This window comes from Stappia sp. BW2 (assembly GCF_008107695.1).
Taxonomy (GTDB): domain Bacteria; phylum Pseudomonadota; class Alphaproteobacteria; order Rhizobiales; family Stappiaceae; genus Roseibium.
Genome location: NZ_VIRG01000070.1, coordinates 1 through 915,196, shown reverse-complemented (window position 1 = coordinate 915,196; position 915,196 = coordinate 1). Strand labels below are relative to the sequence as shown.

Here is a 915,196-nt window from a genome sequence, read left to right as displayed (position 1 = left end):
CGAAATCCGCATCGAAGTTAAGATCCGCCAGATGCCGCACGCGCACCTCATTGCCGGCCGCGCTCGCGTTATCGGCATATTCCGCCGCAAGAGCACCCGAAAAGGTGTCCTTTGCGGGATGTCCTTCCAAAACCAGTATCCGTGTCATGTGTCACCTTGTGAATTTGCAGGCGTTGAACGCCAAAATTGACCGTGGTCATTTTTTGACATTCAGCGAAGCATCCGTCAAGATATTTTTTGACCACGGTCAATTTAATGGAAAATCATGACACGCAAACCTCAGCAGCGAAGCATCGCTACACGCGCCCGGGTTTTGGCAGCCGCCCGGGATCTCAGTCAAAAACACGGGCTGGATCTGGTCACCGCAGAAGCGGTTGCCCAGGAGGCAGGCGTTGCCAAGGGAACGGTGTTCTCGCATTTCGGCGACATGGACGGTCTCTTGTCCTACGTCCTGCTGGACCGCCTGAACGCCCTGCGCGCGTCAACGGCAACCGAAGGGCCGCAAGCAGAGCAAATGTCCGATCCGGTCGGTCTGCTCTTGCAACGCATGATGTCGTTGATCGCGGTCATCACCGACAGCCCGGCAATCCTCCGGCTTTTTCTGGACAATATCGGTGTTACCAAACCCAATTGCGCCGCCGAATTCGTCGAGACGCTGGATGCGCTGGATGCAGAGTTGGAAGAATTTCTGACTTTCTGGCAGCAGGAGCCCGGCTTGAAGCCAGAACTGCGAAAGGACCGGTCACCAAAGGAAATGGTCGATGGGCTGATCGCCTTCATGATCCACGGGGCAATTCTGATCAAGAGCCATCAGTTGACCGACAAATCAGATCTGGAGCATCGGCTCCGACGCCATGTCGAGGCTTTCCTGCTCAGGCAATGAGACAGGTTGAGGCGGCCCTGGAAAGGCCTAAGTCTTCACAACATAAAGTGGCTAACTCTGTGCGTCTTCCGGCAGTTCGCCTGGCCAGAACACCACATGGTGCTCGTAGTCTTCCAGAGCCATGCCATCTTCGGGGATCGTCCGCCCGCGAACGGAAATGCCTGCCTGATGGACCGTTTCCGGATCTCCCGACACAAGAGGATGCCACCAGTAGAGGTCCTTGCCTTCGCGAACCAGCCGGTAGGCGCAGGTTGGCGGCAACCATGTCAGCGTCCGTACCTCGCCGGGTGTAAGCTGAATGCAGTCCGGCACGATGGACGCCCTGTTCTCATAGTCCCTGCAGCGGCAACTGGTGCCGTCAAGAAGCGTACAGGCAACGTCTGTCCAGACGATCTCACCGGTGTCCCAGTCTTCCAGCTTGTTGAGGCAGCAGCGCGCGCAGCCATCGCAAAGCGACTCCCACTGGGGCTGCGTCATGTCTTCCAGCGTCCGGGTTTTCCAGAACGGAAGCTCGCGTGAGGTGTCGTCGGCAATCATGAAGTCGCGCACGCCTTTCTTGGGCAGGAACCACCGGCGCCTATCATGCTACAGTCCCCCGGGCAAGCCGGGCGAAAATTCGGGCTGTTTTTCCTCAATGAATTTGCAACAAATGTCGGTAAACTGGACCACTGAAACGGTCATCCTGGTGACCTGTTTGCACGGCCCCAAAAAACGGCTAGCTTGTGCCGTCCCATTTTGATCCGGAGACCTTGTTCGCGTGACGGACAAACCGCAGTCAGAAGAAGTCGAGACCGGCAGCTTGCCGGAGCAGAAACCGCCGAGAAAGCGCAATCGGTTCCGGCGCTTTTTCCTGGCGGTTGATGCCCTTATCGACACAGCCCTTTGGAAGAGCGGAACAGCCATCCGCCGGACATTCGAAGGCTATGACGCCTTTCTGCGGCGGTTCCGGGCCAAGGGTATCTGGCGCGTTCTTGCCGAACTGTCGTCAGACGGCCTCACCTACGGCCTTGCCGGTTTCATCGTTGTACTGGCCTTCGCCCAGCCCGCCTTTGAGGCAACACGCTATGCCGACTGGAAGACCACCGATGATTTCGCGGTGACATTCCTGGACCGTTTCGGCAAGGAAATCGGCCGGCGTGGCATCGTGCTCAACGACAGCGTCCCGCTTGAGGAAATTCCCGATTCGCTGATCAAGGCCACTCTTTCCACCGAAGACCGCCGTTTCTTCAGCCATTTCGGCATCGATTTCTTCGGCACCTTCCGCGCCATGGTGGAAAACGCTCGGGCCGGAGGTGTCGTCCAGGGTGGGTCGACACTGACACAGCAGCTCGCCAAGAACCTCTTCCTGACCAACGAGCGCAGCCTCAGCCGCAAGATCAAGGAAGCCTATCTGGCGCTGTGGCTGGAGGCGAACCTGTCCAAGCAGGAGATCCTGAAGCTCTATCTCGACCGCGCCTACATGGGCGGCGGCGTGTTCGGGGTGACAGCGGCTTCCGAATTCTATTTCAACAAGAATGTGCGTGAGCTGACGCTTGCCGAAAGCGCCATGCTCGCCGGTCTCTACAAGGCGCCGACCAAATACGCGCCCCACATCAACCTGCCTGCAGCCCGTGCGCGTGCCAATGAGGTTCTGTCCAACATGGTGCAGGCGAAATTCCTGACCGAAGGCCAGGTCATCGGCGCGCGCCGTAATCCGGCGCTTGCCGTCGACAGGTCTCAGGAACAACTGCCGGAATATTTTCTCGACTGGGCGCTGGACGAGGTAAAGAAACTCGCGCGGCGTTATCCGGCCCTCGCCCGCGACCGCATCGTTACAGTGCGCACCACACTGGACCCGGCACTGCAGCGTCAGGCGGATCTGGCGGTCGAGACCGTGCTTCGGGAAAACGGCAAGCTGCGTGACGTTAGCTCGGCAGCGCTGGTTTCAATGATCCCCGACGGAGCCGTGATTGCCATGGTCGGCGGCAGTTCCTACGGCGAAAGCCAGTTCAACCGTGCGGTCAACGCACTGCGGCAGCCCGGTTCCTCCTTCAAGCCCTTCGTCTACATGACGGCCTTCATGAACGGCTACTCGGCAGACAGCGTTGTCACCGACCGGCCGGTCTGGATCGGCAACTGGTCGCCGAAGAACTATTCGAGAAGCTACCGGGGCGCCGTTACGCTGAAAACCGCGCTTACCAAGTCCATCAATACCATTCCTGTGATCCTGTCGCTGGATTTCGGCCGTCAGAAGATCATCGACACCGCCTATCGCATGGGTCTGACCCACGAGTTGGAAAACTCCGTGTCACTGCCCATCGGCTCATCCGAAGTCTCCGTCATCGACATGGCCTCTGCTTATTCCGTCTTTGCAAACGGCGGCACCAAGGCACCGGCCTACGCAGTTCTTGAAATCAAGAACAGTGCCGGCGAGGTCCTCTACCGCCGCGAACGCGATGAACCGCCTGCAGAACGCGTCCTGCCGGAGGACAAGGTGGAAGAGATGAACGGAATTCTGGTCAATGTTGTTGAGGCTGGCACGGCCCGCCGGGCGCAGATCGACGGAGTGGTTGCTGCCGGAAAGACCGGCACGACCAACGCTTATCGCGATGCCTGGTTTGTCGGCTACACCGGCAACTTTGCCACGGCCGTCTGGTTCGGCAATGACGACTTCACCTCGACCCGCCGGGTTACGGGCGGCAGTCTGCCTGCGATGGCCTGGCAGAAATACAATGCCTTTGCCCACAACGGCATCGAGTTGGCGCGCATGCCCGGCGTCGAACCGGAAAGCCTGCCCCGCCTGTCCCGGTCCACCCCGGCCAAACTGGCAACAGACACTGGCGACTCCGCCCAGCCCCGGGTGCTGAAACGGCGCACGCAGGACCTGCTCTTGCAGATAGGCCAGGACTTGCGCCTGCTGCTTGAGCGCAAGAGCGCCGAAGCGGCGCCGGCTCCAGGGTCCGCCAACACCGATGTCGCGGCGGTGCAATGAGCGATACAGGTTTCCGGCCCGCTCACGGCGAGGCAGACTGGTATGACGAGAAGCTTCCGCGTGCCATCCGCTCGCATCGGGGCAACCCCTTCCGCACAATTGCCACGGTGACGCTTGTCGTCGTTCTGGCCTCACTTCTGGGCATCAGCTCTGCCTATCTGATCATCGAGCGGGAACAACCGCTCAATGCTGTCACCCTTGGGCCCTGGCACGCCTATCCGAAAGCTGGAACCTCCGAGGCCGATCCCTATTCGGTAGCGATCTATACCAGGGGGGCTGTCATTCCTCTGGCATCTGGCGAAGGTCTGGCACTGGTCGCGCGCGAGGACAGCAACGGCCATGAGCTTGATCCGACTTGTGTCTACAGCATCGCGGGCCAGACCCCGTCAGCCCGGCTCTGGACCCTGACTGCGGTTGATGGCCACGGCCATCTGGTCAAGACGATGTCCGGCCGGGTGAACCTTGCAAGCGACGCCTTGCTACGAAATGCGGACGGCACCTTCGACATCACCGCCGCCACCCGCCCCCACTCCGGCAACTGGTTGCCGCTGGCAAGTGAAGCCAGGGCTGCCGACGGTCTGCGCTTCGTCTTGAGGGTCTATGACGCACCAGTCACCACCGGCGCCGCCCTTGATGGTGTCAGCATGCCCACAATCGAGAGGTTGGGCTGCCCGTGACCCTGTCCTCCCGCTTTTCCCTGTCTGTCGGATTGCTGGCCACGCTGTGTCTGGCAGCCATCATTCATATCCTGGTGGTACTGAGTATTCCGCACAACGTTCTGCACAGCGCTTATGACAATATCGAAACATACGGCCCCGACAGGCAATTCAACCTGCTTCCCGATGTCCGTCCCGGTGAGGAGGCTCTGCCCGATCTCGACCCGGCCATGAAGCACGCCGCGTGCCGGTTTCAGCTTGCCGACGGGCCGGTTCTCTTTGACGCCAGCATTCCGGCGCCGTTCTGGTCAATCGGCCTGTTCAACGCCGCAGGAGAAGCCGTCTACAGTCTCAACAACCGCACGGCGGGCGCAGAGCGTCTATCGATGCTGGTGCTGACCACCGAACAATTGTCGATCCTGCGGGAAAACCCGCCGGAAAACCTGGAAGACCTCATCGTCATTGAAACGGAAGAACCGTTGAGCGGGTTCGCGCTGCTACGGGCCTATGTGCCGCATCCAAACCGTGCAGACAGCATCGACCGCGCGCTTAAGGCCGCAAGCTGCGGCTCCATTCGCTAAGCGCCTCAGCCTCCATAGGAAGTACGAGGATCTGCGCGCATCGAACTCCGGCAAGAAGAATGGCAAGGCATGGCTTCACGAAGCTGGTGAACCCGCCTCTCGCAAGTCCGAGACATCATTATCCGGCGCCCCGGCCGAAAGCGACTTCTGCTGACCGTAGGCGTCTTCGCCAGGCGTCTTCTGCCCTTCTTCGAGCGGAGACAACGGACCAAGCGCATTGAACAGGTCAGCCAAAACATCCTTGTGACGTTTCCAGCGCCCGATCGAAGATCGGAACATCGGTTTTCGAACCTGCAGATTGGAGAAGGTCGTAACGGGGCTGTCGCCGTTATAAAACTCCAGACACTGCTCCTCCCAGTCCATGCCTGTACATGCCAGAAGGGCTTTGCTTTCCTGCTCCTGGTTCTCAACCAGATGTTCGTAGGAAAGAGTGTGGATAGGGACCGGAAGCACCTTTTCCCAATGCTTCATCAGGCTGTCGTAGGTAAGAAAATACCTGCCCAGAGACTCCTGCGTCATGGCGTAGTTGTGCGCGGGCGAAAGCGAATGCGACAGCAGCGAAACGCAGGTGTCCGCAGGGCAGCGAACGCAATGGATGAAAGCGGCCTTCGGAAACAGAAGGCTCATCAGCCAGAGCATTTCGAAGTTATGCGGCATCTTGTCGGTGACGCGCTCGGCCCGCCGGTCGATTGCATTCAGTTCAGCCAGATAGTTTCGGGCAAATTGCTTGAACTCACGCGGTCCGAGGCTCTTCAACCGGCTTTCCAGGGCAGCGCTCGGTGCCCTCTGCAGGCCGAGATCCTGCTGCAGCAGGCGGAAAAAGGGAATTTCTGCTCCACTGGCGATCCGCGAATGCCGGCTGACGATCTGCTCGGCCAGAGTTGTTCCCGAGCGGGGCATGCCGAAAATGAAGACCGGTTTTTCCGAGCTGTCGCCAAGTTCCGTGCGTTCCGCGAAAAACGTTTCGTCAAACACCTCCTTCATGAAGGCGATGCGTTCTTCGTGAGCCGACTGATCGAAGGATTGGTAGCGTAGCCGGCGCGCGGAGCGATAGTGCTGCGCGGCGGTTGGCGTATCGCCCAGGTCGTAATGGATCTTGCCGGCAGCCCAGTGCAGCTGCGCCAGTTCCGGCTCGGGCAACGTGCTTGCCGATTTCAGCAAGTCCTCGATCCTGCCCAACTCGGCCGGCACCTGCGTGTAGGTACGTGCCATCGTCAGGTTTTGAAGCGCCGCAGGAAGCTCCTTGCCCAATGCTATGGCCTTTTCGAACCAGCCAATCGCCTCATCGACATGGCCGACGGTGACATCCAGCTTCCCCATGCCCAAGATCGCATAGCCATTTTCCGGATCGATCGCCAATGCACGCTGAAAACTCTGGCGCGCGAGCAGAGGTTGGCGCTTGAGCGTATAAAGATCCCCAAGATGAGCGTGAAAATCTGCCACCTTTGGCGCAAGCGCAACGGCCTTTTTCAACGATTTCATCGCGCCAGCCAGGTCACCGGCGTTCATGAGCGCCAGACCGAGCAATTGATGGACCTGCGGGTGCTTTCCGGCTTTGCGCTCGGCCTTGCGAAGCATCTCAATGGCCGCGCCAATATCACCGTTCTGATAGGCTGCGATGCCAAGTGAAAAATTTGCCTGCGGGTTCTTTGGATCGAGCTTCAAAACCTCCTCGAACATGCCAAGTGCAATTCCGATGCGACCAGCATGTTGATGGGAGAGCGCTTCTTTGACGAGAAGCGTGATGTTCGGGCTCATTCGACAACCTTCAGATTCGAGGGGACTGATCACGCTGTAAACTGAACGGTTTAGTTCGATGCATGAGCGACGGCAAGTCTCAAAACCTCCGAAAGGACATTCCTTAGTCGGAAAAACGTCCAAATTTAGGCTAAATAACTGAGGTAACGCATCTTTTTATGGAGATCACATTTTTTTGCATTGCAATAGATAAAACTTATACGCGCATACCCTAAAGGCAGGTCAATCGTACAAAAAATCCAGCCAGGGAAGTAAAACAAGTTCGTCCGCTCAGTGGATTGTTAAAAAGACCGCCAGAACCGCGATCGTATTGATTTAACGAAAACGCTCAACCCACCAAACAAGAACTAGCCGCTTTCTTCCAGAGAAACAGAGCCCCAAGAAATTCCAAAGAAGTCGCGTAACCTTTTTGGTGTCCGCGCATACGGGCTGTGGAAAACCACACCTGAATGCCACGACGGGACGGGCCTCTTACATAGGTATATTTGACGGGTGCGGATTATACCTCTGAAAGACGGCCTGATTTCAGACGGCAAATTCGCTCAGGCGCTATTTTACCACCGGAGCGCGCTCGGTGCCCCAGCCTGTATAAATCCGGGACCTGCGAACGGGTTTGTCGTCCCCATAACGCTTTTCCGGGTCGCAACCCACTTCAGCAATGCGGACCTGGCCTTCAAGTTCCCGGATCGCGTTGTTGACCTTCCAGACGCGGTCGCGCGTCGGCGTTTCGATTTCCAGCCCGTCGAGGGCCTTCTTGTAAGCGATGATCCGATAGCGCAACGCCTGGCCAACCCATTTGATCATTACGCGGTTTTCCCAGACACGGGCCTTGGCACCGTCATAGGTCTCTTCGGACTTGACCGGCTTGTTCTGCAAAACGCGCAGGCGCTCATCATCTGCGGCCTTCACACGCAGGGCAACTTCACAAAAGGGCATGACCAGTTCCGCGTCGCCGGACGCATCGGCGGCAATCTTGTCGTAGCGGGCATCGGAAGACTGAAATTTGTCCGATCGCAAATAGATCAGATAGAGGTCTGGCGGCACACGCCCCTCCACCTCCGGCAGCACGCGTGTGCGTGACAGTTCAACCATGGTTCCGCCGATCCAGTCCTTCGTCCAGGGCGGACGGATCAGCGTCCAGCCGCGATTGCGCAGCAGCTTTTCATCATTGGTGTAATTGAATTTGGAAACCGGGTCTCCCCGAAGGCGCGCCGCCTCATCGCCGGCAGCGGGCATGACCTTGTCATGAATGACAGATGGCCGTGCCCGGTCGAAATCTCCAGTCGGACGCGAGCAGGCGCCGAGGACGACGGCAATCAGCATGGCAGCGGCGGCGATGGCCCCCTGCCCTGATCTGCAACCGCTCTCCGCAAGGGATGCGGTGGCGGAATGATCCGCTTTGCCTCTGCCCATCGGGCGTTTCTCCAGGCCGCTAAAAAGAAATTTCTCCTGCGCGGCTGGAGAAGCAGGGACCCTCAGTCCTTGTCTGAGCCAGCAGGTCCGGCCGCTTTTCCGATGGTCGCGATTCGTGCGGCAAGATCAAGGTCGTGGCGCTCGATCCGGACACCTGGAAAGAGGATAACTTCTCCAAAGGTCTCCGAACTCGATATTCGGCGCTGATTGGAACGGCAGCCCACACGTGCTGTGGGGCGTTGAGCTGATGTAAAGTCCAACAAGTTGCCCATCGTCTCCTCCTTCGGTTCCGATCTCCCCTGACGGTGTATTACCGACCGGGAACGGTCAAACGGGCGACGCATTACTTCCTGCTCTTCATTAAGAAGCCGTCAGGGTTAACAGCATGCTAACGCTTTTCCTGCAATTTGAACGAAGCAAGTTCCTCCGGTGGTCCGGTCTTTTGTATTTTGTAGACGGGTGTCATGCGCCAAACCCAACATTTCAGTCAGCCTGTGCCGAATTCCTCTTCTTCCACCAAGTCCGCGTCGTCCAAGGGCGATGATCGCGGTGTGCTTCTGGCCGCAAGTGAGCTGTTTGCCGGTCGCCACCGTCATGACGTTGAAGAAACACATATTTTTCTCGAGTTGGCGTCCAATTTCCTGCCGAAAACCTCCCTGCCGGACAGACGCCGCATTTCAAATCTTCTGGCTTCGCATCCGGAGATACCGGATGACCTCCTGTTCCAGCTCGCCTCCGACGAGGACGAACTGACGGCCTATCCCGCAGTGCGTTACAGCCCTAGGCTTTCTGTGGATCTCCTTTTGAAGATCGCGGAAGCTGGGCCGGATTCCCTGCGCAAGGCCGTCGCCAACCGGCCATCCTTACGCGAATCGGTCATCACGAAATTGTGCGAACACGCCGGAGCCTCGGTAATCCGTATCCTTCTCGACCGGGAAGACGTCACCCTGACACCAGGTCACCAGGCAAAATTGAGTTGTCGTAGTGACATCGTTGCCACTCTTGGTTTAGAATTGGCAGGGCAAGATGCTCTAAACCCGGATGGACTCATGGGACAGTTCCTGCATTTACCCGCTCCATTGAAATCGAAAGCGATTGCCGCGGCTGAGATGACCAGCCTTGTCAAACAGGCTCAGGCCCCCGGATCTTCGACCGACAGGCGCGCGGACACAACACGGCTCAAATTGCGGGATGCCCTGATGAGCGAAGCGCTTTTGCAGCAGCGCTCCCGTTTTTCAGATCTTCTGGGCCAGGGGCTCGGACTGCCGCAGGCCACATGCGATCTTCTGATGCATGATGATCAGGCGGAAGGGCTGACCGTCGCACTCAAGGCGCTCGGCATGCCGGCTGCCGCCGTCACGACAGTGTTGATTAGGATGCTGGGTGAAAACCTGACTTTGGAAAGGCTGCGCCACCTCTTGCGCCTCTATCGCACGCTCAGCCAGGGTGCGGCGGAAGTGCTGGTCGGACAGTGGATCCTGCACGATCAGGGCGCTCAGCCGGCGTCTGCACAGCTTGGCTCACAGTATCAGGACACTGCGCGCCGCGATGCGACGGCCACGGATGGACAGACATCCGGTCTCGCTCAACCGGATATCACGATCCGAAAATCGACCCATTCCTGAAAAAGCCGCGCGAACTCGATCTTGCTGCCGGCTCAAGGCCCGGATGTAGACCTGCTTCAAAAGCGGAAAAAGTCTGCGCCGGGTTCCGGCTTATCCTGCGCCATCGGCAGGTCTATCTGACCATCGCGCGCCTCGATATCCACCAGCCAATAGTCCGGGTCCATCCGCGCCTCGCTCGCCAGCCGCGTGTCGATCACGTCCTTGTCCACCTGCTCGAAAATCTGTTCGAAAAGGCGCCCATCAGGCAAGCTGCTGAACATGGCTTGGGGAGCCGGACCGTAGAAGTCGAAATTTCCGTCCAGGCGGTCGACACAGATAAAAACGGCTCCGGCCTCCGGAGCACCCCGCCTGAAGACAGCGGCAAAGCCGCCTTCCCCAAACACGCGCCGAACCAATGCGCTAACAAAAAAATCAGATGTGACTCGCATTCAGCCCGCCCTTGCCGCTAACGCCGACCTTCTAGGGTGTGGCCGCATAAAGCTCAAAGTAATATGCCGCTGGTCTACGACAGATACCGGCGGACGGCAACGGGCTGCCCGTGGCTAACCGGACAGCGACCGGCCGCTGACCATCTCCAGTCGCTCGATCACCTTGGGACCGGGTTCGCCCGTCATCGGCAGCCCCCTGTCAAATTCAAAACGCCTGATGGCAGCGGTCGTATTGGCGCCCATGACACCGTCCGCTTTCAGCGGGCCGTAGCCAAGTTCAGACAATGCCTGCTGGAGCTTCTTCAGCTTCGGGTCCACATCAATTCCTGCCTCGGCTTCCTCGTCAAGAGATTGCGCACCGGCCTGGCTCGGCGTCCCGGAGAAACCGGGTTTGGGACGCGGCACGGGACCTTGAACGTTGGCCATGGGGCTTTCCCCCTGCATCAGCACAAGGGCAAGCAGGGCTTCTGTCGCCTCGCCCGTCTCGATCTGCCCAGCGTGACGCTCAAATCCCCGGATCGCTCGCTCGGTCGCCGGGCCGTTCAGGCCGTCCAAAGGCCCTTCGTACAGGCCGATCTTACGTAGGGCGATCTGCAGGTCGAGCACCAAAGTGGAGATTTCCTGCACCTGAAGCCCCGGACTTCTGCCGTCCGGTTCCGGCAACTGCATGGTATCCGGGCGATCTCGCGTCGTGAACAGGGGCGCCGGGTGCCGGCCTGGCTGAAGACCGACAGCATTTGCCACGATCAGACACGCCGTCAAACCCATGACCACGGTACCGCCCGCCGCGACAGGATTGTCGAGCGCCATATGCCCGGCCTTGGACATCAGGGACTCTGACGGTTTCACCTGCTGCGCCTTGGCCTGCTTCGTCGTTTTTTTTGCTCTTGCCATTCCGCTGCCTATGCCGACCTCGCCATCCGCTCGGCCCCGGTTCCCTTTGTGGATTGAGCGACGTCTTGCTGCGCCTGCATCTTGAGCGGCAAGGTGACAATCACGCTTTCACCCTGCCCAAGAACGGTTTGAACCGTAAGGCTGCCGTTCATGCGTTCCAGAAGAGCCCTGGAGAGACCGAGCACGGTCGTTGAGGCTTCAGTGCTCCAGCACAGGCTCGATTGCCGGTTCTTGACCGAGAACACATAGTCGACGCTCCCCGCATCCAGCTGAACACCAACACTTAACACGGCGCCGGCTTCGGAGGTTTCAACCATGTCTGCCAAAAGGAAACACAGCGCTTGCCGCAACAGTTTTCTGTCGGCAGCCACCGGAGGACACGCCACATCGCTGGCCATCTGCACGGATACGCCACGCCGCAATGCTGCTGTCGCCACCATGTCCATGCATTGATTGAGGCATGTCTCCACATCCACACCGGCAATGTCCGGTTGATTGGCAGAGTTTTCCGCAGGAACCAGATCCAGTGCCGTCGTCAACGAGGCGAGACCTCGTTCCCCACTTTGGCGCAAGGCTTCCACGGCTTTCTTCAGCACGGGATCGGCGGTTTCCCGGCCAAGGCGATCCAGTCGTTCGGAGTGCGCCAGAATGTCGGCAAGAGCTTGCGAAGCTTCGACACCCGCAGTTTCCAGCATGTCGCGCGAGATACGGTCCGCACGGGCACTTCCCTGCGCCGACAGGTCACCGCCAGCCGCTGCAAGCGGTTCGATGATTTCAACGGGTCGGAGCGTCAGCAAAAGGTCTTCCGCATTTGCAGGTTTCGCCCCGCTGTGACGGCCCGGGCGCAAATGCACCTCCATCCGCCTGTAGTCGGCCTGCCCGGCTTCCCCTGGGCGGCTTGCGCCGATCCTCACCCGCGCCTCGAAGGTTCTGGCAACGCTGTTCAACCGGGCTTCTGAAAGACAGGTCAGGTAAAGCGGACGGTCTGCGACGTGAAGGCGCGGAAACAGCCAGTCCTCGTCACTTTCTGCCGGAAGATGGCCCAGCACTTCCTTCAGCGGACCACCAATGACCTTGAGCGCCCCGTTCGGGCCGAGTTCACAATAGATGTCGGAAACGCTCTGGCTGATCTGGAGACGTTTTTCCTCCGTCGCGCGAACAACCTTCTGCGCAAGCGAACGGTCGAGGGCAATGCGGAGCGACAGCATCCCGACGTAGAGCACAGCCGCCAACACCGCCAGCGGCGTCGCCAGCCCGGGCAGACCGGAAGCGGCGGACACAGGCACGGGAAGAAAGGTCAGACCAAGAACCAGAACGCCGCAGAGCCCGGTCACGGCAAGCGCCGTCCGCCGGCTCGCTGCAAGCGCAGCTTCCACGGGCGGCACCAGCAGCCAGGCCAGTGCGAAGGAGTGCGCACCGCCGGTAACCGTACAGACACCAGCTACAAACAGAGCAAACAGGGAAGCGGAAAAACCTGCAGCCCTCGAGAGCGCCCCCGACTGGGAAAGATACAGCGCCAAAGGCCATTGGCTCAGCATCCAGGCAAGTGCCAGCAGCGTTGCGGCCTGAGGTGCCCCGGCGAGCGCCAGATGCAACGGCAGCACCACAAGCGCTGCGGCACCGCTGGCGAAGCAGCTGAACAGAAACGAGCGATGCAACGGTGCAAGAAAAGGATCGGAAGCCGCGTCGGGATGAATCATTCCATCCACGCGGGCCACCCAATGCCCCCAGATATTTTGTATGTTTTTCAGAAGGTTACGCACTCTACTCTACCACACAACAATCACGGAATTATCCGCTCGCACCTTTTGTAGGGACATTGTCGGTTGCAGCACTTAAGGAACGATAAAGGATGAATCCAAATTGCGTTTTTTTCCGAAAAACTCATAGCGTTCAACAAGTTGACCACCATTGGCTAAAATTTGAATCAATATTTCAGAAAATACGACTTAAATACCTGATTTATTTTATGAAAATTCGCTTTTCCCGCTCAACCGGGGATTCTCATGTCACTGCTAGTGTGCCTTCATAACAAGCGTGCCAACGGCACAAAGGCACGCAAGACTGAACAGACTATTGGGTAGCGACATGTTCTTTCTCTTGAGGACGGCCTTTTGGCTCACCTTGGTGCTCGTCCTGATTCCCCTAGGGTCGGATCAGGAAGACACTTCGGTTGAAAACATCGATCCGGTGTCCGCCTTCCTGGCGGCACAGGCAACGATGTCAGACATTGGTGGCTTTTGCGGACGCAATCCGCAAGCCTGCGAAACGGGAGGCGATGCACTGACGGCGATCGGCAGCCGCGCACGCGACGGCGCCCGGATCGTTTATGAGTTTCTCGATACACAGATCTCCGAGAAACCGGAAAGCGAACAGCTGGTCACCGGGTCCACCCCCGCACAGAATATGAGTGAAACAAGCACTCAGCCCATCGGGCAAGCCAGGCAGATTTTCTCCGGCAACCCGTCGTGGCAACCGGTTTTCGATAACGTCTCTTCCAGAGAGACAGTCCTTGGGCCGGTGCCACGGCCCAAACCACGCTCAGGACAAAAAACCTGAGCGGACTGGCCGTTCAGGATCCTATGACCTCCTGGATCCGAAAACGGCCGATTGCGCCCCGCTGGAGCGCTGCTGCCCGGCAGCATCGCAAAGACGGCTTCACTTCAGCGGCTCGTTCCGCTGCGCCGCAGATGGAAAGCTGCCCATTTCATCTGCGGCGTATCTTTATTCTTTCTGAGCCACCGCACCTGCCGGCATTTGCACTTTGCCACTCACGAGTTATATGAAGGCGAACAAGACCTTCAAAGACCGGTGCCATGACCACATCCCTGAGCGACATTCTTGAGACGTTTGATTTTCTCGACGACTGGGAAGATCGCTACAAATATCTCATCGACCTCGGCAAGGAGATGCCTGATCTCTCCGACGCCGAAAAGAGCGATGCCAACAAGGTGCGCGGTTGTGTGTCGCAGGTCTGGCTGATCACCACAACCGACAAGACAAGCGACGGTGAACCCGTCCTCAGCTTCAAGGGCGACAGCGACGCTCTGATTGTTCAGGGGCTCGTAGCCATCGTCACGTCTGTGTTCAGCGGCAAAACCGCCAAGGATATCCTGGACACCGACGTCGAAGCCATTTTCGCCAAACTGGGTTTGCAGGAACACCTGACGCCGCAGCGTTCAAACGGTCTGAGATCCATGGTCGGCCGCATTCGCAGCGATGCCCAGGGAGCGATTGCAGCGGCCTGAGAGCCTTCGATTGCGCTTGTCCGGCGGGCGATAAAGTGACCTAGGGTAAGCACTCTCCACACGCTTTCGAAAATCTTCGTCGTAAAAACAAAAAGAGCTGCCCAAGGGCAGCTCTTTTTTTCTCAGCCGAAGCTGAACGTTTTACTTAGAGCGCTTGCGCTGCTGGCCGAGACCCATTTTCTTGGCCAGTTCCGAACGGGCAGCCGCATAGTTCGGCGCAACCATCGGATAATCGGCACCCAGGTCCCACTTCTCGCGGTACTCTTCCGGGGTCATGTTGTAGTGCGTGCGCAGGTGACGCTTCAGCGACTTGAACTTCTTGCCGTCTTCCAGACAGATAATGTAGTCCGGCATGACCGACTTCTTGACCGGCACGGCAGGCTTCAGCGGCTCCGGCTCCGGCTCGGTAGACGTGCTCGCGGTTTTCTGCAGCGCGCCGTAAACTTCGTTGATCAGGCCTGGCAGATCTGTTGACGCTACGGTGTTATTACTCACGTAGGCTGAGACGATGTCTGCAGTAAGATCAATCAGATTTGCATCCACCGGACTGTCAGTCATATTTCACCCATTCTCTACTGATTTCAAAATTAGCTTTGTGGTTTACCTGCAAAAAATGTGTGCCGAAAGCGGAATGAGAAGTTCAGTTACTTGCGGGCCCAGAAATCAAAAAGATTCTACTTTGCAGGCAATCGTCACCGCCTTATATCGCTGCTTTCGTTGCCCGACAACCCCGAAATTCAAATAAAAATCGATCAGAAGCAATAAAAGTCAAATTGTACAAATATTGGCTTCCACTAACCCACTAAGTTTGACAATGGACCGATAGTATTGTCAGGAATTCTGTCTTTCAGGACCATTGCCTCTCATCGTGACTCAGCTTTTGGGCCGCACAATTTTCGCCAAGGCGTCAACCTTGGTATCTGCACACGGACGGTAACCAGCTGCATATGCAGCTTTTGCCAATAAATGAGCCGAAATTGGGGCGGTGAGCAGGAAGAAGACCACACCGGCGATTGCTCGCGTGACAACAGCCAGATCACTCGCATGCACTGCCAGCGCCAGCAACATGACACCGGAGCCCAGTGTACCGGCCTTGGAAGCCGCATGCATGCGCATGTAAACGTCTTTCAGCCGGATAATGCCGATCGAAGCGACCAATGCGAAGGAAGCACCGACGATCAGCATGATACCGGTGATAATTTCAACGGCAGCGTTCATTGTCCCGCCTCCTGACGTTTAATGCTCTCCTCGACTTCGTCCATGATCGTCTTGTCCCCGGCAAGGCCGCGGTTGAGCACGAAGCGTGCGAAAGCGACCGTCGCCAGAAAGCCGACGAGACCAAGCGTAATCGCAATGTCGATGTAAAGATAAAAGCCTGTGGACACGCCAATGACGGCGATAAAGCCGATGCCCACGGCAACCAGCATGTCCAGAGCAACGATCCGGTCCGGAAGACTTGGGCCCTTGACCGTCCGCACCACGATGATGAAGAAGGACACAGTCAGCAGAGCCAGCGAAACGGAAACGCAGACATCCAAGAACTGGCCTGAAAAGGTCTCAAATGGTGTCATCTGAACACCTCCAGGATCTTGCGTTCAAAACCGTTCTTGATGTCATCGATCGTGGCTTGCGGGTCCGGAACGTCGATACAGTGCACATAAAGCGTTTTCCGGTCTTCGGACACATCAACGGACAATGTGCCCGGCGTCAGGGTGATCAGGTTGGCCAACATCGTGATTTCGAAGTCCCTGTCGACTGTCAGAGGAAACGCGATGATACCCGGCTGCAGCTCGATCTTTGGCTTCAGCACGATGATCGCGACCCGCCAGGCAGACAGCACCAGTTCGTAGACGAACAGCACCGCCAGACCGACGCCTTTGGAGACACGCTGGAAATAGGCCCCCGTACCGACCTGTTCGCGGATGAGGTAAAGCGCGCCAAAGCTCAGCACGAAGCCGAAGGCCAGATTGACTTCGGAAAAACTGCCCGTGACGGCGCCCCAGGCGAGCATCAGAAGAATGTTGATGAGAAAGAGACTGGTCATACCTGGCCCCCAAAGACTGAACGCAGGTAGCCAAGCGGTTCAACAATGCCGCTTGCCCCTTGCGTTGAAAGCTCCAGCATCCATTCCGGCTGCAGACCGAAATAGACAACAAGCGCGGTCAGAATTCCAAGCGGTAGCCAGACCGCAGCTCCGGAAAGCTGCGTGCCGGTCTCGCCCGATATGGCAACGGTCTCCCCGTCCGTCGTGCCTTCAGGGCCGCCTCGCCAGAAAGCGAAGATCCAGACCCGGCCCATCGCCAGAGTTGTCAGGAACCCGCTGACAAGGATGGCGGCACCGAGCCAGGTCCGACCGTCGGAGAAGGCGGCATCAACGAGGATGACCTTGGGCCAGAAACCGGAAAACGGCGGCAGACCGGAAACAGCGAACCCCAGCACCAGAAAAACGGCCGCGAAAGCAGCGCTTTTCTGATAAAGGCCGCCGAGCTGTCTGAGATCGTAAGAGCCGCCCATCATGTTCATGATGCCTGCGGCCATATAGAGCGCCGTCATGACGATGATCGAATGGACCGCATAAAAAATGGCACCCGAGATCGCCAGCGTCGAACCGACGGCAACACCGGCAAGCATCGACCCGATACCGGCGATGACCACGTAGCCGAGCAGCCGTCTTACTTCGCTTTGCGCCAACGCGCCGATGGCCCCCGTCAGCAAGGTGGCGATGGCGACCAGTGCAATCACATCCGCCATATAGCCGCGGGACGCCGGCAGGATCAGCACGAAGATGCGGATCAGCGCATAAACGCCGACCTTGGTAAGCAGACCGGCGAAGACCGCCGACACAACCACATTGGGCGTATGATAGGAGGCAGGCAGCCAGAAATTGACCGGGAAAGCTGCCGCTTTCATTGCAAAGGCCAGGAAATAGAGCGCAGCGACCGTTGCCAGAGTGCCGGACGCGGGATTTTCCAGGGCAGCCACTTTCAAGGCGAGATCCGCCATGTTGAGCGTGCCGAAAATTCCGTAGAGCATACCCGTGGCGATCAGGAAGAGGTTCGTCCCGATCAGGTTCAGGACGCCATATTTGACCGCGCCGTCAAGCTGGATCCGGTCATTGCCGAGGACCAGAAGACCATAGGACGAGATCAAAAGAACCTCGAACCAGACATAGAGGTTGAAGATATCACCGGTCAGAAACGCGCCGCAGACACCTGTCATCAACAACAGGAGAAATGGATAAAAGCCGTATCTGCGACCGGTGCTATCGACAGTCGCGGCCCCGAAAACGCCTGCGCAGAAGGCAACGATCGAGCCAATCAGCGACAGGGTTATGCCGAGCGTATCAACGGTGAAGGCAATGCCGAACGGTGGCAGCCAGCTGCCCATGACCATGGTGATCACACCATGATCGAGCACCCGGATCAGCAACGCGAGGTTTGCGACCACCAGCAACCCCAGAAACCCGATCCCGAGTTTGGGCTGCAAGTCGGTATTCTTGCGCAGCATCAGGCACAGCGCACCGCCCAGGATGGTGATCAGCGAAGGCGCGACGACCAGCCAGTCACCCAACGCAATGGGTGCGGTGTTCATGGCCTGGGAGAGATCGACAGAAACGGAAGAACCGGCCATTTAGCTTAGTACCCTTGCGGCGGAGTTTGGTCGTGTTCGGGTTCGGCGATGCGCATCTCGTCCACTTCGTCGGTGCCCAGTTCCTGGTAGGCCCGGAAGGCCAGAACCAGAAGAAAGGCAAAGAACGAGAAGGAAATAACGATGGCTGTCAGCACCAGCGCCTGCGGCAGGGGATTGGCCGTCGCCGTTTCCGGAGCATAAAGATGATCGGGAATGAGCGGCGGCACCTCGCGCGTCAGGCGCCCGTTTGTAAAGATCAGCAAGTTCACGGCATTGCCCAGAATGGCGATGCCAAGAAGAATACGCACCAGCTGCTTGGAGAGCATCAGGTAGACGGCCACGGTAAAGAACATGCCAATCAGGATGACGACGCCACTTTCCATCAGTCGGCCTCCCTTTCTTCAAGCGCCAGCGCAATGGAGCCGATTGCTCCGACCACCACCAGATAAACGCCAATGTCGAAGAACAACGGCGTGGACAGAGCGACCTCCACACCGAACACGTGAACTTCCAGCCACTGACTGGTCATGAATGCCTGAGCCTTGAAGATCGACGGCAGGCCAGCCAGGGCCGACAGGAACAGCCCGAAACCTGAAACTCCCATCGGGTGGAAGACAATGGCGCGGCGCACGGAGGCAACACCGCAGGCGATACCGAAGATCGCGAGCGCCGATGCGGCGATCAGACCGCCGATAAACCCGCCCCCCGGCTCGTTATGGCCGCGCAAGAGCACGAAAATCGAGAACAGGACCATCAGCGCGGACAGATAGGGCGCAATGGTGCGGAAGATGATCGTACGCATCAGCGAACCTCCCCTGTCTGGGCGGGTGTGGGATGGGAAACCGTCTTGGGCTTCTCGATGGGTTTTTCAGGCTTGGTGCGCACCCGGATCAACGCCAGCACACACAGACCCGCCAGCACCACAACGGCAATTTCACCCAACGTATCGAAGCCGCGGAAGTCGACGATGATTACGTTGACGATATTGCGCCCATGGGCGATGGAACGGCTGAACTGCGCGAAGAAGTCAGACAAGCGGGTATCGAAAGGCTGCTGCGTGATGGCCAGGAGCGTCATCGTCAGGCCGAGACCGACACCGATGGCGACAATGCCACTGACAACCGCCGCGAGGCCATGCCGGTGATCGCTGGGTGACAGGTTCAGCCTTGTCATGACCAGTGCCAGAATGACGACCGACAGGGTTTCCACCATGAACTGGGTGAACGACAGATCAGGCGCCCCGAACATCATGAAGATCAGCGCAACCGCAAACCCCTGGATACCCAGCGAAACGATGGCCGTCAGGCGGGTATTGGCGACCAGAACCGCGATGAGACCGAAGAAGGCGATCAGCAGGATTCCCCATTCATAGAAGCGGTAGTCCGGCATCTTCGGCATCGCCGGCAGGCTGTCCGTCAGGAAGCCGGGCACCAGCACCGCGAGCCCCGTGAAGATGAAGGTCAGGATCATGTAGGTGTGCATCTTGCCGGACTGCAGCACGCGCGTGATACGCCAGGACAATCCGACTGTGCCGGCCACGAACTGATCGAACCCCTTGTCCGGGCCCCAGCCGATAGCCGTGAGCGCGCTGCCGATCACGCCGCGCAGACGGTCGATCTGAGTGAACAGTGCAACGCCAAGACCAATGGTGACCAGAGAAAGCAGAAGCGGTGCGTTGATCGATGTCGGCCACAAATGAAGTTCGACCTGCGTCGTCTCTCCGACCAGGGAAGACAGGGTTGGCGCGATCAGGAGCTCACCGCTGGTATGTGCGATCAAGGCCAGCCCAAGACCGGTCACCGAGAGGAACACGGGACCGGCAAACAGCAGCACAGGTCCTTCGTGCGCATGTTTCGGCGTTTCCACCTTCGGACCGAAGAACGGCTTGATGACGACCGCGGCTGCGATCACCAGCATCAGGGCATTGCCGACAACGGCCGTGACGGTGATCGGCAGGCCGAGCTCCAGCCAGCCCCAGGTGCCGTAGTAAAGCACTTCCTTGGCGATAAAGCCGATAAACGGCGGCAAGCCGGCCATGGAAAGCGATGCAAGGCAGGCCGCCACGAAAGTGATCGGCATCGCCGACCGCAGGCCGCCGAGCTTCCTGATGTCACGGGTTCCCGCTTCATGATCGATCGTGCCGGCCACCATGAAGAGTGCGCCCTTGAAGAGAGAATGCGCTAGCAGATAGAGGACCGCACCTTCCAGCGCCTTTTCCTGACTGGTGCCGGTCAACATGACCAGAAGACCCAGCGAGGCAACCGTCGTATAGGCGAGCATCAGCTTCAGGTCGGTTTGGCGCACCGCCAGGATCGTGCCGACCAGCAGCGTCACACCACCGAATAGCGGCAGAACCGTCGTCCACAGTTCCGTTCCGCCCAGCAGCGGGTGCATGCGCATCAGCAGGTAAACACCAGCCTTCACCATCGTTGCCGAATGCAGATAGGCGGACACAGGCGTCGGCGCTTCCATGGCGTTGGGCAGCCAGAAATGGAACGGGAACTGTGCGGACTTGGTGAAGGCACCGCCCAGAACAAGGAAAAAGATCGGCACGTAGAGCGTGGTGTCCTTGATGATATCCGGTGACGACAAGAGCACCGACATCTCGATCTCGCCCGTGGCCGAGATGATCAGGATGAACCCGGCCAGCAGCGCCAGACCGCCGCCCCCCGTGACCACAAGCGCCTGAAGCGCGGCCCGCCGTGACGCTGCGCGCAGGTGATCGAAACCGATCAGCAGGAAGGACGTGATCGAGGTCAGTTCCCAGAAAATGAACAGGGAGATCAGGTTGTTGCCGAGCACAAGGCCGAGCATCGACCCCATGAACATGAACAGAAACGAAAAGAACCGGCCCTGTTGCGGATGGCCTTTGAGGTAGCCTCCGGCGTACAGGATGATGAACGTTCCGATACCGGAAATCAGCAGGGCGAACAGCGTCGACAACCCGTCAACGTAGACGGAGAAGTTTACGCCATAGCTGGGAGCCCAGGCCATTGCCGCAACGAAGCTTTCCCCTTTCGACACAGGTTCGACGAACCCGGTGAAATGGAGGAAGATCAGTGCTGGCACGATTGCCAGCACCCAGGCCGCATTGTGTTTGAACCAGCGGGTCAGAAAAGGCGCAACCACAGCCGCAGCAAAGGGTGCGAGGACGGCAAAGAGAGTGGTGTCGTCGATCAATGCTGGCGTCATGCTGATCTTTCGTCACGGTTTAAAAGAAACGACGGAAACGGGCTTTCTCGAATCAGCCCCGATCCGCCGGATAATAACGGCCCCGAAGGTATATGACATGTCTTAGGTAGTCGAAATTACGTGTTCAAGCGTATGCCGGTCGTTTTTCAGTGAATTCCCCCGCGTCACATGCGCGCTTTTGTCAGGGGTTGGACTGGCGAGCCAGCTTCTTGTGCATTTTGTCTGTGCTGAAAACGCGTCGACTTGAAAAGCCGCAGGCTCCGCGTGCGCAATACAGCTCACACCAAGGACCTTCAGAAAAAATCACCTTCGTCTACACCTGGGACAGGCAGCTTGCCACTTGATTTCAAAGCGTGAATACCGTTCAGTTCCAGTTAGGGAATGCATTGCCACGAAAATCGAGCGAGGCAAGGAAAGATGGTGTCGGGCAGCAATCGGGACACGCCTTTGGCGACGGACCTTCTCCATCCGTCTGGCATCGACTTTGAAACGCTCGTCAAACTGGGCAATGAGGCCATTGTTCTGATCGGTTTCGATGGAACCCCCACCTTCATTTCGCCGGCCGCCGAGCGGCTGTTCGGGTGGAGTGCGGAGAAACTGGCCGACCATCTGAGCGATCTTGTCTATCTGGCCACTCCGGATGCAGACGCGGACCATTTGCACCGGATCCTGTGCGGTAGCGGCGATGCACAGTCTCCCCTTCCCCATGCAGAACTTCAGCTCCGTTCCGCCTTCGGCTCTTTGGTCTGGGCGGAGGTGAGCACCCATTTGTTACGGGACAGTCGCGGAGCGGCTTACGCTTTCGCCGTCTATTTCCGAAGCATTGCCAAGCGCAAGGAGCTGGAAAGCCGTCTGGATGCGGCAACGCAGACCGACCCGCTTACCGGCCTGCTGAACAGACGCGCCTTTGAAGAAGGCCTGAAGCGGGAATGGGCGATTGCCCTTCGTGAAAAGACCCACACCAGCCTGATCAAGGTCTCGCTCGACAGGTTCGAAGCACTCGCGGAGCATTTCGGGCCGGGCGCCGCCGAGGAGTGCCTGACGAAAGTCGCGGAAACCCTGAAGGAAACCGCGCGCCGGCCGGCGGATATCGCCGCCCGAACCGCAACGGCGGAATTTTCTCTTCTTCTGCCCAGAACCCACCAGATGGGCGCCGAGACCATCAGCGCCTATCTTCACTTGGCAATCCAGGATCTGGGCATTCCCAATCCGGACAATACGGCAGGCAATGGCGTCATGACAGCATCGGTTGGTGCAGCCTGCGCGGTTGTCGAACAGACCGGCATTTCGGAAAGTTCCGAACTGATCCTCGCCGCCGCAGAGAGCTGCGTTTTTCAGGCACGCCAGGAAGGTGGCAATCGCGTGAAGTCAGTGTTGCACCACCTCACCCGTTAGAAGCGGGCTGGCGTTGAGCGGCGCAAAAAGGCTTTCCCTCGGCAACACCAGCCCCGCAGACACCGTGACCGATTGGCGAAACCTTTATCTGCTGCCGCTTGCAGCCAACGGTGTGCGGGCCTATTTCTCGGAAAAACACAATACAAGGAATCCAGAATGACCGACGAGACCACTCGCCAACTTCAAGCGTCTCCAAGCGTCAAGAAAACCACTGCGGAATGGATGGAGCAGCTCACACCCGAGCAGTTCTATGTTACCCGGCAATCCGGCACCGAGCGCCCCTTTACCGGCCCCTATTGGGACAACAAGCTCATCGGCCGCTACGACTGTGTCTGCTGCGGAGCGCCGCTATTCATGTCGGATACAAAATTCGATTCCGGGTGCGGATGGCCCAGCTTCTTCGAGGCAGTCAGTCCGGATGCGATACGGGAAATCGAAGATCGTTCGCATGGCATGATCCGGACCGAAATTCGCTGCAGCAGCTGTGACGCGCACCTGGGACACGTTTTCCCGGACGGGCCGCCCCCCACAGGCTTGCGTTATTGCCTCAACGGCCATGCGATGAATTTCGTTCACGGCGGCAGGCTGTCTGCAAAAGCCGAATAGCCACTTTACGTTCCGCCCGCCCCTGAGTGATCGGCCCGCAATGACGAGCCATAATGTTCTCCGGGCGGGTGGAATTAATACATGCATTGAATAATATTTTTAAGAACAGTCGCAGATTTTACATTTCAGTCACACCCCAATGCTAATAACTACATCAAAGCTTTAAGAACTCCGGGGTAGCTCTTGTCTGTATTGCGAAGGTTTTCCAGAACACTTTCTCGCGCGCCGGTTGTCTACCTGGGATTGGGACTTCTAACTCCGCTGATACTGTCTTCGACAGCGACCTCGGAGGAAATTATCGCGTTTACTGGGTACCTGCCTCCGCTTTCCATAAATGAAGAAGAGAAAGGGATCGCGGTTGAGCTGATGGAACTTGTGGCCGAAGAAGCCGGGCTTGATATCAAGATCAGGTTCGCGCCCTGGAGGCGAGCACAGATTCTTGCAGAAAACACTCCCGGCTCCCTTCTCTTCACCGCTGCCTATTCCAAGAAGCGCAAGGAAAAATTCGAGTATATCGCGCCGCTCCTTTATACGGAAAGCGCGCTCGTAACCCTCGATGAACCCCTCGATACATTTGAGAAGGCAATTGAGAGCGGCAAGGTGATCGGCGTTCATCTCGGCAGCCAACGGAGCCAGATTCTGCGGCGTTTCGGGTTTCGCAACGTTGAGGAAATCCCAAGCGCCGAGCAGATAAGTGCCATGCTAAAAAACGGCCGGATCGATGCCTGGTACACAATGTCCGTCCGGGCAAGCTACATGTTCAAGAAACAGGGCTATGATCCGAAAACCCTGGTGATCGGGGCCCCGGTCACTCACGGAATTCAGTGGCTTGCGGCCAACAACGATCTCGATCCGCAGATCAAGGGCCGACTGTCCGCTGCCATCTCCAAAGTGTGGCGTGATCCGAGATACTGGCAGATTGTCGACCGATACTCGCACTGACAGCGCCCGTAAACCCGTACGAACCTGCGCAAGACCTCTGACCGCACGGGCCTATGGCCCATTTGCTATTCCACAGCCTCTGCTTGGCTCTGATGAGGCCTGGCAGACAGAATTCTGATGGTATTGACCTCTATCCAGTCGGCAAAATCGCGCACCTTCGTGGCAGCTTCCCTGCCGATGGGTGTCAGGCTGTAATCGACATGGGGCGGCACTACCGGATGGGAATACCGGTTGACGAACCCGTCCGCCTCCAGGGTCTGCAGTGTCTGCGCCAGCATCTTTTCACTGACACCGCCCACAGTCCGGCGGATTTCCGAAAACCGCCGGTCTTTTTCCAGAAGCGCGATCAGCACCAGCACGCCCCAACGGCTGGTCAGATGACGCAGGATCTCGCGGGACGGACAGTTCTGGTTGAGCAATTCCCCCGTCTGTATCAGTTCGGACAAGGGCGCGCCGCTGTTGAGCATGCACCTGGGTCCGGTTTCGGCTGTGTCGGTCATCGTGCGGTCCATCTTTTTGATGCGAGATTGGAAAAATCTCAAAACTAACCTTTTTGTACGTACTAACAAAAAGTTAGTTACCCGTCTACATGGGGAGCATCCGCAGGATTTCAAACGATCGACCTTCAAGGAGAAATAAGATGATCGCAGTCACGGGTGCCAATGGCCAACTTGGCCGTCTCGTCCTCAAACATCTGACGAACCTGACCGCGCAGCCGGTTCGCGCCCTCGTCCGCTCCCCGGAAAAAGCTGCTGACCTTGCCAGTGATCAGGTTGCTGTTGTGAAGGCGGATTATGACGAAAGCATCACTCTGCCCGCCGCCCTGGAAGGTGTTGAGCGTCTTCTGTTTATTTCCGGTTCGGAAGTCGGCAAGCGTCTCCCGCAGCACAAGGCCGTCATCGACGCGGCAAAGGAAGCCGGCGTCCGCTTCATCGTCTACACCAGCCTGCTCAACGTGCCGCAGTCCAGCCTTCTTCTGGGCGAGGAACACAAGGAGACGGAAAGGCTTCTGAGTGAAAGCGGCATTGCCCACGCCGTGCTGCGCAATGGCTGGTATGTCGAGAATTTCGGCGGCACCATCGCAGCCGCCCTTGCACACGGTGCCGTTGTCGGCGCGAGCGGTGACGGCAAGTTTTCTGCGGCCGGGCGAGAAGACTATGCAGAAGCCGCGGCCCGGACGGTTTCCGGCAGCGATCTCACCACCAGGGCTCTGGAACTTGGCGGTTCATCCGCTTTCAATCTTGCCGACCTTGCAGCCGAACTTTCCAGCCAGTCAGGTCGCGAAATTCCGTTCAACAACCTGCCGGAAGCCACATATGCCAGCATTCTCGTACAGGCCGGCATGCCTGAAGGTTTCGCCAAGGTTCTCGCAGATGCCGACAGAGGCGCTTCTGAAGGCGACCTGTTCACGGCCTCCACGGCTCTGGAAGACCTGAATGGCCATCCGGCCCGTTCCCTGAGCGACTTTGTGGCCGAAAGCCTGAAAGCGAACGCGTAAGCTCCCGACAAAAGACAGCTCCGGCACGAAGGCAGCCTTGCCGCCTTCGTGCACTTATCTGAATTTGTGGTCAGTCGCTTCAAGGATATTTGTTGGTCGCCGGCTGGCGAACCTGTTACCCAGTAAGTTCTTCACTTTCCCGGTAACCGATCATGTCTCTCGCGACCGCATCTGATCCATACGCCCAGGACGGGCCCTACGCCTGGTTCCGGCTGGCGATATCGATCCTGCTGAGCACCCTGGGTGGCGCGGGCATGTGGGCGGTCATCATCGTTCTGCCCGCGGTCCAGACAGATTTCGGTGTCGACCGGGCCGACGCCTCCCTGCCCTATACCGCCACGATGTTCGGTTTCGCCGCCGGCAACTATCTGCTGGGCCGCTTCGTGGACCGCTATGGCATCGTCCTGCCGGTCATAGGCTCCGCCGTGTCACTTGCCGCAGGTTTCGTGCTGGCCGCTCTTGCACCGGATGTCTGGTCGTTCACTCTGGCTCAGGGTGTCCTGATCGGTCTGGGCACCGCGGCCACCTTCGGACCTCTGATTGCCGATATTTCGCATTGGTTCGTGAAGCGGCGCGGCTTCGCCGTCGCCTGCGCCGCGTGCGGCAATTATCTTGCCGGTGTGCTCTGGCCATCCCTGATCCAGTGGAGCCTTGCCACATCCGACTGGCGCCAGACATACATCCTCATCGGTGTCATCTGCCTTGTGGCGATGGTGCCACTGGCCCTGTTGCTGCGCAGGCCTCCGCCGGACCGGTCCCAGAGCACCGGCACGGCAACCGCCCGTTTCGGACAGCAGGACACCGGACTGCCGCCAGCCGTCTTGCAAGGACTTCTGGTGGTTGCCGGGCTTGCCTGCTGTGTCGCCATGTCCATGCCTCAGGTCCATATCGTCGCCTATTGCGTCGATCTGGGATATGGCGTTGCGCCCGGGGCGGACATGATCGCCCTGATGACCGGTGCCGGTGTCGTCAGCCGGCTCACATCCGGCTACATCGCCGACAAGATCGGCGGGGTCATGACGCTGCTGATCGGCTCCGTTCTGCAATGCGCGGCGCTGTTTCTTTTCATTCCGTTCAACGGGCTGGCGTCGCTTTACCTGGTGTCGCTCATCTTCGGCCTCTCACAAGGCGGCATCGTGCCCAGCTATGCGGTGATCGTGCGCGAATATCTGCCGGCTCACGAGGCGGGGCAGCGGGTCGGTCTGGTGATCATGTCGACCATTCTGGGAATGGCCCTCGGCGGGTGGCTGTCCGGTTGGATCTACGACCTCACCGGTTCCTACCAGGCCGCATTCCTGAACGGCATCGCCTGGAACTTCCTCAACATGGCGGTGATGATCTTCATCTTCATGCGCGGCAAGATGCAGCCGAAGAGCGCCGCTGCCTGAGGTCATTGCCCGATGGCAAGCACCAACGTTGAGACCGTTACTTCAAGACGCTGAAATTGCTGGTGATCAGCCAGATCTGCGACAGCAGGACAACGCTGACCAGACCAATATGATAGACGGTATGCCGGATCCTCGTCGCAGCAAGTAGCAGCACGATGATTATGATCTGGCGCACCAGATACGCGGTTCCCAGATCGTTGAAATAGTCGATCCCCTTCAGCCGGGAATCCACGATATCGAGCGAGAACATCAGGGCAAGCAAGCCGTAGATCCAGGTTTTCCTGGCGTAAAAATAGTCCTTGTAGTTGGCGTATTCTTCCATCTTGTCCGGGTAAAGCACCGCGGTGATGAAGAAGTAGAGCGCGGCGAAGGCGATGACGAAGAAATAGCTCTCGAACGTCCAGACCTGAATGCGGCCAAGCGCAAATTCAAACCACCAGAAGTGAACGACGGACAGCAGCATGAACAGCGACCAGCCCAGATGCACGCTGTAGATCTCTTCCTGCCGCGGGTGCTGCACGTATCGCGCAAGACCATTCAGCAGACGCGCAACGCCCAGCCCGATCACCATGCCGATGATAATCCGGATATGAGCGAATTCTGCGAGATTAATGGGAAGTCTGTCCATGGGTACGCCGCATCTGGTCTATGTCCGACAACACTATACCAATACCGCCCGATTCGAGATCACTCCCATGGAAACAGTCCGGATCTCCCATAGCAAGCGCTTCGCCTTTACCGGACAAACCGGCCTTTATCGGTTCACGGCCCAGGCGATGCAGCTTGTCCGGACAACAGTTCAGGCTATGGACTCATCAAGTCGCGTCCAAATCCTTGTAGATGCACCTTTGACATCGGCTATCTATCTCGGGGTAGAGTGAGGGATTGAGACGCCCCTTTGGCAGCAGCGGCTAGATGAGATCGAAATCGTCCACCTGCAATATTGTGCCATCGGAAAATTCAAACGATTCTATGTAGTTCCCGAGATCGTTGAACGAAACTTCGTTGCCGTCGTCTCCCCAGGACAGCAGCAAATGGTCTGCATATCCAACCGACGCTTCGATATCCGATGGTTTCAGGTCCTGGAAAATGACGGTGTCCGTCCCGCGACCGTCAAACTCGCGGATTATCGTATGGCCGCAGTCGGAAGAAATAAGATAGGTGTCGTCGCCAAAGTCCCCCTGACAGGTTTGGCTGCCGAAGGAGGACGGCCCGGGGGCGAGGATGTCGTCGCCCGCGCCGCCAAGCAGGCTGTCGGCGCCGTCACCTCCGAATAACATGTCGTTGCCAGCGCTGCTTTGCAGATTATCGCGTCCACCACCGCCATGCATCCAGTAGTCGACCGTTGGATCATTGCCGATTACGCGATCATCTTTCTCAGCCCCCTGGAACTGCTCAAAGCCGTACCTGGACAAAGCGACTGTGTTGAACTTCGATCCCTCCTCAATGATCAGCTTGTCTATCCCAGGGCCGCCAATGTTTATGGGTCTATGTCTGTCCCAGAAGACATCGCCGCTGGAATAGTAGATCGTGTCGTTTCCCTCTCCACCGCGGAGCTCGTCGTGGCCCCATATGCCACCGCGCAGCAAATCGTCACCCGCACCACCATGAAGTATGTCGTGACCGTCGCCGCCAAGAAGCGTGTCGTTTCCTGCATTGCCCTTAAGGAAATCATCGCCGCCGCCGCCAAGCATCCAGTAGTCGACGGAGCCATCGTTTCCTTCAACTCGGTCGTCCAGTTCCGCACCTTGAAACTGCTCGAAACCGTACAAGGAAAGTCCGGCGGTATTGAATTTCGAACCGGCGGTTATGATCAGCTTGTCAATGCCTTCGCCGCCAACGTCTCTGGGGACGCCATCTGTCCAGAACAGATCATCATCGTCGTAAAGCACATGATCGTCACCGGGGCCTGCCCACACCGTGTCTCGTCCGTTCCAGCCGCTCAGAACGTCATCCCCTTTGCCGCCGATAAGCGTATCGTCTCCCTCATATCCCACCAAATGATTACCGGCATCGTTGCCAATAAGCGTGTCATCGCCCTGCCCGCCATAAGCTCTCTCGATGATGGTTCCGCGTGCGATGAGCAAATTTCCGCTACCGCCCGCGACACTGGAAATGCTTTCAGGTCGAAGATCGATCCACTGGTCGGCGGTAATGCCATCGAAAACGCTGTTACCGATAAAGTTGAGGAGATCCGATCCGCCGGTATCGAAGATCGTCACCGCCGCATCGGAAGGAATTTCGACGAAAGACGGCGATGGATAACCGCCAGGGTTTGTTCCATACATCGTGAAATCCGGATAGCTGTTGTCCGGCACTCCATAAAGGTCCTGGATGGCGATGATATCCGCAATCATCGGCGTCATCGGATACGCAAAACTGGCGTCTACCGAAGTGTTGGCGGTCTGACTGAAAGAAGACATGACCGAGGATTGCCAGGAATCGTTGGCATAGTGATTGTCGACGCCATAAGTGGCCGAGTTGTCATAGTTTCCTGCAAGGCCAAGACCGAGCGCCTGACCTATTTTCTGAAGATAGGTAAAGTATGTGAAACCCGGTATCGCATTGCCATCGTCACTCAGCATGGAGGCCGGTACATTGACGAAAGAGGACAGTATCGTTCCGCCATTTGCTGACGAAGTGACGTAAGGACCGCTGTCTTCGTCGTCAAAGGTGATATCGGCTCCACTTGAGACGAAGCTGAATTTGAGCCCGGAAACAATGGTCCAGGCATTCAGCGCGCTTCTTGCCAGCGCCTGCCCCTCATCGGTCAGTCCGGTAAGATCTGCCGTGACCTCGTCACCTGCCCGCACACCAAAAGACCGACGTGAACTGCCGAGTTCGTTCCAGTACCCATCCGTGAGCTGTTCGGCAATCTGGTCGTTGGTAAAGACCGGCAGTCGGGTTGCCGTGGCAGTACCGTGGAACCCGGTATAAGCCTCGTTCGAACTACTTGCCGGCGTGAAGCCGGAAAGGCTGGGATCCGAAACCCCGCCCGCGAAACCCAGACTGCTGCCGTCTTGCCCCTGGCTGTCGTCGTCGCAACTGAACCCGGAGACATAGGGGAAATCCTGGTATCTGCCGGTGGCGGCACATAGATCACACATATCTGTCCTCGTGGAGTTCTCTGCTTGGATGAAACACACCGATGTTCGGGCGCCGGCGTCCGGGCATAAGGGAGATCACACGCTGCCAGCACTGCGCCGCCAGAGAGGCTGTTTAGCGAAGTTATTTCGGTACACGCATCGTCTACCGAAAAATGTATTCGTGATTTTCAATCAAAAGACTAGTCGCTACTCAAGAGCTCTTCAATAAAAACTTGTTTATTTAAATTAAATCTGAAATAAATCTAAGAAACACTCAAATTCATTCGATTTTAATTCGAAATAATTCGCCCAATCTATTTATCTTAAGGCATCAATTTCACAAAGCTGCAGCCAAGTCGGCTACCGTTTTGTTCAAATTTCAAAAGAAGTCTTGAATGGCCGCCTTGCTATGAGGGATTTCAAGTGGCCGGTGATCCGGCCACTCTTTCCGAACAAGGTTCATGCGGCGGCCGATGCCTTTGGCCTAGTGGGCCTGGCCTGTCCGGGAACGCAACAGCAGGACGAAGAAAACACCACCGATCAACCCCGTGACGATACCGATGGGCATATCTTCAGGCGACAAAAGCGTGCGGGCAATGATGTCCGCCCAGATCAGAAAGATGGCGCCCAGAACCATGGAGGCGGGCAGAACCCGGCTGTAGTTACCGCCTACGAGAAAGCGCGCGATGTGCGGCACCATCAGGCCGACGAAACCGATGATGCCTGAAAACGCCACCATCACGCCGGTGATAAGCGCGCCGAGCACAAACACGGTGAGACGAAACCGGGCAACGGGAATGCCGAGCGTCGAGGCGGTTTCATCGCCAATGGTCATGGCGTTGAGATCAGCGGCCCGCACCAGGAAATAGGGTGCCACCAGCAGCAGAATGCCGAGTGGAAACGGCAATTGCGACCACTGGGCAAGACCGAGACCGCCCAGCATCCAGAAGACAACCGTATGAGTTGCCCTGGGGTCACCGAGGAAAATCAGAATATTGGCGATTGCCATGATGATGAACGACACCGCCACACCGGCAAGAACCAGCCGGTCGGCACTGGTCGCAGACGCGAAGCGTGTCACGCCAAGCACCAGGAAGGTTGCCACCAGTGCCCCGGCAAAAGCCATCAGCGGAACGGTCATGAGCCCCAGAAACAGGCCGGTGTGCAAAAGCGCAAGAATGGCGCCGGCCGCCGCGCCGGAGGAGATGCCAAGCAAATGCGGATCCGCCAGCGGATTGCGCGTGACGGATTGAAGGGCAGCACCGACCACAGCCAGACCGGCGCCAACAAAGCCGGCCAGCAGCGCACGCGGAAACCGGATTTCCCAAACGATCGCCTCGCGGCTCTGCGGCCAATCGACCTCAAAAAGGCCGGGCACCGTGCGATTGGCCAGGATCTTGAAGACAGTGCTGCCCGGAATGGCGACCGCGCCTGCGCCGATGGCGGCCACAATCGAAATAGCTAGCAGCAGCATCCCGGCAAGAAGCAGAACGCCGGTGCTCCACCGCCGCCGGGATGCGTTGTGTTTTGCCGTCACCTCGGTCATGCCGGATCATCGCTTGTGCCCGCAACCGCGGTGAGAGGCATTGTCAGCAAGTCTCACTCTCCCCAGAAGGCTTCAGTGAGTTTGCCGACAGCCTTGAGGTTTCGCGGTCCCGGCGTTGCCTCGACATAATCCAGGACGACGAAGCGGTCGTTCTTGACCGCCGCAATGCCGGCCAGAGCTGGGTTGTTCTTCATGAAATCCCGTTTCTGGTCCGCCGTCACTTCGCCGTAGTTTACGATCACGACCATGTCCGGATCTTTCTCCACCACGGTTTCCCAATCGACCGTCGCCCAGCTCTTTTCGAAATCGTCCATGACGTTGACGCCACCGGCCGCCTCGATAAGCGCCGTCGGCATAGCATAGCGACCGGCGGTGAAGGGCTTGTCCTCACCACTGTCGTAAACGAAAACCCGCAACGGTTTCTCGCCTTCCGGCACCGTTGCCGCGATCCGCGCCAGTTCCTGCTTATAGGCAGCGACAAGGTGCAGGGCCGTGTCTTCCACGCCGAAGATCTTCCCGAGATTGATCAGGTCGTTGTAAAGATCCGCCAGCGAAGCCTTGGGCTTGTCGCCGATATGGATGCAGGATTCGGTCAGCTCATAAACCTTGATCCCGAAGGGCTCCAGCGTTTCCGGCGTCACTTCGCCGCCAACCTTCATGCCATAGTTCCAGCCGGCAAAATAGAAATCCGCATCTGCCCCGATCAGCACTTCCTTGCTTGGATATTTTGACGCGAGTTCCGGAAGTTCGGCAACGCCCTCACGCATTTCCGCGTCCAGCGTCTTCCAGCCCGAAATGCCGGTATATCCAACCATGCGGTCGCGCAGACCAAGCACCAGCATCATCTCGGTCAGATTGACGTCGTTCGAAACAGCGGCTTTTGGCGGCGCTTCGAAAGTGACCGTGCGATTGCAGCTTTTCACCGTGGTCTGGGCAAAGGCCGGAACAGTCAGAAGGGCGAGCGCAGCGCTCAGCAGTAGTCTTTTCATTGTGCTCTCCAGGGAGTCAAAGATGGAAGGTCAGGTAACGCTCACGGCTGGCAGACAACTGCTCCAGGCGGACCTGTACCGAATAGGCTTGTTCAATGTTGCCGGGGGTCAGCACCGTTTCCGGCGCGCCATGGGCAACTAGCCGCCCCTCGTGCAGCAGCAGAACCTTGTCGCAGACGCGGCTTGCCAGATTGAGGTCATGCAGGCTTGTGACGATGGTGATGTTCAGATCAGAGATCAGCTCGACAATCTCGAGCTGATGGCGGATATCCAGATGGTTGGTCGGCTCATCCAGAACCAGCAACTTCGGTTCCTGCGCCAGCGCCCGAGCCACCATCACCCGTTGCCGTTCACCGCCGGACAGCGTGCCAAAGGACCTGTCGGCGTAGGAGTGCAGATCCATTTTCCTGAGGCAGTCATCGACGATTTCAGCGTCCCGTTTGCCTGCATTGGCAATGCCGTTTGCGTGCGGCCGCCGGCCAAGAACGACGATCTCGCGAACAGACAGGGCAAAGTCGGTCGGCTGCTCCTGCAGGACGGCGGCGATCGTTCGGGCTGCTTCCCTGGCACTGAGATGCCACAGGTCCCTGCCATCCACCAGAAGGGTGCCGGTGTGCGGTTTCAGGAAACGGTAGAGCAGTCGCAGCAGGGTCGATTTGCCGGCACCATTGGCCCCGGCAATTCCAAGAACCTCGCCAGCGGGCAGCTCGAAGCTGACCGGATCCAGAATGGTCCTGCCCTGCCCCGTCTTCCAGCTTGCCTCTCGGACGCAAAGATCGATCCCCGTCATGACAAGACCGTTCCGTCAGCTTCCGAGACGATCATCGCCGCAGGGATACGGCCCTGCGATGCGGTCCATCGCATGCCGTGCCGGACACTAGAACCGCCATATCCGTTCTCTAGCTCGCGATAGCGCCTGGCGTAGTCGACCAGATCTTCTATGTCCGTTTCACCTGCATCGATATCACCGAAGAGGTAAATCGCCTCGCCCGTTGCCTTGTAGGCCACTGTGCATCCACGCGAACAGCTTTCGATGTCGGCTGTACCGCTGACCTCGAAATCGTCCCCAACGACCGGAACGGCCAATTGGAGAGCGCGCTTCAACTGGCTGACCAGTGCATATCCGGGCTGACACATCTGACCCTTGTGACGGCAGACGGTACAGACAAAAATCTTGTGCGGCTCATTGCTCATGGCGCACCTTTACAGCTTCCGTCCGCGAACGGACAGCATGGGGCGGCGCAGCGACAACCTTGCCACCATGGCTGCGCAAGAAGCTACCAGCTTGAAAGGAAAGAGGATGATCATCATGTAATGTTATTACATTACCAATCCGATCGTTGGCAACAGGCTTTTGCCTGCCGTTCGGCACCATCGCGCGCAGCGCACGCATCGACAGCGGATCGGAAAGGGTCAAAAGGTTGGCAGGACTTGAGGTTTCAGCAGTCAATTTCCGGTTCATATCGCCCTCCGCGATTGCGCGGGGCAGTTTCGAACCGAATGTGCAACTTTGCCGGCAGGCGCCGATAGACCATGTCACTCACTCCGCCGGGGCACCCCGCCCGGGTTAAGGTTTAAGATGAAATGGCAGGTCTCCTGACTTGCGGGTCATGGCTTGCCTGATCCTTCCCGGGGTTTCCCCAGTGGCGCTTTCAGGTTTGCTCACCGCTCACAGTTGCGGGGGCAGTCACGGATTTGCAGCCTTGCGGCCTCGTCGCACCGTGTTCCCTTTTAATCCCGCTCCGAATTTCAGAGTCGGGAACCATCTCTTCCTAAGTGCTCGAACGCCTGGAAAATGTCAAAGACTTTCACCGCCCACCTTGTCGTCCCGAAGCGCAACAGACGCAGCCGTCCGGCGGCCTCGGCAGGATTGGCCTCTTGCCTTCACCGCTCAAAAATCCTACCTCGGATCCATGAAACAGGATGCCCTCCCCCCGCGCGCCACTGCGCGCCCCGTCACCCTTGAGACCCACGGCGTTGCTCGCCAGGACGACTTTGCCTGGCTGCGGGCAGACAACTGGCAGGAGGTCATGAAAGACCCTTCCGTGCTGGATGCCGATATCCGCGCCTATCTGGAAGCGGAAAATACCTACCAGGAAGCGCAGATGGCGCCGACGAAGGCTCTGCAGGAACAGCTTTTTGCTGAAATGCGCGGCCGCATCAAGGAAGACGACAGTTCGGTCCCCTCACCCGACGGCCCCTTCGCCTATGGCCTCAAATACGAAACCGGTGGCCAGCAACCGATCTTCTTCCGGACCCCGCGCGATGGCGGCGAGGAAACGGTACTTCTCCACGGCGACAAGGAAGCCGAGGGCACGTCCTACTTCCGGATCGGTGGTGTCAGCCAGTCGACGGATCACAAGCTCATAGCCTGGGCCTATGATGACAAGGGCTCGGAATATTATTCGCTCAGACTGCGCGACGCCGCGACGGCCAAGGATTTCGACTACGCCATCGAAGATACGGGCGGCGGCGGCGTTTTCTCCGAAGATAGTCGTTACGTGTTCTACGTTCGTCTGGACGCCAATCACCGGCCTTCAAAGCTCTTCCGGCACGAGATCGGCACCGACCCGGCCAGCGATGTGCTCGTCTACGAGGAAAAGGATGCCGGCTTCTTCATGGGGGTCGGCAAGACCCAGTCCGGTGACACCATCGTCATCGACATTCACGACCATGAGACGTCCGAAGTCTGGATGATCCCGGCAAGTGATCCGACTGCCGAACCGGTGCTGGTCGCAGAGCGCGAAACCGGCATCGAATATTCCATCGACGATCATGGCGACACGCTTTACATCCTGACCAATGCAGGTGGCGCCGAGGACTTCAAGATCGTCACCGCGCCCAAGAGCAACCCTGGCCGCCAGAACTGGTCAGACCTCGTGCCGCACAAGCCGGGGTGCCTGATCCTGTCCCACTGCGTCTACAAGAGTTTCATGACGCGGCTGGAGCGCGAGGACGGCCTGCCGCGCATCGTGATCCACCGGCTTGCCGACAAGATCGAACATTCCATCGCTTTCGACGAGGAGGCCTATTCGCTCGGCCTTGGAGGCGGCTATGAGTTCGACACCAGCACGATCCGCTTTTCCTATTCCTCCATGACCACGCCGTCGCAGACCTTCGACTACAATGTCGAGACCCGCGAGCGTGTTCTGCGCAAGGAACAGGAAGTACCCTCCGGCCATAACGCGGGCGACTATGTCACCCGCCGCCTGATGGCGCCCGCCGCCGACGGCGAGACTGTGCCGGTGTCCGTGCTATACCGAAAGGACACCAGGCTCGACGGCTCCGCACCGCTGCTGCTTTACGGCTATGGCTCTTACGGAATCACTATTCCGGCAAGCTTCAACACCAATTGCCTGTCGCTGGTCGACCGGGGCTTTGTCTACGCGATTGCCCATATTCGCGGTGGCAAGGACAAGGGCTTCCACTGGTACAAGGACGGGCGGCGAGAGAACAAGAAGAACACCTTCACCGACTTCATTGCCGCGGCCGATCACCTGGTTGCGGAAAGCTTCACCTCCTATGAGCACATCGTCGCTCAGGGCGGCTCGGCGGGCGGCATGCTGATGGGTGCTGTCGCCAATCTGGCACCGGAAAAATTCGGCGGCATCATAGCCGAGGTTCCGTTCGTCGACGTTCTGTCGACAATGCTGGACGACACGCTGCCGCTCACCCCGCCGGAATGGCCCGAATGGGGCAATCCGATCAGCGACAAGACAGCCTACGACTACATCGCCTCCTATTCGCCCTATGACAATGTCGAGGCCAAGGCCTATCCGGCCATCCTGGCGGTCGGCGGCTTGACCGATCCGCGCGTGACCTATTGGGAGCCGGCCAAATGGGTTGCCAAACTGCGGGCAACAGCCACCGGCGACAAGCTGCTGATGCTCAAAACCAACATGGAAGCCGGCCACGGCGGCGCCTCCGGCCGTTTCGACCGGCTGAAGGAAGTTGCCGAATCTCAGGCCTTCGCCCTTATGGTGACCGGAAAAGCCTGACACAGTGCAACCTTCGAACCCGTCAGGCGTGCGGCATATCCCGTGCGCCTGACACGGGCGAAACCAATAACGCGCTGCGGCGGATATCAGCCAAGCGAACGTGACTTGATTTTGCCCCGGTCTTCGGCTCATGTGAGAGTCGTTGCAAATCAATCAATTGAACGGTCCCGGACCGCGCCTATCCTGTTCACTGGAGCCTGTGATGACCTGCTACCGCTCTTTTCCGCACCACGTTGTTCATGGGTTGAAAAAGGGATTGCGTCTGGTTCCGGTCGTTGCCGCGTCCCTGAGCCTTGTCGCGTGCCAGTCCTATGAGACGACGGGCGGAAATGTGGTGGAAACGCTGCTGTTCTCCCCGACCTTCACCAAGAACCGGCAGGACATTCCCAGCACCTACAACACGCCTTATGACTGCCGCAGCTTCAGCGGCAGCGGCTGGAAGGGCATTGCCAGCGGCAAGGTCTTCAACTTCAGCCAGAAATACATCATCTCCCAGGCAGGTTGTTTCAAGACGCAGGGCGAGTGCAAGGCATGGCTTTCCGTCATGTCCAGCTACATCGATCAGCCGCGCTACATTCGCTGCAATCCCTACACTGCATAAGCCAACGGCCGGATCAGGCCGGATCTGGCTCAAACACAGCTCCCTGTAACACCGGAAACGCCGCCATGAAGGTTTCCATGTAATCGAGCAGGCAGCGTACCCGCGCGTTCAGCAGTTTGCCGGTTGGCCACACCGCGAAAATGTCCCGCTGCTGGCCCTGCCAACTGGCAAGAACCGGCGTCAGGCGGCCTGACACCAGGTCGTCCGATATCTCGCTCGCGGGCAGCAGGGCGAGCCCGTGACCATCGCCGGTGAGTTGCCTGGCCATGCTGATATCATCGACAACCACGCGCGCATCCAGCGGCACGGTTTCCCGAGCGCCCGTTTCCCGGTGGGTCAACTGCCATTGCGGCAATGTCGACACCCGCACCACCTTGTGCTCACTGATCTCTTGCGGTGTTTCCGGCGCACCTGCCTCTTCAAGATAGGACGGTGCCGCCACCAGCACGGTCGCGATCACCCCGAGACGTTTCTGGAAAAGGCGCTCATCGGTCTGCGGTCCTGCTCTCAAGCCAATATCCACCTTGTGTTCAAGCAGGTCCTTATTCTCGTTACTGAGGGCCAGTGTCAGCCGGATTTCCGGATAAGCCTTCAGAAATCCGGACCACATGGGTTCCAGAATTCCGATGGAAATATTGGTGGGTGCAGCCACTTTCATGGCGCCCCGGAGGCCATGCAGATCGGCGCTCAATCCATCAAGCGTCGTCTCTGCGGTTTGAACGAGATCGGCAAAAGACTCAAAATAGGCGTCCCCCGCCCCTGTCAGCTCGAATTTACGCGCGGAGCGAAAAACCAGCTGCGTGCCAATGGTTTCTTCCAGCTTCGCCAGGCGGCGCGTCACCGTCGCCGCAGGCAACCCCAGATGCGCTGCAGCCTTCGCAAGGCTTCGATGGCGCGCGATGTGAACAAACAAGGCGATGTCGTCGAGCATGATTCCAATTTCGCAATTTAAGTTACCATTTTCAGATATAGATTAGACAATCAGAAATCAATAAATCTGTCTTCATCCAACAAACACAACGGAGACAGTCATGGGCAACTATTTCATTTGCGCAGGTATTGAGCTGCAACAAGGCGCGGACCAGACCACGGCCGAAATGGAATTGCGCCGGCTGGCGGCCGAAACCCAGCACGAACCGGGCTGCAACTTCTTCGAAATCCGGCAGAACCTGGAGCATTCCGGCAAGTTCACTCTCTGGGAGAGCTGGACCGACAAGGACGCCCTGGCAGCCCACTTCGAAATGCCGCACACCAAGGCCTATCTCGCCAAGAACCTGACCCAGGTCAGCTACATCGAACAGCTCGGCGAGATCGGCACAGGCGAAGCGGGCGAAAGGTAAGCGGCCATGAAGACCCGATTGATAGCAACAAGCCTGATGTCGCTGGGTCTGTCGCTCCTGATGTCATGCTGGGTCACCTTCCTGAATCTCGGCTGGAACGACAGTTTCTTCTGGCAATGGATGAACGCCTTTCGCCTTGCCTGGCCTGCTGCCGCCGTCATCGCCTTTTTTCTGGGCCCACCGGTGCAAAAGGCAACGCACTACCTCGCCGCCCGGTTGCCGTAATCAGGATTGGAAAGAAGTTGTCTTTGATCAGACAGAACATCGAGGAACTGGGCCTGCCTGCCGGGCCCTATTCCCATACCGTGCGGCATGGACAGACAGTCTACACCTCCGGCTTCACGGCCTTCGGCACAGCTGCACAGGCCGCCTCGGCCGGCCCGCAGGTGAAAGAGATATTCAATCAGTTGCAGACTGTCGCGGCCCACTTCGGAAGCTCATTGAAGGATCTGCTGAAAGTAACCGTGTTTGTGACCGACATGTCGGATTTGCCGGAAATCCGGTCGACCCTGACAGACCTCTATGAAACTGACATGCCAGCCAGTTCGCTGGTCTGTGTTGCCGCCCTGTTTCATCCTGACCTGAAGGTCGAAGCGGAAGCGGTCATTGCCTCTTGATTGATCAATGGCTTGCAACCGTACCTGTTCCTCCGTATTATCAATTAGTAGAATATAACTAAATCAAAGCCGCAAAGGCGCTCTCAGATCTTTTGAACAACTGTGCACGGGCAAAACGACCCAATAACAAAAAAGAAAACTTGGCCACCTGCTCGCGGGTGGTTTTGTTTGAAAGCTCGCGAAACTCTACCCAAGTAATTGTTTTCTAAAGAAAACCGTCTCGGTTATCGGCGTATCGTAATAGGCGTCGACATTCTCAAAACCTGCGGCTTTGTAAAGCTTGATGGCGCCTGTCATGCCTGGCAGCGTGTCCAGCAGCATTTCGCGGTAGCCTGCAGCCTCTGCCGCCTTGACCACCGCCTCCACCAGCGCACCGCCCACACCCTTACCGCGCCCCTCCGGCAAGACGTATAGCCGCTTCATTTCGCACGCGCCGTCTTGTCCGAATGCTCTCAGACCAACACAACCGAGAACGATCCCCGCTCCGTCTTTCGCCAGAAACAGCGCCCCCACAGGCGGCGCATATTTTCCCGGCAGGCTTGCAAGTTCCTCCTCAAAGCCCTGATAGGAGAGGTCGATCCCGAGCCAGTCGACATAGGCGCGGAAAAGGCGTCGGACCTCGGCAAGATCTTCCTCGGTTTCAACCGCTACGATTGAAATTTGCTGCGATGGGGTCATGGAAATGTCTGATGGTCCGTGATGTGACGTCAGTTGGCCGTTTGAACAACGGCCGGGATGGCTTTCAGATAGGCGGCGATCGCCTCACGATCGCTTGCGGGAAGTTTGGCCATATTCTCCTGAACATGCACCATTTCTCCGCCAACGGAATCGTATTCCGGCGTGAATCCGCTTTCCAGATAATAGGCGATGTCAGCAGCACTCCAGCTGCCGAATCCGCCCTCTACCGGAGTTATGTCGGGAATGCGGCCTTCCCCTGTGGGAGCGGGCGCGCCACCGAGCCACCTGCTCAGCTCCAGCCCACCGGCAAGATTGCGGGGCGTATGGCATTCGCCGCAATGGCCCGGCCCTTCCACCAGATACCGGCCACGCTCCCAGAGTGCGGTATCAACATCCCCCCCGGCTGCAGGCGCGGCAATGACCGGTGCCGGATCCAGGAACAAACGCTTCCAGAGCCCGATGCCCCGGCGGATATTGAACGGGAAACCGAGTTCATGCGGGGGAGCCTTGCCCTCAACAGCCGGCAGCGTATTCAGGAAGGCATAAAGGTTGCCGATATCAGCGCCGGACATTCGGGCATAGGACGTATATGGAAAAGCCGGATAGTAGTTTCGCCCGTCCGGCGATGTGCCGTGTGTCATGGCATTGGCGAAATCTTCAAGCGACCAGGCGCCGATACCGTCTGCCGTGCTGGAGGAGATATTGGGCGCGACAAACACACCGAAAGGCGTTTCCAGACGCAGGCCACCGCCAAGCTTCAGCTTGTCGTCTCCTTCAGCGTCCTTGGCAGCATGACAGGACGTGCACCCTCCTGCCCAGAAGACCAGCTCTCCTTGCGCGGCATCTCCTGGTGCGAAGGCGGCAAGCTGGGCCTGGTTCAATGTCGTCGGCGCGGACAGAAACCACCCCGCAGCTGCGGCAACAACGCCAAGCACGACGAGGACGATGACAGCCTTTTTCATGGAGTCTCCCTGGGTTCCGCCTGCAGCTGAACACCAAAACAGCGGCTCTTCAGCCCCGAGGGGATGAAATGCCGCTGATCTGTCTCACAAGCTGGAGCCGGCCTGGTGGCACCGGGCACCGAAAGCTCCTGAATTCAGCCGATCAGTTTTTCTTACGGTAAGTTTCGTGGCACGATTTGCAAGAGCCGAATACGGGCCCCATCGCAGCCTTGAGCGCTTCCACATCCGCCGGGCCGTCTTTGCCAGCAGCTTCCGAAGCTTTTGCCGTGGCTGCCGCAAATTTTGCCAATTCGGCCGAGAAACCATCCGGATCTTCCCAGATGGCAGCTGCCGCGCCGGTTTTCCCCTGATCAGACCCTGCGGGGAAGAAATCGCCAAATGACAGCGATGCAGCGCGCATGGTCGCGATGGCCGCTTTTCCGGCGGCAGGCGAATAGGCAATCTCCCCTTTCATCATACCGCCACCAAGTCCGGCGGCTGCGCCGACGGAAGACATGATGGCCTGCCGGGTCGCGATCGGGTCGTCAGACGCCTGAGCAATCGTTCCGGCAAGGCCGATCCCGGCCGCCAGACCCAACACAACAGCGGATTTGATCATTCGCATCGTTCTCTCCCTCTCGTGGAAATTGCCATGGGCAATGATTCACCTGGGAGAGTACAACCCATGGACCACCCAGTCCTGAAATCACGGTCTCGTGAGGTGACGACTCAGCGGTGAACACACCGTCAACGCTGACGAAACAACCAAACAAAAAACCCCGGCCTTTCCAGGCCGGGGTTTCAAGAAACGGGATGTGACCCGAATTACTTCGTCGCTGCTTCGTACATTTCCAGCACGTAGTCCCAGTTGACCATGCTGTCGATGAAAGCTTCCAGATATTTCGGACGCGCGTTGCGGTAGTCGATGTAATAGGAATGTTCCCACACATCGCAGCCAAGGATCGGCGCGGCACCATGCACCAGCGGGTTTTCACCGTTCGGCGTCTTCATGATTTCCAGCTTGCCGTCCTTCACAGCGAGCCATGCCCAACCGGAGCCGAACTGGCCAACACCTGCGGCGATGAAATCGGCGCGGAACTTGTCGAACCCACCGAGATCGCTGTCGATTGCAGAAGAAAGGGCGCCCGGAAGGGAGCTGCCGCCGCCATCTTTCTTCATCCATTTCCAGAAATGGATGTGGTTGTAATGCTGACCGGCGTTATTGAACAGCGGAGCGTTCTTGCCGTAGCTACCCTTGACGATCTCTTCCAGCGACTTGCCTTCCAGGCCGCTGCCGGCGAGCAGCTCGTTGCCTTTGGTTACGTAAGCCTGGTGGTGTTTGTCGTGGTGAAACTCGAGCGTTTCAGCAGACATGTAAGGGGCCAGCGCATCATATGCATACGGCAGGTCAGGCAATTCAAAAGACATGACAAACTCCTCAAAAGGTCGGTGACGGGCGGCAACATTCAGACATCTTCAGTCAACGTCCGAATGACCGCGTCGAGCGGCAAAATAGGATTGCTGGGCCGACACGGCAAGCGCGGAACCTCAAAATAAAGAAATTTTTTCTTTTTATTTTCAGGCGCGCGATCTGCCATTGACATTTCCCGCAAGTGGAACGCTTTCAACCGTCCCTGGTTGCATCACTCACAAGAACGTGAACAATAATTTTCAAAAATAAGATTGTGTGACTTGCAACACGTACATTCCAGACAACAAGAATTAAATTGATCTCCGTAGCCAGAGATGGCCGACTTTTTTTAGGAGATAGTCATGAAATTGAATAATACTTACGCAATCGCCCTTGTTGTTTCTGGAAGCATTCTGGTCGGGACCACAATCTCGTCTCAAGCTGCCCCCAGTGACGGAAGTAATCTTGGCGAATGCTACAACAACTGGATTTCGCATTGTAACGCAACGACCAGCGGCTACCCGAACAGTTGCTACGGCGAGAGCCTGGACCATTGTGACGGCGTCCATGGGGCCAGCATGACCCAGATCCCCGGTTACAAGGCCAAGACGATGCGGACCAAGGCCCTGCGCAAGGCAAAACGCACCAACGCCCGCCTCGTCGCTCCTGTTGTTCAGCCGGCTCGCTCTAGCAACTGAGCCGATTTTCTTAAAACAAAAAGCCCTGCAATGGACGCATTGCGGGGCTTTTGTGTTTCACTGATTGATCTCGACAGCAGCATTCGCTGTCCATCCTCAATTGTCCGCCTCCCCAGCCGGCTCCGACCTGCAAATGACAATCCGGTTCAATCGTGCAAGATAGCCTCAACGGCCACTGAGGCCTTCTGCCTATTCTCTATCGACTGACCCTCGGAACCCATGTCAGCCACACCACGCTCTCCCACCGCACTGGCTTTCGGCGGCCTGCTCTCCCTTGCAGCCGCAATGGGAATCGGCCGGTTTGTCTATACCCCGATCCTGCCCTTCATGACCGACGGTTTGTCGCTACCACCCGACGATGCAGGCCTGATCGCGTCGGCGAACTTTCTCGGTTATCTGGCGGGGGCGCTTGCCGGTGCCTCAAGGTCGCTGCCCGGCAGTCCTCGCATGTGGTTTCTGGGCGGACTGATCGCCAGCGCGCTCACCAGCGCCGCGATGGCACTGACCACCGCTCTGCCGCTGTTCCTGTTGATCCGCTTTGCCAGCGGTGTCGCAAGTGCCTTTGCGCTGGTCTTTTCCACCAGCCTTATCCTGGAAAGGCTGACAGAAGCCGGACGCGGCGGGTTAAGCGCCCTGCATTTCGCCGGTGTCGGTTGCGGCATCGCCTTTTCCGCGATCCTCGTCGCTGTCCTTGCGCATCTGGGGGCGGATTGGCGCATGCTCTGGCTGGCGAGCGGCGCAGCAACGCTTTGCTTTCTGCTGGTCGCAGCCTTTCTGGTGCCGACCGGACCGGTGCCCGTGCCGGGCTCAACAACGGCATACACCTCCCCGGGCGCCGCCCGATCCTCCCCATTCGGGTCCGCGAGCCGTATCCGACTGATACTGGCTTATGGCCTGTTCGGGTTCGGCTACGTCATCACCGCGACCTTCATCAACACGATTGCACGTGCCAATCCGGCGCTTCAGTCAACCGAAGCATACGTCTGGCTGACAGTCGGCCTGTGCGCCGCGCCTTCGATTTACGTCTGGAACAGGGTCGCAGCGCGGCTGGGAACCCGGAAGGGTTTTGCGCTCGCGTGCATTCTGGAAGCCGCTGGCGTCGCCCTGACGGCCATCAGCACAGTGCCTGCGCTTTTCCTGCTGGGCGCGGCACTTCTCGGGGCAACCTTCATGGGGATCACAGCCCTTGGCCTCATGGAGGCACGGCGCGAGGCCAGTGGGGACGGTCCGGCGGCAATCCGCCAGATGCTGGCGGTTCTGACGGCAAGTTTTGGTGTCGGACAGATGGCCGGGCCCTGGATCGCGGGCCAGATGCACCACCTGACCGGATCCTTTACCGCTTCCTCTCTGGCGGCCGCAGCAGCACTTGTGGTTGCTGCGGCACTGGTCGTCAGGTGACGCTTGCCGCTCAGGCGTGGGAGAATTCCCAGTAGAGCTCTCTTGCGCGTGCCGCAATCGGGCCCGGCTGCAAGTCACGCTCATCAATCCGCTTGACCGGTGTGACCTTGCTGTAGTTACCGGTCGAGAAGATTTCGTCCGCTTCCAGAAATTCGCCATAGTCCATGGTGCGCTCGTAAACATCATAGCCGGCCGACCGCAGCAACTGAATGACCCGCTGACGGGTAATCCCATTCAGGAAAGTGCCGTTTGGCACCGGCGTATGAACCTTGCCTTCCTTGGCCATGAAGACATTGGCCGACGTCAGCTCGGCAACATTGCCAAGCATGTCGCGAACAATAGCATTGTCGAAGCCCCGCCCCTTGGCCTCAAGCATGGCCCTGGCGTTGTTGGGATAAAGGCACCCGGCCTTGGCGTTGACCGGCATGCATTCAAGCGTCGGGCGGCGGAACGGCGACAGCGTAATGCTCATGGCTGCGTCCTTGTCCGCCATCGGCGCATCGAACAGGCACAGGCAGAAGCGCGTGCTGTCGGGATCGCCCGCGACAACACCGGGTCCGTCACTCTCTATCCAGTACATCGGCTTGACGTAAATCTGCTTGTCTCCGCCAAACTTCGCACAGCCTTCCTTGGACAGTTCGACCATTTCCCCCACCTGCATGGTCGGCTTCATGCCCAGCGCCTCTGCACTATCGTTGACACGTTTGCAGTGAAGATCGATGTCCGGCATTACGCCTTCAAAGAAGCGAGCGCCGTCAAAAACGCTGGAACCGAGCCAGGAGGCGTGCGTGCGTGGGCCCATGATCGGCGGATTGCCCTCGTGCCAAGTCCCGTCGATCCAGGTCCAGGTTTCACTCCATCCGCTCATGTCCGTTTCCTTTTCCGCGTTGCGGTCGTGCTGTTTGTCCGCCGAAACAACACCCCCCATCCCGGCAGGTCAATAGCTTGCCGAAAAAATCCGGAAAGTTGTCGTCTTTATTCGCAAATGCCATTTGAATCGGAATAGAAACCACCAAAATCGAACATAATCGATAGAAATTTTCCCCACCCTCGCCAGCAATTGCCAGGTGTGAGTCCCACCGCCTGGTCTGGCCATAACCCGCCGGATCTGCATCCAGGCCATTGACTCTCACCGTGTGGAGTTCTCTATATGTTCCTTCCTCAATCTTGGGAGAGCAGGATGGAACAGCGCATTTCCGTGACGACACTGGTGGTTGAAAACGTCGCCGAAACACGCCGTTTCTTCGAAGATGGCCTGGGATGGCAGGTCCATTCTTCACCGGGCCCCGACGTGGTGTTCTTTCAGGTGCCCGGCAGCGTATTTGCCCTTTATGGCCGCGCCTCGCTGGAAGAAGAGATCGGACGGCCTGTAACCGCCAGCCCCACCGGTGCGGTCACCCTCGCCTGGAACGGCAGGTCGGAAGCCGAAGTGGACCAAAGCTTTCTGAAAGCTCTGGCCGCTGGAGCAAAACCGGTCAAGGAACCCCAGAAAGCCTTCTGGGGCGGCTACTCCTCCTATGTGGAACTGCCGGGAGGCCACCTGCTTGAGATCGCCTATAACCCGTTCTGGCCGGTTGAGGAAAACGGCGCGATAACACTGCCACCTGTGCATAGCAGGTGACAATAGCGGGAAAAGTCGTGCCAGCGTCCTGTGTTGCAGATAGCGGCGCTTGACGCAGGAGGCCTCAGGTTGTTCTCTTCCGCCGTTTCGTGAAAGGACTTGGAGGTCTTGAAGATGGCGCATGCTGCTTACGTGTTCGATGCGTATGGAACCTTGTTCGACGTGCATGCAGCCGTCCGCAAACACGCGGAAAAACTCGGCCCCGACGCTCAGAGACTGTCCTCGCTTTGGCGGGAAAAACAGCTCGAGTATTCCTGGGTACGCGCCCTGATGGGCAAGTACCTGGACTTCTGGGAGCTGACCCAGCAGGGCCTGGACACCGCGTTCGCCCTGGTGCCTTCCGCTGACAAGTCGCTGCGTGAAGACCTTCTCAGCGCGTATTGGGAACTTGACTGCTATCCGGAAGTGCCACAGGTCCTGACCAACCTGAAGGCGACCGGCGCGAAAATCGCCATCCTCTCCAACGGGTCTCCGGCAATGCTGGAAGCAGCCGCCAAGGCTGCCGGTCTGACGGAACTCTTTGACGAGATCTTTTCCGTCGACGACCTTCGAACCTTCAAGACCGATCCGCTGGTCTATGAAATGGTCACGACCCACTTCCGGATCTATCCGGAAGAAGTCTCCTTTCAGTCTTCCAACCGTTGGGATATTGCAGGCGCGACGGCGTTCGGCTTCCGCACGGTGTGGATGAACCGTATGGGCATGCCAGACGAATATCTCGACCTGTCTCCCAAAGCGGTGTTGGTTGATCTGACGGGACTTGCCACTCTCGGCTAACAGCCCCCAAAAAAACTGGGAATGCCTGGGTGGAAGACTTCCTCTTTTGAGGAACAGTCCCGACGAACCGAACAACGCGTCTGAGGGTCAGACCGGAAAAAGCCGCCAGATCCACACCATCATTGCCAGGGCCCCAACGGTCCAGACCAGCAGGACCAGTCCTGCCGCCATCCGGCTGATAGGCGGCCTGTCCTGTCTTCTGGCAGCTTCCGCCCGGCATTCCGCCATGACCTGAGGCGGAATGAGCCTCACCGCCAGATAGATGCCAAGCGGCACGAGCAATAGATCATCGAGGTAACCGATCACCGGAATGAAATCCGGTATCAGGTCAATGGGTGAGAGAGCGTATGCGGCCGTCGCGATGGCCAGCCCCTTCACATACCAGGGTACCCTCGGGTCGCGGCCAGCCAGATAGAGGGCATGAAGATCGCGCTTGATGCGCTTCGCCCAGGTTTTGATGGCGTCGCTCAACATGACAGACCACGTGCGCAGGAGCCGGAGGTGCCCAAGCCGGACCGTATTCTGATCGACGACAACAAGGGCCCCACCCGCGTCTTAACGGAAATCCACTGGCGTATAGGGCCATATCTGTTCGGCATATACCAGGAACCGCCTGTTCCGTTCCATCAGTTACCCGCCAAAGAGAGGAACTGAACCACATCGTCAGGCTTGAGGCTTTTGGGGCGCCATTTCCTCGTAACATTGCAGGCGCCTATCGACAAAATCCCAAGACACCGCGCGCGAGACATAGATCGCCAGCGTCGGCTTGACCGCCTCCGGAGTGTCCAGGCTCGACGTCCGAACCACGACCAGCCCCTCCATTCCCGTGCGGGTGTGGAAGACCGGACTTCCGCAGACCGGGCAGAAACGCCTGTTGATAGAGCGGCCGCTATCTGCGGTTTTCACGTATTCGGTGACCTCACCGGTCAGGACAAAGGCATCCTCATCGAAAACCGTATGGGTCGAATGACCGGTTCCGCCAAGTTTCCGGCAATCCGAGCAATAGCAGTGAACGGTCAGCTTGGGCGCTGCCTCACAGCTGTAGCGCACCCCCTCGCACAGGCAGCCACCGGTCAGTATCTCAACCATGCAGCCACCTCCACGGCTCCTGTAGCTTTATCAGCCCGGGCCTATTCAGCGGCTTCGGCGGACCCGTAACCGAGCTGTTCGTTCAACTTGCCGATCAGGCCGATGGCCGCTTCGGCAATCACCGTGCCCGGTGGGAAGATCGCAGCCGCGCCGGACTTGTAGAGTTCGTCATAATCCTGAGGTGGCACAACCCCACCAACCACGATCATGATGTCTTCCCGGCCTTCCTCGGCCAGCGCCCGCCTCAGGGCCGGCACAAGCGTCAGGTGTCCCGCCGCCAGCGATGACACGCCAACCACATGCACATCGTTTTCAACGGCCTGCCTTGCAGCTTCTTCCGGGGTCTGGAAAAGCGGTCCGATATCGACGTCGAAACCGAGATCGGCAAATGCGGAGGCAATCACCTTCTGGCCGCGGTCGTGCCCGTCCTGACCCATCTTGGCCACCAGGATACGCGGACGGCGGCCGTCGTTTTCCTCGAAGGCTTCCACCAGTTTCTGGACTTTCTCGATCGTCCCGGACATGGCCCCGGCCTCCCGTTTGTAGACCCCGGCAATCGACTTGATTTCGGCCTTGTGCCGGTCGAACACCTTTTCCATTGCCAGCGAAATCTCGCCCACGGTTGCTTTCGCCCGTGCGGCCTTGACGGACAGATCCAGCAGATTGCCCTCGCCCGAAGCCGCACATTGCGTCAAGGCTTCCAGAGCGGCCTGGGTCTCAGCTTCATTGCGTTCTTCGCGCAGGCGCTTGAGCTTGTCGATCTGGGCAGCACGCACCTGAGCATTGTCGACCTTGAGAACGTCGATCGCCTGCTCGCTGTCCGGTTTGAACTTGTTGACGCCCACCACTGTCTGCGCACCGCTGTCGATCCGCGCCTGGGTCTTGGCGGCGGCCTCCTCGATGCGCAGCTTCGGAATGCCCTTCTCGATGGCTTTCGCCATACCGCCGAGTTCTTCCACTTCGCGGATATGCGCCATGGCCTTCTCGGCAAGGTCGGCCGTCAGTTTCTCGACGTAATAGGACCCGCCCCACGGGTCGATCACCTGCGTCGTGCCGCTTTCCTGCTGCAGGAAGAGCTGGGTGTTGCGGGCGATACGGGCGGAAAAGTCGGTCGGCAAAGCCAGCGCCTCGTCCAGTGCATTTGTGTGCAGCGACTGGGTGTGGCCTTGCGTTGCAGCCATGGCTTCCACACAGGTGCGGATGACGTTGTTGAAGACGTCCTGCGCCGTCAGCGACCAACCCGATGTCTGTGAGTGGGTACGAAGCGACAGGGATTTCGGGTTCTTCGGCTGGAAGTTCTCTTCCATCAACGTTGCCCAGATCAGGCGTGCGGCACGCAGCTTGGCAACTTCCATGAAGAAGTTCATGCCGATGGCCCAGAAGAAGGACAACCTTGGTGCGAACTGGTCGATGTCCATGCCGGCAGCGACACCGGCGCGGGCATATTCGATGCCGTCGGCAATCGTATAGGCCAGTTCCAGATCCGCCGTCGCCCCGGCTTCCTGCATGTGGTAGCCGGAAATGGAGATAGAATTGAAACGCGGCATGTTCTGGGACGTATATTTGAAGATGTCCGAGATGATCCGCATGGAGTGCTTGGGCGGATAGATATAGGTGTTGCGGACCATGAACTCCTTCAGAATGTCGTTCTGAATGGTGCCCGACAGATCCTTCTGGTCAACGCCCTGCTCTTCCGCAGCCACGATGTAAAGCGCCAGAACCGGCAGCACGGCACCGTTCATGGTCATGGAAACGCTCATCTTGTCCAGCGGAATGCCGGAAAAGAGCGTGCGCATGTCATAGATGGAGTCGATTGCGACCCCCGCCATGCCGACATCGCCGGAAACACGCGGATGATCGCTGTCATAACCCCGGTGGGTGGCAAGGTCGAAGGCGACCGACAGGCCCTTTTGACCGGCGGCAAGGTTGCGCCGGTAAAAGGCGTTGGAATCTTCAGCTGTCGAAAACCCGGCATATTGGCGCACGGTCCAGGGCTGCTGAACGTACATGGTCGGGTATGGACCACGCAGGAACGGCGGCAGGCCGGGCCAGGTGTCCAGGTGCTTCAGACCTTCAAGATCCTGCGCGCCGTAGACCGGCGGAACCATGATGTCTTCCGGCGTCTGCCAACTTTCCTGAGTGCCGGCGTCCGCGGCCTTGACGATTTGCCGGAACGGCTTATCGGCGAAATTCGGGATCCTGCTCATGATTGGACCTCCAGATCTGTCAGCTCGAGCCCTTCACGGGTCTCCAGCCGGTCGAATGCATCCTTCAGCAGGCCCAGCAGATCGCACCCGGCGAAGACGAAGGCATCCACACCGGCCTTGCGATAGGCATCTTCCCGCTCTCCCGGGCGGCCTGCAAGGTAAAGATAACCGGCACCTGCCGATTTCAGCGCGCGAGCCGCAGCTTCCGCTTCGGCCTCGTAAACATCGTCGGAGGATACCAGGCAGGCAAGCGCGGCGCCGCTTTTGCGGAAATCCGCAACAAGGTCTTCAACCGAGGCATAGACAGCAGGCCCCACGGAGGTCACCCCGCCGGCCGCAAAAGCGTTTGCCGTCCAAGTGGCGCGGGCGGAAAACTGCGCAAGGCTGCCCAGAGAGGCCAGAAACACCGCAGGTGCATCCGACACGGCTTTCTCGAACGCATCGGCCCTGGCGCGCAACTGCTCGAAAGGTTCCGCTATCCGTGCCGTGTCCAGCTTCGGCAAAGAATAGTCGCGCGGCAGAAGGTCCAGCCGCATTCCCAGCTCATTCAACGGTACGCCCTCAAGTGCAAGCTGGCGGAGAACGGCGAAGCGCTCGCCATCGTCGGGCTCCGGCAGGTCTTTGCGCGGCCCGCTCACACCGGCAATGTTCTCTTCGCTCGACTTCAGAACGGCGACCTTCTTTTCCGCAAGATCCGGAAACTCGCTCACGCCGGTGATCGGGCGTTTTCTGGTCGCAATCTTTTTGGCAACGCTGGTTCTGGCGACCGCGATACGCTCATGCACCAATCCGGTGCGCACCGCCTCGAACAGCCCGCCAGCCGCTTCGATTTCCTGGAAGAGACCCCAGGCAGCCTCGCAAACAGTGTTCGTTCGCTCCTCAATAGCGCCCGAGCCTGCCGCCGGATCAATGACCTTGGCAAGATTGCTTTCTTCCAGAAGGATCGTCTGCGTATTGCGGGCAAGCCTGCGGGCAAATCCGTCGGGAAGTCCGACAGCCTGCGTATGTGGCAGGACGCAGACACTGTCTGCCCCCCCGACACCCGCCGCGAAGGTCGCCACCGTGTTGCGCAGCAGATTGACCCAGGGATCCCGACGCGTCAGCATTCTGTAGGACGTTGACATATGAAGCTGCAGGCCCGCCTGCGGCAACCCTGCCCCGTCCAAAACAGCCGCCCAGAGCGAACGTATGGCACGCGCCTTGGCAATCGTTCCGAGCTGATCGGCTTCCGCGATCAGGCTGAATGAAATTTTGTCAGCCCATTGCTCGGGTGCAAGCCTCGTTCCCTCCAGCAACCGCAAATGCGCTGTCGCAGACGCCAACACCAGGGCAAGCTCCTGTGCGGGCGTTGCGCCTGCCTCATGCCAGATGCGACCGTCGGCCTTCAGGACCCGCGCCGGGCTGCCGTAATCATGAGTGGAGACCACCATGTCGCGGAAATGTCTGTAGGCCATTTCCATGTCGGCCAATGCGATGCCATTGAGCGCAACCCAGCTGTGGGGATCAACACCGGCCGTCAGGCGAACGTTCGCTGGATCGATCTTGCGTTTTTCTAGCAAAGCCAGAAGGGAGGCGAATACCTCGACGTTTTCCCGCCCTGCTTCGAAGCGCACATCGATGAGATCGAGTTCGACCCCTTTCAGCAGGCAATCGAGACCGGAAAGATCGTCGACCCGGATGCCATTCCCGTAGGAAGCGGCTGCCCCCCGGAAAATCAGATCGAGGCCGCTGGCGCCTCCTTCCAGATCTTCCAGAATTTGGGCATTTGCCTCGCTGGGGTCGGGAATATCGACCCGCTGAACCACGGACCAGTCGCCGGCAGATGACCTCAGCGCCCAGGCGGGACTGTCCGTGCTGCGCTCATAAAGCGGAGCTATGTCCAGTCCGTCGTCCGTCTTTCCATAGAGCTTCTGTCGGGAACCGCCTTTCAGGGCCTTGTCCACGGCCGCCCACCAGGCTTCCGCGTCGGCAGAATAGAAACTGTCAGGTCCGGTAAAGCTGTTTGTCATGGCACTTACTCCCTGGCCCCGTTTTAGTCCCTGGCCCTGAAGCTTGGCAACTCAGCAGAATGGGTAAGGTTTGGGAGCTCCCCCAGTCACCGCAGGGTGAAGCCAGAACAACCATGAATTGCGAATCCCTGTCAGAATTAATTAGACGTATAAAAAATAAAATTCTCTACGAAATACGCTTTTCAACATACGCTTACGAAGACGTTAAACAGCACGCCAAAAGACTTTCGGGCTTCTTCTAGGCGGCATCTTGTCAATTTTTTGGCGGAATAAGCTAAGTTTGCCATTTTTCCCTATTGGTACGATCATCAATTGTATTGTAGCGTGTATCTGCTGACGCATGGGAATTTCTACCCTCATAACAAATGCGCGGCACCGGGGTCTGACACTTACCTGAATGGGTTTGGCGGTCACGGTTATCACCCATCAGCGGATGATCCGGCACGCGTCCGGACGCCCGCAAAGAAGCGGCCTCACAAGCCGCAAAGGATGTGCACAATGCTTGATCAAACGGAATTGAAGAGCAAGCTGAGAGCAATCTCGGAAGCAAATGCCGCCCATCATGTGCTCGATATCTTGGAATCGAACCTGCGCCGCATGGGGGCCACGCATATTCTGATTACTGGCTTGCCAATGCCGAACCGTCCGATCGACAATCTCGTTCAAAGGTTCCGGTGGCCCGATCAACGCAACGATGGAATTGAAAGCACTTCGCTTTCCGCAAACGACAGCGCTTTGATGCTCGGACTCGGCTCCAACCGGGCGCGCGTCTGGACAATCTCCGCCGGTGACATGGAGCATTCCGACCTTCTGGCATCCGCCGGAGAAGGAAGCCAGGTCCTCGTCATCCCCGTGACGGAACTCTATCCCTTCCAGGCCTTCGTATTCGCGAGCGGCCCGGCTCTCCAGGTCAATAAATACGATCTGTCCAACCTGGAAGCCCTCGCCGCTGCCGCCTTCTCGCGCCTGCGCGAACTCGGTGTGATCTCCGGACAGCGGCCGGGCGCCTTGTCGACCCGGGAACGCAGAGTTCTGGAGCTGACAGCCTACGGCAAGACCGCCGGCGAAATTGCAGACGTGCTCGACATCTCGCAGCGGACCGTCCACGCTCATCTGCAGAATGCCAGCGTCAAGCTGAACGCTTCGAACAAGACCCACACAGTGGTTGAAGCGCTTCGCTACGGCCAGATCAGCGTCTGACGTCGCATTCCGAGCCGACCTCTTTTCGCAGCTAACAACAGGCGCACTTCGGTGCGCCTGTTTTGTTTCCGCGCACAACCTGACAATCAATCGCCTCAGATCAGACTGTGTCCAGTTCGCGTTTCAGGCGGCAGATTCAACTGGCCAAATACCAAATGAAAAAGGCGCGCTCACCGCACGCCTTTATTGTCGCTCTCGAATGTTGCTCGCCGACCTCAGTAGGTCATCATCGGCGGCAATTCCTTGGCCTGCTCGACCCATTTAGTGACCTGGCTTTCGCTCGGTACCTGGCGAACAAGCTTTTTCGCCTCATTCACTTCCTGCATCTTCTCCGCAAGATTTGCGGCATTGCGATGCTTCAGTTCCTTCACCGTGTCGACCCCGGCCGCTTCCAGAAGTTCTGAATATTCTTCACCGACACCGCTGATGCGCATCAGATCCGCCATGTTGGCCCATTTCAGGATCCGCTTGCCCTCAATGCCGGTTGCTTCTTCAAGTGCCTTGCGACCCTTCGGGTCCTTCGCACGTTCCAGATAGGCTTCCGTCGTCTTGATGCCGGCTTCGCCAAGCTTTGCAGCATAGGCCGGGCCGATACCTTCGATTTCATCGATGGAATAAGACATGTGCTCAGAACTCCCTAATCAACCGGTGACCGAACCTTGGGACAGTCAAACGATCTGGCTCAGCCCCGGAATTTGTGAAACCACTTCATTCACAACGTCGTCCCCTGCTTTTTCCTTAGCATAGGAAACGAGTTCTTGGACAACACTTTGCACGCCATCCATATCGAGTCCGGCATTGGTCAATTCATTCAGCGCGGCCATGGCCCCCATGCCACCGCCCATCATGCTTCCAAGGCCGCTCAGAAAGCCACCGCCGGATGCGGCAGCAGCCCGTGCCTCGACCAGTTCCTGCGCGCCCGGAAGAGCATCGAAGATGAGCTGCATCTTGTCTTCCGGACCTTCCTTGTTCAGAAAGCCCAAGATAATGCCGATGGCGTTCTTGGCGACATCTTCATCAATGTCTGCTGCCGCCATGATCCGCTTGATGAGCTCTTCCATGAAAATCTCCTGATCAAATGACCGGCGCCACGTCATCCGGCGCCTGTTTGGCTTCTCTATACAAGCCCCAAGGTGTCCGCGTCGATGGTCAATTCCCTTTCTGCTCGACTATGCCGCATCCACCCTGCGTGCTTGCCCACCTGCACGTCGCAACAGAATGTTTCAATCTCGTCGCGAAAGGCTCTACGCTGCGGCAAGATAAAGGGATTCGGGGGAAACTCGTGAAGGCGAAAGACAGTATTTTCATTGGGTCCAGCACCAGGGACGAAACCCTCACGCTCAAGCTTGCCAACCGCCACGGCTTGATTGCGGGCGCCACCGGTACGGGCAAGACCGTGTCGCTGCAGATCCTTGCCGAAGGCTTTTCAAAGGCCGGTGTTCCCGTCTTCTGCGCTGATATCAAGGGCGACCTGTCAGGTCTCGCGACAGCAGGCGTTTCCAAGGACTTTCTTGAAAAGCGGGCCAGCGATGTCGGCATTGCCGCCGACTATACTTATGAAGCCTTTCCCTCAGTGTTCTGGGACCTACTTGGCGAACAAGGCCACCCGATCCGCACCACAGTCTCCGAAATTGGCCCCCTGCTTCTGGCGCGCCTTCTGGAACTCAACGACACCCAGGAAGGCGTTTTGAACGTTCTGTTCGAATTGGCTGACGATGAGGGCCTTCTGCTGCTGGACCTGAAGGACCTCAGGGCCATGCTCGCCCATGTCGCGGAGCGTGCGTCGGAGCTGTCGAGCATTTACGGCAACGTCTCCAAGGCCTCGGTCGGGGCTATTCAGCGCCGGCTTCTGGTGCTGGAGCGCCAGGGCGGTGAGCACTTTTTCGGTGAACCGGCACTGGACATCCGGGACTTCATGCGCACAGCGCCGGACGGACGGGGCGTTGTCAATATTCTTGCAGCAGACAAACTCATGTCCGCTCCGCGCCTCTACGGTGTGTTTCTGCTCTGGATGCTGTCTGAACTCTTTGAGGAACTGCCGGAAGTCGGCGATCCGGAGAAGCCGAAACTGGTGTTCTTCTTCGATGAAGCCCATCTTCTGTTCTCCGGTGCGCCCAAGGCACTGATCGAAAAGGTGGAACAGGTCGTCCGGTTGATCCGCTCCAAGGGGGTCGGTGTCTATTTCGTCACCCAGAACCCGTTGGACGTGCCGGAGACCGTGCTTTCCCAGCTTGGCAATCGCATCCAGCACGCCCTGCGCGCCTTCACCCCGCGCGACCAGAAAGCCGTGCGGGCAGCGGCCGAAACCTTCCGACCCAATCCGGACCTCAACACCGAACGGGTGATCACCGAGCTTGGCGTCGGTGAAGCCCTGGTCTCCACCCTGGAAGGCAAAGGCATTCCATCGGTTGTTCAGCGCACCCTGATCCGACCTCCCTGTTCGCGGCTCGGCCCGGTTACCCAGGCAGAACGGCGCGCGCTGATCCAGTCCAGCCCAGTCTTCGGCACGTACGAGCGCACCCGCGACCGCACGTCGGCTTACGAGGTGCTGATGGGCCGCGCGGAAGAAGCCCAGCAACAGGAGCAGCGGCGCCAGGAAAAGGAAGACAGCTATGCCAAAAAGCATGGCGAGCCCCGCCGCTCCCGCTCCGGCTTCCAGCTCCCTGACTTTGGACGCGACGACAGACCCCGCCAGGAAAGCCGGAAGCGGCGCAGCAATCGCCGTAACCAGCGTGACACGGCTCTGGAAGCGGGGCTCAAATCCGCTGCCAGAAGTATAGGCTCTTCACTTGGCCGGGCGCTGGTGCGCGGCTTGCTCGGATCCCTGAAACGAGGCAACTAGATCAAGAGATGTCGGCAAATGCGGCGCAGAACCTGGCAACCGAGCGCAAAGCGCTTGTCGTCGGCAAATGGGCCAACCTGTTCATGGCCGCTGCCGGCCTCCTGACCGCATGGGCGTCCAGGTCCGATGCCATGCTGGTGGACGGCCTTTATTCGGCGGTCAACTTCATTTCCGCCATTGCGGCGGCCCGCATCGGGGCAAGGGTCGGCCTGCCACCGACACGCTCCAGACCCTGGGGACACGATTTCGACGAGGTGCTCTACGTCACCTTCCGAAGCCTTATCCTGATCGGCGTTCTCGTCTTTGCAGCCTTCGTCTCGATTTCGAAAATCTGGACCTTTTTTTCCGGGGGTGCGGTACCGCAACTGGCGTACGGGCCAATTGCGGTATACGCGGTGGTCATCGTCAGCATCTGCCTTGGCCTTGCAGCCAATTTTCACCGTGCCTACAAAGTCACCGGTCAGCGCAGCGCTATCCTGAAGACCGAAGCCCGCGCAGCACTCATCGACGGTGCGCTCAGTGTCGGTTCGGGCGCTGCCCTGCTCTCTCTGCCCTATCTGGAAGGCACGATCCTCGGACCTTTTGTTCCCATAGGCGATGCGGTCATCGTTCTGGTCCTGATCCTGGCAATCATCTGGCAGCCGCTGTCAACGTTCCGTACGACACTGGCCGATCTTGCCGGCGTCAGCGCCCCCAGCGGGACTTACGCCAAGGTCGCCCGCGCAGCCCGCAACCTTGCCCGCGAAAAAGGCTATCGACTTCATCGCGCTGCCGTTCTGCAGGCTGGACGCATGCATTGGGTGGTTGTCTATCTCGACCCAAGGAAACCGGTTCTTGCCGAGGAAATAGACCAGTTCAGAGACCTGCTCTCAGCCAGGCTCGAGGATGCGATCGGACCGGCACGGGTGGAAGTTGTCCTCACGGCGAGCGATTACACCAAACAAGGTCATCAATAATGCGGGTTGCCTGATTTCCCCCCGGGGTAACAGGATAGTTACCCCTTCCCGTTATGGCTGTAGTCGAAACAACGGGTAGATAGGCGCCATGCAATACCGAGTAATCCGGCCACAACCGCACCTGAAAGCTGAGCGCTTGCACCAGCGCCCTGTCATGCCACTGTTGCATCTGCTTTTTCTGCTGTCTCTGATCACCGCTGTCTTGAGCGGGGCTTCAGGAGCCTGGGCACAGGCACCCGACCCTGCGGCCGTCGTAACGCAGGAGCAGGCGAGAAAGCTGGATCAGGAACGAGTTGCCCTCGCCCGTGAATATCTGCGTGACAACCCGATCTCGCCTCCAGACACGTCCAGCCCGCGCGCGACCCTGGAAAGCTTCGTCTACATCATGCACGAGGTGAACACGCTCTGGATGTCGGTCCGGGACAGCTATGACGAAAGCAACCGGTTGTTCCTGTCCAGCGGCGAAAAGGAAAAACTGGTCCTGGTCCAGGCGCTCCTCTCAAAGGCTGCGCAGACCTTCGATTTGAGCGACATCCCCGTAACGTCGCGGGAAAAGGCCAGCGTCGAAATAGCGTTGCAGCTTCAGGAGATCCTGGACAGGATCCCTCCGCTCCATTTCGAGGATATTCCCGGCTCGCCCGCCGGCGGCTTTTCCAAGAGAGGCGATCAGGGCAGCCTGCCCGATCATTGGACGATCCCTGGCACCAGCATCTCTTTGATGCGTCAGGGCACCGGGGAACAACACGGGCAATACTTGTTTTCGAAAGCCTCCGTCGAGCGTATTCCCGAAGATTATGCAGTCGTTCGGGTGCTGCCCATCAAGGCGGACAAGGGCGAAGACCTCTTTGAATATTACATCTACACACCAGGCAACCTGGTTGCACCGCTCTGGTACGATGTGATCGAAGCCGGCCCCGCCTTCCTGCATCGGCACTTTGCCGACCAGGCTTATTGGCAATGGCTCGCCTTGATTGGACTGTTCGCCCTTACTGCGCTCGTGCTTGGGTATTACGTAAGGTGGCGCAGGATGCGCGCGGTCTCGGTGCATGAGGGCACCCGCATCGCCCACGCGATCTTCAATCCAATTCTCGTGATCCTTGCCGCAAGCCTTTTCCGATATCTGTGCGAAGACCAGATCAACATCACCGGCATGCCTCTTGTGGCCATCGGCACGTCGACCACTGCCATCATCTGGTCGGCCACGGCCTGGATGGTCTACCAGATCCTGCAGCTCTTCTACGTCTGGTTTTCCAGCAGCTCCGGTGCTGCGAGAGACGGTCTCGACGTCAGCTTGCTGCGCACGGGTTTCCGGGTTTTCTCCCTTGGCATCGCGCTGATCGTGCTGGGCTACGGCGCAACGCAGATCGGCATTCCGATCTACGGCGTCATCGCGGGTCTCGGCGTCGGCGGCCTTGCAATTGCCCTTGCCGCCCAGCCGACGATTGAAAACCTGATCGGCGGCATCATTCTTTATGCCGACCGGATGGTGCGGGTCGGGGAGTTCTGCCAGTTTGACGATCTGGCCGGCACAGTGGAATCCATCGGCATCCGGTCCACCCGTATCAGGGCGCTGGACCGGACGCTCATTACCGTTGCCAATGCCGACCTCGCCAAACGGAAAATCATAAATTACAGCTACCGCGACCAGTTTCATTTCCGGCACAAGCTCGGCCTGCGCTACGAGACCAGCCAGGAAGCGTTGAAGCGTGTTCTGGCGGGGATCCATGATTACCTCAAGGCCCATGAAAAAGTGGCCGAGGATCCAATGCGCGTGCGTCTTATCGGCTTTGACGACTATGCCGTCACGGTCGACGTCTACGCCTATGTACAGGCATCGGACATGGCCGGCTTCCTCGAAATTCAGGAAGAGTTGCTTTTCGGCATTCGGGAAATCGTCGAGTCCAACGGGTCGGAAATCGCCTATCCGTCTTCGACCGTCTATCTGTCGCAAGACGGGGGCGTTCAGGATGGAGAGGCTGCCGGCAACGGCAGTCCTGTCAGCGACGACGAAAAGCCACAAGCCGCCTGACGCTTCTGCGTCCGGCGTGCCGCTGGCTGGCTTCGACTTCAAGAATAAGCAATTGCGCTAAGCGCGCCGATATGGCCTGTTAGGACCTTCTCACAAGGCCCGAGTCCATCGGGCCTCTGCACCTATTTGTTAAAAATTCAAGGATCCGTCATGAGTTCCATCGACAAGGTCTTGGCGCGCATCGATGCCAATCTCGACAATAGCCTCGACCGTCTGTTCGACCTCCTCAAGATCAAGAGCATTTCAACCGACCCGGCCTTCAAGGCGCCTTGCCGCGAGGCCGCGGAATGGCTGGCGAAAGAACTGAACGACATCGGTTTCGAGGCCTCCGTGCGCGACACGACCGGCCATCCAATGGTTGTTGGCAAGCGCAAGTCCGGCAAGCCGGGTCCACACGTGCTGTTTTATGGCCACTATGACGTTCAGCCGGTGGATCCGCTGAACCTGTGGAAGCGTGACCCCTTTGACCCGGCCATCGAGACCAGGCCGGACGGCAGCAAGGTCATCGTCGCCCGCGGCTCTGCCGACGACAAGGGCCAGTTGATGACCTTCGTGGAAGCTGCACGTGCCTATCTGGAGGAAACCGGCGATCTGCCGCTGGATGTGACGATCCTGTTCGAGGGTGAGGAAGAATCCGGCTCTCCATCGCTTCATCCCTTCCTTGAGGCCAACAAGGACGAACTGACCTGCGATCTCGCCCTCGTGTGCGACACCGGCATGTGGGATGCGGAAACTCCGGCAATCTCCATCATGCTGCGTGGCATGGTCGGGGACGAGGTCATCGTCAAGGCGGCCAGCCGTGACTTGCACTCTGGTTCCTATGGTGGCTCGGCTCAAAACCCGAACCACATCGTCGCCTCGATCATTGCCGGCCTCCATGATGAAAACGGCAAGGTAACCCTGCCCGGCTTCTATGACGGCGTCATCGACATGCCGGAAGAAGTCACCAGGATGTGGGACGAGCTCGGCTTCTCGGTTGAGGAATTCCTCGGCGACGTGGGCCTGAAATATCCGCGCGGTGAAAAGGACCGCATGCCGCTTGAACACCTTTGGACCCGCCCGACCGTTGAAGTGAACGGCATGTGGGGTGGCTATCAGGGAGCCGGTTCCAAAACGGTGATCCCCTCCGAAGCCCACGCCAAGTTCACCTTCCGTCTTGTCGGCGATCAGGATCCGGACAAGATCCAGGAGGCGTTCCGCGCCTACGTGCGCTCGAAAATCCCGGCGGATTGTTCAGTGGATTTCATTGCCAAGGATGGCAGCCCGGCCCTGCGGCTCGACTTTGCGATGCCGGCTCTGGAAAAGGGCAAGACAGCCCTCGAGGCCGAGTGGGGCAAAGAGGTTGCCCTGACCGGAATGGGTGGCTCGATCCCGATCGTCGGTGATTTCAAGCGCATGCTGGGTATGGACTCGCTCCTGATCGGCTTTGGTCTGGAAGACGACCAGATCCACTCGCCGAACGAAAAGTACAATCTGACCAGCTTCCACAAGGGCATCCGGTCCTGGGCCCGCGTCCTTGACGAGTTGGCCAAGGACTAACCCTGAAATCGGCACGCGGACGGAAAGGTCCGCGTGCCTCGCGATCACCCCCGATCAAGTTGCCCTGATGGCATTCGATTCAGCATCAGCAGCCGGAGAACAGGTATGAAATCCATTTGCGTCTTTTGTGGCTCCAGTTACGGCGCGCTTGAGGCATACGCAGATGTTGCGCGTGACACGGGACGCGTCATCGCCGAACAAGGCTATACGCTTGTCTACGGCGGCGCCAAGGTTGGCCTGATGGGCACCGTCGCCAACGCGGCGCTTGAAGCCGGCGGTAAGGTGATCGGTGTGCTGCCGAGATCCCTGATGGACAAGGAAATCGGCCACGAAGGCTTGAGCGAGCTGCACCTTGTCGATTCAATGCATGAACGCAAGGCAATGATGGCCGATCTCTCCGACGCCTTTATTGCATTGCCTGGCGGCGTTGGCACGCTGGAAGAAATTTTCGAAGTCTGGACCTGGGGTCAGCTCGGCTATCACAAGAAACCCTGCGGCTTCCTGAATGTCGAAGGCTATTACGATCACCTGATCACCTTCCTCGACCACCAGACCCAGCAGGGCTTCACCAAACAGGTAATGCGCGACATGGCACAGCTCGCCAGTTCGCCGCTGGAAATGATCCGCCTGTTCGAGAACTATGCGCCACCTTCCGCGCCCAAATGGATCAAACGGGACGAAACCTGACAGGCGAGTAAATGCGCAGGCTTTGCAGCCGCTGCGGCATCTGGCGAGACAAGCGGGTAACTGTCCACAGGGGGCATCGCTCTCTTTGCAAACAAGACGTTAGTTGGTAAGTCCCGTATCGGGTCTGCGCACTTCGGCGCAGCCAAATCAGCCTGAGTATTCTTATGCGTCTAACTGCCATCGGTTTTGCCTGCGTTTTCGCTCTTATGGGAGCGGCCTGCGCCCCGACGTCGGATCTGGACGGCACATCCGGACGGCTGGCACGGACCTCCGACATCACCCTGGTGCAGATCACCGAAGATCGTGTCGGCGGAATAACCGGTGAGACCCCATACGGTCAGAAAGCCATCGAGGCCGCCCTGCCCGGCTTCACCACCGAGGGCATCCAGACCGCCAACGAAAACTCAACGGAGTGGGCTCTTGCCGCCTTCAACAGCGATGGGTTTCAGGTGTTGCAGGTGTTCAAGGGCAAGAACGGCAAGGTCCGCACCGTCCACGGCGTGACCCATCATCTTCAGGGCCCGAACGGCGAGCGGATCGGCATGACCTTTTCCGAAATCGGCTCGTCACGGGCCGATTGCCGCGTTGGCAAGAACCTGTGGCGCGGCATGGCCATTTGCCATTCCGACGGCCACCGGAACGTGGAACTGGTCTACGCAATTCCAGGCTACGACGGCCCGTTCGACCGCCTGCCGGCCGAAAACGACCTGTTCGATGCCCAGCTCCAGCGGATCCTCTGGACGCCGAAGAGCTGACGCCGAGGCCAGTTAGACGCCATCCAAGAGGCAAGCTCCAAAATCAACCTCATCCTGAGGAAGCGCGCGAGCGCTGTCTCGAAGGATGGGCGGCACACGCTTGAGCAAGCGGCCTCCCCTTGAGACGGACCTGACGGCCCTCCTCGGTGTCTGGCACGAAAGTGGTGCCCGGGGCGACTGCTTCGACCACATGTGTCAATTCCGCAAAAGCGGGAAACCAGGTCTCCGCAAGGTAAGAATTAAGTTTTTAGAGCAAACTCATCAGGTTACTGGATCCCCGCTTTCGCGGGGATGACAATGGAGAGGGACGCAAAGTCGTGACAGGATCCACGACAACTGCAGCCTTTTACATTTTCAGACCAGGCTCTCAGGATGAGGTTGGCTGTGAAAAATTGACCGGCGATTGTCTGGAACAAAGAATGCAAAAACGACATCAGCCCTCACACATGTGGCTGTGAGCGCACCATGACTTCGCCCACCTTGCGCCAGACGTTACGCTGTTTCAGGGTCTTTTCCGCAACATCAGCAAGCTCCATCAAGACCGGCATACCGCGATCCTTGAGGCCCGGCAGTGATTTGATATCGCCGCCGGTCCATGGCAGGAACGGGTTGCGGCGCATGTGCCAGTGAATTTCCGAGCGGACCGTCGGCTTGTCGGAGGGCGTGCGACCGTGAAAGGCAAATGTATCGGCCACGATCAGCGTGTTTTCCGGCACGGCCATCTTCTTGGGCTGCGGCAGGCCCAGAGAGGCAAGCTCATCCGCCTTGATGCGGAACGAGCCGCTGGCATGATGGGACCTCAGGTCCTTGGCTGCGCTCAGGGAGCATTCATACTCCCATTCCAGCCGCTCCTTCGTGAGCTTGTGCGAGCCCGGCACAAAGAAGAACGGACCGTCCTCCTCACCCACATCCTGCAGGAACAGCCAAGCTTTGGACGTAGCATGGAACGTGTCAGCGTGGGCGTCGGACTGCGGATCTTTCTTCTTCACCTTCAGCGGTTCAACCAGAACCGTCTGAATGAAATTGAGCGGCTGCCCGCCCTGTGAGGCGGCATAGCGGATCATGTTGTTCGCACGCGGGTCACGCACAGCTTCTGCCAGGGCAGCGTTTTTGCGCAGCACCTCCGGCGGCAGAAGGGTCATCCGGGTAACCGCCTGTCCCTGGCGCATCTCCCGCGATTCGAACGGCTGGTTGAACACCTCTTCCTTGAGCTGGTGGAATGTCTCCTCCGGAAGGAAATCCTTGACCAGGAAATAGCCGTTCTCATCGAAGAAAGCCTGCTGCTCCCGATCCACCAGATGCGCCAGCTTCGCCCGTCTGTGCGCGGCGAGATCAGCGGCGAGCTTCACCCGTTTCTTGTGCAAACCCCAGGTATTCAGCCGCTCGCTGCCTAGCAACGGGTTCTTGCGCGGTGACTTGTCGGTTCCGGCGAGACCCAGAACCCAGAACGGGGCTTTCAGATAGGACAAGGGTGTCATGCAGCACCAAAAATGAATTTCATCGAAGCGGCGTGTATCTAACACGTTTTTACCTGCCCGTTTCAATGTTTCCATGTCTTTCGGCGCGGTTGGATGGCGTCCAGATGCGTCACGAATGCGTCTTCACCCTTTGGCGGCAGTGACCTTTGCCGAATCCTGCGCTAACACCTTTAGTCATGACGACAACGGCACGAAATCTCGACCCCGCAAAGCTGGCGGACGAACTCAAGGCGGGCCGGCGCGCCGCACTGGCCCGCGCCATCACGCTCGTGGAGTCGCGCAAGCGCGAGCACCGGCGCCTTGCCCAGCACCTGATTCAAGAATTGCTGCCTCTGACAGGCAAAGCTCTCCGGGTCGGGATTACCGGGGTGCCGGGTGTCGGCAAGTCGACCACCATCGATACGCTTGGGTCCAACCTGACGGCGGCAGGGCACAAGGTTGCCGTTCTGGCCGTCGACCCCTCCTCCACCCGCACCGGAGGATCGATCCTCGGCGACAAGACGCGCATGGCGCAGCTTGCGGTGGATACCAACGCCTTTATTCGTCCCTCGCCCTCGGCCGGCACGCTTGGTGGGGTCGCCGCAAAGACACGGGAAACCATGCTGTTGTGCGAGGCAGCCGGCTACGACGTGATTCTGGTGGAGACTGTCGGCATTGGCCAATCGGAAACGACCGTTGCCGACATGGTGGACTTTTTCTTGGTGCTGATGTTGCCCGGCGCCGGTGACGAGCTTCAGGGCATCAAGAAGGGCGTGCTTGAAATCGCCGATATGATCGCCGTCAACAAGGCCGACGGCGACGGCTCAACTCGTGCCCAGACCGCTGCCTCGGACTACCGTGCCGCCTTGCATATTCTGGCACCCAAGTCGCCTACATGGACGCCACCCGTCATCACGGTGTCCGGTCTTGCCAACGAAGGTCTTGATCATCTTTGGGAGCAGATCACCGTGTTCCGCGAGCGCATGCAGGCAAGTGGTGAATGGCATCAAAAGCGCAGCAGCCAACAGGTCGCCTGGATGTGGGACATGCTTCAACAGCGCATGATGGAAGCCCTGACCACGAACACTCGCACGGCCGAACGTCTCAAATCCCTGGAAGATGAAGTGCGCGGCGGAAAAATCGCTGTCTCACTCGCCGTCGATGAATTGGCCACCTTGATGGGCTTGGCGAATGAAGAGGTCTAATCGCAAGACCGTTCTGGTCACCGGCTTTTCGCCATTCCCCGGGGCCCCCATCAATCCGACAGAACGGCTGATGCGGCGGCTGGCGAAGCGCATGGACGCACATCAATCCGGCATCGACTTCGTCTTTCATGTTCTGCCGACCACCTGGGCGGGGCGTGAAGAGGTCACCGACCGGCTGCGCAAGACGATTTTGCCGGACGCCATCGTGCATTTTGGCGTCGATGGCACGCGGAGAACCATCAACATAGAAACAAGGGCCGTCAACAAGGCCGTCCGCGTGCGTCCGGATGCCCTGGGCAAAGCACCGGCCAGACCTGAACTCGCGGTCTCGCAAGAACGCTCCCGGATATCGACCCTGCCCGCCGCAGCCTTGCGCGATGCCGCCCTTGCCGCTGGCGCCCCAGCGCGGCTTTCCACCAATGCCGGAACCTATCTTTGCAATGCCACACTGTGGGATTCCATCGGCTCGGGCATCGCCAGCATTTTCGTTCATGTTCCCGCGTTGCCGAAAGGCCCGCGCGACACAAGACCGGCCTACCCCGTCATCGAGGAAGCCGCCGTCCGCATCCTGCGCGAACTGGCAAGACGCCTGCGATGAGGGGGGCACTCTCCTGCAGACTTTCCCCTCATCCTGAGGAGGGCTGAAAGCCCGTCTTGAAGGATGGGCCGCTTGCTCCGGAATGTGTCGTCCATCCTTCGAGACAGCACTTCGTGCTCCCTCAGGATGAGGTGGTGTTTATTTGCATGTAGATCTGTATCCGGGCTTCCCAGTTTCCAGAACCTGAGACTGCCGCCCCTTCAATGCACACGCCCCAGCATTTTCTCGACCTGGCGAATGCAGTCCGTCGCCATATCGTCGGAAAGCCCCGCCCGGCCCAGAACCCGCAGGCCGAAATAGGCCGTCAGAATGCCGCGTGCGGTGCCGCGCGCTTCGGTTACTTCAAGCCCATCGTCCTGTAGCGCGCGGTGAAAACCGTTTTCCAGACGCCTGGTCATGGCCTGCAGCTTTGCTTCCGCCTCGGGGCCACCTGCCTTGTCGACCAGGGCATTGCACAAAAAGCAACCGAGCCTGTCTCCCTCTTTCTGGGCGAGATCAGCGACGCGGCCGAAGAGGGCGAGGATACGTTCCCTACCCGTGCCTTCAGCCGGGTCGCCCAGAAACGCAACGGTGTTGCTGATCACCTGATCGTTATACCTGTCGAGCGCCGCCAGATAGACCGACTGCTTGTCCTGGAACGCCTTGTAGAAAGAGCCCTTGGTAATCGCCATGGCACCGAGCAGCTCGGACAGAGAGGCTTCGTCATAGCCAACGTCCCAGAACAGGTCCATGGCCTTTTCCAGTGCCTCATCGGCATCGAATTCCCGAGGTCTTGCCATTTATTCTCCAGTCAAGCCGCTTCACGAAACACTCAAGCACGTGTCACGCGCTTGTGTTTTGTACCATTCGGTTCCTAACTCTATTTAGGAACCACCGGCAAGGTTGGTCAAGTACGGACCATTAGGAACCGATTGGTTCCCTTTTCACCATCGCTTGAGCACATCTGTGCCGGACAAATTCAACCCCTGGGGAGTGATTCCAAATGTTCGCAAATTTCGTTCGTGGCTCCGTCGCAGCCTTCGTGGTCGTCTTCGGCCTCGTTTCCAGCGCATTCGGCGCCGGTTTCGATGTCAACGCCACCAACACCGGCCTGGCCCTGCGCGGTGTCGATCCGGTCTCCTATTTCGTCAATGGCGCTCCGCAAGACGGTGATATCGCCATCACCGAGGTTCATAACGGCGCCACCTACCGCTTCGCGTCCGAAGAAAACCGCAAGCTCTTCAAGCAGAACCCGGAAAAATATCTGCCGCAATATGGCGGTTTCTGTGCCTTTGGCGCTGCCATGGGAGTGAAGGTCGATGGTGACCCGGACCTGTGGAAGATCGTCGACAACAAGCTTTACCTCAACCTCGCACCGTCGATCCAGGAACGCTGGAACAAGGACATCCCGGGCTTCGTCAGCAAGGCCGATGAAAACTGGGTTGGTCTGGAAAACGTCGACCCGAACAGCCTCTGACCGGTCTCTTCTGCCCCTGTAGACCGGTTAACTGACCGGCCAGGCCCTGCCGCCTGGCCGGTTTTTTTGTGCGTCCAACGGCCACCGAACGCCGATCCGGCACGGCTCTTGCGTTTTCAGCTGCAGAGACTTGAGACGCATCCCAATCCGGGACGCAAGCGAGCAATTGGCCGGACCGATGACACGTAACCTTTCGAAACTGAACCGCCGCGCGTTTCTAGCCGGGACAGCTTTGTGTCTTTCCGGGACAGTCGCCGCAGCCCAGATGAAAGTGGCCGACCTGCGCGGCTCCATCGATTCACAGGAGTTGGGCCTTCTGCCCAATGCCGCTGACGATCAGAGCGCCCAATTTCAAAATGCCGTCAATCGGGCGGTCGAGCGTGGCCGCGCCCTCTTCCTTCCCGCCGGCACCTATCCGGTTGCCAACCTGCGCCTTCCTTCCGGCACGTTGATTGTTGGCGTTCCCGGCAGAACACGGCTCGTCTATCAGGGCGGTGGCGGCCAGTTGATCCGCGCTGAAGGTGTTTCCAACGTCGGCCTGACCGGCATTACCTTCGACGGCGCCAACCGCTCCATCGGCGATTTCACCGAAGGACTGTTGCATTTCATCGGCGTCAGGAACGTCGCGCTCGACAACTGCGAGATCGCCGGTTCTTCCAAGATGGGCCTGTTGCTGGACCGTTGCTCAGGCCGTGTCGAAAATTGCCGGATCTCGGGAGCAGCCGAAGCGGGCCTGCGCTCGAACGAAGCCACGGGCCTCGCCATCACCGGCAATTCGGTGACCGACTGTGCCAATGGCGGCATCTGGGTGCACCGCTGGCGGGAGGGCGAAGACGGCACCATCGTCTCCGGCAACCGGGTTGAGCGCATCGGCGCCCGCTACGGCGGCACCGGTCAGTTCGGGAACGGCATCAATGTCTTCCGCGCCCACGGTGTCATGGTGTCCAACAATCGCGTGGCCGACTGCGCCTTCTCTGCAATCCGGTCCAATGCCGGCTCCAACGTCCAGATCATCGGCAATTCCTGCCTTCGCTCTGGCGAAACGGCGATCTATTCCGAATTCGGTTTCCAGGGGGCGATCATTGCCAACAATATCGTGGACGGCGGCACGATCGGCATTTCCATCGCCAACTTCATGGATGGTGGCCGCCTGGCGGTCTGTTCCGGCAATCTGATCCGCAACATCAAGAAGGAAGGCCCCTATCCACCGGAAGTCGCCGGTTTCGGCATCGGTATCGCCGTTGAAGCGGACACGACACTCACCGGCAATGTGGTCGAAGGCGCACCGAAATTCGGCCTGTTACTCGGCTGGGGCCCCTACATGCGCAACATCGCCGCCTCCCAGAACGTGATTCGGGACTGCGGGACGGGAATTGCGGTGACCGTGGTCGATGGCGCGGGATCCGCCGTCATCACCAACAACATCGTCCAGGGCTCCAAAGAGGGCGCCATCAACGGCTTCCGGTGGCTCGAAAAGTCCACCGGCGAGCTGAACAACGTTTCGGAATTCAGCAACCTGACTGTTAATGGCAATCAGGTGGCGGCCTGACCAGTCTGGCCCACCCGGCGCAAAACGCGCTCATCCTCCGAGACGTCCTGCCGCCCTGCTGCCGTGACCTAGCCTCAGGTGCAAGCCGCGCGAGTGGCACCGGAATGGAGTTCTTGCCATGGTCCAGCCATGGCAAGAACGCAGAGAACGGTAGCCTGATGTTTCCTGACAACCTCATCCAGAGGAGGCCGACAGGGCGTCCCGAAGAACGGACCGCTTGCGCAAAACTCCCCGCCCATCCAGAGAAGGCGCTTCCACACATTCCCGGGATCGAGCCGAACAGGCCCTCAGCGCCACAAAACCTGCGAGAACCTAGTCCAGCGCAAACCGCAGCGACAGGCAGGACAGTCCGCCATCGACCTTGCGGGCTTCGTGGGTCGGCAGCACCACTGTCGAGAAACCGGCGGCCTCGATGGCAGCCAAGGTCTTCGGATATCCTTCCGGCACCATCACCACATCGTTCACGCGGATGACATTGGCGGCGTAGTCTTCGCCTTCTGGCACCACCACAATCTCGCGATCGCCAAAAAAGCCGCTGTCGGCCATGACTTTGGTCGCCAGAATGACGCCGTCGCCAAGCGTTGAGCAGGCCGTCTTGAAATGCAGCACGCCTTCCGGTGTCTCGCAGACCTCGGCATTGTAGCCCCACTCTCCCAGCAATCCGGCGAAAGCTTCTGCGCCTTCACGGTCGGTGCGGGCGGACAGGCCGATGAGGATGACATCATCCAGCATCAGCACATCACCGCCGTCGACGTGACCGGTTCCCGGCAGTTCGACAACCTTTTGGAACCGGCTTTCCAGTGCGGCACGGATCTCCGCACCTTCCCCTTCACGGCTGGCCGCGCCCGGACGAAGTTGGATGGCCCCTTCCGGTAGGCAAAAAGCGGGATCTTCGACAAAACAGCTGTCCGGGAACTCTTCAAGCGGCGGCAAAACGTCAACAGTAAGCCCTGCCTCCCGCAATGCCGATACATAACGCCCGTGTTCCGACCGAAACGTCGCACCGCTCGGATTGCCCGTGTCCACCGCCCGGATACCGTCAGCCACGCTATCGGCGGGCGTGCGGGTGATCGCGTGGGTGAAACGGAAAGACAGATCGGGACGATGTGCCATGAGACAACTCCTGTGACAGAAACAAGCGGCCAACCAGCCACCCGCATACCAAAATTGCAAGGCGCCGAAACGCCGAAACCTTCTGTCCGCCAGGTCTGTTCACCGGTAATATCCGGTCTGCCACCGGGCAGGCTAGCAGGGCTTGGGTGATATACTTGGTAGATTTCCTAAATTACCACCTTAAGAAAACAAGGTAATAAATTGGAATCATGGACCTTACCTAGAAAAAACAGTGTTCCAAACCCCGTCTCTTCTTCTTGAGAATCGTTTCGAAACCATGCGTTTCAAAAGATGGACTACAAGCTCGGAAGTATGCAGCAGCCCCAAAACCGGAAGACAATCGTCCTTACGGTAGCGCTGCCTTCAGCTCGGTCAGGAACGCCTCGCGCGGTTTGATGTGACCGGCCTGGATGCCCTGTCGGGTCAGGATCGGCGGATTGACCAGTCTGTCGAGCAGAGCTGCCTCGTCGTCATTGAGCTCCAGCATTGCCTCCAGGACGGTCGCCATCATCACTTCGGACGCCCGGGTTGCGCCGTCGTCACACTTCAGCGATACACCGAAACCAAGCTCGGGAATGGACGCGCAAAAAACGCCTTCAGCGCCGGTCTTTACAAAGACACGGCCCCGGAAAGCTTCCATCACCTGCGTGCAGAAACGGTCCGTTCCGGCGACCATGTAAGGCTCGTTGATGCAGGCATCGAACAGCCGTTCCGCCGCGTCTGCGCGCAGCGGCTCAAGCCCCTCGCCGGTTCCGAAGGCGGCGAAGGCGCGGGCAAAGCTGCGCAACGGCGAAGCGTATGTCGGGATCGAACACCCGTCCGTGCCGCAGACATCTTCCGACAGAGTGTCGCCGGTCATCTGCTCCATCACGTTCCGAACTTCGCGCTGCACGGGATGGTCCGCATTCACATAGCCGCGTGTCTCGACACCCATCACCTTGGCAAGACCAAGGAAACCGGCATGTTTTCCCGAACAGTTGTTGTGCAGGCCGCAGGGTGTTTCGTTTGCAAGGATCAGTTTGGCGGCATCTTCCATGCGCTGCGGCCACTGCGGACCGCATTCCAGATGGTCTTCGGCAAGTCCCGCTTTCATCAGCATGACCCGTGCCGAATTGGCATGAACTTCTTCGCCATTGTGTGAGGCGCAGGCAAGCGCCAGTTCCGCGTCGGAATAGTCCAGCGCTTCCGCCGCCCCCGATTCCACCAGAGGCAACCCCTGAAGCGCCTTGATGGCAGAGCGCGGAAACACGCGGGCATCCACGTTGCCGATACCGAATACGAGCTTTCCGGCGCTATCGACAATCGCGATGCTGCCCCGATGCAAGCTTTCGATCACGGAGCCGCGGGTAACGTCGACCAGAGCCGGATTGTCCATGAAGTTTCTCATTTCCAAGGTTACACAGTGTCAGGCTAAGCGGATTCGGCACGAGCCGCAGTCAAAAATACAGCGAGGCGGGCAAGCGCCTCGTCAATCACGGTGTCCTGCTTGCAGAAACAGAACCGGATGTAGCCTTCAGGGGCATCTGACCCGTAGAAGGCCGAGACAGGAACAGCCGCGACCCCGGCAGCCGTCACAAGCGTCTCACAGGCTTCCACATCCGTCTGACCAAGGCCAAGTCCTTGAAACCCGCAGGTCAGGAAGTAGGTTGCCTCGCAGGGCAGAACGGAAAAACCAAGGTCCGCGAGACCTGCCGCCATGCGGTCGCGCTTTGCGGCCAGGTCTTGCGCCAGCCCGTCGTAATAGCTGTCGTCCTTGCGCAACCCGTAGGCAACGGCCTTCTGCAAATGTGGCGGCGTGGTGAAGGTCAGCCATTGGTGCGCCTTGGCAATCGGATCCATCAACGCGGCCGGCCCCGTGACATAGCCAACCTTCCAGCCGGTCAGCGAAAAGGTCTTGCCCGCAGAACCGATCCTCACCGTGCGCTCGCGCATCCCCTCCAGCGTCATCAACGGCCTGTGGCGGCGTCCGTCAAAGACGAGATGCTCATAGACTTCGTCACAGATCGCATAGGCGTCGTACTGCCGGCAGAGAGAAGCGACCAGTTCAAGTTCGTCGTCCGAAAACACCTTGGCCGTCGGGTTCATCGGGTTGTTAATGAGAACCGCCTTCGTCTTGTCGGAGAAAGCCGCCCGGAGGGCATCTTCATCCAGGGACCAGTGGGGCGGGGTCACCCTGACGCGCACGGGAATGCCGCCGGCCTGCTTCACCAGCGGCAGGTAGCAATCGTAGAGAGGCTCGATCAGAACGACCTCATCCCCCGGCGACACCAGCGCGAAAATGCAATCCGCCAGCGCTTCGGTGGCTCCTGACGTCACCATGACTTCGGTCTGCGGATCGACCTCCAGACCGTAGAAACGGCGATTGGCCTCCGCAATGGCCTGGCGCAAGTCCGGTATGCCCAGCATGGGCGGATACTGGTTCGGCCCCTGCAGCAGCGCATCGGCAGCAGCCTGCCGGATGTCCGCAGGCCCGTCGACATCGGGAAACCCCTGTCCGAGGTTCACTGCGCCATGCGCCATCGCAAGCCGCGACATCGTCTCGAACACAGTGGTGGCAATGCCGGTGAAGACCGGATTGGTCGGCTTCATGGTTCCTCCCGAGCGTCTTTTTCCCGGTTCTAATCCCAGCCGCGTTTGCCGTCGAGCTTTTTCATTTGATCCGGGTTCCGGGGCAATCCTTGCCTGGATCTGATATGTGTGTCGTCGACACGATCCTCCAGCCTCATCGTCCACATGGTGCCCCTCCTGGCGTGGTTGTTGGCTGCGAAATCCGCTTGGGAAGCGACCCTATAGATGAAGACAAAATGACTTGAGGCGGATGGGTCTCGCCGAATGGGCCGACATCCCTGGTTTCTCAGCTCAAGCTGGTCTTGTGCAGAACTTCTTCATCTTGCCCCGGGGCGGTGTCCCCCGCTCCATCGGGTTCCTCACCTGCAATCACCGAAAGCATTCTTCGCAGAACAGCTTCGATCCTTGGCACCAGATCGACATGTCTTTCATGCAGATAGTGATAGAACTCGACCTCCCGCAGAGACGGCCTTAACGGAAAGACACCTTCAAGCTTTTTGTCCCGAATGACCCGACGCCCTGTGCCTTCCCCGGCAATGACGAGATCGACATGGTCGCGCCGAAGCATCTCGAACAATTGTTCAGGAGTTTCGGCAGTCCAGATCTCGGCGAAGCCGTCTGCCAGCTTCGCGGCGAAACGCGCACCGGAGACGTGTCCGATCCGCAAATGTCTGAGTTGCTTGAAGGACTTGCCGCGAAGCTCACGCTTGTTCGCATAGGCAAACGTACGCGCCACAATCACCGGAACATCGACGCGCAAGAGGCTGTTATGGTCGGCTTCGATGGCCCTGACGCGAACCAGCACACCATCGGTCCTGCCGGCAGCCGCGTCCATCAACGCCCTTTGCGGGTTGTTAATGACTGTTTCAACGCGGATGCCCAGCTCTGAATACGCCCTGGCGAGGATTTTCTCGGCGGCAGGGGTCAGATTGGGCGCCTCAAAACCGGATAATCTCAGAACCTCCTGAGCCCGGGCGCCGGACATAAAAAGAAAAACACTCAATATGAAGCAGACATTGAGCCGTCGCATCGCGCCTTCCCTAAGCTGCGGCCATGACAAGTTCATACAAATCTGTTGTTCGAGTGCGGCCACGTCCTCAGCAATCCGTTATCTGGTGGAATAACACTATGGGACAATTCGCGGGGTCTGCAACCTGATTGCATTGCGGTGGTAAATTCTAATCAGAATACTGAATATCGGGCCTTTGATTGGTACATCCGTCGGTCTTTTGGAGCTAGCCCTCCCACCTCTCGACAGGCCCACCCACGTGGCCCTTGCCCAGGAAGCAGCAGAAAAACGGCACCACGAATCAAACCGGCAGATATCCGAACGATAAAACGAGAAGTTATTTTCCTGACTTCACGCGTTCGCAAAGCAGATTAAAATTTTTCTGCTGACCTGCAGAATAGAATGGATCGATGTAGGCATTTCACCTGCGGAAAGTATCGAAACCACATCCATTTTCCCCTGCTCTACTGTCTCAAGGCGCCGGACATTTGCCGTTCATGTCACAAGAACGCGGAAAAACGCGTTGCAGATCCTCATTAGTCTACCTTGCTGCATTGCAAAAAATCGATTAAAAGATGGCCACTTGATCTAGGTCAAAAAGCGGAAATCCGGGCAGGGATTGGCGCTGACCTGAAAAACCACACCAAATATCCGGAGCAGCTCGTGTCAGCACGCGCGGAGGCCGTTGCGCCTGAACAACCATTGAAAATGGATGCGTCCCGCATCAGAACCGAACTCCTCGCCGGGTTGACCGTCGCCCTGGCGCTGGTCCCCGAAGCCGTGGCTTTCGCCTTCGTTGCCGGCGTCAATCCGCTTGTAGGGCTCTATGCGGCGTTCTTCGTCGGACTGATCACCGCCTGTATCGGCGGCCGCCCCGGCATGATCTCGGGCGCAACCGGCGCCCTGGCCGTGGTGATGGTCTCCCTCGTCAGCCTGCACGGCGTGGAGTATCTCTTCGCCACCGTGGTGCTGATGGGATTGATCCAGATCGTCGTGGGACTGCTGAAGTGGGGCAAGTTCATTCGCATGGTCCCTCACCCGGTCATGCTCGGCTTCGTCAACGGTCTGGCAATCGTGATCTTCCTGGCCCAGCTCGGCCAGTTCAAGGTTCCCGATGGAACCGGCGGACTGACCTGGATGACGGGCTCTCAGCTGTATCTGATGCTTGGCCTGATCGTGCTCACCATGGCCGTCATCTGGTTACTGCCCAAGATCACATCGGCCTTTCCCGCACCGCTGGCCGGTATTCTCGTTGTCTCGGCTCTCGTGCTCGGCTTCAATCTCGACACTCGCGCGGTCGGTGACCTCTCGTCGATTTCCGGCGGTCTGCCCGAGTTCCACATTCCCATGGTGCCGCTGACGTTCGAGACACTGCAGATCATCCTGCCCTATGCTGTGATCCTGGCTGCCATCGGCTTGATTGAATCCCTGCTGACGCTGAACCTGGTGGCCGACCTGACCGGCACCAAGGGCGGTGCTTCCAAGGAATGCCTTGCACAGGGCACGGCAAACGTGGTGACCGGCTTCTTCGGCGGCATGGGTGGCTGCGCCATGATCGGCCAATCCATGATCAACGTGAAATCCGGTGCACGCACCCGGATCTCCGGCATTTCCGCAGCTCTTTTCCTGCTGTCCTTCATTGTCATCGCGTCTCCGCTGATCGAACGGATTCCGGTGGCGGCGCTGGTCGGTGTGATGTTCATGGTTGTGATCGGCACCTTTGCCTGGACCAGCCTGAAGATCATGCACAAGATCCCGCCGATCGATGCGATCGTGATGGTGATCGTCACCTGCGTTACCGTCTATTCGGATCTCGCGGTCGCCGTCGTTGTCGGCGTGATCATCTCCGCGCTCGCCTATGCTTGGAATGCGGCCAGCCGCATCCGGGCCCGGACGGGCACCAGCAAGGAAGGCTGGAAGGTCTACCGGCTGAGCGGGCCGCTGTTTTTCGGGTCCACCACCGGCTTTACCGATCTGTTTGATCCGCTGAACGACCCTGACGACATTGTTGTCGACTTCATCGACAGCCGCGTGGTCGATCATTCCGGGCTGGAAGCAATCGATGCACTGGCTTCGAAATATCTTGCGGCCGGCAAGCGCCTGCACCTGCGCCATCTTTCGCCGGACTGCAAGAAGCTTCTGGCCAAGGCAGGCGACCTCGTCGAAGTTTCGGTTCTTGAAGACCCGGACTACGAAATCGCCGTGGACTACGGTCACAGGTTCGAGTCGAAGGAAAAAACCACCTGACGCGCCTTTCGACGCATTCACCTTCAAGACCCGCACGGCCTCGGCCTTGCGGGTCTTTTTGCATTCAGGGAAGCTTTCTGGCCTTCGATGCGGTTCCCTGATTGCTCCGCGGCGCGTAATTTGAAACAGATACCGGCCTAACGACCAAAAAGCTCACGATCAGGACGTCACGGTGGCAGCACGCAGGAAACTCTTCATCACGCCGACCCTTGCAACCGTCATCGGCAGCTTCGTGCTGATGACTGCTGCCGCCATCCTGTTCATCCAGGCTGTCACCTCATCGCAAGTCGTCAGGAGAATGGGCGGTGAACTGGTGGACATCGGCATGGATGCGGCTCAAACCGCGTTTGTCGAGCAATTGAACGCCATCACCGAAACGGCCGAGTTCACCAGGCTGACCTATGAGCGCAAGGAGCTGCCGCTCGACGATCCGGACCTCGTCCTGTCCTATCTTTACGGTGCGCTTGCCCCGATGGAGCAGGTGTCCTTTCTCGTGCTGATCGATGAGAACGGCAAGGGCATTGATGTCGACAGGGGCGATGCGGACGGCAAGCTGCTTGGCGGAGACGTCAACCTGGCGAAAGATATCCCGATCCTCGTTCCCCTGTCGGAACGCGCAAAGACACAGACGGGCGCTTTCTGGAGCGAGCCGTTCTATATGCCGAACCGGGAACACACCTACTATGTCTTCGTGCGCCCGCTCCATGAAGGCAAGACCTACCGCGGCAGCCTGATGATCGGCATGTCGCTGGACCGGATGTCGGAAATCACCTGGCATGTTTCCACCGACGACATAACCGTGTTCCTGATGAAGGAGGGATCTGACGAAATTGTCGCCCATCCCGACCTTTACAAGTCCTTTGGCAAGCTGACCAAGGAAACGCCACTGCTCAAGGTCAGTCAGCTCCCCGATGTCTTTCTGGCCGGCTTTGAGGATATGCCCAAAGTGGACAATGCGTCCTTCGACATTTCCGAGGATCTGGATATCTATTCCGGCACCGATTCAGACGGCGCCAAGCGGTTCGTGATCCTGGAGCAGAAGAATGAAAACCTGATGGGGCTTCCGGTCAGGATCGGCATGCATTTTCCAGCCGAGTACCTGGATCAGCCGCTCAAACAACTGCTGGCGGCGCTTATCGTGGGCGGCGCACTGCTTGCCCTGTCCCTGCTCGGCGCCGTTTTGCTGGCAAGACGGATCGCAAGGCCGGTGCAACGCGCTTCGGTCGCGGCCAGAGAGGTGGCAGACCTGAACCTTGAAGCCGTAACACCGCTGCCCGCAAGCATCATCCGGGAGCTCGACGATCTGTCCAAGGGCTTCAATGCCATGGTGGGTGGTTTGAAAGCCTTCAATCGCTACGTTCCGAAAACGCTCGTCCAGAAGCTTCTGCGCGAAGGCAGGGCCGATGCTCCGCCGGAGGAACGCGAGGTCGCGGTGCTGTTCACCGACATTGCCGGGTTCACCTCGGCGTCCGAAGGCATGACGGCAACCGAAACCGCCGCTTTCGTAAACCATCACCTTTCGCTGCTCGGTGCGGAAATCACCCGGGAAGGCGGCACCATCGACAAATACATCGGCGACAGCGTCATGGCCTTCTGGGGCGCTCCGGAGCGGCTGGAAAATCCGGCGGAGCCTGCTGCTCGCGCCGCCATCGCAATGGCGCGGGCGATTAGGGTGGACAATCAGGCACGCATCGCGCGCGGCGAAGCACCGGTACGCATCCGCATCGGCCTTCACATGGGACCACTTGTCGTTGGCGACATCGGCGCGCCGGAGCGGGTGAACTACACGGTGATTGGCGACACGGTGAATGCCGCCTCCCGTCTGGAAAGTCTCGGCAAGGAGATCGACGAGACTGCCGATGTGGTGATCCTCGTTTCAGAGGAAATCGCCAGATGCCTCGACAGCACGTTTGATCAGGAGGTCATCGGTGCGCACATGGTCAAGGGCAAATCGGAAGCCGTCGACGTTGTTCGATTGCGCGGCTGATTTGCCATTGGCCACGAGCTTCGTAGTCGCCTGTTTGGCCGACACACCCACACTTTGCCTCAAGACGTTATCGGGGTATGGGTAGGGAATTGAAATTCAGTCCGCGGGCCAAACACTTGCCACTCAACAGGCGCCTTCACATCACGCCGACGCTTACGACGGTTATCGGCGGTTTTGTCTTCGTAACAGCAGCGCTTGTTCTGATCGTTCAGGCATCAACATCTGAAAAGGTGGTGCGCAACCTGGGTGGATCGCTGATCAACTCGGGCATGCACTCCCTCGACCAGGCTTTTAGCGCCCAGATCGAAGCCGTAGAGGAAGCCAGCTCCTATACCGTGGATGCCCTGGCCTCCGGCAGCATTCTGATGAGCCGCCCGCAGGAGGTCGCCGACTATATGTTCGGCGCGCTTTCGGCCATGGAACATGTTTCCTTTATCATTGTTGTCGACAGGAACGGCAATTTCATCCAGGTCGACCGGGGCCGCGCCGACGGCATTCTCGTGCCGCAATTTGTGCCCAAAACCGATGAAACCCACGCGCTCGCAGGTCTGATAGCGTCTTCGAGCACAAAGACCGCACCCTTCTGGTCCGGGCCGTCCTTCTACCCCCAGCGCCAGCACACCTACATCGCCCACGTTCAGCCGATCCTCTCCGAAAGCCCTGAAGGCCGCACATACGAGGGTCTGGTTCTCATGGCCATGTCCATGGAGCGCTTGTCCGAAGTCACCAGCGACATTTCCACCGGACTGGTTCAGGTCTTCATGATCAATCCGCAGACTTACGGCGTGATCGCGCATCCGGCGCTGCCGGAAGTTTTCAACCTTCTGTCGCCCACCCATCCTGTCATTGATCTGGAGAACGTCCCGGACTCCTTTCTGAAAACCTTGCGATCGACCGAGCCGGTCGATGCATCGACGTATGGCATTCGCCCCGGGCACGAAATGCGTGCCGGATATGATGTATTTGGCAACAAGAGATTTGTCGTCATTCAGAGCCCGGACCTCGGCCCGACGGGGCTGCCGATTTCGATTGGCGCCCATTTTCCGGCAGAAATTCTGGAGCAACCGCTTGAACAGTTAAGCGATGCCATCCTGATCGGCGTTGCACTGCTTGGTCTGTCTCTGGTCGGTGCCGGTTTCCTGGCCCACCGCATCGGCCAGCCGATCCGCCGGGCAGCTCTCGGCGCACGGGCTGTTGCCGATCTGGAACTGGATGCTGCGGAGCACTTGCCCGGGAGCTTCGTCCGCGAACTGGATGATCTGGCCAACGGCTTCAACTCGATGGTCGGTGGCCTGACCGCTTTCAGCCGGTATGTACCGAAAACGCTCGTCCGGAAACTTCTGCGCGAAGGCAGGGCCGATGCTCCGCCGGAAGAACGCGAGGTCGCGGTGCTGTTCACCGACATTGCCGGGTTCACCTCGGCGTCCGAAGGCATGACAGCAACCGAAACCGCCGCTTTCGTGAACCATCACCTTTCGCTGCTCGGTGCGGAAATCACCCGGGAAGGCGGCACCATCGACAAATACATCGGCGACAGCGTCATGGCCTTCTGGGGCGCTCCGGAGCGTCTGGAAAATCCGGCAGAACCCGCTGCACGTGCCGCCATCGCAATGGCAAAGGCCATAAGGGCGGACAATCAGGCCCGCATCGCGCGCGGCGAAGCACCGGTGCGCATCCGCATCGGCCTTCACATGGGACCGCTTGTCGTTGGCGACATCGGCGCGCCGGAGCGGGTGAACTACACGGTGATCGGCGACACGGTGAATGCCGCTTCCCGTCTGGAAAGCCTCGGCAAGGAGATCGATGAGACTGCCGACGTGGTAATCCTCGTTTCAGACGAAATCGCCAGACGCCTCGACAGGACCTTTGAACGCGAGCCGATTGGCTCGCACCAGGTCAAAGGCAGGGTCGAAGCGCTGGAAGTCGTTCGGCTGATTGGCTGACATCCCTGATCTGTCGGGCGTCAACCAATCCAATCCACCGTTGGGTCCGTTACAGGATCTTGTAGAGTGTCGGGTCACGCCTCAGAACGTGGTGGAACACCACCGCCCCAATGTGAAGGGCGAACAAAACCAGCAGGACCCAGGCGCTCCAGGAATGAATGGCCGAGAGCGTTCCGGCAATGTCCGGCGATTTGCCGATCGGGCTCCAGACGGGAATGACGCCGAACCAGCTCAGCGGGAAACCATGCGCATTGGTCGCCAGGAACCCACTCACGGGCATGATGATCAGGAACAGGTAGAGCAGACCGTGCACGGTGGCAGCAGCCATCCGTTCCAGCGCTGGCCCCTCCTCTGCCGGCTTGTGAGCGAGAAGCTTGTTGCCCACACGGACGAGCATCAGCCAGAGCAACAGAAAGCCGAAGCTTTCGTGCAGCAGGTAGAAATCCAGGGACACGTCGCTCTTCACGAACTTGATGACATAGCCCAATGGCCATGTCGCCAGAACCAGAGCAGCAATTATCCAATGCAGGATCCTTGTCGTTCCGGCATGACGGCTCTCCGGTGCAAGCGGATGCGCGAAAGTTTGTGAGGTCGTTTCCGGGGAAGTCGGCACTGTTATTGTCCTTTTTATGATGTCAGCAGCTGGCTGTCGGTCATGGGGTGCCCGGTCCTTTCACGATCGGTCACCCCCGGTCGGAGGTGCGCTAAACGGCTACCGTTATCATCAGTGTTTGAAGCAGTCCGAAGCACAGATACTGACACATCTTACCTGCCGCCTTGTCCAAGCCCCTGTGACGGGTGACACAGCAAAAACAAACCGAACACGTCCGGCGCGACAAAACCGGTAAATCTGCACAATAACAACCTGCAGAGGTCGCATACCCACCGGATATGACGGTTAATCTACAGATTAGAGCGCCTTTTGTCAGTGACAAGCGTTTCCGATGAAACGCTATTTGCTCAATATCGACTTCAACTTTGTCGTGTTGATCACAAGATCTCGAAAATCGAAACGTCCAGAAACCCCGGAACACAGTAAAAAGCCGCCGGAGCTACCCGGCGGCTGATATTGATCAGGAAGTGCGTTTAACGTCACCGCACCAAAACGTTCCGGAACTGCCAGGGATCCTTGGTGTCGATATCTTCCTTGTAGAAGCCGGGCCGCCCTTCTAGTGGTGTCCAGTCCGTGTAATAGCCCTTTACAGGACCAAGATAGGGCGACTGGATTTCAAGGCAGCGCTTGTAGTCCATCTCGTCCGTCTCGACGATCCCGGCCTCCGGGTTTTCCAGCGCCCAGACCATGCCGGCCAGCACGGCCGATGTCACCTGAAGACCCGTCGCGTTCTGATACGGCGCCAGTTCCCGTGTTTCCTCTACTGACAACTGCGAGCCGTACCAGTAGGCGTTTTTCTTGTGGCCGTAGAGCAGAACGCCGAGTTCATCGATGCCATCCTGCAGTTCACTCTCGTCGAGAACGTGCAGCGTCTCCTGAACCTTGCCCGCAGAGCCGAACAATTCGTGCAGCGAGAGCACCGCAACGTTTGCCGGATGATAGGCATAGTGGCAGGTCGGGCGATAGCTTGTCTTCTTGCCGTCCCGCACCGAGAAATAGTCTGCGATCGAAATCGCCTCATTGTGCGTGACTAGGAAGCCATATTGCGCGCCAGGTGTCGGACACCATGTCCGGACACGGGTGTTGGCGCCCGGTTGTTCGAGATAGATCGCGGCCTTGCAGCCCTTCTTGTGCTTCTTGGCGTTTGCGGGCTTCCAGGTTTCATGCGTGCCCCAGCCAAGTTCGGCAGGCTGGAAGCCTTCGGACAGGAAACCTTCCACTGACCAGGTGTTCCAGAATTCACCGGAAGGCTTCGGTTCCTTGGCCCGCTGGGTATCGCGTTCGGCAATGTGAATGCCTTTGACACCCACCTTCTTCATCAGCTTCGCCCAGCCTTTCTGACTGGTCGGCTCCTTGAATTTGACGCCGGTATCGGTCGCAATATCGACCAGAGCCTTCTTCACGAACCAGGACACCATGCCCGGATTGGCCCCGCAGCAGGAGACCGCCGTGGTACCACCGGGGTTCTTCTTCTTTTCCCGGCGTACGGTTTCACGCAGCGCGTAGTTGGTCCGGTCGGCTGCCGTGGCGGTGTCGTCGAAGTAGAAACCTGGCCAGGGCTCGACCACCGTGTCGATGTAAAGCACACCCAGCTTGCGGCAGAGCTTCATCAGGTCCAGCGATGAAGTATCGACAGACAGGTTGACCACAAAGCCCTGCCCCTCGCCCTCTGTGAGCAGAGGCGTGAGAACGTCCTTGTAGTTTTCAGGTGTCAGCGACACCTTCTCGAACCTGTAGCCCCGGTCCGTGACAAGCTTGGCATCGGCATCGACCGGGTCGATCACGGTGAACCGGTTTTTGTCGAAGTTGAAATGACGCTCTATCAGCGGCAACGTTCCCTTGCCGATGGAACCAAGACCGATCATCACGAGAGGGCCGGTGATGGTGCCGTGAACAGGGCCCTTGCCGGCGCCGGTTAAAGCCTTGGAGGCCGGAGCTTTTGAAGCTGCGACCTTCACCGGAGCTACTTTGGCGGGGCCAGACTTACCGGTTGCAGGTTTCGCCGCTCGCCTTGCAGGAGCTTTCGCTTCGCTTGCCTTGGCAAGTGCTGCTTTGGCGACCGATGCGGCTGGTTTCTTCGCCGCGGATCTGGCCGGAGCAGTCTTTGAAGGACCGGAAGTCTTGGCCGGCTCTTTTTGGGGAGCCTTGGTGGCAGCCGCCTTTCCCGTCGAAGTCCTTCGGGGTGCAGCTTTGGCTGCGGCCGGTTTGGCCGAGGCAGTTTTAGTGGAGGTTGTTTTGCCAGATGAGGCTGTGGCAGACGCAGCTTTGCCAGACGTCGAATTTGCAGATGTCGATTTGGAGCTTGCAGGCTTCCCGGCCGCAAGTTTGGACGCAGCGGTGCGCGGTGTGGTCTTGCGCCGCGTGGCCGGCTTTGCAGCGGCCTTTGCCGCCGGTTTCTTCGGCGCACCGTCGTTGGTGTCGTCGGTCATATGCGTAACTCCAATCCTATCCGATATGCCGCCCTCACCGTGTCCGGAGGGTCCGGCCCATTGGGGTATCCTTCATACAGAAAAGCGCACTTATTGCGCCATTGTAACGTGTGGCTGGTTTCTGCAGGAATTTCAAGTCTTCCCGAAAAAGCTTAGTCAAGGAAAGACAAACGAACTTCTCCGGACCTTCTAGGCAAAAGACAGGCCTCTGCTTGAAAAAACAAGAGACGGCGGCGAAAAAGATCGCCGCCGTCCTCTTCAATGTCCTGACGTTCAGACTGCTTGCGACGCCGGGAAAACCTCGTCCCGCGCCGTTGGCGCCGCCATCGGGTCCAGCACGCCGGCCGCTGACAGAACGCCTTCCAGCCCGGCTATATGCCCCGGAGCGAACTCCAGTCCGAGAAACCGGTGATAGTCCACCGGGCCTGGCAGCGCGACCTTGTCGAGAAGGCCGGCTGCAAATCCGAAGCGCGTGTAATACGGCTGGTCGCCGACCAGGATCACGGATCCATGGCCAAGCATGGCTGTCTGGTTGAGGGCGTGCCGCATGAGGCGGTCCCCGACCTTCAGTCCCCGGCAGCCCGGATCGACGGCAAGGGGTCCAAGCAACAGGCTTTGCGAGCCGTTGCGGTCCGCCACAGACCAGAGCCTTACCGTTCCCACGAGCTTGCCAGATTCGTCGATCGCGGAAAATGCGAAGACCGGAAGCCGGCCTTCACGCAGACGCTCGGAGGTTTTCCTGAAGCGGTCCTCACCGAAGCAAAGGTCAAGCAGACCCTCGCGGGCGCCGGTGTGATCCGGCGCCTCGTCCACAATATCAATCATGGCACTTGCCTCAGATGACGAAGGACGCCAGCGGCGCGAAGCCGTTGAAACCGACCGTGGAATAGGTCGTGGTGTAGGCACCACAAGCCTCAATCAGCACCTTGTCGCCAATGGACAGGCTCACCGGCAGTTCGTACGGCGTCTTTTCGTAAAGAACGTCGACGCTGTCGCAGGTCGGGCCAGCCAGCACGCAAGGTGCAGTGGCGTCACCGTCGCGCGGGGTGCGGATCGGATAACGGATTGCCTCGTCCATGGTTTCGGCCAGGCCGTGGAACTTGCCGATATCGAGGTAGACCCAGCGCACGTCGTCGCTCGCGGATTTGCGCGAAATCAGAACGACTTCCGCTTCGATCATGCCGGCGTTGCCCACCATGCCGCGGCCCGGCTCAATGATGGTGGACGGCAGACGGTTGCCGAAATGCTTGCACAGCGCCTGGAAGATCGCTTCGCCGTAGGTCGAAACGCCCGGGACGTCTTTCACATAACGGGTCGGGAAGCCCCCACCCATGTTGACCATTTTCAGTTCGATGCCGCGGAGCGCCATTTCCTGGAAAACGCCTGCTGCCATGGCGAGAGCGAGATCCCATGCGGTGAGGTTCGCTTGCTGGGAGCCGACGTGGAACGAAACTCCGTGGGCGACAAGGCCGAGCCTGTGCGCATGTTCGAGGACGTCGGGCGCCATTTCGGGGTCGCAGCCGAACTTGCGGGAGAGCGGCCATTCGGCGCCGACGCCGTCGCACAGGACGCGGCAGAAGACTTTGGAGCCAGGGGCAACGCGGCTGATTTTTTCGACTTCTTCGACGCAGTCGACGGCGAAGAGGCGGACGCCATACTGATAGGCACGCGCAATGTCCTTCTCCTTCTTGATGGTGTTGCCGTAGGAAATGCGGTCTGCGGATGCACCGGTTGCCAGCACCATTTCGATTTCGCCGACGGAGGCGCAATCGAAGGAGGAACCAAGGCTTTCCAAGAGCGACAGGATTTCAGGTGCCGGGTTGGCTTTCACCGCGTAGTAAACGGAGGTGTCCGGCAAGGACTTGGCAAATGCTTCGAAATTGTCGCGCACGATGTCGAGGTCGACAACAACGCACGGGCCATCTTCGTCACGTCGGCGGAGGAAATCGCGGATACGGTCGCTCATGAGGGTGCCCCTCTTTCTCAATCTCAGCCGCAGGCGCGCTTCTTCTTGGCGTGCGCGCTGCGTTCACGTCGCAGGGTGCTGCAAAGCGCACCGGGCCTCCCCCGGGATGGAACCGGAGGCCGGGTTGACTGCAGCGACGGTTGGGCAATGCGACTGACAAAACAGTACAAAGCCGTCCCGCGTCGGGAAATGCCGTTGATTGGATCGGGAGAACCGAACCGCACGTCGGGCAATGATGTAACAAGTGCCTCTTTAGTGACCCCGGAGGTTGGAAACCCCGGCAGAGACCAAAAAAGCCCTCTTACGTCGTTGCTTTAAGCCGTCCGGATCTCAGCTGCCCCGCCCCTTGGCGGATTGTCTGGCAGCAGCCCCTTAAGAGATGTCTGGAACGACACCCCATGAACGACCACGGGCACGTGCGAATTTGGGCAAGGCGTATATGCGCGCGTTCGCCCCTCGATGCAATAGGAAATTTTGGGTTGCAGCCAATTTTTTTCACGAGAAAGCCGTCAGGCCACTTTTCGTCCGAAAGCCTTGCCCTGCTTTAACTATTTCGCAAAAAATGTGACAGTTCCGGCTGACGTTTCATCGTGTTTTGCTCATCCGTGCAACCACCCCGCCGCATTGACACGTGAAGCACGAAAAGTCAGACAAACTGTCCATCACCCACCAGATCCACCCAGCCTGTCGGGAAAGGCACTTGCATGAAGATCGGGAAGCTCGACCACGTCAATCTGCGTACCACGCGGCTCGACGAGCTGATTGCCTGGTATGGCGACGTTCTGGGGATGAAACCTGGCCCGCGCCCGGACTTCGCTTTTCCTGGAGCCTGGCTTTACGCCGGAGAAGCAGCGGCCATTCATCTGGTCGGCATAGAAGGGCCGGTAGCCACCGGATCCGAGACCAAGCTGAAACTGGAACATTTCGCGTTCACCGCTTCAGGCCTTGAAGCGTTCGAAGCCAGATTGACCGAACGCGGCGAACATTACCGCCGTTCCGTTCAGCCCGGCACGGGAACGGTTGCCATCAATGTCTGGGACCCTGACGGCAACCATATCCATGTCGACTTCGCCCCGGAGAACTGAGGTTTCAGCCGCCCCTAAAACGACTCGAAACGGATTTGCTCCTGCGGGACACCCTCGCGCACCAGCCCCTCCTCCAGCTCCGCCAGAAAGGCCGCGGGTCCACAAAGGAGGTATTGCGTATCCGCGCTGCCTGAAAGAGCCACCAGACTGGCTGCCGATATCCGGCCAGCGTGATCGAAATCATGCCCGGGACTGTCCGACGGCAGCGGCCGGGTATAGTGGGTGACGATCTGAATGTTCGCCTTGCCCTTGACCAGCGCCCGCACTTCCTCGCGGAAGGCATGATGATCACCATCGCGAGCGCTATGCACGAACCACACCGGCCTGTCCCCCTCCTCACCCACCAGCTGATGCAACATGCTCAACACGGGCGTGATCCCGATACCTGCGCTCACCAGCACCAGCGGGCTTTTCGTGTCAGGCAGGGCAAAATCACCGGAGGGCCTTCCAGCATCCAGAAAACCGCCAACCTGAAAGACATCGTGCAGGATGCGCGAGACCAGCCCTTGCGGCTCGCGCTTCACGGATATCCGGTAGCGACCGTCAGACGGATCGCCGGAGAGTGAATAGCTCCGTTGTACCTTGCCGAGACCAGCTGGCAAATGAAGCTCCAGTGGCAAATGTTGCCCCGCCCGAAACGGCGCCAACGCCCCTCCGTCGCGCGCCTCGAACACGAGTGATGTCACATCGGCGCTTTCCCTGTGCCTGGACGCCAGCCGCAGGGAACGGATCGCGTCAGCGTCTTTCTGCCAGCGCAGATGAAGCGCGGACGTCAACTCGACGATGCTCTCGATTTCAAACGAGACCAGTTGGCGTGCGCCCGGAACCTTTGCCGCTTCGGCCTTGTCCCAGATTATCGTCGCCCGGCCCGTCATCTGCAGCAAGCTGCCGGTGCTGAAATCCAGAAACAGCAGACCGGTGCGCGGATCGCCAAGGATGTTGCCCAGTGTGTTGTAGAACTGGTTGCCCGCGTAATCCGGAAACCGCAGGGTACGATCGTCAAGCACCTCGACGAAACCACGCTCCCCGCCGCGATGGCTGACGTCCATGCCATACGCCGGATCGTCCCCCTCGCCCCGGTATCCGGTTGCGATGAAGAACGTATCGGCCGACCCGACCCATTGCTGTTGCGAGGGGCTCAGGACGGCGCTGCGAACGACCCGGGCCGCGGCTTGCTCCGTACTCCAGCGGACATCTCGCGCCCGGATATATTGCGGGCAGTTGCCAAAGGACTGGCCAACCGAGAACCCGAACCCTTCCGTCCCCGCACGCGAGACCTTGCCGTTCACCCTGTTGCGCCGCCGGGTCGCAAGCTCGATGCCGATAAACCCCACATCGGCTCCTTCGGAAAAGGCGCCTTCCAGCGCGTCGCCCTCGACCGGCAGCGCGGACACCGTCAACGACCGCGCGTCGGGCGAGCGCACAAATCCCGGCCAGCCTTCCAGGACTGTCGCCCAGGGGCGGCCATCGGCATCTCTTGCCGATGCGACCATGAACATCTGCGCCTCAAAAAAGGCCCGATGCTGATCGGGCATGGCCTCGCGGATAGCACCGCGCGCCCAGAGTTCGACATCCCGCTCGCCAAGGCGTTCTTGCACACGGCGCTCGCCATCATGAAACGGAGAAGGGAAGACCGGCCTGTTGGCGGTGTCATCTATCTCGGCCATCGTTAAATCCTCTCGGTGCATCCAGGATCGCCAGATGCAGGCCCTTGCTAGCAAGGACCTGCAGTGCGGGAAAATGTTAGGCGGCAAGACCTGCCTTGCTCGCCGGCATGGCCACAAAACCCGGCAAGGCCTCGATGCGCGTCAACAGTCCACGAATGCGCGGATAGGGTTCCAGCGAGACGTTGCCTTCCGGTGCATGGGCCGTGTAGCTGTAGATGGCGATGTCGGCGATCGTCGGACGGTCTCCAACGAGCCATTCGCGACCATCGAGATGGGCTTCCAGATTATCAAAAGCCACCTTGGCAACAGACTTCGCGCGTTCCGGATCAAGCGGCGCTCCGAAGACGGCAATCAAACGTGCCGCGCCCGGACCGCTGGCAAGTTCACCGGCGGCAAAGGCCAGGAAGCGATGCACTTCCGCTTCCAGATACGGATCTGTCGGCAGCCAGTCCGGCGCATATTTGCGAGCCAGGTAGACGAGGATCGCGTTGGAGTCCGCGAGAACGGTCGTACCATCTTCAATGACCGGAACGAGGCCGACTGGATTGAGCTTCAGGAACGGGTCGCGCTTGTGCTCACCATCTACAAGGTCGACCTCGACCAGCTCGTAGTTGATGCCGGTGAGGCTGGAAAAGAGTTCCACCCGGTGGCAGTGACCGGAGAGCGGAAAACGGTGGATCTTGATTGCGTTGGACATCGCCAGCTTCCTCTTGCCTTTAAGGATCTTTCCGCGGCCGAAGCCTCTTGGTTCGGTCCGCTGCCCGCAATATGTCACTCGCCCTGATTGGAAATAATCTTCGAATTCATTCAATGATTATGTACAATTCAGGGATAATAACCTGACGCACCGGCTCCACCGAGGACAAGAGTGATGGACAAGATCGAAACCATGCGGGCTTTTGTTGCGGTTGCGCAGGAGCACTCCTTCACTGCCGCCGGGCGACGGCTCGGCCTGTCGACCAAGCTTGTCAGCAAATATGTCCAGCACCTGGAGAGCCAGTTGAAGACACAGCTCTTCAACAGAACCACGCGCAGCGTTTCCCTGACCGATGTCGGCACCGCCTATCTGGAGCATTGCCGACCGATCCTGGAGCAACTCGACGACCTGGATTCGCTCGTGCGCGAGCGACAGGGGGCTCTGGCAGGCCAGATCAGACTGACCGCCCCGACAGGCTTCGGCAGCACACGGCTGAGCGAGGCACTGGTGCCCTTCCTGCGCGAGCATCCCGATGTCGAAGTCGACATGCGCCTGTCAGACCACCGGCTTGCCTTGGTGGAAGAAGGTCTCGACCTGGCGATCCGCATCGGCGCCCTGCGGGACTCCACCCTGATCGCCCGAAAACTTGCCGGCATGCCGCTGGTTCTGTGCGCCTCACCGGATTATCTCCAGCGCCACGGCAGGCCGCAGGACCCAAGTGCCCTGTCGACCCATGTCTGCCTTGTCGACAACAATCAGACGGACCTCAACATCTGGCGGTTCCATTCCAGCGGCAAAGAGCATGTCGTGCGGCTGAACAGCGCCGTGCGCTCGAACTCGCCGGGTGCTCTGGCGCGCATGGCAGTGGGCGGTCTCGGCATCACCATCGCGCCGCTTTACGCCATAGAGGACGCCCTGGAAACCGGACGACTGGAGCGCGTGCTTCCCGATTTTGAGACAGCCACCTTTGGCCTTTACGCGCTCTATCCACCCAACAGGCATCTGACCCGACGCGTGCGCGCGCTGATCGAGCATCTGGCGGCTGAATTCAGCTCCCGCTGGCCGGACTGACCGGCGACGGCCTCACAGGAAAGAACAGTTCGAAGCTGGCGCCATCGTCACCCGGAAGCAGGCTGATCGATGCCCCATGGGCCTTCAGAAGCGCCTGCACGATGCCAAGCCCCATGCCGGTGCCGCCGCTCTCCCGCCGGGTGGTAAAAAACAGATCAAAGACCTGGCCCTGATTTCCCTCGGAAATGCCCTCACCATTGTCATTTACCTGAACCGTGAGGCCTTTCCCGGCCTGCTCGGGAAGGATCGCGACCCTCGTCGCGCCGTGCCGACGGGAATTGTCGATCAGGTTGTCAAACACGATCCGGGCATTTTCCGACGACATCGGCAGGTCGGCCTCTCTGGTCAGGTCGATTTCCAGCCCCTCGAAACGGCCTTTGAGCGCGGCAACGACGTCGCTGAGCCGGCAACTCCCGCCAATCTCGACACTGTCGGCCCGCGCAAGATCGCGCAGCCTGTTCAGCAGCTTCGACGCCCGCTCCGTGTCGCGCAGGATGTTGCCGAGAAATTTCTCACGTTCCGCAGGGCTGAGATCCCCGCCCGCATCCTGCAGCAATTCCGCCGCGCCCTGTATAGCGGTCAGCGGCGTCTTCAGTTCATGGGTCACATGATTGGCGAAGGTGGAAATATAATCGTTGCGCTCGAACAGCTTGCGGGACATGCCGAGCATGCTTTCCGATAGCGCGTGGATCTCGCGGTTGCCGTGAATGGCCAGCGGCTTCAATGCCTCCCGTTCGCCATTACCGATGGCGAGCGAGCGGCGGGTGAGCGCCTTGATCGGCCCGGTAATCGCGCGGGCAAAAATGAAGCCGACGACGAAGGTCGCGGCCAGCACGAAGACCACCATCCAGAAGACGGCCTCCCGTTTCAGGAACATTTCCTTGAGGATATTGCTGGGTGTCCGGGAAGCGTAAACGACGCCCGCGATCCTGTCGTTCACGATAATCGGCATCGCGACAAAAACGCGAACGCTGGTTCCCCGGCTGATGGAGTAGATCGGCTGCGGATTATCGACGATGCGTTCGCGCAGGGCACTGGCATAGCGCCCGGTGAGCGCCTTTTTGACCTCCTCCACATGCGCGAGCGACAGGCCGAGATCCTCACGCCCGGCAATGATCACCCCATTAAAATCAAGCACCCGGAACCCGGCCAGAGTTTTTTTCTGGGTGTCCTGCAGGATGCGCTCCACCGCTTGTCCGGCCCACAGATAAGCCGGATGCGGCGGTTCGGCAGCTGGCCGTGGCGCGCCTCTCCCGGGCAGGACCTTTGTGCGCGTCAGATCCAGTTCCGGAAGTTGCGGCGCCCAGCTTCCGCCCGGTTGGCGCAAATAGATGCTGCGGCTGCCCGGAACCTCAGCCACCTTGGCGACTTCGGGCCCAAGCGGCAGGCCATCCTTCCCGACCTCTTCAAGACGCTGTGCCGTTGCCGCTGCAATTGCGGCGGACTGGCCGATCAGCTCCGCTTCCGTGGTCTCGATAAGCTGATTTTCATAGACGCGGAAAAAGGCGATCCCGGCAAGCGGCACCAGCAACATGATGCTGAGAACTCCCGCCACCACAAGGGAGAGCGGCGGCCGCCATTTGTCACGGAAAGTGCGGGACAGGATCATCCGCTGGTCCCTGTCTCCACCCGGCAGGGCCCGAGCCGGAAGCCGACACCATGAACGGTCTCGATGGCATCGCCGCAGCCAACAGCACCGAGCTTGGCGCGGATGTTGCGGATGTGGCTGTCGATGGTTCTGTCCGAAACGTGGATATTGTCCCGATAGGCGCTCTGCAGGATCTGCTCGCGGGTAAAGACGATCTTGGGCCGGGCCAGCAGGGTGGCGAGGATATCGAACTCGATGGCCGTCAGCGTCACCGGCGTTTCACCGACACTCACATGGCGCTGCGACCGGTCGAGCTCAACCGCTCCGAAGCGAAGCGCCGGCAGATCCTCAACCGTTTCGGCAACAGCGGGGGCGCCATAGCGTTTCAGGATCGCGCCGACCCGTGCAATCAGCTCGCGCGGGCTGAACGGCTTGGTGACATAATCGTCCGCGCCCAGTTCCAGCCCGACGATCTTGTCGATCTCGTCGTCCCGGGCCGACAGAAACAGGATAGGCACCTCGGTCGTCCGGCGCAAATGTCGGCAGACGTCCAGCCCGTCCATTTCCGGCAGGCCGATATCCAGTACGATCAGGGACGGATTGCACAGAAGCGCCTTGTCGAGCGCTTCCTTGCCGTCAGCGGCAACTTCAAACACGTAAGACGCCTTTTGAAGCGCGAAACAGATGACGTCCCGAATGTGCGGGTCGTCATCAACTACAAGAATGGTTTGACCTGGCAATTGTCTCTTCCTGAAAAACAGCTCCCGCAGTCACCTGCGGAAGCGTTACCAATAGCGAAGCGCGGATCAGGTTTCCAGCCACCAGCCATCCCGGCGCAAACTACGGGGCAAGGCAAGGTCCTGCTCATCGCGCAGCTCTGCCTGACCGCGGAACCGGGAAAGCTGCACCTTGTCCCGCAATCTGCGGAAGCTATTCGCCAGCTGAAGCCGGAACCGGGCAGCCACAGCCAGGAGGACCAGCATCAGGCCAAGAATGCCTTCGGGCTCCGGCGCCGAACTGCCGGACAGGTTGAGGGAGGGATAGGCATTGGCGGAAACGCCTGCCACCTGCGGCAGGGGCACATTTCGGTGGGACGTCGCCGCCGGTGCGCCATTCACCACCTTTTCGGATACGGCCACAAAGGACGTGAACCGGGTCTGGAGCGAATAGGTCAGTCCTAGATCCACGATTTCCTGCTTCAGTTGCGTGTCGGTGCTGCCGCCGATGGTGTAGGCGCGTTCCTTGTCGAAGATCTGCTCGCGCGCCCAGATCAGCGGCAAGGCTCGACTGGAAACCGCGTTGCCGTCGACAGAAGACTTCAGGTCGATTTCAAGCGGCAATCTGGCGGCATGCCCATTGACGAGACCATTGATGAAGATCGTGTGCCTTCCACCGGCAGTGTAACGCCCCATCACGCGCACCGATCCGCCTTCGAACAGATCGGGGATCCGGGCCGGGCTCTGGCCCTCGACCTTGAGCCCGTTCCAGTCGATGGAAATATCTGTCAGAAGCGGTGTCTTCAGGTTTGCGGCAAGATTTTCCGCTACATCACCGGCATCTTCTCCCAAAGCGACATAACGGGCATACCCCCGGCCCTCGGTCGCCATCGCATCCAGCAGGAACCGGTTGACGGAGTTGCCGACGCCGAAGGCATAGATGCGTGCCTTGCCGATACGCTTCGCGACACTTGAGATCACGGTCGCCTCATCGCCGATATAGCCGTCGGTCAGGAAGACAACGATGCGGGTGGTGTTGTCCGGCTGCGTCTGATCGAAGGCCGTGTTGACGGCCCGGTCGATCTCCGTTCCACCACCAGCCTCCAGAGAGGACACGAACTTGAGGGCCTGCCGCTTGTTCCGTTCGGTTGCCAGCACTGCATCTCCGGCAAATTGGGATGTGTTGCTGGAAAAGCGAAGGATGCGGAAATAGTCGTCCGGGCGCAAAGCCTTGATCGCTGCGCTCATGAAGGTCTTGCTGGCTTCCATCGGCTGCCCGGTCATGGATCCGGACGTATCCAGCACGAAGACAAGCTCACGCTGGCCGATCATGTCTTCAGCCGGAAGTTTCGGCGGCTCGATCAGCAGCGAGAAATAGCCTCCACCGTCCGCTTCGTATCGGGACGAGGCGCCAGCGGCGACATCGCTTTGTGCGGCAAGCTCATAGCGCAGCACGAAATCCCGGTTGTCGATGGCCCTGCCGGACTTGAATCGGACTGTCTGCATGTCCCCCTGGCTGGAAACCTCCAGCGCATGGGTCTCGCTCGACAGCCTCGAGACAGGCATCGGTGCCTTCAGAGAAAGCTCCAGCGACACGCGCCTGGGGTCGATTTCCTTCGGTGCGTTCTGCCCGATGATCTCGGGATAGGCCGGAAGCTTGTCGATCTGCCAGCCGGAGACCGTTTCGCTGTGCTTGAACGCCGCCGGTTTTGCAGAGATGGACTCATCGCTTGCATATGCAGTGTCGCCGTATCCGGGGCCATCATCTTCAGCCCTATGGTCGCCAGCGATGATCTGCGACGCCTCCATGGCCGCCTGTGGGCCCGGCCCTTCATAACGTGGCCCCACCACCATCGGCATCACCAGCTCATAAGCACCGTCGATCTTGGGAACGGTCTGGGCGTATTCCAGCGTCACCTTCACCGGGCGGCCAGGCATCAGATGGGCAATGTCCTGGGTGAACATGTTCGGCCGGTGCTGGGTCAACAGGGCAGCGGCCTTGCCTTCCCGTTTTGCCTTTTCGAAGGTGGCCTTGGCATCCTCCTTCTTCTTGATCCGGGCCACGATGGTCTCGCCGTCGAGATCCATACGCATGGCATGGATGGCCGCCTTCTGGTTCAGCGGAAACAGGTAGGTCGCATTCAGCGGCAGCTTGGTCGGGTTCAGGAACGTCTGCGTCAGCTCAACGTGGGCCACATCGCCGTCAACCTCGACCCTGTAGTCGGCCTTCAGCAGGGGCAGATGGATCTCCTTGCCGCCTGAAGTGGCGACCACGGTTCCGGACAGATCATCGAGATCAGGCTCAGCAGCGGCGGGCAGCACCGAAAGCGTGCTGAAGACAGCGGCCAGTGAGGCTGCCAGAGAGCTGACAGACACGTATTTGGACAGGACCGTCATATGCGTTTCTCCTTTCGGTCGGGGGCAATGCGGGACGTACGGGTGTTGAGATCGAGAGCGGCCCCGGCGGCTGCCTCGAAGGTGGCGCGCTGCGGTTCGTCCAGCGACCAGGGCGTGATCCGCTGAATGCTGGTCCAGGTGGTGCCGGGCCGCTTCAGCCACAGCCAGATCGCTTCGGCGATGTTGTGGGTCGACTGGCCGGCGCTGGAGACAAAGGTGACGGCAACCCGCCAGTCGCCTCCGGTTTCCGAGCGGGCGCGGTAGAGCGCTGTCGGAACCGGTTCAAACCGGGAGCCGAGAAAGGTCACGTCAAAGCCGAGCCCGCGCAGGCAATCGTCCGGGGCATGAAGGTGGCGCAGCGGCGAGGACGTATGCACCAGCGTCAGCGCCATCGGGCCATAGCGCCGCTTCTGCGCGTGGCCGCCATATTGCTGGAAGTACTGCTCCTCAATGGGCAGCAGGGCTTCGTCTATCCCGACCTCGCCTGCCAGCGTCAACGGCAGCGACTGGGGCCGGGTGGAAGACGACACATCAAGGGCCTGCCTTGGCAGGCTGACGATGAAAAAGGCAAGGCTCAGGAACACCAGTGCGGACATGTTCCGCATGGGCCGCGACAGAACCGGCAAGTTGAAGAAAGCCCGGGTTCCCCTCGGCTCGATGGACCGCGGCTTATAGAAGACCAGCACAGGTGCCATCGACAGGGCGAGCGTCAGATAACCGATGATGTCGTGCAGCGGCTGTGCCATGACATCGGCACCAAAGACCTGTCCCGGATAGGCTATACCAACCGCTAGCAACGCAATACGCAGGGAATTGCCGATGAGGCTCAGCCCCAGCGCAATGAAGGCCCAGAGCGTCGCCGTCAGCAGGTTCGGCCGATACAGCGCATTCAGGATGACCAGTAACGCCATGGCCAGCATCAGTCCGGATGTACCCGAACAGGGCAGGTCCACCAGAACGTCCTTGCCGGCAAGGCCGATCCGGATGCCGGAACAGGAGAGGTCTGAAAAGAAAAGGCCAAGGCCGCCGCAGGAGAGCTTTGCCGACAGTTCCTGAAGCGGATAGCCAAGCAGCCTTTGGAAAATGCGCTCGACCGGCAAGGTGAACAGAAACAGGACCGACAGCCAGAACGGCGAGAGGGCCCGCTGTCTCTCGCCTGTCCGAAACAGGGTCGCCAGCGCAAAGACATCAATTGCCAGCGCCAGTCCGCCAATCACGTTGATCGCCAGAACCTGGCTCGCCAGCCGGATCAGCGCGGAAACCAGCAGAAGCAGAACCGCCATCTGCCTGTGGCCAATCGAATTCTGCCGGACCGGGCTTGTCAGAGACCAGAACGTCAAAGCCGCCAGCGCGGCCAGATAGAGCGCGCCGGTCGACGGATAAGACGGATCGGTCCAGGTGCCGATCAGCCAGCGCAATGGCTCATAAGCAAGGATCAGCGAGGCCAGGAGAAAGGCCAGAGACGTTGGGGAAGTGTTTGCCAGACGGGTCATGGCACCTGTTGTGCCAAGCCCGCTTGCAGGCCCTAGTCAGCCTATGTGCAGATTTTGCGCATTTTGCCGGGCCCTACGCGGAAACGCCCGTGTTGGAGGCTTTGCCCCAGGAAACAATGACCGGTCGTTCCAGACCGTCCAGGGGCAAGATCCGGCAGTCGATGCCGAAGACGGAAGAGATGATCTCCTGCGTCAGAACCTCCGTCGTCGGCCCGTTAGCTGCAATCCGTCCCCGCTCGAACAGAACGACATGATCGGCATAGCGCATGGCCATGTTGAGATCGTGCAGGACGATGACGAAACTGCGGTTCTCGGAACGGCTCAGGCGCTTGACGAGATCCAGCAGTTCAAACGCATGGGCAATGTCCAGGTGGTTGGTCGGCTCATCCAGAAAGATGCGCGGAGCGTCCTGCGCCAGCGTCATGGCGACCCAGGCCCGTTGCAGCTGCCCGCCGGAGAGTTGCGCCAGCGCACGGTCTTTCAGCTCTGCCATTTCGGTGATGCCCAGTGCACGGTCGCAGGCTGCCCTGTCGTCCGCCGACGGTCCACCGAACCGGCTGCGATGGGCGAACCGCCCCATCAGGACCAGATCCTCAACCGAAAGATCGGACGGAGCGTCCGGCGATTGCGACAACATGGCGACCTGGCGCGCCAGATCCTTCTGTGTCCAGTCGCCAAGCGCCCTGCCCGCAATTTCCACCCTGCCGTCGTCCAGCCGGTGCAGTCCGCGCATCACTTTTAGGGCAGTCGACTTGCCACTGCCGTTCGGCCCGCAAAAGGCAATGATCCTGCCGTCGGGCAGATCGAGACTGACCTCGTTCAGCGCGGGAGCACCATCGTAAGCGGCACTGACACGGTCGAGACTGGCCAGAATATCAGGCATGGGATTGCCGTCCTTTTACAAGCAGATAGAGAAACAGCGGCGCACCGACGAGCGCGGTCAGGGCGCCTGCGGGCAGTTCCAGCGGCGGTGCGATGATCCGGGCCAGCGTGTCGGCTGCCAGCACCAGGAAACTCCCGGTCAGAGCCACGGAGACCAGATATCCGGACCGGAACTGACCGTGAAATATCCGCGCCACATGCGGTGCGACCAGACCAACGAATCCGATGGCTCCGACATGGGCTGTCGCGATCGCCGTCAGGAAAACCGCAATCGCCAGAAGGCTCACCTGAGCCCTATCCAGCGACAGTCCGGTTACGGCAGCGCTCTGCGGATCCAGCACGAGCTGCCGAATGGTGAGCCGCTGCAGCAGCAAAAGGGGAATGACTGCCAGAAGTCCGAGGCCCACCGCCAGAACATCCTGCCAATGGGCCGCACCGACGGACCCCGTGAACCAGGTCAGGGCCTGACTTGCCCTGTAGACTGGCCCCAGAATAATCAACAGCGTGACCGCTGCCTTGGCGAGTGCGGCCAGGGCAATCCCGTACAGGATGATCTTCAACGGCTTGCTGCTGCCCTGATCAAGAGAAGCAAGCGCAATCACCAGGGCCCCAAAAACGGCCGCCCCGGCAATGGCAGCCAGAGGCTGCCAATGGATGGAAACGGTCAGATTGTTCGCCTGGTCGGAAAACAGCCACAGGAACAGCACCACACCGACCGCCGCACCGTCCGTGATGCCCAGAACCGACGGCGAGGCCATCGGATTGCGAACGACCCTCTGCAGCAAGGCCCCGGCAAGGGCAAGCGCGGCTCCCGCCAGTATGGCAAGGGCAACGCGGGGCAAGCGAAGGGTCCAGACGATCACCTCGTCCATGCGGCTGCCCTGCCCGGCAAGGGCTGCCACGACGCGTTCGGGCGGCATGAAGCTGGAGCCAATGCCAGTTGCCGCCAGCGTCAGCGCAAACACAAGCAACATGACCGGCAGCAGCCGAACCAGGGGAAAGACGCCTGCCGTCACGCCGCAAGCCCTTTCCGCCTGTGCAGCAGATGTATCAGCATCGGCACACCCACAAGCGCAAGAACGGCACTCATCGGCGCTTCACCCGGCGCAACGATGATACGGGCCAGAATATCGGCAAGAACTGCAATCAGCGCTCCGGTCAGAAGCGAGAGCACGATCAATTGCCACGTCGATGGCAGAGCGCCATCGGTCAGGCGGCGTGCCAGATGCGGCGCGACCAGCCCCAGAAACAGCACCGGCCCGGCCATGGCCACCGCCCCTGCCGCCAGCAGAGCTGCAAGCCCGAGCGCGACCAGCCTGACCAAGCCGACGTTGACCCCGACCGAGCGGGCACTGGCATCATCCAGACGCAGAACGTCAAGCGGCGTTGCCAGAAGAAAGCTGCCGAAGGCCCCGACAAGAAGCAGCGGCACCCCTAGTTGCAAGAGCCCAATTGGTCGGTCGGAAAAACTGCCCGACAGCCAGAACAAAAGCGTTTCAAGCGCGGTTTCATCGATCAGGAGCAAGGTTTGCGTGAAGGATGCCAGCAGGGCAGCGACAGTAAAGCCGGCCAGCAGCGTGGTTGCCGGATTGCCCGCCCCGCCGGTGGACGCGGAAATCGAAAACACCAGCGCTGTTGCTGCAAGTGCCCCCAGCACCGCCGCAATGCCGATACCGGCCAGGCTCACCACACCGAACACCGTCACCCCCAGGATCACAAACAGCGCAGCGCCCGCATTAACGCCAAGCAGGCCGGGTTCGGCCAGCGGATTGCGGGTAACCGATTGCATCAAAAGGCCGGAAAGGCCGAGCGAAGCCCCGCAAACCACGCCGATTGCGGTCCTGGGAAGACGCAAGGTGGTCACGATCAGCGCATCTGCGCCCTCGCCCCCCATAAGCGCGGCAAAGACCGTTTGAGGCGTATAAAACGTCAAACCGGCATGCAGGCTGAAGATGACAGCCGCGCACAGCGCCAGAAACAAGGCAATCGCCGTCCGCTTCATGCGCGCTCCTCTCTCCTCCGATTGACAAAACTTCGGCTCGTCCATACACGGATTTAATTCTGGAGGCAATTATTCAACTTTTTAAGGAATTCTAATGAAGACCTGGTCACGCCTGCTATGTGCCCTGCCCCTGTTCGCGCTGCTCGCGGCAAGCCCAGCTCATTCCCGCGACATAACCGACAGCATGGGCACCGTCACGGTGCCAGACGCGCCGAAGCGGATTGTCGTCCTGACGAATGAAGGCACCGAAGCTCTGCTGGAGCTTGGCGTAACGCCAGTGGGTGCGGCCAATTCCTGGCAGGGCGATCCCTGGTGGGATCACATTTCCGATGCCATGGAAGGCGCGGAACCCGTCGGCATGGAAAACACAATCAACCTGGAACTGGTCGCAGCCCTCGAACCGGATCTGATTCTGGCGAACAAACAGCGGCACGAGGAAATCTATCCGCAGCTGACCGCAATCGCGCCGACCGTCATGTCCAGGGAACTGCGCGGTGACTGGAAGATCAACTTCCGCCTCTATGCCGAAGCCCTCGGCAAGGAGCAGGAAGCGGATGCAGCCATCGCCGATTATGATGCTTCAGTCGCGGAACTTCGGGACAAACTTGGAGATCACCTCAACGAGGAAGTCTCGGTCATCCGCTTCGTGCCCGGCCAGATCCGTATCTATCAGCTCGACAGTTTCTCCGGTGTGCTTCTGAAAGACATCGGCTTTCACCGGCCGGCCAACCAGAACGTCGAAGAATTCGCCATCCGCACCGGCAAGGAAAGCATTCCGGACATGGATGGCGACCGGATCTTCTACTTCACCTATGACAATGGCGACGGCAAAGGCACATCCCTGGAGAAAGAAGTGCTCGCCGAGCCGTTGTGGCAGTCTCTTTCCGCCGTCAAGGCCGGCAAGGTGCACCAGGTCAGCGATGCGATCTGGAACACAGCCGGCGGCATCCTGGCTGCAAAGCTGATGCTTCAGGACATTGCCGGCATTTACGGTCTCGATTGAGGCACGCTGCCCGCGTGTGACCGGGTATTGGATCTTTATTCGGCCGCCTGCTGGTGGGCGGCGAATTCGCCCATCAGCTTCATGAAGTCTTCCGGTGGCGGAAAGCCTTCGTAGCGGTGCCTTGCGGGCGTTTCGACCCAGGGCAACCTGTTGGCCGTCATGGTTTCCATGAAAGGTTCGGTCCAGCGAAGGTCGTCTAGCAGGATCGAGCGGACGTTGACGATCTCGTCGTAGCCAGGAATGCGCGTGAACATCCAGGTCTTGCAGTCCGGACAGAAATAATGATCCGCCTCTGGTCCCTGCAATCCGCCCTTCACCGGTGTTCCCTCTGTCACCTTGAAGGACGGTGCCGGCATGACCGCGGTCAGGGAATAGGCGCTGGAACTCATCTGCTGGCAGCCTCTGCAATGGCAGGCACAGGTGATCAGCGGCGGCGCGGAGACTTCAAAGCTCGTATGACCGCAACGGCATGTTCCCTTGAGTGAAAAAGTCTGTTGTGTCATCTCCCGCTCCATCTTGTTCGGTCGGCCGCCTGGCCGGCAGCCACCGCAACCTGTACGGCAACGGGCTCGTTTTCAAGAGCCTTTCAACCCGTTGCCCGGGCCTCGCCCGCACGCATCATGGAACAGAAAAGGCAAGCCCCGGCTCAAGGCCGGGGCAAAATGTGGAGGTTATCTGATTTCGGCCAGCTCTCCTGTCAGACCTTTTCCAGAAGCGGTCGGAGGGATGCATGAATGTTCGGGCTTTCCTCCCGGATGAACCGCAGGAGAGCCTTCTCGTTTTCATGCAATACGCCGTCACGGCCGATGCGGTCCACCAGCCAGGCCGCTTCGTCTTCCGTCACCACCTCATTGGTGGCAATCTCCGCAAGCATATCGTTTCCACGGGCAGCAAATGGGTCCGGCTTGTCCTCATAGGCATCCCGGATGCCACCGATACCGCCGCTGAACATCTTCTTGAAAAACCCACCGAGGCCACCGTCAAATCCGCCCGGTTGCTCCAGCCAGTTTTCCCGTTCAAGCGCAATCTTGCGGGGTGGTGGCGTGAAGCCGGACATGGCCATTACGAAATTTGCAACCGCCTTGGCAAAGAGCTCCGACCAGGCAGGGGCGTTTTCCGCTTCCACTGTGGCATCGTTCAGATCGAACAGGACTTCGGCTTCGGCCTTGGAAATGGCAACACCCCGGCTGCCGGCGCTCGCGTAAAGCACACGGCGCAGCAGCTCCACCTCAGCATCGGCGATGACGCCCGGCTTCAGGTGCGTTCCCGAGCGCGTCGGGCCCTCGCCGGATATGACACTGTCCGCCACGGCCCGCAGGGCAAACTGCTCCAGTTTCTCCGGCACGTCGCGGGCTTTCTCAAGCACATGCAACACCGCGTCCAGTTCGGTTTTGCCGCAGATGTGGCCATCGGCCAGGATCTGGTCGATCAGCCAGGTGGCCTTGTCCTCCGAGACGTAGCCTTCAGGCTTTGCCTGATGCACCAGAATATCGAGGATCGCTTCGGGAAAGAGCTCAAACCAGCTGTCATGATAGGTGATATTGGCGTTGTTCAGCCGGAACAGGGCTTCCCCCTCTTCCAGAGACACTGCCATGTCGCCATAAACGTAGCGGCGCACGTTGATGACATCGTCTTCGCTGAGATGTCCCGTTGCAATTCGGGCAGTCACGAAATCGTTCAATGTCGGTTTGGCCATGATGTTCCCTTTGAAAAACCGGAACGACTATTACCGACATTTCTTGAAGTTCTTCTAACCCAGAACGAAAAAGGGAGCCGTGAGGGACGGCTCCCTTCTCTGTTGCCGCCTGCGAGGTGGGCCGCTGGCGGTCAACTGCTCCGGCCGGGTTAAAGAGCCGGAGAACCAAATGACTTCAGTAAAGGATCAGCCCCGGCGGTTTTGACCCCAACCCTGACCTTGACCCTGACCCCGGCCTTCACCATGTCCCCGGCCATCCTTCCAGCCGTCACCTCGTCCCATGCCTCTGCCCTTGCCATGGCCGCCTTTTCGGCCACCTCGGAAGTCGGCCTTGGTGATCACGCCGTCGTTGTTGCGGTCAGCGCGCTCCAGCATGCGGTCCTGATGCTGCTTCTGTTCCTCGGCAGTGATTCCAAGGCTGCCATCGGCATCGGCACGCTGGAACATGTCGACGACACGGTTCTCGTTGATCGCGAGCCACAGCGGACCGAAGTCCTGAAGGGTGAAGGAACCGCTTTGATCCGTATCGGCCAGTGCGAACAACGCAGCGCGCCTGGTATCGAATTCCTCACGGCTCACCTTGCCGTCGGCATCGGTGTCGAACATGCCCAGGAACATGGCTCCCCGGCCGCCATGGCCGCCGCGTCCCATATGGTGCCCTCTTGGCCCCATTTGCGGGCCACCGCGCCGGCCCTGTTCGCCACGGCCACCCCGCTCGGCACGTTCACCGCGCTTCCCCGGCTCACCGCGCTCTGCTCTTTCGCCGCGCGGGCCGCGGTCGTCATCGTCGGCAGCAGGACCACGCGGGCCACGAACACGTTCCACGGTGCCGTTGCCGTCACGGTCCAGCATGTTGAACATGCGGTTGGCCAGAATATCCGTTTCTTCCTGGGTCACCGAGCCATCGCCGTCACGGTCCATGAACTGGAACGCCCTGACCATGCGGTCGTTGGACCGGTTGAGAAATTCGGCCTTGAATTCCTCCAGGCTGATTTCGCCATTACCGTCTGTATCGGCGGATGCGAATTCCTGCGTCCGGATTTCCTCGATTTCCACCTTGGTAATGACACCGTCTTCATTGACGTCGAAACGTTCGAACAGGCGCTCGGCGCGCTGCTGACCGCCGCGCATACCATGACCCCGACCGAAGCCGTGTCCGGGACCGCCGCGCCCATCCATAAGGGCGACGCGCGACCCGTCGTTCTGCCGAATTTGTTGCCCCCCGTCCTGGTTTGCAGTCGCGTTCTGGGCGGAAGCGGACAGGCCAGCCGTCAGCGCGGTTCCCGCGACGCTCGCGGCCAGGGCGGCAATTGCAATCTTCTTGAACGGTTTCATTCCAACAACTCCTTGGTACGTTGATGAGCTGAAGGTAGGCATCAATTGTCGCAGGAATACCGTGCGAATGGGCCGGAAGTGTCGCCATCTGTCCCGGACAGGCACTGCGACACACTTTGTTACAAGTTCCGGTCGCACAAGCGCGTTGCGGAGACTATTTTTACCGTAGAAACAGAAGGATCACAGCGCCCGGCCGGTTTGTACAAACACCTGGCCGGCCAGATTGGAGAGACCCTTGAGCGATCCGAGCCCGCATATCCTGGTGGTGGACGATCACCGCGACATCCGCGAAACGCTTGCGCGCTACCTGGTCAAGAACGGCCTGCGTGCGACCGTGGCGGAAAATGCCGCGCAGGCGCGCAAGACCCTGAAGGCGGCATCCATCGATCTTGTCGTGCTGGATATCATGATGCCAGGCGAAGACGGATTGTCCCTGTGCCGCCATCTGGTGGAGGCCGGTTCCATGCCCGTTATCCTTTTGACCGCGATGGCGGACGACACGGACCGGGTGATCGGGCTGGAAATCGGTGCCGACGACTACGTGACGAAACCCTTCAACCCCCGCGAATTGCTGGCACGCATTCGCGCGGTCCTGCGCCGCACTTCGCTTGCACCGAAAGAGCGCGATCCAATCGAACACGACAGGCTGTATTTCGACGGTTGGTCGTTGAATGTCTCCCGGCGCGAGCTGTTGGATCCGGAGGGCACATCCGTGGCCCTTTCCAGCGGCGAATTCCAGCTTCTGTGTGCTTTTCTCAAACGTCCGAAGATGGTGCTCAACCGGGACCAGCTCATGGATCTGACCACCGGCAGAACCCCTGCCGTTTTCGACAGGTCCATCGACAACCAGGTGTCGCGTCTGCGTCGGAAGATCGAGATCGATCCGAAAGACCCCAAGCTGATCAAGACCGTCTGGGGTGGTGGCTACATGTTCACCGCCGACGTGAAAGATCCGGCTGAATGACAACGCCTCCAACGCCCCGTCCCATACTTGCCCGCCTGTGGCCGAGCACCCTTGCCTCGCAGCTCATCATCCTGCTTCTGGCAGCAATCATTGCGGCGCAGGCGTTCAGCATCTGGATCTTCCAGGACGAGCGGCGCATCGCGCTCGTGGCCGCCGCCCGCGACAACCTTCTGTCGCGCGCGGTCTCCCTCGCGGAGTTGATGGAAGACACGCCTGCAAACCTGCAGGACCGGATTCTCCTGGCAAGCAGCAGCCGGTTCGCGGTTTTCTGGCTCGGCGACACGCCCCTTGCGCCCGCCCCCGGCAAATCGCGTTTCGAAAGACGCCTGCAGAACTACATGGCCGACCGGCTGGAACATGGCCAGGCCGTGCATCTCAACATCCTTGCCGACGAAAGACGCGGACCGCGCGGCCGTGAGGCAGATGACGACGATCGGCCGAGATGGCGCGATGTGCCGCGGCACGAACGTCCCTCGAACATGCGCAAGATCATGAACAAGCCGGAAGACCTGTCGCTGTCTATCCGGATGAGCGACGGACGCTGGCTGAATGTCGCCACCAGCTACCGCCCGCCTGCCGGGGCTTTTGTGCCCCTGATGGTGCAACTGTCGATAACGGCCCTGCTGATGGTGTTGATTATTGGCTTTGCTGTCCGCCGCGTAACGCGTCCCCTGAAAGAGCTGTCTGTTGCGGCCGAAAAATTCGGCCGTGGCGAGCAGCAGCCGCCATTGACGCCCAGTGGACCGCGCGAAGTCCGCTCCCTGACAAGCGCTTTCAACGACATGCAGGACCGCCTGACACGTTTTGTCAGGGACCGGACCCGGATGCTGGCAGCCATCAGCCACGACCTGAGAACCCCGATCACCTCTCTGCGCCTTCGGGCCGAATTCATCGAGGACGAGGAAAACCGGGACAAGATGATCGAAACCCTGGAAGAAATGGCTGCGATGACGGAAGCCGCGCTGCGTTTCGCCCGGGACGACGCCCAGGCTGAAACCGGCGAAAACGCAGATCTCGGCGCAATTCTGGAGGCGCTTGCGGGCGACCAGCAGGACCTTGGCCACCAGTGCACCGTGGAAACGGATGGACGCATCGTGCTGCCGTGCCGTCCGGTGGCGCTCAAACGGGCGCTGAGGAACCTGATCGAAAACGGCATCCGCTACGGTGACCGTGTTTCGGTTCATGCGGCCAGATCTGACGGTGAAGCGCTCATCCGCATCACGGACGATGGCCCGGGCATTCCCGAGGAAAAGTTGAAGGACGTCTTCGAACCGTTTGTCCGGCTTGAAGAATCCCGCAGCGAAGAAACCGGCGGCATCGGACTGGGGCTCGCGATCACCCGGTCGATCATCCATGCCCATGGCGGGCGGATCGACTTGAAGAACCGCCCGGAAGGCGGCCTCCAGGCCGAGGTTCGGTTGCCGCTTGGTGCCGGCAAATAGGCTGTTTCACAGCCCGCTTGGCACAAGCCGTCCCGAGATCAGCTGCGACAGCACGGAGGGAAAGGGCGGAATGCGGCTGAGCGGAAACAACACATTGTCGCGCACGACTGGCAGCAACCGGCTGTCGCTTTGATAGGCGGGCGTGAACACCGCGCTAAAGGCCTGATAGACCCCTACATGCCAGCGTCTGGCCTTGCCATAGGCAGGCAAAGCCTGCTCTAGCGGCAGAGTTTCCAACGCCTTTGCCAGGGCCGCCGCATCCAGAAGTGCCATATTGGCCCCCTGCCCGAGCTGCGGACTTGCCCGGTGGGCGGAATCGCCGATGAAGGCAATCTTGTCTCCCCAGGGCTGGCGCAAGGTGCCATGGCCATACCGCGCCATCGTCATTTGCTCCGGGTCGGTGATCTGCTCCAGAAACGGACCTGCCTCGGGCCAGATCGATAGGGCCTCATCCTTCCAGGCTGAAAGCCCCCCTTTGAGCCAGTCTTCATAGGCTTCCTGGCGAAGAGACCAGAAGAACGCCGCCTTCCGCCGGCCCTGCGCCGGAATGAGCCCCACGGGCAACACCCCGATCATGCAGTCGGCCCAGCGATAGCGCTGGGAAAGGTGATCCTCCGGCAAACCACCGGGAACCCAGTCGACCGTTCCCCAGATCGCTCCGAACGCCAGGGGCCGGGCCTTGAGCGGCGACAGAACCGAATTGGCGCCGGACGCATCGATGACCAGGTCGAAGGGGTCGGAGAAGCTACCGTCGTCAAAGCGGAGCTTGCCGTCTTCATGACCGGTTATGCGGCAGTCCGTGCGCCAGTAAAGCGCGCGCGTCAGCACTTTTTCATAAAGCGCGGAAAACAGCGCGGCCCTGTGAATGCCAAGCCCCGGCACGGCGCCATAGTCGACATCGAGAACGCGGCGTCCTGTCTGCGCCGACTTGCCGAGCACACGCTTCACCGGTGCTGCGTGTTTCAGAACCGCATCCGCGACACCTGCCATTTTCAGCACCTCCAGTCCGACGGGCTGGAGCATCAGGCCTGAACCGATGGGAACAGGTTTGCGGAACTGTTCGAAGATGGAAATCCGGTGACCGAGACGCTCCAGAAGAATGGCTGCGGCCAGTCCTCCGATCCCGGCACCGACGATGGCTATGTTCATCCGGCAATCACTTCACGAAAACAAAGAACCTTTTTGACCCGAGTCTGTCCGCAAGTACAATATGCGCCGTGGCTTGCAGGCCCCGCATTACGCGGCGTCGGCTTCAAGGTAAAAACGACGGAGAGACCAAGGGAAAGCGCTGTATCAGCCTATTTGCTGGCAAAAATAAGGGGGCCATTGGCGGCAGTGCAAAAAAACCACCTCAGTTTCCTCACCGCCGGGCCTGGATGCCGCCGGCATAGGTCGCCTCGTCAACCGGCTCCAGCCACTCTGCCGTTGCACCATCCAGCTCCTCCTGAATGGCCAGATGGACAAGCGACGTGTTCGGCCCCGCGCCATGCCAATGCTTGACGCCCGGCGGAATCCAGATGACATCGCCCGGCAGGATCGACAGCTTTTCCTGTCCCCACAGATGCACGAAGCCTGCCCCTTGCAGCACTTGCAGCGTCTGCCCAAGCGGATGGGTGTGCCAATGGGTGCGGGCGCCAGGTTCGAATGTCACCTGCAGAGCGCGTACCCGCGCAGGCGCGGGAGCCTCGATAACCGGATCTTGCCAGACAGTTCCGGTAAAATAGTCCGGGCTTGCACGTCGTGACGGCCGGGATCCAGCCTCAAAAACGGTCAGGACACTCATGACACCTCCTCCCAAATCTCTGCCATCAAATGTGCGGGCTGGGCCGTCCAGTTTCCTGCCGGCCGTATGCCCAAGTCACTTGGAGGCAGGTACTGGAGCCGAAACGTCGTGCCGTTTCACCGCACGCGGCCAGTTGATCAGAACAACCCCGAAAATGGCAAGGCAAATTCCGGCAAAGGTTTCCAGATCCAGCGTCTCGGAAAGAAATACCACGCCAAGGAAAACACCGACACCGGAGCGCAGATAGGCCTGGCTGGCTGTCCCCATCGCGCCAAGTGTGCTCAACAAACGAAAGTAGATCAGGAAAGCCAACGCGGTGCAGACAATCGACAGCGTCAGCGCGGCGATGATGCCCGTTGCATCCGGCGTCAACTGCCAAGGTTGGTCGATGATAAAGCTCGCCGGGACAAGAACGATTGACGCGCAGATGAGCGTTCCTGTGGCCGTCACAATGGGCGGCACCCCGGCGAAGATCCGCCCCCGCAAAGCGGCAATGCCATAGAGCGCAGCCCCGAACAGAACCACGAGCTGCGGCACAAGGTTCCTCCCGATATCTTCCAGCGCCCCGACACCGACGATCAGAACGATGCCCGCGAAACCGAACAGGGCGCCGGTCAGTTGCCGGGCGCCGGGCCTTTCGCCCTTGTTCACCAGCAGGAACGAAAAGACGAAGACCCAGAGCGGCGAAGTGGAATTCAGAACACTGGAGACGGCTGTTCCAGCATATTGCTGTCCCCAGGCCAGCATCAGCCACGGCCCCGTGCTGTTGACCAGAGACTGGATGAAGAATTGCTTCCAGCTTCCTTTGTCCAGCGGCATGCGCATGCCTCTGGCGGCCATGATGGCCAGAAGCACCAGCGCCGCAAGCGATACACGAATGGCAATCAGCGTCGCCGGAGGGAACGATGGCAGTGCCAGGCTGATCCACATGTAGGACGAGCCCCACAGCAGGGCGAGCACACCCAAAAGCGCCAGTTCGATCGATCTGTTGTGCATGGCTGATTGCCTAGCCGTTCACGTCGCGGCTGTCGGCCGGAGCCTCGTCGCGCTCGTCCATGCCGTAGTCGCGCAGCACCTGCGCCACCCGCAACCGGTAGTCCTTGAAGTAGCTGTTACGCCCGGCACGCTGTGCCTTGCGATGCTGGGTCAGTTGACGCCACTCGTTCAGCGCGGCCTCGTCCCGGAAGAAGGAGACCGACAGCAGCTTTTCCGGATTGGTGAGGCTCTGGAAGCGCTCGACGGACAGGAACCCGTCGATCTGTTCGACCAGGGGCTTCATCTCGGCGGCCATATCCAGATAGGCCTGTTTCTTGTCCGCATGCGGTATCACTTCGAAGATGACGGCAATCATATGAGTTTTTCTCCCAGAGCATGCGGTGCGGAGGTCAGTTTCAAAAACGTTCGGTCTTCCCGCAAGATGAATTTTTCCTTCATGGCAAAGGCATAGTTTTCCTGCCCCAGCGGGTCTGCGGCGAGCCGTGCCCGATAGGCTTCATAGGCAGCAAGATTTTCGATGGAATAGACGCCGTAAGCCAGCGTCGTTGACCCTTCGTGAGGGGCGAAATAACCGATCAGGTCCGCACCGCAACGCGGGATCGCCTGCCCCCAGTTCCGGGCATATTGCTCAAAGGCTGCTTTTTTCGTTGGATCGATGTGATAGCGGATGAAACAGGTAATCATGGAACTCTCCTTCAGGGCTGTGTCGATGGCCCTTGTGTGACACGGCCCATGTCTGCAATGCTTCGACGCAGATCGAACCATGGAGACAAGCCAATGAAGGATGGACCGGACATTGCGCGCATCGGCGCCTTGATGGGCGATCCGGCCCGCGCCAACATCCTGAGCGCGCTTTTGAGCGGCAAGGCTTTGACGGCGACGGAACTGGCAGCGGAAGCCGGCATCACCGGCCAGACGGCCAGCTCCCACCTGAAGAAGCTGATGGAAGGCGGCCTGTTGACCCAGGCCAAACAGGGTCGCCATCGCTATTTCACCCTGGCCGGGCCGGAAGTTGGCACCGTTCTGGAGGCCGTGATGGGCCTTGCCGCCCGCAAGGGTCACCTGCGCACCCGCACCGGCCCCAAGGATCCGCAGATGCGTGCCGCCCGCGTGTGCTACGACCATCTGGCCGGTGATATGGCGGTGCGCATCTACGACAGCATGCAGAAGCGCGGATTTCTCACTGTCTCTTCGGACACTGGCGGCCTTGCCCTGACCGCCGACGGCACCGGTTTCGTCTCGAGTATCGGCATCGACCTGGATGCCCTCACCGCAAGCCGCCGCCCGCTGTGCCGCGCATGCCTGGACTGGAGCGAACGGCGCAACCATCTGGCCGGAGGTCTGGGCGCAGCGCTTCTCACCCGCTTCACCGACAGTGGCTGGCTGCGCCGGGAACCCTCCGGTCGGATCGTGCATGTTTCGCCCAAAGGCGAGGCTGAGCTGAAGAAGCTGTTTCAGGTTTAGGGAGCGGCTACGGGCAACTCAAGAAACTCAGGCAAAGGGTGGTGCCATCCGACAAACATAGTTCGACCGTCACCGAAGCAATCACCTCCATTCGCTCCCTAAGATCGCCGTGAACGTTCATGGAGACAGCAATGGATCAGCTTTCGACCTATCTACCCGGTATTCTGCTCGCCTATTCGGCCTTTCTGCTGGGGATAATCAGCCCGGGCCCGAATGTTCTCGCGGTCATGGGAACGTCGATGAGTGTTGGGCGGACTTCCGGACTGGCACTGGCTTTCGGTGTAGCCTTCGGATCGCTGACCTGGGCAACACTCACGGTGCTCGGGCTATCAGCGCTGCTTGCCGCCTATGCGTCGGCACTGATCGCAATCAAGATCGCTGGCGGTTTCTATCTGCTGTGGCTTGCCCTCAAGTCGTTCCGGGCAGCCCGCTCCCCTCAGGACACGAATGCTCGGGAACTTGCCGGACGCAGGCGCTCGCCATTGGGTTACATGGTCCGCGGCTACACTATTCAGATGACCAACCCGAAGGCTGCACTTGCCTGGATCGCCATAATATCGCTCGGCCTGCAGCCAGGGGCACCGGGATGGGTTGCCACGGTCATCGTCCTGGGCACCTTTGTTCTTTCTGCCGCCATCCATATGCTCTACGCGCTCGCGTTCTCCACTCCGCTCATTGTAAAGATCTATGGCAAGTCGCGACGCGGCATCCAGGCCCTCCTCGGCTGCGTCTTTGGCTTTGCCGGCATGAAGTTGCTCCTCAGCCGCAGTTGATCCCCCGCCAACAAAACAAAAAGCCCGGCCAAGGCCGGGCTTTTTTAGTATGTGGCAGACGTCAGGGGCTACGAGACGTCCGGTGATCTTGTTCTTTTTCTTGGGGCCAAATTCGGGGTGCAGCCCAGCTCAAAGAGACCGTATGGTCTCCTGAACCTTCGGCAGCGCTTCGCGCCAGGAGCGGTAAAGCCGCGACGGCAACCACGCAAGGCGGTCCCGGTTGTAGTCCTGACGATGCTGAACCAGCATTATTTTAGCAATTTGCACATTCATTTTTTTTCTCCTTTGGTGCGCGCAGAACCTTGATCGGCACTCACCTGATAGAGCTTATGTTAGCGCACTACGTGCACATTACAAGGGTGCACACTGTGCATATTTTCAAAAATTTATTTTATTTCTCTTACGTCACTTAATTCGTTGCGGAAATTAAATAGCCTCCCGCGTGTAACACGCGGGAGGCTATCGTTTTCAAACCGGAAACAGGGTTCGAAATTACTCGGCGGCGACCATCCGGGCAGGGTCGTAATTGAGAATCGGGGCCAGCCAGCGTTCGGCATAAGCCAGGTCCCAACCCTTGCGTGCAGCGTAATCCTCCACCTGGTCCTTTTCGATCTTGCCGACACCGAAGTAGTGGCTGTCTGCATGACCGAAGTAGAGCCCGGAAACGGAAGATCCCGGCAGCATCGCCCGGCTCTCTGTCAGCTGAATGCCGGTCAGGCGTTCGGCATCAAGCAGCTGGAACAGCGTATCCTTCTCGGTATGGTCCGGCTGGGCCGGATAGCCCGGAGCCGGACGGATGCCCTGGTATTTCTCCGCGATGACGTCCTCGTTGGAGAGGTTTTCATCAGCCGCATAGCCCCAGAGGTCCATCCGCACGATCTGGTGCAGCTTCTCGGCAAAGGCTTCGGCCAAACGGTCCGCCAGAGCCTGGGAGAGGATCTTGTTGTAGTCATCCGACTCCCTGGCGTATCGCGCCGCCAACTCATCCTCGCCATGACCGGCTGTCACCGCAAAACCGCCGATCCAGTCGGCGATACTGCTGTCCTGGGGCGCAACGAAATCGCTGAGAGCGATGTTGGCGCGGCCACCCGCAGTCCTCGTCATCTGCTGGCGCAGCGTGTGGAAGGTCGCCAGCGTCTCGCTGCGACTTTCGTCGGTGAAGACCCGCACATCGTCGCCAACCGCATTGGCCGGCCACAGGCTCGCGACACCGCGTGCCGTCAGCAGCTTCTTCTCCACGATTTCGTCAAGCATCCGCCGTGCGTCGTCGAAAAGCGCCTTGGCCGCCGGGCCATAGCGATTGTCGGTCAGCACCGCCGGGTACCGGCCCTTGATCTCCCAGGTGGAGAAGAACGGTGTCCAGTCGATGAGCGGAACCAGCTCTTCCAGCGGAAACGCGTCAAAGACAGTCGTCCCCGGCTTTTTCGGCGCAACCGGCTGCTTGCCCGTGAAGTCCGCCTTGAAGGCATTGTCCCGCGCAACCTTCAGCGACGTACGCTTTTGCGCACCCCGCCCGGCCGCATGTTTTTCAGCAATGTCGGCATATTCGGCACGCACATCAGCATAATACGGCGCACGGCCGCCTTCGCTCATCAGTTTGGAAGCGACGCCGACAGCCCGGCCCGCATCGGTGACATAGATCGCCTGGCCGCGAGCATAGTTCGGGTGGATCTTCACCGCGGTATGGATCTTGGACGTCGTCGCCCCGCCGATCAGAAGCGGCACATCGAGCCCCTCCCGTTCCAGCTCGGCGGCAACATGGCACATTTCATCCAGCGACGGCGTGATCAGTCCGGAAAGCCCGATCATGTCGACCTTTTCCTGACGCGCGGTATCGAGGATCTTCGCTGTCGGCACCATGACCCCGAGATCGATCACCTCGAAGTTGTTGCACTGGAGCACGACGCCGACGATGTTCTTGCCGATGTCATGCACATCGCCCTTGACCGTCGCCATCAGGATCTTGCCGGCGGAAGACTGTCCGGTCTGGCCGAGCTCTTCCTTTTCCTTCTCCATGAAAGGCATCAGATAGGCGACCGCCTTCTTCATGACGCGGGCGGACTTGACCACCTGCGGCAGGAACATCTGCCCCGATCCGAACAGATCGCCGACGACATTCATGCCGTCCATCAGCGGGCCTTCGATCACATGCAAGGGCCGGTCGAAAGCCTGGCGGGCTTCCTCGGTGTCTTCTTCCACGTAATCGGCAATGCCGTGAACGAGCGCGTGTTCCAGGCGCTTGGCAACACCCCACGTGCGCCAGGTGAGATCGGCTTCCCTCTTCTTGCCGCCCTCGCCTTTCCAGCGCTCGGCCGCTTCCAGCATCCTGTCGGTGCTGTCCTGCCGCCGGTTCAGGACAACGTCCTCACAAAGCTCGCGCAGCTCGGTTTCCAGATCATTATAGACCGCAAGCTGACCGGCGTTGACGATGCCCATGTCCATGCCACGCTTGATCGCGTGGTAGAGGAACACAGAGTGCATCGCCTCACGCACGGCTTCATTGCCGCGGAACGAGAACGACAGGTTCGACACACCGCCGGACACATGGGCGTGCGGCAGGTTCTCACGGATCCAGCCGGTCGCTTCGATGAAATCGACACCGTAATTGTTATGTTCCTCGATGCCGGTCGCAACCGCGAAGATGTTCGGGTCGAAAATGATGTCTTCCGGCGGGAAACCTACCTTTTCGGTCAGGATCTTGTAGGACCGCGCACAGATCTCGGTCTTGCGCTCGAAAGTGTCCGCCTGTCCCTTCTCGTCGAAGGCCATGACGACAACGGCGGCGCCATAGCGGCGGACTTTCTTCGCCTGCTCGATAAAGGCTTCTTCACCTTCCTTCATCGAGATGGAGTTCACGACACCCTTGCCCTGAATGCACTTGAGACCCGCTTCGATCACCGTCCACTTGGAACTGTCGATCATGATCGGCACTTTGGCGATATCCGGCTCGGCAGCCACCAGGTTCAGGAACGTGACCATGGCTTCCTCGGAATCGAGCAGGCCTTCGTCCATGTTGATGTCGATGATCTGCGCACCGTTTTCCACCTGCTGGCGGGCGACGTCGAGCGCGGTGGCATAATCGCCTTCCTTGATCAGCTTGCGGAACCTGGCCGAGCCGGTCACGTTGGTCCGTTCGCCGACGTTGACGAAGTTTGTCTCCTTCGTCACGACGAAGGGCTCCAGACCGGACAGACGCATGTGCACGTCGATTTCCGGAATCTCGCGCGGCTTCTTGTCCGCAACAGCCTCGGCAATCGCCTTGATGTGCGCAGGCGTGGTGCCGCAGCAGCCACCGACCACGTTGACGAGACCGGCGGAGGCGAATTCCTCGATCAGGCCGGCCATGTGTTCCGGGCTCTCGTCGTATTCGCCGAATTCGTTCGGCAGGCCCGCGTTCGGGTAGGCGCACACAAGCGTGTCGGCAACACGGCCGAGTTCGTCCACGTGAGCACGCATTTCCTTCGCGCCAAGTGCGCAGTTGAGGCCGATCGTCAGCGGGTTCGTATGGCGGACGGAGTTCCAGAAGGCTTCCGGTGTCTGTCCGGACAGGGTGCGGCCCGAAAGGTCGGTGATCGTGCCGGAAATCATCACCGGCAACATCTTGCCGGTTTCCTCGAAGACTTCTTCAATGGCAAACAGCGCCGCCTTTGCATTGAGCGTGTCGAAGATGGTTTCGACCAGGATGATATCCGCACCGCCCGCAATGAGCCCGCGTGTGGCTTCGGCATAGGCGATACGAAGATCGTCAAAGGAAACAGCACGGTAGCCCGGGTTGTTTACATCCGGCGAAATCGATGCGGTCCGGTTGGTCGGGCCGAGGGCTCCGGCCACGAAACGCGGCCGGGAAGGCTCCTGCGCCATGACCTTGTCGCAAGCTTCGCGCGCGAGTTTCGCGCTTTCGAAGTTCAGCTCATAGGCCAGCTCTTCCATGCCGTAATCGGCTTGGGCAATCGTTGTCGAGGAAAAGGTGTTGGTCTCGACGATGTCGGCACCCGCCTCCAGATAGTCGACATGAATCTTCCGGATCGCATCCGGCTGGGTCAGGCTCAGAAGATCGTTGTTGCCCTTGATGTCGCTCGGCCAGTCCTTGAAACGGTCGCCCCGATAGGCCGCTTCGTCCAGTTTCAGAAGCTGGATTTCCGTGCCCATGGCACCGTCAAGGACGAGAATACGGGTCTTGGCGAGGTCACGGAGGCGCTCGAAGGCGTCTGACTTGATCACGGGGTTTCCTTCCGGAAATGTCTGTTGGTTTGGCCGGCTCAGGCCGGCGCGGTTTTGAATTGGCAACCGGACAGCGCGTCAGCTGTTCCGGTCGGTTTCGTTGTAGGAGGCGTCCCAGAACTTGGTGCGGCTGTGAACGTCGTCTTCCGTCGGATGCCAGTCGTCGCCACGGGCCTGATAGACGGCCAGCAGCCCCAGAATTTCGAGGGCCGAATGGCCGTGGAACTCATGGTCCTTGTCCCTGGCGACGATCAGCCGGTTTTTGTCCGCGCCCATGTCGACGACACGAAGCTCGAAGCCCTTTTCACGCAGCACCGCAAAAGCGGTCGTTTCAACGGCATCGGCAGTGCTTAACTTGATCATCTCGCTCCGCTTCCCGCTTTGTTTCTATCCGTTCCTGCTCCAGGGACAGAGAGGACCTTCGGCTTCGTCAACTCCCGCCATCCCGAACCCTTCCCCATACGGGAGAAGGAAAGTCTGAAGTGCCTTGCCCCTGGCGCCGGTCTCACATCGCGCTCTTTTACAACGCAAAAGCCCGGCACTTGCCCTTTTCCATCGCCACTGATGCACCACTTGTTGCCTGTTCCCCTTCCCCTTGTAGGGAGGGACAGGCGTGGGGGTCTCCCACGTCGCATCGGTGCTCAATTCGTTTCAGTGCCTGGTCAGGCCTCCCCGAACAGATCTCTTCAGGCAGCCAGATCTTCCTTGGTTTCCGGCTTGCCCATGCCCAGCATGTGGCAGATGGCGAACGTCAGGTCGGCCCGGTTCATTGTGTAGAAGTGGAAGTCGTTGATGCCACGGTCGACCAGGTCCATGACCTGTTCGCAGGCAACGGAAACGCCGACCAGCTTCCGGGTTTCCGGATCGTTGGACAGGCCGGCAAAACGCCGGGCCAGCCACTGCGGAATGGACGTTCCGCATTTTGCGGAAAACACCATCGTCTGTTCGAAATTGTGGATCGGCAGAATGCCCGGGATCACCGGAATGTTGATGCCGGCAGCCGCAATCCGGTCCAGGTAATCGTCGAACATGTCATTATCGAAGAAATACTGGGTGATGATCCGGTCCGCCCCCGCATCGACCTTCCGCTTCAGATTGTCGATCTCGGTCTGCCAGTTGCTGCTTTCCGGGTGCCTTTCCGGATATCCGGAAACGGAAATATCGAAATTGGCGATCTTCTTGACGCCTTCCACCAGATCGGAAGCGTAGGCATAGCCCTCAGGATGCGCCACGTAGCGCGAACCGATGCCGTCTAGCGGGTCGCCGCGCAGAGCCACCAGATGACGCACGCCCATATCCCAGTAATCTTTGACGATCGTATCGATCTCGCTGCGCGCTGCCCCGACACATGTCAGGTGCGCGGCCGGTGCAAGATCTGTTTCCTTGAGGATACGTTCGACAGTGCGGTGCGTGCGTTCGCGAGTGGAGCCGCCAGCACCATAGGTGACGGACACGAAGGACGGGCTGAGCGGCGCCAGCCGCTGCACCGTCTGCCACAGCGTCTCGCCCATCTTGTCCGACTTCGGCGGGAAAAACTCGAACGAAGCCGTGATCGGGGACGGTGCGGCCTGGTGAGACCGGCGGTTGGAAATGGCTGTCATGTTAGGCGACCTCTCGGGACGTGTCTCGGGCAGGCAGGTCGGTGACAATTCGGCGGTCACGCGCAAGCCAAAGGGTTACGGTAAGGTTTGAGTCGTTGCCGTCACCCGGAACAAGATCGGTGACCTGTTCCAGGTCCAGTTCGAGCGTTTCAAGCCAACGCTCCATCTGGTCATGGGCAAAGCCCAGGCGGCGGTGCGCGTGTTTCTCGCGCAGGAACTCCAGCTGATGCGGAGCGAAATCGATGATCAGCAGGCGGCCACCGGGACGCAGCGCGCGGGCGGCCTCGTTGAGGGCCCTTGCCGGCTCGTCCAGGAAATGCAGCACCTGGTGGATCGCCACGACATCGAAGGACCGCGGCGGAACATTCAGCGCATAAACATCGCCATGGCGCACCTGGGCGTTCGAGAGCCCGGCCTTGGCGAGATTTGCGCGGGCGACAGCCAGCATGTCATGCGAGGCATCGACACCAAGCGCCGTGACATACTGGTCGGCAAACACTTCCAGCAGTCGGCCCGTGCCGGTGCCCAGATCGAGGAACGACTGAAACGGCTTGTCGCCGAGGGCCTTGCGCATCGCCGTCTCGACTGCGTCTTCAGAGACATGCAGCGAGCGCTCCCTGTCCCAGGTCAGCGCGCGGGCAGCAAAGTAAGCCGCAGCCTCATCCGCTTTCGCCCGGCGAATTGCCTGGAACCGCTCCTGATCCGCTGCCAGCACCGGGTCTTCCAGGGAAATACGGGCAACTAGATCACGGGCAAGCTGGCCTTCCGGGCCATCCGCCAGCCGGTAGTAGACCCACGCCCCTTCCGGGAACCGCTGAATGAGATCGGCTTCGGCAAGCAGCTTGAGGTGACGCGAAATGCGCGGCTGGCTCTGACCAAGGATCGCCGTGGCATCCTTCACGGTCAGTTCGCTTTCCGCCAGAAGCGCAATCAGTCTCAGACGCGTTGCTTCACCAACCGCCCTCAGGGCAGCCAGGGTATCGTCAACGGACAGGGTCTGTTCTTCGGTCATCAGCTTCGCCATCAATGTCGATATAAAGATATCTTTATATGAAATCGACGCACCGTGCAAGCGATCAAAACAAATGCGACACCGATTGGCTCGTATTCGTCGAATTTGAGACAGGATGTCGGAACAGAGGCACAGCCCGCCTCCCCGCTTTCAGCAGCCTGGCTGACGCATTGGATCAAGTGGAGCGGAGCGGGTTCACGAAATCGGAACAAGCCGGACGGATCTGCAAAGCTTGCACCCTCCAGCACACCCTAATCATCTCAGCTTTCCGCAGGCTTGGCACCCTGCTCGAGCATGTGCTCGAAAAGCCCCTCACGCACACAGCCCGGCAGGCCGTCGCGCTGGACAAGCGCGGTGCCGACGAGTTCGCGGCCGTAGAGCTTCTCGATGTCGCTTGTATCGACGGTCTGGCCGTGGACGACGGAATTCAACTTTGTCCGGAACGCTTCCAGGCCGCCCATCGAGGAAAAATGCCAGCCTGCGTCAGGCAGGATTGTCACCGGGCGGCTGATGCCTGAAAGATTGTTGTTCCGGATCCTGAGAAGCGGTTGGGTGACAAACCCTGGCACGTAGGACTTTTTCGTCATCCGCGCCTTGGTCCGCCGCAGTTGTTGCGGAGTTGTCAGGTATTTCTTTTCGATCATCCGCGAACCGAGCAGCCAGGTCTTGCCCGGAACAACGCGGTTGAGATGATGTTTGTGCAGGCTTTGCTCGAACACAAGCAAGCGCCCCTTGTAGAGCTTGTCGTCCAGCGCCTTCTGCAGAACGTCCGCCCGCACGATCTCGTCCACATCCGACAGCAGAATCAAGTCGTCCGGCGCACATCCTTCAAGCGCCTGCGCAATACAGTTGCGCTGATAGTTTTCCCGCTCCCAGTCCGCCTTGCGTCTGTTCTTGTAAACGCCAAGCGCCGGCGGCAACTCGTCTGGAAACGCGATCTGAAGATCGATGATCTTGTCTGCCCAAGGGGCGAAACGCGCGCGATTTTCCGCGAAATAGAACGGCTTGGGACCGCCCCGCTGCGTCTGGTTTGCCTCCACCAGCACAAAATAATCGACTTGGTCACCCATTTCCCGCAGGCGGATTTCCAGAAGGTCGAATTCGTTATGGAAGACAAAACAGTCGTAGAGCTTCATGCGTGCGCCCGGTTTCCTAAATCAGCAAACGTCAGCAAGGCCGCGCTGCCGGATCGCAGCTCAAGACGTCGCCGGCCCGTTCTGGTGCCTGCCGGGACCGATATCGGATTTCACTCAAGAGGTCCACGCACTTGGCACAGAAATGCGCCGCCCCCTGACCCGCCTTCCTTATTTGATCGAGAAAGGCATCCGGACCTTGGCTGTCTTGCCGCTGTATTCGTCGTTCACGGTCAGCTCCAGCACATAGTCGCCCGAGGGTGCACCACTGACATTCAGTGTCAGGTTGGCCATATATTCGGTGTTGGGCACGTGGCTCTTGAAGTCGAACCGGCCAAACTCCTTTTGTCCGGCAAGCACCTTTCCATCCGGTGACGCCAGATCGAAATCGACCGTCAGAAGCGATGTAAACAGGCCATCCTGCTCTTTCCAGTCAAAGCCGACCGGCTCCAGATAGATGCGCAGCGTCTCGTCCTTCGCAAATGCTGCATCGGCTCTGGGCGTGTAGATACCGTAGCCATCGGCCGGAGCCTTCACGAACAAGGCAGTGGGAATGGAGAGTGACGCCTTGGACCAGACGTCGAACAGCGCCTGCCGCATCAGGGCAATCGCCTGTCCACCGTTGCCGGCTTCCAACGCCGCCTCGGCCTCGCCCGCCTTGTCCTGCAAGGGCCCCGCCAGCACCTGACACGACAGACCGGCTGCAAGCGCGCCTCCCAGAAGCATTTGTTTCAGCATTCTTCCCCCCGTCACAATGGCAATCCGACACATGCAGCAAACCATTATGACGGTCTTGCCGCAAATGTCATATGCCGGTCTGCGAAACACCAAGGGCAAGGCATAGCGCTTCCATGTCCTGCCGGGCGGGCAAGTGAGGCCCGTTCCTGCCGGCAGAGCGCTTCCGGCAGACCTGCTTCCGTCTTTTGGTACGTTCCCGCAGGCGCGCCGAAAGCCGAAAGCTTGCTTCCGTTAAGTGAAGCCGCTTAAATCCGGATGCTGGCCTTTCTGCTTCCCGTTTCCAAAAGTCGGCAGGACTTATTTCCGCCAGCGCACATGTTTGATGAAATGATTGACGCAGCCTTCTGCCAGGGAGTGGTCAGGTGTTTTTTGAGCGCGGCCTTGTGACGAAATCCATTTACCTCTTTGTCAGCGTCCTGCTTTTCACGGTGTCGGCGCATGCAGAAAAGCGCGTCGCGCTGATCGTGGGAAACGGGGACTATACCTCGGCCGGCACACTCGAAAATCCAGTCAATGACGCCAGGAAACTTGGTGAAGCCCTGAGGAGCCTGGATTTTGAGGTCCTGCAACAGGAAAATCTGGGGCGCACCTCATTTCTGGAAGCGATCCGGACGTTTTCCAAATCCCTGGAAGGGGCCGACGTCGCGCTGTTTTTTTACGCCGGGCACGGAATTCAGGTCGCTGGCGAGAACTATCTGGTGCCCGCCGACGCCCATCTGCAGGAAGAGAGCGATATCAACTCCGAACTGATCGCCGTCAAATCGCTTCTGCACCAGATGGACGGCTCGGCAAAAACCAGGATCATTCTGCTCGACGCATGCCGGGACAATCCATTCGCACCCGGCCTTGCCCGCTCCATGGACACAAGAGCGGTCGAAGTGGGCCAGGGTCTCGCCCGGGTCGATGCCGGTCCAGGCACGCTGATCGCCTATGCAACGGAGCCGGGCAATGTCGCCCTTGACGGAACCGAGGGAAACAGCCCCTTCACAAAGGCGCTGCTGACGCACATTTCCACTCCTGATCTCGACGTTGCCCGCATGCTGCGGCGGGTGAGAACGGATGTGATTGAAACCACGGAAGGCGCGCAGATCCCCTGGGAAAACTCCTCCCTGGTTCTGGATTTCACTTTCAACCCCGCCGAACAGGGCACAGTGGAACGTGCGTCGAGCGAAGAAGCCTTGTGGGAAGCCGTCCGGTACGGCGACAGTCCGGAGGAAGTCCGGCTTTATCTGGACCGCTATCCGGACGGGCAATTCGCCGAGGATGCCTTGAAGCTGCTGAACAAAACCCTCGGACACAGGCATCCCTCGATTTCGGACAACCAGAATGCCAAGGCCCGGCAGTCAGGCTCACCACAGGTGAAAACGTGCCTGGCGATCGAAAACACGGATCTCGGCGCCGGTGTTCCAGAAGGTGCCGTGCAAGCCTGTTATGATGCGGTCGCGCTCTTTCCCAACGCCGCTGTACTCCGGCTGCTTTACGGCCAGGTCCTCGACCGTTCGGGCAACGAGGCCGAGGCATCCCGCCAGTACCGCCAGTCGGCGGAACTCGACAACACCGACGCCATGGTCGAACTGGCCATCGCCTATGAGCTTGGCAAGGGCGTGGAATGGCAACCGGAAGAAACGCTGCGGCTCCTGCAAAAAGCCGCCCGTCTGGGCAACGCCGGCGCCATGACCCTGCTCGCCCATTCCTATAACGAAGGCAACCTGGTCGACTATGATGAGGCGAAGGCGTTCGAGTGGTTTCAGAAGGCAGCTGAAGCGGGCAATCCGGAAGCCGCGTTTTACGTCGCCGGAGCCTATGACAGGGGTGAAGGCATTGAGCAAAACGATTTCAAGGCCCGCCACTGGTACCAGCGCGCGCTGGAATCGGACGACGAAGCCCTGGCGGCAACCAACCTCGCCTGGATGTATCTCCAAGGGCGCGGCGGCGACACAAACACCGAGAGGGCCCGGGAGCTGCTGGAACAGGCTGCTGCGGCTGACGACCCGATTGCAATGCGGGAACTCGCCCTTCAATACCTGAAGGGCACCTTCAAGAGCGATCGGAAGGAGATCGCCGTCGACTGGCTCATGAAAGCGCTGAGATCCGGCGGAAGGATCGAGGCGGAATTCTGGTTCTTGACCAGGTCCGGCACCTACCCACTGTCCTTCAACAAGGAGGTACAACGCCGTTTGAAGGAAGCCGGAACCTATCATGGCAAGATTGACGGCCAGATCGGTGACAAATCCCTGCAGGCGCTCTTTCAATATGCGGATGAGTAGAAACGTTCAGACTGTTTCCAACCGCTAAAACAAGTATGGATCAGACAGGTTTCACTCAATTGAGGTTGGTATAAGTGATGGTGTGGGGACTAAAACTGCCAAGCGGCTTTGGCGACTACTTTCCGGATGCGGATTTCGTTGGTTATGACGAGCGGCTCAAGGCCTACTTCGAAAATGAAATGTCGCCGAAAGAAAAGGCGCAATACGGGGAGTTCCTGGGAGCTGGTTATGTTGCCCACGTGGTCGGAAATTTCAAATACGAACCCGGAACTGTCCATGGAGACAGCACCCCCTTCCGTCCGGTGGCCGATCACGAGTGGCCTGAAAAATACGAATTGTTCAAAACCTACAGGACGCTCGGTTCATTGTTCATGATGAACAGTCAGCTGCTTGCCGTTGACGCGGACTTTAAGGACGCCGTCGAGCGTCTGGATCCCGGTGTCCATGAATTTCGCCCAATCGAAGTGATAATGCGAAAGGGTCAAGCATATCCCAAGCAATACTACACGATGTTGATCGGTCGGTATCTGGACAGCTTCGCTCCCCAAAAAAGCACAGAGGGTTCTTGGGAAAAGCCAAGTGAACTTCACGAGTATTACTTGGTTAGTCACAATACCAAAAAATACATGTCCGGACTTGCCTTTTCCAAATGCACTATCAACGACGCTCATCTTTGGCGTGAGCGCCGTTTGTCCAGGCCCGAAATCCTTTTTTCCGATGCATTGAAAGCAGAATTCGACAAGGCGAATTTGCGTCTGCCCAAGCATGTTCAAATGAAGGAAGTTTAGCTTGAGTAGCCAAGGGCTCCAGGGGCATGAAGCAACACCAAAAGGCCCGCATACCAGATCAAAGATCAGGAGCGCCTTCGGAACCGAAGCTGGAATGGCATGAGAAATCGCAGAGCTACGTCAGCAATAGCGCAGGGAGCGGGCTTGTGTCCGGTCCAGCGCACTGACGCCGCCCGGTGAAGCCTTTTTCAGGTCTTTCGGATATGATCGGATTGGTGCGCCTCGAACCAATTGATCTTCATTGTGGGCCACACATTAAAGCTGGTCCTCGGCAGCGCCGCTGCTTTCTCCGTCCACCTCCTCGCCCAGAAGCCCGGCGGCAGCAGCACCCGCTGCGGCAGCTTCCTTGGCAGCAGGCGACATTGCCTCTTCCTCTTCATCAGACCCGGCAACGCGGACGGTCACCTGTCGATGCGCAAAGCGGATGCCGTTCTTTTCGAACAGATCGCGCAGGCCCGCATAAACGACCTTGCGAAGCTCGAACTGCTTGCCGGGCCTGGTGGTGAACTTGACACGCGCGATCATGGCGCTGTCTTCCATCGACATGATGCCTTGAGACTTCAGCGGAGCCAGGAACATGGGGCCGTAATACTCGTCTTCCAGCAGTTCCTTACCGAAGTTCTTGATGATCTTGCGCATCTTCTCCACGTCTGTGTCGTAGGTGACGCGGAACGCGAGTTTCATCACGGCCCAGTCGCGCGAAAAATTCTCGACCTTCTGAATCTCGCCGAAGGGAACCGTTGTCAGTGCACCACGGTGGTGCCGCAGCTGCATGGACCGGATCGAGATTTTTTCAACGACGCCCTTGGCACTGCCGATATCGATATATTCCCCTTTGCGGAAGGCATCGTCGATCAGAAAGAATGCGCCTGAAAAGATATCCCGGATCAGGGTTTGCGCCCCGAAGCCGACCGCCAGACCGACGACACCGGCACCGGCGAACAACGGGGCGATGTTCACGCCGAGCTGCGACAGCACCACCATGGAGGCGATAACGACAATCGTGATCAGCAGGAAGTTGCGGAAGATCGGCAGCAAGGTCGAAATCCGGCTTTCGCCGGTTCCGCCGACTTCCGCCTCCTCGTCCTTTTCCGCCGGCGCTTCCTTGGCGATTTCCCGATCAATGACGATCTTGACGGCTTCATAGGCCATGTAGCCGAGGAACATGACCAGCAGCACCTCGACGAAGGAACCGATCAGTGAGCCGCTTCCTGCCAGCGGCAGCCCCCATTTGGAAGCCAGCATGTCCAGCGAAGTGAACACGACCAGGATTGTGGCACCGCGGTCGAACAGGTCGCGGAAGGGAGAGCGCCGCGCTTCCCGTTCGGCAGCTTCCGCACGTGCCTGTGCCAATGCGCTGGCAACGTCCTGTTCGTCGGCCTCGCCCGTTTCGGTGCTCTGGATGTCCTGAGCGATTTTTTCCTGTGCGGCGACCGTGTCCAGCCGTGGCAGCAGAACCCTGTCGATAATCAGGATCAAGACGCCATAGGCAACTGCGGCCATCAACAGCACTTCCAGCGGAGCGCCTACAAGACCGATGGCGTCCGGCAGGTCGAGCAGGATGCGCACGGCCGAAATGCCCCAGGCCAGGAAGAAATAGGCAACAGCGAGGAAGTGCCAGACACCGGCCAGCGCCCTGCGCCAGATCGGCGCGTCCATTCCTCTCTTGCCCCGGATCAACCGTGCAATCACCCGGCGATAGACAATCGCAATGCCGGACAGGATCACCATCGACAGCGCGGACGCTGCGATCAACGCAAGTTTATGAATGTCCGCCGACAGCCCCAGCCGCTCCATCCACAGGCAGAAGGCAACCGCCATCAGCGACACACCGGTGCCGACCAGCAGTGTCCTGTAGAGCCCGGTTGCTTCCTGGTTGGAAAGCGCCACCAGCCGGTGGGTTTCGGCGTCCGGCGCCAGAACATTCAACCAGACGACACGCATCGCCAGAAACGCCGTCAGGGTGCCCACGACCACCAGGGCCGTCTTGTTGGACGCATCAATACCGGTTCCGATCAGAAGAAAAACAGCGGCCGAAACGGCAAAAAACAGCCCGACGCCGACAAACATCAAAATCGCCCGGGAATAAAGATAGATGATCTTGTCGGCACGTGTCGTCGCATCCGGCCGGTACCAAGACGCGAATTGCCGCCGGCCCCATCGGCTCAACAAGGTGTATGCAGTCATACCCAGAACCACGGCGATCAGAATGTCCAGAAACGTCGCCGGCATCCAGCCAAGTCCTTGCTCGCCTCCTTGAGCGCGCAAGGTCTTCACCATCACCTGCCGGATCTCCGGGATCTTCTGGAAGATGGACTTCAGAACGTCGCGGGACTTCACGGCATTGTCCGCGAACTCATCCATTGTCTGAAGCGCGCTTTCTCCCGCCCCGGCGTCGTCCTCTGGTGTCGCACTACTGACCGCTTCCGGCTGCGCTTCTCCGCCTGCCCTTTCACCGGCAGCCGCACTGCCGGTGCCTGTCTCTGCCTTGGAAGACACAGCGCCGGAAAACAGCCCGGGAATGCCCTGCGCTTGCACCCCGGAGGGGAGACCGCCCAGACACAGGAAAAGCGCAAGGAGACCGGACAGAAGAAAGATCGCCCTGCCAGGGCCCCGACGGCCACTGATGGTCAGGCAGGATCGGCGAATGGTTTGGTGTGAAAAGCGCATATCAGCCCCGGACGAGTCGCGAAAAAGATCCCGATCTTTTGTGGCACGTATCCGTGCCTTTTGAAAGAAAACCGGCTTGTCGGGAAAGGCTGAAAAAGAAAGGCCCGATCCATTTGAACCGGGCCTTAGCAGGCAGGAGGCGCCTTGCAGAAATGTGTCAGTTAAGAACGTTGTTGTTCCAATGGGCCATCTTGCGCTTGGCCTCGGCGATGGTCATGCGTTCGAACATGGACATGGCGTCGCTGCGCACTTCCGGTGTCAGGCGGTGACGCCAGGGGCCGATGGACAACAGCGAACCAACGGTGATGGAGGAGAAGCCGGAGGACTTGGCAAGAATAACGAAGGGCTCCGGATCAGGCCGTACCATCCAGTGGCTGACTTCCTCGACACCGCATCTCACCAGCCAGGCAAATGTGGCAACCGCTTCTGCAAAGCGGTCTTCCGAGGCGAACCGGCGCAAGGCCGCTTCGTTGACCATTCCGCGCTTTGCCAGCAACAGCACACGGCTGCGGGCGGTCTCGAAATCATAGCGGCCAAGCCAATACTGGTTGGACATGCGCTGCGCGGCGATATCGGCGGCTTCGTCAACGCGGTGCGCTTCATGGCTTCGGCCGGCCGCATGCAGCTTCCGACGAACCTCTTCGCTGGCAACCGAGATCAGGCTGGCGATATGAGCCTCGGCCAGATCCGCGCGTTCGCTTAAGGAAAGCTGCAGCGTCGCATCTGAAGCCGCATCGCTGATCAGGGACATGATCGATGCATCCGACAGGCAGGCACCATCGTTGCTGGCCACCTTGCGCTTGACCTTCAGGTCACCGCGGCGCACCAGAACGTCGGTCAGTTCTTCGGACAGGACCTCCCGCTGCGCAATCGCGAAGCGGTGGGCGTTGCCGCGCTTTTCGGCGATCTTGATCAGGTCGGCTTCCCGCAGAACGGTCGAGCGCAAAAGGATCGGCTCGGACACGTCAATCTCGTCATCGGCCAGACGGCGGATCGTCTCTTCCGGGCCGCGCCTCAGGCTGGACATCTGGTCGGCGACATAGCGGCGGACTTCATCTTCCACCATGTCGACAAGCCGCAGAAGAACGGAATCATAGATATCGACCTGCTCGTCGGAGCAGCGGTCGGATGTCAGGGCAAACAGGGTGGCGACATGCCGGGCCAGTTCGGCCCTCCGGGCGCTGCCAGCTTCACCGGTCAGCTCCGAGAAGTTTACCAGTTCTGTTTTCAACGCTTCAGTCATGTTTCATTACCAATTTTCGCAAATGTGCCGGTTTGGCGTTGGTACAGAAAATGACGATGAGTTTTAAAGAAGGTCGAAACGCGCTTTTCCAGAATGTAATCGTCTTTTTGTAAAACTTGAGATCAATTCTAACTATATCGTACACATCATCCATATCACTCTGAAAAATATAATCTTTTGTCAAAACCAACTTCGTAAAATCCGCTTTTTTCGGGCTCCCGAAATCTGGATATTTTTAGCGGAAAACCATTTCGCGAGCCGATAGGAACGGGTCTGGCAGTCAGGGTTTACGACTTGCTGAAACACCTGCGCCGCTCCTCTGGACTCCTGGACTGGTTCGCGGTCAGAGTGCAATCACTCGATAAAGAAATAATTTCCTTTTCTTATTGACGCCCCTCCAAATCCACACAATAAAGAAAGAACAATATTTCTTTATTGGAAACCACAATGTCCTCTGTCGTCCGTTTTCCCCGCACTGCCACTACGCCGCCCGCGAAAACCCGGGGTCTTTTCCGACTGATCGCCTTCCTGCGGCGGAAACTCGGCGCCTCGGGGTCCTTGCCATCCAGTCGCCACCGCATTCCGGACGATTTGCTCAAGGATGTTCTCAGCGACAACGGCCTGCGAGCCAGAGAGGAAAACAGGCGCAGGACGGTCGTAAGCGGTCCGTGGAGTTAAGTGTCCTGGAATAAGGACGGTCTGAACATACGCACAGCGTCCCGAACCGCACCTTCGGGAAATTGACGGGCGCAACAAAAAACCGGCACCTTTCGGCGCCGTTTTTTTTGTTTTCACTGGTTAAGCGTTACTCGGCCGCTGCCAGAAATTCCTTGGAAGCGGTCTTGTTGTCCGAGCCGCCATCGTTGCTTTTGTCGAGCTGCTCCAGCAGAACACGGCGCTTTTCGGCAGCCGCTTCAATATTGGCATCCTTTACCGGACCGAAGCCGCGGACAAGGTCCGGAACCCGCGCAAGCTCTACCAGAAGCCCGTATTGGCCTTCCGGCAGCCGCTGGAGGATTGCGGCAATATCAGCTTCATATTGACCGACAAGCGCGCGCTCTGCCTTGCGTTCCGCCGTCCGGCCGAACGGGTCATACCATTTGCCGCGCAGACCCCTGAACTTCGCCAGCAAGCTGAAGGCCTTAAAGATCCAGGGACCGAAGGCAATCTTCTGCGGACGGCCGGTCTTGGGGTCCGTGCGATGCGCAAGGAACGGCGGAGCCAGATGAACCTTCAGCTTTTTCGGATCTTCGAAGCGCTGTGCGACCTTCGTTTTGAAGGCCGGATCGCTGTAAAGCCGCGCGACTTCATATTCGTCCTTGTAGGCCATCAGCTTGAAGAGCATGTTGCAGACCGTCTGCGTCAGGCGCATCGTGCCTGTGCCATGGGCTTCGTCAGCTGCCTTGACCTTGCCGACCAGATCCAGATAGCGCTGCGCATAGGCCGCGTTCTGATAGGACGTCAGCTCCTGCGCGTTGAAGGCGATTTTCTCGTCAACGGTAAAGACACGCGGCTTGGCTTCGCTGGGCAGCGTCTTCAGAAGCTTTTCCGGATCGGCAGCCAGCACACGGCCTGCCCGGAATGCCTTGATGTTGTTCTTCACCGCCGCACCGTTCAGCTCAAGTGCGGTTTCGATGGCATAGTCCGACACCGGCAGCGCGCCGCTCTGGAACGCCATACCAACCAGCAGCATGTTGGCGTAAATGGCATCGCCCAGAAGTTTCTCGGCAATATCGGCCGCGTTGACCGGCAGATACGTGCCGGACGCCTTGCGCAGGGAGCTGTCCATCTGCTTTTCGTCGAAGGAAAGTGTCTGCTTCAGCACGAATTCCGCAGTCGGGGCCACCTTGGTGTTGGCAACCGTCATCGTGTGGCCACGATGGGCAAGTGCGAGCTGATCCGCATTTGCGGCCACCACCATGTCGCTGGCGATCAGAAGATCGAGGCTGGCAGCGGGAACCCGCGGTCCCTCGATGGACTTGTTGCCGGCGGCAAAACGCACGTGAGACGTCACCGGTCCGCCTTTCTGGGCAAGGCCGGTCATGTCCAGCGTGGAAGCCTGCTTGCCGTCCACATGGGCCGCCATCGCCAGGACCGCGCTGATCGTGGTCACGCCCATGCCGCCGATACCGGCCACCAGCGTGTTCCAGGTGCGATCGAGCGAGGCCAGAGTCGGCAGCGGCAGAGCTTCCACCAGCGCGTCAATGTCGACCTCAGCCTTCTTCGGCTTCTTCAGCGCGGCGCCATTGATCTCGACAAAGGACGGGCAGAACCCCTTGATGCAGGAAAAGTCCTTGTTGCAGCTCGATTGGTTGATGACGCGCTTTTCGCCAAAGGGCGTTGCCAGAGGCTCGACCGACAGACAGTTGGACTGCACTGAACAGTCGCCGCAGCCTTCGCAAACCCGGTCGTTGATGAAGAGGCGCATGTCCGGATCGGGAAACTGCCCGCGCTTGCGCCGGCGGCGTTTTTCCGCGGCACAGGTCTGGTCGTAAACGATCACCGAGACGCCCTTGAAAGTCTGCATCTCTTCCTGAACGTCCATCAGCTCGTCGCGGTGGTAAACCTTGGTGCCCGGTGCAAGCGGTGTCCAGGAACCGTAGCTGTCGGGATTTTCCGAAACGACCGCGATCCGCTCGACGCCTTCGGCCTCCAGCTGGCGGGTGATTTGCGGCACACTGAGCTGGCCGTCCACCTTCTGACCGCCGGTCATGGCGACCGCATCATTATACAGGATCTTGTAGGTGATCGGCACATTGGAGGCGAGCGCCTGACGGATCGCCAATATGCCGGAATGGAAATAGGTGCCGTCCCCCACGTTGGCAAAGACGTGGCTATCGCCGGAGAAGGGCTGCTGCCCGACCCACAGAACACCCTCGCCGCCCATGGCAATCTGGCCTTCCGTCGTCCGCCCGGCCATTTCGGTCATGGCGTGGCAGCCGATGCCCGGCAGCGAGCGAGAGCCTTCCGGCGTTCTGGTGGACGTTGAATGCGGACAGCCGGAACAGAAATAGGGAATGCGGGCTGCGCGTTCCGCGTGGCCCTGTGCCCACATGGCCTGCTTGGTCATGCGGTCGGCAACGGCGCGCATTTCTTCCGAGACCACTTCTCCCGGCAGCCAGCTCATCAGGCCTTCGATCAGCTCGGCGACAGACAGTTCCAGGACATCCGACAGGAACGGCTTGCCGTCCGGACGACGCTTGCCCCAGATTTCCGGCCGGCTCATTTCCGGCCAGTGGTAGGAAATCTCCTTGATCTGGCTTTCCATGAAGGCGCGCTTGTGTTCGACCACAAGCAGGCGCTCAACGCCACGGGCAAAATCGCGAAGGCCCAACGGCTCCAGCGGCCAGCTCATGGCCACCTTGTAGACCCCAAGGCCCAGCGCCTTGGCAAAATCCTCGGTAATTCCCATCAGGTCGAGTGCCTGCAGCAAATCCCGGTAGGCTTTGCCGGAAGCAACGATCCCGTATTTCGGATGGGTCCTTGCGCCGAAGGTGACGCGGTCGAGACCATTGGTGCGCACATAGGCCTGAGCCGCCGGAATGCGAAGGTCACGCACCAGGCGCTCGGTTTCAAGGCGATTGCCTAGAAGAAGGTCACGGTTCTGGTGATAGTCCTTGCGCGGGTCGCCTTCCAGCGGACGCATCATGCGCAGTCTGTTCGGAGAAATGTTGATCGTCGCCGATGCGTCCATCGTGTCAGCCACACAGATCAGCGCTGTCCAGAGGCTGGTGAAGCGAGACATTTCCAGGCCGTGCAGGCCATAGTCGAGAACGTCCTGAATGTCGGCCGGGTTCAGAACCGGAATTTCGGCATGCTCGAAATAGAATTCGCTCTGCGCCGGAAGGATGGAGGATTTTGCAAGGTGGTCGTCGCCGGCAAGCGCGAGAACGCCGCCGTTGCGGTCTGTGCCCGAAGCATTCGCCTGGCGCAGTGCGTCGCCTGCACGGTCGACCCCCGGCGCCTTGCCGTACCAGATGCCGAAGACACCATCGTAAGCAGTCGCCCGTCCGACACCGCCCTCGCCGCGCAGCTTCTGGCTTCCCCACACGGCGGTTGCGCCAAGCTCTTCGTTGACGCCCGGCTTGAAGACGACGTCATATCCCTTGAGGTGGCGGTGGGCACGCATCAGCTCGGTGTCGTACCCGGCAAGTGGTGACCCGCGATATCCGGAAATGAAGCCGCCTGTCTTCAGGCCGGCCAACTGATCCAGACGCGCCCGATCGAGCGCCAGCCGGACAAGCGCCTGTATGCCTGTCAGATAGACCCGTCCCTCCGTGGCGACATATTTGTCCTCCAGGGTTACGGTTGGCATATGCACATTCATCCGAATTCCTCCTCAACCGACATCTGGGGTGGTCTCCCCGACGGTAACCTCAGTTAGTAGGTAATATCATCCTTTTCTCAGGCAATTTCTGTGCTATCGTTACCGCTAATAACCCAGAGGCAGAATAAAAATTCCTAAAACATCCAATGACAGATAAATATCTTCTCGACCCGTCGGACATACGTGTTCTGCGAGTGCTGCAACGGGATGCATCGCTCTCCATTGCCGAAGTGGCAAAGGAAGCGGGCATGAGCCAAACGCCTTGCTGGCGCCGCATAAAGCGCCTGAAAGAACAGGGAATCATCCGCCAGATCACTGCCATTATCGACCGCGAATCCGTGGGTCTCGGCTTCGTGGCCTATTCCTTCGTCAAGCTTGCCGTTCCCAGCCGCGAGAACATGGAAACCTTCGACAAGCTGGTTCATCACTGGCCCGAGGTCGTTACCTGCGAGCGCATCACCGGTGCCGTCGACTATCTTATCAAGGTTGTGACCGATGATATCAAAACTTACGATAATTTTCTCCGATTGAAGCTTTTGGACAATACGCTCGTCTCCGATGTGCAGTCACGCATCGTCGTCAACACGGTGAAGGATACCGTTGCCCTTCCCTTGCGGGAAAGCTGACCCCTGATCAAATAAATCCCGCGCCGCTCAGGTGGCAAAGCGCAACGGAGACAGTCCCGCCGGGTCCAGGAAGGGCTGCTTGCCCGCAATCATGCTGGCCAGCAGACGTCCCGTCACCGGCCCAAGGGTAAACCCGTCGTGGCCGTGCCCGAAGTTCAGCCACAGCCCCGGAAACTTTACTGACGGCCCGACCACAGGCAGCGAATCCGGCAGACACGGCCTGCTGCCCATCCACGGCTGGTCCTGCAAGGCGCGCCCAAGCGGAATGAGTTCCTCCGCCCGGCGTTTCGCCAGCTTGATGATTGCCGGATTTGGCGGAGCATCGCGCTCGGCCAGTTCCACGCCCGTCGTCAGCCGAATGCCGTTGTCGGTCGGGGTCAGGGCAAAGCCATTTTCGACATCCACCACCGGACGGGACAACGAAGCCCCCGAAAGCGGACGGTAATGCATGTGGTAACCGCGCTTGACCGCAAGCGGATAGCTTTCCCCCAGACGCTCCAAAAGATCCATTGACCAGGCCCCGAGAGCGACCACGGCTTGCCGGGCGAACACTGTTCCAAGTTCCCCCTCGACTTGCCAGCCACCGCTTTCCTGCTTCACCTTCCGGGCATCGGCACGAAAATACCCGCCGCCTTCATAGATAAAGTGCCGCCAGAAGGTATCGATCACGGCACCGGGATTGGAGACCGAGCAACTCTCCGGCCAATGCACACCTCTCAGTCCTTGCGCTGACAAGGCAGGCTCAAGCGACCCGATGTCCCCTGCCGAAAGTTCCCGGTAGGCAACGCCGAACACTCTTGCATATTGCCGCTCGAAATCGCCTTCCTGAAACGCCGTCTCCGAGCGGTAGAGATGCAGCCAGCCACCGTGGCGATAAAAGCGCTCCGCATTGGTTGCATGCGCCAGATCCAGATGTTCCTCGACTGCGAAGGCCCGGAACGGAGCGACCGCCCGTGAATAGGCTTCAACTCCCCGTGCGCTGCCGGCGGCATGGAACTGGCGCAGCCAGGGCAGCAGACGAAAAACGGTCGCAATGTCCAGGGAAACGGCGCTCGAACGACCGAACAGGATCCCCAGAAGCTTCAGCGGTTGCGTCGGCACCGCGTGCGGCACGAAACCATTGCGCTGGACAATGCCGGCATTTCCGAAGGAAGCTTCCTCGCCCGGGTGCTTGCGGTCGATCAAAGCAACCGAAAGGCCCAGCCGCTGCAGATGCAGCGCCGTCGATACGCCGACGATACCGGCGCCGAGCACCATCACGTCAAAGGATTGCATTTGCCTGTTTTTTGCTGTCATGCCTGTTCCGGACCGTGCCGTATCTCTGGCGTCCAGGGTCCGGATCCTTTAAGAGGCGAAAGTGCCTGCCACAACTCGCGGTCAAAGGACAACTTAAGATGATTCGATGGTGCGGTGCAGGCTTGGCATGGATCGGACGCAACGGAACGGCCGCTCTTGCTGTGAGTATTTTCATCGGCATGGCCTTGCCGTCCCTGTCCGCCTATCTGCGTCCCTATTTGAGCGTTGCCGTCTTCAGCCTGCTGACCCTGGCCTTTCTGCGCGTCGACACGTTCGCCGTAAGAATGCGTCTGCGCCGGCCTGCGCTTCTGATTGCCGCTCTCCTGTGGATGATGATCGGCACGCCCTTGTTGACCTGGCTCCTGATCGATCTGTCGGGCCTGCGGGCTCTCGGCGATGACGTCATGCTGGCCCTGTTCATCGCGACCGCCGCTCCGCCGGTGATGGCGGCCCCGGCCTTTATCTATCTGCTCGGCCTTGACGGCACCCTCAGCCTTGCGCTTTCCGTTGCCGGACTGATCATCACCCCTCTGACCGCCCCGTTCATCGGGAAATTGATACTGGGGCCTTCGCTGCCCCTCAGCGTCGGCGGACTTGCTCTACAGCTTTCGGTTCTTCTCAGCGGCTCCTTTGTTGTCTCGATGGCCTTCCGCAAACTCGCCGGCGAGGAGCGCCTGGCCCGTTCGTCCCACCATATCAGCGGTCTCAATGTGCTCCTGCTGCTGGTCTTCGCCATCGCCGCGATGGATGGTGTCGCGGCGAGTTTTGCTGCAAAGCCGCTGTTCACGCTGGGCCTCACCGCCCTCACCTTCTGCCTCGCGCTGGTGCAGATTGCTCTCAGCCTGCTTGTGTTTTCGCCGTCGACCCGGGAAGATGCCTATGCGATCGCCCACACCTGCGGCACCCGCAACATGGGGCTGATGGTTGCCGCCTTCGGTGGCACGCTTCCGGAGTTCACCTGGCTCTGGTTCGCGATCGGCCAGTTTCCGATCTATATCCTGCCGCTGTTGCTGACGCCCTTTGTGCGCGTTTTCTGCCGTCTGAACGTCAAAACTGTGACGTAGCCCACCTGACAGGTAAACCTGCTAGGCTTACCTCTTGCCAGACCAGTCATCTCGCATGAGGAAAACGCCGTGCCCGTTCTGTCATCCACCGTCAAAAGCCTGACCGCTTCCGCAGGCCGGGGTCTGCTGTGTGCCGCAACGCTCCTTCTGGCCGGTGCAGGCCTCGCCCCGGCAGCCCTTGCCGGAGACACTGCCGAGCTTCAACTTCTCGGGTTTTCCCGAAACGGCGACTTCTTCGCCTTCGAACAATACGGCGTGCAGGACGGCTCGGGCTTTCCCTATTCGGAAATCTTCGTTGTCGACGTGATTGGCGATACCTGGGTGCCGCCCGCGCCCTTCCGCCTGCGCAAGGATGTCGACCCGGGCCCGGGTGATTCAGCCGACAACGCCCTCTCCGAGACCCGCGCGGAGAACCGTCTTGCCGCGCAGCCGCTGCTGCAGCAAAAAGCCATTGCCGGAAAAGGCCAGACCGTCGGCTTCAACCCGCGCACGGAATTGACCTCAGATCCTCACAAGATGCTTGTCGCCCCGCGCGTCACCTTCCTGTCAGGTGACGATCCAATCGACCTCACGCTGTCGGAATACCCCATGCCGAATGCCCAGTGCCAGAGCTACGGCGCCGAGACCAAGGGTTTCCGTCTGACCATGGTGCACAACGGCGTGACCCGCATCCTGAACGAGGACAGCAGCTTGCCCGAAAGCCGGCGCTGCCCGCTGGCCTACCGCATCGAGCGCATCGTTACGCATTTTCCGGATGAAGCCCCGCCTGTCTTTGCCGTGATCATCCAGATGGACAGTCACGGTTTCGAGGGGCCGGACCGCAGATATCTGGCGATAACGGGACGGCTTTAGGCGCATAAAGCGTTTGAGGACGGCACGGACATCTTGCCCGGCCGCACCAGAAGTGCTAGCGCGGCGGCACCATCAGAAACGGAACGATAACGGCCCGTCTGGCCTGTCCGGGAGTTTGCCATGCCGCGCGACATCAAGATTGCCCCCTCCATCCTCGCCTCCGATTTTTCCAAGCTTGGCCAGGAAGTCCGCGACGTCGTGGAAGCGGGCGCCGACTGGATCCATCTCGACGTCATGGACGGCCATTTCGTACCGAACATCACCTTCGGCCCGGATGTTATCGCCAAGCTGCGCCCGCACACGGACAAGATCTTCGACACCCACCTGATGATCGCCCCTTGCGATCCTTATCTGGAAGCATTCGCCAAGGCCGGGTCCGACATCATCACCGTTCATGCCGAAGCCGGCCCACACCTCGACCGCTCGCTACAGGCCATCCGCAATCTGGGCAAGAAGGCCGGTGTCTCGCTGAACCCGTCGACCCCCGAAAGCGTCCTTGAATATGTGCTCGACCGGCTGGACCTCATTCTAGTGATGACGGTCAACCCCGGTTTTGGTGGTCAGAAGTTCATTCAGTCCCAGGTCGAAAAGACCCGCCGCATCCGCCAGATGATCGGTGACCGCCCGATCGATCTGGAAATCGACGGCGGCGTCACCCCCGAAACCGCCCCCCTCGTCGCCGCAGCCGGCGCCAACGTTCTGGTGGCAGGTTCGGCGGTCTTCAAGGGTGGCACGGTGGAAAGCTATGCCGGCAATATCTCGGCGATCCGGAAGGCTGCAGAAGAAGCTTGAAGCCGGCGTTCAGCGTGAAAACGCACTTTGGTCGACGGGAAATCTTCAGGTAACAACCTGAGCAAGCGGCCCATCCTTCGAGACAGGCTTTCAGCCTTCCTCAGGATGAGGTGGTGGGGACTGTGAGGCAACTTGCACGTCAGACTTTCCACACACTCCCCCTCATCCTGAGGAGGACCTTCAGGTCCGTCTCGAAGGATGGGCCACCACACCAGACAGCCGTCCATTCCTTCCACAAGTCATGATATTCAGCACGGATGACCGTTACATTCTACATCCTCAGGTGTTCGAACGGCAGCTACTACACAGGCGTCACGAGGAAGGATCTCGCAAGCCGCGTTAGTGAACACCAACAAGGAACTTATGACGGCTACACTGCGCGGTATCGACCGGTTGAACTGGTGTTCAATTGCGAGTTCGAGCAACTTACCGACGCAATTGCCTGTGAACGGCAGGTAAAAGGGTGGCGGCGTGACAAGAAAGAAGCGCTTATCAACGGAGAATTCGATCTGCTTCCCCAACTGTCGAAACGGGGTGAGACTGCATCGAAAAAATAAGCGATCCGCCCATCCTTCGAGACAGCGCTTCGCGCTTCCTCAGGATGAGGTGTGGAGGATAGAGGCCTAAATACAATATAGGACTTCAACCTTTCTACAAATGCCCCCTCATCTTGAGGAGGACCGCCAGGTCCGTCTCGAAAGATGGGCCCAAGGCACCGGCTTCACCCCTCACTGCCAGACACACGCCAAATACTTCCGCAACGCGTCTTTCCGTTGAGACGATCCCTCGGTTAAGCTCTCTCCGTTAAAGACTGGGGGGATTCGTCTTGGCGCATATGCAACGCAGTATCGGTCTGCTGGGCCTCACCTTCGTGGCGATCAGCGGAATTCTTGGATCTGGCTGGCTGTTTGCGCCCTTGATGGCCGCCCAGGCGGCAGGGCCATCGGCCCTCATAGCCTGGGTGATCGGTGGCTTCGCCATGCTGCTTCTGGCCGCGACTTTCGCGGAGATCGCGACGATCCTGCCGGTGGCCGGCGGCATTGGGCGCGTACCGCATTTCTCCCACGGCTCGGTTGTCTCCATGACGATGAGCTGGACAGCCTGGGTCGGCTACAACACCACGGCCACCATCGAGGTGGAGGCCGTGCTGCGGTACTCCAAGAGCCTTGCCCCTTGGCTTTACGGATCGGACGGGCTTCTCACCCCCCCTGGGCTGGCCGTTGCCTGCGTTCTGCTGGCACTCTTTACCGTGCTCAACGCCTTTGGCGTCCGTTTCTTTGCCCGTATCAACACCGCACTGACCTGGGTGAAGATCCTTGTGCCGGCGCTGCTTGCTGCCGTCATTCTGACGTCCGAGTTCCGGTACGCCAATTTCAGCGAATACGGCGGTTTTGCGCCGGAAGGCCTGAAAGGCATTCTGTCAGCGATTTCCACCGGCGGTGTGATCTTCGCCCTGATCGGCTTCCGGCACGTGATCGATATGGCGGGCGAGGCTCGTAATCCGAAAGTCAATGTGCCTCTGGCGCTGGTGATCAGTCTTGTGGTCTGCCTCTTGATCTACGGCGGTCTGCAGCTTGCCTTTCTTGGCGCGCTTGACCCGTCACAGCTCAAGCAAGGCTGGGCAGCGCTCAGCTTCCCGGGTGAGCTCGGCCCCATGGCGGCCCTCGCCACCGCCGTCGGTGCGCTCTGGATCGTCAGCATTCTGGACAGCAGCGCCCGCATTTCCAGTTTTGCCTCGGCGCTCGTTTCCGTCAGCTCGAATGCACGTCTCGGCCTTGCCATGGCACAGAACGGCCTGTTTCCGAAGTTCATGGAAACCCTGTCCGCCCGCGGCGTGCCGCTGTTCGCTCTGCTGATCAACTTCGCCGTGTCGGCGCTGTTCTTCTTCATCCTGCCGTTCAAGGAAGTGCTCGCCCTCAACACGTCCTCCATCGTGCTGTCATTCGTTGTCGGCCCGGTCGCCGTGCTGGCCTTCCGGGAGCTGATGTCCGATGTGCCGCGTGCCTTCGTGCTGCCGGCTGCCCCTGTCACCGGGTGCTTTGCCTTTGTGGTCGCAAGCCTGATCATCTACTGGAGCGGCTGGGACACCATGCTGCACCTGGGCATCTGCCTGCTCATCGGTTTCCTGCTGATGATCTACCGCAACAGCCAGGGAGGCTTCCACAGCCTTGACTGGCGCGAAGCGGCCTGGCTTGCGCCCTATCTCGCAGGTCTGGTGCTGCTCTCGTGGCTCGGGTCCTTTGGTGGTGGTGCCGGATACCTGCCGGTCGGCCCGGATATTGCCGTGGTCTCCGCGCTGGCAGTGGCGATCTACATCCTGGCGGTGCGTCTGCACCTGCGCCAGGAGAAGTTCGATCAATACATGGCCGAGGAGAAAGCCGACGAGCAGATGGAATACGGCGATACCGAGTGACGGCTTGCGAGCGCCGGATCAGCTGAACCGGCGGCCTGGAACTGGTTTTCCGGTCCGCCCAGGCAGTCTGTCCTTCAATCCAGAGGGATAGAGTTCAAGTCCCTTGGCAGCCAGTTCTTCCAACGTGATCCACCGCGCTGTACCAACGGTTTCGTCATTCACCTCGTAAATGATCGTATCCATCCGGTAATAGCTGTTGTCGGTGAAATGGGCGTGGCACAGGAAAACCACCTCATGGCCCGGGACGCCGTGATGATCGTAGATGTTCTCCATCACGATATAATCGTCGAGCAAGATGATCCTTGCTCCCAGTTCTTCCAGAAACTCTCGCTGAAGCGTATCGCGCCAGGGCTCGCCGAATTCCACCGTTCCGCCCAGCGGCCGCATACCGGTGATACGGCCCGTGTCGTCTCGGACATCGGCCAGAAGCAACGCATCGTCCTGCCAGATCAAGGCAAGCGCCTTCACCGAAATCGTGTTAGCCGGCCGCCAGATCGTCATCCGTGTCTCCTCAAAGACAGTCGCATCGCCTATGTGTGCACCGTAAAATTCACATTCAGGCACCCTGCTGCAAGTAAAAACCGCCTCTCCTCATTGAAGGGGCCGCGCCCCTCTGCTATTCCGCAGCCAGAATTTCCACATATGAGGTCCATTCGCAGATGATCCCGCGCTATTCCCGCCCCGATATGGTTGCCATCTGGTCGCCGGAATCGAAGTTCCGTATCTGGTTCGAGATCGAGGCGCATGCCTGCGACGCCCTGGCCGAGCGCGGTGTGATCCCGAAGGAAGCGGCCAAGACCATCTGGGAAAAAGGCGGCAATGCCACGTTCGACATCGACCGTATCGACGAGATCGAGCGCGAAACCAAACACGATGTCATCGCCTTCCTGACCCATCTGGCGGAAATCGTCGGCCCGGACGCCCGTTTCGTGCACCAGGGCATGACCTCTTCCGACGTGCTCGACACCTGCTTCAACGTCCAGCTGGTCAAGGCGACCGACTTGCTGCTGGCCGACATGGACGCCCTGCTTGAGGCGACCAAGCGCCGGGCGATGGAGCACAAGGACACGGTCTGCATCGGCCGCTCCCACGGCATCCATGCCGAGCCGGTGACCTTCGGCCTGAAGATGGCCGAAGCCTACGCCGAGTTCGACCGCTGCAAGAAGCGCCTGCTGGCCGCTCGTGAGGAAATCGCCACCTGCGCCATTTCCGGTGCGGTCGGCACCTTCGCCAACATCGACCCGGCTGTGGAAGAACACGTCGCCAAGGCAATGGGCCTCCAGGCCGAGCCGGTCTCCACCCAGGTGATCCCGCGCGACCGTCACGCCATGTATTTCGCGACCCTCGGCGTGATCGCCTCCTCCATCGAGCGCGTGGCAACCGAAATCCGCCACCTGCAGCGCACCGAGGTTCTGGAAGCGGAAGAATTCTTCTCCAAGGGCCAGAAGGGCTCGTCGGCGATGCCGCACAAGCGCAACCCGGTCCTGACCGAAAACCTGACCGGTCTTGCCCGTATCGTCCGCGGCTTCTCTATCCCGGCAATGGAAAACGTGGCTCTCTGGCACGAGCGCGACATCTCGCATTCCTCCGTCGAGCGTATGATCGGCCCGGACGCGACCATCACCCTGGATTTCGCATTGGCCCGTCTGACCGGCGTCATCGACAAGCTGCTGATCTATCCGGAGCGCATGATCGGCAACATGGACCGGCTCGGCGGTCTCGTGCACTCCCAGCGCATCCTGCTTGCCCTCACCCAGGCTGGCTCCTCTCGCGAGGATGCCTACCGTCTGGTTCAGCGCAATGCCATGAAGGTATGGGACAGCTACCAGGTGGCAGGCGCTGCCTCCGTCGACTTCCTGACCGAGCTTCTGAACGACCAGGATGTGCGCAAGTATCTGTCCGAAGAAGAAATCCGCGACCGCTTCGACCTTGGCTATCACACCAAGAACGTCGACGTGATCTTCGAACGGGTGTTCGGCAAGGCGTAAACCGCCACTGGAAACCCTGCCAGTTCGTCATCCCGGACGCAGCAAAGCGAAGATCCGGGATCGGAAAGCCAAGGCATAACCGACATTGGGAGAGCCACGGCAAACACCGTGGCTCTCCGGTCCCGGCTCGCACTTCGTTTGGCCGGGATGACAACGGATAGTAAAACGAAGTCGGGAATGGCCGAAGGCAGCCTCGCCTCCCTTTCTCATTCGGCAAAGAAGGTAGAAGCGATGTCCGGCGAAAAGTCCCTTGTTGCCTGGCAGCGCATCGAGGCGCTCCTTGTCCTGCTTGCCTCGCTGGTCCTCTATTTCTGGACCGGGGCTCCCTGGTTGACCTTCGTCATCCTCTTTCTGGTGCCAGACCTGTCGATGCTTGGCTATTTCGCCAATCCACGCATCGGTGCCGTAATCTACAATCTCTTTCACACCTACATTGGCCCCGCCTTTCTGATGGGGCTCGGCGTGATCCTCACCGACTATAATCTCGACGCCTACGCCTTCTGGGACTTTGCCCCGATTGCGATCATCTGGACGGCTCACATTGCCTTCAACCGGGTTCTGGGCTACGGCCTGAAGAGCCCGGAGGGATTCAAGATCACTCATCTAGGCCGGATCGGCCGACAGGATAGCTGACCCATGAAAATTGCCATTGTTTCGGACATTCACGGCAATGTCCTGGCTCTCGAGGCCGTGCTGGCAGACCTGAAGCTGGAAGCGCCGGACGTGATCGTCAATCTGGGTGATTGTGTCTCCGGCCCGCTCTGGCCGGAGGAAACCGCTGCCATCCTGCGCGAAACCGCCTGGCCGACCGTACGCGGCAATCACGATCGCTTCGTCCTGGACCACCCGATCGACAAGCTGGGACCGACAGACGTCTTTGCCGCCGAGCGTCTTTCGCAGGCCAGCCGCGACTGGCTGGCAACCAGCCAGCCGACCATCCGTCTGACCGACGAGATTTTTCTGTGCCATGGCACGCCGGACAATGACGACCGCTACCTGACCGAAAAGGTGGAAGGCCCCAAAGGTCACCTGCCGGACGAACAGACCTTGCTGGACGAACTGAAGGGCGAAATGGCGCCGGTTGTCTGCTGCGGTCACACGCACATTCCAAGGCTCATCCGGCTGCAGAAAACCGGGCAGATCCTGCTCAATCCTGGCAGCGTCGGCCTGCCGTCCTACGAGGATGACCACCCGAATCGCCATGTCATGGAAGCCGGCAGCCCCCATGCCCGCTATGCCCTGATGACCGACAACCACGGTGCGTGGAACTTTCAGGAAAAGATCCTGACATATGACTGGGACGCAGCCTCAGCCGAAGCGGAAAAGAACGGTCGCCCGGGCTGGGCACGTGCTCTCAAACACGGATTTTACGGCCCGCTTTCCTGATCGCCTGCCGATCACAAATGACTGAGCGAGGCAATTTCGCGGAACGAAGCCAGCTGATCCACGTTTTATATCCATGATGATCATGGAGTACGTCATGCCGGTCTGGAAATCCGTTCTAAGTCACGTAGCCATCGGCGGCCTTGCGCTCGGCTTGGCTTCACCCGCATTCGCTGCACCCCTGCCTCTGCATACGCCCTTACCGGTGCGCGCGCAGGCACAGACGCAGGAGGCGCCGGCAAACGTTCTGAAAGTCGACCACAGGCGCGGGCACAATCCACATCGTGGCTACAACAAGCACAAAGGTCGCCATTACTACAACGGGCACCGGGGCTACCGGAACTATCGCCAGGGCTATCGCCGCTATAACGGCTGGTGGTTCCCTCCGGCAGCCTTTGGGTTCGGCTTCGGCGTTGCTCCTCCACCCCGCTACGCGGCCCCACCCGTCTATGCAGCTCCGCCCCGCTACGCTGCGCCCCCACGATACGCCGCTCCGCCGCGGTACCGCCGAGGCTACAGCCCCGCTCACTATCAATGGTGCGACCAGCGCTACCGCTCCTACCGCCCGGTGGACAACAGCTTCCAGCCCTATCACGGACCGCGCCGTGCGTGCGTCTCGCCCTATGGGCCGTGAATGCGGGCGAAGCTTGCCAAACAAAGAGCCGGTCCATGGACCGGCTCTTTTTGCATTCCCTTCCATCGCCACCTCGCCTCTTGCCTGACGCGATTGACAAGCGCACGGAAAAACTGCGAGACAGCGGCACATCTTGGATAGCCACTCAAAAGGTGTAGCCCGTGAAAATTTCTGACACCGATATTCTGCTTGTTCCCGGCTACGGCAAGACCCTGCCGGGCCATTGGATGCTGCGCTGGCGCGACAAGATGGCGAACGCCCGTGTGGTGAAACAGGCCGAATTGCACAGCCCGAGCAAGAAGGAATGGCTGGAAACGCTCGTCGAGGCAGTCGACGCCGCCGAGCGGCCCGTCGTGCTTGTCGCCCATTCGCTTGGTTGCATCCTGGTTGCCCATGGCGCGCATGCGCTGAAGGGCAAGATCGCCGGCGCCTATCTGGTCGCTCCGTCCGATTGGGACCGCGAAGAACTGGTGGCCGAATTTGACGGCGGTGATTTCAAGCCCATTCCGGAGCAGCCGCTTCCCTTTCCGGCGCATCTTGTGGCCAGCCGGGACGATCCCTATTGCGACTACGCGCGCGCCGAACACTTTGCCAAGGTCTGGGGCACCACCTTTCAGGACGCCGGGGCCGCAGGCCACATCAACCTGGAAAGCGGCCACGGCCCCTGGCCGGAAGGCATGATGTCCTTCGCGCATTTCATGAAAAAGCTGGGCTGATTTTGGTCAGGTCCGCGCTGAGGATGCATCCATCAGCACACCGATCCGCGTCGCCACCCAGTAGCTCACCGGAGCGGCAATCGCGGCGCCTGCAGCCGCGCCGCCAATCAGCAGCAAGGCGTTGAAGTCGCCGACGCCGTAAATGGAGAGCGGAACAAGAGCACCAAGTCCGGCAAATGTCGGTCCGATGATGATGAACAGTATCAATGCCAGTTTCCACATGAGGGTCTCCCATCGGGAAAGCGGCGGTTCTCCGTCCTGAGCAGCACCGTTAGCAAGGGTTGATTATGGCACATAACCAACTTGCAGACAGAGGCTCAGAACCGTCGCGGTTTCAATACTTCAATACTTGCGCAATTTAGAAAATTTCAGCATTGACCCAGGTCAAGCGTTGCCACAGGTCGGGATCAGTATCCGCTGGCCGGCCCGGTTTCCGGTTCTGACAGCCAGGCCACTTCCTTGAGCGCCGCTCTTGCGGAATGATCGAGGAAAAGCGTGTCGACGCCATGGGACATCAGCCGGAAGCCCTGGTTGTAAGCTTCCTCGACCTTGTCGGCGTTGAGGCAGAAAATCCCGGCAAGTTTGCCCGCTGCTAGCGCTCGTTCCGCAATCTCACCAGCGACTTTTCCTGTGTGAGCACCGTTCGGATCAAGCGACGCGCCCTTCGACAGCGCAAGGGAAAGATCGCTCGGGCCGACGAACACGCCGTCGAGACAATCGACACTCAGGATCTCGTCCAATGCGTCAATGGCGTCCTGGGTTTCGATCATGGCAAAGGCCAGGGTCTGGGCGTTGGCGTTTTCAAGATATTCGTCACGGGTCTGCCCGCTCAGCATGGCTGCGCGGAACGGCGACCAGCTTCGCTCGCCTATCGGCGGGTACTTGACGGCGCGCGCAAAGATTTCTGCATCCCGGAAGGAATTGATCATCGGCGCGATGATGCAATCGGCCCCCATGTCGATCAGCCGCCCCGCAAGGGCGTTGTCGCCCACGGGAATGCGGACGATGCGATGGGCGCCTGCCAGGGCAATGGCGGCCATTGCCTCGCAGGCAGACGCAAAATCATACATGCCGTGCTGCAGGTCCAGCGTCACCGCCTCGTAACCCGAGCGCGCAAACAACTCCGGAACCATTGGGGCGGACAATTGCGACCAGCCGGTAATGACAGCTTTTCCGGAACGCAGCTTGTCGGCAAGAAAGGCATTATCTGACACGGGACATCTCCTCCGTAAGTGGAGGTATCAAATCCGCCGGCCGGCACAACCGCAAGCGCTCTTTTTGCATTTCCGCAAGCTTGGTTGACGCAAAGAGAGAAGGCATTTTTCTTGTTCACATCCGAAAGCGGACCGGATTTTCTTGAGCCTGTGCCGGAAGACCTGCCCGACAATGCAAAACGCCCGCCGTTTCCGGCGGGCGTTTGAAGCGTCAAATCTAAGAAAGCCTGGATCAGCCTTCTTTCTGCAACTGGTCAACTGCCGTGTGCATCAGTTCGTCCATCGTACGGCGAATCTGATGATCGGACTGGTCGACGTTGTTGGCGTCGAAATCTTCGCGAAGCTTGCGGAACACGTCTTCCTCGCCCGGCTCCTCGAAATCGGACCGGACGACTTCCTTGGCGTATTCGTCGGCTTTTTCGCCTTCAAAGCCCAGAAGACCGGCCGCCCACAACCCCAGCAACTTGTTGCGACGTGCGGTTGCCTTGAACCGCAGCTCCTCGTCATGCACGAACTTGTTTTCAAACCCCTGCTCGCGCTTGTCGAATGTGCTCATACTCATCGTCTCCTGAACTGCGCTGATGCATTTCTCCCCATATGGGGCTGATTTGGTGTCTTGCATATCCCCGCGCGACGATCAAATCAACGCAGTACCTGCACGCATGCGTCAAAAGCATAACCGTCCTGCGCACTCTCCGGAAACATAAGATTGTACTTTTGCCCGGCTTCGGTTAAGTTCCGCGCCGCAAAACAGGGCCATCTGCCTCTAAGCATCGGCCGGTCGACGGACATCGTCCCGGTGGATTTCCAGACAAGGTTAGCATGTCCCGTCAAAGTTTTCTCTAAAAGACACGGTATAGCCAATGAACCGCCGTCGGCGCATTTATGAAGGTAAGGGCAAGATCCTTTACGAAGGTCCGGAACCGGGAACCCTGGTTCAGCATTTCAAAGACGACGCGACCGCCTTCAACAACAAGAAACACGAGATTGTTGACGGCAAAGGCGTGCTCAACAACCGGATTTCCGAATATATCTTCAATCATCTGAATGCCATCGGCATCCCGACTCACTTCATTCGTCGCCTCAACATGCGCGAACAGTTGATCCGGGAAGTCGAGATCATTCCGCTGGAAGTGGTCGTGCGCAACGTCGCCGCCGGTTCCATCGCAACCCGTCTGGGTCTGGAAGAAGGCACGCAGCTGCCGCGTTCCATCATCGAGTTCTACTACAAGAACGATGAGCTCAACGACCCGATGGTCGCGGAAGAACACATCACCGCATTCGGCTGGGCAACCCCGCAGGAACTGGACGACATGATGGCGCTTGCCATCCGCGTCAACGATTTCCTGTGCGGCCTGTTCCTGGGTGTCGGCATTCGCCTTGTCGACTTCAAGATCGAATGCGGCCGCCTGTTCGAAGGCGACATGATGCGCATCGTCGTGGCCGACGAGATTTCCCCGGACAGCTGCCGTCTGTGGGACATCGAGACCAACGACAAGATGGACAAGGACCGCTTCCGCCGCGACTTGGGCGGCATGCTGGAAGCCTATCAGGAAGTTGCCAAGCGGCTTGGGATCATGATGGCCAACGAGCGCCCGGCAGGTTCCGGACCGACCCTGGTCAAGTAAGACGCGCCACTGATGCAGTATTGACACAGGCCGGGGCAATCGCCTTGCATGGCCTCTACGTCAGGATTGCGACCAGAGGCATTGTCAATTATGACGCCCCCTCGTTTAACAAGGGGGCGTCATGTCATTTAGATTTTCTTCCATTTTCAAAGCTGCATCGATTGTACTTCTGTGCGGTCTTCTCGCTGCCTGTCAGACCTCCGGCCTGAAGCCCGGCAGCATTTCCTCCAGCTTTGCTCCCAAGGGTTGGGCCAGCAAGCAAAGCGGCAACAAGACCGTCTATGTTTGCCTTCCACCCAGGTGCAAGTCGCCTGAAGTTGTCGTGGTGGGCCCGATCAAGGTCAAAGGCGATGTCGAAACGGCCATCCGGCAAAACCTGCTTTCTGCCGAATTGATGAATGCCGTCGGCAACATCGCCAATGTGGCCTCAAAGGGCGAAGTGCGCTTCAAGACCAAGCGCCGCGTCGTCACCAAAACCTATACCGGCTTCGACATGACCGCCCGGTACCGGACGGACAAGGGCAACCTTTACGTGTCCGGACGCGTCATCTTTCAAAACGACCGCGGCAGTGCCATTGCCTCCTTTGCAAAATCAAGCTCCAGGGCAAACGCCAATCTGAGCCGCTTCCTGAAGCAGACGACGATCAGGCGCGTGCCGTAATTCGCAGGTTTTCTGCTCACAGGCCTTTCGCAAATGGGGCTCCTCGTGTATGGGGAGCCCCAAAGTCATTCAACTGCAGAATCTGCAGTCTGCTGCGGAGATCCCAATCATGAAAGCACGTGTGATCGTCACCCTGAAAAATGGTGTTCTCGATCCTCAGGGAAAAGCCATCGAAGGTGCGCTCGGCGGCCTCGGCTTCGGCGACGTCGGCTCCGTTCGTCAGGGCAAGGTGTTCGATGTCGAACTGACCGGCTCCGACAAGGCAGCCGCCAAGGCTGAACTGGAGCAGATGTGCGAAAAGCTGCTCGCCAACACCGTTATCGAGAACTACGCGATCGAAATCGCCTGACCGAGACTTCGACACCGGGGCACCGCCAATGGATGACGATACCCGCAAGGCCCTGATCTTCATGGCCACCAAAGCGGCGATATTCATTCTGGTGCCCGCAATCGCGGCCCTGATAGCCGTACTTGTTCTGCTCTGAACCGACTGGATTGCCCACATGAAAACCGCAGTCATCGTTTTCCCAGGCTCCAACCGCGACCGTGACATGTTCCACGCCCTGGAACTGATCACCGGCACCAGGCCGCAAAGCGTCTGGCACACGGAAAGCACCTTGCCGGATGTGGATCTCGTGGTTGTGCCGGGCGGCTTTTCCTACGGCGATTATCTGCGCTCCGGCGCAATTGCGGCCCGCTCGCCGATCCTCAAGGATCTCGTGGCCAAGGCCGACAGCGGCGTTGCCGTACTGGGTGTTTGTAACGGCTTCCAGATCCTGACCGAGGCAGGCCTGCTGCCGGGCGCCCTGATGCGCAACGCCGGTCTCACCTTCGTCTGCCGCGAAGTCCTGATGGAAACGGTCACCAACGCCACAAGGTTCTCGTCGAAATTCGAGAAAGGCCAGGTCTGGCGCTGCCCGGTGGCCCATCATGACGGCAACTACTTTGCCGATGCCGACACGCTGAAGCAGATCGAGGACAACGGCCAGGTCGTGTTCCGTTACGCGGGCGACACCAACCCGAACGGCTCCATCAACGACATTGCCGGCATCATGAATGCCAAAGGCAATGTGCTCGGCATGATGCCGCACCCGGAAAACCTGATCGAGCCGCTCAACGGTGGCCTCGACGGACGCCTCCTGTTCGAAAGCCTGCTGGAAGCAGCCTGAAAACCATCCGGGAGGCGGGCATGACGGAGCTGACACTCGACAAGGATGCCAGAACCCGCCTCGCCTCCGAGATCAAGCATTATCTCGAAACCGATCTGGATATCGACATCGGCAACATGGACGCCGAATTGCTAATCAATTTCCTGACGCCGTCTCTGGGGGCCAGGTTCTACAACCTCGGCCTCAACGATGCCCAGGCACTCCTCGCCCGCAAGGTCGACGACATCAACGACGAACTCTATGCCCTGGAAAAACCGGTTCAGGATCGCGGCTGACCTGAACGGCATGTAGCGGCGCGAATACTCCGCCGCAGTTCAAGTATGCTTACCTCTCGCGAACCCAAACCGCCCTCTCTCTTGTCATCCCCGCGCAGGCGGGGATCCAGTAACCTGCGGTCTCGGCCGCTTCGCATCATCCCGTCAGCTCCGGCGGCTACTGGATCCCGGTCTTGGCGCTGCGCACCAAACCGGGATGACAAACGGGGTTGGGGAAGACGCAGTAGCGCGCACCGCCTCTCAGCGAAAGCAGCCCCCTAGCGCTCCAATCATCAAGCCCCCCCACGAACCCAAACCGCCCCCCTCCTTGTCATCCCCGCGAAGGCGGGGATCCAGTAACCGGCGGTCTCGGCCGCTTCGCATCCCCACGTCAGCTCCGGCGAATACTGGATCCCGGTCCTGGCGCTGTGCAGCAAACCGGGATGACAAGAACGGGGGCTTGTGAGGCTACTGAAGCTCAGCTGACAGACGGTTCAAGCCGCCTGGCTGCGCTTTTGCTTGGGGGAGTAGCCGAACCGGCGGGAGAAGGCTCTGGAAAAGGCTGCGGGGCTTGCGAAGCCGCAGAGGCTTGCAACGGCCTTGACCTGCCGGCCGGTTTCCAGTTCGGAGCGGGCAATGTCCAGACGCCAGTTGGAGAGATAGCCCATGGGCGTTGTCCCGACGAGTTCCTTGAAAGTCACCGCGAACTGCGTGCGCGACATTCCCGCCGTTTCGGCCAGCCTCTCCAGCGTCCAGTGTTCTCCAGGTACCTCGTGGATTGCCACTAGAGCAGCTGCAAGGCGCGGGTTTGCCAGACCGTTCAAAAGGCCTGTATCGGCCTTGCCCTCCTCGATGGCGTGACGCAGCAGCCGGATCACGACAACTTCGCACAAACGCTGGAACGCTGCCTGCCCGCCACATCTGGGCATGGTGGCTTCCTCGATCAGCGGTGTCACCACCGCGGACAGATAGGGGTCTTCCTCCATCGGCACGGAAATACAGTCCGGCAGGGCACTGATGAGCTGCCTGCCAACGCCGGAGATCGTAATCCGGGCCGCGACAAGCAACGTCTCGTCATCGGCAGGCTCCATTCCGGAAAGCATGTGCTTTCCGTCCCGGACCGGACAAAAGACCAGTCTCTGCCCTCTTATCGGACTTTCGTAGATTCTCAGATTGGGATCATTGGCGCCCTCATCAGCGGTCAACGAGATGTCCACCTGCACGCGAAGCCGGTCGATGAGCGAAGACAGCCGGTCCAACCTGCCATTGAAGGACGTTCGATATGGGACCGGCATTTCCGTACTCCTGAGCACTTTTTTAGAATGTTTATGGCGCTTTCGTTCACTACCTTACAGCTATTCGCAGGAAAATGGAAATCCTGCCCAGCCAAATGAGGAAAACATGCTTGTTCCACGCCAAAAAGTGCCCGGCCTGACGGTCGAGACACTGACCTCCGGTTCCTTCGATCTGTCCAAGGACAACGCCGACTTCGCAACGCTCGTCGTTTTCTACCGTGGTCTGCACTGCCCGATCTGTGCCAACTACCTGAAAGAGCTGGGACGCCTGACTGCCGATTTCGCCGAAAAGGGCGTGAAGACTATCGCAATTTCGTCGGACGACAAGGATCGCGCGGAAAAAATGGCCGAAAAAGTCGGCCACGCAGACCTGCGTTTCGGCTACGGCCTGCCGCTTAGTGTCGCAAAGGAATGGGGGCTTTACATTTCCACCAGCCGCGGCACCACGTCGATCGGCATTGACGAGCCGGCGCTGTTTTCCGAACCGGGCGTCTTTCTGGTGAAATCCGACGGCACGCTCTACTTCGCGGCCGTCCAGACCATGCCGTTCGTGCGTCCGCACTTCCAGGAAATGGTCGGTGCGCTCGACTTCGTTCAGAAGAACGACTATCCGGCACGCGGTGAATATACCGGCGCAGTCTGACAGCGCCTGCAACGAGACGTTAAAAAAAGGATGCCGGACACGGGCTGCATCGTGTCCGGCATCAACAAAGACTTGCCGGGGGCAGCAGGTCCTTGTCCAGGGGGATCTGGAGCGATCTCCGCATCAATACCGGCCCTTGTGCCGGCTTTCCGTATCCCAGAAGGGACGCATTGCCTCGGCAAGCGCTGCTTCCCGGGTCAATCCAAGGTCTTCAAGGGCAGCATCTGACAATTCCAGAAGCTCCAGGCGGGTGCGGCGTCTCACAAACCAGGCCTTCAGATACATGAAAGTCGCTTTGGCAAGACCGCCTGGGATCCGGAGCCGCGATATCGGGCGCCCGGACATTGTTTCGATTGAACTCATTTGAACCATCTCCAGGGTGACAATTATATCAATTGGATGCATTGTAGCGCAACAATCATATGAATTGACTCTGTTTGGGATGCAATATATTAAATTGTCACCATGACAAATTGGCACCCAGAGATTCCCGAGGGGCAAGGCCCGCTCTACATCCGGTTGGCGGATCGCATCGCAGAGGATATCGCCACCGGTGCGCTGTCAGCCGGCTCCAAACTGCCGCCACAACGCGACCTTGCGTACGATCTGGGTGTCACCGTCGGCACCATCGGCCGCGCCTATGCCCTGATCCGCCAGCGTGGTCTGGTGAGCGGGGAAGTCGGTCGCGGCACGTTCGTTCTCGGCAGCACCTCCGATCCGGCGCTGGAAGAAGACACCAAGCCCGATCTCGACCGGCCCATCCATCACACCAACGGCTCCGCACAGCAGCATGCATCCGCGTCTTCCTGGACCCAGAGTGCCATGCATGTGCCGAAGGACGTCGCGTTTGGCGGCACACGGGTGATGGTGCCCTCTCCTGAAGCGATCCGCTTCGACAGCACCTCAGCACCCGAGATCGGTCAGGCTGCTGCTATCGGACGGCTGACAACCGACATTACCCGTGAAGCGCCCTACGAGATTGCCAGCTACACCCGCTCCGTGCCCGAAAGCTGGCGCCAGGCAGGACGCATCTGGCTGTCCCGCGCCGGATGGGAGCCGCCGGAAGGCAGCATCGTGCCGACGACAGGCGCCCAGGCAGCGATCATGGCCATCATTGCAGCGACGACCGCCCCTGGCGATCAGGTGGCCTTTGAGGAACTGACCTACAGCTCGATTGCGCGCGGAGCCGCGTTGTCCGGCCGTCGCCCGGTCCAGATCGCACGCGATGACGAAGGCCCTCTACCCGAGGACCTCGCCCGGGTCTGCGCTCAAAAGCACCCGAAGGTGCTGTTCTTGATGCCGACCATGCATAACCCGACCCTTGGCATGATGGGCGAACAGCGCCGTGCAGACATTGTGACCATCGCCCGCCAGTACAATCTCTGGATCATCGAAGACGAGGTCTACGGATCCCTGCGCGACCTCTCACCGCCCCCGTTAGCTGCGCTGGCGCCCGAGCGCACGTTTCATGTCGGCTCCCTGTCCAAGTCCGTCACCGCAGGCGTACGCGGTGGCTGGGTCTCAAGCCCCTTATCGCACGCACAGCGTATCTACACCGCCCACAAGATGCTGACCGGCGGTATCTCCTTTCTGCTGTCGGAGCTGTCCGCCCGGCTGGTTCTGTCCGGTGTTGCCGAGGAAATCCGCGGGAAAATTCTTGCCGAAATCTCGGCCCGGCATGAGCTGGTGCAGAAGCATCTTGGCACCTACGACATACGCGTCGCCGCAGATGCACCGTTTCTGTGGTTGAAAGTGCCCGAACCTTGGCTCTCCGGCACCTTCAAGGCGGCGGCCGCTGCCGCCAATGTGCTGGTCGACGACGAGGACGAATTCAAGACCGGCAGGTCCGGCAAGGTCTATCACCGTGTGCGCATTGGCATCACCAATCCAATGACCCGGGACGAAACCGCCAAGGGCCTGCTGATCCTGCAAAATTTGCTGGAAGACAGCGGAGCCTGCTACGACAGTTTCGAATAGCTCCCCACAAGGCGGAAAAACATGCCGGAAAACAGCCTGCCCTTCGTCATCATTCCGGTCTTCGCCGTCGTCTTCGGCCTGTTCTGGTCGTTCATAGTTTTCGTTGTTGCGCATATCGGTGGCTGGGCCAGACTGGCGAAAGCCTATCCCGCCACAGGGAAACCGGAAGGCCGAAGCTGGAACTGGCGATCAATGAGGATCGGGCTCTTCTTCAATTACCGCAACAGCGTGAATGTGACCCTTTCCGATGCCGGCCTTTACATGCGCCCGATCTTGCTGTTCAGGATCGGCCACAAACCGATCCTCCTTCCCTGGAAGGCAATCTCGGACGCCCAACGCCGCGACCTTTGGTTTGCGACGACAATCACGCTCGCGGTACCTCTGACAGGAAACGGCAACGAAAGACGGTTGTCCTTCTACGGCAAAACATTCGTCGAGGCGATGGAGGGTCATCTGAAGCGCAACGGCAACGCCCTTCACCGTTGAGAGGCGCCTGGCACCATCAGCCCCGCCAAACACATCAATCTGAATGTCCTTCCGGCACAGAAGGGCTGGGTCTGCGCGTCTATGGGTTTTGCGCCAATACGCAAAATGCCGGTACCGATCCAAAGAGCCTTTCACGGATTTGAACCTCAAAAAATCCGGCGACGTAAAGGTCTTCCGCAAAGGAGCTGATCCAGGCCCGGCCCTCTTCTGCACCTGCGCAGGAACCACGCGGCTGATAGGTGGTGGCAAAACAGCCGCCCGGTTTCAATCTGGATTGCACCTCTTCCAACAAAGTGCTGCGGTTCCTGATGAACTGTAGAACGTTGCTGCTGAAGACCGCATCGAAACGCTCCGCCTCCGGCAGACCGGAAAGGTCGCCTTGCCAAAGCTCCAGCCGGTCTGATTTCAATGCGTGCGCATGTCGCGCGGCCGCTTGCGAAATCATCAGTGCAGAATGATCAAGACCGGTCACGCGGCAGTCAGGAACCCCTGACAGGACTGCTTCGATACCGATACCCGGTCCACAGCCGATTTCCAGTATGCGCGCTCCCGTATCAAGCCCCATCAGTTCCACTGTCCAGTGATTGCGATCGATATTGGACGCCCGGTTGGCCATGATCCAGCCAGCCAGAGACCCAAGCATGCCGTGCGGTCGCCTGAACTGACCGACAATAACATCCGAAAGCCATCCACCGGTCTCACGATGACAGGCTGGCTCAAAGCCCTCTTCAACTGTGCTCACGATCACGCCCCAATCTGAAACCGAGCCCACAGCCGTAGAACAGACCGGTTAGCGACAGGGTACCGGCAATGGCGTCGGTGAAACCCAGGCCCGGCGCGTGGAACAACTCCGCAGCAATGGTCGACCAGCTCCACGTGATGGCCAGGCTCGTCAGCAGAACGGCCAGGGCGAACTTCGCCAGCAAACGGCCTTTGGAGTGTTGGTCTTCACTGCCGTCATTCAGGATTTTCAAGGTGTGCGACATCTTCCGTTCTCCCCAGTTTAGCAAGCTTCGTTTGAAAGTCTCTCAGTGTGCTGTTCGCCTTCGCGAGCGCTCCGTCCGGCCAGCCGTCGCAAATTTTCACAAGCAGCTCCCCTTCTTCGGCGAGAATTTCCCGGAAGGTGGCCGCGCCATTGTCCGTCAGTGAAATCAGAACAGAACGCTTGTGCTCCGGGTTCGGCAAACTCACCACCAGAGCCAGTCCCTCCAGCCTGTCGACCAGCGCCTGAACGGATTGCCGGGTCATGGACTTGGCACTTGCCATTTTCGGCACCGGACTTGGCCCCTCCTCGGCAAGAAACTCCAGGATGGCCCGCAGCGATGCGGTCAGCCCTCTCGCGTCGAGCATTCCGTCCGAGATGCCGGCGAGCTGACGAAAGGTCCTGCGGACATTCACGATAAGATCCCGCATTTCCGAAATGTTCAGGGTTTTCTTCTCAGGCATACGAACCTCATTTTGACAGCCTACCTGTCAATATAGATTTTGACAGCCTGGCTGTCAATATAGACTTGTGTCTCGTTCCGCAGTTCACCCAGTGAACATTTTTTGCGGCCAGACCAGCGCTGCCATTGCAGCAATCATGCAGCCACACCATCTGCCAGCGACGTGTCTGTGAGGTCCCTGAAATGACTGTCTTTGAAATTGCGCTCGGCCTGGTTTTTCTGGTTGCCGGCGGTGATGTGCTGGTGCGCGGATCCGTTGGACTTGCAAAGCGCTTCGGGATCTCCGAACTCTTGATTGGCCTTGTGCTCGTCGGCTTCGGCACCTCGACCCCGGAACTGATGACCAGCCTGCTTGCAGCCCTCAACGGTTCTGCGGGTATTGCTGTCGGCAATGTGGCCGGCTCGAACATCGCCAACATTCTGCTCATTCTGGGTTTGACCGCCGTGATCTGTCCCTTGCGGGTGGAACCCGCCGCGCTGATGCGCGATGGACCGGCAAACCTGCTGGCGGCTCTTGCCTTTACCGGACTCGCGATATCCGGCTTTGTCGGACGCGAAGCGGGGCTGGCGCTGGTGCTTTCCCTCGCAGCCTATCTCACCCTCACCTACCGGATGGAAAAGGGCACCCGCACGCCCTCGGCCGAGTTGCACCGGAGCGAAGCCCAGCTGGTGGTTCCGCCGGCCCCGAAAACCGGGCTACCGCTCAGTCTCGCCATGGCGTTCGGCGGGCTTGCCATGATCCTGGGCGGTGCGCATTTTCTGGTGGCGGGCGCCACCCAGCTGGCGCAGGCGGCAGGCATCAGCGATGCCGTTATCGGCGTCACCATTGTTGCGGTCGGCACGTCCCTGCCAGAACTGGTAACGTCGGTCGTTGCCGCCCTGAAGCGGCAGACGGATATCGCCTTGGGCAATATCCTGGGATCGAACCTTTTCAACATCCTTGGTATCCTGGGTGTGACCGCGCTTGTCTCGCCCCTGAAGGTGCCGCACGAAATCATGCAGCTCGACATCTGGGTATTGCTCGGTGCCACGGCGATTCTCCTGGTTTTTTCCATGAGCGGATGGCGGATTTGCCGCCGCGAAGGGGCGGTCATGCTGCTCGCTTATGGGGTTTACACCGCCGTCGTCCTGACAAAGGCCCTTGGATGAGGCCAATTTATCAGATTTTCTTGGCACTCCGAGGCTCCCCATTTCGCAGACAATCTGCTAAACGGCGGCATCATCGTCTGCCCGTGCCGTCGCGGCCCCACCCATTGGTCAAAAACACTGGCCAAAAACAGTGAAACGTCATGATCCCGAACGACATCAAGATCACGCCCGACCTGATTGCTTCCCACGGCCTTAAGCCGGATGAATATGAGCGCATCCTGGAACTGATCGGCCGCGAGCCGACCTTCACCGAACTGGGCATCTTTTCCGCCATGTGGAACGAGCACTGCTCGTACAAGTCCTCCAAGAAATGGCTGAAGACCTTGCCGACCAAGGGACCGCGCGTGCTGCAGGGCCCGGGCGAGAATGCCGGCGTGGTCGATATCGGCGACGGACAGGCCGTGGTCTTCAAGATGGAAAGCCACAACCACCCGTCCTACATCGAGCCCTACCAGGGTGCGGCAACCGGTGTCGGCGGCATCCTGCGCGACGTCTTCACCATGGGGGCCCGTCCGGTTGCGGCCATGAACGCCCTGCGCTTTGGCGAACCGGATCATCCGCGCACCCGGCACCTCGTTTCCGGCGTCGTCTCCGGTGTTGGTGGCTACGGCAACTCCTTCGGCGTCCCGACGGTCGGCGGCGAAGTCGAGTTCCACGCCCGCTACAACGGCAACTGCCTGGTCAACGCCTTCGCGGCGGGCCTTGCGAAGTCCGATGCCATCTTCCTGGCCAAGGCCGAAGGCATCGGCCTGCCGGTCGTCTATCTGGGCGCCAAGACCGGCCGCGACGGTGTCGGCGGCGCGACAATGGCCTCGGCAGAATTCGACGACACGATCGAGGAAAAGCGCCCCACCGTTCAGGTTGGCGACCCCTTCACCGAAAAATGTCTGCTGGAAGCCTGCCTCGAGCTGATGGAAACTGGCGCGGTCATCGCCATCCAGGACATGGGCGCAGCCGGCCTCACCTGTTCGGCTGTTGAAATGGGCGCTAGCGGCGACCTCGGCATCGAACTGGATCTGGACAAGGTTCCGGTGCGCGAAGAGCGCATGAGCGCCTACGAGATGATGCTTTCGGAAAGCCAGGAGCGCATGCTCATGGTGCTGCGTCCGGAAAAGGAACACGAAGCCGAAGCCATCTTCAAGAAATGGGGCCTCGACTTCGCCATCGTCGGCAAGACCACCGACACGCTGCGCTTCATCGTCAAGCACCAGGGCGAAGTGGTTGCCGATCTGCCGATCAAGGAACTTGGCGACGAAGCTCCCGAATATGACCGTCCCTGGGTCGAACCGAAGAAACGCCCCGTTCTGCCGGCATCCGAAATCGAGGAACCGGCGGACTATGCCGAAGCTCTCAAGACCCTGGTCGGAAATGCCAACGGCGCGTCCCGCCGCTGGGTCTACGAACAGTACGACACGCTGATCCAGGGCAACTCGGCCGCAACGCCGGGCGGGGATGCCGGTGTCATTCGCGTGGAAGGCACCCGCAAGGGCCTGTCCTTCTCCGTTGACGTAACCCCGCGCTACTGCGAGGCAGATGCGTTCGAAGGTGGCAAGCAGGCAGTCGCCGAAGTGTGGCGCAACCTGACCGCCGTCGGGTCCGAACCGCTGGCGGCGACAGACAACCTGAATTTCGGCAACCCGGAAAAGCCGGAAATCATGGGCCAGTTCGTCGGCTGCATCAAAGGCATCGGCGAAGCCTGCCGTGAACTCGACTTCCCGATCGTTTCCGGCAACGTCTCGCTGTACAACGAGACCCATGGCGAAGCGATCCTGCCGACCCCGGCCATTGGCGGCGTCGGCCTCTTGCCGGACGTCACGGTGCGTGCCGGTGCGGCCTTCGTAAACGAAGGCGACGCCATTCTGCTCATCGGTGGCAACGGCACTCATCTGGGCGCTTCCCAGTATCTCGCCGACATTCTCGGCCGTGAGGAAGGCGCTCCGCCGCCGGTCGATCTGGCTGCAGAAAAGCGCCGCGGCACGCTGGTTCGCCAGTTGATCGGCGCCGCCCGCCTGACGGCCGTGCATGACATTTCCTCAGGTGGCCTTGGTGTCGCACTCGCCGAAATGGCGATGGCTAGCGGCATCGGTGCGACCGTCAAGATCAATGGCTTGGCGCATGCCGCGCTCTTCGGGGAAGACCAGGGGCGCTACGTCGTCACTGTTGCCCAGGACAAGCTGGAAAGCGTTCTTGAAGACATTCTGGACGGCGGAGTCGATGTTCAACAAATAGGCACGACCGGGGGCACGGATTTGACTGTTGAGGGCATCCTCACCATATCCGTTGCAAACTTGAAGAAAGCACACGAAGATTGGTTCCCGAATTACATGGCGACGGCATAAGCCATTTCCACTTCAGGAACTTAACAACAGGACGGACGCACGATGCCGATGAACGCAAATGAGATCGAGACCCTGATCAAGGCAGCCTTGCCGGATGCTGAGGTCGAGATCCGGGATTTGGCTGGAGATGGTGATCACTATGCAGCGAATGTCGTCTCGGAATCGTTCCGGGGCATAAGCCGCGTGCAACAGCACCAGCTGGTTTACGAGGCGCTGAAGGGAAATATGGGCGGTGCACTGCACGCCCTCGCTCTTCAGACCAAGGCACCCGACTGAATTGAAACACATTGCCGCGCACTCTAGCGCGCGCCCTTGAAGACGCCGCCTTATTTCGCCAGATAAGCGGCAAAGAGACAAAGGACGGACATCATGAGCATCCAGGACTGGATCAAGAACGAAGTCGACACCAACGACGTTGTGCTTTTCATGAAAGGCACGCCGAACTTTCCGCAGTGCGGCTTTTCCGGTCAGATCGTACAGATTCTCGACTATGTCGGTGCCCCTTACAAAGGCATCAACGTTCTGGAAGACGACGACCTGCGCCAAGGCATCAAGGAATTCACCAACTGGCCGACCATTCCGCAGCTTTACGTGAAGGGTGAATTCGTCGGCGGCTGCGACATCATCCGCGAAATGTTCCAGAACCAGGAACTGCAGAGCCTCCTGACGGAAAAAGGCATCGAGACCACTCAGCAGACCGCCTAAGCCTGAATCGATTTCTGAAGACAGCTTTCCAAGGGGCGGTTCTACCGCCCCTTTTTCGTGTCCTTGGGGTCTTCCGCAATGGGAATAATCCGGAATTGGAGGGCCAGGCTGCGGGTTGAGCCTACCAGCATTCGTGATCGCTGGCGGCTCCCCGGCCCCGGCTCGCGCTTCGCTTGGCCGGGGTGACGATGGAAGAGGAAAGATTCCGGCGACGGTTCAAGATGCGCTGCTCCATCGTATCGAGCTTCGTCGCCTAGCCCTCCGGTCATTCCGGACAAGAGAGGCAACGCCGAACGCCGATCCGGAATCCAGACACATTTCGCGCTGGAGGCGCGGCCTTGCTTTGAAATAAAGAGTTCGCTCTGCTCACGATGACATCTGGTTGCCGGACCAGCGCACAGCTTCGCCGCACTTAGCCGAGATGACGGGAGGTAGATGACGGGCGCCATACCGCACTCCAAATCCTCCAACGGAAGAACCAGAACGTGAGCAATCAGCCGCAGACCCCTGACAAAACCACCGAGATTTGCGCGTTATCCAGTGGTAAGCGGAATCGATTGCGGTTGAATTTAGGCAGTAACTCGGCAAATTTTGCCGAATCACCTAAGCTGAACGCAAGGTGAATGCGGATTTCAGGGTGAGTACAGGTGCGTTCCGCCATTCTCCGACCATACCGCAGGGCTCCAGCAAACAACGGAGCTGGGAAATGGGACCGGGGACAATGAACAAGATTGCAGTTGCAGCCACCTCTACTTTCGTTCTGGCGCTTGTCGGAGCCGGCGTCGTCTTTTCTGACGGCATCAGGACAGATAGCGAGTTGCGCCGGGTTGAATGCCAGGCTCTCACCATGTTCACACCTGCCAGAAGCAAGAGCGCCGAAGAGCTTTGCGCCAACTATGGCGGGGTTGCGCTGAAGGATGCCGAGCCCAGCAAGGAAGGCCTCGTGATTCTCGTGCGCAACCAGCCGATGGGCGGGTTCCATGGTGAAAACGCCGTCCGCTGACTGCTGCCGATAAACCTTTCCTTGATGAGGGCAGACGCAGGGTGAAGCTGGCTACCTTGGACAAATGCCACGCTCTGCTCAGTCGCCCCGAACCGTAATTGCATGCGCCGTCACGGGCTCTGCGACATTGTGCAGGTCAACCGGCCCGAGCGGCTTTGATGGCAATCCTGATCCCTCGGCCACATCTGCCGTCGCCACGATGTCCTGTCCGACGATCTTGCCATAGTCGCCGAGGCGCGCCGCGATGTTGGCGGCATGGCCGGTCACCGTAAAATCGAGCCGTTCCCTTGATCCGACATTGCCGTAAGTGACCTCGCCAAAGGCAATGCCGATGGCACAGCGCAGTGGTATGTGCCCGGTTTCCGGGTCCGGCGATTGCAAACGGCTTACGATTTCCCCCGCGCTTTCCACAGCTTGCCGGCAAGCTTCCTCCACCCCGACACCGGCGGGAAAGATCGCCAGCACCGCATCGCCGATGAACTTCAGCACTTCACCATCATGCGCGTTGACGATGTCCGTCGTGACCTCGAAGAAGCGGTTGAGCTCGCCGACATAGGCGTTGTGACCAAGGTCTGTCTCCAGCTTGGTGGAATGCCTGAGATCGCAAAACAGGATCGCCGCATCAATCACATCGCCGTCGCCCCGCCGGATATCGCCTCCCAGCACGCGCGCGCCTGTCCGCTTGCCCAGATAGGTTTCCAGCAGGGAAGTTGCGTTGGTCGTCAGGGCGAAAACCTCATAGAGGCGGCTGATGAGGGCCGAGCATTCAAACACCAGACCCAGGTTGGCCGTGGTGAAGCCCGCGGGATGATCCGACGCGAGGGTCAACACGTTGATCCGTCCGCCGGAAAACGGCAGCGGCATGGCGACATAATCTGTTACGCCCTGCTGCCTCAGGTCTTCCATGATCGGAAACTCGAACTCGTCCGGATTCGAATCGATCTTCTGCCGAATACCGCCCAGACCATCCGCCACATGCTGCAGAGGGCTCTGGCGAAAGGCCGGGCTTTCCAGCGTTTCGTAGGATGGAGCAAAGCTTTGCAGCTTGTCATCATCGCGCGTCCACACGTAATGACGCCCCGCGATCATCGGATGCAGCGACCAGATCAGAATGCCGATGCGGCTGACCGCAATCCCGTCCTCAACGAGTTTCCGACCAAGGGCGGCTGTCAGCTCCTCGGGCGTCTTTGCGGTCCAGGCTTCGCGCAGCAGCCAGTCAACCGTCGGCCCTGCGATGTTTCCAGCGGCCAAGGGGTCAGCCGGAGTTCCTGGCGGATCGATGTGACTTGCCACACCCGGCATGAAGGCGACAAAGCCATCGACCGCCCGGCCCTCCGGCATGGCGTTGGCATAGCTCCAGGCACCGTTTTCCAGCGTCTCTCCCCCAATGCGGACATGGCTGTAGCTGGCCGTCCCCTTGAAAGGACAGAAGGTGCGGCGATCTGGAGCAGGTTCCAGGTCCGCCAGAATGTCGCCCCGCGGAAAATAGATCACGGGCGATAACCGGGTTTCATACATCACCCGCGCTTCGCAGGTCCGCGCCAGAACATGCTCCCCCCGATAGGCCGTCACTTCTCCGGCAAGCGGCTCCACAAGGATTCCATAATCGTTCGACGTTTTCTGTGCCCGTACGGTCATGCAAAAGAGATATGGAACGCGTGACACACTGTCCAGTGAACATCCACGCGCCTCGCCCACGCATGCTTGCAAACGGAACTTGCGAGAAACGCATGGGGCCTCCCCGGCGCAGACACCAAGGCAAGCCACGGTTTGACCTCAATTCGCGATTACGCGCTTGTGACCAGCCAGAGTATGGAAATTGATAACCCTGTCGGGTACTGAAACTATATGCGCACCATCTTGATCACATTGCTGGTCTGTTTCTTTGCCGGGATCACCTCCGCCGGCGCCTATACGCATGTTCCAAAGAGCATCCAGGCTCTGGAACTATCGATGGCGCAAGAGATGCGCGCGCCCGTGAAGACGGTGCAGTTTGCCGAGCAGGACGCCCAATGTTGCCAGCTGGACGACCAGTCCAGCCCGCCCAACAAAACCTTTGGGTGCGGACCGGATTGTGTCTCTCATTTTTCCGTCGTGGCTTTGCAATTCCTGGCGGCTGAAACCGGCCCGGAAACCACCTCTCCTCCCGTCCTGACGGACGGACTGCCCTCCACGGAAGATCAACCTCCCATAACAGGCTGAAAGCATCACCGGAATGCGAAGTTCCAGCTTGGCCAGAATTATTGGAAGGTTGAACGACATCTTGCCGGGGGGGTGATTGCCCGGCGGGACAACAGTTCGCCTGAAAGACAGGAATAAATCATGAGTCTTCAGGAAAACGGCACACAGGCATCCTATGCTGCCCCAGGATTTCGAACACGGAAGTATCTGAACAGGACCACGCTCTCCATGGCTGGTTGCTGCCTGCTTATGGCGCTTGTGACAGGTCTGTTGATCGTCTCCGCCCCGGCCGGACTGACCGCGGGTGAAGCTCTGTTACTGGCCGCCCCCCTGTTCGGCTGCGTTGCCATCCATGCGTTTGTTCGTCGTGTCATGGGCAAGCCCTGCCACACGCAGGTACGAAATGAGGCAGGCCGTGTCTAAGAGACCTCTCGCTTTCGCTGTTGCCGGCATGCCTCAGGGCTCGCTCGGCATGAGCGACGACCCGACAGCGCAATACACCGTGTACACCCTTGGCCGGACTCCGGCCGATCTTCCCATCCCCTATCCAGAGACAGGCCAGTAGCCTTCACATGACGAACCTTACAAGAAGATCCTTTCTTGCCGGGTCGGCGAGCCTTACGGGGCTCGCCGTCAGCGGCTGCATGACAACCGCCCCCCAGCAGCCACTCGCGCCATGGCAGGACCCGGCTGTCCTGGCCATGTACCGTGCGATGCCGGAAGAACGGTTTCCGATCCCCGCTCCCGACCTGAAGAAGGTGCCGGAACGCTATTACCGCAAGCAGGTGGACTATCCGACCAATGAGAAGGTCGGCACGCTGGTGGTCGATACCAACAACTACTACCTCTACCTCGTTCAGGAAAACGGCAAGGCAATGCGCTATGGCGTCGGCCTTGGCCGGGCAGGTTTCGAATGGTCCGGACGGGCACGGATTGCCCGCAAGGCCGCCTGGCCCAAATGGACGCCGCCGGAAGAAATGATCCAGCGGCAGCCCGAACTGGAAAAGTGGAGCTGGCGCAATGGAGGCATGCCGCCCGGCCTCCAGAACCCGCTAGGCGCAAGAGCGCTCTACATCTTCCAGGGCAACAAGGATACGCTCTATCGCATCCACGGCACGGCCGAATACTGGACCATCGGTTCCGCTGTCTCCAGTGGCTGTGTCCGCCTGATCAATCAGGATGTCATCGACCTTTATGGCCGCGTACCGGACGGCTCCCAGATCGTCGTTCTGTAAGGCCTTGCCAAAACAAAGGAAAAGGGGCCGGCCAGCCGGTCCCTTCGCCACCTCCGGGCATCATCGATGCCGCGTAAGATCAACCGGCTTGCCTTAGCCGGTGATCGCCTTCAGCTCCAGGAAATCTTCCAGGCCGAATTCACCGAACTCGCGGCCATTGCCGGACTGTTTGTAGCCGCCGAAGGGCACATCGTAATCCGGGCTGGCACCGTTGATATAGACGCTGCCTGCGCGAAGCTTGCGGGCAACGCGCTTGGCCCGTTCCGGATCGCCGGTCTGGATATAGGCCGCAAGGCCATAAGGCGTATCGTTGGCGATTGCGATGGCGTCTTCTTCCGTTTCGAACGGGATCATCACCAGCACCGGACCGAAGATCTCGTTGCGGGCAATCGACATCTGGTTGGTGACATCTGCAAAGACCGTCGGCTGGACGAAATACCCGGTCTCGAACCCTTTCGGCTTGCCCGGGCCACCGGCAACAAGGCGCGCTCCGTCGGCCAGACCGCGCTCGATATGCCCCTGGATCTTCTCGTATTGCAGGTCGCTGATCACCGGACCGATGTGATCGCCCTCCTCTGCCGGATCGCCAACCTTGGTTTCCGCGGCGATCTTTCCGGCAAGCGCAACGGCGTCGTCATAGACGCTCCGTTCCACCAACAGACGGGTCGGTGCATCGCAGGACTGGCCAGTGTTGGAAAAGCAGCCCGTCAGAGACGTGCGCAGGGCCGTTTCCAGGTCCGCATCGGCAAAAAGCAGGTTGGCCGACTTGCCGCCAAGTTCCTGCGCGACACGCTTGACGGTCGTCGCGGCGTTCTGGCTGACGGAAATGCCCGCCCGGGTCGAGCCGGTAAAGGACATCATGTCGATATCCGGATGGGAGGACATCGCCACGCCCACGCCCGGGCCATCCCCATTCACCAGGTTGAAGACGCCAGCCGGGCAACCGGCCTCCTCCAGGATCTCGGCGAAGAGAAGCCCGGAGAGCGGTGCGATTTCGCTTGGTTTCAACACCATTGTGCAACCGGCAGCAAGCGCCGGGGCCACCTTGGCCGCGATCTGGTTGATGGGCCAGTTCCAGGGCGTGATCAACCCGCAGACGCCTATCGGTTCGTGCCGAAGCAGGCTGCCGCCACGAGGGCTTGGCCGTTCGAACACGTGATGCTTCAGGGCTTCCAGAGTGGCTTCCAGATGGCCGGCGCCGGTTGGTGTCTGGCTGTCGCGTGCGAAACTGCGCGGGGCGCCCATTTCCAGCCGGATCGCCTCCTCCATATCCCCGGACCGACGCGCATAGATCGCAATGATCCGCTCCAGCAGCGCGGCGCGTTCATCAACGCTGGTTTCCGACCAGCCGGCGAATGCAGCTTTGGCTGCGGCCACCGCCTTGTCCACGTCGGCGGCACTGCCAAGGGAAATCACGGCAATCGGTTTTTCCGTTGCCGGGTTAATCACCTCAAGCGTTTTTGCCTCAACCGGATCGACCCAGGATCCACCGATATAGAACTGCCGCTTTTCAATCATCAGCCTGCTGCTTCCCAACTGTTCAGTTTCATGTCGTCGCCGCGTTTGGGCGTCACCTCATATCCGGGTTCTTCGGGCTCGTCGTCAACCATCTCCTCCGGAAAACCCGGTGCACGGATGTCGAGACCTGTCGCTTCTTCCAGGCGCTTGATGATGTTGGGCGACAGTTCCCGCGGGCCGTAACGGTCAATGCCGTCGGCGAAAATCCGGTTGATAAGCGGCGACACCTCCAGCGGCACCTGATGATCATCCGCGATTTTCTGGAAAAGGCCGACATCCTTGGCGACCAGATCCATGGTGAAGGAAATGTCTCGCGAACCGTTGAGGATCACCTGGCTCTCCGTTTCATGGACGAAGGAGGTTCCGGAGGAAATCCGTATGGCCTCATAGGCGGTTCCCAGATCCATCCCTGCTGCCTTGCAGGTGGTCAGGGCCTCGGCAACCGACACCAGATTGACCGTTGCCAGGTAGTTGGTGACAACCTTCAGAACAGACGCAGAGCCGATCTCCCCCGTATGCAGCACCCGGCGGCCCAGAACGGTCAGCAGCGGAAGCATCCGCTCGAAGGTCTGCCGCGTGCCCCCGGCAAAGATCGAGATGTTCCCGGTGGCCGCCCGATGGCAGCCGCCGGACACGGGGCATTCGATCGCCTCGCCTCCCCTGGCGATGACGAGCCCGGCAAGACGCCGCACTTCACCGGCGTCGGTGGTCGACATTTCCGCCCAGATCCTGCCCGGACCGATCCCTTCCAGAATGCCGTCCTGGCCCTCCACGACCGCCGCACAGGCTGCCGGACTGGGCAGACAGGTGATGACAACATCGCAGCTCTCGGCAAGCTGCCTGGGGCTCTCAGCGCGCATAGCGCCCTTGGCGACAAAGCTTTCCATCAACAGCGGGTTCAGATCGAGAACCGCAACCTCGAACCCGTTTCTGAGAAGACTGCCGGCCAGCTTGCCGCCGACATTGCCCAATCCGATAAACCCGACCCGCATGAGATGTCCCTTTCGTGAAGCAGGAAATGACCGGACTTCACTTTGCGCCTCGCATCGACACCAGAGAAATGATAATAATTCGGGAGATTACCCGATTATTTTTATAAGTGAGCAAGATGCCGTCGCTTCCCAATCTTCTCTGGCTGAAAAGCTTTGAAGCCGTGAGCCGGCTGGGCGGTTTCACCGCCGCAGGCACGGAACTCGGGCTCACCCAGGCCGCCGTCAGCACGCACATCAGCAGTCTGGAAACCCAGCTCGGCCATCAGCTCTTTGAACGCACGACGCGAAAGCTGGAGTTGACCGCAAGCGGCCGGGCCTATCTGCCGTCGGTACGCAAGGCACTTCAGGAACTGGCCGTTTCGACCGACAGCCTCTTCGGCAACCGTTCTGCCGGGTCCGTAACCATTCGCGCACCGATTTCCGAAACCGTGCTCATCATCGCCCCCGCCCTGGCAGAGTTTCAAGAAGCCAATCCGACCCTTGATATCCGTCTTCTCTCCGCAATCTGGGCAGATACGGCGCTTGAGACCGGCACCGACATCGAAATCCGTCTCGGCACGGGCAACTGGCCCGGTGTGCATGCGGAGCCTCTGGGACCGGAAACAATCGTGCCCGTGTGCCATCCGGATCTGGCACGAGAGTTGAAGCAACCGGCTGATCTGATCGATCTTCCGCGTATTCACATTCTGGGGTTCGATGACCACTGGCCACGCTATTTCGACGCCCTCGGCCTTTCACAGCCCTCCAGCCGAACCTGCGCCACGGTCGACACGTCCCTTGCCGCAGTCGAGTTGGCCGCTGCCGGAGGCGGCATCGCCCTGCTCCTGGGCAAGATCGCTGGACGCTTGACGGACAGCGGACGGCTGGTCGTTCCCCTCGACGTCAGCCTTCCATCCGTGCGAACGCACTACCTCCTGCAAGGGGACAGGGCATCACCAGGAAAACCGGCAACGCAACGCGTGGAGATGTGGCTGAGACAACTATTCGCCTGAAACTGCACGGGCCCACCACCGCTCGGCAACGCTTGTCCTGGCGGAAAGGTCACGGAATGGATTGCCGGATCGAGCCCCGCAATAACGGAAGAGACTGAGCTCGGGTCCTTTCCCAACGTCTCTTCCCACTTCGTCATGCCATGGCTCGACCATGGCACCCATGCCGATGCATCCCCCCACACCGCCACCTCTGCTCATGGAAAGGCCACGGCAGGCATTGCAGGGTCAAGCCCTGCTGCGAGGAAGTGTTTGGAGGAGGAAGGATCGAAGTAGTCAGAACGCCGCAGCGTCAATAGGGATCACTCCGCTGCGAACAGCTTCGCCGTCATCGCGAGGCTTGCGCCGCACGGTTCTTCCGCTTCGCCTTCGCCTGCCGTTTCACCCTCGGCAGGCCGCAGATTGACGAAGTCGTAGAGCGCGCGGTCAAGAAGATGCGACGGGCGAGTGTGGCCAAGGGCACGGGCCATGACACCGAGGCGGCCGGGGGATGCCTTTTCCCAGCCCTGCAGCATGCGTTTGACTTCCTCGCGCTGCAGACCATCCTGCGAACCGCAGAGATTGCACGGAATAATCGGGAACTGCATGCCGGAGGCAAAGCGGGCGATATCGCTTTCGGCGGAATAGGCAAGCGGGCGCAGCACCAGAAGGTCGCCTTCGTCGTTGATCAGCTTCGGCGGCATGGAGGCCAGACGCCCACCGTGGAAGAGGTTCATGAAGAAGGTCTCCAGGATATCTTCCCGGTGATGGCCGAGCACGATGGCTTCGCAGCCCTGCTCCCGCGCGATCCGATAGAGGATGCCACGGCGCAGGCGTGAGCACAGCGAACAATAGGTGCGGTGCTCGGGAATCTTGTCGGTGACGATGGAATAGGTGTCTTCGCGCACGATGATGTGCTCGATGCCATTGTCCTCGAAGAATTTCGGCAAGATGTCCGCCGGAAAACCGGGCTGGGCCTGATCGAGATTGCAGGCAATCAGATCGACCGGCAACAGACCGCGCCATTTCAGTTCGATCAGAACCGCAAGCAGCGTGTAACTGTCCTTGCCACCTGACAGGCAGACAAGCCATTTCGGACGGTTTTCCTGCGATACCGCGTCCGGCAACATTCCGAAGTCGGCGATTGCCTCGCGCGCCTGTCGTAACAGGCGCTTACGCAGCTTCTTGAACTCAACGCTTGAAGGCGCATTGCGGAGCAACGCGGGCAGTTCGATGTCGGTACTGTCGGCAATATCGTTCATGAGAGAAGCTCGGCGGCTTATTGGTTCGCTGTCCTTGCGCTGACATAGCGGATCAGCGCTGCCGGGAAAAGGGAAAAGCCGTGCTTATCAAGGGATGGCCGTTTGTTCACCGGAGCTGTTCGCGCCATTTCCTTGCGTAATTTGTCAGTCGAGGATCGCGTTTGGCCACGAGCCCACCTGCCCCGGTCTCTCCAGCTTGCTGAGTTTCCCCATCCGCCGCCAGCAATGCCGCCCCGATGCTGGTCCCTGTGACCGACCCTGCCGACGCTTCAACCGGCCGCCCTGTCGCGGCCTCCAGCATGCCGAGATAAAGCCGGTTCTGCGCAAAGGGGCCCTCAACGACAATCGCACCTTCTGCCCCGGTCATCGCCAGGCATTCCGCCGTCACCAACGCCAGATAGAAAGAAGTTGCCGCAAAGCGGTCGCCATCGCTCAATGTCGTATCGTCCACGCTCCAGTGATGCTCCCGCCCCTGGAAGGGGCCCGAGCGTGGATCGACAGCGGGAAAGAGCATGATTTCGCGGTTCAGCACGGCTTCGGTCTGCTCTTCCGAACAGCCCTTTTTACGGCCTTGCAGGATCATGTCGAACTCTCGCCCACCCATGAACCGTGCCGAAGGCACGGGATCGCCGAACGCATTGACGTTGATCAGCGTGTCGCGCAAAGGATCGAGCGTGACGTCGCCACCGCCTATTGCCAGCACGATCACCCAGGTGCCGGTGGAGACGACCGAAAACGGCGGTTCGCGCGCGATCAGATGCGGGTAAAGCGAGGCATTGGAGTCGTGGATGCCGCAGGTAACCGGCGTGCCTTCCGGCAGTCCGGTCCGTGTTGCCACGTCCGGCAGGATCGGCCCGAGACTGTCACCGGCCTTGCGTACCGGCGCCATCCTGCCTGTCAGACCAAGCCGGTCCACCAGTAAGGAAAACCGGTTTTCCGAAGGGCGCCAGAGGTCAGTATGACAGCCGAGCGATGTCACCTCGTTGGAAAGAACGCCGGTGAGTTTATAGGCCCAGTATTGCGGATAGGTCAGAACCGTCGCCACCCGGTCCAGAAGCCCAGGATCCGTTTTCAGTTGCCAGTGCAGTTGCGCACCCAGATTGAGGCCCATGCCAAGCCGGGGTGAACCGGTTTCAACGAAGTCCGGCCGGATCGCATCATAGTCGGCGGCAAGATCGTCCGGGCCCGTAAACTCATAATCAAGCATCGGCGCCGCAAGGTTCCCTTCCGCGTCCAGAAGAACGGCGCTGGCGCCATGGGTCGTCACCGACAGGTCATCGATGCCATGGGCCTTGTGCAGATCTTTCAGTGCGTCGCAGATGAAGTCCCAATGGCCTTCCAGATCGAAATGCGGATAAGGCGGCCCCGGCAGGACGGTGTTCGGCCGCGTCAGAACCCCAAGTTCCCTACGTTGCTCCAGATCGACCACGGCGACCTTGGCATTGGTCTTGCCGATATCGATGACGCCCACATTCCGGATCGCGGCCATCAATGCTCAATCCATGTGAAAGACGGTTGTGAGCGGCATTGCGACTGGCTCATTGTCCGGTTTGGTCGCCATCACGTCGGCCATATGCGCCCACCATTTCTGCATCACAGGGTGGTTCGGCAGGTCGTCCATTGTGTGGCCGTCCTGACGCCAAAGGACACCGAAGAGGATGTTTGTTTCCGGGTCCAGATGAATGGAATAGTCGCTGATGCCTGCTTCTTTCAACAAGGCCACCAGGTCCGGCCAGATCTCATTGTGGCGCTTCCGGTATTCGGCTTCCATGCCCGGGTTGAGCTGCATCTTGAAGGCATATTTTTCCATGGCTCAAGCCTTCCTGTGTGCGATGACACGGCCGGCAATGCGCGGCAGGGCAATGACGGCAATCAGCAGCAGACCGATGAAGATCGACATGACGATGCCCGGCACGTTGAGCAGGCCAAAGCCGAAGGTGACCATACCCATGACGAAGGCGGCGATCACCACGCCCGGAATGGAGCCGGAGCCGCCGAGAATATTGACGCCGCCCAGCACCACCATGGTAACCACCTCCAGCTCCCAGCCGAAGGCGATGGAGGGCCTTGTTGCGCCGAGACGCGAGGTCAGGCAGATGGCGGCAACGCCGGACATCAGGCCGGTGAGCAGGAAAAGCGCGAATTTCACTCGTGGCACCCGAATACCGGAAAAGAGCGCGCCGACCGGATTGTTGCCGACGACATAGACCGCCCTTCCGAAATTCGTCTTGTGCAGAATGACGGCAAAGACAATGGCAAGCAGCGCGAACAGCACGAACTCGAAGGAGATCACCCACCAGACATAGCCCTGCCCGAAAAAGGCAAAGCTTGAGGGATAGCCGGTGTAGGCCTTGTCGCCGAGGACGATATAAGAAATGCCGCGAAACAGGCTCATGGTGCCGATGGTCACGACGATGGACGGCAGGCCGAAGCCGGTCACCAGGAAGCCGTTGAACGCTCCGCACAGCAGCCCGGTACCCAACCCGATCATCACCAGAACCGGCGTATCCGCGCCCATCTGGACGGCAAAGCCCATGGCCGTCGACGCAAGCGCAATGATAGAGGCAACCGAAAGGTCGATTTCTCCGGAGATGATCAACAGTCCCATCGCAAAGGCGATCATGGCCTTTTCGGTAAAGTTGAAGGTCGCGTCGGAGAGGTTCCACGGGTCAAGGAAATAGGGCGAGGCAAAGCTGTTCAAAGTGAACACGGCGACCGCAACCACCAGCAGAAGCAGCTCCCAACTCACAAGGAACCGCTGCAACGGTGACTTCAACCTGTCCGGGATCTGGCGCCCCTGCGCGCCGGTGTCTGGAGTGGCGAGGCTCATGCTGCGTGCTCCGCTTTTTTCAGGATCACCCGGCCCTTGGCCCGGCTGGACGTGGCGTTGAAGGTAACGGCAATGATGATCGCGCTGCCGGAAATGGCGAGCTGCCAGAAGGGCGAGATGTTGATGACCGGGAGCGCATTCTTGACGATGCCGAGGAACAACGCCCCCAGCAGCGCCCCGCCGACCGACCCGATGCCCCCGGCAATCGAGATACCGCCGATGACGCAGGCCGCGACAACTTCCAGCTCGAAACCGCCGGCAATATCGACATAGGCAACCGCGTAACGTGCCACCCAGAGGTAGCCGGTTAGCCCGGCAAGCGCCCCGGAAAGGACATAGGCCGCACATTGGGTGAGGCCGACGTTGATGCCTGTATAGACGGCCGCATGCGGATTGCCGCCGACGGCAAAGAAAGCCCTGCCAAGCGGCGTGCGCCCGACCAGAATGATGAAACCGAGTACCACGGCGATCGCGATCCACGAAAGAACCGGCAGACCCAGCACGACTTCACGCGGAAACGCCTTGAAGGCGTCGCTCATCTCGTGGGCATTGATCCATTCGCCGCCGGAAATCACGAAGATGATGCCCCGGTAGATGGTCATGGTGCCAAGGGTGACAACAATGGGCGGAATATCCAGCTTCCAGACCAGCAGCCCGTTGACGAGCCCCATCAAGGCACCAAGAACGAGCGCCAACACAAGGATTACCGGCACCGGCAGGCCGGGCATGGCCATGTTGAGCATGGCAACCACCATGCCGGTGAGCGCAAGGTTGGCGGCAACAGACAGGTCTATGCAGCGCGTGAGGATCACCACCATCTGACCGAGAGCCAGTATGATCAGCGGTGCCGTGTCGTTGAAGACGTTGGCAAGGTTGGACGGGGTCACAAAGCCGGGAAAGCGGATGGCAATGCCGATCACCAGAAGCAATATCGCCCCGGCAAGGATGGTCTCACGGGATTTCATCAACGAGCGGATCATGAGCGCACCTCCGTGATGCCGGCAGCCGCCCGCACCAGATGTTCCGGTGTCAGGTCATCGCCTTCATATTCGGCCGCGATACGCCCCTCGCGCATCACGATCACGCGGTCGGACATGCCGAGAATTTCCGGAATTTCGGACGACACCATGATCACAGCCAGACCTTCGGCCGCCAGTTCCGCCATGAATTCATGCACGGCGGCCTTGGACCCGATGTCGATGCCCTTGGTCGGCTCGTCCAGGATGATCACTCTCGGCTTGGTCGCAAGCCATTTGGCGATGACGACCTTCTGCTGGTTGCCCCCTGACAGTTCGCCTATATCCTGATCGAGTGCTGCCGCACGCAAATCCAGCCGCTGCGTATAATCGCGGGCCAGTTTGAATTCCTCTGCAAGCCGCAGAAACCCCTTGTGCGAGGTTTCCTTGAGCGACGGCAACGAGACATTCTGGAAGATGGGCAGACCCTTGATGGCGCCCTGTTTGCCCCGGTCTTCGGGAACATAGACGATGCCGTGCCGGATGGCCTCGTAGGGGTCGCGGATGACGGCAATGGTGTCGTCAATGCGGATTGCGCCCTTGGAGGGTTTGGTCACACCGAACAGCGCCTGCATGAATTCGCTGCGCCCGGCTCCGACCAGACCGTAGAACCCGAGGATCTCGCCCGCGCGCAACGTAAAACCGATATCCTCGAATTCGGTGGGGTGGCAGTAGCCGACGACTTTCAGCACTTCCTTGCCAAGCAGCGGCGCTCGTTTCGGGAAAACCTGGTCGACTGAGCGGCCGACCATGAGCTTGACCAGCTCCTGTTCGGACACCTCCTCGATCTTGCCTGTGCCGACCATCTGGCCGTCGCGGAAAACCGTGTAGCGGTCCGCAATGCGGAAGATCTCGTCGAACTTGTGGCTGATGAAGAGGATCGCCTTACCCTCGGCCTTCAGGCGTTCCACCAGTTCGTAGGTTTCTTCGATTTCCTTGTGGGAGAGCGAGGCGGTCGGCTCATCCATGATGACAATCTTGGCGTCGATGGAGAGCGCCCGGGCAATCGCCACAAGGTGCTTGTTGGCAATTCCGAGGTCTTTCAGCGTAACATGTGGATCGATCCTCGCACCGATCCGCTCAAGCAGAGCTTGTGCCTTGCGCAGCATTTCCTTGCGGTCGATCAGCCCGAAACGCGTTTTCGGCGCATGGCCGATGAAGATGTTTTCCGCCACCGACAGGTCATCGAACAGAACGGTTTCCTGGTGGATGGCCGTCACCCCTGCCCGGCCCGCATCCTGCGCGGTTGGAAAGGAAACCGGGGTGCCGTTGATCGAGATCGTTCCCTCGTCCGGCTGATAGATGCCGGTCAGGATCTTCACGATGGTGGATTTTCCAGCACCATTCTCGCCCACCAGAGCCGTGACTTCCCCTGGGAAAAGCTCCAGCGAAACTTCGGAAAGCGCCTTTACGCCGGGGAATGATTTGGAGATGCCGCTGAGGGTCAGTACCGGCCCCGTGCCGTCTCCCGTTTGCGGATGCGTGTCCGCTATGCCCTGCGTGTTCGCAAGCATGACCATGTCCCGGAGCCTGGAGTTTCGTTGCTGGTTTTAAAGACCCGGTGCCGCGCGCACCGGGTCTGACAGGTTTCTAACGTCCGGTCGTGGCGACCAGCTTAGAAAATGTCCTTGAAGTCGTCGATGTTGGAGCTGTCGTAGACAAACGGATCGGCCATCGCGCCTTCATTGTTTTCGTCAAGCGTCAGCGTGCCCATACGGCCCATCGGGATTTCCGCACCCGGCTTGGCTTCCGCCGCACCGGTGGCGAGGTTGTAGGCCAGCATGGTTGCGGAATAACCGAGGTCAATCGGGTTCCAGATCGCGAAGGACTTGGACGCACCGGACTTGATGTGACCGGCCATTTCGGACGGCAGGCCGAGACCGGTCACATTGACCTGGCCGGCTTTTTCAGCATCAGAAACAGCCTGTGCCGCAGCCACGATGCCAACGGAGGTCGGTGCGATGATCGCCTTCAGGTCCGGATAGGTCTGCATCAGGCCCTGGGCTTCACGATAGGACTTGTCGGCAAGGTCGTCGCCATAGACGGTGGCGACCACGTTGATGCCCGGATAATTGTCCTTCACCTTGTTCATTTCCTCGATCCAGATGTTCTGGTTCGTGGCGGTGGCGGACGCGGACAGGACGGCGACATCGCCGCCATCGGGCAGGTGATCGGCGGCCAGCTTGATGATCATGTTGCCGATCAGCGGATTGGACGACGGGTTGAGGTGAAGCTGACGGCCTTCCGGTGCAACACCGCTGTCCCAGGAAATCACGGTAATGCCGCGGTCCATGGCCTTTTTCAGGGCCGGAACCAGGGCGTCCTGATCGTTGGCGGAGATCGCGATGGCATCCACCTTCTGGGCGATCAGCGCGTTGATGACTTCGATCTGACCTTCTGCGGTCGTGTCGGTCGGGCCGGTGTAGATGATCTCGACGTCGCCGAGTTCCTCGGCAGCTTCTTCCGCGCCCTTGGCGGCAGCTTCAAAGAAGCCGATGCCGAGCGCCTTGACGACAAGGGCGATGCGCTTTTCCGCTGCACTGGCCGGTGCGGCGAAGCAGACGGCGGCGACTGCAGTTGCCGCCAGAAGTGACTTGAGCAATTTCATGGTCTTCCTCCCAAAAATGCTGCCGGCCCCTCCCAAGGCCCGGACAGTATGCCGGCTACCCGTTCGAGGTTGCCTTGGTCTGCGCGGCGCTTGTTTCCGCCACGATCAGATGGATGTCGGCCTGTTCCAGCATGTTGGCCGCGCTGTCGGGGATCCCGTCATCGGTGATGACGGTGGAGATCCGCTCAAGCGGGCACAGGATCAGGCTGGAACGCGCACTGAATTTCGATGAATCCGCCACAACCACGAGCTCATCCGCCTGGCCGATCAGCTTCTGCTCGGCCTGAATGAGCAGCGGATCGGCCTCCATGAGCCCCAGCGGACCAAGCCCCTGCGCGCCCATGAACATGCGCTTGGCATAGAAGTTCCGGGTCACATCGTTGTCGAAAGGGCTCAGAATGATGTTCTGTTCGCGGTAGATGACACCACCGGAGAGCATGATGGTGTTCTTGGAATTCTTGAGGAGATGCTCTGCGATCGGAAACGAGTTGGTGAACACCTGGCAGCGCTTGGTTGCCAGAGGATGCACCATCTGAAATGTGGTGGTGCCGCCGTTGATGATGATGGCATCTCCATCCTCGCACAGCTCTACCGCCTTTTGTGCGATTGCGCGCTTTTGAGCGATGTTGATCGTTTCGTTGACGCTGAACGGACGCCCCGCCAGACCGACGAACTGCGGCGGATGAATGCTCTCCGCCCCACCCCGCACACGGCGCAGCTTCTTCTGCACATGAAGCTGGGCAATGTCGCGCCGGATGGTCGCCTCGGAGGAATCCGTCAACACCACCAACTCCTGAACCGTCACGACCGGACGATCCTGGACTGCGGACAATATGATCCTGTGGCGTTCTTTCTCGTGCATCTGGTCCTCCCATTGATCAAACGTTTCCACCAACACCGGTCAATGTCAATCAGAAAAAGTCAAAAATGATCATTTTGCAGCGCAATATGATTGGTATTGATCGTTTTTGATTGACAACAGGACCCGATCAAGCGAATTTCGAGGCAACGAGACGCAAGCCATCAGGCTTACCTGGGAGGAAAAGATGCTGAATTCCGCTGCCGGTTCCCGGCTTGCCAACCTGTGGGATGACCAGAAGGCTTCCGGCATGAGCGAAGCGGAGCTGCTGCTCTATCGCTCCAACCTCCTGGGGTCCGACAAGCGCATCACCAATTACGGCGGTGGCAACACCTCCGCCAAGGCGATGGAAAAGGATCCCCTCACCGGCGATCAGGTCGAGGTTCTCTGGGTCAAGGGCTCCGGCGGCGATGTCGGCACCATCAAGATGGATGGCTTTGCGACACTCTACATGGACAAGCTGCGGGCGCTGAAAGGGCTCTACCGCGGCGTCGAGTTCGAAGACGAGATGGTCGCCTGCCTGCCCCACTGCACGTTCAACCTGAACCCGCGCGCGGCCTCCATCGATACCCCGCTTCATGCCTATGTGCCGAAAAGCCATGTCGACCATATGCATCCGGACGCGATCATCGCCATTGCGGCGGCAAGCGACAGCAAGGCACTGACGCAGGAAATTTTCGGCGGCGAGATCGGGTGGCTGCCCTGGAAGCGCCCAGGCTATGAACTCGGCCTGTGGCTGGAGAAATTCTGCCTGGAAAATCCGGAGGCCCGCGGGGTCGTGCTGGAAAGCCACGGCCTGTTTACCTGGGCCGACGACGCCAGGACCTGCTACGAAACCACGCTGGAAGTCATCAACAAGGCGATTGCCTGGTTTGAGGAAAAGACAGCTGGCAAGGACGCTTTCGGCGGTTCGAAACACCGCGCCCTTGCCCCATCCGACCGGCGCATGATTGCTGCCCGTCTGATGCCCGCGATCCGGGGGATGGTCTCCGGCAAACAGCATATGGTCGGTCATTTCGATGACAGCGACGCAGTCCTGGAATTTGTCTGCGCCAACGACATGGAGGCCCTTGCCGCCCTCGGCACCAGCTGCCCGGACCATTTCCTGCGCACCAAGATCCGCCCGCTTGTCGTCGATTTCGATCCGGCCAATCCGGATATCGAGGCAACGCTTGCCGGTCTCGCTCAGGCAGCCGAAGCCTATCGTGCTGACTATGCGGCCTACTATGAGCGCTGCAAGCACGACGACAGCCCTGCCCTGCGCGACCCGAATGCGGTCGTTTACCTGATACCGGGCGTCGGCATGATCACCTTTGCCAAGGACAAGGCAACGGCACGTATTTCCGGCGAATTCTACACCAACGCCATCAATGTCATGCGCGGCGCCTCAAGCGTCTCCACCTATTGCGGCTTGCCCGAGCAGGAGGCCTTCGACATCGAATACTGGCTTCTGGAGGAGGCCAAACTTCAGCGCATGCCGAAACCCAAGAGCCTTGCCGGCAAGATCGCTTTGGTGACAGGCGGAGCCGGCGGCATCGGCTCGGCCACCGCTGAACGTTTCCTGCGCGAAGGAGCCTGCGTGGTGCTGGCTGACATCGATGCGGACGCACTCGCCGCTGCCGCCGACAATCTCACCGCCCGCTATTCCAGGGACGTCGTGCGCACGGTGACGATGGATGTCACCAGCGAAGACGCCGTGGCAGAAAGCTTTGCCCGCGCCGCCCTGGAGTTCGGCGGTGTCGATATTCTTGTCTCCAACGCCGGTATCGCCTCTTCCGCCCCCATCGAGGACACCACGCTTGACCTGTGGAACCGGAACATGTCGATCCTGTCGACCGGCTATTTCCTGGTGTCCCGAGAAGCCTTCAAGGTGATGAAGACGCAAGGGATCGGCGGGTCCATCGTGTTCATCGGCTCCAAGAACGGCCTTGCGGCCTCTCCGGGCGCCAGCGCCTATTGCACGGCAAAGGCCTCCGAACTGCATCTCGCCCGCTGTCTCGCCCTGGAAGGTGCGCCGGAAGGGATCCGCGTCAATGTGGTCAACCCGGATGCGGTGCTGCGGGGCTCCAAGATCTGGTCCGGCGACTGGCTGAAGGAACGCGCCGAAGCCTACGGCAAGGATACCTCCGAGCTGGAGGAACATTACCGCCAGCGCTCGCTGCTGAAACTCTCCGTGCTGCCGGAAGACATCGCCGAGGCGACCTACTTCTTCGCCTCCGAGTTTTCCGCCAAGTCGACCGGGAACATTCTCAATGTCGATGCCGGCAACGTGCAGGCGTTCACGCGGTAGCAGTCAGTAACATTGCCGAACCACTCTCCCCTCATCCTGAGGAGGACCGGCAGGTCCGTCTCGAAGGATGGGCCACACGAACAGAGCTTGCCGCCCATCCTTCGAGACGCGAGCAGGCTCGCTCCTCAGGATGAGGACGTGGATTTGGGGGAAGTGATCTTGGAACAAACGGATCGAGGAAAATCCGGGAAAGGATCTTCTCATGATGATCGACACATCGCTGGTCGCCGGGGAAAACGAGACCCGCGAAGCCGACCTGAAGCGTGACTATGAAACCCTGGGCGAACGGCTGGACCGGCGCGGGGTTTCCATCGACACGGTCAAGGCGAAGGTCGCCGCCTATGGCCTAGCCGTCCCCTCCTGGGGCGTCGGTACCGGCGGCACGCGGTTCGCACGGTTTCCCGGCAAGGGCGAACCGCGCAACATCTTCGACAAACTGGAAGATTGCAGCGTCATCCAGCAGCTAACCCGCGCAACGCCAAATGTTTCCCTGCACATTCCCTGGGACAAGGCCGATCCGGCAGAGCTGAAGGCCAAGGCAAGTGCGCTCGGGCTCGGTTTTGACGCCATGAACTCCAACACCTTTCAGGATCAGGACGGTCAGGTGCATTCCTACAAGTTCGGCTCGCTCAGCCACACTGATGCAGCCACACGCCAGCAGGCGGTTGAGCACAATCTGGAATGCATCGAAATCGGCAAGGCCATCGGCTCCCGGGCCCTGACTGTCTGGATTGGCGATGGATCGAATTTCCCGGGTCAGACGAACTTCACGCGCCAGTTCGAGCGATACCTGGATGCAGCACAATCCATCTATGCGGAGCTGCCGGACGACTGGCGGCTGTTCACCGAGCACAAGATGTATGAGCCCGCCTTCTATTCCACTGTCGTGCAGGACTGGGGCACCAACTACATGATCGCGCAGGAACTGGGCGAGAAGGCCTTTTGCCTGGTCGACCTCGGACACCATGCACCCAACGTCAATATCGAGATGATCGTTGCCCGGCTGATTCAGTTCGGCAAGCTCGGCGGTTTCCATTTCAACGACAGCAAATACGGCGACGACGACCTGGATACGGGCTCCATCGATCCGTACCGGCTGTTCCTGGTGTTCAACGAACTGGTGGACGCCGAAACGAGACAGGCTCCGGGGTTCAACCCGGCTCATATGCTCGACCAGTCTCACAATGTCACCGACCCCATCGAAAGCCTGATGGTCTCCGCCATGGAAGTTCAGCGCGCCTACGCGCAGGCCCTGCTGGTCGACCGGTCAGCGCTGGACGGTTTTCAGGACAGCAACGACGCCCTGATGGCGACAACAACGCTGAAAACTGCGTTCCGAACCGACGTGGAGCCGATCCTGGCCATGGCAAGACTGGAAAACGGTGGCGCTATCGATCCCGTTGCGGCCTACCGCGCGGCCGGTTACCGGCAGAAGGTGGCGGAGGTCCGCCCGGAAGTCTCCGGCGCCGGTGGCGGGATCGTCTGACGCAAAGCCGCGCTCAGGTCCGGGAGGCTGTAGCTTGATCGGCCGAACTTTGGCACAGTCCGGCCCTGCCAGTAATCAACAGGAAGGCGCTCGGCGTGAAAGCCCAATATGTGGAACTGATCGATGCGGTCGCGACCCTTGGAAGCCTCGCGGCAGCCGCAAAGGCCCTTGGCAAGTCTCAACCGGCGATCACCAAGGCGCTGAAGAAGATCGAGGGCGATCTCGGTGTCGTCCTCTTCCACCGGGTGCCAAGTGGCATCGTGCCAACGCTGGAAGGTCAGACGGTCATCGACCGTTGCCGCCGGATCCAGAGCGACCTGCAGAAGCTGACGGAAGACGTGGCCCAGTCGCGCGGGCAATATGTCGGCATGATTTCCGTCGTGGTCTCACCGCTGGCCGCACTCAAGATCATTCCGCCGGTGTTGCGACGGTTTCAGAGCCGATTTCCAGGCGTTGAACTGAACATTACCGGCGGCCATGCGCCGAAAGCCTTTCATGCGCTGAGATCCGGCGAAGCGGACTTCGTCATCGGACCGGCCCCTGACGCCCAGCCCAAGGCCGGGCTTCACGTCGAGCCTCTGCTGACCACGTCGGTGACCTTCCTTGCCGGACAGCAGTCTCACCTGAAGGACCTGTCTAAACCGCAGGACCTGCTGACCGCACGATGGGCCGTCATCGGCCCGAGCAGCCGCCGTCCGCTGTTTCAGGACTATTTCCGGATGCACGGTTTGCAGGGGCCGGCCCCCGTCATCCGCTCCGATTCGATCCTCAGCATTCTGGCGGTTCTCGAACAGTCCGATATCGTCTGCTCCTTTCCATCGCTCATCGTCGACGAGGTGAAGGAACGCTGGGCCGTGACCGCCCTGCCAATCGACCTGAGCATGCTGACCGCGGACATCGCTCTGACCCGGACCAAGGAAAGACTGCTGACACCGGCAGCTCAGGCCTTTGCCGACATCGTTCGCGAGGAAGGCCGAAACTGGGCCCCCAAAGACAAAACGACATAACCTGTAGTTATATCGATGAGTTCGAGTTAATTGAGGGATATATCCCGGGGGTGCTAGATTGCGTTCCAAGAAGGCCGCAGAAGCGGCTCCTTGGGAGGACATCTGAGTGAATATCCTGTTCGTCATGTACGACCAGCTCCGCTTTGACTATCTGAGCTGCGCGGGACACCCCTATCTACACACCCCGAACTTTGACCGGGTCGCCGCCAAGGGCGTGCGTTTTACCAACGCCTATGTGCAATCCCCCATCTGCGGCGCGAGCCGGATGAGCTTTTACACCGGGCGTTATGCGTCCTCGCACGGGGCACAGTGGAACGGCTTCCCGCTGCGTGTCGGCGAACACACGCTCGGCGATCACCTGCGCAAGGCCGGCATGGACTGCTGGCTGATCGGCAAGACCCACATGAAGGTGGATGCGGAAGGCATGACACGGCTGGGGCTCTCGCCGGACAGCATCATCGGCGCCCGGCAGGCCGAATGCGGCTTTGATGTCTGGGTGCGCGACGACGGGCTCTGGGGTGAAGGCCCGGACGGCTTTTATGACGAGAAACGTTCGCCTTACAACGAATACCTCAAGTCGCGTGGTTATGCGGGCGAGAACCCCTGGGCGGACTTCGCCAATGCCGGCGTCGAAAACGGTGAGAAGGCCTCTGGCTGGATGTTCGACAATGCCGACAAGCCGGCCAACATCCGCGAGGAAGACAGCGAAACGCCCTGGCTGACGACCCGCACCATCGACTTCATCGAACAGGCAAAAGCACCCTGGTGCGCACATGTCAGCTACATCAAGCCCCATTGGCCCTACATCGTCCCGGCCCCCTATCACGACATGTACGGGCAGAACCACGTTCCTGCCGCGATCCGCGCCGATGTCGAACGGGAAAATGCTCATCCGGTCTATGCGGCCTTCATGGCCAACAAGATCGCGGCCGCCTTTCAGCAGGACGACGTGCGCCGCAAGGTCATTCCCGCCTACATGGGCCTGATCAAGCAATGCGACGACCAGCTCGGCAGGCTGCTGGACTACCTGGAAGAGACCGGTCGGATGGAAGACACCATGATCGTGCTCACCTCCGACCATGGCGACTATCTTGGCGACCACTGGCTTGGCGAAAAGGATCTGTTCCATGAGCCTTCCGTCAAGATCCCGATGATCATCTACGATCCGCGCAGCGAGGCCGATGCCACCAGAGGCACCACCTGCGACGTGCTGGTGGAAGCCATCGACCTTGCCCCGACCTTCCTGGAAGCCGCGGGCGGTGCCGAAGCCGGTCATATTCTGGAAGGCCGGAGCCTGACGCCCTGGCTGCGCGGCGAAACGCCCGCGTGGCGCGAGGCGGTCATCAGCGAATACGACTATTCCGTCACACCCATGTGCGCATCCCTGGGTGTCACCACCCGTGATGCCCGTCTCTTCATGGTGTTCGACGGTCGCTACAAGCTGATTCATGCCGAAGGCGGCTTCCGGCCGATGTTGTTCGATCTGGAAAACGACCCGGAGGAATTTCAGGATCTGGCCAAGGCAGACGGCCATGAGGCCGAGATCGCCCGGATGTACGACCTGCTGGCCCGCTGGGGCCGGCGCATGTCACAGCGCGTGACCCGGTCGGACGCAGACATCGCCGCCATGCGCGGCAAGTCAGCCCGGCGCGGCATCCTGCCGTTCCTGAAGGATGGGTCGGAAGTGCCGGAGGAACTGACGAAGGCCTATCGCGGTCCTGTCCTGCAGGATCACGTTTCTCCCGAAAAGGGAGGAAATTGAGGTGAGCACGGCAACGGGCCCCGCCCCGGCCATTCCCCGCACCGACAAGTGGATTGCCGATTGTCTCGCTGTGCTTTTTGTTCTCGTGATCCTTACTTATGCGGCGTCCGGGCCGATCACGGATTTCGTTCGCTGGTTCATCGAGGCCACCACACAGGGCTTTGACGAACTGTCCCGCCGCGACCAGCGCACCCTCATGCGCGATCATTGGCTGGGATCCGGTTACCGCTCTTTCGAGCGCTCGTTCCTGCTGCCAACGGGATTGATCATCGGCCTGCCGATTGTCTTTTCCTTTTCCATCTGCCTGCTGACGTTGCACCGGGGACGGGCCGGGCGCTGGCTCAACTGGGCGCTGACCTTGCTTGCACTTGCGGCCTTCGTTTCCTGGATGCTGAAGATCTTCGCGACCGACGGCGGCGCGCTGCCCAGCGCCAGCCCGATCGACTTCGTGATGTTCCCGATTGCCACCGCCATCACGCTCTATCTTACGTGGCGCATGTTCGGCGGCTTTATCGTCGCCTTCTGCCTGTTCTGGGTGGTCTATTTCTTCATCCGCGGCCACCTGCCCGACTGGACCGGCATTCTTGCCGGATCCGACTCGACCTTCAGTCAGAGCCTGCGGGCCATGGTGTTGAACTTCTGGGCCCAGACCGGCGGCCAGTTCGGCCAACCGTTGCAGGTGGTTTCCGGCAGCGTGCTGATCTTCATCGTCTTCGGCGCGGTGATGATGGCCTCAGGCGCGGGCGATCTTCTGATGAAAATTGCAAACCGGCTCACCGGCGGTCTCGTCGGCGGTGCCGCCCATGCAGCCGTCGCCTCCTCCGCCCTCTTCGGCACGCTTTCCGGCGCGGCCATCTCCAACGTGGTTTCCACCGGTGTGATGACCATTCCGGTCATCAAGAAGTCCGGCTTCAAGCCTGCATTTGCCGGTGCCGTGGAAGCTGCCGCCTCCACCGGCGGACAGATCATGCCTCCGGTGATGGGCGTCGTCGCCTTCTTCGTTGCCGGGCAGATCGGGCTGGAATACCGCTACATTGTCGTGGCCGCCATCCTGCCCGCGATCATGTTCTATTTCGCCACCTTCCTGACGGTTTATTTCGAGGCCCGGCAGCTCGGCATCGGCGCTCTGCCAAGGGAGCAACGCCCACCGTTGACCGGCAAGGAATGGGTGCAATGTCTCGTCTTTGTCATGCCGCTGGGTGTGCTCACCTATTTCCTGTTCAGCCAGCCCTCCGTGCCCAAGGCGGGATTTTACGGCTTTGTCGCAGCCATTGTCTGCGCCCTGGTTCTGTTTCGTGAATTCCGGTCCCGAAAACGCCTTTGGCAGGCCTTCGTCAATGCGGGACGCATGGCCGCCTCCATTGTCGTCATCGTCACGGCCATTGGCCTGATTGTCGGCCTGATCCAGGTATCGGGTTTCGCCGGCCGCCTCGCCCTGCTGCTGACACAGCTCGCCAGTGGACCGTTGCCGCTCGTGCTCATCGTCGTTGCGCTCGGTGCCATCGTGCTCGGCATGGGCCTGCCCCCGGGGGCGACCTATTTCATCATCGTCATCGCGCTGTCCTCCGGCATCGATGCGGTTGGCATCCCCGAGCTGACGTTGCACATGTTCGTGGTCTTCTTTGCCGTCATGTCCACGGTCACGCCGCCGGTGGCACTCGCCGCCTTTGCCGCAGCCCCGATTGCCGGCGCCGACCCGATCCGCACCGGCTTCGAGGCCGCCCGCATCGGCATTGCCGGGTTCCTGATCCCCTTCATCTTCGTCTACCACCCGGCGGTTCTCTACAAGCTGCAGGTGCTGTTCGTCTGGTTCGGTTCGGGCGCTCCGGACAGCAAGACAATGGTCGATCTGGCCAGCATTTCCTGGGCCGCGTTCTTCTGGATCATTGCCGCTTTCGCGCTTGCCTTGTGGTCAATCGCCTCCGCTCTGGCCGGGTTTGACCGGGGACGCCTGCCCCCCTGGGAGCGCCTGCTGCGCATCTGCCTTGGCCTGCTGGTTTTGGTTCCGCACGTCGCCATTGCCGGTGCCGCTTCGGTTTTGATCCTGGCGGATATCGCCTTTCACGCAACCCGGCAGCGGAGCCTCGCCTCCGCGCCCAATCCCATACAATGACAAAAGCACTTTTCCACGGGAGGACGGAATGAAACGATTTGCCTTTACGGCCCTTGCAGGACTGCTTCTGGCCGGCTCCGCTTCGGCTGAAGACACCACGCTCAAGATGCAGACCATTGAGCCGAGCCTTGGTCAGGCCATCACCATGGCGACCTTTGCCAACATCGTGACGGACAAGCTCGACGATGTCTCCATTGAAGTTGCCGGTGGAGGTGCCGCAACACTGCACCAGATGGAAACCGCGCGCGGCAATCTGGACATGTACATGATCTCGCCCACCATCCACATTCTGATGAGCAAGGGCGCGGCCATGTACAAGAACGAGCCGGAAGCCCCGGAACTCGCCAAGAATGTGCAGGTGCTGATGTGGTTCCCTTACGGCCAGTATCATTTCGCGGTGCGCGGTGACAGCGACATCACCGTGCTGGACGATATCGAAGGCGCCACGGTTTTCCTCGGGCCCCAGGGCGGCGGCGCCTATAACGCTGCCAAGGGCTGGATCGAGGCAACCACCGGTCTCGCCGCCGGAGAGGACTACGACGCCATCAAGGCCAACTGGGCGACCGGATTCCAGTCGTTCATGGATGGCAAGGTGGAAATGTATGTCAACGGCTGCATCGACCCGTGCCAGCAGTTCATCCAGTTCACCGAAACCGAAACCGTCCGCTTTATCGGCCCCGAGGACGACCAGGGGGAAGCGGTCGACAAGTTCCTTGGCAAATTCCGCCATCGGGCAGAAATCCCCGCAGGGCTTTACGAAAACCAGGTGAATGACGGCCCGGTCAATTCCAACGATACGGCCGTCGGCATCGGTGTGCGCGCGGACCTTGACGAAGAACTCGTCTACCGGATCACCAAGGCCTTCTGGGAGAACCTCGACAGCATCACCACCGATGCCCCCTGGGCAAAGGCGCTGTCACCTGAATACGCCGCTCAGACACTTGGCACAGCCAGGTTCCATCTTGGCGCTGCCCGTTACTACAAGGAAATCGGCGTTCAATAGCCGTCCGGACGCACTGGTCGCGGCACCGCGACCAGTGCCCCCAGTCAAAACCCGGAAGCGTCCGCCCTGCGGAGAAGCTTCGGAAAAGTTGCATCTATCGTTTTTCCACCAAAACGTTGTACCCTTCCAAGTGCTGGTTGGGGGCAGCGGAAGATACCTGAGATTGTTCATGCGGAAGGTATTGATATGACTGTAACTCTCGACATCCAGCAGCCACAGCCCTTTGATCTTGTGGGATCAAGGATATTGATCGCGGGCAATGCGACCGCATTCGAAGGCACCTTGAGCATTCGCGTTTCCGAAGGGCACGACGAATATGCCTCCTTCACCCAGGTCGGTTCACTCGGGCTCAAGCAGTTCCAGGGGTTCATCAATATCCCGGACACCAACCAGTTTCAGATGAATAGGCTGTTCCTGACCCTGGCCGACGACACCGGGAATGAAAACGGTCCGTCCGTGGTCATTCCGATACTATTCGGACCGCGCATCCTGCCCAGTTTTGGCGGCTGGCAGCCCTACACGGTGAAGGCGGGTGACACGCTGACAAAGATTGCGCAAGACCAGTATGGCACCGGCGACTACCAGCCGATTTTCGAAGCCAATCAGCACATTTTATCGAGTCCAGACGTCATTTTCGCAGGTCAGATTCTTCGGGTACCGCGAAACGACATCTGACATCTGTCACAAACAAGAAGCTGCAAAAAGAAAAGGCCCGCCAGAGGCGGGCCTTTCCGTCAAACCATATTCGGCGCTGATTAGCGCGAATAGAACTCGACCACCAGGTTCGGTTCCATCTGTACCGGGTACGGTACGTCAGAGAAGCTCGGAACGCGGGAATAGGTCGCGGTCATCTTGCTGTGGTCGACGTCGAGATAATCCGGAACGTCACGCTCTGCGGACTGGACTGCTTCCAGAACGAGGGCGAGCTGCTTGGACTTTTCACGAACTTCGATCACGTCACCCGGACGGATCTGGTAGCTCGAGATATTGACGCGCTTGCCGTTCACCTTCACGTGGCCGTGGTTGATGAACTGACGGGCTGCGAAAACGGTCGGGACGAATTTCGCACGGTATACGATCGCGTCAAGACGGCGCTCCAGCAGGCCGATCAGGTTCTCGGAAGTATCACCCTTCATACGGGATGCTTCAGAGTAAACCTTGCGGAACTGCTTTTCGGAAATGTTGCCGTAGTAGCCTTTCAGCTTCTGCTTTGCGCGGAGCTGAACACCGAAGTCGGACAGCTTGCCTTTACGGCGCTGGCCATGCTGACCCGGGCCGTATTCACGCTTGTTGGCCGGGCTCTTCGGACGACCCCAGATGTTTTCGCCCATCCGGCGGTCAATTTTGTACTTAACGCTATGGCGCTTCGACATCGCGGTTTCCTTTGAATTCGCGTTGTTATTAAAAAGGAAACGCGCCCTCCTTTATCATCTCAACCCATCATTACGAGAGGAAGGTCAGATCGACAGGGACCCAGCTAGACGGCGCCGGCCGGATGCCCACGGGTGCGTAGATCCGGAAGACATTGCTTGCCGGACCGCGCGGAGATACAGGCAGTACCTCCAAATGTCAATGCGTGGGCCGGCCCGTGCCGGAAAAGATCCACCCCGGTCCAGAGACCCATTCTCTGGCTTTTGTCGCGCGAGCAGACACATTTAACAATCAGGAGAAGGTCCATCGCCACAATTTTTAACGCAACGTCCATAAAATGAGGAAAACAATGCATACATTTAGAGATTTTTAATTGCAGCTTTTCACTATGCAATCACCGTTGCAACCATAGCGAATAATACCAGTGTGACGGCTTGCTCGAGACCCCATCAAATTAAAGAAAGCATATCAGCCGGACCTTGGCAGTAGGATTAGTAATGTCAGCGAATCGTCAACCAGTTCTTCAGACAGTTCCGGAAGGTCCCGGCTCGCTCTGTCGTACGCCGAAGGACACTCTGACGAAACTCGACTACGCCCTGCAGCCGGTCGTCGACATCGGCACAGGCGTTGTTTACGGCTATGAGGCCCAAATTCGGAATTGCGATCTTCTGGGGGCGCAGTCGGCTGACGAGCTGATCGATTTTGCATTCGCCGAAGGGTATTTGCCCCAGCTGGAGGCGCACCTGCTGGTCAAGGCGATGAAACGCTTCGGCAATTTGAAGATCGCCCAGGGCACCAAACTCTATTTCAAGCTGGACGGCCGCAACCTCGGCCATGACGATGATCCACGCATGCGGCTCGGCAAACTGGTGGCCGAAGCCGGCCTGCAGGTGAACCAGATCTGTCTGGAATTCTCCGAACGCCACCAGCAAACCTTTACCGACGTGACCCATCACGCCGTCAACGACCTGCGCCAGCTGGGTTTCCTGATTGCCCTCGACGATTTCGGGCGGGGATCGTCCGAACTGCGGCTTCTGCACGACATGTCGCCCGATTACGTCAAGATCGACCGGTTCTTTCTGAACGGGATCGACGCCGATGCCAGGCGCAAGCTGTTCGTCACCACCGTTGCCAACCTCGCACATGTGCTGGGCGCAAGGGTGATTGCGGAAGGCGTCGAAACGGAAAGCGAGTTCAAGGCTTGCCGGGAAGCCGGCTGCGACCTGATCCAGGGCTACTTCGTTGCCAAGCCCTTCCAGGAGAGCACGTCGGCAAAGCTCTTTTACGATCACGTGCGTGCGCCGGGTGTCGGCCGCAAGCGGCGGGAGGAGCTCGACCGGATCCGCAACGAGTTGATCAAGCTTCCGACGATCCAGTCTGACGCCTCCATGAACGATCTTCTCGACATGGTGGTCCATAACCAGGAAGCCAGTGTTGTTCCTGTTGTGGATGCGAACAACGAACCGCGCGGTCTGATCCACGAACGCGATCTGAAAGCGTATCTCTACACTGGTGCCGCCGGGGACGACGATGCGAAGGCGGCACTCGATTTTCCGCTGCGTTCCTTTGTTCGCGCCTGCCCGATCGCGGACATCGATTCCAATGCTGATATGCTGCTGGTGACCTTCGCCTCCTCGATCAATTCGGATGGCATCATCATCACCGAGAACTTTCGCTATGCGGGCTTTCTCTCCGCCACCTCGCTTTTGAAGATCATCCATGAAAAGCGTATTCAGGAAGCGCAGGATCAAAACCCGCTAACCGGACTTCCCGGCAACGGCGCCGTTTCCCGGTTCATTGCCGAAAGCGGACGCAAGGGCGCCCATGACAGGCACCTGTGTTATCTCGACTTCGACAACTTCAAACCGTTCAACGACACATACGGTTATCGCCAGGGCGACAGGGCGATCATTCTGTTCGGCGAGTTGCTGCAGCGTCATGTGTCGGAGTCCGAAGCCTTTTACGGTCATATCGGCGGCGACGACTTCTTCGCCGGGTTCCAGAACATCGACCAGACCGATGTCGCTGCCCGCATGCTGTCGTTGAAGCGCGCGTTCCGTCTGGATGTGGAAAGCTTCTATGATGCAGACCACCGGGAACAAGGCTTCATCGAAGCCCAGGACCGTTTTGGAACGACGCGGCAGTTTCCGCTGTTGCAATGTTCCATCTCCATCCTCAGCCTGCCAAAGGGCATCACGCTCAATCCGGACAAGCTGAACCACGAGATCATGGAACTGAAACGCGCCGCCAAACGCTCCGACGACGGCCTTGCTGTGAAAAGTCTGGCGGATTGAGGCTGCGCGCTGCGGCACCAGGAAGAACGAGCGTCAAACAGCGGTGGCGTATCTGATCCTTTGAGACAGAGCCAGGCCCCCTCCACACGGCAATCCTGCCGGGTTGCCCTGTCGCTCGACAGCCGAAAAAAGCCAAGATCGTTGGCGCCCGGAAAAACGTCCAACCGCAGCCTTGCGCTGTTTCAGTCGAGCACGAGGCCAAACCCTGCGAGCAGCCGTGCCAACCCCGGATCCTTCGAACCGGAGGTAAAGATCGCCCGGTCCGGCAGATGTCGAGCAGGTTCCCTGGCAACCCGTTCTCCCAGAACACGGACCAGTTGCCGGGCAATGGCCTCGGCGGGATCCAGCCAGTCGACCGGCCAGGGCGCTATCTTGCGGAAGCGGTTGGCAAGAAACGGATAGTGGGTGCAGGCAAGCACGACGATGTCCGTGCGTTTTCCATCCCGCTCCAGAAAACAGTCGGCGATTTCCGGCAACAGTTCATCGTCAGCGACGGTTTCACCGCGCAGGTGCTTTTCGGCCAGTTCCGCCAGCAGGTCTGAGCCGACCAGACGGACGTGGCACTGGCTGGCAAAGCTGTCGATCAGGCTTCTGGTATAGGTTCTGCGCACCGTGCCCGGTGTCGCCAGAACCGAAATCAGCCCGGAGGACGTGCGCTCCGCGGCCGGCTTGATTGCCGGAACCGTGCCGACAAAAGGCACGTCCGGATGCGCCTCTCGCAAGGCGTCTCCAGCAAGCGTGAAAGCCGTATTACAGGCTATTACGACCGCCTTGGGGTCATGTTCGGCGATCAACTTGTCGAACAGAGAGACGATCCGGGCCTTCAACTCCGCTTCCGGCCAGCGGCCGATAGGAAAGGCTTCGTCGTCAGCGACATAAAGAAGCGGGGCGTAAGGCAACAGGTATCGCGCCTCGCGCAGCACCGTGAGCCCGCCAAGACCTGAGTCGAAAAAGAGAACCGGTCCTGAACCCTGCAAGATCTGCCTCTATTCTTCGCTGCCTGAACCTGTCTTGTCCTTGCGCGGCCGCGTTTCGCGTTTTTCCAGCGAAGCCACCACACCGCGCAACGCGCGCACTTCCTGGTCGGTCAGCTCCGCCTTCTGGAAGATATTGCGCAACGTGCGCACCATATGCGGCCGCCGTTCCGGCGGGCGGAAGAAAGTGGCCTTGTCGAGCGCGCTTTCCAGGTGCTCGAAGAAGCGCAACACATCGTCCTTCTTCGCCGGCGGATGAACCTCTTCCGACAGGATGAAGGGCAGCGCACCGGCTGTCGCGGCCTTGCGCCACTCATAGGCGCACACCAGCACGGCCTGTGCAATGTTCAGTGAAGCAAAATCCGGATCAACCGGCAGCGTCACGATCTCGTCGGCCAGCGCCACTTCCTCATTGTTGAGGCCCCAGCGCTCGCGGCCGAACAGATAGCCGGTGGCATTGCCGTTTGTGCCCAGTTCAACGGATTTTTGGGCGGCTTCGTCTGGTCCGCGTACCGGCTTGGGCACTTCACGAGAACGGGCAGTGGTGGCAAAGACGAATTGCAGATCGGCAATGGCCGCCTCGACGCTGTCGAAAACCTGCACCTTGTCGATGACATGATCCGCACGGCTTGCCGCTGCCCTCGCCTTTTCACTCGGCCAGCCGTCACGTGGATTGACGATCCGCAGATCCACCAGACCGAAATTGGCCATGGCGCGCGCCGCCGTGCCGATATTCTCGCCGAGCTGCGGCTCGCAAAGGATCACCGCCGGCGGCCTTGCCGTCACCGCGCGCGCTTCGTCTCGGATGTGTGCATTCTTGCTCATGAGGCGGGGATTTAGCGTTTCTTCGGCGGATTGGGAAGCTGCTTTGCGAGCATTTCCATTTCAATCAGCCCGTTTTTCGTTTCAGCCACAGGTCAGTCACGCCTGCTGTGACAGGGTCGGATTTCCCCTCCCCGATTGCCTTTTCCAGAGGCTTTGCTAGAACACCTGCAAACGTCAGACCCTTCACCTTCCGGAGGGCTTTCAATTGATTGCGTACAATTGTATACGCATGTCGAAATTCATCGGGAGCGGTCCCGCGCCTCTCCTTTGACCATAGTTCGAACGCTAGGAAATGTGACTGTCATGGCCGACATTATCTACACCAAGGTCGACGAAGCACCGGAACTGGCCAGCGCCTCGTTCCTGCCGATCATCCGCTCCTTCACCAAGGCAGCCGGATTGACCGTCGGTACCAAGGATATCTCCCTCGCAGGCCGTATTCTGGCGAACTTCCCGGAGTATCTGACGGACGCGCAAAAGCAGTCTGACGATCTTGCGGTCCTCGGCGATCTGGTCAAGCAGCCGGATGCCAATGTCATCAAGCTGCCGAACATCTCCGCTTCCCAGCCGCAGCTGAACGCCGCCATCAAGGAACTGCAGGCCCAGGGCTACAAGCTTCCTGATTATACGGCCGAGCCGAAAACGGACGAGGAAAAGACCGTCAAGGCCAAGTATGACGCGATCAAGGGCTCTGCCGTGAACCCGGTGCTGCGCGAAGGCAACTCCGACCGCCGCGCACCGAAAGCGGTCAAGGAATACGCCAAGAAGAACCCGCATCGCATGGGTGAATGGCTGCCCTCCTCCAAGACCCACGTCGCCACCATGGACGGGAACGACTTCTTCGCCAATGAAAAGTCGGTGACCGTTTCCGCCGCTTCCGCAGGCAAGGCGAAGATCGAATTCGTCGGCAAGGACGGGGCAACAACGGTTCTCAAGGGCGACTTTGCACTGGATGAAGGCGACGTCATCGACGGCACCTACATGAGCGCCAAGGCACTGTTCGCGTTCCTGGAAAAGGAAATTCAGGATGCCAAGGACATGGGCATCCTGTTCTCCCTGCACATGAAGGCGACCATGATGAAGGTCTCCGACCCGATCATCTTCGGCCTTTGTGTCCGCGCCTTCCTGAAGGATGTCTTCGAGAAGCACGCCGCAACATTTGCCGAGCTTGGCGTCAATCCGGATCTCGGTATCGGTGATATTGAAGCCAAGGTCGCCACTCTGCCGGCTGACAAGGCCGCCGAGATCAACTCCGACATCAAGGCCGCCCTCGACAATGGCCCGGCCATGTACATGGTGAACTCCGACAAGGGCATCACCAACCTGCATGTCTCGTCCGACGTCATCATCGACGCCTCCATGCCGGCACTGATCCGCGCAGGCGGCAAGGGCTGGGGCCCGGACGGCAAGGAAGCCGACGCGAAATGCGTGATCCCGGACAGCTCCTATGCCGGCGTCTACTCTGCCGTGATCGACTTCTGCCGCGAAAACGGCGCGCTCGATCCCGCCAAGATGGGCACCGTGCCGAACGTTGGTCTGATGGCCCAGAAGGCCGAGGAATACGGCTCTCACCCGCAGACGTTCAAGGCTCCGGCTGACGGCACGATCCGCATTGTCGATGCTGCCGGCAACACGCTGATCGAACATGCTGTCGAAGACGGCGACATCTGGCGCGCATGCCGCACCAAGGACGCTCCGATCCGCGACTGGGTCAAGCTCGGTGTCACCCGTGCACGCCTGTCCGGCATGCCGGGCATCTTCTGGCTGGACAAGGCCCGCGCCCATGATGCGGAACTGATCAAGAAGGTGGAAGCCTACCTGCCGGAACATGACACCTCCGGTCTTGATCTCAAGATCATGGCTCCGGCCGATGCGGCGAAATACACCACCGAGCGTATTGCCCGCGGTGAAGACACGATCTCCATCACCGGCAACGTGCTGCGTGACTACCTGACCGACCTCTACCCGATCCTGGAAGTCGGCACCTCGGCAAAGATGCTGTCCATCGTTCCGCTGATGAACGGCGGCGGTCTGTTCGAAACCGGTGCAGGCGGCTCGGCTCCGAAGCACGTCCAGCAGCTCATGGAAGAAAACTACCTGCGCTGGGACAGCCTCGGCGAGTTCTGCGCCCTCGGCGCATCGCTGGAACACCTGGCCACCGTCAAGGACAATGCCAAGGCTCAGGTACTGGCCGAAGCACTCGACAAGGCTGTCGAGAAACTGCTCGACAACGACAAGTCCCCGTCCCGTAAGGTTGGCGGCCTCGACAACCGTGGTAGCCACTTCTACGTCGCCCTCTACTGGGCTGAAGCCCTGGCCGCACAGGACAAGGACGCCGAGCTGAAGGCGCATTTTGCACCGATCGCCGAAGCGCTGTCTGCCAACGAGGACACCATCGTTGCCGAACTCAATGGCGTTCAGGGGTCTCCCGCCGATACCGGCGGCTACTACCATGCTCCGCAGGAGAAGGTGGCCGCCGTCATGCGCCCGAGCGCAACGCTCAACGGCATTATCGGTTGATTTGCAATTACCCCCTTGGGTAGAAGTAGGGCGGCTCCGGCCGCCCTCTTTTTTGCGCCAAGGAACTCATTTCAAATGTCTTTTCCAAATGATACGCAGCATCCGGGCGTTCGCAACGGGGCCGGAGAAGAGTTTTCGCTCTTTTCAGCAACACAGGACACCCGATCCGCCAAATGGTGGCCGGACACGAGTTTTCTGGTGCATGCGCTCAGCGATGGTGATTTTTCGACCCTGCGCGGTGCCATACAGCTGATCGACGACGAGCATGAACCTGTCTTCCTGACGGGACCTGGCAGCGTCACGAACGAACTTTATGCCCGTCTGGAACACCTGGGCTACATGAGGGTCACGGAAAAACCGCTGCCCGAAGACCTGCAGGGGCATCCGGTTGAACGCAGCTTGACCGACTACGGCAAGGAACACATCGCCGATTTCGTCATCGCTCAGCGAATGCAGATGGAGGAACTGGACGGCAACAGGGAGCCCCTGGAAGACTTCTGCACCAAATTCGACAATCTGCGGGAGCATCACTCAGGCTTCCCGATCGAGGCGCTGCAAACCTTCCGGATGTTCTTCTCGGATCCCCGCTACGATTTCGATCTGGACCAATCTTCGAACTATCTTTTCCGGCTCTACAAGATGTTCGGCATTGTCGAGATCTCCGACGAAGGTGTCGCGCGCGCAAGCCGGTTCGGCTCCATGAACGTGCCGTTTCTGTTTGACCTGCTTCTGAAAGAGCGCGGCGCAACGGTCATACACTAAGGGGGCCCTGAAAGGCTCTTGCAGATCGAAAGTCTGCCTTAGTCACAGTACGATCCATTCTGATACCCGCGGGAGACCGGACTTGAAAAACGGCACAGGCAATATCTCGGCCATCTTGTTCGACAAGGACGGCACGTTGCTCGATTTCGATGCGACGTGGGAGCCAGCCTATCGCGAAACCTCGCTCTTCGCAGCCAGGGGCGACCGAACTCTGGCCGACAGACTTCTGGAAGAGACCGGCATGGACCTGGCAAGCGGCAAGTCCGCAGCCGGTTCCCTGCTTGCGGCCGGCAACTCCGCCGAAATCGCGGCCGCCTGGATTGCCTGCGGCGCGGACTTTCAGGAAGGCGCTTTGACAGCAGATCTTGACCGTGTGTTCGTCGGCTGCATGCACGATGCCGCAACGCTTCCCGGCATTCCTGCGGCAGTCGAGACCCTGAGCGAAACCGGGTTCACCTTGGGCGTTGCCAGCAGCGACAGTGAAGCGGCCATCAGGGCTTTTCTCGCCGGCACCGGCCTTGCCCCTCGCTTTGCATTCGTCACCGGTTACGACACCGGATTTGGCCCGAAGCCGAAACCGGGCATGGTGCACGGCTTTGCAGAGGCAACCAGCCTTGTGCCGGATCGGATTGCCGTTGTCGGCGACAACACGCATGACATGGAGATGGCCCGTTCGGCAGGTGCAGGCCTGTGCATTGGCGTCCTGACCGGCACGAGCGCACGTCACGACCTGAATGCCCTGGCCGATGTCGTTCTGGACAGCGTGGCTGACCTGCCGGCCTATTTGGCCGGCACGCCTGCGTGACGAACGGTTGGCTGACGGTCCGAAAAACGCCCCGCCCGGTAGGATTGCTCCTCCCGGGAAACTCCTTCAACGATCCTTTGATCCGATCCCGTTCCGCAGGACGATAATCAGAAACAGAGCCATCATGGCAATCGCCAGCACGGAACCAGCCTTCGCGAGTCCTTCCTCGCCGTCTGCAATGGCGAATGTGATCCCCGGCACCAGTATGACAACGGCTGTGACCGCCAAGAGGTAATGGATCTTGCCGAGCCAGCCCTGCGCCGCCTGCGGTGTCAGCGTGTAGTAGATGCCGAATATCGCCATGGCGACAAACCCGATCAGGTTGAGGTGACCGTGTGCCGGTGCGAGCGTGTGATCCTGGGAAACGGACATCTGGATGCCCCAGGCCATGCCCAAGAGAGCGAAAATCACGCCGGTTGCCAGGAAGAGTGTTCCGAGAGACTTGCTGTTCATGATGCCCTCACTGCACGTTGAGTGGTGGACCGGTTAAGGTCAGGTGATACCGGCGGGCACTTTCCTCGATGGCCGGCATGTCTTCGGGAATTCTGTATTGGCCCGCGGCCATCTCCTCAAAGAAGGTCTCAAGACCGCCCGGGCTCAGGATGACGAGATGCCGGCTTGGCAGATCGCTGACGACGCGAAACGTGTGCTCCCTGCCCTTTGGCACGAACATCGTCTGCCCGGGCCCTCGAACCGACCGTTCCCCTTCGAGCCAGAATTCACAGTCTCCGGTCAGCAGCACAAAGGTTTCGTCGGCATCCTCGTGAATGTGCCTCGGCGGTCCGGACCCCGGTGGAGAAACGCTATCCACGATAGACATTACACCGCCGCTCGCGCCGGTGGAAAGAATGGTTCGGTAGGTAACCCCGAGCCATTCGATGGCGTCAGGCCCCAGCAAGATATCTGACATCGTTTCCTCCAGTGAACATCGGGAAACGAAAGCGCTTTCGTGGAAGGGAGCTTATCGCGGCAGAATCTATATGAAAAATCTATATTTCTCATATAGTCTATTACCATGGTGAATTTATCGACCTTCGATCTCAACCTCCTGAAGGTCCTGGATGCCGTTCTGCGGGAAGGTTCCACCGTTCGAGCCGGAGAACGACTGGGTTTATCGCAGCCTGCAGTATCGGCCGCACTTGCAAGGCTGCGCACCGCCCTGGAGGACGAACTCTTCTTTCGCAAGGGACAGCATCTCGAACCAACTGCGTTTGCGGCAAGCCTGGAAGCGCCGTTGCGCGATCATCTGGAAGCATTGAGCGTCCTGTTGAAAGGCCCGCAGACCTTCAGACCCGAAACATCGACGGCCAGTTTCAGAATTTCCGGCAGCGATTACTTTGCGGAGATGCTGATGCCCGGGCTTGCAGCCCATCTGGCACACACCGCACCGTCAATGCTTGTGCATCTGGTTGATCTCGTGCCGGACAACTACATCAACACGCTTGAGGAATATCAGGTCGACCTGGCTATGATTCTTGCCGCGCCGTTGCCGGAGTGGGTTCAAAGCATGGAGATGTTCACCTCAAGTTTTTGCGTGGTCGCCCGAAGGAACCATCCGAGGCTCCAACGCGCAGGCATTGCGCCTGGAGAGGCTATCCCTATCGATCTCTTCTGCGACCTGGGACATGTGCTGTTTTCTCCGCAAGGCCAGCGCAGCGCAATGGGTGACGCCGCATTGGCACGCGTCGGCAGAAAGCGGCGCGTCGCGATGACGCTACCGGTGTTCGGCGGCGTCTGCCGCGCCGTTTCCGGATCGGATCTCATCGCGCTGCTGCCCACCCAGTTCGCACGGCGGATGGCGCCCATTTCCGATCTGGAGATCTACTTGCCTCCCATGCCCGTGGACCCGGCCCGGATTATCATGGTCTGGAACCGGAAGATGACCTCAGATCCGCCTCATGCCTGGCTTCGCGACCAGATTATCGACATTCTGGCGAGCGTCCACGAAGACCCTTGAGACCTGCTGAATGTCGCGACTGACGGGACCGGGAGACGGCCCGGAACAGGCCATATCGCCAAGGCCGATACCAACTGGAAGAAGATCCGCACGACCGCGGCTACGGATCTCTGACAGGTTCGCCGGTTCACCCGGCTGGCCAGCAAACAAAAAGGGCGGCCCGAGGCCGCCCTTCGTGGATTGAAATCAGCAGAAGCCTGGAGGCCTAGGCTGCCGCGTCGTGCAGACGGTTTTCAAACGCAAGGTTCTTGGTCAGCGGTGCCAGGGTCTTGGCAGCAGCCAGCACAGCCAGATCGGCCAGCGGCTCACCCAGGATCACCAGCATGTAGGCAACGCCGAAGGAACCGACGGACGCCATGTTCTCGGCGCCAAAGCCCTGACCGTAGAATGCCCAGAAGGCAACCCAGCCGACGATACCGGCCTGGAACGTGGTCGAAAGGGCCAGAGCCTGAGCGTAGGAAACGTCAACATAGGCGGTCTTTTCCGGAATGATCCGGTTGGCCAGAAGGCTGACGGCCCACAGCGGCACAAGCAGCGTGGTGACGTTGATGCCGTACTGCGGCAAATCGAAAGGTGCAAAAAACGCACCCTGAAGCAGAAGCCCCGCGGCCAGACCGATGGCGGCCGGACCGGCACCGAACATCAGGAACAGGGTGGAGCCCAGAATGAAGTGAACTTCGGAAACCCCGACCGGATAATGCGGCAGAATTTCAAAGAAGCAGAAGACGGCGACCGTCGTGATGACGGAGCGTACGGCCAGGCTGAGAACGCCGCTCTTGCGGATCGTGTCGAGCGCCATTTTGCCGAGAAGGCCGAAGGAAGCAGCTGCGGTACCGTAGCTGAGCACAATTTTGGCACCGTCGACGATGCCCGGTTCGATATGCATGTGTTTCTCCTTTGCGCACCCTCCGTGCGCGAGCAGATGTTGTAAACCGGCCCGAAGGGACCGCTGGATGGCAGGTTTCCTGGCTCGCGAGTCTCTGCACCGCCCGCCTTCCCGGATATCTCCAGTGGCTTGAAGGGCTTGGCTCTTCGCTTACAGTTGCGGGGGCAGCCACGGTCTTGGTCCCTGTTGGGTACGCCTCACCGTGTTCCCATTTCATCCGCCCTTACGCTTGTTCGGGCGAAACCATCACATGGAGGCATTTTTGCAAGGATTGGCACTGCACAGCAAGCGAATTTTCGCCATATTTGCTCTGAAAGCGACAATGCACATCAATTTTGCCGCCAGACCAACACAGACGAAATGTCAGGAACCTCCCGTGGGAAAACCGCGAGCAGGCCCTCGACAACGCACTTCTGAAGATCACGGCCGCCGCCGTCTTCGGTGTGATCACCGAGACCAGTCGTTCGGTTGAACGGACATGGATCACAACCTCAGACTTGTCGCGGATGGATACTTGTGAAAATCTTCGAGGATGTTGAGATCGATTCCCATGACCGTTCTAGCGGTATCCCTCCTCGCCGCCACAGCCGCACCCGGCTGGGCTGCGCCCGAAAAGCTCTTCGGCGCCATCAACGAGCGCCTGTCGTTCATGCAGTCGGTTGCTGCCTGGAAGGCGGATAACGACAAGCCGGTCGAGGACCTGCCAAGAGAAAAGGTGGTTCTGGAGGCAGCCCGTGCCAAGGCTGTCGAGAACGGCCTGTCTGCCGACAATGTTACCCTGTTTTTCCAGGCGCAGATCGATGCTGCAAAGGATATTCAAACCTGCTGGATCGACAGGTGGAACGACGGCGAAGCCCGTCCGCAAAACGTTCCGGACCTGATCAAGGACGTCCGCCCGGAACTGCTTCGCCTCGGCAACGACATTCTGACCTTGCTTGCGCAGAGCCCTGTCGAAGCCTCCGACAAAGAGGCCTTCACAAACGCGGTCACCGTGGAATGCCTGTCCGATGATGCCAGGAATGCCCTGTTTGAGGGCCTCGTGGACGTACACGAGTAGGCATTCGCGTTCGAAGTCTGCTGGCGATGGCTTTCATTGATCGCCAGCAACTCACGCAGTCACGCGACAGACGATTGCCGCTGACGCCGCTCACCAATCTCAGAGACTTGGCGGCAGATACGCACGCCCTTTCAGCTGCTTGCGTTCAGACCTCGCACCTTAGTCGGGGTTAAAATTCGACCAGTCGGTTGGACGCTCAGACTTTTGCAAACGTCTCTCTTGCACGCAATTCCGATCTTGGGAAATGCCAAAGGAGACCATGTCTCCGGAGCCGGTGGCCTGCGCGCACGCTAGCAGGACACCACGACTGCCTTTCCAGCCCCAAACTGAATCGGCGCATGGCCTCTCCATGCGCAAAATCCGCATTGACGCATAGTATTTTTGACATTGTTGGTTTCTTGGTAACTTTTATGGTTTGTTGTTAAGGGATAACAACTATAAATTGTTTAAGTGACGCGAGTACCGGATTCTTCTTCTGGATTTTTCTTGGATTTTTCGGGGTAGCAATGAAACTCTCTTCTACCGAAAAGACTGAGACAGCATCGGACCGTAATACTGAAAAATCTTCAGGAAACGGCGATTTATGGACTGATCCTGATAGTTCACATGGCTCCTTCCGCGCATCATTGAGCCTTGCCGTTTTCGGCTTCGACGATCCGGCAGCCGTATACAACCAGATGAGCGAGGAACAGCTGGCGGTGCTTGATCGCCGCTTCGCAACGGTGTGCGCCGTGGCAGCCTCCGAATTCGGCGGCAAACTGGTAAATTTACCAATGGGGCAGAAAGTGCTGACGTTCGGTGTTCCCGATCCGCACGAACTCGATGCAGAGCGGGCGGTGCTCGCGGCCCAGAAGGTTCTCCGCAGTTTCGAATGGAGCAGTTTCAAGTGCCCTGCTCGCTTGAGATGCGGCATTGCAAGCGGCGAAGGCTTCATCGTTCTCGATAGCGGCCCAAACATGTCTCCCCTGGCTGTTTCCGGTCCCGTTTACGACAAGGCCTCGCAACTGGAACAGCATGCACCGGGAAATGTCCTGCTGGTCTCGGCAGATGCACGGGCGCTCTTTCGCAGCAACTTCATGGCGCGAAAAGTTCAGCTCGGCACCGAAGAGGAAATCGCCTGGGAGGTGTCGCCGGCAATCGTTCCCTCTACGCGGTTCGACCCGCGAGACCAGGATCCGAGGCTTCGTTTCTTCATGGGCCGCATGAAGGAAGTGCGCCTGCTCGCAAAAAGCTGGGCGACGTCGAAGACAGGACTAGCGCAAACCGTCCTCATCGAAGGCGAGCCAGGCATCGGCAAGTCGAGCCTGATGAGCGCCTTCCTGAAAAAAGTACAGACGGACCAGCCGCTGGTTCTCAATTTTCTCGGGTCCGCCCACCACAAGCGCACACCCTATTTTCCGGTTGCCCAGGGTCTGTTTGCGTTTCTGGGGCTCAAGGGCATGCAAAGCCCCTCGTTGCTCAGCACCGTCATTCATAATTTTCTGAATGACCTTGGGCTCGAGACCATGCGCGACAATGCCAACCTGCGCGCTATTCTCAAAAGCGACGGCATCGAAAGCCACGTTCCACAGGTGGAGGTCGCAGCCGACAATCCCGTCGAGACGCTCATCGCCTGTTTCAGGCGGCTTTCGGACGTCAATCCGGTCATTCTCGTTTTCGAGGATGCGCACTGGATGGACCCAAGCACGCTGAAGCTGATTGACGCACTTCCGGGCGCCCTCGGCCACAGCCGTGTCCTCTCCCTGGTCAGCACACGCGCCGGCACCGGACCGGAAAAACTTCCAGGTTCAGCCGACGCCATCTGCCGGCTGGATAATTTGCCAGAAGCCGAGGCAAGGGCGCTGGCCGACTTGCTCCGGCCCTCCGATATGACGGATGCGCAGTTCGATACCATCGTCCACAGGAGCGACGGCATTCCCCTGTTTCTGGAAGAGCTGATGAATATCGCCGCCGAACGCGGCAGCCATTTCTTCGAACGGGGGCCGGAAAATCTTATTCCAGCATCCTTGCGGGAAACGCTCGCAGCGCGGTTGTCGCATCTCGGCGGCAACAGGGACATGCTGCTCCTGGCCGCTGTCATCGGACGCGAATTCAACATCTCTCTGCTTTCGGCCGTTACCGGAGTGCTCGAAGACGAGTTGGCCATCCAGCTGGAGGCCTTTCAGCGCTCCAACCTGATTTACCCGGTCGGCACGCCCCAGCATGGGCTGTTCGAGTTCAAGCACAGCCTGGTTCAGGATCTGGCCTATCAATCCATAGAACCCGGTGCGCGCAGCCGGTATCACGCACGAGTCGCCGAGGCGCTGACCGAAACCTCGGAGCGCTATCCACCGGCTGCCCCAGAAGTCATTGCCCGCCATTTTCAGCATGCCCGCAACGTCCCGGCCGCGCTCGACTATCTGGAGGTTGCCGGCATCGAAGCCGTTCGCGTTGCCGCCCATCGGGAGGCGGGACGCTACTTTCAGAAGGCTCTGGAATTGGCACAGGATATCGGTGACGAGGCGGAGAGAGATATCGCTGTCAGCCGCTTCCTGCTGCTGCTCGGCCCCCAGTTGATCACCAATCACGGTTTTGCCTCCAGCGAAGTTGAGGAGGTCTACGCCCGCGCGCGCCAGCTGACGGTGAGTGACACCGGCTCGCCTGAAATTCTGCAGATGCTCTGGGGCCTGTGGGGCGCACATATCGTCAAGGCCGACCTTGCCTTCGCCAAAACGCTCAGCGCGGATTTTCTGCGGATTGCGCGGGCGAGACAGAACGATCTGGAAATTTCCGCCGGCCTCTATATGACCGGTGTCGGAGCCTTCTATGTTGGCGATCTGGCGAAGGCTGAAAAGCTTTTGTTGAGCTCGGTCGAAGCTGCGCTGGCGGCTGATTTCGACGAGATGATCACCAAGTACAGTCTGGATCTTGGCATATTGGCACGGTCTTATCTGAATTGGTGCTACGCCCTGATGGACCGCCCGGACGACATGCAGAACAACGCGCTGTCGCTGGAAACCGCCGCCCTCCTGTCCGATCACGCGTTCTGCCAGGCTTTCAGCAGCTGTTTTCTGTCAACCACCCACAATTTCCTGGGAAATTCCGCAGAAGCCGAGCACCACGCACTGGCGGCGGCCGCTCTCAGCCGCGAGCAAGGTTTTGCCCAGCAACTGGCACAAGCCGACATAAACCTCGGCCGAGCCCAGGTCACGTCGGGCAATCCTTCCGGACTGGAAAGAATGCTGGACGGCTTGAAAGCCTACCTCGAAACGGGTGCGGTGCTTGCCCGGCCCTATACGGAAGCATGGATTGCGGAAGCACAGCTCCAACGGGGCGACCTCGAAACCGCCGTCAACAGGCTCATAGAAGTGCGCAGATTCACGCGCCGCTCCGGCGAACGTTATTATGACGCCGAATTGCTGCGCCTGTCCGCGCTTGCCGCAAAAGCAACGCGCCCGCATGCCCGGCATCTGGTCGGCACGCTTCTCGGCAAATCCGCCAGCCATGCCCGCCGGTCGGGAACCGATCTGCATCTCTTGAACCTGAAGCCTCATCTGGCCGGTTTCTCTACGGTTTAAGCCCCAAGACGCGGATAGATTTGTCCGACAAATCACCAAATTTAAATCAATAGCTGTATATTATAAAAAAGCACCAAAAAGGTGCAGGGCTATTGATGGGGCAAACATGACGATACAGACACTGGTGAAACATGGCCTTCTGATTGAAGGACACATGATACGCGACACCGCGCAGTTGAAGCTTGATCTGACGGACCTTGCCGGAGACGAGCACAAGGAAACGATCGAGGGCCGACTGGCTGACGAGATCATTTCCGCTTCGGCCGCACAAACCCAGCTGCTCGAATTTCCCTCGCTCCAGCATTTCTGGGAAAATCTGCTGTTCCGGGTCGGGGCCGTCGCTTCGATGACAGGCCTCACCTCCGGGCTCTACGACTGCGATTATTACGACCCTTCGACCGGACCGGAAGCAAGGTTGGGGACGACGGACGATAGCCGCGTTTCCAGATACTGGGCGTTCGAAACGCCGGGTGGCACCGACGCTGACTGGCAGCAGGTTGTCACAGAGGAGGCCCTGGACGCCATCCTGCCAAAACAAAGGCACACGCTGCCCTTCCGCGGCGAATGCGCGGGAGCTTTTCAACTGACTGTCTTCTGGGGCCTTCTGAACGGGCTCGGCTCGGAGCGGTTCAGAGAAATCGCAAACCAGTTCGGCACCATGCTGGTCGGCCCCTGGACGGACAATCCGGCAACAGAGTTCATGGCCAACAAGGCATCGCTGCAGGATCCGCCGATCCCGGGCGACTACATGTACTTCAGGAACAAGGACGATTACCTGGACTGGGCGCCCGACGGATTTTGGCAGGGGCTCAACGCCATGTACATGGGCCAGGACATGCTCGGCAAACGGCATTACTCAGGCATGGGGGCAAGCTGGCTGAGCGAACAGAACCTGCGCGCCTTACTGGTCAATGCCTATTATCACGACTGTTATCCGCATATCGTGCCCTGCCCGATGTCGGAAGTCCGGTTCACGATCCGACGTCTGCTGCAAATCCCCTCGTCAATCACCAAACAGGCCCTGCCCTTGAAGTCCGCTGACCCTGCCCGGGGCACCGTCCCGACGATCACCACGCTCAAGGCTGGTGGCTACGAGGCCATCGCCCGGGATACCTATGAGAACCAGCGAACGACGGTCTGCGAATGCGCGACCCTTTTCGGCATCACCGCGCTCAACCTGCACCAGCAGCAAAGCTCAGGCCTGGAGAACCCGGCCTCACGCTTCGACGCTCCCGGGGCGACCGTCGTGCTTACCTATCATGACCCGGAAGCCGACCGCCGCGACCCCGCCGCTGTCGTCAGGGTCCTCGTGAAGCTGAAATCCGGATTGACTTCGGGCTGACACACGGCAACCCGGCCTTTCCCAGTGACCTGTCACGGGAAAGGCCGGCCATCCGCCAGACGACAGAGGGTCTCATTCGGTCGATGAGACCGATTGCCGTTCTACAAATGCACATTCACAGGCACTCTTTTGGGCAAGAGGAACAATCCTGGGCGGGAGGCGGAGGACATGACCGGAAAGACCCAACACGATTCCTGGAGCGCTGGTCGCAGCTACGATCATTACAGGGGTAGATGGAGCCGATTGATCGCCCGTGAGTTTGTCTCCGGGCTCAACGCCCCTGCCGGAGCGGACTGGACCGTTCGCTTGCAGCAGCTTTGAAGACGCGGCTCATCTGTTGCTGACTTTACAAGCAAGACCAACAGCGAGCAGTGTGAGCACACAACACACACCAACCGGATAAAGCAGCGTAGAAGCAGCCGCCTCCCGATACAGTGCCTCACTGCGCGCCCCTGCCAGGCCATGAAAGAAGATCTGGCCCTGCACCGCGATACCCAGTGCCATACCGATTTGTTGAAAGGCCTGCAAAACCCCGGACCCCGCACCGGCATCCGGTCCGGAAACACGCGACAGCACGAGCTGGAACAACGCTGGAATGGTGGCCCCTGTTCCAAGACCGACAATCAGGAACGGCACCACCAGCAGGCTCGCGGGGGTGCCTTGGGAAATTAGCAGTCGCGCCGCAAACAATCCGCAAAAAACCGCCAGCATGGCAAGGCTGATCCGTGCCGCCTGATACCTTGTGCCAAAACGGCCTGTCAGCGTGGAGGCGAGAATGACACCCACCGGATGCGGCGCCAGGATGAACCCGGCCATCATCGGTGACAATCCTAGGCCCGCCTGCAGGAAGAGCGCCATCATGAAGAACAGTCCGGCAAGGCTGGAAAAGAACAGCGCGACAAACGCGACACCGGCAACAAACACCCGATCCCTCGTCAAAACGACTGGCAGCAGCTGGGCCCGGCCGAGACGCGCCTTGCGACGCTGCAACCTGTAGAACAGCACGGCCAGAACAGCGCTCAGACCCATCAGGGCAAAACACCAGACCGGCCAGCCGAATTGCCTGCCTTCCACAAGAGGAAAAACCAGCGCCAGCACTGCGACAACAAAGAAAAAAGTCCCGGCCCAGTCCGGCGTCACCCGGTTTTCGGTTTCAAGTTGCGGCAAAAAGCGAAGTGCACCGGCAAGAGAAATCAGCCCGACGGGCAGATTGATCAGGAAGATGGGCCGCCAGCCCAGCCCGAAGAGGTCTGCAGCCACGATTGCTCCACCGAGCAGCGGCCCCGCCACGGCCCCAAGGGCGCTGACGGAGCCGAAGAGACCGATGGCCTTGCCTTTTTCCTCTGCCGGGAAGATCACGTGAACAATAGCAAGCACCTGAGGCACCATCATCGCCGCACAAAGCCCCTGCAACGCCCGGCTGGCAATCAGGAAGGTGATGTCGGGTGCCAATCCGCACGCCAGAGAACTGACGGTAAACCCGGCAACACCCCAGCGGAACATGCGCCCCCTGCCGGCAACATCCCCGAAACGGCCGAAGGGCAGCAGACCGGCGGCAAAGGCCAGCACGTAGACGACCAGCACCCATTCCAGCTGGGTGTCCGTGGCCCCGAGCCCCTGCCGGATTGACGGCAGCGCCAGATTCACCACCGTTACATCGAGAATATTCATGAACATGGCAAGGTAGAGCGCAACGAGCGCCGCCCAGCGATTGGGCCTCCCCCCAGCCGCGCCATCGAACAAAAGGGACATCCGGAACTCCTGAGTGCGCGTGAATTCGATTTTGTTACTTTTAAAGTCACAAAACAGCGCACGTCAATCTCATGTACCTCGAATTGTCACGTAACCGAATCCGGCATAAGGTTTTCCAAACGGAGACATTGATGCGAACCGACAGCCGATTGCCCCGCGTGCTTCACGTGCTCCTGCATCTGGACCAGACAGAAGACCCCGTAACCTCCGACCAGATCGGGAAGATGCTCAACACCAACCCTTCCCTCGTCCGGCGCACCATGGCGGGGTTGCGCGATGCCGGTTTCGTTGGCGCCACCAAGGGGCATGGCGGCGGTTGGGTGCTGTCCAGGAGCCTGGACAGCATCTCGCTGGCCGAGGTCTATGCCGCCCTCGGCTCACCGCAGCTCTTTGCCGTCGGCCAGTCCACCGACGCCCCCAGCTGCCTGCTGGAACAGGCCGCCAACCTGGCCACCTCGTCGGCGCTGGAGGCAGCGCGGGAGACATTTCAGGAAAAGCTGGGGCAAGTGACGGTGGCCGATCTGGTTCGGCCCCACGCACAGGTAATCCGGCAGCATCAGGAAACGCTGTAGTTCCGAATTTTAGCCGCAAACTTCGGGCAAACTGATCGATATTGCCTGGGGACTTTTGAAGCGTCATCCAGAGCAAACCGAACAGCCCTCTTGCCTCGCAGCGCAGCATTGTATACAAGCGCACACAATAGAAATCCGATACAACATCTATCGTAGAGATTTCCGTTTCGCCTTCCCCACTTCCAGACACGCGAGGCAATGCGCTCCATGGCAAAGATCAAAGTCGACAATCCGGTCGTCGAGCTTGACGGCGACGAGATGACCCGGATCATCTGGGCCTTCATCAAGGACAAGCTGATCCACCCCTATCTCGACATCGATCTGCTCTACTACGATCTGTCGATCCAGAAACGCGACGAGACCGACGATCAGATCACGGTCGATGCGGCCAACGCCATTAAGGAACATGGCGTCGGCGTCAAATGCGCCACCATCACGCCGGACGAAGCCCGCGTTGAGGAATTCGGCCTGAAGCGCATGTACCGGTCGCCCAACGGCACGATCCGCAACATCCTTGGCGGCGTGATCTTCCGCGAGCCGATCATCATGCAGAACGTGCCGCGCCTGGTGCCGGGCTGGACCCAGCCGATCATCGTTGGCCGCCATGCGTTTGGCGACCAGTACCGCGCCACCGACTTCCGCTTCCCCGGCAAGGGCAAGCTGACCATCACCTTCACCGGTGATGACGGCCAGGTGATCGAACACGAGGTCTATGACGCACCGTCCGCCGGCGTTGCCATGGCGATGTACAACCTCGACGACTCGATCCGTGATTTCGCCCGCGCGTCGTTGAACTACGCGCTCATGAGAAAAGTGCCCTGCTACCTTTCCACCAAGAACACGATCCTGAAAGCCTACGACGGCCGCTTCAAGGACCTGTTCCAGGAGATCTTCGAAGCCGAGTTCAAGGACCAGTATGCGGAAGCCGGCATCTGGTACGAACACCGGCTGATCGACGACATGGTCGCCTCGTCGCTCAAGTGGTCGGGCGGTTACGTCTGGGCCTGCAAGAACTACGACGGCGATGTCCAGTCCGACACCGTTGCCCAGGGCTTCGGCTCGCTCGGCCTGATGACGTCCGTGCTGATGACACCGGACGGCAAGACGGTGGAAGCGGAAGCCGCCCACGGCACGGTCACACGTCACTATCGCCAGCACGAGAAGGGCGAAAGCACCTCGACCAACTCGATTGCCTCGATCTTCGCCTGGACCCGCGGCCTCGCACACCGAGCCAAGCTCGACGACAACCAGGAACTTGCCCGTTTCGCGCACACGCTGGAAAAGGTCTGCATCGACACGGTGGAATCCGGCCACATGACCAAGGATCTGGCCCTTCTCGTCGGTCCGGATCAGGCCTGGCTCACCACCACCGGCTTTCTCGACAAGATCGACGAGAACCTTGCAAAGGCCATGGCTGCAAGCTGAAGCGCTGCCATCAAGGATTGAAAAAACAACACCGCGGACAGTGTCCGCGGTGTTTTGCGTTCCGGCCCAAAGGCAATCAACCGATTGTCCCCGTCCCCTGCCCGCGCTAGACTCGCCTGGCCGGTAGCCAGAGGAGAGGACGGGTGCTGACAATCCGTGAATTGAAGACACCTCTGATCGGCCCCATTGACCTGACGTTGCAAGCAGGGGAAGCCGTGGCGATTTCAGGTCCGTCCGGCGCCGGAAAATCGTTGTTTCTCAGGGCCATTACCGATCTTGATGAAAGCTCCGGGCATGTCGCTCTGGATGGCAGGGAACGAGAATCCATGCTGGCGCCGAAGTGGCGCCGCAAGATTGCATATGTGCCAGCCGAAAGCGGCTGGTGGGCAGACCGCGTTCAGGATCATTTCACTGAAACCGCGGACCTTTCTGGCCTCCTGCAGCAGGTCGGCCTTGCCGATGCACGCTCATGGGAAATTGCCCGCCTTTCAACCGGCGAGCGCCAGCGCCTTGCCCTTGTGCGCGCGCTCCAGGCCGCACCGCAGGTCCTGCTTCTGGACGAACCGACGTCCGCCCTCGACCCGCCTTCCGTCACGCTGGTCGAAACGCTCCTGAAACAGCAGCTTGAGGCCAATCGCGCCCTTCTGATCGTCAGTCACGATCCCGGTCAGCCGGAGCGTCTTGGCGCACGGCACTTCATCATGGACAAAGGCTGCTTGTCGGCCGCCCCCTGTGAGGAGGCCACCGCGTGACTGGCTATCTCGCCCTCAGTTACTGGGACCTCGTGGCAGCCTCGGTGTTCCTGCTTCTGAACGCGGTGTTTTCCATCGTTCTGGATCTCGGCCTCACCCGCACGCTCATTGTCTCGGCGCTGCGCATGAGCGTGCAGTTGATTCTGGTGGGGCTTGTGCTGAAGGCGATTTTCTTTGCCGGATCCCTGCTGTGGACGCTGCTGGCCGCTGCAGTGATGCTTGCCTTTGCCGCGCGTGAGATCTGGGCCCGGCAGGACCGGCGTCTATCGGGCCTCTGGGGTCCCGGCCTTGGCGCTGCGGCCATGCTGGTCGCAGGGACCCTTGTCACCGTCTACGCGCTGGCAGGCCTCATCCGGCCCGATCCTGTCTGGTTGCCGCAATATGCGCTGCCGCTTTTCGGCATGGTGCTCGGCAACACCATGACCGGTGTCAGCCTCGGCCTCGACACGCTGCACACCTCACTTGCCCGTGGCCGCCGGGAGGTTGAAGCCCAGTTGCTTCTGGGGCGAACCCGCTGGGAAGCGACACGGCCTTTCGCCCGGCAGGCCCTGCGGGCCGGCTTCACGCCGATCATCAATGCCATGGCTGCCACCGGTGTGGTGTCCCTGCCCGGCATGATGACGGGCCAGATCCTGTCCGGTGTCGATCCGCGCGAAGCGGTGAAATACCAGCTCATGATCATGTTCCTTCTGGGCGGCGCGACTGGCCTCGGCGTCCTTGGCGCCACCTTCGGCAGCCTCTGGCGTATGACCGACACCCGCCACAGGCTGCGCCTTGACCGTCTGAACGGAGGCTCACGATGATCGAACTCTATGGCGCCGACTATTCGGTTTATGTGCGCTCCGCCCGTCTGGCGCTCATCGAAAAGGGCGTCGCCCATGAGCTTCGCCCGATTGACGTCTTTGCCGCTGGCGGGCCACCGGCGAGCTATCTCGAGCTGCAGCCGTTCGGCAAGATCCCGGCGCTGAAGCATGGTGATTTCACGCTGTACGAAACGGCGGCCATCCTGCGCTATATCGACGAAGCCTTCGACGGGCCGCCACTCCAGCCCGGCTCTCCTCAACTGCGGGCGCGGATGGCTCAGTTTCTCTCCATTCTCGACAATTACGCCTACAAGACCCTGGTTTGGGACATCTATGTGGAACGGGTATCAAAGCCGCGCGAAGGTGCGTCGGCAGATGAGGTCAAGATCGCTTCGGCGCTTGGCCCAGCCCGGACGATTATCCAAGCGCTGGAAACACTTGCCGCCGATGACGGATTTCTGTTGGGAGACCAGCTAACGCTTGCCGACTGCCATGCCGCCCCGATGTTGGCCCTGTTCGAAAAGACCGATGAAGGCGGGTTCCTGCTGCGCTCAGCGCCCAGGATGTCCTCATGGCTGGGGATGTTTCAGGAGCGCCGCAGTTTCAGTCAGACCGAACCCGCCAGCCCCTGACGACCGCACAGTGGACGCCGTGCCAGACCCGAAGGCAATACCAGTCACTCATGTTAGTCTTGATACTTGCCGTCGCACCCACGGCACCTTGGGAAAGGTGGCAAGACACCATTGAATCATTTTCTGAAGAAGGGGATTTTTTGATGAAATTTCAGAAAGTTGCGATTGTTTTCTTGAGCAGTCTTCTCTTGATGTGCGTCAGTTTGGCAGCATCGGCACAAACCGTCCATGAACCTGCGCGCGGCACAAGCGAACGCAAGAACATACTCGACGCTGTGCGCCCGATGATGGAAGCAAGGGTCGGTCCGCCGGTCGAATTCGTGGTCAACTGGATGCGCTCGGGTTATGGCTGGGCCTTCGTTCAGGTTTCTCCGCAACGGCCGGGCGGCGGCGTTATTGACCCGTACCGCACGACCTTTGCTTCGCAGGCGGAATATATGGACGGTCTCGTCACCTATGCGCTGCTGCGCTACCAGTTCAACCGGTGGAACCTGATCGATTTCGCCGTCGGACCGACGGATGTCTTCTGGCAGGGCGACCCGCTGTATGCCCAGGTGCCCCCTGGCCTGACACCCTACTGACAGGTCTAACGCTCTGGTTCCTTTTCTGAAGTGGAAGCGTCTTTCAGGCGCTCCTCTTCGCTGTCTGGCTCGTCTGTATCGTCGTCGTCTTGCGGCGTGCTGTCCTTTTCAAAGAGTTCAGGCTCCTGGTCCATTTGCTCGGAAGAGGCAAACACGCCCGCCTGCTGCAATTCCTCTTCCGCCAGTTCGCCCAGCACGCGCTTGCCCGCGGCCACACGGTCGCGCGCTTCATCCATGATCTTCTTGGCCAGCTTCTCGTCCTTGTCCATCAGGTGCTTCAAGGCTTCAGCCTCAAGCACCAGAAGCTGACAATCCTTGTAGGCCACCACCTTCGCGGTACGCGGTGTCTGGTTGATCAATGCCAGTTCGCCGAAGAAGCTGCCCTCTCCCAGAAAGACCGTGTCGTGCTGCAAGCGAATTTCAACCTCGCCGTCGGCGATGAAATACATCTTGTCGGCAACATCACCCTTGTCGGCAATGGTGCCGCCCTTCTGTACCCGGAGCGACTGCAGAAGCTTGGACACTTCGGCGATCTCGGTTGCCTTCAGATCTTCAAACAGAGGCACCCGGGCAACCATGGACCAGGTAACGACAAAATCACGGCTATGGATTTCACGGGCAAAGGCCGAGGCAATGATACCAACCGGCAAGGCGATGAGCCCGTAGCCCATCAGCATGACGATGCCCGCCACCATCTTTCCGAGATTGCTGACAGGCACGACATCACCATAGCCGACGGTTGTTACCGTGGTGATTGCCCAGTAGATCCCATGCAGAATGCTGCGAAACTTTTCCGGCTGGTCGTCCTTTTCGATCAGATACATCACGGTGGCAGACAGCAGGATCACGCCGAAGATGATCATGCTCGACCCGAGCAACGCCCGGCGCTCGTTGCCAACAGCGGAAATCAGCGACCGCAAGGCGGGCGAATAGCGCGCAAGCTTCAGGAAGCGCAGCAGCCGCAGGACGATGACCATCGTGACCGCCTGATTGGGCAGAAACAACACGAACAACAGCGGCAGGGCCCCGATCAGATCGATGATCGCGTCCGGCTGGATGGCATAGCGCAGCCTGGAAAACACAGGCCCGTAGCGGCGCAGTGGCGGGTGCAGATCGGCCACGTAAAGACGCATGATATATTCGGTCAGAAAGATAAAGCCGCTTGCGAATTGAACGAAGCGCAACTGACTGCTGAAGAGATCGCGAATTTCCGGCACGGTTTCCAACACCGCAAACAGGATGTTCAACAGGATCAGCGCGATCAGAAGCTGCTTGAGCACGCGCGCGCCGATGCGCCGTTTGCCTGTGTCCTCAAGCACCTCATAGAGCGCTCGTTTGAATTCCTGGCCGGACACCAAGCCCCCCGTTTTCGAATTTGCTCGCTTTTTCATGAATAGCGGAAAGACAGGCTACGACAAAGCCCTGCACACCGACAGCCCTTCTTCCGTCGCACGAAGCTGTGCATAGGGGAGAAAGGATCATGACTGGGTTGATGCACCGCAGGCCTCATCTTCAAGGATGGCCAAGCGAAAGCGCGAGCCGGGACCGGGGAACCACAGGTCTTTCGGTGGTCACCTGCTGACAGCCAAAACTCGCAAGCTCCCTGCCCCCGGAATGAGCAAACGCCCTGAACACACAAGGGCGACCCCAAGGGAGCCGCCCTTTTCAATCTTCAAAACTGGAAGGAGCGTCAGAGCCCGGCCAGATGAGCCTCGATCGCGGCAATGGCCTGATCGGCCTTGGCACCCTCCGGTCCACCGGCCTGCGCCATGTCGGGCCGTCCACCACCGCCGCGGCCCCCAAGGGCTTCCGATCCGATCCGCACCAGATCCACGGCGCTGACCTTGTCGGTCAGATCCTGCGTGACAGCCGTCACGATGGCAGCCTTGCCGTCTTCTGCAACGCTGATCAGAACAACCACACCGGACCCGAGCTGTGTTTTGGCCTCATCAGCCATCCCCTTCAGGTCTTTCGGGTTGATACCTTCAACGACGCGGGCCATCAGCTTGAACGATCCGACCTCCTTCACAGGCGTGCCCCCGTCGGCTCCGCCGCCCATGGCGAGCTTCTTCCTGGCATCCGCCAGTTCGCGCTCCAGCTTCCTGCGGTCTTCAACCAGTTGCGCCACGCGGGCGGGAACATCGTCGGCGCTGATCTTCAGCAGGCTGGCCAACTCCCGCATGCGCTTGTCCTGCGCATCCAGATATTCGCGAGCCTCAGACCCGGTCAGTGCCTCGATCCGGCGGACACCTGCCGCAACCGCGCCTTCGGAAACCAGCGTCACCAGGCCAATGTCGCCGGTGCGCTTCACATGGGTGCCGCCGCACAGTTCCAGCGAATAGGGCTTGCCCTGCTTGGGACCATGAAGCGCCGTTCCCATGGAAACCACACGCACTTCGTCGCCATACTTCTCCCCGAACAGGGCCATGGCCCCCGCTTCGATGGCATCGTCAACGGCCATCAGGCGCGTGTCGACCGGCGCGTTCTGCAACACGATCTCATTGGCAAAGCTCTCGACCGTCGCCAGTTCCTCATCGCTCACCGGCTTGGGATGCGAAAAGTCGAAACGCAGGCGCTCCGGCGTCACCAGAGAGCCCTTTTGCGCCACGTGATTGCCAAGGACCTCGCGCAGGGCCTCATGCACTAGGTGGGTGGCCGAGTGGTTGGAACGGATTGCCGTGCGGCGGGAATGGTCGACCTTCAGTTCCAGGGCAAGTCCCGGAACCAGCTCACCTTCCTCAACGGTGACGGAATGTACGAAGAGGCCATCTGCCTTCTTCTGGGTATTCGTCACGGCCACCTTGACGCCATTGGCCAGCATCCAGCCGGTATCGCCGACCTGACCGCCGCTTTCGCCGTAAAATGGCGTCTGGTTCAGAACCACGAACCCGCTTTCACCGGCAGACAGCTTGTCGACTTCCTTGTCGTCCGCGGCAAGACCGGCAACAACACCTTCAGCCGTTTCGGTTTCATAGCCGAGGAAATCCGTCGCGCCGTGTTTTTCCTTGAGTGCGTACCAGACAGCTTCCGTAGCCGCGCTGCCCGAACCGGACCAGGCCGCACGGGCTTCCGCCTTCTGGCGCTCCATCGCCGCATTGAACCCATCGATATCGACAGAGATATCACGCGTTCTGAGCGCATCCTGGGTCAGATCCAGCGGGAAGCCGTAGGTGTCGTAAAGCTTGAAGGCGGTTTCACCGTCAAGACGGGTGCCGGCCTCAAGATCTTCCGTTGCCGTATCGAGCAGGCCGAGGCCGCGCTCCAGCGTCTTGCGGAACCGTGTTTCTTCCAGCTTCAGCGTTTCGGTGATCAGGTCTTCCGCGCGGCTCAGTTCCGGATAAGCACGGCCCATTTCGCGCACCAGCGCCGGAACCAGCTTGTGCATCAGCGGTTCACTCGCCCCCAGAAGATGGGCATGGCGCATGCCGCGGCGCATGATGCGGCGCAGGACGTAGCCACGCCCCTCGTTCGAGGGTAGCACGCCGTCGGCGATCAGGAAGCTTGTGGACCGCAGATGGTCGGCGATAACGCGGTGGCTGCCCGTGGCCTCACCTTCCGCTTCAACGCCCGTGGCATTGACAGACGCCGCGATCAGCGCCTTGAAGAGGTCGATGTCGTAGTTGTTGTGAACGCCCTGCATGACAGCGGCGACACGTTCGATGCCCATACCGGTGTCGATGGACGGCCGCGGCAGGTCGAGACGCTCTGCCGGCGTCTGTTCGTACTGCATGAAGACGAGGTTCCAGATCTCGATGAACCGGTCGCCGTCTTCCTCCGCAGAGCCCGGAGGCCCGCCCCAGATGTGGTCGCCATGGTCGTAGAAGATTTCAGAACAGGGACCGCACGGTCCGGTATCGCCCATGGTCCAGAAATTGTCCGATGTCGGAATACGGATGATCCGGTCTTCGCTCAGCCCGCCGATCTTTTTCCAGAGATCGAATGCCTGATCGTCTTCGGAAAAGACGGTCACGAGAAGTTTCTCTTTCGGCAGACCGAATTCCTTGGTGACAAGGTTCCAGGCCAGCTCGATTGCCACGTCCTTGAAATAGTCACCGAACGAAAAGTTGCCCAGCATCTCGAAGAAAGTGTGGTGGCGTGCGGTGTAACCGACGTTGTCGAGATCGTTGTGCTTGCCGCCGGCGCGCACACACTTCTGCGCCGTGACCGCGCGGGAATAGTCGCGCTTTTCCAGTCCGGTAAACACGTTCTTGAACTGGTTCATGCCCGCGTTCGCGAACATCAGCGTCGGATCGTTGCGCGGTACCAGCGGCCCGGACTCGACCACTTCGTGGCCGTTTTTGTTGAAATAGTCCAGAAAGGCAGAGCGGATTTCATTTACGCCGGTCATTCGGATCTCGCATCGGTCACAGCCCCGCAAATGAGGGCCTGTTGATAATCTTGGGTGCGCGGGATCTGGCTCGCTGATCCGCGCCGGAACAGCCTTTTAACTTTGACCTCCAACCCTGTCCAGCGGTTGCAAGGGCCCGACGCTACGGAAACCCGCCACGATAAAGGTAATTTTCGCATTGCGGGTTGCAGCAATGCACCGGTCACCTGCCCGGGTCCCGCCTGACGTGTTCGAATTCCGGTCGGCCCAGACATCCCAAAGCAAAAGGCCCCCTTCCGGAGTACGGAAGGAGGCCCTTGGAAGACCGGACAAACGTCCGGAGCTCACGTAAGTGGCGACTGGAAGCTGAGGATCAATCCTCTGCTTCTTCCGCTGCTGCCTCGGGATCGATGATCGCTTCAGCGATCAGACCGGCGTTCTGGCGGATCGCCAGTTCGATTTCTTCAGCAACTTCCGGATTGTCCTTCAGGAACTGCTTTGCGTTTTCCCGGCCCTGGCCGAGACGCTGGCTGTTGTAGGAGAACCAGGCACCCGACTTTTCAACGATGTTGCCCTTGACCCCAAGATCGACCAACTCGCCCATCTTGGAAACACCTTCACCATAGACGATGTCGAATTCGACCTGACGGAAGGGAGGCGCCAGCTTGTTCTTGACGACTTTCACGCGGGTCTGGTTGCCGACGACTTCGTCCCGGTCCTTGATCGCGCCGATGCGGCGGATATCCAGACGGACGGAGGCATAGAATTTCAGCGCGTTGCCGCCTGTGGTGGTTTCCGGGGAGCCGAACATCACACCGATCTTCATACGGATCTGGTTGATGAAGATCACCATGCACTTCGACTTGGAGATGGAAGCGGTCAGCTTGCGCAGTGCCTGGCTCATCAGGCGGGCCTGCATGCCCGGCAGACTATCGCCCATCTCGCCTTCAAGCTCGGCCTTCGGCGTAAGCGCGGCAACCGAGTCGATGACCAGAACGTCGATGGCGCCGGAGCGAACCAGCGTGTCGGCAATTTCCAACGCCTGCTCACCAGCATCCGGCTGGGAGATCAGAAGATTGTCGATATCGACGCCAAGCTTGCGCGCATAGATCGGATCCAACGCATGCTCCGCATCGATAAAGGCACAGATACCACCCGTTTTCTGGGCTTCGGCAACCGCATGCAGGGCAAGCGTCGTTTTACCGGACGATTCCGGCCCGTAGATCTCAACGATACGCCCGCGCGGCAGACCGCCGATCCCGAGCGCGATATCAAGTCCGAGAGACCCGGTCGAGACGGCCTGCACCTCAACAACCTGGCCCTGGCCCATCTTCATGATGGAGCCTTTGCCGAAGGCGCGTTCGATTTGGCTGAGCGCTGCGTCCAGCGCTTTTGTCTTATCCATCTGGCTGCTTTCTACGAGACGAAGTGTACTTTGCGACATGGCTTACGCTCCTTATTCCACGATGGACGTGCCGTTTCAATGAGAGCTTTGTACACATTTTGTTCTCATTTGACAAGATGGCAAAACCGATTGGTATTAAAATAGAAATGACTGTTTGTTTCCAATATGTTCTCCTTCTACTGGAAATTAGATTACCCTACGTAAGTCTTGCATGGAAACATCCCACGAATAGCGTCTGCACAGAATCACTGTGCCTGCGGCAACCCTGATGCGTGTAGCGTGCAACTTCAGTTAGCACCTGCTCACTGTCACCTGGATGGGCTATCGCAGTTGCAGTCTCGGTTTGCATCACTGCAACAGGAGTACTAGTCGCAGCATTATGCTGAAACCGCATAAAGCCTTTTGCCTCCCCGCAATGCAAAACGCCAATTCTTTGATGTTGCCACACCAAACGCGCATGGTGCGTCTTATGGAACGTTCTTCGATTCCGGCGCGCAATTGATGAATACGATATAATTTCAGATGCAACCGATTAATGTAAGTCTTTACAAATATTAATTATATTATATCATTTCATAAAATTTGTGCACGTTCAAAGTTCAATCAATTAAAATTTGTGGCAAAATAAATATAAAACTTAGTTTTCGGACTTTGTTCAATTTGTTGTTAAATATAGATAGAATTTGAGAGTGTATTATGGGGCGTGGTGTGCAGATTAGGGCGAGAAATGCTAGTTCCGCTCGCAACAGAACCGCTACGAATGCAAGGCAACGACTACAGCATACAATGCAGTCTCGCAGCCAGGCTTTGCTCCGATCTAAGGAGCTAAACAACGCGAGACCATTGAGCAAGGCGGAACTGCAAGCATTGACCAATCCGCGGCGGAGTTCCAGCAAAGTCGATCCAAATTTCAAGGCCTTGCAAGAAAATGGATCTGTTACGGAGTACGTAATGGATCTTGCTGAGCAATATCTTAGCAAAAAACTGGACGAACTGAAAAATGATCCGTCATTATCCGATGGAAATAGTCAGTTACTATTGAAAAACCACCAGGCCACCAAGAGAATAACTAATGAATATGTTTACGGATTTCTTCAAGACGTAGATGGAAACACGATTCACTTTAAAGGGAATAGCGGAATACCATACATTATTGTTTCCGATTTTGAAGAATTGAGGAATTATGTTGTTATCGTGGATGTATTCGCGGTGACTGTTTCAGATAGTAGAGGCGATTTGCCGTGCACCTTTGAAAATCCGGAGGGAGCAAAAATAGTCTTGGCAACGCGACCTGCCCCCATGGCATTGCCGCCAGGAGGATCGATTTTTATTCCGATCGAAGAATTTCTTGGTAGATAGGCTAAATCTCATCGGTTCGACCAATTGAATTTAGGATCGAGAGGCAATGAATTGTCTCTTGTTTCCTAGATGCCCTCTCGCCCAAGTTTTCGGCTGGTTTTGCATGATGTGTCGTATGGAACCCTAGAAACGCCTATGAAGCAGACCCTCTTTTCTCTAAATTCTGTAGGCAAATAGTTTGTTGTCGTTTAGGCAAGCGCTGCACAATGAGCCAAAGTAGAATTCGAAACAAATTAAGAACAAAGCTCTTATCAAATGAAAAACGTTGCATCTATTGCGCGTCATTACCGGAAACAATTGAGCATTTCCCACCGGTATCACTGTTTGACAGACGCGATAGGCCAAGCGGATTAGAATTCGCCGCTTGCGAAGCATGTAACCACGGAACGAAGGCCGCCGAGGCGCTGGCTGTATTCGTATCTAGAATAGACAAAGATGAGCGAACTGCTGGCTTCTGGGGCAGTCAGGCAGGACAGAACGCAATTTTTACACTCGAGCGAGAAGCACCGGGGCTTCGATCTCAGATCTTACAAAATCCATCAATTTCAAATTACTTGGCTCCATCTGGCGAGGTAGAACAGCAGATCGAGATACGACTGAGTTCTGAGAAAGCAAAAAATTTACTGGATGCATTTTCCGCAAAATTAGGTATGGCGCTCTACAGGGAGCACATTGGAGAACCTCTTCCGCTGAACGGGATTGTTCAAACTATTTGGTATACCAATGCAGGTCTCGGTCGAGATTTGTATGAAAAACTACTTCGGACATTTCCAATTTTTGCAACTCTAAAGCAGGGAAAGAAGAGCTATCCAAATCAATTTGGATATCGCTACAACACTGACGGAAGCAGGATTCTTGCAGCGCTCGTGTCTTTTCATGGGAACTTTCACGTGTTCTTCGTTGCGAGTGGGGAGCCAGAAACGTTCGAATTGCCATATGCATTCATAGGGGCTTCAGAAACGACAGGAAATGTGATGCACCCAGGAGAATTGCTTAGTAGGCTCACCTAGGATCAGGTCCCACCTCTGCTGCCCGATCAACTCAATCATTTTTTCGATTTTGGTGGGCTCTTGCCGAATGTTTCCAGGTGGGAAGATGAAACAAGAATTGCCATTCAATTCCCACAACGATTTTGTCCGAAGATCGAATTCTAAGGAGAATATCAAATGGCATCGGATCCTCACGTGGCGAGCAAACAAATTTGTGCCAAATGAATCTGCGTGCCAGTTTCTACTTCGACCTGGCTGCTTCCCCCAATTATCCGCAAAGTTACGCCGAATATCCCGAGATCCCGCTTACTGCCATCCGAACTGGCGCGTTGCAGTTCCGCATTGAGATAGAATCAGTGCTCTTCCGTATCTCGGGTGGATCGACTGGCCATCCCAGTCAGCCTGCTTTCCGGCTCGGTCCAGTCTCATCGAACGCCAATCAGCTGTGCCTTGCCGCAATCCGAATGTGAATATCGGGTGGCAGTGAGCACATCTTTCAATCGGACCTTGAAAAACAGATTTGCAAAGAATTTCGGTTCGGCTAGGTCTACGAAACTTTTGTTTCACTTGGCTGGGAAGTTGTTTACGTGAAACCCTACCAACTAACGTGCCTCGCGCTTGCATTTGGTTTGTCGGCTTGCGCCACGGCGACACGCGGCACCAATGAGACCGTACTGGTTTATGCCTCTCCGGAAGGTGCGCAAATCACCACCTCCGTCGGCCTGACCTGCAACACCTCGCCCTGCTCGCTTCAAGTCTCCCGCAAACAGGAATTCACCGTTACGGTTTCCAAGGCAGGCTACAAGACCCAGACCGTCCAGGTGAACACCAAGGTCGCCCCCGGCGGCGTCGCCGGCATGGCTGGCAACGTTCTGATCGGCGGCGTTATCGGTGTCGGCGTCGACAGCGTGTCAGGAGCCACGCTCGACCACTCGCCCAATCCGGTCCTCGTCGAGCTTGTGCCGAACAATCCCAGGAACCCGAAAACGCCTAAGGGCGACCTTTCCGAAATCAAGGAAAAGATCGCTGCCAAACAGCGCGCTCAGGAAGAGGCCGTGATGCGGAAGTCGGGTGGGGTCTAGCAAAACCGGGACAAACTGAACGAGCAAGATCTCCAAACCGCGAGATCCTGGATGTCTGAAAAAGTAACGCTTTTTGCCCGGAACTGCATATCCTGACCGGGGGCAGGACAGCATTGCAAATGAATGCGAAATTTTGCGGCTGTCGCGACGCTTCCTGTGGTTAGGCTCGAGAAGAGCTGGCTCCTCTCAAATCAAGCGCATTGCGGTTCCTGCCTGGAACCCGTGATGGATAGAGGCCAATAATTGGCGTAGCATCTTGTTATGAATGACAAGTCTCGAAATGAAGAAGTGCAAAGGCACTATGCGACGCCCCGCCATCTCGTGACGCGAGGCTCATTTCAGGCGAAGTATGCAACTGTCAGCTGGTTTGGCTGGCTGATTGACCATATGAATTTGCAGACAGCGATGGAAGTCTTGGACGTAGGGAGCGGTCCGGCATGGATTTGGCGTTCACAGTTTGACCGCCTGCCAGACGACCTTCGTCTTTCTCTCATAGACACATCTCAGGGCATGATTGAGGAGGCCTTGGCGAACCTGGCGACGTTGGAGAAGATCGAGGTCGTCAGCGCAAAGGTAGCCGATGCAGTCACCCTCCCACACCCAGATGAAACCTTCGACGCAGTGCTTCTTTTTCACGTCCTTTACCACGTAGATGATCCACGATCCGCGTTACGTGAAGCGAGACGCGTTTTGCGCCCGGGTGGCCAGGTTTTCGTAAGCACAAATGCGTTGGAAAACATGAGCGAACTGCACACCATTGGCGCCGAGGCCTTTGGAGGCAGCCCCGTCGATCCAGGAGCCGCATTGTTCTCGCTTGATGATGCTGCGCAGGTGGTGGGTGACCTCTTCGGCAGTGTACGGCGATTTGATCTTTCGGACACTATGACGTGCACCGATCCGAAAGATGCGGTTACACTCTTACTGTCGATGCCGCCAGGAATCGCGGCGCCTGAGGCTCAGCAGAGGCACCTTGCAGAGCTGATCCGCAAGGAAAGCGATCGCTTGCAAGGCACTTTAAAAACCACGCGTCGAAATGGCCTCATCGTCGGCACCAAGGCCCCATGAAGACGGAATTCGTTCTCGTTAACTGCTAGTCTCTTGCGTTTTCTGCTCCCCCATCCAAGCTGAACCGGCGGTGCCGCGCACACACCGTTGCCGCTTTCGACTTAATCTGATAGCCCGCGCTTTCAACGTTTGCCTGCGCCCGGCGGACCGAGCCTTTGGTTCTGGTCCCGGCCCTTTATGAGACAGTCCAGAACGTGACTTCAGCCCAGTCCTCTCCCGTCATCGCCATCGGTGCGATCCATTACGACACGATCGCCCATGCCAGCGAGCCTATCCGCCCCGAGACGTCGACCCCTTCCAGACTGAGTGCGAAGCCGGGCGGCGTTGCCACGAATATAGCCCGTGCGCTTGTGCGCCTTGGTGTGGGCACGCATCTGGTGGGAGCAATTGGGGACGATGGTGCCGCAGACATGCTCTCCCGCCAGCTTCGCCAGGAAGGCCTCGGTCTCCATGTTACGACCCGGGCAGGTTTCGCCACGGGCCAGTATCTCGCTCTGCATAATCCGGCCGGTGATCTGGCGGCCGCCTGCGTCGATGATCGTGTTCTGTCCGAAGCCCCGGAAGACCTTTTTGATGCCATTGTCGAAAACCTTGCGGCGAGCGCACCGCAGGAGACGATCTGGTTTCTGGATGCAAACCTCCCCGCCGCGATGCTGGCCCGGCTGACGGGCCTTGCCCGGCCCGGCCGACTTATTGCCAATGCCGTGTCGGATGCCAAGGCCATCCGCCTGCGCGCCGTCCTTGGCGAGCTGGACTGCCTGATGCTGAACCGCGGCGAAGCAGCCACGCTCACGGGTCTGTCGCGTGATGCGACGTCCGAAGACCTGGCCGCAGCCTTGATGCAGAGCGGCCTTAAGAGTTTTGTCCTGACCAGCGCCGCCACGGACGTGCTTGTGCTGGAAGGTGGGGGGCTGCACCGCTTTGCTCCGCTTCAGACAAAAATTGTCGATGTCACCGGTGCTGGCGATGCCTTGACGGCGGGCACCGTCGCTGCCCTTTCAAAAGGCTACGGTCTGAAAGAAGCCGTTCCGTTTGGTCTGGCAGCTGCCGCCCTGACCTTGCGCTGCACCGGCGCGCTCGCCGATGAACTCAGCTGGGATGCCCTCGCCAACTTTTGACCATATGGACAAATTGCAATCTTGGCGCGCTTCGGTCTTGCGCCTATAAGACCCGCAGAATTGACCCGGCTGAAAGCCGCCGGACGAAAAAACAGAAAGGCACACGCCGTGACCACCCCGACACCGTCCTCCGCCATCAAGGATCTGATCGTCTACAGCGATGAAGTGCGCGAGGCTCTTGCGAACGGCAAGCCGGTCGTTGCGCTGGAATCGACCATCATCACCCACGGCATGCCCTTCCCGAAGAACGTCGAGACGGCCCGTGACGTGGAAGCCGATATCCGCGCGGAAGGCGCTGTTCCGGCGACCATCGCACTGATGGACGGCAAGATCATGGTCGGCCTTTCCGACGCGGATCTCGACCGTCTGGCGCAAGCCAGCGACGTGATGAAGTGTTCGCGTGCCGACCTCACCTTCGCCCTTGCCACCGGGCGCTACGGCGCGACCACCGTCGCCGCCACCATGATGGCGGCCCATGCCGCCGGCCTGAAGGTGTTCGCCACCGGCGGCATCGGCGGCGTTCACAAGGGCGCTGAAGAAAGCTTCGACATTTCCGCGGATCTGGATGAGCTTGGCCGCACGCCGGTCTGCGTGGTGTCCGCAGGCGCCAAGGCGCTGCTCGATATTCCCAAGACGCTGGAAGTGCTGGAGACCAAGGGTGTGCCGGTCATTGCTTTCGGTACGGAAGAACTGCCGGCGTTCTGGTCGCGGGCAAGCGGCCTCAAAGCGCCCTACTCCCTGAATTCGGCGGCTGAAATCGGCACGCTTTTGAAGATGCGCTCCCGCTTTCCGGACCACGGCGGTGTGCTGATCGCCAATCCGGTGCCGGAAGCCGCCCAGATCCCGCGGGACGAGATGACCGGCTACATCGATGCCGCCATCGCGGACGCGTCGGCCAAGGGCATTCGCGGCAAGGAGGTAACCCCCTTCGTGCTGGGCGCCATACTGGAACTGACCGGTGGCCGCAGCCTCGACACCAACATTGCCCTGGTGCGCAACAATGCCCGCCTGGCCGCACGCATTGCGGTCGAACTCGTCTGACCACGGATTGAACGAAGGAATGTCCGGGCTTTCAACTGGGACCTTCCAGAAGCCCGGACAAGACGCCCTAACCAGACGTCAGGACGGCTTGTCCTCTTCAGGTTGAACGACGGGAGCCGCCTGCCGGCGCTCCAGCGCCTCGGCCAACCGGTCAATATCCTTGATATGCAGGTCGCGCTGCGGGAACGGGATCTCGATACCCGCTTTGCCAAGTTCGTTATAAACCTCGAAATAGAGGTCCGACATGGTGATCATCACATTGCCGATGTCTTTCAGAAAGCACCGCAGTTCGAAGTTCAGCGAGCTGTCGCCCAGCCCCATGAAAAGCACCTGCGGCGTCGGATAACGCGCGATGGTGTTGTTTGCCCTAGCTGCATCGAACAGGATCGACTTCACCTTTTCCAGATCGCTGCCATAGGCAACGCCAACCGGCAGGATGAGACGTCCGGACTTGTTCGTCAGCGTCATGTTGGTGACCCTTCCGGCAATCAGATCCGAATTCGGAACGATCACGTCGTGACGGTCGAAGGTTTCTATGCGGGTGGAGCGGACGGAAATTTTGCGCACATAGCCCGATTGACCGGACACTTCGATCCAGTCCCCTTCCTTGATCGGCCGTTCGATCAGAAGGATGATGCCTGAGACGAAGTTGGAGACGATGGTCTGAAGACCAAAACCGATACCGACCGACAATGCACCGGCGACCACCGCAAGGCTGGACAGGTTCAACCCTGCCGTCGAAACCGCGATCAGCGCTGCCAGCGTAAGCCCGGCATAGCCTGTGCCCGTCACCAAGGCGTTCTGCGCGCCGATGTCCATGCTCGTCTGCGGCAGAACGGTGGTTTTGAGCAGGTTCTTCAGCCAGCGCGTCACCATGACGCCCAGGCCGAAAATGGTGACAAGCACGAGGAAGGAATCCAGCGACAGGTGAATGTTGCCCAGTTGCACCCCGTTTGTCAGCAATTGCCAGGCGCTGACAATATCCGTGGGACGCGCGCCCCACGTCATCGCGATCAATGGGGCGAAGATCATTGTCAGCACACAGATGAGGCCGAAGGAAACCAGGATGGGGACAGACTCGTCCTCCCGCTTGCCGAGCGCCGCTTTCACGACGACAAGCACAAGATGATAGATCAAGAACCCGAAGCCGAGCTGGGCAACGGTCATGATCACTGGCAGGATGGCCACCCGGGCAAGCTGCACATAACCGAGCAGTGTCACGCAGACGGCCAGAACCGCCGACGCCTTCATCAAGAGAGACAAGAACAGCAGAAAGCCCGAGTCCTGCGGCTTCACCGAGCCTTCCTCGGGTTGTTCCGCCGACGGCTCGCTTTCCGGCTCATCGCTTTCGGCAGCATCTTTGGAGCGGATGATGCCGGCCAGACCCCACAGCATGATAGCGGCAACGGCGATGGGCGTAGCCGACAGCACCGAAATGGCCGCCAGATCGAAGGCATTGTCCAGTTCGAAGGCCTCGACTGCCACTTCCAGCGCCATGAAGACGCCGAGACCCTGACAGAGACGCAATCCGATCTTTGCTTCCCTGTCGCCCAGATCCAGCAGACGCCAACGGCTCTGGCCCGGCGCGAACAGCGTGTGCCCGAGCCAATTCGCGATGATCATGACCAGCGCCATGACGGGTATCGCGATCACCGCCGTGCGAACCGAATTGGGATAAATGTCCAGAACCGGGAAGACCGCAATCAGCGCCACAGCCCCGATTGTCGGCAGCACGATGAAACTGGCGTTGTAGATCAGCGCCAGCACCAATGCCTTGGCGCCGGTTGCCGGCCTTTCGCAATAGCGCTTCAGAGCGCGGGAAATGGGATGCTGCAGAAAGCTCAGAAACAGGATGCCGAAAAGCGTCAGGCCGAGCGCGACTGGCACCTTTTCGTCAAGTTCCTGGGAGATGCTGGGGCGCGTAAGCTCGTTTCGCACGTCCCGCTCCAAGCGCTTTAAAAACTCATAGATTTCCTCGAACCCGGTCTTCCAGGTCGAGGGCGCCAGCGGTGACGGATACCTGTCGAACAGCTTGTCGAACTGCCTTGCCCACTGTTGCCGGTCCACCTCCCGAATGTAGAACACAGCCTCATCGTAGTTTTCCGAAGCCCGGCGGATAGGCGTGTTGGCGACCGCAAACGCATTGCGCAGCTCCTTGCGCCGCTCCGCGATGACATCGGCTTCCTTCTCACCGTCGGCGGGCGGCGGACCAAGACTGTCGAGCTGCGCTTTAAGAGCACTGGCACGAATACTGCCGCGGGAAACAATGCGCGCATTCTCGTCGCGCACGGTGACCAGTTGAGACCGCAGCTGGTCAAGCGTTCTTGGCGAAATACTGCGACCTTCAAGTGCGGTCGTTGCACGGCTGAAAAGGTCGTCGACGTCCGCTTGCGGCATCGCCTTGGCGTTGCTGTCATCACTCTGCGCCATGGCCGGAGCCGCTGTCTGGGCCCTGGACGAGGCCGCAAACGGGCCACCCGTGACACCAGCGACAAAAACCGCAATCAGAAGAATGCTCTTGAGAAATTTCATGAAGGCGCCAACAAACTTGCTACGGACTGAAAGACGAGACGGCGACAGGCGCTTGCCTGTCGACTCACTGCCATGACCTTATGTGCGAATTTCGGCAGATAATGCACCATCAAAACACATTTGTCGCAAAACCGGTCTAAGCAAAGGGGGATGGCAGTTTTTGCAAGCTGCCCGGCTTTGGCCTGAAATGCGTGGCAAGCCGTTGACAGAGCGGCGCAAGCCTGCCCTAACATGCAAAATTATGACGTTAACAGGACGTAGCGGCAAGAGACCCTAAACCGGGCCGCGTCCTTGAAGGAGGTCACACATGACAGACGCGGCAAGCCCTCAAACCCCGCAGACTGAAACGGCTCCGGCTGGCAGCTTTTCCCCGCTTCAGTATCTGGACCGCGCCCTGTCGACGCTTCGGGATATCGGCATCACACCGGAAAGCGAGCAGGATGCCCCGATCAATGCCCTGCTGGAACAGATCACGGATCTCTCGCCGGACAAGGTGCTGATCATCACCCGCACGCTGGCCCAGGCCTCCAATTTCAACGAGGTTGTCCGTTCGCAGGTTCAGCAGATGGATATCGGTGAACGCTATGAGCAGATCACCGAAGCGTTCAATTCCATCCGCGACGATGCCAAGGCCCTTGTCGACCAGTTGGCCGACGGCAAGATCTCCTTCACCGAGAACCTGTCCAACAAGTGGCGCGATTTCCGGCGCGGGACGATATCCGACCGCTTCGACGATATTCGCGGCACCTACAAGGATGTCGCCAGGGCAACAAAAGACCAGATCGAGCGGGAACAGACCATTCTGGAAGCCTATCGGGACTTCCGGGGCGCCCTGAAGCAGGCGGAAGTGACCGCGCTTGAACTTCTGAACATCGCGACCGGAAAGCTGGACGCAGCAAAGGCTTCGCTTGAAAGCGCATCGGGCGATGTCGAAGCTTACACCGGCGGCGATCCGGCGCAAAAGGCGCGCCTGGAACTGGCGCGCGACGAAAAACTGCGTGAAATGCAGGACGAGGAAAAGCGCTATCAGATCGCCAAGGATCTCTCCGACAACCTGACCATCGGTTACAACACCTCCGAAGTCATCATGGCGCGTCTGGTTCAGACCACCAATGCCAAGGAACGTGTCTACGCCCAGTCAGTCAGCTTCTTCTCCACCAACGAATCCGTTCTGACGGCGCTCAACGCCTCCTTCACCGGCCTGCAGGGCCTGCATGAAAGCACGGAAACGCTGAACGCCATGAAGGATGGCATCAACAAGAGCCTGGAGACGCTTGCGGACATCGGCGACGAAGTGCAGAAGAAGGCGCTTGAGGCGGGGTATGGTCCCACCGTCGCCGCAGCTTCGGTGAAGAAACTGGTAGACTCCGTCGTCAACTTCCAGATCCAGTCGCGCGAAATCATCGACGAGATGCGTGAGATGTCGACGAAGAACTCCGAGGAAATCCGCACTGCCGTGGAAGATGGCAAGCGGCGGCTCGCCAAGCTGACCGCCCAGGGCAAGACCTTTTGATCACACGATAATCCGGCAGGCCGGACCCTCCGGCCCGCCCCGTTTCAAGAAGACATTCATTCATGGCAAGCAATTCCGACGCCCCGCTTGATGATCTGATGATGGCGATGGACGTGGTCGACACGCTGCGTCATGAAGAAGGCCAGGTGGCCCGCGAGCTGAAAAGCGACGAACGCGATGCTGCCATGGTGGAGCGGCTGCGGCAGGTCTACGCCTCGCAGGGCATCGATGTTCCGGACCACATCCTGAAGGCCGGTGTCGAGGATCTGAAGCGCGATCGCTTTGTCTATTCACCGCCCTCCGCCGGGTTCCAGCGAACTCTGGCGATGATCTATATTTCGCGCAGCACCTGGTCGAAATGGCTGGCGGCGGCCTTGGCGATCATCATCGTCTGCTTTGCCGCGTGGTACTTCATCGTCAAGTTGCCCGCGCAGCGTGCGGAGGCAGATTTGCAGGCAAGGCTCCAGGCGCTGCCGGCAACCTACTCCGAACTGGTCGAACGTATCGACACCCTGACCGAAAACACCGAAGTCGAAGCCACCGCCGAGCGTTTGGCCACCGACGGCAACCTTGCCCTGTCGGACGGCAACAACGAGGCAGCCTTCAAGGCGGAGGCAGACTTGCGCGATCTGGCCGGGCGTCTGCAGGAAGTGTTCGAAGTTCGCATCATCTCCCGTGAAGGCGAGCCGACGGGCGTATCCCGCATTCCTGAATCCAATCCCGACACCGAAAACTATTACATCGTGGTGGAGGCCGTGGACCCGGACGGCAAGATCCTGGATCGCAAGATCGTGTCGGAGGAAAGCAGCGAGGCCGAACTGGTCGACAAGTGGGGCCAGCGCGTTTCGGACACCATCTATAACGCCGTTCGCCGTGACAAGATGGAAGACGGCATTGTGCAGAAAGGCGTGCTCGGGCAAAAGCGGCGGGGCGAGCTGGACATCAAGTGGCGAACCGGCGTTCAGGACGGAGCAATTACAAAATGGTAGCTCGTAGGATTGCACCGCCTCAACGGGAGGCATCGGCATGCTGACAGGACGCCAGACGCTTGGCACGATCGAGCAGTCACTCGCTGATCTGCGCCGGGAAGAAGCCGAGCTGAGCAAACGGATCGAACGTTCGACAAGAGCGCTGACGGACCTGCAGGAACGCCAGAGCGAAGCCTACCGTGATCTTGCCCGGTTCCGTCTCGACACCGACAGTGCCGGAACCCTCAACACACGCCTCGACAGCGCAGCACGGGAAGCTCGTAAACTTCTCGACAAGCGTACTGCCGATTACAAGGTCCTGACCGAGCAGCTGCGCCAGTGTGAAAGCGACCGCAGCCAGCTGCAGAAAAAGCGGGTTGAGCTGGACACCGCGCGTGACGCGGCCGAAAACCAGATGGACGAGTTGATGGAGGCCGTCGACGGCCGCCTGGAAGGCGATGCCGCTTACCAGGCGCAGCGTGAACGGACAGAAGCAGCCATTGCCACTGCCGAGGCTGCTGCTGCCAAGGCAGCAACCTCCGAAAAGGACCGTAAGGAAAAAGGGAAGGCCTATGAGGCCGATCCCCTGTTCATGTATTTGTGGCAGCGTGGCTTCGGAACACCCGCCTATGCCCATCGCGGTCTTGTGCGCTCGCTTGACCGTTGGGTCGCCGGCCTTGTCGGCTTCAACGACGCACGTGCCAACTTCGCCATGCTGACCAGCATTCCGGAACGGATGGCCCGACATGCGGAGCGCTGTGCGGAAATCGCCCGGGAAGAACAGGACAAACTTGCCGAATTCAGCCGCAACGCCATGACGGATGCGGCCGGAACAGACCTCGTCGGTACCATTGAAACGCTCAGCGCGGACATCGAGCGTATCGACAACGAACTCGACACTCTGGACCGGCGAATAGAGACACTTTCTTCCGCCCTTGCCGAGTTCTCCAGCGGGGAAGACGCCGATTTTCAGAAGGCGGAAGAGCATCTGTCCGTTTCGCTGCAGTCGGACGATCTGAACGACTTGTGGCGCGCAGCGCTCGACACCCCCTCTCCCGAAGACGAAAAAATCGTACAGCGGATCGAGGATTTGAGGGAACGCGTTGAGCAGGTCGCCCGCGAAATCCGTCAGGACCGGGAGCTGCAGCGCGATATTGGTCGACGCAGGGGGGAACTCGCGGAGGTCATCAAGCGTTTCCGTTCCAATAACTATGGCAGCTGGGGGTCGACGTTCTCTGACGAGAAGCTGACCACCGTCCTTCTGGGCGAGTTGGTCAAGGGGGCGATCACAGGTGCTGAATACTGGGCGCGTGCCGAACGTTCGCACAAACGCCGCAAACCGAAGGGACGCCAGGTTGCGTTCCCGAACGGTTCGGGCCTTCCCAAGTCCATGGGAGGTTTTGGCGGCGGGTTCGGCGGCGGTTCGGGCAAAAGCTCCGGCAACAGCGGCGGCTTCGGCGGTGGCGGATTTAAAAGCGGCGGCAGTTTTGGTGGTAGCGGCTTCAAGACTGGCGATACATTCTGACCTCAGACGAGGAAAACTTCGCCGTCCTGCCGCCACAAGGCTTCGTTAGGAGTGTTATGTCAGTTTACGACCAGAACAGGGTGGCGATCACATGCAGTTTTCTTGCGCTTTGCGAAGACGTGTTTTAGATCGGCTCCAATTATGACCATTTTAACCTTGGGACTGCCCATGCGACGTATCTTTTTATCCGCTTTTTGCGCCCTTGCTGTTGCTGCCTGTCAGTCTGGCCCCTCTCAACGGTCATCGCTGCCCGATCAGCCGAAGCTGAGTGTGCCGGCCGGTGCGCAATCGGTGAAGATCGCGGCCGATCCGGCAAGCGTGCGGTCCGCCCTCGTTTCCAGCGCCAAGGAACGCGGCACCGTCGTGTTGCAGGATCAACCCAACATGGTGGTTCTGGAACGGCCGATGACCGGCCAAAATCCGGCGCTCGATTCTGAATTCGGACCGTCCGACAACGGCCAGCGGGTGATCCGCATTCGTGTTCGCTTCACCGGCACGCCTTGCCAGACACTTGCTGTGCAGGACCTTGCCGTGATCAACAATGTGCGAACCGCGCTGGAGCAGAGCTTCGTCCTGCCGGGCAACCCGAACACGATGCAGAGCCTGCAAGGCCTGAAATCGCGCGCGGAACAGGGCAGCACCTGTCCGCCGCTGTCTTCCTGACGGGCACACCGTCACTCTGGGAATAAAAGAGGCGTGGCCGCATCTCCGGCCACGCCTTTTTCGTATCGAACTGTGCCGGACTGCACCGGAGCGGCTCACAACAGGGCGGAACCTCACCTCACTCCGAACGCATTCACCGGCAACACTTTTGACCTGTCACGCCGGTACAGCTTCAGCGGCGAACTGCTTCAGAAACTCTTCGCTCGGCGGGATCGGCTTGATCACGTCGATCATCACCCCGTTTGGGTCGCAGGTGATGAAATGGCGCTGACCAAAGGCCTCGTCCCGTAAAACCTGCAAGACAGGCAGCCCGTTTGCCTGCGCTCTCTCATAAACCGCGTCCACATTCTCAACTTCGAAATTGAGCAGAAGTCCATTCGCTCCCCGTCCACGGCCGGTTTCCGGAATGGTTTCGTGGGTCTGATCCAGGATGGCGAGGTTGACGTTTTCGTCTTCTTCCGACTGCAGATGCACATACCAGTCGGCTTCGAACACCGCCTTGAAGCGAAAATTGTCAGAATAGAACCGGACTGTTTCGGCAACTTTGTCAGTCATGAGGACAGGGTAATACTGGGTACATTTCATCGCTTCTCTCCTGTTCATCGCCAAGCCGGGTGGCAATGGCCCGCTCCGTCCGGCCTCGGCCACGTCTTGAGGCTTTTCAAGCGCAACAAATATACATACAATCTGCATGTATCTTTTTATTAACATACAGGCTGCATGTATGCAAGATAAGAGCCCGGAGAAGACTGGTGAGCGGCGCACGCAGGCGGAACGGCGCGCGGAAACGCGCAAGGCCCTGCTGGAGGCGGCGCGCGCGTTGATCGTTGAAAAAGGCTACGCGGAAACCGGAACACCGGAGATCGTGAAAGCCGCCGACGTCACCCGTGGCGCCCTCTACCATCACTTCGCCGACAAGGCGGATCTGATGCGGGCACTGGTCCAGCAGGAAGCCGAAGCGATTGCGGCAGAGATCAATAGCCAGACGAACACCGCCCAGACACCGCTCGATGCCTTTATGTCAGGGGCCAGTGCCTATTTCTCGGCAATGTCCGTTGCAGGCCGGGCCAGGATCATGCTGCTGGAAGGACCAACCGTGCTGGGTCTGGCGGAAATGGCTGAGATCGACCGGCAAACCGGCGGCGCAACGCTTCTGGAAGGCCTGCGCCACGCGGCACATCATGGTGCGCTGAAAGACGTTCCGCTGGAACCGTTGGCCAATCTGCTTTCCTCCGCGTTCGACCGTGCGGCACTGGCCATTGCGAATGGGGGGGACAGACAAGCCTATGAAACCGCGACCCGCAAACTGCTGGCCGGGCTCCTGACCGACTGACGATCAGCGTTCATGTCGCGATGCTTCAAGACGGCGGACCAACAAGCTTCTAAGGCTGGCGACGAACCAACCAAGCGGGAGACCCAAGTGATCCTCAGATACACCATCCTCTATGTCGACAATGTACCCGCGGCGCTCGATTTTTACGAGAAGGCCTTCGGACTGGAGCGGCTGTTCCTGCATGACTCCGGCGACTATGGCGAACTGGCAACCGGAGAGACGAAACTCGCCTTTTCCTCCAAGTCACTGATGTCTCAGCTCGGCAAGACACCAGGCACGCCCAACCCAAGTTCACCGGTGTTCGAACTGGCCTTTGAAACAGAGGACGTTGCAGCCTCCCTCGCCCGCGCTGTCGCCGCCGGTGCAAACAAGTTGCAGGATGTGCGCGAGGAGCCCTGGGGCCAGATCACCTCCTATGTGAGCGATCCGTTCGGTTACCTCGTCGAGATCTGCTCGCCGGTCCAGTTGCCGAGTGCCGGTTGAGACAACAGCGACAAGCAATAAGGGTCCCGGCGCAATTGCGCCGGTGAGCCGCCAAACCAGCGTCTCAGGTCACGCGTCATATGGGCCTGGTCGCTGAAACTGCAGGCGGACGCGATCTCCACCAGCGGCAGCTCGGTCGCCAGAAAGCCTGCCGCCCTGCGGGCCCGCGCGAGCAAGCGCCAATACTCCGGTGGTGGCAATCCCTGCTCCCGAAACCGCCTCTGCAGTGTTCGCACAGAAACGCCCGCCTGCTTCGACACCCGCTCCACGGTTGCCAGCGGCAGCGTCAGGGCAACGATCACATCGTCCAGATCGTTGGTCTCATCAAGGGCATTGCCGAGGATATCTTCCACCTGCGCGCAATCGCGCGCGACGGCCGCGAGAACCTCGTCTGTCACCACGGCCCCAGGCCGCAGCCGGAAGCCCGTGATATGTGTTCCCTCCGCAAGTTCTGAAACGCGCGGCTGAAAATCCAGATCCGTCAGCAGAACCTTTTCCCGCCTGCCCCGCTCGCGTACGACCAGCACATCGCGGCAGCCATCCGGAAAGATCAGGGCACTTTCCGCCCTGTCGATCCGGTGATGCCATTTTTCGAATCTGACCATGCCGCTCATGAGGAGATCTTTATCAGCTGGCCGGCACGCAAGCGAGAAGCCTCAACCTGCTGCCCCTCCTCGTCTGAAATGGTGAAATGCGATCTCGCTGGAGAGGTCCATGCTGCAAATTCACTTCGGTCAGACTAGAGCGCGGCCTCGCGCCGCTCCCGCCCCCGGTAGCGTGTAAAAGTCTCAAGTCCGTCCACGGCGGATCTGTCCGCCTCTTGAGCCGATTTCGCCAGCAGCCCGGCCAGATGCGCTGCCGCCGCGCTTGCACCGCGAATATCGTCTCGCTCCATGGCAGTCGGACAAGCCCCGAAGGTTGCGTGGGGCAGGTCCAGCCGCGAAAGGTCTCCTGGCTCACAGCGCGCATCGCCTTGCACTGAGAGGACACCTTCAAAGGCCGCCGGGTAGGCGTTGCCACCCCGCGCCGGTGCGGAACCAACAATCAGACTGCCCGCCTGTTGCAGCCGGGTGACGGCCACTGACAGCTCGATGGTAGAGCGCGCCATACCGAAGGCGCATAAAACGATGTCTGGCGGATCTTGCGCAAGCCAGGTGAAGGCGGCACAGACGGCCTCCAGCGACGTCGAAAGCTGCCCTGGAAACACAATGGCATTCACCAACTGAACATCTTCCGCATGAGCGATCAGGGTCTGTGCCATGGCCTCGGCATGGCCCGTTGCAAGGTCAGCGCCATCCGGCTTGCAAAACCACTCCTGCGCCGCCAACCCCGCCCAGCCCTGCGGCAAGGCACCGTCTATCAGCCCGACCCGGATCACGAAACGGCCTCCCCCGCCTGCAATGTCAGCTCGCCGTCAAATGCGCCATACCGTTCAGCGTCCCCATGCGTGACGACAAGGCGGGTGCGGTCGCCAAATCGGGTATCGATCCGCGCCATAATCCGCGAAACCCGGTCCGCATCAACTTCCGACAGGCTTTCGTCGAGGATCAGAACCTGAAACGGCTGCAACAGGGCCCGGGCGAGACACAGTCGCTGGCGCTCACCACCGGAGAGGTCCAGCCCGCCCTCGCCCAGCATCGTTTCAAGTCCTGCACCTGCGAAACGGTCTTCCAGTTCCACGAACTGCAGAACGGCGTGCATGTCGTCTTCATCCGCGGCAGCAGCTCCAAGACGAAGGTTGTCCGCCACGGTGCCCGAAAAGACATGCCCCTTTTGCGGCACCAAAGCGACGACCGCCCGAACATCGTGGAGCGACAGCTGGCGCAGATCCGTGCCATCCAGAAGGATGGTTCCAGCTTTCGGATCATCATGGCGCTGAAGCAACGACAGCAGCGATGTCTTGCCGATGCCGGATGGTCCACTCAGCCGGATTTTCTGCCCCTTGGGCACGGTCAGGGAGACATTCTCGAACAGAGGTTTGCCTCCATCCGGCGCATAGGCAACACCGGCCAGCACCAATTCGCCGCCAACGGCAGCCAGTGGCACAGGCGACACCGGATCCTGCACGTCCGGCACCGCGCTCATGATCCTGTCCAGCCGGTCGAGCGCCGCCTTCATGCGGGCCTGTCCGTGCCAGAGCGAGATCAGCGACTGCATCGGGCCAATCAGGAACGCGAGGTAGGCGGTGAAGGCAATCAGAGACCCGAGCGGCATCGTGCCGTCAATCACCGCCAGCCCGCCGACCAGAAACACAGCACCGCGCAGGATCGCTGTCAGCAGCATCGGCACCGCCCGCGTCACCTCGTTCCACATCTGCGCCGACAGCAAGGCTGCAACGAGGCTTTGCTGCCGCGCTTCAATCCGATTTGCCGCAGCACCGGTCGCGTTGAGTGCCCGCAAGGCCCCGAGACCGGTGATGGTCTCCGCCAGGCCCGACGCCAGCACTCCGCGCGCGTGCCGCACTTCCCCTGCCTTCTTCTGGGTCACGGGCCGGGCACGGGCGAAAAACAACAGCTCGACCGGTGCCAATGCGAGCGCCAGAAGGGCCAGTTTGGGCGCCAGTACAAACAGCATGACCAGACCGCCGATCAGCCTCAGAAGGCTGCCGCCGCCATTGACCAGCACTGCGAAGGTGAATTGCTGCACTTCCCCGGCATCGCCATCCAGACGGCTCATGAGTTCGCCGATGGATTGTTTCGCCTGCCAGCGAGGCGACTGGGCAAGGATCCTGTCAACGGCCGAACGGCGCAGATCCTTCAAAAGTCGTGCCGAAAACCGCAAGTGCAGCAGAGAATTGAGCGCCCCAAGCGCCAGCGCGGCCAGCCCAACGCCAAAGAGCACGGCCACAAACAGGACAAGCGCCTGCTTGTCTCCGGCCATCAGGCCCCGGTCGATGACAAGCTTGGTGAGATAGGGTGGCACCAGCGCCGCCCCTGCCGCCACAAGGGACAACAGAAACAGCATCGCCAGCGGCCACCGGTAGGGCGCGACCAGCGGCACAAGCCATGCCGCCTCGCGGCTGCCGAAAACCCGGTTGAACAGGCCACGCAGCAGCAAAGGCCGGGACGGCACTGCCCCGGCCTGGTCTGCTCCTCGCAAGGTAACTGCCTGTTTCATCCGCTTTCCATGTCTCTCATGTCTCTTCATTGTCATCCCGGCGAAAACCGGGACCGAGGAACCTCATCAAACCGTTGCTCAAACAGGAGTTCAAGGTGTCCCTGGCCCCGGGCCGTGTTTCGCTTTCCGGGATGACAACGAAGTTTTTCGCGTGCCCTAACTTCCGGTGTTGATCACCTGCATCGTACTGGCAGCCATGTCGCCGCCCGAAGGCAGGTAGATTTCGCCGATGCGTTCCAGGGTCTCGGAATCGTAGACGCCGATATCGTCATTTGTCCCGCCGACATAGATTTCCGTGCCGTCGGAAGAGATGTTGATACAGTAATAGGTGTGCGGCAGGTCGACCCGCTTGATCAGCTCCTTCGTCTCGACATCATGTTTGGAAAGCTGAGTGTAGACACCGTAGAGCTTGCTCTTGTCGTTGGGGTCGCGCACAGCGGAGAACATGATCACTTCCAGGCTGGCGAAATCCTGCATTTCGCTTTTCCCTGTCGCTAGGTCAACCGACTGGTATCCCCACACGAAATCGGCAATCTCACTCATCGACTCGTCGGTGAACTTGGCGGCCGAATACAGCAGCAGGAATTCGTTGGCCTGCGTGCCGATGGGCCAGAAGGCCAGCACGTCCGGCGGTGAGTAGGTCTTCCGGTCCCAGGACGCATTCTTGATCTTGATCGAGATCTCGCCTGTCTTCGGGTCGATGGCATAGATCTCGTGTCCCGCGGCATAGATCATGCCGTCCTCGCCGGCCGACATCACCGTCATGCGGCGCGGGGCTGGGAAAGTACGGACAGGTTCGGCGTCGAGACCCGCAGCCGTCTCGTAGACCGCGACTTCCGGCTCCATGATCTCATAGCGGTCGGCATGCAGCCGCACCGGATTGCGCACCGTATAGACTTCCTTGCCATCCTTGGAAACGGCCAGGGACGCAATCGACTTGCGCCGGACATCGCCTTCGGACTGATACGCCGAAAACACCGTTTCGCAGGTGGAAAGATCAACGCCGAACACGTCCTCCCAGCGATTTCCGAGGATATAGGCGATCTTGTTGTCCGGGGACATGACGATGACGCCGGGGATCAGGTTGAAGTCGAGCTTGCAGTCGTTCTGTACCTTGCGCGCCTTGGCATCGATGACATACAGCCGGTCGGGCTTTGCCACCGCGACGATCAGGTCCTTGGCGATGGCCGGTAGAGCAGTAACGCTCAGGGCCAGGGCTGCGGTTGCCGCAGCAATCAGATTTCGCATCGGGTTTCTCCGAATATCTTGTAGGGCATCAGCCGGTCAGGTTTCGCTGTCGGACGGGAAAACCGTTCCGAGCGAGCGCCAGTCCTTGCTGGCATTGTCGGCATCGGCGCCCCAATCCGGATAGGAATTGATCGTGTCCGGCACCTGGGCCGGCCACCAGCACGGGTCGGAGCAGCCGTAAAGATCGGCCTCCATCGGCTGGCAAAGGGCGGCGACACCGCCGAACGGGTCAACCTCCCAGCCGGGGTCGAGGGTTGCTGTACAGCCCACGACCACAGACTGCATGGCCCGCACTTCGTCCATCTTGTCGGTTTCGACCGCAGTGACCACGCGGTCGGCTTTCTGGTTCAGGGGTTTCAAGTGTCTCATTTGCCGAATGCCCTCCGAGGCATGATGTGATCCGAAAAGAATGCCGGTGCGCCGGCGATCAACTCGCCATAAACGCCGATGCCGAAATCCACCCAGTCGCGCATGAGGTCGCAATAGTGGTAGGTCGGCTTCATCGGATCGGAGAAATGGGCGTAACTCTCGTGGTAGCAGCCGCCCGCGCAGATATTGCGGATGCGGCAGGTGGAGCAGCCCTTGTCGGTGCGGTCGGCCCGGTCCTCGATGAAGCGGGCCAGCTTCTGCTTTTCAATGCCACCATCGACCGTGCCGTAGGTCTCCATGTCGGAACCGGTGAACCGGTGGCAGAGATTGAGCCCGCCCTCGTGATCGACCGCCAGCATGCCGAGCCCGGCTCCGCAAGGCAGAGCCTTGGACCGGCCTTCGTAAAGGTCGTTCATGAGCTGGTGCATGTTGGAAAAACCGATGTTGCGCCCCAGAAGCGCTTCATCCCGATAGTGCTTCCCGAGACGTTTCATCTCGTCGAACACTGTCTGAAGCTCGTCTCCGGTCAGGTTGAACGGCGCAATGGGACCGGAGGTCACCGGCGAGAAGCCGACTTCGTGAAAGCCGATCTCGTTTTTCAGGTGATCCCAGATCTCGTAGACCGCCGTCACGCCATGGGTCAGCGTCACCCGCCCGCCGACAGGGCGAGAGGTGTAGCGTTCCAGCAGCATCCTGGTCTTGGAGGCAACGACGTTGTAGGTGCCCTTGCCGCCGACGGTCTTGCGGTTCTTGTCGTGAAGCGCCTTCGGCCCGTCCATCGAAACGGTCAAGCCGAACCGGTGGGCGTTGAGCCAGTCGACGATTTCCTCGGTCAGAAGAGTCGCGTTGGTCGTCATGGTGAAGTCGACACGCTTGCCGAGAGTGCCGAAACGCTCTTCCGCATAGGCAACCACTTCCTTGATCAGGCCAAGGTTGCTGAGCGGTTCGCCGCCAAAGAAGACAATATTGTAGCTGTCCCGGTCGGGGCTTTCCGCCAGCAGCAGTTCGATTGAGCGTTTTGCTGTCTCGAACGCCATCCGCCGGCCCTTGGACGGCGTATCCAGATCCTCCTTGTAACAATAGGTACAGGAGAGATTGCAGCCCGTGTTGACGTTGAGGACAATCGTCGTCAGCGGGAAGTTCTGGATATGGATCGGCGGCCGTTCCGCCCTTGGCGGGCGGCCGTCGGTGATGATGTCGAGGTCCAGCAGCGAACGGATTCGCTCGGTCACCTCGCTCGGGTCGACACGGCCGCCGAAACGCTCCCGGACATCGTCTTCGGAAACCTTGTTGCGGTTGCTGAAGAGGTCAATCACGTCATTGTCGAGCCGGTCGATCTCGAACAGAGATGTCGTCGGCACGTGGAAGAGCAGATGACGCCCGTCCACCTCGACCCGATGCGCGTTCTGCGGCTGAAAAAAGAGATATCCCATGGTTTCAAACTCCTGTTTCAGCGGATCGGGGGATCGTTCCAGCGCTGCACCGTGACGATGAGCTGACCTTCACCGGTCGCCTCGCCGCTGGTTGCCAGCACCTTCAGATTGCCCGCATTGTTGGTGGAGAACGGACGGTCGGGATTGGGGCCGGCAACGGCCGGCATGAAGATGCCGAGCGTTTCGTCCATCGTCCCTGCGAATTGCGTGTCCTTGAGCTCTTCCGCTTCTTCGTTGAAGGGCGCGACCGACCAGGTAGCCGGCACGGAGCCGATGCGGATATCGTCTTCCGTCCCCGGCTTACCGTCCGGACCGTTCCAGTAGCCGACCGCATCGAAGTGCGCCGGAACCTTGCCGGCTGAACCACCGCCGCCACCGACACGGGCAACCGCAAAGGCCGGTTCCACCTTCAGGCTGTCGATATGGCTGTAGACAGCAAGCGTGTCTTCGGAAGTGGCATCACCGGAGGCAATCGTGATCAGGCCGTCGGCATCTGCGGCGGGGTCTACATCGATGGCTGCACCATAGGAATTGGCCTCTCCACCGGTGGCCTCAAGCGCACCGCTGAGGGCGACTTCGCCAAGCCCTGTGCCGACGATCTGAACCTTTGCGTTGCTGCCAGCGGGAACAGTGGACGGAACCACACCAACAATGGCCGGATCACCATCCGCCCTGGCCGCCTTGAAGGCACCTCCCAGGCTGTCTTCGGCATGCAGGAACTGGCGGCCGCTCAGGCTGCTGCCGTCTTCCGAAATTTCCAGGATCTGCCGGTACTTCGTGCCGCCAATGTCAAGGTTGGCGCGCCATTCGTAGCCCGTGTAGACGTTCAGCTTGCCGGAAAGGGTCAACTCTTCGCCGTCGACGGTCATCAACGTGCCGGACACCTCATAAGGCTGGCTATCGCCGGTGACTTCAAGCGCGCCATAGGCCTCGCCCTTTTCCGGCAGGGTGGTTGCAAACACCCATCTGCCGGTGGCATCCGGCTTCTGGGCCGCCAGCCATTTGCTCCAGGCTTCCGATTCCAGCGGATACCGCTCGGCCAAAAGCGGCACCACTTCCTCGCGGGCCAGTTTTAGCCATTGCCGGTCGCGGGCAAGAGCCTGATATTCCAGGGTCGGCCATTGGCCGAGGTGGAAATCGATATGCAAACCCCATTCTTCCGGTGTCCGCCGCTGCAACTTGAACCGGGCGCCGGAATGGCAACGAGCGCACATTTCGCCAAGCGGGGCTTCCACCTGCTCCTGGTAATCCGGATCGCGTTCCAGAGCATACCGCAGCCCCTCGGTCTCGCTTGGGGCAAGGCCTTGCGTATCGGAAAGGTAATGGACCAGCTCACTCTGGACGGCGGGCTCGATTTCCAATCCGTGGAAGAGGCGCATGCGCACGATGGTCATCAGCCAGCCTTCGGGCGTCTTGCGCTGACCGCTGATACGGCTGAGCGCGCCGTTGTCGTCGACCATATGACAGCCGCTGCAATTTTCCTCCAGAAGCGTAGCCCCATCCTGCGCCCCGGCTGGAACAGGCATCAGAAGCATTAGCCCGGCAATGCCGGCCAGATGCCCCTTTCGCATTCGTTTGATCATGCTGTTTCCCTCGTTTTGGTCTGGTGTTGTTGTGTGCGGCTCAACGAGCCGTGCAGAAGGCCGCGGCTTTCGAGCCAGCCGAAGGCGGCCTTGAGCGCGGGAGACGGTGTGCAAGGCGGTGGCTGCGCCCTTGCGGAAGACGGAAAGAACGGCTTGAGATCGCCAACCGGGATACCCGCGACATAAGCAACGCCGCCGGGATCCTGCGGCGTCACCAGAACCTCCCGTTCGACCAGCCGGTTGCTGTCGACAACGACGCGCTGTTGCAGGTGGATTTCCGAAACGTCCGGATGTGAGGGTGCGTCGTCCGGCCAGCAAACCCGCTCGCCCCAGAAAGAATTGCCAGAAAGACGCGTTTCCAGCCGGTAGAAGTCGCGCCCGGTCCGGGCCTGACGCCAGAAGGTTTCCACCACGCGGTCACGGTAGAACCGGGCTGCGAGTTGCGGCCCCTTTTCCGGGTTTTCCAGAATGGTCAACACGCTCGGCACCGCGGAAAGTGCGGAGGACAGGGCCCAGAACAGCCCGTGACCGGACAAGGGGTCGATCGCAACCGCGGCATCGCCAACCGGAATGACCGGAAGCTGCAGGCGAGGAGCAGACAGAACCAGACCGGCGGCCCTGGCGATCAATGGATCCTGAAAGGAAAGATCTGAAAACCGCCCGGCAAGTTGTTCCTGGGCAAGAAACCGGCTCATCCGGCCCTGCAGGGCCACCTGACCGGATCCGCTGAGATCGTCAGCTCCGATGGAAATCTGCAGCCAGCGGCCAAAATCCGGATCTTCCGCAACCCAGAGCCAACCCTCCGGCGTCGCTTCCACATGGGTGCCGGCAACACCTGCCGGTTCCTGGGCCAGGCCTGCGATGGCCAGGGTTTGCGGACCTTTGAGGCGCTGGGCGGAACCGGCTTGCCGACCGCGTGCGTCGATCAGCAGCCGTGCGCGGACCTCCTCACCTGTCGAAAGCTTCAGGAGCACGCCCTCATTTTCTTCGGATTTCAGGATACGACCGAGACGCGCCTGTCGGGTCTGTGCACCCGCTTCAAGGGCTGCACGCCTCAAGGCTTCATCGAAAACATGACGGCGGACCAGTCGCTCACCATTGGCGGTGCTGTTGAGGCCAGCCCATGTCACATGACGAGGTAAGGGCGCGCTGGCAGCCGCCAGCGCTTCGTCGAGCCCCTTGGCAATGAGAAGCTGCGCCACCCGCTCGCCAAGGCCTTCCAGCCTGGGTCGCCAGGTTGCCGGGTCGATCATGAGCACGCTGAGCCCGGCACGAGCCAGCTCACGCGCTGTGAAGGCACCAGCGGGTCCACCGCCGGCCACTGCCACATCGATGCAGGTTACCAAATCTGTTCCCTCGTCCGGACGCCCAAGTTTTCAAGGTACTGAACCGGATCTCTCTGTGCCGACCATTAGAGAGAGGGCTTTTGCGTACTTCTCGACAATTTTGGCCAATCTTTACGTAGATCTTGAAATCCCGCGGACCTCAATTGCAACAGCTGCTGAACTCTGCTGTATTTGTTACTTCCACTTGGCGTCACCTGCGTCAGGTGGTTGAAGCGAGGCTGTCGGGAGAGGGCGAGAGTCATGCCAAGAAGTGCAACAATCATTTCAGGTGCCTTGAGCGGTCTGCAGTCGATGCTGATCGACAAGGGCCTCGAACCTGCGGCACTGGGACGCCAGAGCGGCGTGCCGATTGACGCCTGGCACGACACGCACGTCGAGATACCGCTGTGTTCCTTTGTCGAAATTTACGAGCAAGGTGCGGCGATGCTCGACCAACCTGGCATCGGCTGGCAAACTGGCCCCAGGCTTAGTCTTCACGACCTCGGCGAGCTGGGTGATGCCCTTTTGACCGCATCCACTGTCGGCTCGGCCTTGCGGACTTTTGAACGCTTCATAAAATTCGTCCAGAGCGAGACGGATTTGCAGCTGTCCGTCGAAGACGGTGTTGCCACGCTCACCTACCGCATCCTCAATCCGGATATCTGGCCACGCAGGCAGGATGCCGAATTCACACTGTCCGTGTTAAGGGAACTTATCCGGCGTGGCGCAGGCGCCGACTGGCAGCCCGATCTCATCTGCTTTGAACACACCTCTGCACGTCCGCTGTCGATCTGGGCGGAAACCGCAGGCGGTTTCTGCCTGTTTGACTGTGAAACGAACGCTCTCAGTTTTCCTGAAAGGGTTCTGAGCGCACCAATGCCACGAGAGGTCGAAGACGGTCATCGAAATGCCCTTGCCAGTCTGAGCCAGGCTCTTGCGAGCAGGTCCCACACCAAGTCTTTGACAGCCCGCACCCGCACGGCCATTTACGAAGGGCTCGGTTCAGGGGCTTCCGACCAGGAAGCCGTTGCGCGGAGGCTTGGCCTGTCACGCCGCAGCCTGCACCGGCACCTGGGCGAGGAAGGCTTGCGCTTTTCCACCCTTCTGGAAGACTGCCGCTATCGCATAGCCCGCCATGCCCTTGTCGACACCAGTCACTCGCTGGCGCAGATTGCCTGCGAACTTGACTATTCCGACCAGACCGCCTTCGAGCGGGCGTTCAAGCGCAAGACCGGCATAACGCCGAAGCAATACCGGCTGAGCTATAGCCGGACACCTGCCCGCTAGTGATCCCCGGCGAGGTTTGCCGAAAGCTCCTCGCCTGTTCCCGCCCAAGCTAGCACCGCTCAGCAAGTTCGGGATGCGCATAGGCCTGCGGATAAGGCATTGGCCGGAAAGGCCCAAGCGGAACGACGTTGTTCCACGAGCGTCCGAAATAGCCCTGTCTGCAGTGGATCAGCGACGAACTGTCGGCGACACCCGGCAAGGCGTGAACGCGGCACAGCCAGCGCCACAGATTTGGATAATCCAGAATGCGCGCACCGTTCAGCTTCATGCGTACAAAATAAACCGGGTCATGCCGATAAAGCGTCGGAAACAGTCTCAGGTCGGCTTCGGTAAAGCTGTTGCCGGTCAAAAACGGCCTGCCATCGGCACCCAGCCGGTCTTCCAGCTCTGCCAGCAGGGTGAAATACCCTTCGTAAGCTGCTGCATAAACACTCTGGTCGGATGAAAATCCGGCCTTGTACGCGCCATTGTTGATCCGCGCGTAGATCGCTTCGTTCAGGGCGTCGATCTCCGCCTGCAGATCCGCATCATCCGGATAAAGGTCAGGCCGCGCTTCCTGGGCAATCGTGCTGCCCAGCGCCCCGGCGTGCGCGTTCAGCATGCGGATGATCTCGGCGCTTTCATTGTTGACGATGCGCTTTTGCGTCTTGTCGTAAAGAACCGGGACGGATCGTTCATCCGATCCTTCTGCCTGGTAGATCTGTTTCACCAGACGCAGCCCCTCCCCCGTCGCCGTTTCCTCCGTGCACTCCGGCAGGGGCTCACCCGTCAGGCTGGCAACTCTCTCACGATTGAATTCCCATAGATTCTCTCCTGCCGGGTCGTCTTTTTCGGTTCGGCCCGGAAAGGCGACGTCCATGGAAACGCCTGCTTCCAGCCCGAGCACGCTTCTGGCCAGCGTCACCCGGTGACACCAGGGGCAATTGAGCGCGACGAACAGATGATAGCGCCCTGGTTCTGGCGGAAAATCTTTATCGCCGATGGCAGAGCGAAACCCGCTGACACCGCGCACGAACTCCCCTTCCGCACGCCGGCTTGCGGCATCGGTCTGGTTTTCTTCCTTCGACAAGTCGGCAGTCGGCTTGGGCATCGTCTTTCTCCGCGTCTTTCAGTCTGAAACCAGCACACGGCCGGAAGCAAAACCGCTCCCGGCCGTGCGTTGCAGTTATCCGCGCAGGCGATGGTGAAGAATAATCGGCACTGCCAACTCCTCTTCATCGCTCAGGTGGCGCGACAGCAGTTTTTCTATCGTCTCGGTTACCGGCTGCAGCTTTCCAGCCTCCTCGCGCGCCTGTGCTTCGTCAAGCTGGACCAGCTTGATCGCGCGGTTGGCGGTTCGTGAGAAGCCGAACAACATCGCGTCGAGCGCTTCGTGGTCTTTTTCCAGGATTTCCAATCCCTTCTCGAAACGCGGGTCGGCCTCGCAGAGTTCCGGAAAGTAGCTCTTGTCTTCCCAGGTGTGGTGGCCGTGGAGATTGCGCACCAGAAGGTCGCCGTAACGAGACAGTCTGGCGGCAAAAGCGTCCGGATCTCTCAGCTTCTCCAGATAGGCCTGCGTTTCGAGATGCACCAGTTCCGCCAACTGCCGGAACATCACATGTGCCCCCAACCAGTTGCTGGTTTTCTCCTTGAAGCCGGGATGCGCTTCCCAGGTATCACGCGGATACGCATCCAGCAGAATGCGCATGTCCGCGGGCATTTCCGTGGTGCGAATATCAATCTCTGCGTTCATGGCGTTTCCAATCTACTTGTGGGCAGGCCGGAGCACATTTCACCGCTGTGAAATGGTCCGACACTTCAGGTTCTCCAACAGATAGGAAGTTGCAAATTTCATAACCAGATATCAAAATAAGGGTTCTTCGTTCTAATTTGGAGAACATCATGGGGCAGATGGAAGACCTGCGCCTGTTCATTCAGGTGGCTTCGAGCGGCAGCATCTCGAAGGCGGCTGCGGAACTCGGCATTGCAAAATCGGCCGTCAGCCGCCGCCTCTCCTTGCTGGAAGATCGCTATGGAAGCCGGCTGGTCGACCGGTCTCCCGGCCGTTGGGACCTGACCGAAACCGGACGCGAGCTTTTTCAGCGTGCGAGCCGCGTTGTCAGCGATGTCGACGACATCGAGGACGATTTCCTGAGCAGCGGGACAGCGCCTTCCGGGCCCCTGTCGATCTCTATCCCGAGGGATTTCGGCCATGGCTTCCTCAACACGGCGCTGATCGATTTTCAGGCTGGGCACCCGGAGGTCCAGCTGACGGTGGATTTCGATGATCGGCTGGTCGATCTTGCCAGAGAAAACTATGACTTTGCGATCCGCATCACCGATACGCGGCCTGACGATGCCATCGCCCTGAAACTGGGCACCGTGGAGCATTGTCTCTTTGCCAGCCCGGGCTACTTGCGAGCCCATCCCGCGCCGCAATCGATAGACGATCTGCAGCAGCATCGGCTTCTTCATTTTGGCTGGGCACGGCGGGCCGTCTGGGAGTTTCAGACACACAAGGGCAAGCGCCAGCGACTTGAGTTTCAGCCCGCGCTCAATTCCAACAGTGGCACCTTCCTGCTGGAGGCAACCGTTGAGGGGTATGGTATCAGCCGTCTGCCGGATTTCATCGCGACAGATGCTCTGGCTGCCGGAAAACTGGCGCCCCTGCTACCGGACATCGCCGAACCGGCATGGGGCATTTATCTGCTCCATGCCCGCGAACGCCGCCTCAACCGGCGCATGCGCCTGTTTGCAGAGGAAATCCGGGCAGCGTGTCTTTCCGGCCTAGGCAACGAGCCGGAAACAACAGCCTGACTTAAAAGCCGGGTTCTGGAAAACCCGGCTCCATCTTTCGCAAATCTAGCCCCGGCCCACGAACGGCATGCCGGTTGCCATCACCGTCAATGTCAGCACGTTGGCATCCAGCGGCAGGCTGGCCATATAGGTGACCGCATTGGCAACATGGGCGGGATCGATGGTTGGCTCTGAGGCTGTTTCGCCGTTGGCCTGCAGCACACCGCCGCTCATTTTGGCCGTCATGTCACTGGCCGCATTGCCGATGTCGATCTGGCCGCAGGCAATATCGAACGGACGCCCATCCAGAGCGGCGGACTTCGTCAGGCCGGTGATTGCATGTTTGGTCGACGTATAGGGAGCTGAATTCGGCCTTGGCGTCGTTGCCGAAATCGAGCCGTTGTTGATGATGCGTCCGCCGCGCGGCTCCTGCGCCTTCATCAGCCGGAAGGCCTGCTGGGTGCAAAGAAAGGCCCCGGTGAAGTTCGCCGACACCACAGCGCTCCACTCCTCGAACGAGATGTCCTCCAGCGGAACGGACGCGTTCGAGATACCCGCGTTGTTGACCAGAAGATCCAGCCTGCCGAAAGTCTTCGAAATCTCGTCGAAGAGAGACTTTACCGATGCCGGATCACCGACGTCCGCGGCAATCCACGACACGTCGTTGCCGGTATCGCCGGAGAGCTCGGTCGCCGTCTTTTCCAGGACATCCTTGCGGCGACCGCTGATCACAACCCGCCAGCCGGCCCGGCTCAAACCAGCAGCAACAGCCTTGCCGACCCCCGTACCGCCCCCGGTCACAAGCGCAATCCTGCCCTTCACGTCAAACCCCTCTGCGGTCATGGATATCTGCCTCCCAATTCGTCTTCAATATGTATGCGGATGATGTCGTCAAAGCTGGTTTCCGCCTGAAACCCGAGATCCAGAGCCCTTCTGGCGTCGAAGTTTCTCGGCCAGCCGTCAACAATCTGAACGATGGTTTCGTCCGGCTCCCGGCGGATCAGGCGCACAGCCTTTTCCCCGGCAACCCGTCGCAGTGCCTCGATCTGCTCCCCGACGGTGGCGGAAAGCCCCGGCAGCGTAACCGTGCGGCGCGGGCCCATGCGGCCTGTGTCGAGCCGCGCGGCATGAATGAAAAAGCCGACAGCGGCACGTGGGCTTGCAAACCAGTGGCGCACCTTTTCATCCACCGGCAGCACAGCCTCCTGCCCGGCAAGCGGCTCGCGCATGATGTTTGAAAAGAAGCCGGAAGCGGCCTTGTTGGGCTTGCCCGGACGAACGCAGATCGTCGGCAGGCGCAGACCGATGCCGTCGAAGAAGCCCTTGCGGCTATAGTCTGCCAACAGCAGCTCTGCGATCGCCTTTTGCGTGCCGTAGCTGGTCAGCGGCGTTGTGAAGAACGCGTCGCCGATCTTGTCGGGAAACGGTTGGCCGAACACGGCAATTGACGACGCGAAGATCACCTTCGGAAAATACGGCTCGCGCGCGCCTTCGATCCGGATGGCTTCGAACAGCTCGCGACTGCCGTCGAGATTGACCGCATAGCCCTTTTCAAATTCCTGCTCCGCCTCGCCGGAGACAATGGCCGCAAGGTGGAAGATGACATCCGGGCGTGTTGCGATCAGCGTCTGAGCGGTTCCAGGCGTCGAAAGATCCACGGTCATCGCCTCGGCAACACCGGGCAGCGCGGCAGGAACGTCAGGAGCGACAGCATCGGCCAGGGTCAGCCGCGACACGTCGAAACCGAGACTGCCCGGCTCCGCCGCCAGCTTTTCAACGAGCTTCCGGCCAACCATACCGGCAGCGCCGATGACGAGTATGTGCATGGAGGATCTCCGCGGAGTTCAAGGGGCAGGAACGTTCCAACGGAGACTTGCGGAGATTGAGCGCAAGGGCAAGGCGATTTCAGCGAAAAGGTGTTCTCCGCCCTGTACCACAACCTGTTTCTCCAATCGTGTGTTCCGCTTTCCGCACCGGTCTGGAGCGATGAAAAAGGGAGTAGTCGTCATCCCTGTAGAACAAACACACGAAACGGCATCCACAGCCCCATGGCCATCATCATCAGGCTTTCGGTCAGCGAGACGAAACCGAGCGGAACCGGGGAACTGCCGCCAGCGCACGCGCACTTCAGCTCACGCTTTTCCAGATAGACCGCCTTGAAAATGCTGACAGCGCCGATCAGACCGATGAAGAAGGACACCGGGGCCGACAGCCAGACCAGCGCACCGGCCGTCATCAGGATACCTGCGAAGGCCTCCGCGTAGGGATAGATCCTGGAATAGGGAACCCAGTTGCGGGCCAGCAGGTCGTAGTTGAGAAACATGGTGGAGAAGCTCTCCACATCCTGCAGCTTCTGGATCGCGAGGATGCTCATGGAAAGCGACACGAACCATTCCGCCGCCCGCAAGGTGACAGGCGTTCCATATTGATGCCAGGACAGGCCAAGAGCCAGAAGCAGGGCAACCGCAAAGATGGCGATCACCGGCCTGTAAGTCGTGTCGCTGCGTTCTTCCTCAGGCGGATCGAGCTTGAAATAGACGCGAAGATCGTCATAGCCGCCAACACGCGCGTCGCCGATGAAGGTTTGCGGCGTCGTCTCCACGTCGTGTTTTTCCATGAAGGCGTCGGTCTCCTCACGGGTCGTGAGGTGATGGTCCTCAACCGTGTAGCCCTGCCGCTCCAGCAGGTCCTTCGATTTGAGGCCATAAGGACAGATATGCTTGGGCATGACCATACGGTAAAGCTGGGCCGTCTTTTGTGCGGCTGTAGCGTTCATGGGAAAAAGCTCCTTCATCAGGCGGGCTCTGACCGGAAAAGCCTCCTTGTGAGGAGGCTGCTCAACGCTTGAGGCAGTCGTCGCTTAACCAGCCAGATGCAATTGTCTGTCAAGACAACGCTAAAGGAGACGGATGGTTGCGGGGGTCAGGCACCATCTGATGTCATGGCGTCTTCCAGCACGTCATAAACCTGTCCCTCCCCCATCTGGCTGACATTGAACCTCAAAAATCCGGTCATCGATTGCGAAACGCTGAAAACGTTACCGGGGGCCAGAACCACGTTCCGGCGCAATGCCGCGCGGGCGATGGCGGCGGCGTCCCTGCCCTCCGGCAATCGGCACCAGAGGTAAAAGCCGCCTTTGGGGCTGAGCCAGGGCTTTATCCCGAGCGGCTCCAGCCTGGCAGCAACCTCGCGCCGTTTTTTCGCAAGGCGGCCCCGCAAGGCATCCATGTGTTTGCGATAACTGCCGTCGCTCAGAACACCATGCACCAGATCGCTCGCGACTGGTCCCGGTCCGCCGAAATTGGTGGCCACCTGCAGGTCAACCAGCGCCTCGATCCAGTCCGCCCGCGCCGCGATGTACCCACAACGCACGGACGCAGACAGGGTCTTGGAAAAGCTGCCGATGCGGATGACCCTGTCCAGCCCGTCCAGAACGGCAAGGCTTGGCAGGGGCTCGAGTGCAAAGCCGCTGAAGATATCGTCCTCGATCACCACCAGACCGTGAGCTGCCACCAGGTTCAGGACCTTGTGCGCAACCTGCGGCGAGATGGTCGCGCCGGTCGGATTGTGAAGGGCGGAATTGGTAATATAGAGCTTGGGATTGTGCCGTTTCAGCGCCTCTTCAAAAAGCACGGTGTCCGGGCCGCTGCGCGTGAACGGCACGCTGGCAACGTCCACCCTGTGGGCCTTCAACAGAGCTTGAAAGTTGAAATAACACGGGTCATCGACCAGCACCGTATCTCCGGGCCGCAGAAAGAACCGGCAGATAAGATCGATCGCCTGCGTTCCGGAAGGTGTCAGCAGAACCTGCCCCGGGCTCACGTCCAGCCCTTCGTCCGAGAACTGCCGCGCCAGCAGGTGGCGCAGGTTCGCAGCGCCCCGCGTTTCGCCATAGTCGAACAGGTGGCCGCCGCCGGCCCGGGCAAGAGCCCGCAAACCGCGCTGCATGGCCTCGTTCGGCATCCAGTCCGCCGGCAGCCAGCCGCAGCCGGGCTTCAGAACATCCGGCCCGGCATCAAGCGATTGGCGCGACACCCAGAAAGGGTCGATCTCCCGGTCGAGCTGCGGCCCGACCTCCGCAACCGAAAATGGACGGGCGGCATCGGCCACAAAGAAGCCGGACCCGCGGCGGGCATAGATGATGCCTTCCGCCGCCAGCCTGTCATAGGCAGTCACCACGGTGGACGGCGACACCCGCATGGTGGCGGCAAACCCGCGGATCGACGGCAGTTTTTCACCGGCTTCCAGCGCGCGGCTGGCGATCTTGCGCTTGACGGCTTCCATCACCGTGGCCGTGCGTGTGTCCTGTTCCATGGGCGTATCCGCAAAAGTGTATGGCAAGTGTAGTCAGTACAGTTTTTCAAAATTGTATTGCACTGTCTCTGTCCTGACCAGCCCTGCCGAACTAATCCTGACACTGCAACGTGTCGCCCCGGAGTGAACGCAGCAGCAGCTTTGGTCCGCAGGCATCTCCCTTGCGCCAGCAAGCGAGCTGGACATCGCAGTTCCCCCGGCCGTGCACACTACCCTTGAAAGACAAGACAGCAGAAAGACCAGACATGCAGGCATCGATGGCAGGATGGGGCAGCGGGCTCCTGGGCGTTCTTATCTTCAGCGGCTCGCTACCGGCAACACGGGTTGCCCTTGGTGGCTTCAGTCCGCTGTTTCTGACCTCCGCCCGGGCTGTGGTCGCAGCCTTTCTCGGCATGGCTGTCCTGCTGCTTCTTCGGCAGGCGCGGCCACAGCGCCGCGATCTGACCTCGCTACTGATTGTCGCCCTTGGCGTCGTTGTCGGCTTTCCATTGCTGACGGCCCTCGCCTTGCAGCATGTCACCGCCGCCCATTCGATTGTCTTCATCGGCCTCCTGCCGCTTGCGACCGCCCTCTTCGGCCTGCTGCGCGGGATGGAAAGGCCGAGGCCGCTCTTCTGGGTGTTTTCCTGCACCGGCAGTGCCGCCGTTGCCGCCTATGCGCTGTCACAAGGGGCCGATCTTTCCCTGAAAGGGGATCTTCTGATGCTGGCGGCAGTCATCGTCTGCGGCTTTGGTTATGCGGAAGGTGCCGTTCTGTCCCGCCGCCTTGGCGGCTGGCAGGTCATTTCCTGGGCGCTTGCCCTCTCGCTCCCGGTTATGGGCACACTCGCGCTGCTCACATGGCCGGACAGTTGGACCGGCATCGATACCGCCGCCTGGGTGGGGCTTGGCTATGTTTCCGTTTTCTCGATGCTGGTCGGCTTTATCTTCTGGTACCGGGGCCTTGCCATCGGCGGCATTGCCAGTGTTGGCCAATTGCAATTGCTGCAGCCCTTTTTCGGATTGATGCTCGCCAGCCTGCTGCTGCATGAACCGGTGACCTCCACCATGATCCTCGTCACCACGCTTGTCGTCGGCTGTGTTGCCGGGGCCAAACGCTTCGCCTGACCACTGCCCGCACTCCCTGCCTGCTGACACCTCGCTCATGGCGTTCCCTATTTTGCTTCCGCCTTGGGGGAAAATTTGCAATATGGTTCCGCTGCGTGAAATGACCTTCACCAGAGCGTGCCGGCGGATTTCGGCAAAATTTACTTAAGGCAAAAGACATGGGTTTCTTTGATTTCGTGAAAGATGCAGGCAAGAAGCTGTTTGGCGATGACGATGCGCCGGAAGCAAGCGCTGAAGCCATCCAAAAGGAAGTTGCCGATCTCGGTCTCGACGGCGACGTCAAGGTTGAAGTCAGCGGCGACACCGTCAAGATCGCAGGCGCAGCGCCCAGCCAGGAAGCCCGTGAAAAGCTGATCCTTGCTGCCGGTAACGTGCTCGGCATTTCAAAGGTCGAGGACGAAATCACCGTAGAAAGCAACGAACCGGAAGCCAGGTTCCACACGGTGGTCAAGGGCGACACGCTCTGGAAAGTCGCCGAAACAGTCTACGGCAACGGTGCCAAGTATCAGGCAATCTTCGAAGCCAACAAACCGATGCTGTCCGATCCGGACAAGATCTACCCAGGCCAGGTTCTACGCATCCCCGCCCTCTGACCTGCCAGTCGGCATGACGAGGCCAACTCCCTGGAGGGAGACCAAGCTGTACGCCCCGGCTCCGTCGGCGCTGAAAACAGCGTCTCCCTCCTGCTGCTCCTTCGGCAGCAAGCCACATGCGACCGTTTCCAGCAAGCCTTCCGCGCCCCACACCCAACGACCACCGTGCGAATGAGTGATATGTCACCGCGTGCGGATCACGGCTTCCCCAGCCGTTCAACTGAGAGGCATCAGCTGAACGCTTTCTTTCGTATGCGTTTTACAACTGCAAAAGGCTAGAGAGGGAAGAGGTCTGTCGCACGAAAGATGCGACAAACCCAGGCCTGGCTAACCGAAAATGCCGCTAAGCAGGTTCGCAAACCAGAAATCCACTTGTCCAAATGGCAACACGTTATGCAGAAAGCCGACCAGGGCTGACGTGGCCGTAAGCGTGCTTATCCCAAGAACGACGCCGAGCGCTATCCCAATGCCCGCATTCCGCGGGACCCTCGCCAGCCAACAAGCCGATACGAATGAGAGAACAACGAATAAATACAGGAGCACGATTTCGGTAACTGAATAGCCCAAGGGCATGGAAATTTCCTGCTGCGCAATGTTTGAACCATCCTCGGTTGAATGTTTAGGACCCATCGACAGAAAGCCGATGAGATACTCCCGAGAGGCGTGCCTCTTAGCACAAGCACAATCCGTTTGAATATCCCGCCAATTCGGACCTGCAGCCATTTTCCGGATCAGCCGACCGGCGAAAAATGTTCGTTCGTCTCAGGGAGTCTCGGCAAAATCAGCCTCTACACACGGCGATCAATCCATCTGACCGCTATGCGCCCGGGCGTGTCGCAACTTTCGTCGGCGGGCAGCTTTCTCCCGTTTTGGGAGCGCCTTTCAGGCTTCGTTCCCTTTTTCAATTCCGAAGAGCACGGCAAGCAGATCGTTCTGTTCGCGGACGCTCCACTGACTGTCAAAGTCGACGCCCTTCCTGAGCCACAGCATGGCTTCAAAACCGGCGATGGATTTTCTGGCTGAGTTGAACGAACGGAAGCAGACCTTCAAATTCAGAAGCGCTCTTTCAACAGTCAAATCTCAAGGCGTGGTCAACACGACAATCTTTGCGACAGGCCCCTAAGGGCTTGCAATCCGGGTTCCTCTGCTACCTTATGCTCGCCATTACAGGAGGAAAGTCAGGGACATGGTCGATATTGCTACCCGCGTCTATAATCACAAATGGAAGATCGATCCGATCGTCCGGTCCCTTATAGACACGGACTTCTACAAACTCCTGATGTGTCAGTCGGTGTTCCGAAACAAGCCGGACACCAAAGTGACGTTTTCCCTGATCAACCGCTCCAGGTCCGTCCGCCTGGCCGAGATGGTCGATGAAGGCGAACTGCGCGAGCAACTCGACCATGTACGCTCGCTCTCCCTCAGCCGGGGCGAGAGCACCTGGATGCGCGGCAACATGTTTTACGGCAAGCGGCAGATGTTCCGTTCCGACTTCATGGAATGGTTCGAGAACCTGCGCCTGCCTCCCTACCATCTGGAAAAGCGGGACGGACAGTACGAACTGACGTTCGAAGGCGCCTGGCCGGAAGTGATGCTCTGGGAAATCCCGGCCCTCGCGATCCTTATGGAACTGCGATCGCGCGCCGTGCTCAATTCCATGAAGAGGTTTGAACTTCAGATCCTCTATGCCCAGGCCATGGCCAAGCTCTGGGAAAAGATCAAGCGCCTGCAACCGCTCGAAGGTCTCAAGATTGCCGACTTCGGCACCCGCAGGCGGCACTCCTACCTGTGGCAGGACTGGTGCGTTCAGGCGATGATCGAAGGCCTTGGCAAAAAGTTCACCGGCACGTCCAATTGCCACATCGCCATGCAACGCGATCTGGAGGCAGTCGGCACCAATGCCCACGAGCTCCCGATGATCTATTCTGCTCTCGCAATGACGGACGAGAAACTCGCCGCCGCCCCTTACGATGTGCTGCGAGACTGGCACGAGGAACATGAAGGCAACCTGCGCATCATTTTGCCGGATACTTATGGCACCAAAGGATTTCTTGAGCGTGCGCCAGACTGGCTGACCAGTTGGACGGGCATCCGTATCGACTCGGGCGACCCTGCACAGGGAGCAGAAACGGCGATCGACTGGTGGCGCTCACGCGGCGAGGACCCAACTCAGAAGCTCGTCATCTTTTCCGATGGGCTGGACACGGACAAGATCATCGAGCTGCACAAGCAGTTCCAGGGCCGCGTCCGGACATCCTTTGGCTGGGGAACGCTGCTGACGAACGATTTTCGCGGCCTCACCACCAACGACGCCCTCGCCCCCTTTTCCCTGGTATGCAAGGCGGTTTCCGCGAACGGCCGCCCGACAGTCAAGCTCAGCGACAACCCGAACAAGGCCATGGGCCCGGACGACCAGATCGAACGCTACAAGCGCGTCTTCGATGTCGGTGCGCAAAAGGCAGTGGAAGTCGTCGTCTGACGAGTTACCGGACATATGCAATTTGAACCTGTCACGGTTTGACGCGGATATCGGGAAAATCACCGCTGGACGCAGCGATCCCCTATGCACTCAGCCGCCTGCCGAAAGCCCGGCCGTACCCAGGCAACGGGTATCTGGAACTGGACAACAATAACGCGGAGCGGGCAATGAAACCGATTGCCCTTGGACGAAAAAACTACCTCTTCATGGGTTCAGAAGGCGGCGGCAAATCAGCGGCTATCGCCTATACCCAGATCGAAACCGCCAAACTCAACGGCATCGACCCGCAAGCCTGGCTGACCTGGGTTCTGGCACAAACCGCCGACCACAACATCAATCGCATCAACGAACTCATGCCTTGGTGTGACGCTGCAAAAGCAGCATCACAGAGCGCGCCGCCACCATGAAGACCGCCGTCACCGGACGGACACGACCAACCACTTGCGGGAATAGGCTTACACACCAGAAGACCGTTGCGCTTCATGCCCCTGCGCCCAAAGGAATCTCGGAGGTTGGGTGGGAAGTTGACGTTTGCTGCGGTTGGAACGAATGAAAGAAAAGGGGCTGGGAGAGGACTGGCGAGCTTTGGCTGGTGGCTAGCTATTGCAACGATTTGCTCTTCTGAGAACGATCTCAAGCTTCTGACCTCAATTATTCGGCAGGCGGATGCGCGAACCTTGTCTGATACCCTGCGTTGAGTCTTCCTTGACATATTCTTGCTACATACTCATTGGGAGTGTAGCGTTCGTACTTAGAGTCTCCGATGGGAGGAGCCATGGATTCCTACCTTGAAATTGCTCAACGGGTTCTTAGAGCGTCGCGACGGCCAATGACCGCCGCCGGCATCCTTGACGCAGCATATGCAGCAGCGATTGTTCCGAAACACCTCCACGGAAAGACGCAGGTTAAAACGCTCGGCGCGCGGCTCAGTGAGGACGTTTTACACAGTCAATATTCCGCGTTCTTCCGTACAGAACCGGGCTACTTTTTCCTCAATGAGCTCGTGAGCGACCCCACCATCCCAAGCAAGTACAAGGAGAAGTTCGAAGCTCGGCGTCGGATACGCGATCTGCACATCGCTCCTTTTCTGGCCGTGGACGCGGATTTCGTCGCGAAATACGGTAATACGTTACTGCCTGATTGGCATGACTTCGTCAGGAAAGCCGAGTCTTGCAACGCCCTCCATTACCTGCAATCGCGGAAAGAGACCAAAGGGGCGCTCGTTGTGTGGACCTTCTCCGTCGTTCGGCGCGGCACGGAGGTCCTTTCGTATCGAACAGGACGATACCGTAGCGACGCGGACACCTTCGCAAATAAGCGTACCATCGGCTTTCCAGGTGTCGTCAGCTTCTTTGACTGCACACTATTCTCTGATGGCGATTACGGCGCTAAGGAGAACGCACTCGGCGCTATTTTGTCCGACTTGGACATTTCCGCAGTCGCCGTTCATGGCGAGAAGCTTTCCGATCCGGAGCCACGCTTCGCGATGCGGGTGCGTCGTGACGATGAGCAGGAGGTGCTTTTGATTGTCATGGACTGGACATGCCCGGCTTGGTTCGAGCCGACGACGCGGCGCCTGTCCCTCAATGATCCCCGATGGCTCGATTTAAGGGTTCCGCCGAACGACATCGATGACTTCGAGCCTTGGACGAAGGCCACCCTAGACGCTCTCGATGAGGTATGTCTTCGCTAGTGGCGATCATTTCTCCAGCCCGGGCTGCCTTCCTTAAGTTCGAGATCGAAAATGGCGACGCAAGGCGCAGGAAAGTCGCCCTGCAGGACCTGTCGCACAGATATCGACGGGGCGAAAAGTTAAACGCACAGGGCAAGAATTCGTTCGAGAAGACCATTAACGGCATCGTCCTCAGCGACGGTGACCCTAAGGTCGTGCGGTGGTGTCTAAATGCGTTGGCGAGACTTGGAACACGGCAAGGTAGCAGCCGGTACGTCGCTGCCGCCATGAAGCTGTACGAAGAGGAGCCTGAGATTGTCGCAGCCGCGGTTGCTGCCCTTTCTCATATGTACCGCGGCAGTCTTGAAGCTGTGCCCGAGCTGTCCGTCGTGGACCCATCCATTCGTATCCTCGCCGCGATGCAAACGACGGACGTCCGTAAGCTGGACCTTTCGGGACTTTCCATTGATATCGACAAGTCGGACAAAGAGGTCCTGAAGCTCGCCTTGCTCGTCGTGGGGCTTAATAGGGACATCCAGAACCTTCTGCATCCCCGCCATTCAAACGGTGCTATCGTCCGCCAACTAGGGCAGCATGATGATCCCATCGTGCGACAATATAGCGTCTGGTCAGTCATGGAGAACGCGCGCCTAAGCTTGGCTGACTTAGGTATACCTTTCGACACGATCGAATCTCAGCCGACCAACGTTCAAGCGAAATTGCTGCAACTCGCAGCAGAGCGTGAGAACAATCTGAAAGCGCGTCATCAAATTATTCATGATGGTACTTTCTATGCTTCGCACGAGGCGAGGATCGGTTTGGCAAAAGGCCTTGTCCGCACCTATTATGAAGGTCTCGAAGACTTGACGATTAGCTGGTACGACGTTGAGGAAAATCCAGATGTCCTCGCTCTGGTTGCGGAGCATTTCGCCCGTTTCTCGGACGATTGCTCTCCCTATTTTGAGAAGGCTATTGAGATCGTCGAGGCTGATCCGAAGCTCACCGAGCGTGTCCTACTTGGTGCAGAAGGGAAAGAACTTTATGGAAAAATCAAACGCTTGGACCGCACCAGTGGCATGGGTGATCTGTTCGGTAAACCCGCGGATCTCAATGAAATGTTCCAGAAATCAAACGAATTATTAAAAAAGGCGCCACCATTGAAGGTTCTTTTCCTCGCGGCCAACCCCTTGAATGAGGGGCGTCTGAAAATTGACCAAGAGGCAAGCGATCTAAAGGAACAGCTTGCCTTAGTGCGCGACGCCAAGATCGCGATCAACGTTGAACATGCATGGGCGATCCGTACCGACCAGCTACAGCGCGAGGTTCTCAACGCAAAGCCGGAGGTGCTACACTTTAGCGGGCACGGCGACACCGGCATGCTGATTTTTGAGGATCCATCAGGAAACTCAGTTGAAGTTGCCGGTGCCGCGATTGCGGGTTTCATTGAGTTGATGCCTACGATCAAATGCGTGGTGCTCAACGCTTGCTTCTCGGACTCTGTATCTAAGCTCGTCGCGCCACATGTCGATGCGGTGATCGGTTGTGATGTTTCGATTGGTGACACCGCCGCTATCCTGTTTACTCGAGCATTCTATCGGGCCCTCGCGCACGGGCAATCCGTTCGCAAGTCCTTCGATTTGGCTAAGAATGACCTCGCCTTAAACGGACAAGAAAAAGAAGCTCAGAAGTACACTATTATTTCAGCAGGGTGAATACGCTCGAAGGATCGCCTTGGAATCGACTGCTGTTCAGTCCAGTCTTCCAAGAGCAGGACGACAGCTCCGCAATTGCGTAGCTGTGCCTTCGGCAGCAACACTAACGGTCACGAAGAGGCTCTTCGTTGCACCAAGTGTATACGACAACTCCGGGCCGTTTGTGTCGACCAGGCACCAGCCAAGGTCAGGATCGGGATGCCGTACCACGGCAAGTCCGTTTCGAACCCTATATAGACATTGCGTTTATTGGGACATAGCCTGAACCGAGTTCGTTGACATTGGAACAGGTTAGGGGGCGAAATTGGCTGACTGGATTTACGTCGACAATTCCAACGTATTCATCGAGGGCAAACGTTTAAGCGCCGTTTCTCGCGGATTAGCTCCGGATATTTACGATGCGATGAACAATAACATTCTTGACCAAGGATACCGGTTAAGTTTTGGAAAGCTCTATGAGTTTGTGGCTGGACATGACAAAGCAAATACAGCACGAGCAATGCTCTTCGGCTCCCGTCCACCTGCCAATGACGCCATCTGGAAAATCGCAGAAAAAGCTGGATTTGAGGTAGTTGTTGAAGATCGGAACGTCGCCAATAAAGAGAAGAAAATTGATACTGGCATTGTCGCTGCGATGACGCGTGATGCCTACAAAAACGCTAAAAAAGACGACACCTTCACGATAGTTTCCGGCGACAGCGATTATGTTCCGGCAATTCTTCAGATGCAGGGAGACGGTTTCACTGTTGACGTAGTGTTCTGGGGTCATGCCGCTGGTGAGTTAAAGGAAGCAGCATCCAATTTCATTTCGCTCGACCACCATCTGGAAAACTTACGAGTTTAACCAAACTAACAATTCGAGCTGATCGACTTAGCTTGACCGCAACTTTATCCTCAGTGCCCGCATCTCTCGGCTCCTCCCTTTTCGCAGATGCATTGAATGACGGCTTCGGCGGACCGCACTTCAGCGCGCGAAAGTCCGCTCCGGGCCGAATTCGCCCACACCTGTGTAGCCGACGAATGTCAACTCACCGCCCAATTGTTGAGTTCAGAGCGCTGCGATAAATGTCTTTGGTGGGTTCGAAGTCTACCTTCTTTGCAGTTGATACGGACGACAGCTAAACGCCTCCATCGGACGCTGAGCTGCCGTAAGGAAACCCCCAGCGAGTGTAATTTCCCAGATACTTTTTGTAAGGTTCAACCTATAGTACTTTGAGGTTCAAATTACGTGAGGAGGCCAACTTGGAGATCCAGTGGATTTTGGTGGCTGGTCTGGCCCTGATGGTGACCGGCGCGATCACAGTCTATTTGAAGCGGGAAATCACGACTGGCCAGGCGCTGGTTTTTGCCTTTGGCGGCGCCATGATCGCCATACCGCAAATTGCCAATTTCGAGTTCAGCAACGGGACGGTCAAATTCACGACAAAAATCCAGGCCGCGGCGTTGACGACCCAGGTGGAGACCTTGAACAAGGAGCAGGCCGATCTGGCAAGCACCGTTCTGGCTCTGACAAAGCAGAACCAGAAGCTTGCGGAACAGGTTGCCAAACTCAGCGGGGACGTGTCCGATGCACCCGAGGGCAATCCAGCATCCGCTCCTCCCGAATTCGTCGTACCCGACTGGTCGACCTATCAGAAAAGCACGGAAAACCTGATCCAGCAGAGCGAGGGCCGGACACTGCAGCTAGACAGCTTGAAGCAGCAGCTGAAAGCAGAGTGAAACGGCCCATTTTGCATCCTGCTAAAGGGGCCTTCCGCGTGACGGACGGAAACGTGCCTTTGACGACCGTTCAAGAAGTTAAGTCGCGAAAATCAACGGCCAAAGCCTATCGTCCTGCAATGTCGAGCAGAGTCCCGGAAGGATTGGCGCACATTGAAGACCTTTTTCAAGCTGCTGCATTCGGGAATTCGGGGCTCGAAGGCGACCATCGCCGCGGATGAACAGGACGAATGCAATGGCCTCCGGTCGGTCGTTCACCGGCTCTTGGCCTGGTCCTGAAATCGTCGGTTCGGTGCGAGGCGAGCAAATGCCCGGTTAGGGCGTATTACGTTGAAAACTCGTTTGTTTTTCGTCTTTGAAGGCGCCCGTGCTTTTGAGTGGGGACGAACCATCAGGTACCGGACAGGATCGGCATCGGCGTGCTGAACCACCGCAAGGATCTCATTCTGGAATGGGCCGTTCCATGAAGCAGTGAATATCCGATTGCCCGATCTCTATGAAACCAGATCTACGGTAGAGTGACCCCACTGGGTTCCAGTGCAAATACTCCAGCCTCACTGGAAGGGTGAGGCTATCAGCCAGCTGTAGACAGTGTTGCAACACCCTCGATCCTGTCCCTTGTCCCTGAAAGTCAGGAAACAAGTAAAATTCACCAAACCGGACATGATCAGGAAAGACCTGAAAAGAAACGGTGCCTAGTCGATTTTCCGCACTGGTGATCTCAAAGAATGGTTTCTCCTGGTAGCGGCGGAAATGAACGTTGCGCTGGAACTCCTCGTCCCACGCCCACTTCCGCATTATGTGCGGCCCCATCGCCGCGCGTTTGGCTTCGAAGGAAAAATCAATATCAGCGGGCGTGTTCTTCAGTCTGGGAAATATCAGGTCGGGTTGAAGTTTTGGAATGTCCATTTTTTCAAATTAGCTGAGAGCTAGATACGTTTCCAATCGACTAATCAATTCAGGTCCGGTTTGCCCACATTGCCCCTACCCTACAGCAAGGACCTTCGCAAATGCGATGACTGACGGCCTCGGCGGCCCCGCACCGCAGCAGCCCTTCAGCGCGTGAATAACCCGTTAGGACCGCTCTCCGACCTTTATGAACCTCCCTATCCCTCACCCCGAATAGCCGCCTTGCAGACTGGACCAGTGTCTCCCGAACAACCGACATAGGGATGCCTTGGTGGCAGACAGCTCTGACGAGGACAGCCGCCGTTCTTGAGTTTTCGCGAGAACGGCTGGATTACAAGACCAAAACCAGAAGTTGACATTCGCGTTGAAAGTCCATAAACACACTACATCGATATTTTCTTGCCGAGCTTTGGTTACAACGCGATTGGCACCGCGTTCCTAACGAACCCTCCCTTTAAAGCATCGTTATAACCACCTGTGAGCCTCTGGCTTACCGGTTCCTCTCTCTATGCTATGAAAGGGTTCATCATGACCACTGGCACAGTAAAATGGTTCAATTCCTCCAAAGGCTTCGGCTTTATTCAGCCTGACAACGGCGGCCCGGACGCATTCGTCCATATCACCGCTGTCGAACGCGCTGGAATGCACGAAATCGTTGAAGGCCAGAAGATCGGCTACGACATGGAGCGCGACAACAAGTCGGGCAAGATGTCCGCCTGCAATCTGCAGGCCGCCTGATAGATCCGGAATCTGCTTTCCCTTGACCACGGATGTACTGGCACTGTCGAAAGCATGAGACCAAGCAAGGTCAGGCAAGTTGCCTGGCCTTTTTCGTAACCGCTCTCTGGTGAGCGGCCTCTACGAGGAAAGCCATGACCGAGAAATACAGCAAACTTCGCCAGCAGGCCGAAACCGCGTTTGGCAAAGCCCAGTCGCAACTCTTCGAACGCCAACGTGCGATTGAAGACCTGAACTCGATCGTGGTTACCCGCAACGAAAAGACCCAGAGACTGCGAGAGGCTCGTCTTGCCAAGGAATTGCAAGACAGTGTGACCTCTGCAGCCAAGCCGGCTTCGAAACGGGCAAGAAAGTCCTGAAGCCGCTCTATGTATCCCGTCAAATGGAATTGAGATTTGAAAAGAATTACAAACAGCGAACACACCGACCGTCGCAGCGCTGCGAAAGACGCCAAGGCAGCCCTTGTTGAGGCCTTCCGCGCCGCCAAGGAAGCTGCCGAACCGACCCGCGAGGCCAAACAGGCCGAGCGGCGTTTGATCGCCGAAGCTCGTGAACAGCGCCGCGCCGAGCGCGACCAGGCGAAACTTGAAGAACAAAATCGCGCTGCCACGGAAGCAGCAGCTAGAGAGGCCGCCGCTGCTGCCGCAGCCAAAGCTGAAATCGAGGCGCGCGAGCTGGCTGACAAGACCCGTATCGAGCGCGTCCTGCAGGACGAGGCAGATCGGAAAGCTGAACGCGATCGCCGCTACGCAAATCGAAAGGCCCGTCGGGCCTGAAGGTGTCATGACGCTTGGTCGTGCTCCTGCCTGTTGAAGGTGACCACGACCTTGCCTTTGGCACGTCCGGTCTCGACATGGGCCAAGGCGTCTGCCGCCTGTGCAAACGAAACCACCTTGTCCACGACGGTCGGATGACGCCTGCGTCAAGACCCGTTGCCCGGGTGAGTGTCGACCTGTGTCAGACCGGATTGACTGATTGACTGAAACGGTGAAAAGCTTGTCCGTCTCGGCGCGGACCGGCAAAGCGAGGCGTGTCTCGGCTTCGCGGATGGTCAGGTCAGCCGCGATGGTTGCTGCCGTGTCACCGTACTCCATGGACAGTGTCACTATGTGCTTCCGCCATTCCGGCCGCGGATCGAGGAGCGCGCGTGCATGCTTCCATGAGATCCCGACACACGCGACCAAAGACATTGCAGTCCCCGCCGCGACCCACACGGCGATGGCGACGCAACAGGCGGCGAAGAAGCCCATCAGAACCTGATATTGACCCTTGCGTTTGCTCCCTGGTCGCTTGCGTTTTCCCCGAAAGCTCCCTGGTAGGAAAGGCCGAGGGTGGTGCGGTCGGTGATGCTGAGGGCAAGCCCTGCCTCGACAAGGGCTGTGTCCCGGTCGAGGGGCACGCCCTGAACCGTGAAGGGATCAAGTCCGGACAGGGCCATGCGCTGATCGGGCGTCAGATCACCTATGGCGTGGCGCCAGCCCAGGGCCCCGGTGAGAGCCACCGAGACACCGTCGGTGGTCGCAAGCGTTTTCGACATGCGAAGGCCGAGCGTGCTTGAGCCGAGAAGCTGGCTGGAGCCGTCCCCGGTGAGCGCCAGGGTGGCGGAACCCTGCTCCTGGAAAGCGTCGGTCTGCTGATGCAGGAGCGCCAGTCCGGCGAAGGGAGAGACCTGCAGCCAGGGTGTTTCCAGGGCATAGGAGGCTTCGCCGAAGACTTGCGCGGTCCGGGACCAGTAGTCGGCGGTGAGCGTGTCCTTCAGGCTGCCTACGGCAACGGCCCGCTCGCTTGACACATCGTGCCAGCTGTAGGCGGCGCCGAAGGTGAGACCGAGGTCGGAAAGCCGCACCCCGCCATAGGCGCCAAGGGTGTAGCTGTTCGCATCCGCTGAGGAAGATCGCGCGGAAACGCTGGCCTGGCTCTGGCCGACACCGGCCAGCACCCCGAAGCGGGCCTGGGGCCAGGCGGTTGCCTCAAGCCCGATGAGGGCGCCGCCGGTGCTGCGCGAGAGCGTGGCTGCATTGCCATCACCGTCGAGCTTGCCATAGGCCCCGTAGGCGCTGCCCCAAGTGTTGAGGTTGAAGCCTGAACCGGTGACCCGGCCTGGGCCCCGCGGGCCGACCGGACCGTTGAAGGCGATCTCGGGCACCTCCGAAAAGCCGGCAAAGGCATCATGGATGCGGCTGGTCACCGTGTCGCGCAGCCGGGCACTGTCGTTTAGGAACATGGACGGCAGCGAGGCATGGATCTCGCCTGACAGGCTGTCATAGGCGCGCCGTGCCTGGGTCTCGTTCAGGCCCGCGACAACCCGGTAGAAATCGCTGGTGGAGGCAAGCCCACTGAGGGAGCCTGCCACCGCCCGCTGGTTGGTGGTGCGCGCCACATCGGCAAAGCTTATGTCGTTGCGGATCAGATCCAGGGTCACCGAGGTGGCGCCATAGGACAGCTCGGCATCGAGGAAAGCAAAGTTCTCGTTGACCGTGCCAAACGTGCCGGTAACAGCCGTGCCTGCAGTTATGATTGTGTATGTGGTGGACGGAGCATAGCTGGAGCCATCGTCTGTACCGTTTTCCGCCAGAATTTTGACTGCGGCGCCACTGTCGATGGTCACGGTCCCGGTGGCGGCGATCTTGTCGGAGTTCCCGGCGCTATCGACTTCCACGTCATAGGTCGAGCCAGCGGCAAAGGAAACGTTGCCGGCGACATTGAGAGTGCCGATGGAATTGCCCGGCGCGATCGTGCTGCCGGAATTGGCGGTCACATTACCAAGTGTGCCAGACCCGCCCACGGTGCCGCCGTTCAGGGTCGTCGCGCCGATGCGCCCGTTGACCACCAGCCTGCCGCCGGAAACCGTGGTACCCCCGGTGTGGGTGTTCGCCCCGGTCAGGGTCAACGTACCCGCACCGGATTTGGTCAGCGAACCGGTGCCGCTGATTGCCCCGCCATATGTTGTGGTGCCCGACTGTTTCACCGTGAGCCCCGCACTGCCCAACGAAACGGTTCCACCGGTACCGGAAAGCGCCGACATCGCAAGATCGTACCCGTTGAGGTCGAGTGTGCCGCCATTGACCGTGTAGACCGTGTTTGCGGCGAATGCGCCAGCCGAGCCAGCCTGCAAGGTGCCGGCCTCGACCGTCGTGTTGACGGTATGGGTGCTCGTACCGGTCAGGGTCCATGTGGAGTTGCCTGTCTTCGACAGGACTTCGAAGCCGGTGTATTTGGTGCCGATTTCTCCGGCATCGAAACTTGCGGCCGGGCTGGTATCGCCTCCCAGAACAAGCGTGTCGCTGGTGCCGCCCGCGATGACATTGCCGATGATCGTCGAACCCGCTCTCAGCTCCAGAATATTAGTGCCTGAGGTGAATTCGATGGCATTGGCGCGAACGCCGCCGCCGGAGAGCCCTCCGGAAATCGTCGCTTTGTTGACGATGGTCAGGCCTGATCCCGTGATGCCGGCTGCGCCAACACCTACGCTTCCGGCACGCCCGGTACTGTGATTAAAGGAGCGACCGCCTCCGCCCCCGTGGCCGCCCGCACCGCCGGCGATCATTCCGCTGTTTTCAATGACGAGACCCGTGCCCGCAATCCCCGCGCCACCCGCGCCGCCGTTGCCACCTCTGCCGCCATCTTCATAAATTGCGAAGCCGCCACCCCTGCCGTTGCCGCCGCTTCCACCCGTTATCGCGCCTTGGTTTTCGAGTTTGAAATCGCTGCCTGAAAACGCCGCCGCACCGTTGCCGCCGTCGCCACCGTTGCCCGGCGATTCGAGGAGAGGAGCGAAAGGGTCGACGTCGCCGCCGCTGCCGCCCGCACCGCCATTACCGCCGGTTACCGAGCCGGACAGGGTGAGGGAAAACCCGCTTCCAGAGAGCGCGCTGGCGCCCGCCTCTCCTGCCGTACCGCTGACGCTAGCCGGGCCGTTGACACCGCTCGCCCCTGCCTCGCCGGCCAGCGTGCCCAACAAGGCGGAAGCAAGCGCGTTCGTGGAGGACACGCCAGACAGGACAAGCGATGTGCCACTCGCCGCGAGTGGCGAGCCGGAGATCTCGACCGGAGCGCTCGCCCGAACCGTGACGTCCTGTGCAAAGGCCGGCAATGTTCCGGACACGGTAATGGTCGAGACCGCAGGATCGATCTCGATCACGTCCCCGCTGTCGCCTGCGCTGGCAATGGCCCAGCTCAAAGACCCGGCGACAGTGCCGCTGCCGTCGTCGGTTGCTTCCGTGACGGTATAGGTAGCGGCTCTGGCCATGTGAGGCAGCGCGACAAGCAGGGTGGCGGCGCAAAGGGCGGTGGAGAGGCGGAGCCGGGCCGACAGCCGCGGCAGAATGCAATGAGCGGAAATGGTTTTCATCAAGGTCTCAGCGACAAAAGCAGGCAGACAACGGCAAGGAGGCACACACGGTGTGGCGCTTCAGGCTCGCAGGAGCTGAGAGGGCGTCAAATCGGGGCATGGGACCTCCCTGCTGGTTTCAGGTGGAACCATGCCGATGCAAGGAGGCCGTTGCTGTGCGCGCCGGCCCTGCGATTGACATATTTCGCGAGGCATGGTCCGAGACAGCTTTTTGCCGCTGCTTGAGGTGAGGCGCTATCCCCTGTTTAGGGGTTATTGTTTCAAATCAATCCCTTGCCAAGCCAGAGCGCCATCAGCGCCGAACGGCTGGACACGCCGTATTTGCGGAAGATCCGCTTCACATGGTCGTGGGTGGTATGCGGGCTCTGGTTGTTCTGCTCGGCGATCTGTTTTTCCGTCAGGCCAAGCAGCAGACCTTGCAATACCTGCTGCTCGACCGGGGTCAGCGGCGCGGTTGCCACGCCAACACCTTCACCCAGCATCTGGTGCTTGAAGAACCAGCGTATGCCGCGCAGCGCATGGGAGACGATTTCCTGATGGTCCGCTGTGAACGGCTCACTGACGAAGTTGCGATGAAAGCCGATCTGGATTTCCGCATCCTCGTTGATCGGGATGCCGGCCCAGAGGGAATCCTGCCGGTCGAGCGCCTTGTAGTAGTTCTTGTAGGAAGGCCCTTCGAACCACTCCGGCGTGGCCAGCTCCTTCAGGCTGAGGACCCGGAATGTCCCGGCCAGCTCCACGTTGCGCGTGGTGGTGATGTCCGGTTCGCCCTTTTCCATCTCCTCGAAAGCCCCGTCAATCGCCGCATTGGTGTGATCACACGGGTTCAGCGTGAACAGCGTGCGCGGACGCCAGCCCTTCATCGGATCGCGCGACTGGGGCGAGTTCAATCGCACACAGCCGATCCAATCCGCGTTCTGTGCGTCGATGAGGCCGCAGACCGTCTCGAGCAGGAACCTGCGGGAAGCGTGGATATCCCCGACGTCGTGGTCGGCCAGGTTGTCCCAGAGCAAATAGATACGTTCGAGTGACGTCGGCGCGATTGGCATGAGATTTCCAGGAGAGACAGAACAGGCGGGTTGCATCTTGTCTGGATACCCCCCAAAGCCAGCAATGAAAAGGGCCGCAAGGATCCTTCCCGGGGTTTTCAATCGGAAAGCCTGTTGCGGGAGTTAAGTCATTTGTTTCAAACTGTTAGGGGTATTTTTCGCTCCCCCTCCCCCCCCGGACAACGCACCGATTTGGTCAGTCCAGCTTAGACCTGCCAGTGCGAGAACAACAGCTTTCGAAACCTGCGACTGGGCTTCCGATGTCCGAATTGGGGGCACGAAGGAACCATTGGATTAATGGTTATAAATTTCCGCTCCGAGCCATTTGTATCGGCCAGGCATCAGACAGGGTCAGGATCGGCACGCCGCGCCGCCGCAAGGCGGGTTTGAGCCCATCTTGGCCAACGCTGCGGTGAATGTGAACGTCCGCAATCTGATTTCTTTGGCTTGGCGCAGGGCTTGTTTCTTGCCGGGCCTATCTGATCAAGCGTCCGGCCAGTTCCTGAATGAATTCACGGGTAGCGCCCGTGTCGTTCTCCGCGAGATAAGCCATTGACCCGCCGACCACATAGGCGGCTTTCACTCTGGCGTCCGAAATGCTCCGTGCTGCCAGTTCTTCTGACAATTGTTGAATGAGCGCCTCGCGGAAACGTGGCAAGAGCGCATCGCCCCGCCCGCCCTGCATGGCATGGGCAAAGAATTCGGGCGCCTCCGCGACGTGATCGACGAGCCAGTCCAACGTTGCGAGTGCTCCGTTCGGATTGGTCGAAGGGCGGATCTTGGCCATGTTGTCGGAAAAAACTTCGTCCAGCAGATCCGACTTGGCGCCGTAATGTTCGTAGAAGGACGACCGCGCCACCCCGGCACGGCGGCATATCCCGACGATCGTGATCCCGCCCCAGTTGTCCTGCTCCAGCAGTTTCATAAGGGCCTGCTTGAGAGCCGATTTCGTATGCGCTGCGCGCGGGTCTTCGGACACATCGCCTCCGCTCTGTCCGGAAAGTCTCCTCCCGGTCTGGTCCTAGGTCATCCGTTTGCGTAGCGAACGCTATCGGACATGTGTCCGAGACTTCAAGGAGTATCTGGAATGAACGACAATAGCATGCCCCGCCGGATCATCCGCCGGGGCCTCTATCCCGCCTCGTGGGCTTGGATCATTTTCGGTCTTTGGTACTTCCTTCAGATGAAGGTCGACGAACGGCCCGCATGGATCCTGATCACTCTGCCGCTCTTTCTGACATATCTCGTTCTCGAGCTGACCTTTCCAATGGACTGGCGCTGGTCCATGACGTGGCGCAACTTGCTGCCCGACTTCATCTATATTGGTCTTTCCGGGGGAACGGTCGGGCTCCTGTCCGCAGGGCTCGCGATGCTGTCCATCACCATTTCGGGACAAGGGGACGGCCTCGCCCGCGACTGGCCGCTCTGGATTCAGGTGCCGGTTCTGTTCCTCGTTTTTGAAATTCTAAACTACCATATCCATCGGGCCATGCACGAACTCCGCGGGCCGATCGGTCGGGTTTTGTGGCAAATCCATGCCGCCCACCATCTGCCCGACCGGCTCTATCTGCTGATGCACGCAGTGCTGCACCCGTTCAACGCGGTGTTCGTTCAGGGCATGACGATCATCGTGCCGATCTGGCTCATGGGGTATCGACCCGAGGCTGCCCTGATCTTTCTGGTGGTCAATGCCTTTCACGGCATCATCAGTCATTTCAATGTCGATCTGCGCCTTGGCTGGGCCAATTATGTCTTCGTCGGCCCCGAGGTTCACCGGTATCACCACTCCGCGAATGTGAGCGAGGCGAAAAACTATGGCGCGACGCTAACGGTCTGGGATCAGATTTTCGGCACGTTCGTTTACCGCCCTGGAACACCACCACGCGAATTGGGAACCGATCCGAAAACGAAGTTGCCTGACTATCGCCAGGTTTATTCAGTCCTGATGTTACCGTTTCGCCGTGGAACCGGAGGATAGAACCGGTTCGTGCAAAAACGATCGCAAAGCCGCCATTCAAAAACTTGCGACAAATGACGGCTTCGTCGGACCGCACCGCAGCAGCGTATCAACGAGTGGATGACCGGTTATGCCGTGAACGACGCTGGCGCAAAATTGGTCGCTGCGATCATTGTTGCGACGCCGCAAGTCCGATTAGAGCCCACTTTGACCAGTGCTGCAAAAATGCATGGAACGGCGGCTTCAGCGGAAGTGTCGCTTGTGCGCGATGATACCACGGCGACCAACGGCAGCTCATCCAACTTCTTCAAAAGCCTGGTCCACCTTCCTCGGAAAAAGCGTACCATCCATTGGGTCAGCCTCACCGACATAGGCTTCGAAGTGGACGGCACAGTCGGACCCGTTAGACACGACGACACCATAATGCGCCGGTCCTTCGTAACACTGCTGGCGTCCAGTCCGACCGCGAAGGAAAGGCTCGACGCGATGATGGTTTCCCGCGAGCGTGGCGCAGGGGAGGCCTCCCCAGCTGCCCGCCGACGAGATGTGGCAATGCCCTGCGATTACCTGAAGAATATCAGCACCGCTTTGTTTCAACACCGCGAGGAGGTCGCTCGGTGCGCTGAGACGATAGGTGTCGACAGGCATCTGAAGGGCCGCAGGATTATGGTGGAGGATGACAATCACCTTTAGTCCAGACCTGCGCGCATTTGCGAGTTGTTCGGCCACCCAAGCCAGCTTCGGCGCAGGGAAGCCCCCACGCTCATGTCCCGGTTCGGAGCTGTCGAGCACGAGCACACAATGCCCTTTGATATCCCTACGACACTGCACGTAACCGTTCGGATCGGTCTCGAAGTTCTCCGCATAAGTCAGGTAGACGTTACGGTCGTCATGGTTACCCAGTGTAACGCATTGAGGGATCAGCAAAGCCCTGCGCAGACTATCAAAGAGCCGGTAGGCCTCAGGCTCGGCCTGGTCGGCGATGTCCCCGGCGAAGACGCACAAATCTGCGTCGCCGTGCCGTGCGGCAGCGCTCCTCAAGGCAACGGCAAAACGGGCGGTAGTGTCCATATTGGGTCGTCGTGTGCCGGGCGCAACGAGGTGAAGGTCATTCATCACGACGATCTTGAGGAGCTTGGAATGGGATGCGGAAGTCCGGGGATGATCCAATGACAGAGTCCAATTTCTTTTTCGCGATACCAGTGGCGTAGTCGGATTTTCAAGTGTTGTCCATAATCGCTGGCGGCTTGTGTGATCGCGGTGGGGCCGCATTGCGAACGTTCGGCCTGGATCGAATGAGCCGAGGTGCAGAAGGACCCCTGGCGGGCCTTAACCACGTACCAGCTTTGTAATCGGACATTGGGATCTGACTGGTGAAAGTCCGCTTCGTCCGCGCTGCCGACCTTGCCGAATTATCTGGTTGAGCAGTTGCAGTGAATATCTCCTGCGACTGGCCGCACCGCAGCGACATCGAGTTGGATGACCGGCAGCAATGGGCCGTTTATGTCGACCAGGCACCAGCCAAGGTCCGGATCGGGATGCTGTGGCGCCGCAAGTCCGCTTAGAGCCCAAACTACCAGCATGCCGCATCGCGTCGAAACACTGCTTCGAAGCGAGTGCGAGAGCAGGCCTTGCACCAGCAATTCGTCACCGAGCTGCGGCTTCCAGCAACAACTAAACATTTCTGGGGCCCTGGGAAGGATCGCTATCCTTCTCGCATCAACTCTTTGATGCCGCCCATGAAAGTCTCGTCGTCTTGCGCCTTGCGCCTGTCCAGCAACGCCTCGGCATCCGCTCCCGCGCGGTAACGTAGACGGTCACCTGTATCGTTGATGGCGCTCCAGATCACGTCTGCAACGCTTTCTGGCGCCGATGGGCTGGACGCCAGTTTGCCAAAGACGCGCCCCATGGCCTCGGCTGTGGGCGCATAGTCTGGCAGGCTTTCATCCATGGCAAAATCGAAGGAACTGCCGCCGAAATTTGTTTTGATCATGCCCGGCTCGACAATGCAAACCCGGATGCCAAGCGGTTCGAGTTCATAATGCAGCGCCTCGGACAGGCCTTCGACCGCGAATTTGGTACCATGATAGAGCGTGCCCAGCGGGAAGGTGATCTGCCCTCCGATCGAAGAGATATTGACGATCGTACCCGCACGGTTTTCCCGCATGTGCGGCAGCACTGTTTTCGTCACCTCCAAAAGACCGATCACATTGGTATCGAACTGACGCCTTATGCGCTCCATCGAGAACGCCTCCAGCGCCCCATAGGCCCCGTAGCCCGCGTTGTTGAGCAACGCGTCAATTCGGCCAAAACGGCGGATTCCGGCGTCAACGGCCCCGGCGATCGTATCCGGGTCGGTCACGTCCAGTTTGGCCACGTGCACATTGTCGAGTTCGGCAAGATCACCCGCAGCATCCGGCTTCCGCATCGTGGCGATCACGTTCCAGCCGTTGGCCTGAAAATGCCTGGCCGTCGCTGCACCGATGCCTGAAGAGGCTCCTGTGATCAGTATGGTTTTCATGTCATGTCTCCCATGGCTTAAATTTGGTCACGTTACTCTCGATTTTTTCGCCAATCTTCCTCGAAATTCCGGAAAACTTGCCTGTTTCTCCATTCGAACCGAGTTTTGTTTTAGTTCTTGAACGCGTAGTGCTATTCGAGTCGCGAGAGATTGGAGGCCGCCATGACACGTCCAGGATTGGTCAACCATGTTACGGCGCTGCTGGATCAAGCTGAGGTCCGTGAAGGGGCGATGCACGACAACAGCAGCGGTACGCACCTGCTACGGCACCACGCGACCACTGGTTTGAGCGCAACGGTTTACCGGCCTTTGCTGTGCCTCATTCTGCAAGGCGCAAAGCAAGTTGGGTCAAATACCAAAACGATAACAGTGCGAGCAGGACAATCACTGATTGTGAGCCATACGCTGCCCGTGGTCTCTCGCATAACCGAAGCCTCGCCCGAATGCCCCTACATAGCCCTGGTTTTTCCGCTCGACCTTGACCTGTTGCGATCCCTGGCCCCTGCTGTGTTGCCGGCTTCGGGGGCGTCGTCTGACCCCTTCTCGATCTGCCAGTGTGACACCGCCCCTTCCTTGGATGAGGCTCTTCTTCGGTACTTCTTTCAGTGCGAAGCTGAAGAGACGCGTCAACTCCTGGCCCCGATCACGTCCCGGGAAATCCATGCAAGGCTCCTGATCGGGCCGCAAGCGCCCGTGCTGCAAAGGTTACTCTGGCACGAAAGCACGGCAAGCCGCATTTTCTTGGCCACGCGCGATATCCAATCGAATCTGTCCGGCGCCATCGTCGTCAGTGATCTCGCTCGCCGCGTCGGTATGAGCAACTCGGCCTTCTTCGAGCAGTTCAAGGCCGTGACAGGAACATCCCCACTCCAGTATCAGAAAGACCTGCGCCTTCTCAAAGCCAGGGATGATCTGAGGACGAGCCGAGCAAAGGTCTCCGAGATCGCATTTGGCGTGGGTTACGAAAGCTCAGCGCAATTCTCGCGGGAGTACTCCCGGAAATTTGGAAGATCACCGCGGCAGGATCGGGAGCTTGAACCTCTCGGATAGTTCTGTTGCGCTTATGCGTGCGAAAGCGGACCTTGAAAGTTGGAAATCGAGCAGCAGGATTGTCCGCAATCCTGGCATCTGGCGGCCACCCGTCTTCGCAAATGCAAGGAACGGCGGCTTCGGCGGACCGCACCGCAGCAGCGTATCAGCGGTTTGTTTTGAACTTGACCATCGAGCGTGCGGCACGTAGTCCGGTTTTCATCACGAACGTTGCTCCCTACGGCACGCTCATTTGACAGGAGATTGGCACAAGGATGGTTGAGCTTCGGAAAATGAGATCTGACGAGTTTCCGGGCTATGTCGATTATTTCGTTCCGGATTATGCCACTGAAATCTCTGCAAATTATGACGTGGACATCCAGACAGCCACGAAACAAGCTGCACAGACGGTTGCCGAAAGCTTTGAGCAGGGCGTCGAAACGCCGGGTCAGGTTTTGTTGTGCATCGTCGCAAGAACCGAAAATGCGGACGCCCCGATCGGGTATCTTTGGTGCCAGCCGAACGCGAAAAATCAAACCGTGTTCATCAGCGACTTTTCCATCCTGCCGCCTTATCGGGGAAAAGGGTTTGCTCGTCTTGCATTGGCAGCGTTGGATGAGTGGTTCTCAGAAACCGAGTTTGCCGAATTTCGGCTCCGTGTTGCAGCAGACAACAGCATTGCAAAGAACCTGTACCTGTCGGCTGGGTTTACGCCGACAGGCATCAACATGCGACGAGCGATAGAACGCACATAGCACCCTACGTGCTTTGTTGTAGCAACAACGTCCGCTTTGTCCGCAGTGGGGGCTGAACGGGTGCTCGACGGTCAATGACGCCTTGCCTCAGGAAGAAAAATGGCTCTCCGAAAAGTTCTTTCGGAGAGCAGCCGCTAGGAGCGGACGTTATTCCTGGCTCAACGCGGTTTCCAGAAACGCCCGAGCACTTTGCAACGCTTGCGCGCCTTCAGGCAGGACGGAGGCAAACATGTGCCAGACATGGAACATCTCAGGCCATATTTCCAGCGAGACGCGCACTTGCCCCTCGCCCAGGTGGGCCGCGAGGCGGATCGCATCGCTCAGCATCACTTCGCTCTCCCCAATCTGAACGAGGATTGGCGGCAGGCCCGCGACATCCGCAAACACCGGCGAAGCCGCAGGATGCGCCTTCGACGCCCCCTGAAGGAAGGCGGCAGCCATAAGATCAAGACCAGCCAGGCTGACAGTGGGATCGATCCCGTCGCGTGTGGTCATGGATGCACCGGTATGTTCCAGATTGGCCCACGGCGAGATGGCGACCCCGGCGGCCGGCAGGGGAAGACCGGCATCCCTGGTAGCGACCATCACCGTCACGACCATGGCTCCCCCTGCGGAATCGCCCGCGAACATGATCCGATCAGCGCGGTTCCCTTCCTCCAGAAGCCATCGATAGGACGCGAGAGTGTCGTCGATTGCCGCAGGGAACGGATGCTCCGGCGCGAGGCGATAGTCCGGCATATAGACGACGGCCTTCAGGAGCTTCGCGAAATGCCCGGCGAGCCCGTGATACCCGGCCGGGCTTCCGGCAATATAACCTCCGCCGTGGATGTAGAGGAGCGTACGCCCGCTCTCGACCTCGTCAGGCGTAACCACGGTGCCGGGCACGCCCCCCATGTTGGTATGGCTGATCGTGACGCCTTCAGGCGTTGGGTGAGCGGATAGCACGTCCAGATAGTGGGTGCGCGCTGCCTCCCAATCCCCCTCCCCCTCAAGGAGAAGAGGACCAAAGGAGGCGGAAGCTTCGTTCCAAGCGGCAATACGTTCTTGAACCATGGGAGAAAAGGGCATTTTGAACCTTTAAGTGTTGCGTCTCCTGTCACCTCGACTAGAGAATTTTGATCTCTATAATGGAAATATTCGGGAACTAATTTCCCGTCTATGGTGCCAGCGGAGATGCACGATGACTGCCAGCGTGGAAGAGATACGGGCCTTCGTGGCCACAGTGGATGCCGGTAGCTTCATCGGCGGCAGTCGAGCGATCGGGCTGACGCGGTCGGCCGTCGGGAAGGCAATTGCCCGCACAGAAAAGCGCCTGGGGACCCGGCTGTTGAACCGGACGACGCGTGCGTTGAGCATGACCGACGAGGGAAAGCTCTATTACGATCACTGCAAGCGCATTCTGCATCTTCTGGAGGAGACCGACGCGATCATTGGCGGAGACCGCGGAACACCCAGCGGCCTGCTGCGCCTGACCGTGCCAACTGCGTTCGGACGGCTGCACGTGCTGCCGCTCCTGCATCGTTACATGGCAAAATGGCCCGACCTGCGCGTGGATGTCAGTTTCAGCGACCGTGTCGAGGAACTGGTGGACGGTGGATACGATCTCGCCGTGCGCATCGGGATTGGAAGCCCAGATTCCCAGATGATCTCACGTGTGGTCGCCCACCATGTCGGGATCTTCTGCGCCGCACCGTCCTATCTCGACCTGCGCGGACGGCCTGAGAAGCCGGACGATCTGCTGTCGCACGACTGCGTGGTGTTCCGCAGCGAGACCAGGCGGCATCCTTGGCGCTTTCGCGATGACGACGGGTCATGGGCAAGCATAAGTGGCCGTGTTCGGTTGCGGCTCGACAGTGGCGAGGCGATAAGAGACGCCGCCATTGCCGGCGTGGGCATCATCAACCTCCCGAGCTTCCTTGTGCAGGAAGCGTTGGTCGATGGACGTCTGGAACAAGTTCTCTCGGGACACGAAACCGAAAGCGTGCCAATCCAGGCGGTCTATTCCAGCAAGCTCTACCTGCCTGCCAAGGTACGCTGCCTTGTTGACCTGATGTCGACTGAATGGGCTGAGACACGTCGCCGTTGATGAACGGGCTATAAGCAACGGTATGGATCGGGCAACTTTCGGACAATCACTACGAACGGATGATCTGAAAAAAGTTGCCGCTTCAGGAAAAGTCCCGTCGGGACCAACCGCTACTGTTCCAGTGTCTGCCGCCCATCACAGCTTGCGAACGGGGTCTGTCGCCCACTTTCCTGCTCAACGTCAGACTGACCAAAAACCTTCAGTTGATTGCGTCCACATTCCTTGGCTTCGTAGAGGGCCGCATCGCATCTGGAAAAGATCCTGGATGTATCATCGCTGGTCAAGATAGGCGTAAGGCCGACGCAAAATGATATCATCAGGTCAGGCGCATTCCTGACCGGGCGAACCTGGGAAATGGCTTCATAAAGCTGTTCGATTGTTGCGTTGGCGGCCTTTACGCTTTGTCCGGGAAACAGGATCAGGAACTCTTCTCCGCCAAAACGCCCAAAGGCATCACGCAGCTTGATCGTCTCTCGAACAACTCTGGCGAAGGTGACCAGAACTTCGTCACCTGTCTGATGACCATAGGTGTCGTTGATCTTCTTGAAATGGTCGATGTCCAGCAAGCCGACGGTTCCGCCCGCCTCGACAGCGACTTCGCTGGGCTTATGCAATTTTTCCGGTCTGGAAGGCAGCATTCTTTCCAGTTGGCAGATTATATGCCTGCGATTGGAAACACCCGTCAGCTCATCTGTGGAAGAGGCGCGGACGGCTTCGTCCCGAGCCTGTCGAAGCCAGCGTTCTGACTGGCGCAATTCCGAGACATCCGTCCCGACGTAAATGATCCACCCATTAGGCAGCATCGTTTCCGTCACCCAGATGTAGGCGCCGCAGTGTAGATCACTTTCGTAGGTTCTGACCTTGTTTTTGCCACGTCGAGACCTGACCGACGCGATCCAGGCATCGATGTCATCCGACTGGATGATCGTGCCGCGCTTGGCGGCAAAGTTCCGCCTCATCAGCTGTTGCCAGCACAGGTCCTCACCAGGGAGTATGTAGTAGGCTTTGCGAAAGGACTCGTTGGTAAATCGCAGGCGTTCCTGCTCATCATAGACCCCGATCAGGGCAGCGGAGTGCTGCATCATCGCGATTATGTTGCCGAGACCAAAATCATCGTCGGGGTGCAAGTGGGATGATGTGCTCTGCGAACGCAAAATACCGATAGGGTCCATATTGCAGACGTCGTCCTCACTGATTGAGATAACTCTCTAATAAAAACGCCCTTTTAGTGTAGCACCATTATTTTGCAGCCAGTATTTGGTGAAAATTACCACTGTCTCCCATCAGCAACCATGAGACATATTAGTAACACTGGGCTTGTCGCAAAGATTTCCGGGGGTCGTAATTGTCTCGTAACCAGCTGTGTTCGTATGCCCTGTTCACTGTTCAAGCAGTCCGCAGAAAAGATCCTCGGCCAGCACCTCATCGTGCCGGGACCGGGCGCTGGGGCCGCGGCCATTTGTAAAATGTCGCGTTCCGACTTGCGCTTCGCGACTTCGTTGCGCAGCCGGTCAATCTCCATTTGCTCCGGCTTCATCGACTGGCCCTCACCGCCATCTGGTCGCGGATCCACGACCTAAAACAGCGCGAGGGCGAAGGTCATCGTCGCGGCCCAGCCGACAAGGAAAGCGATCACGCGCAGCGCCGGGATTGCCAGCGTGTAGGACACGAAGTGCACAAGCCGCGCAAAAAAGAACACCGCGCCCGCGGCAGCGGTGAGAGCAGAGGAGTTGCCCGTCGCCAGCACGAGAAGCGCGAGGGGGGCGAAAACCGCGATGTTCTCGACCGCGTTGCCGTGAGCACGCCGTGCCCGAACGGCCCAGGCGGCCTTGTGCGGCGTTTCGCGTGTCGGATCCCAGATGGCGGTGACGAGCCCCTCCTGGGCGATCAGTTGCAAGATATGCGGCACCCACATGAGGGCAACGGCAATGACGGACAGCGCGAGCCAGAAGGCGTCGGGCTGGCTCATGTCGATGGCAGGCATTCGGTGAGGTTCCTTTCGGAGTTCGGTTGAAGGGTTCGCATGACCGCAAGGGGCAGCCTTCGAGGACGTGCCGCAGTCTCGGTGCGGCGAAACGAAGACGGGAAAGGTGACGGTTCAGGCGATGGCCTGATCGCGAAACCATGCCGCCTGCACCTGGGGCGAAAGCCCGAGATCCCAGCCGGTCACGATGAGCGGGGGCAGCCCGGCCATCAGGCAGGACAGGTTCCGCGCGGGGGTCCCGGTAGCAGCCCATGGAATGCCCCTGACACCAAACGGCGCATTGCCGGCATTCTCGAAGATCTCCGCCAACCATTCCTCATCTCCATGGCCAGCGCCGCTCAGGCCAAGGCCGCCAGCATCCGCCACGGCCGTGGCAACGCCGGGCGGGTGTTCGGCGGCTTTGTTGCGGGTGGCATGCGTCGGCATCGGATGGGTCCCTCTCATTGCACCCCAAGGCCTAGCATGGACATACTCGCAGGAATAATGATTGAATTGATGATTTTAATTCTCTAAATGAGATAGATGGATCTAATACAACTCCAGACCTTCCTTGCCGTCGCAGACGGCGGCAGCTTCTCAGCTGCGAGCACGCGACTCCATTCAGTCCAGTCGAACATCACGCAGCGGATCAAGAAGCTCGAGGAGGATCTTGGCGGCGTCCTTTTCGAGCGTGGGCGAGCAGGTGCGCGCTTGACGCCATTGGGCGAACGGCTTTTGCCCCAGGCGCGCGAAATCCTGTCGCACGTCGCGACGGTGCGTTCGGATCTTCGCGACGCCTCCGGCGAAGCGGCGCCTCTGCGTCTCGGCGCCCTTGAGACCACAGCGGGAAGCCGCCTGCCGCCAGTGTTGCGTGCGCTTGCGGACCGGGCGCCGAAGGCCGAACTGCGCCTTGTGACCGGCTCCTCAGGCGTTCTGAGCGGAAAGGTCTGGACACGGGAAATCGATGCGGCGCTTGTCGTCGGCGATGTCGATCCGGACCGTTTCCACGCCGTCCCCGTCTTCACGGAAACCCTGGTGGTTGTCACCGCAGCGTCCGGCGCATCCGACAGGGTGTTGCTGGCTTTCAGTGACGGGTGCAGCTACCGGGCAGCGGCCCAGACTTGGCTTCGCCAGAAGGGCAGAGCTGACACGCCGGTCCGCGATTTCGGCGCGCTCGACACCATCCTCGGCTGCGTCGGTGCCGGAATGGGGTTCGCGATCGCGCCCGAAAGCGCGGTAAGGACCTATAATGCGCTCGACACCTTGGCGCTCGCACCGCTCGACGACGCCATGTCGGTCTCCACGACGTCGCTCATCAAGCGCCACGACACCAGGACGACCCGGACGATGCGGACCCTCGAGGCGATACTGTCCGAACAATGAACCCTTGCACTTTGGTGGCGCAATAGCAGCATGCGCAGATGAGTTACAGGAAGCTTGCACTCCTCGTCCTCGGTAAGCCACAGGTGTCAATTTCGGTTCCTGGATTCAACGATCCGGAAATTGACGCCACACGGATGTCGCGACGAAGTTCCGGTGTCCGGTGGGGCTTGTCGCGCTGCGTATCGATGTGGGGCCTCCGGCCGCTCTTTCGTATGTGAGCGGCCGGATTTTCCGAGCGGCGGAAGGTCAGTCGGGGGCTTCGACCAGGATCTTCACATGGGATTTTTCCGCGACAAGCGCCTCGAACCCTTCCGCGACGATGTCATCCAGGGGAATCCGCTTGGTGACCAGTTGATCGGCGCTGAAATAGCCTTGGGTCATCAGCGCCATGACCGCCGGATAGACGTTGCGATAGGCGATGGTGCCCTGCAACTGGCGTTCCTTGAGCACGATGGTGTTGGGCTGGAAAGAGGCCTCTTTCTCCCAGATCGACACGACCAGAACCTGCCCCTCGTGGCGGGTGGCGTCGATGCATTGCGGCAGCACCTGAGGCACGCCGGTCACTTCGAAGGCCACATGAACCCCGCCCGTTGCATCGCGGATCGCCGAGACCGCGTCCGTCGCGGTCGGGTCGATCACCGAGGTCGCGCCGAGATCCAGCGCCTTTTGCCGCCGCACTTCCGAGGGTTCTACAACGTGAATCTCCGACGCGCCGGCGACGCGCAAAGATTCCACCACCAGCAGGCCGATGGGACCCGCACCAAAAACAGCGGCTTTGTCACCGGCCTTGATTTTGGACAGGCGCACGGCATGCAGGGCGACGGCGGCGGGTTCGACCAGCGCGCCCTGCTCCATCGACAGCGCCTCGGGCATCTTGTGCACCATACGGGCGGGCACCACGCTATGGGTGGCGAACCCGCCGTGCCCGCCGGACAGGCCGACGAAGCCGAGGCTGTCACACAGGTTGTACTTGCCTTCGAGACAGGCCGGGCATTCGCCGCAGGCAAAGATCGGCTCGATGGCGACGCGGTCGCCAAGCGCAAGCCCGGTGACACCCTCGCCCAGCTCCGTCACGGTGCCGCAATATTCGTGCCCCATGGTGATCGGAGCCTTGTCGTGGCTCAGAGGATGGTCTTCGTCCACGGGGACAAAGATCGGCCCGGCGAGATATTCATGCAGGTCACTGCCGCAGATCCCGGTCCAGGCGACCTTGACCTTCACCTCGCCCTTGCCGGGGGTCGGTTCGGCGATATCTTCGACGCGAATATCCTTTACGCCATGCCAACGTGCTGCTTTCATTTCTTTTCTCCAATGTAACTAAAAGGGTGCGCCCGGCAGGAGGACGATGCCGGGCGCTTAGGCGCGCCATCAGGGGGCGCGGCCCAGTCAGGGCATCACGACAGGTGATGTACCTCTTGCAGGCCGTGGACCGGGGTGTCCAAACCCTTCACCGTCGTCAGGTTCCATGTCACGGCAACCAGATCGCGTCAGTCGCTGTCGGTGGCAAACAGCGCGGTGTTCAGGCTGTCGAGCGTCTCTTGCACCTGCGCGGTGACTGTCGAGTCGAGCATTGCGTTTCCTCCTCATCAGCAACGTGATGAGCAGACAGTGGCGAAACAAACCGTGTCTCCACCACCCAAATCTGACGAAAATCTCTCTACTGGGCGCTTACGCAGTGCAGCATGTTGCAAACGCAACGCCGCGCAACGTGTCAGTCGGGTGCGCGCAACCGACTAGCCACACCAGCCGTTCGCCGCATACGTTCCGAATGGCGGCACTGGGCCCTGAACGACGCTGGCACAAAATTGTTTCCTGCGATCAGTGTTGCGGCACCGGAGTTCGGCTCCAAGCCATTCCACGTCACTTAGCTGTTATTCTCAGGATGTTATCAAGAACCCTTTACAAGGTGATACATGTCCGAACTTGATTGCCTGGTGAAGGCGGCTTTGAACCTCGCGGACGCGACTGCCAATCTTTCTGTTGAAGCTTGGAGTAGCGAATTCGCTGTAAGCTACAAGCCGGACGGCTCATCGTTGACGCCTGCCGACTTGTCCATTGAGGTGAGGTGGAGAGAGGAAATACGGCGGCAGTTTCCCACTCACGGAATTTTGGGCGAAGAATACGGTTCTGATGCGGGAAGCAGCGCTTTCACTTGGGTGCTCGATCCAATCGATGGTACGCGCCAGTTCGGAGCAGGCCTGCTAAACTATGCATCGCTGATCAGTTTGTGCCGTGACGGCCTGCCTATTTTGGGGATCATTGATCTGCCTATTCCGAAAGCACGCTACATCGCGGCGCGGGGTCAAGGCGCAGTGTTTGCCGGACGTCCCATCAGAAGCAGTGGCCAAGTTGATCTGGCCAAGTCCGTCATCAGCCTCGCCAACCCTGACAGTTTCCGCGAGAAGAGCGCCACCGGATTCCAAAGCTTGCGATCAATGGGACGTGTCAGGGTTTTCGATGGTGGCGCTCCAGCCTACGGGGCTCTGTCCCGTGGACTGATCGATATCTGCTTGAACGGAGATGATCTCGACGCCTACGATATCTGCGCTCTGTGCCCGGTGGTGCAGGAGGCCGGTGGTACTATCACCGATTGGATGGGCCACCCCCTGTCCCTAGCGTCCAGCGGGGCTATTGTTGCATCCGCTTCCCGTGAACTCCATGCGGTGGTTCTGGACAAGCTATCACCTACTCGCTGACCTGCCGCATAATCCCGGACTGGCGGCTGATGAAGGCGTTGACGTGGGAATCCGTCTCACACGCATCGAAACGGCCCGCTTAAACAAACGCTGCAGATCGGTCTGGGTGGCGGCATTTCCACTGCTCACATAGATGACATGACCGTGTGGCAAGAGATCAATCTTCGGCAAGGCCACGTTCGTTCGATGCATCATACTTGCGGATCTCGCCCTGCATTCTTCCGCGCCACTTTACGATGAAAGCTTCCGTGTCTTCAGCTTCAAGATGGGCTGTGAGTGCGGCTTGGTCGGCCCAGCGTTCCGCTATGAGCAATCGACCAGCCTTGGCATCATCAACGGCAGCGTCATAAGAAAGGTTGCCCGAACGTTGGCGCGTCGCCACCGCGAGTGATGCCAGATCCGCAGTAAACTCCGCCAGATCCGAAGGATCGACATACATATATCCGGTTACGATCAACATGGGAGTTTTCCTCCTGTTTGGCTCTCCCCGACCGGATTACAATCGGGGGAGCAGATTTCAGAGTGGTTGCGCGTTTATCTGGCGATGAGAACGATCTTGCCCTGGATGCCGCCTTCGAGTGCCCGCTGATGGGCAGCAGAGGCCTCTGACAGCGCGAACTCACTGTCGATCTCGACCCGGATCGTCCCGTCATCCAGCAGGCGTCCGGCTTCAGCCAACTGCGCGCCGTTGGAGCGCACCTGTGCCGTTGAAACGGTGATCCCGCGTCCTGCAGCCTCCTCATGGCCGGAAAAGCCAAGTGGATTGACCAGATAGAGCGCGCCATTCTTCCTGATCAGGCTCAGGAAGCGTTCCATGCCGGGCCCGCCAACAGCGTCGATGACGAGATCGACATCTGGTGCGGTGGTCTCTGCAGCTTGTCTGGTGTAGTCGATGAAGGCATCAGCGCCGAGATCGCGCAGCACAGTTTCATGTTTGCCGGAAGCGACCGCGATGACATGAGCCCCCTTCCATTTTGCGAGTTGAACTGCCAGGTGACCGACGCCGCCGCCCGCGCCATTGACCAGCACGGTCTTTCCTTCAAGCGGGATCGGCGCATGGTCGAAATCCTGGAACGGGTTCGGTGCGTCGTGACCGGGTTCGACAAGGAACTGCCACGCCGTGAGCAGGGACATCGGGGCACCGGCCGCCCGAATGTGGTCGATGCCTGCAGGCTTGAGCGCAAGGTCGGAGACCGGAACCTTGACATAGTCGGCATAGGCATTGCTGCCGGTCATGAGATCATGCGGGAAACGCACCATCGAAAAAACCTCGTCGCCAACGCTGAAACCCGAGACATTCTCTCCGAGCGCTGCGACGACACCGGAGATGTCCGTGCCGAGGATCAGCGGAAAGACCGGGCTGGGCCGCCATTCGGGCGGAAGCGCCCGGTAGCCATCCCGCAGGTAAAGGTCCGGCGGATTGAGGCTTGCCGCATGCACGCGGACAAGTACCTCTCCTGTACCGGCCACCGGTCGCGGCGCCTCCTCGTAGCGCAGCACCTGCGGACCGCCAAATTCATGCAGTCGGACAGCTTTCATCATCTCGGTCATGGGAACCTCTTTCCGTTTCTGATTTTGTTGACCGGATGTATAGGCTTGCTTACAGATTGATAATGGTCCTTCAATTCGCCTTAATAGTGCCATGAAGGAACAAATTGGATTTGAAAGCCTGACCGGCCTTATCGCCTTTGCCCGCGCCGGCTCGCTGGGCAGCTACACGGCCGCCGCGCGCGCGCTCTCCGTTTCGCCCTCGGCGATCAGCAAGAGTGTCCAGCGTTTGGAGCGTCAACTCGGTGTCTCGCTCTTCACCCGCACCACACGCTCGATCACCCTCACGAATGAGGGCCGCGATCTGCACGAACGGGCGCTCAAGCTGCTGCGCGATGCCGAGGAGATCGAACAGGCCGCCAAGGCTGCCCGGTCCGATCCTGCCGGCACCTTGCGCATTGCGGCTTCGTTTCCGATCGGGCTTCACGTCATCGCCCCTTTGCTTCCGGGCTTTCGCGCACGTCATCGGAAGGTCTCGATCGATCTCAGACTGAGCGATCACAAGGTGGATTTGATCGAAGAGGGAATCGACCTTGCCGTGCGCATAGGTGACCTTCCCGACTCAAGTCTCCTGTCACGGAAACTGTCGCCGCAGCGGCTCTGCTGTTATGCCTCACCGGACTATCTGGCTGCGACAGGCACGCCCAGTCATCCTGACGAGCTTCAGTCTCACGAGACGGTAAACCTGCGTTATCAGAGCAGCGGCCAATTGTTCCGCTGGCCGTTCCGGATCGGAGGCCGTGATGTCGAGATCGTGCCGCCATCTGCAATCGTCGTCGATGCGAGCGAGGCCGTGATTTCTGCCGTCGCGGCGGGAGCCGGCATCGGAATGGCGACAAGCTTCATGGTGGCACCCTGGGTCAAGCGTGGAGAACTGGTACCCGTTCTTTCCGATTTTGCGGTCGAACGTCACAACATCACGGCCGTCTGGCCGCAGAACCGCCGGACGAACCCGGCTGTACGCGCCTTCCTGGACATGCTGACGGAAGCAACGTGACAGTCTGAGCTACTCCCCGGAAATCGGACACTGACGTAAGCTACGATTTGTTGTCTTCTGGTCTTCGACGAGAAGGAGATCAGGGATGTCGAAGCGGAAACAGCATTCGCCGGAGTTCAAGGCGAAGGTGGCCTTGGAAGCGTTGAAAGGCGAGGAGACGGTTTCGGAACTGGCCAGCCGGTTCGGTGTTCATCCGACGATGATCCATCAGTGGAAGCGTGCATTGCTTGATGGCGCCTCGGGGGTGTTTGAGCGCGGAGGCCGGCGGAAGCCGGAGATCGATGAGGATCAGGTCAAGGAGCTCCATGCCAAGATCGGGGAGCTTGCCGTCGCCAACGATTTTTTGTCACGAAAGCTCAAGCCTTGGGGCGTGAAGTGAGACGCGGCATGGCCGAGCCGGGTCATCCGGCCCTGTCGGTCGGCAAGCAGTGCGCGCTGCTGTCGATCTCCCGCTCGTCGTTCTACTACATGCCGAAAGGCGAGACCGAGATAAATCTCACCCTGATGCGCCAGATCGATGAGCAGTTCCTGGAGACACCATTCTTCGGCGTCCGTCAGATGACCTGGCACCTGAAGAACGAGGGCCATCGTGTAAACGAGAAACGCATTCGTCGGCTGATGCGGCTCATGGGGCTGATGCCGATCTACCAGAAGCCCAACACATCAAGGCCGGCGAAGGGGCACAAAATCTGGCCGTATCTGCTGAAGGGGCTGCGCGTGGATCGACCGAACCATGTCTGGGCTGCGGACATCACCTATCTGCCGATGCGCCGCGGGTTCCTCTATCTGGTCGCAATCATCGACTGGTTCACCCGCAAGGTGCTGGCCTGGCGCATCTCGAACACGCTGGAAGCTGACTTCTGTGTCGAGGCACTGAATGAGGCGGTTCACAAGTTCGGCAGCCCGGAGATCATGAACACCGACCAGGGCAGCCAGTTCACATCCTTCGCGTGGACCGACCGGCTGCGACGGATGGGCGTTCGCATCTCGATGGATGGCAAGGGCCGGTTCCTTGACAACATCTTCATCGAGCGGCTGTGGCGCACGCTCAAATACGAGTGCGTCTACCTGCACGCCTGGGAGAGCGGATCACAGGCCCGGGCCGGTATTCGAAAATGGATGACCTTCTACAACCACCACCGCCCGCACTCCGCCCTTGGCGGCAAACCGCCCGCCGTGATCTATTGGCAGGCAATCAATCAAAACCAACCCGACCAGCAGATGCAGACAGTAGCTTAATTTATGCCGAAAACTGTCCAATGATCGGGGAGTAGCTTACATCAAAGACCGACTGAGAAATCGCGTGTTCGCTTTCCCCTTGCCCCGGATATGCGGAAGAAGCCATGAGCTAAGCCCTTTTCAGCTGACAATTCTGCATTGTCGAAATTGGAAATACTTGTCCAGCCCGGCCGCATTGAGCGATTCAACCAATTGGCCGGTAGCAAATAAGGTTCGCCTTACGCGCGGATCGACCCAAATACTGGGACCATCCAAGGCATCAGCCGTGACCGCAACATAGCCTTCGAGACCACGCATTGGAGGACGGTAAGTTGTGCCGGTACTAAGTCGATTTTCATCCAAATTTTTAGACGCATCCGGTAATATTGTTTCTTTTATATTTCCAAAATTCCAGATGAAGAAATGGTCAGACAACAAATTTCCATCGTCTGAATAAAGAGATATTGGATGAAATTGTGCTTTCCCCATGTCAAATTTATCAAATACATTCAAGACATTTTTTGAAACAACCATCTCTGAGCTATCAAATACATCTGGCAGGTTCGAAAGCTGTTTCTTTTTTTCAATCCTGTACTCAGGATCTTCTTCATGCATCTCTACAAGTTTTGAAGGAAAAACTTCAGACGGCAAAACTTCCCCGGACCAATTCCGATTATTGGCGGACATTAGTTTCTTGCCATCGACAAATGCCGGATCGTAGCGAAACGGCATGGAAAGGTTTTCTACGTGCAGGGTACAGCTGTACCAGATTGTATCATTCATGAAGGCACTCCTGGCATTTGAGAAGGAAGGCTTTGCCTGATCGGCAAAAGCCCCTCCAACGGTTGTCGCGCCACCTGCTGCTAGCTTGGCGGCACTACAATTTGAGGATTGCGCTCCCCAAGCCGCTTGGCTGAACTGCGACCCGCAAAGGAGTCCGAGCAGACCGGCGGCGACCTGAAGGCGCGCAATGCCTGATGCACCAGAATTTTCAATAACTTCCGCAGAAAGAGCAATGGAAGAATTCCAGATTGGGGATTTGAAATGGCCCACAGGCTCGCGGCCCTGGTCTTCAGGGTAGAGTCTTTTTGCTCCTCTCGCGCCCTAACATCTTCACCGTGTTGCGGGTCCGATCCAGGTTAGGCACCGCGATCTTACAGCCGGGTACACGGTCGGCCATTACTGCCGCGCAAGCACACGGTGATTTGGTCCGCATTGCCTCCATCTGATGGTAAGCCGACTATAGGATGCAGCGAATGATGGCTTTGGCGGGCTGCGCCGAGGCTGCATATCAGCAGATGAATGACCGATCTGGGACGATTGAGGCGATCGGGCGCCAGCCAAGGTCAGGACCGGGATTGCTGTACCGCGGCAAGCCCGCTTCAATCCAAAACGGCAGCTGATATATGATCCGGAATTGGTTGAAGGATCCCCGGTTTGCGCCAGAGCCGGACGTTTCGGTCAGTGATCGGATCTCTGTATGTTCCACTGTTCACGCTATCGCCGGGGCGCATCAGCTGCCTGCAAATTGTCTCTAAGCGCCTCAACGAATTCAGGCGTCAGCCGGCTTTTCGGCAGCGCATAAAACCTACCAGGGAGGAAATCCGGATAAATCAACCTAGTACTGTCGTCTTCAGAGAAAGCTTTAAGTTCGCTCCATCTGGCAGTGGTTTGTCCGTGCTTGCCTCGTTGAGTTAAACACTCGGGCTGAATTTCATATGTGAACTCATCCCTTAGAACAGGCTGTGTCTTCATAGCGAGCCTACCATTCATCGCTATTGAGCCTCTTTGAGACAGCCAACAAACGCCACGCTCAGCGACAGTCAGCAGCCACAGGTCTGGCTGACGACCTTGTCCCGATTCCTCTGCTTCAGGTCTTCCGGATTGAGGCGGCCACCTCCTCGCTTTTCAAGCCACTTCGTTTTCGCGAAAAACTGGCGCCGCTTTCCCACGGCCTCCACCAGCGAGGGGCGCATCTTCAGGCGTGCATCTCCAGTGTTTCGAAAAATGCCCCAGGTGTGAACACGTTCACATCACGCAACGGAAACATTTGTTACGCAAGAGCCATTGCCAGGAGGAAAGATGTCTACCGAAATATGGTTTGCCCTTGCGGCGACAAAATTTGCTTCATCGATTGCGCCCGGGCAGAACGTTGCCTTTGTCAGCGCCGCGACAACCCGCTCAGGTTTTCTGGGCGGCGTTGCTTCGCTTACCGGCATTCTTGTTGCCGAGTTCGTATGGCTGGTTCTGGCGGTTTTCTTTGCGGTCAGACTACTGGAAGTCAGTCCTTTTCTTATTCACACCATGCAATTGGCCGGTGGACTCATGCTTGCCTATTTTGGCTTCAGCATTTTGCGGGAAATGAATTTCAGCAAGATGGCACACGCCCCCACTTGCCGCTACGCCCATTATGCCGTGAAAGGGGCCTGGATCGGTCTGGCAAACCCGCTTGCGTTCATGTTTTTTGCCGCCCTTTTTCCCGGCTTCCTGTTTCAGATGACAGACGAACCCCACGCCGCAAGCCTGCTTTTATGCATACCCGTTGTCCTGACCTCCTCCGCATGTGGCCTCATTCTCTGGATGGTGGCCACCAGAGTTTTGTCCGTAAAAAAAAGTATTTCCAACGTCGTAAACTATGTTTCTGGCACAACACTATTGATTTTGGGTGCGCGCGCATTCCTGAAGTTCTTCTAATGCGCCAAGGTTTATACTTATCAAATCGTCAGAATGCTTGAAACGGCATCGCAATACCAGCTCCCGGACCAGATCAGAACCAAGTCGTTGAACGACGTGATTGGAGACGAACAAGGGGTGAGCGTCGCGTGGGTGCTCACTGACAAGACAACATCACCGGCCCCAAACGCAACCTGGAAGAGTATGATTGACATGATCAATACAGCTAGTCATTTCCAAGAGAGAAGTACCATAAGGAATCGCTCTTCAGGCGGTTGCCTCGTGAAAGTGGTCTCTTATCTCCTCAAAATTGTCATTCCAGTTCTGTTGCTCGGACAGGTGTCTATCCATTCCGCGCAAGCCATGGATCCGAGTATTTCCGAGAGAGATCTTCGTCGACAAATTGCAAACACTAACAACGCAATTCAGGAGTCTGAAAGGCGCATATCTGAAATACAAAGAAGAATGAAGACAATCGATGATAGATATCGGGAGACGATAAAAAGAGAAAAACTATCAGAACAAGAACAGAAAAATCTTCTCAAGAAAACAAATCAGGAAATGAATGCCCTTAGAACACAAGTCGGAATCGGAAGACAACATCTTAAGGATCTTCAAAACAACCTGAATTTCCAAATCGCCAAACACAAAAGACATTTACTAAAAAACCAGCCTCAAGGTGCAGGTGCCAACAACGGCTCATCAGCAAGCTCGAGCGCTGCAGCACAACCACCAGCGAACCGTCCAAGAGATCAAAGGCCCCCCGCCCAAGCACGAGTGGTCGCCTCGGCACCTCAGCCCTCCAGACCACCGCAACAACCATCGAAGGCGACCAAAACAAATCTCAACCGGCCTCCTCAGCGGCCGCAGCCAGGTCCGGGCAACGCGCATTTTGGCAAATTGCCCGCACGACCGCCCGCCACGACGCGCGCCCCGGCGCCCCCGCCTTCTGCTCATAGGCTACCCGATGTTCCACCCCATCTCGCTCAAGGTGGAGCGGGTCAGACGACAGCGAAAGGGCAAGCAGCACCTGGTTATACACGCCCTCCTCCGCCCTCCACGCCACCCCAAACCGGCGCTGCGCCCCCCCAAACCGGCTCTGCGCCATGGTTGGATCAAATTGACAAGACAGTTAGGGGCGTGACCCGGGCACGGCAGGGGGACCCTCAAGGGATTTCCTCTCAGCAACGGCGAACGTTGGGAGCAAACAACGCCCCGTCTTCTGCCTCGGCGGCAAGCGCATCTGGACAACAGACAGGCAGCAGAGGGCGCGCTTCATCCGGACCCCGCAACGCCCAAGGCAACGCATCGCCTTCCACGCCACCGGCGCAGCCACGGGGTCAGGCCAGCCAACCGGCCCGCGGACCGCAGGCAAGCGGCAACGTCTCCAAGATGGTTGCAAATTTAGGCGCGCTACAGAATCCCGGTGGCAAGCCCAAACACCCTGGCAAAGGCCCCAGGTAACCTTAGGAGCGGAGGAAAGGGTAAAGGTCGTTTCCTGGACCCTTCCTTCGAAACTTCATGGCCACCGGATCAATTTCATTTTGAAAAAGAAGGTTTCTCATGCGATCTCAGTTTCTTCCCCTTCTCGGCCTGATTTCGGGGGTCTTGCTCTCCCAACCCGTGCTCGCGCAACAGACACCGACTGGTGCCATCATACAGGAGGTCGAAGGTGCTGCGACCGCGGCGACCGGAGCCACTGACGCAGAACCAGCGCCCGAAACGACGATGGAAGTCACCTTCGTCAACGACGGGGAAAGCGCTATCGACCTTTACGTCCGAGGTGCCGAACCGGATGCGGAACTGATCTCTACTGGCTTTTCCCTGCCCCCCTTTTATGAAGTGGCACTGAACCTGAAGACCGGTGACCGGGTCTTCGCCTACGAAAGTGACGCGGCTGCAGACGATGCCCGCGACAATACCCATTTTTTCGAATTCACGATCGGCGCCGATGCAGCGGACCTGCCTCTGCACGTCCCCGATGCACGGTATTTCCGCCCCGTGGAACTTCAGATCACCAATACCTCCACAACGGACGTGGTGGTTTTCCTGCCAGATCCGCAGGAGCAGACAGATCAGACCGAGATCGGCCGCATCCCTTCCGGAGAAACCGCGCCCTTCGACCTGCTACCTGGAACAGAAGTCTTCCTGCAGACGGACGACAAGTCCCTGTTCACAGTCTATACAGTCGGCCTGGACAAGACGCAGACCTTCTCTCTGGACAAGATACTCAGACCGGCAGAAGTCCTGGCGCCTGTTGAAGTATTCAACTTCTTCGACTTGCCGATCACCATAGACGAGGTAACGGATACTTCCTTGATGCGGCTCGCCAACCTCGATCCGGAAAAGAAGATCGAAATCAAGGCCAGGGCGGGTGCGGAGCTGAGAATTCTCTCCGGTGCAGAGTTCGATCAGGAAATCGGCACCTACCGCGTTCTCGACAGCAACGACCAGACCGTCGCGATCTTCGGTCCGGAAGATGACACTGTTGTTTCTCTGCCGCGCGGGATCGATCTGTCGGTCCTTGATGAACCCGACCGGACAAGGGCGGCCAAATTCCTGGAAGCATCAAAGCAACTCGCTGAAGACAAGACTGCCGGTGTGCTGCCCTACATCGGCTACAACCGCAGCGACGAAACACTCTGGTTTTCGGGTTTGAAAGGGACCGAACTCGTGGGCCCGAAACAGGTGAAGCCGCATTCCACCGTAAATGTGCTGGCGCGCCTGGGAACGAAATCGATCGTCTGGCCTGGAGATATCGATCCGGAAGACGTGACCGTTGGTGATATTTTCACATCGATTGATGTCTCGAGAAAGATGAACCGGGTTGTTGATCTTTCCCGGCCTCGCGATGTCATGTTTCAATTGGCCAATTCCGCTTGCAAGCCTCTGGATGTCTATGCCGTTACGCCTTTGGGAAATGAAGAACTCCTGACCCGGCTGGAACCGCTTGAACAGCTCGACAAGAACTTCAGCCGGCCAGAAAACACGGCCCTGATTGCCCGCGCTGGCTCCGAAAGCGTCTTTGCAGGTCAGAGGATCTGGAGCACCGCACTCGGGGGTAAAGATGGTCAGGTACTGAACATCAACCTGAAAATGACGGCTTTCGACGACCCGCTTCTCGTTTCGACACCGGACGAGAACGACAAGAAGGCGAAGAACGTCCGTTTGTACAACTCGTCGAGCCGCGCGCTGGAACTTTATTATGTCGACACGGAAGGCCGTGAAGTTGCCATCCCCGAAGGCGCGATCGAGACCGGCAGCAACATTCCATTCAAACTCTACAAGGGCGACCTGATCGTCCTGCGTCGTCCAAATGTGCCCCATTCCATCAGCGAATACGCCCGCTTTCGTGTGACGGAGGACGTCAACCAGGAAATCGACACCAAAGACCTTGCAAAGTCGGTTGCAATCACAGGCACCTGGATTGATGAAAAGAACTCTGCCATTCCGGATCCGAACATGATCGGCACGAGATACGTGACCTTTGTCGAACAGGGCGATGGCAAGATTGCCGGTTCGATGAATATTGGCGACGGAGCATTCAATGACGCTTCGGCTTTCAAGGGCTGTGCCGACCAGAGAGAAGCTTTCGGCAGGTGGATCCCGGTTGGAGATGGCGGTTACGAGTGCAAAGACGGGTTTTCGCCCGAACCTGGCAAGAAATTCGTCGGTGGTTTGTTTTCCGCACGGCGGGTGGGCGAAAACGGTCTGGTGTTAAAGCGCGGCATCTGCGGCTCGGCCCCCCGCTATGAAAGCGAGTGGTACAATCTGCCGCTCCACTTTGACGACATGGATCCCTCCAAGGCCGCCTTCGAACGGGGGATGTTCAACCTGACCTGGGCGCCACCCAGCTTTGATTGGTTGGGACGAGGTTACAATCTTCTGAAGACCGACCCTCTCAACTTCGGCTCCGGCGAGGCCGGCATCAACAGCGACGCGCCCCTGTTCAGCTTTGTCTATCAAGACGCAGCCGGACAGGCGGTCGAACTCAATTCCAAGAAGATCTTCGGGGTCAACAACCAGAACGAGGGCGGCAGTTCGGGCGAGTGCACGGTCGAATCCAAGATGGTCAAGACCATGGACGACTTGCGGGACTTTTCCAGCACAAGCTACAGCGGGTCCGTCGGGGTCCCGAGCGTGGGCTCCTTCTCATTGAGCAAGTCTCACAAGGAGGTCAACACTGCAGCCACCGGCAGCGAGAAACTCTATATTCTGGACCGCTGCGATGTACGTCTGCACGTCCTGAAAATGCAGATGCGCTGGCTGCAATTCGGCAATGATCTTTTGCGCCAAAGGCTTTCCCCCGATTTCCGCAAGGCCGTGGAGCAACTTCCCGTCAATTGGCAGCCCGATGACCTTCTCGCCTTTCTGGAGAGGTTTGGCACCCACTTTTCCGAGCGGATCGAATATGGCGGTACGTTTTTCGCGAAGACCGAGGTTACCAAGGATATCTATCAGCGCGGCACCCAGGTGGGCGACACGCTTGCCGTGGAAGCATCGGGGACGCTCAAGAAGGTGCAGCTCGGTGGCGGCCTGAAAAACGAAGACGAAAGCGCCGCCGAGAACAAGGACATAAACGAGGTCGCGAACTACGAGAAATGGACTGTCGGTGGAGACCTGTCCGAAGTCTACAGCTCCTGGATCAAGACCGTGCCGGAACGCCCGGCACCCGTGAATATCTCCTTTCGGCCGATATACGACATTCTGACCCCGGTCTTCTTTCCCGACGACCCGGAAATCGGGCTCAAGAACGCAATCTTGAGAAAAGCGGTCAGCGCCTATTTCAAAAGCTTTGGCGTCGAAGAAGTGACCTCCGACCCCCGACGGCTCGACGTGCTTGATCCATCGAAGGAACGAAAGATCTGTTTTCAGATGGACTTGCTGGAGGTCAACCTGGGCCCTGTGGGAGATATTACACGGGCGGACGGCGAACTGTTTCTCAGTGTTGCCGGTACGAATGGAAAACCGCTCAACAGCGAGGCTTATTCTGTCGTCGACCTGAATAACTCGCAGTTCAGCAAAAATCTGAAGTACATATTTTTGGACCAGAACCCTTATCACTGCCTGCCAAAGACCTCGGCAGACTATATCCGCAATGGTTCACTGTATCTCCATGGGCAGGTGTCACTGAACCGCGGAAACGCCGGCCGGAAGAGATTCAGCAAGAACATCCCGGAGAAAACCTTCCCCCTGAGCGAGGTTGTCCCGGGAGAGGTAACCTTTTTTGAAGGCAAAATCCCGCTCGAGGGCAGTCAGGCTCACTACGAGCTTTCGATCTGGGAGGAATAGGCGAGGCATTCATGTCCTCCTCGCACGATGGAAAAGAAGGATTGCAGGCGCCTTGCGCGCCTGCATGAACGCCAACCGCCTTTGTCGTGACAGTGTTTGGTGCGGGAGCGCCCGATTGCCAAACGGCCCGCCGAACGCCCTTCCTCAGGCTGGGATCAACGTTTCGGCAATGGCCTTTGCGGTTCTGGAGGCAGCCGGCATCCCGCGCACCTGGGCCGTTGCGATGGCACCTTCCTTCAAAAGGGCGAGCTGCTCGGCAAGGGCCACGGGATCTTCCGCCCCCGCCTGACGGCAGAGCGGCTCCAGATAATCAACGATCCTCTGCTTGTGCTCGGCCGCGGTGCGGTGGATCGGATGCTGATGGTCGCCGAATTCGCTCGCGGCATTGATAAAGGCGCAGCCATTGAAGCCCAGCCCCTTGAACGCACGGCCGTTGAACCAGTCCTCAAGCGCATCGAACATCGCCAGAAGCCGCTCCCTTGGGTTGGCTGAGGCTTTTTCCATTTCGCTCATCAGCCAGTTGCGGAATTGCTCGTCCCGGCGGTTGAGCGCGGCCAGGATAAGCTCCTCCTTCGAGCGGAAGTGTTTGTAGAGCGTCATCTTGGCCACCCCCGCCTCGGCGAGGATCTTGTCTATTCCGGTCGCGTTGAACCCGCGGGTGTAGAACAGCCTGAGGGCGGTATCCACGAGCTCGTCTCGGCGTGATTGCACCATCTTCTCCATATACAGACAGGTTTGTATATTTTCTTATCCCATTCGCCGCCTGCTCGTCCATCCTCACACGAGCGTATCACAGCATATTGACAACTAGACAGACCTGTCTGTATAAATTCCTTAACGTGACGATTTCGGTCAGAAAGACGGGAGGGGAACATGTCGGGAATTCAGATCGCAATGCGTACCGGCACAGGTCCGGAGTGCTGCCTTTCCTGCCCGAAGCCCCCCGTTCTCTTCCGGGGCCCTGCCCTGGCTCACCCTCCTGCACAAGGGGTTTGACGATGCCCAGTGTCATTGCAGCCTTTGCCCGTGCCATGGCCACCACCGCCGGCCTGACGATGACCAGCGAAGGCAAGCTCGTTTCAGCTGATGGCGCCGTTCGCTACGTCCTTCGCACGGAGGATGACCGGATACCGGACACGGCCCATTTCGATCTGCTCACCTGGATTCGCAGCTGGTATCCGGACGAGACCGGACTGGTGTTTGCCTATGCGCAGAAGATCAAGCCGGACGATCTCGGTGTGCTGGGTCTTGCCGTCAAGACCGCCCCCACCCTGCGCAACACGCTGCAATTGATCGAGCGTTACTTCCGGCTGGTGACCGACACGGCCGTTTATTGTCTTGAAACGGACGGCCCGCTTGCCGTCTTCTCCATTGCCGGGCAGACCTCGCCCCAACCCATCCTGCATCTTCGCAATGAATGTGCCCTTGCCGGCTTTGCCCATAATCTGCTGTCCCAGATTGGCCCGCGCCTGCAGTTTGAGGCGGTCACCTTTCGCCACCCCTGCCGGGGCGAGGCGGAGCGCTACGCGGCCTTTTTCGGCTGCCCTGTCCACTTCGGTGCGGCAAAGGACGCGATCGTGATGAGGCGGCCGATGCTGGACCTGCCGAACCGGCTTGGCGATAAGGGCGTCTGCAGCTTCCTGACGGATCATCTGGATACGGAAATCGACGCGCTGCCTGCCGGCAGCGCCTTGACGCGCGATCTTCTGAACCGCCTGTCGAAAACCCTCAGCAGTGGAGTGCCTTCAGCGGCCGCCATCGCCCAGGACCTCGGCATGAGCGAACGCACCCTGTATCGCCGCCTGGCAGAAGAAGGTCTGACCTATCGCGACATGCTGCGCGAAGCGCAGACGAAACTGGCCCGGGAGCTGTTGGCCGGCAGCAGCTGCTCCATTGCCGAAATCGCCTTTCTGACCGGCTTTTCCGAACAGAGCACCTTCACCCGCGCCTTCAAGCGCTGGGTCGGCCAGCCTCCGGCGCAATTCCGCCAGCAGTCTGCGACCGCCTGAAGCTATCGGCTGCCACCGGCTGTCACCAAGCCCCCGCGATCCCCATTAGATCCCTCCCCTGCAGGACAGGAAAAGACCCGGCCAAGACTGGCCGGGTCTTTTCCTGTTTACCTGCTTTTGGCAGGTTTTGCCCGGCTTGGCAGATAGGGCCAAAACAGTGGCAGGCCGGGCCGATACCGCACAGGCCATTCCAGCTTATTCATGGGTCATCGAACGACGGAGCGGTCACCCCGGGCATTTTCCCGCAGCGCTCCAGGGCTTTTGAGACAAGGAGCGCCTCATGTTTATCGAACAGATCACGGCCCGCAGTCCGGCCACCCATGATTTTGCAACTGCGCCGCGCCCGGCGGTACGGACCCTGCCCGACAGGGCCGCCGATAAATCAGCCGACAACAATGCCTACGGCAGAACGCTTTCCATCGTCGCCCATGATCTCAGAGGACCGCTGGCAAACCTCTCGCTGCTGATCGAGGACATTGCCCAATGCGCCACGTGGGAAGGTCAGCCCGCAATTGCCGAAAACGCTGCCAAGGCCGACCGCATCCTGGACCATCTGACAGCCAGCCTCAGTGCCCTGGTCAGGCGAGGTTCGGAAGGCCGCGACCCGCTGTCCTGCGTGTTGCGTCCGGTCGATCTGGCCGAGGTGCTGTCACTGGCCGCCTCCGTCAACCAGCCCCTTGCCCGCCGCCATGCGGTCACTCTGGAGATAGCTCCCCTTTCTCCCTGCCTGATCTGCGGCGATGCGGAACTGTTGTTCGAGGCACTCGACAATCTCATCGGCAACGCTGTGCGCCACAGCCCGGAGAACGGAACCGTTCTTTGCGCTATCGCTCCGGGCGAAGATGGCACGGTCACCATCCGCATCAGCGATCAGGGCCTGGGCTTCACCGCCGCCGATCTTGCGCGGGCCTTCCGTCCCTTCACCCGGTTGTCCGCAAAAGCCACTCGGCCCGGCCCCTCCTCCGGCCTCGGGCTTTGGATCGCACGGCTGATTGCCGAACGGCATGGCGGCAGGATTTCCGCCCGGAATGGTGGCGACGGTCACAATACGGGCGCCGTTCTGACGGTGCGCCTGCCGGCCCTGCCCGCCAATGACGCGAAACCGGCATCGATCCGCCGAAAGCTTCCCGGGCGCGCCGCCAAGGCGCAGGACCTCGCCGCACTCTGATTTCAACTTCCGGCACCGGCGCGCCGGTGCCGCTTCCCCAAGGAACGTCGCCCAAACCCGACACCGCCCCGGCTCCCTTGCCGGGAACGGGAGAGCCGTGCCTTCGGGCACCCGGTGACCGGCAACGGACCTGACAGCGTTTCAAGGCGAAGCGCTGTCCAACTCAAACCTCGTCCAACCCCAGTAAAGGAGACACACATGGACAACGAAAAGGACAAGGCCTGCGGCTGCTGCGCGACCCCGGAAACGGTCGACCACGCCCGCCGCCGGCTGCTTGCAGGTGCTGCAGGTGCAGCAACGGCAGGCGCCGTCGCCATGGCCACCGGCCCTGCCACAGCCGCAACCGAAGAAGCCCGTGCGCTTTACGCCGATCCGGAAAAGCCCGGCCTGCCGCAGATCGACATGGAAATTGCCGCCGGGCGCACCGCACTCGTCGTCACCGATCCGCAGATCGACTTCCTGTCCGAAGATGGCGTTACCTGGGGCGTTGTTGGCGAAAGCGTCACCGAGCAGGGCACGGTCGACAACATTGAACGGCTGTTCAAGGCGGCAAAGGCCGCGTCGATGCCGGTGTTCATCTCGCCTCACTATTACTATCCGCACGACCACAAATGGCAGTTCGAAGGCACGCTGGAAAAGACCATGCATTCCATCGGCATGTTTGACCGCCCCAGCCCGCTTTCCCTGGAGAATTTCGAAGGCTCCGGCGCCGACTGGATGCCGCAGTACAAGAAATACATCGAGGACGGCGAAACCGTCATCTGCTCGCCGCACAAGGTATACAGCCCGGCGCAGAACGACTTGAACCTGCAACTGCGCAAACGCGGCATCGACAAGGTGATCCTGGCCGGGATGTCCGCGAACCTGTGCACACAGGCCCATCTTTATGAACTGCTGGAACTCGGCTTCGAAGTCGCAGTGGTTCGTGATGCGACCGCAGGCGCCAAGGTGCCCGAGGGCGACGGCTATCTCGCCGCCATCATCAACTTCCGCATGGTCGCCAACGGCGTCTGGTGGACCGACGACGCGATTGAGCGCATCGCCCGTTCCGCCTGACCGTTCTCTCTCCCTGAAACCTTACTTTCTCCAAACCAAGACTGGATCAAACCGATGAAATTCAAATTTGCACTTCCGGCCCTGGCCGCAGCCCTTGTTCTGTCCACCGCCGCCCTCGCCGCCGATGAATACAACGTCGCCAATGGCCTGACCCTCAACGGCAACCCGCTGGGCATGCATGGCGTCGACCCGGTATCGATGTTCGCAGGCACCGCGCCGGGCACGGGGGATGCGGTCCACACCTCCAGCCATGATGGCGTCGACTATTACTTCGCCACCGCCGAAACCAAGGAACAGTTCGACGCTGCACCGGAAAGCTTCCTGCCACAGTTCGGCGGCTTCTGCGCCTTCGGCATCTATGTTGGCAAGAAACTGGATGGCGACGTCCGCTTCGCCGACATCGTCGACGGCAAACTGTACCTCTTCGTCAATGCCGTCATCTTCGACAAATACCTGGAACAGAAGGACGAGGTTCTCGCCGGCGCCTACGCCAAATGGCCGGAAATCCGCGAGACCGCGATCAGCGATCTCTGATCGGCCATTGCCGCTTCAAAAAAGGACGGGCCCCAAGCCGGGGCTCGTCCTGCGTGGCTACAAACCGAGGTTGGCAGCACGCCTGCTAGCTCGCGGCACGCAGCCTGAAAGCTTCATAGGTCAGCACGTTCACGCTGCTCTTCTTGGCTTCATACATCGCCTGATCGGCGTGGATGATCAGTGACTTTGCGTCATCTGCATCGTCGGGAAAGAACGATATACCGACGCTGATACCGATATTGATCCTGTTGCCCTTGATGTCCATCGGCCTTGAGACTTGCCGGACAATGCGCTCCGCACAGGCCAGGACGTCCTTTTCCTGTTCGTAATTGCCGACAATCACCGCGAACTCATCTCCCCCGAGCCGGGTCACAACGTCCCCCTCGCGTGTGCAGCGCTTGATGGTGGAGGCAACGACCTGCAGCAGCGCGTCTCCCACCGGATGTCCGTGGCGGTCGTTGACCGGTTTGAACATGTCCAGATCCAGCATCATCAGCGCAAATTTGCGGTCTTCCCCGACTGCGACGGCAATGGCGTCCTCAAGGCTCTCATTGAAATGCGCCCTGTTCGAAAGTCCGGTCAGATGATCCGTCATCGCCAGGCGCCTGACAGCCTCTTCCGTCTTCTTCAGACGTGTTATGTCCGTGTGAGTTCCCGACATGCGCAAAGGCTTTCCGTCCTTGGTCCACTCGACCACGCGCCCCCTGTCCAGCACCCAGACCCACCGGCCTTCCTTGTGTTGCATACGGACTTCACTGTCGTAGGCTTCCCTCTCGCCGGAAATGACTTCAGCCAGTTTCTGTTCCGATTTTTCTACATCTTCCGGGTGGGTCAGCCTCCGCCAGGTCTCCGTGTTGACCGGGCGCAGTTCCGCCAGCGTGTAGCCGACGATCTCTGCCCAGCGTTCGTTGTAGATCGCCTCTCCGGTCTGCAGGTTACGTTCCCAGGTGCCCACGTTGGTGCCGAAGATGATATCCCGCAAACGCTGCTCGGAAGTCCGCAAGCGCTTGTGTGCGGTATGGCGCTCAAGCAACAGGAAACAGACACCAACGAGCAACACACCAAGCGTGCCGACCAAACCGAGCATCCACTGGTTATGCGCCTGATAGGCAGACGAGAGTTCCGCGCTTTTGCGGTCAACCATTTCCTCGAGGCGGTTCTTGTAATGCCACAGCTCTTCCTGCCGCTCCCGGTCGGCAGAGATGTCGTGCACCACGGAAAGCAGTGCCTTCCTGCCGGCGTAGTCGACCGGCGTCGAATGAACCTCCACGCTCCGGACAGACCCATCTGCCAACTTGTGGCGGAAGATGAAGAAATTGCGGTCCTCGCTCTTGGCAAGCTGACGCTCGGCTTCAACCTGTTCGGGTGTTAGCTGGTTGATTTTCTGAATGGACATGCTTCGCAGCGTGTCCCTGTCGAACCCGTAGAATTGTTCCGCGGCGTTGTTGGCGTCGAGAATATTGCCGGTTTCCGGATCGATGAGCATCATCGTTGCGCTGTGACGCAGGAAAAACTGCTCATAGGACAAGGATGCCCGTTTGGCCTCGGCAGGCATGGCCAACCAAGACAAGCAAACGAACAGAGCCGAAGAAAGCAGTCTTTTACAAATTGCCGTCAACATTTACCGCCTTTTTCTGCAGTTAAGCCTTCACAGATTAAATTTTACACAACAAAAAAAACGCAATTGGCCCAATTCCCCAACGACAGAAGGCTCAGAATTCCCCAAAGGAAGGAAACCTGCTTTCTTTATGCCGTATTCCGGTCCCAGTCCGTGGGTATTCCCTCTTCAAATTGTCGAGAGGTCTTAAATGAAACGGCGTACATTCCTGATCGGGTCCGGATTGCTGTCATCGGGCGGTGTTCTCGCGGCTTACGCGCCGCCCGTCTATCAGCTTGAAACCGGTTTGAAGTTCGTCAGTACGGCGCTTGCCGGGCCTTCCTCTCCGCCGCCGCCGGTTTCAGGGGCGAACGGTTTCGCCACTCCCGAGGCATGGGTCGGGGAACTCATCGCGGCGGCGGAAAGCCAGATCGGCGTCACCGTGATCTACGACCCGGCCTACGTCTCGCTGCCCTTTCCAGATGGCGATCTTCCGCGCGAACGTGGCGTCTGCACCGATGTGGTTGTGAGGGCCTATCGCGATGCCTTCGGCTATGATCTCCAGTCGGCCGTCAATGCGGACATGAAGTCAAATTTTTCTTCCTATCCCCAGATATGGGGCCTCAAGCGACCGGACAAGAACATCGACCACCGCCGTGTGCCCAATCTTCAGGCCTTCTTCCGGCGGCAAGGAGCTGCGCTTCCGATCACCGAAACCGCCGAGGACTACGCCCCCGGCGACATCGTTTCCCAGATGCTGCCAGGCAACCTGCCGCATATCGCCATCGTCAGCCATCGCGCGTCCCGCGACGGCCAACGGCCGATGCTGGTACACAACATCGGAGCGGGCACGCAACTTGAAGACCGGCTCTTCGAATTCCGGATCACCGGCCATTACCGCTTCAGACCCGCCTGACGGAGCAAGGCTCTCGTTACTGTTCCGTCAGGGTCATGAGAATATCGGCATACCAGGCGCAGTTAAGACCCAGCGCTTCATCCAGCTCAAGGTCACGCGTACCGACATCCAGGCGGGCGGAGTGTACACCCAGCAGTTTCCAGGGCAGGTCGCCAAGCGCCTCGTCGCTGTTACGCATGACCACCGGTGCGCCACTTGTGCCGCGGTGCGTCCGGCCATCGGTCAGAAAATAGCCCATTCCCTGAAAGCGGAAACCGAAGGACGAGGCAATGACGGCTTGGCGGACCACCGGCATGTGGTGCAACGTGTCATGAAACCCGAGCGGAAACCCGACGACCAGAATGGAAGACCCGATCTCTACGTGCTCCTCCGGATCGCTGAGGTGCTCCGGTCCAAAGGCCCTGTAGAGGATGTTTTCAGGCAAGGCTGATCGTTCTATCTCGATCACAGCCACATCAATATCGCCCGCCGTATCCCCTCCCTGGCGCCAAAGGCTCTTGCCGTCACGGAAAAGCGGGATCGAAAAGCCGATGGACTTGGCAAGGTTTTCGGGGTCGTTGTGCAGCTCGATTTCGATCCGGGACGGGTGGTGCCCACTGGGATCATCCACCATCACATGCCGGCTGGTGACCAGAAAAAGGCGCTCGTCACGCTCGAAAAAGAAGCTGCTGGCGTTCGTCAGATAGGTTTGATCGTCAAACGTGGAAATGCGGGGGGACGTCAAAAGGACAGCGTCGATCATCTTCAGTAGATTCTCCGGAAAAGAGGGAAGCCCTGCCGAGGATCGACAGACTGCCTGCGGAACCACCATAGGGCAGTCGTGGGTAAACGATACATCCGCGTGTTTTGTTCCGCGCAAGTGTTGCCTAATCGGAAAAATTCACAAGGGTGTGGCGGCACCGGCCATATTTCCCGGCAGCCTCCCAACTTGCGGGCCGAGAAAGCAAAACTGCGTCAAGGAGATGGCGGAAGACACTGCGGTGGCCGTGAAGCGGCCCAGGCGCCACTGTCGCGAAGATCCAGAATGACATCGCGCAGCACGCTGTGCACGGCCTCGACCGCACGCGTGACCGGCCGTCCGCCGGGCGACATCAGGTGCGCGCCCCGCCAAAGCCCCGGTGCCGCGATACGGCTGACACAAAGGGCGCCAGCCGCCACCTCCTCCGTCACCGCATAAAGCGGCAGGATCGACGGGCCGAACCCGACAGCAACCAGACGTTTGATGTTGTTGAAGGAATCGATTTCAATCGCGATATCGGGCGCAAAGCCCAGCGCCTGGAATGTACTGTCGATCAACACCCTGAGACCATGCGCGCCACTGGGCAGAACCATCGGCACCGATTCAAGATCGCCAAGGCTCATGACAGGCGGGCATCCGGCCTCGCCGGACCACAGCACCACAAGCTCTTCTTCCAGCAGCAATTCAGACCGGATGCGCTGCTCCTTCGACCGGCTGTAGAGCACGGCAAGGTCAACCTTGCCTTCGCTCAGCCAATCCCCCACGAAGCCGCTCATGGCCTCATTGATGTTGAGCGTAATCCGCGGATAGCGCTCACGCGCTGCCATTATCAGCGGCAGGGACACCATGGCGCTGATCGTGCCCGGAAGGCCGATGCGCACGATGCCGGACGGATCAGCTTCCAGATTGCGGATATCGTCTTCGGTGCGCGCCAGATCCTCAAGGATCGTCCGCGCCCTTTGCAGCAGCAGGTCACCTGCTTCCGTCGGCGTGACGCCGGAACGACTGCGCGTCAGCAGCCTGGTGCCCAGTTGCTCTTCCATGTTCTTCAGGTGCAACGACAGGGCCGGCTGTGCCACATGCAGGCTTTCGGCGGCCCGTGTCAGCGAGCCCTGCGCAACGATTTCCTGAAAGTAGCGGAGTTGGCGGATATCCATGCCCGCAAACTATCATATCAAAATTATATGGAAACTATCCAAAACATATATTTGTTCAATACCATTTCGCCGGCTTAACTGAAGTCACCCAACACCCAGATGAAAAGCCGACATGACCAGCCAAACCGACACCTACCAGGAAATTCGCGACGGCATCCGGGTGCTGTGTGCCCAGTTTCCCGCCGAATATCACCGCAAGATCGATGAGGCACGCGGTTATCCGGAGGAATTTGTCAACGCTCTGACGCACGAAGGCTGGATGGCAGCGCTGATCCCGGAAGACTACGGCGGCTCCGGCCTCGGGCTCACCGAGGCCTCGGTCATCATGGAGGAAATCAACCGAGCGGGCGGCAATTCCGGTGCCTGTCACGGCCAGATGTACAACATGAACACACTGGTGCGGCACGGGTCGGAGGAACAACGGCGGACATACCTGCCGAAAATCGCCAGAGGCGAGCTGCGCCTGCAGTCCATGGGCGTGACCGAGCCGAGCACGGGCACCGACACCACAAAGATCAAGACCACCGCCGTGAAGAAGGGCGACCGTTATGTCGTCAACGGCCAGAAGGTCTGGATCAGCCGTGTGCAGCATTCCGACTTGATGATCCTTCTGGCGCGTACGACGCCCCTTGCCGATGTACAGAAAAAATCGGAAGGCCTGTCGATCTTCCTCGTCGATATCAGACAGGCCATGAAATCTGGAATGGAAGTGCGCCCGATCTTGAACATGGTCAACCACGAGACCAACGAGCTGTTTTTCGACGATCTGGAAATCCCGGAAGAAAACCTCATCGGCGAGGAAGGCATGGGGTTCAAATACATCCTCACCGGCCTCAACGCAGAGCGCACGCTGATTGCTGCCGAATGCATCGGCGACGGTTACTGGTTCACCGACAAGGTGACAGACTATGTGCGTGAGCGGAAAGTCTTCGGCCGTCCGATCGGCCAGAATCAGGGGGTGCAATTCCCCATTGCCGAAGCCTTCATCGAGCTCGAGGCGGCCAATCTCATGCGTTACAAGGCCTGCAGCCTGTTCGACGCAGGCGCGCCCTGCGGAGCGGAAGCCAACATGGCCAAATATCTGGCCGCGAAGGCAAGCTGGGAAGCGGCCAATGCCTGCATCCAGTTTCATGGCGGCTTCGGTTTTGCCTGCGAATATGACGTCGAGCGCAAGTTCCGCGAAACGCGGCTTTACCAGGTGGCACCTATCTCCACCAATCTGATCCTGTCTTATGTCGCCGAGCATGTGCTTGGCCTGCCGAGGTCGTTCTGATGGCCCTCCCGCTGGAGAGCGTGAAGGTTGTCGCCATTGAACAGGCGGTCGCCGCCCCCTACGCCAGTTCCCGGCTGGCTGATGCCGGGGCCGCAGTCACCAAGATCGAACGGCCGGAGGGTGATTTCGCAAGAGGGTATGACGATGTCGCCAACGGCCAGTCGAGTTATTTCGTCTGGTTGAACCGGGGCAAGGACAGTCTCACGCTGGACCTTGCCTCCCACAAGGGCAAGCAAAAGCTGGCGAGCCTGATCGCGGAAGCCGATGTTCTGATCCAGAACCTCAAACCCGGCGCTCTGGCTCGGCTCGGTTTTGATCCGGACCGGCTGGTGCGGGATTATCCGCGCCTGATCACCTGTTCCATCAGTGGCTTCGGCGAAACCGGGCCGATGTCCGGCCGCAAGGCCTACGATCTGCTGATTCAGGCGGAAACCGGCCTTTGTTCGATTACCGGCGGACCGAACGAACCGGCCCGTGTCGGCATCTCCATCGTCGATATCGCCACTGGCGCAACGGCCTATACCGCCATTCTGGAAGCTCTGATTCAGCGTGGCATCACCGGCAAGGGCACGCAGATCTCCGTTTCCATGTTCGATGTTCTGGCCGACTGGTTGACTGTGCCGCTTCTCAACCATGAAGGTGGCAAGAGCCCGCAGCGGGTCGGCCTCGCCCATCCCTCGATCGCACCTTACGGTGTCTTCCGGCCGAAAGAAGGCCCGGCAATCCTGATCGCCATTCAAAGCGACCGCGAATGGCGAACCCTTTGCAGCGACTTTATCGGAAAACCCGAACTTGGAACCCACCCCCGGTTTGCAACCAATGTGGAACGGGTGAACAACCGCAAGGAAACGGACGCCGCGGTTGCCGAAGCCTTTGCGAAATTAGACGCAGCAACGGCCATCAGGCAGCTGACAGACGCCAACATCGCATTGGCCTCCGTCAACGACATGGAAGGCCTGTCGACCCATCCGCATCTGAGGCGGATCACCGTGGACAGCCCGAACGGGCCTGTCTCCTTCCCGGCCCCCGCTGCCCTCTTTTCAGGTGAACAACGCAGCTACGGCCCGATCCCGGCCCTGAAGCCTCTGGAGGCATGACCATGCACATCGACATTGACCATCTGCGCGGCTGGATCGGACACAACGACAGGTCCTCGGAGGTGCTGAGCCCGGCACTGGTTCGCCAGTTCAATGCAACCTTCGACAGGACGTCCGGCGAGCCCCCCACCGAAAATCCAGGCGACGTCGCGCCGCTGCTGATCCATTTCTGCCTTGCCCAGCCCACGGTCCCGACCGCTGGTCTTGGGCCGGACGGCCACGCCGCCCGCGGCGGGTTCCTGCCCCCCGTGCCTCTGCCCCGACGCATGTGGGCTGGCGGTGCGTTTACCTTTCACGATGACATCCGCATTGGCGAAGAGATCAGACGGGTCTCGACCGTCAAGGACGTGGTCCTGAAGCAGGGGCGCACCGGCCCGCTCTGTTTCGTCACGGTCAACCACGAACTCACGTCAAATGGCCGTCCTGTCTTGAGCGAGCGCCAGGACATCGTTTATCGCGAGGCGCAGGGCGATGCCGCCACCAAGACAACTCCGGAGGCTGCCCCGGCTGGCGAGCACGCTGTCCAGATCACACCGTCGGCTGCCTACCTCTTCCGCTACTCGGCCATGACCTTCAACGGCCATCGCATCCACTATGACAAGGACTATGTCCGCGACGTCGAAGGCTATCCCGGCCTCATCGTTCACGGCCCCTTGCAGGCAACGCTGCTGTGCCAGTTCGCGGCAGATCTCAAAGGGCAAGCGCCGAAAACGTTCCAGTTCCGCAGTCTCTCGGCCATATTCGACACAGCGGATTTCACGGTGAATGCGCAAGCGGAGGGCGAAACCATGAAGCTCTGGACCGCGCAACTTGGCGGCCCGGTTGCCATGGAAGCGGTAGCCACATGTTGACGGCAGTAAAGGCACCGCTGTTCGTTCCGGCAAACCGGCCTGACAGGTTCGCAAAAGCTGCCGCGACAGATGCCGACGCGATTATCCTGGACCTGGAAGACGCCGTCCCTGCGTCCGAAAAGGATATTGCCCGCGCCAATCTGACGACGGGCTTTACCGGCAAACCCGTCTTCGTCCGCATCAACACAGCTGGGACCGCATGGCATGAGGAAGATGTGCTTGCCCTTCGCCAATCGATGCCCACTGCCGTCATTCTGCCAAAGGCGGAAGACCCGGATGAGATTGTGGCCCTCCACGCCTCTCTGGGTGGCGCGGTGCCGATCATCGCGCTCGTTGAAAGCGCCAGGGGGCTTGCCAATGCTCGCCGCCTTGCGAGCACCGATGGGGTCGTTCGGCTGGCCTTCGGCTCCATCGATTATTGCGCCGACCTCGGCTGCGCCCACTTGAAAGACGTGCTGCTGCCAGTGCGCTCCGAACTGGTTCTGGCCTCCCGGCTAGCCGGCATTGCCGCCCCGATAGATGGCGTCACGGCTCAGCTCGACGATCCTGCGCAGACTTTGGCGGACGCTGCCCATGCGCGCGATCTCGGCATGACAGGCAAGCTCTGCATTCACCCGAAGCAGGTTGCCGAGATCAGACGTGCCTTCGCCCCGAGCCAGGACGAAATCGCGTGGGCCAGACGTGTTCTCGACTCGGGAGACGGCGCTGCCAACGTTGACGGGACGATGGTTGATGAGCCTGTTCGCATCCGGGCCCGCACGGTCCTCTCCTCCGCGCGAGGAAACGATACCTGAGCCTGCCGGGAGAACCGGACAGCAGCACCACACGCGTCGGCAATGCCATGTCAGCAACTGGCAGCAGTCCCCTAAATTGGCGCGTGCGTCTGCGGGCCTGTCCTTATATCTTTCCTGGAATCATTCGGGAAAGCACACGCAATGCCAACGATTTACCAACTGAAATCCCGCTTTCAGGACCTGCTTCGGCCGTTGTGCAGATCGCTCGCGGCAAACGGGGTGACCGCCAATCAGGTGACGCTGGCAGCTCTTGGGCTTTCGGTAGGCGAAGGCGTGCTGCTCTGGATGTTTCCCGGTGCTTTCCTGCCCTTGATCCTGCTGCCGCTGGTTCTCTTCATCCGCATGGGTCTCAATGCCATCGACGGAATGCTGGCGCGCGAGCACGATCAGAAATCCGATCTCGGCGCGGTGCTCAACGAGTTGGGCGATGTTCTGTCCGACGCAGCGCTCTACCTGCCCTTCGCGCTCCTGCCCTTTGTCGATGGACCGATTGTCGTCGGGGTGGTGGTGCTGGCACTCATCGGCGAGATGACCGGCGTGATCGGCGTCCAGATCGGTGCAAGCCGGCGGTATGATGGTCCCTTCGGCAAAAGTGACCGGGCGGTTCTTTTCGGCCTCTGCGGATTTCTGATCGCCCTCGGGCTGACCGCACCTCTGCTATACCAGATCCTCTTCAGTGCTGGACTGGTGCTCTCCGCAGTGACTGTCTTCAATCGTGCAAGAGCCGCGATCAGGGAGAAACAACCCGCATGAACCTCCTGACCATCCATTGGGCGCTGATTGGCATCTGGGGCGTTCTTTGCCTCGCCAGCGTGATCGTTTTCCTGATTTCGAAACGCTCCGCCAGGAACATGAGCGAGCTGGTTCAGCGCACCGTCAGCTGGTGGGTGATGGTGGCGATCTTCACCGTCTCGTTTCTTGTCAGCAACACGGTCTCGATCATCGTCTTTGCGCTGATCAGTTTCCTCGCGCTGAAGGAATATTTCTCGATGATCCCCACCCGCCGGGCCGACAGACGGGTGCTGTTCTGGGCGTATATGTCGATCCCCGTCCAGTATTTCTGGGTCTATGACAGCTACTACGGCATGTTTGCCGTGTTCATTCCTGTCTACATGTTCCTGTTCCTGCCCTTTGTCAGCCTGCTCACCCAGCAGACCGAAGGCTTCCTGCGGGCCGTCGGCACCCTCAACTGGGGCCTGATGCTGTGCGTCTTCTCCATCAGCCACGCAGCTTTCCTCCTGATCCTGCCGGCGACCGAGACCAACAGCACCGGCGGGCCGGGCCTGTTGCTGTACCTCCTGTTCCTGACGCAGTTCAATGACGTGGCCCAATACACCTGGGGCAAACTGCTCGGCCGACACAAGATCATTCCGGGCGTCAGTCCCAACAAGACCTGGGAAGGCTTTCTGGGCGGCGTCGCGACCACCTTCGTGCTGGCGCTTCTGACCGCGCCGCTTGTCACGCCCTTTGACATGATCCACGCTGCCGCCGCAGGCCTGCTGATCCCGGTGGCCGGTTTTGTCGGTGATGTCACCGTATCGGCCCTGAAGCGCGATCTCGGCGTCAAGGACACTGGCAGCCTGATCCCCGGCCACGGCGGCATTCTCGACCGTATCGACAGCCTGACCTACACCGCACCGCTGTTCTTCCACTTCACCCGTTATTTCTATTACTGAAGAGGATGTCAGGATGACCGCTTTCAAGCTGCGCACGCAGTTGACAGGCTTCTCTTTCTCTCTTCTCCATGCTCACGCTCCTCTCCTCTCGTCATCCCGGCCAAGCGCAGCGCGAGCCAGGATCGGGGAGCCGTTCAATCGGCTGAAAGGTGCAGCCACTGATCATGCGCCTGGGTTCCCCGGCCCCGGATCTCCGCTTCGTTGCGTCCGGGGTGACCATAGAGAGGACGAACCTGGAACAAGCGCTCGATTGTCAGCATTCAGGAACCTCCACTGATGCTCCAGAAGATCTTCTATATCTTCGTCAAGATCGCCGTCCTTTTCCTGCTGGGGCTGAACGTGCGCCGCAAGGAGCTGCTGCCGGCGAGCGGCCCGGCCATCATCGTCGCCAATCACAACAGCCACCTCGACACGATGGTGCTGATGGCCTTGATGCCGCTGTCGAAGCTGAAGGACATCAAGCCGGTGGCCGCAGCCGATTATTTCTTCTCATCGCCGCTCAAGGCCTGGCTGTCGGAACATGTCCTCGGCATCATTCCGGTGGAGCGGGGCCGGAAGGAGAAAAATATCGACCCGCTGAAAGGCTGCTACGAGGTCCTGCGCCAGGGCAAGGTTCTGATCCTGTTTCCGGAAGGATCGCGCGGCGAACCGGAACAGATGACGGATCTCAAGAAAGGTGTTTCCTTTCTTGCCGAACGGTTTCCGGAGGCTCCGGTGGTGCCCGTCTTCACCCATGGCCTCGGCAAGGCCTTGCCGAAGGGGTCATTCCTGCTGGTCCCGTTCTTCTGCGATATTTTCGTCGGGGAACCAATAACTTGGAATCAGGACCGGACTCATTTTATGACCGAATTGAAGGAGCGCTTTAACGCGCTCTCGACGGAGAAGACCTTCGCGCCCTGGGAGTAGTCCAGGGGCGTGGCCCCATAAATAAAGATGAAATGGTTTGAGGCGGATTGGTCTTCGTCAAGGCGCGGAAGCGCAGGAGGTGAGGCTCATTTTCAAGCTTTCGCAACGCTGAGGAGGACCAATCCGGTCAAATCCGAAAGACATCAAATGGCTTCTTCGCGTGTCGTCAGCATGCATGACCGGGCAACAAGCCCGCTCCGCGCCCACCTCCTGACGCGGTTTCGCCATGTCTCATGCCATTTCGTCGTCCTTTATGGGTCCACACCCTAACCTATCTGAGACAGAAACACGCCGCCGAGCGCTGCGGTCAACAGCACCCAGATCAGACCGACGTGAAAGCGCAAAAGCAACAGGCCGCACAGCGCCGCCAGCACCGGCACGCGCCAGTCGAGACTGGCAAGGTCCGGGATCCAGAGCGTCACGACACCCCACTTCGTGGCGGTGACAACCTCAAAGAAGACATGCAGCGCGAACCAGACCGACAGGTTGAGCACGACGCCGACCACCGCTGCCACGATGGCCGACAATGCCGACTTGAGCCTTGGCTGCGCAGAGATCCACTCGATGTAGGGTGCGCCTACAAAAATCCAGAGAAAGCAGGGAGCGAAGGTCGCCCAGAGCGCAACCAACCCGCCAGCAAGACCGAGCAGCAGGCCACCCTCGTGAAAGGCCGCCAGAAAGCCGACGAACTGGGTCACCAGAATGAGGGGCCCCGGGGTCGTTTCCGCAAGGCCGAGCCCGTCCATCATTTCACCCGCGCTCAGCCATCCGTGAATGGCGACCACATCCTGGGCCATATAGGCGAGCACCGCATAGGCGCCGCCAAAGGTGACGACTGCGAGCTTGGAGAAGAACCAGCCGATATCCACCAGCAAAGGCACGCCACTTGCCAGACCCAGCACTGCCAGCGGTGCAATCCAGATAAACAGCCAGAGACACACCGTCCAAAGCGTTTTCGCAAACGGTGTGGCAATAACAACAGCAGTCTCCCCGCCGCTTGCCGGCTGCGCCCCGCTGAACGCCGCGCCATAAAGTCCGGCAACCAGAACAATCAGGGGGAAAGGCAGAGACAGGAAAAAAATGCCAACAAAGGCCAGGGCCGCAATCACCCATTGCCGCCTGATGGTGAGCGCGCGTTTGGAAAGGCGCAGCAGAGCCTCCAGAACCACAATCAGAACGGCCGCCTTGATGCCCAGAAAGAGCTGACTGACCAGCGGCACATTGCCGAAAGTTCCGTAGATAGCAGCAAGAGCGAAGATCGCGAGTGCTCCGGGCACAACGAAAAGGAGCCCCGCCACCAGCCCACCGGCAACACCGCGCAGTTTCCAGCCGGAATAGGTCGCCAGTTGCATGGCTTCCGGCCCGGGCAGCAACATGCAGAACCCGAGCGCGTTGACGTAGCTTTTTTCGGAAAGCCAGCCGGTCTCGTCAACCAGCTTGCGGTGCATCAGCGCGATCTGTGCAGCAGGACCGCCGAAAGACAGCAGACCAATGCTGCCAAAGACGGATATCAGCCGCCGCCAGGATGCCTCCTGGTCGAAAGCTGTTGCATCCTTGCCCGGAACACCTTCACCAGATGCATGATGTGCGGTCAACGTGTCAGCCCTTTTCGTCGCAGACAGCCTTTCGTGACCTTCCTCTAGCGCATTCGGGATGGAAGGGTAACTGCAATCCTCAACCGAATGCTCTCAGAGCTGAACCGGCGCAACGCAGTGGCAGGCGGCAACGCCCAGGGCCTGTATCAAGTGCTATCCCTTGACCGGATAGCGGTCAGGCTCCTCGAAGACATCGATCACCTTGGTTCCGGCCTTGATGACCGCGCTGTGCTCCGCCCCGCTGGGAATGTCGTAGATAGCGCCCGGCCCCATCTTCCTGGTTTCACCAGCGATGGTAAATTCGATCTCGCCGCTCTGGACAGTGCCCCATTGCGCCAGATGCGAATGCGGAGGCAGGTCCATGTCTTTCACGAAATCGAAAAAAACGACCAGCCCGGCGTCCGAGCGCACTGCGTAGGATCTGACAACGTCCTCGGGAAAGGGAACATCGAGAGCGGGAAACTTTCGGATGAAATCTGGAAGCTGCATGGACCTCTTGCCTCGAACGGATGGTGTTGAGGCAAGTCTGGACCAGGTCGGCCTATCCGTTCAAGACATCCTTTACGGTCGTCGCCAGCTGCTTCAGCGTGAAGGGCTTGGGCAGGAAGAAGAACTTTTCGCCCGGAGGCAGGTTTTCCTCGAAGGCGTCCTCGGCATAACCGGAAACGAAGATGATCTTCAGATCCGGGCGGGTCTTGCGCAGCTCGACCAGAAGCGTCGGCCCGTCCATTTCCGGCATGACCACATCGGAGACCACCAGATCGATCTTGCCGTCGGTCTCTTCCATGACCTCAAGCGCCTCGTTGCCCGAGCCAGCCTCGTAGACCGTGTAGCCGCGCGAGGCGAGCGCACGGGCGCCGAAGGCCCGCACCGCCTCCTCGTCCTCCACAAGAAGGATGGAGGCCGAGCCGGTCAGATCCTTGACCTTTTCCGGTTCGCTTTCCTTGGGCTCCGGCTTTTTCTGCTCCACAACCTTGGGAATGTAGCGCGGCAGGAACAGGCGGAACGTGGTGCCGACACCGACTTCGGAGGTGCAGAAGATGAAACCGCCCGTCTGTTTGACGATACCGTAAACCGTCGACAGTCCGAGGCCCGTGCCCTTGCCCACTTCCTTGGTAGAGAAGAACGGGTCGAAGATCTTCTCCATCACGTCCGGCGGAATGCCGTGGCCGGTGTCGTCCACCTCGACCAAGGTATATTCCCCCGGAGGCATGCCGCGCGTGTTCTCGAACTGGGTGCTTTCAGCTTCACTGACGTTGCGCGTGCGAATGGTCAGACGGCCACCGTCGGACATCGCATCGCCCGCGTTGACCGCCAGATTGACGATCACCTGCTCAAGCTGGTTGAGATCGGCCATCACCGGCCACAGATCGCGACCATGGATCACCTTCAGCTCCAGCTTCTCGCCCAGCAGGCGATCCAGCAGGATGGAGAGATCCGCAAGAACGTCGTTCAGCTCCAGTTGCTGCGGACGCAGCGTCTGACGGCGTGAGAAGGCCAGCAGCTGCCGCACCAGGCCGGCGGCGCGGTTGGCGTTCTGCTTGATGTTCATGATGTCCTGGAAGGACGGATCGGTCGGCCGGTGGCTGGCCAGCAGCAGATCGGAAAAGCCGATGATGGCGGTCAGGACGTTGTTGAAGTCATGCGCGACACCGCCGGCCAGCTGGCCAATGGCCTGCATCTTCTGGCTCTGGGCGAACTGGGCTTCCAATGCCCGCTGCTGGGTGGTTTCCAGCGCATAGACAATGGCTGCTTCGCCGTCGCCCTCGCCTTCCTGCACGGCGGAGACATAGAAGGTCGCGGAGCGCGGATCGTTGCCCTCGACAAGCGGAATGTCGATGGGGGCTATCTCGCCGATACCATTTGCTGCGGCCTGCAGAGATTTCGCCAGTTCCCGGCGCCCGCTCTCGGCAACATAGGCCTCGAGCTTGGGGGATTCGTCATCCGAGTCGACGGCACCGAACAGTTTCAGGAACGGCGCATTGGTTCTCAGAACCCGGCCTTCCTTGTCGAGCGAGGCAATGGCAATGGGGGTGTTGTTGAAGAAACGGGCAAAGCGAACCTCAGCCGCCCGTAGCGCTTCGGAGGCTTCCTCACCGCGCGACCTGTTGAGCACCAGTGTCCGGCTGTCGCCTGGCTGCCCGTTCTCGCCGAAAGGCACACGGTGGAGCAGACGCACCGGCAGACCCCGGCCATTGCGCGTCACGAAGTCGAGATCGAAGGTCTCGCTCTTGACGTCTCCTGCCTGTCCCTTGATGGAACGGATCAGCTCGGTGCCGTCGCCGCGCACGATGCTCGACAGATCCAGATCGCCAGCATCGAACTGGGCAAGATCGTAACCGAGCCAGTCGGCGAGCGTTGCGTTCAGATAGACGATGCGCCCTTCCGCATCGCAGGAAAAGAAGCCGGCCGGGGCATGATCCAGGAAGTTGATAACCCGTTGCAGTTCCTGGAACGAGTTCTCCTGTTCGGCTCGGTCGCGGGTGATGTCCGCCAGTTGCCAGACCGCCATGGGCTTGCCGCCACCGCGCTCCTTGGACACTTGCAGCGGCCGCACCGACACCCGGTACCAGCGCGCGGTGCCGTCCGACCGGCCGAGCGGGAACGGCATGCGAATTTCTTCCTGCGCCCTGCGGCTGTCGCGCATGGCCTGCGACAGGCGGAAAATGGCGTCGGTGGCATCCGGGTCGGACGAAAACACGCGCTCGACGACGCGGATGTCGGCAGCGGTCTCGGCGCCGGTCAGATCCGCATAGGCCTTGTTGGCATAGACGAGCCTGCCATCCAGATCGGTAATGAGCGCCCCGTCCTCGAGCGTATCGACAAAAGCGGACGCCAGCGGGTTGGCTTCGCCCGGGCGGGCGGACAGACGCAGAAACCCGATGGCTCCGGCAAACAGACAGAAAACGCCGACAACGGCCAGGATGCCGAGCAGCGCAAGAATAAACGGCTGCGCCACTTCGCGGTCCATGACCGCAAAGGCAGCAGCAGCGCCGACGAGCAGCAGTGCGAGACCTATGAGAAGGCCTATATTCCCGGAACGTTCCGGGCGGCTGATCATTGGCCCGCTCGGCGCCCCGTCCATGTCACTCATCAATCCTGTCTCCCGGGCCCGATTCGGTTCTTGAAGGGGCCGTTCATAAGCATTCTGTGCTTAATAACCGATTTCAACTGATATGCGACCAAGTCCTGTTGAAATTCACTTGTTTGCTGCGGACTTTTTCAGTCCACTCTCCTTGAGAGCAACTTAGTTGGAGCGCCAGGACGCGCGCTTGCGCATGCGGAAGACGAAGCCGATGACTTCGGCAACCGCCTTGAAGTGCTCCTCAGGAACTTCCTGATCGATGTCGACCGTCGCATAAAGTGCACGTGCAAGGGGCGGATTTTCAACGACCGGAATATCGCTTTCCTTGGCAACTTCACGAATTTTGAGCGCGGTCGCGTCCGTACCCTTGGCAAGACAGAGCGGTGCACCCATGCCCTCTTCGTATTTCAGCGCCACAGCATAGTGCGTCGGGTTCGTGACCACCACTGTTGCCTGCGGCACGGCAGCCATCATGCGCTTGCGCGAGCGCTCCATGCGCAACTGACGGATCTTGCCCTTGACCTGCGGATCGCCCTCGGTCTGCTTGTATTCTTCCTTGACCTCTTGCAGCGACATCTTCTGCTTGTTGAACCATTTGTGGCGCTGATAGATGAAATCGGCTCCGGCAACGACCGTCATCACCGCCAGAACGGCGGACAGAAGCTGCAGGATAAGAACCCTGGCTTCCTCCAGAATGATGTGCGTATCGGCAAACACCATCACTTCCGCTTCATCGCGGTGTGGCCACATCACGGCCACCATGATGGCACCGACGACTGCTATCTTCACCATGCCCTTGGCGAAGTTCACCAGGCTCTCGGACGAAAACAGGCGTTTGAACCCCGACGCCGGCGAGACCTTGGACAGTTTCGGCTTGATCGTCTCCGCCGTCAGCAGTGGCTGGTGCTGCACGAGATTGCCCGCAACAGCCATGATCACCAGGGCCAGAAGCGGAAAGCCGACGATAAGAGCGACCGACTGACCGGTGTCCCGCCACAAGGCCTTGAGTGCATAGCCGTCCACCGCGATCTGGTGCGCATGCTCCAGGTAGCCTTTCATCATGCCCCCAAGCGACACAGCGGTGCTGGGTGCGAAAATCGCAATCATCAGCGTTGCCCCGGCCAGAGTGAACCAGGTGCTGACTTCCTGAGATTTCGGTACGTCCCCCTTGTCATGCGCCTCTTTCAGGCGCTTGTGCGTGGGGTCCTCTGTTTTTTCAGAGTCGTCGCTATTGTCTGCCATTGCGCAGCGCTACCCCACGATGAACTTGCCGAGTGCTTGCTGAAAATGATCCAGATAGAACATCATCAGGGTCGTGATCAGCACCATGAGCATGAAAAGCCCGATCGCGATATTCACGGGCATGGCGATAAAGAAGATCTGCATTTGCGGCATCAGCTTGTTGAGCAGGCCAAGGCCGAAATAGAAAACCAGACCGACAACCAGAAAAGGCGCGCTCATGCGCACCGCTATGGAAAACACATGCGCGACGGTTTCCGCCGCGTTCTGGGAAAAATCGCCGACAGGCACACCCAGTCCCGGTGGAAAGATCGTGAAACTGTCGTGGAGCGCGGCAATCACCAGGTAATGGCTGTCGCTGACGAAAACGAGCGTGATGCCGAGGATCGACAGAAAGTTGCCGAACAGAGCGCCCTGCTGGCCCTGGTTCGCGACATCCGTGCCGAGCGCAAACGCGAGGCCGGACTGGTTGGCCATGATCATGCCCGCGATCTGCAGAACGGATGTGATCATCTTGGCACACAGACCAATGCCGAGACCTATGGCCACTTCCCCGAACAGAAGCGCAATCATGCGGTAGGTGTTTGACGTCACGTCGGCCGGATAATACTGCGACCCGACAGGATAAAGAACGATGGTCAGCGCCAGGGCGATGGTCAGCCGGAACCGGGTCGGGATCGTGCTTTCGCCAAGCGCAGGCAGCAGCATGACCATTGTGCCCAGACGCGCGAACATCAGCATGAAGATTGCAGCGACGTTCGGCAGATAATCCAGCTGAATGGTCATGAAGGGCCACGTCCTAACCGGTGGTCAGGATCATTTCGGCAACCCTGCTCATGAAGGCCTCCAGAACCTGACTCATGAACGGCAGCGAGATCAGGATTGTCACGAAGATCGCAAGGATCTTGGGCACGAAAACCAGCGTCATTTCCTGGATCTGCGTCAGAGCCTGGAACAGCGCAATGACGACGCCCACCAGAAGCCCGACAATCATCACAGGCCCGGCCACCAGGATCATGGTCCAGACGCCTTCCCGTGCGAGATCGAGAACTTCACCACCGGTCATGACAGCCCCCCGCGCCGCTTCATATCAGATCGGCATCCGCATGATTTCCTCATAGGCGGAGATCACCCTGTCGCGCACGGCGACCATCGTTTCCAGGGCAACTTCGGTCTCGGCGATGGCGGTGACCACGTCGACCACATCCGACTTGCCCTCGATCATGCCGACAGCCTTGTCATCGGCCACACGGCCCTTGTCGACAACGCCTCCGACAGCCTCATTCACCAACGCACTGAAATCGAGACCGGCAGCTTCCGGAGCACCCGCCTTGTCCTCGATCGCCCGCGCCTGCTGCTGCAGCTTGGCGGCCATCTGATAGGCGTTATTTGCGATCGATGGAGTAGACATGGTTTTGGCTCCCTTGCCGAATTATGACTGCCGCTCAGGCGCGCAGGATATCGATGGTCCGCTGCAGCATCTTCCGCGTGGAATCGATGACGTTCAGATTGGCTTCGTAGGACCGTTGCGCCTCGCGCATGTCCGTCGTTTCGATCAACGTGTTGACGTTGGGCTGAAGCACATAGCCATTGGCATCGGCAGCCGGGTGGCCGGGCATCAGCACCGAGCGGAAATCCGTATTGTCTTCGGCAACCTTGCCCAACTCGACCACATCCGCGCCCATTTCCTTGTCGAAATGGCTCTTGAAGGTCGGGATCTTGCGCCGGTAAGGCAGTTCTTCCGGGGTCTTCGCGGTGGAGTTCGCGTTCGCAATGTTCTCCGCGATGATGCGCATGCGCCCGTTCTGTGCTCTCAGCCCGCTTGCCGAGATAAACAGGGATTTGATCAGGTCCATGTTATCGGTCCTTTAGCTTGTGCTGCCTTGCCTCATACACTTTTGGAAAGTGCCGTCCGGATGAGACCCAGTCCCTTGGTGTAAAGCGTCGTTGCGGCCTGGAAGTCCATCTGGTTCTCGGTGATTTGCATCATCTGCTCTTCCAGATTGACACTGTTGCCGCTCGGCGTGACTTCGAAGCTGTTTTCTTCCTTGATCTTTGCCGAATTCGTCGCGCCAAGACTGCCGCGAATATGCCCGGACGCCGTCGTCTCCGTTGACAGGTTAAGCGACTGGCGGCCGATATGATCCTTGAAGGAATACTCCTTGACATCCCGCGCCAGGTAACCGGGCGTATCCGCGTTTGCGATGTTCTGCGCCAGCACGCTCTGTCTCGTCTGGTGCCACTGCATCTTGGATTTCAACGCCTGGAACAGCGGCAGATCCGTTATGGCCATTCCGATTCACCATTCGTTAACCAACTCGGCAATGATTGCCGCTCAAATGGTTAATGAAAGGTTAACAGCCATTTACCACTTGCCGCACGAAACCCTCAAAAACCAGTGGAGGAGGCAACATTCCTTTGCATTTCGCAAAAAGAGCGGTGCGACCAACAGGCAAAATTTGCCTGCTTCTGTTAACTTCAAGTCCTAGAGAGATTCGAAGCGGATCAGCAAGCTGCCGAACCGGTGCCGGCGCGCCAAAACAGACACGCCACAGCCGGGAAACACGAAAAAGCCGAGAGGTTTGCGGCACAGGAGCCTGCACCGGCACAGCGGCCGGAATTACTGGGGATAAAGGCAATGCTCCCCAATAGAGGCAAAAAGCCGGAGTAACCGGCAAACGCGATTACACCGCAAGCGGGGCGGCACGAGGATAAGATGAACAATTGGATTGAGACCACATTCAACGTGAGCGGGGGTATCACGCAGGCAATCGCAGTTATACTGGCATTGGCCGTTGTGCTGCTGCTGTTTGGCCTCTTCATTTTCATTCTGAAGCGCCTGATGGGCGCCAATGCCCCGCAGAGCCGCAACCGGCAGCCCCGGATCGCCATTATGGACAGTGCCACGGTCGATGCCCGGCGTCGTCTTCTGCTCGTTCGCCGCGACAACATAGAACATCTCATCCTCGTTGGCGGACCGAGCGACGTGGTTGTGGAGCAGAACATCGTCCGCAACACGCCCCTGCCCCAGGCCCGGACCGGGCACCACGCCCCAGCTCCCTCCGGCATGGCCATGCCGGTCAAGGCCCCACTCGCGCCCGGACCGGAAATTCCGGCGCGGCCTGACGAACTGCTTCCGGACGAGGAAGCCGCCGCTCCCGCCGTTCAGGCCCGCACACCTGTGCAGGCTTCCGAACCCGTACCGCAACACGCCTCGCCAGCGCCGCAGCTGGCTGCGGCCTTAGCGGCCTCGCCTGCCCCGGCTCCGCAGCCTTCAACACCAGTGGCACCTACCTACAAGGCACCTGTCGCCGCTGCCCCTGCTCCGTCTGCCGCGTCCGCACCATCCGCCACTAGCCCGACCCCGCCACCGGCAACCACGCCGACAGCCCCATCGCGCAATTACTCCGAACCCACGGTTTCCCGACCATTGGCAGCGCGTGCAGCCCAGACAGCTCCAGCACCAGCAGCCCCGTCCGCTCAACCGGCGACCGCGCAGACGACCACTCCGGAAGAAGGTGGGGGCTTCAACCGCGCGAGCGACCTCTTGCGCGCCGCGACGCAGAACGGCTTCAACAAGGCGATGCCAAAACCAGCCGCGCCTGTTCCTCCGGTGCAGGAGGTTCAGGTACCCCAGGATGCCGGTGAAGCAAAAGTGGAAATCACCGCTAGCTTGCAGCCTGAAATTCAGCCGGACGAACCTGCCATGGCGGCAAAGGCACCAGAGGTGCGCCCAGACGTCTCGGCGGCATCCGCACCGCAGGAAAGCAAGGCCACGTCCACCTTGAAATCCCTGGCACGTCCTTTCACAGCCCGGGACCGTCCGTCTTATGGCGGCACCATTTCGCCGCCGGCGTCAGGTCCCGCAGCCCGAGCCAAGACCGCACTCTTGAAACCTGTTGAGCAGGTTCCACAGGGTCAGAAGGTGGAACCGGTGCTCGCGGCGGCCACGGTGACAGCGGCGAGCATCCAGCCCGCCGAGGAAGACCCCCCCCTGCCTGAGGAAATCGCAACGGCGCCGGACCAGACCGCTTTTGCCGCGCAGCTGCCGGATGACACATCGGATGCGACTGACCTGACACTGTCTGCGCAACTGACAGCAGACGACACTGCAGGAACTGACGAGGCCGCCTCAGCCGAAGTCAGCGCGGATGCGACGGAAGAGACAGTGCAGGCCGCAGGAACGACGATCGAAGAGACCGCTGCGACCGAGGCACAAACCGCCGAAAAGGAAAGCCCGTCCCCCGAGCTTACTCTGGATATTGGCGATCTTCTGGAAGATGTTCCGGAACCCTCTGCCCCAACCTTGGCAATGGCTCCGGAAACGGCGCCCGTGGTGCAGGCACAGGAACAGGCGCAGGCTGAAACCTTCAGCACGCCGGAGCAGCACGCCGAAGATCCAGAAGAAGACAACAGCTCGGTGGCAACGATAACGCCCGTCCCGTCGGCAACGGTGACACCACCCGCACCGGCAGCAGGCAATCCCGTGACGACCTCCGCCCCGCCGGTCAAGGCACCGGTCAGGCCATCGGCCGGTCTTGGCGACAGGAACCCGATCGAGGAAGAAATGGCGAAGATCCTGGACGAACTGGGTGGACAGTCAAACGGATGATACGCTTCCCATCGCTCCGGAGCCCTGGCGGCCTTCTCCGCCTGTTACTTATATTGACCGCACTCTTTGCGGTTTTCGCCGGGCCGGCTGCCGCGCAGGAAATCTCGGTTGGTTTTGGCGAAGACACCACCTTGACGGAACGCGCCGTCCAGATGGTCATCCTTCTGACCGTCCTGTCGCTGGCGCCGTCCATTCTCGTCATGGTGACCAGCTTTACCCGCATCGTGGTGGTGTTGTCGCTGCTGCGATCTGCAATCGGCTTGCAGACGGCTCCACCCAACATGGTCATGGTTAGCCTTGCCCTGTTTCTGTCGGCCTTCATCATGATGCCGACACTACAGGCCTCCTACGACGCCGGCGTTCAGCCGCTGATTGACGGGGACATTGAACTGGATCAGGCCTTCGAACGCGCCTCCGACCCCTTCCGCACCTTCATGCTGTCCCAGGTCCGTGAAAAGGATCTCGCCCTGTTTGAGGAATTGTCGGGAGCTGAGGAAGCACCGGAAGGTCCGGAAGACCTGTCGATGGCCACACTGATTCCCGCATTCATGATTTCCGAATTACGGCGCGCCTTCGAAATCGGCTTCCTTCTCTACCTGCCGTTTCTGATCATCGACCTCGTAATTGCATCCGTGTTGATGTCCATGGGTATGATGATGCTGCCGCCGGTGGTAATCTCTCTTCCGTTCAAGCTGATTTTCTTCGTACTCGTCGACGGATGGAACCTCGTGGCCGGTTCTCTGGTCAAGAGTTTCGGTGGCGGCTGACACAGCAAGCCAAAACGTTAAAAGTAGAAGAAAATTAAGATGAAACTGTAATAGTTGCAGATGTGAGCGCGACATCTGCGCCCCATCTTTTATATCGGCAGGACAGTGTTAAGAGACCAGTTAGAACAGCTCGCCCGGATCAAAGAGCCGGAGGCGAGATCCAAGCTCATCCGCACCCTCGTCGGTGAATACGCGCGTTCGGAAGAACACGAGCCGAGCGAGATGGAGCGGGAACTGTTCTCTCATATCGTTCTTTCGGTATTCGATCAGCTCGACCGTGCCGCACGCTACGAACTCGTGGTTCGCCTGGCAAAAACAGACCGCATCATCCCGGACCTTGCTGACAGACTGGCCCAGGAAGACTACGAACTGTCGGAACCGGTGATCGAATGCTCGCCGATGATCAGCCAGAACGGTCTCATGCAGATCGTGAAAGGCGGCGGCAACGACAAGCGCAAGGCCGCTGCAAAAAGGTCTGATCTTTCCGAAGAAATGTCCGACACCCTGATCGCACGGGCCAGCCGCGATGTGGTGCATGAACTCCTCCACAATATGGAGGCTCCTTTTTCCGTCCGCGGCACGCTTGCCCTACTCATCTTTGCAAACACCGAAGCCGACGTGCTCGCCGGCATCGCAAAGCGCGCGCTGGAAGACGAGGAATTCCTGCAGACCCAGATGGATATTCTGGAGTCCAACTGTCCGCTGATCCCGCCTCCCCTCAAGAAGGCGCTGGAAACGGGCGAACTTCAGCGTCTGGCGAAAACCATCGAAGAACGGCACGACGGCAGTATCGATCTCGACGGCGTTACCTATTCTCGCCACGAAGCCAGCATCCAGATTGCCAATGGGGAACTGTCCTTCGATGCAATTTTGCGAACGCTGTTCGAAGAAGGTCGTCTCGATGCGGCGATCTGGCTGATCAGTCGCAAGATCAACCTGGCCGACGAGGTTGTTTCAGACACGCTGAAATCCGATGCGGACGGTGCCATCATGCGCCTGATGCTGCAAACCGGCATCCACGAAAAGACCTATCGCGATTTTCTGAAGGCGCGCTGCGAATGGCTGGACCGGAGCACCCGCTCCATCCCAGAACTCGTCATGCGCTACAAGTCCGAACTCAAGAAGCCGCGCATGAACCCTGACGAGCCGCAGTCGCAGTCCCTCCTGGGAACAGCCACCTGATATACGTGCATTTTCGCACCTGGTGATGGTTCCGCCTGTGCTCGGCACAGGTAATAACGCTGAGCCACAGCGAACGTCTCCGCCCCAAACTCATCACGATCCGAGCAGGTGCCTGTCCAGAAACGACAGCAGATACTCGTGGTGCACGTTTTCAGCAGCACTGCTTGGAGTATGGTCGGCCATGCCCCGGCAACGAGAGCAGCATATTGCGCCAAATCTTCGTCAAATGGGCTGAGCTTCAGCCCGCCGCCTCATCCGTGACAGGACCAGCCGCGGACTGATCCGGGCTGCGGTCAGGCGACATGTACTGGCGCCGGTATTCCTTCAGGAATGTTTCGAGGGAGTCGACATCGGCCAGACTGTTGGCAACTTCGAGAAACTCGACGCCCTGCGCCTCGATCGGCCGGGTGACGACCTCAAAGGCCATGGCCTCCGGGCTGTCGGACATCTTCTTCATGTATTTCGTTTGCAGCCGCTCCAGGCTTAGCTGATCGCCCGCCAGAGAATAGGCAATAGCGGCCCTCAGGATGTCGCGGCGTTCCAGCTCGTCCAGCGGAATATTGTCGGACCAGCGTGAGCCGTGCATGGCTTCCAGTTGTTCACCGGCGTCCCGCCAGCTTTCAGCTGCCCAGAAGGTATCCGCCCGCAGCCGGTCGACATCCGACCCGCGCATGTTGCGAACCAGCTCAAGCGCAAGATCGGGACGTCCGCTTTCGGTCAGCGCACGGGCCTCAACGATGTTGCGCTGGCGCTCCAGCGTCGAAGGCAGGCTCGCCTGCCGTGTCCGATTGAGCACCCGCAAGGCTTCTTCGGCCTTGCGGTCCATCAGGTAGATCGCGGCCAGATCCGCTGCAATCTGCGCCCGGGCCCCACCTTTCAACCGATTGTCGACCTGGTGGCGCAGCAATTCAGTCGCCTGATCCAGCAAATCGACTTCCACCAGCTTTTTCGCCAGAAGGCGGACCATCTCGTCGCCCTGACGACCGATCGGCACCAGCTCACGGAAATCATAAAACAGTGCCAGTGCTTTCACCGGCGGCATTTCATCCGCCTTGCCGTCGAGGAACAGCGCGCTGAAAAGGCCGTTCATTTCTTCCTGCAGCAACCGCGTGGTGTCCGCATCGGGCTCGGCCTGAACCGCCGATTTCATGGCTTCGAACGCTTCGCGATACTGGCCCTGTTCGGCGTAGAGCTGCGCCAGAAACCGCAGGGTCTTCAGTTCGATTTCATCGCCGCGCCAGGACGTTGCCAGCCCGGCAAGCTGGTCGATGGCCTCATCGACGGTAAGTTCGCCATCCCGGTACCGGATCCTGAGGGCGCGGTATTCCGCTTCGGCGGCGCGCGGCCGATCCTCGGACTTGGTCACGAGGTCAAACACGGTCAACGCTTCCTGCGAGCGGCCGGAAGCATCGGCCACGCGGCCACGCAGAATATCGTAGCGGGCGGCCTGCGTCCGTGTCACTTCGGAAGGCTCGATCTCCGCCAGCATACCGTTGGCAACGCCGAAATCGTTGACTTCAACCATGGCCTGGGCAGCGGCGAGCTTGAATTCCGTCTGGATCGCCGAAGGATAGTTGCCGACAACGGCCCGTCCTCTGGGCATTGCAATGCGGGCGGATGTCCAGTTGCCCAGCTTGACATCGACAATCGTCTGCCAGACCGCGGCATCGGGGCTGTTCTTCAGGTCCGGCCGGTTCAGATGCGCAAACGCGATGTCAGGCCGGTTTGCCAGGGTCTGTGCAGCCCCCATCATGAGGTTGAACGAGCTGTCTTCGGCCAGGGCAGGTTCTTCCTCCAGCGCAAGCTTCATCAATCCCAGCGCTTCCTGCGCGAACTGATGCGCCAGATAGAACCGCGAGAGTGCCATCAACGCCTTGCGCCGCTTGCCTGGTTGAGCCTTCGCCAGTTTGTCCTGAAGCTCCAGCAGGCGGGTGCGATAAGCGCCCGGGCCTTCCGTGCTCAGGGAAACGAATTCGATGAAGTTGCTTTCCTCCGGATCGACGATCGTGCTTCTCGAACCGGTGCCGCCGCGCAAACGATCGCTGGAAAGAGCAAGACCGCCTTCCTTTTCGATGATCACATCATCCCCGATGATCTTCATCTTCAGACCATCGGACTTGGGCACGACAGCAATGCCCTGGGCGGAACTCAGCGCATCCAGATCCACAAATGTCTGGGGCTTCAGCAGACCGCGCGGCGGACCGAACCCGGTGACGAGCGAAATCGTGTCGCCCACGAAGGGGTCCGTCACTTGACGGATATTCTGCGGATCCTGATAGAGCACGCGCAGCACGGAGCCACCGTCGCCCCGCACGTTCCGCTCCAACTGAAGCGGAATGGACGGCTCCAGGATCAGATCGCCAATCACAAGCGACCAGGCGTTTCCATCGACCCCCACGGTGGCCAGCACCGGATCGGTCATATCCATACGCAGGATCTGGTAATCCTCGTATTGCTGAACATCGATGGTTTCTGCTGTTTCGGCCAGCGCCGAAACCATCCCTCTGGTGTCGATCGTGGCATCGGTGTCAAACACCAGCCAGATGCTGTCGTTGCGGCGGAACACCGCGCTGGAGACCGGCTCGGAAAACGGAAACACAACCCGGACCGTGTTGCCGATGCGCCGAGCCTCGGCGGAAACGAAATTGCGGACTTCTTGGGCAAAATTTTCCGGCGGCTGTTCAGGTGACGGGCGCTGCTGGTTCAACTCCTGCCCACCGGTGGCACGCCAGGTTTCGGGCTCAGACTGCTGCTGGTCGGGAAGCTGTATCCCTGCCGGAACCTCACCGCTGCCGAGTGTCGGAGAGTTGAGGATCTGAACCGGCGCCGTGCCATCAGGCGCATTGGGCTGGCTGCCCTGGTCCATCGCTTCAACCGGTTCCAGGGTCGGAATACCGTTATTCTCGGGCGCTGCTTCCTGCTGCTGGTCATTGATCTGCCGGGTCGATAGATCCAGCATCGGTGCCTCCCGGACGATTTCGCCATCTTCCGGAAGCACCTCGTTCAGTGGCAAAGCACCGGGATCTGTCGCCTGGGCAACAGTTATCGGGCCGTCGCCGGACTGAGTTTCGGCCGCGGTCTCGCCTGCTGCCTCCGTTGCAGGAATGGCAGCTGTCGTCAGCACATCTGCCGATGCGTCAGCCGATACCGGCAGCACGGCGGCAACAAGCTCGGGGGCAGGAAGCGTTTCGACCGCCGAAGCGGTCGGGAGTGCGTCAACACCAGCGGCTGCGATCTCGGTCCCGCCGTCCAACCCGGGCGGCGGGTCGTCCTGCAACCTCGGCTTGGCGCGGGGAACCATCGCAAGCTGTGTTTCAGCAGGCGCTTCAGCGCGGCCCGATTCCGGATCCGGCTCGGCCTGCAGCGACGCGGACGGGCCTGGAACCTCATCAGGCGACGGCTGCGGTGTTTGTGGAGCCTGCGCGCCTTCGTCGGGCTTGCTGCTTTCAAGCGGAACCACGATATAGGCCGGCGATTCATCGGCCCTGGATTCCTTCAACGCCCCGCCACTCGCCGACGAGGCTGCCTTGGCTTGCGGATTTCCGCGCGGATTCTTGACTTCGCGCATGTCCCGCAGGCCCGGCGCGGTAATCATGTTCTTGCGGTTTTCATTGTCCTCGACGGACAGTTCCTTGTTGATCAGCGCATTTGCCGGATCGTTGACTTCCATGTTCTCCGGCGTCACGTCGATGACATAGGTCTGTTCCTCACGGAACGCCCGGATGTCGACCGACGGCTCGACGCGCATCAGGAACTTCAGCTTCCCCTGGTCCAGGAAGGACGTCGCGTCGATCACGCCCTGGGGCAGATGCGCGCGCAAATGGGCAATGTCGAGCTGTGCAGGGTGATTGAACGTCACCTTGATGATGTCGTTTTCACGCACGAACGCGGTGTCGAACCTGATCGACCAGTCGAACACCAGACGGGTAAATGTCGGATGCTCACCCACATGCAGCGTTACCTCAGGGCCTTCCTGGGCCTTCAGGCGCGCCTGCTCGAGCGCACGAACCTTGCGCATTGCCTCTTCGGCACGCTTGGCAAGATCGCGCACAACGTCATCCGGAAGCCCCGGCGGCAAGCCCTGCCAGTTCAGCGGCAGCAAGTCGATAAACAGCTTTTCACCGGCTTCCAGCGTATTGATCTGGAACTGGTTCTTCAGCGCAAACCGGATGGCACTGCCGTCCGGGTCACGGCGAGCGATCGTCACGTAATTGCCGAGGTCCAGCGGAACGTCGTCGACATTGATGTCGATCGGATCTTCGAACGAGATCCGCAGGACCCCGCCGGTAATGACCGCGTCATAGATCGGTAGCAGGGTGCGATCCTTGAAGGTCAGGACGATACGGCCATAGCCCTCTTCCTGGGAAACGCTCAGATCGACCGGTTCAAGATTGTCGGATTGGGCCAAGGCGGTCCCGGTCAGACAGACAAGGCCAAGCCAGACAGCAGCCAGCAGATGAGCGAAAACGCGCACCCCGTCCGCAAACGCGGGAATTCTGCCGGTCTGGTATGTCAGGATAGGTCCTGGCAAGATGCTCTGTCCTCGGATGACGCCAACACACTATTGTTAGTCAGGTCTTGTTAACGTGCCCTTACGCGGTACGCGGGAATCCGGCCTTTCCGGTCAGTTTGACGGAATTTTCGGCAGCGCCTCCGGCACTTGCGCCTGAGCCTGCGTCGGTTTTGTGTCCGCGGAAGGCATCGGAGAGGCATTGGCGATGGCCACAGTCATGCGTTCGGCTGCTTCCGGATCCATTTTTCCGAGGATATCCGCCATCTTGCGAGGCTTCATCTGCCGCACCACCTTCAGCAGGACCGGCAGGCTCAACCGATTGAAGATCCGCGCGGCATCCTTTGGCTTCATGCTTTCATACATGGTCACCAGGCCGGCGATCTCGCTTTCTTCCTGCTCCTGCTTCTGTCCGACCGCAGCCTCGATGCGTTCCTCGAGCTTCTTCAGCTCGTTGACCCGCTTTTGAATGCGCTCTTCCGTGGCCTGAAGCAGCTTCTCGCGAAGGTCCAACTGGCCTTCCTGCTCCTGCAGCGTTTCACGCCGCCTGCCAAGGCTTTCCAGAACCGCGCGCTCGGCGGCCGAACCACCGATTTCCAGACTGTCCGGCAAGGCCGGTTCACCAGGAACTCCGCCACCAGGCGGCGGCGGCGGTGGCGGCGGACCGTCCATGGCCGCCTCCCCGGTTGGCTCAGCCATGTTTCCGTTGCCGTCCCCCGGCGTTTCCTGTGCTACTGCGCCATTGATGGGAAGGTTGCTGCTTTGCGGACCCAGCGCGAAGCCAAGCAGCTTCAGGGCCAGCAGAGCGCTTGCCGAGATTCCCAACAAAGGCAGCAGTCTCAGGTTCATGCAGCAGCACCGTTCCTCTTACGGAATTGTTCCAGCCGCGCCGTTGCCTCCGCCGCTGCACTGCGGATGTCGGAAGCCCGGCTGCTTCTGCGGCGCTCCGGCTCCACGGCCGGAGCTGCCTGGACATAGCCAGCAGCCTGAGGCGCATATTGTTGCGGCGCCGGTTGCGGCTCCAGTTGCGGCGGGGCCGCATAGGGATCGCTTCTCGTCACCGCTTCTCTTTGCGGTGCGGCCGAACGGGCCGCCTCTGCAATCTGCGATATCCTGGTAAACACTAACTCACCTTCGCCGACTTGTTCGGCGAGAGTATGAGACATGGTTTCTGCTTGCTTAAGACGGCTTCCGAGAGTCTTGTCGGCCTCCGCGGCGGTCGTCTTGAGGCCGAGAATGGCACGCTCGGCAATTTCCGTTGCCGTCATCAGCTCCGAAATGGTTGCCCGCAGGACCTCTTCATCGGCTCGCAACCGTTGCAGGCGGCTGTTCAGCGTGAAGCAATAGCCGATGGTGATCACCAGAAGAACAGCAACCAGTCCTTCAATGATCATTCCGAGTGGCAATGTGCTCATTGGTCCCCCATTTCGCTTTGCATGGCGCGTTCGAAGGCGGCCAGCGTCATTTTTGGCTTGCGCAAATTCTTTGCGACACGGATGGCAATGGCATCGTCCACCTTGCCGAGTGTGCCCTCGGTCAGGGGAATGTTGCCGCATTTGATCGTCACCGGATCGGCCGGCTCCTTGTCGAAGACAAGCGTCTGACCGACGTCCAGACTGAGCACCCGTCCGAGTGGCAGGTAAGTTTCGTAAAGAACAGCATCGACTTCGACTTCGGCGGCGTGAATTTCAGTCGCCAGGTGGCCTTCCCAGATCGGGTCGCGGCCAAACTTTTCCCCCATGAACATTTGCAGCAGCAGATCGCGGATCGGCTCCAGCGTTGCATAGGGCATCATGATTTCGACGGACCCGCCCCGATCTTCCATGTCGATTCTGAGTTCGACGAGAATGGCGGCGTTGGCGGGCCGGGAGATCGCGGCAAAGCGCGGGTTCGTCTCCAGACGTTCCAGGTTGAAGTGAACCGGCGACAGCGGTGCGAAGGCGTGCTCGGCGTCCTGCAGGATCAGCGCCACCATCTGCTGAACCAGACCGGTTTCGATCGTGGTGTAAGGCCGGCCCTCGACACGTACCGCAGAGGTTCCCCGCCCACCGCCGAGAAGCACGTCGATGATCGAATAGATCAGACTGGATTCGACTGTGACCAGGCCAAAACCGTCCCATTCCTCGGCCTTGAAGACACCGAGAATAGCCGGCAGCGGAATGGAGTTCAGGTAATCGCCGAACCGGACCGAGCTGATGGAATCGAGCGACACTTCCACGTTGTCGGACGTGAAGTTGCGCAAGGAGGTGGTCGTCAGACGCACCAGACGGTCAAACACGATTTCGAGCATCGGCAGACGCTCGTAGGAGACCATCGCCGAGTTGATCAGAGCGCGGATGCCGCTCTGGTCTCCCGCAATCGTGTCCTCGATGTTGAAGCCGAGGAGGTTGTCGATTTCTTCCTGGTTCAGAACACGATCGGCGCCGCGCGTGGCGTTTTCCAGATCCGGCTCGCTGTCGTCGATCATGGCCGCCCACTGGGCCGCCATGTCGTCGGAGCTGCCGGCGCCCTGCTCCTCTAGAGCAGCACCCCACGCCGCGGCGAGGTCATCGTCGTCGTCACTGCCGGCACCCTGCTCTGCAAGAGCGGCTCCCCAGGCATCGGCCATGTCCTCTTCGGACAGGTCGTCTTCGTCGTCGATATCAGACATCTATAAAGTCACTGGACAAGGATTTCCTTGAACAGCACCCCTTCAACTTTCGCCGGATAGACCGACAGATTGATCCGCCTGAGCAATTCTTCCTTCAGGCGGAACAAACCGGCAGACCCTTCCAGGTCCGCAGGGCGAAGCTCACGCAGATAGATCTGAAACGCATCCAGGATCCTCGGCAGATACGGCTGGATCTGATCGATCATCGCGCGGTTTTCGACTTCCAGGGCAATCCTGACCTTGAGATAGGTCGTGCGCCCTTCCGTCGCCAAATTCACCGTCATTTCCGGCAGATCGTAGAAGACCACCGGCTTTTGCACTTGCTGAGGCGCCTCGGGGTCTCCCGGAACCGGCGCAGGCGCGCTAGATCCCATCAGAAAATAATACCCCGCCCCGCCCGCTGCGAGCAGAACCACCAGACCGATGCCGCCGAAAAGGATCAGCTTCTTCTTGCGGCCACCGCCACCAGCTTCAGCTCCGTCCTCGCCGTCTTCTCCGGCTGCGGCATTTTCATCAGTCATTCCGCACTCCGATCCGCAGGCGCTCGCGCGCGCTTATTTATTACTAAAGTGTTAATGGTTAACGAATGGTTACCGGCCCATTAACGCGAGTCACCGGGCAAAAATTGCCAAGTGGTTAACTTCTGCCGGAATCTCTTGCCGCATGCACCCGCCCCATTTGCTTTTTACCCAGATTTCCCAAGGATTTAAAAACTGGCACGCCTCGTGCATTAACCTTAACGAGCCAGCGGATCTGGGGAGATTGGCCGGCTCAATCGGGGAGCACGAAGGGAACCGTTCACTATGGAGAACGCTCAACTAGTTGCCTTATCAAGGCAATCGATCCTGCGGAACCATCTGGACGTGATCGCCAACAACATGGCGAACATCAATACGTCCGGGTTCAAATCGCAGAATCTGCATTTCGCGGAATACATCATGCCGGTGGCGGACGGCTCGGCCTTTGAGCCGCAGGACCGCGCCATTTCCTATGTCGACATGTTCACGACTCGGACCGACTTCACGGACGGTCCGGTCCATATGACCGGAAACGAATTCGATCTGGCCCTCAACAGCGAGGGTTTTTTCGCCGTGCAAATGCCAGACGGCACCGAAGCCTATACGCGCAGCGGCGCATTCAAGCTCGATGCAACCGGCCAGTTGATCTCCGCAGACGGCAGTCCGGTCATGACCGAAGCCGGTCCAATCACTTTTCGTGCCGAGGACGGCCGCGTCGAGATAGCCCAGGACGGCACGATCTCCACCCGTCTGGGCATTCGCGGCCGCATCAAGGTCGTTGATTTCGAGGATCCCCGGACGCTGGAGAAGATCGGTAACACGATGTTCAAGGGTGAAAACCCGATACCGGCCCAGGAAGTGCGTCTGGTGCAGGGCGCCGTGGAAGGATCCAACGTCTACGGCATCACCGAAGTCACGCGCCTCATCGAAGTGACGCGCGCTTACGACTCCACATCCAAAATGGTGAAAGACCTGGATGAGTTGCGCCGGCAGGCGATCTCGACCCTCGGCAAACTGCAGGCCTAAGAGCCTCTAAGGGATCACGACCATGAAAGCACTTCACATCGCCGCAACCGGCATGAAGGCCCAGGAACTGAACGTCGAAGTTATTTCGAACAACGTCGCCAACATGCGGACGACGGGCTTCAAGAAACAGCGCGCCGACTTCCAGGACCTGCTCTACCAGAACCTTCGGCGCATGGGCACGGAAACATCCGATACCGGCACCATCGTCCCGACCGGCATCCAGATCGGGTCCGGCGTCAAGATCGCGGCCACCGGCCGTATCATGTCCCAGGGCTCTCTCGAACAGACCGGCAAGGAACTGGATGTTGCCATCCGCGGAGAAGGCTTCTTCCAGATCGACATGCCCGATGGGGGGACAGCTTACACCCGCGACGGTTCGTTCGAGCGCGATGCCAACGGGCAGCTCGTGACCATTGACGGCTATACCGTCAATCCGGGCATCAACATTCCACAAGCGGTGAAGGACGTCACCATTTCAAACACCGGTGTCGTCCAGGGTGTCGACCAGGCCGGGAACACGGTGCAGCTCGGTCAAATCCAGCTTGCCCGCTTCGTCAACAAGGCCGGCCTCGAAGCCATCGGCGACAACCTTTACCTGGAAACCGACGCCAGCGGCGCCCCGGAAACGAGCAATCCGGGTGACGAGAGCTACGGCACGGTGCAGCAGTATTTTCTTGAAATGGCCAATGTGGATGCAGTGACGGAAATCGCAGACCTGATTTCCGCCCAGCGCGCCTACGAGATGAACTCACAGATCATCCAGGCCGCCGACGAGATGTATTCCACCACCACGAACCTCCGCTAAGACCGAGGCTTGAGACGATGATGAGACATCTGCTGAAAGCCGTATCCGGACTGCTGCTGGCGGGCTTCCTCTCCCTGCCGGCCCAGGCCGGTAACAAGGCGGACGAAAAGCCGGTCCTGCGGTCGCAGGTCATGACCCTGTCGGACATCGTGACCGTTGGCGACTTCTACTCAAACGCCGGGTTGCTGGCTTCCAAGCCTTTGTTCCGGTCTCCGGACATGGGGACTTCCGGCAATGTGCCGGCGGATGTCGTCGCCGAGCGGGCCCGGGCCGCCGGACTGGAAACGGCAGGCACCGACGGCCTGAGAACAGTTGTTGTCCATCGGGGTGCAACACGGCTGAACCATGACCAGCTCGCCGGGCTTGCCCGCCAGGCCCTGGCGGAGCGCAATGCCGGCCTCGATGCCGAGCGCCTGGATATCCGCCTGCTGCAGGCACCTGATGAGGTTCTCGCCGACCCCAAGGTGCACGATCCGATCCGGATTGACCGTGTTGAGTGGAACAAGTCGAGCGGCCGCTTCACGATCCAGGCAACCGTGGCTGTCGAAGTCGGCACCGAGCCTCTGACCTTGAGCGGCGTTGCCACCGAGATGGTCGATGTGCTGGTTCTGGTGCAGCCCGTGCGCCGGGGCGACATTGTCCGCGAAGAAGACGTGAACATCGTTCGCCAGGCACGCACCAAGGTTCCTGCAGGCGCCCTCACCGAGTACGAAGACATCGTCGGCAAGCAGGCCCGCTCCACCTTGCGCGCAAATGCCCCCCTGTCTCGCAACGACCTTCAGCGCCCGATCCTGATCGAGCGCGGTGAGAAGATCACCGTGACCTACGTCATGCCGGGCATGAAGCTGACCTCTCGGGCGCAGGCCATGGATCATGGCGCCAAGGGCGACGTGATCGATGTCATGAACCTGCAGTCGCGGCGCATCGTGCCCGCGATGATTACCTCCCGCGGCCAGGTCCGCGTTCACGCCGCCAATCCAATTGTTGCAAGCTTGAACAGCGAGAAAAAATAAAATGCTGAGCACCTTTCCCAGACACCTGCTGGCAAGCATCGCCCTTTCCACCCTCGCTGCAGGCTGCGGCACTGCCGACAAACTTGCGAATGTCGGCCAGCAGCCAGCCCTGAATGCCATTCAGGATCCGACCACCACTCCGGGTTACCGGCCGGTGCAGATGCCCATGCCCGAACCGCAGCAGGCCCATTACAATCCGAACTCCCTATGGCAGTCCGGCAGTCGCGCCTTCTTCAGGGATCAGCGCGCCAGCCAGGTCGGCGATATCCTGACTGTTGTCGTGACCATCGATGACCAGGCCGAGATCGAGAACAAGACAGAGCGCAAACGCAGCGAAACCAGCGGCGCAGGCGTCGGCGGCGCTCTCGGCACCGCGATCGACACCATCTTCCTGCCGGCAAGTACGGCTGCCAGCGATCTGGCCAACGTCAACAGCGACTCCAGCTTCTCCGGCGACGGAAGTGTCGACCGCAACGAAACCCTGCAGACCACAGTCGCCGCCGTGGTGACCCAGGTTCTGCCGAACGGCAACATGGTGATCGAAGGTCGGCAGGAAGTGCGCGTGAACTTCGAAGTCCGCGAACTGATCGTCGCCGGTATCGTCAGACCAGAGGACATCACATCCGACAACCGCATCGCCAGCGAGCAGATCGCGGAAGCGCGGATCGGGTATGGCGGCCGTGGCCAGATTACCGACGTCCAGCAGCCCCGGGTCGGCAACCAGGTCCTGGATATCCTGCTGCCGTTCTGATCCCCAGCCTTTATCAGTCCCCCGGCCGAAGCCGGCGGCGTGTTCTAGAAGCGCCACCGGACCGGCTGATGACGGGCACGATGTCTCGCTCCCCGAGCATCGTGCCCGTTCTCATTTTCAGACCGGAACAGACCAGTTACAAAAGCCTTGTGTGATTTGCTGTTCCACCCGGAAGGTCCGACCGCGTGACCACAACCCTGATCGTTCTTGCCCATCCTGCGCATACCTCCTTCAACGCCGCCTGGGCGCACGCCACCGAAGCGGCATGCCTGTCTGAAGGTGGCGAGGTTCTTTGGTCAGACCTCTACCAGCTCGGTTTCGATCCGGCGGAACGGGCGGAGCATTATGCTGCAGACATCGTCAGCGATCCCTACGACGTCCTGAAAACCCAGGAGGCCGCCTCCACGGCCGGTAATCTTCCGGCGATTGTCGGGCACGAAATCGAAAAGCTGCGCAGGGCCGACCGGATCGTGTTTCATTTTCCGGTCTGGTGGTTCGCGCCCCCTGCCATTTTGAAAGGCTGGTGCGAGCGTGTTCTGACCAACGGCGGCCTGCACGATACGTCCAATCGCTTCGATACCGGCCACTTCCGGGGCAAACCTGCGCTTTTCTGCGTCACTACGGGCTCCAGGGCGAGCGAAAGTGCCCACAACGGCAAGGAAGGCGACATTCAGATGCTGCTTTGGCCGATGGCCTATACGCTGCGCTATCTGGGTTTCAGCGTTCTGGTACCCCGGATCGTTCACGGTGTTCACGGCTATCACAAAGGCGCGGCAAAGGAAGATCTGGAAACGCGCCTTCAAAACGAGCTCGACCACCACCGGGACACAATCGCCAGGTTCGAAACTCTGCCGAAAATCGCATTCAATGCCGACAGCGACTTCGACCGGGACGGAACCCTTCACCCCGACGCCCCCTCTTACACCCCCTTCATCCGGCACGAGCCGTGATTTTCCGGCGACGGGAAAAGACGGGGCCGGGTTTGTCCTCCGATAGATCTCTTTTTCCTCTATCTGCCCGATGACGCTACCGCTTTTTCGGATAGAATGGTGATTATCTTATATTGGCCCAGCGGGGATTCGATGCGCCTCCTTTCAGCAGTCGTCTTTGGTTTTGTTCTTCTGTCCGCCCCTTCCGCCTGGAGTGCCTCATGCGGCAACGGCCCGGGCGGTTTTGACGCCTGGAAACAGGCTTTCATTGCAAATTCTCAAAGCTACGGCCTCAAGAAAAGGGTCGTGGAATCGGCTCTCAAGAACGTGAAATACAACAAGAAGGTCATTTCGCTCGACCGGAACCAGAAATCCTTCAAGCTCAGCTTCAAACAGTTCTATGCCAAGCGGGTCAACAACGCGATGATCCGGCGTGGCAAGCAACTCGGCAAGACCTACGCCCGTATGTTCCGGGGCATCGAAAAGAAATACGGTGTGCCCGCCCCCATCATCCTGTCGATCTGGGGCCTTGAAACCAACTACGGCAGTTTCTCCGGCAACATGCCGGTTCTTCGCTCTCTCGCAACGCTCGCCTACGATTGCCGTCGGTCGGCTTTCTTCACCGAGGAGCTGGTCGCCGCGCTGACGATCGTTCAAAGACGGGACATGCAGCCGGCAGAAATGAAGGGGGCATGGGCAGGAGAACTCGGGCAGACCCAGTTTCTGGCAACCAGTTATGTCCGCTATGCAGTCGACTATGACCGCGATGGCCGCAAGGATCTGATCCGGTCCATTCCGGACGTACTGGCCTCCACGGCCAATTACCTGGCAAAAAAAGGTTGGCGCCGCGGCCAGGGCTGGGGCCCGGGCACGGCCAACTACAAGGTTCTCAAACAATGGAACAAAGCCAGCGTCTATGTGGAAACGATCTCGGTCATGGCTGAACAGATCAGCGAATGAGCCTGCATTGACCGCAGACGATCCAGCTTGACAAAACTGCCGTTCCGGGCAGCAATTCCTGTCATACATGTGACACTCTTGCGGACCAATACCGTTAGTTGCGAACACATGGCGCACGGCTGGCACGGGCGGCTGCCGGCCTGTCTTTGCGCTGTTTCGCCAGGTAACATCGACACCAACCATTGAGCGGCCGAACAGGAGCCAACTCATGTCCACTCTCAAAGACTTTTCGATCTCGCGGCGCACGCTCCTGATGGGCGCAGCGGCAACAGGCTTCACGGCTGCGCTTCACCCCTATTCCGTTCTGGCCAAGGAAGGCACGGCGCACCTTCGTCTGATGGAAACCACGGACCTCCACGTCCATGTGTTTCCTTACGACTATTACAGCGACAAACCGGTCGATACCGCAGGCCTTGCCCGCACAGCCACCCTGATCCGCGATATCCGGAATGAAGCGACCAATTCCGTTCTGGTGGACAATGGCGACTTCCTGCAGGGCAACCCGATGGGGGACTATGTCGCCTATGAACGCGGCATGCACGAGGGCGACCTGCACCCCGTGATCAAGGGCATGAACGTTCTCGATTTCGACGCGGCAACGCTCGGCAACCATGAATTCAACTACGGCCTGGACTTCATGATGAAAGTGCTGGCCGGCGCCAATTTCCCCGTTGTGTGCGCAAACCTCGTCAAGGGAAGCACGCTTGCGGGCAATCCGCGGGACGACACCCTGTTTTTGAAGCCCTATGTGATCGTCGAAAAGCAGGTCACGGATGGTGCAGGACAGACCTATCCGATCAAGATCGGCTTCATCGGCTTTGTGCCGCCACAGATCATGAACTGGGACCGCCGCCATCTGGAAGGCAACGCCAATGCGCGCGACATTGTTGAGACCGCCAAGGCCTTCGTCCCGGAAATGCGCGAACAGGGCTGCGACCTTGTGATCGCCCTCTCCCACTCGGGGATCGACGCCAACGATTTTTCCGAAGGCATGGAAAACGCCTCGCTGCACCTTGCCGGTGTCGACGGCATCGACGCCGTCTTTACCGGTCACCAGCATCTGGTTTTCCCCGGTCCTCAATATGAGGGCCTGCCGGGTGTCGACAGCGAAAAAGGCACTCTGTTCGGCAAACCCGCCGCCATGGGCGGTTTCTGGGGATCGCATCTGGGCGTCATCGACCTGATGATCGAGCGCGACGGTAACGGCTGGCGTGTTGCCAATTTCATGACCGAAGCCCGCCCGATCTACGAAAAGGAAGGCCGCACCGTCACGCCGCTGGTGGAGAGCCAGCAGGATGTGCTCGACGCAGTGCAGGAAGACCATGAGGCAACCCTTGCCTATGTCCGCCGCCCCGTCGGCAAGACGTCCGCCCCCTTGCATTCCTACTTTGCCCTGGTGGCTGACGATCCGAGCGTCCAGATCGTGTCAAAGGCTCAGATCTGGTACATTGAGCAGATGCTGAAGGGCACCGAATGGGAGGGCCTGCCAGTGCTCTCCGCCGCCGCCCCTTTCAAGGCCGGTGGCCGTGGCGGCCCGGACTATTACACCGACGTTCCGGTCGGCAATGTCGCCATCAAGAACGTGGCCGATCTCTATCTTTATCCGAACACCGTACGCGCGGTCGCCATCAAGGGCAGCACGGTGAAGGAATGGCTGGAACGTTCTGCCGGCATTTTCCAGCAAATCGAGCCGGGCAAGACCGACCAGACGCTGATCAACCCGGAGTTTCCGAGTTACAATTTCGATGTGATCGACGGCGTCACCTATCAGATCGATCTGAGCCAGCCGTCGAAATATGACTCCAAGGGCGAAGTGATCAATCCGGACGCCAACCGCATCGTCAATCTGCAGTTTGATGGCGCTCCGCTCGACCCGGAAGCCACCTTCGTTGTTGCGACCAACAACTACCGCGCAGGCGGCGGCGGCAATTTCCCCGGTATCAACGACGACGTCGTCATATTTGTTGGCCCGGACACCAACCGCGACGTTCTGGTCCGCTACATCGTCGAACAGGGCACCATCAACCCGTCAGCAGATGCCAACTGGTCTTTCAAGCCGATGCCCGACACCACCGTTCTGTTTGAAACCGGCCCCGGCGGCACGGAACACGCCGCATCGGTAGAAGGGGTCAAGATCGAACCGGCCGGCGACGGCGCAGATGGCTTTGCCCGTTACCGGATCACGCTCTGACGTTCGCGGCTGAGGTCAGCCTGCTTTAACGAGCAAGCGTCCCCCAACCTTATCCTGAGGAAACACGAAGCACTGTCTCGAAGGATTGGCCACCTGCACCTAGGTGTGCCGCCATCCTTCGAGACGGACCTGACGGTCTTCTTCAGGATGACGTTGCGTGGGACTGTCCGCACGGGATGTCAGGCTGCAGACATAAAAAAACCTTCCCACAAGGGGAAGGTCTTGAAAGTCGTTACGGATCTGCCGTCTGTGCGGCAAACCGGCCGTTTCTGGAAATCAGTCGTCGCGATACACTTTTTCCCGACGCTCGTGGGCTTCCTGAGCCTCGATCGACAAAGTTGCGATCGGGCGCGCCTCGAGACGCCGAAGAGAGATCGGCTCGCCGGTCTCTTCGCAATAGCCATAACTCCCGTCCGTAATGCGTTCCAACGCATCATCGATCTTCGAAATCAGTTTCCGCTGCCGGTCCCTGGCACGCAGTTCAATGGAGCGGTCTGTTTCGGACGACGCACGGTCGGCAAAGTCTGGGTGGTTCTGGCTTTCCTCCTGAAGATTGGCGAGGGTTTCCTTGCTTTCCTTCAGGATCTCTTCTTTCCACACAAGCAGCTTGTTGCGAAAGTACTCGCGCTGCCTGTCGTTCATGAACGGCTCGTCTTCCGAGGGTCGATATTCAGACTCAATTTCTACCGTCATCGATAGCTCCGGATTACCGTTATGCCGGGCGCAATATATAGACCGTTCCCCCAGCCGACAACGGTTCATTTGTTAAAAATGGCATCAAGGAAAGTTTATACCTTTCAAGACGTTGCGTTAATTTTAGTCGTTGTGATGGCAAATTTTACCGATATTCCGCTACGCTCAGTCCTGGAATCGCCCAAGCTTGGCGAGCTCGACTTTGACCCGCAATTCGATCTCTTCCAGCACTGAATCGACCTCCGGGTCGCCGCTCGACTGGCGTTTGGAAACCTGCCTGGCAAGCAGTTCCAGCCTGTCTTCCGAGACGTGCCCGGCAAGCAGGTCGGTCCGAACGGATTCCAGCGTGTCCAGAAGATTGTGCCCGTGCTTGGCGGCGCGAGAGCGACGCTCGGCGCGGTCGTCGACCTCCTGCAAGGCCAGCAAGGCATCCATGCCCTGTATGGAGGCGCCGCCTGCGGTCTGGGAAGACTGCGAGACCTCTCCCCCCAGATCCGGCGCGAACTGGTTGCCGCCAGAGGAGACGCCCTTCTTGGCATCTCGGCCCCGAACGCCAGTAATGGGTTTGTTGCCTGTAATACGCATGATCGATCTTTCAGTCGGACTGACGGTAATTCTGGCGTACGGAGCAGCTCAGCCCGTCAGATTCTGCCGGTAAGGGTAAATGAGTCCTTGGGGGTGAGGCAATATTTGCCGACCGGCAGGTCCATTTCTTTAACCTCAAACGACAGTTTTACGTGGACATGCTGGCCATCATACCAGCAAAGAGCGCAGAATTCCGTCACTTTGATACAAAGACCCACCGCTTTTGCAAAAGTGGCACGGCTCTCGCATTGCGCACTTCAAGAAATTGTCTCCCGGCACCTGCGCCGGAAACACAAAGACGGACCGGATCAGTAATGCGACAAGTTGGTGACATGATCTGCAGAGGGTTCAAGCGGGTGGCGCTTCTGGGAGCTGCCGCCGCAATTGCGGCAACAGCCTTGATGGCGCCGGCTCAGGCCGCGTCCCGCATCAAGGACATTGCCGATTTCGAAGGCATTCGCGAAAACCAGCTGATTGGCTACGGCCTCGTGGTCGGCCTGAACGGAACCGGCGACTCGCTCAACAACTCGCCTTTCACCCAGCAGAGCTTGCAAGCCATGCTGGAACGCCTCGGCGTCAACACCCGCAATATCGACCTCAACACCAACACTGTCGCCGCTGTCATGGTGACCGCCAATCTGCCGCCCTTCTCCACTCAGGGAACCCGGATCGACGTCAACGTCAGCGCGCTTGGCGATTCTGACTCGCTTCAGGGAGGCACACTGCTGGTCACGCCTCTGGTCGGCGCTGATGGCGAAGTCTACGCCATCGCCCAGGGGTCGATCGCCATCGGCGGCTTTTCCGCCCAGGCTGACGCCGCCTCCGTGGTACGCGGAGTTCCCACGGCAGGACGCATCGCAAATGGTGGCCTTGTGGAACGTGAGCTGGATTTCAAGCTTGCCTCTCTGACCACACTCCGCCTCGCCCTCCGTAATCCGGATCTGACCACAGCACGGCGCGTTGCGCTGTCCGTCAACGAACTGATCGGTATGCCGACCGCTGAGCCTCTCGATCCAGCCACCGTGCGCATCGATCTGCCCCAGCAGTACGACGGCAACATTGTCGATCTCCTGACCGACATCGAACAATTGATCGTCGAGCCGGATCTGGCCGCCCGTATCGTCATCGACGAGAATTCAGGCATCATCGTCATGGGCCAGGACGTGAAAGTGTCCATGGTCGCCGTTGCCCAGGGCAACCTGACCGTGACCATCGCCGAATCTCCGCAGGTCTCGCAGCCGCTGCCTTTCGCCAACGGCCAGACCGCCGTCGTACCGCGCTCTGACGTGAGCGTTGACGAGGACGGTTCCAAACTCGCCATCGTTCCGCAGACCGTGACACTGAAACAGCTTGTCGATGGACTGAACGCCCTGGGGATTGGGCCGCGCGACATGATTTCTATCCTGCAGGCCATCAAGGCCGCAGGCGCCCTCCAGGCCGACATCGAGGTGCTCTGATGGCCGAACTGGTTTCTCCCGCATCCTTTCAACAAAGCCCGCTGGACACGCTGCGCGGCGTTGACCGGACAAACAAGACACGGGTTCGCGAAGCAGCCGAGGAGTTTGAGGCCGTTTTCCTGAACACCATGCTCCAGAACATGTTCACAGGTCTTGAGAACGGCGGCACCTGGGGCAAGGGCCACGGGGCGGATGCCTGGCAGAGCCTTCTGGTTGACGAATATGCACGCAACATCGCCGCATCCGGCGGCATCGGCCTGGCCGACAGCGTGGAACGCGAACTGCTCGCATTGCAAGAGGGGTCAAGATGACCGCACAAGCCAACGCCTCCACCTTTCCGTTTTCCCTGGACCGGCCTGCCAGCCAGCAGGAAGCCGAGCAGTTCTGCTCTGCCCTGTCGAGCACGATGGAAGCCCTGTTGTCCGTGATTGAAATGGAAACCGATCTGGTCAGGGCAGGAAAACTCCGGGAGGCCGGCGAACTTCAGCCGGACAAGGCCCGTCTGATCCACGAGTATACGCGTGGTATGATGACCGCCAAGGAACACGCGGTTGCCCTGGGCAACCTGTCTCCGTCCTCCACCCAATCACTCCGTCGGCAGCATGCCGAGTTCCAGCCTGTCCTGCGCATCAACCTTGCTGTGCTTTCAACCGCAAGAGAGGTTGCCAACAACATCGTCGCATCAGTGGCCAAGGCGGCCGGTGCGAAAAACGCCAACGCACCGACAACATATGGACGCAACGGCTCCGCACCGGTTGGCCCACAGTCTGCCCGTGGTATTGCGGTCAATCAGTCGCTTTGAAGGTTACGACCAACCTTTAACGCAATCGAAGCAAAACCCTTCGAGAAGAAAAGCTCCCTTTTTGGGAGCTTTTCGTGTATTTACCGGACACGCTCAGCTTATCTGATTTTCTATTTTCGCGCCCGAACCTGCCTGAGGCAACGAATCAGGAACAGCGACAATCGGATAGATCGCGACCCTTAAAAGTCTAATCATTTCGTTAACGGAGGATTCATTCCCTTACGTTAGCCTCCTCTATCTATCGGGTAAAAGTTGTAAGTCACCCGGAGGAAAAGATGTTGGACACGGGATTGGCCCGGCCGCCATCGCCGACATACACGGCGATAACGCCGGTTACACGGGCTCCGGAGCGCAATGCTCCCTCTGTTGAGACGGACCTTCCGGTCGAAGAGACCGTCAGACCGTCAACCGAGACGCAAAACGGACAGCGTAGTGCGAACAACGAACGCGACCAGCGTTCGCTGAGCGAGCGGTTTTCTTCCACGGTCGAAAGGCAGAATGTCTTCGATCAGGAATATGAAAGCCTGGTCTATGTCGCGACCAATACCGAAACCGGTCAGGTCGTTCGCCAGATTCCGGCTGAAACGCTGTTGCGGCTGCGGGCTTACAATGAGTCCATCCAATCGCAACAGAGCCAGGCCACCACGGAACCGGTGCAGCGCGTCATCTGACCGGCAGCCACCTGACGCTCGTCCCTCGCCTGTTTGCGACGGCAGGCATGCCCTTGGTAACTGTCTGCCGGTCATTTTCTGCTCTTTCCAGTGCATCCGGGACACAAGCATCACCTCCCCTTGATGCGCGTCAGGCCCCGCCCCCTTCTTCAGCACACCGAACTGCGTTCTTCCCTCCCCCGGGGTCTCTGGCCCATTGCCTTGCGAAGCTCGCTCTTGGAAGCTTGACGGCAATCACCTCCTGCAGATCGGCCTGACGGCACAGTAACGACAGTCTGTTGGTCACCCGTTGTTTGCGCTGATAGCGGCACTTTCATTGGCTGCACCTGGACCGCGGGTTAACAACTTTGTCAGACTACCGGCAAACCGACTTTCTTCAGGGAAATTTGCAAGACCGAAGCGCCCTTTCAAACGGGGCCATCAAGTATTCGACTTGCACCGTTAAGAGTTTCACTTCGCCTCAAATATCTCTTTAAAAACAATTGACTCAACTCTTTCTGGCAATGATTTTAGTTGCTCGGCTTAGGGCGCTGTTAAGGTTAATTCTCGCTAACCATCTTTGTTTAGAAGTTGTTACAAGAAACCGCCGATAGATGTTCCTCGGATCCAGGAAGGGTCCTCGTACCTAGTATTCCTAGAAAGGAAACATCATGGCTGATATTACTCTGTCCAGTGGGGTTCGCGCGAACCTCAACACCCTCCAGTCCACCGCACAGTTCATGTCTGAAGTCCAGAACAAGCTGGCGACCGGCAAGAAGGTGAACTCTGCTCTGGACAATCCGAACAGCTTCTTCACGGCTTCCGGCCTGACCTCCCGTGCAAACGACCTGTCCACTCTTCTGGACGACATGGGCCAGTCCACACAGACGCTGAAGGCTGCCGATCAGGGCATCCAGAGCATCACGAAGCTCGTTGAATCTGCAAAAGCAAAGGCCAACCAGGCCCTGCAGACCCAGAGCCAGTATGAGCGCAAGCAGTTTGCCTCTCAGTACAACGACCTGCTGACGCAGATCGAAGACCTGGCGAAGGACTCCGGTTACAAAGGCAAGAACCTGCTCGCAGGTGAAGGCAACGACCTGAGAACCATCTTCAACGAAGACTCCACTTCGAAGCTCGACATTGAAGCTGTTGACTACACCGACACCGCCCTGTCCACCGGTCTGAACCTCTCCGACCTGGCAGAAGGCGAAGGCGCTTCCTCAACCCTGCAGCTCCAGGGTGGTTCAGCCACCTTCACCCTGCAGGATGCAGGCGGCTCCGCTCTGAACACCAGCTCGACTCTCTCCGAATCCACGCTGGTTGCTTCTACCACGAGCTCCCTTAGCTTCATCGACGACACCGCTACCACTCCGGCCGTTATCTCCGGTACGAGCGGCGTCTCCGGCGGGGCAACTGTTCAGGACCTCGTTGATGGCCTCAATGCCATTTCCGGTGTGCGCGCCGAATTCGACAATGACACCGGCGAACTGAGCATCTACTCGGATGAAGACTTCTACATCAGCAACGACTCGACAACGACTGTCCTGACGGGCTCCAATGTCGACGCAACGGCCTTCACTTCGACGACCGACTCGCTGATCGAATCCGGTTCGTTCTCTGTCGGCGATACGCTGACACTGACCGACGGCAACGGCTACGAACTCGGCTCCTTCGAGATCGAAGACGACAGCACCGTTGATGATCTGGAGAACTTCATCAACGACTTCAACGGCATTTCCGCCAACTTCGACACCGGCTCGGGCAAGATCACCATCACGTCCGAAACCGACCTATCGCTGACCAGTGACAACGCAGACTTCGCAAGCTCCGGCTTTGCGGCGGATACCGACGGGATCAACATCTCGGCGATTTCCGACAGTGGGTTTGCAACGGACAGCGACATTAACCGGGTCGTTGATCGCTTGAACACAGCTCTTGGCAACCTGAGAACACAGGCTTCCTCCTTCGGTACCAACCTCTCCATCGTTGAAAACCGTCAGGACTTCACCAAGAACCTGATCAACACGCTGGAAGAAGGTGCAGGCAAGCTGACGCTGGCCGATACCAACGAAGAAGGTGCAAACCTGCTGGCCCTGCAGACTCGTCAGCAGCTGGCATCTACCTCGCTGTCCTTCGCAGCACAGGCAGACCAGAACGTTCTGCGTCTCTTCTAAGCCGAAAACTCCGGTTAGAACGACATTGGAAAGCGGGCTTCGGCCCGCTTTTCTCTTTTTAGGCGGAGCAAACGCGCTCGGCAGGTCGCCCTGATGACACGCTCGCCGGTCTTTGCGCCTCCTCCCTCTCTCCCATAGTCATGGCTGCCCTTCCCCTTCCATAGAACCGGCAACGCCGCTCACGGCCCGTTCGTTAAGGTTCTGCTGCGGGCAGATCAAAACCTGACTCGCAATATGCGCAGGCTCGCTGGTTTGATTACGGCCAGCACAGTCCATCCGAACTTCTGCGCACCTCCCCTCATCTGCATGCGCAACCTTGAGCATCACGACGAATTTTTTTTCCGATTGCTTCGCCCACCGGGACACAGACTAGTCAAACTTCGCAGAATTCCATGTTTTCTGCGCCAGCGTACCGCTGCAAGATTGCTCCTTCCGCAGTAAAGACACTGATATTTGTGGGCACCGTCACCCGGTTGAGCAGGACAATCTCACTGCCATTTCAGACAAGGTCCCAAAGGGGGTTAACGTCCCGATAACCAAATTTTTCAAGCATTTAACCATTGATTAAGGTTAACGCTCGATCATCGGTCCCAACCTGCTCAGGAAGAGCAGATGAAATTTGACCCAGGAAAGGGATAATTCGATGCGTGACATTACGCTGTCAGCCGCCGTGCGGCAAAACCTCCTCACACTTCAATCAACCGCAGACCTGATGTCGGGTGTTCAGAACAAGCTGGCAACCGGTTTGAAGGTGAACTCCGCGCTGGACAATCCGAACAGCTTTTTCACGGCGTCCGGCCTGAACTCCCGTGCAGGCGATCTCAGCACCCTGCTGGACGACATGGGCCAGTCCCTGCAGACCATCAAGTCTGCAGACAAAGGCATTCAGACGATCACGGATCTGGTTGAAACTGCGAAAGCAAAAGCCAACCAGGCGCTGCAGACCCAGAGCCAGTACGAGCGTAAGACCTACGCAGCACAATACAATGCTCTGCTGGAACAGATCGAAGATGTCGCCAAGGACAGCTCGTACAAAGGCAAGAACCTGCTCGCAGGTGACGGCAACGACCTGACCACCATCTTCAATGAAGACGCAACGTCCAAACTGACTATTGAAGCGGTCGACTACACGGACACCTCTATTTCCACCGGTCTGAACCTTTCCGATCTGGCTGAAGGCGTGGGCTCTTCGACCACCATGCAGCTTCAGGGTGGTTCAGCCACCTTCACACTGCAGGATGCCGGCGGTTCCGCTCTAAACATCAGTTCGGCCCTCGTCGACTCCACTTTGGTAGCCTCCACCACCAGCTCCCTCAGCTTCATTGACAACACTGCAACCACTCCGGCCGTTATCTCCGGTACGAGCGGCGTCTCCGGCGGGGCAACTGTTCAGGACCTTGTCGATGGCCTCAATGACATTGCAGGCGTACGCGCTGAATATGACAACAACACCGGCGAGCTGAGCATTTACTCGGATGAAGACTTCTACATCAGCAACGACTCGACAACGACTGTCCTGACGGGCTCCAATGTTGATGCAACAGCCTTCACTTCGACGACCGACACGCTCGTCGATTCCGGTTCTTTCGCGGTGGGTGACACTCTCACGCTGACGGACGGCAACGGCTACGAACTCGGTTCCTTCGAGATCGAAGAAGACAGCACCGTTGATGATCTGGAGAACTTCATCAACGACTTCAATGGCGTTACCGCCAACTTCGACACCGGCTCGGGCAAGATCACCATTACGTCCGAAACCGACCTGACATTGACCAGTGACAACACGGACTTCGTCAGCTCCGGCTTTGCTGCGGATACCGACGGGATCACGCTCTCCGCGATCTCCGACAGTGGGTTCGCAACCGACACGAACATCAACCGTGTCATTGACCGGTTGAACACCAGTCTGTCTAACCTGCGATCCCAGGCTTCCGAATTCGGTACCAACCTCTCCACTGTAGAGATCCGGCAAGACTTCACGAAGACCTTGATCAATACTCTGCAGGAAGGTGCTGGTCTTTTGACCCTGGCAGATACCAACGAGGAAGGTGCAAACCTGCTGGCCCTGCAGACACGTCAGCAGCTTGCCTCAACCTCTCTGTCCTTCGCCTCGCAGGCGGACCAGACCGTGCTATCCCTCTTCTAATTCACAGAGAATCAGTCGGACGCACGACTCACAAACAAGCAACGGAAACGGCGGGCCACTGGTCCGCCGTTTTCGTTTTTGGCCTGAATTACTGTCGAAAAGTGAAATTTTTTATCGTTGAAAATCAAAGCCTTAAAAGAAAGCTTTTGGTAACTTTTATTTACAGCACGTTAATACGTGCATCAGCGATTAACTTTCCATTTAGATTTACGACAAAGGTGCATGCTCGACTTGAAATACCTGCATGATGCCTTTGGCGAGACCTGAATAGGGAAAGCGGTGAAGTCTGATGCCTGATATTGTTCTCTCCAGTGCTGTCCGGGACAATCTCCTGTCGCTGAAACAAACGGCTGATTTGCAGTCGATCACGCAAACGCGCCTGGCAACCGGTTTGAAGGTCAACACGGCGCTCGACAATCCGAACTCTTATTTCACCTCCCAGTCGCTCAACGACAGGGCAAGCGATCTCTCCAACCTTCTGGACAACATGGGCCAGGCGGTTCAGACGATCCGGGCCGCGGACAAGGGCATCACGTCCATCACGAAGCTGGTAGAATCCGCAAAGGCCATCGCGAACCAGGCCTTGCAGACATCCAGCGAGTATGAACGCAAGCTGTTCACCAGCCAGTACAACGATCTGCTCGAGCAGATCGAAGACATGGCGCGGGACTCCAGCTACAAGGGCAAGAACCTACTTGCCGGGGCCGGAAACGAGCTCGAGGTTATCTTCAACGAGGACAGCACCTCGAACCTCACCGTCAATCCGGTCGACTTTACCGACACATCTCTGGACGACGGGCTCAATCTTGACGATCTCGATGCAGGCGGCACCGGCACATCGTCGTTCAATCTGTTCGGCGGTACGAGCACCATTTCCCTGTCGGGCTTGCAGGCCTCCTCGAACCTGACGGATCTGGGTGACTGGGCGACCGGCAACATTGTCAGCATCACGGATTCGTCCGGCACCACCAACCTGACTGTCGGTACCGACATCACCACGGTGCAGGATTATGTGGATGCGTTGAATGACCTTAACGGCGTTCAGGCCACTTTCGACGAAGCAACGGATTCCATCACGATCACCTCCGGCCTCGACAACGCGCTGTATATCTCCAAGGACAATACTGGCGGCGGCGCAGCGACGGACGGTGGTGATACCGGTGGCACCACGACAACCATGACTGTGTCCGCACTCAGTTCGACGGCGACACTGGTCACGTCCGGCGGTTTTCAGGCCGGCGATACGATCACGATCACCGACGGTAACGGCTTCGAGCCAGCCTCGCTGGAAATCGATGAAGAAACCACGGTTAGCGATCTCGTGACCTTTATCGACAACGTGAAGGGTCTGGATGCGACCTTCTCCGGCGGCAGCATCAGCCTTATCGGCGAAGTGTCTTTCGACATTTCCAGCAGCAACAACGACTTCAACAGACTGACGCTCGGATCCTCATCCGGCACCGTGTCGCTGACGGCCGCGGCATCCGAGTTCAAGTCGGATACAGATATCGATCGAACGCTGCAGGCCATCAACGCGGCGCTCGATGAGCTTCGCAGCGCGGCCCGCTCCATGGGTACGGCGCTTTCAACTGTGGAAATCCGAACCGATTTCACACAAAATCTGATCAACACGCTGGAGGTTGGCGCAGGCCACCTAACAATTGCGGACATGAACGAAGAAGGTGCTAACATGCTTGCGCTGCAGACCCGTCAGCAGCTTTCTTCGACTGCTCTGTCTCTGGCCAACCAGGCAGATCAGAGCGTCTTGAGCCTCTTCGGTTAACACCGGAGGCGATTATCATTAAAGTATCGGGGGCAAACCGTTAACGGTTTCGTTAACGTTTCATGGCGATACTTCTGCGTGGAGGTCACGGAATGGCGCTCAAGGTCGAGCTAAAACCGGGCGAGCGAATTATCATTGGGGAAAGTGTCATCACCAATGACAACCAACGTACTCGCCTATTTATCGAAGGCCAGGCCCCCATTCTGCGAGAAAAGGATATTCTCACGCCGGCCACTGCGGATACGCCAGCCAAACGGGTCTACCTGGCCGTTCAGCTGATGTATCTGTCAACTGACTTGGAGAAGATTCAGGAGAGTTACTTCAGCCTCGTCAATGACATAGTGAAGGCCGCGCCGAGTACGATCCCTTTTGTCACCAGGATTAGTAACGCCATACTAACCGGCGCCTTCTATAAAGCACTGAAAGAAGCACGTAAGCTCATCGAGTATGAAGGGACGCTGATCGGTCATGTACAAACAGGCAGCGCAGGCTTACCAGAAAACGAGCCAGGTGGCGATGTCACCGAGGGAGCTGGAAGCGAATCTGCTGATGAAAGCCGCAGCCCGGCTTCAGTTGATCAAGGATGAATGGGCGAATTCCTCGCTTGCGGAAAAAGATGACGCCCTGGTTTACAATCGCAAGCTCTGGACAATTCTCGTGACGTCCGCGACCAGTGCTGAAAGCGAACTGCCTCAGGAGATCAAGAACAACATCGCCACGCTCGGCTTATTCGTGTTCAAGCAGACAATCACAATCATGTCGACTGATGATGAAACCAAGCTCGGAACCATCATCAACATCAACCGATCGATTGCCGAGGGTCTGAGAAGCTGATCCCGGCACTGCCGATTCAAGAACAGTCTTGGAAAACACGACCCGTTATCAAGAAAGGCCGCCAAGGTAACCTCGGCGGCCTTTCTCTTGACTGCAACGTTCCAACTGCCCTCCCCCGGTAGAAACGGAGGAAGTCTCCGCCGGGGATCAGCGGATCCTCAAGCTGCGGGCAGAAATTGCAGCCGAGACACATGCATCACTTCCGGAAATACCTGCGTTCCATCGAACGCAGGCAACCGTTTCCGAACCTCCGGGGTGACCGGCCCCTGAAAACGCAAGCTCCCGGAAGCCCGCCATCTCAGGACTACAGATTGCCGGCACTCATCTCCCGGGCGATGTGATCGGCCTGACGGATGGCCAGCGCCACGATTGTCAGGGTCGGGTTTTCAGAAGCTCCCGTGGTGAACTGGGACCCGTCCGACACGAACAGATTGGCTATATCGTGGCTTTGCCCCCAGCGATTGACCACACCGTCACGGGGGTTTTCCGACATCCGGTTGGTGCCCAGGTTATGGGTCGACGGGTATGGCGGTGTCGGGAAGGTCCGGGTCGCTCCGACCGCGTCATAAATGGCTTCCCCCTGCCTGTAGGCGTGATTGCGCATGGCAACGTCGTTCGGATGATCGTCGAAGTGAACATTCGCCACCGGCAGGCCCAGGGCATCCTTCACGTCGTGATTGAGCGTGACCCGGTTCGTTTCCTGAGGCATGTCTTCACCGACGATCCAAAGCCCGGCCATGTTTTCATAGCCGTCGAGTGCACTGGTGAATTCCCGGCCCCACGCGCCCGGATCAAGAAACGCCGCCATGAACGGCAGTCCGAGCGACAGGGTTTCAAGTTCATATCCCCCGACGAAGCCGCGGGAGGGGTCGTGACGGGCTTCATCCTGGATGATGCCGGCCATGGTGGTTCCACGCCACATCTTCACCGGTTTGTCGAAAATGGCGTAAACCGATCCGGTGGTGTGACGCATGTAGTTTCGTCCCACCTGGCCGGAGCTGTTGGCAAGGCCGTCCGGGAACATCGAAGATGCGGAATTCAGCAAGAGCCGTGGGCTCTCGAACGAGTTGCCGGCAACACACACGACGCGGGCCTTCTGAAGCTGCAGGTTACCGTCCTTGTCGAAATACTCGACACCGGTCACCTTGCCCGTGTCGTCATGAAGGATCCGCGCGACCTGAGCGTGGTCGCGAACCTCCAGGTTTCCGGTTGCCTCGCCGCGTGGAATATCCGTGTAGGCGGCCGACCACTTCGCTCCCCATTTGCACCCCTGGAAACAGAAGCCTGTCTGCTGACAGGAGATACGCTCGTCATAATCGTCCGAGTTGATGGCCATCCGGCCCGTGTGGACTTCCTTGTAACCGAGCGCCTTGGCGCCTTTTTCGAAAACAAGGTAGTTGTTGTTGCCCGGCAAACCGGCCCGGCCACCTGTCCGCGTGACACCCAGCTTTGTTTCGGCAAGCGTGTACCAGGGGTCCATTTCCTCCCCATCGATGGGCCAGTCCAGCAGATTGGCACCCTGAACGTTGCCGTAGGTCGTTTTTGCCTTCCATTCGTGCGGCTGGAACCGGATCGAAGCCCCCGCCCAGTGAATGGTCGTGCCGCCAACCGCCTTGACGATCCAGGCCGGCAGACCGGAAAAGTCCTTGGCCACCCGCCAATCGCCAGATGTGGTTCTGGGATCGACCCAGGCAAGCTGCCCGAAGCTTTCCCACTCGTCGTTGACATAGTCTTCCGGAAGGTAGCGTCCGCCCGCCTCCAGAGCCACGACACTCACGCCTTTCTGCGCAAGTTCGTTGGCAAGCACACCGCCGCCGGCGCCTGTGCCGATTACAACGACAACCGTGTCGTCATTCAGGTCAAAAGGTGCAGCCATTGGTTTCCTCCCTCAGGCTCAAAGCCAGTTTATGTCGTTGAAGCCCCGGTCGATGTAGCCGCCCAACTCGTAGGAGGCCCCCTCGTAGCCAAACAAGGGCCAGACCGCTTTCTGATTGTAGAGACCGGTCACAAGACCGCCCCTGATCCGTTGAAAGAACGGGCTGTCCTCCATGGACCGCAGCAAATCGGCTCTATCGCGCTCCCAGCCGATTGCAAGATAGGAGTCATACCCTCTCCCCTGGGCTGCTCCGTTCAGGGCCTCGATACCAGCTTCGATGTCCTCGGCATGGTCGGGCGTGTCGTATCCCTTGACTGCGATGACGTAGTATTCGTCGCCGACGTGGTCATGCGGATAGATATCCCGCGCCATCTGCACCAGCGTGGCGAAGCTGTCCGGCTTGAGTGCGCTCAGCTCCGTCGCCCAGGCTCCGTCCCTGGCCGCCAGAAATCCCGAACCGGTCACGAAGGCAGCTCCCGCCGCCGTCGCCCGGGCCAGAAGCTGCCGTCTTGTCAAACCTTTCGGACTGTTTTCGGTTTTCATGCTCTCCTCCCATTCAAGTCACTCGTATCGACCGCCGCGCTGAAGCACCTCGATCTGATAGCCATCGGGATCCGCAACGAAGAAGAAACGTGCAATGACGTCCCCTCCCGGAGCGAAGTCGACCAGTTTTCGTGGATTAAGACCTGCAGCCTCGAAGCGCGCGTGCTCGCTGTCGAGATCATCGACGCTGAACGCCAGATGGCCATAGCCATCGCCAAGGTCGTAGGGTTCCGTCCGCCCCTTGTTGACCGTCAGTTCCAGCTCGAAGCCGGTTTCACTGTTACTGAGGTAGATCAGGGTAAAATCGGGAAAGTCCAGACGATCCGCTACGGTCAGTCCGAATGCTTTTTCATAAAAGGAAACAGACCTGTGTTCGTCCAGAACACGGATCATCGAATGAATTGCTTTTGCCACGCGTTACTCCGCTCTGCTTGATTTGGCATGCGGGAAGCGTATCGCGTGGCAACTATCGCCCGGGTAGTATGCTTATACTGCGAGCGGCAAAACTTGCGTTGCAGCGCAAAATATCATTCGGCGGCAATCGAAGCCGCGTGCTGGTTCGCCGAAATCTCAAGGAACTTCAGACAGGCGCAGCGCAGCAGCGATGTGAAGTTCTTCGGCTCGCCCCGCAGTTCAATCACTTCCGAATGCAAGGTCGAGATGAAATGGGGCGTTGTCACCCCTTCCGATGCGGCGATCTGATCCAGAATCGCCCAGAAGGAATTTTCCATACGAATACTTGTGCTCTGTCCGTTGAGCCGCAACCGCCGCGTCTGGCTGGCGTAGCGTTCCGGATCCTGTCCGGCGAATACATGACACATCGGCTCTCCCTCCCGTGGTGTCGATCTTTGCGCGGTATTCCGCGATCCGTTTTTTGAAAAGGGATAATGAAAAGAACGTGCCGTTGCCAAAAACCCCAACCGCCAACCGGTTGGTTCGGGACACCAGAAGATATCCGTCGGGGAAAAAGGCTACATGGAGAGTGTTTCCCCAAAGGGGAAATATTTCAAGGCCTTTCCCCGCCCGGACCGGCAGTCCAGAGAGCGAAGGGAGAAGACCATCCCTGAAAACGCTTGAAGTTCCGGGTGTTCTTACAGGTAATCGGACAGGGTCAGATTGAAGACGATCGACGAAGCCCTGTAGGAAACCTCGATATTGGTCTTCAATTGCAGGATCTCGGCCGCGACCTGATCCTGGTCAATGCCCTCGATATCCGCAATCGTGCCTTCGTAGCTGCTTTTCATCTGCACATGCCGGTCGTCGGTCAGAGACACTGTCCGGTGCGTGATGGCGATGTCCGTTGCAATGTCGGTGATGCCCGACTGATCGACACCCGGCGGCTGAAGGGTGGTCCGCAGGTTGGTCGACAAGGCGTTGTAATACTCTTCATCGAGCGTCGTGCCGCCGGAAAAGTCCGCGGCAATGAAAGCCGAGAGGGACTGTACCAGCTCTCGCAAGGGCGTTTCGTTGGCCCGTACGCCGTATTCTACCGTCAGATTGCTGTCGATCACCGCGTTCTTGTCCGTACGCGGATCGTCCGTTGCCGTGTTCCGGCCGGTATACCAGGCGACAGTGGTCGATCCGCCGCCGGTCAGTGCGGTTGCGCTATCGAAGGGCGGTCCGTCGACCCGCTGCGGCTCCTCACCGCCGAAGGTCTTGAAGAACTCTTCCGCCGCCCATTCGTCAGACACCGATCGAAGAGTTGTCTGGGCCTGATGCTCGATCTCCGCCGCCAGGGCATCGCGCAGGTTCTGTGCGGTTTCCTCTAGATCGGTCCCGATCGCAAATGTACCCTCTTCAGCAGTGCTGTTTGCCGCCGTCAGCTCTATGGAAATCGTTTCGCTGTGGTCGGGAGGCAGGGAGAGCTCCACCGTGATGGTCTCGCCGAGTTCCGGTTGTCCGGTAAACTGCACATCGAAACTGTCCGGGTCCGTGGCCGAAGGCCCGGTGATTGACACATTGGTCAGCGTCGTGACGGCTGAGGCAATATCGAAGCCGAAATCATGCGCCCCATCCTCGGCAATCGTGAAGGTGGAATCGGTCGGCACCAAGCCTGCATAGTTGGTCGTCAGCGCTGAGGTGGTCGTGCGGCCGTTGTTGCCCGCCCCCAGGTTTGCCTGGGAATATTCGCTCATGACGGTCTTCAGCCCGTCGAGACCGTTCGCACCGTCCAGAATGGCGTCAATCCTGGCAACCGGATCCTGAACGGCATCCGTGCCGCCGAAGACGTAAAATCCGGCGACTTCCGTGTTCAGGATGTTGAGAGCTTCGTTCAGCAGCAATTTGGCGCGAGACTGGGTCTGTGTCTGTCCGTCGTCCTGCAGCACGAAATCGTTGGTGTCGAGCGCTGATTTCGCATCCTGGCGGATGTCCTCAAGACGTTCCAGAGACATGGTCGAGGTTTGCAGGTGCAGATTGGCTATGGTGATCGTTTCCTGATAGCTCTTGATCATGTTGACCTTCTGGGTCAGCTCGATATCCAGAAGCCGGCGATCACCCACCTCGCCGTAGGTCGTGCCGACCTTGCCTCTGGCAAGCTGAGTTGTCTTGCTTGCCAGCAGATCGTTGAGCTCGCCAAGCTGGCGGGTCAGATAAGTCCGGGAGGTGGTGATATTCGAAACTGCCATAACGCACCCAACCTTAAACGATGTTCAGGAGCTCTTCGAAGAGATCCTTGATGGTCTGCATGACGCGGGCATTGGCCGCATAGGCGTTCTCAAGCTGAACCATGAAGGCCAGTTCGGCGTCGAGATCGACCGAGTAGCTCTCTTCGTACCGGATGGCGAGGTTCATGGTCAGCGCTTCCTTTGAATCCGCATAGGTCGCTGCGTCTTCCGCCTGGTTGCCCTGAAACGCGACTGTCTGATTGACGTAGTTTACGAGTGTCCCTTCGAAGGGGGTAGACGCACTGCCGATCCCCGAACCCGGATCATAATGTTTGGTCCCGACACTGAGCGCATCCGACAGGAACTTGGCCCGTGCCGGGTCGTTGGATGTGTTCGCGGTTGGTGTGGTCTGGTAATTCACCAGAAGCGCGCTATCGGCCAGAAGATCCGGATTGACGCTGATCCCGGAGGCATAGCCAAGCCGCTGACCACCATTTTCAAGCGCATCGGTGAAGATATCCGTTCCGACCCGCTGGTCGACGAAGATCGCAAGCCCGAGCCCCTGATCGGAATTGGCCGTCACGGTGACATTCGCGCTCAGGCTCTCCACGCTGGTCGGCGCAGTGTTGTCGCCCAGAACGCGCAGGTTGTCCGAGCCGTCGTTGCTGACCAGAAGACCGGTCCCGGACAGTGCCGCAGTGATGTTGGTGATGTAAGTTGCTGGAACGCCGCTGGAAATATCGATCCCGAAGACCGTATCTCCCGGCTTGGCGGTTGCGGAATTGTCCAGCGGCAGCAAGGTGGGATCGTCCACGGCCACCAGGGTGACACTCTGCGGATTGCCGCTGGTATCGGTATAATCCAGCGTGATCGTGTTGCCCGGTTGAAGCGCGGACACATCGAGGTCGAAACCGCTGTCCAGCCCGACCGTCGCAGCCGTGCTTTCAACATCCACATTGGAAAAGGCGAGCGACAACTCGGCGGCGATTGTGTCGAGCTGTGTCTGGGCCTCGACCAGAATATCATCTCGAAGTTCAGCGGACGCCAGCATCGAACCGGATTTCGACGACTGGAAGAGATCATATTCGGTCCCGCCCGGCGTTCTCACCATCACCGAGTTGCCTGCCTGGCCAGGCTGCAGCAGATGCGTGGCATCGAATGTCAGCGTCGAGGCCTGATTGTCGTCATAAAGCTGGTCACCGTTGGCGGTGCGAATGGAAATCGAACTGTCGCCGTTCTTGGTAACGTTGATATCGAGATAGCCTGACAACTGCTCAATCAGCCGGTCGCGCTCGTCTTCCATGTCAGCGGTCGAAACCCCGGACTGGGCGGCGGCCTGGATGGCTTCGTCAATGTCCTTGATGCTGGAGAGCAGTCCATTCACGCTGTCTGTCTGTGCGACCAGCGCATTGTCCGCTTCCTGGCGCAGACCAGCGATCTGCTCATGGGACGAGTTCAGTTCCCGAGCGAAAGCTTCCGCTGCCGAGACCACATCCTTTTGCACGGCATAATTGCCCGGATCGTTCACCAGGCTGGCAAGGGAAGAGGCCAGGTTGCCTGCAAGGGACGACAAGGAACTCTTGTCGTCGATGGTGCCGAAAATATCGTCCAGCCTGTCGGTAAAGTCCGCAATCTGGCGGGAATAGCTGGTGTCGGCGAGAGAGTTGAAATAGTCGGACTGGATCTGCTCGTTGACGACGCGGCGCACTTCAGTTGCGTTCAGTCCCGCAACATTGCCGTTTCCGTCGAAATAGACATTCGCCGAAACTATTTTCTTGGAATAGCCAGCCGTATCCGCGTTCGCGACGTTGGACGCAGTTACGTCCAGCTGACGCTGATTATAGGTGATTCCGAAAACCGCGGTATTGAGGGCGCTTGTAAGACCCATGGCGGCTTCTCCTTCGTACTACGCGAAAAGGCCAGGCTGGCCGGCGGGTCTAGACCCCGCCGGCCAAGGCGGGATTACCGAACCATATTCAAGGCATCATCGAGCATTTCGTCCGCAGAAGTGACGATCCTCGAGTTCGCTGAATAGGCTTGCTGGGTGATGATCAGTTTGGAAAACTCGTCCGCGATATCGGCGTTGGAGAGTTCCACCTTCTTGGCCAGGATCTGCCCGCCACCGGAAAGATCAGCGTCTCCCGATCCGGCGGTTGCCGCAAACGCGGCACCGTCAACACGCTGCAGGTCCTGCTCGGCCTCGAACGTCGCGAGCGGGATCTGGTAAACGGGACGCTGCTGGTTGTTGGAATAGCTGGCGATCACGCGACCGGAAGCATCCACAGCCACCCCGATCAGTTCACCTGCCGGATAGCCATCCGGGTCCAGCGATACGGAGCTGGCCCTGCCATCCTTGTCGGAATACTGGGTCAAGGACCCGTCAGCGAATGAAAACTCGACGTCCGTAGCGGTGGTACCACCGATGGTGAGCGAGGAAATGGTGAAACCGTCACCCGAACCGTTCACCGCTGAACCTGTCATGGCACCAGCAGTCAGGGTGGTCATTTCACCCGTGTCGTCAAACTGGATGGTTCCCACATCGTACCAGGCATCGGTCGCATCGCCGCCAGTGCCGATATACATCGACCAGGCATCGTCCACGACGGGGGGACCGGCGTCATAGTTCGCGGTCTTGGCATACCGGATCTCGACGGCCATCGCTGTGCCGTTCTGGTTATAGATCGTGGTGGACCCGCCCGAAATGGAGCTGTTTATGAAGTCGCCTTCGTCCGCGACAGCAACGTTACCGGCCCCGACGGAGGCGTTCAGAAGAGCCGTGGATTCATCAGTGCCATCATAGTCAGTAGTCGCGGGAACACGCGGCAGGTTGGCCTGGTAATCGACTGTCGTGGTGGCGGACGCCGCAAGAGGCTGGTTCTCGATCTGGACCACGGTCGGGTTGTCGCCGATCGCATTGCCCGTGTTCGGGTCCAGCGGAAAACCTTCCAGGTAGTAGCCCGAGCTGTTGATCAGATAACCTTCCTTGTCACGCTCGAAGTCGCCAGCGCGGGTATAGTAGGTTTCGTCTGCGAAGGTGGTTGAGCCATCGACAACATCGGACGCCTTGGTCACGACAAAATAGCCCGGACCATTGATGGCCAGGTAGGTGTCTACATCGACCGACGTAATGTCGCCCTGCACCGTATTGGTGGCACGGGATGTAGCGAAAGTGGTTCCGGACACCTGCTGAGCCTGCTTGGACCCGCCACCGGAAACCAGATCGGAAAAAGTGGTGTCGAGACGCTTGTAACCGGTCGTCTGCGAGTTTGCGACGTTACCGGAAATATTTTCCAGAGCCTTAGCCTGCGCAGCCAGTCCTGAGACAGCCGAGTTGATAGCCCCATAAATACCCATTTTCGGTCCTCTTTATAGATCGGGCACTGCGACGCGGGCTTCCGCCCATGATCGGCCTTCCTCCGCAAAGGCCGTGCCAGTTTGAGGAATTCTGACATTCTCTTTTTATTTCAGAGACTTGGTTAGTTTTGCTCTCGCCAAAAGGGAAAAACCAACCCGGCAGGTCATGACCCAACAGGCAAAATCTACCGCGCCGACCAGCCACAGAGGTTCAAAATTGCCGCGCGCCGGTGCTCCTGCCTTTTACGGGCTTGCACAGCCGCGCGCGGCCTGCCACCTTGCGCCCGACTGAGGAAAAACGGACGGCCAAATGCGCTTCGAAGGAACTGAAAGCTATATCGCCACGGAAGATCTGCGGGTTGCGGTCAATGCCGCAGTCGCCCTGGAGCGACCGCTACTGATCAAGGGGGAGCCCGGCACCGGCAAGACCGTGCTTGCCGAACAGGTTGCAGCAGCCCTGAAAGCCCCGTTGATCGAATGGCATGTCAAATCCACCACAAAGGCTCAGCAGGGTCTTTATGAGTATGATGCGGTCTCGCGCCTGCGCGACAGCCAGCTCGGCGACGAGCGCGTCAAGGACATCAACAACTACATCCGCAAGGGCAAGCTCTGGGAGGCGTTCGACGCAGCGCAGCGGCCGGTTCTGCTGATCGATGAGGTCGACAAGGCCGACATCGAGTTCCCGAACGATCTTTTGCTGGAACTCGACCGCATGGAGTTCCACGTCTACGAAACTGGCGAAACCGTGCGCGCAAGGCAGCGCCCGATCGTCATAATCACGTCCAACAACGAAAAAGACCTGCCCGACGCCTTCCTGCGCCGGTGTTTCTTCCATTTCATCAAGTTCCCCGATGCCGAAACCATGACGGAAATCGTCGAGGTGCATTTCCCGGGCATCAAGCAACGCCTCCTGTCGGAGGCCCTGCGCCTCTTCTATGATGTGCGAGACGTTGCGGGGCTGAAGAAGAAGCCGTCCACCTCCGAGTTGATCGACTGGATCAAGCTGCTTTTGAACGAAGACATCGACCCTGAAACCCTTCGTCAACAAGATAGCTCCAAACTGATACCGCCGCTGCACGGCGCGCTGCTGAAGAACGAGCAGGACGTGCATTTGTTCGAGCGCCTGGCGTTCATGGCGCGCCGGGAGCGGTCGTGAAGTCCGGGCTGCGACCAGGATAGCCAATCGACCCTGATCGCTCTTTTGCCTGGCGGCAAGAAGGCGATCTTCGGGATCTGGTGACGAGGAGACTGACTTGGCGAAACAGGCCGCCGCCCTTCTAGTGCTGGCGATGCTCGTACTGCCGACGGCCACGGGTGCGCCTGTTCATGCGCAGGTGCCGCCCGAAAAGGACGCGGGCTGGCAAAGCGACGTCGGCGGATTGCGTCATTTCACCGGCCTGCGCTGCCCCGACATGATTGGCGATTACTACCGCATCAAGGTGATGGAGGGTGATGCTGTCAGCCAGGCGGGATGCATCTACACCGGCCGTGACGGCATAACCGCGGTCCTGCGCAAGCATCTTCAGGGGACCGGCCGCAGAGAAGCGCTGACATTTTCCCGCAATTACAAAGCGGCCGGCTTTGAACCGATCAAGCTGACCGGGGTAGCAGGTTCCGGCGTATCCTTCCGGACCCGTAGCTGGACACCGACGAGCCTGTGCGAAACGCTGTGGTACTTTTCCGGTGCCACATCGGACTATACATTATGGCTGTCTTACACACTGCCGACCCAAGAAGTGGAGATCGGACCGGCTGTCGGCGCCTTCACCAAGGCGCTTTCCAACCAGAATTGATCCGGCAACCCGGTCCTTGCGCGCCGGTACGTCTCCAACATCCAGAGAACCAGGAAAGACGATGCGGCTCCTCTTGTTCAGACATGCGAAATCAGACTGGGGCGATCCGAACCTGGACGACATCGACCGGCCGTTAAACGGCCGCGGCAAAACCGCATCCGTCAGGATGGCTCGCTACATGCAGGAACAGGGCCTGAAGCCGAACCAGATCCTGTGTTCCACCGCGCAGCGTACGCGAGAGACCCTCGCCCGCCTTCTGCCCACCCTCACCCAGGAAACCCAGATCCACCTGGTGTCCGACCTCTACCAGCAAAGCGAAGACAACTATGCCGGTTTGATCCGCCGCTACGGCGGCCGTGCGCAGAACGTCATGGTCATCGGTCACAACCCTGCCACCCAGGACACGGCTCTGGACCTGATTGGCACGGAATCTTCCGGTGCGCTTACCGACATCCAGGAAAAATTTCCGACCGGTGCTCTTGCGGTGATTGATTTCGATATTGCCGACTGGTCGGAGCTGCAGCCCGGGACCGGACATCTGGAGCGGTTTGTCAAACCGCGAGACCTGAAGGACGATACCGCCTAGGGCTTCGGATGACATCCGGATTGCACTTGGCACCGCCCGCGCCTACATGAACGCGCTGGAGGCCCTTGTGAACCCATTGACGACACTTGCAGAAGAAACCCGGCTGACACTGGCCAACCTTGCCGACGCGGCAACCGATCTGGCCGTGCCAAGCGTAAGGCTGGGCGTGACGGGCCTTGCACGGGCGGGCAAGACCGTTTTTCTCACCGCGCTCGTGCACAATCTTGTTCACGGCGGCCGTCTGCCGCTGTTCAGCGCTGCCTCCGGCCACCGGATGACCGGCGCAAAGCTTCAACCGCAACCGGATGATGCCGTACCTCGCTTTGACTACGAGGCGCATGTGCGCGCCCTTGTCAGCGAACGGATCTGGCCGGAATCGACCCGTCAGGTTTCAGAACTGCGCCTGACCATAGACTACGAAAGCGCCTCCTATTTTTATCGCAAGCTCGGCCCCGGTCGGCTGCATCTCGACCTGATCGATTATCCCGGCGAGTGGTTGCTGGACCTGCCCCTGCTCGGCAAGGATTACGCCACCTTCTCCGCCGAAGCCATGCAACGCGCCCGGGCGGACAACAGGGCGGAGATTGCAGAACCGTTTCTGAAGATCCTCGCGGCCACGGATGCCAACGCACAGGAAAGCGAGCCGGCAGCACAGGAACTGTCTGCAAGCTTCAAAACCTATCTGGCGGCGTGTCGTGCGGATGCCCACGCCCTGTCGATGCTTCCTCCTGGCCGTTTCCTGATGCCGGGCGATCTGGACGGCTCCCCGGCACTGACCTTTGCCCCGCTGGACATTCCCGCAGATGCCTCCCCCGCCAGAGCCGGTACCTTGCGCGCGATGATGGAGCGGCGGTACGAAGCCTACAAGACCCATGTGGTGCGGCCGTTTTTTCGAAATCACTTCGCCCGTCTCGACCGACAGATCGTGCTGGTCGATGTGCTGCATGCCCTGAACGCCGGCCCACATGCAATCGCGGATCTGGAAACAGCGCTCACCGAAGTTCTGGGGGCCTTCCGCCCTGGCAAACGAAGCTGGCTGTCTTCGATCCTGTCACGCCGGATCGACCGCATCCTGTTCGCGGCGACCAAGGCAGACCACTTGCACAGATCGGACCATGACCGGCTGGAACTGATCCTGAAGAGACTGGTTGCCCGGGCCGAGGAACGGGCGACGTTCAAGGGGGCCGAGGTCGAGGTTCTTGCCATGGCCGCCGTGCGCGCAACGCGCGAGGCGACGGTCAAACATCGCGGTGAAGCACTTCCCGCCATCCTCGGAACGCCGTTGCCGGGGGAACGACTGAACGGCGACACCTACGATGGCAAAACCGAAATCGCCATGTTTCCCGGTGACTTGCCGGACAATCCTGAATCACTTTTTGGACAAGCTGATTCAGTTTCTGAAGCGCTTCGAGCAAGTTTTCAAACCGCACAGGCAGATCTTCAGTTCCTGAGATTCCGGCCACCGGAACTCGACAAGACCGCCGAGGGCCTGACATTGTCTCTGCCTCATATCCGGCTTGACCGCGCCCTAGAATTCCTGATCGGAGACCGCCTGGCATGACCGGTTCACAGCCCCCGTCCCATCGCAAACCGGCCGCCTTTCGTCTCGACGACGCCAAGGTCCGCGTGACCGATGACGAAACACGGATGCCCACGGCTGGCGAAGCGCTGGTCACACAGGCTTTTGTCGACGAGGAAGAGCCTCGCCTGCCCCGCGCCGCCAGCACGCCCAGATCTGGATTTCGCTTCGGCAAGTGGTTGATGGTCGGCTTGTCCGGTCTTGTCTCGCTTGCCGTCGGCCTTGCGGTCGACAGCCTGATACGGGATCTCTTCGCCCGAACCGACTGGCTGGGCTGGCTGGGTCTTGCCCTTGCCGCCCTGGCCGCACTCGGCCTTCTCGGGCTGATTGCCCGCGAGATTGCGGGCCTCATGCGCCTTGGCCGCATTGACCACCTTCGGGACGGGCTGCAAAGCGCCGCCGAAGCGGATGATGCAAAGGCGGCATCCGCGGGCCTGAAGGAACTCCTCACGCTCTACAAGGATCGTCCCGAAACCGCGCAGGGGCGCAAGGCCCTTGCAGGGCACATGCGGGAAGTGATCGATGGCCGCGACCTAGTCAAACTGGCCGAACGCGACCTGCTCGGCCCGCTCGATCTGGAAGCCCGGCGCATCGTGATGAACAGCGCAAAGCGCGTCTCCATCGTCACGGCCGTCAGCCCGCGGGCACTGGTCGACCTGCTGGCGGTTCTGTTCGAAAACCTCCGCACGATCCGGCGTCTGTCCGCGCTTTATGGCGGGCGGCCCGGCACGCTTGGCTTTCTCCGGCTTGCCAAACACGTCATGGCGCATCTGGCGGTCACCGGTGGCATGGCCGCAGGCGACAGCCTCGCCTCTCAGGTGCTGGGCCACGGGCTCGCGGCACGGCTTTCTGCCCGTCTGGGCGAAGGCATGGTCAACGGCCTGCTCACAGCCCGTATCGGCATTGCGGCAATTGCCGTGTGCAGACCTGCCCCGTTTGTGGCCAGCACCGGCCCCACCATTTCCGAATTCATGGGCGAACTGGTCTCGTTTGCCAAAAAAGAAGAAGATCCATCCGGTAAGTCCTGAGACCTGGACGTGAAGTCATCCAGCCGAACGGCCGGCCCCCCCGGCGACTTGGCGAGCTTCTGACGTTGTCAGACAGGCAAGTTTTGGTCGTGAGTTTCTGTGCATGACCTCATCTTCGCAAAAGGCCTACGGTTCAATGCATCAAACGAGCCCATTTACAGGCTGAACTAACCAACTGAAGCACCGCCACGACACCATCCTCGCTTCGACGTCCTGGAAGATAACCGACCCGTTACGCTCCAGTCGCAAGAGGCTTCGAAGCCTCGTGTCAAAGCGTCCGTTTTGCCCCTCGACAGGCTCCTGCCGGGAACTTACCTTTCACAGCATGTTCATTACCTTCTTCACCGAACTGAAATCGGCCGGCATTCCGGTCTCGCTCCGCGAATATCTGACGCTTATGGAAGCGCTGGACAAGGATCTGGCAGAAAAGAGCGTCGAGGATTTCTATTTCCTTGCCCGTCTCACCCTGGTGAAGGACGAGAGCAATCTGGACAAGTTCGACCGGGTCTTCGGCCATGTCTTCAAGGGGCTCGACCTCATGAGCGACGTACCGGCCACCGAAATACCGGAAGAATGGCTGCGCCGCCTGGCCGAAAAACACCTGAGCGAAGAGGAAAAGGCGCAGATCGAGGCGCTCGGCGGCTTTGAAAAGCTGATGGAGACCTTGCGGGAACGCTTGAAGGAACAGCAGAAACGGCACCAGGGCGGCAACAAGTGGATCGGCACAGCCGGCACGTCGCCGTTCGGTGCCTACGGTTACAATCCGGAAGGCGTACGCATCGGTCAGCACGAAAGCCGGCACCGGCGCGCGGTCAAGGTGTGGGACAAGCGCGAGTTCAAGGATCTGGACGACACCCAGCTGCTGGGCACGCGCAACATCCAGGTGGCCCTGAAACGGCTGCGCAATTTCGCACGCACGGGCGCCGCGGAGGAACTGGATCTCGACGACACGATCCGGGCCACCGCCCACAAGGGCCTTCTGGATATCAAGATGCGCCCGGAGCGGCACAACGCGGTCAAGGTACTGCTGTTCTTCGACATCGGCGGGTCGATGGACGACCACATCCGGGTCTGCGAGGAACTGTTTTCAGCCGCGCGTTCCGAATTCAAGGTGATGGAGCATTTCTACTTCCACAACTGCCTTTATGAATATGTCTGGAAGGAAAACCGCCGCCGACACACGGAGCGCATCCCAACCATGGACGTGCTGCACAAGTATCCCTCCGACTACAAGATCATCTTTGTCGGCGACGCCTCGATGAGCCCCTACGAGATTGCCTACCCCGGAGGCTCGGTGGAGCATTGGAACGAGGAAGCCGGCGCCGACTGGATGCAGCGGGTCACCGGGCTTTACAAAAGCGCGGTCTGGCTGAACCCGGTCCGGCAGGAACACTGGCACTACACCCATTCCATCCAGATGCTGAACGAATTGATGGAAGGCCGCATGTTTCCCATGACCGTCGAAGGCCTGACGGAATCCATGAAGGAACTGGCCAAGTAGGTTTTCCATTCATAAGGCGCAGAAAGGGAATACATGGCACGGACCACAACACCCGATCACCCTTTCTCGCAACCTGTTGCCCATGCAACCACAACCGGCATGTCGGGCGGAGGGTTCTACAACGCCAACTCGGCCGCCCAATGGACTGCCATTGAAACGATACTGCCACTGATAGAAGAGGCGATTGCGACCTTGCCCGTTGATGGCACCGGTCCCATCGGCGTCGCCGACTATGGTTGTTCGGAGGGCCGCAATTCCATTGCGGTCATGAAACACGCCCTCCCGGCGTTGCTTGCTCGCACGGAACGGCCGATCCAGACCTTCCATTCAGACCTGCCCACAAACGACTTTTCTGAACTTTTTCGCAGTCTCAGACAGGATGGCGGTTCGGTATTCGGTTCTGACAGGATCTACTCTGCCGCTATCGGTGGCTCGATGTACGATCAGCTCTGCCCGCCGCAAACCCTGCACCTTGCCACCACCTTCAACGCCATTGGCTTTCTCTCCCGCCGTCCGGTCGACAAGTTGCCAGGTTACATTTTGCCTAATGGGCCAAGTGTGGCGCGGGCAAACGGTTATGTCTCAGAAGAAAACCGGCGCGCCTTCGCTGAACAGGCGAAACAGGACATTGCCCGTTACCTTGCCGTCCGCGCAAAGGAGCTGGTTCCAGGGGGGAAGCTGCTGGTCGAAGTGTTTGGCTCCAAGGGACCGGCTCGAACCTGTGACGGACTATACGACCTTCTGAACGATGCGGTTCTGGACTTCGTCGAAACCGGAGACATCAGCAGGGACGCCTACGACTGCTATTACCAGCCGGTCTATATGCGTGAGCTGAAGGAACTTACCGACCCGGTCACCGATGAAACCTATGGTGCCGCCGGGCTTTTTTCGCTCGATCGGGCGATGGAGTATGAAATTGCGGTCCCCTTCGTCGACCGCTTCAAGAAAGACGGCGACCTCGACCGCTATACCAGCGATTATGTCAATTTCTTTCGCGCCTTCACCGAAGCGGTGCTGCGCGCGGCACTGCCCGAAAGCCCATCGCGAGAGGACCTGATCAATCGGATCTTTGCAAGAGCTGAAGACCGCCTGAAGGCCGACCCCAGCCTCTACCCCTTCCGGTACGCAGCCGTCGCCATTCTGCTGACGCGCAATGGCTGACGACTGGAAATGACCAGCCGGTCGACTTTGATAGACCAGGCATCGAGCGGCCGACGTGATGCATGACGCTCCAGGGTGTCGCCTCATAAATGAAGATGAAATGGCTTCACCGCGTGTCGTCACCATGCTTTACCGGGCATAAAGCCCGCTCAGTGCATCCTTCCTGACGCGGTTTTGCCATGTCTCATGCCATTTCGTCTTCGGTTTTGGGTCCACACCCTAGCTGCGCAGCACCATGACCGAGCACGGTGCGTGCCGCACGATATGCGCAGCGTTCGAGCCGACGAAATAGGTCGACAGGCCCGGCTTGTGAGATGTCATCAGCACCAGATCGCAGCTTGCACGTTCCGCTTCCTCGATGACTTCATGGTACACCGACCCCATGCGCACGGTCAGATCAATGGCGCCTTCGGGAACGTCCAGATCTTCGGCGATCTTGTCGAGGATTTTCGAGGTTTCCTCGAATTCACGCTTCTGCCAGCCATCCGGAAGCTGGCTTGCCACAAAGCTCTGAACCTCCGGACACACCGCCATCAGGTGGATCTTGGAGCCGTAGTCGCGGGCAAATTGCGAGGCTTTCGCAAGGGCTTCCGCGGCAAAGCCGGTTTCAGCGGGATCAACGGGTACGAGGATTTTCTTGAACATCTTTTGTCTCCCCAAAAAGCAGGTGAACCTTTTTTGCGCCCGGGAGAGTTGGGTCGCCATGACAAGGATCAATCCGCGTCAACACCGTCGAAGTAACGGCCGGGGGTGACCCCGAAGGCCTTTTTGAAGGTCGACACAAATGCGCTCGGCCCCTCGTAGCCGAGTTTGTGAGAGACGTCGGAAACGCTGCGCCCGGAGGCAAGCAACTCAAGCGCCCGGAACAGCTTCACCTGCCGGCACCAGGTCCGGTAGCTGAGGCCGGTCTCCGCCTTGATCCGCCGCTCGAACGAGCGAACGGACGTCGCACAGCGGTCCGCAGCCTCGCTCAGCGAGGGAATATGCGCCGGGCATCGCACCACGCCTTCGCACAGTTCGCGAAGCCTGGCATCCTGCGGCATTGGCAGTTGGAGTGGAGCGACCGGCAGCATTTTCAGCTGATCCAGGATAACCGCGGCGATCCGTGCCGCCGGCCCCTTGTCCGTTTCCGAACGTGGATAGGACATGAACTCCAGGATAAGCGCTCTCAGCAGGGTCGTCACCTGCATCACCTGCGGTGTTTGCGGCAGATCCCGCGTGTAATCATATTGGACGTAGATGTAGCGCAGCTCGGTGTCGGTCAGATACCGGGTCTGGTGGCTGACCCTGGGTGGCAGCCACACGGCCCGCTCGGGTGGCACGAAATAGGTGCCCATTTCCGTGTCGATGGCAATCGATCCGCGGATCACATGAAACAGCTGTGCAGCATCATGCGAATGCCAGCCGTTGTTCCGGCCCTGAAGCTGGGACCGCGCATACCCGATGATCGGCGCGGCCACCATCTCTTTCGGAAACTCGGCAAGTTCAGGATGAATGCTCATGCGCCGGATCGTATACCTTCACCCCGAAATTTCACAGTCAGGCCTCTCCGGTTCGTCACCTTCAGCATCATCTGATGCCTCCCCCCACAAGACCCCTGGAACCATAAAGACGATTTTTGCGCCATGCCCCGCCGGACTGCGGTCGTCTTCACATCCGAATTTTGGCGCTTCGGAAACATCTGATGACAAAACAGCGCTAACACGCAAGATGTAATTGAGTTTAGAAACGGCTTATAACACCGGCAAACGTTCCCAATTTCCCACGGCTACAGAATGTCCTATTTCACTCAGAATGCCCACCCGAACGAGGCAACCGGCTGGCGGTCGCCAGTGGTTCTCCTGATGATCATGGCAGGCGCCATGCAGCTCTCCTTTGCTGCGTGGTGGAACCTGATGAACAACTTCGCCGTTCAGGAGCTGGACTTCACCGGCCGGGAGATCGGCATCCAGCAATCGATCCGCGAAATTCCAGGCTTCCTGAGCTTCCTCGCGGTCTATCTTCTGTTGATGATGCGCGAGCAGACGCTGGCCTATGTCTCGCTGCTGCTGCTGGGCGTCGGTGTGGCTGTCACGGGGTATTTCCCGACCGCCCTCGGCTTTTATGTAACGACGCTGATCATGTCGATCGGCTTCCATTACTACGAGACCATGGCGCAGTCGCTGTCGCTGCAATGGCTGCCCAAGGCGACAGCCGCTGCCAGCATGGGCAAGATCCTGTCTGTCGGCGCCTTCGCCCAGCTGATTGCCTATGGCGTCATCTTCGTGGCCTGGAAGATGTTCGAACTGTCCTTCACGGTGGTCTTCGCCATTGCTGGCGGCCTGACGCTGCTCGTCCTCGTCTTCCTCGTTATCGCCTATCCGCATTTCCGCGAAGGCGTGCCGCAGCACAAGAAGCTGATCCTGAGACGCCGTTACTGGCTGTATTATGCCCTCACCTTCATGGCCGGTGCCCGCCGGCAGATCTTCACGGTTTTCGCCGGGTTCCTGATGGTGGAGCGGTTCGGCTACGACGTTCACGAAGTCGCGGGACTGTTCCTGCTGAACGGCGCTTTCAACATGGTACTGGCACCCAAGATCGGACGGCTGATCGTCCGTTTTGGCGAGCGCAAGGCGCTGGTTCTGGAATATATCGGGCTGATTCTGGTGTTCCTCAGCTACGCCTTTGTCACCAATGCAACGCTGGCGGCCAGCCTGTATGTGGTCGACCATGCCTTCTTCGCCATCGCCATCGCCATCAAGACCTACTTCCAGAAGATCGCCGATCCGGCCGATATCGCGCCAACCGCCGGTGTTGCCTTCACGATCAACCACATCGCCGCAGTGTTCATTCCCGTGGCGTTCGGGCTCATATGGCTGGTTTCTCCGTCCGCGGTGTTCCTCGCCGGAGCCGCCATGGCGGTGGTCAGCCTTTTGCTGGCAACCCTGATCCCGAGCAATCCGGAAGAAGGCCGCGAAGTCGACTTCTGGTACCGCAAGCCGTCTGCCCAGCCGGCAGAATAATCGTCAGCCCCTCAACCAAAACAAAAGGCCCGCCGGTTCACGCCGGCGGGCCTTTTGTTTGAAATCCTGTCTGCAGTGAGCTGATCAGGCCTGGCGTTCCGGCACGTGAACCACGAGGCCGTCGAGATCGGAAGTCACCTTGATCTGGCAGGACAGGCGCGAGGTCGGCTTCACGTCATAGGCAAAGTCGAGCATGTCCTCTTCCATCGGCTCCGGAGAGCCGGTCTTGCCGCTCCAGGCTTCATCGACATAAACGTGGCAGGTTGCGCAGGCGCAGGCGCCGCCGCACTCCGCTTCGATGCCCTGAACCATGTTCTTGATGGCATTCTCCATCACGGTCGAGCCTTCAGCAGCATCAACGTCGGTCCGGTTTCCATCGGCGGTTACAAATGTGATTTTCGGCATATGTCGCGTCCAAGCCTGAATTGCGGGTTTTCGATCCACGACATAAAGAATTACGGCGAAAGGTCAAGGACCGTGCCGTTTCCACGCGGCAATCTGCCCTGCCCCGCCATCAGAGGTAAGTTGGCCTTCAGCCTTCCAGAAGGTCCCGGATATAACGGTTTGCCTCATCCACCGCCGCGATCAGGTTTTCGGTGGCCGTATCCGTGCTCGCCCGCATCTTGCCTTCCAGATTTTCGCAAACAATCGCGACCCGTTCCGCACCGATGGCACGGGCAGACCCTTTGAGCGTATGTACCAGGTCAAGACGAACGGCGTTGTCGGTTTCCTGTTTCAGCCGCTCAAGAGTCGAGATGGACTGGGACTTGAACAGATACAGGACCTGCACTTCAAGATCCCTGTTGCCGAGCGTGTTTGTCGCCAGTTGCACCAGATCGATCGGTGCTTCCGGACCGGCGCGTCCGGCGACGCGGGCCATGGAAGAAGGGGCCATAAGGGTGCTCCACATTACTCTGTACCTGCCTGACGGCACCCCGCCGCAAGCTGTAGAGACCAAACAATGCACCCGAAGCCCAAACACCCGGTTAAACCGGTCGTTCAAACCCTCCCTTTCGGGCCATGTCCCCAAAAAATTGATTTCATGGTTAATGCGTTTTAACGCAGGTTACGAAACAGGATTAAAAAAGTCCTTGCGTTTCCGCCGGTTTCCTGAATCGCTAAAATTTTAATGACCTGATTCGGCGTTAACGTTCTTTGGCTTTTTGACTTGCGGTAAGCGCTTCGATAGCGGCGGGCGTCAGCTTGCAGACCAGCCAGTCGGGCTTGATTGGGTTGGAAAACCAAGGCTCTGCCCATCCCGCATCGATGCAGGCGCGAATTGTTCGCGCCGGAATTTCACGGCCGTTGTCATCGAACAGAGGCAGCTTGCCACCGGCCTGCTCAAGCCCTTTCTGCAACCAGCGCTTTTGCGCAGCCGTCAAATTTCCCGCTTTGAGAGTGGGTTTCAGGGTACCTTTTTCCGCACCCGCCGTTACGTCAACATGCTTTAAATCCGGCATTCAATCCGCCCCCTAAGTGACTCACGCTATTGCCGTTTCTTGTTCGTTAGGAGAGATTGTGCCATTACAGTTACTGATGCGGCAAGGTGGGGAGTGTACCGTCGAACGGAAAGTTCACGGTCGGTCAGCGGCGGCCCTCCCTCACGAACAGGTTTTGCGGTGGTGCCACAGGTAGGCAGCGCCCGCAACAAGGACGCATCCGGTAGATAGCTGTAAAGAGCTGCGCCAGTGGCTCTGCATGATTACCGGTGTGTAATGAGTACGGATGTGAGGCGACCCTAAATGGCAAATCCGACAAAGGCGAAAGATCCGGCAGAAGCGGCTCTCTCAGCAGTTGAAGAAGCCCTGAAACTCGATTTCGGCGGCCCGGATACCACAGAAACAACCTCGGCGGCAGAGGCCAGCCCTGCCCAGGCGGAACCGGCACGCCGGTCCAAGGGGGAAACGCGCGGCCAGTCCCAGCGCGAAGAACAGCGCCAGTCCAGGCGCCGTGGCCGCGGCGGACGCCCGCCCGCTGCCAACGATGACCGCCGGAACATCGGCAACCTGATCTACTCCTTGCAGCGCCGTCCGTCGTCCGCGCCGTTCTGGGGGGCCCTCGCCCTCAGCGCCCTTTGGGCCGCGCTCGGCAGCAGCCTGTTCATGACCGCGTTTTCCGACAAGGTCGGATCGCTGACCGATCCCCAGACCCTGATCGGCTCGCCGGAAATGATCCTGGCTGTCGTCGGCATCGTCGTTCCGATCATTTTCTTCTTCGTCATGGCCATGATGATTTGGCGCGCGCAGGAAATGCGCATCGTCGCCCGCGGCATGACCGAAGTCGCCCTGCGTCTGGCCGAGCCGGAAGACATGGCCAAGGAAAGCATCCTCAGTGTTGGCCAGGCCATCCGCCGCGAAGTCTCCGCCATGGGAGACGGTATCGAACGCGCGATTGCGCGCGCGAGCGAGCTGGAAGTTCTCGTCCATAACGAAGTGTCCTCGCTGGAACGCTCCTATAACGACAACGAATTGAAGATCCGCGCGCTGATCGATGAACTGATCAGCCAGCGCGAGTCCATCGTCATGAATGCCGAACGCGTGCGCGAGACCATCGCCGGTGCCCACGAGAGCTTCGCCTCACAGCTCTCCAACACGTCCGGCGAACTCGGCAGCACCGTGGACCACGCGACCCAGCGTATGATCGATGCGGTCAACAGCCGCGTCGAGGAACTGACAACCACAGTCGACAGCCGCATCGAGTCCCTTGGCGCAACGCTGAACGCTTCCGGCAACGAACTGGTCGACAGCCTGACTGTCCGCGCGGAAGACTACGTTGCCCGCCTCTCCTCCACCGGCAACGACCTGGTCGACAGCCTGGGAGAGACCGGCGCCACCATGTGGGAAACGCTCACCGCCCGTGGGAACGACGTCAACGAGCGTTTTGCCAATACGGCGAACACCTTCGTGGAAACCCTTTCCGAACGCAGCGCGACAATCAACGAGACCCTGGCATCGTCCGGCAACTCGGTGATCAACACCTTGAGCGAAAAGGCCGACGAGTTCCGGGTTACCCTGGAAACCACCGGCACCAATGTCGGCGAGATCATCACGGCGCGCGGCGAAGAGATCAACGCCAACCTGTCGCTCACCTCCGGCCGTCTCATCGACACCATCACCTCGCGCACCGAGGAACTGGTGTCCACTGTCGACAACCGCGTCACGACGCTGGACGAGTCGCTTGCAGAAACCGGCAACCGCGTTGTCGAGAGCATTTCCGAAAAAGGCCAGGCGGTCAGCGACACTATCTCCATTCGGGGTGCGGAAATCGTCGACACCCTCTCCAGCCGGTCCACGGAAGTTGCGGAAATCCTGCGCGGCACTGGCGAAAGCATTGTGGTCGACCTATCTCTGCGCGGTGGTGAAATTGCCTCCAAGCTCGACGAGACCGCAGGCTCCCTCACCCAGACCATCTCCGTACGCGGTGGTGAGCTGGCCGAGAAACTCGACAGTATCTCCGAGCGCATCTACACGGCCATCTCCATCAACGGCAGCGAACTGGACAAACGTCTGGCTGCCCGCAGCGACGAGATGGCGTCCGTCCTGGAACAGCAGACCACCGGCTTCCGGGAAGTCCTGGAAAGCGTCTCTGGCGAGTTTTCCGCCAGCCTTGGCGACCAGACCGGTGCACTTACCCAGAAACTGGCCGAAACCGGAACCCAGCTTGCCGAACTCATCGGCAGCCGCGGCGACCGTGTGGCCGGGGACATCAACCAGATCAGCGGCAAGATTACCGAAACCCTGGAAGTCCGCGGCCAGGCGCTGCAGGACGGTCTGTCCAGTCGTCTTTCCGAACTGGAAACCATCGTCACCGACCGTGGCGGCCAGTTGATCGACGCTTTCGACACCAAGACACTGCTCTTGTCCGAAGCACTGGACTCACGCCTGTCCACGCTGGACACGACCTTCGCCACCCGCATTGACTCCATGGACGCCTCCCTGGGCAACCGCATCGAAGCCATGGATGCATCGCTCGAACAGCGCTACTCGGCAATCGATACGACCCTGAGCGAGCGCATCGCCGCCATGGATGAATCGCTTGACCAGCGTTACACCGCAATCGATACGACCATGGGCGATCGCATCGCCTCCATGAACGCATCGCTCGACCAGCGTTACACCGCAATCGATACGACCCTGGGTGAACGCATCGCGGCCATGGACGCATCGCTTGACCAGCGCTACACGGCAATCGATACGACCCTGGGCGACCGCATCGCATCCATAAATGCATCGCTCGACCAGCGTTACACGGCAATCGATACGACCCTGGGCGACCGCATCGCCGCCATGGACGCATCGCTTGACCAGCGTTACACGGCAATCGACGCGTCCCTGAGCGAGCGTATCGCTGCCATGGATGCAACGCTCGAGCAGCGTTACACCTCCATCGATACAACCTTGACCGATCGCATCGCCACGATGGACAGCTCTCTGGAGCATCGTTTCACCACCATGGATGCAAGCCTTGGTGAGCGTATCTCCACGATGGATACCTCGCTGGAACAGCGCTACGCCATGATGGACGCCACGCTGAGTGACCGCATCAGTACGCTGGACAACTCGCTCGAGCATCGCCTCTCGTCGATGGATACTTCGCTCGGCGAGCGTATCTCCACGATGGACTCCGCGCTCGGCAGCCACATCAACACTCTGGACCTGACACTCGATCAGCGCACTGCGGCCTTCGAGGCCACCCTTGAGACGCGTACGCAGATCCTGTCCGATGCCATCGAGAACCGCACCACCGGCATCAGTGATGCGCTGGAAGAAAAGACCCGCAACATCACCGATGTGCTTGCGGACCGTTCCGACGCCATCACGCTGCAGCTCGGTCAGCGTATCGAGGCGGCCGGCAACACCCTTGCCGAACGTGCAGAGGAAATCGGGGAGACCCTGTCGCAGCGCGTCGATACAGCGACGTCTGCCATGGCCGGCAAGGCCGAGCTGATCTCCGCCTCCATGACCAGCGGCACCGAGCGGATCGACGAGACGCTCGATGCCCGTGCCCGCCAGATCTCTGAAACCCTGATTTCCCGCACCAAGGAAATCGCCAAGGCCTTTGTCGAAGGTCAGGACGAAATGACGTCTGCCCTCGACAACCGTCTGGCGGAAGCCGGAAGCGTCCTGGGCAAGCAGAGCGAGCAACTGACGGAATCCCTGTCCGAGCGCATCGCCGAGATCAATGTTTCCCTGGGCGCCAAGGTGTTCGAGGTCGCAGAAACTCTCGACAGCCGCGCCAGCCAGCTCGAAACAGTGCTCAACGAGCGCCTGGAAAGCATTTCCGGCACGCTCACCGGCGAAAGCGAACGCGCCCGTGACATTCTCACGGCCGTGATTTCCGAAGCCGGGGCAACGCTCTCAACCGAAAGCACGCGCCTGCGCGACGTGGTTCAGGAAGCGGTCACCGCCGCCGTCCAGACCCTCTCCGACGAGCGCAACCGCACCGTGGAGATCGTCGACAGCGCTCTCAGCCAGGCGACGGAAAAACTCTCTGGCGAAGGCGACCGTATGCGCCAGATCGTTCTGGGCTCCGTGGGCGAAGCCCGCGGCGTTCTGGCTGGCGAAAGCCAGAAGGCAGCCGACGTCGTCACCTCTGCAATGAACCAGGCCACCGGCGCAATGTCGGGTGAGAGCGGCAAGATCCGCGAACTGGTGCTCAGCGCAGTTGGCGATGCCGCCCGCGCCATGACCGCTGAAAGCGAGAAGGCCCGGACGCTCTATGCCGGCACGCTGGCAGAATTCTCCGGTTCGCTGACCGGCGAGAGCGAAAAGGTCCGCAACGATCTGTCCGGCCTGATTGCCGAGATCTCCGGCAACCTGTCCGCGGAAAGCGAGCAGGCCCGTATGACACTGGCAAAAACGCTGGAGGAAATCCGCGGTCAGATGTCCAGCGAAGCCGGTATGGTTCGTGCCCGCGTCAACAGCGCCGTGACTGAGGCTGCCGACCTTCTGGTGGGCCGCGGCAACGAGGTCGCCAACGAGCTGCTCGACAAGGCAACTGCCCTCAATGAGGCCTTTGGTGCTCGTTCCGGCGAACTGGCCAAGATCGTCGGCACCGATGGCAACGAACTCATCAACGCCATCGAACTGCGTGCCAACGACCTTACCGGGCGCCTGTCCGAGGTTCACGCGGCGATCCTGGATGCCATCACGGTCAAAGGCCGCGATGTCACCGACACATTTGCCCACACCGGCCTCGACGCCACCCGCTCGCTGGTGGAAGCCGGCGACCGTATCGTCGCCAGCATCAACGAGCGTAGCGAACAGGCAACGACCCTGCTAACCGATACCAAGCGGCGCCTGGAAGAGGACGTTACCGATATTCTCAACAAGATCGAGACGTCCAACTCCAACCTCCAGGGTATCGTCGCGACTGCAGGCGACAACCTCACAGAGGTGGAGGGCAACCTGGCCCGTCGTGCCGGCGAGTTCCGCTCCGCCGTCGACCGGGCGGTTTCGGAAACCAATTCCACCACGGCCCTCATCACCGAGCAGGTCGCGAACCTGCGCGATGTGACGGATACCACCCTGGTCGACATCAAGAACCTCACCGGCCGCTTCGGCGACCAGTCCGAGGAACTGACCAAGGCTGCCCGTCATCTGGAAGACACCAACCGCTCCGTCGAGAGCCGTGTCTCCGAGCGCCGGACCGCGATCGAGGAAGTCGCCGACACGCTTCTGGCCAAGACCGAAGCCGTCGACACGCTCATGCGTTCCTTCACCAAAACCCTGTCGGAGACGCTGGAAACGGCGGACGACAAGGCCCGCGACGCAGCCAACATGCTGTCTGCGGCGGCAGAAGCTGCGTCCAAGCAGGTGTCCGAGCAGTTCGAATCCATGCGCCTCACGGCCGGTATGGAGGGCCAGAAGGCCCGCGATGCGATCCGCTCGGCACAGGACGACATCATGACCGAGATGACCCGCACCGTCACCGAAGCGTCGGATCGCTTCAACGATGCGGCCGCCCGGATGCGTGATGTTGCCCGCGAAGTACACCGCGAACTGGAAGCGACCCGCGGCGAACTGAAACAGGGCGTGCTGAACCTGCCGGAAGAAGCAGAAGAATCTTCCGCAGCCCTGCGCAAGGTGGTCAACGAGCAGATCCGCGCTCTGACGGAACTCTCCGAGATTGTCGCCAAGCAGTCCAACGCTCTGGACATCTCGCGGCCGCAAGCTCAGGCAGCAACGGCAAGCGCTGCTCCTGCCCCGGCCCCTGCCCCGCAGCAGCCGGCACCGCAGGTGAATTATGCTCCTGCCCCGGCCGCACCTGCACGTCAGCAGAGCGCCCCGGCAAGCGAACCGCGTCCGGCACCGGTCAACACGCGCCGTCAGCAGCCTGCTCCGGCCGAAACCACCAGTTCCGGTGGCAAGGGCTGGGTCGCCGACCTGTTGCGCCGCGCTTCGCGTGATGAGGACGCCAATGCAGACACGGACATGAGCCGGACCCCGCTGCAGACGGTTGAAAGCCTCAACTCGCTGTCGGTCGACATTGCCCGCGCCATCGATCACGAAACCTTTGTCGATCTGTGGAACCGCTACCGCGATGGCGAGCGTCACGTGTTCACCCGCCGTCTCTACACCCTGCAGGGTCAGCAGACCTTCGACGAGATCCGTCAGAAGTACTCGCGCGATCCCGAGTTCCGCACCGCCGTTGAACGGTATGTGGCCGACTTCGAGCAGCTTCTGGCCCAGGTGTCGCGCAACGACCGCGACAACATGCTTGGCCAGACCTACCTGACGTCGGATACCGGCAAGGTCTACACCATGCTGGCCCACGCCAGCGGCCGCCTCGACTAAGCGCCGGAAACAAGCAGACACGAAAAAGGCGGCCACTCGCCGCCTTTTTTATTGTCTCGCAGGAAGGCTGGATTTCACCAGCACTCTTCAATGGCCCTCCCCGCATCCGATTGCCTCTCGGCATCAATTTGGCTGAACGCTATCAGCCACTATTGAGGTCTCTTCCGATCCCTCTGCAAACGAGTGGGCACCGGGTTCTCACGATACGCTAGGCGCGTTCCCTCACGGTTCTGCATGATCGTGCAAGACCAGACAGTCCCCTCAATCGATCACGCCTTGCAACTCGTCCGCCAGGTTTTCCCGAATGCGCCGGGTAATCGCGAGAAACCCCTCGATTTCCTCGGCGGAGAGGCCGCTGAGCATTTTCTGTTCGACGGCTTTCAGTTTGGGGGCCAGATCCTCGAAGGCGGCCCGGCCATCGTCGGAAAGCTGCAACAGGAAGCTGCGCCCGTCGGCCTCGTTGCTTTCGCGCGTCAAAAACCCACGGTCTTCCATACGTTTCACCGCACGGCTGACCACCACCTTGTCCATGCTGGAGCGGGCAACGATTTCGCTCGCCTGCAGCCCGCCGGAGGCAGAACCCAGGATCGCCATGGTCCGCCATTCGGCCGGCATCATGCCGTAGTCCCGCTGGTAAACCGCTGAAAGCGCGCGCGTCACGTCGGAATAGAACACGCGTACCAGGTAGGGAAAGAATGTTTCCAGCTCAAAGTCCGGCAGGGAGGCGCCCGGCGTTTCGCTCGTAATTCCAACGGTTTCTTGGGTATCGGTATCCAGGTCGGTCAGCTTTGGCATCGGCACTCAACACACTCGGTTAGGTCGTCAGAACGATTTTGCGATTGACTTGGTTTCATATGCAACTATTTTGTTTCATATGTAACTATGTTTGGTGTCGCGTTTCAAGTGCGAGAGCATACCGGCAAGAACGGCCTTCATGAAATGAAGGGGAGGAGAAAATCATGAAACAGTTTAAGTGTCTTTCCATATGGGCAGGCGTCACCGCCTCCGCATTGACAGGTTTCATCGTCAGTGCGTCTGCAGACGAGCTGGTTATGTCATCCTGGTTGCCGCCGAAGCACCCGCTTGTCACCGAGGTGATGGAGCCTTGGGCAGAGGAAGTCGCCAAGGTTACCGATGGCCGTGTGACCGTGCGCATTCTGCCAAAGCCGGTCGGTTCGCCGCCGGAGCATTTCGACCTCGCCGCGGAAGGCATTGTCGACATCACCTACGGGCTGCACTCCTTTACCCGAGACGACCGTTTCCTGCGCTCACGCATTGGCCAGTTCTCGTTCATTGCCGACACTGCAGTTGAAGGCTCCAGGGCCTACTGGGACGTCTACGGTGGCACCCTGGATGCACAAAGCGAGCACAAGGGCACCAAGCTGCTTGGCCTATGGGTGCATGGCCCGGGCATGTTCCACAACAACCAGCGCAAGATCGAGACGCCAGAAGATTTCGCCGGCCTCAAGATCCGCACACCAGGCGGCTACATCGCGGACCTGTCTCAGGACCTCAACATCACCACCCAGTTCATGGGCCCCGGCGAGGTTTACGAAAAACTCTCGCGCGGCGTCATCGACGGTGTCACCTTTCCGATGGAAGCTCTGCAGGCGTTCAACCTGACCGACTACATCAAATACTCCATGCGCCTGCCGGGTGGTTTCTACAACACCTCCTGGTTCATGGTCATGAATGAAGACGTCTGGGACGGCCTGTCGGAAGAAGACCAGGCGGCCATCGAGACGATTTCCGGTGAAGCCCTTGCCGAAAAGGCGGGCATCGTCTGGGATGGCTCGGACGCCCGCGCAGCCGCCTTCATTGCCGACAAGGACATTGAGATTTACGACGCGCCCGCTCCGGTTCTGGACGCCGTCAAGGAACTTGCAGCCAAACACGAGGCCACATGGGCTGCAGCCGTTGCTGAAACCGGCTTCGACGGCACCGCCGCGCTGGCTGAGTTCCGCGACAAAACCGGCATCAAGCCCTAATCATGTCTGCCGAACCCAATGGCCGGGCACCTCGCCGGATCGATACGATCCGGCGAGGTGCCGGCTTCCTGCTTGGCCTGGCCTGTTTACTCGTTTTGGTCGGTCTGATCGGGCTCACCTGCGTCGACGTCGTCGCACGCTATGCCTTCAACAGCCCCGTCAACGGCGCCTATGAACTGACAGAACTGCTGCTGGCTACTCTGATCTTCCTCGCGCTACCGCTGACCACGGCCGCCGGCGAACACATCGAGGTGGAACTGCTGGACGGGCTCAAGAGTGCCTTTCTCAAGCGGTTCGGCACTCTGGTTGCTGCCGTTTGTACCGTCGGCGTTCTGGCACTGATCGCATTCAAGCTGTTCGAGCATGCCGAAAAGATGGACCGCCGCGGACAAGTGACGGATTCCCTGCAGATCCCGCTCTCGCTGATCGGCTGGCTGGGCGCTGCTTCCTTCGCGATATCTGCCCTTGCCGCCATCTTCTTCGCGGTCAAACGGTTCCGTGAAAAGGCCTGAAACCAGTGAGTATTGATTATGCTTGAAGCTCTGATCGGTTTCATTGCGCTGTTTGCCCTTGTGCTGCTGCGCGTTCCCATTGCGATCGCCATGATCATCGTCGGCACGGCAGGGTTCGCCGCCCTTCGCAACTGGAACGCCGCGCTCAACCTGCTCGGCAATGCAGCTTTCGACACAGGCTTGTCGTTCACCCTGTCAGTGATCCCGCTGTTCATCCTGATGGGCAATCTCCTGACCATCTCCGGCGTCAGTCAGTCGCTGTTCTCGACCGCTCACCACATGCTTCACCGCATGCGCGGCGGCCTTGCCATGGCGGCAATTGTCGCCTGTGGTGGCTTTTCCGCCGTCTGTGGCTCGTCACTGGCAACGGCTGCCACCATGTCGAAGGTGGCCATGCCGTCCATGCGCAAGGCCGGCTATGCCGACAGCCTGGCGACCGGATCCATTGCCGCCGGCGGCACACTCGGCATCCTGATCCCGCCGTCCGTTATCCTGATCATCTACGGTCTCCTGACCGAGGCCGATATCGGCAAGCTCTTTATCGCCGGCATCATTCCGGGCCTGCTCGGCGTCCTGTTTTACCTCGCTGCCATCTATATCACCGTTCGGCTGAAGCCCGAGCTGGCGCCTACTGCATCCGAAGAGATGAAGCTCGAAAGACGGGACGTCTGGGGCGTTGTGGCAGTTGTCGGCCTGTTTGCCGTCATCATGATCGGAATTTACGGCGGCTTTTTCACCCCGACAGAAGCCGCAGGCATTGGCGCGGCGACCTCCTTCATGATTGCGCTTGTGTCGGGCGGTCTGACCTTCGAGAGGCTTTACACCGCAGCCGTCAACTGCGCGCGCACCACCGCAATGATCTTCGCGATCATCATCGGCGCGGAGGTCTTTTCCAACTTCATCAGCTATGCCGGCGTGCCGGACGCGCTCCTGACGTTCGTTCAGTCGCTCGACGTCAACGCCTATGTGGTCATCCTGGTTCTGGTGCTGATCTACGTGGTGCTGGGGGCGGTGCTGGAAAGCCTGTCGATGATCCTGCTGACGGTACCGGTCTTCTTTCCACTGGTCAGCTCGCTCGACTTTGGCGGCGGTCTGCTGGCCGATCCGGAAATGGTGCTGATCTGGTTCGGCATCATCGTGGTGGTGGTCACCGAGATCAGCCTGATCTCGCCCCCGATCGGCCTCAACGTCTTCGTGCTGCGCTCGGTGCTGACAGACGTCCCGCTCAGAACCATGTTCGCCGGCATCCTGCCGTTCTGGCTGGCCGATATCCTCCGCCTGGCGCTGCTGATCGCCGTTCCGCTGCTGTCGCTGGCCCTCATCTGAGGCCAGCCATTCGGCTCATAACCTTGACGTTCAGCGCCAGAGATATCCGCCGGGCGGCAGCCAAGCTGCCCGGCAAGCCGGTCCGCAAGCCACAAACGCCTCTGCGTCGCTGTCTGCAGGCCGACGGACAACACACGAAGGATCGGTGCTCCCCGATGGCTCTCAACATATCTTAAGATGGGAACGGTTGGTCTCAGACGTTCTGAAGCGTCCAGGCAGCCATTTCCGTGAACACGCGGTCCGCTGAAGCGTTCATGGCCTCAACCGCCTTGTCGACAGATGTACTGCCGGCAGAGGTTTCCGCCCGGAAGACCTTGTTGGCGACTGTACGTCCGTTGCGGTCGTTGACGATACGCGCCGAAATTTCCACAACGCCGCGATTGGCCCCCGCCACCTGAAGTTCGAAAGCCCGGATTTCGGTCTGGAGCTGATAGTCGATCAAGAGCCCGTCGCCCGGCAGACCGACACCGCGCAGACGGTTGGTGTTCTGCAGGGTTTCGACCAGTTTCAACTGCACCACATTGGGCAGCGAGTCCGCCCAGGCAGAACCCGGGAAGTAGCTGTAGACCGGGCCCTTGTCGACCACGGCAATGTAACTGGTATCCAGCGCCTTCAAGGCCCGGGGTGCGGACACCAGAACCTGGACGCGGCTGGAGCGACCCTGCAGGCCTCCGACATCGGCTGCACCGATGCTGTAATAGGCCGATGGCCCGGAACTGGCGCATCCCGACACCAGCACGCCGAGCCCGAGAGCGGTCAAGACGCCCCGGCGGCTCATGTCAGTGGTTGCCTTCGTCATACGCCCCTGCCCCTGCACTTTCAGTCTCATCGGCGCCGCCCACCGTTATAGGTCGGCACATCCTCACCTCCGAAGATGATCCGGTTCGGATTGCGCTCAAAGCTTTCCGCTGCCCGCTGGATCGAAATCAGTGTCCGGTTGACCTGCCCAAGTGCCGCGCTGAAATCTGCGGAGCCCTGAGTGGCAAACTTGGACAGCCCGCCCGCAATCGCATCCGCCCGGCTTTCGAAGGCAACCGCAACCTTGCGGATCGCCTGCGCGGCCAGTGTCGCTTCCTTGATCAGGCCCTCGCCATCGCCATCAACCATGGTGGAAACCTTCTCCACCAGGCTTTCGACACGAACAGACGTGGAATTCAGCGTTGCGGTCATCTGCTTGGCATCGGTGATGATCTGGTCGACATCAGGTGTCCGTCTGGACAGATTTTCCGTCATCTGCTGAACGTTGTCTGCTGCCTTTCGGGCGCTTTCCAGAATGGCCGGAATGCCGTCATCCGGATTCGCAAGACCTGAGGTCGCCGTCTCGACTGAACCGACGATATTCGCGACCTTTTCCGGATCCACGGCCTTCATCAGGTCGTTTGCGGTCTGAAGCGTCGTTGCGAAGCGTTCCGCCGCCGCCTGAACATCAGTGATCAGCGCTGCGATCCGGTCATCCTGGCCGCGAACCGTTGCCGATACGGCCTCGAAGTTCTGAACGGTGGACTTGGTGGAAGCGATGATCTCGTTGATCTGGCTCTGCTGCGTGTTGAAGTTGTCGATGATGCTGGAAACGTTGTCGACGGCCTTGCTGACCTTTTCCGGATCGACACTCGCCACCAGGTTATCGACCTTGCCCAGCGATACGTTGAGGCTGTCGGTGAACGTGCTGACAGAGGCAACCACCTGCTCAACCTTGAGCGGATCAATGGCAGAAGCGATTTCCACGCCGCGTGTCATGATGGCATCCACCTTGACCACGACTTCACGCCCGCCCTGCACGATATCCTTGATCGCACCTTCCTGGGCACTGATCGTCTCGACCACCGAATTGACGTTCTGCATGGTTTCGCTGGTGGAAGAGATCAGCTTGTCGATATCGCCAGTCCGGTTCTGCAGTACCTCGCCAAGGGCAGCAGCCCCTTGCACCACCTTCTGAACGTCTTCAGGATTCACGGCGCCGACGATCTTGTGAACGCGATCCAGCCCTTCGTTCAGGTTCACCGTGAAGGTTTCCAATTCCTTCGCCGCACGCTGCGCGTCCGCCATCAGAAGATCAATGTCGCCGCTGGCCTTGCCAAGGCTTGCGGAAAATTTCGACAGATCATCCACAATGACGGTCACCTTGTCGGACGGGACGGCGGCCAGAAGGCGCTCGCCTTCCTGCACTAGCGTCTCAAGACGGCCGGACAGGCTGGAGAATGAGTCCGATGCCTTGCCGATGCTGGCCATGAAATCCTTCACGCCATCGGAGTTGGCAGCCAGCGCGGCGGAAAATGTCTCGGCATTGTTGACGATCTCGGTGATCGCCGGTCCGTTGTCCTTGAGCAGGTCATCAACCGTCTTCATGGTGGTATCTGCACGCTTCAACACATCGCGCGCGCCATCGACGATATCGTCGAAGAAGGACCGTTCGGCATAGATGACCGGAATATTGTCCTCGTCCTGATCGCCATCCGCATTGAGCAAGAGAGGCGATTCTGAGGACCCGCCACTGAGATCGACATAGGCGACACCCGTCAGGCCGGTGAAATTAAGCGTTGCCTTGGTGTCTTCATGCAAAGGCGTGGAGGGTCTGATCCCGACGGTGGCCACAACCTTGGTCGGATCGCCCGGAGCAAAATCCAGCGACTTCACATCGCCGACCTTGATGCCGTTGAACAGCACCTGCCCGCCTACGGGAAGACCTGTCACCGGTCCAGGATAGACGACCTTCAGTTCAACGTTCTGCCTGGATTCCGAAGTAACGGCGAGCCAATACACAAAACCGAACGCACCGATCAGGACTGCCACCATGAAGGCACCGATCAGGATATAGTTCGCGCGGGTTTCCATTCAGTCCAACCTATGCTCGGCGTAGGGCACGTTCACCCCTGAAGTAAGATTTAATCCAGGGATCATCATTTTTCATCATGTCGTCCATCGTTCCGATGGCCAGAACACGCTTTTTCCCAAGAACAGCAACCCGATCACAGATAGAATGCAAACTATCAAGATCATGGGTGACCATATAAACGGTCAATCCGAGGGTCGAACTGAGATTTGCGATAAGCGAATCAAAGGCCGCCGCTCCGATCGGATCGAGCCCGGACGTCGGCTCGTCCAGAAACACCAAATCCGGATCGAGTGCAAGGGCACGGGCCAGGCTCGCCCGTTTGACCATGCCTCCGGAAAGCTCAGAGGGAAGCTTGTCGCCGGCATCTTGCGGCAGTCCGACAAGTTCGAGCTTCAAGGTTGCGAGTTCATCCATCAGCTGCGGCGAAAGCTTCAGGTGTTCCCGCATGGGCACCTGAATGTTCTGTTTGACCGACAGGGACGAAAACAGCGCCCCTTGCTGAAAAAGCACGCCCCAGCGGCGCTCGATGGCCGTGCGCTCCTGCCGGCTTGCAGTCGACAGGTCGTGCCCGAAAACAGATATCTTGCCGCTTCGCCGCGGCGTCAGGCCCAGGATTGTGCGCATCAACACCGATTTGCCGGTACCCGACCCACCCACGAATCCGAGCACTTCGCCCCGGCGCACATCCAGGTCGAGATCCTTCAGGACGATCTTGGAACCGAATCCGACGGTGATGTCGCGCACCGACAGGACGTTGTCCGACTCCTCACCCGTCGCGGCTGTCTCTTTTTCAGGCGTCTCGCTCTGGCTTTGCGTCATCGGCTGGTCAAACTCCAATCGCGGCAAAGAAAATGGCGAAGAAACCATCCACCACGATGACAAGGAAAATGGCCTTCACCACCGACATGGTCGTGTGACGGCCAAGAGATTCGGACGAGCCTTCGACCTTCAGCCCCTCTACACAGGCAATCAGGCCGACGATCAGCGCCATGAAGGGCGCCTTTACCAGTCCGACGATCAGCGTATTGATGGTGATGGCCGCCTGCAACTGCGTCAGAAAGGCCGCAGGCGGAATATCAAGATATGCCCAGGTCACGATTCCCGAGCCGAAGAGAGCCGAAACGTCGGAAACGAAGGTCAGGATGGGCAGCGCAATCATCAGCGCCAGAATGCGCGGCAGCACCAGGACTTCGGTCACGCTGAGGCCAATCACATGCAGCGCGTCGACTTCTTCCTGCATCCGCATGGACCCCAGTTCCGCCGTAAAGGCGGACCCCGAGCGGCCTGCCACCATGATAGCGGTCAGAATCACCCCGATTTCCCGCAGAACCAGAATGCCGGCAAGGTCGACGACGAAAATGTCGGCCCCGAACTGCTTCAGATAGAAGCCGCCCTGCTGCGAGATGATAGCTCCGATGAGAAAACTCATCAGCGCCACGATAGGCACCGCGCCGATGCAACTCCGGTCGAACTGAACCGCAATCGATATGCTGCGCAGGCGTTTAGGCACAAGAAGAACTGTCGACAGAACCAGGCCGAGCGACCCGAGAATGTGCAGCATCGCCAAGGCGTCTTTATAAACGCCGACCATCTGCCGGCCGGTGGCTTCCAGAAAGCCGACAACGGACAACCCGCCCGGATCCGGCTTCCAGCTCGGCGGATGGTGGTTCTCTATCTCCTGGAACAGAGTCTTTCGAACATCGGAGACACCGGTCAGGCCAACCCTGCGTCCCTCGAATTCCAGATGCCCACGCGTGCGATGGATCAGCCATGCACCGCTGGTGTCCAGATGTTCGATCTTGGAAACATCGATACAGGTGAGCCGTTTCTTGTCGAGAGACAGACTTTTCAGCTGTTTCTCGGCGTCGGCAATGGTGCTGATGGTCCAGTCACCTGAAAGGGCAAGGTACTGTTTATCCGACCCGTCTGCCTTCAGAGCCGATTCCGGCGCAATGTTTTTTTCCAAGAATGCCATTCCGGCTGGCTGCCCTCTTGCCGCTGGTTCACCATCCCCCGTATACCTGATGGAGAAGTTCAATACCAACCGTCATTCACCATGAAGTTGGTACCTCCCTCCAGTAGACACTTGAAAGCTCTATCCATGGAAATCGCACGTCCTTACCTGTTGTTTCTCGGTGATGTTCCCGACGCCCTTGCCGCCAAGACCGCCATTGGCATTGTAGACTGGCGCAAGGACTGGTGCCTGGGCCAGGTCCGCCTGCCCGGCTGCGCCGCCGACACCGGCCTTACCGACATGTCGATTGCAGAAGGGGCGGACGCTGGCGCCAAGACTTTCATCATCGGCGCCGTGAACGCCGGAGGCCGCTTGCCGGAGCATTGGGTCGAATCTGTTGTCGAGGCTCTCGATGCCGGTATGGATGTGGCGTCCGGCCTGCATGTGCGCCTTGCCAGCGTGCCTGCGATCAGGGAAGCCGCAGAACGCAACGGCCGCCTGCTTCACGACGTGCGCCACAATGACATGGCCTTTGCCACCGGCAAGGGCACCAAACGCGCCGGCAAACGCATTCTGGCCGTCGGCACCGATTGTTCCGTCGGCAAGAAATACACTGCCCTCGCCATGGACAAGGCCATGAACGACCGCGGCTTTTCCAGCACCTTCTGCGCGACCGGCCAGACCGGTGTGTTCATTTCCGGCCGCGGCGTCGCACTCGACGCGGTGATTGCCGACTTCATTTCCGGCGCCGCCGAATGGATCTCGCCCGAGACCGATCCCGATCACTGGCAGATCATCGAAGGCCAGGGCTCGCTGTTTCACCCGTCCTTCGCCGGGGTCACGCTTGGCCTTCTGCATGGCTCCCAGCCGGACGGTTTCATCGTCTGCCACGAACCGACCCGCACCAAGATGCGCGGTGTCGAAACGCCGCTGCCGACGATCCAGCAGGTTATCGACATGACCATTGCCTGCGGAAAACTGACCAATCCGGACATCCGCTGCGTCGGCATTGCCGTCAACACCACTGCGCTTGGTGAAGACGAGGCCCTCGCGTATCTGGCCAAGATCGGCGAAAAGCACGGCCTGCCTGCAACCGATCCGGTCCGCTACGGCATGGAAGCCATCGTCGACAAGGTTTCGGCAGAGTTCGGTGCGCCATGAGCCTTGAGGTCAACATCGAGGCACAGCGCTTCGAAATCGCGGGAGGTTTCAAGATCTCCCGCGAGACCCGCACCCATGCCCAGGTAGTCGTCGTTACCCTGAACGATGGCTCCGCGACCGGCCATGGCGAATGCGTGCCCTATCCGCGTTACGGCGAATCGCTTGAAACCGTGCAGACACAGATCGAGGAAATCGCCCCCCTTCTGAAAAACGGCCTCAGCCGGGAAGAGCTTCTGGAGGCTATGCCTGCAGGAGCAGCCCGCAATGCCGTCGACTGCGCCCTTTGGGACCTGGAAGCCAAGCGTTCCGGAAAAGCGGCAACAGACATTGCCGGTTTCGGCACGCTGAAACCGGTCACGACGGCCTTCACCATCAGCGTCGACACGCCGGAAAAGATGGCTGAAAAGACCCGCGCAGCAGCGCATCGTCCACTCTTGAAGGTCAAGCTTGCCGGCCCCGGTGACGACGAGCGGATTGCTGCCGTGCGCCTTGCTGCCCCCGACAGCACCCTGATCGTCGACGCAAACGAAGCCTGGGACGAAAGCTGTTTTGAAACAAACATGGCTGCCTGCCAGACGGCAGGCGTTGCCCTGATCGAACAGCCGCTCCCTTCCAAGAACGACGATCTTCTCGCAGGGCTCGAACGGAGTGTGGTGATCTGCGCCGACGAAAGCCTCCATCCGGGCAAGAGCATCGACGGATTGCGGGCGAAGTATGATGCGGTCAACATCAAGCTCGACAAGGCAGGCGGCCTGACGGCCGCGCTGAAACTTGTCGAAGATGCGCGCGCCCAGGATCTGAAAATCATGGTCGGCTGTATGGTTGGCACGTCTCTGGCCATGGCACCGGCGGTGCTGATCGCGCAGAAGGCGGATTTCGTCGACCTCGACGGGCCACTCCTGCTGGCCGAGGACCGCTCGCCGGGTCTGAAGTTTGAAGGCAGCACCCTTTTCCCGCCCCTGCCGGAGCTGTGGGGGTAAGGCAAAAGCCTGTATGGAAAAGAAAAACGCCGGTTTCCCTGATCTGGGACCGGCGTTTTTTGTTGGCCTGCGAATCCTGAATTTCGGAAGCACAGAGACATCTGCGTTTCAAAGATGATCGTCAGTCAAAAGCCAACGGATGCCGCCTTGAAGGTCAAGTGGAGCGATCTCACTCCGCCGCCATGCGCCTTCGCAGCATCGGCGTCAATGCCAGCGTCAACAGTGTGCCGATGGCCGCGATCACAGCCATCAGGAAAAAGGGCCAGTTCGGATTGATCTCGTAAAGGGCACCGGAAATACTGAGACCGATTGCCATCTGAATGCCAACGGACGTTGCCAGCAGCCCCTGCCCCGTTCCCGCCCACCGGCTGGGCACGACGCGCGCAAGAATCGCAACGGCCCCCAGATGCGCCGCGCCGAAAGAAAGGCCGTGCAAGGTCTGGAGGGCAGCCATGGCAGGCACCGTCTCGGCGAAGGGAAACAGAAGCCACCGGACGGTGGCCGCCGTACCTGCTGCCAGCAGAAAGACCGGCGGATCGAACCGTTGCGCCACCTTTCCGGCAACCGTGAACAAGGCGATTTCAGCCGCAACGCCCGTTGCCCACAAGAGACCAATGGCAAAATCAGGAACGTCCATGGCCTGCCAATAGAGCGTTCCGAAGCCGTAAAAGGCCGAGTGGCTCGCCTGGTAAAGGCCGAGCACCACCAGCAACGGCCAGAACCAGACGCTTTTGAACGGCGTGTCCTTGTCGTCGTCCCCAGCGCCAGTCCCGCTCTCCTTCTCTGACCCGCCAGGCGCTTTACGCCGCTTTTGACGAGGCAGCGACATGGCAACAGCACCTGTTGCGAGAGAGGCCAGACCCACGGCAACCACGATGAGCCACGACGTGGCTTCCGCGGCCAGAGAACCTCCGACAATGCTGGCAACCACAAAACCGGCCGAGCCCCAAAGCCGCATGCGGGCATAATCAGCCCCGGTATTGCGCTGGACATCCAGCGCATAGGCATCGCTGAGCGGCACCACAGGTGCATTCATGACCATGTAGCCGATCACCGCAATGGACAGAAACACAAGGCCCAGGGGAAGAAAGTAAAGCCCGATGAAGACTGCTGCCGCCAGAGCATAGATCAGAATTGAAAGACGGCGCTGACCGGTGCGGTCGGAGAGATTCGACAGAAGCGGGCTTGCTGCGATACGGGCAATGGTGCCTATCCCCAGAACAAATCCGATTTCAGCGGCCGTCAGCCCGCGAAACCCGAGGACGACCGGAAAAAACGGCAGAAACAAGCCGACGCCGAAGAAGTGGCTGGCAAACAGGGCCGAGACACGGCTGCTGATACTGGAACGGTCGAGCGACATGGGATACCGGGCGTGGGACTGCCCTAAAAGGATGTTAACGATTTACGCCTTACCTTAGAGCGAAGTTGTCCGTGTTACGGCAATAAACGACACTTAGGCAAGTTGAGAAGCGCGTCCATATGAAAGCGGCAGCAGCACAGGAACAACCGGAGCCGATCGGCGAAGCCGAATACCAGACTCTCGAACAGACCCTGATGGAGTCCGATCGCGGGCGCAGGTTCTTGAAAGAGTTTCTCAATCGCAACAAGACACCGGAAACAACCGAGATCCTGACTGCGATTGGTCGGCTAGAGAAAATGATGACCCGGCAACGCAAGGTGCCGGACCTCGACACGATCCGTCTCGACATCGCGGACATGCACGAGGCCATCGAGCGCACCAAGTCGGAGATTGCCAACATCAAGGCAGAAGGCGAGGAAAGCAATCGCTTTGTCGACGCCTCTCACGAACTCGATGCCATCGTCACCCAGACCGAAGGGGCAACCCAATCCATCCTGGAAGCTGCCGAACAGATCCAGGAAAAGGCATGGATTCTGCGCGAGAACGGCGCCGAAGACGCGGTTTGCGACGACATCGACGCCAAGGCAACCGAAATCTTCATGGCCTGCTCCTTCCAGGATCTGACCGGCCAGCGGACGAACAAGGTTGTGCAGGTGCTGCGTTACCTTGAAAGCCGCATCAACCTGATGATCAACATCTGGGGCATCGAAGAAATGGACGCCGACGCGACGGCCGGTCCCGTCGACGAACGTCCGGATGCACATCTCCTGAACGGTCCCCAGCTTGCCGGCGGCGTTTCCCAGACCAACGTCGATGAACTGATGTCCGTCAGCAACGACGTTTTCGACGCTGCGCTGAAGGAAACCGGGACTGACGAGGAAGCGCCCAAAGCCGCATCCCACGCCAGCGCGGCCGATGTTGACGCGATCATGGCGTCCGGTACCGACGTAGATGCCATCATGGCGTCCGAGACGGATGTCGATGCCATCATGGCTGGCGGCGATGAGCCGATGGACGCTGCAGCCATCGACGACATGTTTGCCTCTGCTCCCGCTGCAGAGGAAGAAGAAGACGACACTGAACTCGCCGCTGAAGATCCCGAAAGCACTCTGGATGAAGCTGCCATCGAAGCCCTGTTCGACAGCGAAGTCAGTGAAACGGCCGACGAATCCCACGACGAAGCTGAAGCCGAAGCCGATGCAGAGTGGGAACTGACTGAGGAAGTCGCCGGAGAAGATAGCGAAGACCCGCTAAAACAGCTCTCCGAAGCAGAGCGCCAGGCACTCTTCAACTAAGGCCAAATCTGACAAGACGTTTGAAAAAGGCGCCCACTGCGGCGCCTTTTTTGTGTCTTCGTCCACCAACAAGCCCCGGTACGATGCCTCAGGGCCAGGGTCTATGGACGGATGAGGGTGAGAGAAAGGCGCGAGACAACAGGATTGTCCGCACCTTGGGCGTCCCGGCACAAGGCCGGGACAAAATCTCGGGTGGGTTAATCACGACAGTTTGCCGGAATGGTCTCAGTGCCCGATGTTGATCTTCGCGAAGAACTGTTCCGCCTGCTGACCAAGCTGACCAGCCTGGTCCTTCAGCGCCGCCGACATGTCCTGAATGGTGACGACTGCTCCATCGACATTTTCCACCGACCCGCGCACGGCAGTGATCTCTTGCGTGAAAGCCTGAGTGCCCTGCGCCGCGATCTGCACATTGGAGGATATTTCGGCCGTTGCCGCCGCCTGCTGTTCCACTGCCGACGCAATCCCGGTCGCGATTTCGGACAGCGCGCCGATGATCGACGTGATGCCGTCGATATCCTGAACCGACTGCTTTGTCGCCTGCTGGATGCTGGCAACCTGTTCGGTGATTTCGTCTGTTGCCTTTGTAGTCTGGCTGGCAAGCTCCTTGACCTCGGCCGCGACGACCGCAAATCCCCGCCCCATTTCACCGGCCCGGGCCGCTTCGATGGTGGCGTTCAATGCCAGAAGGTTGGTCTGTGCCGCGATTTCCGAGATCAGACCAATTACCGAGCCGACCTGGTCCGCAAAGCCGGCAAGCTTGGTGACGGATTCGTTGGTGTTGCGTGCCCCCGCCACGGCCTTGACAGCCATTTCGCGCGACTGCTCCGCCTGACGTCCGATCTCGACAATCGACGCAGACATTTCCTCTGTCGCCGTCGCGCTGGACTGCACACCGCTCGCCGTCTCCGCCGAGGTGTTATCCATCCTGATCATTCGTTCGCCAATGTCGACGGTTTCGCGGCGCAGACTGCCTGAAGAGGCCTCAAGCTGTTCGGAGGCCGTGCCGAGCGTGCCAACCGTACCACCGAGCACATCCTGAAATTCCTGGATGGCAGCCTTCAATTCGGCTTCACGACCGACTGCATCGGTCACCATTTTATCGTGATAGGTGGAAATCGCCACATCCATATCGAGCATGACCAGCTTCGTCATCACCTGCACAGCCTGCGAGCGCTTGCCTGCCGACATGAAGCGCTTCGACAGGATCATCTCCGTCAGCTGTGTCAGGGCGTAGGAATAACCCCCGATGTACCAGCTGGGATCGAGACCGATCCGTTCGTGGGTAAGACCGATCTTCACCGCGCGTTCCTGGTAGGCCTCATCCGGGCCCGTTGCGAACAGGCCTTCCCAGTGGCTCATCTGCGCTTTCACCAGGCCGGCCTGCCTGTCACCAACAAGCGCCGCAAGATGCGGAACGGTTTTCACATGCGCATAGAACCCGTCGAGGATCTTCGGCAAGGCTTCCTTGATTGTCGGCCACAGGGACTGCGCCAAAACCCGGTCTTCATCAGTGTAACGGAAAAACGTCAGCCGATCTTTCAAAGTATTTGTCTGCATAAATGCCTCTTGGAACAGCATGCTGACGGCCGAAGTACCGGCTGCCGGAGCTGATCTCTTTACAGTTTCCGCACCACCGGCCAATGCCTGTGAAAAGGCGCGGGATCCCTACCCAATCAGCGCGTACCACCCGCCCCTCCGAAGCCGCTGTGGGCTTTGAAAGGCAACATACGGCGAACCGCGCCATGTGTGACGCGTCGGGAACTCTGACAATGAACAGGCGAGAAAAGGAGAAAACGCCGCACCGTTGCCGGCACCGCGCGTTACAATTCGATTTTCAGCAAACCCGTTCACATCGTCCCGGCGAAAAGGCAAACAGGCCGCCGCATCCGATAGTCTTCCTTACCCGGATTCGACAAGCCATGCTTGTAGCCCCCGCTATAGCGAACAGGCCCTAAGGTCACGTTAACGGGACAGCGCCGTCATCAGCATTTGTGGATCGATATTTCCGCCGGTCAGCACGATGCCTACGGTCTTTCCCGTAACAGGCAGTTTGCCGGCCAGCAGGGCCGCAAGGGCAACCGCCCCTCCCGGCTCCACGACAAGCTTCAATTCAGTAAAGGCAAATGCCACAGCCGCGAGAGCTTCCTCGTCGGTGACGGTCACCCCTTCACCTGCGACGCGTTGCAGGATTGAAAAGCCGATATTCCCTGGCGAGTCAGTCAGGAGTGCATCGCAGATAGACCCGGTCTTGACCGGGTTCGACAATCGCTCACCAGCCTGCAGAGACCGCTTGTAATCGTCAAACAAGGCCGGTTCAGCTGTGTGAAAGACCGTACCCGGCGATTTGCTTTCCAGCGCCAGCGCAATGCCGCTGGACAATCCGCCGCCACCGGTACAAGCCAACACGTGGTCCAGATGAAGACCCAGCGCAGCCGCCTGCGCCGCCATTTCCAGCCCGACAGTGCCCTGCCCCGCGATAACGCCGACATCATTGTAGGGGTGGACAAGCGTGGCCCCGGACCGGGAACACAAGTCACCTGCGACCGCATCGCGATCCTCGGTTTCCCGGTCATAGGTGATCACGGTCGCCCCGTAGCCGCGCGTCCGGTCCAGCTTGATCCTGGGAGCATCCGCCGGCATGACGATGGTTGCAGGCATACCCAGCAACTGCGCGCTTGCAGCAACGCCCTGCGCGTGGTTTCCTGACGAACACGCGACCACCCCCTTGGGACGATCCGATTCCGGTATGAGGTTGAGCCGGTTGAAGGCGCCGCGGAACTTGAACGAGCCGCTGCGTTGCAGGTTCTCCGGTTTGATAACAACAGTGGCCCCGGTCCTCTCGTCGAGCAGGGGATGGCGCAGCAGCGGCGTCACCAGGGCCTCGGCACGGATCCGCTCCGCTGCAGCTTCTACATCCTCGATGGACACGGTCTGTCCAGCCATCTTCGATCCAGCTTCAGACACAGGCTGCGATTGTGTTGTCGACATCGGAACTCGCTCTATACGTCAAACCATTGTATGGGTACCCAAGCCGCATCAGGTCACGGCGCAACGCGCCGGGCCTGTTTTGGGGTCAGGGTCTTCATGCAAGTGTTTTCACAGGAAGGCGGGCAGTTCCAGCGGGAACTTGTCTTGGTGTCAATTTCGTGCGCGGGCACGCGGCCTGCCTCGAAACGCGCAGTCAGCGACCTTATTCGGCAGCTTTTCCCCGCACCAAACGGCCATTGAAAATGTCTTGCGCCTCGATGCAATTGTCCAGGAACTGGCGAGCGCTGGCCGCCCAGGTGTAGTTCATGGCAATCGTCCGGCAATGGTCGCGTGGAATATCCAGTGCCGCTTCCGCCGCTTCGCGAAGGTCCTCGGACAGAACACCTGCACCCGTATCGCTGATGACGTCGAGAGGCCCCATCACCGGAAAGGCGGCAACCGGCACGCCGCAGGCCAGAGCCTCCAGCATTACGTTGCCGAAGGTATCCGTGAGGGATGGAAAAACGAAGACATCCGCGTCCGAGTAATGCCTTGCAAGATCCTCACCCACCTTCGAACCGGTGAAATGCACTGCCGGATACTCCCGGCGCAGATTGTCGAGTTGAGGACCATCACCGACCACCACCTTCGATCCGGGCAGGTCGAGATCCAGAAACGCCTTGATGTTCTTTTCGACGGCAACGCGGCCGACATACATGAACACCGGGCGCGGCAGGTCGGCAGGCAGCACGGATCCCTCATAGGGCTTGAACTGCTGTTCATCGACCCCGCGCGACCAGCGCATGAGATTGGTAAAGCCACGACCGCGCAGATCCTGCTCCAGCGACCGTGTCGCAACCATGCAGCCGCAGCCGGAATTATGAAAACGGCGCAGCCAGCTGTAGGACCACGTCAGCGGCACCGGCAAACGGGCCGACACATACTCCGGAAACCGGGTGTGGTAGCTGGTGGTGAATGGACGCCTTGCCTTGTTGGCCACGCTAGCGGCCAGAAGACCGAGCGGGCCTTCCGTTGCAATGTGAAGATGCTCGCAGCCGTATTCCTCGATTTTCCGGCGCACGATGCCCCGGTGGGTCAGCGACAGGCGGATTTCCGGATAGGTCGGACACGGCAGGGTCGTGAACTCCTGAGGGGTCAGAAACTCCACCCGCACGCCGATCTTTTCCAGTTCCTCGGCCGTGCGCTCCAGCGATCGAACCACGCCGTTTATCTGGGGATGCCAGGCATCCGTCACAATCAGAATGGAACTCATGCGGCGACCGGCGCTTCCTTGGCTTTCGCCGGCACAGCCTCCTGCTGCGTATGGTCCACCCATCGGATCACCTCAAATGTTCCATCGTGGTGCTCGGCAACCGCAGTGCAGCTTTCCACCCAGTCACCCGTGTTGATGTAGTGAATGCCATCCAGATCTCGATCCGCGGCGTGGTGAATATGCCCGCAAATGACGCCGTCGACACCCTGCCGGCGAGCTTCGTCAGACAACGCCTCTTCGAAACGGCCGATAAAACTGACCGCATTCTTGACCTTGAGTTTGGCCCAGGCGGACAGTGACCAGTAGGTCAGCCCAAGGCGGCGGCGCACCATGTTGAGCCAGGTATTGATGCCGAGCGCGGTCACATAGGCCTTGTCCCCGAAGAAGGCCAGCCACTTGGCGTGGCGGATCACCACGTCGAACTGGTCGCCGTGAATGACCAGGTAGCGTTTTCCGTTGGCCGCTTCGTGAATGATGCTGTCGGTCACTTCAACGCCGCCAAAGTGGGTACCGAGGAAACTGCGCAGAAACTCGTCGTGATTTCCGGGAATGTAGACGATGCGCGCGCCCTTGCGGCCTTTGCGCAGGATCTTCTGAACCACGTCGTTGTGAAGCTGTGGCCAGTACCACGACCGCCGGAGACGCCAGCCATCGGCAATGTCACCGACCAGGTAAATGGTCTCGGCTTCATTGTCCTTCAGAAAGTCCAGTAGCATCTCCGCCTGACAACCGCGCGTGCCGAGATGGACGTCGGAAATAAACAAGGCCCGGTAATGCCGCGATGCCTCTGCGGTAGACATAGCACTTCTCCAAATTCCCTTTGGAGCGCTTTAGACGCGATTCAAGTATCACTATTATGACAAATGGCGGGACTTCCCCGGCGGTGGTTATTTTCAAGCCTTATGATTAACGCCGACACGCCCGGAAAAATGGCCTAGCGGAGACCACCTGCCGGTTGCCAGCAGGCAGCCCCCCTGCCCCAAGGGCATTTGACAGCATCCGCTTTTGCCAGTCACAAAGCCTATCCAAATTGCAGCAAGGAGATCGCTCATGGACCTCGGCCTCAAAGGCAAAAAGGCAATCATCTGTGCGTCGAGCCGCGGCCTCGGCAAGGGCTGCGCTCAAGCACTGGCGGAAGCCGGCTGTGACATCGTGCTGAACGGCCGCACCGAAACGGTTCTGGAAGAAACCCGTTCGCAGCTTCACAGCCGCTACGGGGTGAGCGTTACCGCCATCGCAGCAGATGTTTCCACTTCAGAAGGGCAAAAGGCGCTTCTGGCGGCCTGCCCCAATCCGGACATTCTGGTCAACAACAACGGCGGCCCACCCCGGCGCGACTATTCAGAGCTGGATCGTGAAGCGCTTCTGGAAGGTGTGGTGCAGAACTTTGTCACCCCTATCGAGCTCATGCAGGCCGTTGTGCCCGGCATGAAGGAGCGCGGCTTTGGCCGTATCGTCAACATCACCTCGCTGTCTGTGAAGATGCCCATCGAGGGGCTCGACCTTTCCAGCGGCGCGCGGGCTGGTCTCACCGCGTTCCTGGCAGGCGTCTGCCGCCAACTCGCACCACACGGCGTAACGGTCAACAACCTTCTGCCCGGCAAGATGGATACGGACCGGCTGAAGGGCGGCTTTGAACGCGCTGCGCAGCAGAGCGGAAAAAGCGTTGAGGATGTTCGCGCCGCACAGGCTGCCGAAATTCCGGTTGGACGGTTCGGCTCGGCAGAGGAATTCGGCCAGACCTGCGCTTTCCTGTGCTCCCGTCACGCCGGCTATATCACCGGTCAGAACATCCTGATGGATGGCGGGCTTTACCCGGCAGCCTTTTAAAGCTGGTGAAATAGCAAAAGGCCGGAGCGTTTGCCCCGGCCTTGTTTCGTTGTGTCAGCGAACTCCCGCTCAGTAGGTGTATCTGAGCGAGGCCGAGATGATGTTCACCTGGCTGTCGACCTTGCCGGTGTAGGTGCCGATGTTGGAATTGTAGTCCTGGTGGTTGCCAGAAATGTCGATCTTGGTGTCGGCCGGGATCAGGTGCGAGTAGCCGATGTCGAAAGCGAGGTTATCCGCCGGCGACCAGGTCATACCCGCCGACAACCACAGACGGTCGTTGTCCGGCAACCGTGTGGAGCGAATGTTCTCGTCAATCGGCGAGAGCTCATAGCCGACACCTGCACGCAAGGTAACCTGCTGGTTCCAGTTGTATTCCCCACCGACCGCGAAGAACCAACCGTCATCGTAGTTGAATTCCAAGTTGGGCAGACCGGTCGGATTGGTGGTCGCCGTACCGCCATCGCTGCTCGGATGCACGGTTTTCAGCCGGGACCAGTTGGTCCATTCAACCGTACCGGCGATCTTGAAAGCGTCGTTGATGCGGTGACTTGCCGACAGTGTCACTGTGTCCGGTGTAACAACTGTCGCATTGATGCCTGCGCGATTGCCCGCAAAGGAAACCGGGGTCGTACCCACAAAAAAGCGCCCGCCCGGATTGATGTAGGAACCATCAAGATCGTTGGCGACAGCAGACCGGTAGCCAAGACCGATTTCAGTTCCTTCCCACGGTCGGATGGTCAGACCGGCAGTCACGCCAAATCCATAGCCCTCCCCCTTGAATTCAGTCGTCGCAGCGGAGGTGGAGAACGGATAGGCCGATTTCAGCCGGACTTGCAGATATTGCGCCTGGATCCCGACACCGACAGCGAACATGTCGTTGATCTGATAGGCGATGGCCGGATTTACGTTGACCGAAAACACTTCGGATGACCGGGAATAGTATTGGCCCGCCCAGTTCTGTTCCGGTTTGGTGCTGAGCCCGAACGGCGCGTTGACGGCAAGACCGAACACCAGCTGATCGTTGAAGCGGTAAGCGGTGTATGTGGACGGCACCCAGGCATCCGATGCGATGTCGCCACTGCCCACAGTGCTGGTGGTCGCACCGTTGACGGTTGTCAGCGCACCTGGCGTAAAGGTTCCGTCGATATCGGATTCAGGCATGATGAAGGAGCTATGCGATTCAATCGTAAGCCCCTTGCCGGCGCCAATAAGCGTTGCCGGGTTCCAGAACATCGAGGAGATGGACTCACCCGTCGTTCCGTTCCCTGCGAAAGACATCCCCTGGTAATAAGCGCTTTGTTCTCTCAGCGCGAAACCGCCAGCGAAGGCCGAACTTGCAATCATTGATAGAGCTACTGCTGTTGAAGCAAGTAGAACTGTTTTCTTGTTTACCCACGGCATTGAGTTTCCTCCCATCCCCTAGCCCCCGGACGAATGATGACTACCTGAGACAGGATTTTAGGAGAACGCCGTTCGTTTCAACCGAATATTTACGTCAGGTCTGCGAACAGTTTTTCATGCTGCAATGCGAAATAAGCAGCATTTTTCACAGAGAATGCTGCCTCGATGGTCAAAACACTTCAAAAAGGACAAGTTAAGAGTCTGTTCGTTATCCAAACGACACACATCCAAACATTTGCCCAAAAAATAGGCAGTTCAGATATCAGTTTCCCATAACGTAATTTAACGCTGCATGGTTGCGGCTTTGCCACAGATCTCGCAAAGGAACGTGAACGGTTTGTAGGACAAACCCTTTGGTGCTCCTTGGTAAAATCACCAATCAGCTTCCTTGGCGGAAACAGGACCATGCGGACTCGGTTCCGCAATTGTTTGCTCCGAAAACACTTTTAGTCAGGAAATTTTCCAGCGTGCAGCCCGTTCGTTTCGCCCGGAAGCGATCGCTTTGCGGTCCGCTGGTTTCAAACTGCCAATCGCTCGAGTGTACCAGCCCGCAAGGAGATCGGTTGCAGCCAGGACCGGTGTTCAGCCCGCAGCCCTGGCAGGAAGGTCTAGCCGTCCCGGGCTTCCATGAACCGGCGCATGGCGACATCGCTCCAGGGAGCCAGACGGGACCGGGCAGCGATGTGGCTGTCGTAGATCCTCTGACTGAGCGCATCCTTGCTTGCAAATTCGGCCAGCACCTCGGCAGAGGTCACCCGCAGCGCTTCCAGCACGTCATCCGGATAGGGACGCACAACGACGCCGTCTTCCTCCTGCAACAGCTGCAGCGCGCCCGCATTTTCCCAATCGCTTTCGGCAAGCGACCGGCCGTTTTCGGCTTTGCAGGCTTCCAGAATGATCGCGCGAAGGTCTTCCGGCAGACCTTCCAGCGCCACTGTGTTGAAGATCGCTTCACCGGTTCCGTTGGGCTCATGAAACCCGGGCGTATAGTAGGACTTGGCAGCTTTCTGGAAGCCCATTGCACGGTCCGACCATGGCCCCAGGAATTCCGTGGCATCCAGCACCCCGCTGTCCAGCGCCTGGAACAGCTCGCCGGGTGGCAGACTGATAGGCGTTGCCCCAAGCCTGCGCATCACTTCGCCGCCAAGACCCGGCATGCGGATCTTCAGCCCCTTGAGATCGTCCAGCGTGTTGATCTCGCGCTTGAACCAGCCCCCCATCTGAACGCCGGTATTTCCGGCCATGACGGGCCGCAGCCCGAAGGGAGCATAAAGCTCGTCCCAAAGCGCCTGACCGCCCCCCTGTTCGATCCAGGTAATGTGTTCATGCGGCAGCAGGCCGAAAGGGATCGCCGTGAAATAGACCGAGGCTGGGATCTTGCCCTGCCAGAAAAACGAGGCCGTATGCGCCATCTGCGCCGTACCCGCGGAAACTGCCTCGAACACGCCCAGCGCCGGCACCAGTTCACCGGCTGCGTAAAGCCGGATGCGCAGCCGTCCTCCGGACATAAGTTCGATCCTGTCCGCAATGCGCTGCGCCGTCATCCCGGGACCCGGCAGGTTTTTCGGCCAGGATGTCACCATCTTCCATTCCAGCGTCGCCTGTTCCTGCGCCAGCGCAGGGGCAGCCAATGCGCTGGCTCCGACGGCGGCGGATGCCCCCAGAAGCCCTCTGCGACTGATCCGTCCGGTTTCGGTCTTTGGCTGACTGGTCATCTCACTTGCTCCAGAACGCATGGAAATGATGAACGGGGCCATGACCACTGCCGATGTGCAATTCATCGGCGGCGGCGATTGCGGCCTGAATATAGGATTTGGCGGACCGTACGGCCGTTTCCATGTCCTGCCCCTTGGCAAGACCCGCGGCTATGGCCGACGACAGCGTACAGCCGGTTCCGTGGGTGTTGTCGGTCTTGACCCTGTCGGACCGGAGCCAGATCGCATTGCCTTCACGGTCCAGCAGCAGGTCCGCACTTTGCGCGCCGGCCCCGTGCCCGCCCTTGAGCAGAACCGCGTTGGCTCCGAGGCCGAGAAGACGCTCTGCCTGTGTGTGCATCTGCGTTTCGTCTGCCGCCACATCGGCCTGCAACATGCGGGCAGCTTCATGCAGGTTAGGCGTCACGATGTCGACCAGCGGCAGCAACAGGGTGATCAACGTGTCCACGGCACTGTCCGCCAACAGGGGATCCCCGGATGCGGCAACCATCACAGGATCAAGCACCACTGTGCCCGTCTCGAGCGTCTGCAGCCCTTCCGCCACGGCCTCGATCGTATCGACCTTCGACAGCATGCCGATCTTGGTTGCCTTGACGGTCAGGTCGGTGAAGACTGCGGTCATCTGGGCGCGGACGAAATCCGGCGGCACATCGTGAATGGCGCTGACACCCAGCGTGTTCTGCGCTGTTAGTGCCGCAATGACGCTCGCGCCATAGACACCATTGGCGGAGAAGGTCTTGAGATCCGCCTGAATACCGGCTCCGCCGCCGGAATCCGATCCTGCAATGGTCACCGCGATTGCGGTCATGAAAGCCTCCAGAATGTAAAATGACGGCAAGCGCGCATCAGCCGGTCTTGAGACGGGTTTCAATGTCGCGGTCGGTCAGTGAATAGAGCGCGTCGAGCAATTCCGGCACGAGACTGCCCGGCCCGGTCGACTGGCCCGCGGCAATTTCGCCGGCAATGTTAAAGACGGACAGTCCGCAAGCGGCGGCCAACGCCCGGTCGTTTTCGACACTCAGGAACGCTGCCAGAACCGCACCACCAGCACAGCCGGTGGCCGTCACGCGCGACATCAGCGGATCACCGTTGCGCAGCAGGAAGTCTTCACCCCGGCTTTCGATCCTGTCCTCCGGGCCGGTCACAGCAAAAACCGTTCCCGCCTCTATCAGGTTATCGACATCCGCCCGGTCCGGCAAAAGCGCGGCAAGTTCATCCGAATTCAGCCGCACAAGATCCGGCTTCAGCTCCAGAAGCTCACGTGCAAAGGCACAGCGCACGGGGGACCGGTTGACGAAAACCGGATCGACACAGACCCGCCGACCGGCCTTCCTGGCAGCTTCGATGGCAAGCGGGATGGCCGCGCGGCGTTCCTCGTCGAGTGTGCCGAGGTTCACCAGCAGCGCGTCGGCGCCGCCAGCAAAGGCGGCAACTTCCTCCCGCGCGATCGTCATGGAAGGGATGGCGCCAAGTGCCAGCAGCACATTGGCGGTGAAATTCTGCGCGACAGCGTTGGTGACAGCGTGAACACGCGGCGTTTTCTGCCGCACTCGCTCCAGCATGGTGAAGACAAGTTCAGCGCTCAACGCCTGCGTGGAAGCGGCGACGGACAGGCTCATAACGGCTCTCCTGTGACGGAAAACCCATTGCCGGTATTCCGGAAAAGACGTGTTGCGGGAAGTGGTGTTTGCATCATGATCTCAAATCCCTCCGCCGGTATCAGCCGGATCAGGTTCAAGGAGTTGGCAGGCCGCCTCTCAGCCCGAACCTGAATGGCCGGGCACCCCCATGAGATGTCTGCACTGCTAACAAGCCGGCAGCGCGATTGCAAGACCCGGCATGTGCAGAGCCGCCACTCCGCAATTGACTGGCGCAAGGAGATGGGCGATGTCCTAGTCTACTTTTTGTGAATCTGTCGCCCGGCCTTTTTTCGAAACCGAACGGCCCGGTGAACGGTTCAGGTGACACGCTCACCCACTTCAAACCCCAACTGCCGGAGCGCTCCATGGTACCGTTTTTCGTGATGATCAAATGCCAGTTGGGCAAGACCTATCAGGTTGCCAACGCAATTGCGGATGCTGAAATTGCGTCCGAAGTCTATTCGACCTCCGGCGACTACGATCTTCTGGTGAAATTCTATGTCGAGGACGGGTCGGACATCGGTCATTTCGTGAACGAGAAAGTCCATCCGATCGACGGCATTCAGGACACCAAAACCATCATAACCTTCAAAGCTTTCTAAGGTCAGACCCGGACAATTTCCATGCAGCTTCTTAAATCCGCAGCCCTTTGCCTGAGCCTTGCTCTTGCCCCTCTCAGCACCACCGCATCCGCGCAAGGCATGCCGCCGGAGCAGATCAAGCAGATCCTGGACATGACCAAGGCCAACTGGGTGTCATTCCGTGACTGGCAGGGCCAGGAGCTGATCTATTTCACCCACCTGGAATCCTGGAAGTGCGGTATCGACTATGTGTTCTATGGACTGAACGACGGCCCGATTGACCAGGAATGGCAACTGGAAGCCTGTGATCCGGACAACCCCAACGTCGTGCTCAAGGAAAAACCGTACCTGGAACTTCCCGCCGGGTCGGCCCAGTCGATCAGCGTGCAGCTGATCTACAAGGACGGCACCAAGAGCGCGACCGAGCGGTTCGAGTACAAGCCGCAATAAGGCTGAATTAAGAAACCACCCGTATTCGCCGTCATTCCGGACAAGCGCAGTAAAGCTGCGCGCAGATCCGGAATCCAGCGCATCAGCGTGAGCGGAGCGAACTCTTTTCTATTCGTGTAATGCCGCGCCAAAGGCGCGAAATAAGTCTGGATTCCGGATCAGCGCTCGGCTTCGCCTCACTTGTCCGGAATGACTCAGGAAAGGCAGTGTGACCTGCCCTCTTGTCTCTCCCGCCTACGAACGCGACGGCGACGACGCCCGGCGGGCCTTGGTCCGGTCCAGGCCGAGCTTGTGTTCACGGTAGATGACGAAGATACCGGCGGCAATCACGATTGCCGCCCCCAGCACCACCGTCGGCAGCGGCGTTTCATTGAAGATCACCCAGCCGACAATGATCGCCCACAGCATGTTGACATAGTCGAACGGTGCAACGGTGGAGGCATCGGCAAAGCGGTAGCTCTGCGTGAGCAGGATCTGGCCGACACCGCCGGCAAGACCGATCAGCAACAGCAGCCCGGCCGTGGGCAGATCCGGCACGATCCAGGCCTGCCCCGGCAGCAGAAGACCAAGCGGCAGGGTGAGCAGAGACAGAAGCGAAGACATGCCTGCGAACCAGGTGACGATGGTTGACGTGCGCTCCGTCTCGCACAACTTGCGCACGGTGATCATGGCAAGCGCCGCAAAGCCTGCCCCCATCACGCCAATCAAGGCACCTATCATCGAATTGTTGTCTATTTCCGCGTCGCCCAGATGCGGCGACAACACCACCAGAATGCCGACAAAGCCGACACCGACCGCGCTCCAGCGATAGACCCGCACCTTTTCGCCAAGCAGCAGAAACGCCAGCACCACGACGAAAAGCGGCGAGGCAAAGCCGATGGCTGTCGCATCCGGCAGAGGCAGCAGGGACAGCGCGGAGAACCCGCAGACCATCGCCGTCAGCCCGACGGACGCCCGGGTGAGATGCCCCAGCGGGTTGGCTGTCTTGAAGGCAAGCCCCAGCTCCCGGCGCATCGCCACCATGATCAGCACCGGAAACAGGCCGAAGAAATTGCGTGCGAACACGAGCTCACCGATCGGCACCGTCTCGGCAGCGACCTTCAGCGCCGTTGCCATGACGAAGAACACCATGGTGGAGGCGACTTTAAGCGATATTCCGATAAGAGGTGCCTGCCGGGTCATCCCGGTGGGCGCCGGAGGTCCGGAGAAACGGGACTTCTGGCTCAAGAACGCCATAACAACTTCCAGGCCCGGCTTTTCAAAGAAAAATCCCACGGCGTACCGGTCCGAAAACCGTGGGAAGAACCAGTTCGACTGGCCCTTCAAGTGCAGCAGATCAAGAATTGTCCCGCGAATGGGATGCGATGAGGCGGCAGTGAGGTGAAGGGCCTTCAGTATTTGACCAAACGAGGCTTGCGGCAAGCCCAGTTGCAGAAAAATTGCCGCACACTCAAAAGAGCGGCGGCAATCCCTGATGTGTGAACGTTCCCGCTACAGAGGCCCGCTACACAGGTAAGCCTCAGAGCTTCGATTCTTTCTCCGCAACGATCTTTGCAAGCTCTTCCGGCGACATTCTCTCGTGTTCGGCAATCGAGACCTCAAAGCCCTTCAGACGTTTGTAGATGGACAGGAGTTCGATGATCGTCGTCCAGGAATTGACCAGGTACTGGAACGAATTCGACACCTGGCCGAAGGCGGTCAGGATCTGCTGCAGGATACCGTAGGTAATTGCGCCGGAGACAATGGTAGGAACGAGAATGAAATAGGTGAACAGGTTATCCGCCTGAAGGTAGATGCCTCTGGCCAGGTTGAAGTAAAGGTAGTGGCGGTAAAGCCGGAAATAGTTCTTGCGAACGTTGGCGAACAGTTCCGTAAGCGTTATCGGCTGCGCCCTGTGCTCGTAGTCCTCTCCGTAGACCAGTTCCTTACGATAGGCCGCCTCAACACGCTGGTTGTGAAACTCCAGCCCTGGCAGCTTGATGCCGACAATCGCCAGCAGACCTGTACCGAACAGCGACCACAAGATGACCGCAGTGAACAACGGCGCCGGAATGGCACCGACGATCGGCAGCTCGGAAACGTAGCTCGACAGGGACAGCAAGACGGGCAAAAAGGCGATCAATGTCATGACAGAGTCGATCATCGCGACCCCAAGCCCTTCCATGATTGCTGCAAACCGCATCGTATCTTCCTGAATACGCTGCGAGGCACCTTCGATATGGCGAACCTTCGACCACTTCTCGACATAGTAATCGTTCATCGCGGTGCGCCATCGGAAGACGTAATGGCTCACGAAAAACCGGGTAAAGACGTACAGGACGACCTGAAACGCCACGATCTGCACGAACACGATCATGAGCGAATAGAAGTCCCCCACCGTGACACCGTTGTTGCCCGGCAGCGCGTTCTGCAGCGTATCGCCAAAAGGTCTGCGCCAGTTGTTGATGGCGACCGAAACCTGAACGGAATAATAGGTCGAGAAAATGATCGCGGACGAGCCCCAGACAGACCAGATCTGCCAGCGGTGATTTCTGGCAAACATCCACCAGAAGCCGCCGAAAAGGACCGTACAGATGAAATAGTAGCAGTAGAACCAGATGAATTCTGGCGAAACGAAAAACCCTGCTCCCACGATCTCTTTGGGATTGGTCTCGGAAACACCGAAGCCGAGCGGGCCGCTCAACTCATCTGCGAAACCGTACCAGAATGCGACGGCAACGATGGTCCAGAGTACAGCCGAGGTGAAAAACAGCTTCGGCCTTGGAAAGAAGGATTGAAACACAGGCGACAGTCCTGTTCCTAGGGATCTACGATTCTCGCGCACCGATGAACTGCAAGATTGCGGCAAGAACCAGATTATTCATACGGTTATTTAAAAGAAACCACAGACACAATCGTGAGACCCCGGCTTTACCGGCGTCAACTTTCAGCCTGAAAGAAGAAAGGCGCCTCGAACGGGCGCCTTTTTCAGTCTTCCTTACTTTGCTGCCTGAATGGCTTCCCACACTCGCAGCGGCGTTGCAGGCATGTCGATGATCTCGCTGACCCCTGCCCCGTCCTTCAGGGCCTTCTGAACGGCATTCATGATCGATGCACAGCCGCCGATGGTTCCAGCCTCGCCCGCTCCCTTGATGCCCATGGCATTGGTGGTCGAGGGAACGTTTCGGGTTTCGAAGTGAATGTCCGGCAGGTCCGCAGCGCGGATCATGCGGTAATCGAGCAGCGACGCCGTCAGAAGCTGGCCGTCCTCGTCGTAGATCGTCTGTTCGCACAAGGCCTGGCTGAGGGCGGAGGCCGCCCCGCCGTGAACCTGACCAGCCAGAAGAAGCGGGTTCACCGTGACCCCGAAGTCATCGACGATCACATAGTTGACGATGGCAACGTCTCCGGTGTCCGGATCGATTTCCACTTCGCACACATGCGTGCCGTTCGGATAAGTCGCCTCGGCCTGTTTGACCTCTTCGCGGGCCGTCAGGGTGTCGCCTGCGCCTGCCGCAACCTCCGCCAGCGTAACCTGCTGGTCGGTTCCGACCACACGCACCATGCCGCCGTCGAGTTCAAGATCCTCGATCCCGGCTTCCAGCTGGTCGGCGGCCAGTTCCTTCACCTTCTTCACCAGCGCGATGCCCGCATCGCGGACGGACGGCAGGCCAATGGGGATGGAGCGGGAACCGCCCGTGCCGCCGCCCTTGCGCACCCGGTCGGTGTCGCCCTGGATGACGGTGATATCCTCTATGGAGACGCCAAACTGTTCCGCGATCACCTGGCTGTAGGCCGTCGCGTGGCCCTGTCCGTTGGTCTGCGTGCCGATCAGCAGTGTCAGCGTGCCCTCGTCGTTGAGCTCCAGCGTGGCTTCCTCGCTGCCGGGGAAGGCGCAGGCCTCGATATAGGAACAGATGCCGATCCCGCGGTACTTGCCGTTCCCGGCGCTCTCGTCCTGACGGGCCTTGAAGCCCTCCCAATCGGCGACGTCCAGTGCCTTTTGCAGATGGCCGGAAAACTCGCCGGTATCATACATGCGGCCGGTCTGGGTGGTGTAAGGCAGTTGCTCTGGCTTGATGAAGTTGCGCTTGCGGATTTCAACGGAGCCCAAGCCGGTTTCCTCACCGGCCTTTTCGATCAGCCGCTCGATCAGATAGGCGGCTTCCGGACGACCAGCGCCGCGGAAGGCATCGGTCGGCACGGTGTGCATGTAGACGCCTTCGACCTTCGCAAAGACGGCCGGGATGTCGTAGAGGCCGGACGTCATGGACGTGCCGACAAAAGGAATGAACGGGCCGAACTGATGCAGGTAGGCGCCCATGGCGGCTTTGACGTGCACCTTGAGACCCAGGATCCGGCCGTCGACATCCAGCGCCAGCTCCGCATGGGAAACGTTGTCGCGGCCATGCGCATCGGTGACGAAGTGGTCCATGCGCTCACCCGTCCAGCGCACCGGCTGGCCGAGTTCGCGGGCCGCGATCATGCTCAGCGGATATTCGCGGTAGCAGAACATCTTGGTGCCGAAGCCGCCGCCCACTTCCGGGGTGATGACCTGCAGTTTTTCGGTCTCAAGATCCAGAATGCCGCAGATAATGTCGCGCAGTCCATGACCGCCCTGCGTACCGACGGTCAGCTTGAAACGCTCGCTTGACGGGTCGAATTCGGCAACGCAGCCGCGCAGCTCCATGTAGTTCGCGACGATCCGGTTGTTGACCACATCAATGGAAACGACCTTGTCTGCCTTTTCAAACGCAGCGTCGGTCTTGGACTGATCGCCCTGGCCATAGGTAAAGGCGACATTGGTGCCGAATTCCGGCCAGACCTTCACCGCATCGGGTGCCAGGGCCTCTTCGATCCCGACCACCACATCCAGCGGGTCATAATCAATTTCCAGCATCTCGGCCGCATTCTTGGCCGCGTTGACGTCATCCGCCACGATGAAGGCAATGGCATCGCCCACGTAACGTACTTCGTCGGAGCACAAAACCGGCTGATCGGGAGCTTTGAAACTGGAGCCATCGATCTGTTTCGGACGTGCCTGGCAAGGCATTGTCCGGCCTTCGAGTTCGGCTCCGGTAAGCACCAGACGGACCCCGTCCATCTCACGAATCTCGTCCACATTCCCCAGGCTGATGCGCGCATGCGCCATGGCGGAGCGAACGACGACACCATGCAGGCACCCCTCCGGCATGTAATCGCCTGTATAGACGCCCTTGCCTGTAATGAGCGGCGCATCTTCCTTGCGGCGCAATGGGGCACCAACACCGAATTTCGGAGTGACCATCTGGTTCATGAATCTGGACCTGCTTTTTTTGGGAAGACTTTCCCTTGGGAAACATCCACGCGCCGGGAGCGCCGATTTTGATCAACATAATGCCCGAAAGCCGACGTGGCCAGAGTTTTGGGCAACTCTACTTCATACAATTGTTTTTCCACGCGGGCATTGGGCGTTGAAGTGGTTCGCCCTTTCCTGGATTTTGGCGGCAAATCCCGTGCCTGCGGCCAATCCGTCTAGACGGGCCCCAGGCCCTCCTCAGGATGAGGTGGTGATTGGGGGAGCCGTGGCAAGGGCGAATGAGACACATTTCACAAGCGTTTTTGGCAAGCACTTGTTGGAACTGCAATGCATCGGACGGCACTTTCATCCAGAGCCTCCGCCCCCCATCCTCAACCTGAGAAAGGGTGGAACCCGGCGGCCTCTAGATAATCTCATCCTCGTCAAACAGCGGATCGGCCTCGAGTTGGGAAGCCAGGCTGTCGAGGGTGGTCTCCGCATCATAGCGTTCGTTGAACTCGGCAATGTGAAACAGCCCGTCCCCTTCGTTGACCACCGGCAGATTGGTTCTGCCGACGATCAGCCCGGCCTGCTCGGCCAGAACGTTCCGTTCCTTTTCCCCGAAAGGATCCGACGTGATGCCCAGCAGCATGCCCTGTTCGACGACATCCCCGACCGATTTGAACGGCCGCAGCAAACCGCCAGCGGGCGCGCGGACCCAATAGCTCGACTTGCTGAGGATCGAATGAGCCTTCGGTCGTGTGATGCCCTTGGCACCCAGCATCTTCAATTCGCGCATCACCCGCAGCACGCCGGAGACACCGGCCCGGATCGCCATTTCGTCGAACCGCAGCCCCTCGCCTGCCTCGAACACCAGCACGTCGGTTCCCTTCAACTGCGCAGCCTGGCGCAGCGAACCCTCACGCACTTTCGAGGTAAGGATCACCGGAGCGCCGAACGCTTTGGCAAGCGCCAGCGTATCGGCCCGGGACGGAGAAACGCGGATCTGCGGCAGGTTGGTCCGGTGAATGGCGGCCGAATGCAGGTCGATGCCATAGTCCGACCGGTTGACGATCTCGCTCATGAACAGTTGCGCCAGCCGTCCGGCCAGCGAGCCCCGCGGGCTGCCGGGAAACGAGCGGTTGAGGTCGCGCCGGTCAGGCAGGTAACGCGAATGATTGAGAAAGCCGAACGCGTTGACGATCGGGATGACCATCAGCGTGCCCTTGAACTTCCCCAGCTCCTCGATTTCAAGCTGCGGCGCCTTCAGGACCCGACGCGCGATCTCCACACCGATAACTTCATCGCCGTGAACCGCCGCACTGACGAACATCACGGGCCCCGGCCTGCTTCCATGCAGAACATGTACGGACATCGTCACCGGCGTATGGTCCGACAGCACGCTGACCGGAAGGTCGACCGTACGCCGGGTTCCCGGCGCGATCTTGTGTTCGCCGATCTCGAAGACTTTCACTTTCGTGCTCAACCGCGTCCCTTGGTCTTGGTTTTGCCAACTTGGGCATTCTTGGAAATAAAGTCGATGATCTTGCCGGCGACATCAATACCGGTCGCCTTTTCAACGCCTTCCAGCCCAGGCGAGGAGTTGACTTCCATCACCACCGGTCCGTGATTGGACCGCAGCATGTCGACACCGCAGACATTCAGCCCCATGGTCTTCGCCGCGCGAATGGCGGTCGAGCGTTCCTCGGGCGAGATCTTGATGGAGGCCGCACTGCCACCACGGTGCAGGTTGGAGCGGAATTCGCCTTCGGCGCCCGTCCGTTTCATGGCCGCAATCACCTTGCCGCCAACCACCAGCGCGCGAATGTCGGTGCCGCCCGCTTCCTTGATGAATTCCTGCACCAGGATGTTCACATTGGCACCGCGAAACGCCTCGATGACCGACTTGGCAGAGCGCTCGGTATCGGCAAGAACCACACCGATGCCCTGAGTGCCTTCCAGCAGCTTGATCACCACGGGAGCACCCCCGGCAGTTGCCAGCACTTCCTCGGTCATCTTTGGATCGTGGGCAAAGGTCGTTACCGGCAGGCCGATGCCGTCGCGGGCGAGCAACTGCATCGACCGCAGCTTGTCACGCGACCGGCCGATGGCAACGGATTCATTCAGCGGATAAACGCCCATCATCTCGAACTGCCGCAGCACCGCCAGACCGTAGAAGGTAACAGACGCGCCAATTCTCGGGATAACCGCATCGAAGCCGGTCAGCTTTTCGCCGTTGTAGTAGATCTCCGGCCGCCGCGAGGCGATGTTCATGTAGCAGCGCAGCGTGTTGATGATTTCCAGCTCGTGACCGCGCTCTTCGGCAGCGTCCTTCAGACGCTTGTGCGAATAGAGCTCGGGATTCCGTGCCATCATAGCAATCTTCATTGGTTCAAGTCCCTCGGTCTCAGCCTTGTTCCGAACGGTGTTGCGACACCGAATGTTCAGTGATTGATTGTTCTTTGCCGCGTAAACGCGCGGCTTAGTGTTTTGTTGCCAGAGCGGGCTTTCCCGCCAGGAAGGACCGGCCCGCATGCACCAGCACATTGTGCCGCCGGATTGCCGTCCGGCCGAGGATCATGTCGAACCCCATGTTCGATCTGTCCGCCAGTGACACGTCCACATGCCAGTGATGTTTTCCAAGATGAAGTAACGTGCGGATGACAATCCGCCGCTCCGGAACACCACTCGTATTCTTGATGTTGCGTTCGTCCAGGACCGGAACTTCAGCCCGGAAATCACTGTGATGACGCGAAGCCGGCACACGGAAGCGTACCCAGGTCCGGCCATCGCGCTCGAACACTTCCTGCTCTTCGGCATGGAGCGCAGATGTGCGCGCGCCAGTATCGATCTTGGCCCGCATATCGAAAACGCCCAGTTCGGGAAGGCTCACGATTTCACGCCAGCCGATGATATCGGCAGCGGCAAGGGGACGCCCCTTCTTAGCCATTGTCATTCAAAAAAACCCTGGGGCCCCTTACCGGGGCCAATCCCAAACGACCTTGTTAACCGAGCATTGCATGGCCCGCCGAAGAGCGCAACTCAGGTTGCGGTCAGGCTTGAGTACCAGCGCCTGGTCCCACATTCTGGATGCAGTCCATCATCATGATTCACATCGGCGTGCAAGCGAATTTGCAAGCGCTCGAAAAGAACGACAGGCAGTGGCGACGTCGGGCCATCGCCCTCAACGCTTGTAGGGGTTCTTCGGGCTCCGGTCGTCCGACAGACTGCGTCTCGTGTCGCGGGTCAGTTGCTCGATGGCATCGGCAAGGTGGACTTCCTGGATGTTGTAGTCACCGCGTGCGACGCGGATCTTGTGGGCTTCCAGCATCACCTCGCCCATGGCCACGCCTTCCGGCGGCACGAAGCGGTAGCTGGCAAGTTCGATCAACAGCCCGAGCGGATCCCGAAAATAGATGGAATCCATGAAGCCGCGATCCTTCGGACCGCTGTGCGAAATGCCGCGCTTGTCGAGACGTTCCGCGATCTGGTGGAACGTCGCCTGCGACACGGCAAGCGCCAGATGATGGACGCAGCCCATGGTCTGCGGCGCCGGATCCGGGTCCGGTTTGCGGTCTTCGCTGGTGAAGATCGTGATGAGGCGGCCATCGCCCGGATCGAAATAAAGGTGGCTCTGGTCGGCGGCGTCCAGATTGGGCTGTTCGAAAACGAAAGGCATTCCCAGGAGCCCTTCCCAGAAATCGATGGACGTCTGCCTGTCAGCGCCCACAAGAGTGATGTGATGCACACCCTGCGTCTGGATTTTTTCCATGAATTTCCTCCCGGTTCGGCGCAGTTTTAAGGACATCTGCTTGCAAAGGCAAACAGCCGCCCTCTTTCCTTCTGCGCGAAAAACGCTAAGCTTGTTTCAACCGCAACAAACAGCCTTATCCAAGTCTTGCCCGTGCTTCGGCCCCGTCATGCCGCCGCATCCGCATGCCTTCCGGCAAGGATTCACGATGGACATGCCCACACAACAGCCGGAGCCTCCCGAGGCGACCGGCAACCGTCTCCGTCGCAAGGTGACGAGCCTGACGGAAAACCTGCCGTCAAACACCGTCGGGGCTCTCTGGATCCTTCTGGCTGCGTTTCTGTTCTCGATCATGGTCACCCTCATCAAGCTGCTGGGCAAGGACCTGTCGGTGTTCCAGATCCTGGTGATCCGCCAGGCGGTCATGCTTGCGATCGTTGCTCCGAAGATCCTCAGCGGCCTGCCGACCTCTTTGGTGACCAAGCGCCCGGGGCTGCAAATCACCCGTATCGTCTTCGCCACAACAGCCATGCTCTGCGGCTTCACGGCGGTCATTGAACTGCCCCTGGCCGATGCCACGGCCATCAGCTTCTCCAAGACATTCTTCCTGACGATCTTCGCCATCTGGTTTCTGGGAGAAACCGTCGGGCCTCACCGCTGGGGCGCGACGATCGTCGGCTTTCTGGGGGTTGTCCTGATGCTGCGCCCGCACGGCGACGGGCTGGTCGACCACTATGCGCTGCTCGCCATCGCGGGTGCGGCCTGTGCCGGCATGGTCATGATCGTTGTCCGTCTGCTGACACGCACAGATCCCCCGGTCACCATCCTGACCTACCAGGCCTTCGGGGTCGGGATGATCATGGTCATTCCTGCCGTGATGACGTGGCAACCTCCGACGCTGGAACAATGGGGGATTCTGATCTGCATCGGCATCATCTCCTGGGCCGCCCAGATGGCCAATATCCGGGCATTCAGGGCCGGAGAAGCCACGGCCATCGCCTCACTCGATTACACCCGGCTTCTCTACGCCACCATTTTCGGCGCTCTCGTGTTCCACCAGTGGCCCCGAGTGGAAACGCTGGCCGGAGCCGCCGTCATCATCGCCGCCTCGATCTATACGGTCCGCCGCGAGGCCAAACGCGGCCAGAAACTGGCCAGAGCCTCGGACGGACGCGGCTACAACAACTAGGGTACGGCCCCTTGGCCTCCGGATGATGGGGTTGCCTGCCGGCTCAGGCAAGCACGTGCCAGAAATCCAGATCGACGCTGGCGGGGTCAAACAGGTTCAACAGCGGCGCACACGCCGCGTGCGACACATAGCCGGCGCAGATCTCGCGGGCAGCGCCTTCCGTCTCCACAAAACAGATCTCCGAATAGGTATCCTCGCCTGCCCGCGCCATCAGATGCGCCCGGGTTTCGGGAAAGGCTGCAAGATATTCCTGCTCGATCCGTCTGGAAGCGGCCGTCAGCACCTCTTCTGAAAAACCACCATCCTCCTTGGGACGAAACGTGCCGAATTCTATGGCGGAAAATCCGTCCGGCACCGCCTCGAGGTCAATCATCAGGCGGTTGAGACACAGGCGGATGCTGCCGGTGTCGAGCAGTTCCATGAAGGCTCTGGAGCTTGGCGCCTGCAGATGCGCTTCGGACATAGCGGCAAAGGAGGCCTCGTCCCTCGCCAGAATTGCATCGGCATATCCGCCTGCCGCATTGCCCAGGAAGCAGTGAAAGGCGATGCCCGGCTGATCGTTGAGGAACTCCTTCTGCCACCGGCGGGCGGCGGCAATCAGGTCGGGCGCGCCCACGCCTGGATTTGCTTCGTAGCGGGCAAACCCCATCACCTTCATCGGTCCCAGATCTTTGCGCAACATGAGATGTCCTTTCCCGTTTCTGTTGCACGCTCTATAGAAGGGGTCAGAGACAGTTTCTGTCAGGGGGATGCGTTTATGATCGTCCAGAAGCGCTTGTGCTGAGCGCCCTGCAGAAACCGGCCGGAGAGCGACTTCCCATGCGAACCATCAGGCTGTTTTCCATTCTGGATGCCCTTCGCAGCCGCAGGAGCGCGGTTCCGGCTGCCACCCTGGCCGAGTTGCTGGGCGTGACGGAACGGACGATTTATCGAGACATGGCAACGTTGAAGGCGATGGGCGCCCCCATTCGCGGCGAAGGTGGGGTCGGTTACCTTCTTGAACGCGGCTATTTTCTGCCGCCCATGCAGTTCGACCCGGACGAGCTGGATGTCATTCTGCTTGGCATCCGCATGGTGAAGGCACGCGGTGACGCCTCCATGAGCGAAACGGCCGAGCGGGTGCTCGGCAAGCTCGGCGCGGTTCTCTCCGAGGGCGAGCGTTCCCTGAATCGTCCCCTTCTTGCCGTCGGCAAGGCGTCCTCCGCACTTGGCCAGGACGCCCTGTCACCGCTTCGCGATGCCATTCGCAAACGGCGCAAGGTGCAGCTCAGCTATAGCGACTTGCAGGATCGTGTCAGTGACCGCCTCACCCGTCCGCTGGGACTGACCGCCTTCGAAAGTGTCTGGGTGCTGACGGCCTGGTGCGAAATGCGGGATGGTTTCCGCAATTTCCGCCTTGACCGCATCAAGACCTTCGAGGTCACCGAAACCCGCTTCCCGATGGAACCCGGCAAGGAATTTCAGGACTATCTGAAGACACTTTAGATGTTCAGTACCAGACGCTCAGGCGCTCTTGGCCTCCGCCTTGGCCCGCTTCTGAGCTTCCTCCTCGACCAGCTCCTTCTTCGACAATTTGCCGACCATGGTCTTGGGCAACTCGTCGCGGAACTCATAGGCGCGAGGCAGTTCGATTGCCGACAAATGCCCTTTCAGAAAGGTCTTCATGTCGTCCGCCGTCAGCGAGTGACCTTCCTTCAGTTTGATGAAGGCTTTCGGGCTCTGGCCACGATAGGCATCCGGCACGGCAATGACGATGGTCTCGTCGACAGCCTTGTGCTGATAGATCGCTTCCTCGATGACACGCGGATAGACATTGTAGCCGGAACACAGGATCAGGTCCTTGATCCGGTCAACCAGATAGATGAAGCCGCCTTCGTCCAGATAGCCGACGTCGCCGGTGTGAAGATAGCCGTCCGGGGTGATGGTCTCGGCGGTCGCGTCTTCCCGCTTCCAGTAGCCTTTCATCACCTGCGGACCATGCAGCAGCAACTCGCCTTTTTCCCCCGCCGGAACTTCCGTCTCGCGATCTTCGATGCTGACGAAGCGGGCGCTGGTTCCCGGCACCAGCCGGCCGATGGAGCCCGCCCGGCGGCTTTCATCCAGAGGGTTGACCGCGGCAACCGGTGACGTTTCCGTCAGCCCGTAGCCTTCCACCAGAATACAGCCGGTGATTTTTTCAAAGCTTTCCTTCACCTCGACCGGCAAAGGCGCCCCGCCAGACAGGCAGATCTTGATGCTGGTCAGGTCATAATTCGCGGTCATGGGGGAGTTGTTGATGGCCGTGTAGATCGTCGGCACCCCCGGAAACAGGGTCACCTTCTTGCGCTTGACCGCTTCCAGAAGGGACTTCAGGTCAAAGCGCGGCTGCAGGACCATCTCGGCGCCCAGGATGATCGACAGATTTTGCGCCACCGTCATCGCGAACACGTGGAAGAACGGCAGCACGCACAACATCTTTTCCTGGCCCGGCCGTGCCTTTTCGAAAACGCAGCGCATCTGCTCGATATTGGCGGACAGGTTTTTATGCGTCAGCATGGCGCCCTTGGGAACGCCGGTGGTTCCGCCCGTGTACTGCAGCACTGCAATATCGTTGGCCGGATCTATCGTGACCGGCTTCGGCCTGTCTCCCTTGGTCTGCAAGTCCTCGAAACGGACATGCGCATCGTCATGGGGGATGTCGGCCAGTTCCTTGCGCTTGAACAGGCTGAACAGCACTTTCTTGATCGTCGGCAGGCACCAGGCCATCGGGCAGACGATGATCTTGTCGAGCGCGCGCTCCTTGCGCACTTCCTCGACCTTGTCGTAGATCACCTTCAGATCCATGGTCACCATGATGCGCGCATCCGCATCACGTGCCTGGAAGGACAGTTCGCGCTCCACATAGAGCGGATTGAAGTTCACGACCGTGCCGCCGATCTTCAGAACCGCGAAGTAAAAGAGGGTGTAATAGGGCGTGTTTGGCAGGCAGAGGCCTACATGAACACCCGGGCCAACGCCCATTGCCTGCAGCCCGGCCGCCGTCCTGTCGACGAGTGCGCCGATTTCGGCATAAGTCCACATCTTGCCCATGAAATCACAGGCCGGACGGGCGCCATATTGGGCAACGGTCGTCTCGAGATACTCGTGTACGGGACGGGGCTTGAACGCCGCGCTCCACTCCTCCGCAGTCGTCATTACGTTCTCCAACGCGTCTTATCGCTTCATCGCGCAGACGGGCCCTCATCCTGCAATTTCGCGATCCGGACTGAATCCTTAGCACGAAATGGTCCTCCTCCAGGCCCGGCCACCAATGAGGCGTTACCTCTTTGGGTCTCTCCTGACATGACGCAACCTTCCGTTTACGTCAACTCGCGACGTAACGACACCTCGTCATTTTTTTGCGCGCGATGAACCATCCGGTTAAGATAAGACTGCTGAGCCAGTTGGCAATAGAGACGTCAAATCAGAAACTTATCGATGGCTGTGCAATACCGACGGTTTATCTCTTTGGCCAGTTCCAGCGCTGTGCGTCAGCGTCATCCACAACCGTCTCGCCAAGTTCCTTGCGTAGATCATAGCGCATGCAGCCTCTTTCCGAGGACAGAACAGACACAAGTTCTTCCGCATGGGAAACGACGATCACCTGCGTCTTTTCCGCGGCCCGCGCGATCAGACGGGCAAGAGGCTCCAGCAAGGCCGGGTGGAGGCTCGTCTCCGGCTCGTTCAGCACCACAAGAGGCGCCGGGCGCGGCGACAGGAGCGCCGCCGTCAACAACAGATAGCGAAGAGTGCCATCTGACAGTTCGCTTGCCCGCAGCTCCCGCAACAGGCCTTTCTGCTGCATCAGCAATTCAAAATAGCCGTCATTGACCGAAATCCGGACGGATGCCCCGGGAAAGGCATCGTCGATCGCCTCTTCCAGGGCCCGCTCGTCACCAATTTCCAGGATCGTCTGAATGGCAGCGGCCAGATCTCCACCGTCTCCGCTGAGCACCGGTGTCCTCGTTCCGATCTTGGGAAAGCGCGCAGGGGCCTCCCTGTCGGTGCGCAGGTGGTCATAGAAACGCCAGGCACGCATGCGCTCGCGCATGACAAGCAGTTCCAGCCCGTCCTTCGGATCGGCGGCATGGGTCATCATGCTGTCGAAGCGGGCCAGGTTCTGGAAAACCGGAACACGCTGCCCCTGACTGTTGAGAACCCGAACCGTCGGACCGTTTCTGGCCGCGATCTCGTTCGAGCGGGACAGGGCTTCGCCCGCCCACAACACCTCAGCCTTGATCTCCGGATCCATGGAAAACAGCGAGTGCCCGGCATCCGCCGGCAGACCGAGATCAATGGCATAGCCATAGTCCTCATCGGCAAAGCCGAGCTTCAGGCTGACCACGCCCTTGCGAAGGGTCCCCTGTACGGGCACCTCGCCCTGTTTCATGGCCCGGGAGAAAGCTTCCGGGCCGGCCCAGAGCGTCGAATTAAGGCCACCTTCTGCCGCCAGCGAGGCTATCGCCTGGCCTTGCGAGACTTCCGCCAGCAGACGGATCGACCGGTAAAGGCTCGATTTGCCGCTGCCGTTTGCACCCGTCACCAGCGTGATTCGGTCAAGCGGCAAGACGATGTCGCGCAGCGAGCGGTATCCGGAAACGGCAAGAGTGAGGATCATCGTCCAAAGACCTGTTTCTGCGTTCCTGATCCACCAGTTCGAACTTGTTGACGTCGAAGACGCCGAAATCGGTGATCTTCAGGTGCGTATTGACCGTCAGTGGCAGGAAGGGGACGTGCGCATTCCGAAAGCTGGAGCGAGCCAGGCCCATTGATTTTTAGCTTGAGGAATTGCGTCATGCTACTTCTAGATGCATATCCTGGTGCAATGCTCGAATGAAAGGTGTTGCCTTTGTATAACCCGAAAGAAGCGGTCGAAGACAGCCACGCGCTTAACCTGGCCATCCTGTTTTTTGCGGCCTGCGCTGTCGCGATCACAATTTATTTCCACCACGACAGCGGCTTGAAGTACTGGCTTTTAAAAGGCTTTGGCGAAACCACCCCCGGCAAGGTTGTCGTCATTATCGACGACAGGGACGATGGTTCTACGCATCTTCGTTACAATAGCCGGAACACATTAAAGAACATCACAGCCTGGCAAGATGAAAGAATCGTCGTTGAAATCAAGCCTGCGGACGCACCGGTTGAAACTCTGAATTTCAGGATAAAGCCTCAGGAGCTCATCCGAGAGACAGACGGGGCTCTGAACGTCACTTATTTGCCGCTCAATCCGAAGATTGCCTATCCCACCCGCAGTTTGGACAGGTTCTCTCTCGACAGCGAGATCTTGCTCTGGTCGCTTGTTGCCGGCGGTATTATCTTGTTCTTCGCGTTGCGATCCGCGCGGAAATGGGCACGTTTTCGTGCACGACTGCACCAGTACTGAAGGCGCGCATCAACTCCCCTGATCGATCAGTTCAAACTTGTTGACATCGAAGACGCCAAAATCGGTGATCTTCAGATGCGGAATGACCGGCAACGGCAGGAAGGCGACCTGAAGGAACGGTTCGGCCAGCGTACAACCGAGATCCTTGGCGGCGGCGCGCAGGTGCTCCAGCTCCTCCTTCACCGTTTCGAATGGTTCAATGCTCATCAGTCCAGCCAGCGGCAGAGCGAGTTCGGCCTTCACCCCGCCCTTGTCGGCAACGGCAAATCCGCCCTTCATGGCGATCACCCGGTTGACCGCGTGCGCCATGGCTTCCTCGTCCGCGCCAACCACGCAGATGTTGTGGCTGTCATGGCCGACGGACGAGGCAATTGCGCCCTGTTTCATGCCGAAACCATTGACGAACCCGAGGCCGATATTGCCCGTGCCCTTGTGCCGCTCGACGACGGCGACCTTCAGCACATCCTGGTCAAGATCGGCCAGCGTCTTGCCGCCGGTCACAGGCAGGGTGCGCTTCAGGTGTTCGGTAATGATCCTGCCTGGCACCACACCGATGACATCGGCTTCGCTGTTGCGTGCCGGAACGTCGAACTTTGACGCGGAGACCTCGCCGACATGCACGCTGTCGAGGCCAACCGGCGGGACGATGGTTCTTTTTGCAAAGGCTTCGTCCGTCGCCTGAACGCCGCCGCAGATCACCTGCGCCACGCGGCAATCGGCGAAGTCGCTCAACAGCGCGATGTCTGCGCGCTTGCCCGGCGCGATCACGCCCTTGTCTTTCAGGCCGAAGGCATTGGCCGCCGACCAGCTAGCCGCACGGTAGGCATCAAGAGGCCGGATGCCCTTCGCGATCAGGCGGCGGATCATGCTGTCCAGATGCCCTTCTTCGGCGATATCGAGCGGATTGCGGTCGTCCGTGCACAGCGCGACAAAGGCCGAAACATCCGGTGTCAGGATCGGGGACAGCGCTTCCAGATCCTTGGAGACGGACCCTTCGCGCATCAGGATCGTCATGCCCTTGGCGAGCTTTTCCAGCGCCTCCTCGGCGGAGGTCGCCTCATGGTCGGTTCGGATGCCTGCCGCCAGATAACCATTGAGGCCGATGCCCTGAAGCAGAGGCGCATGGCCATCGATATGGCCGTCCTGAAAGGCGGCAAGCTTTGCCAGCACCTTGGGATCGCGCGCAAGCACACCTGGAAAATTCATGAATTCCGCAAGGCCAATCACACTTGGATGATCGCGGAACGGCAGCAGGTCCTCGATCTCCAGACAGGCTCCTGCGGTTTCGAAAGCCGTTGCCGGAACGCAGGACGACAGGTTGACCCTGAGGTCCATCACCGTTTCCAGCGAACTGTCCAGAAAATAGCGGATCCCTTCGGCACCGAGCACATTCGCGATTTCATGCGGATCACAAATGGCGGTGGTGACACCGTGCGGCAGCACGCAGCGGTCAAACTCGAACGGTGTGACCAGAGACGATTCCACATGAAGATGGGTGTCGATGAAGCCGGGAACGGCGGTCAGTCCGCTGCCGTCGATGGTTTCCGCGGCTTCATACTGCCCATGTGTGCCGACAATCCTGTCACCGACGATCGCAATATCCGTTTCGACCGTAGATCCGTCGACAACGCTGAACAGGCTGACATTTTTTATAACCAGATCGGCGGGGCGCTCTCCCGCTCCAGCGGCAATTGCCCGTTCCAGAAAGGCTTCGTCATGTGTGGCCGGCATGTTTTGTCTCCGATTCTCGTCCCTTCACGACAATACGGATGTTGAAAGCTCCGGCAACGATTTCGCGAAGCTGTGGTAGGATGACCCCGCACGAAAGAAGGGAAAGCCAATGGCGATCCGTCGCCCACGCACAACATGGCAACAAAAACTGCCGTAACGGGACTTTCCGCAAATTCGGCGCCGGGGCAGGCCAGAATTTTTCGTGTTACTGCGCAGTAACTTACCGCGCCACAATACGGAAAATGTGCACTGCAAAACCAAATAGCGATTGACAGCAACGTCAATTGAACAAATAATTTCACCACACTTATTTATTACGATGCCGCCCATCAAGAGCAGGCAGTTCCTGGGGAGGAGCAAGACTGGTGGATGAGACGCACAAAAGTGGTCGTGGTTCGAATTCCGCGCAATTGCGCCGGTATAACGAGCGCATCGTACTTCAGATCCTTCGGCGTGCCGGCGAAGCATCCAAGGCGGAACTCGCCCGGGCGGTGCAACTGACCAATGCGGCCATTGGTGCCATCATCCAGAATCTCATCGAGGAAGGGCTGATCGTGGAAGCGGGCAAGCGCCACGATGGCAGTCGCGGACAACCGGCGACCATCCTCCGGCTCGCCCCGCGCGGCGCCTATTCCTTCGGAGTGCGTCTGGACCGTACCAACATGGAAACGGTGCTGATGGATTTTTCCGGCCAGCTGATCGGACGCCGGCTGCACGACATGATCCTGCCAGCTCCGGAGCAGGCCCTGGAAATCCTCAAGGAAGATCTGGACATCCTGCGCCAGAACCTGAGCAAGGAAGACCAGTCCCGCATCACCGGCATCGGCCTGGCGCAGCCCTTCAACCTGGGCGCCTGGCTGCACGAACTCGGTCTGCCTGAGGCCGACTTCGTGAAGTGGGAAGATTTCGATCTTGCCGAAGCGCTTGAACAGGTCAGCGACCTGCCAGTGTTCAGCGAGAACGACGGCACCGCGGCAGCAGTGGCCGAGCTCTTTTACGGGCTCGGCAGGCAAAACGACAATTTCGTTTATCTGTTCCTCGGACCGGCCATCGGCGGCGGCCTGATCCTGAAAGGGGATGTCGTCCGGGGCGTTTCCGGCAATGCCGGCGACGTCGCGATGATCCCTGTTCCGCCCAGCACGCTGTCCACCGCTCCGAAGGCACGCAACACCTGGGATCTGCTCTTGACGCGCGCCTCACTGGTGGCTCTCGCCCGGCACATGTCGCCAACGGATTTCTCGAAACTCAATCGCTCCGAAATTCAGCACGCAGTGGAAACCGGCGACCCGAAATACACCGAATGGCTGAAAGACTGTGCCGAAGCGGTCGCCCTCGCCCTGCGTTCGGCCTACGCCCTTCTGGATGTTCCACTGATCGTTATCGACAGTGACCTCGGCGGTCCCTTCCCGGAAAACTTCCGTACCGCGCTGAGCGAGGCCGTCGAAAAGGCCGCGCCGGAAAAGCGACTGTCACCCGACATCGAAATCGGCAGCTTTGGCCACGACGCCGGCGCTATTGGCGCAGCCAGCCTGCCGCAATTCTTCAATTTCTCGCCCAGGGCAGCGATCCTGACCGGCGGGAAAGACACCGGCCCCGCCGGGGCAGGCAGCTCGGAAGATCGAGCCAGCTTTCCGGCACGGGCAGCACGGTTGGGGTCACATCTGGCCACACCCAACCGTTCAACTTGAATAGGCCAGGGAGGAAAAACGCAAATGATCCGCAAACTACTCGCGACCGGTTCCGTTCTCGCTGCCATGGCTGCCGCTCCGGCAGCAGCCGCAGATGTCTCGGCCTGCCTGATCACCAAGACGGACACCAACCCGTTCTTCGTGAAAATGAAGGAAGGTGCCACAGCCAAGGCCGAGGAACTCGGCATTGAACTGAAGTCCTTCGCCGGCAAGGTCGACGGCGATCACGAAACCCAGGTGGCCGCCATCGAAACCTGCATTGCCGACGGCGCCAAGGGCATCCTGCTGACCGCATCCGACACGTCTTCCATCGTGCCGGCTGTCAAGCAGGCCCGCGACGCCGGCCTTCTGGTGATTGCCCTCGATACGCCGCTCGACCCGATCGACGCAGCTGACGCAACCTTCGCCACCGACAACTTCAAGGCTGGCGAGCTGATCGGCGAGTGGGCTGCGGCAAGCCTGGGTGACAAGGCAGCCGATGCCAAGATCGCCATGCTCGACCTCGGCATCAGCCAGCCGACTGTCGGCGTGCTGCGTGACCAGGGCTTCCTGCAGGGCTTCGGCATCGATCTGGTCGATCCGAACAAATGGGGCGACGAAACCGATCCGCGCATCGTTGGCAACGACGTGACCGCTGGCAACGAGGAAGGCGGCCGCAAGGCCATGGAAAACCTGCTCGCCAAGGATCCGATGGTCAACGTGGTCTACACGATCAACGAACCGGCAGCGGCTGGCGCTTACGAGGCGCTGAAGTCCATCGGCCGTGAAAACGACGTGCTGATCGTGTCTGTCGACGGTGGCTGCCCAGGCGTTCAGAACGTCAAGGACGGCGTCATTGGGGCAACCTCGCAGCAGTATCCGCTGCTGATGGCATCCCTCGGCATCGAGGCCATCAAGGCCTGGGCCGACAACGGCACCAAGCCGAAGCCGACCGAGGGCAAGGATTTCTTCGACACCGGCGTCGCTCTCGTGACCGACAAGCCGGTTGAAGGGGTCGACTCCATCGACACCGCAAAGGGCATGGATCTCTGCTGGGGCTAACGCATCTCCAGACAAGTCCGAAAAGGGGCATGGGCAACCTTGCCCCTTTTTTCAAAACCGGCGTACAGAAGGTTAAACGGGCATGACCTTAGAAAGCAAAACGGCAAAGGGGCCGGCGGATTACGAATCCGCAGTAGCCTCCGCACCGCAGGCTGTCGCCTCATTCGATGACCAACGTCATGGGATCGGGCATAAAATCCAGCACACGTTGCACCAGACCCCATCTCTGGTTCCGCTGATCGTTCTGGTAATCTCGCTTGTCGTTTTCGGGCTTCTCCTCGGATCGAAACTGTTCTCCCCCTTCGCGCTGACGCTGATCCTGCAGCAGGTCCAGATCGTCGGCATCGTGGCGGCAGCGCAGAGCATCGTCATCCTGACCGCAGGCATCGACCTGTCAGTCGGCGCCATCATGGTGTTGTCCTCCGTCGTCATGGGACAATTCACCTTTCGCTACGGCCTGCCGGTGGAGGTCTCCATCGTCTGCGGCCTGATCTGCGGCACGTTGTGCGGCTATATCAACGGGTTCCTTGTCGCCGTCGTCAAGCTGCCGCCCTTCATTGTGACGCTCGGCATGTGGCAGATCGTGCTTGCCACCAACTTCCTCTATTCGGCAAACGAAACCATTCGTTCCCAGGAAATATCCGAAGTCGCTCCGCTGCTTCAGTTCTTCGGCAACAAGGTCAATATCGGCGGTGCCATTTTCACCTATGGCGTCATCTTCATGGTGGTCCTGGTAATGGTTCTGGCCTATGCGCTGCGACAGACGGCCTGGGGCCGGCATGTCTATGCCGTCGGCGACGATCCGGAGGCGGCACAGCTTTCGGGCGTGCAGGTCAAGAAGGTGCTGATATCGGTCTATATGTTGACCGGCCTCATCTGCGCCTTTGCCGGCTGGGCCATGATCGGCCGCATCGGGTCGGTCTCTCCGACCACCGGTCAGCTGGCCAACATCGAATCCATCACGGCTGTGGTGATTGGCGGCATCTCGCTCTTCGGGGGGCGCGGCTCTGTTCTCGGCACCCTGTTCGGTGCGCTCATCGTCGGCGTCTTCACGCTCAGCCTGCGCCTGCTCGGCGCGGATGCCCAGTGGACCTATCTGCTGATCGGCATTCTCATCATCGGTGCGGTCGCGATCGACCAATGGATCAGAAAGGTATCTGTGTGATGGAACCTGTCCTGCAAGCACGTAAACTAGTCAAGCGCTACGGCCGTGTCGTGGCCATGGACCGGGCCGATTTCGAACTCTATCCCGGCGAGATCCTCGCCGTGATCGGGGACAACGGTGCCGGCAAGTCCACCCTGATCAAGGCGCTCAGTGGCGCGGTTCAACCGGACGGAGGAGAAATCCTGCTCGATGGCAAGCCCGTTCACTTCTCCTCGCCCATCGACGCCCGCGAAGCGGGGATCGAGACCGTCTACCAGACCCTGGCCATGTCCCCTGCCCTGTCGATCACCGACAACATGTTCATGGGTCGCGAGCTGAAGAAACCCGGCTTCCGAGGCACCGTTCTGCGCCAGCTGGACCGCAAGAAGATGGAAGAGATCGCCCGCGAAAAGCTGAACGAACTGGGGCTTCTGACCATTCAGAACATCAACCAGGCCGTCGAGACCCTTTCCGGCGGCCAGCGCCAGGGGGTTGCGGTGGCCCGGGCGGCCGCCTTCGGATCCAAGGTCGTGATCATGGACGAACCGACCGCGGCCCTCGGGGTGAAGGAAAGCCGGCGCGTTCTGGAACTGATCAAGGATGTTAGGTCAAGGGGGTTGCCCATCGTGCTGATCAGTCACAACATGCCCCATGTATTCGAGGTCGCCGACCGCATCCACATCCATCGGCTGGGCAGCCGTGCCTGTGTGATCAAACCGTCGGACTTTTCCATGTCCGATGCGGTGGCGATCATGACCGGAGCCATGGACCCGCCGGACAGCATGGCGGCCTAGTCTCCGAAAGCAAACCGGAGGCACCTTCATCCAGGTGCCTCACACCCCCAACCTCATCCTGAGGAGAACCGGCAGGTTCGTTTCAAAGGATGGGCGGCAAATTCGGAGCTCTTGGCCCATCCTTCGAGACGGGCCGTGGGCCCTCCTCAGGATGAGGGAGCGGTTTCACGAGCCGCGGCCTGATCGCAGAAGACACATTCGACAAGCGCTGATGTAAGGTGCTCGTTGAAACAAATAGAGGCGCCAACAACACCTTCATCCGGCACCTCACACCCACAACCTCATCCTGAGGAGAACCGGCAGGTTCGTCTCGAAGGATGGGCGGCAAATTCGGAGCCTGTGGCCCATCCTTCGAGACGGGCCATGGGCCCTCCTCAGGATGAGGGAGCGGTTTGATGAGCCGCGGCCTGATCGCAGAAGACACATTCGACAAGCGCTGATGTAGGGTGCTCGTTGAAACAAAATGAGGCGCCAACAACACCTTCATCCGGCGCCTCACACCCACTCCCTCATCCTGAGGAGAACCGGCAGGTTCGTCTCGAAGGATGGGCGGCAAATTCGGAGCTCTTGGCCCATCCTTCGAGACGGGCCGTGGGCCCTCCTCAGGATGAGGGAGCGGTTTCACGAGCCGCGGCCTGATAGCAGAAGACACATTCGACAAGCGCTGATGTAAGGTGCTCGTTGAAACAAATAGAGGCGCCAACAACACCTTCATCCGGCGCCTCACACCCACAACCTCATCCTGAGGAGAACCGGCAGGTTCGTTTCAAAGGATGGGCGGCAAATTCGGAGCTCTTGGCCCATCCTTCGAGACGGGCCGTGGGCCCTCCTCAGGATGAGGGAGCGGTTTCACGAGCCGCGGCCTGATCGCAGAAGACACATTCGACAAGCACTGATGGTGGGTGCTCATTGAAACAAATAGAGGCGCCAACAACACCTTCATCCGACACCTCGCACCCACAACCTCATCCTGAGGAGAACCGGCAGGTTCGTCTCGAAGGATGGGCGGCAAATTCGGAGCCCATGGCCCATCCTTCGAGACGGGCCATAGGCCCTCCTCAGGATGAGGGAGTGGTTTGATGAGCCGCTGTTGAGACACATTCCATAAACGCCATTGGCAGAGGCTCATTGGAAACAATAAGGTATCAGAAGGTATCTGGTTTAAAACCCACCCAGTCACAACCTCATCCTGAGGAGAACCGACAGGTTCATCTCGAAGGATGGGCGGCAAATTCAGGGCCCTGGTCCATCCTGCAAGACGGGCCACGAGCCCTCCTTTAGATGAGGTGGTGGTGTGACGAGCCGCTGCCGGGAAATGAGAGACAATCACGAACCCGCCGTTGGGGCGGCTCCTGACAAACGACGAAAGACCGGAACATATATGTTTTTGATTTGCGGTGAAGCATTGTTCGATCTCTTTGGCGAAGCCGGTTCAGGCGACAGTGTTTCTTTCGATGCCCGTATCGGCGGCTCGCCCTTCAACGTGGCCATGGGGCTGGCGCGTCTTGAAGAGGACGCCGGCTTTTTTGGTGGCATATCGAGGGATGCACTTGGCGAACGCCTGGTCCAGAAACTCCGCAGTGAAGGCGTATCGGAGCGCTATATCCTGCGGACCGACTACCTGACCACGCTGAGCCTCGTCCAGAAGGACGAACATGGGTCTCCTGCCTATACATTTTACGGCGAAAATGCCGCCGATCGCATGGTGACCACCGACGATCTGCCGGACTTCAACGAGCCGCCGCTGTTTCTGCACATCGGATCCTACACAGCGCTCGTGGAACCGGTTTCGGCCGCATTCAAGGCATTGATCGAGCGCGAGCGGGCTCAAACGCTGATCTCCTTCGACCCGAACATCCGCCCCACCGTTGTGCCGGACATGGCACTCTGGCGCCGCAACACCGAGAGCCTCGTTCCGTTGACGGACGTGGTCAAAGTGTCCGACGAAGATCTGGCGCTCATCGCTCCGGGCGAAGCCGTCGAGACCATTGCCCGGTCCTGGCTCGCAATGGGCGCCTCGCTGGTGATCGTTACCCGTGGCGGCGACGGTGCGACCGCATTTTCCAAAGGCATTGAAGTCAGCCGTCCGGGCATCAAGGTTGCGGTTGAAGACACGGTCGGCGCGGGCGACACCTTCCAGGCAGCCCTCCTGGCCGGACTGAAACATCTTGGTGCAACCAGCCGCGACACGCTTGCGAACCTTGACGCCGGTCAGCTAAATCGTCTTCTTGATTTCGCCGTCGGAGCTGCGGCCATAACCTGCTCCCGGCGCGGAGCCGATCTGCCGCGCAGGAGCGAGCTGCAAAAAGAGTGGTCGGCCCTCAAATGAGGGGCTGACAAGAGAATTAAATCGATTTAAAACGCAGACGAAAACGGTTTAGGCCAAAGCGGCCCAACGAACTGGCAGTTGTGAGAAGGGATGTTTTATGGCGGTACGCGTCATTGAAGTTGAAGAATTCGACCTCGTCGTTTTCGGAGCCTCCGGAGACCTCGCCCATCGCAAGCTTCTGCCTGCACTTTACCACCGTGATGCGGATGGCCAGATGCCGGAAAACGCCCGGATCATCTGCAGCGCACGGCGGGACTATTCGGATGACGATTATCGCGACTACGCCAAGGCGGCGCTCGAAGAACACGTCAAGGATCTGGAAGACGAGCATCTGCAGCAGTTCCTGAAGCGACTGCGCTACGTCAAGATCGACATCGCAACGGGTGACGGTTTTGAGGACCTGAGAACCGTCCTGGACGAACGCCCCGAGGTCATCCGCGCCTTCTATCTTGCTGTCGGTCCGGACCTGTTCGGCACGATCTGTGAAAACCTCGGCCGTGTCGGCGTGGTCAACGACCATTCCCGCGTCGTCATGGAGAAGCCCATCGGCAAGGACGGCCAGTCCGCCAGAGCACTCAACGACACCGTCGGTGCCGTCTTCAACGAAGACCAGATTTTCCGTATCGACCACTATCTCGGCAAGGAGACGGTGCAGAACCTGATGGCTCTGCGCTTTGCCAATGCCCTGTTCGAGCCTCTTTGGAACGCGGCCCACATCGACCATGTCCAGATCACCGTGGCCGAGTCGCTGGGCACCGGGGGACGCGCGGGCTACTACGACACGGCTGGCGCCTTGCGTGACATGGTTCAGAACCACATCCTGCAGCTGCTTTGCCTGGTGGCAATGGAGCCGCCGGAATCCATGAACGCCGACAGCGTGCGCGACGAAAAGCTGAAGGTTCTGAAGGCGCTTGCGCCGATTGAGGAGCAGAGCATCGACAAGCTGACCGTGCGCGGTCAATACCGTGCGGGCGCTTCCGCCGGCGGCGCGGTTCCAGGTTATCTGGAAGAGCTCGGCAACTCGGAGAGCCGCACGGAAACCTTCGTTGCCCTGAAGGCGGAAATCGCCAACTGGCGGTGGGCGAACGTGCCTTTTTATCTCCGCACCGGCAAGCGCCTCGCGCAGCGGGTATCGGAGATTGTTGTCCAGTTTCGCCCGATCCCGCATTCGATCTTCGATGTGGAAGCCGGCGCCATCACCGCCAATCGGTTGATCATCCGCCTGCAGCCGGATGAAGGCGTGCAGATGCAGATCATGATCAAGGACCCTGGCCCCGGCGGCATGCGTCTGCGCCAGGTTCCGCTCGACATGAGCTTTGCGGAAGCCTTCAAGGTTCGGAACCCGGATGCTTACGAGCGCCTGATCATGGACGTGATCCGTGGCAACCAGACCCTGTTCATGCGCCGCGACGAAGTCGACGCCGCCTGGGCCTGGATTGACCCGATCCAGGCCGCATGGGCGGCCTCCAAGGATACGCCGAAAGGTTACACCGCCGGCACCTGGGGCCCGTCCGCCTCCATCGCGCTGGTGGAGCGCGACGGTCGCACCTGGGCTGAAGACGACAGCAACTAAATACCTCTCGCGCAAGGCCCGGCCTTGCGCGTTTCCGGCCTCCTAAATCGATTAGTGAGCGGCAGACATGGCGCGGATGCCCTATGTTACCGGACGTAGACCCAGCCAGGCCGCGGCGCGGCTAGCAAAGGATTTGAAACAATGACCATCCAGGATCGCATTGGCGACGTCACCGAACGGATCGTCAAACGCAGTCACGACAGCCGCTCGACGTATCTGGACCGTATCGGCAAGGCCGCCGAAAAGGGCCCACAGCGCTCGCGCCTGTCCTGCGGCAACCTTGCACACGGCTTTGCCGCCTGCGGCCTGTCCGACAAAAAGGCTCTTTCCGGCGACGTGGTGCCGAACCTCGGCATCATCACCTCCTACAACGACATGCTGTCGGCCCATCAACCCTATGAAACCTACCCGGCTTTGATCCGCGATGCGGCCCATGACATTGGCGCGGTCGCGCAGGTGGCCGGTGGTGTTCCGGCCATGTGTGACGGTGTCACCCAGGGCCAGGACGGTATGGAGCTGTCTCTGTTTTCCCGCGATGTGATCGCCATGGCCGCCGCCGTCGGTCTGTCGCACCAGATGTTCGATGCCGCGGTCTTTCTCGGCATCTGCGACAAGATCGTTCCCGGCCTTGCGATTGCCGCCCTCTCCTTCGGCCATCTGCCAGCCGTGTTCGTGCCGGCTGGCCCCATGCCCACTGGCATCTCCAACGACGAGAAGTCGAAGATCCGGCAGCTCTATGCGGAAGGCAAGGTCGGCCGCGACGCACTGCTGGAAAGCGAGTCCCGCGCCTATCATTCCCCGGGCACCTGCACCTTCTACGGCACCGCCAATTCCAATCAGATGCTGATGGAGATCATGGGCCTTCATATGCCGGGCGCCTCCTTCGTCAATCCGGGTACGCCCCTGCGTGACGCCCTGACCAGGGAAGCCGCCAAGCGCGCCATCGCAATTTCCGCCCTCGGCAACGAATTCACCCCGGCAGGGGAAGTCATCAGCGAAAAGGCGATCGTCAACGGCGTCGTCGGCCTTCACGCGACTGGCGGCTCCACCAACCACACCATGCATCTGGTGGCTATTGCAGCGGCTGCCGGCATCAAGCTGACCTGGGACGATATCTCCGACCTCTCCGACGTCGTGCCGCTTCTGGCCCGCGTCTATCCGAACGGCAAGGCCGACGTGAACCACTTTCAGGCCGCTGGCGGTCTGGCCTTCCTGATCCGCGAACTGCTGGGCGAAGGCTACTTGCACCAGGATGTGAAGACGGTCTACGGCACCGATCTTTCCGGTTACACCGTGGAAGCCAAACTCGACGCCGACGGCAATGTGCGCCGAGAGGAAGTTCCCGAAAAATCCGGGGACGAGACGGTGCTGGCGCCCGTCTCCAAGGCCTTCCAGCCGACTGGCGGGCTGAAGATGCTTACCGGCAACATGGGCAAGGCCGTCATCAAGATTTCGGCGGTCGCCAGGGAACGCCACATCATCGAGGCCCCTGCCCGCGTCTTCCACGACCAGAACGATTTCCTGACCGCGTTCAACAACAAGGAACTGACCGGCGATGTTGCGGCCGTGGTCCGGTTCCAGGGCCCGAAGGCCATCGGCATGCCGGAGTTGCACAAGCTGACGCCCTGCCTCGGAATTCTGCAGGACCGCGGCCACAAGGTCGCCCTGATCACCGATGGCCGCATGTCCGGTGCGTCCGGCAAGGTGCCGGCGGCGATCCACGTGACCCCGGAAGCAGCTGCCGGAGGCCCCATCGCCAAAATCCGCGATGGCGACATGATCCGCGTCGATGCCGTCTCCGGAAAACTGGAAGTGCTGGTCGATGAAGCCGAATTCAACGCCCGCCCGCTGGCCGAGGCCGATCTGAGCCAGAGCCAGTTCGGCACCGGACGCGATCTCTTCGCTGCTTTCCGCGGGGCCGTCGGCACAGCCGACACCGGGGCGCATGTGTTCGGCGACTAAGGATCAGACCTGGCCGGCCAGGTAAATTTGGAACGACAGATTTTGCCATTTGCGCCGACGAGGTTCGGTGCAGGGCGACAAGAAAGAGATTTTGGAGGCGACATGGCCCAGGACATTGAAAAGATCGAAAAGATAATGTGCGCGGCGCCGGTGATCCCGGTGCTGATCGTGGAAGACCCGAAGAAGGCCGTTCCCATGGCTGAAGCGCTCGTGCGCGGCGGCCTTCCGGCCATCGAGATCACGCTGCGTACAGCCCATGCCCTGGAAGCGATCAACGCGGTCAACGAGCACGTGGAAGGTGCGATTGTCGGTGCCGGCACTGTGCTGGACGGCAAGCAATATGATGCCGCCGTTTCTGCCGGAGCCCGCTTCATCGTCTCGCCCGGCGCGACCGCAAACCTGCTGGATGCCGCTGACCAGCACAGCGTGCCGCTGCTTCCAGGTGCCGCGACCGCTTCGGAAGTCATGTTCCTGCTGGAACGTGGCTATGAGCGGCTGAAATTCTTCCCGGCTGAACAGGCAGGGGGGGCGTCTTATCTCAAGTCCCTGTCCTCACCCCTGGCCGTAGCCAAGTTCTGCCCCACCGGCGGCGTCAGCCTCGACAAGGCTCCGGACTATCTGAAACTGCCGAATGTTCTATGCGTTGGCGGTTCCTGGATTGCGGATGCCAAGGCAATTGCAGCGGATGACTGGTCCGGCATCGAAGCGCGCGCAAAGGCGGCAGCGGCGCTCGGGGTCTGAGCTGTAAGCCACCAAACGCCAGTTACAAACGAAAAGAGCCGGGCGACGGATCGCCCGGCTCTTTTTCATCTGTTTGACGATTAGTGGCGGCTTGCCCACTCATCGACTTCACGCTCGGCTTCTTCGCGTGTCTTGCCGTAGGCTTCCTGGACCTTGCCGGCGAGCTGATCGCGGTTGCCTTCAATCCGGTCCAGATCGTCATCGGTAAGTTTGCCCCACTGTTCCTGAGCCTTACCTTTAACCTGTTTCCAATTGCCTTTGATGATATCCCAGTTCATGTCGTGTCTCCTTTAATGAGCCGCCGGTCAAATGGGTTCCACTCGCTCCGGTCGGGTGTTGTGGGGCTGCGAGGTTTCAAGGTTCCGGAAGTGGTACGAACCAGCTTTCCAGAAACACACACGCATCTGCCCCAGTCAGGAAATCGCCCTTGAGGACGATTGTTCTGACTGTCTGAGCGCATCGCCCAGACAGTCAGGCGTTAGAATTATTGATCCGCTTTGTAAGTCGGCTGCTTTTCAAGCTGTTCCTTGGTGGCCCCTACGTAGATACGCAGGTCGTCACCGCCATCTTCACGGATGATCTGCAACTCATCGAACGTCATGGCCACCGGCTTTTCGCCAATCCCAAGGAAGCCGCCGATATCAAGAACCACCTTCTTGATCTGACCGTCTTCGGAAATGATGAGCTGGTCGACTTCACCAATGTCCTCATCATTTGCATCGTAGACATTTGCGTCCTGCAGATCTTCTGCCGTCAGCTCGGAAACCTTTGCTTCCTTGTAGCCATCGCGATGGACGTCTGCACGCGGCAGCATCGGACGACTTGCTGCACTGCCTTCGGCGTTGGAATCAGCCATCTTGGTGGCTTCCGAAGGCTCGTTCGCACGGTTCGGATTTTCATAAGCCTCGGCGCTGGTCAGAACATCCTTGTTGGCGTTGACCACCAGGAAGAAACTGTCCGCATCATCCTGCTCGCGGACGACTTTCAGCTGGTCCATCGGCAGAGCGATGTCCTTCTCGCCGATTCCAAGGAAGCCGCCGACACCGAGAACGACTGCCTTCACAGAGCCGTCGAAGCCGAGGATGACATCATCGACTTCGCCGATGTCGTCCCAGTCTTTTTCCTCATCGGTCCGAGCCTGATAATTCTCGTTGAACCGGTCGTAGTCCTTCTCAACGGAGTAGATACGCATACCGATCAGGTCAGAAGCGAGAATATCGTTGGTAGTAGCAGCATCCGTATACTTGTAGGTCTGCAAGTCTTTTACTTGCTGTGCTGCGCAAATTGATGTTGTCAGCATCAAGGACATAGCCGTAGCGGTGATAATCCGTTTCATGATATTATATCCTCTCACATTTTTTTCTATTCCAACAACATCAGTATTCCTGTTGATGGTGCGGTTACTGTGAGAACAACCGAACAAGAAAGAAGTTCCGATCAAAAACACTATTTTTTGAAAAATCGAACGTCGCCACTGCCAGCGCGGGCGGATTTCGGAAAGAGCTTCCAGACAGCCAGCGCTCACGCTACGGCCGCTACCTGCCGTTCTGGATGTCCGCACCGAAGTGCTGTCATTTGTGAGGGAAACGGGATCGATAAGGACTGATGCGAGGACGCCCTGACCAAAGATCAGGCGTCCTGATGCTCTTCGGCGTCCATTTCCGGCACGTCGTCGTCGCTATCGACGTCCTTATCATCCTGTTCGAGCGTCCTGTCCCAAAGAAGACGCAAACCGGCCGAGGTATCGTTGCGCCAGGCAAATTCGGCAACGACCGACCTGTCGAATTTCTTCATCGTCAGCAACACTTCCTCGGGAAGTGAGGTCAGCCCCTTGGCGGTTACCCGGCAACCGTTCTTGCCTGCATCGACAATCGTACCACTGATTTCCGTAATGCCTTCGAAGTCGGCGATCTGGACCGGAATACTGACGTTATTCCGCTTCTCCCGGCGTTTGTCCGAGACGGACTTTTCATTCTTGGAAAAAACAACAGCGGCGTCATTGCCTTTCACAGACGTGACATGAGCCTTCACCAGTTTGTTGCCATCCTTCGGCCGGACGCCGATACTTTTATAAAGTTCGCCGACGTCCGGCGAGGTCAGCCGGAATCCCCATTCGCTGACATTTGACACAACTGCATTGATCACCGACAGGTTGTCAAAATCGACCACGAGGACTTCTTCCTCGGCACCCGGTTGCTCGAGCAGATGGGACAAACCATGTAATTTGTTCTCGTCACTCATAGATTTGATTTACCTAAAGGAAACTTTCGCTTTTCTTAAAATAGGGTCAGATCTACCTGAATTCGTCGCTGTTTTCCGCCGTATTCGGAAATAGTCGCTTTCATCACCTCGACAATATGAGCAATTTTTCCAATTGGCGGGCACACCAAAAGCGCGCTTAGGTAACGAAAGCCCATTTTCAGATTCTTTTTCCATGGGCCCCTCCACCTGCCTTTCCCCTCACCCAGGAGTTTTCCATGGCAAATCGTATCGGACTGGCAATTGCGGCTGCCGCAAGCATCGGTTTCCTGTCGCAAGCACATGCTGAAGAGCTGTGTCAGGGCTTTGGCCCGCAAACACCGCGCGACATTTCACAGACCGCCGGGCTGAACACCGCCTCGGTCTCAATTGCCCCGCCCGCCGCTCAATTGAACCTGTGCAACATCCACACGCACACCAACGCCGAACACAAGGGCCCTGACTTCACGGTCTTTGCCGGCGATGGCGAACATGGCGGCTATCAGTGCAACGCAACCGCAGAGCTGACTGAAGCCGAGCTCAAACAACCTGCGAGTTCAACCTTCAAAGACGTGAAGCCTGGAGACACGATTGAAGTTCACTGGGTCTATACATCCTGCAACGCCACGCCCGGCAAAGGCCTCGGGTCCTGCCTGAGCGATGCCTGCGCCAACCCGCAGCTTCGGGTCGAAGCACAGGTGTTCCTGGTGGTGAACGATCCGAATGCCCTCAATTTTCTCGACTTCGGCTACGACGGCAACATCGTGAATGGCCTGCACCAACCCAAGGCTCTGCCGGAGGGAACAGGCACCCCCGTCACCTTTATCGGATCGACAACTGGCCCCAGCTATACGCAGTCGGTCTGTTCCCCGCTCCAGGTGACCTGGAGCGTGCATCCGCAATGCGCCAAGCTGGATATCAACTCTCTCAATGCCTGGGCGGAGCAAGGCAATGTCTTCGAGGAAGACCATTCCCACGGCGTCCGCCAACTGGTCACCGCGCCTGAATTGCTGGCCCCGATCACCAACTGACCCGCCTTCCGCCGCCGGCAACCTCGTCTGCGTTTCCGGCGGCGTCCTTCCCGGAATTTCCTCTCCCGCAAAATGGATGGGTATGCTAATGGATGCCCTGCGCAACGGGCGCGTACCCGACCCGCTAAATCGATTTAAGAGGATTGTTCATGGCGCTAGAAGCAGCATTTGAGGCTCTCAACCGGCACGCGGAACAATTGAAGGGAACATCTCTTCGGCAACTCTTTGCCGCCAATCCCGACCGGTTCGACACCTTCTCCGCCAGAACGGACGACCTGTTGCTCGACTACTCCAAATCCCGGATCGACGCCAAGGCTCTAGAGCTGCTGCTCGGCCTGGCCGATGCCGCAGATGTGGAAGGCAGACGTGCGGCCATGTTTGCCGGCGACAAGATCAACGGCACCGAAAAGCGGGCCGTTTTGCACACAGCACTGCGCAACCAGTCCGACCAGCCGGTCCTGGTCGATGGTGCCGATGTGATGCCTGACGTGCGGGCGGTCCTGGACGCCATGGCCGATTTTGCCGAAGCGGTCCGCTCCGGCGACCTGACCTCCTCCACCGGAGATGCGTTCACCGATGTCGTCAACATCGGCATCGGCGGGTCCGATCTCGGACCGGTCATGACGACGATTGCCCTGAGCCCCTATCATGACGGCCCGGAGCTGCACTACGTGTCGAACGTGGACGGCGCTCACATAGCCGACACTCTGGAAAAGCTCGACCCGGCCACGACGCTGATCATCGTCGCGTCGAAGACATTCACCACCATCGAAACCATGACCAACGCGCAGACCGCGCGTAAATGGATCGCCGGCGCACTGGGAGAAGATGCAGTCGGAGACCACTTTGCCGCTGTTTCGACCGCCCTCGACAAGGTCGCAGCCTTCGGCATCGACGAGAGCCGCGTCTTCGGTTTCTGGGACTGGGTCGGCGGGCGTTATTCCGTCTGGTCCGCCATCGGCCTGCCGCTGATGATCGCCATCGGCCCGGATGCCTTCTCCGACTTCCTGTCCGGCGCCCACGCGATGGACATCCACTTCGCGGAAACCCCGCTTGATAAAAACCTGCCGGTGCTGATGGCATTGATCGGCGTCTGGAACCGCGACGTGCTGGGCTATTCCGCCCGCGCCGTGCTGCCCTACGACCAGCGCCTGTCGCGTTTGCCTGCATATCTGCAACAGCTCGACATGGAGTCGAACGGCAAGCGCGTGAAGCTGGATGGCAGCCCCGTGACACAGGAAACCGGCCCGCTGGTCTGGGGCGAACCCGGCACCAACGGCCAGCATGCGTTCTACCAGCTGCTGCATCAGGGCACGACTGTCATTCCCTGTGAATTTCTGATTGCAGCAAACGGCCATGAAGAAGACCTGAGGCACCATCACGACCTCCTGATCGCGAACTGTCTGGCCCAGTCCGAAGCCCTGATGCTGGGCCGGACGCTTGAAGAGGCAACGGCTCTCCTGAGCGCTTCCGGCATGGCTTCGAGCGAGGTCGACCGACTGGCGCCGCACAAGGTATTTCCGGGAGACCGGCCGTCGATAACCCTGGTCTATGACCAGCTCACGCCCTTCGCGCTCGGCCGCCTGATTGCCCTTTACGAACACCGTGTGTTCGTGGAAGGCGTCATCTGGGGCATTAATTCCTTTGACCAGTGGGGAGTGGAACTGGGCAAGGAACTGGCCACCGCGCTGCTTCCCATGGTCAAGGGTGAAATCTCCCCCGATTCCAAGGATGCATCTACAAAAGGCCTGCTCACCGCTTTGAAAAGCTGACGTGGGAACCTCTGCCTGGGTCAGGCGTTATCACGCGAGGGAACCTCGTCATAATTTTGCCCAAGCGGCCCTATCTGGTTCACATCGTTGAAGAACTCTTATTGCGATTCACGACAAAGAAGGGCCTGCTGTAGCAAACAGAGATTGCCCCAACGTGGAAAGCAGCTTAGGCTTAGCAAGATTTTATACGTTCGACCCGCTCTGGATGCGGACCGAAAGGGAGACTGATTTCATGAAAAAACTCGTTCTGCTTGCAGCAGTTGGCCTCGCCCTGGCGGGCTGCCAGTCCGATAGTCAGCGTGACCGCGCCCTTGTTGGCGGTGGCCTTGGCGCAGCAACGGGTGCAGCAATCGGCGCCGCCGCTACCGGTGATGTCGGCGGAGCACTGGTTGGTGGTGCAATCGGTGCCGCAGGCGGCGCTATCGTCGGCGGTGCAACGACACCGAAGAACTGCGTCGCTTACGACCGTTACGGCAATCCTTACCGGGTCGCTTGCCCGTAAGCGCAGGCGATCCTTTTTCGTTTCGGTAGTAGACCGTTGGGAAGAAAAGAATGAAGAAACTCCTTCTGATTGCTGCTTCGGCCGCGTTTCTGGCAGGTTGCCAGTCTGACAGTCAACGGGACCGCGCGCTTGTTGGCGGCGGTCTTGGTGCGGCCACAGGCGCCGTCATCGGTGCCGCCGCCGGTAACGGTGTCGGCCCGGCACTCGCCGGCGCGGCAATCGGTGCCGCAGGTGGTGCCATCGTCGGTTCTGCGACGACGCCCAAGAACTGCGTCGCCTACGACCGCTATGGCAATCCGTATCGCGTCGCCTGCCCCTGATCGCAACCGACCTGAAGCAATCAGGTCTTCACAGGTTTACGAAATGAAAAAGATCCTTCTGGTGGCCCTAGCGGCCGCTGCCCTTGCTGGCTGTAATTCCAACAGCCAGAGAGACCGGGCACTGGTTGGCGGCGGCCTGGGTGCTGCAACCGGCGCCATCGTCGGCGCGGCTGCCGGTGCCGGTGCCGCTCCGGTTCTTGCTGGTGCAGCCATTGGTGCCGCCGGTGGCGCTGTCATCGGTGCTGCGACCACGCCCAAGAACTGCGTGGCACGCGACCGGTATGGCAACACCTATCGAGTCGCCTGCCGGTAACTGCTCCATCTCCTGCTGTCCTTGCCGGACTGGAGCAACCAGAATTGACGACAGACACCGGGCGTGCCCCTGAAAATGGGGTACGCCCGTTTTGCGTTCAGGATCTGCCTTGGATAAACCCGTCTTGGTAAGAAACTGTTAACCATAGATCTCCACCCTTACCGAACGCATTTTTTCGCCAAGGGGTTCTGGATGAGATCTGTCCTTGCAGCCGCAAGTCTCGCCATTGTGCTGACAGGCTGCGCCAACACCGAAAGTCAACGGGACAGAATGCTGATCGGGGCAGGTCTCGGTGCTGCAACCGGCGCCACCATAGGTGCTGTTGCCGGTTCGACGGTGAACGCAACCATCGCCGGTGCCGCGCTCGGCGCCGTCGGCGGCGGTCTTATCGGCGTCGTCACCACCCCGCGCAACTGCATTGCCACGGACCAACAGGGCACGCCCTACAAGGTGCGCTGTCCTTAAGCAGCTTGTCCCAAGTGACGAACACGCCAGTCATGCTCCCCATCCCCAATGCGGGATCCTGGAGCCTATTGGGCGCCCCAATTTGTGCGGCGTGCCGGGTACTGGTCCTGCCCCCAACGCCTAAAACCAAGCCACCAATCTGAAAGCAAAAAGCCGGCCCAATGGACCGGCTTTTTTCATGTTCTGAAGCGAAGTGCCTCTATCAGGCTGCCGCGCTTTCCTTGGCCTGTTCAAGGGCGACCTTCGGATCGACATAGGCATAGCCGAGAGCGGTCGCGACCGCTTCGCAGGTAACCTGGCCGCCGATGACGTTGAGACCCGGCAGGAAGTACGGATCGTCGAGCAATGCCTTCTTCGCACCCTTGTCGGCCAGCGCCAGAGCGAACGGCAGGGTCGCGTTGTTGAGAGCATAGGTGGAGGTTTTCGGCACGGCGCCCGGCATGTTGGCGACGCAATAGTGAACGACCTCATCAATGATATAGGTCGGATCGGAATGCGTCGTTGCCTTGGACGTTTCGAAGCAACCGCCTTGGTCGATAGCGACATCCACGAGAACCGAACCCGGCTTCATGCGGCTGACCAGATCGCGAGACACCAGCTTCGGTGCGGCGGCACCGGCCACCAGAACGGCACCGATGACCATGTCGGCTTCCAGCACATGCTTTTCCAGCGCAGCACGAGTCGAATAAACGGTTTTCAAAGCCGGACCGAACGTCTGGGAAAGATTACCCAGAACAGTGGTCGACCGGTCGAGAACGGTGACATCCGCGCCCAGGCCAAGCGCCATGGTGATGGCGTGCGAGCCGACGACACCGCCGCCGATCACGACAACCTTGCCCGGCTCGACACCCGGCACGCCGCCGATAAGCGTACCGGAGCCACCCTGGGCCTTTTCCAGGGCCTTCGCACCGGCAATTACCGACAGCCGGCCGGCAACCTGGGACATCGGCACCAGAAGCGGCAGGCCGCCACGGGCATCGACAACGGTTTCATAAGCAATGCAGGTCGCACCGGATTTCACGAGATCGGCGGTCTGTTCCGCGTCCGGAGCCAGGTGCAGGTAAGTAAAGAGAATGTGGTCCGGACGCAGCATGGCACGCTCGACGGCCTGCGGTTCCTTGACCTTTACGATCATGTTCGCGGCATCGAAGACTTCCTTGGCGGTTGCCAGAATCTTCGCGCCTGCAGCTTCGTAGTCGGCATCGCTTGCGCCAATGCCAACGCCTGCGTTGGTTTCGACGACCACTTCGTGGCCATGGGCCACCATTTCATGGACGCTGTCCGGGGTCAGGCCGACCCGGTATTCATGATTCTTGATTTCTTTCGGTACACCAATGCGCATAACCCGTCTCCTCTGGAAGCATTATTGATTGGCGCGGATTTTACCGCTGATTTTGTCGAATGTGCTTGCGTTCCAGAGGGCCCCTGTTCAAATTTATGCAATATTCTTGCGTCAAATCATTTTATGATCAAATATTCTGCAATGTATTATCCAGAGGCCGGCAATATGTGCGGTGCAGCAAAATGAAACTCGACCGTCTCGATCAGAAAATCCTCAACGTGCTGCAAAGTGACGGCCGCATTGCCAATGCGGACCTGGCGGAAAAGGTGGGTCTGTCGCAGTCCGCCTGCTTGCGTCGCATGCGCGCACTGGAGGAAGCCGGCATCATCGAGAAATACGTTGCATTGCTGGATCAGAAGAAACTCGGCCGGCACATGGACATCTTCGTGGAAATCTCGCTCACCGGCCAATCCAAGGAGACACTGGAGAACTTCGAACGCGCCGTCGCCCGTTCCGGAGAGATCATGGAATGTTTCCTGATGGCTGGCGATGCCGACTATATCCTGCGTCTGTCGGCCCGCGACCCGATCGACTTCGAGCGCATCCACCGCGATCACCTTTCCCAACTTCCAGGCGTCCTCAGGATGAAATCTTCCTTCGCCATCCGGTCGATCGTCAGACGCACCGCGATTCCCCTGAACGGCGAAAATTGAACGCTCCTGCCCACCGGTCCACAGCCAAACCACCAGCATTTCTGCCATTGTTGCCAGTGTCTCGACGCCGCCAACGCTGGCGGGTATAGTCCGCATCCGTTTACGTGCCTGGATTTTCAAGGAACCCGCTCCGGTGGCCCATACGATCACCCGTTTTATCAATACGACTTACCAGCTTGCCGAATGTCCGACCTGGGACGACAGACTGAACCGCCTGCTCTGGGCGGACATCCAGGGCCGCTCCATCCAGTCCATGGATTGGGCCAGCCGCGAGATCACCACCTGGCATTTCGATAATGAGGTTGGCTCCTTCGGCCTGACTGACGATGACCGGCTGATCGTCAGCGTCTGGGATAAGATCCTCCTGTTCGACCCGCAAAGCGGTGCCAGCGAGGTTCTGGCCGAAGTGCAGGCGGACGAGCCGCGCACGCGTTTGAATGACGGTAAGGTCGGCCCGGACGGCGCCTTCTGGGTAGGCACCATGGACACCAGTTCCCCCCGTGAGCCGATTGCAGGCCTTTACCGGGTAGATGGAAGTGGCGAAGTGGCCGAGATCCGGGACGAGTTGCAGTGCTCCAACGGCCTCGCCTGGACGCCGGACGGCACCTATATGTACCACTCTGACACCTCCCCCGGCTGGATCGAATACTACGGTTTCGACCCGGAGACCGGCGCGCTTGGTTCGAAGATGCTTTTCGCACAGCAGACCAACGACACCGGCCGACCGGATGGCGCCACAGTCGACACTGAAGGCAATTACTGGAGCGCCGGCGTGTCCGCCGGTGTGCTCAACTGCTTTACCCCGGACGGAAACCTGCTTCATGCCATCAAGCTGCCGGTCGACAAGCCGACCATGCCCTGCTTCTGCGGGCCGGATCTCGACCACCTGATCGTCACCAGCATCAAGCAGCCTTCAGACCCGACGGCAATCGAGCCCGACACATTGTCCGGCGGCCTGTTCCTGGTCGAAGGCCACGGCAAGACCGGCCAGAAGCCCTACCGGTTCAAGACAGCACGCGACTGAGAAATCGCGGAGCGCTGTCACGAGGGACTGGCGGCATACTCTGGCGCCTGTGGCCCATCCTTCGAGACGGGCTTTCAGCCCTCCTCAGGATGAGGCGGAGGGAGCAGCCCGGGCTTTGACTTGGGCGATGGCAGCACAGGTTTGAATCAGGGGTGTCGGCACCTATTCAGCAGCCCTTGCTCCATAGGCCCATCAAGTCCATCTCGGAAACCCGTCCCAGCTAAGAAAGCCTCCCTCAACACCTTAAACCTCATCCTGAGGAAGCGCGTCAGCGCTGTCTCGAAGGATGGGCGGCAAACTTCCGGCGCTTGTGGCCCATCCATCGAGACGGGCTTTCAGCCCTCCTCAGGATGAGGCGGGGGGGGAGCAGCCCGGGCTTTAACTTGGGCGATGGCAGCACAGGTTTGAATCAGGGGTGTCGGCACCTTTTCAGCAGCCCTGGCTCCATGAGCCTATCATGTCCATCTCGGGAGCTCGTCCCAGCTAAGAAAGATCCCCCTCAACACATTCAACCTCATCCTGAGGAAGCGCGTCAGCGCTGTCTCGAAGGATGGGCGGCACACTCCGGCGGATTCGGCATATCCATCGAGGCAGAGGGATCGGCTCGGGTGAGACTTGGGGGATGAATCGTGTCTTCCGCCGCCGCTATTCAACGTCCGTCTCTGGCTTGCAAGACCTCAGAGCTTCGATGATCTGCTCGGCCTTCACGCCCGGCACCGGGATCTTCGTTTCCCCGTAGAGGTGAACGACGGCCCCCTCGCCCTTTGCCGATTGCTCGTTAAAGATACGCACCGACTGGTTCTCGGGAATGAGCACAGCCATGGAACCGTCCTCCATGCTGAGAAGGATGGAAGACGCAATCAACGTGCAGATCATGTTTCAGCCCCACAATTGGTCAGGTAACCGGCTTTCAACCCGTTTCGAAAAACGGGCCAGCGCCTGATCTTGACCCAGCCACCTAGTAGCGGCAACCCCGAACCTTGACGGGCTTCCAGACAGTTTGCGCCGGCTGAACAAGAACCCGGCGGCTGACTGTTCGGTAGACCGCAGGTTTCTGCACCCGGTAACTTCTTGCCGGTTGCACCAGAACCTTTTCCTTCACGGAGCTGTAGAGGGCCGGTTGCCGCACGGCGACGCGGGAGGCCGACTGCACGAGCACCTTCTGGCTGACGGTGCGATAGACAGCAGGATTTTGCACCTTGCACAGGATCTTGCGGCCGTTGAGAACCCGATATTCCCATCCGATGCTGGCAGGCTGCACCAGAACCCGGCTCTGCCGCGTCTGGTAGACGGCTGGCGATGTGCGATAGCTGACCCGTTCGGGCTGCACCAGAACACGCCGGGTCTGATAGCTGTAGACAGCCGGTTTCTGCACCGTGTAGCTCGACGCCGGCTGCACGAGGACCCGTTCGTTGACCGTCTTGTAAACGGCCGGCACTGTCGCCTGTTCATAGCAGGATAAGGCATGTCCCCCCGCCAGCACGGACGTGCTGACCAACGGGGCGACGATCAGCGCGGCAAGCGCGCTCCAGAAGCTGTGACGCATGTACTTTCCCCCAGTCTGGCGCAGGAAGATCCTGCAACCATGACTTTAGGGAAGTTCCAAAAGGGGTTAAAGCCAAAAAGTTAATAAACGTTAAGAAACACCCGAGCCTCAGATGAGCCTCAGACCTTGTTCTCCGTCTCGGAACGGGCAGTCGTTTCGTAGTCAGTGTCCTCGTTGATGATATGGCGTGCTTCTTCCGGCACCCACTCTCCCCAACGCGGCTGAAGCTGGTGGTCGACGGACACCCTGTCGTCGAATACGAAACATTCGCCTTTCCAGAGGCTGTCAGCCTCGGGCACCTTTTCCAGATAGTTCAGAATGCCGCCTTCCAGGTGGTAGACTTCCTCAAAGCCATTCTTCAGCATCCAGGCCGTTGCCTTTTCGCAGCGAATGCCGCCGGTGCAGAACATGGCCACCTTCGGCTTTTTCTGAAGCTCGTCTTCGCCTTCCACCCAGTCGGGAAACTCGCGGAACGACTGGGTTTTCGGATTGAGTGCCCGCTCGAAAGTGCCAAAGGCAAATTCGTAGTCGTTGCGCGTGTCGATAACGACAACGTCCGGATCGGAAATCAGTGCGTTCCAATCCTCCGGCTTGACGTATTCGCCAACGATTTCGTTCGGATCGATCCCGTCGACGGCAAGCCGCACAATCTCCTGCTTCAGCCTCACCTTCATGCGCTTGAACACATGCCGGTGGGTCCAGGCTTCCTTGTGCTGCAGACCAGCCAGCCGCGGGTCGGACCGCAGATGCGCCAGCACCTCGCGTACACCGGCCTCCGGCCCGCAAATGGTGCCGTTGATGCCCTCGGCTGCCAGCAGCAGACTGCCGCGCACATCTCGTTCCTCACAATAGGCCTTGAGCGGGCTGCGCATCGCTTCGAAGTCATCGAGCGGTGTGAACATATAAAGGGCGGCAACGAGAAATTCGTTCATGGAGCTTGTTCTGTTTCTTGAAGGACGCCGGATCCCAAGGTGCGTCCCCTGGAGGCAAAGGCCATCACCCGGCTGATTGCGCCCTCTATACAGCCTAAGGGGCCTCGATGGAAAGTCCGCAGTTTCTCGGACCCGGCACGCGTTCAACCAGAAGACACCCTTCCGGGCACTCGCCGGAAAGGAAAAACGCTTCGCGAACCGGACATTCGTGAACCGGCGAAAGAAAGAACCGAAAAACTGAGACGTTCAAGTCTTCAAGCGAACGCAAAGTCAGTTCTGAAACTTCATGAAAGGGGCAAAAATCACCACCGGCAATCAGGCCTCAAAGAAAGATGAGATCGAGAGAAATACGAGTGAATTCACAAGGTCAAAAAACGATCCCCATCCGCATTTATTTAAGGATCATTAAGCACACAACCGTACCCTTAACCTGGAATTGCCAAGTGGAGCAGGCGCACCAATAATGACCCAGTACAAGGTCACCCCGACAGGGGTGGAACGGTTCTTTTCCGAACGGGACCTGATCGTCTCGAAAACAGATACGCGCGGACGTATCACCTATGCCAACGACATCTTCCGGGATATTGCCGGGTTTGACGGCAAGGCCCTCGAGAATGCGCCGCACAGCCTCATTCGCCACCCGGACATGCCCCGGTGTGTCTTCAAGCTGCTTTGGGACACCATCGAGGCCGGTGGAGAGATCTTCGCCTATGTGGTCAACATGTCCGCCAACGGCGATCACTACTGGGTGCTTGCTCACATCACACCGTCCTACGACGAGACTGGCAATATTATCGGCTATCACTCCAATCGCCGCGTGCCCAACCGGCGCATTGTCGACGATGTCATCACCCCGCTTTATGCCCAGCTAAGGCAGACAGAACAGCAGGCAGACAATCGAAAGACCGGCATGCAGGCCGGTCACGAACAGCTTGTATCGATCCTTCAATCGAAAGGCGTGAGCTATGACGAGCTCATTCACACTCTTTAACGCCACGCTCGCCTCCGGTGCCGCGATGGCTGCCGGTTCGGCGGCCATGGTCTGTGCCTTGCTTGAGCAGACGGCGGCAACCGTGGTGTGCGGTTGCCTCGTGATCCTCACCACGATGTTTGCGCTCACTGCTTTGCACCGGGCCCGGCGGGGTCTCAAAGCTGCGACGGAAGTCTGCAGCCAGGTCGGCTGGGGCAACTTCGAGGCGCGTGCCAGGGACTACACCGAAGTTGGCGAAGTTCGCGACCTGATGACTGCCATGAACCACATGATCGACCGGACGGACGCCTTCCTGCGCGAAGCCGCCGCCTCGATGACCGCGATCGAGAACAACCGCTATTACCGCCGCATCCAGCCCGGTGGCCTCAACGGCAGCTATCTGCAGAATGCGGAGATCATGAATACGGCCATCGAGACGATCAAGGGCCGTGTCGGTGCCTTCCGTCAGTCGACCGATTCCTTCGAGAGCCAGATCAGCGCGATTGCCCAAAGCCTGATGACGTCCGCTGACCAGATGACCGGAACGGCGGAAGAAATGGAAACTTCCGCCGTTTCCAATTCCGAAGTGGTGACCGCCATCGCCGACGCGGCCGACCTGACGGCGGAAAACGTGAACGCGGCAGCCTCGGCCGCAGATCACCTGTCGTCGACCGCCAGCGAGATCAGCGGTCAGATCCAGCGCTCCATCGAGATCGCACGCGCTGCCGTCGCCCAGGTCGCGCAAGGCCAGGACAAGGCAAACAGCCTGCGCACCTCGGCTGAAGCCATCGGCGAGATCATCAGCCTGATTTCTTCCATTGCCGATCAGACCAACCTGCTGGCATTGAACGCGACCATTGAAGCCGCGCGCGCAGGCGAGATGGGCAAGGGCTTTGCCGTGGTTGCCGCGGAAGTGAAGGAACTGGCCACGCAGACAGCCAAGGCGACACAGGAAATCACCCAGTCTCTGGAAGAAGTCGACGCGGCAAGCCGCGATACGGCACAATCCTTCGATACGATTTCCAAAACCATCACCGAGATCGAGTCGATCACCACGACGATTTCCACCGCATCGGTGAAGCAGGCCGAGGCGACGCAAGCCATTCAGGAAAACGTCACCAACACCGTAGCCTGTACCAACAGGGTAACCGGCATTGTCGACGGCGTCGCTCAGAACGCGGCAACCACCCACGCGGCCTCCAAGACGGTTCTCAGCTCGGCCGAAAGCATGTCTTCAAACGCCGGACAGCTTACCGAAGCGGTGACAGCCTTTTTCAAGTCGTTGAAAAAGGGCCCCCTCGACCAGCAGGACAGCGAAGCCGCCTGACGGCCGTCCTCTTGCCGGCCAACAGTCCGGGCGATGCCGCCCGGATTGCCTCTTTTGGGGAGTTGGGTCGACGCCTCGTCCAACCTATCTTCAGGACAGAGCCCACCTCTAACCAGTTGTTCTGGAGGCCCCTATGACCATTCTCGGCGATCTGCTGTCGACCATCTTCGAGCGCCGCTATCGCACGGCTACGCCCGCCCGTCGCGACAACCGGCCGACGGAAGAACTCGTAGACGCACTTGCCGGCACGGCCGGCGAAAGCACGGTCGCCGCCGCTGCCAGCACGCTCCTGCAACGATTTCAGGATATGGAAGACGGCGAGAAGCTGCAGCTCTTCCGTCACCTTGCCCACGACATGAATATCGATCCCGTTGCCGTGCGCACCGCGCTGGACGCATACGAGGCGACGCCGAACCGGAAAACCTACACGGCCTTCATGGCAGCGGTTGAGCCCAAGCGTCAGGAACTGATCCGGCGGCTGAACCAGATCCCCGGCGCCACCGAGCAACTCGTGCGCATGCGCGCCGACCTCTTGCGCCTTGGCGGCTCCGATCCGGAACTGCAGGCACTCGACCAGGACTTTCGCCACCTGTTCATCTCCTGGTTCAACAGGGGGTTTCTGGTGCTGCGGCCGATCAGTTGGGAAAGCCCGGCGCACATCCTGGAGAAGATCATCGCCTATGAGGCCGTGCACGAAATCACGAGCTGGGAAGATCTGCGCAGCCGGCTTGCTCCGGGAGACCGGAGGTGTTTCGCCTTCTTCCACCCGTCCATGCCCGACGAACCGCTGATTTTCGTGGAAGTCGCGCTGACGGACGGCATTCCCGGCTCAATCCAGGATCTCCTGGCGGGCGAACGGGAACCGATCACGGCCGCCACGGCGCGCACTGCCGTCTTCTATTCGATTTCCAACTGCCAGGAAGGGCTGGCCCGCATTTCCTTCGGCAACTCGCTGATCAAACAGGTGGCCGCTGATCTTGCCGCTGAACTGCCGAACCTGAAGACCTTTGTCACCCTGTCACCGATACCGGGTCTGACGAAGTGGCTTTCGGCCGAAGGCATTGCCTATGAAGACGCGGACCAGAAGCAGTTGCGCACCCTTGCCGCGTATTATCTTCTGTCGGCCCGCCGCCAGGATGGGCAGCCGGCTGATCCGGTCGCCCGTTTTCATCTTGGCAACGGAGCCCAGGTACATGCGGTCCATGCGGATGCCGATACATCGGCAAAGGGCCGGGCCCAATCTGCCGGCGTGATGGTGAATTACCTCTACGATCTCGGCAAGGTTGCCCAGAACCATGACCGCTACGCCGCCGACCGGGAGATTGCCGCGTCTTCGGACATCAAGGCCCTGGACGCAGGCGCAAAGAAACTGGATCTGCGCCCCAAGCAAACCGAACAGCAGGCCTGATCCGGTCCAGCCTCCCTTCGCATCAGGCAGCCAGCAGCTCCGGATCAGTTGCCAGGACGTCCACCGCTCCAAGGGGCGTGCGCACCACAAAAATGGCGTCGAGCCCGGCGTGCTGTGCGTGCGCCAACGCTTTTTCACAGCCCATGACCATATAGGCCGTTGCCCATGCGTCGGCCGTCATGCAGCTCTCGGCAATCACCGAGACGGACAGAAGTTCATTGTTGACCGGCGCTCCCGATTGCGGGTTCATCGTGTGTGAGACCGTGCGCCCACTGGCGTTCCGGCTCTTGCGATAGGTGCCGGACGTCGCGATGGCGACATCGGAAACTTCAAGCCTCAGCGCCTCGCGGCGAACATTCGCTTCCGGCGCCTCCAAGGCCACCTGCCAGCCAAGGCCACTGGCCTTGCGCCCGCTGGCCCGTATCTCGCCATCGATGCTGACCAGATGGTCCGGAAAGCCCCAGCGATGCATCACCTGGCTGAGGCAATCGACCCCGTAGCCCTTGGCGATACCGCAAAGGTCCAGCCGGCAGGTCGCCGGGCGGCGCAAACGCCGGTTTTTCCGGTCGAATTCCACCTCCCGCTTGCGGCTATTCCAGTCGCCTTGCAACTGCTTGGCCTTGTTCAGGTCCGGGGCGTCCGTTTCCGGTCCGAATCCCCAGGCGGACACGAGGTCGCCGACAAACGGATCGAATGCCCCCTCGGACTCCACGCATGTCAGAAGCGCAGACTCACAGACCTCGAAAGTTTCGTCCGGTAGATCGATCCAGCTTGCCGGCTCCATGCGATTGATTTCACACAGGATCGAATCCGCTTTCCAGGGCGACATCTGCCCATCCACCCGGTCGACCGCTTCTTGAAGCTCCCGCTGCAGGGCTTCGGCGTCAAAGTCGAACTCGGAATAAAAGACCACCGAATAGCGGGTTCCCATGGTTTCTCCGCTGATGTCATGCCGTACGGGAACTGAATTGGACGGGATTGCCGGAGTGCCAAGCATCTGAAACATCAATACACATCCTCCTGATAACGACCGTCTGCCCGCAGTTTCTGAACGGTCAGGCCGAGCGGACCCAACACATCGTCAAGCGCCTTGCTCACGCCCTCGGCCATGCTGGTGCCACCACAAATCATGATGTCCGCTCCTTGCCGGACCATCCGGCGCAGTTCCTCGGCATTGGCGCGCAAAGCGTCCTGCACATAGGCGCCGCCCGGAACACGGGAAAAGCTGTAGCTGACGTTCCGGACCCGGCCGGATTTTCTGAAAGTGTCGATCTCTTCCCGGTAAAGCTGATCGGACTGCGGATCCCGGCTTCCGGCGAACAGATAGGCAGGTTTGAGAGCGTCATTTGCCCGCACCATGCCGACCAGAGGCGCAACACCCGTGCCTGCTCCGATGAGAATGACCGGAGCCTTGCCCCTGGGCATGTTGAAGCGTGCATTCGGCTGGATGAAGCCCGCTATGCGGTCGCCGGGACCAAGATTGCACAATTGCCCGGAGCACAATCCGCCCGGGTGCTTGCTGACGGCTATTTCAAGGAAACCGTCGCTGGCGCTGGAGGCGAGCGAATAAAAGCGCGGCACGTCGGAGCCCTTCGGCAGGATGCCGATCAGGTCGCCAGCCTTGAAGGACGGCCTTGCTGCACGGGAAAGACCGAACCTGCCAGGCTTCGTCTGCACCGCGCGAAATCTCAGGATGGATTTCGGCGTCTGATAGGCTTGGCCGAAGTCCTTGCGGGCAACACATTCCCATTCGTTCAGATCCGGCAGATCTGCCGTGTGCTCCACATGAAGGTCGATGCCGATCGCCTTGCCCAGATCGTGGCTCCAGGCGGCAAATTGCTGCGTTGACTGCCGGTCGACCGTGGCCATCGGCAGCAGTTCTGCGACACCCATATCCTTCAGAGCTCCCTCGACCTGTTTGGCATAGGCGCAAAACGCCGGGAAGCTTCGATCGCCGAAGCCGACGACACTGACGGCCAGATCCGTCTGGCTGCTGAACCCGGCCAGACGCGACATAAAGCGGGAAGCAGACGCAGGTGCATCACCGTCCCCATAAGTCGCGGCAAGGACGATCAACCGCTTGGCGGAGGGATAGGAACCGGCAAGATCGTTCATTGACGCGGTATGGACCACCAGCCCCTGCGCCTTTAACGCCGCATGAAGGCTGCGGGCGAAGCCCCAGGTGGAATTGCCTTCGCTGCCAACCAGCATGACCGTGTCCGCCCGTCCGGCATGCACATTACCGGCAATGCGAACACTGCGCCGCACGCGGCGAACCCACGTCGCCATGCCCGAGACGAAAAGCACCGGCACACTGAGCCCGGCAATTCCCAGCACAAGGGCATAGCCCCAGGCCCCCTGCCCCGTGTGAAGCGTGTAGGCGAGCTGATAAAGGCTTTCCGCAGGCGTATTGGCACTGAAGCTCAGAAAGTCACCAGTTGCCTGGTCGATAAAGCCCGACCCTTGAGCGACCGTCAGGCCAAAGACATCCAGGGCATCGCCCTTTGCCGGAAAGACCAGTTCGCGAAGATCCGCAATGTCCACGTTTTGCAGCGCCGGCATGTCGGCAACGGCAAGGGCCGGCCCACCGGAGGATTCGGCAAATGACAGGAAGCTGTCCTCAGCCGGTGCACCGATCAGCCCGAAAGACGTCAGGGACATGAACAGACCCGTAACAGCAAGAATGCCCAGCCCGGCAACGGCAATCCGGCCGGCTTCAACATGAAGACGCTGAGCAAATGTGCCGCTCGACGGTTTCAGGAGTTTGCGCCAGCCGCCGCTGCGCGTCACCAGAAGCAGGACACCGCCGACAGACAGCAGGATCATGACAGCAGCGCCGATACCAGTCGCAATCCGCCCGGTTTCACCAGCAAACAGCGAGCGGTGCAGTTCGGTAACCGTCTGGAAAAACACTGAAGGCTGATAGGACCCAAGGCTCGCCCCCGTCGCCGGATCGACCAGGTCTGCCGCAAAGCCGTCAGCATTTGCGTGATAGACAACAACCTGCCCACTTGCCCTGCGCACGATCTTCTGCGGATCGCTGAAATGCGCAACCACCCCGCTTGCAAGCGACGCGACCGTTGTGTCCTCTGCGACGGTCTGGCCAACTGGCTGGGAAAAGCGTGCCACGGCGGGTTCCAGAGACAGAACAGCGCCAGAAATGGCCATGACTGTCACGAGAACCCCCGCAAGCAGCGTCGGCCAGGTGTGAAGGATCCTGAGCATGGGCGGTAGCCTCCGTTACATCTTGACCGACAGCTTGCCAACGAAGCCGGATCCGCCGGCACTGGCACCATTGGCCAGCGGCACGGCGGCATCGTGTGGCCGGTCACCCCAGTCTTCGACTGCGGAATCGACGACAACCTGATAACCGGCATTGATGAGCGCATCGGCGATATTGGCCCGGACCGTCAGCGAACGTCCGCTGCCGACGCTGGGTCCGGTCAGGCCGTCAATCGATCCGCCTGTGCTGGAAACGCCGCGCGCCCAGCCTTTCAGGTGGCGGTAGTATTTCGACTTCCTTCCGGCGACCCAGAGGGTCTGCTGGAACTGGCCCGCTCCGTCGACCAGATAGACGGCCAGATAGGCACCCGGACCGCCATAGGACTTCATGTCGACGGTCACATTGACGTCCTTGGCCATCGCGGTGGCGGGCATCACCAGGGCCGTTGAAAGCAGGAGAGCGCAGGCGATATTCTTCATGGCGAGTTGATCCTCGTTGCGTTAGACGCCACAAGAAGACGGGATCAAACTGACAGACACCTGAAGCCAATCCGGAAATCCGTTCAGGCTGGTGTCAGGTTTCCATGTCAGGTGCGCCTGTCGGATGCCTAAAACGGGAGAGCGCCTTGCGCGTATTGCTGATCGAGGACGATGCCATTCTGGGCGAAGCGATCCACGACCATGTGGTCATGCAGGGCCACGGTGTTGACTGGGTCAAACGCCTTGACGAAGCCGCGCTTGCCCTCGACGCCGTGCCCTATGAACTGATCCTGCTCGACCTGAACCTGCCGGACGGGCTCGGCCTGAATTTCCTGAAGACGTTGCGCCGTGGCGGCAACCAGGTGCCTGTCATCATCGTGACGGCTCAGGACCAGGTGGCCATGCGCATCGAAGGCCTCGACAGCGGTGCGGACGATTATCTGGTCAAGCCGTTTGATCTCGCAGAACTGCGAGCCCGGCTTTCCGCCGTCGCCCGCCGCTATGCCGGCGCCCCCAATCCCGAAACGACACTTGGCGACATCACCCTGGATCTGACGCGCAAGAGCGCTGAACGGGCCGGCAAGCCGGTGGACCTGACCGCTCGTGAATGGGCTGTTCTGGAACGCTTGCTGCGTCACCGCGGCGGCATCGTCTCGAAATCCGATATCGAGGAAAGCCTCTACGCGTTCGGCGCGGAAGTCGAAAGCAACACCGTGGAAGTTTACGTCAGCCGCCTGCGCAAGAAGATCGGTGCCGATGCCATCACCACCGTGCGCGGGCTCGGCTACAAGGCCGGCGCATGAGACGGCCGCCTTCGATAACCTTCCGGCTGGCGCTGCTGCTTGGCCTGTCGACACTGCTGCTCTGGCTGGGCGCCGCCGCCATTGCCGCGCTCGTGCTGAAGCACGAGTTGACGGAAACCTTCGATGACACCCTGCGTCAGAGTGCGCTGCGCCTTCTGCCGCTTGCCGTCCATGACCTGCGCGAAAAGGAAGACCACGAGGAGCGCGAAGAATTTCGCGTGCCGGGCTTTGACGGGTTCGAGACGGAAAAATTCGGCTACCTCATTCGCGACAGGCGAGGCCGGACCCGGCTGGTCTCCGGCAACATGCCGCCTGAAAGCGCCTTTCCCGACCCGATCCCCAGCGGGTTCTTCGAAGTGGATGGCAGACGCGCCCTGTCGTTGCGCGAACGCAAGCGAGGCTACAGCATCGTGCTGGTGGAAACCGGTGATCACCGAAAGACTGTGCTCATGGATGCTGCGGGGGCCCTGCTCCTGCCGCTTGCAGCCCTGCTGCCGTTGATTGGCCTCGGCATCTGGCTGACCGTTCGGATCGCCATGCGGCCGGTTGAACGCCTGCGCCGCGAAATCGCAGAGCGCGGTCACACCAATCTCGATGGGATCGACATCGAAGGGCATCCTAAGGAACTGGCCCCGATTGCCAACGAGGTTGCCAGCCTGCTCGATCGGTTGCGGTCTGCTCTCGACGCGGAACGGGCATTTTCCGCCATGAGCGCTCATGAATTGCGAACCCCGATCGCCGGAGCTCTTGCCCAGGTGCAACAGCTTTCCGAAGAACTTGCGAACCTGCCGCAACGCGCCAGGGCACAATCGGTAGAAGCTGCGCTGAAGAATCTGTCGGCGCTTTCGGAGAACCTCCTCCGTCTCGCCCGTCTGGAAGCGGGCTTTGCTCGGGCCGACCGGGAAACAGACCTCATGCCGATCCTGAAGTTCCTTCTGCGTGATGCACAAGATGTGCACCTTTCGATCCATCCGGACGCCGATCTCACCATCGCGATCAATCCGGATGCTTTCAGCATCGTGATCTCGAACCTCGTTGAGAATGCTCGCCGGCACGGCGGCGATGAGGCCCTCATCACCGTGACTGCGGGGCCAGGCAAGAAGCTCGCCGTTGCCAATACAGGCAAGGTAGTTGCCGCCGAAACCCTTCGAAAGCTTGGCGAAAAATTCGTCCGGGGCGAAACGCAGGCGCGTGGAACCGGCCTCGGACTTGCGCTGGTAAAGACAATTGCCGACCAGACCGGCGGCACATTGGCGCTGGTCTCACCGCGGCACGGCCACACAGACGGTTTCGAGGCAATCTTGTCCTGGCCGGGATCTTCCGCAGGGTCAATCCACAGGTGAAATGGGGCCAGACCATAGGCTCTCCGGTTCAGCACCAAGGGAAGTTGAAGAAGAATACTCGCCTGCCGCGAATTTGTTTGATAATCTGAGATTGGCGAGAGGAGATCCTTGCTATCCCGGATTGAAGCGGCCTCTGCACATTTGGGGACGCCCGGAGACCATTGCCGGTGAAAAAGCCAGCAACCTCCAGGCGCGCAGACCGCTTATGGGACCTCGTCACGCCGGAAATTGTCCGAAAGGCAAAACAAAAATGACATGTTATGACAAGGCGACTGGGATGAGCGAAGACCAATATACAAAAGAGCAGCTCGAATTCCTGGAAATATTTGAAGTTGCAGCGAGATATGACTGTCTGTTTCTGCTGGACTTCCATTGCTTCGATCTCTTCGATCACGACCAGACCAGTCGGCTGAGTGACGGCGAACGTGCCCAGTTGGCGGCGGCGGCAAGATATGACATTTATGCCGAAGCCATTCAAAAAGGATTTCTCCCGAAATCCAGTCCCTTCGGAGGCGTCCATGAGCAACAACGCTTTTGTTGAGCCGCTCCCCTTCTCGCTGATCGAAAACGGATTGGCGGGAGAAAAAACGCAGTTTCTGTTCCGGGTCTGGCGCGACAACGAAGGCATCATCGCGCAAGACAGCGGGATGACGCAGCTGAGCCAATACCTGCTCATGACCCTGCCGAGCGCGGAACCAGGCGACGTGCCACCGCTGACCTTTGCGGGCAAAAACAGCACTTTCCGCCGGTTCTTTCCGCATGCGCTTGAGCCGGAGACCCCACGCCCGCCAACCAGCTTCCTTCCCTCCGTCTACCGCAAGGGCGTCGCCGATGCCTATCAGGTCGTGATGGATGGTGAGCCCTGGTTCGACATGCAGCGCACCGGAAACAGGCTGGGAGACGGTGTTCCGGACATGACCCTGCAGCGGCTTTTAGTGAAATTCCGCACCGGTGCAGGCTTTACGCGGATCTTCTGCCTTATGACTTTGCTTGAAGTCCATTCGCGATCCTATCAATCAGATCGCACACATCGTCAGCTGAATTCGCAACAAAAATCAGATTGGCATCCAGCGTACCAGGCAAGGGTTCAACCCAGTTCAATGCATGGAAATGTGCCCGGGTGAAGCCGCAGTCGCGCCAGAAGCCATCCATGAAATTGAAGCCCTGCACCCAGCCGTAGTAAAAACCCGCGCCCCACTCGTCCAGCGCCTCGATCTGCGCCATCTGGTTCAGCAGACCGCCAAGCTTTGACCCGCGCCACTCCTTGGCGACTTCCGTCCCGCCGAGATAGACCACATCTCCGGTAATCCGCCGGCCGACGCGCGGCTGCTTGTCGCTCAAGACAACCTTGCCGCCCTCCGCGTTCGGATAGCAGCGGTGAAAATACTTGCGCCAGAAGTCCGTCAGGGTCATCGGATAGGCCATCCTGTCGAAGCGCGCACACACGCGCCCTACCATCCGGTCCTCCTCATCCACCAGCACCAGCCAGAAAGCCTGAGACGGCGTGTAAGTGTTCAGACTGGGGGTGAAATGCCCCTCCAGGCGCTTCAGACCGCTGGCGGCCGCCATCGCTTCGACCACGTCGAAATCCGACCCGCGGCGCAACGTCAGCCCCAGGCGTTGAAACTCCCTGTCTATAACGCCCCAGGCACGTTTGAGCTGCGCCTTGTCCAACTCGAAATCCAGTTTATGCATGGATGTCCTGTCTGATGTCGCCCTTCATCCGCATCCCGCAAACAGCCGCCGCGCCAAACGCGGCAATCGCCTTGTTTGCTACTAGATTAGATAGGCACCGATTTTCCCTGCTTGGCTGCACGTTAAGTTGTCTGCCAAGGCGGTCAAACAAGAAAAAATATCAAGGTTAAAACTTGCGGGTACGGGACTGAAAGAATGGAAGTTTTCAACCGGAGATTTGCGACCGTGTACAAGGCGTGGAAAACCGACACGTACCAGAAACAGGCATCGACCTAACAAGCTTCAAGAGGAAAGACTTGGCGGATGAGTTAGTCTGTTTGATCACTCAATTCTCTTACGAAAAATTTCGCATGCCGATCGCGCCAAATAATACGCTAGCTCAACAGATTACTATTCAAGCTTATCAATAAATAAGAAGAAAATGCGAAAAATTTCAGACAAACAAATTTTCATACAAGTCACTGAATTGAAACAGCGCAACCAGAAAGAGCTTAAAGCAACGATTAATATTTTATTTCTCTCATCACACACGATATAGTGAAGTCGATCGCCACTATATTCGAAACAGACAACGCACGAGAGCAGAACTAAGTTTATCTCTTTGCCTATACTTCACTTCAAAAATGCAAAATATAGGAGACGTAGAATAATCAATTCAAAAGCCAAAACAAAAGTTAGACTCAATACAGAAATTCTAGCTTTAGCCGCGTCCGGCACAAGGTCTCTAAGATATTCTTCGGAATACTGATACGAGGGTTGAATTGACACACCGTATTTTGCGATCTCTTCCGGCGTTGGAAAAACAATGTACTTAGGCTTAAACGACCGCAAGTTTGACCAAATTCTGTGAATCCGCTCTGAGTTGTCGAGTATTAATTTAGCCAGTGCAAACAAAGCTGTAACCGCGGCGACCACTTGCAGAACGCCTGACGGTTTGATGCCGGAGATAACATCCATTTTGCAACCTCTCAAACCTGCGTTATTCAATCACGCCAGCAAGATGTAGTAAAAATAAAAATTAGAGAGAACTAATATTCGCCATTACATCCGAACCCTACGCCAGATAAAGTCGGCCAGATTTTTCATATTCCTATGACACAAAACAGAAAACAGCTGGACACGATATCTGAAAATTCACTATTTCCCTCAATTAATTACAGTATTGTACCAACGCCTAATTCTTGAATCAGATTCTTCTTCAGTTTTCTTGTACCTGATGGCCAATTTTTCAAAATTTGTGAAGGACTTATTATATTTACTTCTAGAGCGTATGGCTGTCACAAACTCCGATGCGTATTCCCAATAAAGTATTGTGCCACTCTTGAACCATTTTTGATATAACTTATCATCAAACACACCATTATCTATTCCCAACGCAACTATTTCAAAATGATTCAAAACTAATCGTACATCTAAAGCTTTTTTACTTCCTTCCTGCTCAGGGTTTCCACTTTCCACTAAATTTCCGGACTTAGCTTCTGTAACAAACGTCTGCAGCGCAGCAACAAAGGTACCGTCTTTTTCGGTTTGATTAATAAAATCTATCGTATGACGTCTGCGATTTACCGCTCTCTGGTTTTGAAGGCCTAGAACAGCTGCAAACAAAGCTGCAGAAATGCTCAATAGTGTTGCGATCCCACTCAACAATGTCGCGTTCAAATCAGTTGTTTGCGCCAAACCGACTACAGCAACAACCCAATCCAAACTAATCAATAAGAAGCAAATTGAGGCAACAAAAAAAAGTAGCCCAACAATTGTCAAAATCCCCAGCACAACCTGCCCCCCCAAATAAAATGGCTTCGCGGAATTTCTTCCGCAAAGCCATATCACAACTTCTAGAAGGTGGAAAGGTTACGTTAAACCGCCCCAGCCTTCATTTGCTTTCTCATTCATTCCAACTCCTTTCAGGCAAAAAAGGAAGCACTCCTTCGTCACCTTAGAGTGTCAATGTGAATCAACGCACTTTGATTCATACCATGTGGTAGGTCTTCATGACACAACTTTACACAAGCTTATGTGAACAAATGGTAATCAAATCATTACCATCATTTGCGCCTGCAATCGCTTAGAAACTTAATTCGCATTGCGCCTTGGCGCAACAACCAACGATCATTTGCAAGTTCGGATCCCCCCCAATTGTTTGTAATGAAAGCATGACCAGCCAACAATCAGCCCATTTCCCAGCGCCCTATCTTGAGCCACAAATGCTAAGGTTGCGCAGCATAATTTTTCTACTATCAAATGTGGTTATTCCAGATCGCAAAACAACGCTACAGGTATAAAGGAGGGAGAGGTCACGTACCAAAAATTTGATAGAGGCTTAAAGCATCACAAATGGAAATAACCACCTGACACCGGAAATAGTCGTACTTTCACGGCGCACAAATTGCGCTTTACCGCAATTTCTTCAGCAATTTCAAAGGAAGGTTGATGGTGGGTGAGTGGGGGCTCGAACCCCAGACCCGCTGATTAAGAGTCAGCTGCTCTACCAACTGAGCTACACACCCAAAGCGACAGGACCGCGAGAACCGCGCGGCACGTCGGATGGCGGGTGTATATAGTGCGATGTCCTTTCGCGCAACGGTTTTTATGACAATTTTTTATCACGGCACCCGTGCAGCCAATGCCGCCTTTTGAAAAACGGGCGTAGCCGGAAGGAAAGCTCGTGAAAGCCGCCCAAAAGGCAACTTTCAGAAACATCTATGTTCTTTTGCGCAATTTTCGAAATTAAGGCTTGACCGGTCATATCCGCCTTACTAGGGTGCGGCGCATCAAGACCGGGGCAGACGTCACGGGCTTGAGCCAGTTCGTTGACACCGCTTTCATAGCGGCTTGCCTCAGACTGGCGGGACATTCCCGGTTCCGGGAAGTTTCTGAACGACGTCGACCCAGGCCAGACGGCCTGCAGCATCAAAGGACCGGGACGACATGGCTATGTCGCTCATTCTAGTAGTAGTAGGAAAGCGCGCCTCCGCGGCGGGATAACCCCGTACGGACAGGATGGCGCGCGACCAAGGCTCCCAAAGGGGCCTTTTTTTGTACCCGCCTCCTGACGTTGCCTCTTCCACCACTGCCCGGATCTTTGACGCCGCATGCGTCGGGCCAGACAGACAGTTTTGATTCAGTTGGCCCCATTTGGGCACGGCTGAAAGAAGAATAGACAGTAAGTTGAGCCAAAGCCTGACGAACAGGCGAGAATGCAAGGACGAAACGAATGACACGGGAAATGACCGGCGCCGAAATGGTCATCCAGGCGCTGAAAGACCAGGGAGTTGACACAATCTTCGGCTACCCGGGCGGTGCTGTGCTTCCCATTTACGACGAGATCATTCAGCAGGAAGGTCTGGAGCATATTCTCGTACGGCACGAACAGGGCGCAGGTCATGCCGCGGAAGGCTATGCCCGCTCCACCGGCAAGCCTGGTGTTGCCCTGGTCACCTCCGGCCCCGGCGCCACCAACATGGTGACCGCCCTGACCGACGCCATGCTGGATTCCATTCCGCTTGTCTGCATTTCCGGCCAGGTGCCGACGCATCTGATCGGCAACGATGCGTTTCAGGAATGCGACACGGTCGGCATCACCCGCCCCTGCACCAAGCACAACTGGCTGGTGCGCGACGTCGACGACCTGCCGCGCATCCTGCACGAAGCCTTCTATGTCGCCACCTCCGGCCGTCCGGGCCCGGTTGTCGTCGACATTCCGAAGGACGTTCAGTTCGCGACCGGCACCTATCAGGGCCCGACGCCGAACCCGGCCGCCGCACACAAGAGCTACCGTCCGCAGATGAAGGGCGATGCCGCCAGCATCCGCATGGCCGCCGAGATGATGGCAGCCGCCAAGAAACCGGTTCTCTATACCGGTGGTGGCGTGATCAACTCCGGCCCGCAGGCCTGCCAGTTGCTGCGTGAACTGGTATCGCTGACCGGGTTCCCGATCACCTCGACCCTGATGGGCCTCGGCGCTTATCCGGCCTCCGGTGACAACTGGCTCGGCATGCTGGGCATGCATGGCACTTACGAAGCCAACATGACCATGCACGACTGCGATCTGATGATCTGCATCGGCGCCCGTTTCGACGACCGCATCACCGGCCGGACCGACGCCTTCTCGCCGAATTCCCGGAAGGTCCACATCGACATCGATCCGTCTTCCATCAACAAGACGATCAATGTCGACCTGCCGATCATCGGCGATGTCGCCCACGTGCTGGAAGACCTCGTACGGATCTGGCGGTCTTCGTCGTTGAAGTCCGACGCCAAGGCGATGAAAGACTGGTGGACGCAGATCGATCAGTGGCGAGCCCGCAACTCGCTCGCCTACAAGCCGAACAGCGACGTCATCATGCCGCAGTACGCGATCCAGCGGCTCTATGAACTGACCAAGCACCGCAAGACCTTCATTTCCACGGAAGTCGGTCAGCATCAGATGTGGGCGGCCCAGTTCTATGGCTTCGAGGAGCCGAACCACTGGCTCACCTCCGGTGGCCTCGGCACCATGGGCTATGGCCTGCCGGCCGCCATCGGCGCCCAGACCGCCCATCGCGACGCGCTGTGCGTGGACATTGCCGGCGATGCCTCGATCCTGATGAACATCCAGGAAATGTCGACCGCCGTTCAGTTCGGCCTGCCGGTCAAGGTGTTCATCCTGAACAACCAGTACATGGGCATGGTGCGCCAGTGGCAGCAGCTGCTGCACGGCAACCGCCTGTCCCATTCCTACACCGACAGTTTGCCGGACTTCGTCAAGCTGGCCGATGCCTATGGCGGGGTTGGGTTCCGGGTCGAAAAGCCGGGTGATCTGGACGGGGCCATCGAGGAGATGATCGCCGTGGACAAGCCGGTGCTGTTCGACTGCCGCGTTGCCAATCTGACCAACTGTTTCCCGATGATCCCCTCGGGCAAGGCTCACAACGAAATGCTACTGCCGGACGAAGCCAATGACGAAGCTGTTGCCAACGCGATCAGCGCTGAAGGCAAGTCGCTCGTTTAAGGTGAAGATGGCAAAAGGACTTTAAGACAATGAACGCACAGAATGTTGATGCGCCTTCCGCCTACTTCCTGGCCGAAGTCAGCAATGAAATCGAAACCCACACCCTATCGCTCCTCGTCGACAACGAGCCGGGTGTTCTTGCCCGCGTGATCGGCCTGTTCTCCGGCCGTGGCTACAACATCGACAGCCTGACCGTGTCGGAAACCGAACACGAGAAGCACCTGTCCCGCATCACCATCGTGACCACCGGCACGCCGATGATCATCGAGCAGATCCGCCACCAGCTTGACCGGCTGGTGCCGGTGCACCGCGTGACGGACCTGACCGTTCGTGCCAAGCGGGCCAACCAGGACAAGCCGCTGGAGCGCGAACTCGCCCTGGTGAAAGTGGCCGGAATGGGTGAAAAGCGCCTGGAAGCCTTGCGCCTTGGCGATGCTTTCCGCACCACCGTGATCGACGCGACGACGGAACATTTCGTCTTCGAAATCACCGGCCGGACCTCCAAGATCGAGCAGTTCATCTCCATCATGAAACCGCTCGGTCTGGTCGAAGTGTCCCGCACCGGCGTCGCCGCCGTTCAGCGCGGCCCGGAAGGCCTTTAAGAGATCGACATCTGATCGGAAGCCCGTCGCACCCTTTGCGGCGGGCCTTTTTTTGTTCTTTTTCCTGTTGCTGCACAGCGCCCTTAGGTGCGGACCGTTCCTGACACGCAGCAGTCTTCCTTCACGGCGATAAACTGCCTTGCTCCGCCCCCCTGTCCCTTGGCAACGGCCAAGGCTTTACCTACATGCAACCAGCCCCCGAAACCCAAGGAGAGCCTGCCCTTGCCTTTCGACCTCCCCGCCTATCTTGACCGTATTGGTCTGGAGACGTGCCCGGCGACACTCGACGGTTTGCGGGCCCTTCAGACAGCCCAGATTGGCGCTATCCCGTTCGAAAATGTCCTGCCTTTTCTGGGCAAGGTCCCGGATCTTGACCGTGACAGTCTCTGGCAAAAGCTCGTGCAAAACCGCTGTGGCGGATACTGTTTCGAGCTCAACTTGCTACTTGGCGACGCATTGGCAGCCATCGGGTTTTCCGCCGGGCAGGTGCTCGCCCGGGTGCGCATGGGAGCGCCCGAAGGCGGAGCACGCACGCACCTTGCCCATGTGGTGACCTTGAATGGCGCCGAATGGCTGGTTGATGCCGGCTTCGGCGGCCAGGCTCCTGCCGAACCGGTGTGCGTTTCGGCGGAAGACCAGCAGATCCGCGACCGGATCTACCGGATCCGCTTCGAAGCAGAATCAGGAGAGCATGTGCTGGAGCGGCAGACCGACGAGGGCTGGTTTGCGCTTTACGGCTTTGACCGGGTCGACGTCCGCCCTGCCGATATCGAAGCTTCCAATTTCCTGTGCGCCGCCTCACCCAGGCAATCCTTTGCGGGCAGCATGAAATTCTACCGGCTGACAGATCGCGCTTCCATCAGCTTCCTGGACGGTCGGGCCCGCTTTGTCTGCGGAGGAAGCAAGCGGGAGTGGCTGATTGAAGAAGCCGAAGACCTTGGCCGCTTCATGCGCAACGACCTGGGGCTCGGGTATGACGACGACACGGTTCGCGCCATCGCCCAGCGTTTGAAGGATCTGCACCTCCTCGACTGAGGTCGGCGCGGCAAAACGCTTTGTCAGGAGGCCTGCCGGATATCCGCAGGCCTCTTCTGTCTTAAAGCTTGCTTTCGATGTTGATGGTCAGCGTCTTGCGCAGCGGCGCATCGTCCGGCCCTGTCATCGGCGCAACATGGTGCCAGGAATTGTAGGTCTTCACGAACAGGACACACTGGTTCTCCTCGAACGGGAAGGTCTTCAGTGTCTCGACCTGATCGAGCGGCATGGCCTTGTTGATGTGGTTGAAGATCCTGGACCGGTCTTTGGGCAGACAAACCGCTGTGCCGCCGCCCCATGAATGATCCCAGGCGCCCGGCTCCATCATCGACAGAACCAGCGTGATCAATTTATGCGGAGCATCGGTGTGCGGAAGGATCTGTCCGCCATTGGCGGGCATCATGGAAAACTCGAACCGCGCGCTGACTTCGGTTTTTCGCCGGATGCGGCTCAGCAAGCTGGCCTTCCTCTGGCCGTCCTTGGAAATCACTTTCAGCCGCCGAAGACCGAGATCGACGTTGTTGGCAGACAGCATGTCCAGAACATTTTGTATGAAGTCTTCAGACTTCACATGATCGTAGAAAGCCTTCCAACCTGGCGTTTTCGACAGGAATGCGTAGTAGTTGTCCGGATTGTTGATATCGGACAAGGAATACTTGTGCCCGAGGTTCGGCATGTATTTGAAGAGCGCCTTGTCCGGATAGCTCTCGACGAGTTTTCGATAGGTATCGGATGGTAGAACGTCTTTTACATAGCAGACGGGATACGGCTCATAATCGAAATGAGGCCCGTTCAATTTCAACATGGATTTGGGGTCCCTGCTCTCGCTTGGTACTGGATTACAATCAGGTAGCCGGTTGGAGATCCGGCCAAAACGCGCCCCTCCTCGCTATGTGGCACAGGCTGCCTCCGGTCAGCAACCAGTTTCCTTGGCACCGGGAAACAAAACGCGCGGGGACGCCATACGTTTCGACGGAACGGCACCCTAGACGCGACGTGAACGAGCGCGTATACGACACCCGCGCTGTTAGCGCCCACCCGGCGCGATTCAAAAACCAATCAGACCAAAAGGCATTTCGCCATGATTCACGGTCTCTCCCGGCCGAAAAACCAGATCCGATGGCTGCTGCTGGAAGGCATTTCGCCGACCGCGCGCGCGGTTCTTGAAAAACACGGTTACACAAATGTGGAAGTCCTGTCCGGAGCCCTGGAAAAGGACGCGTTGATCGAAAAGCTGCAGGGCGTGCAGATACTCGGCATTCGCTCTCGCACCCAGGTGACGGATGAGGTTCTGGAAGCCGCCAAGAGCCTTGTGGCCGTCGGCTGTTTCTCCGTCGGCACCAACCAGGTCGACCTCAAAGGCGCATTGACGCGCGGCATCCCGGTCTTCAACGCTCCCTTCTCGAACACGAGATCCGTGGCCGAACTGACCGTCGCCGAAATCGTCATGCTGATGCGCGGTGTCTTCCCCAAATCCACCGCCGCCCATGAGGGCCGCTGGATGAAAAGCGCTGTCGGCTCTCACGAAGTCCGCGGCAAGACGCTCGGCATCGTCGGCTACGGCAACATCGGCACGCAGTTGTCGAACCTGGCCGAGGCCATGGGCCTTCGGGTGATCTATTTCGATCTGGTCGACAAGCTGCAGCACGGCAATGTGATCCCTGCGGACAGCCTCGACGGGCTGCTGGCAGAATCCGACGTTGTGTCCCTGCATGTTCCCGACACGGCGGAAACGCGCAACATGTTCGGCGCGGACCAGATTTCCAAGATGAAAAAGGGCTCGTTCCTGATCAACAACGCCCGCGGCAAGGTCGTCGATATCGACGCTCTGGCCGCTGCGTTGAAATCGGGCCATCTGGCAGGCGCGGCTATCGACGTGTTCCCGGTTGAGCCGAAATCCAACAAGGACGAGTTCATCTCACCGCTACGCGGTCTCGACAATGTGATCCTGACGCCGCATGTGGGCGGCTCGACGGAAGAGGCACAAGACCGGATTGGCGAGGAAGTCTCCAAACGGTTGGTGGAATATTCCGACGTCGGCTCCACCATCGGCTCGGTCTCCTTCCCCCAGGTTCAGTTGCCCAAGGGCACGGAAGCAACGCGCTTCATCCAGGTGCATCACAACGCCCCCGGCGCCATGCGCACGCTGAACGACCTCTTCACCCGGCACAACCTCAACATCTGTGCCCAGTACCTGCAGTCCCATCTGGACATCGGTTACGTGGTGGTGGATGTCGACAGCCCGGTGGAAGATCCTGTCAGCATTCTGGAAGAGATTCGCAGCCTGCCCAACACCATCCGGGCAAGACTGCTCAACCGGGTGTGATCTCCCCGACCACAAGAAACATAAAAGCCCTGGAGCGTTTCCAGGGCTTTTTCTTTGTCAAAGGCCCGCGTCTACCTGACGCTCACCACCACCAGGCCCCAGCCAGATTCCACACCTAGTCCGTCAAGACCGGACTGAAGACCTGGTTGCGGCCCTGTTTCTTGGCCTCATAGAGCCGCAGGTCCGCCTGCCGGAACAAGGCTTCCATGGTGACACCGTCTTGCGGCGCGCTGGCCAGACCGATGCTGACCGTCACCTTTTCCGGCAGATAGATCTTGCTGAAACGCTCGATTGTCTTGCGCAGACGCTCAGCCAGGGTTGTCGCGCCCTCGATCGGCAGTTTCTCGCACAACAGCACGAATTCCTCACCGCCGACCCTGTAGAGATGGTCGTCCGTGCGCAAATTGTCGGCCAGAAGCCGGGCGACTGTCTTCAGGATCTCGTCACCAGCCTGGTGCCCGTGCCGGTCGTTCACCTGCTTGAAATGGTCGATGTCGATCACGAGCAGCGACAGGGCCCGGTTTTCCTGCATGTTCTTCGCGAGGATCTTGGGCGCATTCTCGTCGTACTGGCTGCGGTGCAGAGCACCGGTCAGGTGGTCGCGAATGGAAGATTCCAGGAGCTTGTGATAGCGCTCCCGGTAGGTCAGCACCTGAAACACGTCCTTGAAGGACCGGTTGGTGAGCCAGCTGCTCTCATCATCGAAATATTTCAGGTAGAGGATGAACAGCCCCGAATAGACCAGTGCCGCTACCAGCTTCGCCACCCAGCCACCGACGAACACATGCCAGGGCGCGCCGGAGACATAGTGCAGCGCCAGGAAAAACCCTGCCTGATCAAAGGTCAGCACCACCGCCCCGCAGATCAGGAAGCGCAGACCCAGATGACGTCCGCCCCAATTGCCGATCCGTTCGTAAAGCACAATGATCGCGATGGCGTCGATGAACAGCAAGATGGTGCCCCAGACCATCAGCATTCCCATTTCATCGATAAACGCGATATCCGGGCTACGGCCATCGGCAACGGAGATCGTCTCGTGGTTCCGCAGGATCATCACCAGAGCGACAATCAGAAAATTACCGATCAACAGGCCATAGATGGGCTGACGCGCAACCAGTGCATCTTCCCGGATGTACAGCAGAAGGATCATCAGAAGCTTGCCGGAAAAAAGCACCGTCGATCCCGGCGAGACAATGCCGAACGGCAGTTCGATGTAGAACACACTGGCGAGATAGGTTTCCAGGAAGTGCATCACGCCGAGAGCGCACATGAACACGCCAATCCCGATCACCTGACGCGCCCTGAGCAGGCTCATCATGACGACAAAATAAACGGCTGCCTGGGCCAAGAGGAGGAGCGCGTTGGTGATGGCCATGAATTATCCGGTACTTTTCTCGTTCAGAGATCTCGATGTAAGCATTGATTCTCGTCCTGTTCTAGATCGAAATCGGTTTCGACCTTGAACCTGAAACATCAGATTCGCCAGTCCCTTGCCCTTTTTCTTAGAGGAATCGGCAGGACCTGAAAACCTCGTCGTAATACTCTCCTGCGACCTTGTGCGGGTTCGCCAAGGCGTGCATTCCATGCCTAAGTCTCAAGCGAAATACGTCATTGCCTGCGAAAGCACCAAGACAATGGAAACCAGATCAAGCCACAGGCAGCCACCTCCCGTTTTGACGGACCTGCCCGATAACCTGATTGTCTTCGATGGCATCTGCGTTCTGTGTTCAGGCTTTGCCCGGTTCGTCGCCCGGCACGACCGGACAGTTGGCTTTCGCTTTGTCGACGCCCATTCGCAAACCGGACAGGCACTTTATCGCCGACACGGGCTCGACCCGCAGAAGATGGAAACCAACATCGTCATCCGTCATGGCAGGGCCTATACCAAAATGGCGTCCTTCACCACAACAATGAAAAGCCTTGGTTGGCCCTGGAAAGGACTTGCGATCCTGGAGCTTCTGCCGCGCAGCTTCGCGGACTGGACTTACGACAGGATTGCCGGAAACCGCTATCGGATCGGCAGGCGCACCTGCCCTCTGCCTTCGTCGGCCCTGAAGGAGCGGCTCCTTGACTGAGCCCTCGTCCAGGAGGCGGATCGTCGTTCTGGGCGGCTATGGCGTTTTCGGCGGCAAACTGGCCGAGGCCCTGCTGAGGCACCAGCCTCTGGAGGTAATTATCGCCGGCCGCAGCCTGCAAAAGGCCGAAGCCTTCTGTCGTCAACATGGCGGCACGGCCGCCGTTCTGGATCGAACCGCGCCGGATTTCGCTGCTGCCCTTCAGGCCCTTCGCCCCTTCGTGACCGTCGACGCGGTCGGACCCTTTCAAGCTTACCATCAAGCCCCCTATGCCGTTGCTGAAGCCGCGCTGGCGGCCGGAAGCCATTATCTGGACCTGTCGGACGACGCCGGCTTCACCAGCGGCATTGCCGCTCTGGATGAGCAGGCACGCGCAGCTGGACTGACCGTGCTGTCAGGTGTCTCCAGCGTCCCGGCCCTTTCGTCCGTTGCGGTTGAGGCTCTTCAGGATAATTTCTCGCAACTCGACCTGATCGAAAGCGCCATCCTGCCCGGCAACCGGGCTCCGCGCGGCCTGTCGGTGATCGAGGCGATCCTGGCCCAGTCCGGAAAGCCCGTTGACGTCTATCGCGACGGCAGGTGGACGCAAGTCATCGGCTGGTCCGGTCTTTCCCGACGCCGGATCGGACCAGACGGCGGCAACGGCCTTACCCGGCGTTGGTCAAGCTTCATCGGCGCGCCTGATCTGGCGCTCTTTCCTGAAGCCTATAAGGCCCGAACGGTGCTTTTCCGGGCGGGTCTGGAACTTCCTCTCCTGCATCTGGGACTCTGGGCCCTTTCCTGGATGGCTCGTCTTCGTCTTGTGAGGTCTCTTCAGGCTGCTGCCCCGCTCCTTCGAACCGTCGCAGGCTGGTTTGAACACTTCGGCTCCGACCGCGGCGGCATGGAAGTCCGACTTGCCGGGCTGGGTCCGGACGGTATGCCCCTGGCGACAAGCTGGACGCTGATCGCAGAAGCTGGCGACGGCCCGCATATTCCGGCTGTTCCGGGCGCCATCATGTGCAGGCACTTGTGTGAAGGTGATGTCCCCCCGGGAGCACGGCCCTGCCTGGGGGAATTTTCCCTGTCAGACGTCAAGGATGCCACCGCGCATCTGAACGTTCACACCTATACGGCAACACAGTCTGCACCGGTCCTGTTCCAGCAGGCACTTGGCGCAACCTTCAAGGCATTGCCGGAACCGGTCCGTTCCCTCCACACGGTCTTCGACCGACGGCAGTGGTCCGGAGAAGCAAAGGTCACCCGCGGCACATCGCGGCTTGGCCAGTTGCTCTGCCGTATCGTCGGCTTCCCACCCGCGGCGGATGCGACGCCGGTGACGGTGACAATCGAACGGCAGGGCGACAAGGAGGTCTGGTTACGCAATTTCGGCGGCAAGACATTCCGGTCCGTGCTCAGTCTTGCCGGAGCGCCCGGCTCCGGTGTGGTTCAGGAACGGTTCGGGCCAACGACGTTCGATATTCATCTGAACCTCAAGGACGGCGCCCTCGCCTATCCCGTTCGCAGCGGCAGGCTGGTTGGTCTGCCCTTGCCGCGCTGGCTGCTGCCCGTCAGCAACACCACCGAGATCACACCGGACGGCATCTTCCGCTTCGACGTCGAAATCTCGCTCCCCGGCCTCGGCCGGCTTGTGAGGTATCAGGGCTGGCTGAAACCCTCTCCGCGGCAATCTGCCGAGAAAAACCGGGAGAACGGAGACTGAAAACATTGTCTCTAGTGACAATTCCTCGTTTGACTTCAACGGCTTTTGACACAATCTTGCAACCCTGACCCAGTCTCTTAAAGCCAGATCAGAACCGTTTTCACCGGACTATCAATCATGCCTGCCGTTTCGCGCCTTTCCGTCAATGTCAACGCCATCGCCATGCTGCGCAACCGCCGGGACCTGCCCTGGCCAAGTGTGACCGGACTGGCCACCATCGCGATGGAAGCCGGCGCCAAGGGCATCACCGTGCATCCACGCCCGGACGAGCGTCATATCCGCAAGACGGACGTGTTCGAGCTCTCCGAGCTGATCGAGGACAGGTTCCCGAACAAGGAGCTGTGTCTGGAAGGTTTTCCGACCCCCGACTTCATGAAGCTGGTGGAAGAGGCGCGCCCCGAACAGGTTCTGTTCGTGCCGGACGACCCGCAGCAAACCACCTCGGACCACGGCTGGGACTTCTCGAAAGACACTGGCGCCCTGGAAACGGCGATTGCCGCCGCCAGGGAATGGGCGGTCACGGTCTCGCTCTTCTGCGATCCGGACCCGGCCGCGCCCGAACATGCAGCAAGGCTGGGCGCCGAGCGGATCGAGATCTACACCGGGCCTTATGGCGCCTGCTATGACGACCCGGGACGCGCTGAAAAGGAACTCGATAAGATCGTCGCCACGGCGGAAGCCGCGAAGAGCTGCGGGCTTGGCGTCAATGCCGGGCACGACCTGACCGTGGAAAACATCCCTGCTCTTATGGCGCGCGCGCCCTTCATTCGGGAAATGTCGATCGGCCACGGTTTCACCGCCGATGCACTGATCTACGGTTTCGCCGAAAGTGTCGCCCGCTTCCGCAGGGCCATGGGCGAGATCTGATGAACGACACCTTGCAAAGGCAGGTCGCGTTTCTTCTGGAAACCGACAAGCTGAAGGAAGTGGTCCGGCTCAACCAGCTCACGGGCGGCGCCCGACGCGAGACGACGGCCGAACATTGCTGGCACGTGATCCTGCAGACGCTCACCCTCGCCGAACACGCCCCGGCCGGCACCGACATCAACCATGTGGTCAAACTGCTTGCCGTTCACGACCTGGTGGAAATCGACGCGGGCGACCACTGGGTCACCGACGACAACCGGGCCGGCATCAAGGAGCTGGAACAAGCGGCTGCCAGCCGTCTGTTTGCCCTGCTTCCAACGTCCCAGGAACTGGACTTCAAGGGCCTGTGGCTGGAGTTTGAGGCCAACGAAACACCGGAAGCCAAATTTGCCAATGCCATGGACGCCCTGCATCCGATGGTTCTTGTCTTTGCTTCCGGCCTGGACGATCCGACCCACGAGCCAATCTCTGCCGAAGCCCTGAAGCTGACGAAGGAATCCCGCCTGTCTCCCTTCCCCGGTCTATGGGATTTTGCCCAGGACCTTCTGAACCAGGCCGTCAGCGACGGCCGGCTGCTGCCCTGAAACACCCCTCCGGCTGCGCTTCGCGGCCTTTTTCTTGAGAACACACATGCCGATAGATCTTTGGCTCGTCTTCATTGCCGTCTCGCTTCTGCCTGCCGTCAGTCCCGGCCCGGCGGTCATGTTGGCTATTTCCAACACGCTCCGGTTCGGGCGCAACGCGACCCTTGCCTCGGCGGCTGGCAACGCCACGGGACTGGTGATCCTGGGCTACGCTGTCGCCCTTGGCTTTGGCGCCCTTATGGCGACCTCCGCTGTGGCCTTCACCGTGCTGAAAGTCATCGGTGCGGCGTATCTGATTTTCATCGGCATCAAGATCTGGCGCGACAAGTCGGCCTTTCATGTGGAAGAAGGCGTCCTGATCGCCCGCAAGAGCCCCAGAAAACTGTTTCTGGAAGCGCTGCTGGTTTCCATCACCAATCCGAAAGCCATTCTGGTCATCACCGCGCTGTTCCCCCAGTTCATGCGGGCCGACGGCATCGATCCCTTGGAAATCTCGGTGCTGTCCTTCACATACGCAGCCCTGTGTTTCGCCAACCATGCAGCGATTGCCTATGCAGGCGGCCACATGCGCCGCTTCCTGACCTCCGCAAAACGAATGCTCTGGGTGCGCAGGGTCACAGGCACGCTCTTTGTCGGCTTCGGTGCGGCCCTGGCAGCAGCCAGCCGGTAAGGCGGCACTCGCCAGAAGTCTCCTGGGGGATCACGCGGCGGGGCGAATCCGATAGGCTCAGCCTCTTGCCCACCTCAAGCGGACCGGTTCCTTGCCTCTGAAGATCCTCACATTTTGCGGCAGTTTGCGTGCCGCCTCGTCCAACCTGGCTTTGCTGAACGCAGCAGAACGGCTGGTTCCGGAGGGGCTGGTTCTCAGCCGCTATGACCGCATCGGCGAACTGCCGCATTTCGTGCCGGATCTCGACGTCACCGATAGCCTGCCGGAAATCGTTGCCGATCTGCGCGCGCAGGTGGCGCGCGCGGACGGGCTGCTCTTCGCGGTGCCGGAATACATGCATGCGCTGCCCGGGAGCTTCAAGAACGCCCTCGACTGGATGGTCGGCTGCCAGAAATTTCCCGGAAAACCAGTCGCCCTTGCCCATGTCACCTCCCGCCATGCGTTCGCCCCTCCCCAGCTGGAAGAGATCCTTCGAACCATGTCTGCAGAAATCGTCAGTGAAGCCGGATTTTCCCTTGGCCTCACGAGCAATGCCATTACGGCAGAGACGATCTGTGACGATGCCCGTCTGGCGACCATCGTCACGCAACACCTGGACCGATACCGCTCCTGGCTCTATCGTCAGCATGGGGCAGACTGAGCCTTCGACCTAATCCGCCGGATCAATCACCAGAAGAAGCCGCGGACCACTTTCCGGTGTCGCGACCGGTGAGCGGTGCAGAAGCGCCGTCCTTTCCTCGCTGGACCATTTCCGGCCCCGGAAAAGAGCAACGCCACCGGGCGGCACCTGACGGATGCGGCCGCTCTCATGGGCGATATTTTCCGGAACGTATTCCGTCCCCGCCCCGCGGTAGCTGCACAACAACCGAGCCCGAACATTGTCCAGGTGGAACTTCGGACACATGACGTCTTCCGAAACATCCAGCCGCAACCGCACCAGACGCACCGTCAGGGTCTTTGCCAGCATAAGGGCGAGTGCGCCGACATCGCTTGCCAGCGTGTCCCGCATTTCACACACCGGGACGCCATGGCTTTCGCAGGCCGCCATGACAGCCGTTTCGGCCAGATGGACCGGCACCACCGTCCGCAGCTCCGGCAGGCTGTCTGGCGGCAAAGCATCGATCCACTTTTGAAATTCGGGCTCCGGTGTCCGCCGCCAGATGGCGGCGGCGACGCCCGGTTCACGAATGTCGGCGAGGATGTCCGGATCCCGGCCGATGATAACGTCCCGAGCGGCGGGGCCGTTCGAAAAGGCCTCAGCCTTCAGCTCCAGCGCCGTCATGCTGCGCGGTCCGCGTGGCGAAAGGCCGGAAAGGGATCGGGCAGATGCGCAAAGCTCGCCAGATCATCACCCGCCTCTTCGCCGATCAGACACGCGTCGAGCCGAGATTTCAGCAGCGGCCAGTCTATGCCCGCGCCGATGAAGACAATTTCCTGCCGCCGGTCGCCGAAAGGCTCAACCCAGAGCGACTTTGCGTAGGCCCGGGCACGCTCGTCATCCGGCCAGCGTTCCTGTGGCACCGACGCCCACCATGTCCCCAGCGGGCTTACGCTGGAGAGCGCCCCTGCCAGTGAAAACTCGATCACCCACTGCGGCCGGCTCCCGATCCAGAAATGCCCCTTGGCACGGATGACACCAGGAAGCTGCCCGTTGAGCACCTCGTGGATCTTTTCCGGATCGAATGGCCGTCTTGCCCGGTAGACGTAGGAGGCAACACCATATTCCTCCGTTTCGGGAACATGATCGGCAAATCCGTAAAGTTCCTTCGCCCACATCGGATGCTCATGAGCCTTCTCGAAGTTGAAGAGCCCCGTATTGAGGATTTTGGAAGGCGAGACGTCCGAAAAGTCGGTCTCGATGATCTTCGCATCGGCATTGAGACTGCGGATGATCTTGCGGGCGGCATCGACCTGCCCCGCTGTCGCCGCGCCCACCTTGTTGAGAACCACCACATCGGCAAACTCGATCTGGTCGGTCAGGAGGTGCACCAGCGTGCGCTCGTCCTCTTCACCAAGCGTCTCGCCCCGGTCGCTCAGGAAATCATGGCTGGAGAAATCTCCCAGAAGATTGACCGCATCGACCACGGTCACCATCGTGTCGAGCCTTGCCACATCGGACAGGCTGTTGCCGGTTTCATCACGGAAATCGAAAGTCGCCGCCACCGGCAAAGGCTCGGAAATCCCGGTTGATTCAATGAGCAGGTAGTCGAACCTGCCATCGCCAGCAAGACGGCGCACTTCGTTCAGAAGATCATCGCGCAAGGTGCAGCAGATGCAGCCGTTGGACATTTCCACGAGGGTTTCCTCGGTCTTGCTCAATTCCGCACCGCCAGCCCGCACCAGATCAGCGTCGATATTGACCTCCGACATGTCGTTGACGATCACGGCCACCTTCAACCCGGCACGGTTGTTGAGAACGCGATTGAGCAAGGTGGTCTTGCCAGCTCCCAGGAAGCCGGACAGAACGGTTACGGGCAGACGTCGATCAGACATAGGGCCTCCAGTCGATGCGATATGCTACGCTACATCATGTTATGTTATTACATATCGGATCTGTACTGTAATGTTCCCGCCCGATGCAACCGTTTTTTGGTCACGGACGCTCAAGGCTTCCTGACAGCAGGACTATGGCAAGGGATTTGGAAGCACGCATCCGGGGCATTCATCCGGGACGCTCATCAGCCCCCCCGGTCTGCGAAGCCCCGTCCGGCAGGTCAGGCGTGGTGTCCGGGGAGTTCTAGAAAGGTAGCGGTGCGTTGTCGGTCACTTCCTTCATGACGAAGAACGTACGCGTCTGGCGCACCCCCGGCAGCACGATCAGTTTTTCGCCGTGAAGCTTGTTGAAATCCGTCATGTCCCGTGTGCGGATCTTCAGAAAATAATCAAAGTCGCCCGCGACCAGATGGCAGTCGAGAATGAAGTCCGCCTTTCGGACGACCTCTTCAAACTCCTCAAAACTCTGTGGCGTCGACCGGTCCAGCACGACGCCAACAATCACCAGGGCCGATCTGTCGACCTTTTGCGGGTCGATTTGCGCATGGACGCCCTGAATGAACCCCTCGTCGAACAGGCGTTGTGTGCGTCTGTGGCAGGTGGCCGGGCTAACGTTCACCAGACCGGCAAGTTCGGCGTTGCTCAGGCGGCCATCTTCCTGCAGCAGTTTCAGAATCTTGCGATCGATCCGGTCCAATTCATCTGCCATGGAAGATTCTTTCATTTTTCTGGCATCGATTGATTCAAATACGAACTCTTATCCATTCACATCTCTCGAGAACAGAAAAAATTCATAAAAATTTGAAAGCACCTTTCCGGCAATTTCTGCGAGGATTTACGCATCAACAACCTATCCGGTGCGCTCCATGAACCTCAGCAAATTTGAACGTTATCCCCTCACCTTCGGCCCGACGCCTATCGAACACCTACCCCGGCTTTCCGAAGCCCTTGGCGGCAAGGTGGAGATTTATGCAAAGCGCGAAGACTGCAACTCCGGCCTCGCCTTTGGCGGCAACAAGCTGCGGAAACTGGAGTACATCGTACCCGACGCCATCGCATCCGGCGCCGATACGCTGGTTTCCATAGGCGGCGTTCAGTCCAACCACACCCGCATGGTCGCAGCGACCGCCGCCAAGATCGGCATGAAATGCGTCGTGGTGCAGGAAAAGTGGGTGCCTCACTATGATGCCGTCTACGACCGGGTCGGCAACATTCTTCTGACCCGCCTTATGGGTGCTGACTCGCGCCTGGTCGAAGATGGTTTCGACATCGGCATTCGCCAGAGCTGGGAAGACGCCATGCAGTCCGTTCGCGATGCAGGCGGCACGCCATACGGCATTCCCGCCGGTGCATCCGTGCACAAGTTCGGTGGTCTGGGTTATGTGCGCTTTGCGGAGGAAGTGAAGCAGCAGGAAGAAGAGCTTGGCTTCAGTTTCGACTATATCGTCGTCTGCGTGGTGACCGGCTCAACACAGGCTGGCATGATCGTCGGCTTCGCCGACCAGAACCGGGCTGATCGCGTGATCGGTATCGACGCTTCGGGTACCGTGGAACAGACCCGTTCGCAGGTTCGTCAGATCGTCGACAACACAGCCTCCCTCGTGGAGCTTGGCCGCACGGTGCGGGACGACGAGATCGTGATCAACCCGGACTACGCCTACCCGGCCTACGGGGTTCCTTCTGAAGAAACCAACGAAGCCATCCGGCTCGCCGCCAAGACCGAGGCAATGATCACCGACCCGGTCTATGAAGGCAAGTCGATGCAAGGCATGATCGATCTGGTCAAACTGGGCAAAATTCCTGCCGGATCAAAGGTGCTTTATGCCCATCTCGGCGGCGCTCCTGCCCTCAACGGCTACAGCTACTACTACAAGGACGGCTAATTACGGCCAGACCGGCCGCTGCTCACAAGGCATCGGCCGGTTTTCGCAGCCTGACAGGCCGAAACGGGCCTGTCAGCCACGCGCCTTGCAATCGAATGACGTACCTTGTGGCCAATCGACCATGGCCTCGTCACCCTTGATCCAGAAAAGAATGCCGAAGTCGCCCTCGTAACGCGCACCGGACCCGCTGGGCCCCTGCACGACAATCTCGGTCGTGTCGCCACGCTCCAGCCGCGCTGACGGTGGTTCGGTATCAAAGAAAGTCGCTACGATCTCGTCGGCCGGGTTATCGTTGCAGGTGTAAAAGACCGGGGCCTGTCCCTTGATCAGCTGATAGCGCGCGGTCAGTTCCGCAATCCGGCGTTCATAGGCTGAGCGGACGCAGGCGAGTTCGTCGTCACTCTTCCAGCAGTCATCGCGCCCCTTCACCCAGCCACGTTGATAGGCCTTCAGCGTGTTGAGTTCTTTTTCCGCACCCGCATCCAGCGACTTCACGACGCCGACCGCGCCCTCGTAAACATCCGCCAGTTTCTGATCCAGCGCCGCAAGGTCGTCATTCGAACAGACCAGCTTCTCCGCTGAACTTTCCGCCTTCGCGCAATCGAAAGCCGGACCGGCAGCCCATGCAGCCGGAACAAAGGCAACGCCGGCGGAAACGAGACCAAGAACAACTGCCAAACCACGCATGAAACCACCTCCCGAAAAACCTGTAATTACAGATCTAGCGGATCCCGGATTGATGGCAAGATTTGGATCTACGACAGATATGTTCCGGCCGGGCCATACGGGTGGTCAGCATTTCCCGCCGGCAGGACCCGCGTCCAGCCGGTGAGAGGTGCAAATACCGGCGAAGGACCTCAGGCGGCTTCCGCCCTTTTGAGCTGCTGATGTTCGTCCTCGACAAGTCCGATTTTCCAGTAACCGGAAATATAGGTGTCCGCCTTGGGGACTTTCCGCTCGTTATGAAGATGGTCCCGAAGCGCCCGAATGACGGAGCTTTCACCGGCGATACAGATCTGAACAGGTCCGGAAGGCCATTCCAGGGACTTCACAAGGTCCACCTGCGCTGTCGAAGGCACATGCGGTCGCTCCTGGATCAGCCACCTGATTTCGACGCCCTCGGGAGCCGCAATGTCGCGCTTGTCATCCTCAGAGGGAACTTCGAACAGCACAAGCCCGCTTGCATCGCGCGGCATTGCCTCAAGCGTCGCTTCCACCACCGGCATTGCGGAAAGGTCTGCCGCCAGGAGATACCAGTCGGCATGAAACTCGGTAATCTTCGGCTGGCTTGGGCCAAGAAAACCGAGGAAGTCGCCTTCCCCAGCCCGCTGTGCCCAGCGCGTTGCCGGCCCTTCGTCGCCGTGCGCTACAAAGTCGATATCGAGTTCCAGCGCGTCTTTGCGAAAGGCACGGACCGTGTAGGTGCGGATCGGATGCACGCGTTCGGAAGGTCCGTCCGGTGCATAATGCGCTTCAAAGGCCTCGCGGCTTTCGCCGTCACGCGGCAGCAGCAACTTGCAGTTCGCACCCTCGTGGCCTTCGGGAAATCCCTGCAATTCCGGCCCGGCAAAGGTGACACGGACGAGATTGGGGCTGAGGTAGCGCGTCGACCTGACGGTCAGAAAGCGGGGTTGGCGTTTCGCAGACTTGGCCAAGAGGCACCTCATAATTCTTGAGTAATATTCTCAAGATTTAACATCCACGAAAGCCGATTTAAAGATCTGCCGCCCGGAAAAATGTCTCTGTGTCTCGCAGGACGGGGTTTTGCCTCCCCTCTCCCGGCCGACACTGCGCTTGTCCGGTGCAATTTTAGTCTACATCACGTTTTAGCGACGAGGCCTGAGCCCGCCTGTTGGCGGGCTTCCGGCTGAGATACAGGAACAACAGCGTCACTCGCGGATGATCGGATCCGTCAGTTCGCCCGGCTCCTTGTCCTTGATGATGTCCCAGTTGAGGGTCGCCTTGCGGATATTGCCCGGCACATCTTTTTCGAACCGGTCCTGAACATTCAGAGAGTTGTTCAGGTAAAGCTTGCCGTCAACAATCGACCAGGCTTCCGGAACCACCGGCACCTTGAAACCCATGGAGGCACCGAAGGCACAAAAGCCGCCATATTGAGGGGCATATTTCGCCGGGTTGGCAACGAATTTGTCGCGGTTTTCGGCAGACGAGAACTTCCAGGTAACCTCGTCATATTCGGCCGTATATTCGTCGGAGCCGGCAACAGGTTTGCCGACCGTGAAATAGGCAACAGGATCGGTTCCGCCGATTGCGGCCCCGCCTTTGGTGAAAGTGGTGATGTCGTCGGCGGAAGCCGTGAAGGCGGCAGCGGAGAAGAGCGCGGTCAGTCCCAGCAGAACCGATTTGGACGTATAGAGCGGCATGAGCGTCTCCAATGGAGTGTGAAACGGATTGATGACCTGGAGCCTGTCGCTCCAAGCATGAAAACCATGTCTTCTGCTGCAGAAATTGGCCAATCACCCTTGTTCACAGAGCCGCTAACGGAAAGCGAGAAAATCGTGATGGCAGATACCTTCAGACTCCCGGGAGGCCCGGCAGCTCCTGACGGGGCGCAGGCTCTCGCGGCGCCACAAGGCCCAGCACCAGATAGATAGCCGTCTCGATGTCTCTGGCCTCGATCCTGATATTGCGGATGAGCAGGCGGAAATAGATCAGCCCGAGCAGCAGATCGATCCGGGTTTCCATATCGACTTCGAACGGTGTCGCGATGAAGATCTGGCGCAGAACCAGCCGCCGGGCGGCCTCGGCCTCGTCCAGAACACCTGCGAGGTCCGGCCTGTCGCGATACGGCACCAGCGCCTGAACCGCAGCGCCCAGCGCGGTATCCTGCAAGGCCGCAACGGTGTTGGAAAGACATTGCCGAAGATCCTCGGCGACGCTACCCCGCTGAGGCGGTGCCGGATTAACGCTGGCGAGAGCTGCCTCGACAGCCGCCGCAATCAACGCGCCCTTGTCCGCGTAGCGCCGGTAGACCGCCTGCTTGCTGGTGCGCGCGCGTGCGGCGATTGCAGCAATGGTGGTCTTCTCGTAGCCGTTCTCGGCCAGCTCGGTGAGCGTTGCCTCCAGAAGCGCCTTGCTGACCCTCTCCTCCTGCGGCCGTCCGGCTGTGCTTTCCTCAGGCATCGCCGGTTTCTTCAAGGGCTGTTTCGTAATCCTGGAACCCGTTCTCGATACCGGTCGTCACGTTGACGATCCGTGCATAGGGCTTTGAGAAGATCACCGTGTCGCGCAGTTCCTCCCACAGGTGGTGATAGGCGCGCATGTCGAAAAACCGGCAAATCGCGAAATCGGAAAAGCCGCCTGCCAGCGCATCGGCATCGAACCACTCGAACGTCACCTTCGGGTGACGCGCCAGGATCTCGCCGATCTGACCGGCAATCTCCCCCCGCTCATGGCGATCAAGCGCCAACCAATCCGGTTCGAAGGCCAGGTAGACGATGGCTGCCATCGGCAAGGGACGGATCGTTTCGGGGGACTGTGTCATGCGCAGGCCTCTATTTCGGTTACCATTGGTACCGATTTATTCCGAATTCAGCGGTTACGCAAGTCCACACGCTTGCCTTCGCCGGTCCGCCGCCGCAAGAAGAGCACAAGCCTGGAACGAAAAAACGCTTCGGGCACCTGCAAAGACGAGGAAAACATGTCTGTTGATACCGATACGGTGAAACGCGTTGCCCGCCTGGCACGCATCAAGGTGAGCGAAGAAGACGCAACCCGCATGACCGGCGAACTGAACGCCATTCTCGGCTTTGTCGAGCAGCTTGATGAAGTCGATATTTCCGGCGTCGAACCGCTGACGTCCGTGGTCGAGCAGACCATGAAAAAGCGCACGGACGGCGTCACCGACGGCGGCAAGGCTGCCGACATCACCCTGAACGCGCCGGCCTCCGAAGATAACTTCTTCATGGTGCCGAAAGTCGTCGAATAAGCGGACCACCCGGATGATCGCACCTGTTCCAGCTATCGCCATCGAAACGCCCCTGTCTGCCGACATGGGCGAGATGATTGCCGAGCTGAACGCCCTGCTGCTGACGCTGAGCCCGCCTGAGGCCTGCTACCACATGACAGCCGAAGAAATGGCCGGCGAGACAACGACCGTCTTCGTCGCCCGGATTGACGGCAAGGTGGCTGCCTGCGGTGCCCTGCACCGGCACCCGAATGGCGTTGCTGAAGTGAAGCGCATGTATACCAGGCCGGCCTATCAGGGTCTTGGTCTTGGCGGCCGCATTCTGGACCGGATCATAGCGCTGGCAACCCAGGAGGGCCTTTCCGAGCTCGTTCTGGAAACCGGCGACAAGCACCCGGCGGCCTGGCGCCTCTACGAACGTGCCGGCTTCAACCGCTGTGGACCCGTGCTTGATTATCCCGACAGTCCCTATTCCATTTTCTATTCCCGGCCGCTGGCGGCCGCCTGAGAGCTCAAATCCATGACCGATCTGACCAAACTGACCATTGCCGAAGCCCGTGAAGGCCTGAAGAACAAGGACTACACGTCGCTGGAACTGACCGATGCCTTCATCAAGAACATCGAGACAGCCAATGAAAGCCTGAATGCCTATGTGACCGTGACTGCCGACAAGGCGCGCGACATGGCAAAGGCATCCGACGCCAAGCTTGCCAAGGGCGAAGGCGGCGCGCTGGAAGGCATTCCGCTCGGCATCAAGGACCTGTTCGCCACTCAGGGCGTGCACACCCAAGCCTGCAGCCACATTCTGGACGGCTTCAAGCCGGCTTACGAATCCACCGTCACGTCCAACCTCTGGGCCGACGGCGCGGTCATGCTCGGCAAGCTGAACATGGACGAGTTCGCCATGGGCTCTTCCAACGAAACCTCCTATTACGGCCCGGTGATCAACCCGTGGCGGAAGAAGGGTTCCAACCAGGATCTGGTTCCGGGCGGATCTTCCGGCGGGTCCGCTGCCGCTGTTGCCGCCCGCATGTGCATGGGGGCCACCGCCACCGACACCGGCGGCTCCATCCGTCAGCCGGCGGCCTTCACCGGCACTGTCGGCATCAAGCCGACCTATGGCCGCTGCTCCCGCTGGGGCGTTGTCGCCTTTGCCTCCTCGCTCGACCAGGCCGGCCCGATCGCCCACACTGTGCGGGACAGCGCGATCATGCTGAAGTCGATGGCGTCCGTCGACGCCAAGGACACCACCTCCGTCGATCTTCCGGTGCCGGACTATGAAGCTGCCATCGGCAAATCCGTCAAAGGCCTCAAGATCGGCATTCCAGCAGAATATCGCCTGGAAGGCATGCCTGCCGAGATCGAAGCGTTGTGGCAGAAAGGGATCGACTGGCTGAAGGATGCCGGCGCGGAGATCGTCGACATCGCCATGCCGCACACCAAATACGCCCTGCCGGCCTATTACATCGTGGCACCGGCGGAAGCCTCCTCGAACCTTGCCCGTTATGACGGCGTGCGCTACGGCCTGCGCGTTCCGGGCAAGGACATCGTCGAGATGTACGAGAACACTCGCGCCGAAGGCTTCGGGGAAGAGGTCAAGCGCCGTATCCTGATCGGCACTTACGTTCTGTCGGCCGGTTACTACGATGCCTACTACCTGAAAGCCCAGAAGGTTCGCACGCTGATCAAGCGCGACTTCGACCTTGCCTGGGAAAACGGTGTCGATGCCATCCTGACCCCGGCCACCCCGTCTGCCGCCTTCGGCGTTGCCGACCAGGACCTTCATTCGGATCCGGTGAAAATGTACCTCAACGACATCTTCACCGTGACCGTGAACATGGCCGGTCTTCCGGGCATTTCCGTTCCGGCCGGCCTCGACAACAACGGCCTGCCGCTCGGTCTTCAACTGATCGGCAAACCTTTCGAAGAGAGCACGCTCTTCCAGGTCGGCCAGGTTATCGAAGACGCCGCCGGCTCCTTCGCACCGGAGAAATGGTGGTAAGATGGGTTCAGAATCACGAGTGTATTCTGATGACCTATGACGCGCGCGCGGTAGCAAACTTTTTCTTGTCACAGGCTGATGAGAGGGACATGGGATTAACTCCCATGACCCTCTTAAAGATCATGTACTTCGCTCATGCTTGGTATTTGGTCAAGTATGACAAGCCACTGGTCGGCCAGCCGTTCGAAGCATGGAAGCACGGACCTGTAAGTAGAGTCGTTTACGACGAAGTGAAGCAATATGGTTCTGCTGTTGTCTCTGAAAAGCTAAAAAAATTCGACCCGAGAAAGTTGGAATTCGCATACGCGAACGATAGCTTTAGCATGGAGGAAGAACAGCTTTTGATTGATGTTTTTAGATATTACGCACAGTTTCACGCTTATCAGCTTTCAGACTTAACTCACGAAGTAAATAGTCCGTGGGACAAAGTGTGGAAAGAAGCGGAAACAAAAGCTGTTCCCGGTATGTTCATATCAAACGATATGATAAAAGAATGGTTTAGTGTTCCGGGTGGGAGGTTGAAGGTGGTCCCGGACTAGATCGAGGAGATTTGTTAGTGACGAAACGCCTATACACCCCCTCCCTACCGGAATTATTCCGGGTGGATGCAACTAGCGTTGAAACCGCAGAGCTTCATCTAACCTCGATCTATTTAGATAGTACCGGCAAATTCAACTACTTGAATGCGTCAAAAATACTTCAAAGCGCATATAAAGGCTTCCACGACATTGAGCAGTTGGTGGCAGGCTGCGAGAAGGCTGGTAGCAAAGTTGGTCGCAAACCGAATGCCGAGGTTGTCCGACTTGCTGCACCAGAGGCCTTTGGTCGGAAAGCACAAGTTTTTCAATTACCGAAGAGAAGTTTCCATTTTGGAAAAGACAGAGCGGCTCCATTTAGGGTGCCATTCTTTTTCGTAGAGAACGAAGTCATTAAGATCTGCTTCCTGCAACCACGAAAAAATGGAGGCCTCAACTTAGAGCAATGCGGGGGACTCTTTACGGTTCTTAAGAAACACCTGTTAGACCAAGAGTTTTATGGTGAAAAAACAGACATTGAATACATCGATGTTTCTGCACCGAACAAAAAAGAAGCAAGAAAGAAAACTGTCTACTCGCTGAACGACATATCGCTCTGGAATGATGAAAAACTATCGAACCACCTCACCATCATCTCGCAAGCTCTCGAAAATTTAGAAAAAGCCGGACTGGCTGAGGAAATAAAGCCAAGACGCCCTTTCAAGGACCCGGATTTGCCGCTATTCGACTGATCCATGCATGACATCGAAACCCTCGTAATCGGCGCCGGAGCCGTTGGGCTCGCCATTGCGCGAGACCTGGCCCTGAGAGGCCGTGAGGTGATGGTTCTGGAACAGCATGGTCTCATCGGATCGGAGACCAGCGCCCGCAACTCGGAAGTCATCCACGCAGGTATCTATTATCCGGCCGGCAGTCTGAAGGCCCGCCTCTGCGTGAAGGGCAAGGCGCAGCTCTACCGGTTTTGCGCCGAGAACGGCGTCGGTTACGAGAGAATTGGCAAACTGATCGTTGCGACCAATAACGATCAACTGGAACAGCTTCAGGCAATCCGGCGCAAAGCCGCTGAAAACGGGGTCTCTGATCTCGAATTTATGGACCGGGACAGCCTGAAACACGCCGAACCGGAACTCGCTTGCACCGGCGCCTTGCAGTCTCCCTCCACCGGCATTGTCGACAGCCACGGCTTCATGCTCGCCCTTCAGGGCGGGCTGGAAGCAAACGGCGGCCAGGTCGTGCTGAACACCAGGGTTGCACGGCTGGAACGTCTGACGCGGGGCGGTTACCGGGTTCACGCGGAGACGGACGGGACCGACACCTACGCCCTGACATGCAAGGAACTGATCCTGTCGGCGGGCCACGGCGCGCCTGCACTGGCTTCAGCACTGGAAGGCGCCAATCCTCCGGCTGCCTATCTCGCAAAGGGCAGCTATTTCAAGCTTCAGGGAAAGGCACCGTTTTCCAGGCTCATCTACCCCGTGCCGGAGCCAGGCGGGCTCGGCGTTCACCTGACGCTCGACCTGCAACATCAGGCACGCTTCGGACCGGATGTGGAATGGGTGGAGACGGTGGACTACCGGGTAAACCCGGCCCGCGGCGAGCGTTTCTACTCTGCTATCCGCCGCTATTGGCCAGGCCTTGCCGACGGAGCCCTGGTACCTGATTATTCCGGCATCCGGCCCAAGATATCCGGCCCAGGCGAACCCGCCGCAGACTTCCGCATCGATGGACCTTCTGACCACGGGCTCGAGGGCCTTGTCGCGCTTTACGGAATCGAATCCCCCGGCCTGACCTCGGCGATGGCAATCGCTGATTATGTTGCCGAAAGGATTGCAACCGGCATCCAGGGCGCATCTTTTTCAAAATAATTTTGAAACCAACCATCGGCTCGGGCGTTTGAAAGTCAATCAAACAGGCCTGCGATGCTGCGCTGCACACGATTGCCATTTTTTGGTCCGTATTTCTCCTTAAAAATGCTTCAGTGCGCGTGCTCATACAGAAGAAGAACCACAAAGAACACTTAAATTTCAACAAGGTGACCAATCGTCGTGATCAATCGACGCACGTTTTTATCGGCAACGGCCCTTGCGGCAGGCGCTCTGGCAGGCACGGATCTGCGCACTGCATTCGCTGCAGAGAATACCGCACCTGCGCAGTCAGGCGGTTCCTTTGCGGCAGGTGAAGAGTTTAACTTCCCGGCACTCGTCGAGCGGATGAAGGAAAAGGCTGGCAAGGCCTATTCCCCCGATATCCCTCAACTGCCCGAAATTCTTGCCAAGCTCGATTATGACCAGCACCGTGCCATTCGCTTCAATCCTGAACGTTCAGTCTGGAAGGATACCGGCAGCAACTATCAACTGCAGGCGTTCCACCCGGGCTGGCTCTACAAGGAACCTGTCGAGCTCTACGAAATCGTCGACGGCAAGATAAGTGAACTGCACTTCACCGGAGCGGACTTCGAATACCGTGACCCGCTGGATCCGGAGAAATTCAAGGACGTGAACCTGCCGGGCATCGCCGGTTTCCGCCTGCACCATCCGCTGAACACGCCGGAGTATTTCGACGAACTGGTTGTGTTCCTGGGGGCAAGCTATTTCCGGGCACTCGGCAAGGGCAACGTCTATGGCCTGTCCGCGCGCGGACTTGCGATCGACACCGCCATCGCCGGACCGGAAGAGTTCCCGCGCTTCACGAAATTCTACCTGGAGCGCCCGACGGACGGGGCCGCCGAATTGCGGCTTTTTGCCGAGCTTGAAAGCGAAAGCGTTGCCGGGGCCTATCAGTTCACGATCAAGCCGGGCATCAACACGGTGATGGAGGTGGATGCTCGCATTTTCCTGCGCGAAGATGTCGAACGTCTCGGCATCGCACCGCTGACATCGATGTATCTGTTCGGCGAGAACGACCGCACCAACTTCGATGACTACCGCCCGGAAGTTCACGACAATGACGGGCTGCTGATCCTGCGCCAGAACGGTCAACGTCTGTGGCGCCCGGCCCGCAATCCGGATGAGCTTGCGCTCTCGTTCTTCAGCGAAGAGAACCCGGCCGGCTTCGGCCTGCTGCAGCGAGACCGGAATTTCGATCATTACCAGGACACGGAAGCCAAATATCAGCGCCGGCCGTCACTCTGGATCGAGCCGATCAACGACTGGGGCAACGGCCAGGTGATGCTGGCGGAGATCCCGGCCGAAAAAGAGATATACGACAACCTCGTCGCAAGCTGGGTCCCGAAGAACGGAACCAAGGCAGGTTCTGAACACCGTTTTGCCTATCGGATGATCTGGGGCCGGGAACCGGAACCGGGCACCCAACTGGCACAGGTGATTGCGACCAGCACAGGGCATGGGGGCGCGGCCGCCTCAGATCCGGATCCGAAACTGCGCAAATTCGTCGTGGAATTTGCCGGTGGCAATCTGGCCGACCTGGGAGCGGAAGCTCCTTTGACACCGAAGCTGAACCTGCAGAACGGCAAGGTTCAACACCAGTTCGTCCAGCGGCTGGAAGGCGGCAGCTGGCGAGTTGTGCTCGATATCGAGCGCGACGACGAGGAAGTACCGGTCGAGTTCATTCTCGCCCTGCAACTGGATGGGACGGATGTAACGGAAACCTGGATGTATCAGTGGAGTGGGAACAGATGACACAGCATGTGAGTATCGATCAAACGGCCAGTCCGGCCCTTTTCGCCGACAGCGATCTGCTTGACGAAGTCCGGTCTGTCCTGAAGCGCCCCGACCTTGGCGATGACGCGCTCTTGTCCGCTCTCGCAAATGCGCCGGCCGCTCGTGGCGGCATTGCACATGTCTCCGCCACGCCGCAGGACCGGGCAGACTTCATCAGGACCTTGCCGGTGCCCGCCCCACGCCACGGGCTGGAAATGCCGCAGCATGACCTCAACCCGCCGCTGGCCGTCCGCTTTGCGCCGCTTGTTGCCCTGTGGCATCGGGCCTTGCATCCGCTGGCACCACAGATGAAACGCGTTCCGGTTCCAGCCAAGGACCGCTGACATGAAGTTGGCCAGCTCCGGAGCCTGGTCGACAGCCTTTCGGCGGCTGGCCATGGCAGTGATCGCCCTTTGCCTGACCACAGGGGCGTCCTACATGTTTGCCATCGTCGTCCAGTCGGACGGGTTCGACTGGCTGGACATAGTCCGCATCACGCTCATGGCAATCGCCTCCTTCTGGCTGGCCTGGGGCGGATGTATTGCCCTTTTCGGCATCCTGTTTCCGCCTGAGGAAAGATCAACGACCGACGATCTTCCGGAAGGCCGCACCGCCATTCTCCTGCCCATCTACAACGAAGCCACCGGACCGGTGTTCGCCCGTCTGGAGGCCATCATGAAATCGGTCGCAGCCCTGCCCGAGGCCGACCGGTTCGATTTCTTCGTGCTGTCCGACACCACCAAAGCGGACGTCGGCGAAGAGGAACAGCGTGCCTATGAACAGTTGCTGGTCCGCCAGAATGCCGGCGGACGCCTGTTCTATCGGAGACGCGAGCAGAACATCGGCCGAAAGGCCGGAAATATCGCCGACTTCCTGACGACATCCGGTGGCGCCTACGAATATATGCTGGTGCTCGATGCCGACAGCCTGATGGACGGAAAGACCATCCTGGAGATGGTTCGGCGAATGGAAGCCGATCCGCGCCTCGGTTTGCTGCAATCGCTGCCGCAGATTATCGGGCTGTCCACCTTGTTCGGCCGTTTGCTGCAATTCGCGACCGGTCTTTACGGACCTTACTTCGCGCGCGGACTGGCCGCGGTTCAGGGCGAGCAAGGAACGTTCTGGGGTCACAATGCGCTGATCCGCACCCGCGCTTTTGCTTCGGCTTGCGGCATGGCCCCCCTCACCGGAAAACCGCCCTTTGGCGGTCATATCCTCAGCCACGATACTGTCGAAGCCGCGCTTCTGGCACGTGACGGCTGGAAGGTACGACTCGACCCGGATCTGACCGGCTCCTACGAGGAAGCACCGGCAAATATGGTCGACTACGCCAAGCGCGACCGGCGCTGGTGCCAGGGCAATCTGCAGCACAGCCGCATTCTGGCCGCACCTCGCTTCCGTTTCTGGAGCCGGATTTCGATCCTGCAAGGCGTCTTTGCCTATCTGGCCTCGCCGATCTGGTGCATCTTCCTGCTGGCAAGTCTTGCCGCTCCGCTGGTGGCGCCGCCTCCGGTCTATTTCGACGGCCATTCGCCCTTCCCGGTCTTTCCTCACCCGGAAACGACCACGGCACTTGCCCTGCTGTTCGGTCTGGTGGCCCTGCTCATCCTGCCCAAGCTCCTGCTCGTGGCACGCGCGCTTCTTGGCGGCAATTCGGCAGATTTCGGCGGCTCTGTACGCCTGCTGATCAGCTTCCTGCTGGAAATCCTGCTGACATCGATCCTTGCGCCGATCCACATGATGTTTCACTGCCGCTCGGTGTTTCAGGTGCTGACAGGGGCAGACAGCGGCTGGCCGACGGCCGATCGGGACGACGGCTCCCTGCCAATCCCGGCCGCGTTTTTCGCCACCTGGTGGATGAGCATTGCAGGAGCCGGTGCTATCGCCTTCTCGCACAGCTACGCGCCGGAAATGTTCTACTGGCTCCTTCCCGTAGCCCTGCCGCTGGTTTTCGCCCCTCTTCTGGTCTGGATGACGGCGTCGGTGATGCTGGGCAAGGTTACGAAAAAACTGGGTCTCTTTCAGGTTCCCACAGAAGCAGCCCCGGTCGACGTTGCCGAAGACATGCGGCTTGCGCTAGCTCAGAACGCCGCGGCCTGAGGAAGGGTTCCACCTGTTTCAAATACCCATCTTTCCATCGTCGTTCCGGTTGGCCGGGATGGCGATGGAGAAATGAATGCGTTCACTCCGCCGCTTGCCTCAGTGCATACGGCCGGTCTCGGCTTCCAGAATGCCCTCTGCATCGAGGCCTGCAATGGGCAGTCGCTTGTCGGTCGGCACATCGCCGGACAATTGCAGCGCCAGATAGCGGCCGCAACACACCCGCAGAAAACTCGTGAAGTTCCCGAGATCGTGTCCTGCGTCGATGCTTTCATGATGGAGCTTGGTGATCAGTTGCACCACATTCATGCCGTCGCGTCCGGCAATCTCGTCCAGAACCTTCCAGAAGAAAGTTTCCAGCCGCACCGATGTCACCATGCCATCGATGCGCAACGACTTGGTCGTGCTTTCCCAAAGCGTGGAATCTGCCTCGATGAAGAGTTTGCACATGATGCTTCCTCCGGTTCGTCAGGGTGCAAGCAAAAACACGGGAGCTGCTGAAGGCGCTTCAACGTGCCTTGCTTGGCCTAAAGCCTAGCCCTCTTCCATCATTTGAGGAAGACGGGTCAGGATCAAATGGACGGCGCCGCGGAGCCTCCAATCTCACCTTCTGGAGAGAGCTCCGGCGCTCCCTCAAACCGACTGCCATGGGAATTGACGGTGCGACCCAGTCAGCTGGCCCGCACCTTTTGCCTCAGGCAGCCAAGGAGCCGGCGGCTGCACCGCTCAGAACCGCATGGAACTGCGACAGCCATGCAGGATGGGCCGGCCAGGCCGGAGCGGTGACAAGGTTGCCGTCGGTCACGGCACCATCGATTGCAATATCAGCATAGGTCGCACCGGCAAGTTCCACTTCCGGACGGCAGGCCGGATAGGCCGATACGGTGCGGCCCTCGATAACCTTGGCAGCGGTCAAGATCTGCGCTCCGTGGCAGATTGCGGCAACCGGCTTGTCCGCTTCCATAAAATGCTTCACGGCATCAAGAACAGCCGCGTCGAGGCGCAGATATTCAGGGGCCCGGCCACCCGGGATCACCAGAGCATCATAACCGGCAACGTCAACCTCGGCGAAGGTGGCATTCAGCGTGAAGTTATGGCCGCGTTTTTCCGAATAGGTCTGGTCGCCTTCAAAGTCGTGGATGCAGGTGGCAACCGTGTCGCCCGCCTTCTTGCCGGGGCAAACCGCATCGACCGTATATCCCATGGCCAGCAGCGTCTGAAACGGCACCATGGTCTCGTAATCTTCGGTGAAATCACCCGTGATCATCAGGATCTTCTTCGCACTCATGCTTCGTCCTCCAGCGTGGCAAATAGCGATGAAGGAAGGCTAGCAGGCAGCAGGTTCCAACGGGTATTAGGTCGCTACTACAGGGCGAATTTCTGCTGTTCTGGTGGTCTTGGCGGGAACGTTTGCCCGGCCGTTATTCCGGACAGATCAGGTAAAAGCCGAACGCTGATCCAGAACCCGGACATATTTTGCAACATAGCTCCTCCTTCTCAAAATTGGACGGATGTCCAATGATTGGAGGCTCGCTGAAGCTCGAGCTGACATCTGGTCTCCGGCTCACGCGATGCCGATATGTACCCCTATGTCCGGAATGGCGGCGAGCTGTTGCCTCAATGTCACCCCGTTCTGGCGGCGCGAGACCTTGGGCCTACTCATTTCCAGAGAGACGATTGAGGAGGATTGCCATGCTTCGCCCAAACGCATTTCGCCTCCCCGAACCGGAGAGGCGAAAAACAGATGGTTATGCGCAGAGATCAGTCCCGGTAATCGGGCTCACTCCGGTCGAGATCCCGTTTCCAATAGTCGAAATGGGCATAGCCCATGCCGACATAGGGTTCCCATTCAGCGGCGGTCTTGGCAGCCAGATTGTCCGACATGACGGCCAGTGGCTGACCCGTGGCATAGGCTTTCAGCAGCGTTTCGGCGGCCCGCTCGAAGAAATAGAGATGCTCGAAGGCTTCGGCGACCGTCACGGCGGAGATTGAAACCCCGTGATTGCCCATCACCAGAACCGGCTTCTCACCCAGAGTATCGGCAATCCGCCTGCCTTCCTCCGCCTCGTCGGCCATACCGCCAAAGCCGAGATCGACCGCGACCTTGCCGAAGAAGCGGGCCGTGTTCAGATCGATCGGCTTCATGGAGGGGTCCTGCAGCGTCGCCAGCGCCGTGGCATGGGGCGGATGACAGTGAAACAGCACCCGTGCCTTGGGGTTGACCCGGTGAACCGTCCCGTGAATGCACCAGGCGGACGCGTCGGGCGCATTTTCGCTCGCCATCACCGCGTCGTCGTTGGCATCCAGCAGCAGCAGGTCACTGGCCCGAATTTCTGCAAAATGCCGCCACTTCGGGTTCATCAGGAACTTCGACCCGTCGTCGGAAACCGCCGCACTGAAGTGATTGCCGACGGATTCGCTCCAGCCGAATTTTACCGCCAGGCGAAAGGCAGCTGCCAGATCCTCGCGCAGAGCCTGTTCGCTCTGCCGGTCCGGAGCCGTTCCGAAGCTCACATCCGTGACAACACTCATTTGAACCGTCCTTCCCCGGACAGGATCCGGTATGTGGAGCGCAATTCGCCCCGGTCGGTGTAGCAGCCGCGCAGGTGCCGTTCGCCGCTGGTTGCCGAATAGGCGACCCGGCCATGCAGGATACGATGATTGTCGAAGACGATACATTCGCCTGCGTTCAGGCGGAACTGCATCAGATACTTCTTGTCCCGCATCATCCGGCCAAAGCGACAGAACGCCGGATAGTAGCGGTCCAGATCATGCTGCGGCATGTCGAATATGTCGGCATGGTGCTGGCTGATCGTGACACCGGAAATGTTGCCGTACTCGTCCAGCTCGATTACCCGCTGGCGGGAGCGCATGTCGAATGTGTCATGCTCGCAGAAATAGGGCACATCCACATTGACCAGCAGTTCGAAGTCTTCCGGATAGGCCTTGCGGAAATCTTCCGCGACCGCCAGCCCGTCGACAAAGATGCTGTTGCCGCCCTCCACCGTATTGGCCCGGCAATGCAGGAACTGCACGCCCGGTGCCAGGTCCTCGTCCGGCAGATCCGTGTGAAGCGGTAGCGCCTTGGAGGTGAAGGCAAGGTTGGTTGGCTTGATGTGGGTTTTCACCTCGAACGTCAGACCGAAATAACTCGGCCGCACATTCCCGATGAGGCCCGCCGTATCGGTAAGCGCGGCGTCCGTATCCGGCAAGCCGGTGAGAAGCGCGACACCATCGGTCAGCATGGCCCGGCTCCAGTCGCGCCGGCGTTCGGTATCTTCCATGACCTCATCATAGGAAAAACGCGCAATCTTCGCGTAGTGATCGCCATACCACGGCTCACGCGGCAGGTTCGCGATGTCCGGACGCTTTTCGCCGGCGGAGTAAGCGGAGAGCAGCGACAGCGGCAGACGGGAAACATCGTTGGTGCCAGCCCAGGAGATTTCGAGATGGCCGCTAACGATGGCCGCCGAAGCAGCCTTCGGCGCTTCGTCCAGAGCAAAGATATCGTTGACCCGCTCACGGGTTTCCGGATCAAAGGAACTCGGGCAATTGTCACGCAGCCAGTAGTAGTTGAAGTAAGCGGTTTGCCCGTTGCTCAGCGGTACATCGAGCCCCTTTTCCTGAAGCAATACACCTGCATCACCTGTCCCAAGCATTGGTTCCGTCCTTTTAAGTTTAGTTCAACAGCCCTTCAGACGCTTCTCACGCATCACTGAAAGTGGCAGCTTTTCGAATGTCTTCAATGAATCTGCTCTTGCACCGGTGATTTGAAAAGACGATAAAATCGAAACTTAAATTAAGCTCGCACTTAAGTTGGGAGAAGAAATGCTCCGGATTCCACCGCTCAGGCTGCTCTCCGTTTTCGAGACGGTTCAACGGGCCGGTGGCACCAAGGCCGCGGCGGCTGAACTCAATGTGTCCATGTCGGCGGTCAGCCAGGCCCTGCGCCAGCTGGAAGAGCATATCGGTGCCCCCCTGATTGACCGCAGCACACGCCCCTCGAGTTTGACGGAAGCCGGCGAAATCCTGCTGAAGGCCGTTGTCGAGAACACGGAACGGCTGAGTGAAGCGCTGAACGACATCCGCGCACTCACCGATCCGGCCAGCGCCTCCGTCACCGTTGCCTGCACCATCGGCTTTGCCACCTACTGGCTGATGCCGCGGCTGGAAGCCTTTTACATCGACCATCCGGATATCGCGGTGAACGTCCACACCACGCAGCAGGAAGTGCCCAGGCTCGGCCAGGGTACGGATATCGCCATGCGCTACGGTGACGGCCGCTGGGACGATGGCACGGTGGATCTTCTGTTCCGTGAAACCGTTGAGCCTGTCTGCTCCCCCTCCCTCGCCGAACGGATCCGGAGTGACGGCGGCAGCCTTGCCTCGGCCTTTCTGATCCATGTGGACACGAGCGACCGGCGCTGGATCTCCTGGCCCGACTATCTTGGCCGTACGCACCAGAAAGCGGCAGGCTCCGCTAAGGGACTCAGGTTCTCCAACTACGTTCAGGCCACCCAGGCAGCCATCTCCGGACACGGTGTTATGCTCGGCTGGCGCTCGATCACCGGCGATCAGGTCGAAAAAGGCCTGCTGGTCTCCGCCGGCCTGCCGCCACTGCAGCCGGATAACGCCTATCATTACGTGCTGTCGCACCAGAGCCGGAACCGGGCGCAGGCAGCCGTTGTTGTCGACTGGCTAAGGGCTGCGGCCGAACCACGGGTCCAGGGCGTGAACCCGTAACTCAAGACAAGATGGTTTGAGGCGGAGAGGTCTTCGCCAAGGTGCCAAAGCGCAGGAAACGCGGCTCAATCTCGAGCTTTCGCAGCACCTGGGGAAACCAAACCGATCGGCGCTTAAGCTTGTTGAGGACGGCAGTGTGAGCCATTAAGCAGCCCCCGCCAAAATCACGAGAGCGCTCTTTCGACACCAAGCACTCAAAACGCGCTTAATATGAAACTTTTACGACAAGTTGCTTTGTTGCAGCGCACATAAACCATTTCGCAACGCATCATAGATCTAATTATCGATAATGGGGTCGCAACAAGGGCAACCCCGACTCTTCATCTTCGGAGATTGGTCAGATGCTTAAGAATATTTCGATCGTCAAGAAAATGCTTGGCGTTATCTTGTTGTTAAGTTTCGCAGCTGCGGGAACCACCTGGCTGGCTTACAGTCAGTTGACCGGTGTCACGCACACATTCAACAGAGTTGGGCTTTCGGAAGAAGCTGCCCGCGAGGCTATGGATCTGCGCATCGATATCGTTGACATCAGCCGCATGACCTATCAGCTTGCAGTCGACACGGAAAATGCCGCCAACTATCGCAGCCAGAACGACGACCGCGTCAAAGAAATGCTTGATCGGCTTCCGAAGCTGGAAGCTGTTGCCGATGCAGAAGAAGTCAAACAGCTCGACACAATACGAACCTCGCTCAACTCCTACTTCTCCAAGATTGAGCAGATGATTGACGTCGCAGAACGCTCGCCGAATGACAGCGCGGCCATCAATGCCGCACTCGACGTTGCGCTTGAGGGCCAGAAAACGGTTACCTCAAATGTGAAGGTCTACAGCAAATACTCTTCCGAGAAGATGGCAAACCTGCGGGAGACCGCCAGCGAGAACGCCCGCGAGGCGGAAACCAGCCTGATGATCATCGCGGCGCTGTCAGTCATCTTGTCCATCGCCCTTGGTGCCTGGATTTCCCACTACGGAATTGCAAGACCGATTTCCCGCATCGTGGAGACCTTCAAGGAGCTCGCAGAGGGCAGACTCGACATTGACATCGAAGGCACCGAACGGACCGACGAAATCGGTGATCTCGCCAAAACGGCTGACTATTTCCGGGAACAGGCCCGGGAAAACAAACGTCTTGCCATGGAAGCCGAAGACGAAAAGGCGCGTGCGGAAGAATTGCGCCAACAGGAACTGAACCAGATGGCAGCCCAGTTCGAGGAAGCCGTCGGCGGCATCGTCCAGTCGGTATCCGCGGCAGCGTCCCAGCTCGAAACCTTCGCCCAGGAGATGTACGACACCGCAAACGTAACCTCTGAACGCAGCGGCACGGTGGCAAATGCTTCCGAAGAAGCATCCTCCAACGTTGAGACCGTCGCCTCCGCAACAGAAGAACTCACGGCGTCGGTGCAGGAGATCTCCAGTCAGGTCGACCGCTCCAACGAGGTTTCCGACGACGCGGTGCGCGACGCGGATTCCGCGGCCAGCAAGGTGCACGGCCTGTCCACCGCCGCGCAGAAGATCGGCGACATCGTCGAGTTGATCAACGGCATCGCTGCGCAGACGAACCTTCTCGCCCTCAACGCCACCATCGAGGCCGCCCGCGCCGGAGATGCCGGCAAGGGCTTTGCCGTCGTCGCTGCCGAGGTTAAGGAACTTGCCGATCAGACCGCCCGTGCGACCACCGAAATCGCTGACCAGATTGCAGAAATCCAGAGCTCGACCGACGAGTCTGCAACCGCCATCAACGGCGTTGCGACAACGATCGGCAAGGTCAAGGAAATCAGTGCTGCGGTTGCCGCTTCGGTAGAGCAGCAAGCCGCGGCAACAAAGGAAATCGCGCATAACATCCAGCAGGCCGCCATCGGCACCACGGAAGTCTCGCGCTCGATCACGACCGTCACCGAGGCCGCCACGAAATCAAGCGCGACTGCAAACGAAGTCCTTCAGGCTTCCGGCGACCTTGCCAAGCAGTCGGAGTTCCTGCAGTCCGAACTGAGCAGGTTCCTGGCCACGATCCGGGCCGCCTGATCCGCGACAAGACGATCTTTCAGGTCTTTATCAGGCGATGGCGGCCCGGCTGCCATCGCCTTTTTTTCGGCTCTGTCGCATATCTGGTCCGGAGCCTGATGCTTGCGGCTTGATGAAGCCGAGGATGGTCTGGACAAGCTCATCGTATCGGGTAGCGATGCGGTGCAATTGTTTGAGCTTGGCAAAGATGCTCGGAGCCGGCAGGAACAACACCGCTTGGCGGTCAGAAAAGAACTGAACCAATCCTTCCGCAGGTCACGCCAACGCATGCCCGAACACCTAGCGTTCGTCTCCGAAATAGCGAACGCGCAGGTCTTCGATCAGATTGGTTTCATGCGCCGAAAGCAATTCCAGCGTCAACGGCCGTGTCCAGCGGCTGTCTTGGGCAAGTCCAAAGCCGTATTTGTCGGGTTCGAAGATCGGCCCCATCACCTCGACGTTCGCCCGCGGGTTATTGTGGGCGTAATACTCAAGCACGGGAGCATCGCCCACAACGGCATCGATTCTTCCGCTGCTCAAGGCGGCAACAGCCCCCTGGATATCGTCGAAGGGCTGAAAGGACCACCCGGTCTCTTCAGCAAATTCTTCGGCCACACTGCCAGAGAAGACGCCCACACTCTTGCCCGGCAGATCACTGGCATCATTGATCTGGTTGGTCAGGGACAGGGTGGTCATGACGCTGGTGACCGACGAGGTGACATAGGCCATCACCGCGATGCCGCAGACGAGCCAGAGCGCCTGCCAGATCCGGCCGGGCCAGCCAAAGAGGTTCTTGCGCGAGGGCGACCTGCCGGACGTGACAACGGACATGACCGAATAAAAGCTTTCCGAAACACCTTCCGGCCACCCCTTCGGAAAGTTCTTGTCGAAGCGCCGGTCAAAGAGTGTCATCAGCACGGTCGCGACGACGATAACCAGCGCGAGCCAGCCATAAGCCCTGAGATAGCCGGAATCGCTGAGGCCGGTGAGAACTTCGGAGAAGGTTGCCCCCTGGTTGTCGGGCACAAGAATGCGCAGGCCCGCGTCGAACCAGGGCTGGGTAAAGTCGATCCGGTCCGCCCGCTTGCGGGTGATCGTCAGGTTGGTGACGGCGATCTCGATGGACTTGTCGGCGGTCGCATCCACAAGACCGCGGATTGTGGGAAAAACCCTGTAGTTGAACGATATGTCGTTCTGCTGCGCCAGCGCTTCCCACAAATCGATCGCCATGCCGGAATAGACGCCGGGCTCTTCCTCCATGACGAAAGGCGGACTGACGTAAAGACCGACCGGCACCGGGTTTGCAGGCAACTGCGGATCGCCGCCTTCATCGGCTGTCTGGCCCATCGCCGGACCGGCGAGGAAGATGGTCAGACACAGCAGAAGAACACGAGAGAGAGATTGACGAGACTTGGAGCAGGCGATCATGGCTGCCTCCGCAGGACAAATCGGGAATCACGCAGAAAGTGTCTCAAAAAGTAAGCTGCCCTGCAGTGGCCATGCAACCTGTGAACGAAGGAAAACAGAGCCAGGATGCGCGGTGGCAGGAGAAAACTCCGCTTACCGCTTGATCACGATCCGTGTGTCGGCCCGGCCGACCTTGCGCACCAGATTGTAAAGATGCGCAGCGTTCTTGGGGTGGAGGCGGATGCAGCCGTGCGAGGCTGGACGCCCCAATCGCTTGAGATCATTGGTACCGTGGATGGCATAGCCCCCCAGGAAGAAGACCGAATAGGGCATCGGCGCCCAATTGTATTTGCGCGAATGCCAGTCGCGTTCCAGCCGGGTCGGCCGCCAGCTTCCGGTCGGCGTGCGATATCCCTTGCGGGCCGTTGAAACAGGCCATTTGTTTCGCAATCGACCATCGACGTAGAGGTAGAGCCGCTGTTCGGACAGATCTATCTTGGCGGTCACACGTGGCGCGGCGCTCGCACCAACGGCAGTCAAGGCAAGAAAGGCCAGCAACAACGGCCCTACTATGAGTTTTCTGATCGTCAACATTTCAAAGCCATCCAGCAAAAAACAACACATAAAAATTTAATACGAAAATGTAATCCGCAAATTCTTCCCAATGCAAGCAGGACCTAGAATAAGCGTAAATTTCTACTCCGGCCACGTGCCTGAGCATGCATTCGAATGCCCTCCCCCAGGCGCAAGGCCTCGCGGAAAAGGTGCGAGATTACTCTTGACCTGCCCCGCTGCCGATGTCATAACCACACCCGAACCGTACCGTACGGTTCTCAGAGTTTCATCAACGATCCGACCAGACAAATGCCAGCGACCGCTTACGATATTGCCACCTCCCGCCCGGATGCAGCGCCCGAATTTTCGCCGCGCCAGCAGGTGGTGTTGCAACATGCGCTGACGCTGCTTGTCGAGGGCGGCGAAAAGGCGCTGACGACGGCAGGGCTTGCCCGCACGGCGAGCTGCTCCAAGGAAAGCCTTTACAAGTGGTTCGGCGACCGGGACGGCCTGCTGGCCGCCGTTGTCGCCTTTCAGGCCAGCCAGGTTCAGTTTCCCTCTGAGGCCGGCGCCACGGCCGATGCGGAAACGTTCCGCGCTCATGTAACTGCTTTCGTGGAAGCCCTGCTGGGCGTTCTGTTTTCCGAAACGTCCTTGGCATTGAACCGGCTGTCGATCGGCCAGTCCAACACCAACTCGAACCGCCTAGGCCAGCTCCTGCTGGTGCGTGGCAAACATATGATTTCCGCCCGTGCGCGCGCCATGCTGGACACCGGCCGCCGCCACGGACTTCTGAAATTCGATGAATCCGAAGACGCCTACCAGGTGCTTTATGGCCTGGCCATTCGGGACGTCCATATCCGCCTCCTCCTCGGTGAGACCGCCGGTCCCGCCGAGACGGATCTGAAATCGCAGGCCGAAGTGGCCGTCGACCGCTTTTACCGTCTGTTCGGGGCCTGACAGCCGCGAACACCCGGGCAAACTGGAAACGACCAGAACCAATCAAGACCGGAAAACCGGCCTTTCAAGTGACAAAATGTAGACGGGAGAAAGGAACCCATGCGCGTTTATTACGATCGTGATGCTGATCTTAACCTGATCAAATCCAAAAAAGTCGCCATCATCGGCTACGGCTCTCAGGGCCGCGCTCACGCGATGAACCTGAAAGACAGCGGCTGCACCGAAATCGCGGTTGCCCTGCGCGAAGGGTCCACGACCGCCCTGAAGGCAGAAGCCGACGGCTTCAAGGTCATGAATGTGGCAGACGCTGCTGCCTGGGCCGACCTGATGATGATGGCCACCCCGGACGAACTGCAGGCCGACATCTACAAGGACCACATTGCAGCCAACATCCGTGACGGCGCCGCAATTGCCTTCGCACACGGCCTCAACGTTCACTTCGGCCTGATCGAAGCGAAGTCCACCGTCGACGTTCTGATGGTCGCTCCGAAGGGCCCGGGCCACACCGTGCGCGGCGAATACCTGAAGGGTGGCGGCGTGCCGTGCCTGATCGCTGTTCACCAGGACGCTTCCGGCAATGCCCATGACCTCGGCCTGTCCTACGCCTGTGGCGTCGGCGGCGGCCGTTCGGGCGTCATCGAAACCACCTTCAAGGAAGAGTGCGAAACCGATCTTTTCGGCGAACAGGCTGTTCTGTGCGGTGGTCTCGTGGAACTGATCCGCGCCGGTTTCGAAACCCTGGTCGAAGGCGGATACGCTCCGGAAATGGCCTATTTCGAGTGCCTGCACGAAGTGAAGCTGATCGTCGACCTGATCTACGAAGGCGGCATTGCCAACATGAACTACTCCATCTCCAACACTGCGGAGTGGGGTGAGTATGTGACTGGTCCGCGCATCGTGACGTCGGAAACCAAGGCGGAAATGAAGCGCGTCTTGACCGACATCCAGACCGGCAAGTTCACCTCTGATTGGATGCAGGAGTATCGTGCAGGCGCTGCCAAGTTCAAGGCAACCCGTCGCCTGAACGACTCGCACCAAATCGAGGAAGTTGGCGAAAAGCTGCGCGGCATGATGCCGTGGATCAAGTCCAACGCTCTCGTCGACAAGACCAAGAACTAAAGACCTTCGCCCCATCGGCCTGACACCAAACCCCGCTGGCAACAGCGGGGTTTCTTTTTGCCCGCCGTGGTGGTCAGGCACCGAATGAATGACCGGGTGCCACCTGCCGCGCCCTGAAACGACGGCATGATGACTGGTTGTCTGCGAAAAAGACCCGAGGTCTTCGCAAATTTCCCATGCATCGCAAACGGTATCGAAGTGGCGCGCACCCGATTTTGTAAAAGTTCCGTCATCAAGGCCAACTGGATTGCAAGAGCCATTCCCATAACGTAATGAATACATTGTAGGAGAATGAGTATCCGGCTCCGGAGTCCCCTTGATGGATCTATCGACACTCTTTTCAGCAAATGTGCTTCTGCTGTCGATATTTGCCATCTGCTTCCTTGCCATTTCTCTGCAGACTCATCCGAGAACGCACTGGCTCAGCTGGGCTGCCGCCAACACCCTGCTGGCATTGGCGCTGATCTGCTTTGCGGTCAGAAGCATGCTGCCGCCGCTGGCCGCCTATCTGCTTCCCAACACGCTGCTGCTGCTTGGATTTGGTTGTCACTGGCATGCCGCGCGCCTGCTGGCAGACATGCCGAGCAAAATCAGCAATGTCGTTGCTCCGGCCTTCGCCTATGTCATCGCCGCAAGCTGCGCCTATCTGCTTTCCGACTATGCGCTGGCCTATCTGGCGGCCAACGTGGTGTTGATGCTGCTGTCCGTTGCAACCATCACCGTTTATGCCTCGAAGCCCCTACGGGGCCTTATCTCCAGCACAGGACTCATCCTTGGGTTCTTCTTTCTGGCCGCCGAGGGGGTGCTACGCACAATTCACGGTTTCGTATCTGTCGGTTCGCAGGAACCTTTCATGATCGACAACCAGAGCGCGGACATTCACCTGATGTGCAGCCTGGTCTTCGTCAGCCTGACAGGTGCTTTCTCCCTCGCGCTCTCGTTCGAACTCATGGCCGACCGGAACCGGGAGGACGCCCGGCGCGATCCTTTGACCGGCGCCTTCAACCGCCGGGAATTCCAGGCTCGTCTGGAAACCATCTTGAAAGATACGCGGAAGGACGACTTCGGCCTGGTCCATTTCGACCTGGATCATTTCAAACAGGTGAACGACCGGTTCGGCCATGCCGCTGGTGACGAGGCGCTTGTGAGGGTCTGTTCGGAAGTGAAAGCGCATCTGCGCCAGCACGATTGTTTCGCACGCCTGGGCGGCGAAGAATTCGCCGTGCTTCTGCCATCCATTTCGCGGGAGAACGCCTACCGTGTCGCCGAGCGCCTGCGCGAATGCATCGCCGGCCTTCAGTTCGAGTTCGCGCCGCGGGATTTCAACGTGACGGCTTCGGCGGGCGTCTATCACGGCAATGGCGGCGAGCTGCCATCAGACGAACTGCTCAAGACTGTCGACCAGAGCCTCTATCAGTCCAAGCGAACCGGACGGAACCGGATTTCCATTGTCGAGCCGGTCTCCGGTGCAGCCCCTTCCTGAGCCCCTGAGAGCCACGTCCCACTCAGGAGTAGGCTTCGATGAGCCTTGTGACTTCCTTGTCCCGCGCCCCTTCGCTGGCCCCACCCATGACGACCACGATCAGGCGCTTGCCGCCACGATTGGCTGTCGCGACAAGATTGTAGCCCGACATGCGGATATAACCCGTCTTCAGGCCATCGACGCCAGCCACCTTGCCGACCAGGTTGTTGGTGGCCCGGAAGGTCCGGCCGTTGTAGGTAAAGGACCTCGCCCGGTAATAGCTGGCATATTGCGGGAAGCGCCGCTTGAGTGCGAGGCCCAGCACCGCCATGTCGCGGGCCGTGGACACCTGCGCCGGATCGGGCAGGCCGGTGGCATTGACGAAGCGGGTACGGGACAATCCCAGAGACCGTGCCTTGGACGTCATCTGCCGGGCAAAGGCCGCTTCGCTGCCGGCAAGGTTCTCGGCAACGACGATGGCGACATCATTGGCCGACTTGACAGCGAGCGCCCTTGCCGCCTGTTCCACCGTGATGGTTGTCCCCGCCTTGAGGCCCAACTTCGCCGGCGGCTGCGATGCCGCCTTGGCTGAAACCTTCAAGGGCGTGGAAAGCGAATAGCGCCCTTCGGAAACAGCTTCATAAAGCAGGTAGAGCGTCATCATCTTGCTGAGCGAGGCGGGAAAACGCGGTGCATCCGCATCGACCGCGTAAAGTTCCTCACCGGTAGACGCATTCAGAACCAACGCGGAAAATCCTCGCTCAACAGCTGTCGTCGGCGCATAGGCCACGGCAGGAAGCGGGGCAGTCTGAACGGCCGGTGCCGTGTTTGTTACAGGCGCCGGAGCCGGCCCCTGCCCCGTCTGACAGGCGGCCAGGAAACCGGCCAGAACGAAGATCGAAGCCTTCTTCAAAAGGAAAGACGCACGCATTCCCGCTCTCTCAAACTCGCGTTTCGGCCGGCCCTATGCCTTGAGGCGGTAACCGGTCTTGAATATCCAATGCACAACAGCCAGCGAACCGCCCAGAAAGATCATGGTTGCCAGCAGAGACAGCCACAGGCTGACATCCGCCTGACCATAGAAACTCCAGCGGAAGCCCGATATCAGGTAAACCACCGGATTGATCAAGGTGATCTTCTGCCAGATCTCCGGCAACATGCTGATGGAATAGAAGCTGCCGCCCAGAAAAGCCAGAGGCGTGACGATCAGCAGCGGTACAAACTGCAGTTTTTCGAAGTTGTCCGCCCAAATGCCGATGATGAACCCGAGCAGCGCGAACGTGACGGCGGTCAGCAGAAAGAACGCCGCCATCCACACCGGATGCTGGATTTGCAGAGGCACGAAAAAACTTGCCGTAATCAGGATGATCAGACCGACGACGATAGATTTCGTCGCCGCCGCGCCGACATAGGCGATGGTGATTTCCAGAAACGACACCGGCGCCGACAAAACCTCGAAGATTGTGCCGGTGAACCGCGGAAAATAGATGCCGAACGCAGCGTTGGACAGGCTTTGTGTCATCAGCGACAGCATGATCAGCCCGGGAACGATGAAGGCGCCGTAGCTGACGCCGTCAACTTCGGAAATCCGCGAACCGATGGCCGCCCCGAAGACAACGAAGTAAAGCACCGTGGAGATCACCGGCGAGATGATGCTCTGCATGATCGTGCGGCGGGTGCGCGCCATTTCGGTCAGATAGATGACTTTGATCGCTTCGAAATTCATGTGCGCTACTGCCCCGAAGTCAGAATGAGTTCCATCCGGGGCAAGGTGCGTCCCGAAATCGAACCGGACGGAGCCCGGCCAATGGTCTTGAAGCCCATGCGGGCGTAAAACGGTTCGGCAAAAGGATCCGCATCGAGGCCGATCCTTACCAGTCCCAGATTTTGTGCCCTTTCGTAAAGCACGTCGAACAACGCCCGGCCTACGCGCCGCCCCTGCCAGGCGGGATCGACAAAACAGGTTTCCAGTTCCCCTGTTTCGCCATCGTCTCTGGTGGACAGCCGGACACAGCCGACGGGCCGCCCGTCTGCATCCTGCGCCAGCCAGAAATCGTCATCCTCGATCCAGCTGTCGCGAACCTTCAGTTCGTCGGCACACATCGCCATGAAGGCGTCGTCGTAACCGTTTGACTGCTTGGAGCGCATACACAGATCCGTCAGTGCCGGGATGTCTTCGAGGACCGCCTCGCGAATGGTAAAGCCTGTGTCCATCTCTGCCTTATCCCTGACTGACCAGGCCAACGAAGATGTCCTCCAGCGAAGACTGGTCGGTCTGTAGATCGTGAAAGCGCACGCCGGCTTGAGAAAGATCGGTCAGAAGCGATGTGATGCCTGTGCGCTCCGCCCTGGTATCGTAGGTGTAGACCAGACTACGTCCCTCGTCCTCAAGCTTCAGATCGTAGCTGGCAAGGCTGCCGGGGATCTCGCTGAGGGGCTCGGTCAGGCTGAGCGACAACAACTTGCGCCCAAGCTTGCGCATCAGCTCCGCCTTGTCCTCAACCAGAATGATTTCGCCCTTGTTGATCACCCCGACGCGGTCGGCCATTTCCTCGGCTTCCTCGATGTAGTGGGTCGTCAGGATGATGGTGACGCCTTTCTGCTTCAACTCACCCACGATGCGCCACATGTCGTGTCTGAGTTCCACATCCACACCCGCCGTCGGCTCGTCCAGAAACAGGATCTTGGGCTCATGGGCCAGCGCCTTGGCAACCAGAAGGCGGCGTTTCATGCCCCCGGAAAGAGCCATGATCGGGTTGCTGCGCTTTTCCCAGAGTGTCAGGTCCTTGAGAATGCCTTCGATCCGCGCCGGATCCGGTTTCATGCCGAACAAACCACGGCTGAAGGCCACCGTGTCGCCCACCAATTCGAATGGAGCGGTCGGCATTTCCTGCGGCACCAGACCGATCATCTGACGGGCGGCGCGGTACTCGATCAAGGCGTCGTGGCCGCACACGTGAATACTGCCGGAGGTTGGCCGCACAAGGCCGCAAATCGTGCTGATCAAGGTCGTCTTGCCGGCCCCGTTCGGTCCGAGCAACGCAAACACCTCTCCCTGCCGGATATCCAGAGACACGGATTTCAGGGCCTGGAAGCCACCATCATAGGTTTTTTCCAGGTCGCGGACAGAAAGTATCGGGGCCATTGTTTCAACCGATTAGGGAGAAGGGATTTGACCAGACGGCCAAACAGGCGGGCACACTCGCATGTGGGCGGACAGGCCGCAAGATGCAACCCCGTCGGGCAGGCCCCCGGCAATCACAGGAAGTCCGGATGGCGGCGTCACTGTTTCGCCTGACGAAACACTGCGTCTGCGGACGCAAGCCTAGGTTTTGCCGGCCAAACCACTATCTTCCTGTCAAAATCAATTCGCAGCAGGAAAAAAGTCATGTCCATCCGTCCCGTAACCCACATCGGCAGCACGCAATCGACCCTGGAAGGCGCCGGCGTTCGCCTGGAGCGGGCCTTCGGGTTTCAGGATCCGGAAATGCTGGACCCGTTCCTTCTGCTCGACGATTTCCGCAACGAACGACCTGAAGACTACCTGAAGGGCTTCCCCTGGCATCCGCATCGCGGCATCGAGACCATTACCTACGTGCTGGCCGGCACTGTTGAACACGGCGACAGCCTGGGCAACAGCGGCAACCTGGGTGCGGGCGACGTTCAGTGGATGACCGCCGGAAGCGGGATCATGCATCAGGAAATGCCCAAGGGCGATGCCAACGGCCGGATGCACGGTTTCCAGCTCTGGGCAAACCTGCCCTCCTCGCTGAAAATGACCGCTCCGCGCTACCAGGATGTCTCTTCCGGCGAAATCCCCGTCGTGATCGATGACGACGGCACCTCTGCCCGGATCATCTGTGGTGAGTTCTGGGGCAAACGCGGCCCGGTCGACGGTATCGCCGCCGATCCACAGTATCTCGATATCCACGTTCCGGCGGGACAGAAGAAACGCTTCAAGGTCGACACGCACAAACAGACCTTCGCCTACATCTTCGAAGGGTCAGGAACCTTTGAAGGGGCATCCGATCCGTTTGGGGTTCTGACGGAGAAGGAATTCGGCGGCGAGGAACTGAAGTTCCGCGACCAGACCGGCAACCGCTCTCTGGTGATCTTCGGCTCCGGAGACGAAATCGTGGTTCAGGCGGGAGAAGAAGGCATCCGCTTTCTGCTCGTTTCCGGTGCCCCGATCAAGGAACCCGTCGCCTGGCATGGACCGATCGTCATGAACACGCGCCAGGAACTCATCCAGGCCGTGACCGAACTTCAAAACGGCACGTTCATCCGTCAGGACTGAACGAGGCCAGCCGCCTTGTAACTTTCACAAAGTCTGGCTAGGGCTGTCCGGAACGTAACCGACTGGATTGCCCATGCCACTGAAACTCCGCCCGGCCACCGAGGCCGATGCCCCCGCCCTCACCGACATTCTCCACCGCGCCAAGGCGACCTGGGGCTATCCGGAGGAGAAGATGGCGGAGTTTCGCGAGTACTGGCGGATATCCGAGGCAACCGTCCGGTCGTTGACGATGACCGTTGCCGAACGAAACGGCCTTCCGGTTGCCTTTTCCGGCCTCTCCGAACAGAGCGAAGATACCCTTCTCATCGATTTCCTGTTTGTTGCCCCCGAAGCCCAGCGCCAAGGCATTGGCGACCTTCTGCTGAAACGCGCCGAGGATCAGGCCCAGCGCCTGGGCCTGGGCCGGCTTTATCTGGAAAGCGACGCCCATGCGGGTCCGTTTTATGAAAAGCGCGGGTTCCGGACGCTGGCGACAAGGCCAAGCGCGATGTCGCCGGACAAGGACATCCCCCTGATGGAAAAACCGCTGGCTCCGGCGGTCTATCGGGTCGACACCCTGAACATCGGCATTTCAGACAAACCCTGGGCTTTTGAAACCGCGCATGCGGAGGCCATCGACGCCTATTTCGAGGAAGCCAGAAAGCGCATTCCGCAGCTGTGGAATGGCCGCACGATGAAGCTCACCGGGTTCGAGTTCAAGGACGGTGCTTTCAATGGCACCTGCACCGAATGCTCCTTTGCCGCGTTCCTGGCGTGGCGCGACTGGGGCGCTCCGGATGCAACCGCATTCAATCTTTTCGGTTCCGCCATTCTGCGGTCCGCCGATGGCGCACTGCTTTACGGTGTCATGTCTTCGAAAACGGCAACAGCCGGGATGATCTATCCCCCCGGCGGCAATCTCGACCCGACCGACCTGACCGAAGACGGCAAGGTCGACGTCGTCGGAGCGATCTACCGGGAACTGGAAGAGGAAACCGGCCTGAAACGCGAGGATGTCCGGCCTGCGGAATTGCTGGTGACCTTCGACGGCTGGCGGATTTCCATCGGTCAGTTGATGGATGTGCCCCGCCCCGCGGAGGAACTGCGCACCGAGATCCTGCGTTTTTCCGAAGCGTCCGAGGAACAGGAACTGGCGGATATGCGCATTATTCGCACTCGCGCGGATCTGGAGGACAGCGCCATCGTGCCCTACGCCCGGTCACTCGGCAGATATCTGCTGCCATGACGTGCGCAAGGCAAAGCGGCCGCGAACGGCAATATTTTGTTCACCAAGAATGCGCACTAAGCACTGGCAGGACTTGCCTTAAAATGCAAAAGTCCGCTCACCTTTGAACCCGGCACCTCGGATTTCACAGGGACCGTCCGTTGAGGACAGGTTTGTTGATTTACAGCGTTCGAGCCCCTTGCCAGGCTTCGTTTGAAGGCAGGCAGGCGGCTTCAGGGAGAAAAGAAGTATGAGCCGCCGCTATGCGATCCTGGATGTCTTCACAAATACGACCCTTGCCGGGAACCCCCTGGCGGTGGTTCTGGACTCCGAGGGCCTGAGCGACGCGCAGATGCAGAAGATCGCCGGCGAGTTCAATCTTTCCGAAACGGTCTTCGTCTTTCCGCCGGAAAATCCCGGACATTCGGCCACCATGCGGATCTTTACCCCCAAGATGGAACTGCCATTTGCCGGACACCCCACCGTCGGTACGGCCATCCTTCTGGCGACCGAACGCTTTGGCGAGATTTCGGGCGAGCAGGATTCCGTCGTGGTTCTCAAGCAGAAGATCGGCGCGGTGCGCTGTGCCGTGATCCTGCGCGAGCACGCAGCCGCCTTTGCCGAGTTCGATGTTCCCACCCTGCCGGAACCTGCCGGACCGACCAACAATATCGACCTGATCGCCGCCGCCCTCAATCTGGAGCCGAGCGACATCGGGTTCGAAAACCATGGCCCTTCGCGCTTCCGCGTCGGCCCTCCCTTCACTTTCGTGCCCGTACGCGATCTTGATGCGCTGGCGCGCGCCAAGCCGATGCCGGCCATGTGGAACCGTGGCTTTGGCAAGAACGGTCACACAGACGCCTATGTCTATTGCCGGGAAACCCGCTCTCACGACAGTGCCTTCCACGCCCGCCTGTTCGCACCCGACATGGGCATTCCCGAAGATCCCGCAACAGGTTCGGCTGCAGCCGCTTTCGCCGGTGTCGTCGATTATTATGATGATCTGCCCAACGGCACGCACCATATCCGCATCGAGCAGGGCTTCGAGATGGGACGCCCCTCTCTGATCGATCTGGAAATCGATATCGAGGGCGGCAAGATGCACGCGGTCAGGATTGGCGGTCAGGCGACCCTGGCTGCAAGAGGCGAACTGTTCGTCTAACAGACCTGCTTGGCTCCCGGACGGTCAGTGAGCTGCCCGGGAAGACCCATCGCCTTGGTGACGCGCGGTGACACCGGAAACGCCGCGAGCACTTCCGGTTGAACTGGGCTATCACAGCACACCCGAAGTGCTGCCTTGAAGACCAACAGTTTCTCCGACTTCGGAAGCCTGTTCGCATCCATCAGTCGCACGTGCTTTTTGGACCGGCAGCCGACTGATACCGGTCTGTTCCCTGAAGTGCGCGCGGAAGGCCGACACGCTCGCCCCAGCTTTTGCCGGTCAGCTTCTGTGACCGATCCAGATTGCGGCAGATGTCGCGGCCGGTTCCGGCTGACGGTCCTCCACCAGGCTCGCGCACGCAGGACTGCCCGACGCTCAACCGGCAGCACCTGCCGGGCTGTAAGTCCGAAACACCGAAGATAAGCGCGACCTCAAGCCTAAGTAATTCTTTCAGCTGACAGGTTTCAGGATGACGTTTTGCTCGCGCATCAGCCGATCAAACCGAAAGCCACTCCCAATAATATAAACTATTGAAATTATTCAAAAAATTTTAAATACGGCTTACTTTACCCAATGGGCTTAACAAGATTTTTGCCTAATCATTTTGCATTTGATTAAAGCCCACTCATGTATCAAAGTTTCCCATAGGAATAAAAAATAGAATTACTGTAAAAATTGACAGTAATTTACAAAAAAAATGGGAAACGCCATGAAGTCTTTACTGAGCCTCCTGGCAGGAACATTCATGCTGAGCGCTTCCGCGCAGGCAGATAACCTTCCTGCTCCAACCGGTGAAGTCGTCCTCGTTGTGACCGGCAATATCGAAAACACGAACAAGGGGAAGAGCGCCGAATTCGACATGGACATGCTGGAAGGTGTTGAGACCATTTCCAGGACAATCGCGACGCCATGGACCGAAGGAACCACCGCCTTTTCCGGCCCGAAACTGCGTTCGCTTCTTGAGGAAGTCGGTGCACACGGCTCCAAACTGATCGTCAAGGCGCTCAACGACTACAGCGCTGAAATCCCGATGGGCGACGCCGAGAATTTCGACACCATGCTGGCGACGAAAATGAACGGCGAATACATGACCGTTCGCAACAAGGGTCCCCTGTTCCTGATCTATCCCTTCGATACCAACCCGGAACTCTTCAACGAGAAATACTTTTCCCGGTCGGTCTGGCAGATCCGTGAAGTTGAAGTTGTCGAGTGAGAAACCAGCTCGAAATAGGCGGTAAGGCCGTTGAACAGGCAGCACGGGCGACGAAATTCGTACTCGTCGTCCAGATTTTTCTCGTCTGTACCGTCCTGGCCATCTTTTCGCTGCTGGCGAAACGGGAAGGCGAGTTGCACGATGCCATCCGCGAAGACGCTATGTGGGCGGTCTACCAGCTTGACCGCGAGGTGCGAGCAGTTTTCGAAATGGTACAGCATGCCTCGTACCGTATCGGCGAGGCTGGCGTGGAAGCAGCACAACAAGCCGTCACACCGCGCGATCTGGTGACGCGATACGACATCCTCTATTCACGCCTCTCGGTTCTTGCAAACTCCAAATACAACATCTTTTTCGAGCAGAGCCAGAACGTCAGATCCAGAATTGCGAGCATCGAAGACAAGATCCTGGCCATTGAGCCTGTGTTCAATCGCATCGCTGCGCAAAAGAACTATTCCGGCATCGACTTTTCGCCTGTCCAGGCAACGCTTGAGGAAATTCGCTACGCCACCAACGAATTTCTGGTTCGCACAAATGCAGCGATTTCCAAAGCGCGCGCAGAAACCCGCAACGATGTCTTCCAAGCACAGATGCTGGCTTTTCTCTTCATGTTCGCAATCGTCGTTGCTGCACTCTTCCTGGCCTTCCACATGCTTCTTCAGATCCGCATCGTGAAGCAGACCCGTGAGGCCATGAACACCGCCGCTGCGGAATACGAAAAAGCCTACAAGGCAGCCGAAGCGGGCAACAAGGCCAAGTCAGCGTTTCTGGCCACCATCGGTCACGAAATCCGCACTCCTCTGAACGGCATTTTGGGTATGGCCGAACTGCTGGCGCAAAAGCCCCTTCCGGCAGAAGAAGGCGGATACGTGCGCACCATCACAAGCTCCGGCCGGGCCCTGCTGGAGATGATCAACGAAATTCTTGATTACGCGAAGATTGAATATGGATCGCAACAGTCCGAACTGATCACCTTCAGGTTCGACGAGCTTGTGCGAGATACCGCAGCCGTCGTCGAAGGACAGGCCCTTGAGCAGAACAACAAACTCAAGGTGCGTATTGATCCTGTGCTTGAAGGCGCGTTCATCAAGAGTGACCCCACCAGACTGAAACGCGTCTTGCTCAATCTGCTGTCGAACGCTGTCAAGTTCACCGAAAACGGTTCGGTTTGGCTTGAGGTGGCGGCAAGCAACGTGACTGAAGAGGCGCTGGAGCTGACAGTCTGCGTCAGGGATTCCGGTATCGGGATCGCCCCAGAGGCACAAAAACAGCTCTTTACGGCTTTCCATCAGGTCGATTCCTCGATCAGCCGACGGTTTGGAGGCACAGGTCTTGGCCTTGCCATCTGCAAGCAGATCGTTGAGGCCATGCAGGGAACGATTGACGTTTCAAGCACGCCGGGTGAAGGAGCGACCTTCAGCTTCACCTTGCCGGTTCAACGGGCAAAGGCTCCGGCGTGTGAACCCGCCGAGCGGGAAGAGGACGCGGCACTGTCCACCCCGATACCGCGCCTGCGGGTCCTGCTGGTAGAAGACAATGCCATCAACCAACGGGTCGCCGCGAAATTGCTGGAAAGACTGGGGCAGGACGTCACCATAGCCTGCAATGGCAGGCAGGCGATCAAGCACGTGCAGAACGCGGATTTCGATCTCGTGTTGATGGACGTGCAAATGCCGGATCTCGACGGCATCGCGGCAACGCGGCTCATTCGCAAGCTCGGTGCGCCACTCGACAGGCTGACGATTGTCGCGATGACGGCAAACGCCTCGGACCAGGACCGGCAGGATTGTCTGGACGCCGGCATGAATGGCTTCGAGCCCAAGCCGGTCACTTCCCAGCGGCTCGCGGCCATTCTGCGGAACCACGGACGGTCGAGAAATTCAGGAGATGGCACCACCGGGCTCACAGTTGCGGCGCCAGAGCCCCAGGAACACCCCGACGCCTCCCTGCCGCATACCAACGTCATTCATCTTGCAGGAGACGAACAGGGTGATGCCAGGCGTGCAGAGCTGCAGGAAGAACTGGGCGAAGAAGCCTTCCAATCCCTGCTGAGCGAGTTTTTCGAGCATGCGGAGACACTCGTGCCGCAGATCACCAAGGCCGCGGCAGAGGGGGACGAAGAAACCTACGACCGTCTGCTGCACTCGCTGACGGGCGCGGCGGGCAACCTCGGATTTACCCCCCTTTCGCGAACGGCCGAGGCGCTTCGAGCAACCATTAAAACGCCCAACTGCGCCACACGCCTGACCGTGGAACTGGAAAGAGCAAAAAACCATTACCGGAAGATAGCGATATGACCGACACACCGCTTGCCGACACCGACTTCCGCATTCTCCTGATCGAAGACGATCCCACCAATCGCAGGATCATGGAACGGCTCGTGGAACGCATCCACGGCTGCCACGCCATCAGCTTCAACGACCCTCTGGACCTGATTGCAGCGCTCGACACCATCGAATTCGATGTCGGTATCGTCGACTACCAGTTGCCGGGTCTCAACGGCATTGAGCTTATCAAGCAGGTCCATCAGCATCCCGCGCATGTCGACAAGCCGATGGTGATCGTGACGGCGGATAAGGACCGGGACATCCGGCTAGAGGCGCTGACCTCCGGCGCAGTCGACTTTCTGAACAAGCCGCTTGAGATCGTGGAGTTCAAGGCCCGCGTGCGGAACCTTACCAAGCTGGCCGAGGCGCAGCGCAAGCTGTCAATGCGGGCGGAATGGCTGAAGGAGGAAGTCGACAGGGCAACGACGGAACTGCGCAAACGGGGCGAGGAGATCGTTCACCGGCTGATCCTTGCCTCTGAATACAAGGATCTCGACACCGCCATGCATACCCTGCGCATGGCGAACTTCTGCGAGCTGATCGCAGAAGAACTCGGCATGAGCATGGATTTCCGTCACGACCTCAAAATGGCGGCGCCAATGCACGACATCGGCAAGGTCGGTATTCCGGACCGGATCATGCGCAAGCGCGGCCCCCTCACCCCGGAGGAGCGCGAGGAAATCAACCGGCACACGGAAATCGGCGCGGGTATTCTCAAGGGCTCCAGTTGCCGGTTGCTGCAGGTAGCGACCCAGATTGCCGCAACCCATCACGAGCGCTGGGATGGCAGCGGCTATCCCGACGGTCTGCGCGGTGAGGAAATTCCACTGGTCGGCCGGATAGCGGCTGTTGCCGACGTATTCGACGCCCTGACGACGGAACGCCCTTACAAATCCGCATGGTCCAACGACCAGGCCTTCCGCTTTCTGGCAGAAAAAGCCGGCAGCGATTTCGATCCGGAATGCGTAGCCGCCTTCCTGAGCAAAAGAACGGAAGTGGAGAAAATCCAGGCCAAATTCGCCGATGACCCCATGCTGGTTGCCGGTAACGGCTGAGACCGGCATCCGGCATGAAAATCCGGACCGCACAGATTGCCAAATGTGCAAGCTTCGGAAAAGCTGGTTGCATCGTGCTTCATCCTGACTTATGACATTTCCCATTAACCGTCCGGTCACGCTTTTGCGCCACGCTTGGCGGACCATTTGAAAAGACGACCAAAGGCCAAGACAGACCCATGATCGCGGTTCGCGACATTTCTGGATCTTCTCGCGACGCGCTGACACAGCGCGGCGGCCTCATTCTACTTGGCGACCTCCTCCTTCTTAGATGCCCCTGAGCGTCGGCTGCTTCGCTTGTCTTTAGGCGGAACGGGCACTTAGGGGAGAGTTTTCAAAAAACCGCATCACGACCATCGGATCGCGCCCCGCCTATCCTGACCCGAGCGACCTAAGGCCCGATCCAAGCCAGGAACGAAACGACATGACTGCCACCTCCGAGAATGAACAGGTCCGGATCTTCGACACCACATTGCGCGACGGCGAACAATCGCCCGGCGCCTCCATGACGCTGGGAGAAAAGCTGCAGATCGCGGAAATTCTCGACGACATGGGTGTCGACATCATTGAAGCCGGCTTTCCGATTGCCTCCAACGGCGACTTTGAAGCCGTCAGCGAAATTGCCAAACGGTCGAAAAACTCCGTCATTGCCGGCCTCGCCCGCGCGATCCATGCCGATATCGACCGCTGCGGCGAAGCCGTGAAACATGCCGGCAAAGGCCGCATCCACACGTTCGTCTCCACCTCTCCGATCCATCTGAAGTTCCAGATGAACAAGAACGAAGAGCAGGTGCTGGAGATCATCACCGATACGGTCACCCGCTCGCGCAACCTGATCGACGATGTCGAATGGTCCGCGATGGACGCAACGCGCACACCGATCGACTATCTGTGCCGCTGCGTGGAAGCCGCCATCAAATGCGGTGCCACCACCATCAACCTGCCAGACACGGTCGGTTACGCCACCCCGGACGAATACAAGGCCATGTTCGAGCAGATCCGCGAGCGCGTGCCGAATTCAGACCAGGCCATCTTCTCCGTTCACTGCCACAATGACCTGGGCCTGGCGGTTGCCAACTCACTGGCCGGTGTTGCCGGCGGTGCCCGCCAGATCGAATGCACCATCAATGGCCTGGGCGAACGCGCTGGCAATGCCGCCCTGGAAGAAATCGTCATGGCGATCAGAACACGTGGTGACGTCCTGCCTTACGTGACCCAGATCGACCCGCAATTCATGGTCCGCGCCTCCAAGATGGTGGCTGGTGCTTCCGGTTTCGCGGTTCAGTACAACAAGGCCATCGTTGGCAAGAACGCTTTCGCTCATGAGAGCGGCATCCACCAGGACGGCATGCTGAAAAACGCCGAGACGTACGAAATCATGCGTCCGGAAGATGTCGGCGTGAAAGCGACATCCCTGGTCATGGGCAAGCATTCCGGCCGCCACGCCTTCCGCGACAAGCTGAAGGAGTTGGGCTTCGAACTGGGCGACAACGCCCTGCAGGATGCCTTCCGCCGCTTCAAGGATCTCGCCGACCGCAAGAAACACGTTTATGACGAGGACATCGAAGCCCTGGTCGAAGACGAGATCAGCGTTCTGGGCGAAAGCACCAAGGTGATTGCACTGACCGTCATCGCCGGAACGGGTGGCCCGCAGAAGGCGATCCTGACCATGGACGTCAACGGCCAGCACATCACCAAGGAAGCCACCGGCGACGGTCCGGTCGACGCCACGTTCAACGCCATCAAGGCAATCGTGCCGCATGAAGCGAACCTGTCGCTGTACCAGGTGCATGCGGTGACCGAAGGTACCGACGCACAGGCCGAAGTGTCCGTACGTCTGGAATCAGGCGGCCGGATCGCGACCGGCAAGGGTGCGGACACCGACACGCTCGTTGCTTCTGCCCGCGCTTATGTGTCCGCGATGAACAAGCTGGCCCTGCGCCAGCAAACCGGTAACCCGGGCGCGCTTGCTGCCGTCTGACGCCGGAAAGGCCTCCTGTTTTCACTCACGTGAAAGCGGATCACTGCCATCCAAGGCATGAAAAGCCTCCTGTGCCCCCGGATTTCCGGTAAGGTACAGGAGGCTTTGTTTTGTGGGGAGGCCGACCGGATGGAACGCCTTTGCATGGCCGGAGAGATGAAGCGCGTGGTGATCGCCGGGTGCCCGGGGGCGGGCAAATCCCGTGCCGCCAGAACCTTGAGCGCCTTGACCGGTTTGCCGGTCATTCATCTGGACTCTCACTACTGGCAGCCAGGCTGGCAGCGCCCGTCCCCTGAAACCTGGCACGCCACCATGGAAGAGCTCATCGCCCACCCGCGCTGGATCATGGATGGCAACTACGGCAGCACCCTGGATCTGCGTCTCGAGGCAGCCGATACACTGATCTATCTGGATTTTTCAACGTCTGTCTGCGCGACAAGAGTACTGAAACGCTCCCTTCTTGGCCGCGGCGGCACGCGCGGAGGCGAATTGCCGGACGGCTGCCTGGAGCGGTTCGACTGGCCGTTTTTCAAGTTCGTTCTCAATTACAGGCAGTCGCGGCGGGATCGGGATCTGGAAAGCATGGAGGTGTTCGCAGGCAAGCGCCATGTCTTCACCCACCCCCGACAGCTGAAACGGTTTCTGCGCACACATTGCACCGGTGCCAGCACAGGACCAAGCTCCTGAAATCCTGACCCGGGGTTTGCAGGAAAGAGGACCCCAACCCATCAAAGGGCCGCAGAGGCGGCCCTTTTTCAGTCGGGATTGCAACGTCAGCCCTGTGAGATCCGTTCGGAAAGCTGGCTGTTGGTCATGGCTTCCCCGTCCATGTTCCAGGTTCCGTCCACCGTATGCACCACATTTGAATAAATGCGATCCACCGGCAAACGGCCTTCAGCAGCTGCGGCAATGATGTCGGTCGCTTCCTTGAAGAAACCGACCTGAATGTCGCGCGCGGCCAGCGCAAAGCTGGGTGTCTTGCACTCCAGCCAGGCCCCCTCCACCGGTTCACCGCCGGACAGGGCACCGTTTTTCGGCAAAGCCTGGATCTGCATGGTGACATTGGGTGTCATGACCTTGTTGCCGCCCAACCCGTGCCATTTCAGAAAAGCTTCGGTGATCTTCTTGCCGGCCTTCAGGCCGGCTTCTTCCGTCATCACGCCTTGGGTGTAATTTAGTGCGAGTGGCATTTCCGTTCCTCTCAATTAAATATAACGTTCGTTATATTTTTTAACAGACCCTATTTATGTAACGATCGTTATGATGTCAATATTTATATAACGACCGTTCTTTATTTGAGAGTACCTCATGGCAAAACAACAGCTTCGCAAGGCCGAAACCCAGAAGGCTCTGCTTTCCGCTTCCAGTCAGGCTTTCCGAAGCGAAGGTTTTTCGGGGGTTGGTGTCGACGCGATAGCCAAGGCGGCCGGTGCCACCTCTGGCGCATTTTACGCCCACCTCGGCTCCAAGGACGGCGCCTTTCACGCAGCGCTGGAACTGGGCCTGGATGAGGTGATCACCACCATTCCGGACTACAGAGACCGCTATGGCGACAAATGGATCGAGGCCTTTGCGGGATACTATCTTGGCAGCCCGCACCGAAAGGACCGCGCCTGCGGTTGCGCCATGACCGCGCTGTCGCCCGACGTCGCGCGCGCCAAACCCGAAACACGACACCTCTACGACAGCAAGATGAGGACCATCGCCGCCCTGATCGCCGACGGTCTGAAGGGGGGGAGTCCGTCAGATAGGCAGGACCGAGCCTGGGCCTTTCTCATCATCCTGATCGGAGGACTGACCACCGCACGGGCCATGTCGAATGAGGCGCTTGCCGAAACGGTGACGGCTGCCGCCCTGCCTGCGGCGTTGCACGTTGCTGCGGGTGCCTGAAAACTGGCCGAAGCCCTGGCTATCAGCCCGCTGCCAACTGATCCAATGACTGTAGATATTGCTGGCGCGTAATCCGGTAGAACCGGCAGGTCAGCCCATGCTGTTCAAGGTCCTGCCAGAAATGCAGTCCTGCCTTGCGCATCACCTTCTGCGATGCCTCATGGTCTGCAACCGAATAGGCAAGCAGATGATCGTAGGGCAGCGTGTCGAAGAACCAACCGACAAGGGCCTGCGCGATTTCACTCGCATACCCCTGCCCCCAGGCGGACCGCTTCAGGCTGTAGCCGAGTTCGTACCCACCCGGATCGCGTTTGAAAGAAAACCCTGCCCGGCCGATGAAAGTCCCGTCAAGCGTCTCCAGCTTCCATTTGGATATCCCGGTCAGGCGGTGGTCGCCGATATAATTGGCAAGCCGACGCCGTACTTCTTCCGGGTCCATGATGGCGGGTCCCGGCGACAGGTACCGGTTCACCTCCGGATCTGAATGCAGATCCTGCAGCAGAGCAAAATCATCTTCAGTAAAGGGCAGCAAGCGCAGCCGGCCGGTTGTCAGAATGGGTGTTTCCAAAACGGAATTCTTTCAACAAAAAGGACCGTGAAATACACGGTCCACCCAAATTTTCCGATGTCGGTCAAACCCTGGAAAAGCCCTAAGCGCTCATCAGATAGGACTGCATGGACGGGCTCAGCAGTTGAAACACATCCGCCTGCATGCCTTCGATCACTTTGCTTTCGCGGTGATTGAACCCATTGCTCTTGACCACTTCGCGCATTTTCCGGTTATCAGTGCGCACCACCGCGACCAGATGGGAAAAATAGGTGTTTTCGAAGAACCAGTCCGTCAGCGCGGCGCAAAGACGCTTGGGAAGATCCGGATCCTCGTCCAGCAAATCGAGACGCAGGCAATAGTTCAGACTGATCTCGGAAGTTTCGCTGACCGGCGTAAACCCGGCCCAGCCGAGAAACGCACCATCTGAAGCGACCGCCTTCCATTTGGCAAACCCAAGATCATCCTGAGTCTGCTGGGCAGACCTCACCAGTTCTGCTGCATCAACAACGGTGCAGTTGGTGGAATATTCCGTGCACCGGTTACCATAAAGGTCAGAGTGGAGATCCTTGACGAGATCAATATCGGTTGGCGTGAAGGGAACGAGCCTTACTAAACCGCATTCGAGTATGATCGTCTGCACCGTGTCCTCCCGGTCTAGGATTTTGTCAGGCTGTGCGCGTAGCAGTAAATCCCGCTACTGAAAGCATGAGCGCCTTGTAACCCTGAATTGTGCCAATGCCATGGCAGACCAAAGTATAAGGTGGATTTTGGAAAAAATACATTCGCAATACCAACAAGTTACGCTCAACCCACTGCTGCACCGCACACATCAGAAGTTGACTATGAACCGTCAATTCGTTCGCAGAAGGGCTTCCATCTCGATTCGGTTTGAAGGATCAACCCGTTGCCAATCGGTCATCTGGTTGCGAAACCAGGTTTCCTGACGCTTGGCGTATTGACGCGTTGCAACAGTCAGCCTGTGGATCGTTTCGGCACAATCGCTCTCACCGGCAAGATAGCCACCGAGTTCCGGCACGCCGATTGCCCGCATGGCCGGCAACTTTTCCGATAGGTCCTTCGCAAGCAGTTCCCGGACTTCCCGCAACCCTTCCTCGCTGACCATCAACCTTGCCCGTTGCTCGATACGTTCGTGCAGCCAGGGCCGCGGTGGCGCCAGAACGATCCTGTGGCACGCCTGCGGTGCAAGAAGCGGTGACGACTGAGCCTCCTGTTGCCAGGCCTTCAGAGAGCGTCCCGTCGCCAGCAGCACTTCCAGGGAACGGGCAAGGCGTTGCGGATCGGCCAGTGTCTCCGCGGATGCCGGATCGCCTTCGGAAATCAGCCGCTGCTTCAGCCCTTCCACGCCCTCGTCGTCGGCAATGGCTCGCGCCCGGTTGCGGATCTCCTGTGGTATATCCGGCATCTCCGCGAAGCCTTCTGTCAGGCCCTTGAAATAGAGCCCCGTACCACCGACGAGAATTGGCATCTGGCCACTTGCCCAGGCAGCCCCCAGTTCCTGCTCTGCCAGGCGCAGCCAGGCGCCCGTCGAAAAGGCGGTCGAAGCAGGCAGCACCCCGTAGAGCCGGTGGGGCACTTCAGCCTCTTCGGCAGCGCTCGGGCGTGCGCTTACCAGCCGCAAGTCTTCGTAGAGCTGCATGGAATCTGCGTTGATGATGACACCATTCAGCCTTTTGGCCAGCGACAACGCCAAAGCGGACTTGCCGCTGGCTGTCGGCCCGGCTATCAGAATGGCGCGCCTGGCAGTCGCGGGCGTATCGTCTTCGTCGTTCAGGGAACCGTCCATGTCTTTTGTTGCCACTTTGGTGTCCACTCCTACTGCACCGGCAGTCGACGAGGATCTGGTCTTGCAGGCATCCGACGCACTCGGCGTTACCGGAACCGCGACACGTCTTTCTGCGGGTGTCGCAGCGGATATCCGCTTTGAGGGCCTCGATGCAAGTGCCGCGGACGCAATCTTGCGCGAAGTCATCGGCCGAGCTCCTGTCGACGTCTTTGTGCAGAAGGAAACCGGCCGCCGCAAGCACCTGCTGATCGCGGATATGGATTCCACCATGATCCGCCAGGAATGCATCGATGAACTGGCGGCCGAACTCGGCCTCAAGGACCGCATTTCGGAGATTACCGAACGGGCGATGCGCGGCGAGATCGATTTTGAACCCGCCCTGCGTGAACGTGTCGGCCTTCTGGCCGGACTGCCTGTCTCGGCCATCGAGACCGTGCTCAGCAAACGCATCCAGCTGATGCCCGGCGGCCGCACGCTGGTCCAGACCATGAAGGCAAATGGCGCTTACTGCGCCCTTGTTTCTGGCGGCTTCACCCATTTCACCTCCGCAGTTGCCACATTGATCGGCTTTGACGAAAACCAGGCCAACACGCTGCTGGAAGAAGACGGCAAACTGTCGGGCAAGGTCGGTGAACCGATTCTCGGCCGCGAAGCCAAGCGCACACGCCTGGAATATCTGGTCGCAGAACGCGGTCTTGATTTCACCGACACGCTTGCCGTTGGCGATGGCGCCAACGACCTTGCCATGATCGAACGCTCCGGAGCCGGCGTTGCCTACCGCGCCAAACCGGCTGTCGCCGCCGCCGCCGACTTCCGCATCGACCACGGCGACCTCACAGCCCTGCTCTACCTGCAAGGCTACGCGGAGAGCGATTTCGTTCTGAGCTGACGGTTAAGGGCACTGCAATCCTGATCTGATCGGTTGCAGTCCCCTCTTACGACGGGCGGGCTCCCCTGGCTCCTCTGGAGCTTCCTCTCCTCGTCCGGCGTTTGCAGCCCATCCTTCGAGACAGGCCTGCGGCCTTCCTCAGGATGAGGGAGAGTATGTTGAGGGGCCCGAATTGAGCTTCAGAGAGGTTTTGCCTGCTGTCCAGTCTGGCTGCTTCTCACGGCATTTCCGGCCGCCACATCTACGCTAAAAACCCACGCCCCACGCTCTTTCCCCCAACGATCTTCCCCTCAACCTCTTCCTGAGGAAGCGCGAAGCGCTGTCTCGAAGGATAGGCCCCTTGCTCCAATGCACCCTTCTCGCCCGCTCGAAACAGTCCACCGTCCGTCATGAGGATGCGGAAGAGCATGTTGGGAGCGGGTAAAATGCGCTTCGGAGTGACTTGCTTCCTCTCCGGGAACAACCCAAGTCCACAAACCTCATCCTGAGGAAGCGCGAAGCGCTGTCTCGAAGGATGGGCACCTTGCTCCAATACCCCCTTCTCGCCAGTTCGCTACAGTCCACCGTCCGTCATGAGGATACGGAAGAGCATGTTGGGAGCGGGTAAAATGCGCTTCGGAGTGACTTGTTTCCTCTCCGGGAACAACCCAAGTCCACAAACCTCATCCTGAGGAAGCGCGGAGCGCTGTCTCGAAGGATGGGCCCCTTGCTCCGCCCCCCCTTCTCGCCCGTTCGATACAGTCCTCCGTCCGTCATAAGGAAGAGCGTGCAAGTCCGCACACGGACAAAAAAGGGCGCCACGCGGCGCCCTTTTTATTCACGTTCCAGCGTTCGGCAGGATCAGTTATCCTCGATCCGCACCGGAACGAAGCGGACATCGCCTGTCGGATTGGCCAGCAGAAGCAGGGCCGAGCGGCGGCTGTCCTTTTTCAGTTTGTCGACCTCGGCCATGACGTCTTCCGGCGTCTCAACCGTTTCCTGAGCGACTTCCTTGATAACGTCGCCGGCCATCACCCGCTTTTCTTCGGCAGACGAGCCCGGCTTGACTTCCGTGACCACAACACCGCTGACGTCTCCGTCGATGGAGAACTGCTTGCGCAGCGCGTCGTCCAGAACAGCCAGCGACATGCCGAGCACTTCGCTCTTTTCGACCGGCTCTTCGGCAGGCTGTTCTTCCTCGGTTGCGCTGGCTTCGGCGACCTCGGTCTCGACAAGCTGCTCGAGGATCACGCTGATGGTGACTTCCTCACCCTTGCGCAGCACGGTAACGTCAACTTCCTTGCCGATTTCGGTCTCTGCCACCATGCGTGGCAGTTCGCGCATTGTGTCGACTTCCTCGCCGTCGAACTTGATGATCACGTCACCCGGCTCGATCTTCGCCTTGGCGGCCGGACCGTCATCGGTCACACCGGCAACCAGCGCGCCCATGGCCTTGTCCATTGCCAGGCTGTCCGCAATCTCGTCCGTGACTTCCTGAATGCGCACGCCCAGCCAGCCGCGGCGGGTTTCGCCGAACTTGCGCAGCTGATCGATCACGTTCATGGCAGTGTTGGCCGGGATCGCAAAGCCGATGCCGATGGAACCGCCGGAGGGCGAGATGATGGCAGTGTTGATGCCAATCACGTTGCCTTCCATATCGAACAGCGGTCCGCCCGAGTTCCCGCGGTTGATCGATGCATCGGTCTGAATGAAGTTGTCATAGGGACCGGAGTTGATGTCGCGATTTCGCGCCGAGACGATGCCGACGGTCACTGTGCCGCCAAGCCCGAACGGGTTGCCGATTGCCATCACCCAGTCGCCCACGCGAATGGCTTCACTATCGCCGAATTTGACATCCTTGAGCGGTTTGGTCGGCTCCACCTTCAGCACTGCGAGGTCGGTTTTCTCGTCGGTGCCAAGCAGCGTCGCCTTCAGCTTGGTGCCATCATTGAAGTTGGCGGTGATTTCGTCCGCACCCTCGATCACGTGATTGTTGGTGATGATGATGCCGTCTTTACCGTCGATAACAAAACCCGAGCCGAGCGACTGAACACGTCGTGGCTGGTCGTCGTCCCGGTTCTGACGGTTGAAGAATTCTTCAAAAAACTCCTGGAAGGGCGAACCTTCCGGAACCTGCGGCATCGGTACGGAGCGGTGACCCTGAACGGTTTGAGCGGTGGAAATATTCACCACTGCATCCCCAAGGCCTTCCGCCAGATCCGCAACGGACACAGGTCCTTGCGCGTATGCTGCCTCGATAGGCTGAAAAGCTGCCATTCCGCCGATAAAGATACCAGCCGCAGCAGCGGCAATCCTGGTCATCCGACGGCGAATACTTTGTGGAGCCATAGGGCTTTCTCCTCATCCCGGACGTTTGGACTGCAGTCAGAGCGCTGACAGTCGACGGGTTTATTCAAGTCCATGGTTCAGAATATAGAACGGGCGGGAAGATTTTGCGCCTCCCGCCCGAAAACTTTTCGTTATCCGCGAATGATCCACACAAGAAATACGCCGATAATCGCCACGATAAGGCCCGTGACCCGCAAGGTCTGGTCCGGTGTCTCCAGCGCGCTGCGCATCATGGACTTCATGCCACCGGGCACAAGCGCGTAGAGAATACCTTCAAGCACCAGCACCAGGGCAAGCGCCGTTCCCAGATCGCTCATTGTGCGGCGAGCGACGGGTTCCGGTCGGATACGCCCTGGCTACCGTTCCCGTTGGAGCCCGGAGCCGGCAAGATACCGGACGGGTCCTTGAAGAAGCGGAAGAAGCTTGAATCAGGCGACAGGACCAGGCTGGTGTCACCGGAGCGCAATCCGGCTTCGTACGCCTGCATGGACCGGTAGAAGGCGAAGAACTCCGGATCCGCACCGAATGCTTCGGCAAAAATCCTGTTTCGTTCAGCATCGCCCGTACCACGTTCGATTTCCGCATCCCGTCGCGCTTCAGCAACCAGAACGGTTGCGTCACGATCGGCACGGGACCGAATCCTGCGGGCAGCTTCTTCACCCTGTGCGCGGATTTCCGTTGCTTCCTGCTGACGTTCCGTCTGCATGCGGGCGTAAATCGCTTGCGAGTTGGCATCCGGCAGATCCGCACGGCGGATCTTGACGTCGATCACCTTGATGCCGAGCTGTTCGGCATTGGCATCGATATCGCGGCGGATGTTTTCCATGACACCGGTACGGTCGTCGCGCACAAGCGCAACGAAGCTGGTGCGGCCAACTTCGGACCTCAGCGAGGATTGCAGGAACGTCGACAGGCGCCGGTTGGCGGTCTGGATGTTCTGCACACGCTGATAGAAGAGCACCGGATTGGAAATCTCGTAACGCGCGAACGCATCCACGATCAGACGCTTCTTGTCCGAAGTGATCGGCTCAAGCGGCGGCATGTTCAGGTTCAGGATACGCTTGTCGAAATAGACGACGTTCTCCAGGAACGGGACCTTGAAGTAAATGCCCGGGTCCTTCTTCGGCTCTTCGACGATCTTGCCGAACCGCAGGACAAGCGCCTGCTGGGTCGGATTGACGATGAAGACCGAGAGATACCCGACGACTGCTGCGATCAGCAGGACGATTGCAAAAATACCACTACGCATGATCAGTTGCCTCCCGCGCGCTGTGCAGGGGCGGTCTGACGCCCGTTCAGGTCATTCAGCGGCAGGTACGGCAATACGCCGGAGCCTGTCGTATCATTGTCGATGATGATCTTGTTGTTCGAGCCCAAAACTTTTTCCAGGGTTTCGAGATACAGACGCTCGCGGGTTACGCCCGGAGCCTTCTTGTACTGTTCATAGATCTTCGTGAAACGCTGGGACTGACCGGTTGCCTCGGCAATGGTCTGGTCCTTGTAGGCGTTTGCCGCTTCCTGCACACGTGCAGCTTCACCACGGGCTTCCGGCACCACGCGGTTGGCGTAGGCTTTGGCCTCGTTGCTGATGCGCTCTTCATCGGCGCGTGCAGCCTGCACATCGCGGAAGGCGTCAATGACCTGCGCAGGCGGGTCAACCCGCTGCATCTGCACTTCGCCGATCTCGATGCCCGACTGATAGCTGTCGAGCGTCTTCTGCATCAGGCTGGCAACGTCATTCTGGATGGAAACGCGATTTTCCGTCAGGATGGAATCGATCTTAGAGCCGCCGACAACCTCACGCATAGCGCTTTCGGCCACGGCCTTCACGGTTGCTTGCGGATCCTGGATATTGAACAGGTAGTCGGAAATACCTTCATTGGTGTTCCGGATACGCCACAGCACCTTGAAGCCAACGTCGACGATGTTTTCGTCACCGGTCAGCATCAGGCTTTCTTCCTGAACATCGCGTGCCCGCACGACGCCGGAGCTGCTGACGCTTTCTTCGGTACCGACTGTCGTTTCACGCTGCAGTTCGACCTTGGGCGTGTAAACCTCACCAACCGGATAGGGCCAGTTGTAGTTCAGGCCCGGAGGTGTCTGGTCCTCGACCTTGCCGAACACCAGCTCGACACCGACCTCGCCTTCGTCAACAACATAAAAGCCGAAGGCCAGCCATACGATGAGGGCCACACCGACCACGATCCCGCCGCCGATGAAACCAAGCCCACCGCCGCCACCGCCCGGAAGGACGTTGCGCATGCGGTCCTGGGTACGTTTCAGAAGCTCTTCAAGATCCGGCGGATTGCTTCCGCCGCGGTTGGGGCCTCCGCCCCATGGGCCATTGTTGTTGCCGCCACCGCCGCTACCCCAAGGGCCGCCATTGTTTCCGCCACCTTTCCAGGGGCCACCGCCACCTGACTGATTGCTCCAAGGCATCAAAACTTCCTTCTTTGTCGTCCGGCAGGTTGTACCGGACAGGGATTTTCACCCGTTCTGACTCACCGTTGGTTATAGGGAGGTTACCATGCGCTTTCAACGGAAAGACCGGCCTTAAACCTCCCGGAACCTGCGTGTTCCCGTGCCGCAGGTGGTGGCAGCAGGGTGGTCTGTCAAGATTGGCGCACCAATTGGCCGCACCTAACGTGACTTTACACCCTGACGGCACCGTCAGATCGGCTTGGCAGAACGGATCATATCGACATGAGGAATACCGTCCTCGATATATTCCTCGGACACGGACTCAAACCCCAGAGACCTGTAAAAGGCCTCCAAATAGGACTGTGCAGAGAGATGAATTGTACAGCCCGGAACCATGGCTTCGGCCTTGTCGATACCGGCCTGCATCATGAGACGGCCAAGACCGGAGCCTCTCCCCTCTTTAGCGATGACCACCCTGCCGATACGGGCGCTTAGGTTTTCCGGCTCTGCAAAAAGACGAATTGCACCCAGAAGCGGGCCGGTCTCCCCCTCGCGCATCAGATAATGCAGGGCAGCCTGGTCCTTGCCGTCGATGTCCGCATAAAAGGACGCCTGTTCCAGAATGAAGACGTTCTGGCGCAGTCTGAGCAGTTCATAAAGCTCGTCGAGGCTGAGTTCATGAAAAGTGGACCATCTGGCCGTCTGGGTGGCGGGTAAGCCCATGTCATCTCGTCCGGTGTGTCTTACGCCTTGCGGCAATAGGTAACGAAGGTGAAATCGGTGCTGTCGCGTTCGGTGCGCACGCCCGGCTCCCGCCGAACTTCCTGCCAGACGGCCGGGTCGATGTCCGGAAAACGGGTATCGCCTGCCGGATCGGCATCCACCTCTGTGATCTCCAGGCGGTCGGCGCGGCCGATTGCCTGTGCATAGAGCTGCCCCCCGCCGATGCACACCACCTGGTCGACACCAAGATCTTTTGCCAGTTCCTGCGCACGCTTCAGCGCACCTTCGAAGGACGTCACCGCCTCCGCCCCTTCCGGGGCATAATCCGGATCTCTGGAAACGACCACATTCGGACGCCCCGGCAAGGGCTTTCCGCCAAAGGACAGAAATGTCTTGCGGCCCATGAACACCGGTTTCCCGAGTGTGATGCGCTTGAAATTCTTCAGATCCGACGACAACCGCCAGGGCATGTCATTGTCGGCCCCGATGATCCCGTTTCGCGCAACGGCGGCAATCATGACAAGTTCCGGCAAGGCCATCTCCGAATCCGATTTCCAATTCAATCAAGGCCTCCTAGCATGGAAACGGGAGCCATGAAAAACCCCAGACATTTTTTCTGTCCAGGCTGTCGGATAAAGGCCCGTTGACACGTCCTGGAGACTGTACCAACGCAACCAGGAGACCCTGGCAATGTCCGACCTGATGGAAACCGTCCTGATCGAACGCACCCGAGCGTTGATTCCGGACGACAAAGTCGAACAGAAACGCATGTTCGGCTCCACCTGCTTCATGATCAACGGCAACATGACGGTATGTGTCTCCAGACGCGGGCTGATGGCACGTGTCGGCACCGGGCAGCAGGCCGACGCGCTTGCAAAGCCTTTTGCTTCCGTCTGCCAGATAGGTGACCGGCTCATGCCCGGCTTCATCCGGGTGGCCGCGGAAGGGATCGAAAACGACGACGATCTGAAAAGCTGGATCGACATGGCAAGATCCTATGCCGCCAGTCTGCCACCCAAGGCCGCAAAGCCCAAAAAACCGAACCCCGGAAAGGCAGCAACATGAGCGCCTTCGGCTTCCGGCCCGAAACCTTCCGCTTTCTGGAAGAACTCGCTGCCAACAACACAAGGGACTGGTTCGAGGCTCACAAGGCCGACTATCAGCGCTTCATCAAGGAGCCCGCCGACGCGGTTCGCGGCAGGCTTGCTGAAAGCCTCTCCCGGCTCAGCAAGCATGACCTCACCTCAAAGCAGTTCCGCATGAACCGGGATCTGCGTTTTTCCAAGGACAAGACACCCTACAACACCCATATCCGCATGGCCTTCTGGCCGAAGGGAGCAGCCTTCCAGGGCAAGGACGCACAGCCGCCGAGCTTCTTTCTGTCCGTGGAAAGCGATCACGTGCGAACCGGCACAGGCTGCATGCAATTTTCAAAACCGATGCTCGGGACCTACCTCCAGAGGCTCGAGACACAGGAGGGCGAGGACATCCATCGCCTGATCGACCAGTTGACGGACAGCGGCTTTGACCTCTCCAAGCCTGATCTTGCCAAACCTGCGCGCGGTTTCCCGGCCGATCATCCGCTCAAGGATCTCGCCCGTCACAAAGGCCTCGCCGTCTGGCGCGATCTGCGGGATACCGGCTCTGTGCAGGGGCTGGACGGCCATGAGGCAATTGCGCGGGCCATCGAACCGGCCCTGCCGTTCTGGTACTGGCTGATGAGCCTTCACGGCGCGCCAAGCTGACGAACAGGACGGAAAGCAAGATCAGCAATGGATGATGAAATCACTTGATCCAAAGCGCTTTGAGACCTATGACCGTCCCAGTCGCGTTCTCACTCAAGATGAATTTCCATGGCAGCTCCCAAAGATCTCGCACTCCGCTTTCCCGGTGATTTCCTGTTCGGCGTTGCAACCGCCGCCTATCAGATCGAAGGCGCAACCCGCGAAGACGGCCGCAAGCCCTGCATCTGGGATGCCTTTTCCAAGATGCCGGGGCGCGTTTACCAGCAGCATTCGGGCGATACGGCCTGCGACCACTATCATCTTTGGGAAAGTGATCTCGATCTGATCAAGTCACTCGGTGTCGACGCCTACCGCTTTTCCATCGCCTGGCCGCGCATACTTCCGGATGGCCGTGGCCCGGTGAACGATAAGGGCCTCGACTTCTATGACCGGCTGATCGATGGCATGGTTGCACGCGGCCTGAAGGTCTATCCGACCCTTTACCACTGGGACCTGCCGCTGACCCTGGCGGGCGACGGCGGCTGGACGGCCCGCAGCACCGCGGAAGCCTTTGCGGACTATGTTGAAGTTGTCGTCAGACGGCTTGGCGACCGTATGGACGCCCTGGCAACGATCAACGAGCCCTGGTGCATCTGCCATCTCAGCCACCTTTACGGCATTCATGCCCCCGGCGAAAAAAGCGTCGAAGCCTTCGCGGCCAGCGTGCACACGCTGAACCTGGCGCATGGCCTTGGTGTGCAGGCTGCCCGCTCGGTGAAACCGGATCTGCCGATGGGCATCGTCATCAACGCGCATTCCGTTTATCCGGCCAGCGACGCCCCCCGAGACAGGGAAGCAGCAGAACGGGCCTTCCAGTTCAACAACGGCATTTTCTTTGAACCGATGTTCCAGGGAAGCTATCCGGCGGAAGTGCTCGACGCCTTCGGCCAACACATGGACATTCGCGACGGTGATCTGAAGACCATTCATCAGCCTCTCGACTGGTGGGGTCTGAACTACTACACCCCGCTGCGGGTGAAAGCAGACACCAATGCTGGCGCTGTTTATCCGATGGCCGAGACGGTGCCGCCGGTTCCCGGCCCGGAACTGACCGATATCGGCTGGGAAGTCCATGAAAAGGGCCTGTCGGATCTCCTGAAGGATGTGAACAGCCGCTATTCCCTGCCGGACTGCTACATCACCGAAAATGGCGCCTGCTACAATGACGAGCCGCAGGACGGTGTCATCAATGACCAGCGCCGGATCGACTACCTGGAAAAACACTTCGGAGCCATCGCCGATGCGCGCGAGGCCGGGGTGCCGGTGAAAGGGTATTTCCTCTGGAGCCTGATGGACAATTTCGAGTGGGCCGAAGGCTACAGAATGCGTTTCGGCGTCGTCCACGTGGATTACGACACCCAGGTTCGCACGCTCAAGAACAGCGCACTGTGGTACCGGGATTTGATCAAGGCGCATCGGCAGGGGTGAAAGCCCTTCGAGCTTCCGCCCGCATGGACGATCAGTGCAACCACGCTGAGCTGAACCCAACCTCCCCTCCTTCCCCGTCATCCTGAGGAAGCGCGCAGCGCTGTCTCGAAGGATGGGCGGCATATTCTGCGCCTGGGGCCCATCCTTCGAGACGCGAGCAGGCTCGCTCCTCAGGATGAGGTCGTCTTGGTTTCGAGATTATCAGGCGAGGCTAAGCTTCCCGCAAATTGGCCAGAATGATCTCGCTCCAGACCCGGGTCGGCGGGATCCAGGCAGTCCAGGTATTATAGTTTCCGGAGTAGATGACGGCTGCCACATCGGCCTTGGGACACAGCCATAGCCGCTGACCGCCATTGCCGAAGCCGGCGAACCAGCGCGTCGGCCCGCCAAGTGCCGGTACCGGTGCCTGACCGCAGAACCAGAAATAGCCGTATCCTGGCCCCTCGCTTGTTTCGATGAGCGGCTGCAGCGATGCCCGCAGCCAGGCCTCGGGAATGATCTGCTTGCCTTCCCAGATGCCATTGTTGAGGACCAGACGTCCGATCTTGAGCAGGTCTGGGGCGCTGAGCCTCAGCCCGGACGCCGGCGAATGGGTTCCATCCCGGCCGATAGACCAATCGAACTGCGTTATACCGAGCGGAGCGAACAAACGGTCCCTCGCATAGTCGGCAAGCTTCTGCCGCGTGCCCCGTTGCAGGATCTCGCCCACAAGGGCGGTCGCCCCGCCGCTGTAGATCCAGCGCCGGCCCGGGTCCTCCACCAACGGCCGCTCCAGAATGTAGCGATATCTGTCCGGGGCCATTTCCATGGCGACCTCGCTGTTTTCCGGATCGGTGTACGGCCGGGTCTCGTCCCACTCCATGCCGAGCGACATGGTCAAAGCGTGCTCTATGGTCCGCTCCCTGCGTTTCGGATCTCCGGCAAGATCCGCATATTCAGGAAAGAGCTCCAGGATCGGCGTATCCAGTGTCGGCACCTCCCCCCGCTCCAGCGCGATGCCATAAAGCAGGCTGACGATGGACTTGGTGACCGAGCGCAGGTCGTGAAGGGTTTCGGCACCGAACGTCACGTCCCCGATCGGGCGGCCCCAGTTTTCGTCCGGCCCCGTGCCATAGCTTTCCAGAACCGTTTCACCACCCCGCTCCGCAAGCACGGCATGAAGATGCGGCAGCAAGCCTGCCTCCACACCGGCGCAAAGCTTGCGCCCCATGGCGGTGTCGAACCCACGGCGTTCAGCTGTTACTGCGTGGGGTGAAAGCGACAGACCGGCGCTGGAATTCATGAGCGGACCTCTTTTGGCAAAACCGGGAGGAAATGTCGGTAGTTTCTTCAACAAATGCGAGCACTATTTGACGTGTTTTCTTCTTGGAACGGTGCTTGACCTTCCCCTAACTGGAACCACCATATTCCAATGAAGAAACTCAGCTTGAGGAAGGTGGCCGATGGATCGCCGTTCGTTCTTGAAAGCCTCCGCAGCCGGATGCATGGCTGCCGTGTCGCCCGTCTTCGCTCTGGCAAAAACCGAAGCGGGTCTTTTCGACCTCACCGCAGCCAAGGGACAGGCCCGTCTCTATGGCAAGGACGGCGGTCTCTCCGACCTTTGGCTCTACAATGATCGCCTGCCCGGACCGCAGATCCGGGTCAAACGCGGCGAACGTGTCAGAGTGCGCTTCACAAACAACCTGGACGAACCGACCTCGGTCCACTGGCACGGTATCCGCATTGACAATGCCATGGACGGTGTTGCCGGGCTGACCCAGCCCCCTGTCGCCCCCGGAGAAAGCTTCAACTACGACTTTGTTGTGCCGGATGCAGGCACCTTCTGGTACCACGCCCACAACATGAGCTGGAACCAGGTGCCCCGCGGCCTCTCTGGCGCCCTGATCGTCGAGGATGAAGCGCCGTCCTTTGATCCGGACTGCGACATCACGCTCATCCTCAGCGATTGGCGTCTGGACGAAAACGGCGTTCTGGATACCGCCAGCTTTGGTGCCATGCACGATTTCGCCCATGCCGGACGGCTGGGCAACTGGCTGACCATCAACGGCGTTTCGATGCCGGACATTGCGTTGAAAAAGGATCGGTGGCACCGGCTGCGGCTGATCAATGCCTCGAGCGCACGCATTCTCGATCTTGCCCCGGCACGGTTCGGCGCCAGGCTGATTGGGCTGGACGGACAAACCTTTGAGACAGTGCGGGATGTCGAGGGAACCGTGCAACTGGCCCCGGCGCAGCGCATGGATCTGGTGCTGCGTCCTCAGGAAACCGGCAAGCTGCCGTTCGAGATGATGACCGGCAAACCCTTCACCTTTGCCAATTTCGTGATTTCGGAAACCGAAAGCAAAGATCTGCCGCTGGTGCTGCCACCACCCAACCGGCTGCCGGAACCCGATCTGGGTTCCCCACGAAAACTGCCACTGGTGATGGCGGGTGGCGCCATGGGCGGCATGCAGTCAATGATGAAAAACGGCACCCAGATGGACATGCGCCAGATGATGTCCGAAGGTCTCTTCTGGGCCTTCAATGGCGTCGCGGGGATGGAAGGCGATCCGATGTTTTCCGCAAAGCGTGGCGACACGATCCTTCTGGAAAGCCGGAACGACACGGCCTTCCCCCATGCAATCCACCTGCATGGTCACCATTTCCGGGTGATTGAGCGCAATGGCACGACACTGGAACACGCTGACTGGCGTGACACCTTTACCAGCCAACCGCGCGAGACGGTCAAGATCGCCTTTGTTGCAGACAATCCGGGAAAATGGCTGATCCATTGCCACATGCTCGGACATGCGGCCTCCGGCATGATGACCTGGTTCGAGGTCGCCTGACCGGTTCTCTCGATCAGACTGCGATCGGCGCCGCTATATGCGGAAGCGGATCGTAGCCGGTCAGTTCGAAGTCCTCGAACTTGAACGCAAAGAGATCCGTAACATCCGGATTGATCTTCATTTCCGGCAAGGTCCGGGGCGAGCGCTTGAGCTGTTCGCGGGCCTGGTCGAAGTGATTTGAATAAAGATGCGCATCGCCGAAGGTGTGCACGAAGTCACCGGGTTTCAGGCCGGTCACCTGCGCCACCATCATGGTCAAAAGCGCATAGGAGGCGATGTTGAAAGGCACGCCCAGGAAGACGTCCGCCGAGCGCTGGTAAAGCTGGCAGGAGAGCTTGCCGTTGGCCACGTAAAACTGGAACAGCGAATGGCACGGCGGCAGGGCCATCTCGTCGACCAGCGCCGGGTTCCAGGCCGACACGATCAGCCGCCGGCTTTCCGGATTTGTCCGGATCATCTTGAGGAGATTGGCGATCTGGTCGATGGACCGTCCGTCCGGCGCAGGCCAGGACCGCCACTGGTAACCGTAGACCGGCCCGAGCTCGCCTTTCTCGTCCGCCCAGTCGTCCCAGATCTTCACGCCGTTTTCCTTCAGATACCGGATGTTGGTATCGCCAGCCAGAAACCACAAAAGCTCGTGAATGATCGACTTCAGGTGCAGCTTCTTGGTCGTTGTGCAGGGAAAGCCTTTTGAGAGATCGAAGCGCATCTGGTGGCCGAAGATCGAGCGCGTGCCCGTTCCGGTCCTGTCGCCCCGGTCAACGCCTTCGTCCAGTATTTTTGACAAGAGATCGAGATATTGCTGCACGGCGGAAGCCTTCGCGGTCGGGAGATCTGGAGTTTGAGGGTAACTTGGCAGATTTTCCCGAAAAGACAGCCCCTTCCCTGCACTTTCCCCAACTTGGGCGTACTGTGGAAGACCGGCCGCAAACCAAGCCGGCAAACGACGCGGATTGCCAGAAGCCTCTTTCAATTCAAGACCGAAGCCCTTATATCAGGACTGCTGGTTCGCCAGCTATGGCAATAAATGGTCAGTGAAATAAACCTATCGGACCCGGGGGCGGTACCCGGCGCCTCCACCCAAGCCCATGAGGCTAAGCTTCAGAAACTTCATGGGTTTCGGCGGGGGCGAAATAGGATCGACGAGGGCGTAAAGACTGTGCTTTTGCTCGGCATTGTACCACCGTTATCGGGCTCTCTTAATAGTTGCAAATGACAACTATGCTATGGACAACGCTGTCGCAGCGTAACGCTGCGCCGGTAGTCCACTAAGTCCTTTGAGGTAGCACTCACGGGCGGGGTTCGGAGGCACCTGGCAACAGAAGCCTCCACTTGATCTTCCCATGTATTTGAAACGTCCTAAATAGGTTGCGGGAGTTGCGGGCGGTGATTGCCCGGTTGCACACATTAATCTGGGTTCACTCGGAAAAGAGCCTTTTCTTTTTGATCTCGGACCGTCAATGTGCTCCTGATAGTGGACTTTTCCAGCGAGATTCGACGAAACCTGATGTCTGAAGACCTTCTGCGATACGATATTCTGATCCAGGACGCGCTGCGTGGAGCGGTGAAGAAAATACTTGCCGAAGTCGGTCGAACCGGGCTGCCCGGAGACCACCACTTCTACATCGCGTTCGACACCAATGCCCCGGGCGTGCGCATTTCCCAGCGACTCAAGGAGCGCTACCCGCAGGAAATGACCATCGTACTGCAACATCAGTTCTGGGATCTCGCCATCGGCGAACATGCGTTCGAAGTTGGCCTGTCCTTCGGCGGCGTGCCGGAAAAGCTGCTGGTGCCTTTCTCCGCCATCAAGGGCTTTTTCGATCCATCCGTGCAGTTCGCTCTGGAGTTCGATCCAGGCAAGACGGCGGAAGAATTGCCGGAAGAACTGCTGGAAGCGGTGGAAGAACTTGCCAAGGCCGAGCAGGAGCTTGAAGGCAGCGACGCCAAACAGGACGATGGCACCGGCAACCAGGAAGCAGCCTCCGGCGAACAGAAATCCAAACCTGCCGCTCAGGCCACGGAAAACAGTGACGGTGGCGGCGAAGTCGTTTCCCTGGACGCCTTCCGCAAGAAGACCTGAAATCGGGAGCCTTTCCCATGAGCGCGGAGATCATCAATCTGCGCATGGCGCGCAAACAAAAGAAGCGTGAGGACAAGGACAAGTCCGCCGAAGACAATCGGCGCAAGTATGGCCGGTCCAAAGCTGAACGCGACGCTGCCCGCCAGCGCCGGGAGACACTGGAAGCTCATGTCGACGGGCATTTGCTGGAAGAGCCTCATGGCCCGGAAGCCGAAACATCCGCCCCTTCAAAGTCCAATGCAGAAAAGCCCGGCCTGGACCCGTCCGGCGACGGCGACTGATCGCCAATGGCTTTGCTCAAACGCTCCCTCTCCCTTCACGGCCACCGCACCAGCCTGGCGCTGGAAACCGAATTCTGGGACGTGGTCGATGCCCATGCTCATGCCGAAAACAAGTCCCTCGCAGGACTGATCGCCGAGATCGACGACAACCGCGATCCGGAAGACCCGCTGTCTTCGGCCGTTAGGGTCTGGGCCTTGAAACGCGTGCAAAAGGAAGCTGAACAGCTTTCGAAGGTATGAGCGGCTGGCAATCAGATTGCCGGTCTCCTGCTTTTCGCCTGCACACAGCGCTGTTGGAATTGCCCGGACCGCCTCCCCTCTCGCCGCCTCAGTAACACACATCTCCCTCATCCTGAGGAGCGCGCTTGCGTGCGTCTCGAAGGATGACGACACATTCTTGAGCAAGCAGCCCATCCTTCGAGACAGCGCTTCGCGCTTGCTCAGGATGAGGGGAGACTGTTGGAAAGCTGGAGTTGGTAGGGCAGCTTCTTTTCTGACGACCGTTCAAGGGCTTCAGGCAACACTTGTCCGATACCGACGAGCGAAGGCTCGTCGCACAGGCCTATCACTGCGCGCCGGGCAGGACCAGCGGCGAGCCGACGTCGCGGGTCAGGAGGTCCTCAATCGAGACGGGCGGGTCCAGAGGCGGCAGGCCGTTTGATGGTTTTTCGGCCGGAACATCACTTGGCGGCGCTGTCAGATCGTCCAGGTCCGGGGATTCCAGAAGGGTACGGATGCGATCGGCAAAGGGGGCTGCGGCAACGGCTGGAGCCGGTGCCAGAGTTGGAGCTGGCGGGGGCGCGGCGCGGGTTTCCCGGCGCGGCGTTGAGTCGGTTTGCTGTGGCAGGGCCGAATTTTCCTGCTTATCCGGATCTGCCTGAGGCTCGCTGCCGTCTCCGGACTGCCCCTGCTCCAGTTGAAGCTGCTCTTCCTCTGCAGCACGTGTCGCTTCACGCTGCCGGCGGGCCTCGCCTTCTCGCTGGTTTTTCAACTCCCGCACAAGACGGTCGCGTTCCAGGATTTCCGCCTGCAGTTTCTCAACGCGCTCAACTTCCCGCTCAAAGGCGCGCAACGTCAGATAGGCGGTGAAAGGTGCGATATCGATACGGCGCTCCGGTGCTTCCACAGGCCCTTCGAACAACAGCCCGACTTGCGGCTCAGCACCCGTCACCGCATCCTCGCCCGGATCGACCTTCAAGGAGAAATCCGCATCAAGGTCGTAGTTGGCAAGGTCCACTTCGGCACTGCCAAAAATCTCGGCCTTTTCTGCATCGACCACCACATTGCGCGCACTCAACCGGCCGCCAACCATTGTCAACGTGCCGTCAACGCGCTTGAACGGCAGGCTGCCCGCAGCCATGTGGCTGACGAAAACATCGCGGATCTTGTCGTCCTGAAGGTCCAGCCCCGCGTCCACAGCGCGGGTCACCAGCGGAAAGGCCTGCGGATTGAGGCCCCGGAAGTCGCCGTTTTCCATCGAGAACGTGCCACCGCCGGTGAGGCCGCTCACGATCGCCGAAATCGACCGCCCAGCCCCTTCGAACTCCAGGAAAAGGTCGAGCGTTCCGGAGGCGACCGCCCTGTTGTCCGGCCGCCACGACACCTGCCTCAGGTCGGCATTGTCGAGTTTGACCCGGCCGGAGGCCGCTGCCTCAGCTTCCGTTCGGCGGATCGAGAGACTGCCGTCAAGCTGGCCACCGGCAAAGGCTCCGTGCAGCCCGTCCAGACGGAACAGGCTCGGTGACAGCCGAAGCTCGGCACTGGGACTGGTGATTGCCGTTTCCTCGTCCAGCAGCAGTCTGTCTGCCTTGAGCTGCACTGTCAGGTCAAGACCATCCAGAAGCGGCGAGCCAAACGGGGTCGTCGGCCACATACTGGAACCATCGCCGGCCGAGAACCACTGGTCCGGGCCAAGCACGAGTTCCGTCATGGTGCGCAGATCGGCCTCGGACACCATCATCTCGCCGGAAAAACGTCTGTTGCGTTCTCCCTGAGCCGGTTCAAGGTCGCCTTCAAGACGTCCCTCGAAGGACGTGGACCCGAGCGCCCCTTCGGCCCTGCTGACAGCCAGTGAGCTGCCGACACCTTCCAGATCCACCGAAAGCGCAGCCGGGATCGTGCCGCTCATGATCGGCAGAACCCGCCCGGCCATCAAGGCCAGCGGCCCAAGGTCGGCGGTCTCCGCATTCACGGACATCAGGTATTCCGGCGCCTCATCCTTTTTCAGGGTTACGGTGCCCGTGGCGTCGACCTTTGATGCGCCGATTTCGGTGGCAAGATGCGTCGTCAGGCCCTTGGCCGGAATGCCGGCAACATTCAGCGCCAGATGGCCACTGCCGGCAGCTTCCAGCGGAATGACGTCGAAACCGAGCTGCTGCAGAAGTCTGCCGCCGTCCGGACCGTTCAACTCGACGCCAACAGCAATTTCCGCATCGTGCCACTGATCGACACGCCCCTTGAGTTCCGCATTGATTTCAGTGTCCGCCCCGCCCGCGCTGCCATCGAGGCGCAGCGTCATGTCTGTTGTCTCGCCCGCTGCGGCAGCCTTCAACTCCGCATCGAACTTGGCAGGCACCAGACTTGCGGCTGCACGCTCCAGCCGCTCTGCGAACACGGTTTCCGGAAACAGTCCCCCCGCCAGCGCCACAAGGCCGCTCAGATCGCGGGCATCGAGCGTTCCCGAGACTGCCCCCTCAGGGGCAGAAAAAAGATTGCGGATATCGCCGGAGACATCGAGCCGGGCGCCTGCGAGATCGTCCGCAAACAGCCTGTCGATCCGGACGCCGCCGTCCGAATATTCCGCTTCCAGCGCCAGACCTTTGCCTTCGACACCGCGCGCCACCACCTGTTTGGCACGCAGACGCAGGGAAACGTCGAGACCCTTGGGATCTTGCGGGTCACCCGCCGCCCCCGCCTGGGGGTGAAGCAGCGCAGCCATGTTTTCGATCTGGTCCAGATCGAGCCGGTCAGCCTCCAGAGACAGAGAGAATTCCGAGTTGCCGCTTCGAGGAATACGGTAAGCCAGACCGCCACGGGCTTCGGACCCGGCAATGGTCAGCCGCAGATTGTCCAGAGCCGCTCCGTCTTGCACCAGGTTCAGGCGGCCTTCCAGGGTCACCGGCTCGATTGTGCCGGCACCACTGTCCTTCTTCCGCCACCAACTCAGCAGCGATCCTGGCTGCTCGGAGTTGATCGACACCGCACCGCGATAGGTCAGAGACGGCTCCAGACCGAGATCGCCCTGGGTTGCAACCATCGTGCGGCCCGGCAGGCGTCCGGCAAGGCGCGCAACGCGCCAGCCGCCCAGCGTGGTTTCAAGATCCAGACGAACATTCTGAATGATGCCGCCACCGGCCACCAGCGCCGGAACGTCCATGGAAATGGCGCCGTCGATGGACGGCAACGGAACGACGCGAAGGGCCGCGATCAGCCGCTTTGCCGCCTCGTTGATATCGACTGGCGACTGAGGCCCGCCACCAAGCAACCTGTCCAGATCAACCTGCTTCGACTTCGCGCGGATCTCGAACCGTTTGTCGCCTGCGTAAAGCAGATCCGCATTGCCGGTCATGCTCAAACGCCGGTCTTCAGGTCCGTAGCGGAATTCGAATTCAGGAACGGCGACCTCGGCGATATCGGCAGTGAACTGCCCTTCCGCCTGCCACGTGTTCGGATCGTTTTCTTCCAGCGCGACCGAGGCGATGTTGAACCGGCCATCGAAGACCGGGGCTGCATCGGCCACCTGAAGGTGGCCATCGAAGGAGAAACTGACAGGCCGGTCGGTTGGCGTCACGTCGCCTTTCACGCGCAGTCCGGCATCTTCCTGAGCGCGACCTGTCGCCAGACTGACCGTATAGGGCGTTCCGTTCAGCGTGAGGCTTCCAGCACCCCGGAACGGCCCGGCAAGCGACCGTGCGGAGACGACAAGGTTGCCGTTATCGATCCTGTTGATCTCCCCGGACCGCGCATCGACAATCGTCAATGCGCCGTCGCGGATCGTGACGTTTTCGAAAGACAGATCGTCTGGTGCCAGTTTGGAGATGGCCCCGTTTGAGGTCATGGCGGTCAGCCAGTCCAGACGGCCCTGCTCATCCAGCGAAAGCGCCAGATGCGGGCGGTCGAGTTCCATATCCAGAACGCGAATCTCGCCCTTCAGAAGGGACGGAAGTTCGATACGCATATCGAACCGCGACACAACCAGCAGCGGGTCTTCCGCACCGCCGACGCGAACGTCGGAGAAACTGATGGACGGAGCAGGCAGAAGCCGCAGATCCGCCTCGCCCAGCACAGTCACCTTATGCCCGAGCGCGCGTTCCGCATAGCTTTCGAAAGTCGAGCGGTAAACGGTCCAGTCGATAAAGAACGGCCCGACCAGCGCTGCCACCAGCACCAGAATGACTGTTACACCCAACGTGATGTAGACGGAGTTCAGGCCTTGTCTCCTTGTTCTCCAAAGTCACCGGATATCGTACCGGATAGATGTAGCCGATCCCTGCTGCAGTGCAAACACAGGATTGCCGGCGCCAGCCGGACCGCAGCAGCGCGTCGTCCGGCGAAGCAAAACGAACCTATTGAACTGATTCGATACAATATCATGACTGCGGCAGGATCTTGCCGGGATTCATCAAATTGTGAGGATCGAGCGCCTGTTTGACAGAGCGCATAACCTCAAGCGCTTCGCCATGTTCCCTGGCCATGTATTTCTGCTTGCCCTGGCCGACCCCATGTTCGCCGGTGCAGGTGCCGCCCATGTCGATCGCCCTCAGTGAAAGCCGTGCGACAAAGTCCTCTGTCCGCTGCTTTTCGTCCGGGTCCTCCAGATCGACAAGGATCTGGACGTGGAAGTTGCCGTCGCCGACATGGCCGACGATTGGCGCCAGCAAGCCTTCGTTGCGGATGTCCTCGGCCGTGGCCGCGACGCAGTCGGCAAGGCGCGAAATCGGCACGCAGACGTCCGTTACCATGATGCTCGCGTCGGGCTTCAGCGACTTGCCGGCCCAATAGGCGTCATGGCGTGCGGCCCACAGTTTCGTCCGTTCCTCAGCACCCGTCGCCCATTTGAACGGCCCGCCGCCAAATTCTTCGGCGATGGCGGAAAAGGTCTCGGACTGCTCCTGAACGCCAGCCTCAGACCCATGAAACTCCAGGAAAAGCGTCGGCGTTTCAGGCAGATCCAGCTTGGAATAGGTGTTGCAGCCGCGCACCTGAACTTCGTCCAGGAGTTCGATACGGGCAACAGGCAGCCCCATCTGGATGGTCATGATCACCGCGTTGCAGGCCGACGCGACATCCGGGAACGGGCAGACACCGCCGGAAATGGCCTCCGGCTGTCCATTAAGGCGCATGGTCAGCTCCGTGATGATGCCAAGCGTGCCTTCCGAGCCGACAAACAACCGGGTCAGATCATAGCCGGCCGAAGACTTTTTCGCTCTGCCGCCCGTCTTGATGATGCGTCCGTCCGCCGTCACAACGGTAAGACCGAGAACAGCGTCCTTCATCGTGCCGTAGCGAACCGCATTGGTGCCCGACGCACGCGTGGCCGCCATGCCGCCAATGCTTGCATCCGCACCCGGATCAATCGGGAAGAACAGGCCGGTGTCGCGAATGAAACTGTTGAGCTGTTTGCGCGTCACCCCGGCCTCGACACGGCAGTCGAGATCCTGTGCGTTGACTTCCAGAACGTTGTTCATGCGTGACAGATCGATTGAAATACCGCCAAACGGCGCATTCACGTGACCTTCAAGCGATGATCCTGTTCCGAAGGCGATCATCGGCACCTTGTAGGCAGCGCAGATCTTTACCGCTTCGGCGACTTCCTCGGTCGTCTCCACGAAAACGACAGCGTCTGGCGGCTGATTCTTCAGCCAGGTAGTGGTGTGGGCATGCTGTTCCCGCAAGGCCCTGGATGTGGAACAACGGTCCTTGAACAGCTCCGTCAGCTTCTCGATGGCAGCGCCAATCCCGCTATTCTTTTCAAGAGCTTGCGCTTCATTGGTCGCATTTGCCAGTTCCGGCATTTTCTTTCCTCCTGGGGCCGCGCTTTTGTCTGCGCGGTAAAAAACCGAATATGTTAGCCCCGGCCCGAAAGGTCAAAGCCTAATGGGCATTTCTCGCAGGGTTGGACACAATGGCGCAAGGAGGATTGGAAAGGTGACTTGGGACGCAAAGCCGGTGGAAAGCGAAATCATGACGGTCAAGGAGGACTGGATCGATTACAACGGCCACCTGAACATGGCCTATTACAACGTTCTGTTCGATACTGCCGTCGACGAGGTCTTTCTGCGCCTCGGCCTTGGTCCCGACTATGTGAAGACCCGCGACGCATCGTATTTCACCGCGGAAGTGCACGTCTGCTATGTGCGCGAACTCAGCGCCGGCATGCCGGTGATCGCGACACTTCAGCTTGTCGACTTCGACGCCAAGCGCGCCCACTTCTATCAGGAACTGCGCCATGCGGAAGAAGGCTGGCTGTCGGCGACCTCCGAGCAGCTCAGTCTTCATGTCGACATGAAAGCCCGCAAGGTTGCCCCCTGGCCGGAGGATATTACGGCCAATTTGACGGCCTTGTCTGAAGCTCATCGTTCATTGCCGCGCCCGGAACGCGCCGGGCGCCACATCGAGATCCGCAAAAAGCCTTGAGCCATTGATCCGCGAACAAAAAAAGGCCCGTGGAACGGAACACCGCTCCACGGGCTGACATCTTGGCCGACTGTCTCAGCCGTAGTGGTTGGAGACAACCACGCCGGCAATTTCCTTGGAATCGACGACACCGACCACATCGTCCGGGCGCGGAATGCGGCCGTCGCCGGAGACGATGATCGCGCAGCTGCGGTTGCGGTTGTTCATGCGGGTAATCACCGAGTTCATGATATTCGTAGCCGGGGCAACCACGAAGTCGCTCGAGAGGACTGCGCGCAGTGTCTGCCCGGCAATACGGTCGGCTTGATACGGAATTGTGCCGAGGCGCACGAAACCGGCGATACGAGCCCCATCGGACGCGATGATGTGGGAAGCTCCATCGGCGCTCACCGCGGAAATGGCTTCCTGGATCGGCGTATCGAGCGGCAGGATCACGAAGTTCTTCGCCATCACTTCTTTGATCGGCTGCACCAGATACATGTTGGTGTGCCGATTCTGAGGGATCGGTTTGCCACGATGGCGCAGTTTGACGGTGTAGATGTTGTCCGTGATGAGCCAGCGCCGCATACCAACCGCAATCGCGACCGCCAGAACCAGCGGCACGATGACGTTGTAGTCGCGGGTCATCTCGAAGATCATCACGATGGCGGTCATCGACGCCCCGGTCGCGCCGCCCACAAGAGCCCCCATGCCCACAAGGGCAAATTCCACAGGTGTGAACCCGCTGTCCGGGAAGAGGTGAGAACACAGGACACCGACCATGCCGCCCAGCGTCGCGCCGATGAACAGCGAGGGCGAGAACACACCGCCCGACGCCCCTGCGCCAAGGCTGATCGATGTCGCGATGATCTTCGCGATGAACAGAACAGCCAGCAGAACAAGCGTATACGGCGTCGAGTTGAGGATATCCTGGATCGTCGCATAGCCGACACCGGCCGTGTGGTAATGACCGGTGGTCAGCATCAGAGCATAGCTCAGCGTGCCGATCATCAGCATGCCGATGATGTTCTGGGTGTAATCATTGCCCGGAAGCTGGGGGAACACATCCTCGCACCAGGCAAGCGTGCGGATGAAAGCCCAGGAGGCGATGCCCGCCAGCACGCCAAGCAGCGCATAGGCGCCAAGTTGGATCGGGTCGATGGCTTCGATCGCCTTTTCCGCCGAGATCGGAACGATAAAGGCAGGGTCGAGACCAAAGGCAATGCGGCCGGCATAGGTCGCCGTTGCGGTGGCAACAACCACCGGCAGGAAAGTCCGGTTGCTGACCTCAGGCAAGAGCATCTCGACCGCAAAGAGCACACCGCCCAGCGGCGTGTTGAAAGTGGCCGCAATCCCTGCCCCGGCGCCCGCCGACAGCAGCGTGATTTTCTGCCATCTGGGCAGATGCAGGGCCCTGGCGATTGTCGAGCCGAAAGAAGCGCCGATCTGGATGATGGGGCCCTCACGGCCGACAGAGGCGCCTGTGCCAATGGAAATCGCAGACGCGAAGGACTTGACCAGTGCCACAACGCCGCGCACGTCGCCCTTCTTGTGGTAGATCGCGAACATGACCTCCGGCACACCATGGCCCTTGGCTTCGGGCGCGAAGGTCCGCACCAGAAAAACCACGATCAGGCCGCCGATGACAGGCACAAGAATGACCAGGGCACCAAGCGGGCTGGCTTCCGCGAACTGGTTTGCGTCGTAAACGGTCGAAAATTTTCCGTAATAGAAAAGGTTGTGAACGATCGAGATAAGATATCGGAAGAACACCGCTCCGGCGGCTGCAACGATCCCTATGAAGAACGCAACAAGACACAGCAACGGAACAGAAAAAACGCGTTCTTTTATCTCGTCGGGAGCCCCATCACCGGGCAGTGACTGGGTATCGGACGGTTCAACAACGGACATGGCAGGCCAACACTTTTTGGCTGAAAGGGCAAACTATGGCGATTGCCGAAGCCCCTGACAACCGGTCTCGGCGACCGCAACGGCAACTTGGCTCAAGGCTTCGACGTCCCCTCCTTAAACCTGAACACATGAAAATCAAGGGACAAGCGCTTTTTTTTTGATTTTGTCGATGAAGTAAAGCTGTTCGTCCTTAATATGGGCGCGTGTGCCAGATTGGCTCTTGTTTCCAGGTGAGTGCCGCCGACCAAATGCCAGATCGATTGAACTTTTTCTTTAGGCTCGTTCCTGCCATTCGTTCCGGCATCGTCAGGCTTTTCGCAGGCATCTGGCTCAACATCAGAGAATTTCTGCGTCAGAAAAGCCATATCGTCTGGCTACTGGCCCTTCTGATTGGCACCTTCGTTTCCTGGGCGGCCATTATCTTTCGCGAGATCATCAGTCTCGTGCAGGTGCCCTGGCTCGGCACCGCGACGGAACATGTCGTCAGCGCTGCCGCAACCCTGCCTTGGTACGTGATTGTCGCCGGCCCCACCATCGGCGGACTGCTGGTTGGTCTACTGCTTCAGTACATGCAGCCGATGCAGAGAACTTTCAGTGTCTCGGATGTGATCGAGGCCCGGGTGAAGGGGGGGCGCGGACTGCCGTTCTGGCCAGGCATTTCATCTGCCCTGATCACCGCGTTGTCGCTCGGCTTCGGTGCCAGTGCCGGGCGCGAAGGCCCCGTCGTCCATCTGGGCGCGACCATCGGGGCGTCGGTCGGCCGCCTGTTTCAGCTTCCCGAATCCGCGCACCGCATTCTGCTGGCTTGCGGTGTTGCCAGTGCGGTCTCGGCATCCTTCAACGCGCCCATCGCAGGGGTTCTGTTCGCCCATGAGGTCATTCTCGGCCACTATGCCATGTCGGCGATTTCGCCTATCGCGATTGCGGCCGTCACAGGCACCGTGTTTTCGCGGCTCTGGTTCGGTGATGTCGCCGCTTTCGTGATCCCAGGACACCAGATCACCTCCTATTGGGAATTTCCGGCGTTCGCCCTGCTCGGCCTTGTCTCTGCCCTGGTGGCGATCCTGTTCCAGTTCGCATTGATCGGAACGGACTGGTTCGCGCGGAACATCTCGATACCCGTCTGGCTGAGACCTGTTATCGGAGGCTTCGTGGTCGGGTTGATTGCACTGGTCTTTCCCGATGTTCTCGGCGTTGGCTATGAAACCACGGATGCTGCGCTGAAGGATCAAATCCCGCTGGCGATGCTACTGGTGTTGCTCGTTGCCAAAACAGCGGCCACCGCGATAACGCTCGCGTCCCGCTTTGGCGGCGGCATCTTTTCACCGTCGCTCTATATCGGGGCGATGACCGGAGGGGCCTTCGGACTGATCGCCGCCTCTGTCTTTCCCGAACTGGCTTCAAGCGAAGGCCTTTACGCCATTCTGGGCATGGGAGCCGTTGCCGCCGCCGTTCTCGGGGCGCCCTTTTCAACGACTATGATCGTGTTCGAGCTGACCGGTGGTTACACGCTGTCCATCGCCCTGCTACTGACTGTTTCGATCGCAACTGGCCTGACCCAGGCGGTCCACGGGAAATCCTATTTCCATTGGCTGCTCGGACTGCGCGGGTACTTCGTGAACGATGGCATTCACCGCTTTTTGAGCGAAACGGTGAAGGTGAAGGACTTCATGGGCCCTCCCCCCGCCAACGAACAGGACCGGGTGTTCCGGCCGGGCGAGGACGGCGCCTATCTGCATGACACCGACTCGCTTGAAAGCGCGTTGAAAAGCTTCGATTCCAGCGGCGAAGCGCAGCTTCCTGTCGTCAGCAGCAAGGATGCGACGCGGATCATCGGCGTGGCGCGCCACGTGCGGGCGCTCAATCACTTCAACGCGGCCTTGATCAAGGCCAACGAAGAAGAGCACCACTAAAGACGGGTGGCAGACGCCCCCTCTGACGGACGCTCCGGCCGATCAGAATTTCGACGGTTCGGTTGCCAGGATCTTGCCGGCGTACCGGTGGGATGTTTTGCCCTTCAGGCGGAATTGCAGATCCTTCTGCGCCATGTAGAACCGCGCCTGGCGCCCTCTTACCCCCGGCAGATCGAACGGATCGAGCCCTGCCCATGGCAGAAACGGGTTCCGTCGCAACGAACCGTAGATGCCAACGCGGACCGACGGCCGTTTGCTCGTGGCGCGGGCATGGAAACCGTGCGTATCAGCAACGACAAGCGTGTTACCGGGAACCGCAAACCGCACAGGCTCAGGATATCTCAGCCGTTCCAACTCCTCAGGCGCAAGGCGGAAAGACCCTCGGGCATGCAGAGTGTTCTTGTCGCCGCAGGCCGACAGGCTCTGTTCGCGCTCCCATTCCAGCCGTTCCGGCGTCAGGCGGTGCGATCCGGGAATATAGGTGAAGGGTCCCTCGGCATCATCGATGTCATAGAGGAAAAACCACGATTTTGCCGTCTGATGGAACGTATCGGAATGGAAGGCCGTTTGCGGGTCCGCTCTGCGCTTGGTGTCCGGATTGGTCATGACGATGTGCAGATAGACCAGAGGATCGCCGTTGGTCGACCCGACGTACCGCAGACCGTTCTGGAAAGGCTTGCTCCAGACGAATGCTTTCAGGTGAGGCAGATCCGCCAGCACACTTGGCGGCAGGGGAATGAAGCGCGTGACCGCATTGCCCTGGCGCATGTCCCAGGCGTCGAACCGGGTTGTTTCAACTTCGCTGCGCAGAGCGGCGAGCTCGGCTTCCGGCAACACATCCCGGGTGGCGATGAAGCCGTCCCTTGCATAAGCATCGCGATCAGCTTGCGGAAGGAGATGCTCCAGCCTGCGGCGGCGCGCGTCGGCCATCTCTTCCGCAAGCTTGATGCGCTTGGCGTGCAACCCCGCCTCGTTCAGCCGGCGGCTGCCGATCAGCGGGTTGTCCCGAAACGACTTGGCCCCGGTTGCCAGTTCGGCAGCATATAGCGGCATCTTGAGAACATCCGCGGCGCGCATTGAAAAACCTCAGCTCGATAGACAGCAATTCAAAACAGAGAGGCCGGTCCAAACCGGCCTCCAGGGTCTTTTAGATCGCTTTTGTCGCCTGTTCCAGCCAGATCCGCACCTTGGCCGCCACCAACGGGCCGATCTCGTTGCGAACCGTTTCATGATAGCGATTCAGCCAGTCCCGTTCGGCGGCTGTCAGCAACGCTGGCTCGATCAGACGCAAGTCCATCGGTACCAGGGTGATGGTTTCGAACCCGAGCATCGGCCGTTCGCCGCCCGGCAGATCCCGTGCCGGGGTAACGACTTCCAGATTTTCAATCCGGATGCCGTATTCGCCGGCCGGATAGTAACCTGGCTCATTCGACAGGATCATGCCCGATTTCAGCGGCACAGTGCCGGTTTTCGAAATGCGCTGCGGTCCCTCGTGAACACTCAGATAAGCCCCCACGCCATGACCGGTGCCGTGGTCGAAATCAAGACCCGCCTTCCAGAGATCGATGCGGGCAAGCGTATCGAGCTGGGCACCGGTGGTGCCTTCCGGGAATTTTGCAGTGGAGATGGCGATATGCCCTTTCAGCACCAGCGTATAGTGCTTCTTCATCTCCGCACTCACCTCACCGACCGCAAGCGTGCGGGTGATGTCGGTGGTGCCATCTTCGTATTGGGCCCCCGAATCGATCAGGAACGGTTTGCCGACCGGGATCTTCAGATTGCTGGACCGGCTGACCCTGTAGTGGCAGATCGCCCCGTTCTGGCCTGCGCCGGAAATCGTATCGAAGGAAATATCCTTCAGGACCCCGCTTTCCTGCCGGAACTGTTCAAGCTTCTCGGCGGCGCTGATTTCATCGAGATCGCCCTGCGGGGCAACTTCATCGAACCAGCACAGGAAATTCACGAAAGCCGCGGCGTCGCGGATATGCGCGGTGCGCGCACCTTTCAGTTCCGTTTCATTCTTGATCGCCTTCGGCAACAGGATCGGATCCTGCGCTTCCAGCAGTGTTCCACCAGCCTCCGTAATGGCATCGGCGACGCCGATCCCTGCAAGGCCCGGATCGATCATCACCCGGGCACCTGCCTTGCCGAGCGCCTCCAGCCCTGGCTTGAACTCGCTCGGCTCGTTGAGTTCTGTCAGGTTGGAAAGGGCGTCGCGGACGGAATTGGACAGCTTGCGACCATCAATAAAGAGAGACGGTTTGCCATCCGCCGGAACAGTGGCAAATGACAACGGCAGCGGCGTATGCGTGACGTCCGAGCCACGGATGTTGAAAAGCCATGCGATCGAATCCGGCTGTGTCAGCACACAGGCATCCGCCTTCTTCTCGCCAAGAGCGGACTGGATTTCAGCAATCTTGTCCTTCGATGCGCGTCCTGCAAGCTCCACCGGATAGAGCGAGACCTGACCGAGCGGGGGCTCTGGCCGATCCTTCCAGACAGTATCGATGGGGTTGTTGTGCAACTTCACCAGCGTGGCACCGGCCGCCTCGCAGATGTCCTCCAGGCGGCGAACCTCACGCACTGTATGCAGCATGGCATCAATGCCAAGTTTTTGCCCCGGTTGCAGCCGCTCGGCAAGCCAATCGGTCACAGGTTCATTGATCAGGTGGCGTGCCGGAAACACCGCCATGTCGACCTGGTCCCTCACCTGGATGGTGTAGCGGCCATCGACGAAAATCGCCGCATCCTCTCCAAGAACCGCTGCCATGCCGGCAGACCCGGTAAACCCGGTCAGCCATTGCAGCCGGCAATCGTGCGGCGGCACATATTCACCCTGATGCGCATCGGCGCGCGGCACGAGAAAGCCGTCGAGACCACGGCGGGAAAGTTCGGCTCTGAGAAGCGCCACATGCGGCGCACCACAGGAAGGATCACTGAGATCATCAAAAGTTTGGAACATGTCGGCAAGATAATTTCGCGGCCCAATCGGATCAAGCTGGATATTTTTTCCGCCTAAATTGTTTTAGCAGCATTATCTTCCTCATATGCTGCATTGCAGCAAAATATTTCGCATATGCGAACAGCGCAAGGCTGGCATGCGTTACAAGGCCTACCTACGGCTCCGGCAATAGCGCATATAGAGGCCACAAAACAAAAAAGACGTTTCTCCCTAGGGAAGCTCTTGACCTTCAAATGGGATTGATCACTATGACCATGAAAACAACCACTTCGACCCGCGCTGGCGGCAGCTTCATGCGCCGCGCATTCGACCGCATGATTGAAGCCCGCTCCCTTCAGGCACGCCGCTATGTCAACGGCTACCTGCTTTCGCTGGACGACGCGACCTTGGCCTCCCACGGCTATGACCGCGAGCAGCTGGAGCGCGAAGGCACTTCAACCTCTGCGTTCTAAGGGGCTCAGGACGGTTAGTTAAAGACCACTGTGCAAAAAAAGACCCGCCGGTATTTCCGGCGGGTCTTTTTGTATTTGGAAACAGGAACGGGCGAACCACGCGAGGCGTTTGGCCGATCCTTTAAGACGCGCGCAAGCGCGCTTCGCGGGCTGAGGACGTGATCAAGCAGACCCTCGGCAAACGGGAAACTGGTATCAGGCGTGTTTCCTGCCCCGCACGAGCGTCAGTGTCAGCCAGCCGTCCTTTTCGCCGCGCCGGTCCAGAATGAACCCTTGGCACCCGTAAGCGAACAGGATTCGCGGCCCGTCTTCGACCCTGAGGCCGGAGAGCACAAGGGTTGCGGTCGGGGTCATGCGTTCGCCGATGGATTTGGCCATTTTCATCAGCGGCCGCGCCAGGATGTTGGCGATCACCAGGTCGAACGGACCGTAGTGGCGGAACCGGCGGTCATCGATACCGTTGGCCGTGAAGCCCTTCACCAAATGTCCAGCACCGTTGAGACGCGCATTTTCCAAAGCCGTTTTCGTCGCGACCGCGTCGATGTCGGTTGCCAGCACAGGTTGGCGGGATTGAAGCGCGGCGGCAATTGCCAGCACGCCGGTGCCTGTGCCCAGATCGAGAATGCTGTCGTACTCGCGCATCGACAGCAGCCGGTCGATTTCCTCAAGACAGCCGGCGGTCGTGCCGTGGTGGCCGGTTCCGAAAGCAAGCGCGGCTTCGATCTCGATGCCGATGGCCCCGCCTGGAACCTTGTCCCGGTCGTGACCACCGTGAACGACAAACCGTCCGGCCTTCACCGGCTTCAGCCCTTCCAGAGACTTTTCCACCCAGTTGATGTCCGGCAGTTCTTCCGCTTCCAGCTGCGCAGCGAAGGCATCCGCGCCGACACGGTCACGAACGGTCGCAGCCGCATCATCCGGCTCCATGTCGAACAGAAGGATTTCAGCCGCCCAGAGGCGCCCATCCGGCGTTGCTTCATAGATCGTCACCGGATTGCCGTCGTCCTCGAAGGCCCTTTCAAGGATTTCGGAAATCCGCTTGGCTTCCAGTTCTTCAGCCGTGATCCGCACCCGGATGGTTTTCATTGCCGCTCGCGCCTGTTGTTTTTGGGGTCAAGGCGTGCGGTATAGCGGGAAGCGGCAGCCGATGCCAGCTTGAAACGGCGGGTGGACTGGGCAAACCGGGCCTACGCCCCATTTCCATAGGAAATGCGAGGAAACACCCATGACACGCCTTTTTTCGCAAGCGTTTCGGCACTCCGCAGAAGTGGTGCTGCTCGCCGCAGCCATCTGCCTCACCCTGCTCGTGCTGCCAGCCGGTGCGACGGCAGAACAGGACGTCCTGTTCAAGGCCTTGAAAAATGCGCCGACAGAGGAAGAAGCCAGCCGGATAGAAGACGACATCTGGAATAGTTGGCTGGATGCTGCCCCAAGCCCGGATATCCGGAAAAAAGTGGATGAGGCGATGGGACGGCGCGACGGGTATGACTTTCAGGGAGCAAAGGAGTTGCTCGACCAGGTCGTGGCAGAGGCTCCGGACTATTCGGAAGGCTGGAACCAGCGCGCCTTCATCCTGTTCCTGCAAGGCAACTATGAAGCCAGTCTGGACGATATCGAACGCGCCCTGGAGCTGGAACCCCGCCACTTCGGAGCCCTGTCCGGAAAGGCAATCATCCTGATGACGCTTGGCCGGGTGGATGCAGGACAGGAAGTCTTGCGGGAAGCGATTGGCATTCACCCGTTCCTGAAGGAGCGCGACATGCTGATAAAACCACAGGGCGTTGACCTTTAACGCATTAGGAGCGAGCAGCCCCCGCTTTGCCGTTCCTATCGAAGAGAAACAGCGTGCGAGAGCATTCCGGTCAACGTTCTGGCAACGCGCCGGTCAGTGCCGTTCGACGAAACTGTCGATGACCTTCTTCACCCCGGCCTTTTCAAAATCGATGGTCAGCTTGTTGCCTTCGATCGACTTGATCGCTCCATAGCCGAACTTGATGTGAAACACGCGTTCGCCAACAGAGAATTCCGACGGCGTGTCACTGACGGATTTCGCGACCAGTTCCCCTTCGATGGTCAACGGTCCCTGTCGCTTCTGCCGCGCAGACTGATAGCCGCGCCCGCCACCATCGGAAAACCCACTGGAGGACTTCTTGGCACGCTGTGCCCGTTGCCAGCCCGGCGTGGAATAGCTGCCCTTGTCGAACGGGTCGTGGCTGTCGAACCGCGACGCGCCATACCCGCCGCCGCCATAGCCCCCATAGTTGGACGAGGCTTCCGCGATCTCCACATGGTCCGGCGGCAGTTCATCCAGAAACCTTGAGGGGACGGTTGACTGCCAAAGGCCGTGAATGCGCCGGTTGGAAGCAAAGTAGAGCTTCGCACGTTTTTTCGCCCGAGTGATACCGACATAGGCCAGCCGGCGTTCTTCCTCCAGACCGGCGCGGCCGGATTCGTCCAGCGCGCGCTGATGCGGGAACAGGCCTTCTTCCCAGCCGGGCAGGAACACGGTGTCGAACTCCAACCCCTTTGCCGAGTGCAGCGTCATGATAGACACGGCGTCGGTTACATCCGCGCTGTCCCGGTCCATGACGAGAGAGATATGTTCCAGGAACCCGGCCATGGATTCAAAATCGTCCATCGACCGGATCAGTTCCTTCAGGTTGTCGAGCCGCCCCGGCGCTTCCGCCGAGCGGTCCTGCCGCCACATCTCCGTATAACCGCTTTCGTCCAGGATGATTTCCGCCAGTTCGGTGTGTTTCATCTGGTCGAGTTGGCGCCGCCAGCGCTCGAAGTTGTCGAGCACGGATTTCAGTCCGTTACGCGGCTTCGGCTTCAGTTCCTCGGTGTCGATCAACTGGCTCGCAGCCTGCATCAGCGGGATTCGTTCCGCCCGGGCGACACCATGCACCAGCTTGAGCGTCGCATCGCCAAGACCCCGCTTCGGCGTGTTGACGATACGCTCGAACGCCAGATCGTCCGCGGGTTGCACGACACAGCGGAAATAGGCCATGGCATCGCGGATTTCCATACGCTCATAAAAGCGCGGACCGCCGATGACCCGGTAGTTCAGCCCCAACGTAACGAAACGGTCTTCGAATTCGCGCATCTGGAAGGACGCGCGCACCAGAACCGCCATTTCATTGAGCGAATGACCCTTGGCCTGAAGGGACTCGATTTCGTCGCCAATGGTGCGGGCTTCTTCCTCACCATCCCAGACGGAGGCCACCGACACCAGATCGTGGTCAGGCTCTTCGAAATCGGTGAACAGCGTTTTGCCGAGCCGGCCTTCGTTGAAGGCAATCAGGTGAGACGCTGCTGCCAGAATGTGGCTGGTCGAGCGGTAATTGCGCTCCAGGCGAATGACCACCGCGCCTTTGAAGTCATGTTCGAAGCGCAGGATGTTGTCCACTTCCGCCCCGCGCCAGCCGTAGATCGACTGATCATCGTCACCGACACAGCAGACATTCGGATTGCCCTGCGCCAGCAGCCGGAGCCACAGATACTGGGCTATGTTGGTGTCCTGATATTCATCCACCAGCATGTAGCGGAACCGGCGCTGATATTCCTTCAGAACATCGGGCTGGGTCTTGAACAGCGTAATGACATGCAGCAGCAGGTCGCCGAAATCGGCCGCGTTCAGGATCGACAGGCGTTCCTGATATTCCTCGTAAAGCTTGCGGCCCTTACCGTTGGCAAACGCCCGCGCCTCCCCTTCCGGGACATCCTTTGGCCCCAGCGCCCGGTTTTTCCAGCTATCCAGAATTCCGGCGAAGGTCTTGGCCGTCCAGCGCTTGTCGTCCAGCCCCTCGGCCTGGATGATCTGCTTGATCAGGCGGATCTGGTCGTCGGTGTCGAGGATCGAGAATGACGATTTCAAACCGACCAGTTCGGCATGCTTGCGCAGGATTTTCACGCAGATGGAGTGAAACGTGCCGAGCCAGGCCATGCCTTCCACATTGCCGCCGACAAAACCCGCGATGCGCTCTTTCATCTCGCGCGAGGCCTTGTTGGTAAAGGTGACGGCCAGAATTTCCGAAGGTCGTGCCAGGCCAGACGCCAGAATGTGGGCGATGCGGGTCGTCAACACACGGGTTTTCCCGGTTCCTGCACCCGCCAGCACCAGAACCGGCCCTTCGGTGGTTTCCACGGCCAGCTGCTGTTCCGGGTTCAGCCCGGTCAGATAATCCGGCGCCCGCCGTGCCGCCATCGCCCGGGCCGCGATCCCGCCTTGCGGCCGCACCGGTGCAGGCGCGGGCTCTGCCCGCGTTCCGATAGGCTGGAAAGGATCGTCAAAGGAATCGTCGTACCCGTCCGGGTCGGTCATGGTTTACTGGTCCGGTTTCAAGCGCTTGTTTTGAGAACAATATAGCAACATACCAGCGCTGGCGAGGCGCGAATGTCCGATTTGGTGGGGACAAGAGCCGGGCTTTCCTGATTTGCCCCGGCAACTGCGTAAAGCGACCACGGTTTGACACAGCGGCGACAGAGTTCAGGAAACCCGAAGGCTCGTGGCTGCGGCCAACACAGGGGTTACTGGATCCCGGTCTTGCCGCTGCGCGTCAAACCGGGATGACAACAGATAGGCACTCAATGAAGCCTCTTCCTTGTCATCCCCGCGCAGGCGGGGATCCAGTAATCGCAAGACTACAGTGCTTAACCACTCGATGGGAGAACTGACCAAATCCGACAAACGAAGGGAAGAGGTTCAGACCAGTTTCGAAAACAGGTCCTCCCAGTTCGGGTTCTGCTCTTCTATCAATCGGATCTTCCACGCGCGATTCCAGCGTTTGAGCTGTTTTTCCCGCTTGATCGCCCACTCGATTTCCTCGTGAACTTCATAATACACCAGACGGTGCACATCATACTTCGCGGTGAACTGGCTTGCGATGCCTTCACGGTGAAGCGAAACCCTGCCCAACAGGTCATTCGTCACACCGACATAGAGCGTGCCGCCTAACCCACTTGCAAGCATGTAGACAAAGTATTGATGATTGAGATGCAACGCGGAGCCTTTGGTGAAATTCTTCCCTGACAGCTATTAGTGCAGCTATTTTGGCAAAGCCGAGACAGCTTTCAGGAAACCCGGTGGTTAGTGGCGCCAGTCAACTTAGGGGTTACTGGATCCCGGTCTTGCCGCTGCGCGTCAAACCGGGATGACAACGGATGGCGGGGTGCCCTGCGAAATGAAAACAAAGCCCCTGCCCGCTATTTTGTCATCCCCGCGCAGGCGGGGATCCAGTAAACGCAGGTGCCCGAAGTTCAGGTCATTTCACAGCCGGCGAAATCCTGTCTTTTCTTCAAAACCGCGAAAAACTTGATGGAAGGAGCCTTCAGGCCCCTACCAGGTCGAACCAGTCATCTTCGGAAATCACCTCGATCTCCAGCTCCTGCGCCTTTTTCAGCTTGGAGCCGGCGCCGGGGCCAGCCACCACAAGGTCGGTCTTTTTAGACACGGACCCGGCGGTCTTGGCACCGAAGCGTTCCGCCATGGCCTTGGCTTCGTCGCGTGTCATGCGCTCCAGCGAGCCGGTGAAGACCACCGTCTTGCCGGCGACCGGCGAGCCCGAGGCATCGACCTTTTCCGCATCCTTCGGCGACACCTCACCCAGAAGCGCATCAAGCTGGTCGAGATTGTGCTGTTCGGCGAAGAATTCCGCCAGCGCCTCGGCAACGATATGTCCGATGCCGTCGATATCGTTGAGTTCGGCCCAAGGCTCCCCCTCCATATCGTGCACGGCCTTCATGGCGGCGTAGAACGTTTCCCAGGAGCCGTAGGCACGCGCCAGCAGCTTGGCGTTGCCCTCGCCCACGTGGCGAATGCCAAGGGCGAAAATGAAGCGGTGGAGATCGATCTCGCGCCGGGCATTGATTGCCTCGAACAGGTTCTTTGCCGAAACAGCGCCCCAGCCTTCCCTGTTGCGCAGCTTGGTGAGAGAGCGTTTGTCCCGTTCCTCCAGCGTGAAGATATCTGCCGGAGCCATCACCAGGCCTTCCTTGTAGAAGGCGTCGACCTGCTTGTCGCCAAAGCCTTCAATGTCGAAGGCATTGCGCGACACGAAATGCTTCAGCTTTTCCGTTGCCTGCGCCGGGCAGATCAACCCGCCGGTGCAGCGGCGCACGGCATCGCGGCGGCCGGTATTTTCCTTTTCCTCGCGCACCGCGTGGCTGCCACAGGCCGGGCAGATTGTCGGAAACTCGAAGGCTTCCGACCCCTTGGGGCGCTTGTCCAGGTCGATATCGACAATCTGCGGAATGACGTCGCCGGCGCGCTGGATCTTGACTGTATCGCCGATGCGCAGGTCCTTGCCACCGCGGATCGGCTCACCATCCTGGCCGATCCCCTTGATATAGTCTTCGTTGTGCAAGGTTGCGTTTGAAACGACGACACCGCCCACCGTGATCGGCTCCAGCTTGGCAACCGGCGTCAAGGCGCCCGTGCGGCCAACCTGGATCTCGATGTCGTTGAGGATGGTGAAGGCCTGTTCGGCCGGAAACTTGTGTGCAATCGCCCAACGGGGAGACCGCGAGACAAATCCGAGGCGCTCCTGCAGGTCCAGACGGTCGACCTTGTAGACCACGCCATCGATATCGTAATCGAGTTGGGCTCGGCTTTCCTCGATGCCGTGATAGACCTCAAGCAACTCCTCGACGGTTTCACAGCGCTTCATCAGCGGATTGATCTGAAAGCCCCAGGCTTCCAGTTGCTTGACCATGCCGAACTGGGTGTCTTCCGGCAGCGCGCTCATTTCGCCCCAGGCGTAGGCAAAGTAGCGCAGCGGGCGGGAGGCCGTGATTTCGGACTTCAGCTGGCGCAGAGAGCCGGCCGCAGCGTTGCGCGGGTTGGCAAAAACCTTGCCGCCGTTGGCTGCCATACGCTCGTTCAGCGCCTGAAAATCCTTGTGCGCCATATAGACTTCGCCACGCACCTCCACCACGTCCGGCACCGTGCCGGATAGTTTTTCGGGAATGTCCTTTATGGTCTTCGCATTCTCGGTGACATTTTCACCCGTCGTGCCGTCACCGCGCGTTGCGGCATAAACCAGCGTGCCGTTTTCATAGCGAAGAGACAGAGACAGACCGTCGATCTTCGGCTCCGCGGTAACCGCCAATGCGCCCATCAGCGGATCGTATTTCAGAAACCGGCGCACGCGGCCGACGAAATCCCGGACGTCGTCGTCATTGAAAGCATTGTCCAGCGACAGCATCGGCACCCGGTGGGTGATCTTGCCGAACCCGGAGGCCGGTGCCGCCCCAACCTGTGCCGACGGACCATCTGCAAGAATCAGATTTGGAAACTGTGCTTCGATGGACGCATTGCGCCGGCGCAGGGCATCATAATCCGCGTCCGAGATGACCGGGGCATCTTCCTGGTGATACCGCCGGTCGTGTTCGGCGATTTCATCCGCCAGCCGCTTCAGCTCAACCTGCGCTTCCTCCTGCGTCAGGGCTTCGATGTCGGTCTGGGCGAAGGAGGTATCGGTCATGTTGTCTTCACGAAATGTTTCAGCGGGAGAGGACGGGTTGATTGCCCGATTAAACCGGATAGCGGAACCGAATGACCGGCTCAAGCGTTGATAGCACATCGAACCGGCAAATTTTGACGCTGGTGACTGTTGGAATGAGGAGACACAAATGGCTTATCAGGACCGTGAAACGCATTATGTCGAGAAATCGACGCGCAACAGCGCAGGATGGTTCATGGCCGGAGCTCTTGTTGTTGCACTGATTGCCGCCGGCCTGCTTTACGCCAATGGCTTTTTCACGAACGACGATGAACTGAGCATCGAGTTGAATGTGCCGAACATTGGCAAAAGCGAGATCAAGCTGCCGGACATGAAACAAGCACCGCTGGTGAAAGAGCCGTAAGACCGGCCCTTAGCAGCTCAAAAGCACCACTGGGTGGGAGCGAAAGCTCCTGCCCTCTTTTTTGGTCGGCAGCCCCCGATCCGATGCGCTTATTCGGCGGCGGCCAGAAGGCGGCGTGCCGCCGCCCGCGCTTCTTCGGTGATGACGCTACCGGCCAGCATGCGCGCGATTTCCTCGCTGCGGTGATCTTCATCGATGCGCTGGACGCGCGTTGCGACCCGATCCTTCCTGGTCGCTTCCTTGGCGATCAGGAAATGCCCTGCGGCACGGGCTGCCACCTGCGGCGCATGCGTGACAGTGAGAACCTGAACACTGCCGGCAAGGCGCGCAAGCCGCAGGCCGATGGCCTCCGCAACCGCTCCTCCAACCCCTGTGTCGATTTCATCGAATACCAGCGTCGGGGCCGAGCCCTTGTCGGCCAGCGAGACCTTGAGCGCCAGCAGGAAGCGGGAAAGTTCCCCGCCGGACGCCACCTTCATCATCGGCCCCGGCTTGGTACCCGGGTTGGTCTGAACATGAAATTCCAGTTGATCGATGCCCGACCGGCTGCGGCTTTCCGGATTGCTTTCCAGTTCCACAATAAATTTTGCCCGTTCCAGCTTCAGGTCGGGCAGCTCGGTCTCAACCGCCTTTTCCAATGCCTTGGCTGACTTGCGGCGCTTTTCCGAAAGGTTTGCTGCTTTCTTGTCGTATTCCGTCCGGGCCTTGACCGCAGCACTCACCAGCGCCGCCAGCTTGTCCTCACCGGCATCAAGATCCGCCAGATCCCCACTCATCCGTTCACACAGACCGGACAGCTCATCAACCGGCACGGAGTATTTGCGCGAGGCGGCGCGAAGCGCAAACAGACGTTCTTCAACCGCTTCCAGTTCGCGGGGGTCGAATTCCGTCTCGCGAAGCGCGGTTTCCAGCCCGCCGCGCGTTTCTTCCAGAAGATCCAGGGCTTCGGAAAGCGTGCGGACAGGCAGCCCGAGCAGATTGGGCACCTGATCGGCCTTGCGTTCCAGCCGCCGCAGCAGGCTGGCAAGTTCCGGGATCGGTGACGCCGTGCCGTTCAGGGTTTCGAAGGCCTCGTTGAGATCGCCCGCGATCTTCTCGACCGCCATCATGTCTGTGCGCCGCGCGGCCAGTTGGTCCTCTTCGCCGGTTTCCGGCTTGAGGGTTGAGAGTTCGTCGACGGCAGCGCGCAGGAAGTCGGCTTCGTTCCGCGCGGCTTCGATCCGTTTCTCATGATCGCTCACCGCCTTGTCAGCGGCGCGATAAGTCGCAAAGGCCTGCGCGACGGCTTCGGCCTCTGCGGTCAGACCGCCAAAGACATCAATGAGGGCACGGTGACTTTCAGGGTCGACCAGGGCACGGTCATCATGCTGCCCGTGAATTTCCACCAGCAGCGCGCCCGCCTGCCGCAATAACCCGGCACTGACCGGCTGATCGTTGACGAAAGCCCTTGTGCGCCCGTCTGATGTCTGAATGCGGCGCAGGATGATGTCACCGTCGTCATCGACGTCATTTTCGCGCAGGAAAGTTCGCACGGGATGGTCCGCCGCAACATCGAAAACGGCCGTCACCTGCCCCTGCGCTTCACCGTGGCGCACAAGATCGGCATCGCCGCGTGCGCCGAGTGCGAGCGACAGGGAATCGAGGAGGATGGATTTGCCGGCACCGGTCTCGCCGGTGAGAACCGACATTCCAGTGGCAAATTCAAGGTCAAGACGGTCGATCAGAACGATGTCACGGATAGACAGCGCGACCAGCATGCAGGGGTGCTCCTTAAAGTTCGGCCCACCATATAGGAGGACCGAAGCGTCTTGAAAGAGCCTGTTTGGGCCTTTTCAACCTCATTTGCGAGGCTGAAGCCAATTTGGGATTGATCTGGGCGTCAGACGCTCTTGAAGGCGCGGCTGATCCAGCTACCACTGTCTTCCGAAGGCTCATATCCGCCCTTGTTCAACAGCGAATAGGCATCCTTGTACCACTGACTGTCAGGATAGTTGTGCCCAAGCACGGCGGCAGCCGTCTGCGCTTCGTTGACAACACCGAGCGCGTAGTAGGCTTCGGTCAGGCGGAACAGTGCTTCTTCCACGTGGCGCGTCGTCTGATAATCGACCACCACCGTCTTGAAGCGGTTGATGGCCGCAATGTAGTTGCGCTTCTTCAGATAGAAGCGGCCAATCTGCATTTCCTTGCCGCCAAGCTGGTCGTGCACGATCCGCAGTTTGCTCTCGGCATCCGGCACATATTCCGAATCCGGGAAGCGCTGGATCAGCTCGTTGAAGGCACCGGCTGCCTTGCGGGTCACGGCCTGGTCGCGGGTAATATCGGGCATCTGGCGGAAATAGGCCTGACCGGCCAGATACAGCATGTAGGCTGAATCCTCATCGCCCGGGTAAAGCGTCACGAACCGCTTCGCCGCGGTTACGGTTTCCGTGTATTTGCCGCGCGAATAGTTCAGGAACGCCAGATTCACCAGCGATTTCTTGGAATATTCCGAGTAGGGATAAAGCTTGTCGAGCTCTTCGAACTTCTGGGTCGAATCGCGCAGTTTGCCTTGCGCGCGCAGGGACAGGCCTTCGTTGAACAGAACTTCCGGCGGCGTATCGTTGAGTGCAAGCTCATCGAGATCGTCCTTGCCACCGCAAGCGGCAAGCGCAAGCGGCACAGCCAGAACGGCCAGTCTCAGGAAGGTCTTCATGTGTTTGGCTCTGCTCACTTCAGAACCAGTGTCCATTCCGTTCACGCCTATACTCCCGGGCCTTTAAAGCCCCTAAGGCCCATGTCGTAGAGCCTTGCAAATTTATCGACAGGAGTGTTTAGCGGAAATCACCGGTCCCCGTCACGTCCTCATCGGCCATCTGACGGTTTTTTTGAGCAATTTTATGGCAACCGGTGCAATTAGCTTCCGAATTCCGCCGAAATAAAAACGGCCGCTCCCAGGAAGCGGCCGATCAAAAGTGCGTCAGGAAACGTCCGGGCCGAAAGCCGCCGCAGCTGCGATGCCGCCCTTGTCGACCTGACCGACCTTGCGGAACGCCGGTGACTCGACGATTTCGAAGGAGCTCGGATCTTCGAAAAGCTTGACCAGGATCGCGTGGTTCATCTTGTGACCGCCCTTGTAGGAGCGGTACAGGCCCAGGATCGGCAGACCGGCCAAAGCCAGATCGCCAACAGCGTCGAGCGCCTTGTGACGCGCGAACTCGTCCGGCCAGCGGGTGCCTTCCGGATTGAGCACCTTGTCCTCGGAAATGGCCACGGAATTTTCCAGTGACGAGCCGAGGGCAAAGCCCATCTTCCAAAGCTGCTCCACATCCTTCACGTAACCGAAAGTACGCGCCCGGCACAGTTCGTCACGGAACACATCCGGCGTGATTTCGGATTCAAACTGCTGACGGCCGATCAGCGGCGTATCGAAGTCGATGGTGATGTCGAATTTGGTGCCGTTGTAAGGATGAAGCTCACACCATGCCGTGCCATTGTTGACACGAACGGTCTTCTTCACCTTGAGGTACCGGCGTCCCCGATCCAGGCGCTTCAGGCCGATCTGCTCGATAGCCTCGACAAATGCAACGCTGCTGCCATCCATGACAGGCATTTCCGGTCCGTCGATCTCCACGATCAGGTTGTCGACGCCCATGCCGACCAGCGCAGCCATCAGATGTTCGACGGTTGCCACACCTTCAGTGGACGGATCGCCAAGGACGGTGCAAAGCGCCGTCGCGGACACCTTGTTCCAGAGAGCCGGAACTTCGACTGAATTTTCCTGGTCGGTGCGGGTGAACACAATCCCCACGCCAGCTTCGGCGGGGACAAGAGTGATCGACGCTGGTTTGCCCGAATGAACGCCGATTCCGGTCAGGGTCACCTGATCGTCTAGCGTCGTCTGTCGGTCAACATATGCGGTCATAAACCCAGCCCTTCCGGTTTGCAGCGGAAACAAGCCCTTCGTTTACTCATGGCGAGTCACGGACTTTTAACGATCCCGCGTTGGCTGGGAACATAGTCCCGAACCCCATTTGGGCGAAATAAAGCTTTATTACGGTTTGTAACGATTCACAGGCCGGCAACGCACTGAATTAAAAAGGAAATTTGTTCCGTAACGGAAACAGCCCGGAGTGTGAACTCCGGGCTGTAACGATCAGGGAAGATGATCTAGTTTCGAATCAGTTGGCCTGGCGGCGGAGAAACGCCGGAATTTCCAACTGCTCGTCTTCAGTCGCGCTCACCGGCTTCGGCGTAGCCCGTCCGGTGTTGTCGAGCTGGCCTGCAGCGCCATGGGCTGCGGGACGTTGCTGCGGTGCACGCGGAGCGGCCTGCTGGGCCGGCTGCATCTGCGGAGCCGGACGTGGGGCCGGTGCGGCAGCCATGTCATGCTCCTGATCTTCTTCGTGATGACGGCCAAGGCCGCTTGCGAGACGGCGCAGCAGCCCCATCGGGCGGCGGTCGTCTTCGCCATGTTCTTCATAGCTCGGTGCCGGAGCAGGCTGCTGCGGGCGCTGCTGAGCTGCAGGCTGCTGCTGCTGTGCGGCCGGCTGCTGAGGTTGAGCGACTTGTGCCGTCTGCTGCCTTGCCTGGATTTCACGCTGAGCGATCGGCGGGAAATCCTCGACCCGCGGCATACGCGGGGTCGGGTTGTGCTCGGCGGCAACCGGCGGAATGTAAGGCTGGCTGACCGGCGTGTCTTCTGCAACAGGTGCCCGGGTTTCTTCTTCAATGTCGAGCATCTGCGGCTTGGCCGCAAGCGATCCAGCCGTAGGCTGCACCTTCTTGATTTCCACTGCCGGGTCGCTGGCAACGGAAACAGGCTGCGGGTCCGGAATGGCCAGCTCGCGTTCCAGGTTGGCAACGGCCTTGGCAGCAGCATCTTCGGCGTGAGCCTTTTCAGCGGCTGCGGCCTGGCGTGCGGTGTTGATTTCCGGCGTCCGGCTCATTGCCGGAGCTTCTGCCTTTACTGGCTGAGCTGCTGTTCCGGGAAACGTGTTAGCCGCAAGGCCTTCCTCCTTGTCAATGCCGGTTGCAACGACAGACACGCGGATGAGACCATCCAGCGTTTCGTCAAAGGTCGCGCCCAGAATGATGTTGGCGTCGGCGTCGACTTCCTCACGGATACGGGTAGCTGCTTCATCCACCTCAAACAGCGTCAGGTCATTGCCGCCGGTGATGGAGATGAGCAGGCCTCTGGCGCCTTTCATCGAAGACTCGTCGAGGAGCGGGTTGGCAATGGCAGCTTCAGCCGCCTGCTGCGCGCGCTTTTCGCCGCTGGCTTCGCCTGTACCCATCATCGCCTTGCCCATGCCGCGCATCACGGAACGAACGTCGGCAAAGTCCAGGTTGATGAGACCTTCCTTCACCATCAGGTCGGTGATGCAGGCAACACCCGAATAGAGCACCTGGTCGGCCATCGCGAATGCGTCGGCGAAAGTGGTCTGGGCGTTGGCAATCCGGAACAGGTTCTGGTTCGGAATGACGATTAGTGTATCGACGCTCCGCTGCAGTTCCTCGATACCGGAATCGGCGATCCGCATACGGCGTGCGCCTTCGAACTGGAACGGTTTGGTCACCACACCTACCGTCAGTATACCCTGCTCGCGTGCCGCCCGTGCAATAACGGGTGCAGCGCCGGTGCCGGTTCCGCCGCCCATGCCGGCGGTGATGAACACCATGTGCGATCCGGACAGGTGATCGTTGATTTCGTCGATCACTTCCTCGGCAGCCGCGCAGCCGACTTCCGGCTGGGAGCCTGCACCAAGACCTTCAGTCACGGCCACGCCCATCTGGACGAGCCTGTCTGAATGGTTCATGGCCAGTGCCTGGGCATCCGTGTTGGCAACGACGAAGTCGCAACCCTGGAGACCTGCAGTGATCATGTTATTGACGGCGTTTCCGCCCGCGCCGCCTACGCCGAAGACCGTAATACGCGGCTTCAGCTCCTGAATGTCGGGCATCTTCAGGTTGATGGTCATATTATCCTCGCGACCCACTGGCGCCCCCGGTACGGGAGTAGCCTCTTCTTCCCTAATCTCCTCTGCCATTGCTGGCAGCTCAAATTCCTGGATGTCGTCTTCTTGGCTCATGTCGTCAGAAGCTTTCCCTGATCCATTGGCCCACACGGGCCAGGTAACCAGATTGCCCGCCCCACCCTGATCGTCTGTTCTTGTGTTCGAACTGTTCGATCTGAGCGACCTGCGGATAAATCAAGAGGCCAACAGCGGCGGCAAATGCCGGACCTTTGGCAGCCTCGGGAAGACCGGCGACGCCTAGAGGCCGGCCAAGACGGACGTTGCGCCCCAGGATGTGACGCGCAACTTCTCCAAGACCCGTGAGCTGACTTGCGCCCCCGGTCAGAACGATCTGCTTACCGACACGCCCGGCAAAGCCGGACGCCGTCAGCCGATCTCTCACGAGTTCAAGGATTTCTTCCACGCGCGGCCGGATAACCCGGGTCAACGCCGAGCGTGGGATCTGGTTGGGCAGGTCGCTGTCGCTTTCCAGCGGCGGCACCGTGAGCAGATCACGGTCGTCCGAACTGGACGCCAGCGGCGAGCCATAAAGGGTTTTCAGGCGCTCCGCATCCTGCAGACGGGTTGCGAACGCGCGTGCGATGTCGGTGGTCACGTGATTGCCGCCAACGGCAATCGCATCAAGGTGCACCATGTGACCGTCGACAAAGACCGACAGAGTGGTCGTGCCGCCGCCCATGTCGATGCAGGCGACGCCAAGCTCGGCTTCATCATCGACGATGGTGGACAGACCACTGGCAAACGGCGTCGCAACCATGGTTTCCACATGAAGGTGGCCGCGGTTGATACACAGTTCCAGATTGCGTACCGGCGGGACTTCCGCCGTTACCACCTGCATGTCAACGCCCAGCTTGTGGCCCATCATGCCGCGCGGATCGCGGATACCGCGGCTGCCGTCCAGCGAATAGGAAATCGGGAGCGCGTGGGTCACGGCCCGGCCGTCGGTCACCGAGTGGCTCGATCCGGCGGAAAGCACCCGCTGGATATCGGCTTCCGACACGCTGTCACCGGCCAGCGGAACGTTGGCGCTGTAGATCTCGCTCTGCAGGCGGCCACAGCTGATGTTGGAGATCAGCGACTCCACCGTCACCCCGGCCATGCGCTCGGCACTGTCTACTGCCAGGCGGATGGCCTGTTCGGCCGCATCCATGTCGACGACAACGCCGGACTTGATACCGCGCGAACGCTGGTAGCCATAGCCCAGCACTTCCACCTTGTGGGAGCGGCTGGACAGGATCGCTTTTTCTTCCTGCGGCACCAGTTTGGCGATCAGGCAGCAAATCTTCGTGGAGCCTACGTCGAGAACCGACATGATAACGGCGCGGCGGGTTGGCAGCGGACGCATCTTCGGCAGGTAGAGATTGTTGCTGGAGCGGCTCATGTGTCACGCTCCTTCTTGCCTGAACGGCCCTTGCCGCCGGTCATGACCTTGCGCTGCTCTGCAGCCTCGTCGGACAGGCGCACGGTCACGCGGTCAGCAAGACGCATGTCGATTGCAACGACATCCCGGGACAAAAGCCCGCTTTCTTCATCCATTTTCACCAGATCTGCCAATGCGGCGTCGATATTGTCTTGGGGCAAGCGGATCGAAATCCCGTTCTCAAGCTGCAAATCCCAGCGGCGATCACTGATCAGGAAGGCCGCGCGCACGCGTGGGCGCAGGGACGGAACCTTTTCCAGCGCCTTGTTGATCTCGGACGCCCGGCGCTGAGCGCCGTGATTCACGACAAGCAGCAGATTGGCATAGCGCCCATCCACATCGTCAGTAATCACGTCACCTGATTCGTTTACGATGGAGACAAGGTCACCGCGCTGCCACAGCGCATAGGGCACCCGCTCCTCGATGTTGATCTGCAGCGTGCTCGGATAGAGCTTCATCACCGAAGCGCTCTTCACCCAGGGCATTTCGTTAAGACGTTCGCGGGCGCCGTTGGCGTCGAACAGTGCAAGCGAAGAGCCCTCGTGAATTTCCAGGGCTTCCAGGATCTGGAACTCGTTAATCTCGCGCTGACCAGACAGCTTGACGGCTTCGATCCCGAAACCCGCAGCGGACAGGAGACTGTCGGAAACAAGCCGGCCGTGTCCCCCTATGACTATTCCATAACCAATTGTTAAGGTTAAGAAAGTCAGTGCAGCAGCAGAACCAGTCCAGCGCGGCAGATCCGCGAGGCGCCCGGCCGAACGCCACACCGGCTGACGGTGCAAACGCGAAACACCGCGCCCACGCGGAGCCAGCTCGGCCTCCAGCGGGGTCATCGTGTCCCGGTAATGTTTGCGCCTTATCGACAGCAACTTGCGTCCTCAACCATCCAACTGACCAGGTCCTTGAAACTCATCCCCTTGTGGGCCGCCATTTCGGGCACAAGAGAAGTCGGCGTCATGCCTGGCTGCGTGTTTACTTCCAGGCAAATCAGCTCTCCGGACCCGTCTTCCTTTTCATCGAATCGGAAGTCGGCGCGGGAAACACCGCGACAACCCAAAGCCTGATGTGCCTTAACTGCTAGTGTCTCTATGGTTTGGTAAACAATCGGTGAAATTTTTGCAGGAAGAATGTGTTTTGAACCACCTTGTGCATATTTTGCGTCGTAATCGTAGAAACCGTGACCTAACGGCACTATGTCGATGACGCCCAGAGCCGTGTCGTCCATGACAGCACAGGTCAGCTCCCGTCCCCCAATGAACTTTTCGCACATCAGCACATCGGGGTAAGGCCAGTCTTCCCGGCCCAGTTCCTGGGGTGGAAACTCTTGATCTTCCTTGACAATCAGCACTCCGAAGCTCGATCCTTCGTTGATGGGTTTCAACACGTAGGGCGGCTTCATCGGGTGCTCGCGAGTGATCTCCCGGCGGTTCACGACAAGGTGCTCGGTGACCGGAATTCCGGCTGCATTCATCACCGCTTTTGCCGTCACTTTGTTCATTGCGAGGCTGGAAGCGAGCACACCGGAATGTGTGTACGGGATGTTAAGAACTTCTAAAATTCCCTGAACGCAACCATCCTCCCCGAAGGGTCCATGCAGAGCGTTGAAGGCCACATCGGGCTTCAGATTTGAGAGAACAGCGGAGATGTTGCGGTCGACATCGACCCGGGTCACCCGATAGCCAGCTTCCTCCAGCGCGTCCGCACAGCCCGTGCCGCTTGCGAGGCTGACAGGCCGTTCGTTAACCCAGCCCCCCATCAGAACGGCAACGTGTTTGCTGGCCATCAGGCGGCCTCCCCTTCCTGACCCAGAAACGGTTCAACAGCCCCTTCGGCACCGAACTCTCCCAGGCGTTTGATCTCCCATTCCAGCCGGATGCCGCTGTGCGCCAGGACGCGAGAGCGAACGGTTTCGCCCAGAAGCTCAAGATCGTGTCCGCTGGCCGTGCCTGTGTTGATCATGAAGTTGCAATGCATTTCGGACATTTGCGCCCCGCCGACGGTCAAGCCACGGCACCCGGCCGCATCGACCTCCTTCCAAGCGGAAGTCCCCGGCGGGTTCTTGAAGGTGGACCCTCCGGTCTTTTCACGGATCGGCTGCGCCCGTTCGCGATGAGCGACAACGTCGGCCATTTCCTGCCGGATCGAGGCCTCATCCTGTGGCACGCCCTCAAACACGGCGGAGGTGAAAATCAGGTCTTTCGAGGCATCCGAATGGCGATAGGCATAGCCCATGTCCGCATTGGTCAGAACGTGGCGATTGCCGTCCCGGTCAATGGCCGTCAGCTCGACCATGCGCTCGCGGGTTTCCGTGCCATGAGCGCCCGCATTCATGCGCAGCGCGCCTCCAAGGCCGCCTGGAATACCGGTATAGAAGGCAAAGCCGCCAAGACCGGCTTTGGCCGCTGCTTCTGCCAGACGCTTGTCCGGAACAGCCGCGCCTGCCTTCAGTCTGTTGCCACCGATATCCTCAACGCTCCCGAAACCCTTTGCGCTCAAGCGGATGACAACACCCCCAAGCCCGCCATCACGGATCAGAAGATTAGACCCGAGCCCCACCGGCAGCACCGGAATATCCCTGGGCAGCTTCTTGAGGAACGCGGCAAGGTCGTCTTCATCCGCTGGCTGGAACATCAACTGCGCCGGGCCGCCAGTGCGGAACCACGTGACTGCGGACAGTGCCTGATTGGCTGTCAGCTTGCCCCGGATCCCTTCTGCAAGCTCCGGATGCTGCTCCAGCAGATCGGGAAACGCCATGAGACGACCTCCTTAAAGCTCTTCCAACTGCTTCGGCAGCGCGTAGGCCCACTGGGTGATATTGCCGGCGCCGAGGCAGACCACGAAGTCCCCGGGTTCGGCCAGTTCCTTGATCAACGCCGGCAGTTCTTCCGGCCCTTCGATTGCCTGAACGTTTCTGTGGCCACGGGTTTTCATACCCGAGACGAGATCCGTATGCGCGGCACCCTTGATCGGTTGTTCGCCAGCCGCATAGACCGGCGCGATGATCACTGCGTCGGCATCGTTGAAGCAGTTGGAAAAATCATCGAACAGGCTGTGCAGGCGTGAGTAGCGGTGCGGCTGCATGACCGCGATCACCTTGCCGTTGGTCGACTCTCGCGCGGCATGGAGCACCGCCTTGATTTCAACCGGATGGTGGCCGTAATCATCGAATATCTGAACACCATCGACCGTGCCGGTGTGCGTAAAGCGCCGCTTGACACCGCCAAAGGATGCGATCCCTTTCCTGAGATCTTCCGCGCCGACGCCCAGTTGCGAGGCAACCGCGATGGCGGCCGTAGCATTCGAAACGTTGTGAAGTCCAGGCATCGGCAGCACCAGATCCTTCAACTCGATCACCTCCCCGCTTCTTCGGTCGCGAAGCGTGACGGAGAAGATCGACTTGCCGCCATCCATCGAGACATCCGTGTAGCGAACGTCGGCCTGCGGATTGGCGCCATAGGTCACAACCCGCCGGTCCTCGATGGTCCCGATCATCGTCTGGACTTCGGGATGGTCGAGACACATGACCGCAAAGCCATAGAAGGGCACATTTTCCACGAATTGCCGAAAGGCGGCGCGCACCCCGGCAAAATCGCCGTAATGGTCCAGGTGCTCGGGGTCTATGTTGGTGACGATGGCAACGTCCGCAGGCAGCTTGACGAAGGTGCCGTCGCTTTCGTCCGCTTCAACCACCATCCAGTCACCCTCGCCCATGCGGGCATTGGTGCCATAGGCGTTGATGATGCCGCCATTGATGACGGTCGGGTCCACCCCGCCGGCATCCAGCAGGGCAGCGACCATCGATGTGGTCGTGGTCTTGCCGTGCGTGCCGCCAACGGCAATCGCCTGCTTGAAGCGCATCAACTCGGCCAGCATTTCCGCCCGCCGCACAACCGGGATCAGCTTTTCACGCGCCGCCATCAGTTCCGGGTTGTCCTTCTTGATGGCAGAAGACACGACCAGAACCTCGGCATCGCCCAGGTTTTCTGCGGCATGGCCAACGGTTACCTTGATGCCGTTGTCACGCAGGCGCTGAACATTGGCGTTTTCCGCCATGTCCGAGCCCTGCACGGTGTAGCCGACGGTTTTCAGCACTTCGGCAATGCCGCTCATGCCGATACCGCCGATACCGACAAAATGAACCGGTCCGATGTCCTGCGGCATCTTCATGGCCGTTCTCCTTGGTTCGCTGCAACTTGCTCGACAAGGTCGGCAAGTCTTTTCACCGCGTCTGGCCTGGCAACACTGCGCGCCTTTTGCGCCGCGTCGCCCAGCATTTCCGGTGCTTTCATGAAACGGATGAGTTCCTGGGCCAGCCGCTCCGGTACCAGGTCGACCTGACGGATCGGCCAGGCGCCACCTGCTTTTTCAAGCACCTTGGCATTGGCAGCCTGGTCCTGGTCGATCGCACCGGGCAACGGCACCAGAATGGATGGCCGGCCAAGCACGCTGAGCTCGCTGACAGAGGATGCACCAGAGCGGCATATCACCAGATGCGCCTGGGCAATCCGCTGGGGCATGTCCTGGAAGAAAGGCGCGCACTCGGTTTGAACGCCCAGGCTGTCGTAAACGGCCTGCACACGTTCCATATCTTCCGGACGGCATTGCTGCACGATACGCAATCTCGCGCGCATGTCCGCAGGCAGGTGTTCCACCGCTGGCGGCAGAAGATCGGAAAAGAAGCGGGCGCCCTGGGAGCCACCGAAAACCAGCAACTTGAATTCACCACCTGCAAGCGGCGCCGAATAAGGCAGTTCTGCTGCATCCAGCACCGCGTCTCGCACGGGGTTGCCCGTTTCAGTCAGCTTGGCCTTGAAGTCCACCGGGAGGTCTTCAATCGGGACGCTCGTGGCAATCGCGGTGACACCCTTTGCCAACAGGCGGTTGGCGCGCCCCATGACGCCATTCGCTTCATGCAGAACGGAGGGCGTGCCGGTGAGCCGGGCTGCAAACATTGGAGGGAACGTCGGGTAGCCGCCAAAACCGGCCACAACATCCGGCTTCAAGGCCTTGATCAGCTTGCGCGCCTGCAGCGTACCCAGAAAAAGTTTCACCCCGGTCTTGGCCAGCAAAAAGGGATTGCGACCACGAATGGTCTCAGAGGCGATGATGTGAACGTTGCGAGCCGGAAAGGCCGTGCCGTATTTGTCGGCCCGTTCGTCCGTTGCAAGCTCCACCGTCCAGCCGCGCCGGATCAGCTCGCTGGCAAGCGCCTGTGCGGGAAAGAGGTGGCCGCCTGTTCCGCCGGCCGTCAGTAAAACAGTTTTGCTCATAAGTTCGGCTTTTGGCCTTACATCAGGGATGACGGAGAAAGCCGGCTTACCGTGACGACGTCACCGCGCGACGGCTGCGGCCGCCTGCGCGTGAGCGCCAGAATGGCACCGGCTGTCATGGCGGACGACAGCAGCGACGAGCCGCCGTAGGAAACAAATGGCAGGGTCATCCCCTTCGACGGAATAAGATGGAGGTTCACGGCCAGATTGATTGTGGCCTGCAAGCCGAACAGCACCGTAAGACCCGCCGTTGCAAGACGGCTGAAGGCATCCTGGTCGCGGCTGGCATGGCGCAAGCCCCGCAGCACGATGAAGGCAAAGACGGACACCAGCAGCAGACAGGCGATGACACCGAATTCCTCGCCGACCACCGCGAAGATGAAGTCGGTATGGCTGTCGGGCAGGATCCGCTTCACGGTCCCCTCGCCCGGCCCCCGGCCGAGCCAGCCACCGGCGAGGAAGGAATCCTTGGCCGTGTCCACCTGGAAGGTGTCACCGGAGCTTGGGTCCAGGAACCGGTCGACACGGTTGGTCACGTGCGGCAGGAAGGCATAGGCCGCCAAAAGGCCTGCGACCCCTATGGCGCCGAGTGCCATGATGATGAGCCAGGAAATTCCGTTCAGAAAGAACAGCCCGGCCCACACAAGACCGAGCAGCATGGTCTGCCCGAAATCTGGTTGGGCGATCAGGAGAGCGGCGCAAACAGCAAACAGCACAAAGGCGAAGAGCACCCCCGGCACCTCGCGCCGACGGCCGCTTTCCGACAGCAGGAAGGCAATCAGGACAACGAAGGCCGGCTTCAGGAATTCAGACGGCTGTATCGAAAAACCGGCAATATAGATCCAGCGCCGTGCCCCCTTGGCTTCGAACCCCAGGAACAGGGTGGCGACCATCATCGCCAGCGAAACGATGAAGAGGATGAGCGCTGCCCGCCGCACCATGCGCGGCGTCATCAGCGACCCCGCAAGCATGATCATAAAGGCCGGGATCAGGAACATGGCCTGACGTTTGACGAAATAGAAGGTTTCGACACCGATGCGCTCGGCAACCGGAGGACTGGCGGCAAAAGACAGGACCACTCCGCCAACCATCAGCAAGCTGAAGGCGGCTAACAGATAGTGATCCACTGTCCAGAGCCATTCCGCAAATCGGCTGCGATCAGCGCGCGAAACCATATCAGGCGACCTCCTGGGTGTTGCCGGAATTTGGCAAGGCACGCACCGCATCTACAAAAGCAGCGCCCCGCAATTCAAAATTCGGGAATTGATCAAAACTTGCACATGCTGGCGACAAAAGTATGGCGATTTCCTCTGCGCCATCTTCCGCCGCCTCGGCAGCCGCATCCTGCACAGCCTGGCTCAGCGTTCCGCTGATTTTAAAGGGAACGCGCCCGTCCAGCGTTTTGGCAAAGTCCTGGGCGGCCTCGCCGATCAGGAAGGTTTTGGCGACCTTCGGAAAATATTCGTCCAGCGAGGAGATGCCGCCAGTCTTGGCCCGGCCACCGGCGATCCAGTAGATCCTGTCGAAACTCGCCAGTGCCCTTGCCGCCGCATCCGCGTTGGTGGCCTTTGAATCGTTGATGAACAGAATCCGGCCGTTCTTCGACACCACTTCCATTCGGTGATGAAGACCGGGAAATGTCTTCAGCGCATCTGCGATCTGCGGCGCAGGAATTTCCAGTGCCCGCAACGCCGCGAATGCAGCCGCCGCATTCTGCCCGTTATGGTCGCCCCTGAGGCTGTCGATCCCGCCGAGCAGCGCCACTTCGACCTGACTGCCGTCATGGGCCTCCATCAGGCGCCCGTGCCGGGCATAGATGCCATTGCTGAGTTCTTTTTCCCCGGCGATGCGGCAAACCGGCTTGCGCGCAAGCTCCATCCGGTCGGCAATTGCAGAGGACAAGCGGTCATCCACACCCACCACGGCCACCTTGGCACCGGCAACCAGCCGTTCCTTGATCGCTGCGTAATGCTCCATGGACCCATGCCGGTCGAGATGATCCGGAGACAGGTTCATGTGAATGCCGACCGTCGCATCCAGGGTGGGCGCCAGATCGATCTGGTAGGACGAGCACTCGACCACATAATGGCGGCCTGGCTGCGGAGGCTCCAGTTCCAGAACCGGGGTGCCGATATTGCCGCCAAGCTGCACATCGCGGCCGAGGGTCTTCAGCAGATGGGCGATCAGCGCTGTGGTTGTCGACTTGCCGTTGGTGCCCGTGATCGCAATCAACGGTGCTGCCGGGCATTGCTTGCGGCGTTCGCGGCAGAAGAGTTCGACATCACCGATAATCTCGACACCCGCATCGCGCGCCAGTTCCACGGACCAATGCGGCACCGGGTGGGTCAACGGCACGCCGGGGGCAAGAACCAGTGCGGCAACGTCCGACCAGTCGAGATCCCGAAGGTTCTGCGTTGCAAGCCCTTCCGCGGCAGCCTGTTCGACCCGCGCTTCGTTGTCGTCGAAACAGACCACATCGGCCCCACCCGCCTTCAGCGCGCGCGCCGTTGCAATCCCGGACCCGCCGAGCCCGAAGAGGGCAACCTTTCTGCCGTCGAATGTGGTGACGGGGATCATGCGCTCACCTCAGCTTCAAGGTCGCTAGGCCGATGAGGGCAAGCACGACGGAGATGATCCAGAAACGGATCACAACCTGGCTTTCCGTCCAGCCCTGGAGCTCGAAATGATGATGGATCGGCGCCATGCGGAAAACCCGCTTGCCGGTCAGCTTGTAGGAGAACACCTGCACGATAACGGACACCGCCTCCAGCACGAACAGGCCGCCGATGATGGCAAGAACAATCTCGTGTTTGGTGGCAACAGCGATGGCGCCAATCATGCCGCCGAGCGCCAGCGAACCGGTGTCGCCCATGAAGATCGCGGCTGGGGGAGCGTTGAACCACAGGAAGCCGAGACCGGCTCCGATCACGGCGCCGCAAATGACCGCAAGTTCGCCGGTGCCGGCAACATGGTGGATCTGCAGATAGCTGGCAAAAACCGCGTTACCGGAAAGGTAGGCAATCAGGCCGAATGAGGCACAGGCAATCATCACCGGAACGATGGCAAGGCCGTCGAGGCCGTCGGTCAGGTTGACCGCATTGCCTGCACCCACCATCACGAAGGCCGCGAAGGGGATGAAGAAAAGCCCGAGATTGAGCGTCAGATCCTTGATGAAGGGAAAGGTGATCGCTTCAGAATATTCGGACGTATCCAGAAGTGTGACAGCAAAGGCCGCGCCTCCCGCAATCAGGAATTCCAGACCCAGACGGGCCTTGCCGCCAAATCCCGAGTGGGAGGATTTGGTGACCTTCAGATAATCATCGTAAAAGCCGATACTGCCGAAACCGAGGGTCACGCCGATGACCACCCAGACATACGGATTGGTCAGGTCCGACCACAGGAGCGCAGCAACCAAGGCACCCGAGAGGATCATCAGCCCGCCCATGGTAGGCGTGCCCTTTTTGTTCAGGAGGTGGCTTTCGGGGCCATCCGCACGGATAGGTTGACCATGACCTTGACGGATCCTGAGACTTGAAATGATTTTCGGCCCGAACAGGAATACGAAAAACAGCGCTGTCATGATTGCGCCGCCGGTCCGGAAAGTGATGTATCGGAACACGTTCAGCGCTGAAATCTGATCAGCGAATAGCCCCAAGAAATAAAACATCCAATGCCCCTTACGCTGCTGCGGTATCGTCCGCAGGCGGATATTCTTTTTTCAAAGCCTCGACAAGCGGGCCCATCCGGGTTCCAAGAGATCCCTTGATCATAACAACATCACCCGGTCGGACTTCGCTCAAAAGCACATCTTCCAGATCTTTTGCTTCTTCGCAGTAATGTCCGCGCAGATCGTGCGGCAACAGCTTCCACAGCTCATGCATGTGCGGGCCGGCGCAGTAGACCGCGTCGATATCGGCATCCGTGATCGGCTGGAGCAGCTCGGCGTGCAAACGGTCGGAATCGCTCCCCAGTTCGCGCATGTCGCCGATCACGGCGATGCGGCGGCCCGGCCGTGTTACCGGCGCTTCGCCCAGAACCGCAAGCGCAGCCTTCATGGACGCGGGATTGGCGTTGTAGCTTTCGTCGATGAGATTGAACTCGCCCTTCTGCATTGGCAGCCGGGTCACCTCACCGCGCCCCTTTGGCGCGCGCATGGCATCAAGGGCAAGGCCCGCCTTCGCAAGATCCGCTCCCAGATCCACCACCGCGGTCAGAACCGCCAGGCTGTTCTTGACGTGATGCTTGCCCGAAGCGCCGATCTTGTAGGTGATTTCCTGCCCGAGAATGCTTGCGTCGACACTCGACCCGGCGGGGTAAGAGACGGCTTTCTGAAGATGGCTGTCCGCGGAGCGGTCTTCACCAAAGGTCTGAATTCTGGAAACCCCGGCAATGACCGCCAGGAATTTCAGCAGGTCGAACTGCAGATTGTCCTTGTTCAGGATGGCAACACCATCCGGTTCCAGCCCATCGAAAATTTCCGCCTTGGCCTTGGCGATCTGTTCGACGCTGTCGAAAAATTCAAGATGCACCGGGTGAACCGTTGTGATGATCGCCACATGCGGACGAACCATCTTCACCAGAGGCGAGATTTCGCCGGCGTGGTTCATGCCGATCTCGAAGACACCGAACTCCGCATCGGCCGGCATGCGCGCCAATGTCAGCGGCACGCCCCAATGATTGTTGAACGAGGCAACCGACGCATGAACCTTGCCGGTCTCTGCGAGCGTCAGACGCAGCGCTTCTTTCGTGCCGGTCTTACCGACCGAACCGGTGACCGCGACGATACGGGCCTTGCTGCGGGCCCGTGCGGCAACACCAAGCTTTCGCATGGCTTCCAGCGGGTCGTCCACCACGACATAACGACCGTCTTCCGGCAGCTTCGACAGGCGATCCTCGGCGACCAAGGCCACCGATGCACCGGCTTCCAGTGCAGCGGCGACATAATCATGTCCGTCCAGACGGTCGCCCGCGATCGCGACAAAGGCATCGCCCGGCTCCAGTGTCCGGCTATCGATGGATATTCCGGTAATTTCAGCGCCTGCATCACCCTGAAGGCGGCCACCGGCAGCTTCAACAAAAGCATCGAGGGTCCAAAGCGGGTCGCTCATTTGTTTCCTTCAAGGCTGATAGCGCGCAATACGGCTTCATGATCGGAAAAGGGAATCACTGTGTCGCCAACAATCTGGCCCGTTTCGTGACCTTTTCCGGCCACACACAGGATATCGCCATCCTTTAGGCGGCGAACCCCTTCAGCGATCGCTTCATATCGGTCACCGATCTCGATGGCCCCGGGGGCGCCGCCCATGACCGCCTTGCGAATGGTGGCCGGATCTTCCGAACGCGGGTTGTCGTCAGTGACAATGACCAGATCGGCCCGCCGGGCAGCAACCTCGCCCATCAATTCGCGCTTTCCGGGATCCCTGTCGCCACCGGCGCCGATCACCACGGAGAGCTTGCCACCTGCGAAGGGTTTCAGGGCCGCGAGGGCATTATCGAGAGCATCCGGCTTGTGGGCGTAGTCGACAAAAACCAGTGCGCCGGCCGGCGTTCTGCCTGCAAGTTCAAGCCGGCCCGGAGCGCCCTTGAGGTTTTCAAGTGCCCGCAAGGCAGTTCCCGTGTCGATGCCAGCGGCAATAGCAAGACCGGCAGCGATGAGAGCGTTGGACACCTGGAACCGGCCAATCAGGGGCAGCGTCACCTTGTATTCGCCGCGCACGCTCTGGATTGTCAGCTCCTGCCCTGCCCCCACCGGCCTCAAGCCGGTCAGGGTCAGGTTCCGGCCTGTTTCCCCAACGGTAAAGATCGGCAGACCACGCTCCTGCGCGACAGCCATGACACGGTCCGCATATTTCTCACCCGGATCGAGAACCACGGTCCCACCTGCCGGCAGCAACTCGGCAAACAGCCGGAGCTTGGCATTGAGGTAGTGCTCGATCGTGGGGTGATAATCCATGTGATCGCGGCCGAGATTGGTGAACGCGGCAGCTGTCAGACGCACACCATCCAGACGGTACTGGTCGAGACCGTGAGACGAGGCCTCCAGCGCCGCGTGATTGACGCCTTCGTCTTCCAAGTCGGCCAGCTGTTTGTGCAAGACCACCGGGTCCGGTGTCGTCAGCCCGCCGTAGCTTTCACCGTCCGGCTTGATCACACCCAAGGTGCCGAGGCTTGCAGACGGGTGGCCGGCGGCCTGGAAGATCTGTCGGGCGAAATGGGCGACGGAGGTCTTGCCCGCAGTGCCAGTAACAGCAACGATCGTGTCAGGCTGCGCTCCGTAGAAACGGGACGCCATTTTAGCAAAGACCTGACGGGGTTCAGAGGCGCTGACAACAGCGACCGTATCCGGCACCTGCGCGCGCACATCTGCCGCTGCCTCTTCTGCGCACAGAATGGCAATTGCCCCGGCCGCTGCTGCGTCCGGGGCGAATTTTGTCCCGTCGACGGAAACCCCTTTGAAGGCGGCGAACAAAAAGCCCGGCTGAACTTTGCGGCTATCAGCCGTCAGCCCCGTAATTTTGCGAGCCCCTGCCGCCTCGGGCAAGGTCAGCCCGGCAGCTAAATACTCAAGATCCATTTCACCCGATCATCCGGTTGGTGCGTCGTCTTCAATGAACTTTTTCAGAAAACCGGATTTCGGCTGCGACCCCGCCGGTTTTCAAAGTTCGACTCGTCTCCTTAATAGGAAATCTCGATTGGTTCATCCCCTTTGCTGAAACGCGGCATGACACCAAGCATCGGTGCGGCGCGGCGAATAATTGCCCCGACCATCGGCGCGGCATTGAGACCTGCCGTTGCACCGATGCCTTTGCGTTCCGGTTTCGGTTCGTCGACCACGACAAGAACCACATAGCGTGGGTCGTCCATCGGGAAGGCCGACAGGAAAGAATTGCGCCGCTTGTTGCTCACATACCGGCCGTTCTCGATCTTCTCTGCGGTGCCGGTCTTACCCCCGACCGTATACCCCGGGACGTCGGCCCGCCGGCCGGAACCGGAGAGCACGTTCAGCCTGAAGAGATACCGCATTATCCGGCTTGTTTCCGGAGAAACGACTTTCTTTCCAAGCTTTTGCACGTCTTCCGGACTGCGCGGCAGGAAGGTTGGCGGCAGCAGTGTGCCACCATTGACCAGTGCGGCCGCGGCAACCGCGGTCTGCATCGGCGTAACGGAAATACCGTGACCGAAGGAAATGGTCATCGCTGCCAGCTCGTTCCATTTCGGCGGCAGCAGAGGCGCCGCGTTTTCGGGCAACTCCGTCTTCAGACGTTCGGTCAGATGCAAGCGCTTCAGGAATTCCTGCTGGCGCGCGATGCCGGTTGCCAGCATCATTTTGGCAGTACCGATGTTGGACGAATAGATGAAGATTTCCGGCACCGACAGGATGCGGTGTTTCCCGTGGAAATCCGAAATCGTCCGCCCACCAGCCCTGATCGGGCGCGTCGCATCGAAGCTGTCGTTGATCGAAACTGCCCCCGAATCCAGAGCCATTGCGGTGGTGAAGGTCTTGAAGACCGACCCCATTTCAAAGACACCACCGGTCGCCCGGTTGAGGCGATCCTTTTCCAGAGCCTGGGAGCGGTCGTTCGGGTCGTAGTCGGGCAAGGAGGACATGGCGACCACTTCGCCGGTCTTTACATCCAGCACGATGCCGGCAGCGGCAATCGCCTTGTAGCGTTCCATCGCCTTCACCAGCTCGTCACGCACGACATGCTGAACGCGAAGATCGACGGACAGCTTGACCGGCTCCATCGTACGGTCTGATGTGAAGCCCAGGGACTGAAGATCCCGCAGCCAGGAGTCATCGATGTATTTCTCGATGCCCGCGAGGCCCTGGTTGTCGACGTTGACGGAGCCCACGATATGCCCTGCGGTCGGACCACCCGGATAGAAGCGCTGGTTTTCCGACAGGAAACCGATCCCCGGCAAGCCGAGATTATGAACCCTTTCCGCCTGCTGCGGCGTCATTTCCCGTTTCAGCCACACAAAGCCGGCGCCGCTTTCCAGGCGGCGGCGCACAAGGCCTTCGTTCAGATCGGGCAGGATGCGGGTCAGCCCTTCAACCGCTTCATCCACATCCATGATGCGGCGCGGTTCGGCATAAAGCGAAGCCGTCTTGATGTCTGTCGCCAGGATTTCGCCGTTCCTGTCGACCAGATCCGGACGGGATGCGGAGACGGAATCCTGCGCTGAGATCCACGCATGTGAGGGCGCTTCTTCCATTTGCGCCAGCATCACCAGCCGGCCCGCAATCGCAACATAGACGCAGGCAAAGGCGAGCATCGCCACATAGACACGGGATTTGACCGCGCTGGCGGAAACTGAGTCCCGAGCGGCCCGCGGATGAGCCCGCCGCACCTGAAGGAAGCTTGCCGGTTCGCTAACCATCGTCATGACCGCCCCCTCAACGGATCACAGCAGAAGAGCCGGCATAGCCGCCCATCTGACTGCCACCGATAGGCTCCAGCATGACGGGACGGGCCGGAAGGTCTTCCGTCGTCACGATCTGCTTCACATCAAGTGGTTCAAGAAGAAGATAATCATTGTAGCGCTCGACCAGGGACTGCAGACGGTCCGGCTTGTTCAGCAGGCTCCACTCGGCCTTCAGATGGCGAATGGAGTCGCGCTCCTCGTCGATTTGCCGCTTGAGCTCGGCAACCCGCTCCGCAGACTTCGTTGCTGCGAGCTTCATGTCATAGACGGTCGCCGCACCGATCACGACCGCCAGTATGAACACGATGTTCAGCGTTCGAACCATTTTCAGCCCCCTAGACCATGAAAGGCTGCAAGACGCGGAACACCCGCCTGATGGATGTCCAGCTCTCGCGCCTCAGCTTCGGTCCGCCGCCCGGCCCGAAGTTTCGCGGATCTTGCCCGCGGATTAATGTCCGTTTCCGTGCTGGCAGCTTCCACCGCCTTGCGCGTCAACAATTCGAATGTCGCCGGAGGAACGTCCTCTTCCGGCATATGTCGTGACCCGCCACCGCGGGTCCGGGTCCGATCCTGAAAGAACCGCTTGACGATGCGGTCCTCCAGAGAATGGAAACTCACCAGCACCAGGCGGCCGCCCGGTTTCAGGATACGCTCAGCCGCGCCCAGCGCTTCGGCAGCCTGATGCAGTTCGCCGTTCACATAGATCCGCAGCGCCTGAAAGGTTCGCGTCGCCGGGTGAATCTGCGCCTTCTTCGGCGACCGGCCGAGCACCTTTTCAATCAGGTTCGCCAGCTCCAGCGTCCGGGTGAAAGGCTTCTCCTTGCGGGCCTTGTCGATGGCATGGGCAACAGTCGTCGCCCGCTTTTCCTCGCCCAGCAGACCGATGACGCGGATCAGATCCTTCACCGGCAGCTCGTTGACGACATCAGCCGCCGACGGCCCGGCCTGCTCCATGCGCATGTCCAGCGGCCCGTCGCGCAAAAATGAAAATCCGCGCTCGGCCTCATCGAGTTGCATGGAGGAAACGCCGAGGTCCAGAACCACACCGTCGACACCATCGAACCCGCAAGAACGCGCATGCGTTTCCAGGTCGGCGAACTGGCCCGGCACGAGCATCAGCCGCCCCTCAGAAGCCCGTACAAGCTCCTGCCCGCCCGCAATCGCGTCCGGATCCCGGTCAACACCGACCACACGGGCACCACGCTCCAGGATGGCGCGGGAATACCCACCGGCACCAAAGGTGCCATCCACAATCACTTCACCCGGCTGCGGCTTGAGCCACTCCAGAACCTCTGTCAGGAGAACCGGCACATGGCGCTCGGGTCCGCCAGCGTCAGACGCAACGTCTCTGTCGCCAACCGCCATCATGCCGGCTCTCCCTGAGAGGATGCGGAGCGTTGCTCCGACAGCATCGCGAGCGCACGCCGTTGGGCCTCTGCGCGAAACTCGCGAAACTTTTCAGGCTCCCAGATCTGGAACTTGTAGTTCATGCCGACAAAGGTGACCTGATCAGTAATTCCGGTGTGCTCGCGAATTGTGTCGGAAATGGTCATACGGCCATCCCCGTCGATCCGCAGGTTTTCACTGGCGCCGAACAAGGCAATAGCCAGAGCATCGTGATCGGGAGAGAGCTTTGCAAAGCCGTCCGAGCTCTTGTTGATTTGATCGAGCAATTCGTTTCCGCCCGCATCAACAGCCGCGCAATGTGAAGAAGCAATGCAATAAAGACCTTCAAAACCATCTCTCACCAATACCGCACGGAAGGGCGCCGGGATCGACACGCGACCCTTGGCATCCAGCCGGTTGGTAAAGTGAGAAACAAAGCCGGCCATTCATCCCCTCGAAACGGGTCCCCACCCGCTCAAATCCAAAATTCACCCGTGAGTTATGAGGAAGGCCGGCAACCTGCCCGGACATGCAATTTGCAAAACAGCACTTTCCGAGCCGTTAAACCGATGTCCAAGACCCTAGCGACATGGGCCCGCGCTCCCCATTCTGGGTTTCTATGGGATACCATGGGATTTGATGGGCGGTCAATGGAATCTCATGGATTCCGGCTCGATTTGATCGCACACGACCCCGTCGAATGACCTTAAGGCAAACATGCTTAATGAAGCCTTGACACAATTGGAGAATCGGATTCGCAGGAATACGGAGGTTTTCCGCACGAAAGCCCGGAAACCCGGCAATTTCTGCCCACTTCGAAAGACTTGTGGAGAATAAAAACGCCGCCGCGCCGGGCGCCTCAACCGAACCTTTGCGCCCGCCCCGTGGCACCAGGCGTTTCACCGAACCGCTCCCGGTAGGCAACCGAGAAGCGGCCCAGATGCCGGTGACCCGAGCGGTAGGCGACTTCCGCCACAGGCAGGCCTCGCCCCTCCGATAGCAACAGGTGCCGGGCGTAGCTCAAGCGCACGTTCTGGAGATATTGCAACGGGCTGCACCCGAACTCCTGCCGGAACTGCAATTGAAGGTTCCTGGGCGAGGTTCTTGCGTGGGTGCTGATATCCAGAAGACTGATGTCGTCGGCAAAACGCTCGCCGATCAACTTTACCGCCCGTTTGAGAATTGCAGGCGACTTGCCCGTCTCCTGCCGCTCAAGCAGTGGCGAGACGGTGTTCGGCTGGAATTCCAGAAGCGTGCCGACAAGCGCCTCTTCCAGGTGGCGTTGCTCCAGGATACCCGTCCCTTGAAAGGCACGCCCCTCTTCCACCGCCCCCAGAATGCCGCGCAGGCGTCGCGCCCAGGCTGCTCCTTCCTGCGACAGAAGATTGAATTCGGGCTCAAAGCGAACCTGACCGACGGAAACGCCGGCCATTCTCGCGGCAACTTCCTGCAGAAAGCCCGTCTCTATCTGTAGAAGGATCTGTTCGCAGCCTGCATGCCAGCGCATGGCCGTATGCCGGTCGGGATTGAGGATGGAAGCCACTGCCGGGGTGGAAACCATGGACCGGCAGCCGTTGCGCACGTCCGCCGCGCCGCTGATCGGAACCTGGACCAGGTAGAAGTCCGAAAGCTCTCCGGGCTCGATGGCCACATCGGCGCCGTAACGTAAATAGTTGAGGGAGAGGTGTTGTCCGGACACCCGGTTCTGGCAGGCATCGAAGCTGTCGGAGGCCGAAAACCGGCCCAGACGGTGGTTGCAGAAATGACGGGCAACGATCTCCCGAGCTTCGTCAACATCAGAGGTTGCGAAGCATCTGAAACGTTCCAGCGGTGTTTTGCTTCCTGTCTGGGACAACATCCCGACAGCATGCCCCTGCTGCGAAACCCGTTCAAGTGTCAGCGTCTGCGCAATGCGTGATTTTACTGCATCCAGCCAAGTATTTTCGCTTTCTGGATAAAGAAATCCGCGAAGCTGAGCGTAGCCTTTTCCCGTCGAAAGACCAAAGCGCACCAAATGAGCGATGAGGGGAACAATCATGCAAGATGGCGCAGGCATTACCGCAGCTGACGCGGGACTGGACAATACCAGCTGGAATGTGGTCGGGCACACCTATACGCCAAAACTCCTGAGCGACAACGCCTTCATCTGGCACGCTGTCGTTCCTGCTGACACTTTCGTCCCACCCCACATTCATCCGACCCAGGACGAATGGATCTTGATGCTGGACGGGGAACTGGAAGTGGAAATGGGCGGAAAGGCCCACAAGGCGAAAGCAGGCGACACAATTCGCATGCCGATGGGCGAGGCACACGGCGTCTTCAACCGGTCCGGCAAGACCGCCACCTGTGTCTTCGGCGTAGCCCCTTCTCGAAAACTCTTCGAGCTTTTCGGAGTTCTCGACGGCGTTACGGATCCAGCTGAACTGGTCCGGCTTTCCGCGTTGCACGAAGTCGATTTCCTGCCGCCTCCCGATCAGGCTTGAAGGCATAGGGCAAGCTCATTTTTTTGAAATGACAAGGTGGACTGCCAGCGTTCGCTGAAGCGCTGGCCTCCCTTGATGCGAGAGGACATTGAGAATGACGAAACGCAAGACTGTCGCCGTCATCGGCGGCGGCGTGAGCGGGCTTGCGGCTGCGAAAGCCTTCGACGAGCGCGGGCATCGAGTACTGGGCTTCGAGAGAAGCCACGATTTCGGCGGTGTCTGGGAACTGTCCCGGTCCTATCCGGATGTGCAGACCCAGTCGCCCAAGGACCTGTACCGCTTCACCGACCTTCCAATGCCGGAAGAGTATCCTGAATGGCCGAAGGGCCCTCAGGTCCACGCCTATCTGCATGCCTACGCAAAGAAACACAAGCTGGGCCGCCTGTTCCGGCTGAACACGAATGTGCTGTCGATGGACCGCCGCACCGACGGTAAGCCCGGTTGGACATTGACCCTTGAGGCCGCAGGCAGAACCTGGAGCGAAGACGTCGACTTTGTCGCCATCTGTACCGGCCAGTTCTCCGACAAGAACATCATTTCCCATCCTGGACAGGAAGCCTTTGAAGCCGCCGGCGGCAAGGTTCTGCACAGTTCCGACTACACCGACAGCAGCCTTGCACAGGGCAAACATGTGGTCGTCCTGGGTGGCTCGAAATCCGCGACGGATCTTGTCGTCAACGCCGCCAGGAACGGTGCGAAGTCGGTGACGCTTGTTTACCGCGAACCGGTCTGGCGCGTGCCCTACTTTGTGGGCGGCATCAACTTCAAACGTCTGCTCTACATGCGCGCGCAGGAACAGCAGTTCAACGGCTGGGGCAGATCCGGCATTGCAAAAGCGGTCTCCGCCGCGTTCAAACCATTGATCTGGGCAAATTTCAGGGGTCTTGAAACCCTGTTGAAGCTCCAGCTCAAACTGAAGAAGTGGGACATGGTGCCGGATCTTCCGATCGAAAAGGATGCTTCGTGCTCGCTGCCGATCGTGACACCCGGACTGTTTGAAGGATTTGAAGCAGGCAGCATACGGCCGGTCCGCGGCACTTTCGACCACTATGAGACAGGCAAGGTCGTTCTATCGACCGGTGAGGCGATCCCCTGCGATCTTGCGGTGCTGGCTGTTGGCTGGAAACTCGGGATTCCCTATCTGGCGCAGGAATACCGCGACAAACTGATAGAGCCGGACGGGCAATACCGCGTCTACCGGTTGTCGGTGAACCCTGACTTGCCCGATATGGGATTTGTCGGCTTCAACTCCAGCTTCTGTACCGTTCTGTCAGCGGAAATGATCGCCAACTGGTTGGTACGATACGCTGACGGCCAATTGGCACACCAACCGACCGATGCGGAAATGCGCGCCAATATCGACCAGATGCTGCATTGGCGACGCGAGGAACGCCCGGCGGCCCAGGTCTACGGCGGTCTGTGCTCCGCCCCGTTCCACTTCCGGCATTTCGACGAGTTGCTGGCAGATATGGGAGCGACCAGACGAAAACGTGCAAACCCGCTGGCTGAGCAGTTCTCCTATCCCAACGCGGATGCGTACGGAACATTTCTCGACAGCACCCCCCAATATGCGGCGAGCTGAAACGGGAAGGTAAGTGCCAGCCGGCCTGTAAGCCGGGTTCTGTACGGCCCGGCCAGATACGAGACCTGACGCGGACGTGACAGCCATTCATCTGTGACGTCTGTTGCCAGACGCCTATCGCAACCAACCCGGACAACTGGCCTGGAAACTGGCCTGGACCGGATTGCTCCGGTCCGCGTTGTCCCTATTCGGTTTTGCTCCCGGTGGGGTTTACCATGCCGCCGCTGTTGCCAGTTGCGCGGTGGGCTCTTACCCCACCCTTTCACCCTTACCCCGGAAAAATCTCTCGATCTGGCCGGGGCGGTTTGCTTTCTGTGGCACTTTCCCTAAGGTCACCCTCGCCGGGCGTTACCCGGCACCGTGTTTCCATGGAGCCCGGACTTTCCTCCCCCGCGGCCTTTCGGCACTTGCGGCAGCGGCTGTCCGGCCGACTGGCGCATGGGACTTAGGAGGCTTTGCGGACGAGGTCAAGCGACAGTCCATACGCTGACGTTCGAATTCCCGGGAAACCATCCAGCAGTCGGCACAACCCACCGTGTCTCTCTTCGCAGGCGGTCAAGACTATTAGCTGCTCCTGCCTTCACAGCTCGCGTGTGAGAACGTTCGCTTCGTCTTGCAGATCTATCGGCAGGCACCTCGAAGAGAGCGTCACTCGATAGAAAACTTGTCGGCGCCATCAAGTAACGAGAGAAAATATTCAGAGAAACTGCAACATATGACAATATGATTTTTTACAATCAACTTGCCTTAAACACAAAAATTAAAGTCATTTCAGTGTTGTAGGACAAATATTAAGCATTACGAAACGGGTGTAACGGAGAGTACCAAAAACAAACAAGGAGACTATAATGCGTCGACTGTGCACGTTTTTGCCAGCGCTCATGCTGGCAACTGTTGCTCACGCTGCCGAGACACCGCCAGACGCGAAAGCGCTGATCCAGCCGGAGGTGGTGGAAGCCGTCGCTGAATGGTTATCCAACCCGATCGTCGCACTTTCCATCAATGCCCAGAACAATTTGCGCGGTGCACTTTCCCAGGCAGAAATTGATGCGCTGGACAAGCAGTGGCGACAGGAACGTGAAGCTGCGGACAAACCGCTGATCTCCGCCACCTTGTCCGCCCCCCTGTCGATCTACCTTCTGCGTGTTCAGGCCGGATCGCTTGGCCTCTATCCCGAAATGTTCGTCATGGATGCCAATGGTCTGAATGTCGGGCAAAGCGGAATTACGAGCGACTACTGGCAAGGCGACGAAGCCAAGTTCCAGAAAACCTTTCCCAATGGTCCCGAGACAGTCTTCATTGACGAACCGGAATGGGATGACGACAGCAAGATCTGGCGCGCCCAGCTCAATATGACAATCACCGATCCCGAAACGAAAAAAGCCATCGGGGCAGCAACGGTGGAATTCAATCTGACCGAACTGATGCGTCGTCAGGGCACAGGGTCTTAAGCGGGAAAAACCATGTTCAAAAACCTCTCCGTCAGCAAGAAGATCGCTGCTGGCTTCCTGGCACTCGCACTGATCGGTGCTGTGGCTGGAGGCGTGAGTGCCTACAAGACCCATTCCGCGCTGAATGAAGTCAAAACGGCCAACAATCTTTCCGATCTCAATGCGGCCACCGCCGAACTCACGGAAAAGATCGCCGCACAGGCCTTGTCGGTCAAATCGTTTTTGCTCACCGGCAACCGCGATCTCCTGACCCGGTCGCAGGAGTTGAATACCGAAATTCAAACCGTTTTTTCCGACGTCGCAACACGTGTCGACGCGACTGTGCCGCAATTTGAAGACCACCTGTCAGAACTGAAAGCAAGTTGGGAAACCTGGTACAGCCAGATTGCAGCACGCCAGATCGAACTGATGCGTACACCGGAAACTGTCGACATGGCCCGTGCCATTGACCTGACACCGGAAAGCGCTGACCTCCTGAAGGCAGTGCAACAGCAAAGCCGGCAGCTTGCTCAGGATGTCGGGCTGGAACGGAAGCAATCCGTTATCGCACAGAACCAGGCCATGCAGATGGTCCAGATCGTCTCGCTTGCCAGCACCTTGATCCTGACCGTGCTTGCCATGATCATGGGCTTCCTCAATCACATCGCCATTTCCGCACCGCTTTCGCGGCTTGCGACCGTAACCGACAAGCTGTCGTCCGGGGATACCTCAATGAAGGCGGATGTTGGCGACCGACAGGACGAAATCGGTCTCCTCGGCCGCGCCCTCGGCGTCTTCCGGGAAAACCTGATCCGCACGAAGGACCTTGAGGAACAGACCGAGGTGGAACGGATCAATGCCGAGAAACTGAAGCGCGAGGAAATGGAAAAAGTCGCCAGCGACTTCGAAACAACTGTTCTTGCCATCTGCGACGGCATGATTACGAGGCTCGACGCCCTGACCAGTTCTGCCGGGTCTCTTTCGACAATCGCCAACAACACCACGGATCAGGCTTTGGCCGTTTCCGCGGCCGCAGAACAGGCGACCACAAACGTGAACACCGTTGCCAGCGCGACGGAGGAACTCTCCGCCTCCATTCGTGCGATCACGGATCAGGTACGCTCTTCCTCGCAAATCGCTCAGGAAGCAGAAAGCGAAGTTGGACGTTCCAACGAAGCCGTGGCGACAGTGCAGAACGTGGTTTCACGCATCGGCGATGTCACGAAATTGATCACCGATATTGCCGAACAGACCAATCTGCTCGCCCTCAATGCGACCATCGAGGCCGCCCGCGCCGGTGAGGCTGGAAAAGGGTTTGCCGTCGTTGCATCAGAAGTGAAGGCACTAGCCGAACAGACCTCGAAGGCGACCGAAGAAATCGACCGGCAGATCAGCGAAATGCGTCAGGCTGCGGATGCTTCAACAGAAGCGACAGAGTCAGTTGCCGGCCTGGTCCGGAAGATTTCGGAAAATACACACGCCATGTCGGGTGCAGCGGAAGAGCAAAACCTGGCGACGACCGAAATCGCAAGCAGCGTCACCGAAGCAGCCCAGGGCACTGAAAGTGTTTCGAGGTCCATTTCCGAGGTGAGCTCCGCAGCCAGCGAAACTGCCAACCTGAGTTCCGCCATGGATGAGGCTGTGGGAGAGTTGCAGGAACAGTCAAACACTCTGCGCCACGCCATGCAGGACTTCCTGGGCAAGGTTCGAGCCGCCTGAATAGCCATGAGCCAGCGCTCTCAAGGGGCGCAGTCTCCGCAAAAAAGCTGCCTCATAGAAGCTTCGTTTTGCATGAGCAGCGCCAACGGCTAACGTCCCCTCAGGATCAGAATCCGGGGGGACGTTTTCGCGAGAAACGCACCAAAAACCCAGGACGCCGTGGACCTCATGACAGATGATTCCCCTTGCTGGTGGGAAGTTTCTGGGAAGGCAGCTCACCATCTCGGTTGATCGGAACTATCGTCGCAAAACCACCAGAAGTGTCTGAGCTCGTACACGGCGACCGTCCGGTGATGCGGCTTTGAACATGCCTGGTCAAAAAGCCTCATCCGCACCGAGGAGGCTGGCAAGGGCATCGACGCCTTCCTCGATCTGCCGTGCGTTCGCTCCCGCGAAGCCGACAATCAATCCCGGTCGGCCAGCCTCTGACAGATAACAGTTACTGAGCGGCGAAACGGCAAAACCCCGGTCCTGCATGGCCAGCGCAACCGCAATATCGTTGACCGGCTCGCGGAACATCACGGTCAGCTGCACATTGCCGGTAAGCGGTGCAACTTCAACACGGTTTCCCAACCTTTGCTTCAGCGTTCCGGCAAGCAGTGTCCCCCGCTCCAGATAGACTGGGCGGATCTGTTTGAGGTGTTTCTGATAAGCTCCGCTATCCATGAAATGAGCGAGCGCAGCCTGCGCCTGAACATTGGCGGAGCAGCCCATATTGCGCATTGTCTGCGTGAGCGGATCGACAAGAACGTCCGGCACGACACAATAGGCGATCCGCAACCCCGGCAGCAGGCTCTTGGCGAACGTGCCCAGATAGACAACCTGCCCCTCGTCCGCCAATCCGTGCAATGCAGCTACTGGCCGCCCCTCGAACAGGAACTCACTGTCGTAGTCGTCTTCCAGGATAACCGCACCGCAGGTTCGAGCGACATCGAGAAGCGCAAGGCGCCGCGACAATGGCATGCGCGCGCCAAGCGGATAATGATGCGAGGGCGTGACGTAGATCAGCTTTGGCGGAGTGCCGAGATGGTCCATCTTCGACGCATCTGCGCCGTCGCCGTCGGTCGGCAGGGGCCGGATCTTCAACGCGGCGCCGGAAAAGGCAGTGCGGGCTCCGAGATATCCAGGCTCCTCAAGCCAGACTTCATCACCTGGATCGGCAAGCAGCTGACTGAGCATCGTCAGGTTGGCCTGTGTCGAACTGGTGATGAGGATTCGCTCCGGTTCGGCCCGAACCCCACGTTCGGCCGCAAGGTGACGGGCAATCTGCTGCTTGAGTGCCTTCAGACCGGCGAAATTCTGATAATGGAGATCCGCGCTACGTTCCAACCGCGCGGCCCTGCGCAAGCATCTGGCCCATTCTTCGTAAGGAAATAGGTCAAGCGCCGGCGCGCCAGGCTGCAAGCCCCCCTGTCGATAAGCCCACCCCTCGCCGCGCAAATTGGCGCTCAGCGTTTGCCCTCGTCGGGACAACATAGGGCCGTTTGCATCGGTCTTGCGCCGCGCGCTGATGCCTTCAAGCAGGAGCCCTTCGGTCACGCGGGGGGCGGCACCAGTGCGCACGGTGATCACGCCTTCGGCTTGCAACAGATCATAGGCCGTGTTGACGGTGTTTCGCCCGACGTTGAGCGATGCTGCCAGCCGCCGCGTGGATGGCAGCCTGGTTCCGGACCTCAGAAGGCCGGTGCGTACGGCCTCCCGAAACCCGCGATAAATCTGCTCTGCCAGCGGAATCTCTCCCGACCGCTTGAGAGACAAGATGCCTTCAGGAAAAACTGGTTCTGTCATTTTCCAAAAACCGGACCTTCTTTGGAGCCAATTTATCGGAGAAACAGCAAAGCACAAGACAGACACTCAATTGGAGACGAGACCATGTCCACTCTGGAAAAACGGAAAGCCACGGACCTGCCCGGTTATGCCAAGATCCGCCAGATGAACCGTGGCGGTTATGACAGGACCGTTGCCTACGACATTCTGGACAAGGGCCTTGTCGCCCATTGCGGCTTCCTTCACGAAGACCGGCCGATGGTGATCCCGATGGCTTATGCCCGGATTGGAGACCGGATCTACATTCATGGTGCCAGCAGCACCCGGATCATCAAATCGAACGCGGAAGGTGTACCGATGAGCCTCACGGTGACACTGGTGGACGGTCTGGTGGTCGCGCGTTCGGCCTTCCACCATTCCGTGAACTATCGTTGTGCGATCGTGCATGGCACGGCAAGACATGTCGAAAACGAGCAGGAACAGATCGAGGCCCTGGCGGCCATCACCGATCACCTTTTGCCCGGCCGCTGGGAGGAATGCCGGGAAATGATGCCGAAAGAACACAAGGCAACCGGCGTTCTTGTTCTGGACATCGATCATGTGAGCACAAAGGTCCGCACGGGTGGACCGGTGGACGACAAGGAAGACCTTGGAACGGATATCTGGGCGGGCGTGGTGCCTGTTGTATCGGCACTGGGCCAGCCCCTGTCAGCCGCGGACGTGTCTGCCGAAACACCGTTTCCGGCTTCCGTGTCCGCCGCCCGCAAGAAATTCGCATGAGCTGACGTCCCGAAGAGACAAAAAGAAAACCCCGCCGGATGTCCCGGCGGGGTTTTCGATTTGCCCACGGCTGACCGCCCTGCAGCTATTAGCTGGAGGCCATGATCCGCTTGACCTTGGAGCAGTAGCGTTTGCTGACCGGGTTCATCCGCTTTGCGAAATGGCCGGCATTATAGCGCAGAATGGTGCCACAAACGTCGCCACCCGCTTTCTTGTGCGCGCCCGCAAGATATTTCATGCCCCATTCCAGATTGGTTTCAGGGTCATAAAGAGCCTTGGTCGACCCGCGGTAACCGATACCGCGTGCGGTCGCCGGCTTGATCTGCATGAGCCCGACTTCTCCGGCCCTGCCGCGTGCACGTGGATTGAAATTGCTTTCCAACTGAACGACCGCCTTGGCGATCTTGACCGGCACACCATGTTTGGCGGCTGCCTTGCGGATAAGCTTTGCGTATTTGTTGTTGCTGACAGCCGCGGTCCGCTTCGGCGACACCTTGCGCGTCAGGCTGGCAGTTCTTGTCTTCTTCGCAGGTTTGCTTTTCGCTTCCTGCTCATCCGTTTGGATGATGTGCAGGATCGGCTTGGAACCCGAGCCGACCGACGGCCTGGCTTCCGCGGTCTCGCTCTTCTTGTTCGGATCGATGATGTGAAGGATGGGTTCCGATCCGGAACCCGTACCGCTTGCCATCGCAGCCGGAGCTGCAAAAGTGGTTGCACAGGCGAAAAGGCACAGCGCCCCAGTGAGTGTTTGGAATGACCGTAACATGCAGTCCAGCCCTTTTGGTTTTCGTTGCGTTGAAATCAGGGCGGAGAATTGACGGAGCTATGAGACGAAATTGGGCGCTAATTGATCACGAATTATTTCAATTCATTACAGTATTTGACTGCTATTTAGTGTGTTTTTTAGGTGTTTCTTGTAGTTTGTGGCAGAAACTTGCAAGCAATTCGACGCTCGGTAGGCCATCAGAAGAAATTCTGTGACGGTATCTTGTCCCTGCCACTTCACGAATGCCGCGTTACTGGAACCAAATCTCCCGACTGTGCGTTTCGTCGGGTGGCCGGAAAGCGCTTCCCCTCGAATTGCGGCACCGCCCCTCCCAATCAGGCCGACAAGGAAGGCAATTTTCGGAGCAAGGCATTGAGTGTTTCGATCGTGGACTGATCGGCGACACCATCAACCTTCTCGGCGCGGAAATGACGCTGAAAAGCGGTGACCACCTGACGCGTCTTCAAATCGAACTCTCCGGTGATGTCCAGTTCGTAACCAAAGAGCGCCAGCATGGTTTGCAACGCTTCGACCGGCTGGCCGCTGTCCCCTTCCTGCATCATGAGACCTGTGCCAACAGGAAACGGCGTCACGTAAAGACCTATCCCCGCTTCCGCGAGGCGGTCCCAAGGGAACAATTCACCAGGGTCTTCCTTTCTGGCCGGCGCGATGTCCGAATGCGCCAGCACCATCCAGGGCTGGACACCATGGCGGGTGCAGATGTCGCCGACAAGCGCGATAACGGCTTCGATCTGCGCGTCCGGGAACGGCTGATAACCGTGTTCGTGCCCGGGATTGACGATCTCGACGCCGATCGAGCGGGAATTGATGTCGGTCGCGCCCTTCCAGAAACTTTTGCCTGCGTGCCAGGCCCTGCGCGCTTCAGGCACGCATTGCAGGATGCTGCCGTCCTCGTTCACGACATAGTGCGCGGAAACTTCCGACCGGGGATCGCACAGGCGCTGCAAGGCCGCTTCGGCGCTCGGCATACCAGTATAATGAATCACGACCATATCCACGGCCGTCCCTTGAGCCCTCTGCCCATGATTGGGCGACGGGTGAACCCTGGCCTTCACGACGGTATCAGTCGCAACACTCATATGCCTCTTTCCGCGCAGATCTTCGCCCAGGCATCATTCAGGGTGGCCAGGCGGTCGTTCGCGATCCTGACGAACTCCTCGGGAACGCCCCTGGCGATAAGCCGGTCCGGATGCGTTTCCTGAACCTCGCGGCGATAGTGTGCCTTGAGCTCTGCATCGCTTGCTTCCGGCCCCAGACCGAGGACCTCATAAGGGTTACCGTCGTTGCGGACATGCCTGGCAAGGATCCTGGAGAATTCCCGATCATCGAGCCCGAACACCTCTGCCACGCGAGACAAATACCCTATTTCGCTTTCGTGGACGACGCCGTCTGCCTTGGCAATGTGAAAAAGCCCATCGAGGATATCGAGCAGTGTCTTGCGGTCGTATGGAAACAGATCCGCCAGTTTTTTGGCGTAGACCTCAAAGCCCGCGATATCTTCCTGCGCCAGGTTGAACAGGCGGGCGACATTGCGCTCTTCGTTGGGCGGGACATCAAACAATTCGCGGAAAGCCAGGATTTCATCGGTGGTGACCACCCCGTCCGCCTTGGCCATCTTGGCTGACAGAGCAATCATCGCGACTGTGAAGCCAACGCTGCTGGTTCCCTCCGGACGCGCAAGTACAAGCTGGACCAGACGGTCGACGATCTGCGCGCCCCCCGTGCCGATCGCACTTACAATTGCTCCGAGGCTGTTCCAGACACTCACTCTTCAGCTCCCGCTGGACCGGTGGGGAAAGGCAGGCCGGACAGCTTGCCATGAACCGCATGAATCGATGCGTTGCCAACTCTTATCGGCACAGGGTTGATTTGACCAGATCAACAGCCCTCTGTCCCCAAAAGCGCATTGGCAGAAGGGGTCACGCAGCCGCTTGTGTGCCCGTTCAAGGGCTCTGTAAGGCAAACAGGTTTCGGACAAAAAGCACTGAGAAGCTACTCCATTCGTCCCGCTCAGCCCTGGTTGGCTCGCGCAGGTTCTTCCAACGCACCGGCCGCAACTTCCAGAGCCGCCGACTGCCGTTCCCTATCTGCCTTGCGTTCGGAATAACGGTCGACAAGATAGTCCGACCGGCCTCTGGTCAGGAGCGTAAACTTTACGAGCTCTTCCATGACATCGACCACCCGGTCGTACAAGGCAGACGGCTTCATCCGGCCATCATCATCGAATTCCAGGTAAGCCTTGGGCACCGATGACTGATTGGGAATGGTGACCATCCGCATCCAGCGGCCAAGAACACGCATCTGGTTGACCGCGTTGAAGGACTGAGAGCCACCCGACACCTGCATCAAGGCCAGTGTCTTGCCCTGTGTTGGCCGAATGGCGCCAAAACTGAGTGGGATCCAGTCAATCTGGGATTTGAGAACACCGGTCATGGCGCCATGGCGCTCCGGCGAACACCAGACCTGCCCCTCGGACCAGGCGCAAAGCTCCCTGAGTTCGGCAACCTTTGGGTGATCGGCATCACTGTCATCAGGCAGTGGCAGACCCGAAGGATCGAATATCCGGGTTTCCGCCCCATAGGCTCGCAGCAGCCTTTGGGCTTCCAGAACGAGAAAGCGGCTGTAGGACCGCTCACGCAGCGAACCGTAGAGCAACAATATCCTGGGTGGATGGGAAAGCTCATCCGGAGCCTGCAATTGCTCTGCGTCGATTTGCCGAAAGTCTGCTGCCGTCACGTTCTTCAGATCTGCTCCTGAAATCGTCGCGTCAGGCATCGGAAACTCCGGTGGAAACCACTTCGCCGTCTTCCTTGGTGAAAGAACCGATGTCCTGCGGCAGCAAGTCAAGAACCTTCTCGGAGGGCCGGCACAGGCGGACACCTTTTTCCGACACGACAATCGGCCTGTTGATCAGGATCGGATGTTCCATCATGAAATCGATCAGTTGGTCGTCCGTCCACTTGTCCTCGCCGAGGCCAAGTTCGTCGTAGGGCGTTCCCTTTTGGCGAAGAACGTCGCGCACCGGCAGCCCCATACGCGCAATCAAATCGACGAGTTCTTCCCGGCTTGGCGGCGTTTTCAGATACTCGATAACCTGAGGCTCGACACCGGATTTGCGGATCATTTCCAGCGTGTTGCGGGAGGTGCCGCATTTCGGGTTGTGATAAATCGTCATGCTCATGTGAGATATCGTCCTGTCAAAGTCACGAAGGTTTTTTGAATTCAGCTACCGGAAAACCGCAAACAGCGGGATTGTTGCCGCAGCAGTCTTCCATCAAGAAGCCCAGGAGCCTCCGCATGCGGTCATAGTCGACCGCGTAGAGGATATGCCTTCCCTCCCGGCGGGTCGTCAGCAGCCCGGCCCGCTCCAGCGTCGTCAGATGAAACGACATCCTGGTCGGCTGTATGTCCAGCCGCTCGGCAACAGAGCCGGATGGCAAACCTCCCGGCCCGACTGCCATCAGCAAACGGAATGCTGCCAAACGGTCTTCCTGTGCCAAGGCCCCCAATGCAGAGACTGCGTCCTGATCTTTCATAATTCGATACTACAAGAAATTTTGGAATATTCAACAAATGAACGGGCAACTCGTCTCTAAAATCCGTTGTTACATGGCAGCAGCAGCGCGAGCGGCCTGGTCGTAGTTGCCTGAAACAAGGCGCAAAGTCGCGGCTAGCTTGGAAAGCTCGTTTTCATCGAGGCCCAGCGCCTTCATTGGCTTCACCAGGAGAGCCTCGCGCAAACGACGGTACTCAAGGCAGGCGGTTTCACCGGACTTCGTAATTTCGGCGGTCTTTTCCTTACCCCGGCGACCCGACGCAATCAGACCGGCCTTTTCTAGCTTCTTGAGCGCATAGGTGACCGTGTGCGTGTCTTCGATATTCAAGACCAGGCAAATGTCGGAGAGTGTCTTGGCGCGGCCGCGGTGATTGACCGAATGAAGCACGAGCACATCCAGCGGCCCCAGCCCATGCGATCCACTGGCAGCCATGCAGCGCACCATCCAGCGGTGATAGGCATTGACCATCATGGTCACCGCGAATTCGATCTCCGACAAGGCAGGCATTGCCCCGGAGGCCAGATGCGCAGCAGAGACAACAGGCCCGATAGGGGCATCGCTTCTGGAGTCGGGATTATCCGTCACATCTTATCTCCGGCACAGTTGGTGTTTCAGCGGTCCTCCAGCCGAAACCGGATGGCAGACCGTTTGCTGATCGTTTCAAAGGTATGCGTGATTCCGCCCCCTGTTTATGAGGGGGCGAAATGCACTAGTTGCTCAACATCGTCTGCGGCAACCAAAGAGCCAAGCCCGGGAAGGCCGTAATCAAGACGATTGCAAGGATCATCAACAGGAAGAACGGCAAGGCCATGCGGGCAACCTTGAAGATGTTGTATCCGGTCATGCCTTGCAGAACGAACAGGTTGAAACCGACAGGCGGCGTGATCTGGCTCATTTCCACGACCAGCACCAGATAGATGCCGAACCAGATGAGATCCAGACCGGCCTGCTCCACCATCGGCAGGATAACGGAGGTCGTCAGAACGACCACCGAAATCCCATCCAGAAAACAGCCAAGCACCACGAAGAACAGGGTCAGAGCAATCAGGAGTGCATGGGGCGACAGGTTCAGCGAGCCGATCCAGGCCGCCAGTTCGCGCGGGATGCCGGTATAGCCCATTGCAACGGTCAGGAACGCTGCCCCTGCCAGGATGAACGCAATCATGCAGGACGTGCGCGTCGCCCCCATCAAAGCTTCCGAGAAGCTCTTGCGGCTCAGCGTTCCGCTCATCCAGGACAACAACAACGCCAGCATCACGCCAATGGCGGCCGCCTCTGTAGGCGATGCGAGGCCGGCATAGATCGATCCGATCACACCGGCGATCAGACCGATGACGGGAAACAGCCTGCGCGTTGCAAGAAGTCGCTCAAGAAACGGAACGACCTCCTCCTTGGCTGGCATCTTGTCCCGGTTCAGCAGCGCCCAGACCGCGACATAGCCCATGAAAAGGACGCACAGCATGGCCCCCGGTAGAACGCCTGCCATGAACAGCCGGGCAATCGATTGCTCGGTCGCTGCGCCATAGACGATGAGGATAATCGATGGCGGAATGAGCAGGCCCAGCGTGCCAGACCCCGCCAGCGTGCCGATGGCCATGCGCTCGTCATACCCGCGCTGCTTCAATTCGGGCAGCGACATACGCCCGATGGTGGCGGTGGTCGCAGCAGACGATCCCGAAACAGCGGCAAAGATACCGCACCCAAGGATGTTCACATGCAGCAGCCGGCCAGGCAGATTGCCCATCCAGGGCGAAAGCCCCGCGAACATGTCTTCTGACAATCTTGAGCGGAACAGGATTTCGCCCATCCAGATGAACATGGGCAGCGCCGTCAGGTCCCAGGAATTCGAGGCACCCCAAACTGTCGTCGCCAGAACCGGACCGGCAGGCGCTGAGACAAGCACCATCATTGCGGCAAGCGCGACAGCAAATAGAGCAACGGCTACCCAGATACCGGTCGCAAGCGCCGCCAGCATTCCAAGGCCGAGCAGGAAAGCGATCAGGGAGAGATCCATTATTCTTTCCCTTCGATCGGATCGGCTTTTGCGGCCGATTCAAAGCTCGGAGCCTTGCCCGTGAGCGCCATGATGAGGTCATCCAGCAAACCGATAGTGAACACCAGCAGGCCAAAGGTCATCACCGACTGCGGAAAGACAAGCGGGATCCGAATGACGCCATAGGAAGTCTCGTTGAATTTGTAGCTGTCGAGCGCAAGCTGTCCGGCGTTCCAGGTGAAGAATGCCGCCAGAGCAAGCGCGACCGCGACCGCCCAGACATTCAGGATGCGCGCCCCAACTTTGGGCACGAACTGAAGCAGGATCCCCACCCGGATGTGATCGCCGTTGCGCAGCGTGCCAGCAAGCGCAAGAAAGGACGCTCCGACCAACAGAAAACCTGCGATTTCCGCAAGCGATGGAACCTGTAACCCCAGGGGTTCAAGACCGACGACCGTTCTAACCCAGTCGAATATACGCCCGAACACCTGAAGAACCACGAGACTGGCAATGACGACGAGACAACACGCAGCCATGGCCGTTGACGCTTGATAAAGCGTATTCAAAGCCTTTCGCATCGGTTTCCCCTACCGGATGTGCAGCTGATCTGAAAAAAGACGCCGGACTTGTTGGGTCCGGCGCTTCTTTGGCTTTTTAGTTTTTGTAGGCTTCGAGAACAGCCTGGCCGGTTTCTCCGGCTTCCTCCTGCCATTCGGCAGCCATTGTCTCGCCAATTGCAGCAAGATCCTGGATCAGCTGGCTGCTCGGCTCCACAACAGTGATGCCATTGTCGACAAGAACCTGCGTCTTTGTCTTGGTTTCCACCTTGGAGGCTTCCCAGCCACGTTTTTCCGCAACTTCAGCGGCCTCCAGAACAGCTGCCTTTTCTTCATCGCTCAAGGCATCGAAGGCGCTCTTGTTGACGAACACCATGTTCTTCGGCAACCAGGCCTGGGTGTCGTGATAGTGGGTCAGGAAGTCCCAGGCCTTGGAATTCGCGCCGGTGGACGGCGACGTAATCATGGCCTCGACCCGACCGGTGGAGAAGGCTGTCGGAATGTCCGGCACTTCAACCTGTGTAGGCACGGCGCCAGCCAGCTGAGCCAGACGTTCGGTGGCAGCATTGTAGGCACGGAACTTCAGCCCCTTGAGGTCATCCCCCTTGGTGATTTCCGTCTTCGCGTAGATGCCCTGGGGTGGCCACGGCACCGCGTAAAGCAGCTGCAGGCCCTGCTCACCGAGCTTTTCTTCAAGTACCGGCTTCGACGCCTGGTAAAGCTTCCAGGACTGATCGTAGGACGGTGCAAGGAAGGGAACGGAATCCACCCCAAAGACAGCGTCTTCGTTGGAAAGACGGGAGACCAGAACTTCGCCAATCGGCGCAAGCCCCTTGCGAACTGCATTTTTGATTTCCGGATGCTTGAACAGCGATCCGGCCGAATGGACCTGGATGACAAGCGAGCCATCCGTCTTTTCCTTCACGTCTTCAGCGAAGGCAGCAATGTTTTGGGTGTGAAAGTTACTGTCGCCATAAGGCGTCGGCATGTCCCACTTTGTTTCAGCGGAAACAGCGGTCAATCCTGCCAGACTCAATGCAGCGGCAGCGGCCAGATGGACTCCGGCACGGGACAGAAAACGAGATTGCAGCATGGTTTTCTCCTCTTGGAAGCGGGCGTTGGCGCCCGTCGGGATGCTGCTCTGGGTGCATTCTTTGAACACCTTCGAAAGCGCATCTGCGAGAACACTAGACGGAAACGGAGACAACATCAATAATTTATCGATAAAATGTCATTGTTGCCATCAAGACCTATTGCAAGCTTCCCTCCATCAAAAGGATTGACTAGCGTTCCGGCCAGACAATGAGGAAACCTGACTTGGCGCTGCCACACAACAATCGCTTCCTGACTGAAGACAAAGTCAATCATCTGGTTTTGGCGCTCATTCTGGCAGCAGCGGCTTTGCTTCGTTTTCAGAACCTGGACAGAACGAGCCTCTGGTACGATGAAGCCGTTAGCTGGAGCCAGTCCAAGGGAACATTTTCAGAGCTGCTGACCACCGTGGCAGCCGACAACTATCCGCCACTGCATAACGTTATTCTTTGGCTGACAATGCCGGTCGCCGGAGACAGCGAAACGGCGCTAAGACTTCCCTCAGTCTTTTTGGGAATTCTGGCCGTCTGGCTGATCTATCTGACAGGCAAGGCCCTGGCAGGAAAAACCGCCGGCCTGCTGGCAGCAGCTCTACTGACCGTCTCACCGTTTCACATCTGGTATTCGACAGAAGCGCGCATGTACGCATTGCTGGCAGCTTGCGGTCTCGCCTTCCTGTTTTTTGTTCTGAAGACCCTGGAGAAGCCATCTGCGTGGCGGCTCATCGCGCTTGCCGTGTCAGGCGCCCTGTTCCTTTACAGTCATATCTACGCCCTCTTGGGCTTCGGATCTGTCGGAATGGTCTGCGCCGCCCTCGCTCTGCGCAGCTTGTTCCGTTCTGGGCGTCTCGTCCTGTCCACCCCACTTCTGATTTGCATCGCAATGGCTGCAAGCACTTGGGCTTTCCTGCCTTGGCTTATCATTCTGGCGGTCCGGGCAACGTCGGTGGCCGAGCAAGGCTTCTGGATTGACTATCCGGATGCGGCATTTCTCTCCAACATAGCCTTCAACTTGGCCGGGTCGCTGCCCTTGTTCTGGATGCTGGCGGGGCTGGCCCTTGCCAGTCTTCTGGCCTGTTTGCCCTTGCCTGGCAGGTATTTCGGCAAGCCGCAAAGCGCAAACGCAATCCTCATCTGCTTTGCCTATGCCGCCGGTCCACCATGCCTGGCCTATCTCTATTCGATTTTTGTGCACCCGATCCTTTTCGACCGATATCTGATAGCTGCCTGGCCGGGAGTTATCCTGTTGGCATCGGCAACAGCCCAGCGCCTGGCCCCACGCATCGCACCGGTTGCAGTACTCGCTGCCGCCCTATGGCTGAGCTATCCCGAACTGAAATTCACGCTATTGGAAAAAATTCGCCCGGAATGGCGTCAGATTGCTAAAGATTATGGGGCGCTGAAAGGCGAGCAAGACCATCTGCTGCTGTACAAGGGCTTTGCCGCCCCTGCCCTGTCTTATTACCTGCGCGGTCCGGACGCCTTCACCGCAGTCGAGACAGTCGATGAACTGGGACAAGGCAACAAGAATGCAAGATGGTTGTTAATCGTCCATACCGGCGGTGAGGAAATGCGCGCAGCGGAAGAAGCCTTTGGTCCGAGGAAAAACTCTCCAGCTGCGAAACGCTTTGGGTGGGGTGCCAGCGGCCTAACGCTTCTGGAACGCAGGCAGGCTGAATAATCTCACTCGAATGGACCCCATTCCGAATACAGCCAGAAACCGAACGCTATGACGCCAAGCACGAATGCGCCAATTGCAAACTCCAAGAGGAGCCCCAACAGCGTAGCGCCAAATAGCAACGCCACCAGCAGGCCAACAACAACAAACCAGATGTCCGCAGTCAGAACGCTGATCGTAAAATCCACTGCATCCACCAGACGCAACAAGAACGGGTCCTTGTCCCCTGACCTTTCGTTATCCGACATCGGCGCTTTCCTGGTTTCTCTCTGTATCGCCAGCACATATGGGAATGATGGCAGCGATAAAAAGTTCAAATGCCAACCCATTCAGATTTTTTCATCGACATTTTATCGATAAAATGTCAGCATAAAATTACTTGATATCAAAATGCCAATTAACGGCGCGGAATCGCGTGTTCCGTAAGCCGGAAGCATCAGAGGGAAGATCATGACAGCCAAGTGGGATTTCTGGATCGACCGTGGCGGCACGTTTACCGACATTGTTGGCCGGTCGCCTGACGGCACGTTGCATCCACACAAGGTGCTCTCCGAAAATCCGGAAGCTTACCGCGACGCCGCCATCCAGGGCATTCGGGAATTGCTTGGCGTCAAAAAGGGGGATGCCATTCCCTCGGACAAGATCGCGACCGTCAAGATGGGCACGACCGTTGCCACCAACGCCCTTCTGGAGCGCAAGGGCGAGCGGACAGCACTGTTCATTACCAAGGGTTTTCGGGATGCCCTGGAGATCGGCTATCAGGCGCGCCCGGACATTTTTGCCAAGGAAATCATAAAGCCTGAGCTCCTCTACGAGAGTGTCCACGAGATTGTCGAGCGCGTCCGTGCTGACGGGGAACTGGAATGCGCGCTGGATGAGGGACAGGCCCGCACGGAAATGCAGGCGGCATGGGATGATGGCATTCGTTCTATCGCAATCGTGCTGATGCATGCATACGCCTATCCGGCGCACGAACAGCTACTGAAAAAAATTGCGGAAGACATCGGCTTCCCGCAGATCTCCGTGTCCCACGAAGTATCACCGCTGATGAAGCTGGTGGGACGGGGCGATACCACCGTGGTGGACGCCTATTTGTCCCCGATCTTGCGCCGCTATGTGAACCAGGTTCAGGAAGAACTGGGCGAAGGCCCTCGGCTGATGTTCATGCAATCTTCCGGTGGTCTCACCGCTGCAGATCTCTTCCAGGGAAAAGACGCGATCCTGTCCGGCCCGGCCGGAGGGGTCGTCGGCGCCGTCGAAACCTCACGCATGGCAGGTTACGAAAAGATCATCGGTTTTGACATGGGCGGCACGTCTACCGACGTCTGCCACTACGATGGCGACTACGAACGCGCTTTCGAGACGGAGGTTGCCGGCGTCCGCATGCGCGCGCCCATGATGATGATCCATACGGTTGCAGCCGGCGGCGGATCGATCCTTCATTATGCGGACGGCCGCTTTCAGGTTGGTCCGGATTCCGCGGGTGCCAATCCGGGGCCGGCTTGCTATCGCCGCGGTGGCCCGCTTACCGTTACCGATGCCAACTTGATGACGGGCAAACTTGCACCGGAATTCTTCCCGAAAATCTTTGGCCCGGATCAGGATCAGCCGCTCGACGGCGACATTGTCCGAAAACGCTTCACAGATTTGGCCATGCGTATCGGTGATGGCCGCTCACCGGAGGACGTCGCCGACGGCTTTCTGAAAATTGCAGTCGAGAACATGGCCAACGCCATCAAGAAGATCTCGGTGCAGCGCGGATACGACGTAACCGAATACGCCTTGACGTGTTTTGGAGGCGCTGGCGGCCAGACCGGCTGCCGCGTTGCCGACAGTCTCGGCATGAAGACCGTCATCCTGCATCCGTTCTCAGGCATCCTGTCCGCATACGGCATGGGATTGGCCGATATACGGGCAGACCGGCAACAGGCCGTCGTCAAGACGCTGACAGATGAGCTCATCCCGGAGCTTCAGGCTCTGCGTGATCAGCTTGCCAGCCAGACGGAAGCCGAACTCGACAGACAATCAATCTCAGCCAAGGCACGCCAAACAACCGCGACCGTACATCTCCGCTACGACGGCACGGACACCCCGCTGCCAGTACCGCTCGGGTCCGTGTCTGGAATGCGAGCGGCATTCGAGGATGCGCATAAGAAACAGTTCGGCTTTGCCTATGAGAAGAAGCCGGTTGTTGTGGAAGCTCTTGAAGTCGAAACAGCCGGTGGCGGCGCCGGCCTCACCGAGCCGGACCTGGCATTGGCTTCCGAGTCCTCCACCCCGAATACTTCCACCAGCATTTACTCTGAAGGGAGCTGGCACAAGGCAGGCATCTTCAAACGTGAAACTCTGCAACCGGGTATGAAAGTGACCGGCCCCGCTGTAATCATCGAGCCGCATGCAACAATTGCGGTCGAAGACGGCTGGCAGGCAGAAGTCAATTCAAAGGATCACGTGATTCTGAAACGCATCGTGCCTTTGAAACGCGCAGAAGCCATCGGCACACACGCTGACCCTGTCATGCTTGAAGTGTTCAACAACCTGTTCATGTCGATTGCGGAACAGATGGGCGTCACCCTGCAGAACACAGCCTACTCGGTCAACATCAAGGAACGTCTGGATTTCTCCTGCGCAGTGTTCGATGCGGATGGCGCACTCGTTGCCAATGCTCCACACATGCCGGTGCATCTGGGTTCGATGGACCGCTCGGTTGAAACGGTCATCAAGCTCAACAAGGGCAAGATCAAACCGGGTGATGTTTTTGCGCTCAATGCTCCTTACAACGGTGGCACACACCTGCCGGACATAACTGTGGTGTCGCCCGTCTTTGATGACGACGGCAAGGAGATCCTCTTCTGGTCGGCTTCTCGTGGCCACCACGCCGATGTCGGAGGCTCCGCGCCCGGCTCCATGACACCGCGCGCAACCAACGTAGACGAGGAAGGCGTTCTCTTCGACAATTTCAAGATTGTCGATGAAGGCCGGTTCCGCGAACAGGAACTGGTCGAACTGCTGACGAACCATCCCTACCCTGCCCGCAACCCGCAGCAGAACGTTGCCGACTTGTCCGCACAGATTGCCGCAAATGAAAAAGGCATTCAGGAGCTGCGGAAGATGGTCGCTCATTTCGGCCTGGACGTGGTTCAGGCCTACATGGGACACGTTCAGGATAATGCGGAAGAAAGCGTTCGCCGTGTAATCGAGGCTCTGAAGGACTCCGAGTACGAGTATCCGACCGACCAGGGTTCGGTGATCAAGGTCAAGATCACCGTCGACAAATCGAAGCGCGAGGCAACGGTCGACTTTACCGGCACTTCCGCCGTTAAGCCGAACAACTTCAATGCGCCGGAACCTGTAACCCGCGCCGCAATCCTTTACTGCTTCCGGGTCATGGTAGACGGCGACATTCCGATGAATGCCGGCTGCCTCAAGCCGATCAACATCGTCATTCCGGACGACTGCATGTTGCGGCCGTCCTATCCGGCTGCGGTGGTGGCAGGCAACGTGGAAACGTCGCAACATGTCACCAACGCAGTTTTTGCCGCTCTTGGCGCGATGGCGAATGCTCAGGGCACCATGAACAACCTCACATTCGGCAATGACACGTATCAGTACTATGAGACCATTTGTTCCGGCTCTCCGGCCGGTCCCGGCTTCAACGGAACGGACGGCGTCCACACCCATATGACCAACTCGCGGCTCACTGATCCGGAAGTGCTGGAGTTCCGTTTCCCGGTTCTCCTGGAAGACTTCCATATCCGCAAGGGAACGGGAGGCAAGGGGAAATGGTCCGCGGGAGACGGCACCAAACGCACCCTGCGCTTTCTTGAAAAGATGGATTGCGCAATCCTTGCGTCCCACCGAACTGTTCCGCCAAAGGGTCTGGCCGGAGGGAGCGACGGTGAACTCGGCCGAACGGAAGTTCGAAGGCTGGATGGTGCAATACAGCAGCTCGAAGGTTGTGATCAGACTGTGCTTGAAGCTGGAGAGGCCGTCACTGTTGTCACACCAACAGCAGGTGGCTGGGGCAACGCCTGAACCCTAACCTCACAATCATTTCCATGAATAAGAACGGCCGCCTTTCGAGGCGGCCGTTTTTTGGATTATTCCCCCAGGAATTCGACACTGCAAATTCTACCTATACGGGAAATACTTTATCCTTCAGGTAGAAAATTTACCGTTTTTTCAACCTGGCCCCGCCTAAACTTATCCAGCATCAACTGAGGTACTGCCCGCAGTGCCAAGAAAATCGGGTTCCTGAGACATGCTGGCATCAAATCCCATTGCAACCTCGGTGGCTGCGAAAATTCTCGCACTGGTCGCCTTGCTCAGTCTTGGTTTGCTTGTCGTGGCTGCCGTTGCGATTATTCAGATGGGAATGATCGGTAAGGAACTTCAGAACATCGCCGAGAAGGATATTCCGCTCTCGCAAGCGATCAGTCAGGTTGCCAGCCATCAACTGCAACAGGCAGCGATCGTTGAACGCATCATGCGCGTCTCCGGCCTGACTTCTCAAGACGAAGAGACATCGACAGAAGCCCTGAAATCAACCTTGGCCGCCTTGAACGAACAGGTTTCCGGTGAAATCCTGAAAGCCGAAGCTCTCGCCAACCTGGCGCTCGAAAAATCATCCAGCGCGATTGAACGAGACGAGTTTTCAAAAGCCCTTGAACAGTTGAAACGTATCGATACCGAGTATCAAACCTACTCGGCTGAAATAGCAGCGATTTTACAGAAGATCGAACAGAACAATCTGACGGACGCGAGCAAATTGCTCGTTGAGCTGGAAAAAGAACAAAACCGTCTGGACCACGAACTGGTCTCGCTGCTGACCGAGATAGAACGCTTTACACAAGTCGCCGCAAGTGCAGCAGAAAATCACGAACAACAGGCTTTTCGGCAAATATCGATCACCGCGTCACTGACCTTGATCTTTTGCATAATCGGCTCGGTACTTTTCGCAAAATTTCTGATTTCCCGACCGTTGCACCAGGTCACGACAGGCCTTCTCGAGCTATCGAGAGGCAACACGGATGTGGAAGTCAACGTTCACACAAGAGACGAAATCGGCCGGGTAGCAAGAGCGTTCGAAACGTTTCGGGAAAATACTATTGAAATGAAGCGTCTGCAGGATCAAGCGCGCGAAGAGGAAATCCAGGCAGAAGCAGACCGCCGGGAAACCAGGCTACGATTAGCCGATGAGCTTGAAAAACTGCTGATGACCAGCTGCGATACAGCCGTTTTAGCTTTGAGGGAACTAGCAACCGGCGCTGACGAATTGGCCCAAAACAGTCACGAGACCATCGAGAGATCCAACACCGTCGCTGCAGCGGCTGAACAGGCGACGGCTTCGGTTCAGTCTGTTGCGTCTGCATCTGAGGAGTTGGCAAGTTCCATCCATGAAATCAGCAGACAGATAACGCTTGCCAATTCTTCCACCTCTCGCACATCCGAGCAGGCGGAAGTGTCTGGCGACACCGTCGGAAAGCTGTCTGCGTCCGCTGAAGAGATCACGGACGTGCTCAAGTTGATCAGCGACATTGCTGCCCAAACGAACTTGCTGGCCCTGAATGCAACGATTGAAGCTGCGAGAGCTGGTGAAGCAGGCAAGGGCTTTGCCGTTGTCGCATCTGAAGTAAAGGCACTTGCAACTCAAACTGGACAGGCGACCGATCAGATCGGGTCTCAGTTGAGCGGTGTCCAGACGGGTGCGGCCACCTGCTCCGATGCGATTACCACCGTGGTAAAAGCCATGATGGAAATTCGGGAACAGATTTCCGGAATTGCGTCGGCGATTGAAGAACAGAACGCAGTCACTTCGGAAATAGCCAAAAACGCACATCAGGTCGCGCAAGGTAGCGCCGACATTACCGTCAACATTTCCCAGGTGAACCATGCCGCCCAGATTTCAGGCGAAAGGGTTGGGGAGGTTGTGAGCGGCGTCCAGAACATTTCGTCCCAGATCACGACAATACGAGATGGGCTGAGCGACTTTCTGGGACATCTGCGCGCAGCTTGACCCATGTCGTCACATTTTCCGGTCTTGGAATTGAAGCACCAAAGCGCTGAGCTGCCATCTCCGCAAAGCAGGCATGGCAGCCTGATATGCATATAGGGGGGATAGCAGCACTCGACTGAAGCATTTCAGTGCTTGGGTCAACTCTCCCCCAATTGTTCACTGGCCACACACGCCCCGTCAGACCTTAATCTCCACCTGCGATCGCTTTCGCTTTATGGAAGGCTGAGATCAAGCAGACCTTCAAATCCAACCGTTTTGTAAGGTTCTGCAGAACGGTCGAGCTCACAGACAAGCTGTTCGGGAACACGCCTCTTCAGAGCCTTTGCGGCACTCAATGGCATCTTCAGAGCGCCTCGCGTTACCATATTTGAAAGGTTGCTACGCGACAGACCGAGCCCAATTGCAAGCACCTTATCAAGACGCACCTCTACATGGTCCGGGTTAAGAAGCGTGAGCACCGCCTTGTCAGCGTGCGCACACACACCGGACACCAACCGGCGCTCCAGACCGAACTCGGTATCGGCGCAGCTTCCGGATACCCCGGCAAGTTTGCAGGCAAAAGCGTCTGCCAACCCTTGATCATTCCTCTGCAATGCCTCCAGCAGATCTGGCTGCAGGTCACCAACAGGTCGGCGCTCAAAAAGGGTCCTGTTCCATCTGCTGCTGCAATCTATGCAGCGATAGATCAGCCAGGCATCAAGTTGGCCACCATTTGCGTTCAGTCGAAATTTGCCGGTCGAACCAAAAGATTTCACAACTCCACACCTTTGGCACGGACGATTTATATTTGGAGTTCCAGAACGGACAACAATCCATTCTACGTTTAAAACAAATGACATTCTGCGGGTCTTCCTCGCACGGGAAGTCCTTCACAGGCAGTCGGGGCGGCCGAAAAGCGTCAGCTCACGGCGCTCAGTTTGGCTGGAAAAATAGAAATGTGTGCAATGAACCGGAACAGGATCAGATGCGCATGGCCAAGCCACACCGGCCCCGATCCGCCGCCAGGACGAACAAGTTCACGACGCGTTCAATTGAACGCATGGCGGGATCGATGACCGGTCAGAGTGTTGGCAAAACAAACGTCCAGATTGAAAAAGAGAACTTTCGATAGCCTTGTCAGAAACAACAAGCAACGGCAACCTGGCTTCTTGTGAGACTTGCCGGTCGAATTGCTGTCAGGTGTTGCGCGCTTGCAAAGCCAAGGCCACTAACGCAGGCCTAAGTTCAGAAGGATCTTCAAGCCGATCCGCAAACCAGAGACGCCTCACCTTGTCTCCAGCCACAAGATCGATCCCCTCGGGATCCAGGCAGGCAAGCCGCCAGTTGGCTGCCTCGGCCTTCAGAAGGTTCTGCGCATAAAGTTTCACAGCATCCCGATGATCCGAGTTCATGTGCGCAACCGCACCCGCCTCCACTGACGCCCAGTCGGCAAGGTCACTGACCGGCGTTTCTAGATCCTGCTTTTCGAGCTCGAAGGCCTTGCCGAACCCTCCGTTCAGGCTTGCTCGTGAGAGCTCAAGTCTGAAAAAGGAAAAATCTCCAAAATCAACGTATAGTTCGGCTTTCGGGTGCCGAGACAGATATCGATTTCGCAGTCGCTCGTGCTCGGTGCTTTCTCTTGAAATCTTGGCGGCCGTGCAAAAGAGAGAAACTCTCGGATGAGCAAGCGGATCGCCTTTTCCTGGTTCACCTAAAAGCAGCGAACAAGAAGGATCGGCAAGAACTGCTGTGGTATGCCCCGACAATGAACTTGTCAGGATGACAGGCGTACCGTCCAGGTCAGTCGCAACCGCAACGCGGCTTGCCACTGGATGCCGCGTTCCGGCTTCGAGCACCGCCAGCGCACCAAATCTAGCAGTTCTTATTAATTCCTTCGCCAACCTCCTGGCCTGATCATCGGTCGGACGAATAACTGATTTCGCTTCTTTTTCCAGGCTCACAGCCCCTCCAAATTCTGAAGCCTTTCGGCCAGACCAATTACCATTTCATGTTTTCTCCACGCCTCACTGAATCTGAACGTCAGATGAACAGACATCTCAGAACCGGTTCAGCCCTCCCATGCGAATGTCTCACCATCAGATACGGCGCCACTCGGAAACGGCGCCTTCCTTTGGAGAAAACCGATGAAGACCATGAGCAAACGTCTCGTTGCCGCCGCCCTGACAGGTGCCCTTCTTTTGCCGACCTTTGCATCCGCAGAAGCTGGGTCGCGCCACGGCTGGCGCGACCACCGTGGTGGGCATCATCAAAGCCACAGACACCATAACCGAAATCAAAATAGACACAAAAACAATGACAATCTGGGCGCAGCCGTCGCTGCTGGCGTCATCGGCCTGGCCGCAGGTGCCATTCTGCTGGGTGCGACCCGCCAACCGAGCTACGCAGGCCCGCCGCCAGTGAATCACTACCCGCCGGCTCCCTACCCGGGTCAAGTCCATACGGGCATCGGTTACCAGCCTTGGAGCCCCGCCTGGTATCAATATTGTTCTTCGAAGTTCCGGTCGTTCAACCCATCAACCGGCACCTACACCACCTACCAGGGCGAACAGCGCTTCTGCCAATAAGCCGACCCCTTGGTGGTGTTTCAGAACTTACGGCGACAAACGACAGACCGGCCGAACCGGTCACCCGCTTGTTGCCTTTTTTTGAGGAACTGGCCTTGATAAAGGCGCTAGCACCGTTTGGTGGACATCAGCCTTTTTGGCTAATCAGCCATGGTTTCGATTGAAGCAAAGCCTTCCGGTGCTGCACCGGAGTCGAACGGCGAAGCAACCTCAATTACCTTGTCGGGATAAAATCCGTTGAACCGGGTGCGTAGTGACAAGCTGTAGGCTCCTATGTGGCCGATCTCGATCCAGTCTCCTGTGTCGACCGTTTCCGGTAGCCAGAAGGGCCGGGAAAGAATATCGACACTGTCGCAAGTTGCTCCGCAAACCTTGAAGGGTACAATCTTGTCGGGCTGTCCCGCACGCGTCTTGCGAGCCGGGTCGGGAATAAATCGGGCCGGCAGAGTGATCTTCCCGGTCCAACTGTCGGAAAGCGAAGCCCAAATTCCGTCATTGATGTAGAGACGGCGGCCTTTTTTCAGCAACACACGCACGATAAGCGAGATTGACCGGGCAACGATCACGCGGCCGGGCTCGGCAACGAGAGGAAGGTCGTCGAACTGCCAATCGGCGATATCTGTCTTCAACTGCCCCATCAGTTCCTCTAGCGTGGGCATCTCCGGTACCTTGCGGCGGGGGTCATGGCCATAAACGGCAGGAAATCCACCTCCAACATCCAGTTCAACGATGGGGACCCCGGCACGTGACCTGATCCAGTCTGCAGAAGCCAGCGCCCGTTCGTAGGTTTCAGGCTCTTCGATCTGGCTGCCAACGTGAAAACACAAACCGCATTTGAAGCCGATGCGGTTGATCCGTTGCAGCAACTCAACCGCATGGCCGGGAGCTGCACCAAACTTTTTCGACAATTCGTAGGCTGCGTGACCCTTTGTAGCGATACGAACAAAAAGCGTGATCGTTCCAGGATCAATATCGAGGGCCCGAACAATGCGCAGGATCTTCGCGACCTCGTCTTCGTGGTCGAGTGAAAGCGTTCGAATACCGTAAGTTTCAAGTGCCAATCGAATGTCTGACTGCGCTTTGATAGGATGCATGTAAAGCATCTCTGCTTTTGGCGCAGCCTTCTTCACTGAAGCAAATTCGGCCGGTGATGCCACATCGAAACAGCTGATTCCGGCCTTTGCGAGTGCTTCAAGAACAAACGGTTCTCCATTCGTCTTGACCGCATAAGCGGTCTTGCCGGGGAAAAGTGACTGAAATTGCTGTGCGTCATGCTTCAGCACGTCCGGGCGGAAACAATAAACGGGTTGATCGGGACGAAGATCCAGGGCGGCGTCAATTGCTGTTTTATATCGTTCCATCAGTCGTTCCGGCGTTAGAACTCATTGGGTAGAAAGGACCAATCTTGCAGCTGGTTTGCAAGTCGGGATTGGACTATTGGCAGATAACGTAAGTACAGCTTTTGCCATGACACCCGATATCGAGATGAAAGTGGGACTTGTGATTGGGGTCTGCGTCTGGGCCGAGCACGGTCGTAAAGCGTTGGCAGGCTGCCTTGTGTATGGACGACAAAAAGCTGCCCTTCTCGGTCTTGCTTGCCCAATCCGTTTCGACTGAGATCTTGGTCCCGTCACTTAACCGAAATGCCGTAATATCAATGGCCTTGCCCAATGCATGTTCCGAAAGCTTCCCGTCTGGCTGATTATTTCGACGCCGGCATTGGTACCCAGGGCCTGTGTAAAATTCCGTCACTGGCTTTCCAAACTCCGCCTGTGCAATCGGCACAACGTCTTGAATTACCCACTCGGAGAATGTCTTGACAAACCCGCAAGACAAGGTGGCCTTCGTCGGGAAGGCTACATCGACACTTGCGCTACGTACACCCGTCAGATTTATTGGCACTGCTATCCCGCAGCCCTCATCGCCCGAGTGTCCTTGCAACGGAGCAAGTCGATCAAACACTGCATCTTGGATATCGCAGGATGCAAGTTCAGGCGTTTCTGTTGGAGATGATTTTCCGCCACCTTCAACTGGAGCCAGCGCAGATGCGTTTGTCTTATCAGCAGGCTTTGCCGCTGGCACATCAATACCTTCAGCAAAACCCTTCAAACCGAGATCCTGAAGCGGCTTTTCTTTTGGCATTGGAGTGGCAGCAGAAGCGTCAGGAGGCTGGAGAAAGACCGCTACCAAGACTGCGGAAACAAACACGACGCTTATCTGCATTTCCTGCCCCGCATTCTTCGATAATCGAAAACCATCAATATTGAACAACGCCTGTCCTGCGTCTATGGTTGCATTTGGGAAAAATTGAAGGTTTCCAATGACATTAGAACTCTTCTCCGCGTATGTGGTTGCCACCCTGATCGTCCTAGCGATCCCGGGGCCTACGATCATGCTGGTTGTCAGCTACGCCCTGACTCAAGGGCGTAAGTCTGCGGTTGCCAGTGTTCTCGGTGTGGGCTTGGGCGACGCAACGGCAGCAACTGCCTCATTAATGGGTCTTGGCGCTATTCTGGCGGCGTCAGCGACCGCTTTCAGTTTGCTCAAGTGGGTGGGAGCGATCTACCTCGTCTGGCTTGGTCTGAAGATGTGGAGAAGCCGACCGACAGCACTCGGGCCGCATCAGGTTGCCGATGTTCCTGCCCAAAAGATATTCTGGCATGCGTATGTGGTCACAGCGCTGAACCCCAAGGGTATCGTTTTTTTCATGGCGTTCTTGCCACACTTTATCGCGCCGCAAGCCCCGGTCGTTCCACAACTCGCACTTCTGGGAACAACGTTTGTTGTTTTGGGTATTTTGAACGCAGCTGTTTACGCCTACGCGGCATCGGCTCTCGGCCAAAAACTGAGAAACCCATCCTTGCTGAAGCTGGTAAACAGAATTGGCGGCGCATTCTTGATTTCTGCCGCAGCCATGACAGCGACCTTGCAAAGATCCGCGAATTAACAAAAGCAATCTCAGCGACTGGAGGCGAAGGGAATGCTCTTCTTGGACTTTGCGTCGTCGACTTCGATTTCTTGCTCTTCGGTTTTCAAACCGAAATTAGCCCCGGATTGTTTCAAAATCTCAAGTGACCGGCGCGCGCCCTCTTCACTGAGCGCTGCGTAACGCTGGATTGCGGTATTCAGTTCCAGCCCGCCTATGCGCAACCGGCGGGCACGCATCGTCAAAATATCCTTGTAGGCTTCGGAACTAACACCGTTTCCCTTGCAAAGGATAATCAAGGGTTTGTCACTTGAGCTGAACAAGAGCTGAGATACGGCCGCAGGAGGCAAGTTGCTGACCTTCGCAAGCAACATCCCAAGCTCCGCTGTTCGGTCTGACCGTGCAAACAAGGTCACCGCTTCATCAATTTTGGTTTTCTTGCTGACCACGTCGCGGATCAACGCATTAGACTGTTCGCGGGCATCTTCAAGCTTGTGAGCACGTGCCGCCACTTCGGTGGCAGCGCGCTCAGCCAGAAGCTGAACAAGTGTACTGTCGGCCCCGAGCGCACCAACTCTCTCTTTCAATTCTTCTGTTAAGAAAGGCAACAGGGCATGCGCGGCCTCTTCCGGCAAATCCGTGCGGTTGATCAATGCAGCCTGGATTGCTTCACTCGACCGGGCTTTCTCTACCAGTTTCAGGAACGACGCATCGGCAAATTCTGCACCTTGGTTTTCAGCCACCTTGCTCAAAACCGACGTATCTCCGCGGTCGACCAGTACACTGGTAACTGCCTTGTCGACTGTTTCACGCACGGCAATTGCACCCAGATGCTCCATGGAGGCAGAGGATGCGATCGCCACGAGATCGTCGGACGTAAGTGCGGGCGAGTTTTCCAGAACCGGTCCAGCAACGGGAAATCCATCCTGAGCCAGCTTCACCATCAGGTCATGAGGTGCGTCTTTTTCCTTGCAAACACGTTTGGATAGAATGATCCGGGTTTCTTCTTCGAGCTGCCCCAGCACCTTCAGAACGATGTCACCAAAAAGCAGGCTGATCTGCTCATCGCGATCATCGCCAGAACCCACGAAAAGGTCGGTCAGCGTACTGACAAGGCTTTTGCGCCCCGCAGCAGTTGAGTCCCTTGCCAGTTCAGCGAGTTTTGCAAGATTGATCATTGACACTCCGACGCGCCAACCGCGTAGGCGCAAACTGTATCAGCCTGCTCTTAACATTAAGCTACCGTTGACATCGGCGGACTGGATGAACAGCCCGCAGCTGTAATGCGGCCCTACAGTCTACGAGATCCGCCACACCATTATTCACAATCCTCGATCGTGACAGCTGTGCAAAACCAGTTCTGGCTTTCGCGAATGGCTGTGAGCGTTTCCAATCAAGGCCTTACTTAATGATTTATCAACAACCACAACTCTGGAATGCACAGCGCCGCTGCGCTGCAGCATCTTTTTTGCTTCGCTTCGGCATTATGCTGACTTAGTATCACTCAGTCTGAAAGAGGTAATCGGGAGCGGACATATGACCCTTGTACGGAACCTGAACATGATTGCCTTCCTGGCAGCCTTTGCGTTTTTGGCTGCAATTGTAGTTGGTGTCATCTGAACCAAACGGCAAGAAACCAAAGAAAACGAGCAACGCCGAACGGACGGCAGGACAATTCAACAATAAATATTAGTTTCCCGTCATAGTCGGCTGCACCAGAAGGTGCAGCCGCCGAAGGCGGTCGGTAACTTCAGCTATCTCTAAGCTTGCCTGGCTTGGAGGGAAGGAAAGTGCAATTTCTCTCCCTGAGAGAAGCGAACTCTTGCCGCCAGTCGACTACAACTAGAAATTTAACCCCATGGAAGGCAGTTGCATTCCGCAATTTCATCTGCCGGTACATTCCGGCTCAAACAAAGGCTTTACTCAAGCAGCTAGCTCCAATGTCTGCGCCAGCGCGGTATCACGTTTATCAGGGTCAATCACCCATCTGATCGGCGGCACCAATCATCACACCGAAAGTCGCCTTATAGTGACTTCAAGGTCCTCACCGAATTCCTGACAGAAGTTTGTAAAGTCCAGCAACTGCCAATGCGCCCACAATCGTATTGATCACTTTGCCCTTGATACTGGAAGTTCCTTTTCGCAAATCACGCAGAAAGTGCATGTCTTTCTGAGCTTCCAACGGATGTTCGATGTCGACACCGAGTGCTCTAAGCACCTCTTGAGCAGCCTCCCGGCCGCCTTCTTTGCCACCTTCGCGGGCGATTTCCCGCATCTGATCTTCGTTCACTACTCGCCCCCTGCGTAGCCCTGTTTAATTTCGCTGTACCAGCGGCTGCACCGCATCAAACGTGAATTGGCCCCGTCTGAGCAACAGTGGAGCGCGGAAACTCGAGCACTTTTGCGATCTCGTCTGCCGTCAGCCGCAGCAAGACGATCAGGTTCCGTCACCCGGCCATATGTGAATTGGAGCAGGTTCTGGGCGCGCTGGAGCGGGCGTCCAGCCTGGAAAGGCCGTGCTCGCGAAACCGCTTCAGCCACTTTTAGACCGTGCAGTCAGAAATTCCGAAGGCAACTGCAATCGCTGGCGCCTTCTCACCGTTCTGATAACGCTCAACGATTTGCTCTCGACTGTAAAAACACGTCTGGGCATACTGGTCCGGGTTGTTCATTACATCGCTCCTGAAGCTGATTGTGTTTGGTCACCAAACAGTCTCAGATCTTCAATGCGAATGAACAACCTTTTTGGGTTCCACAACCAGATACCGCCGGCCCAACCTTCAAATTCTCGCCGAGTATTTCATCAACCATTTTCTGCTTTTCAGGATCCTCGCTCCGCGTTCGGTTGTAGATAAGCGCACCTTCGAGGATCTTTCTGGCGTCCCAATAGCCATCGCCTTTACTCCCAAACTCTCTGAGCTCGTCCTGCAGCTTTTCGTTTGCAACACCTCCTGAGCCGTATTTTTTCATAAGTTGCTTCTGGATCTGATCCAGTTCTTCAATGACCTGTTTCTCGGACACCTTGTTTTCCATTGTCTCGCCTCCTCAGCGAATTCGACACGTCGAAAACATCTGTGCAGGCCAAAAGGCCTGCACACTGAAATCGAAACTGATAAAGGGGTGGAATTTGGCGATGCGCTTCGCTCGGAAGCCAACCGCGAAGGCAGAGGCACGGCAGTAAGCTGGTTCCGCCTTGCTCATCAGAACAGCCGGAAGTCAGACCGGGCACATGCCGTGAACTTCAAAGCCGTTTCACAGTCCGGGAACCGGCCACACGGCCCCCGGACGAGTGTTCTGCAATTCGGTTTATCAGGTGAATAACCGCAGAAGATCAGTCGTTCGAAGATACACTCTCGAATGCAAGTCCCGCAGGCCGCATGAAAACCAGAGCTTGCATCTCCAGGCACTGAAGCTGCTCGGCAGAACCGGGTTCGGCGCCGGAATAAACAACCATGGTGTTTTCCTGTGTACCGTCGTCAAACGACGCGTAATCGAATTGAGACGTGCAGGCCGTATTCAACAATGCTTTGCGATAGAAAAACTCCGCATCACGAAAACGCTCGATCGGGGGGCCGAGTTCAACGATGACACCGCCAGCTCTCATCAATTGATAAACAGAGGTACCTATCGCATGGAAAAAATCCCCATCCGGATCGAGCACTTTTCTGATGTCTCCTTTATAGAGGTCAGCGCCCGGCACGACATCCTTTGTCAAATCAACACTGAGCAAGGTGATCGTATTATTTGTCTGGTAATCTACAATATTTACGGGAGTGCTATAATAATCCTCTCGACCATAAGGAAGATGTGTCACCTCGTGGCCTGGAATATCTGGAAACTGCTCCGCATTCTGTTCGATTTCCTCGGGCGAAAAGCCCAGATAGACCACACGGACATCCTCCGCGACCTGCACCTTGAACATTGCGGGATCGAGGCTTGAATTGACATAGCCCTCTATTTCAGACCGAAGAACTTCAGGTTGCTGTTCCCACGGGATGACAGCACCGTCCGCGGCCAGGCAAACCGACGGCAGAGCAACAACCCCCGACACTTTCAGAATTGCCCCAAAGCCCTTGATAAAGCGAAAGGTGTTCAATTTCATTCCGGATCCCTTTATATATCATCGCTCTCGAAGAAAGGCATCGAGACGCTGAACAATCAGAATATGTTCATTATTTGTTCCTAATCAACCCTAAATTGAAATTGGCACGAAAACCTCTTCCGAAACAGGCGGTATTTTCAGAGACCGAACAATCTGGGGTCTCGACCGGCGGACACTATCAGTTGCTCTGCCAACGCCGGTGATTTTTCTAGAAGCGCTGCTTGCAACTTGAGATTTGGATTTTTTAGATCGAACGGATTAAAATCCTCTTCGTTGCTAAGTCCTGAAGCCGCGAGATCAGCACCCGGTTTTCGCCGTGGAACAGCAGGAGACGGACCTGCAGTTCTGTCCCGAGTCACATTTAAAGCGGACTCTCGGTGTACCTCCATTTCTGGAGTAGGTTTTCTATCCGGCACTGGTATCGCGGCAGCATTTAAACTAGCCATTTCATGAGTATCGAAAATGTTCGGTGACCTTGGTGCGTTCCGATGCCCCATAAGTATGTTGTGAAGATCAACGTCCTTTTCCGTTTCTCGGAAAAATCTCTGAAGACCTTCGCTCGGCGGAGCGTAAGTTTCTCCGATTTTTCGCTCAATATAGCTGAGTTTTTGGCCATAGAGCTTGTCGGTTGCATAGCCCTTGCCGGGCACTCCTGCATGAAGTCCCTTTACCGCGTCTTCAAATGTGCGAGCGGACATAGCATCAGGCCATCGCGACGATACCGTTTCAACCCAGTCCTGCAAGCTTTCCTGTAGACTGCCATATCTGCGAAAGCTGTCTGTCAGAACGATTTTCTTTCCCCCCTCATCCTCCCAAGTTCGAAAATCCTGTTTTTTTCCCTTCCAAGAGGCTCCAGCCTTGATCCCGAAATAGTTGTTTCCCTTGACAGATTTGCCATATGCAGTCTCAAGTGATGCTTGTGTTGCCGCAAGGCGCGCCTGGGGATCAGGCAACCCAAGGTTTTTAGCTGCGATATAGACATTGCGAGTGAATTCGTTGACGAGATTTTTCATTAAGTTTATCGCCTTAAATATACTAGTAGTTCTTCCTGCGAACGAATTAAAAGCGCAGGAAAATTTCTGCACAGAAGAATGGATACCTTACGATTTCACGATGATCGACGACCTACTCTTGATAAAACACGCTTATCACAGCGCAAGATGCCAAAAATTAGAGGGAAAAACCTTTGTCTGCCGCGAGAAATGGCCTGGCTCTGACGATGTCAGTGTTTATCAGGTACACGCAGAAGTACTGGAAACCGGCGACCTAGCCTTCTGGTCTACAGATATTGATCCATCCAGCGAACCGTGGATCATTCCCAGGTGCGAGGAACTCACCAACTAACAGGGTTTCGCTCCCCACTGGCTTTCTTCGCGTGTACCGACATTCGGGTTAAGCACATGATCTGCCAGATCAACAATCGAAAACCGGAACCAAACGCGATTTGCACTCATCCCCGCCGCGGCAACTTGAAAAGACTGCTTGTTACAGCCCGAACAACCGTGGATCCCGCCCCGCTGCGACGATCATCTGCCGTGCCCGCAAGGGGCTGTTTTCCAGAAGATCCGACTGCTGCCTGAGGTCCGGATTGCCGGTCTCGAAGGGGTTGCCGCCCTCCCCACTCGCGCCGAAACCGTTCAGGCCGTCTTCCGCAAAGGCGCTGTCGTGGATGAAGGCGAGCAGCTTCACCGCCACGGGGTCCGTCACCTGCTGCAAACCGTCGCTGCCAGCCGTGGTCAGGGCGCCTTTTTCCGCAAACCATCCTGTCAGGTCCACCCCGGCCGTCTTCAGGGTGCTCAGCGCCCGGTCGGCCTTGGCAATGGCGTTCTGATAGCCGTCGCTGTCCGGTTCGCCATATTCCCTGACCAGGGACAGGTGCGCTGCCTCGGCCGCCTGGCCCTGTTTCTGCGCGGCGTCAAAAGCCGCTTCCTCATGGGCGGAAAACTGCTCTGCCATCTTGCCCACCCACCGGTCGTGCAGCTTTTGCGCTGCCTCCGGGTGAAGCCCCGCCTCCTTGAACCAGTCTCCGGCTTCCTGCGCAAAGGCCTGGTCGTAGGGAAAGTTTTCCGGCAGCGCCTCGGGCATCTTGAAGCGATAGCCGTCCTTCGGTGTCCAGCGGCTGGAAACATCGGCATAAAAGGCCGCCTGCTCCTCGCTGCCGGCCTCCTCGCCCGGAACCTGAAGCGCCCCGGACAGTCTGTCTTCCAGCGATCGATAGCCTTCCAGAATGCCGGCGGTATCGTGCCAGCCATAGCTGGCGGCCATGTCCCGGTCGGCATCGCTCAGGCTGTCGATGAAACCTCCCCCCTCCGAAGGGTGATGCCCCATACCATCGTGTCCAGAACCGTCGTGCCCGCCGGCCTCCGGTCCTGCTGCCGGCTCAATCGCGTCGTACATCGTCAATATTCCTCGTCAGTTTCGAACTCGGGCAGCATTTCCAGCCGGGCGGCTTCCTGCAGCGCGGCGTGCTCTTCCGGCGGAATGCGGATCATCGACAGGATGCGGGCATAAAGTGCCTTGCGCCCGTCCAGATAACCGCCCGCCCTCGGCTCCAGGTTCACCGGCGGCGCCTGGTAGATGCCGCATTCGGCGGCCAGGTCCGCCAGCACGATTTCGCCGTCCGGGCACAAAAAAACGGACCGATAGGCCCGTTCCAGCACTCCAGCCCGCTCCCGGCGCCGCCGGGCGGCTCGTTTGAGGCTACGCCAGACCATCCAGCCCTCCCTCGCCACCCAGGGCCTGCAGAAGCGGCGCCCCGTCGCGGGCGATCCGCGCCATGATTTCGCCTGTCGCAAGCTGCTGCTGTTGCTGCTGCTCGGCCGCCCGTTCCTGCCGCAGTGCCTCCACCTCTTCCGGCCGCCGCCTCAGCTTGGCGGGCAGCCCCAAAGCGCGGCGGGTCAGGTCGTATTCGGCTTCCCGGTCGTGCAGATCCAGAATGGAAGGATCGGCCCCCGCTGCGATGCCGAGATACTCCTGGAAGCCCATGATCGCCTCGAAATGCCCGGCCTCGCGCATCTGGTCGATGGGCGCCGTCGGCGTCAGGGTCACATCGCCCTCCAGCACGCTTTGCGGCGGGGCAAGGGGCGAACCGGGGGCAAAAGCGCCCCTTCGGCCCAGAATTCCGATCTCCCGTTCGAACAAGGCTTCGTTTCCGGCCATGATGTTGGTGGAGAACGGCCCGATCATGTCGGCCATTTCCTTGCGGCGGATATTGGCTTCCGTTGCCGTGCGGCCATTGCCTTCCAGCAGCGTCTGCCACAGGTCGCCATAAAGCCCCACCCGCAGCTTCTCGCGGATGGTCTCGATCTGCGCATCCGCCGCCCCCGGGTTCACCGTGTCGATCATCGGCCGGAACAGCGGCCGGCCCTGCTCGTCGATCAGCCCGGGGTTGATCCGGCCGGGGTTGAGGTCAAGCTGGCGCTCCTGCGCATGGGTGGCGATCGGCGGGCGCACCGCCTGCGAACTGGCAATCAGCCCGTCTCGTGCCAGGCTCTGCAGGCTCTTGATGTCGCTCATCAGCTTTGCCTGCGGCGGCGAGCCATAGGGCGACAGCCCGTCCCGGTCCCACCGGCTGATCACCAGCGGATATTCGAAGAAGCCGCCCCGCCGGCAGATATACCCGCTGTCTTCCTCGAAGTGGATGCTCTCGAACCGGGATTTCCTGGTGTCGGTTGCCTGGGCGTGGCCGCCTTCGCGCACAAAGCAGGCATGCACGAAAGTGTAGTCCGTGTTCTTGCGCTTCGCGTCGGCCGCGTCTTCCTTCACCTTGGGCGACACCTTGCCGGCATATTCCTTCACCGCCTGCCACGCCTTCAGCGTGCGCACCCGAAAGAACCCGCAATCGTTGCCCTGGGCATCGATGATCAGATAAATCTCGTAAAGCGGCACATAGCGGTAGTGAACCGGTGTGCGGATATCAGCCAGGCTGTCCTCGTTTTCGACCGGAAACAGCACACCCGTTCCCAGTTTCACGGTGGACAGCAGGCGCGAGCGGTTGGCCAGCGCAAAGCCGGAACGCCCCGAATACCGCACACGGAACAGGTGATCGCGCACCAGTTCGAAAAACTCCTCGTCCGCCTGGCTGGGCGCTGGCGCAAACGGATCGCCGAAACCGACCCCATGCCAGGGAAAGCCCTCGGGCATGGTCAGCGAGCCGATGCCGGAGGCAAGCCTGTCCAGCAGCCAGACGGCGGTCGGGTCGTACAGCTTGCGCGATCGGTCCCGGGCGGCAGACCCGCGCAGGGCGCTCATGCCATCCCGGGCGCTCACGCCGCCGGGCCGGTTGAAGGCCCGCTCCATGTCCGGCGCCGTATAGGTGACATAGTCCTGCCAGTCAGCCTCCACCCATTGGCGTTCCGCCCGGGCCGATTGCAGCTCGGTTTTCAGATCGTCGACAACTCCCATCACGCACGCCCCAAAAGTGTGACACCAGGCCGCGAGGCACTGCCGTAATCGGCAACGCCCAGCGGGCCGGTCAGGTTGGTGGCCCGGGTGTTATAGGCGGCGGCCCGGCGCCGGCGCCCGTTTTCCTGCAGGTTGCGCGCCTGCCGCTGCGGATCGGGTTCGCGCGGCGGCGGCGGTGTCGGTTCCGGGTCCGGCTGCTTGGAGCCTCCCCCACCAAACATGCACATGGGTGGTCCCTTTCTCTCAATGTCTTGAAAACGTGTAATCGGCGCCGCCTGTCGGCACGGCGGCAGCGCCTCAAGGCCGGTCCGCGCAGGCGGCCGGAAAAAGATCGAACGGACGTATCCGGCAGCGCCAAAGCGTTCCTGCCGGCCAAGCCGCAATTTTCCAAAGTACCGGTATGAGGTCTGTTTTAGCCCTGTTTTGACGAAGCGTCCAGCAAGGCCAGATGTCTGAACCTGTTGTTCAGACACGCATTTCCGGAAAGCTCTTGCCACTCAAAGGCTTTTTGAAGCTTCCCGGTTGTGCGCCCGAGGCGGTGTTTTTTTCACCGCGCCCCGGTGGCAGCTCCATCCAGCGACGCAGCTTTACCGGGCGATGCGGCAGCCAGCGCCGCCGGAACCTTTCCAGCCGGTGCGTCAGGGGCCTGCCGCGTGGCCCGCCTGCTGTTGTTTTTGGCGTACGTCTGCCACGCCCTGTCCCGAGCCCGGCCCACATTTGCCTGAAAGTCTTCCGTCAGCAAATGGCGCTTTCCGGTCTCGTCGTCATAGGTCAATGTCATGCGCGGGCCGTAGCCGTCCTCGTCCGCCGGGGCCTGCTGCCTGTCCCGGCCGGTCTTGTCATTTGGCATCAGATGCCATTTCGCGGCGCGCACACCCTGTGCTTTCAGCAGGTCCTCAACGTCCTTGCGCACGTAACCATGGCCGTCTTTTTCAAGATCCGGATAGGCTGTCTCGACCGGATATTTCAATACGGTCCCTTCCGCCTCCGGCGCGAAGGCCGAAAGACCCCACATCTGCTTGAACCGGTAAATCGCATAGTCCCTGGCAGCCTCCTTGTGGCCGCCCAGTTCGACATAGCTTTGCCTGAACAGCCTTTCGTAATCCGCAAGCGCTTCCGCCTCTTCCGCGGCAGTTCTGCCGATCTGCCGATATCGGTCATAGGAACTTTTCCGGGCCAGATCAGCAGATGCAGCCAAACCGGCTGAGGCGTCAGCAACATCGGCCGCCGTTGTGGCACTCACGCCGTCCAGCTTGCCGGTGCCCACTTCGGCCCCAACTGCGCCGGCTCCAGACACGCTGCCCTCAGACACGCCGTTTTGGCGCGCCTCCTCAAAACCAGGGGCCAGAATGGCGGAAGAGCCTGGCAGAACCGGCTTCTCGCCCAATGGCACTTGCCCGCCATCCATCAGGATGGTTTCAGAAGAAAGACTGCCGTCCTCCAGCCGCGGTGCCGTAAGCGGCGCATCTGTCGCCGCCATCGGGGCCGCCGACAACAGTTGCCTGACCTGTCCCCGGCGCAGCTCTGCGTCTCTCGTCAGGGTGTCAGTCAATTCTTCGCGTGTTGCGCCGCGGTTTGCGGCCTGCTCCACGGCTCCGCCGGCCTCAAGCGCGTTCTGTATCCCTTGCAGCGCCTGCAAGGCCTCTTCCTCATCCTCTCTGCCGGCAAACGCCCAGTCGATTGCGCTGCCCACCGCGCCTGTCAGCGCGTCCCGGCCATAAACGTAGGCCCCAAATGCCTCCGAACCTTCCACGGTTGTAGCAATTTCCGCCATTTTCCGGATCACCAGATTGTCCGGATAGGCTTCGCCATAAAGCTGGGTCAAGGCGATAATGTCGTCCAGATTGCCCAGAACGTCCCAGGCCTTTTTCAACGGCCCGACAGGCGTCAGCGAAACGGCCAGGTCGAGGCCCGCCTCCGCCGCCATGGACTTCAGATCGTCCTCTGTAAACTCCAGCCCCAGCTCTCTTGCCGCCTGCGCAAACGGTATGTTCCGCTCGTCCGCACGTGCCTGAACCTTGTTGAAAATCACCGGCGCGGCAAGACCAAGAACGAAAACCGGCGCGCCTCGACGCGCAAGCTTCATGAACCGCCGACTAATGGTGGTCTCGTCCCACAGCGTGCCGGTGGCCTTGCTGCTGATCCCCGAGTTTTGACCAAGTTGTGCTCCGGGCAAGTCATCAACCGGCATTCCGGAAGAAAGCATCGGAACTGGCCTTGCAGCCTCGGCCGGTAGCACGCTCATGCTGCCACCAAGCTGTCCCGTTACTCCGGGCAGCGGTGCCCCTTTGGGCTTTGCGCGCATCGCACGTTGCCGCAACACCTCTTCATAGGTCTCCGGAAAAATGATTCGCCCCTGGTCGAGGCCCTTCACCTCGCCAAACCTCGTATCTTTAAACCTGTAAATGTTCTCGTATTGTTCTCTCGACAAATTCAGAGTCGGATCCACAACCAATTCTGAAGCCAGTTTTTTGACGGATGTATAACGGAACGGGACATCCACAATCTTCGCATGTTTTTTGGTGACTGGATCGTAGATATTCTTGTTCTTGTTTTCGAAAAAGTCCTTCTCCCTGGAAATGATCTCATAGTCGAAATCAGGATGTTTCGTCATCCGCTTGCGGATCGACATATCCCAGGTTTCAAATCCTCCCTTTTTGGTCAACCTTTTCCGGTTGGGGTCATAATCGTCTTTTTCCTTTTCTAATACGTCGTCAATTTCAACGATTCTGACGTCAGGTGTGTAACCCGGAGGTGGGTTCCTTTGTCTGTTTATCCAAACTCGGAAAAGCGTGCCGTTCTTTGTTCCCAAAAACCCTGCGCGATCCAACTCCAGCTCAAAATCATTGCTGTAAAAAAAAAAATCGCCCCGCTTTGCGGTGGCGATCAATCCTTCCAGCCCGAAGTTTTTCATAATCGGGCTGATTTCACTGGCATCTATCGCAACAATCTTCTCCATCACGACTCCTCCCCCGGAAAGGAGACGAACGGAGAATATTTTTTCTTCGTGAAATCCATCGCTTCCTCTGTTCGGAGATCGGTCACATTCCCGGCCTCGACGTCATCCGCCAAATTTGCAGCAATCAGTAGGTTGCTTTTGTCTGCGTGAATCCGGGATTTCATCAGGTACCAACGTCCGAAGAAAATAATGGTATCGTAAGCGTCAATAGGATGAAGCTCCTGATACTGCTCGTCATAGGCCTCAAGGTCATGTTCCTCGACGTATTGAGCAAACCAGAGTGTCTTCTTCAAAGCCTCGTGCAGCTCTTCATCCCCGCGGATCAGTTCAACCATCTGCACGACGTTCTCATATGGAACTTTGCGGCCACCGTAGCGCTTGTTGCCGGCAAAGAAGGCCCTGCCTTCTTCCGTTTTCTCAAATGCGGCCAGCTCTTCCCGCCAGCCGGTAATGTCGTCAAAATCCGCCATGGGTCCTGTGTCCAAACTATCTCAAATGTTCACTAATTGTTCCAAAGCTCTTTCGGCCCCGTTTTGCGGCGGCGATCAATCCTTCCAGCCCGAAGTTTTTCATGATCGGGCTGATTTCATTGGCATCTATTGCAACAATCTTCTCCATCACGCCTCCTCCCCCGGAAAGGAGACAAAAGACGCATAGTTTTCCTTGATGAAATCTCGGGCCTGCTCAGTTCTGAGTGATGTCAGCCTGCCCTCCTCCAAATCGATGGCCAGCCATGTCGCAGCTAACATATGGCTTTTATCAAAGCGAACCGGAGCTTTCATCAGGTACCACCGTTCAAATGCGATAATGGTGTCATGAGCCTCGAGCGGGTTCAGCTCTACAAACTCATCATCGTGAACTTCCAGATCATGCTTTTCGGCATAGGCCGCAAACCAGATTTTCTTCCGTAAAGCCTCGTGCAGCTCTTCATCACCACGGATCAGTTCAACCATCTGCACGACATTCTCATATGGAACTTTGATGCCACCGTAGCGCTTGTTGCCGGCAAAGAAGGCCCTGCCTTCTTCCGTTTTCTCAAATGCGGCCAGCTCTTCCCGCCAGCCGTTAATATCTTCAAAATCAGCCATGGGTCCTGTTTCCAAACTCGTCTCAAATGTTCACTAATTGTTCCGGAGCTCTTTCAACCCCGTTTTGCGGTGGCGATCAATCCTTCCAGCCCGAAGTTTTTCATGATCGGGCTGATTTCACTGGCATCTATCGCAACAACCTTCTCCATCACGTCTCCTCCCCCGGAAAGGAGACATAAAGCGCATAATTTTCCTTGATGAAATCTCGGGCCTGCTCAGTTCTGAGTGATGTCAGCCTGCCCTCCTCCAAATCGATGGCCAGCCATGTCGCAGCTAACATATGGCTTTTATCAAAGCGAACCGGAGCTTTCATCAGGTACCACCGTTCAAATGCGATAATGGTGTCATGAGCCTCGAGCGGGTTCAGCTCTACAAACTCATCATCGTGAACTTCCAGATCATGCTTTTCGGCATAGGCCGCAAACCAGATTTTCTTCCGTAAAGCCTCGTGCAGCTCTTCATCACCACGGATCAGTTCAACCATCTGCACGACATTCTCATATGGAACTTTGCGGCCGCGGTAGCGCTTGTTGCCGGCAAAGAAGGCCCTGCCTTCTTCCGTTTTCTCAAATGCGGCCAGCTCTTCCCGCCAGCCGGTAATGTCGTCAAAATCCGCCATGGGTCCTGTTTCCAAATCCCTCTCAAATGTTCACTAATTGTTCCAAAGCTCTTTCAGCCCCGTTTTGCGGTGGCGATCAATCCTTCCAGCCCGAAGTTTTTCATGATCGGGCTTATTTCATTGGCATCTATCGCAACAATCTTCTCCATCACGCCTCCTCCCCCGGAAAGGAGACAAAAGACGCATAATTTTCCTTGATGAAGTCTCGAGCCTGCTCAGTTCTGAGTGATGTCAGCCTGCCCTCCTCAAGATCGATGGCCAGCCATGTCGCAGCTAACATATGGCTTTTGTCAAAGCGAACCGGAGCTTTCATCAGGTACCATTTCCTGAAATCGATAATGGTGTCATGAGCCTCGAGCGGGTTCAGCTCTACAAACTCATCATCGTGAACCTCCAGATCATGCTTTTCGGCATAGGCCGCAAACCAGATTTTCTTCAGTAAAGCCTCGTGCAGCTCTTCATCCCCGCGGATCAGTTCAACCATCTGCACGACGTTCTCATATGGAACTTTGCGGCCGCGGTAGCGCTTGTTGCCGGCAAAGAAGGCCCTGCCTTCTTCCGTTTTCTCAAATGCAGCCAGCTCTTCCCGCCAGCCAGTAATGTCGTCAAAATCCGCCATGGGTCCTATGTCCAAATCCATACCAAATGTTCATCAATTGTTCCAAAGCTCTTTCGGCCCCGTTTTGCGGCGGCGATCAATCCTTCCAGCCCGAAGTTTTTCATGATCGGGCTGATTTCATTGGCATCTATTGCAACAATCTTCTCCATCACGCCTCCTCCCCCGGAAAGGAGATATAGCGCGCATAGTTTTCCTTGATGAAGTCTCGAGCCTGTTCAGTTCTGAGTGATGTCAGCCTGCCCTCCTCCAAATCGATGGCCAGCCATGTCGCAACGATCATGTCCCTTTTGTCAAAGCGAACCGGAGCTTTCATCAGGTACCATTTCCTGAAATCGATAATAGTGTCATGAGCCTCGAGCGGGTTCAGCTCTACAAACTCATCATCGTGAACCTCCAGATCATGCTTTTCGGCATAGGCCGCAAACCAGATTTTCTTCCGTAAAGCCTCGTGCAGCTCTTCATCCCCGCGGATCAGTTCAACCATCTGCACGACATTCTCATATGGAACTTTAATGCCACCGTAGCGCTTGTTGCCGGCAAAGAAGGCCCTGCCTTCTTCCGTCTTCTCAAATGCGGCCAGCTCTTCCCGCCAGCCGGTAATATCTTCAAAATCCGCCATGGGTCCTGCGTCAAAAATGTCTTACGTCAGAATATCAACGAACTTGGGCTGAAAATGCCCCGACATTGGCTTGGTCGAGTGCAACGACTTTGTGCTTGCTCATCACAAGCCTCCTTCGTCTTGTTCGATGTAATCACTGTCTAGCAAAAGTTCGACACACGCTTTTGAGCGAACAGATTCGTATTTTCCCGCAAGGACATCGCAGGCAGTAAACATACCAAAACTATAAAGATGCCTGGCTTCGTGAGGATACCCGGATTTCAGGCAGTACCATTCGTAAAAGTCTCCCATGAGTATGTGAGCCTCTAGTGGCCGGTTGTCCCAATCCGGATCCCCCCTGCCAACAGCACCTCCATTGGCGTCAACAACTTTCAACCACTCCATTTGCTGAGCAGTCGCGTCTCTAAGTTCCGGGTCTTTTAGCAGAAGTTCAGCAAAATGCTGCACTTGGGAGAGCCTGGTACTCACTAGGAAGACCTCTGGATCATGTCGATAGATATAATCGACCGCCTCTTGCCCACCTTCTCCGTAATATGCCTGCAATTCTTCCCGCCAGCCGGTCAAATCTTCAAAATCCGCCATGGGTCCTGCGTCCAAATCCCCTAAAAAATGTTCATTCTTTGTTCCTGAGAGGATTGTGGTTGATCCGGTGAATTTTTGCAACCTGCCGACGGCAGCTTTCCTGAAGGCTTCAATTGCTGCAGCCGTGGCTTTGATTCCTCTTCGACCGACGCTCCTGGTAATGCCCCCGCCTGACCGGACAAAGCAGGATGGGTCAGGCAGGCAGGCAGGGGCTCTTACTGCGGCTCAGCTCATGAATTACCGGTTGCCAGCTCAAAACCTTCGTCGATCCAGCCGGTAATGCCACCTGCCATGATCTTCACCGGGCGGCCCAGTTCCGCAAGCCGCAACGCCCCCCGTGCGGCACCGTTGCAATGCGGGCCGGCGCAATAGGTCACGAACAATGTCTCTTCCGGCCACTTGGCCATCTTGGAACGGATGATCTTGCCATGGGGCAAGTTGATCGCTCCGGGCACATGGCCTTTTTCGAACAGCGCCGGACTGCGCACATCCAGCAGCACAAAGCCGGGGTCGCCCTGAAGGGCGTCGTGCACATCCCAGCAATCGGCCTCAAAAGTGAACTCGGCGGCAAAATGTTCCCTGGCGAGATCGCTCGGCGCGGCCGGAACAGCAGTGACATTGTTGGTCATGAAGGTCTCCTTTCCCGCTGTTTGTCGCCCGTCTGAACGCTTGTTGGCAATTGGCGTGAATGCCTATATACGTAAATATCATGACAAAAGACACAATCCCTCAAACCGCGGCCCCCTCAGCGCTGGAAGGCCCGCTTGTTGTCGCCCTTCTGTACGATGGGCTCTGCACGTTCGAGTTCGGTATCGTCGCTGAGATATTCGGTCTGGCCCGCCCCGAATTCGGCACCGACTGGTACCGCTTCGCCAGTTGCCCGGTCGAGGAAGGCCCCTTACGCGCTCATGGCGGCCTCACACTCGTGCCAGACCATGGCCCGGAACACATAGCCAAGGCGGACATCATCGTCGTTCCCGGCTGGAAAGGGGCGGATTGCCCGGTTCCCCAAGCGCTTGCCGACCGGCTTTACGAGGCCCACAGCCGGGGCGCGCGGCTCGTTTCCATCTGCTCCGGGGCGTTCGTTCTGGCGGCCACCGGTCTGCTCGACGGTCGCTCCGCCACCACCCATTGGCGCTACGCGGAAAAGCTGCGCGAGCGGCACCCCGCCGTCACCGTCGACGAGGCCTCGCTCTATCGTCAGGAAAACCGGATCTACACGTCTGCGGGCAGCGCCGCCGGCATCGATCTGATGATCGAGATCATCCGCCAGGATTACGGAGCCGACAAGGCCAACTCCGTTGCGCGCCGCCTCGTCGTTCCCGCACACCGCACTGGTGATCAGGCTCAGTTCCTGGAACGCCCCGTCGCTCATCGCGAGGGCAGCGAAATCGCACCGGTTCTGGAGCGGGTCAGGCAGGCGCTGCAGACGGCCTGGACCATTGAAACCATGGCAGCCCTCTGCCGCCTCAGCCCGCGCACCTTCCAGCGCCGCTTCACCGAAGCAACGGGGCTGACACCGGGCGAGTGGCTGGTTCAGGAGCGTCTGGAGGCCGCCAAGGAGATCCTCAGCCGGGGCGACGACGATATGGAAACGATCGCAGCCCGTGTCGGCTTCGGCAGCGCCCACGCGCTCCGCCACCACTTCCGCAAGAAACTCGGCCTACGCCCGACCGACTACCGCACCCGCTTCGCTGCTCGCACTGTCTAAATGTGGTACGAAATCTAGACTGTCTGCAGATACTTCTGCAGCTTCTCGCGCTGCGGATAGTCGGCCAGAAAATTGTCCGAGTTGACCTGAAACGTGCCGTCCGCCGTCACCACCGTGCCGCCCGGTTTGAAATGCGCCGCGCAGAAAAACGGCAAGCCGGGCTTCTTCAGGTCCCACTGCAGAAAACCGCCGCCCATCGGATATTGATCGCGCGGGGCCATATGCTCGTCATGCCGGATCGTGGGCATGACCTTCACCAGCCGCTTCGGCCCGGTCACGGTTGCAAGGCTCAGGGCGCGGGTTTGGAGATCCCGGTATCCCGCAGCCCCACGGTCCGCCAGGATGCCGTCATGCACGGTCGCGCGCCGCCTGTCCGCTTCCTGCGTTTCCTCCGGCAGGCCATACCGCCCGCCGGATCGCAAGGTCGTGCCCTGAAACTCGAACACTTCCGGCAACGGCAAGTGCTTGAGGACCAGCAGCTTGAAGCCCTGCTCCAGGCGGCCCTTGTGATAACCGATATTTTCCTCGGTCCTGCGATAATCGGACAGAACGATGGCATTCAGTTGAGAGATGTTTCCGGCAAAATGTTTCGTCATCTGCCCGACGGGCAGATCGTCCTTGGGTGAAGACAAGGCAAAGCCTCCAGATAAAAACGTCAATATAACAATGGCCGGACGCTACCAGCCTTCCCGATTTCGAACAACGCTCATGGCCGCTTGTCCCCCCTTACCCAGGCATAGACATAATAGTCCTCGCCGCCTCGGCCATAGGCCTTCAGCCGCCCTTCGCGTGTTGCGCCCAGCGCCTCGATCCAGCCATGAGCAATGTCATGATCGTTTAGGGTGATCACCTGCAACCGCCGACAATCCCGCTCCACAATCTCCCGGATTTCCAGCAAGTGTCGTGTGATCGCCGGCACACATCGGCGGAATCGGTCCGTTCCGAAGGCCCAGGCCTGCCAATGATCCGGATCGAAGGCGGACGCCTGGCTGAAGCCATAGGCCGCCGCCGGCTGGCCGTCGTACCAGAGCGACCACACCATGCCCGGCACGGCCGTCTGCAGCGCGCAGGCCGCCAGCGCCCTTGTGTCCCACTCCTTCCACAGACAGGCGATTTCGCGCAGGTCCTGGTCCCGTATATTGGCCGCGATGAAGCTGGCATCCCGCAGGCAAAGGTCGCGGATCAGAAACCGTCCAGAGGATCGCCCAGCGGTGCCATCCGACTTTTGGCCCTGCTTTTCAGAACCTTCTTCAACTCCGCTTTCTGCTTCCATCCCAATGCCTCGACAATCGCATCCGCCTCGTCCGGGGAAGAGCCCAGCCGTTCCTTGATCTCTTCCTTGCTCTCGATCAGGATTTTCCCGTTTCGCATCTTCCAGCGATGCGCCGTCAACTGCGCCTTCACCGTTGCCGATCGCCGGATTGCCAGCCCTAGCCCGCTCTTGGGGTGCAAGGCCTCGCGCAATCGCCAATAGAGTTCGGCGCGCAAATTGTAGAACGGGATCCTGCTGTCCTTCGCACTCTCGCCCGACTGGGCGGAGAAGACGCATTTTTCGACCGGAATATTGTTTTCCCGCTTCAGGAACCCAACCGTATCGCCGCCCCAGCCGCCGGTGCAGTCCACCACGATCATCGCATTGTCGCGCCGCTCGCGGATGATCAGCGAGCCGACATCGGCGCCGTCTTTCGTGTCGGTGCCCTTGCGCACGATATTGGTCTCGAAACGCCGGCCATGCAGCGGCTGCAGCACCGTCCGGTCCTTGCCGCCCTGGGCAACATCCACCGCCAGCACCGTCATCGGTTCGTCCCGGTCGATGCCCTGGTCGTATCGCTCGAAGGCAAGGTCCACCCAGTCGGACGGGATCACCTGCCACTCGTGGTCCTGCCGGGCTGCCAGAAAGTCGCCGGTCTTCAGCGCCGTGCGCATCGGTTCGGGCATCTGGTCGAGCTGGGCATCGTAGTCCGTTCCCAGGTAGCGGTTGTCCTGCCGCCGGGCCGGAATGAAGGTCCGGCTCTTCGGCGTGCGGATCTCGCCTTCAATCTCCACCGGCTCCGGCCCATCCACCCACACCGTGCGGATTGCATCGCCGTCATCGATGAACACCGCCCACAGGATCTCGCCCGGCTGCACCTTGCCGTAAAGCGGATGCAGCGGATCGAGCCAGGGCGCGAACCAGTCGCTCAGGTAGTCCCCCTGCCCGCTCAGTGGCGGATTGGTGGCGATCAACCCGCGGCAGCGCTGCCCCTTCCGTGTCGTGCGCAGCCAGCCGAGCACGAAGATGATCTTGCGCGGGTCCATCTGCGCCCCTTCATCGAAGGCCTTCAGGTCATGGTCACGGCCCTGCCAGTCTTCTTCCGCCCCCGGCAGACCCAGGTGGCCAAATTCGATCAGCCGCTCGTCAGGTCCGGTCCACCTTGGCGGGTTGCCTGAAATCTTGCCCATGCCCGCCTGCCGCATCAGCGCGTTCATGCGTTCGGTCAGGCCCTTCAGAGACTTGAGTGACTGGCGGAAGATCGCCGCCTTGTGGTGGGCAAACAGCGCCAGTCCGGCAATCAGGTCCGTCTTGCCGCCGCCCGCCGCGCCGCCGTAAAGCGTCAGATCGGCTTCGGAGAAATACCCCTCCGTCTGCGGTCCGGCCTGCGGCCGCCAGACGGTGAACTGGTCCAGCACGCCCGCTTCGTCCAGTTGCTTCTGCAAGGCAACGCGTTCGTCCGCGGGCATGCGGTCGATATGGTCAATCAGCGTTTCGAGGGCCGTCGCCATCCTTTGGCGTATCCTTTCCGGTCAGCAATGCCATCACGCCCAGAGCGATTTCCTCCGAGCTGCGCGGTTTCAATGTCTCGAGTGTCTGGCTGTCTTCCGGCCCGCTCCAGACCGGCCAGGTGTCCGGCTCCGTTCGGTCCCGCCAGCCGGCGCGGTTCTTCATGGCAAAGGTCCACGCGCTGGCGTTGAATTTCGCCAGCTCTCCGCTGGCGCCGTCCTTGCCGATCCGCTCCCACTCCAGAAGACCGCGCCGGGCGGCTTCCTCCAGCCTTGCGGGTGGAAAGTCCTCGGGAAACTGTTCGGCGTAATAGCGGATCGTCCGGCGGTCGGCGTCCGGGAAACTGTCGATCGAATATCCGGCGGCAATATGTGCGCAAAACTCCGCGCACACCTTCCGGCGCGCTCTGGCCGTCGGCCACTTCAGCGCGCTGCCGCCCCCTTCTGGCAAAGTCATGGGTCGCACTTTCCTGCAAGTCGTATGGAGGTCAGGTCAGGGTGCGGTCCGCCGCTTCCGCATCAATGGTCCACAGCAACAGGGCTCGAAGCACTGCGGCTTCGCTTGCAAAATGTCGGGGCCTGGAAGGAAGTGCGAAACCGGCATCAGGCCCTTGAGGCACACTGATCCACGGTAAAATAAGGAAGCCTTGTTTTGCCCGTTTTTGTCGAAGCTGTCCACGCCGCCTGGATGTCTGAAACGCGTGTTTAGGCGCCGCTTTTCGAAAAGGCCTGCCCCAACACAGGGTTATCTCTCAGCCCGCCTTGTGCGCGTCTGGCAAGTTTTTTCCGACCTTGCCCGCAACAACGCGCCCCTTCCCTTCCGAACACCTCAAGACGCAGGCCGTCTTCAAATGCCGAAGTTCGGAAAGCTGCCCGCAACCGCCCGTTCTTCTGGGCATGCGTTTTCAAGTTTTTATTTTTTTGGGGGGCTCAAAACAAAAGGCGTCAGAACTCTGGAACGCCAACACGGGATCTGAAAATCGATCAGACCCGGCACAAGACCAACCGCTAGGCCATGGTCGGCGAAATCGCTTTGATGATGACCAACCTTTCAAGCCAGGTTGATCAAACCGGACCTGCGGTCCAGGACGGCAGCCTTTGCTGACCGCTTGCTGATTGCCGGCCGCCTGACGGGGCCGGCAATCAGGTTATTGGTTCAGTGGGCCGCTTCCAGCTTTTCGGCCAGCCGGCGCAGCACCACCTTGTTGCGGCTGGTAACCGTCGAGCGTTTCCAGCCATATTTCTCGCAGATCCGCGAAAATTTGCCGCCGCCTGCCTTGCACATCACTTCAAACTGCAGCGCGCGGCGCGCGTCCGGATCCTCAATCAGAGAGAACCAGGTGATCGCTTCCTCAGCTTGGCTGATCGTGCGGGGCGGATAGACACGGCGGCGTTTGGCAACCTTGCCTTGGCATTCAGGCCAACTGGCCAGCACAGCTCGCGGTCCATCGCCCTTGCCGGTCGCCGCAACAACTTCGACAGCCTCCGTCAACCGGGCCAGGATCTGGTCAGGTGCGCTTGTTTCCATAACATCGCTCTTCAAACTGTAGGTGAAACAGAACCGCACGGCGGAAGGACCTTCCGTGCGGCATCACAGACCCTGTGGGTCCTGTTACTTGCCGCGGCTTTCACGTTCTTTCCGATAGCCCTCTTCCCAAAGGCCGAAATAATCGGCCTGCTGCGGATAAGGATTGTCCTCCCGGGACTTGCCTTCCCTGCACGCAGCAGCTCCCCGTTCGAAGGCGAAAATCTGCGCTTTCGTCAAATAGCCGTCCATGATCAAAACCTCCCCTTTCAAAACACCGGTGAAAGAACCGCCCACCACCGCAGCAGAACCGGAGCACAGCAGGCCTGATGCGCAACGTTTAAGCGACTCAACACAGCCGAAGATTGCAGAGGGGAGTGTAGTCAACCTGACACAACTGACAATAGCATTCATGCCGCTATGCCTTCCCTTTGGGTTTCCAAAAGCTTCTCCAGTTCGTAGGACAGCAGAACGGCAAGCGTGAGAGTTGGCGCTGCAGGGTTGATATGCTTGGCACTGCCAAGCAGCGCATCCAGATTGATCCGGTCGAACTGGTCCAGAAATCCGCGGCGCTCCACCCAGTCCGGCTTGTTCAGAACAAGCCAGGACACGGCGGTAAAGCACGGAGCACTCCAGTTTCCCCGGTTCTCGGCCGTATTGATCAGTCCAAACACGAGGCGCAGATGCTCCGCCCCGTGTTTCTGCAACAGTGTCTGGCAAGTCCGACGAGCCTTTGACTGGTGCCGCCCCTGCACCCGTCTTGTGTGGCTGATAAAATGAACGCCATATTCGGCAGCAATCCGGTCAACCAATCCTCCCGAAGCCATCAGACCCGACCTTTCTTGACCACTGCATTGCCCTGCACGGCTGCAAAGGCGGCTTCCGCCCTCTCCCTTGCCGTACGCGGCATTTGTTCATTTTTTGTTCTTAATTTAAAAGTAGCCTGCCCTTCTCTGCCCGCTCTGCTGGCCCCAGGCATTCTGGACTTTTGGCCAGAACTGCCACGCGCCTCGCTACCCTGCTTCAGGTTTCGCAGCTCAAGCGTCAGCAGCCTGTTGCGCGCCTTTTCCAGCGCGAATTCATCCTCCAGCCTGGCGCTCGGCCGCTCGGCCCTGATTCTCAGGTGCGCGACCTTTGCCTGAGCTTCCTCAATTTCGTCCGTCAGGTCCCTCACCGGCCAGTCTCCTCTGTCCTGTTTCGAAGGGTTGTCTGAGTTTCCATCGTCACTCCCACGCATTCACTTGATGACGCAAAATTCGTACGCTTATTGCGTACATATGTCAACATGGACTCCGTACGTTTTTACTGCTAATACGTATGCATTGAACGTGACCCGGTGAACATCATATGGATATGGACGAACAATCGGCAGTCTCCCGCCAGCTCGCGGATCTGAAAGACCGAAGTGGCCTGTCAATCCGTGCCATCGCGCGGGCAATGGGCTATCAAAACGCGTCTTCCATCCAGCGGTACTTCAGCGCGGACTACATGAAACCGGCGTTGCCGTCGGACTTCGTGGCAAAGCTTCTTCCGGTCCTTCTGGGCAAGGGTGAACAACCGATCACGCGCGAGGATATTCTGGCCCTCGCGCCCGATTCCATCACCGATCTCGACGCCTCCAGCGCACCTTCCAGGGCGGCAACGCCCCTTGAAATCAAGGGCCAGGTGGCCGCCGGCCTTTGGATGGAATCGGGACTGTTCGAAACGGACGCGACCAAGGAAACGAGTTTTGCGGGGGACCTTCGTTTTCCAAGCGAGAGCCAATACCTGTTGCAAATCAATGGGGAAAGCCTCAATCGCATCGCCTGGAACGGCGACTTCATCCTGTGTGTCGACTATCTTGAGGCTGGCATCGAGATCAAGTCCGGAGATCTTGCCGTCGTCGAACGCACCAGAGACGGCGGCCATACCATTGAACGAACCGCCAAACGGATTGTCCGCCGGAACGGTCAGATCGAATTGCAGCCGGAATCCAACGATCCACGATTTCAGGAACCGGTGATTTTCAACGAGCACGATGAAGAAGCAACGGAAGTGCGGATCATCGCCAAGGTTCTGAGCGTGATCCGTCAGGTGGTCTGACAGCCGCTCACTTCAGCCCCCTGCAGCATTGCCCGCGGGCAGCCCACCCCATTCCCCGCAACAGCCCTGAACGCGACCCGACACGCCCGTATGCAGCCATTTCGCGACGAGTCAGGACCGTACGCTTCCGACATACTCTGTAACGCAATCAAATTGACTTGTACGCATTTTACGTATAGTCTTTTTACATATTGCAGACGGAGGCATTTATGACGTTGAACCTCGACATGTCGTTCTATTCAGTGATTTGCGAACTTGGAAACTGCTTCTACACCCCCGAAACAGACCTCTCCGACATGAGCCTCACCAGAATCGTCGAAGACCTTCAGACCGGGCAGCTCGAAAAGGTTCGGGCAGTTCTGGAATTCAATCCCGCGGAAGGCTGGTGCAACGACATCACCGGCGACGTGCTCTCCGCTGCCTTCCCCGCCGACGGGGAAGACGCGGAAGGACTGGAAGACGCGGCTGAAGACTGGTCGGACTATCGAACCGAGCGGCTGACCGCCCGCACTGCCGGTGTCCCGGTCAGGGTCGCAGCCTGACAGTTGGAGGCTGAACACGCACCTGCGGGCCGTCAGACAGCGGCAAGCAGGTGCCGGGCACGGGAGAGCCGGCTTTTCACGGTTCCAACCGCCACACCGGTTTGCTTGGCAATCTGCCCGGTGGACAGGCCGGAGAACACGCGCAATTCCAGGGCATTGCGGTCTTCGGGCCGGAGCCCGGCAATCCCCCGGGTGACATCTTCCAGCTCCAGGTGCTTTTCCTGTGCGGGCTGTGCCTGGGTTTCCTCCAGCCAGTCCTCGATAGGCAGATGATCCCCCCGGCGGGCAAGCCACTTGCGTTCGTCGCGATAGGCGTTGCGGGCAATCGTGAACAGCCAGCGGCGAAGCTCCGTGCCACAGTGAAAACTGGCGTGATGCCGCAAGGCCTTTTCCAGAGAAGTTTGCATCAGATCGTCGCCGGCTTCCGGGTTGCGGGTCAGCGAGCGGGCGTATCTGCGCAAATGCGGTATTTCCCCCTGGAGGTCTTTCGTGAAATCGTCCTTGGTGCAGGCCATCCCATAGTTCCTGTTCTATTGTTTCTGGACGAGATGTAAGACGCTGCGCGCCTGGCAAAAGCACGCTCAAGACCTTGTCATGACAGTTTGAAAATCCGGCGGGAATCCGGCCCTGTATCTCTCAGGGCGTTCACGGCCCGGTGAAGGGCATGATCTCTTCTCACAGACGGAAATGAATGCGCGCGTGGGGAGAAACCGAGCGGCACGCAAGGCCGGCTCTCTCTCACACGGCCTCATGTTTTTGTGTTGAACTTATTACCAGACCCACCGCAACCGGTCCGCTTTCGTGTCGTTGTTCCCGGCATGAACGGCGTGAGGGGCAGCAGTCCCAGGAAGCCATTCATGAGCTTAACCACCAAACGGAGCAATATCATGCGTACATCCAGAAAAGTTCTCTCCACCCTGCTGACCGCAGTCTTTGTTTCCGGCGCATTGGCGAGCAATGCCTTCGCGTTCGATCCGGACGACACACGCGGCGATCTCAATGGCGACAAGCCGGTTTCCGTCCGTCAGCAGCAGACGATCAATGCAAAGGCTCTGGCCGAAGCTCGCAGCGGTAAACTGTTGATCTTGCCGGTTGTCGGCACCTCCAACGGCGAAGAGCGGCTGACAGTTGCCCAGCAGCAGGTTGCCGACGCAAGAACGCATGGCGCAAAAGCAAAGAAGCAGCTCAACATCCTGCCTTTCCAGGGCGACTGGAACGGTACGGCAAAGGTTGGTTTCCCGCACCAGTAAGGTCGTCAACCTCCCAAGAAAGGGCCGCGCAATCAGCGCGGCCTTTCTTGTTCTAAAGGCACGGACTACGTAATGCGCCGGTGCTCGCGTGGTGATTGGCCGAATTCCTGCCGGTAGGCCCGTGTCATGGCGCTTGCGTTGCGATAGCCGCAGCGCTCCGCAATCTCGGCAATGCCAAGCCGCGTCAGCTCCACCATCCGGCGCGCCTCGCGCAGGCGGATCGCCTTGTAGACACCGAGTGGCGTCATCGACATTTCCCGCTGGAAACGATGTTCCAGCGTCCGCTGGTCAACCTTCAACTGCCGGGCAAGGTCTTCAATCGGCATCGGTGTTTCGATGGTTCGCCGCATCAGCGCTGTGGCCCCGCGCACAAGGGCATCCGACGACAGACGCTTGTGCGGATCGTGCATGTCCAGCGTGTCGCCATACATGAACATGGCTGCGACCTCGAGCGCGAACATCGGGCTGTGGTGCCGCTTGATCAGCTCCAGCGCTAGTTCGAAGGTTGTCGATGCCCCACCACAAGTGCAGATGTTCTCATCCAGCACAAAACGATCCTCGACAACGTCGACATCGGGGAAACGCTCGGCAAACCGGATCAGTTCATCCCAGTGGATCGTGGCCCTGCGCCCCTCCAGCAGTCCGGCAGCGGCCAGAAGCCAGGCTCCGGTATCCATGCCGACCAATGTTCCGAACCGCTGCCTTGCCGCCTGTAGGGCTCGCGTCATGCCCTGCCCCGCAAAGGTCTCAAATCCGTAACTTGGCATGATGAACAGATAGTCCCCACGGGGCTTGGCCTCCATCCAGCCGGACGTCGCAACCGGCAACCCGCTGGAAGACGTGACCGTACCGCCATCAAGGCTCACATGCTCCCAGGAATAAAGCTGCTTGCGTGCAATGGTGTTTGCGGCCCGAAAAGGCTCGATCGCATTCGCCAGACAATGGTTGGAAAAGCTGTCGAACAGCAGGACGCAGATTTTTCTCACTGAATTCGATTTCTGTGAAAGCGGCATGATTTCAAACCAAAGCTGCACAATAGTCTCAGCCCGTTTGTCTCACTCTCACAGACTTGATGCAAGGGGAGGATCCGATGCACTTTGGGTTGAGCGAAGAGCAGGAGATGATCGTCTCCACGGTCCGGTCTTTCGTGGAAAACGAGATCTACCCGCATGAGGATCTTGTCGAGAAAACAGGCCAGGTTCCTGCCGAAATCGGCGAAGAGATCAAGCGTAAATGCATCGAACTCGGCTTTTACGCCAGCAACTTCCCGGAAGACGTCGGCGGCGCGGGCCTCAGCCATCTGGACTTCACGCTGGTGGAACGGGAACTCGGGCGCGGTTCGATGGCGCTGAACCACTTTTTCGGCCGTCCTCAGAACATCCTGATGGCCTGCAAGGACGACCAGATCGAGCGCTACCTATTACCGGCCGTCCGGGGCGAGAAGATGGACGCCCTTGCCATGACCGAACCCGATGCCGGCTCGGATGTGCGCGGCATGAAATGCCAGGCCGTGCGCGACGGCGGTGACTGGGTCGTCTCCGGCTCCAAGCACTTCATCTCCGGCGCGGAACATGCGGATTTCTTCATCGTCTTTGTCGCCACCGGCGTGGACGAAACACCGAAGGGCCCTAAGAAACGTATCACCTGTTTTCTGGTCGACCGGGGCACACCCGGGTTCGAGGTGCGTGAAGGTTATCGCTCCGTCAGCCACCGGGGCTACAAGAACTGCATTCTGTATTTTGACGGCTGCCGCCTGCCGGACAATCAGGTCCTCGGCGAAGTCGACGGTGGCTTCGAGGTCATGAACGAGTGGCTTTACGCTACCCGGCTCACCGTTGCCGCCATGAGTGTCGGCCGGGCCCGCCGCTGTTTCGATTACGCTGTAAACTACGCCGCAGAGCGAAAGCAGTTCGGTCAGGCAATCGCCAAATTCCAGGGCGTCAGCTTCCAGGTCGCCGACATGATCACCGAGATCGACGCCGCTGATTGGCTGACACTTGCCGGCGCCTGGCGTCTTGATCAGGGTCTGCCTGCCAACCGTGAAATCGCCAGCGCCAAGGTCTATGCGTCCGAAATGCTGGCACGGGTGACGGACACCACCTTGCAGATATTTGGCGGCATGGGCCTGATGGACGACTTCCCCATCGAACGCTTCTGGCGCGATGCTCGCGTGGAACGAATCTGGGACGGCACCAGCGAGATCCAGCGCCATATCATCAGCCGCGAAGTCTTCCGGCCGCTCGGAGCCTGACCCATGCGCTCGCTTGAACGCCTGCTTCGTCCGCACACAGTGGCAGTCATCGGTGGTGGCTCCTGGTGCCGGAACGTGCTTCGGGAATGTCGAAAGGCCGGTTTTGCGGGGGACCTTTGGCCGGTCCACCCCAGCCGGGAAGAGATCGACGACTGCCGGGCCTACGCCTCTGTCGACGATCTACCGTCTTCTCCCGACGCAGTCTTTATCGGCGTCAACCGGCATGTCACCGTCGAGATTGTAGACTCGTTGGCACGCCTTGGCGCAGGCGGCGCCATCTGCTTTGCCTCCGGTTTCAGTGAAGCAATCCGCGAGCTTGCCGACGGCGCGGAGCTTCAGGCCGCGCTCATCGAGGCGGCTGGCGACATGCCGATCCTCGGCCCCAACTGCTATGGCTTTCTCAATGCACTCGACGGAGCGGCCCTCTGGCCGGATCAGCATGGGCTGATCCCGGTGGAGCGCGGTGTTGCCATCATCGCGCAATCGTCCAATATCGCACTGAACCTGACCATGCAGACGCGCGGTCTGCCAATCGCCTATCTCATGACCGCCGGCAACCAGGCTCAGACGGGGCTCTCCGCCATCGGCAGCGCCCTTCTGGACGATGATCGGGTCACCGCCATCGGTTTGCACATAGAAGGGCTGGATGATCTTGCGGCCTTTGAGGCCTTTGCTCGCAAGGCGCATGCGCTTGGCAAACCCGTTGTGGCCCTGAAGGTCGGCCGTTCTGAAGCGGCACAAGCGGCAACGGTTTCGCACACGGCGGCTCTCGCTGGCAGCACGGCTGGCTCAGAGGCTCTGTTCAGGCGGCTCGGCATCGCCAGGGTGGACAGCCTGCCCGCACTTCTGGAAACCCTGAAACTGGTTCACGTCGCAGGCCCCTTGCCCAGCGCCAACATCGTTTCCATGTCCTGCTCGGGCGGAGAAGCCAGCCTGATTGCAGACACCGCTGTCGGCCGGCAGATCACTTTCCCGCCTCTTGGTCCCGAGCAGAAAGCAGCTCTGTCGGAAGCCCTCGGCCCCAGGGTCGCTCTGGCCAATCCGCTCGACTATCACACCTACATCTGGGGCGACGGCGCCGCCATGACCCGGTGCTACACCGCCATGATGCAGGCGGACGTTGCCATGGGTATCGTCATTCTCGACATTCCGAGACCGGATCGCTGTGACGCGGAAGACTGGCTGAAAGTGATCGAGCCGGTAGAAGCGGCGATGAAAGCCTCCGGCAAGCCCATGGCGATCCTGAGCTCCCTGCCGGAAACCATGCCGGAAGCCCTCGCCACCGATCTCATGAAACGCGGCCTCACGCCTCTCTGTGGGCTGGACGATGCCCTGACGGCTATTGAGGCAGCCGCCTTTCTGGCACGCCCCTTGCCAGCGGAACCGATCCGGATACCCCAGCCTGTCGCCGATCCCCGTCTCCTGTCGGAGCAGGAGGCAAAAGCCCTGTTGCAACAGTACGGCCTCAAGGCCCCGGCAAGCGCCATTGCCGACAGCCCGGAAGCCGCCGCCCATGCGGCCAAGGAGATCGGATTTCCCGTGGCCCTGAAAGGCACCGGCATCGCCCACAAGACCGAAGCCGGAGCTGTTGCCCTTGATCTGCAATCAGCCTGCGAGGTCCACTCCGCCGCCAGCAGCATGCCAGCCTCATCGTTTCTTGTGGAGGAGATGATCACCGGCAGCCTTGCCGAACTGCTTGTCGGCATCGTCCGGGATCCCGCGCACGGGTATGTCCTGACCATCGCCGCCGGCGGCATCCTGACCGAGCTTCTGGAAGACAGCACCTCGCTGATCGTCCCAGCGAGTGGTGAAGAGATCAGGAACGCTCTTGAAAGTCTGAAGATCGGCCGCGTCCTGACCGGATATCGCGGCAAGCCGCCTTGTGATCTGGAAGGCATTATTGACGCCGTGCAGGCGGTGCAGACCTTCGTTCTGTCGGCGCCGGTCGAGGAAGTCGAAATCAACCCGCTCCTGTGCGGTGCAAACTTTGCCGTTGCCGCCGACGCGCTGGTGAGACTGGGAGAAAACTGATGGAAAGCCCCATCAAGACCGAAAAACGCGGCCACATACTGGCCGTCACGCTCGACCGGCCAAAGGCCAATGCCATCGACCTGATGACCAGCCGGATCATGGGCGATGTCTTCACCGACTTCCGCGACGATCCGGACCTGCGGGTGGCCATCGTGACAGGCGCCGGCGAAAAGTTCTTCTGCCCCGGCTGGGACCTGAAGGCCGCCGCCGATGGCGATGCGGTCGACGGGGACTACGGCAAGGGCGGTTTCGGTGGACTGCAGGAATTGCGCGGCCTCAACAAGCCGGTGATCGCCGCGGTCAACGGAATCTGCTGCGGCGGCGGGCTGGAGCTTGCGCTCTCCGCCGACATCATCCTGGCGGCAGATCATGCCACCTTCGCCCTGCCGGAAATACGCTCGGGAACAGTGGCAGACGCTGCCAGCATCAAACTTCCCAAGCGCATTCCCCATCACATCGCAATGGAAATGCTGTTCACCGGCCGCTGGATCGAAGCCGACGAAGCCGGCCGGTGGGGCCTCATCAACCACATTTACCCCGGACAGGACTTGATGGCAGAAGCTTGGAAACTGGCCGAGCTGCTCGCCTCCGGTCCCCCGCTCGTTTATGCCGCGATCAAGGAAATCGTGCGTGAAGCGGAAGACATGAAGTTCCAGGACGCGCTCAACCGCATCACCCGAAGCCAGTTTCAGACGGTGGAAACGCTCTATCGTTCGGAAGACCAGAAGGAAGGCGCCCGCGCCTTTGCCGAAAAACGGGATCCGGTCTGGAAGGGCCGCTAGATCATCCCGCGTTCGACCACCCACAGACAAGACAACCTGACACTTTCACAACAATCAGCTTTTGGCAGTTCGCCCGGCACCGGTTGATCTGCCACCGACACAGGAGAACCAAATGCCCTTGACCATGAACCGCGACGTTTTCATCACCTGCGCCGTGACAGGCTCCGGCGGGACGCAGGACAAGTCTCCGCACGTTCCCCGCAGCCCCAAGCAGATCGCCGACAGCGCCATCGATGCAGCCAAAGCCGGCGCGGCTGTCGTCCACTGTCATGTGCGCGACCCGGAGACGGGAGCACCATCCCGCCGGTTGGAGCTTTACCGGGAAGTCACGGATCTCATCCGTGCGGCCGATGTGGATGTGGTTCTGAACCTCACCGCAGGCATGGGCGGAGATATTGTGTTCGGCTCCACCGAAAGCCCCCTGCCGCTGGTCGAAAAAGGCACCGACATGGTCGGCGCAACCGAGCGCATGGCGCATATCCGCGAGTGCCTTCCTGAAATCTGCACGCTCGACTGCGGCACCATGAACTTCGCCGAAGCCGATTACGTCATGACCAACACCCCGGGCATGTTGCGCGCCATGGGCGCCATGATGACCGAACTCGGCGTGAAGCCGGAAATCGAAGCTTTCGACACCGGTCACCTCTGGTTCGCCAAGCAGCTTGTCCAGGAAGGCACGCTCGCCTCCCCCGCCCTTGTCCAGCTTTGCATGGGCGTGCCCTGGGGCGCGCCGAACGATCTCAACACCTTCCTGGCCATGGTCAACGCCATTCCGGACGACTGGTCGTGGTCGGCCTTCAGCCTCGGTCGGGACCAGATGCCCTATGTCGCGGCCTCCGTTCTGGCCGGTGGCAATGTCCGCGTTGGCCTGGAAGACAATATCTTCCTGGAAAAAGGCGTACTCGCCACCAATGCCCAACTGGTTGAAAAAGCGGTCGGGGTCATCCAGGGCATGGGTGCCAACATCATTGGCCCGCAAGCGGTGCGCGAAAAGCTGGGCCTGACCAAGCGCGCGCCGGTGGGGGCCTGACATGAGCCGCAGAGTAGTTGTTACAGCCGGTGCTTCGGGCATCGGCCGCGCCATTGCGGAACGGTTCCTGGCAGAAGGTGACACCGTCGCGATCTGCGATGCGGACGCTGCAGCCGTTTCCGCATTCTCGAAAGCGAACAGCAACGCAATCGCTGTTGTTGCCGATGTAACGTCTGAAGCGGAAATGACCGCGTTCCTGAGTGACCTGGAAGAGCGCTGGAACGGTGTCGACGTGGTCTGTGCCAATGCCGGCACCGGTGGCCCTGCCGGGGCAATCGAGACGCTGGATTATGAAGAATGGCAGCTCTGCGTCGCCACCAACCTCCACGGGGCCTTTCTCACCTGCCGCTGGGCGGCCAGAGTGATGAAGGCGCAGGGGCACGGTCTGATCGCCCTCACCTCCTCGACGGCCGGTCTTTACGGCTATCCATACCGCTCGCCCTACGCTTCGGCCAAATGGGCGATTGTCGGCCTCACCAAGACACTCGCCATGGAACTCGGGCCACACGGCATCCGCGTCAACGCGGTCTGTCCCGGCGCGGTGGAAGGAGAGCGAATGGACCGGGTCGTTGCGATGGAAGCCAAGGCGCGTGGCGAGAGCGAAGAGGCCATTCGCCAAAGCTACGTGAAGGGCGTTTCGCTGAAGACCTGGGTCACCGCGCAGGATGTCGCAAACTCCATCCACTTTCTGGCGTCTGAAGCAGGCGCTCGCATTTCAGGACAGATCCTGGCCATCGACGGCCACACGGAGACCCTAGCACCATGACCAGAAAAGCATCCATCGTCGGCGGCGGCGTGATCGGTGGCGGCTGGGCCGCCCGGTTCCTGTTAAACGGCTGGGACGTTGCCATCTTCGACACCGACCCGGAAGCCGAACGCAAGATCGGCGAAGTCATCGACAACGCACGGCGCAGCCTGCCTGCTCTTTACGACAAGCGGCTGCCGGACGAAGGCACGCTCACCTTCACATCCGATCTTGCTGAAGCGGTCTCCGGCGCCGACTGGATACAGGAAAGCGTGCCGGAGCGTCTGGACCTCAAACACAAGATCCTCGGCAGCCTGACGGAGCTTGCCCCGGAAACGGCAGTCATCGGATCGTCCACATCCGGCTTCAAACCCTCCGAACTGACCAGCGAAGGTGCACGGGCCGTCGTCGCCCACCCGTTCAACCCCGTCTATCTGTTGCCGCTGGTCGAACTCGTCGGCGCCCCAGACCAGACCGCACGCGCTGCTGACATCCTGCGCGAGATCGGCATGTTCCCGCTGACGGTGCGCAAGGAGATCGACGCCCATATCGCCGACCGCTTTCTGGAAGCAGTCTGGCGCGAGGCGCTCTGGCTCGTGAAGGACGGCATCGCCACAACGGAAGAAATCGACGAGGCCATCCGCATGGGCTTCGGTCTGCGCTGGGCGCAGATGGGCCTTTTCGAAACCTATCGCATCGCCGGTGGTGAAGCGGGTATGAAGCACTTCATGGCGCAGTTCGGCCCGTGCCTTTCCTGGCCCTGGACCAAACTGATGGACGTGCCGGAATTCACCGATGAGCTCGTCGACCTGATCGCCGGTCAGTCCGATGCCCAATCCGGCCACCGCTCCATTCGTGAACTGGAGCGCCTGCGCGACGACAATCTTGTCGGCATGATGCGGGCCCTCAAGAAAAGCGGCAGCGGTGCGGGCGGTGTTCTCAACACCCACGAAAGGGCCCTGGCGGCCCCGGCGGAAGCCGACCTGCCGATCACGGGAGATCGCCAGATCCCGCAAAGCTGGACCGACTACAACGGTCATATGAACGAGGCCCACTACTTGGAAGCAGGCGCGGCGGCAACCGACCGCTTCATGGAACTGATCGGTGCGGATGCCGATTATATCGCTTCCGGCAAGAGCTACTTTACCGTTGAAAACCATCTGCGTTATCTGGACGAACTCCTTGCAGGTGAACGCCTGATCGTCACGACCCACGTGCTTCAGGGGGAAGGGAAGAAAATGCAGCTGTTTCACTTCCTGAAGAATGCCGACGGCAAGCTTGCCGCGACCATGGAAACGCTGCTGCTCCATGTCGATCTCAACACCCGCGCCAGCTCCCTGCCGGATGAAGACGTCGCCGAAAAGCTCAAGGCCTTTGCAGACGCCCACAAGGCTCTGCCCTGTCCGGAAGGCGCTGGCCGTTTCGTCGGTCAGAAGGCCACCTGACAAGTCCCCCGCCCGCGGTCACCTGGACTGCGGGCGGGGCTATTTACTTGGCAGGCTGAACCACGGCTCCCGCCAGGGTGCCCTCAGCATCGCAATAGACCTCAGGTTCGGTGATCGCGCCTCCTCAAGGCCAAAACCTGCGAAGTGCGATTGGGGTATCGACCCCATACTGACAGCCCGCCCGCTCTGGCACCTTTCTCTCATCGAAAGATCGATACCCCCTCCGACAGGAGATCATTCAAGAGAAAGGAATTGACCAATGAAAGCCCTTGCCAAAACCGCTGCCGCCGCATCCGTCCTTGCCATCGCAGGCGTTGCCTCCCTCGGAGCTGTCACTCCGGCCGCCGCCTTGTTCGACATCTGCAAGAAGGTCAACATCACGGTGAAGAACAACACCGGCCAGCCAATCCAGCTTTACGATCTCGATTACCGTGACCTCGGCTCCAATCGCTGGCGCTCGGAAAACATCGCCAACCGGGTCATTGCCAACGGCGGCACCTATAGTGTGACCCGCAACCTGGAAGGCGTGAACAACGCCAGCACCTTTGTCCGGGTCCAGTTCCGCAAGCTGAAGTCCAACGGCCGCTGGAACCTGCTCAAGACCTGGTACGCGGACTCAAGCACATCGGTCTGCCGCAAGGGCAAAAGCTACCGCATCGTCTTCCGCTAATACCTGCAGATGACCAACGGGCTGCGCCGCTCAGGCGCAGCTCTTGCCTGCCCCCCACCACCAGCCTCCCCTCTGACGCCCGGACACACCGTTTCCGGGCGATGAAAAGGATTTGTCTCATGTTTGGCAAACACATGCCCAAAACCGTGCTGATCAGCTCCGCATCCCTGATGACCATCGCCATTGCCGGCATCGCCTCGCAAACCATCGATTGGCAGGATCTCGGAAAGAAACTCACAAACACGACAGAAGCAGCCGGCAGAATGACCAACACCGGCAATCCCGACGGTGATACGTCGGTTGCAGCAACCGAGCTCCCAAAACAGGAAGAGGCCCACACTGTCGTCGCCGAAGTTGCGCGTCCGGTTGCAACTCCTCAGCCTGCTCCAGCCCCGGCGTTGCTTCAAAAACAAAGAAGTCGTTCGAATGGAGCCGGTGGCGGACTGATGACATTTTCCTCTGGCGCTGGTGGAGCTGTTCTGAACAGCGGTATTCAGTTGGAACCACCGGCAATGCCTTCCGTCCGACTTGAAGACAGGGAACGCTTTGCCTCCGCCGAGGCCAATCCCCTGAAACGCACGAGTGCGGACCCGGTGTCGACCTTCTCCGTCGATGTCGATACCGCTTCCTATTCCTATGTCCGCAGCACGCTGTCCCGCGGCCGGTTGCCGACCCCGGATGCGGTGCGCGTGGAGGAGATGGTCAATTACTTCGATTACAATTACCCCGTGCCCGAAAAGGGCGGCCATCCCTTCTCCACCAATGTTTCCGTGGTCGATACCCCGTGGAACGAACACACCAAGCTGATGCAGGTCGGCATTCAGGGCTACAAGGTCCCGCTCGATGACCTTCCTCCGCAAAACCTGGTGTTCCTGATCGACACCTCCGGATCCATGGCCGACGCCAACAAACTGCCGCTGTTGCAGCAATCCTTCCGCCTGCTGCTGTCATCACTGCGCGACGAGGACGAAGTCGCGATCGTCACCTATGCGGGCAGTTCCGGCGTGCTTCTGGAGCCAACCAAGGTCGCCGACAAAACCCGGATCCTGGAAAAGATCAACGCGCTGACCTCCGGTGGATCCACGGCAGGCCACGAAGGCCTGAAGGGCGCCTACGCGCTGGCCGAAACCATGACCGGCGACGGCGAGCAGACCAGGATCATCCTGGCCACCGACGGCGATTTCAACGTTGGTCTGTCCGACCCGGACAGCCTGAAACGCTATGTCGCCGAACAACGGGAAAACGGGACGGCACTCTCCGTGCTCGGCTTCGGCCGCGGCAACTACAATGATGAGCTGATGCAGACCCTTGCACAGAACGGCCAGGGCGTTGCCGCCTACATCGACACGCTGTCTGAAGCCCGCAAGGTGCTGGTGGATCAGGTCGTCAGCTCCATTTCGATGATCGCCCAGGACGTCAAGATCCAGGTCGAGTTCAACCCGGAAACCGTCGCGGAATATCGTCTGATCGGCTACGAAACCCGGACCCTCAAAACCGAGGACTTCAAGAACGACAAGGTCGATGCGGGCGATATCGGCGCGGGCCACAACGTCACGGCCCTTTACGAAATCACCCCTGTCGGGTCACCGGCAGAAAAGTTCTCGGACCTGCGCTACGGCCCCGAGGAGAAGATCGAACCCGTTCAGGCGTCCTACTCGGGTGAACTCGCCTTCGTGAAGCTTCGCTACAAGCAACCTGGCGACAAGGAAGGCACGTTGATCCAGACACCGGTCATGGAAGACACGAGCGGCATACCGATGTCGGAAACCCTCTTTGCCGCCTCGGTCGCCGCCTTCGGGCAAATGCTGAAGGGCACCGATTACCTGCAAGACTGGGATTTCAAGGCGATTGAAAAGCTCGCCAGTGAAAACAAGGGCGCGGACCCCTTCGGCTACCGCTCAGAATTCCTGACCCTCGTGCGCCTCGCCGACGTCGCCGAGCGCTAAACACCCCCACCACCCGCATGGAAACCGGCAGTCCCACCTGCCGGTTTCTTTTTGCGCCTCTCCCCAGGTTGTCCGTCACTCCATTCGCCTCCCCACCAATGGTCATCCCGCCTTCGGCCATCCCGCCATTGCTCATCCCTCCTTTGGTCATCCCGGACGCAGCGCAGCGAAGATCCGGGATCGGGGAGCCGAGGGTCGGCGAAATGGGCACCTAAAAAGGAACCTTTATCTCCCCGATCCCGGCTCGCGCTTCGCTTGGCCGGGATGACGATGGAGAAGTTCCGCGAATTGCAGCCCCAACAAGCCATGTCAGCCCGGAAAGAACCCTGCTTCCAGGCGTATTCGCGCGAGTAACAATTTCGAGAAAAACTGGAGAATGCGCGTTTGCGCTGCCGGGACGGTTACCGGTCCCGCAACCAGTCCAGAGACACTTGCGTCCCGTCCGCCTGGACGAGATCGAGGCGACTGGAGAGGATCAGCGACAGGGCGCCCAGGTCATTCGTCTTCCAGAGATAGATCGTATGCCGTGTCGGCTCGAACTGGGCGCAGGCCGTTGCGCCAACGTCGGCAACATAGCGCGGCGGGCCGTCGCGCCGGATGTCAAAGCCCTTGGCACCGCTGGCATCTTCCGGATTGGTCAGGCAGACCGTAACCAGACGCGCGGAAATCGCATCATCTGCATCTGCCGCCTCCTCCAGTGAAGCCGGGTCTTGCGCGCGGCCCCCCGGTTTCCCGGCAGCCGTGTTCAAACCCCGCATTTCAGGTCCGGAGGTTTCCAGTTCTGACGCTTTTTGTTTTGGCGCAGCAGCCGGCGCAACCCGTTGCCGCTGGGGGGCAATCCGGCTGGTGGCCGGGTCCAACTCCGGGCTCAAGCGGTCCGTCCCAAACGTGTCGTCGGACGGTGCAGGTGCAGGCGCTGGCGGCGGCGGGGCGACCTCGGCAGCGGCTTCTTCCCTGTCCATCAGTCGGCGCTCGGGCTCATCCAACTCGGTAGCTTGCGCCGGTTCCGGAGCAACCGCTGGTGCGGGCACCTCGCCTTTCTGAAACCGGATCAGATCGTTGCTGCCGCTTTCCAGAAACGTCGGCTCCGGCAAGCCGCTGGCCAGAACCGTGACTGTGGCGCAAGACAGCAGCAAGCCCCCGATGAGAAGGCTTCTGGCAGATCTGCGCTTTTGCTGGTTGCTGGCAGGCATGTGGCTTGTCGATATGTCCTTCAATTTGCGGGCTCAAGATAACGGGTATTCACCCATCCGGAAATTGTGTCCGAACGGATTTCGCACCAGCTTCCTTCACAGCTCTCGGAAAGTTCCACATTACAGGTTCCCGCCGCAAGAGCGCCGGTGACGGCATGCCGTGTTCCGGGCCCCTTCCGCACATTCAGCACGTCATCCCGCGCAATGGAAACACACATGAGCCGATTGTCGGGCGCGTCACCGGAAGACAGGAACATGGCCGGAGGCGCCGCCGATGCGGTACATACCCCTCCGACATTCTCACCGCGCGCGCACAGCGGACTGACCTTCATCTCCAGCAGCTCCCATTGGCCCGACGCCGTGCGTATCACCGTGCCCCGATAGTGTTCGCCGGACAGGCTGTCATCGAGATATCCCGTCATGACGATATCGACACTGTAGCCGCTGCCCGCCTTGCGTACCTTCAGGTCCAGAGCGGCATTGCCTTCGTCACTCTCCGGATGGCCTTGCAAAAACGGCATCAGTACATCCATGAAATTGGCCGCGACTGCCGTTCCGGGGGCAACGCGGATCTCGCGAAAGCCGTCATCCTGTGCCTGCACCGAACCCGTCAAAAGCAGGCAGGCAACGGGTAACGCGGCAAGCGAGGCGGCGGAAAATCTGAAAGAGCGGAGCATGGCAAAATCCTCTTGTAGGTCACACAAAGCAGTAACCCATGTCCGGCCGCCGCCAGCCATGGGGCCAATCCCCCATTCCGGCAGGGGCAAACAACCTCCCGGTCAAAGTTCCCGCGACGGATCGATCATGCCTTCCTTCAGCGCCTTGGCCATCAACTGCGGCACCGAATGCACGTTCAGCTTCTGCATCAGGCTGGTGCGGTGCTTGTCGACGGTCTTGATGCTGATCCCGAGCCCCTCGGCAATTTCCTTGTTGGACCGCCCGGCGAGGATCAGGTTCAGGGTCTGCCGTTCCCGGTCGGTCAGCACCGGCGGTGCAGGCGTTTCCTCCAGGAGCTTCAAGAACACATCCGAGACGTGCCGCTGCCCCCGCAGGATCCCGGGCAGTTTCTGGTAGAACTCGGCATTGTCGGAGGCTTTCGAGAACAAGCCGTCGACACCCGTCTCGATGAGATCGGAAATGAGCCCGACTGCGGAAATGCCGGTCAGGACGACAACCCTCGTTTCCTTCGACCAGCGCCGTGCCTCGATCAGCACTTCCACACCGCCCGCCATGGGCATGGAAACGTCCAGCAACAAAAGATCGGGCCGGTGCCTGCGCACCTCTGCAATCGCGCTGAGACCGTCGCCGGCTTCCGCCAGCACGTTGATCCCTTCGGGCTCGATCAGGCCCGGTTTTTCCAGCGCATCTCGCAGTCCGGAGCGAACGATTGCGTGATCGTCTGCAATGATGGCACTATATCTTTGATCTTTCACGGCTCTCGATCCAGCAGCAGCAGTCCTTCTATCTGACATGCCTTAGGGGAAATGACCAGAATTCTGCACCTGTGGGTCTTCCTGTTTTTCGCTGTTCTTGTGACCGGCTCCGCCCGCGCCGAACCGGTGCGCCTCGAACCTGGCCAGGGGATTGGCGATCTGAAACCGCATCTGGTCTATGAAAGCGACCCGTCGGCCTCGCTTGCCGAGATCCTGACACGGTTTCGCTCCGGCGCGTTTTCTCCGTCCCTCAAGGCCTCCATGCTGGGAACCAATTATGCACCCGAAGCCTGGGCAGCGGTCGAAATCTACAACGCAACCCTGAACGATGGCCGCGCCCCCGACCCTTTCATCCTCACCGTGGAACTGCCGCTTGTCAGCGAGCTGGATGCTTATGTCATCCGCGAAAGCGGCTTTACGGAAAACCTGATCAACTATTCGATTTTCGAACCCTTCGCCCCCGAAGACCATTCCGTGACGCGCCTGCGCACCCCCGTATTCCAGATCGCGCCGCAAGAGCGGGTCACGCTGCTGGTCAATTTCAAGTTCGGGCCCTTCCAGTCCTTCAAGATGGCGCTGGAAACGCCGGTCGAACTGGAAGCATCCGCTTTTGCGTCCGGCATCACGCACACGGCGTTCTACGCCTTCACCATTTCCTGCCTGATCTTTTTCTTCGGTTTTCACCTGGCCATGAAAAACTGGATCGGCATGCTGTATGCGCTCCAGTTCGGCCTCGGCCTCGCCTTCATCGGCTATATCGACGGTCTCTGGTTTCGCTTCTTCTTTCCCGACAATCCTGAACTCCAGTCGCCAATCGGTTTTTTTCTGCTGTTTGCGCTATCGGGCGTCGGCTTCGTCATTTCCGGGCGCTCGCTTGTCGTGGACCGGCGCGAAACCCGGCTGTCCATCGCTCTGACATCCATGGCAGCCCTCTCGGTCGCCGGTTTCGTGCTTTCCTTCTTTTCGCCCGGCACTTACGTCGCCTTTTTCGGCTACGTGCTTCTGGCCTTCATGTTTGTCTCGGTTTTCCTGGCGGGCCGCCGCTGGCGGCGCGCCGAAGGCGCAGCACATCTCAGCGGCGAACTGATATCCGCCGCCGGAACGCTGCTGGTCGTCGGCCTGATTGCCTTGATGGTGGTTGGGCTGGAGGCGGAAATTCTGCCTGTGGCAACCACGGTCAAAGGCATTTTCTCCTGCCTGCTGATTGCCACCATGACAGGGCTGACCGCACATATTGTTGCCCTGCGCCACAAACACGCAAACGCCGTGCAGGCTGAAATCAAGGCTCTGGAAGCGGAAGCCAGGCGCAACCGGGAACTGCTTGTCGCCGAGCGCAATTATACCCGTGCCCGCGATCTTGCCAGCCTCCGTCAGCGGCAACTGGCCACCGCGTCCCATGATCTGAAACAGCCGATCACGTCGCTGAGGCTGAGCTTCGATCACCTTGCCGACCATATGGAACCACCCGTTCGCCAACGCCTCGCGGAGGCCTTCGACTACATGGAAGCCCTGTCGAATTCCTATCTGAAGGAAACGACGCCAAGGAGCCCTGAAACAGAGACGGAGACGGAGACCCTGCCGGATCAGACAGCCGGAGACGAACCTCGCCAGACCGAAGGCAGCCCGACCCACACGGAACCTGTGGAAACCGAGAGTTACGAGCTGTCACTCGTGGTCGACACGGTTCAGCAGATGTTTGGCGAGGAAGCGATCTCGAAGGGCCTGAAGCTGCGCCGGGTGTCGTCATCGCGCAAAACCACCGTGCCGGCGATTGTCCTGATGCGCATTGCCAGCAATCTCGTTTCCAATGCGGTCAAATACACCGAGACGGGCAAGGTGCTGATCGGCGTCCGCAACCGGGGCCAGACCGTGGAGCTTTGTGTTCTCGACACAGGTCCGGGCCTGACCGGGGCTGAGCAGGAAAGCTTCCTGAAAGCCTACGAAAAAGGCAGCACATCCCGAGGCCATGGCCTCGGTCTGTCGGTTTGCCATGACCTTGCACAGGAACACGGCCTCGCGTTCACCTGCCAGTCCGTGAAAGGCAGGGGAACGCAATTCAGGCTGACACTGCCCGCCACAAATTGAGCGAAGCGCTGTCAGGGGGCAGCTACTCAGGCAGTTGCGCCGCGTGTGCCTGTCTCGTGAATTTCGATCAGGCTTGGCCCGGAAAGGTCCGAAAACCGCTTCAGGGCAGTTGCCAACTCGGCCACATCGTCAAGACGGACGGACGGCAGGCCATAGGCTTCAGCGATCTTGCCGAAGTCGGGTGCCGACGGCGTCACGCCTTCCGGTTCGATGCCCCGGTCCACCATATAGGACCGGATCTCGCCGTAACCGTCGTTGTTCCAGACCAGGAAGATCACGCGTGCCCCGCAATCCACGGCCGAGCCGATTTCGGCAATCGAGAACTGAAGCCCGCCATCGCCCACCAGGCAGATCACCGGGGTTCCAGGTTCGCCGATGCTGGCACCAATTGCCGCCGGAGGGCCATAGCCAAGCGCTCCGAACCCCGTTGCCGCGTTGAACCAGCCGTGCGGCCGCCCTGCTTCAAAATACAGGTTGCCGGAGTAGATGGCCTGCGTGCTGTCGCCGACGATGATGCAGCCGGGCAACGTCTCGCGGATCGTCTCCAGAACGCCGACTTCGGCCTGCATCTTGGGGCTCAACCAGGAGGCAACCGCCTCGCGGCACCCCTGCGCGCGCGCAGCGCCGTCCGCATCCGCCCTGTGGCCCTTAAGCAGCGGCAGAAGATCGTCCATCAACTGGCCGACACTCGAGAGCATGGGCAACGCCGCCTCCGGTCCACGTGCAAGCTGGTCCGCATCGATATCGACGCGCACAAGGTTGGCAAGCTCCGGAAAGCCGTCGTCGGCATACATGTCGTAGTCGGTCTCCCCCATCTGCGTGCCAAGGGCAATCACCAGATCAGACGCCCCGATCACCTCCCGCACGGCGGCAAGGCTCGGGCTGGCCGGGATCGACAGCGGATGACCGGCAAACATGCCTCGCGCATTGACCGTAGTCACCAGCGGCGCATCGATCTGCTCGGCCAGCAGCCGGATCTTGTCGGCAGCAGCGACGGACCCGCCGCCGCACAGGATCACCGGACGGCGGGCCTGCTTGCATTTTTCTGCCAGCTCGGCCACCTGCACCTGCGCCGCCCGAGGGCCGCAGGCCTTTGACGGATTAAGGTCGCCAAGCGTGATCTTTTCAACCATCACATCGGTCGGAATTTCAATATGGACAGGGCCCGGCCGCTTTGATTGGAGAATTGAAAAAGCCCGCTCCATGACAGCCGGCAGATCCGCCGCCTCCAGAAGCGTGTGCGTCATCAGGGCAAGCGGTGCCATCATGGCCCGCTGGTCCGGCAATTCATGCAGCTTGCCCCGGCCATGGCCGAGAGTTGCCCGGGCATTGACACCTGAGATCACGAGCATCGGCACGGAATCCTGATAGGCCTGCGCCATGGCGGTGATCGTATTGGTCAGGCCGGGGCCGGTGATCACCAGGGCCACGCCGGGTTTTCCGGTCACCCGGGCATAGCCGTCGGCCATGAAGCCTGCGCCCTGTTCATGGCGCGGTGTTATGTGGCGAATGTCTGACGTCGCAAGACCCCGGTAGAGTTCGACCGTGTGCACGCCTGGAATTCCGAAAACGGCCTCGACGCCATTGGCTTCAAGAATATCGATCAGTGCTTCACCGACCGTTTTGGTGACTACGCCCATTTGCGGTTCCCCTCGCCCTTGCTGAGACCATCCGCAAAAGCGGCAATCCTGTCTGTTGCTTCCGAAAGCGTTTCATCGGCAACCGTCAGCGACAACCGGATGAAATTTGTGGCCTGATCGCCGAAAGAGACCCCCGGCATGACCGCGACCTGCTTTTCCTCCAGCAGTTGCTCCGCGAAGCTGGCACCGTCCAGCCCCGTGGCGCTGACATCCACCAGCAGGAACATACCCGCTTCCGGCATCATCGGCTTCAGGGCAGCATGACCTGACAAATGATCGATGATGAGCTTTGCCCGTCTCAGATAGCTCTCCCGCATGCGTTCCGCGGTATCGAAATCTCCGGAAATCGCCATGGCCGTCATGTCTGCAATGAACGGTTGACCGCCGAACAGCATGGTTTCGGAAACCGCCAGCAGCCGCGTGCAGAACTCTTCCGGGCCGACCGCCCAGCCGGAGCGGAACCCGGGAGCGGCATGAGACTTGGAGATCGAGGACACGACGATGGTCCGGTCCGCCAGCGCTGGCTGGTCGAAGGGGGAGGCAAACGTCTGCTCGAAGATCAGCTTTTCATAAACTTCGTCACAGACGATCCAAAGATCGTGGCGGATACAGACTTCGCCGATGGCGGCGATTTCATCGGCCGTCAGCGTCGCTCCGGTCGGGTTATGAGGTGTGTTGAGCAGAAGCACCCGGCTGTCTGGCGTGATCGCCTTTTCAAGATCTTCCGCCTGAAGGTGGAACCTCTTTTCAGCGCGCATCGGCACGGGCACCATGCGCGCGCCGGACGCGGCGATAACGCCTTCATAGGTGGCATAAAGCGGATCGCCTACCAGGACGGCATCGCCCGTCTCCACCAGACCCAGCATGACCGCAAACAGGGCCGTCTGGGTGCCTGGAAAACACAGAACGTTTTGCTCGCTCACATCAGGCCGACGCTGGCGGTATTTTTCCGTCAAGGCAGCGACGACACCCGGTTCGCCGCGTCCGTTGGAATAGCGGATGCGGCCGGCCCTCATGGCCCGGTCCGCTTCTTCGAACAGGGCCTCGTCGGGCAGGATGTCCGGCTCGCCAATGGTCAGTTCAATAACGGGAATACCCGCCGCCGCCATCTCGCGCGCCTTTATGTGGACAGTCCATTTTCCCGAGCCCAAATGGGCAAGGCGGTCGGTGATCGACGCATAACGCATAGTCGGTCTCTCAATTTCTTCAGGGTTTGGCGGCAAGGCTTATTCCGCCGAGCAAAGCCTCGACGGATTTGATGGCAACGCCCGGCAGGGGCGTTTCCGAAAAGAGGTGACCGACAAGCGTACCTTCGATCCAAAGACCGTCGATCACGCCGTTGATCGTAATCGCCAGTTCCCGGCACCGCTTTGCATCCGGTGTTTCTCCGGCATCAATCAGCACATCGGCAACGAGCGCTTCCAGCACGGAGCGGAAAGCGAGATAGCTTTCGAGGTGAATTTCGGCAAATGCCGGATCGACGCGCACATGACTTATGAACGCCGCCCACAAAGACAGCGTCCTTCCGTCGGCAACCGGCGGCGACAGGTTGGCAACAATGAAATCGTGCAACTTCGCCCTTGGGTTTGGCTGATCGGCATTTGCAGCTGCAGCGACGGCAGACGTCATACCGGTCATGACCTCCCGATAGGCGTCCTGCATCATCTGGTCCTTGCAGGAGAAGTAGTGACGGATCAGACCGGGAGTGACACCGGCCCGGGCTGCAATTTTGCGCACGGTCGCACCGTGCAAACCGAGTTCGGAAATGCAGTCCAGCGTCGCCTGGATAAGATCCTGACGCCGCTCTGCCTCGCTGGCGCGATGGAACGAACGGCGACTCAAGACCAGCCCCGATGCAGCGGATAATCCTGCGCGGCGTGGATTGCGGGCATGGTCCGGCTCCGTGCTGACAAGGCCTCATTCGCCTCCCGTGCCATCCTTCTGTCCTCCGACATTTTCTCCGACCACATGACGTACCGGCATCGATTTTTTCGTTATTATACGGTTGAATAATTAGGAAACAAGTGCAAAGCTGACAACTGTTGCCGCTCAGAGAGCTGACGCTGCATCGGCAAAACCGACGAGGTCAGCAGCAGACAGAAACACCAACTGCACCGGTTTGATCCGGGCAATGGCGGTAGGATGGAATCAACGGCGCCAGCCATCGAGGTACGTGACCTCTTCAAACGTTTCGGAGCCCTTGAAGTGCTCAAGGGTGTTTCGCTCACGGCCCGGCAGGGCGACGTGATTGCGATCATCGGCGGGTCGGGCTCCGGTAAATCCACTTTTCTGCGCTGCATCAACATGCTTGAGTTGCCAAGCGCCGGGTCGGTCACCATTCACGGTGAAGCCATCGACCTCAAGAAAGACGGCCACCATGGCCTTCGCCCTGCCAACCGCAAGCAAATCGAGCGCATTCGCAGCCAGCTTGCAATGGTTTTCCAGAGCTTCAATCTGTGGCAGCACATGACCGTGCTTCAGAACGTGATTGAAGTTCCCATTCATGTTCTAGGCATGAAACGCGACGAAGCCGTCGGCATTGCAGAAACATTGTTGCACCGTGTCGGACTGTTCGAAAAACAGGACGCCTATCCGGCTTTCCTGTCCGGCGGTCAGCAGCAGCGCGCCGCCATCGCCCGCGCTCTTGCCGTTCAGCCGCTTGCCATGTTGTTCGACGAACCGACATCCGCCCTCGACCCGGAACTTGTGGGAGAAGTTCTCGGTGTCATCGGCGATCTGGCCCGCGAGCAGCGAACCATGATCCTGGTCACCCACGAAATGAAATTCGCACGGGAAGTCGCCAGTCACGTCATCTTTCTGCACAACGGCATCATTGAAGAACAGGGCCCACCGGACCAGGTGTTCGATGACCCGAAATCGGAGCGGCTGAAGAAATTCATCAGCTCGATCAACTAGACCCGTCCCGCGATATCTTCGCGGGGTGGGACAGCCGGAAGATCCGGCATGAAAACTTGAAAAAACAGGGGAACAAAATGAAGCATATTCTGAAAACAACGCTCGCCGCCGCCGCACTGGCCGCCACCGCTATCACCGGCGCACTGGCCGAAGAAGTGAAGGTGGGTGTCGCAGCCGAGCCGTATCCGCCGTTCACCTCGCCGGATTCCAGCGGCAACTGGGTCGGCTGGGAAATCGAGTTCATGGACGCGATCTGCGCGGAAGCCAAGCTCGATTGTGTCGTCACCCCGGTTTCCTGGGACGGCATCATTCCGGCTCTGACGTCCGGCAAGATCGACATGATCATCGGGTCCATGTCCATCACCGAAGAGCGTCTGAAGACCATCGATTTCTCCGACAAGTACTACAACACCCCGACAGGTATCATCGGCGCCAAGGGCGACGACTTCGACGCAACGCCCGAGGGCCTGTCCGGCAAGATCATCGGCGTTCAGGTTTCTACCGTTCATGCCGATTATGCCGAAAAGCACTTCGGTGACGTCGCAGCCGAAATCAAGCAGTACCAGACGCAGGACGAAGCCAATCAGGACCTCGCCGCCGGCCGTGTCGACGCCGTGCAGGCGGACGCTATCGCGCTGGACGCCTTCCTGAAATCCGATGGCGGAGACTGCTGCGAATTGAAGGGCAACGTCGAGGAAGACGAGGCGATTCTCGGTGCCGGCGTTGGCGTCGGTATCCGCAAGGGCGACACGGAACTGAAGGACAAGATCAATGCCGCGATCAAGGCGATCCGCGACAATGGTACCTATGAAACCTTCTCCAAGAAGTATTTCGACTTCGATATCTACGGCGGCTAACCGGCCGGATCATCCTTAAAAAAGCGTCCCGCGCCATCTGGCGCGGGCGGACACTTTTTTCAAAGCAAGGTTGACCGCTGCCGATGGCTGCTTCTCCCGTTTTTCTCAATCTCGACCTGCTCGCCCTGTCACCGCCGGGCTGGGGTGGTGTGCTTCTCGCCGGGTTTGCAGCTTCGCTGCAACTCGCGGTCGGCGGCTTTGGCCTCGGCCTCCTGATCGGCATCGGCGGCGCCTTCGGCAAACTCTACGGCGGCCCCATCGTGCGGGACCTGCTCGAGGTCTATACCACCGTCATCCGCGCCGTTCCCGAGCTTGTTCTCATCCTGCTGCTCTATTACGCCGGCACGGACGCGGTGAATTCGCTCCTGATGCTTGTGGGATTGCCGAGGGTCGACATCAGCGGCCTGGCTGCCGGTATCTTTGTCATCGGAGTTGTGCAGGGCGCTTACTCGACCGAGGTTCTGCGCGGCGCGATCAAGGCCGTCCCGCCCGGACAGATAGAGGCGGCCAGGGCCTATGGCATGTCCCCTTTCAAGACATTGCACCGCATCACCTTGCCGGCCATGCTGCCCTACGCCATTCCCGGTCTTTCCAATCTCTGGCTGATCGCAACCAAGGACACCGCCCTTCTGGCGGTGGTCGGCTTCTCGGAACTGACGCTGGTAACCCGCCAGGCCGCCGGAGCCACCAAGGCCTACATGCTTTTCTATTGCGCTGCCGGCGTGCTCTATCTCTCGCTGACGCTGATCTCAAACCGCGTCATTGGCTATATCGAACGACGCGCAAGGCGCGGAATTGCGGGGCCGATGTAAGATGAGCGACACCAAGGCCACAATGCCCGCCTATGTTCCGCCGCCGCCGCGCCGGTTGCTGGAACCTCACCGGATCTTCCTGATCGCCCTTTTCGGTGCCATCGTCTTCTGCGCCGTCTGGTTCCTGCGCTGGGACTGGCTGGAGAAGTATCAATGGAAACTGCTCCACGGGATCTGGGAAACGCTGTTTCTTCTGTTTTCGACCGCCGGTGCCGGATTTATCCTCGCCGTGCTCCTTGGCCTCGTCCAGGTCACCGGGCCAAAGCCTCTTGCCATGATTGCACGCGGCTTCTGCACGTTGATCCGAGGGACACCGCTGCTGCTGCAGCTCTGGCTGCTTTATTACGGTCTCGGCTCGGTGTTCGCGCAATATCCGGAAATTCGGCACTCGATGTTCTGGCCCTATCTGCGACAGGCCTGGCCGTATGGTTTTACCGCGCTCATGCTGTCCTTCGCCGCCTATGAGGGCGAAGTGATGCGCGGCGCCTTTGCAGGTGTGCCACGAGGTGAACTGGAAGCCGCCCGCGCCTTTGGCATGAGCCGGTTCACGACGTTCCGGCGCATCTGGCTGCCCCGGGCGATCTATCGCGCACTGCCGACTTTGAGCGGAGAAACGGTGCTGCAACTTAAATCGACACCGCTTGTCGCAACCATTACGGTTGTCGATGTCTACGCTATTATTTCAAGAGTGCGGCAGGATACCTATCTCACTTACGAGCCTCTGCTTCTGCTCGCACTCATCTACATGTGTCTCACCGGGATACTGGTATTGCTGTTCCGCATGCTAGAAAATCGTATCCCCAGCCGTGGTGCGTAAATGACAGTACAGTCATCCAACTTCCTTCCAGAAATCGTTGCTGCGCGGCGCCATCTGCACTCGATCCCCGAGATCGGCCTGTCGGAATTCAAGACGTCGGACTACATTGCCGGCGCACTGACTGCGATGGGCTACGAAGTCACGCGCGGTCTGGCGAAAACGGGCATTGTCGCAACGCTTCGCAACGGCAATTCCACCAGAAGCATCGGTATCCGTGCCGATTTCGATGCGTTGCCGATCCCGGAGGAAACCGGGGCGGACTACGCAAGCACGCATCCAGGCGTCATGCATGCCTGTGGTCACGACGGCCATACGGCCATGCTGCTGGGCGCCGCGAAAATCCTGGCAGAACGCAAACAGTTCGACGGAACGGTGCACCTGATCTTCCAGCCTGCGGAAGAAAATTTCGGTGGCGCCAGATTGATGATGGAGGACGGCCTTTTTGAGCGGTTCCCATGCGATGCCGTCTTCGGCCTGCACAACGACCCAACCTTGCCCTTTGGCCAATTCGCCTTCCAGCCGGGCCCGATGATGGCAGCCGTTGACGAATGCAAGATCACGGTCATTGGTTACGGTGGCCATGGCGCCGAACCGCAGGATGCGTCCGACCCGATCGTTTGCGGCGCCAGCATCATCATGGCTCTGCAGACCATCGCCTCACGCAACATCCACCCGCTGCAGTCTGCCGTGATCACGGTCGGCGCATTCAACAGCGGCATTGCCAGCAACGTGATCCCCGAACGCGCGGAAATGAATCTCACGATCCGGTCTCTGGACCCTGATGTACGCGACGAACTCGAACGTCGCATCCGCATGATCGCTGAAGGTCAGGCCGCCAGCTACGGCATGCGGGCCGAAGTCAATTATGAGCGCGGCTATCCGCCCATGATCAACCATGAGGCTGAGACCGACTACCTGCGTGACCTTGCCAGGCGTTTCGCAGGCGAGGAAAATGTCGCGGATCTTGCCCGCCCCTCCATGGGCGGCGAGGACTTTGGCTATTTCCTGGAGGAAAAGCCGGGCACCTACTTCATGCTTGGCACCGCCAAAACCGACCGCGACCCGCCCTTGCATCACCCCAAATACGACTTCAACGACGACATTCTGCCCATTGGAACGAATTTCTGGGTCGCACTGGCGGAAGACTTCCTGTCCGAAAAAGAACCCGGATAATCAGCGCGAACCGCACCAGTCTGCAGACGGGGCGTTTGTTGTAAATCCAGCGAACAAGCGCCCCCGAACCCCACGCCCGGCGCGATCGTCGAAAAACCGGTGACAGGCCGGACCTTCTCTCCCCATGCTATTTCTTTTGAGCTGGAAAGCCTTTTCCCGGCCCGACGGAGGTTGTCCGGACATCTTAAAACCTGGAACAGACCGCCGACTTACGGAAGGCCAAAGATCTCCCCATCTCACGGCAAAACGAGCCCCGCCCATCTGCCAGGCAGCCCGTGGCGCGAATTTTCGCTTCACTAAACGTAGACACTTGGTAGGATGATCTCTGCTGCTGACGATGCTAAAAATATCAATTACATGATGAAGGCGTCATAGAACGCTAGGTCAGATTTTAAAAACTTGGTGAAATATGGCAGAAATTACCAAGCGGAAAATGCTCGGTTTCCTATCATTTATTGCATCTATTTTGGTCGCCTGGCTCACAGGAGCGACAAGTTCCGCAAAGGCCAGCAATCAGGCGCTGACAGATTCCGTCAAAAATACTCCCTGGCAGCTATCCAGCGCCCGGCAGATTTTTTCCAGGAGCACTTTGTTGCCGTTCGACGAGTCATTCGACCCCGCGGCAACCGGCAGCAAGCTGGAAAACCCCGGTGGAAAACCGATCACCATCGCCGCTTATGAAAGCGAATCCCCAAGCGCCAAGGCCGGATCTGGACAGGAACCTGTTCGGCCGTTTCTCTTCATTCCCAAAAGAGAAGGCGGCCCGACGACCATCGCTCGGGAAAGAGCCACACTTGAGCGCTTCCTGAACACACGCGTTCGCGTAAAGAAAACCTGCGAACGCTGCCAACAGAGAGTGAAAAGCGGGCTCGATCCGGTCAAGTGCATCACTGAAGTGCTTAAGGACCTGGAAGACCGGCTTGCGCGGGAGGCGCAAAATGGCAGCGCGGTTGCGCAATCCGCCCTACCGATCGTACGCGAAATGGTGGTGAAGGTTGAACAGGCAGAGAGCGGCGAAGCTGCCCTTGAAGCCGTGCGCGAAGGCCTCAGCAAGGTTCAGCGCATTCAGATCGTTCGCTCGCAGGACACGGTGATCTCCAATCTGCAGCAGCAACAGCGAGCCGTCCTGACCGAGACAATTGAGGCCGTCGAAGTCAATCTCGCTTCGATGATTTCAATTTGAGCGGAATGCGGTTCCTCACCATGAACGTGTTTCTGGCCCGGCGACGACTGAAAAACGCTTTCCTGCTCGCGGGCCTGATACTTGTCGTCACCGTTGCCTGCGTGCATCCGTCACGAGCTCAGCAACTCGTGACCGACACGCGCATGGCGCTCGTCATCGGCAATTCCAATTACAGGGGCGAAAAGCTCCCCAATGCGCGTAACGATGCTGAAAGCATCGCCGCAACACTGCAAACCCTCCGGTTCGACGTCACGCTTATTCTGGATGCAACGCAAGAAAACTTCCTGAAAAAAACCGAAGAATTCTCGCATAAGGTCATCCGGCAAAATGCGAGCGTGGTCCTGGTCTATTATGCAGGTCATGGCGTTCAACTTGCGGGCAAGAACTATCTTATCCCGGTCGATTCCCGTATCAGCGACATCGACACACTTGTCAGCGACAGCATCCATTTCGATGAGTTGCTCAAGCTTGTCGGACGCAGCAGCGCCTTCAAGATGGTGTTTCTCGACGCTTGTCAGAACAATCCGTTTCAGGATCGCATCAAGAGCCTGGAAGTCGGCCTGGCGCCGCCGCCGGATGTCAGCGGTTTCCTGATCGGCTATGCCACCCAGCCGGGCAAGGTCGCCTACGATGGTGCGGGGGACAACAGCCCCTACGCGTCGGCGCTCCTGTCCTACATGCATGCCTCTGGCCGCGAGGTACTATCCGTGCTGGCGGATGTGAACCATAACGTGCGCAAGGTCACCGGCGGGGCGCAAATTCCCTATGTTCAGTTTTCCGTCAAACCCGATTTCTACTTCAAGCCAGGGCCGGAAACGGATGGGGATCTGGAAGTGGGGCTATGGAAACTGTCGGCGCAGCAGGAAGACCCCAAGCTGATCCAGCTGTATTTGCAGCGTTATCCCGAAGGAAGGTTCGTCGACGAGGCCCAGAAGATCCTTGAAAGAGCCTTGAAAGAGACAGATGGCGTGCCGCCAGCGCCTTCGGTCAGTCTCGCAAGCCTGGAAGAAGACATCTGGTCCAATGCGCTGGCCTCCCGGAACCAGGCCTTGCTGCAATATTACATCGAGCGCTTTCCGGACGGGCAATATCTGGAACAGGCAAAAAAGCTCGTCACCCAGATGGTGCCGGACAACCCCAACAATCTGACATCTTCTGAACTCTGCCGGAGATTTGCCACGCATCCGAACGATGCCACCGTCCTTTACCGCGGCGTATCGCTTAACCTCCTTGCCAAGAATTCCGGAGCTGCCATTCATTCCTGCGAGCAGGCTGTCAAGGATTATCCGGATGTGCCCCACTACAAGGCCCTGCTCGCAAGAGCGCGTGCGGCCGCCGGCGACACGAAGATTGCCGTGGATCTCTACCAGCAGGCAGCGGCGGCGGGCGACACACGGGCACTGGTCAGTCTCGGCCTGCTCCATGAGCTCGGTCAGGGACTGCCGAAGGACCTTCTGAAAGCCCGCGAGTTGTTCGAAAAAGCCTATGCCAACGGCAGCGCGGATGGTGCCATCAACCTTGCCGTTTCCCTCTACAACGGCACCGGCGGGTCGCGCGATGTTCCGCGCGCCATCACCCTTCTGGAATATGCCTCGTCTGAAGGTGCCGCCAGAGCGACCTACAATCTCGGCGTCTTTGCCAAGGAAGGCATCTACAAGACGCCGGAAGACGCCGCCGCCTACTTCGAACTCGCCGCGCAGCAGGGATATGCGGAAGGCGCCCTTGCGGCCGCGGCCATCTACGATGAAGGGTTCCACACCGACAAATCCCCGCAAAAAGCATCCGAGCTCTTGTTATCGGCCCTGACGGCAGACAGCGGCGAGACGCTCGCAAAGATATCCGCCGAAGCCCGGAGCTGGTCGCGCGACACCATCCTTGAACTGCAGACCCGCTTGCAGTCTGCCGGCTATTACGAGGGAACGCTGGACGGTGTACCGGGCCCGCTTTTCAACCGCGGACTGGAGTCATGGCGGCTCTATGGAGGCTCCCCTTCGTGATGACCGGCAAGATCGTTTGACAGGTTTATCGGGGGGCGACCGGCCTATGGAATTTGATGTCCTTTACCTGGCCGACCTGCGCTTTCCCGGCGGGACGTCCACATCGCTCAAATACGATCTGCGCGCCTGCAAGCAGGCCGGGCTGAGAGCTGGCGTCATTCCGCTCAGGTCACCTCTTTTCTCAAGAAACCGAACCTTGAACGCCTCGGTGCTGGCGGAGATCAAGTCCACCGAAACCATCATTGTTCCGCAAAACGAAAGACCGCGCGCCAGGGTCGCGCTTCTCTACCACCCCTCCTTGCTGGACAAAGGGGTGCACTGCCGAAACCGGTTCGATGCGGAGGCCTGTTACCTCGTCGTGCATCAGACGGTTCGAAACCGGGACGGGCAGCGCGCCTTTCCATCTGATCACTGGTCAACGCTCCTTGCCGACTGGTATGGCCACTCGCTGAAACTTCTGCCGGTGAGCGCGCTGGTGCGCGAAGATCTTGCCGGAAACGGCTTGTCCCATGCCCTTCACGCGAGCACCTGGGAAAACCTGGTCGACCTGGACGATTATCCGGAAAAACCATCCCGGGGCCCGAAGCCTCGACTGATCATCGGCCGCCACAGCCGTCCTAGTGCCGACAAATGGCCTTCCCTGCCTGTTGCCATGACGTGTTATCCCCAGTCGCCGGGTTTCGCCTTCCGCATGATGGGCGTGCCGAAGGCATTTCTGGACCAGTTCGAGGATCTGCCATCAAACTGGCAGGTCCTGCCGTTCTCGAAGGAACCGATTTCAAAGTTTCTCCAGGGGCTCGACATCTACAGCTATTTCCATTCCCCAGCGCTTGTCGAAGCGTTCGGATATGGCGTTCTTGAAGCGCTGGCCACAGGCCTGCCATGCGTTCTTCCGCCCTATATGGAATCCAGTTTTTCCGATGCGTGCCTTTATGCGGAGCCAGACGAGGCTCCGCTGGTCTATGAACGGCTTCGTACGGATCCCTGCCTGTTGGAAACGACCTGCCGAAAAGGGCGCGCCTTTGTGGAGGAGCGCTACGGCCTGGACCAGTTTGCCGGCAAATTCGACAAGGTTGCCACCCCTTCCCTCACTGCCCGGCCTGCCCCCAGACAGCGCAAAGCCGCACAAGCCCCCGTCATTCTGACGGTCACGTCCAACGGCGTCGGTCTCGGGCATCTCTCCCGGCAGCTTGCGATCGCCAGGGCAATCGGCCCACGTGCGAATGTCGTTTTCTTCTCCCTTTCCGAGGCAATCGAAATCGCGCGGTCCATGGGATATCTCGCTGAATTCCGGCCTTTCCGGCAAAGGCTGGAGTTGGATTTCAAGGGCTGGAACAGCTATTTCTTTCAGGAAATGCGCGAGGCACTCAGCCACTACAAGCCTTGCCTCACATTATTTGACGGCAACCTGCCCTATGCAGGCTTCGTCGACGCGGTTGAAAGCTACGGCCAGGCCACCAGTGTCTGGATCCGGCGCGGGCTCTGGCGCACCCCCCAGCCCAACAGCATTTCCCGCGAGGGTTTTTTCGATGCGATCATCGAACCGGGAGAATTGTGTGCGCCGCTGGATGAAGGCCACTCGCGCCCGCACCCCGACAGCGTCGCCCGGGTCGACCCGGTGCTGATGACGCAGCGGGACCAACTCTTTGACAGGACAACCGCAAGGCGGGCGCTGAACCTGCCGGACGGTGCGATCCTTTGTCTGGTGCAACTCGGTTCGGAAGCCAATTTCGACATGTCCCTTCCCCGCGCACGTTTACTGGACTTTCTGGACAGGCACCCTGACGTCGTTGCGGTCGACGTGAGATCGCCGCTCCATTTCGAGGAACAGGCGGATTTCCATGAGCGCCTGGTGATGCGGAAGGTCTATCCGCTCGGACAGTACCTGAAGGCCTTCGACTTCGCGGTCTGCGCGGCCGGATACAACACTTTTCATGAAAACATCGCCGCCGCGCTGCCGTCCATCTTCATACCAAACAGCAACCCAATCATGGATGTTCAGGAAGCACGTGCGGAATATGGCGCACGCGCCGGTTGGAACCTCACTTCATCTGCCGATGATCCCTACGCAATCGGGGAGCAACTGAAGCAGATGCTCGACCCGGACGTCCGCCAGTCGCTGGCCCGGTGCTGTCTCAGAAAAACCGACTGGTGGAACGGCGCACCGCAAATCGCGCAGCTTTTGCAAGCCGTCGCCCAGCTCCCGGCAAATCCCCTGGAGGACCGTTGAACCGTGTCTTTCAAACGAAGCCTTCGCAAAATCGGACTACGGGTTGCCCTCGGCAGCCTGCGCAAGCTCGAAGCCAACACAAAAGGCAATGCCGCCCTCCTGTCGGAACACCGCCGGCAAGGAACGGTCGCACTTGTCTGGGCGCTTGATCAGGCAGGCGACCAGCTTTCCAGCGCACTGACGGAGCAACTGGAGAAGCTTGCGGAGTTCGAAACAGTGGTCGTCGTCTGCCCGCCCAGTTACTTCTCGGCGCTCCGAAGCAGAGGCTTCTTTTTCGAAACCCTGCCGCCGCTGTCGGATCTTCCCCGCAGCGGTGTTTCAGCCAACTGGGGTATCTATCTCAAACGCCGGGTGGCCCGCATCCGGGAAAGCTGGGCACCGGACTTCGAGTTCACGGTCGGCAGCTCGCTGGAAGATTATATCCTGTCCCTGCCCGGGGGTGATCAGACATAACCATCCGCTGAAAAGACGTCAGGCTCGGCAAAGGCATAGGCAATCAGGGAGGCCTGCTGGAGCGCGGCCCGAAAGTGAGCGCCGTTTGCAATCGACCGGAATGGGTCGGTTTCCCGCTCCTGCTTGAAATCGGGTATCAGGCTGAAGTCGAAAGCGGACAGCTCGCAGAGGCCCCTGTATCGTCGCTGCAAGCCGTAAAAAGAGGTCTGGGCCGGTTGGTTGAGATCAGCGTTATAGGAAAAGTGCCGCACGTCCAGACCTGCAGCCAGCACCGTTTCCGACAGAAACTGAAACCAGTCGTCGGTGGGTCCGGCATCTTCCAGAAACCCGTCCATCGTGATCTCCGGCTTCAACGAAGTCGTGTCGACCCATTTCCAGGCGCCAAGCTGCCGCGCTTTCACGAGAGAGACATATCGCGCAAACCTCTCCCTGGTGAGAAAGGCGCAGGAGCAGTCGAACCGGAACAGAATGTCTTCGATCAACCTTCCGGGCAATTGCTTCGGCAGGATCGAGTAGCACAGATAGTCGTATCCAAGTCGGTCGCAGACTGTCGAGAGTGCATTCAGGAAGACGACCGGATCTTCCCTGACATAACCGGCGAGCGCTTTTGCCTTCCCCGGATCGACCTCGATGCCGGTTTCCTCTTCCAGCATGCCGATAAACTCCGGTGTCTGGGTCTCAAGGCCGAAGGGAGACGACGGATTGAACAATTCGCCAAGCACGACCGCCTTTTCAAGACCGTGCCGCATCATGGTCTGGTGCAGATGGGTGCCGCTTCTCCCGGACGACAGCAGGATGAGATGATGCACCATCACACTCCCTTCTGAACAAACGCATCAGACATTCCACCTGACCAAGGCGCCCTGGGTGCGCCAATGCGCACTGGCGGAAGGCCCAGGTCCTCGATGTCGACGTCGGGCGCGTTCAGAACCGGGTCCTCCAGGATCAGCCGCAACTGATCGTGGTCGGCGTGGCGAGGGTCCACGACGTCTACCGCATGACACGTGCCTTCCTGCACCATCCGCTGATCGCGAAACCGTTGGAACAGAATTCCCGTTGCCCCCACCCGTCTTGCCAGGCGGGCAAAGTCCGGCATCTCTGCATAGTTTTCCTGCCGGACGACAAACACCAAACGGTAAACGTCGACGGCTTTCAACCTGCGCAAATGGCCGAGAAAATACAGATTGGGCATGAGCTGCCCCAACTTCCTTCCCGGCCGCAATGCTGCATAAGTCTCCGGATTTGCGGCATCGACGGACACATGAACGCTGCCGACATGCCCCCACAGATCCAGCCTGTTCCAGACGGCTTCCGTCAGCAGCAGGCCATTGGTGTGAAGGTCCAGCGTCTTGCGCGGTTCTGTCCCACTGCAATAGGCCTTCAGGAAGTTCAGAAAATGCCGGCTCGCAAATGGTTCCCCATCACGGCCGATGGTAATTCGCTCGGCTTTGGACAGAAAGCGCCCGTATGGCTCATTCACGATCCAGTCGAGCCTGTCTGCATCGTATTTTTTCATTTGAACCGGAGCGGTTCCACGAGCGGGACAGGCCGTATTGCTGCTCAAGTCATGACCGAGGTTGGCGCGCTTTGGAGGCGTGTCCAGGTGGGTTTTACCGCTCTTGAGGATCTCCCGATAACAGGCTGCGGTCGGCGATGGATCGGTTGACGAGAGGATCTCCTCGCGCGTCGGAAGATCGCGCTGGGCGATGCGTGGGCATTCCGAACGGCAGCAATGAGAAAAGTCGCCCTCGAGGACCGACCGCCGTATTTCCTTGGCTTTGGCAGAATTCCAGGCAGTTTCCGGGTCGTCGGACAGCTTGCCGATCGCGGCCGGCTGCCAGGCGGCCGGACAAAAGTGAATGTCCTGGTTCGGCTGGGTATCGACCTGCTCGAACGGATTGGAACAGAAGCGATCGCTCAACCAGGTGTCGTCAGGCCTATCCATGCAGTTTGCCCGGACAAGTCATAGCCGGGATCCGGCCCCCAAAAGACGCCCTCCTTGGAAAATCAAACAGCATACTCCTTCTCAACCTCCTTGAGGGCGGAGCTAAGACGATCCTTGTCGATCCCCTTGAACGCAAGATACCTGTCCGAAAGCCGCAGTTTCTCCGCCTTCTGCGCGTGTTGCCGATCGTCTTCGGCATAGTCGTGACGCATCAGCGCGCCCGGCTGATACAAAAACCGCTCCGTGTCCACCTCACCCAGCATCCGGCAGCAAAGATCCATGCCTTCGTGGCCCGCCAGAAGCGGATCAAATCCGCCGTATTTTTCGAAGGCCACCGCCTGCCAGGCAGAAAATCCCTCTGTCGTCGGCGGCGCCGGTTTCAGGTCCTCACCGAGATCATAATGGTTGCCTGTCAGCCCGCTCCCGGACTTCGGCACGATGCGCCCCCGCACAGCGACAGCCTCACGATCGAGACAGCTGCTTGCAAGCAGATCAAGATCTGCCGCTCCCGTCGACGCGTCATCGTCCAGAAACAGAAGACACTCCCCCCTGGCGACGTAGGCGCCTACGTTTCGCGCCGCCGAACAGCCGATATTCTCCGGCAGACCAAACACTCGTGCCTTCTCCCGATACCGGCTGGAACCGCCATCTGGGATTTCCAATCCGTTGCCGACGAAAATCAGTTCAACATCCTCACACCGGACGAAATCCTCAATCCCCCGCCCAACCTCGCAAGCCTCCAGACTGTTGCGATGGGAAACGACGATCACCGACACCTTCGTGCGGTATATGTTTTGAAGATTTTCCGTCAGAACAAAACGATGAATATTCGCATAGACCTCCTGCAGGCAGGCAGAAACGACCCGCTGCGCATTTTCAAATTCACCATTCTCGAAATGACCTGTCGCCTGCGTGTAAGAAACCAAACTCACGTTCCCGCTCATATCCAATCATGATGACCGTTCAGAAGTGCACACATCCGCTCAACGCAGCAGCAGGCGGCCGCCTTGTTTGACGATGTAACCCGCACAGAACTTCCCCAGGGTCATCAAACCAAAGCTAAGCGCCCACCATCGCTCCGTCCAGCGTCACAACACATCTTTCATCCACGCCACCTCTCCAGCGAGCTCCTAAACGCAGTCGTACAGCAGGTGGGACTTGTCCGGAAAAAGCGGAAAGCACGCACTTCTGGAACAGCAGGCGTTCCAAGAGACAGGAAAGAGATCAATGCCTGAATTTCGGCGCAAAGCGGTCCGGCTAGCTCTCACGAGTGGACGTACCCGACGAGAATCACAGAGGAGCTTGGCATTGATCTAAAAGGAAATGGTGGGCCCGGAGGGCCTAGCCAAACTGAAGAAAATCAATAGCTTAGTGGAAGGTGGGACAAAACACCTGCCTGAAGGATTTCAATGGCTTACAAAAGCCGTTGTCCCACCAGCTTGTCGGTCTGTCTCACTTCGAAATGCCGCCCAAGCTGGTTGCTGGAGGCACGCATGAGCGAGCGCCGTCCATTCCGGGAAGTGAAGCTCCAGTGGCTGCGGTTGCTGAGCTGTGATGCCGATATCAACGACAACGCAAAGTGCGTGGCGCTCTATATCGTGACCGCACATGTGAACGGCCACACCGAGAAGGCGTGGCCGTCCTACAAGACCATTGCCGAAGCAACCGGCAAGAGTGTCAAATCCATCCAGCGTGCCATCCGCGATCTGGAAGAAGGTGGCTGGCTTGGCGTTCAACGCGGGAATGGCGTCGGGCACAATACGGAGTATTGCCCTACCGACGCCTCGATCCTAAAGGCCTCCGAGCTTCGAGAAAAGACGGACAAATCTGTCCCCCTTACCCCGTCAGAAGGCGGACAGATCTGTCCCGAAAGGCGGTCAGATGTGTCCGGCAAAGGCGGCCAAATCTGTCCACCAAACTTAGAGAAAGAAATAAATAAAAAACCTAACGCGCGTGAGGCGCACGCGAAGGCGGCTCCCCGCCGTTCCATTCCCGTCGTCGTCCTACCAACGGCACAGACGAGACAGGTCGATGAGTGGAACGCCTGGCTGGCCGAAAAGACCCTCCCCGACCTGGCGCGGTTCAATCTCGCAACCAGCGTCAACGGCTCGTCCGGATACCAGCTTCCTGGTCGATGGCCACCGGAAGATGGTTCAGACAAAGAGCGGGACTGCCTGTCGTATTTCCTGAACAGACTGCCAGCAATCGCACACCAAACGGCCTCCCAGGTAGCCTACAGGCAAGCGGCATGACTGCGGCGGATCTGACGAGAGCAAGGCGACCCGTGTCATACGACACAGGACCTTGCGAGGGGCGGCAGGCCTCCCCTTCGAACCCCTCCGGACCGCAAACGGCCCGTCTCGCCGAGACGGTTGTTATGCGATGTACGACGGAGGAAAAGAGACATCTCAAGCGCCGCGCCGCCGCGGACAAAATCTCCGTCTCGGAGCTGTTGCGCGGGGCGTTGGGGCAGATCAAAGCTCCTCGCCGCCGCGCCACGCCGCAGGTCGATCCGCAGCTCGTGACCGCGCTCAGCCGCATCGGCACGAACCTTAATCAGATCGCCCGCGCCGTGAATGCCGCCCAGGCCGCTGGCGACATGCGTCAGCTCGATGGGCTGCAGCTGCTCGCCGAGCTGGTCAGCATCGAGCGCCAGATGTCGGCGCTCCTTGCCCGTCACCGCCAGCGGGATACGGACCATGCTGATTAAGCTGTTCCGAAGCGGCAAGGGTGGCGGTGCGGCACCGGTCGATTATCTGATCGCGCCGCAGGTCCTCGCCTATGACGGCAATCGCGATCTCATCCGCGACGACGCTGGCGTCCCGCTGATGAACAGCCGCGATCCGTTGCCGGAGGTGTTGGCGGGCGATCCGGATCATACCCATGCCCTGATCGATGCCTGCCCGCACGCCTGGACGTACCGGGCGGGCGTGATCAGCTTCGATCAAAACGACCAACCGACCGAAGATCAGCAGCAGGCCGTCATGAATGCCTTCGACGAGCTGGCCTTTGCCGGTCTGGACCGTGACCAGGTCGACATGCTCTGGGTCCGGCACAGCCATGAGGGCCGCGTGGAGCTGCATTTCTGCACCCCGCGCATGGAGCTCACGTCAGGCAAGAGCCTCAATATCGCCCCGCCTGGCTACCAGAAGGCGATGGATGCCTTGCGTGACATGCTCAACAAGGAGCATGGCTGGGCAGATCCACAAGATCCGGCCAGGTCACAGGACACCAAGCAGCTTCCGGAAAAGAAGCTTCGGGCCCAGGGCCGCGAGGACATCCAGAACTGGCTGGAAGACCTGATCGTCGCCGGTCGGATCTCATCCCGGCCGGACATGGTCGCCGCGCTCGAAGGCGCCGGCTTCGAACTGCCCCGCCAGGGCAAAACCTATCTCACAGTCAAGGACCCGGACAGCGACACCCGCTGGCGGCTTAAGGGAGACATTTTTCATGCAGATTGGACCAGAGAGAAGACCGCTCAGAGAGCGACTGAACGAGAGCATCGAGCAAGTGAACCAGGATCAGAACGCCTCGCTGCTCGAAGCCTTTCAGACCTCAGAGACGAATATCGAGCGCATGTTGAAAAGCGCAGGCTCTACAATGAGCAAAGATTTCCGCTCGTCGCAGCAGCAGCTGAGCGCGACCTTAGAAAGGCACTTGAAAGCGAGCGAGGACCAGCTCTTTCGGCTGACAACCAGCTTGGAGCAGAACGCGAGGTTGGCCGACAAGAACCGCGTTCTGAAGCTGTCAGCCGCCGTCCTGATCTCGGCCGTCTTGACGCTGAGCGGCGTCCTGTTCCTGAACGATCAGCTGAGATGGTCCCTGATAACCTCGGCCTTCAATCAGACGACCTACACGGAATATCCAGTCCTGATCTTCGATACCCAAACAGGCACATATCGGCGTTGCCAGGACACAACGACAAATTTCATCTGCCAGAAAACCCCGTAGAGCCCCATGACAGACACCAATCACCCGTCACCGAACCTGCCATCCCAACAAACGCTGACGCCGCTGGAGCGCGGGTTACTGAGCTTGGTCGAACGCTTGACCAACGCCTTCGAACATTCGACCGCTCAGCTGGAGCATTTGGAAAGACGCTCGACCGGCTTGCTGGAAGAGCGGCTGACCGAGCTAGAAACGTTGCTCGACAGATCCAGCAGCTCGCAACAGGCCTTCAACGAGGCTTTGCTCGACTTGCTCAGTGCGCCGGAATCCTCCGGCAGATCGGCGGAAGAGCTTTGCTCAACATTGGGAGAACTCAGCAGCGTTTACAGCAAAAGGCGATGAAGACAGGTCGCCCTAACGAAATGGAACGCTAGGTTGGGCAACAACTTTCTGGTCGTAGCCCTCAAAGTTTAGTGACCAGACTGGGGCCGTAAGGAGAATGGCAGGTTTTGGCGTTCGGGAAGGCACTGCGACCACAAGGTTTTACGCATGGTCATCCGAGAGAACGGGCTGGCGACAATCTTCTTACAGCGTCCGTCAATCCTTCGATGAAACGGACGCCATATTTAGCGCTGAGATCGTTTGCCCGTCCTGCATAGGCACCCGAGCCCAAAACGACAATTCCGGCACCATCCTCCTCGATCGCAGACATTATCTGAAGATCGAGCAAGCTTTCGGCACGAGCGGTGCGGGCCGAGGCATCCGCCACACCGACATTGCAGGCCCTGACCGAGCCGAGTCCGCCTGCGCCGTATTTTTTCAGCAACACTTCAATGGTCGGCACTTGTTTGTCGACTGTCGTGACGACGGTGTACCGCTCGCCGGTTGCGGCTGCGTCTTCGATCGCGGCCTGCGCGATGCTTATTACCGGCACGTTCACCATCCGGCGGACTTCCTCGACGGCGATGTCGTCGAAACAGGCGAGGATATATCCGTCGCATTCGCCATTCTGTCGGATCAGTTCAAGTACCGCCGGTATAGCGAAATCGCGGTCTGCCGCAGTCTCTATCGATTGCGGTCCGGTGTCCGGATTGACCACATCGGCGGAGGTTCCCGCCGGCAGGTCCCCAAGCACATGAAGGGAAATCCGGCGTGTCACTTCTGGATTGGTATTCGGATTGATCACCAGCAGCCTGTGCGTGGCTGACTTCCCGTTCGCCGGCATCATCAATGACCTGCCGACAGAAAGTGCGGCAGCCACATGGCGATACCCGGCAGGAACAGGAGCATGATCGTGAAGGCGATCATGATCGCCGCATAAGGCGCGGCACCGCGAATGACGTCGGAGAACGAGCCGCCGTCCCGTCTTATCCCTTGCACAACGAAGAGGTTCATGCCGACCGGTGGCGTGATCAGCGCCAGTTCGCACATCAGGACGATGAAGATCCCGAACCAGATGGGATCGACCCCGACGGCCGCGACGAGCGGCACTGTGATCGGCACCGTCAGCACCAGCATCGACATGGCATCCAGAAACATACCGAGGATCAGGTAAAAGACGATCAGCACGAGGATCAAGCCGACCTGTTCAAACCCGAACGTGGCTACCCATTGTGTGACCGCCTGGGTGACGCCGAGCATCGAGATCGTGACGTTTAGAAGCAGTGCGCAGGACAGGACGATTACCGTCATGCCGGTCGTGCGAGCGGCCTGGATCGAGCAGTTGATCAGCAATTCCCTGTTCAACCGGCCGTTCAGGGCAACGAGTATGAGCGCGACCACGACGCCCATGGCCGCGGATTCCGTCGGTGTTGCGAAGCCGCCGTAGATGGACCCCATGACAACGGCAAAGATTATGGCTGGCGGCACCAGAAACCGCAGATGTGACAGCTTGACCGACAGCGGAATAGGTGTCGCGGAGGTAGGCAGTCCACGGCCCTCGAACAGGAAAATGTAGACGGAGAATAACGAGGCAAGCAGGATTCCCGGGATCAGGCCCGCTGCGAAGAGCTGCCCGACCGATGTATTGGCCAGCGATCCGTAAACCAGCAGGTTGATGCTTGGCGGTATGAGGATGCCAAGGGTTCCGCCCGCCGCGAGCGAGCCAAGAGACGGTCCGGCGCGATAACCGCGTTCCTCCAGCGCCGGAAGGGCGATGGTTCCGACGGTGGCCGCAGTGGCGACAGAAGAGCCCGACGTCGCGGAAAACAGGGCACAGGTTGCAATGTTGGTGTGCAGCAGGCCGCCCGGCAGGCGATCGAGCCAAACGGCGAGAGCGTCATACATCCGATCGGCGATGCCACCCCTCAAAAGCAATTCGCCCAGCAGCATGAATAGGGGAATGGCCAGGATCGAAGGGCTGTTCAGGCTGGACCAGATGACGCCGCCCATCATGTCGACCAAAGGAAAGCCGAAGTACAAGTAACCGCCGAGAGCGCCCACGGTGACGATAGAAACGGCTACCGGGAATCCTATGAACATAAGTCCGAGAAGGAGCAGAAACCCCAGGCCGACAATGGCGATGCTCATGTTGCAGCTCCCTGACGTTTCTTCAGGTCTTCCAGTTCCGCCAGCACTTCGTCAGAAACGGATTCAGGCCCGAAACGCAAGTTAAGTGTCCGCCAGTCTCGCTTCACCAGCATTACGATGGCCTGGAGGCTGAGGACAAACATGCCGATTGCAAATACGCCCATCGTGAGCAGCCAAAGAGTTTGCGGGTAGATCAGAGGAGTGGCCCAGGGGGTCTGGGCAATGGAATTGTATGCAAGAGTGTCGACCACGGTCTGGACCGTGAAATAGAGAAGGAACAGGGAGAGCAGCGTTAAGGAAACGGCTGCCGCCACGTTTAGCATCGCCTGGGGCCGTTCCGGCAGGCGGGCATGCAAGAGGTTAATGCGGATATGCGCACTATCAGCAGCCGCGACCAGAAAGGTCAGCGGAGCGACGATGGCGACGGTGTAGCCGCCAAGTTCATCGACCCCGCCGAGCGAGAAGGAAAAGAACTTCCTGAGCAGGATTTCCGCAACGATCGTGATAGAAAGCGCGATCATGACAGTGCCGAAGATGATTCCCGAGATGCGGGTCACGTGGTTCATTTCCTTCTCTCCGTTCAGGCTGCTTCAAAGGCCGAGTTGCGAGCCGACAGTCGCACGCCAGGTGCTCTCGCATTCGGGGAAGACGGCGTTGCACTGTTCAGCCCAAATCGGCAGTGATACCTTGCCAACGGCGGCGGCGACCATATCGATATCGGCGTCAGACACTGGGGCGCTATTGAGCGCATACGGCTTGCCGAGCTTGCATTCCTTGCCCGTGTTGCAGTTCATGGCGTCTTCATAAAGTTCTTCGGAATAGGCCCAGATCTCTTCGGACAGTTTGGCGACGGAGGAACTCAGCTTTTCCTGATCCGCGACGGACAGCTTGTTCCATGTATCGAGATTGATGGCGTAGCCATTGACGGCGAGTTGAAGAGCAATCGGCAGAACCGTGGTGGTGGCTTCCGGCCAGCCCGCGGAATTAGCCGACGCCGGGCCGGTGATCGCACAATCGACGACGCCGCGTGCCAGGGATTGCTGTACCTCACCAAAAGGCATCGGCACGCCGGTAGCCCCAAGACCGGCGACGAAATTCGCAGCGCTCTGGTCGCCAACGCGTACCTTCAGACCCTTCAGATCGGCAAGGCCGGAAATCTCGGGCTTGCAGAACACCACCTGCGGACCGGCCGGCCACACGCCGAGCAGCTTGGCATTGAAGTTCTCCTCAAGACGGGCACCCACGGTGTCGAAAAAGGCATCCATGTGAGCACGGCCTGCCGCATAGCTGGTGTTGAGGCCGATAAGATCGAGACCGAGGATCGACGGTTCGTCACGGCTGACCTGCGGACCACGGATCGACACAATGTCGAACAGACCCGACTTCAGCACCCGCAGACCATCGGAATCTGGCACGCCCGCCACGTCGACCGGCAGGTATTGCGCGGCCGCATCAATGCCGGTGTTTTCGGAAAAGGACTCGAAAAAGGGCTTTTCCTTGTTCTGGGCGATCAGACCGGATCCCGCCGGCTGACCCAGAACCTTGAGACTGATCGTTTCCGCATGTGCCGCGGAGACGGCAAGAACCGCCGTGAGGGATGCAATGAGGAGTATTCTGGACATCTGCTTCGCCTTCCGTTTGCGCCGTAACGGCGCGGGATACATTTGTCTTGCGTAACAACAATGGCATAAGCCAACACAAAAAGGCGATACAGATTTCATGCCAACTTCAAGTGAAATCTCAGTTTCATATTATTTACAAATAATTACGAAAAAATGGAGCATTACGAGCTCCTTTTCATTCAGCTGGTATGCACATGGAATAGGCAGGTGGACGCTTGCACTGATCGAAAATGCGCCAGCTAAAGTTCGCCAAGCAGATCGTTTTTCGTCTCGATCGCCCGCAGGCGGGCACGTGCTTTCTTGCCTGCAAGTTCGATCGCGCGCATGGCCATCAAGTGACATACGGCCATGACAGAGACGTGGTTGAACAACGGACCGCTGGCAGCAGTGTGACAGCGGAAGTGCCAACGAGGACGTTTGTCCAGTTGTACGCCCTCATCGGTTATGTAGAGAAGGTTGGGACCGCTTGCTGCAACCTGTTCAAGAATGACGTCCGATTGAGAGACGCGCCGGCGCAGACCGAACATGATGATACAATCCTCAGGCTGCATACTGGCGAGAGACTCGCCAAGTGTTTCTCCGCTGCCGGGAATGGCGACGATGTTCTCGATTACCTGGATCAACTGCCAACGCAGGTACTCGGCCAACGGATGCGCTGCGCGAAAGCCGATCACCCAAACCTTGCGCGCGCCCAGCAACGCATGGGCCACCGCGTCAATCTCAACCTGTGTGATCGCGCCGAAAGTCCGGTCTAGGTTAGCCTTTCCCTGAGCCAGATTGGCGGTAAGCGTTTCTTCCGGGTTGCCCTCGCTCGGAAGGGTCAGGAACAGGCGAGATCCCGTTTTCTGCTCTTCCCGGGCATGTTTGCGGGCCTCGTCATAATTCGCATAGTCCAGCTTCCGAACAAAGCGTGACACGGTAGCCTTGGAGACATTCGCCAGGCGCGCTAATTCCTGAGCATCATAGCTTGCCAGTTCGCCGGGAAATTCGCAGACGAACTCTCCAAGCCGCCGCTCCGCGGGGTGAAGACGGGGGAGCGCGGACCGAACCCTGGAAAGGAACGTAATATTCTTGTCCTTTTTCATCATGCCCTTCCGTGAAACCGTAGTTTCTCAATGCATCGGTCGAATTTCGTTTCAATGCAAGGCTGAAGAGAATGCGTCGTAGGCGATCAGATCCATAGTTTGAGCGAAATTTTGCATTCCGTCTGATACGTGTCCTCTTCGCCTTTCGTGACGTGGGAATTCTGTGCGAACCACGCACAAGAAGTTGCCGGCGCCTCGCGTCTGCTAGAGACAAACGTTGCTTGTATCGTTGCCTATGAAGAATTCTGCGACAATGTTCAAGCTACAATTGCCTGATTTCCAGAACGGGCAAATTTGGTCGTTGTGCCACGATCTGGGGAATTGAGTTTAGGTGGCGCTTCGTCAATAGTTCTCTCACCATGCTGCTAAATCACATTGCTTTGCGATATTTTGTCACCGTTGCGGAAACGGGTTCATTTCGTCGAGCCTCCGAAGCGCTTAATATTGCGGCTTCTGCGGTCAATCGACAGATCGTGCAACTTGAGGAAACGCTCGGGGCTGAACTCTTCGAAAGACGTGGTGGGCGCAACAGTCTGCGCCTTACAGCGGCAGGTGAAACGTTGCTCGTACACGCCCGCGCCGCAATGAACGAGATGAAGAGAGCCAGCGAGAAGATCGGCGACCTGAAAGGCCTGCGCAGGGGCAGTGTTTCTCTCGGCGTTCCGGAGACTTTCGCGAGGGATTTCGTCCCGACACTTCTTGCCCAGTTTCACAGGCAACTGCCGGGGATTACTTTTGACGTTACGGTTCAGCCTTCACCTGACCTCATCAGGCTTTTGATGCAGGATGAGGTCGAGGTGGCGATGACGTATAATCCGCCGAATATTCCCGATCTCGTGCATGTTGCCCGGCTTGCACGGTCAACCTACGCGATGGTGCGCGATGATCACCCGCTCGCGAGCAAAAAAAACGTTCGTATCGTGGAATGTGCTCAATACCCGATGATTATGCCGGCGATGAACTCTGCCTTGCGTGTTCAATATGACCGAGTTTTCGGGCGGGCCGACGTCAAGCCGGTCATTGTGTTTTCGACCAACTCCTATGAGATGATGCGCAGCATGGCCAGCTCAGGAATAGGGCTGGCGTTGGTGACCAAATACATCATGCCGCTGAACGCCGCGGATGAAACGGGTGTGGTCTATATCCCGGTCACGGACAGGCTTGTAGAGCAGCAGCACCTAGGGATCAGCGTCAGAAGGTCACGACATCTTTCACTCGCGGTTACGACCCTGATCAGTCACCTGCAGGACGTTCTGGCACAAAGCGATATCGCTAAATGAACTAATTTTAGCAACGAATGAAGCGAAAATCTCTGCTTGAGTCAATCAATACCGTCGATGATGATTTCTCGAAGTTCACTTTGAGAGGTACATTATGTCAGTTTCCGCAAAGGCATGTTCCAGCGTTGTTCCATTTGACATCCGACCCTTGTCGGATGTGATGGGCGGGGAAGTTGAAGGCTTCGATCTCAGCACATTATCCAGCGTCTGTGAGCGGACGGATTTCTTATCCGAGGTTTGTCGGAACGGGCTATTGGTTTTTCACGACCAGAACCTCAGCGCGCAGCAGTTCGGCGAATTGAGTCGTTTCTGCGGTGAACTCGAGTTTCACGTTCTCGATCAATATCGTCTCGAAGAGGTCCCGGAGATCTATGTAATCTCCAACATTGTCGAAAACGGCAAGTCAGTTGGAAACCCGAAGGACGGTTTCGGCTGGCACACTGATCAGTCCTACCTTCATCGGCCGACCGCCTACACTCTGCTGCATGGCGTGGAGACGCCTGCCGAAGGGGCTGACACGCTTTTCGCCAGCACAGAAGAAGCCTATGGACAGCTCGACCCGGAGCTGAAAGCTCGTATCGATGGCATGAAGGCTGTGCACAGCTACGTCTATATGCGAACTGGCAATGCGGATTACATGCGCGACAATGGGGTCAAGTCAGAATTGACAGCCGCACAGAGGGAACAGGTTCCTGACGTTGTGCATCCACTTGTGCGTACGCATCCGCTTACGGGACGCAAATCTCTTTATCTTGGTGGTGACTGCATCGTCCGTATCGAGGGAATGGAATATGAGGAAAGTCGCGCATTGCTCGATACGCTCTTTGCTGCTGTTCTAGCCCCCGCCAATCAGATCGCACTCAAATGGCGGCCCGGAGACGTGGTCATCTGGGACAACCGGACAACCATGCACAGCGCTACGGATTATGACCGCGAACGCTATCGCCGGCTGATTTGGCGAACATCCGTCAAGGGTGAAGTGCCGACCTAGGTAAAAGGCGGACCTGTTCCGGGAGATAGGCTGAACGCCGTCATTAATTGGCAGCAAGGCCGCAAATTCGTTGAACACAAATTAAACCCCCTAGAACATAGTTTAGTCAGGAGAAAGTCATGCTGCTCAATCGTCGCCAATTACTCGGGTCTGCTGCCGCTTCAGCCAGTGCTCTGACACTAGGCTTGTCCTCGCGTTCTGCTTTCGCGCAGGCGCAGGCCCCCTTGAACGTCAAACTCAATTGGATCAAGAACGTCCAGTATGCTGGCCTCTGGATTGCGTTCGAAGACGGATACTTCGCCAATGAAGGATTGGACGTGTCCGTTCAGGCTGGTGGCCCGAATACGCCGCAGTCAGTCGTGACAGTTGCCGCAGGCGCCGATGATATCGGGTATTCTGCCTGGCTGCCCTTCCTTGATGCTATCCGGCAGGGCAATGACTTTGTTGCGTTTGCCGCAACATATCCACGTGCACCACTCGGCATCATTTCGCTTCCGGGAAAGCCTATCGTCAAAGCGGGAGACATTGTAGGATCAAAGATCCTCGCTCAGGGAGCCAGCCAGAAATCTGCTATCGAGGCGACACTTGCTTTGGCCGGTCTTCCCAACACCTGGGAAATGGTGCCCGCCGGCTATTCACCCGAACCACTTCTTGCCGGAGAAGGTGAGGGTTTCACAGGATATTCTACGAATGAAGCGGTCGCGCTTGAACAAATGGGCATGGTTCGCGGTAAAGACTTTTTCTTCACCAGCTTTGATGAATTGGGCTATCGGAGCTACGGCGCAGTGCTATTTGCCAAGCGTAGCTTGATTACGGAGCAGCGCGACAAAATCGTCGGCTTCACGCGGGCACTCGTGAGAGGTTGGACGAAGAACGAAGGTGATCCGGACTACGCGGCTCACTTGGCAGTAGACAAGTATGGCGTCGATTACGGACTGGATACCGGCCAGCAAAGGCAACAAGCGACTGCGCAGCTTGATCTGCTAAAAGCTGGCGATGGCCGCCGGCTTCTGGCTCTCGATGTCGATGAAATCGCTGGACCGATGTTTGCGGCGGCCAATGCCACCGGCCGTGTCGACTTGCCCGATGCGGCATCGATAGTCGATCTTTCAATTGTCGAGGACGCGCATGTATCGCTCTGACACTTGCGCCGTGCCATCCCGATCAAAAAATACGGGCCTCTCCTTGCGAGGGGTCCACAAGACCTTTCACATCAAGGGCAAAGAGGTGAAAGCTGTAGACGGTATCGATCTTGATGTCGCCAACGGCGAGTTCATTGCCCTGATCGGCCCGAGCGGATGTGGCAAGAGCACGTTGCTGCGCATGTTGGCGGCACTTGAAAACCCAACATCCGGGACAGTTGAAATCGATGGAAGACCGTCGGCGGAACTGGCGAAAGCGCATCGGCTGGGTGTCGCTTTCCAGGATCATGCCCTGCTGCCCTGGCTTTCGATATTCGACAACGTTGCCCTTCCCTTTCGAATTGCAGGCCGCCCTGTCGATCGAGACAGGATAAATGAGCTTCTGGCACTGGTCGGCCTAAGTGAGTTCGAGCGGGCCAGGCCGAAACAATTGTCCGGAGGAATGCGGCAACGGACATCGATCGCACGTGCCCTTGCTTTGCAGCCCGGTGTATTGTTGCTCGATGAACCTTTCGGCGCGCTGGATGCAGTTACCCGCCGCCACCTCAACGGCGAACTACAGCGGATCTGGCTCAAAGATTCGATTACGACCGTTCTCGTGACCCATTCGGTAGATGAAGCACTCTATCTTGCCGACCGTATCGTTGTCATGAGCAGCCGTCCAGGACGTATCTTGCAGGTGGTCGATGTACCTTTTGGGCGTCCACGCACGCGCGAAATGACACGCAGCAAGACCTTTCACGACATCTGCGATGAGCTCACAGACGCATTGCGAGGGCTGGATCAAGACACAGGAAACACCTCCTGATGTATGTTTCTCAAAGAACGCGCGCGATTCTGCATGGGACATTGGGCCTCGCGCTCATGCTCATCTGCTGGGAAATCATCGGCACCTACAAGCTGGCCGGTTACACTTGGCCGAGCCTGACCGATGTCGTCACCTTCGCAACCGAACCTACACGTTTAGGCCTTTTTTCAAGAGCGATCTCAGCGACGATACAGGCCGTAGTCCTAGGTTATGTGATCGGCGCGGCAGTGGGGTTTATCAGCGGAGCCATCATTACGCTGGTTCCTGCCGTGAAGACTTCTACTGACAGCACTGCGGCAGTGATTAACGCTATTCCGCCGATCGCTCTTGGACCGTTGTTGATCGTGCTGCTTGGCTATAGTGCCGCTCCCGTGGCACTCGCCGCCTTGCATGTCTTCTTCATCATCTACGTAGCTACTGTTGCCGGGTTCCAATCCGCAACTCAAACCCATCGTGACGTCTTCCAGGCGCTTGGCGCTTCGAAGGGTACGGTCTTTTACAGGCTGTTCGTTCCAGCTGCGGTTCCAAATATCACCACTGGCCTTCGTATGGCTGCACCGTCCGCCATGATCGGCGCCATACTCGGGGAATGGTTCGGTGCACCGCGCGGGCTTGGCGTGTTGATTGTCAGCGCAATGCAGAACTTCCAGATCCAACTTCTTTGGAGTGCAGTCCTGTTTGCGTCGATCCTTTCCCTTTCGCTTTTTGCCTTTTTCGGCCTTGTTGAGCGGTTGGCCACCGAGAAGTTCAAAGATTAGTCAGATGCGCAAAGAGATATTCCGCCCCCCAGTCATTGCCGCCCGCTCATTTGCCATTCACTCGGTGGGCGTTGTCGCACTGATTGTCATTTGGCAGATTTGGGTCATGCTGAACGGCTTCAACACGATCGTGATGCCAAGTCCGGTCAGCGTTGTTCAGCGCCTTCTTGAAGAACCACTCTTCTTCGGCGTCAATTCCCTGCGCACAATAGGATTGTCCCTCATCGGGCTCGCAGCCGGAGCTGCACTTGGCACGCTGATCGCAGTTCTGGCATGGTGGTCCAGACTGTTGAACGGGCTGTTGGCTCCCGTAAGCCTTATTTTTTCTTCAGTTCCGATTGTTGCGATCATTCCGATCCTTTTGAGGGTTTTCGGCTATGATTGGAGAACCGCTGTCATCGTCGTCGCTCTGATTACCTTCTTTTCCATGTATGTTTTCACGCTTGCAGGCCTGCGTGCACTGCCTCCCGGTACCGCGGACGTTCTGAAGGTGTTCGGGGCGTCTAAATTGACCAGTTTGAGGCTTATCGCGCTTCCAGCATCGATACCGCACTGGTTCCTTGGTCTGAAGATCGCCGCCCCTCTTGCAGTACTTGCCGCTATGGTGGCTGAGTTCCTGATGTCGATGGATGGCCTTGGGAATGTGCTCGATGTTGCACGGGAGGATCTACAGATGGATCGTGCTTTAGCGGCAAGTCTCTGTGCCACTTTTGTATCTGTCTGTTTCTATTTCATTGCAAGTCGAGCGGAGAAATCGGCAGCTGCTGATCGATAGTGCTCAATAAGCCGCTGGATTTGGGTATGTCGAAACGTCAGGAATAGGGAGCCAAATGGAAACTGCTTAATGACCAAGTTGGGGGCGCTTTGCTGACTGGCAGGTTACGCCAGGAACGGCCCTTCAGCTCCGAGCCGGAAGGGGACTGACGGTTTACGTGCTCCGATCGTGCTTAGCTGACATTCATCGGCGCTGGATGTGGTGGCGATTCCGGCCGAGGCTGTGTGGAAACTGAAGTGTCCGGTCGTGTTCGAGACCGGGGCCCGGGTATTGAGCGGAAGCAGCCGGAATTGCTTTTTTGCCAACAGTAATCTGTTCAGAGCGGCGTTCTGCGGTCCTGAGGCGCTTTCCGACGAGCGTTCCGCTTGGAATAAGCCCAGTCAGGCCAAGATCGCCTTCACCAGTAGCCTGGCGCCGATCATGTTCATCACTCGTTTGATGTTGTAGGCGAGGACGTGGAGCGCCATTTCGGTGCGTACGTTCCTGAGCCTACGCATCTGGAAATGGGTGGCACCCATCGCGGCCTTGATCGTTCCGAAGGGATGCTCGACCGTGCAGCGTCGGGTGCGCATCAGATCCGGAGTTTTTTCCATGCGCTGGTACATCGTCTCGATCAGATGTTCGTGCTCCCAGCGGGTGATCCGGCGCTCTTTTCCTGTCGTGCAGCGCGCTTTCATCGGGCAGCACTGGCAGTCGTTATGCCAGTAGCGTCGGTGCATGAGCCCGTTTTCCTCTCGCGTATAGCGGTAGGTCAGGACCTTGCCGGATGGGCAGGTATAGGTGTCGCTGTCCGCGTCGTAAAAGAAGTCAGCCTTCACGAACATGCCCTTCTTGCGATTGCCCGACGTCTCTGGCCGCGGGACAGTCGCAGTAATTCCGTCCTCGTCGCAGGCAAGCAGTTCGGCACTGTTGAAGTATCCACGGTCGGCAATCGCGTTCAGCTTTTCCGCCTGCAGGGCTTGTTTGGCCATCTTCGCCATTGGGGCCAGCTGCGCCCGATCATGCACGACGTTGGTCACATCGTGGGCGACGATCAAGTGCGTGGCCGTATCGACTGCCGTCTGGACGTTGTAACCCACGAGGCCCGTGCCTTTGCCGTAAGTTGCCATCGACCTCGCGTCAGGATCGGTCAACGATATCTGGCCGTCCGGAGTGTCCTCAAGGCGGTTGGCGATCCCTTGCAGCCGCTGAACTTCATGGCGGAGCCGCGACAGCTTCTCCTTCAGGCGCTCGACCTTGCGCAGTTTTGTTTCGGACGTCTCCTGCCGGTCGGTGCGATCCATTTCCTCAAGATATCGGGCCGCGCTCTGTTCCAGATGACTGATCCGAAGCTTGACCTTCCCGGACGTGAAATTTCGATCCCGATTGTTGACCGCTTTCATCTTGCTGCCATCGATGGCCACGGTGCCTGAGGCCAACACGCCAATCTGACGGCACAGCTCGACGAACCGAGCGCAGGCCTTGCGGATGGCCGGTCCGTTGTCCTTGCGAAAGTCGGCAATCGTCTTGTGATCGGGCACCAGCCTGCCTGTCAGCCACATCACCTCGACATTGCGGCCGGCTTCCTTCTCCAGCCGTCTGCTGGACGTGACCCTGTTCATGTAGCCATAGATGAAAAGCTTCAGCAGAACAGAAGGGGCATACCCGGGCCGCCCGGTTTGAGCCGGCGCAACGCGATTGAACCCCGCACCCGCCAAGTCGAGAGCATCCACGAAGACATCAATCACCCGAACCGGGTGATCCTCGCCGATCCAGTCCTCCAACCGCTCCGGAAACAGTGTCTCCTGTTTCCGATCAATCCCCTCGATATACCCCGACATCCCCACCTCCAATTACTGAAGGCCAGTATACTCGAATCCCGTGTTTCCACACAGCCTCGGCCCAGAGCCGACATTCTTGAGGCTTGCAGCGAAGCTCCCCTTTCGGTCATTTGTGTATTGTGCAGCATGAGGTCAACTTTACAACCGCAGGCACGATTTCAATGAATTTCAGGGGCCGGATCGAAGCAGCATATCAACGGAGTGGAAACACCCTTGGGTGGCGTTTTCTCTACAGCGCTTCCAAAACTCTAGCGGGAGCCCCAGTAGCATTCATAGGCCTGAATCCCGGAGGTTCGGTCGAAGAAGACATGCACGGCACATACGCAATGGAGCGAGGAAGTGCCTACAGTCGTGAAAGCTGGGCCGGATGCGCACCTAGCCAGCACCAGCTACAAAAGCAGGTCTTATCCCTCTTCGCCAAGCTCGAAATAGAGCCAGAAGACGTCTTGGCCGGAAACCTCGTCCCGTTCCGCTCGCGAGACTGGAAAAGTCTGAAAAACCGAAAGCAATCTGTTCAGTTCGGGAAAGAGCTTTGGACAGAGGTGCTACAAACGTCACAGCCATCGCTGATTGTTACGATGGGCGCACTGACCACCAAGATCCTATCAGAAATGCTCAACATTCGCCACTTGGAGAAGCACCCAACCGGCTGGGGCAAAGTGTCTGCGTTCCGCGGCGAGTTTGAAGGAGGCCGCCTAGTCGGGCTGCCGCATCTGTCGAGGTTTGGCATCATGACCCGACCTCAAAGCTCGGTCTATACTGACAGACTGCTCACTTGACCTGATGGCCAGCTCTTGGAGGCGCGAGCCTTTGAATGGCCTTCTACCAGCCTCTCAGGCTCAGCCCAACTACATCTGTGCTGGTCAGAATCGCGTAATGCAGGTAAGTTCTCTTGAAAATATGGGGCAGACATGGCGCGCGGTGAGTTGATAAAAAAATTGCTTGCAAGCTACGGCCACGAGGAAGAATTCCGCAGGGTTGTTGAGCAGATAATCTCTGAAGAGGAGAAGAAGAATAACCGCGTGTTGGCGCGAAGTCTGCGTAAGACGTTGGACAATATTGGTTCGGTGGCGCACCCGACCGGCGGGCTTTCGCGCTTGGTCCCTTTCCCAGATGAGGCGAATGACTTCATCCAACGAGTGGAACCGGAGCATGGCCCGCAGGATATCCTGCTCTCTCCTGAGAACACTGAGCTCTTTCTGGGACTGATACGGGAATTCCGACAAGCAGACCGGATCAGGCGTCACGGGCTTCCGGTGCGATCCAAGCTACTGTTTTGCGGACCGCCCGGCACGGGCAAGACCCTGTGCGCCGAGGTCTTCGCCAAGGAGCTCGGGCTTCCTTTCTTCCATGTAAGGCTTGACAGCCTGATCTCTTCTTACCTGGGCGAGACCGCGACCAATATCCGCAAGACGTTTGAATTCGCCCGCCGGCAGCCTTGTGTGCTGTTCTTCGACGAGTTCGATGCGATTGCTCGCTCCCGCGAGGAGGCCGGCGAACACAGCGAACTCCGACGCGTGGTCAACAGCCTGCTGATCTTCATCGAGCAGATTCAGCCGAGCGGCTTCCTGATCGCGGCGACTAATCTCGACGCGCATCTCGATCCGGCCGTCTGGCGGAGGTTCGATGAGATTGTTTGGTTCGATGCGCCGGATGCGTCGATGGTGAACAAATACCTGGTTCATGCTTTCCGCAATATCCGGACTTCTTTCGATCCGGTTGGCTATGCCGCACAGCTGCAGGGATATTCTTACGCGGACCTTGAACGGGTCTGCGTTCAAGCTATGAAACGGTCGATCCTTTGCGGGAATAAGGTGGTTTCTGACAAGGATTTCCGTGAAGCAATGCGGGATGCCAAGCGACGGCTGACACGCAAACAGAAGCTGGAAGCACAGGTCGGGGAGTAAGTCGTGCCGCGCCACCAGCATCTGCAACTCCTGCGGCTGCCCGAAACGATGGAGCGGCGGAAAACCGGTTTTCCAGGCCCGACGCCTTCACGCGGCGGCGGATACGGCGGTCGCGTGCGTCTTAAAGTCGAAGAGGCCGTTCGGACACAGCAGGAAAGTCGGCCGCCTCAGTTCGTTGATCCCTCGCTGATCCTGCGGGTGCAGATGCAGGGGATGCTGCTCGAGGAGGACTGGGAAGCACTTGGCCTGACGCTTCTTTCCAGCGACGAAGACCGCAACATTGTCCTGTTCTCTTCGGAAGGCGATCTCTCGGCTTTTCTGCAGCGCCTCGAAGCCTACGACGGACCTATTCCAGAAGGTCAGCGGGGGAGACGCTATGAGGGGTTCGTCACGCGGATCGAGGACGTAGGCACACTGAGGCCTCACGACCGGCTTGGTATCCGCCTGAGGGAAGCCGGGCTCACCGAAGCGGAGGATCTAGTAAGCGACGAGGTCTACACAGTCGATATCGAGCTCTGGGACTTCGGCGGGCGGCCTGCACGGGAACGCAAGGCCATGGAAATCGAGGACTTCATCACCAGCAGCGACGCGGAAGTCTTCGATGTCTACATAGGTCCATCGATTACGATGATGCGGGTTCGTGCTCCCGGACGAGTGTTGCGGCCGTTGCTGGCAGTGCCCGAGGTGGCATTCATTGATCTGCCACCGGAGCCGGATCTGGAATCGTCTGACTTCGTACAAATGACCCTCGAGGACGCACCGGCTATTCTGCCGCTGGAGGCCGGTGCGCCGGTCATTGGCGTGCTGGACAGCGGCCTCAACGAGCATCCGTTCCTCGAAGGGATAGTTGTCGAACGGACGGCTTTTCCGGCAGAACTCGGAACCGCTGATATCTGTGGGCACGGGACGCGGGTCGGGGGCGTTGCGCTGTTCGGCGATCTGAGGAACCGGCTGCGGGACGGAGGGCTGCAACCCGCCGGGCAGCTAGTGTCCGCGAAGGTGGTGCAGGACAACGGTGCGTTCTACGAACGTCGGACGCTCCCGCGGCAGATGCGTGAGGCGATTACCCAATTGCACCGGGAACACGAATGCCGCCTCTTCGTCATCTCGCTCGGAGATGTCCGCGCGCGCAACGAACCCGGGCGGGTGGGTCCTTGGGCCGCGACACTCGATGAACTGGCACGCGAACTTGACGTGCTGATCTTCGTATCCGCCGGCAACCGCGCTCCGCGCGGCGGGTCATCAGTCGAGCAAGCGGTCACTGAATATCCCGCATATCTGCTCGAAGCAGCGAACCGGCTCTGTGAGCCGGCTGGAGCCAGCAACGTCATCACGGTCGGAGCATTGGCGAACGGGACGGGCTTGGGGGCCAGACATGAAAGGGATGCTCATATCCGGCCGATCACCCGGCCGCTCGAGCCGTCTCCCTTCTCCCGCTCGGGCCCCGGGGCGGGGGGCATCCGGAAACCCGATTTCGCGGATATCGGCGGAACGCTGGTATTCGACGCGCCCTCAGCCAGGCTGCAGTCCGCCCCACACATACCGGAAGCCGGCGTCATCACGCTGAACCATGAGTTCACCAGGCAGCTTCTTACGAGCGGCATGGGGACTTCTTATGCTGCGCCGATGCTCGCCAATAAAGCCGCGGAGCTTCTTCGGCTGTTCCCCGCTGCTTCCGCGAACCTGATCCGGGCGCTTCTTGCGGGGGCATCAAGCCTCCCCGACGCGTGCGCCCGCCGTCTGGCAGGCATGGATCCTGCCGATCAGGCACGTATCTGCGGTAATGGAATGGTGGACACGCTACGGGCTGCCTATTCTGACGATCACCGGGTAGTGCTTTATGCGGAGGACCGTCTCAGTATCAACCATTTCGCTGTGTACCGCGTGCCGGTGCCGCCGGAGTTTCAGGGTAACGGCCGACGCACAATCCGAGTTTCCCTGGCATTCGACCCTCCAGTGCGACGAACCCGCGCCGAATACATCGGCACGAAGATGAACTTCCGGCTTCTACGCGGCTGCCCTTCCGCCGAAGTGTTTTCTCATTTTCGCGCAAGAACGGCAGAGGAAGGCGATCCCCCAGATATTCCAAACAGGTTCAAGTGCGGCCTCGAGCCTGGACCGAACAGCCGGGACAGGCAGACATTGCAAACAGCAGCGAAGACATTCGTCCAAGACACAACCGGTTACGGTGACGAGTATTACTTGGTGGTCCGTTGTGTGGGAGGCTGGGCCGAGCCGCAGGAAATCGCCCAGAATTTCGCGGTGATTGTTGAGCTTGAACATCAGCCTGCTATTCAGCTCTACGCTAGACTAAGACAGCGGGTTCGGGCATGAAGTCCTAAGATACTTGGGGCTTTCTGACGCAGATTTTTGCTTTGTTGAGAGAGCGGACGCTCGTGCGATCCGCAGCGAACTACCGCTCTCCGCCGATTTTGTTCCTTAGATCAGTTCGCAACGAATAGCTGCTATGGAGATCTGATTTCGAACCGCTGAACGACCGCCCTGTGGGCGCTATGTAGCCTGAGGCGGCTCATGAGGCCATATGGAGCAATTCAAAGACGGGAACCACTTCACCCTTATTAAAGAAAATGCCGATTTTGTTTATTAGCGGCTACCACTAATCAATTTCTGAAATTAGTGACCGAATAGACCTGGCGTCGCTCAGGACAGAGACCTGATTAGATCAGCAAAGCCCGCGCGTCCTGTATGGGAAGAAAGAGGCGAAGTGGTGCGTTTTCAAGCTTTGAGAAACCATAGCCCGTGTATAGCGCTAACCGCCGTTTGGTTGCCTCCTCGTTTCCGCAGTCCAAGACATCCATGAGCACCACAGCAATGCCGAGTGTCTCGGAAGCACGGGCGAGTTTTTTCAAAGCATCAACGAGCAAAATGCCGCCTAGTCCGTTCCCTTGGAACCTCTGATCAACGCCAATCATCGAAATAAAGGCAGCTGGGATTGAACTGTGACTCGGCCGCGTTCGAGCATACTTTTTTGGCAACTCGGCATAATCAACTGAATGGGCGTTAACAGCGTAGAAGCCCAGCAATTGATCGTCCGCGCCGAGCAGCACTGACACTCGAACATTTCCCGCTTTCTGGAGCTTGTTTGCTGTTTTTTTGAAATAGTTGTCGACCTGGTCGACGCCGCATGAAAAAGCCGTTCGATCATGTTTTTCCGGATCGAACGGCTCAAATTTTAAAGGCCGCAATATTTCACTCACTTTCGGCAACCATCTCCTTGTGCAGCTTGGCGGCGGCCAACAGCTTTTCTGTCGGTGCGGCCGGGCGCTCAAGAGCGTCAAAGAACGCAGCATGATCGACCGGCGCCAACACCGTTCGTTCGTGCGCCGCAATCACATCCTGCGCACGCAGCAATGCTGCATTGGTCGTGAATGTGCTGAGATCCATACCGGAAAGCTCAGCTGCCTTTTCAATGGCCGCCTTTATCGAGGCTTTTGTGCGGATGTTCAGCCTGGCATCGCTCTTCTCTGGAAGAGAAGACGCGAGATCCGTTGCTCCCAACATAGTCGCCTCCTTTGTTTGCGTGGCTCGAAGGGCAAGTTCATGTGTAATGTACGTCAGATAGACACACAATTCAAGATCGAGGCCGACACATGAACCAAGCGCCAGTGCAATAACATTGAAACGCTAATTCGATGCACCATCCGCCGCATCGATACGTGAATTGGCTGGTAACGTCATCTCTGACGCATCAACGTACGTCCATCCCATTTCGCCGGACCTTCGAAAACCTCTGGGAGAAGCAGCCCTCCAAGTTCCCAGGAGCCTTTCAAGTCCCTCAATCAACAAGAGCTGACAAAACGCGTAAATCGCCAAACCTCCAAGCCCGATCCAACAGACGGCAATTGGCTCCAGCACGCCCTGGAACAGCAGAAAAGAAGCGAAGATAGGAAAGACCAATGCGAACAAAGATATGACTTTGCTCCTAATAACATTACGCTTCCAGAACTGAAGAATTTCCTCTTCGCTCAAAATTCGCCGCTTTTTTCGATAGAAAGAGAGCCCGCTAAACAAGCCGTCATTGTTTTCTAGATCAGACGTTTCAGCAAATTTCTTATTCAATACCGAGAGAATTGCTTCAGATATCACTTCCACTTTATCGCTTTCCATACAGAACTCACAAGACCGTATTAAATATTCGCTTGAGCTCTTTATCTCCGAAGTCTCTTCCAGAAATTAACTCTTCATATACAAATCGAATTATTTTTGCTTTCCTCTCAAGAGGTGGATCCAAATCCTTCATTTTCGCAAATTTTTCCACAGCTAGAACAGCGCCTTCAACTAGCGCACCATTCATGTCGCTTTTAATCTGCCCTTCTCCCAGCAGAAGCCAAGCGGGCGATACGCCATAGTCCTCACAAATCCTAGAGATCAAGCTAACGGGAACAGGTCTGGCACCACGTTCATAGTTTTTATAAGCGCTCTGAGAAACACCCAATTCATGGGCGAAGGGGATTTGCAAAAATCCCTCACGTTCCCGCACAATCGCCAAACGCTTGCCGATATCAGACATAACAGACTTGATCCGTGTACCCATTTGTGTACATTGAATTCATACGAATATAAATTCGCATCGTTCAGTACAACAATTACTATCAGAGAGATGTGGGCACAATGACCGTAGAACTCGAAACGGTGAATGAGCTATCCAGCCGCACAGGCTGGCCCAAAAGCCGCATTCGCAAGCTCGTCGAAAACCGTGAACTGAGACACGTTAGGATCGGTGGAGGAATTTACATACCCACAGGTGCAATTGAGGAATTCATCAGCAACAACACGATTGCGCCGATCGTTGAGAAAAAGTCATCAACTTCGCCAGAAGTCTAACAATTTCAGTAAACTGACAATGCAAGAAAACCAATCGAAAAGCCTGCCTTCTGAAATTGCCGTAAGACGTGAGAAAGCGGCAAAGATGTTTGATATATCCCCCTCTACTTTTGACAATTGGATCAAACAAGGCTGGATGCCGGAAGGTATCAAAATCGGTCTCCTCCGCAGATGGGATACAGACGACATGCGCTCCTCCTGGAACGCCATGAAGGAAGCGAAGTCGAACAGTGAAGACGATGACGATGGCGAAAACCCGTTTGACCACATTATCGGGTAGGCGAAAAAAACCGCCTTTCAAATACTGCTGTTGCGACACCTCACGGCACGGACAAGACCGTTATTACGTCCGTATCCGTGGCATGCCCAAATATCGGATGCAGTCGCCCTATTTGGACGAGAACGGCAACGTCACCGAGGCATTTGCCGCAGAGTATCATCGCGTTTTGGCAGGAATTGTCGTTCAGCCAACGAACACGAGATCTGGTGAATGGAAACCAGGCACAATTGGCTGGCTGTTCACTCAATACCAGCGTTCGAAGACCTTTCAAGAACAGGATCCGGCCACACAACGGGATAAGCATAGTGTATTGGGGCGTTATTGCGACGCTGTTGGCCATCTCCCCTTTCAGAAGCTTAGAAAAGATGACGTCGAAGCGAGTCAAATGAAGCGTCGCGAAACACCCGGTGCCGCCGATAAGCTCGTCAAATACCTAAGAGCCCTTTTCTATTGGGCAATGGGCAATACAGAACTCATGGCTCGTTACCCGTTGTCAGAGAACCCGGCAAAGAAAGTTACGTATATTAATCGATCTGAGGGATTTCACATGTGGTCGACGAAGGAAATCGCCACCTTTCGAGAGCACTATCCCCTCGCGACCACAGCTCGATTAGCATTCGAACTACTTTACAATCTTGGCATTCGCAGATCGGATCTCGTTAAACTCGGCCCCGGCAACATTGACGGAAACACGATTAGGTTTGTGCCGCACAAAGGACAAAGGAATGAGCTGCTAGTCCTGCCTATAACAAAAGCACTCGCGGACGCGCTTGAGCGCGCGCCAAAACAACAAAAAACATTTCTGACAACCGAATACGGTAAACCATTCAGCGCAAACGGCTTTGGCAACAAAATGCGTGAATTGTGCGACGATATAGGCCTGACGCAATGCTCATCTCACGGGCTCCGAAAATCCGCCGCAACAGTGCTCGCTGAAGCTGGCGCTTCTGAATACCAGCTCATGGCTGTCTTTGGCTGGAAAGATCCAAAGACCGCTCGAATCTACACCAAAAAGGCTGCGCAAAGAGTGCTGGCGCAAGACGCCTATGACCGTCTTGAAAACTCAACGGAACAGAAAAATGTCCCACTTTCTTCCAGCGTCAAATCCAGTGGGACAAAAAGAGGAAAAAATGCAGGAAAATCAACACCCCGAAAGAGAAGTGGTGGGCCCGGAGGGACTCGAACCCCCAACCAATCCGTTATGAGCGGACGGCTCTAACCAATTGAGCTACAGGCCCACGGCAGGGCCGAGCCTTGCAAGGCCCTGCGTCTGGTTCCCTATACCACGGCCAATCGCCGGGGCAAGTGCTTTGAAACGGCTGGATGAAAAAGGTTGGGAAAGTGTCGCGCTGAAGGGGTGTCTCATGGCGCGGGAGGGCGATGGCGGAAAAACCGGTTTCGTTCGCCTGCACCATCGGGTCTAAATGAAGCAGCCGGGCGTCGGCGAGTCGCCCGGTGATTTGACCTGCCGTTCATTTCAGCCGGAGCCACCATGCGATCACCGCTTTTCACCGCCACGCTGAGTGTCCTGCTTGTTTGCATGATCGGCTGGCTGCTGGTGGTCGGGCGCTCGTTGATCCTGCCATTCGTCATCGCGCTGATCGTCTGGTACATGATCAACGCACTGGCCCATGTCTTCGCCCATATTCCGCTCGGCCGCTGGCGCCTGCCGCGTCTGGTGTCGTTTTCGCTGGCACTGCTGGCGATCTTCTTTGCCGGCACCCTGGTGCTCGACATCGTGACGGTCAACCTTACCCAGCTCGCCCAGGACGCACCGACCTATCAGCGTCGGCTGGAAGAGCTCTTTGCCCAGACATCGAACCACCTGCACCTCAACGATCCGATCGAGCTGAAGGACCTTCTGCCCGATTCCGTCGTTCCACGCATGGTGACAGCCGGGGCGAGCCTGGTGACGACCATCGCGGGCTCGGCCAGCCTGGTGTTCATCTATGTGCTGTTTCTGGTGCTCGAGCAATCGACGTTCGACCGCAAGTTCGAGCGGCTGTTTCCTTCGCCCGAGCGAGCAGAAGCAGCATTTGCCATGCGGGCGGAGATCAATCGTTCGATCATGCATTATTTCACGATCAAGACCGCCGTGTCCGTCGCCACCGGTGTCCTGACCAGCCTTGTGCTGATCGCCATCGGCCTGCCCTATGCCGCGCTGTTCGGCTTCATCGCGTTCCTGCTCAACTACATTCCGACCATCGGCTCGCTGATCGGCGTGATCTTTCCCAGCCTCCTTGCCATTGTCTACTACGACACCCTGGGCCCTTTCATTGCCATTGCCACCGGCCTCGGTCTCATCCAGTTCTCTATCGGCAATCTGATAGAACCGCGTCTGATGGGCTCAAACCTCAACCTGTCCGGCCTCGTCATCATGCTGTCGCTGGCGTTCTGGGGCGCGATCTGGGGGGTTGTCGGCATGGTTCTCTGTGTTCCGCTGACAGTGATGATCGTGATCGTCTGCGCCCGTTTCGAAGGCTCCAGACCGATTGCGATTCTATTGTCGCAGACCGGCGAGGTCGGGGGACTGTCAGGCAAAAGCGGCGTCACCCATTAGACCTCAGAAGCAAGTTCCAGGGCTGATTTCAAAGCCCGCTGCCGACCGTTTCGATGAACGCCAGATGAACACAACCGTCATCACGCCGCCTCAATCACAAGCGAGTGTCCGGCCATCGAACAAATTGTTTCCATCAAGGATAAGTTCATATGACTGCACCTCTTTTTGCCCCCGTCTCGCTGCTGCGCAAGGCCGTTCTGGCTGCCGGCCTCAGTGCCGCGCTCGTAAGTGCCGCACCGGCTTTCGCTGAAGACGTCCCGGCACCGGTCGGCACTATCACGATGCAGGGCCGCGGCGAGGTTTCCGTTGCACCCGACATGGCCGTCATTACCGCCAGTGTCCTCACCACGGGCAAATCCACCGCCGACGTTCTGGCGGAAAACAGCGCCGCCATAGCCAAGGTCATCGAAGCGTTGAAGGCAAATGGCATCGAAGCCAAGGACATCCAGACCCGAGGCTTTGGCATCTATCCGCGTTACGATCATTCCAAGAGCAGCAGCAGCAGCCAGCCCGATATTGCCGGCTATGAAGTGCGCAACGGCGTTGAGGTCAAGATCCGCGATCTGGCCAAGCTTGGTGGCGTGCTGACCCTTGTTGTCGAAAGCGGCGCCAATTCGGTTGATTCCACTCGTTTCGAAGTCAGCAATGCCGATGAGATCCTCGATGAAGCCCGCAAGAAGGCGGTCGAGGACGCCCGGCACAAGGCGGATGTTTTCGCGGCGGCTGCCGGCGTCGAACTCGGCGCCATTGCCGACATCACGGAAAACGGCACCGAAATGCCACGCCCCTACATGATGCGCGCCGAAGGCATGATGCTGTCCAAGTCCGCTGATGTGCCGATCGAGGCAGGCGAAGAGACCATCAGCGCGACTGTCACGATCCGCTGGACGCTGAAGTAACCACGTCCACTAATCAAAAACCGGGGTCTGGTTTCCAGGCCCCGGTTTTTCTATGCCCTGATCAGGCAATCTTCCGCGCGACTGGCTTTCCTGGCAGACCTCTCACAAGGTCCGGTGCCACACCTGCATCGGTTTGTCGGTCTCAACGCTTTCCCCCACATCGCGCCAGGGAAACGTCACGACGACACCGTCGAGCTTCTCATACCCGCGTTTGCGCCAGAACGGATCGAGCGGTGCGTAATCGGCTGGCCTCAAAGGATGGGTGTCCGGGCGGATCACGGCACAGAAGGCTGCCTCGCCGAAACCGAGCCGCCGGGCGTGCGCTTCGCGCTCGTCGAAGAAGCGGTGGCCGATGCCCTGGCCGCGATAGGCCGGGTCCAGAACGGATTCGGCCATATAGAAGATCCTGTCCGGATCAAGGCCGCGCTCGACGAAAGGCCCCTTGAAGGCGTCCAGTTCGGCCCCGAGGGGTTCGCCAGTCGCAGCTCCGATCAGTCGGTCGCCGTCATAGGCGCCGACGATCACGGCCCCGTCTGTCCGGACATAGCGCTGCAGGTAGCCGGCTTCGTAGTCCAGAGAGCCTTCGTAGAGATAAGGCCAGCTCCGGAAAACGGATATTCGCAGACGTGCAAGGTCGTTCAAGGCAGCGGTCAGCGCATCGCCCGTCAGCGTTCTGATGTCGGCTGGCATGATGTCTCCCGTTCTTCGCAAGTCCTCCGGCGCTGAACAGAACAGGCCGGCCTGCTTGCAATTGTCGCAAAAACTGTTGGAACCGTTACCAAATCGTACAAAAGTGCGATACCTGTTCCCGCCCAATCGTGGCACTAATGAACGGCACTTCTATTGTTTGCCAGGAGCCAAAGCCCGCCATGTCCAGGACACAGCCAGCTGCCTACAGCCCGATCCACATCCTTTTGCACTGGGTGATTGCCGCCCTGATCCTGTTTCAGCTGATCTTCGGTGAAAGCATGGGCGATTTGAAACACGCGCTGCGCGACGGCGGCGTGCCGGACGCGATGACCGCTTTTCTGGGCAATGCCCATATCTGGGTTGGTATTTCCGTTCTGGCCTTGACGGTCGTTCGTCTTCTCGTGAGGTTTGCATTCGGGGTGCCGGCGCCGCTGCCCACGTCCCGGATGCAGGAACTGGCGGCCAAGTCCGTTCACGGCCTGCTCTATCTGGGTTTGCTGCTGGCACCGATCACCGGCCTGTTGGCCTGGTTTGGCGGCATCCACACAGCAGGAGAAATCCACGAACTCTTCAAGCCGTTCTTCATCGTGCTGATCTCACTGCATGTGCTCGGCGCGCTCTACCATCATATCGCGCTCAAGGACGGCACCTTGATGCGGATGATTTCTTCCCGTCGCTGATCGTAAAAAGAAATGCTCCGGCGATCTCATTCACCGGAGCCTTTCTGTGTCGTGTCAGATGACTTAGTCGCGGGCTTCCAGCCACACCCGTGCAGCGTCCATATCCTTGCCGGTATAGCCCTCAGCAAGCTTCTGCCCCACGACAGCACCGAACTTGTAGCCATGTCCGGAACAGGCCGAGACGACGGTCGCCTTGCCTTCGCTCATGGCAAAGAAATGTTCGTCGGCGGTGAATGTATAGGCGCAGGTGACGACGTCATCCACGCGGTATTCCTTGATCCGGCAGAACGGTGGCGAGAAATGATCGCGCAGGGTCTCGCCCTCACCGGCAACGGGTGTCCGGTCCTGGTTCGGCGGCGCCTTGTACTTGTGAATGCCGGCACCGAACTTGAGCCCGGTTCCCGCCACCGGCGGAATGATATAGCCATCTACAGGTCCGCCCGGATCGAGGATCACCGGCGAGTGTTCCCAGGCCTCGCGCAGATCCTCAGGCGGCGTCAGATAAACAACGGCGGTGCGGTAGGTCGTCAGGCTGATGTCCAGCTTGGGGAAGAGCCCTAGCGTCCAGGCACCAGCCGTCACGATCACATGATCGCCGGAAACCGTGCTGCCGTCGGCAAGGGTCACTGTGCCGGCGGAGGTATCAACGGCAGTGACTTGCGCGTTTTCGCGCACATCCGCGCCATTGGCGATCAACCAATCGCGCACACCGGCAGCGATTTTCTGGCACAGAAGCACGCCGCCTTCCTTGCTGACAGCGCCGTAGCGGATGGTCGCCGGATCGACGTAGGGAAACCGTTTCGCAGTCTCCTCCGGCGTCAGATTCTCGAACGGATAACCACCCTCGGCAAGACCATCCCGGTAGACTTCACCTCCGTCGCCCGGTTGCTGCGACATCAACAGGAAGCCCGTCTCGACAAGATGCTTCTCACCCAGATCGTCCCACAATTCATCCCATGCTGCGTAAGCATCGCCGATGCGGCGCTGATAGCCGCCCTGGCCGCCATAGGCGCGGCGGATGATCCGGTGCTGGTCACCGGACGCGGAAAGCGGGTTGGGAATCGGCCCCTGCTCCAGAAGCGTTACCGGAACGCCTCGTTTTATCAGGGCCCAGGCGGTGGAAAAGCCGGAAACACCAGCTCCAACGATCACAACTGTCATGAATTTCATCCTGCGGAATGGGCGGTCAGATTATCTGCCTGTCCGGCGAGCGCAAGAGACGTTCTGACGCAAATTGCGCATGCCGGTTATGTATTTTCGGTTGCCGCAGAGTGAGAAGCAGCTACCCTTCGACCTGACAGGTTCTGGGCATCGTCATTGTGGTCCGGGAGGACAAGCAGTGCTGGAAAAAGACATTTCGGAAGAACAACCTCTGGCAAGCCGCCGTCTGGCCGATTTCCCTGACTGGGGCTATCTGCTGCGGGAATTCTACGAGGCGTACCGGTTCCTCTCGTCCGGTGGCAGCGACAGGATCCGGGCACACCAGCGCGCCGTGCGCGAGGCGATCAGCCGGGTGTTGAAAGCCGATCCGGAAATGCGGTTCGATGCCCCTGCCCACAAACCGGTGACGGCCCATTTGAGGCGTGCGCTGGACGAGGGCAAACAGGAGCGAACAGCCCCGCTCGTGCGCGCCATCGACAGCATCAGGGATCATCTGATCTGGCAGTATGGCTACGAAAAGGTACCGCGCGGTCTCGACAAGACCTATGCCTATGCGGAAATCTGCGGACCGAACGGCCCGGTCCTGACGACGGAGGTCATTCTGGGTCTTGTTCTGTTTGCCCCGGGCTGCACCTATCCGGCCCATGCGCACAGCGGCATATCGGAAAGTTACATCTGCGTTTCAGGAGCAGTTTCGGAAAATCACCAGGGCGTTTATTCGCCGGGTTCCATGATCTTCAATCCGCCGGAACACATGCACCGGATCACCGTTTCCAAGCTGGAACCGGCGTTGCTGGCCTGGGCCTGGATCGGCACGCCGGAGCGCCTTGCCAATCAGAAGATGGTGTTCAGCCGCAAAAAGGGGTGATCACAGGCGGGACATCGTCTCTGGCTATGTCAGACGATATCCCGCCGGATCGTGATGTCTGCCTTTTCCAGCCCGTCCGGCGAAAGCCAGACAGGTTCTGCTATCAGTTTTTCGCAGAAGACACCGAGTTCGGGAAAGGTGAGCCCCATGGAATGGGCCAGCGCGACCCGATCTCCCGGCTTGGGGTTGAGACCGCTGCGAATGTCCCGCGTTCCCATCTTCAGGTGATGGGCGATATCCCATTCCAGCACCACGCCCTCATGCCGGGTCACCACCCAGCAGTGCCTGTCGTCGCAGCGACCGGCCTTTTCTTGCGGGAAGAAATAGCCGGTTACGTAACCGGCCTCGAAATCGGCCGCGCGCAGGCTGGAGATCAGGTAGGTGTTGATGTCGATGCAGGAACCTTCCGTCAGCCCGCAGGATAGATAAGGCACCTCATCGCACCCCTCATTGAACCGCACCTGCGGGTGGGCATATCGAAACTTTTCCGCCGTCGCGTTGACGAGCGCCTGAATGGCCGCATGCCCGTCCGGCTGGCTGTCGGCAATGTTGATCGCATCAAAGACGAGATCCTGAGCAGCCCGGGTGAAGCGGTTTCGCAGCGGTGCGAACACCGCCTCCGGATACCCCGGGCCTTCGTCCCGGAACGCGTATTTGACGAAAACATCCGAGCCAGGATCAACAGACACCACGGCCACCATCTGCCCCGTGGTGATTTCACCGGCCAGGGCAACCGTGCCGCCGTCGACCTCGAAGTGGACCGGCGTTTGATGCGGCGTTGGCAGGCCAACGGGCACCAGCAGCTTGCGGCCTGTCTCTTTCGGTGTGACCGTGACTGTAACGTTGGTGTGCATCTTCGTTCCTTCAGACAAGAAGCTGGAAGATCAAGCCGGACAGCACTGCCCCAGCGAAACCGAGACCGATATAAGCGGCAAAGACTTGCGGGCGAACCAGTGACCAGACGGCTGCCATTGCCGGGATCGAACTGACCGCCCCTGCGATCATGAACGCCATCGCAGCACCAGCGCTCATGCCCTGGTCCATCAGCCCGGAAAGAAGCGGCGGGGCCACGTAGCTGTTGAGATAGGCCGGCATGCCGATCAGTGCGGACACGAGGATCGCCCCCAGCCCGTCTCCGCCGACAGCCCGCGCGATCAGATCCGCCGGTACATAGGTGACGAGCGCCGCTTCCAGCACGTAGGCCAATGCCAGCCACTTGATCAGGAACAGCGCATTGGCTTTCAGTTCGCTCCTGAACTTGTCGGTACGCTCGCGCTCCTGCCAGATCCGCCAGACGGGCCGTCCTGTCTTGGGCGACGCCCCGCAGCCGCAGCCACCGGTCGCCGCCCCAACCTTCACCGGATTGGCCAGAAAGCCGCTGCGAAGGGCCAAGGCTACAAAAAATCCGCCGAAAAGGCCCAAGGCGACAGCAAAGACCGCCTTGCCGATTGCAAAGGGCCAACCCAATGCTCCTGCAGTGATCAGCAGTGTGGGCGGGTCGATCAATGGAGACGACAGCCAGAAGGCCATGATGGCCGACAGCGGCGCGCCGACCGCCAGAAGACCGGCAATAAACGGGATCACCTCGCAGGAACAGAAAGGGGCTAGCCCGCCGAAGAGGGCCGCAAGCACGATTGCCTGTGTCTCGCGCCCTTCAAACGCCCGACCGACGAACGCCTCTGCCCCGGCGGCCTTCAGAAAGGCAATCAGGACCACGGCAAACGCAATATACGGCAACGTGCCGGCAAAGGCGGAGAGCGCGAAGGTCACGAAGGCGACGAAGTGCGGCTGGTCCAGCAAAAGCACCAGCAAGGGACCACCGATGACGACGGTCCATGTCGACAGGAGGTATTTCGAAATGGCCAGCGACTTGAAGGACCATTTTGAAACCGGCGTGCTGCAGCAGGCGGTCTTGGGCGCGCAACAGCTTGCACCGCCGCCACCGGACTGAAGATTGTTCAAAGCATCAGACATCAGCAGGCTCCTTTTCCGCGGTAGGGCAATCGCAGCCCTTTTCGTCCACGCAGCACTCTTTCAGGATGTAATCGGCAAGGTTCTCCAGATGGCCGTAGGCCGCCCGGTTGATCACCGAACGGCCGTCCTTTTCCTGAGACACCAGGCCAGCTGAGGCGAGAAATTTCAAATGATGCGCCAGCGTCGATGCGGCCATGCCGGTGCGGGACTGGATATCCCCTACCGTCAACCCGCCCTGCCCGGCCTTCACCAGGGTCAACACCACCTGCAACCGGGCTTCCGATCCCAGCGCGGCAAATCCTTGTGCTGCAATTTCCAGATCCATTCGCGCCTCACTCAATATAACTATATTTCTAGTTATATAGTTTCTTTGGCGCTGTCAACTGCCTCCGCTGGCTCACGATCCGCCGGATTGGCGCATGAAACTTCAGTGCTGGCAGAAAGGTTTTGCGAGGCGGGAACGTCAGTCAAGACCTGTCCTACACCACGCCCTCATCCTGAGGAGCCGCCTGGCGGCGTCTCGAAGGATCGGCGACACACACTCTAGAGCAAACTGCCCATCCTTCGAGACAGCGCTACGCGCTTCCTCAGGATGAAGTTGTGAGTGTAGTGTGGGTGTGGGTGACGAAAGCGCCAGTCGACCACGTCAGCCCATTCGATCCGCGACTGTTTCACCGCGGCTCGCTAGCCCCTACCGGCCGGTCTTCTGCCGCCAGGCTTCGTATTTCTGAACGTTCTCTTCCTTCGTCGGCGGATAGAGGCCGATAATCGGGGTTCCGGCCTGAACCTCCTCCAGCACGAAATCCTCGAAGCTCTCCATGCCGGTGCATTCGTCCGCCAGTTCATCGGCCAGATGTGCCGGGATCACCATGACGCCGTCCTTGTCGCCGACCAGAACGTCACCCGGGAACACCGGAGCGTCGCCACAGGAGATCGGCACGTTGATGTCGAGCGCCTCATGAAGAGTCAGGTTGGTTGGCGCCGAGGGCTTGGCGTAATAGGCGGGCATGTCCAGTGCGCCGATGCCTTCCGCATCCCGGAAACCGCCGTCGGAGACGACGCCTGCGGCACCGCGCAGCGCCAACCGCGTGATCAGGATGGAGCCTGCCGTTGCCGCGCGGGCGTCCTTGCGGGCATCCATCACCAGCACGTGGCCCGGCGGACAGGTTTCCACGGCAACTCGCTGCGGGTGGTCCGGATTGCGGAAAACCGTGATCGGATTTCGGTCTTCCCGCGCCGGGATATAGCGCAGCGTGAAGGCCTGACCGACCATGTTTTCGTCTTTCGGGGCGACAGGCACAACGCCCTGGATGAACTGGTTGCGCAGGCCGCGCTTGTAGAGCGCCGTCGCAATGGAAGCGGTCGAAACCTTTTTCAGCTTCGCACGGGTGTCGTCGGAAAGGGTGTAGTCGCTCATGATGTCCTCAGAAGATATCGGGTTCGCCTGCGGTACGGCCGAAGTCGGATTGCAGGAAGTCGAAGTCGCAGCCCTTGTCAGCCTGTGTGACATGCCGCTGGTAGAGATAGCCGAACCCGCGCTCGTACCGGGGGACCGGCGCTTGCCAGGCAGCCTTGCGGGCCTCCAGTTCCGCCTCGTCCACCACCATGTCGAGCAGGCGGTTCGCAAGATCGAGCCGGACGATGTCGCCCGTCTTCAACAATGCCAGCGGTCCACCGACATAGCTTTCAGGCGCCACATGAAGCACGCAGGCGCCATAGGACGTGCCGGACATGCGCGCATCGGAGATCCGCAGCATGTCGCGATGGCCCTGCTTGATCAGCGCTTTGGGGATCGGCAGCATGCCCCATTCGGGAAAACCCGGTCCGCCTTGAGGCCCTGCATTGCGCAGCACCAGAACATGATCGGGCGTAACCTCAAGGGTCTCATCGTCAATGGCCGCCTTCATGTCCGGATAGCTGTCGAACACCAGTGCCGGTCCTTCGTGATAGTGGAACTTCGGATCGCAGGCCGCCGGTTTGATCACCGCACCGTCCGGGCACAGATTGCCGCGCAGAACGGCGAGCGATCCTTCCCGGTAGACCGGATTGGACAGCGGACGAATGACGTCGTCGTTATAGACCACCGCGCCTTCCAGGTTCTCACCCAGTGTCTTGCCGGTGATGGTCAGGGCAGAAAGATCCAGCCGATCCTCGATCTGTTTCATCAGCGCGCGCAGACCGCCCGCATAGAAGAAATCCTCCATCAGGTAGTCCTTGCCGGAGGGACGCACATTCGCGATCAACGGCGTCACCCGGCCAAGGGCGTCCAGATCGTCGAGGGACAGATCGACACCCGCCCGGCGCGCCATGGCAATGAGATGGACAACGGCGTTAGTGGAACACCCGGTTGCCATGGCTACGACAGCAGCGTTCCGGCAGGCGGCCTCCGTGACGATACGGTCCGGCGTCAGGTCTTCCCAGACCATCTCGACAATCCGCCTGCCGCAATCGGCCCCCATGCGCTGGTGGCCACTGTCGACAGCCGGAATGGAAGACGCCCCCGGAAGGGTCAGGCCCATCGCATCGGCAATGGCCGTCATCGTCGAGGCCGTGCCCATGGTCATGCAGGTACCGGCCGAGCGGGCGATGCCGCCCTGGATGCCCAGCCATTCCTCGTCGGAAATATTGCCTGCCCGGCGTTCGTCCCAGTATTTCCAGGCATCGGAACCAGAGCCCAGGATCTTGCCGGCGTAATTGCCGCGCAGCATCGGGCCCGCCGGCAGATAGATCATCGGAACGCCAGCCGAAATCGCCCCCATGACAAGACCCGGCGTTGTCTTGTCGCAGCCTCCCATCAGCACCACGCCGTCCAGCGGGTGCGAGCGGATCATCTCTTCCGTCTCCATGGCCAGCATGTTGCGATAGAGCATCGAGGTCGGCTTGGTGAAGCTTTCGTCAACCGAGAGCGACGGCATCTCGACGGGAAAACCTCCCGCCTGGAACACGCCGCGCTTCACATCCTGCACCCGTTCCTTGAAGTGGGCATGGCAGGTGTTCAGCTCCGACCAGGTGTTGAGTACACCGATCATCGGTTTGTTCCGGAAGTCGTCTTCCGAATAGCCAAGTTGCATCAACCGCGAGCGATGACCGAAGCTGCGTAGATCGTCTGGAGCGAACCAGCGCGCGGAACGTAAGTCTTTTGGGGCTTTGTGCGTCATGATTTTATCCGGTGAAGGCAAAGGTCAGCCAGATGACGATGAGGGTGAAGACGAGACCGGCAACTTCCGGCCAATTGCCGAAGCGGTCGTCGCGGCGTTCTTCGTCCGCGAAATCTCCAGGTGTGATGTCCTCATCCTGGCGGGTAAGATCCTTGTCTGTGATTTTCATCTAAGCCTCCTCAATCCAGCAGGTTCGGCAGCCAAAGCGCCAGATCTGGGAAAAACAGCACCAGGAACAGGCCGACAGCCTGCAACGCGATGAACGGCAGCACGGCAGCGAAGATTTCCTGAAGCTGGATGTCCTTTGGCGCCACGGACTTCAGGAAGAAGCAGGCAGGGCCAAAGGGGGGCGACAGGTAGTAGATCTGGATGTTCATGGCGAAGAGCACCCCGAACCAGACCGGATCGAACCCGAGATCCACCACCACCGGCGCGAAGATCGGCACCGTGATGAAGATGATTGCAATCCATTCCAGGAAGGTTCCGAGCAGCATCACGATCAGCATCATGACGGCGATCACCAGGATGGGTGCGATATCGAGGGAGGTCAGCAGGCCGCGCAGGAATTCGCCGCCACCGATCCGGTTGTAGATGCCGATCAGCGAGACAGCCCCCAGCACCAGCCAGATGATGGAGCCGACCGTCAACACCGTCTGGCGCATGGCATCGCGTGCCATCTTCCAGGTCAGCTCGTTCCGGATGGCGGCAACCACAAGCGCACCGACAGCGCCAACCGCAGCCGCCTCCGTGACGGTGGCAACACCGGAATAGATCACCCCGAGTACGGCGCCGATCAGAAGCCCAGGCAGGACGACGCCCTTCAGAAACTTGACGCGCTGGAACAGCGGCAACCCGGTTTCGGGAATATCGTAGATTGGCGCCAACGCCGGATTCAGCCGGACCCGAACCAGTATGTAGGTGATGAACAGGCTTGCGAGGATCAGCCCCGGCACCGCGGAGGCGGCGAAGAGCTTGGTGATCGACACCTGGGCGGCAAGGCCATAGACGATCAGGACCACCGAGGGCGGGATCAGCGTTGCCAGGGCACCGGCTGCGCAGATGATGCCGATGGAAAGCTTGCGGTCATAGCCCAGGCGCAACATCTGCGGCAGAGCGATCAGACCCAGCATGACGATCTCGCCGCCCATGATGCCGGACATTGCCGCCAGCACCACCGCAACGACACAAGTCTGCACCGCCACCGAACCGCGGAAGCGCCCACCCAGGATCGCCATACTGTCGAACAGCGACTGCGCGATGCCCGATCGTTCCAGAACATTGGCCATGAAGACGAAGAAGGGAACGGCTATCAACTCATACTTGTGAAGAACCTCGCCGACATTGGCGGCAACGATGAAGAAGCCGGCACGTTCGCCGAAATAGAGGATCGCGGTCGCCAGCGACACCGTCAGCGTGGTTATGCCAAGCGGCACGCCCAGCGCCATCAGCCCCAGCAGCGCAACGACGATCAGAAGGGTGATGATTTCAATGCCCACCGGCGATCTCCCCTTCGGTGCGCTGGAACCAGCGAATGATGTTTGCGACAAGCTGGAGGATGTAGAGAACGCAGCCCACGACAAGCAGGGTCTTGAGATAGGTCGGCTGGATCGAATTGAGTGCGGTGCCGGAATGCTCGGTGCGCTTCAGCACCTTCAGCATCGGGTCCCACAGGGCCAGGGTCAGAACGCCCACGGCACCTGCCGCGATCAGCATCTGCAACAGCCGCATGACGTGCCAGACGCGGGGGCTGACCAGCGTTTCGATCATGGTGATGGAAATATGCCGCTGCCGCTGGGTTACATATCCAACAGCAAGCACCCAGGCCGAGGCACAGAGCGTCATGGCAAGTTCCGTTGACCAGACCGTCGGCCTGTCAAAGCCGTAGCGCATCACCACCTCGAGGGCCGAGACTGCGATACACGCAAAAAACAGCACGGAGCAGCCATGGCCGATGAACACGCTGACATGGTCCATGATTTCGGCATAGCGCGCGAATAGGCGTTTCATCATCCCTCCCGAAATGCAGGTAGATCTTGCTGGAAAGCCTTGAACGTCGGCCCTGGCGCTGGGCTTCACAGCTGTGTCCAGCCCAACACCCTGGCAGCGAACCCCGGCGCCCTCACCTCACCGGAAGCAAGGCAGGGGCACGCGGTTCTGCGACACGCCTCAGTTTTTGAAGAGACCGATCCCGGTCATGTAGGAGATGTTCGCGTCCAGAGCTTCCTTGGCAAGGTCGGACTTCTGAGCGTAGGCCTCCCACTCCTTGCGGGCGATCTCGCGCAGCTGGTCGCGATCTTCCTGGGCCCAGTTGATCACTTCGATCTTCTCGCCCTCGCTGTCTCTGGCGGCGAGTTCCTTGTCCTTCTTGTCGACTTCCGCCGCCATTGCGAACATGGCGTCATACCACCAGTCGCGCAGAGCTTTCTGGTCTTCCGCACTCAGCGCATCCCACTTTGCCTTGTTGATGGTGAACTGCATCGACGGCATGGAATGGATGCCCGGATAAAGCGGGTATGGCGCTACGTCATGGAGACCGGTTGCGTCATTGTTGACATAAGCCGAGGCATCGGCGGCATCGACAATGCCTTTTTCCAGCGCGCCATAGACCTCGGAGAAGGGAATGGAAACCGGCGATGCGCCAGCAGCCTGGAAAACGGCTGCGGCAAGCCCTTCCGGCGAGCGGATCTTCTTGCCGGCCAGATCTTCGAATGTGCGGATCGGCACACGGGCCGGCAGCGCCTCACGGGAATAAGGGCCGCAAGCCACAACCTGCACTTCACCACCGGTGACGGCATCGGCGGCCTTCTGCATCACGGCTTCGCCGCCGCCATCCTTGCAGAAGCCAAGCATCTGCTGCGGCGTGTCATAGCCGGAAATGAGATCGCCCATGATGGCATATGCCGGTTCACGGCCCGCGAAGTAGTTCACGGACGTGAAGTCGCCGTCCAGAACGCCAGCGGCAACCGCATCGGGTGTTTCCCTTGCCGGAACCACGGACCCGTTCGGCGTCAACTGGATCTCGACACGGCCGTCGGTCATTTCCTTGATCTTCGGCAGCCAGTTTTCCGTCAGATACTGGGTGGAAAAGTCCCCTGCATTGAATGAGGTCTGAATGCTGAAGGTCTCTGCCTGCGCGATTGTTGCGATGACGGAGACCGAAGCTGCCAGGGCAGCGGCGGTGAATTTCATGGTGTCCTCCACTCGATTGCGCGGGGAACTCCTCCTCCCGCTATCTGATGCATTAATATATTAGTGCATTTCTTGCAAGTGTGTTCTATCTTCTGCCGAGAGGAATCGTGCATTCGAACAAGAGGATCAGCGATGAGGGTTGAACTGGATCAGATGCTGAATGACCCGGGCAAGGTGTCAGACACCGGTAGCGGAGAACGGATTCGCCGCATCTCCGTCAGTCAGCAAATCCAGGAATCGCTGCGCGCCCGGATCATCTCGCTGGAGCTCAAACCCGGCCTCAGCCTGTCGCGGACGGATCTCGCCTCGCACTATGGCGTCAGCCAGACACCCGTGCGCGACGCCATGATGAAGCTTGAAGAAGAGGGATTGCTGACCATCTATCCGCAATCCAAGACCGAAGTGTCGAAGATCGATGTCGACCACGCCCGCGAAACCCAGTTCCTGCGCCTGTCGCTGGAGCTGGAAGTGACCCGAACCCTGGCGAAACAGGAAGACAAATCGTCCATCGCACCGGCGCGGCAACTCCTCCGGCTTCAGGAAACAGCCCTTGCCGAAGGCGATCTCAGCCTCTTTGCCACCTTCGACAAACAGTTTCACCTGTCCCTGTTCAAGGCCGTCGGGCTTTCCAACCTGTCTCAGCTCGTTGCGTCGCGCTCGGGCCATATCGACCGCTTGCGCAACCTCAACCTGCCGGATCCCGGCAAACCGGCCAGCATCCTGCGGTACCACGCGTTGATTCTCGAAGGCATGGAAACAAGCGACGAACCGGCAACGGAAGCTGCCGTGCGCGAACATCTGTCGGGTACCCTGAAACAGGTCGACCAGATCGTCGCCAGAAACCCGAAATTCTTCTGAGGTGTTACCTCATAAATGAAGATGAAACGGTGCCGACCTTCAGGTGGCCTGTCTGGCCCTTGCCGACGCCACCAGGGCCCGCGCTGCCTCTCCCGCAGCTTCCGCATATGCCGGATCGCGGTGAACCAGGATCGTTGAAAACGCGCCATCCAGCAGCAAAACGATATGCCTGGCAAGGTCCGGCGCGCTACCAATACCCGCGGCCTCGAATTCTTCCCTCATCCAGGTCTCGAATTTCTTCTTGTGCCCGGCTCCGACCTTCATCGCCGGGTGCCCGGGCATATTGGCAAGTTCCGCCGCCGTGCGAAGAAAACCGCACCCCTTCCACTTCGGATGCCTTGCAGAGACCGCTATCTGCCGGAAGATCGCCTGAACCTTATCCGGAAGCTCACCTTCGGCCTCACCGAACCATTTGCGGAACTGTTTGAGGTTCGGCTGATCGCGCGACGCCAGATAGGCTTCAATCAGGTCGTCCTTGCTCTTGAAATGATAGTAGACCGTCTTTTTGGTGATGCCCGCCTTTTCCGCGATCGTATCGAGACTGACGGCACGAATCCCCTCTGCGTAGAAGAGCTTGTTGGCAGCGGTCAGGATCCGCTCTCTGGCTGTCTCGGCAGGCTTGTTCATCCACCAAGTATACTCACCAGTGAATATACTTCAATGCTCCTCACCGCTAGCGTCCTCCTATCGACATCAAACCAAGGACACAGCCCATGACCACTCCCGTTCTTCTGGACCGCCATGGCCCGATCGCACTTCTGACGATCAACCGGCCGGAAAAACTGAATGCACTCGATTACGCAACGAACGACCTCCTTCTGGCTCATCTGAACGAGCTGGAACCGGACGACGGCGTTGGTGCTGTCGTCATCACCGGAGCAGGCAGGCGCGCCTTTTCGGCCGGCGGAGACATTCACGAATTCTCGCGCAGCATTGCAGACGGCATAGAGGCCGCGGTACGTGACTTCTGCCAGCGGGGGCAGCGCATGACCGCCCGTTTGGAAGATTATCCCAAACCGGTCATTGCCGCGGTCAACGGTCTGGCTTACGGCGGCGGCTGCGAGATTACCGAAGCGGTCCATCTTGCCGTTACCTGCGAAAGTGCGCTCTTTGCCAAACCGGAAATCACTATTGGCATCCCGCCAACCTTCGGCGGCACCCAGCGCCTGCCACGCCTGGCAGGCCGCAAGCGGGCCCTGGAAATGCTTCTGACCGGCGACAGTTTCTCCGCAGCAAGAGCGCTTGATATTGGTCTGGTCAATCAGGTTGTCGCCGACGGCAGGGAACTGGACGCAGCCTTCGCCCTGGCAAAGCGCATCCTGCGACACTCTCCCCTCGCCGCTTCCAGGATCCTGACCGCTGTCACACGCGGCCTGAATACGACCATCACAGAAGGCCTGCGGATCGAACAGGAACAGTTTGCCCGCATGGCAGCCACGCGGGACGTTCACGAGGGTCTCACAGCCTGGATCGAGCGGCGCATGCCGGACTATCAAGGTGCTGAGGCCAAGCAGTAAAACCGATATGCACGCATGACGGGCGCCGCTCGAATTCATGTCAAAAAAGTTTTACAAAAAAAATATCTGACTGATTACAGAAGTTTAGCGGGCAGCCTTTGGTCTAATCCCCATTATTCCGGCACCGGCTGTTGTAATGAACCCGTTGTTTGTTAATGTTCCGCCATCCAATGACTGAAAGGCGCGCGCCGCTTCCACAGCGGATGGACCGGGCACCAGACAGCTCGCCGTCCGCATCTGCAGCACTCCTTAGCTGCCTTGTGCGCCTTCCAGAAAAGTCCGGCATCCGACCTTTTGCGCAACGGGTCGGCAAAATTCCGTCCAGTGCACCTCGCACCACCTGCCGGGCTTGAAGCAGAACATTTCCGACGCTCGCTGCCCGACTCCCGGGCGGCGCCTGAGCGCGTGTACGTTGCGGCCTGTTCCGTGCGGCATCGCTCGACCTCAAAAAGGAGACGATATCCATGAAGGCTGAACAGCTGGCCCTCAATGCCGAATTGCAACTGGACGAGCAGGCTTATGGCCAGGATCCGATTGCAAACCGGGAGACCGATCTCTATCGCGGCGAATACATCATGTCGTTCGTGGAAAAGTGGGACGAGTTGATCGACTGGGATGCCCGGGCAGACAGCGAGGGACAGTTCTTCATGGACGTGCTGCGTGCACGCGGCAAGGAAACCGTTCTCGATGTCGCCACCGGGACGGGCTTTCATTCGGTGCGCCTGACCCGTGCCGGTTTCAACGTCACATCGGCAGACGGCTCCGCCGCCATGCTGGCGAAGGCCTTCCAGAACGGCCAGAAACGCGGCATGATCCTGAAAACCGTTCAGGCCGACTGGCGTTGGCTCAACCGGGACATCCAGGGCAAATACGACGCCATCATCTGTCTTGGCAATTCCTTCACGCACCTTCACGACGAACTGGATCGCCGCCGCGCGCTTGCCGAGTTCTATGCCGCACTCAAACATGACGGGATCCTGATCATCGATCAGCGCAACTACGATGCGATGCTCGACCATGGCTTTTCGAACAAGCACAAATACTACTACGCCGGCGAGAAGGTGAAGGCCGAACCGATCCACATGGACGACGGCCTCGCCCGATTCAAATACAGCTTTCCCGATGGCGCCGAGTACACGCTCAACATGTGCCCCATCCGCAAGAACTACATGCGCCGCCTCCTGTCGGAAGCAGGCTTCGAACGGGTCCGCACCTATGGTGACTTCCAGGAAACCTTTGCCGAAGACGATCCGGACTTCTTCATCCACATTGCCGAAAAATCCAGCCTGCAACTGGTGCGCTGGGGTGGTGCGCGGCCTGAAGACGGCTCCAGGGACATCCGCGAGGTCGCAGAAAGCTACTACGACAGTGACGACGCCGACACCTTCTACAGCCTTGTCTGGGGCGGTCAGGACCTGCACATCGGCCTTTATGACACCACCAGCAACATCCGCGAAGCCTCGGATCTGACCATCGATGAGATGGCCGGCATGCTGCCGAACCTCGGCAAGGACGCCAAGGTTCTCGACATTGGCTCCGGCTATGGCGGCGCCATGCGCAAGCTGGTCAAGGCCAGTGGCTGCAGCGCTGTCTGCCTGAACATCTCCGATGTCCAGAACGACACCAACCGGCACCGCAATATTCAGCAAGGCTTCAAGGACAGGATCCGGGTCGAGCACGGCGTTTTCGAGGATATCCCGGAAGAACCGGAAAGCTTCGAGATCGTCTGGAGCCAGGATGCGATCCTGCACTCCGACCAGCGCCACAAGGTGCTTCAGGAAGTCTACCGGGTTCTCAAGCCGGGCGGCTACTTCATTTTCACCGACCCGATGCAGGCAGATGATGCCGATCCGAATGCGCTTCAGCCGGTTTATGACCGCCTGCAGCTCAACAGCCTGGGGTCGATGCGCTTCTACCGTGAGACGGCCGAAACCCTCGGCTTTGAGACCGTCGAACAACGGGACATGACGCAGCAGCTGCGCAATCACTATTTCCGGGTACGTGAGGAACTGCTCGCCAACTACGACAAGCTGCGCAACGAAGGCGCGTCGGCAGACTATCTCGACAAGATGGCGCTCGGCCTCATGAACTGGGTCAACGCTGCGGACGACGGTCAACTCGCCTGGGGCATCCAGCTTTTCCGCAAGCCTGCCTGATCCCCTTCCTTCCCGATCCCCTGCCCGGCGCGTCAAGGCTGCACCGGGCACCACTTCCCTTTAAAAAAAACGACGAGGAGCGCACAATGACGCAAAGATCCTGGCTATTCACCAGCGAATCCGTCTCCGAGGGACACCCGGACAAGGTCTGTGACCGGATTTCCGACACCATTCTGGACGCTTTCCTGGAACAGGACCCTAACGCACGCGTTGCCTGCGAAACGCTGACCACCACCAATCACGTCACCATCGCGGGCGAAGTTCGCGGGCCCGATCAGGTCATGGACAACGTGGAGAACCTGGTGCGTGAAGCCGTCCGCGATATTGGCTATGAGCAGGAAGGCTTCCACTGGGAAACGCTGGAAGTGATCAACCGCCTGCACCGTCAGTCGGCAGACATCGCCATGGGTGTCGATGAAGGCGACAGGGGCGAGGAAGGTGCCGGCGACCAGGGCATCATGTTCGGTTACGCCTGCAACGAGACCGAAGAGCTGATGCCGGCGCCGATCTTGCTGTCGCACAAGATCCTGCGCACCATGGCCGAAGCCCGGAAGTCCGGCCGCGAGCCGCGCCTTGGTCCGGATTCCAAGAGCCAGGTGACGCTTCGCTATGAAAATGGTCGTCCGACCGGCATCGATGCCGTGGTCGTTTCCACCCAGCACGGCGAAAACGTCAGCCAGGAAGACGTGCGCGAAGCGGTCCTGCCGTTCATCCTGCACGCTCTGCCCGTCGGCTGGTCCGTTCCCGACAATCGGATCTACATCAACCCGACGGGCCGTTTCGTGATTGGCGGACCGGATGGCGATGCCGGCCTCACCGGCCGCAAGATCATCGTTGATACTTATGGCGGCGCAGCTCCGCATGGCGGTGGTGCCTTTTCCGGCAAGGATCCGACCAAGGTCGACCGGTCGGCTGCCTATGCCTCGCGGTACCTTGCCAAGAACGTGGTTGCTGCCGGCCTTGCCGACAAATGCCTGATCCAGCTCGCCTATGCCATCGGCATGCCGGAGCCGGTCGCCGTCTATGTCGACACGCAGGGAACCGGCAAGGTGGATGAAGTCGCGCTCGGCAAGACCTTGCGCGAGATGGTGCGCCTGACGCCGCGCGGCATTCGCGAGCGGCTTGGCCTGTCGAAGCCGATCTACGCCCGCACCGCTGCTTACGGCCACTTCGGCCGCGCACCGGAAGAAGACGGCGGTTTCGGCTGGGAGAGAACCGATCTTGCCGACGAACTCGCCCGGCACTTCGGCGCCCGTGCGGATGCGGCCGAATAAACGACCAAAGCAATACCGGCGCGGCAATCGTCGCGCCGGGTATTCGTCCAGTTTCGTGTGACGCCTGGCCTCAGAACCTTTCCACGCTCGGCCGCAGCTCAAGCTCGGATGTCCACGCACTCTTGTCCTGACGCGAGATCTCCAGGTACGTCCGCGCGATCGCATCCGGATGGAGGGTCTTGTTCGGGTCGTTATAGGGCGCATCGCGATCCGGATTGTAGATCCCCCCGTCGATAACGAAATGAACCACGTGGATGTTTTGCGGCGACAGTTCCCGGGCCAGCGACTGGCACAAGCCGCGCAGGGCGAATTTACCCATGGCAAAAGGTGCTGATTTCGGGAAACCCTTGATGCCGGCGGAAGCACCGGTGAACAGCATCACACCATAGACATTGACGTCGAACAGATCCTGTGCGTCGCAATCACCAGCGATCGTGCGTTTCAGGCACAAAAAAGCTCTCCGTGGACGCCCCCGGAGAGCTGACTGTTCACCTGTTATTTTGGCCTGTCCGGCGCCGTTGAAGTGGAACCACCGCTACGGCTCAGACCTCTTCTGGCACCGTTTCTTCCCCGTTCTCCACCCCTTCCGATACCTGGTCTATCCAGTCCTGCAGGTTGTAATAGGTGGTGATGCGGGCGATCTGGCCGTCGCGGATCTCGAAGAAGCTTCCCGCCGGCAGCTTGTAGGTCTGACCGTTCGCGGGCGGCAGGTCGTTGTCGCTGCCGATATAGCTGCCATGAACGATGAACTCGGCGGCGGCCCGTGTGCCGTCCTCGTTGACGAACAGCTCGATATCGCTGAGACGCTCCTTGTAGCAGCGTGTCATGTGAACGTTGAAGGACCAGAATTTGTCCTTGCCGACACGGCGCTCGCCCTGGTTCACGTCATGAATCAGATCGTCAGTTACAAGGCTCTCCATTTTCTTGGTATCGCCGGCATTGAAAGCGGCGAAATAGGTGTCGATCAGAAACCGGGACTGTTTGTTGGGCATAGGTCCTCGCAAGGGCGGAAACTCAATCTGGCCGGGAGTGTGCCTCCGCCGCCTGACCGGCGCAAGAGGCAGACAGAATTGCGGTTTACGGTTCTTCACCGAAACCACTTGAAACCAAACAAAGTCCTTTTCCCGAGCCCACTCTGCCCCACAAAGGCAAAGTTGCCCAAATGCAACATAGTGTATCCCTATTGCAACACTTATCTCCAAGCGTAAAATTGACTGTTGCATCGAGCCCTGATCTCGCAGTATCAACTCCTCGCCGGTCACTGACCCGACACAGACATCAACGGTTAGGCCATTTTCGCCACCCGCATGATCAGGCCCTGCCCACTCATGTACGGATGCTGTTCTGGTGGACCAGGCACCATCACATGTAGCTCAGCGGTTAGAGCGTCAGGCAAGTTGCCTGGAAGTCACAGGTTCGAATCCTGTCTTGTGAATTTTGGATAGCCAACTGGTAAAGGCACCGGATTTAGTTTCCGCTAGACGGGGGTTCGAATCCCTCTCCAAAAGCCACGGCCTCAAACGCCGAACTGGCCTTCCACGCCAGCAGCTCTGCAAGCTGTTCCATAAGGGGCCTGAAGAGGTCTTGCGAACGCGGACCGAGCGTCTTTTGCCTTCGGGCGAAAGTGCCTGACCGCCGACGCCAGGTCGCTTCGCCCGGCCTTTGGCAAAGGCTCCGCCGCGGCTTTGCCGGAACCGCCTGTTCTCGAACGGGTGGAACCCGCGTTGCCGCCGCGCCGCCCTCTGGCCAAGGGCCCGTCGGGAGACCTCGTGCTCTCTTCAGGTCTCATGATTTCGCCCCGGTTGCCTCATGACGAGCGGCCGGTTTTCTCAACCTCCAACCATTTTCAACACCGGAAAGGACAACCAAGTGCCTTAGCGCTATGGAAGGATTATCGAAATGACGACTTTTCTCGACAAGATCCGCGGGCGAACCCGCGTAGTGATTTCTGAAACGGAACGGGCTCTCCACATCTGCAAGGGCGAGCTCCAGGGTATTCTCGGACCAGGTGAACACAGCCTCCAGAACGGCCGTGGCACACTGGTGGTCGAGCGCCAGTCCATAACGGCGATGCCTCAGTTCCGGTCGACCTACGAGAAGGCGCTCTTCGATAAGCTTCCGCAAGTTGCCGAAGAGCACCTGACCGTTATCCGGACCGGACCGGGGGAAGTGGCCGTTGCGGAACGCGACAACCGCATCCACACCGTGCTTGGCCCGGACGAGCGGCTTGTCCTGTGGACGGATGCCGGCCCGTGGACCTTCGAGGTCATCGACACGGCTGCCGACCCGGCCCTCACGCCGAAGCTCATGCGCCGGCTCGGGGATGCCCGGCAGACGCAGCAGTTCGTGATCGTGCCGGTGAGCGACGGTAACGTTGCCCTGCTCTTCATGGATGGGGTGCTCACCAAGGTGCTTGAAGCCGGCGTACATGCCTTCTGGAAGGCAGGTCGGACCGTGACGCAGAAGGTCATAGACCTCAAGCGTCAGGCCCTTGACGTCACCGGTCAGGAAGTCCTGACCCTCGACCGCGTCACCATCCGGATCAACCTCTCCGCGGACTACCGCGTGGTCGATCCGGTGAAGGCCGCAACCGAGGTGAAGGACTTCACCGACACGCTTTACCGGGCCTTGCAGCTTGTGTTCCGCAAGCAGCTCGGTGCGCTCAAGCTTGACCAGATCCTTGAAAAGAAGGGGGAGGTCAACGCGGAAGCTGCCGAGAAGATCAAGGCCGACATGGCCGAGATTGGTGTCGAGGTCTCCGACATCGTCCTCAAGGATGTGATCCTTCCGGGCGAAATGCGCGAGATCCTCAACAAGGTGGTGACGGCTGAAAAGGAAGCCGAAGCCAACGTGATCCGGCGCCGGGAAGAAACGAACGCAACCCGTTCGCTTCTCAACACGGCAAAGGTCATGGCCGAAAACCCGGTCATGCTTCGGCTCAAGGAGCTCGAAGCGCTCGAAGCGATTGCCGGCAAGGTCGACCGGCTCACGATCCACAACGGAACCGTGGGCCTGATGAACGACATCGTCCGGCTTCGCGACGACAACGCGGCATAAAACGGAACGGCGCGGGGCAACCTGCGCCGTTTCTGTTTCCGCGCGGCCCTGCAAGCCTTAACCGGTCACGCTGCCCCCACTTGCTGAATGCCTGTCAAACCTCGTCACCGGCAATCACAATTGATATTGCGTTCCTGCTTTCACCGGGACCGCAGATTTTGAAAAACACCATCCATTTAAAGAAAAAGACAATGAAAACAGACACAAAGATCTCAAAACGCCTATCTTTCTGGCTAAGGCACAAACCGGAAGACGCCGGTTTGGAGCTATCAGACAACGGCTGGACCGACGTTGCCGCTGTCCTGAACGCCTTCAGCACGCTTGGCCTTGAGTGCAACAGGGACCAGCTTGAAAGAGTGGTCGCGACCAACGACAAGAAACGCTTCGAGTTTTCCAACGACGGCAAACGCATCCGTGCGCGCCAGGGCCATTCGGTGGACATTGACCTCGGCCTGACGGCCTTGACGCCTCCGGAAATCCTGTTCCACGGAACAGCGACCCGCTTTCTGCCGCTCATTCTGGCCGAAGGCCTGAAGCCGATGGCCCGGCACCACGTGCATCTGTCGCCGGATCACCACACCGCGCACAAGGTCGGCAGCCGTCACGGCAAACCTGCCATCCTTCAGGTCGCGGCGGGGGCCATGCAGGCAGACGGGCACCGGTTTTACCGGACGGACAACGGCGTCTGGCTGACGGATGCAGTTCCCACCACCTTCCTGACGATGTCCGAAGGCTCCTCATGACGGTCTTCTGCTCGAGGGCGGAGCTCCGGGGTACACCGGTTCGCTCGACATGAACCTCGGGGCCTCCACGGCTTCGTCATCACTCCATACCGGCAGCATAATAAAAAAATAAAAAACTTTCTTTATTCCCCCCCCTCACATATAAAAAGAAAATCCTTTCTTTATTGAGGTTCCCATGTCCGTCTCTTCGCCAGCGCATGTGCCTGCCAACAATTCACTCTTCGCGCCGGAACGTCTCACCGGCACTCTTGCGCTTATGCTGGGGGTCGGGTCTCACGCCATCAACGGCTTTGTCACAACCGCGGTCCTGCCGGATATCATACGGGATCTCGGCGGCCAGGATCGGGCGTTCTGGGTGTTTTCCTCATTCGAGATGATGGCGATCCTGGCAGGTTGCCTCACAGGTGCGGCTAAGGTCCGTTTTGGTGCCAGACATCCTTTCCTGTTGGCGTCCTTTCTGCTGGCCAGCGGCTCGGTTCTGGCCGGGCTGTCGGTTTCCCTGGAAGGGCTGATTGCCGGGCGCGCGCTGCAAGGGTTCGGCGAAGGCATGATCATCGCGCTGTGCTACTCGCTGATACCGGATCTCTTTCCCAGCAACATTGCCCCGCGTGTCTTTGCCATGCTGGCGGCCGTGTGGGCTGTCGCAGCAGGCATAGGCCCGGTTTCAGCTGGCATCCTGTCCGAACTCTGGTCGTGGCGTGCCGCCTTCCTGATCAATATACCGCTGGTGCTGCTGCTGTTCGTGCTGATGAACAGTGCCCTGCCCGCAAGTGCGGTCCGTCCGGCCCCGTCAAGCGTTTCCAAGGTCAGAAAGTCCCCCGTCCGTCTGCTGGTCCGCCTTGGCCTGCTCGCTGCCAGCATCTTTCTCCTGACCGTTATCGGCGAACTGCATACGGCCCTGCCGCTTGCCCTGACGATCATGGCAGGCCTCGCGACCGCGGCCATCCTTCTGACCTACGACGCTGCCAGCCCGCAGCGTCTCTTCCCGCGTGATGCCTTCCGGGCACACACCCTCATCGGCCTCGGCACCTGGATCGTTTTCCTGATCTCCGCAGCCGCTGCCGTGCGTGCAGTCTTCGTGACAACGGTGGGCCAGGTCTACTGGGCGCTCAGCGTAACGCAGGCAAGCTATGTTGCCGCCGGTCTCGCCTTCTCCTGGTCGACTTTCGCCTTCATCTCCTCCCGCGCGCCCTCGCGCCAGTGCGAGTTGACCTATCTGACGATTGGGCCCTTTCTGATCGCCGGCGGTTTGACCCTGACCGCAGTTGCCATAACGACCGCTTCCCTGCCGTTGTTTGCACTCGCCGCGGTCGTGGCCGGTGCGGGGCATGGGCTGTGCAACCAGATCCTGATGCGCTCGCTGATGTATACGGCGGAGGGCGAAGACCATAACCTCGTCTCCAGCATCCTGCCGACGATCTCCTCCGCGGGCATTGCCATCGGCGGAGGCCTCACCGGCTTGATCGCCATCGTCACCGGCCTCGTGGCGCCCGGGTCGGAGGAGCTGCTGACCCGGGAAGCCGTTGCCCGATCAGGTGCCTCGATCTTCTACATCAATGCGGGTCTGACACTGGTTCCAGCCCTGGCCATGCTGGTTCTGCGCCAGCGTCTGATCGCTCGGGAAAGCGTCGCCTCGGAAGAATAGCCTGCAGGGTGCGGCCCCATAAATGAAGACGGGATGGCGTGAGGCATGGCATAAGAAATGGCGAAACCGCGTCAGGAGGTGTGCGCTGAGCGGGCTTTATGCCCGATAAAGCAAGTTGACGACACGCGGTGAAGCCATTTCTCATGTATGGGGCCACACCCTGGGGCATGAACTTCCGGCGAGCATCGCTGCGCACCTTCGTGACGGAAAACGATTGCCGCACTTCGGCTGAGCCTTGCAAGAACGCAGGACCACTTCGATTTGGTCTGCCCAATGCCTATACGCAGTATTGACAGGGTTAAACAACTTCTGGATGATCCAGAAGTTGTATTTAGACCGGTTTATATATGCGTTTTCCTGCCGCTCGTCTCACCGACCTGCATACCTGTCCCATGTGTATGGGGGTTCCCGCACCAATCGTCTGGAAGGGTGCCTATACCGTGCTCACCGGCATGCTGCCGCAGGCACGCGTTGGCGACATGTGCGTTTGCGTCGGACCACCGCCACCTGTCGGCGGCGATCCTATCATCACGGGCGCCTGGAACGTTCTGGTCGAAGGCAGCCCGGCAGCGCGGATGACCGACCTGACCGCAAAGGCCGGCACAATCATGACAGGCCTGCCGACGGTTCTGATCGGAACGCAGGGTGGTGGCGCTGGCGGAGGTGGAGGCGCAGGCAGCGCTGCCCCACCGGCGAAAAGTCCACACAAGTTCTCCGCGGGAGCGGAAACAGGTCGCGAGAAACCCTACAAGGAAAGATACAACTCGAAAGGCATTCAGGTTCAGCAGCCAGACACCGAGAAGCTTTCCCTGAAGGACCAGCTGAAAGAGAACGCCGAAGTCAGCGCCGGTTACGAACATGAGCTGTTCAACAAGGAAAAGGACTTCTGGGAATCGGAAGGCGGTCATTTCAAGTCCGGGGCGAGCGCGGAGGCGAAACTCGGTATCTCCGGCGACATCAACGGAGACTTTGCCGCTGGAGCCTATGCAAACGCGAAAGTTGCCGTCATCACCGGGAAGGCAGAAGGAAAGACGCTCAACGGGCTGGCCGAGGGCAAGGTGGAAGGCGAAGCCTTGTCCGCGTCAGCCGAAGGCGGTGCCGGCTTCAGAAAATCCGAAGATTTTACAGGGGTGGAAGGCAAAATCGGGGGTGAACTCGTTCTGGTGCAAGGCAGTGCCGAAGGCGCCATTAACATCAGCCCCAAAACCCTGTACGACAACACCCTTGGCCCGTTCCTGAGCTGGGCGAGCGGAGATCCGGCAAAACGAACACTCGACAGTGCCTATGACCACGGACTGCGGATCGGAGGCAGGGGCGAAGCCGGCGTAGGGGCTGCAGCCGGGGCCAGCGCGCAGCTCGGCAAGATCGACGGCGTCTATGGCCTGACTGCGGAAGCCAAGGCAGGGGCCGGCCCAATGGCGGGCTTCAAGGTCTTTGTCGGAGTTTATTAGACAGGCCGGCCTCCCATCCGGGACCGCCGGCAACAACACCCAAGGGTGACGATCGGAATGACCACAGAGGACTATGTCGCCGCCGAACTGACTGCAATCAGCCAGGCTCCCTTTGCGTTCCAACTGCTGCTTCCAGGAAGCTGGGAAGTGAAGCAGGTCAACGAGCAGCCCCTCACGGCGGACGATCCCACCATCATCGCGGTCTTCGAGCCTCCCGTGGCGGCGAATACCTCCGTCCAGGTGATCGGCATTCTCCTCAACAACGAGATCTCCGCTGCACATTGGCTCGAATACTACTGCTCCCTGTCGTCCTGGCAGGTCGACACGCTGGAGCCGATTGATGCCCGGCGCGCACGCGCAAGCTGTTTCGTCCGGGCCGAAGGCCATGAACTGCGTGGCCTCGTCACCGTCACGGTGAATGGCGACACGCTGATCTTGATCCAGGCCTTTGTCCCCTCCAGCGAGTTCGCCGCCCTTTCAGACATCGTCAACATGGCCGTCAGGTCGTTCCGCACCGAGCAGGTGAAGCAACCGAATGTGATTGAGGACTGGAGCAGTTTTTCCCTGTTCCAGGACATCGGCTTCTTTTTCCCCGCGTCCTGGCATGTCAACCAGCCGCAATCCGGCCTGGCAGACCGCATGGCCATTGATTTTGCCCGTACCGGTTCAAATGGCGAGATCCTGGGGTTCGCCAGACTGAAGGCCATCAACGCACAGCAGCCGGTCGACCTTGTTGAGGAACTGGGCAAGACCCGGCGCGAGTTCGAAGGCTCCAACATCGTGTTCGACGCTGGCGCAACCTCAAAGACCGTGACACTTGACCCGCCGTTTATCGAAGCCACCGAAGTCACGGTTGGAGCCCGTACCAACGAAGGCGATGACCCGCTGGAATTCACCACCCTTGCGATGAGAACCCCGTCACACGTAATCATCAGCTCCATCCTGGGCCCGGATCGCAAGACGTCGTTCTACAATTGGGCCGTGAATAGGCGCGCCCATGAAATCGCAAACGCGTCCCTGCAATTCAAGAATCAGTCGTAAGCATCACCCGGCAGGCGGGCATCAAAAGCCCGTCAGGCCCCGTTCCAGCCACTGGCTCTGCGGGATCTCCTTACCGATCTTGAACGAGAACCGCTCCACGCGCGTTACACCGGCATCCGTTTCACAACGGAAAGCAACATCGAACCAGCGACCGAGACTGCGGAAAGCCGCGATACGCGGTTGCAGCACAGTGCCGCCGCGCGGCCGGAACGACGGCAACAACTCAGGCGGCAAGGCACTGACAGAGGCAATCTGTTCCCTGAGTTCGGTCATGCACAAAAGGTTCAGCCGTTGGCCCTCGGTCATGCCGCGCATGGCTGTGCGCGCCTGCGGATCGTCCAGAATATCGCGTGAATAAAGTTCGCGTGCCGCAATCATCCCGGCGGGCGGGCCTTCAGAGCCTCCGGATGCCCGCCCCCCGCCGCCCTGCCTGTGCGCTGTAGAGGCCGCCGGTTTTGGCGGTTTGGGTGCCGGTGTCTTGTTGGTTGCAATCGGCCCGACAATGCCGAAATCCTCGGCGGGCAGCTCTCCGGTCTCGCTCGTGTCCGTTTCCGCGCCGGTTCCCGCGATCTCTGACGGCACAGCGTCCGGCTGGTCGGGTGTTTCGGCAACATCCGACGCTTCGTCCGGTGCTTCGCTGTCATCGGCAGTGTCATCCGGGGTCGTGTCTTCGGGAGCGGTGTCTTCGGCCGCCGTATCCTGCGCTTCCTCGGGAGTATCTTCCTGCGGCGCGTCGGTTTCAGCCGTATCGCTCTCCTGGCCTTCGCCCTCACCTTCCCCTTCACCAGCGTCTGTTTCGCCCGCCTTGGCGTCATCCGTCTGCGCGTCGGCTTCCGCCTGCTGCTCACCCTCAGCGGTCGCGCTCTCTGCAGACGCCGGCGGCGTTTCCTCTTCCCCTTGCGGGCCCGTGTCTTCTTCGCCGAATTCGGTCACTTCCTGCAGAACGGAAGGCTCTGGCGGAGCTTCCGGCGTCTCGGCAAGGTCTTCCTGTTGGGGAGCAGGTGGCGGTGGTGGAGGAGGTGGCGGCGCTGGAGCTTCTTCAGCCTGTTCCTGTTGCGGCTGATCGGGCTGTTCCGGGGTCTCGACCTCTTCCTGCTCAGGCTGCTCCGGTTCAGGCTGCTGCAACTCGGCAGGAGGTGTCTCTTCCTCCTCCGGCGGCGGAGGCAGCAATTCCACTTCGACAACATCCCTGAGAGGCTCGGTCGTGTACCCCGACACCCCTTCGAGCAGCATCAGGGCCACCAGCGCATGCAGCACTGCGGAGATCGCGAGACCCCACAGGAACAGCCGTCGGTCCGCAGGCTCAGTCCCGACCATGTTCCGGTCCATGTCGGCGGTGATGGCCAATAGAGCGCCCTTAAAGCAAAGTTGCCGGTTGATTTCTGGTGCGAAGTTTCAAAAAAACCCGGCGTCTCCGCCGGGTTCTTCGATGTTTCAAGCTCTTCCCGGCAGGTTAGCTGTCCAGGAACGAACGCAGCTTGCGAGACCGGCTCGGGTGCTTCAGCTTGCGCAGCGCCTTCGCTTCGATCTGGCGGATACGTTCGCGGGTCACCGAGAACTGCTGACCAACCTCTTCCAGAGTGTGGTCGGTGTTCATGCCGATGCCGAAGCGCATACGCAGCACGCGCTCTTCACGCGGAGTGAGCGAGGCAAGCACGCGGGTGGTGGTTTCACGCAGGTTGGACTGGATGGCCGCATCGATGGGCAGAACCGCGTTCTTGTCCTCGATGAAATCGCCCAGGTGAGAATCTTCCTCGTCGCCGATCGGCGTTTCGAGCGAGATCGGTTCCTTGGCGATTTTCAGAACCTTGCGGACCTTTTCCAGCGGCATCTGCAGCTTTTCAGCCAGCTCTTCCGGGGTCGGCTCGCGTCCGATTTCATGCAGCATCTGGCGCGATGTCCGGACGATCTTGTTGATCGTCTCGATCATGTGCACCGGAATACGGATGGTGCGGGCCTGGTCGGCGATCGAACGGGTGATCGCCTGCCGGATCCACCACGTTGCATAGGTGGAGAACTTGTATCCGCGCCGGTATTCGAACTTGTCCACCGCCTTCATCAGGCCGATGTTGCCTTCCTGGATCAGATCCAGGAACTGAAGGCCGCGGTTGGTGTATTTCTTCGCGATGGAAATCACGAGACGCAGGTTCGCCTCGACCATTTCCTTCTTCGCGATGCGTGCCTCGCGTTCGCCCTTCTGCACCATCGCAACGATGCGGCGGAATTCGGTGATTTCCAGGCCGGTTTCAGTGGCCAGCGTCTGGATGTCCTGACGCAGCTCGCGAACCGTTTCCTTTTCCTTGGCGATGAAGTTCTTCCAGCCGCGCGTGGAAAGGTTGGCCACCTTGCGCAGCCAGTTCGGATCAAGCTCTGCGCCCTGATACTGCTTCAGGAAGTCCGTGCGGTCGACGTTGTAGCTGTCGGCCAGACGCAACAGACGGCCTTCATACCCCATCAGGCGCTTGTTGATGTCATAGAGCTGGGCAACCAGGGCGTCGATACGGTTCTGGTTGAGCGACAGGCTCTTCACATCAACGATGATGTCTTCTTTCAGCTTCTTGTAGCGGCGCTCCTGGCTAGGCGACAGGGTCTTGTTGGCCAGCTTGTTTTCCACCAGCTGATCCTGCAGGCGGCGAAGCTTCTTGTAGTTGTCGGCGATGTTGTCGAAGGTTTCCAGAACGCCCGGCTTCAGTTCGGCTTCCATGGCGGACAGGGAAACGTTGGACTCGAACTCGTCGTCATCGTCGTCGTCGCCCTCGCCTTCTTCGCTTTCGGTGTCTTCCGACGCACCGCCGGAATTTTCCGAATTGCCTTCACCAGGCGCGACATCGTCATTGGCAACGGCAGGCCCCGCCTTGGCGTCGGGCCCGGCATAGGTTGCTTCCAGATCGATGATGTCACGCAGAAGAACCTGCGCTTCGTTCAACTCGTCGCGCCAGATGATGATGGCCTGGAAGGTGAGCGGGCTTTCACAAAGACCCGCGATCATTGCCTCGCGGCCAGCCTCGATGCGCTTGGCAATCGCGATTTCGCCTTCACGCGACAGCAATTCCACGGACCCCATCTCGCGCAGATACATGCGCACGGGGTCATCGGTGCGGTCGGCCGGCTCTTTCGTGGTGGTCTTGGCAACCGCTGTGGTGCTTGCCGCCACCAGGTCGCCGCCATCGACCTCTTCAGGCCCTTCTTCGGCCTCGTCGGCCTCGATCACATTGATGCCCATGTCAGACAGCATGGACATTGTGTCTTCGATCTTTTCAGATGACACCTGCGACGAGGGCAGAACTTCGTTCAGTTCGTCATAGGTCACATAGCCGCGCTTCTTGGCGGCTTTGATCATCTTTTTGACAGCGGCATCCGACAGGTCCAGCAGAGGGCCGTCAGGGCCATCCGTGCTCTGCTCCTGAGTGTCGTCTGCTTGTGTCGCTTTGGCTACCATATTGTGCTCCAGTTCGCGGCCGGTCCGGCCACGCCGCGCCCCTTGTTTGGCTTCAACCCAATTCCGCCTCAGCGCGCCAGCAATTGCTGCGGCGGCGTCTGAAAGAATCACTGTTAGTAAGGTTGTAAGCCGTGTCCCTTAAGTCCCAATTAACCGTACACTTTTCGACATTGGCATATTTCAGCATCGACGCAGCACACGGCCTTTTCTGAAGGCATCCGGAAACGAATGCGTAAAAGGTGTTCATTCGGGTTGCAGCTATATTAAGACTTTTGCCGCGAGCAGGCTTGGAAGCTCCGGCGCATGAGGGCTGCAAACGTTCTATTTAGCTCGGCTCACACGATTCGCAAGTGTGATTCGTCACTGGTCAATCGGAAAATGCCATTTTTGTGCCTCTGCGAACACCAAAAAGAGCTATTCCAGACCCAACTCAGGCCAGGCTCGGAAAAACGGATAGCCGCTCAGAAAGCTCCCTTTCCGGCGAGTTGAGCCGGAAATGCCACCACATCAGTCACCGTCAACCGCCGCGTCTCAATGCGCTGCCACCGCGACCGGAGGCGCCGTGCGAATTTTTTTCGCGCGTTCGGCAAGATCGGCTTCATCGCGCGCACATTCTTCCCGACGTCTGCTCAGATCCTGTGTCAGCGCCTGAATGCGCATCCAGGAATGTTCATCAAGCTGCTCGTCCGCGGTTGCCAGTTCCGACGACAATTCGTCTTCCAGAGCATTGAGTTCCAGAACATCGAGAAAATGCAGATAGGCCGCTTCGATGAAATCCTCCGGCGGATTGGATTTCAGGAGCGGGAAGCGGTGTATCAAGGCGGAAAACTCAGCCCCTCGCTGCTGCTGCATCCCGATGGTTTCCAGCATCATCTCGCCCATGATGTCCCGAAGCGGCTCCTCGAAGCCGCTGGTCAGTTTGGCAATGGGCGTTGCTTCCAGATCGTCGACGATCCGGCACAGGATGTCCCGGAGCTCCCTGTGCAGGTCATTGGCGAAAGGCAATCTGGAAAACCGTTCGAAGTTCCGGTCCAGCAGATGCGGAAAGCGCATGCTCAGTCCAAGCACCACACGCTCCGTTCCGAAATCATGACTGGCCGAAACCCGCTCGCGCGCCATGCCAAGCGGCACGGCCGCCTCGCCTGAACCGCCTGCGCGGCCACCCTTGCCACCCTGCCGGGACTGGCGGGCCTGCTCGAAGAAGAGGTTCGACAGCTTGAACTTCAAATCGAGCTGGTAACGCCTGCGTACCCGCTCGTCGCGAATGGTGCCGATCAGATCGTCGAACCGTTTTTCAAGAGCTGCCTTGCGTTCAGGCGTATCCAGCCGGGAAACGGAGATCTCCCTGTCCCAGACCACCTCGAACAGCGATTGCGCCCGTGCCACCTCTTCATGAAAGCCGGAAACTCCGCGCTGCTTGACCAGGTCATCGGGGTCCATGCCATCGGGCAGGAAGCAGAACTGGAAGGAATAGCCACTCTTGAGCACCGGGAAAATCCGGTCGATCGCCCGGTGCGCCGCAGAAACCCCAGCCGCGTCACCGTCGAAGCAGATCACCGGCTCGGGCGCGAATTTCCACAGCCGCACCACCTGGTCTTCGGTAAAGGCCGTTCCCAGAGAAGCGACCACGTGGTGGATGCCTGCCTGCCAGAGGGCAATGGCATCAAGATAACCTTCCACCACCACGGCCTCACCGCTCTTGAAGGCGGGCTCGCGTGCACGGTGCGCGTTGAAAAGCATGACGCCCTTGTGAAACAGCGGTGTTTCCGGCGAGTTCAGGTATTTCGGTTGGCCCTCGGGAGACAGCGTCCGCCCACCAAAGGCGACAACCCGGCCGCGGTCGTCCTGGATCGGGATCATCAATCGGCCACGAAAGCGGTCGTAGGAGGGGCGCCCATCCTCCGGCTTGATGATCAATCCAGCCTCGATCATGTCAGCTTCGGGGATCTCGCGCGCGGCAAGATATCCCTTCAGCGCGTCCCGGCTTTCAGGGGCGAACCCGAACCGGAACTCACGCAAGGTTTCCTGGGTCAGGCCGCGTTTCTGTGTGTAGACGCGGGCGGTATCACCGCGCGGGCCGGCAAATTCGTTCTGAAAAAACTGCGCCGCCATTTCGCAGATGTCGGCAAGCCCTGCCCGCTTCTTTTCGCGCCGCGCCGCCTGGGGATCGGGCGCGGGCAGCCCCACGCCCGCCTGCTCGGCCAGGCGCTCGACAGCCTCGGGAAAGCTCAGCCCCTCGGTTTCGCACAGGAAGGTGAAATGATCGCCGGACGCCCCACAGCCGAAACACTTGTAGCGGTTGCGCCGGTCATCAACGTGAAAGCTGGGGCTCTTTTCCTGATGGAAGGGGCAGCAGGCCCAATAATCGCCCTTGCCGGGCTGCGTCTTGCGCCTGTCCCAGGTCACACGCCGCCCCACGACCTCCGATAACGTCAGCCGGGCACGGATTTCATCGAGGAGACGCGGTTCAAAACGCATGGAACAGTGTTGACGCCCAGGTTCACGGAATACGGCTTTCTGCCACCGGCACACTCAGGCGCCGACGGTCAGTCCGCCAAAATAGAATGTCTTTGAGGCTGTTTCCAGTGGCACCGGACCACCTGCCCGGTTTCTGGAAATATTGTGCATAAGCTTGCCGGCCGTGGTGTCGGGTCAGTCCTGCTTTCCGGTGCCGTTGCTGCCCTGCTCGCCGCCATCGGCCCGCAGCATGTCCTTGACCAGGCAGGACGCCTGCACGAAGTCCATTTTGCCCGGATACCGGCTCTTCAGTTCGTTCATGCAGCGGCCGATATCGCGCAGACCATGTGCGTCGATCTCCCTGACCGTCTCCTCGCAGATCTTCTGCATTTCGTCGTCGCTGAGCTGAACAGGCAGAAATTCGCGAATAATTTCACGCTCTTCACGCTCCTGCTCGGCCAGATCAAGCTGCCCGCCGCTTTCGAACTCTTCCGCTGAAGTTTCTCGCTGACGGATCATTTTCTGAAGGATCTCAATCACTTCAGCTTCGTTGACGCCGTCCTTGCCGTTTTCACGCGCAGCAGCCTCACGATCCTTCACGGCGGTCTGCACAAGACGCAACGTGGCGGACCGGCGCTTGTCGCCAGTATCCTGCGCCGCTTTCAGGGCAGCATTGATTCTTTCGCGCATGATGTCGCGCATGGTTCACCCTACCCCTGTCGCGCTGAGGCACGGCGCTCAGGGGCGCCATTCCATTTTCTCAGCCAAGCCATTGAATTTTAAAGATCTTTTTTCAGAGGATCAATATTGACGATCCAAGCCGCTTCCCATAGAGTCCCGCGCTTAATGCAGGCAGCCATTTGCGAGCTTTCCAGCCCGCCTCAGACGCCCTTCCTGCAGCGCATGATGTCACCAACAAGATCTGGAAACAAGACATGACGACTGCAGACGCATGGTCCGAGACCCCGGCGACCGCCCTGCTTGTGCTCTCCGACGGCAGTGTAATCGAAGGACAGGGCCTCGGTGCTACCGGCCAAGCCGTTGGTGAAATTTGCTTTAATACGGCAATGACGGGCTATCAGGAGATCCTGACCGACCCGTCCTATTCCGGTCAGATCATCACCTTCACATTTCCGCATATCGGCAATGTCGGCACGAATGATGAAGACATCGAGACGGTCAACATGGCCGCGGACAGCGGCATCCGCGGTGTCGTGCTGGCAGCCTCCGTCACCGATCCGGCCAACTACCGGGCAGCGAAACACCTCGACGCCTGGCTGAAGAGCCGTAACCTGATCGGCATCAGCGGCATCGATACCCGTGCCCTGACTGCGCTGATCCGCGAAAAAGGCGTCCCCAACGGCGTGATCGCGCATTCGCCGGACGGCACATTCGATGTGGATACGCTGAAAACTGCCGCAGCAAACTGGTCCGGCCTTGTGGGCATGGACCTTGCCAAGGACGCCTCGACCTCCCAGTCGCACCAGTGGCACCAGACAACCTGGAAATGGAACGAAGGCTTCGGAGAGGCGCAGGGCGGCAAGTTCAAGGTCGTCGCCATCGACTACGGCATCAAGCGCAACATCCTGCGCCTGCTGACCGATGCAGGCTGTGACGTCACCGTTCTTCCGGCGACCGCAACGGCCGAAGACGTTCTGGCGCATGCCCCTGATGGCGTATTCCTGTCCAACGGACCGGGTGACCCTGCCGCCACCGGTGACTATGCCGTCCCGATGATCCGGAAGATCGTTGACTCAGGCGTTCCCACGTTCGGGATCTGCCTCGGTCACCAGATGCTTGCGCTGGCGCTTGGCGGCAAGACCCTCAAGATGCATCAGGGACACCACGGCGCCAATCATCCGGTGTTCGACCACACCACCGGCAAGGTCGAGATCACATCGATGAACCACGGTTTTGCGGTAGATGCAGAAAGTCTGCCGGACAATGTCCAGCAGACGCATGTTTCCCTGTTCGACGGCTCCAACTGCGGCCTTGCCATGAAGGACAAGCCTGTCTTTTCCGTCCAGTACCACCCGGAAGCATCACCTGGTCCCCGCGACAGTCATTACCTGTTCAAGCGGTTCACCGATCTGATGGAAAGTGCAAAGTCGGCAGCCTGAGTTCATGAGGGTCCGGGAGCCGGCGGCTAGCGCCGCTCTCCCCTGCGCTGCAGGTTGATGCTGACAGCGGTCAAACCGTTCCGGAAACGAATGCTCGGTCAAACAAAAACCCCCGGCTCGCACTGCGCGCCGGGGGTTTTTGTTGGCATGATGCCCGAATGCGTTATTTGACCAATTCGTCAAACGCCGTCAGGATCTCGCCGACTTCCGCAATCTGCTCGTCAAGCATCTGCTTCTGCTCGGCAAGGATGTCTTGCTGCGCCAGGCAGATTTCCTGAAGTTCCTTGAACTGGTCTTCCCGCTTGTCGTTGCCTTCCACCAGCTTGATGACGCGACGGATCTCGGCAAGCGTCAGGCCGATCTTCTTGGCCTGCAGGATTACCCGCATCCGCGAAACATCACGCGGACCGTAGAAACGGCGCGCCCCCTTGCGAACTGGATTGAGAAGGCCTTTTTCTTCGTAAAATCGAAGAGTTCGGAGGGTGACGTCGAACCGTTCGGACATTTCCGAGATCGCAAGATTGCGATCGTCCAGCATCACTTCTTCTCCTGGCCCGGCAATATCCGGCACCACGACCATTTTGGTTGCTACATTGTTCATTCTATTAAGCCCGATCTTGTCTTTCTTGTTCCAGGTCTGGCCGGGTCTTGCTGCACTCCTGAATCGCTGGTCCCACCACCAACTCATCAGGTCCCACTAGCACCGCAAGTGCAGCCTCTGTCGCTTTGAGCGCAACGCTCTCCGCTTCAGAAGCTCCCAACGCCAAACTCATAGGAGACTAAGCAATAGTTTAATACACCGGATTGACAGTTAAAATCTAGGTCAAAAATAGGTATATTGGCGCGTTTTTATGAAAGTTTCAGTTACGCGAAAACCAAAACTAGAAAATAACCAGAAAGGACACGCATCCATGATTGTCTATTCATTGAGAAATAGGCAAAAAGCATACAAATATTAATTATCGATAATCTAAATATGACAAGCTATCTTTTCTTGAATATAAGAATCCACTATAAATTTTCTTTACCTCACGGCAGAGAGCAATGAAAAAATACTTACCTCCCTTATTCCTAATCCTGCTGTTTATTACGAATGGTGAAAATAACCTAGATACTATGTAGACAAAATATCTCCCAAGCCGCCCTTTTCAGGGCGCAAATCGACAGAACTTGCAGAACAATACCCGCAATACGCGAGTATCAATTCACATTCGAACCCTAAAAAAACACAAGGATTTTCAAGATATTTAGGGTTAAACCGCCAATCCGCCATGAGGAAAAAATGTGTATCAATTTTTTGTCCACACGGTCAATTTAATACCACCAATCCTCCGTAAAGGCAGATGCAAAAGGGCACATTGTGCACTTCTCGATTGACAATCGATGAGCAAGGTTATTTCTGTCACAGATGCCGGACGGGCACTCAGGCACACAGCTGCCCGCAACCAAGGTATTCTGGAATAAGACGAAATGGCCGATTCAAAATCAAAAGACAGCGTGACTGGCATGACGCCTCAGCAGTTCCGCCACTGGCGCCGGGCACTCGGGCTCAAGCAGAAAGACGCTGCGGATCGTCTCGGCCTGAAGAAGCGCATGATCCAATATTACGAAAAGGGGAATCGCGACGGTCGGCCCGTCGAAATTCCAAAGTCCATACGCCTTGCCTGCTATGCATTGTCGGAAGGGATCGCCGACTTCGACGGCCAAACAACGATCGCTTTGCCCGCCGAAACCGCCAAGCCGGAATAAAGTCGTGATTTTAGCCCGCAAAAGGTCGACTTTCACGTCCTGACGGGGTTTCCTCCTGCGCACCTTTTCCCTATAAGACGCGCTCAGCCAACATAGTCATACCCTCATGTCCGAGCCAGACCGAATAGCGGCCCCGCTATCCGGAAAGGCCGCTGCGAGCTGCGAGCCGAGATGCCAAAACGCACAGATATCTCTTCCATCCTGATTATTGGTGCTGGTCCGATTGTCATCGGTCAGGCCTGTGAATTCGACTATTCGGGCACTCAGGCCTGCAAGGCGCTGCGCGAGGAAGGCTATCGTATCATCCTGGTCAACTCGAACCCGGCGACGATCATGACCGATCCGGACCTGGCCGACGCTACCTACATCGAACCGATCACGCCGGAGCTGGTTGCCAAGATCATCGAGAAGGAACGCCCCGACGCGCTCCTGCCGACGATGGGGGGCCAGACCGCGCTGAACTGCGCGCTCGACCTGGAGCAGATGGGCATTCTGGAAAAATACGGCGTCGAAATGATCGGCGCCCGCGCCGATGTCATCGAAAAGGCCGAGGACCGCGAAAAATTCCGGGCAGCGATGGACGTCATCGGTCTGGAAAACCCCCGCGCTGCCATTGCCTCCTCCCCGGCGATCCACGACGAAAACGGCCGGATTGTCGGCTATGACCGCAACGCCGGTTATCTTGAAGCCATGCGCGCCATCGACGAGATCGGCCTGCCGGCAATCATCCGGCCCGCCTTTACCCTTGGCGGCACCGGCGGCGGTGTGGCCTACAACAGAGAAGAATATGAAACCATCGTCCGCTCCGGCATCGATGCCTCGCCGGTCGGTCAGGTTCTGATCGACGAGAGCCTGCTCGGCTGGAAAGAATACGAGATGGAAGTCGTCCGCGACAAGGCGGACAACTGCATCATCATCTGCTCCATCGAGAACGTCGATCCGATGGGCGTGCACACAGGCGATTCCATCACCGTCGCGCCGGCCCTGACGCTGACCGACAAGGAATACCAGATGATGCGCGACGCATCGATCGCGGTGCTGCGCGAGATCGGCGTGGAAACCGGCGGATCGAACGTGCAGTTCGCGGTCAATCCGGACAATGGCCGTTTGGTCGTGATTGAAATGAACCCGCGCGTGTCGCGCTCCTCCGCCCTGGCGTCCAAGGCAACCGGTTTCCCGATTGCCAAGATCGCGGCCAAGCTTGCCGTCGGCTACACGCTGGACGAACTGGAGAACGACATCACCGGCGGCGCGACCCCGGCTTCCTTCGAACCGACCATTGATTACGTCGTGACCAAGATCCCGCGGTTCGCCTTCGAGAAATTCCCGGGATCCGAATCGACCCTCACCACTGCCATGAAGTCGGTCGGCGAAGTGATGGCCATTGGCCGCACCTTCAACGAAAGCCTGCAGAAGGCCTTGCGCGGACTGGAAACGGGTCTGAACGGTCTCGACGAAACCGAAATCCCCGGCCTTGATCAGGGCGACGACCGCAACGCCCTGCGCGCTGCCGTCTCGACACCGACACCGAGCCGGCTGCTCAACGTCGCCCAGGCCATGCGCCTTGGCATGTCTGCCGAAGAGATCTACGAGGCCAGCGGCATCAATCCCTGGTTCCTGGAGCAGATCGAGGCGATCCTCGACGTCGAAGCGAAAGTTCGCAAGATCGGTCTCCCGAAAGACGGGGAGAACCTGCGCAAACTGAAAGCCATGGGATTTTCGGATGCGCGCCTGGCAAGCCTTGCCGATCTCGACGCGTCGGATGTCGCCAAGCTCCGCAAGGAACTGGACGTACACCCGGTCTACAAGCGTATCGACACCTGCGCCGCCGAATTCGCCTCACCGACCGCCTACATGTACTCCACGTACGAGGCTCCCTTCATGGGCAAGCCTGCCTGCGAGGCCAACCCGAGCGATCGCAAGAAAGTGGTCATCCTGGGGGGCGGTCCGAACCGGATCGGCCAGGGCATCGAGTTCGACTATTGCTGCTGTCACGCCGCCTTCGCTCTGGAAGACGCCGGCTACGAAACCATCATGGTCAACTGTAACCCGGAAACCGTCTCGACCGACTACGACACGTCCGACCGTCTCTATTTCGAGCCGCTGACCCCTGAGGACGTCCTGGAAATCATGCGCAAGGAGCAGGAGAACGGCACGCTGCACGGCGTCATCGTTCAGTTTGGCGGCCAGACCCCGCTGAAGCTGGCCCAGGCTCTGGTCAAGGCCGGCGTGCCGATCCTCGGCACGTCTCCCGACATGATCGATCTTGCAGAAGACCGCGACCGGTTCCAGAAGCTCCTGATCAAGCTCGACCTGAAGCAGCCGGAAAACGGCATTGCCTATTCCGTTGAACAGGGCCGTCTGATCGCCGGCCAGCTCGGCCTGCCTCTGGTCGTGCGCCCGTCCTACGTTCTGGGCGGCCGCGCCATGCAGATCATCCGCGACGAGGAAGCCCTCAACTCCTACCTGCTCGGCACGCTGCCGGAGCTGGTACCGGCCGAGGTGCGGGCCAAGTACCCGAACGACAAGACCGGCCAGATCAACACCGTTCTGGGCACCAACCCGCTGCTGTTCGACCGCTATCTCGACGGCGCCATCGAAGTGGATGTAGATGCCCTTTGCGACGGCAAGGACGTGTTCGTCTGCGGCATCATGGAGCACATCGAGGAAGCCGGCATCCATTCCGGCGACAGCGCCTGCTCCCTGCCGCCGTTCTCGCTCGGCGAAGACATGCTGGAAGAACTCAAGCGGCAGACCAAGGCACTCGCCCTGGGCCTGGAAGTCGGCGGGCTGATGAACGTGCAATACGCCATCAAGAAGGGCGAGATTTTCGTTCTGGAAGTCAACCCGCGCGCCTCGCGTACCGTGCCCTTCGTCGCCAAGACAATCGGCGTGCCGGTTGCGAAGATCGCCAGCCGGATCATGGCGGGCGAAAGCCTTGCTTCCTTCGGACTGTCGGAAAAGAAACTCGACCATATCGCGGTCAAGGAAGCCGTCTTCCCGTTTGCCCGCTTCCCCGGCGTCGACACCATCCTCGGCCCGGAAATGCGCTCGACCGGCGAAGTCATGGGCCTGGACACCGCTTTCGGCAAGGCCTTCGCCAAGGCCCAGATCGGCTCCGGCACCGGCGTTCCGGACAAGGGCACCGTGTTCGTTTCCATGCGCGACGAAGACAAGGCCGGCGTGATTGACGCGGTCCGCAGCCTGGAAGCCGGCGGCTTCACCATCATCGCCACCGGCGGCACCCAGACGTTACTGGCGGAAAAGGGGATTGCGGTGAAGAAGATCAACAAGGTCCTTGAAGGCCGGCCGCACATCGTCGATGCTATCAAGAACGGTGAGGTTCAGCTCGTCTTCAACACGACCGAAGGTGCGCAGGCTATCTCCGACAGCCGGTCCATGCGCCGGGCAGCTCTTCTGAACAAGGTTCCGTATTACACGACCCTTGCAGGATCTGTGGCCGCGGCCAAAGGCATCGCTGCCCATAAAGCTGGGAGCCTTGAAGTAAGACCTTTACAATCCTACTTCGGCTAAGTCTATTATACTCGTGACCGGCCGGGAAAGCGCGCCTTTCCCGGCTCGGTTTATTTTTGTCAAAGCGCGGTCCTCGAGTTAAGGGGGACCCAATAAGCTGAAGGTCTGAGACCAATGGAAAAAGTTCCGATGACCTCTGCCGGGTACAAGATGCTTCAGGATGAGCTGAAGGAACGTACGTCGGTTGAGCGCCCGCGCATCGTCGATGCGATTGCAGAAGCACGTGCACATGGCGACCTGTCGGAAAATGCGGAATACCATGCGGCTAAAGAAGCCCAGAGCCTGAACGAAGGCCGTATTTCGGAACTCGAAGACAAATTGTCCCGCGCTGAGATCATCGACGTGAGCAAGCTATCCGGCGACATCGTCAAATTTGGCGCAACCGTCACACTGATCGATGAGGACACCGAAGAAGAAAAGAAATACATGATCGTTGGCGACGTCGAATCCGACGTAAAGCACAACAAGGTCTCTATTTCTTCCCCGATCGCCCGTGCGCTGATCGGCAAGGCCATCGGCGACAGCGTCGAAGTTGCCGCCCCCGGCGGTGCCCACTCTTACGAGATCGTGGACGTCCGCTTCATCTGATCCCAGCCTTTCTGGATTTGCCTTGCGGCAAAAGACCTCCCCCGGGGGCCCGGACATTCGAGCCAGACAGGCTGAGTATCCGGGCCCACAGGGCCAGGTTTTGGCTGTCGTCTGACGCTTGCGGGCAACGTATGGGCGTGCGGCAACAGCCTTTAAGTCGCAGCAAAAGCTGAGCTTTCCCTTTGACGTCCACACGAGAGCCGTTAAGCTGACAACCAGAAAGTGTCGGAGGGTTTACAATGGTCTTTAACGCGATTGCCGTATGGCTGCTGATCGCGTCGGTTCCGTTATGGATTTACCGCTGGTTTCTGTTTTCCAGGCTCACTGCACGCGAACGCCAGATGTTCAAGCGCCTCGTCGCACAGCGCCACGAGAGCGCTTTCATGTTCGCCCTACGCATGGCCGGTTATCTGATCGTGCTCGCATTCAGTGTCTTTGTGGTTCTGTTCGGGCTCCGATATCTGAAAGACGGAGACCTGGGCATCACCACCTACTCCGACACGATTCGCAGCCGGCTCTATTCGGGCATCGGACCGGTCGACAATGCACTCGACAAGTTCCACTACGATCAGATGCTGCCCGTCGCGGCACTGACGACAATCCTGTTCCTTACAGTGTCCTTCACTCTGGCAACCGCAGCTCTCAGGGATATTTCCCTGATACGCCGACTGCTCAGGAAGGTCAGAGAACTGGCGTCGACTGACTGATTGATTGAGATCCCTGCCTGTCGCTCGGCAGGAGGCGTCAGATGTGCTGCAGGATATTCACAAGCCGCCCGAAGGGGTCACGTACATAAAAGCGCCGGACACCCCAGGGTTCATCCGCGGGACCGTACTCTACGGCGAGGCCTTGTGCCCGCGCTCTTTCCAGCACCTCTTGGAGATTGTCGACTTCCACCGAAAGATCAGGGACGGGCGTCCCCGCGCCGCCTTCGGCCGCAATGCTGACCTGAGCCATCGCACCGCTCTCCCCGGCAAAGGTAACGATCCAGCCGTGATCCATTGCCAGGTCCATACCCAGCAGATCTCCGTAAAAGCTTTTCGCCTTGCCGGTATCAGGCGAAGCAATATTCGCAACGATCCGTTTCACGGCCATGGCGAAGTGTGCCTCCAGCTCTCAAACCGGCGTCAGTCGATTGGAACGACCGGCTCGTCCTTGGTGCGGCGGATCGTCAGAGCCGTACGAACACTGTCGACATTGGGGGCGGCGGTCAGGTCGCGAATGATGAAATTCTGGAAGGTCTGCAGATCCGGAGAAACGCATTTCAGCAGGAAATCGACCTCACCGGAGAGCATGTAGCTTTCTCGCACCAGCGGCCAGTTCTGCACCGTCTGCTCGAAAGCAATCAGATCCGCCTCGGTCTGGCTGTGCAGTCCAACCATCGCAAAGGCCGTGACATCGTAACCGAGCTGCTTTTCGTCGAGCAGCGTCCGGTAGCCAAGAATGAGCCCGGCTTCTTCCAGCGCGCGCACCCGGCGCAGGCAGGGAGGAGCGGAAATGCCGACCCGACGGGCCAATTCCACATTGGTCATCCGTCCATCATCCTGCAATTCTTTCAGGATCTGCCAATCAATGGCATCGAGCCGCGCTTTCAAACCTGTCTCCTTCGCGCTTCGCATGAGGTGTTATGCTGTGGGCATCCGGGCCTTTCGCAAGACTGTCGCCTTGCCCGACACCGGAATCCCAAGCTACCCTCTATTCGTGCTGCCGGGTTATGATTTTTTGCGCGTTTGTGCAAGACTATAACAAAATTGCGCACTATTTCGAAAGATTACGATAGGGAACTTCTCCAGAACATGCCTTTATCGCCGGAGAAAGCCCCTTCCTCCCTCTGGATCCTGACAGATGGCAAGGCAGGCGATATCGCGCAGTGCCGCGGTGTCGCCGAAGCGCTTGGCGCGCCCTTCGAGGAGCGCCGGGTTGCGCCGCGCGCCCCCTTTTCCTGGCTCATGCCCTTTGGCCCGATCGATCCGCGTGAGCGGGCAACCCGTCCCGAAAGTCCGATCGCCCCGCCCTATCCGGATATCGCCATTGCCTCCGGCCGCAGGGCGGTCGCCTATCTGCGCCATGTCAAACGCCGCTCAGGCGGGCAGACCTTTACCGTGTTCCTGAAGGACCCGCGCACGGGACCGGACGCTGCGGACCTGATCTGGGTTCCCGAACACGACAAGCTTCGCGGACGCAATGTTCTGGTAACGCCAACCTCGCCGCACAGGTTCTCTGCCGCGAAACTGGCCGAGCTTCGTGGCCAGCACACTGCAGACATCGATAACCTGCCCCGGCCGCGAGTTGCGGTGCTCGTTGGCGGCGATAGCCGGCACCACAGTTTTTCCGAAGACGACCAGAACCGTCTTCTGAACGGTCTTCGTGAACTGGCACACACCACTCGTGTGCATTTCATGATCACAGCCTCCCGCCGGACGCCCGCCGGGCTGGCCTATGGTTTGGCGGGGCTGGCGAAATCGGGAGACCATCTTTACTGGACCGGTGAAGAGCCAAACCCCTATGGCCTTTATCTCGCCAAAGCCGACGCCATCATCGCAACCGCCGATTCCACAAACATGATCGGAGAGGCCACAGCCACCGGCAAACCCGTCCATGTGTTCGAACCGGGGGGCGGTCACGACAAGATCACCCGGTTTTTGGGGACTTTGCGACACCTGGGTGTCATTCACCCCTTTCCAGGTCCGCTGAAAACCACTACCTACGAGCCGATAGATGCCACGCCAGTGATCGCTCAACGCATCTTGAGCGATTTTTCGGCCTTTCGGCAAAACCAGAACAACGCCCTGACGGGCCAGCCCGGTCAAACCAACGACGGGGCATGAAGACAGGATAGAGGTGCGCCCATGAGCACGGAACACAGCAAACTTCTGATCATTGGCTCCGGCCCTGCCGGCTATACAGCGGCGATATACGCTGCGCGCGCCATGATGGAGCCCACGCTGGTAGCCGGAATTCAACCGGGCGGTCAGTTGACCATCACCACCGATGTCGAAAACTACCCCGGCTTCGCCGATCCCATCATGGGACCCTGGCTGATGGAACAGATGCAGAAGCAGGCGGAAAACGTCGGCACCAAGATTGTCTACGACACGATCGTGAAGGCCGACCTCTCTCAGCGCCCGTTCCGTCTGGAAGCCGACAGCGGCACGGTGTTCACCGCAGATTCTCTTGTGATCGCCACCGGTGCCCAGGCCCGCTGGCTGGGCCTGACTTCTGAACAGGATTACATGGGCGCCGGCGTTTCGGCCTGTGCGACATGCGATGGCTTCTTCTACCGCAACAAGGAAGTTGTTGTTGTCGGTGGCGGTAACACGGCCGTGGAAGAAGCGCTTTACCTCGCCAATCTGGCGTCCAAGGTGACTTTGGTTCATCGCCGCGACAGCCTGCGGGCGGAAAAGATCCTGCAGGACCGCCTGTTCCAGCATCCCAAGATCGATGTGATCTGGGATCACCAGGTGGATGAGATCCTCGGCGGCGGCGTGCCGAAAGCCGTTACAGGTGTGCGGCTGAAGAACACCGGCACCGGCGAATTCCGGGAAGTTTCCACCGATGGCGTATTCATCGCCATTGGCCACGCACCGTCCGTGGAACTTTTCAAGGATCAACTCACCCTGAAGTCGAACGGCTACCTGGAAACGGCTCCGGATTCGACCAGGACATCCATCCCGGGCGTGTTTGCGGCCGGTGATGTGACCGATGACATTTACCGTCAGGCGGTCACCGCTGCCGGCATGGGCTGCATGGCGGCCCTTGAAGCTGAGAAGTTTCTGGCCGAACATGAAGTGACGTCGACAAAACAGGCCGCCGAATAGGCTGGCATGACTGTCCTGCGGAGGGGCACGCATGGATTGGGACAAACTGCGCATCTTTCATGCGGCCGCACAGGCAGGCAGCTTTACGCACGCGGGCGACACTCTGCACATGAGCCAGTCCGCCGTAAGCCGTCAGGTCAGCTCGCTTGAGCACGATCTGGGTGTCCCTCTGTTTCACCGGCACGCCCGCGGGCTGCTGCTGACCGAACAGGGGGAATTGCTCTACCGGACCGCCAACGACGTGCTGATGAAGCTGGAGGCGGTTCAATCGAGCCTGACGGACAGCAAGGAAAAGCCCTCCGGGGCCTTGCGCGTGACCACCACGGTGGGGCTGGGCTCCACCTGGCTCACGTCGCGGATCAGAAGCTTCATCGATCTCTATCCGGACGTCGACCTGCACCTGATTTTCGACGACGACGAGCTGGACCTCAACATGCGCGAAGCCGATGTCGCCATCCGCTTGCGCCAGCCCACTCAGCCAGACCTGATCCAGCGCAAGCTGTTCACCGTGCACTTCCACGTCTATGCGGCACCGGACTACCTGCAGCGCTTCGGAACGCCGGTGACCATAGAGGATCTCGACAAGCACCGTCTGATCACCTTCGGCGAGCAGGCCCCGGCCTATCTCCGCTCCATGAACTGGCTGGAAACGGCCGGACGCGCAGCCACAAGCCCGCGCAGATCCGTCCTGAAGGCCAACAATCTCGTGGCCATCAAACGGGCCGTTCAGTCTGGCGTGGGCATCGCCATTCTGCCGGACTACATCATCGACAAATCGTCCAACCTGGTGCCGATGATGACAGACCAGGAAGACAAGGTACCCTCTTTCGATACCTATTTTGTCTATCCTTCGGAACTGAAAAACACCGCGCGTGTTACTGCCTTCCGCGAATTTCTGCTATCAAACGCCGAAGGCTGGGTGTTCTAGGCACTTTCGCACGCAAACCCCGGTCGTTGATTGCCACAAGGCAGTTCCAGCCGGGACTTGTGACTGACGGGGCCGCGCGGGCCACCCTGTTCCTTGCGCTCAGTCGCAGGACGCAAGGCCGGTATACTGGCGCAACGCCGTCGTTTCGCAGTTGAGCCTCCCCCCTCTCGTCATTCCGCTTATCTCGCACGGAGCGCGCTCGCTCCACTGTGCCGGCCAGGTATCGCCTTCGCTCAGGCTGATTACCCGACTCACGCCCAAATAAGGCTAAAATTTAGGCACTAAAATTTTCGCATAAAGAACGAGCATATTCACGTTTTCCAGTGCCTCAATGGATTTTTTTCGCCTGGAATTAAGCTATTTGCGAGGCCCGCTCCACAGGTTACAACTAATTCAATCTGTTGAAATTAAAGAAGTTTTTGGAGAATTTTTGACCGCCCGGTCAAGCTCTGCGGAAAACGCATAGCAGGTCTGCGCCCCTGCCTCTTGTTTATGCAGCTTGTGCACTGCATATAAGCATCACTGTTGGTCACACGGACATCACGTCCTCCTCCCAGTGATGTTCCGACCAGCTGTTCCCCTCTGGAAGGTGATTCCACTGTTTACAGTGAATCAAAATAAACTGCCGGGTCTTTTAGACCCGGCTCTTTTTTTGTCTACCGCTTGCTGCGCCGCAGCATGACGTGATGCCACTTCATCTCACATGAACAGGCGTTCGTTGCCCAGGTCCTTGTAGAGGCCGGCGACCTGCTCTTCATAACCGTTGTAGAGAAGCGTGTTGCGGCGTTCGTCCGTTCCAAGCAATCGCTCGGAAGCCTGCGACCAGCGCGCATGTGGCACTGACGGGTTCACGTTCGCCCAGAAACCATATTCCGAAGACTGAATCTCTTCCCAGAAGCTGACAGGACGCTCGTCGGTGAAGGAGATCTTCACGATCGACTTGATCGATTTGAAACCGTACTTCCACGGAACCACCAGACGGATCGGCGCACCATATTGCTTGGCAAGCGGCTTGCCATAGATGCCGGTCGCGATGAACGCCAGTTCGTTGGTCGCCTCTTCCAGCGTCAGCCCCTCCACATACGGCCAGGGATACCAGCTCTGCTTCTGCCCCTTGGCAACCGACGGATCGAGGAAGGTTTCAAACCGCAGATATTTGGCACCTGTCTGCGGCCCGGCGAGCTTGACCAGTTCGGCAAGCGCAAATCCCGACCAGGGCACGGCCATCGACCACGCCTCGACACAGCGATGGCGATAGAGCCGCTCTTCCAGCGGCATCTTGGCCAGGAGATCGTCTATATCGATCTCCTGCGGGTTGTCGATCATGCCATCCAGCACGACGGTCCAGGGACGTATCTTGAGGTCCTGCGCCGCCGGCCAGATCTGCTTGTGCGTGCCGAACTCATAGAAATTGTTGTATTTGGAAGTGAACTCTTCCGGGGTCACGTTCCGGTCGAGTGTAAAGGCGGCATTTCGCTTGACGGGATAGAGACCGGCGCTTGGGTCCTCTTCCGCAAAGGCGGGTCGCATTCCAAGTCCCGTGCCCATCAGGGCCCCGGCCCCGACAAGGCCGGCGAGGATCTGTCGACGGTTCATGAAAACCGCCTCTGGCGTCGCCTCGCACTCGGGAATCTCCCAGCTGCGTTTTTTCAATATGTTCATTGTCAGTCTCCCGTTTGTTCCGAAGGAAACCGGAATCGGCCTTCAATGGCAAATAACGCCCTGGTGACCGGACGCAACATCAATGTGATCGAATCTTTGACCGGAGCGGCACTTCGAACGCAACAGAGGGGCCAGCCGGCCCCTCTTGAAATCGCGTTCAGATGGCTGATCACGCCGCCTGCTTGCCAGACCTTTGCAGAGCCAGATCGGCCGCCTTACCGGACAATTCCGCCATATGGTCGAATTCGGCCGTATAGCTGGCGACACCGGCTGTCGCAGAGCGCAATTCAACGATCAGGTCACCGATTTCCGCCTCCGGCATCAACGCCTGAACCTCATCCCAGCCGACCCAGTCCGGGCGGGCGTCGAAGCCGAGCAATTGTCCACGCCGCGCCGAGACAATCGCGTTGACCCGTGCCGTTGCATCGCTCGGGCAGGAAATCACCACCTTGTGGATCGGCTCCAGCAGCACAGGCTTGCACTCTATCAAACCTTCCCGGATTGCCAGAATACCAGCCATCTTGAAGGCCTGATCGGAACTGTCGACAGAGTGATAGGACCCGTCTGTCAAACAGACGGACACATCCACCACCGGGAACCCCAGCGGTCCTTGCTTCAATGCTTCCAGCACGCCATCGCGCACCGACGGGATATATTGTTTCGGCACAACGCCTCCGGTGATCGTATCGGAAAACTGGACGCCCTCGCCCCGCGGCAACGGAGATATTTCAATCACCACGTCGCCGAACTGACCATGCCCGCCCGACTGTTTCTTGTGACGGCCACGAACCTTGGTGCCTGTGCGGATCGTTTCCTCATACGGCAAATGCGGTGTATGGACTGCAACATCCAATCCGTATTTTCCGGCCAGCCTTTCCTGGGCAACACGCAGGTGCATCTCTCCCTGCCCCGATAGCAGTGTTTGCGCCGTTGTCTGGTTCTGCGAGACAACCAGCGAGCGATCCTCTTCAACCAGCTTTGCCAGCGCCGCCGAAAGCCGGACTTCATCCTTACGATGATTGGCGGCAATCGCCGTTGCCAGGACAGGGAGACGTCTCTCCGGCACTTGCAGGCTTTGCATCTTTCCGCTTTCGAAACTCAAAAGGTCGCCAGTCTGCACATCATCGAGACGCCCAAGTGCGACCAGCTCCCCCATGCCTGCGGTCGCAATCTTGTTTGTCTGCTGGCCGAAGACCGAGAACAGGCCGGACACTCTCACTTCACTGTCTCCATTGACGAAGAGACTGTCACCATCGGAGACCACGCCCTCCAGAACACGGGCAATCGACAGCTTGCCGCCGTGCTGGGTGTGCAGCGTCTTGATGACTTGCAGCGTCGCCTTCGACTTTGCGCCGAGCACCCTGCGCGACAGCAGGTCGACACCTGGTACTTCATGGCGCAGAGCCTTGAGCAATCGGCTGACGCCGTTGCCGTGTTCTGCAGAGCCGAAGAAGACAGGGCAGATGAGGCCGTCCTGCATTTCGTTCACCAGATCAGCAAACACCTGATCGCGATTGGGTGCGATATCCTCAAGCAACGCCTCCATCAGGTCGTCATCATGGTCGGCCAGATGCTCCAGCATGGTGAAACGGGCTTCATGCTCGCGCGCAAGGTCCGCATCGGACATGTCGATCCGAGTGCTTTCCTCTTTCTCGTGATAGACATGCGCCCGTTCCAGCGCCAGATCGATGAAACCGGTTGCCAGACCGTCTTCCCAGATCGGAATTTGCCGCAGCACCAGCGGAACGGCAGAGGCCGGTTGCAGAAGGCTGAGGACATCACGCACCCGCTGTGTGCTCTTGTCGATCTTGTTCAAAAACAAAACCCGCGGAATGGCGCGGGCTTCAAGAGCTTTGAGGATCAGCTGCAAGGCCGGAACCTTGCGCTCGTCGTCCTCCGCCACAACGACCGCCAGATCAACACCGGACAGAGCTCCATCCATTTCGCTGAGGAACTCGACCGATCCCGGACAGTCGACGAACACCAGGCGGTCTCCCAGAAATTCCACATCCGCGATATTCAGTTCCACACTCATGCCGTGGGCACGTGCCTCGGACGAAGCATCGCCCACCGTATTGCCGCCCGCGACGGTTCCTTGCCGGGCCACCTTGTCCGTTCGCGCCAGCAAGGCTTCCAGAAGACTGGTCTTGCCGCTGCCGAACGGACCCACCAAGGCGATACAGCGCGGAGCGCTGCCCGCGGCAGATCCTTTTCCGTTTGAACTCATTGTCATGCTGAGCCTCCCGTTAGTTCGAGGATACCTCGTAACAACGCGGCAGGGCCGGCTGGGGAACGCGGCCTTCCGCGTCTCGCCCGGATGGGATCGAAGGCCTATAGCCCGGTACTCATCGCACCAAGCCCCAAACAGCGGCCGATCGACCAGGGGCGGTCCCCCATCGTCGCGCCGATGCCAGCGGCAACGCAAGGGAATCTTACGCGGCAGCGCAGCAATTAGCCCGTGAGAAGCTTCGCGGGGGGCTCGGAAACCAGAGACCCGCCGCGTTCAGGCGCATGACCTGGTTTGTCAGAAGATGACGCCACACCCTTGGCAGTGGTAAATCTCCAAACCGGCGTTTGAAAAAGCCCGTCTTTCAGAGACACGACCGGGAATGCCTTTGCCCTGCCGGATTTGGCAAATAGTGAAATTCAAGCGCGGCGACCTATGTAGTCTGTGATGAACCGCCTCCGGGCCCAAGGAGCATGCTTGACCAAGACCCTGTTACTCTTTGCAGCCATCATGGCCGCGGCACCCGCATTTCCGGCGCAGGCGCAGTCCAACCAGCTACGCAGTCCCCCCATGGCGTCCTCGCCGCGGCTGCCCTCGGCCGGGCAGCAGCTCAACCAGAACCTCAATCGGCAACAGTCCGGCTTCTCGACCCGTCAACAGATCGACGGTGCGGTTCGCCTGAACCGCACCGAGCAGATCAACCGGCAGAATATGCAGCCGGACAAGGTGGAAACACCCTGTGCCGGTGCAAATGAAAGCTGCCGCGACTGAAGCTGGGAGATGAAGCGACGGATGGCCGCTGAGACTTAGTTGATCAGTTCCAGCGTCATCTTGCTGACACCCAGGGTCAGATTGGTTCCGGTCTGGCTTTCCAGACTGAAGGGATTGAGCGCGATGGACCGGTCGAAACCACCCAGCAGCGCGTTCGCCTTGATCCCCGCACCAACGCTCGCACCGGCAGTCAGTCCGGCGTAAGTACCCGTCAGAAGGCCAGGCTTGCGGTTTGCGGACGGCGCCAGGACGCCCCAGACCAGCGTGGCCTGCTTGGTCTTGCCGATGTCGAGCCCGTAGTCACGTACGGTTCCCTTGTAGTTCTCCACCCCGCCGCCATCGACCGGTGAGAAGCTGCATCCAAGTGTTGCCGAAGAACCGACAATGAAGCTGTGCTCGCCTTCCACAAGGCAGGTCAGTTTGCCGATTTCAACCTTTGGGCTGTCTTCGGAGGCAAAGGCCGGCATCGCCGTGGCAATGGCCACGGCAGCAAGAACCGGTGTCAGAATACGCATAGAGAGAACTCCCGTTCGGCTGCGAATATCCGCTTGTAACAAACGTGCGGATTACCTCCGTGATATGGCGTGCCAAGACGTCAAAATCGCGGCAGGAAAACAACGTGTCATGTATAAATTTCGCAGGTCTCCGAAGCGCTCCCCAGAGCAGGCGGAAGCATGATGCTTCTCGAATACTTCTCCGACAGCCCCGCGATCAGGAACCGTCGACCGCCGATCAGTAGGGTCAATGTGGCGACCAGCGGTAAAATGCTGTTTTGCGCAGCCCAGAAGGCTCAGACCGTACCGGCCAGCCGGCTCCAGATCACTCGCCTGCCGCCGCAGGAGAATGAAAACAATCGACGGCAGGCTCTCGAGCAGATCAACAAGAAGCTGTTTCTGTCGAGCGTTTGCCACCGTTCATTCTCTCATCAATTGGAAAAGGCCAGGACGCTCTTAGCATGCTCCAAGCCCTGGGCCACGCAAGCAGAAACCCGGACCGCAACAAAAAAGGACGGCCAACAAGGCCGTCCTTTCTCAACGCTTCGCGAAGATCGAAAAGCTTATTTCAGGTTGCCGCAGAAGCGCTGGATGCGGGTGCAGGCTTCTTCCAGGGCTTCGGTGGAGGTCGCATAGGAAATGCGGAAGTTCGGGCCGAGACCGAAAGCCGAGCCGTGAACAACGGCAACGCCTTCAGCTTCCAGAAGCTCGGAGACGAAGTCCTCATCGCTCTCGATCACCTTGCCGGACGGTGCCGTCTTGCCGATGGTGCCGGCACAGGACGGGAACACGTAGAACGCGCCTTCCGGCACCGGGCAGGAAATGCCGTTGGCCTGGTTCAGCATGGAGACGACCAGATCCCGGCGGCCCTTGAAGATTTCATTGTTCTTCGGAATGAAATCCTGGGTGCCGTTCAGCGCCTCGACCGCGGCCCACTGAGCAATGGAACACGGGTTGGAGGTCGACTGCGACTGGACCTTGGCCATCGCCTTGATCAGGTCGGCCGGGCCACCGGCATAGCCGATACGCCAGCCGGTCATCGCATAGGCCTTCGAGACACCGTTGACTGTCAGCGTGCGCTCGTAAAGAGCAGGCTCCACCTGCGCCGGCGTGGTGAACTTGAAGTCATCATAGACGAGGTGCTCATACATGTCGTCGGTCATGACCCAGACCTGGGGGTGCTTCATCAGCACAGCGCAAAGCGCCTTCAGCTCAGCTTCCGTATAAGCCGCACCGGACGGGTTGGACGGAGAGTTGAAGATCAGCCACTTGGTACGCGAGGTAATCGCCGCATCGAGCGCTTCCGGTGTGATCTTGAAGGTGGACTTGTCCGCTTCCACGATCACCGGTTCGCCGCCTGCCAGCAGCACCATGTCCGGATAGCTCACCCAGTAAGGGGTCGGAATGATGACTTCATCGCCCGGGTTCAGCGTTGCAATCAGCGCATTGTAAAGCACCTGCTTGCCGCCGGTTCCAACGGTGATCTGGTTGGTTTCGTAAGTGAGGCCGTTTTCCCGCTTGAACTTCTCGACGATAGCCGCCTTCAGCTCCGGAATGCCATCGACAGCCGTGTACTTGGTCTTGCCGTCGGTGATGGCCTTGATGGCGGCTGTCTTGATGTTTTCCGGGGTATCGAAATCCGGCTCGCCAGCTCCGAGACCGATTACATCGCGGCCTGCGGCTTTAAGCTCGCGTGCCTTGTTGGTGACGGCGATGGTCGCAGAAGGTTGAACACGCGCCAATGCGTCAGCAAGAAAGCCCATAATGTCCTCCAGGGGGAAACGGGATTAACAGCGCGCGGACCCTAGATCCGTGCGCTGCGGAAAACAAGACCAAATCAAGACGAGACCGGGCGTTTTCAGACCGCTTGCGCCAGTTTGCCGGCGTATCTTTCGATCGCCCTGGCATCAAGCGGTCCACCATGGCCGAGATAGAACCGTTTCGCCCCCTTCGACAGCAAAAGTTTCAGCGACCGGGCGACCTCAATCGTGTCTTCTTCAAAGGGTGGTGGCTTGGGCCAGCCCTTGAATGCGATTCCCCCAAGAAGAATGCCGGATGCCGCCAGATCACCCGCGATGACGGTGCCGTCTGCAAGCAGGACCGAAAGCGATCCCGGCGTGTGGCCAGGCGTCGGCAATACTTCTCCCGTAAGGCCATAGGCTGACAGATCCAGGGTCTGGTCTGCCGACAGGAGAATGTCCGGCTCGACCTTCGCAAACGGCCGCTCGATGGCCCCCGTCATCTTGAACAGGCGGCCGAATGGGCCGGAGGGACGCAGCAGTGGCGCCCTGCCCTGGCAATAGGGCAGATCGCCTTCATGCAGCACAATGGGCGCCCCGGACAGTTTCCTGATGCGCGCGGCGCTACCTGCATGATCGATATGGCCATGGGTCACCACGATCAGCTTGAGGCCGGCGAGGGAGCAACCGGCTTTTGACAGACCTTTTCCGATCTTGCGTTCGCTGTCCGGCAACCCCGTGTCGACAAGCACCGCACCATCGGTAGAGGTCAGTAGAAAGGCATTGACCATGCCGAACGGCAGGATCGGAATGGCGTGGATCTGGATCTCGGACATGTTTGCCGCGGCTCTCTTCCTGGTGATAGGCTGAGCCTTTCCTAGGCGGACGCGAAAAAGCGTTCAATTAGGCACCTTTTGGTAACCCGGACACGCCTTGGATCCGGGCAAACCTGCGGAAACGGACATGAGCGAACCGATCTCACCCCTCTGGCGCCTGCCCGGCACGCAGGACTGCCCTGTCGCCGACACTCTGAAAACCATCGGCGGCAAACACACGCCCAGGGTTCTGCATTGCCTGGCCTTGAAGGATCATCATTTTCTGGAACTTCAGCGCACACTGTCGCCGATCAGCCGAAAGGTGCTCGTCCAGGAGCTGCGCCATCTGGAAGAGGCCGGACTGGTCGCCCGCACCCAGCTGGACGACGCTCGCCGCCGTGTCCGCTACGGCCTGACACCAAAGGGCCGCGGCCTGGCTGAAATCCTGGGTCGGATCTTCCTTTGGGCCGTGGAACACCACACCGGGAACGAAGCTTCCGCAGCTTGACGCAATCGGGCCGGTCAACCGTGCCCGGGGCGTACGATCAGCTTCTCGTTTCGAGAATGAGCTTGGGCTCGTCCTTGTCTTCGTCGATGATCGTGGATTTGAAGCGCTTTTTCTTGGTCTGGCCGTTGAGCACGGTCACAGGCACCGACAGCGGAACATCCGAAGCTTCCTTGGCGGCCGTCAAAAGGGAGGCGTAATTGCTCGGGTGCAGCAGCATTTCGGTGATCGGACGGCCGTCGATTGCCTCCGACGTAAGATGATAGGTCTTCATCGCCGCATTGTTGGCCGCGATGATCATGCGTGACTTGATGTTGACCACCAGGATCGGCGCGCTGCACGCTTCGAAGACCTTGGCAAAATCGACATCGCCGCCCGCATGGCCTGCCGAGAACAGTACGCCGCCCACCGTGCCGCCGACGCGGAAATACATGGCGTCATATTTCAGTTCGACGCTGTCGTTGGAGGCCAGCAGAAACTTGCCCCGGCCGGTCGCGCTCGCCCGGCGCGTCAGCGCCGCCAGCGTCAGGGAGACGATCGTCCGGCCAACCCGGTTCTGAATATGGGCGATGTTCCGCCCAAGGATCAGCCGCGCGTCCTCGATCTGGAAGCTCTTCAGGAAACCGTCGCTGGCAAAGCGCACGTAGCCGAAATTGTCGACCAGAAGCACCCCGCGCGTCGACGACGCAACGAAATGCTGGAGGATCGGCGCAAGCCCCAGCACGACCCTGCCCGGATTGTCGTCGTTCTCGCCAACGGAGGGAAAGCAGATCGCGAGGATCTTGCCGTCCGGCAACTCATAACGATAGGCAACGATCGGAATGCCCGGAATACGGTGATCCGGTCCACCGCCGACATCGAACGGTCCTGCCCGCCCTTCCCGGATAGCGCCCTGCACCAGACGGAGAATGGTTTTCCGATCTTCAGGCGATAGATGGCGCAACGCTTCGTTGGAAGGCGCTTCCTGCAGATCGCGCACTTCACTGTTGAAGCTCTGCGACCCCACCTCATGCCAGAGGATGGTCTTTCTGCTGATATCTGCGATGAAAAACTGGATACCCGCCAGAGCCAAAGCCGGTGGCTCCGCAGCCTTTTTGACCGGCGGTTCCGTCGACGTTGCTAGGTCTGTCGGCTTGTCCACCGTGGCGCTCTGAGCGGCGTTAGTCGTCATTCGATGCCTGGTCTGTTCTTAGCGGGTCTCCCTGTTCTGGAGCATGCTTGTGAAATGCAAACAAAAGCTAAAATCCCGCTGTTAAAATCCTGGCTTGCGTCAATTTTTACAGTCTTTAAAAAAGAAATACATTTTACGAGAAGGTTTATTGTTATTTTTACGAGGGGTTAATTTACAAAACTCTGCCCTTGACCGCACACGTGCCTGAGACGGTCTGGTAACGCGAAAATCGAGATACCCTTGCTCCGGTTTGCAGCCGCGACCGCAGACTGGACACCACCTGTTGTGGTGCTTACGCCGGGCACCAGCAATCAGTCGGAACTTGCCGCAAAATGGTCATGAAAACACACAGGCCATGTCTAATTCGCGTCTGCCTGACGGCGCAATTTCCATCGAAATTGATGTCTCCCAAGCGGATGGAGGAGCCGATGGCCCTAGCAACGATTGTTCAGCCGACGACTGAAACGCAGAACGTAAGCTCGAAACCTGTTTCCCTGTTCATCATGGCAGCAGGCTTGTTGATGATGATGTCCACGTTGGAGCCGTCCCTGGCGCTGCCGCTGGTCGCGTTTCTGACCATGGCCGCCGTCACCTGTCTGATGGCCCGCCGCCTGTTTCAGGACCTGACCGGCGCAGATGCGCAGGCAGACTGACAGCAGCCACCGTACAACCGTTCAAACCTGACAGAACTTGATCATGGCACGCGTCGAAAATCAGAAATCCAGAAAATCCAATCCCTCGAAAAGCGACCTGCATGAAGCCCGGCCGCTGTTGCAGGCGATCTTTCTGGGCATGCTGCTGGCAACCGCCCTGGTCGCTGCGGCAGCCATGGCCAAACCAACCAACATGAACAGCATCACCAAAACCGCCCCTGCCGCCCACATGGTAGTCGGAAGCGCACCGGCGATCCCCGGTCTGCCATCAAAGACCACGTTCTGAAAACATAATCCCCAAGATAGCCGAGACCCGGCCTCATGCTTGACATGAGTGCCGGGCCTCAGTGCCCGGTCCGCCGCCGGAGAAACTTTCTTTTCCGCTGCCGGCCCCTCTTTTGTCTGGCTGACAGGCCATCGCAAAACCAAGCAATGGGGCACACCCACATTCTGACCGCACCTGGGTGATCGGCCTGGGGTGAACGACCTGTCGCCCCGCTGTTGATCACGGTCAAGGACAGGAATTCGACTGCCAGCCAAGTAAAGCAAGAACAGGTTTTGCCCGCAAGACCACGTCCGGCTTCTGGCGGGCACCGGCAACAAATTTACCGGAGACGCCAGGTCCTGCCTTGGATACCGGGGATAACTCGGGTGCGGGTCTTTGTGAAAATCTTCCGCTACGTCCCTGCCTCGGGCGTGGAACAAAACCTGCGACGGGGCATTTATCTCTCAGCAGGGGGATTATCGCCGCTGCAATTGGCGGCCACAGAAGGAATTCCGATCATGACCATTGCCAACGACGAAAAGTGGATCGATAAAGACACGAAGGGCTTGTCGGAGGCATCAATGGACATCAACCTCACACTTTCAGCAGACACGATCCGCTTGCTAGCACAGAAGGCACGGGCCGTCTCATCTTCGCTTCAGGACACGTTCGAGGACGGTCACGAAGGCGACGTCGAATTCGATGCCGACACGCTGGAACAGAGCCACGGTCACGATGGCTTGGCCGAAGAGGAAAACGACGACCTCTCCGATGAAGAATTGCGGGAACTGATCGAGGATCTGAATGTCGATGAAGCCGCCGAACTGGTGGCCATCGCGTGGATCGGTCGTGGCGACTTCGAGGCTGAAGACTTCCAGCAAGCCGTCGATGAAGCAAAGGAACGTGCCGCCGGCTCCACGGCAAACTATCTGCTTGGCCTGCCGCTTCTGGCCGACCACCTGGAAGCTGGCCTCGACACACTGGACCTCTAAGAGGAACCGCGCACCGCCCTTGTCCGCAGGTCATCGGACGTTTCGATAGGGCAGATCGCCTAGGTCAATTTTGCCGGGTCATTCACATATCCCCTTTTTCCTTGGGAAAACCGGTCGAGACCTGATTTATCGTCTTTACCGACGCCGGATATTTGGCTCACTCTTGCCCCACTTCGTGGTGGGACAAAGGAGTGAGGGCATGCTTCAAAAGTCGGCGAACCAGGACGTATTTACCGTCCATCGTCCATCTCCATGGCCATATGTCGGCGCGTTGATGGCTGCGTCGGCCCTGATCACGACACTGGTCGTGACCTTCAGCAGCTAATCCAGACCGGCATAACCGCCCGTCATCTACCCCGGTTATCGTCAGAAAGTCCTTTTATGCGTTCAACGCGTCTGGCCGTGCTCGATCTTGCCCGCGGCCTCGCAGTTGTCGCCATGGCGATCTACCATTTTTCCTGGGACCTCTCCTGGTTCGCTTATGTCGACTGGCCCGTCGCCCAAGGCTCCGGCTGGCGCTTCTTTGCTGCTTCGATAGCCGGCAGCTTCCTGTTTCTGGCCGGCATCAGCCTCGATTTCGCGCATCACAAGGGCATCCGTTGGCAGGCTTTCTGGCGCCGCCTTTTCGTGATTGTCGCTGCGGCGGCGGCAGTGTCTGCAGTCACCTATTTCACCTTCGGCGACACTTTTGTCCGCTTCGGCATTCTGCACTGCATTGCGCTGTCGAGCCTGATCGCCCTGCCCTTCACGCGACTTCCCGTCTTCCTTGCCGGGCTTGCCGCAGCGCTAATGTTCAGCCTGCCCTTTTGGGCCGTTTCTCCGGCATTTGACGGACAGGTGTGGCTGTGGACCGGGCTTGGCACGCCGGGTTTCGCAAGCGTCGACTATGTTCCGCTTGCCCCCTGGGCCGGTGTGACACTCGCCGGTGTTGCCGTTTCGAAGGTTTTTCGCAAGTTCGACCTCTGGCAGAAGGTGTCCGGCCTGACGTTTTCGCGCCCTCCGGGCCGCCTGACCCGGTTTCTCGGTCGCCATTCCCTCGCCGTCTATCTGCTGCATCAGCCTTTGCTGTACGGCCTGGTGTGGACAGCAACACAGATCGGACCTGAGATGGACCGGTCCGCAAACGCCTTCGTGCGCAACTGCACGGTTTCCTGTCAGGGCACAACCGCCACGCCTGAAATCTGCGAGGCGGCGTGCGGATGCACGCTCGATTATCTGAAAGCGGACGGCATCTGGGACAAACTGCTGGCAGAGCCGGAAAACCAGTCGCTGCGGAACCGGATGTCAAACCGATACAGCCAATGCCTCGCAGACCCAAACGGACAGGCTCCGCTCAACTGACGCCGCCGTCCCTGATGCCCGGTCTGTGTTCCGGGGGGCAGGCAAGATCCGCCAGTTGTTGAAGCGCCCGCATTCGCCTCTGCCTGGCAAAGAGAAGAAACACGGTTTCGTCCCGTCCTGCCGCCACCTGCTCCAGTGCCCACAGTGCCGATACCGTGTCGCATTTGGCTTTCATGACGCTAAGACGTGCCGCGTCAGGCAGCACGGCTCCAGTTGCCGCATAGGCTTGCAGAAAGACGTCCTCCTGATCCGGCCTCATCTCATGCTCCAGAACTGCATAGGCAAGATCCCAGGCCGGATCGGACATGCCGGAAAATTCCCAGTCGATCAGCCAGAGCCCTTCAGCCGTCATCAGGCAATTGCCCGGAGAGGGATCCCCGTGGCTCGGGACATACTCGGGGCCGTCTCTATCGGCCATGCGAAGCTTCAGCACCTCCTCCAGTCCGGCCATCTCCGCGCGATGCTCAGTCATATCGAGAAGCCCTTGCCATTGCATCTGAAGCACGCTGTCCGGGTCGAGACGCCCCTCGAAGGCGGCGCCGGACCCATGCAAACGCCCCAGCGCCTGACCAAGAGCCTGAGCGAGATCATATGCCGGCAGCCCCAGAAGGCCGGCAGGGATGCTCCTGACCTCGACTGCTCTTGTCACCAGAACACCTGTGCCTGGATCACAGAACACCGGCGGCACCGCAAGGCCGGCAGCTGCGGCCAGCGTCAGGTTTCGCGCTTCCGCTTTACGGTCGATGCTGCCTGCCGCCTCCGGGCGCGGCAGCCGCAGAAAGAAGCTGCCTTCCTCGGCCTCAAGCTTGAACACACGGTTGGTCAACCCGGGAAACGCCGTGGCCGTCAGAGGCTCACCGCAAAGGATGTGCAATTCCGGATGGTTTTCAAACGTCTCCAGGATAACCGGCAAAGTAGCGTCTGGCGCGTCGGAGCAAAGTTGTGGCACAAGCAAAGACCATCAAGTGAAACAAAGGAACCGGCCGGACGCCATGACGAACGTCCCTTCGCCCCATATCATCATCACCTATTGCCGCCAATGCAATTGGCTGCTGCGCTCCGCATGGATGGCTCAGGAGATCCTGTCCACTTTCTCCGAAGAAGCCGGTGCGGTCAGCCTTGTTCCCGGCACTGGCGGCATCTTCACGATCATCTGCGACGGTGAAACCGTCTGGAACCGCGAAACGGATGGTGGCTTTCCGGATGCCAAGGTGCTGAAACAACGGCTCCGCGACCAACTCTGGCCGGAGAAGGATCTCGGCCATAGCGACAGGCAGGACCGGCAGAGTGAGCCCGGGAAAGTATGATCGGATACCCTTCCTAAACCTTCAAACCTGTATAATGTGCCTCTGAAACAAAGCTTTCGGCAGTTTTTTTAGATAATACGCATGAACCGGAGTCTTCATGCACATCAGATTATCAGCGTTTTTTCTGGCAATTGCATTGCTTGCAAGCACAGGTATTTCCTCGGCAATGGACAATACTCGCGCTGAAATTGTCATTTACACCGAAGACTACAAACCCCTTTATTTCCCGTATGAAAACGGGCGCATCGACGGCACTGTGACCAGACTTGTCCAAAGCCTTGCCGACGAGGCCGGCATATCGGTCGAGATGCATATGCGCCCTTTCAAACGCGGATTGAACGCGGTCGAAAGCAGCGCCAACCATTGTTTCATGGCTCTGTGGCGCACTGAAGCCCGTGAACCGAATTTCTCCTGGGTCGGACCTCTGGAATACGACGGCTACGGCCTGTTTGCGCTTAAGGACAGCACAATCGAATTGTCCTCCGTGAAGGACAGTTTCGCCTATGCGACAGGCGCCGTCGGCGGCTGGACCAGCACCAATGAACTTCAGAAAGCGGGCCACCCAAATCTGGTTCTCGTTTACGAAGACAAGCTGAATGCAAACATGCTGCAGTCCGGTCATACCAAACTCTGGCTGGGCGGCCTGATTTCATCTCCCTATGTCGCTGCGCAGGAAGGCGCGGAGATCAAGAGGCTACTCACCCTCCGGAAAGTGGAACTCGCGCTGGCCTGCAACAGGAACATAGATGCGTCCCTCATTAACCGATTGCAGGCAGCCCTCAACACCCGCCTTAAGAAGTAACTGCAAAGCGACCACAGGCGTCTGTCCCATTAGGCGAATATGTCTCCCTTAAAAACGGGGCACCCTTGTTTGCCCGCTCCCGAAAAAGAGCGTTTCCAAAGTCTTACGTGATTAAAATACAAACAAATGACAGCTCATAATTAATGCAGACCTCTTTCGGATCTTATTAAAACTTTCCGCGCAAAGTGCTTCCGGCTAGATAATATCCGGGGCGCAAGAATGAAGTTCGTAAGCTTTCCTTTCCGGAAAAGTGCAACCAGAGCCTTACCAACAGGGATTGACCGCCCTGGAACCGCGTCGCGGCAGCGCGTTTTCTTCGACTGGCCGATCAAGACCCAGTTGCAGATCGGGTTCGGTGCAATGCTTCTGTGCGCCATCGGAGTTGGCGCGGGTGGCTTATACGCCGGCTCGGAGGTCAAGAACTCGGTAACGGTCGCCAAGACGGCCAACGAGCTTCTCGGCAGCGTTCCCAAATTGCTGACCAACGCCCAGACATTCGGCCGGGATGGCAGCAACCAGGCGGCAGACGGCGTCGCCACCGATATCGCCTCGATTTCCCGTGAAAGCCTGAACCTGTCCGAAAGCCAGCCTCAGGCGGCAACGCAACTTGCGACAATCGTCAACGAGCTCGAGAGCAGCTTTGCAACGCTGCGCGACAAACGGCAGAGCCGCGACACCGCAGCTGCGAGCCTCGACACGCTTACTGCCGAAATGGTCGAGACGACCAAGAAAGCCTTCGAAGACTACACGGCCCTTGCCGCATACAGATCTGCCCTTGCCCTCAACAACGAAGGCAAGATGAACAACCTGTCCAACGTCAGCCCGCGTCTCAGCAACATGCGCATCACCACTGTGGTGCTGGCACAGGAGGTGGAAACCTTTGCCGCGACACCGGACAAGGCTCTCGCAAAAAAGCTGGCCAAACAGGTGGATGCACTCGTCAAGGATGCCAAGGCGGTTCGTCGAACGGTGAAGACCGATACGATCAAGGATAGCGTCAAGTCTCTGACAAGACACTCCAACTCCTTTGAAAAGCTGCTGAAGGCGCATCTCAAATCTCCGGCCCCGGACGCCTGGAACACGCAGCTGGAACCGGCCACCCGCAAACTGATCACCCTCGCCGACACCATCATCAAGGCCGCCCAGGAGCCGATCAACGACCTGACGAAGGAACTGAGGGAGTTCGACAAGGCCAGCGCCGACATCGCACTGCTGTCGAATTACACCCAGAGCGTGGCCCGCAGCGTGCTCGGCATCCGCAGCGCCTATTCCGACTATCTGAACACCTCTTCTCAGGTCTCCGCCGACACGTTCCAGATGTACCTGACCGACGCGCGCACGGAGCTCGAAAATCTTGACACCGTGCGAACCTCCGCCAGCAAAAATGCCTCCGACAAGGCCCTGAGCGATCTTCTGAACGGTCCTCTGAAAGCACTTGTAGCGGCCGGAGCGGACGCCTTGCCGGAACTGGAAGCCACGTTCGTCGAAGTCGTTGCCTCAACCACCGCGCTGCGATCCAGCGAAAAGTCCTTTGCCGCGGCAGCCGCCTCGCTGACGGATCAGGCGGAAGTCATCAGCGCCAACTCGGAGGCGACCGCTCTTGCAAGTGCCGTTGGCGCACAGACACAGATCACCGTCACTCTGGGGCTGGCCCTGCTTCTGGGGATCGCCTTCGTCGTGCTGCTGTCCAGCGCCATCATCCGCCCCATCCGGGGGCTGACCGGAGCGATGCTCAAACTGAGGGACGGCGATACGGACATCGCCCTGCCCGCAACCAACCGCAAGGACGAAATCGGCCATATGGCCCAGGCCGTCGCCACCTTCCGCGACCGGGAAATCGAACGGATGCGGCTGGAAAAGGAAACCCTTGCGAGCCAGGAAGATGTCCGCAAACGACAGGCGACCGTTGACGCGCTGGTGGCCTCCTTCCGTCAGGATATCGAGGAAGCCCTCGCCACGGTGACCGGCAACATGCAGCAGCTCGACAACACTGCCGAGCAGCTGTCCGAAATCGCCCGCACGACCACAGGCAGGTCCGAGGACGTCAGCACGGCGTCCAGCCAGGCCAGCCACAACGTCCGGACGATTGCAGCTGCCACGGAAAAACTCAGCACCTCGGTTCAGGAAGTTGGCCGGCAGGTCAATGACACCCTGGTGCGCGTTGAAGAAGTCGCAGGCGCCACCCGCACCTCCAACGACCAGATCAAGGGTCTGTCCGCCGCCGCGGAGCGCATCGGCACTGTGGTGCAACTCATTCAGGAGATTGCCGAGCAAACCAATTTGCTGGCACTCAATGCGACCATCGAAGCCGCACGCGCCGGTGACGCGGGACGGGGCTTTGCCGTGGTGGCTTCCGAGGTCAAGTCACTGGCTGGACAGACAGCCAAGGCGACCGAGGAAATCTCCAGCCATGTGACCGAAATTCAGGATGCAACCAGCGGCGCGGTCGAAGCGATCAGCACGATCATGACCATGATGGAAGCCGTCAACGAAACTGCGGCCGCCATGGCAAGCTCCGTGGAACAGCAGGCCGGTGCAACCACCGAAATCTCCGACGGCGTCTCCCAGGCTGCCGGACAGACCGCCAGCGTGTCGGAGAATATCGGCGACCTCTCCCGTGGCTCCAGCGAAACCAGCCTGTCGGCCCGTGAGGTGGAAGAAATCACCGACGCTGCCACCCGGCAACTCGCCGAAGTCACCACCCGGATCGACAGGTTCCTCCAGGACGTCGCCGCGGCCTGAGTGGGGACTGCAATAGGGTATGCCGGTATACCGGCACCCCACTGTTTTTCACCTGGCTATCCGCAATCATCCTGGCGGATTGGATGCGTGACTGATTTCACTCACGCCGCATCCTGAGCCTCGAACACCTCCCGCGCCGCATTGAGGCCGTTGATGGCTGCAGGCAGGCCTCCGTAGACGGCCATCTGCCAGATCGCCTCGATGATTTCGGTGCGGCTGGCCCCGGTGGCCAGCGTGTGTTCTATGTTGATCTTCAACTGCGGTGCCGTCTGTCCACCGAGCACGGTCAGCGCCGCGATGGTGCACAATTGGCGCGTTTTCAGGTCAAGGCCCTCACGGGCATAGTGCCGGCCATAAGCCCATTCGATCAGGCTTTCGGCAAAGCCGGGCAGAAGGTCGTCATAGCCCTTGCTGAGAACGGCTTCGAGATCGGGATTAAGTTTCCGCGTCAGCGCGCGGCCGCGTTCCAGGGCGGTGCTCATCTTTCGGAACTTTCTTGCTTGGCGGCGCAGCGTGTTCGGTCCGGGCGCAGCTTTCGAAGGTGGGGTCGACGGTCTCGCCTGCTTCCATCCTTCTGTAGAGATCAATCTTATCGTCCAGGACATCCAGCATTTCGGTGAGCCGGACGATATCGCCGGCAACCTTCTGTCTGTGCTGTTCCAGCAATTCACGGCGCTCTGTCAAAGAGGCCGCCCCCTTTGTGCGCAGGTCCGCGTAATGCAGCCGATCCTTGATGCCCATGCCGGTTGACTTCAACCGGTCCAGGAAATCAATCCATCTGAGGATCGCCGCATCGTAGACCCGCCGTCCACCACCGTCCCTCAGGGGCCGTGGCATCAGGCCGATCTTCTCGTAGTAGCGCAGGGTATCAGTCGAAAGTCCCGATTTCTCGGCCAGGTCACCAATCCGCATGTCAGTCTCCGAACGGAACGATTTCCTTCAGCTACCAGTTGGAGTGCACTCCAGGTCAAGCGTCTTTTTCAAAAAAACGGCCAGCGGAGTGACCGCTGGCCGTTGGAAAGGCTCCCGATGGAGCGCTGTGAAGATCAATCCGGCGAGGCGGGTTCAACCGCCTTCGCCTTTACGGCTGCAGAAGCCGTCTTGGGACTGTTAGGCGAACCACCAGCGTTCGATGGCCCGGAAGCCGTCGAGGGTCCAGTTGGCGCCCACCACTTCGGGATGCGCAACGCTGTTGGTGTGCGCCATCACGTAGCTGGCGAACATCGGCACGATCACGCCGCCTTCCGTACGCAGGATCTGCTGCATTTCCTTGTACATCTCGGCGCGCTTGGCCTGGTCCAGTTGCGAACGGGCCTCGACCAGCAGCTTGTTGAAGCGCTCGTTGTCCCAGAAGGTATCGTTCCAGGGAGCACCGGCTGCATAGGCAACCGTAAACGCCAGATCCTCGGTCGGACGACCGCCCCAGTAAACGGCGGAAAACGGCTTCTTCATCCAGACGTCCGACCAGTAACCGTCGTTCGACTCGCGCACCGGCTTGAGGTTGATGCCGGCCTTGGCGGCGCTGTTGGAGAAGAGGACCGCCGCATCGACCGCGCCGCCGAAGGCAGCGTCAGCCGCCGACAGACTGACATCGAGCGAATCGAGACCTGCCTGTTTCAGATAAAACTTGGACTTGTCCGGATCGTAGCTAGTCTGCTCGATATCGTCAGCATAGTAGCGGTAGGACGGGCTGATCGGCGTATCATTGCCGACCGCGCCATAGCCGAACAGAATCTTGTCGACCAGTTCCTGCCGGTCGACGGCATATTTCAGCGCCAGACGCACATTGTTGTCGTTGAACGGCGCCGCGCGCGTATCCATGGCGAAAGTGTAGTGCTGCGTGCCGGTGACCGACAGAATCTTGACGTTCGGCGCACGCTGGAAGAGGCTGACTGTCTTCAGATCGACCTGGTCGATCGCATCGACGTTGCCCGTCATCAGCGCCGACTGGCGCGCAGCCGCATCCAGGATGGTCAGCATCTTGACTTCATCGAAATGGGCGCGGTCGGTTTTCCAGTAGTTCGGGTTGCGCGTCAGCTCGGCAATGACGCCGGGATCGTAGTTGACCACCTTGTAGGGACCGCAGCCGTTCGGGCTTCTGGTATCGATTGTGCCATCCTTGGCGGGCATGATCGCAAGGTGATAGTCACTGACGACATAAGGGAAGTCGGCATTGCCTGCTTCCAGTGTGAAAACGACCGTATCGCCGTTCGCCTTGACGTCCTCGATCTGCGCGACAATCGGTTTCGCTGCAGAGGTACTCTTCTCGCCGCGATGATAGTTGATCGAGGCAACGACATCGTCCGCAGTTACCGTGCCGCCCTCGTGGTATTCAACACCCGGGCGAATCTTGAACGTCCACTCTTTCGCATCGGGCGATGCTTCCCAGCTCTCGGCAACTTCCGGCACGAGTGAACCGTCGGCCCCGATTTCAACAAGGTAGCCGTGACGTGCGGTCGCGAAGGTCTGGGAATAGGCGTTGTCCCATGTGCCCGGATCGTAGTTGTCGTTGGTGTTGCCGCCGGCCATACCGACCCGGAACGTGCCGCCCTTCTTGGGCTGCGCGGCAGCCGGCCCGACACCGAACTGTCCTGCGAACGCCGTTGCGCCGATCGCGGCCGTTCCCATCAGAACGCCGCGCCGGGAGATCCCCGATTGTAAGAGTGGCTGGTTTAGAGTCTTCATATACCTGTCCCTTCTTTATTCAGGCCAATCTGGCCCGGCTGAACGGCATAAGCTGCACACATAGGTAAGATGTGCAAGTTACTTCGCCTTAATAACAACTTCTGCTGGTGAAAGAGGATAATGAATTTGATTGATTGCTCAATCAAAAAAACATTAAGTATCCGCCACTCGTCCTGCAGTCCGTTGGAGAAGCCCTATGACCAAACGCAAGAACATCCTGATTTTGATGGTCGATCAATTGAACGGAACGCTCTTTCCCGATGGACCGGCGGACTTTCTGCACGCTCCCAATCTCAAGCGGCTGGCGGAACGTTCCGTCAGATTTGAGAACGCCTACACCGCCTCTCCGCTCTGCGCACCGGGGCGGGCGAGCTTCATGTCAGGCCAGTTGCCGCGCCGCACCGGCGTTTACGACAACGCGGCCGAATTTGCCTCCGACATTCCGACCTATGCCCATCACCTGCGCCGCGCCGGTTACACGACCTGCCTGTCGGGCAAGATGCATTTCGTCGGCCCGGACCAGATGCATGGCTTCGAGGAACGCCTGACCACCGACATCTACCCGGCCGACTTCGGCTGGACACCGGACTACCGCAAGCCGGGTGAGCGCATCGACTGGTGGTATCACAACATGGGCTCGGTCACGGGCGCAGGCGTTGCCGAGATTTCCAACCAGATGGAATATGACGACGATGTCGCCTTCCAGGCCGTGCGCAAGATCCACGATTACGGCCGCGGCAAATACGACAGGCCCTTCTGCCTGACGGTCAGCTTCACCCACCCGCATGACCCTTATGTCGCCCGCCAGAAATACTGGGACCTTTACGAGGACTGCGAGCACCTGCTGCCGCAAGTTCCCGCCATGGACTATGACGACCACGACCCGCACGCAAAGCGCATCTTCGATGCCAACGATTGGCGCAAATTCGACATCACGGAAGAAGACATCCGCCGCTCGCGCCGCGCCTATTTCGCCAATATCTCCTATCTGGACGACAAGATCGGCGAGATCCTGCATGCCCTCGACGCGATGGACCTCAGCGAGGACACGACCATCCTGTTCGTGTCCGACCACGGCGATATGCTGGGCGAGCGCGGACTGTGGTTCAAAATGACCTTCTTCGAAGGCTCCGCACGCGTGCCGCTGATGGTTGCCGATGCGGATCTGACGCCAAAGCACATTTCTGATCCGGTCAGCACGCTCGACGTTCTGCCGACCGCCTGCGATCTTGCCGGCATCGACATGAGCGAGATCATGCCCTGGACCGACGGCACCAGCCTCGTGCCGCTGGCAAAAGGCGAGGCCCGCACCGCACCGGTGCTGATGGAATACGCCGCCGAAGCCTCCTACGCGCCGCTGGTCGGCATCCGCGAAGGCGACTGGAAATACATCCACTGCGAACTTGATCCGCCGCTGCTCTTCAATGTGACGGACGATCCGCACGAACTGACCAACCTCGCCGCCGACCCGGCCCATGCGGCAACTGCCGTACGCTTTGCGGAAATCGCCGGCAAACAATGGGACATGGCCGCCTTCGACGCAGAAGTCCGCCAATCCCAGGCCCGCCGCTGGATCGTCTATGAGGCCCTGCGCAACGGCGCCTATTTCCCCTGGGACTACCAACCCCTGCAAAAAGCCTCCGAACGCTACATGCGCAACCACATGGACCTGAATGTGGTGGAAGAGAGCCAGCGGTATCCAAGGGGAGAGTGAAGGCGAACTAAATCCCACGCCTCCCGCTACCACTTGCCTCACCACACCCACCTTGTCATCCCCGCGCAGGCGGGGATCCAGTAACCCCCCACCCTCAAGCATGGCCACTTACCGGCCAAAGGGAGTACTGGATCCCGGTCTTGGCTGCGCCAAACCGGGATGACAACGCGGAGGCAGTCTCCCACACCTGCCCCTACCACTTGCTTCACCACACCCACCTTGTCATCCCCGCGAAGGCGGGGACCCAGTAATCACCCGCCCTCAAGCATGGCCACTTACCGGCCACAGGGAATACTGGATCCCGGTCTTGGCTGCGCCAAACCGGGATGACAACGCGGAGGCACTCTCCCACACCAGCCCCTACCACTTGCTTCACCACCCCCACCTTGTCATCCCCGCGCAGGCGGGGATCCAGTAACCACCCGCCCTCACGGATGGCCACTTACTAGCCACAGGGAATACTGGATCCCGGTCTTGGCTGCGCCAAACCGGGATGACAACGCGGAGGCAGTCTCCCACACCTGCCCCATCCGCTTGCTTCGCCACACCCACTTTGTCATCCCCGCGAGGGCGGGGATCCAGTAACCACCCGACCTCACGGATGGACACTTACCGGCTACAGGGAATACTGGATCCCGGTCTTGGCTGCGCCAAACAGGGATGACAACGCGGAGGCAGTCTCTCACACCTGCCCCAACCGCTTGCTTCACCACCCCTCTTGTCATCCCCGCGAAGGCGAGGACCCAGTAACCACCAGCCCTCAAGCATGGCCACTTACCGGCTACAGGGAGTACTGGATCCCGGTCTTGGCTGCGCCAAACCGGGATGACAACGCTGAGGCAGTCTCCAACGTCTGCCGTTGAACCTTCGTTGCACCACACCCTCTAGTCATCCCCGCGCAGGCGGGGATCCAGTAATCATCAGTCCTCAAGCATGGCCACTTAACAACCCCGCGGCGTACCGAATCCCGATCCCAGCTTCGCCATACCGGAAGGACACCCCACGAAAGGCGCTCTGACAGAGAATTTACCCATCGACTTCAGTCTCAAGTTATTGGAAGCTGTTGTGAATCGATTGCCTGTGGAGGTCCCGATGCGATTGCCGACGTCACTTGCCGCGCTGTTTTTCCTGCTCGTTGCCCTGCCCGCCAGCGCCCAGACCTACAACGTCGAGGCCGGACCGATCTGGAGCAATGGCGATGCGCAGGCGAAATGCCCGAATCTCTGCAGCGGGTTGGGAACGCGCTGGAGCGGGCAGTGGCATACGACGGTACAGGGACAGATGTCGGTTTGCTCCTGCGAAAAGACCAGCTCCGGACGAAACATCGAAGCTGGGCCCATCTGGAACAATGCCGATGCGCAAAACAAATGCCCGGGCCTCTGCTCCGGCAACGGCCTCAGCTGGGGCGGCCAGTGGCACACCACCGAGCAAGGCAGCATGTCCGTCTGCGAGTGCCGCTAGCCCCTCCAAGACCGAGGGAGTGACGGCGTTCTACTTGGTGCAGCCGTTGACGTCGGCAGCGCAGTAGAACCCATCTGAAGAATTGCCGCAGCAATAGAGGAAACCGGGCGAGTCGCAATAGTATTCGGACGATCCGCAACGGCCGGCAACCCGGATCAGCGGCCCCTTGTCGGTTGAAGAACCTGGCAGATCCACCGCACCGGACAGGCGCGGCGACATGTTCGGCATCGACGGAACCTCAAGCCCCCTGTCCAGACTGGCCAGAACAAGCTTCGCCGCGCTCAGGTCCGGCTGATGTGTCAGGTCCAGCGGATCTGCACTGGCGGGAGAAGCTGCGTAAAACAGACCCGCCATCAGCGTAATTTTAACAATAGATCTCAGTCTCATCTTTCGCCTCCTCCGCGCAAGATGCCGTATGTTTCACTTTGAACTGATAGACCCAATTATAGCACGAAACAGAAACGCCGAATATTCAGCAAACTACGCAGCACGTATAAGATTTACGGATCCAAACAACAGCTTTACGTGGGTCCGCCGATCTTCAATGCCCCTCTGACGGGCCCATAAGGGGGCACACACAAACTCCTGCGACTGGCCCGCAGCACCTGTCTCTGGCGGACATTTTTTCGGATCAACGTCCCTCTCCAAGACCGACTTCCTGACAACCTTGTGTCAGGAGACTGACAGGAAGTGGCAAAAAGCGGAACAAACCCGCAACCACCCCCTTTCCTCACGCGCGGAACCGAACCATATTGCGCCCATGAGCAAGCGCCCGACCAAATCCTCCTCCGACGACACGACATCTGCTGACGGCTTCGGCGAAGCGCCGCAACAGCCGTTTTCGGGTGCGCCGCTGTCCGGGTCGATCAGCGATTGGGCAGCCGAGATATCGCAAGAGGCGGACAAACCGGAGCCAAAGAAGGCCGCATCCCGGAACGCTGGTGAGGGGAAAAAGGATCCGGGCGACGACGCGCCCACACGCAAGCCAGGCCGCAAGGCCGGTGCGACCGCGAGCGCGAAAAAGGAAAAGCCGACCAAGTCGTCGCGCGGAACCTCCATCGGCAAGGCCGACAGCGCGCGCGAACGCGCTGCAGGTGGCCTCAACCCCGTGGCTGGTCTCGACATGTCTCTGGAAGAGGCCGAAAGCCTCGAAAAGCAGCTCAAGCAGCACCAGAAAGACAACAAGAAAAAGAAAAACAAGGAAAGCAAATACGGCGAGCTGACCGGCAATCAGGGTGCCACCGCGACGGTCGAGGCGCTGTCCGCGCTGATCGAAAGCGGCAACCCGCTGCACAAGAACGGCGAGCTCTGGGTGCCCCACCGGCCCGAGCGCCCGGAGAAATCCGAAGGTGGTGTGCCGATCGTGCTGAAGTCGGCCTATGAGCCCAAGGGCGACCAGCCGACTGCCATCGCAGATCTTGTCGAAGGCATGGAAAACGCCGAACAGACCCAGGTTCTGCTCGGTGTCACCGGCTCGGGCAAGACCTACACCATGGCGCAGGTGATTTCCCGCACCCAGCGTCCGGCGCTGATCCTGGCCCCCAACAAGACACTGGCGGCCCAGCTCTACGGCGAGTTCAAGTCCTTCTTCCCGGACAACGCGGTCGAATATTTCGTTTCCTACTACGACTACTACCAGCCGGAAGCCTATGTTCCGCGCACGGACACCTACATCGAGAAGGAAAGCTCGATCAACGAGCAGATCGACCGGATGCGCCACTCCGCCACCCGTTCGCTGCTGGAGCGCGACGACGTCATCATCGTCGCCTCGGTGTCCTGTATCTACGGTATCGGCTCGGTCGAGACCTACACGGCCATGACCTTCGCCATCGAGGTTGGCGAGCGCATGGACCAGCGCCAGCTGATCGCCGATCTGGTGGCCCTGCAATACAAGCGCAACGACGCCGCCTTCCAGCGCGGCACCTTCCGGGTGCGTGGCGATACCATCGAACTGTTCCCGGCCCACTATGAGGACACCGCCTGGCGCATTTCCATGTTCGGCGACGAGATCGAGTCGATCACCGAGTTCGATCCGCTGACGGGGCAGAAGTCGGGCGAGCTGAAAAGCGTCAAGATCTACGCCAACTCGCACTATGTCACGCCCAAGCCGACGCTTAACCAGGCGATCAAGTCGATCAAGGACGAACTCAAGCACCGGCTTGAGGAGCTGAACCAGCACGGCCGCCTGCTGGAAGCGCAACGGCTCGAACAGCGCACCATGTTCGATCTGGAAATGCTGGAGGCCACCGGCTCCTGCGCCGGCATCGAAAACTATTCGCGCTACCTCACCGGCCGCAAGCCAGGCGAGCCGCCCCCCACCCTGTTTGAATATCTGCCGGACAATGCCATCGTCTTCGCCGACGAAAGCCACGTCACCATTCCCCAGATCGGCGCCATGTACCGGGGCGACTTCCGCCGCAAGGCGACGCTGGCCGAATATGGCTTCCGCCTGCCGTCGTGCATGGACAACCGTCCGCTGCGCTTCGAGGAGTGGAACGCCATGCGGCCACAGTCCATCGCGGTGTCGGCAACGCCGGGCTCCTGGGAGATGGACCAAGCCGGTGGCGTCTTCGCAGAACAAGTCATCCGCCCGACCGGGCTGATCGATCCGCCGGTGGAAATCCGCCCGGCCACCAGCCAGGTCGACGACCTTCTGGGCGAAGTGCGCGAAGTGGCCCAGAAAGGCTACCGCACGCTGGTGACCACGCTCACCAAGCGCATGGCCGAGGATCTGACAGAATATCTGCACGAGAACGGCGTACGCGTGCGCTACATGCACTCGGACATCGATACGCTGGAACGCATCGAGATCCTGCGCGACCTGCGCCTGGGTGCCTTCGATGTGCTGGTCGGCATCAACCTGCTGCGCGAAGGCCTCGACATTCCCGAGTGCGCGCTGGTGGCCATTCTGGACGCCGACAAGGAAGGCTTCCTGCGCTCCGAAACCTCACTGATCCAGACCATCGGCCGCGCGGCTCGTAACGTCGACGGCAAGGTGATCCTGTACGCCGACAACATGACCGGCTCCATGGAACGGGCGATTGCCGAAACCAACCGGCGCCGCGAAAAGCAGCTTGCCTACAACGAAGAACACGGCATCACGCCGGAAAGCGTCCGCCGCTCCATCGGCGACATTCTGGAAAGCGTCTACGAGCAGGACCACGTCACCATCGACGCCGGTTTTGCAGAAGAAGGCGATCTCGTCGGCCACAATCTCAAGGCCCATATCGAGGATCTGGAAAAACAGATGCGCGACGCTGCCGCCGATCTCGACTTCGAGACAGCAGCGCGCCTGCGCGACGAAATCAAGCGCCTGCAGGCAACCGAACTGGCCGTCGCCGACGACGCCATGGCCCGCCAATCAGACGTCGACAGCAAGACCGGCGGCTACAAGGGCGACCGCAAGTTCGGCGCCGGCGGCACCAAGGAAGGCGCCAGCGGCAAGAAGAAACAGACCGCCCGCGACAAGGCCCGAGCCGCAAAAGACCGCAACGCCCTGCCCGCCCCCAGCGCCAAGGTGCGAAAGAACACCCTCGACGAAATGACCGTCGGCCGCACGGAAGTCCCGCTAGGCTCGTCAGACCCGGTCAAACCGCTGGTAAGGGCAAAGATCGGCGCGGGGTCTTACGAGGACCCGGCGGAAGAGAAACGCAGCCGCGGACGACCGAAGAAGAGTGGTCGGCCGGGGCGGTAACCTGTTCCTTCAAATCTCCGGAGGGAATTAATCTTCGGTCAGCGGTTCACCGCCTACATCGTAGTATTGAGGAGGCCGTATCCCCTCCTCCCCCCGTCATTCCGGATAAGCTCAGCACAGCTGGGCGCAGATCCGGAACCCAGCACATCAGCGCGAGCGCAGCTCGCTCCTTGGTCCCGTCTCTATAGGAAATGAGCGCGCCTACGGCGCAGATTACGTCTGGATCCCGGATCTGCGTTCGGCGTTGCCGCACTTGTCCGGGATGACGGTTGGGTGGGACTTGGGACAGGGCACTCTGACGATGGGTCTGTTGAAGAAGCCAGCCCCACCGACCACAACACCTTCCTCCTATTGCGGAAGCCTACGTAAGCCGCCAAGCCTCTCCTCCCCCGTCATTCCGGACAAGCTCAGCACAGCTGAGCGCCGATCCGGAACCCAGCGCATCAGCGCGAGCACAGCTCGCTCCTTAGTAACCTCTCTCAGTAGAAAAGCGCCCTCGGCGCAGAATATGTCTGGTTCCCGGATCTGCGTTCGGCCATGCCTCACTTGTCCGGGATGACGGGTGGGTGGGGTTGAGGTTCCGATTGCCAATGCATTCGAGCTGGGTTCGCAGGAGCTTTATAACAGTACCGTTTCCGTCAGGTCCTGCCATTCGGGATTGCTTTTCTCGATGAGGTCGATCTTCCAGCTGCGCCGCCATTTCTTCAGCTGCTTTTCACGCAGGATTGCATCCTCTATCCGGTCAAAGGTTTCCGCATGGACAAGCCGAGTGACTCCATAGGTCTTGGAAAATCCTTCGATCAGACCGTTCCGGTGCTCATAGAGACGACGCGACAGGTTGGTGGTCACGCCGATGTAGAGCATGCCGTTGCGGTTCGACGTGAGAATGTAGACGGCGGCGGGCATGATGAGACTATTCCGTGCCTCAACGGGCCTTGCAAGAAGTAAGGTCATGCCTGCGACTTCAACAGCCTTCCGGATCGGAACGCAGCTGCGCTGCGCTTGTCCGGAATAACGGTGGGGTGGATGGACAGCCTTGTTTCGTCGTACTCGGCCGCGCTCGAACATATAATCGACGTGGCCGTTTTGCCGGTGCAACGTCCTTCACTTCCCCCGTATTCCCTTGCAGGCTAAGGTTTTGCTCCAGGCAAACCGGGGCAAGAGACATGCGGGCACTTCTAGCCATCATCGCCGCCATCGTCGGTGCAGTGGTCGGGTTCTTCGGGGCATTTATCGTTGTTTATCCGATCCTCGTAGCCATCGATGGCCCCGACAGGGATGGTGGAATTGCCATGGGCGTCGGGGTGTCCGTCGCCCCGGCTCTGGCCATCATCATGGCCATCGTCTTTTTGGTGCTGGCGCTGAAGTTGATCCCCGCCAAGGCCCCGCCTGAACCCGAGCCTGTTCCCGAAGACGATCCGGATGCTGCCTATTTCCAGCCGAAACCCAGTGCGCGCACCGGTCCGGATACGCAGACCATGGTCGCCATTGGCGTTGTGACGCTGATGATTATCGCAGGCGTTGTCTGGCTGACGGGCTGAGAACCCGCCAACTCCGGGCAAGTGCAGGGTGAAGACGGAGCCGATTTCTGCGCTGAGATATGTGTGCTTCGCAACGGTGATGGGCAATCGGCACTGGTGTCGCACGTTCGCCGGTGAGCGGGTCCCAGAACTTTGCAACACCCGGGAAGGCTGAAGTGGTTCGCCGGTTTTGGTCCTTGCAGTCATCATCCCATGGCTTGACCATGGGATCCATTCCGTTTCGCAGGCCCGTCCGAGAGGCCTCGATTGCCGAAAAGGCACGGCATGGATTGCAGGGGCCGCCCTGCAATGACGGTGGAAGTGTGTTGCTGTGAGGAGACCAGATGCCTGCCCTCCCCACCGTCATTCCTGACCAGCGCAGCGAAGCTGAGCGACGATCCGGAACCCAGACATCAGCGCGTGCGGAGCTCGCTCAGATCCCCTTTAACAAGACGCCGGCGGCCAGCACCACCCACGAGGCAATCAGGACATAGATCGTCGAAATGCCGATGGCCGGAACGGCGACGCCGGCGAGCGGCAGGACCGCGTAGACGAAAAGAGCCAGGGAAACCAGGAATATCAGCAGTGAAGGGGCGGTCAGTCTCATGGGGAACCTCTTGAAAAATCTTGTTGGCCTGGTCGTACCGCCCGGTCAGGCAGCCGGGGTGGGCAATCAAGCTAAGAATGCCGAACCGGCCCGCTTGCCGGGCCGCACTGGCGCCGCCACATGAGCCGGACCTGTCAGGAATGTCAATGCAGGAAGATCACAGGCGCGCGGTTCCAGACGTTCCGCTTTGTTGCGCTCCACATGGCCGGGAGGGCTGCCCTTAAATGTCCGTTTCCTCGTCCTCCCATGGCTCGACCAAGGGATCCATGCCGTTACGTAACCAGATTGAAAAGCCTCGTTTGTCGAGAACACACGGCGTGGATTGCAGGGTCGAGCCCTGCAGTGGCGGGGGAATGAATGTGTGGTGCCGTAGCGAGAATGGAGACCTTCCTTGCCGGGCAGGCCCAGGCTCTCAGAAAACCCAGCCGGTCGTGATCCAGGTGATTTCCTGGTCGTTCACGTAGACACCAACCTGGGTGACCGCCTTTGGGTCGTCCGGGTCGGCGTAGAACCACAGGTGGGCATCGTTGCCGTCCTGTGTCTTGAAATAATATCCGGAGCCCTCGTTCTCCGTATTGCGCAGGTCTGCCGGAGAGAATGTCTCGTCGAAACTGCCATGGACCCGGATCGCCCCGTCACGAAGGCAGACTTCCAGCACAGGCTTGCCCTTGTCGTTGATGATCAGGCTCTTGGGGCCCGCATCGAACTCCGTGTAGTCCTCGACGTCCTCCAGAGCGATCACCTTGCCGTCTGCCGGGCAGACCTCCGGCTCCGGGGCTTTTTCCAGGGGCTGTTCCAGGGTCAGTTGAACATGAACGGACAGCGTGCCTTCGGTGTAGGGGAGCTGTTTGTCGGCCGTCTTCGTGCGCACGAAATTGGTGATGTCGATCAGCGCATCACTCAGCTGCACGTTTTCCCTGGCTGTCAGAACGCTGGAGAAGGCTTCCATGAATGGGCTGTTGCTTCCCTCCCCATCATACGCCCGGTGGTTCGGCTGGGCCGAGTAGATCACCATCAGGTCCTGAAGCTGATGATTGACCCGGGAAAGCCCCTTGGCGTCCGGGTCGAAGATCTTTTCCAGCGAGCGGGTTGAGGCGAAGGGATTGTCGCGGCAGGCATCGACAATCAGCAGTTTGACCTTTGCGCTCTGTGCATAGGCCGCCAGGAATTCCTCCATGCGCACGGCGCTATTTTCGAAGGTCGCCTTGTTTTCCGCGCCCGTGTCCGTGGCCAGCAGATAGTTGACGTTGGCCGCCTGCACCCCGTGGCCGGCAAAGAAGATGGCGGCGACTTCCGCATCCGCCGAGGCTGTCTGAAACTCCCGAAGCGCCTGCCGCAAATCATCGGTATCGGCATCCAGAAGCACCTGGCTGTCAAACCCCAGCGCCTTGAAGGTTCTGCCCGCCAGATCCGCATCGCGGACCGGATTGTCGAGTGGGCTGACGTTGAGATAATGCGAATTGCCGATGATCAGCGCCACCTTCTGCGCCGCGCTTGCCGGCGAAAGCATCATCAGGGACAGAATGAGGCTGGCCACAAAAGCCGGACGGAACTTCATGAAAATCGGGCTCCCGTTGCACGAAAAGCGTGCCCGCAGAACCGGGCAGATATGTCCAACTTAACCGGCAGGCCGGCGGAGAACCACTGCTAACGCTAGGTGAACAAACTTTTCAGGCTCATGAAGCCATGCAAAACGGGCTCCGGCACAGCCGGAGCCCGATCATTGTCGCCAGCGCTGTTTGCAGTGCGGACGTCCCTGCCAAATCAAGGCAGGCTGACTGCCGTTACTGTTTACGGGCACTCAGAAGCGGCGTGATGTTGCGGATCGTCACGCGGCGGTTGCGTTCTTCCGCGCCCTGCGTATCGACCTTCAGATAGTCCTCGCCATAGCCCTGCACGACCATGTTTTCCGGGGCCACGCCATAAAAGTCCGCCAGAATGCGGGCGACGGTTTCCGCCCGGCGGTCCGAAAGGGCCAGGTTGGAGACATCCGACCCGACCGCATCCGTATGACCTTCGATCAGCAGAACCGTTGTCGGGTCCTGTTCGATCAAGGCCTGGGAGGCACGGGCGAGATCTTCAAGTTGCGGCACCTGGCTCTGGCGCACCACTGCGCTGCCGGTGTCGAAGGTGATCGTGTCCAGATCCACCCGGCGCACCTTGTCGCGCAGGCGTTCACTTTCGCGGATGTCGCGCAGCGAATAGGCCTGTTCCACCTGTTCCACCGGCGGGGCGGTGAACGTCTGGTAGATATCGTCATAATTCGCCCGGCCAGCCGGCACAACGTAACGATCGCGTGGAATACCCACCTGCAGCGGCGGCAGCTCGCGGTCGTAGTTCCGGTGGTGCTGATTGTACTGGCGATTGTCGATCAGCACATATTCGCGGCCATCCGGCAGAAGACGAGAGCGGTAGAGCACATAACCGCCCTCATCGCGGATCGTGACGATCTTCACGCCATTGCGCCGGGTGACTGTTTCGCGCGTGCGGCCCCCGCGCAGGCGTTCAGCCCGGAATTCATCGTCGCCATAGCGCAGCAGGCTGCTTTCGTCCTTGCGCACGAAATATTCGCCGTCGCGCTCAACGATGATCCGGTCTCCCTGATCCTCGACCACCTTGCCGCCAAGGGCGGGGATCAGCATCCCGACCCCGACGCCAACGGCAGCCGCACCGAGCAGTTCCAGCCTGCGGTCGCGGGCTTCGTCACGGCGGCGTTCTTCCTTCGCCTTGACTTCAGCCCTTTGCGCGTCTGTGGCATCGTCCGAAACGACAGCCGCCGGTTCGTCCGCCGGCGCGGCTGCCTGGGCGTCAATCAGCTCGCCCGGTTCGTCGGTCACGGTCTCATCTGCGGCGGTTGCTGCAACCGGTGCAGCGTCCGAAGAAGCATCAGGCGCCGCGAGCGTATCAGCCTGCACCGGCTCAGCGGTCTTCTGCTCCGTCGTCTTTTGATCCGTGGCCTTCTGTTCCGCGTCGGTCTGCTCAGGGGCAACCTCTTCCGACGCGGGCTCCGCCACAGCGGCAGCTGCCGGTTCGGTTTCCCCGGCGCTCTTCAAGGAGCCCTCTTCGGCGGTGGTCTCTTCGGCAGCAGGTTCTTCTGCTGCAGCTGAATCGGCCTTCGTGTCCGGGCTTTGCGAAGTCTCTTCCTGCCCGGCTTCCGTGCTGGACCCGTCGTCAGCGGGCTGCTCTTCCGCCGGCTGTTCAGCGGTGGAAGCTTCCGATGCAGCATCCGTCTGTCCGGTCTGGTCCGTCTGTTCAGATGATGGCTCAACTGCAGGCTTTTTTGTGGGTGCAGCTTCTTCAGTCGGCGCTTCCGGCTTCGCATCGGGCGTGGCCGTCTCTTCAGCGTTCGTCTCTTCGGTGTTCATCTCTTCGGTGTTCTGGGGCTTTTCCGCCGGTGCAGCATCCTCAACCGGAGCGGCCGGTTTCTCGGCGGGCTTGGCTTCCTCCACGGGAGCAGCGGGCTTTGCCTCCGGCTGCGCTTCCTCGGTGTCGGCAGACTCGGCAGGTTGCGGGTCCTGTGTGGCCTCTGGAGCAACTTCCGGGGCGGGTTCTTGCGCGGCCTCTGGGGCAGCTTCCGGGGCAGTTTCAGGCGCGCTTTCAGATGCGCTTTCAGGGGCTGGTGCTTCAAACGCCCCCTCTTCAGATGCTGGTGCCGCAGGCGCTTCACCGCTGTTTGCTTCTCCGGAAGGCGCAGCCTCCTCCGTCCGGCAGGCCTCCTGGTCCGGATTGGCCGCACAATCCACCGCCGTCTCCTGGGCACGGGACATATCCGGCTGCAACGGGAGACCGATGGCCAGGACAAGTGCCATGGCCGTTGAATTTCGAAGCAATCTAGACGTCATTCTTTCCATCCTCTCGCCCCCCGGCGAACTTTCCCGAACCTTCGTCGGCCAGGTGCGCTCGATGGAAAACAAGTGACGGACGCATTCGTTCCAGTCTGCGTGCGCACACAGACGCCAAACCTGCTCTTTCCCAACAGGATACCTGTTTCCATCGTTGCCTGATTGACTTCAGGTCGTAGACCGCCATGGTGGGGCAGAGACCGGCGCAGAGCCGGTACAGTCAGAGGGGGCTGACGTGACGAAAAAACTGATTGCACTCGCATCGCTATCCATGGTGCTCGCCGGACCGGCGGCCGCTGAACTCGACCGAACCGACTTCGGCGAGTGGTCGGTACGCTGCAACGAGAAGAACTACTGCATCGCCGAAACCAACGGCAGCGGCTCCAACGGTGAAGCGTTCCGGCTCAAGGTGGAGCGCAGCGCCAAGCCAGACGCTGAGGTTTTCGTGACGCTTCGTCCGAAGACGCCTCTCGAAACCGGCCTGCGTGCCCGGATCGAAATTGAAGGCGACGAGGACAATGTCGGCTTCTTCGGCAAGGCCGCCAAGATCTACACCGGCAATGAAATGACCTTCGGCGGAGACGCCGACCGGGACCTGATCGAAAACCTGCGTCTTGGCCAGGACGCGTCGGTCCAGATCGAATATGGCGGCAACACCGGCACGATCACCTACGAGGTCTCGCTCAGCGGCATCACCCACGCACTTTTGAAAATGGATGAGGTTCAGGGCCGTATCGGCCGACAGGATGCCATCGTGGCCTGGGGTGGCCTGTCATCGGAAAAAGCCACCGGCATTGCCGCCGCACCGGCATCTGCGCCAGCCACAGCCTCGGCGTCGGCCCCGACCGAGCCTGCGCCTGCGCCTACTCCGGCGCCTGCCGAAACGGTTACTGAAGCGCCTTCAGACGATTTGCCGCCGCCGATCATGCCATCCCAGCAGACCAACAACAGCGGCATCGACAGGGGCACGCGCGGCCAGGTTTATGCGGTCAACGAGCTTCCGGACGAGGTCCAGATGATGGGCTACCGCACGCTGAATTGTCAGCTTGCGGAAACGGTGCCAGCCTTCGGCGCGCAATACTACGCGGAAGGGGACGTCGAAACCTGGGTCGTTCCCTGTCAGATGGCCGACGTCAACGTGCCTTACTACATGGCAACGCATATCCCCTTCGATCCATCCCTGGACGAGTGGAAGGAGTTCGAAACACCCCCTGGCTTCAATCAGCCCAACCATGCTCTGGTCAACAATCTGTTTTTCGACCCGGACAGCGGCCAGGTGACGGGCACCACCTACGCTTCCCCCAACTACGATTGCGGCACCTTCGAGCGTCACGAGATCGAAGCCGAAAGCGGCAACTACACCTTGATGGAATATCTCGAAAAATCCGACTGCGACGGCATCACCGGCCCTGCCGAAGGCTGGCCGCTCAGCTGGACGATTGACGAGATGGGGGATTAAGGCCTTTGCTGGAGGGACTGAAGGTCAGCGTTCACCCGGAATGACAGCCTGATTGTTGCTGCGGGGCGAGCCTATTGCCTCTCCGGAAACAGGCCCTGAAACACCGCGCACTGGATCATGAGCACGCCGTTCATGGTCTGGGCGTTCATGTCGACGACAATTTCCGCATAGGCGGAATTGGAGCCGATGATGTTTTCCAGCTGGAGCTTGCACTCTTCGATGTCCCCGTCGGTCTCGATCACCAGGTCAGCCGGCTCGCTGGTGCCGGACTTCAATTTCAGTCTCAGAACCAACGGGTCCTCGACGACGTATTCCCCTTCGCTGACCGCCAGTATGTCGCTGCCGGCAATCCTGTAGGTGTGGAACAACTGATAGGCGGCTGCCGGCAGGTGGAAAAACGATACCAGGGCAAGGCCCAGCAAAAATGCCTTATGAAAAACGCGCATGAATATCTCCGGAAAGACCGTGATCGGTCTCAAGCATTTCGTCCAATCCCGAACGTAGCGTCAACCGGTATCATCAAAACGGGTGATCAGCCGGGCGTTATGAACGCGGTACGGCCGGCAGGATGAAAAACAGGAGTATGGCAATTGCGAAAGCCGCCAGGGCCAGAAAGTAGAGCCTGGCAATGCGGCGGCGGGATGGCTCGGCCTCGACACCGAAGCTGCCGGGCGTGAACATGCGTTTCCAGAGTCCGGCCCCTTTAAGCGGAGAAAGCGCTGCCTCCTCCACAAGGTTCAGCCGCTTGATGAAGAAAAGCGCGCTCACATAGCCGGCAATCATCAGGAGAAATGCCAGTGTCATGAAGGTCATGAAAACCAGATAGGCGGGTGTCATTCCCTCCTCCTCTCGCGCTGTGAACCCGGCCAGTTGTCAGCCTACGCGGGCCCCACGCGGCGTTGTAAACCGTGCCCAGATATTAACCATAGGTTCAAATCCATTAAAATGCCGGGGATATCTGTCTTTTGAGGTTAACACTTCACACTGTATTCTGGGTTCAAGTTGCCCTGAGTCGTTGAAACTGCCAGCGCTTGTGGGTTAATATTGAGTTAAGAATTTGCGTATCTTTCGCCGGGCGGCGCCGGCGGGACAGTCAGGAGACAGGAATGGGCATTTTCTCGAAATCCTCGCGCCCCGGCAGTGACCGGGAGCAGCGGGTCGAGACCGGGACAGAGGCAAGCGACATTCAGGAAATCGTACAGGTTTCCGAAATGAGCAACGTTGAGCATCTTTCGCCTTTTGCCCTGAAGATGCAGGAGAAGATGAACCATCTGGACGTGCTCAAGTCCCGGGTCGGCGGTCTCAACCAGACCTTCGAGCAGATGGCCGCCTTCGCCGCAGAAAGTCAGACGTCTATCCGCATGATGGCCGAGTACCTTGAAGGCTCCCGCACAAGCGTGGAGACCGAGGTCCGCCTGAAGTCCGAAAACGCCAAGATCTCCACCGATCTTCTCGATGCCGAACACATGGTCAGGACGCTGACCACGCAGCTGGAGGATGCACAGGCCGAGGTGCACTCGCTGCGCAAGCGCGCGACCGAAACCCGCACCGCGCTGGAGACCGCCCGCAACGACATCGTCTCCATCCGCGACAACAACAAGAAGGTCAACGAGGAATACCGGCTGCAGAGTGCCAAGCTGGTCGAAGCCAACTCCCAGGTCTCGGACCTCACAGGCAAGCTCACTGACCTGCAGGCGAAGTTCGATACGCTGGAAAAACACTCCGAAAGCCTCGGCTCCGATCTGGAAGCGGTCCGCCATCGGGAAAAGGAACTGCAGCAGAACCTGTCCGAAAGCGCCAAGCTTCTGGAAGACGAAGTTCGCAAGAACAACCAGGTCACCAGCGAACTGGAATCGGTCAAGCGCGAACTGGTCGAGTTCCGCAACGACAACATCGATCTCAAGTCTCATCTGGACGTGGCCAATCAGGAACAGGCCTACGCCAAGAGCCGGCTTGAGGAAGAGCAGCGCAAGCATGACAACGAGGTCTATGCGCTGAATGCGGAAATCGAGAACCTGTCGTCCCAGCGCCGCATCGGCGCCCAGTCGTTGCAGGAAATGGCGCGTGAAAATTCCACGCTGAAGGAGCGCAGCCGCGATCTTCTCAAACGCATGCAGGAAATCGAACACCTGCTCGACAGCGCGCAGAAGAACCATGAAAAAGACCGCAACGAGCTTATGGCAACTTCCGCCAAGCTGCGTGAAGTGAACCTGCGCTACAATTCGGCCCTGACGGATCTGAACCACCAGCGCAACCAGAACAAGAAATATGCCGACAACCTGGAAGACCTGATCGAAGAGAACAAGCGTCTCCAGCGCTACAAGATCCAGGTCGATACCGCCAACGAGCAGATCGTGCAGCTGAAGTCGGTCATCGCGAACTATCAGATGGCAATGGAAGGTCGCGGCCCGGCTGAAGAACTCGGATTGACCGAAGGCTACGACCCTGCCGCTGAGCTGGGGATCACCGAGCCCATGACAAGCGCAAGCGAGCCGTCGAAGAATGATGACGCCGGTTCCGACGACGACGGACCGGACGGCAACACCCCGGGCGGCGGTGACGACAAGATCGTCAAGCTGCGCGACTGACGCGGGACGGCGATTTCCATCGCCTCCCTTCCGCATGAAATTGAATAAGGCCTCGGGTTTCAAAGTCCGGGGCCTTGTTGTTCAAGGACCGGTTTCCTCCGACGTTTCCGGCCAGACCGGGTCGTTACCCATCAGCTTCTTCTGCCTGTCGATGAATTGATGACCAAGGTTGTTGCCGCCGTTTTCCTGATCCTGCTGTCGCCGCTGTTCGCCGGTATCGCTCTTCTCGTCTGGCTCACCGACCGTCAGTCACCGTTCTATATCGCCCGGCGCGTCGGCCTGGGGGGCGGCACCTTCGCCATGGTGAAATTCAGAACCATGCGCCCCGGCAAAAGCAAGGCCGCTACAAGCAATGCCGGCGCTATCACTGCGGTTGGCGACAGTCGCATCACCCCAATCGGCAGGTTCTTGAGAAACACCAAGCTGGACGAGCTGCCCCAGCTTTTGAACATCCTGCGGGGCGACATGGCGTTTTTCGGACCCAGACCGGAAGACCCCGGAATTGTCGCGCGCTACTATGATGACGAGATGCGAAAGTCTCTTTTGTTCGTGCCGGGCCTGCTCAGCCCAGGCACCCTGTGGGCCTTGAGACATCTTCACCGGATCGACGGCGCCGCCGACACCGACGAGGTTTACGCAAGGAAGATCCTGCCTGAAAGGCTTTCCCGCGACACCGCCTATTTCGAACAGGCCGGGATTATCTCCCACCTTGAGTTGGCGATGAACACCATGGCTGTTCTGCTGCACCGGGCGGTATCGGCCAGACACCGGGAATAACCTGCTGCTTCAGCCCAGTTCCGTTTGCAGGAAGTCGCAGATCCTGGCTGCGTCGCCGGTGTTCAGGTCCATGTGGACCGGCAAACGCAGAAGACGGTCCCAGGTGCGTTCCGCACCCGGACAACTGCCTGCCAGATTTTGCCCGGCGAACCGGGAAAGATGGAGCGGCTTGTAGTGAGACTGAATGCCGAGCCCCAACATGGCCGAGCCCTGCAGCAGCCGCTCAACGGTTTCGCCGTCTGTTGCAAGAAAGGCAAAGCAATAGCCGTTGGCCTGCGTCCCGGTTTCCGGCCGCAGGATCTCGATCGGAAGATTTCGAAGCGACTTTTCGTAATAGGCCCAGATCGCGCGGCTCTTGAAAAGGATTTCCCTTACATCCGTCAACTGGCTGAAGAGCAAGGCCGCATTCAGATCGGGCATTTCGAAGCTGGAAGAGACGGAGGTCCATTCATAATGGTTCACTTCCCGCCGGGCGAAGGCAGGAAAATTCGTACCGCGCGCCAGCAGCTCCTCGACGCGTTCGCGCAAACGCGGATTGCCACTGTTCAAGACCAGCGCGCCACCGTGACCGGAGCTGATGATCTTGCTTTCGTGGAACGAATAAGCGGCGAACAGACCGCATGTCCCGACAGCCCGGCCGTCCTGTTTCGTGCCGAAAGCCTGGGCAGCATCTTCTATGATGACGATGTTGTGCCGGTCGCACAGGTTCATGATTGCAGCCATGGAAGCGGCCGCTCCGCCATAGTGCACCACCACGACGGCCCGCGTCCGGTTCGTCAGACGCGCTTCCAGCGTCTCGGCTGTCACCATCATCGTCGCCGGATCGATGTCGGCCAACACGATCCGTGCGCCCATGCGGGCGAAGGCAGTCGCCGTTGCGCAAAAGGTAAACGTGGGAACGATAACCTCGTCTTCCGGGCCAAGATCCAGCGCCAGCGCTGCAATTTCCAGGGCGGAGGTGCAGGAATTGGTCAGGAACACACGGTCATGGCCCACATGCCTGCTCACCAGAGCCTTCGCCTTGCGGCTATAGCTGCCACCGGCACGCAGATGCTTGCTGCTGAGCGCCTCTGCGACCGCGCCAAAGGTAGCGGACGGAATGTGGGTGGAATGAAAGCGGATCGGCTGAAGCGCCGTTGCCGGCAGGTTCAACATCAGAATCTGTCCTCATCGGCCAGGCGGCGGACACGAGACCGCATGTCCCGATAGATCGCACGCAGTTCCTGATCTACAGAGCTCTTCTGGCGGTATCCAAGCGAACGCAAGCGGCTGTCGTCGATCCGATAGGCTTGATCGTTGGTCTCGCGGTCCCGAATGAAATGCAGTCCGGTGGAACGGCCTGTCACGCCGGACACACGGCGGGCGACCTCAAGCACCGACAGATCTTCTTCCCCGGAAACGTTGAAGATTTCGAGCGGCTGTTCGTCCTGTGTGTTGAGCAGGAGACAGATCGCGGCGGCAAGATCGCTGGCGGGCAGAAAGCTGCGTTCCTGGGCTCCGGTGCCTTCGACCGTCAGCCGTTGCCCCTTCAATGCCTGCATGACGAAACGCGGAAACAGTTTTTCCGGGTTCTGTCCGGTGCCGACGGCATTGGTCGGTCGCAGGATAGTCGACCTCAACCCGTTTTGCGCCGCCATCATGACGGCTTCCTCTGCCATGGCCTTGGAGGTTGCGTAGGGCGTTGTCGGCCTCAGGGGAGCGGTTTCGCGCACCTCTTCCAGCGCAGGGCCGTAGACTTCGTCCGTACTGATGTGGATGAAGTGCTTCACACCGGCTTCCTGCGCCGCATTCAAGAGCACTTCAGTGCCAGTCACATTGACGTCGAAGAACAGCTCCGGAGCTTTAAAAGACCGGGGCACATGGGTTTCCGCCGCCAGATGGATAACGGCATCGCACTCATGCAGTGCCGCCGCCACGTCGATGGGCGAGCGGATGTCGCCGCGTATGACCGGCAGGTCGCCCGCGTCTCCGAAAGGCGCCAGGCGGCGGAAATCGGCCGCGTAGGACACGCGGTCGAGGACAACCGTCTCGGCGACATTCGCCATCCGGGCAACACGTGTGAAAACCTTCGCCCCGACGAATCCCAGGCCCCCGGTGATAACGATCTTGCGGAAGGAAATGTTCTGTTTCGGAGCAACCGCTCCTGGGCAATGTTCCATATTGGCACAAATCCTGATGTCTGCAGCACTTGATTGCATCATCAGCAGATTTCATGCCAGCCACCGCGGGCAAGAAGGTGTGCACATGTTGGAAACAGTCTGGCGGGTGATGGAAATCACCTGCCTGCGACGTCACTCCGGCTCGACGGTGAACTGCAGCGGATAGCCAAGCCGTCCCGCGGCATCGACGGCGCGGGTGGCCTTGGTTTCGGCAACGTCCCTCGGATAAACGGAGACAACACAGACGCCCTTCTGGTGTGCCGTCATCATCACGACCTCCGCCTGAGACTCATCCAGACGGAATTCCGCCTTCAGGATCAGGGTGACGAATTCCCGAGGTGTGTAGTCATCGTTCAGCAGCATGACCTTGTAGAGCTTCGGCCGCTGCACTTTTGTTTTTTGCTTCAGTTTCGGTTTGAAATCGATCTCACTCATGACAATCGTCCAAGCTGACGCTTTAGGCTCCGCGCGATGCGGTCTCACCTGATAAATGGAAAATGTGCCGAACATTCCTCCGGCGACGCGCTTCCAGACCTTTTCAGCTCCAGGTACGATCATGTGACATGACGCACCGTCCGCAGTCGGCCTTTGCTTTTCATCACTATACTGCATTGCGAAATCGAAGAAAACATGATAGCCGAAAATCTTGCAATCACAAAGCGGACATAACGGCCAGCGGGACACCCGACGATGGTCGCTCAGCGCCGGCGCCGGCACCGCAAATCTTCCTTCAAAGGCAAGGTCACTGGCGGCCCATGCCGACAGCCGGATTGAACCAAGGCCAACGCCGACTAATCCGGCGACCCTGTTCCCCCGTAGAGAGTTGGTGGCTGGGCCCACGAAACGATTTTCGGAGGATTGCGCGATGGTTCTTCAATTGACGACACACCGCTTCAGGCAGCGCGGACTTGCCGCCGCATTGCTACTGGCTTTGGCTGTAACCGTGCCGGCGAGCTCTGCTCTGGCCGACCTCGGCACGGCATCCAGGCTTATGCCCTCGCCAGAACTCGTCGGCAAGGGCAGGATGACCTTCCTCGGGTTCAAGGTGTTCGACGCCGAACTTTACGCTCCCCAAGGCACTTACAGCCCTGCTTCCCCTTTCGCCCTGAAGCTGAACTACCTGCGAAGCTTTACGGGCACACAGATTGCCGAAAGCTCGGTCAAGGAAATCAGGCGGCAGGGCGGTGTTTCGAACGCGCAACTGGCAAAATGGCAAGCTCAGATGGAAGCCATCTTTCCCAATGTGACGCCCGGCCAGTCCATAACGGGTGTCCGCACCAGCAGCGGTCATGCCGAGTTCTATCTCGGCAACCGGAAGCTTGGAGCCATCACCGATCCAGCCTTCACGAAGAAATTCTTCGCCATCTGGCTGGGCGGCAACACACGTAATCCGCAGTTGCGTGCAAAGTTGGTCGGGTCCGGTTCGTGACACCACGCTCTCGCGGCAGCGAGACGGCACATCGACTTGAGACGGACGATGCCGGAAGCGTGACGCTTTCCAGCCTGGCCACCTATGGGGTGATGGCATTCCCCCTGGCCTTTGCCGGCTTGCCGATCTACCTGCACGCCCCGGATTTTTACGCTGTCACATTGCAGCAGCCGGTTGCGACGCTTGGCGCCATCCTTCTTGTATTGCGCCTGTTCGACGCTGTTCAGGATCCTTTCATCGGCAGCCTCAGTGACCGGTTCCACCAGTGGCGCGGCGCAGTGCTTGCGTTCGGCGCCTTGCTGCTCGGGGCAGGTTTCTGGATGCTGTTTCACCCCCTTGAAGCCGCACCACTGGTCTGGTTTGCCGCGTCGGTGCTTATCTGCACCACGGGATTTTCCGTCGTCACGATCAACTACCAGACCCTAGGCGGCCTCTGGAAAACGAAGGCGTCCGACCGAACACCCATCACGGCAGCGCGCGAAGGCTTCGGCCTTGCCGGCCTTCTGGTGGCATCTGTTTTACCGGCGGCTCTGGCAACCCTGACCGACCTCGAAACAGCTTTCCATTATGTCACGCTCGGCTACCTGCCACTTCTGGTCGTCTCACTCTGGCTGCTGCTCCGCTGGATGCGGTCAGCGCCGCTTGAGAAGCCGCAATCGGACACTCCTGTCATGGGGTGGTTGGCCCTGCTTCGGAACCGCTGGCGGCGTCTGTTCTTCGGGCTTCTGTTTCTCAATATTTTCGCGAGCGCCATCCCCGCCGTCCTGGTGATGTTCTTCATCCGAGACAGGCTTGGCGCGGAAAGTTACACGGGCCTGTTTTTGCTGATTTATTTTCTCTCGGGCGTGATTTCCATGCCGCTCTGGACCCGGCTTGCCCGCAGCTTCGGCAAGATACGGGCGTGGCAGATCTCGCTTGCCGTTGCCATCCTCACGTTCTGCTGGGCAGCTTTGCTTCAACAGGGAGACCTGACAGCCTATGGTCTGGTGTGCGCCCTTTCCGGTCTGGCCCTTGGCGCCGACCTGGCCTTGCCGCCTGCCATTCTGGCCGACCACATCGATGAAGACCGCCGTCAGGGAGAAGCCTCACGTCTGTTTGCGGTCATGGCGTTTCTGTCCAAATCCGCTTTGGCGCTGGCAACGGGCGTTGCCCTGCCGCTTCTCGGGCTTTTCGGATACCAGCCCGGCGGTGTCATGACGCCGGAGCTGAACTTCATGCTCAGCATCACCTATGCAGCCTTGCCATGTGCGCTGAAATTGTTTGCCTTGGTCGGACTTCTGCTGTTCGAAAAAGACCTTGCCCTCAACCGATCCGCCGTGTGACCCTGCATTTCTCATCACCCGTGCCGGAATAAGACAGCACCACCTGAAGACATGAGCCTACGCCCGCCTCAGTTGATCAGCCCCGCCGACAAGGACCCGCTCTCGGCAGCGCTGGAAAACGAAGTCCTCAACGAGAAGGCCTCGACACTTTCCCGGCTGACCAAAAAGCTGGAAAAGGCCCTCGCCGATCTGAAGTCGGCAGAGGAAGCCCCTGCAACAGATACCGAAACGCTGCAAAACCGGCTTGCCGAAGCCGGCGAAGCGCTCTGGCATGTCACCATCCAGCGGGAACTGTGCGGCTTGCGGCAGCACAGGGCTTTCTATGATTTCCTGGCCGTTCCGAAGGCGGTTCGCCTTCGCATGGGACCCGCGTCCGCTTTCCGTTCAAAGCCCGGCTCCTGACAATCCGCCCCCCCTGTGACCGACATCACTTCTTTGTTGATGTCCTTACCCTAGAGAGAGGAACCTGTTGCATCTTCGATGTCGCAGTGGTTTTTTCTGGGGGCTTTTTGCAAGATGAGTTATTTACAGTCACATCCGGCGAGCTATGTGAAACAGCTAAAGCTCGCAGGCATGACCGCATTTGGTCGGCAAGAAACACAAGATAAAGCCAGGCGCAGAAAAACTATGGTGTGCAGGAAGACCCCTCATCTCGGCCAAATCTCCAGGCTTCTGACTGGATGTATGATTTTTGGTCTGCTTCTGGCCCCCCTGGCGTTGCCTCTTGCAACAAGCACGACCGTGCAGGCGCAGTCGGTGCGGGTGGTTCCGGAAGGAAACCGCCTCAGCAGCCAACCGAAGATCCCTTACGCATCTTCCCGCCGCACCGCCGCCTCGAAGTCATCCTACGATGCCAAGTTCAACAAGGTTCTGGCTGTTCTGAAGCGTGACCGCCGCCTGATGGGGTCCATCAAGCGTGTGTCTGCGCGCTACGGCATCGATCCGATCCACATCATCGGTGCCATCGTCGGTGAGCATACCTACAATTACGACACGCTTGACAGTGCGCAATCCTACTATGTGAAGGCACTCTCCTACGCAGGCATCCGCTTCGACTTCGAACTGAACGGAGAGCATGTCGACACTTTTGTCGAACGTCCGCAGTTCGACCGCTGCCGCAAGGACCACATTCAGAAAAGTTCCGACCGCAGGTGGTCCTGCTACGAGAACGTCTGGAACAGCAAGTTTCGCGGCCGGTCGGTCGATGGCGTTCGCTATCCGAGAAAGAACTTCAACGAGGCATTCTTCCAGCCGCTCTACTCCGGCCAGAGTTTCGGTCTCGGCCAGTTGAGCCCGCTCACAGTGCTCAAGATGACCGACAGGGTTGCCAGCACAAGCAACTTCCGCAAGCTGACCGCGGAAGATTCAGAAGCTGTCTACAAGGCCACCATGGACCCGAATATCTCGCTGCACTACATGGCCGCGATCATCAAGGACTCCATCGCCGCCTACAAATCCGTCGGCAAGGTGGACATTTCGAAGAACCCTGGCCTGACTGCAACGCTCTACAATCTTGGTGACCCTTGGAGCCGCGCCGCAAAGTTCCGCCGCAGCGGTCAACGCTGGCCGCGGGAAAACTACTACGGCTGGCTGGTCAACGACCGTATCGACGATCTGAGAGGCCTGCTCTGACGGTTCAGGCCCCCTGAGCGGTCGTCCCGGCACTCTAGCCGAACGTCCTACTCCATTTTGGGCAACAAGGTTCAGGCAGCGCAATTCAGGCTGCCTGTCTCCCGCGTCTCACGTCAGGAACGGATTGGTTTCGCGCTCGTGACCGATGGTCGAGGCCTGGCCGTGTCCCGGCAGAAACGCAACATCGTCCCCGAGCGGCAGCAGCTTTTCCCGGATCGACTTGATCAGGGTCGCGTGATCGCCCCCCGGCAGATCCGTACGGCCGATGGAACCAGCGAAAAGCACATCCCCGGAAATCGCGAAACGCAGTTCCTTGTCGAAAAACACCAGGTGACCGGGCGAATGCCCGGGGCAATGCAGCACGTCAAACATGCGGCCGGCGATTTCCACCTGATCGCCTTCAACCATCCAGCGATCCGGCGTCACGGGCTTCACGCCTTCAACGCCGAATTGCACCGCCTGGTCGGCCACCCTGTCGATCAGCATCTGATCGGCTTCATGCGGACCTTCCACCGGCACCTTGAGCGCTTCTGCAAGATCTGCCGCGCCACCGACATGATCGATATGACCATGCGTGAGAACGATCTTCTCAACCTTGACGCCCTGCTTGTCGATGGCCGCCAGGATCTTGTCGACGTCACCTCCCGGGTCGACCACCGTCCCGCGCAAGGTTGATGGGTCCCAGATAAGCGAACAGTTCTGCTGAAACGGTGTTACGGCAAGAACCATGACCTGGATCGGCGGCATACCGTCTTCAGCATTTTCGCCGCCGCCGGAATTTGTTGTGTCTTGCGCCATGGCAGGCTCCTTTAACAGCGGCCTTGCATGGCCCGATGTAACAAATACGGGACAACACCATCCGGTGTCGTCTTTCTGGTCAATCGCGGCTTCACCTGGCCGCGTGCATTTCGTACAAGATGTATGGACCTGTTGGAAGATGCCAAGACCATTCGGATAGCCGGAGCTGATGACGCCACGACTGAAGACACTGCTGATGACTGTTGCCGTAGCGCTTATGGGCGCTTCGAGCACAATGGCGCAGCCCGGACGGACGACACCCAGCTTCGAAAGCTGGACGGTCGATTGCGGCAACACTGGGGTGTGTTTCGCCTCCTCCTTCACCCGCAGCCAGTCGGTCTGGGTCGATGTGCGTATCGTCCGTGACTGGCAAGCCGAGGCGCAGCCGCTCGTTCGCGTGACCACCAACACCGAACTTCAACAGGACGGCACACTCAAGTTCGAGGTGGACGGTGTTCCCATCGAGGCCCTGCCGATCGAACAGCTTCGCGAAATGCAGCCGGCAGTCAATCCGCCGGCCGGCTTCCGCCCACTGGGTGGAGAAGGTTTCTGGTATCCGACCGGGCCAGCAACAACGACACTGCTTGATGCCATGCGCACGGGCAAGGAATTGACCATCCGCCTGCCTGCGGCCAGCGGAGCTGACCCTGTTGCCGTGCCGGTTCCCCTGCTTGGCCTCAAGTCCAGCCTGCTCTGGCTCGACAATCGCCAGGACCGGACAGGCACCGTTGCAGCCATCGTCTTCCCCGGCGCCGACCCGGCCAGGGACGCGCCGCATGCCATTCCGGTAATGAGCGCCGACCAGCTCCCACCGGAAGTTGCGGCCGTGTGGTCCGCCAACCGCCTTTGCTCGGAAATCGACCCGACAATCTTCGCCAGCCTGAACGCGGTCCGTGTACCGCTCGCCGACAGCGCCGCACTCTACATCATCCCGTGCGGCGCACCGACCGCCTACAACAGCCCCTATGTAGCCGTGCTCTCCGGCAAGGACGGCGCGGCTCGTCAGGTTCATGTCGCCCGTATGTCGGAAAAGGGTCCGATAGCAACGGATCTCATCTACAACGCAAGATGGATTCCGGCCGACCAGCAGCTTGTCAGCTACTTCAAGGGGTCCGGCGTCGGCGAATGTGGCCTGTGGAACCGCTGGGTCTGGAACGGCACCGGCCTGGTGCTGCTTGAGGAAGCAGCCCGGAAGACATGTGACGGAACGGAACCTGACTTGTCCAATTGGTCAAACACCTGGCCGCTGAAAAACGCCTCGAATTAGGCCTTTCTCCAAGGATTTTCTTGCGATTTTCCCTATCCCGCCCTTATGATGAAAACGCAGCGGCTGGAGAAGGATGCGGCAGGATTGCTTCAACCCGATCCCAGAATGTTGAACAGACGCACGGAGTGCGCCTGGGTGTGGTGACTCGACTGTGAAGGCGGGTGAGGTTGGTCGTTATGTGCCGAAAGGGCGCAACAATTAAGGTGATTCGGTAATGCACGATGGTGATTCGGACCGGCGGTCGCGTGGTCGGCGCGGCGGCAAGCGCGAGTTTGGCGGTCCGCAAGACTTCGGCAGTGATTTTGGCGGAAGCGAGTTTGGTGGTGACTTCTACGGCGGCGGCCGGGACGGTGGCTACCGCGGTGGACGCGACAATGATTTTGGTGGCGGCTACGGCCGCGACGACAATAAAGAAGGTGGCTATGGCGGCGGCCGGGGCGGTTACGGCAACCGTGACGGCGGCGGCCGCGGAAGTTACGGCGGCGGCGGCGACCGCGAAGGCGGCGGTTACGGCGGCGGTGGCCGTGGTGGCTACGGCGGCGGACGTGAAGGTGGCGGCTACGGTGGCGGCAACCGTGAGGGCGGCGGCTATGGCGGCGGCAACCGTGAAGGCGGTGGTTATGGCGGCGGCGGTGGCCGTGGTGGATACGGCGGTGGACGCGAAGGCGGCTACGGCGGCGGTGGCCGTGAAGGCGGTGGCTATGGCGGCGGCGGTGGCCGCGGCGGCTATGGTGGCGCTCCGCGCGAAGGTGGCAGCGAAGGCGACGGCGGCTTCCGTCAGCAACGCCCACGGCGGGACATGCCGCCTGTCGAGCGCGGCCCGCGTCAGTCTGGCACTGTAAAGTTCTTCAAGAATGACAAGGGTTTTGGCTTCATTACCCCGGACGAAGGCGATGCGGATGTGTTCGTGCACATTTCCGCAGTCGAACGCTCCGGTTTTGCCGGCCTTGATAGCGGACAGCGTGTGTCTTTCGAGACCGAGCCGGACCGCCGGGGCAAGGGACCGAAAGCGGTCAACCTGCAGGCGCTCGAAGAAGGCGATGCACCGCAGGAAGACCAGGGCGGACCAGCCGAAGAATAAACTCCGGCCTTCCCTGCCGACGCAGGGGTCGAGAGTATGATGCGAGTGGGCGCAGCCATGCTGCGCCCACTGTCTTTTCACCAAGAGTGCCGGCGCAACCTCCCCGACCCGCATTGGAGCAATGCCCGACAGCCCGATCATCCGCTCTTCCGGCGACCAACGGATTTGGCGGACCTCTTTTCACATCCCCCCGAAGTGCCTATAAGGCGTCTCCGAATTCCATAGAGGGGCTCCATGCTTGCCGTTTCGTCCGATACCCTGACCATTCGCCCGTTTCTGCCGGGCGACCTCAATGCATTGCTTCCGCTGAACAATGCTGCCGTGCCGGCTGTGAACGAGCTGACAGCCGAAGACCTGCTCGACCTCGTCAATTCTGCCCTGGTGTGCCTTGTCGCGGTCGTGGATGAGGTGCCCGCCGGTTTCCTGCTGTGTCTTGGCGACGGCACCGATTATGACAGCCGGAACTACCACTGGCTGAGCGAGCGCCTGTCCAACTTCGCCTACACCGACCGGATCTGCGTCGACGAGACCCGTCGCGGCCAGAAGATCGGCGATGCCCTTTACACCGCCCTGTTTGAACGGTTCGCCGGCACCGGCCGCGTCTTCGTTTGCGAAGTCAACGAACGCCCGCCCAACCCGGGGTCGATGCGCTTCCACAGCCGGCTCGGCTTCACGGAAATCGGCAGAGCCGACCACGGTGAAAAGGCTGTCGTTTTCTTCAAGCGCGAAGCCGAACCGGCTTCCGGAAACAAGACAGAATGAACTACCGCCATGCCTACCATGCAGGAAACATCGGCGACGTTCTGAAACACGTCGTTCTGGCCCGGCTGATCGCTTATTTCCAGCGCAAGGACAAAGCCTTCCGCATCCTGGACACCCATGCGGGCATCGGTCTCTACGATCTCAATTCGCGGGAGATGCAGAAGACCGGAGAATGGCAACTTGGCATCGGCAAAGTGCTCGAGGCCGATATCCCGCCGCAGGTGGCGGATCTGCTTACCCCCTGGCTGACGGCGGTGCGCTCACTCAATGATGGCGACACACTGACGGTCTATCCAGGCTCGCCCATGGTGGCCCGGCAGTTGATGCGCAAGCAGGACCGGCTCACCCTGACGGAACTGCACCCGGCGGACTTCAAGTCGCTGGCTGAGCGGTTCGCGGGTGATCATCAGGTCAAGACGATCCACCTGGATGGCTGGCTTGCCATGGGCAGCTTTCTGCCGCCCAAGGAAAAGCGTGGCCTCGTGCTGATCGATCCCGCCTACGAGGTGACCGACGAATTTGCCCGCATGACCGATGCCGTGGTGAAGGCCTACAAGAAATGGACGGGCGGCACCTATGCAATGTGGTATCCGATGAAGGATGCAAGAGCGATCCGGCGCATGCACGAAGACTTTGCGGACGCAGGCCTGCGGGACGTGCTGAGCCTTGACCTGAATGCAGGCAAGAGCGGCCCGGACACCAGAATGCTCGGGTCCGGCATGACGCTGATCAACCCTCCCTACACGCTGGGGGAAGAAATGCGTCTGGTTCTGCCCTGGTTGTGCGATGTTCTGCACCAGGGGCCCGGCGCGAGTTGGAACGTGACACAGATGATCGGCGAATAAAGCCCCTCCAATGACACTTTTACCGGTATCGAACCTTGACCTTCCGACCCGGCTCCCCCATCGTCTCCCTCACAGTTTGCTTTCCGGAGTTTACGCCGTGCATATTGCCCGTACCGTCTGTTTGACCCTGTCAGCCTTGGCCTTTTGCGCAAGCTTGGCTGCACCGGCGGCCGCGAATGACGACCGTGTCTACTTCTCCTTTGCCAGTGGCAACCGCCTGCCGGATTGCACGGCGGCATCCGTGCAAAGCGCTGTCGCCGGGACTGTCGCCCGCGCCCGCAGGGACTATTACGACGGCCGCACCATTTTGAGCATCGACGGCATCAGCGAAGTCAACGGTCGTGGCAACGATGTCAGCCCGATTGAGCGCCGCTACTGCAAGGGCACGGCCAGCCTGTCCGATGGCAGCATCCAGGCAGTCCACTACATGGTGGAAGAACACGCAGGTTTCGTCGGGCTGGGCTGGAACGTCGAGGCTTGCCTTGCTCCGCTCGACAAGTGGCGGGTGTATGGCGATCATTGCAGCACGGCACGCCCGCACTAGGGTGTAAGCTCGCCCCCCCCCAAGAGAGTTGATCCATGGCGCTGTTCGGCTGCATCGGAAGACTGTTCGCCTGCCTCCTGGCGGGATTTTTGAGCCTTCCCGCCAGAGCCGATGAAACGGGCAAGTTCGATTTCTACGTCCTCGCCCTGTCCTGGTCACCAACCTATTGCAAACAGCAGGGCGCGGATGCCAACCCGCACCAATGCGACGTCTCCAAACCGTTTCGCTTCGTCGTGCATGGCCTGTGGCCGCAGTATGAGCGGGGGTTCCCCGAAAGTTGCCCCGGCGCACCCAAGCGTATCGACCGGCAGATCGCCGTTTCGATGGAAGACATCATGCCGAGCCACAATCTCGTTTTTCACGAGTGGCGCAAGCACGGCACCTGCTCCGGTCTGACGCCGGAAAACTATTTCGCCCTCACCCGCAAGGCTTACGACAAGATCACCATCCCCGGCGCCTTCCGCACGCTCGACAAACGAGGCAAGGCCGCGCCCGAGACCGTAGAAAAGGCCTTCCGGCTTGCCAATCCAGGCCTGACGGAAGCTGGGCTTGCCGTCGCCTGTGACAGGGGCGAGCTGGAGGAAGTGCGTATCTGCCTCACACGCGATCTCGAATTCAGGTCCTGCCGGGAGGTCGACAGATCCGGCTGCCGCGCTGACAGCCTCTCCGTGCCGCCGCCCGGCGCTCACTGAACACGTTCGACACCCCAACCGCCCAAGTCTTTCAGGAGTTCGGCCCCATGATGAAACTTCGCTCGTCTGCCCCCTCGCCTTTCGGCCGCAAGGTAAAGCTCGGCCTGTCCATTCTTGGTCTCAAGGGCAAGGTTGAAGTGGAAGACGCCAATACGGCAGATCCCTCCGACAGCCTGCGCAGCCAGAACCCCCTCGGCAAGATCCCGGCGCTGATTCTGGAAAACGGCGATGTTCTTTACGACAGCTCCGTCATTCTGGAATATCTCGATTTCCTGGCAGGCGGCGGCAAACTCTTTCCCGAGGGCGAAGCCCGTTTTGCGGTCCTGCGCGACCAGACGCTGGCAGACGGCATCATGGATGCGGCCATTCTCCGAGTCTACGACAAGCGCTTCAAGGAACAGAAGTACCGTGACCCGGCCTGGGACGCGTATCAGGCTGGCAAGATGGAACGCGGCTTGAAGCACTTTGAAGACAACACCCCGCCCACTCCGGCAAGCGCCTCAGACGTCAACGCAGGCTCCCTGACGCTTGCCTGCGCGCTCGGGTATCTGGACATCCGCTTTGCCGGTGAATGGCGCAAGACCCATCCGAAGCTGGTGGCCTGGCTGGACGCCTTCGAAGAGGCTGTGCCCGCCTTCACCGACACCAAGGTTCCACCCGCACCTGTCCCGGAAAACGACCCGGCCCCGCTGCGGTAATCCCCTGAGCACAGTTGCCTGCAATCCGCCAGCCCCGCATGACGCCGGGCTGGCTTTTTTTGGCCGAGAACAATGCGCAGCTGCAATTGCCTATGCCTCCCCTGGAGCTTAGCTCAGAAGATCTGGATGCCTGGCTGCTGCTGGCTTGAGTACAGCTTCCTGAGGCATTTTCAACAGCCGCACTTGCGGTTTGGCGGCGGGTTCACGGCACCTACGGGACGAAATGCAAAAGGCCGCGCCCTGAGGCACGGCCCTTCTGAAAACAGATTTTCGCTCGGGTCAGGCGACTTTCTTGCCCGACATGGCATGAACGTCCGCAGCTCCCAGGCGCTGGCCGCCAATCGCCCAATCACCCTGCTCGACTTCCATAACGCGGACCCAGGTGACCGGGCGCATGGCTTCGCCTTCAACCGAGACCATGGCTTCGGTCACTTTTTCGATCAGCTGGTGCTTCTGTTCAGGGGTGAAAACGTTCTTGATGACATCGATCGTTACCAAAGGCATTTCATATCTCCTGGTTCATGTCTCAGTGCTTCAAAACTATCGGTTGCTCCCGATGAACAAGAGATACGCCTTCCCCTGCGGCAATGCTTGACGGGGACGTGAATATAACTGACCTTTTCATGAAGACTTTCGGGAAAGGGGAACATGTGCCGCAAGCCGACGCCCTGGTGTTTACCTTCGACGGCTTTGAACTGGACGGGGCACGTTTCGAATTGCGCCGCGGTGGCGAACGCGTGGCGATTGAGCCGCAAGTCCTCTCCCTTCTCTTGCTGCTGGCGGAAAACCGCGACCGGATGGTCAGCAAGGATGAATTGATCGAGCATATCTGGGACGGACGGATCGTCTCCGAAACTGCTGTGGCGGCTCGGATCAAGGCGGCGCGCAAGGCAGTGGGAGACACAGGCAGCGCGCAGAAAGTCATCCGGACAATCCATGGCAAAGGGTTCCGGTTTGTTGCGGACACCGAGGTCAGCGGTGATCTGGAGAAAACGCTCTGCGTGAAATCCGCTCTCATGACCGAGGAGCAAGCCGCCCCGGCGATTGAAGACATGCTGAAGAACGCACGTGATGGCCGGCCCTCTATCGCTGTCTTGCCCTTCGAGTATTTCGGCGAACCGGGCCAACAGGAAATCGTGGCCGATGCCCTGCCCGCCGACATCATTGCGGATCTGTCGCGCCTGCACTGGCTATTCGTCATCGCACGCGGATCGAGCTTCCGCTTTCGCGGGCCTGATGTGGACCCGCTGTCCGCCGGTCGGCAGCTCGGTGTTCGCTATGGGCTCACCGGCACGGTCGAATTGTCCGGCGAGCATGTCACCATCGGCGTGTCGCTGATCGACATGACCAGCAGCGGAACGATCTGGGCAGAGCATTATCACGGCGGCCTTACTGAGTTGCAGCAGCTCAGGTCGGACATCGAAAGCCATGTGGTGGCCAGTCTGGCGGTCCAGATCCCACAGAACGAAGTGCGGCTCGCCCGCAGGCGTGCGCCGGGAGAACTCGATGCCTGGGCCTGTTTCCACCTGGGCCTTGACCACATGTACCGCTTCAACCGGCAGGACAACGCGAGAGCGGCCGCGCTGTTCACACAATCTCTGGAGCGCGATCCCTATTTCTCCGGCGCCATGGGTGGGCTGTCCTTCACGCATTTCCAGTCAGCCTTCATGCGTTTTTCAGAAGATCCCGCGGCGGAGGTCGAACAGGCACGGGTGCTGGCGCAGCAAGCGGTGGAGACCGACCGGCTCGATCCCTTTGCCCATTTCAATGCCGGGCGATGCTCCTGGCTCGACGGCCAGCTGGAGGATTCCATCGCCTGGTTCGACCGGGCAACCAGCCTCAGCCCCAGCTTCGCCCAGGGCGTCTACACACGCGGGCTGGTGAGCGTGATGGCAGGTCAGGCGGCACAGGCCGATGCCGATCTAGCACTGGCGCTGGACCTCAGCCCGCTCGACCCACTCGCCTATGGCATGACATCGGCACGTGCGCTGGTGCAAGTGCAACTGGGCAATATGGCAAAGGCGCAAGAGCTTGGCGTGAAAGCGGCACAGATGATCGGGGCGCATAAGCACATTTCGCTGATCGCGGCGCTGACGTCGCACCTGGCCGGCAAGCACGCCGAAGCCCGGCAATGGTTGACACGGGCGAAACAGGCCGACCCGGCAATCAGCTCGGAAGTTTTCTTCGCATCCTTCCCCTTTGCCAAGAACGGTGCTCGCGAAACGATAGAAAAAACCCTGCGCGAACTGGGCGTTTGAACCGACCTCGCAACGCCGGCACCGCGAAAAGCCGGGTCCTCATCCACGCAGGAAACGCGTGAGCAATACAATCTGCCTGACGCTGAAGGCCAGCTTCAATTGCCGCAGCCAATGACTCCTGAGAAGCACCAGGATCTGCATTGCCTTTTTTCGACCAGTCAAGTGTCTTTTCTTTGATTTCCGGGCACCAACAAGGTTACCGATGTAACGTTTCCGACAGCCTGAACGTGACGCAGAGCTCTTTCTGAGATTTCAATCGATTAGTCTTGAAACTTCTTATGGACAGGGTGTTCGCACCAGAGATAAACAGCGTGCATAGGCTAAAGACTTGCCACTCATTGCGTTGAAAAGACCATAAAGGAGTTTTGTGTATGGCGGCTATGGATAATCACTTCGACAACTGGAAGGAACAACAATCCGCCGCCGAGCAGATGATCCCGCTGGTTGGACACCTCTACCGCGACTTCGGCATCAACATCCGCATTTTCGGGCGCCGCCTGCTGAACAACTCCGCCATCGAGATCATCAAGGCACACCGCTATGCCTTGCAGATCACCGGGCAGGAGCTGGAAGTCTCCAAGAGCCTTGAAATCGTCAAGGCAATGCTTGAGATGGATCTCGCCGCCTCCCGCGTCGACCTCGGCAAGCTCTGCCACCGCTACATGGAAGAAGGCGGCGACGTTAAGAGCTTCCTTGAAAAGCAGCTTGCCAGCATCAACACCGGCAAGACCTCCATTCTGCAGGAACCGCAGGACGTCGTTCTGTATGGTTTCGGCCGCATTGGCCGCCTTCTCGCCCGCATGCTGATCGAACGCGTCGGCGCCGGGAACAAAATGCGGCTTCGCGCAATTGTCGTGCGCGGCGGCAAGGATGGAGATCTGAAGAAACGCTCCAGCCTCCTGCGGCGGGACTCCGTCCACGGCGCGTTCAGCGGATCCATCACGGTTGATGAAGAGCAGAACGCGATTATTGCCAATGGCAACTACATTCAGGTGATCTACGCCAGCTCACCCGCCGAGGTCGATTACACAAAATATGGCATCCGCAATGCGCTGGTGGTCGACAACACGGGCATCTGGCGCGACGAAGAAGGCCTAGGCCAACACCTGAAATGTCCGGGTGCGTCGAAAGTCGTTCTGACCGCACCGGGCAAAGGCAACATCAGGAATGTCGTCTATGGCGTCAACCACGGCGACATTACAGAAGACGACAAGATTCTGAGTGCGGCCTCCTGCACCACCAACGCGATCACGCCAGTGCTCAAGGTGATCAACGATGAGTTCGGGATCGAGAACGGTCACGTTGAAACGATCCACGCCTTTACCAACGACCAGAACCTGATCGACAACTACCACAAGGGTGATCGCCGTGGACGCGCCGCACCTTTGAACATGGTCTTGACGAGCACAGGCGCTGCAAGCGCCGTGGCAAAGTGCCTGCCTGAAATGAAGGGCAAGCTGACCGGTAACGCGGTTCGCGTGCCGATCCCCAATGTCTCCATGGCCATCCTCAACCTGAACCTCAAGCGCGAAACGACGGCTGAGGAAATGAACAACTACCTGCGAGGGATTTCCGTAAAATCGCCGATGCAGGACCAGATCGATTATACCGCCTCGACCGAGTTGGTTTCTTCCGATCTGGTTGGCTCCACCCACGCCGGTGTTGTCGACAGCCAGGCTACGATCGTCGATGGCGACCGCCTGGTCCTTTACGTCTGGTATGACAACGAGGCGGGATACAGCACCCAGGTCATCCGGTTGATGCAAGAAGTTGCGGGTATGAAATACCCGGCGGTTCCTGCCTGATACTGGCCCTGAGGCATACAGGCCGAGAGTAATACCGGCTTCAACGACATGATTGGGGCTAAGCCACGCCTGAGGTGTGGCTTAGCCCCTTTCGTCGACTGGCTACAGAAGATTTAGCAGGGCCGCCCCCACGGTTACCCCGGATCAACGGATGCTGATTTTCTGTCAGTGCGTGACGAAACAGCCGAACAATTGCCCGCAGCATTCCGTGAGATCGTGAAGAGGCTACAAAGTGAGCTTCGCTAGCCTGACCGGTTTCGAAGGCAAGCGCAGAATTCAGAGGCTAAAACTTGAACCTTGCACCGATGACCGGGCCGTAAGTATCAAGCGCGTCGAGGTCGGCCACGTCGTCGAACCGCCAGCCGATATATCGATAGCCTGCGAACAGATCGATGTTCTTTATTTCATAACCGATCGCGCCAAACAGTTGCCAGGTGACGTCAGACTGGCCTGTACCAACGTCGCCATAATAGGCAACGGACCAGCGATCGGACAATTTGGTCTCACCGCGCAAACCCACAACAGCGTCGATAACCTGCCCCTGGTCACTTGCGCTGGCGCTAAAATTGCCCAGGGAGAAATCAAGATCGGTGCTCAACCACAAATAACGGAAACCGCCGAAACCAGCGATTTCGGAGCTGGGGGTATCGACAATCTTGTAACCCAAAGAGTTTGTCGTGATGAACCCTTTGATTGTCGCGTCCAGTTTGGCATCGATGGTTCTTCTGACGAGGGTCGCCGTGGTCGTCTTGGAGCCTTCCAGGTTCATGTAGATCAGGTCAGAATAGACGCCGAAGCGCCCCTTCTCGGCTGAAATAGACGTCATCAGCGCAAAGCTCAGGTTCTCGATCACCTTGTTGAACGGCATTGTGATGTTGTCGCCGGTGACGGTTTCTCCACCAAGCCCTGCCATCCAGAAATAGGGCGTGATGCTGAAATTCCACCTGTCTTCAACAACTCTCGCGGGTGTCACCGTCGGCTCAACAGCGAGATCGGCGGCCAGCGCAGGCGCCTGAGATATGAAAAATGCACTTAAGGCAACAGCTTTCGAGAGTGAAGTCTTCAACATTCTACCTTCTCACTTTGCTTTCGAGCCGGAATTTATTTTTGGTTTAATCTATCTTCTTGCTTACCTTAAGTCCGATGTAAAGGCACTTGATTTTTAAGTTTAGAGACATCATTGGCCAGAGGTGTCACACAAAAGATACTGCGTCTGCGCGGTCGGACGCCGAAATAGACGCACAAAGCAAGGCCGTGTCCATCTGAACCACGATATCGCCCTGTCGTGTCTTCCAGGAAATTTGTTCCCATATTTTCTGGAACCACGAAGTTCTCACCAATAAGATAATCTCCTCTCTTAATAACCCCACAGGCAGAGAAGCGATTCAAGAAGAAAATTTCTTTGCAGATCATCAACTGCAAGCACCAGAATATTGTTTTCGTGGATTGGTCACTTCCATCGCCCGCCAACGGTTGCAGAGGCGAAATTTTCGCCCGACCTAGGGGTCGAAAAGACAGAAATCAATTAGAAATTGTGACACATGTTTTCGTGCCACACAAATAATAGATCATACGTAGCGTTACGGAGTTTTATATCGATACCCTTATTGTAAAGTCACTTATTAAATTATTCATATGTATGGAAATTACGCAGCATTTCGCACAATCAAAAAAAGTAAAACGAACGAAAACAAGATTTTAGAGTCAGTATAGGAGGTGGGAATGAGTTCGATTAAAGTCTTCATGACGAGCGTTTTCGGATTTGCGCTTTTGGTTGGTGTTGCCGATCAGGCAACTGCACAGCCGGCGTCCGGTGCGCCGAATTCCACGACCACCCTCAACGGATTGCAGTTGCCTCCGCCTCCGCAACATTTTGGGGGCAAGATCGACACGCTTGCCGAGGACTCCACCCAGTGGTGGCCTCCACGTGTTGTGCCACCTGCCGAAGCGCCGAACGTGCTGCTCATTATCACGGATGATTCAGGTTGGGGCATTCCAAGCACTTTTGGCGGTGTCATTCCTCATCCGACCATGGATGCGCTTGCGGCGGACGGATTGAGTTTCACCAGCATTCATTCAACCTCGCTCTGTTCGCCCACGCGCGCCGCGCTCATCACCGGCCGAAACCATCACAATGTCGGTTTCGGTGTTATCTCGGAACAGTCCACGGGGTATCCCGGCTACAACAGCATCATCGCTGAAGACAAAGCCACGGTGGGCAGGATCCTTCTCGACAATGGCTACAACACGTCATGGTTCGGCAAGGACCACAATACGCCCGCCTTCGAGGCCAGTCAGAGCGGCCCCTTCGATCAGTGGCCGACCGGCATGGGATTTGAATATTTCTATGGCTTCGTTGGCGGAGACGCCAACCAATGGCAGCCCAATCTCTTCCGGAACACGACCCAGATCTATCCGTTTGACGGCAAACCCGGCTGGAACCTGATGACTGCGATGGCGGACGATGCCATCGACTGGGTCACACGGATGCACCAGATCGATCCCTCCAAGCCTTTCTTCATCAAGTTCGCGCCCGGCGCCACTCATGCGCCCCACCATCCGACCAAGGAGTGGGTGGAAAAGATCAGCGCCATGCACCTGTTCGATGATGGCTGGAACAAGCTTCAAGAGACCATCTTTGAAAACCAGAAAAACATGGGGCTCTTTCCGAAAGATGCGAAAATCACGCCCTGGCCGACCGATCACATCAAGAATTGGGATGAGCTCACGGATGTCGAGAAAAAGCTCTTCATTCGCCAGGTCGATGTCTTCGCCGCCTATTCGGCCTATATGGACGACGAAATTGGTCGCCTCGTTCAGACCCTGAAGGATATCGGCGAATACGAAAATACCTTGATTATCTACATCAACGGAGACAACGGCACGAGCGCCGAAGGTGGCCTGCTGGGAACACCAAATGAAGTTGCCTACTTCAACGGGATCAACGCAATCCCCGCCGAAGAACAGATGAAGTGGTACGACGTCTGGGGAACCGAGGAAACATATAACCACATGGCAGTCGGCTGGACGTGGGCCTTCGACACACCGTACCCCTGGATGAAACAGATCGCTTCGCAGCTCGGCGGTGTCCGGCAGAACATGACGGTCACATGGCCAGCGAAGATCACCGACAAGGGCGGAAAGCGCGACCAGTTCCTGCATGTCATCGACGTCGTGCCGACGATCCTCGAAATCGCCGGGATCACCCCGCCAGAAGCCGTCGACGGCATCACCCAGGCCCCGATGGACGGCAAGAGCTTTGCCTATCTGTTCGACAAGGAAAATGCGGACGCTCCCCCTCCCCGTGACACCCAGTACTTCGAGATGTTCGGGCAGTGGGGCCTCTGGCAGAATGACTGGTTCCTTGCCACGAAGGTGAACCGCGCTCCCTGGGATGCGTTCGGCCCTGCCAATGAGGATCCCCTGAACAACCAGGTGTTCGAACTCTACAATCTCAAGACAGATCCGACGCAAACGACGGATATTGCCGCAGAGCATCCTGATATGGTTCGGAACCTGAAAGAAACCTTCATCATGGAAGCAACCAAATACCAGGTGTTTCCTCTCGATGCCTCGGTTGGTCCGCGCGTTGCGGCTCCACGTCCAAACATCACCGCGGGTCGTGACGAATTTGTCTATACCCGGCCGATGACCGGCTTGCCGCAGGGCGATTCACCAAGCATTCTCAACAGCTCCTACACAATCACTGCGGAACTGACAGTTCCTGAAGGCGGCGGTGAAGGCATGATCCTGACATCGGGAGGCCGCTTTGCGGGCTACGGGTTCTATCTGCTGAAGGGCAAGCCCGTCTTCCTCTGGAACCTCGTTGATTTGGAAAGGATCAAATGGGAGGGCAAGGACGCCTTGTCTCCGGGGAAACACACGCTTGAGTTCGACTTCAAGTATGACGGCTTGGGTGCGGGAACGCTTGCTTTCAACAACATGAGCGGGGTCGGCCGATCCGGCACAGGCACGCTCAAGGTCGATGGCAAGGTTGTCGAGACCAAGAAAATGGAAAAGACCATTCCGATCATCTTGCAATGGGACGAAGCGTTCGACATCGGATCGGACACCCTGACCGGGGTCAATGATGCCGACTACGAACCACCGTTCACCCTGACCGCCAAGCTCGACAAGCTGACAATCAAGGTCGACCGGCCAAAGCTCTCCGAGGCAGACATTGCCAAGCTGCAAGCGGCCACACAAAAAGCAAGCGACTGACGTTTCGTCCAGAAAACCTGCCGGCAGCAATTCCGGCAGGTTGACACTGTGACGAACGATTGAGCCCTCTGGGAACCTTATTTGCGACAGACTTGCCGGCCGACATCGGGCCGGCAGACATGCAGGCAAGGAACAAAGGAGGGATCGGACGGAGGCAGGCGTCGGCTCTGCCGTCAGACCCGTCCGCCGGAAAGCGGGGTCCGCCCCCGGACCTTGAGCAGGCGTTTGCCGCTGGTGATGGCCTGACCAAAATCCTTCTGCACCGCCAGCAGCGCCGGCACCAGCAGGATGACCAGGAACAGGCCGACACCCAGACCGTAGGCAAGCGTAATGACCGTCGGCAGCAGGAACTGCGCCTGCCGGCTGGTTTCGAACAGGAGCGGGGCCAGGCCGAACACCGTGGTTGCCGTGGTCAGCACGACCGCGCGCAGCCGGTCGCAGACGCCGTTGACGACGGCCTGCCGGAAGGGATGGTCCCTGGCGTATTCGTCGATTGTGGTCACCAGCACGATGCTGTCGTTGATGATGATGCCTGCCATGCCGATGAAACCGACCACGGAGAACATCGACAACGGAATGCCGTGCAGATAGTGCCCCCAGATCATGCCAACGCAGCCGAAGGGGATGATGATCATGATCATCAGCGGCCGGGTCCAGGATTCGAAGATCCAGCACAGCACCAGGTAGATACCGGCCAGGCACAGGCTAAAGCCGATCAGGGCATCGGAGAGGAACGAGCGTTCCTGCTCCGCCAGCCCGCTCATCTCGCTTTCAACGTCGTAGTCAGCGGCAAGCTGGGGCAGAAGCTCGTTCTGCAGAGCCTCCGTCACCCGTGCGGCGGCTTCCGGATTGTCCTCCGAAACGTCGCCGGAGACGCGCAACGTGCGCAGGCCGTCACTGCGGCGCACCGAGGCAAAGCCGTAGGTGCTCTCCACATTGACGATCTCGCTCAGGGACACATAGGTTCCGGCATCGGTGCGCACCCGCGTGGTATAGAGAAACGCCGCATCCGTCTCCTCATCCGGCAGCAGCACCTTCACCTTTGCCGTCCGCCGGCCGATCGGGAACTCGGCAACCTCGACGCCCTCCAGCCGGTTGCGAAGGACGCGCGCGATTTCATCCGTGGTGAAGCCGAGGGTTTCGCCGCGCGGTGTCAGCGTCAGGTTCAGTTCCGGCTTGTCATAGGCCAGCGTATCCTCCAGCGCGCTGACACCCTCCATGGCAGCCAGCGACTGTTTGAGGCTTTCGGCAGCGGCCTTCAGATTTTCCGTGGAGTTTCCATAAAGCTTGACGTCGATGGCATCCCCGCCCGGGCCTGAGCGCTCGCCGCGCAGGGCCAGCGTTTCAAGAAGCGGCGGCTTTTTGATTTCCTTGCGCCAGTCGCCGATGAACTGAAAGGCCGAATAGGGCCGAAGGTCCGGGTCGAGCAGTTCAATGGAAATCCCGCCGAGCTGGTCCGCATCCTTGGTGTCGGCGCCGCTCAGCCCGCGCCCGGCGGTCGCTCCGACGGTGGAGAGCGCAAAGATGACCGGGTCCGCACCATATTTTTCGACATAGCGCTGATTGACCACGTCAAGCGCCCGTTCCATCTCCGCGATCATCGCCTTGGTGTCGTCGCGCTTTGCGCCCGGCATCATGGCAATACTGGCGGAAACCACCGCCCGCTCCGGCGCGTTGAAAAAACGCCAGCGCACGGATTTGTCCAGAACCAGCGTCAGGGACAGCGCCAGGATCATCAGCGCAAAGCCGATTGCCGGATAACGCACGGCAATCACCCAGGCAATGAACCGACGGAACAGCTTTTCCCGGAACCAGACGAAACCCCGGTTGAACAGGCGGTTGGGCAGATCGAACCAGTGCTTCTTCTTGCTGGCCTTCAGCGCGTGGTTCATGTGGGCCGGTAGGATGAGAAAGGATTCCACCAGGCTGGCAATCAGCACCACCGACACCGTGAAGGGAATATCGGCCACAAGACTGCCAAAGCGCCCACCGATGGCCACCAGCCCGACAAAGGCAATCAGCGTGGTGATGGACGCGCAGAAGACCGGCGCCGTCATCCGCTTTGCCGCTAGGCTGGCAGCTTCCGCCGGCGAATACCCACGCCGGTGCAGGAAATCGGCATGCTCGCCCACCACGATGGCGTCATCCACGATGATGCCGAGACAAATGATCAGCGCAAACACGGAGATCATGTTCAGCGTGATCCCGAAGACGTACATCAACCCGACAGTGGCAGCCATCGCCACCGGAATGCCGGCCGCCACCCAGAAGGCCGTTCTGGCAGACAGAAACAGGAACAGGAACAAGAGCACCAGGGCGAGGCCGAAGATGCCGTTTTCAACCAGGATATCCAGCCGGTCGATGATCGCCTGCGACCGGGTGTTGGTGAGCTGAACGACGACACCTTCGGGAAGCGTCTGCTGGAACTCCGCGGTGATGCGTTCGACCGCCCGCTGGATCTCGATGGTGTCGCCCTGAGCGCTCCGGTTGACCCTGAGAACGACCGCCGGCATGCCCTTGTGATAATAGGCCCGGCCGCTTTCCACCCCTTCGGTGACGATCTCGGCGACAGACCGGAGTTGCAGCTTTTCCCCTTGCGAAGGCGCCTTCAGAACGATCTCGCCCAGTTCCTGTTCGCTACGCCGGGTCTGGCCCGTGCGCAGCCGTGCGGAGCTGCCTGCGACATCGCCCGCAGGCGTCGTTTCCATTTCGGCAGAGACGACGTCGGCGATCTCCGCAAGCGTCAGCCCGTGGCGCACAAGCATGTTCTCGCCGACATTCACCCGGATAATCGGGTCTTCCAACCCGCGAATGGAGACCCGTGTCACGCCCTGGCGAAAAAACACGGTCTGGAGATCTTCGGCAAAGCGGGCAAGCTGGTCGATATCGACCGGACCGTACATGACGACATCCGTCACCCGGTCGGAATAGACGCTGCGGGTGACCACCGGCTCGTCGATTCCTTCAGGCAGACTGGAGCGAGCCTGATCGACGGCGGCCTTCACCTCGTCGGTCGCCTGGCCCATGTCCCAGCCGTCCTCGAACTCCAGTTCAATGCTGGCCCTGCCCTCGCGCGAGACGGATGTGGCTTCGTCGACGCCGTTGATGGCAAGAAGCTGCGGCCCCAGAATTTCGACCACAGCCCGGTCGAGGTCCTCAGGACCGGCGCCCGACCAGTTGACGACGACGTCCACTTGCTCGCGGACAAAATCGGGAAAGAACTGCGTGCGGATCTGCGTCGAAGCCGCGAAACCGCTGATCAGCATCATGGCCAGCAGCAGGTTGGCCGCTGTGCGGTGCCGGACCATGTAGTCCAGTAACGAGGCAAATTGCGATCCGCCGGGAGAACGCATGTCGGGACACTCCAATCAGGATATCAGGCAGGACGAGACGACAGACATCAGTTGTCAGCCGCTGGTCCCGCCGCCATGCTCCAGCCGTTCGATCAACTCTTTCGGCACCATCGGCTTGTTCAGAAGGGCAAGCAGCCTGGCCTTGCGGTTTTCCGGCATGTCGGACCTGTTCAACTGGTCGATCAGGGCCGCACGGCGCTCCGGCTCCAGCGCGACCAGATCTCCGGAAAGGCGTGTGTCGTCACCATCAGGCGCCTGCACTGTCTCCGGTCCATCCGCCTGTTGGGGAGCTTGTCCGTCATTGCTCCGCCTTGGCGAAACCTTGAGCCCGGTGCCAAGCTGCGGCAGACGTTCGCGCACATAATCGGCACCGAAGGGCACATTGGCCACAATCACGTCGTCGCCCATCCGGCGAAGGATCGTCGCCTTGATTTCCTCGATGCGCTCGCCTTCGCCGACAATCAGCATGCGGCCATCTTCCGCCACTGCCGCCGAGGGAACCAGGGCAACACGGCTAAGCTCCGGTTCGCGCACCTCAACCTTCACGAAATCACCCGGACGCAGAACCGTGCCAGGCTCCAGATCCAGCGTCGCAAACAGGGTCCGCCCGGCCTCGCCTTCGGAAACGACAGCCGCTGCCCTGTCGATGGTGCCCGGAACCTCAATGGACCGGTTGCCCAGTTGCAGGACCGCGGTAACAGGCGCCTTCACCAGATTGCCGCTGGCATCCAGCAACCGCGAAAATTCGTCGGTCGACAGGGAAAACCGGACTTCCAGCGCCGCCGGATCGATCAAAAGGGCAAGGGTCTCGGAGGAACCAACCCGGCGCCCAAGCGTGGCGTTGACCTCCGATAGATAACCGCTGAATGGCGCTGTCAGGGTGATTTCGTCCAGCGTCCGCCTGGCATCGTCCAGCGCAAGCCTGGCGCGCTTGACCGTCAGGTCCATGCGCTCGACACGCTTGCGCGCGGTGATGACAGATTGCAGGCGGTTGCTGAGTGATTGTTCCAGCGAGGCAACAGCCAGTTCTTCGGTTTCCACCTGCACCGCCGTGGAATACCCCTTGTCCTGCAGCTGCTGCTGGCGCTCCAGCGCCTTTTTACGCAGTTCAAGCTGGCGGCGGGCCGCTTCCAGCTCCTGCTCAGCTCCAACAATGGCCTCCGCGGACTCCGCTTTCTGGGCCTCCGCATCCGCCAGGGCCGCCTCCGCGTCCAGCACCAGAAATTCCGCGTTCGCCGGATCGATCCTGAGCAGCAGTTCGCCCTTGGCGACAGCGGCACCATCACGAAACTTGGAGGCGACCTCCACAAGCCGGCCTTCGGAACTTGCCCTCAGTTCCAGCGTCCGCCAGCTTTCCACCTGGCCATAGGCAGTCGTGACCGGCACCAGCGTTTGCGGTGTCAGCTCGGCGACATTGACCGAATAACTGCGCTCACGGGCCGGCCGACGATGTGCGGTCTCTTCCGCCGTTATCGCATTGTAAAGGCGATAACCGCCGAATCCGGCAAAACCAATCATGATCGCCATCAATGCCAGACCGACAAGTCCGCGCATCAAAAACCGCATGCGTCTCTCCACCTGAAGGCCGGGCTAGCGGGCGAAAGGGAACACCCTCAATACCGGCACCTTACGTTAGATGCCATCCCTAGCACGGTACTGGGGCGAAATTCGGAAAAGCTTGTAACGACTTGTATCCGGCGGCATCACTTTGGAGAGAACACCGGCATGAAAAAACCCGGCACCTTTCGGTACCGGGTCTTTCCGCATCGGTTGAGGGCTGGCTTAGAACTTGTAGCCAAGACCCATGCGAACCTGCGAATTGCTGAAATCCGAGCTCACGCCGGTTCCGTTCAGGTTGAAATCCTGTTCGCCGAAGTCCTGGTAAACATATTCCAGCTTGGCGCTGATGTTGTTGGTGAGCGCTGCTTCGCCACCTGCGCCCAGCGTCCAGCCCAGGGCCGTTTTGCTGTCGGTGTCGCCATTGCCGGACACTTCCAGGTCGGCAATTGCCAGACCGCCGGCGCCGTAAACCAGGTAACGGTCGAAGGCATAACCGACACGGCCCCGGAAATTGGAGTTCCAATCGGACTTGGACCGCAGGGTCAGACCGCCGTTGGATTTGGATTTTTCCAGATCGGTCAGGGTGAAGTCAGCTTCCGCACCGACGACGAAGTTCGGCGTCACCTGGAAATTGTAACCGGTGTAAAGACCGCCGGCGATGCCATTGGCATCCACGCCAAGCCCGGTGTTGTTGCCGGCCTTGTTGTCGAATTGGCCGAAAGCCCAACCGAGATTGCCACCGACGTAAAGGCCGGTCCAATCGATGCTCTGCTGCGGAGCCGGAACCGCCTCATAGGCCGGTGCCGGCGACTGCGGCAGATCCGCAGCCAGTACAGGCGCCGATGCGGCCGCCGTGGCTGTCAGGGCCATGCCAGCAAGTGCAAGACGTTTCATTTGAGTACTCCAGATCCACTTTATCCATTAGTGCTTTGGCCGGATAACCGCCGACCATCTTGCGAGTTGGACGGGTAAAAAGCCGCGTCCTCACTCTCCCCCAATGCTCAGATATGGAGAGCGTTTGTGGCGGATCAGGATTGAGAATGGGGAGTTTTGGTGACGAATGGCGGCAACATTCTGACAGGATGAAAGACCCGTAAAGACAATTGCAATTTGCATTCAGAAACCCCATTTGGCCGGTAGAAAGATCCTTGTCCGCGGCTTTCCCCTCACCGATCTATTGCGTATAAGGCGCCGAGTTGAACTCTGGCGCTGCCACATTGAAGCCACTCTCGACGATTGAAACCGACCCGAACCGGAATTTCGTAAATGCTCTTTGACTACATCAGCCTCGCAGGCGGACTTGTTGTTCTGATTATCGCCGGCGATGTCTTGGTCAGGGGTTCTGTTGGCATTGCGCAACGTCTCGGCATTCCCAATCTGGTCATCGGCCTGACCATCGTCGCCTTCGGCACATCGGCCCCGGAACTCGTCATTTCCCTGCAAGCCGCCATGGACGGCGCCGGCGGTATCGCCATCGGCAACGTTGTCGGCTCCAACATCGCCAACGTGCTTCTGGTTCTGGGCATGCCCGCGCTGATTGCTGCAACGCCGTGCGGTGAAACCGGCGCGACGCGCAACGCGCTGTTCATGGTCGCCGTCACCATTGTGTTCATGGCGCTTTGTTTCTTCACCCCCATCGGTCTGACATCAGGGGTCATTCTTCTGGCACTGCTCGGTGTCTTTCTCGCGGCCTCAACGATCATGGCGCAGAAGCACAGAAAAGAGCAGAAGGCGATTGCCGCGGCCTCCGCAGGCGCTGCCGCCGCCGAAATGCAGATTGAAGAAGACGACGGCCTGGACGATGTCGAAGACGTTCCCGATTCCGTCTGGATCGCGCTGGCCTATATCGTGCTCGGCCTGGTCGGACTGCCCCTCGGCGCCCATTTCACCATCACAGGGGCCACCTCTATCGCAACATCCTGGGGCGTCAGCGAAGCGGTCATCGGCCTGACCGTCATTGCGCTCGGCACGTCCCTGCCGGAACTTGCCACCACCGTCATGGCGGCAATTCGCCAGCATGGCGCCGTCGCCATTGGCAACGTCATCGGCTCCAACGTCTTCAATCTGCTTGCCATCATCGGCATCACCGCCGTCGTCGTGCCCATCGACGTGCCGCAGGAAGTGCTGAAACTGGATATCTGGGTCATGCTGGCCTGTGCGATCCTGCTGACAATCCTTGCCGGAATGCGCATCTGTCTCGGCCGTGTGTCCGGCGCGGTCATGACCACAGCCTATTGTGCCTACATCGCCACCGTCTATGTGCTGGGGCACACCTCCTAAAAGCCCTTTTTGCAGTCCGCTTGGCAGCAGAGCCGCGCTTCGCTGCGCCCACCTCTTTCCCTATTGCCTTGCGCGGCTTAAATGTCTGGCATGCAGGACGATACTGATTCTGAAAAAAGCGCCGTATCCGCGCCGGAGGCCGACACGGCCCCCGCACGCAAGGGCGTCGAGGTCATTGCCGACGAGGTCAAGCGCCTGCCCAACGGGCCGGGCGTCTACAGGATGCTGGACGAAAACGGCGAGGTTCTCTACGTCGGCAAGGCCCGCAGCCTCAAGAAGCGGGTCACCAGCTACACGCGCCTGCAGGGTCAGTCCAACCGGATCATGCGTATGATCCTGGCGACGGCAGCGATGGAATTCGTTGTCACCCAGACAGAGCCGGAAGCCCTGCTTCTGGAAGCCAATCTGATCAAGCGCCTGCGGCCACGGTTCAACGTGCTGCTGCGCGACGACAAGTCCTTCCCTTATATTCTGGTGACCGGCGACCATGAATCGCCCGCCATCGTCAAGCATCGCGGCGCGCGCAAGCGCAAGGGTGACTATTTCGGCCCCTTCGCCTCCGCAGGTGCGGTCGACCGCACCATCAACGCGCTCCAGAAGGCCTTCCTGATCCGGACCTGCTCTGACAGCTATTACGAAAACCGCAGCAGACCCTGCCTGCAGTATCAGATCAAGCGCTGTGCCGGCCCCTGCACTGGTGAAATCGATCCCGCGGATTATGCCGGTCTGGTTTCGGAGGCGCAGGCGTTCCTGTCCGGCCGCAGCCAGTTGATCAAGACCCAGCTTGCCCAGCAGATGGAAGCCGCATCCGCCGATCTGGAATTCGAGCGCGCCGCCATCTACCGCGACCGCCTGTCCGCGCTGTCGCACATTCAGGCGCATCAGGGCATCAACCCGCAATCGGTCGAGGAAGCCGACGTTTTCGCCATTCACCAGGAAGGCGGCCAGACCTGCGTGCAGGTGTTCTTCTTCCGCACCGGCCAGAACTGGGGCAACCGGGCCTATTTTCCCAAGGCCGACAAGTCCTTCGAGGAAGCCGATATTCTGGAAAGTTTCCTGGCGCAGTTCTACGATGACAAGCCCGCGCCGCGGCAGATCCTCCTCTCCCACGAGCTGAGCGAACAGGACCTGCTCGCGCAGGCGCTCAGCGAGCGCACAGGCCGCAAGGTCGATGTTGCGAACCCCAAGCGCGGAGAAAAGAAGGAACTGGTCGACCACGCGCTCACCAATGCGCGCGAAGCACTTGGCCGCAGGCTGGCGGAAACCTCCAGCCAGGCTCGCTTGCTGAAAGGCGTCGCCGAAGCGTTCGACCTGGCCCAAACTCCACGGCGGATCGAGGTCTACGATAACTCGCACATCATGGGCACCAATGCTGTCGGCGGCATGATCGTCGCGGGCCTGGAAGGCTTTGCCAAAGGCCAGTACCGCAAGTTCAATATCAAGTCGGAAGATCTCGTTCCTGGCGACGACTACGGCATGATGCGCGAAGTTCTGACGCGGCGGTTCTCCCGGTTGTTGAAGGAACACGCCCGCGAAGACAAAAAGCCGGAGACGGATGAGCCTGCCCTCGAAGACGGCGAAGACAGCGATCTGGAAACGGCCCCCGCCGACACCGGCGTACCGGCCTGGCCGGAACTGGTGCTCATCGATGGTGGCCAGGGGCAGTTGACGGCGGCGCGCGAGACGCTGGAAAGCCTCGGCATCACCGATGTGCCGCTCGTCGGCATCGCCAAGGGGCCGGACCGGGACGCCGGACGGGAGAAATTCTTCATCACCGGCCGGCAGTCCTTCATGCTGCCAGAGCGTGACCCGGTGCTTTATTTCGTCCAGCGTCTGCGCGACGAAGCCCACCGCTTTGCCATCGGCAGCCACAGGGCCCGCCGCAAGAAGGACATTACCAAAAACCCGCTGGACGAGATCGCCGGTGTTGGTCCAACGCGCAAAAAGGCGCTGCTGCGCCACTTCGGCACAGCCAAGGCCGTTTCCAAGGCGGGTGTCGACGATCTGGCCGCCGTACCCGGTATCTCCGAAGCGATTGCCAAACTGGTCTACGATCATTTTCATGAATAGGACGTCGCACCGGCCTTTCCACCCGGCTGATGATATCGCCAAAGCCAAGGAAGACTGAACGTGTCAAACCCGCTGGAAGCCGCGCTTCGGTGCATCGACGCCAAGGACTACGGCATGGCACTGGAGATCCTGACCGATCTCAACCAAGCCAATCCGCGCGACCCGCAGGTCAACCACTGGCTCGGCGTCATCTACCTGACCCACGGACACGCGGACCGGGCAATCGACCATCTTCAGGCTGCAGCAAAGGTTGCCAAGAAGGAGGCGGTTATCTTTGCGACGCTGGCGGACGCCCTCACGCTCGACAACCGCTTCGAGGAAGCCCTGCCCCATGCGCGCAAGGCCGTCGCCCTTGACGGAAAATCCGAATTCGCCCAGCGCACCCTGGGGGAGATCTACGCCAGGCTGCGGCGGCCCGTCATGGCCGAACATGCCTTCCAGAACGCGCTCGCCATCAACGAAGCATCGGCCATCGCGCATCTGGCGCTCTCGCGACTGAAAGTCTCGCTCGGCAAGATGGACGAGGCGGAAACCCACTTTCGCCGCGCGCTGGAGCTCGCCCCGGAAGAACCTTCCGTTCTGATCAGCGCAAGGGACCTCTCCGACATTGGCCTGAAACGGGAAGCGCTGGAAAAGATCGAGGCCCTGCTGAACGATGCGGACCGGCCGCTGTCGAAGGTCGAACGCGCAAGGCTTGCCTTCACTGCCGGCAAGATCTGCGACGACACTGGCGACCTTCCGAAGGCCTTTCACTATCTCGGCCTGCATCGCAGCGACCTTTATGGCCACTATGATGCTGCCTGGCAGGAACGCCATATCGACAATTGCCGGGAGGTCTTTTCAAAACAGTTCTTCGAGGACCGCAAGGACTTCGCCCTTACCAGCGATAGGCCCGTCTTTGTCTTCGGCATGCCACGCTCGGGCACCTCGCTGGTGGAGGCCATCCTCTCTGCCCACCCAAAGGCAACGGCTGCAGGCGAACTCAGCTTCTTTGACGAGCAGATCAACGGCCTGACATCGGGCCAAACAGGTGAGACTGCCTTCTTCGACGCCGCCAGGGCGCTCGACCGCAAGACTGCCCAGCGCATTGGCCGCAAGTACCTGACGATGCTCGACGGATTCAGCAGGAAAAGCGCCCGCGTGATCGACAAGATGCCGCAGAATTTCGAGCATCTGTGGTTGATCGCCCTGCTGTTTCCGAACGCGCATTTCTGCCACGTCAGCCGCAACCCGGCCGACACCTGCGTCTCGATCTACATGACGCCCCTGCCCGGCAAGCACGGTTACTGTGAAAGCCAGCAATCGCTCGCCCACTATTACGGGCAGTACAGAAGACTGATGACGCATTGGCGCGATGTGCTGCCAGTTGCAATACGCGACCAGTCCTATGAGGCCCTGGTGAGCGATCCTGAACACGAACGCCCGGCCCTGATTGCCGACACCGGGTTGGCCTGGGACGATGCCTGCCTCCATCACGAAGCTAACGAGGCGCAGGTCTTCACCTTCTCCATGACCCAGGTCAGACAACCCATTCATACCGGGGCCGTGAACCGCTTCGAAAAATACCGGGACCACATCGGTCCGCTGCTGGAAGGCTTGTCCGGGCTGGACGCCTGACACCGCGAGACTGCACCTCTAAGGCGCTTCCTGCAGTGCTCGGGAGCAAACGGACCTGACCTGGGAGCAAAACAAGTCGCACCTTCCGCACAGTCCGTGTTAAGCACATCCGCCTTCTCATGAAATCGGACCCAGGCTGCCATGTTTCGAAAGCCCCAGGCTAAACCGCGTTCCCTGCTCCACAGCGCATTGTCCCTGATCGGTTGGTGCGGCAGCCTTGGCGCCATTGCCGTCAGCGTGCTGGGTCTGTTGGCGTTTCTGGCGCCGGACGTCTGGATTGCGGACAACATGAGCTTCTTCCTGCGGCAGTTTCTGGCTGCCGGCCTCGCAGGCTGTGTCGCTGGTGCAGCCGGTTTTCTGGTCCGGCACCGCTTTCGTTTGGTCTACCGTGTAATCTGGCTCCTGGCGCTGGCGACGTTTCTCAGCCTCGCCGGACTGACCGGCGCGCGCACGCTTGCCAACACCAAGCCCCTTGGCCCGGCCGCTCCGGGGGACCGCCCGCTCAAGATCGTCTCCATCAACCTTGAACACCTGTTCCTCGGAGACAAGGTCTTGCAGGCCTTTCTGGAAAAGGAGCAGCCGGACGTTGTCGTCTTCCAGGAAGTGCTTTGGTGGCTGCAGGAACGCCGCTGGCAGCACCTCGGCCTACCGGTTGGCGGCGCGGGCCAGAACGGCTTTCCCCAATACATGAAAGTCGGTGAGCTGGGAGGCCTTGCGGTCTATTCCCGCTTTCCGCTGTCATCGGAAGAAACCCGCGTCATTTCCGGCGAAGTGCCTCCCGGGGCCAACGTCTATTACGACGGTGACAGGGAGCTTCTGTCTCTCTCCCTCGACACCGGAGCCGCGCCCTTGCATCTGCTGGTCATTCATCCCGACAGCCCGCGCTCGAAGGCCCGTTGGGAGAACAAGCGCCGCTATTTCGATGAAGCAGACAGCGTCATCGACACCCTGAAAGCCACCAACGGCACCAACATTCTGGCGATTGGCGACTGGAACAGCTCACCGTGGTCCGCAAGGTTCCAGCAAACCCTTTCGCGCAACGGTCTGAAGACCGCCTATCCGGATGGCTGGCCCCAGACAACGCGCTTTTTCTTCGACTACAGCCTGCACTGGATCCTCGGCGCTCCCGTCGACCAGTTTGCCGTCTCCAAGGACATTCAGGTCATCAATGTCTCTCTTGGGCCCGATATCGGCTCCGACCATCTGCCGCTGATTGTGGAGATCGCCCAAACCCCGGCAAACTGATCTCTGCACCAGAAATTGAATCATTGGCTGTGACTTCAACCGGAAAGTGTTTGAGGCTTCGGGTGGTTTCCTGAAAACTGCCCGAAACTTCAAGATCGATTCCAAAAGTTCCGCATGGCCAAACTCTATTTCAACTACTCCTCGATGAACGCCGGCAAGTCGACCGTGCTTCTGCAGGCCGCCTATAACTACGAGGAGCGCGGAATGAACACGCTGCTCCTGATCGCCGCCTTCGACAACCGGGCCGGCAAGGGCCGGATCGCCTCGCGCATCGGGCTGGGAGCGGATGCCGATGTCTTCAACGCGTCCGACAATGTCTTCGAACACATCCTGCGCGCCAACGAAGCGCAGAAAGTCGATGCGGTCCTTGTCGACGAAGCCCAGTTTCTGACGGAAGATCAGGTCTGGCAGCTCGCCCGGGTGGCCGACATGCTGCGTATTCCGGTGATGTGCTTCGGTCTCAGAACGGATTTCCAGGGAAAGCTTTTCCCTGGCAGCGCCGCCTTGCTGGCGCTTGCCGACAACCTGAAGGAAATCAAAACCATCTGCTGGTGCGGGCGCAAGGCAACGATGGTTGCCCGGATGGATGCACAGGGCAAGATCGTTGAAGAAGGCGACCAGGTCGTCATCGGCGGCAATGACAAATACGTCTCGCTGTGCCGCCGTCACTGGTCCGAGCGGGACCTAGGTCCGGCCTGACCCTCCGCGCCCGTTTAACTCAAATCTAAAGGCCGGCGCTTTCCTCTTCGACAATACGGCTCACTAGATCCCGGCTGTTGCGAGCCTCGTAGGCTGCAATCCGCTCGATGAAAGCCTGCAGCCGACCAGTCGCCGCAGTTGCATCGACGGCAAGATCGCGCATGTGCCAGCGCACCATCCGCCAGTAGCTGGCCGAAAAGGCATCCTGGAGAATGGGATCCGGGATCAGGCCGGACAGCAGGCCGTGCAGCCGGCTTTTGACATCGTATTGAAGGTCCCGGTCGTCCTCGCCGACCATCGAGGCGATGCCGCTCAGCGCCAGAATGTCGGAATGCTGCGCAATCGACAGGTCTGGCAGGTCCTGCAACAGCGCTGCCTGCAGGATGCCCTTGTGTGTCAGGGTATCGCGCTTGCGCTGTGCTTCCTGCAGGGCGACGACGACCGTTCCCACACCGCTTCTCGTTTCCACCAGCCTCTCATAGGCCAGTCTTTGCAGGATCTGCCGGATCGGCGTTCTGGACATGCCGTATTGCGCCGTCAGGGCCGTCTCGTGGAGCACCAGGTCTTCGCCGGGCTGCGCCATGCAGATGTTCCGCCGCAGGTCGTCGAGTGTCCGGGTGTGTTTCGTATCGAAATGGGAAGACTGGTTCATCAGGTCATCATGTCCAATTGGTATAAAGCACGGTTTACGTCGCATCGATATACCTGTATACAAGTTTGGTAATCTCACCAGTATACATACAGGATCATGATTCCACCAAGCCCACCCCCTCCGGCAGAGAAGCGCCTGCACCTCTCGGACATCGCCGCGGTCGGAGGGCTTGCGCTCGTTCTGGCACTGGCGGTCTTCAACGTTCTGGCCAATATGGAAGCCGCCGGGGTCAGCCCCGGCTTCGGATTTCTGGTCCGGGAGGCCGGGTTCGACGTCAGCAGCTCGCTGATCCCTTACGCCCCCAGCGACAGCTATGCCCGCGTCATCCTGGTCGGATTGGCAAACACTGTTTTCCTGGCCGCTGTCTGTCTGGTTCTTGCGACCGTGATCGGCGTTGTCTTCGGGCTTGTCAGCGTCGGCCCCAGCCCGATCGGACGTGCCCTGGCACTGGCCTATGTCGAAGTCTTCCGCAACCTGCCCAAGCTGCTTGTACTGCTGATCCTGTTCGTCCTGGCCGTCAACGGCCTGCCGCATGTTCGCGAGGCGATCTCGGTGGGACCGTTCCATCTCTCCAACCGTTCCGTCAATTTTCCGGTTGTGGTCTCGAACCAGAGAATGTGGTTTGCCGTCGCGGCGGCTGTTGTTGGACTAGGCATCGGCTTTTTGTGGCGCGCGCGTCATAAACTTGCGGACCGCCGGAGCGGAGCGGCGGAAACCGCCGCGATCAACCTCTTGCCAATCGCCCTGCCACTGCTGGCGATCCTTGTCTTCCAGGTCCCGGTAACGGTGTCCGTTCCCGAATTGAAGGGATTTGATTTTCAGGGCGGCGGACGGCTATCGTTGCAATTCGTGGTCATCGCCGCAACGCTCGGCATCTACCACGGCGCCCAGATCGCGGAAGTGGTCCGCGGCGGCCTTCTGGCGATTCCGAAAGGCCAGACGGAGGCTGCAAAGGCGCTGGGCCTGACGCCCTGGCAGTCGATCCGCCTGATCGTCCTGCCCCAGGTGATCCGGATCGTCATCCCGCCAATGAACAACCAGTATGTCAATCTGGTCAAGAATACCTCCATTGCCATCGCGGTCGGTTATTCCGATCTGATGTCGGTCTCCGGCACCATCATCAACCAGAGCTTCAAGCCGCTGGAAATGATGCTGATCACCATGGGGCTCTACCTTGCCCTGTGTCTCGGCCTGACCACGACCTTTAACCGCTTCCATCGTCGCCTGACCAGGCGCGAGACAAGGTGACCGAATGAACTTCACCTTCGCGGCGCATCTGCGCACTGGCCTCAGGGAGGGGTTTTCGTCACCGCTGGCAGCTGCCCTGTCCCTGCTGACCGGGGGCCTGATCGTCGCAATTGCCTGGGTCTCGATCCGATGGCTGTTGCTGGAGGCCGTCTGGCCCTGGCAGGAGGCAGATGCCTGCCGCGAGACGACAGGTCTCTGCTGGCCCTTCCTGACGGAAAAGGTCCGGCTTATTCTGTTCGGCACCTACCCCTTCGACCTGCAGGCACGCCCCGCAGCCGTCTCTGTGATGTTATGCCTCCTGGCCGTTCTGACCTGCCGCCAGATGGTCGGCAAACCGCCCCGGCTCAATGCCGGGCAACTGGCCGCGATCTGGGTTCTTGTCATCGGATTGTCCTTCGTCCTGATGGGCGGCGGTGTTTTCGGCCTTCAAGCCGTCGACCCGGTGCGCTGGAACGGTTTGCCCATTCTTCTGATCCTGTCGATCGTCGCCGTTGCGCTTGCCTTTCCGCTTGGCGTCCTGCTGACGCTCGCCCGCGTGCAGACCTCCCATCCGATCCTCGCACTCCTTGCCTCTTCCTATGTGGAGATCACCCGCGGGGTCCCGATGCTGACGGTGCTGTTCGTCGGCATTTTCGTGCTGCCTCTGACGCTGCCGGCAGGTGTCAGCATTTCTCCGGTCATGGCAACACTGGTGGCACTGGTGTTCTTCCATGCGTCTTATTTCGCGGAAGATATCCGTGGCGGTCTTCTCTCCCTGCCTGCTGGACAGGGCGAAGCGGCCAATTCGCTCGGCATGACCTACTGGCAGGCCACCCGGCTTGTCGTGCTGCCACAAGCCATCCGCCGCAGCCTGCCCTCTCTCGTGAACAGTCTCATCGGGGCCTACAAGGACACCTCCCTCGTTGTCGTCGTCGGCATTCACGACCTGACCGCGACCGCCCGCATGTCCTTCGGCGATCCGGAATGGCGGGACAACGCCCTGGAAGCCTATGTGCTTGTCGGCCTGTGGTTCTTTCTGTCCTGCGCCTACCTGTCCGGCATCGGCCGGCAGCTTCATCGCAATTCCGCTTCCTGACGATCTATCCGCAAAGGCGATAGCCGCCTGGTTGCCAGCAGAAAGTCTTTGTTCTGTCCCGTAGACAGACGTCAAGAAACTGTTACAATGTACTTGTATACAGGTATTGAGGTATAGAAATTTCTCGACCAGTGTGAAGGGATGACCGCAATGAAAAATCTCCTGTCCTCAGTCGCCGCACTCACGGCGGCCTTTTTCGCAACTCCGGCTCTGTCCGGTCCGGTACTTGACGACATCATCGCCAAAGATAAGCTGATCTGCCTTGTAAACCCGAACTCGCCCGGCTTTTCGGTTCCCGACAGCCAAGGCGTCTTCCAGGGATTCAACACCGACTTCTGTCGCATGGCCGCCGCCGCGATACTCGGCGACGCCACCAAGGCCGACATTCGTGGGATCGGCTTTTCCGACTCCATGAAGACGATTGTTGCCGACGGCGCTCACATGGCCTCGCGCTCGATCACCGCCACCGGCACGCGTGACGCCGACCCGGGTCTGGCCTTCGTCGCAACGACCTTTTTTGACGGTCAGGGTTTCATGGTGCCCAAGACGCTCGGCGTCTCCAGCGCCACTGAGCTTAACGGTGCGACGGTCTGCGCCGAGGACGGCTCCACCACGCTTCTCAACATCGCCGACTGGTTCGGCGACCGCGATATCCAGTATCGTGTCGAGAACATTGCCGACAAGACCGCCCGGCTCGAGGCTTTCTTCTCCGGCAAATGCGATGTCTACGCCTCGGATGTGACCGCGCTCCTCAGCGACCGCCTGCTGTCCGACACCCCGGAAACCTACACGATCCTGCCGGAAGTGATCTCGGCCGAACCGCTGACGCTGGTGACCCAGCCAGATCAGGCTCTCGAGGCAGCCGTCTTCTGGGCGTTTCAGGTCATGCTGAATGCCGATATCCTGGGTGTCACCTCGAAAAATGTCACGGCAATCGTCGAGGATCTGGAGAGCCAGCCCAAGGCGGTTCAGCGCCTTTTTGCCGAAGACAGCGCAGCGGCAGAAATGGCCGGCAAGCTGGGCTTGCCGAAGGATTGGGCCTTCCAGGTCATCAGCCAGGTCGGTGCCTATTCCGAGGTCTTCGAGCGTCACCTGGGCAAGGAAACCCCGTTCGGGATCGACCTCTCGGAAACCGCTAATGCCCTGGTGGGTGACGGCGGCCAGATGTACGCCTACCCGATCCGCTAAACAAAATACCGGCGGGGGCGCACTGTCATCCGCCGGCAATCGTCACAAGCGTGACAGGAATGCTAGGATAACCACGGAAAGACATTGATGGAAAAATACCCCCCTGACCTTCGAGCCCGGCTGATGGAGGACGACACAAGCATTCGAACCGTTATTGCCTGCCCCGGCGGCGGGCATATTGCGACGCTCGGATTTCCCGGACTGGCCTTCGACGTTCAGGGCAATGCCTATGTTGACAGCGAACGCATGGCCGCGACGCTGTCTTCCCCCGCGCTCGCCGCCTGCGGCCTTCTGATCGTGCTCGTGGAATTCGGGGAAGTGCCTGAAGAGGCTTGGGGACTGCTGACGCAGACAGCGGCTGCAAGATCGATCCGGATCGCCCATCTGCCGATCAAGGACTACGAAGCACCCGATGGAGCTTTCATGGACCACTGGACCAAGATCGATCCCGAGATCCGCGCCCTGCTGACCTCCGGAGGAACGGTGGCCCTGTCGTGCCACTATGGCGCTGGCCGCTCCGGAACGGTCGCTGCCAGCATGCTGATCGAACGGGGCCTTTCCCCGGCAGAGGCCATCAAGACCGTCCGTGCCGGATTTGCCGATTCCATCGAAAGCGAAAAGCAGCTCCTGTGGCTGCACGGAAAGGAGCGCGCCGCCTGACCCGCCGCGCACAGAAGACAGCCCTCACTTTGTTATGGACAACGGCCACCTGACCGGGAAAATCGTTAAGCCCGTCAGGAAGCCCGGCCGTTTGCGTATCCGCCGGGCCGTCCCGGACGACAGGTTCGGTATCAGGAAAATTTGAGGTCAGCATATGATTCAGGAATTTCGGGACTTTATCGCCAAGGGCAACGTGATTGACCTGGCCGTCGGCATCATCATCGGCGCTGCCTTCACAGCCATTGTCACCAGCCTGGTCAATGACCTGATCAACCCGATTATCGGGCTCATCCTCGGTGGCATCGATTTCACGTCGATGTATGTCGTTCTGTCCGGAGACGTTCCCGCAGGCACCGGCCTTGCCGCCGCTCGTGAAAGCGGCGCCGCCGTTTTCGCCTACGGCGCCTTTCTGACGTCCTGCATCAACTTTCTGATTATCGCGTTCGTCGTCTTCATGCTGGTCAAGACGGTCAATCGGATCAAGTCCGTGGCAGAAAAGCCGGACGACGTCGAGCCGGAGGTCAAGACCGCTCCCTCGCAGATCGACGTTCTGATTGAGATCCGCGATGAACTGAAATCGTCCAGATCGCCAGCCTGATCACGCCGTCTCAGCGCCGCTGCGTCGCCGCTACGCCTGTTCGTCCCGGTATCCCCGGGGCGAACGGCCGAACACCTTGCGAAACAGCGTCGAAAAATGCTGAAGATTGCTGTATCCGCAGCGCATCGCGACTTCGCTGATCGACAGCGCCGCAAATCTCGGGTCACGCAATGCCGCAGCAACGACGTCCAGTCGTTTCTGCCGGATTTCTCCAGCGATCGAAGAGCCTTCACACTGAAAGATCGCATTGAGACGCCGCACCGAAAGGCCGGTGGCCGACGCCACACGGTTCCGGTCGAGTTCGGGATCGCGAATATGGCTGGCGATGAAACTGCGCGCCCTGAGCAGGATCTGCCGGTCGAAGGAGGACAATGCCAGATCGCTCTTGCGGCCGCCTGCCAAGCCGGTCGCAACCAGATCGAGCAGCGTTTCCTGAAGCGTGGCGGTGAAGGCCGGTGTGCCGCTTTTCAGATGAACTGAAAATGCCAGGATACTCTCCCGCACCAGGCGGCCGATGTCACTTTGCCCATCGATCCACGTCCCGCCGAGCGTCTCCGCGAACGGCAGGCGGCTCAGCAGGCTTGCCTTCGAAAACTGCAGGACCGTTTGTGAAAAGGGTTCCGTCAGATCCAGACAGTAAGGCTGGGTGCTGTCGTAGACCACCATGTCACCGGGACGCAGAACCGATGTCTTTCCGAATTGGGTCACACGCGAGGAGTTTGCCGTCTGCAGACTGACAAGGAAATCGGCCTCGGACGCAGCCCGGATATCGCTTGGACGCCGCACGACCCTGTGCGCTGTTCCCGATACTCTGGAGACCGACAGGGCCGAATGACGCTCGATTTCCAGACGGCCTTTAAAGCCGGGGCCCTCGCCAGCTTCACAGCCCAGTTGAACGTAAGAGTCGCAGACCGCTTCTCGCCAATAGGCGAAGCGGTCGCGCGGTGCGATCTCCGCTGTGCTGTATGAGGCCTGGCTGCTCATATCCGTTTCCGTGTTCGACGGATCGATTTTCGGCAGTCTGCCCAAAAACGCAAGTTTTTTGGCTCATGCGCAAAAGCAAACGCGCCGCCGCTCCGGCAGGCTGAATGGCCTAGGAGGACATCACATGACCCAGACATTCAAAGTTGCGGCCGTCCAGGCTGCCCCCTGTTTTCTCGATCTTGAGGCCGGCATCGACAAAGCCGTCCGGCTGATAGAAGAAGCTGCGTCCGCAGGAGCCAGACTGGTCGCCTTCAGCGAAACCTGGCTGCCCGGTTATCCCAACTATATCTGGCTTGGGCCCGTCGCCTGGCAGATGCAGTTTGCCGGACGCTATTTCGAAAACTCCATCGTCGCCGGATCGGATCACGAAAAGCGCCTTGCCGACGCCTGCCGGAAACACAACGTCCAGGTCTCCATGGGCTGCTCGGAACGGGACGGCGGCTCGCTCTATATCGCCCAGTGGCATTTTGACGAGACCGGGACTGTCGTGAACCGACGGCGCAAGCTCAAGCCCACTCACGTGGAACGCACGGTCTATGGCGAAGGCGACGGCTCCGATCTTAGCGTGGTCGAAACGTCTCTTGGCCGCATCGGGCAACTGGCCTGCTGGGAACACCTGCAGCCGCTGTCGAAATACGCCATGTATGCGCAGAACGAGCAGATCCACTGCGCCGCCTGGCCCAATCTCCACCTCTACAAGGGCATGGCCTATGCCCTTGGCCACGAGGTCAACAACGCGGCGTCGATGATCTACGCGGTCGAAGGCAGTTGTTTCGTTCTTGCGCCCTGTTCGCTGGTCACCAGGGAAATTCAGGAAGAGATCTGCCAGGGCGATGCGGAGAAAGAAGCTTTGTGTCCGCTCGGCGGTGGCTACACCCGCATCTACGCACCGGACGGACAGGAAATCGGCACACGGATTGCCCAGGATGAGGAAGGCCTCGTCTATGCGGAGATCGACCTTGGCATGATCGCCTTCGCCAAGGCTGCGGCTGATCCGGCAGGCCATTACGCAAAGCGGGATTCCACCAGACTGCTGCTCAACCGGAAGAAACAGCGCCCCGTCGTGGCATTCGACGATGCGCCCGGCTGGGAAGATGCAAGCGAGCTTGCAACGGCACGGCAGAGCCAGACGGAAGAGGCAGCCGAATAACCACAAACGGGCCGGTGCGTGCTATCTCCGCACCGGCTCCTTCTTGCACGGGTCCAAATTCCCTGCCCCTGCACCGCCTACACATTGGGACAAACCCGCTGAACCGCAAATTGCGCCTTGTCCAGACGTCGCGGGCACGGTCAATATCAGTTCATGACAGACGAAGACAGCAGCCCCCGCTTCCGCATCCGGCTCGTGTTCGGCCCGGATGAAATGATCGGGCCCGGCAAGGCCGAGTTGCTGGAACGCATCCAGCGCACCGGATCGATTGCGGCCGCGGGCCGCGAAATGGGGATGAGCTACAAGCGGGCCTGGCTGCTTGTGGAAACCCTGAACGTCATGTTTCGCTCCCCTCTGGTGGAACGCAGCCGCGGCGGCGCGAAGGGTGGAGGGGCACAAATTACCGAGACAGGACTGGCGGTTCTTGAGGAGTATCGTGCCATAGAACTGAAGGCACGTGCTGCGGGAGAACCGCATATCGAAAAACTGAAGACCATGCTGAGCGATATATCCAGCGGAAAATAACGCTTGCCTTTCAGGCTATTTACCCGCGATATTTCCGAAGAAACATATCGAAACTCCAAGGACCTCCCCGCATGTTCAAGTCCAGTCTCAAAACCCGCCTGCGCTCGCTGGCCGGTGCGACCGTTCTTGCAGGCCTTGCGGTCTTGCCGACAGCGGCCGCAGCAGACCAGATCACGGTATTCGCAGCAGCAAGTCTGGCTGACGCCCTCAATGAAATCGAACAGCGATTTGAAGCCGCCACGGGACACGATCTGGTGGTTTCACTGGCGGGTTCCTCGGCGCTCGCCCGGCAGATCCAGCAAGGCGCACCTGCGGATGTCTTCATTTCGGCCAATCCGGACTGGATGGACGTTCTGGAGAAGGACGGCCTTCTTGAGCCCGGCAGCCGGTTCGACCTTCTGAACAATTCGCTCGTCCTGATCGCGCACGGCCAGGAAGCTCACCCACTCGAGATTACGTCTGACCTGGACCTTGCAAACCTTCTTGGCGACAACCGCCTTGCCATGGCGCTGGTCGATGCTGTTCCCGCGGGCATCTACGGCAAGGCGGCCTTGCAAAGCCTCGGGCTCTGGGACGATGCGGAACCCCGGATCGCTCAATCGAACAATGTCCGCGCCGCACTCGCGCTGGTCGCCACCGGTGAAGCCCCCTACGGCATTGTCTATGCAACGGATGCCGTTGCAGAGGACAATGTCACTGTCGCCGGAACCTTTCCGGCAGACAGCCACCCGCCCATCGTCTATCCCGTGGCAGATCTCGCCAACCGCGACTTTCCTGCCGAAGCGGAGTTTCTCGCCTATCTCAGGGGACCAGACGCGCGCGAAGCCTTCGAACGGCAGGGGTTCGTCGTTCTCGATCGCTAGGATGCAGCCCGCTCAATGAAGACAGCTGCCGCTGGAAATTACAGCCGCCGTCCCCATATGAATGGCTTGCCGGATGTTCCGGCTCCCTCACCTCGCCCGGAAAATTCAATTTCCCGCAAGCTTCAACCGCCTCTCCCCTTGAAGCGGTTCTCCGCCCCTCGTAAAAGAGGGCAAATGAAACGGATTGAGGCCTCAGATGCTCGGCAAGATGTTCAAATCCCTTTTCGGCTCTTCCGAAGACGGTAACAAAGGCGCGTCGAAGGCTACGGCGGTGGACTACGACGGCTATATGATCGTCGCAGAACCTCAGCAGACAAATGGCCAGTGGCAGGTCAGCGGGCGCATCGAGAAACAGGTCGGGGACACAACCAAGGTCCACACCTTCATCCGTGCCGATACGCTGCCAGATGAAGAAGCCGCGAAGGCCGAGATGATCCGCAAAGCCAAAATGATGATTGACCAGGTGGGCGATAGCATATTCGATTGACCTGACAACCGGACCATCTTTGGGGACAGACGTTCCAGGTGCTACCGCGCGGTGTGGTGCGAAACCTTATCGCCGGGATCACCCCGCAATCTGAAAGCCGACATGAAACGAAATATTGTCCTGAGCCTGCCAAATCTCCTGACCTATGGGCGCATATTGGCGGTTCCTGCGGTTGCGGTCTGTTTCTATTTCGAAGGCAACACGGCCCGCTGGGTTGCCCTTGCACTGTTCGTACTGGCAGCAATCACCGATTTCTTCGATGGCTATCTGGCGCGGGCCTGGCAACAGCAATCCGCGCTCGGGCGCATGCTCGATCCGATTGCCGACAAACTGCTGGTGTCCGTCAGCCTGCTGATGCTGGCCGGCGACGGAACCATCTACGGCTGGACCATGATCGCCGCAATCATCATCCTGTGCCGGGAAATTCTGGTATCGGGCCTGCGCGAGTTTCTGGCCGAACTGCAGGTCAGCGTTCCGGTGACAAAGCTTGCCAAATGGAAGACGACCGTTCAGTTGATCGCCGTCGCCTTTCTGCTGGCCGGGCCGGCGGGAGACACCGTGTTTGCCTACACGACGCAAACCGGCCTGGTGGCGCTCTGGCTCGCGGCACTGCTCACCCTATATACAGGGTACGATTATTTCCGCGCCGGCATCGGCCACCTGATCACGGAATAGGCGCCTTCCGTAGGCGCTGACCGCATACCACCTGGAGGTTTCATGAACATCCGCTATTTCGCCTGGGTCCGTGAACGGGTTGGCGTGGAAGAGGAAACCATCGAGCTTCCGGCGTCTATCGCGACTGTGGCCGATCTGATCACACATCTGAAGACGCTCGACGACAACCACGCCGCCGCTTTCGAGGAAGAAGACGCCATTCGTGTCGCCCTCGACCAGATGCACGTTGAAACGGACGCCGCGCTTGGCGATGCGAGGGAAGTTGCTTTCTTTCCGCCCATGACAGGCGGCTGAGCGATGCCTGTTACGCCGCTCGTCCGCGTCCAGTCGGAAGACTTCGACCTTCAGGCGGAAAGCCTGCGCCTGACACAAGGCCGCAGGGACGTCGGTGCATTGGTCACCTTCACCGGCCTGTGCCGGGACGAAGCCGGCACCCTGGCAGCGCTGGAACTGGAACATTACCCCGGCATGGCCGAAGCGGAATTGACCCGGCTTGCCGAAGAAGCAGTAGCCCGCTGGCCGCTGACAGGCCTGACCGTGATCCATCGTTTCGGCAAGATCGTGCCGGGTCACAACATCGTGCTGGTGATAGCAGCCTCATCCCACCGCAGGGCCGCGTTCGAGGCAGCAGATTTTCTGATGGATTACCTGAAGACCCGCGCCCCCTTCTGGAAGAAGGAACACCCTGCGGAAGGTGGTTCCGGAGCCTGGGTCGAAGCGAAAACCGCAGACGACAAGGACGCCGCGCGCTGGACCTGAGCCGTCCGAGCGAATAGTCTGCGTTTGATTCAAGGCCGCTCCGCCGCCCCTTTCCCTTTCCAAGCTTAGCGGCTGCCCCGGCAGCCCGGTTATTTGTATTGGTGCCTACCCCGTGACACACGACAGTCAATCCTCTGGCAAAGCCGCTTCGACACCGGCGGCAACAAAGGATGCTTCCGGCTCTTCTTCCGAAGTTCTTCGGGACCCCGGCATTCCCTTTGCCGAGTTTGTGGCGATCATCGCCATGATCATGGCCCTGAATGCCATGGCAATCGATGTCATGCTGCCGGCCCTGCCCGCCATTGGCGATGCGCTCAACATCGTCGAGGAAAACAACCGCCAGTTGGTGCTCCTGTCCTATCTTGTCGGCTTTGGCAGCGCGCAGCTTTTCTTCGGTCCGGTGACCGACGCCCTCGGACGGCGTGGTGTCCTCGTCGGCGGTCTCGCGCTTTACAGCCTCGCCAGCATCGGCGCGATCTTCGCCATGGATCTCAACACGCTTCTGATTGCCCGCGTGCTTCAGGGTGTGGGCTGTGCCGCTGCGCGCGTCACCGTGCTTTCCGTCGTCCGCGATTGCTATACCGGCAGACGCATGGGCAAGGTCATGTCACTGGTGATGATGGTGTTCATGGCCGTTCCTGTGGTCGCCCCATCCATCGGCCAGGCGGTCCTCCTGATCGCGGGCTGGCACTGGATCTTCGCGCTTCTGTTGATTTCCGGTGTCACCATGATGATCTGGTCCGCTCTCAGGATGCCGGAAACCCTTGCGGTCGAAAACCGCCGACCGATGGAGGTCTCCACCATCGCAAGCGCCTACATGACGGCGCTGACGACGCGGGTGAGCCTTGGCTACACCGTGGGCACCGCCTTCATTTTTGGCGGCCTGTTCTCGTTCCTGGCAATGTCGCAGCAGATCTTCGTTGAAATATTCGACCTTGGAAATCTGTTTCCGGTCGTCTTTGCCGCGATTGCGATCAGCATGGCCGGAGCCTCCTTCACCAACGCGCAGCTGGTGGAAGCCATCGGCATGCGCCGGCTGTCCCATGGTGCGGCGGTGGTCTACACGGTTCTCGGATTTGTCGTCTGGCTTTTGGCGGCACTCGGCTTTGAGAACTTCTGGGTCTTCCTGATCCTTGCCGCGATGATCATGACCAGCTTCGGGTTCCTGGGGGCAAACTTCAATGCCATGGCGATGGAACCGCTCGGCGCCATTGCCGGAACCGCCTCCTCGGTCATCGGCACCATTTCGACGCTCGGCGGCGCGATCCTGGGCTATATCATGGGCCAGTTGTTCGACGGCACCACCCAACCACTCGGCGTCGCCTACACCATCTATGGTCTATGCGCCATCGGCTGCATTCTCTACGCGGAACGCGGGCGGATGTTCCATGCCATGCATGAAAAGCAGCTGGAGCACTAACAAGAACCTGTCGGCGCTTCACGCGACGACATCTATCGCGATCTTTCCCACGAAGGATTTTTCAAGGAATTTTTCCTGCGCGGCCCGCAGCTCGCGCAAGGGATAGGTTTTCGCGATGACGGGGCGGATCTCGCCCGCTTCGATGTAGCGCACCAGATCCTGAAAGATGGTGTCCGGCTGATAGGTGCTTCCGATAAGCGTCAGGTCTTGCAGGTACAGCGTCCGGAGATCCAGCTCGACTATCGGACCGGCAATCGCACCGGATGTGACATACCGCCCCCGGCTGCGAAGCGCATCGATCAACTGCCCCCAGGCCGGCCCTCCGACGAGATCCAGCACGACATCAAAAGACCGTTCGGGCGGAACCGCATCCCGATCCAGCGTCTCATCGGCTCCAAGGCACCGCAGTTCGGCAGCTTTTTGCGGGCTCGTGACCGCCGTGACATGAGCGCCGCGCCGTTTGGCAAGCTGGATCGCCGCAGAGCCGACACCACCGGAAGCACCGGTTATCAGCACGCGCTCGGCCTTGACCCCACCACGCTGTATCATTCCTTCAGCCGTTGAGAAGGCACAGGGAAACGACGCCAGTTCGGCATCGCTCAGGCTGGAGTTGACCGCAAGCGCGTCGTCAGACCTTGCCGTCGCATATTGCGCAAAGCCGCCAGCGCATTCAGACCCGAAAGTCCAGATCGCGGGGTCCCCGCTGCCGGTTTCCATTGATTGAAGAGCCCGGACCAGCACGCGTTCGCCGATCCGCTCAGAGGGTACGCCGTCCCCGACTGCAACCACTTCTCCGCAGCAATCGGCCCCTTGAATATGCGGAAAGGGAAGCGGCTTGCCTGTCCAGCTCCCCTCCGCCCCGGCACCATCCATATATCCGCCGGCCGCACCCGAAGCGGTATCCCCGCGAACGGCCTTGGAGTACCAGCCCGTGCGCGTGTTCACGTCGGTATTGTTCACTGAGGACGCACCGACGCGGATCAGAACCTCACCCTCCACGGGTGCGGGAACCGGCAGGTCCGTGCGCCACACCAGCTTCTCAAGTCCACCGTGCCCCGTCAGCACGACACCGTTCATGGTCTCGGGGATCGCCATACGCGCTCCTTAGGTAGAATGATCATTCTACCTATTTGCGTAGAGCCATCACTTCACCTCGTCAAGCATGACGGATACAACCACCAGGGATCGCATTGAGGCTCCGACAGTGGCCTCTCTAAGTGTGGAAACTGTGATGCAGAGCGGTCCGGTGCACGCTGATCGATCAGGGAATTACACTGGATAGCACCTCCAGTGGCACCTTGAAGCTTTCGGAAATTGGGCACGCTTCAAGCTGTCTTGAGCGTGGAACGGCCATGGTAAAGATGCAACACTTGGGTGATATGCGGGCGCTTGCGCAACGCCTCGCTTGAAAAACAGCGAAGAACTCCATAGCTCTGAGGCAGCCGCCCCCTGCGGTTCAGAGACTTTTTTGAAAACGGGACCAGGAACATGACCAGCATGCGCCGCGCCCCCATGAGGGCAGCAAACCTTCGCTAAACCGCGCTAGCGGTGCGTCGGAGGCAAATCAGGGCAACTACGCTTGCACCTGAAGCTTACCTGTTTTCAAAAATGGACCCCAAATGGGCACTTCTCAAAAAGAGGTGGCGCCGCGTTCGAGCGCTGCCCCAATTCATCATTTCTACTCTGAAAATTCCTGGATCGAAGGTACCGCGGAAGCTCAGCTCGAATTCGTCGCGAACATGGAAGGAATTCTGGGAGTGGCCGCTTTCCCGGACCTGCACCCGGGCAAATATGGGCCGGTGGGCAGCGCAATGCTGTCGGACCGGATCTACCCTCAGCTGATCGGCAACGACATCGGCTGCGGAATGTCGCTTTATGCGCTGGACCTGCCGGCCCGCAAGTTTCGACTGGACAAGGCCGCCGAAAAAATCCGTTCAATCGAAGGGATTTGGCACGGGGACGCCGGTGCACGGCTAGTGTCCCAGGGCTTGTCTCCGGATCTGCATCCTCATGCCCTCGGCACAATTGGAGGCGGCAACCACTTCTGCGAAGTGCAGATGGTCGACCATGTCCTGGAATGCGGCGCTCTCGCGGAAGCCAATCTGGAAAAGGGAGATCTCGTTCTCCTTGTTCATTCCGGCTCACGCTCTCTGGGAACATATGTCTTCGATACTGTGCAGGATCAGTTTGGTGGCTGTGATGCGGAGAGCGACGTTGGGCGGGCGTATCTGGAGGCGCATCGGCAGGCCGTCGTCTGGGCAAGTCTCAATCGTTCGCTCATCGCCGAACGGGCAGCCAGTGCCCTTCGTTGCGACTTCCGGCAGATCTGCGATGCGCCACACAACCTCATAGAGCGGCATGAGGAAGGTTTCCTGCACCGCAAGGGGGCCGCAAAGGCCGATGCCTCTCTTGTGCCGCTTGCCGGCTCCAGGGATGCCTTGAGCTACCTGCTCAAACCCCGGTTGGAAAAACCGGAAGCCCTGTCTTCGCTTGCTCATGGTGCGGGCCGAAAATACATAAGGCGCTCCATGCCAGGGCGCGTGGGCGCGACGCGGTCGGAGCGTGAAAACCTGAACCGGACATCGTTTGGCGGCCTGGTCATTTGCGAAGACCGCCAGCTCCTCATTGAAGAGGCCCCCCAGGCCTACAAGGATCCCGCGCATGTTGTTCGGGACCTTCAGGCGACGGGGCTTGCCGATCCTGTTGCCACATTGAAACCGCTCCTGACCTTCAAGAAGGCCATGGCGGAAAAGGAACAGGCGAGCAGGCAAGACAAAGAACGGCGTCTGAGAGACAGGAGGGCTGCGAGATGAATGCACCGGAAACCCTTCGTCTGCTGGTATCAAGTGGTGATGGGCCGCGTGAATGTCGCCGGGCGGTAGCGCTCGCATTGCGCCGGATGGAGCAGGAAGCGGTCGACGCTGGCGTGCGGTTCAATGCCGAACGGCCCGATGCAAAAGGACTGGACAATGACCCCTCCTCGGCTCTCGTTACCTTGAGCGGAAAAGACGCCGTGGAGATCGCGCGTGCCTGGACCGGAACCGTGCAATGGATCTGCGCAAGTCCGTTCCGTCCGAAACACAAGCGGCGCAACTGGTTTGTCGGGGTCTTTCCGGTCGAAGTTTCCGAGCTTGAGGAGGTCAATCCTGAGGTTCGAGACCTGAAGATCGAAACGTTCCGTTCAGGCGGCCCTGGTGGACAACATCAGAACACCACCGACAGCGGCGTAAGGATCACTCACCTGCCGACGGGCATTTCTGCCATCTCGACGGATGAGCGGTCCCAGCACCGCAACAAACAGGCAGCGCTTGATCGTCTGTCCGCGAAGTTCATCCTGCGGCAACAGGAGGCTCGCGGTCGAGACAGGGCCACGCAGAACCAGTTGCATCGGCAACTGGAGCGCGGCAATCCGGTCAGGGTTTTCAAGAATGACCTGTTTTCGGAGGTGAAGTGAACCAGAGGCGCTTGCACAAATCGCGGCAAACGCACACGCGCAGAAACCCTCTGACCTGGGCCTGAAAAGGAATATGGTCCGCAAAGCAAAACTTTGCGGACCATATTTGCGTCAGGGCCGGGCCAGGGCCCGCCCTTCTCTTTAAGAAAGTTCAGCCCGCTGCGGCCTGAAGGGTCGGCGACTGCGGACGCACGGCGGCGTCATAGTCCTGCATCAGGGTCTTGATGATGTCGCCGACCACGAAGGTGTTTCCGGCGATCTCGGAGACCGGAGTTACTTCGGCTGCCGTTCCCGTGACGAAGCACTGTTCGAACTCCGACAGCTCTTCCGGCATGATCACGCGCTCGACAACCTCGATGCCGCGATCCTTGGCCAGGCCAATCACCGTCTGACGGGTAATGCCGTTCAGGAAGCAGTCCGGCGTCGGTGTATGGATCTTGCCATCCTTGACGAAGAACACGTTGGCACCGGTTGCCTCGGCAACCTGGCCACGCCAGTCCAGCATCAGCGCATCGGTGTAGCCCTTGGCTTCCGCGGCGTGCTTGGAAATGGTGCAGATCATGTAGAGACCGGCGGCCTTTGCCTTGTAGGGCGCCGTGGCCGGTGCCGGACGGCGGTATTCGGCCATGTCCAGGCGAATGCCCTTCAGCCGCTCTTCCGGCTTGAAGTAGCTCGGCCATTCCCAGGTGGCAATTGCCAGGTGAATGGTGTTGTTCTGTGCCGAGATGCCCATCATTTCGCTGCCGCGCCAGGCGACGGGGCGAATGTAGGCATCGGTCAGATTCATCCGCGCCAGGGTTTCCTCCTTGGCAGCGTTGATCTGTTCTGCAGTGTAAGGAATCTCGAAACCGAGCATGTGCGCCGAGGCTAGCAGGCGCTGCGTATGCTCTTCGGACTTGAAGATCCGGCCGCCATAGGCGCGTTCGCCTTCGAACACGCTGCTGCCGTAATGCAGTCCGTGGCTGAGAACATGCAGTTTGGCTTCCGACCAAGGCACAAAGGTGCCGTCGTACCAGATATCACCACTGAGCTGATCAAAAGGCGTTCCAGCCATCTTTCATCTCCCGCTCGCTCTATGAGCGTTTTTATGTTTTCTGTTCAACAGAGGCAAATGACACCAAAGACTTGCGCCTTATTCACCGCTGTATTTTTTGCACAGCACGCCAACTATCGGTATCCTGATGGTCGCGGCGACGATGATTGGATTCGTTTATCATCTGATGCATAAAAAAGCATCAAAAAGACCGATCATTTCGTACGCAACCGGATAGAAGTAACAATCGATCAGAATTAAGTCAATATGACTGACGTAAATTTCAAACCGGACCAGCCGCCCCTCAGACAGGGGGCGGACAAAGCCCGGACACAACAGCCCGGAGGGTCAGAGTCCGATAGCGCAGACACGCTGTCGTACGACCTGATCGAGCTTCTGTTTTTTGCGTATCGCGACTTCACCGGAGATCCGGACGACGTCCTTGCCAAGTACGAATTCGGCCGCGCCCACCACCGTGTTCTGCATTTCGTGGATCGCAATCCCGGGATCATGGTGACTGACCTACTCGGCATCCTTCGGATCACCAAGCAGAGCCTTGGTCGTGTGCTGAAGCAACTGGTGGACGCCGGCATCATTGAACAGCGCGAAGGCCATCACGACCGGCGGCAGAGACTGCTCTATACCACCGACCGTGGACATGCCCTGGCAGTTGACCTGACAAGCCTGCAGCAAAAGCGCCTTGAACGCGCCCTAATTGGATTGCCAGATGGCAGCGACGAGATTATCCGCCGGTTTCTGCTGCGAATGATCGATCCCGAGGCGCGACCGCAGATCCTGCAGTTGATACGTAGTCTTTATGACCTGAAAGATTGACCGGCAATCGGTCATGGAAGGACAACGAAGCCGACATGAATGCCCAGGTGCCTGACGACAACGCCAACCATATTCTCCTGGTAGACGACGACAAGCGGATCAGGGATCTCCTGTCGAGGTTGCTCCAGGAGAACGGTTACCGTGTGACGGCCGCCGCCCATGCGGCCGAGGCCCGCACGTGCCTCTCCGGCCTGGAATTCGACCTGATCATTCTGGATGTGATGATGCCGGGCGAAACTGGTCTGGAGCTGGCCGTTTCCCTTCGCGAGGACTCCCCCGTCCCGATCCTGATGCTCACCGCGCGATCCGAAACACCCGACAGGATCGCCGGGCTTGAGGCCGGCGTCGACGATTATCTGTCGAAGCCGTTCGAACCGCGCGAACTGATGTTGCGCATTGCAGCCATCCTGCGTCGTGGCAACCAGCAGCCGGTCATCGTCAGCGAAGAGATCCACTTCGGGCCTTTCTCGTACAATTCAACGCGCGGAGAACTCAAGAACGGCGAAGACATGGTGCGCCTCACCGATCGGGAAAAGCAGATCCTGTCGATTTTCGCAGAGCAGCCCGGCGCGACAGTCCCTCGCCACAAGATCGTCGGCGACGATAGCGGCCTGGGCGAGCGCACGGTGGACGTTCAGATCAATCGGCTGCGCCGCAAGATCGAAACCGATCCCGGCAACCCGATCTACCTGCAGACGGTGCGCGGCATCGGCTACAGGCTTGCGTGCGACTGAACCGGACCGCAATGGCCAAATTAGACAGCTTCCTCCGGCGCTTTCCCCTGACGGTGCCCTTGAAACCGCTGCTGGCGGTCTACCGTCAGGTATCCCGGCTGATGTACCGGGTCATGCCGAAGGGTCTCTTCACACGAACCTTTCTGATCATCGTTACACCGATCGTGATCCTCCAGTCGGTGCTCGTCTTCGTGTTCATGGAGCGGCACTACCAGCTGGTCTCGCGCAGGATGTCGGAAGCGGTGGTGCGCGAGATTGCGGCCGTCGTTTATGTGCTGGAGAACTATCCCCAGGACCCGGAATACGCCAACATCGAGGAACTCGCCTCGCGCGCGCTCGGCATGTCCATGACGGTAACACCGCTGGAGCCCTTGCCGCCGCCCACGCCCAAACCGTTCTTCGACGTTATCGACAAGGAACTGAGCCAGGCAATCGGCCAGCGCATCGGCAAGCCGTTCTGGATCGACACGGTCGGCAGGTCCCGCTTCGTCGAGATCCGCATCCAGCTGAAGGACTCGATCCTGCGCGTCTTCACGCGGCGCAGTCAGACATATGCCTCCAACTCGCATATCTTCCTGGTCTGGATGTTTTCGACCTCTCTTGTCCTGGTGATCATCGCGCTGTTGTTCCTGCGCAATCAGATCCGCCCGATCATCCGGCTGGCCAATGCGGCGGAAGCCTTTGGCAGAGGTCGCCCGGTCGAGAACTTTCGCGCCAGCGGCGCGCGCGAAGTTCGCCGCGCGAGCCTGGCCTTCATCGACATGCGGCGACGGATCGAGCGGCAGATCGAGCAACGTACCACCATGCTTGCAGGTGTCAGCCACGATCTCAGGACCATTCTGACGCGCCTCAGGCTGCAGCTTGCGTTCCTCGGCGGCACGCAGGAGAGCGAAGCGATGCGCAAGGATGTCGACGAGATGAGCCATATGCTGGAGGACTATCTCGCCTTCGCCAGCGGCTACGGCGACGAGGACATCCAGAAGACCGATATCTCCCTGCTGCTGGAAGAACTGGAAGAAGAAGCGGAGATCTCCGGGCATGACGTGACGACGCGCTTCGAAGGGCCACCGGAAGTGCAGGTACGCCGCCTGTCCATGAAGCGAAGCCTCTCCAATCTGGTCACCAATGGCTGCAAATACGGCAATCAGGTCGAAGTGCTCGGCAAGATTGATAGAGGCTGGCTGACGATTACGGTCGATGACGACGGTCCGGGTATTCCCGAAGACCAGCGTGAGCTTGCGTTCAGGGCCTTCCACCGCCTCGACCTTGCCCGCAACATGGATCAGACCGGCAGCGGGCTTGGCCTTGCCATCGCCCGTGACATCGCCCGCGCCCACGGGGGCGACCTCTACCTGGAGGACAGCCCGATGGGGGGACTGAGAGCAAGGTTGCGTATCCCGGCGTAGGACAGCGCTGTTTCCCCGAAAATGGAAACATCAACCAATTCAGCCGAAAAGCTTGTCTTTTCGGCTGTCTGTCTGCTTCAATTGAAAGTCTTTCAAGTCAACGCAAGACAATCGCAACCCGATTTCTGGTTGACTGACCAAACATCAATTTTCTACCAAGGTGTCGGCTGGTTCTTGCCCCCGTTTTCCACCAGCCGAACGCATTCCGATGAGACGGGGCCCCAAGGAATGCACGATGCCTGAAATTCTTCTGAAAAACGCCGACACCGTCCTGACGATGGACGATGACCGCCGGGAACTTTCCGCCGTCGACATTCGCCTGCGCGATGGCGTGATCACGGAAATCGGAACGGATCTGGAAACCTCTGGCGAAAAGGTCTCCGCGCGCGGGTGTGTCGTGACACCCGGTCTTGTGAACACGCATCATCATCTTTTCCAGAGCCTGACCAGAGCCGTCCCCGGCGGCCAGGACGCGTTGCTTTTCGGCTGGCTTCAAACCCTTTATCCGATCTGGTCCCGCTTCGGCCCGGAGGAAATGTTCGTGTCTGCCCAGACCGGACTTGCCGAACTGGCCCTGTCCGGATGCACACTCAGCTCCGATCATCTCTACCTTTATCCCAACGGCTCAAGGCTTGATGACACCATCGCCGCGGCAAAAGAGATCGGCCTACGCTTCCATCCGACCCGCGGCGCAATGAGCATCGGCGAGAGCGACGGCGGCCTGCCGCCGGACAGTCTGGTGGAGCAGGAAGCCGGCATTCTGGAAGACTCTATCCGCGTCGTCGACGCCTTTCACGATCCGTCGGACGGTGCGATGGTCCGTGTAGGTCTGGCCCCCTGCTCTCCTTTTTCCGTCAGCCGCGACCTGATGCGGGACGCCGCTCTGCTGGCCCGCGACAAGAAGGTTATGCTGCATACCCATCTTGCGGAGAACGACGAGGACATTTCCTATTCGCAGGAAAAATTCGGCTGCCGCCCGGGGCAATATGCCGAGGATCTCGGCTGGACGGGCCCGGATGTCTGGCACGCCCATTGCGTTAAACTGGATGATCGGGAAATCCGGCTGTTCGCCGGCAGCGGCACCGGCGTTGCCCATTGCCCCTGTTCCAACTGCCGGCTTGGCAGCGGCATAGCCCCCGTCCGGGCGATGCGTGACGCCCGGGTGAAGGTGGGGCTCGGCGTGGATGGTTCGGCCAGCAATGATGCCGGCAATCTGGTTCTGGAAGCGCGTCAGTCGATGCTGCTACAGCGGGTGGCAAACGGCGCGGATGCAATGTCCGCCCGTGAAGCCTTGGAAATCGCCACACGCGGCGGCGCCGATGTGCTGAACCGTCCCGATTGCGGCCGGATAGCCGTCGGCAAACGCGCCGATATCGCGCTGTGGGATATTTCGGGTATCGAGAGTGCGGGAAGCTGGGACCCGGCAGCCTTGCTGCTCGCAGGCCCAACGCGCGTGAAGCACCTGTTCGTGGAAGGCCGTCAGATCGTCAACGACGGCCAGATCACCACACTCGACCTGCCCAAGGTCATCGAACGCCAGAACCGGCTCGCACGAAAGCTAAACGCCTGAACCTTGAACGCTCGCAGGTACCGGAACCGGCGCAGGATCAGTAAAGCCGTCCACCGATCGGCACGTCCTTGGTCGGCGACAACAGAACCACCTCGCCGTCCTCGTCTGGAACACCGAGTGTCAGCACTTCGGACATCACCGGCCCGATCTGGCGCGGCGGGAAATTCACCACCGCCATCACCAGTTTGCCAACCAGCGTTTCCGGAGTGTAGTGCTTGGTGATCTGTGCGGAGGTTTTCTTGATGCCGATTTCGGGGCCGAAATCGATCTGCATCTTGTAGGCGGGTTTGCGCGCTTCAGGAAATTCCTCGGCCTTGATAACCTGGCCGACGCGCACATCCACCTTCAGGAAATCGTCGAAACTGATCTGGTCGCTCACGGAAACAATCCTTTTGTGCTTGTTCTGCGAGCGACCATGGACGGCCATATGACCGTTCGCAAGGGCCTGGACCGCGCTCAGGCGCCTACCGGAGCTTCTCCGCCAAGGTCTGTGTCTTCCCGGCCACTTTCGTGCCGGTCACGGCGCCGGCCGGATCGTTCGGAGGCCTTGCGGAAGAACGACCGGACACCTTTCGCGACGCCATCCAGCTTGTTCAGCCGTTTCATGAACGACGTGCCCTTGTCCAGTTCCTTGTCGAGACGCGCCATGGTGCGTGGCATGCCCTCGTCTTCCTCGTCCAGCCAGACGCCAACCACACGGCCAAAGGCAATGGACAACCCCTGGGCCACCACGGTTGCCTTGACACCGGAAACATCTATGCCTGCGGCGATCAGCATCCATTTCTGCGACCGGACTTCAAGTGCATTGAAATCGAGTGCGAGCGCCGGGTCCTTCCGGGCCGCCTTTTGGAGCGCACGCACCGCTTCCTTGTGCTCGGCCATCGCGTCAATGCGGCTCATCAGGATGTCGAACAGGCGGTCGCGCGGCGGCTGGTCGCCCATGTCCTCGTCGCGTTCGTCCAGAACAACGGTGTCGATCTGCTCCAGAAAGGCCGCAACCAGCTTCAGCTTCGATGCATAGGCGCCGCGCATTTCTGAAAGCTTGACCTTTGCCGTCTCGGCAATCAGCGGCAGCGAGACGTCTTCATAAGGATGTTCAGACAACAGATCGAGAAAGGTTTTCAGGATCTTCTGCTTGGTCTTCACGGTCGCCATTGCTGGCCCTCCTGTGTCTTTGCTTCTCTCAAGATAGGATCTCACAGTCCTCACGAAAAGGGCGGCCCGCTGCCGCAGGCCATAGCAACGACCAAACGGCGGGCACAATCTCCTGCAAAAGCGCTTGGAACGCAGGAACCAAACAGACCGGGACAGCGTTCTCCCAAGTGACGGGCATGAGACCGTGAACGGACTGTCCTGAAGGGCGTCCCAAGCATCTTTTCATGGCCTGTTCCGCCCGAGCGACCGGTTCCCCCACGCGAGCTCCGTTAAGTCCGAGGTTCGTGCCGGTTGGCTTCGGGTGGCCACAAGGCCCCTTGCTGAGCCCTTCACCCCGAGCGCTCCGCATATTGTGAAAGGACGATCCCATGAAAACGCTTGCCGATGCTTTCGAGCATACTCTTCAGGACATCTACTACGCGGAAAAAACCATGGCCAAGACCATGCCCAAATTGCAGGAAGCTGCAAACGGAAAGAAACTGAAGGATGCGATTGGCGAGCATCTGGAAGAAACGAAGGGCCAGGTCAAGGTTCTCGAAAAGGTCTTCAAGTCACTCGGCAAGAAGCCGGAAGGCGAGAAGTGCGATGCCATCGAAGGTCTCATCAAGGAAACCGACGGCATCATCAGCGAAGCGAGTGGCGCTGCAAAAAACGCCGCTCTCCTGGCCGCCTGCCAGGCTGTCGAGCATTATGAAATCGCCCGTTACGGCACGCTGCGCGAATGGGCCAAGGTGCTCGGACACGATGAGGCGCACGACCTTCTGACCGGCATTCTCGACCAGGAAAAGGCCGCAAACAGCAAGCTGACCAATCTTGCCGTTTCAACGATCAACGCGCAGTAACCGCTCTACATACCTTGCGCAAAGCGCCCTGACAGTCTGGCGCAAAACAAAGGCCGCAGGAAAGGGATTGCGCTTTCCCGCGGCCTTTTGATCTGATTGACGTTCGCAGAGGCAATCTGCCTCAGCTGGCCAGTTCCCGCGCGCGCTTGACGGCAGCGGCAACGGCCTTCGTCATCACCGGCTGCAGGCCATCGGCGTGCATCAACACGTCGAGCGCGGCGGCCGTCGTGCCGTTCGGGCTGGTGACGTTTTTTCTGAGAACGGAAGGATGTTCGCCGGACTGTTGCATCAGTTCGCCTGCTCCACAGACGGTGGCAACCGCCAGCTCCTGCGCAATCTCTTCCGGCAGGCCTGCCTGCCGTCCAGCTTCGCTCAACGCTTCGGCGAGAAAGAACACATAGGCAGGCCCTGATCCGCTGACACCTGTCACGAGATCGATCTGATCTTCGCTGTCGAGCCAGACGACCTTGCCAACCGACGACAGAAGCTTCGTGACGTCGTCCTTCGCTTGAGCAGAGACGGCCGGGGTCGGATAGACCGCCGTAATGCCGCGTTTGACCATGGCCGGTGTATTGGGCATGCAGCGGCAGATCGGCACCTTGCCGAAAAATGTCTCGAATTTGGAAACAGGCGTGCCGGCGGCAACCGACAGCACCAGCGTGTCGGACGCGACCGCGGTTTTGAGACCAGGCAGAACCTGATCCATCATCTGCGGTTTGACGGCGACCAGCACGATCCCGGCCGTCAGATCCTCCGGCACGGAGGTCACATGACGGATACCGTGTTTCTTGAGAAGGGCATCCATCTCTTCTGACAGATGCGGATCATTGACCACGATGGCGGCGGGGTCGATCCCCTCCGCCATCCAGCCGGATAACATTGCCCCGCCCATCTTGCCGGCTCCGACAAGAAGGAAAGGCCGTTCCTTTGAAAAGCTCATGCTTCTCCTGCAGTTTCAAACAAGGCCGTATTCAGCGCCTCGGCTGCCGAATGACCGGCCCAGACGACGAATTGAAAGGCTTGATAGAAACGTTCGCAGTTTTCAAGGGCATTTGTCAGCATTCCCTCGATCTGGGCCGAGGTTGCCTCCGCACCGCCGGCCAGAAGCAGCGACTGCCGGAACATCACCACGTTCTCCTTGTTCCAGAGATCGAAGTGGCCCATCCAGAGCTGCTCATTGACCAGTGCCAGCAGACGGACAACTTCCGTCTTGCGCAATTCGGTGACCTTGAGGTCGAAAGCACAGGCAAGATGAAGGGCTTCGACTTCCTCCATCCACGAGAAGGAGACGTGATAATCACACCAGCTCCCCTCAAGGGATATGGTGATCTCGTCCTCGTCCGACCTTTCGAACGTCCAGTCGTTCAACGCGGCGAACGTCTCTATGGTGTCAACGGGATTACCAGGTCGATCGAGTTCAATCTCGATGAGGCTCATGTGCCTACTCCCCTTCTGAGCCGGGGGCCGAGAACCCGATCACGATAACCGGGCGGGCCGCCGGGAAAAGTCCCATGCCGGAGGAGCAAAACGCGTCCTGTTACGGCCCTTTAGAAGGGAACCGGTTCCATCTTGCTCCGACGAATCCCTGTTATCTTTCAGTATAGGAGCAGGATTGATTTAAGCGATACATACCAATTGAGTGAAAAAAGCCGAAACTTGTGGACGACTCAGCGGTATTTTTCATCAAACTGCCCAAAATCAACGCAAAACTGCCGTGTTCAAGCGTCTTAGATCTGTCATCAACTTTGCACAGAAAACGCTCACATCGACGTCAGAAAGTCGCCTTAAGCGTCTCCAGACGCGGCAGAATCCGGATTTTCGAGTTTTGCGAGCCGCGATTCGAGTTCCTCGATCCGGTCCAGAGCGCGCACTGCCATCTCTTTGACCGCTTCATGCTCTTCGCGCGAAACCATGTCCATATCGGACAGAAAACGCTCTGCCTGAGCGCGGAAAGCGGTCTCGACCTCGCGGCGAGCGCCCTGGGCAACACCGGCGGCATCAGTCATCAGCTTGGCAAAATCATCGAGAATACGGTTCGGGCCTTGGGTCATCAGACCCTCCTTGATCGGAAACACATGTGATGACAGACAGGTATGAGGGAATGGCGGCAACTTCAAGGACCAATTCCGCCGCAGCCGAATTCACCTGCATTCGCCGCCGCCTTTCGGCGCGTGGTTCTCGCCAGCCGTGCGAACCTGTGTCGGCTTGACGGGACGGGCAAGATCGCGCAAGCGTTCAGCCCGAAATTCGCCCGCGCACCATCGGAAGGTTTTGCCGTGCCGCCAGTCCTGGTTATGCCCTTTCCCGCAATCGACCCTGTTCTTGTCGAATTCGGTCCCTTTGCCCTGCGCTGGTACGCGCTCGCCTATATCGTCGGTATTCTGCTGGCCTGGCGTTACATGCGCCTTCTGGTGGCCAACGACCGCCTGTGGGGCGGCGTCCCCCGCCCTGCACCGCTTGATATCGATGACTTCGTGCTCTGGGGCACGCTCGGCATCATCATAGGCGGCCGTCTTGGCTACGTGTTGTTTTACAATCCGGCCTATTACTTCGCCCACCCGGCCGAGGCGATCGCGATCTGGACAGGAGGCATGTCCTTTCATGGCGGCTTTACCGGCACGGTGATCGCGATGATCCTGTTTGCCTGGAAGCGTGGCCTGTCGCTCTGGACGCTGTTCGACCTTGCCGGTTGCGCAGCCCCCATCGGCCTCTTTTTCGGCCGGATTGCCAACTTCATCAATTCCGAACTCTGGGGCCGGCCAACGGACGTGCCCTGGGCGGTGGTGTTTCCCAATGGCGGGCCAGATCCCCGTCACCCGAGCCAGCTCTATGAAGCCGCACTCGAAGGCGTCGTGCTGTTTCTGGTGCTGATGGTGCTCAGCCGGCGCTTCAAGCTGCTGCAAAAGCCCGGTTTCCTTGCCGGTGCATTTGCCTTCGGTTACGGCATCGCGCGGTCTATTTCGGAACTCTACCGGGTTCCCGATGCCCAGATCGGCTATCTGACCGGCTTTCTCACCATGGGCATGCTGCTGTCCATTCCGATGATCCTGGCCGGATTGGCAACCATGATCTGGGCAGGTCGGCGCAGCTCCGGAGCAAGCGCGGCGTGACGGGACTGAAAGACAGGATCAAGACCCGGATCGAAACCGAAGGGCCTCTATCGGTCGCGCAATATATGTCCGTCTGCCTCGGCGACCCGGACGCCGGCTATTACATGACACGCGAGCCCTTCGGCAGCGAAGGCGATTTCATTACCGCACCTGAAGTCAGCCAGATGTTCGGCGAACTCATCGGGGCCAGCTGCCTGTCGGCATGGCAGGTGCTTGGTGAACCCGCGGAGTTTCAACTGGTCGAACTGGGGCCCGGACGCGGCACGCTGATGGCCGACCTCCTGCGCATGGCGTCCCTGCGCCCGGCCTTCCTCAAGGCAGCCCGGCTGAACCTGGTCGAGACAAGTCCGCGATTGAGAGACATGCAGACGGCGACGCTGGCGCGTGGCCCGTTGACACCGAATTTCCGCAACCGGTTCCAGGACGTTCCGGCCGGTCCGATGATCCTGGTTGCCAACGAGTTTTTCGACGCCCTGCCCATCCATCAGTCCGTCAAGACCGCCCGTGGCTGGCAGGAACGCCAGGTCGGCCTGTCGCAGGACGGAGAGCTGATGTTCGGCGTCGGCACTGCCCGCCTGCCGGATGACGCCATCCCCGCCGATCTTTCAACTGCCCCTGAAGGCGCGATCTTCGAAACCCAGCCCGCGGCCAATGCCATTGCCGAGGAGATCGGGCACCGGATTGCCGAAGACGGTGGCGCTGCGGTCTTTATCGACTATGGCTACCTGAAGACAGCCACGGGTGACACGCTGCAAGCGCTTTACAAGCACGCCTTTGACGATGTCCTCGCCCACCCGGGCGAAGCGGATCTGACGGCGCATGTCAATTTCGAGGCGCTGGCGGCAGCCGCCGTCCGGGCAGGCGCCCACGCGCTGCCACCGCTGACCCAGGGCGAATTTCTGCTGCGCTCGGGCCTTCTGGAACGGGCCGGCGCTCTCGGCGCGGGCAAGCCCCACGGGGAACAGGAAACAATCCGCGATGCCGTCGAACGACTGGCCGCTCCCGACCAGATGGGCGAACTTTTCAAGGTGTTGGCTGTGACCAACTCCGGAATATCGTTCCCCCCGTTTGACAGCGCGTCCTGAACACCCCAAGGATCAATCGCTGGCGTGGCGAATCCCCTCCGCACAGGAGCTCCTTATGAAAATAGAAGCAGACGTCTTGAAGCTGGACGGTATCCGGCACGGCTTCTTCACCCGCCAGGGGGGCGTCTCCGGCGGCATTTACGCCAGTCTCAACATTGGTCTTGGGTCGGACGATGATCGCGGCAGCGTTCTGGAAAACCGCGAGCGCGTTGCCGGCCAGCTTGGCATCGGTGCCGATCGCCTGGTCTCCCCGTATCAGATCCATTCCCCCGACGTGATCACTGTCTGCGCGCCCTTCGCGCCCGATGCGGACCGCAAGGCCGACGCGCTGGTCACGGCCACACCGGGCCTTGCCATCGGCATCGCGACGGCCGACTGCGGCCCGCTTCTGTTTGCAGACCCCAAGGCGGGTGTCATCGGCGCGGCCCATTCCGGCTGGAAAGGGGCTGTTACCGGCATCTTGCAGAATACGGTTGCCGCGATGGAGGCCCTTGGCGCGTCAAAAGGCAACATCACAGCGGTGCTCGGGCCGACGATTTCCCAAGGCGCTTACGAGGTCGGCCCGGAGTTCAAGGACCGGTTCCTTCAGGAGCATGCGGACAACACCCGCTATTTCACGCCTTCGGAACGCGCCCAGCATTTCATGTTCGATCTGCCAGCTTTCATTACCGACAAGCTTCAGGCTCTTGGACTGGGCGACGTCGCCGATCTGGCGCTGTGTACCTATGCCGACGAAGACCGCTTCTTCTCGTACCGCCGGACAACCCATCGCAAGGAGCCGGATTACGGCCGCCAGATCAGCGCGATTGCACTTCTCTAAGGAAAACCCATGGCACTTCATTTTTCCGATGCCGAGTTCGAAAGCCGCTTCGACAAGCTGAAGGCCGCCATGGAGGCGCAGAAGCTGGATGCCATGCTTCTGTTTGCCCAGGAGAGCATGTACTGGCTGACCGGCTACGACACGTTCGGCTTCTGCTTCTTCCAGTGCCTCGTGGTGACGAAGGATGGCCGCAAGGTGCTGCTCACGCGCTCGGCAGACGAACGCCAGGCCAAACACACCTCGAACATCGAGGACATTCGCATCTGGATCGACCGTGGCTCCGCAAGCCCTGTGCTGCAGCTAAAGGAACTGCTGTTCGACATGGACCTGCTCGGCTCAAAGCTGGGGGTCGAATATGACACCCAGGGCATGACCGGCAAGATCGCTCTGAAGCTGAACGAGGAACTTACCAGTTTTGCGGACGTCAGCGATGCCTCGCCCCTGATCCCCGAGCTTCGTGCGGTGAAAAGCGCCGAGGAAATCGTCTATGTGCGCAAAGCCTCGGAGCTCGCCGACAAGGCCTATTATGCCGCGATGGAGGAAATCCGCCCCGGAGCCGACGAAGGCCGCATCCTGGCAGCCATGCAGGGAGCCATTTTCGAAGGCGGCGGCGATTACCCCGGCAATGAGTTCATCATCGGCTCCGACCGCGATGCCCTGCTGTGCCGTTACAAGTCTGGCCGCAGGAACCTGTCCGAACAGGACCAGCTGACACTGGAATGGGCCGGCGCCTACCGCCACTACCACGCCGCGCTGATGCGCACGGTGGTGATCGGCACACCGACGGACCGGCACATGGAAATGTACACCGCCGCACGAGAAGCACTGGCCGCCGTGGAAACACAGCTCGTACCAGGCAGAAGCTTCGGCGATGTTTTCGACGCCCATGCCGAACGCGTGGACGCCCATGGCCTGATGCCGCACCGGCTGAATGCCTGCGGCTATTCCCTGGGGGCCCGCTTCACGCCAAGCTGGATGGACATGCCCATGGCCTACCGCGCCAACCCGGCGGAAGTGAAGCCCGGCATGGTTATCTTCATGCACATGATCCTCATGGATTCGAACTCTGGAACCGCCATGACCCTCGGCCAGACCTATCTGACCACGGCCGGAGCGCCGGAGTGCTTGTCCAAGCTGCCTCTCGACCTGCCGGTCAAGTCAGGCTAAACCAGTTTCAACATTGTGGCCCGGTTCGCGTTTCGCGTTTCCGGCAGGGCCGCTGCCACGACGATATCGACCGCGAGAGCCAAGCGTCTCCATGACAGACATGACAACTCAACCATCCCTTTCTTCCCGGCGCCTGCTGGCGGTTTTTCTGCTCGGAGCCGGACTTGCCGCCTGTCAGGCCGCTCCCCAGCCTCCCACTCCGATCTCGACCACCGTGACCGCACCGACAATCGCCGGTCAGGCGGCTCAGGACGAGGGTGTCACTTTCGCGTTCGAACCGTTCACCGGGGCACCGGGCAACATTGCCGATGATCTTTCGGAATTGATCGGCGCCGAAGCCCGCAAACAGGGCATCACGCTGGTGCGCCGTGTCGGCGCGTCCGCCACCTACCGGGTCAACGGCTATCTGGCGGCAACAGGACAACCCTCCAACGGCACCGTGTTCTACGTTTTCGACATTGTCGACAGTAGCGGCCGCCGCGTGAAGCGAATCTCTGGAACGGAAGATACGGGCGGAGCGTCCGGTGACCCGTGGCAGTCGGTCAGCTCGGGCACCCTGTCGCGCATTGCCAATCGCTCAATGGTGGAAATCCAGGCCTGGCTCAACCGATAATGAAATGCTTTTCCGGATAATTCCGGCGTGGCGTCATAAAAAATAAAAAAAAGCGGGCGTCAGACGACAAGGCCTGTTGTGGTCCGGTTGCTTGGTTGTTACAACGCCGCCGCCTGCCGAGGGTTTCCGAGCGAGGCTCCCGGCACCCGGCACATGACTTAAGACCTATGCCTTTCCGCGTGTTTGCAAGGCTACCCCGGCCAGCAAACCCGCCGTCGCACCAGAAGGACTTGCGGCTCATGAAGATCGTCGCGGGCAATTCCAACCGAGCCCTGGCTGAGGAAATTTCCAAGTACCTGGATGCCCCTCTCGCCAAATGCCAGGTCCGGCGGTTTGCCGACCAGGAAATCTTCGTAGAAATCCAGGAAAACGTACGCGGCGAAGATGTTTTCGTCGTCCAGCCGACCAGCTACCCGGCAAACGACCACCTGATGGAGCTGCTCATCATCATCGATGCGCTCCGCCGGTCCTCTGCCCGCCGTATCACCGCGGTCATTCCCTATTTCGGCTACGCCCGGCAGGACCGCCGCGCCTCCGGTCGAACCCCGATCTCGGCAAAGCTGGTGGCCAATCTGATCACCGAAGCCGGTGCAGACCGCATTCTAACCCTGGATCTCCACGCCGGACAGATCCAGGGTTTTTTCGATATCCCGACGGACAACCTGTTCGCCGCTCCCGTCATGACCCGCGACATCAAGGAACGCTACGCGACCGACAATGTCATGGTCGTCTCTCCGGACGTCGGTGGCGTGGTTCGCGCCCGCGCGCTTGCCAAGCGTATCGAGGCCCCGCTCTCCATCGTCGACAAGCGCCGCGACAAGCCTGGGGAATCGGAAGTCATGAACATCATCGGTGATGTCAAAGGCTACGACTGCATCCTGGTCGACGACATCGTCGACAGTGGCGGAACGCTCTGCAACGCAGCCGAAGCTCTTCTGGCCAAGGGCGCACAGTCGGTAACGGCCTATATCACCCACGGCGTTCTGTCCGGCGGTGCGGTCGCCCGCGTGGCTTCCTCAAAGCTGAAAGAGCTGGTCATCACCAACTCCATCGAACCGACCGCCGCCATTACGGCTGCCGCCAACATCCGCGCCATCTCGATTGCCCCGCTGATCGGCGAAGCCATCAACCGCACGGCCCTGGAAAAATCGGTATCCAGCCTGTTCAGCTAATCCGGCTGACGGTAGGCACAAAAAACGCCCGGCCTTGCGGCCGGGCGTTTTTGTTTCAGCCAAGGTTGGGATCAGGCCGCAGCAACCGCGGCCAGGAACCGATCCACCGTTTCCCGCAGCGCATTGGCGTGATTGTTGACATCCGTCGAGGCAGACAGCACCTGCCCTGCGGAAGAGCTCGTCACCAGTGTCTTTTTGGAGATGGTCTCGACCGTGCGCGCAACCTCCTGCGTGCCCTTCGCCGCCTCCTGAACATTGCCGGAAATCTCGTTGGTTGCCGCACCCTGCTGCTCGACAGCAGAGGCAATCGATCCGGTGTATTCGTCGACCTGGCTCATCGTTTCTGTAATCCCGGCGATTGCCGACACGGCATCCTTCGTGGCGGCCTGCACCTCGGCAATCTGCCCCTCGATTTCTTCCGTTGCCTTTGCGGTCTGCGTTGCAAGCTCTTTCACTTCGGAAGCCACAACCGCGAACCCGCGCCCTGCATCTCCGGCCCGCGCGGCTTCGATCGTCGCATTCAGCGCCAGAAGATTGGTTTGTTCCGCAATGGCGGAAATGAGGTTCACGACGTCCCCGATCCGCTGCGCGGCTTCAGCAAGGCCTTCGATTTTGGCGTTGGTGTCAACTGCCGCTTTGGACGCGTCGCGAACGATCTCCGTCGTCGACAAGACCTGCCGGCGGATTTCCTGGATGGACGCCGACAATTCCTCTGAAGCGGATGCAACAGTCTGGACGTTCGTTGAGGCCGCTTCCGAAGTTTTCGACGCGGTCGAGGCGTCGCTTGCGGTCTCGTCGGCAACGCCGTTCAACTCCTCCGCCGCCAGCCTCATCTGTTCGCTGTTGCTGTGAACCGAATTCAGCATATCCGTCACTTCGGACCTGAAATCGGAAATGAGCCGGGTCGTAGCCTCTGCCTGCCTCTCCCGGGCAGCCGCAGATTCATGCTGCTCGGCTTCAAGCCTGTCGCGGGAAATTGCGTTTTCGCGGAAGACCGCAACTGTTTCCGCCATATCGGAAATTTCGTCCGAGGCAGATTGTGACGGCACTTCCACGGCCGTATCGCCACCGGCGAGCCTGTTCATCACGGACCCCAGACGGGTAATGCGACCGGAGAGGCTTTTTGCCATCAGAAGTCCGACGACGCCGGCCGTGAATGCACAGGCGAGAGAGATGCCCAGGATCCAGACCTTGAGCGAAGTCAGGGGAGCCAGCACTTCGTCGGCGTCCTGAACAACGACAAGCGTGTATTTGTTGCCAAGCGCCGTGACAGGCATCATCGCCGCGAACACATCCCCGGTGTGATAGCCCGGCAGACGCTTGAAGGCCGCCTCGCCGTCCATCACCGACATCACTTCGGGTGCCGCGAAAGCATCGCTGAGCATTTCGTCCGCATCGGCCGTGCGCTTGCTGTCGCTCACAGCCAACCCGGCTTCATTGACGAGAAAGATATTGCCGGTTTCCCCGAGGCCGGCATAGTTGCCGAGCAGGGATTCGATCTTGCTTATCGGAGTTTCGTAGGCAACCGCACCGATGGTCTTGGATCCCACCTTCACCGGCGCGACCCAGAACCCGGTCGCAGCGCCGTCCCTGCCAGCATATTGAACAGGATCGAAGCCCAGAAGCGTATCCTCGCCACCGGAAACAATCTGCTCGAAAGCAACAGCCAGCGGCGTCTGAGACCAGGCCGGGTCCCTGAGATTGACACCAAAATCCGAATGCTTGCGGGCTGTGTAGATCACATCCCCTGCAAGGTTGATCAGCAAAATGTCCGGATGGTCGTTGGCGTCGGCATAGTCCCTGAGCGCCGTGTGATGTTTGGCATGCACCTTGTCATAGGGCTTGCGGCCTGCCTTGACGAGCTGATCCCTTTCCTCGAGCGGATGCGGGTTGTCCGTCACGTAGATCTTGGTCAGGGTTGCGGAGGCCTTGTCCTTGTATTTCGCCCAGGCACCGTCGAAACCGCTATATGCGGACCGAAGCGCCTGACCGTTCAGGTGCCCGCCGATTGTCAGTTCCTTGCTGCGGTAAAACTCCAGCAGGCTGTCCCGGCGGCTCTCCGCCAGCGCCATCAGTCGCTGCTCCGCCTGACCACGCACCGTATTGGCTCCGGAGACATAACTTGCGATACCGACGCCTCCTGAACAAAGAAGTGCGATACCGAGGACGAGAGCTGGAAGCTTTACGGATACTTTCAAGGTTTCCCCCCGGAAGATGCGGGAAGGTTCACCCTTCCCGCCGGTTCTTGCTTGTTAGTGCCAGGACGTCAGCGTCAGAGCCGGTACCTGCCTGTTAGAGATTGTCGACGTTCACGCCAAAGGTCACTGCGCCGATAACTGCGCCGCTGTCGGGATCGAGAACGGGGACGCTTACCTGGCTCTGCAGCGTTTGCGTGCTGTCATCCTGCTCCAGCTCGCTGATATGAACAGCGCCTTTGCCGGCGAGAAATGTTTCCTGCCACTTTGCTTCGTCACCCTGCCAGAAATCTGACGTGACATCGCTCTGGCCCACGTTGAGCCCCTTGGCATCCATGACGAAAATTTCGGTAAAAAGCCCGCCGCTCGCTTCCTGAACGTCCGACAGATAGACGGAAAGCGGTTTGTCCAGCACTTCATCGATCATCGGCTGATCAACGGCATCGGCTTCCTCACGCCATTTGCCGTCCAGTTCATCGATTTTCGCCTGATCGTAGGAGCCGGTAACACCATTTTGCTCCTTGACCGCCGAGACGACCTCCCCGGCGGAGGCGATTTCAGCGATCTTTCCAGCTGCCAGGTCTTTCAACTCGCTGTCAAATTCATTCGCGCCGGCGCTGCCGGTAAGCAAAAAGAAGACTGCGGCTGTTCGAACAAGATGTTTCATCATTCACTCCCATAAATTTGTAAGAAGAATAATCAAACATCGGAATTAAAATAGTATTTAAAGCAATAAAGAATTCCATGAAAAGAAATAGTTATATCTATATAGAATTAACATCTGTCATTTATACCAATGAAGAGTCAGAGAAATTCAGAAAACGCTTTATTTTATACTACCACTGATAACATAAATTCAAAAAGCACCAGTAAGTAGATCACTCAGACATAGGCCCTCGAAACCAGGCAACAGTGCCCCATTGCATTCGAGGCCTAAGCACATCGGATAGCCGGGTTCCGGGCAAAAAATTTTCCCATTTGTTCAAAAAATTTGCCGCAGACACCCCTGCTCAGCTTGTAGGCACGCACCTTTTGTGGTCATCTAATCGCGCATAAGGTCTTTCCAGGGGTTTTCAGATGCTCACTTCCAAACCATTTTCCAGGGCCCGCAGGGCCATGCTGACGGCCGCCCTGGCTGTCACAGTCACTGCGGGACTGTCCGTTCCCTCCGCAATGGCGGCAGACCCGGTCAAGGTCGCCGCGATCTACACCGTTCCCGTTGAACAGCAGTGGGTCAGCCGTATCGACAAGGCGCTGAAAGCTGCACAGGAACGCGGCGAGATCACCTACACCTTCTCCGAAAACGTCGCCAATACCGACTATGAGCGCGTCATGCGCGAATATGCCGAACAGGGCATGGACCTGGTGGTAGGCGAAGCCTTCGCCGTCGAGCGCGCCGCCCGCAAGGTAGCTGCCGAATATCCGGACACGGCGTTCCTGATGGGATCGTCCTTCGGACCGGCCAAACCGAACTTCAGTGTTTTCGACAACTGGATTCACGAGCCGAGCTATCTCTCCGGCATGATTGCCGGCGCCACCACCAAGTCGAACGTCATCGGCATGGTCGGCGGCTACGCCATTCCGGAAGTTAACCGGCTGATGAATGCCTTCATGGAAGGCGCGACAGCCGTCAATCCGGACGTGAAGTTCCTCGTGACCTTCATCAACTCCTGGTACGATCCGCCCAAGGCCAAGGAAGCTGCCTTTGCGATGATCGACAAGGGCGCCGACATTCTCTATGCCGAGCGTTTCGGCGTGTCGGATGCTGCCAAGGAAAAGGGCGTTCTGGCCATCGGCAACGTGATCGACACCGCGGGTGATTATCCGGGCACGATCCTGTCCTCCGCGCTGTGGCACATGGAGCCGACGATCGACAAGGCCATCGAGATGGTTGCCAGCGGTACGTTTGAGCCGGCCGATTTCGGTCCCTACAGCTTCATGTCCTATGGTGGTGGCAGCTTCGTCGTCGACGAAAGCCTTGCTCCGGCCGACGCGGTTGCGGCGGCAAAGGCCAAGGAGCAGGAAATCCTCGACGGCCTGTTCCGCGTCAATGTGAACGACAGCGAACCGAAATCCACCATGTAGGCTTTCGCTCAAGACACCCGGCGGTCACAATGACCGCCGGCGTATCCCGGCCGCGAGGGTCAAGCGCGGCACTCATTCTTTTTCCGGGAGGGGGCTCCTATGGCAGGTCTGGCACAGGACGCTGGCGTCGTGCTGCGATTGGACGGTATTACCAAGCGCTTCGGTGCGCTGACGGCCAATGGCGACGTATCGCTCGACTTGAAGCGCGGCGAGATCCTCGCCCTTCTGGGCGAAAACGGCGCCGGCAAGACCACCTTGATGAACATCCTCTTCGGGCATTATGTCGCTGATGAAGGCCGGGTCATGGTCTCGCCGGACGGAACCGGCCTGAGCGAACTGGAACCGGGCTCGCCGCATGCCGCGTTGCAGGCCGGCATCGGCATGGTGCATCAGCATTTCACACTTGCGGAGAACCTGAGCGCCCTCGACAACATCCTGCTGGGCACGGAACGGTTGGCCGCGCTTTCCTCCTCCCGCGCGCCGGCCCGCCGGAAGCTGGAAGAGCTGATGGCCCGCTCCGGCCTGACGGTTTCCCTTGATGCCCGCATTTCCCAGCTTTCCGTCGGCGAGAAGCAGCGGGTTGAAATCCTGAAGGCGCTTTACCGCGATGCCCGTGTGCTGGTTCTGGACGAACCGACCGCGGTGCTGACACCCCAGGAATCGGACACCCTGTTCGCTACCTTGAAAAAGCTGTCTGACGATGGCCTCGGCATCATCTTCATTTCCCACAAGCTGGCCGAAGTCCTTGCCTCCTCGCACCGGGTCGCGGTGCTGCGCGGAGGCCGAAAGGTGGCGGATCTGCCGACAGCCGAATGCGACCGGCGCAAGCTGGCCGAATTGATGGTGGGCCATGCCATTGTCGAGACCATGCGCTCACCCGGCACACCGGGCGCACCGTTGTTCGTTCTGGAGAAGGCCTCCGCCGGACAGGGCCGCGATGCCCTGCGCGAGGTTGACCTCACGCTGAAATCCGGCGAGATCCTCGGGATCGCCGGCGTCTCCGGCAACGGCCAGACAACGCTTGCCCGTGTCATTTCCGGACTGGAACCGCTCAGCAGTGGATCCATGACACTGGAAGGCAAGGGTGTCGGCCAGACCAGTGCCCGAACCATGATCGACAGCGGCCTTGCCCGCATTCCCGAAGACCGCCATCACGACGGCATCGTCGGGGCGATGAGCGTTTCGGAAAACCTGGCGATCGAAGCCATCCGCAAGCCGGAAAACCAGCGCCTCGGCCTGCTGCGGTTTTCCGCCATGCGGGAACGGGCCCGCAATCTGATCAAGGCCTACGACATCCGCTGCCAGAGTGAAGACAGCCCGGCGCGGCTACTGTCCGGTGGCAACATCCAGAAGATCGTGCTGGCCAGAACCCTGGAAACCGTTCCCAAGGTCGTATTGGCCGCCCAGCCCTCGCGCGGGCTCGATGTCGGCGCGACGTCCGATGTTCACAAACGCCTGCTGGCCGCCCGCGACCGCGGCGCCGGTGTCATCCTGATTTCAGAGGATCTCGACGAACTCATGCGCCTTTCCGACAGGATCGCCGTGATCCACCGCGGACATCTGTCCGAAGCGGAAGCCAGCGAAACGCTGGACCGTGGCTCCCTCGGCCTCAGGATGGCCGGTCACTCCACGGAGGACGCAGCATGATCCGCTTCGAGCCGCGCGGGCCGTCGTCCGTTTCCCGAATGCTGGGCGTATCGATTGCCGCTGCCCTGGCAGCCCTGCTGCTTGCCGCCATCCCGATGGCCTTTGCCGGCTTGTCGGTGTTCGAAGGCTACAGCCTGATGGTCAAGGGCGCCTTCGGCTCGCTCTTTGCCTTCACCGAAATGCTGACAAGGGCAACACCGCTGATCCTCACAGGCCTGGCGGCTGCCGTCGCCTTTCGTGCCAAGCTCTGGAACATCGGCGCGGAGGGCCAGCTTTATGCAGGCGCTCTGGCGGCCGTTGCCGTCGGCACCGGTGTCATTTCCGCACCGCCCTACATCCTCATTCCCCTGGTGGTTCTTGCCGGCGCACTGGCCGGCGGGCTTGTCATGCTTGGCCCGACCCTTCTGAAAACCCGGCTGGGCGTCGATGAAGTGGTCACAACCTTGCTGCTGAATTTCATCATCCTGCTTTTCGTGCAGATGATGCTGGAAGGGCCGATGAAAGATCCGATGGGCATGGGCTGGCCGCAGTCCGAGCCCATTCTCGACGCAGCCGCCCTGCCCAAGCTGATGGACCGGATGCGCATTCACTGGGGTCTTGTCATTGCCCTTGTCTCGTCGCTCGGTGTCTATTTCCTGCTGAAACGCACCATCTGGGGCTTCGAAATCCGCGCTGTCGGCGAAAATGCCGCCGCGGCCCGCCATGCCGGCATTCCGGTCACCGCCACCTTCATTCGCGTCGGTCTTCTGTCCGGTGCGCTGGCAGGCCTTGCGGGCGTCGGGGAAGTTGCCGGCCTGAAAGGTTACCTGACCGCCGATCTTTCACCCGGGTTTGGCTATTCCGGCATTGTCGTCGCCATGCTCGCCGGGCTGTCGCCGGCCGGTGTCGTTCTGGCAGCTCTCTTCATCGCCAGCATCTTTGTGGGCGCCGATTCCATGTCCCGCGCCACCGGTGTTTCCAACTACCTGGCGGACCTGATCGTCGCCATGGCCCTTCTGTGCGTTCTTGTCTCCGGGCTGTTCCTGCGCTTCAAGATCCGCTTCGTCGGCAGCCAGACCAACAAGGAGGCGGCAGAATGACCGATATCCTCGACATTCTCATCTCCGCCAACTTCTGGGCCGCTGCACTGCGCATCGCGACCCCGCTGATCTTCGGCGTCATCGGCGCCCTGGTGTGCGAACGCGCGGGCGTCCTCAATCTCGGCATCGAAGGCATCTTCACGGCCGGTGCCATGGCCGGCTGGATGGCGGTGTGGCTCGGTGCGGGCCTGTGGGGCGGCGTTCTTGTGGCCGCGATGGCGGGCGCCTTCTTTGGGCTCATCCACGCGATCCTGACCGTGCCGCTCGGGCTCTCCCAGCACGTCTCGGGCATTGGCGTGACGCTGTTTGCCACGTCACTCAGTTATTTCATCTACCGGACGGCGCTACCGGATGTGTCCTCCCCACCCCGGATCGAAGCCTTCAAGCCGCTCGACATTCCCGGCCTGAGCGATCTGCCGTTCCTCGGCCCTGCCCTGTTTCAGCAGACACCACTGACCTTCCTCGCCCTGCTGCTGGTTGCGATCACCGCCTATGTGCTCTACCGAACCCCGCTCGGCCTGGCCATTCAGGCCGTTGGCGACAATCCGGCGGCGGTGGAATCGCAAGGGCTTTCCGTCTATGCGATCCGCATCGGCACGGTGGTTGCGGGCTCCGCGATCATGGCGCTCGGCGGCGCATTCCTGACCATGTCGGCCTTCGACGCGTTTTTCTTCGGCATGGTCAACGGACGTGGCTGGATCTGCATCGCGCTGACGGTGTTCGCCTCCTGGCGGCCCGGCAAGGCCCTGATCGGCGCCCTCCTCTTCGGCGCGTTCGATGCCTTCCAGGTTCGACTTCAAACCGAGGTCGGCAGCTTCATTCCGGGTCAGCTCTTCCTGATGATGCCGTATCTGCTTTCCATCGCCGCACTGATTGTCGTTGCCCGCCGGGCAGACTATCCAAGAGCCCTTCTTGTGCCCTACTTCCGTGGCCAACGCTGAGACAGTCCCATGAGTTTCGATCTCCTCGTCAAGAACGCCAACCTGCCTGACGGCCGCCACGGCATCGATATCGCCTGCCGGAACGGCCGTATCGAAGCGGTGGAAGCCGGGATCACCGCGGAGGCCGGCCAGGTGATCGACGCCGGCGGACACCTCTTGTCGCTGCCGTTTGTCGACAGCCACTTCCACATGGATGCCACCCTGTCGCTCGGCCTGCCACGCATGAACCGCAGCGGCACACTGCTGGAAGGCATCGCGCTGTGGGGAGAACTGAAGGAGATCCTGACAGTCGAAGCCGTTGTCGAGCGAGCCCTGAGATATTGCGATCTGGCCGTCTCGCAAGGTCTTCTGGCAATCCGCACCCATGTGGACGTGTGCGACGACAGGCTGACCGGTGTCAAAGGCCTCCTGGAAGTGCGCGAGAAAGTGAAGGACTACATCGACCTGCAACTTGTCGCCTTCCCGCAGGACGGGCTGTTTCGCTCCGCCACCGCCGAGAAAAACCTTCTGGCGGCTCTGGATATGGGCGTCGACATTGTCGGCGGCATTCCGCATTTCGAACGCACCATGGACGACGGTGCCCGGTCCGTCGCACGGCTGTGCGAGATCGCGGCTGAACGCGGCCTGATGGTCGACATGCACTGCGACGAGACCGACGATCCGATGTCACGCCACATCGAAGCGCTCGCCTATCACACCCAGCGCCTGGGGCTAGAGGGCCGCGTTGCCGGATCGCATCTGACGTCCATGCATTCCATGGACAATTACTATGTCTCCAAGCTGCTGCCGCTGATCGCGGAAGCGCAGGTTCATGCGATTGCGAACCCGCTGATCAACATCACGCTTCAGGGCCGCCACGATACCTATCCCAAACGCCGCGGCCAGACCCGCGTTCCGGAAATGCGTTCCTATGGCATCAATGTCGCCTTCGGCCATGACTGCGTGATGGACCCCTGGTACTCGATGGGCTCCGGCGACATGCTGGAGGTTGCCTCCATGGGTCTTCACGTCGCCCAGATGACCAGCCGCGACGCCATCCGCTACTGCTACGACTGTGTTACCGCGCACCCGGCCAAGGCCATGAACCTTGAAGGTTATGGACTGGAGAAAGGCTGCAAGGCTGACTTCGTGCTGCTGCAGGCCCGGGACACGATCGAGGCCATTCGCCTGAAGGCAACGCGCCTTGCCGTCGTCAAATCCGGCCATGTCATCGCAACCACACCGGCCCGGCAAGCCCAGCTCACCCTTCCCGGACGCCCGGCCCAGGTCGACCCGGCCTCCTACGCCCCGCACGAAGGCTGATAGGCCCTACCTCGAGTGTAGGCTTCAGGGTTTCCAAAACCTGCAATGCCATGGCGCGCCCCTTGCATCCACGCCACTCCTTCGTGCCGGGCACGGCCTTGGCATCCAAGCCGGTCGAGCTATGGATTTGGACGTCGGCTTTCATCTTGTGTGAAGACGCAGCCTTCTTGGTAGCGACTCGAAGCTATTGCGCATTTAATTTCGACTCGCTACAAAGAAGCCATGTCCGCCCCGACCGATACTGAATCCATTCGCGACCTGATCGACCGGTTGGCGCGTCTTGCCGCTGCCGAAGAATGGAATGGGCCGTTAAACCCGTCTCAATTTGCCGCGCTCAGCTATCTTGCGCGGGCAAACCGCTTTTCGAGAGCGCCCTCTCATGTGGCCGATTTTCTGTCAACGACACGCGGCACGGCATCACAAACCCTGAAGGCGCTCGCCCGCAAGGATCTGATCGCCGAAACGCGCTCGGACGAAGACAAGCGTAGCATCCGCTATGACGTCTCCGCGCCGGGCCTGGAGGTGCTTCAGGGTACCTCGTCTCTGGAAAAGGCCATCGATACCCTGCCACCGGAGGTCAATGCGTCGCTGGCATCCTCTCTGAAGGCGCTTGTCCTGACGATGCTGCATCAGCGCGGCGGCCGCTCGTTCGGCATTTGCCGCACCTGCTGTCACCATGAGGCGAAAAACACCGGCGGCCACTGCCGCCTGCTGAATGTGCCGCTTTCGCCAACCGATGCCGCACAGCTCTGCCACGAACACACACCAGCCGAAAGCCAATAGCCATGACCACCAAAGCCCGCATCGTCTCGCTCTTTACAGGAGAGCCCGAAGACCGTTGGGACGGCAAGGCGCCGTCCGCCATCGGGAAATCATTGGCCGATGGTGTTCTTCAGGTCACCAGAACGGGCATCACCGGAGATCAACAGGCGGATCTTTCCGTTCATGGCGGGCCGGAAAAGGCGCTGCACATCTACCCATCGGAGCATTACGACCATTGGCGTGAGGCTTTTCCGGAAAAGGCGGAAATCTATCGGCCCGGCGGTTTCGGCGAGAACATCGCTTCCGAAGGGTTCACGGAAGAAGACCTGTGCATTGGCGACATCCTGTCGGCTGGCACGGTCCGCATGCAGATTTCCCAGGGACGCCAGCCCTGCTGGAAACTGAACCTGCACACGGGCACCCCCACCCAGGCTGCCCAGTTTCAGAAAACGGGCCGCACAGGCTGGTATTTCCGGGTTCTGCAGGAAGGGGCGTTTCAGGCAGGCGACGAGCTGACCCTGGTCGAGCGCCCCTGCCCGGAGTGGAACCTGCGCGAGGTCATTCATGCGCGGTTCAATCCTCGGCTGGACCCGGCCGTGGCACAGGCTTTGTCGGAGCTCGAACAACTGGCTGAACCCTGGCGTGCCTCCTTCGCCAAAAAGGCCAATCCGTCTTTTCGCGAAGACACCTCCAAACGGCTCAACGGTTAAGTCAGTCCCCTTTCGGGGGTAAAGTCAGCGCATTGGCGATGGCAAGATCCAGCCAGGTTTGAAGCAACTCGTCGTCACAATCGTCCTCACCGACGAAGAACAGACCGCTCAGGGTGCGCCCGCCCTGCACCAACGGTTCGGCGCCGGGCAGTTCCAGTCCGGCAGCGTGGTTGGACTTGCCAAGACGAAAAATGAACCGCCGCTCGCCCTCCCGTGTGCGGTCGGCACCTGCGATCATGTGGCCATGCAGCAGAAAGCACATGGCGCCCATCATCCTTTTTTCGCTGACGCCTACCCTGTTGCCGAGTGCTTCTCGCAAGCGGTCGTTGAGGTCTTCATCAATGGCCATGACGTCGGTTCTTCAAGGTAAGGAGTGGGCATGAAATCGGATTTCGAAGGCCGGTAAAATCACCCGGACAGTCGGCCGCAACGTCCGCCGGATCATCCGGTCGGTCAACCCGGAGGTTCAGCAAATCTGCGTTACGAACACGGGTGAAGGTCTACAGGTTGAAATTTCCGCAGTTCCCTGCGAAAAACGACCAACAGCAGACTTGCACTTTCCCTGCGGTTTGGGTATATCCCCGCACGCGCCTGCACCCCTGGAGGAGGCGCTTCTGGACCGATCCCGGACAACATGAGTCTTCTGGCACGGTGGTTCGCCGGTCCGTTACCTATACACTCGAAGGAGTTTTGCCATGGCTGCCAGCTATGAGCTGAAGGCGTCGGCACGGGACCGGGTGGGCAAGGGGGCCGCACGGACACTGCGTCGCGAAGGCCTTCTCCCTGCCGTGATCTACGGCGACAAGAAACCGGCACTGCCGATCACCATTCCGCTGAAAGAAACCACCATCACCCTGCATAAGGGCGGTTTCCTGACGCACATCGGCGTGATCGATGTGGACGGCAAGAAGCATCAGGTGATCGCGAAGGATTTTCAGCTGCATCCGGTGCGCGACGACATCATCCATGTCGACTTCCTGCGCGTCTCCAAGGGCGCTACGCTGACGATTGAAATTCCGGTCCACTTCCTCAACGAAGAAGACTGCCCGGGCATCAAGAAGGGCGGCGTTCTGAACATCGTTCGCCACACCGTCGAAATGACCGTTCCGGCCGACAACATTCCGGAATCTCTCGAAATCGACCTGGCCAAGGCACAGCCGGGCGACAGCCTGCACATTTCCGCAGTGAACCTGCCGGAAGGCTGCCAGCCGACCATCACCGATCGCGATTTCACCATCGCCACGATCGCTGCTCCGGCCGGTATGAAAGAGACCGACGAAGACGAAACTGAAGAAGAAGCTGAAGGCGAAGCTGAATAAGCTGAAGCCTTGCTATAAAAATCGGGAGGCGGTCTCCGCCTCCCTTCCCCCCGCGGGACAACTTGCAGAGCAGCCGAAAACGGCTGCTTTTTCGTTTCAGGACTAGCCAGCCGGCCGGCATTCTACTTCATGCAGGATGCTCTACCTTGAAAGGCGCACCATGAAATTGATCGTCGGCCTGGGCAACCCGGGCGCCAAATACGAAGGCAACCGGCACAACATTGGTTTCATGACCGTGGATGAGATCCATCGCCGCCACTCCGGCTTCCAGCCGTGGAAGGCCCGCTTTCAGGGACAGGTGTCCGAAGGCCGTCTCGGTTCGGAAAAGGTCCTGCTGCTGAAACCCAGCACCTACATGAACGAATCCGGACGCTCCGTCGGCGAAGCCATGCGCTTTTACAAGATCGAGCCTGAAGACATTGTCGTCATCTATGACGAACTCGACCTGCCGCCCGCGAAATTCCGCATGAAGGCCGGCGGCGGCCACGGCGGCCACAACGGTCTCAGATCGATCACCGCCCATATCGGCGAAAGCTACCGCCGCCTGCGTCTCGGCATCGGCCACCCGGGCGACAAGAAGCTGGTGTCCAGTTACGTGCTGGGCGATTTCGCCAAGGCCGACCGGGACTGGCTCGAACCGCTTCTGATGGAAGTCGCCGATCAGGCCGGATTGCTGGCCGAAGGCAAGGACAGCCAGTTCGCCAACAAGCTGACCCTGGCCCTTGAACCGGAAAAAGCGCAGCGCAAGGATAAGAACCAGGCGGGCAAATCAAAAGAGGTTGCAACCGGCCCCGCCAAGGCAGCTGCCCCGAGGGACGGCACTTCCGCGCCCTCAAAAGCCAAGGGCCAGAGCCACATCCGCCAGGCGCGGCAAGGCAAATCGGTCAACGTCCCCAAATCGGGGCCCATGGCCGACATGCTGAAGAAGCTGCTCGGCGGCGGCGGCGACTGAACACATCACCGGTCCGGCACTCCCCTGTCCTTTAAGGTTAGGACAGCGGCTGAACGTTGATGATCTCAACACGCCTGTTGCGAGCGCTCGACGGATTGCCCGGATCAACCGGCCGACTCTCGCCATAGCCCACCGGCACAAGCTGTTGCCGCGGGATCGAGAAGAAGGCCGCCAGAAACTCCGCCACCATGAAGGCCCTTCGTCTCGACAGGTCCAGATTATAGGCCGTCGTTCCGCGCAGATCCGTGTGCCCCGCGATCTGGAAATGCATGTTCCTGAGGCGTGGATCCTGCAAGGCCTGGCCAAGCGCCTGCAACGTCAAAATTCCATCATTGGTCAGCGAGGCGGAATCGAACTCGAAATTGACCGTCAGATTGATGCGCGGCAATTCCACTTCCGGCGGCAATTGGCCTTCGATGCTGATGCCCCGAAACGGGTGGGGTTCCTGCTTTCGCATCGACCGGGACCTGGGAGCTCCGCCATCGGGTAACAACGCCTTGATGATCTGATCCGACGTAACGGTTTGCGCGCAAACGCCTGCGGGCAACATCAGCCCCACCAGCAGGGCCAGAACGGGCGCCCAGGACAGACGGGTAGTCGCAAATTCGGTAAGAAATCGCATATCGAAACCTTTGAGTGTCACTCTTCCCGGATTGTCACGTGTAGGACGGCCGCTGAAATCTCTCGCGGCAGGCTTGTTTCATCCGGCCTGTCCGCCAGCCCCGCCCGCAACGCCGTCAGGAAATATCTGTCGTCTGCGTTACCGGCGCCGCCTTCGGCACTCACCGGCATGGAGAACTGCCCCGAGCCGCCGTTTTCCAGCTCTTCCAGCTGGATAATGGGGCTGTGAGCGACGATCACGATAATGGCTTCAGACCCGGCGGGCGGCTGCACCGTGAACTTCTGTCGTCCCTGCCGGCCATCTCCAAATACGAAGCGTTCACCGAACTGAACCTGCTGACGCACGGGGCCGCGGCGCGGCATGAGGTTCACCACCGTGCCGTCTGCCTGCAGATAGACGATGTAGAGAAACGAGGCGAAATCCGGCGCGGTCACCTCAAACGCCAGCGAGTCGCCATAGCGAAGGTCGGCACTGCCTCCCAGAAGGCGGATGCGGGGTCGCGAGGGTTCCGCCAGCGGCCTTGCTAGGGTCTTCAGCGCCTCGCACACAGGCCAGGGTCGGACATCGACCTTCTGCAACTGCTCGGGTGGGAACTCCGATTCCAGTTTCCGCAGCGCTTCCTGCGTGCTCACGAAGCCGGCAAGCAACGGCGCGCCATCCGGCGTGTCTTCGCTGACATAAAGACTGCTGCAGCTATCCCCTGCAAAGGCAACGACATTGTCGCGGTCGGTTCTATGAAGCCCCGGAACGGGTCTCGGCGGCACGATCGACGTGCGCATGATCGACGCGTTATGCATATCGGCTTTCGTTGTCGCGTAGCTGATCCAGCCATAACCGTCACCGGACCAGTAAGGCCCCCAGGAGTTCTGGACAAGGAAGGCCTGACGACGCTCGTCGTAACCGACGAACACCATCTGGTGTCCCCCGGCGGCGCCGCTATGGCGCCCGAGCGATCCCTGATAGATCTCGCCCGATTTCAGGTATTGCAGCGTCACCCCGTCGGGTGTTTGCGCAGAGGGCACCACCCCGACCATCAAAAACCCGGTTGCCACAGGATTGCCGGCTGCCAGTTGCTGCTTGATCGCATCCAGGTCCCTGTCCGTCGCATTGCGGCGCTGGCGGCCCTTGTCGAAGACGAACAGGAAGTCCCGTATCCGGAACCTGTCGGGGGCGGTTTTTGCGTATTCCACCCGCTCCGAACACATGGCCGCATCCGGAATGTCATCCTGGTCGGGGGATCCGTTGCCCTTGAAATAGGACATGGCCAGAAGCGCGTGGCTTCCGGCGGTTTCGCAGGCTTCGTTCCGATTGCGGATCTGCGAATGAAGAAACGCCGGGCTGGGCGTGTAGGTGCGGTTGCCCGGTTCCGCGCCGTTTTCCAGCGCGGCGTAATAGCCGCGCATGGCGTAGCCGATGGCATAGGAAACGCAACTTCCATAGGTCTGCAACAAGGGCGGCGGCATCATGGGAGACAGGTCGATGGCATCGGGAATATAGGCCCGCGTAACACCAACCTGACCGACACCTTCCAGAAGCGCCGGATCGATCGGTGTGTCGCCCAGAAGGCCTGTCAGGTCACTTGGATTGAAACCTTGAGCGACCGCTGGCCCCGTCGGCAAGACAGTGGCACAAGTCGTCAGCGCAGCCAGAGCGGCAAACAGGGGACCGGACAATCCCGACAGAAAGCCGAGTTTCTTGCGACCAAATATCATCGCATCACAATTCCTAAAACAATCGCCGAAAACAACGGATTCACTATAGCCAAATAAAAACCGGAGGGAAGCTTCCAGCCGGATTACGTCGCCTCGCCGTTTGCCATCTGGTGCTTCATCCTGACACGCTCTTGACAAACACAGCCCTGTCCTCCGCCAAAGCCTTGACCTCGTGACCCGGCTCGGGCATTTAGCGCTTCAAAGTCTCAAGACCAACCGAAAGCGAACTCCCATGGGTTTCCAGTGCGGCATTGTCGGACTGCCGAATGTCGGCAAGTCCACACTCTTCAACGCGCTCACCAAGACGGCGGCTGCACAGGCTGCCAACTATCCGTTCTGCACCATCGAACCGAACACGGGCGAAGTGGCCGTTCCCGATCCGCGCCTTTATGCAATCCGCAAGGTTGCCGGATCCAAGGAAGTCATTCCGACGCGCATCACCTTCGTTGACATTGCCGGCCTCGTGCGTGGCGCGTCCAAGGGTGAAGGCCTCGGCAACCAGTTTCTGGCCAACATCCGCGAAGTCGATGCCATCGCTCACGTGCTGCGCTGCTTCGAAGACGATGACATCACCCATGTGGAAGGCACCGTCGACCCGATCGCCGATGCCGAGACGGTCGAGACCGAACTCATGGTCGCCGACATGGAAAGTCTTGAGCGCCGCATTGCACCGCTGAAGAAGAAAGCCACCGGCGGCGATAAGGAAGCCAAGGCGGTTCTGCCCGTGATGGAAGCCGCGCTTGCGCTCCTGCAGGAAGGCAAACCGGCCCGTACGCTGGAAGTCTCCGGTGCGGATGAGGAGAAGATCCTCAAGGACCTGAACCTTCTGACCGCAAAGCCGGTGCTTTACGTGTGCAACGTCGACGAGGCCTCCGCCGGCGAAGGCAACGCCCTGTCCGCCAAAGTGGCCGAAAAGGCCGAGGCGGAAGGCGCTGCCGCCGTTGTCATCTCCGCGGCCATCGAGGCGGAAATCTCCCAGCTCGACAAGGAAGAGCAGGAAGAATTCCTGGAGACCATCGGGCTTGAAGAACCGGGCCTCGACCGGCTGATCCGCGCAGGCTACGGCCTGCTGGGGCTGATCACCTATTTCACCGCTGGCCCGAAGGAAACCCGTGCCTGGACCATCACCGACGGCACCAAGGCGCCGGGTGCTGCCGGGGTCATCCACACGGACTTCGAACGCGGCTTCATCCGGGCGCAGACCATCGCCTTTGACGACTACGTCGGCCTCGGCGGCGAAACCGCGGCCAAGGAAGCCGGCAAGGCCCGCGACGAAGGCAAGGAATACGTCGTCAAGGACGGCGACGTCCTGCTGTTCAAGTTCAACACCTGACAAACGCTGCGCGCAGGCAACCTGAAACTGCCTGCGCGCCGCCCCTTCATCTCTAGCGGCCCGCCCCCGACTTCCGCAACGGAAGATAAAGACATCTCCTTTAGGGTTTCCCCGGACAAACGGGAATTCGACCTGCAGGAGGGGCTCACATGGCGGGACGAAGCGACACCAGAATCCGCAAACTTGTTGCCGGAACGGTGGGAAACACGCTGGAGTGGTACGATTTTGCCGTTTATGGCTATCTTGCCCCCATCCTTGCGCAACAGTTTTTCCCGAGCGACGATCCGACAGTCAGCCTGATCAGCACCTTTGGTGTCTTTGCGGCGGGCTTCCTGATGCGTCCCGTCGGCAGCCTGCTTCTCGGGCATATTGCCGACAGGGCGGGCCGCAGCCGGGCTCTTCTGCTGTCCGTGGCCCTGATGGCCATTCCGACAACGCTGATCGCCTTCTTGCCGACCTATGACCAGATTGGCGTTGCCGCGCCCGTGCTCCTGACGCTGCTGCGGCTACTGCAGGGCCTCTCCGTCGGCGGTGAATACACCGGATCGACGGTCTATCTCTACGAGATCGCCCCGCCGCAACACCGGTGTTTCACCGTTTCCTGGGCCCTGGTTGGAGCAACGTTCGGCATTCTGCTCGGATCCGGCGTGGCGGCACTGGCTACGGGCCTGCTGCCGGCAGACGATCTGGGAAACTGGGGATGGCGTATCCCCTTCGGCTTCGGCCTGCTCGTCGGCCTCACCGGTTTCATGATCCGCAGCAGCAACACGGCGGAAGAAAAGGATCAGCCCCCTTCCCCGCATGATCCCGTCAGCGCTCCGGTTGGCGAAGTGCTGCGCAACCACCGGCCCGCCCTCATGCGAACTATTGCCTGCAACATCCTCAACGGTGTCGGCTTCTATCTGACGTTCGTCTATCTCACCTCCTACCTGGTCGACTACGTCAAGTTCACCGAAAGCCGGGCCCTGACAATCAACACCAGCGTCATGGTCGTCTTCATGCTGCTGCTGCCGCTTGTCGGCTATCTGGCCGACCGGATCGACCGAAGAACCATTTTGCTTGCCGGCTCAGGCGGAGTTGTGGTCTTTGCGCTGCCCATGTTCTGGCTGATTCATCATCCCGATCCCGTCATGGTGGTTCTCGGTCAGCTCGGCATGGCCGTCATCCTGTCCGCCTTTTTTGCCCCGCTCATGGCTGCCATGGTCGCTCAGTTCCCGGTGTCCGTGCGCGTGACCGGCTATTCCATCGGCTACAACATCCCGCTGGCACTCTTTGGCGGCACGGCACCTCTCATTGCCACCTATCTGATCGACAAGACCCATTTGCAGCTTGCGCCGGCATTTTACATGATCGCCGCTGGCCTGCTGGCTTTCGTGGTGATCTGGTTCATGCCCTCGTCCGGCACAGACAATGATCAGGACGCCCAGCCGGAACCCTCGTCCGAGAAGCTGAGGGCCTAGCAGCCATCCTCTGAACGAGCACGTTGCTGCAGCCCCACCCGAAAAGTCCGGAACCGGCGCCAGGAACGCCGGTCACGCAACTCTCGCTCGACAGGCCGCTTCCGAACCCGTTACAAGCAGGTTTTCGTCAATCCTCGAAAGTTTCAGCGATGTCGACCGTCATTCCCGCCCCCTTGCCGACCATCCTGCCCGTCAGCGAAAGCCAGAACGGTTTTCCGGTCCGGCGGGTCTACTGCGTCGGGCGGAACTATGCGGCCCATGCCGTGGAGATGGGCCACGATCCCGACAGGGAAGCGCCGTTCTTCTTCCAGAAGAACCCGGACAACCTCGATCCGTCGGGCGAATTTCCCTACCCGCCCTTGTCCAGCGATGTGCATCACGAAGTCGAACTCGCGGTCGTTCTGAAATCCGGCACGCGCGACATTCCGGCAGCCAGAGCGCTGGAGCATGTCTATGGTTACGCTGTCGCCCTCGACATGACCCGCCGCGACCTGCAGGCGGAAGCCAAGAAAGCAGGACGCCCGTGGGAAGCCGCCAAGGCGTTTGAACGCTCCGCCCCTATCGGCCGCATCATGCCGGCGGCGGACAGCGGGTTCCTCGACCAGGGGCGGATTGCCCTCACCATCAACGGCGAGGTTCGGCAGGAAGGCGATCTCAACCAGCTGATCTGGAAAATCCCCGAAGTCATCGCCAAGCTGTCCGAACTGTTCAACCTCGGCACGGGCGACGTCATCCTGACGGGAACCCCGGCAGGCGTCGGCCCAGTGCAGCGCGGCGACCTCATGGTAGCGACGATTGACGGTCTCCCGGACCTGACCGTCAAGGTCGTGTGACCGGCCTGATCGTCATTCCTGCTTTCGCTCAAACAGCGTCCTGAATGCCGCGGAACCTTTTCGCGTCGGTCCGTGTTTAGAAGTCGTGGTTTCGGTTTCCCCGGCGAAGGCGTTGTCCAGCGCCTTTCGCCGAAATGCCGAAGGAAACCGGACCCCAGTCCCTTAAGCGGTCTTGAGATTGCGGGGCGGCCATGTTCAGGTCGAACCCGCATTTGCAAGTCTTTGCCGGAGCCTGTTCGTGACATTTGATCAGATTGCCCTGTTCGTCCTCTTCGGCGCGGTTTTCGCCTTGCTGGTCTGGGGCCGCATCCGCTTCGACCTTGTTGCCTTCGCCGCGCTGATCCTGGGCGCCTTTTTGGGACTGGTCCCGTCTGAAGAGATCTTTTCCGGCTTCGGCCATTCCGCCGTCATGATCATCGCCCTCGTGCTGATCGTCTCGCGCGGATTGACGAACTCGGGCGCCGTGGAACTGATAGCAGGCTTCGTGATTTCCGCATCGAGGGGCCTCTCCCGGCATATCGGCCTCATGGCCGTAGTCGGAGCCAGCCTGTCGGCGATCATCAACAACGTCGCCGCGCTGGCACTGCTCATGCCACTCGATGTAGAGGCAGCCAAGAAAGCGGAACGATTGCCCGGCCTCTCGCTGATGCCGCTGTCATTCGCGACCATTCTCGGCGGCATGATCACCCTGATCGGCACCCCGCCGAACATCGTCATTGCGCAATACCGCTCGGACGCCCTCGGCGCGCCGTTTTCCATGTTCGACTTTGCCCCGGTCGGCCTCGTGGTCGCGGTCACCGGCATTGCCTTTGTCGCCCTGTTCGGCTGGCGCCTGCTGCCACGCCATTTCCGCGACAAGCCGGCGGAAGAAGACTTCGCCGAAAGCCTCTACGTGGCTGAACTGAAGGTCGGCGAGATTCCGGAAGACAAGCCGCTGACAGTCGGTGACCTTTACCCCGTCGCCGACGAGAAAGACGTCGCCATCATCGGCCTTATCCGCAACGGCCGGCGCGTTCGCGGCTTTGCCCGCCGCGAAGCCATCAAATCCGGCGACTATCTCTTCGTGGAAGGCGATCCCAAGGCCATCGAGGCGTTCATGGGCGCCGCCAAACTGGAGTTCGCAGGCTCGGAACAACACAAGGGCGGTCTCAACAGCGATGCCCTGTCCCTCGTCGAGGCCATCGCACCGGACAACGCCCGGATCATCGGCCGGTCCAGTTTCGACATGCGTCTCCTCTACGGCCACGGTGTCACCTTGCTCGGCCTTTCCAGACAGGGCCGCCGCGTGCAGAAGCGCGTCCGGCATGAGCTGATACGCCCGGGCGACGTCCTGTTGCTGCTGGGCACCCCGGAACGTCTGGAAAACGCCTGTACATGGCTTGGCGTGCTGCCGCTCGAAGGGCGCAAGACCGGTGTCATCCAGCGCAACAAGGCGTGGCTGGCGATTGCCGGCTTTGCCATTGCGATTGCCGCTGCCGTTGCCGGGCTTGCCTATCTGCCGGTCGCGCTGGCGGCCTGCGTCATCTTCTATGCCGCTGCGGGCCTGATCAGCGGATCGGAGGTTTACCAGTCCGTGGAGTGGAAGGTCATCGTGCTGCTCGGCTCGCTGATCCCGCTCGGACAGGCCTTCGAGCAGGCCGGCAACGCCCAGCTGATCGCCGATGGAATTCTCGCTCTCACTTCAACGGCTCCGGCCTGGGTCACCCTCGCCATCTTGATGGTGGTGACGATGACCCTCTCGGATTTCCTCAACAACGTCGCGACCTGCCTGATCGCGGCGCCGATCTCGGTTCAGATCGCCAATTCCCTCGACGTGAATTCCGATCCCTTCCTGATGGCTGTCGCCGTAGCGTCGTCCTGTGCGTTCCTGACGCCCATCGGCCACAAGAACAACACCATCATCATGGGGCCGGGCGGCTATCGGTTCGGCGATTACTGGCGCATGGGCCTGCCGCTGGAACTTCTTGTCCTGACCGTCAGCATACCGGCCATTCTGATGTTCTGGCCTCTTTGACGTAAGGCTCAAGCAGCCGGTTTCAGAGGCAGGCAGATATCGGTCAGGAGATCCGCCGGGGCTGTGTCGCGCGGGTTGTTGAGGTAGACCTCTACACAGGGGGCATCGTCCGGCTCGCGGCCCGACTGCGTCAGCCATTCGCCGTAAAGCCACTCATAAGCCCACTTCATATCGGCATAGGGCCCCTCGAAACGCAGCACCGCATAATCGCCCGCGCGCGTTTCCCGCGTCTCGAGCGGAACGTCAACCGGAAAGCCGTCGCCAACAACCGCTCCGGCAGCGGATTGGAGATCGTCTTCCGCGACCTGTGTGGGATCGGAGTAATAGAGTCCCTTCATCTGACCAATCTGTCCGATGATCTGGCGGCTTGCCAGGATACCGAACAGCTTTTCGAAGGCCTTGCCGATTTCCATGTAGGAGCCTCGATGAGGCAGTACGACCAGGGTTTCGGACGGCAGGGTTTTGATGGCAATATCATGCATTGGAGAAAGTCCTTTCTTCTTGGCAAGAGGCGCACCGCCATTGGCAGGCTGCACCCGGTGCGATGAGGCGCTGCTGCGATAAGCACCCGGCGCCTGGCCGTACGCTTGTTTGAAGCTGCGCGAAAAGGCTTCAAGGCTGCCATAACCAGCCCGCTTTGCGACAACTGGCAGTGCGAGGTCGGTATAGGTCAGATCCCCCGCGGCCCTATGAAGGCGCAGACGCTTGACCGTCGCGAAGATGGATTCGCCGTAGGTCGCCTGCCACACCCTGTGCCAGTGGGAGGGAGAAAGGGCGGCAACCTCGGCAAGTGTCGCCAGGTCCGGATCCTCGTCCAGGTTGGCGTAGATGTATTCGATCACCCGTGTGAAGCGGCGGATGTAGCCGTTGTCCCGCGGCGAGAGTGTGAGCTTTTCGTGATTGGTCATGTCTTGGCCCCGTTCGATTGAAGGGACCCTAGCACCATGCTTTTTGATAAATCTTGCTGACTTGGCCCCGCCTCACCAGGCCGCTTGAAACGGAGAAGGTCTTTCTTTCAGAAAAACAAAACAGGCACTGGTTTCCCGTGCCGGTTTGGCCATGATGTACGCAACTCAAAAACTGGAGGAATCGAACCATGACCACCAAGAAGCGCATTTTGTTCACCGGCGGTTCGGGCAAGGCCGGACGGCATGTCATTCCGTATCTGCTGGCGCAGGGACATCGTGTCGTGAACGTCGACCTCACGCCGCTCGACCACCCCGGCGTCGACAACCTCATTGCCGACATCACCTCCTCGGGCGAGATGTTCAACGTCATGACCAGTTACGCCAACTTCGACGAGCTGGAGCCGGGCAACGGCGTACCTTCCTTCGACGCCGTCGTGCATTTCGCCGCGGTGCCGCGCATTCTGATTAACCCGGACAACAGGACGTTCGAGGTCAATACGATGGGCACTTACAACGTCGTGGAGGCCGCGGTGAAGCTGGGCATCCGCAAGATCGTGATTGCCTCGTCGGAAACCACCTATGGCGTCTGTTTCGCCGATGGCGTGGTCGACCCGAAGGTGCTGCCCGTGGAAGAGGACTACGATGTCGACCCGATGGACAGCTATGGTCTTTCCAAGGTCGTCAACGAGAAAACCGCCCGCGCCTTCCAGCGCCGCTCCGGGTTCGATATCTATGCCCTGAGGATCGGCAATGTCATCGAGCCGCATGAATACGACCGGTTCCCGGATTTCTTTGCAAATCCGGCGCAGCGCCGCAGAAACATCTTCTGCTATATCGACGCCCGCGACCTTGGGCAGATCGTTGACCGCTGCCTGGACAAGGATGGCCTCGGCTTCCAGATCTTCAACGCCGGCAACGACACGAATTCAGTCGATATTCCGAATGCGGAAATCCTCAAGCGCTTCTTCCCCGATGTGCCGTTGAGCCGGGAACTGGGAGAGCATGAAGCCCTCTTTTCCAACCGCAAGATCCGCGAGGTTCTCGGCTTCGAAGAAGAGCACAATTGGCGCAAATACGTGGCGGTCTGATAGGCATCCGGACTAGGGCGGGAGACCGGCGGATTTAGTTTTACTTCCGAACCGGCTGGGAATAGCTTCGTGTCGCAACACTATCGGGCAGCAGAGCTGCCCCTCTGGGAAACGTGCTATGAAGCTACTGAAATCTGCCGCTTTCGGCCTTGCCGTCCTGGCGTCTGCGACCGCAGCCGCCGCACAGGGAACCGGCTCGCAAGGGTACTTCCAGATCTACAACAACACAGAAGACAATGTTGTCGTCGGGTTCTACACCAATGACGGCAACGGCTGGTCGGACAACTGGCTGGCCGGACCTCTCGAACCCGGCGAAAGCGCAAGAGCCGAGTTCGAGGCAGATAGCGGCAACTGCTCGCAGACCTTCCAGGTCGGCTGGCTGGCGGACGACGACAGCGAAGTGCTCGACGATCCGATCGACATCGATATCTGCGAAGCCAGCAACATCTACATGGACGATAACGAAATCTATTACGACTGATCTTGTTTGCCATTCTCGAGGCGGAAACGCGGCTCATCGCGTTTCCGCGATATGCCAACCCCACCGGAATTCATGACCGATCTCCTTTATTTTGAAGACTTCGAACCTGGTCAGGTCTTCGAGCTAGGCTCCCTCACCGTCAGCCGGGACGAAATCATCGATTTCGCCGCCGAGTTCGACCCCCAACCGTTCCACCTCGACGAAGAGGCCGGCAAGGCATCCATCCTGGGAGGCCTGGCCGCTTCCGGCTGGCACACCGGCGCAATGGTGATGCGCCTGCTGGCTGAAAACCTCCTGAACAAGACAAGCGGCCGCGGCTCGCCGGGCATCACCAGGCTGCAATGGAAGCGCCCGGTTCATCCAGGCGATTGCCTGACGGCCAGGGTCGAAATACTCGACACGAGAGACTTGCGCTCGAAACCGGACCTGGGCCTCGTCAACATACGCGTAACGGCAAACAACCAGGACGGCTCTGAAGTGCTTGTCTGGGAAAACCCGAACCTGTTCGCAAGACGGGAGGCTGCCCGGTGAGTGCCTTTTTTGAAGATATCGAAACCGGCGACACGCTCGACCTCGGGGAATACACATTCACCCGGGAAGACATCGTGCGATTTGCGGAAAAATACGATCCGCAGGCTTTTCACCTGAGCGAAGAGGCCGCAGCAAAAACCCATTTCGGCCGCCTGTGCGCGTCCGGCTGGCATACTGCGGCCGTGTTCATGAAGCTCTGGGTGACGCGTCACAAGGCTCTTCAGGAAGAAGCGCTCGCTGCCGGGCAGACACCGGCCAAACTCGGCCCCTCGCCCGGGTTTGAAGATCTGAAGTGGATCAGACCGGTGTTCGTCGGCGACACGCTGCGCTACCGCCGCGTCGTGACCGGCAAGACCGAAAGCCGCAGCCGTCCGGACTGGGGCCTCGTTCATTCCGACATGCAGGCCTTCAATCAGGACGGCACGCTGGTGTTCTCCTTCAAGGGCACGGTCTTTGTCGAACGTCGCAAGGGCTGATCCCTGCAATTGACTGGCGCTGAAAAGACAAAAAGCGTGCTGCATCCCTGAAGACGGCACCACGCTCTTTCAATGGCAATCCTGTATTGCCGCGCCTCACGAAGGCGCAGCGCTCAGCGGCAGACGTCCAGGATCCACAAAAACGCCATTGGCACCATGGTCAGTGCCGGCACAATGATGGCCGGGTAACCAAAGGCATAGATCGACACCGCCAGATCATCGCCAGATTGGCGATGAACCAGTATTTGGCATCTCCTGCGCCATAAAGCGCTTCCTTGAGGAACAGATTCAAGATCGGCACGGCCAGAAGCAGCCGTAGCACCAGAACTTCCTTGGGGGCAGATGAAGCAGACATCGTTTCTCCAGATCTTAGGGAAAATACGTAGACCGCTTTTCTAAATCTATTGCCTGCTCCCGAACCTGCGGCAAACAGACATCAAGTCCATTTGCCGCATCTTGTCGGAGGATGTTAGTCCGGCTTACGGCCGTGAACCAGCATCGTCATTCCCGGGATCATCACCTCAACCGCGATATCGATGAAGCCCGCAGCCTCCATCAAACCGGCAACATAGGAACTCGTGATCGACCGGGCTTCCGGGTTGAAGGCGGTATGCTGCAGCTGCCAGAGCGCAGCGAGCTTCGGCCCGTCGCGATTTTCGTCGACCATGAAGTCATGGACCATGAAATCGCCGCCCGGCGTCAGAACTTCGAACGCCTTGCGCACGAGCCCCGGTATGGCCGTGCCCGGAACACCGGAAAACAGATAGGACATCAACACCGCGTCTGCACTGTCCGGCCACGTGTCCTTCAGGGCATTGCCAGGCGCATAGTGGATGCGGTCCTGCAAACCCTCTTCGGCAATGAACTCCTCGCCCACCTTGGCGACATTGGGGAAGTCCAGAACGGTTGACCGCAATCCGGGATAAGCCTTGCAAAGCGAAATCGAGAATGCGCCGGTGCCGCCGCCAACGTCCAGCAACTGCTTAGCAGCGGACAGATCCACAAGCTTGGCAAGCCCCCGACCGGGCCCGAGCGAGCCTGCATGCTGGGACCGGGAATACAGCCGCGCCTCTTCCGGGTCGCTGAACCAGGCCTCATAGGAAGCAACCTGGCCATCCTCCAGACTGTCGGTAAGTGCATCGTTGAGCTGCGTCATGAAGGGATACATCTGCTTGTCGATCTGGAACCGCAGATAGTCGCCGAAGTCGTATTTCCGCCCCTTCACCAGAAAGGCCTCTGCCGCTGGGGAATTGGTAAAGCCCTCGCTCTCCCGGCGAACCAGCCCAAGGCTGGTAAGAGCGGTCAGCAAGGTTGTCGCGCGATCAAGATCAAGCGCGCTTTCCCGAGCAACTTCCTCTGGGGACAAGGTTTTTTCCGAAAGAAGTGAAAACAAATCTACATGAAGTGCAGAAAAAAGGGCTTTTGAACCCATGAACCCGAAAGCAATATCTGAAATTTCCTCAGCTGTTTCCAAGGACCTGGCGACAGGCATTAATTATCCTCCTCAGGAATTCTGAGCACGAATGTGCGGAATTTTTCCGGTCAGGAAAAATGAACTTGGGAATGAGCAATTATAACTATTGTGCGCTGCAATGCAAATTTCGGCCCTCGCACGCAAAACCTGATGCGAAGCCCGTCGGGTGTCCGCGAGTTTTGGCAGAAATCGGCCGTAGGTAAGGTAGGGCTGGAGCCGTCACGCACCGGAAGCAACATTATCCGCTTGGTACAGCCCCGAAAGAAACCCAACAGGGCCGGCAACAGCGAAATCGAGGCTGCACGGCGCGATCATCCGACAATAGCAAACCCGGACCAGCCGACAGCTTGCTGTCAGGGGCCCCGAAGGCGCCGAAAGTGAGGGGTGGCCCTGAAGCTCAGAGGCTTCGGGCAAACAGGACTTCGTCCCGGATCTCAATCCCGTAGTCGCCCCGCAGCGGGATCTCCGGTTTCTTCTCGCGCTCTGCGTCGATGACACCTTGCGCCACCCGTTCCAGGCGGAAACCCCGGCGCTGATAGAAGCGGAAGGCATCGAGGTTGTCGTTGGAAGTGCGCACCGTCAGCCGGTGCATACCGCTGGCCTTTGCCTCATCAACCACGGCGTTCAGCAAAAGCGTTCCGGTGCCGCTCCAGCGGCTGAGCGAGTCGAGCGTCAGGATTTCCCATTCGCTGTCCCGCTTGATCAGCGTGACGAGCCCCACCAGTTCGTTGCCGGCATAGGCGACATAGCCAGGCAGGCTCGATGCATCGATGACCTCACCATCCAGCAACATTTCGGGCCCGGCCCACCTGTCTGCCAGAAGCTGAAACACAGCTTGTTTGTCTTCCTCGTTGATCCGTCGGATGATCACGCTCATGGTTTGCCCTGCCTCTGGATCAGCTGCTTTTCAATCAACCCCAATTGAACTGCCTGCAGCTGATCGCTTCCATATTTTGCGAGCATCTTGTCTGCGCTCACGGGAACGCAGAATGCCCTATCGGTGAATGATGCGCGAAGCCAGGGGCGTGCGCGCCTGCCAACGCGCTCGCTCCAGCTCCGGATCGACATGCTCTTCTTCCGGATAACCGACGCATAGATAAGCCACGAGGCGCCAGCCAGCGTCAACCTGAAGGGCCTTGGTGACCGCGTCAGGATCGAGGATCGACACCCAGCCGACTCCGATACCTTCGGCACGCGCGGCAAGCCAGAAGGTGTGGATCATGCTGACCGTGGAATAGGCCAGCGTCTCCGGCATCGTCAGCCTGCCCAGCCCGTGTCCCTGCTCGGGGTCATCGTCACAGAAGATCGCCAGATGAACAGGCGCCTCCTTCAACCCCGCCAGCTTAAGCTGGCGATAGGTGAGCGCCTTGTCGTCGCTGTAGGTTTTCGCGGCCTCTTCATTCTCGGCTTCGAAGCTTTCGATGATCCCGGCACGCGCCTCGGCGCTGTCGACGACAACGATCCGCCAGGGCTGGCTGTTGCCGACGGACGGCGCGAGGTCGGCCAAATGCAGCAAATGATCGAGAACACCTTTCGGCAGTGGCGCCTGTTTGAACCGGCGCACATCCCGGCGCCATTTCAAAAGGGTCTCAAAATCCTTCTGAAACTTCTCCGAAAACTCCGGTCTCACATCCCTGCCCTCGGCTCCACCCGGCATGACGGACCTAGTGCCCCGGAAATTCCACGAGCGTGCGCACGGGAACCTTCAAAGCTTCCAGCTTCTTGCGCCCGCCGAGATCCGGCAGATCGACGATGAAACACGCTGCCTCGATATTCGCCCCCATGGACCGCAAAAGCTTGCAGGCAGCCTCGGCCGTGCCACCGGTCGCAATCAGGTCGTCGACCAAGATGACACGGTCGCCCGGCTTGATCGCATCCTTGTGCATTTCCATCTCATCCAGGCCGTATTCCAGAGAATAGGCGATCCGGACGGTTTCGTGCGGCAGCTTGCCCTTCTTGCGGATCGGCACGAAGCCGGCGGACACCTGGTGGGCGACCGCACCTCCCAGGATGAAACCACGCGCCTCGATACCGGCAATCTGATCGACCTTTGATCCAGCCCAGGGCTGCACCAGCGCATCGACCGCGCGGCGAAACGCACGCGCATCGCCGAGCAATGTCGTGATGTCCCGGAACAGGATGCCCTCTTTGGGATAGTCCTTGATCGTGCGGATGGCACCGACAAGTTCATCCTGAATGGTCTGTGCGGTCATCGGGATATCTCTCTTTTGAAACGGGTCCGGGCAACTGCCCCGGCCGGTCGTTATAACAAGTTTGACCTGCCGGTCGAAGCAATTTCGCTTTGTCTCAAGGGGCTATGTCGGCCACGCTTGCGGCCCGCACCCTATCTCCGGTTCAGGATCCGCCCAGCAACGGCGTCCAGTTTGGCGACCAGCGCCGGATCACGTTTGTCGGGCGCCGTCATCATGGCAAACTCCAGCGCGGTGTCGGACCCGGCCGGGCAGGATTGATGTTCACGCGGCAGATCCCGCGCCACACGGGCAACCAGCCGCTGTGCGTTTTCCGCATTTTCGTGCAGAACCTTGATGATTGCCTGAATATCGACTTCACCATGGTCCGGGTGCCAGCTGTCATAGTCGGTAACCATGGCAATGGTCGCGTAGGAAATCTCGGCTTCCCGGGCAAGTTTGGCTTCCGGCATGTTTGTCATGCCGATGACGTCGCAGCCCCAGGAGCGATAGAGCTGACTTTCCGCCAGCGACGAGAACTGCGGACCTTCCATGGCAAGATAAGTGCCGCCCTTGGCATAGGTCAGCCCCTCGGCTTCCGCAGCCGCCGCCACCGCATCGACCAGTTTCGGACTGACCGGGGTCGCCATCGACACATGAGCGACACAGCCTGTGCCGAAGAAGCTCTTTTCCCGCGCAAAGGTTCTGTCGATGAACTGATCCACCAGCACGAAAGTGCCGGGGGCGTGCTCTTCCTTGAGCGATCCGCAAGCGGAGACGGACAGAAGATCGGTGACGCCGCAGCGCTTCATCACGTCGATATTGGCGCGGTAGTTGATCGAGGTCGGCGAATAGACATGTCCACGTCCATGGCGCGGCAGAAACACCACCTTGAGACCGTCGATGGTGCCGATGCGCACGTCGTCGGATGGAGTACCCCAGGGGCTGTTGACGGCAATCCATTCGGAGTTTTCCAGCCCCGGAAGGTCGTAAATGCCGGACCCGCCGATAATGCCCAATACTGCGTCTGCCATAACCGCTCCAAACAGAGGTAAAAAAGGTGGTCAGCGGGATATGCACCCGCATCAGCGATGTTTTATTTCAACTGTTCCGTAATGGCGTCAAGCCCGGCCCTGGCGCTTTCGGCCCCGTTCTCGCCACCGCCGCCAGCAACGCCGGACCCTACCAGCAACCTGCCCGACCTCGAGACGGTCCGTAGCCCGCTGCCGAGAGGCGATGCCCCCGAACTGGCGACCAGACCGACCGCGCCGCTGGTATCTGCAAACGGCATGTCCAGCACCTCGACCATGTGGGGTATGGCTGATTGTGAAACTGCGGGGACTGGACGCGAACGACTTGCCAGAAACATCAATGCACGGCGCATCGCCTTACCCCTCAAAGAAAAAGCCGCCGGAAGAACCGGCGGCTTTCATCATGCACTTGGGCGGCAATCAATCAATGCTCGACGTTGCGCCAAAGTTTTTTCTTGGTGAAGTAGAGCATACCAGCGAACACGATCAGGAAGATCATGACGCGGAAGCCAATCTTCTTGCGCTCTTCCAGATGCGGCTCGGCAGCCCACATCATGAAAGCAGCAACGTCATGCGCGTACTGCTCGACCGTCATCGGCGTACCGTCGGTGTATTCGACCAGTTCTTCCGACAGCGGCGGCGCCATGCCGATCGCCGGACCAGCCAGGAAGGAATGGTTGAAGTACTTGCCCTCCGGAATGGTCACGCCATCCGGCACTTCTTCTTCCTCATACCCGGTCAACAGCGCGTAGATGTAGTCCGGGCCCTGCTCCTGATACTGGGTGAAGGCATCGAACACGAACCACGGGAAACCGCGGTGTGCCGCACGGGCCTTTGCCAGCAGCGAGAAGTCCGGCGGATATGCACCACCGTTCGAAGCGCGTGCTGCTTCCTCGTTCGGGAACGGAGACGGGAACTTGTCCGCCAGGATACCCGGACGCTCATACATGTCGCCGTCATCGTTCGGACCGTCAATGACAGTGTACTCGGACGCAATCTGCTTCGCCTGTTCTTCGGTGAAGCCCGGCCCGCCATCGGAGGCGAGGTTGCGGAAAGCAACCTGTTTCAGACTATGACAGGAAGAACAGACTTCCCGGTAGATCTTGAAACCGCGCTGCAGCTGGCCACGGTCATAGAAACCGAAGGGACCCGAGAAGGACCACTGCTGCCGCTCGATGTGCGGTGCGTCGCCTGCTGCGAAGACCGGGGTCGCGATGGCGACAGCCGCCACCGCAGCGAAGGAACGAACCATTTTGATCATGGTGCTCATTGTCTCAATTAACTCCTGATCCGGGCCGCGTTACTTCGTGTCCGGTGCTGCAGTGGCACCAGCCGGTTTGCCGGCTCCGCCCTTCAGAACCGCTTCGGAAATCGAGGCCGGCAGGGGCCGCGGTTTTTCCAGGAACCCGAGCATCGGCAGGATGATCAGGAAGTGGGCGAAGTAATAGACCGTGCAGACCCGGGCGAGCAGAACGTAGGTACCTTCAGCCGGCATCGCACCGAGATAGCCAAGTGCGACAGCGTTGGCTGCGAAGATCCAGAAGAACTGCTTGAACAGCGGGCGATAGGTGCCGGAGCGAACCTTGGACGTGTCCAGCCAGGGCAGGACGAACAGGACTGCAATGGCACCGAACATGGCTGCAACACCACCGAGCTTGTCCGGGACAGCACGCAGGATCGCGTAGAACGGCAGGAAGTACCATTCAGGAACGATGTGCGACGGTGTCACGAGCGGGTTGGCCTCGATGTAGTTGTCCGGGTGGCCCATATAGTTCGGCACGTAGAAGGCGAACCATGCGAACAGGATCATGAACACGACGATCGCGAACAGATCCTTGATCGTGTAGTACGGGTGGAACGGAACCGTGTCCTGCTTGGTCTTCGGCTGAACGCCTGTCGGGTTGTTGTTGCCCGTGGTGTGGAACGCCCACACGTGCAGGATAACGACGCCGAAGATCATGAACGGCAGCAGATAGTGCAGAGAGAAGAAGCGGTTCAGGGTCGGGTTGTCGACCGCGAAGCCACCCCACAGCCAGGTGCGGATTTCCTCGCCGACCAGCGGAATGGCCGAGAACAGGTTGGTGATAACCGTTGCGCCCCAGAAGGACATCTGGCCCCACGGCAGAACATAGCCCATGAAGGCAGTGCCCATCATGATCAGGAAGATGATCACGCCGAGGATCCAGGAGATCTCACGCGGCGCCTTGTAGGAGCCGTAGTAGAGACCGCGGAAAATGTGAATGTAGACAGCGATGAAGAACATCGAGGCGCCGTTTGCGTGCAGGTAGCGCAGCATCCAGCCGAAGTTCACATCGCGCATGATGTGCTCGACGCTGTTGAAGGCTGCTCCAGTGCTCGGCGTGTAGTGCATCACCAGAACGACGCCAGTGATGATCTGCGCGATCAGCATGAAGAACAGGATGCCGCCGAAAGTCCACCAGTAGTTCAGGTTCTTCGGCGTCGGGAAATCAACGAAAGAGCCGCGTACGAGCGAGATAACCGGCAGGCGGCTTTCCAGCCACTTTGCCGCGGCGCTCTGCGGTACATAGTTTGAATGTCCAGCCATGGCTGTCTCCTAAAAATCTATGCCGTTAGCCGATCTTGATCGTCGAGTCGCTGACGAACTCGAGCGGCGGAATCAGCAAATTCTCGGGAGCCGGGCCCTTACGGATACGGCCGGCGGTGTCGTAGTGAGAGCCGTGGCACGGACAGAACCAGCCATCAAAGTCGCCGGAACTTCCGATCGGCACGCAGCCGAGGTGGGTACAGATACCAACCTGGACGAGCCATTTCTCGTTGCCCTTGACGCCGCGGTTGGCGTCAGTTGCTTCAGCATCCGCCGGCAGATTTGAATTTCGCGCAAGCGGGTCCTTCAACTCGTCCAGCGGAACAGCCTTGGCTTCTTCCACTTCCGTTTCGGTACGGTTGCGGATGAATACCGGCTTCCCGCGCCATTTGACTGTGATTGACTGCCCCTCTTCCACGGGAGTGATATCAACCTCGATGGAAGCCAGAGCCAATGCGGAGGCATCCGGGTTCATCTGGTCGATGAACGGCCATGCCAGCGCGCCAGCGCCAACGACGCCCATGGCGCCGGTCGCAATATAGAGGAAATCGCGGCGGGTCGGTTCCGCCTGATCCGTATGTGCCAAGGTCGCGTCCTCTCGAAACCTGTTCAACCTGTACCGAAAGCCCGCATCACGTCCGAGGTCCCTTCTTTGCCCAAGAAGGGAACGGAACCATGCCGGGCTCATCGGGGGCCGGATACGAGCTATTGCGCACCGGCCAAGCGGCTTGTCTTTTTGCACCCTTCGAAACGCTTGTCCAGTTCAACAAACGCCTCAAAACGCATATGTCGCAGTCAAAACCACTGCCCCGCCGCTTTTCTGCCCTTTTTTAGGGAACGAGCGCAAGAGCGGAATTCGGCTGAATTCCGCTCTTGCCATTGGTCTTTGGTTTTAGGCGGCCTGAACCGAGGACAGAAAACCGCCCGACTGATGCTCCCAAAGCTGTGCGTAAAGTCCGCCCCGCTCCATAAGCTCCTGATGGGATCCCTCCTCGATGATTCGACCCTTGTCCATCACGATCAGCCTGTCCATGGCCGCGATAGTGGACAGGCGGTGGGCGATCGCGATCACCGTCTTGCCCTGCATCAGGTCGAACAGGCTCTCCTGAATGGCGACTTCCACCTCACTGTCGAGAGCGGATGTCGCCTCGTCCAGCGCCAGGATCGGGGCGTCCTTGAGCAGGGTCCGCGCAATGGCCACGCGCTGACGCTGCCCGCCCGACAACTTCACGCCCCGCTCGCCGACATGGGCATCGAGACCCTTTCGGCCCTCCATGTCCTCCAGGTCGTAAACGAAGGACAGCGCATGCGCCTGTTCAAGAGCGGTCAGCACTTCTTCCCGCGTCGCATCCGGTCGGCCATAAGCCACGTTTTCGAAGATCGACCGGTGAAGCAGAGACGTATCCTGCGTCACCACACCGACCTTCGCCCGAATGTCATCCTGCCGGACATGGGCAATATCCTGCCCGTCGATCAGGATCCGACCGCCTTCCAGGTCGTAGAAGCGCAGCAGCAGATTGACCAGCGTCGACTTGCCCGCGCCTGAACGGCCAATCAGACCGATCTTTTCACCCGGCTGGATCGTCAGGCTGAGATCCTCAATCACCCCGGCTTCCTTGCCATAGTGGAAGCAGATGCGTTCGAAACAGATCTCGCCCTGACGGACTGAGAGCGTTTTGGCGTCCTTGACGTCCACCACTTCGCGTTCCCGCGAAATGGTCGAGATGCCATCCTGCACTGTGCCGATGTTCTCGAACAGGCCCGCCAGTTCCCACAGGATCCAGTGGGACATCCCCTGAAGACGCAGCACGAAGGCAACCGCAATGGTGACTTCACCGATGGTCACGGTGCCGCTCTGCCACAGGACGATTGCAAGAACCCCGACAGCCGTCAGCAGCAGCATGTTGATGAACACCAGGACGATATTCAGCCCTGTCACCAGACGCATCTGCAGGAAAACCGTCTTGAGGAAGCCAAGCATGGAGTTGCGTGCATAGGCTTCTTCACGATCCGCATGGGAGAACAGCTTCACCGTGGTGATGTTGGTATAGGCATCAACCACGTGCCCGGTCATCAGCGACCGCGCGTCGGCCTGCTGCTTCGAGACATCCCGCAACTTGGGAATGAAGTAGCGGATCGTGAGCAGATACGCGCCGATCCAGACCAGGAACGGCAGGCTCAGCCAGATATTGGCGCCCGCCACCACGAAGACGGCAGCGGTGAAATAGACCGCCACATAGACCATGATATCGGCCATGCGCGAGACGACTTCGCGCACGCCAAGCGCGGTCTGCATCAGTTTGGTCGCAATCCGGCCCGCGAAATCGTTCTGATAGAACGACACGCTCTGGCGCAGCAGATAGCGATGGACACGCCAGCGGATAGACATCGGATAGTTGCCCATCAGCCCCTGGTGAAACAGCAACTGCCAGGCAACTTCCAGCAGCGGGCGCAACACCAGAAGAACTACCAGCATGAACAGAAGCATCTGCCAGTTCTGACTGACGAAGGTCTCAGGATCGGATTTCTCCAGCCATGTGACCAGATCGCCCAGGAACGTGAAGATATACACTTCCACGATAGCGACCAGCGCGCCCAGTATCGAGACACCGGCCAGGATCGGCCAGACAGGTTTTGTGAAGTACCAGCAGAAGGCCCAAAAGCCCTTCGGGGGCACTTCGAGAACAGTCTTCTCGAAGGGATCGACGAGTTTTTCGAAACGCTCGAACATGATTACCTCTCGGCCCCGCTCAACCGTAGCACATTGAGATGCACCAGGGCATCGTCGTCGGTGTGCACAGGCCTGCTACGCGGGCGAATGATGCGGCCAGTCGCAAACAGCAGCAGACTGGCGATAAAACTTGTAAAGGCGAGAGCCACGATGAAAGTGCCCCAGAAAAGCGCACCGAGCTCGTCGGCGAACTGTGTCACCGGTATATGGCGCCCGGCGATTTCCAGAGCCTCGACCCGGCTCACATTGAAGACGATCACCGGAATGAAGAACACAACGGCAACCGCGAAAGTGGCACTCAGAAAGACGCCGGCAGCCAGTGCGGCGCGCATCGCGCGGCTGAACAAGGCCTGCCGTGGTTTTTCCGGTAAGGACACCTCTATGTCCGGACGCCCCGCCTCTGGGGACAGGTCCGGCGTGAAATGAAATGACATCGGATCATCTCCGAAATGGGATCATTAACGTGGTGACGGCAGACATGCGCGGCAACGCATGCAGCTCAAAGGGCACGGCTTCAGCCGGTCACCGCAAAAGTCAGGAAATTCAGGAAGGGCTGTGGCTTCCTAGCGGAAGAGGACAGCTGGACCTTGGCAACGCTGGAGAGCGGCATATGGGTGGATCATGCAGCGATCTTTCATTTGGTGCCCTCCTGGTTGCGCAGCCGGGCGGCTGCTAGGGAAACAATGTCAACCACCATGAGTTGACTGGTTGTTTTGGTACCTGCTTTCGTCGTACTTGAAAAGCAGAAATGCGTCGAATTGCAGCACGAAGCGCCCATCTGTTGCCCATTGGCCACAGAGTGGCAAAGCATCCTCGCACCTTGCAAGTTACGCCCGATGTTCCTGAAACTCGAATTCGCGCATGTGAATTTCCGCCTCAGTCACAGAGAGCGGCTCGGCAATGATCTTGCCCTGGACCATGGTACAACCGAATTGTCTGAGCAGATCAGCTTGCGTTGCCGTGTCGACGCCTGCCGCCGAAATCGTGAGCCCCATATTGCCGGCAAGCCTTATGATCGACTGGATCAGTTGCTGCTTTTCCCTGCACTCTTCCAGGCCGGCGACAAGCATCGGGCACAGCTTCAGCCGGTCCGCGTTGAGATAAATGAGCTGACCGGCACCGCCGTGTCCGCCGCCAAACTTGTCGAGCGCAACCCTGCAGCCGATCTCCTTTAAAAGATCGACCGATCCAGACAGACCGTCCTGTTCGTCGAAACGGATGATCTTCTCGTCCAGCTCAACCACGATATCGCTGGTTTCGAAGCCCGCTTCCCAGGCAGCCTGCCGGAGCTGCGCCACAAAACCGGCATCCTTCAGGCTGGCCCCGCTCAGGTTCACCGACATGAAGAACGCTACCTTTGACACGTCCCGAAGTCGCCTGACCTTGTTAAGGCCTTCGCGCAACGCAAAAAGTTCAATCTGCGCGATCCGTTTCGTATCGTCCTGCGCCGACAGCAGGCTCACCGGATCGACAAGCCCTTCCGAAGGATGGAGCCAACAGGCAGCTGCCTCATACCCGGTGATCCGCCGGCTCTCCATGTCGTATTGCGGTATCAGCATCAGGGACAGGCCGCTGTTTTCAAGATCCTCATCGAGCTGGGCCAGGATCATGCGACGATGGCGATGGGCCGCACCAAGCGCATCCGTATACCAGCAAATCTGGCTGCGGCCCGACCGCTTGGCGGCATAAAGCGCAATATCCGCGTGATTCATCAGTTCGGATGCGCTCGCAGTCGCCGCATCGGCAAGCACGAGCCCGACGCTGCCGGTAACCCGCACCTGGTGACGATCCACCCGCACGGGCTTGGTCAGACCCTCGATAATCCGGTTGCCCAGATCTTCCATTTCCTCCCGCCCCTGAGGGTCGGAAACCACGGCAACAAACTCGTCGCCACCAATACGTGCGACCAGACCCTTGTTGCCCAGAACACGGCTCATCACCGTGGCCACATGGCGCAGCACAGTGTCGCCGGCACCATGGCCGTGGCTGTCGTTGATGTCCTTGAAGTGGTCCAGATCGAAATGAATGATGCCGATCCGCGCGTTGCCGCCCACGCCCTCCGCTATGCGCTCCAACAGATAGGAGTTCAACTTGCCCCGGTTGGCAACGCCCGTCAGATCGTCATGTTCTGCCTGATGTTTCAAGCGGATACGTGCGTGCTCCAGATCCTTCACATGTTCGACCTGGTTGGTCACATCGCGGCAGATAAGAATGATCTTGGTGTCTTCCAGCGTTTTTCCCTCGACGACTGCGAAGGTGAGCTGGTTCCAGAAAAACTTTCCGTCTTTACGGCGGTTGAGGATCAGTTCTTCGGTTCCGGACCGGAACTTCGTCAGATCGAAACGGAAGGTTTCAATCTCTTCCGCCGAAATTTGATTGGCAGGCGGCAGGATGAATTCCTGGGGGCGGCGACCGCGAATTTCCTCTGCACTGAACCCGGTAATGCGGGAATAGGCAGGATTGGTCCATTCGATGCGCCCGTAGATGTCCTGCATGACCAGGCCCTCATGGGCGTGTTGCACGACAAGCTGAAGGATTGCGGTATCGTTCCCGAATCCGGAAACGCGGGCAGGTACAGCAGCCAGCCCCCGCCGCCGTCCGAAAAAATAGCCAACGGCGACAAGAGCCGAAGCAATTCCCAGAACGAACAGTAGTTGTTGACCCGTCACCCCCCCTAAGATTTCTGACATACTTCGTCTTCAGTCCAGAGATTTGATCAAACTTACTCTACGAGAGTAGAGCTGAATAAATCCCTACACTGCAACAGAATTTTGCAATATACTGGTAATTATACCTATAGTCTCAACGCGGTAATTTTACCGATCAGGCCGCCCGCACGCTTTGAAGGAATTGCCTCACCTGCTCCTGAAGGCTGTTCGACAATTGCCCCAGTTCATCGGCAGCACCGGTCATTTCCTCGGTTGCCGTCCGGCTGGTCTCCATCACTTCGCTCAAGGTATCGACGTTTCCGGCCACCTGATCGGAGCTCGCACGCGCCGTCATGGCATTGCTGCTGATTTCCTGCGTAGCCGTTGTCTGTTCTTCGACCGCCTCGCGGATTTTTCCGGAGATCTCGCTGACACGGCCGATTGTTTCCGCGATCGAGCGAATGGCTGTTTCGGAGAGTTCGGCAACTTCCTGCACGGCCGTCACCTGTGCCGAGATATCCTCGGTGGCCCGCGTCGTCTGCTCCGCCAGGGCCTTGACCTCATTGGCGACAACGGCAAATCCGCGTCCTGCTTCGCCGGCACGGGCCGCCTCGATGGTCGCATTGAGCGCAAGCAGGTTCGTCTGGCTCGCGATCTGGCTGATCAATTCCACGATTTCACCGATGGCGCGGCCCGTCTCGGCAAGCCTGCCGACAACCTCGTCGGTTTTCCGGGCCTCCGCGACCGCGGTGCTGGCAATGTCCGTTGCCTGGTCGACGTCTTCGCGCACACGGCTCAACGAACCGGACAACCGGTCCGCCGAATTGGTCACGACAGCAACGGAACTGCTGGCTTCCGACGTTGCCTGATGAACTTGCTGGACAGCCTGCATGGAAGAATTCACGGCCCTGTTGAGATCGGCAGAGTTGCCCGCGACGCTGTTGGCGGCAGTGGACAAGGCAGAGACCACCCCGATAACGGACTTTTCAAAGTCGTCCGCAACGTCCTGCATCAAAGCCTTGCGTTCTTCACTGAGCTCTTCCTGATGCGCCAGCTCCTGACTTGCCTGCTCTTTCGCACGTTCTGCGAGATTGGTACGGAAAGCCGTCACGGAACGGGCGATGGCACCGATCTCGTCGGTCCGCTGGGCGCCGTCGATCTGGATATCGAGATTGCCTTTCGACAACATGTCGAGGCCCGCCTGCAGCCGGTTCATGGGCCGCGCGAGACCGACGGCAAGAATGACCGCAAACGCCAGAAAGGCAAGCCCGACGGGCATGACAACGAGACCGATGGTGATCATCTGATCCAGAATAAGGCCGTCGATCTTGTCAGCGACATTTCCAGTCAGAAAATCCTGCGCACCCGCTGGTGTGCCGATCTTTTCCATGAAGGCCTGGCGGAACGTATAGAAGGCAAATGCGGTACCGGCCATCATGATGGCGGCGGCCGTCAGAACCATGGCGACAAACCGGCCCTTGATTGAAAGCGTCACGTTGAAACCCCGAAAGTATTTTCATCCCGCTTACCGCCGCTTTCCATCAGCGCCGTTCTCGCAAGCAGGAATACTAGCGGTCTGCACGTAAAAATTCAGTAACGGCCGGCCCTCGGGAGAAATACTTAGACATGATATTTCTTACAATGCCGCCGTCTGCCGAGGTCCACAGGTGGCGGTTCAGGACATCAACCGTGTGATGGTGTAGCCAGCTGTCGCAGAAACCGCGGAGAGCACCGTTCCCCACGCAACATCGACGATTACAACGGATATCGGCCAATCCCGGAGGGTCGCATAGTTGGTGACGTCATACGTGCCATAGGTGAAGAGACCGAACAGCCCTCCCAGGATGGCAGCCATGGCGAGACTCTCGGCCTTGAGCGCGGGCGCAACCGCGAAGATCACGATCCCGACGACGTAAAACAGATAGAATACACCGGCCGCGACAATATTGGGCCGCTCCATCATCAGATGACCGATGCGGTCGACATAAAACCGGGTCGACACCTGGGTGAGCCAGACGAAGTCCACGGCAAGAAAGACGAGAACTGTTGCAATATATGCCGTGAGGTATTTCAAGCCGGCCCCCTGTCTTTGCCACTGATTAGCTTGTTGCCACTGATTAGCCTGACCGGTCTACGACACGGCTATCGCGATGGATCAGCCCTAGGGTGTGGACCCCTAAATTGCCAACGCCCTCTCGCGGCATTCTCGCTCAGGCAAATTCGCCTTCTGCCTCCAGGAAGCCACCTGACTGACGATGCCAGAGCTGCGCGTAAAGGCCATCCGCATCCTCCAGCAGTGTCTCATGCGTGCCCTGCTGAACGATCCTGCCCCTGTCCATGACGATCAGCCGGTCCATGGCTGCGATGGTTGACAGGCGGTGGGCGATGGCGATCACCGTTTTTCCCGTCATCAAGCCTTGCAGGTTCTCCTGAATGGCGGCCTCGACTTCAGAATCGAGCGCGGAGGTCGCTTCGTCCAGCACAAGGATCGGAGCATCCTTCAGCAGCACCCTTGCAATGGCAATGCGCTGACGCTGCCCGCCGGAGAGTTTGACACCGCGTTCGCCGACAAAGGCGTCAAAGCCCTTGCGGCCGCGCCTGTCTTCCAGCTTCCGGATGAAGCCGGATGCATGGGCCTTTCGGGTTGCCTCCAGCAACTCTTCTTCGCTGGCCGATGTCCGTCCGTAGAGGATGTTCTCGCGGATCGAACGGTGCAGCAACGAGGGATCCTGCGTCACCATGCCAACCGACCGTCGCAGGGTTTCCTGGTTCACATCCCGGACATCCTGTCCATCGATCAGCACGCGCCCCGCTTCCACATCGAAGAACCGGAGCAGGAGGCTTGTCAGCGTTGTCTTGCCCGCCCCTGACGGACCCACGATACCGACACGCTCGCCGGGACGGATCGTCAGATCAAGATGATCGATAACCCCTGCCGCCTTTCCGTAGTGGAACCGGATATTCTCGAAACGAACCTCCCCGGCGGTCACCTTCAGCGCCGGTGCATCCGGCTTGTCCGCAAGGGCCACCGGCTTGACGATGGTTTCCATGCTGTCCTGCAGCGAGCCGAAGTGACGGAACAGACCGTTGAGCTGATTGAACAGGCGGTTCAGCAGAATGTTCAGGCGCAGGATCAGACTGAGCGTGAAGGCAACATGACCGGCACTGATGCCGCCATCCTGCCAGATGGACAGTGCCATGCCGGAGATGGCAACGATCATCACTCCGTTGACCATCGTCATGATCATGCGAATGCTGGTCAAAAGCCGCGTGAAGACATGAAGCTTGGCGATCATCGTTTCCACCGAAGACCGCGCCCCCCGGCTCTCTTCCTTGGACGAGCCGAACAGCTTCACCGACTGGATGTTGGTGTAGGTATCCACCAGACGGCCCGTCACACCGGAATAGGCATTGGCGGTATCCTTGGCGGCGGCACGAACCCGCGGCACGAACACGACCGCCGTCACGGTAAAACAGAGCAGCCAGACGGCCACGAGCGCCCCAAGCCACAGATCCAGATCCGCGATCAAAACCAGTGTCGTGATCGCATAAACGACGATGAACCAGACCACCTGCAGCAGGTTGGTCATGAAATCTCCCGCCGACATGCCCGATTGCATCACCTTTTGCGAAAGACGCCCGGCGAGATCGTCCTGAAAATAGGAAAGGCTTTGCTGCATTACCCGCTGGTGGCACTGCCAGCGCACGAGATTGAAGAACCCGGGGACGATTGTCTGCTCTTCCACGAGCGCCATCAGCGAGTTTGTCAGCGTGCGCACGACCAGCACCACAAAGGCCATGGTCATGAGAGTCCAGAAATGATCGGAAAAGAAGGTCGCCCGCTTGCTCTCGTCCAGAAGATCCACGATCCGGCCGAGAAAATTGAAGATCGCCACTTCGATGAATGCGGCCGCGCCGCCAATGGCAAGCATGGCGATAAACGGCCAGCGCACCTGGCTGACGAAATACATCAGAAAGGCAAAACCGCCATGAGGCATGCCGGATCTGGGCGGCGCCCGGAAAGGATCTATCCAGGTTTCAAAAACGCGAAAGAGCGGGGACACGGGGCGTCTCCATGGGGGCTGGAGCGAATCTTCAGGCTATCCTACGCGCCCGGCGTGAAATTGGCCCAGTGAAAATATCTGCCGGTTCGCCTTCTTCCCGTATGTTGCAGGGTCCACCTGGGCGCAGCCACCACACCGCTCTGTGACAAAAGCCGTGCCTGCTGCTATTGAGCCGCAGCTTCGAAACGAACGTGGATCCCCATGCCAGACATCGCCCTTTACCAACCGGACATTCCGCAAAACACCGGCACGATCCTGCGCCTCGCCGCCTGCATGGGGGTGACCGTACATCTTATTGAGCCGGCAGGGTTCCCAATCTCCGACGCTGCGCTGAAGCGGGCGGGCATGGACTATCTGGAACGGGCCGCGATGGTTCGTCATATATCGTTTGCCGCCTTCGATGAGTGGCGGCGGTCCGAGCGGCGCCGGTTGATCCTCATGACGACAAAATCAGACGTCCCATATGCGGATTTTACATTCCACTCAGATGATATCCTGATGATGGGACGGGAAAGCTCAGGCGCGCCGGAGGACGTACACGCGCTGGCTGATGCCCGGCTGACAATCCCCATGGCAGAGGGCATGCGCTCGCTCAACGTTGCTGTGTCCACGGGCATGGTGCTGGGTGAAGCCTTGCGGCAATCAGGCACATTTCCTAAAAGCCCGTGATAGCAATCAATCGCATGCCCGCCGGTCCGGCAGGTTGCAACAAGCCCAGGCAGTCACATGAACGCACCTACCCCTGAAAACCGCGGCGGTCCCATTCCGGACGGTATCGAGGACAAGAAGGCAACGGCCCCGGCCTGGTTCAAGGAGCTGCGAGACCGGATCTGCAAGGCTTTCGAAGATCTTGAAGACGAGATCGGCGATCTGTCCGGCCCACTGTCGGACCAGCCTGCCGGCCGCTTCGAGCGCACACCCTGGGAGCGCACCGACAGCACGGGGGATAAAGGGGGCGGCGGCGTCATGTCGATGATGCATGGCCGTGTCTTCGAAAAGGTGGGCGTGCATATCTCGACCGTTCATGGCGAATTCTCACCCGAATTTCGCGGCCAGATACCGGGTGCCAGCGAAGACCCTCGTTTCTGGGCGTCGGGTATCAGCCTCATTGCTCATCCGCAGAACCCGCATGTTCCCGCCGTTCACATGAACACCCGTATGGTGGTCACCACCCGCCAGTGGTTCGGCGGCGGTGCGGACCTGACGCCTGTGCTTGATGCCCGGCGGACACAGGACGACCCCGATACCATTGCCTTTCACGAGGCCATGCGGTCCGCCTGCAACGCACATGCCGTTGCCAACTATGACGCCTACAAAGCCTGGTGTGACGACTATTTCTTCCTGAAACACCGCAACGAAGCGCGTGGCATCGGCGGCATTTTCTACGATTATCTGCACAGCGGAACCTGGGAGGAGGATTTTGCCTTCACCAGGGACATCGGTCTGGCATTCCTCGACATTTATCCTGAGCTGGTCCGGCGCAACTTCCAGAAATCCTGGAGCGATGCAGAGCGTGAAGAACAGCTCATCCGCCGTGGCCGTTATGTGGAATACAATCTGCTTTATGACCGCGGCACGATTTTCGGCCTGAAGACCGGCGGCAACGTCGCCTCGATCCTCTCGTCGATGCCCCCCGTGGTGAAATGGCCGTAATTTTTTAGTCCCGACATCTGATGGATGGGCGCCGGGTCAAACGGCCTGCGTGCGGGTCACCTTCTGCGGCGGGCGAATGACTTCGCCCATATCCCGGTCCAGGACCATGTGAGCGAATTTTTTCAACATGGCCTGGTCCAGTTTCCGGCCCATCTCCTGCATCACGCCAATGGCAACACGAACCGGCATGCCATCCTTGTAGGCCCGTTTTTCGGTGAGCGCGGTGAAGATGTCGCAAATGGTCATCAGGCGGACTTTGGGAGAGATCCTCTCTCCCTTCAGTCCATCCGGATATCCTGAGCCATCCAGAAACTCGTGATGCTGGATGGCCATCTTCTTGATGTCGACGGACAGTTCAAGCCGCGGCTTCAGGATGTCACGGCCAAATACGGGATGTTTGTCGATGATCGAGCGCTCGGCATCCGTCAGCTTGTCGGCTTTGTCGAGGATCGTCAGCGGAATGCGCATCTTGCCGATGTCATGCACCAATCCGCCGGCAATCGCTTCCTGACAGTCCTTTTCACTCCAGCCGAGATGCTGCGCGAAAGATCCGGCAATGCCGGCAACCATCAGGGAATGACAATAGGTGCCACTGTGATGTGACTGCACGGCGTCCAGCCAGGGCGACAAGCCGTCCAGTGACAGAGCCGACAGAATTTCTGCCGCGCCTTCGTTCATCAGGCTGGTCTGAATGTTCGAGCCTTCCGCTGCAGACAGAGCCAGACTTTCCAGAAAGGCATTGCCTTTCTTGTAGGCTTCCAGCGTCTTGGCAGGCAGCCCGTTTGGAACCTGGGCAAGCGGATCATCTTGCAGGATCAGCTTGAGCTTGCGCACAAGCAGTGCAAGCGGTGTGTCGCGTTCCATGATTTCGGTCTTGCCGAGTGCGGATGCCTGAATGACTTCCCGCCGGTTCTTCTTGGAAGCCAGGCAGATCACTGGGATCTCGGCAATACTGGCCCAGGATGATTTCAGGGCCGTCAACCCGGCATCGGTTGCGCCCAGCAGCTCCACCACGGCAGCACGGCCGTCACCGACTGTGCTTTCAGACACCTTGGACATGTCGATCAGGCGGGCCGGAAAGAAAAACGGAAGTTTTCTGACGGGTGAATCAAGCGCAAGCGGTCCGTCTGAGATCAGAACAATTTCCATTCACCGCCTCACAGTCGTCCGCACACGCTTTGTCATGGCAGAATATCCACAAAACCTTTCCAAAAGGAAATCAGCATCGCGATGTGACGCAGTGTCACCTAAAATTTCCTTAAGTCACCTCCCCTGCCCGCTCCAGCAAGTCCTGTCTGGAAAGGGAAAATCCGCTGTCTCGCCAATCCGCCTCCAGGCTTTTGAGGCGGTCGCCGAGTGCCCGACCGGGGGCATGACCGGCCGCAATCAGATCTGCCCCCTTGATGGGAAATTGCGGCACCGGAACGTCTTTCAACCGCTCCAGCAGTCCGGTGAACGTATCGCCGGGATCCTTGTCCTGCGCCCGCAGGCCGGCCCAGCGCCCCAAAAGGCCGTCGACCGCTCCCTGGCGCCCAAACTGATAGACCAGGTGCGCAGCTTCCGGCAGCTTGTCCGCCTGGCGTAGACATCTCATCGCCGCCCAGGCGGTGCGCATTCTTTCGCGCTCGGCATTCGACAGCCGCAGCCGATCGCAAACGCGCTCCACGTCCTCACGCACGAAACCGGTCAGCACCACCAGTCCGAGCTCCGGATCGGTCACGTTGCTCGCGTCCACGTCGAGGCTGCGCAAGGCGAGATAATCCTCGATACGGGCTAGCCCGCCGGTTGCGATTTCCCAAAGACCGCAATCGTTCATCATTTTCAGCGCCGGCGCGGCCAGACGCGCGCGTAACAACCGCCGCATCTCGTGGCCGATCCGCTCGGCAGACAGATGCCGCAGTCCGTCGCGCTGACGCAGACACGCTCCAAGGCCGTCTGCGTCCATGTCTCCAGCGCCATAGGCTGCGTAAATCCGGAAGAACCGCAGGATGCGCAGGTAGTCTTCGCGAATGCGCTTGTCCGGGTCGCCGATGAAACGCACGCGCCTGTCGAGGCAGTCGTCCAATCCGCCAAGCGGATCGTGCAGCCGGCCATGGCGATCGACATAGAGCGCGTTGAGCGTGAAATCTCGGCGCTCGGCATCGCGCGTCCAGTTTCGACCGAAGACAACCCGCGCCTGACGCCCGAAGGTTTCCACGTCCTCCCGAAGCGTCGTGACTTCATAGGGATAGCCACTGCTGACAACGGTGATCGTGCCGTGGTCGATACCGGTTCCGATCGGTTTCAGGCCCGCCGCGCGTGTTCGCTCCATCACCGTTTCAGGCGATGCCGTGGTCGCGATATCGACATCTGGAACAGGATGACCGAGCAAGGTGTTGCGCACGGCTCCCCCGACAACCCGGGCTTCGTCGCCCTCTTGCTCGATCGCCTCGAACACCGCCTGAATGCCCGGCGCTTTCAACCAGTCGGCCTGTTGAAGGATCTGTTCAGCCGTCACGCTCATGGTGTTATTCGTATCGACCGGGCACAAACACGCCGTCTCGCATTTCAGACGGTCGCCAATTGGCGCCCTCCGGGGCATGACCGAAGGATGCCATGCCGACCAGTCCGGCAATCACCAGAACCAGACCGATCAGCGTGAGCCATGCCAGCGGCTTTGCGGCCCAACGGCCAGGATCATTGTGACGTTTGCTCAGCCACAGCCAGAAACCGTAGGTGATGAACGGCAGGAGAAACAGAAAAAGATGAAGTATGAACACACGAACCATTAGCGGTAGACCGTTTCATATAAGGAGCGAATAATGCCCGCGGTGACGCCCCAGATATAACGTTCTCCAAAGGGCATTGCGTAGAAGTAACGACGTTTTCCCTGCCATTCCCGGCTGAGTTTCTGATGGTTTGCGGGATCCATCAAGAATCCCAAAGGCACTTCGAAAACACTTTCAACCTCACCGGGATTGGGACGGAAGGCCGCCCCCTCCCGAATGGTGCCGACCACCGGCACGACCCGGTATCCCGAACCGGTGAGATAAGGTGCCAGATTGCCGATAGGCTCGACACGCTCCGGTGCAAGGCCGATTTCCTCATCAGCCTCACGCAGAGCCGCCTCGACAGGCCCCCTGTCCGTCGGATCGATCTTGCCTCCGGGAAGAGCCACCTGCCCGGCGTGGGACTTCAGATGTCCCGTGCGCTGTGTCAGCACCACATTGGGGCCATCACCGCGCTCGACGATACCGATAAGCACTGCGGCATCCCGTGGCGCACCGTCCCATTTCGCGTAGGGGCCAAGATCGGGGTTGAGAATGTGATCGCCGGTCTCGCGCTCGAAACCTCGAAGCGCCGCATCGTCCAGCCGCGTCCTGAACAGGGTTGGCCAGTCCGCTGGATCAGCAAGGGATTTCGTCGGGAAGGCAGTCATGCAATCGGTGTGTCCGGTCGTGCGAAACAGATCATTCGGTCAGTCCTGAGCGTTCAGGAAAGCAGGATCGACCGGAAAGAACCGGCCACCGCTCCAGACCCCCATCCGGGTGCCGTCATCCGTTTCCCGTTCTTCCATAAGATCCGCCAGTTGATACATCAGCGCTCTGGTAAACAAGGCCTCCAGGCGCCCTCTGACGTGAACATAGGGTTTAAGGCCGCCGCTGTCCGGTTCTTTTTCAAAACGCAGCAGATGGTCCTCTCCAACAGCAACCAGATCACCGAGATTTGTCCGCACTGTGAGCTGCTGCTCCCGCGCCATACCCTCGACGGCCATTTCGACCGCCAGAAGCGGTGCATCTTCGACGGTGATGCCGATCTTTTCCACCGGCGTGACCAGATAGTGCCTGCCATCTTCATCCTTGCGCAGAACCGAGGCAAACAGCTTCACCAGCGGCATGCGGCCAATGGGTGACCCAAGGTAATACCAGGTACCGTCGCGGGCGATGCGAATGTCCAGATCCCCGCAAAACGGCGGGTTCCACTTGTCTACCGGCGGCGGTCCCTTGCCGCCTGTGTCCGCCCGGCTCATCAGGGCCTTCAGACCTTCCGGTAATGCCGCATCTGTTTTTGCGGTTTCCTCCGCCATGGATGTTTCGTCCTTGCTGTCTTCATCAAGGCCCCGGAATTTTTGACAATTCCGACCCTCCACCGATATCGCTCGTTCGGCTACAGGTGCCTGCAGGCCCGGCCTTTTCCCCAAAGGTTGGAAAGAAACTTGGACCTTTCCACTGTATGGCGCACAATTGCGCCTTATCTACTGAATTATATGGTGTCAGACTGCTTGAGTCGCAGCAACAAAGGTCAGCGGCATTGTTTACCCGAAAGCCGGGCAGGCAGTCGAAACGCAGATTGCGGGAAAGGTGAACCATGAGCGTTATTTCTCCCTCCACCCCAAGCGAAGAAGATCTCGCCGCCGTCGCCGAGCAAGCCGAACGCGCCGTCAGCCGCATCAGCGATGCCAAGGTTGATATCGCCCGGATCATCTTCGGTCAGGAAAATGTGGTGGAGCAATCGCTGGTCACCATTCTGGCCGGCGGCCATGGTCTTCTGGTCGGCGTGCCCGGTCTTGCCAAAACCAAGCTGGTGGAAACTCTCGGCACCGTTCTGGGCCTCGACGCCCGCCGCATCCAGTTCACACCGGATCTGATGCCCTCTGACATTCTGGGCGCCGAAGTGATGGAACAAGGCGCCGACGGCGGCCGCTCGTTCCGCTTCATTCCGGGTCCCGTCTTCTCACAGCTGCTGATGGCAGATGAAATCAACCGGGCCAGCCCCCGCACCCAGTCGGCGCTGCTGCAGGCCATGCAGGAATATCATGTGACCGTTGCCGGCCACCCGCACGATTTGCCGCGCCCCTTCCACGTGCTCGCCACCCAGAACCCGCTTGAACAGGAAGGCACATATCCGCTGCCGGAAGCCCAGCTCGACCGGTTTCTGATGCAGATCGACGTCCACTATCCGGATCTTGAAGCCGAACGCCGCATCCTGCTGGAGACCACAGGCGCCGATCAGGCCACGGCCCAGGTGGCCATGCGCGCCGAAGAACTTTTGGAATATCAGCAACTGGTCCGGCGCATGCCCGTTGGCGAATCCGTGGTGGAAGCCATCCTGAAGCTTGTGCGGTCCGCCCGTCCAGACAACAGTTCGGCCCCTTCCGATCTGACCAGCCTGATTGCCTGGGGACCGGGGCCGCGCGCCAGTCAGGCACTCATGCTGACCGTCAGGGCCCGCGCGCTGGTCGACGGACGTCTTGCGCCTTCCGTCGATGACGTGCTGGCTCTTGCCGAACCGGTCCTGCAGCACCGTATGGCGCTGACGTTTGCCGCAAGGGCCGACGGGCACACCGTTCGCGACGTCATCCGCCGGGTCAAGGACCAGATCGCCTGACCCCGTTACCTTAACCAGCCAGAAAGCCGGCCGCATGGATTCGAGCAGCACTCAGGGCAGCAACCAGACAGGCATCGACGCCGAAAACTGGCCGAATGTCATCGGCGAGGCCAGATCGGTCGCAAATGCGCTGCCGGACCTGCTGGTCGAGGCGAGCCATGTCGCCAGCTCCATTATCGCCGGCTGGCATGGCAGACGCCGCGCAGGCCCGGGTGAAAGTTTCTGGCAGTTCCGCCCGTTCAACATGGGCGAACCGGCAAAGCGCATCGACTGGCGACGGTCTGCGCGCGATGACCATCTCTACGTCCGCGAACGCGAATGGGAGGCCGCGCACACGGTCTGGCTTTGGGCTGATCTGTCGCCGTCCATGGTGTTCCGCTCTCGCCTGGCAGACGTTTCCAAACGCGACCGGTCCATCGTTCTGATGCTGGCCCTTGCCGACATGCTGGCCGAAACCGGCGAGCGTATCGGATTGCCCGGTCTGACAAGGCCCTTTTCCGACCGCCGTGCCGCCGAACGCCTGGCGGATGCACTCACCCATCTTTCCAAACCCATCGCCTATCCGGACACAATCGCCGTGCAGCGTTTTGCCGATGTTGTGCTGGTCTCCGACTTCCTCGACCCGATTGAGGAAATTGCGACATGGGTTGCCCGTGTTGCCGGCACAGGCGCGCGGGGCCATCTGGTGCAGGTGCTCGATCCCATCGAAGAAACTTTCCCGTTTGACGGCAGGGTGGAGTTCACGGATCCGGAACAGGGTGTCCGGCTGACGGCCGGGCGCGCGGAAAAATGGCGCGAAGACTACCGCAACCGCCTGGAAGCCCACCGGGCGGAAATTCGCGACATCGCCAGACGGGCCGGCTGGACCTACGTCCTGCACCACACGGATCGTCCCGCGTCCGAACCCTTGCTCGTGCTTCACAGCGCCCTGTCCGGCGCGCTGGACCTGTTACCCAAAGGAGGCATCTGACCCGTGTTCGCAGGATTGCCTCTGACATTCACCGTTCCCTGGATCCTGACCGCGCTCGCGCTGCTTCCGGTCATCTGGTGGCTGTTGCGGCTGACACCGCCGCGCCCGCGCGAGATCCGGTTTCCGCCAACCCGGCTTCTGATCGGCATCGACCAGCATGAGGAAACCCCGCAGCGCAGCCCGTGGTGGCTGACGCTGCTCCGTTTGCTGATGGCGGCGATCCTGATTATCGCCCTGGCCGGGCCAATCTGGCGATCCAGCGAACCGCTCGATACAGGTGAAGGCGTTCTCTGGGTTCTGGTCGACAACGGCTGGACATCCGCCAAAGGGTGGGCTGCGCAGGTCAACACCGCCGAGCAGATCCTGACTGAAGCCGAACAGAGCGGTCAGCCGATCCTGTTTGCCGCTACGGCGGAAGGTCCCGGTCAGAGCTTTACGCCCGAGGCCGCAACCACCGCCCTTGAAAAACTTCGTGCTCTCGAGCCGCGCCCCTATCCACCGGAGCGCTCCGAACTCAGCATAGGTCTGCGCAAGGCCGCACAGGCCAACCCGCCCGGCGCCGTGATCTGGCTGTCGGACAACACCAGTACCAAGGGGCCGTTTCTGACTGACCTCGCCCAGATCTCCGGCAACGCCCCCATAACGGTGTTGATCGGGCTGGACACGCCCATGGGATTGAAAAACCTGAACAACGATACCGATGCGCTGTCTTTGACCGTTGTTCGGCATCCGGACCAGCAACAGACCACGACAACCCTTCAGGCGCTGGACCTGAAAGGCCTTGTTCTGGGTGAAGTTCAGGCGAATTTCGACGCTGGCGAGACCGAAACCGAAGCGCGTTTCGAACTGCCGAGCGAACTGCGCAACGACATTGCCCGGGTGGAAATTGCCGGTGAGGCTGCGGCAGGTGCGGTGCAACTGGTGGATGACAGCTGGCGCCGGCGCACGGTCGGCCTGATCTCCGGCCAGTCGGGTGATCTGGATCAACCGCTGCTTTCTCCACTTTATTATCTTGAACGTGCGCTTGCGCCCTTCTCCGACATTCGCCGCCCGCGCGATGCCGATATCGCTGAAGCAGTGCCGTCCTTGATCGAACAGGGCATTTCCGTTCTGGTGCTGGCCGATGTCGGCCGGCTGCCGGAAACGACCACCGCGACGCTACGCGACTGGATCGAGAGCGGTGGCACGCTGGTGCGCTTTGCCGGTCCACGCACGGCAGGCGGCAGCGACGATCTCATTCCCGTGCGTCTGCGCGCCGGCGACCGCTCCCTCGGCGGATCTCTCAGCTGGAAACAGCCGCAGCATCTTGCGGATTTCCCGGAAGGCTCACCCTTCTCCGGGCTCAGGGTGCCTGAGGAAGTCACCGTGACGCGTCAGGTCTTGGCCGAACCGACCTCGGACCTGCCGGAACGGACCTGGGCCATGCTTGAAGACGGCACGCCGCTAGTAACCGCGGCTCCTCTCGGCGCCGGGTCGATGGTGCTGTTCCATGTCACGGCGGACTCGTCCTGGTCCAATCTGCCGCTGTCCGGCGTCTTCCTGAACATGCTACGCCGGATCCTGTCGGTCTCCAATGTGGCCGCCGCCTCGGAAACCGCGGAAGACGGCACACCGGCCAAGAGCGTGCTTCCCCCCTTGCGCCTGCTTGATGGCTACGGTCATTTCGGCCCGCCACCGGTCGAAGTTACGCCCGTGAGCGCATCTCTTTTCCGGGACGCGGAAGCCAGCCGCAGAACGCCCCCCGGTCTTTACGGCACCGAGGACGGCTTCCGTGCGCTCAATCTCATGCGCAAGGATGACGAACTTCTGCCGCTTGACCTGTCGGCGCTGGGCGACCGGGTGGCGCGAACCGCCTATCCGACCTCCGATCCATTCGATCTGAGAGCCCTGTTCTTCACGCTGGCCTTCCTGCTGATGATCCTCGACACCATTGCTGTCTTCTTGCTGGCCGGCGGGCTGGGCCGTCTCGGCCTGCGCAGCCGGACCGCCGCCACGGCGCTGGCGTTCGCCCTGGGCGCCGGCCTGCTCGCGCCTGCCGACATCGGCATCAATCAGGCGCAGGCACAAACGGCCTCCGACGATCTTCTGGCGCTGGAGTCGACCCTGCAAACCCGTCTGGCCTATGTGCTGACGGGCAATCCGGAAATTGACGACGCCAGTGCTGCCGGTCTGTCGGGCCTGACCCAATTCCTGTCAGAGCGAACCGCCCTGGAACCCGGAGCACCGATTGCCATCGATATCGAGCGTGACGAACTGGCGTTCTACTCCCTGCTCTACTGGCCGATCGATCCGGCGGCGGACAAGCCGAACGATAAGACCATTGCCCGCATAGACACCTTCATGCGCAATGGCGGCACGATCCTGTTCGATACGCGTGACCACATCAATGCATCGGCCAACGGCTTTTCTTCCACACCGGCAACACTGAAGCTGCGGGAAATCCTGGAAGATCTGGACGTTCCACCGCTCGAGCCGGTGCCGCCTGATCACGTCCTGACGAAATCGTTCTACCTTCTGGATTCCTTCCCCGGTCGTTACGCGACCAGCCCGCTGTGGGTGGAAAGTCTGGAAGAAGTCGCAGCGCGTGGGGATCGTCCGGTGCGCGCGGGTGATGGTGTCTCGCCGATCCTGATCACCGGCAACGATTTTGCCGCTGCCTGGGCAATCACGGAAGCAGGCGAGTTCATGTATCCGACGGTGCCCAACAGCCCCATGCAGCGCGACTACGCGTTCCGCTCCGGGGTCAACATCGTCATGTACAGCCTGACAGGCAACTACAAGGCCGACCAGGTACACATTCCCGCTCTTCTTGAGCGTTTGGGACAATAGGAGACTAGATGGTCTGGTCACTCGCCTTCGATCCCCTCGTTCCGCTCTGGACCCTTGTGGCAGGCGGCGTCATTGTCTTGTTCCTCACGGCCTTTTCCGGGTTCCTCAACCTGCGTGGCTGGGTGCTGCGGACCCTGACGATGGCTTTGCTGCTGCTGGCGCTCGCCAATCCCGCGGTGGAACGGGAAGACAGGCAACCGCTTTCAAGCGTCGTCGCCCTCGTCGTCGACAAAAGCCAGAGCCAACGCCTCTCCGACCGCCAGTCGACAACCGACGAAGCCGTTGAGGAGCTCAAGCGCCGCATTGGCACGCTGAACGGGTTCGACCTGCGCGTTCTGGAAGCACGGAACTCTGGCTCGGGCGATGGAACGGAAGCCTTCCGGACGCTTGCCAACGGCCTTGCGGACGTGCCGCCCGATCGGGTGGGTGGGGCAATCATCGTCACCGACGGACAGATCCACGATATTCCGGCCAATGCCGGTGCGCTCGGGTTTGACGCTCCGGTTCATGGCCTGATCACGGGCACGGTGGACGAACGCGATCGGCGCATCGTGCTCGACAAGGCCCCCCGGTTTGGCCTTGTCGATTCCGAACAGATCGTCTCAATGACCGTCGTCGATCAGGGCCGAGGCACCGGACCGGGCGATCAGGTACGCCTGACCGTGAAACGAGACGGCGATGTCATCACTGAAAGGACAGCGCGGACAGGCGAAAAGATCGACATTCCGGTCGAGATCGCCCACGGCGGCAACAATATCTTCGAATTCGACGCCGAACCGCTGTCGGATGAACTCACGACGATCAACAACAGGGCCGTCGTAACCATCGACGGCATCCGCGAAAACCTGCGTGTTCTACTTGTCTCGGGCTCGCCGCACGCCGGTGAGCGTACCTGGCGCAATCTTCTGAAATCCGATGCCTCTGTCGATCTGGTTCACTTCACCATCTTGCGCCCGCCGGAAAAGCAGGACGGCACGCCGATCAACCAGCTGTCGCTGATCGCCTTTCCGACGAGGGAACTGTTCTCGGTAAAGATCGACGAGTTCGATCTGATCATCTTCGACCGCTACGTGCGCCGCGGTGTGTTGCCGATGCTCTATTTCGACAACATCGCCCGTTATGTGCGCGACGGCGGCGCGATGCTGCTGGCCGGCGGTCCCGATTATGCCGAAAACGGCAGCCTCTACCGCACGCCGCTGGCGCCGATCCTTCCGGCCCGTCCGACTGGCACCATTCTCGAACAGCCCTACCACGCCACCCTCGCCGATATCGGCAAGCGCCATCCGGTCACCAGGGGGCTTCCCGGGTCCGAGCAGGATCCGCCGGCCTGGAGCCGCTGGTTCCGGGCGGTCGACACCGAACTCGACGCCGGTCAGGCGCTGATGTCCGGCCCCAGCGACACGCCGCTTCTGGTTCTCAACCGCGAGGGCGAAGGCCGTGTCGCCATGCTGCTGTCCGATCACGTCTGGCTCTGGGCTCGTGGATATGAAGGCGGTGGCCCGCATGTCCAGCTGTTGCGCCGCCTCGCCCACTGGCTGATGAAGGAACCGGATCTGGAAGAAGAAGCGCTGAATGTCTCCCTGCGCGGACCGGAACTGGTCATCGAACGCCAGACCCTGGGCGAGACCATCGGCGAAGTTACCGTCGAGACACCGACGGGCGACCGCACGCAGGTTGTCCTGACCGAACAGGAGCCGGGTCTGTGGCGGGGCGGAATGCCCGCTGGCGAAACCGGCCTCTTCACCGTGACCGAAGGCGACATGAGCGCGCTCATTCACGTTGGCCCTCAGAACCCTCGGGAATACACCGACGTCCTGTCCACCACCGAACCGCTGGCACCGCTCAGCGAAGCTACGGGCGGCGTGTCCGAGCGCTTGCGGGATGTGGGCGGCGATCTGACAGTCCCGCGCATCGTGTCCATGCGGCCTTCGGCGAGCTACGCCGGCAACGGCTGGCTGGGTCTGAAGGCCACCGAGGCAAGCGTACTCAACGGCATTGACCGCTATCCCCTGATGATCGGACTGCTCGGCCTCGCACTCCTGCTCGGCGCGCTGTCCCTGACCTGGTATCGCGAAGGGCGGTAAGTGAAGCACCGGCCGCCCTAGCGGCGGTCGGCACGGTGATTGAGGCGCTTGAATAGGTGTTTGCGGCCCATCCTTCGAGACGGCCTGACGGCCTCCTCAGGATGAGGATGAGCATGTGGATAGGACGTTAGCCACCCTTCAACTTCATCCTGAGGAAGGCCGAAGGCCTGTCTCGAAGGATGGGCCACTTGCTCCGTCGATTAGCCCCCGCTTCAGACCGAGGCAAACCAGTCCGCATTGGTGAAGAACATCGGGCCTTGCGTGAACGGCACTCTCAGGAAGCTTCCGCGACAGAGGTCGCGCCGTGCACCATCCCGCTCGGAATGTCGCCGTCGTTCAAGAGCGCGACGAGCAGCCGTGCGGGATCGACAGGCCCGGGCAATGTGATACGCCCGAGCGGCACCTGCTGAAATCCGAAGGGACCGTAATACGGCGCATCGCCGACAAGCAGCACAACCTTGTCTCCAGCCGCAGCAGCAGCTTCCATCGCCGTGCGCATCAACGCCTTGCCGAGACCCCGGTTCTTGAAATCGGGTGAGACGGTCAGCGGCCCGAGCAACAGGGCGTCGCTCTCGCCGATGCTGATCGGGGTCAGTCTGATGGATCCCGCGACCTGGTCACCCGCAAGGCCGACGAAAGACACATCCGGACGATGCGGCACACCTTCACGGATGCGGAAAGCAGTTCGCGCAAACCGGCCGGGCCCGAAAGCTTCGGCCTGCAGTTCATCAATTGCGGAGGTGTCGGTCGCGTCTTCGGGCCGGATGACCCATGTGGTCTGTTTCATTTGGCTGGTTCCAGCAAGCAGGCAATCTTTGGAGAAAAGCGCGCCTGCCAGGGCCTGGATGAAACGTAAGGGAAATCCAGGATCAGGTCAGCCGCGACGGTGCGGACGAGAGCTATCTCGTCGGCTGGTTCGTCGTCGAAGCGTAAGACCTGCGGTCATCTATCCCAGTCTCGTTGCGTCACAGACCCGCTCACGAGCCTGTATTTCCTGAAAGAGGAGAAGCGGTTAACACGCAACGGCTGCCTTGGTCCAGCATTTTTTGCCTGTTTCTGACAAAGCGCCCGATTGTTCACCAGGAAGGAACAGAGCATTCAATTGATTGATTTTTCGCTCGTGTGCACAACGTATCGAGGAGAATTGAAGCGAAGGAGCACAATATGGGACTGCTGGTCGACGGCGTCTGGAAAGACAAATGGTATGACACGAAATCCACAGGCGGCAAGTTCGTTCGCAAGGAATCCTCCTTTCGGAACTGGATCACTGCGGATGGATCAGCAGGCCCGACCGGAGACAGCGGTTTCAAGGCGGAAGCCGACCGCTATCATCTGTTCGTTTCCTACGCATGTCCCTGGGCTCATCGCACGCTCGTGTTCCGCAAGCTCAAGAAGCTGGAAGACCTGATTCCCGTAACCGCCGTGCAAGCCTTGATGTTGGAAAACGGTTGGGAATTTCCGGAAATCGAACCGCTGACCGGCGCCAAATACGCCTGGCACGTTTATACCAAGGCTGACCCTGGCTACAGCGGCCGTGCGACCGTGCCGATCCTCTGGGACAAGAAGCAGAACACGATCGTCAGCAACGAGTCGTCCGAGATCATCCGGATGTTCAATTCGGCCTTCAACGACCTGACAGGCTCACAACTGGACTTTTATCCGTCGGCCCTGCGCGGCGAGATCGACAGCATCAACGAGCGCGTCTATGACGCCATCAACAATGGCGTTTACAAATCCGGTTTCGCGACCACGCAAGAAGCCTATGAAGAGGCCGTAACGGAACTGTTCACGGCACTCGACGAAGTGGAGGACCGCCTGTCCCGGCAGCGCTATCTGGTGGGTGACCGCATGACGGAAGCCGACTGGCGGCTGTTTACGACGCTGCTGCGATTCGATGCCGTTTATTTCGGGCATTTCAAATGCAACATCCGCCGGATTGAAGATTATCCGAACCTGTCGAATTACCTGCGCGAGCTGTACCAGGTACCCGAGGTGTCCGATACGGTCGATATGGAGACCATCAAGAAGCATTATTACGGGTCTCATGAGACCGTGAACCCCACCCGGATCGTTCCGGTCGGGCCTGAGCTGGACTTCACACGTCCCCACGACCGGGAACGGTTCAAGGCAGCCGCCTGACTATTTTAAGAAAATCGGTTTCGGCAGAACCCGCCCCACCTCGGCGGGGTCCTGCCGGAACAAACAGAGCCGGGCTTCACCACCTGCCGCCTTCCAGTGGCCGCCCGGAGCGAAACTCATCGAGCCTGCGGGCGGTCGACCGGGTCAGGCCCTCCGGCAACGCCTCCATGGTAAAAAAGGCCGCTTCCTCGATCTCCGCATTGGGCTGAAGAAAACTGTCGGCCTCTCGCCATTCGGACATGTGATAAAGGCCGACATGGTCCCGGCCCGTCGCCTCTTCGTTCAGGAATATGTTGAGAAGCCTTGGCCGGGTGGCAGAGACGACGCCCGCCTCCTCCAGAACCTCCCTGCAGGCGGCCTCCTCCATGGTCTCGCCCTTGTCCACTCCGCCGCCAGGCAAGTACCATCCGGCGACATAACTGTGCCGCACAAGTAGGACCCGATTACCTGCGTCTTCGACGATTACCCGGACGCCAAGCGTGAACGGATTCCGAACCAGTCCAATTCCCTGGATCAGACGCGTCGTCACCGACCTCGGCAGAATTGACAATATCTTCAACATTTTCAATACCTTACCCGATCCAAAGGCGAAGTAAAACTTTTTTAACCCATGCAATCCCCGCAGGGCTGACCCGTGAGAATAACGCTCCTCCTTTGTGCATCGTGTGCATATATATCGGGCAACTTGATGAATTCGAGGGCAGCCCTCCCGGCAGCCCGAACCTGAAGGATAAACCCGATGTTCAACGCCCTTTTTGGCAAACGCCGCCGCAATCGCGCTCATTACCAGTGGAAGCCGGCTATCGACCTGACAAACCCGCGCATCGTCGCAGCCCTGACCACTTTCCCGGCCAACTAAGTTCGGTCGAAGGAACCTGTACGGAGAAGTCCCATGTTCGGATTTTTGAATGTTGTTGGTGCGACGCTGCGCGAAACCACGCGCTCCGCAGACAATAACACCGGCAAGGCGCCGAAAGCCGCAAAGGTGGTAAAACCGGTCAAATAACCGGACTTCCGGCAGTTCCGAAACTCAAATGAAGACGTCGCGTCATTTTCCCTTGACGCGGCGCTTTTCGTTTTGAAGATGCGCGACCATGTCCACATTCAAACTCGCTCATCTTTCCGACCCTCATTTGGGCCCCCTTCCGGACCCGAAGCTCCTGCAGCTCTTTTCCAAACGCATCCTTGGCTACCTCAACTGGCGCCGTAACCGGTCCAGGATCATGGGCGCCAGCTATCTGGAACAGCTCGTCGAGGACATGAAGGAGCAGGCACCCGACCATATCGCTGTGACTGGCGATCTGGTAAACATCGCCCTGCCTCTCGAAATCAGCGGTGCACGCACCTGGCTTGAAGAAATAGGCCCGCCGGAGGACGTCTCCGTTGTTCCGGGAAATCACGATGCCTATGTGCCGGGCGCCGTTCGCCGGGCCCGCGCTGCATGGTGGCCCTACATGCGCGGCGACGGCGCGGGCGAGCCACCGTCCAAGGGCACCAAATCGCAGGCTACCTTTCCCTATGTGCGCAAACGGGACGGCATTGCGCTTGTCGGCGTGACGACCGGCCGGGCCAGCGCGCCCTGGTTTGCGACCGGACGCGTCGGCAGCAAACAGAGCAAACGCTTGCGCGCAACCCTTGATGAACTGGGCCGGGACGGTTTCTTTCGGGTGGTAATGCTCCACCACCCTCCGTTCCACCATGCCACCCGCTGGCACAAGCGCCTGTCCGATGCCTCCAGGGTGCGCGCAGTTGTCAAACGGGCCGGTGCGGAGCTGATCCTGCATGGCCATACCCATATTGACAGTTTCGAGCATATCGAGGGCCCGGACGGTCCTGTCCCCGTGGTTGGCGTGCCATCGGCCACCAGCGCGCCCGGCGGCAAGAAGCCCCCGGCCCGTTACAATCTGTTCCGGATTGAAAAGACAAACGAAGGCTGGACCTGCCAGATGGAAGAGCACGGCTTTTCCATGCCGAACGAACCGGTGAAGCTTTTGAGCGAGCGGCAAGTAGAGATACCGAGCCGCAGGTCCTGAGGCCATCTGCCCAGGACTGAAAATCTGATTGAGGGAGCACGCATTCACGGATGCGGTTCCCTCCAGAAGCTCTAAAGGGTCCCATCGCCGGACCCGAACAATTCGAGCGGACGTGCGAACAGATGCTGCCTTGCCATCAACACCCGCTTATCGGCATCGCAGCGTTATATTGCTAAGCAAGCGTCAGCAACTGGACGGGCAGATCAGGTAACTGGGCGAAAATCCGCGTTAGAGCGGATTGGCAAACCAGGCAAAGGCGATCAGTCCGACCACGCCGGCGGCCAGGCCGATGCCGAAGGCTCCTGCAACGGCCATCCAGGGCGTACGGCTTTCCTTGACGCGAACGACCTTGCTGTCAAGCGCCACCTGCCGCAGCCGGTTGTTGAGCCAGTCGCCTTCCAGCGCCTTTTCCCGTTCCAGCACACGCTCTGCAATATACTCAGTCAGACAATCGGCCATGTCATCGATATTGGCCGTCTCCAGAATAACCACCCGGCCCAGGCGCGTATCCTTCAGGAACCGGTAGGTGCGCCGGTCTCCGCCAACCGCCACGTGGCTGGTTGCGTCGATCCACAGCCGCGGCGTAGAGCCGGAAATGATCTGAAGGGAAAACTGGTCGTCGTCTTCAGGTATTTCCTTGAAAACGTCCTTCAGTTCGTCCGCGAGCATATCCAGCCGGGCACGTTCGGTTTCCTGCAGCTCAACCACCACGTCCGAACGTTCGACTTCGCCAAGTTGAACCTTACGGATTGCATCGCGCAAGGATCGCATGCGCGTATGTGGAACGACGTTATCCTGCATTTCAGACATGGGGTACACGAGACTCCGTTGTACTGCCTTTGGTGAATCAAGTCTTAACTGACTCTATCGCGAGTGAAACAGCCACACGGGCCTCACCTGCGAGCTATCCACTGGCAATGATCCAAACATGGTTAACAGAGATTAAGGTATTTTTGGCTCTCGCGCCAGCAACCGACCGCTGGCCTGTCAGCTCTTCATGGAGTAAGCAGGAACATACTGCGATTGCGGAGTTTCGCTCATGAACGTGGACGGCAAGAAATATCGCACGATCTGGCTGGCGGAAGAGGACGGCCCGGTCGAAATCATCGATCAGACCCGGTTTCCACACACCTTCGAAACCGTGTTGCTCCACACCATGGAAGACGCCGCTCACGCGATCAGGGTCATGCAGGTGCGTGGTGCACCGCTGATCGGAGCAACAGCCGCCTACGGCGTCGCGCTGGCCATGCGAGCTGATTCTTCGGACGACAATCTCCATGCCGCCTGTTCGTCCCTACTGGAAACCCGGCCAACAGCCGTCAACCTTCAGTGGGCGCTCGACAAGGCGCGACGGAGGCTTGTCCAGATAGCGCCCGAAATTCGCGAGGAAGCGGCCTTCAAGCTGGCGAATGACATCTGCGACGAGGACATCGCCATCAATATGGCCATCGGCATGCACGGCATGGAGCTGATCGCTGCCATATCAAGGCTCAAGCGGACCGGTGAGCCGGTCAACATCCTCACCCACTGCAATGCCGGCTGGCTGGCCACAGTCGACTGGGGCACCGCGACGGCGCCGATCTACATGTCCCACGACGGCGGTATTCCCGTCCATGTCTGGGTCGATGAAACCCGCCCTCGCAACCAGGGAGCATTTCTGACTGCCTGGGAACTCGGTCACCACGGTGTGCCGCACACGGTCATTGTCGACAATGCCGGCGGTCACCTGATGCAGCATGGCGAAGTTGATATCGTCATCACCGGAACGGACCGCACCACCGCCACCGGCGACGTCTGCAACAAGATCGGCACCTATCTGAAGGCTCTGGCGGCGAAGGACAACAACGTGCCCTTCTACGTCGCGCTGCCGTCGCCGACCATCGACTTTTCCCTGTCAGACGGCCTCCGGCAGATCCCGATCGAGGAGCGCGGCGGCGATGAGGTCAGCCACATTACCGGCCGCACCAGTGCCGGTGAGGTCGAAACGGTGGAGATCGTTGCGGATGGCTCCCCCGTTGGCAATCCGGCTTTCGATGTGACCCCGGCCCGCCTCGTCACCGGTCTCATCACCGAGCGCGGAGTTCTGGAGGCAAACCGCAAGGCCATCGCAGATGCCTTCCCCGAACGGGTACGCGCAAGCGCCTGAACGGCCCGACCCGAAAATCAGCAGCACCCATCCAGAGCAGGGAGCCCATCCTTCGAGACAGCACTTCGCGCTTCCTCAGGATGAGGGCGGTGTATGCGCTGCTTGCTAGCGGTTTTGGTGCGCTTTCAAAGGCCCTTTGAGCTCGCAAGCCCCCGGCCCTGTCTAGAGTCTCGCCAATTTCAGCTTCCGCCGATCACCGGCACATGCGGCGCTCTTTCGGGTCCAAGCAGCCCCAGCAGGCGCGGGTCTTCGGCAACTTCGATGGCACGCCCGTAGGGTTTGAAGCCGCAGGCCCTGTAGAACGCCAAAGCCTGAGGGCTGTCACCGGTGCAGGTGTGCACCCACAGGCGTTTCGTTTCCGGGCGGGACCAGACGATATCCAGCGCCTGGGCCATCAACCAGCGCCCAAGCCCGCCACCGATGGCACCCGGCACCAGGCCGAAATAGGCAAGTTCCGGCTCCTCCGGGTTGGCAAAATCCAGTTCCAGGGTTCCGACAGGTTTGCCATCGATCATGGGAAGGTAGTTCTCGCGCCCCGGTTCGGCGAGCAATTGCCTCAGCGTCGCATCGTCATGGACCAGCCTGCCGAACCAGATCCAGTCCTCGCCCACCTCGCGGAACAGTTTGCGATAGCTGTCCGGATCCGGCGTCTCCCACCTCTCCAGCGTCACATCGCTGCGCGGCGGGGCAAGCGGCGTTTCCGGCGCCTGAAGCATTTCCAGAAACGTCACCACGAAGGCAACCTTGCCCTCAGGGATATCCGTATAGCCATCGAGGTTGAGCACTTGCGTCGACATGAAAACTCCAGATTGCCGTGTCTTTGACAGGACTTACCAAATGCCGGGATCATCGCCAAGCACGACGGGCAGAATGCGCCTGATTAAGGGCTTGTTAACCATCTTCACACACAGTCTGTTCAGATCTCCAGGAAGGAGCTGCCATGGCAAAGGTCGGAAACTACGTCCAGCGGGACTACCACAAAACCTTCAGCACGAAGCGGAAGTCGACTTGGTCTGACTACAACAAGGCCTGGAACGGACGCCGTCAGGGGGCGTCGCAGAAAATGCAGCAGCTTCGCAATCTGGCCTCCACATTCGCGACCATCAACACGCAGGCCGCTCAGACAAACACGATGTTTGTCATGCAGAACCAGGGTCGGCTCGGTGGCTATGCAAACCAGACAGCGGCTATGGCCCGCATAAACGTGCTCGTCTAGTTTTCCGTGCGAACAGCCAGGCGAATGCCCTGGCGACCTCTCTTTTTCAAACAAAAGTTACGCAACGTCTTCGGGCGATTGCCCCGTTAAGAAAGTGTTTATTCCTTCAGGAGCTATGCTGATTCAGTCTTTTGAAAAGGCAATCGCATGGCCAAGGTCAGCACCTACTTCCAACGGGATTATTCCAGACGTTTCAGCTCCAGCAAGAAGTTCACGCTGGCTGATCACAACAAGGCATGGGCAAAGCGGCGTCAGGCGGCCGCAAAGCGCATCGACCAGTTGAACAACTTCGCTTACGTGATGCAATCGATCAACACCCAGGCCTCACAGGCCAACACGCTGTTCGTCATGCAGAACCAGGGGCGGCTCGGCACATACGCCAGCCAGACCGCAGCCATGGCCAGGATAAACGTGGTGGTTTAAAGCGCAGCGGGCCAGATCCCCAGGCGCTCAACGGAGCCTTGTTGAACGCGTCGGCGATTACGCCACCTCAGATCGAACCGATAGTCTTCAGCTTGATCCGCGGATGAACCTCCGCCTGGCTCATGATCGTCGTATGCGCGCGGAAGCGTTCGACGATGGAGCGGACAAACGGACGGGTCTGCGGCGATGTCAACAGCACGGGAACCTCGCCCTGCTGGGCAGCGTGCTCGAACGCATCGCGGACACCCCCGACGAATTCCTGCAGCTTGCTCGGCTGCATGGCGAGCTGGCGGTCGTCGCCCTCGCCGATGATGGATTCCAGGAAAGCCTGCTCCCACTGCGGCGACAGCGCGATCAGCGGCAGATAGCCACCCGGGGCAAGATTGGCGGCGCAGATCTGCCTGCCGAGCCGGCTCCGCACGTGTTCGGCGATGGTGTCCGTGTTGCGGGTCATGCCGGTTGCTTCGGAAACGCCTTCCAGAATGGTTCCGAGATCCCGCACCGAAATGCGTTCTCCCAGCAGCGTCTGCAACACACGCTGAATACCGGAAACGGTGATCTGGGACGGGATCAGGTCCTCCACCAGCTTGGCCTGTTCGCCCTGCAGTTCCTTGAGCAGCTTCTGAACGTCGCCATAGGTCAGGAGTTCGCTGATGTTGGCCTTGATGGTCTCGGTCAGATGCGTGGACAGAACGGTTGCCGGGTCCACCACCGTATAGCCGCGCAGAGAGGCATCTTCGCGGTACTGGGCTTCCACCCAGGTCGCGGGCAGGCCGAAGGTGGGCTCCGTGGTATGCGTGCCCGGCAGCTTGACCTGTCCACCTGCCGGATCCATCACCATGAAGTGGTTCGGATAGAGCACACCACGCCCGGCCTCGACCTCCTTGACCTTGATGACGTAATCGTTCGCGCCGAGCTGAATGTTGTCGAGGATGCGCACCGGCGGCATGATCACGCCCATGTCGCCCGCGATCTGGCGGCGCAGGGCTTTGATCTGTTCGGTCAGAACATCGCTGTCGCCCGTGGCCTTGCCGTTGATCAGCGGCAGCAGCGCATAGCCCAGTTCGATCCGCAGTTCGTCCATCTTCAAGGCATCGGTGATCGGCGGCTCGGGCGGCGGCTTCGGCGCAGATGCCACCGCCTTGACCATCTCGGCCTTGGCGGCAGCCAGCTTCTTTTTCGCCCCGACGGAAAACGCCAGATAGCCGGCAAGACCGGCAAGACCGAAGAACGGGATCATCGGCATGCCCGGAAGCAGCGCCAGGATCACCATCACCGCCGCAGACATGCCGAGGGCTTTCGGGTAGCCGGTGAACTGGCTCGTCAGTGCCTTGTCGGCCGCGCCATGAACGCCGGCCTTGGAAACAAGAAGACCGGCGGCTGTGGAGACGATCAGTGCCGGGATCTGGGAGACGAGACCATCACCAATGGTCAGCAGCGTGTAGTTGTTGGCGGCCTCGGTGAAGGTCAGATCCATCTGGGCAACGCCGATGAAGATCCCGCCGAGAATATTGATGAAGGTGATCAGAAGGCCGGCGATGGCATCGCCGCGCACGAATTTGGACGCACCGTCCATGGCACCGAAGAAGGCACTTTCGTCTTCCAGCGCCTTGCGGCGAGACTTGGCTTCCGCTTCATCGATGAGGCCTGCGGACAGATCCGCGTCGATCGCCATCTGCTTGCCTGGCATGGCATCCAGGGTAAAGCGCGCCGCGACTTCCGCGATACGGCCGGAACCCTTGGTGATAACGACGAAGTTCACGATCACCAGGATCGCGAAAACGATGATCCCGATGACGAAGTTCCCGCCCATGACAAGGTTGCCGAAGGACTGGATGACGTTGCCCGCCGCCGCCGTTCCTTCATGCCCGTTTGCCAGGATCAGCCGTGTTGAGGAAATGTTGAGACCGAGCCGAAGCATCGTCGCAATCAGCAACACCGTCGGGAAGGACGAGAATTCCAGAGGCCGCTGGATGAACAGCCCCGTCATGAGAACCATGACGGAAAAGATGATGGACACCGCCAGAAAGGTATCCAGCATCACGGGCGGCATCGGCAGGATCAGAAGTGTCAGGATGACCAGAATGCCGGTGGCAAGACCGACGTCGCCCCGGCGAAGGGTGTCAACCATCTCCCTCAGGAAGGGGAGGCCGGCAAAACCGGCGTCTGCGGCGGGCGCAGCCGTCTGCTGCTCCGCTGAGGGGCCTTCCGGTCTGGGTTGTTGGCCTGCTGCCGTGTCCGACATTTCTATTCTGGTTTCCTGTGACCGCCACCCGGATCACCGGGCGCTCTGTTGGTCTTTGTCATGGTTCCTGCCGGTCCGATCAGGCCCGGGCCTCACCTGGTCCGGGAACGCTTACGCCCTCATCGGTATATTGATTCAGCTTGTTGCGCAGCGTCCGGATTGAAATACCCAGTATTTTTGCTGCATGGGTGCGGTTACCGAGGCAATGATCGAGCGTGTCGAGAATGAGGTCGCGCTCCACATCGGCAACGGTTCGTCCGACGAAGGACCGCGTGACGGCCTCGGCCGTCTGTGCAGCCCGCTCTGCGGCCCCCTTGGACACCGTCAGCGGCGTGCCGTCCGGCATGCGGATCGCTTCGACACCGATTTCCCCGCCGGACGCCAGCAGCACCGACCGGTGCATGGTGTTTTCCAGTTCCCGCACGTTGCCCGGCCACGGATTGGACATCAGCGCCTGACGAGCTTCCACAGACAGCGGCCGCACCGGCATGCCGTTGGCTTCCGAATAGTGCTTTATGAAGAAGTGAGCCAGTTCCATGATATCCGCCGGCCGCTCGCGCAGCGCCGGCAGCTTCAGGTTCACCACATTGAGGCGGAACAGCAGATCCTCGCGGAAATGCCCCTGACGCACGCTTTCGGCAAGATCCCGGTTGGAGGTTGCCAGAATGCGGATGTTGACCGGAACCGGGCGCGTGCCGCCGACGCGGTCGATCACCCGTTCCTGGATCGCGCGCAGCAGCTTGGCCTGCAGACGAACGTCCATTTCCGAGATTTCATCCAGCAGCAGCGTGCCGCCGTCAGCTTCCTCGAACTTGCCGATCCGCCGGGCAACCGCACCGGTGAAGGCGCCCTTCTCGTGTCCGAACAGCTCCGATTCCAGAAGATGTTCGGGGATCGCCGCACAGTTGATCGAGATAAACGGCTTGGACGCCCGGTTCGAGCATTTGTGCACGTGGCGGGCAATGACTTCCTTACCCGTACCGCTTTCACCGGTGATCAGCACCGAGGCATCCGATGGCGCGACCTGTTCGGCCAGCTTGACCACCGAGGCCATGGCATCGTCCCGGTAGATCAGATCGCCCCGCTCCTGCGCGACGGCTGCCAGCACAGCGGCGATCAACTCCGGATCGGGCGGCAGCGGAATATATTCCTTCGCGCCTGCCCGGATGGCGGAGACAGCCGCCTGAGCATCCGTTTCCACGCCGCAGGCCACCACTGGCACATGAACGCGTTCGTTCTGAAGTTTCTGGATCAGCCCGGCGATGTCGAGATGAACCTCGACCATCATGAGGTCTGCCCCGCGTCCGGACCGCAGAACCTTCAGCGCTCCTTCAATATCGTCCGCATGGGTGACCTGAGCCCCGCCCTGCATCGCAATCTTGGAAGCCGTCGTCAGCTGACCGCCGAGCGTTCCGACAATTAACAGCCGCATGCGTTACGCTCCCTATCGATCCGTCTTGATGATTTCAGTCATGGTCACGCCCAGCTTGTCTTCCACCAGGACGACTTCGCCACGGGCAACCAACCGGTCGTTCACATAGATATCGATGGCTTCCCCCACCTTCCGGTCGAGTTCCAGAACGGTTCCGGACCCCAGTTTCAACAGGTCCGACACATGCATTCTGGAATGTCCCAGGACTGCGGAAATGCGAACGGGAACGTCGAAGACGGCTTCAAGGTCGGCCGCGGATTGCGGTGCATGCGGTTCGCCATCGTCGAGCGGGCGCTCAGGCGCCTCGAGCTCGTCGAGCGGAATGTTATGGTCTTGCTCGTCGCTCATGCGTCAGTTTCCTTTTCCGCCGACGTGTCGGAGGTCTTGCTGCGTCTTTCCGCGCTACGCCCGCGCAGGTAGGAACGAATGCTGGCATCGATTTCGGCTTCGATTGCCTTGCGGTCGCGTCTGATACCGCCGTCGGCCCACTCTATATGACAATCGCCACGGCCAATTTCAGGTTCCCCGAGGATGACCAGCCGTCCCTCGAAGCCCTTCTCGTGAATGATCGGATCCACCTGAGCCTTCAGCGCTTCGACATCCTTCTCGGCAATCCGGATGACAAGATGCGGCGCCTTGCGCAACGGTCCCAGGCATTCTGACACCAAAGCCACCGTCTCGGCCAGCGGCTGACGCGCAATCAGATGGGCACACAGACGCCTGGCCACAAGAAAAGCAAGGCTGATGGCATCTTTCTCGCGATCCGCCACCTGACCATCCAGGGTGTCCAGAACGCGACCGACGGCATCAACGAGTTGGCCGACCTCCGCCGTGAGCAGGGTCTCCTGCTTGGTCTGCAGATCCTGAAGCGCTTTCACGCGGCCTTCCTCGAAAGCCTGCGCCTTTGCCTTCTTCAGCAGTTCCTCATGCTGGGCCACCGGAATCATCGGTATCTCCGGCTCGACGGGTGCAACCTCTTCCGGCGCTTCAGGCTCGGAAAAGTCAACGTTGAACAGAAATTTCGATGGGTTGGTCATGCGTCCCATTTTGCTGTAAGTGCCTGCCGTTTGCCGCATCAGTAGATAATTTCATCCTCGCCCTTGGACTTGGAGATCATGATCTCGCCTTTTGCCGCCAGATCCTTGGCCTTGTTCACCATGCCGGTCTGCGCTTCGTCCACGTCACGCAGCCGCACGGGCCCGAGCGCCTCCATATCGTCCCCCAGGAGCTTGGCAGCCCGCGAGGACATGTTGCCGAAGAAGAACTCCCGTGCGGTGTCCGTCGACCCCTTGAGCGCAATCGCGAGCTGATCCTTCTCCACATGGCGCAGCAGAGTCTGGGCACTGGCCGCATCCAGTTTCAGAAGGTCGTCGAAGGTGAACATCAAGGTCTTGATGCGGTCGGCTGCTTCGCGGTTGTCTTCTTCCAGCGCCGCCAGGAAACGGGCTTCGGTCTGCCGGTCGAAGTTGTTGAAGATATCCGCCATCATCTCGTGACTGTCGCGTCGCGAGGTATTGGTGAGGTTCGACATGAACTCCACACGCAGCGTCTGTTCCACCTTCTCCAGTACTTCCTTCTGGACGGCGTCCATGCGCAGCATGCGGCTAACCACTTCCAGCGCCAATTCCTCCGGCAGGATGCCAAGCACCCGTGCGGCATGGTCGGAATTGATCTTCGACAGCACCACCGCGACAGTCTGCGGGTATTCGTTCTTGAGATAGTTGGCGAGAACGTTCTCCTGCACGTTGGAGAGCTTCTCCCACATATTGCGTCCGGCCGGGCCCCGGATTTCCTCCATGATGACGGAAACCTTGTCACCCGGAAGAAAACTGGCCAGAAGCCGCTCGGTCGCATCGACGTTACCCGTCAGCGAGCCCTTGGAACTCACGCGGCGCACGAAATCCTTGAACAGGTTCTCCAGCATGTTCGGCGTGACTGGACCAAGGTTTGCCATGGCGGCGGACACCTGGCGAACCTCGATCTCGTCAAGCTTGGCCCAGATCGGCGCACCATGGGACTCGCCAAGCGCGAGAAGCAGAACGGCTGCCCGCTCCGCTCCTTTCAGCTCGCGATCTTCCTCGTCGGCGCTGACCTTCAGCTGTTTCTGGAGTGCATCGCTCACTGTCAGGCCGCCTGTTCATCCAGCCAACCGCGGACGATGGTAACCGCTTCGGTCGGGTGGTCCTTGATCATGTCGCCTACTTTGGCAATCGAGCTCGCCTGCATCGCCCCTTCCTGTTTGGCCTGTTCCAGCCATTCGATCACGAATTCGTCTTCCGCGGCTTCTTCCTGCGGGACTTCCGTTTCCACCACCAGGGTTCCGTCCGGACCGATCATGAGCTCCTGCGGCTGTTTTTCTTCCGGTGTCACGATGCGCCGCAGAAGCGGGCGGACAACGAACAGCAGCAGCATCACTGCGATCAGGAACAGAACACCCAGTTCGGCAAAGCGAATGATGTCGTTGCGGGTGAAGTCGAACAGGTTGTCGCTTTCGGCCAGCAGGTCGTCCTGCGGCGGCATCGCGAACTGCAGGTTCACGACTTCCACCACATCGCCCCGCTGCGCGTCGAAACCAACTGCGGAGCGAACCAGCACGGCGATCCGGTCCAGGGTTTCCTGAGGCCGCGGTGTGTAGGTGCTGCCGCCATTGCCGTCCGGCTGGTAGGTGCCATCAACCAGAACGGCAACGGACAGGCGTTTGATCTTGCCGGCTTCAACGACCTCTGTCCGGGTCGAATGGGAAATCTCGTAATTGACGATTTCCTCGGTCACGGACGAGGTGTCGCGCTCAGCACCGCCCTGACCGGCATCGGCGTTCGGCAACTGGTTGGCAACGGTCACCTGCCCGTTCCGGGATACAGCGGAGGAAGCCTCTTCCTTGGACTGGGTGGACCGCACCACCTGCCCGTCCGGATCAAAGGTCTCGGTGGTTTCCGTCAGGCGGTTGTAGTCGACTTCCGCGTTGACGCGAACCCGTGCCCGGCCTGGGCCGACAACAGAGTTCAGGATTTCCTCGATCTGGTTGCGCAGCCGGCCTTCCACCTCGACAGTCCGCTCCTGCAGCGAATTCGACAACAGGCCTTCTTCGTCGTCGCCCACGCCGGACGCCAGCAGGCGCCCACTTTCATCGACGATGGAGACCCGGTCCGGCTCAAGGCCTTCAACGGCAGTGGCAACAAGATGCTGGACCGCCCGGATTTCACCTGGTCCCAGCGCCCCGCGAACGTTCAACACGATGGAGGCAGACGGCGGACGACGATCTTTCTGGAACAGCTGGCGCTCCGGGATCACCAGGTGAACACGGGCAGCGCGGATACGGTCAAGGGTTCCGATCGTACGGGACAGCTCGCCTTCCATGGCGCGCAGGTGATTGATGTTCTGAACGAAGCTGGTGGCCCCCAGCGTGTCTGAGCGGTCGAAGATCTCGTAACCGATGGACCCACCGGTCGGCAGGCCTTCGGCGGCCAGCTGCATGCGCAGGCGAGCGACCTGTTCGTTGGGGACAAGAATGGAGGCACCCTGACGGGCAATCTCGAACTGCACGCCCTGGCTTTCGAGCTGCGAAACGATTGCCGCGGAATCTTCCAGAGTCAGCTCATTGTAAAGCGTCGTCATCTGGGGTGCCGTCACCCGGAAGATGATGAACGCGAACACGCCGACAAGGATGGCGGCAACCGCCCCCATTGCAGCAATGCGCGCCGCCCCCAGGGTTTTTATGAAATCAACAAGTCCGTTCACGAATGCCCGCCCGCATCTGAAGCATGTCCTAGCCGTTATTAATGGAGTCGGCCGGACACGCCACACCTTCGATGGGCAAAATTTGCCGCCCAGGTGGTTAACAAGTGGTTAACAAAACCTTTCCAATAAGGGCGGATCGGCCAGTTTCAGCCATTTCCATTAATGCAAACTGCAACTGAGGTGGGGAAAAACTGCCTACTTCATTAATATTTGGATAAGTTCCACGCTGGCAGCAAGCAAAATAAAAAGGCCGGCAGAGCCGACCCTTTGATTGCGCCTTTTGAGCGCGTTGCAGAAACTGTGTTCCGGATCAATTTCGATATTGTTGGATCCGGGTTGCTCGAAGCCCGGCTAGGCCGTGCTTTTCAATCGAGCTTTGCCAGGAGAGAAACTCCTCAACTGTCAGAGTGTACCTCTGGCAAGCTTCTTCAAGGGACAACAAGCCACCGCGAACAGCGGCGACTACCTCTGCCTTGCGGCGGATGACCCACCGCTTTGTCGAAGTCGGAGGCAGGTCCGCAATGGTTAGCGGGCTACCGTCCGGTCCGATGACATATTTAACACGCGAACGAATATGTTCGGTCATTGTACTCTCACACTAACCATGACCAAGGCTTGAAATGAGACTACAAGATGACGCTTAACAAACGCCTAAAGCAAAATTGTGTTTTTATTAACTATAAAATCTAAATTTAGTGAATGATATTTAGGATTTGACTAAGTATAAACCTCCAATTCTAAATAGTATTATATGAAATCGTTAACCATATTTACCTGCTCATGCAATTTGCGAGGCAATTCGATTAACTTTGAAATTGCATGCCCCCCCCCGCAGCACCTCAACCGCGCATTTTATGCGCCGGCAAATGTCCCGAGGCGTGCAGAGCACTTCAGAAACACGCAGAAAACGCAGAAAACCGCCCCGGAGACCTCCGGAGCGGTTTTCAAAAAAATTAGTTTGACGGGATGATCAGGACGGACGGGCGACCGATACCACGGAACTGACCGGAAATTCCTGGCTACCAACCTTCAGCACCGCTTCACCGCTCGACCAGTCCACACTGTCGACAATACCGGAGACGGTCGTCTTGACGGTTTCCGGTCGGCTGGAGGCGTCCTTCATGTCAAAGGAGATGGTGTAGAGCCCGTCGACAGCCTGCTGGCCGGAGTCCGTCTGCCCGCCCCAGTAGAAGGTGCCATCCCCGGCGTCCAGTTCGATTTCGCCGCTGTAAACGATGGAGCCACCGCTGTTGCGGATCTCGAAGTTGCCTGTCGCGGCTTCCTCAAGACTGTAGCTCCAGCTGGCCTTGCTGCCGGACAGGGTCGTGGTGGATGCGTCGGCAGTGACTTCATTGCCGATATAGCTGACGTAGCCCATGCTCTGGTTGGTGGCCAGAGACGCAATGATTTCTTCCAGGTTCTGGTTCTGCTTGATGGCCTGTTCGACGTTCGAATACTGCACCAGCTGACTGGTGTATTCAGCCGAATCCAGAGGGTCCAGCGGGTCCTGGTTCTGGATCTGGGTCGTCAGGATGCTCAGGAACAGCTCGTAATCCGCTATCAGGCCGGCCTGGCTGGTGGATGCGGAACTCTGCGACGCTGCCGAGGAAGCTGGAGAAACCGTTGTCATTTTTCACTCCTGAGGCGGCAACCCGCCCCGTTAAACTTTCATGTCCAGACCGCCGCGTTGTTCGGCGATAGTCATTCTGACAATGTCTTCATGCATCGGATCAGCTTCCGCAGAAACCGCCCCTCCGCCACCGTTCGAGGTCGGCTGATGGTCTCCCTCGCCCTGCTGGGAACCGAATTGCTGCCCCCCGTCCTGCCTCAGGGAGAATTGCAGGTTGTCCGAATCCGGATTGAGCCCTGCCGCCTCAAGTGCCCGCTCCAGGCCACGCTGATCGCGCAGGAACATGTCCAGCGTCTCCGGCCGGTCGACCCGCAAATGGGCCTGAACCTTGCCGTCGTGAGAAACCTTCATCTCAACCTCGACCCGGCCGAGCTCCGGCGGATCGAAACGCATCTGGAAGCGGGTCTGGCCGTTCTTCAGATTACGGGCAATCTCCGCCGCCACCTGGCCGGCCACATGGGCAGACTGGCTATGGCTGGGCGCTTGCAGGCTTTCGGTCCGCATGGCACCGGCCAGATCGCCGCCGCGCACCGTTGCCGTGCCCATTTCGCCGGAAACGCTTGTCTCCGGCAGGTCAGCAGGCAGATCCGCCTCATCAAAGGCAATGTTCGAAAGCGCCGCCGCCGGAACAGCCGCAGCCATTGCGGCGCCGCGGGGTTCCGGTCCCTTCTGGTCCACCGCCCTGGCAGCAGGATCAGCAGCAGCAGTGTTGCCAGTGCCAGCCGCTTGCGGGCCGGTTTCAGCCTGAACGGCAGGTTTGACCAGACCAGCGCCGTCTTCCGCGGCAGGCTCTCCGGCCGTCGGCTGGTCAGTCAGCACCGGTTGCACCGTTGCCTGAACAGGCTTCTGCACGGGCGCAGCTCCAGCATTCACGACATCAGCAACCTGAGCGGCGGCCGTGCCTGTGGCGGAGCCTGCCTTCGGTGCCGCCTCACCTGTTTCGGCAGTCACCGCCGTTGGCTGAGCCGCTTTCCCATCCACGACAGGCGCGGCTGGCATTGCAGCAGCCCCAGCGCTCTCAGGCGTTGCCGCGGCCTGAGCAACAGCCGAAGTGGACGCAGCTTTCGTTCCCGCAGGCGTCGCAGCCGCGACCTGAAGTCCGGGAGCCTCAGATCCAATTCCAGTCCCAGCGCCAATACCAGTCCCGGCCAAATTCCCACCCCCGGCCTGACTCGCCACATTTCCAACAGCCTCCGCAGCGGCCTGGGCCGGCAGTGTTGCGGATGGCCTCGGATTAAGCGGTTGACCGGCAGGCGTTACCGGCGCTCGAAATTCCTTAGGCAGCTCGCTTTGCCAGCGGCGCTCTGTCGTTACGGGCACTGGCCGTGAAACAGCAGACTGAAGCTCCGCACCCGGGTTGGAAACCGGCCGCTCGGGTGTTGCAGGCTGCGGGACACTTGTCTGTGCATCCGCCGAGGCGCCTGCCTGGTTTGGCTGCGCGGCCGCTGAAGCGGGCCCGGCATTAGCATTAGCATTGGCATTGGCATGCGCCTTTTCCCCTGCACCCGATGCAGGCACAAGCGCAGGACCACTTGCCGGATTATCCAGAGGCGCTACAGGCCCATTGGCCGAAAGCGGCGCTGACCCGGACGGCGTTGCGCCGGGAGCCGGTGCACCAGCAATCCCTGCACCTGCCACACCTGTTCCTGGTCCACCTGCAGCTGCACCAGCTAGACCAGCCCCAGAACCGCCTTCAACCGAGACACCGGCGCGGGTAGCCTCGGGAGCAATGGCAGCACTGTCACCTGCCACTTGCGGCACCGGCTGCACAACGGGTGCGGCCGGGGCAAGATCTGCAACAAGGGTAACGTCGTCAGACTGAGCCGTGTCCTCCCCCTCTGATGGGAGCTGATCTTCTCCGACTGTGTCTGCCAGTCCCGCACCGGGAACCGGTGCTGCGGCGCTGATAGTACCAGAGACAACCGGATCGGCCGCAGGCACTGCCGGGTCCACTGCACCGGCGGGAGCAAGTTCGCCGGTGGCCATATTGGCCTGGATCTGCGTGGCAACCACGCCAGGCATAAGCGGATCGGCTGTCCGGCCACCTTTGCCGGTGACGGCCGCGCTTGCCTGCGTCTTTGCTTGCCCTTTGCCCTGCCCGGCAATCGAGTTCAACTCGTCGGCAAATCCGTTTGCCTTCCCCTCAAGAGAGGAGGCAGCAGCAGAACCGGCAGACGCCTGTCCGCCAGCAAGTGCGCTGCCCGCACCTGCTGCCAGCGCCCCGGCAGAAACATCCGTTGTCAATCCAAATGGCAGCACGTTTGCCCCCAGCTCCAGGCCCGCAGCGGCGGGCACATTACGTCACCGGGACAGGAAGCAAGCATCGGGCCAAGTCAGATAAGCGGACAGACCCATTGATTTTATTCGCTTTTCTCCAGCTTAGGCCCTCCCCTAGCCCAGTCTTCAGGCGGCAAGCTTTGCCGGTCAGGCAAAGCGTGCCTGCCATGCGGGGGAAGCAATTGGCAGCAGCACACCTTATCTGTATAGTGCCGCCAACTTTGAATAGGGCACTTGATCGCCGCCCGCCCGACGGGGCGCGGATGGCACGGGACGGACAACCGCCCTGCCTGCGCGATCGGCCGAAAACTTCTGGAAGTACACTGGATGCGAAACAGTCTGGATCTGCCCGGCCGCCCGGAAGACACTCGCGTTGTCGTCGCCATGTCAGGCGGCGTCGACAGCTCTGTCGTGGCCGCCCTGATGAAGGCCGAAGGCTACGACGTCATCGGGGTCACCCTGCAGCTTTACGATCATGGCGCTGCCGTCAGCAAGGCAAAGTCCTGTTGCGCGGGTGTCGACATTCACGATGCCCGCCGCGCGGCGGAAACGATCGGCATTCCTCATTACGTGCTGGATTACGAAAGCCGGTTCAAGGAACAGGTCATGGACCGTTTCGCCGACAGCTACATTGCCGGTGAAACACCGATCCCCTGCGTTTCCTGCAACCAGACGGTCAAGTTCACCGACCTTCTGAAGACCGCAAAGGATCTTGGCGCCGATGCGCTGGCAACCGGGCACTATGTCCGCTCTGCCCAGCAGGGCAACAAGCGCGCGCTGTTCCGCCCGGCCGATCTCGACCGAGACCAGAGCTACTTCCTGTTCGCCACCACGCAGGACCAGCTCGACTTCATCCGCTTTCCGCTTGGCGGCATGCCCAAGTCGAAGGTGCGCGAACTTGCGGCCGAATTCGGCCTGACCGTCGCCAACAAGCCGGACAGCCAGGACATCTGTTTCGTGCCAAACGGCGATTATGCCGAGGTCATCCGCAAGCTGCGCCCCAATGCGGCCGAACCGGGCGAGATCGTCCATATGGACGGGCGCGTGCTGGGCACTCATGACGGCATTATCCATTACACCATCGGCCAGCGGCGCGGCCTTGGCGTTGCCACCGGCGACCCGCTTTATGTGGTGCGCCTTGATCCGGACGAGCGCCGTGTCGTTGTCGGCCCGCGCGAAGCACTGGCGACCCGCACCATCCTGCTGCGTGAAATGAACTGGATCGGCGACCAGCCGCTCGACGAAGGCGACGAGATCGAACTGTTCGCCAAGGTTCGCTCCACCCGCCCGCCGGCACCAGCCACCTTGCGCATTTTGAACGGCAAGGGCTTCGTGGACCTCGCCAATGGCGAAACCGGCGTCGCCCCGGGCCAGGCCTGCGTTTTCTTTGATACGGACGACGAAACCGCCCGTGTTCTGGGCGGTGGCTGGATCCACAAGACCGAACGCACAGGCGACTGGGCGCTCGATTTTCCACAGGCCAAAGCCCCGGTTTCCGCGGCCTGAAGCCAAACAAAAATCTTTGCGGCCGGACGCCAATTCAACGCTTGACGCCCGCCCGCCGCCTCACTATAAGCACCCCACGTCGCGAGGGCCTCCCAGGCCCGGTTCGCACTGGATGGCGGAGTAGCTCAGCTGGTTAGAGCAGCGGAATCATAATCCGCGTGTCGGGGGTTCAAGTCCCTCCTCCGCTACCATCTTCCGCAATAAAACCTACCGCACGCCTAGCAGCATTTTATTCAATGAAGAAAATGCTGCCGCATTTGCGATTGTTGTCTTTCCTGCAGTCGATCCTGATTTTCTTCAATTTGGGTGCGCAGAGACACTCGCTGCCCGCCCGATCCCGGACTTGAACTTCAAGCCCCATCGCGCTCACTACAGCATCAATTTCACTGCATGGGATCGATCTATAGCTTGAAGTAAATCTTTTCGGATTTTCCATCCGAATAATATTCAATTTTTGATCCTGGTATTTCCTTGGAAAGACGCTGTGCGATTTGGAGACCCTTCTCATCCAAGGCTGCCAGGGTCTTCAAATTTCGAAACCCAGCAAAGAAATCAGCTTCATATTCCAAAAGCCATACGCGGACATCTCTCTTTAACCCGGCCGAAACACCGATTTTGTCCAAATCAACAAACCCGCCATCCAGAGTGTCCCGGACACCCGTTCCAGAACTCATGCCGTCTACGGTTAAATACCTCATCTTAAAGGCGCCCATTAATCACAGATCAACACACCTGCCGAACTGTAGAATTGGTAGTCCGAATTCCTCGTGGAGCATCCGTTTCTTTCTCCGAATTCTTGTTACGATTGCACCAACGTTGGAATCCTAACCCGCGTGTTGGGGAATAGAGACCCTGTTCCGCTACCAAATTCAACTTGATCTAACACCACTCAATTCAATCCTGTTCGACGAAGGTCATCGTGGAGTTGCCCTGGGGTTGGCGGAGGGCGTTTAGCTCGTTCCTTAAAGTTTCTTCTGCGCAATTTCAGTTTGTCGATGTGCTTCTTCACGCATGGCAACCACCGAGCGGACCTTGCTTCTCACTTGCCAATCCAAATTTCCTGAAGAGAGTCCAGAAGCGCCGCAATCGTGTCCCGACCCAAATGCCGGTTCATTGTTGCAAAGCCAAGGCAGGCAGGAACGGATACCGCCTTCCCCACCGCTATGCCGAAGGCCTGGCGCTGGTGCAGGGCGATGGACTCGCGGCAAAGGCTGAGGCCAACGCCTGCCCGCACCATTTCCAGCATCGACGCCTCCTGATCAACCAAGGCAACAATGTTCTGACGGCAGTTATGTCTGGTGAATATCTCGTCCAGCAAACGGTAATGTGCCGATGCGGGCGGCGTGCCGATCCAGGGCAGCTCCGCCAAGGCCTCCCAGCCCGCGGTCTCGACCTGAGCCTGCCAGCCCGGAGGGGCGATGACGCGATAAGCGAAGTCGGCAAGCCGCACGGTGTGGAGCTTTTCCTCGTTCTGCTGAAGCACCGGCTTGTCCGGATTGCTCAGATAAAACCCCGCATCGATGCTGCCTCGCATCAGCCTCGCCAGAACCTCACCGCTCACCCCATGGGTTAGCTCAGTTGTTATGCCGGGATAATCGGCACGCAGACGCCGCAGCAGCGGACCAAGCCGGATGAATTCAGGGTCCACGATGGTCCCAATGCGTAACGTGCCACTGACACTGCCTTTGCCTTGCTGCGCGCTACGACGAAACTCTGCCAGGGCCTCGAGCACCTGCTCCGCCTTGGCCAGGAGCTCCGCACCGCTATTGCTCAATTCCAGCCCCCTGGAAGTGCGCCTGAACAGCGTTGTCCCTGTTTCCTCCGCCAGCCGTTTAAGCTGATGACTGACGGCGGGTTGGGTCAGGTTCAAAACCTCGGCGGCGCGAGAGACGCTGCCTTCGCGGGCGACAGTGGTGAAGGCCAGCAGTCCGCTGATGTTTGAAAAGAGCTTCATATAAAAATCTCTAATATCACTTGGTGCCAATTGTCATTGGATTTGTGCAAGGTGCCCCGTTAAAGCCCAAAACAGTGCAGTTCAGGGAGGGAACCATGTCGATCGACATGACGTTCGATTATATCGTCGTGGGGGCTGGTACCGCCGGCTGCCTGCTGGCCAACCGGCTGAGCGCCGATCCATCCAACAATGTTCTCCTGCTCGAAGCCGGCAAGCGCGACAATTACCCGTGGATCCACATTCCAGTGGGCTACCTCTACTGCATCGGCAATCCGCGCGCCGACTGGCTCTACAACACCGAACCTGACAAAGGATTGAACGGACGCGCCTTGCGGTATCCGCGCGGCAAGACGCTGGGCGGCTGTTCCTCGATCAACGGCATGATCTACATGCGCGGTCAGGCCCGCGACTATGACAATTGGGCCCGGATCACCGGCGAAGATGCCTGGGCGTGGGAAAACGCGCTTCCGGATTTCAAGAAGCACGAAGATCACTACAGGCTCGATGACGGCGACGTGCGCACCGGTGACAACAGCCGATTTTCCGACATTCACGGACATGGCGGCGAATGGCGGGTGGAAAAACAGCGTCTGCGTTGGGATGTACTGGACAGCTTCGCCGACGCGGCAACTCAAATTGGCGTCGACAAGACCGAAGATTTCAATTCAGGCGACAATGCCGGGGTTGGCTATTTCGACGTCAATCAGCGCGCGGGCTGGCGCTGGAACACATCGAAGGCCTTCCTGCGCCCGGCCAAAAAACGCCCCAACCTGACCATCTGGACCGAAGCGCACGTCGAGCGACTGACGTTCGAGCGTGATGCCGACGGTGGCCTGCGTTGTGCGGGCGCAATCGTGAACCGGGCCGGCGAGTCCCGGAGACTTTCCGCAACGAAGGAAGTCGTGCTGTCGGCAGGAGCCGTTAACTCGCCGCAGATCCTGCAGCTGTCCGGCGTGGGCTCCGCGGAGCTACTGCGCGAACACGGTATCGAAGTGGTCTTGGATGCGCCCCAGGTCGGTGAGAACCTGCAAGATCATCTTCAGATCCGTGCCGTGTTCAAGGTCAAGGGCACGAAGACGCTCAACGCCCTGGCTTCGACCCTTTTGGGCAAGGCGAAGATCGGCATGGAGTATGCGTTCAAGCGCTCCGGTCCGATGAGCATGGCCCCCAGCCAGTTGGGCGCCTTCACCCGGTCGGATCCACAGCGCCCCCACGCGAACCTGGAATACCATGTCCAGCCACTCAGCCTGGATTCATTCGGTGAACCTCTGCACCCCTTCCCGGCAATCACGGTCTCGGTCTGCAACCTGAACCCGACCAGCCGTGGCCATGTGAAGATCAGCTCGGACAGCTTCCGCGATGCGCCGAGGATTACGCCCAATTATCTCGACACGGACGAAGACCGCAAGGTCGCTGCCGACAGCCTGCGGCAGGTTCGCACGATCATGAAGCAGCCAGCGATGGAAGCTTATGCACCCGTGGAATTCAAGCCCGGTGCCGAGTATCAAACCGACGACGAGCTGGCCAAGCTGGCAGGGGATATCGCCAACACGATCTTCCATCCTGTCGGCACTGTCCGCATGGGCCGCAAGGACGATGCCGCGGCCCCGCTCGACCCGCATCTGCGGGTCAAGGGGATTGCGGGACTGCGCGTGGTCGATGCCTCTGTCATGCCGGAAATCACGAGCGGCAACACCAATTCGCCCACGCTCATGATCGCCGAAAAAGCCGCCCAATGGATACTCGCAGGACAGTGATAAAAAGAGCCTTGTAAAGGCAAGAATTGCGGAGGAACAATGCGCAAGACCTTTTCCCAGCTTCCACTGACCGGCGTAAAGATCGTCGATTTCGGCCAATATATCGCTGGCCCTGCAGTGGGAATGCTGCTTGGTGATCTGGGTGCCACGGTGGTCAAGATAGACCCGCTTGCAGGCCCCATGTGGGACAGCCCGGCAAATGCAGCCCTGAACCGGAACAAGGTCATTGTGAACCTTGATTTGAAAACGGAAGACGGGCTGGAAAAAGCCCGGGCCCTATGTTCCGAAGCCGACATCGTGATCGAGAACTTCCGGCCGGGGAAACTCGCTGCGCTGGGACTCGACTTTGCGGAGATGCGCAAGGAGCGCCCCGAACTCATTACCTTGTCGATCCCCGGCTTTGCCTCGAACGATCTCGAACGTCGCGAACAACGCGCGTTTGAAACTGTTGTTGCGGCGAGCTCCGGTGTGTTTACGGATATGGGGCTGAACCGCGTCCTGATGGGTGTAAACCCGTCCTTTTCTCCGCTGCCCCTGGCCTCAGCCTATGCTGCACAGATCGCAGCCTCCGCTGCAGTGCTGGCACTGCAATCGCGGCAAGTGACAGGGCGTGGCGACCAGATAGAAGTGCCTCTGGCCGCCGCGGTGATGGAGGGGTTGTGTTACAACTCCATCAAGGTGGCTGACATACCCGAACGCTACCTTACGCAGCGCGAAAAAGAGATCGAGCGACGCCGCATCGAGGGTCTGCAGATGAACGTTCCTTACGAGGACCTGCAGGAACTTCTGGATCCGTTCTTCCGCAGCTACATGTGCAAGGACGGACGCATGTTCTACGTGGTCTGCCCCAGCCACAAACATCACGCGAAGCGCTGCCTTGAAGTGCTGGGCATCTACGAGAAGCTGGTCGAGGAGGGACTGACCTCGGAGGACGACACCTACAAACCCTGGGCCGAATGGTCCTCGCCGGTTTCGCTGGGCGTCTACCCCATGCCCAAGGACTGGGCCGACCACATCGCCGCGCGCATGAAGGAAGTCTTCATGACGCGCACCGCACGCGAATGGGTCAAGCTTTTCGGACGTGCCGGCATCCCGGGAGGGCCGCAGTTGTGGCTTCAGGAATGGATCAACGACGAATACGCAGAGCACTCCGGCCTGATGATCGACGTCTGGGATCCGGAATACGGTGAAATGACCCAACCAGGCCCAATCGTCTGGATGGAGGAAAGCGGCGAGGAAGCACTGGCGCCAGAACCGCGCCGCTGGGTGGAATTCGACGAGGCGTTGAAGATCCTGCGGAAGCATCGTACCGACATTCCAGAGCCGTCCGAGGAGAACGATCAGGAAGCATGGCTGACCGGCGTGCGCGTGCTGGACCTCTGTAACGTGATCGCAGGACCGCATTCGGCCTGCTACCTCGCACGCTTTGGCGCAGAGGTCATCAAACTCGACCCCGCACAGCCGCTATACGATAGCTGGAACACGGTGATCTATGGCCTTTCGCAGATGCGCGGCAAACGCTCGATGCTTGCCGATCTGAAATCGCGTTACGGGCGGCAGGTGTTTGAAGATCTCGTGAAATCAGTCGATATCATCGTCTGGAACGCACCGGACAGCCAGATCAAGCGCATGGGCCTCGATACGGAGAGCCTGCGCAAGCTCAACCCGGATGCGATCTTCTGCAAGCTCGACTGCTTCTCGGGCGTACGCCGCGGAGTTCGAACCGACTATATCGGCTATGACGACCTCGTGCAGGCCGCCACAGGCATCATGCTGCGCTTCGGAGGTGCCATGGACAGGCCCGAGGAACACGCGCATGTGGGCACGATTGACGTCATGTGCGGTTTTGGTGGCGCGCTGGCGGTGGCAGCGGCCCTTTATCAGAAATACCGCCATGGCCGGATTGGACGGGGACGCACCTCGCTGTCCGCCAACAGCGGGCTGCTGCAACTGCCCTTTGCCTTTGACTACAAGGGACGCGGGTTGTTTGACGAACCTTCCGGACCCGACGCCATCGGCTGGGACGATCTCAGCCGCTTTTACAGCACCGCCTCGGGCCGACACATACTTCTGAGCGCCTATGAGAATGACCTTCAGCGCTTCCGTAACGTCGAAGGGCTTGAAGAGCTTCCCGATATTGACCCCGATGAGCGCGCCGCCTATCTCGCCACCGCGTTCCAGAGCCAACCCGCCTCGGAATGGCTCTCACGACTGCGGGAAGCGGATATCGGTGTGGCGATCTGTGAAAACATCGATGCGCTTAGAGCGAGACACTCCCGGGAAGCGGATGATACGCCGGGAACAGACAATGGCAGCTATTCCTTCTCGGTTTACGCTGATCACCCTTCGGGTCATGAGGTCATCCAGCTCGACCCCTACGCCGTGCGGGCAACTCGCGGGAAGGTCTACGCGGTGTCTCCCTCCGAAAAATTCGGCGCGTCCACCCGCACCATTCTGGCCGAACTCGGCTATGCCGATCGTGCGGTTGAAAAAATGCTGACCTCAGGCGCACTAAGTGAGTCCTGGAGTGAGGAATATCTGCCGAGCTGACATAGCAGCAGGCGGCGCTTCGCCGCCTGCGGCACCCCACGCCGGGCTTGCACCGGCAACACTTCGACCGGGAAGCAATGTCGCGTGTCGGAGGGGCACACCCCTCCTCCGCGACCATCTATGCAATGTCTCTTCCAGATTCTGCGGCTTTATAGTCACTGCTGTTTGGCCGGGTCGCGTGCAAACTATACGTCGATCACATCAGCACATCCGCACACTGCCCCGGCCATCGCAGTCGATCCGTTGAGATCAATAGGTGTCTTCGACCAGGCGCAGCGTCGCCACAGTGACATGCGGCCAGCTGAGCCCGTTGAAGTCCAGGATCACGCGCTGGGTGTACTGAAGCTGCAACAGCGGCTTGCCGTACTTGTCCGTCCCCTTCTCGATCCAGAAGATGGATGTGGCCTTGGGCATGTCGGCGTTGGGCCCGCCGCCGTTCGGTGGCTGTTTGCCAACGAGGAAGGCGATGTTGGAGGCGCCGCCTCCGACGTCAGGAACTGCCCCCGGAGCCGTTGAGTCCGTCGAAAGCACCAATACCACGGTCTCTGTGATGGTTTGGTCCTTCAGCACATCGGTCAGGAACAAGTTGGGATTGTTCAGGTGATCCTGGTCCAGCCCGGCGACGCGCGCGAGATCGGTTCGCGAATTCAATGATATCGACAGATCCTGCTCGGGAAACTGAACGAGGTCGGTGGCCCCGTCGTCGACGCTGCCGATTTTGAACGGTACGATCGAAGACGGATCAATCCTTGGCTGCGGCGCCGTGAAGGCCTGGCCCTGCATGTTGATCGTCGTGCCGTGTGGAATAGATCCCATGCGAACTATCGTGGGCGGCTCGCTGGGATCCTGCGTTGCAGGTACGTTGTTGAATACCCCCGGCTCAAAATGCTGACCCGAGTTGTCAAAGCTGTCGTTGATCGTCTGCAGGTAAGCCACGCCGCCAAGGAAGATGTCCTTTTGCAGAAGAGCCCTGTTGGCGATCCCGGTCGGGCCACTGATATCGGTGAAGGACAGCGTTTCCTCTGTCATGTTCAACTGCAGAAAATGCGGCTGGTCGCCGAAATCTGGCGTCACCGAGGGATTGTTCGGCCGCCAGATCATATTGAAGCCCGGCCCTTTCCAGGTTCGTTGGGCGTTGCCTTCCGGTGTGGTGCCGCAGAGGTCGCGCAAAAGACCCAGGAAGTCTTCCTGGGAAACCGCCTCGGACAGGGTTTCTTGCACTGTAGCCGAGCCGGAATGTTTCTGTTCGTATTTGAAATCAGTTTGGATGGGCATAACAACTCCCCGTGAATAAACGAGAGAAAAGACATTCAAATGCTTACGTAAAGTCAGATTTTTCCAAAATCAGAGCATTAAAACCCGAATTAATAGCGCGCAATTCTCCAAAAAATTGAGAAAAGAGCAACTCTGATCAAAAAATACACACAACCTAACGCAAAGGAACTCTTTCATAGATTGCTTTTACCGTCAACCACAACATGGCTTTCGAGGCAAGAAATTACGTAACGTTATTTCAACCCTATACTCCACAAAAAGTTGAATCTTGGTGAAAACGTAAACATTCATGCTCGAAAAATATGTATTATATAATATATATACACACAACCATGCCTTAAATTAATCAAATAATTTTTAAGAATATGAAATATAAAGAAATACAGAAATAATATATAGATAATCATTTTAATAATTGGCAGAAATCAAGAAAAACATAAATGAAAGCTTACGAGCTCACCCACCTCCGTCCGCGTAAAACAGATCGGCACACTCACGTACGATTTAACGCGTTTGTAATGCTCAACGAAACGGAAAGAGGCACGGGCGTCATTCAGGGTCTCGTCGTCGATTACCAGGGAGAAACGACATGTTACACGGAAAACCAGGTCGCCTGCTGGTGCGGCCTGGAAACCGGCGTGTTTGAACGCGCTTCCTGCGACCACCACCCCTTCCGGTTTGATGAACTCTCTTTCGATCGGGTGTCAAAGTGTGGTAAGCGCCAGCAAGGCAACAACAGGAATGCACCATTGAGCGAACTGACCGTAGCGGATGCGACGAACCGCGTTTACGAATCCCTTCAGGCTGACAACGAAGACATTGACCTGCACATCGCAGCTCTCAAGGAAGCGTTGAAACGCGAAGGCCAGAAAGAAGCCGTCATCGATCCGACCAAGCTCGTCCAGAACAACCGGTCCGGACGCAAGCTCATGCAGGCCTATTTTCGCCAGCGCGGCGTGAAGGTCACCTTCGCGTCTTCATAACGCGAGGCTGCCATCATCGGCCAACTGTCCGCCGATCCCCGTTTGGACGTTCCGTCGTCCGACCGTGTCCTCTCCACCGGCACTGCCGCCTTCATTTTGATAAGTTGGTGGGAGTGCCGGCGTCGATGCCACGAAGAGCACCTAACTCATTCGAAAACGGTACTGCTCAGTTTCTGGCTTTTCAGATGGGCTCTCTCGGCATGTCGCGCACCGCTCGTGAACATGTACCGTTTCGCAACCCAGGAAATCGCAAACACGAAGATCAACAACGGCACGATAAAGAACATCAGCGAGGAGAGATTGTTTCCGACCACGCCTTGTGAAACAAGAAACCAAATGTAAAGGCCCGCGAGAACAACGGAAATAGCCAATTCAACGAGTGTCATCTGAAACGACGCACGCCAGGCAAAACCGCTTTCGGGGATGACTTTGTATCTCTTGTAAAACTGGCGCCCCGCATCCAAAGCGGCGCCCACCACTGCGCCTATCTCGTTCACCGAGCCGGTAATGCTAATTCCGGTAAGAATTTCCAGAACAACACTGAAGATCGCCAGAGCGATCAACAGACCGCTAAAAACGAACGCAAATCTGACCAGTCCAACACTTCTTTGCACAACAGCCCCCAGAACCTGAAACATGTTTTCGCCAGCGAAAAACAAAAGCAAACCTGCCCGACATCCCCTTGGCGGAAATTCCGGCGATAGCCGTCTGCTGTAGACCTTAAATCTTAAGTTGAAATTTTCAGAACCACTTCAATTGACGAGAAACTGTGCCCCTCCTGCACTTTCTCCAGTCTTTTCAACGGCCTCAGCGCGCGTTGAACAACGTATATTTTTCTCAGATCCCCCTGGCTTTCCGGCCATTCGACCAGAGGTACATTCGAAAAGAAAACCGCATCAAAAGGCGATGCACCCATCTTGGCAGGTTTGCTTTAAAATGGTGGGCAACAAAACCGACGCCAACCGCCAGCAGCCTTCAGATCAAACCGCCAATAAACTTTACAAAACGCCTTTAAAATATGTTCATTTTGCCTCGATCTTGAGGCCTTATTTCAGCCCAACAAATACGGATGACTGACTGCAATCAAAGAACAATAATCATCTGATATTCAGGGCTGTATTTCCTTTCCGCCTTCACCGTCGAAGCCAAAAGAGGTTTGGATGACTGTACTCATTACCGGCGGCGCCGGTTATATCGGCTCGCATTGCTGCGTGGCTTTTCTGCAGGCCGGGCACGACATTGTTGTGGTGGACAATATGTCCAACGCGAGCCAGGTCAGTCTTGAACGGGTAGCGGCCATCACCGGTGCAAAGGTATCGCTTGAAACAGCCGATATCCGGGATCAGGCGCGGCTGGAGGAGATCCTCCGGCAGTACAGCTGTACGGCGGTCGTGCATTTTGCCGGGCTGAAAGCGGTCGGCGAATCCACCAGGATCCCCCTCGCCTATTACGACAACAACGTGGTGGGAACTCACCGCCTGCTTTCGGCCATGGCCAATTGCGGCGTGAAGCAGATGATCTTCTCGTCCTCGGCCACCGTCTATGGCGACCCGCAATTCCTGCCACTCACCGAGGATCATCCGACCGCAGCCGTCAACCCGTACGGCCGCACCAAACTGATGATCGAGGAAATGCTGCGCGACGTCGCCGCCAGCGATCCCTCCTGGCGCTTCGGCATCCTGCGCTATTTCAATCCGGTTGGCGCGCACGAAAGCGGGCTTGTGGGGGAAGATCCGCAAGGCATCCCGAACAATCTCATGCCCTTCATCACCCAGGTCGCCGACGGCCGCCGGGAAGAGCTTTCCGTCTTCGGCAACGATTATGACACGCCGGACGGAACAGGTATTCGCGACTATATCCACGTGATCGATCTGGTCGAAGGACACCTCAAGGCGCATGAAGTGCTCGAGGCTGGCTCCGCCCCGTCGAATTGTTTTGCGGTCAACCTTGGCACCGGCAACGGCTATAGCGTGCTGGAGATGGTCAAGGCGTTCGAGCGGGCCTCCAACAGAGAGATCCGCTACTCCATCGCTCCCCGCCGGGAAGGCGATGTGGCGCAGTGTTTCGCCAATACGGAATTTGCGGAAAAGCTGCTGAACTGGAAAGCAGAGCGCGGCCTTGAGGACATGTGCCGCGACACCTGGAACTGGGTCTGCAAGAACCCGCGCGGCTACGAAACCGTCGCCTGAGCGAGGTTGAAGCATTACAAGTAATGGGATGTGTCGGCTGCTTCCCCACCGTTGGGTTATCCTTATCCGGGATCAACCGCGCAACAAGGAGAAGCAGCCATGTGTGCAAAGAAGACAGGAAGCATCGAAGACCTCGCCGTCGTCGGG

Annotated in this window: 851 protein-coding genes, 5 tRNA genes, 2 other RNA genes, 3 pseudogenes and 3 riboswitches (1 of these 864 cut by a window edge); of the genes and pseudogenes, 423 read left to right on the top strand and 438 right to left on the bottom strand. The window is 59.2% G+C overall.

From position 1 onward, the window contains the following. A protein-coding gene (locus FMN63_RS23160) for an NAD(P)H-dependent oxidoreductase (RefSeq protein WP_148586492.1) crosses the window boundary here: on the bottom strand, positions 1–148 show its 5' end (the start). It extends 434 nt beyond the left edge of the window; only the first 148 of its 582 coding nucleotides appear in the window; it begins with the start codon at positions 146–148; the stop codon falls past the left edge of the window. 117 nt (positions 149–265) lie between these two features. Between FMN63_RS23160 and FMN63_RS23155 the strand changes: the two genes are divergently transcribed. Further along, positions 266–883 (top strand): TetR/AcrR family transcriptional regulator, encoded by a 618-nt coding sequence (locus FMN63_RS23155; RefSeq protein WP_148586491.1) that lies wholly within the window; start codon positions 266–268, stop codon positions 881–883. A 51-nt stretch (positions 884–934) separates the two neighbouring features. On the opposite strand, the gene FMN63_RS23150 is transcribed toward FMN63_RS23155, so the two are convergent. After that, a complete protein-coding gene (locus tag FMN63_RS23150; protein WP_148586490.1) occupies positions 935–1,420 on the bottom strand; it encodes a YcgN family cysteine cluster protein in 486 nt (161 codons plus the stop codon). A 220-nt stretch (positions 1,421–1,640) separates the two neighbouring features. On the opposite strand from FMN63_RS23150, the gene FMN63_RS23145 reads away from it, so the two are divergent. Genes FMN63_RS23145 through FMN63_RS23135 form a run of 3 tightly spaced genes read left to right on the top strand, consistent with a single transcriptional unit; the run spans position 1,641 to position 5,091 of the window. Continuing rightward, positions 1,641–3,854, top strand: coding sequence for a transglycosylase domain-containing protein (locus tag FMN63_RS23145; protein WP_148586489.1), 2,214 nt, complete (start codon positions 1,641–1,643; stop codon positions 3,852–3,854). Next, on the top strand, positions 3,851–4,531 hold the full coding sequence (locus tag FMN63_RS23140) for a DUF1214 domain-containing protein (RefSeq protein WP_148586488.1): 681 nt from the start codon (positions 3,851–3,853) through the stop codon (positions 4,529–4,531). The genes FMN63_RS23145 and FMN63_RS23140 overlap by 4 nt, the downstream gene beginning before the upstream one ends. After that, positions 4,528–5,091, top strand: a complete 564-nt coding sequence (locus FMN63_RS23135) for a DUF1254 domain-containing protein (RefSeq protein WP_148586487.1) — start codon at positions 4,528–4,530, stop codon at positions 5,089–5,091. Before FMN63_RS23140 ends, FMN63_RS23135 begins: the two co-directional genes overlap by 4 nt. A gap of 75 nt (positions 5,092–5,166) precedes the next feature. Here FMN63_RS23135 and FMN63_RS23130 read toward each other — a convergent pair whose 3' ends face one another. Further along, a complete protein-coding gene (locus FMN63_RS23130) occupies positions 5,167–6,849 on the bottom strand; it encodes a tetratricopeptide repeat-containing sulfotransferase family protein (protein ID WP_148586486.1) in 1,683 nt (560 codons plus the stop codon). A gap of 549 nt (positions 6,850–7,398) precedes the next feature. Further along, positions 7,399–8,262, bottom strand: a complete 864-nt coding sequence (locus tag FMN63_RS23125; protein WP_148586485.1) for a hypothetical protein — start codon at positions 8,260–8,262, stop codon at positions 7,399–7,401. A 464-nt stretch (positions 8,263–8,726) separates the two neighbouring features. Here FMN63_RS23125 and FMN63_RS23115 point away from each other — a divergent pair, with 464 nt between their 5' ends. After that, complete coding sequence (locus FMN63_RS23115) at positions 8,727–9,887, top strand: DUF2336 domain-containing protein (RefSeq protein ID WP_148586483.1); 1,161 nt, start codon at positions 8,727–8,729, stop codon at positions 9,885–9,887. A 56-nt stretch (positions 9,888–9,943) separates the two neighbouring features. Here FMN63_RS23115 and FMN63_RS23110 read toward each other — a convergent pair whose 3' ends face one another. The 3 genes from FMN63_RS23110 to FMN63_RS23100 all read right to left on the bottom strand — a co-directional run bounded on the left by FMN63_RS23110 (position 9,944) and on the right by FMN63_RS23100 (position 12,918). Next, complete coding sequence (locus FMN63_RS23110) at positions 9,944–10,315, bottom strand: DUF1491 family protein (protein ID WP_148586482.1); 372 nt, start codon at positions 10,313–10,315, stop codon at positions 9,944–9,946. Positions 10,316–10,429: 114 nt separating this feature from the next. After that, the gene (locus FMN63_RS23105) at positions 10,430–11,209 is read right to left on the bottom strand and encodes a peptidoglycan-binding domain-containing protein (RefSeq protein ID WP_148586481.1); all 780 of its coding nucleotides are present in this window, start codon (positions 11,207–11,209) and stop codon (positions 10,430–10,432) included. 8 nt (positions 11,210–11,217) lie between these two features. Continuing rightward, the gene (locus FMN63_RS23100; RefSeq protein WP_148586480.1) at positions 11,218–12,918 is read right to left on the bottom strand and encodes a sensor histidine kinase; all 1,701 of its coding nucleotides are present in this window, start codon (positions 12,916–12,918) and stop codon (positions 11,218–11,220) included. Positions 12,919–13,297: 379 nt separating this feature from the next. On the opposite strand from FMN63_RS23100, the gene FMN63_RS23095 reads away from it, so the two are divergent. Further along, entirely contained in the window at positions 13,298–13,768 is a 471-nt protein-coding gene (locus tag FMN63_RS23095; RefSeq protein WP_148586479.1) for a DUF5330 domain-containing protein, read from the top strand. Between the two features lie 257 nt (positions 13,769–14,025). Then, positions 14,026–14,457, top strand: coding sequence for a SufE family protein (locus FMN63_RS23090; RefSeq protein ID WP_148586478.1), 432 nt, complete (start codon positions 14,026–14,028; stop codon positions 14,455–14,457). Positions 14,458–14,598: 141 nt separating this feature from the next. On the opposite strand, the gene FMN63_RS23085 is transcribed toward FMN63_RS23090, so the two are convergent. The 8 genes from FMN63_RS23085 to FMN63_RS23050 all read right to left on the bottom strand — a co-directional run bounded on the left by FMN63_RS23085 (position 14,599) and on the right by FMN63_RS23050 (position 21,279). Next, positions 14,599–15,015 carry a Ros/MucR family transcriptional regulator gene (locus tag FMN63_RS23085; RefSeq protein WP_148586477.1) on the bottom strand — a complete coding sequence of 139 codons (417 nt, stop codon included), beginning with the start codon at positions 15,013–15,015 and terminating at the stop codon, positions 14,599–14,601. A gap of 315 nt (positions 15,016–15,330) precedes the next feature. Next, entirely contained in the window at positions 15,331–15,675 is a 345-nt protein-coding gene (gene mnhG / locus FMN63_RS23080; RefSeq protein ID WP_148586476.1) for a monovalent cation/H(+) antiporter subunit G, read from the bottom strand. Next, positions 15,672–16,028: a cation:proton antiporter gene (locus FMN63_RS23075; protein WP_148586475.1), complete on the bottom strand. Its 357-nt coding sequence runs from the start codon at positions 16,026–16,028 to the stop codon at positions 15,672–15,674. Before FMN63_RS23075 ends, mnhG begins: the two co-directional genes overlap by 4 nt. Next, on the bottom strand, positions 16,025–16,501 hold the full coding sequence (locus FMN63_RS23070; protein WP_148586474.1) for a Na+/H+ antiporter subunit E: 477 nt from the start codon (positions 16,499–16,501) through the stop codon (positions 16,025–16,027). The genes FMN63_RS23075 and FMN63_RS23070 overlap by 4 nt, the downstream gene beginning before the upstream one ends. Continuing rightward, entirely contained in the window at positions 16,498–18,087 is a 1,590-nt protein-coding gene (locus tag FMN63_RS23065; RefSeq protein WP_148586473.1) for a Na+/H+ antiporter subunit D, read from the bottom strand. The genes FMN63_RS23070 and FMN63_RS23065 overlap by 4 nt, the downstream gene beginning before the upstream one ends. A 5-nt stretch (positions 18,088–18,092) precedes the next feature. Beyond that, complete coding sequence (locus FMN63_RS23060) at positions 18,093–18,470, bottom strand: Na+/H+ antiporter subunit C (protein ID WP_148586472.1); 378 nt, start codon at positions 18,468–18,470, stop codon at positions 18,093–18,095. Next, entirely contained in the window at positions 18,470–18,889 is a 420-nt protein-coding gene (locus FMN63_RS23055) for a Na(+)/H(+) antiporter subunit B (RefSeq protein ID WP_148586471.1), read from the bottom strand. The genes FMN63_RS23060 and FMN63_RS23055 overlap by 1 nt, the downstream gene beginning before the upstream one ends. Further along, the gene (locus tag FMN63_RS23050) at positions 18,889–21,279 is read right to left on the bottom strand and encodes a putative monovalent cation/H+ antiporter subunit A (protein ID WP_148586470.1); all 2,391 of its coding nucleotides are present in this window, start codon (positions 21,277–21,279) and stop codon (positions 18,889–18,891) included. Before FMN63_RS23050 ends, FMN63_RS23055 begins: the two co-directional genes overlap by 1 nt. A 417-nt stretch (positions 21,280–21,696) precedes the next feature. Here FMN63_RS23050 and FMN63_RS23045 point away from each other — a divergent pair, with 417 nt between their 5' ends. The 3 genes from FMN63_RS23045 (at position 21,697) to FMN63_RS23035 (ending at position 24,222) form a co-directional block, all read left to right on the top strand. Beyond that, on the top strand, positions 21,697–22,674 hold the full coding sequence (locus tag FMN63_RS23045; RefSeq protein ID WP_148586469.1) for a GGDEF domain-containing protein: 978 nt from the start codon (positions 21,697–21,699) through the stop codon (positions 22,672–22,674). Between the two features lie 156 nt (positions 22,675–22,830). Continuing rightward, positions 22,831–23,280: a peptide-methionine (R)-S-oxide reductase MsrB gene (gene msrB / locus FMN63_RS23040; RefSeq protein ID WP_148586468.1), complete on the top strand. Its 450-nt coding sequence runs from the start codon at positions 22,831–22,833 to the stop codon at positions 23,278–23,280. A 243-nt stretch (positions 23,281–23,523) separates the two neighbouring features. Continuing rightward, entirely contained in the window at positions 23,524–24,222 is a 699-nt protein-coding gene (locus FMN63_RS23035) for a substrate-binding periplasmic protein (RefSeq protein ID WP_148586467.1), read from the top strand. Between the two features lie 65 nt (positions 24,223–24,287). Here FMN63_RS23035 and FMN63_RS23030 read toward each other — a convergent pair whose 3' ends face one another. Then, positions 24,288–24,722, bottom strand: coding sequence for a winged helix-turn-helix transcriptional regulator (locus FMN63_RS23030; RefSeq protein WP_286192739.1), 435 nt, complete (start codon positions 24,720–24,722; stop codon positions 24,288–24,290). 140 nt (positions 24,723–24,862) lie between these two features. Between FMN63_RS23030 and FMN63_RS23025 the strand changes: the two genes are divergently transcribed. Both FMN63_RS23025 and FMN63_RS23020 read left to right on the top strand, forming a co-directional pair. Beyond that, positions 24,863–25,720, top strand: a complete 858-nt coding sequence (locus FMN63_RS23025) for an SDR family oxidoreductase (RefSeq protein ID WP_148586465.1) — start codon at positions 24,863–24,865, stop codon at positions 25,718–25,720. Between the two features lie 152 nt (positions 25,721–25,872). Continuing rightward, the gene (locus FMN63_RS23020) at positions 25,873–27,108 is read left to right on the top strand and encodes an MFS transporter (protein WP_148586464.1); all 1,236 of its coding nucleotides are present in this window, start codon (positions 25,873–25,875) and stop codon (positions 27,106–27,108) included. 37 nt (positions 27,109–27,145) lie between these two features. On the opposite strand, the gene FMN63_RS23015 is transcribed toward FMN63_RS23020, so the two are convergent. From FMN63_RS23015 to FMN63_RS22980, 7 genes are all read right to left on the bottom strand, one after another. Next, the gene (locus FMN63_RS23015; protein WP_148586463.1) at positions 27,146–27,736 is read right to left on the bottom strand and encodes a hypothetical protein; all 591 of its coding nucleotides are present in this window, start codon (positions 27,734–27,736) and stop codon (positions 27,146–27,148) included. Positions 27,737–28,019: 283 nt separating this feature from the next. Next, positions 28,020–30,215 carry a M10 family metallopeptidase gene (locus FMN63_RS23005; RefSeq protein WP_148586461.1) on the bottom strand — a complete coding sequence of 732 codons (2,196 nt, stop codon included), beginning with the start codon at positions 30,213–30,215 and terminating at the stop codon, positions 28,020–28,022. Between the two features lie 463 nt (positions 30,216–30,678). Beyond that, the gene (locus FMN63_RS23000) at positions 30,679–31,740 is read right to left on the bottom strand and encodes a FecCD family ABC transporter permease (protein ID WP_148586460.1); all 1,062 of its coding nucleotides are present in this window, start codon (positions 31,738–31,740) and stop codon (positions 30,679–30,681) included. A gap of 53 nt (positions 31,741–31,793) precedes the next feature. After that, a complete protein-coding gene (locus FMN63_RS22995; protein WP_148586459.1) occupies positions 31,794–32,729 on the bottom strand; it encodes an ABC transporter substrate-binding protein in 936 nt (311 codons plus the stop codon). A gap of 16 nt (positions 32,730–32,745) precedes the next feature. Next, positions 32,746–33,519 (bottom strand): ABC transporter ATP-binding protein, encoded by a 774-nt coding sequence (locus tag FMN63_RS22990; RefSeq protein ID WP_148586458.1) that lies wholly within the window; start codon positions 33,517–33,519, stop codon positions 32,746–32,748. Next, positions 33,516–33,923: a DUF1636 family protein gene (locus FMN63_RS22985; RefSeq protein ID WP_148586457.1), complete on the bottom strand. Its 408-nt coding sequence runs from the start codon at positions 33,921–33,923 to the stop codon at positions 33,516–33,518. The genes FMN63_RS22990 and FMN63_RS22985 overlap by 4 nt, the downstream gene beginning before the upstream one ends. After that, the gene (locus FMN63_RS22980; protein ID WP_148586456.1) at positions 33,913–34,191 is read right to left on the bottom strand and encodes a hypothetical protein; all 279 of its coding nucleotides are present in this window, start codon (positions 34,189–34,191) and stop codon (positions 33,913–33,915) included. Before FMN63_RS22980 ends, FMN63_RS22985 begins: the two co-directional genes overlap by 11 nt. A 107-nt stretch (positions 34,192–34,298) precedes the next feature. After that, a riboswitch (cobalamin riboswitch) is annotated at positions 34,299–34,511 on the bottom strand. A gap of 131 nt (positions 34,512–34,642) precedes the next feature. Between FMN63_RS22980 and FMN63_RS22975 the strand changes: the two genes are divergently transcribed. Both FMN63_RS22975 and FMN63_RS22970 read left to right on the top strand, forming a co-directional pair. Further along, complete coding sequence (locus FMN63_RS22975) at positions 34,643–36,727, top strand: S9 family peptidase (RefSeq protein WP_148586455.1); 2,085 nt, start codon at positions 34,643–34,645, stop codon at positions 36,725–36,727. Positions 36,728–36,929: 202 nt separating this feature from the next. After that, on the top strand, positions 36,930–37,328 hold the full coding sequence (locus tag FMN63_RS22970; RefSeq protein WP_148586454.1) for a hypothetical protein: 399 nt from the start codon (positions 36,930–36,932) through the stop codon (positions 37,326–37,328). 13 nt (positions 37,329–37,341) lie between these two features. Here FMN63_RS22970 and FMN63_RS22965 read toward each other — a convergent pair whose 3' ends face one another. Next, positions 37,342–38,259 (bottom strand): LysR family transcriptional regulator, encoded by a 918-nt coding sequence (locus FMN63_RS22965; RefSeq protein ID WP_148586453.1) that lies wholly within the window; start codon positions 38,257–38,259, stop codon positions 37,342–37,344. A gap of 100 nt (positions 38,260–38,359) precedes the next feature. Here FMN63_RS22965 and FMN63_RS22960 point away from each other — a divergent pair, with 100 nt between their 5' ends. From FMN63_RS22960 to FMN63_RS22950, 3 genes are read left to right on the top strand one after another with little or no spacing between them, the layout of a single operon-like run. After that, positions 38,360–38,668 (top strand): putative quinol monooxygenase, encoded by a 309-nt coding sequence (locus FMN63_RS22960; RefSeq protein ID WP_148586452.1) that lies wholly within the window; start codon positions 38,360–38,362, stop codon positions 38,666–38,668. A 6-nt stretch (positions 38,669–38,674) separates the two neighbouring features. Further along, positions 38,675–38,893, top strand: a complete 219-nt coding sequence (locus FMN63_RS22955) for a DUF2798 domain-containing protein (RefSeq protein ID WP_148586451.1) — start codon at positions 38,675–38,677, stop codon at positions 38,891–38,893. A 17-nt stretch (positions 38,894–38,910) separates the two neighbouring features. Then, a complete protein-coding gene (locus FMN63_RS22950; protein WP_205514246.1) occupies positions 38,911–39,285 on the top strand; it encodes a RidA family protein in 375 nt (124 codons plus the stop codon). Positions 39,286–39,471: 186 nt separating this feature from the next. Here FMN63_RS22950 and FMN63_RS22945 read toward each other — a convergent pair whose 3' ends face one another. The 5 genes from FMN63_RS22945 to FMN63_RS29930 all read right to left on the bottom strand — a co-directional run bounded on the left by FMN63_RS22945 (position 39,472) and on the right by FMN63_RS29930 (position 42,502). Further along, positions 39,472–39,963 (bottom strand): GNAT family N-acetyltransferase, encoded by a 492-nt coding sequence (locus FMN63_RS22945; protein WP_148586449.1) that lies wholly within the window; start codon positions 39,961–39,963, stop codon positions 39,472–39,474. A gap of 29 nt (positions 39,964–39,992) precedes the next feature. Next, positions 39,993–40,925, bottom strand: coding sequence for a cytochrome c (locus FMN63_RS22940; protein WP_148586448.1), 933 nt, complete (start codon positions 40,923–40,925; stop codon positions 39,993–39,995). Between the two features lie 142 nt (positions 40,926–41,067). After that, a complete protein-coding gene (locus tag FMN63_RS22935) occupies positions 41,068–41,529 on the bottom strand; it encodes a c-type cytochrome (RefSeq protein WP_502706274.1) in 462 nt (153 codons plus the stop codon). Between the two features lie 200 nt (positions 41,530–41,729). Beyond that, positions 41,730–42,332: a superoxide dismutase gene (locus FMN63_RS22930; RefSeq protein WP_148586447.1), complete on the bottom strand. Its 603-nt coding sequence runs from the start codon at positions 42,330–42,332 to the stop codon at positions 41,730–41,732. 38 nt (positions 42,333–42,370) lie between these two features. Beyond that, a complete protein-coding gene (locus tag FMN63_RS29930; protein WP_286192738.1) occupies positions 42,371–42,502 on the bottom strand; it encodes a hypothetical protein in 132 nt (43 codons plus the stop codon). Positions 42,503–42,677: 175 nt separating this feature from the next. Here FMN63_RS29930 and FMN63_RS22925 point away from each other — a divergent pair, with 175 nt between their 5' ends. Next, positions 42,678–43,013, top strand: a complete 336-nt coding sequence (locus FMN63_RS22925) for a hypothetical protein (RefSeq protein WP_148586446.1) — start codon at positions 42,678–42,680, stop codon at positions 43,011–43,013. 219 nt (positions 43,014–43,232) lie between these two features. After that, positions 43,233–44,411 carry a YbfB/YjiJ family MFS transporter gene (locus FMN63_RS22920; protein WP_148586445.1) on the top strand — a complete coding sequence of 393 codons (1,179 nt, stop codon included), beginning with the start codon at positions 43,233–43,235 and terminating at the stop codon, positions 44,409–44,411. Positions 44,412–44,421: 10 nt separating this feature from the next. On the opposite strand, the gene FMN63_RS22915 is transcribed toward FMN63_RS22920, so the two are convergent. Beyond that, positions 44,422–45,279: a branched-chain amino acid aminotransferase gene (locus FMN63_RS22915; protein ID WP_148586444.1), complete on the bottom strand. Its 858-nt coding sequence runs from the start codon at positions 45,277–45,279 to the stop codon at positions 44,422–44,424. 312 nt (positions 45,280–45,591) lie between these two features. Here FMN63_RS22915 and FMN63_RS22910 point away from each other — a divergent pair, with 312 nt between their 5' ends. Both FMN63_RS22910 and FMN63_RS22905 read left to right on the top strand, forming a co-directional pair. Beyond that, positions 45,592–46,032, top strand: coding sequence for a VOC family protein (locus FMN63_RS22910; RefSeq protein ID WP_148586443.1), 441 nt, complete (start codon positions 45,592–45,594; stop codon positions 46,030–46,032). Between the two features lie 114 nt (positions 46,033–46,146). Beyond that, positions 46,147–46,809, top strand: coding sequence for a haloacid dehalogenase type II (locus tag FMN63_RS22905; RefSeq protein WP_148586442.1), 663 nt, complete (start codon positions 46,147–46,149; stop codon positions 46,807–46,809). Positions 46,810–46,896: 87 nt separating this feature from the next. Here the strand turns inward: FMN63_RS22905 and FMN63_RS22900 are convergent, their stop codons facing one another. From FMN63_RS22900 to FMN63_RS22885, 4 genes are all read right to left on the bottom strand, one after another. Continuing rightward, complete coding sequence (locus FMN63_RS22900; protein ID WP_148586441.1) at positions 46,897–47,283, bottom strand: YkvA family protein; 387 nt, start codon at positions 47,281–47,283, stop codon at positions 46,897–46,899. A 189-nt stretch (positions 47,284–47,472) separates the two neighbouring features. Next, the gene (locus tag FMN63_RS22895) at positions 47,473–47,898 is read right to left on the bottom strand and encodes a GFA family protein (protein ID WP_205514244.1); all 426 of its coding nucleotides are present in this window, start codon (positions 47,896–47,898) and stop codon (positions 47,473–47,475) included. 41 nt (positions 47,899–47,939) lie between these two features. After that, positions 47,940–50,105 (bottom strand): methylmalonyl-CoA mutase, encoded by a 2,166-nt coding sequence (scpA, locus tag FMN63_RS22890; RefSeq protein WP_148586440.1) that lies wholly within the window; start codon positions 50,103–50,105, stop codon positions 47,940–47,942. Then, positions 50,102–52,114 carry a methylmalonyl-CoA mutase family protein gene (locus FMN63_RS22885; protein ID WP_148586439.1) on the bottom strand — a complete coding sequence of 671 codons (2,013 nt, stop codon included), beginning with the start codon at positions 52,112–52,114 and terminating at the stop codon, positions 50,102–50,104. Before FMN63_RS22885 ends, scpA begins: the two co-directional genes overlap by 4 nt. Positions 52,115–52,612: 498 nt before the next feature. Between FMN63_RS22885 and FMN63_RS29925 the strand changes: the two genes are divergently transcribed. Continuing rightward, on the top strand, positions 52,613–53,314 hold the full coding sequence (locus FMN63_RS29925) for a helix-turn-helix domain-containing protein (protein WP_148586438.1): 702 nt from the start codon (positions 52,613–52,615) through the stop codon (positions 53,312–53,314). Positions 53,315–53,529: 215 nt separating this feature from the next. Here the strand turns inward: FMN63_RS29925 and FMN63_RS22875 are convergent, their stop codons facing one another. Together FMN63_RS22875 and FMN63_RS22870 are read right to left on the bottom strand one after the other, a co-directional pair. Further along, positions 53,530–53,937, bottom strand: a complete 408-nt coding sequence (locus FMN63_RS22875) for a DUF4332 domain-containing protein (protein WP_148586437.1) — start codon at positions 53,935–53,937, stop codon at positions 53,530–53,532. Positions 53,938–53,982: 45 nt separating this feature from the next. Continuing rightward, positions 53,983–54,375 (bottom strand): DUF2780 domain-containing protein, encoded by a 393-nt coding sequence (locus FMN63_RS22870; RefSeq protein WP_148586436.1) that lies wholly within the window; start codon positions 54,373–54,375, stop codon positions 53,983–53,985. Positions 54,376–54,596: 221 nt separating this feature from the next. On the opposite strand from FMN63_RS22870, the gene FMN63_RS22865 reads away from it, so the two are divergent. From FMN63_RS22865 to FMN63_RS22840, 6 genes are all read left to right on the top strand, one after another. Continuing rightward, the gene (locus FMN63_RS22865) at positions 54,597–56,156 is read left to right on the top strand and encodes a helicase HerA-like domain-containing protein (RefSeq protein ID WP_148586435.1); all 1,560 of its coding nucleotides are present in this window, start codon (positions 54,597–54,599) and stop codon (positions 56,154–56,156) included. A gap of 8 nt (positions 56,157–56,164) precedes the next feature. Next, positions 56,165–57,112, top strand: a complete 948-nt coding sequence (locus FMN63_RS22860; protein WP_148586434.1) for a cation transporter — start codon at positions 56,165–56,167, stop codon at positions 57,110–57,112. 154 nt (positions 57,113–57,266) lie between these two features. Beyond that, positions 57,267–59,141 carry a mechanosensitive ion channel family protein gene (locus FMN63_RS22855; protein ID WP_209001278.1) on the top strand — a complete coding sequence of 625 codons (1,875 nt, stop codon included), beginning with the start codon at positions 57,267–57,269 and terminating at the stop codon, positions 59,139–59,141. Positions 59,142–59,291: 150 nt separating this feature from the next. After that, positions 59,292–60,680: a dipeptidase gene (locus FMN63_RS22850; RefSeq protein ID WP_148586433.1), complete on the top strand. Its 1,389-nt coding sequence runs from the start codon at positions 59,292–59,294 to the stop codon at positions 60,678–60,680. A 105-nt stretch (positions 60,681–60,785) separates the two neighbouring features. Continuing rightward, positions 60,786–61,367, top strand: coding sequence for an LOG family protein (locus FMN63_RS22845; RefSeq protein WP_148586432.1), 582 nt, complete (start codon positions 60,786–60,788; stop codon positions 61,365–61,367). 164 nt (positions 61,368–61,531) lie between these two features. Then, the gene (locus tag FMN63_RS22840; RefSeq protein ID WP_148586431.1) at positions 61,532–62,122 is read left to right on the top strand and encodes a DUF1131 family protein; all 591 of its coding nucleotides are present in this window, start codon (positions 61,532–61,534) and stop codon (positions 62,120–62,122) included. 440 nt (positions 62,123–62,562) lie between these two features. Here the strand turns inward: FMN63_RS22840 and FMN63_RS22835 are convergent, their stop codons facing one another. Continuing rightward, complete coding sequence (locus FMN63_RS22835) at positions 62,563–63,600, bottom strand: phytanoyl-CoA dioxygenase family protein (RefSeq protein ID WP_148586430.1); 1,038 nt, start codon at positions 63,598–63,600, stop codon at positions 62,563–62,565. Positions 63,601–63,776: 176 nt separating this feature from the next. Here FMN63_RS22835 and meaB point away from each other — a divergent pair, with 176 nt between their 5' ends. Together meaB and FMN63_RS22825 are read left to right on the top strand one after the other, a co-directional pair. After that, positions 63,777–64,784, top strand: coding sequence for a methylmalonyl Co-A mutase-associated GTPase MeaB (gene meaB / locus FMN63_RS22830; protein ID WP_148586429.1), 1,008 nt, complete (start codon positions 63,777–63,779; stop codon positions 64,782–64,784). Continuing rightward, positions 64,771–65,382, top strand: coding sequence for a pyroglutamyl-peptidase I (locus FMN63_RS22825; protein ID WP_148586428.1), 612 nt, complete (start codon positions 64,771–64,773; stop codon positions 65,380–65,382). Before meaB ends, FMN63_RS22825 begins: the two co-directional genes overlap by 14 nt. Positions 65,383–65,582: 200 nt before the next feature. On the opposite strand, the gene FMN63_RS22820 is transcribed toward FMN63_RS22825, so the two are convergent. Further along, positions 65,583–66,161: a TetR/AcrR family transcriptional regulator gene (locus FMN63_RS22820; RefSeq protein ID WP_148586427.1), complete on the bottom strand. Its 579-nt coding sequence runs from the start codon at positions 66,159–66,161 to the stop codon at positions 65,583–65,585. 203 nt (positions 66,162–66,364) lie between these two features. Between FMN63_RS22820 and FMN63_RS22815 the strand changes: the two genes are divergently transcribed. After that, a complete protein-coding gene (locus FMN63_RS22815; RefSeq protein ID WP_148586426.1) occupies positions 66,365–66,838 on the top strand; it encodes a YHS domain-containing (seleno)protein in 474 nt (157 codons plus the stop codon). A 178-nt stretch (positions 66,839–67,016) separates the two neighbouring features. Next, positions 67,017–68,387, top strand: a complete 1,371-nt coding sequence (locus tag FMN63_RS22810; protein WP_209001277.1) for a TIGR03808 family TAT-translocated repetitive protein — start codon at positions 67,017–67,019, stop codon at positions 68,385–68,387. A gap of 312 nt (positions 68,388–68,699) precedes the next feature. Here the strand turns inward: FMN63_RS22810 and FMN63_RS22805 are convergent, their stop codons facing one another. From FMN63_RS22805 to FMN63_RS22790, 4 genes are all read right to left on the bottom strand, one after another. Beyond that, a complete protein-coding gene (locus tag FMN63_RS22805; RefSeq protein ID WP_148586425.1) occupies positions 68,700–69,500 on the bottom strand; it encodes a dimethylarginine dimethylaminohydrolase family protein in 801 nt (266 codons plus the stop codon). A 346-nt stretch (positions 69,501–69,846) separates the two neighbouring features. Beyond that, positions 69,847–70,875, bottom strand: a complete 1,029-nt coding sequence (locus FMN63_RS22800) for an asparaginase (RefSeq protein ID WP_148586424.1) — start codon at positions 70,873–70,875, stop codon at positions 69,847–69,849. Between the two features lie 35 nt (positions 70,876–70,910). Next, positions 70,911–72,089: an aminotransferase gene (locus FMN63_RS22795; protein ID WP_148586423.1), complete on the bottom strand. Its 1,179-nt coding sequence runs from the start codon at positions 72,087–72,089 to the stop codon at positions 70,911–70,913. Positions 72,090–72,354: 265 nt separating this feature from the next. Then, a complete protein-coding gene (locus tag FMN63_RS22790) occupies positions 72,355–73,098 on the bottom strand; it encodes a transporter substrate-binding domain-containing protein (RefSeq protein ID WP_148586422.1) in 744 nt (247 codons plus the stop codon). Between the two features lie 687 nt (positions 73,099–73,785). On the opposite strand from FMN63_RS22790, the gene FMN63_RS22785 reads away from it, so the two are divergent. The 3 genes from FMN63_RS22785 to FMN63_RS22775 all read left to right on the top strand — a co-directional run bounded on the left by FMN63_RS22785 (position 73,786) and on the right by FMN63_RS22775 (position 79,254). Next, positions 73,786–75,324, top strand: a complete 1,539-nt coding sequence (locus tag FMN63_RS22785; protein ID WP_148587315.1) for a SulP family inorganic anion transporter — start codon at positions 73,786–73,788, stop codon at positions 75,322–75,324. Positions 75,325–75,496: 172 nt separating this feature from the next. Beyond that, entirely contained in the window at positions 75,497–77,311 is a 1,815-nt protein-coding gene (locus FMN63_RS22780; RefSeq protein ID WP_148586421.1) for an adenylate/guanylate cyclase domain-containing protein, read from the top strand. A gap of 89 nt (positions 77,312–77,400) precedes the next feature. Further along, entirely contained in the window at positions 77,401–79,254 is a 1,854-nt protein-coding gene (locus tag FMN63_RS22775) for an adenylate/guanylate cyclase domain-containing protein (protein WP_209001276.1), read from the top strand. Between the two features lie 49 nt (positions 79,255–79,303). Here the strand turns inward: FMN63_RS22775 and FMN63_RS22770 are convergent, their stop codons facing one another. Together FMN63_RS22770 and FMN63_RS22765 are read right to left on the bottom strand one after the other, a co-directional pair. After that, positions 79,304–79,867 (bottom strand): cytochrome b, encoded by a 564-nt coding sequence (locus tag FMN63_RS22770; protein WP_148586419.1) that lies wholly within the window; start codon positions 79,865–79,867, stop codon positions 79,304–79,306. A 479-nt stretch (positions 79,868–80,346) separates the two neighbouring features. After that, entirely contained in the window at positions 80,347–81,732 is a 1,386-nt protein-coding gene (locus FMN63_RS22765; protein ID WP_148587314.1) for a homospermidine synthase, read from the bottom strand. A 187-nt stretch (positions 81,733–81,919) separates the two neighbouring features. Here FMN63_RS22765 and FMN63_RS22760 point away from each other — a divergent pair, with 187 nt between their 5' ends. Beyond that, on the top strand, positions 81,920–82,489 hold the full coding sequence (locus FMN63_RS22760; protein ID WP_148586418.1) for a hypothetical protein: 570 nt from the start codon (positions 81,920–81,922) through the stop codon (positions 82,487–82,489). Between the two features lie 80 nt (positions 82,490–82,569). Here FMN63_RS22760 and FMN63_RS22755 read toward each other — a convergent pair whose 3' ends face one another. Next, positions 82,570–83,121, bottom strand: a complete 552-nt coding sequence (locus FMN63_RS22755; RefSeq protein ID WP_148586417.1) for a GNAT family N-acetyltransferase — start codon at positions 83,119–83,121, stop codon at positions 82,570–82,572. 10 nt (positions 83,122–83,131) lie between these two features. Further along, positions 83,132–84,262, bottom strand: coding sequence for a type III PLP-dependent enzyme (locus tag FMN63_RS22750; protein WP_148586416.1), 1,131 nt, complete (start codon positions 84,260–84,262; stop codon positions 83,132–83,134). Positions 84,263–84,966: 704 nt separating this feature from the next. Between FMN63_RS22750 and FMN63_RS22745 the strand changes: the two genes are divergently transcribed. Continuing rightward, positions 84,967–85,347, top strand: a complete 381-nt coding sequence (locus tag FMN63_RS22745; protein ID WP_148586415.1) for a VOC family protein — start codon at positions 84,967–84,969, stop codon at positions 85,345–85,347. A 14-nt stretch (positions 85,348–85,361) separates the two neighbouring features. On the opposite strand, the gene FMN63_RS22740 is transcribed toward FMN63_RS22745, so the two are convergent. Next, positions 85,362–87,014 (bottom strand): pyridoxamine 5'-phosphate oxidase family protein, encoded by a 1,653-nt coding sequence (locus FMN63_RS22740; RefSeq protein ID WP_162530103.1) that lies wholly within the window; start codon positions 87,012–87,014, stop codon positions 85,362–85,364. A gap of 76 nt (positions 87,015–87,090) precedes the next feature. Further along, a complete protein-coding gene (locus tag FMN63_RS22735) occupies positions 87,091–87,711 on the bottom strand; it encodes a glutathione S-transferase family protein (RefSeq protein ID WP_148586413.1) in 621 nt (206 codons plus the stop codon). A gap of 174 nt (positions 87,712–87,885) precedes the next feature. On the opposite strand from FMN63_RS22735, the gene FMN63_RS22730 reads away from it, so the two are divergent. Continuing rightward, positions 87,886–88,782 carry a LysR family transcriptional regulator gene (locus FMN63_RS22730; RefSeq protein ID WP_148586412.1) on the top strand — a complete coding sequence of 299 codons (897 nt, stop codon included), beginning with the start codon at positions 87,886–87,888 and terminating at the stop codon, positions 88,780–88,782. Here the strand turns inward: FMN63_RS22730 and FMN63_RS22725 are convergent. The 7 genes from FMN63_RS22725 to FMN63_RS22695 form a co-directional block, all read right to left on the bottom strand. After that, on the bottom strand, positions 88,760–90,391 hold the full coding sequence (locus tag FMN63_RS22725; RefSeq protein ID WP_148586411.1) for a sensor histidine kinase: 1,632 nt from the start codon (positions 90,389–90,391) through the stop codon (positions 88,760–88,762). The two genes, FMN63_RS22730 and FMN63_RS22725, sit on opposite strands and share 23 nt — an antisense overlap. Further along, complete coding sequence (locus tag FMN63_RS22720; protein WP_148586410.1) at positions 90,388–91,110, bottom strand: response regulator transcription factor; 723 nt, start codon at positions 91,108–91,110, stop codon at positions 90,388–90,390. The genes FMN63_RS22725 and FMN63_RS22720 overlap by 4 nt, the downstream gene beginning before the upstream one ends. A 66-nt stretch (positions 91,111–91,176) precedes the next feature. After that, complete coding sequence (locus FMN63_RS22715) at positions 91,177–93,483, bottom strand: VIT and vWA domain-containing protein (RefSeq protein WP_148586409.1); 2,307 nt, start codon at positions 93,481–93,483, stop codon at positions 91,177–91,179. Then, positions 93,480–94,976 carry an exosortase T gene (gene xrtT, locus FMN63_RS22710; RefSeq protein WP_148586408.1) on the bottom strand — a complete coding sequence of 499 codons (1,497 nt, stop codon included), beginning with the start codon at positions 94,974–94,976 and terminating at the stop codon, positions 93,480–93,482. The genes FMN63_RS22715 and xrtT overlap by 4 nt, the downstream gene beginning before the upstream one ends. Before the next feature lie 73 nt (positions 94,977–95,049). Continuing rightward, positions 95,050–95,859 (bottom strand): ABC transporter ATP-binding protein, encoded by an 810-nt coding sequence (locus FMN63_RS22705; protein WP_148586407.1) that lies wholly within the window; start codon positions 95,857–95,859, stop codon positions 95,050–95,052. After that, positions 95,852–96,874 carry a FecCD family ABC transporter permease gene (locus FMN63_RS22700; RefSeq protein WP_148586406.1) on the bottom strand — a complete coding sequence of 341 codons (1,023 nt, stop codon included), beginning with the start codon at positions 96,872–96,874 and terminating at the stop codon, positions 95,852–95,854. Before FMN63_RS22700 ends, FMN63_RS22705 begins: the two co-directional genes overlap by 8 nt. Then, on the bottom strand, positions 96,871–97,860 hold the full coding sequence (locus FMN63_RS22695; protein ID WP_148586405.1) for a FecCD family ABC transporter permease: 990 nt from the start codon (positions 97,858–97,860) through the stop codon (positions 96,871–96,873). Before FMN63_RS22695 ends, FMN63_RS22700 begins: the two co-directional genes overlap by 4 nt. Before the next feature lie 94 nt (positions 97,861–97,954). Between FMN63_RS22695 and FMN63_RS22690 the strand changes: the two genes are divergently transcribed. After that, complete coding sequence (locus tag FMN63_RS22690) at positions 97,955–98,863, top strand: ABC transporter substrate-binding protein (RefSeq protein ID WP_148586404.1); 909 nt, start codon at positions 97,955–97,957, stop codon at positions 98,861–98,863. A gap of 35 nt (positions 98,864–98,898) precedes the next feature. On the opposite strand, the gene FMN63_RS22685 is transcribed toward FMN63_RS22690, so the two are convergent. The 3 genes from FMN63_RS22685 to FMN63_RS22675 form a co-directional block, all read right to left on the bottom strand. Then, entirely contained in the window at positions 98,899–99,366 is a 468-nt protein-coding gene (locus tag FMN63_RS22685) for a GFA family protein (RefSeq protein ID WP_148586403.1), read from the bottom strand. Positions 99,367–99,560: 194 nt separating this feature from the next. After that, positions 99,561–100,559, bottom strand: coding sequence for a hypothetical protein (locus FMN63_RS22680; protein WP_148586402.1), 999 nt, complete (start codon positions 100,557–100,559; stop codon positions 99,561–99,563). Positions 100,560–100,745: 186 nt separating this feature from the next. Beyond that, complete coding sequence (locus FMN63_RS22675) at positions 100,746–101,894, bottom strand: calcium-binding protein (protein ID WP_148586401.1); 1,149 nt, start codon at positions 101,892–101,894, stop codon at positions 100,746–100,748. A 235-nt stretch (positions 101,895–102,129) separates the two neighbouring features. On the opposite strand from FMN63_RS22675, the gene FMN63_RS22670 reads away from it, so the two are divergent. Beyond that, positions 102,130–102,858 carry a response regulator gene (locus FMN63_RS22670; protein WP_148586400.1) on the top strand — a complete coding sequence of 243 codons (729 nt, stop codon included), beginning with the start codon at positions 102,130–102,132 and terminating at the stop codon, positions 102,856–102,858. Further along, positions 102,855–104,300 carry an ATP-binding protein gene (locus FMN63_RS22665; RefSeq protein ID WP_148586399.1) on the top strand — a complete coding sequence of 482 codons (1,446 nt, stop codon included), beginning with the start codon at positions 102,855–102,857 and terminating at the stop codon, positions 104,298–104,300. The genes FMN63_RS22670 and FMN63_RS22665 overlap by 4 nt, the downstream gene beginning before the upstream one ends. 6 nt (positions 104,301–104,306) lie before the next feature. Here the strand turns inward: FMN63_RS22665 and FMN63_RS22660 are convergent, their stop codons facing one another. The 5 genes from FMN63_RS22660 to FMN63_RS22640 all read right to left on the bottom strand — a co-directional run bounded on the left by FMN63_RS22660 (position 104,307) and on the right by FMN63_RS22640 (position 107,763). Then, on the bottom strand, positions 104,307–105,449 hold the full coding sequence (locus FMN63_RS22660; RefSeq protein WP_148586398.1) for an FAD-dependent oxidoreductase: 1,143 nt from the start codon (positions 105,447–105,449) through the stop codon (positions 104,307–104,309). 211 nt (positions 105,450–105,660) lie between these two features. Beyond that, positions 105,661–106,083, bottom strand: a complete 423-nt coding sequence (locus FMN63_RS22655) for a (R)-mandelonitrile lyase (RefSeq protein WP_148586397.1) — start codon at positions 106,081–106,083, stop codon at positions 105,661–105,663. Between the two features lie 75 nt (positions 106,084–106,158). Next, on the bottom strand, positions 106,159–107,079 hold the full coding sequence (locus tag FMN63_RS22650; protein ID WP_148586396.1) for a DMT family transporter: 921 nt from the start codon (positions 107,077–107,079) through the stop codon (positions 106,159–106,161). 10 nt (positions 107,080–107,089) lie between these two features. Further along, positions 107,090–107,434, bottom strand: coding sequence for an antibiotic biosynthesis monooxygenase family protein (locus FMN63_RS22645; RefSeq protein ID WP_023000915.1), 345 nt, complete (start codon positions 107,432–107,434; stop codon positions 107,090–107,092). After that, positions 107,431–107,763, bottom strand: a complete 333-nt coding sequence (locus FMN63_RS22640; protein ID WP_148586395.1) for an NIPSNAP family protein — start codon at positions 107,761–107,763, stop codon at positions 107,431–107,433. The genes FMN63_RS22645 and FMN63_RS22640 overlap by 4 nt, the downstream gene beginning before the upstream one ends. A gap of 93 nt (positions 107,764–107,856) precedes the next feature. Between FMN63_RS22640 and FMN63_RS22635 the strand changes: the two genes are divergently transcribed. Both FMN63_RS22635 and FMN63_RS22630 read left to right on the top strand, forming a co-directional pair. Then, positions 107,857–108,543 carry an ArsR/SmtB family transcription factor gene (locus FMN63_RS22635; RefSeq protein ID WP_148586394.1) on the top strand — a complete coding sequence of 229 codons (687 nt, stop codon included), beginning with the start codon at positions 107,857–107,859 and terminating at the stop codon, positions 108,541–108,543. A 131-nt stretch (positions 108,544–108,674) separates the two neighbouring features. After that, complete coding sequence (locus tag FMN63_RS22630) at positions 108,675–109,316, top strand: LysE family translocator (protein ID WP_148586393.1); 642 nt, start codon at positions 108,675–108,677, stop codon at positions 109,314–109,316. Positions 109,317–109,445: 129 nt separating this feature from the next. Here the strand turns inward: FMN63_RS22630 and FMN63_RS29440 are convergent, their stop codons facing one another. The 7 genes from FMN63_RS29440 to FMN63_RS22600 form a co-directional block, all read right to left on the bottom strand. After that, positions 109,446–109,589 carry a hypothetical protein gene (locus FMN63_RS29440; protein ID WP_153297108.1) on the bottom strand — a complete coding sequence of 48 codons (144 nt, stop codon included), beginning with the start codon at positions 109,587–109,589 and terminating at the stop codon, positions 109,446–109,448. 219 nt (positions 109,590–109,808) lie between these two features. Continuing rightward, the gene (gene metH / locus FMN63_RS22625; RefSeq protein WP_148586392.1) at positions 109,809–113,537 is read right to left on the bottom strand and encodes a methionine synthase; all 3,729 of its coding nucleotides are present in this window, start codon (positions 113,535–113,537) and stop codon (positions 109,809–109,811) included. A gap of 78 nt (positions 113,538–113,615) precedes the next feature. Then, entirely contained in the window at positions 113,616–113,900 is a 285-nt protein-coding gene (locus tag FMN63_RS22620) for a hypothetical protein (protein ID WP_148586391.1), read from the bottom strand. Positions 113,901–114,223: 323 nt separating this feature from the next. After that, entirely contained in the window at positions 114,224–115,138 is a 915-nt protein-coding gene (gene metF / locus FMN63_RS22615; protein WP_148586390.1) for a methylenetetrahydrofolate reductase [NAD(P)H], read from the bottom strand. Position 115,139: 1 nt separating this feature from the next. Beyond that, a complete protein-coding gene (locus FMN63_RS22610; RefSeq protein ID WP_148586389.1) occupies positions 115,140–116,150 on the bottom strand; it encodes an ArsR/SmtB family transcription factor in 1,011 nt (336 codons plus the stop codon). 260 nt (positions 116,151–116,410) lie between these two features. Continuing rightward, complete coding sequence (locus FMN63_RS22605) at positions 116,411–117,286, bottom strand: glycosyltransferase family 17 protein (protein ID WP_148586388.1); 876 nt, start codon at positions 117,284–117,286, stop codon at positions 116,411–116,413. Between the two features lie 168 nt (positions 117,287–117,454). Beyond that, positions 117,455–118,021 (bottom strand): hypothetical protein, encoded by a 567-nt coding sequence (locus tag FMN63_RS22600; protein WP_148586387.1) that lies wholly within the window; start codon positions 118,019–118,021, stop codon positions 117,455–117,457. A 362-nt stretch (positions 118,022–118,383) separates the two neighbouring features. On the opposite strand from FMN63_RS22600, the gene FMN63_RS22595 reads away from it, so the two are divergent. After that, positions 118,384–120,288, top strand: coding sequence for a caspase family protein (locus FMN63_RS22595; protein WP_148586386.1), 1,905 nt, complete (start codon positions 118,384–118,386; stop codon positions 120,286–120,288). Between the two features lie 77 nt (positions 120,289–120,365). Next, a complete protein-coding gene (locus FMN63_RS22590) occupies positions 120,366–121,076 on the top strand; it encodes an imm11 family protein (protein ID WP_148586385.1) in 711 nt (236 codons plus the stop codon). Positions 121,077–121,331: 255 nt separating this feature from the next. Here FMN63_RS22590 and FMN63_RS22585 read toward each other — a convergent pair whose 3' ends face one another. From FMN63_RS22585 to FMN63_RS22575, 3 genes are all read right to left on the bottom strand, one after another. Next, on the bottom strand, positions 121,332–123,746 hold the full coding sequence (locus FMN63_RS22585; protein ID WP_148586384.1) for a mechanosensitive ion channel family protein: 2,415 nt from the start codon (positions 123,744–123,746) through the stop codon (positions 121,332–121,334). Between the two features lie 157 nt (positions 123,747–123,903). Beyond that, complete coding sequence (locus tag FMN63_RS22580) at positions 123,904–124,989, bottom strand: DUF2336 domain-containing protein (RefSeq protein WP_148586383.1); 1,086 nt, start codon at positions 124,987–124,989, stop codon at positions 123,904–123,906. Positions 124,990–125,794: 805 nt separating this feature from the next. Then, on the bottom strand, positions 125,795–129,316 hold the full coding sequence (locus FMN63_RS22575; protein WP_148586382.1) for an indolepyruvate ferredoxin oxidoreductase family protein: 3,522 nt from the start codon (positions 129,314–129,316) through the stop codon (positions 125,795–125,797). 146 nt (positions 129,317–129,462) lie between these two features. Between FMN63_RS22575 and FMN63_RS22570 the strand changes: the two genes are divergently transcribed. Next, on the top strand, positions 129,463–129,942 hold the full coding sequence (locus tag FMN63_RS22570; RefSeq protein ID WP_006939550.1) for an Lrp/AsnC family transcriptional regulator: 480 nt from the start codon (positions 129,463–129,465) through the stop codon (positions 129,940–129,942). Positions 129,943–129,969: 27 nt separating this feature from the next. Here FMN63_RS22570 and FMN63_RS22565 read toward each other — a convergent pair whose 3' ends face one another. After that, positions 129,970–131,238 carry an NAD(P)/FAD-dependent oxidoreductase gene (locus FMN63_RS22565; RefSeq protein WP_148586381.1) on the bottom strand — a complete coding sequence of 423 codons (1,269 nt, stop codon included), beginning with the start codon at positions 131,236–131,238 and terminating at the stop codon, positions 129,970–129,972. Positions 131,239–131,336: 98 nt separating this feature from the next. Between FMN63_RS22565 and FMN63_RS22560 the strand changes: the two genes are divergently transcribed. From FMN63_RS22560 to FMN63_RS22540, 5 genes are all read left to right on the top strand, one after another. Then, on the top strand, positions 131,337–132,302 hold the full coding sequence (locus FMN63_RS22560) for a sodium:proton symporter (protein WP_162855084.1): 966 nt from the start codon (positions 131,337–131,339) through the stop codon (positions 132,300–132,302). 69 nt (positions 132,303–132,371) lie between these two features. Beyond that, entirely contained in the window at positions 132,372–133,154 is a 783-nt protein-coding gene (locus FMN63_RS22555; protein ID WP_148586380.1) for a DUF2259 domain-containing protein, read from the top strand. A 120-nt stretch (positions 133,155–133,274) separates the two neighbouring features. After that, positions 133,275–133,946 (top strand): ribulose-phosphate 3-epimerase, encoded by a 672-nt coding sequence (gene rpe, locus FMN63_RS22550; protein ID WP_148586379.1) that lies wholly within the window; start codon positions 133,275–133,277, stop codon positions 133,944–133,946. 257 nt (positions 133,947–134,203) lie between these two features. Next, the gene (locus FMN63_RS22545; protein WP_148586378.1) at positions 134,204–134,503 is read left to right on the top strand and encodes a GIY-YIG nuclease family protein; all 300 of its coding nucleotides are present in this window, start codon (positions 134,204–134,206) and stop codon (positions 134,501–134,503) included. 278 nt (positions 134,504–134,781) lie between these two features. Beyond that, positions 134,782–136,359, top strand: a complete 1,578-nt coding sequence (locus FMN63_RS22540; protein WP_148587312.1) for an APC family permease — start codon at positions 134,782–134,784, stop codon at positions 136,357–136,359. Positions 136,360–136,377: 18 nt separating this feature from the next. Here the strand turns inward: FMN63_RS22540 and FMN63_RS22535 are convergent, their stop codons facing one another. Beyond that, on the bottom strand, positions 136,378–136,860 hold the full coding sequence (locus FMN63_RS22535) for an NUDIX hydrolase (protein WP_148586377.1): 483 nt from the start codon (positions 136,858–136,860) through the stop codon (positions 136,378–136,380). A gap of 158 nt (positions 136,861–137,018) precedes the next feature. Between FMN63_RS22535 and purB the strand changes: the two genes are divergently transcribed. The 5 genes from purB (at position 137,019) to FMN63_RS22510 (ending at position 141,080) form a co-directional block, all read left to right on the top strand. Continuing rightward, a complete protein-coding gene (gene purB, locus FMN63_RS22530) occupies positions 137,019–138,347 on the top strand; it encodes an adenylosuccinate lyase (protein ID WP_148586376.1) in 1,329 nt (442 codons plus the stop codon). A 177-nt stretch (positions 138,348–138,524) separates the two neighbouring features. Beyond that, complete coding sequence (locus tag FMN63_RS22525) at positions 138,525–138,980, top strand: DUF4260 domain-containing protein (RefSeq protein WP_286192736.1); 456 nt, start codon at positions 138,525–138,527, stop codon at positions 138,978–138,980. A gap of 3 nt (positions 138,981–138,983) precedes the next feature. Then, the gene (locus tag FMN63_RS22520; RefSeq protein WP_148586375.1) at positions 138,984–139,733 is read left to right on the top strand and encodes a metallophosphoesterase family protein; all 750 of its coding nucleotides are present in this window, start codon (positions 138,984–138,986) and stop codon (positions 139,731–139,733) included. A 73-nt stretch (positions 139,734–139,806) separates the two neighbouring features. After that, on the top strand, positions 139,807–140,364 hold the full coding sequence (locus FMN63_RS22515) for a BA14K family protein (RefSeq protein ID WP_286192735.1): 558 nt from the start codon (positions 139,807–139,809) through the stop codon (positions 140,362–140,364). Between the two features lie 161 nt (positions 140,365–140,525). Further along, positions 140,526–141,080: an RBBP9/YdeN family alpha/beta hydrolase gene (locus FMN63_RS22510; RefSeq protein WP_148586374.1), complete on the top strand. Its 555-nt coding sequence runs from the start codon at positions 140,526–140,528 to the stop codon at positions 141,078–141,080. A 6-nt stretch (positions 141,081–141,086) separates the two neighbouring features. Here FMN63_RS22510 and FMN63_RS22505 read toward each other — a convergent pair whose 3' ends face one another. The 3 genes from FMN63_RS22505 to FMN63_RS22495 form a co-directional block, all read right to left on the bottom strand. Beyond that, positions 141,087–141,302 (bottom strand): hypothetical protein, encoded by a 216-nt coding sequence (locus FMN63_RS22505; protein ID WP_148586373.1) that lies wholly within the window; start codon positions 141,300–141,302, stop codon positions 141,087–141,089. A 185-nt stretch (positions 141,303–141,487) separates the two neighbouring features. Further along, positions 141,488–142,294: an HpcH/HpaI aldolase family protein gene (locus FMN63_RS22500; protein WP_148586372.1), complete on the bottom strand. Its 807-nt coding sequence runs from the start codon at positions 142,292–142,294 to the stop codon at positions 141,488–141,490. A gap of 232 nt (positions 142,295–142,526) precedes the next feature. Further along, complete coding sequence (locus FMN63_RS22495; RefSeq protein ID WP_148586371.1) at positions 142,527–142,850, bottom strand: DUF1476 domain-containing protein; 324 nt, start codon at positions 142,848–142,850, stop codon at positions 142,527–142,529. A gap of 307 nt (positions 142,851–143,157) precedes the next feature. Between FMN63_RS22495 and purC the strand changes: the two genes are divergently transcribed. The 6 genes from purC (at position 143,158) to FMN63_RS22465 (ending at position 146,027) form a co-directional block, all read left to right on the top strand. Then, positions 143,158–143,922: a phosphoribosylaminoimidazolesuccinocarboxamide synthase gene (gene purC, locus FMN63_RS22490; protein WP_148586370.1), complete on the top strand. Its 765-nt coding sequence runs from the start codon at positions 143,158–143,160 to the stop codon at positions 143,920–143,922. Positions 143,923–144,043: 121 nt separating this feature from the next. Next, positions 144,044–144,583: a hypothetical protein gene (locus FMN63_RS22485; RefSeq protein ID WP_148586369.1), complete on the top strand. Its 540-nt coding sequence runs from the start codon at positions 144,044–144,046 to the stop codon at positions 144,581–144,583. Positions 144,584–144,689: 106 nt separating this feature from the next. Beyond that, complete coding sequence (gene purS, locus FMN63_RS22480) at positions 144,690–144,932, top strand: phosphoribosylformylglycinamidine synthase subunit PurS (RefSeq protein WP_148587309.1); 243 nt, start codon at positions 144,690–144,692, stop codon at positions 144,930–144,932. A 28-nt stretch (positions 144,933–144,960) separates the two neighbouring features. Then, on the top strand, positions 144,961–145,068 hold the full coding sequence (locus FMN63_RS29920; RefSeq protein WP_006932457.1) for a phosphoribosylformylglycinamidine synthase-associated small membrane protein: 108 nt from the start codon (positions 144,961–144,963) through the stop codon (positions 145,066–145,068). Positions 145,069–145,086: 18 nt separating this feature from the next. Further along, positions 145,087–145,752 (top strand): phosphoribosylformylglycinamidine synthase subunit PurQ, encoded by a 666-nt coding sequence (gene purQ, locus FMN63_RS22470; RefSeq protein WP_148586368.1) that lies wholly within the window; start codon positions 145,087–145,089, stop codon positions 145,750–145,752. Between the two features lie 20 nt (positions 145,753–145,772). Continuing rightward, complete coding sequence (locus FMN63_RS22465; RefSeq protein WP_148586367.1) at positions 145,773–146,027, top strand: DUF2164 domain-containing protein; 255 nt, start codon at positions 145,773–145,775, stop codon at positions 146,025–146,027. 473 nt (positions 146,028–146,500) lie between these two features. Here FMN63_RS22465 and FMN63_RS22460 read toward each other — a convergent pair whose 3' ends face one another. Then, the gene (locus FMN63_RS22460; RefSeq protein ID WP_148586366.1) at positions 146,501–147,301 is read right to left on the bottom strand and encodes a helix-turn-helix transcriptional regulator; all 801 of its coding nucleotides are present in this window, start codon (positions 147,299–147,301) and stop codon (positions 146,501–146,503) included. Positions 147,302–147,407: 106 nt separating this feature from the next. On the opposite strand from FMN63_RS22460, the gene FMN63_RS22455 reads away from it, so the two are divergent. Beyond that, positions 147,408–147,944, top strand: a complete 537-nt coding sequence (locus FMN63_RS22455; RefSeq protein WP_148586365.1) for a peroxiredoxin-like family protein — start codon at positions 147,408–147,410, stop codon at positions 147,942–147,944. Positions 147,945–148,067: 123 nt separating this feature from the next. Here the strand turns inward: FMN63_RS22455 and FMN63_RS22450 are convergent, their stop codons facing one another. Continuing rightward, the gene (locus tag FMN63_RS22450; RefSeq protein ID WP_205514231.1) at positions 148,068–148,307 is read right to left on the bottom strand and encodes a DUF1127 domain-containing protein; all 240 of its coding nucleotides are present in this window, start codon (positions 148,305–148,307) and stop codon (positions 148,068–148,070) included. 102 nt (positions 148,308–148,409) lie between these two features. On the opposite strand from FMN63_RS22450, the gene FMN63_RS22445 reads away from it, so the two are divergent. Both FMN63_RS22445 and FMN63_RS22440 read left to right on the top strand, forming a co-directional pair. Then, entirely contained in the window at positions 148,410–149,921 is a 1,512-nt protein-coding gene (locus tag FMN63_RS22445; protein ID WP_148586364.1) for an aminotransferase-like domain-containing protein, read from the top strand. 21 nt (positions 149,922–149,942) lie between these two features. After that, positions 149,943–150,407 (top strand): hypothetical protein, encoded by a 465-nt coding sequence (locus FMN63_RS22440; RefSeq protein WP_148586363.1) that lies wholly within the window; start codon positions 149,943–149,945, stop codon positions 150,405–150,407. A gap of 79 nt (positions 150,408–150,486) precedes the next feature. Here the strand turns inward: FMN63_RS22440 and FMN63_RS22435 are convergent, their stop codons facing one another. From FMN63_RS22435 to FMN63_RS22425, 3 genes are read right to left on the bottom strand one after another with little or no spacing between them, the layout of a single operon-like run. Continuing rightward, on the bottom strand, positions 150,487–151,149 hold the full coding sequence (locus tag FMN63_RS22435) for a class I SAM-dependent methyltransferase (protein WP_148586362.1): 663 nt from the start codon (positions 151,147–151,149) through the stop codon (positions 150,487–150,489). Beyond that, positions 151,136–151,393, bottom strand: coding sequence for a hypothetical protein (locus FMN63_RS22430; RefSeq protein WP_148586361.1), 258 nt, complete (start codon positions 151,391–151,393; stop codon positions 151,136–151,138). Before FMN63_RS22430 ends, FMN63_RS22435 begins: the two co-directional genes overlap by 14 nt. After that, complete coding sequence (locus tag FMN63_RS22425; protein WP_148586360.1) at positions 151,365–151,853, bottom strand: MarR family winged helix-turn-helix transcriptional regulator; 489 nt, start codon at positions 151,851–151,853, stop codon at positions 151,365–151,367. The genes FMN63_RS22430 and FMN63_RS22425 overlap by 29 nt, the downstream gene beginning before the upstream one ends. A gap of 182 nt (positions 151,854–152,035) precedes the next feature. On the opposite strand from FMN63_RS22425, the gene FMN63_RS22420 reads away from it, so the two are divergent. The 5 genes from FMN63_RS22420 (at position 152,036) to FMN63_RS22400 (ending at position 157,048) form a co-directional block, all read left to right on the top strand. After that, positions 152,036–153,001: a calcium/sodium antiporter gene (locus tag FMN63_RS22420; RefSeq protein WP_162855083.1), complete on the top strand. Its 966-nt coding sequence runs from the start codon at positions 152,036–152,038 to the stop codon at positions 152,999–153,001. Between the two features lie 140 nt (positions 153,002–153,141). Further along, positions 153,142–155,340, top strand: coding sequence for a phosphoribosylformylglycinamidine synthase subunit PurL (gene purL, locus FMN63_RS22415; RefSeq protein ID WP_148586358.1), 2,199 nt, complete (start codon positions 153,142–153,144; stop codon positions 155,338–155,340). Between the two features lie 42 nt (positions 155,341–155,382). Beyond that, positions 155,383–155,616: a BolA family protein gene (locus tag FMN63_RS22410; RefSeq protein ID WP_148586357.1), complete on the top strand. Its 234-nt coding sequence runs from the start codon at positions 155,383–155,385 to the stop codon at positions 155,614–155,616. A 93-nt stretch (positions 155,617–155,709) separates the two neighbouring features. After that, a complete protein-coding gene (gene grxD, locus FMN63_RS22405; protein WP_205514229.1) occupies positions 155,710–156,045 on the top strand; it encodes a Grx4 family monothiol glutaredoxin in 336 nt (111 codons plus the stop codon). 721 nt (positions 156,046–156,766) lie between these two features. Next, positions 156,767–157,048 (top strand): antitermination protein, encoded by a 282-nt coding sequence (locus FMN63_RS22400; protein WP_148586355.1) that lies wholly within the window; start codon positions 156,767–156,769, stop codon positions 157,046–157,048. Between the two features lie 78 nt (positions 157,049–157,126). On the opposite strand, the gene FMN63_RS22395 is transcribed toward FMN63_RS22400, so the two are convergent. After that, positions 157,127–158,713: a DUF427 domain-containing protein gene (locus FMN63_RS22395; RefSeq protein WP_209001274.1), complete on the bottom strand. Its 1,587-nt coding sequence runs from the start codon at positions 158,711–158,713 to the stop codon at positions 157,127–157,129. A 183-nt stretch (positions 158,714–158,896) separates the two neighbouring features. Here FMN63_RS22395 and FMN63_RS22390 point away from each other — a divergent pair, with 183 nt between their 5' ends. The 4 genes from FMN63_RS22390 (at position 158,897) to FMN63_RS22380 (ending at position 160,464) form a co-directional block, all read left to right on the top strand. Further along, a complete protein-coding gene (locus FMN63_RS22390; RefSeq protein WP_148586354.1) occupies positions 158,897–159,250 on the top strand; it encodes a hypothetical protein in 354 nt (117 codons plus the stop codon). Positions 159,251–159,370: 120 nt separating this feature from the next. Then, entirely contained in the window at positions 159,371–159,652 is a 282-nt protein-coding gene (locus FMN63_RS22385) for a hypothetical protein (RefSeq protein WP_148586353.1), read from the top strand. After that, complete coding sequence (locus FMN63_RS29435) at positions 159,645–159,794, top strand: hypothetical protein (protein WP_153297107.1); 150 nt, start codon at positions 159,645–159,647, stop codon at positions 159,792–159,794. Before FMN63_RS22385 ends, FMN63_RS29435 begins: the two co-directional genes overlap by 8 nt. 7 nt (positions 159,795–159,801) lie before the next feature. Next, positions 159,802–160,464 (top strand): L,D-transpeptidase, encoded by a 663-nt coding sequence (locus tag FMN63_RS22380; RefSeq protein WP_148586352.1) that lies wholly within the window; start codon positions 159,802–159,804, stop codon positions 160,462–160,464. A gap of 93 nt (positions 160,465–160,557) precedes the next feature. Here FMN63_RS22380 and FMN63_RS22375 read toward each other — a convergent pair whose 3' ends face one another. Both FMN63_RS22375 and FMN63_RS22370 read right to left on the bottom strand, forming a co-directional pair. Then, positions 160,558–161,982, bottom strand: a complete 1,425-nt coding sequence (locus FMN63_RS22375) for an aldehyde dehydrogenase family protein (protein ID WP_148586351.1) — start codon at positions 161,980–161,982, stop codon at positions 160,558–160,560. Beyond that, positions 161,982–162,974 (bottom strand): NAD(P)-dependent oxidoreductase, encoded by a 993-nt coding sequence (locus FMN63_RS22370; protein WP_148586350.1) that lies wholly within the window; start codon positions 162,972–162,974, stop codon positions 161,982–161,984. Before FMN63_RS22370 ends, FMN63_RS22375 begins: the two co-directional genes overlap by 1 nt. Positions 162,975–163,090: 116 nt before the next feature. Between FMN63_RS22370 and FMN63_RS22365 the strand changes: the two genes are divergently transcribed. Then, entirely contained in the window at positions 163,091–163,966 is an 876-nt protein-coding gene (locus tag FMN63_RS22365) for a LysR substrate-binding domain-containing protein (RefSeq protein ID WP_148586349.1), read from the top strand. Positions 163,967–164,265: 299 nt separating this feature from the next. Here the strand turns inward: FMN63_RS22365 and ttcA are convergent, their stop codons facing one another. The 8 genes from ttcA to FMN63_RS22325 all read right to left on the bottom strand — a co-directional run bounded on the left by ttcA (position 164,266) and on the right by FMN63_RS22325 (position 172,520). Next, on the bottom strand, positions 164,266–165,204 hold the full coding sequence (gene ttcA, locus FMN63_RS22360) for a tRNA 2-thiocytidine(32) synthetase TtcA (protein ID WP_148586348.1): 939 nt from the start codon (positions 165,202–165,204) through the stop codon (positions 164,266–164,268). A gap of 106 nt (positions 165,205–165,310) precedes the next feature. Further along, positions 165,311–166,693 carry an FGGY-family carbohydrate kinase gene (locus FMN63_RS22355; RefSeq protein WP_148586347.1) on the bottom strand — a complete coding sequence of 461 codons (1,383 nt, stop codon included), beginning with the start codon at positions 166,691–166,693 and terminating at the stop codon, positions 165,311–165,313. Positions 166,694–166,699: 6 nt separating this feature from the next. After that, complete coding sequence (gene rhaM, locus FMN63_RS22350; protein ID WP_148586346.1) at positions 166,700–167,014, bottom strand: L-rhamnose mutarotase; 315 nt, start codon at positions 167,012–167,014, stop codon at positions 166,700–166,702. A gap of 3 nt (positions 167,015–167,017) precedes the next feature. Then, the gene (locus FMN63_RS22345; protein ID WP_148586345.1) at positions 167,018–168,034 is read right to left on the bottom strand and encodes an ABC transporter permease; all 1,017 of its coding nucleotides are present in this window, start codon (positions 168,032–168,034) and stop codon (positions 167,018–167,020) included. Next, positions 168,031–169,014, bottom strand: coding sequence for an ABC transporter permease (locus FMN63_RS22340; RefSeq protein ID WP_205514227.1), 984 nt, complete (start codon positions 169,012–169,014; stop codon positions 168,031–168,033). Before FMN63_RS22340 ends, FMN63_RS22345 begins: the two co-directional genes overlap by 4 nt. Then, positions 169,011–170,564 carry a sugar ABC transporter ATP-binding protein gene (locus tag FMN63_RS22335; RefSeq protein WP_162530102.1) on the bottom strand — a complete coding sequence of 518 codons (1,554 nt, stop codon included), beginning with the start codon at positions 170,562–170,564 and terminating at the stop codon, positions 169,011–169,013. Before FMN63_RS22335 ends, FMN63_RS22340 begins: the two co-directional genes overlap by 4 nt. 101 nt (positions 170,565–170,665) lie before the next feature. Beyond that, positions 170,666–171,658, bottom strand: a complete 993-nt coding sequence (gene rhaS, locus FMN63_RS22330; RefSeq protein ID WP_148586344.1) for a rhamnose ABC transporter substrate-binding protein — start codon at positions 171,656–171,658, stop codon at positions 170,666–170,668. Positions 171,659–171,713: 55 nt separating this feature from the next. Then, positions 171,714–172,520 (bottom strand): DeoR/GlpR family DNA-binding transcription regulator, encoded by an 807-nt coding sequence (locus FMN63_RS22325; RefSeq protein WP_148586343.1) that lies wholly within the window; start codon positions 172,518–172,520, stop codon positions 171,714–171,716. Positions 172,521–172,704: 184 nt separating this feature from the next. Between FMN63_RS22325 and FMN63_RS22320 the strand changes: the two genes are divergently transcribed. The 7 genes from FMN63_RS22320 to FMN63_RS22290 all read left to right on the top strand — a co-directional run bounded on the left by FMN63_RS22320 (position 172,705) and on the right by FMN63_RS22290 (position 182,853). After that, a complete protein-coding gene (locus FMN63_RS22320; protein ID WP_148586342.1) occupies positions 172,705–174,807 on the top strand; it encodes a bifunctional rhamnulose-1-phosphate aldolase/short-chain dehydrogenase in 2,103 nt (700 codons plus the stop codon). A gap of 202 nt (positions 174,808–175,009) precedes the next feature. Beyond that, positions 175,010–176,293 (top strand): L-rhamnose catabolism isomerase, encoded by a 1,284-nt coding sequence (gene rhaI, locus FMN63_RS22315; RefSeq protein WP_148586341.1) that lies wholly within the window; start codon positions 175,010–175,012, stop codon positions 176,291–176,293. Between the two features lie 95 nt (positions 176,294–176,388). Next, positions 176,389–177,300, top strand: coding sequence for a LysR family transcriptional regulator (locus FMN63_RS22310; protein WP_148586340.1), 912 nt, complete (start codon positions 176,389–176,391; stop codon positions 177,298–177,300). 106 nt (positions 177,301–177,406) lie between these two features. Beyond that, positions 177,407–179,062, top strand: coding sequence for a sulfatase-like hydrolase/transferase (locus tag FMN63_RS22305; RefSeq protein WP_148586339.1), 1,656 nt, complete (start codon positions 177,407–177,409; stop codon positions 179,060–179,062). A 1-nt stretch (position 179,063) separates the two neighbouring features. After that, entirely contained in the window at positions 179,064–181,175 is a 2,112-nt protein-coding gene (locus tag FMN63_RS22300; RefSeq protein ID WP_148586338.1) for a TRAP transporter permease, read from the top strand. Positions 181,176–181,203: 28 nt separating this feature from the next. Next, the gene (locus tag FMN63_RS22295) at positions 181,204–182,178 is read left to right on the top strand and encodes a TAXI family TRAP transporter solute-binding subunit (protein WP_148586337.1); all 975 of its coding nucleotides are present in this window, start codon (positions 181,204–181,206) and stop codon (positions 182,176–182,178) included. A 186-nt stretch (positions 182,179–182,364) separates the two neighbouring features. Further along, positions 182,365–182,853, top strand: a complete 489-nt coding sequence (locus tag FMN63_RS22290; protein WP_148586336.1) for a LysM peptidoglycan-binding domain-containing protein — start codon at positions 182,365–182,367, stop codon at positions 182,851–182,853. An 80-nt stretch (positions 182,854–182,933) separates the two neighbouring features. Here the strand turns inward: FMN63_RS22290 and rpsD are convergent, their stop codons facing one another. Beyond that, positions 182,934–183,551 carry a 30S ribosomal protein S4 gene (rpsD, locus tag FMN63_RS22285; RefSeq protein ID WP_148586335.1) on the bottom strand — a complete coding sequence of 206 codons (618 nt, stop codon included), beginning with the start codon at positions 183,549–183,551 and terminating at the stop codon, positions 182,934–182,936. Between the two features lie 495 nt (positions 183,552–184,046). On the opposite strand from rpsD, the gene FMN63_RS22280 reads away from it, so the two are divergent. After that, positions 184,047–185,843 (top strand): EAL domain-containing protein, encoded by a 1,797-nt coding sequence (locus FMN63_RS22280; RefSeq protein WP_148586334.1) that lies wholly within the window; start codon positions 184,047–184,049, stop codon positions 185,841–185,843. Between the two features lie 182 nt (positions 185,844–186,025). Here FMN63_RS22280 and murI read toward each other — a convergent pair whose 3' ends face one another. Both murI and FMN63_RS22270 read right to left on the bottom strand, forming a co-directional pair. After that, positions 186,026–186,820 carry a glutamate racemase gene (gene murI / locus FMN63_RS22275; RefSeq protein WP_148586333.1) on the bottom strand — a complete coding sequence of 265 codons (795 nt, stop codon included), beginning with the start codon at positions 186,818–186,820 and terminating at the stop codon, positions 186,026–186,028. 9 nt (positions 186,821–186,829) lie between these two features. Continuing rightward, positions 186,830–187,642, bottom strand: coding sequence for an RNA methyltransferase (locus FMN63_RS22270; RefSeq protein ID WP_148586332.1), 813 nt, complete (start codon positions 187,640–187,642; stop codon positions 186,830–186,832). Between the two features lie 303 nt (positions 187,643–187,945). Here FMN63_RS22270 and FMN63_RS22265 point away from each other — a divergent pair, with 303 nt between their 5' ends. The 3 genes from FMN63_RS22265 to FMN63_RS22255 all read left to right on the top strand — a co-directional run bounded on the left by FMN63_RS22265 (position 187,946) and on the right by FMN63_RS22255 (position 191,729). Next, entirely contained in the window at positions 187,946–190,162 is a 2,217-nt protein-coding gene (locus tag FMN63_RS22265) for an NADP-dependent isocitrate dehydrogenase (protein ID WP_148586331.1), read from the top strand. A 75-nt stretch (positions 190,163–190,237) separates the two neighbouring features. After that, positions 190,238–190,924 carry a hypothetical protein gene (locus FMN63_RS22260; protein ID WP_148586330.1) on the top strand — a complete coding sequence of 229 codons (687 nt, stop codon included), beginning with the start codon at positions 190,238–190,240 and terminating at the stop codon, positions 190,922–190,924. Between the two features lie 82 nt (positions 190,925–191,006). Then, positions 191,007–191,729, top strand: a complete 723-nt coding sequence (locus tag FMN63_RS22255; protein ID WP_148586329.1) for an HAD family hydrolase — start codon at positions 191,007–191,009, stop codon at positions 191,727–191,729. 66 nt (positions 191,730–191,795) lie between these two features. On the opposite strand, the gene FMN63_RS22250 is transcribed toward FMN63_RS22255, so the two are convergent. Together FMN63_RS22250 and FMN63_RS22245 are read right to left on the bottom strand one after the other, a co-directional pair. Next, complete coding sequence (locus FMN63_RS22250; RefSeq protein ID WP_148586328.1) at positions 191,796–192,182, bottom strand: hypothetical protein; 387 nt, start codon at positions 192,180–192,182, stop codon at positions 191,796–191,798. Between the two features lie 7 nt (positions 192,183–192,189). Then, a complete protein-coding gene (locus tag FMN63_RS22245) occupies positions 192,190–192,639 on the bottom strand; it encodes a cupin domain-containing protein (protein WP_148586327.1) in 450 nt (149 codons plus the stop codon). 105 nt (positions 192,640–192,744) lie between these two features. Between FMN63_RS22245 and FMN63_RS22240 the strand changes: the two genes are divergently transcribed. Continuing rightward, the gene (locus FMN63_RS22240) at positions 192,745–193,686 is read left to right on the top strand and encodes a LysR family transcriptional regulator (RefSeq protein ID WP_286192732.1); all 942 of its coding nucleotides are present in this window, start codon (positions 192,745–192,747) and stop codon (positions 193,684–193,686) included. Positions 193,687–193,891: 205 nt separating this feature from the next. Here the strand turns inward: FMN63_RS22240 and FMN63_RS22235 are convergent, their stop codons facing one another. After that, positions 193,892–194,572 (bottom strand): energy-coupling factor ABC transporter permease, encoded by a 681-nt coding sequence (locus tag FMN63_RS22235; RefSeq protein WP_148586326.1) that lies wholly within the window; start codon positions 194,570–194,572, stop codon positions 193,892–193,894. A gap of 52 nt (positions 194,573–194,624) precedes the next feature. Beyond that, positions 194,625–194,835, bottom strand: a riboswitch (cobalamin riboswitch). 287 nt (positions 194,836–195,122) lie between these two features. Between FMN63_RS22235 and aroQ the strand changes: the two genes are divergently transcribed. From aroQ to FMN63_RS22215, 4 genes are all read left to right on the top strand, one after another. Then, a complete protein-coding gene (gene aroQ, locus FMN63_RS22230) occupies positions 195,123–195,629 on the top strand; it encodes a gamma subclass chorismate mutase AroQ (RefSeq protein ID WP_162530101.1) in 507 nt (168 codons plus the stop codon). Between the two features lie 626 nt (positions 195,630–196,255). After that, entirely contained in the window at positions 196,256–199,186 is a 2,931-nt protein-coding gene (locus FMN63_RS22225) for an ATP-binding protein (protein WP_162530100.1), read from the top strand. A gap of 106 nt (positions 199,187–199,292) precedes the next feature. Next, positions 199,293–200,528, top strand: coding sequence for a TGL-type protein-glutamine gamma-glutamyltransferase (locus tag FMN63_RS22220; RefSeq protein WP_148586323.1), 1,236 nt, complete (start codon positions 199,293–199,295; stop codon positions 200,526–200,528). 168 nt (positions 200,529–200,696) lie between these two features. Then, a complete protein-coding gene (locus tag FMN63_RS22215) occupies positions 200,697–200,849 on the top strand; it encodes a hypothetical protein (protein WP_205514225.1) in 153 nt (50 codons plus the stop codon). A gap of 9 nt (positions 200,850–200,858) precedes the next feature. Here FMN63_RS22215 and FMN63_RS22210 read toward each other — a convergent pair whose 3' ends face one another. Further along, positions 200,859–202,280 carry an MFS transporter gene (locus FMN63_RS22210; protein ID WP_148586322.1) on the bottom strand — a complete coding sequence of 474 codons (1,422 nt, stop codon included), beginning with the start codon at positions 202,278–202,280 and terminating at the stop codon, positions 200,859–200,861. A 131-nt stretch (positions 202,281–202,411) separates the two neighbouring features. On the opposite strand from FMN63_RS22210, the gene FMN63_RS22205 reads away from it, so the two are divergent. From FMN63_RS22205 to FMN63_RS22180, 6 genes are all read left to right on the top strand, one after another. Further along, positions 202,412–202,852, top strand: a complete 441-nt coding sequence (locus tag FMN63_RS22205) for an Rrf2 family transcriptional regulator (RefSeq protein WP_148586321.1) — start codon at positions 202,412–202,414, stop codon at positions 202,850–202,852. A gap of 207 nt (positions 202,853–203,059) precedes the next feature. Then, on the top strand, positions 203,060–204,277 hold the full coding sequence (locus FMN63_RS22200; protein WP_148586320.1) for an NADP-dependent isocitrate dehydrogenase: 1,218 nt from the start codon (positions 203,060–203,062) through the stop codon (positions 204,275–204,277). 143 nt (positions 204,278–204,420) lie between these two features. Beyond that, complete coding sequence (locus FMN63_RS22195; protein ID WP_148586319.1) at positions 204,421–205,029, top strand: ABC transporter ATP-binding protein; 609 nt, start codon at positions 204,421–204,423, stop codon at positions 205,027–205,029. Continuing rightward, positions 205,026–205,832, top strand: a complete 807-nt coding sequence (locus tag FMN63_RS22190) for an ABC transporter permease (protein WP_148586318.1) — start codon at positions 205,026–205,028, stop codon at positions 205,830–205,832. Before FMN63_RS22195 ends, FMN63_RS22190 begins: the two co-directional genes overlap by 4 nt. After that, positions 205,829–206,464 (top strand): glutathione S-transferase family protein, encoded by a 636-nt coding sequence (locus FMN63_RS22185; protein WP_148586317.1) that lies wholly within the window; start codon positions 205,829–205,831, stop codon positions 206,462–206,464. The genes FMN63_RS22190 and FMN63_RS22185 overlap by 4 nt, the downstream gene beginning before the upstream one ends. A gap of 143 nt (positions 206,465–206,607) precedes the next feature. Beyond that, complete coding sequence (locus tag FMN63_RS22180) at positions 206,608–207,045, top strand: hypothetical protein (RefSeq protein WP_148586316.1); 438 nt, start codon at positions 206,608–206,610, stop codon at positions 207,043–207,045. A 5-nt stretch (positions 207,046–207,050) separates the two neighbouring features. On the opposite strand, the gene FMN63_RS22175 is transcribed toward FMN63_RS22180, so the two are convergent. The 3 genes from FMN63_RS22175 to recA all read right to left on the bottom strand — a co-directional run bounded on the left by FMN63_RS22175 (position 207,051) and on the right by recA (position 212,816). Beyond that, positions 207,051–208,400, bottom strand: coding sequence for a cyclic nucleotide-gated ion channel (locus tag FMN63_RS22175; RefSeq protein ID WP_209001273.1), 1,350 nt, complete (start codon positions 208,398–208,400; stop codon positions 207,051–207,053). A 335-nt stretch (positions 208,401–208,735) separates the two neighbouring features. Then, the gene (alaS, locus tag FMN63_RS22170) at positions 208,736–211,393 is read right to left on the bottom strand and encodes an alanine--tRNA ligase (protein ID WP_148586314.1); all 2,658 of its coding nucleotides are present in this window, start codon (positions 211,391–211,393) and stop codon (positions 208,736–208,738) included. 352 nt (positions 211,394–211,745) lie between these two features. Next, entirely contained in the window at positions 211,746–212,816 is a 1,071-nt protein-coding gene (recA, locus tag FMN63_RS22165) for a recombinase RecA (RefSeq protein ID WP_148586313.1), read from the bottom strand. 804 nt (positions 212,817–213,620) lie between these two features. Here recA and FMN63_RS22160 point away from each other — a divergent pair. The 6 genes from FMN63_RS22160 (at position 213,621) to FMN63_RS22135 (ending at position 219,431) form a co-directional block, all read left to right on the top strand. Continuing rightward, a complete protein-coding gene (locus FMN63_RS22160; RefSeq protein ID WP_148586312.1) occupies positions 213,621–214,136 on the top strand; it encodes a hypothetical protein in 516 nt (171 codons plus the stop codon). A 206-nt stretch (positions 214,137–214,342) separates the two neighbouring features. Then, positions 214,343–215,146, top strand: coding sequence for a hypothetical protein (locus FMN63_RS22155; RefSeq protein WP_148586311.1), 804 nt, complete (start codon positions 214,343–214,345; stop codon positions 215,144–215,146). Between the two features lie 566 nt (positions 215,147–215,712). Beyond that, complete coding sequence (locus tag FMN63_RS22150) at positions 215,713–216,207, top strand: translation initiation factor 2 (protein WP_148586310.1); 495 nt, start codon at positions 215,713–215,715, stop codon at positions 216,205–216,207. A gap of 261 nt (positions 216,208–216,468) precedes the next feature. Further along, positions 216,469–217,272 carry a class I SAM-dependent methyltransferase gene (locus FMN63_RS22145; protein ID WP_148586309.1) on the top strand — a complete coding sequence of 268 codons (804 nt, stop codon included), beginning with the start codon at positions 216,469–216,471 and terminating at the stop codon, positions 217,270–217,272. A gap of 155 nt (positions 217,273–217,427) precedes the next feature. Further along, positions 217,428–218,390, top strand: a complete 963-nt coding sequence (locus FMN63_RS22140; RefSeq protein ID WP_209001272.1) for a carbohydrate kinase family protein — start codon at positions 217,428–217,430, stop codon at positions 218,388–218,390. A gap of 108 nt (positions 218,391–218,498) precedes the next feature. Beyond that, positions 218,499–219,431: a pseudouridine-5'-phosphate glycosidase gene (locus tag FMN63_RS22135; RefSeq protein ID WP_148586308.1), complete on the top strand. Its 933-nt coding sequence runs from the start codon at positions 218,499–218,501 to the stop codon at positions 219,429–219,431. 78 nt (positions 219,432–219,509) lie between these two features. Here FMN63_RS22135 and FMN63_RS22130 read toward each other — a convergent pair whose 3' ends face one another. Beyond that, on the bottom strand, positions 219,510–221,963 hold the full coding sequence (locus FMN63_RS22130) for a DUF3772 domain-containing protein (RefSeq protein WP_148586307.1): 2,454 nt from the start codon (positions 221,961–221,963) through the stop codon (positions 219,510–219,512). A gap of 307 nt (positions 221,964–222,270) precedes the next feature. Here FMN63_RS22130 and FMN63_RS22125 point away from each other — a divergent pair, with 307 nt between their 5' ends. The 4 genes from FMN63_RS22125 to FMN63_RS22110 all read left to right on the top strand — a co-directional run bounded on the left by FMN63_RS22125 (position 222,271) and on the right by FMN63_RS22110 (position 226,632). Continuing rightward, on the top strand, positions 222,271–223,476 hold the full coding sequence (locus FMN63_RS22125) for a cell surface protein (RefSeq protein ID WP_148586306.1): 1,206 nt from the start codon (positions 222,271–222,273) through the stop codon (positions 223,474–223,476). A gap of 62 nt (positions 223,477–223,538) precedes the next feature. Next, complete coding sequence (locus FMN63_RS22120) at positions 223,539–224,465, top strand: DUF6384 family protein (RefSeq protein ID WP_148586305.1); 927 nt, start codon at positions 223,539–223,541, stop codon at positions 224,463–224,465. A gap of 37 nt (positions 224,466–224,502) precedes the next feature. Then, positions 224,503–225,969 (top strand): coiled-coil domain-containing protein, encoded by a 1,467-nt coding sequence (locus FMN63_RS22115; RefSeq protein WP_148586304.1) that lies wholly within the window; start codon positions 224,503–224,505, stop codon positions 225,967–225,969. Positions 225,970–226,137: 168 nt separating this feature from the next. Continuing rightward, positions 226,138–226,632, top strand: coding sequence for a hypothetical protein (locus FMN63_RS22110; protein ID WP_162855082.1), 495 nt, complete (start codon positions 226,138–226,140; stop codon positions 226,630–226,632). A gap of 156 nt (positions 226,633–226,788) precedes the next feature. Here FMN63_RS22110 and FMN63_RS22105 read toward each other — a convergent pair whose 3' ends face one another. Then, the gene (locus tag FMN63_RS22105; protein ID WP_148586303.1) at positions 226,789–227,217 is read right to left on the bottom strand and encodes a VOC family protein; all 429 of its coding nucleotides are present in this window, start codon (positions 227,215–227,217) and stop codon (positions 226,789–226,791) included. A gap of 139 nt (positions 227,218–227,356) precedes the next feature. On the opposite strand from FMN63_RS22105, the gene FMN63_RS22100 reads away from it, so the two are divergent. Together FMN63_RS22100 and FMN63_RS22095 are read left to right on the top strand one after the other, a co-directional pair. Then, positions 227,357–227,965 (top strand): TetR/AcrR family transcriptional regulator, encoded by a 609-nt coding sequence (locus FMN63_RS22100; RefSeq protein WP_148586302.1) that lies wholly within the window; start codon positions 227,357–227,359, stop codon positions 227,963–227,965. Positions 227,966–228,052: 87 nt separating this feature from the next. Beyond that, positions 228,053–228,448, top strand: a complete 396-nt coding sequence (locus FMN63_RS22095) for a VOC family protein (RefSeq protein WP_148586301.1) — start codon at positions 228,053–228,055, stop codon at positions 228,446–228,448. Here the strand turns inward: FMN63_RS22095 and FMN63_RS22090 are convergent. From FMN63_RS22090 to qhpG, 8 genes are all read right to left on the bottom strand, one after another. Beyond that, positions 228,400–229,062 (bottom strand): helix-turn-helix domain-containing protein, encoded by a 663-nt coding sequence (locus tag FMN63_RS22090; RefSeq protein ID WP_148586300.1) that lies wholly within the window; start codon positions 229,060–229,062, stop codon positions 228,400–228,402. The two genes, FMN63_RS22095 and FMN63_RS22090, sit on opposite strands and share 49 nt — an antisense overlap. A gap of 125 nt (positions 229,063–229,187) precedes the next feature. Beyond that, complete coding sequence (locus FMN63_RS22085; protein ID WP_148586299.1) at positions 229,188–229,826, bottom strand: S8/S53 family peptidase; 639 nt, start codon at positions 229,824–229,826, stop codon at positions 229,188–229,190. After that, positions 229,823–231,565, bottom strand: coding sequence for an ABC transporter ATP-binding protein (locus FMN63_RS22080; RefSeq protein WP_148586298.1), 1,743 nt, complete (start codon positions 231,563–231,565; stop codon positions 229,823–229,825). The genes FMN63_RS22085 and FMN63_RS22080 overlap by 4 nt, the downstream gene beginning before the upstream one ends. 156 nt (positions 231,566–231,721) lie before the next feature. Next, positions 231,722–232,813 carry a quinohemoprotein amine dehydrogenase subunit beta gene (peaD, locus tag FMN63_RS22075; RefSeq protein WP_148586297.1) on the bottom strand — a complete coding sequence of 364 codons (1,092 nt, stop codon included), beginning with the start codon at positions 232,811–232,813 and terminating at the stop codon, positions 231,722–231,724. 36 nt (positions 232,814–232,849) lie between these two features. Next, complete coding sequence (qhpC, locus tag FMN63_RS22070; protein WP_148586296.1) at positions 232,850–233,182, bottom strand: quinohemoprotein amine dehydrogenase subunit gamma; 333 nt, start codon at positions 233,180–233,182, stop codon at positions 232,850–232,852. Continuing rightward, positions 233,179–234,615, bottom strand: coding sequence for a quinohemoprotein amine dehydrogenase maturation protein (peaB, locus tag FMN63_RS22065; RefSeq protein ID WP_148586295.1), 1,437 nt, complete (start codon positions 234,613–234,615; stop codon positions 233,179–233,181). The genes qhpC and peaB overlap by 4 nt, the downstream gene beginning before the upstream one ends. A gap of 17 nt (positions 234,616–234,632) precedes the next feature. Next, entirely contained in the window at positions 234,633–236,198 is a 1,566-nt protein-coding gene (peaA, locus tag FMN63_RS22060; protein ID WP_148586294.1) for a quinohemoprotein amine dehydrogenase subunit alpha, read from the bottom strand. After that, on the bottom strand, positions 236,195–237,544 hold the full coding sequence (gene qhpG / locus FMN63_RS22055) for a flavin-dependent monooxygenase QhpG (protein WP_148586293.1): 1,350 nt from the start codon (positions 237,542–237,544) through the stop codon (positions 236,195–236,197). Before qhpG ends, peaA begins: the two co-directional genes overlap by 4 nt. A gap of 240 nt (positions 237,545–237,784) precedes the next feature. Between qhpG and qhpR the strand changes: the two genes are divergently transcribed. Continuing rightward, positions 237,785–238,810, top strand: coding sequence for an AraC-like transcriptional regulator QhpR (gene qhpR, locus FMN63_RS22050; protein WP_148586292.1), 1,026 nt, complete (start codon positions 237,785–237,787; stop codon positions 238,808–238,810). 49 nt (positions 238,811–238,859) lie between these two features. Here the strand turns inward: qhpR and FMN63_RS22045 are convergent, their stop codons facing one another. Both FMN63_RS22045 and FMN63_RS22040 read right to left on the bottom strand, forming a co-directional pair. Further along, entirely contained in the window at positions 238,860–239,900 is a 1,041-nt protein-coding gene (locus tag FMN63_RS22045; RefSeq protein ID WP_148586291.1) for a glutathione S-transferase C-terminal domain-containing protein, read from the bottom strand. A gap of 75 nt (positions 239,901–239,975) precedes the next feature. After that, entirely contained in the window at positions 239,976–240,542 is a 567-nt protein-coding gene (locus FMN63_RS22040) for a hemerythrin domain-containing protein (protein ID WP_148586290.1), read from the bottom strand. 149 nt (positions 240,543–240,691) lie between these two features. On the opposite strand from FMN63_RS22040, the gene FMN63_RS22035 reads away from it, so the two are divergent. Then, on the top strand, positions 240,692–241,606 hold the full coding sequence (locus FMN63_RS22035; RefSeq protein WP_209001271.1) for a LysR family transcriptional regulator: 915 nt from the start codon (positions 240,692–240,694) through the stop codon (positions 241,604–241,606). Positions 241,607–241,651: 45 nt separating this feature from the next. Here the strand turns inward: FMN63_RS22035 and FMN63_RS22030 are convergent, their stop codons facing one another. The 4 genes from FMN63_RS22030 to FMN63_RS22015 all read right to left on the bottom strand — a co-directional run bounded on the left by FMN63_RS22030 (position 241,652) and on the right by FMN63_RS22015 (position 245,899). Beyond that, positions 241,652–242,428 carry an SDR family oxidoreductase gene (locus FMN63_RS22030; RefSeq protein ID WP_148586288.1) on the bottom strand — a complete coding sequence of 259 codons (777 nt, stop codon included), beginning with the start codon at positions 242,426–242,428 and terminating at the stop codon, positions 241,652–241,654. Then, positions 242,425–243,411: a D-erythronate dehydrogenase gene (denD, locus tag FMN63_RS22025; RefSeq protein WP_148586287.1), complete on the bottom strand. Its 987-nt coding sequence runs from the start codon at positions 243,409–243,411 to the stop codon at positions 242,425–242,427. The genes FMN63_RS22030 and denD overlap by 4 nt, the downstream gene beginning before the upstream one ends. A 179-nt stretch (positions 243,412–243,590) precedes the next feature. Further along, complete coding sequence (locus FMN63_RS22020; RefSeq protein ID WP_209001270.1) at positions 243,591–244,361, bottom strand: MauE/DoxX family redox-associated membrane protein; 771 nt, start codon at positions 244,359–244,361, stop codon at positions 243,591–243,593. Between the two features lie 146 nt (positions 244,362–244,507). Beyond that, positions 244,508–245,899 carry an aminotransferase-like domain-containing protein gene (locus FMN63_RS22015; RefSeq protein WP_148586286.1) on the bottom strand — a complete coding sequence of 464 codons (1,392 nt, stop codon included), beginning with the start codon at positions 245,897–245,899 and terminating at the stop codon, positions 244,508–244,510. A gap of 245 nt (positions 245,900–246,144) precedes the next feature. Between FMN63_RS22015 and FMN63_RS22010 the strand changes: the two genes are divergently transcribed. After that, positions 246,145–247,005: a DMT family transporter gene (locus FMN63_RS22010; RefSeq protein WP_148586285.1), complete on the top strand. Its 861-nt coding sequence runs from the start codon at positions 246,145–246,147 to the stop codon at positions 247,003–247,005. Positions 247,006–247,163: 158 nt separating this feature from the next. Next, a complete protein-coding gene (gene lysM, locus FMN63_RS22005; RefSeq protein ID WP_148586284.1) occupies positions 247,164–247,598 on the top strand; it encodes a peptidoglycan-binding protein LysM in 435 nt (144 codons plus the stop codon). 882 nt (positions 247,599–248,480) lie between these two features. Here lysM and FMN63_RS29915 read toward each other — a convergent pair. Beyond that, positions 248,481–248,636, bottom strand: a pseudogene (locus tag FMN63_RS29915) (IS6 family transposase); the annotation flags it as partial. 148 nt (positions 248,637–248,784) lie between these two features. Here FMN63_RS29915 and pncB point away from each other — a divergent pair. The 6 genes from pncB to FMN63_RS21965 all read left to right on the top strand — a co-directional run bounded on the left by pncB (position 248,785) and on the right by FMN63_RS21965 (position 255,180). Then, complete coding sequence (pncB, locus tag FMN63_RS21990; protein WP_148586283.1) at positions 248,785–250,077, top strand: nicotinate phosphoribosyltransferase; 1,293 nt, start codon at positions 248,785–248,787, stop codon at positions 250,075–250,077. 38 nt (positions 250,078–250,115) lie between these two features. Further along, entirely contained in the window at positions 250,116–250,484 is a 369-nt protein-coding gene (locus FMN63_RS21985; RefSeq protein WP_209001269.1) for a transposase domain-containing protein, read from the top strand. Between the two features lie 368 nt (positions 250,485–250,852). Continuing rightward, entirely contained in the window at positions 250,853–251,770 is a 918-nt protein-coding gene (locus FMN63_RS21980; RefSeq protein WP_162530099.1) for an HTH domain-containing protein, read from the top strand. After that, positions 251,770–253,461, top strand: coding sequence for a CHAT domain-containing protein (locus tag FMN63_RS21975; RefSeq protein WP_162530098.1), 1,692 nt, complete (start codon positions 251,770–251,772; stop codon positions 253,459–253,461). Before FMN63_RS21980 ends, FMN63_RS21975 begins: the two co-directional genes overlap by 1 nt. A 304-nt stretch (positions 253,462–253,765) precedes the next feature. Then, positions 253,766–254,305 (top strand): NYN domain-containing protein, encoded by a 540-nt coding sequence (locus FMN63_RS21970; RefSeq protein ID WP_148586280.1) that lies wholly within the window; start codon positions 253,766–253,768, stop codon positions 254,303–254,305. A 398-nt stretch (positions 254,306–254,703) separates the two neighbouring features. After that, entirely contained in the window at positions 254,704–255,180 is a 477-nt protein-coding gene (locus tag FMN63_RS21965) for a hypothetical protein (protein WP_148586279.1), read from the top strand. Positions 255,181–255,621: 441 nt separating this feature from the next. On the opposite strand, the gene FMN63_RS21960 is transcribed toward FMN63_RS21965, so the two are convergent. Further along, a complete protein-coding gene (locus FMN63_RS21960; protein WP_148586278.1) occupies positions 255,622–256,089 on the bottom strand; it encodes a GNAT family N-acetyltransferase in 468 nt (155 codons plus the stop codon). A 528-nt stretch (positions 256,090–256,617) separates the two neighbouring features. Here FMN63_RS21960 and FMN63_RS21955 point away from each other — a divergent pair. From FMN63_RS21955 to FMN63_RS21945, 3 genes are all read left to right on the top strand, one after another. Continuing rightward, positions 256,618–256,827, top strand: a complete 210-nt coding sequence (locus tag FMN63_RS21955; RefSeq protein WP_148586277.1) for a cold-shock protein — start codon at positions 256,618–256,620, stop codon at positions 256,825–256,827. A gap of 134 nt (positions 256,828–256,961) precedes the next feature. Continuing rightward, on the top strand, positions 256,962–257,186 hold the full coding sequence (locus FMN63_RS21950; RefSeq protein ID WP_148586276.1) for a hypothetical protein: 225 nt from the start codon (positions 256,962–256,964) through the stop codon (positions 257,184–257,186). Positions 257,187–257,222: 36 nt separating this feature from the next. Next, positions 257,223–257,603 carry a DUF6481 family protein gene (locus tag FMN63_RS21945; protein ID WP_148586275.1) on the top strand — a complete coding sequence of 127 codons (381 nt, stop codon included), beginning with the start codon at positions 257,223–257,225 and terminating at the stop codon, positions 257,601–257,603. A gap of 5 nt (positions 257,604–257,608) precedes the next feature. Here the strand turns inward: FMN63_RS21945 and FMN63_RS21940 are convergent, their stop codons facing one another. From FMN63_RS21940 to FMN63_RS21925, 4 genes are all read right to left on the bottom strand, one after another. Next, on the bottom strand, positions 257,609–257,719 hold the full coding sequence (locus tag FMN63_RS21940) for a hypothetical protein (RefSeq protein WP_286192780.1): 111 nt from the start codon (positions 257,717–257,719) through the stop codon (positions 257,609–257,611). A gap of 357 nt (positions 257,720–258,076) precedes the next feature. Continuing rightward, entirely contained in the window at positions 258,077–261,178 is a 3,102-nt protein-coding gene (locus FMN63_RS21935) for an autotransporter outer membrane beta-barrel domain-containing protein (protein WP_148586274.1), read from the bottom strand. Positions 261,179–261,438: 260 nt separating this feature from the next. Further along, the gene (locus FMN63_RS21930) at positions 261,439–262,227 is read right to left on the bottom strand and encodes a helix-turn-helix transcriptional regulator (protein WP_148586273.1); all 789 of its coding nucleotides are present in this window, start codon (positions 262,225–262,227) and stop codon (positions 261,439–261,441) included. 475 nt (positions 262,228–262,702) lie between these two features. Further along, on the bottom strand, positions 262,703–263,206 hold the full coding sequence (locus FMN63_RS21925) for a TetR/AcrR family transcriptional regulator (protein WP_148586272.1): 504 nt from the start codon (positions 263,204–263,206) through the stop codon (positions 262,703–262,705). 108 nt (positions 263,207–263,314) lie between these two features. On the opposite strand from FMN63_RS21925, the gene FMN63_RS21920 reads away from it, so the two are divergent. Further along, positions 263,315–264,205, top strand: coding sequence for a sterol desaturase family protein (locus FMN63_RS21920; protein ID WP_162530097.1), 891 nt, complete (start codon positions 263,315–263,317; stop codon positions 264,203–264,205). A gap of 273 nt (positions 264,206–264,478) precedes the next feature. On the opposite strand, the gene FMN63_RS21915 is transcribed toward FMN63_RS21920, so the two are convergent. Then, entirely contained in the window at positions 264,479–265,456 is a 978-nt protein-coding gene (locus FMN63_RS21915; protein WP_148586270.1) for a metallophosphoesterase, read from the bottom strand. A gap of 161 nt (positions 265,457–265,617) precedes the next feature. Here FMN63_RS21915 and FMN63_RS29910 point away from each other — a divergent pair, with 161 nt between their 5' ends. Further along, entirely contained in the window at positions 265,618–265,749 is a 132-nt protein-coding gene (locus FMN63_RS29910; RefSeq protein WP_286192727.1) for a hypothetical protein, read from the top strand. Positions 265,750–265,889: 140 nt separating this feature from the next. On the opposite strand, the gene FMN63_RS21910 is transcribed toward FMN63_RS29910, so the two are convergent. After that, entirely contained in the window at positions 265,890–266,705 is an 816-nt protein-coding gene (locus tag FMN63_RS21910) for an SDR family oxidoreductase (protein ID WP_148586269.1), read from the bottom strand. Positions 266,706–266,867: 162 nt separating this feature from the next. Here FMN63_RS21910 and FMN63_RS21905 point away from each other — a divergent pair, with 162 nt between their 5' ends. Both FMN63_RS21905 and FMN63_RS21900 read left to right on the top strand, forming a co-directional pair. Then, entirely contained in the window at positions 266,868–267,755 is an 888-nt protein-coding gene (locus tag FMN63_RS21905) for an AraC family transcriptional regulator (RefSeq protein ID WP_148586268.1), read from the top strand. Positions 267,756–268,009: 254 nt separating this feature from the next. Next, on the top strand, positions 268,010–268,489 hold the full coding sequence (locus FMN63_RS21900) for a GNAT family N-acetyltransferase (protein WP_148586267.1): 480 nt from the start codon (positions 268,010–268,012) through the stop codon (positions 268,487–268,489). Between the two features lie 147 nt (positions 268,490–268,636). On the opposite strand, the gene FMN63_RS21895 is transcribed toward FMN63_RS21900, so the two are convergent. Further along, complete coding sequence (locus FMN63_RS21895) at positions 268,637–269,542, bottom strand: alpha/beta hydrolase (protein WP_205514221.1); 906 nt, start codon at positions 269,540–269,542, stop codon at positions 268,637–268,639. Between the two features lie 127 nt (positions 269,543–269,669). Here FMN63_RS21895 and FMN63_RS21890 point away from each other — a divergent pair, with 127 nt between their 5' ends. Then, the gene (locus tag FMN63_RS21890) at positions 269,670–270,575 is read left to right on the top strand and encodes a LysR family transcriptional regulator (RefSeq protein ID WP_148586265.1); all 906 of its coding nucleotides are present in this window, start codon (positions 269,670–269,672) and stop codon (positions 270,573–270,575) included. 110 nt (positions 270,576–270,685) lie between these two features. Here FMN63_RS21890 and FMN63_RS21885 read toward each other — a convergent pair whose 3' ends face one another. The 3 genes from FMN63_RS21885 to FMN63_RS21870 all read right to left on the bottom strand — a co-directional run bounded on the left by FMN63_RS21885 (position 270,686) and on the right by FMN63_RS21870 (position 272,985). After that, entirely contained in the window at positions 270,686–271,702 is a 1,017-nt protein-coding gene (locus tag FMN63_RS21885) for a GGDEF domain-containing protein (RefSeq protein WP_162530095.1), read from the bottom strand. Between the two features lie 449 nt (positions 271,703–272,151). Further along, complete coding sequence (locus FMN63_RS21875; protein ID WP_148586262.1) at positions 272,152–272,559, bottom strand: MAPEG family protein; 408 nt, start codon at positions 272,557–272,559, stop codon at positions 272,152–272,154. A gap of 114 nt (positions 272,560–272,673) precedes the next feature. Then, positions 272,674–272,985 (bottom strand): hypothetical protein, encoded by a 312-nt coding sequence (locus FMN63_RS21870; RefSeq protein WP_148586261.1) that lies wholly within the window; start codon positions 272,983–272,985, stop codon positions 272,674–272,676. A gap of 96 nt (positions 272,986–273,081) precedes the next feature. On the opposite strand from FMN63_RS21870, the gene FMN63_RS21865 reads away from it, so the two are divergent. Beyond that, the gene (locus tag FMN63_RS21865; RefSeq protein WP_148586260.1) at positions 273,082–273,921 is read left to right on the top strand and encodes a LysR family transcriptional regulator; all 840 of its coding nucleotides are present in this window, start codon (positions 273,082–273,084) and stop codon (positions 273,919–273,921) included. Positions 273,922–274,167: 246 nt separating this feature from the next. Here FMN63_RS21865 and FMN63_RS21860 read toward each other — a convergent pair whose 3' ends face one another. Beyond that, positions 274,168–275,220 (bottom strand): 2,3-butanediol dehydrogenase, encoded by a 1,053-nt coding sequence (locus tag FMN63_RS21860; RefSeq protein ID WP_148586259.1) that lies wholly within the window; start codon positions 275,218–275,220, stop codon positions 274,168–274,170. 614 nt (positions 275,221–275,834) lie between these two features. Here FMN63_RS21860 and FMN63_RS21855 point away from each other — a divergent pair. After that, complete coding sequence (locus FMN63_RS21855) at positions 275,835–276,617, top strand: inositol monophosphatase family protein (RefSeq protein WP_148586258.1); 783 nt, start codon at positions 275,835–275,837, stop codon at positions 276,615–276,617. Between the two features lie 157 nt (positions 276,618–276,774). Here the strand turns inward: FMN63_RS21855 and FMN63_RS21850 are convergent, their stop codons facing one another. Both FMN63_RS21850 and FMN63_RS21845 read right to left on the bottom strand, forming a co-directional pair. Beyond that, positions 276,775–277,077, bottom strand: a complete 303-nt coding sequence (locus FMN63_RS21850) for a putative quinol monooxygenase (RefSeq protein ID WP_148586257.1) — start codon at positions 277,075–277,077, stop codon at positions 276,775–276,777. A 74-nt stretch (positions 277,078–277,151) separates the two neighbouring features. Then, the gene (locus FMN63_RS21845; protein ID WP_148586256.1) at positions 277,152–278,168 is read right to left on the bottom strand and encodes an NADP-dependent oxidoreductase; all 1,017 of its coding nucleotides are present in this window, start codon (positions 278,166–278,168) and stop codon (positions 277,152–277,154) included. Between the two features lie 91 nt (positions 278,169–278,259). Here FMN63_RS21845 and FMN63_RS21840 point away from each other — a divergent pair, with 91 nt between their 5' ends. Both FMN63_RS21840 and FMN63_RS21835 read left to right on the top strand, forming a co-directional pair. Next, positions 278,260–279,162: a LysR family transcriptional regulator gene (locus FMN63_RS21840; RefSeq protein WP_148586255.1), complete on the top strand. Its 903-nt coding sequence runs from the start codon at positions 278,260–278,262 to the stop codon at positions 279,160–279,162. Positions 279,163–279,247: 85 nt separating this feature from the next. Next, a protein-coding gene (locus tag FMN63_RS21835; RefSeq protein ID WP_502706273.1) for an IS3 family transposase occupies positions 279,248–280,401 on the top strand; the annotation gives its coding sequence in 2 pieces (ribosomal slippage) (positions 279,248–279,539 and positions 279,539–280,401; 1,155 coding nt in all). Positions 280,402–280,521: 120 nt separating this feature from the next. On the opposite strand, the gene FMN63_RS21830 is transcribed toward FMN63_RS21835, so the two are convergent. Then, positions 280,522–281,433: an imm11 family protein gene (locus tag FMN63_RS21830; protein WP_148586253.1), complete on the bottom strand. Its 912-nt coding sequence runs from the start codon at positions 281,431–281,433 to the stop codon at positions 280,522–280,524. A 1,029-nt stretch (positions 281,434–282,462) separates the two neighbouring features. Between FMN63_RS21830 and FMN63_RS21820 the strand changes: the two genes are divergently transcribed. Beyond that, on the top strand, positions 282,463–283,074 hold the full coding sequence (locus FMN63_RS21820; protein ID WP_148586251.1) for a LysE family translocator: 612 nt from the start codon (positions 282,463–282,465) through the stop codon (positions 283,072–283,074). A gap of 1,542 nt (positions 283,075–284,616) precedes the next feature. Beyond that, positions 284,617–288,345 (top strand): MAC/perforin domain-containing protein, encoded by a 3,729-nt coding sequence (locus tag FMN63_RS21815; protein WP_148586250.1) that lies wholly within the window; start codon positions 284,617–284,619, stop codon positions 288,343–288,345. Between the two features lie 144 nt (positions 288,346–288,489). On the opposite strand, the gene FMN63_RS21810 is transcribed toward FMN63_RS21815, so the two are convergent. Continuing rightward, positions 288,490–289,059 carry a TetR/AcrR family transcriptional regulator gene (locus tag FMN63_RS21810; protein ID WP_148586249.1) on the bottom strand — a complete coding sequence of 190 codons (570 nt, stop codon included), beginning with the start codon at positions 289,057–289,059 and terminating at the stop codon, positions 288,490–288,492. Positions 289,060–289,343: 284 nt separating this feature from the next. Between FMN63_RS21810 and FMN63_RS21805 the strand changes: the two genes are divergently transcribed. The 4 genes from FMN63_RS21805 to FMN63_RS21790 all read left to right on the top strand — a co-directional run bounded on the left by FMN63_RS21805 (position 289,344) and on the right by FMN63_RS21790 (position 293,112). Further along, the gene (locus FMN63_RS21805; RefSeq protein ID WP_148586248.1) at positions 289,344–290,354 is read left to right on the top strand and encodes an AraC family transcriptional regulator; all 1,011 of its coding nucleotides are present in this window, start codon (positions 289,344–289,346) and stop codon (positions 290,352–290,354) included. Between the two features lie 280 nt (positions 290,355–290,634). Beyond that, positions 290,635–291,522 (top strand): sensor histidine kinase, encoded by an 888-nt coding sequence (locus FMN63_RS21800; protein ID WP_148586247.1) that lies wholly within the window; start codon positions 290,635–290,637, stop codon positions 291,520–291,522. A 198-nt stretch (positions 291,523–291,720) separates the two neighbouring features. Next, positions 291,721–292,578: a cysteine hydrolase family protein gene (locus tag FMN63_RS21795; protein WP_148586246.1), complete on the top strand. Its 858-nt coding sequence runs from the start codon at positions 291,721–291,723 to the stop codon at positions 292,576–292,578. Positions 292,579–292,632: 54 nt separating this feature from the next. After that, on the top strand, positions 292,633–293,112 hold the full coding sequence (locus tag FMN63_RS21790) for a YHS domain-containing (seleno)protein (RefSeq protein WP_148586245.1): 480 nt from the start codon (positions 292,633–292,635) through the stop codon (positions 293,110–293,112). A gap of 85 nt (positions 293,113–293,197) precedes the next feature. On the opposite strand, the gene FMN63_RS21785 is transcribed toward FMN63_RS21790, so the two are convergent. Further along, entirely contained in the window at positions 293,198–294,667 is a 1,470-nt protein-coding gene (locus tag FMN63_RS21785; RefSeq protein WP_162530094.1) for a sensor domain-containing diguanylate cyclase, read from the bottom strand. 253 nt (positions 294,668–294,920) lie between these two features. Here FMN63_RS21785 and FMN63_RS21780 point away from each other — a divergent pair, with 253 nt between their 5' ends. Beyond that, positions 294,921–295,625, top strand: a complete 705-nt coding sequence (locus tag FMN63_RS21780) for a DUF1287 domain-containing protein (RefSeq protein WP_148586243.1) — start codon at positions 294,921–294,923, stop codon at positions 295,623–295,625. Positions 295,626–295,641: 16 nt separating this feature from the next. Here the strand turns inward: FMN63_RS21780 and FMN63_RS21775 are convergent, their stop codons facing one another. Further along, positions 295,642–296,367, bottom strand: a complete 726-nt coding sequence (locus FMN63_RS21775) for a S1 family peptidase (protein ID WP_148586242.1) — start codon at positions 296,365–296,367, stop codon at positions 295,642–295,644. 212 nt (positions 296,368–296,579) lie between these two features. Continuing rightward, positions 296,580–297,521 carry a LysR family transcriptional regulator gene (locus FMN63_RS21770; protein WP_148586241.1) on the bottom strand — a complete coding sequence of 314 codons (942 nt, stop codon included), beginning with the start codon at positions 297,519–297,521 and terminating at the stop codon, positions 296,580–296,582. 112 nt (positions 297,522–297,633) lie between these two features. On the opposite strand from FMN63_RS21770, the gene FMN63_RS21765 reads away from it, so the two are divergent. The 6 genes from FMN63_RS21765 to FMN63_RS21740 all read left to right on the top strand — a co-directional run bounded on the left by FMN63_RS21765 (position 297,634) and on the right by FMN63_RS21740 (position 303,212). Then, on the top strand, positions 297,634–298,794 hold the full coding sequence (locus FMN63_RS21765) for an acyl-CoA dehydrogenase family protein (protein WP_148586240.1): 1,161 nt from the start codon (positions 297,634–297,636) through the stop codon (positions 298,792–298,794). Further along, positions 298,794–299,891 (top strand): CaiB/BaiF CoA transferase family protein, encoded by a 1,098-nt coding sequence (locus FMN63_RS21760; RefSeq protein WP_148586239.1) that lies wholly within the window; start codon positions 298,794–298,796, stop codon positions 299,889–299,891. Before FMN63_RS21765 ends, FMN63_RS21760 begins: the two co-directional genes overlap by 1 nt. A 2-nt stretch (positions 299,892–299,893) precedes the next feature. After that, the gene (locus FMN63_RS21755) at positions 299,894–300,742 is read left to right on the top strand and encodes an HTD2 family dehydratase (RefSeq protein ID WP_148586238.1); all 849 of its coding nucleotides are present in this window, start codon (positions 299,894–299,896) and stop codon (positions 300,740–300,742) included. Further along, entirely contained in the window at positions 300,736–301,536 is an 801-nt protein-coding gene (locus FMN63_RS21750) for an HpcH/HpaI aldolase/citrate lyase family protein (RefSeq protein ID WP_148586237.1), read from the top strand. Before FMN63_RS21755 ends, FMN63_RS21750 begins: the two co-directional genes overlap by 7 nt. A gap of 141 nt (positions 301,537–301,677) precedes the next feature. Beyond that, on the top strand, positions 301,678–302,289 hold the full coding sequence (locus tag FMN63_RS21745) for a CDP-alcohol phosphatidyltransferase family protein (RefSeq protein WP_148586236.1): 612 nt from the start codon (positions 301,678–301,680) through the stop codon (positions 302,287–302,289). Then, positions 302,286–303,212, top strand: a complete 927-nt coding sequence (locus tag FMN63_RS21740) for a phosphatidate cytidylyltransferase (RefSeq protein ID WP_148586235.1) — start codon at positions 302,286–302,288, stop codon at positions 303,210–303,212. The genes FMN63_RS21745 and FMN63_RS21740 overlap by 4 nt, the downstream gene beginning before the upstream one ends. A gap of 134 nt (positions 303,213–303,346) precedes the next feature. On the opposite strand, the gene FMN63_RS29905 is transcribed toward FMN63_RS21740, so the two are convergent. After that, on the bottom strand, positions 303,347–303,472 hold the full coding sequence (locus FMN63_RS29905) for a hypothetical protein (protein WP_286192724.1): 126 nt from the start codon (positions 303,470–303,472) through the stop codon (positions 303,347–303,349). 16 nt (positions 303,473–303,488) lie between these two features. Here FMN63_RS29905 and FMN63_RS21735 point away from each other — a divergent pair, with 16 nt between their 5' ends. After that, positions 303,489–304,118, top strand: a complete 630-nt coding sequence (locus FMN63_RS21735; protein ID WP_148586234.1) for a lysophospholipid acyltransferase family protein — start codon at positions 303,489–303,491, stop codon at positions 304,116–304,118. 266 nt (positions 304,119–304,384) lie between these two features. Here FMN63_RS21735 and chrA read toward each other — a convergent pair whose 3' ends face one another. The 9 genes from chrA to flgB all read right to left on the bottom strand — a co-directional run bounded on the left by chrA (position 304,385) and on the right by flgB (position 312,330). After that, positions 304,385–305,713 carry a chromate efflux transporter gene (chrA, locus tag FMN63_RS21730; protein WP_353619234.1) on the bottom strand — a complete coding sequence of 443 codons (1,329 nt, stop codon included), beginning with the start codon at positions 305,711–305,713 and terminating at the stop codon, positions 304,385–304,387. 153 nt (positions 305,714–305,866) lie between these two features. After that, positions 305,867–306,202, bottom strand: a complete 336-nt coding sequence (locus FMN63_RS21725; protein WP_148586233.1) for a cupin domain-containing protein — start codon at positions 306,200–306,202, stop codon at positions 305,867–305,869. Between the two features lie 52 nt (positions 306,203–306,254). Further along, positions 306,255–308,807 carry a cell cycle histidine kinase CckA gene (gene cckA, locus FMN63_RS21720; protein WP_148586232.1) on the bottom strand — a complete coding sequence of 851 codons (2,553 nt, stop codon included), beginning with the start codon at positions 308,805–308,807 and terminating at the stop codon, positions 306,255–306,257. Positions 308,808–308,960: 153 nt separating this feature from the next. Beyond that, positions 308,961–310,040 (bottom strand): flagellar biosynthesis protein FlhB, encoded by a 1,080-nt coding sequence (gene flhB, locus FMN63_RS21715; protein ID WP_148586231.1) that lies wholly within the window; start codon positions 310,038–310,040, stop codon positions 308,961–308,963. A 9-nt stretch (positions 310,041–310,049) separates the two neighbouring features. Further along, positions 310,050–310,823, bottom strand: a complete 774-nt coding sequence (fliR, locus tag FMN63_RS21710) for a flagellar biosynthetic protein FliR (protein WP_148586230.1) — start codon at positions 310,821–310,823, stop codon at positions 310,050–310,052. Between the two features lie 13 nt (positions 310,824–310,836). Beyond that, positions 310,837–311,103: a flagellar biosynthesis protein FliQ gene (gene fliQ, locus FMN63_RS21705; RefSeq protein ID WP_006932649.1), complete on the bottom strand. Its 267-nt coding sequence runs from the start codon at positions 311,101–311,103 to the stop codon at positions 310,837–310,839. Between the two features lie 24 nt (positions 311,104–311,127). Continuing rightward, the gene (fliE, locus tag FMN63_RS21700) at positions 311,128–311,448 is read right to left on the bottom strand and encodes a flagellar hook-basal body complex protein FliE (protein WP_148586229.1); all 321 of its coding nucleotides are present in this window, start codon (positions 311,446–311,448) and stop codon (positions 311,128–311,130) included. Between the two features lie 34 nt (positions 311,449–311,482). After that, positions 311,483–311,893: a flagellar basal body rod protein FlgC gene (flgC, locus tag FMN63_RS21695; RefSeq protein ID WP_148586228.1), complete on the bottom strand. Its 411-nt coding sequence runs from the start codon at positions 311,891–311,893 to the stop codon at positions 311,483–311,485. Positions 311,894–311,925: 32 nt separating this feature from the next. Continuing rightward, complete coding sequence (flgB, locus tag FMN63_RS21690; protein ID WP_148586227.1) at positions 311,926–312,330, bottom strand: flagellar basal body rod protein FlgB; 405 nt, start codon at positions 312,328–312,330, stop codon at positions 311,926–311,928. Between the two features lie 423 nt (positions 312,331–312,753). On the opposite strand from flgB, the gene FMN63_RS21685 reads away from it, so the two are divergent. The 3 genes from FMN63_RS21685 (at position 312,754) to FMN63_RS21675 (ending at position 316,598) form a co-directional block, all read left to right on the top strand. Beyond that, positions 312,754–314,649: a flagellar biosynthetic protein FliO gene (locus tag FMN63_RS21685; protein ID WP_148586226.1), complete on the top strand. Its 1,896-nt coding sequence runs from the start codon at positions 312,754–312,756 to the stop codon at positions 314,647–314,649. After that, a complete protein-coding gene (fliP, locus tag FMN63_RS21680) occupies positions 314,646–315,416 on the top strand; it encodes a flagellar type III secretion system pore protein FliP (RefSeq protein WP_205514217.1) in 771 nt (256 codons plus the stop codon). The genes FMN63_RS21685 and fliP overlap by 4 nt, the downstream gene beginning before the upstream one ends. Positions 315,417–315,521: 105 nt before the next feature. Then, entirely contained in the window at positions 315,522–316,598 is a 1,077-nt protein-coding gene (locus FMN63_RS21675) for a DUF2336 domain-containing protein (RefSeq protein WP_148586224.1), read from the top strand. A 238-nt stretch (positions 316,599–316,836) separates the two neighbouring features. Here the strand turns inward: FMN63_RS21675 and FMN63_RS21670 are convergent, their stop codons facing one another. From FMN63_RS21670 to FMN63_RS21650, 5 genes are all read right to left on the bottom strand, one after another. Next, positions 316,837–321,072, bottom strand: coding sequence for a tetratricopeptide repeat protein (locus FMN63_RS21670; protein ID WP_148587298.1), 4,236 nt, complete (start codon positions 321,070–321,072; stop codon positions 316,837–316,839). Positions 321,073–321,222: 150 nt separating this feature from the next. Next, entirely contained in the window at positions 321,223–321,957 is a 735-nt protein-coding gene (locus FMN63_RS21665) for a MotE family protein (protein ID WP_148586223.1), read from the bottom strand. Next, positions 321,954–322,523, bottom strand: coding sequence for a DUF6468 domain-containing protein (locus FMN63_RS21660; RefSeq protein WP_148586222.1), 570 nt, complete (start codon positions 322,521–322,523; stop codon positions 321,954–321,956). Before FMN63_RS21660 ends, FMN63_RS21665 begins: the two co-directional genes overlap by 4 nt. Next, on the bottom strand, positions 322,520–323,716 hold the full coding sequence (gene fliM / locus FMN63_RS21655) for a flagellar motor switch protein FliM (RefSeq protein ID WP_148587297.1): 1,197 nt from the start codon (positions 323,714–323,716) through the stop codon (positions 322,520–322,522). The genes FMN63_RS21660 and fliM overlap by 4 nt, the downstream gene beginning before the upstream one ends. Positions 323,717–323,766: 50 nt before the next feature. Beyond that, entirely contained in the window at positions 323,767–324,279 is a 513-nt protein-coding gene (locus tag FMN63_RS21650; RefSeq protein ID WP_205514199.1) for a flagellar basal body-associated FliL family protein, read from the bottom strand. Positions 324,280–324,561: 282 nt separating this feature from the next. Here FMN63_RS21650 and flgF point away from each other — a divergent pair, with 282 nt between their 5' ends. From flgF to FMN63_RS21615, 7 genes are all read left to right on the top strand, one after another. Continuing rightward, the gene (flgF, locus tag FMN63_RS21645; protein WP_148586221.1) at positions 324,562–325,302 is read left to right on the top strand and encodes a flagellar basal-body rod protein FlgF; all 741 of its coding nucleotides are present in this window, start codon (positions 324,562–324,564) and stop codon (positions 325,300–325,302) included. 22 nt (positions 325,303–325,324) lie between these two features. Then, positions 325,325–326,107: a flagellar basal-body rod protein FlgG gene (gene flgG / locus FMN63_RS21640; protein ID WP_148586220.1), complete on the top strand. Its 783-nt coding sequence runs from the start codon at positions 325,325–325,327 to the stop codon at positions 326,105–326,107. Positions 326,108–326,124: 17 nt separating this feature from the next. Then, positions 326,125–327,120 carry a flagellar basal body P-ring formation chaperone FlgA gene (gene flgA / locus FMN63_RS21635; protein ID WP_148586219.1) on the top strand — a complete coding sequence of 332 codons (996 nt, stop codon included), beginning with the start codon at positions 326,125–326,127 and terminating at the stop codon, positions 327,118–327,120. Between the two features lies 1 nt (position 327,121). Continuing rightward, positions 327,122–327,871: a flagellar basal body L-ring protein FlgH gene (gene flgH, locus FMN63_RS21630; protein WP_148586218.1), complete on the top strand. Its 750-nt coding sequence runs from the start codon at positions 327,122–327,124 to the stop codon at positions 327,869–327,871. 185 nt (positions 327,872–328,056) lie between these two features. After that, on the top strand, positions 328,057–328,821 hold the full coding sequence (locus tag FMN63_RS21625; protein WP_148586217.1) for an NAD(P)H-dependent oxidoreductase: 765 nt from the start codon (positions 328,057–328,059) through the stop codon (positions 328,819–328,821). 132 nt (positions 328,822–328,953) lie between these two features. Further along, complete coding sequence (locus tag FMN63_RS21620) at positions 328,954–329,760, top strand: lytic murein transglycosylase (RefSeq protein ID WP_148586216.1); 807 nt, start codon at positions 328,954–328,956, stop codon at positions 329,758–329,760. 208 nt (positions 329,761–329,968) lie between these two features. Continuing rightward, the gene (locus tag FMN63_RS21615) at positions 329,969–331,951 is read left to right on the top strand and encodes a bifunctional 2',3'-cyclic-nucleotide 2'-phosphodiesterase/3'-nucleotidase (protein ID WP_209001266.1); all 1,983 of its coding nucleotides are present in this window, start codon (positions 329,969–329,971) and stop codon (positions 331,949–331,951) included. Positions 331,952–332,227: 276 nt separating this feature from the next. On the opposite strand, the gene dksA is transcribed toward FMN63_RS21615, so the two are convergent. Together dksA and FMN63_RS21605 are read right to left on the bottom strand one after the other, a co-directional pair. Beyond that, complete coding sequence (gene dksA, locus FMN63_RS21610; protein ID WP_006932683.1) at positions 332,228–332,644, bottom strand: RNA polymerase-binding protein DksA; 417 nt, start codon at positions 332,642–332,644, stop codon at positions 332,228–332,230. 165 nt (positions 332,645–332,809) lie between these two features. Next, positions 332,810–333,229 (bottom strand): flagellar assembly protein FliX, encoded by a 420-nt coding sequence (locus FMN63_RS21605; RefSeq protein WP_162855081.1) that lies wholly within the window; start codon positions 333,227–333,229, stop codon positions 332,810–332,812. A 332-nt stretch (positions 333,230–333,561) separates the two neighbouring features. On the opposite strand from FMN63_RS21605, the gene FMN63_RS21600 reads away from it, so the two are divergent. From FMN63_RS21600 to flaF, 9 genes are all read left to right on the top strand, one after another. Further along, complete coding sequence (locus tag FMN63_RS21600) at positions 333,562–334,686, top strand: flagellar basal body P-ring protein FlgI (RefSeq protein ID WP_162855105.1); 1,125 nt, start codon at positions 333,562–333,564, stop codon at positions 334,684–334,686. Then, complete coding sequence (locus tag FMN63_RS21595; RefSeq protein WP_148586213.1) at positions 334,686–334,997, top strand: rod-binding protein; 312 nt, start codon at positions 334,686–334,688, stop codon at positions 334,995–334,997. The genes FMN63_RS21600 and FMN63_RS21595 overlap by 1 nt, the downstream gene beginning before the upstream one ends. After that, positions 334,994–335,488: a flagellar protein FlgN gene (locus FMN63_RS21590; RefSeq protein ID WP_148586212.1), complete on the top strand. Its 495-nt coding sequence runs from the start codon at positions 334,994–334,996 to the stop codon at positions 335,486–335,488. Before FMN63_RS21595 ends, FMN63_RS21590 begins: the two co-directional genes overlap by 4 nt. A gap of 275 nt (positions 335,489–335,763) precedes the next feature. Beyond that, positions 335,764–336,159 (top strand): hypothetical protein, encoded by a 396-nt coding sequence (locus FMN63_RS21585; protein ID WP_148586211.1) that lies wholly within the window; start codon positions 335,764–335,766, stop codon positions 336,157–336,159. A gap of 650 nt (positions 336,160–336,809) precedes the next feature. Continuing rightward, positions 336,810–338,312: a flagellin N-terminal helical domain-containing protein gene (locus FMN63_RS21580; RefSeq protein WP_148586210.1), complete on the top strand. Its 1,503-nt coding sequence runs from the start codon at positions 336,810–336,812 to the stop codon at positions 338,310–338,312. 643 nt (positions 338,313–338,955) lie between these two features. Continuing rightward, positions 338,956–340,458: a flagellin N-terminal helical domain-containing protein gene (locus FMN63_RS21575; protein ID WP_148586209.1), complete on the top strand. Its 1,503-nt coding sequence runs from the start codon at positions 338,956–338,958 to the stop codon at positions 340,456–340,458. A gap of 289 nt (positions 340,459–340,747) precedes the next feature. Continuing rightward, positions 340,748–342,241 carry a flagellin N-terminal helical domain-containing protein gene (locus tag FMN63_RS21570; RefSeq protein WP_148586208.1) on the top strand — a complete coding sequence of 498 codons (1,494 nt, stop codon included), beginning with the start codon at positions 340,748–340,750 and terminating at the stop codon, positions 342,239–342,241. Between the two features lie 92 nt (positions 342,242–342,333). Beyond that, complete coding sequence (flbT, locus tag FMN63_RS21565; RefSeq protein ID WP_148586207.1) at positions 342,334–342,828, top strand: flagellar biosynthesis repressor FlbT; 495 nt, start codon at positions 342,334–342,336, stop codon at positions 342,826–342,828. Further along, entirely contained in the window at positions 342,710–343,075 is a 366-nt protein-coding gene (gene flaF, locus FMN63_RS21560; RefSeq protein WP_148586206.1) for a flagellar biosynthesis regulator FlaF, read from the top strand. The genes flbT and flaF overlap by 119 nt, the downstream gene beginning before the upstream one ends. 304 nt (positions 343,076–343,379) lie before the next feature. Here the strand turns inward: flaF and FMN63_RS21555 are convergent, their stop codons facing one another. The 7 genes from FMN63_RS21555 to FMN63_RS21525 all read right to left on the bottom strand — a co-directional run bounded on the left by FMN63_RS21555 (position 343,380) and on the right by FMN63_RS21525 (position 351,454). Then, on the bottom strand, positions 343,380–344,951 hold the full coding sequence (locus tag FMN63_RS21555; RefSeq protein WP_148586205.1) for a GMC family oxidoreductase: 1,572 nt from the start codon (positions 344,949–344,951) through the stop codon (positions 343,380–343,382). An 18-nt stretch (positions 344,952–344,969) separates the two neighbouring features. Then, positions 344,970–345,494, bottom strand: a complete 525-nt coding sequence (locus FMN63_RS21550) for a Twin-arginine translocation pathway signal (protein WP_148586204.1) — start codon at positions 345,492–345,494, stop codon at positions 344,970–344,972. Positions 345,495–345,512: 18 nt separating this feature from the next. Beyond that, positions 345,513–345,908: a VOC family protein gene (locus FMN63_RS21545; protein WP_148586203.1), complete on the bottom strand. Its 396-nt coding sequence runs from the start codon at positions 345,906–345,908 to the stop codon at positions 345,513–345,515. Positions 345,909–346,021: 113 nt separating this feature from the next. After that, on the bottom strand, positions 346,022–346,315 hold the full coding sequence (locus FMN63_RS21540; protein ID WP_148586202.1) for a ribbon-helix-helix domain-containing protein: 294 nt from the start codon (positions 346,313–346,315) through the stop codon (positions 346,022–346,024). A gap of 270 nt (positions 346,316–346,585) precedes the next feature. Further along, on the bottom strand, positions 346,586–348,121 hold the full coding sequence (locus FMN63_RS21535; RefSeq protein WP_148586201.1) for a flagellin family protein: 1,536 nt from the start codon (positions 348,119–348,121) through the stop codon (positions 346,586–346,588). Between the two features lie 13 nt (positions 348,122–348,134). Beyond that, entirely contained in the window at positions 348,135–349,988 is a 1,854-nt protein-coding gene (gene flgK, locus FMN63_RS21530) for a flagellar hook-associated protein FlgK (protein WP_148586200.1), read from the bottom strand. 74 nt (positions 349,989–350,062) lie between these two features. Next, complete coding sequence (locus FMN63_RS21525; protein ID WP_148586199.1) at positions 350,063–351,454, bottom strand: flagellar hook protein FlgE; 1,392 nt, start codon at positions 351,452–351,454, stop codon at positions 350,063–350,065. Positions 351,455–351,764: 310 nt separating this feature from the next. On the opposite strand from FMN63_RS21525, the gene FMN63_RS21520 reads away from it, so the two are divergent. The 7 genes from FMN63_RS21520 (at position 351,765) to FMN63_RS21490 (ending at position 359,102) form a co-directional block, all read left to right on the top strand. Next, positions 351,765–352,610: an AAA family ATPase gene (locus FMN63_RS21520; protein WP_148586198.1), complete on the top strand. Its 846-nt coding sequence runs from the start codon at positions 351,765–351,767 to the stop codon at positions 352,608–352,610. A gap of 97 nt (positions 352,611–352,707) precedes the next feature. Then, entirely contained in the window at positions 352,708–353,247 is a 540-nt protein-coding gene (locus tag FMN63_RS21515) for a hypothetical protein (RefSeq protein ID WP_209001265.1), read from the top strand. A gap of 61 nt (positions 353,248–353,308) precedes the next feature. Beyond that, complete coding sequence (locus tag FMN63_RS21510; RefSeq protein ID WP_148586197.1) at positions 353,309–353,833, top strand: SixA phosphatase family protein; 525 nt, start codon at positions 353,309–353,311, stop codon at positions 353,831–353,833. 46 nt (positions 353,834–353,879) lie between these two features. Continuing rightward, entirely contained in the window at positions 353,880–355,394 is a 1,515-nt protein-coding gene (locus tag FMN63_RS21505; RefSeq protein WP_148586196.1) for a YcjX family GTP-binding protein, read from the top strand. Continuing rightward, entirely contained in the window at positions 355,391–356,440 is a 1,050-nt protein-coding gene (locus tag FMN63_RS21500; protein WP_148586195.1) for a YcjF family protein, read from the top strand. The genes FMN63_RS21505 and FMN63_RS21500 overlap by 4 nt, the downstream gene beginning before the upstream one ends. A gap of 325 nt (positions 356,441–356,765) precedes the next feature. Further along, on the top strand, positions 356,766–357,941 hold the full coding sequence (locus FMN63_RS21495) for a vWA domain-containing protein (RefSeq protein WP_148586194.1): 1,176 nt from the start codon (positions 356,766–356,768) through the stop codon (positions 357,939–357,941). A 33-nt stretch (positions 357,942–357,974) separates the two neighbouring features. Next, positions 357,975–359,102 (top strand): class I SAM-dependent methyltransferase, encoded by a 1,128-nt coding sequence (locus tag FMN63_RS21490; RefSeq protein ID WP_148586193.1) that lies wholly within the window; start codon positions 357,975–357,977, stop codon positions 359,100–359,102. A 219-nt stretch (positions 359,103–359,321) separates the two neighbouring features. On the opposite strand, the gene FMN63_RS21485 is transcribed toward FMN63_RS21490, so the two are convergent. Together FMN63_RS21485 and FMN63_RS21480 are read right to left on the bottom strand one after the other, a co-directional pair. Continuing rightward, on the bottom strand, positions 359,322–359,747 hold the full coding sequence (locus FMN63_RS21485) for a universal stress protein (RefSeq protein ID WP_162855080.1): 426 nt from the start codon (positions 359,745–359,747) through the stop codon (positions 359,322–359,324). 68 nt (positions 359,748–359,815) lie between these two features. Next, positions 359,816–360,604, bottom strand: a complete 789-nt coding sequence (locus tag FMN63_RS21480) for an AraC family transcriptional regulator (protein ID WP_148586191.1) — start codon at positions 360,602–360,604, stop codon at positions 359,816–359,818. Positions 360,605–360,877: 273 nt separating this feature from the next. On the opposite strand from FMN63_RS21480, the gene FMN63_RS21475 reads away from it, so the two are divergent. Further along, the gene (locus FMN63_RS21475; RefSeq protein ID WP_148586190.1) at positions 360,878–362,104 is read left to right on the top strand and encodes an MFS transporter; all 1,227 of its coding nucleotides are present in this window, start codon (positions 360,878–360,880) and stop codon (positions 362,102–362,104) included. An 84-nt stretch (positions 362,105–362,188) separates the two neighbouring features. Here FMN63_RS21475 and FMN63_RS21470 read toward each other — a convergent pair whose 3' ends face one another. From FMN63_RS21470 to FMN63_RS21460, 3 genes are all read right to left on the bottom strand, one after another. Next, the gene (locus FMN63_RS21470) at positions 362,189–362,509 is read right to left on the bottom strand and encodes a 2Fe-2S iron-sulfur cluster-binding protein (RefSeq protein ID WP_148586189.1); all 321 of its coding nucleotides are present in this window, start codon (positions 362,507–362,509) and stop codon (positions 362,189–362,191) included. A 127-nt stretch (positions 362,510–362,636) separates the two neighbouring features. Then, entirely contained in the window at positions 362,637–362,999 is a 363-nt protein-coding gene (locus tag FMN63_RS21465) for an Hpt domain-containing protein (protein WP_209001264.1), read from the bottom strand. Between the two features lie 250 nt (positions 363,000–363,249). Beyond that, a complete protein-coding gene (locus FMN63_RS21460) occupies positions 363,250–363,564 on the bottom strand; it encodes a hypothetical protein (protein WP_148586188.1) in 315 nt (104 codons plus the stop codon). Positions 363,565–363,846: 282 nt separating this feature from the next. Here FMN63_RS21460 and FMN63_RS21455 point away from each other — a divergent pair, with 282 nt between their 5' ends. Then, positions 363,847–369,900, top strand: coding sequence for an apolipoprotein A-IV repeat region-like domain-containing protein (locus tag FMN63_RS21455; protein ID WP_148586187.1), 6,054 nt, complete (start codon positions 363,847–363,849; stop codon positions 369,898–369,900). A 261-nt stretch (positions 369,901–370,161) separates the two neighbouring features. Here FMN63_RS21455 and FMN63_RS21450 read toward each other — a convergent pair whose 3' ends face one another. Further along, entirely contained in the window at positions 370,162–370,695 is a 534-nt protein-coding gene (locus FMN63_RS21450) for a MarR family winged helix-turn-helix transcriptional regulator (RefSeq protein ID WP_148586186.1), read from the bottom strand. A gap of 164 nt (positions 370,696–370,859) precedes the next feature. Here FMN63_RS21450 and FMN63_RS21445 point away from each other — a divergent pair, with 164 nt between their 5' ends. From FMN63_RS21445 to FMN63_RS21435, 3 genes are read left to right on the top strand one after another with little or no spacing between them, the layout of a single operon-like run. Continuing rightward, complete coding sequence (locus tag FMN63_RS21445) at positions 370,860–371,888, top strand: TRAP transporter substrate-binding protein (RefSeq protein ID WP_148586185.1); 1,029 nt, start codon at positions 370,860–370,862, stop codon at positions 371,886–371,888. A gap of 2 nt (positions 371,889–371,890) precedes the next feature. Next, complete coding sequence (locus FMN63_RS21440; protein WP_148586184.1) at positions 371,891–372,400, top strand: TRAP transporter small permease; 510 nt, start codon at positions 371,891–371,893, stop codon at positions 372,398–372,400. An 18-nt stretch (positions 372,401–372,418) separates the two neighbouring features. Next, on the top strand, positions 372,419–373,726 hold the full coding sequence (locus FMN63_RS21435; protein ID WP_148586183.1) for a TRAP transporter large permease: 1,308 nt from the start codon (positions 372,419–372,421) through the stop codon (positions 373,724–373,726). A 193-nt stretch (positions 373,727–373,919) separates the two neighbouring features. On the opposite strand, the gene FMN63_RS21430 is transcribed toward FMN63_RS21435, so the two are convergent. From FMN63_RS21430 to FMN63_RS21415, 4 genes are read right to left on the bottom strand one after another with little or no spacing between them, the layout of a single operon-like run. Beyond that, positions 373,920–374,555 carry an ABC-type transport auxiliary lipoprotein family protein gene (locus FMN63_RS21430; RefSeq protein WP_209001263.1) on the bottom strand — a complete coding sequence of 212 codons (636 nt, stop codon included), beginning with the start codon at positions 374,553–374,555 and terminating at the stop codon, positions 373,920–373,922. Further along, the gene (locus FMN63_RS21425) at positions 374,552–376,558 is read right to left on the bottom strand and encodes an MlaD family protein (protein ID WP_148586182.1); all 2,007 of its coding nucleotides are present in this window, start codon (positions 376,556–376,558) and stop codon (positions 374,552–374,554) included. Before FMN63_RS21425 ends, FMN63_RS21430 begins: the two co-directional genes overlap by 4 nt. A gap of 10 nt (positions 376,559–376,568) precedes the next feature. Then, entirely contained in the window at positions 376,569–377,378 is an 810-nt protein-coding gene (locus FMN63_RS21420) for an ABC transporter ATP-binding protein (RefSeq protein WP_148586181.1), read from the bottom strand. 7 nt (positions 377,379–377,385) lie between these two features. Further along, positions 377,386–378,534, bottom strand: coding sequence for an ABC transporter permease (locus tag FMN63_RS21415; RefSeq protein ID WP_148586180.1), 1,149 nt, complete (start codon positions 378,532–378,534; stop codon positions 377,386–377,388). 126 nt (positions 378,535–378,660) lie between these two features. Between FMN63_RS21415 and dgcN the strand changes: the two genes are divergently transcribed. Both dgcN and dgcA read left to right on the top strand, forming a co-directional pair. Next, positions 378,661–379,674 carry an N-acetyltransferase DgcN gene (gene dgcN / locus FMN63_RS21410; RefSeq protein WP_148586179.1) on the top strand — a complete coding sequence of 338 codons (1,014 nt, stop codon included), beginning with the start codon at positions 378,661–378,663 and terminating at the stop codon, positions 379,672–379,674. Further along, the gene (gene dgcA / locus FMN63_RS21405) at positions 379,671–380,654 is read left to right on the top strand and encodes an N-acetyl-D-Glu racemase DgcA (RefSeq protein WP_148586178.1); all 984 of its coding nucleotides are present in this window, start codon (positions 379,671–379,673) and stop codon (positions 380,652–380,654) included. Before dgcN ends, dgcA begins: the two co-directional genes overlap by 4 nt. A gap of 169 nt (positions 380,655–380,823) precedes the next feature. On the opposite strand, the gene FMN63_RS21400 is transcribed toward dgcA, so the two are convergent. Beyond that, positions 380,824–382,014, bottom strand: coding sequence for an MFS transporter (locus tag FMN63_RS21400; protein ID WP_148586177.1), 1,191 nt, complete (start codon positions 382,012–382,014; stop codon positions 380,824–380,826). A gap of 119 nt (positions 382,015–382,133) precedes the next feature. Here FMN63_RS21400 and FMN63_RS21395 point away from each other — a divergent pair, with 119 nt between their 5' ends. Beyond that, positions 382,134–383,309, top strand: a complete 1,176-nt coding sequence (locus tag FMN63_RS21395) for a protein phosphatase CheZ (RefSeq protein ID WP_148586176.1) — start codon at positions 382,134–382,136, stop codon at positions 383,307–383,309. A 225-nt stretch (positions 383,310–383,534) separates the two neighbouring features. On the opposite strand, the gene FMN63_RS21390 is transcribed toward FMN63_RS21395, so the two are convergent. The 4 genes from FMN63_RS21390 to FMN63_RS21375 form a co-directional block, all read right to left on the bottom strand. After that, the gene (locus FMN63_RS21390; RefSeq protein WP_162855079.1) at positions 383,535–384,869 is read right to left on the bottom strand and encodes a globin-coupled sensor protein; all 1,335 of its coding nucleotides are present in this window, start codon (positions 384,867–384,869) and stop codon (positions 383,535–383,537) included. A gap of 405 nt (positions 384,870–385,274) precedes the next feature. Next, on the bottom strand, positions 385,275–386,255 hold the full coding sequence (locus tag FMN63_RS21385; RefSeq protein WP_162855078.1) for a threonine ammonia-lyase: 981 nt from the start codon (positions 386,253–386,255) through the stop codon (positions 385,275–385,277). 247 nt (positions 386,256–386,502) lie between these two features. Continuing rightward, entirely contained in the window at positions 386,503–387,552 is a 1,050-nt protein-coding gene (locus tag FMN63_RS21380; RefSeq protein ID WP_148586174.1) for a glycosyltransferase family 4 protein, read from the bottom strand. After that, positions 387,549–388,352: a UDP-2,3-diacylglucosamine diphosphatase gene (locus tag FMN63_RS21375; protein WP_148586173.1), complete on the bottom strand. Its 804-nt coding sequence runs from the start codon at positions 388,350–388,352 to the stop codon at positions 387,549–387,551. Before FMN63_RS21375 ends, FMN63_RS21380 begins: the two co-directional genes overlap by 4 nt. A 250-nt stretch (positions 388,353–388,602) precedes the next feature. Between FMN63_RS21375 and FMN63_RS21370 the strand changes: the two genes are divergently transcribed. Then, a complete protein-coding gene (locus tag FMN63_RS21370) occupies positions 388,603–389,382 on the top strand; it encodes an SDR family oxidoreductase (RefSeq protein WP_148586172.1) in 780 nt (259 codons plus the stop codon). 69 nt (positions 389,383–389,451) lie between these two features. Here the strand turns inward: FMN63_RS21370 and FMN63_RS21365 are convergent, their stop codons facing one another. The 4 genes from FMN63_RS21365 to thiM all read right to left on the bottom strand — a co-directional run bounded on the left by FMN63_RS21365 (position 389,452) and on the right by thiM (position 394,117). Continuing rightward, positions 389,452–390,726, bottom strand: a complete 1,275-nt coding sequence (locus FMN63_RS21365; protein WP_209001262.1) for an OmpP1/FadL family transporter — start codon at positions 390,724–390,726, stop codon at positions 389,452–389,454. A 665-nt stretch (positions 390,727–391,391) separates the two neighbouring features. Next, the gene (locus tag FMN63_RS21360) at positions 391,392–392,498 is read right to left on the bottom strand and encodes a TRAP transporter substrate-binding protein (RefSeq protein ID WP_148586170.1); all 1,107 of its coding nucleotides are present in this window, start codon (positions 392,496–392,498) and stop codon (positions 391,392–391,394) included. A gap of 1 nt (position 392,499) precedes the next feature. Continuing rightward, positions 392,500–393,306: a bifunctional hydroxymethylpyrimidine kinase/phosphomethylpyrimidine kinase gene (gene thiD / locus FMN63_RS21355; protein WP_148586169.1), complete on the bottom strand. Its 807-nt coding sequence runs from the start codon at positions 393,304–393,306 to the stop codon at positions 392,500–392,502. 37 nt (positions 393,307–393,343) lie between these two features. Then, positions 393,344–394,117 (bottom strand): hydroxyethylthiazole kinase, encoded by a 774-nt coding sequence (gene thiM, locus FMN63_RS21350; protein ID WP_148586168.1) that lies wholly within the window; start codon positions 394,115–394,117, stop codon positions 393,344–393,346. A 68-nt stretch (positions 394,118–394,185) separates the two neighbouring features. Beyond that, a riboswitch (TPP riboswitch) is annotated at positions 394,186–394,296 on the bottom strand. 207 nt (positions 394,297–394,503) lie between these two features. Between thiM and FMN63_RS21345 the strand changes: the two genes are divergently transcribed. Then, the gene (locus FMN63_RS21345; protein WP_148587290.1) at positions 394,504–394,740 is read left to right on the top strand and encodes an Lrp/AsnC ligand binding domain-containing protein; all 237 of its coding nucleotides are present in this window, start codon (positions 394,504–394,506) and stop codon (positions 394,738–394,740) included. A gap of 21 nt (positions 394,741–394,761) precedes the next feature. Continuing rightward, positions 394,762–395,169, top strand: coding sequence for a hypothetical protein (locus tag FMN63_RS21340; RefSeq protein WP_148586167.1), 408 nt, complete (start codon positions 394,762–394,764; stop codon positions 395,167–395,169). Between the two features lie 234 nt (positions 395,170–395,403). On the opposite strand, the gene FMN63_RS21335 is transcribed toward FMN63_RS21340, so the two are convergent. The 7 genes from FMN63_RS21335 to FMN63_RS21305 form a co-directional block, all read right to left on the bottom strand. Continuing rightward, positions 395,404–396,405 (bottom strand): DMT family transporter, encoded by a 1,002-nt coding sequence (locus tag FMN63_RS21335; protein ID WP_286192722.1) that lies wholly within the window; start codon positions 396,403–396,405, stop codon positions 395,404–395,406. Between the two features lie 283 nt (positions 396,406–396,688). Further along, positions 396,689–397,951, bottom strand: coding sequence for a peptide antibiotic transporter SbmA (gene sbmA / locus FMN63_RS21330; RefSeq protein WP_148586166.1), 1,263 nt, complete (start codon positions 397,949–397,951; stop codon positions 396,689–396,691). A 195-nt stretch (positions 397,952–398,146) separates the two neighbouring features. Continuing rightward, positions 398,147–400,444 (bottom strand): xanthine dehydrogenase family protein molybdopterin-binding subunit, encoded by a 2,298-nt coding sequence (locus FMN63_RS21325; RefSeq protein ID WP_148586165.1) that lies wholly within the window; start codon positions 400,442–400,444, stop codon positions 398,147–398,149. A gap of 406 nt (positions 400,445–400,850) precedes the next feature. Then, positions 400,851–401,912, bottom strand: coding sequence for a succinylglutamate desuccinylase/aspartoacylase family protein (locus FMN63_RS21320; protein ID WP_148586164.1), 1,062 nt, complete (start codon positions 401,910–401,912; stop codon positions 400,851–400,853). Then, positions 401,909–402,814 carry a 30S ribosomal protein S6--L-glutamate ligase gene (gene rimK, locus FMN63_RS21315; protein ID WP_148586163.1) on the bottom strand — a complete coding sequence of 302 codons (906 nt, stop codon included), beginning with the start codon at positions 402,812–402,814 and terminating at the stop codon, positions 401,909–401,911. Before rimK ends, FMN63_RS21320 begins: the two co-directional genes overlap by 4 nt. Positions 402,815–402,908: 94 nt before the next feature. Further along, complete coding sequence (locus FMN63_RS21310; RefSeq protein ID WP_208984212.1) at positions 402,909–403,382, bottom strand: ATP-dependent zinc protease family protein; 474 nt, start codon at positions 403,380–403,382, stop codon at positions 402,909–402,911. Between the two features lie 228 nt (positions 403,383–403,610). Continuing rightward, positions 403,611–404,198 (bottom strand): VOC family protein, encoded by a 588-nt coding sequence (locus FMN63_RS21305; RefSeq protein ID WP_148586162.1) that lies wholly within the window; start codon positions 404,196–404,198, stop codon positions 403,611–403,613. Between the two features lie 193 nt (positions 404,199–404,391). On the opposite strand from FMN63_RS21305, the gene FMN63_RS21300 reads away from it, so the two are divergent. After that, positions 404,392–405,366, top strand: a complete 975-nt coding sequence (locus tag FMN63_RS21300; RefSeq protein WP_209001261.1) for a DMT family transporter — start codon at positions 404,392–404,394, stop codon at positions 405,364–405,366. A gap of 43 nt (positions 405,367–405,409) precedes the next feature. Here the strand turns inward: FMN63_RS21300 and FMN63_RS21295 are convergent, their stop codons facing one another. After that, on the bottom strand, positions 405,410–406,048 hold the full coding sequence (locus FMN63_RS21295; protein ID WP_205514190.1) for a hypothetical protein: 639 nt from the start codon (positions 406,046–406,048) through the stop codon (positions 405,410–405,412). A 137-nt stretch (positions 406,049–406,185) separates the two neighbouring features. On the opposite strand from FMN63_RS21295, the gene FMN63_RS21290 reads away from it, so the two are divergent. Then, positions 406,186–406,851: a helix-turn-helix transcriptional regulator gene (locus FMN63_RS21290; RefSeq protein ID WP_148586160.1), complete on the top strand. Its 666-nt coding sequence runs from the start codon at positions 406,186–406,188 to the stop codon at positions 406,849–406,851. An 18-nt stretch (positions 406,852–406,869) separates the two neighbouring features. Here the strand turns inward: FMN63_RS21290 and FMN63_RS21285 are convergent, their stop codons facing one another. Together FMN63_RS21285 and FMN63_RS21280 are read right to left on the bottom strand one after the other, a co-directional pair. Then, on the bottom strand, positions 406,870–408,540 hold the full coding sequence (locus FMN63_RS21285; protein ID WP_162855077.1) for a long-chain-fatty-acid--CoA ligase: 1,671 nt from the start codon (positions 408,538–408,540) through the stop codon (positions 406,870–406,872). 304 nt (positions 408,541–408,844) lie between these two features. Next, the gene (locus FMN63_RS21280; protein ID WP_148586158.1) at positions 408,845–410,002 is read right to left on the bottom strand and encodes an AAA family ATPase; all 1,158 of its coding nucleotides are present in this window, start codon (positions 410,000–410,002) and stop codon (positions 408,845–408,847) included. Between FMN63_RS21280 and FMN63_RS29425 the strand changes: the two genes are divergently transcribed. Together FMN63_RS29425 and FMN63_RS21275 are read left to right on the top strand one after the other, a co-directional pair. Further along, positions 409,992–410,156 carry a hypothetical protein gene (locus tag FMN63_RS29425; RefSeq protein ID WP_153297105.1) on the top strand — a complete coding sequence of 55 codons (165 nt, stop codon included), beginning with the start codon at positions 409,992–409,994 and terminating at the stop codon, positions 410,154–410,156. The two genes, FMN63_RS21280 and FMN63_RS29425, sit on opposite strands and share 11 nt — an antisense overlap. Before the next feature lie 77 nt (positions 410,157–410,233). Then, positions 410,234–410,767 (top strand): hypothetical protein, encoded by a 534-nt coding sequence (locus tag FMN63_RS21275; RefSeq protein WP_148586157.1) that lies wholly within the window; start codon positions 410,234–410,236, stop codon positions 410,765–410,767. A 9-nt stretch (positions 410,768–410,776) separates the two neighbouring features. On the opposite strand, the gene ade is transcribed toward FMN63_RS21275, so the two are convergent. Next, the gene (ade, locus tag FMN63_RS21270) at positions 410,777–412,498 is read right to left on the bottom strand and encodes an adenine deaminase (protein ID WP_148586156.1); all 1,722 of its coding nucleotides are present in this window, start codon (positions 412,496–412,498) and stop codon (positions 410,777–410,779) included. A 365-nt stretch (positions 412,499–412,863) separates the two neighbouring features. Between ade and FMN63_RS21265 the strand changes: the two genes are divergently transcribed. The 8 genes from FMN63_RS21265 (at position 412,864) to eda (ending at position 423,770) form a co-directional block, all read left to right on the top strand. Further along, on the top strand, positions 412,864–414,186 hold the full coding sequence (locus FMN63_RS21265) for an ROK family transcriptional regulator (RefSeq protein WP_148586155.1): 1,323 nt from the start codon (positions 412,864–412,866) through the stop codon (positions 414,184–414,186). Between the two features lie 24 nt (positions 414,187–414,210). Next, entirely contained in the window at positions 414,211–415,227 is a 1,017-nt protein-coding gene (locus FMN63_RS21260; RefSeq protein WP_148586154.1) for a sugar ABC transporter substrate-binding protein, read from the top strand. An 82-nt stretch (positions 415,228–415,309) separates the two neighbouring features. Then, positions 415,310–416,392, top strand: coding sequence for an ABC transporter permease (locus FMN63_RS21255; protein ID WP_148586153.1), 1,083 nt, complete (start codon positions 415,310–415,312; stop codon positions 416,390–416,392). Then, positions 416,368–417,165: an ATP-binding cassette domain-containing protein gene (locus FMN63_RS21250; protein WP_209001260.1), complete on the top strand. Its 798-nt coding sequence runs from the start codon at positions 416,368–416,370 to the stop codon at positions 417,163–417,165. The genes FMN63_RS21255 and FMN63_RS21250 overlap by 25 nt, the downstream gene beginning before the upstream one ends. A gap of 1,381 nt (positions 417,166–418,546) precedes the next feature. Then, a complete protein-coding gene (locus FMN63_RS21245; RefSeq protein WP_148586152.1) occupies positions 418,547–419,494 on the top strand; it encodes a carbohydrate kinase family protein in 948 nt (315 codons plus the stop codon). Between the two features lie 97 nt (positions 419,495–419,591). Beyond that, entirely contained in the window at positions 419,592–421,067 is a 1,476-nt protein-coding gene (gene zwf / locus FMN63_RS21240) for a glucose-6-phosphate dehydrogenase (protein ID WP_148586151.1), read from the top strand. Positions 421,068–421,208: 141 nt separating this feature from the next. Continuing rightward, on the top strand, positions 421,209–423,029 hold the full coding sequence (gene edd, locus FMN63_RS21235; RefSeq protein WP_148586150.1) for a phosphogluconate dehydratase: 1,821 nt from the start codon (positions 421,209–421,211) through the stop codon (positions 423,027–423,029). A 102-nt stretch (positions 423,030–423,131) separates the two neighbouring features. Beyond that, a complete protein-coding gene (eda, locus tag FMN63_RS21230; protein WP_148586149.1) occupies positions 423,132–423,770 on the top strand; it encodes a bifunctional 4-hydroxy-2-oxoglutarate aldolase/2-dehydro-3-deoxy-phosphogluconate aldolase in 639 nt (212 codons plus the stop codon). 80 nt (positions 423,771–423,850) lie between these two features. Here the strand turns inward: eda and FMN63_RS21225 are convergent, their stop codons facing one another. The 3 genes from FMN63_RS21225 to FMN63_RS21215 all read right to left on the bottom strand — a co-directional run bounded on the left by FMN63_RS21225 (position 423,851) and on the right by FMN63_RS21215 (position 426,011). Continuing rightward, on the bottom strand, positions 423,851–424,048 hold the full coding sequence (locus FMN63_RS21225) for a CsbD family protein (protein WP_148586148.1): 198 nt from the start codon (positions 424,046–424,048) through the stop codon (positions 423,851–423,853). Positions 424,049–424,254: 206 nt separating this feature from the next. Further along, on the bottom strand, positions 424,255–425,106 hold the full coding sequence (locus tag FMN63_RS21220) for a PRC-barrel domain-containing protein (protein WP_209001259.1): 852 nt from the start codon (positions 425,104–425,106) through the stop codon (positions 424,255–424,257). A 293-nt stretch (positions 425,107–425,399) separates the two neighbouring features. Next, a complete protein-coding gene (locus FMN63_RS21215; RefSeq protein ID WP_209001258.1) occupies positions 425,400–426,011 on the bottom strand; it encodes a hypothetical protein in 612 nt (203 codons plus the stop codon). 236 nt (positions 426,012–426,247) lie between these two features. On the opposite strand from FMN63_RS21215, the gene FMN63_RS21210 reads away from it, so the two are divergent. The 6 genes from FMN63_RS21210 (at position 426,248) to FMN63_RS21185 (ending at position 430,411) form a co-directional block, all read left to right on the top strand. Next, positions 426,248–427,039, top strand: a complete 792-nt coding sequence (locus tag FMN63_RS21210; protein ID WP_148586147.1) for a delta-class carbonic anhydrase — start codon at positions 426,248–426,250, stop codon at positions 427,037–427,039. A gap of 149 nt (positions 427,040–427,188) precedes the next feature. Next, positions 427,189–428,811: a glucose-6-phosphate isomerase gene (gene pgi / locus FMN63_RS21205; protein ID WP_148586146.1), complete on the top strand. Its 1,623-nt coding sequence runs from the start codon at positions 427,189–427,191 to the stop codon at positions 428,809–428,811. Between the two features lie 232 nt (positions 428,812–429,043). Further along, entirely contained in the window at positions 429,044–429,313 is a 270-nt protein-coding gene (locus tag FMN63_RS21200) for a YMGG-like glycine zipper-containing protein (protein WP_148586145.1), read from the top strand. Between the two features lie 50 nt (positions 429,314–429,363). Beyond that, positions 429,364–429,633, top strand: coding sequence for a YMGG-like glycine zipper-containing protein (locus FMN63_RS21195; protein WP_006932811.1), 270 nt, complete (start codon positions 429,364–429,366; stop codon positions 429,631–429,633). Between the two features lie 43 nt (positions 429,634–429,676). After that, positions 429,677–429,946, top strand: coding sequence for a YMGG-like glycine zipper-containing protein (locus FMN63_RS21190; protein ID WP_148586144.1), 270 nt, complete (start codon positions 429,677–429,679; stop codon positions 429,944–429,946). Between the two features lie 192 nt (positions 429,947–430,138). Then, complete coding sequence (locus tag FMN63_RS21185; RefSeq protein WP_148586143.1) at positions 430,139–430,411, top strand: YMGG-like glycine zipper-containing protein; 273 nt, start codon at positions 430,139–430,141, stop codon at positions 430,409–430,411. Between the two features lie 202 nt (positions 430,412–430,613). Here FMN63_RS21185 and ald read toward each other — a convergent pair whose 3' ends face one another. After that, the gene (ald, locus tag FMN63_RS21180; RefSeq protein ID WP_148586142.1) at positions 430,614–431,753 is read right to left on the bottom strand and encodes an alanine dehydrogenase; all 1,140 of its coding nucleotides are present in this window, start codon (positions 431,751–431,753) and stop codon (positions 430,614–430,616) included. A 182-nt stretch (positions 431,754–431,935) separates the two neighbouring features. Between ald and FMN63_RS21175 the strand changes: the two genes are divergently transcribed. Together FMN63_RS21175 and FMN63_RS21170 are read left to right on the top strand one after the other, a co-directional pair. Then, the gene (locus FMN63_RS21175) at positions 431,936–432,406 is read left to right on the top strand and encodes an Lrp/AsnC family transcriptional regulator (RefSeq protein ID WP_148586141.1); all 471 of its coding nucleotides are present in this window, start codon (positions 431,936–431,938) and stop codon (positions 432,404–432,406) included. Between the two features lie 133 nt (positions 432,407–432,539). Next, a complete protein-coding gene (locus tag FMN63_RS21170; RefSeq protein ID WP_148586140.1) occupies positions 432,540–433,430 on the top strand; it encodes an SMP-30/gluconolactonase/LRE family protein in 891 nt (296 codons plus the stop codon). A gap of 645 nt (positions 433,431–434,075) precedes the next feature. Here FMN63_RS21170 and FMN63_RS21165 read toward each other — a convergent pair. The 3 genes from FMN63_RS21165 to trhO all read right to left on the bottom strand — a co-directional run bounded on the left by FMN63_RS21165 (position 434,076) and on the right by trhO (position 435,908). After that, positions 434,076–434,306 (bottom strand): hypothetical protein, encoded by a 231-nt coding sequence (locus tag FMN63_RS21165; protein ID WP_148586139.1) that lies wholly within the window; start codon positions 434,304–434,306, stop codon positions 434,076–434,078. Positions 434,307–434,388: 82 nt separating this feature from the next. Further along, the gene (locus FMN63_RS21160; protein ID WP_148586138.1) at positions 434,389–434,976 is read right to left on the bottom strand and encodes a hypothetical protein; all 588 of its coding nucleotides are present in this window, start codon (positions 434,974–434,976) and stop codon (positions 434,389–434,391) included. 119 nt (positions 434,977–435,095) lie between these two features. Continuing rightward, complete coding sequence (gene trhO, locus FMN63_RS21155) at positions 435,096–435,908, bottom strand: oxygen-dependent tRNA uridine(34) hydroxylase TrhO (RefSeq protein WP_148586137.1); 813 nt, start codon at positions 435,906–435,908, stop codon at positions 435,096–435,098. A 463-nt stretch (positions 435,909–436,371) separates the two neighbouring features. Here trhO and FMN63_RS21150 point away from each other — a divergent pair, with 463 nt between their 5' ends. The 3 genes from FMN63_RS21150 to FMN63_RS21140 all read left to right on the top strand — a co-directional run bounded on the left by FMN63_RS21150 (position 436,372) and on the right by FMN63_RS21140 (position 439,613). Then, on the top strand, positions 436,372–436,899 hold the full coding sequence (locus tag FMN63_RS21150) for a PAS domain-containing protein (protein ID WP_148586136.1): 528 nt from the start codon (positions 436,372–436,374) through the stop codon (positions 436,897–436,899). Beyond that, positions 436,874–438,205 carry a methyl-accepting chemotaxis protein gene (locus FMN63_RS21145; RefSeq protein WP_209001257.1) on the top strand — a complete coding sequence of 444 codons (1,332 nt, stop codon included), beginning with the start codon at positions 436,874–436,876 and terminating at the stop codon, positions 438,203–438,205. Before FMN63_RS21150 ends, FMN63_RS21145 begins: the two co-directional genes overlap by 26 nt. Positions 438,206–438,338: 133 nt before the next feature. Then, positions 438,339–439,613 (top strand): malonyl-CoA decarboxylase, encoded by a 1,275-nt coding sequence (locus FMN63_RS21140; protein WP_148586135.1) that lies wholly within the window; start codon positions 438,339–438,341, stop codon positions 439,611–439,613. 22 nt (positions 439,614–439,635) lie between these two features. Here the strand turns inward: FMN63_RS21140 and FMN63_RS21135 are convergent, their stop codons facing one another. The 3 genes from FMN63_RS21135 to FMN63_RS21125 are packed head-to-tail and all read right to left on the bottom strand — an operon-like array spanning position 439,636 to position 443,315. Beyond that, positions 439,636–440,619 carry an FAD:protein FMN transferase gene (locus tag FMN63_RS21135; RefSeq protein WP_148586134.1) on the bottom strand — a complete coding sequence of 328 codons (984 nt, stop codon included), beginning with the start codon at positions 440,617–440,619 and terminating at the stop codon, positions 439,636–439,638. Next, a complete protein-coding gene (locus FMN63_RS21130; RefSeq protein ID WP_148586133.1) occupies positions 440,619–442,838 on the bottom strand; it encodes a PepSY domain-containing protein in 2,220 nt (739 codons plus the stop codon). The genes FMN63_RS21135 and FMN63_RS21130 overlap by 1 nt, the downstream gene beginning before the upstream one ends. Before the next feature lie 15 nt (positions 442,839–442,853). Beyond that, on the bottom strand, positions 442,854–443,315 hold the full coding sequence (locus FMN63_RS21125; RefSeq protein ID WP_148586132.1) for a DUF2271 domain-containing protein: 462 nt from the start codon (positions 443,313–443,315) through the stop codon (positions 442,854–442,856). Positions 443,316–443,461: 146 nt separating this feature from the next. On the opposite strand from FMN63_RS21125, the gene FMN63_RS21120 reads away from it, so the two are divergent. The 3 genes from FMN63_RS21120 (at position 443,462) to FMN63_RS21110 (ending at position 446,002) form a co-directional block, all read left to right on the top strand. Beyond that, the gene (locus tag FMN63_RS21120) at positions 443,462–444,118 is read left to right on the top strand and encodes a response regulator (protein ID WP_148586131.1); all 657 of its coding nucleotides are present in this window, start codon (positions 443,462–443,464) and stop codon (positions 444,116–444,118) included. Continuing rightward, a complete protein-coding gene (locus FMN63_RS21115) occupies positions 444,115–445,461 on the top strand; it encodes a sensor histidine kinase (protein WP_148586130.1) in 1,347 nt (448 codons plus the stop codon). The genes FMN63_RS21120 and FMN63_RS21115 overlap by 4 nt, the downstream gene beginning before the upstream one ends. Before the next feature lie 277 nt (positions 445,462–445,738). Further along, positions 445,739–446,002 (top strand): hypothetical protein, encoded by a 264-nt coding sequence (locus FMN63_RS21110; RefSeq protein ID WP_148586129.1) that lies wholly within the window; start codon positions 445,739–445,741, stop codon positions 446,000–446,002. Positions 446,003–446,439: 437 nt separating this feature from the next. Here the strand turns inward: FMN63_RS21110 and FMN63_RS21105 are convergent, their stop codons facing one another. From FMN63_RS21105 to FMN63_RS21085, 5 genes are all read right to left on the bottom strand, one after another. Continuing rightward, positions 446,440–447,156, bottom strand: a complete 717-nt coding sequence (locus FMN63_RS21105) for a hypothetical protein (RefSeq protein WP_148586128.1) — start codon at positions 447,154–447,156, stop codon at positions 446,440–446,442. A gap of 612 nt (positions 447,157–447,768) precedes the next feature. Beyond that, a complete protein-coding gene (locus tag FMN63_RS21100) occupies positions 447,769–448,113 on the bottom strand; it encodes a hypothetical protein (RefSeq protein ID WP_148586127.1) in 345 nt (114 codons plus the stop codon). Positions 448,114–448,302: 189 nt separating this feature from the next. Next, positions 448,303–448,929 carry a DUF4760 domain-containing protein gene (locus FMN63_RS21095; RefSeq protein ID WP_162530093.1) on the bottom strand — a complete coding sequence of 209 codons (627 nt, stop codon included), beginning with the start codon at positions 448,927–448,929 and terminating at the stop codon, positions 448,303–448,305. Between the two features lie 658 nt (positions 448,930–449,587). Continuing rightward, positions 449,588–449,663, bottom strand: a tRNA-Lys gene (locus tag FMN63_RS21090). An 80-nt stretch (positions 449,664–449,743) separates the two neighbouring features. Next, a complete protein-coding gene (locus FMN63_RS21085; RefSeq protein ID WP_148586125.1) occupies positions 449,744–450,010 on the bottom strand; it encodes a hypothetical protein in 267 nt (88 codons plus the stop codon). A gap of 360 nt (positions 450,011–450,370) precedes the next feature. On the opposite strand from FMN63_RS21085, the gene FMN63_RS21080 reads away from it, so the two are divergent. The 3 genes from FMN63_RS21080 to FMN63_RS21070 all read left to right on the top strand — a co-directional run bounded on the left by FMN63_RS21080 (position 450,371) and on the right by FMN63_RS21070 (position 453,783). After that, positions 450,371–452,146: an acetolactate synthase 3 large subunit gene (locus FMN63_RS21080; protein WP_148586124.1), complete on the top strand. Its 1,776-nt coding sequence runs from the start codon at positions 450,371–450,373 to the stop codon at positions 452,144–452,146. 29 nt (positions 452,147–452,175) lie between these two features. After that, positions 452,176–452,748: an acetolactate synthase small subunit gene (ilvN, locus tag FMN63_RS21075; protein WP_148586123.1), complete on the top strand. Its 573-nt coding sequence runs from the start codon at positions 452,176–452,178 to the stop codon at positions 452,746–452,748. 222 nt (positions 452,749–452,970) lie between these two features. Next, entirely contained in the window at positions 452,971–453,783 is an 813-nt protein-coding gene (locus FMN63_RS21070; RefSeq protein WP_148586122.1) for an arylamine N-acetyltransferase family protein, read from the top strand. 61 nt (positions 453,784–453,844) lie between these two features. Here the strand turns inward: FMN63_RS21070 and FMN63_RS21065 are convergent, their stop codons facing one another. Continuing rightward, positions 453,845–454,588 carry a hypothetical protein gene (locus tag FMN63_RS21065; RefSeq protein ID WP_148586121.1) on the bottom strand — a complete coding sequence of 248 codons (744 nt, stop codon included), beginning with the start codon at positions 454,586–454,588 and terminating at the stop codon, positions 453,845–453,847. Positions 454,589–454,864: 276 nt separating this feature from the next. On the opposite strand from FMN63_RS21065, the gene serA reads away from it, so the two are divergent. Further along, the gene (gene serA / locus FMN63_RS21060; RefSeq protein ID WP_148586120.1) at positions 454,865–456,109 is read left to right on the top strand and encodes a phosphoglycerate dehydrogenase; all 1,245 of its coding nucleotides are present in this window, start codon (positions 454,865–454,867) and stop codon (positions 456,107–456,109) included. A 115-nt stretch (positions 456,110–456,224) separates the two neighbouring features. On the opposite strand, the gene FMN63_RS21055 is transcribed toward serA, so the two are convergent. After that, positions 456,225–457,484, bottom strand: coding sequence for a GGDEF domain-containing protein (locus tag FMN63_RS21055; RefSeq protein ID WP_148586119.1), 1,260 nt, complete (start codon positions 457,482–457,484; stop codon positions 456,225–456,227). 208 nt (positions 457,485–457,692) lie between these two features. Between FMN63_RS21055 and FMN63_RS21050 the strand changes: the two genes are divergently transcribed. The 6 genes from FMN63_RS21050 (at position 457,693) to FMN63_RS21025 (ending at position 462,647) form a co-directional block, all read left to right on the top strand. After that, positions 457,693–458,184: a thiol-disulfide oxidoreductase DCC family protein gene (locus FMN63_RS21050; protein WP_286192720.1), complete on the top strand. Its 492-nt coding sequence runs from the start codon at positions 457,693–457,695 to the stop codon at positions 458,182–458,184. Next, entirely contained in the window at positions 458,177–459,886 is a 1,710-nt protein-coding gene (locus tag FMN63_RS21045; RefSeq protein WP_148586118.1) for a saccharopine dehydrogenase family protein, read from the top strand. The genes FMN63_RS21050 and FMN63_RS21045 overlap by 8 nt, the downstream gene beginning before the upstream one ends. Positions 459,887–460,003: 117 nt before the next feature. Continuing rightward, the gene (locus FMN63_RS21040) at positions 460,004–460,753 is read left to right on the top strand and encodes a pyridoxine 5'-phosphate synthase (protein WP_148586117.1); all 750 of its coding nucleotides are present in this window, start codon (positions 460,004–460,006) and stop codon (positions 460,751–460,753) included. Then, on the top strand, positions 460,753–461,337 hold the full coding sequence (locus tag FMN63_RS21035; protein WP_148586116.1) for an HD domain-containing protein: 585 nt from the start codon (positions 460,753–460,755) through the stop codon (positions 461,335–461,337). The genes FMN63_RS21040 and FMN63_RS21035 overlap by 1 nt, the downstream gene beginning before the upstream one ends. A gap of 46 nt (positions 461,338–461,383) precedes the next feature. Beyond that, a complete protein-coding gene (locus FMN63_RS21030; RefSeq protein ID WP_148586115.1) occupies positions 461,384–462,007 on the top strand; it encodes a LysE family translocator in 624 nt (207 codons plus the stop codon). 91 nt (positions 462,008–462,098) lie between these two features. After that, positions 462,099–462,647, top strand: coding sequence for an NADPH-dependent FMN reductase (locus tag FMN63_RS21025; RefSeq protein ID WP_148586114.1), 549 nt, complete (start codon positions 462,099–462,101; stop codon positions 462,645–462,647). Between the two features lie 9 nt (positions 462,648–462,656). Here FMN63_RS21025 and FMN63_RS21020 read toward each other — a convergent pair whose 3' ends face one another. The 3 genes from FMN63_RS21020 to FMN63_RS21010 all read right to left on the bottom strand — a co-directional run bounded on the left by FMN63_RS21020 (position 462,657) and on the right by FMN63_RS21010 (position 465,224). Then, positions 462,657–463,289 (bottom strand): DUF1826 domain-containing protein, encoded by a 633-nt coding sequence (locus tag FMN63_RS21020; RefSeq protein WP_148586113.1) that lies wholly within the window; start codon positions 463,287–463,289, stop codon positions 462,657–462,659. Further along, a complete protein-coding gene (locus FMN63_RS21015) occupies positions 463,286–464,500 on the bottom strand; it encodes a GTP-binding protein (protein ID WP_148586112.1) in 1,215 nt (404 codons plus the stop codon). The genes FMN63_RS21020 and FMN63_RS21015 overlap by 4 nt, the downstream gene beginning before the upstream one ends. Positions 464,501–464,744: 244 nt before the next feature. After that, positions 464,745–465,224, bottom strand: a complete 480-nt coding sequence (locus tag FMN63_RS21010; RefSeq protein ID WP_148586111.1) for an Lrp/AsnC family transcriptional regulator — start codon at positions 465,222–465,224, stop codon at positions 464,745–464,747. 142 nt (positions 465,225–465,366) lie between these two features. Here FMN63_RS21010 and FMN63_RS21005 point away from each other — a divergent pair, with 142 nt between their 5' ends. Further along, entirely contained in the window at positions 465,367–466,383 is a 1,017-nt protein-coding gene (locus tag FMN63_RS21005) for a 1-aminocyclopropane-1-carboxylate deaminase (RefSeq protein ID WP_148586110.1), read from the top strand. 72 nt (positions 466,384–466,455) lie between these two features. On the opposite strand, the gene FMN63_RS21000 is transcribed toward FMN63_RS21005, so the two are convergent. The 5 genes from FMN63_RS21000 to FMN63_RS20980 form a co-directional block, all read right to left on the bottom strand. Beyond that, the gene (locus FMN63_RS21000) at positions 466,456–467,070 is read right to left on the bottom strand and encodes an MliC family protein (protein WP_148586109.1); all 615 of its coding nucleotides are present in this window, start codon (positions 467,068–467,070) and stop codon (positions 466,456–466,458) included. 170 nt (positions 467,071–467,240) lie between these two features. Continuing rightward, the gene (locus tag FMN63_RS20995; RefSeq protein ID WP_205514188.1) at positions 467,241–468,038 is read right to left on the bottom strand and encodes a siderophore-interacting protein; all 798 of its coding nucleotides are present in this window, start codon (positions 468,036–468,038) and stop codon (positions 467,241–467,243) included. A gap of 234 nt (positions 468,039–468,272) precedes the next feature. Next, a complete protein-coding gene (locus FMN63_RS20990) occupies positions 468,273–468,767 on the bottom strand; it encodes a YHS domain-containing (seleno)protein (protein WP_148586107.1) in 495 nt (164 codons plus the stop codon). 151 nt (positions 468,768–468,918) lie between these two features. Next, positions 468,919–469,527, bottom strand: coding sequence for a TetR-like C-terminal domain-containing protein (locus FMN63_RS20985; protein WP_148586106.1), 609 nt, complete (start codon positions 469,525–469,527; stop codon positions 468,919–468,921). Further along, entirely contained in the window at positions 469,520–469,888 is a 369-nt protein-coding gene (locus FMN63_RS20980; protein WP_148586105.1) for a darcynin family protein, read from the bottom strand. The genes FMN63_RS20985 and FMN63_RS20980 overlap by 8 nt, the downstream gene beginning before the upstream one ends. Positions 469,889–470,044: 156 nt before the next feature. Here FMN63_RS20980 and gatC point away from each other — a divergent pair, with 156 nt between their 5' ends. The 9 genes from gatC (at position 470,045) to mdoH (ending at position 478,608) form a co-directional block, all read left to right on the top strand. Further along, entirely contained in the window at positions 470,045–470,332 is a 288-nt protein-coding gene (gene gatC, locus FMN63_RS20975; RefSeq protein ID WP_148586104.1) for an Asp-tRNA(Asn)/Glu-tRNA(Gln) amidotransferase subunit GatC, read from the top strand. 13 nt (positions 470,333–470,345) lie between these two features. Next, a complete protein-coding gene (locus FMN63_RS20970; protein ID WP_148586103.1) occupies positions 470,346–470,819 on the top strand; it encodes a GNAT family N-acetyltransferase in 474 nt (157 codons plus the stop codon). A gap of 12 nt (positions 470,820–470,831) precedes the next feature. After that, entirely contained in the window at positions 470,832–472,313 is a 1,482-nt protein-coding gene (gatA, locus tag FMN63_RS20965; protein WP_148586102.1) for an Asp-tRNA(Asn)/Glu-tRNA(Gln) amidotransferase subunit GatA, read from the top strand. A 29-nt stretch (positions 472,314–472,342) separates the two neighbouring features. Next, positions 472,343–472,852 carry a Panacea domain-containing protein gene (locus FMN63_RS20960; protein ID WP_162530092.1) on the top strand — a complete coding sequence of 170 codons (510 nt, stop codon included), beginning with the start codon at positions 472,343–472,345 and terminating at the stop codon, positions 472,850–472,852. A 17-nt stretch (positions 472,853–472,869) separates the two neighbouring features. Beyond that, entirely contained in the window at positions 472,870–473,580 is a 711-nt protein-coding gene (locus FMN63_RS20955; protein ID WP_148586100.1) for a hypothetical protein, read from the top strand. Between the two features lie 3 nt (positions 473,581–473,583). Next, positions 473,584–474,714, top strand: a complete 1,131-nt coding sequence (locus tag FMN63_RS20950; protein WP_148586099.1) for an NAD(P)/FAD-dependent oxidoreductase — start codon at positions 473,584–473,586, stop codon at positions 474,712–474,714. 180 nt (positions 474,715–474,894) lie between these two features. Beyond that, complete coding sequence (locus tag FMN63_RS20945; RefSeq protein WP_286192719.1) at positions 474,895–476,487, top strand: OpgD/OpgG family glucan biosynthesis protein; 1,593 nt, start codon at positions 474,895–474,897, stop codon at positions 476,485–476,487. Beyond that, positions 476,484–476,852 carry a hypothetical protein gene (locus FMN63_RS20940; RefSeq protein ID WP_148586098.1) on the top strand — a complete coding sequence of 123 codons (369 nt, stop codon included), beginning with the start codon at positions 476,484–476,486 and terminating at the stop codon, positions 476,850–476,852. Before FMN63_RS20945 ends, FMN63_RS20940 begins: the two co-directional genes overlap by 4 nt. 1 nt (position 476,853) lies before the next feature. Further along, the gene (gene mdoH / locus FMN63_RS20935; RefSeq protein ID WP_148586097.1) at positions 476,854–478,608 is read left to right on the top strand and encodes a glucans biosynthesis glucosyltransferase MdoH; all 1,755 of its coding nucleotides are present in this window, start codon (positions 476,854–476,856) and stop codon (positions 478,606–478,608) included. 99 nt (positions 478,609–478,707) lie between these two features. Here mdoH and FMN63_RS20930 read toward each other — a convergent pair whose 3' ends face one another. The 4 genes from FMN63_RS20930 to FMN63_RS20915 all read right to left on the bottom strand — a co-directional run bounded on the left by FMN63_RS20930 (position 478,708) and on the right by FMN63_RS20915 (position 482,267). Further along, positions 478,708–479,058, bottom strand: a complete 351-nt coding sequence (locus tag FMN63_RS20930) for a ribbon-helix-helix domain-containing protein (RefSeq protein WP_148586096.1) — start codon at positions 479,056–479,058, stop codon at positions 478,708–478,710. A gap of 244 nt (positions 479,059–479,302) precedes the next feature. Next, the gene (locus tag FMN63_RS20925) at positions 479,303–479,896 is read right to left on the bottom strand and encodes a DJ-1/PfpI family protein (protein WP_162530091.1); all 594 of its coding nucleotides are present in this window, start codon (positions 479,894–479,896) and stop codon (positions 479,303–479,305) included. A gap of 473 nt (positions 479,897–480,369) precedes the next feature. After that, positions 480,370–481,140, bottom strand: a complete 771-nt coding sequence (locus FMN63_RS20920) for a class II aldolase/adducin family protein (protein WP_148586095.1) — start codon at positions 481,138–481,140, stop codon at positions 480,370–480,372. Next, on the bottom strand, positions 481,137–482,267 hold the full coding sequence (locus FMN63_RS20915) for a TauD/TfdA family dioxygenase (RefSeq protein WP_148586094.1): 1,131 nt from the start codon (positions 482,265–482,267) through the stop codon (positions 481,137–481,139). Before FMN63_RS20915 ends, FMN63_RS20920 begins: the two co-directional genes overlap by 4 nt. Positions 482,268–482,436: 169 nt before the next feature. Between FMN63_RS20915 and FMN63_RS20910 the strand changes: the two genes are divergently transcribed. Then, positions 482,437–483,351: a LysR substrate-binding domain-containing protein gene (locus FMN63_RS20910; RefSeq protein WP_148586093.1), complete on the top strand. Its 915-nt coding sequence runs from the start codon at positions 482,437–482,439 to the stop codon at positions 483,349–483,351. Positions 483,352–483,692: 341 nt separating this feature from the next. After that, positions 483,693–485,372, top strand: a complete 1,680-nt coding sequence (locus FMN63_RS20905; protein ID WP_148586092.1) for a methyl-accepting chemotaxis protein — start codon at positions 483,693–483,695, stop codon at positions 485,370–485,372. 30 nt (positions 485,373–485,402) lie between these two features. Here the strand turns inward: FMN63_RS20905 and FMN63_RS20900 are convergent, their stop codons facing one another. The 3 genes from FMN63_RS20900 to FMN63_RS20890 form a co-directional block, all read right to left on the bottom strand. Continuing rightward, positions 485,403–485,615 carry a hypothetical protein gene (locus FMN63_RS20900; protein ID WP_148586091.1) on the bottom strand — a complete coding sequence of 71 codons (213 nt, stop codon included), beginning with the start codon at positions 485,613–485,615 and terminating at the stop codon, positions 485,403–485,405. Positions 485,616–485,651: 36 nt separating this feature from the next. Continuing rightward, positions 485,652–486,779, bottom strand: coding sequence for a transporter substrate-binding domain-containing protein (locus FMN63_RS20895; RefSeq protein WP_353619230.1), 1,128 nt, complete (start codon positions 486,777–486,779; stop codon positions 485,652–485,654). 132 nt (positions 486,780–486,911) lie between these two features. Next, complete coding sequence (locus FMN63_RS20890; RefSeq protein WP_148586090.1) at positions 486,912–487,352, bottom strand: L,D-transpeptidase; 441 nt, start codon at positions 487,350–487,352, stop codon at positions 486,912–486,914. Between the two features lie 270 nt (positions 487,353–487,622). Between FMN63_RS20890 and FMN63_RS20885 the strand changes: the two genes are divergently transcribed. The 3 genes from FMN63_RS20885 to FMN63_RS20875 all read left to right on the top strand — a co-directional run bounded on the left by FMN63_RS20885 (position 487,623) and on the right by FMN63_RS20875 (position 490,875). Further along, on the top strand, positions 487,623–488,273 hold the full coding sequence (locus FMN63_RS20885) for a TetR/AcrR family transcriptional regulator (RefSeq protein WP_148586089.1): 651 nt from the start codon (positions 487,623–487,625) through the stop codon (positions 488,271–488,273). A gap of 99 nt (positions 488,274–488,372) precedes the next feature. Beyond that, entirely contained in the window at positions 488,373–489,392 is a 1,020-nt protein-coding gene (ilvC, locus tag FMN63_RS20880) for a ketol-acid reductoisomerase (protein ID WP_148586088.1), read from the top strand. Positions 489,393–489,711: 319 nt separating this feature from the next. Continuing rightward, positions 489,712–490,875, top strand: a complete 1,164-nt coding sequence (locus FMN63_RS20875) for a GGDEF domain-containing protein (protein WP_148586087.1) — start codon at positions 489,712–489,714, stop codon at positions 490,873–490,875. 22 nt (positions 490,876–490,897) lie between these two features. Here FMN63_RS20875 and FMN63_RS20870 read toward each other — a convergent pair whose 3' ends face one another. From FMN63_RS20870 to FMN63_RS20855, 4 genes are read right to left on the bottom strand one after another with little or no spacing between them, the layout of a single operon-like run. Beyond that, complete coding sequence (locus FMN63_RS20870) at positions 490,898–491,785, bottom strand: D-alanyl-D-alanine carboxypeptidase family protein (protein WP_148586086.1); 888 nt, start codon at positions 491,783–491,785, stop codon at positions 490,898–490,900. A 33-nt stretch (positions 491,786–491,818) separates the two neighbouring features. Then, positions 491,819–492,580, bottom strand: a complete 762-nt coding sequence (locus tag FMN63_RS20865; RefSeq protein WP_148586085.1) for an ABC transporter permease — start codon at positions 492,578–492,580, stop codon at positions 491,819–491,821. 5 nt (positions 492,581–492,585) lie between these two features. Next, positions 492,586–493,068 carry a GNAT family N-acetyltransferase gene (locus tag FMN63_RS20860; RefSeq protein ID WP_148586084.1) on the bottom strand — a complete coding sequence of 161 codons (483 nt, stop codon included), beginning with the start codon at positions 493,066–493,068 and terminating at the stop codon, positions 492,586–492,588. Positions 493,069–493,075: 7 nt separating this feature from the next. Next, positions 493,076–493,999, bottom strand: coding sequence for an ABC transporter ATP-binding protein (locus tag FMN63_RS20855; RefSeq protein ID WP_148586083.1), 924 nt, complete (start codon positions 493,997–493,999; stop codon positions 493,076–493,078). Between the two features lie 243 nt (positions 494,000–494,242). On the opposite strand from FMN63_RS20855, the gene FMN63_RS20850 reads away from it, so the two are divergent. The 3 genes from FMN63_RS20850 (at position 494,243) to FMN63_RS20840 (ending at position 497,517) form a co-directional block, all read left to right on the top strand. After that, entirely contained in the window at positions 494,243–495,151 is a 909-nt protein-coding gene (locus FMN63_RS20850) for a pirin family protein (protein ID WP_148586082.1), read from the top strand. Positions 495,152–495,224: 73 nt separating this feature from the next. Then, positions 495,225–496,376 (top strand): GNAT family N-acetyltransferase, encoded by a 1,152-nt coding sequence (locus tag FMN63_RS20845; protein ID WP_148586081.1) that lies wholly within the window; start codon positions 495,225–495,227, stop codon positions 496,374–496,376. A gap of 229 nt (positions 496,377–496,605) precedes the next feature. Beyond that, on the top strand, positions 496,606–497,517 hold the full coding sequence (locus FMN63_RS20840; protein WP_148586080.1) for a PhzF family phenazine biosynthesis protein: 912 nt from the start codon (positions 496,606–496,608) through the stop codon (positions 497,515–497,517). Positions 497,518–497,698: 181 nt separating this feature from the next. On the opposite strand, the gene FMN63_RS29510 is transcribed toward FMN63_RS20840, so the two are convergent. After that, positions 497,699–497,896, bottom strand: coding sequence for a hypothetical protein (locus tag FMN63_RS29510; protein ID WP_162530090.1), 198 nt, complete (start codon positions 497,894–497,896; stop codon positions 497,699–497,701). Positions 497,897–498,226: 330 nt separating this feature from the next. On the opposite strand from FMN63_RS29510, the gene FMN63_RS20835 reads away from it, so the two are divergent. From FMN63_RS20835 to FMN63_RS20815, 5 genes are all read left to right on the top strand, one after another. Further along, positions 498,227–498,730 carry a putative pterin-binding protein gene (locus FMN63_RS20835; protein ID WP_148586079.1) on the top strand — a complete coding sequence of 168 codons (504 nt, stop codon included), beginning with the start codon at positions 498,227–498,229 and terminating at the stop codon, positions 498,728–498,730. Continuing rightward, positions 498,727–501,027 (top strand): ATP-binding protein, encoded by a 2,301-nt coding sequence (locus FMN63_RS20830; RefSeq protein WP_148586078.1) that lies wholly within the window; start codon positions 498,727–498,729, stop codon positions 501,025–501,027. Before FMN63_RS20835 ends, FMN63_RS20830 begins: the two co-directional genes overlap by 4 nt. Beyond that, positions 501,024–502,112 carry an HD-GYP domain-containing protein gene (locus FMN63_RS20825; RefSeq protein WP_148586077.1) on the top strand — a complete coding sequence of 363 codons (1,089 nt, stop codon included), beginning with the start codon at positions 501,024–501,026 and terminating at the stop codon, positions 502,110–502,112. The genes FMN63_RS20830 and FMN63_RS20825 overlap by 4 nt, the downstream gene beginning before the upstream one ends. A 424-nt stretch (positions 502,113–502,536) precedes the next feature. Then, a complete protein-coding gene (locus tag FMN63_RS20820; protein ID WP_148586076.1) occupies positions 502,537–504,093 on the top strand; it encodes a 2-isopropylmalate synthase in 1,557 nt (518 codons plus the stop codon). A gap of 129 nt (positions 504,094–504,222) precedes the next feature. After that, the gene (locus tag FMN63_RS20815; RefSeq protein WP_286192718.1) at positions 504,223–504,780 is read left to right on the top strand and encodes a P-loop NTPase family protein; all 558 of its coding nucleotides are present in this window, start codon (positions 504,223–504,225) and stop codon (positions 504,778–504,780) included. An 86-nt stretch (positions 504,781–504,866) separates the two neighbouring features. Here FMN63_RS20815 and FMN63_RS20810 read toward each other — a convergent pair whose 3' ends face one another. After that, complete coding sequence (locus FMN63_RS20810; RefSeq protein WP_162855076.1) at positions 504,867–505,283, bottom strand: 4-oxalocrotonate tautomerase; 417 nt, start codon at positions 505,281–505,283, stop codon at positions 504,867–504,869. A 118-nt stretch (positions 505,284–505,401) separates the two neighbouring features. Between FMN63_RS20810 and FMN63_RS20805 the strand changes: the two genes are divergently transcribed. Beyond that, positions 505,402–505,983: a TetR/AcrR family transcriptional regulator gene (locus tag FMN63_RS20805; RefSeq protein ID WP_148586074.1), complete on the top strand. Its 582-nt coding sequence runs from the start codon at positions 505,402–505,404 to the stop codon at positions 505,981–505,983. A 22-nt stretch (positions 505,984–506,005) separates the two neighbouring features. Here FMN63_RS20805 and FMN63_RS20800 read toward each other — a convergent pair whose 3' ends face one another. The 3 genes from FMN63_RS20800 to miaA all read right to left on the bottom strand — a co-directional run bounded on the left by FMN63_RS20800 (position 506,006) and on the right by miaA (position 508,337). Continuing rightward, on the bottom strand, positions 506,006–506,551 hold the full coding sequence (locus FMN63_RS20800) for a GNAT family N-acetyltransferase (protein WP_148586073.1): 546 nt from the start codon (positions 506,549–506,551) through the stop codon (positions 506,006–506,008). An 82-nt stretch (positions 506,552–506,633) separates the two neighbouring features. Continuing rightward, on the bottom strand, positions 506,634–507,173 hold the full coding sequence (locus FMN63_RS20795) for a GNAT family N-acetyltransferase (protein ID WP_148586072.1): 540 nt from the start codon (positions 507,171–507,173) through the stop codon (positions 506,634–506,636). A 210-nt stretch (positions 507,174–507,383) separates the two neighbouring features. Beyond that, positions 507,384–508,337, bottom strand: a complete 954-nt coding sequence (gene miaA / locus FMN63_RS20790; protein ID WP_148587278.1) for a tRNA (adenosine(37)-N6)-dimethylallyltransferase MiaA — start codon at positions 508,335–508,337, stop codon at positions 507,384–507,386. Between miaA and serB the strand changes: the two genes are divergently transcribed. After that, positions 508,336–509,226 (top strand): phosphoserine phosphatase SerB, encoded by an 891-nt coding sequence (serB, locus tag FMN63_RS20785; protein WP_148586071.1) that lies wholly within the window; start codon positions 508,336–508,338, stop codon positions 509,224–509,226. The two genes, miaA and serB, sit on opposite strands and share 2 nt — an antisense overlap. A gap of 840 nt (positions 509,227–510,066) precedes the next feature. On the opposite strand, the gene FMN63_RS20780 is transcribed toward serB, so the two are convergent. From FMN63_RS20780 to FMN63_RS20755, 6 genes are all read right to left on the bottom strand, one after another. Next, positions 510,067–511,554: a DegQ family serine endoprotease gene (locus FMN63_RS20780; RefSeq protein ID WP_209001256.1), complete on the bottom strand. Its 1,488-nt coding sequence runs from the start codon at positions 511,552–511,554 to the stop codon at positions 510,067–510,069. Between the two features lie 131 nt (positions 511,555–511,685). Then, entirely contained in the window at positions 511,686–511,871 is a 186-nt protein-coding gene (locus FMN63_RS20775) for a DUF2065 domain-containing protein (protein WP_148586070.1), read from the bottom strand. Further along, a complete protein-coding gene (gene hflC / locus FMN63_RS20770) occupies positions 511,868–512,803 on the bottom strand; it encodes a protease modulator HflC (protein WP_148586069.1) in 936 nt (311 codons plus the stop codon). The genes FMN63_RS20775 and hflC overlap by 4 nt, the downstream gene beginning before the upstream one ends. Before the next feature lie 2 nt (positions 512,804–512,805). Then, positions 512,806–513,993, bottom strand: a complete 1,188-nt coding sequence (gene hflK / locus FMN63_RS20765; protein WP_148586068.1) for an FtsH protease activity modulator HflK — start codon at positions 513,991–513,993, stop codon at positions 512,806–512,808. A gap of 231 nt (positions 513,994–514,224) precedes the next feature. Beyond that, on the bottom strand, positions 514,225–514,698 hold the full coding sequence (locus tag FMN63_RS20760) for a GNAT family N-acetyltransferase (protein WP_148586067.1): 474 nt from the start codon (positions 514,696–514,698) through the stop codon (positions 514,225–514,227). 20 nt (positions 514,699–514,718) lie between these two features. Continuing rightward, complete coding sequence (locus FMN63_RS20755) at positions 514,719–515,237, bottom strand: dihydrofolate reductase (RefSeq protein ID WP_148587276.1); 519 nt, start codon at positions 515,235–515,237, stop codon at positions 514,719–514,721. A 151-nt stretch (positions 515,238–515,388) separates the two neighbouring features. Here FMN63_RS20755 and FMN63_RS20750 point away from each other — a divergent pair, with 151 nt between their 5' ends. From FMN63_RS20750 to FMN63_RS20740, 3 genes are all read left to right on the top strand, one after another. Continuing rightward, positions 515,389–515,763 (top strand): TfoX/Sxy family protein, encoded by a 375-nt coding sequence (locus FMN63_RS20750; protein WP_148586066.1) that lies wholly within the window; start codon positions 515,389–515,391, stop codon positions 515,761–515,763. Further along, the gene (locus FMN63_RS20745; RefSeq protein ID WP_148586065.1) at positions 515,760–516,443 is read left to right on the top strand and encodes a TIGR02453 family protein; all 684 of its coding nucleotides are present in this window, start codon (positions 515,760–515,762) and stop codon (positions 516,441–516,443) included. The genes FMN63_RS20750 and FMN63_RS20745 overlap by 4 nt, the downstream gene beginning before the upstream one ends. Before the next feature lie 108 nt (positions 516,444–516,551). Next, on the top strand, positions 516,552–517,910 hold the full coding sequence (locus tag FMN63_RS20740; RefSeq protein ID WP_148586064.1) for a GH1 family beta-glucosidase: 1,359 nt from the start codon (positions 516,552–516,554) through the stop codon (positions 517,908–517,910). 211 nt (positions 517,911–518,121) lie between these two features. Here FMN63_RS20740 and FMN63_RS20735 read toward each other — a convergent pair whose 3' ends face one another. Continuing rightward, a complete protein-coding gene (locus tag FMN63_RS20735; RefSeq protein ID WP_148586063.1) occupies positions 518,122–519,192 on the bottom strand; it encodes a serine hydrolase domain-containing protein in 1,071 nt (356 codons plus the stop codon). Positions 519,193–519,352: 160 nt separating this feature from the next. Here FMN63_RS20735 and FMN63_RS20730 point away from each other — a divergent pair, with 160 nt between their 5' ends. After that, the gene (locus tag FMN63_RS20730; protein ID WP_148586062.1) at positions 519,353–520,738 is read left to right on the top strand and encodes a multicopper oxidase family protein; all 1,386 of its coding nucleotides are present in this window, start codon (positions 519,353–519,355) and stop codon (positions 520,736–520,738) included. A 13-nt stretch (positions 520,739–520,751) separates the two neighbouring features. On the opposite strand, the gene FMN63_RS20725 is transcribed toward FMN63_RS20730, so the two are convergent. After that, positions 520,752–521,546 (bottom strand): thymidylate synthase, encoded by a 795-nt coding sequence (locus FMN63_RS20725; RefSeq protein ID WP_148586061.1) that lies wholly within the window; start codon positions 521,544–521,546, stop codon positions 520,752–520,754. A 155-nt stretch (positions 521,547–521,701) separates the two neighbouring features. Here FMN63_RS20725 and ssrA point away from each other — a divergent pair. The 4 genes from ssrA to FMN63_RS20705 all read left to right on the top strand — a co-directional run bounded on the left by ssrA (position 521,702) and on the right by FMN63_RS20705 (position 523,342). Beyond that, positions 521,702–522,071: a transfer-messenger RNA gene (gene ssrA, locus FMN63_RS20720) on the top strand. 174 nt (positions 522,072–522,245) lie between these two features. Next, the gene (locus FMN63_RS20715; RefSeq protein ID WP_148586060.1) at positions 522,246–522,821 is read left to right on the top strand and encodes an SspB family protein; all 576 of its coding nucleotides are present in this window, start codon (positions 522,246–522,248) and stop codon (positions 522,819–522,821) included. A gap of 17 nt (positions 522,822–522,838) precedes the next feature. Beyond that, the gene (locus tag FMN63_RS20710; RefSeq protein WP_148586059.1) at positions 522,839–523,102 is read left to right on the top strand and encodes a DUF4169 family protein; all 264 of its coding nucleotides are present in this window, start codon (positions 522,839–522,841) and stop codon (positions 523,100–523,102) included. Between the two features lie 6 nt (positions 523,103–523,108). Beyond that, positions 523,109–523,342, top strand: coding sequence for a ribbon-helix-helix domain-containing protein (locus FMN63_RS20705; protein ID WP_148586058.1), 234 nt, complete (start codon positions 523,109–523,111; stop codon positions 523,340–523,342). A gap of 325 nt (positions 523,343–523,667) precedes the next feature. Here FMN63_RS20705 and FMN63_RS20700 read toward each other — a convergent pair whose 3' ends face one another. Then, positions 523,668–527,510, bottom strand: coding sequence for an AsmA family protein (locus FMN63_RS20700; protein WP_148586057.1), 3,843 nt, complete (start codon positions 527,508–527,510; stop codon positions 523,668–523,670). A gap of 181 nt (positions 527,511–527,691) precedes the next feature. Further along, positions 527,692–529,116: an FAD-binding oxidoreductase gene (locus FMN63_RS20695; protein WP_148586056.1), complete on the bottom strand. Its 1,425-nt coding sequence runs from the start codon at positions 529,114–529,116 to the stop codon at positions 527,692–527,694. Between the two features lie 82 nt (positions 529,117–529,198). Between FMN63_RS20695 and FMN63_RS20690 the strand changes: the two genes are divergently transcribed. Further along, entirely contained in the window at positions 529,199–529,738 is a 540-nt protein-coding gene (locus FMN63_RS20690) for a thioesterase family protein (protein WP_148586055.1), read from the top strand. A 75-nt stretch (positions 529,739–529,813) separates the two neighbouring features. Here the strand turns inward: FMN63_RS20690 and FMN63_RS20685 are convergent, their stop codons facing one another. Beyond that, positions 529,814–531,628, bottom strand: coding sequence for a chloride channel protein (locus FMN63_RS20685; RefSeq protein WP_148586054.1), 1,815 nt, complete (start codon positions 531,626–531,628; stop codon positions 529,814–529,816). Positions 531,629–531,888: 260 nt separating this feature from the next. Here FMN63_RS20685 and FMN63_RS20680 point away from each other — a divergent pair, with 260 nt between their 5' ends. Then, on the top strand, positions 531,889–533,541 hold the full coding sequence (locus tag FMN63_RS20680) for a chloride channel protein (protein WP_148586053.1): 1,653 nt from the start codon (positions 531,889–531,891) through the stop codon (positions 533,539–533,541). Between the two features lie 42 nt (positions 533,542–533,583). Here FMN63_RS20680 and FMN63_RS20675 read toward each other — a convergent pair whose 3' ends face one another. Together FMN63_RS20675 and FMN63_RS20670 are read right to left on the bottom strand one after the other, a co-directional pair. Then, the gene (locus tag FMN63_RS20675; protein ID WP_148586052.1) at positions 533,584–534,618 is read right to left on the bottom strand and encodes a phytanoyl-CoA dioxygenase family protein; all 1,035 of its coding nucleotides are present in this window, start codon (positions 534,616–534,618) and stop codon (positions 533,584–533,586) included. Positions 534,619–534,688: 70 nt separating this feature from the next. Further along, a complete protein-coding gene (locus tag FMN63_RS20670) occupies positions 534,689–536,503 on the bottom strand; it encodes an aminopeptidase P family protein (RefSeq protein ID WP_148586051.1) in 1,815 nt (604 codons plus the stop codon). Positions 536,504–536,751: 248 nt separating this feature from the next. Between FMN63_RS20670 and FMN63_RS20665 the strand changes: the two genes are divergently transcribed. Next, entirely contained in the window at positions 536,752–536,955 is a 204-nt protein-coding gene (locus tag FMN63_RS20665) for a hypothetical protein (RefSeq protein ID WP_286192717.1), read from the top strand. Positions 536,956–537,150: 195 nt separating this feature from the next. Here FMN63_RS20665 and FMN63_RS20660 read toward each other — a convergent pair whose 3' ends face one another. Then, the gene (locus tag FMN63_RS20660; protein WP_148586049.1) at positions 537,151–538,041 is read right to left on the bottom strand and encodes a 50S ribosomal protein L11 methyltransferase; all 891 of its coding nucleotides are present in this window, start codon (positions 538,039–538,041) and stop codon (positions 537,151–537,153) included. A 139-nt stretch (positions 538,042–538,180) separates the two neighbouring features. Between FMN63_RS20660 and FMN63_RS20655 the strand changes: the two genes are divergently transcribed. Further along, on the top strand, positions 538,181–538,747 hold the full coding sequence (locus FMN63_RS20655; protein ID WP_148586048.1) for a tetratricopeptide repeat protein: 567 nt from the start codon (positions 538,181–538,183) through the stop codon (positions 538,745–538,747). A 93-nt stretch (positions 538,748–538,840) separates the two neighbouring features. Here the strand turns inward: FMN63_RS20655 and FMN63_RS20650 are convergent, their stop codons facing one another. From FMN63_RS20650 to ligA, 3 genes are all read right to left on the bottom strand, one after another. After that, positions 538,841–541,279, bottom strand: a complete 2,439-nt coding sequence (locus FMN63_RS20650; protein ID WP_148586047.1) for an ATP-dependent helicase — start codon at positions 541,277–541,279, stop codon at positions 538,841–538,843. 381 nt (positions 541,280–541,660) lie between these two features. Continuing rightward, a complete protein-coding gene (locus FMN63_RS20645; protein WP_148586046.1) occupies positions 541,661–541,957 on the bottom strand; it encodes a GIY-YIG nuclease family protein in 297 nt (98 codons plus the stop codon). 328 nt (positions 541,958–542,285) lie between these two features. Further along, complete coding sequence (ligA, locus tag FMN63_RS20640; RefSeq protein ID WP_148586045.1) at positions 542,286–544,439, bottom strand: NAD-dependent DNA ligase LigA; 2,154 nt, start codon at positions 544,437–544,439, stop codon at positions 542,286–542,288. Positions 544,440–544,587: 148 nt separating this feature from the next. Between ligA and FMN63_RS20635 the strand changes: the two genes are divergently transcribed. Then, positions 544,588–544,821 carry a hypothetical protein gene (locus tag FMN63_RS20635; RefSeq protein WP_148586044.1) on the top strand — a complete coding sequence of 78 codons (234 nt, stop codon included), beginning with the start codon at positions 544,588–544,590 and terminating at the stop codon, positions 544,819–544,821. 89 nt (positions 544,822–544,910) lie between these two features. Here FMN63_RS20635 and recN read toward each other — a convergent pair whose 3' ends face one another. From recN to FMN63_RS20535, 20 genes are all read right to left on the bottom strand, one after another. Then, complete coding sequence (gene recN, locus FMN63_RS20630; RefSeq protein ID WP_148586043.1) at positions 544,911–546,578, bottom strand: DNA repair protein RecN; 1,668 nt, start codon at positions 546,576–546,578, stop codon at positions 544,911–544,913. A 122-nt stretch (positions 546,579–546,700) separates the two neighbouring features. Beyond that, positions 546,701–547,513 carry an outer membrane protein assembly factor BamD gene (locus tag FMN63_RS20625; protein WP_148587275.1) on the bottom strand — a complete coding sequence of 271 codons (813 nt, stop codon included), beginning with the start codon at positions 547,511–547,513 and terminating at the stop codon, positions 546,701–546,703. A 264-nt stretch (positions 547,514–547,777) separates the two neighbouring features. Further along, positions 547,778–548,722 (bottom strand): UDP-3-O-acyl-N-acetylglucosamine deacetylase, encoded by a 945-nt coding sequence (lpxC, locus tag FMN63_RS20620; RefSeq protein WP_148586042.1) that lies wholly within the window; start codon positions 548,720–548,722, stop codon positions 547,778–547,780. 256 nt (positions 548,723–548,978) lie between these two features. Then, positions 548,979–550,778, bottom strand: a complete 1,800-nt coding sequence (gene ftsZ, locus FMN63_RS20615) for a cell division protein FtsZ (RefSeq protein WP_148587274.1) — start codon at positions 550,776–550,778, stop codon at positions 548,979–548,981. Positions 550,779–550,893: 115 nt separating this feature from the next. Then, the gene (ftsA, locus tag FMN63_RS20610) at positions 550,894–552,216 is read right to left on the bottom strand and encodes a cell division protein FtsA (protein ID WP_148586041.1); all 1,323 of its coding nucleotides are present in this window, start codon (positions 552,214–552,216) and stop codon (positions 550,894–550,896) included. Then, on the bottom strand, positions 552,213–553,127 hold the full coding sequence (locus tag FMN63_RS20605; protein ID WP_205514184.1) for a cell division protein FtsQ/DivIB: 915 nt from the start codon (positions 553,125–553,127) through the stop codon (positions 552,213–552,215). The genes ftsA and FMN63_RS20605 overlap by 4 nt, the downstream gene beginning before the upstream one ends. Next, positions 553,115–554,041 (bottom strand): D-alanine--D-alanine ligase, encoded by a 927-nt coding sequence (locus FMN63_RS20600; protein ID WP_148586040.1) that lies wholly within the window; start codon positions 554,039–554,041, stop codon positions 553,115–553,117. Before FMN63_RS20600 ends, FMN63_RS20605 begins: the two co-directional genes overlap by 13 nt. Beyond that, positions 554,041–555,012, bottom strand: a complete 972-nt coding sequence (gene murB, locus FMN63_RS20595) for a UDP-N-acetylmuramate dehydrogenase (protein ID WP_148586039.1) — start codon at positions 555,010–555,012, stop codon at positions 554,041–554,043. Before murB ends, FMN63_RS20600 begins: the two co-directional genes overlap by 1 nt. A 12-nt stretch (positions 555,013–555,024) precedes the next feature. Next, complete coding sequence (murC, locus tag FMN63_RS20590) at positions 555,025–556,425, bottom strand: UDP-N-acetylmuramate--L-alanine ligase (RefSeq protein WP_148586038.1); 1,401 nt, start codon at positions 556,423–556,425, stop codon at positions 555,025–555,027. Continuing rightward, on the bottom strand, positions 556,422–557,528 hold the full coding sequence (gene murG, locus FMN63_RS20585; protein WP_148586037.1) for an undecaprenyldiphospho-muramoylpentapeptide beta-N-acetylglucosaminyltransferase: 1,107 nt from the start codon (positions 557,526–557,528) through the stop codon (positions 556,422–556,424). The genes murC and murG overlap by 4 nt, the downstream gene beginning before the upstream one ends. Before the next feature lie 17 nt (positions 557,529–557,545). Continuing rightward, the gene (locus FMN63_RS20580; protein ID WP_148586036.1) at positions 557,546–558,703 is read right to left on the bottom strand and encodes an FtsW/RodA/SpoVE family cell cycle protein; all 1,158 of its coding nucleotides are present in this window, start codon (positions 558,701–558,703) and stop codon (positions 557,546–557,548) included. Position 558,704: 1 nt separating this feature from the next. Next, on the bottom strand, positions 558,705–560,105 hold the full coding sequence (murD, locus tag FMN63_RS20575) for a UDP-N-acetylmuramoyl-L-alanine--D-glutamate ligase (protein ID WP_148586035.1): 1,401 nt from the start codon (positions 560,103–560,105) through the stop codon (positions 558,705–558,707). Between the two features lie 4 nt (positions 560,106–560,109). Continuing rightward, entirely contained in the window at positions 560,110–561,195 is a 1,086-nt protein-coding gene (gene mraY / locus FMN63_RS20570; RefSeq protein WP_148586034.1) for a phospho-N-acetylmuramoyl-pentapeptide-transferase, read from the bottom strand. 10 nt (positions 561,196–561,205) lie between these two features. After that, positions 561,206–562,636, bottom strand: a complete 1,431-nt coding sequence (locus tag FMN63_RS20565; protein ID WP_148586033.1) for a UDP-N-acetylmuramoylalanyl-D-glutamyl-2,6-diaminopimelate--D-alanyl-D-alanine ligase — start codon at positions 562,634–562,636, stop codon at positions 561,206–561,208. Then, positions 562,633–564,102 carry a UDP-N-acetylmuramoyl-L-alanyl-D-glutamate--2,6-diaminopimelate ligase gene (locus tag FMN63_RS20560; protein WP_148586032.1) on the bottom strand — a complete coding sequence of 490 codons (1,470 nt, stop codon included), beginning with the start codon at positions 564,100–564,102 and terminating at the stop codon, positions 562,633–562,635. The genes FMN63_RS20565 and FMN63_RS20560 overlap by 4 nt, the downstream gene beginning before the upstream one ends. 101 nt (positions 564,103–564,203) lie before the next feature. Then, entirely contained in the window at positions 564,204–565,916 is a 1,713-nt protein-coding gene (locus FMN63_RS20555; RefSeq protein ID WP_148586031.1) for a peptidoglycan D,D-transpeptidase FtsI family protein, read from the bottom strand. A 10-nt stretch (positions 565,917–565,926) separates the two neighbouring features. Beyond that, entirely contained in the window at positions 565,927–566,280 is a 354-nt protein-coding gene (gene ftsL, locus FMN63_RS20550; RefSeq protein ID WP_148586030.1) for a cell division protein FtsL, read from the bottom strand. A 2-nt stretch (positions 566,281–566,282) separates the two neighbouring features. Continuing rightward, entirely contained in the window at positions 566,283–567,320 is a 1,038-nt protein-coding gene (gene rsmH / locus FMN63_RS20545) for a 16S rRNA (cytosine(1402)-N(4))-methyltransferase RsmH (protein WP_209001358.1), read from the bottom strand. Then, positions 567,320–567,787: a division/cell wall cluster transcriptional repressor MraZ gene (locus tag FMN63_RS20540; protein ID WP_148586028.1), complete on the bottom strand. Its 468-nt coding sequence runs from the start codon at positions 567,785–567,787 to the stop codon at positions 567,320–567,322. The genes rsmH and FMN63_RS20540 overlap by 1 nt, the downstream gene beginning before the upstream one ends. A gap of 413 nt (positions 567,788–568,200) precedes the next feature. Beyond that, on the bottom strand, positions 568,201–569,199 hold the full coding sequence (locus tag FMN63_RS20535; protein ID WP_148586027.1) for an AraC-like ligand-binding domain-containing protein: 999 nt from the start codon (positions 569,197–569,199) through the stop codon (positions 568,201–568,203). A gap of 178 nt (positions 569,200–569,377) precedes the next feature. Between FMN63_RS20535 and FMN63_RS20530 the strand changes: the two genes are divergently transcribed. Both FMN63_RS20530 and FMN63_RS20525 read left to right on the top strand, forming a co-directional pair. Beyond that, entirely contained in the window at positions 569,378–569,824 is a 447-nt protein-coding gene (locus FMN63_RS20530) for a cupin domain-containing protein (RefSeq protein ID WP_148586026.1), read from the top strand. Between the two features lie 94 nt (positions 569,825–569,918). Next, complete coding sequence (locus FMN63_RS20525; RefSeq protein WP_148586025.1) at positions 569,919–571,406, top strand: flavin-containing monooxygenase; 1,488 nt, start codon at positions 569,919–569,921, stop codon at positions 571,404–571,406. 12 nt (positions 571,407–571,418) lie between these two features. Here the strand turns inward: FMN63_RS20525 and rnpB are convergent. Then, an RNA gene (gene rnpB / locus FMN63_RS20520) (RNase P RNA component class A) lies at positions 571,419–571,841 on the bottom strand. A gap of 413 nt (positions 571,842–572,254) precedes the next feature. Here rnpB and FMN63_RS20515 point away from each other — a divergent pair. Together FMN63_RS20515 and FMN63_RS20510 are read left to right on the top strand one after the other, a co-directional pair. Continuing rightward, complete coding sequence (locus FMN63_RS20515; RefSeq protein WP_209001254.1) at positions 572,255–572,857, top strand: hypothetical protein; 603 nt, start codon at positions 572,255–572,257, stop codon at positions 572,855–572,857. Positions 572,858–572,869: 12 nt separating this feature from the next. Next, a complete protein-coding gene (locus tag FMN63_RS20510) occupies positions 572,870–574,555 on the top strand; it encodes a methyl-accepting chemotaxis protein (protein WP_148586024.1) in 1,686 nt (561 codons plus the stop codon). A 315-nt stretch (positions 574,556–574,870) separates the two neighbouring features. On the opposite strand, the gene pdxR is transcribed toward FMN63_RS20510, so the two are convergent. Then, a complete protein-coding gene (gene pdxR / locus FMN63_RS20505) occupies positions 574,871–576,343 on the bottom strand; it encodes a MocR-like pyridoxine biosynthesis transcription factor PdxR (protein WP_148586023.1) in 1,473 nt (490 codons plus the stop codon). A gap of 84 nt (positions 576,344–576,427) precedes the next feature. On the opposite strand from pdxR, the gene FMN63_RS20500 reads away from it, so the two are divergent. Beyond that, the gene (locus FMN63_RS20500) at positions 576,428–577,102 is read left to right on the top strand and encodes a pyridoxamine 5'-phosphate oxidase family protein (protein ID WP_148586022.1); all 675 of its coding nucleotides are present in this window, start codon (positions 576,428–576,430) and stop codon (positions 577,100–577,102) included. 88 nt (positions 577,103–577,190) lie between these two features. Here the strand turns inward: FMN63_RS20500 and FMN63_RS20495 are convergent, their stop codons facing one another. The 10 genes from FMN63_RS20495 to FMN63_RS20450 all read right to left on the bottom strand — a co-directional run bounded on the left by FMN63_RS20495 (position 577,191) and on the right by FMN63_RS20450 (position 585,089). Next, positions 577,191–577,790, bottom strand: coding sequence for a lytic transglycosylase domain-containing protein (locus FMN63_RS20495; RefSeq protein ID WP_148586021.1), 600 nt, complete (start codon positions 577,788–577,790; stop codon positions 577,191–577,193). 413 nt (positions 577,791–578,203) lie between these two features. Then, the gene (locus FMN63_RS20490) at positions 578,204–578,968 is read right to left on the bottom strand and encodes an N-acetylmuramoyl-L-alanine amidase (protein ID WP_148586020.1); all 765 of its coding nucleotides are present in this window, start codon (positions 578,966–578,968) and stop codon (positions 578,204–578,206) included. Next, positions 578,965–579,657 carry a J domain-containing protein gene (locus FMN63_RS20485; protein WP_148586019.1) on the bottom strand — a complete coding sequence of 231 codons (693 nt, stop codon included), beginning with the start codon at positions 579,655–579,657 and terminating at the stop codon, positions 578,965–578,967. The genes FMN63_RS20490 and FMN63_RS20485 overlap by 4 nt, the downstream gene beginning before the upstream one ends. 242 nt (positions 579,658–579,899) lie before the next feature. Then, entirely contained in the window at positions 579,900–580,664 is a 765-nt protein-coding gene (arsH, locus tag FMN63_RS20480) for an arsenical resistance protein ArsH (RefSeq protein WP_148586018.1), read from the bottom strand. Then, positions 580,657–581,070: an arsenate reductase (glutaredoxin) gene (gene arsC, locus FMN63_RS20475; protein ID WP_148586017.1), complete on the bottom strand. Its 414-nt coding sequence runs from the start codon at positions 581,068–581,070 to the stop codon at positions 580,657–580,659. The genes arsH and arsC overlap by 8 nt, the downstream gene beginning before the upstream one ends. Positions 581,071–581,092: 22 nt before the next feature. After that, positions 581,093–581,425, bottom strand: a complete 333-nt coding sequence (locus FMN63_RS20470) for an ArsR/SmtB family transcription factor (protein WP_148586016.1) — start codon at positions 581,423–581,425, stop codon at positions 581,093–581,095. A gap of 69 nt (positions 581,426–581,494) precedes the next feature. Continuing rightward, complete coding sequence (locus FMN63_RS20465; RefSeq protein ID WP_209001357.1) at positions 581,495–581,953, bottom strand: winged helix DNA-binding protein; 459 nt, start codon at positions 581,951–581,953, stop codon at positions 581,495–581,497. Positions 581,954–582,155: 202 nt separating this feature from the next. After that, positions 582,156–583,460, bottom strand: coding sequence for a TRAP transporter large permease (locus tag FMN63_RS20460; RefSeq protein WP_148586014.1), 1,305 nt, complete (start codon positions 583,458–583,460; stop codon positions 582,156–582,158). Next, positions 583,460–584,017, bottom strand: a complete 558-nt coding sequence (locus tag FMN63_RS20455; RefSeq protein ID WP_148586013.1) for a TRAP transporter small permease — start codon at positions 584,015–584,017, stop codon at positions 583,460–583,462. Before FMN63_RS20455 ends, FMN63_RS20460 begins: the two co-directional genes overlap by 1 nt. Positions 584,018–584,093: 76 nt before the next feature. Beyond that, positions 584,094–585,089: a TRAP transporter substrate-binding protein gene (locus tag FMN63_RS20450; RefSeq protein ID WP_162855074.1), complete on the bottom strand. Its 996-nt coding sequence runs from the start codon at positions 585,087–585,089 to the stop codon at positions 584,094–584,096. A gap of 224 nt (positions 585,090–585,313) precedes the next feature. Between FMN63_RS20450 and FMN63_RS20445 the strand changes: the two genes are divergently transcribed. Beyond that, complete coding sequence (locus tag FMN63_RS20445; RefSeq protein ID WP_162530089.1) at positions 585,314–586,768, top strand: glycosyltransferase family 39 protein; 1,455 nt, start codon at positions 585,314–585,316, stop codon at positions 586,766–586,768. Positions 586,769–586,770: 2 nt separating this feature from the next. Here the strand turns inward: FMN63_RS20445 and FMN63_RS20440 are convergent, their stop codons facing one another. Next, positions 586,771–587,013, bottom strand: a complete 243-nt coding sequence (locus FMN63_RS20440; RefSeq protein WP_148586010.1) for a hypothetical protein — start codon at positions 587,011–587,013, stop codon at positions 586,771–586,773. Positions 587,014–587,215: 202 nt separating this feature from the next. On the opposite strand from FMN63_RS20440, the gene FMN63_RS20435 reads away from it, so the two are divergent. Together FMN63_RS20435 and FMN63_RS20430 are read left to right on the top strand one after the other, a co-directional pair. Next, positions 587,216–590,800, top strand: a complete 3,585-nt coding sequence (locus FMN63_RS20435; RefSeq protein WP_148586009.1) for a hydantoinase B/oxoprolinase family protein — start codon at positions 587,216–587,218, stop codon at positions 590,798–590,800. 226 nt (positions 590,801–591,026) lie between these two features. Beyond that, positions 591,027–592,781, top strand: a complete 1,755-nt coding sequence (locus tag FMN63_RS20430; protein ID WP_148586008.1) for a methyl-accepting chemotaxis protein — start codon at positions 591,027–591,029, stop codon at positions 592,779–592,781. 212 nt (positions 592,782–592,993) lie between these two features. Here the strand turns inward: FMN63_RS20430 and FMN63_RS20425 are convergent, their stop codons facing one another. Both FMN63_RS20425 and FMN63_RS20420 read right to left on the bottom strand, forming a co-directional pair. Next, complete coding sequence (locus tag FMN63_RS20425) at positions 592,994–593,620, bottom strand: DUF1062 domain-containing protein (RefSeq protein WP_148586007.1); 627 nt, start codon at positions 593,618–593,620, stop codon at positions 592,994–592,996. Between the two features lie 336 nt (positions 593,621–593,956). Beyond that, the gene (locus FMN63_RS20420; RefSeq protein WP_148586006.1) at positions 593,957–594,721 is read right to left on the bottom strand and encodes a HugZ family pyridoxamine 5'-phosphate oxidase; all 765 of its coding nucleotides are present in this window, start codon (positions 594,719–594,721) and stop codon (positions 593,957–593,959) included. A gap of 183 nt (positions 594,722–594,904) precedes the next feature. Between FMN63_RS20420 and FMN63_RS20415 the strand changes: the two genes are divergently transcribed. Next, on the top strand, positions 594,905–595,345 hold the full coding sequence (locus tag FMN63_RS20415; RefSeq protein WP_148586005.1) for a BA14K family protein: 441 nt from the start codon (positions 594,905–594,907) through the stop codon (positions 595,343–595,345). A 140-nt stretch (positions 595,346–595,485) separates the two neighbouring features. On the opposite strand, the gene FMN63_RS20410 is transcribed toward FMN63_RS20415, so the two are convergent. Together FMN63_RS20410 and FMN63_RS20405 are read right to left on the bottom strand one after the other, a co-directional pair. After that, a complete protein-coding gene (locus FMN63_RS20410) occupies positions 595,486–596,706 on the bottom strand; it encodes an alanine racemase (RefSeq protein ID WP_148586004.1) in 1,221 nt (406 codons plus the stop codon). Between the two features lie 73 nt (positions 596,707–596,779). Beyond that, complete coding sequence (locus FMN63_RS20405; protein ID WP_162530088.1) at positions 596,780–597,616, bottom strand: extensin-like domain-containing protein; 837 nt, start codon at positions 597,614–597,616, stop codon at positions 596,780–596,782. Between the two features lie 49 nt (positions 597,617–597,665). Between FMN63_RS20405 and FMN63_RS20400 the strand changes: the two genes are divergently transcribed. Beyond that, positions 597,666–598,292, top strand: a complete 627-nt coding sequence (locus FMN63_RS20400; protein WP_148586002.1) for a LysE family translocator — start codon at positions 597,666–597,668, stop codon at positions 598,290–598,292. Positions 598,293–598,303: 11 nt separating this feature from the next. Here FMN63_RS20400 and FMN63_RS20395 read toward each other — a convergent pair whose 3' ends face one another. The 19 genes from FMN63_RS20395 to FMN63_RS20315 all read right to left on the bottom strand — a co-directional run bounded on the left by FMN63_RS20395 (position 598,304) and on the right by FMN63_RS20315 (position 613,892). Next, positions 598,304–599,449 carry a DUF2336 domain-containing protein gene (locus FMN63_RS20395; RefSeq protein WP_148586001.1) on the bottom strand — a complete coding sequence of 382 codons (1,146 nt, stop codon included), beginning with the start codon at positions 599,447–599,449 and terminating at the stop codon, positions 598,304–598,306. An 866-nt stretch (positions 599,450–600,315) separates the two neighbouring features. Then, on the bottom strand, positions 600,316–600,561 hold the full coding sequence (locus tag FMN63_RS20390; protein ID WP_148586000.1) for a hypothetical protein: 246 nt from the start codon (positions 600,559–600,561) through the stop codon (positions 600,316–600,318). A 425-nt stretch (positions 600,562–600,986) separates the two neighbouring features. Further along, complete coding sequence (locus FMN63_RS20385) at positions 600,987–601,304, bottom strand: hypothetical protein (protein ID WP_148585999.1); 318 nt, start codon at positions 601,302–601,304, stop codon at positions 600,987–600,989. Between the two features lie 298 nt (positions 601,305–601,602). Next, positions 601,603–602,373, bottom strand: coding sequence for a hypothetical protein (locus tag FMN63_RS20380; RefSeq protein WP_148585998.1), 771 nt, complete (start codon positions 602,371–602,373; stop codon positions 601,603–601,605). Between the two features lie 137 nt (positions 602,374–602,510). Continuing rightward, positions 602,511–603,386 carry a glycoside hydrolase family 73 protein gene (locus tag FMN63_RS20375; RefSeq protein WP_148585997.1) on the bottom strand — a complete coding sequence of 292 codons (876 nt, stop codon included), beginning with the start codon at positions 603,384–603,386 and terminating at the stop codon, positions 602,511–602,513. 472 nt (positions 603,387–603,858) lie between these two features. Further along, positions 603,859–604,770 carry a hypothetical protein gene (locus FMN63_RS20370; protein ID WP_148585996.1) on the bottom strand — a complete coding sequence of 304 codons (912 nt, stop codon included), beginning with the start codon at positions 604,768–604,770 and terminating at the stop codon, positions 603,859–603,861. 2 nt (positions 604,771–604,772) lie between these two features. After that, entirely contained in the window at positions 604,773–605,087 is a 315-nt protein-coding gene (locus tag FMN63_RS20365; RefSeq protein ID WP_006936039.1) for a Bbp19 family protein, read from the bottom strand. Next, positions 605,074–606,777, bottom strand: coding sequence for a portal protein (locus FMN63_RS20360; protein WP_148585995.1), 1,704 nt, complete (start codon positions 606,775–606,777; stop codon positions 605,074–605,076). Before FMN63_RS20360 ends, FMN63_RS20365 begins: the two co-directional genes overlap by 14 nt. Next, a complete protein-coding gene (locus FMN63_RS20355; RefSeq protein ID WP_075282657.1) occupies positions 606,777–607,004 on the bottom strand; it encodes a hypothetical protein in 228 nt (75 codons plus the stop codon). The genes FMN63_RS20360 and FMN63_RS20355 overlap by 1 nt, the downstream gene beginning before the upstream one ends. A 320-nt stretch (positions 607,005–607,324) precedes the next feature. Next, entirely contained in the window at positions 607,325–609,442 is a 2,118-nt protein-coding gene (locus tag FMN63_RS20350) for a hypothetical protein (protein WP_148585994.1), read from the bottom strand. 293 nt (positions 609,443–609,735) lie between these two features. After that, positions 609,736–610,206: a hypothetical protein gene (locus tag FMN63_RS20345; protein WP_148585993.1), complete on the bottom strand. Its 471-nt coding sequence runs from the start codon at positions 610,204–610,206 to the stop codon at positions 609,736–609,738. A 16-nt stretch (positions 610,207–610,222) separates the two neighbouring features. Next, on the bottom strand, positions 610,223–610,354 hold the full coding sequence (locus tag FMN63_RS29900) for a hypothetical protein (protein ID WP_286192712.1): 132 nt from the start codon (positions 610,352–610,354) through the stop codon (positions 610,223–610,225). After that, a complete protein-coding gene (locus FMN63_RS20340; protein ID WP_148585992.1) occupies positions 610,354–610,824 on the bottom strand; it encodes a hypothetical protein in 471 nt (156 codons plus the stop codon). The genes FMN63_RS29900 and FMN63_RS20340 overlap by 1 nt, the downstream gene beginning before the upstream one ends. Before the next feature lie 148 nt (positions 610,825–610,972). Further along, a complete protein-coding gene (locus FMN63_RS20335) occupies positions 610,973–611,443 on the bottom strand; it encodes a hypothetical protein (RefSeq protein WP_148585991.1) in 471 nt (156 codons plus the stop codon). A gap of 148 nt (positions 611,444–611,591) precedes the next feature. Then, positions 611,592–612,062: a hypothetical protein gene (locus tag FMN63_RS20330; protein WP_148585990.1), complete on the bottom strand. Its 471-nt coding sequence runs from the start codon at positions 612,060–612,062 to the stop codon at positions 611,592–611,594. A 5-nt stretch (positions 612,063–612,067) separates the two neighbouring features. Then, positions 612,068–612,211, bottom strand: a complete 144-nt coding sequence (locus FMN63_RS29420; RefSeq protein WP_153297104.1) for a hypothetical protein — start codon at positions 612,209–612,211, stop codon at positions 612,068–612,070. Next, positions 612,211–612,681, bottom strand: a complete 471-nt coding sequence (locus FMN63_RS20325; RefSeq protein WP_148585989.1) for a hypothetical protein — start codon at positions 612,679–612,681, stop codon at positions 612,211–612,213. The genes FMN63_RS29420 and FMN63_RS20325 overlap by 1 nt, the downstream gene beginning before the upstream one ends. Positions 612,682–612,783: 102 nt before the next feature. Then, positions 612,784–613,263, bottom strand: coding sequence for a hypothetical protein (locus FMN63_RS20320; protein ID WP_148585988.1), 480 nt, complete (start codon positions 613,261–613,263; stop codon positions 612,784–612,786). Positions 613,264–613,493: 230 nt separating this feature from the next. Next, positions 613,494–613,892 (bottom strand): rhodanese-like domain-containing protein, encoded by a 399-nt coding sequence (locus FMN63_RS20315; protein ID WP_148585987.1) that lies wholly within the window; start codon positions 613,890–613,892, stop codon positions 613,494–613,496. Positions 613,893–613,972: 80 nt separating this feature from the next. On the opposite strand from FMN63_RS20315, the gene ftrA reads away from it, so the two are divergent. Then, positions 613,973–614,974 (top strand): transcriptional regulator FtrA, encoded by a 1,002-nt coding sequence (ftrA, locus tag FMN63_RS20310; protein WP_148585986.1) that lies wholly within the window; start codon positions 613,973–613,975, stop codon positions 614,972–614,974. A 14-nt stretch (positions 614,975–614,988) separates the two neighbouring features. On the opposite strand, the gene FMN63_RS20305 is transcribed toward ftrA, so the two are convergent. The 8 genes from FMN63_RS20305 to FMN63_RS20270 form a co-directional block, all read right to left on the bottom strand. Continuing rightward, entirely contained in the window at positions 614,989–615,606 is a 618-nt protein-coding gene (locus FMN63_RS20305) for a hypothetical protein (protein WP_148585985.1), read from the bottom strand. Between the two features lie 74 nt (positions 615,607–615,680). After that, entirely contained in the window at positions 615,681–616,247 is a 567-nt protein-coding gene (locus FMN63_RS20300) for a hypothetical protein (protein ID WP_148585984.1), read from the bottom strand. After that, positions 616,157–617,737, bottom strand: a complete 1,581-nt coding sequence (locus tag FMN63_RS20295; RefSeq protein ID WP_148585983.1) for a terminase — start codon at positions 617,735–617,737, stop codon at positions 616,157–616,159. Before FMN63_RS20295 ends, FMN63_RS20300 begins: the two co-directional genes overlap by 91 nt. Beyond that, positions 617,709–618,191 carry a hypothetical protein gene (locus FMN63_RS20290; protein WP_148585982.1) on the bottom strand — a complete coding sequence of 161 codons (483 nt, stop codon included), beginning with the start codon at positions 618,189–618,191 and terminating at the stop codon, positions 617,709–617,711. Before FMN63_RS20290 ends, FMN63_RS20295 begins: the two co-directional genes overlap by 29 nt. A gap of 699 nt (positions 618,192–618,890) precedes the next feature. Beyond that, complete coding sequence (locus FMN63_RS20285) at positions 618,891–619,262, bottom strand: DUF6362 family protein (RefSeq protein WP_148585981.1); 372 nt, start codon at positions 619,260–619,262, stop codon at positions 618,891–618,893. An 84-nt stretch (positions 619,263–619,346) separates the two neighbouring features. Beyond that, the gene (locus FMN63_RS20280) at positions 619,347–619,673 is read right to left on the bottom strand and encodes a ribosome modulation factor (protein ID WP_148585980.1); all 327 of its coding nucleotides are present in this window, start codon (positions 619,671–619,673) and stop codon (positions 619,347–619,349) included. Further along, the gene (locus tag FMN63_RS20275; RefSeq protein WP_148585979.1) at positions 619,670–620,086 is read right to left on the bottom strand and encodes a hypothetical protein; all 417 of its coding nucleotides are present in this window, start codon (positions 620,084–620,086) and stop codon (positions 619,670–619,672) included. The genes FMN63_RS20280 and FMN63_RS20275 overlap by 4 nt, the downstream gene beginning before the upstream one ends. Continuing rightward, on the bottom strand, positions 620,086–620,433 hold the full coding sequence (locus FMN63_RS20270; protein ID WP_148585978.1) for a hypothetical protein: 348 nt from the start codon (positions 620,431–620,433) through the stop codon (positions 620,086–620,088). Before FMN63_RS20270 ends, FMN63_RS20275 begins: the two co-directional genes overlap by 1 nt. A 173-nt stretch (positions 620,434–620,606) precedes the next feature. On the opposite strand from FMN63_RS20270, the gene FMN63_RS20265 reads away from it, so the two are divergent. Beyond that, on the top strand, positions 620,607–621,341 hold the full coding sequence (locus tag FMN63_RS20265) for a LexA family protein (RefSeq protein WP_148585977.1): 735 nt from the start codon (positions 620,607–620,609) through the stop codon (positions 621,339–621,341). Positions 621,342–621,550: 209 nt separating this feature from the next. Then, positions 621,551–621,883 carry a hypothetical protein gene (locus FMN63_RS20260; RefSeq protein ID WP_148585976.1) on the top strand — a complete coding sequence of 111 codons (333 nt, stop codon included), beginning with the start codon at positions 621,551–621,553 and terminating at the stop codon, positions 621,881–621,883. 32 nt (positions 621,884–621,915) lie between these two features. On the opposite strand, the gene FMN63_RS20255 is transcribed toward FMN63_RS20260, so the two are convergent. Continuing rightward, positions 621,916–622,398 carry an RNA polymerase sigma factor gene (locus FMN63_RS20255; protein WP_148585975.1) on the bottom strand — a complete coding sequence of 161 codons (483 nt, stop codon included), beginning with the start codon at positions 622,396–622,398 and terminating at the stop codon, positions 621,916–621,918. A 372-nt stretch (positions 622,399–622,770) separates the two neighbouring features. On the opposite strand from FMN63_RS20255, the gene FMN63_RS20250 reads away from it, so the two are divergent. Then, positions 622,771–623,133: a hypothetical protein gene (locus tag FMN63_RS20250; protein WP_148585974.1), complete on the top strand. Its 363-nt coding sequence runs from the start codon at positions 622,771–622,773 to the stop codon at positions 623,131–623,133. Between the two features lie 65 nt (positions 623,134–623,198). Here the strand turns inward: FMN63_RS20250 and FMN63_RS20245 are convergent, their stop codons facing one another. Then, complete coding sequence (locus FMN63_RS20245) at positions 623,199–624,119, bottom strand: GlxA family transcriptional regulator (RefSeq protein ID WP_209001252.1); 921 nt, start codon at positions 624,117–624,119, stop codon at positions 623,199–623,201. Between the two features lie 104 nt (positions 624,120–624,223). Between FMN63_RS20245 and FMN63_RS20240 the strand changes: the two genes are divergently transcribed. The 8 genes from FMN63_RS20240 to FMN63_RS20205 all read left to right on the top strand — a co-directional run bounded on the left by FMN63_RS20240 (position 624,224) and on the right by FMN63_RS20205 (position 634,033). Further along, positions 624,224–625,384, top strand: a complete 1,161-nt coding sequence (locus FMN63_RS20240; protein WP_148585972.1) for an acyl-CoA dehydrogenase family protein — start codon at positions 624,224–624,226, stop codon at positions 625,382–625,384. Between the two features lie 3 nt (positions 625,385–625,387). Then, complete coding sequence (locus FMN63_RS20235) at positions 625,388–627,415, top strand: acetate--CoA ligase family protein (protein WP_148585971.1); 2,028 nt, start codon at positions 625,388–625,390, stop codon at positions 627,413–627,415. After that, on the top strand, positions 627,415–628,197 hold the full coding sequence (locus FMN63_RS20230) for a carnitinyl-CoA dehydratase (protein WP_148585970.1): 783 nt from the start codon (positions 627,415–627,417) through the stop codon (positions 628,195–628,197). The genes FMN63_RS20235 and FMN63_RS20230 overlap by 1 nt, the downstream gene beginning before the upstream one ends. A gap of 112 nt (positions 628,198–628,309) precedes the next feature. Beyond that, positions 628,310–629,227 (top strand): 3-dehydrocarnitine:acetyl-CoA trimethylamine transferase BcoG, encoded by a 918-nt coding sequence (gene bcoG, locus FMN63_RS20225; RefSeq protein ID WP_148585969.1) that lies wholly within the window; start codon positions 628,310–628,312, stop codon positions 629,225–629,227. A gap of 1 nt (position 629,228) precedes the next feature. After that, positions 629,229–629,993 carry an SDR family oxidoreductase gene (locus FMN63_RS20220; protein WP_148585968.1) on the top strand — a complete coding sequence of 255 codons (765 nt, stop codon included), beginning with the start codon at positions 629,229–629,231 and terminating at the stop codon, positions 629,991–629,993. Continuing rightward, on the top strand, positions 629,990–631,417 hold the full coding sequence (locus tag FMN63_RS20215) for a carnitine 3-dehydrogenase (RefSeq protein ID WP_148585967.1): 1,428 nt from the start codon (positions 629,990–629,992) through the stop codon (positions 631,415–631,417). The genes FMN63_RS20220 and FMN63_RS20215 overlap by 4 nt, the downstream gene beginning before the upstream one ends. A gap of 259 nt (positions 631,418–631,676) precedes the next feature. Then, positions 631,677–632,087, top strand: a complete 411-nt coding sequence (locus FMN63_RS20210; protein WP_148585966.1) for a hypothetical protein — start codon at positions 631,677–631,679, stop codon at positions 632,085–632,087. Positions 632,088–632,206: 119 nt separating this feature from the next. Next, positions 632,207–634,033 (top strand): vWA domain-containing protein, encoded by a 1,827-nt coding sequence (locus FMN63_RS20205; protein ID WP_148585965.1) that lies wholly within the window; start codon positions 632,207–632,209, stop codon positions 634,031–634,033. A 401-nt stretch (positions 634,034–634,434) separates the two neighbouring features. Here the strand turns inward: FMN63_RS20205 and FMN63_RS20200 are convergent, their stop codons facing one another. The 3 genes from FMN63_RS20200 to FMN63_RS20190 form a co-directional block, all read right to left on the bottom strand. Further along, on the bottom strand, positions 634,435–635,226 hold the full coding sequence (locus FMN63_RS20200; protein ID WP_148585964.1) for a hypothetical protein: 792 nt from the start codon (positions 635,224–635,226) through the stop codon (positions 634,435–634,437). Positions 635,227–635,246: 20 nt separating this feature from the next. Next, positions 635,247–635,903 carry an SH3 domain-containing protein gene (locus FMN63_RS20195; RefSeq protein ID WP_162530087.1) on the bottom strand — a complete coding sequence of 219 codons (657 nt, stop codon included), beginning with the start codon at positions 635,901–635,903 and terminating at the stop codon, positions 635,247–635,249. A 102-nt stretch (positions 635,904–636,005) separates the two neighbouring features. Further along, the gene (locus tag FMN63_RS20190; protein ID WP_148585962.1) at positions 636,006–636,659 is read right to left on the bottom strand and encodes a LuxR C-terminal-related transcriptional regulator; all 654 of its coding nucleotides are present in this window, start codon (positions 636,657–636,659) and stop codon (positions 636,006–636,008) included. A gap of 51 nt (positions 636,660–636,710) precedes the next feature. Here FMN63_RS20190 and FMN63_RS20185 point away from each other — a divergent pair, with 51 nt between their 5' ends. Next, positions 636,711–638,744, top strand: coding sequence for a sensor histidine kinase (locus FMN63_RS20185; RefSeq protein WP_148585961.1), 2,034 nt, complete (start codon positions 636,711–636,713; stop codon positions 638,742–638,744). A 26-nt stretch (positions 638,745–638,770) separates the two neighbouring features. On the opposite strand, the gene FMN63_RS20180 is transcribed toward FMN63_RS20185, so the two are convergent. The 3 genes from FMN63_RS20180 to FMN63_RS20170 are packed head-to-tail and all read right to left on the bottom strand — an operon-like array spanning position 638,771 to position 642,226. Continuing rightward, positions 638,771–640,384: a 5-guanidino-2-oxopentanoate decarboxylase gene (locus tag FMN63_RS20180; protein ID WP_148585960.1), complete on the bottom strand. Its 1,614-nt coding sequence runs from the start codon at positions 640,382–640,384 to the stop codon at positions 638,771–638,773. Continuing rightward, the gene (locus FMN63_RS20175; protein WP_148585959.1) at positions 640,375–641,571 is read right to left on the bottom strand and encodes a pyridoxal phosphate-dependent aminotransferase; all 1,197 of its coding nucleotides are present in this window, start codon (positions 641,569–641,571) and stop codon (positions 640,375–640,377) included. The genes FMN63_RS20180 and FMN63_RS20175 overlap by 10 nt, the downstream gene beginning before the upstream one ends. Before the next feature lie 19 nt (positions 641,572–641,590). After that, a complete protein-coding gene (locus tag FMN63_RS20170; RefSeq protein ID WP_148585958.1) occupies positions 641,591–642,226 on the bottom strand; it encodes a TetR family transcriptional regulator C-terminal domain-containing protein in 636 nt (211 codons plus the stop codon). A 300-nt stretch (positions 642,227–642,526) separates the two neighbouring features. On the opposite strand from FMN63_RS20170, the gene FMN63_RS20165 reads away from it, so the two are divergent. The 9 genes from FMN63_RS20165 to FMN63_RS20125 all read left to right on the top strand — a co-directional run bounded on the left by FMN63_RS20165 (position 642,527) and on the right by FMN63_RS20125 (position 652,822). After that, positions 642,527–643,300, top strand: coding sequence for an ABC transporter ATP-binding protein (locus FMN63_RS20165; RefSeq protein ID WP_148585957.1), 774 nt, complete (start codon positions 642,527–642,529; stop codon positions 643,298–643,300). A 77-nt stretch (positions 643,301–643,377) separates the two neighbouring features. Next, positions 643,378–644,157, top strand: coding sequence for a transporter substrate-binding domain-containing protein (locus tag FMN63_RS20160; protein WP_148585956.1), 780 nt, complete (start codon positions 643,378–643,380; stop codon positions 644,155–644,157). Between the two features lie 83 nt (positions 644,158–644,240). Then, positions 644,241–644,969 (top strand): ABC transporter permease, encoded by a 729-nt coding sequence (locus FMN63_RS20155; RefSeq protein ID WP_148585955.1) that lies wholly within the window; start codon positions 644,241–644,243, stop codon positions 644,967–644,969. A gap of 1 nt (position 644,970) precedes the next feature. Further along, positions 644,971–645,786 (top strand): ABC transporter permease, encoded by an 816-nt coding sequence (locus FMN63_RS20150; RefSeq protein WP_148585954.1) that lies wholly within the window; start codon positions 644,971–644,973, stop codon positions 645,784–645,786. Beyond that, positions 645,787–646,959 (top strand): M20 aminoacylase family protein, encoded by a 1,173-nt coding sequence (locus tag FMN63_RS20145; protein ID WP_148585953.1) that lies wholly within the window; start codon positions 645,787–645,789, stop codon positions 646,957–646,959. A gap of 409 nt (positions 646,960–647,368) precedes the next feature. After that, on the top strand, positions 647,369–648,142 hold the full coding sequence (locus FMN63_RS20140; RefSeq protein WP_148585952.1) for a hypothetical protein: 774 nt from the start codon (positions 647,369–647,371) through the stop codon (positions 648,140–648,142). 5 nt (positions 648,143–648,147) lie between these two features. Next, on the top strand, positions 648,148–650,139 hold the full coding sequence (locus tag FMN63_RS20135) for a caspase family protein (RefSeq protein ID WP_148585951.1): 1,992 nt from the start codon (positions 648,148–648,150) through the stop codon (positions 650,137–650,139). Positions 650,140–650,185: 46 nt separating this feature from the next. After that, entirely contained in the window at positions 650,186–652,369 is a 2,184-nt protein-coding gene (locus FMN63_RS20130) for a glycosyltransferase family protein (protein ID WP_148585950.1), read from the top strand. Between the two features lie 3 nt (positions 652,370–652,372). Further along, positions 652,373–652,822, top strand: a complete 450-nt coding sequence (locus tag FMN63_RS20125) for a hypothetical protein (RefSeq protein ID WP_148585949.1) — start codon at positions 652,373–652,375, stop codon at positions 652,820–652,822. Here the strand turns inward: FMN63_RS20125 and FMN63_RS20120 are convergent. The 3 genes from FMN63_RS20120 to FMN63_RS20110 all read right to left on the bottom strand — a co-directional run bounded on the left by FMN63_RS20120 (position 652,813) and on the right by FMN63_RS20110 (position 655,699). Next, positions 652,813–653,634, bottom strand: a complete 822-nt coding sequence (locus tag FMN63_RS20120; RefSeq protein ID WP_148585948.1) for a hypothetical protein — start codon at positions 653,632–653,634, stop codon at positions 652,813–652,815. The genes FMN63_RS20125 and FMN63_RS20120 overlap by 10 nt on opposite strands. Further along, positions 653,634–654,767: a radical SAM/SPASM domain-containing protein gene (locus FMN63_RS20115; RefSeq protein ID WP_148585947.1), complete on the bottom strand. Its 1,134-nt coding sequence runs from the start codon at positions 654,765–654,767 to the stop codon at positions 653,634–653,636. Before FMN63_RS20115 ends, FMN63_RS20120 begins: the two co-directional genes overlap by 1 nt. Positions 654,768–654,829: 62 nt before the next feature. Next, the gene (locus tag FMN63_RS20110; protein ID WP_162530086.1) at positions 654,830–655,699 is read right to left on the bottom strand and encodes a glycosyltransferase family 2 protein; all 870 of its coding nucleotides are present in this window, start codon (positions 655,697–655,699) and stop codon (positions 654,830–654,832) included. Positions 655,700–656,260: 561 nt separating this feature from the next. On the opposite strand from FMN63_RS20110, the gene FMN63_RS20105 reads away from it, so the two are divergent. From FMN63_RS20105 to FMN63_RS20095, 3 genes are all read left to right on the top strand, one after another. Beyond that, positions 656,261–657,019, top strand: a complete 759-nt coding sequence (locus FMN63_RS20105) for a helix-turn-helix domain-containing protein (RefSeq protein WP_148585945.1) — start codon at positions 656,261–656,263, stop codon at positions 657,017–657,019. Between the two features lie 125 nt (positions 657,020–657,144). Beyond that, complete coding sequence (locus FMN63_RS20100) at positions 657,145–657,477, top strand: plasmid mobilization protein (protein WP_148585944.1); 333 nt, start codon at positions 657,145–657,147, stop codon at positions 657,475–657,477. Then, positions 657,467–659,089 carry a relaxase family protein gene (locus FMN63_RS20095; protein ID WP_162530085.1) on the top strand — a complete coding sequence of 541 codons (1,623 nt, stop codon included), beginning with the start codon at positions 657,467–657,469 and terminating at the stop codon, positions 659,087–659,089. The genes FMN63_RS20100 and FMN63_RS20095 overlap by 11 nt, the downstream gene beginning before the upstream one ends. Before the next feature lie 119 nt (positions 659,090–659,208). On the opposite strand, the gene FMN63_RS20090 is transcribed toward FMN63_RS20095, so the two are convergent. From FMN63_RS20090 to FMN63_RS20070, 5 genes are all read right to left on the bottom strand, one after another. Further along, on the bottom strand, positions 659,209–659,880 hold the full coding sequence (locus tag FMN63_RS20090; protein ID WP_205514182.1) for an aspartate/glutamate racemase family protein: 672 nt from the start codon (positions 659,878–659,880) through the stop codon (positions 659,209–659,211). Positions 659,881–659,882: 2 nt separating this feature from the next. Next, on the bottom strand, positions 659,883–661,184 hold the full coding sequence (locus FMN63_RS20085) for a TRAP transporter large permease (protein WP_148585941.1): 1,302 nt from the start codon (positions 661,182–661,184) through the stop codon (positions 659,883–659,885). Continuing rightward, positions 661,181–661,750 carry a TRAP transporter small permease gene (locus FMN63_RS20080; RefSeq protein WP_148585940.1) on the bottom strand — a complete coding sequence of 190 codons (570 nt, stop codon included), beginning with the start codon at positions 661,748–661,750 and terminating at the stop codon, positions 661,181–661,183. The genes FMN63_RS20085 and FMN63_RS20080 overlap by 4 nt, the downstream gene beginning before the upstream one ends. 24 nt (positions 661,751–661,774) lie before the next feature. Then, a complete protein-coding gene (locus FMN63_RS20075) occupies positions 661,775–662,806 on the bottom strand; it encodes a TRAP transporter substrate-binding protein (RefSeq protein WP_148585939.1) in 1,032 nt (343 codons plus the stop codon). Positions 662,807–663,045: 239 nt separating this feature from the next. After that, positions 663,046–663,891, bottom strand: coding sequence for an SIS domain-containing protein (locus FMN63_RS20070; protein WP_205514180.1), 846 nt, complete (start codon positions 663,889–663,891; stop codon positions 663,046–663,048). A 359-nt stretch (positions 663,892–664,250) separates the two neighbouring features. Between FMN63_RS20070 and FMN63_RS20065 the strand changes: the two genes are divergently transcribed. From FMN63_RS20065 to FMN63_RS20040, 6 genes are all read left to right on the top strand, one after another. Further along, positions 664,251–665,171, top strand: a complete 921-nt coding sequence (locus FMN63_RS20065; RefSeq protein WP_148585937.1) for a LysR family transcriptional regulator — start codon at positions 664,251–664,253, stop codon at positions 665,169–665,171. A 94-nt stretch (positions 665,172–665,265) separates the two neighbouring features. Further along, positions 665,266–666,162 carry a TauD/TfdA dioxygenase family protein gene (locus FMN63_RS20060; RefSeq protein WP_148585936.1) on the top strand — a complete coding sequence of 299 codons (897 nt, stop codon included), beginning with the start codon at positions 665,266–665,268 and terminating at the stop codon, positions 666,160–666,162. 119 nt (positions 666,163–666,281) lie between these two features. Then, positions 666,282–667,304: an ABC transporter substrate-binding protein gene (locus FMN63_RS20055; protein WP_148585935.1), complete on the top strand. Its 1,023-nt coding sequence runs from the start codon at positions 666,282–666,284 to the stop codon at positions 667,302–667,304. Beyond that, a complete protein-coding gene (locus FMN63_RS20050) occupies positions 667,291–668,112 on the top strand; it encodes an ABC transporter ATP-binding protein (RefSeq protein WP_148585934.1) in 822 nt (273 codons plus the stop codon). Before FMN63_RS20055 ends, FMN63_RS20050 begins: the two co-directional genes overlap by 14 nt. Beyond that, a complete protein-coding gene (locus FMN63_RS20045) occupies positions 668,112–668,870 on the top strand; it encodes an ABC transporter permease (RefSeq protein ID WP_148585933.1) in 759 nt (252 codons plus the stop codon). Before FMN63_RS20050 ends, FMN63_RS20045 begins: the two co-directional genes overlap by 1 nt. 4 nt (positions 668,871–668,874) lie before the next feature. Beyond that, positions 668,875–669,645, top strand: a complete 771-nt coding sequence (locus FMN63_RS20040) for an ABC transporter permease (protein WP_148585932.1) — start codon at positions 668,875–668,877, stop codon at positions 669,643–669,645. A gap of 380 nt (positions 669,646–670,025) precedes the next feature. Here FMN63_RS20040 and FMN63_RS20035 read toward each other — a convergent pair whose 3' ends face one another. Next, positions 670,026–671,465, bottom strand: a complete 1,440-nt coding sequence (locus FMN63_RS20035) for an IS1182 family transposase (protein WP_148585931.1) — start codon at positions 671,463–671,465, stop codon at positions 670,026–670,028. Positions 671,466–671,626: 161 nt separating this feature from the next. Here FMN63_RS20035 and FMN63_RS20030 point away from each other — a divergent pair, with 161 nt between their 5' ends. From FMN63_RS20030 to FMN63_RS20020, 3 genes are all read left to right on the top strand, one after another. Beyond that, positions 671,627–672,244 carry a uracil-DNA glycosylase family protein gene (locus FMN63_RS20030; RefSeq protein ID WP_353619242.1) on the top strand — a complete coding sequence of 206 codons (618 nt, stop codon included), beginning with the start codon at positions 671,627–671,629 and terminating at the stop codon, positions 672,242–672,244. Between the two features lie 132 nt (positions 672,245–672,376). Further along, entirely contained in the window at positions 672,377–673,372 is a 996-nt protein-coding gene (locus FMN63_RS20025; protein WP_148585929.1) for an AAA family ATPase, read from the top strand. Positions 673,373–673,375: 3 nt separating this feature from the next. Beyond that, the gene (locus FMN63_RS20020) at positions 673,376–675,706 is read left to right on the top strand and encodes a S8 family peptidase (RefSeq protein WP_286192711.1); all 2,331 of its coding nucleotides are present in this window, start codon (positions 673,376–673,378) and stop codon (positions 675,704–675,706) included. 344 nt (positions 675,707–676,050) lie between these two features. Here the strand turns inward: FMN63_RS20020 and FMN63_RS20015 are convergent, their stop codons facing one another. From FMN63_RS20015 to FMN63_RS20000, 4 genes are all read right to left on the bottom strand, one after another. Beyond that, a complete protein-coding gene (locus FMN63_RS20015; RefSeq protein ID WP_040440204.1) occupies positions 676,051–676,590 on the bottom strand; it encodes an N-acetyltransferase in 540 nt (179 codons plus the stop codon). Continuing rightward, positions 676,583–676,894: a type II toxin-antitoxin system TacA family antitoxin gene (locus FMN63_RS20010; protein ID WP_148585928.1), complete on the bottom strand. Its 312-nt coding sequence runs from the start codon at positions 676,892–676,894 to the stop codon at positions 676,583–676,585. The genes FMN63_RS20015 and FMN63_RS20010 overlap by 8 nt, the downstream gene beginning before the upstream one ends. Positions 676,895–677,017: 123 nt before the next feature. After that, positions 677,018–677,500, bottom strand: a complete 483-nt coding sequence (locus FMN63_RS20005) for a hypothetical protein (RefSeq protein WP_148585927.1) — start codon at positions 677,498–677,500, stop codon at positions 677,018–677,020. A gap of 7 nt (positions 677,501–677,507) precedes the next feature. Beyond that, the gene (locus tag FMN63_RS20000) at positions 677,508–677,903 is read right to left on the bottom strand and encodes a helix-turn-helix domain-containing protein (protein ID WP_162530083.1); all 396 of its coding nucleotides are present in this window, start codon (positions 677,901–677,903) and stop codon (positions 677,508–677,510) included. A gap of 101 nt (positions 677,904–678,004) precedes the next feature. Between FMN63_RS20000 and FMN63_RS19995 the strand changes: the two genes are divergently transcribed. From FMN63_RS19995 to FMN63_RS30015, 3 genes and pseudogenes are all read left to right on the top strand, one after another. After that, on the top strand, positions 678,005–678,217 hold the full coding sequence (locus tag FMN63_RS19995) for a helix-turn-helix domain-containing protein (protein WP_148585925.1): 213 nt from the start codon (positions 678,005–678,007) through the stop codon (positions 678,215–678,217). Positions 678,218–678,236: 19 nt separating this feature from the next. Continuing rightward, positions 678,237–678,497: a helix-turn-helix transcriptional regulator gene (locus tag FMN63_RS19990; RefSeq protein WP_148585924.1), complete on the top strand. Its 261-nt coding sequence runs from the start codon at positions 678,237–678,239 to the stop codon at positions 678,495–678,497. Continuing rightward, positions 678,457–679,461: pseudogene (locus FMN63_RS30015) on the top strand (tyrosine-type recombinase/integrase); the annotation flags it as partial. The gene FMN63_RS19990 and the pseudogene FMN63_RS30015, both read left to right, overlap by 41 nt. A gap of 197 nt (positions 679,462–679,658) precedes the next feature. Here the strand turns inward: FMN63_RS30015 and FMN63_RS19980 are convergent. After that, a tRNA-Ile gene (locus FMN63_RS19980) sits at positions 679,659–679,735 on the bottom strand. A 254-nt stretch (positions 679,736–679,989) separates the two neighbouring features. Between FMN63_RS19980 and FMN63_RS19975 the strand changes: the two genes are divergently transcribed. Beyond that, entirely contained in the window at positions 679,990–681,057 is a 1,068-nt protein-coding gene (locus tag FMN63_RS19975) for an AI-2E family transporter (protein WP_148585923.1), read from the top strand. Positions 681,058–681,206: 149 nt separating this feature from the next. Beyond that, on the top strand, positions 681,207–681,956 hold the full coding sequence (locus FMN63_RS19970) for an SIMPL domain-containing protein (RefSeq protein WP_148585922.1): 750 nt from the start codon (positions 681,207–681,209) through the stop codon (positions 681,954–681,956). 102 nt (positions 681,957–682,058) lie between these two features. On the opposite strand, the gene FMN63_RS19965 is transcribed toward FMN63_RS19970, so the two are convergent. Beyond that, entirely contained in the window at positions 682,059–682,646 is a 588-nt protein-coding gene (locus FMN63_RS19965; RefSeq protein WP_148585921.1) for a GNAT family N-acetyltransferase, read from the bottom strand. Between the two features lie 179 nt (positions 682,647–682,825). Here FMN63_RS19965 and FMN63_RS19960 point away from each other — a divergent pair, with 179 nt between their 5' ends. Next, complete coding sequence (locus FMN63_RS19960; RefSeq protein WP_148585920.1) at positions 682,826–683,326, top strand: cytochrome b; 501 nt, start codon at positions 682,826–682,828, stop codon at positions 683,324–683,326. A gap of 63 nt (positions 683,327–683,389) precedes the next feature. Here FMN63_RS19960 and FMN63_RS19955 read toward each other — a convergent pair whose 3' ends face one another. Further along, a complete protein-coding gene (locus FMN63_RS19955; protein ID WP_162855073.1) occupies positions 683,390–684,487 on the bottom strand; it encodes an NAD(P)/FAD-dependent oxidoreductase in 1,098 nt (365 codons plus the stop codon). Between the two features lie 178 nt (positions 684,488–684,665). Between FMN63_RS19955 and FMN63_RS19950 the strand changes: the two genes are divergently transcribed. Further along, positions 684,666–685,355: a dimethylsulfonioproprionate lyase family protein gene (locus FMN63_RS19950; protein WP_148585918.1), complete on the top strand. Its 690-nt coding sequence runs from the start codon at positions 684,666–684,668 to the stop codon at positions 685,353–685,355. A gap of 29 nt (positions 685,356–685,384) precedes the next feature. Here FMN63_RS19950 and FMN63_RS19945 read toward each other — a convergent pair whose 3' ends face one another. The 9 genes from FMN63_RS19945 to dctP all read right to left on the bottom strand — a co-directional run bounded on the left by FMN63_RS19945 (position 685,385) and on the right by dctP (position 693,676). Continuing rightward, positions 685,385–686,209, bottom strand: coding sequence for a transglutaminase domain-containing protein (locus FMN63_RS19945; RefSeq protein WP_148585917.1), 825 nt, complete (start codon positions 686,207–686,209; stop codon positions 685,385–685,387). A gap of 10 nt (positions 686,210–686,219) precedes the next feature. Further along, positions 686,220–687,329 carry a permease gene (locus tag FMN63_RS19940; RefSeq protein WP_205514178.1) on the bottom strand — a complete coding sequence of 370 codons (1,110 nt, stop codon included), beginning with the start codon at positions 687,327–687,329 and terminating at the stop codon, positions 686,220–686,222. After that, positions 687,322–687,654 carry an ArsR/SmtB family transcription factor gene (locus FMN63_RS19935; protein WP_148585916.1) on the bottom strand — a complete coding sequence of 111 codons (333 nt, stop codon included), beginning with the start codon at positions 687,652–687,654 and terminating at the stop codon, positions 687,322–687,324. The genes FMN63_RS19940 and FMN63_RS19935 overlap by 8 nt, the downstream gene beginning before the upstream one ends. A 366-nt stretch (positions 687,655–688,020) precedes the next feature. After that, positions 688,021–688,746, bottom strand: a complete 726-nt coding sequence (locus tag FMN63_RS19930) for a ribonuclease activity regulator RraA (protein ID WP_148585915.1) — start codon at positions 688,744–688,746, stop codon at positions 688,021–688,023. A gap of 7 nt (positions 688,747–688,753) precedes the next feature. Further along, positions 688,754–690,487, bottom strand: a complete 1,734-nt coding sequence (gene araD, locus FMN63_RS19925; protein ID WP_148585914.1) for an L-arabinonate dehydratase — start codon at positions 690,485–690,487, stop codon at positions 688,754–688,756. A 4-nt stretch (positions 690,488–690,491) separates the two neighbouring features. Continuing rightward, the gene (locus tag FMN63_RS29590; RefSeq protein ID WP_162855072.1) at positions 690,492–690,656 is read right to left on the bottom strand and encodes a hypothetical protein; all 165 of its coding nucleotides are present in this window, start codon (positions 690,654–690,656) and stop codon (positions 690,492–690,494) included. Between the two features lie 10 nt (positions 690,657–690,666). Next, the gene (locus FMN63_RS19920; RefSeq protein WP_148585913.1) at positions 690,667–691,983 is read right to left on the bottom strand and encodes a TRAP transporter large permease; all 1,317 of its coding nucleotides are present in this window, start codon (positions 691,981–691,983) and stop codon (positions 690,667–690,669) included. Next, the gene (locus tag FMN63_RS19915; RefSeq protein ID WP_162855071.1) at positions 691,973–692,494 is read right to left on the bottom strand and encodes a TRAP transporter small permease subunit; all 522 of its coding nucleotides are present in this window, start codon (positions 692,492–692,494) and stop codon (positions 691,973–691,975) included. The genes FMN63_RS19920 and FMN63_RS19915 overlap by 11 nt, the downstream gene beginning before the upstream one ends. A 159-nt stretch (positions 692,495–692,653) precedes the next feature. Beyond that, positions 692,654–693,676, bottom strand: a complete 1,023-nt coding sequence (gene dctP / locus FMN63_RS19910) for a TRAP transporter substrate-binding protein DctP (RefSeq protein WP_148585911.1) — start codon at positions 693,674–693,676, stop codon at positions 692,654–692,656. A 132-nt stretch (positions 693,677–693,808) separates the two neighbouring features. On the opposite strand from dctP, the gene FMN63_RS19905 reads away from it, so the two are divergent. Continuing rightward, positions 693,809–694,534, top strand: a complete 726-nt coding sequence (locus tag FMN63_RS19905; protein WP_148585910.1) for a GntR family transcriptional regulator — start codon at positions 693,809–693,811, stop codon at positions 694,532–694,534. A gap of 39 nt (positions 694,535–694,573) precedes the next feature. On the opposite strand, the gene FMN63_RS19900 is transcribed toward FMN63_RS19905, so the two are convergent. After that, the gene (locus FMN63_RS19900; protein ID WP_148585909.1) at positions 694,574–695,161 is read right to left on the bottom strand and encodes a TetR/AcrR family transcriptional regulator; all 588 of its coding nucleotides are present in this window, start codon (positions 695,159–695,161) and stop codon (positions 694,574–694,576) included. An 86-nt stretch (positions 695,162–695,247) separates the two neighbouring features. On the opposite strand from FMN63_RS19900, the gene FMN63_RS19895 reads away from it, so the two are divergent. From FMN63_RS19895 to metK, 3 genes are all read left to right on the top strand, one after another. Beyond that, a complete protein-coding gene (locus tag FMN63_RS19895) occupies positions 695,248–696,051 on the top strand; it encodes a crotonase/enoyl-CoA hydratase family protein (protein WP_148585908.1) in 804 nt (267 codons plus the stop codon). A 464-nt stretch (positions 696,052–696,515) separates the two neighbouring features. After that, positions 696,516–698,207 carry a glycine/sarcosine N-methyltransferase gene (locus tag FMN63_RS19890; protein WP_148585907.1) on the top strand — a complete coding sequence of 564 codons (1,692 nt, stop codon included), beginning with the start codon at positions 696,516–696,518 and terminating at the stop codon, positions 698,205–698,207. An 86-nt stretch (positions 698,208–698,293) separates the two neighbouring features. Beyond that, a complete protein-coding gene (gene metK / locus FMN63_RS19885) occupies positions 698,294–699,481 on the top strand; it encodes a methionine adenosyltransferase (protein WP_148585906.1) in 1,188 nt (395 codons plus the stop codon). A gap of 70 nt (positions 699,482–699,551) precedes the next feature. Here the strand turns inward: metK and FMN63_RS19880 are convergent. Together FMN63_RS19880 and FMN63_RS19875 are read right to left on the bottom strand one after the other, a co-directional pair. Continuing rightward, positions 699,552–699,875: pseudogene (locus FMN63_RS19880) on the bottom strand (Rossmann-fold NAD(P)-binding domain-containing protein); the annotation flags it as partial. Between the two features lie 148 nt (positions 699,876–700,023). Beyond that, positions 700,024–700,473 carry a ketosteroid isomerase-related protein gene (locus FMN63_RS19875; RefSeq protein WP_148585905.1) on the bottom strand — a complete coding sequence of 150 codons (450 nt, stop codon included), beginning with the start codon at positions 700,471–700,473 and terminating at the stop codon, positions 700,024–700,026. A gap of 370 nt (positions 700,474–700,843) precedes the next feature. On the opposite strand from FMN63_RS19875, the gene FMN63_RS19870 reads away from it, so the two are divergent. From FMN63_RS19870 to FMN63_RS19840, 7 genes are all read left to right on the top strand, one after another. Next, positions 700,844–700,916 (top strand) — tRNA-Thr (locus FMN63_RS19870). Continuing rightward, positions 700,917–700,992 (top strand) — tRNA-Leu (locus tag FMN63_RS19865). Between the two features lie 388 nt (positions 700,993–701,380). After that, positions 701,381–702,538: a slipin family protein gene (locus tag FMN63_RS19860; RefSeq protein ID WP_148585904.1), complete on the top strand. Its 1,158-nt coding sequence runs from the start codon at positions 701,381–701,383 to the stop codon at positions 702,536–702,538. Positions 702,539–702,729: 191 nt separating this feature from the next. After that, a complete protein-coding gene (locus tag FMN63_RS19855; protein WP_148585903.1) occupies positions 702,730–703,281 on the top strand; it encodes an RNA 2'-phosphotransferase in 552 nt (183 codons plus the stop codon). 175 nt (positions 703,282–703,456) lie between these two features. Continuing rightward, on the top strand, positions 703,457–704,926 hold the full coding sequence (locus tag FMN63_RS19850; protein ID WP_148585902.1) for an MFS transporter: 1,470 nt from the start codon (positions 703,457–703,459) through the stop codon (positions 704,924–704,926). A gap of 347 nt (positions 704,927–705,273) precedes the next feature. Continuing rightward, the gene (locus FMN63_RS19845) at positions 705,274–706,377 is read left to right on the top strand and encodes a PAAR domain-containing protein (protein WP_148585901.1); all 1,104 of its coding nucleotides are present in this window, start codon (positions 705,274–705,276) and stop codon (positions 706,375–706,377) included. Between the two features lie 57 nt (positions 706,378–706,434). Next, positions 706,435–707,418, top strand: coding sequence for a hypothetical protein (locus tag FMN63_RS19840; RefSeq protein WP_148585900.1), 984 nt, complete (start codon positions 706,435–706,437; stop codon positions 707,416–707,418). A 21-nt stretch (positions 707,419–707,439) separates the two neighbouring features. Here FMN63_RS19840 and FMN63_RS19835 read toward each other — a convergent pair whose 3' ends face one another. From FMN63_RS19835 to FMN63_RS19820, 4 genes are all read right to left on the bottom strand, one after another. After that, positions 707,440–708,765 carry a DUF930 domain-containing protein gene (locus tag FMN63_RS19835; RefSeq protein WP_148585899.1) on the bottom strand — a complete coding sequence of 442 codons (1,326 nt, stop codon included), beginning with the start codon at positions 708,763–708,765 and terminating at the stop codon, positions 707,440–707,442. 106 nt (positions 708,766–708,871) lie between these two features. Next, positions 708,872–710,857 (bottom strand): RNA polymerase sigma factor RpoD, encoded by a 1,986-nt coding sequence (gene rpoD, locus FMN63_RS19830; RefSeq protein ID WP_148585898.1) that lies wholly within the window; start codon positions 710,855–710,857, stop codon positions 708,872–708,874. Positions 710,858–711,388: 531 nt separating this feature from the next. Next, positions 711,389–713,335 (bottom strand): DNA primase, encoded by a 1,947-nt coding sequence (gene dnaG / locus FMN63_RS19825; protein WP_148585897.1) that lies wholly within the window; start codon positions 713,333–713,335, stop codon positions 711,389–711,391. 174 nt (positions 713,336–713,509) lie between these two features. Further along, positions 713,510–714,004, bottom strand: a complete 495-nt coding sequence (locus FMN63_RS19820; RefSeq protein ID WP_162530082.1) for a GatB/YqeY domain-containing protein — start codon at positions 714,002–714,004, stop codon at positions 713,510–713,512. 245 nt (positions 714,005–714,249) lie between these two features. Between FMN63_RS19820 and carA the strand changes: the two genes are divergently transcribed. Then, positions 714,250–715,434 (top strand): glutamine-hydrolyzing carbamoyl-phosphate synthase small subunit, encoded by a 1,185-nt coding sequence (gene carA, locus FMN63_RS19815; protein ID WP_148585895.1) that lies wholly within the window; start codon positions 714,250–714,252, stop codon positions 715,432–715,434. A gap of 163 nt (positions 715,435–715,597) precedes the next feature. On the opposite strand, the gene FMN63_RS19810 is transcribed toward carA, so the two are convergent. Next, positions 715,598–716,035: a MerR family transcriptional regulator gene (locus FMN63_RS19810; RefSeq protein ID WP_148585894.1), complete on the bottom strand. Its 438-nt coding sequence runs from the start codon at positions 716,033–716,035 to the stop codon at positions 715,598–715,600. A gap of 869 nt (positions 716,036–716,904) precedes the next feature. On the opposite strand from FMN63_RS19810, the gene FMN63_RS19805 reads away from it, so the two are divergent. The 4 genes from FMN63_RS19805 to FMN63_RS19790 all read left to right on the top strand — a co-directional run bounded on the left by FMN63_RS19805 (position 716,905) and on the right by FMN63_RS19790 (position 722,012). Then, positions 716,905–717,183 carry a helix-turn-helix domain-containing protein gene (locus FMN63_RS19805; protein WP_148585893.1) on the top strand — a complete coding sequence of 93 codons (279 nt, stop codon included), beginning with the start codon at positions 716,905–716,907 and terminating at the stop codon, positions 717,181–717,183. A gap of 171 nt (positions 717,184–717,354) precedes the next feature. Then, on the top strand, positions 717,355–720,717 hold the full coding sequence (gene carB / locus FMN63_RS19800) for a carbamoyl-phosphate synthase large subunit (protein WP_148585892.1): 3,363 nt from the start codon (positions 717,355–717,357) through the stop codon (positions 720,715–720,717). A 114-nt stretch (positions 720,718–720,831) separates the two neighbouring features. Then, positions 720,832–721,305, top strand: a complete 474-nt coding sequence (gene greA, locus FMN63_RS19795; RefSeq protein ID WP_148585891.1) for a transcription elongation factor GreA — start codon at positions 720,832–720,834, stop codon at positions 721,303–721,305. A 239-nt stretch (positions 721,306–721,544) separates the two neighbouring features. Then, complete coding sequence (locus FMN63_RS19790) at positions 721,545–722,012, top strand: hypothetical protein (protein ID WP_148585890.1); 468 nt, start codon at positions 721,545–721,547, stop codon at positions 722,010–722,012. A gap of 37 nt (positions 722,013–722,049) precedes the next feature. Here the strand turns inward: FMN63_RS19790 and FMN63_RS19785 are convergent, their stop codons facing one another. Further along, the gene (locus tag FMN63_RS19785) at positions 722,050–722,400 is read right to left on the bottom strand and encodes a VOC family protein (RefSeq protein ID WP_148585889.1); all 351 of its coding nucleotides are present in this window, start codon (positions 722,398–722,400) and stop codon (positions 722,050–722,052) included. A gap of 32 nt (positions 722,401–722,432) precedes the next feature. Then, positions 722,433–722,900, bottom strand: coding sequence for an Lrp/AsnC family transcriptional regulator (locus tag FMN63_RS19780; protein WP_148585888.1), 468 nt, complete (start codon positions 722,898–722,900; stop codon positions 722,433–722,435). A 201-nt stretch (positions 722,901–723,101) separates the two neighbouring features. Between FMN63_RS19780 and FMN63_RS19775 the strand changes: the two genes are divergently transcribed. Genes FMN63_RS19775 through FMN63_RS19765 form a run of 3 tightly spaced genes read left to right on the top strand, consistent with a single transcriptional unit; the run spans position 723,102 to position 726,051 of the window. Next, a complete protein-coding gene (locus FMN63_RS19775) occupies positions 723,102–724,133 on the top strand; it encodes a mitochondrial fission ELM1 family protein (protein ID WP_148585887.1) in 1,032 nt (343 codons plus the stop codon). A 21-nt stretch (positions 724,134–724,154) separates the two neighbouring features. After that, on the top strand, positions 724,155–725,123 hold the full coding sequence (gene trxB, locus FMN63_RS19770; RefSeq protein ID WP_148585886.1) for a thioredoxin-disulfide reductase: 969 nt from the start codon (positions 724,155–724,157) through the stop codon (positions 725,121–725,123). Between the two features lie 31 nt (positions 725,124–725,154). Then, positions 725,155–726,051: a LysR family transcriptional regulator gene (locus FMN63_RS19765; protein ID WP_148585885.1), complete on the top strand. Its 897-nt coding sequence runs from the start codon at positions 725,155–725,157 to the stop codon at positions 726,049–726,051. 699 nt (positions 726,052–726,750) lie between these two features. On the opposite strand, the gene msrP is transcribed toward FMN63_RS19765, so the two are convergent. Further along, positions 726,751–727,713 (bottom strand): protein-methionine-sulfoxide reductase catalytic subunit MsrP, encoded by a 963-nt coding sequence (msrP, locus tag FMN63_RS19760; RefSeq protein ID WP_148585884.1) that lies wholly within the window; start codon positions 727,711–727,713, stop codon positions 726,751–726,753. A 169-nt stretch (positions 727,714–727,882) separates the two neighbouring features. Next, on the bottom strand, positions 727,883–729,940 hold the full coding sequence (locus FMN63_RS19755) for an elongation factor G (protein ID WP_209001352.1): 2,058 nt from the start codon (positions 729,938–729,940) through the stop codon (positions 727,883–727,885). A gap of 477 nt (positions 729,941–730,417) precedes the next feature. On the opposite strand from FMN63_RS19755, the gene FMN63_RS19750 reads away from it, so the two are divergent. Then, on the top strand, positions 730,418–730,711 hold the full coding sequence (locus FMN63_RS19750; protein ID WP_148585882.1) for a hypothetical protein: 294 nt from the start codon (positions 730,418–730,420) through the stop codon (positions 730,709–730,711). 35 nt (positions 730,712–730,746) lie between these two features. Here the strand turns inward: FMN63_RS19750 and FMN63_RS19745 are convergent, their stop codons facing one another. After that, positions 730,747–731,226: a DUF992 domain-containing protein gene (locus FMN63_RS19745; RefSeq protein ID WP_148585881.1), complete on the bottom strand. Its 480-nt coding sequence runs from the start codon at positions 731,224–731,226 to the stop codon at positions 730,747–730,749. A 159-nt stretch (positions 731,227–731,385) separates the two neighbouring features. On the opposite strand from FMN63_RS19745, the gene FMN63_RS19740 reads away from it, so the two are divergent. Continuing rightward, complete coding sequence (locus tag FMN63_RS19740; RefSeq protein ID WP_148585880.1) at positions 731,386–731,841, top strand: hypothetical protein; 456 nt, start codon at positions 731,386–731,388, stop codon at positions 731,839–731,841. On the opposite strand, the gene FMN63_RS19735 is transcribed toward FMN63_RS19740, so the two are convergent. Then, positions 731,769–732,968 (bottom strand): pyridoxal phosphate-dependent aminotransferase, encoded by a 1,200-nt coding sequence (locus FMN63_RS19735; protein ID WP_148585879.1) that lies wholly within the window; start codon positions 732,966–732,968, stop codon positions 731,769–731,771. The genes FMN63_RS19740 and FMN63_RS19735 overlap by 73 nt on opposite strands. Positions 732,969–733,063: 95 nt before the next feature. After that, positions 733,064–733,780: an MBL fold metallo-hydrolase gene (locus FMN63_RS19730; protein ID WP_148585878.1), complete on the bottom strand. Its 717-nt coding sequence runs from the start codon at positions 733,778–733,780 to the stop codon at positions 733,064–733,066. Positions 733,781–733,907: 127 nt separating this feature from the next. On the opposite strand from FMN63_RS19730, the gene FMN63_RS19725 reads away from it, so the two are divergent. After that, a complete protein-coding gene (locus tag FMN63_RS19725) occupies positions 733,908–734,267 on the top strand; it encodes a winged helix-turn-helix transcriptional regulator (RefSeq protein ID WP_148585877.1) in 360 nt (119 codons plus the stop codon). A 37-nt stretch (positions 734,268–734,304) separates the two neighbouring features. Here FMN63_RS19725 and FMN63_RS19720 read toward each other — a convergent pair whose 3' ends face one another. Beyond that, positions 734,305–735,435 carry a hypothetical protein gene (locus tag FMN63_RS19720; RefSeq protein ID WP_205514165.1) on the bottom strand — a complete coding sequence of 377 codons (1,131 nt, stop codon included), beginning with the start codon at positions 735,433–735,435 and terminating at the stop codon, positions 734,305–734,307. Between the two features lie 428 nt (positions 735,436–735,863). On the opposite strand from FMN63_RS19720, the gene FMN63_RS19715 reads away from it, so the two are divergent. The 5 genes from FMN63_RS19715 (at position 735,864) to FMN63_RS19700 (ending at position 738,686) form a co-directional block, all read left to right on the top strand. Then, on the top strand, positions 735,864–736,088 hold the full coding sequence (locus tag FMN63_RS19715; protein ID WP_148585876.1) for a hypothetical protein: 225 nt from the start codon (positions 735,864–735,866) through the stop codon (positions 736,086–736,088). A 43-nt stretch (positions 736,089–736,131) separates the two neighbouring features. Next, positions 736,132–736,374: a hypothetical protein gene (locus tag FMN63_RS19710; protein WP_148585875.1), complete on the top strand. Its 243-nt coding sequence runs from the start codon at positions 736,132–736,134 to the stop codon at positions 736,372–736,374. A gap of 497 nt (positions 736,375–736,871) precedes the next feature. Next, positions 736,872–737,345, top strand: a complete 474-nt coding sequence (locus FMN63_RS19705) for a DUF3775 domain-containing protein (RefSeq protein ID WP_205514163.1) — start codon at positions 736,872–736,874, stop codon at positions 737,343–737,345. A 199-nt stretch (positions 737,346–737,544) separates the two neighbouring features. Next, positions 737,545–737,670, top strand: coding sequence for a hypothetical protein (locus FMN63_RS29895; RefSeq protein ID WP_286192709.1), 126 nt, complete (start codon positions 737,545–737,547; stop codon positions 737,668–737,670). A gap of 56 nt (positions 737,671–737,726) precedes the next feature. After that, entirely contained in the window at positions 737,727–738,686 is a 960-nt protein-coding gene (locus FMN63_RS19700) for an acetyltransferase domain-containing protein (protein ID WP_148585874.1), read from the top strand. Here the strand turns inward: FMN63_RS19700 and FMN63_RS19695 are convergent. Beyond that, a complete protein-coding gene (locus FMN63_RS19695; protein ID WP_162530081.1) occupies positions 738,679–739,599 on the bottom strand; it encodes a choline/ethanolamine kinase family protein in 921 nt (306 codons plus the stop codon). The two genes, FMN63_RS19700 and FMN63_RS19695, sit on opposite strands and share 8 nt — an antisense overlap. Before the next feature lie 79 nt (positions 739,600–739,678). On the opposite strand from FMN63_RS19695, the gene FMN63_RS19690 reads away from it, so the two are divergent. From FMN63_RS19690 to FMN63_RS19680, 3 genes are all read left to right on the top strand, one after another. Next, a complete protein-coding gene (locus FMN63_RS19690) occupies positions 739,679–739,993 on the top strand; it encodes an Rdx family protein (protein ID WP_148585872.1) in 315 nt (104 codons plus the stop codon). 97 nt (positions 739,994–740,090) lie between these two features. After that, positions 740,091–740,795, top strand: coding sequence for a substrate-binding periplasmic protein (locus tag FMN63_RS19685; RefSeq protein WP_148585871.1), 705 nt, complete (start codon positions 740,091–740,093; stop codon positions 740,793–740,795). Between the two features lie 219 nt (positions 740,796–741,014). Beyond that, the gene (locus tag FMN63_RS19680; RefSeq protein WP_148585870.1) at positions 741,015–743,537 is read left to right on the top strand and encodes a methyl-accepting chemotaxis protein; all 2,523 of its coding nucleotides are present in this window, start codon (positions 741,015–741,017) and stop codon (positions 743,535–743,537) included. A gap of 101 nt (positions 743,538–743,638) precedes the next feature. Here FMN63_RS19680 and FMN63_RS19675 read toward each other — a convergent pair whose 3' ends face one another. The 3 genes from FMN63_RS19675 to FMN63_RS19665 form a co-directional block, all read right to left on the bottom strand. Then, the gene (locus FMN63_RS19675) at positions 743,639–744,019 is read right to left on the bottom strand and encodes a carboxymuconolactone decarboxylase family protein (protein WP_148585869.1); all 381 of its coding nucleotides are present in this window, start codon (positions 744,017–744,019) and stop codon (positions 743,639–743,641) included. Next, complete coding sequence (locus FMN63_RS19670) at positions 743,973–744,449, bottom strand: MerR family transcriptional regulator (RefSeq protein ID WP_148585868.1); 477 nt, start codon at positions 744,447–744,449, stop codon at positions 743,973–743,975. Before FMN63_RS19670 ends, FMN63_RS19675 begins: the two co-directional genes overlap by 47 nt. 198 nt (positions 744,450–744,647) lie before the next feature. Then, the gene (locus FMN63_RS19665) at positions 744,648–746,222 is read right to left on the bottom strand and encodes an ABC transporter substrate-binding protein (protein WP_162855070.1); all 1,575 of its coding nucleotides are present in this window, start codon (positions 746,220–746,222) and stop codon (positions 744,648–744,650) included. 196 nt (positions 746,223–746,418) lie between these two features. Here FMN63_RS19665 and betC point away from each other — a divergent pair, with 196 nt between their 5' ends. Together betC and FMN63_RS19655 are read left to right on the top strand one after the other, a co-directional pair. Further along, positions 746,419–747,936: a choline-sulfatase gene (gene betC, locus FMN63_RS19660; protein ID WP_148585867.1), complete on the top strand. Its 1,518-nt coding sequence runs from the start codon at positions 746,419–746,421 to the stop codon at positions 747,934–747,936. Positions 747,937–749,028: 1,092 nt separating this feature from the next. After that, complete coding sequence (locus tag FMN63_RS19655) at positions 749,029–749,397, top strand: mannan-binding lectin (protein WP_148587267.1); 369 nt, start codon at positions 749,029–749,031, stop codon at positions 749,395–749,397. 30 nt (positions 749,398–749,427) lie between these two features. On the opposite strand, the gene FMN63_RS19650 is transcribed toward FMN63_RS19655, so the two are convergent. Next, positions 749,428–749,784, bottom strand: a complete 357-nt coding sequence (locus FMN63_RS19650) for a hypothetical protein (protein WP_148585866.1) — start codon at positions 749,782–749,784, stop codon at positions 749,428–749,430. A 373-nt stretch (positions 749,785–750,157) separates the two neighbouring features. Here FMN63_RS19650 and uvrB point away from each other — a divergent pair, with 373 nt between their 5' ends. Beyond that, entirely contained in the window at positions 750,158–753,091 is a 2,934-nt protein-coding gene (gene uvrB, locus FMN63_RS19645; protein WP_148585865.1) for an excinuclease ABC subunit UvrB, read from the top strand. A 618-nt stretch (positions 753,092–753,709) separates the two neighbouring features. On the opposite strand, the gene FMN63_RS19640 is transcribed toward uvrB, so the two are convergent. Next, entirely contained in the window at positions 753,710–754,045 is a 336-nt protein-coding gene (locus FMN63_RS19640) for a GIY-YIG nuclease family protein (protein WP_286192708.1), read from the bottom strand. A 212-nt stretch (positions 754,046–754,257) separates the two neighbouring features. Between FMN63_RS19640 and FMN63_RS19635 the strand changes: the two genes are divergently transcribed. Continuing rightward, positions 754,258–754,632, top strand: coding sequence for a hypothetical protein (locus FMN63_RS19635; protein WP_148585864.1), 375 nt, complete (start codon positions 754,258–754,260; stop codon positions 754,630–754,632). Positions 754,633–755,044: 412 nt separating this feature from the next. On the opposite strand, the gene FMN63_RS29415 is transcribed toward FMN63_RS19635, so the two are convergent. The 3 genes from FMN63_RS29415 to FMN63_RS19625 all read right to left on the bottom strand — a co-directional run bounded on the left by FMN63_RS29415 (position 755,045) and on the right by FMN63_RS19625 (position 759,027). Beyond that, positions 755,045–755,218, bottom strand: a complete 174-nt coding sequence (locus FMN63_RS29415) for a hypothetical protein (RefSeq protein ID WP_153297103.1) — start codon at positions 755,216–755,218, stop codon at positions 755,045–755,047. Positions 755,219–755,630: 412 nt separating this feature from the next. After that, entirely contained in the window at positions 755,631–756,776 is a 1,146-nt protein-coding gene (locus tag FMN63_RS19630) for a caspase family protein (protein WP_148585863.1), read from the bottom strand. A 226-nt stretch (positions 756,777–757,002) separates the two neighbouring features. After that, positions 757,003–759,027: an OmpA family protein gene (locus tag FMN63_RS19625; protein ID WP_162530080.1), complete on the bottom strand. Its 2,025-nt coding sequence runs from the start codon at positions 759,025–759,027 to the stop codon at positions 757,003–757,005. Positions 759,028–759,295: 268 nt separating this feature from the next. On the opposite strand from FMN63_RS19625, the gene FMN63_RS19620 reads away from it, so the two are divergent. After that, on the top strand, positions 759,296–760,519 hold the full coding sequence (locus FMN63_RS19620) for a DUF1176 domain-containing protein (RefSeq protein WP_148585861.1): 1,224 nt from the start codon (positions 759,296–759,298) through the stop codon (positions 760,517–760,519). 71 nt (positions 760,520–760,590) lie between these two features. Here the strand turns inward: FMN63_RS19620 and FMN63_RS19615 are convergent, their stop codons facing one another. After that, on the bottom strand, positions 760,591–760,965 hold the full coding sequence (locus tag FMN63_RS19615; RefSeq protein WP_148585860.1) for a hypothetical protein: 375 nt from the start codon (positions 760,963–760,965) through the stop codon (positions 760,591–760,593). A 97-nt stretch (positions 760,966–761,062) separates the two neighbouring features. Further along, positions 761,063–761,356, bottom strand: a complete 294-nt coding sequence (locus tag FMN63_RS19610; protein ID WP_148585859.1) for a hypothetical protein — start codon at positions 761,354–761,356, stop codon at positions 761,063–761,065. A gap of 269 nt (positions 761,357–761,625) precedes the next feature. Here FMN63_RS19610 and FMN63_RS19605 point away from each other — a divergent pair, with 269 nt between their 5' ends. Together FMN63_RS19605 and FMN63_RS19600 are read left to right on the top strand one after the other, a co-directional pair. Next, on the top strand, positions 761,626–763,107 hold the full coding sequence (locus FMN63_RS19605) for a coiled-coil domain-containing protein (protein ID WP_148585858.1): 1,482 nt from the start codon (positions 761,626–761,628) through the stop codon (positions 763,105–763,107). A gap of 159 nt (positions 763,108–763,266) precedes the next feature. Further along, on the top strand, positions 763,267–763,884 hold the full coding sequence (locus FMN63_RS19600) for a sugar transferase (RefSeq protein ID WP_148585857.1): 618 nt from the start codon (positions 763,267–763,269) through the stop codon (positions 763,882–763,884). Positions 763,885–763,893: 9 nt separating this feature from the next. On the opposite strand, the gene FMN63_RS19595 is transcribed toward FMN63_RS19600, so the two are convergent. The 3 genes from FMN63_RS19595 to clpS all read right to left on the bottom strand — a co-directional run bounded on the left by FMN63_RS19595 (position 763,894) and on the right by clpS (position 766,478). Beyond that, positions 763,894–765,039, bottom strand: coding sequence for an aminotransferase class V-fold PLP-dependent enzyme (locus tag FMN63_RS19595; protein WP_148585856.1), 1,146 nt, complete (start codon positions 765,037–765,039; stop codon positions 763,894–763,896). After that, positions 765,039–766,043: an NAD-dependent epimerase/dehydratase family protein gene (locus tag FMN63_RS19590; protein ID WP_162530079.1), complete on the bottom strand. Its 1,005-nt coding sequence runs from the start codon at positions 766,041–766,043 to the stop codon at positions 765,039–765,041. Before FMN63_RS19590 ends, FMN63_RS19595 begins: the two co-directional genes overlap by 1 nt. A 132-nt stretch (positions 766,044–766,175) precedes the next feature. After that, positions 766,176–766,478: an ATP-dependent Clp protease adapter ClpS gene (clpS, locus tag FMN63_RS19585; RefSeq protein ID WP_148587265.1), complete on the bottom strand. Its 303-nt coding sequence runs from the start codon at positions 766,476–766,478 to the stop codon at positions 766,176–766,178. A gap of 430 nt (positions 766,479–766,908) precedes the next feature. On the opposite strand from clpS, the gene FMN63_RS19580 reads away from it, so the two are divergent. The 4 genes from FMN63_RS19580 to FMN63_RS19565 all read left to right on the top strand — a co-directional run bounded on the left by FMN63_RS19580 (position 766,909) and on the right by FMN63_RS19565 (position 770,426). Beyond that, on the top strand, positions 766,909–767,472 hold the full coding sequence (locus FMN63_RS19580; RefSeq protein ID WP_148585854.1) for a chalcone isomerase family protein: 564 nt from the start codon (positions 766,909–766,911) through the stop codon (positions 767,470–767,472). Next, a complete protein-coding gene (locus FMN63_RS19575) occupies positions 767,469–768,794 on the top strand; it encodes an MFS transporter (RefSeq protein WP_209001251.1) in 1,326 nt (441 codons plus the stop codon). Before FMN63_RS19580 ends, FMN63_RS19575 begins: the two co-directional genes overlap by 4 nt. Positions 768,795–768,845: 51 nt before the next feature. Continuing rightward, positions 768,846–769,196, top strand: a complete 351-nt coding sequence (locus FMN63_RS19570) for a DUF6665 family protein (protein WP_162855069.1) — start codon at positions 768,846–768,848, stop codon at positions 769,194–769,196. A 282-nt stretch (positions 769,197–769,478) separates the two neighbouring features. Continuing rightward, the gene (locus tag FMN63_RS19565; protein WP_209001250.1) at positions 769,479–770,426 is read left to right on the top strand and encodes a DUF1402 family protein; all 948 of its coding nucleotides are present in this window, start codon (positions 769,479–769,481) and stop codon (positions 770,424–770,426) included. 108 nt (positions 770,427–770,534) lie between these two features. On the opposite strand, the gene FMN63_RS19560 is transcribed toward FMN63_RS19565, so the two are convergent. Continuing rightward, positions 770,535–771,173, bottom strand: a complete 639-nt coding sequence (locus FMN63_RS19560; protein ID WP_162855097.1) for an MBL fold metallo-hydrolase — start codon at positions 771,171–771,173, stop codon at positions 770,535–770,537. A 220-nt stretch (positions 771,174–771,393) separates the two neighbouring features. Between FMN63_RS19560 and FMN63_RS19555 the strand changes: the two genes are divergently transcribed. The 7 genes from FMN63_RS19555 to FMN63_RS19520 all read left to right on the top strand — a co-directional run bounded on the left by FMN63_RS19555 (position 771,394) and on the right by FMN63_RS19520 (position 777,113). Then, positions 771,394–772,491 (top strand): DUF1176 domain-containing protein, encoded by a 1,098-nt coding sequence (locus FMN63_RS19555; protein ID WP_209001249.1) that lies wholly within the window; start codon positions 771,394–771,396, stop codon positions 772,489–772,491. A gap of 214 nt (positions 772,492–772,705) precedes the next feature. Continuing rightward, on the top strand, positions 772,706–773,572 hold the full coding sequence (locus FMN63_RS29890; RefSeq protein WP_286192707.1) for a cold-shock protein: 867 nt from the start codon (positions 772,706–772,708) through the stop codon (positions 773,570–773,572). A gap of 234 nt (positions 773,573–773,806) precedes the next feature. Next, a complete protein-coding gene (locus FMN63_RS19540) occupies positions 773,807–774,334 on the top strand; it encodes a GNAT family N-acetyltransferase (RefSeq protein WP_148585852.1) in 528 nt (175 codons plus the stop codon). Then, complete coding sequence (locus FMN63_RS19535; RefSeq protein WP_148585851.1) at positions 774,331–775,179, top strand: 23S rRNA (adenine(2030)-N(6))-methyltransferase RlmJ; 849 nt, start codon at positions 774,331–774,333, stop codon at positions 775,177–775,179. The genes FMN63_RS19540 and FMN63_RS19535 overlap by 4 nt, the downstream gene beginning before the upstream one ends. A gap of 97 nt (positions 775,180–775,276) precedes the next feature. Continuing rightward, the gene (locus tag FMN63_RS19530) at positions 775,277–775,723 is read left to right on the top strand and encodes a hypothetical protein (RefSeq protein WP_209001248.1); all 447 of its coding nucleotides are present in this window, start codon (positions 775,277–775,279) and stop codon (positions 775,721–775,723) included. 35 nt (positions 775,724–775,758) lie between these two features. Further along, a complete protein-coding gene (locus tag FMN63_RS19525; protein WP_148585850.1) occupies positions 775,759–776,415 on the top strand; it encodes a ribonuclease T2 family protein in 657 nt (218 codons plus the stop codon). A 47-nt stretch (positions 776,416–776,462) separates the two neighbouring features. Then, on the top strand, positions 776,463–777,113 hold the full coding sequence (locus FMN63_RS19520) for a glutathione S-transferase family protein (protein ID WP_148585849.1): 651 nt from the start codon (positions 776,463–776,465) through the stop codon (positions 777,111–777,113). Between the two features lie 279 nt (positions 777,114–777,392). Here the strand turns inward: FMN63_RS19520 and FMN63_RS19515 are convergent, their stop codons facing one another. Beyond that, positions 777,393–777,617 carry a tautomerase family protein gene (locus FMN63_RS19515; RefSeq protein WP_148585848.1) on the bottom strand — a complete coding sequence of 75 codons (225 nt, stop codon included), beginning with the start codon at positions 777,615–777,617 and terminating at the stop codon, positions 777,393–777,395. 119 nt (positions 777,618–777,736) lie between these two features. Between FMN63_RS19515 and FMN63_RS19510 the strand changes: the two genes are divergently transcribed. Both FMN63_RS19510 and FMN63_RS19505 read left to right on the top strand, forming a co-directional pair. After that, the gene (locus FMN63_RS19510) at positions 777,737–779,371 is read left to right on the top strand and encodes a winged helix-turn-helix domain-containing tetratricopeptide repeat protein (protein ID WP_162530078.1); all 1,635 of its coding nucleotides are present in this window, start codon (positions 777,737–777,739) and stop codon (positions 779,369–779,371) included. 371 nt (positions 779,372–779,742) lie between these two features. Further along, entirely contained in the window at positions 779,743–781,176 is a 1,434-nt protein-coding gene (locus FMN63_RS19505; RefSeq protein WP_148585846.1) for a glyceraldehyde-3-phosphate dehydrogenase, read from the top strand. Positions 781,177–781,459: 283 nt separating this feature from the next. Here the strand turns inward: FMN63_RS19505 and FMN63_RS19500 are convergent, their stop codons facing one another. After that, positions 781,460–782,245, bottom strand: coding sequence for a hypothetical protein (locus FMN63_RS19500; protein ID WP_148585845.1), 786 nt, complete (start codon positions 782,243–782,245; stop codon positions 781,460–781,462). Between the two features lie 653 nt (positions 782,246–782,898). Between FMN63_RS19500 and FMN63_RS19495 the strand changes: the two genes are divergently transcribed. Further along, on the top strand, positions 782,899–785,397 hold the full coding sequence (locus FMN63_RS19495) for an arylsulfatase (protein WP_209001247.1): 2,499 nt from the start codon (positions 782,899–782,901) through the stop codon (positions 785,395–785,397). A 173-nt stretch (positions 785,398–785,570) separates the two neighbouring features. Here the strand turns inward: FMN63_RS19495 and FMN63_RS19490 are convergent, their stop codons facing one another. The 3 genes from FMN63_RS19490 to FMN63_RS19480 form a co-directional block, all read right to left on the bottom strand. Next, positions 785,571–788,750 carry an efflux RND transporter permease subunit gene (locus tag FMN63_RS19490; RefSeq protein WP_148585844.1) on the bottom strand — a complete coding sequence of 1,060 codons (3,180 nt, stop codon included), beginning with the start codon at positions 788,748–788,750 and terminating at the stop codon, positions 785,571–785,573. A gap of 54 nt (positions 788,751–788,804) precedes the next feature. Next, positions 788,805–790,316: an efflux RND transporter periplasmic adaptor subunit gene (locus FMN63_RS19485; RefSeq protein WP_148585843.1), complete on the bottom strand. Its 1,512-nt coding sequence runs from the start codon at positions 790,314–790,316 to the stop codon at positions 788,805–788,807. Between the two features lie 216 nt (positions 790,317–790,532). After that, positions 790,533–791,204: an outer membrane protein gene (locus FMN63_RS19480; RefSeq protein ID WP_148585842.1), complete on the bottom strand. Its 672-nt coding sequence runs from the start codon at positions 791,202–791,204 to the stop codon at positions 790,533–790,535. 372 nt (positions 791,205–791,576) lie between these two features. Here FMN63_RS19480 and FMN63_RS19475 point away from each other — a divergent pair, with 372 nt between their 5' ends. The 5 genes from FMN63_RS19475 (at position 791,577) to FMN63_RS19455 (ending at position 798,221) form a co-directional block, all read left to right on the top strand. Beyond that, positions 791,577–792,590 (top strand): calcium/sodium antiporter, encoded by a 1,014-nt coding sequence (locus tag FMN63_RS19475; protein WP_148585841.1) that lies wholly within the window; start codon positions 791,577–791,579, stop codon positions 792,588–792,590. A gap of 90 nt (positions 792,591–792,680) precedes the next feature. Continuing rightward, on the top strand, positions 792,681–794,660 hold the full coding sequence (gene uvrC / locus FMN63_RS19470) for an excinuclease ABC subunit UvrC (protein WP_148585840.1): 1,980 nt from the start codon (positions 792,681–792,683) through the stop codon (positions 794,658–794,660). Positions 794,661–794,720: 60 nt separating this feature from the next. Further along, positions 794,721–796,277, top strand: a complete 1,557-nt coding sequence (locus tag FMN63_RS19465; protein WP_148585839.1) for a tetratricopeptide repeat-containing sulfotransferase family protein — start codon at positions 794,721–794,723, stop codon at positions 796,275–796,277. A 141-nt stretch (positions 796,278–796,418) separates the two neighbouring features. Then, entirely contained in the window at positions 796,419–797,522 is a 1,104-nt protein-coding gene (locus FMN63_RS19460) for an endonuclease/exonuclease/phosphatase family protein (RefSeq protein ID WP_209001245.1), read from the top strand. Between the two features lie 114 nt (positions 797,523–797,636). Next, positions 797,637–798,221, top strand: coding sequence for a thymidine kinase (locus tag FMN63_RS19455; protein ID WP_148585838.1), 585 nt, complete (start codon positions 797,637–797,639; stop codon positions 798,219–798,221). 25 nt (positions 798,222–798,246) lie between these two features. On the opposite strand, the gene FMN63_RS19450 is transcribed toward FMN63_RS19455, so the two are convergent. Further along, on the bottom strand, positions 798,247–798,873 hold the full coding sequence (locus FMN63_RS19450; protein WP_209001244.1) for a GntR family transcriptional regulator: 627 nt from the start codon (positions 798,871–798,873) through the stop codon (positions 798,247–798,249). 96 nt (positions 798,874–798,969) lie between these two features. On the opposite strand from FMN63_RS19450, the gene FMN63_RS19445 reads away from it, so the two are divergent. From FMN63_RS19445 to mscL, 5 genes are all read left to right on the top strand, one after another. Further along, positions 798,970–800,121 (top strand): ABC transporter permease subunit, encoded by a 1,152-nt coding sequence (locus tag FMN63_RS19445; protein WP_148585837.1) that lies wholly within the window; start codon positions 798,970–798,972, stop codon positions 800,119–800,121. A gap of 4 nt (positions 800,122–800,125) precedes the next feature. Next, a complete protein-coding gene (locus tag FMN63_RS19440; RefSeq protein WP_148585836.1) occupies positions 800,126–801,196 on the top strand; it encodes an amino acid ABC transporter permease in 1,071 nt (356 codons plus the stop codon). A gap of 150 nt (positions 801,197–801,346) precedes the next feature. Next, entirely contained in the window at positions 801,347–802,384 is a 1,038-nt protein-coding gene (locus FMN63_RS19435) for a type 2 periplasmic-binding domain-containing protein (protein WP_162530077.1), read from the top strand. 87 nt (positions 802,385–802,471) lie between these two features. Continuing rightward, positions 802,472–803,044 carry a phosphatase domain-containing putative toxin gene (locus FMN63_RS19430; RefSeq protein WP_148585834.1) on the top strand — a complete coding sequence of 191 codons (573 nt, stop codon included), beginning with the start codon at positions 802,472–802,474 and terminating at the stop codon, positions 803,042–803,044. 154 nt (positions 803,045–803,198) lie between these two features. Beyond that, positions 803,199–803,642 carry a large conductance mechanosensitive channel protein MscL gene (gene mscL, locus FMN63_RS19425; protein ID WP_148585833.1) on the top strand — a complete coding sequence of 148 codons (444 nt, stop codon included), beginning with the start codon at positions 803,199–803,201 and terminating at the stop codon, positions 803,640–803,642. 30 nt (positions 803,643–803,672) lie between these two features. Here mscL and FMN63_RS19420 read toward each other — a convergent pair whose 3' ends face one another. Beyond that, positions 803,673–804,626 (bottom strand): AraC-like ligand-binding domain-containing protein, encoded by a 954-nt coding sequence (locus FMN63_RS19420; RefSeq protein ID WP_148585832.1) that lies wholly within the window; start codon positions 804,624–804,626, stop codon positions 803,673–803,675. A 124-nt stretch (positions 804,627–804,750) separates the two neighbouring features. Between FMN63_RS19420 and FMN63_RS19415 the strand changes: the two genes are divergently transcribed. From FMN63_RS19415 to FMN63_RS19380, 8 genes are all read left to right on the top strand, one after another. Continuing rightward, entirely contained in the window at positions 804,751–805,776 is a 1,026-nt protein-coding gene (locus tag FMN63_RS19415; RefSeq protein ID WP_148585831.1) for a carbon-nitrogen hydrolase family protein, read from the top strand. 153 nt (positions 805,777–805,929) lie between these two features. Beyond that, the gene (locus FMN63_RS19410; protein WP_148585830.1) at positions 805,930–806,301 is read left to right on the top strand and encodes a winged helix-turn-helix domain-containing protein; all 372 of its coding nucleotides are present in this window, start codon (positions 805,930–805,932) and stop codon (positions 806,299–806,301) included. Between the two features lie 71 nt (positions 806,302–806,372). Beyond that, positions 806,373–807,164, top strand: coding sequence for a molybdate ABC transporter substrate-binding protein (gene modA / locus FMN63_RS19405; RefSeq protein ID WP_148585829.1), 792 nt, complete (start codon positions 806,373–806,375; stop codon positions 807,162–807,164). Between the two features lie 196 nt (positions 807,165–807,360). Then, on the top strand, positions 807,361–807,651 hold the full coding sequence (locus FMN63_RS19400) for an HlyU family transcriptional regulator (RefSeq protein WP_148585828.1): 291 nt from the start codon (positions 807,361–807,363) through the stop codon (positions 807,649–807,651). Positions 807,652–807,753: 102 nt separating this feature from the next. After that, positions 807,754–808,326: a CDP-diacylglycerol--glycerol-3-phosphate 3-phosphatidyltransferase gene (gene pgsA / locus FMN63_RS19395; RefSeq protein ID WP_022998065.1), complete on the top strand. Its 573-nt coding sequence runs from the start codon at positions 807,754–807,756 to the stop codon at positions 808,324–808,326. A gap of 42 nt (positions 808,327–808,368) precedes the next feature. After that, positions 808,369–808,620: a molybdopterin converting factor subunit 1 gene (moaD, locus tag FMN63_RS19390; protein WP_148585827.1), complete on the top strand. Its 252-nt coding sequence runs from the start codon at positions 808,369–808,371 to the stop codon at positions 808,618–808,620. 3 nt (positions 808,621–808,623) lie between these two features. Beyond that, on the top strand, positions 808,624–809,085 hold the full coding sequence (locus FMN63_RS19385) for a molybdenum cofactor biosynthesis protein MoaE (RefSeq protein WP_148585826.1): 462 nt from the start codon (positions 808,624–808,626) through the stop codon (positions 809,083–809,085). Between the two features lie 112 nt (positions 809,086–809,197). Further along, entirely contained in the window at positions 809,198–810,505 is a 1,308-nt protein-coding gene (locus FMN63_RS19380; protein WP_148585825.1) for a multidrug effflux MFS transporter, read from the top strand. A gap of 18 nt (positions 810,506–810,523) precedes the next feature. On the opposite strand, the gene FMN63_RS19375 is transcribed toward FMN63_RS19380, so the two are convergent. Then, positions 810,524–811,600 (bottom strand): alcohol dehydrogenase family protein, encoded by a 1,077-nt coding sequence (locus FMN63_RS19375; RefSeq protein WP_148585824.1) that lies wholly within the window; start codon positions 811,598–811,600, stop codon positions 810,524–810,526. 524 nt (positions 811,601–812,124) lie between these two features. Between FMN63_RS19375 and FMN63_RS19370 the strand changes: the two genes are divergently transcribed. Continuing rightward, the gene (locus FMN63_RS19370; protein WP_148585823.1) at positions 812,125–813,318 is read left to right on the top strand and encodes an RNA ligase RtcB family protein; all 1,194 of its coding nucleotides are present in this window, start codon (positions 812,125–812,127) and stop codon (positions 813,316–813,318) included. Beyond that, on the top strand, positions 813,315–813,959 hold the full coding sequence (prfH, locus tag FMN63_RS19365) for a peptide chain release factor H (protein WP_148585822.1): 645 nt from the start codon (positions 813,315–813,317) through the stop codon (positions 813,957–813,959). Before FMN63_RS19370 ends, prfH begins: the two co-directional genes overlap by 4 nt. A gap of 151 nt (positions 813,960–814,110) precedes the next feature. Here prfH and FMN63_RS19360 read toward each other — a convergent pair whose 3' ends face one another. Further along, on the bottom strand, positions 814,111–815,013 hold the full coding sequence (locus FMN63_RS19360; RefSeq protein WP_148585821.1) for a branched-chain amino acid aminotransferase: 903 nt from the start codon (positions 815,011–815,013) through the stop codon (positions 814,111–814,113). Between the two features lie 246 nt (positions 815,014–815,259). Between FMN63_RS19360 and FMN63_RS19355 the strand changes: the two genes are divergently transcribed. The 4 genes from FMN63_RS19355 to FMN63_RS19340 all read left to right on the top strand — a co-directional run bounded on the left by FMN63_RS19355 (position 815,260) and on the right by FMN63_RS19340 (position 819,536). Beyond that, positions 815,260–815,826, top strand: coding sequence for a MarR family winged helix-turn-helix transcriptional regulator (locus tag FMN63_RS19355; RefSeq protein WP_205514151.1), 567 nt, complete (start codon positions 815,260–815,262; stop codon positions 815,824–815,826). A 35-nt stretch (positions 815,827–815,861) separates the two neighbouring features. Then, entirely contained in the window at positions 815,862–816,560 is a 699-nt protein-coding gene (locus tag FMN63_RS19350) for a response regulator (RefSeq protein ID WP_148587254.1), read from the top strand. 11 nt (positions 816,561–816,571) lie between these two features. Then, on the top strand, positions 816,572–817,966 hold the full coding sequence (locus tag FMN63_RS19345) for an ATP-binding protein (protein ID WP_148585820.1): 1,395 nt from the start codon (positions 816,572–816,574) through the stop codon (positions 817,964–817,966). Positions 817,967–818,201: 235 nt separating this feature from the next. Then, on the top strand, positions 818,202–819,536 hold the full coding sequence (locus FMN63_RS19340; protein WP_148585819.1) for an 8-oxoguanine deaminase: 1,335 nt from the start codon (positions 818,202–818,204) through the stop codon (positions 819,534–819,536). Between the two features lie 37 nt (positions 819,537–819,573). Here the strand turns inward: FMN63_RS19340 and FMN63_RS19335 are convergent, their stop codons facing one another. Both FMN63_RS19335 and FMN63_RS19330 read right to left on the bottom strand, forming a co-directional pair. Continuing rightward, positions 819,574–819,915 carry a tRNA-binding protein gene (locus tag FMN63_RS19335; RefSeq protein ID WP_148585818.1) on the bottom strand — a complete coding sequence of 114 codons (342 nt, stop codon included), beginning with the start codon at positions 819,913–819,915 and terminating at the stop codon, positions 819,574–819,576. 77 nt (positions 819,916–819,992) lie between these two features. Next, positions 819,993–820,691, bottom strand: a complete 699-nt coding sequence (locus FMN63_RS19330; protein ID WP_148585817.1) for a TetR/AcrR family transcriptional regulator — start codon at positions 820,689–820,691, stop codon at positions 819,993–819,995. A 368-nt stretch (positions 820,692–821,059) separates the two neighbouring features. On the opposite strand from FMN63_RS19330, the gene FMN63_RS19325 reads away from it, so the two are divergent. After that, complete coding sequence (locus FMN63_RS19325; RefSeq protein WP_148585816.1) at positions 821,060–821,533, top strand: YciE/YciF ferroxidase family protein; 474 nt, start codon at positions 821,060–821,062, stop codon at positions 821,531–821,533. Between the two features lie 121 nt (positions 821,534–821,654). Here the strand turns inward: FMN63_RS19325 and proC are convergent, their stop codons facing one another. The 3 genes from proC to FMN63_RS19310 form a co-directional block, all read right to left on the bottom strand. Further along, the gene (gene proC / locus FMN63_RS19320) at positions 821,655–822,473 is read right to left on the bottom strand and encodes a pyrroline-5-carboxylate reductase (RefSeq protein ID WP_148585815.1); all 819 of its coding nucleotides are present in this window, start codon (positions 822,471–822,473) and stop codon (positions 821,655–821,657) included. Continuing rightward, entirely contained in the window at positions 822,470–822,970 is a 501-nt protein-coding gene (locus FMN63_RS19315; protein ID WP_148585814.1) for a type III secretion system chaperone family protein, read from the bottom strand. The genes proC and FMN63_RS19315 overlap by 4 nt, the downstream gene beginning before the upstream one ends. Positions 822,971–823,317: 347 nt before the next feature. Further along, a complete protein-coding gene (locus FMN63_RS19310; RefSeq protein WP_148585813.1) occupies positions 823,318–823,584 on the bottom strand; it encodes an accessory factor UbiK family protein in 267 nt (88 codons plus the stop codon). A 243-nt stretch (positions 823,585–823,827) separates the two neighbouring features. Here FMN63_RS19310 and lgt point away from each other — a divergent pair, with 243 nt between their 5' ends. From lgt to FMN63_RS19280, 6 genes are all read left to right on the top strand, one after another. Then, positions 823,828–824,643 carry a prolipoprotein diacylglyceryl transferase gene (gene lgt, locus FMN63_RS19305; RefSeq protein WP_148587253.1) on the top strand — a complete coding sequence of 272 codons (816 nt, stop codon included), beginning with the start codon at positions 823,828–823,830 and terminating at the stop codon, positions 824,641–824,643. Beyond that, positions 824,640–825,728 (top strand): class I SAM-dependent methyltransferase, encoded by a 1,089-nt coding sequence (locus FMN63_RS19300; protein WP_148585812.1) that lies wholly within the window; start codon positions 824,640–824,642, stop codon positions 825,726–825,728. Before lgt ends, FMN63_RS19300 begins: the two co-directional genes overlap by 4 nt. A gap of 55 nt (positions 825,729–825,783) precedes the next feature. After that, positions 825,784–826,548, top strand: a complete 765-nt coding sequence (pgeF, locus tag FMN63_RS19295; RefSeq protein WP_148585811.1) for a peptidoglycan editing factor PgeF — start codon at positions 825,784–825,786, stop codon at positions 826,546–826,548. Positions 826,549–826,557: 9 nt separating this feature from the next. Then, the gene (locus FMN63_RS19290; protein WP_148585810.1) at positions 826,558–827,715 is read left to right on the top strand and encodes a M24 family metallopeptidase; all 1,158 of its coding nucleotides are present in this window, start codon (positions 826,558–826,560) and stop codon (positions 827,713–827,715) included. Between the two features lie 91 nt (positions 827,716–827,806). Next, positions 827,807–828,328 (top strand): hypothetical protein, encoded by a 522-nt coding sequence (locus FMN63_RS19285; protein WP_148585809.1) that lies wholly within the window; start codon positions 827,807–827,809, stop codon positions 828,326–828,328. Between the two features lie 239 nt (positions 828,329–828,567). Continuing rightward, a complete protein-coding gene (locus tag FMN63_RS19280) occupies positions 828,568–829,500 on the top strand; it encodes a ribose-phosphate pyrophosphokinase (protein ID WP_148585808.1) in 933 nt (310 codons plus the stop codon). A 71-nt stretch (positions 829,501–829,571) separates the two neighbouring features. On the opposite strand, the gene FMN63_RS19275 is transcribed toward FMN63_RS19280, so the two are convergent. Both FMN63_RS19275 and FMN63_RS19270 read right to left on the bottom strand, forming a co-directional pair. Continuing rightward, on the bottom strand, positions 829,572–831,698 hold the full coding sequence (locus FMN63_RS19275; RefSeq protein ID WP_148585807.1) for a methyl-accepting chemotaxis protein: 2,127 nt from the start codon (positions 831,696–831,698) through the stop codon (positions 829,572–829,574). Between the two features lie 94 nt (positions 831,699–831,792). Next, entirely contained in the window at positions 831,793–832,362 is a 570-nt protein-coding gene (locus tag FMN63_RS19270) for a PDC sensor domain-containing protein (RefSeq protein ID WP_209001243.1), read from the bottom strand. Between the two features lie 410 nt (positions 832,363–832,772). On the opposite strand from FMN63_RS19270, the gene FMN63_RS19265 reads away from it, so the two are divergent. The 7 genes from FMN63_RS19265 (at position 832,773) to FMN63_RS19235 (ending at position 840,221) form a co-directional block, all read left to right on the top strand. After that, positions 832,773–833,780 (top strand): BMP family protein, encoded by a 1,008-nt coding sequence (locus FMN63_RS19265; RefSeq protein ID WP_162855068.1) that lies wholly within the window; start codon positions 832,773–832,775, stop codon positions 833,778–833,780. Between the two features lie 99 nt (positions 833,781–833,879). Further along, positions 833,880–835,427 (top strand): ABC transporter ATP-binding protein, encoded by a 1,548-nt coding sequence (locus FMN63_RS19260; RefSeq protein WP_148585805.1) that lies wholly within the window; start codon positions 833,880–833,882, stop codon positions 835,425–835,427. Then, positions 835,424–836,506: an ABC transporter permease gene (locus FMN63_RS19255; RefSeq protein ID WP_148585804.1), complete on the top strand. Its 1,083-nt coding sequence runs from the start codon at positions 835,424–835,426 to the stop codon at positions 836,504–836,506. Before FMN63_RS19260 ends, FMN63_RS19255 begins: the two co-directional genes overlap by 4 nt. Then, positions 836,503–837,447: an ABC transporter permease gene (locus tag FMN63_RS19250; protein WP_148585803.1), complete on the top strand. Its 945-nt coding sequence runs from the start codon at positions 836,503–836,505 to the stop codon at positions 837,445–837,447. Before FMN63_RS19255 ends, FMN63_RS19250 begins: the two co-directional genes overlap by 4 nt. Before the next feature lie 9 nt (positions 837,448–837,456). Beyond that, positions 837,457–838,749, top strand: coding sequence for an amidohydrolase family protein (locus FMN63_RS19245; RefSeq protein WP_148585802.1), 1,293 nt, complete (start codon positions 837,457–837,459; stop codon positions 838,747–838,749). A gap of 222 nt (positions 838,750–838,971) precedes the next feature. Beyond that, positions 838,972–839,532: a MarR family transcriptional regulator gene (locus FMN63_RS19240; RefSeq protein WP_148585801.1), complete on the top strand. Its 561-nt coding sequence runs from the start codon at positions 838,972–838,974 to the stop codon at positions 839,530–839,532. A 2-nt stretch (positions 839,533–839,534) separates the two neighbouring features. Then, positions 839,535–840,221 carry an MOSC domain-containing protein gene (locus FMN63_RS19235; protein ID WP_148585800.1) on the top strand — a complete coding sequence of 229 codons (687 nt, stop codon included), beginning with the start codon at positions 839,535–839,537 and terminating at the stop codon, positions 840,219–840,221. A gap of 1 nt (position 840,222) precedes the next feature. Here FMN63_RS19235 and FMN63_RS19230 read toward each other — a convergent pair whose 3' ends face one another. Then, positions 840,223–840,570 (bottom strand): TfoX/Sxy family protein, encoded by a 348-nt coding sequence (locus tag FMN63_RS19230; protein WP_148585799.1) that lies wholly within the window; start codon positions 840,568–840,570, stop codon positions 840,223–840,225. 346 nt (positions 840,571–840,916) lie between these two features. Here FMN63_RS19230 and FMN63_RS19225 point away from each other — a divergent pair, with 346 nt between their 5' ends. Further along, on the top strand, positions 840,917–841,540 hold the full coding sequence (locus FMN63_RS19225) for a 50S ribosomal protein L25/general stress protein Ctc (RefSeq protein ID WP_148585798.1): 624 nt from the start codon (positions 840,917–840,919) through the stop codon (positions 841,538–841,540). Positions 841,541–841,700: 160 nt separating this feature from the next. Continuing rightward, positions 841,701–842,492 carry an aminoacyl-tRNA hydrolase gene (gene pth, locus FMN63_RS19220; protein ID WP_148585797.1) on the top strand — a complete coding sequence of 264 codons (792 nt, stop codon included), beginning with the start codon at positions 841,701–841,703 and terminating at the stop codon, positions 842,490–842,492. 37 nt (positions 842,493–842,529) lie between these two features. Here the strand turns inward: pth and FMN63_RS19215 are convergent, their stop codons facing one another. Together FMN63_RS19215 and FMN63_RS19210 are read right to left on the bottom strand one after the other, a co-directional pair. Then, positions 842,530–843,114, bottom strand: a complete 585-nt coding sequence (locus FMN63_RS19215; protein WP_148585796.1) for an OmpA family protein — start codon at positions 843,112–843,114, stop codon at positions 842,530–842,532. A gap of 17 nt (positions 843,115–843,131) precedes the next feature. Continuing rightward, a complete protein-coding gene (locus FMN63_RS19210) occupies positions 843,132–844,826 on the bottom strand; it encodes a C1 family peptidase (protein ID WP_148585795.1) in 1,695 nt (564 codons plus the stop codon). Positions 844,827–845,058: 232 nt separating this feature from the next. On the opposite strand from FMN63_RS19210, the gene ychF reads away from it, so the two are divergent. From ychF to FMN63_RS19190, 4 genes are all read left to right on the top strand, one after another. Next, positions 845,059–846,159 (top strand): redox-regulated ATPase YchF, encoded by a 1,101-nt coding sequence (ychF, locus tag FMN63_RS19205; RefSeq protein WP_148585794.1) that lies wholly within the window; start codon positions 845,059–845,061, stop codon positions 846,157–846,159. 149 nt (positions 846,160–846,308) lie between these two features. Continuing rightward, positions 846,309–847,619, top strand: a complete 1,311-nt coding sequence (locus FMN63_RS19200; RefSeq protein WP_148585793.1) for an MFS transporter — start codon at positions 846,309–846,311, stop codon at positions 847,617–847,619. A gap of 149 nt (positions 847,620–847,768) precedes the next feature. Beyond that, complete coding sequence (locus tag FMN63_RS19195) at positions 847,769–848,452, top strand: fumarylacetoacetate hydrolase family protein (RefSeq protein ID WP_148585792.1); 684 nt, start codon at positions 847,769–847,771, stop codon at positions 848,450–848,452. 238 nt (positions 848,453–848,690) lie between these two features. Further along, the gene (locus tag FMN63_RS19190; protein WP_148585791.1) at positions 848,691–850,466 is read left to right on the top strand and encodes an SLC13 family permease; all 1,776 of its coding nucleotides are present in this window, start codon (positions 848,691–848,693) and stop codon (positions 850,464–850,466) included. A gap of 8 nt (positions 850,467–850,474) precedes the next feature. On the opposite strand, the gene FMN63_RS19185 is transcribed toward FMN63_RS19190, so the two are convergent. Next, positions 850,475–851,374, bottom strand: a complete 900-nt coding sequence (locus tag FMN63_RS19185; protein ID WP_148585790.1) for an AraC family transcriptional regulator — start codon at positions 851,372–851,374, stop codon at positions 850,475–850,477. Between the two features lie 188 nt (positions 851,375–851,562). Here FMN63_RS19185 and FMN63_RS19180 point away from each other — a divergent pair, with 188 nt between their 5' ends. The 4 genes from FMN63_RS19180 to FMN63_RS19165 all read left to right on the top strand — a co-directional run bounded on the left by FMN63_RS19180 (position 851,563) and on the right by FMN63_RS19165 (position 853,950). Continuing rightward, the gene (locus tag FMN63_RS19180) at positions 851,563–852,462 is read left to right on the top strand and encodes an NAD-dependent epimerase/dehydratase family protein (RefSeq protein ID WP_148585789.1); all 900 of its coding nucleotides are present in this window, start codon (positions 851,563–851,565) and stop codon (positions 852,460–852,462) included. A 118-nt stretch (positions 852,463–852,580) separates the two neighbouring features. Then, entirely contained in the window at positions 852,581–852,943 is a 363-nt protein-coding gene (locus FMN63_RS19175) for a hypothetical protein (protein WP_148585788.1), read from the top strand. Positions 852,944–853,015: 72 nt separating this feature from the next. After that, positions 853,016–853,474, top strand: coding sequence for a MaoC family dehydratase (locus tag FMN63_RS19170; RefSeq protein WP_148585787.1), 459 nt, complete (start codon positions 853,016–853,018; stop codon positions 853,472–853,474). Continuing rightward, entirely contained in the window at positions 853,471–853,950 is a 480-nt protein-coding gene (locus tag FMN63_RS19165; protein WP_148585786.1) for a MaoC family dehydratase, read from the top strand. Before FMN63_RS19170 ends, FMN63_RS19165 begins: the two co-directional genes overlap by 4 nt. A gap of 160 nt (positions 853,951–854,110) precedes the next feature. Here FMN63_RS19165 and FMN63_RS19160 read toward each other — a convergent pair whose 3' ends face one another. From FMN63_RS19160 to FMN63_RS19085, 16 genes are all read right to left on the bottom strand, one after another. After that, entirely contained in the window at positions 854,111–854,305 is a 195-nt protein-coding gene (locus FMN63_RS19160) for a hypothetical protein (protein WP_209001242.1), read from the bottom strand. A 114-nt stretch (positions 854,306–854,419) separates the two neighbouring features. Then, a complete protein-coding gene (locus tag FMN63_RS19155) occupies positions 854,420–855,442 on the bottom strand; it encodes a methyltransferase (protein WP_148585785.1) in 1,023 nt (340 codons plus the stop codon). A 379-nt stretch (positions 855,443–855,821) separates the two neighbouring features. Then, positions 855,822–856,301 (bottom strand): GNAT family N-acetyltransferase, encoded by a 480-nt coding sequence (locus FMN63_RS19150; protein WP_148585784.1) that lies wholly within the window; start codon positions 856,299–856,301, stop codon positions 855,822–855,824. A 117-nt stretch (positions 856,302–856,418) separates the two neighbouring features. Next, positions 856,419–857,081 carry a 5,6-dimethylbenzimidazole synthase gene (bluB, locus tag FMN63_RS19145; protein ID WP_148585783.1) on the bottom strand — a complete coding sequence of 221 codons (663 nt, stop codon included), beginning with the start codon at positions 857,079–857,081 and terminating at the stop codon, positions 856,419–856,421. 7 nt (positions 857,082–857,088) lie between these two features. Next, positions 857,089–857,637: an adenine phosphoribosyltransferase gene (locus tag FMN63_RS19140; RefSeq protein ID WP_148585782.1), complete on the bottom strand. Its 549-nt coding sequence runs from the start codon at positions 857,635–857,637 to the stop codon at positions 857,089–857,091. A gap of 131 nt (positions 857,638–857,768) precedes the next feature. Continuing rightward, a complete protein-coding gene (locus FMN63_RS19135; RefSeq protein ID WP_148585781.1) occupies positions 857,769–858,647 on the bottom strand; it encodes an S-methyl-5'-thioadenosine phosphorylase in 879 nt (292 codons plus the stop codon). Between the two features lie 62 nt (positions 858,648–858,709). Beyond that, positions 858,710–858,904 (bottom strand): hypothetical protein, encoded by a 195-nt coding sequence (locus FMN63_RS19130; protein ID WP_148585780.1) that lies wholly within the window; start codon positions 858,902–858,904, stop codon positions 858,710–858,712. 164 nt (positions 858,905–859,068) lie between these two features. Then, on the bottom strand, positions 859,069–859,914 hold the full coding sequence (locus tag FMN63_RS19125; protein ID WP_148585779.1) for a cytochrome c1: 846 nt from the start codon (positions 859,912–859,914) through the stop codon (positions 859,069–859,071). 30 nt (positions 859,915–859,944) lie between these two features. Continuing rightward, entirely contained in the window at positions 859,945–861,210 is a 1,266-nt protein-coding gene (locus tag FMN63_RS19120; RefSeq protein ID WP_148585778.1) for a cytochrome b, read from the bottom strand. Between the two features lie 25 nt (positions 861,211–861,235). Beyond that, positions 861,236–861,796: a ubiquinol-cytochrome c reductase iron-sulfur subunit gene (gene petA / locus FMN63_RS19115; protein ID WP_148585777.1), complete on the bottom strand. Its 561-nt coding sequence runs from the start codon at positions 861,794–861,796 to the stop codon at positions 861,236–861,238. Between the two features lie 306 nt (positions 861,797–862,102). After that, a complete protein-coding gene (locus FMN63_RS19110; protein ID WP_148585776.1) occupies positions 862,103–863,941 on the bottom strand; it encodes an ABC transporter ATP-binding protein in 1,839 nt (612 codons plus the stop codon). Between the two features lie 2 nt (positions 863,942–863,943). Next, positions 863,944–864,375 carry a hypothetical protein gene (locus FMN63_RS19105; protein ID WP_148585775.1) on the bottom strand — a complete coding sequence of 144 codons (432 nt, stop codon included), beginning with the start codon at positions 864,373–864,375 and terminating at the stop codon, positions 863,944–863,946. Between the two features lie 393 nt (positions 864,376–864,768). Next, on the bottom strand, positions 864,769–866,631 hold the full coding sequence (locus tag FMN63_RS19100) for a putative bifunctional diguanylate cyclase/phosphodiesterase (RefSeq protein WP_148585774.1): 1,863 nt from the start codon (positions 866,629–866,631) through the stop codon (positions 864,769–864,771). A gap of 133 nt (positions 866,632–866,764) precedes the next feature. Further along, positions 866,765–868,084, bottom strand: a complete 1,320-nt coding sequence (locus FMN63_RS19095) for a methyl-accepting chemotaxis protein (RefSeq protein WP_148585773.1) — start codon at positions 868,082–868,084, stop codon at positions 866,765–866,767. A gap of 180 nt (positions 868,085–868,264) precedes the next feature. Beyond that, the gene (locus FMN63_RS19090) at positions 868,265–868,663 is read right to left on the bottom strand and encodes a DUF2177 family protein (protein ID WP_148585772.1); all 399 of its coding nucleotides are present in this window, start codon (positions 868,661–868,663) and stop codon (positions 868,265–868,267) included. Between the two features lie 136 nt (positions 868,664–868,799). Next, positions 868,800–870,587: an ABC transporter ATP-binding protein gene (locus tag FMN63_RS19085; RefSeq protein ID WP_148587251.1), complete on the bottom strand. Its 1,788-nt coding sequence runs from the start codon at positions 870,585–870,587 to the stop codon at positions 868,800–868,802. A 267-nt stretch (positions 870,588–870,854) separates the two neighbouring features. Between FMN63_RS19085 and FMN63_RS19080 the strand changes: the two genes are divergently transcribed. Both FMN63_RS19080 and hemF read left to right on the top strand, forming a co-directional pair. Next, positions 870,855–871,322 (top strand): tRNA (cytidine(34)-2'-O)-methyltransferase, encoded by a 468-nt coding sequence (locus tag FMN63_RS19080; RefSeq protein ID WP_148585771.1) that lies wholly within the window; start codon positions 870,855–870,857, stop codon positions 871,320–871,322. A gap of 57 nt (positions 871,323–871,379) precedes the next feature. Then, entirely contained in the window at positions 871,380–872,306 is a 927-nt protein-coding gene (hemF, locus tag FMN63_RS19075) for an oxygen-dependent coproporphyrinogen oxidase (RefSeq protein ID WP_148585770.1), read from the top strand. A 36-nt stretch (positions 872,307–872,342) separates the two neighbouring features. Here the strand turns inward: hemF and FMN63_RS19070 are convergent, their stop codons facing one another. The 5 genes from FMN63_RS19070 to FMN63_RS19050 all read right to left on the bottom strand — a co-directional run bounded on the left by FMN63_RS19070 (position 872,343) and on the right by FMN63_RS19050 (position 876,372). Next, positions 872,343–873,455: an HD-GYP domain-containing protein gene (locus FMN63_RS19070; protein ID WP_148585769.1), complete on the bottom strand. Its 1,113-nt coding sequence runs from the start codon at positions 873,453–873,455 to the stop codon at positions 872,343–872,345. A 109-nt stretch (positions 873,456–873,564) separates the two neighbouring features. Then, a complete protein-coding gene (locus FMN63_RS19065; protein ID WP_148585768.1) occupies positions 873,565–874,809 on the bottom strand; it encodes a CCA tRNA nucleotidyltransferase in 1,245 nt (414 codons plus the stop codon). Positions 874,810–874,813: 4 nt separating this feature from the next. Further along, on the bottom strand, positions 874,814–875,074 hold the full coding sequence (locus FMN63_RS19060) for a DUF6111 family protein (RefSeq protein ID WP_148585767.1): 261 nt from the start codon (positions 875,072–875,074) through the stop codon (positions 874,814–874,816). Next, complete coding sequence (locus FMN63_RS19055; RefSeq protein WP_148585766.1) at positions 875,074–875,724, bottom strand: CoA pyrophosphatase; 651 nt, start codon at positions 875,722–875,724, stop codon at positions 875,074–875,076. The genes FMN63_RS19060 and FMN63_RS19055 overlap by 1 nt, the downstream gene beginning before the upstream one ends. Before the next feature lie 39 nt (positions 875,725–875,763). Next, positions 875,764–876,372 (bottom strand): DUF1285 domain-containing protein, encoded by a 609-nt coding sequence (locus tag FMN63_RS19050; RefSeq protein WP_148585765.1) that lies wholly within the window; start codon positions 876,370–876,372, stop codon positions 875,764–875,766. A gap of 281 nt (positions 876,373–876,653) precedes the next feature. Between FMN63_RS19050 and FMN63_RS19045 the strand changes: the two genes are divergently transcribed. Genes FMN63_RS19045 through FMN63_RS19030 form a run of 4 tightly spaced genes read left to right on the top strand, consistent with a single transcriptional unit; the run spans position 876,654 to position 883,556 of the window. Further along, on the top strand, positions 876,654–877,673 hold the full coding sequence (locus FMN63_RS19045) for an AAA family ATPase (RefSeq protein WP_148585764.1): 1,020 nt from the start codon (positions 876,654–876,656) through the stop codon (positions 877,671–877,673). Between the two features lie 34 nt (positions 877,674–877,707). Then, positions 877,708–878,643, top strand: a complete 936-nt coding sequence (locus FMN63_RS19040; RefSeq protein WP_148585763.1) for a DUF58 domain-containing protein — start codon at positions 877,708–877,710, stop codon at positions 878,641–878,643. Between the two features lie 3 nt (positions 878,644–878,646). Next, on the top strand, positions 878,647–881,472 hold the full coding sequence (locus FMN63_RS19035) for a DUF4159 domain-containing protein (RefSeq protein ID WP_148585762.1): 2,826 nt from the start codon (positions 878,647–878,649) through the stop codon (positions 881,470–881,472). Between the two features lie 8 nt (positions 881,473–881,480). Continuing rightward, the gene (locus FMN63_RS19030; RefSeq protein ID WP_148585761.1) at positions 881,481–883,556 is read left to right on the top strand and encodes a hypothetical protein; all 2,076 of its coding nucleotides are present in this window, start codon (positions 881,481–881,483) and stop codon (positions 883,554–883,556) included. 274 nt (positions 883,557–883,830) lie between these two features. On the opposite strand, the gene FMN63_RS19025 is transcribed toward FMN63_RS19030, so the two are convergent. Then, entirely contained in the window at positions 883,831–884,343 is a 513-nt protein-coding gene (locus tag FMN63_RS19025; protein WP_148585760.1) for a GNAT family N-acetyltransferase, read from the bottom strand. Between the two features lie 377 nt (positions 884,344–884,720). Here FMN63_RS19025 and FMN63_RS19020 point away from each other — a divergent pair, with 377 nt between their 5' ends. Next, complete coding sequence (locus tag FMN63_RS19020; RefSeq protein WP_148585759.1) at positions 884,721–885,695, top strand: glutathione S-transferase family protein; 975 nt, start codon at positions 884,721–884,723, stop codon at positions 885,693–885,695. Between the two features lie 76 nt (positions 885,696–885,771). Here the strand turns inward: FMN63_RS19020 and FMN63_RS19015 are convergent, their stop codons facing one another. Next, complete coding sequence (locus FMN63_RS19015; protein ID WP_148585758.1) at positions 885,772–886,257, bottom strand: NUDIX domain-containing protein; 486 nt, start codon at positions 886,255–886,257, stop codon at positions 885,772–885,774. Positions 886,258–886,789: 532 nt separating this feature from the next. Here FMN63_RS19015 and FMN63_RS19010 point away from each other — a divergent pair. Further along, positions 886,790–887,728 carry a metallophosphoesterase family protein gene (locus FMN63_RS19010; protein ID WP_148585757.1) on the top strand — a complete coding sequence of 313 codons (939 nt, stop codon included), beginning with the start codon at positions 886,790–886,792 and terminating at the stop codon, positions 887,726–887,728. A gap of 228 nt (positions 887,729–887,956) precedes the next feature. Here FMN63_RS19010 and FMN63_RS19005 read toward each other — a convergent pair whose 3' ends face one another. Beyond that, positions 887,957–888,538, bottom strand: coding sequence for a hypothetical protein (locus FMN63_RS19005; RefSeq protein ID WP_148585756.1), 582 nt, complete (start codon positions 888,536–888,538; stop codon positions 887,957–887,959). Between the two features lie 229 nt (positions 888,539–888,767). Here FMN63_RS19005 and mtnA point away from each other — a divergent pair, with 229 nt between their 5' ends. Beyond that, positions 888,768–889,874 (top strand): S-methyl-5-thioribose-1-phosphate isomerase, encoded by a 1,107-nt coding sequence (gene mtnA, locus FMN63_RS19000; protein ID WP_148585755.1) that lies wholly within the window; start codon positions 888,768–888,770, stop codon positions 889,872–889,874. Between the two features lie 179 nt (positions 889,875–890,053). On the opposite strand, the gene FMN63_RS18995 is transcribed toward mtnA, so the two are convergent. After that, positions 890,054–890,671, bottom strand: coding sequence for a GNAT family N-acetyltransferase (locus FMN63_RS18995; RefSeq protein WP_148585754.1), 618 nt, complete (start codon positions 890,669–890,671; stop codon positions 890,054–890,056). 143 nt (positions 890,672–890,814) lie between these two features. Here FMN63_RS18995 and FMN63_RS18990 point away from each other — a divergent pair, with 143 nt between their 5' ends. Then, positions 890,815–891,090 carry a flagellar biosynthesis protein gene (locus tag FMN63_RS18990; RefSeq protein WP_148585753.1) on the top strand — a complete coding sequence of 92 codons (276 nt, stop codon included), beginning with the start codon at positions 890,815–890,817 and terminating at the stop codon, positions 891,088–891,090. 147 nt (positions 891,091–891,237) lie between these two features. Next, entirely contained in the window at positions 891,238–891,513 is a 276-nt protein-coding gene (locus tag FMN63_RS18985) for a flagellar biosynthesis protein (RefSeq protein WP_148585752.1), read from the top strand. Positions 891,514–891,580: 67 nt separating this feature from the next. Here FMN63_RS18985 and flhA read toward each other — a convergent pair whose 3' ends face one another. The 9 genes from flhA to FMN63_RS18940 all read right to left on the bottom strand — a co-directional run bounded on the left by flhA (position 891,581) and on the right by FMN63_RS18940 (position 902,853). Beyond that, positions 891,581–893,758 (bottom strand): flagellar biosynthesis protein FlhA, encoded by a 2,178-nt coding sequence (gene flhA, locus FMN63_RS18980; RefSeq protein WP_148585751.1) that lies wholly within the window; start codon positions 893,756–893,758, stop codon positions 891,581–891,583. 79 nt (positions 893,759–893,837) lie between these two features. Next, entirely contained in the window at positions 893,838–895,190 is a 1,353-nt protein-coding gene (gene flbD / locus FMN63_RS18975; protein ID WP_148585750.1) for a sigma-54-dependent transcriptional regulator FlbD, read from the bottom strand. A 12-nt stretch (positions 895,191–895,202) separates the two neighbouring features. Further along, positions 895,203–895,538 (bottom strand): flagellar motor switch protein FliN, encoded by a 336-nt coding sequence (fliN, locus tag FMN63_RS18970; protein ID WP_148585749.1) that lies wholly within the window; start codon positions 895,536–895,538, stop codon positions 895,203–895,205. Then, complete coding sequence (locus FMN63_RS18965) at positions 895,535–896,227, bottom strand: FliH/SctL family protein (protein WP_209001240.1); 693 nt, start codon at positions 896,225–896,227, stop codon at positions 895,535–895,537. Before FMN63_RS18965 ends, fliN begins: the two co-directional genes overlap by 4 nt. Before the next feature lie 38 nt (positions 896,228–896,265). Next, the gene (fliG, locus tag FMN63_RS18960; RefSeq protein ID WP_148585747.1) at positions 896,266–897,312 is read right to left on the bottom strand and encodes a flagellar motor switch protein FliG; all 1,047 of its coding nucleotides are present in this window, start codon (positions 897,310–897,312) and stop codon (positions 896,266–896,268) included. Between the two features lie 2 nt (positions 897,313–897,314). Next, on the bottom strand, positions 897,315–898,928 hold the full coding sequence (fliF, locus tag FMN63_RS18955; protein WP_148585746.1) for a flagellar basal-body MS-ring/collar protein FliF: 1,614 nt from the start codon (positions 898,926–898,928) through the stop codon (positions 897,315–897,317). 310 nt (positions 898,929–899,238) lie between these two features. Continuing rightward, positions 899,239–899,514 (bottom strand): CtrA inhibitor SciP, encoded by a 276-nt coding sequence (gene sciP / locus FMN63_RS18950; RefSeq protein WP_006940094.1) that lies wholly within the window; start codon positions 899,512–899,514, stop codon positions 899,239–899,241. A 384-nt stretch (positions 899,515–899,898) separates the two neighbouring features. Further along, positions 899,899–900,558, bottom strand: a complete 660-nt coding sequence (locus tag FMN63_RS18945; RefSeq protein ID WP_148585745.1) for a flagellar hook assembly protein FlgD — start codon at positions 900,556–900,558, stop codon at positions 899,899–899,901. A gap of 30 nt (positions 900,559–900,588) precedes the next feature. Next, positions 900,589–902,853, bottom strand: a complete 2,265-nt coding sequence (locus FMN63_RS18940; protein ID WP_148585744.1) for a flagellar hook-length control protein FliK — start codon at positions 902,851–902,853, stop codon at positions 900,589–900,591. A gap of 309 nt (positions 902,854–903,162) precedes the next feature. On the opposite strand from FMN63_RS18940, the gene mnmA reads away from it, so the two are divergent. Continuing rightward, positions 903,163–904,341 (top strand): tRNA 2-thiouridine(34) synthase MnmA, encoded by a 1,179-nt coding sequence (gene mnmA, locus FMN63_RS18935; RefSeq protein WP_148585743.1) that lies wholly within the window; start codon positions 903,163–903,165, stop codon positions 904,339–904,341. Between the two features lie 114 nt (positions 904,342–904,455). Continuing rightward, positions 904,456–904,532 (top strand) — tRNA-Met (locus tag FMN63_RS18930). 210 nt (positions 904,533–904,742) lie between these two features. Here FMN63_RS18930 and FMN63_RS18925 read toward each other — a convergent pair. Both FMN63_RS18925 and FMN63_RS18920 read right to left on the bottom strand, forming a co-directional pair. Beyond that, positions 904,743–905,039: a hypothetical protein gene (locus FMN63_RS18925; RefSeq protein ID WP_148585742.1), complete on the bottom strand. Its 297-nt coding sequence runs from the start codon at positions 905,037–905,039 to the stop codon at positions 904,743–904,745. A 341-nt stretch (positions 905,040–905,380) separates the two neighbouring features. Further along, entirely contained in the window at positions 905,381–906,325 is a 945-nt protein-coding gene (locus FMN63_RS18920) for a LysR family transcriptional regulator (protein ID WP_286192703.1), read from the bottom strand. Positions 906,326–906,396: 71 nt separating this feature from the next. On the opposite strand from FMN63_RS18920, the gene FMN63_RS18915 reads away from it, so the two are divergent. After that, positions 906,397–908,052 (top strand): GMC family oxidoreductase, encoded by a 1,656-nt coding sequence (locus FMN63_RS18915; RefSeq protein ID WP_209001347.1) that lies wholly within the window; start codon positions 906,397–906,399, stop codon positions 908,050–908,052. Positions 908,053–908,091: 39 nt separating this feature from the next. Continuing rightward, positions 908,092–910,602, top strand: coding sequence for a CoA transferase (locus FMN63_RS18910; protein ID WP_148585740.1), 2,511 nt, complete (start codon positions 908,092–908,094; stop codon positions 910,600–910,602). Positions 910,603–910,851: 249 nt separating this feature from the next. On the opposite strand, the gene FMN63_RS18905 is transcribed toward FMN63_RS18910, so the two are convergent. Beyond that, positions 910,852–911,877 carry a heme-binding protein gene (locus tag FMN63_RS18905; RefSeq protein ID WP_148585739.1) on the bottom strand — a complete coding sequence of 342 codons (1,026 nt, stop codon included), beginning with the start codon at positions 911,875–911,877 and terminating at the stop codon, positions 910,852–910,854. A 749-nt stretch (positions 911,878–912,626) separates the two neighbouring features. On the opposite strand from FMN63_RS18905, the gene FMN63_RS18900 reads away from it, so the two are divergent. Continuing rightward, positions 912,627–912,860 carry a hypothetical protein gene (locus tag FMN63_RS18900; protein WP_148587249.1) on the top strand — a complete coding sequence of 78 codons (234 nt, stop codon included), beginning with the start codon at positions 912,627–912,629 and terminating at the stop codon, positions 912,858–912,860. A 146-nt stretch (positions 912,861–913,006) separates the two neighbouring features. Here FMN63_RS18900 and FMN63_RS18895 read toward each other — a convergent pair whose 3' ends face one another. Beyond that, positions 913,007–913,498, bottom strand: a complete 492-nt coding sequence (locus FMN63_RS18895) for an ABZJ_00895 family protein (RefSeq protein ID WP_148585738.1) — start codon at positions 913,496–913,498, stop codon at positions 913,007–913,009. Positions 913,499–914,020: 522 nt separating this feature from the next. On the opposite strand from FMN63_RS18895, the gene galE reads away from it, so the two are divergent. Further along, complete coding sequence (gene galE, locus FMN63_RS18890) at positions 914,021–915,049, top strand: UDP-glucose 4-epimerase GalE (RefSeq protein ID WP_148585737.1); 1,029 nt, start codon at positions 914,021–914,023, stop codon at positions 915,047–915,049. Positions 915,050–915,196: the final 147 nt, after the last annotated feature.

What these genes read in the sequence shown, in the direction of transcription:
- FMN63_RS19995 (WP_148585925.1), top strand. Translation starts at nt 678,005, where the DNA reads ATGACCGTAGAACTCGAAACGGTGAATGAGCTATCCAGCCGCACAGGC.
- FMN63_RS20335 (WP_148585991.1), bottom strand. Translation starts at nt 611,443, where the DNA reads ATGGCGGATTTTGACGACATTACCGGCTGGCGGGAAGAGCTGGCCGCA.
- FMN63_RS19010 (WP_148585757.1), top strand. Translation starts at nt 886,790, where the DNA reads ATGTCCACATTCAAACTCGCTCATCTTTCCGACCCTCATTTGGGCCCC.
- mnhG (WP_148586476.1), bottom strand. Translation starts at nt 15,675, where the DNA reads ATGAACGCTGCCGTTGAAATTATCACCGGTATCATGCTGATCGTCGGT.
- FMN63_RS21420 (WP_148586181.1), bottom strand. Translation starts at nt 377,378, where the DNA reads ATGACGCAAAGCCAGAGCGAGACGCCTGAAAAAGAGACAGCCGCGACG.
- FMN63_RS22820 (WP_148586427.1), bottom strand. Translation starts at nt 66,161, where the DNA reads ATGGCAAGACCTCGGGAATTCGATGCCGATGAGGCACTGGAAAAGGCC.
- FMN63_RS22640 (WP_148586395.1), bottom strand. Translation starts at nt 107,763, where the DNA reads ATGATTACCTGTTTCATCCGCTATCACATCGATCCAACGAAAAAAGCA.
- miaA (WP_148587278.1), bottom strand. Translation starts at nt 508,337, where the DNA reads ATGGACGGTTCCCTGAACGACGAAGACGATACGCCCGCGACTGCCAGG.
- ychF (WP_148585794.1), top strand. Translation starts at nt 845,059, where the DNA reads ATGGGTTTCCAGTGCGGCATTGTCGGACTGCCGAATGTCGGCAAGTCC.
- eda (WP_148586149.1), top strand. Translation starts at nt 423,132, where the DNA reads ATGGCCCAGGACATTGAAAAGATCGAAAAGATAATGTGCGCGGCGCCG.
- FMN63_RS19765 (WP_148585885.1), top strand. Translation starts at nt 725,155, where the DNA reads ATGGATTGGGACAAACTGCGCATCTTTCATGCGGCCGCACAGGCAGGC.
- FMN63_RS21555 (WP_148586205.1), bottom strand. Translation starts at nt 344,951, where the DNA reads ATGGCTGCACCTTTTGACCTGAATGACGACACGGTTGTCGTTGTAATC.
- hflK (WP_148586068.1), bottom strand. Translation starts at nt 513,993, where the DNA reads ATGCCTTGGAGCAATCAGTCAGGTGGCGGTGGCCCCTGGAAAGGTGGC.
- FMN63_RS22145 (WP_148586309.1), top strand. Translation starts at nt 216,469, where the DNA reads ATGAATGACAAGTCTCGAAATGAAGAAGTGCAAAGGCACTATGCGACG.
- FMN63_RS21960 (WP_148586278.1), bottom strand. Translation starts at nt 256,089, where the DNA reads ATGGACATTCCAAAACTTCAACCCGACCTGATATTTCCCAGACTGAAG.
- FMN63_RS22845 (WP_148586432.1), top strand. Translation starts at nt 60,786, where the DNA reads ATGAAATCCATTTGCGTCTTTTGTGGCTCCAGTTACGGCGCGCTTGAG.
- FMN63_RS19535 (WP_148585851.1), top strand. Translation starts at nt 774,331, where the DNA reads ATGAACTACCGCCATGCCTACCATGCAGGAAACATCGGCGACGTTCTG.
- FMN63_RS19210 (WP_148585795.1), bottom strand. Translation starts at nt 844,826, where the DNA reads ATGATATTTGGTCGCAAGAAACTCGGCTTTCTGTCGGGATTGTCCGGT.
- FMN63_RS21375 (WP_148586173.1), bottom strand. Translation starts at nt 388,352, where the DNA reads ATGTCTACCGCAGAGGCATCGCGGCATTACCGGGCCTTGTTTATTTCC.
- FMN63_RS19570 (WP_162855069.1), top strand. Translation starts at nt 768,846, where the DNA reads ATGAGCCTACGCCCGCCTCAGTTGATCAGCCCCGCCGACAAGGACCCG.
- FMN63_RS21950 (WP_148586276.1), top strand. Translation starts at nt 256,962, where the DNA reads ATGACCGAGAAATACAGCAAACTTCGCCAGCAGGCCGAAACCGCGTTT.
- FMN63_RS20085 (WP_148585941.1), bottom strand. Translation starts at nt 661,184, where the DNA reads ATGAGCATCGCCATTGTCGGCCTGGGGTTTCTGCTCCTTCTCGGACTT.
- FMN63_RS22455 (WP_148586365.1), top strand. Translation starts at nt 147,408, where the DNA reads ATGCTTGTTCCACGCCAAAAAGTGCCCGGCCTGACGGTCGAGACACTG.
- FMN63_RS20565 (WP_148586033.1), bottom strand. Translation starts at nt 562,636, where the DNA reads ATGAGCGACCCGCTTTGGACCCTCGATGCTTTTGTTGAAGCTGCCGGT.
- aroQ (WP_162530101.1), top strand. Translation starts at nt 195,123, where the DNA reads ATGACCGTTCTAGCGGTATCCCTCCTCGCCGCCACAGCCGCACCCGGC.
- carB (WP_148585892.1), top strand. Translation starts at nt 717,355, where the DNA reads ATGCCAAAACGCACAGATATCTCTTCCATCCTGATTATTGGTGCTGGT.
- FMN63_RS18905 (WP_148585739.1), bottom strand. Translation starts at nt 911,877, where the DNA reads ATGCCCATCCAAACTGATTTCAAATACGAACAGAAACATTCCGGCTCG.
- FMN63_RS19655 (WP_148587267.1), top strand. Translation starts at nt 749,029, where the DNA reads ATGCGATTGCCGACGTCACTTGCCGCGCTGTTTTTCCTGCTCGTTGCC.
- FMN63_RS19040 (WP_148585763.1), top strand. Translation starts at nt 877,708, where the DNA reads ATGGATTCGAGCAGCACTCAGGGCAGCAACCAGACAGGCATCGACGCC.
- FMN63_RS20805 (WP_148586074.1), top strand. Translation starts at nt 505,402, where the DNA reads ATGGCAAAACAACAGCTTCGCAAGGCCGAAACCCAGAAGGCTCTGCTT.
- mnmA (WP_148585743.1), top strand. Translation starts at nt 903,163, where the DNA reads ATGCGAAACAGTCTGGATCTGCCCGGCCGCCCGGAAGACACTCGCGTT.
- FMN63_RS22620 (WP_148586391.1), bottom strand. Translation starts at nt 113,900, where the DNA reads ATGATCAAGTTAAGCACTGCCGATGCCGTTGAAACGACCGCTTTTGCG.
- FMN63_RS19965 (WP_148585921.1), bottom strand. Translation starts at nt 682,646, where the DNA reads ATGCCAGCCGACATCAGAACGCTGACGGGCGATGCGCTGACCGCTGCC.
- flgH (WP_148586218.1), top strand. Translation starts at nt 327,122, where the DNA reads ATGCTGAGCACCTTTCCCAGACACCTGCTGGCAAGCATCGCCCTTTCC.
- flaF (WP_148586206.1), top strand. Translation starts at nt 342,710, where the DNA reads ATGTACAAACAGGCAGCGCAGGCTTACCAGAAAACGAGCCAGGTGGCG.
- FMN63_RS22930 (WP_148586447.1), bottom strand. Translation starts at nt 42,332, where the DNA reads ATGTCTTTTGAATTGCCTGACCTGCCGTATGCATATGATGCGCTGGCC.
- FMN63_RS23065 (WP_148586473.1), bottom strand. Translation starts at nt 18,087, where the DNA reads ATGGCCGGTTCTTCCGTTTCTGTCGATCTCTCCCAGGCCATGAACACC.
- FMN63_RS20810 (WP_162855076.1), bottom strand. Translation starts at nt 505,283, where the DNA reads ATGCCACTCGCACTAAATTACACCCAAGGCGTGATGACGGAAGAAGCC.
- FMN63_RS19240 (WP_148585801.1), top strand. Translation starts at nt 838,972, where the DNA reads ATGTCCGCCCCGACCGATACTGAATCCATTCGCGACCTGATCGACCGG.
- FMN63_RS19085 (WP_148587251.1), bottom strand. Translation starts at nt 870,587, where the DNA reads ATGCCTCATGGCGGTTTTGCCTTTCTGATGTATTTCGTCAGCCAGGTG.
- FMN63_RS22800 (WP_148586424.1), bottom strand. Translation starts at nt 70,875, where the DNA reads ATGGACAATCCGGCTCTGGTCGACGTTACCCGCGGCTCCGTGATCGAA.
- FMN63_RS21570 (WP_148586208.1), top strand. Translation starts at nt 340,748, where the DNA reads ATGCCTGATATTGTTCTCTCCAGTGCTGTCCGGGACAATCTCCTGTCG.
- FMN63_RS19685 (WP_148585871.1), top strand. Translation starts at nt 740,091, where the DNA reads ATGCACATCAGATTATCAGCGTTTTTTCTGGCAATTGCATTGCTTGCA.
- FMN63_RS22855 (WP_209001278.1), top strand. Translation starts at nt 57,267, where the DNA reads ATGCCACTGTTGCATCTGCTTTTTCTGCTGTCTCTGATCACCGCTGTC.
- FMN63_RS23130 (WP_148586486.1), bottom strand. Translation starts at nt 6,849, where the DNA reads ATGAGCCCGAACATCACGCTTCTCGTCAAAGAAGCGCTCTCCCATCAA.
- FMN63_RS20030 (WP_353619242.1), top strand. Translation starts at nt 671,627, where the DNA reads ATGAATTTCAGGGGCCGGATCGAAGCAGCATATCAACGGAGTGGAAAC.
- FMN63_RS23050 (WP_148586470.1), bottom strand. Translation starts at nt 21,279, where the DNA reads ATGACGCCAGCATTGATCGACGACACCACTCTCTTTGCCGTCCTCGCA.
- FMN63_RS21595 (WP_148586213.1), top strand. Translation starts at nt 334,686, where the DNA reads ATGGCCGAACTGGTTTCTCCCGCATCCTTTCAACAAAGCCCGCTGGAC.
- FMN63_RS22290 (WP_148586336.1), top strand. Translation starts at nt 182,365, where the DNA reads ATGACTGTAACTCTCGACATCCAGCAGCCACAGCCCTTTGATCTTGTG.
- FMN63_RS20260 (WP_148585976.1), top strand. Translation starts at nt 621,551, where the DNA reads ATGACGTTGAACCTCGACATGTCGTTCTATTCAGTGATTTGCGAACTT.
- scpA (WP_148586440.1), bottom strand. Translation starts at nt 50,105, where the DNA reads ATGAGCAGGATCCCGAATTTCGCCGATAAGCCGTTCCGGCAAATCGTC.
- FMN63_RS22585 (WP_148586384.1), bottom strand. Translation starts at nt 123,746, where the DNA reads ATGCGCTTTTCACACCAAACCATTCGCCGATCCTGCCTGACCATCAGT.
- FMN63_RS19590 (WP_162530079.1), bottom strand. Translation starts at nt 766,043, where the DNA reads ATGGAACATTGCCCAGGAGCGGTTGCTCCGAAACAGAACATTTCCTTC.
- FMN63_RS21125 (WP_148586132.1), bottom strand. Translation starts at nt 443,315, where the DNA reads ATGAAGAATATCGCCTGCGCTCTCCTGCTTTCAACGGCCCTGGTGATG.
- murD (WP_148586035.1), bottom strand. Translation starts at nt 560,105, where the DNA reads ATGATCCCCGTCACCACATTCGACGGCAGAAAGGTTGCCCTCTTCGGG.
- FMN63_RS21185 (WP_148586143.1), top strand. Translation starts at nt 430,139, where the DNA reads ATGAGATCTGTCCTTGCAGCCGCAAGTCTCGCCATTGTGCTGACAGGC.
- rpsD (WP_148586335.1), bottom strand. Translation starts at nt 183,551, where the DNA reads ATGTCGAAGCGCCATAGCGTTAAGTACAAAATTGACCGCCGGATGGGC.
- FMN63_RS22355 (WP_148586347.1), bottom strand. Translation starts at nt 166,693, where the DNA reads ATGGCCGCGATCCGGAATGTGGGCGTCATCGATATCGGCAAGACCAAT.
- FMN63_RS20775 (WP_148586070.1), bottom strand. Translation starts at nt 511,871, where the DNA reads ATGAGCGATCTGGGAACGGCGCTTGCCCTGGTGCTGGTGCTTGAAGGT.
- FMN63_RS29420 (WP_153297104.1), bottom strand. Translation starts at nt 612,211, where the DNA reads ATGGAGAAGATTGTTGCAATAGATGCCAATGAAATCAGCCCGATCATG.
- FMN63_RS20140 (WP_148585952.1), top strand. Translation starts at nt 647,369, where the DNA reads ATGGCAGAAATTACCAAGCGGAAAATGCTCGGTTTCCTATCATTTATT.
- FMN63_RS20860 (WP_148586084.1), bottom strand. Translation starts at nt 493,068, where the DNA reads ATGGACACAGGCTTTACCATTCGCGAGGCGGTCCTCGAAGACATCCCG.
- FMN63_RS21000 (WP_148586109.1), bottom strand. Translation starts at nt 467,070, where the DNA reads ATGCGTGGTTTGGCAGTTGTTCTTGGTCTCGTTTCCGCCGGCGTTGCC.
- FMN63_RS19030 (WP_148585761.1), top strand. Translation starts at nt 881,481, where the DNA reads ATGGTCTGGTCACTCGCCTTCGATCCCCTCGTTCCGCTCTGGACCCTT.
- FMN63_RS20240 (WP_148585972.1), top strand. Translation starts at nt 624,224, where the DNA reads ATGCACTTTGGGTTGAGCGAAGAGCAGGAGATGATCGTCTCCACGGTC.
- FMN63_RS21145 (WP_209001257.1), top strand. Translation starts at nt 436,874, where the DNA reads ATGACGAGCTCATTCACACTCTTTAACGCCACGCTCGCCTCCGGTGCC.
- FMN63_RS20635 (WP_148586044.1), top strand. Translation starts at nt 544,588, where the DNA reads ATGGCTTATCAGGACCGTGAAACGCATTATGTCGAGAAATCGACGCGC.
- FMN63_RS21285 (WP_162855077.1), bottom strand. Translation starts at nt 408,540, where the DNA reads ATGACGACTGCGGAGGAGTGGAGCGCGGCGTTCAAGCCCCGTCCCGTA.
- metF (WP_148586390.1), bottom strand. Translation starts at nt 115,138, where the DNA reads ATGACAGCCATTTCCAACCGCCGGTCTCACCAGGCCGCACCGTCCCCG.
- FMN63_RS20690 (WP_148586055.1), top strand. Translation starts at nt 529,199, where the DNA reads ATGGGCATTTCTCGCAGGGTTGGACACAATGGCGCAAGGAGGATTGGA.
- FMN63_RS21455 (WP_148586187.1), top strand. Translation starts at nt 363,847, where the DNA reads ATGGCAAATCCGACAAAGGCGAAAGATCCGGCAGAAGCGGCTCTCTCA.
- FMN63_RS21195 (WP_006932811.1), top strand. Translation starts at nt 429,364, where the DNA reads ATGAAGAAACTCCTTCTGATTGCTGCTTCGGCCGCGTTTCTGGCAGGT.
- FMN63_RS29905 (WP_286192724.1), bottom strand. Translation starts at nt 303,472, where the DNA reads ATGCTGACAATCGAGCGCTTGTTCCAGGTTCGTCCTCTCTATGGTCAC.
- FMN63_RS20415 (WP_148586005.1), top strand. Translation starts at nt 594,905, where the DNA reads ATGAAGACCATGAGCAAACGTCTCGTTGCCGCCGCCCTGACAGGTGCC.
- FMN63_RS21485 (WP_162855080.1), bottom strand. Translation starts at nt 359,747, where the DNA reads ATGTTCAAGAAAATCCTCGTACCCGTTGATCCCGCTGAAACCGGCTTT.
- FMN63_RS22465 (WP_148586367.1), top strand. Translation starts at nt 145,773, where the DNA reads ATGACGGAGCTGACACTCGACAAGGATGCCAGAACCCGCCTCGCCTCC.
- FMN63_RS21470 (WP_148586189.1), bottom strand. Translation starts at nt 362,509, where the DNA reads ATGCCGAAAATCACATTTGTAACCGCCGATGGAAACCGGACCGACGTT.
- FMN63_RS29925 (WP_148586438.1), top strand. Translation starts at nt 52,613, where the DNA reads ATGCTTGATCAAACGGAATTGAAGAGCAAGCTGAGAGCAATCTCGGAA.
- greA (WP_148585891.1), top strand. Translation starts at nt 720,832, where the DNA reads ATGGAAAAAGTTCCGATGACCTCTGCCGGGTACAAGATGCTTCAGGAT.
- flgC (WP_148586228.1), bottom strand. Translation starts at nt 311,893, where the DNA reads ATGGACCTGATCAAATCCCTGTTTATCTCGGCAAGCGGGCTGAGAGCA.
- FMN63_RS23070 (WP_148586474.1), bottom strand. Translation starts at nt 16,501, where the DNA reads ATGACCAGTCTCTTTCTCATCAACATTCTTCTGATGCTCGCCTGGGGC.
- flbD (WP_148585750.1), bottom strand. Translation starts at nt 895,190, where the DNA reads ATGCGGCTGTTAATTGTCGGAACGCTCGGCGGTCAGCTGACGACGGCT.
- FMN63_RS22925 (WP_148586446.1), top strand. Translation starts at nt 42,678, where the DNA reads ATGAAATTGAATAATACTTACGCAATCGCCCTTGTTGTTTCTGGAAGC.
- FMN63_RS19580 (WP_148585854.1), top strand. Translation starts at nt 766,909, where the DNA reads ATGGTTCTTCAATTGACGACACACCGCTTCAGGCAGCGCGGACTTGCC.
- FMN63_RS20535 (WP_148586027.1), bottom strand. Translation starts at nt 569,199, where the DNA reads ATGTTGTCCCAGACAGGAAGCAAAACACCGCTGGAACGTTTCAGATGC.
- FMN63_RS22520 (WP_148586375.1), top strand. Translation starts at nt 138,984, where the DNA reads ATGAAAATTGCCATTGTTTCGGACATTCACGGCAATGTCCTGGCTCTC.
- peaB (WP_148586295.1), bottom strand. Translation starts at nt 234,615, where the DNA reads ATGGGATATCTCTTTTTTCAGCCGCAGAACGCGCATCGGGTCGAGGTG.
- FMN63_RS19610 (WP_148585859.1), bottom strand. Translation starts at nt 761,356, where the DNA reads ATGACACCCGCCTATCTGGTTTTCATGACCTTCATGACACTGGCATTT.
- FMN63_RS20345 (WP_148585993.1), bottom strand. Translation starts at nt 610,206, where the DNA reads ATGGCGGATTTTGACGACATTACCGGCTGGCGGGAAGAGCTGGCCGCA.
- FMN63_RS20290 (WP_148585982.1), bottom strand. Translation starts at nt 618,191, where the DNA reads ATGACTTTGCCAGAAGGGGGCGGCAGCGCGCTGAAGTGGCCGACGGCC.
- FMN63_RS22040 (WP_148586290.1), bottom strand. Translation starts at nt 240,542, where the DNA reads ATGAACGCAGAGATTGATATTCGCACCACGGAAATGCCCGCGGACATG.
- FMN63_RS22340 (WP_205514227.1), bottom strand. Translation starts at nt 169,014, where the DNA reads ATGATCCGCTCGTTGATGAAATCCCGTGAGACCATCCTTGCCGGGGCG.
- FMN63_RS21935 (WP_148586274.1), bottom strand. Translation starts at nt 261,178, where the DNA reads ATGAAAACCATTTCCGCTCATTGCATTCTGCCGCGGCTGTCGGCCCGG.
- FMN63_RS22660 (WP_148586398.1), bottom strand. Translation starts at nt 105,449, where the DNA reads ATGAACATAGCCATCGTCGGTGCCGGGATCGGAGGACTGGCCGCAGCC.
- FMN63_RS19860 (WP_148585904.1), top strand. Translation starts at nt 701,381, where the DNA reads ATGACGACTTTTCTCGACAAGATCCGCGGGCGAACCCGCGTAGTGATT.
- prfH (WP_148585822.1), top strand. Translation starts at nt 813,315, where the DNA reads ATGAATGCACCGGAAACCCTTCGTCTGCTGGTATCAAGTGGTGATGGG.
- FMN63_RS19285 (WP_148585809.1), top strand. Translation starts at nt 827,807, where the DNA reads ATGACAGACATGACAACTCAACCATCCCTTTCTTCCCGGCGCCTGCTG.
- serB (WP_148586071.1), top strand. Translation starts at nt 508,336, where the DNA reads ATGTCTTTTGTTGCCACTTTGGTGTCCACTCCTACTGCACCGGCAGTC.
- flgF (WP_148586221.1), top strand. Translation starts at nt 324,562, where the DNA reads ATGGAGAACGCTCAACTAGTTGCCTTATCAAGGCAATCGATCCTGCGG.
- FMN63_RS22590 (WP_148586385.1), top strand. Translation starts at nt 120,366, where the DNA reads ATGGTGTGGGGACTAAAACTGCCAAGCGGCTTTGGCGACTACTTTCCG.
- sciP (WP_006940094.1), bottom strand. Translation starts at nt 899,514, where the DNA reads ATGACCGAACATATTCGTTCGCGTGTTAAATATGTCATCGGACCGGAC.
- FMN63_RS19640 (WP_286192708.1), bottom strand. Translation starts at nt 754,045, where the DNA reads ATGACCTTACTTCTTGCAAGGCCCGTTGAGGCACGGAATAGTCTCATC.
- FMN63_RS19400 (WP_148585828.1), top strand. Translation starts at nt 807,361, where the DNA reads ATGCTCGGCAAGATGTTCAAATCCCTTTTCGGCTCTTCCGAAGACGGT.
- FMN63_RS19700 (WP_148585874.1), top strand. Translation starts at nt 737,727, where the DNA reads ATGCGTTCAACGCGTCTGGCCGTGCTCGATCTTGCCCGCGGCCTCGCA.
- FMN63_RS20755 (WP_148587276.1), bottom strand. Translation starts at nt 515,237, where the DNA reads ATGGCCTTGCCGGAACTTGTCATGATTGCCGCCGTTGCGCGAAACGGG.
- FMN63_RS22440 (WP_148586363.1), top strand. Translation starts at nt 149,943, where the DNA reads ATGCCGGAAAACAGCCTGCCCTTCGTCATCATTCCGGTCTTCGCCGTC.
- FMN63_RS22280 (WP_148586334.1), top strand. Translation starts at nt 184,047, where the DNA reads ATGTCAGCGAATCGTCAACCAGTTCTTCAGACAGTTCCGGAAGGTCCC.
- FMN63_RS21290 (WP_148586160.1), top strand. Translation starts at nt 406,186, where the DNA reads ATGCGAACCATCAGGCTGTTTTCCATTCTGGATGCCCTTCGCAGCCGC.
- FMN63_RS22750 (WP_148586416.1), bottom strand. Translation starts at nt 84,262, where the DNA reads ATGAGCGACCGTATCCGCGATTTCCTCCGCCGACGTGACGAAGATGGC.
- flgK (WP_148586200.1), bottom strand. Translation starts at nt 349,988, where the DNA reads ATGGGTCTTACAAGCGCCCTCAATACCGCGGTTTTCGGAATCACCTAT.
- flgG (WP_148586220.1), top strand. Translation starts at nt 325,325, where the DNA reads ATGAAAGCACTTCACATCGCCGCAACCGGCATGAAGGCCCAGGAACTG.
- FMN63_RS21910 (WP_148586269.1), bottom strand. Translation starts at nt 266,705, where the DNA reads ATGAAAACCATACTGATCACAGGAGCCTCTTCAGGCATCGGTGCAGCG.
- FMN63_RS18965 (WP_209001240.1), bottom strand. Translation starts at nt 896,227, where the DNA reads ATGACCAACCCATCGAAATTTCTGTTCAACGTTGACTTTTCCGAGCCT.
- FMN63_RS19625 (WP_162530080.1), bottom strand. Translation starts at nt 759,027, where the DNA reads ATGGCACTTGTCCTGGCCATCGGTCTCCCGTTGCAGCCGGATATGTCC.
- FMN63_RS21790 (WP_148586245.1), top strand. Translation starts at nt 292,633, where the DNA reads ATGAAATTCAAATTTGCACTTCCGGCCCTGGCCGCAGCCCTTGTTCTG.
- zwf (WP_148586151.1), top strand. Translation starts at nt 419,592, where the DNA reads ATGGCGGTACGCGTCATTGAAGTTGAAGAATTCGACCTCGTCGTTTTC.
- FMN63_RS18895 (WP_148585738.1), bottom strand. Translation starts at nt 913,498, where the DNA reads ATGTTTCAGGTTCTGGGGGCTGTTGTGCAAAGAAGTGTTGGACTGGTC.
- FMN63_RS20295 (WP_148585983.1), bottom strand. Translation starts at nt 617,737, where the DNA reads ATGGCGACGGCCCTCGAAACGCTGATTGACCATATCGACCGCATGCCC.
- FMN63_RS20220 (WP_148585968.1), top strand. Translation starts at nt 629,229, where the DNA reads ATGAGCCGCAGAGTAGTTGTTACAGCCGGTGCTTCGGGCATCGGCCGC.
- FMN63_RS23140 (WP_148586488.1), top strand. Translation starts at nt 3,851, where the DNA reads ATGAGCGATACAGGTTTCCGGCCCGCTCACGGCGAGGCAGACTGGTAT.
- FMN63_RS21685 (WP_148586226.1), top strand. Translation starts at nt 312,754, where the DNA reads ATGAACAATTGGATTGAGACCACATTCAACGTGAGCGGGGGTATCACG.
- fliM (WP_148587297.1), bottom strand. Translation starts at nt 323,716, where the DNA reads ATGGCCGATGCCTGGGGAGCCGCTCTTGCAGAGCAGGGTGCCGGCAGT.
- FMN63_RS19555 (WP_209001249.1), top strand. Translation starts at nt 771,394, where the DNA reads ATGACGCCACGACTGAAGACACTGCTGATGACTGTTGCCGTAGCGCTT.
- FMN63_RS29920 (WP_006932457.1), top strand. Translation starts at nt 144,961, where the DNA reads ATGGATGACGATACCCGCAAGGCCCTGATCTTCATGGCCACCAAAGCG.
- FMN63_RS21440 (WP_148586184.1), top strand. Translation starts at nt 371,891, where the DNA reads ATGTCTGCCGAACCCAATGGCCGGGCACCTCGCCGGATCGATACGATC.
- ilvC (WP_148586088.1), top strand. Translation starts at nt 488,373, where the DNA reads ATGCGCGTTTATTACGATCGTGATGCTGATCTTAACCTGATCAAATCC.
- FMN63_RS20285 (WP_148585981.1), bottom strand. Translation starts at nt 619,262, where the DNA reads ATGGAAACAAGCGCACCTGACCAGATCCTGGCCCGGTTGACGGAGGCT.
- FMN63_RS19975 (WP_148585923.1), top strand. Translation starts at nt 679,990, where the DNA reads ATGCGATCACCGCTTTTCACCGCCACGCTGAGTGTCCTGCTTGTTTGC.
- FMN63_RS22995 (WP_148586459.1), bottom strand. Translation starts at nt 32,729, where the DNA reads ATGAAAAGACTACTGCTGAGCGCTGCGCTCGCCCTTCTGACTGTTCCG.
- FMN63_RS19050 (WP_148585765.1), bottom strand. Translation starts at nt 876,372, where the DNA reads ATGGCGGAGGAAACCGCAAAAACAGATGCGGCATTACCGGAAGGTCTG.
- FMN63_RS19900 (WP_148585909.1), bottom strand. Translation starts at nt 695,161, where the DNA reads ATGAACAAGCCTGCCGAGACAGCCAGAGAGCGGATCCTGACCGCTGCC.
- FMN63_RS20430 (WP_148586008.1), top strand. Translation starts at nt 591,027, where the DNA reads ATGCTGGCATCAAATCCCATTGCAACCTCGGTGGCTGCGAAAATTCTC.
- FMN63_RS21600 (WP_162855105.1), top strand. Translation starts at nt 333,562, where the DNA reads ATGATCTGCAGAGGGTTCAAGCGGGTGGCGCTTCTGGGAGCTGCCGCC.
- FMN63_RS19155 (WP_148585785.1), bottom strand. Translation starts at nt 855,442, where the DNA reads ATGCCTGTCGCCAGGTCCTTGGAAACAGCTGAGGAAATTTCAGATATT.
- FMN63_RS19415 (WP_148585831.1), top strand. Translation starts at nt 804,751, where the DNA reads ATGACCCAGACATTCAAAGTTGCGGCCGTCCAGGCTGCCCCCTGTTTT.
- fliQ (WP_006932649.1), bottom strand. Translation starts at nt 311,103, where the DNA reads ATGACCGGTGGTGAAGTTCTCGATCTCGCACGGGAAGGCGTCTGGACC.
- FMN63_RS19690 (WP_148585872.1), top strand. Translation starts at nt 739,679, where the DNA reads ATGACGAACGTCCCTTCGCCCCATATCATCATCACCTATTGCCGCCAA.
- FMN63_RS22680 (WP_148586402.1), bottom strand. Translation starts at nt 100,559, where the DNA reads ATGGCCAAACCGACATTGAACGATTTCGTGACTGCCCGAATTGCAACG.
- FMN63_RS22570 (WP_006939550.1), top strand. Translation starts at nt 129,463, where the DNA reads ATGACAGATAAATATCTTCTCGACCCGTCGGACATACGTGTTCTGCGA.
- FMN63_RS19565 (WP_209001250.1), top strand. Translation starts at nt 769,479, where the DNA reads ATGATTTTTGGTCTGCTTCTGGCCCCCCTGGCGTTGCCTCTTGCAACA.
- rpe (WP_148586379.1), top strand. Translation starts at nt 133,275, where the DNA reads ATGCCGCGCGACATCAAGATTGCCCCCTCCATCCTCGCCTCCGATTTT.
- FMN63_RS22030 (WP_148586288.1), bottom strand. Translation starts at nt 242,428, where the DNA reads ATGACCGCAGAGGGGTTTGACGTGAAGGGCAGGATTGCGCTTGTGACC.
- FMN63_RS20820 (WP_148586076.1), top strand. Translation starts at nt 502,537, where the DNA reads ATGACTGCCACCTCCGAGAATGAACAGGTCCGGATCTTCGACACCACA.
- rsmH (WP_209001358.1), bottom strand. Translation starts at nt 567,320, where the DNA reads ATGGCGGTTGGCGACAGAGACGTTGCGTCTGACGCTGGCGGACCCGAG.
- FMN63_RS20530 (WP_148586026.1), top strand. Translation starts at nt 569,378, where the DNA reads ATGCAAGATGGCGCAGGCATTACCGCAGCTGACGCGGGACTGGACAAT.
- proC (WP_148585815.1), bottom strand. Translation starts at nt 822,473, where the DNA reads ATGAGCTTTTCAAAGGAACGGCCTTTCCTTCTTGTCGGAGCCGGCAAG.
- FMN63_RS20045 (WP_148585933.1), top strand. Translation starts at nt 668,112, where the DNA reads ATGTATGTTTCTCAAAGAACGCGCGCGATTCTGCATGGGACATTGGGC.
- FMN63_RS21480 (WP_148586191.1), bottom strand. Translation starts at nt 360,604, where the DNA reads ATGAGCATTCATCCTGAACTTGCCGAGTTTCCGAAAGAGATGGTGGCC.
- FMN63_RS19520 (WP_148585849.1), top strand. Translation starts at nt 776,463, where the DNA reads ATGATGAAACTTCGCTCGTCTGCCCCCTCGCCTTTCGGCCGCAAGGTA.
- FMN63_RS20370 (WP_148585996.1), bottom strand. Translation starts at nt 604,770, where the DNA reads ATGTACGACGCGATTGAGCCGGCAGCAGGACCGGAGGCCGGCGGGCAC.
- FMN63_RS20905 (WP_148586092.1), top strand. Translation starts at nt 483,693, where the DNA reads ATGCTTAAGAATATTTCGATCGTCAAGAAAATGCTTGGCGTTATCTTG.
- galE (WP_148585737.1), top strand. Translation starts at nt 914,021, where the DNA reads ATGACTGTACTCATTACCGGCGGCGCCGGTTATATCGGCTCGCATTGC.
- alaS (WP_148586314.1), bottom strand. Translation starts at nt 211,393, where the DNA reads ATGACCGGCGTAAATGAAATCCGCTCTGCCTTTCTGGACTATTTCAAC.
- FMN63_RS22110 (WP_162855082.1), top strand. Translation starts at nt 226,138, where the DNA reads ATGCGACGTATCTTTTTATCCGCTTTTTGCGCCCTTGCTGTTGCTGCC.
- FMN63_RS21325 (WP_148586165.1), bottom strand. Translation starts at nt 400,444, where the DNA reads ATGAACCAGATGGTCACTCCGAAATTCGGTGTTGGTGCCCCATTGCGC.
- FMN63_RS21895 (WP_205514221.1), bottom strand. Translation starts at nt 269,542, where the DNA reads ATGGTTCAAGAACGTATTGCCGCTTGGAACGAAGCTTCCGCCTCCTTT.
- FMN63_RS23075 (WP_148586475.1), bottom strand. Translation starts at nt 16,028, where the DNA reads ATGACACCATTTGAGACCTTTTCAGGCCAGTTCTTGGATGTCTGCGTT.
- FMN63_RS18910 (WP_148585740.1), top strand. Translation starts at nt 908,092, where the DNA reads ATGCGCAAGACCTTTTCCCAGCTTCCACTGACCGGCGTAAAGATCGTC.
- FMN63_RS19490 (WP_148585844.1), bottom strand. Translation starts at nt 788,750, where the DNA reads ATGCGTTCTCCCGGCGGATCGCAATTTGCCTCGTTACTGGACTACATG.
- FMN63_RS22335 (WP_162530102.1), bottom strand. Translation starts at nt 170,564, where the DNA reads ATGCTTGCGAACACGCAGGGCATAGCGGACACGCATCCGCAAACGGGA.
- FMN63_RS19930 (WP_148585915.1), bottom strand. Translation starts at nt 688,746, where the DNA reads ATGAGCGACTACACCCTTTCCGACGACACCCGTGCGAAGCTGAAAAAG.
- FMN63_RS20500 (WP_148586022.1), top strand. Translation starts at nt 576,428, where the DNA reads ATGTCCACTCTGGAAAAACGGAAAGCCACGGACCTGCCCGGTTATGCC.
- FMN63_RS22460 (WP_148586366.1), bottom strand. Translation starts at nt 147,301, where the DNA reads ATGCCGGTCCCATATCGAACGTCCTTCAATGGCAGGTTGGACCGGCTG.
- rpoD (WP_148585898.1), bottom strand. Translation starts at nt 710,857, where the DNA reads ATGGTAGCCAAAGCGACACAAGCAGACGACACTCAGGAGCAGAGCACG.
- uvrB (WP_148585865.1), top strand. Translation starts at nt 750,158, where the DNA reads ATGAGCAAGCGCCCGACCAAATCCTCCTCCGACGACACGACATCTGCT.
- mscL (WP_148585833.1), top strand. Translation starts at nt 803,199, where the DNA reads ATGATTCAGGAATTTCGGGACTTTATCGCCAAGGGCAACGTGATTGAC.
- FMN63_RS21300 (WP_209001261.1), top strand. Translation starts at nt 404,392, where the DNA reads ATGCCCACACAACAGCCGGAGCCTCCCGAGGCGACCGGCAACCGTCTC.
- FMN63_RS22970 (WP_148586454.1), top strand. Translation starts at nt 36,930, where the DNA reads ATGACCTGCTACCGCTCTTTTCCGCACCACGTTGTTCATGGGTTGAAA.
- FMN63_RS21465 (WP_209001264.1), bottom strand. Translation starts at nt 362,999, where the DNA reads ATGGCCCCTTCTTCCATGGCCCGCGTCGCCGGACGCGCCGGTCCGGAA.
- FMN63_RS22325 (WP_148586343.1), bottom strand. Translation starts at nt 172,520, where the DNA reads ATGCACGAGAAAGAACGCCACAGGATCATATTGTCCGCAGTCCAGGAT.
- FMN63_RS19990 (WP_148585924.1), top strand. Translation starts at nt 678,237, where the DNA reads ATGCAAGAAAACCAATCGAAAAGCCTGCCTTCTGAAATTGCCGTAAGA.
- FMN63_RS20920 (WP_148586095.1), bottom strand. Translation starts at nt 481,140, where the DNA reads ATGAGTGTTGTCACGGATGTGAGCTTCGGAACGGCTCCGGACCGGCAG.
- moaD (WP_148585827.1), top strand. Translation starts at nt 808,369, where the DNA reads ATGAACATCCGCTATTTCGCCTGGGTCCGTGAACGGGTTGGCGTGGAA.
- pncB (WP_148586283.1), top strand. Translation starts at nt 248,785, where the DNA reads ATGGTCGATATTGCTACCCGCGTCTATAATCACAAATGGAAGATCGAT.
- pdxR (WP_148586023.1), bottom strand. Translation starts at nt 576,343, where the DNA reads ATGACAGAACCAGTTTTTCCTGAAGGCATCTTGTCTCTCAAGCGGTCG.
- mtnA (WP_148585755.1), top strand. Translation starts at nt 888,768, where the DNA reads ATGAACGTGGACGGCAAGAAATATCGCACGATCTGGCTGGCGGAAGAG.
- FMN63_RS19970 (WP_148585922.1), top strand. Translation starts at nt 681,207, where the DNA reads ATGACTGCACCTCTTTTTGCCCCCGTCTCGCTGCTGCGCAAGGCCGTT.
- FMN63_RS22210 (WP_148586322.1), bottom strand. Translation starts at nt 202,280, where the DNA reads ATGTCCCTTTTGTTCGATGGCGCGGCTGGGGGGAGGCCCAATCGCTGG.
- FMN63_RS19740 (WP_148585880.1), top strand. Translation starts at nt 731,386, where the DNA reads ATGATGCTTCTCGAATACTTCTCCGACAGCCCCGCGATCAGGAACCGT.
- edd (WP_148586150.1), top strand. Translation starts at nt 421,209, where the DNA reads ATGACCATCCAGGATCGCATTGGCGACGTCACCGAACGGATCGTCAAA.
- FMN63_RS20065 (WP_148585937.1), top strand. Translation starts at nt 664,251, where the DNA reads ATGCTGCTAAATCACATTGCTTTGCGATATTTTGTCACCGTTGCGGAA.
- FMN63_RS20210 (WP_148585966.1), top strand. Translation starts at nt 631,677, where the DNA reads ATGAAAGCCCTTGCCAAAACCGCTGCCGCCGCATCCGTCCTTGCCATC.
- FMN63_RS19445 (WP_148585837.1), top strand. Translation starts at nt 798,970, where the DNA reads ATGATTCCACCAAGCCCACCCCCTCCGGCAGAGAAGCGCCTGCACCTC.
- gatC (WP_148586104.1), top strand. Translation starts at nt 470,045, where the DNA reads ATGTCTGTTGATACCGATACGGTGAAACGCGTTGCCCGCCTGGCACGC.
- FMN63_RS22675 (WP_148586401.1), bottom strand. Translation starts at nt 101,894, where the DNA reads ATGAAACCGTTCAAGAAGATTGCAATTGCCGCCCTGGCCGCGAGCGTC.
- hemF (WP_148585770.1), top strand. Translation starts at nt 871,380, where the DNA reads ATGAACGCACCTACCCCTGAAAACCGCGGCGGTCCCATTCCGGACGGT.
- FMN63_RS21220 (WP_209001259.1), bottom strand. Translation starts at nt 425,106, where the DNA reads ATGAAACGGATTATCACCGCTACGGCTATGTCCTTGATGCTGACAACA.
- FMN63_RS21280 (WP_148586158.1), bottom strand. Translation starts at nt 410,002, where the DNA reads ATGATCCTCACTCTTGCCGTTTCCGGATACCGCTCGCTGCGCGACATC.
- FMN63_RS20510 (WP_148586024.1), top strand. Translation starts at nt 572,870, where the DNA reads ATGTTCAAAAACCTCTCCGTCAGCAAGAAGATCGCTGCTGGCTTCCTG.
- FMN63_RS21435 (WP_148586183.1), top strand. Translation starts at nt 372,419, where the DNA reads ATGCTTGAAGCTCTGATCGGTTTCATTGCGCTGTTTGCCCTTGTGCTG.
- FMN63_RS20655 (WP_148586048.1), top strand. Translation starts at nt 538,181, where the DNA reads ATGACACGCCTTTTTTCGCAAGCGTTTCGGCACTCCGCAGAAGTGGTG.
- FMN63_RS19170 (WP_148585787.1), top strand. Translation starts at nt 853,016, where the DNA reads ATGACCGATCTCCTTTATTTTGAAGACTTCGAACCTGGTCAGGTCTTC.
- qhpR (WP_148586292.1), top strand. Translation starts at nt 237,785, where the DNA reads ATGCCAAGAAGTGCAACAATCATTTCAGGTGCCTTGAGCGGTCTGCAG.
- FMN63_RS19180 (WP_148585789.1), top strand. Translation starts at nt 851,563, where the DNA reads ATGACCACCAAGAAGCGCATTTTGTTCACCGGCGGTTCGGGCAAGGCC.
- FMN63_RS22635 (WP_148586394.1), top strand. Translation starts at nt 107,857, where the DNA reads ATGAAGGATGGACCGGACATTGCGCGCATCGGCGCCTTGATGGGCGAT.
- FMN63_RS20115 (WP_148585947.1), bottom strand. Translation starts at nt 654,767, where the DNA reads ATGGATAGGCCTGACGACACCTGGTTGAGCGATCGCTTCTGTTCCAAT.
- pgsA (WP_022998065.1), top strand. Translation starts at nt 807,754, where the DNA reads ATGAAACGAAATATTGTCCTGAGCCTGCCAAATCTCCTGACCTATGGG.
- FMN63_RS19895 (WP_148585908.1), top strand. Translation starts at nt 695,248, where the DNA reads ATGACCACTCCCGTTCTTCTGGACCGCCATGGCCCGATCGCACTTCTG.
- FMN63_RS19080 (WP_148585771.1), top strand. Translation starts at nt 870,855, where the DNA reads ATGCCAGACATCGCCCTTTACCAACCGGACATTCCGCAAAACACCGGC.
- FMN63_RS19255 (WP_148585804.1), top strand. Translation starts at nt 835,424, where the DNA reads ATGATCCGCTTCGAGCCGCGCGGGCCGTCGTCCGTTTCCCGAATGCTG.
- FMN63_RS20560 (WP_148586032.1), bottom strand. Translation starts at nt 564,102, where the DNA reads ATGGATCTTGAGTATTTAGCTGCCGGGCTGACCTTGCCCGAGGCGGCA.
- FMN63_RS22515 (WP_286192735.1), top strand. Translation starts at nt 139,807, where the DNA reads ATGATGATCATGGAGTACGTCATGCCGGTCTGGAAATCCGTTCTAAGT.
- serA (WP_148586120.1), top strand. Translation starts at nt 454,865, where the DNA reads ATGATTCACGGTCTCTCCCGGCCGAAAAACCAGATCCGATGGCTGCTG.
- FMN63_RS20865 (WP_148586085.1), bottom strand. Translation starts at nt 492,580, where the DNA reads ATGAATTTCGAAGCGATCAAAGTCATCTATCTGACCGAAATGGCGCGC.
- FMN63_RS20355 (WP_075282657.1), bottom strand. Translation starts at nt 607,004, where the DNA reads ATGTGCATGTTTGGTGGGGGAGGCTCCAAGCAGCCGGACCCGGAACCG.
- FMN63_RS21150 (WP_148586136.1), top strand. Translation starts at nt 436,372, where the DNA reads ATGACCCAGTACAAGGTCACCCCGACAGGGGTGGAACGGTTCTTTTCC.
- FMN63_RS22985 (WP_148586457.1), bottom strand. Translation starts at nt 33,923, where the DNA reads ATGAGCAATGAGCCGCACAAGATTTTTGTCTGTACCGTCTGCCGTCAC.
- FMN63_RS19600 (WP_148585857.1), top strand. Translation starts at nt 763,267, where the DNA reads ATGACCAAGGTTGTTGCCGCCGTTTTCCTGATCCTGCTGTCGCCGCTG.
- FMN63_RS22365 (WP_148586349.1), top strand. Translation starts at nt 163,091, where the DNA reads ATGCCGTCGCTTCCCAATCTTCTCTGGCTGAAAAGCTTTGAAGCCGTG.
- xrtT (WP_148586408.1), bottom strand. Translation starts at nt 94,976, where the DNA reads ATGACCCGTCTGGCAAACACTTCCCCAACGTCTCTGGCCTTTCTCCTG.
- FMN63_RS22805 (WP_148586425.1), bottom strand. Translation starts at nt 69,500, where the DNA reads ATGGCACATCGTCCCGATCTGTCTTTCCGTTTCACCCACGCGATCACC.
- FMN63_RS20990 (WP_148586107.1), bottom strand. Translation starts at nt 468,767, where the DNA reads ATGCCGCTCTATACGTCCAAATCGGTTCTGCTGGGACTGACCGCGCTC.
- ttcA (WP_148586348.1), bottom strand. Translation starts at nt 165,204, where the DNA reads ATGAACGATATTGCCGACAGTACCGACATCGAACTGCCCGCGTTGCTC.
- FMN63_RS21760 (WP_148586239.1), top strand. Translation starts at nt 298,794, where the DNA reads ATGGCCCTCCCGCTGGAGAGCGTGAAGGTTGTCGCCATTGAACAGGCG.
- FMN63_RS20215 (WP_148585967.1), top strand. Translation starts at nt 629,990, where the DNA reads ATGACCAGAAAAGCATCCATCGTCGGCGGCGGCGTGATCGGTGGCGGC.
- FMN63_RS21800 (WP_148586247.1), top strand. Translation starts at nt 290,635, where the DNA reads ATGTTTATCGAACAGATCACGGCCCGCAGTCCGGCCACCCATGATTTT.
- FMN63_RS21930 (WP_148586273.1), bottom strand. Translation starts at nt 262,227, where the DNA reads ATGCCAATCGCGCCGACGTCACTCGAACGTATCTATTTGCTCTGGGAC.
- FMN63_RS19745 (WP_148585881.1), bottom strand. Translation starts at nt 731,226, where the DNA reads ATGCGTATTCTGACACCGGTTCTTGCTGCCGTGGCCATTGCCACGGCG.
- mraY (WP_148586034.1), bottom strand. Translation starts at nt 561,195, where the DNA reads ATGTTTTATTTCTTGGGGCTATTCGCTGATCAGATTTCAGCGCTGAAC.
- FMN63_RS19840 (WP_148585900.1), top strand. Translation starts at nt 706,435, where the DNA reads ATGACCACAGAGGACTATGTCGCCGCCGAACTGACTGCAATCAGCCAG.
- FMN63_RS19385 (WP_148585826.1), top strand. Translation starts at nt 808,624, where the DNA reads ATGCCTGTTACGCCGCTCGTCCGCGTCCAGTCGGAAGACTTCGACCTT.
- FMN63_RS18990 (WP_148585753.1), top strand. Translation starts at nt 890,815, where the DNA reads ATGGCAAAGGTCGGAAACTACGTCCAGCGGGACTACCACAAAACCTTC.
- FMN63_RS20925 (WP_162530091.1), bottom strand. Translation starts at nt 479,896, where the DNA reads ATGAGTGCGAAGAAGATCCTGATGATCACGGGTGATTTCACCGAAGAT.
- FMN63_RS21110 (WP_148586129.1), top strand. Translation starts at nt 445,739, where the DNA reads ATGAGCGAAGACCAATATACAAAAGAGCAGCTCGAATTCCTGGAAATA.
- FMN63_RS18945 (WP_148585745.1), bottom strand. Translation starts at nt 900,558, where the DNA reads ATGACAACGGTTTCTCCAGCTTCCTCGGCAGCGTCGCAGAGTTCCGCA.
- FMN63_RS22295 (WP_148586337.1), top strand. Translation starts at nt 181,204, where the DNA reads ATGAAACGATTTGCCTTTACGGCCCTTGCAGGACTGCTTCTGGCCGGC.
- FMN63_RS21820 (WP_148586251.1), top strand. Translation starts at nt 282,463, where the DNA reads ATGTCTACCGAAATATGGTTTGCCCTTGCGGCGACAAAATTTGCTTCA.
- FMN63_RS21450 (WP_148586186.1), bottom strand. Translation starts at nt 370,695, where the DNA reads ATGCCAAAGCTGACCGACCTGGATACCGATACCCAAGAAACCGTTGGA.
- FMN63_RS21915 (WP_148586270.1), bottom strand. Translation starts at nt 265,456, where the DNA reads ATGCGGCCCCACCGCGATCACACAAGCCGCCAGCGATTATGGACAACA.
- FMN63_RS21785 (WP_162530094.1), bottom strand. Translation starts at nt 294,667, where the DNA reads ATGCCTGCCGAGGCCAAACGGGCATCCTTGTCCTATGAGCAGTTTTTC.
- FMN63_RS22445 (WP_148586364.1), top strand. Translation starts at nt 148,410, where the DNA reads ATGACAAATTGGCACCCAGAGATTCCCGAGGGGCAAGGCCCGCTCTAC.
- FMN63_RS19525 (WP_148585850.1), top strand. Translation starts at nt 775,759, where the DNA reads ATGGCGCTGTTCGGCTGCATCGGAAGACTGTTCGCCTGCCTCCTGGCG.
- FMN63_RS21250 (WP_209001260.1), top strand. Translation starts at nt 416,368, where the DNA reads ATGGATCAGAAAGGTATCTGTGTGATGGAACCTGTCCTGCAAGCACGT.
- FMN63_RS21130 (WP_148586133.1), bottom strand. Translation starts at nt 442,838, where the DNA reads ATGCTCAGGATCCTTCACACCTGGCCGACGCTGCTTGCGGGGGTTCTC.
- FMN63_RS19945 (WP_148585917.1), bottom strand. Translation starts at nt 686,209, where the DNA reads ATGCACACCAACGTTACAGTCACGGTCACACCGAAAGAGACAGGCCGC.
- FMN63_RS20845 (WP_148586081.1), top strand. Translation starts at nt 495,225, where the DNA reads ATGCCACTGAAACTCCGCCCGGCCACCGAGGCCGATGCCCCCGCCCTC.
- FMN63_RS19480 (WP_148585842.1), bottom strand. Translation starts at nt 791,204, where the DNA reads ATGAAACGTCTTGCACTTGCTGGCATGGCCCTGACAGCCACGGCGGCC.
- FMN63_RS19875 (WP_148585905.1), bottom strand. Translation starts at nt 700,473, where the DNA reads ATGCCCAACAAACAGTCCCGGTTTCTGATCGACACCTATTTCGCCGCT.
- FMN63_RS22185 (WP_148586317.1), top strand. Translation starts at nt 205,829, where the DNA reads ATGATCGAACTCTATGGCGCCGACTATTCGGTTTATGTGCGCTCCGCC.
- FMN63_RS20250 (WP_148585974.1), top strand. Translation starts at nt 622,771, where the DNA reads ATGCGTACATCCAGAAAAGTTCTCTCCACCCTGCTGACCGCAGTCTTT.
- FMN63_RS20375 (WP_148585997.1), bottom strand. Translation starts at nt 603,386, where the DNA reads ATGAAAAATCTCGTCAACGAATTCACTCGCAATGTCTATATCGCAGCT.
- FMN63_RS21105 (WP_148586128.1), bottom strand. Translation starts at nt 447,156, where the DNA reads ATGCATAAACTGGATTTCGAGTTGGACAAGGCGCAGCTCAAACGTGCC.
- murB (WP_148586039.1), bottom strand. Translation starts at nt 555,012, where the DNA reads ATGGCGTTTCCCGATCTGCTGGAGCAGCATCCGGAGCTTGCAGAAGGG.
- dksA (WP_006932683.1), bottom strand. Translation starts at nt 332,644, where the DNA reads ATGACGGTAGAAATTGAGTCTGAATATCGACCCTCGGAAGACGAGCCG.
- FMN63_RS19265 (WP_162855068.1), top strand. Translation starts at nt 832,773, where the DNA reads ATGCTCACTTCCAAACCATTTTCCAGGGCCCGCAGGGCCATGCTGACG.
- FMN63_RS20980 (WP_148586105.1), bottom strand. Translation starts at nt 469,888, where the DNA reads ATGACACAGTCCCCCGAAACGATCCGTCCCTTGCCGATGGCAGCCATC.
- FMN63_RS19720 (WP_205514165.1), bottom strand. Translation starts at nt 735,435, where the DNA reads ATGACGACTAACGCCGCTCAGAGCGCCACGGTGGACAAGCCGACAGAC.
- FMN63_RS21590 (WP_148586212.1), top strand. Translation starts at nt 334,994, where the DNA reads ATGACCGCACAAGCCAACGCCTCCACCTTTCCGTTTTCCCTGGACCGG.
- FMN63_RS19680 (WP_148585870.1), top strand. Translation starts at nt 741,015, where the DNA reads ATGAAGTTCGTAAGCTTTCCTTTCCGGAAAAGTGCAACCAGAGCCTTA.
- FMN63_RS21030 (WP_148586115.1), top strand. Translation starts at nt 461,384, where the DNA reads ATGCCGATAGATCTTTGGCTCGTCTTCATTGCCGTCTCGCTTCTGCCT.
- trhO (WP_148586137.1), bottom strand. Translation starts at nt 435,908, where the DNA reads ATGAACGAATTTCTCGTTGCCGCCCTTTATATGTTCACACCGCTCGAT.
- FMN63_RS19020 (WP_148585759.1), top strand. Translation starts at nt 884,721, where the DNA reads ATGGGACTGCTGGTCGACGGCGTCTGGAAAGACAAATGGTATGACACG.
- FMN63_RS19675 (WP_148585869.1), bottom strand. Translation starts at nt 744,019, where the DNA reads ATGAGCACCGCCCTGGAACGCGGCCGCGCGCTGACGCGGAAACTTAAT.
- FMN63_RS22825 (WP_148586428.1), top strand. Translation starts at nt 64,771, where the DNA reads ATGAAGAGGTCTAATCGCAAGACCGTTCTGGTCACCGGCTTTTCGCCA.
- FMN63_RS20000 (WP_162530083.1), bottom strand. Translation starts at nt 677,903, where the DNA reads ATGTCTGATATCGGCAAGCGTTTGGCGATTGTGCGGGAACGTGAGGGA.
- FMN63_RS21850 (WP_148586257.1), bottom strand. Translation starts at nt 277,077, where the DNA reads ATGTTGATCGTAACCGGATATATGTATGTCGATCCTTCGGATCTGGCG.
- FMN63_RS19410 (WP_148585830.1), top strand. Translation starts at nt 805,930, where the DNA reads ATGACAGACGAAGACAGCAGCCCCCGCTTCCGCATCCGGCTCGTGTTC.
- FMN63_RS19120 (WP_148585778.1), bottom strand. Translation starts at nt 861,210, where the DNA reads ATGGCTGGACATTCAAACTATGTACCGCAGAGCGCCGCGGCAAAGTGG.
- FMN63_RS20060 (WP_148585936.1), top strand. Translation starts at nt 665,266, where the DNA reads ATGTCAGTTTCCGCAAAGGCATGTTCCAGCGTTGTTCCATTTGACATC.
- FMN63_RS20695 (WP_148586056.1), bottom strand. Translation starts at nt 529,116, where the DNA reads ATGCCGGAACTGGCAAATGCGACCAATGAAGCGCAAGCTCTTGAAAAG.
- FMN63_RS21015 (WP_148586112.1), bottom strand. Translation starts at nt 464,500, where the DNA reads ATGTCTGATCGACGTCTGCCCGTAACCGTTCTGTCCGGCTTCCTGGGA.
- dctP (WP_148585911.1), bottom strand. Translation starts at nt 693,676, where the DNA reads ATGAAATTCACCGCCGCTGCCCTGGCAGCTTCGGTCTCCGTCATCGCA.
- FMN63_RS21115 (WP_148586130.1), top strand. Translation starts at nt 444,115, where the DNA reads ATGAGACGGCCGCCTTCGATAACCTTCCGGCTGGCGCTGCTGCTTGGC.
- FMN63_RS20100 (WP_148585944.1), top strand. Translation starts at nt 657,145, where the DNA reads ATGCGATGTACGACGGAGGAAAAGAGACATCTCAAGCGCCGCGCCGCC.
- FMN63_RS20275 (WP_148585979.1), bottom strand. Translation starts at nt 620,086, where the DNA reads ATGGCTTCGGGAGGATTGGTTGACCGGATTGCTGCCGAATATGGCGTT.
- FMN63_RS20175 (WP_148585959.1), bottom strand. Translation starts at nt 641,571, where the DNA reads ATGCGTTATGCGTCGATCACCGACCGCCTTGCCCATTTGGGCTCGGGA.
- FMN63_RS23150 (WP_148586490.1), bottom strand. Translation starts at nt 1,420, where the DNA reads ATGATTGCCGACGACACCTCACGCGAGCTTCCGTTCTGGAAAACCCGG.
- FMN63_RS19310 (WP_148585813.1), bottom strand. Translation starts at nt 823,584, where the DNA reads ATGACCCAAGGCCCGAACCGTATTCTCGATGATTTTGCCAAGCTGATG.
- FMN63_RS21510 (WP_148586197.1), top strand. Translation starts at nt 353,309, where the DNA reads ATGCGGCTCCTCTTGTTCAGACATGCGAAATCAGACTGGGGCGATCCG.
- FMN63_RS20325 (WP_148585989.1), bottom strand. Translation starts at nt 612,681, where the DNA reads ATGGCGGATTTTGAAGATATTACCGGCTGGCGGGAAGAGCTGGCCGCA.
- flhB (WP_148586231.1), bottom strand. Translation starts at nt 310,040, where the DNA reads ATGGCAGACAATAGCGACGACTCTGAAAAAACAGAGGACCCCACGCAC.
- FMN63_RS20840 (WP_148586080.1), top strand. Translation starts at nt 496,606, where the DNA reads ATGAGCCGCCGCTATGCGATCCTGGATGTCTTCACAAATACGACCCTT.
- FMN63_RS22605 (WP_148586388.1), bottom strand. Translation starts at nt 117,286, where the DNA reads ATGAAGCTCTACGACTGTTTTGTCTTCCATAACGAATTCGACCTTCTG.
- rhaS (WP_148586344.1), bottom strand. Translation starts at nt 171,658, where the DNA reads ATGAAATTGCTCAAGTCACTTCTGGCGGCAACTGCAGTCGCCGCCGTC.
- FMN63_RS20460 (WP_148586014.1), bottom strand. Translation starts at nt 583,460, where the DNA reads ATGGATCTCTCCCTGATCGCTTTCCTGCTCGGCCTTGGAATGCTGGCG.
- FMN63_RS19140 (WP_148585782.1), bottom strand. Translation starts at nt 857,637, where the DNA reads ATGACCGCACAGACCATTCAGGATGAACTTGTCGGTGCCATCCGCACG.
- FMN63_RS29590 (WP_162855072.1), bottom strand. Translation starts at nt 690,656, where the DNA reads ATGAAAATCACAGACAAGGATCTTACCCGCCAGGATGAGGACATCACA.
- FMN63_RS21855 (WP_148586258.1), top strand. Translation starts at nt 275,835, where the DNA reads ATGTCCGAACTTGATTGCCTGGTGAAGGCGGCTTTGAACCTCGCGGAC.
- FMN63_RS22575 (WP_148586382.1), bottom strand. Translation starts at nt 129,316, where the DNA reads ATGAATGTGCATATGCCAACCGTAACCCTGGAGGACAAATATGTCGCC.
- FMN63_RS20025 (WP_148585929.1), top strand. Translation starts at nt 672,377, where the DNA reads ATGGCGCGCGGTGAGTTGATAAAAAAATTGCTTGCAAGCTACGGCCAC.
- FMN63_RS19650 (WP_148585866.1), bottom strand. Translation starts at nt 749,784, where the DNA reads ATGAGACTGAGATCTATTGTTAAAATTACGCTGATGGCGGGTCTGTTT.
- FMN63_RS19850 (WP_148585902.1), top strand. Translation starts at nt 703,457, where the DNA reads ATGTCCGTCTCTTCGCCAGCGCATGTGCCTGCCAACAATTCACTCTTC.
- FMN63_RS22505 (WP_148586373.1), bottom strand. Translation starts at nt 141,302, where the DNA reads ATGTGGAAACTGGCATTGATACTGTTCATCATCATCGGACCGACATTT.
- carA (WP_148585895.1), top strand. Translation starts at nt 714,250, where the DNA reads ATGACGACTGCAGACGCATGGTCCGAGACCCCGGCGACCGCCCTGCTT.
- FMN63_RS19230 (WP_148585799.1), bottom strand. Translation starts at nt 840,570, where the DNA reads ATGGCCATTGATGAAGACCTCAACGACCGCTTGCGAGAAGCACTCGGC.
- FMN63_RS22850 (WP_148586433.1), top strand. Translation starts at nt 59,292, where the DNA reads ATGAGTTCCATCGACAAGGTCTTGGCGCGCATCGATGCCAATCTCGAC.
- FMN63_RS22535 (WP_148586377.1), bottom strand. Translation starts at nt 136,860, where the DNA reads ATGACGATCTGGCGGCCGGCTAACACGATTTCGGTGAAGGCGCTTGCC.
- flgB (WP_148586227.1), bottom strand. Translation starts at nt 312,330, where the DNA reads ATGGCCATAACGGATCTGCCGCTGTTCCAGGCGTTGAAATCCAAGATG.
- FMN63_RS19845 (WP_148585901.1), top strand. Translation starts at nt 705,274, where the DNA reads ATGCGTTTTCCTGCCGCTCGTCTCACCGACCTGCATACCTGTCCCATG.
- FMN63_RS19325 (WP_148585816.1), top strand. Translation starts at nt 821,060, where the DNA reads ATGAAAACGCTTGCCGATGCTTTCGAGCATACTCTTCAGGACATCTAC.
- FMN63_RS22425 (WP_148586360.1), bottom strand. Translation starts at nt 151,853, where the DNA reads ATGCCTGAGAAGAAAACCCTGAACATTTCGGAAATGCGGGATCTTATC.
- FMN63_RS19455 (WP_148585838.1), top strand. Translation starts at nt 797,637, where the DNA reads ATGGCCAAACTCTATTTCAACTACTCCTCGATGAACGCCGGCAAGTCG.
- FMN63_RS20450 (WP_162855074.1), bottom strand. Translation starts at nt 585,089, where the DNA reads ATGCTGCAATCTCGTTTTCTGTCCCGTGCCGGAGTCCATCTGGCCGCT.
- FMN63_RS21175 (WP_148586141.1), top strand. Translation starts at nt 431,936, where the DNA reads ATGAAACTCGACCGTCTCGATCAGAAAATCCTCAACGTGCTGCAAAGT.
- FMN63_RS21215 (WP_209001258.1), bottom strand. Translation starts at nt 426,011, where the DNA reads ATGAGTGACGAGAACAAATTACATGGTTTGTCCCATCTGCTCGAGCAA.
- FMN63_RS22270 (WP_148586332.1), bottom strand. Translation starts at nt 187,642, where the DNA reads ATGAGCAAGAATGCACACATCCGAGACGAAGCGCGCGCGGTGACGGCA.
- FMN63_RS20300 (WP_148585984.1), bottom strand. Translation starts at nt 616,247, where the DNA reads ATGGAAGCAGAAAGCGGAGTTGAAGAAGGTTCTGAAAAGCAGGGCCAA.
- murG (WP_148586037.1), bottom strand. Translation starts at nt 557,528, where the DNA reads ATGAGCAAAACTGTTTTACTGACGGCCGGCGGAACAGGCGGCCACCTC.
- FMN63_RS22390 (WP_148586354.1), top strand. Translation starts at nt 158,897, where the DNA reads ATGCGCACCATCTTGATCACATTGCTGGTCTGTTTCTTTGCCGGGATC.
- hflC (WP_148586069.1), bottom strand. Translation starts at nt 512,803, where the DNA reads ATGCGTAGTGGTATTTTTGCAATCGTCCTGCTGATCGCAGCAGTCGTC.
- FMN63_RS19175 (WP_148585788.1), top strand. Translation starts at nt 852,581, where the DNA reads ATGAAGCTACTGAAATCTGCCGCTTTCGGCCTTGCCGTCCTGGCGTCT.
- FMN63_RS20255 (WP_148585975.1), bottom strand. Translation starts at nt 622,398, where the DNA reads ATGGCCTGCACCAAGGACGATTTCACGAAAGACCTCCAGGGGGAAATA.
- FMN63_RS21190 (WP_148586144.1), top strand. Translation starts at nt 429,677, where the DNA reads ATGAAAAAGATCCTTCTGGTGGCCCTAGCGGCCGCTGCCCTTGCTGGC.
- FMN63_RS20705 (WP_148586058.1), top strand. Translation starts at nt 523,109, where the DNA reads ATGGCTTTGCTCAAACGCTCCCTCTCCCTTCACGGCCACCGCACCAGC.
- FMN63_RS20665 (WP_286192717.1), top strand. Translation starts at nt 536,752, where the DNA reads ATGACCATGAAAACAACCACTTCGACCCGCGCTGGCGGCAGCTTCATG.
- FMN63_RS20380 (WP_148585998.1), bottom strand. Translation starts at nt 602,373, where the DNA reads ATGAAATTGAACACCTTTCGCTTTATCAAGGGCTTTGGGGCAATTCTG.
- FMN63_RS21020 (WP_148586113.1), bottom strand. Translation starts at nt 463,289, where the DNA reads ATGACGGCGCTGGAGCTGAAGGCTGAGGCCTTTTCGAACGGCCCCGCC.
- FMN63_RS22015 (WP_148586286.1), bottom strand. Translation starts at nt 245,899, where the DNA reads ATGGAACAGGACACACGCACGGCCACGGTGATGGAAGCCGTCAAGCGC.
- FMN63_RS19960 (WP_148585920.1), top strand. Translation starts at nt 682,826, where the DNA reads ATGTCCAGGACACAGCCAGCTGCCTACAGCCCGATCCACATCCTTTTG.
- FMN63_RS29890 (WP_286192707.1), top strand. Translation starts at nt 772,706, where the DNA reads ATGCACGATGGTGATTCGGACCGGCGGTCGCGTGGTCGGCGCGGCGGC.
- FMN63_RS20410 (WP_148586004.1), bottom strand. Translation starts at nt 596,706, where the DNA reads ATGGAACGATATAAAACAGCAATTGACGCCGCCCTGGATCTTCGTCCC.
- rhaI (WP_148586341.1), top strand. Translation starts at nt 175,010, where the DNA reads ATGATGATCGACACATCGCTGGTCGCCGGGGAAAACGAGACCCGCGAA.
- thiD (WP_148586169.1), bottom strand. Translation starts at nt 393,306, where the DNA reads ATGACCGCAATCGCGGTGACCATTGCAGGATCGGATTCCGGCGGCGGA.
- FMN63_RS22565 (WP_148586381.1), bottom strand. Translation starts at nt 131,238, where the DNA reads ATGACAGCAAAAAACAGGCAAATGCAATCCTTTGACGTGATGGTGCTC.
- FMN63_RS21740 (WP_148586235.1), top strand. Translation starts at nt 302,286, where the DNA reads ATGAACCTCCTGACCATCCATTGGGCGCTGATTGGCATCTGGGGCGTT.
- FMN63_RS19355 (WP_205514151.1), top strand. Translation starts at nt 815,260, where the DNA reads ATGACTGACGTAAATTTCAAACCGGACCAGCCGCCCCTCAGACAGGGG.
- recN (WP_148586043.1), bottom strand. Translation starts at nt 546,578, where the DNA reads ATGCTGGTCGCGCTGTCTATCCGTGACATCGTTCTGATCGACCGTCTT.
- FMN63_RS19505 (WP_148585846.1), top strand. Translation starts at nt 779,743, where the DNA reads ATGGCGGCTATGGATAATCACTTCGACAACTGGAAGGAACAACAATCC.
- FMN63_RS19330 (WP_148585817.1), bottom strand. Translation starts at nt 820,691, where the DNA reads ATGGCGACCGTGAAGACCAAGCAGAAGATCCTGAAAACCTTTCTCGAT.
- FMN63_RS19755 (WP_209001352.1), bottom strand. Translation starts at nt 729,940, where the DNA reads ATGAGTTCAAACGGAAAAGGATCTGCCGCGGGCAGCGCTCCGCGCTGT.
- FMN63_RS21980 (WP_162530099.1), top strand. Translation starts at nt 250,853, where the DNA reads ATGGATTCCTACCTTGAAATTGCTCAACGGGTTCTTAGAGCGTCGCGA.
- arsC (WP_148586017.1), bottom strand. Translation starts at nt 581,070, where the DNA reads ATGAGCATGACGATTTATCACAACCCGAAATGCGGCACCTCCCGCAAC.
- FMN63_RS21870 (WP_148586261.1), bottom strand. Translation starts at nt 272,985, where the DNA reads ATGCCGACGCATGCCACCCGCAACAAAGCCGCCGAACACCCGCCCGGC.
- FMN63_RS22980 (WP_148586456.1), bottom strand. Translation starts at nt 34,191, where the DNA reads ATGAACCGGAAATTGACTGCTGAAACCTCAAGTCCTGCCAACCTTTTG.
- FMN63_RS20230 (WP_148585970.1), top strand. Translation starts at nt 627,415, where the DNA reads ATGGAAAGCCCCATCAAGACCGAAAAACGCGGCCACATACTGGCCGTC.
- FMN63_RS22960 (WP_148586452.1), top strand. Translation starts at nt 38,360, where the DNA reads ATGGGCAACTATTTCATTTGCGCAGGTATTGAGCTGCAACAAGGCGCG.
- FMN63_RS21755 (WP_148586238.1), top strand. Translation starts at nt 299,894, where the DNA reads ATGCACATCGACATTGACCATCTGCGCGGCTGGATCGGACACAACGAC.
- FMN63_RS19375 (WP_148585824.1), bottom strand. Translation starts at nt 811,600, where the DNA reads ATGGCGATCCCCGAGACCATGAACGGTGTCGTGCTGACGGGGCACGGT.
- FMN63_RS19200 (WP_148585793.1), top strand. Translation starts at nt 846,309, where the DNA reads ATGGCGGGACGAAGCGACACCAGAATCCGCAAACTTGTTGCCGGAACG.
- FMN63_RS19370 (WP_148585823.1), top strand. Translation starts at nt 812,125, where the DNA reads ATGGGCACTTCTCAAAAAGAGGTGGCGCCGCGTTCGAGCGCTGCCCCA.
- ftsL (WP_148586030.1), bottom strand. Translation starts at nt 566,280, where the DNA reads ATGGTTCGAACGCTGAACATCGTGTTCATACTGGCGGTCGTGATCGGT.
- FMN63_RS19725 (WP_148585877.1), top strand. Translation starts at nt 733,908, where the DNA reads ATGAGCGAACCGATCTCACCCCTCTGGCGCCTGCCCGGCACGCAGGAC.
- FMN63_RS23110 (WP_148586482.1), bottom strand. Translation starts at nt 10,315, where the DNA reads ATGCGAGTCACATCTGATTTTTTTGTTAGCGCATTGGTTCGGCGCGTG.
- FMN63_RS22695 (WP_148586405.1), bottom strand. Translation starts at nt 97,860, where the DNA reads ATGAAGCGGACGGCGATTGCCTTGTTTCTGGCGCTGTGCGCGGCTGTC.
- FMN63_RS22860 (WP_148586434.1), top strand. Translation starts at nt 56,165, where the DNA reads ATGTCGGCAAATGCGGCGCAGAACCTGGCAACCGAGCGCAAAGCGCTT.
- FMN63_RS19495 (WP_209001247.1), top strand. Translation starts at nt 782,899, where the DNA reads ATGAGTTCGATTAAAGTCTTCATGACGAGCGTTTTCGGATTTGCGCTT.
- FMN63_RS21260 (WP_148586154.1), top strand. Translation starts at nt 414,211, where the DNA reads ATGATCCGCAAACTACTCGCGACCGGTTCCGTTCTCGCTGCCATGGCT.
- FMN63_RS20890 (WP_148586090.1), bottom strand. Translation starts at nt 487,352, where the DNA reads ATGTTGACGATCAGAAAACTCATAGTAGGGCCGTTGTTGCTGGCCTTT.
- FMN63_RS20745 (WP_148586065.1), top strand. Translation starts at nt 515,760, where the DNA reads ATGAGCGCCTTCGGCTTCCGGCCCGAAACCTTCCGCTTTCTGGAAGAA.
- mdoH (WP_148586097.1), top strand. Translation starts at nt 476,854, where the DNA reads ATGAAGTTGGCCAGCTCCGGAGCCTGGTCGACAGCCTTTCGGCGGCTG.
- FMN63_RS20010 (WP_148585928.1), bottom strand. Translation starts at nt 676,894, where the DNA reads ATGTTGGGAGCAACGGATCTCGCGTCTTCTCTTCCAGAGAAGAGCGAT.
- FMN63_RS19940 (WP_205514178.1), bottom strand. Translation starts at nt 687,329, where the DNA reads ATGTCTGATGCTTTGAACAATCTTCAGTCCGGTGGCGGCGGTGCAAGC.
- FMN63_RS18925 (WP_148585742.1), bottom strand. Translation starts at nt 905,039, where the DNA reads ATGAGGTATTTAACCGTAGACGGCATGAGTTCTGGAACGGGTGTCCGG.
- FMN63_RS19630 (WP_148585863.1), bottom strand. Translation starts at nt 756,776, where the DNA reads ATGAAGTTCCGTCCGGCTTTTGTGGCCAGCCTCATTCTGTCCCTGATG.
- FMN63_RS20195 (WP_162530087.1), bottom strand. Translation starts at nt 635,903, where the DNA reads ATGCTCCGCTCTTTCAGATTTTCCGCCGCCTCGCTTGCCGCGTTACCC.
- FMN63_RS23015 (WP_148586463.1), bottom strand. Translation starts at nt 27,736, where the DNA reads ATGGACAGACTTCCCATTAATCTCGCAGAATTCGCTCATATCCGGATT.
- FMN63_RS21500 (WP_148586195.1), top strand. Translation starts at nt 355,391, where the DNA reads ATGACCGGTTCACAGCCCCCGTCCCATCGCAAACCGGCCGCCTTTCGT.
- FMN63_RS19460 (WP_209001245.1), top strand. Translation starts at nt 796,419, where the DNA reads ATGTTTCGAAAGCCCCAGGCTAAACCGCGTTCCCTGCTCCACAGCGCA.
- FMN63_RS19135 (WP_148585781.1), bottom strand. Translation starts at nt 858,647, where the DNA reads ATGGCAGACGCAGTATTGGGCATTATCGGCGGGTCCGGCATTTACGAC.
- FMN63_RS21665 (WP_148586223.1), bottom strand. Translation starts at nt 321,957, where the DNA reads ATGAACCTGAGACTGCTGCCTTTGTTGGGAATCTCGGCAAGCGCTCTG.
- FMN63_RS21135 (WP_148586134.1), bottom strand. Translation starts at nt 440,619, where the DNA reads ATGTTTCAGATGCTTGGCACTCCGGCAATCCCGTCCAATTCAGTTCCC.
- FMN63_RS21505 (WP_148586196.1), top strand. Translation starts at nt 353,880, where the DNA reads ATGAACGCGCTGGAGGCCCTTGTGAACCCATTGACGACACTTGCAGAA.
- FMN63_RS22260 (WP_148586330.1), top strand. Translation starts at nt 190,238, where the DNA reads ATGTCTTTTCCAAATGATACGCAGCATCCGGGCGTTCGCAACGGGGCC.
- meaB (WP_148586429.1), top strand. Translation starts at nt 63,777, where the DNA reads ATGACGACAACGGCACGAAATCTCGACCCCGCAAAGCTGGCGGACGAA.
- FMN63_RS20740 (WP_148586064.1), top strand. Translation starts at nt 516,552, where the DNA reads ATGGCAGCTCCCAAAGATCTCGCACTCCGCTTTCCCGGTGATTTCCTG.
- FMN63_RS20970 (WP_148586103.1), top strand. Translation starts at nt 470,346, where the DNA reads ATGATCGCACCTGTTCCAGCTATCGCCATCGAAACGCCCCTGTCTGCC.
- FMN63_RS19110 (WP_148585776.1), bottom strand. Translation starts at nt 863,941, where the DNA reads ATGTTCGAGCGTTTCGAAAAACTCGTCGATCCCTTCGAGAAGACTGTT.
- FMN63_RS22815 (WP_148586426.1), top strand. Translation starts at nt 66,365, where the DNA reads ATGTTCGCAAATTTCGTTCGTGGCTCCGTCGCAGCCTTCGTGGTCGTC.
- dgcN (WP_148586179.1), top strand. Translation starts at nt 378,661, where the DNA reads ATGGAAATCGCACGTCCTTACCTGTTGTTTCTCGGTGATGTTCCCGAC.
- purQ (WP_148586368.1), top strand. Translation starts at nt 145,087, where the DNA reads ATGAAAACCGCAGTCATCGTTTTCCCAGGCTCCAACCGCGACCGTGAC.
- FMN63_RS21385 (WP_162855078.1), bottom strand. Translation starts at nt 386,255, where the DNA reads ATGGCTGGACAGACCGTGTCCATCGAGGATGTAGAAGCTGCAGCGGAG.
- FMN63_RS20885 (WP_148586089.1), top strand. Translation starts at nt 487,623, where the DNA reads ATGCCAGCGACCGCTTACGATATTGCCACCTCCCGCCCGGATGCAGCG.
- FMN63_RS22205 (WP_148586321.1), top strand. Translation starts at nt 202,412, where the DNA reads ATGCGAACCGACAGCCGATTGCCCCGCGTGCTTCACGTGCTCCTGCAT.
- FMN63_RS19560 (WP_162855097.1), bottom strand. Translation starts at nt 771,173, where the DNA reads ATGCCGCCGATCCAGGTCATGGTTCTTGCCGTAACACCGTTTCAGCAG.
- fliN (WP_148585749.1), bottom strand. Translation starts at nt 895,538, where the DNA reads ATGAGCGACGAGCAAGACCATAACATTCCGCTCGACGAGCTCGAGGCG.
- FMN63_RS21605 (WP_162855081.1), bottom strand. Translation starts at nt 333,229, where the DNA reads ATGCGTATTACAGGCAACAAACCCATTACTGGCGTTCGGGGCCGAGAT.
- flgA (WP_148586219.1), top strand. Translation starts at nt 326,125, where the DNA reads ATGATGAGACATCTGCTGAAAGCCGTATCCGGACTGCTGCTGGCGGGC.
- FMN63_RS20730 (WP_148586062.1), top strand. Translation starts at nt 519,353, where the DNA reads ATGGATCGCCGTTCGTTCTTGAAAGCCTCCGCAGCCGGATGCATGGCT.
- FMN63_RS20915 (WP_148586094.1), bottom strand. Translation starts at nt 482,267, where the DNA reads ATGCTTGGGACAGGTGATGCAGGTGTATTGCTTCAGGAAAAGGGGCTC.
- FMN63_RS22975 (WP_148586455.1), top strand. Translation starts at nt 34,643, where the DNA reads ATGAAACAGGATGCCCTCCCCCCGCGCGCCACTGCGCGCCCCGTCACC.
- FMN63_RS22920 (WP_148586445.1), top strand. Translation starts at nt 43,233, where the DNA reads ATGTCAGCCACACCACGCTCTCCCACCGCACTGGCTTTCGGCGGCCTG.
- FMN63_RS22875 (WP_148586437.1), bottom strand. Translation starts at nt 53,937, where the DNA reads ATGTCTTATTCCATCGATGAAATCGAAGGTATCGGCCCGGCCTATGCT.
- FMN63_RS18985 (WP_148585752.1), top strand. Translation starts at nt 891,238, where the DNA reads ATGGCCAAGGTCAGCACCTACTTCCAACGGGATTATTCCAGACGTTTC.
- FMN63_RS20150 (WP_148585954.1), top strand. Translation starts at nt 644,971, where the DNA reads ATGAGCGACACCAAGGCCACAATGCCCGCCTATGTTCCGCCGCCGCCG.
- FMN63_RS22180 (WP_148586316.1), top strand. Translation starts at nt 206,608, where the DNA reads ATGAAATTTCAGAAAGTTGCGATTGTTTTCTTGAGCAGTCTTCTCTTG.
- FMN63_RS19250 (WP_148585803.1), top strand. Translation starts at nt 836,503, where the DNA reads ATGACCGATATCCTCGACATTCTCATCTCCGCCAACTTCTGGGCCGCT.
- FMN63_RS21055 (WP_148586119.1), bottom strand. Translation starts at nt 457,484, where the DNA reads ATGGCCATCACCAACGCGCTCCTCCTCTTGGCCCAGGCAGCCGTTTAT.
- FMN63_RS19025 (WP_148585760.1), bottom strand. Translation starts at nt 884,343, where the DNA reads ATGAAACAGACCACATGGGTCATCCGGCCCGAAGACGCGACCGACACC.
- recA (WP_148586313.1), bottom strand. Translation starts at nt 212,816, where the DNA reads ATGTCGCAAAGTACACTTCGTCTCGTAGAAAGCAGCCAGATGGATAAG.
- FMN63_RS21580 (WP_148586210.1), top strand. Translation starts at nt 336,810, where the DNA reads ATGGCTGATATTACTCTGTCCAGTGGGGTTCGCGCGAACCTCAACACC.
- FMN63_RS22945 (WP_148586449.1), bottom strand. Translation starts at nt 39,963, where the DNA reads ATGACCCCATCGCAGCAAATTTCAATCGTAGCGGTTGAAACCGAGGAA.
- FMN63_RS20685 (WP_148586054.1), bottom strand. Translation starts at nt 531,628, where the DNA reads ATGTCCGTTGTTGAACCGTCCGATACCCAGTCACTGCCCGGTGATGGG.
- FMN63_RS22385 (WP_148586353.1), top strand. Translation starts at nt 159,371, where the DNA reads ATGAGTCTTCAGGAAAACGGCACACAGGCATCCTATGCTGCCCCAGGA.
- FMN63_RS20075 (WP_148585939.1), bottom strand. Translation starts at nt 662,806, where the DNA reads ATGTCCAGAATACTCCTCATTGCATCCCTCACGGCGGTTCTTGCCGTC.
- FMN63_RS21430 (WP_209001263.1), bottom strand. Translation starts at nt 374,555, where the DNA reads ATGAGACTGAAAGTGCAGGGGCAGGGGCGTATGACGAAGGCAACCACT.
- FMN63_RS19225 (WP_148585798.1), top strand. Translation starts at nt 840,917, where the DNA reads ATGGCTGCCAGCTATGAGCTGAAGGCGTCGGCACGGGACCGGGTGGGC.
- FMN63_RS22035 (WP_209001271.1), top strand. Translation starts at nt 240,692, where the DNA reads ATGGGGCAGATGGAAGACCTGCGCCTGTTCATTCAGGTGGCTTCGAGC.
- FMN63_RS19775 (WP_148585887.1), top strand. Translation starts at nt 723,102, where the DNA reads ATGCCTTTATCGCCGGAGAAAGCCCCTTCCTCCCTCTGGATCCTGACA.
- FMN63_RS20960 (WP_162530092.1), top strand. Translation starts at nt 472,343, where the DNA reads ATGACCTATGACGCGCGCGCGGTAGCAAACTTTTTCTTGTCACAGGCT.
- FMN63_RS22835 (WP_148586430.1), bottom strand. Translation starts at nt 63,600, where the DNA reads ATGACACCCTTGTCCTATCTGAAAGCCCCGTTCTGGGTTCTGGGTCTC.
- FMN63_RS22840 (WP_148586431.1), top strand. Translation starts at nt 61,532, where the DNA reads ATGCGTCTAACTGCCATCGGTTTTGCCTGCGTTTTCGCTCTTATGGGA.
- FMN63_RS22610 (WP_148586389.1), bottom strand. Translation starts at nt 116,150, where the DNA reads ATGACCGAAGAACAGACCCTGTCCGTTGACGATACCCTGGCTGCCCTG.
- FMN63_RS22115 (WP_148586304.1), top strand. Translation starts at nt 224,503, where the DNA reads ATGCTGACAGGACGCCAGACGCTTGGCACGATCGAGCAGTCACTCGCT.
- ftsZ (WP_148587274.1), bottom strand. Translation starts at nt 550,778, where the DNA reads ATGACCATCAACCTGAAGATGCCCGACATTCAGGAGCTGAAGCCGCGT.
- FMN63_RS19100 (WP_148585774.1), bottom strand. Translation starts at nt 866,631, where the DNA reads ATGTCAGAAATCTTAGGGGGGGTGACGGGTCAACAACTACTGTTCGTT.
- FMN63_RS22430 (WP_148586361.1), bottom strand. Translation starts at nt 151,393, where the DNA reads ATGTCGCACACCTTGAAAATCCTGAATGACGGCAGTGAAGACCAACAC.
- FMN63_RS22685 (WP_148586403.1), bottom strand. Translation starts at nt 99,366, where the DNA reads ATGACACAACAGACTTTTTCACTCAAGGGAACATGCCGTTGCGGTCAT.
- FMN63_RS19855 (WP_148585903.1), top strand. Translation starts at nt 702,730, where the DNA reads ATGAAAACAGACACAAAGATCTCAAAACGCCTATCTTTCTGGCTAAGG.
- FMN63_RS22630 (WP_148586393.1), top strand. Translation starts at nt 108,675, where the DNA reads ATGGATCAGCTTTCGACCTATCTACCCGGTATTCTGCTCGCCTATTCG.
- FMN63_RS22090 (WP_148586300.1), bottom strand. Translation starts at nt 229,062, where the DNA reads ATGAGCGGCATGGTCAGATTCGAAAAATGGCATCACCGGATCGACAGG.
- FMN63_RS21380 (WP_148586174.1), bottom strand. Translation starts at nt 387,552, where the DNA reads ATGAGTTCCATTCTGATTGTGACGGATGCCTGGCATCCCCAGATAAAC.
- FMN63_RS23030 (WP_286192739.1), bottom strand. Translation starts at nt 24,722, where the DNA reads ATGACCGACACAGCCGAAACCGGACCCAGGTGCATGCTCAACAGCGGC.
- FMN63_RS20985 (WP_148586106.1), bottom strand. Translation starts at nt 469,527, where the DNA reads ATGCCTGAGGAAAGCACAGCCGGACGGCCGCAGGAGGAGAGGGTCAGC.
- FMN63_RS21160 (WP_148586138.1), bottom strand. Translation starts at nt 434,976, where the DNA reads ATGCGTCACAGCTTCTGGAGCGCGCTTGCCGCGCTGATCGTCGCCCCG.
- FMN63_RS22450 (WP_205514231.1), bottom strand. Translation starts at nt 148,307, where the DNA reads ATGAGTTCAATCGAAACAATGTCCGGGCGCCCGATATCGCGGCTCCGG.
- FMN63_RS22320 (WP_148586342.1), top strand. Translation starts at nt 172,705, where the DNA reads ATGCTGAATTCCGCTGCCGGTTCCCGGCTTGCCAACCTGTGGGATGAC.
- FMN63_RS20095 (WP_162530085.1), top strand. Translation starts at nt 657,467, where the DNA reads ATGCTGATTAAGCTGTTCCGAAGCGGCAAGGGTGGCGGTGCGGCACCG.
- FMN63_RS20715 (WP_148586060.1), top strand. Translation starts at nt 522,246, where the DNA reads ATGTCTGAAGACCTTCTGCGATACGATATTCTGATCCAGGACGCGCTG.
- FMN63_RS29415 (WP_153297103.1), bottom strand. Translation starts at nt 755,218, where the DNA reads ATGAGACTGACCGCCCCTTCACTGCTGATATTCCTGGTTTCCCTGGCT.
- FMN63_RS21305 (WP_148586162.1), bottom strand. Translation starts at nt 404,198, where the DNA reads ATGGAAAAAATCCAGACGCAGGGTGTGCATCACATCACTCTTGTGGGC.
- FMN63_RS19615 (WP_148585860.1), bottom strand. Translation starts at nt 760,965, where the DNA reads ATGCGCGTTTTTCATAAGGCATTTTTGCTGGGCCTTGCCCTGGTATCG.
- FMN63_RS21050 (WP_286192720.1), top strand. Translation starts at nt 457,693, where the DNA reads ATGCCTAAGTCTCAAGCGAAATACGTCATTGCCTGCGAAAGCACCAAG.
- FMN63_RS20495 (WP_148586021.1), bottom strand. Translation starts at nt 577,790, where the DNA reads ATGGCAAGCGGTACGGGTTCCGGATCGGAACCCATCCTTCACATCATC.
- FMN63_RS20340 (WP_148585992.1), bottom strand. Translation starts at nt 610,824, where the DNA reads ATGGCTGATTTTGAAGATATTAACGGCTGGCGGGAAGAGCTGGCCGCA.
- FMN63_RS22900 (WP_148586441.1), bottom strand. Translation starts at nt 47,283, where the DNA reads ATGTTGAGCGACGCCATCAAAACCTGGGCGAAGCGCATCAAGCGCGAT.
- FMN63_RS29440 (WP_153297108.1), bottom strand. Translation starts at nt 109,589, where the DNA reads ATGAATGTGCAAATTGCTAAAATAATGCTGGTTCAGCATCGTCAGGAC.
- FMN63_RS20055 (WP_148585935.1), top strand. Translation starts at nt 666,282, where the DNA reads ATGCTGCTCAATCGTCGCCAATTACTCGGGTCTGCTGCCGCTTCAGCC.
- FMN63_RS20090 (WP_205514182.1), bottom strand. Translation starts at nt 659,880, where the DNA reads ATGCCGGCGAACGGGAAGTCAGCCACGCACAGGCTGCTGGTGATCAAT.
- FMN63_RS19290 (WP_148585810.1), top strand. Translation starts at nt 826,558, where the DNA reads ATGGCACTTCATTTTTCCGATGCCGAGTTCGAAAGCCGCTTCGACAAG.
- FMN63_RS21620 (WP_148586216.1), top strand. Translation starts at nt 328,954, where the DNA reads ATGCGCCTCCTTTCAGCAGTCGTCTTTGGTTTTGTTCTTCTGTCCGCC.
- FMN63_RS21735 (WP_148586234.1), top strand. Translation starts at nt 303,489, where the DNA reads ATGCTCCAGAAGATCTTCTATATCTTCGTCAAGATCGCCGTCCTTTTC.
- FMN63_RS21660 (WP_148586222.1), bottom strand. Translation starts at nt 322,523, where the DNA reads ATGAGCACATTGCCACTCGGAATGATCATTGAAGGACTGGTTGCTGTT.
- FMN63_RS19185 (WP_148585790.1), bottom strand. Translation starts at nt 851,374, where the DNA reads ATGACCAATCACGAAAAGCTCACACTCTCGCCGCGGGACAACGGCTAC.
- FMN63_RS22220 (WP_148586323.1), top strand. Translation starts at nt 199,293, where the DNA reads ATGACGATACAGACACTGGTGAAACATGGCCTTCTGATTGAAGGACAC.
- FMN63_RS22655 (WP_148586397.1), bottom strand. Translation starts at nt 106,083, where the DNA reads ATGAGTGTCCTGACCGTTTTTGAGGCTGGATCCCGGCCGTCACGACGT.
- FMN63_RS19360 (WP_148585821.1), bottom strand. Translation starts at nt 815,013, where the DNA reads ATGGCTGGAACGCCTTTTGATCAGCTCAGTGGTGATATCTGGTACGAC.
- FMN63_RS23045 (WP_148586469.1), top strand. Translation starts at nt 21,697, where the DNA reads ATGGTGTCGGGCAGCAATCGGGACACGCCTTTGGCGACGGACCTTCTC.
- FMN63_RS20200 (WP_148585964.1), bottom strand. Translation starts at nt 635,226, where the DNA reads ATGCCTGCCAGCAACCAGCAAAAGCGCAGATCTGCCAGAAGCCTTCTC.
- FMN63_RS21310 (WP_208984212.1), bottom strand. Translation starts at nt 403,382, where the DNA reads ATGACAATGGCTAAGAAGGGGCGTCCCCTTGCCGCTGCCGATATCATC.
- FMN63_RS22740 (WP_162530103.1), bottom strand. Translation starts at nt 87,014, where the DNA reads ATGGCCGAGATAGATGACACCGCCAACAGGCCGGTCTTCCCTTCTCCG.
- FMN63_RS21345 (WP_148587290.1), top strand. Translation starts at nt 394,504, where the DNA reads ATGGTACCGTTTTTCGTGATGATCAAATGCCAGTTGGGCAAGACCTAT.
- FMN63_RS19070 (WP_148585769.1), bottom strand. Translation starts at nt 873,455, where the DNA reads ATGGAAATTGTTCTGATCTCAGACGGACCGCTTGCGCTTGATTCACCC.
- FMN63_RS22745 (WP_148586415.1), top strand. Translation starts at nt 84,967, where the DNA reads ATGAAGATCGGGAAGCTCGACCACGTCAATCTGCGTACCACGCGGCTC.
- FMN63_RS22650 (WP_148586396.1), bottom strand. Translation starts at nt 107,079, where the DNA reads ATGCACAACAGATCGATCGAACTGGCGCTTTTGGGTGTGCTCGCCCTG.
- FMN63_RS22690 (WP_148586404.1), top strand. Translation starts at nt 97,955, where the DNA reads ATGAAGACCTGGTCACGCCTGCTATGTGCCCTGCCCCTGTTCGCGCTG.
- FMN63_RS19125 (WP_148585779.1), bottom strand. Translation starts at nt 859,914, where the DNA reads ATGAGCACCATGATCAAAATGGTTCGTTCCTTCGCTGCGGTGGCGGCT.
- FMN63_RS29900 (WP_286192712.1), bottom strand. Translation starts at nt 610,354, where the DNA reads ATGGAGAAGATTGTTGCAATAGATGCCAATGAAATCAGCCCGATCATG.
- FMN63_RS22125 (WP_148586306.1), top strand. Translation starts at nt 222,271, where the DNA reads ATGACAGACGCGGCAAGCCCTCAAACCCCGCAGACTGAAACGGCTCCG.
- FMN63_RS21810 (WP_148586249.1), bottom strand. Translation starts at nt 289,059, where the DNA reads ATGGTGCAATCACGCCGAGACGAGCTCGTGGATACCGCCCTCAGGCTG.
- FMN63_RS19280 (WP_148585808.1), top strand. Translation starts at nt 828,568, where the DNA reads ATGAAGATCGTCGCGGGCAATTCCAACCGAGCCCTGGCTGAGGAAATT.
- FMN63_RS23020 (WP_148586464.1), top strand. Translation starts at nt 25,873, where the DNA reads ATGTCTCTCGCGACCGCATCTGATCCATACGCCCAGGACGGGCCCTAC.
- FMN63_RS23115 (WP_148586483.1), top strand. Translation starts at nt 8,727, where the DNA reads ATGCGCCAAACCCAACATTTCAGTCAGCCTGTGCCGAATTCCTCTTCT.
- FMN63_RS19130 (WP_148585780.1), bottom strand. Translation starts at nt 858,904, where the DNA reads ATGCCGTTTGCAGATACCAGCGGCGCGGTCGGTCTGGTCGCCAGTTCG.
- FMN63_RS19810 (WP_148585894.1), bottom strand. Translation starts at nt 716,035, where the DNA reads ATGAACAATGTAGCAACCAAAATGGTCGTGGTGCCGGATATTGCCGGG.
- FMN63_RS21460 (WP_148586188.1), bottom strand. Translation starts at nt 363,564, where the DNA reads ATGCCGGATTTAAAGCATGTTGACGTAACGGCGGGTGCGGAAAAAGGT.
- FMN63_RS19150 (WP_148585784.1), bottom strand. Translation starts at nt 856,301, where the DNA reads ATGAGCGTGATCATCCGACGGATCAACGAGGAAGACAAACAAGCTGTG.
- uvrC (WP_148585840.1), top strand. Translation starts at nt 792,681, where the DNA reads ATGCAGGACGATACTGATTCTGAAAAAAGCGCCGTATCCGCGCCGGAG.
- FMN63_RS18995 (WP_148585754.1), bottom strand. Translation starts at nt 890,671, where the DNA reads ATGTCGACGCAAGTGCTCAACCTCGATGGCTATACGGATATCCCTGAG.
- FMN63_RS22790 (WP_148586422.1), bottom strand. Translation starts at nt 73,098, where the DNA reads ATGCGACGGCTCAATGTCTGCTTCATATTGAGTGTTTTTCTTTTTATG.
- FMN63_RS22785 (WP_148587315.1), top strand. Translation starts at nt 73,786, where the DNA reads ATGGATGCGTCCCGCATCAGAACCGAACTCCTCGCCGGGTTGACCGTC.
- FMN63_RS19420 (WP_148585832.1), bottom strand. Translation starts at nt 804,626, where the DNA reads ATGAGCAGCCAGGCCTCATACAGCACAGCGGAGATCGCACCGCGCGAC.
- FMN63_RS21725 (WP_148586233.1), bottom strand. Translation starts at nt 306,202, where the DNA reads ATGCAGCTTCCAGATTTCATCCGAAAGTTTCCCGCTCTCGATGTTCCC.
- FMN63_RS19595 (WP_148585856.1), bottom strand. Translation starts at nt 765,039, where the DNA reads ATGTTGAACCTGCCGGCAACGGCGCTTCAGCCGATCCGCTTTCATTCC.
- araD (WP_148585914.1), bottom strand. Translation starts at nt 690,487, where the DNA reads ATGACGCACAAAGCCCCAAAAGACTTACGTTCCGCGCGCTGGTTCGCT.
- FMN63_RS21085 (WP_148586125.1), bottom strand. Translation starts at nt 450,010, where the DNA reads ATGTCCCGCCAGTCTGAGGCAAGCCGCTATGAAAGCGGTGTCAACGAA.
- FMN63_RS19440 (WP_148585836.1), top strand. Translation starts at nt 800,126, where the DNA reads ATGAACTTCACCTTCGCGGCGCATCTGCGCACTGGCCTCAGGGAGGGG.
- bcoG (WP_148585969.1), top strand. Translation starts at nt 628,310, where the DNA reads ATGCCCTTGACCATGAACCGCGACGTTTTCATCACCTGCGCCGTGACA.
- FMN63_RS20540 (WP_148586028.1), bottom strand. Translation starts at nt 567,787, where the DNA reads ATGGCCGGCTTTGTTTCTCACTTTACCAACCGGCTGGATGCCAAGGGT.
- FMN63_RS19245 (WP_148585802.1), top strand. Translation starts at nt 837,457, where the DNA reads ATGAGTTTCGATCTCCTCGTCAAGAACGCCAACCTGCCTGACGGCCGC.
- bluB (WP_148585783.1), bottom strand. Translation starts at nt 857,081, where the DNA reads ATGCCGGGTGGAGCCGAGGGCAGGGATGTGAGACCGGAGTTTTCGGAG.
- purL (WP_148586358.1), top strand. Translation starts at nt 153,142, where the DNA reads ATGATCCCGAACGACATCAAGATCACGCCCGACCTGATTGCTTCCCAC.
- FMN63_RS21040 (WP_148586117.1), top strand. Translation starts at nt 460,004, where the DNA reads ATGCCTGCCGTTTCGCGCCTTTCCGTCAATGTCAACGCCATCGCCATG.
- FMN63_RS22955 (WP_148586451.1), top strand. Translation starts at nt 38,675, where the DNA reads ATGAAGACCCGATTGATAGCAACAAGCCTGATGTCGCTGGGTCTGTCG.
- FMN63_RS21065 (WP_148586121.1), bottom strand. Translation starts at nt 454,588, where the DNA reads ATGTTGAAATTGAACGGGCCTCATTTCGATTATGAGCCGTATCCCGTC.
- FMN63_RS21525 (WP_148586199.1), bottom strand. Translation starts at nt 351,454, where the DNA reads ATGGGTATTTATGGGGCTATCAACTCGGCTGTCTCAGGACTGGCTGCG.
- FMN63_RS20365 (WP_006936039.1), bottom strand. Translation starts at nt 605,087, where the DNA reads ATGGTCTGGCGTAGCCTCAAACGAGCCGCCCGGCGGCGCCGGGAGCGG.
- FMN63_RS21535 (WP_148586201.1), bottom strand. Translation starts at nt 348,121, where the DNA reads ATGGCAGTTTCGAATATCACCACCTCCCGGACTTATCTGACCCGCCAG.
- FMN63_RS19315 (WP_148585814.1), bottom strand. Translation starts at nt 822,970, where the DNA reads ATGAGCCTCATCGAGATTGAACTCGATCGACCTGGTAATCCCGTTGAC.
- FMN63_RS22600 (WP_148586387.1), bottom strand. Translation starts at nt 118,021, where the DNA reads ATGCTGAAACAAATGCTTCTGGGAGGCGCGCTTGCAGCCGGTCTGTCG.
- FMN63_RS20080 (WP_148585940.1), bottom strand. Translation starts at nt 661,750, where the DNA reads ATGAACCACGTGACCCGCATCTCGGGAATCATCTTCGGCACTGTCATG.
- FMN63_RS21585 (WP_148586211.1), top strand. Translation starts at nt 335,764, where the DNA reads ATGTTGGACACGGGATTGGCCCGGCCGCCATCGCCGACATACACGGCG.
- ilvN (WP_148586123.1), top strand. Translation starts at nt 452,176, where the DNA reads ATGAACGCACAGAATGTTGATGCGCCTTCCGCCTACTTCCTGGCCGAA.
- FMN63_RS20265 (WP_148585977.1), top strand. Translation starts at nt 620,607, where the DNA reads ATGGATATGGACGAACAATCGGCAGTCTCCCGCCAGCTCGCGGATCTG.
- thiM (WP_148586168.1), bottom strand. Translation starts at nt 394,117, where the DNA reads ATGAGCCTGTCCGTCGCCGCTTCCACGCAGGCGTTGAGCGCTGAACTT.
- peaD (WP_148586297.1), bottom strand. Translation starts at nt 232,813, where the DNA reads ATGCGAAATCTGATTGCTGCGGCAACCGCAGCCCTGGCCCTGAGCGTT.
- FMN63_RS21795 (WP_148586246.1), top strand. Translation starts at nt 291,721, where the DNA reads ATGGACAACGAAAAGGACAAGGCCTGCGGCTGCTGCGCGACCCCGGAA.
- FMN63_RS20280 (WP_148585980.1), bottom strand. Translation starts at nt 619,673, where the DNA reads ATGAATGCTATTGTCAGTTGTGTCAGGTTGACTACACTCCCCTCTGCA.
- FMN63_RS21395 (WP_148586176.1), top strand. Translation starts at nt 382,134, where the DNA reads ATGAAAGCGGCAGCAGCACAGGAACAACCGGAGCCGATCGGCGAAGCC.
- denD (WP_148586287.1), bottom strand. Translation starts at nt 243,411, where the DNA reads ATGCACATACTCGTCATCGGCGCTGCCGGTATGGTTGGCCGGAAGCTC.
- FMN63_RS20165 (WP_148585957.1), top strand. Translation starts at nt 642,527, where the DNA reads ATGGAATCAACGGCGCCAGCCATCGAGGTACGTGACCTCTTCAAACGT.
- FMN63_RS20385 (WP_148585999.1), bottom strand. Translation starts at nt 601,304, where the DNA reads ATGGAAAACAAGGTGTCCGAGAAACAGGTCATTGAAGAACTGGATCAG.
- FMN63_RS21335 (WP_286192722.1), bottom strand. Translation starts at nt 396,405, where the DNA reads ATGGCGTTCTTGAGCCAGAAGTCCCGTTTCTCCGGACCTCCGGCGCCC.
- FMN63_RS21415 (WP_148586180.1), bottom strand. Translation starts at nt 378,534, where the DNA reads ATGGCATTCTTGGAAAAAAACATTGCGCCGGAATCGGCTCTGAAGGCA.
- FMN63_RS20105 (WP_148585945.1), top strand. Translation starts at nt 656,261, where the DNA reads ATGAGCGAGCGCCGTCCATTCCGGGAAGTGAAGCTCCAGTGGCTGCGG.
- purB (WP_148586376.1), top strand. Translation starts at nt 137,019, where the DNA reads ATGATCCCGCGCTATTCCCGCCCCGATATGGTTGCCATCTGGTCGCCG.
- FMN63_RS22810 (WP_209001277.1), top strand. Translation starts at nt 67,017, where the DNA reads ATGACACGTAACCTTTCGAAACTGAACCGCCGCGCGTTTCTAGCCGGG.
- FMN63_RS21955 (WP_148586277.1), top strand. Translation starts at nt 256,618, where the DNA reads ATGACCACTGGCACAGTAAAATGGTTCAATTCCTCCAAAGGCTTCGGC.
- FMN63_RS20855 (WP_148586083.1), bottom strand. Translation starts at nt 493,999, where the DNA reads ATGGCCCCGATACTTTCTGTCCGCGACCTGGAAAAAACCTATGATGGT.
- FMN63_RS20870 (WP_148586086.1), bottom strand. Translation starts at nt 491,785, where the DNA reads ATGCGTGCGTCTTTCCTTTTGAAGAAGGCTTCGATCTTCGTTCTGGCC.
- FMN63_RS21860 (WP_148586259.1), bottom strand. Translation starts at nt 275,220, where the DNA reads ATGAAAGCAGCACGTTGGCATGGCGTAAAGGATATTCGCGTCGAAGAT.
- FMN63_RS20425 (WP_148586007.1), bottom strand. Translation starts at nt 593,620, where the DNA reads ATGTCATTTGTTTTAAACGTAGAATGGATTGTTGTCCGTTCTGGAACT.
- FMN63_RS23025 (WP_148586465.1), top strand. Translation starts at nt 24,863, where the DNA reads ATGATCGCAGTCACGGGTGCCAATGGCCAACTTGGCCGTCTCGTCCTC.
- modA (WP_148585829.1), top strand. Translation starts at nt 806,373, where the DNA reads ATGTTCAAGTCCAGTCTCAAAACCCGCCTGCGCTCGCTGGCCGGTGCG.
- FMN63_RS20360 (WP_148585995.1), bottom strand. Translation starts at nt 606,777, where the DNA reads ATGGGAGTTGTCGACGATCTGAAAACCGAGCTGCAATCGGCCCGGGCG.
- FMN63_RS20470 (WP_148586016.1), bottom strand. Translation starts at nt 581,425, where the DNA reads ATGAAAGATCAGGACGCAGTCTCTGCATTGGGGGCCTTGGCACAGGAA.
- FMN63_RS20780 (WP_209001256.1), bottom strand. Translation starts at nt 511,554, where the DNA reads ATGGCTCCACAAAGTATTCGCCGTCGGATGACCAGGATTGCCGCTGCT.
- pth (WP_148585797.1), top strand. Translation starts at nt 841,701, where the DNA reads ATGAAATTGATCGTCGGCCTGGGCAACCCGGGCGCCAAATACGAAGGC.
- FMN63_RS21255 (WP_148586153.1), top strand. Translation starts at nt 415,310, where the DNA reads ATGACCTTAGAAAGCAAAACGGCAAAGGGGCCGGCGGATTACGAATCC.
- FMN63_RS21770 (WP_148586241.1), bottom strand. Translation starts at nt 297,521, where the DNA reads ATGGATATCCGCCAACTCCGCTACTTTCAGGAAATCGTTGCGCAGGGC.
- FMN63_RS22990 (WP_148586458.1), bottom strand. Translation starts at nt 33,519, where the DNA reads ATGACGGGGATCGATCTTTGCGTCCGAGAGGCAAGCTGGAAGACGGGG.
- FMN63_RS22200 (WP_148586320.1), top strand. Translation starts at nt 203,060, where the DNA reads ATGGCAAAGATCAAAGTCGACAATCCGGTCGTCGAGCTTGACGGCGAC.
- FMN63_RS19005 (WP_148585756.1), bottom strand. Translation starts at nt 888,538, where the DNA reads ATGTCTGAAATGCAGGATAACGTCGTTCCACATACGCGCATGCGATCC.
- FMN63_RS21875 (WP_148586262.1), bottom strand. Translation starts at nt 272,559, where the DNA reads ATGCCTGCCATCGACATGAGCCAGCCCGACGCCTTCTGGCTCGCGCTG.
- FMN63_RS19935 (WP_148585916.1), bottom strand. Translation starts at nt 687,654, where the DNA reads ATGGATCTGGAAATTGCAGCACAAGGATTTGCCGCGCTGGGATCGGAA.
- FMN63_RS19065 (WP_148585768.1), bottom strand. Translation starts at nt 874,809, where the DNA reads ATGAGCGTGACGGCTGAACAGATCCTTCAACAGGCCGACTGGTTGAAA.
- FMN63_RS21035 (WP_148586116.1), top strand. Translation starts at nt 460,753, where the DNA reads ATGAACGACACCTTGCAAAGGCAGGTCGCGTTTCTTCTGGAAACCGAC.
- msrB (WP_148586468.1), top strand. Translation starts at nt 22,831, where the DNA reads ATGACCGACGAGACCACTCGCCAACTTCAAGCGTCTCCAAGCGTCAAG.
- FMN63_RS19665 (WP_162855070.1), bottom strand. Translation starts at nt 746,222, where the DNA reads ATGAAGACTCTAAACCAGCCACTCTTACAATCGGGGATCTCCCGGCGC.
- FMN63_RS22645 (WP_023000915.1), bottom strand. Translation starts at nt 107,434, where the DNA reads ATGATTGCCGTCATCTTCGAAGTGATACCGCATGCGGACAAGAAACAG.
- FMN63_RS20465 (WP_209001357.1), bottom strand. Translation starts at nt 581,953, where the DNA reads ATGCCTGCCTTGTCGGAGATCGAATTCGCGGTGACCATGATGGTCAAT.
- pgi (WP_148586146.1), top strand. Translation starts at nt 427,189, where the DNA reads ATGGCGCTAGAAGCAGCATTTGAGGCTCTCAACCGGCACGCGGAACAA.
- FMN63_RS21495 (WP_148586194.1), top strand. Translation starts at nt 356,766, where the DNA reads ATGTTCATTACCTTCTTCACCGAACTGAAATCGGCCGGCATTCCGGTC.
- FMN63_RS22870 (WP_148586436.1), bottom strand. Translation starts at nt 54,375, where the DNA reads ATGGAAGAGCTCATCAAGCGGATCATGGCGGCAGCAGACATTGATGAA.
- FMN63_RS21390 (WP_162855079.1), bottom strand. Translation starts at nt 384,869, where the DNA reads ATGCAGACAAATACTTTGAAAGATCGGCTGACGTTTTTCCGTTACACT.
- FMN63_RS20760 (WP_148586067.1), bottom strand. Translation starts at nt 514,698, where the DNA reads ATGGGCTTACCCGCCACCCAGACGGCCAGATGGTCCACTTTTCATGAA.
- FMN63_RS20180 (WP_148585960.1), bottom strand. Translation starts at nt 640,384, where the DNA reads ATGGGCGTAGTCACCAAAACGGTCGGTGAAGCACTGATCGATATTCTT.
- FMN63_RS20525 (WP_148586025.1), top strand. Translation starts at nt 569,919, where the DNA reads ATGACGAAACGCAAGACTGTCGCCGTCATCGGCGGCGGCGTGAGCGGG.
- FMN63_RS19105 (WP_148585775.1), bottom strand. Translation starts at nt 864,375, where the DNA reads ATGTCATTTCATTTCACGCCGGACCTGTCCCCAGAGGCGGGGCGTCCG.
- FMN63_RS19260 (WP_148585805.1), top strand. Translation starts at nt 833,880, where the DNA reads ATGGCAGGTCTGGCACAGGACGCTGGCGTCGTGCTGCGATTGGACGGT.
- lgt (WP_148587253.1), top strand. Translation starts at nt 823,828, where the DNA reads ATGCCCTTTCCCGCAATCGACCCTGTTCTTGTCGAATTCGGTCCCTTT.
- FMN63_RS20145 (WP_148585953.1), top strand. Translation starts at nt 645,787, where the DNA reads ATGACAGTACAGTCATCCAACTTCCTTCCAGAAATCGTTGCTGCGCGG.
- cckA (WP_148586232.1), bottom strand. Translation starts at nt 308,807, where the DNA reads ATGAGTGACATGGACGGGGCGCCGAGCGGGCCAATGATCAGCCGCCCG.
- FMN63_RS22915 (WP_148586444.1), bottom strand. Translation starts at nt 45,279, where the DNA reads ATGAGCGGATGGAGTGAAACCTGGACCTGGATCGACGGGACTTGGCAC.
- FMN63_RS22715 (WP_148586409.1), bottom strand. Translation starts at nt 93,483, where the DNA reads ATGACGGTCCTGTCCAAATACGTGTCTGTCAGCTCTCTGGCAGCCTCA.
- FMN63_RS22105 (WP_148586303.1), bottom strand. Translation starts at nt 227,217, where the DNA reads ATGAAATGTACCCAGTATTACCCTGTCCTCATGACTGACAAAGTTGCC.
- FMN63_RS23095 (WP_148586479.1), top strand. Translation starts at nt 13,298, where the DNA reads ATGTTCTTTCTCTTGAGGACGGCCTTTTGGCTCACCTTGGTGCTCGTC.
- FMN63_RS22370 (WP_148586350.1), bottom strand. Translation starts at nt 162,974, where the DNA reads ATGCGGGTCGGGTTTATCGGATTGGGCAATGTCGGCGGCAAGCTGGCC.
- FMN63_RS20950 (WP_148586099.1), top strand. Translation starts at nt 473,584, where the DNA reads ATGCATGACATCGAAACCCTCGTAATCGGCGCCGGAGCCGTTGGGCTC.
- ftsA (WP_148586041.1), bottom strand. Translation starts at nt 552,216, where the DNA reads ATGAGCCGCTCCAGCAACAATCTCTACCTGCCGAAGATGCGTCCGCTG.
- FMN63_RS21295 (WP_205514190.1), bottom strand. Translation starts at nt 406,048, where the DNA reads ATGTTGCGCAAAGATCTGGGACCGATGAAGGTGATGGGGTTTGCCCGC.
- FMN63_RS21490 (WP_148586193.1), top strand. Translation starts at nt 357,975, where the DNA reads ATGGCACGGACCACAACACCCGATCACCCTTTCTCGCAACCTGTTGCC.
- flbT (WP_148586207.1), top strand. Translation starts at nt 342,334, where the DNA reads ATGGCGCTCAAGGTCGAGCTAAAACCGGGCGAGCGAATTATCATTGGG.
- FMN63_RS23055 (WP_148586471.1), bottom strand. Translation starts at nt 18,889, where the DNA reads ATGCGTACGATCATCTTCCGCACCATTGCGCCCTATCTGTCCGCGCTG.
- FMN63_RS22045 (WP_148586291.1), bottom strand. Translation starts at nt 239,900, where the DNA reads ATGCCCAAGCCGACTGCCGACTTGTCGAAGGAAGAAAACCAGACCGAT.
- gatA (WP_148586102.1), top strand. Translation starts at nt 470,832, where the DNA reads ATGACCGATCTGACCAAACTGACCATTGCCGAAGCCCGTGAAGGCCTG.
- lysM (WP_148586284.1), top strand. Translation starts at nt 247,164, where the DNA reads ATGGGTTTCTTTGATTTCGTGAAAGATGCAGGCAAGAAGCTGTTTGGC.
- FMN63_RS19055 (WP_148585766.1), bottom strand. Translation starts at nt 875,724, where the DNA reads ATGACTGCCTTCCCGACGAAATCCCTTGCTGATCCAGCGGACTGGCCA.
- FMN63_RS22560 (WP_162855084.1), top strand. Translation starts at nt 131,337, where the DNA reads ATGATTCGATGGTGCGGTGCAGGCTTGGCATGGATCGGACGCAACGGA.
- FMN63_RS22525 (WP_286192736.1), top strand. Translation starts at nt 138,525, where the DNA reads ATGGCCGAAGGCAGCCTCGCCTCCCTTTCTCATTCGGCAAAGAAGGTA.
- FMN63_RS20825 (WP_148586077.1), top strand. Translation starts at nt 501,024, where the DNA reads ATGACCGACACACCGCTTGCCGACACCGACTTCCGCATTCTCCTGATC.
- FMN63_RS19710 (WP_148585875.1), top strand. Translation starts at nt 736,132, where the DNA reads ATGGCACGCGTCGAAAATCAGAAATCCAGAAAATCCAATCCCTCGAAA.
- FMN63_RS20035 (WP_148585931.1), bottom strand. Translation starts at nt 671,465, where the DNA reads ATGTCGGGGTATATCGAGGGGATTGATCGGAAACAGGAGACACTGTTT.
- FMN63_RS20315 (WP_148585987.1), bottom strand. Translation starts at nt 613,892, where the DNA reads ATGACCAACAATGTCACTGCTGTTCCGGCCGCGCCGAGCGATCTCGCC.
- FMN63_RS19270 (WP_209001243.1), bottom strand. Translation starts at nt 832,362, where the DNA reads ATGAAACATCTTGTTCGAACAGCCGCAGTCTTCTTTTTGCTTACCGGC.
- FMN63_RS19160 (WP_209001242.1), bottom strand. Translation starts at nt 854,305, where the DNA reads ATGTCTGCTTCATCTGCCCCCAAGGAAGTTCTGGTGCTACGGCTGCTT.
- grxD (WP_205514229.1), top strand. Translation starts at nt 155,710, where the DNA reads ATGAGCATCCAGGACTGGATCAAGAACGAAGTCGACACCAACGACGTT.
- purC (WP_148586370.1), top strand. Translation starts at nt 143,158, where the DNA reads ATGAACCGCCGTCGGCGCATTTATGAAGGTAAGGGCAAGATCCTTTAC.
- FMN63_RS22965 (WP_148586453.1), bottom strand. Translation starts at nt 38,259, where the DNA reads ATGCTCGACGACATCGCCTTGTTTGTTCACATCGCGCGCCATCGAAGC.
- FMN63_RS19605 (WP_148585858.1), top strand. Translation starts at nt 761,626, where the DNA reads ATGGGCATTTTCTCGAAATCCTCGCGCCCCGGCAGTGACCGGGAGCAG.
- fliR (WP_148586230.1), bottom strand. Translation starts at nt 310,823, where the DNA reads ATGACCATTCAGCTGGATTATCTGCCGAACGTCGCTGCAATCTTCATG.
- FMN63_RS20930 (WP_148586096.1), bottom strand. Translation starts at nt 479,058, where the DNA reads ATGTGCAAACTCTTCATCGAGGCAGATTCCACGCTTTGGGAAAGCACG.
- FMN63_RS19215 (WP_148585796.1), bottom strand. Translation starts at nt 843,114, where the DNA reads ATGCGATTTCTTACCGAATTTGCGACTACCCGTCTGTCCTGGGCGCCC.
- FMN63_RS19790 (WP_148585890.1), top strand. Translation starts at nt 721,545, where the DNA reads ATGGTCTTTAACGCGATTGCCGTATGGCTGCTGATCGCGTCGGTTCCG.
- FMN63_RS19060 (WP_148585767.1), bottom strand. Translation starts at nt 875,074, where the DNA reads ATGGTTCGTGTGTTCATACTTCATCTTTTTCTGTTTCTCCTGCCGTTC.
- FMN63_RS20435 (WP_148586009.1), top strand. Translation starts at nt 587,216, where the DNA reads ATGACAGCCAAGTGGGATTTCTGGATCGACCGTGGCGGCACGTTTACC.
- FMN63_RS20670 (WP_148586051.1), bottom strand. Translation starts at nt 536,503, where the DNA reads ATGTTCCAAACTTTTGATGATCTCAGTGATCCTTCCTGTGGTGCGCCG.
- FMN63_RS22265 (WP_148586331.1), top strand. Translation starts at nt 187,946, where the DNA reads ATGGCCGACATTATCTACACCAAGGTCGACGAAGCACCGGAACTGGCC.
- FMN63_RS21400 (WP_148586177.1), bottom strand. Translation starts at nt 382,014, where the DNA reads ATGTCGCTCGACCGTTCCAGTATCAGCAGCCGTGTCTCGGCCCTGTTT.
- FMN63_RS22705 (WP_148586407.1), bottom strand. Translation starts at nt 95,859, where the DNA reads ATGCCTGATATTCTGGCCAGTCTCGACCGTGTCAGTGCCGCTTACGAT.
- FMN63_RS20850 (WP_148586082.1), top strand. Translation starts at nt 494,243, where the DNA reads ATGTCCATCCGTCCCGTAACCCACATCGGCAGCACGCAATCGACCCTG.
- FMN63_RS22010 (WP_148586285.1), top strand. Translation starts at nt 246,145, where the DNA reads ATGCAGGCATCGATGGCAGGATGGGGCAGCGGGCTCCTGGGCGTTCTT.
- FMN63_RS20815 (WP_286192718.1), top strand. Translation starts at nt 504,223, where the DNA reads ATGGAACGCCTTTGCATGGCCGGAGAGATGAAGCGCGTGGTGATCGCC.
- fliP (WP_205514217.1), top strand. Translation starts at nt 314,646, where the DNA reads ATGATACGCTTCCCATCGCTCCGGAGCCCTGGCGGCCTTCTCCGCCTG.
- FMN63_RS21340 (WP_148586167.1), top strand. Translation starts at nt 394,762, where the DNA reads ATGCAGCTTCTTAAATCCGCAGCCCTTTGCCTGAGCCTTGCTCTTGCC.
- FMN63_RS19635 (WP_148585864.1), top strand. Translation starts at nt 754,258, where the DNA reads ATGCGGGCACTTCTAGCCATCATCGCCGCCATCGTCGGTGCAGTGGTC.
- FMN63_RS22250 (WP_148586328.1), bottom strand. Translation starts at nt 192,182, where the DNA reads ATGAACAGCAAGTCTCTCGGAACACTCTTCCTGGCAACCGGCGTGATT.
- FMN63_RS20440 (WP_148586010.1), bottom strand. Translation starts at nt 587,013, where the DNA reads ATGTCGGATAACGAAAGGTCAGGGGACAAGGACCCGTTCTTGTTGCGT.
- clpS (WP_148587265.1), bottom strand. Translation starts at nt 766,478, where the DNA reads ATGAGTGAGATCGATTTCAAACCGAAACTGAAGCAAAAAACAAAAGTG.
- arsH (WP_148586018.1), bottom strand. Translation starts at nt 580,664, where the DNA reads ATGCCTGACGCGACGATTTCAGGAGCAGATCTGAAGAACGTGACGGCA.
- FMN63_RS19350 (WP_148587254.1), top strand. Translation starts at nt 815,862, where the DNA reads ATGAATGCCCAGGTGCCTGACGACAACGCCAACCATATTCTCCTGGTA.
- FMN63_RS22545 (WP_148586378.1), top strand. Translation starts at nt 134,204, where the DNA reads ATGACCGTTACATTCTACATCCTCAGGTGTTCGAACGGCAGCTACTAC.
- FMN63_RS21200 (WP_148586145.1), top strand. Translation starts at nt 429,044, where the DNA reads ATGAAAAAACTCGTTCTGCTTGCAGCAGTTGGCCTCGCCCTGGCGGGC.
- dnaG (WP_148585897.1), bottom strand. Translation starts at nt 713,335, where the DNA reads ATGCGTTTTGAACCGCGTCTCCTCGATGAAATCCGTGCCCGGCTGACG.
- FMN63_RS21745 (WP_148586236.1), top strand. Translation starts at nt 301,678, where the DNA reads ATGCCAACGATTTACCAACTGAAATCCCGCTTTCAGGACCTGCTTCGG.
- FMN63_RS20235 (WP_148585971.1), top strand. Translation starts at nt 625,388, where the DNA reads ATGCGCTCGCTTGAACGCCTGCTTCGTCCGCACACAGTGGCAGTCATC.
- FMN63_RS20160 (WP_148585956.1), top strand. Translation starts at nt 643,378, where the DNA reads ATGAAGCATATTCTGAAAACAACGCTCGCCGCCGCCGCACTGGCCGCC.
- FMN63_RS19890 (WP_148585907.1), top strand. Translation starts at nt 696,516, where the DNA reads ATGAAGGCTGAACAGCTGGCCCTCAATGCCGAATTGCAACTGGACGAG.
- FMN63_RS20050 (WP_148585934.1), top strand. Translation starts at nt 667,291, where the DNA reads ATGTATCGCTCTGACACTTGCGCCGTGCCATCCCGATCAAAAAATACG.
- FMN63_RS22910 (WP_148586443.1), top strand. Translation starts at nt 45,592, where the DNA reads ATGGAACAGCGCATTTCCGTGACGACACTGGTGGTTGAAAACGTCGCC.
- FMN63_RS19510 (WP_162530078.1), top strand. Translation starts at nt 777,737, where the DNA reads ATGAAGACTTTCGGGAAAGGGGAACATGTGCCGCAAGCCGACGCCCTG.
- FMN63_RS23105 (WP_148586481.1), bottom strand. Translation starts at nt 11,209, where the DNA reads ATGGCAAGAGCAAAAAAAACGACGAAGCAGGCCAAGGCGCAGCAGGTG.
- FMN63_RS20750 (WP_148586066.1), top strand. Translation starts at nt 515,389, where the DNA reads ATGTCCGACCTGATGGAAACCGTCCTGATCGAACGCACCCGAGCGTTG.
- FMN63_RS19735 (WP_148585879.1), bottom strand. Translation starts at nt 732,968, where the DNA reads ATGGGCTTTCTTGCTGACGCATTGGCGCGTGTTCAACCTTCTGCGACC.
- FMN63_RS19500 (WP_148585845.1), bottom strand. Translation starts at nt 782,245, where the DNA reads ATGTTGAAGACTTCACTCTCGAAAGCTGTTGCCTTAAGTGCATTTTTC.
- FMN63_RS23085 (WP_148586477.1), bottom strand. Translation starts at nt 15,015, where the DNA reads ATGACTGACAGTCCGGTGGATGCAAATCTGATTGATCTTACTGCAGAC.
- FMN63_RS22795 (WP_148586423.1), bottom strand. Translation starts at nt 72,089, where the DNA reads ATGAAGCCGACCAATCCGGTCTTCACCGGCATTGCCACCACTGTGTTC.
- FMN63_RS22020 (WP_209001270.1), bottom strand. Translation starts at nt 244,361, where the DNA reads ATGAACGCTACAGCCGCACAAAAGACGGCCCAGCTTTACCGTATGGTC.
- FMN63_RS22120 (WP_148586305.1), top strand. Translation starts at nt 223,539, where the DNA reads ATGGCAAGCAATTCCGACGCCCCGCTTGATGATCTGATGATGGCGATG.
- FMN63_RS21210 (WP_148586147.1), top strand. Translation starts at nt 426,248, where the DNA reads ATGGCAAATCGTATCGGACTGGCAATTGCGGCTGCCGCAAGCATCGGT.
- FMN63_RS20835 (WP_148586079.1), top strand. Translation starts at nt 498,227, where the DNA reads ATGAAGTCTTTACTGAGCCTCCTGGCAGGAACATTCATGCTGAGCGCT.
- FMN63_RS20940 (WP_148586098.1), top strand. Translation starts at nt 476,484, where the DNA reads ATGACACAGCATGTGAGTATCGATCAAACGGCCAGTCCGGCCCTTTTC.
- fliE (WP_148586229.1), bottom strand. Translation starts at nt 311,448, where the DNA reads ATGTCTACTCCATCGATCGCAAATAACGCCTATCAGATGGCCGCCAAG.
- FMN63_RS20135 (WP_148585951.1), top strand. Translation starts at nt 648,148, where the DNA reads ATGCGGTTCCTCACCATGAACGTGTTTCTGGCCCGGCGACGACTGAAA.
- FMN63_RS22380 (WP_148586352.1), top strand. Translation starts at nt 159,802, where the DNA reads ATGACGAACCTTACAAGAAGATCCTTTCTTGCCGGGTCGGCGAGCCTT.
- FMN63_RS20660 (WP_148586049.1), bottom strand. Translation starts at nt 538,041, where the DNA reads ATGAAAACCATCCGGGTGCGGATCACGGCTGAAGAACTGGAAGCCAAG.
- rhaM (WP_148586346.1), bottom strand. Translation starts at nt 167,014, where the DNA reads ATGGAAAAATATGCCTTCAAGATGCAGCTCAACCCGGGCATGGAAGCC.
- FMN63_RS21140 (WP_148586135.1), top strand. Translation starts at nt 438,339, where the DNA reads ATGACCATTCTCGGCGATCTGCTGTCGACCATCTTCGAGCGCCGCTAT.
- FMN63_RS21805 (WP_148586248.1), top strand. Translation starts at nt 289,344, where the DNA reads ATGCCCAGTGTCATTGCAGCCTTTGCCCGTGCCATGGCCACCACCGCC.
- FMN63_RS19955 (WP_162855073.1), bottom strand. Translation starts at nt 684,487, where the DNA reads ATGACAGTTGTGATCGTTGGAGCTGGTGTTTCCGGCTTTTCCACCGCC.
- FMN63_RS21900 (WP_148586267.1), top strand. Translation starts at nt 268,010, where the DNA reads ATGGTTGAGCTTCGGAAAATGAGATCTGACGAGTTTCCGGGCTATGTC.
- FMN63_RS19705 (WP_205514163.1), top strand. Translation starts at nt 736,872, where the DNA reads ATGACCATTGCCAACGACGAAAAGTGGATCGATAAAGACACGAAGGGC.
- FMN63_RS22540 (WP_148587312.1), top strand. Translation starts at nt 134,782, where the DNA reads ATGCAACGCAGTATCGGTCTGCTGGGCCTCACCTTCGTGGCGATCAGC.
- FMN63_RS19450 (WP_209001244.1), bottom strand. Translation starts at nt 798,873, where the DNA reads ATGAACCAGTCTTCCCATTTCGATACGAAACACACCCGGACACTCGAC.
- FMN63_RS20625 (WP_148587275.1), bottom strand. Translation starts at nt 547,513, where the DNA reads ATGAAGACCTTCCTGAGACTGGCCGTTCTGGCTGTGCCGCTTGCGCTT.
- FMN63_RS19540 (WP_148585852.1), top strand. Translation starts at nt 773,807, where the DNA reads ATGCTTGCCGTTTCGTCCGATACCCTGACCATTCGCCCGTTTCTGCCG.
- FMN63_RS21370 (WP_148586172.1), top strand. Translation starts at nt 388,603, where the DNA reads ATGGACCTCGGCCTCAAAGGCAAAAAGGCAATCATCTGTGCGTCGAGC.
- FMN63_RS22935 (WP_502706274.1), bottom strand. Translation starts at nt 41,529, where the DNA reads ATGCGAATGATCAAATCCGCTGTTGTGTTGGGTCTGGCGGCCGGGATC.
- qhpC (WP_148586296.1), bottom strand. Translation starts at nt 233,182, where the DNA reads ATGAGACACTTGAAACCCCTGAACCAGAAAGCCGACCGCGTGGTCACT.
- FMN63_RS19235 (WP_148585800.1), top strand. Translation starts at nt 839,535, where the DNA reads ATGACCACCAAAGCCCGCATCGTCTCGCTCTTTACAGGAGAGCCCGAA.
- FMN63_RS21865 (WP_148586260.1), top strand. Translation starts at nt 273,082, where the DNA reads ATGGATCTAATACAACTCCAGACCTTCCTTGCCGTCGCAGACGGCGGC.
- FMN63_RS19015 (WP_148585758.1), bottom strand. Translation starts at nt 886,257, where the DNA reads ATGTTGAAGATATTGTCAATTCTGCCGAGGTCGGTGACGACGCGTCTG.
- metK (WP_148585906.1), top strand. Translation starts at nt 698,294, where the DNA reads ATGACGCAAAGATCCTGGCTATTCACCAGCGAATCCGTCTCCGAGGGA.
- FMN63_RS21100 (WP_148586127.1), bottom strand. Translation starts at nt 448,113, where the DNA reads ATGGATGTTATCTCCGGCATCAAACCGTCAGGCGTTCTGCAAGTGGTC.
- FMN63_RS21245 (WP_148586152.1), top strand. Translation starts at nt 418,547, where the DNA reads ATGTTTTTGATTTGCGGTGAAGCATTGTTCGATCTCTTTGGCGAAGCC.
- FMN63_RS20490 (WP_148586020.1), bottom strand. Translation starts at nt 578,968, where the DNA reads ATGAGTGTTGCGACTGATACCGTCGTGAAGGCCAGGGTTCACCCGTCG.
- FMN63_RS22215 (WP_205514225.1), top strand. Translation starts at nt 200,697, where the DNA reads ATGACCGGAAAGACCCAACACGATTCCTGGAGCGCTGGTCGCAGCTAC.
- FMN63_RS19820 (WP_162530082.1), bottom strand. Translation starts at nt 714,004, where the DNA reads ATGCGCGAAAGAATCAATGCTGCCCTGAAAGCGGCGCAGGATACTGGC.
- FMN63_RS21445 (WP_148586185.1), top strand. Translation starts at nt 370,860, where the DNA reads ATGAAACAGTTTAAGTGTCTTTCCATATGGGCAGGCGTCACCGCCTCC.
- FMN63_RS21615 (WP_209001266.1), top strand. Translation starts at nt 329,969, where the DNA reads ATGTCCACTCTCAAAGACTTTTCGATCTCGCGGCGCACGCTCCTGATG.
- pgeF (WP_148585811.1), top strand. Translation starts at nt 825,784, where the DNA reads ATGAAAATAGAAGCAGACGTCTTGAAGCTGGACGGTATCCGGCACGGC.
- FMN63_RS22235 (WP_148586326.1), bottom strand. Translation starts at nt 194,572, where the DNA reads ATGCATATCGAACCGGGCATCGTCGACGGTGCCAAAATTGTGCTCAGC.
- FMN63_RS22080 (WP_148586298.1), bottom strand. Translation starts at nt 231,565, where the DNA reads ATGAAACAGGCAGTTACCTTGCGAGGAGCAGACCAGGCCGGGGCAGTG.
- FMN63_RS20515 (WP_209001254.1), top strand. Translation starts at nt 572,255, where the DNA reads ATGCGTCGACTGTGCACGTTTTTGCCAGCGCTCATGCTGGCAACTGTT.
- rimK (WP_148586163.1), bottom strand. Translation starts at nt 402,814, where the DNA reads ATGAAGATTGCTATGATGGCACGGAATCCCGAGCTCTATTCGCACAAG.
- FMN63_RS19435 (WP_162530077.1), top strand. Translation starts at nt 801,347, where the DNA reads ATGAAAAATCTCCTGTCCTCAGTCGCCGCACTCACGGCGGCCTTTTTC.
- lpxC (WP_148586042.1), bottom strand. Translation starts at nt 548,722, where the DNA reads ATGACCGCATATGTTGACCGACAGACGACGCTAGACGATCAGGTGACC.
- trxB (WP_148585886.1), top strand. Translation starts at nt 724,155, where the DNA reads ATGAGCACGGAACACAGCAAACTTCTGATCATTGGCTCCGGCCCTGCC.
- FMN63_RS21650 (WP_205514199.1), bottom strand. Translation starts at nt 324,279, where the DNA reads ATGACTGATGAAAATGCCGCAGCCGGAGAAGACGGCGAGGACGGAGCT.
- FMN63_RS22730 (WP_148586412.1), top strand. Translation starts at nt 87,886, where the DNA reads ATGGACAAGATCGAAACCATGCGGGCTTTTGTTGCGGTTGCGCAGGAG.
- FMN63_RS22895 (WP_205514244.1), bottom strand. Translation starts at nt 47,898, where the DNA reads ATGGTTGAGATACTGACCGGTGGCTGCCTGTGCGAGGGGGTGCGCTAC.
- FMN63_RS20400 (WP_148586002.1), top strand. Translation starts at nt 597,666, where the DNA reads ATGACATTAGAACTCTTCTCCGCGTATGTGGTTGCCACCCTGATCGTC.
- FMN63_RS23125 (WP_148586485.1), bottom strand. Translation starts at nt 8,262, where the DNA reads ATGGGCAGAGGCAAAGCGGATCATTCCGCCACCGCATCCCTTGCGGAG.
- FMN63_RS20130 (WP_148585950.1), top strand. Translation starts at nt 650,186, where the DNA reads ATGGAATTTGATGTCCTTTACCTGGCCGACCTGCGCTTTCCCGGCGGG.
- FMN63_RS21840 (WP_148586255.1), top strand. Translation starts at nt 278,260, where the DNA reads ATGAAGGAACAAATTGGATTTGAAAGCCTGACCGGCCTTATCGCCTTT.
- FMN63_RS20710 (WP_148586059.1), top strand. Translation starts at nt 522,839, where the DNA reads ATGAGCGCGGAGATCATCAATCTGCGCATGGCGCGCAAACAAAAGAAG.
- FMN63_RS20910 (WP_148586093.1), top strand. Translation starts at nt 482,437, where the DNA reads ATGCTCCGGATTCCACCGCTCAGGCTGCTCTCCGTTTTCGAGACGGTT.
- FMN63_RS21165 (WP_148586139.1), bottom strand. Translation starts at nt 434,306, where the DNA reads ATGATCTGCACGTTGATTGCGTCTTCCATCCTTCTCAGCATGGAGGAC.
- FMN63_RS22485 (WP_148586369.1), top strand. Translation starts at nt 144,044, where the DNA reads ATGTCATTTAGATTTTCTTCCATTTTCAAAGCTGCATCGATTGTACTT.
- FMN63_RS21845 (WP_148586256.1), bottom strand. Translation starts at nt 278,168, where the DNA reads ATGACCGAGATGATGAAAGCTGTCCGACTGCATGAATTTGGCGGTCCG.
- FMN63_RS22420 (WP_162855083.1), top strand. Translation starts at nt 152,036, where the DNA reads ATGACTGTCTTTGAAATTGCGCTCGGCCTGGTTTTTCTGGTTGCCGGC.
- FMN63_RS23090 (WP_148586478.1), top strand. Translation starts at nt 14,026, where the DNA reads ATGACCACATCCCTGAGCGACATTCTTGAGACGTTTGATTTTCTCGAC.
- FMN63_RS22940 (WP_148586448.1), bottom strand. Translation starts at nt 40,925, where the DNA reads ATGAAAAAGGCTGTCATCGTCCTCGTCGTGCTTGGCGTTGTTGCCGCA.
- FMN63_RS20005 (WP_148585927.1), bottom strand. Translation starts at nt 677,500, where the DNA reads ATGGAAAGCGATAAAGTGGAAGTGATATCTGAAGCAATTCTCTCGGTA.
- FMN63_RS20320 (WP_148585988.1), bottom strand. Translation starts at nt 613,263, where the DNA reads ATGGCGGATTTTGAAGATTTGACCGGCTGGCGGGAAGAATTGCAGGCA.
- ade (WP_148586156.1), bottom strand. Translation starts at nt 412,498, where the DNA reads ATGCCGGCCACACATGACGAAGCCTTTCTGGAACGGGCAATTGCCGCT.
- FMN63_RS20555 (WP_148586031.1), bottom strand. Translation starts at nt 565,916, where the DNA reads ATGACGATGGTTAGCGAACCGGCAAGCTTCCTTCAGGTGCGGCGGGCT.
- FMN63_RS21475 (WP_148586190.1), top strand. Translation starts at nt 360,878, where the DNA reads ATGTCCTATTTCACTCAGAATGCCCACCCGAACGAGGCAACCGGCTGG.
- FMN63_RS19485 (WP_148585843.1), bottom strand. Translation starts at nt 790,316, where the DNA reads ATGCGGTTTTTGATGCGCGGACTTGTCGGTCTGGCATTGATGGCGATC.
- FMN63_RS20875 (WP_148586087.1), top strand. Translation starts at nt 489,712, where the DNA reads ATGGATCTATCGACACTCTTTTCAGCAAATGTGCTTCTGCTGTCGATA.
- FMN63_RS23000 (WP_148586460.1), bottom strand. Translation starts at nt 31,740, where the DNA reads ATGACCGAGGTGACGGCAAAACACAACGCATCCCGGCGGCGGTGGAGC.
- FMN63_RS19475 (WP_148585841.1), top strand. Translation starts at nt 791,577, where the DNA reads ATGCTCTTTGACTACATCAGCCTCGCAGGCGGACTTGTTGTTCTGATT.
- FMN63_RS20070 (WP_205514180.1), bottom strand. Translation starts at nt 663,891, where the DNA reads ATGAAAAAGGACAAGAATATTACGTTCCTTTCCAGGGTTCGGTCCGCG.
- FMN63_RS20120 (WP_148585948.1), bottom strand. Translation starts at nt 653,634, where the DNA reads ATGGTGCATCATCTCATCCTGCTGTCGTCCGGGAGAAGCGGCACCCAT.
- betC (WP_148585867.1), top strand. Translation starts at nt 746,419, where the DNA reads ATGACCAAACGCAAGAACATCCTGATTTTGATGGTCGATCAATTGAAC.
- FMN63_RS22765 (WP_148587314.1), bottom strand. Translation starts at nt 81,732, where the DNA reads ATGATCGGTCTTGGTTCCATCGGCAAGGGAACGTTGCCGCTGATAGAG.
- murC (WP_148586038.1), bottom strand. Translation starts at nt 556,425, where the DNA reads ATGAAGATGCCGCAGGACATCGGACCGGTTCATTTTGTCGGTATCGGC.
- FMN63_RS19730 (WP_148585878.1), bottom strand. Translation starts at nt 733,780, where the DNA reads ATGTCCGAGATCCAGATCCACGCCATTCCGATCCTGCCGTTCGGCATG.
- FMN63_RS19340 (WP_148585819.1), top strand. Translation starts at nt 818,202, where the DNA reads ATGCCTGAAATTCTTCTGAAAAACGCCGACACCGTCCTGACGATGGAC.
- ftrA (WP_148585986.1), top strand. Translation starts at nt 613,973, where the DNA reads ATGACAAAAGACACAATCCCTCAAACCGCGGCCCCCTCAGCGCTGGAA.
- FMN63_RS21905 (WP_148586268.1), top strand. Translation starts at nt 266,868, where the DNA reads ATGACACGTCCAGGATTGGTCAACCATGTTACGGCGCTGCTGGATCAA.
- FMN63_RS19430 (WP_148585834.1), top strand. Translation starts at nt 802,472, where the DNA reads ATGGAAAAATACCCCCCTGACCTTCGAGCCCGGCTGATGGAGGACGAC.
- msrP (WP_148585884.1), bottom strand. Translation starts at nt 727,713, where the DNA reads ATGAACATATTGAAAAAACGCAGCTGGGAGATTCCCGAGTGCGAGGCG.
- FMN63_RS20155 (WP_148585955.1), top strand. Translation starts at nt 644,241, where the DNA reads ATGGCTGCTTCTCCCGTTTTTCTCAATCTCGACCTGCTCGCCCTGTCA.
- FMN63_RS20205 (WP_148585965.1), top strand. Translation starts at nt 632,207, where the DNA reads ATGTTTGGCAAACACATGCCCAAAACCGTGCTGATCAGCTCCGCATCC.
- FMN63_RS22130 (WP_148586307.1), bottom strand. Translation starts at nt 221,963, where the DNA reads ATGAAATTTCTCAAGAGCATTCTTCTGATTGCGGTTTTTGTCGCTGGT.
- FMN63_RS23060 (WP_148586472.1), bottom strand. Translation starts at nt 18,470, where the DNA reads ATGGAAAGTGGCGTCGTCATCCTGATTGGCATGTTCTTTACCGTGGCC.
- FMN63_RS19515 (WP_148585848.1), bottom strand. Translation starts at nt 777,617, where the DNA reads ATGCCTTTGGTAACGATCGATGTCATCAAGAACGTTTTCACCCCTGAA.
- FMN63_RS22905 (WP_148586442.1), top strand. Translation starts at nt 46,147, where the DNA reads ATGGCGCATGCTGCTTACGTGTTCGATGCGTATGGAACCTTGTTCGAC.
- FMN63_RS29895 (WP_286192709.1), top strand. Translation starts at nt 737,545, where the DNA reads ATGCTTCAAAAGTCGGCGAACCAGGACGTATTTACCGTCCATCGTCCA.
- FMN63_RS20455 (WP_148586013.1), bottom strand. Translation starts at nt 584,017, where the DNA reads ATGCGAAAGGCTTTGAATACGCTTTATCAAGCGTCAACGGCCATGGCT.
- FMN63_RS22240 (WP_286192732.1), top strand. Translation starts at nt 192,745, where the DNA reads ATGGTGAATTTATCGACCTTCGATCTCAACCTCCTGAAGGTCCTGGAT.
- FMN63_RS21765 (WP_148586240.1), top strand. Translation starts at nt 297,634, where the DNA reads ATGACCAGCCAAACCGACACCTACCAGGAAATTCGCGACGGCATCCGG.
- FMN63_RS21815 (WP_148586250.1), top strand. Translation starts at nt 284,617, where the DNA reads ATGCGATCTCAGTTTCTTCCCCTTCTCGGCCTGATTTCGGGGGTCTTG.
- FMN63_RS19195 (WP_148585792.1), top strand. Translation starts at nt 847,769, where the DNA reads ATGTCGACCGTCATTCCCGCCCCCTTGCCGACCATCCTGCCCGTCAGC.
- flhA (WP_148585751.1), bottom strand. Translation starts at nt 893,758, where the DNA reads ATGTCGGACACGGCAGCAGGCCAACAACCCAGACCGGAAGGCCCCTCA.
- FMN63_RS20600 (WP_148586040.1), bottom strand. Translation starts at nt 554,041, where the DNA reads ATGGCCAGCAAACACGTTGCCGTTCTGATGGGGGGCTGGGTTAACGAA.
- FMN63_RS20675 (WP_148586052.1), bottom strand. Translation starts at nt 534,618, where the DNA reads ATGCGCGCCGCGGATGTTCTCAAGATGCCGCTATATGCTGCCGAACTG.
- FMN63_RS22580 (WP_148586383.1), bottom strand. Translation starts at nt 124,989, where the DNA reads ATGACTGAAGCGTTGAAAACAGAACTGGTAAACTTCTCGGAGCTGACC.
- FMN63_RS29930 (WP_286192738.1), bottom strand. Translation starts at nt 42,502, where the DNA reads ATGGCAGATCGCGCGCCTGAAAATAAAAAGAAAAAATTTCTTTATTTT.
- FMN63_RS22735 (WP_148586413.1), bottom strand. Translation starts at nt 87,711, where the DNA reads ATGTCCAACGCAATCAAGATCCACCGTTTTCCGCTCTCCGGTCACTGC.
- FMN63_RS21550 (WP_148586204.1), bottom strand. Translation starts at nt 345,494, where the DNA reads ATGAAAACCGAAAACAGTCCGAAAGGTTTGACAAGACGGCAGCTTCTG.
- FMN63_RS20580 (WP_148586036.1), bottom strand. Translation starts at nt 558,703, where the DNA reads ATGGTTTCGCGCGCTGATCGCAGCCGATTTGCGGAATGGCTCTGGACA.
- FMN63_RS20395 (WP_148586001.1), bottom strand. Translation starts at nt 599,449, where the DNA reads ATGATCAATCTTGCAAAACTCGCTGAACTGGCAAGGGACTCAACTGCT.
- FMN63_RS19715 (WP_148585876.1), top strand. Translation starts at nt 735,864, where the DNA reads ATGGCCCTAGCAACGATTGTTCAGCCGACGACTGAAACGCAGAACGTA.
- ald (WP_148586142.1), bottom strand. Translation starts at nt 431,753, where the DNA reads ATGCGCATTGGTGTACCGAAAGAAATCAAGAATCATGAATACCGGGTC.
- FMN63_RS20185 (WP_148585961.1), top strand. Translation starts at nt 636,711, where the DNA reads ATGACCAGAATTCTGCACCTGTGGGTCTTCCTGTTTTTCGCTGTTCTT.
- dgcA (WP_148586178.1), top strand. Translation starts at nt 379,671, where the DNA reads ATGAGCCTTGAGGTCAACATCGAGGCACAGCGCTTCGAAATCGCGGGA.
- FMN63_RS22410 (WP_148586357.1), top strand. Translation starts at nt 155,383, where the DNA reads ATGCCGATGAACGCAAATGAGATCGAGACCCTGATCAAGGCAGCCTTG.
- FMN63_RS23005 (WP_148586461.1), bottom strand. Translation starts at nt 30,215, where the DNA reads ATGTGTGATCTATGTGCCGCCACCGGCAGATACCAGGATTTCCCCTAT.
- FMN63_RS21780 (WP_148586243.1), top strand. Translation starts at nt 294,921, where the DNA reads ATGAAACGGCGTACATTCCTGATCGGGTCCGGATTGCTGTCATCGGGC.
- FMN63_RS21010 (WP_148586111.1), bottom strand. Translation starts at nt 465,224, where the DNA reads ATGAAAGAATCTTCCATGGCAGATGAATTGGACCGGATCGATCGCAAG.
- FMN63_RS22345 (WP_148586345.1), bottom strand. Translation starts at nt 168,034, where the DNA reads ATGAGCCTCGCCACTCCAGACACCGGCGCGCAGGGGCGCCAGATCCCG.
- peaA (WP_148586294.1), bottom strand. Translation starts at nt 236,198, where the DNA reads ATGATCAAACGAATGCGAAAGGGGCATCTGGCCGGCATTGCCGGGCTA.
- FMN63_RS19915 (WP_162855071.1), bottom strand. Translation starts at nt 692,494, where the DNA reads ATGAAACGCCTATTCGCGCGCTATGCCGAAATCATGGACCATGTCAGC.
- FMN63_RS19045 (WP_148585764.1), top strand. Translation starts at nt 876,654, where the DNA reads ATGAGCGTTATTTCTCCCTCCACCCCAAGCGAAGAAGATCTCGCCGCC.
- ligA (WP_148586045.1), bottom strand. Translation starts at nt 544,439, where the DNA reads ATGACCGATACCTCCTTCGCCCAGACCGACATCGAAGCCCTGACGCAG.
- FMN63_RS20735 (WP_148586063.1), bottom strand. Translation starts at nt 519,192, where the DNA reads ATGAATTCCAGCGCCGGTCTGTCGCTTTCACCCCACGCAGTAACAGCT.
- FMN63_RS21225 (WP_148586148.1), bottom strand. Translation starts at nt 424,048, where the DNA reads ATGAACTGGGATATCATCAAAGGCAATTGGAAACAGGTTAAAGGTAAG.
- FMN63_RS22400 (WP_148586355.1), top strand. Translation starts at nt 156,767, where the DNA reads ATGAACAAGATTGCAGTTGCAGCCACCTCTACTTTCGTTCTGGCGCTT.
- FMN63_RS20040 (WP_148585932.1), top strand. Translation starts at nt 668,875, where the DNA reads ATGCGCAAAGAGATATTCCGCCCCCCAGTCATTGCCGCCCGCTCATTT.
- FMN63_RS21575 (WP_148586209.1), top strand. Translation starts at nt 338,956, where the DNA reads ATGCGTGACATTACGCTGTCAGCCGCCGTGCGGCAAAACCTCCTCACA.
- FMN63_RS19670 (WP_148585868.1), bottom strand. Translation starts at nt 744,449, where the DNA reads ATGCGGATTGGTGACCTGGCCGAGAAATCGGGACTTTCGACTGATACC.
- FMN63_RS19345 (WP_148585820.1), top strand. Translation starts at nt 816,572, where the DNA reads ATGGCCAAATTAGACAGCTTCCTCCGGCGCTTTCCCCTGACGGTGCCC.
- FMN63_RS21890 (WP_148586265.1), top strand. Translation starts at nt 269,670, where the DNA reads ATGACTGCCAGCGTGGAAGAGATACGGGCCTTCGTGGCCACAGTGGAT.
- FMN63_RS22495 (WP_148586371.1), bottom strand. Translation starts at nt 142,850, where the DNA reads ATGAGCACATTCGACAAGCGCGAGCAGGGGTTTGAAAACAAGTTCGTG.
- FMN63_RS22100 (WP_148586302.1), top strand. Translation starts at nt 227,357, where the DNA reads ATGCAAGATAAGAGCCCGGAGAAGACTGGTGAGCGGCGCACGCAGGCG.
- FMN63_RS20650 (WP_148586047.1), bottom strand. Translation starts at nt 541,279, where the DNA reads ATGACCGACCCGGACGGGTACGACGATTCCTTTGACGATCCTTTCCAG.
- FMN63_RS22885 (WP_148586439.1), bottom strand. Translation starts at nt 52,114, where the DNA reads ATGACAAACAGCTTTACCGGACCTGACAGTTTCTATTCTGCCGACGCG.
- FMN63_RS21360 (WP_148586170.1), bottom strand. Translation starts at nt 392,498, where the DNA reads ATGACCAGTCAGCCAAAGACCGAAACCGGACGGATCAGTCGCAGAGGG.
- FMN63_RS19905 (WP_148585910.1), top strand. Translation starts at nt 693,809, where the DNA reads ATGAGGGTTGAACTGGATCAGATGCTGAATGACCCGGGCAAGGTGTCA.
- FMN63_RS21750 (WP_148586237.1), top strand. Translation starts at nt 300,736, where the DNA reads ATGTTGACGGCAGTAAAGGCACCGCTGTTCGTTCCGGCAAACCGGCCT.
- FMN63_RS21920 (WP_162530097.1), top strand. Translation starts at nt 263,315, where the DNA reads ATGAACGACAATAGCATGCCCCGCCGGATCATCCGCCGGGGCCTCTAT.
- FMN63_RS19785 (WP_148585889.1), bottom strand. Translation starts at nt 722,400, where the DNA reads ATGGCCGTGAAACGGATCGTTGCGAATATTGCTTCGCCTGATACCGGC.
- FMN63_RS22245 (WP_148586327.1), bottom strand. Translation starts at nt 192,639, where the DNA reads ATGTCAGATATCTTGCTGGGGCCTGACGCCATCGAATGGCTCGGGGTT.
- FMN63_RS21080 (WP_148586124.1), top strand. Translation starts at nt 450,371, where the DNA reads ATGACACGGGAAATGACCGGCGCCGAAATGGTCATCCAGGCGCTGAAA.
- FMN63_RS21005 (WP_148586110.1), top strand. Translation starts at nt 465,367, where the DNA reads ATGAACCTCAGCAAATTTGAACGTTATCCCCTCACCTTCGGCCCGACG.
- FMN63_RS22155 (WP_148586311.1), top strand. Translation starts at nt 214,343, where the DNA reads ATGAGCCAAAGTAGAATTCGAAACAAATTAAGAACAAAGCTCTTATCA.
- FMN63_RS19805 (WP_148585893.1), top strand. Translation starts at nt 716,905, where the DNA reads ATGGCCGATTCAAAATCAAAAGACAGCGTGACTGGCATGACGCCTCAG.
- FMN63_RS21775 (WP_148586242.1), bottom strand. Translation starts at nt 296,367, where the DNA reads ATGATCGACGCTGTCCTTTTGACGTCCCCCCGCATTTCCACGTTTGAC.
- FMN63_RS21520 (WP_148586198.1), top strand. Translation starts at nt 351,765, where the DNA reads ATGCGCTTCGAAGGAACTGAAAGCTATATCGCCACGGAAGATCTGCGG.
- FMN63_RS22375 (WP_148586351.1), bottom strand. Translation starts at nt 161,982, where the DNA reads ATGATTGAAAAGCGGCAGTTCTATATCGGTGGATCCTGGGTCGATCCG.
- FMN63_RS22725 (WP_148586411.1), bottom strand. Translation starts at nt 90,391, where the DNA reads ATGATCCTGTCCCGCACTTTCCGTGACAAATGGCGGCCGCCGCTCTCC.
- FMN63_RS23155 (WP_148586491.1), top strand. Translation starts at nt 266, where the DNA reads ATGACACGCAAACCTCAGCAGCGAAGCATCGCTACACGCGCCCGGGTT.
- FMN63_RS21365 (WP_209001262.1), bottom strand. Translation starts at nt 390,726, where the DNA reads ATGATTGCAAGTTCGGCCTTCGCTGGCGGTTTCGCGCTGAGAGAACAA.
- FMN63_RS21540 (WP_148586202.1), bottom strand. Translation starts at nt 346,315, where the DNA reads ATGTGTCATGTATTCGCCGGACAGGATCCGGAACGCTACGCCAGCCAG.
- FMN63_RS21425 (WP_148586182.1), bottom strand. Translation starts at nt 376,558, where the DNA reads ATGGAAACCCGCGCGAACTATATCCTGATCGGTGCCTTCATGGTGGCA.
- FMN63_RS20330 (WP_148585990.1), bottom strand. Translation starts at nt 612,062, where the DNA reads ATGGCGGATTTTGACGACATTACTGGCTGGCGGGAAGAGCTGGCTGCA.
- FMN63_RS22665 (WP_148586399.1), top strand. Translation starts at nt 102,855, where the DNA reads ATGACAACGCCTCCAACGCCCCGTCCCATACTTGCCCGCCTGTGGCCG.
- FMN63_RS20895 (WP_353619230.1), bottom strand. Translation starts at nt 486,779, where the DNA reads ATGATCGCCTGCTCCAAGTCTCGTCAATCTCTCTCTCGTGTTCTTCTG.
- FMN63_RS22755 (WP_148586417.1), bottom strand. Translation starts at nt 83,121, where the DNA reads ATGATTGATATTGTGGACGAGGCGCCGGATCACACCGGCGCCCGCGAG.